503 protein-coding genes, 20 tRNA genes, 3 rRNA genes, 3 other RNA genes, 8 pseudogenes and 6 riboswitches (1 of these 543 only partly in view) are annotated in these 710,946 nt (G+C 42.3%); of the genes and pseudogenes, 374 read left to right on the top strand and 163 right to left on the bottom strand.

The window, feature by feature from the left end; translation table 11 throughout:
* Positions 1–60 precede the first annotated feature (60 nt).
* Positions 61–153: riboswitch (TPP riboswitch) on the top strand.
* The 3 genes and pseudogenes from thiM to ACPEIW_RS06010 all read left to right on the top strand — a co-directional run.
* On the top strand, positions 141–1,658 hold the full coding sequence (gene thiM, locus ACPEIW_RS06020; RefSeq protein ID WP_425663662.1) for a hydroxyethylthiazole kinase: 1,518 nt from the start codon (positions 141–143) through the stop codon (positions 1,656–1,658). Its footprint overlaps the riboswitch before it by 13 nt.
* A gap of 5 nt (positions 1,659–1,663) precedes the next feature.
* Positions 1,664–3,361 (top strand): bifunctional hydroxymethylpyrimidine kinase/phosphomethylpyrimidine kinase, encoded by a 1,698-nt coding sequence (locus ACPEIW_RS06015; protein WP_425663660.1) that lies wholly within the window; start codon positions 1,664–1,666, stop codon positions 3,359–3,361.
* 74 nt (positions 3,362–3,435) lie between these two features.
* Positions 3,436–3,618 (top strand): annotated as a pseudogene (locus ACPEIW_RS06010) (XRE family transcriptional regulator); the annotation flags it as partial.
* 180 nt (positions 3,619–3,798) lie between these two features.
* Here the strand turns inward: ACPEIW_RS06010 and ACPEIW_RS06005 are convergent.
* The 5 genes from ACPEIW_RS06005 to ACPEIW_RS05985 form a co-directional block, all read right to left on the bottom strand.
* On the bottom strand, positions 3,799–4,170 hold the full coding sequence (locus ACPEIW_RS06005; protein ID WP_004112863.1) for a hypothetical protein: 372 nt from the start codon (positions 4,168–4,170) through the stop codon (positions 3,799–3,801).
* Between the two features lie 161 nt (positions 4,171–4,331).
* Positions 4,332–5,492, bottom strand: a complete 1,161-nt coding sequence (locus ACPEIW_RS06000) for a histidine kinase (RefSeq protein WP_425663657.1) — start codon at positions 5,490–5,492, stop codon at positions 4,332–4,334.
* Positions 5,489–6,160, bottom strand: coding sequence for a response regulator transcription factor (locus ACPEIW_RS05995; RefSeq protein WP_016635818.1), 672 nt, complete (start codon positions 6,158–6,160; stop codon positions 5,489–5,491). Before ACPEIW_RS05995 ends, ACPEIW_RS06000 begins: the two co-directional genes overlap by 4 nt.
* A 254-nt stretch (positions 6,161–6,414) precedes the next feature.
* Entirely contained in the window at positions 6,415–7,677 is a 1,263-nt protein-coding gene (locus ACPEIW_RS05990; protein ID WP_248899416.1) for an MFS transporter, read from the bottom strand.
* 138 nt (positions 7,678–7,815) lie between these two features.
* A complete protein-coding gene (locus ACPEIW_RS05985) occupies positions 7,816–9,342 on the bottom strand; it encodes an aminotransferase class I/II-fold pyridoxal phosphate-dependent enzyme (RefSeq protein ID WP_425663654.1) in 1,527 nt (508 codons plus the stop codon).
* 286 nt (positions 9,343–9,628) lie between these two features.
* Here ACPEIW_RS05985 and ACPEIW_RS05980 point away from each other — a divergent pair, with 286 nt between their 5' ends.
* Complete coding sequence (locus ACPEIW_RS05980; RefSeq protein ID WP_016797389.1) at positions 9,629–9,895, top strand: hypothetical protein; 267 nt, start codon at positions 9,629–9,631, stop codon at positions 9,893–9,895.
* 82 nt (positions 9,896–9,977) lie between these two features.
* Here the strand turns inward: ACPEIW_RS05980 and ACPEIW_RS05975 are convergent, their stop codons facing one another.
* A complete protein-coding gene (locus ACPEIW_RS05975) occupies positions 9,978–10,814 on the bottom strand; it encodes a nitroreductase family protein (protein ID WP_425663652.1) in 837 nt (278 codons plus the stop codon).
* A 122-nt stretch (positions 10,815–10,936) separates the two neighbouring features.
* Here ACPEIW_RS05975 and ACPEIW_RS05970 point away from each other — a divergent pair, with 122 nt between their 5' ends.
* A complete protein-coding gene (locus ACPEIW_RS05970) occupies positions 10,937–11,770 on the top strand; it encodes a histidine phosphatase family protein (protein WP_425663650.1) in 834 nt (277 codons plus the stop codon).
* Positions 11,771–11,923: 153 nt separating this feature from the next.
* Positions 11,924–13,267 (top strand): ABC transporter substrate-binding protein, encoded by a 1,344-nt coding sequence (locus ACPEIW_RS05965; RefSeq protein WP_425663648.1) that lies wholly within the window; start codon positions 11,924–11,926, stop codon positions 13,265–13,267.
* Positions 13,268–13,561: 294 nt separating this feature from the next.
* On the opposite strand, the gene ACPEIW_RS05960 is transcribed toward ACPEIW_RS05965, so the two are convergent.
* Complete coding sequence (locus ACPEIW_RS05960; protein WP_425663646.1) at positions 13,562–14,581, bottom strand: LacI family DNA-binding transcriptional regulator; 1,020 nt, start codon at positions 14,579–14,581, stop codon at positions 13,562–13,564.
* Positions 14,582–14,925: 344 nt separating this feature from the next.
* Between ACPEIW_RS05960 and ACPEIW_RS05955 the strand changes: the two genes are divergently transcribed.
* From ACPEIW_RS05955 to ACPEIW_RS05945, 3 genes are all read left to right on the top strand, one after another.
* Positions 14,926–15,780 (top strand): carbohydrate ABC transporter permease, encoded by an 855-nt coding sequence (locus ACPEIW_RS05955; RefSeq protein ID WP_016797399.1) that lies wholly within the window; start codon positions 14,926–14,928, stop codon positions 15,778–15,780.
* The gene (locus tag ACPEIW_RS05950; protein WP_425663643.1) at positions 15,777–16,610 is read left to right on the top strand and encodes a carbohydrate ABC transporter permease; all 834 of its coding nucleotides are present in this window, start codon (positions 15,777–15,779) and stop codon (positions 16,608–16,610) included. The genes ACPEIW_RS05955 and ACPEIW_RS05950 overlap by 4 nt, the downstream gene beginning before the upstream one ends.
* A 205-nt stretch (positions 16,611–16,815) precedes the next feature.
* Complete coding sequence (locus tag ACPEIW_RS05945) at positions 16,816–17,430, top strand: DUF624 domain-containing protein (protein ID WP_425663641.1); 615 nt, start codon at positions 16,816–16,818, stop codon at positions 17,428–17,430.
* A gap of 220 nt (positions 17,431–17,650) precedes the next feature.
* On the opposite strand, the gene malQ is transcribed toward ACPEIW_RS05945, so the two are convergent.
* The 6 genes from malQ to ACPEIW_RS05915 form a co-directional block, all read right to left on the bottom strand.
* Positions 17,651–19,912, bottom strand: coding sequence for a 4-alpha-glucanotransferase (gene malQ, locus ACPEIW_RS05940; protein WP_425663639.1), 2,262 nt, complete (start codon positions 19,910–19,912; stop codon positions 17,651–17,653).
* 304 nt (positions 19,913–20,216) lie between these two features.
* Positions 20,217–21,818: a hypothetical protein gene (locus ACPEIW_RS05935; RefSeq protein ID WP_425663637.1), complete on the bottom strand. Its 1,602-nt coding sequence runs from the start codon at positions 21,816–21,818 to the stop codon at positions 20,217–20,219.
* A gap of 420 nt (positions 21,819–22,238) precedes the next feature.
* Positions 22,239–24,236 carry a type I pullulanase gene (pulA, locus tag ACPEIW_RS05930; protein WP_425663635.1) on the bottom strand — a complete coding sequence of 666 codons (1,998 nt, stop codon included), beginning with the start codon at positions 24,234–24,236 and terminating at the stop codon, positions 22,239–22,241.
* 113 nt (positions 24,237–24,349) lie between these two features.
* Positions 24,350–25,285, bottom strand: a complete 936-nt coding sequence (locus ACPEIW_RS05925; RefSeq protein WP_415694309.1) for a sugar ABC transporter permease — start codon at positions 25,283–25,285, stop codon at positions 24,350–24,352.
* Positions 25,282–26,679 carry a carbohydrate ABC transporter permease gene (locus tag ACPEIW_RS05920; RefSeq protein WP_415694310.1) on the bottom strand — a complete coding sequence of 466 codons (1,398 nt, stop codon included), beginning with the start codon at positions 26,677–26,679 and terminating at the stop codon, positions 25,282–25,284. The genes ACPEIW_RS05925 and ACPEIW_RS05920 overlap by 4 nt, the downstream gene beginning before the upstream one ends.
* A gap of 149 nt (positions 26,680–26,828) precedes the next feature.
* On the bottom strand, positions 26,829–28,058 hold the full coding sequence (locus tag ACPEIW_RS05915; RefSeq protein WP_415694311.1) for an extracellular solute-binding protein: 1,230 nt from the start codon (positions 28,056–28,058) through the stop codon (positions 26,829–26,831).
* Between the two features lie 795 nt (positions 28,059–28,853).
* Between ACPEIW_RS05915 and ACPEIW_RS05910 the strand changes: the two genes are divergently transcribed.
* The 10 genes from ACPEIW_RS05910 (at position 28,854) to ACPEIW_RS05865 (ending at position 49,168) form a co-directional block, all read left to right on the top strand.
* Positions 28,854–30,551 carry an alpha-amylase family glycosyl hydrolase gene (locus ACPEIW_RS05910; RefSeq protein ID WP_425663632.1) on the top strand — a complete coding sequence of 566 codons (1,698 nt, stop codon included), beginning with the start codon at positions 28,854–28,856 and terminating at the stop codon, positions 30,549–30,551.
* Between the two features lie 286 nt (positions 30,552–30,837).
* Positions 30,838–31,611 (top strand): TraX family protein, encoded by a 774-nt coding sequence (locus tag ACPEIW_RS05905; protein ID WP_422114358.1) that lies wholly within the window; start codon positions 30,838–30,840, stop codon positions 31,609–31,611.
* A 254-nt stretch (positions 31,612–31,865) separates the two neighbouring features.
* The gene (locus ACPEIW_RS05900) at positions 31,866–34,640 is read left to right on the top strand and encodes a TIM-barrel domain-containing protein (protein ID WP_425663629.1); all 2,775 of its coding nucleotides are present in this window, start codon (positions 31,866–31,868) and stop codon (positions 34,638–34,640) included.
* Positions 34,641–35,544: 904 nt separating this feature from the next.
* Complete coding sequence (locus tag ACPEIW_RS05895; RefSeq protein ID WP_425663627.1) at positions 35,545–35,859, top strand: hypothetical protein; 315 nt, start codon at positions 35,545–35,547, stop codon at positions 35,857–35,859.
* A gap of 186 nt (positions 35,860–36,045) precedes the next feature.
* Positions 36,046–42,783 (top strand): peptidase, encoded by a 6,738-nt coding sequence (locus ACPEIW_RS05890; RefSeq protein WP_425663625.1) that lies wholly within the window; start codon positions 36,046–36,048, stop codon positions 42,781–42,783.
* Between the two features lie 703 nt (positions 42,784–43,486).
* A complete protein-coding gene (gene dnaK / locus ACPEIW_RS05885; protein WP_415680570.1) occupies positions 43,487–45,385 on the top strand; it encodes a molecular chaperone DnaK in 1,899 nt (632 codons plus the stop codon).
* Entirely contained in the window at positions 45,385–46,227 is an 843-nt protein-coding gene (gene grpE, locus ACPEIW_RS05880) for a nucleotide exchange factor GrpE (RefSeq protein WP_425663623.1), read from the top strand. The genes dnaK and grpE overlap by 1 nt, the downstream gene beginning before the upstream one ends.
* Before the next feature lie 260 nt (positions 46,228–46,487).
* Positions 46,488–47,519 carry a DnaJ C-terminal domain-containing protein gene (locus ACPEIW_RS05875; protein ID WP_425663621.1) on the top strand — a complete coding sequence of 344 codons (1,032 nt, stop codon included), beginning with the start codon at positions 46,488–46,490 and terminating at the stop codon, positions 47,517–47,519.
* Positions 47,520–47,619: 100 nt separating this feature from the next.
* A complete protein-coding gene (locus ACPEIW_RS05870) occupies positions 47,620–48,228 on the top strand; it encodes a heat shock protein transcriptional repressor HspR (RefSeq protein ID WP_016806621.1) in 609 nt (202 codons plus the stop codon).
* Positions 48,229–48,475: 247 nt separating this feature from the next.
* The gene (locus tag ACPEIW_RS05865) at positions 48,476–49,168 is read left to right on the top strand and encodes an HAD family hydrolase (protein WP_425664451.1); all 693 of its coding nucleotides are present in this window, start codon (positions 48,476–48,478) and stop codon (positions 49,166–49,168) included.
* Between the two features lie 589 nt (positions 49,169–49,757).
* Here ACPEIW_RS05865 and ACPEIW_RS05860 read toward each other — a convergent pair.
* The gene (locus ACPEIW_RS05860) at positions 49,758–52,139 is read right to left on the bottom strand and encodes a transglycosylase domain-containing protein (protein WP_425663618.1); all 2,382 of its coding nucleotides are present in this window, start codon (positions 52,137–52,139) and stop codon (positions 49,758–49,760) included.
* Between the two features lie 177 nt (positions 52,140–52,316).
* Here ACPEIW_RS05860 and ACPEIW_RS05855 point away from each other — a divergent pair, with 177 nt between their 5' ends.
* Positions 52,317–53,459: an inositol-3-phosphate synthase gene (locus ACPEIW_RS05855; protein WP_016636431.1), complete on the top strand. Its 1,143-nt coding sequence runs from the start codon at positions 52,317–52,319 to the stop codon at positions 53,457–53,459.
* A gap of 110 nt (positions 53,460–53,569) precedes the next feature.
* Positions 53,570–53,666, top strand: an RNA gene (gene ffs / locus ACPEIW_RS05850) — signal recognition particle sRNA small type.
* A 312-nt stretch (positions 53,667–53,978) separates the two neighbouring features.
* On the opposite strand, the gene ACPEIW_RS05845 is transcribed toward ffs, so the two are convergent.
* Positions 53,979–54,998 carry an ORF6N domain-containing protein gene (locus ACPEIW_RS05845; protein ID WP_425663616.1) on the bottom strand — a complete coding sequence of 340 codons (1,020 nt, stop codon included), beginning with the start codon at positions 54,996–54,998 and terminating at the stop codon, positions 53,979–53,981.
* Between the two features lie 734 nt (positions 54,999–55,732).
* On the opposite strand from ACPEIW_RS05845, the gene ACPEIW_RS05840 reads away from it, so the two are divergent.
* The 10 genes from ACPEIW_RS05840 to ACPEIW_RS05795 all read left to right on the top strand — a co-directional run bounded on the left by ACPEIW_RS05840 (position 55,733) and on the right by ACPEIW_RS05795 (position 71,868).
* Positions 55,733–56,935 carry a hypothetical protein gene (locus tag ACPEIW_RS05840; protein ID WP_425663614.1) on the top strand — a complete coding sequence of 401 codons (1,203 nt, stop codon included), beginning with the start codon at positions 55,733–55,735 and terminating at the stop codon, positions 56,933–56,935.
* Positions 56,936–57,431: 496 nt separating this feature from the next.
* A complete protein-coding gene (locus ACPEIW_RS05835) occupies positions 57,432–59,069 on the top strand; it encodes a CAP domain-containing protein (RefSeq protein WP_425663612.1) in 1,638 nt (545 codons plus the stop codon).
* 215 nt (positions 59,070–59,284) lie between these two features.
* Positions 59,285–61,069 (top strand): cellulosome anchor protein, encoded by a 1,785-nt coding sequence (locus ACPEIW_RS05830; protein ID WP_425663610.1) that lies wholly within the window; start codon positions 59,285–59,287, stop codon positions 61,067–61,069.
* 380 nt (positions 61,070–61,449) lie between these two features.
* Complete coding sequence (locus ACPEIW_RS05825; protein WP_425663608.1) at positions 61,450–62,544, top strand: phosphatase PAP2 family protein; 1,095 nt, start codon at positions 61,450–61,452, stop codon at positions 62,542–62,544.
* Between the two features lie 190 nt (positions 62,545–62,734).
* The gene (topA, locus tag ACPEIW_RS05820) at positions 62,735–65,599 is read left to right on the top strand and encodes a type I DNA topoisomerase (RefSeq protein WP_425663606.1); all 2,865 of its coding nucleotides are present in this window, start codon (positions 62,735–62,737) and stop codon (positions 65,597–65,599) included.
* Positions 65,600–65,619: 20 nt separating this feature from the next.
* A complete protein-coding gene (gene tmk, locus ACPEIW_RS05815) occupies positions 65,620–66,330 on the top strand; it encodes a dTMP kinase (RefSeq protein ID WP_425663604.1) in 711 nt (236 codons plus the stop codon).
* A gap of 18 nt (positions 66,331–66,348) precedes the next feature.
* Complete coding sequence (locus ACPEIW_RS05810) at positions 66,349–67,536, top strand: DNA polymerase III subunit delta' (protein WP_425663602.1); 1,188 nt, start codon at positions 66,349–66,351, stop codon at positions 67,534–67,536.
* Between the two features lie 196 nt (positions 67,537–67,732).
* Positions 67,733–68,284 (top strand): YbhB/YbcL family Raf kinase inhibitor-like protein, encoded by a 552-nt coding sequence (locus ACPEIW_RS05805; protein WP_016636093.1) that lies wholly within the window; start codon positions 67,733–67,735, stop codon positions 68,282–68,284.
* Positions 68,285–68,516: 232 nt separating this feature from the next.
* The gene (locus ACPEIW_RS05800; protein ID WP_425663600.1) at positions 68,517–70,136 is read left to right on the top strand and encodes a C69 family dipeptidase; all 1,620 of its coding nucleotides are present in this window, start codon (positions 68,517–68,519) and stop codon (positions 70,134–70,136) included.
* A gap of 214 nt (positions 70,137–70,350) precedes the next feature.
* Positions 70,351–71,868, top strand: a complete 1,518-nt coding sequence (locus tag ACPEIW_RS05795) for a formate--tetrahydrofolate ligase (RefSeq protein WP_425663598.1) — start codon at positions 70,351–70,353, stop codon at positions 71,866–71,868.
* Between the two features lie 269 nt (positions 71,869–72,137).
* Here ACPEIW_RS05795 and ACPEIW_RS05790 read toward each other — a convergent pair whose 3' ends face one another.
* The gene (locus ACPEIW_RS05790) at positions 72,138–72,980 is read right to left on the bottom strand and encodes an alpha/beta hydrolase (RefSeq protein ID WP_425663596.1); all 843 of its coding nucleotides are present in this window, start codon (positions 72,978–72,980) and stop codon (positions 72,138–72,140) included.
* 176 nt (positions 72,981–73,156) lie between these two features.
* Between ACPEIW_RS05790 and rsmI the strand changes: the two genes are divergently transcribed.
* On the top strand, positions 73,157–74,059 hold the full coding sequence (gene rsmI / locus ACPEIW_RS05785) for a 16S rRNA (cytidine(1402)-2'-O)-methyltransferase (protein WP_425663594.1): 903 nt from the start codon (positions 73,157–73,159) through the stop codon (positions 74,057–74,059).
* 88 nt (positions 74,060–74,147) lie between these two features.
* Here rsmI and ACPEIW_RS05780 read toward each other — a convergent pair whose 3' ends face one another.
* A complete protein-coding gene (locus ACPEIW_RS05780) occupies positions 74,148–74,438 on the bottom strand; it encodes a hypothetical protein (protein WP_425663592.1) in 291 nt (96 codons plus the stop codon).
* Positions 74,428–75,198 carry a hypothetical protein gene (locus ACPEIW_RS05775; RefSeq protein ID WP_425663590.1) on the bottom strand — a complete coding sequence of 257 codons (771 nt, stop codon included), beginning with the start codon at positions 75,196–75,198 and terminating at the stop codon, positions 74,428–74,430. The genes ACPEIW_RS05780 and ACPEIW_RS05775 overlap by 11 nt, the downstream gene beginning before the upstream one ends.
* Positions 75,199–75,570: 372 nt before the next feature.
* Here ACPEIW_RS05775 and metG point away from each other — a divergent pair, with 372 nt between their 5' ends.
* Positions 75,571–77,436 carry a methionine--tRNA ligase gene (gene metG / locus ACPEIW_RS05770; protein WP_425663588.1) on the top strand — a complete coding sequence of 622 codons (1,866 nt, stop codon included), beginning with the start codon at positions 75,571–75,573 and terminating at the stop codon, positions 77,434–77,436.
* 819 nt (positions 77,437–78,255) lie between these two features.
* Here the strand turns inward: metG and ACPEIW_RS05765 are convergent.
* Positions 78,256–79,698, bottom strand: coding sequence for an aminopeptidase C (locus ACPEIW_RS05765; protein ID WP_425663586.1), 1,443 nt, complete (start codon positions 79,696–79,698; stop codon positions 78,256–78,258).
* A 473-nt stretch (positions 79,699–80,171) separates the two neighbouring features.
* Between ACPEIW_RS05765 and ACPEIW_RS05760 the strand changes: the two genes are divergently transcribed.
* From ACPEIW_RS05760 to ACPEIW_RS05600, 33 genes and pseudogenes are all read left to right on the top strand, one after another.
* Positions 80,172–81,155: an ABC transporter permease gene (locus tag ACPEIW_RS05760; RefSeq protein WP_032815600.1), complete on the top strand. Its 984-nt coding sequence runs from the start codon at positions 80,172–80,174 to the stop codon at positions 81,153–81,155.
* A gap of 26 nt (positions 81,156–81,181) precedes the next feature.
* On the top strand, positions 81,182–82,129 hold the full coding sequence (locus ACPEIW_RS05755; protein ID WP_425663584.1) for an ABC transporter permease: 948 nt from the start codon (positions 81,182–81,184) through the stop codon (positions 82,127–82,129).
* A 20-nt stretch (positions 82,130–82,149) separates the two neighbouring features.
* Complete coding sequence (locus tag ACPEIW_RS05750; protein ID WP_016795340.1) at positions 82,150–84,045, top strand: ABC transporter ATP-binding protein; 1,896 nt, start codon at positions 82,150–82,152, stop codon at positions 84,043–84,045.
* 325 nt (positions 84,046–84,370) lie between these two features.
* A complete protein-coding gene (locus ACPEIW_RS05745; protein ID WP_425663582.1) occupies positions 84,371–86,119 on the top strand; it encodes an ABC transporter family substrate-binding protein in 1,749 nt (582 codons plus the stop codon).
* A gap of 253 nt (positions 86,120–86,372) precedes the next feature.
* A complete protein-coding gene (locus ACPEIW_RS05740) occupies positions 86,373–88,199 on the top strand; it encodes an ABC transporter ATP-binding protein (RefSeq protein ID WP_425663580.1) in 1,827 nt (608 codons plus the stop codon).
* A 1-nt stretch (position 88,200) separates the two neighbouring features.
* Complete coding sequence (locus ACPEIW_RS05735; protein WP_425663577.1) at positions 88,201–89,997, top strand: ABC transporter ATP-binding protein; 1,797 nt, start codon at positions 88,201–88,203, stop codon at positions 89,995–89,997.
* 53 nt (positions 89,998–90,050) lie between these two features.
* Positions 90,051–91,031 (top strand): TatD family hydrolase, encoded by a 981-nt coding sequence (locus ACPEIW_RS05730; protein ID WP_425663575.1) that lies wholly within the window; start codon positions 90,051–90,053, stop codon positions 91,029–91,031.
* Between the two features lie 200 nt (positions 91,032–91,231).
* The gene (locus ACPEIW_RS05725; RefSeq protein ID WP_101896675.1) at positions 91,232–93,760 is read left to right on the top strand and encodes a KUP/HAK/KT family potassium transporter; all 2,529 of its coding nucleotides are present in this window, start codon (positions 91,232–91,234) and stop codon (positions 93,758–93,760) included.
* Between the two features lie 139 nt (positions 93,761–93,899).
* Complete coding sequence (locus ACPEIW_RS05720; protein WP_425663573.1) at positions 93,900–94,751, top strand: HD domain-containing protein; 852 nt, start codon at positions 93,900–93,902, stop codon at positions 94,749–94,751.
* 182 nt (positions 94,752–94,933) lie between these two features.
* On the top strand, positions 94,934–95,080 hold the full coding sequence (locus ACPEIW_RS05715) for a hypothetical protein (RefSeq protein ID WP_425663571.1): 147 nt from the start codon (positions 94,934–94,936) through the stop codon (positions 95,078–95,080).
* Positions 95,081–95,270: 190 nt separating this feature from the next.
* A 16S ribosomal RNA gene (locus tag ACPEIW_RS05710) occupies positions 95,271–96,798 on the top strand.
* A gap of 372 nt (positions 96,799–97,170) precedes the next feature.
* Positions 97,171–100,229: ribosomal RNA gene (locus ACPEIW_RS05705) — 23S ribosomal RNA — on the top strand.
* 166 nt (positions 100,230–100,395) lie between these two features.
* Positions 100,396–100,512: ribosomal RNA gene (gene rrf, locus ACPEIW_RS05700) — 5S ribosomal RNA — on the top strand.
* Together the 16S, 23S and 5S rRNA genes form the textbook arrangement of a ribosomal RNA operon.
* Positions 100,513–100,971: 459 nt before the next feature.
* On the top strand, positions 100,972–101,526 hold the full coding sequence (locus tag ACPEIW_RS05695) for a cysteine hydrolase family protein (RefSeq protein ID WP_004121289.1): 555 nt from the start codon (positions 100,972–100,974) through the stop codon (positions 101,524–101,526).
* Positions 101,527–101,757: 231 nt separating this feature from the next.
* Positions 101,758–104,088, top strand: a complete 2,331-nt coding sequence (locus ACPEIW_RS05690; protein ID WP_425663569.1) for a choice-of-anchor M domain-containing protein — start codon at positions 101,758–101,760, stop codon at positions 104,086–104,088.
* An 81-nt stretch (positions 104,089–104,169) separates the two neighbouring features.
* Positions 104,170–105,243 (top strand): annotated as a pseudogene (locus ACPEIW_RS05685) (choice-of-anchor M domain-containing protein); the annotation flags it as partial.
* Complete coding sequence (locus tag ACPEIW_RS05680; RefSeq protein WP_425663567.1) at positions 105,239–107,623, top strand: choice-of-anchor M domain-containing protein; 2,385 nt, start codon at positions 105,239–105,241, stop codon at positions 107,621–107,623. The pseudogene ACPEIW_RS05685 and the gene ACPEIW_RS05680, both read left to right, overlap by 5 nt.
* 25 nt (positions 107,624–107,648) lie before the next feature.
* Positions 107,649–109,484, top strand: a complete 1,836-nt coding sequence (locus ACPEIW_RS05675; protein WP_425663565.1) for an anchored repeat ABC transporter, substrate-binding protein — start codon at positions 107,649–107,651, stop codon at positions 109,482–109,484.
* Positions 109,485–109,527: 43 nt separating this feature from the next.
* Complete coding sequence (locus tag ACPEIW_RS05670) at positions 109,528–110,361, top strand: anchored repeat-type ABC transporter ATP-binding subunit (RefSeq protein ID WP_425663563.1); 834 nt, start codon at positions 109,528–109,530, stop codon at positions 110,359–110,361.
* Positions 110,361–111,233 carry an anchored repeat-type ABC transporter permease subunit gene (locus ACPEIW_RS05665; protein ID WP_004115980.1) on the top strand — a complete coding sequence of 291 codons (873 nt, stop codon included), beginning with the start codon at positions 110,361–110,363 and terminating at the stop codon, positions 111,231–111,233. The genes ACPEIW_RS05670 and ACPEIW_RS05665 overlap by 1 nt, the downstream gene beginning before the upstream one ends.
* A gap of 34 nt (positions 111,234–111,267) precedes the next feature.
* The gene (locus tag ACPEIW_RS05660; protein ID WP_415701679.1) at positions 111,268–112,149 is read left to right on the top strand and encodes a lysophospholipid acyltransferase family protein; all 882 of its coding nucleotides are present in this window, start codon (positions 111,268–111,270) and stop codon (positions 112,147–112,149) included.
* Between the two features lie 273 nt (positions 112,150–112,422).
* On the top strand, positions 112,423–113,418 hold the full coding sequence (locus ACPEIW_RS05655) for an NAD(P)H-dependent glycerol-3-phosphate dehydrogenase (RefSeq protein ID WP_425663561.1): 996 nt from the start codon (positions 112,423–112,425) through the stop codon (positions 113,416–113,418).
* Positions 113,419–113,602: 184 nt separating this feature from the next.
* Entirely contained in the window at positions 113,603–114,748 is a 1,146-nt protein-coding gene (locus tag ACPEIW_RS05650; protein WP_016636173.1) for a D-alanine--D-alanine ligase family protein, read from the top strand.
* A 12-nt stretch (positions 114,749–114,760) separates the two neighbouring features.
* On the top strand, positions 114,761–115,771 hold the full coding sequence (locus ACPEIW_RS05645) for a CPBP family intramembrane glutamic endopeptidase (protein WP_016636174.1): 1,011 nt from the start codon (positions 114,761–114,763) through the stop codon (positions 115,769–115,771).
* Between the two features lie 96 nt (positions 115,772–115,867).
* Complete coding sequence (locus tag ACPEIW_RS05640) at positions 115,868–117,250, top strand: homoserine dehydrogenase (protein WP_425663558.1); 1,383 nt, start codon at positions 115,868–115,870, stop codon at positions 117,248–117,250.
* Positions 117,251–117,307: 57 nt separating this feature from the next.
* Positions 117,308–118,348 carry a homoserine kinase gene (gene thrB / locus ACPEIW_RS05635; RefSeq protein WP_425663556.1) on the top strand — a complete coding sequence of 347 codons (1,041 nt, stop codon included), beginning with the start codon at positions 117,308–117,310 and terminating at the stop codon, positions 118,346–118,348.
* Between the two features lie 133 nt (positions 118,349–118,481).
* Complete coding sequence (locus ACPEIW_RS05630; protein WP_425663554.1) at positions 118,482–118,709, top strand: hypothetical protein; 228 nt, start codon at positions 118,482–118,484, stop codon at positions 118,707–118,709.
* 10 nt (positions 118,710–118,719) lie between these two features.
* Positions 118,720–119,073: a hypothetical protein gene (locus ACPEIW_RS05625; RefSeq protein WP_016788531.1), complete on the top strand. Its 354-nt coding sequence runs from the start codon at positions 118,720–118,722 to the stop codon at positions 119,071–119,073.
* A gap of 75 nt (positions 119,074–119,148) precedes the next feature.
* Complete coding sequence (locus ACPEIW_RS05620) at positions 119,149–120,603, top strand: Maf family nucleotide pyrophosphatase (RefSeq protein ID WP_425663552.1); 1,455 nt, start codon at positions 119,149–119,151, stop codon at positions 120,601–120,603.
* A 306-nt stretch (positions 120,604–120,909) separates the two neighbouring features.
* Positions 120,910–121,251: pseudogene (locus ACPEIW_RS05615) on the top strand (ORF6N domain-containing protein); the annotation flags it as partial.
* 150 nt (positions 121,252–121,401) lie between these two features.
* Entirely contained in the window at positions 121,402–126,162 is a 4,761-nt protein-coding gene (locus tag ACPEIW_RS05610; RefSeq protein ID WP_425663550.1) for a DUF4011 domain-containing protein, read from the top strand.
* Between the two features lie 33 nt (positions 126,163–126,195).
* Positions 126,196–126,288 (top strand): annotated as a pseudogene (locus ACPEIW_RS05605) (hypothetical protein); the annotation flags it as partial.
* Between the two features lie 484 nt (positions 126,289–126,772).
* Positions 126,773–127,633, top strand: a complete 861-nt coding sequence (locus tag ACPEIW_RS05600) for a KilA-N domain-containing protein (protein WP_425663548.1) — start codon at positions 126,773–126,775, stop codon at positions 127,631–127,633.
* Positions 127,634–127,929: 296 nt separating this feature from the next.
* Here the strand turns inward: ACPEIW_RS05600 and ACPEIW_RS05595 are convergent, their stop codons facing one another.
* Positions 127,930–128,871: an AEC family transporter gene (locus tag ACPEIW_RS05595; RefSeq protein WP_425663546.1), complete on the bottom strand. Its 942-nt coding sequence runs from the start codon at positions 128,869–128,871 to the stop codon at positions 127,930–127,932.
* 291 nt (positions 128,872–129,162) lie between these two features.
* Between ACPEIW_RS05595 and ACPEIW_RS05590 the strand changes: the two genes are divergently transcribed.
* From ACPEIW_RS05590 to ACPEIW_RS05545, 10 genes are all read left to right on the top strand, one after another.
* Positions 129,163–132,510 carry an Rne/Rng family ribonuclease gene (locus ACPEIW_RS05590; RefSeq protein ID WP_425663544.1) on the top strand — a complete coding sequence of 1,116 codons (3,348 nt, stop codon included), beginning with the start codon at positions 129,163–129,165 and terminating at the stop codon, positions 132,508–132,510.
* A gap of 178 nt (positions 132,511–132,688) precedes the next feature.
* Positions 132,689–132,997, top strand: coding sequence for a 50S ribosomal protein L21 (gene rplU / locus ACPEIW_RS05585; RefSeq protein WP_004111933.1), 309 nt, complete (start codon positions 132,689–132,691; stop codon positions 132,995–132,997).
* Positions 132,998–133,030: 33 nt separating this feature from the next.
* Positions 133,031–133,282, top strand: a complete 252-nt coding sequence (gene rpmA / locus ACPEIW_RS05580; RefSeq protein WP_004106248.1) for a 50S ribosomal protein L27 — start codon at positions 133,031–133,033, stop codon at positions 133,280–133,282.
* Positions 133,283–133,395: 113 nt separating this feature from the next.
* Positions 133,396–135,060 (top strand): GTPase ObgE, encoded by a 1,665-nt coding sequence (obgE, locus tag ACPEIW_RS05575; RefSeq protein ID WP_425663541.1) that lies wholly within the window; start codon positions 133,396–133,398, stop codon positions 135,058–135,060.
* Positions 135,061–135,070: 10 nt separating this feature from the next.
* Positions 135,071–136,216, top strand: coding sequence for a glutamate 5-kinase (gene proB, locus ACPEIW_RS05570; protein ID WP_016790710.1), 1,146 nt, complete (start codon positions 135,071–135,073; stop codon positions 136,214–136,216).
* 469 nt (positions 136,217–136,685) lie between these two features.
* Positions 136,686–137,990, top strand: a complete 1,305-nt coding sequence (locus ACPEIW_RS05565) for a pyridoxal phosphate-dependent aminotransferase (RefSeq protein WP_425663539.1) — start codon at positions 136,686–136,688, stop codon at positions 137,988–137,990.
* A 135-nt stretch (positions 137,991–138,125) separates the two neighbouring features.
* Positions 138,126–138,201: transfer RNA gene (locus ACPEIW_RS05560), tRNA-Trp, on the top strand.
* A gap of 38 nt (positions 138,202–138,239) precedes the next feature.
* Entirely contained in the window at positions 138,240–138,455 is a 216-nt protein-coding gene (secE, locus tag ACPEIW_RS05555) for a preprotein translocase subunit SecE (RefSeq protein ID WP_004111941.1), read from the top strand.
* Positions 138,456–138,483: 28 nt separating this feature from the next.
* Positions 138,484–139,305: a transcription termination/antitermination protein NusG gene (gene nusG / locus ACPEIW_RS05550; RefSeq protein WP_425663536.1), complete on the top strand. Its 822-nt coding sequence runs from the start codon at positions 138,484–138,486 to the stop codon at positions 139,303–139,305.
* 77 nt (positions 139,306–139,382) lie between these two features.
* A complete protein-coding gene (locus ACPEIW_RS05545) occupies positions 139,383–140,306 on the top strand; it encodes a biotin--[acetyl-CoA-carboxylase] ligase (protein WP_425663534.1) in 924 nt (307 codons plus the stop codon).
* A 310-nt stretch (positions 140,307–140,616) separates the two neighbouring features.
* Here the strand turns inward: ACPEIW_RS05545 and ACPEIW_RS05540 are convergent, their stop codons facing one another.
* Positions 140,617–141,270, bottom strand: a complete 654-nt coding sequence (locus tag ACPEIW_RS05540; protein WP_425663532.1) for a biotin transporter BioY — start codon at positions 141,268–141,270, stop codon at positions 140,617–140,619.
* 150 nt (positions 141,271–141,420) lie between these two features.
* Here ACPEIW_RS05540 and ACPEIW_RS05535 point away from each other — a divergent pair, with 150 nt between their 5' ends.
* The 6 genes from ACPEIW_RS05535 (at position 141,421) to ACPEIW_RS05510 (ending at position 157,952) form a co-directional block, all read left to right on the top strand.
* Positions 141,421–143,268, top strand: a complete 1,848-nt coding sequence (locus tag ACPEIW_RS05535) for an acetyl/propionyl/methylcrotonyl-CoA carboxylase subunit alpha (RefSeq protein ID WP_425663530.1) — start codon at positions 141,421–141,423, stop codon at positions 143,266–143,268.
* On the top strand, positions 143,265–144,935 hold the full coding sequence (locus tag ACPEIW_RS05530; RefSeq protein WP_425663528.1) for an acyl-CoA carboxylase subunit beta: 1,671 nt from the start codon (positions 143,265–143,267) through the stop codon (positions 144,933–144,935). Before ACPEIW_RS05535 ends, ACPEIW_RS05530 begins: the two co-directional genes overlap by 4 nt.
* A 193-nt stretch (positions 144,936–145,128) precedes the next feature.
* A complete protein-coding gene (locus ACPEIW_RS05525) occupies positions 145,129–154,731 on the top strand; it encodes a fatty acid synthase subunit beta domain-containing protein (protein WP_425663526.1) in 9,603 nt (3,200 codons plus the stop codon).
* A 371-nt stretch (positions 154,732–155,102) separates the two neighbouring features.
* Positions 155,103–155,576: a holo-ACP synthase gene (locus ACPEIW_RS05520; protein WP_116438669.1), complete on the top strand. Its 474-nt coding sequence runs from the start codon at positions 155,103–155,105 to the stop codon at positions 155,574–155,576.
* A gap of 217 nt (positions 155,577–155,793) precedes the next feature.
* Positions 155,794–155,867 (top strand) — tRNA-Gly (locus ACPEIW_RS05515).
* Between the two features lie 135 nt (positions 155,868–156,002).
* Positions 156,003–157,952 (top strand): GH25 family lysozyme, encoded by a 1,950-nt coding sequence (locus ACPEIW_RS05510; protein ID WP_425663524.1) that lies wholly within the window; start codon positions 156,003–156,005, stop codon positions 157,950–157,952.
* A 114-nt stretch (positions 157,953–158,066) separates the two neighbouring features.
* On the opposite strand, the gene rfbA is transcribed toward ACPEIW_RS05510, so the two are convergent.
* The 5 genes from rfbA to ACPEIW_RS05485 all read right to left on the bottom strand — a co-directional run bounded on the left by rfbA (position 158,067) and on the right by ACPEIW_RS05485 (position 163,344).
* Positions 158,067–158,966: a glucose-1-phosphate thymidylyltransferase RfbA gene (rfbA, locus tag ACPEIW_RS05505; protein WP_016636204.1), complete on the bottom strand. Its 900-nt coding sequence runs from the start codon at positions 158,964–158,966 to the stop codon at positions 158,067–158,069.
* 14 nt (positions 158,967–158,980) lie between these two features.
* On the bottom strand, positions 158,981–160,423 hold the full coding sequence (locus ACPEIW_RS05500; RefSeq protein WP_016789780.1) for a sugar nucleotide-binding protein: 1,443 nt from the start codon (positions 160,421–160,423) through the stop codon (positions 158,981–158,983).
* Positions 160,424–160,541: 118 nt separating this feature from the next.
* Complete coding sequence (gene rfbB / locus ACPEIW_RS05495) at positions 160,542–161,576, bottom strand: dTDP-glucose 4,6-dehydratase (RefSeq protein WP_425663521.1); 1,035 nt, start codon at positions 161,574–161,576, stop codon at positions 160,542–160,544.
* Between the two features lie 80 nt (positions 161,577–161,656).
* Entirely contained in the window at positions 161,657–162,328 is a 672-nt protein-coding gene (locus tag ACPEIW_RS05490) for an ABC transporter ATP-binding protein (RefSeq protein ID WP_373271617.1), read from the bottom strand.
* Positions 162,329–162,480: 152 nt separating this feature from the next.
* Positions 162,481–163,344, bottom strand: a complete 864-nt coding sequence (locus ACPEIW_RS05485) for an ABC transporter permease (protein ID WP_004112141.1) — start codon at positions 163,342–163,344, stop codon at positions 162,481–162,483.
* A gap of 177 nt (positions 163,345–163,521) precedes the next feature.
* On the opposite strand from ACPEIW_RS05485, the gene ACPEIW_RS05480 reads away from it, so the two are divergent.
* Both ACPEIW_RS05480 and ACPEIW_RS05475 read left to right on the top strand, forming a co-directional pair.
* Positions 163,522–164,364, top strand: a complete 843-nt coding sequence (locus ACPEIW_RS05480) for an NAD-dependent epimerase/dehydratase family protein (protein WP_425663518.1) — start codon at positions 163,522–163,524, stop codon at positions 164,362–164,364.
* A 66-nt stretch (positions 164,365–164,430) separates the two neighbouring features.
* A complete protein-coding gene (locus ACPEIW_RS05475; RefSeq protein ID WP_425663516.1) occupies positions 164,431–165,402 on the top strand; it encodes a glycosyltransferase family 2 protein in 972 nt (323 codons plus the stop codon).
* A 31-nt stretch (positions 165,403–165,433) separates the two neighbouring features.
* Here ACPEIW_RS05475 and ACPEIW_RS05470 read toward each other — a convergent pair whose 3' ends face one another.
* On the bottom strand, positions 165,434–167,128 hold the full coding sequence (locus ACPEIW_RS05470) for a glucosyltransferase domain-containing protein (protein ID WP_425663514.1): 1,695 nt from the start codon (positions 167,126–167,128) through the stop codon (positions 165,434–165,436).
* Positions 167,129–167,282: 154 nt separating this feature from the next.
* Between ACPEIW_RS05470 and ACPEIW_RS05465 the strand changes: the two genes are divergently transcribed.
* The 6 genes from ACPEIW_RS05465 to glf all read left to right on the top strand — a co-directional run bounded on the left by ACPEIW_RS05465 (position 167,283) and on the right by glf (position 175,079).
* Positions 167,283–168,569, top strand: coding sequence for a glycosyltransferase family 2 protein (locus tag ACPEIW_RS05465; RefSeq protein ID WP_116286085.1), 1,287 nt, complete (start codon positions 167,283–167,285; stop codon positions 168,567–168,569).
* 88 nt (positions 168,570–168,657) lie between these two features.
* On the top strand, positions 168,658–170,613 hold the full coding sequence (locus ACPEIW_RS05460; RefSeq protein ID WP_425663512.1) for a rhamnan synthesis F family protein: 1,956 nt from the start codon (positions 168,658–168,660) through the stop codon (positions 170,611–170,613).
* Positions 170,606–171,757, top strand: coding sequence for an acyltransferase family protein (locus ACPEIW_RS05455; RefSeq protein WP_425663510.1), 1,152 nt, complete (start codon positions 170,606–170,608; stop codon positions 171,755–171,757). The genes ACPEIW_RS05460 and ACPEIW_RS05455 overlap by 8 nt, the downstream gene beginning before the upstream one ends.
* Before the next feature lies 1 nt (position 171,758).
* Positions 171,759–172,646 carry a glycosyltransferase gene (locus ACPEIW_RS05450; RefSeq protein ID WP_425664447.1) on the top strand — a complete coding sequence of 296 codons (888 nt, stop codon included), beginning with the start codon at positions 171,759–171,761 and terminating at the stop codon, positions 172,644–172,646.
* 19 nt (positions 172,647–172,665) lie between these two features.
* A complete protein-coding gene (locus tag ACPEIW_RS05445; protein WP_425664445.1) occupies positions 172,666–173,808 on the top strand; it encodes a glycosyltransferase family 2 protein in 1,143 nt (380 codons plus the stop codon).
* A gap of 56 nt (positions 173,809–173,864) precedes the next feature.
* Entirely contained in the window at positions 173,865–175,079 is a 1,215-nt protein-coding gene (glf, locus tag ACPEIW_RS05440) for a UDP-galactopyranose mutase (protein ID WP_425664443.1), read from the top strand.
* 89 nt (positions 175,080–175,168) lie between these two features.
* Here the strand turns inward: glf and ACPEIW_RS05435 are convergent.
* Positions 175,169–175,253, bottom strand: a tRNA-Ser gene (locus ACPEIW_RS05435).
* A gap of 484 nt (positions 175,254–175,737) precedes the next feature.
* Between ACPEIW_RS05435 and ACPEIW_RS05430 the strand changes: the two genes are divergently transcribed.
* From ACPEIW_RS05430 to ACPEIW_RS05395, 8 genes are all read left to right on the top strand, one after another.
* Positions 175,738–176,685: a DMT family transporter gene (locus ACPEIW_RS05430; RefSeq protein WP_016786684.1), complete on the top strand. Its 948-nt coding sequence runs from the start codon at positions 175,738–175,740 to the stop codon at positions 176,683–176,685.
* A 2-nt stretch (positions 176,686–176,687) separates the two neighbouring features.
* Positions 176,688–177,350, top strand: coding sequence for a tRNA (cytidine(34)-2'-O)-methyltransferase (locus tag ACPEIW_RS05425; RefSeq protein WP_415701717.1), 663 nt, complete (start codon positions 176,688–176,690; stop codon positions 177,348–177,350).
* Between the two features lie 64 nt (positions 177,351–177,414).
* Entirely contained in the window at positions 177,415–178,191 is a 777-nt protein-coding gene (locus tag ACPEIW_RS05420; RefSeq protein ID WP_425663507.1) for a peptide ABC transporter permease, read from the top strand.
* 553 nt (positions 178,192–178,744) lie between these two features.
* A complete protein-coding gene (rpoB, locus tag ACPEIW_RS05415; RefSeq protein WP_425663505.1) occupies positions 178,745–182,311 on the top strand; it encodes a DNA-directed RNA polymerase subunit beta in 3,567 nt (1,188 codons plus the stop codon).
* A 93-nt stretch (positions 182,312–182,404) separates the two neighbouring features.
* Entirely contained in the window at positions 182,405–186,424 is a 4,020-nt protein-coding gene (locus ACPEIW_RS05410) for a DNA-directed RNA polymerase subunit beta' (RefSeq protein WP_425663503.1), read from the top strand.
* Positions 186,425–187,049: 625 nt separating this feature from the next.
* Positions 187,050–187,817, top strand: coding sequence for a hypothetical protein (locus ACPEIW_RS05405; RefSeq protein WP_425663501.1), 768 nt, complete (start codon positions 187,050–187,052; stop codon positions 187,815–187,817).
* 445 nt (positions 187,818–188,262) lie between these two features.
* The gene (locus tag ACPEIW_RS05400) at positions 188,263–193,152 is read left to right on the top strand and encodes a PD-(D/E)XK nuclease family protein (RefSeq protein ID WP_425663499.1); all 4,890 of its coding nucleotides are present in this window, start codon (positions 188,263–188,265) and stop codon (positions 193,150–193,152) included.
* Positions 193,142–197,410: a UvrD-helicase domain-containing protein gene (locus ACPEIW_RS05395; protein WP_425663497.1), complete on the top strand. Its 4,269-nt coding sequence runs from the start codon at positions 193,142–193,144 to the stop codon at positions 197,408–197,410. The genes ACPEIW_RS05400 and ACPEIW_RS05395 overlap by 11 nt, the downstream gene beginning before the upstream one ends.
* A 19-nt stretch (positions 197,411–197,429) precedes the next feature.
* Here the strand turns inward: ACPEIW_RS05395 and ACPEIW_RS05390 are convergent, their stop codons facing one another.
* Positions 197,430–197,609 carry a pentapeptide repeat-containing protein gene (locus tag ACPEIW_RS05390; RefSeq protein ID WP_425664441.1) on the bottom strand — a complete coding sequence of 60 codons (180 nt, stop codon included), beginning with the start codon at positions 197,607–197,609 and terminating at the stop codon, positions 197,430–197,432.
* Here ACPEIW_RS05390 and ACPEIW_RS05385 point away from each other — a divergent pair.
* Entirely contained in the window at positions 197,588–198,268 is a 681-nt protein-coding gene (locus ACPEIW_RS05385; RefSeq protein WP_004132743.1) for a GNAT family N-acetyltransferase, read from the top strand. The two genes, ACPEIW_RS05390 and ACPEIW_RS05385, sit on opposite strands and share 22 nt — an antisense overlap.
* 311 nt (positions 198,269–198,579) lie before the next feature.
* Here ACPEIW_RS05385 and ACPEIW_RS05380 read toward each other — a convergent pair whose 3' ends face one another.
* On the bottom strand, positions 198,580–199,971 hold the full coding sequence (locus tag ACPEIW_RS05380) for an MFS transporter (RefSeq protein ID WP_119529382.1): 1,392 nt from the start codon (positions 199,969–199,971) through the stop codon (positions 198,580–198,582).
* Positions 199,972–200,333: 362 nt separating this feature from the next.
* Between ACPEIW_RS05380 and ACPEIW_RS05375 the strand changes: the two genes are divergently transcribed.
* The 6 genes from ACPEIW_RS05375 (at position 200,334) to ACPEIW_RS05350 (ending at position 209,135) form a co-directional block, all read left to right on the top strand.
* Positions 200,334–200,477: a hypothetical protein gene (locus ACPEIW_RS05375; protein WP_016636386.1), complete on the top strand. Its 144-nt coding sequence runs from the start codon at positions 200,334–200,336 to the stop codon at positions 200,475–200,477.
* 194 nt (positions 200,478–200,671) lie between these two features.
* Positions 200,672–202,627: a ribonuclease J gene (locus ACPEIW_RS05370; protein WP_425663494.1), complete on the top strand. Its 1,956-nt coding sequence runs from the start codon at positions 200,672–200,674 to the stop codon at positions 202,625–202,627.
* 115 nt (positions 202,628–202,742) lie between these two features.
* Positions 202,743–205,355 carry an aminopeptidase N gene (gene pepN, locus ACPEIW_RS05365; RefSeq protein ID WP_425663492.1) on the top strand — a complete coding sequence of 871 codons (2,613 nt, stop codon included), beginning with the start codon at positions 202,743–202,745 and terminating at the stop codon, positions 205,353–205,355.
* Positions 205,356–206,034: 679 nt separating this feature from the next.
* Positions 206,035–207,615 carry an aminopeptidase P family protein gene (locus ACPEIW_RS05360; protein WP_425664439.1) on the top strand — a complete coding sequence of 527 codons (1,581 nt, stop codon included), beginning with the start codon at positions 206,035–206,037 and terminating at the stop codon, positions 207,613–207,615.
* 298 nt (positions 207,616–207,913) lie between these two features.
* Positions 207,914–208,810, top strand: a complete 897-nt coding sequence (locus tag ACPEIW_RS05355; protein ID WP_004132728.1) for a carbohydrate kinase family protein — start codon at positions 207,914–207,916, stop codon at positions 208,808–208,810.
* Positions 208,811–208,835: 25 nt separating this feature from the next.
* Positions 208,836–209,135, top strand: coding sequence for a hypothetical protein (locus ACPEIW_RS05350; RefSeq protein ID WP_116286070.1), 300 nt, complete (start codon positions 208,836–208,838; stop codon positions 209,133–209,135).
* 90 nt (positions 209,136–209,225) lie between these two features.
* On the opposite strand, the gene ACPEIW_RS05345 is transcribed toward ACPEIW_RS05350, so the two are convergent.
* Positions 209,226–209,299 (bottom strand) — tRNA-Ile (locus ACPEIW_RS05345).
* Between the two features lie 147 nt (positions 209,300–209,446).
* Positions 209,447–210,163, bottom strand: coding sequence for an ECF transporter S component (locus tag ACPEIW_RS05340; protein WP_018637535.1), 717 nt, complete (start codon positions 210,161–210,163; stop codon positions 209,447–209,449).
* A 445-nt stretch (positions 210,164–210,608) separates the two neighbouring features.
* Here ACPEIW_RS05340 and ACPEIW_RS05335 point away from each other — a divergent pair, with 445 nt between their 5' ends.
* A complete protein-coding gene (locus tag ACPEIW_RS05335) occupies positions 210,609–212,063 on the top strand; it encodes a bifunctional folylpolyglutamate synthase/dihydrofolate synthase (RefSeq protein WP_032839658.1) in 1,455 nt (484 codons plus the stop codon).
* Between the two features lie 105 nt (positions 212,064–212,168).
* Here the strand turns inward: ACPEIW_RS05335 and ACPEIW_RS05330 are convergent, their stop codons facing one another.
* The 6 genes from ACPEIW_RS05330 to ACPEIW_RS05305 form a co-directional block, all read right to left on the bottom strand.
* Complete coding sequence (locus ACPEIW_RS05330; protein ID WP_425663489.1) at positions 212,169–213,950, bottom strand: UDP-N-acetylmuramoyl-L-alanyl-D-glutamate--2,6-diaminopimelate ligase; 1,782 nt, start codon at positions 213,948–213,950, stop codon at positions 212,169–212,171.
* A 185-nt stretch (positions 213,951–214,135) separates the two neighbouring features.
* On the bottom strand, positions 214,136–214,906 hold the full coding sequence (locus ACPEIW_RS05325; RefSeq protein ID WP_425663487.1) for an exonuclease domain-containing protein: 771 nt from the start codon (positions 214,904–214,906) through the stop codon (positions 214,136–214,138).
* Between the two features lie 154 nt (positions 214,907–215,060).
* Positions 215,061–215,135 carry a 50S ribosomal protein bL37 gene (locus ACPEIW_RS05320; protein ID WP_369803150.1) on the bottom strand — a complete coding sequence of 25 codons (75 nt, stop codon included), beginning with the start codon at positions 215,133–215,135 and terminating at the stop codon, positions 215,061–215,063.
* A 69-nt stretch (positions 215,136–215,204) separates the two neighbouring features.
* Complete coding sequence (ybaK, locus tag ACPEIW_RS05315; protein WP_425663485.1) at positions 215,205–215,705, bottom strand: Cys-tRNA(Pro) deacylase; 501 nt, start codon at positions 215,703–215,705, stop codon at positions 215,205–215,207.
* Between the two features lie 95 nt (positions 215,706–215,800).
* Entirely contained in the window at positions 215,801–216,856 is a 1,056-nt protein-coding gene (gene gap, locus ACPEIW_RS05310; RefSeq protein WP_004130004.1) for a type I glyceraldehyde-3-phosphate dehydrogenase, read from the bottom strand.
* A 198-nt stretch (positions 216,857–217,054) separates the two neighbouring features.
* Positions 217,055–217,792: a thiamine diphosphokinase gene (locus ACPEIW_RS05305; protein WP_425664436.1), complete on the bottom strand. Its 738-nt coding sequence runs from the start codon at positions 217,790–217,792 to the stop codon at positions 217,055–217,057.
* A gap of 255 nt (positions 217,793–218,047) precedes the next feature.
* On the opposite strand from ACPEIW_RS05305, the gene infC reads away from it, so the two are divergent.
* The 5 genes from infC (at position 218,048) to ACPEIW_RS05280 (ending at position 222,039) form a co-directional block, all read left to right on the top strand.
* Positions 218,048–218,815: a translation initiation factor IF-3 gene (gene infC, locus ACPEIW_RS05300; RefSeq protein ID WP_016636400.1), complete on the top strand. Its 768-nt coding sequence runs from the start codon at positions 218,048–218,050 to the stop codon at positions 218,813–218,815.
* Positions 218,796–218,990, top strand: coding sequence for a 50S ribosomal protein L35 (rpmI, locus tag ACPEIW_RS05295; protein ID WP_004132712.1), 195 nt, complete (start codon positions 218,796–218,798; stop codon positions 218,988–218,990). The genes infC and rpmI overlap by 20 nt, the downstream gene beginning before the upstream one ends.
* Before the next feature lie 54 nt (positions 218,991–219,044).
* On the top strand, positions 219,045–219,428 hold the full coding sequence (gene rplT, locus ACPEIW_RS05290; RefSeq protein ID WP_425663482.1) for a 50S ribosomal protein L20: 384 nt from the start codon (positions 219,045–219,047) through the stop codon (positions 219,426–219,428).
* Positions 219,429–219,670: 242 nt separating this feature from the next.
* Positions 219,671–221,083 carry a phosphoglucosamine mutase gene (glmM, locus tag ACPEIW_RS05285; protein WP_004132710.1) on the top strand — a complete coding sequence of 471 codons (1,413 nt, stop codon included), beginning with the start codon at positions 219,671–219,673 and terminating at the stop codon, positions 221,081–221,083.
* 302 nt (positions 221,084–221,385) lie between these two features.
* On the top strand, positions 221,386–222,039 hold the full coding sequence (locus ACPEIW_RS05280; protein ID WP_004130015.1) for a peptide deformylase: 654 nt from the start codon (positions 221,386–221,388) through the stop codon (positions 222,037–222,039).
* Positions 222,040–222,139: 100 nt separating this feature from the next.
* Here the strand turns inward: ACPEIW_RS05280 and glnA (ACPEIW_RS05275) are convergent, their stop codons facing one another.
* The gene (gene glnA / locus ACPEIW_RS05275; protein ID WP_016636403.1) at positions 222,140–223,576 is read right to left on the bottom strand and encodes a type I glutamate--ammonia ligase; all 1,437 of its coding nucleotides are present in this window, start codon (positions 223,574–223,576) and stop codon (positions 222,140–222,142) included.
* 123 nt (positions 223,577–223,699) lie between these two features.
* On the opposite strand from glnA (ACPEIW_RS05275), the gene ACPEIW_RS05270 reads away from it, so the two are divergent.
* The 5 genes from ACPEIW_RS05270 to ACPEIW_RS05250 all read left to right on the top strand — a co-directional run bounded on the left by ACPEIW_RS05270 (position 223,700) and on the right by ACPEIW_RS05250 (position 231,644).
* A complete protein-coding gene (locus tag ACPEIW_RS05270; protein ID WP_425663478.1) occupies positions 223,700–225,355 on the top strand; it encodes an AI-2E family transporter in 1,656 nt (551 codons plus the stop codon).
* Positions 225,352–226,578 carry a glycosyltransferase family 2 protein gene (locus ACPEIW_RS05265; RefSeq protein WP_248899336.1) on the top strand — a complete coding sequence of 409 codons (1,227 nt, stop codon included), beginning with the start codon at positions 225,352–225,354 and terminating at the stop codon, positions 226,576–226,578. The genes ACPEIW_RS05270 and ACPEIW_RS05265 overlap by 4 nt, the downstream gene beginning before the upstream one ends.
* A gap of 736 nt (positions 226,579–227,314) precedes the next feature.
* The gene (locus ACPEIW_RS05260; protein WP_425663476.1) at positions 227,315–228,178 is read left to right on the top strand and encodes an ABC transporter ATP-binding protein; all 864 of its coding nucleotides are present in this window, start codon (positions 227,315–227,317) and stop codon (positions 228,176–228,178) included.
* A gap of 20 nt (positions 228,179–228,198) precedes the next feature.
* On the top strand, positions 228,199–229,851 hold the full coding sequence (locus ACPEIW_RS05255; RefSeq protein ID WP_425663474.1) for a hypothetical protein: 1,653 nt from the start codon (positions 228,199–228,201) through the stop codon (positions 229,849–229,851).
* Between the two features lie 140 nt (positions 229,852–229,991).
* Positions 229,992–231,644: a D-alanyl-D-alanine carboxypeptidase/D-alanyl-D-alanine-endopeptidase gene (locus ACPEIW_RS05250; protein ID WP_425663472.1), complete on the top strand. Its 1,653-nt coding sequence runs from the start codon at positions 229,992–229,994 to the stop codon at positions 231,642–231,644.
* 137 nt (positions 231,645–231,781) lie between these two features.
* Here ACPEIW_RS05250 and tilS read toward each other — a convergent pair whose 3' ends face one another.
* Positions 231,782–232,858: a tRNA lysidine(34) synthetase TilS gene (gene tilS / locus ACPEIW_RS05245; protein ID WP_425663470.1), complete on the bottom strand. Its 1,077-nt coding sequence runs from the start codon at positions 232,856–232,858 to the stop codon at positions 231,782–231,784.
* A gap of 69 nt (positions 232,859–232,927) precedes the next feature.
* Between tilS and hpt the strand changes: the two genes are divergently transcribed.
* The 7 genes from hpt (at position 232,928) to ACPEIW_RS05210 (ending at position 248,256) form a co-directional block, all read left to right on the top strand.
* On the top strand, positions 232,928–233,482 hold the full coding sequence (gene hpt / locus ACPEIW_RS05240) for a hypoxanthine phosphoribosyltransferase (RefSeq protein WP_102704931.1): 555 nt from the start codon (positions 232,928–232,930) through the stop codon (positions 233,480–233,482).
* Between the two features lie 157 nt (positions 233,483–233,639).
* Positions 233,640–236,462: an ATP-dependent zinc metalloprotease FtsH gene (ftsH, locus tag ACPEIW_RS05235; protein ID WP_425663467.1), complete on the top strand. Its 2,823-nt coding sequence runs from the start codon at positions 233,640–233,642 to the stop codon at positions 236,460–236,462.
* On the top strand, positions 236,462–236,971 hold the full coding sequence (locus tag ACPEIW_RS05230) for a DUF3180 domain-containing protein (protein WP_016831152.1): 510 nt from the start codon (positions 236,462–236,464) through the stop codon (positions 236,969–236,971). Before ftsH ends, ACPEIW_RS05230 begins: the two co-directional genes overlap by 1 nt.
* A 106-nt stretch (positions 236,972–237,077) precedes the next feature.
* On the top strand, positions 237,078–238,754 hold the full coding sequence (gene ettA / locus ACPEIW_RS05225) for an energy-dependent translational throttle protein EttA (RefSeq protein WP_004130043.1): 1,677 nt from the start codon (positions 237,078–237,080) through the stop codon (positions 238,752–238,754).
* Positions 238,755–238,959: 205 nt separating this feature from the next.
* Positions 238,960–240,030, top strand: a complete 1,071-nt coding sequence (locus ACPEIW_RS05220) for a lipid II:glycine glycyltransferase FemX (RefSeq protein WP_425663464.1) — start codon at positions 238,960–238,962, stop codon at positions 240,028–240,030.
* Between the two features lie 258 nt (positions 240,031–240,288).
* Positions 240,289–246,075 (top strand): GA module, encoded by a 5,787-nt coding sequence (locus ACPEIW_RS05215; RefSeq protein WP_425663462.1) that lies wholly within the window; start codon positions 240,289–240,291, stop codon positions 246,073–246,075.
* Between the two features lie 336 nt (positions 246,076–246,411).
* Entirely contained in the window at positions 246,412–248,256 is a 1,845-nt protein-coding gene (locus tag ACPEIW_RS05210) for a DEAD/DEAH box helicase (protein WP_425663460.1), read from the top strand.
* A gap of 254 nt (positions 248,257–248,510) precedes the next feature.
* Here the strand turns inward: ACPEIW_RS05210 and ACPEIW_RS05205 are convergent, their stop codons facing one another.
* On the bottom strand, positions 248,511–248,933 hold the full coding sequence (locus ACPEIW_RS05205; protein WP_101896648.1) for a DUF3052 domain-containing protein: 423 nt from the start codon (positions 248,931–248,933) through the stop codon (positions 248,511–248,513).
* Between the two features lie 237 nt (positions 248,934–249,170).
* On the opposite strand from ACPEIW_RS05205, the gene nrdD reads away from it, so the two are divergent.
* The 6 genes from nrdD (at position 249,171) to ACPEIW_RS05175 (ending at position 257,277) form a co-directional block, all read left to right on the top strand.
* Positions 249,171–251,618, top strand: coding sequence for an anaerobic ribonucleoside-triphosphate reductase (gene nrdD, locus ACPEIW_RS05200; protein WP_421778812.1), 2,448 nt, complete (start codon positions 249,171–249,173; stop codon positions 251,616–251,618).
* Between the two features lie 121 nt (positions 251,619–251,739).
* Positions 251,740–252,447 carry an anaerobic ribonucleoside-triphosphate reductase activating protein gene (nrdG, locus tag ACPEIW_RS05195; RefSeq protein ID WP_016636315.1) on the top strand — a complete coding sequence of 236 codons (708 nt, stop codon included), beginning with the start codon at positions 251,740–251,742 and terminating at the stop codon, positions 252,445–252,447.
* A 418-nt stretch (positions 252,448–252,865) separates the two neighbouring features.
* Positions 252,866–254,809 carry an ABC transporter ATP-binding protein gene (locus tag ACPEIW_RS05190; protein WP_425663457.1) on the top strand — a complete coding sequence of 648 codons (1,944 nt, stop codon included), beginning with the start codon at positions 252,866–252,868 and terminating at the stop codon, positions 254,807–254,809.
* The gene (locus tag ACPEIW_RS05185) at positions 254,799–256,973 is read left to right on the top strand and encodes an ABC transporter ATP-binding protein (protein WP_425663455.1); all 2,175 of its coding nucleotides are present in this window, start codon (positions 254,799–254,801) and stop codon (positions 256,971–256,973) included. The genes ACPEIW_RS05190 and ACPEIW_RS05185 overlap by 11 nt, the downstream gene beginning before the upstream one ends.
* 115 nt (positions 256,974–257,088) lie before the next feature.
* Positions 257,089–257,162: transfer RNA gene (locus ACPEIW_RS05180), tRNA-Asp, on the top strand.
* A 42-nt stretch (positions 257,163–257,204) separates the two neighbouring features.
* Positions 257,205–257,277 (top strand) — tRNA-Phe (locus ACPEIW_RS05175).
* Positions 257,278–257,358: 81 nt separating this feature from the next.
* On the opposite strand, the gene galE is transcribed toward ACPEIW_RS05175, so the two are convergent.
* Positions 257,359–258,369, bottom strand: a complete 1,011-nt coding sequence (gene galE, locus ACPEIW_RS05170) for a UDP-glucose 4-epimerase GalE (protein ID WP_425663453.1) — start codon at positions 258,367–258,369, stop codon at positions 257,359–257,361.
* Between the two features lie 172 nt (positions 258,370–258,541).
* Between galE and trmB the strand changes: the two genes are divergently transcribed.
* The 7 genes from trmB to ACPEIW_RS05135 all read left to right on the top strand — a co-directional run bounded on the left by trmB (position 258,542) and on the right by ACPEIW_RS05135 (position 266,111).
* Positions 258,542–259,483 carry a tRNA (guanosine(46)-N7)-methyltransferase TrmB gene (trmB, locus tag ACPEIW_RS05165; protein ID WP_425664434.1) on the top strand — a complete coding sequence of 314 codons (942 nt, stop codon included), beginning with the start codon at positions 258,542–258,544 and terminating at the stop codon, positions 259,481–259,483.
* A gap of 136 nt (positions 259,484–259,619) precedes the next feature.
* Positions 259,620–259,691, top strand: a tRNA-Glu gene (locus ACPEIW_RS05160).
* A gap of 173 nt (positions 259,692–259,864) precedes the next feature.
* Positions 259,865–260,602, top strand: a complete 738-nt coding sequence (locus ACPEIW_RS05155; RefSeq protein WP_425663451.1) for a hypothetical protein — start codon at positions 259,865–259,867, stop codon at positions 260,600–260,602.
* A complete protein-coding gene (locus tag ACPEIW_RS05150) occupies positions 260,589–263,357 on the top strand; it encodes an HAD-IC family P-type ATPase (protein WP_425663449.1) in 2,769 nt (922 codons plus the stop codon). Before ACPEIW_RS05155 ends, ACPEIW_RS05150 begins: the two co-directional genes overlap by 14 nt.
* Positions 263,358–263,419: 62 nt before the next feature.
* Positions 263,420–264,898, top strand: coding sequence for an L-serine ammonia-lyase (locus ACPEIW_RS05145; RefSeq protein WP_425664432.1), 1,479 nt, complete (start codon positions 263,420–263,422; stop codon positions 264,896–264,898).
* 268 nt (positions 264,899–265,166) lie between these two features.
* A complete protein-coding gene (locus ACPEIW_RS05140; protein WP_004130076.1) occupies positions 265,167–265,574 on the top strand; it encodes an FKBP-type peptidyl-prolyl cis-trans isomerase in 408 nt (135 codons plus the stop codon).
* 57 nt (positions 265,575–265,631) lie between these two features.
* Positions 265,632–266,111, top strand: a complete 480-nt coding sequence (locus ACPEIW_RS05135) for a GreA/GreB family elongation factor (RefSeq protein ID WP_116689716.1) — start codon at positions 265,632–265,634, stop codon at positions 266,109–266,111.
* A gap of 186 nt (positions 266,112–266,297) precedes the next feature.
* On the opposite strand, the gene lexA is transcribed toward ACPEIW_RS05135, so the two are convergent.
* Positions 266,298–267,020 carry a transcriptional repressor LexA gene (gene lexA / locus ACPEIW_RS05130; protein ID WP_425663446.1) on the bottom strand — a complete coding sequence of 241 codons (723 nt, stop codon included), beginning with the start codon at positions 267,018–267,020 and terminating at the stop codon, positions 266,298–266,300.
* Between the two features lie 160 nt (positions 267,021–267,180).
* On the opposite strand from lexA, the gene ACPEIW_RS05125 reads away from it, so the two are divergent.
* Together ACPEIW_RS05125 and nrdR are read left to right on the top strand one after the other, a co-directional pair.
* On the top strand, positions 267,181–267,543 hold the full coding sequence (locus ACPEIW_RS05125) for a LysM peptidoglycan-binding domain-containing protein (protein WP_425663444.1): 363 nt from the start codon (positions 267,181–267,183) through the stop codon (positions 267,541–267,543).
* Between the two features lie 312 nt (positions 267,544–267,855).
* Positions 267,856–268,302 (top strand): transcriptional regulator NrdR, encoded by a 447-nt coding sequence (gene nrdR, locus ACPEIW_RS05120; protein WP_116438629.1) that lies wholly within the window; start codon positions 267,856–267,858, stop codon positions 268,300–268,302.
* A gap of 234 nt (positions 268,303–268,536) precedes the next feature.
* On the opposite strand, the gene ACPEIW_RS05115 is transcribed toward nrdR, so the two are convergent.
* Positions 268,537–270,813, bottom strand: coding sequence for a HelD family protein (locus tag ACPEIW_RS05115; RefSeq protein ID WP_425663441.1), 2,277 nt, complete (start codon positions 270,811–270,813; stop codon positions 268,537–268,539).
* A 199-nt stretch (positions 270,814–271,012) separates the two neighbouring features.
* Here ACPEIW_RS05115 and mraZ point away from each other — a divergent pair, with 199 nt between their 5' ends.
* From mraZ to ACPEIW_RS05025, 18 genes are all read left to right on the top strand, one after another.
* Complete coding sequence (mraZ, locus tag ACPEIW_RS05110; RefSeq protein ID WP_425663439.1) at positions 271,013–271,792, top strand: division/cell wall cluster transcriptional repressor MraZ; 780 nt, start codon at positions 271,013–271,015, stop codon at positions 271,790–271,792.
* Positions 271,789–272,859 carry a 16S rRNA (cytosine(1402)-N(4))-methyltransferase RsmH gene (gene rsmH / locus ACPEIW_RS05105; protein ID WP_425663438.1) on the top strand — a complete coding sequence of 357 codons (1,071 nt, stop codon included), beginning with the start codon at positions 271,789–271,791 and terminating at the stop codon, positions 272,857–272,859. Before mraZ ends, rsmH begins: the two co-directional genes overlap by 4 nt.
* Positions 272,859–273,503: a hypothetical protein gene (locus ACPEIW_RS05100; protein ID WP_425663436.1), complete on the top strand. Its 645-nt coding sequence runs from the start codon at positions 272,859–272,861 to the stop codon at positions 273,501–273,503. Before rsmH ends, ACPEIW_RS05100 begins: the two co-directional genes overlap by 1 nt.
* Positions 273,504–273,784: 281 nt before the next feature.
* Positions 273,785–275,557, top strand: a complete 1,773-nt coding sequence (locus ACPEIW_RS05095; RefSeq protein ID WP_425664430.1) for a peptidoglycan D,D-transpeptidase FtsI family protein — start codon at positions 273,785–273,787, stop codon at positions 275,555–275,557.
* Between the two features lie 28 nt (positions 275,558–275,585).
* The gene (locus ACPEIW_RS05090; RefSeq protein WP_018619879.1) at positions 275,586–276,767 is read left to right on the top strand and encodes a hypothetical protein; all 1,182 of its coding nucleotides are present in this window, start codon (positions 275,586–275,588) and stop codon (positions 276,765–276,767) included.
* A gap of 23 nt (positions 276,768–276,790) precedes the next feature.
* A complete protein-coding gene (locus tag ACPEIW_RS05085) occupies positions 276,791–278,596 on the top strand; it encodes a UDP-N-acetylmuramoyl-tripeptide--D-alanyl-D-alanine ligase (RefSeq protein WP_425663433.1) in 1,806 nt (601 codons plus the stop codon).
* Complete coding sequence (gene mraY, locus ACPEIW_RS05080; protein WP_016802455.1) at positions 278,593–279,696, top strand: phospho-N-acetylmuramoyl-pentapeptide-transferase; 1,104 nt, start codon at positions 278,593–278,595, stop codon at positions 279,694–279,696. The genes ACPEIW_RS05085 and mraY overlap by 4 nt, the downstream gene beginning before the upstream one ends.
* 79 nt (positions 279,697–279,775) lie before the next feature.
* Entirely contained in the window at positions 279,776–281,344 is a 1,569-nt protein-coding gene (gene murD, locus ACPEIW_RS05075; RefSeq protein WP_425663431.1) for a UDP-N-acetylmuramoyl-L-alanine--D-glutamate ligase, read from the top strand.
* Positions 281,337–282,734, top strand: a complete 1,398-nt coding sequence (locus ACPEIW_RS05070) for an FtsW/RodA/SpoVE family cell cycle protein (RefSeq protein ID WP_425663429.1) — start codon at positions 281,337–281,339, stop codon at positions 282,732–282,734. The genes murD and ACPEIW_RS05070 overlap by 8 nt, the downstream gene beginning before the upstream one ends.
* A 228-nt stretch (positions 282,735–282,962) precedes the next feature.
* Positions 282,963–284,171, top strand: a complete 1,209-nt coding sequence (locus ACPEIW_RS05065; protein WP_425663427.1) for a UDP-N-acetylglucosamine--N-acetylmuramyl-(pentapeptide) pyrophosphoryl-undecaprenol N-acetylglucosamine transferase — start codon at positions 282,963–282,965, stop codon at positions 284,169–284,171.
* Between the two features lie 2 nt (positions 284,172–284,173).
* On the top strand, positions 284,174–285,682 hold the full coding sequence (gene murC / locus ACPEIW_RS05060; RefSeq protein WP_425663425.1) for a UDP-N-acetylmuramate--L-alanine ligase: 1,509 nt from the start codon (positions 284,174–284,176) through the stop codon (positions 285,680–285,682).
* Positions 285,683–285,820: 138 nt separating this feature from the next.
* Positions 285,821–287,023, top strand: coding sequence for a cell division protein FtsQ/DivIB (locus tag ACPEIW_RS05055; RefSeq protein WP_425664428.1), 1,203 nt, complete (start codon positions 285,821–285,823; stop codon positions 287,021–287,023).
* A gap of 401 nt (positions 287,024–287,424) precedes the next feature.
* Positions 287,425–287,796 (top strand): 30S ribosomal protein S12, encoded by a 372-nt coding sequence (gene rpsL / locus ACPEIW_RS05050; RefSeq protein ID WP_003813881.1) that lies wholly within the window; start codon positions 287,425–287,427, stop codon positions 287,794–287,796.
* Positions 287,797–287,799: 3 nt separating this feature from the next.
* Positions 287,800–288,270, top strand: coding sequence for a 30S ribosomal protein S7 (gene rpsG, locus ACPEIW_RS05045; RefSeq protein ID WP_004127577.1), 471 nt, complete (start codon positions 287,800–287,802; stop codon positions 288,268–288,270).
* A 42-nt stretch (positions 288,271–288,312) separates the two neighbouring features.
* Positions 288,313–290,442, top strand: a complete 2,130-nt coding sequence (gene fusA, locus ACPEIW_RS05040; protein WP_353938717.1) for an elongation factor G — start codon at positions 288,313–288,315, stop codon at positions 290,440–290,442.
* A 170-nt stretch (positions 290,443–290,612) separates the two neighbouring features.
* Complete coding sequence (gene tuf, locus ACPEIW_RS05035) at positions 290,613–291,812, top strand: elongation factor Tu (protein ID WP_102704959.1); 1,200 nt, start codon at positions 290,613–290,615, stop codon at positions 291,810–291,812.
* A 125-nt stretch (positions 291,813–291,937) separates the two neighbouring features.
* A complete protein-coding gene (locus ACPEIW_RS05030) occupies positions 291,938–292,201 on the top strand; it encodes a hypothetical protein (protein ID WP_425663412.1) in 264 nt (87 codons plus the stop codon).
* Positions 292,164–294,533, top strand: coding sequence for a leucine-rich repeat domain-containing protein (locus ACPEIW_RS05025; RefSeq protein ID WP_425663410.1), 2,370 nt, complete (start codon positions 292,164–292,166; stop codon positions 294,531–294,533). Before ACPEIW_RS05030 ends, ACPEIW_RS05025 begins: the two co-directional genes overlap by 38 nt.
* A gap of 190 nt (positions 294,534–294,723) precedes the next feature.
* On the opposite strand, the gene ACPEIW_RS05020 is transcribed toward ACPEIW_RS05025, so the two are convergent.
* Positions 294,724–294,797, bottom strand: a tRNA-Lys gene (locus tag ACPEIW_RS05020).
* Between the two features lie 438 nt (positions 294,798–295,235).
* Between ACPEIW_RS05020 and ACPEIW_RS05015 the strand changes: the two genes are divergently transcribed.
* The 10 genes from ACPEIW_RS05015 to murI all read left to right on the top strand — a co-directional run bounded on the left by ACPEIW_RS05015 (position 295,236) and on the right by murI (position 313,296).
* Entirely contained in the window at positions 295,236–301,136 is a 5,901-nt protein-coding gene (locus tag ACPEIW_RS05015) for a S8 family serine peptidase (protein ID WP_425663408.1), read from the top strand.
* Between the two features lie 120 nt (positions 301,137–301,256).
* Complete coding sequence (xseA, locus tag ACPEIW_RS05010; RefSeq protein ID WP_032843025.1) at positions 301,257–302,597, top strand: exodeoxyribonuclease VII large subunit; 1,341 nt, start codon at positions 301,257–301,259, stop codon at positions 302,595–302,597.
* A gap of 64 nt (positions 302,598–302,661) precedes the next feature.
* Positions 302,662–302,973: an exodeoxyribonuclease VII small subunit gene (locus tag ACPEIW_RS05005; RefSeq protein WP_004132640.1), complete on the top strand. Its 312-nt coding sequence runs from the start codon at positions 302,662–302,664 to the stop codon at positions 302,971–302,973.
* A gap of 117 nt (positions 302,974–303,090) precedes the next feature.
* Positions 303,091–303,163 (top strand) — tRNA-Arg (locus tag ACPEIW_RS05000).
* 260 nt (positions 303,164–303,423) lie between these two features.
* Entirely contained in the window at positions 303,424–306,834 is a 3,411-nt protein-coding gene (gene ileS / locus ACPEIW_RS04995) for a mupirocin-resistant isoleucine--tRNA ligase (RefSeq protein WP_425663405.1), read from the top strand.
* 205 nt (positions 306,835–307,039) lie between these two features.
* Complete coding sequence (locus ACPEIW_RS04990) at positions 307,040–307,927, top strand: ABC transporter permease (RefSeq protein ID WP_004116869.1); 888 nt, start codon at positions 307,040–307,042, stop codon at positions 307,925–307,927.
* Positions 307,924–308,931, top strand: coding sequence for an ABC transporter permease (locus ACPEIW_RS04985; protein ID WP_425663402.1), 1,008 nt, complete (start codon positions 307,924–307,926; stop codon positions 308,929–308,931). The genes ACPEIW_RS04990 and ACPEIW_RS04985 overlap by 4 nt, the downstream gene beginning before the upstream one ends.
* A gap of 141 nt (positions 308,932–309,072) precedes the next feature.
* A complete protein-coding gene (locus ACPEIW_RS04980; RefSeq protein WP_425663400.1) occupies positions 309,073–310,821 on the top strand; it encodes an ABC transporter substrate-binding protein in 1,749 nt (582 codons plus the stop codon).
* A 16-nt stretch (positions 310,822–310,837) separates the two neighbouring features.
* A complete protein-coding gene (locus ACPEIW_RS04975) occupies positions 310,838–312,460 on the top strand; it encodes an ATP-binding cassette domain-containing protein (protein WP_425663398.1) in 1,623 nt (540 codons plus the stop codon).
* Between the two features lie 53 nt (positions 312,461–312,513).
* Positions 312,514–313,296 carry a glutamate racemase gene (gene murI / locus ACPEIW_RS04970; protein ID WP_425663396.1) on the top strand — a complete coding sequence of 261 codons (783 nt, stop codon included), beginning with the start codon at positions 312,514–312,516 and terminating at the stop codon, positions 313,294–313,296.
* A 45-nt stretch (positions 313,297–313,341) separates the two neighbouring features.
* On the opposite strand, the gene ACPEIW_RS04965 is transcribed toward murI, so the two are convergent.
* Positions 313,342–313,968, bottom strand: coding sequence for a vitamin K epoxide reductase family protein (locus tag ACPEIW_RS04965; protein ID WP_425663394.1), 627 nt, complete (start codon positions 313,966–313,968; stop codon positions 313,342–313,344).
* A gap of 79 nt (positions 313,969–314,047) precedes the next feature.
* Between ACPEIW_RS04965 and ACPEIW_RS04960 the strand changes: the two genes are divergently transcribed.
* Entirely contained in the window at positions 314,048–314,944 is an 897-nt protein-coding gene (locus ACPEIW_RS04960) for a PHP domain-containing protein (RefSeq protein WP_425663392.1), read from the top strand.
* A gap of 71 nt (positions 314,945–315,015) precedes the next feature.
* Here ACPEIW_RS04960 and ACPEIW_RS04955 read toward each other — a convergent pair whose 3' ends face one another.
* Complete coding sequence (locus ACPEIW_RS04955) at positions 315,016–315,240, bottom strand: DUF3107 domain-containing protein (protein WP_016840725.1); 225 nt, start codon at positions 315,238–315,240, stop codon at positions 315,016–315,018.
* Between the two features lie 9 nt (positions 315,241–315,249).
* Positions 315,250–316,878, bottom strand: coding sequence for a phosphotransferase (locus ACPEIW_RS04950; protein WP_425663390.1), 1,629 nt, complete (start codon positions 316,876–316,878; stop codon positions 315,250–315,252).
* Between the two features lie 151 nt (positions 316,879–317,029).
* Here ACPEIW_RS04950 and ACPEIW_RS04945 point away from each other — a divergent pair, with 151 nt between their 5' ends.
* Entirely contained in the window at positions 317,030–318,670 is a 1,641-nt protein-coding gene (locus tag ACPEIW_RS04945) for an ATP-dependent helicase (protein WP_425663388.1), read from the top strand.
* A 69-nt stretch (positions 318,671–318,739) separates the two neighbouring features.
* Here ACPEIW_RS04945 and ACPEIW_RS04940 read toward each other — a convergent pair whose 3' ends face one another.
* Entirely contained in the window at positions 318,740–320,500 is a 1,761-nt protein-coding gene (locus ACPEIW_RS04940) for a zinc-dependent metalloprotease (protein ID WP_425663386.1), read from the bottom strand.
* 248 nt (positions 320,501–320,748) lie between these two features.
* On the opposite strand from ACPEIW_RS04940, the gene ACPEIW_RS04935 reads away from it, so the two are divergent.
* A complete protein-coding gene (locus tag ACPEIW_RS04935) occupies positions 320,749–321,666 on the top strand; it encodes a YlbL family protein (protein ID WP_425664426.1) in 918 nt (305 codons plus the stop codon).
* On the opposite strand, the gene ACPEIW_RS04930 is transcribed toward ACPEIW_RS04935, so the two are convergent.
* Positions 321,657–321,730: transfer RNA gene (locus ACPEIW_RS04930), tRNA-Val, on the bottom strand. The genes ACPEIW_RS04935 and ACPEIW_RS04930 overlap by 10 nt on opposite strands.
* A gap of 163 nt (positions 321,731–321,893) precedes the next feature.
* Between ACPEIW_RS04930 and ACPEIW_RS04925 the strand changes: the two genes are divergently transcribed.
* The 6 genes from ACPEIW_RS04925 to ACPEIW_RS04900 all read left to right on the top strand — a co-directional run bounded on the left by ACPEIW_RS04925 (position 321,894) and on the right by ACPEIW_RS04900 (position 328,207).
* Positions 321,894–323,237, top strand: coding sequence for a DivIVA domain-containing protein (locus ACPEIW_RS04925; protein ID WP_425663384.1), 1,344 nt, complete (start codon positions 321,894–321,896; stop codon positions 323,235–323,237).
* A 54-nt stretch (positions 323,238–323,291) separates the two neighbouring features.
* The gene (gene recO, locus ACPEIW_RS04920; protein WP_020973338.1) at positions 323,292–324,044 is read left to right on the top strand and encodes a DNA repair protein RecO; all 753 of its coding nucleotides are present in this window, start codon (positions 323,292–323,294) and stop codon (positions 324,042–324,044) included.
* Positions 324,045–324,130: 86 nt separating this feature from the next.
* Positions 324,131–324,232: riboswitch (TPP riboswitch) on the top strand.
* 36 nt (positions 324,233–324,268) lie between these two features.
* A complete protein-coding gene (locus tag ACPEIW_RS04915; RefSeq protein ID WP_004130359.1) occupies positions 324,269–324,889 on the top strand; it encodes an ECF transporter S component in 621 nt (206 codons plus the stop codon).
* Positions 324,890–325,058: 169 nt separating this feature from the next.
* Positions 325,059–325,982 carry an ABC transporter substrate-binding protein gene (locus ACPEIW_RS04910; RefSeq protein WP_004122192.1) on the top strand — a complete coding sequence of 308 codons (924 nt, stop codon included), beginning with the start codon at positions 325,059–325,061 and terminating at the stop codon, positions 325,980–325,982.
* 108 nt (positions 325,983–326,090) lie between these two features.
* Positions 326,091–327,332, top strand: coding sequence for a phosphotransferase enzyme family protein (locus tag ACPEIW_RS04905; protein ID WP_425663381.1), 1,242 nt, complete (start codon positions 326,091–326,093; stop codon positions 327,330–327,332).
* Positions 327,333–327,412: 80 nt separating this feature from the next.
* Positions 327,413–328,207: an isoprenyl transferase gene (locus ACPEIW_RS04900; protein ID WP_016635710.1), complete on the top strand. Its 795-nt coding sequence runs from the start codon at positions 327,413–327,415 to the stop codon at positions 328,205–328,207.
* 26 nt (positions 328,208–328,233) lie between these two features.
* Here the strand turns inward: ACPEIW_RS04900 and ACPEIW_RS04895 are convergent, their stop codons facing one another.
* Both ACPEIW_RS04895 and ACPEIW_RS04890 read right to left on the bottom strand, forming a co-directional pair.
* Positions 328,234–329,463, bottom strand: a complete 1,230-nt coding sequence (locus ACPEIW_RS04895; RefSeq protein WP_425663379.1) for a M20 family metallopeptidase — start codon at positions 329,461–329,463, stop codon at positions 328,234–328,236.
* A gap of 77 nt (positions 329,464–329,540) precedes the next feature.
* The gene (locus tag ACPEIW_RS04890) at positions 329,541–329,927 is read right to left on the bottom strand and encodes an MTH1187 family thiamine-binding protein (RefSeq protein ID WP_004132604.1); all 387 of its coding nucleotides are present in this window, start codon (positions 329,925–329,927) and stop codon (positions 329,541–329,543) included.
* A 184-nt stretch (positions 329,928–330,111) separates the two neighbouring features.
* Between ACPEIW_RS04890 and ACPEIW_RS04885 the strand changes: the two genes are divergently transcribed.
* The 13 genes from ACPEIW_RS04885 (at position 330,112) to ACPEIW_RS04825 (ending at position 347,311) form a co-directional block, all read left to right on the top strand.
* Positions 330,112–331,632, top strand: coding sequence for a glycine--tRNA ligase (locus ACPEIW_RS04885; protein WP_115761787.1), 1,521 nt, complete (start codon positions 330,112–330,114; stop codon positions 331,630–331,632).
* Positions 331,633–331,730: 98 nt separating this feature from the next.
* A complete protein-coding gene (dusB, locus tag ACPEIW_RS04880; RefSeq protein ID WP_425663376.1) occupies positions 331,731–332,885 on the top strand; it encodes a tRNA dihydrouridine synthase DusB in 1,155 nt (384 codons plus the stop codon).
* Positions 332,886–333,114: 229 nt separating this feature from the next.
* The gene (gene ftsZ / locus ACPEIW_RS04875; RefSeq protein WP_032835871.1) at positions 333,115–334,323 is read left to right on the top strand and encodes a cell division protein FtsZ; all 1,209 of its coding nucleotides are present in this window, start codon (positions 333,115–333,117) and stop codon (positions 334,321–334,323) included.
* A 24-nt stretch (positions 334,324–334,347) separates the two neighbouring features.
* Positions 334,348–334,812: a cell division protein SepF gene (locus ACPEIW_RS04870; RefSeq protein ID WP_016635704.1), complete on the top strand. Its 465-nt coding sequence runs from the start codon at positions 334,348–334,350 to the stop codon at positions 334,810–334,812.
* A 211-nt stretch (positions 334,813–335,023) separates the two neighbouring features.
* The gene (locus ACPEIW_RS04865; protein ID WP_032818175.1) at positions 335,024–335,317 is read left to right on the top strand and encodes a YggT family protein; all 294 of its coding nucleotides are present in this window, start codon (positions 335,024–335,026) and stop codon (positions 335,315–335,317) included.
* Between the two features lie 271 nt (positions 335,318–335,588).
* Entirely contained in the window at positions 335,589–336,902 is a 1,314-nt protein-coding gene (locus tag ACPEIW_RS04860) for a DivIVA domain-containing protein (RefSeq protein ID WP_425663373.1), read from the top strand.
* A gap of 68 nt (positions 336,903–336,970) precedes the next feature.
* Complete coding sequence (locus ACPEIW_RS04855) at positions 336,971–337,465, top strand: signal peptidase II (protein ID WP_016808726.1); 495 nt, start codon at positions 336,971–336,973, stop codon at positions 337,463–337,465.
* Positions 337,458–338,414, top strand: a complete 957-nt coding sequence (locus ACPEIW_RS04850; RefSeq protein WP_425663371.1) for an RluA family pseudouridine synthase — start codon at positions 337,458–337,460, stop codon at positions 338,412–338,414. The genes ACPEIW_RS04855 and ACPEIW_RS04850 overlap by 8 nt, the downstream gene beginning before the upstream one ends.
* Before the next feature lie 52 nt (positions 338,415–338,466).
* Positions 338,467–342,027 carry a DNA polymerase III subunit alpha gene (gene dnaE / locus ACPEIW_RS04845; protein WP_425663369.1) on the top strand — a complete coding sequence of 1,187 codons (3,561 nt, stop codon included), beginning with the start codon at positions 338,467–338,469 and terminating at the stop codon, positions 342,025–342,027.
* Positions 342,028–342,174: 147 nt separating this feature from the next.
* Positions 342,175–342,864 carry a hypothetical protein gene (locus ACPEIW_RS04840; protein ID WP_016787386.1) on the top strand — a complete coding sequence of 230 codons (690 nt, stop codon included), beginning with the start codon at positions 342,175–342,177 and terminating at the stop codon, positions 342,862–342,864.
* A gap of 175 nt (positions 342,865–343,039) precedes the next feature.
* A complete protein-coding gene (gene glnA / locus ACPEIW_RS04835; protein WP_004130324.1) occupies positions 343,040–344,377 on the top strand; it encodes a type I glutamate--ammonia ligase in 1,338 nt (445 codons plus the stop codon).
* A gap of 432 nt (positions 344,378–344,809) precedes the next feature.
* On the top strand, positions 344,810–345,766 hold the full coding sequence (locus ACPEIW_RS04830; protein WP_032813541.1) for a nucleoside hydrolase: 957 nt from the start codon (positions 344,810–344,812) through the stop codon (positions 345,764–345,766).
* A gap of 141 nt (positions 345,767–345,907) precedes the next feature.
* The gene (locus ACPEIW_RS04825; protein WP_016635694.1) at positions 345,908–347,311 is read left to right on the top strand and encodes an MFS transporter; all 1,404 of its coding nucleotides are present in this window, start codon (positions 345,908–345,910) and stop codon (positions 347,309–347,311) included.
* A 118-nt stretch (positions 347,312–347,429) separates the two neighbouring features.
* Here the strand turns inward: ACPEIW_RS04825 and hrpA are convergent, their stop codons facing one another.
* Together hrpA and ACPEIW_RS04815 are read right to left on the bottom strand one after the other, a co-directional pair.
* Complete coding sequence (hrpA, locus tag ACPEIW_RS04820) at positions 347,430–351,506, bottom strand: ATP-dependent RNA helicase HrpA (RefSeq protein ID WP_425663366.1); 4,077 nt, start codon at positions 351,504–351,506, stop codon at positions 347,430–347,432.
* Between the two features lie 28 nt (positions 351,507–351,534).
* Entirely contained in the window at positions 351,535–352,236 is a 702-nt protein-coding gene (locus ACPEIW_RS04815) for a class I SAM-dependent methyltransferase (RefSeq protein ID WP_016787395.1), read from the bottom strand.
* 168 nt (positions 352,237–352,404) lie between these two features.
* Here ACPEIW_RS04815 and hflX point away from each other — a divergent pair, with 168 nt between their 5' ends.
* From hflX to ACPEIW_RS04785, 6 genes are all read left to right on the top strand, one after another.
* A complete protein-coding gene (gene hflX / locus ACPEIW_RS04810) occupies positions 352,405–353,874 on the top strand; it encodes a GTPase HflX (protein WP_425664424.1) in 1,470 nt (489 codons plus the stop codon).
* Between the two features lie 131 nt (positions 353,875–354,005).
* A complete protein-coding gene (locus ACPEIW_RS04805; protein WP_425663363.1) occupies positions 354,006–354,968 on the top strand; it encodes an L-lactate dehydrogenase in 963 nt (320 codons plus the stop codon).
* A gap of 154 nt (positions 354,969–355,122) precedes the next feature.
* Positions 355,123–356,469 carry a SufS family cysteine desulfurase gene (locus ACPEIW_RS04800; RefSeq protein ID WP_116438585.1) on the top strand — a complete coding sequence of 449 codons (1,347 nt, stop codon included), beginning with the start codon at positions 355,123–355,125 and terminating at the stop codon, positions 356,467–356,469.
* Positions 356,470–356,497: 28 nt separating this feature from the next.
* Positions 356,498–357,124 carry a Fe-S cluster assembly sulfur transfer protein SufU gene (sufU, locus tag ACPEIW_RS04795; RefSeq protein ID WP_425663361.1) on the top strand — a complete coding sequence of 209 codons (627 nt, stop codon included), beginning with the start codon at positions 356,498–356,500 and terminating at the stop codon, positions 357,122–357,124.
* A gap of 53 nt (positions 357,125–357,177) precedes the next feature.
* Positions 357,178–357,657 carry a metal-sulfur cluster assembly factor gene (locus ACPEIW_RS04790; protein WP_410294233.1) on the top strand — a complete coding sequence of 160 codons (480 nt, stop codon included), beginning with the start codon at positions 357,178–357,180 and terminating at the stop codon, positions 357,655–357,657.
* 13 nt (positions 357,658–357,670) lie between these two features.
* Positions 357,671–358,372 carry an HAD family hydrolase gene (locus tag ACPEIW_RS04785; RefSeq protein WP_162862693.1) on the top strand — a complete coding sequence of 234 codons (702 nt, stop codon included), beginning with the start codon at positions 357,671–357,673 and terminating at the stop codon, positions 358,370–358,372.
* 5 nt (positions 358,373–358,377) lie between these two features.
* Here the strand turns inward: ACPEIW_RS04785 and ACPEIW_RS04780 are convergent, their stop codons facing one another.
* Both ACPEIW_RS04780 and ACPEIW_RS04775 read right to left on the bottom strand, forming a co-directional pair.
* Positions 358,378–359,022 (bottom strand): DUF4125 family protein, encoded by a 645-nt coding sequence (locus tag ACPEIW_RS04780; RefSeq protein ID WP_425663358.1) that lies wholly within the window; start codon positions 359,020–359,022, stop codon positions 358,378–358,380.
* Positions 359,022–361,040, bottom strand: a complete 2,019-nt coding sequence (locus ACPEIW_RS04775) for a DUF4037 domain-containing protein (RefSeq protein ID WP_425663356.1) — start codon at positions 361,038–361,040, stop codon at positions 359,022–359,024. Before ACPEIW_RS04775 ends, ACPEIW_RS04780 begins: the two co-directional genes overlap by 1 nt.
* A 287-nt stretch (positions 361,041–361,327) precedes the next feature.
* Between ACPEIW_RS04775 and ACPEIW_RS04770 the strand changes: the two genes are divergently transcribed.
* Positions 361,328–363,652 (top strand): BspA family leucine-rich repeat surface protein, encoded by a 2,325-nt coding sequence (locus tag ACPEIW_RS04770; protein ID WP_425663354.1) that lies wholly within the window; start codon positions 361,328–361,330, stop codon positions 363,650–363,652.
* A 48-nt stretch (positions 363,653–363,700) separates the two neighbouring features.
* Here the strand turns inward: ACPEIW_RS04770 and ACPEIW_RS04765 are convergent.
* Positions 363,701–363,774 (bottom strand) — tRNA-Pro (locus tag ACPEIW_RS04765).
* Positions 363,775–363,914: 140 nt separating this feature from the next.
* On the opposite strand from ACPEIW_RS04765, the gene lysS reads away from it, so the two are divergent.
* Together lysS and ACPEIW_RS04755 are read left to right on the top strand one after the other, a co-directional pair.
* Complete coding sequence (gene lysS, locus ACPEIW_RS04760) at positions 363,915–365,591, top strand: lysine--tRNA ligase (RefSeq protein ID WP_016841747.1); 1,677 nt, start codon at positions 363,915–363,917, stop codon at positions 365,589–365,591.
* Positions 365,592–365,746: 155 nt separating this feature from the next.
* Positions 365,747–366,487 (top strand): phosphoglyceromutase, encoded by a 741-nt coding sequence (locus ACPEIW_RS04755; RefSeq protein WP_004130287.1) that lies wholly within the window; start codon positions 365,747–365,749, stop codon positions 366,485–366,487.
* A gap of 144 nt (positions 366,488–366,631) precedes the next feature.
* Here the strand turns inward: ACPEIW_RS04755 and phoU are convergent, their stop codons facing one another.
* Positions 366,632–367,312 (bottom strand): phosphate signaling complex protein PhoU, encoded by a 681-nt coding sequence (gene phoU / locus ACPEIW_RS04750; protein WP_162862691.1) that lies wholly within the window; start codon positions 367,310–367,312, stop codon positions 366,632–366,634.
* 166 nt (positions 367,313–367,478) lie between these two features.
* Between phoU and ACPEIW_RS04745 the strand changes: the two genes are divergently transcribed.
* Positions 367,479–368,909: a sensor histidine kinase gene (locus tag ACPEIW_RS04745; protein WP_425663351.1), complete on the top strand. Its 1,431-nt coding sequence runs from the start codon at positions 367,479–367,481 to the stop codon at positions 368,907–368,909.
* Between the two features lie 35 nt (positions 368,910–368,944).
* Here ACPEIW_RS04745 and ACPEIW_RS04740 read toward each other — a convergent pair whose 3' ends face one another.
* Positions 368,945–369,139, bottom strand: coding sequence for a DUF2530 domain-containing protein (locus ACPEIW_RS04740; RefSeq protein WP_425664422.1), 195 nt, complete (start codon positions 369,137–369,139; stop codon positions 368,945–368,947).
* Between ACPEIW_RS04740 and ACPEIW_RS04735 the strand changes: the two genes are divergently transcribed.
* The 4 genes from ACPEIW_RS04735 to ACPEIW_RS04720 all read left to right on the top strand — a co-directional run bounded on the left by ACPEIW_RS04735 (position 369,078) and on the right by ACPEIW_RS04720 (position 372,484).
* Complete coding sequence (locus tag ACPEIW_RS04735) at positions 369,078–369,203, top strand: hypothetical protein (RefSeq protein WP_425664453.1); 126 nt, start codon at positions 369,078–369,080, stop codon at positions 369,201–369,203. The two genes, ACPEIW_RS04740 and ACPEIW_RS04735, sit on opposite strands and share 62 nt — an antisense overlap.
* A gap of 153 nt (positions 369,204–369,356) precedes the next feature.
* Positions 369,357–370,361, top strand: a complete 1,005-nt coding sequence (locus ACPEIW_RS04730) for a CHAP domain-containing protein (protein ID WP_425663349.1) — start codon at positions 369,357–369,359, stop codon at positions 370,359–370,361.
* Positions 370,362–370,461: 100 nt separating this feature from the next.
* Positions 370,462–371,229 (top strand): C40 family peptidase, encoded by a 768-nt coding sequence (locus tag ACPEIW_RS04725; RefSeq protein WP_016787424.1) that lies wholly within the window; start codon positions 370,462–370,464, stop codon positions 371,227–371,229.
* Positions 371,230–371,440: 211 nt separating this feature from the next.
* Positions 371,441–372,484: a universal stress protein gene (locus ACPEIW_RS04720; protein WP_004132552.1), complete on the top strand. Its 1,044-nt coding sequence runs from the start codon at positions 371,441–371,443 to the stop codon at positions 372,482–372,484.
* A 107-nt stretch (positions 372,485–372,591) separates the two neighbouring features.
* Here the strand turns inward: ACPEIW_RS04720 and ACPEIW_RS04715 are convergent, their stop codons facing one another.
* The gene (locus ACPEIW_RS04715) at positions 372,592–373,830 is read right to left on the bottom strand and encodes a glycosyltransferase (RefSeq protein WP_425663346.1); all 1,239 of its coding nucleotides are present in this window, start codon (positions 373,828–373,830) and stop codon (positions 372,592–372,594) included.
* Positions 373,831–373,995: 165 nt separating this feature from the next.
* Entirely contained in the window at positions 373,996–374,415 is a 420-nt protein-coding gene (locus tag ACPEIW_RS04710) for an OsmC family protein (protein WP_425663344.1), read from the bottom strand.
* Between the two features lie 110 nt (positions 374,416–374,525).
* Here ACPEIW_RS04710 and ACPEIW_RS04705 point away from each other — a divergent pair, with 110 nt between their 5' ends.
* From ACPEIW_RS04705 to ACPEIW_RS04695, 3 genes are read left to right on the top strand one after another with little or no spacing between them, the layout of a single operon-like run.
* Positions 374,526–375,398, top strand: a complete 873-nt coding sequence (locus tag ACPEIW_RS04705; RefSeq protein ID WP_016635973.1) for a thymidylate synthase — start codon at positions 374,526–374,528, stop codon at positions 375,396–375,398.
* A 46-nt stretch (positions 375,399–375,444) separates the two neighbouring features.
* Entirely contained in the window at positions 375,445–376,068 is a 624-nt protein-coding gene (locus tag ACPEIW_RS04700) for a dihydrofolate reductase (protein WP_425663342.1), read from the top strand.
* Positions 376,069–376,086: 18 nt separating this feature from the next.
* Positions 376,087–376,632 carry a low molecular weight protein-tyrosine-phosphatase gene (locus tag ACPEIW_RS04695; protein WP_415694726.1) on the top strand — a complete coding sequence of 182 codons (546 nt, stop codon included), beginning with the start codon at positions 376,087–376,089 and terminating at the stop codon, positions 376,630–376,632.
* A gap of 128 nt (positions 376,633–376,760) precedes the next feature.
* Here ACPEIW_RS04695 and ACPEIW_RS04690 read toward each other — a convergent pair whose 3' ends face one another.
* A complete protein-coding gene (locus ACPEIW_RS04690) occupies positions 376,761–377,546 on the bottom strand; it encodes a DUF4191 domain-containing protein (RefSeq protein WP_425663339.1) in 786 nt (261 codons plus the stop codon).
* 172 nt (positions 377,547–377,718) lie between these two features.
* The gene (locus tag ACPEIW_RS04685; protein WP_425663337.1) at positions 377,719–378,375 is read right to left on the bottom strand and encodes a DUF3043 domain-containing protein; all 657 of its coding nucleotides are present in this window, start codon (positions 378,373–378,375) and stop codon (positions 377,719–377,721) included.
* 137 nt (positions 378,376–378,512) lie between these two features.
* Here ACPEIW_RS04685 and ACPEIW_RS04680 point away from each other — a divergent pair, with 137 nt between their 5' ends.
* Both ACPEIW_RS04680 and ACPEIW_RS04675 read left to right on the top strand, forming a co-directional pair.
* Positions 378,513–379,880, top strand: coding sequence for a dipeptidase (locus ACPEIW_RS04680; RefSeq protein WP_425663335.1), 1,368 nt, complete (start codon positions 378,513–378,515; stop codon positions 379,878–379,880).
* A 79-nt stretch (positions 379,881–379,959) separates the two neighbouring features.
* A riboswitch (TPP riboswitch) is annotated at positions 379,960–380,062 on the top strand.
* A 226-nt stretch (positions 380,063–380,288) separates the two neighbouring features.
* Positions 380,289–382,940 carry an ATP-binding cassette domain-containing protein gene (locus ACPEIW_RS04675; RefSeq protein WP_425663333.1) on the top strand — a complete coding sequence of 884 codons (2,652 nt, stop codon included), beginning with the start codon at positions 380,289–380,291 and terminating at the stop codon, positions 382,938–382,940.
* A 68-nt stretch (positions 382,941–383,008) separates the two neighbouring features.
* Here ACPEIW_RS04675 and ACPEIW_RS04670 read toward each other — a convergent pair.
* Positions 383,009–383,081, bottom strand: a tRNA-Arg gene (locus tag ACPEIW_RS04670).
* A 581-nt stretch (positions 383,082–383,662) separates the two neighbouring features.
* On the opposite strand from ACPEIW_RS04670, the gene ACPEIW_RS04665 reads away from it, so the two are divergent.
* The 8 genes from ACPEIW_RS04665 (at position 383,663) to ACPEIW_RS04630 (ending at position 394,052) form a co-directional block, all read left to right on the top strand.
* A complete protein-coding gene (locus tag ACPEIW_RS04665; protein WP_425663331.1) occupies positions 383,663–384,307 on the top strand; it encodes a hypothetical protein in 645 nt (214 codons plus the stop codon).
* Positions 384,308–384,448: 141 nt separating this feature from the next.
* Entirely contained in the window at positions 384,449–385,030 is a 582-nt protein-coding gene (locus tag ACPEIW_RS04660) for a tryptophan transporter (protein WP_115793838.1), read from the top strand.
* A gap of 125 nt (positions 385,031–385,155) precedes the next feature.
* Positions 385,156–387,039 carry an ABC transporter ATP-binding protein gene (locus ACPEIW_RS04655; protein ID WP_425663329.1) on the top strand — a complete coding sequence of 628 codons (1,884 nt, stop codon included), beginning with the start codon at positions 385,156–385,158 and terminating at the stop codon, positions 387,037–387,039.
* A gap of 14 nt (positions 387,040–387,053) precedes the next feature.
* Positions 387,054–387,827, top strand: a complete 774-nt coding sequence (locus tag ACPEIW_RS04650; protein ID WP_425663327.1) for an energy-coupling factor transporter transmembrane component T family protein — start codon at positions 387,054–387,056, stop codon at positions 387,825–387,827.
* Positions 387,828–387,883: 56 nt separating this feature from the next.
* A complete protein-coding gene (menA, locus tag ACPEIW_RS04645) occupies positions 387,884–388,996 on the top strand; it encodes a 1,4-dihydroxy-2-naphthoate octaprenyltransferase (protein WP_425663325.1) in 1,113 nt (370 codons plus the stop codon).
* A 213-nt stretch (positions 388,997–389,209) separates the two neighbouring features.
* Positions 389,210–389,998, top strand: a complete 789-nt coding sequence (locus tag ACPEIW_RS04640; protein ID WP_425663323.1) for an ANTAR domain-containing response regulator — start codon at positions 389,210–389,212, stop codon at positions 389,996–389,998.
* Between the two features lie 96 nt (positions 389,999–390,094).
* Positions 390,095–393,136: a DNA polymerase I gene (gene polA / locus ACPEIW_RS04635; protein ID WP_425663320.1), complete on the top strand. Its 3,042-nt coding sequence runs from the start codon at positions 390,095–390,097 to the stop codon at positions 393,134–393,136.
* Between the two features lie 58 nt (positions 393,137–393,194).
* Positions 393,195–394,052: a Nif3-like dinuclear metal center hexameric protein gene (locus ACPEIW_RS04630; RefSeq protein ID WP_425663318.1), complete on the top strand. Its 858-nt coding sequence runs from the start codon at positions 393,195–393,197 to the stop codon at positions 394,050–394,052.
* 103 nt (positions 394,053–394,155) lie between these two features.
* On the opposite strand, the gene ACPEIW_RS04625 is transcribed toward ACPEIW_RS04630, so the two are convergent.
* The 6 genes and pseudogenes from ACPEIW_RS04625 to ACPEIW_RS04600 all read right to left on the bottom strand — a co-directional run bounded on the left by ACPEIW_RS04625 (position 394,156) and on the right by ACPEIW_RS04600 (position 400,022).
* Positions 394,156–394,242: transfer RNA gene (locus ACPEIW_RS04625), tRNA-Leu, on the bottom strand.
* 66 nt (positions 394,243–394,308) lie between these two features.
* The gene (locus ACPEIW_RS04620) at positions 394,309–396,270 is read right to left on the bottom strand and encodes an FAD-binding protein (RefSeq protein WP_425663316.1); all 1,962 of its coding nucleotides are present in this window, start codon (positions 396,268–396,270) and stop codon (positions 394,309–394,311) included.
* A gap of 61 nt (positions 396,271–396,331) precedes the next feature.
* Positions 396,332–397,858 carry a DNA-processing protein DprA gene (locus tag ACPEIW_RS04615; RefSeq protein WP_425663314.1) on the bottom strand — a complete coding sequence of 509 codons (1,527 nt, stop codon included), beginning with the start codon at positions 397,856–397,858 and terminating at the stop codon, positions 396,332–396,334.
* Positions 397,855–398,133 (bottom strand): annotated as a pseudogene (locus tag ACPEIW_RS04610) (YifB family Mg chelatase-like AAA ATPase); the annotation flags it as partial. The pseudogene ACPEIW_RS04610 and the gene ACPEIW_RS04615, both read right to left, overlap by 4 nt.
* A gap of 68 nt (positions 398,134–398,201) precedes the next feature.
* Positions 398,202–399,540: pseudogene (locus ACPEIW_RS04605) on the bottom strand (YifB family Mg chelatase-like AAA ATPase); the annotation flags it as partial.
* Positions 399,540–400,022 (bottom strand): YraN family protein, encoded by a 483-nt coding sequence (locus tag ACPEIW_RS04600; protein ID WP_425663312.1) that lies wholly within the window; start codon positions 400,020–400,022, stop codon positions 399,540–399,542. The pseudogene ACPEIW_RS04605 and the gene ACPEIW_RS04600, both read right to left, overlap by 1 nt.
* 224 nt (positions 400,023–400,246) lie before the next feature.
* Between ACPEIW_RS04600 and glgX the strand changes: the two genes are divergently transcribed.
* Positions 400,247–402,370 (top strand): glycogen debranching protein GlgX, encoded by a 2,124-nt coding sequence (gene glgX, locus ACPEIW_RS04595; RefSeq protein ID WP_016786800.1) that lies wholly within the window; start codon positions 400,247–400,249, stop codon positions 402,368–402,370.
* A gap of 125 nt (positions 402,371–402,495) precedes the next feature.
* Here the strand turns inward: glgX and ACPEIW_RS04590 are convergent, their stop codons facing one another.
* Positions 402,496–403,548 carry an ABC transporter permease gene (locus ACPEIW_RS04590; RefSeq protein ID WP_415696404.1) on the bottom strand — a complete coding sequence of 351 codons (1,053 nt, stop codon included), beginning with the start codon at positions 403,546–403,548 and terminating at the stop codon, positions 402,496–402,498.
* 135 nt (positions 403,549–403,683) lie between these two features.
* Between ACPEIW_RS04590 and ACPEIW_RS04585 the strand changes: the two genes are divergently transcribed.
* The 5 genes from ACPEIW_RS04585 to aroA all read left to right on the top strand — a co-directional run bounded on the left by ACPEIW_RS04585 (position 403,684) and on the right by aroA (position 408,722).
* Positions 403,684–403,757, top strand: a tRNA-Pro gene (locus ACPEIW_RS04585).
* Positions 403,758–404,013: 256 nt separating this feature from the next.
* Entirely contained in the window at positions 404,014–404,616 is a 603-nt protein-coding gene (locus tag ACPEIW_RS04580; protein WP_016635674.1) for an ECF transporter S component, read from the top strand.
* A gap of 199 nt (positions 404,617–404,815) precedes the next feature.
* Positions 404,816–406,381, top strand: coding sequence for an ABC transporter ATP-binding protein (locus tag ACPEIW_RS04575; protein WP_116286005.1), 1,566 nt, complete (start codon positions 404,816–404,818; stop codon positions 406,379–406,381).
* 2 nt (positions 406,382–406,383) lie between these two features.
* Positions 406,384–407,277 carry an energy-coupling factor transporter transmembrane component T family protein gene (locus ACPEIW_RS04570; RefSeq protein WP_415696405.1) on the top strand — a complete coding sequence of 298 codons (894 nt, stop codon included), beginning with the start codon at positions 406,384–406,386 and terminating at the stop codon, positions 407,275–407,277.
* A 77-nt stretch (positions 407,278–407,354) separates the two neighbouring features.
* On the top strand, positions 407,355–408,722 hold the full coding sequence (gene aroA / locus ACPEIW_RS04565) for a 3-phosphoshikimate 1-carboxyvinyltransferase (RefSeq protein WP_248899429.1): 1,368 nt from the start codon (positions 407,355–407,357) through the stop codon (positions 408,720–408,722).
* Positions 408,723–408,837: 115 nt separating this feature from the next.
* Here the strand turns inward: aroA and ACPEIW_RS04560 are convergent, their stop codons facing one another.
* The 3 genes from ACPEIW_RS04560 to ACPEIW_RS04550 all read right to left on the bottom strand — a co-directional run bounded on the left by ACPEIW_RS04560 (position 408,838) and on the right by ACPEIW_RS04550 (position 414,626).
* Positions 408,838–410,067, bottom strand: a complete 1,230-nt coding sequence (locus ACPEIW_RS04560; protein ID WP_115793848.1) for an acetate/propionate family kinase — start codon at positions 410,065–410,067, stop codon at positions 408,838–408,840.
* 139 nt (positions 410,068–410,206) lie between these two features.
* Positions 410,207–411,865, bottom strand: a complete 1,659-nt coding sequence (gene pta / locus ACPEIW_RS04555) for a phosphate acetyltransferase (RefSeq protein ID WP_425663308.1) — start codon at positions 411,863–411,865, stop codon at positions 410,207–410,209.
* A gap of 283 nt (positions 411,866–412,148) precedes the next feature.
* Entirely contained in the window at positions 412,149–414,626 is a 2,478-nt protein-coding gene (locus tag ACPEIW_RS04550) for a phosphoketolase (protein WP_415695345.1), read from the bottom strand.
* 373 nt (positions 414,627–414,999) lie between these two features.
* Between ACPEIW_RS04550 and guaA the strand changes: the two genes are divergently transcribed.
* The 3 genes from guaA to ssrA all read left to right on the top strand — a co-directional run bounded on the left by guaA (position 415,000) and on the right by ssrA (position 418,890).
* Positions 415,000–416,562 carry a glutamine-hydrolyzing GMP synthase gene (gene guaA, locus ACPEIW_RS04545; protein ID WP_425663306.1) on the top strand — a complete coding sequence of 521 codons (1,563 nt, stop codon included), beginning with the start codon at positions 415,000–415,002 and terminating at the stop codon, positions 416,560–416,562.
* 90 nt (positions 416,563–416,652) lie between these two features.
* On the top strand, positions 416,653–418,335 hold the full coding sequence (locus tag ACPEIW_RS04540) for an alpha-amylase (RefSeq protein WP_425663304.1): 1,683 nt from the start codon (positions 416,653–416,655) through the stop codon (positions 418,333–418,335).
* 158 nt (positions 418,336–418,493) lie between these two features.
* Positions 418,494–418,890, top strand: a transfer-messenger RNA (tmRNA) gene (ssrA, locus tag ACPEIW_RS04535).
* A gap of 93 nt (positions 418,891–418,983) precedes the next feature.
* Here ssrA and ACPEIW_RS04530 read toward each other — a convergent pair.
* Positions 418,984–420,066, bottom strand: coding sequence for a Panacea domain-containing protein (locus tag ACPEIW_RS04530; protein WP_425663302.1), 1,083 nt, complete (start codon positions 420,064–420,066; stop codon positions 418,984–418,986).
* A gap of 510 nt (positions 420,067–420,576) precedes the next feature.
* Here ACPEIW_RS04530 and ACPEIW_RS04525 point away from each other — a divergent pair.
* Complete coding sequence (locus ACPEIW_RS04525; protein WP_425663300.1) at positions 420,577–421,794, top strand: hypothetical protein; 1,218 nt, start codon at positions 420,577–420,579, stop codon at positions 421,792–421,794.
* A 489-nt stretch (positions 421,795–422,283) separates the two neighbouring features.
* Here ACPEIW_RS04525 and ACPEIW_RS04520 read toward each other — a convergent pair whose 3' ends face one another.
* From ACPEIW_RS04520 to ACPEIW_RS04510, 3 genes are read right to left on the bottom strand one after another with little or no spacing between them, the layout of a single operon-like run.
* Positions 422,284–423,048 (bottom strand): ABC transporter permease, encoded by a 765-nt coding sequence (locus ACPEIW_RS04520; protein WP_425663298.1) that lies wholly within the window; start codon positions 423,046–423,048, stop codon positions 422,284–422,286.
* Positions 423,049–423,107: 59 nt separating this feature from the next.
* Positions 423,108–423,833: an ABC transporter permease gene (locus ACPEIW_RS04515; protein ID WP_116438328.1), complete on the bottom strand. Its 726-nt coding sequence runs from the start codon at positions 423,831–423,833 to the stop codon at positions 423,108–423,110.
* Complete coding sequence (locus ACPEIW_RS04510; RefSeq protein ID WP_425663296.1) at positions 423,830–424,594, bottom strand: ABC transporter ATP-binding protein; 765 nt, start codon at positions 424,592–424,594, stop codon at positions 423,830–423,832. Before ACPEIW_RS04510 ends, ACPEIW_RS04515 begins: the two co-directional genes overlap by 4 nt.
* 139 nt (positions 424,595–424,733) lie before the next feature.
* Here ACPEIW_RS04510 and ACPEIW_RS04505 point away from each other — a divergent pair, with 139 nt between their 5' ends.
* The 12 genes from ACPEIW_RS04505 to ACPEIW_RS04450 all read left to right on the top strand — a co-directional run bounded on the left by ACPEIW_RS04505 (position 424,734) and on the right by ACPEIW_RS04450 (position 438,587).
* Positions 424,734–425,435 carry a response regulator transcription factor gene (locus ACPEIW_RS04505; RefSeq protein WP_425663294.1) on the top strand — a complete coding sequence of 234 codons (702 nt, stop codon included), beginning with the start codon at positions 424,734–424,736 and terminating at the stop codon, positions 425,433–425,435.
* 6 nt (positions 425,436–425,441) lie between these two features.
* A complete protein-coding gene (locus ACPEIW_RS04500; protein ID WP_425663292.1) occupies positions 425,442–426,848 on the top strand; it encodes a sensor histidine kinase in 1,407 nt (468 codons plus the stop codon).
* A 237-nt stretch (positions 426,849–427,085) separates the two neighbouring features.
* A complete protein-coding gene (locus tag ACPEIW_RS04495; protein ID WP_425663290.1) occupies positions 427,086–428,300 on the top strand; it encodes an argininosuccinate synthase in 1,215 nt (404 codons plus the stop codon).
* Positions 428,301–428,348: 48 nt separating this feature from the next.
* Positions 428,349–429,842, top strand: coding sequence for an argininosuccinate lyase (gene argH / locus ACPEIW_RS04490; protein WP_425663288.1), 1,494 nt, complete (start codon positions 428,349–428,351; stop codon positions 429,840–429,842).
* Between the two features lie 65 nt (positions 429,843–429,907).
* A complete protein-coding gene (tyrS, locus tag ACPEIW_RS04485; RefSeq protein WP_425663286.1) occupies positions 429,908–431,227 on the top strand; it encodes a tyrosine--tRNA ligase in 1,320 nt (439 codons plus the stop codon).
* Between the two features lie 80 nt (positions 431,228–431,307).
* Positions 431,308–432,879: a hypothetical protein gene (locus ACPEIW_RS04480; RefSeq protein ID WP_425663284.1), complete on the top strand. Its 1,572-nt coding sequence runs from the start codon at positions 431,308–431,310 to the stop codon at positions 432,877–432,879.
* 96 nt (positions 432,880–432,975) lie between these two features.
* Positions 432,976–434,073, top strand: a complete 1,098-nt coding sequence (locus tag ACPEIW_RS04475) for an HAD-IIA family hydrolase (RefSeq protein ID WP_425663282.1) — start codon at positions 432,976–432,978, stop codon at positions 434,071–434,073.
* Between the two features lie 85 nt (positions 434,074–434,158).
* Positions 434,159–434,950, top strand: a complete 792-nt coding sequence (locus ACPEIW_RS04470) for a TlyA family RNA methyltransferase (protein ID WP_425663280.1) — start codon at positions 434,159–434,161, stop codon at positions 434,948–434,950.
* 57 nt (positions 434,951–435,007) lie between these two features.
* Positions 435,008–436,048, top strand: coding sequence for an NAD kinase (locus ACPEIW_RS04465; protein WP_425663278.1), 1,041 nt, complete (start codon positions 435,008–435,010; stop codon positions 436,046–436,048).
* A gap of 9 nt (positions 436,049–436,057) precedes the next feature.
* The gene (gene recN / locus ACPEIW_RS04460; protein WP_425663276.1) at positions 436,058–437,842 is read left to right on the top strand and encodes a DNA repair protein RecN; all 1,785 of its coding nucleotides are present in this window, start codon (positions 436,058–436,060) and stop codon (positions 437,840–437,842) included.
* Entirely contained in the window at positions 437,842–437,919 is a 78-nt protein-coding gene (locus tag ACPEIW_RS04455) for a pentapeptide repeat-containing protein (protein WP_145988654.1), read from the top strand. Before recN ends, ACPEIW_RS04455 begins: the two co-directional genes overlap by 1 nt.
* A 35-nt stretch (positions 437,920–437,954) precedes the next feature.
* Positions 437,955–438,587, top strand: coding sequence for an HAD family hydrolase (locus tag ACPEIW_RS04450; protein ID WP_415688290.1), 633 nt, complete (start codon positions 437,955–437,957; stop codon positions 438,585–438,587).
* Positions 438,588–438,630: 43 nt separating this feature from the next.
* Here ACPEIW_RS04450 and rnpB read toward each other — a convergent pair.
* Positions 438,631–439,002: RNase P RNA component class A (gene rnpB, locus ACPEIW_RS04445), an RNA gene on the bottom strand.
* 157 nt (positions 439,003–439,159) lie between these two features.
* On the opposite strand from rnpB, the gene hpf reads away from it, so the two are divergent.
* Together hpf and secA are read left to right on the top strand one after the other, a co-directional pair.
* Positions 439,160–439,834, top strand: coding sequence for a ribosome hibernation-promoting factor, HPF/YfiA family (gene hpf, locus ACPEIW_RS04440; RefSeq protein WP_004132090.1), 675 nt, complete (start codon positions 439,160–439,162; stop codon positions 439,832–439,834).
* Between the two features lie 215 nt (positions 439,835–440,049).
* Positions 440,050–442,821 carry a preprotein translocase subunit SecA gene (secA, locus tag ACPEIW_RS04435; protein WP_415680622.1) on the top strand — a complete coding sequence of 924 codons (2,772 nt, stop codon included), beginning with the start codon at positions 440,050–440,052 and terminating at the stop codon, positions 442,819–442,821.
* 97 nt (positions 442,822–442,918) lie between these two features.
* On the opposite strand, the gene ACPEIW_RS04430 is transcribed toward secA, so the two are convergent.
* Entirely contained in the window at positions 442,919–443,458 is a 540-nt protein-coding gene (locus ACPEIW_RS04430; RefSeq protein WP_425663272.1) for a hypothetical protein, read from the bottom strand.
* 72 nt (positions 443,459–443,530) lie between these two features.
* On the opposite strand from ACPEIW_RS04430, the gene ACPEIW_RS04425 reads away from it, so the two are divergent.
* A complete protein-coding gene (locus ACPEIW_RS04425; protein ID WP_032813105.1) occupies positions 443,531–444,235 on the top strand; it encodes a lysophospholipid acyltransferase family protein in 705 nt (234 codons plus the stop codon).
* Between the two features lies 1 nt (position 444,236).
* Here the strand turns inward: ACPEIW_RS04425 and ACPEIW_RS04420 are convergent, their stop codons facing one another.
* Together ACPEIW_RS04420 and ACPEIW_RS04415 are read right to left on the bottom strand one after the other, a co-directional pair.
* Positions 444,237–446,582, bottom strand: coding sequence for a protein kinase domain-containing protein (locus tag ACPEIW_RS04420; protein WP_425663270.1), 2,346 nt, complete (start codon positions 446,580–446,582; stop codon positions 444,237–444,239).
* Between the two features lie 82 nt (positions 446,583–446,664).
* The gene (locus ACPEIW_RS04415) at positions 446,665–447,768 is read right to left on the bottom strand and encodes a polyprenyl synthetase family protein (protein WP_425663268.1); all 1,104 of its coding nucleotides are present in this window, start codon (positions 447,766–447,768) and stop codon (positions 446,665–446,667) included.
* 293 nt (positions 447,769–448,061) lie between these two features.
* On the opposite strand from ACPEIW_RS04415, the gene ACPEIW_RS04410 reads away from it, so the two are divergent.
* The 6 genes and pseudogenes from ACPEIW_RS04410 (at position 448,062) to ACPEIW_RS04385 (ending at position 456,468) form a co-directional block, all read left to right on the top strand.
* Positions 448,062–449,012 (top strand): hypothetical protein, encoded by a 951-nt coding sequence (locus tag ACPEIW_RS04410; protein ID WP_425663266.1) that lies wholly within the window; start codon positions 448,062–448,064, stop codon positions 449,010–449,012.
* 135 nt (positions 449,013–449,147) lie between these two features.
* Positions 449,148–450,452: an RNA polymerase sigma factor gene (locus tag ACPEIW_RS04405; protein ID WP_016635588.1), complete on the top strand. Its 1,305-nt coding sequence runs from the start codon at positions 449,148–449,150 to the stop codon at positions 450,450–450,452.
* Positions 450,453–450,506: 54 nt separating this feature from the next.
* A complete protein-coding gene (locus ACPEIW_RS04400; protein ID WP_425663264.1) occupies positions 450,507–452,933 on the top strand; it encodes a DNA gyrase/topoisomerase IV subunit B in 2,427 nt (808 codons plus the stop codon).
* Positions 452,934–452,977: 44 nt separating this feature from the next.
* A complete protein-coding gene (locus tag ACPEIW_RS04395; protein WP_425663262.1) occupies positions 452,978–453,154 on the top strand; it encodes a hypothetical protein in 177 nt (58 codons plus the stop codon).
* Positions 453,147–454,331 (top strand): MFS transporter, encoded by a 1,185-nt coding sequence (locus ACPEIW_RS04390; RefSeq protein ID WP_425664419.1) that lies wholly within the window; start codon positions 453,147–453,149, stop codon positions 454,329–454,331. The genes ACPEIW_RS04395 and ACPEIW_RS04390 overlap by 8 nt, the downstream gene beginning before the upstream one ends.
* A 201-nt stretch (positions 454,332–454,532) precedes the next feature.
* Positions 454,533–456,468: pseudogene (locus ACPEIW_RS04385) on the top strand (InlB B-repeat-containing protein).
* Between the two features lie 66 nt (positions 456,469–456,534).
* Here the strand turns inward: ACPEIW_RS04385 and ACPEIW_RS04380 are convergent.
* Positions 456,535–459,222, bottom strand: coding sequence for a DNA gyrase/topoisomerase IV subunit A (locus ACPEIW_RS04380; RefSeq protein WP_425663260.1), 2,688 nt, complete (start codon positions 459,220–459,222; stop codon positions 456,535–456,537).
* 205 nt (positions 459,223–459,427) lie between these two features.
* Between ACPEIW_RS04380 and ACPEIW_RS04375 the strand changes: the two genes are divergently transcribed.
* A complete protein-coding gene (locus tag ACPEIW_RS04375; RefSeq protein ID WP_425663258.1) occupies positions 459,428–460,645 on the top strand; it encodes an alkaline phosphatase family protein in 1,218 nt (405 codons plus the stop codon).
* Between the two features lie 11 nt (positions 460,646–460,656).
* Here ACPEIW_RS04375 and sepH read toward each other — a convergent pair whose 3' ends face one another.
* The gene (gene sepH / locus ACPEIW_RS04370; RefSeq protein ID WP_425663256.1) at positions 460,657–462,000 is read right to left on the bottom strand and encodes a septation protein SepH; all 1,344 of its coding nucleotides are present in this window, start codon (positions 461,998–462,000) and stop codon (positions 460,657–460,659) included.
* A gap of 233 nt (positions 462,001–462,233) precedes the next feature.
* On the opposite strand from sepH, the gene ACPEIW_RS04365 reads away from it, so the two are divergent.
* The 3 genes from ACPEIW_RS04365 to ACPEIW_RS04355 are packed head-to-tail and all read left to right on the top strand — an operon-like array spanning position 462,234 to position 465,366.
* On the top strand, positions 462,234–462,527 hold the full coding sequence (locus ACPEIW_RS04365; RefSeq protein WP_004574584.1) for a DUF4193 domain-containing protein: 294 nt from the start codon (positions 462,234–462,236) through the stop codon (positions 462,525–462,527).
* Entirely contained in the window at positions 462,527–463,015 is a 489-nt protein-coding gene (gene dut / locus ACPEIW_RS04360) for a dUTP diphosphatase (RefSeq protein WP_016635596.1), read from the top strand. Before ACPEIW_RS04365 ends, dut begins: the two co-directional genes overlap by 1 nt.
* An 11-nt stretch (positions 463,016–463,026) precedes the next feature.
* Positions 463,027–465,366, top strand: a complete 2,340-nt coding sequence (locus ACPEIW_RS04355; protein ID WP_425663253.1) for a RelA/SpoT family protein — start codon at positions 463,027–463,029, stop codon at positions 465,364–465,366.
* Between the two features lie 147 nt (positions 465,367–465,513).
* Here the strand turns inward: ACPEIW_RS04355 and ACPEIW_RS04350 are convergent, their stop codons facing one another.
* The 4 genes from ACPEIW_RS04350 to ACPEIW_RS04335 all read right to left on the bottom strand — a co-directional run bounded on the left by ACPEIW_RS04350 (position 465,514) and on the right by ACPEIW_RS04335 (position 468,562).
* On the bottom strand, positions 465,514–466,053 hold the full coding sequence (locus ACPEIW_RS04350; RefSeq protein WP_425663251.1) for a peptidylprolyl isomerase: 540 nt from the start codon (positions 466,051–466,053) through the stop codon (positions 465,514–465,516).
* Between the two features lie 52 nt (positions 466,054–466,105).
* Positions 466,106–466,786 carry a methionine ABC transporter permease gene (locus ACPEIW_RS04345; protein ID WP_425663249.1) on the bottom strand — a complete coding sequence of 227 codons (681 nt, stop codon included), beginning with the start codon at positions 466,784–466,786 and terminating at the stop codon, positions 466,106–466,108.
* 1 nt (position 466,787) lies between these two features.
* The gene (locus ACPEIW_RS04340; RefSeq protein ID WP_425663247.1) at positions 466,788–467,588 is read right to left on the bottom strand and encodes a methionine ABC transporter ATP-binding protein; all 801 of its coding nucleotides are present in this window, start codon (positions 467,586–467,588) and stop codon (positions 466,788–466,790) included.
* 125 nt (positions 467,589–467,713) lie between these two features.
* Entirely contained in the window at positions 467,714–468,562 is an 849-nt protein-coding gene (locus ACPEIW_RS04335; RefSeq protein WP_016635601.1) for a MetQ/NlpA family ABC transporter substrate-binding protein, read from the bottom strand.
* Between the two features lie 341 nt (positions 468,563–468,903).
* On the opposite strand from ACPEIW_RS04335, the gene ACPEIW_RS04330 reads away from it, so the two are divergent.
* From ACPEIW_RS04330 to ACPEIW_RS04280, 11 genes are all read left to right on the top strand, one after another.
* Positions 468,904–470,616 (top strand): NAD+ synthase, encoded by a 1,713-nt coding sequence (locus ACPEIW_RS04330; protein WP_425664417.1) that lies wholly within the window; start codon positions 468,904–468,906, stop codon positions 470,614–470,616.
* A gap of 249 nt (positions 470,617–470,865) precedes the next feature.
* The gene (gene pflB, locus ACPEIW_RS04325) at positions 470,866–473,241 is read left to right on the top strand and encodes a formate C-acetyltransferase (RefSeq protein ID WP_425663245.1); all 2,376 of its coding nucleotides are present in this window, start codon (positions 470,866–470,868) and stop codon (positions 473,239–473,241) included.
* 110 nt (positions 473,242–473,351) lie between these two features.
* A complete protein-coding gene (pflA, locus tag ACPEIW_RS04320; RefSeq protein WP_020973667.1) occupies positions 473,352–474,233 on the top strand; it encodes a pyruvate formate-lyase-activating protein in 882 nt (293 codons plus the stop codon).
* Positions 474,234–474,358: 125 nt separating this feature from the next.
* Positions 474,359–474,730, top strand: coding sequence for a hypothetical protein (locus tag ACPEIW_RS04315; protein WP_425663243.1), 372 nt, complete (start codon positions 474,359–474,361; stop codon positions 474,728–474,730).
* Positions 474,731–474,910: 180 nt separating this feature from the next.
* Complete coding sequence (locus ACPEIW_RS04310; protein ID WP_425663241.1) at positions 474,911–476,293, top strand: HRDC domain-containing protein; 1,383 nt, start codon at positions 474,911–474,913, stop codon at positions 476,291–476,293.
* Between the two features lie 51 nt (positions 476,294–476,344).
* Positions 476,345–477,703 (top strand): trigger factor, encoded by a 1,359-nt coding sequence (gene tig, locus ACPEIW_RS04305; protein WP_016831440.1) that lies wholly within the window; start codon positions 476,345–476,347, stop codon positions 477,701–477,703.
* Positions 477,704–477,853: 150 nt separating this feature from the next.
* Positions 477,854–479,344: a chloride channel protein gene (locus tag ACPEIW_RS04300; RefSeq protein ID WP_425663239.1), complete on the top strand. Its 1,491-nt coding sequence runs from the start codon at positions 477,854–477,856 to the stop codon at positions 479,342–479,344.
* Between the two features lie 35 nt (positions 479,345–479,379).
* Positions 479,380–479,991, top strand: a complete 612-nt coding sequence (locus ACPEIW_RS04295; protein ID WP_032813113.1) for an ATP-dependent Clp protease proteolytic subunit — start codon at positions 479,380–479,382, stop codon at positions 479,989–479,991.
* 5 nt (positions 479,992–479,996) lie between these two features.
* Positions 479,997–480,665, top strand: coding sequence for an ATP-dependent Clp protease proteolytic subunit (locus ACPEIW_RS04290; protein ID WP_004132142.1), 669 nt, complete (start codon positions 479,997–479,999; stop codon positions 480,663–480,665).
* Between the two features lie 147 nt (positions 480,666–480,812).
* Positions 480,813–480,886 (top strand) — tRNA-Arg (locus ACPEIW_RS04285).
* 88 nt (positions 480,887–480,974) lie between these two features.
* Entirely contained in the window at positions 480,975–483,416 is a 2,442-nt protein-coding gene (locus tag ACPEIW_RS04280; RefSeq protein WP_425663236.1) for an SHIRT domain-containing protein, read from the top strand.
* Positions 483,417–483,533: 117 nt separating this feature from the next.
* Here ACPEIW_RS04280 and ACPEIW_RS04275 read toward each other — a convergent pair.
* Positions 483,534–483,863 (bottom strand): annotated as a pseudogene (locus tag ACPEIW_RS04275) (transposase-like zinc-binding domain-containing protein); the annotation flags it as partial.
* 360 nt (positions 483,864–484,223) lie between these two features.
* Between ACPEIW_RS04275 and ACPEIW_RS04270 the strand changes: the two are divergent.
* The gene (locus ACPEIW_RS04270) at positions 484,224–486,494 is read left to right on the top strand and encodes a KAP family P-loop NTPase fold protein (RefSeq protein ID WP_425663233.1); all 2,271 of its coding nucleotides are present in this window, start codon (positions 484,224–484,226) and stop codon (positions 486,492–486,494) included.
* 67 nt (positions 486,495–486,561) lie between these two features.
* Here the strand turns inward: ACPEIW_RS04270 and ACPEIW_RS04265 are convergent, their stop codons facing one another.
* The 4 genes from ACPEIW_RS04265 to ACPEIW_RS04250 form a co-directional block, all read right to left on the bottom strand.
* Entirely contained in the window at positions 486,562–487,608 is a 1,047-nt protein-coding gene (locus ACPEIW_RS04265; RefSeq protein WP_016635365.1) for a hypothetical protein, read from the bottom strand.
* 281 nt (positions 487,609–487,889) lie between these two features.
* Positions 487,890–488,822, bottom strand: a complete 933-nt coding sequence (locus ACPEIW_RS04260; RefSeq protein ID WP_016810868.1) for a LysR family transcriptional regulator — start codon at positions 488,820–488,822, stop codon at positions 487,890–487,892.
* Between the two features lie 195 nt (positions 488,823–489,017).
* A complete protein-coding gene (locus tag ACPEIW_RS04255; RefSeq protein WP_425663231.1) occupies positions 489,018–489,734 on the bottom strand; it encodes an HAD family hydrolase in 717 nt (238 codons plus the stop codon).
* 13 nt (positions 489,735–489,747) lie between these two features.
* Positions 489,748–490,773 (bottom strand): ADP-dependent NAD(P)H-hydrate dehydratase, encoded by a 1,026-nt coding sequence (locus ACPEIW_RS04250; RefSeq protein ID WP_425663229.1) that lies wholly within the window; start codon positions 490,771–490,773, stop codon positions 489,748–489,750.
* 396 nt (positions 490,774–491,169) lie between these two features.
* Between ACPEIW_RS04250 and ACPEIW_RS04245 the strand changes: the two genes are divergently transcribed.
* From ACPEIW_RS04245 to thrS, 5 genes are all read left to right on the top strand, one after another.
* Positions 491,170–492,354: a metal ABC transporter solute-binding protein, Zn/Mn family gene (locus tag ACPEIW_RS04245; protein WP_425663227.1), complete on the top strand. Its 1,185-nt coding sequence runs from the start codon at positions 491,170–491,172 to the stop codon at positions 492,352–492,354.
* Positions 492,355–492,460: 106 nt separating this feature from the next.
* Positions 492,461–493,267, top strand: coding sequence for a metal ABC transporter ATP-binding protein (locus ACPEIW_RS04240; protein WP_425664415.1), 807 nt, complete (start codon positions 492,461–492,463; stop codon positions 493,265–493,267).
* Entirely contained in the window at positions 493,257–494,189 is a 933-nt protein-coding gene (locus ACPEIW_RS04235) for a metal ABC transporter permease (protein WP_116689494.1), read from the top strand. The genes ACPEIW_RS04240 and ACPEIW_RS04235 overlap by 11 nt, the downstream gene beginning before the upstream one ends.
* A 2-nt stretch (positions 494,190–494,191) precedes the next feature.
* The gene (locus ACPEIW_RS04230; protein ID WP_060785923.1) at positions 494,192–495,091 is read left to right on the top strand and encodes a metal ABC transporter permease; all 900 of its coding nucleotides are present in this window, start codon (positions 494,192–494,194) and stop codon (positions 495,089–495,091) included.
* 142 nt (positions 495,092–495,233) lie between these two features.
* Positions 495,234–497,264 (top strand): threonine--tRNA ligase, encoded by a 2,031-nt coding sequence (thrS, locus tag ACPEIW_RS04225; RefSeq protein ID WP_116285773.1) that lies wholly within the window; start codon positions 495,234–495,236, stop codon positions 497,262–497,264.
* A 118-nt stretch (positions 497,265–497,382) separates the two neighbouring features.
* On the opposite strand, the gene ACPEIW_RS04220 is transcribed toward thrS, so the two are convergent.
* From ACPEIW_RS04220 to ACPEIW_RS04200, 5 genes are all read right to left on the bottom strand, one after another.
* Entirely contained in the window at positions 497,383–498,297 is a 915-nt protein-coding gene (locus ACPEIW_RS04220) for a dihydrodipicolinate synthase family protein (RefSeq protein WP_116285774.1), read from the bottom strand.
* A 137-nt stretch (positions 498,298–498,434) separates the two neighbouring features.
* The gene (locus ACPEIW_RS04215; protein WP_425663223.1) at positions 498,435–499,208 is read right to left on the bottom strand and encodes an amidohydrolase family protein; all 774 of its coding nucleotides are present in this window, start codon (positions 499,206–499,208) and stop codon (positions 498,435–498,437) included.
* Between the two features lie 66 nt (positions 499,209–499,274).
* Positions 499,275–500,561, bottom strand: a complete 1,287-nt coding sequence (locus tag ACPEIW_RS04210; RefSeq protein ID WP_020758179.1) for an MFS transporter — start codon at positions 500,559–500,561, stop codon at positions 499,275–499,277.
* Positions 500,562–500,705: 144 nt separating this feature from the next.
* Entirely contained in the window at positions 500,706–501,497 is a 792-nt protein-coding gene (locus ACPEIW_RS04205; RefSeq protein WP_016635378.1) for an SDR family oxidoreductase, read from the bottom strand.
* Positions 501,498–501,623: 126 nt separating this feature from the next.
* Positions 501,624–502,907 carry an enolase C-terminal domain-like protein gene (locus ACPEIW_RS04200; RefSeq protein WP_004130435.1) on the bottom strand — a complete coding sequence of 428 codons (1,284 nt, stop codon included), beginning with the start codon at positions 502,905–502,907 and terminating at the stop codon, positions 501,624–501,626.
* A 499-nt stretch (positions 502,908–503,406) separates the two neighbouring features.
* On the opposite strand from ACPEIW_RS04200, the gene ACPEIW_RS04195 reads away from it, so the two are divergent.
* The gene (locus ACPEIW_RS04195) at positions 503,407–504,450 is read left to right on the top strand and encodes a LacI family DNA-binding transcriptional regulator (protein ID WP_425663220.1); all 1,044 of its coding nucleotides are present in this window, start codon (positions 503,407–503,409) and stop codon (positions 504,448–504,450) included.
* Between the two features lie 173 nt (positions 504,451–504,623).
* Here ACPEIW_RS04195 and fucO read toward each other — a convergent pair whose 3' ends face one another.
* The gene (fucO, locus tag ACPEIW_RS04190; protein WP_016784865.1) at positions 504,624–505,775 is read right to left on the bottom strand and encodes a lactaldehyde reductase; all 1,152 of its coding nucleotides are present in this window, start codon (positions 505,773–505,775) and stop codon (positions 504,624–504,626) included.
* 565 nt (positions 505,776–506,340) lie between these two features.
* On the opposite strand from fucO, the gene ACPEIW_RS04185 reads away from it, so the two are divergent.
* Both ACPEIW_RS04185 and ACPEIW_RS04180 read left to right on the top strand, forming a co-directional pair.
* Positions 506,341–507,168: an ABC transporter ATP-binding protein gene (locus ACPEIW_RS04185; RefSeq protein ID WP_004132833.1), complete on the top strand. Its 828-nt coding sequence runs from the start codon at positions 506,341–506,343 to the stop codon at positions 507,166–507,168.
* Positions 507,169–507,184: 16 nt separating this feature from the next.
* Positions 507,185–509,878, top strand: a complete 2,694-nt coding sequence (locus ACPEIW_RS04180) for an ABC transporter permease (protein WP_425663217.1) — start codon at positions 507,185–507,187, stop codon at positions 509,876–509,878.
* Positions 509,879–510,019: 141 nt separating this feature from the next.
* On the opposite strand, the gene ACPEIW_RS04175 is transcribed toward ACPEIW_RS04180, so the two are convergent.
* Entirely contained in the window at positions 510,020–510,739 is a 720-nt protein-coding gene (locus ACPEIW_RS04175) for a response regulator (RefSeq protein ID WP_425663215.1), read from the bottom strand.
* An 18-nt stretch (positions 510,740–510,757) separates the two neighbouring features.
* Positions 510,758–513,298 (bottom strand): DUF7134 domain-containing protein, encoded by a 2,541-nt coding sequence (locus ACPEIW_RS04170; RefSeq protein ID WP_425663213.1) that lies wholly within the window; start codon positions 513,296–513,298, stop codon positions 510,758–510,760.
* 129 nt (positions 513,299–513,427) lie between these two features.
* Between ACPEIW_RS04170 and ACPEIW_RS04165 the strand changes: the two genes are divergently transcribed.
* The 4 genes from ACPEIW_RS04165 (at position 513,428) to ACPEIW_RS04150 (ending at position 517,842) form a co-directional block, all read left to right on the top strand.
* Positions 513,428–514,807 carry an alpha/beta fold hydrolase gene (locus tag ACPEIW_RS04165; protein WP_032812796.1) on the top strand — a complete coding sequence of 460 codons (1,380 nt, stop codon included), beginning with the start codon at positions 513,428–513,430 and terminating at the stop codon, positions 514,805–514,807.
* Positions 514,808–514,975: 168 nt separating this feature from the next.
* A complete protein-coding gene (gene proC, locus ACPEIW_RS04160) occupies positions 514,976–515,779 on the top strand; it encodes a pyrroline-5-carboxylate reductase (protein WP_115794234.1) in 804 nt (267 codons plus the stop codon).
* Positions 515,780–515,835: 56 nt separating this feature from the next.
* Positions 515,836–516,924 (top strand): redox-regulated ATPase YchF, encoded by a 1,089-nt coding sequence (gene ychF / locus ACPEIW_RS04155; protein ID WP_425663210.1) that lies wholly within the window; start codon positions 515,836–515,838, stop codon positions 516,922–516,924.
* 99 nt (positions 516,925–517,023) lie between these two features.
* Positions 517,024–517,842 carry a L,D-transpeptidase gene (locus ACPEIW_RS04150; RefSeq protein WP_425663208.1) on the top strand — a complete coding sequence of 273 codons (819 nt, stop codon included), beginning with the start codon at positions 517,024–517,026 and terminating at the stop codon, positions 517,840–517,842.
* A gap of 115 nt (positions 517,843–517,957) precedes the next feature.
* On the opposite strand, the gene ACPEIW_RS04145 is transcribed toward ACPEIW_RS04150, so the two are convergent.
* Complete coding sequence (locus tag ACPEIW_RS04145) at positions 517,958–519,019, bottom strand: YeiH family protein (RefSeq protein WP_101889351.1); 1,062 nt, start codon at positions 519,017–519,019, stop codon at positions 517,958–517,960.
* A 239-nt stretch (positions 519,020–519,258) separates the two neighbouring features.
* Here ACPEIW_RS04145 and ACPEIW_RS04140 point away from each other — a divergent pair, with 239 nt between their 5' ends.
* The 3 genes from ACPEIW_RS04140 (at position 519,259) to ACPEIW_RS04130 (ending at position 525,012) form a co-directional block, all read left to right on the top strand.
* Positions 519,259–519,627, top strand: a complete 369-nt coding sequence (locus ACPEIW_RS04140; RefSeq protein WP_425663206.1) for a DUF488 domain-containing protein — start codon at positions 519,259–519,261, stop codon at positions 519,625–519,627.
* Between the two features lie 344 nt (positions 519,628–519,971).
* Positions 519,972–521,261 carry a uracil-xanthine permease family protein gene (locus ACPEIW_RS04135; RefSeq protein WP_004111840.1) on the top strand — a complete coding sequence of 430 codons (1,290 nt, stop codon included), beginning with the start codon at positions 519,972–519,974 and terminating at the stop codon, positions 521,259–521,261.
* A gap of 142 nt (positions 521,262–521,403) precedes the next feature.
* On the top strand, positions 521,404–525,012 hold the full coding sequence (locus ACPEIW_RS04130) for a UPF0182 family protein (RefSeq protein ID WP_425663204.1): 3,609 nt from the start codon (positions 521,404–521,406) through the stop codon (positions 525,010–525,012).
* Positions 525,013–525,122: 110 nt separating this feature from the next.
* Here ACPEIW_RS04130 and ACPEIW_RS04125 read toward each other — a convergent pair whose 3' ends face one another.
* On the bottom strand, positions 525,123–525,914 hold the full coding sequence (locus ACPEIW_RS04125) for an ABC transporter permease (RefSeq protein ID WP_425663202.1): 792 nt from the start codon (positions 525,912–525,914) through the stop codon (positions 525,123–525,125).
* Positions 525,915–526,298: 384 nt separating this feature from the next.
* On the opposite strand from ACPEIW_RS04125, the gene ACPEIW_RS04120 reads away from it, so the two are divergent.
* From ACPEIW_RS04120 to mfd, 3 genes are all read left to right on the top strand, one after another.
* Positions 526,299–527,339, top strand: a complete 1,041-nt coding sequence (locus tag ACPEIW_RS04120) for an ABC transporter substrate-binding protein (protein ID WP_317623562.1) — start codon at positions 526,299–526,301, stop codon at positions 527,337–527,339.
* A gap of 127 nt (positions 527,340–527,466) precedes the next feature.
* Positions 527,467–528,066: an aminoacyl-tRNA hydrolase gene (gene pth, locus ACPEIW_RS04115; protein WP_004130472.1), complete on the top strand. Its 600-nt coding sequence runs from the start codon at positions 527,467–527,469 to the stop codon at positions 528,064–528,066.
* Complete coding sequence (gene mfd, locus ACPEIW_RS04110) at positions 528,056–531,700, top strand: transcription-repair coupling factor (protein WP_425663199.1); 3,645 nt, start codon at positions 528,056–528,058, stop codon at positions 531,698–531,700. Before pth ends, mfd begins: the two co-directional genes overlap by 11 nt.
* Before the next feature lie 77 nt (positions 531,701–531,777).
* On the opposite strand, the gene ACPEIW_RS04105 is transcribed toward mfd, so the two are convergent.
* Genes ACPEIW_RS04105 through ACPEIW_RS04095 form a run of 3 tightly spaced genes read right to left on the bottom strand, consistent with a single transcriptional unit; the run spans position 531,778 to position 534,487 of the window.
* Entirely contained in the window at positions 531,778–532,593 is an 816-nt protein-coding gene (locus ACPEIW_RS04105) for an ABC transporter ATP-binding protein (RefSeq protein WP_425663197.1), read from the bottom strand.
* A gap of 43 nt (positions 532,594–532,636) precedes the next feature.
* Positions 532,637–533,668: an ABC transporter substrate-binding protein gene (locus tag ACPEIW_RS04100; RefSeq protein ID WP_032812797.1), complete on the bottom strand. Its 1,032-nt coding sequence runs from the start codon at positions 533,666–533,668 to the stop codon at positions 532,637–532,639.
* A gap of 30 nt (positions 533,669–533,698) precedes the next feature.
* A complete protein-coding gene (locus ACPEIW_RS04095) occupies positions 533,699–534,487 on the bottom strand; it encodes an ABC transporter permease (protein WP_016800667.1) in 789 nt (262 codons plus the stop codon).
* 10 nt (positions 534,488–534,497) lie between these two features.
* A riboswitch (TPP riboswitch) is annotated at positions 534,498–534,604 on the bottom strand.
* A gap of 147 nt (positions 534,605–534,751) precedes the next feature.
* Here ACPEIW_RS04095 and eno point away from each other — a divergent pair.
* From eno to ACPEIW_RS04055, 8 genes are all read left to right on the top strand, one after another.
* The gene (gene eno, locus ACPEIW_RS04090) at positions 534,752–536,047 is read left to right on the top strand and encodes a phosphopyruvate hydratase (RefSeq protein WP_004111823.1); all 1,296 of its coding nucleotides are present in this window, start codon (positions 534,752–534,754) and stop codon (positions 536,045–536,047) included.
* Between the two features lie 210 nt (positions 536,048–536,257).
* Positions 536,258–537,172: an L-lactate dehydrogenase gene (locus ACPEIW_RS04085; RefSeq protein WP_004130482.1), complete on the top strand. Its 915-nt coding sequence runs from the start codon at positions 536,258–536,260 to the stop codon at positions 537,170–537,172.
* A 147-nt stretch (positions 537,173–537,319) separates the two neighbouring features.
* Positions 537,320–537,961, top strand: coding sequence for an FtsB family cell division protein (locus tag ACPEIW_RS04080; RefSeq protein WP_425663193.1), 642 nt, complete (start codon positions 537,320–537,322; stop codon positions 537,959–537,961).
* 56 nt (positions 537,962–538,017) lie between these two features.
* Positions 538,018–539,667, top strand: coding sequence for a DUF501 domain-containing protein (locus tag ACPEIW_RS04075; protein ID WP_425663191.1), 1,650 nt, complete (start codon positions 538,018–538,020; stop codon positions 539,665–539,667).
* A 41-nt stretch (positions 539,668–539,708) separates the two neighbouring features.
* A tRNA-Leu gene (locus ACPEIW_RS04070) sits at positions 539,709–539,792 on the top strand.
* 230 nt (positions 539,793–540,022) lie between these two features.
* Positions 540,023–541,192: a branched-chain amino acid aminotransferase gene (locus tag ACPEIW_RS04065; protein WP_422111746.1), complete on the top strand. Its 1,170-nt coding sequence runs from the start codon at positions 540,023–540,025 to the stop codon at positions 541,190–541,192.
* 170 nt (positions 541,193–541,362) lie between these two features.
* The gene (locus ACPEIW_RS04060) at positions 541,363–542,118 is read left to right on the top strand and encodes a trimeric intracellular cation channel family protein (RefSeq protein ID WP_425663189.1); all 756 of its coding nucleotides are present in this window, start codon (positions 541,363–541,365) and stop codon (positions 542,116–542,118) included.
* A gap of 71 nt (positions 542,119–542,189) precedes the next feature.
* Positions 542,190–542,381, top strand: a riboswitch (Lysine riboswitch).
* 51 nt (positions 542,382–542,432) lie between these two features.
* Complete coding sequence (locus ACPEIW_RS04055; RefSeq protein WP_422111748.1) at positions 542,433–543,881, top strand: amino acid permease; 1,449 nt, start codon at positions 542,433–542,435, stop codon at positions 543,879–543,881.
* Positions 543,882–543,952: 71 nt separating this feature from the next.
* Here ACPEIW_RS04055 and ACPEIW_RS04050 read toward each other — a convergent pair whose 3' ends face one another.
* Both ACPEIW_RS04050 and ACPEIW_RS04045 read right to left on the bottom strand, forming a co-directional pair.
* Positions 543,953–545,017, bottom strand: coding sequence for a hypothetical protein (locus tag ACPEIW_RS04050; protein ID WP_425663186.1), 1,065 nt, complete (start codon positions 545,015–545,017; stop codon positions 543,953–543,955).
* 183 nt (positions 545,018–545,200) lie between these two features.
* Positions 545,201–545,273, bottom strand: a tRNA-Asn gene (locus ACPEIW_RS04045).
* Positions 545,274–545,533: 260 nt separating this feature from the next.
* On the opposite strand from ACPEIW_RS04045, the gene ACPEIW_RS04040 reads away from it, so the two are divergent.
* Both ACPEIW_RS04040 and ACPEIW_RS04035 read left to right on the top strand, forming a co-directional pair.
* Positions 545,534–546,274 carry a M23 family metallopeptidase gene (locus tag ACPEIW_RS04040; protein WP_425663184.1) on the top strand — a complete coding sequence of 247 codons (741 nt, stop codon included), beginning with the start codon at positions 545,534–545,536 and terminating at the stop codon, positions 546,272–546,274.
* 89 nt (positions 546,275–546,363) lie between these two features.
* Positions 546,364–548,187: an AMP-dependent synthetase/ligase gene (locus ACPEIW_RS04035; RefSeq protein WP_425663182.1), complete on the top strand. Its 1,824-nt coding sequence runs from the start codon at positions 546,364–546,366 to the stop codon at positions 548,185–548,187.
* Between the two features lie 92 nt (positions 548,188–548,279).
* Here the strand turns inward: ACPEIW_RS04035 and ACPEIW_RS04030 are convergent, their stop codons facing one another.
* The 4 genes from ACPEIW_RS04030 to ACPEIW_RS04015 form a co-directional block, all read right to left on the bottom strand.
* The gene (locus ACPEIW_RS04030) at positions 548,280–549,998 is read right to left on the bottom strand and encodes a hypothetical protein (RefSeq protein WP_425663180.1); all 1,719 of its coding nucleotides are present in this window, start codon (positions 549,996–549,998) and stop codon (positions 548,280–548,282) included.
* 77 nt (positions 549,999–550,075) lie between these two features.
* Positions 550,076–550,882 carry a fructosamine kinase family protein gene (locus tag ACPEIW_RS04025; RefSeq protein ID WP_425663178.1) on the bottom strand — a complete coding sequence of 269 codons (807 nt, stop codon included), beginning with the start codon at positions 550,880–550,882 and terminating at the stop codon, positions 550,076–550,078.
* 89 nt (positions 550,883–550,971) lie between these two features.
* Positions 550,972–551,415: a DUF2871 domain-containing protein gene (locus ACPEIW_RS04020; RefSeq protein WP_425663176.1), complete on the bottom strand. Its 444-nt coding sequence runs from the start codon at positions 551,413–551,415 to the stop codon at positions 550,972–550,974.
* A gap of 74 nt (positions 551,416–551,489) precedes the next feature.
* A complete protein-coding gene (locus ACPEIW_RS04015) occupies positions 551,490–551,930 on the bottom strand; it encodes a hypothetical protein (RefSeq protein ID WP_425663174.1) in 441 nt (146 codons plus the stop codon).
* Between the two features lie 223 nt (positions 551,931–552,153).
* Between ACPEIW_RS04015 and leuS the strand changes: the two genes are divergently transcribed.
* The 21 genes from leuS to pyrE all read left to right on the top strand — a co-directional run bounded on the left by leuS (position 552,154) and on the right by pyrE (position 578,272).
* The gene (gene leuS / locus ACPEIW_RS04010; protein ID WP_425663172.1) at positions 552,154–555,138 is read left to right on the top strand and encodes a leucine--tRNA ligase; all 2,985 of its coding nucleotides are present in this window, start codon (positions 552,154–552,156) and stop codon (positions 555,136–555,138) included.
* Between the two features lie 140 nt (positions 555,139–555,278).
* Complete coding sequence (locus tag ACPEIW_RS04005; protein ID WP_425663170.1) at positions 555,279–556,145, top strand: ComEA family DNA-binding protein; 867 nt, start codon at positions 555,279–555,281, stop codon at positions 556,143–556,145.
* 51 nt (positions 556,146–556,196) lie between these two features.
* Complete coding sequence (locus ACPEIW_RS04000; RefSeq protein WP_425663168.1) at positions 556,197–557,996, top strand: ComEC/Rec2 family competence protein; 1,800 nt, start codon at positions 556,197–556,199, stop codon at positions 557,994–557,996.
* 191 nt (positions 557,997–558,187) lie between these two features.
* Positions 558,188–559,177: a DNA polymerase III subunit delta gene (gene holA / locus ACPEIW_RS03995; RefSeq protein ID WP_425663166.1), complete on the top strand. Its 990-nt coding sequence runs from the start codon at positions 558,188–558,190 to the stop codon at positions 559,175–559,177.
* A 27-nt stretch (positions 559,178–559,204) separates the two neighbouring features.
* Complete coding sequence (gene tsaE / locus ACPEIW_RS03990; protein WP_425663164.1) at positions 559,205–559,768, top strand: tRNA (adenosine(37)-N6)-threonylcarbamoyltransferase complex ATPase subunit type 1 TsaE; 564 nt, start codon at positions 559,205–559,207, stop codon at positions 559,766–559,768.
* Positions 559,769–559,806: 38 nt separating this feature from the next.
* Complete coding sequence (gene tsaB / locus ACPEIW_RS03985) at positions 559,807–560,601, top strand: tRNA (adenosine(37)-N6)-threonylcarbamoyltransferase complex dimerization subunit type 1 TsaB (protein ID WP_425663163.1); 795 nt, start codon at positions 559,807–559,809, stop codon at positions 560,599–560,601.
* 20 nt (positions 560,602–560,621) lie between these two features.
* Positions 560,622–561,230 carry a ribosomal protein S18-alanine N-acetyltransferase gene (gene rimI, locus ACPEIW_RS03980; RefSeq protein ID WP_425663161.1) on the top strand — a complete coding sequence of 203 codons (609 nt, stop codon included), beginning with the start codon at positions 560,622–560,624 and terminating at the stop codon, positions 561,228–561,230.
* Complete coding sequence (gene tsaD, locus ACPEIW_RS03975) at positions 561,223–562,287, top strand: tRNA (adenosine(37)-N6)-threonylcarbamoyltransferase complex transferase subunit TsaD (protein ID WP_020757164.1); 1,065 nt, start codon at positions 561,223–561,225, stop codon at positions 562,285–562,287. Before rimI ends, tsaD begins: the two co-directional genes overlap by 8 nt.
* 36 nt (positions 562,288–562,323) lie before the next feature.
* Complete coding sequence (locus ACPEIW_RS03970; protein WP_101889329.1) at positions 562,324–563,424, top strand: tRNA (adenine-N1)-methyltransferase; 1,101 nt, start codon at positions 562,324–562,326, stop codon at positions 563,422–563,424.
* Between the two features lie 21 nt (positions 563,425–563,445).
* Positions 563,446–564,003: a SixA phosphatase family protein gene (locus ACPEIW_RS03965; protein WP_425663158.1), complete on the top strand. Its 558-nt coding sequence runs from the start codon at positions 563,446–563,448 to the stop codon at positions 564,001–564,003.
* 175 nt (positions 564,004–564,178) lie between these two features.
* Entirely contained in the window at positions 564,179–566,515 is a 2,337-nt protein-coding gene (gene metE, locus ACPEIW_RS03960) for a 5-methyltetrahydropteroyltriglutamate--homocysteine S-methyltransferase (protein ID WP_425663156.1), read from the top strand.
* The gene (metF, locus tag ACPEIW_RS03955; protein ID WP_004131021.1) at positions 566,512–567,366 is read left to right on the top strand and encodes a methylenetetrahydrofolate reductase [NAD(P)H]; all 855 of its coding nucleotides are present in this window, start codon (positions 566,512–566,514) and stop codon (positions 567,364–567,366) included. The genes metE and metF overlap by 4 nt, the downstream gene beginning before the upstream one ends.
* A 126-nt stretch (positions 567,367–567,492) precedes the next feature.
* A complete protein-coding gene (locus ACPEIW_RS03950; protein WP_425663153.1) occupies positions 567,493–570,789 on the top strand; it encodes a bifunctional [glutamine synthetase] adenylyltransferase/[glutamine synthetase]-adenylyl-L-tyrosine phosphorylase in 3,297 nt (1,098 codons plus the stop codon).
* A 95-nt stretch (positions 570,790–570,884) separates the two neighbouring features.
* Positions 570,885–571,118 (top strand): hypothetical protein, encoded by a 234-nt coding sequence (locus tag ACPEIW_RS03945; protein ID WP_422112643.1) that lies wholly within the window; start codon positions 570,885–570,887, stop codon positions 571,116–571,118.
* Complete coding sequence (locus ACPEIW_RS03940; RefSeq protein ID WP_004131015.1) at positions 571,118–571,450, top strand: type II toxin-antitoxin system RelE/ParE family toxin; 333 nt, start codon at positions 571,118–571,120, stop codon at positions 571,448–571,450. Before ACPEIW_RS03945 ends, ACPEIW_RS03940 begins: the two co-directional genes overlap by 1 nt.
* Before the next feature lie 140 nt (positions 571,451–571,590).
* Positions 571,591–572,817 (top strand): aspartate carbamoyltransferase, encoded by a 1,227-nt coding sequence (gene pyrB / locus ACPEIW_RS03935; RefSeq protein WP_422112642.1) that lies wholly within the window; start codon positions 571,591–571,593, stop codon positions 572,815–572,817.
* Positions 572,818–572,926: 109 nt separating this feature from the next.
* A complete protein-coding gene (locus tag ACPEIW_RS03930) occupies positions 572,927–574,339 on the top strand; it encodes a dihydroorotase (RefSeq protein ID WP_425663150.1) in 1,413 nt (470 codons plus the stop codon).
* Positions 574,340–574,423: 84 nt separating this feature from the next.
* Positions 574,424–575,458 carry an orotidine-5'-phosphate decarboxylase gene (gene pyrF / locus ACPEIW_RS03925; protein WP_422112640.1) on the top strand — a complete coding sequence of 345 codons (1,035 nt, stop codon included), beginning with the start codon at positions 574,424–574,426 and terminating at the stop codon, positions 575,456–575,458.
* Between the two features lie 170 nt (positions 575,459–575,628).
* Positions 575,629–576,513, top strand: a complete 885-nt coding sequence (locus ACPEIW_RS03920; RefSeq protein ID WP_425663148.1) for a dihydroorotate dehydrogenase electron transfer subunit — start codon at positions 575,629–575,631, stop codon at positions 576,511–576,513.
* Positions 576,514–576,523: 10 nt separating this feature from the next.
* Positions 576,524–577,507, top strand: a complete 984-nt coding sequence (locus ACPEIW_RS03915; protein ID WP_016635432.1) for a dihydroorotate dehydrogenase — start codon at positions 576,524–576,526, stop codon at positions 577,505–577,507.
* A gap of 72 nt (positions 577,508–577,579) precedes the next feature.
* Positions 577,580–578,272 carry an orotate phosphoribosyltransferase gene (gene pyrE, locus ACPEIW_RS03910; protein WP_425663146.1) on the top strand — a complete coding sequence of 231 codons (693 nt, stop codon included), beginning with the start codon at positions 577,580–577,582 and terminating at the stop codon, positions 578,270–578,272.
* Between the two features lie 97 nt (positions 578,273–578,369).
* Here the strand turns inward: pyrE and ACPEIW_RS03905 are convergent, their stop codons facing one another.
* Positions 578,370–580,829: a BspA family leucine-rich repeat surface protein gene (locus ACPEIW_RS03905; RefSeq protein WP_425663144.1), complete on the bottom strand. Its 2,460-nt coding sequence runs from the start codon at positions 580,827–580,829 to the stop codon at positions 578,370–578,372.
* Between the two features lie 196 nt (positions 580,830–581,025).
* On the opposite strand from ACPEIW_RS03905, the gene ACPEIW_RS03900 reads away from it, so the two are divergent.
* The 18 genes from ACPEIW_RS03900 (at position 581,026) to ACPEIW_RS03815 (ending at position 601,145) form a co-directional block, all read left to right on the top strand.
* On the top strand, positions 581,026–581,985 hold the full coding sequence (locus tag ACPEIW_RS03900; RefSeq protein ID WP_425663142.1) for a hypothetical protein: 960 nt from the start codon (positions 581,026–581,028) through the stop codon (positions 581,983–581,985).
* A gap of 126 nt (positions 581,986–582,111) precedes the next feature.
* A complete protein-coding gene (gene efp, locus ACPEIW_RS03895; protein ID WP_004130995.1) occupies positions 582,112–582,675 on the top strand; it encodes an elongation factor P in 564 nt (187 codons plus the stop codon).
* 26 nt (positions 582,676–582,701) lie between these two features.
* Positions 582,702–583,190, top strand: a complete 489-nt coding sequence (gene nusB, locus ACPEIW_RS03890) for a transcription antitermination factor NusB (RefSeq protein WP_425663140.1) — start codon at positions 582,702–582,704, stop codon at positions 583,188–583,190.
* 192 nt (positions 583,191–583,382) lie between these two features.
* A complete protein-coding gene (gene carA, locus ACPEIW_RS03885) occupies positions 583,383–584,597 on the top strand; it encodes a glutamine-hydrolyzing carbamoyl-phosphate synthase small subunit (RefSeq protein ID WP_425663138.1) in 1,215 nt (404 codons plus the stop codon).
* Positions 584,598–584,626: 29 nt separating this feature from the next.
* Positions 584,627–588,022: a carbamoyl-phosphate synthase large subunit gene (gene carB / locus ACPEIW_RS03880; RefSeq protein WP_425663136.1), complete on the top strand. Its 3,396-nt coding sequence runs from the start codon at positions 584,627–584,629 to the stop codon at positions 588,020–588,022.
* Positions 588,023–588,025: 3 nt separating this feature from the next.
* On the top strand, positions 588,026–588,925 hold the full coding sequence (pyrF, locus tag ACPEIW_RS03875; RefSeq protein WP_004133070.1) for an orotidine-5'-phosphate decarboxylase: 900 nt from the start codon (positions 588,026–588,028) through the stop codon (positions 588,923–588,925).
* Between the two features lie 22 nt (positions 588,926–588,947).
* Positions 588,948–589,562: a guanylate kinase gene (gmk, locus tag ACPEIW_RS03870; protein WP_425663134.1), complete on the top strand. Its 615-nt coding sequence runs from the start codon at positions 588,948–588,950 to the stop codon at positions 589,560–589,562.
* Positions 589,563–589,700: 138 nt separating this feature from the next.
* The gene (gene rpoZ / locus ACPEIW_RS03865; protein ID WP_004130985.1) at positions 589,701–589,985 is read left to right on the top strand and encodes a DNA-directed RNA polymerase subunit omega; all 285 of its coding nucleotides are present in this window, start codon (positions 589,701–589,703) and stop codon (positions 589,983–589,985) included.
* A gap of 155 nt (positions 589,986–590,140) precedes the next feature.
* A complete protein-coding gene (metK, locus tag ACPEIW_RS03860; protein WP_425663132.1) occupies positions 590,141–591,367 on the top strand; it encodes a methionine adenosyltransferase in 1,227 nt (408 codons plus the stop codon).
* A 39-nt stretch (positions 591,368–591,406) separates the two neighbouring features.
* The gene (locus tag ACPEIW_RS03855) at positions 591,407–593,884 is read left to right on the top strand and encodes a primosomal protein N' (RefSeq protein ID WP_425663130.1); all 2,478 of its coding nucleotides are present in this window, start codon (positions 591,407–591,409) and stop codon (positions 593,882–593,884) included.
* Positions 593,885–593,946: 62 nt separating this feature from the next.
* The gene (locus ACPEIW_RS03850; protein WP_425663128.1) at positions 593,947–595,083 is read left to right on the top strand and encodes a shikimate dehydrogenase family protein; all 1,137 of its coding nucleotides are present in this window, start codon (positions 593,947–593,949) and stop codon (positions 595,081–595,083) included.
* A complete protein-coding gene (rapZ, locus tag ACPEIW_RS03845; RefSeq protein ID WP_425663126.1) occupies positions 595,080–595,979 on the top strand; it encodes an RNase adapter RapZ in 900 nt (299 codons plus the stop codon). Before ACPEIW_RS03850 ends, rapZ begins: the two co-directional genes overlap by 4 nt.
* Before the next feature lie 184 nt (positions 595,980–596,163).
* Complete coding sequence (whiA, locus tag ACPEIW_RS03840) at positions 596,164–597,102, top strand: DNA-binding protein WhiA (protein WP_004130980.1); 939 nt, start codon at positions 596,164–596,166, stop codon at positions 597,100–597,102.
* 254 nt (positions 597,103–597,356) lie between these two features.
* Complete coding sequence (locus ACPEIW_RS03835) at positions 597,357–598,562, top strand: phosphoglycerate kinase (protein ID WP_425663124.1); 1,206 nt, start codon at positions 597,357–597,359, stop codon at positions 598,560–598,562.
* 104 nt (positions 598,563–598,666) lie between these two features.
* Complete coding sequence (tpiA, locus tag ACPEIW_RS03830) at positions 598,667–599,464, top strand: triose-phosphate isomerase (RefSeq protein WP_425663122.1); 798 nt, start codon at positions 598,667–598,669, stop codon at positions 599,462–599,464.
* A gap of 133 nt (positions 599,465–599,597) precedes the next feature.
* On the top strand, positions 599,598–599,846 hold the full coding sequence (secG, locus tag ACPEIW_RS03825; protein WP_425663120.1) for a preprotein translocase subunit SecG: 249 nt from the start codon (positions 599,598–599,600) through the stop codon (positions 599,844–599,846).
* Between the two features lie 96 nt (positions 599,847–599,942).
* Positions 599,943–600,779: an HAD hydrolase family protein gene (locus tag ACPEIW_RS03820; RefSeq protein ID WP_425664413.1), complete on the top strand. Its 837-nt coding sequence runs from the start codon at positions 599,943–599,945 to the stop codon at positions 600,777–600,779.
* A 27-nt stretch (positions 600,780–600,806) separates the two neighbouring features.
* Positions 600,807–601,145: a hypothetical protein gene (locus tag ACPEIW_RS03815; RefSeq protein WP_425663118.1), complete on the top strand. Its 339-nt coding sequence runs from the start codon at positions 600,807–600,809 to the stop codon at positions 601,143–601,145.
* A 224-nt stretch (positions 601,146–601,369) separates the two neighbouring features.
* Here the strand turns inward: ACPEIW_RS03815 and ACPEIW_RS03810 are convergent, their stop codons facing one another.
* The 4 genes from ACPEIW_RS03810 to ACPEIW_RS03795 form a co-directional block, all read right to left on the bottom strand.
* On the bottom strand, positions 601,370–601,819 hold the full coding sequence (locus ACPEIW_RS03810; RefSeq protein ID WP_422113059.1) for a hypothetical protein: 450 nt from the start codon (positions 601,817–601,819) through the stop codon (positions 601,370–601,372).
* Between the two features lies 1 nt (position 601,820).
* Complete coding sequence (locus ACPEIW_RS03805) at positions 601,821–602,021, bottom strand: helix-turn-helix transcriptional regulator (RefSeq protein WP_101889313.1); 201 nt, start codon at positions 602,019–602,021, stop codon at positions 601,821–601,823.
* Between the two features lie 156 nt (positions 602,022–602,177).
* On the bottom strand, positions 602,178–602,495 hold the full coding sequence (locus ACPEIW_RS03800; RefSeq protein ID WP_016635624.1) for a type II toxin-antitoxin system RelE/ParE family toxin: 318 nt from the start codon (positions 602,493–602,495) through the stop codon (positions 602,178–602,180).
* Complete coding sequence (locus tag ACPEIW_RS03795) at positions 602,476–602,748, bottom strand: type II toxin-antitoxin system Phd/YefM family antitoxin (RefSeq protein ID WP_016837169.1); 273 nt, start codon at positions 602,746–602,748, stop codon at positions 602,476–602,478. The genes ACPEIW_RS03800 and ACPEIW_RS03795 overlap by 20 nt, the downstream gene beginning before the upstream one ends.
* 1,366 nt (positions 602,749–604,114) lie before the next feature.
* On the opposite strand from ACPEIW_RS03795, the gene ACPEIW_RS03790 reads away from it, so the two are divergent.
* The 4 genes from ACPEIW_RS03790 to ACPEIW_RS03775 all read left to right on the top strand — a co-directional run bounded on the left by ACPEIW_RS03790 (position 604,115) and on the right by ACPEIW_RS03775 (position 606,301).
* On the top strand, positions 604,115–604,294 hold the full coding sequence (locus ACPEIW_RS03790) for a hypothetical protein (protein ID WP_004123693.1): 180 nt from the start codon (positions 604,115–604,117) through the stop codon (positions 604,292–604,294).
* A gap of 118 nt (positions 604,295–604,412) precedes the next feature.
* Complete coding sequence (locus ACPEIW_RS03785; RefSeq protein ID WP_004121577.1) at positions 604,413–604,805, top strand: hypothetical protein; 393 nt, start codon at positions 604,413–604,415, stop codon at positions 604,803–604,805.
* Between the two features lie 4 nt (positions 604,806–604,809).
* Positions 604,810–605,682: an ABC transporter ATP-binding protein gene (locus ACPEIW_RS03780; RefSeq protein ID WP_016801371.1), complete on the top strand. Its 873-nt coding sequence runs from the start codon at positions 604,810–604,812 to the stop codon at positions 605,680–605,682.
* Positions 605,651–606,301: a hypothetical protein gene (locus ACPEIW_RS03775; RefSeq protein WP_116438410.1), complete on the top strand. Its 651-nt coding sequence runs from the start codon at positions 605,651–605,653 to the stop codon at positions 606,299–606,301. The genes ACPEIW_RS03780 and ACPEIW_RS03775 overlap by 32 nt, the downstream gene beginning before the upstream one ends.
* Positions 606,302–606,660: 359 nt before the next feature.
* Here ACPEIW_RS03775 and ACPEIW_RS03770 read toward each other — a convergent pair whose 3' ends face one another.
* The 3 genes from ACPEIW_RS03770 to tkt form a co-directional block, all read right to left on the bottom strand.
* Positions 606,661–606,882, bottom strand: coding sequence for a hypothetical protein (locus tag ACPEIW_RS03770; RefSeq protein WP_004111696.1), 222 nt, complete (start codon positions 606,880–606,882; stop codon positions 606,661–606,663).
* 681 nt (positions 606,883–607,563) lie between these two features.
* Entirely contained in the window at positions 607,564–608,667 is a 1,104-nt protein-coding gene (tal, locus tag ACPEIW_RS03765; protein ID WP_410294361.1) for a transaldolase, read from the bottom strand.
* Between the two features lie 210 nt (positions 608,668–608,877).
* On the bottom strand, positions 608,878–610,977 hold the full coding sequence (gene tkt, locus ACPEIW_RS03760; protein WP_425663113.1) for a transketolase: 2,100 nt from the start codon (positions 610,975–610,977) through the stop codon (positions 608,878–608,880).
* Positions 610,978–611,321: 344 nt separating this feature from the next.
* Between tkt and hrcA the strand changes: the two genes are divergently transcribed.
* The 3 genes from hrcA to fmt all read left to right on the top strand — a co-directional run bounded on the left by hrcA (position 611,322) and on the right by fmt (position 614,592).
* Entirely contained in the window at positions 611,322–612,338 is a 1,017-nt protein-coding gene (gene hrcA / locus ACPEIW_RS03755; RefSeq protein ID WP_016635343.1) for a heat-inducible transcriptional repressor HrcA, read from the top strand.
* 71 nt (positions 612,339–612,409) lie between these two features.
* Positions 612,410–613,567, top strand: coding sequence for a DnaJ C-terminal domain-containing protein (locus ACPEIW_RS03750; RefSeq protein ID WP_016840117.1), 1,158 nt, complete (start codon positions 612,410–612,412; stop codon positions 613,565–613,567).
* A 44-nt stretch (positions 613,568–613,611) separates the two neighbouring features.
* On the top strand, positions 613,612–614,592 hold the full coding sequence (gene fmt, locus ACPEIW_RS03745) for a methionyl-tRNA formyltransferase (protein ID WP_425663111.1): 981 nt from the start codon (positions 613,612–613,614) through the stop codon (positions 614,590–614,592).
* A gap of 17 nt (positions 614,593–614,609) precedes the next feature.
* Here fmt and serB read toward each other — a convergent pair whose 3' ends face one another.
* Positions 614,610–615,317 (bottom strand): phosphoserine phosphatase SerB, encoded by a 708-nt coding sequence (gene serB / locus ACPEIW_RS03740; protein ID WP_425663109.1) that lies wholly within the window; start codon positions 615,315–615,317, stop codon positions 614,610–614,612.
* A gap of 274 nt (positions 615,318–615,591) precedes the next feature.
* Between serB and ACPEIW_RS03735 the strand changes: the two genes are divergently transcribed.
* From ACPEIW_RS03735 to ACPEIW_RS03725, 3 genes are all read left to right on the top strand, one after another.
* Positions 615,592–616,434 (top strand): inositol monophosphatase family protein, encoded by an 843-nt coding sequence (locus ACPEIW_RS03735; protein WP_425663107.1) that lies wholly within the window; start codon positions 615,592–615,594, stop codon positions 616,432–616,434.
* Between the two features lie 179 nt (positions 616,435–616,613).
* The gene (ppgK, locus tag ACPEIW_RS03730; protein ID WP_016635338.1) at positions 616,614–617,384 is read left to right on the top strand and encodes a polyphosphate--glucose phosphotransferase; all 771 of its coding nucleotides are present in this window, start codon (positions 616,614–616,616) and stop codon (positions 617,382–617,384) included.
* Positions 617,385–617,486: 102 nt separating this feature from the next.
* Positions 617,487–618,713, top strand: a complete 1,227-nt coding sequence (locus ACPEIW_RS03725) for a pyridoxal phosphate-dependent aminotransferase (RefSeq protein WP_425663105.1) — start codon at positions 617,487–617,489, stop codon at positions 618,711–618,713.
* A 75-nt stretch (positions 618,714–618,788) separates the two neighbouring features.
* Here the strand turns inward: ACPEIW_RS03725 and ACPEIW_RS03720 are convergent, their stop codons facing one another.
* Positions 618,789–621,005, bottom strand: coding sequence for a beta-carotene 15,15'-monooxygenase (locus ACPEIW_RS03720; RefSeq protein WP_425663103.1), 2,217 nt, complete (start codon positions 621,003–621,005; stop codon positions 618,789–618,791).
* Between the two features lie 14 nt (positions 621,006–621,019).
* Positions 621,020–622,621 (bottom strand): ABC-F family ATP-binding cassette domain-containing protein, encoded by a 1,602-nt coding sequence (locus tag ACPEIW_RS03715; RefSeq protein WP_425663101.1) that lies wholly within the window; start codon positions 622,619–622,621, stop codon positions 621,020–621,022.
* A gap of 296 nt (positions 622,622–622,917) precedes the next feature.
* On the opposite strand from ACPEIW_RS03715, the gene uvrA reads away from it, so the two are divergent.
* From uvrA to ACPEIW_RS03670, 9 genes are all read left to right on the top strand, one after another.
* Positions 622,918–625,893 (top strand): excinuclease ABC subunit UvrA, encoded by a 2,976-nt coding sequence (gene uvrA / locus ACPEIW_RS03710; RefSeq protein WP_425664411.1) that lies wholly within the window; start codon positions 622,918–622,920, stop codon positions 625,891–625,893.
* Between the two features lie 73 nt (positions 625,894–625,966).
* Positions 625,967–628,222 carry an excinuclease ABC subunit UvrC gene (uvrC, locus tag ACPEIW_RS03705; RefSeq protein WP_162861515.1) on the top strand — a complete coding sequence of 752 codons (2,256 nt, stop codon included), beginning with the start codon at positions 625,967–625,969 and terminating at the stop codon, positions 628,220–628,222.
* A gap of 57 nt (positions 628,223–628,279) precedes the next feature.
* The gene (locus ACPEIW_RS03700; RefSeq protein ID WP_004130903.1) at positions 628,280–629,410 is read left to right on the top strand and encodes a GuaB3 family IMP dehydrogenase-related protein; all 1,131 of its coding nucleotides are present in this window, start codon (positions 628,280–628,282) and stop codon (positions 629,408–629,410) included.
* A gap of 428 nt (positions 629,411–629,838) precedes the next feature.
* On the top strand, positions 629,839–630,402 hold the full coding sequence (gene ahpC, locus ACPEIW_RS03695; RefSeq protein WP_101889301.1) for an alkyl hydroperoxide reductase subunit C: 564 nt from the start codon (positions 629,839–629,841) through the stop codon (positions 630,400–630,402).
* A 101-nt stretch (positions 630,403–630,503) separates the two neighbouring features.
* On the top strand, positions 630,504–632,132 hold the full coding sequence (gene ahpF / locus ACPEIW_RS03690) for an alkyl hydroperoxide reductase subunit F (RefSeq protein WP_116285827.1): 1,629 nt from the start codon (positions 630,504–630,506) through the stop codon (positions 632,130–632,132).
* Positions 632,133–632,211: 79 nt separating this feature from the next.
* Positions 632,212–633,114, top strand: coding sequence for a LysR substrate-binding domain-containing protein (locus tag ACPEIW_RS03685; RefSeq protein ID WP_004130897.1), 903 nt, complete (start codon positions 632,212–632,214; stop codon positions 633,112–633,114).
* A 245-nt stretch (positions 633,115–633,359) separates the two neighbouring features.
* Positions 633,360–636,671, top strand: a complete 3,312-nt coding sequence (locus tag ACPEIW_RS03680) for a tetratricopeptide repeat protein (protein ID WP_425664409.1) — start codon at positions 633,360–633,362, stop codon at positions 636,669–636,671.
* Between the two features lie 56 nt (positions 636,672–636,727).
* The gene (gene ligA / locus ACPEIW_RS03675) at positions 636,728–639,655 is read left to right on the top strand and encodes an NAD-dependent DNA ligase LigA (protein WP_425663097.1); all 2,928 of its coding nucleotides are present in this window, start codon (positions 636,728–636,730) and stop codon (positions 639,653–639,655) included.
* 4 nt (positions 639,656–639,659) lie between these two features.
* Positions 639,660–640,799, top strand: a complete 1,140-nt coding sequence (locus ACPEIW_RS03670; protein ID WP_425663095.1) for a P-loop NTPase — start codon at positions 639,660–639,662, stop codon at positions 640,797–640,799.
* Between the two features lie 88 nt (positions 640,800–640,887).
* Here ACPEIW_RS03670 and ACPEIW_RS03665 read toward each other — a convergent pair whose 3' ends face one another.
* Entirely contained in the window at positions 640,888–642,255 is a 1,368-nt protein-coding gene (locus tag ACPEIW_RS03665) for a DUF349 domain-containing protein (protein WP_115757544.1), read from the bottom strand.
* Positions 642,256–642,351: 96 nt separating this feature from the next.
* On the opposite strand from ACPEIW_RS03665, the gene hisS reads away from it, so the two are divergent.
* The 17 genes from hisS to ACPEIW_RS03580 all read left to right on the top strand — a co-directional run bounded on the left by hisS (position 642,352) and on the right by ACPEIW_RS03580 (position 657,827).
* The gene (hisS, locus tag ACPEIW_RS03660; RefSeq protein ID WP_425664407.1) at positions 642,352–643,752 is read left to right on the top strand and encodes a histidine--tRNA ligase; all 1,401 of its coding nucleotides are present in this window, start codon (positions 642,352–642,354) and stop codon (positions 643,750–643,752) included.
* A gap of 142 nt (positions 643,753–643,894) precedes the next feature.
* The gene (gene aspS, locus ACPEIW_RS03655; protein ID WP_016840150.1) at positions 643,895–645,691 is read left to right on the top strand and encodes an aspartate--tRNA ligase; all 1,797 of its coding nucleotides are present in this window, start codon (positions 643,895–643,897) and stop codon (positions 645,689–645,691) included.
* Between the two features lie 202 nt (positions 645,692–645,893).
* Positions 645,894–646,664 carry an amino acid ABC transporter ATP-binding protein gene (locus ACPEIW_RS03650; RefSeq protein ID WP_004137994.1) on the top strand — a complete coding sequence of 257 codons (771 nt, stop codon included), beginning with the start codon at positions 645,894–645,896 and terminating at the stop codon, positions 646,662–646,664.
* A gap of 55 nt (positions 646,665–646,719) precedes the next feature.
* Positions 646,720–647,592: a glutamate ABC transporter substrate-binding protein gene (locus ACPEIW_RS03645; RefSeq protein ID WP_032815674.1), complete on the top strand. Its 873-nt coding sequence runs from the start codon at positions 646,720–646,722 to the stop codon at positions 647,590–647,592.
* A 1-nt stretch (position 647,593) separates the two neighbouring features.
* Positions 647,594–648,271 carry an ABC transporter permease subunit gene (locus ACPEIW_RS03640; RefSeq protein ID WP_020973582.1) on the top strand — a complete coding sequence of 226 codons (678 nt, stop codon included), beginning with the start codon at positions 647,594–647,596 and terminating at the stop codon, positions 648,269–648,271.
* 5 nt (positions 648,272–648,276) lie between these two features.
* The gene (locus ACPEIW_RS03635; protein ID WP_032816806.1) at positions 648,277–649,380 is read left to right on the top strand and encodes an amino acid ABC transporter permease; all 1,104 of its coding nucleotides are present in this window, start codon (positions 648,277–648,279) and stop codon (positions 649,378–649,380) included.
* A gap of 259 nt (positions 649,381–649,639) precedes the next feature.
* Positions 649,640–650,389: a UMP kinase gene (gene pyrH / locus ACPEIW_RS03630; RefSeq protein ID WP_016635319.1), complete on the top strand. Its 750-nt coding sequence runs from the start codon at positions 649,640–649,642 to the stop codon at positions 650,387–650,389.
* Between the two features lie 154 nt (positions 650,390–650,543).
* Entirely contained in the window at positions 650,544–651,098 is a 555-nt protein-coding gene (gene frr / locus ACPEIW_RS03625; RefSeq protein WP_016635318.1) for a ribosome recycling factor, read from the top strand.
* 4 nt (positions 651,099–651,102) lie between these two features.
* Positions 651,103–652,044 carry a phosphatidate cytidylyltransferase gene (locus ACPEIW_RS03620; protein ID WP_004130869.1) on the top strand — a complete coding sequence of 314 codons (942 nt, stop codon included), beginning with the start codon at positions 651,103–651,105 and terminating at the stop codon, positions 652,042–652,044.
* 71 nt (positions 652,045–652,115) lie between these two features.
* On the top strand, positions 652,116–653,075 hold the full coding sequence (gene lgt / locus ACPEIW_RS03615; RefSeq protein WP_115757539.1) for a prolipoprotein diacylglyceryl transferase: 960 nt from the start codon (positions 652,116–652,118) through the stop codon (positions 653,073–653,075).
* A 52-nt stretch (positions 653,076–653,127) separates the two neighbouring features.
* A complete protein-coding gene (gene rpe, locus ACPEIW_RS03610) occupies positions 653,128–653,793 on the top strand; it encodes a ribulose-phosphate 3-epimerase (RefSeq protein ID WP_004130865.1) in 666 nt (221 codons plus the stop codon).
* 94 nt (positions 653,794–653,887) lie between these two features.
* Positions 653,888–654,490: a CDP-alcohol phosphatidyltransferase family protein gene (locus tag ACPEIW_RS03605; protein ID WP_016792034.1), complete on the top strand. Its 603-nt coding sequence runs from the start codon at positions 653,888–653,890 to the stop codon at positions 654,488–654,490.
* A gap of 43 nt (positions 654,491–654,533) precedes the next feature.
* Complete coding sequence (locus tag ACPEIW_RS03600) at positions 654,534–655,565, top strand: DUF881 domain-containing protein (RefSeq protein WP_425663088.1); 1,032 nt, start codon at positions 654,534–654,536, stop codon at positions 655,563–655,565.
* A 19-nt stretch (positions 655,566–655,584) separates the two neighbouring features.
* Entirely contained in the window at positions 655,585–655,917 is a 333-nt protein-coding gene (locus ACPEIW_RS03595; protein ID WP_004130859.1) for a small basic family protein, read from the top strand.
* A 14-nt stretch (positions 655,918–655,931) separates the two neighbouring features.
* The gene (locus ACPEIW_RS03590) at positions 655,932–656,813 is read left to right on the top strand and encodes a DUF881 domain-containing protein (protein WP_016792031.1); all 882 of its coding nucleotides are present in this window, start codon (positions 655,932–655,934) and stop codon (positions 656,811–656,813) included.
* A gap of 18 nt (positions 656,814–656,831) precedes the next feature.
* Positions 656,832–657,272, top strand: a complete 441-nt coding sequence (locus ACPEIW_RS03585) for an FHA domain-containing protein (RefSeq protein WP_016635312.1) — start codon at positions 656,832–656,834, stop codon at positions 657,270–657,272.
* A 30-nt stretch (positions 657,273–657,302) separates the two neighbouring features.
* Entirely contained in the window at positions 657,303–657,827 is a 525-nt protein-coding gene (locus ACPEIW_RS03580) for a MerR family transcriptional regulator (protein ID WP_415704255.1), read from the top strand.
* A 97-nt stretch (positions 657,828–657,924) separates the two neighbouring features.
* On the opposite strand, the gene ACPEIW_RS03575 is transcribed toward ACPEIW_RS03580, so the two are convergent.
* The 12 genes from ACPEIW_RS03575 to ACPEIW_RS03520 all read right to left on the bottom strand — a co-directional run bounded on the left by ACPEIW_RS03575 (position 657,925) and on the right by ACPEIW_RS03520 (position 671,788).
* Positions 657,925–658,638 carry an HAD hydrolase-like protein gene (locus tag ACPEIW_RS03575; RefSeq protein ID WP_016635311.1) on the bottom strand — a complete coding sequence of 238 codons (714 nt, stop codon included), beginning with the start codon at positions 658,636–658,638 and terminating at the stop codon, positions 657,925–657,927.
* Between the two features lie 81 nt (positions 658,639–658,719).
* Positions 658,720–659,067, bottom strand: coding sequence for an RNA polymerase-binding protein RbpA (locus ACPEIW_RS03570; RefSeq protein WP_004130843.1), 348 nt, complete (start codon positions 659,065–659,067; stop codon positions 658,720–658,722).
* Between the two features lie 58 nt (positions 659,068–659,125).
* Complete coding sequence (locus ACPEIW_RS03565; RefSeq protein WP_050567861.1) at positions 659,126–661,708, bottom strand: DEAD/DEAH box helicase; 2,583 nt, start codon at positions 661,706–661,708, stop codon at positions 659,126–659,128.
* A 10-nt stretch (positions 661,709–661,718) separates the two neighbouring features.
* Positions 661,719–662,093, bottom strand: a complete 375-nt coding sequence (locus ACPEIW_RS03560) for a hypothetical protein (RefSeq protein ID WP_016792023.1) — start codon at positions 662,091–662,093, stop codon at positions 661,719–661,721.
* 1 nt (position 662,094) lies between these two features.
* Positions 662,095–664,023 (bottom strand): helix-turn-helix transcriptional regulator, encoded by a 1,929-nt coding sequence (locus ACPEIW_RS03555; protein ID WP_016792021.1) that lies wholly within the window; start codon positions 664,021–664,023, stop codon positions 662,095–662,097.
* Positions 664,024–664,249: 226 nt separating this feature from the next.
* A complete protein-coding gene (locus ACPEIW_RS03550) occupies positions 664,250–665,677 on the bottom strand; it encodes a UTP--glucose-1-phosphate uridylyltransferase (protein ID WP_016792019.1) in 1,428 nt (475 codons plus the stop codon).
* Positions 665,678–665,832: 155 nt separating this feature from the next.
* Positions 665,833–666,684 carry a translation elongation factor Ts gene (tsf, locus tag ACPEIW_RS03545; protein ID WP_004130831.1) on the bottom strand — a complete coding sequence of 284 codons (852 nt, stop codon included), beginning with the start codon at positions 666,682–666,684 and terminating at the stop codon, positions 665,833–665,835.
* Positions 666,685–666,713: 29 nt separating this feature from the next.
* Positions 666,714–667,514: a 30S ribosomal protein S2 gene (rpsB, locus tag ACPEIW_RS03540; RefSeq protein ID WP_016792016.1), complete on the bottom strand. Its 801-nt coding sequence runs from the start codon at positions 667,512–667,514 to the stop codon at positions 666,714–666,716.
* A 269-nt stretch (positions 667,515–667,783) separates the two neighbouring features.
* Positions 667,784–668,272 carry a peptide deformylase gene (locus tag ACPEIW_RS03535; RefSeq protein WP_425663082.1) on the bottom strand — a complete coding sequence of 163 codons (489 nt, stop codon included), beginning with the start codon at positions 668,270–668,272 and terminating at the stop codon, positions 667,784–667,786.
* A gap of 126 nt (positions 668,273–668,398) precedes the next feature.
* Positions 668,399–670,456 (bottom strand): AMP-dependent synthetase/ligase, encoded by a 2,058-nt coding sequence (locus ACPEIW_RS03530; RefSeq protein WP_016801422.1) that lies wholly within the window; start codon positions 670,454–670,456, stop codon positions 668,399–668,401.
* 263 nt (positions 670,457–670,719) lie between these two features.
* Positions 670,720–671,301 carry a hypothetical protein gene (locus ACPEIW_RS03525; protein WP_004130824.1) on the bottom strand — a complete coding sequence of 194 codons (582 nt, stop codon included), beginning with the start codon at positions 671,299–671,301 and terminating at the stop codon, positions 670,720–670,722.
* Positions 671,302–671,712: 411 nt separating this feature from the next.
* A tRNA-Gly gene (locus ACPEIW_RS03520) sits at positions 671,713–671,788 on the bottom strand.
* Positions 671,789–672,117: 329 nt separating this feature from the next.
* Between ACPEIW_RS03520 and adhP the strand changes: the two genes are divergently transcribed.
* Entirely contained in the window at positions 672,118–673,128 is a 1,011-nt protein-coding gene (adhP, locus tag ACPEIW_RS03515) for an alcohol dehydrogenase AdhP (RefSeq protein ID WP_425663080.1), read from the top strand.
* A 116-nt stretch (positions 673,129–673,244) separates the two neighbouring features.
* On the opposite strand, the gene ACPEIW_RS03510 is transcribed toward adhP, so the two are convergent.
* On the bottom strand, positions 673,245–674,261 hold the full coding sequence (locus ACPEIW_RS03510) for a glycosyltransferase (protein WP_410294342.1): 1,017 nt from the start codon (positions 674,259–674,261) through the stop codon (positions 673,245–673,247).
* Between the two features lie 134 nt (positions 674,262–674,395).
* A riboswitch (FMN riboswitch) is annotated at positions 674,396–674,547 on the top strand.
* A 5-nt stretch (positions 674,548–674,552) separates the two neighbouring features.
* Between ACPEIW_RS03510 and ACPEIW_RS03505 the strand changes: the two genes are divergently transcribed.
* The 3 genes from ACPEIW_RS03505 (at position 674,553) to ACPEIW_RS03495 (ending at position 678,064) form a co-directional block, all read left to right on the top strand.
* A complete protein-coding gene (locus ACPEIW_RS03505) occupies positions 674,553–675,152 on the top strand; it encodes an ECF transporter S component (protein ID WP_425663079.1) in 600 nt (199 codons plus the stop codon).
* A 58-nt stretch (positions 675,153–675,210) separates the two neighbouring features.
* On the top strand, positions 675,211–677,559 hold the full coding sequence (locus ACPEIW_RS03500) for an energy-coupling factor transporter ATPase (RefSeq protein WP_425663077.1): 2,349 nt from the start codon (positions 675,211–675,213) through the stop codon (positions 677,557–677,559).
* A 199-nt stretch (positions 677,560–677,758) separates the two neighbouring features.
* Positions 677,759–678,064, top strand: a complete 306-nt coding sequence (locus ACPEIW_RS03495; protein WP_004117809.1) for a YhbY family RNA-binding protein — start codon at positions 677,759–677,761, stop codon at positions 678,062–678,064.
* A gap of 77 nt (positions 678,065–678,141) precedes the next feature.
* On the opposite strand, the gene ACPEIW_RS03490 is transcribed toward ACPEIW_RS03495, so the two are convergent.
* The 4 genes from ACPEIW_RS03490 to ACPEIW_RS03475 all read right to left on the bottom strand — a co-directional run bounded on the left by ACPEIW_RS03490 (position 678,142) and on the right by ACPEIW_RS03475 (position 685,177).
* Complete coding sequence (locus ACPEIW_RS03490; RefSeq protein ID WP_425663075.1) at positions 678,142–679,515, bottom strand: replication-associated recombination protein A; 1,374 nt, start codon at positions 679,513–679,515, stop codon at positions 678,142–678,144.
* A gap of 78 nt (positions 679,516–679,593) precedes the next feature.
* Positions 679,594–682,122 carry a DEAD/DEAH box helicase gene (locus ACPEIW_RS03485; RefSeq protein ID WP_425663073.1) on the bottom strand — a complete coding sequence of 843 codons (2,529 nt, stop codon included), beginning with the start codon at positions 682,120–682,122 and terminating at the stop codon, positions 679,594–679,596.
* A gap of 77 nt (positions 682,123–682,199) precedes the next feature.
* Positions 682,200–684,407, bottom strand: coding sequence for a bifunctional cytidylate kinase/GTPase Der (der, locus tag ACPEIW_RS03480; RefSeq protein ID WP_425663071.1), 2,208 nt, complete (start codon positions 684,405–684,407; stop codon positions 682,200–682,202).
* On the bottom strand, positions 684,404–685,177 hold the full coding sequence (locus ACPEIW_RS03475) for a pseudouridine synthase (RefSeq protein ID WP_004133164.1): 774 nt from the start codon (positions 685,175–685,177) through the stop codon (positions 684,404–684,406). Before ACPEIW_RS03475 ends, der begins: the two co-directional genes overlap by 4 nt.
* 239 nt (positions 685,178–685,416) lie before the next feature.
* Between ACPEIW_RS03475 and ACPEIW_RS03470 the strand changes: the two genes are divergently transcribed.
* The gene (locus ACPEIW_RS03470; protein ID WP_425663069.1) at positions 685,417–686,364 is read left to right on the top strand and encodes an MIP/aquaporin family protein; all 948 of its coding nucleotides are present in this window, start codon (positions 685,417–685,419) and stop codon (positions 686,362–686,364) included.
* Between the two features lie 15 nt (positions 686,365–686,379).
* On the opposite strand, the gene ACPEIW_RS03465 is transcribed toward ACPEIW_RS03470, so the two are convergent.
* The 15 genes from ACPEIW_RS03465 to ACPEIW_RS03395 form a co-directional block, all read right to left on the bottom strand.
* Positions 686,380–686,697, bottom strand: coding sequence for a DUF3017 domain-containing protein (locus ACPEIW_RS03465; protein ID WP_415701424.1), 318 nt, complete (start codon positions 686,695–686,697; stop codon positions 686,380–686,382).
* Between the two features lie 200 nt (positions 686,698–686,897).
* Positions 686,898–688,538 (bottom strand): bifunctional phosphoribosylaminoimidazolecarboxamide formyltransferase/IMP cyclohydrolase, encoded by a 1,641-nt coding sequence (gene purH, locus ACPEIW_RS03460; protein WP_425664405.1) that lies wholly within the window; start codon positions 688,536–688,538, stop codon positions 686,898–686,900.
* Positions 688,539–688,609: 71 nt separating this feature from the next.
* Entirely contained in the window at positions 688,610–689,938 is a 1,329-nt protein-coding gene (locus ACPEIW_RS03455) for a DUF6350 family protein (protein WP_425663067.1), read from the bottom strand.
* A gap of 96 nt (positions 689,939–690,034) precedes the next feature.
* On the bottom strand, positions 690,035–690,616 hold the full coding sequence (locus ACPEIW_RS03450; RefSeq protein WP_425663065.1) for an adenine phosphoribosyltransferase: 582 nt from the start codon (positions 690,614–690,616) through the stop codon (positions 690,035–690,037).
* 17 nt (positions 690,617–690,633) lie between these two features.
* On the bottom strand, positions 690,634–691,059 hold the full coding sequence (yajC, locus tag ACPEIW_RS03445) for a preprotein translocase subunit YajC (protein WP_116438443.1): 426 nt from the start codon (positions 691,057–691,059) through the stop codon (positions 690,634–690,636).
* 68 nt (positions 691,060–691,127) lie between these two features.
* The gene (gene ruvB / locus ACPEIW_RS03440; protein ID WP_425664403.1) at positions 691,128–692,207 is read right to left on the bottom strand and encodes a Holliday junction branch migration DNA helicase RuvB; all 1,080 of its coding nucleotides are present in this window, start codon (positions 692,205–692,207) and stop codon (positions 691,128–691,130) included.
* Between the two features lie 5 nt (positions 692,208–692,212).
* Positions 692,213–692,851, bottom strand: coding sequence for a Holliday junction branch migration protein RuvA (ruvA, locus tag ACPEIW_RS03435; protein ID WP_020973602.1), 639 nt, complete (start codon positions 692,849–692,851; stop codon positions 692,213–692,215).
* Between the two features lie 60 nt (positions 692,852–692,911).
* Positions 692,912–693,493: a crossover junction endodeoxyribonuclease RuvC gene (gene ruvC / locus ACPEIW_RS03430; RefSeq protein WP_004133171.1), complete on the bottom strand. Its 582-nt coding sequence runs from the start codon at positions 693,491–693,493 to the stop codon at positions 692,912–692,914.
* A 6-nt stretch (positions 693,494–693,499) separates the two neighbouring features.
* Positions 693,500–694,258, bottom strand: a complete 759-nt coding sequence (locus ACPEIW_RS03425) for a YebC/PmpR family DNA-binding transcriptional regulator (protein WP_004113651.1) — start codon at positions 694,256–694,258, stop codon at positions 693,500–693,502.
* 76 nt (positions 694,259–694,334) lie between these two features.
* On the bottom strand, positions 694,335–694,985 hold the full coding sequence (locus ACPEIW_RS03420) for a CDP-alcohol phosphatidyltransferase family protein (protein ID WP_004133174.1): 651 nt from the start codon (positions 694,983–694,985) through the stop codon (positions 694,335–694,337).
* Between the two features lie 149 nt (positions 694,986–695,134).
* Positions 695,135–695,205: transfer RNA gene (locus ACPEIW_RS03415), tRNA-Gln, on the bottom strand.
* A gap of 86 nt (positions 695,206–695,291) precedes the next feature.
* Positions 695,292–696,314, bottom strand: a complete 1,023-nt coding sequence (locus ACPEIW_RS03410) for a ribose-phosphate diphosphokinase (protein ID WP_016635287.1) — start codon at positions 696,312–696,314, stop codon at positions 695,292–695,294.
* Between the two features lie 148 nt (positions 696,315–696,462).
* A complete protein-coding gene (nadD, locus tag ACPEIW_RS03405) occupies positions 696,463–697,242 on the bottom strand; it encodes a nicotinate-nucleotide adenylyltransferase (RefSeq protein WP_018639219.1) in 780 nt (259 codons plus the stop codon).
* A 54-nt stretch (positions 697,243–697,296) separates the two neighbouring features.
* Positions 697,297–697,881, bottom strand: coding sequence for a hypothetical protein (locus ACPEIW_RS03400; protein WP_016635285.1), 585 nt, complete (start codon positions 697,879–697,881; stop codon positions 697,297–697,299).
* Positions 697,882–697,897: 16 nt separating this feature from the next.
* A complete protein-coding gene (locus tag ACPEIW_RS03395; protein WP_425663060.1) occupies positions 697,898–699,256 on the bottom strand; it encodes a glutamate-5-semialdehyde dehydrogenase in 1,359 nt (452 codons plus the stop codon).
* Positions 699,257–699,328: 72 nt separating this feature from the next.
* On the opposite strand from ACPEIW_RS03395, the gene thrC reads away from it, so the two are divergent.
* Positions 699,329–700,846, top strand: coding sequence for a threonine synthase (gene thrC, locus ACPEIW_RS03390; RefSeq protein ID WP_425663058.1), 1,518 nt, complete (start codon positions 699,329–699,331; stop codon positions 700,844–700,846).
* An 11-nt stretch (positions 700,847–700,857) separates the two neighbouring features.
* Here thrC and ACPEIW_RS03385 read toward each other — a convergent pair whose 3' ends face one another.
* The 7 genes from ACPEIW_RS03385 to ACPEIW_RS03355 all read right to left on the bottom strand — a co-directional run bounded on the left by ACPEIW_RS03385 (position 700,858) and on the right by ACPEIW_RS03355 (position 707,708).
* On the bottom strand, positions 700,858–701,568 hold the full coding sequence (locus ACPEIW_RS03385; RefSeq protein WP_425663056.1) for a regulatory protein RecX: 711 nt from the start codon (positions 701,566–701,568) through the stop codon (positions 700,858–700,860).
* Between the two features lie 22 nt (positions 701,569–701,590).
* On the bottom strand, positions 701,591–702,748 hold the full coding sequence (gene recA, locus ACPEIW_RS03380; protein ID WP_425663054.1) for a recombinase RecA: 1,158 nt from the start codon (positions 702,746–702,748) through the stop codon (positions 701,591–701,593).
* Between the two features lie 243 nt (positions 702,749–702,991).
* Positions 702,992–703,225, bottom strand: a complete 234-nt coding sequence (locus ACPEIW_RS03375) for a DUF3046 domain-containing protein (protein WP_020973608.1) — start codon at positions 703,223–703,225, stop codon at positions 702,992–702,994.
* Positions 703,212–703,952, bottom strand: a complete 741-nt coding sequence (locus ACPEIW_RS03370) for a CinA family protein (protein WP_410294337.1) — start codon at positions 703,950–703,952, stop codon at positions 703,212–703,214. Before ACPEIW_RS03370 ends, ACPEIW_RS03375 begins: the two co-directional genes overlap by 14 nt.
* Positions 703,953–703,956: 4 nt before the next feature.
* Complete coding sequence (pgsA, locus tag ACPEIW_RS03365; RefSeq protein WP_032815680.1) at positions 703,957–704,571, bottom strand: CDP-diacylglycerol--glycerol-3-phosphate 3-phosphatidyltransferase; 615 nt, start codon at positions 704,569–704,571, stop codon at positions 703,957–703,959.
* A gap of 100 nt (positions 704,572–704,671) precedes the next feature.
* The gene (locus tag ACPEIW_RS03360; RefSeq protein ID WP_425663051.1) at positions 704,672–707,371 is read right to left on the bottom strand and encodes a DNA translocase FtsK 4TM domain-containing protein; all 2,700 of its coding nucleotides are present in this window, start codon (positions 707,369–707,371) and stop codon (positions 704,672–704,674) included.
* 261 nt (positions 707,372–707,632) lie between these two features.
* Positions 707,633–707,708 (bottom strand) — tRNA-His (locus ACPEIW_RS03355).
* 132 nt (positions 707,709–707,840) lie between these two features.
* Between ACPEIW_RS03355 and purT the strand changes: the two genes are divergently transcribed.
* The 3 genes from purT to ACPEIW_RS03340 form a co-directional block, all read left to right on the top strand.
* Complete coding sequence (purT, locus tag ACPEIW_RS03350; protein WP_410294335.1) at positions 707,841–709,214, top strand: formate-dependent phosphoribosylglycinamide formyltransferase; 1,374 nt, start codon at positions 707,841–707,843, stop codon at positions 709,212–709,214.
* Positions 709,215–709,384: 170 nt separating this feature from the next.
* Entirely contained in the window at positions 709,385–710,167 is a 783-nt protein-coding gene (gene purC, locus ACPEIW_RS03345; RefSeq protein ID WP_116285859.1) for a phosphoribosylaminoimidazolesuccinocarboxamide synthase, read from the top strand.
* Positions 710,168–710,293: 126 nt separating this feature from the next.
* Positions 710,294–710,946, top strand: the beginning of a protein-coding gene (locus ACPEIW_RS03340) for a phosphoribosylformylglycinamidine synthase (protein ID WP_425663048.1). The gene runs 3,121 nt beyond the window's last position; the window shows 653 of its 3,774 coding nt (coding positions 1–653); the start codon lies at positions 710,294–710,296; its stop codon lies beyond the right edge, outside the window.

The following is a 710,946-nucleotide window of genomic DNA, read 5'->3' as shown; positions in this document are numbered from 1 at the left end:
TTAATGCTTAACACTGTTGTTAACGTATATAAATAACGTCATAACGAACATATATAGTCAAATATAGGTTCGGGGTGCGCGTAGGCGCTGAGATTATACCCGTTGAACCTGATCTAGTTAGTACTAGCGAAGGGAAAATCATGACTACTGTGTCGTGCTCTAAAAATAGTGAATTCTCAACTAATGCTCGTTGCAAGCAATTCATGCAAGATGTACGTGAATGCATCGAAGCTTTACGCGCAAAAAATCCGCTAACACATTGCGTAACGAATAATGTTGTTCAAGAAATAACTGCAAACGTTCTGCTAGCTGCTGGAGCGTCGCCAGCAATGGTCGTAGATGCAGAAGAAGCTGAAGTCTTTGCTCAAATCGCATCTGGTGTATTAGTAAACATTGGAACATACAGGCCAGTAGACAAAGAATCTATGGATGCTGCGATTCGCGGAGCTGTAAAAGCGCACACTCCATGGGTTCTTGACCCAGTTGCAGTTGGTGGTTTAGCTCCACGCACGCAATACGCGCGCGAAATCGTTAAAAGTCGTCCTGCTGTAATCCGCGCAAACGCTTCAGAAATCTTAGGTTTAGCTGGAGAAGAAAGTGGCGGTAAGGGAGTAGACGCTGGAGACTCCGTTGATTCAGCAGTTGCAGCAGCTAAGAAGCTAGTTAAACTATACGGCTCTGTAGTGGCTATTTCTGGCGAAAAAGACGCTATTTATGGTCACGGATGCTCTGCGCGAGTTTCTGGTGGTCACGAAATAATGACGAAAGTAGTCGGCACGGGCTGCTCTCTTGGCGCATTGGTGGCAGCATACGTTGGAGCGAATCGAAATCGACCTTTTGCAGCAACAGTTGCCGCTCACGTACACGCTGCTGCAGCAGGAACTTGGGCAGCACAACGCTCAACATCGCCAGGGTCATTTAGAACATTATGGATGGATGCGCTTATGGATTTGAGCGCAGACGAGATGCTGAAACTAGCGAATATTGAATTTGAACTCGACCCTGTTGATTGGTCTTTATACTTTATAACAGACCCAAAGATGAGCGATCGAGCCGAAGAAGATATTGCAGTTGATTGCGTTAAAGGTGGAGCAAGCGTAGTCCAATTGCGCGATAAGTACGCAAATAGCGAAACTTTTAACAATAAAGCTCAAAGCTTGCGAGACAAAATGCTTGCTAATGGTTGCGGAGACGTGCCGATTTTTGTTGATGATCGTATAGATTGCGCTAAAAGCTTAGGACTCAACTTGCATGTTGGTCAAACAGATACGCCTTATATTGAAGCGCGTAAGTCTATTCCTGCAGAGTGGATGGTTGGACTCTCTATAGAAAAGTTAGAACAGTTAGATTACGTTTATAACGAATGTGCTAAAGAAAATGTGGCATTACCAGATGTTATTGGAATAGGTCCGATTTGGCCTACTGCCACTAAGCCAGACGCCGCTCCTGCTTTAGGTGTTGAAGGAGTAGAAAAGATTGCTAAACGCGCTAAAGAACTCGGCATTAGTACGCTCGGAATTGGCGGCGTTAACGAAAATACCGTGTTCCCTATTAAAAGCACTTCAATAGATGGTTTATGCGTAGTATCTGCTCTAATGCTTGCGCAAAATCCTTGCGAAGAAGCGCACAAATTACGCGATGCTATTACGAAGGAATAAAAATAATGAATAATCAGTTTTCGCAAACTCAAGCACCTTTGCAATCAATTTCTAAATTATATGATTCAAGCCTAAGGCCATCTTCTTTGCCATCTTTAGAAGACCCGATTATTCCACGCGTATTAAGCATTGCTGGAACTGATCCAACAGGTGGAGCTGGAATTCAAGCTGATCTAAAATCAATCACAGCATCTCATGGATTCGCAATGTGTGTAACAACTAATTTGGTTGCTCAAAACACTTGCGGTGTGCGCGAAGTTTACACTCCTCCAACCGAGTTTTTACAAGCGCAATTAGAAGCAGTATTTGATGACGTAACTATTGATGCTGTAAAAATCGGCATGCTTGGAGATAAATCATATATTAGTCTAGTTCAAGATTGGCTTAAGAATCATCCTGTTCCTGTTGTTGTGTTAGACCCAGTGATGGTAGCAACTTCGGGAGATAGGTTGCTTGAAAAGTCTGCAGAAGACGCAATGCGTGAATTTGCGCCTCTTGCGGATGTTATTACGCCAAACATACCTGAGCTCGCAGTATTATGCGATAAACAGCCTGCATCTAATTTTGAAGAAGCTTATGCTCAAGCAAGCGAGTGGAGTGCAAAAAACAATACTATTGTTATTGTTAAAGGCGGCCACTTAACAAGCGAAGATGCTGGGAATACTGTTGTGTTCCCAGATGGCCACAGAGTGCACGTTCCTTGCCATCGAGTTGATACAACAACAACGCATGGTACTGGCTGCTCGCTATCTTCTTCGCTCGCTACGCGCATAGGATTAGCGTTGCGAGAAGGCAAGAAGCTAAGCGATTACAGTACTGTAGCGGATGCTTTAGCATGGTCGTCAAGATGGCTTAACGAAGCTATTGCTTGCGGTAAAGATTTGCATGTTGGCAAAGGTCATGGGCCTGTGAATCATGCGGCTCGTAATTATCGTTTGGAATTAGATTCTTCGTCAACTCCTTGGGAGCATATGCAAACTAGTGGCTTAGACGGATTAACTGCGCAAAGCGTAGTCGTAAAAGCTCATAGCAAGGCTAGAAAGCCAAATGTGGAGCCTTGTGGCCCTTGGACTCAAGCGTTATGGGATGCTAGCGCAGATGTTGATAACAACATTATGAAAATGCCATTTATTAAGGCTTTAGGCAATGGAACGCTTGACTCCGACTTGTTTGCTTTCTACATAAGTCAAGATTCCGAATACTTGAAGCGTTATTCGCGTGCGCTAGCTGCTGTTGGAGCTAAAACGCCAGATAATGAAGCTGGAGTGCATTGGGCTACGGGCGCAGCTATGTGTATAGAAGCAGAATCGCAGTTGCACAGAGATTGGCTTGGAAGCAGAAATATAAGCATTGATGCGCCTTGCTCTCCAGTAACATTAGCTTACGTAAATCACTTACTTGCTTCTACAATGGCAGAAGACTACGTGATTGGAGCTGCGTCCATATTGCCATGTTATTGGCTTTATGAAGAAGTGGGGCAAATTTTAGTCAAAAATAATACTCCTGAAAACCCATATTATGATTGGATTTCAATGTATTCTTCTCATGATTTTGAGTCAGGTGTAAGAATGGCAGTTAAATTTGTTGAGAGAGCTTTTGAAGAAGCTGGACCAAAGGCTCGAATTCTTGCTGCTCAAGCATATATGACTTCATGCATTTACGAGTATGAATTCTTTAATCAAGCTCATAGAGCATTGAGGTAGATGGTTTGACAGCTTGATAGCTTGATAGCGCTGATGCATTGACTTCGTCTTTATTAACAAAATCTAGAAGATTTGAAGATGAGTCAAAGCGTCAGCGCATGCTAGATGCAAAATCTGCAGCTATAAAAACTCAGCAAGAAGCATCTATGCTTATGCGTGAAACAGTTCGTATACTAAGGAATCAGGGATTGACGGTTCGTGATGTTGCAGAGCTTACGGGGGTTACTCCGCAGCGAATAAGTTCGCTTAAATCTTAGTGATTCAAATCAATGCGGTTGCGGCTATGCGCAAGTAAGTTGCTCAGTAGTGTATAAACTCTATGCAAAACAAATCAATAGCGAATAAATAAGTGAAGGTCAAGTCGTAGGATGCGTGGCTACAACTTGACCTTTGAAAATTGCGATATTTTTTTAAGTTAAAATCGCAGTCTAATGCTTTTATTTATTCTTGGCAATTCCAAGAGCTTTTGAACTTTCATCCTTGTCAAGGCCTATAAATAAAAGCACAATTATGCCAATAATCAGCGGAACATAACCGTATCCAGATCCGTGGATTATGCCGAATATTTCCATAAGTCCATTTGCTATTACGGCTAGTGAAGATACTATAAAATATAGTTGCGCGCACCACGGTTTTTTAATGAGAAACATGGTTGCAAGACCAAATAATCCAGCGATAATTTGAGGTACTCCCCATAGATAATCATTACGCATTACAATCAGCGCAATTCCGCTAGCAAGAAATACACCATTGGCTATTGTCCAAAATACGGATGGAATTTGTGCTTTTGTATCTTCTAAATTACTCATATTCTTCTCCTTCTAATACAAGAAAATAATTGTGTATATCAAACCTTTACAACTTATAAATTAATGGCGTGCTAAAAGGTAAACAATATCTTGTCTAGGAAAACCTTTACAAATAATTACTATCTAAAACTGCTTAAGATTCATTAATCTTTTAAACTGAATCAGTAATGCATACTATCTATATAGTTATGTTTATTTTTTAAAGGTATAACTGCATTACATTCCCAATACTTACCAAAGGCTCGAAAATAGAGTGAACCGCCTAAATGCTTTATGGTATCGCGATGAAGCAGAAGTCCTTTTTGAGATACTGAGCGAATTGCATCTTTACTTTTCCCGCCCAAAAATCGAACATTGAATTGTTTTATAACAATTTGTTTTTCGCGTATCGAAATTCTGATGTAATAAACTAAAGAAGCATATTTTCGCATGTTCAAATATAGTTCTTCGATTAATTCAATAACTTCACAGATGATTTCATTGCTAATGTCTTCAGGAATATCGTTACTAGATATATTGCATATTGATCTTCCTTTTAATCCACAAGATGTATTGATTGAGTCGTTCATTTGTAGCGTATCTTCAATGTGCTGAATGAACTCGCTTCGAGCATCTTGCTTAGCAGTATTTCCGCGTAGAATGTCGATAATATTATGTCCTTCTTCAAAAGCCTGATCTGCCAAATCATTTATTGCCTCAATAGCTTCTCGCTGCTTTTTAGAAATAGACTTGTCAAGTAATGCTATTTTACTTTGTAGTGCAATATCTGCAATCTTATTAGTTAATCTATCGTGCATTCGCACAGCCAGATGAAGATTATTAATTGTTTGCTTATCTTTTTCATAAAGAACCATTTTTTGGTGAGAAATGCGCAAAATAATACCAGTGCAAACGCAAAATATATTTATTAAAAGGTAAGCAATAAGATACTTGAAAGATAAAGTTGATAGGTATCGGTATGCAACGTAGTGTAATGCATCTATTACTAAGAATAAAGGTAGTGTAAATTGAATCGGATATAAATACGAAATAAAAACAAATGATATGATGAGCCCGAAAGTTACTGGTGGAAGATTCAGACTAGGAATAACAAGAATGCTGAGGTGTACAAAAATATAGCACATGCTCATAAAATGCGGGAGCAAGCAAAGAAACAGATTTATAGCAGCAAGAATCATGTAAACTATGACAAGTTGTATTGTGCTATTGTCGCTATTTGAGTAAATATATGCATCCATTGCGCTCGACAAACATCCCAATAGTAAAAATGTTTTATTGTCAATAAGCTTTTCTCGTAAACGACGCATTAAGAAAATAATCATTGTGTATCATTTCCTAAATATTCATCATGCAGCCATGTAGTAATAAGTTGTGAACGATTTGTCACATTCAATTTTTTGAATACGCGACGAAGGATAGTTTCCACAGTACAAGTTTCAACAAATAAACGTTTGGCGATTTGCGCATTAGTCATTCCTTTACTGCACAACTTTACAATTTCAGTCTCATGATCCGTTAAAGCAAGGCGTCCATTTTTTGGTTTATTTTGCAAACGTTGAAATGCTGTCGTCGTGTCGTCAAAATGAAGATCGCCTATTATTTGTGGCTTGAATGTGCCATGGGCAATACTGCTAAGCATGGCGCAAATAGTTTCTGGGTGGTTCTTTCCAATAATGCCTTGTGCGCCTGCTGTTGATGCTTTTAAAGCATAATCGTTGATAGGGAATGAAGTTATAGCAATTATTATTGGGAGTGAGTATCTTCTTCGCAATTCGTATAATATTTTAATTCCCGAAACACCAGACATATACATGTCAATTAGCAATACGTCTGGGCATTGATTTTGACAAAACTGAATTGCTTGATTGGCGTACGCGGATAACCAGCAAATACTGCAGGAAGGAACAACCTGTTCAATATATGTTTTTAGGCCGTGTAGACAAAAACAATCATCATCAACAATGCCAACAGTAATATGCTTTGCTATCATATTGCTCCTTTAGAAAAGCATTATTTAAGTAATAATAGTACTTGAATTTGTATGATGAATATCTTGTCTAGGAAAACCTTTACAAAGCAGATTGTATAAAGGTAGTTGCTTGGAGCTTACGGGGGTTACTCCGCAGCGAATAAGCTCGCTTAAAGCTTAGTGATTCAAAGCAATGTGGTTGAGGCTTGGCAATGGCTGAGTGAATAATGCCGTGTGCTTTATGGCTTTATTGTGCTTTCGCGCTAAATAGCTTGTTATATGCTTCTTTTTACCCATGTTGATGGTGTCCAATAATCTTTGGTAAGCATTGATGGGTATGTTTGTTTACGAGCTTGAATAATCCATAAGGCTATACCTGTTGAAACAAGTATTACGCCAGAAGCAATCATTATGAATAATGATGAATTTAGATTTCCCCATGCTAGTACGCTTGCATACCCTACGATAATGCCGCATTGCTCCATAATAGAAGTAAAAGTAGTAGTTGCGCCGAGAATGTGTGTTGGTATGCCGTCGAGAAGAGCTGTTTGCCCATAGACAATAGTGGCGTCAAAAATAATACCTGCAATGAAAGCAGAGCAAAGAAAAAGAGTAATCCAATTATTGAGTGCAAAAATAAGTAAAGGAATAGAAAGGAATCCAGGTAATAAAATAGAGTATAAAATCTCATAATGTAGCACAATGTATTTGCATAATAGCGAACCTACAATCATGCCAATGTTAAATATGCTGACTATTGATCCCCAAGTGGATGCTGAATGAAAAAGTGTGAGACAATGGTGTGCTCCCATTAGTCTGAATGCAGCAAGCCATGAGCCTGATTGTAATGCGGATACTACTCCTAAGACTATTAACCATGGTGTAGATTTCATATAGTGTAGAGAGGCTGCAAAACCAGCAGTTTTATTGCTTCCTGTCTTCGTATTGTTTGAGCTATTTTGTGCTTGCTGGTTTAGATTAACTAACAGTAGAGGTAGCGCCGCTAATATCATCACAATAGCAATGCTCGTAAAGAAAATGAGCGGATTACATATATCAACAAATATGCCAGTAATCGCAGGTGCAGCAAGCCTGCTGAGATTAATCCACATACGCATGCTTGCTAAAAACTTGGTTTTTTCGCCAGTTGGTACGCTATATGCCATCAATACTTTTTGATTAGGCGAAGAAAATGCAGTAAAGAACCCGAATATTATGCCGAGTAGTGTAACCGTAATCGCAATAAGATTATGCTGTGCTACTAGAGCGAAACCGTATCCAGTACACAACAAGGCAAAGCAGAATGTTAGCGCTATAAACAATCTAGTTGGTGGATATTTATCTGCAATAATTCCGCCAAGCGGTGCTGCTATGCAGGTCATAAGTGCTACGGACACTGCGTTAAGCGCTGCGTGAGATAAGTCGACATGTATTAAAAGATATAGGCTTACGCCAAATCTACAGCTTGTTAAAAGAAAAGCATTAAGCGATAAAACGGATATAACCAACCCCGATCGTACTCGTGCTGCAGTGTTCATTGCTTACTCTTCTTACTTTTCTTTCTTTCATATTATGAATGATATGTGTCTTTCGATATGTACACCTTTATTTACACCTTTTTATGGACTGTGAGCGAAATGAGTGTTTTATTGCAGTTTGCAAGCAAGATGCATAAATTACTGGCGATAGTAGGAGAGGAAGTTAGAGAGCTTGCCCATCGCGTCGCGAAGCGTTTGCAAGCGCGGCAAGTAGACTACGCGGAAGTAGCCTGGAGTCTGCCAATTAAAGCCTTTGCCGTGCACAATCAGCAACTTCTGATCGCGTAGCAAATCAAGAGCAAACTGTTCATCGTCGTGAATGTTGTATCGACTTGGATCGAGCTTTACAAACATGTAGAAAGCAGCGTCTGGTCGCTCAACGCTTACGCCATCCATCTCCTGAAGCGCGTTATAGCAATACTCGCGCTGCTCATATACGCGTCCGCCTGGCTCCAAATACTTTTCAACGCTCTGGTATCCGCCCAAAGCAGTCTGAATAATCGACTGCGCAGGAACGTTTGAGCACAAGCGCATATTAGACAGCATGTTAAGTCCCATAATGTAGTCGCGAGCCTTGGATTTATCTCCCGAAAGACTCATCCAACCAATACGGAAGCCAGCAATCATATGCGACTTAGAAAGTCCGCTGAAAGTTACGCAGAATACGTCTGGAGCAAGAGAAGCAATCGAAATATGCTTCTTGCCATCCATAACAAGACGGTCGTAAATCTCGTCCGCAAAAATAATCAAATTAAACTCGCGCGCAATCTTAACAATCTCTTCCAAAACTTCGCGACTATACAGCACGCCCGTAGGGTTATTTGGGTTAATAATAACGATTGCTTTAGTGCGAGGCGTGATTTTAGAGCGAATGTCGGCAATATCTGGGTACCAATGCGACTTTTCGTCACACATGTAGTGCACAGGAGTGCCGCCAGCCAAGCTCGCGCACGCAGTCCACAGCGGATAGTCCGGGCTTGGAATAAGAATCTCGTCGCCGCAATCAAGAAGCGCTTGCATAGAAAGGTTAATCAGCTCGGAAACGCCGTTGCCAGTGTAAATATCTTCCATTTGTACGCCTGGAATGCCCTTAAGTTGATCGTATTGCATAATCGCCTTGCGTGCAGAGAAAAGTCCGCGGCTATCCGAGTAGCCTTCGCAATCAATAAGCTGCTGCTGCATGTCGTAAATTACTTCGTCTGGAGCGCGGAATCCAAAAGGAGCAGGATTTCCAATGTTCAGCTTTAGAATATGCGTTCCGTTTGCTTCCATGCGGTTTGCTTCTTCTACAACTGGGCCGCGAACATCGTAAAGCACGTGCTCAAGTTTGGTGGATTTGTTGAAAGATCTATGTTTGAGTGTTTGGGAAAGTTGTTCTTCTGTAAGCTGTGGCTGATTTAATTGTGATTCTTCTGCAGACTGGCAGTTTTGCGCGACTTTTGAGCACGAATGACCGCCTTTGATTTCGTCGCAGCTAATTCCAAGAATTTGTGCAAGCATATCTCGCACGTCTTTGCGTGGCTCAGTTTTGCCGCTTAAATATTGACTTAGTTGACTTTTGCCAAGCTTATGGCCGTCTTTTGCTGCAAGCTCGATTACGTCAATCTGCTTATATCCCTTGATTTTCATTGCCTTTTTAAGGTCGTTTGCAAAATTCTGTGCCATAATCCGTCTTTCTTATAGAAGCTTATAAAATCAGCATTCTTAAATTGAACAAACTTACAACAAAGTTCAAAATAGAAGATATAAATTGAACTTTGAGGCGATTAAAAGACAATTTTACGCATAAAAAAGCATTTTGCAAGCCTAGAATTGAATTTATTTTGAATTTATTTTGAATTTTGACCGAATAATAATTAAAACTTGAACTAGAAAAACGTTAAATTGAACTTATTTTGATTTAGCTACATGAGATTGTTTGCGAATCAACGCAGTTTATTGCGGTGATACTATGGGTTACATGTATTTCTTTACTCCGCGCAGATGTGAATCTACCCAAAAAATAATGTACGCCAATAAAGGGCAGGCTCTTATTGCAGCGGATAAAAGTTTTACGGAGCGTGGAGCAAAGCTGTGGGTTTATAAATGCGATTATTGCGGAAGTTGGCATTTAACGCATTCAAATCCTGCGATTCGTAAGTATTGCGATATGCGCTCGCGGTTTGAAACAACAAAACCCAAGTCTAGAAAACGCGGATATAAACCGCGTATTCGCTAAATACTTAACGCTAAAAATTCAGTAATTCAGAAATTCAGTAATTCAGTAATTCAGTAATTCAGTAATTCAGTAAATTAGTAAATCAGTACTTAAAAGTAAATCCTTGCGCATTAAGCTGCGATTCGCAACTGTGGTTTTTAGCTCCAAAATCTACAGCAAGCTTTGTGATTTGCGCACTGAATGCGTCCACTGGCCTATCTGCATTGCGCAAATCGTAGTATTTATGCACTCTTTCGTCGAAGTCTGCAAGTTTTTCAATCAAAATATCATCGCTGCTAGGGTATTCATTTTCAAAGAATTGCATACTCGAATCCATGCGCGGCTTTAATTTTGGCTCTTGGTCTGGCTTGCCGATTGCAATCCCAAGAACGGGATACGTGTATTTTGGCAACTTCAAAAGTTCAATTAAATTTGGAATATTATTCAAAATTGAACCAAGAATTACGCAACCTAGTCCAAGCGATTCCGCGGCTGTTTCCATTGCATGTAGTGCAAGAACAGCGTCATTTTGCGATTGAGAGAATCTGTAGCCTGTTTTAAGAGTAAAATCGCTGCTTTCTGTGTCAATGCCATTTTTGCGTGCTATAGCAGCATTTCTGTGCTGATCAATAATAAAAACGTACAAAAGTGGCGCTGTTGCTATGTAAGTTTGATTTCCAAGTTTAGAAAGTTTTTGTTTAAGATCTTTGCTAGTGATTTTGATTGCAGACCAATCGTTCAAAAACTGGCCGCAAGCTGCGCGCTGTGCTGCTTCTTCCAACGTTTTTGCAATATCTTCGCCAATCGGCTCATTTTTGAAAGCGCGTATAGATCTGCGATTAAGAAGCGTTTGAATAGTTTGATTCGCATATGCATTTTGCGCGTTGTTTTGCGTATTATTTTGCTCGCTGTTCTGTGCGTTGCTTTGAGTTGACGTCATGTTTTTATATTAATGGCAACGAAATACCAATTAGAAATTGACATGTAAAAGTGTTATAAAAGTGTTATAAATGTACGAGTGAACAAGTTGGCAGCGAAGCCGCTTGATGAATGCTTGCGTTAATGCACCAAGCGCAAGCTAAGAATGGTGGTGCTAAGGCGGCGTTGGGTATGCTGAACGGTTTGAACAATATTGACATTAAAGTTAATGGCGATTTGTGCACAACGGATGCAACAGATACAACGGATTCGTACGAGATTCAAGACGTTCCAGCAACTTGTGGCGGAGCTCCCGAGGGCAGACTTGTTCTTTTGCGCCATGGTCAAACTGCTTGGAGCGAATCTGGCCAGCACACAGGCCGCACCGATATTCCACTAACACAAGTTGGCCGCAATCAAGCTATAAGCGCAGGCGCCAGGATTCGACAGGCTTTTCCAAACGGTTTTAGCGAGGATTGCCAGTTTGTAAGCCCTCTTGTTCGTGCTCGTCAAACAGCTCAGTTGGCAGGATTTACGCATTGCACGCCGCTAGAATATGCTGCCGAGTGGGATTACGGCTGTGCAGAGGGGCGTACTCGAAAAGACGTGTCCGCTCTAAGCGGCGTTGAGTCGTGGGATGTTTGGAAGGATGGTCCTAAAGCTCTTCCAGATTTTATGCAGGATTCTTGCCAAGAGGTTCTTCCAAGTGGGGAAACAGTAAAAGTCGTGCGTTCTAATGGCGAATCTTTACAAGAAGTTTCTAATCGTACTCAAAAAATAATCGACTCTGTTTTACCAAAACTTAAAAGCGGCAAAGATGTGATTATTGTTGCTCACGCGCACATTCTTAGGATTTTAGCAACCAGATGGCTTGGTGTAGATGCACAGCAGGCGCGCTTACTCCGACTAGACACCGCTCATTACAGCGCTCTTGGAACTTATAAGGGAGATCGTGTAATCGTTCGCTGGAATTGCTGATTTGTGATTGTTGTAGATTATGCGACACGCCATAATATCAACACTGCTATCGTTTGCAATATCTTTGAATTTGAGGCATAATAAAAATTGTCGAAAGGGCACCTAGAGGTGCGGCGGCCAAAAGGTAGGCCGACGGCATAGGAGAAAGGTTCGATGATGAATCGTACAATTAAGTCAACAATTGCGCTTGTAGCTTGCTCAGCAATGGCATTCGGTGCGCTCGCTGCATGTGGTTCTAGCTCTTCGGATTCTTCCGATAAGGGCAAGGTTTACTTCCTTAACTTCAAGCCAGAATCTGCTGATCAGTGGAAGGAAGTTGCTAAGGAATACACCAAGAAGACTGGCATTCCTGTAAAGGTTCAGAACGCTGCTTCTGGCACTTACGAGCAGTCACTTAAGAGCGAAATCAGCAAGGGTGACGAAGCGCCTACACTGTTCCAGGTGAATGGTCCTGTTGGCTACGCAAGCTGGAAGGATTACACTGCAGATCTTAAGGATACCGAGCTTTACAAGCAGCTTCAGAACAAGGATATTGCTCTTAAGGATGGCGACAAGGTTGTTGGTGTTCCATACGCAATGGAAACTTACGGCTTGATTTACAATAAGGCTTTGCTTAAGAAGTACACGGAGCTTAAGGACGCTAAGGTAAAGTCTGCTGAAGAGATTAACTCCTTCGATAAGCTCAAGGCTGTTGCAGACGACATTCAGGCTCGTAAGGGTGAACTTGGTGTTGATGGCGCATTCACTTCCGCTGGCTTCGATTCCAGCTCTGATTGGCGCTTTAAGACTCACCTTGCAAACATTCCTCTGTACTACGAGTTCAAGGCAGACAAGGTTACCAAGCAGCCAGCAAAGATTAAGGGTACGTTCCTTGATGGCTACAAGAAGATCTTTGATCTTTACATTACTGATTCCACCACTCCTGCAACTCAGCTCAGCTCTAAGACTGGCGAGGATGCAAACTCTGAGTTCTCGCTTGGCAAGGCTGTGTTCTATCAGAATGGTACTTGGGCCTGGACCGACTTGCAGAAGGCTGGCATGAAGGCCGAAGACCTTGGCATGCTCCCAATCTACATTGGTGCTAAGGGCGAAGAAAAGCAAGGCTTGGCTACTGGTTCCGAGAACTACTGGTGCATTAACGAGAAGACTTCGGATGCCAACAAGAAGGCAACCAAGGACTTCTTGAAGTGGGTTCTTACCTCTGATTACGGCAAGGAAGCTATGTCTAAGAAGATGGGCTTCACCACTCCATTCAAGAGCTTTGCAGATATTAAGTCTGATAATCCTTTGACTGCTGCTGCTGTTGAGGATGCTAAGTCTGGCAAGACTCCTGTAAGCTGGAACTTCACTATGATGCCATCTGACAACTGGAAGAACGATCTTGGCTCCGCTTTGCTTGAGTACGCTCAGGGCACTGGCAAGTGGGATAAGGTTAAGAGCGCCTTCGTTGACAATTGGGCTAAGGAAGTTGCTCAGACTCACGAAGATCAGGATTAATCCTAAGAATTGGGTTAAAACTGGATTATTAAATTCATAATTTAATATGTCATTTTTGTAATTGCATTAGCACAGTGCATTAGTGACAAGTAAAAGAGCTTCAAGCCTAAGGGTTTGAGGCTCTTTTTTAGTGCAAAGATAGTTGATAGTCGTTAGCTGATTAGTTGTTATTCGCGCGCGTTAGCTGATAGTTGGTTAGTCGTTAGTCGTTAGTCGTTAGTCGTTAGTCGTTAGTCGTTAGTCGTTAGCTGATAGCTGGTTAGTCGTTAGTTGATAGTTGATATTCGATAGAAACTATCTATTTTCAAGCTGACTTGTGCTCGATCTAACTATAAGCTGTGCTGGAATGGTAATGTGTCTGCAGCTTTCGCTTAAATAATCGCCATTAATCAGAGACAAAGTTATTTTTGCTGCGTCTACTGCCATTTCTGCAGGGTCTTGACGAATAGTCGTAAGCCCTGTTTCTCTAGCGTAAAAACTATCGTCAAAGCCAATAATCGAAACGTCTCCCGGTGTGCTGTATCCGCTTCTAGAAAGCTGGAACATAAGCGGAATTGCTATGCCGTCTTCTTGGCAGGCAATCGCCGTAGGAACATTTACGTTACTTAAAAGCGAAGAGACGATTGAGCTTATTCTGTCTAATCCTTCTGGGGCAACGATTTCTGTAGGCGTAATGCCGTTGATTTTGCATTCGTCAATAAAAGAGTGGTAGCGCTGTAAAACGCTAAAATGCAGTGAAATATCGCGGTTTGTGCGAATGTAGGCAATGTTTTTGTGCCCTAGTCCAATAAGATGACGTGCCATAAGTCGCGCGCCTCGATCGTCGTCTATGTTAATTGTTGCGTCAAAATCGCAATCCATAGGATTCAAGCAGTTTATACCTAAGACTGGCACGCCAGTGGCCTTTAGGGAAGCAACTTCCGACTTGTTTACGTCGAAGGAGCAAACGATTACAGCGTCCGCGTTTCGGCGAGTAGGCAGCATGCTAAAGAACTCTGTGCGCTCTTGGCTGCTGGATATTTGGAAGATTGAAAGGTCGTAGCCTGCGGGGTGAAGAACTTGATTTAGGCCTTGTATAATCGACGCGCTAAACCATAGTCGAATGCTGTCGCTAAGAAGAAGTGCAACTCTTAGTGTTCTGCCAGATTTTAGTGCTGCTGCAGACCTAGATATTGAAAAGTTTAGTTTTTCGGCAATAGCTAATACTTTGTTGCGCGTTGCTGCGGAAACCAAGTCTGGGCGTGTAAACGATCTAGAAACAGTAGATACAGATACATGCGCCTGATCGGCCACGTCTTGAATATTAGCTGGCATTTGAACTCCTTTATTCGCGCAGCAAATGTTTACTCAATATCTTCATTAATATTGTTAAAATATGCGCAACGCTAGTATATGAGCAACGTGGCATATGTGAATTTTCATATGCTTATTTGCGCTCATTACACAAACGTTTGCAATACGAACAATAATAGCAGATTTTGCCGTAAAATCGCCAAAAATCGGGATTTTTTTCACATTTGATTTTTGTCTTCTTTAGTGGCGACATGCAAAAAAATGACAACGTTTGACATTGTGGTTGCATGTAGTAAGATAAAAGTATTGGTTCGAGCGCAGCGAATTGCACAGGCGCGTACTCAAGGAGGAGAAAGTGACGAATCATGATTAATATGAGTGGAAAGGCAATACGCAAATGGTGGGCGTTGTTCGCTCTACCAACGTTTGCTGCATTTGTAATTGGTTTCTTAGTGCCATTTGTAATGGGCGTGTATCTTAGCTTTACTAAGTTCCACACTGTTACTGACGGAAAGTTTGTTGGAATACGCAATTATCGCAAGGCGTTGCGCGACCCACACTTCCTTCATTCGTTAATATTTACAACGGCTTTTACGGTTGTAACAACAATTGTTATTAATGTTATTGCATTTGCAATCGCTTACATGCTTACAAAAAAGTTCAAAGGCTCCAACCTATTCCGTACGGTATTCTTTATGCCGAATTTGATTGGCGGCATTGTTTTGGGCTACGTTTGGCAGGTAGTGCTTAATGGTATTTTGGGCTACTTTGGCCGCGCTATTACGTATTCTGCAACATACGGCTTCTGGGGCATGGTTCTTTTGATATGCTGGCAGCAAATCGGCTACATGATGATTATTTACATTGCTGGCTTGCAAGCGCTTCCAGGAGACGTTATTGAGGCTGCTGCCGTTGATGGCGCAACCCCAATGCAAACGCTGTTTAAGATTACGATTCCGCTTATGATGCCATCCATTACGGTTTGCACGTTCTTAACGGTTACAAACGGATTCAAGCTATTCGATCAGAACTTGGCGTTGACCAATGGCGCTCCTTCTAGAAAGTCGGAGATGCTTGCATTAAACATCTTCAACACTTTCTATGGAAGAATTAATGGCGAAGGTGTTGGCCAGGCTAAGGCAGTTATATTCTTCATTATTGTTGCCGTTATTGCCTTGATTCAGAACAAGTTGGCAACTTCTAAGGAGGTGGCAGCATGAACGAGAAGACTAAGCATCCTGCGCTTTGGACCACGCTTTTTGCTGTAGTGAGTTTGCTGTGGATTTTCCCAATCGCGTTAGTGTTTATGAACTCCTTTAAGTCAAAGGTGTATATTGCTAGCGAGCCATTTTCGCTTACTCCAAAGTCGTTTATTGGTTTTGATAACTACGTTCTTGGCATTAACCGCACGAATTTGTTGATGAGCTTCTGGTGGACAATTGTTGTAACGATTGGTGCTGTAGTTCTGATTCTGCTTTGCACTTCTATGTGTGCTTGGTGGATTGTGCGCGTAAACAATTGGGCTGCAAAGTCGCTTTACGTGTTGTTCTTGTTCAACATGATTGTGCCATTCCAAATGGTTATGTTCACGCTTTCCAACATCACTACAAAGCTTGGATTGAACACGCCTTGGGGCTTGTGGATTATTTACCTTGGCTTTGGCGCAGGTTTGGCTGTGTTTATTTTCACGGGCGTTGTAAAGGGCATTCCTCAAGAGTTGGAAGAGTCTGCAATGATTGATGGCGCTTCTGTGCCTCGCATATTCTTCCAGATTATTGTGCCGATTATGAGGCCTGCGATTATATCCGTTTCTATCTTGCAAACAATGTGGATTTGGAACGACTTCCTTCTTCCATACCTCACTTTGGATTTGAACAAGTACAAGACGGTTTCTATTGCAGTTCAATATTTGAAGGGCGGCTATGGCTCTGTTGAAATGGGTGCAATGATGGGCTGCCTGGTTATGGCAATTGTTCCAATAATAGTCTTCTACCTAATCTGCCAGAAGTACATAATTAAAGGTGTTATGGCAGGTGCGGTAAAGGGCTGAGGTTTTTTCTCCTTCGAATCTCGGCATGCATGATGGTGGTTGCAAGTGTTTGTAGCCACCATCATTTGTGTTTAACAATCATTTGTGTTTATGTTGTATTGTTGATTTGGTTGCGATTTTAGTTGCGTCAATGCGGCTTAAAATGTGACTTAAAGTACGATTAAAGTACGATTAAAGTGTGTTTAGTTAGGTGGGAGTAGTTGTAATGATCTCTTTTGGAAGTCCCGATTCTAAGTTCGCTCAGGGAATGGAATCGTTTGCAGACGCGGTCTGGCTTACTGTTCTAATGATTATTACCAGCATTCCGCTTGTAACGGTTGGGGCGTCTATTACGGCCGCTCACGAGACAGCTAGACGTATTGAACGTGGCGAGGCGCACACAACAGCAATCTACTTTAAGTCTTTTAAGAATAATTTTGTTAAGGCAACTATTATTTGGGCTATTTTAGGGCCACTTTTAGTTGTAATTATATGGTCTTGGATTTTTTTGCAACTTACTCCGCTTTTAATAATAAAGTTTGCGATTAGCATATTGTGGATTCTGGTTGCGCAGTGGGTGTTTGCATTGCAAGCGCGATTTGAAAACTCGATTGGCAGAACTCTTATTAATTCGCTGATTTTTGGCGTTAGCTACGCTAGTACAACGCTTATGATGTTTTTGCTTGATTGCGTGTTCTTTGCGCTCGTATACCTTTCTCTAAGGTATTTTTTGCAAGGATTACCGCTGTTGATTTTGCTTGGGTGGGGGTCTTTGATTATGCTTCACACGCCGCTTTTGGAGCGCGTGTTTGCTAAGTACGTTGCGGCTAATACGCAGTGAGGCGAACATCGCCATAGATGCTCGCCTCACTTAGGACATCAAAAACATAGCGCGTAAGCCGTGTCTACAGGCGACCTACGCGCTATGCGAGAGAGAAAGAAGTTACTACATGAGTAACAATCAATATTTATTATACTCTTGATTCAAGTGTTTGCAAGTATTTTTAACCTTTCTTTTTACATTTTTTGGTGGTAATTTTACAGTTATTTGTGCTTATTGGTTAATTTTTTTCGCCTCGCATAATCGCGGCCATATTGAGTACTCGTTGAGACTTAAAAACGTCGCCTGTGTGAACAACGTTTCCATCTTTATCTGCAAGAGGAATACGCCAATTTGGATACTCAGTACTGGTTCCAGGCTGATTTTGCGAACGCTTTTCGCCAACTGCGTCAACAAGTGCCACTTGCAAAAGCAAAGATGGGGAAGTGCGCATAATCGCGTGCATGGCCTCTACAATCTCTTGCACATGGTCTTCTACGTTTTCGGCAGCATCCTTGCTAATCCATCCGCCATCCAAAAGCATCTTCATCATGGCGTCTCGCTCCGCGCTAGCAGCCTTTTGGAAGCTTTCTACAGAATCGGTAAGAAGGTGCAGCTCTTCGCGAATCTTAACATGCTCGAATGCAAGATAGCCTGCTGTAGGAGGCATGTCGTGAGTAGTAACAGATGCCAAAGCGTATTCGCGGTATGTAGAAGGATTTGCAAATATGATTTCCTTCTTTCCAGCCTTTTTAGCCGCTTTTTCGGCCTCATCATTATGCGTAAACCATTCAACAACAGTTCCAAGAATGCCGTGCGAAGCAAGCACCTTGGAAACGTACGCTGGAACAGTGCCAAGGTCTTCGCCAATCACCAATCCGCCTGCGCGAGTGGCCTCAATGCTAAGAACCGCAAGCATTGCGTCCACATTGTAGTAAACGTAAGCGCCGTTCTTTGCGCCCTGGCCGCGCGGAATCCACCACAAGCGGAAAAGACCAAGAACGTGGTCAATGCGAACCGCGCCAGCGTGCAAGAACACGTTGTGAACCATGTCTCGGTAGGCAATATAGCCAGTCTCGTCTAAGTAATTAGGGTCAAATGGCGGCTGACCCCAATCCTGACCCTGCTGGTTGTAGAAGTCTGGAGGTGCGCCGACACTAACGCCGTTAGCAAAGCGCTCTGGGCTCCACCACACGTCTGCGCCGTATCCGTGTACGCCAACAGCCATGTCTTGCATAAGACCAATCGCCATTCCTGCAGCCTTAGCTTCTGCGTGAGCGGCGGCAACTTGCTCATCTGCAATCCATTGCAGCCAGCGATGGAACTCAAGCAAATCAGCATGATCTCGTCTAAGCATGTCGATTTGAGGAGTGCCTTTGCCAGTTGTATCAAACCAAAGATTATCTCCCCAAGGAGCGCCCCAAACTTCAAAAGCTACGCACCAAGTAGCAAAAGCGTCTAAGTCTTCTCCAGAGCGCGCCTTAAAGTCTGCGAAATCCTGCTCGCGCTCGGCGCTTCTATGCTGCTTAAAAATAATCTTTAAGGCTGGAAGTTTTGCGTTCCACGCGGCGTTAATATCCATAGGATTTGGATTGTTATTAAGCGCTTCCACACCCTCGTGCAAAATCTCCACCTCTTTGCGCTGGCTATCGCTAAGCTGCGCGTACTCTGGAATATCTTGCGGACGAATGTATGTAACGTTTAAGAACCTGCGCGATTCTGGCAAGTAAGGCGAAGGCTCCAAAGGTGCCACTGGCGCGCACGCATGAATTGGGTTTATAAGCATAAAGTCGGCTTTTCCAATGTTTCCTGCGTCTTTAAGTAGCCTGCGCAAATCGCCATAATCGCCAACGCCCCAAGATTCCTTTGAGCGCACGGAATAAAGCTGAGTCATGTATCCCCAACGATGGCGTTCTTGAACGCTTTGCGGAAGTGGGATTTTTGCTGGCGCGCAAATTAAAGTTGATTGCGCGTGTGCAACAGTTTTGCCGTTTTTACCTTCGACTTTTGCAAGAAGAGTGTGGTAGCCCATTGGCAAGTCTTGCGGAAGTTCAAGAGTTAATCCGTCTTCTTCGCTTGTTTCAAAGTTGTTAAGAGGCTCCTCGTATTGCGAACCATCTTCTAGCGTAAGCGTTATATGTATTTTTTCTGGGCTGCTTGCGGCTTCTTCGGCATGAATAGGAACAATCGTTTTTGCGCCAATAAAGCACACCACGGTTGGCGGCAGAAGCTCGCTATCGCGCTTTTCTTGAACGCGTTTTAGTGAGTTTTCAATGTTTTCGCTTGTGGTTGCAGGGTAGCCCAGCGCGTCTAGAACGCCTACAAGCGCTTCGTCCGTAATTTCCGTATAGTCGCCTAGTTGGTCTATGTAGAAAGTTGCAACTCCGCATGCTTTTGCAAGTTTAACTAGTGGGCGAGCAAGCCTTTCTGCGCTTTCTTCTACGGGCACAGTCGTGGCAGCCTTTGTTTTGCCATTAGTTGTGCCATTGTCTGTTGTGCTCATGATGCTCCTTTGTTAATCGTGGCACATGTACGAGCATCGAATTGATTGCAAACGATGCTAAAGGGTGCGGTTCTCAACACATCACTGGATTGAGGCACGCTCTAGCTAACTATTATATTAAGTATTGATATCGTTTGCAATATTGGCGATTTTAGGCTGACTTGAGATACTTGAGATACTTGAGATACTTGAGATACTTGAGATACTTGAGTATGCAAAAACCGCAGAAAGCTAAATGCTAACTGCGGTTTTGTTATTTGCGATTATTTGCGATTATTCGCGCATATTTGCTGCTAGTTGCTACTTACTTGCGACGGATTCGCATAAAGTGCCAACCAGCGCCGATTGCTGCGATTCCAGCAGTGATGCTGCCAGCAACAGCTGCGATTAGCGTTGTGTTGTTGCCAGCGGCGTGCTCACCGTTGTTTGCGCCAGATGCCTGAGCGCTCTTATCGCTGCTCTTTGCGTCTTCGTTCTTGGAGTCTTCGTTCTTGGAGTCTTCGGATTCCTTCTGATTTTCATCTTTTGCGGAATCGGTAGATGTATTCTTGGACTCTTCGCTCTTTGTTGCGCTTGCGGAGCTTGCTGCAGGAGCAGCAGGAGCAGCAGATGCAGGGGCTGCAGGGGCTGCAGCACGAGGCGTGCGTGCAGGAGTCTGTGCGGTTGCTTGCGACTTATCGGTAGCGTTTTCTACGAGTTCTTCTGCAGCTTTAGCTGTATTCGCAGGCTCCGTTTGATTTGCTGGAGCAGCACTGTGCTTAGGTGCAGCCTGTGGTGCAGAAGGAGCCGCATCCTGTGGCGCACTTGGTGCATCATTGTTCTGTGGTGCATTCTGTGGAGTGCTTGGAACTGGAGCAGGAGCTGGCGCAGAAGGAGCCGAATCCATAGAGCCTACACCTGGAACAACATTCAAATTGCCGCCGTTTTTCTGCGCGTTGCTTCCTGCAAAGTCTCCTTGAGAAGAGCTACCGTTATCTTGCGCTTTGTTTTCTGGCTGCTTAGCCTGTGGAGCTGGCTTTGCTGGAGCTGGAGCAGATGGAGCTGGCTCTGCTGGAGCAGGAGCTGGAGCGTTCTGCTGGTTCTGCTGCTTTGCCTGTAGAGCCTTTTGGCCCTTTTCAAGAGAAGCTGTAAGTTTCGTTAAAGCACCATCTAGCTTAGTTTTTGCGACTTCAATAGCTGAGCTGCTTTGAATAATTGACTTGTTGGTTTCGTCAAAAAGAGGACCTGTATTATTTAGTCTTTTTTTGAAGCCTTCACTGTTTCCACTGTTTAGGTGCTCTAAAGACTTCTCTATTTCTTTTTTAATCGCTTCTATTTCGCTTTTTAGTGCTTCGAATCTGTTCTTTGCTGCATCAAAGTCAGTTTCTACGCTTTTAATTTCTTTTTGAGCTTCTTTTACTTTAGCTTCAGCTTTATTTACGGCGTTTATAGCTGATTGAATCTTTTCTTCAGTATCATTTTCTGCATTATCAACTTCTGTTGAAGCTTTTTGGGATGCATTGTCAGCCGCATTTGCATTTTGAGTTGCTGCTTCTAATTTTTTCTCAAACTCGGTTGTGATAATAGGATTTTTTTGAAGATTCGTAAATTTATCTATAATCTTTTGCAAATCTTGGTTTACTTGCTCGTCTGTAACAGAGTTGGAGTTTTCTTGATTAGCCACTTCTGCACCTTGCTGCGTCTTGCCAGCAGCAGCGCCTTTCGGATCAATAGTAACAGGTTTGCTCACGCGGTCAAAGCCTTCGCCTGCTTGCACACTAGCAGAAACTGGAGTTGCGCTTATAGTTTGCGCTTGCGTCAAGGTTGTAGTCGTGGCAGCGTTTGCTGCGTTTGCAATGCTTATGCTTCCAATAAGAGCCAAAGAGCTTGCTCCCAAAGAGATGGCGGCTGCAATCTTAGCGTTCATATTTACCTCATTCTTCAAATCATTTAGGTTTGGGGGGTGGGGATATTTGTTTAATTATCAAGTTGTAAGATCAAAGCGCTGTTTTGCAATGTGTGCTTTAATAGCGTCTCTGTCTTGTTACTGAACTTTCTCCTCTCCGCCATCGCGAATATACGCAAGGGGGGTATAAAGTCTAAAAATGATTCTAGCAGAACAGCAGGAATAATTCGTGCACTTTGGCAATTTATAAGGAACAATTAAGGAAATTACAAGGTTTTGCCTTGAAATATTAGTATTCGACTCAGTATTTAAAAATATAATATTCAACTATAGATCAAAAAATAATCCAAAAATAATCCCGACTTTGTTTCCAAATCACAAGAATAAGGGAACAAAATCGGGATAAAATGCTATTTACGCGTGCTCAAGAACTCGAGCAAATCAATCGCGCTTGTTGCTTAACACAACAAAAGTACGTGGTGGAATATGAACAGCGCGCTGATCGCCATTATCATCGCAAAGCATTGATGCGCGGCTGCTAGAAGAGCTGCCAATCCATCTATCAAAGTACTCGCTGGAGTCCAGCACACAGCGCCATTTTTTGCGGCTTGCGCAAGACTCAGGCAAATCAACCGTTGCAGCTGCACCATTCATAGGGTTATCGCACACAATCAAGTCGCTTCCAATCTGCTCCGCAAGAACAGTATTATCGGATGCAGTAAGGCGAGTGTGCTGAGCATCGTAAAACTCCGCATTCTTAGCGCGAAGTTTTATAAGCGCGCTATACCAGTCTACAAGCGGCTGGAATCGCTTAGCTCTAGACCAATCAAGCTGGTTCATAGCAACTCCGCGATTATAGGAGTTATCGCAACCGTGCTTAGTACGGCCAAACTCTTCGCCGCCAAGCATAAATGGCATTCCAGCAGAGCACAAAATTATGCCAGCGCTAAGAATATTAGCACTGAAGATGTCTGCAACGCTGTTTGGATCGCTTGCGTCAAAATCGCAGCTAGACGCGTTATCGCGCATAGAAATACACAGCTTATCCCACAAAGTCAAATCGTCGTGAGCAGAAACATACTGCACAATCTGACCAACACTCTTGCCAGCACAAGGCATGCCACGCCAGGCGTTAAACGCATTGCGCACAGGATCCGCCGTCCAGAACTCATTGCCGTTTACATAACCGCGGTCTCGATGATCCATAACGTTGCCCTTAAGCGTGTCTCTAGACTCGTCGCTAAACCAGCCGATTCTAGAATCAAGGAAGCCGCGCCCATCTTTATCTCCCATAGGGCAGTCATCGCCAACAGCTGCAGCAGCCGCACCCCACGGCTCGCCGTACATAAGAATATCTTTGCCGCCATCGAGCTTATCTAGTTCGGCACGAATCATGTTCAAAGTTTGCGCATCCGCTAAGCCCATAAGGTCAAACCTAAAACCATCCACGTGGTAGCAGCGCGCCCAATGCAAAATGGACTCAATCATAAAACGCCTAAACATTGGGTGGTCGGAAGCCATTTCGTTTCCGCAACCCGATCCGTTTGCAAATCCGCCGTCATCCTTGCGCCTGCAAAAATAGCCAGGAGCAACGCTTTCAAACGCGTTCGATGCTGCTTCAAACATGTGATTATAAACAACATCCATCACTACGCGCATGCCATTTTTGTGCAAAGCGCCAATCATTGCCTTGCACTCGCGGATTCTTGCCGTTCCGTCGTATGGATTGCTGGAATACGCGCCTTCTGGCACGTTGTACGCGTGCGGATCGTAGCCCCAATTGTAAAGCGAATCAACACTTTTGCCATCTTTGCGCACAGACGAAATCGCAACCTCATCCACAGTCGCAAAATCGTAGATTGGCATTAGTTGAACGTGAGTTACGCCAAGTTTTTTAAGATAGTCGATTCCAGTAGGGAAGCTGCTATCTGAATCTAAAGTTGTATGCGAATCTGTAAAGGCAAGATACTGACCGCGGTGTTCTAGCTTAAATCCGCCATTTTCATTGCTGCTAAAGTCTTCAACGTGCATCTCCCACACAACAGTTGCATGGCGCGCGAATTTTGGCGATTTGTCTTTGTGCCACCCTGCAGGAGCCACGCGATCCTCGTCAATAACAAGGCTGCGCTCGCCATTTACGCCACTAGCAACACCCCAAGGGTCGCTTGTGCGATTCACTTTTCCATCTGCAAAAGTCACAAGAAAGTCGTAGTAAACACCATCTAGTCTTTGCAATATTGACGTTCTCCATGCTCCGTCGCGCAATGGCTTCAAATCGCGTGTTTTGAAAGGTTCGCTGTTGTTTCCTGTTTCAAAAAGTCGCAGTGTTACGCACGATGCTGTTGGCGCCCAAAGCGTAAATGTGGTCGATTTTTCGTTAAGCGAGAATCCGAGTTGCCCCGAATAAACTGGCCATTGTGTTGAAGGTGGGAACGTCATGAATATATCCTTTTGTATTTTATTAAATTATTTAGCATAAAATACAAAGGCCGAAACGCTTTTAACGCTCGGCCCCCATATTTCATCAAACTCTACAATTAATGCAGAGCTTACTATCCCTTAACAGAGCCAGACATCGATTCTTCGTAGAATCGTTGCATAACAATGAACAGGATTGCGATTGGAATGGAAACGCACACAGCTCCAGCGGAGAATCGTGCGAACCAGTGATTAATGTATTCCTTTTGTAGCATTTGCCACAAGCCCACAGCAACAGTGTAGTTATCTGCAGTTCGAGCAATAGTCTTAACCAAAACGAAGTCAACCCATGGTCCCAAGAAGCTAGTAATAGCCTGGAACACAATCATAGGCTTGCATATTGGAAGAATAATCTTATAGAATACTTGCCAAGTTGTGCATCCATCCAAGTAGGCGGCCTCGTCCAAAGACTTTGGAATCGTATCCATGTAGCCCTTCATAACGTAGAAGCCCATGCCGCTACCAGCAGAGTAGACGATAATCAAGGAGATTAAAACCACTCCGCCGTTTGTTAAGCCGAATGCCTTCAAGATGAAGTAGATAGCGATAACGGCCATGATGGATGGGAACATGCCGAGGATTAATGCAATATTCATAAATGTCTTGCGTCCGCGGAAGCGTAAGCGAGACATGCAGAACGCTACTACAAGCACGAAGAACAGAGAGATAATGCACACGAAGATAGACACAATCAAAGTGTTTAAGAACATACGTGGGAAATCAAATGTTTCGCGCTGAGTGAACAACTGAATATAGTTATTAAACGAGTACTCGGTAGGGAAGAACGTAGTCTGATATGGAGCAGTGTTCTTGTTGAAACTTTCCAAGAATATCCATGCGATTGGGGTGAGCCAAACAATAGACATAAGAATCAAGAACACGTGTGCAACAACATCTCCGAATATGCGACGAACTCGCTGATCGCGCCAGAACGGAACGCTACGTACACTATGTACTACTTGCTCTTTTTTATTAGAAGTAGATTGCATAACCTTATCTTTATTACTCACCGGAATCCCTCCTCATTCTTGTAGGAGCCAGAGTTGCGATATGTAAGCAGTGCTACAACAGCGAGCACGATGAATGTCATAATGCCAATCACGGCGCCCATGCTGTAATCGCTCTTATCAACAGTCAACTTGTACAGCCAGGTGATAAGCAAATCAGTCTTACCTGCCGAAGATGTGAGCGACGATGGGTCGCCACCAGACAAGAGGTAAATAACGTTGAAGTTGTTAACATTGCCAGTGAACGTTGTAATCAAGTATGGTGTCATAACAAAGAAGATGTATGGCATAGTAACGTTCATAAAGCGCTGCCACCAGCTTGCACCATCAAGCTCTGCTGCTTCGTAAAGTTCTGCTGGAACGTTTTGCAAAATACCAGTGATTTGCATGATTGTGTAAGGAATACCAACCCAAAGGTTGATTATAATAACGGTAACTCTTGCCCAAGTAGCATCCTGGAAGAATGGCAGTGGGGAATGAATCCAGCCCGAAGCAATAAGAAGGCGGTTAATGGCACCTTCGCGCTGAAGCATGCTGTGCATAACAAGCAAAGACACGAACTGTGGAACGGCAACTGTCAACGAGAAGCAGGTACGCCACAAGCCCTTAAAGCGGGTTGTGCGCCTGTTAATAATCATTGCCATAAACATGCCGAAGAAGAAGTTAAGGAATGTAGCGAAGAAGGCCCAAACAAGGGTCCAAATCAACACATCCACAAAGACCTTAGCGTTGATCAAGCTGTTTGAGTTGCCAATATCAAAGAAGTTCTGTAAACCAACCCAGCTGAACAGTGGAACGTGATTGCTGTCGTAGTTGGTAAATGCCATAGAAATCATAAAGAGTAATGGCAAAATCGTAAACAGAACAATGCCGATTGTTGGTAAAGTCATAAAACCAACATGCGCATTTTGATCGAGCAGAGACTTTAAATCTTCGTAGAAGTTAACAGGTTTTTTGCCTTTTGCAACGGCGCTTTGTGCCTTATACGAGCTACGCAAAGATAACGTAGCCAAGAAAATTAGTACGGCAATAGCAGCAAGAGACATAACGCAGTAAAGAAGAATCTCTACGGAGTTGTCGCCTTGGGTGTAGTGCCAAAAGCCGTTAATCTTAACCTTGCCAGCTTTATGAGTGCCTAAAGTTAGGATTTTTGGCAAGTATTCGACACCAGTGGTAGATAAGAAGGCGATTACAGCTATTTCAGTTACTAAGAAAATAACGCCTTTTGTAAACTGGCGGCGTACTAAATTACCAAAGCCGAAAATAATAAGAGAAACCCAAGAGAAGACATCAGCATTTTTTGCTGCTTCTTGCAATGAGTATGGAGACGGTGCAAAGCGTTCGGAAGTCGGCTTACTCCGACGCTTGAATCGTTTCATGGATGCTGTGCCAGTCATGACATGCCCTTCCTATAAACAATGAGTGTGTTTTGAGGAGGAATAAAACGCCCCGCCCCTATTCACATTAGTGTGGGGAGCGGGGCATTTTACTTTTACGCAAGATTTGTATTACTTGCGTTTTTAGATATTTTTACTAGACGAGAAGCTTACTTCTTGAGGGCTTCGTCGAAGCTCTTCTGGAAGTCTGCAGTCTTTGCTGCAGCGTTGCTTTCGTTGATTTCCTTGTTAGCAAGAGCGGAACCGAAGTTCTTGGATGGATCCCAGTATGCGCTCATCTCAGGAATGTTTGGCTGAACAACAGAAGTCTTAGCAATGGTTTCCATCTGTGCGGTGGCGCCTGCATCATCCTTAACTGCATCAGCAAGGGACTTGTCGGAAGGAATTACGCTCTGAAGCTCGTAAGCCTTCTTCTGGGATTCCTTAGAACCGAGGAATGCAGCGAACTTAGCAGCCATCTCTGGAGCCTTGGAGTTAGGGTTGTAAGCAACAGCCTTGGAGCCAACGAAGGACTTCATCTGAAGCTCGCCTGCTTCGGTTGTGAACTTAGGCAAAGCAGCAGCGGCATAGTTGTCGCCCAAAGCCTTCTTAACATCTGCTTCATCCCAAGAGCCAGAGAAGTAAGCGTCAACAGTGCCATCCTTGATTCCTGCCAAGCCAGCGCCGTTTCCATCCATTACAAAGTTCTTGTTCTGAATGAACTTGGTGATGTACTTGGTAACAGCAGCTGCCTTATCGCCAAGCTTGATTCCAGCCTTGGCATCCATGCCGCTATCGCCGAAGAACTTGAGGTTTCCATCCAGGTAGAAGCCAGCGAGGTACCAGCCGCCACCAATGTCGAATGCAACCTTGCCCTTTTCGAGCATCTTGTCGAGGGACTTAACGTCATCCTTAGAGAACTTGGACTTGTTGTAGTACATGAACCAAGTGTTGCTGGTGTATGGAACGCCGTACATCTTGCCATCTTGAGCAGTAACGGACTTAATCAAAGCGTCCTCGTTCTGCTCCTTAACCTGCTTTACAGCGTCATCGCTCAACTCGCCGATTGCGCCAGCCTTTACCAATTCACCAATCTGATCGTTAGGGAACAGGTAAACATCTGCAGCGGCCTTAGCGTCCTGCTTTACTGTTGTTGCTGCATCTGGAGGGGCAACTACAGAATTCTTAAAAGTAACTTCTGGGTGATCCTTTTGGAAGGCTTTCTCCATTGTCTGAATCCAGCCGCCAGCTTTTTGATCTTCGGAAGCAGACCATACAGTGAGCTTTACTGGGTTCGACTTGCTGCTGGAGCCAGCGTTGGTGCTAGAACCGCATGCAGCAAATCCAAACATAGTAGCGATTGCGAGGCCTGCGCCCAGCACTTTCTTCATATTCGTCATCCTTGACCTCCTATATCATGCCAGCTTGGCATGTTCTTTGGTGGCATAGTAACAAATTCCATGTGACGCAACTTCGACGTTTTGCTGCGTTTTTGCAGCGTCACATTTGTTGTTGAAATCTGTTTATAAGCAATGTGTAGTATACACGTATATATTGTAGTTGGCAAATCATGTTGTGTGCTATTGGAAAAATTTCCGCTAAAGTTGTTTATTTTTGATAAAAAGTTGTATTTTATTTTGCAAATCAGTAAATTTATCGGAATTTTATTTTGATAGCGCTCCGACCTACCTTTTCGCTTAGAGCGTAGCGCGAGAGGCGCTTTGACTGAGCTTGAAATTGCATAGCGAGTTTCAAGCTCCTTCAAAGCGTGATTTGGCTCAAATGTAAAGTCCAGTGGACTTTACATGCCAAATCAGCCGAGCGGCTACTAATAGCCGCGAGGAATAGCGCAGCTAATCTGCGCGAACGACATGACCTGCCTTCGCGCTTATAGCGTAGCGCGCGAGCGATTCGCATGTTTGTTTACGTTTTGGGTCAAATGGGGAACAAATGCAGGAACACATGCCTGTGTTTGTTTACGTTTTTGGTGTTTTGGTAAACAAATGCAGGAAAGTGAATAGTAAAATAAAATTAGACAAGATAAGTCAAGTCAAAATAAAAGAGATAAAAAGAGATAAGATAAGTCAAAATAAAATCAGATAAGATAAGTCAAAATAAAAGACAAGTCAAGTCAAAAAAGACAAGTCAAGCCAAAAATTAATACACGCCAACAAAACCAACAAAACGGGGGGAATATGCAAAACGAACATGCGCAATGGCTGCGCGACGCCGTATTCTACGAAATCTACCCACAAAGCTTCTACGATTCAAACGGCGACGGAATCGGCGATATTCCAGGCATAATCGAAAAACTCGACTACGTAAAATCGCTTGGTTGCAACGCGATTTGGCTAAATCCTTGCTACGATTCGCCATTTAAGGATGCAGGCTACGACGTGCGCGACTACAAAAAAGTGGCAGCGCGCTACGGCACAAACGAGGATTTGCAGCGTCTTTTTAGCGAAGCGCATAATCGCGGAATGCACATTTTGCTAGACCTTGTTCCAGGTCACACAAGCGAAGAGCACGAGTGGTTTAAGCAAAGCTCGCGTGCGCAAGAAAACGAGTTTAGCAAGCGATACATATGGACAGACAGCGCGTTTAGCGGCTATTCCATGCCGTTTATTGGCGGCGAAAGCGAGCGAGATGCAACGTATATTCTTAACTTCTTCAAATGCCAGCCAGCGCTAAATTACGGCTTTGCGCAAAGGGATCGCGCGTGGCAATCCGCGCCAAATTCCGCGGAGGCGGCTCAAACGCGCGCTGCAATGGTTGATGTTATGCGATTTTGGCTTTCGCTTGGCGCAGACGGATTCCGCGTAGATATGGCGGATTCGCTTGTAAAAAACGACGACAACAATGGCGAGGGAAGCCTTGGCAAAGACAACACGATTCGCGCATGGCAAGAAATGCTGGGCGCTGTAAAAGCCGAGTATCCGCAGGCTGCTTTCGTTTCGGAGTGGGGCAGGCCGCGTCAGGCGCTGGCTGCTGGGTTCGACATGGACTTCTATTTGAATTGGCGATGGGATGGGCAGCCAAACGGTTATGCGCGCCTGGCTCGCGATGTGGATAATGCGCTAGACAGCAGCCCCGAGCACGACCACAGCTACTTTAATGCGCGCGGCGGCGGCAGCATTTGCCCATTCTTAGACGATTATTGCCCGCAATATGAAGCCACTTGCAACGAGGGCTACTTTAGTTTTATAACGTGCAATCACGATACTCCGCGCCTGGCTCCGCGATTAAGCGAGCGCGAAAGGCGGATTGCGTTTGGCATGATTCTTACAATGCCAGGTGTGCCGTTTGTATATTACGGCGACGAAATCGGCATGAAATACCGCGATATTCCTACAAAAGAGGGCGGTTATGCGCGCACGGGTACGCGTACGCCAATGCAGTGGGATGATTCTAAGAATTTTGGATTCTCTGCGGCCGCAAAGTCGAAGTTGTACCTGCCTGTTGAGGCGCGCGCGGATGGAAGGACTTGCGCAAACTCGCGTAAGCAAGCCGTGCAAAGTGGCGAAATTCCAACGGTTTTGGGGCAGGAGCAGGATGGTGATTCGCTGCTTAACTGGGTGCGTGCGCTGATTGCTTTGCGTCACGAGTGCGCGGCATTGCACGCGGATGCCACTTGGCGAGTGTTGCACGCGCCTGTGGATGGTCGCAGCTTTGCATACGAGCGGTGCGCGGTTGAGTCGGATGGTGAATGCTCTACAAATCGATGCGTTGTGGTTATGAATCCTGGATTAAACGAGGAGACGATTTCGCTTAGTGCGCTTGCAGGGCTTACAACAGAGGCGATTTTGCAGCCGCGGATTTCGGTTGGAGCGGTTGCTTGCGATTCTTCCGCGCTTAAACTCGGCGCGCAGTCCTTTGCGGCGTTTGTTTTATAATGAGCTTTTCCACAAATTCGTTACATTTGTCTCGCACATGAGACATTTGTAACGTTTTTTGGGTCGGATTTGTTATATTTGTCTCGGCTGTGAGACATTTGTAACGTTTTTCGACTGATTTTCGTTATATTTGTTTCGGCGGCGAGGCATTTGTAACGTTTTGGTACAAATGCACTACAGAGATAATGCAGAGATTTAAGGCGGAGTTTGATACAATTGCAATGATTATGCAATGATGGCAAAGCTATACGCACTTAACGCCACGCGTGCGAGCAAGAGGTGAATTATGGACGCGCTAAAACTCAAAATCCGCGCAGACAAGAACATAAAAATGGGGATTACTCTCAAAAAGTTCAAGCTGCTCGGCGCTGTAATGATGATGCTCAGCGCGTTCGGCACAACCGTGATTCCGCACCTTTTTGGCGGCCTTTCCAGCACTAATATGTGGAGCCTCACCGCTGCCGTAGTGTGCGAAGTTGTAAGCTGGTCGGCCCTGCCATGGTATGCGTGGCTGCTCGTTCGCGGATATCAAAACACGCATAACCTCAACCTTTACACGCTTCGTCTGCTTGTGCTGGCTCTTATTTGCGAGGTTCCGTACGACTTTACAACCTTTGGCTGCGCTTTCGATATGCGCTCGCAAAATCCAGTGTTTGGGCTTGTTATTGCGCTGTTTGTGCTTTCGGGAATCGACATGGTTCGCGCGCGTTTTAGTGGCGCGCAAAAAGTGGCGTCAATCGCAGTGATTTTGGTTGCAGGAATATTGTGGAATCTTTTCGGAAGAGTCGGCTTTAGGCAGAATATTTTTTGGGGCGGAGCTTTACTTTTAGGATTTGTTCTTATCTTTAGATTCCTAGAAAACCACGAGATTCGCATGGAGCTGATTGCTGGCGCTTTCGGCGCTATGTCGCTTTTGGCGCCTGGCGTTGGCGTGGCTGTGTTGCATTACCGCAGTCCGTATGGCGACGGCCCTAAGCAAACTAAGCAATTCCGCTGGCTTATGTATGCGTGGTATCCGCTTATGCTTGTAATCGCAAGCGTGTTCACGATTCTGCTTTAGGCGCTATCTTAAGCCTTTATCTTTAGCCTTTATATATACGTTGTAATTTTTTATTTAGTCTTGAGAAGAGTGGCGTAATTTTTACGGCTCGGTTGCTGGCGACTTTTCCGCGGCGCGTATCGTTTTGTAAATGCAAACGTTTGCTGTATGATTTTGGAAGATGCAACGCAGCAACATAATTAATGCAGCACAAGCAAAAGCAATGCAGCACAAGCAAAAGCAAAAAGCAAAGAAACAAAGCAAAGAGGCGTAAAATGACTTTGAATCCGCAAGAATCGCAAAATATTCAAGACGCGCACATTTTTTACGATTATGCTAAAAATCCGCTAGCTAAGGCAAAAGAATCGCAGGTTATAAGCGGCAAAAATTGGCGAATTACGTTAATCACGGATTCGCTTGTGCGCCTTGAGTGGAGCGAAAATGGCGGATTTGTAGACGCGCCTACGCAAACAGTTGTAAGGCGAAACTTTGAGGGCAACGCGCAGTTTGCCGCGGAAAAATCGCCAGCAACCGAAGATGAAGCATCGCGCGCTTTTAATCCAAAATCTGTTAATCCAAAATATAGTGTAAAGAACTTGGAAAATGGCTGGATAGAAGTTGAAACCGAAAAACTGCTGATCACGTACAACCAGCAGCCGTTTAGCAAAGAGGGATTGAGCATTGTTGTGCGCGGAGTGCCAGGCTCGCAATTCAACACGTGGCATTACGGCGACGAGTGCCACGGCAATTTGCTCGGCACAGCGCGAACAGTGGACGAGGCGGATGGAGCCGTAAAGCTTGGAACGGGCGTAATATCTCGCGACGGGTGGGCCGTGTTAGACGATTCGCGCTCGGCAAAAATCGCGTATGCGGCTGCTGTTGATGGAAAAGAAAACCCATACGGGGCATGGGTGGAGCCGCGCGCAAAGGCGGATGGCAGTGTGCCTGGCGAATCCTCTAAAGACCTATACTTCTTTGGCTACGGTCACAACTATATAGGCGCAATTCGCGACTTTTACAAGCTTACGGGCGCGCAGCCGCTTCTTCCGCGATTCGCGCTAAGCAACTGGTGGAGCAGGTACTACAGGTATAGCCAAGACGAATATTTGCAGCTGATGAGCCGATTTAAGCGCGAAGGCATACCGTTCTCCACGGCAGTAATCGACATGGATTGGCACGTGACGGATGTGGACCCAAAGTATGGTTCGGGATGGACGGGCTACACGTGGAACCGCGATCTATTCCCAAATCACCGCGCGTTTTTGCGCAGCCTTGCCAGCGAAGGGCTTTCTGCAACGCTTAATTTGCACCCGAGAGACGGCGTGCGCGCGTTTGAAGAAGACTATGCGCAAGTTGCGCGCGATATGGGGATTGACCCAGCAAGCGGCAAGGCAGTTGAGTTTGACCTTACAAATCCACGCTTTTTGCGCGCGTACCTAAACATGCATCGGCGCATGGAGAACGAAGGCGTTGGGTTCTGGTGGATTGATTGGCAGCAGGGCGGAGTTACAAAGCAGGCTGGGCTTGATCCGCTTTGGATGCTTAACCACGTGCATTACCAGGATTCGGGGCGCGGCGGCGCGTGGCCGCTTACGTTCTCGCGCTACGCGGGGCCAGGCTCGCACCGCTACCCAGTGGGATTTTCGGGAGATAGCGTAACAACGTGGGATTCGCTGGCTTTTCAAACTTACTTTACTTCTACGGCGTCCAACATTGGCTACGGCTGGTGGAGCCACGATATTGGCGGACACATGCTTGGTGTGCGATGCGATGAGCTGGAGGCGCGCTGGTATGCGTTCGGCGCGTTTAGCCCGATTAATCGCCTTCACTCCAGCTGCTCGCCGTTTGCTGGCAAGGAGCCGTGGAACTTCCCTGCCGAGACGCGAAATGCGATGGTTAAAATGCTGCGACTTCGCGCGCAATTGCTGCCTTATTTGTATACGATGAACTATCGCGCGGCGGTTTGCGGCAGGCCGATTGTAGAGCCAATGTATTGGCAATCGCCAGAAACGCTTGCGGCGTACGAGATGCCGAACGAGTACCGTTTTGGCAGCCAGCTTGTTGTTGCGCCAATCGTTAGCAAGGGATGCGCGCAAGTTGAGCGCGGATGCACTGCCGTTTGGCTTCCAGAAGGCGATTGGTACGATTTCTTTGACGGAAGGCGCTACGTTTCGCGCGGCGGTGCGGGTCGCAGATTTGAGGTTTGGCGAGGAATCGACCGCGTGCCAGCGTTTGCGCGCGCTGGGGCTATTGTACCGATGCAAGTTTTGCCGAGTGAAGTGTCTTGCGCAAGTAGCGAGCAGGCGGCAGCTGCGGTTAATAGCGTTGAAAATCCGCGATCTTTGCGCGTTCTTGCATTCCCAGGGGATTGCGGCGAGTTTGTTATGCGCGAAGATAATGGCCGCTTTGAAGACGCGTGCGCTGGGAAAACTGCCGATACGCGCATGGAGCTTATTTGGCGAGATGGGAACGCGTCTACGCAATTTGTGATTGATGCAGCAAAAGGATGCGCTAGTGCTGTTGCTTCGCTGCCTTCTAAGCGCGATTGGAGCGTAGTGTTTAGAGGCGTTGCTTGCCCAGATTTTTCGCGCGTTCGCGTTTTTGTTGGGCAAAATCAGGTTGAATCTAAGGCTGTAGAAGTTTCATATGAAGGCGAAGAATCTACGCTAAGTCTTACTGTTTCTGTGCACAATGTGCCTGTTGGCGATTGCGTGCGAGTGATTGTGGATGGCGGACTGTGCATTGCGCAAGACCCTAAGGTTGGCGATTGCTACAGGCTGCTACTTAAAGCGCAAGTGCCATACCGCGGCAAGGAGATTGCTTTTGACGCGATTCGCCAGGCTGGCGGTAGCGCGAGTGCTATAAGCGAGCTTTGCGCGCTTGAGTACACTAGCGAGAGCGATTTTGAGCGCTACCAGCAAAGCGTTGACTTGACTAATGCGCATGCGCCGCAGCACCCAGAGGTTGCTAAGTGGGCGCAATGGAAGTGCACGTTGCCTGATTCGGTTAAGCGCGCGCTTGAGGAGATTTTACTTCGCAGCGCGCTTTGACAGAGCTTTGACCAAGATTTGTTACAAATGTCTCACGAGCGAGACGTTTGTAACGATTTTTGACTGATTTTCGTTATATTTGCATCATTGATGAGACATTTGTAACGTTTTTTGGCTTAATTTCGTTATATTTGTCTCGTTCATGATGCAAATATAACGCGAGCGATATTCCATATTTGGTGTTGCGCGCCTTCCTATTTGGTGTGTAGGAGGGCTGGGTGTTTCTACGTTCGCGCGGATTAGCCGCGCTATGTCGCTCGCGCAGATTAGCTGCGCTCACGTCTTCGCAGCGCAGAAGCAATGCTTCTGCCTTGAGCTGCTCAGCGCGCAAAATTGCCTTCGCGCGCTACGCTTCAAGCGCTCCAGCAGGTTGGCGCGCGCAGCTATTAGTAGCCGCTCGGCTGATTTGGCATGTAAAGTCCACTGGACTTTACATTTGAGCCAAATCACGCTTTGAAGGAGCTTGAAATGCATTATGCAATTTCAAGCTCAGTCAAAGCGCCTTTCGCGCTACGCTCTAAGCGAAAAGGTAGGTCGTCGCGCCACAAAGGGTCTAAAAATGTGATTTGTCTCATATACAAATGTTTAGATAGTTAAGCTAAAAACGGTGTTTGGCGTGTTGAAATCGCAAGAATTTTCTAAAAAAATATTTCGCAAAAACCCTTAAAATAAAAGGCCTGGGGGGGGGGGTACCTCTCCCTGAAAGCTATAAACATTTGTTAGTTGTCTTCAAAATTTTTTCTAAAATGTTATAATGATTTATCAAAGGGTGATTACATCATTATAGATGTACGCTATAAGACTTTGTAAAACTATTGTCAAAAACTATAAGGCTTTGAGAGCTAAGGTTGGCGCGCAAAGCGATATCAAATAAATAGAATTAAACTCACGGAAAGAGGAGAACATGACTACAAAATCTGCTAAACATTCCAACAAGGCATTTGGTTCTGAAAAGGATAAGGCTGCGAAGGCTGTTGATATTCGTAAGGTGGCTGCTCTTTCTGTTGGTGCTGCTGGCGTAATCGCTGGCGCGGCGATTGCTTTTGGCGCAACTCCTGCAATGGCGGCGGAGACTGGTACTTCTGCGCCTGTTAAGGCGGATGCACCTGTAAAGGAGCAGGATTTAACTGCTAAGGATGATGATTCTAAGACTTCTGATGATTCTAAGAAGAAGGTTGATGAAACTAAATCGACTGAGCAGGCTGATGAAAATAAGTAGACTGATGAGACTAATCAGAATGAGCAGACTGTAGTAAAGACTAATAATACTGAAGGTAAGACTGATGTTAAGTCTGAGGGCACTACGTCTGTAAATAAGCAGGCTGAGACTCCTGCGCCTGTAGATCAGAATCGCGCTTCTAATGGTGACACAAAAGAAGTAGCTTTCTCTAGTCAAACAGGTGAAATGCCGAACGTTTATGGCTTTGGCACAGTGGATAATCAGTATGATGAGCAACTCGCAAATAATCCTATAATATTTAAGCTTCCTAAACAGAAAGATGCTAATGAAGCAGATAAGGATGTTACGCGTGTAACTGTATTTCCTTCACCTAAAAACCATATTAATACCCCAAAAACTTCAGGAAGTATTGATTTTGATTCCGCCAATGATGGACATCAGCCATATTCTGGCGAATATGTGTTTGAAAAGAACAAGGATGGTTCTGCAACACTTACCATGAATAGGATTTTCCGTAAAGATGAACGTGGTGATTCCAAAGGTATTAAGAATGCGCAAGGTTATTCTGCAACGCGTTCGATTCAGATTAATCCAACTCCAGTTCAGGGAACTGCTAAAGAAGATGCAGTATCAGATCAATTCAGAGCGGCTCTGTTAGTACCTCCGCAAAGTGCTGGAACTATTGTTAAAAAAGTAAGTGATGCTGATATCACCGACACTGATGTCAACAATGCTATGGATTATGCTAAAAAGAATGGCAAAACAACGCATGTTGGCAAGAGTGGTATTGATGGTCTATCGCTAGAAGCACAAATTCAAGCGTTAAGCAAGGTTGGTAATCGAAAGTTAGATACTATCGCTGATAAAATTCCTACTAAAAGCAACGAATACGATAAGAGTGCATTAACGAAAGCAAATAGTAAAGTTGGTGTATCTATTGTAAATACCCATTTCGTTACTGATCTTGGTTTTAAGTCGCAGGATATTCCGCTGACTATTGTGCGTTATAACGATGTTATTGATAAGCCAATTGTGGACGACCCGAACAGCATCTCCGAGGATGTAAAGAAAGAAATCGCACAGAAGCTCGCAAAGATTAACAGCGTAAATCCAAATAAAATCACGTTTGACGAAGCTGGTAATGCTGTAATCCACTTCGATGGCGTGGATGAAAAGGACGCTCCTAAGATTAAGCTCAGCGACCTTGTGTTGAAGAAGCTCAAGGACACTGAGTACAAAGTTCCAACTGGTAGCGAAGCGGTCTTTGTTGCTAACCCACTCGATTACTCAAAAGCTGAGATTGACCGTATTAAGACAGCTATTGTTGAGGCCAACAAGACCAATACAGAACTTGGACTTACCAGTGTAGATCAGATTTCGCTTTCGTACCTTAAGGGCAATTTTACTGCAGCTGGTAAAGCTAATGAGGGCATTTCTAACGGTCAGGCGGAAAATACGATTACCGTTAAGATCAAGACCGATAAGGCTGTTGCCGAGTTTACGTCTAATGTAAAAGAGAGCAAGCTTACAAAGCTTCCAAATATTCGCACAGATTACGACGTTTCGTGGACTAGGACTAAGATTGATGGTCGCGATACCGACGAGGGTATTTCTTGGAGTAATGATAGTCACACAACTATCATCTATCGTTACGACCCAACTAAGGCACAAGAGTTTGATACAACAAAGATTCTTGGCTTGCTGAAGGCCACGCCAAAAGATAAGCAAGCTGGTTTGCGCGACCTTACAGGCGGCGAGTTGCTTTCCTATGAAGGTACAGGGACTAACGCGCAGAAGTCGCACATGCACTATGCGTTGCAAAATGGCGAGCCAACGGGCGAGCTTACGCTTGGCAATATGGACGGCGCTTATTGGTATGGGAATCAGAAAGTCTCTAATTCTGACGTAAACCTCGGTGATAATTTATCAGAAGCTGGTTCGTATACATGGGATAAAGAAGCTGGCTCTGTAACGGTGGCTGCTAAAAAGGGCAAGATTTTCAAGGCACGTCTGTTTGTTGAGCCGTATGCAATGTCGTACTATAGGGATGTTTATCTGGAGAAAAATCGACATCCAGGCAATACGGCAAAGGCAATTAACGTTATCTTTGTGCCGCAGATGAATCATAAGACAAGTGATTTGAAGACATCGGTTGCGGAGCACAAGACCAAATCCGTTGAAGGCAGAGATGTACCAACGCAGCATGAGTACTACAACGCTTCTGATAAGAAGAAAGAGGCGTACGATGAGGCGTTAAAGACCGCAAAGACACTGTATGGCTCTGTAAAGGATACGGACGAGTCAAAGCTTACCGAGGATCAGAAGGCGCAAATTGATAACGCAACGATTAATCTTAATAAGGCTCGCGAGGCTCTTGATGGTGATGCCACAAAGAAGGAAGAGCTGAACAAGTCTATTAATGAAGATGGCACACCTGCTCCAGGTCAGCAAGCTACAACTGGTACGAAGGCAAGCGATAAGTATAAGAACGTTACTGAGCCTGACTTTAAGAAGGCCGATGGTTCTGATGACACCGAAAGGAATAATGCTGCTGAGAACGCCAAGACAGCTTACGATGAAGCGCTTGCTGAAGCTGAGAAGGTAAAGGCTGACGACTACGCCACACAAAAGGCTGTTGACGACGCTAAGGCAAAGCTTGATGCTGCGCGTAAGGAACTTGATAAGTACAGCACTAACAAAGACAAGCTTAATGCTGCTATTGCTGAGCATGGTCAGGTGAAGGATGGTAGGGACGCTAAAGGCGTTCAAACGCTTGCAAATGCCGACCCAGCCTATCAAAACGCAACTGATGCAGAGCAAAAAGCATACGATGCTGCTGTAAAGAAGGCAAACGAACTTTCAGCAGATCCAAACGCTTCTCAAAAGGAAGTGAACGAGGCAATTGCAGCTCTCGAAAAAGCTAAGAAGGATCTTGATGCTAAAGCAACAGATAAGTCAAAGCTTATAACTGCTGAAAAGCTCACCTTTGATAATCCTGATAAGGATGATGCAAACAAGCAAAGCACCTTCTACAAGAATGCGCTTAATAAGCAGACTAGCGGAGCAACCGAGCAAGAAAAACAAGATGCTAAAACTGCTGTTGAAAACTATGACAATGCGCTAAAGAAGGCTCGCGAGGTTATTGCAAATAAGGATGCAACGCAAGCACAGGTTAATGATGCTAAAGATGCATTAACTAAGGCCGAAAACGCTCTGCATGAGAATTATAAGTCCGATGCTAACGATCTTACGAAAGCTCTTGCAGACAACTTTAGCGGTTACCTGATGCCTGCATACTTTAACGCTTTCGATAAGGCGCAAACTGGTGACAAGGATGCCCAGAAGGCATTCAAAGACTACAACGATGCCTATCAAAAAGCTAAGGAGCTTAAGAAGAATTTTGAGGCAACTGATCCGTCTAAGCAGCCAACTGCTACAGACATCGCCGATGCCAAGACGGCTCTTGAAGAAGCACGTAAAGTTATCGACAAGTATGCAACTAATACCAGCAGGCTTTCGGCAGCTGTGTTTAACGATATTGCCATACAACACAGCCCAGCGTATACGAACGTATCTGATAAGGATGCAAGTGCAGAGGCAAAGGCTGCTAAGAAGAAGTATGAAGATGCTGTAGCGAAGCTAGACCATGCGCTTAATAAAAAGATGCCTAAGGATAAGCAGGGTAATACAGAAATCCCAACTTCTAATACTCCTGATGCGAATATTGATGTTAATAATGCGAATGCATTGGATAATATTCAGGCACATGCGCAAGGCGAGCCTCTGGATAGGGATATTACCTCAATCCTTAAGGAAATGAACGACGCTATTGCAGATTTGAACAAGTTTGCAACCAAGACTGACGAGCTTCTTAAGTCTGTCAACGAGGATGATGCTACCAAGCACACCCCTGCGTATAAGAATGCTTCGTTGCCCGTGTTCCAAAAAGCTGATAGCTCTGATGCTGATGCCGATAAAAATGCAAAAGCAAAGCAAGCAGTTGACAAATATGGCGAAATGCTTAACAAAGCAAAAAAGTTGCTGAAAGATCCTAATGCTACACAAGCGCAGATCAACGAAGCAAAGAAGAACCTTGACGACGCTCGCAAAACACTGTTAGGCGATCCAAACGATCAAGCCAATGTTCCTGGTTTTAACACCGACACCACCAAGCTCCAAAAGAGCGTTGGAGAACACGGTAAAGAGAAGCAGGGTGACACGGCTGCAAAGGAAGGCACTGTTACTTCTGATGCGTATCGCAATGCGTCTGATCCTCACTTCATGAAGGAGAAGGACGGCAAGCTTGTTCCTGATGACACCAAGAACAACGCTGCTAAGGAAGCCAAGAAGAAGTATGACGAAGCTTTGACAAAAGCTCAGGAGCTTTTGAAGAAGCATGGTGACGCAAATACGCCGCAAGACGCAAAGCCAACTCAAACAGACATCAACGATGCACTTAAGGCTCTTGACGAAGCTCGTACCAAGCTTGACACATACAAGACTGATACAACTAAGCTTGATGCAGAAGCAAAGAAATCTACTGCGGACGTTGGCACATTAGCAGATACCGACTTTGAATCTACACCAGAGTTCAAGAATGCCGACGACCAGAAGGGTGAAGGCAACAAAGATGCAGCAAGTGACGTTAAGACCTACAAGGATGCACTGAAAAAAGCGCGCGATCTTGTAAAGGCTGCAGCAGATCAAGGCAAGAAGAACAGCGAACGTCCAACGCAGAAGGAAGTCAATGATGCGCTCGATGCTCTTACTGCAGCTAAGAAGCAGATTACTGACAACTACAAGACGAATCTTGAAGCGTTAGCCGCTGCTAAAGATTATGCAGGTGGCGACTTCAAGAAGACTCCTGAGTATCAAAATGCTACTGCAATAAAGGATGACAATACCAACGCAAAGCATGAACAAGCTGGTAAGGATTTGGATGGTACTGATGATAAGCCAGGCCTCACCAAACTTGTAGAAAAGATAACCCAAAAGCTGAATAATGCTAGCAAGCTTACTCAGAAGGAAGTTGATGAAGCGCTTAAGACTTTGCAAGACGCCATGGACAAAGTTACCAGCGACTACAAGACCAACGCCGACAAGCTCAAGAACGAAGTAGGCGATAAGGATGAAAAGGGCAAGGATGTAATACCTCCGTTCGAGGCATCGGTTCCGTACAAGAACGCACTTGAAAAGGCGAAGACGGAAGATGCTGGTACAACGGATCCTAACTCAGCAACCAAGAAGCTGGAAGCTTACAACAAGGCGCTCAAGGCTGCGCAGGAACTCCTCAACAAGGTGAATAAACCAGATCCAAACGCAAAGCCAGAAGATCGTCCAACTCAGAAGCAGGTTGATGATGCTCTTGCAGCTTTGAAGCAAGCTAAGAAAGACATCGACGACAACTTCAAGACCAAAGTTGAAAAGCTCCAAAATGAAGTTGATGATAAAAACGAGGATGGCAGTGCGCGTACTCCAGAGTTTGAAAAATCAACTGAGTTTGCAAACCTTCAAGGAAAGACTAAGGATGGCAAAGAACCTGATGATCTAACTGCCTATAAGCAGGCTTTGGCTAAGGCTAAGGAACTCATCGACAAGAACGATGGCAAAGTCAAGAATGATCAAGGTGTGGAAGTTGACGTTCCAAAGGATCAGCTCCCAACTCAGCAAGAAGTTGATGAGGCTAAGAAGGCTCTTAAGGAAATCAAAGACAAGATTCTTGCTAACTACAAGACCAATCCACACGACTTGCAAGAAGAATTCAACCAGTCGAAGGACGGCGACGACGACACCAGAACCGACGTGTTCGAGAACACTCCAGAGTTCAAGAACGCTCAGGCTAAGGGTGATGACGCGTCTAAGCAAGCTCTTAAGGATTACAACGACAAGCGTGAAGCTGCTAAGAAGCTTCTTGATAAGTTTGACCGTAATACTGGCAAGCTAAAGCAAGGCGAAACTGCTCCAACCCAGAAGGAGCTCGACGATGCTCTAGATGCCTTGCAAGCTGCTAAGAAGAAGATCACTGACGGATACAAGACTAATAAGTCTGATTTGAACACTGAGGCTGGTAAGGATGGCGACTTTGCAAAGACGCCAGAATTCCAGAACGCTGTAGGAAGCCCAGAAGCAGATGCGTACAAGAACGCGCTTGATGAAGCAAACAAGGTTCTTGGCGATAAGGATGCAACTCAGGCGCAGGTTGACGAGGCTTTGAAGAGGCTCCAGGATGCCAAGGCTGCCCTTAGAGCCAAGCATGGCACCGACAAGTCTTATTTGCGTAATGAGTCAGATAATGACCCTACATTCCGCAAGTCGATTCCGTTCTTGATTGCAGATGGCAAGGATATAGCTGAGTACAACAAGGCGTTGAACGATGCAAATGCTGTGCTCGCGGATCCAAACGCTACCCAAGCTCAGGTTGATGAAGCGCTTAGAAAGTTGCAACGCATAAAGCAGAAGATGATTGACTTCTACAACTCGCTTGGTTCGGGTAGTGATGACGATTCCGATGGCGATAACACGGGCGCAAACAACGCGAATGCGAATGCGAACGCGGTTGATAAGTCTATGTTGCATGCCGAAGTGAATGGTGCGCTTGCGGACGTTGCCAATGGCGCGGGCGCTGCTGGCGCGGCGAATGGCGCTAAGGGCACGAAGGGTGCGAAGGGCGCACTTGTAGACGCAAGCGTGATCAAGGAGTTTAATGATGCTCTAGAAAACGCTCGCCGCGTGCTTGCTGACCCGAATGCTACACAGGAGCAGGTTGAAGCTGCGACTATGCGACTTCGTGCGGCTCGTGCTGCGCTTAATGCAGCAAAGGCAAACAAGGGCAGCAACTTGCGCGGAAACATGGGAGTGCAAACTGGCGTTGATTCCGCAACGTTAAGCGCGTTCGCTGCTGTGTTTGTTGGGCTGGCAGGACTTGGAGTGTCTGCTAAGCGCCGTAAGCACGCTAGCAAGTAAAAATTTGCGCTCTAGTAGCGTTCCTTAAAAAGCGTTCGCATTTTGTTTTGTGGTGTGAACGCACAAAATGGCTTGGAGATTATCTCCAAGCCATTTTTGTGTTTTGCTACGACCTGCCTTCGAGCTTAAAGCGTAGCGCGCGAATCGACGATTTCGAGCTGCATAATGCGTCATTTTCCTCTTTCTGTTGTTTCTTTTCCCGTGTTTGTTCCCTATTTAATCAAAAATGGGAACAAACGTGGGGGGGGTCTTGTGTTTGTTTCCAAAATCGGCTGAAATGGGAACAAACGTGGGGGGGGGTCTTGTGTTTGTTTCCAAAATCGGCTGAAATGGGAACAAACGTGGGGGGGGGTCTTGTGTTTGTTTCCAAAATCGGCTGAAATGGGAACAAACGTGGGGGAAAAGAAACAAACGTGGGCGCGAAGACGTTCGCGCGCTTAGACCGCGCTAACGATACGCTTCATCCGCTGCGAAAAATCTCGAATCTCCGATGCATTCGGCGTAATTTATATAAATAGGTTAAAAAGTTGAGTGGGGGAGTGTTAAGTTTTTGCGAAACGCGCGCAAAAATGCTTGACTTTAATAACTTGAGTGTGTTAGACTCAAGTTTTGTAAAAAGAAAAGTGGCTAGTCGCAAGGCTGGCTGCCAAGAATTTGAGTACATAGATTAAAAGGTACATAGATAAGATAGCTAGGAGATATTATGGGACGCGCAGTAGGTATTGATTTAGGAACAACGAACTCCTGCATTGCAACGCTTGAAGGCGGCAGCCCAACAGTTATTGTTAACGCAGAAGGTGCGCGTACAACACCGTCCGTGGTGGCTTTCAGCAAGTCGGGAGAAATCTTGGTTGGCGAAGTCGCTAAGCGTCAGGCTGTTACAAACGTTGACCGCACGATTAGCTCTGTAAAGCGCCACATGGGTACGGATTGGTCTGTTGAGATTGATGGCAAGAAGTGGACTCCTCAAGAGATTTCTGCTCAGGTTTTGATGAAGTTGAAGCGCGATGCTGAAGCCTACCTTGGCGAGCCAGTAACCGATGCCGTTATTACATGCCCAGCATACTTCAACGATGCTCAGCGTCAGGCAACTAAGGATGCAGGTAAGATTGCAGGCTTGAACGTGCTGCGTATTATTAACGAACCAACTGCTGCAGCATTGGCTTATGGTCTTGAAAAAGGCAAGGAAGACGAGCGCATTTTGGTGTTCGACTTGGGCGGCGGTACTTTCGATGTGTCGCTTCTTGAGATTGGTAAGGATGATGACGGCTTCTCCACAATCCAGGTGCAGGCCACTAATGGCGATAACCACTTGGGTGGCGATGACTGGGATCAGAAGATTATCGACTGGCTTGTTGGCGAAGTTAAGAACAAGTACGGCGTTGATTTGAGCAAGGATAAGATTGCTTTGCAGCGCTTGAAGGAGGCTGCTGAGCAGGCAAAGAAGGAGCTTAGCTCTTCAACATCTACCTCAATTTCTATGCAGTACTTGGCAATGACTCCTGACGGAACTCCAGTGCATTTGGATGAGACTTTGACTCGTGCTCACTTTGAGGAAATGACTTCCGACTTGCTCGGTCGCTGCCGTACGCCATTTAACAACGTGCTTTCCGACGCTGGCATCTCTGTAAGCCAGATTGATCACGTGGTGCTTGTTGGTGGTTCTACTCGTATGCCAGCCGTCAAGGAGCTTGTAAAGGAGCTTACGGGCGGTAAGGAAGCGAACCAGTCCGTAAATCCAGATGAGGTTGTGGCTGTTGGTGCAGCTGTGCAGTCGGGCGTTATTAAGGGAGACCGCAAAGACGTTCTGCTTATTGATGTAACTCCACTTTCTTTGGGCATTGAAACCAAGGGCGGAATTATGACGAAGCTTATTGAGCGCAACACCGCAATCCCAACTAAGCGATCCGAAGTGTTCTCTACTGCAGAAGATAATCAGCCATCCGTGTTGATTCAGGTTTACCAGGGTGAACGTGAGTTTGCGCGCGATAACAAGCCTCTCGGCACTTTTGAATTGACGGGTATTGCTCCAGCTCCTCGTGGCGTTCCACAAATCGAAGTGACTTTCGACATTGATGCTAACGGCATTGTGCACGTTTCCGCTAAAGATAAGGGAACGGGCAAGGAACAGTCCATGACGATTACGGGCGGTTCTGGCTTGCCAAAGGACGAGATTGATCGCATGGTTAAAGAGGCGGAAGCTCACGAAGCAGAAGATAAGAAGCGCAAGGAAGAAGCGGATACTCGCAACCAGGCAGAGTCCTTTGCTTACCAGACTGAAAAGCTTGTGAACGACAATAAGGATAAGCTCTCCGACGAAATCTCTAAGGAAGTTACCGACAAGGTGAATGCTTTGAAGGAAGCTTTGAAGGGTGATGACCTTGAGAAGATTAAGAGCGCGCAAAGCGAGCTTATGACGTCTGCGCAAAAGATTGGTCAGCAGCTTTACGCTCAGCAGGGTGCGGCTGGCGCTGCAGGTGCTGCGGGAGCTCAGGCTGGTGCTGGTGCTGCATCTGATGCAAATGCAGGTGCCTCTAAGGATGACGACGTGGTTGACGCCGAAGTGGTGGACGACGACAAGGACGATAAGGATAATAAGTAATGTCCGAGTTTAACGCCAACGACTACTTGAGTGGTTTGGAAGACGTGCCTTCGGATGCTGGCGATTCGCGTGCGGCGTCTGCTAGCGCGGCCGATAATGCGGCCTATAGCGCTGCAGATGGCGCTGCGGCGCAGGGTGCAGTGCATGAGGAAGCTCATGAGGCAAAGCACGAAGCGAAGCACGCTGCAGCTGCTAACGATGCGTCGGTGAATAACGCGGCGAGTGCTGCGGCTAGTGATACGGCGGCGGATTGTTCTGCGGATTGTGCAACGCAAGACGCGGCCGCTAGCGCAGCCGCCGACGCGGAAAAGTCGCAAGCAACCGAAGATGAATCCAACGCGCGTAAATCTAAAGAAAATAACAATTCTGCAGATGCTCAAAGCAGCGAAGAAGACGATTCCTTAACGCCTCTTGGCAAAGCCAAAAAAGAGGCGGCGGAGTATTTGGAAGCGTTGCAGCGCGAGCGAGCAGAGTTCATCAATTTCCGCAACCGCGCAGCCAAGGAGCAAGATCGGTTCAGGCAGCATGGAATAACAGACGTGCTTACGGCTTTATTGCCAGCTTTAGACGACATTGATAGGATTCGCGAACACGGCGCAATGGACGATTCGTTCAAAGCTGTGGCAGCAAAATTAGACAAGGCGTTTGAAAAGTTTGGCGTAGAAAAGTTTGGCGAAAAGGGCGAAGACTTTGACCCAACAAAGCACGATGCGATTCTACACAAGCCAGATGCGAATGCTACGAAGGAAACGGTTGATGTTGTTGTGGAATCGGGCTACAGGATTGGAGATCGAGTGATTCGCGCTGCAAGAGTCGTAGTGGCGTCTCCAAGCAATGAGTAGTAGCGTGCGCAGTGTAAAACAGTGTGAAACAATGCGTGAAACATCGCTAATGTCAGCGCTTGTTTGGATTGTTTAGCTCGCGCATTTCATCAAATGTTTACTTATGCAAGTCCCATGCCTACTCGTGTTGGCGGTTTAGATTCTAAGCAGCTAGCGCGAGTAGGTTATTTAGATACAAGCTATAGATATAAGCTATAGATACAAGCTATAGATATAAGTTGTTTAGTAAATGCCAGTGGCTCAAAGAAAAAGGAGCTTAAATGGCTGAGAATGAATGGCTAGCCAAAGATTTTTACAAGGTTCTCGGCGTCTCTAAAGATGCTGACGAAGACACAATCACAAAAGCGTACAGAAAACTCGCTAGAAAATATCACCCAGACTTAAACAAAACTAAAGAAGCAGAAGAAAAATTCAAAGACGTATCCGAAGCGTACGACGTTTTGAAAGATAAGCAGATGCGCGCTCGCTACGATGCGATTCGCCAATTCGGCGCAGGCGGAGCAAGATTCGCTGGCGGCGCGGGCGCAGGCGGATTCGACGCAAGCGGATTCAGCGACATTTTCTCATCTATGTTTGGCGAATCGCCAATGGGCGGCGGCTCACGAGTGCGATTCTCCACAAGCGGCGCGGGTCCAGATATGGGCAATATATTCTCCATGTTTACAGGCGGCGCGGGCGCGTCGCAAGCAGGATTTGGCGGAGCGGATTACGAGCAGTACGCTCAATCTGGTCAATCTGCTACGCAAAACGTGCCTGAACGTGGTGAAGACATTACAACGTCTATAAAACTAACGTTTAAGCAGGCGTTTAAAGGCGCTACAGTTTCGCTTCGATCGGGCGGAGAATCGTTCAAAACTCACATTCCTGCAGGCGTAAAAGATGGGCAAAAAATACGCCTAAAGTCAAAAGGCAAGCCAGGAAAGTTTGGCGGCGCTTCTGGAGACATGTATTTGCAAGTGCAAGTGGAAAAGTCGGAGCAATTCTCGATTGAAGGATGCGATTTAGTGGCCACTTTGCCGATCACTTTAAGCGAAGCTGTGCACGGAGCAAAAGTCACGCTTAAAAACGTAGACGGCGAGCCGATTGTGTTTAAGGTGCCATCTGGAACTTCGAGCGGCAGCAGAATACGCGTAGAAGGCGCAGGCGTGCCAGGCAAAAATGGCGCGTTTGTTGGAATTGCGCAAATACACGTTCCAAAAAAGTCAACAATGGCAGTAAAACATGCTGCAAAAGAGTTTGAAAAGGCGTGTGGCGAAGATTACGAGCAAGAAGTTAAGGATTTGCGCGAATAGATGCAGATGAAGATGTAGATGCAGATGATATGCATATGCGCTTAGCGTTTACGTTTAAGAGTCGCAGATTTGCTTAGCATTTGCGTGAGAAAGGAAAGTCATGGCTAGGTTGGATCGCCAAATTAGGGCGCTGTATGAGATGTGTGCAGTGGCGCTAGTGCGCGGAAATGCAACGCTTGACGGCGCGGACGAAGTGGGCTTTAAAATTGACATGCCGATTTTTACCGTGAGTCACGTAGCCAACCTAACCGACACGCATCCGCAAACGCTTAGGCAGTACGATAGATTGCGTTTGATTATGCCGCAGCGCACAGAAGGCGGAGCCAGAAGATACTCGCTTAGAGACATAGATAGGCTTGTGCAAACGCAAAAGCTGAGCCAAGAAAACGGCGTGAATCTTGCTGGAATTATGCGGATTTTGGAGCTTCAAGAAGAAAATCGCCAGCTTAAAAGGCAAGTGAGGCGCTTAGTTGACGAGGCGGCAAGTGCGGAGCGAAACATTTTTGCAGCGAGTGCAGACGGAAACATTGTGGAGGTTCAGCGCTCGCAGCGCGCAAAGGATTGGCGCCGAGATATTCGTGTGCCTCAGCGCGAGTTGCCGTCGTCTTATGCAAGAGGCAATAATGGCGATTCGCAATATAATGATTATGCGAGCAATGATTTAGAAGACGATAGGTCGATTGTTTTGTGGCGCGCGTTTGGTCTATAGCGACTACGCTAACAAGTGCCTATATAAACATTAGTTTAGATTTTTCTAAATACTAGTCAAATGCTTAAATAGATGGTGGATATGTGGATAATCGCAAAATTATATGCGCCAATAAGTGCATAAGTGGATAAGTATTATAAGAATATAAGAAAATAAGTGTATAAGTGGATAAAGGGGATTAATGGTAACGAGCGCAACCGAGGAAAATGCATTGACAGAGTTAGCTGCAGAAAAATCGGCAATTGAGATGGCAGCTGCGGCAAATCGCAAGTTGGCAGCAGTTTTTTGGGATATGGACGGCACGCTAATCGACTCTGAGCCGTATTGGCACGAGTCCGAAATTCAAATCGCAAAGAAACACGGCGGCGAGTGGAGCGAAGAGCTTGCATGGCAATACTCGGGCGGTTCTCTAAAAGACGTTGCCGAAGCTATGATTGCGCGCGGAACAAAGATGGGCGTTGAAGAGATTGGCAACGCAATGGTGGACTATGTTGCCGAGCGCGAAAGCGTGGAAGTTCCATGGGTGCCAGACGTTTTGGATCTTTTGCAAAAGCTTGCCGACGCAAAAATCCCTTCGATTTTAGTAAGCAATTCACCAAGGCGACTTGTTGAAAACATTGTGAACCATGCGCCAAAAGGTGCGTTCGCTGGTTTTGTTTGCGGAGACGATGGATATGCTACAAAGCCAAGCCCCGATCCGTATTTGGCTGCAGGTAGGTTGCTTGGCATTAGCGCGCAAAACATGAAGTATTGCATTGCGATTGAGGATTCGTTCGCAGGGCTAAAGTCGGCTGCAGCTTCGGGAGCGACCACTCTTGCGCAAAGAGCGTATTCTAACTTAGACGTTAGCGGCGGGCCGCAGTTTGCAGACTTAGACGGCTACAAAGACCTTACGCCGCAAGCGCTTGAGTGCTACATTATTGATCGCATTGCGCAGTAGCGCGCAAACGCACTACATGAACACTCAAAACTGTAGTGCGATTGTACTGGATTTTGGTGTTTCTTGATACAAACACACTACATGAACACTCAAAACTGTAGTGTGTTTGTACTGGATTTCGGTGTTTTTGTCGCTCGCGCAGGTTAGCTGCGCTCGCGTCTTCGCCGCACGTAAAGTCCACTGGACTTTACGTTTGAGCGGCTCAGCGCTCCGAATTGCCTTCGCGCTACGCTTTAAGCGCTCAGGCAGGTCGTCGCGCAAACGCACTACACAAACAAATAAAACTGTAGTGCGATTGTACTGAATTTTGGTGTTTTTGTCGCTCGCGCAGGTTAGCTGCGCTCGCGTCTTCGCCGCACGTAAAGTCCACTGGACTTTACGTTTGAGCGGCTCAGCGCTCCGAATTGCCTTCGCGCTACGCTATTCCTCGCGGCTATTAGTAGCCGCTCGGCTGATTTGGCACGTAAAGTCAACTGGACTTTACATTTGAGCCAAATCACGCTTTGAAGGAGCTTGAAATGCGTTATGCAATTTCAAGCTCAGTCAAAGCGCCCATGCAGATCGTCGCGCATTCTCGGGAAAATACAGATTAATCGCCGCCGCCACTTTGCGTTTGGTTAGCTCCGCCGCTTCCAGAAGATGATGCTGCGCCAGACCCATCGCCAGCGTTTCCGCCGCCTACAGTAGCGCCGCCGCCAGCCGAGCCGTTGTTACCATTCGCCCCAGACCCATTCGCGCCATCTTCACTACTCGCGCCATTTTCGCCACTTGCACTATCTGCTTTATCTTTAGCTTTATCCTTATCTTTGCTACTCGAACTATCTTCCTTATTTTCGTTATTCGCAACTTCGCTATCGTCGTCCGCAAATTCGTGCTTGCTTCCACCAAGCCCCCAAGTGCCGTCAACGCCGCCAATTTTGCCGTTATCTTTAGCTTCTGGGAACTTTTCCGCAGCCGTTCCAGCCAGCGCCGCACGCATGTATCGCGTAAACAAATGCGCAGAATACCCAATTCCACCAGGGTACCCGCGGAAAGTTGGCACAGGCAAAGGATTTCCTTGCGCATCTGGGTGCCAAATAGCAAACACAGTCAAAACACTCGGCGTAAATCCAACAAAACTACACGCCGAAGCATCGTTAGCGGTTCCCGACTTTCCAGCAATCGGCTTTCCAACGCCCCTAACTTCTGGCGAAGTACCGTATTGCACAACGCCTTGCATGGCCTTAATAGCAAGCGCCATGTCTGCCGCCGCAAACACCTGCTTTCCAACGGTCGGCGCCCTATAAAACTCTTTGCCATCTGGGTTCTTAACGCTAGAAACAATGTGCAAATCTGGCCTGCGCCCCTGGTTTGCAATCGTGGAATACGCGCGCGCAATCTCACTAATATGCACAGGGTCGTTTCCAAGAACCGTAAACGGATTCTTGCCGTTAACGCGCTGCGCATTTAGCCCAGCCAGAACAGCCGTATTTGCCACCCCTTTTTGCCCCAGCTTTTCTTGCAAAGCCATAAATGGCGTGTTTACAGAGTTTGCTGTTGCTTTATAAAGGTTGATTATTCCCCAATTTGTGTTTGCAAAGTTGTTTACTGGCTTGTCGATTCCCTTAAACTTTAGCCCCGTATTTCCATTAAACAGCGTGTTTAGATTTGTGCCCGCCTGAATCGCGCCAATCAGCGCAAACGGCTTCATGGTACTTCCAGGCTCGTAAAGCGCTTGAGTGGCGTTATTTAGCGGCTTAGAAAGGTAGTCGTCGCCTGCATACACAGATATAATCGACCCATCTTTAGGATTTACGCTCATTGCGCCCGTTTGCACTCCTTGCGGCGTAATTCCGCGCGCGCCAGCAGTCGGGCTTGCAACGTTAAACATTAAATCTTGCTTAGCTTTGTCGATTGTTGTAATAATGCGGTATCCGCCTGTGTCTAAGTCTTCTTTTGTAAACGCGCCGCCGCTTGTAAGCTCGCTGCGAACCATTTGCAAAAGGTATCCTTGCGGCCCCGCGTACATGTTTTGCTTGGTTTGATTAATGGTTTGCGGCATTTTTGCGTTTTTGTATTCTTCGCTTGTAATGTACTTGTCTTTAAGCATGATTCTTAGCACGCGCTTGAATCGAATATTCGCCTCTTTAGGCATGATTGCAGGATCCCAGCTGCTTGGCGCAGGAATTATTCCAGCCAGCATTGCCGCTTGAGATAGCGTAAGATCCTTCGCTTCCACGCCAAAGTACGCTTTTGCTGCCGCCTGGATTCCGTACGCTCCGCGGCCCAGATAAATCGTGTTCATGTAATTGCACAGCACGGTGTTTTTGTCTTGTGTTTGCGCGATTTTTAGCGCAAGAATGGCCTCGTGCAGCTTTCCTAAATACGTTTTTGTTTCGCCAAGATAGTAGCGTTCCGCGTATTGTTGCGTAATCGTAGAGCCGCCCCAACGGCCTTTAGACGTTACGTTGTGGATTATTGCGCGCCCAATTCCCTTAAGATCGATTCCGCCGTCTTTGTAGAAAGACCTGTTTTCGCTTGCGATTATTGCGTTTCCAACATATGGTTTTAGAACAGAGCAGTTTATGATTTCGCGATTTTGCTCTGCAAAGCTGCCGATTTCCGTTTTTCCGTCCGCGTAGTAAACCTTTGTTTTATCCGCCATTGCGATTTTGTCTGGCTGCGGAATGTCTGTTGTTACGTACATCCACGCAACCGTTAGAATTCCAAGGATTATTGGCGTAAAAACTACGATTAGTGCCCAAAATAGAATCGGGTGTTTTGTTCTAAAGTTTTTTTGGATTCTTCTGTGGCTTCTGCGATTGTATGGTTGATTGTATGGTCGCCTTGCGCTTGCGCCGTTTCTTGCGCCGTTTCTTCCGCCTGCTCTGTTGCTTGCGCCGTTGCCAGCAGCATCGCCAGCGCCCGCGCTTCTTACGGTGCGCCTTGCGCTAGAAGAGTGCGAATTTCGTCTATAACTATTTGCAACCATATAATCCAAGTTAGCGCTTGGCGAGGAACTTTAATCATATTTTAATCATATTTAAATCATACTTAACGCGGAATTTTAATCATACTTAATATCGTATGTAATATTTGTAAAAGCTAGTATTATAAAAGTGTATTAGTGCGGCGTTTTTGTGCCGATGATTTTTGTTAAGGAGTTTATATGAGTATCCGCGTTGCCATTGCCGGTGTTGGCAATTGTGCTTCGTCGTTAGTTCAGGGCGTTGAATACTACAAGAATGCCAATGATGGCGATAAAATTCCAGGATTAATGCATGCTGTTTTTGGGCAATATCGCGTGCGAGACATTGAGTTTGTAGCCGCTTTCGATGTTGACGCTTTAAAAGTTGGCCATGACTTAAGCGAGGCGATTTATGCTTCTCAAAACAACACGATTCGCTTTGCAGACGTGCCTAATCTTGGAGTTACAGTGCAGCGCGGCCCTACTTACGATGGCTTGGGCGACTACTACAAGCAAATGATTGAGGAGTCTAATGAAGAGCCTGTAAATGTTGCAGCGGTTTTGCGCGATTTGCACGTAGACGTGCTTGTTTCTTACTTGCCAGTTGGCTCCGAGCAGGCAGATAAGGCGTATGCTACGGCGGCTATGGAAGCTGGATGCGCGTTTGTAAATTGCCTTCCTGTTTTTATTGCTTCCGACCCAGTTTGGGCGCAAAAATTCCGCGATGCAGGCGTTCCGATTATTGGCGACGATATTAAAAGCCAGGTTGGCGCCACGATTACGCACCGAGTTATGGCGCGACTTTTTGAAGATAGAGGAGTGCGTTTGGACCGCACTTACCAGCTTAATGTTGGCGGAAACATGGACTTTATGAACATGTTGCAGCGCTCTAGGCTTGAGTCGAAGAAGATTTCTAAAACGCGCGCGGTTACTTCGATTGTTCCGCACGATATGGATGACCACAACGTGCACATTGGTCCTTCGGATTATGTTGCTTGGCTTGACGACCGCAAGTTTGCGTTTGTGCGCTTGGAGGGCACCACTTTTGGCGATGTTCCGCTTAGCCTGGAGTACAAGCTTGAGGTGTGGGATTCGCCTAATTCTGCAGGCATTGTTATAGATGCTGTGCGCGCTGCGAAGATTGCGTTGGATCGCAAGCTTTCGGGGCCGATTTTGGCTCCTAGCTCTTACTTTATGAAGTCGCCAGCTGTTCAGCATGAAGATGGCGAGGCGCGCGAACTTGTTGAGCGCTATATTAATGGAGACGTTGAGGCAGACGAGTCGCAGCTTAATGCAGATGTTGAGGATGCAAAGAAGAGCGGCAAAAGCGTGTGGCGCGCCTAGCGATGTGCTTAATGGTGCGGTTGCTTGAGATTTGATTTCGGCATTTGCTTGGCTTTTCGTCGGTTGCTTGCGACTTGCATTCGACTTTTATCCAAAATCGTGTAATATAGGTAGAGCCTCCGCGTGGCACTACGTCACCCAATCCCCCCAGGGCAGGAATGCAGCAAGGGTAAGTGGCCTCTGGTGGGTGCGCGGGGGTTTTCTTGTATAAAGTTTGTTACATTTGTCTCGCTTGCGCTTCGACCTGCCTTCGTGTTTAGAGCGTAGCGCGCGAACGATTTTCCGCACTTTGTACCATTTTTGACCTAAATCACGTACAAAAAGCAGAATCAGAAGCAAAGCGCGGAAGATTTGGGTAATCGGCAAAAAAGTGTGTCTATTAGTCGGCGTGTCTATATTGACTCTTAAAAAATTCCATGGGAAAATCGTCTTAACAGAACCTCTCCACGCTTAATGTATTTTACATGCGGACCACGGAGAGGGCTTTTTTGTATTGCGCCATGCGCCTTGCCCGCGCGCTTAGAACTCCAACTCGGGATTCTTTAACAACTCATCAAACATCGCATTATACAAACGCAAATTAAAAGACTCTATTCGCATAATAGTCGAGATTTTGCCGCCAGCATCTTTCGACGAAGCGCCACAAAGGTAGACAGCCTCATCATCCGTCCCATAATCTATAACTACATACCTATCGTGATACTTCCTACCAGCAGTCTTAAACTTCAAATCAACACTAGGATAATCGCTTACAAAATCGCTCAACATGCTTTCCGTAAGCATATTCTTATTCCTAGCATTATCACTAAAAACTACGATTTCAACACCTTCCCCAGCAAAGCGTAATAATTCCAACGTTTTAAGACCAATATAATTATCTACAACATAAATGCTTTTCTTAGCCGACTTATATATTTTGCAATATGCAAGATCCGCTTCTATTTTATTGCCGTCCATAAGAAGAAAATGTTTATACGTATTTGGATTAATAAAATTATCCATTACCTTATTAAAATCTTCCTTCGTTGCCATTTGAGATTTTATTTCCGCTATGTCTTTAGTATTCCGGCTTGTTTGAATCGCAAGCTTAGCTAATTCATTCTCGCCAATAAAATCCTTATTTTCAACAATATAATCCTTCATTTGCTTAAAGGTTCTAATAAGAGCTTTCGACTGCATTGTGGCAAGTTCGCCTCTTAGCACAGTCATGAGCATATAAATACCTTGCTCCGTAAAAGCATAAGGCAACTTTCTGCGACCGCCCCAACTTGATGTAGAATTTTTCGACATCAAGTTTTTGAACTCATCAGCAGTTAGCTGAAACATAAAGTCGTTATCAAATTTTTCTATGTTATTTTTTACCTGCTCGTTGAATCTCGCTGTAGTATACCCATAGATTTCAGCAAGCTCAAAATCAAGCATTACTTTTTGATTGCGAATGTTGTAGATTTTCTCTTTTATCGCTTTAGCATCTATTATCATTCCAATAGACGCGTTTTTAGAATTCGCGATCCTTAAATTTTTATTCTGCTCTACCATAAGACCCTCCTAAAAAATGTGCGTAAAACCTAGCGCCATGCAACAAAAACTACATTTCTAACACAAAACCCATGAATCACAAGCAATCAGGGTTATTCCCCAAAATCAAACACAAGACACATAACATATAACAACTAGCAAAACTAGCATGCATCAGCGCATAAATGTCATTTTATAAGATTTTATAGATAAGAAGCAACAAAAAAATAGGTTTTTCATTCCAAAGTGCGCGAGAAGGTAATTCGGAGCGCTGAGCCGCTTAAGGCAGAAGCATTGCTTCTGCGCGGCGAAGACGTTTGCGCGCCGTAACGCGCGAACGGTTGACGCACTTTGTACCATTTTTGACCTAAATTACGTACAAAAAGCGGAATCAGAAACAAAGTGTGGAAGATTGTTTGCGTATACGACACGCGCGAAAAGCTTTCCTTAAAAAAACCTGGGAAAATTCTTCAAAAACCTTGAAATGCGTATTTTTACGGTTTAAGCGTTGTTTATTCATAAATTTTACGGCAATGTGGCCTTTATTGTGGATTAGTTTGTGTATATCATCATTTTTTTCGGTTTAGCACGTGTGGCTGGGGCTTGACTTTTTCAAACGGGGGGGGGGTATGTTAATAGCAACATCACACGGTGGATAACCGTTGGTGGAATGCGTAAACGCGCGTTTTATATTTTCCTCGCCGCATTGCGAGTTGTTCGCTTTGCGAGTGGGGGAGAAGAAGAAAGGAAATAAAATGATGAATAAGAAGGCTATCGCCGCTTTCGCTGCTGGCGCAACTTTGCTTGCTGGCTTCGCAATGGCAACCCCAGCATTCGCTGCTGACAAGGCTGAAGCTCCTAAGAAGGAAGCTGAAAAGGAACTTACTGGTCTTGAGAAGGCTCAGAAGGCTGTTAAGGACGCTGAAGAGGGTCTTAAGAAGGCTCAGGAAAAGGCTACAACTACTGCTGCCGCTAAGAAGACTGCTGATAAGGCTTGGACAGCTGCTAAGGCGCAGGCTTCAACCATCCAAGGTGTTGAATTAAAGGATGGCGTATACGTCAAGAAAGATAACGGCAAGAAGTTAGATAAGACTGCAGATGAGGATGCTCGTACAGAATTCTTGAATAAGCAGGCTGCTGCTAAGGCTGCTGACGAAGCTGCTGCTAAGGCTGATGAGGATGTTAAGACCGCTGATGCTAACTTGAAGGCTGCTCAGACTGCTCTTGCCAACTACAAGGATCCAGTCAAGCCAGCTGACCCATCTGAGTCTGATCTCAGCGGTGCTTTGGTAAGGACCAGTGGCAACTTCGATGAGGCTAAGGGCAAGCTTGATAAGGCTTACAGCAAGTACGAAGCAGCATACTTCGATGTTGATGCGGCACAGGCCAAGGCTGATGACGCAGCTGCAGCTTATAACAAGTATGTTCATTCGCACACGGATATGACCAAGGCCGAAAAGGTTGAAGCAGCTTTGTTGCTGAAGGCTTCTAATGATGCAGCCACCGAACTTACTGATGCTAAGCTCGCTGCTGGTAAGGCTAAGGGCGAGTTCGATAAGGCACTTAGAGAGGCTCACGAAGCTTGGGCTAAGTATGCTGGCGTTTACAAGGCTGCTAAGGCTAAGAACGCCTCGTTGGTTGCTGGCTACGCTTTGCCAAGCGATGTAGAGCCAGTTGCAGCTAACTACGTACCAGGTGTTTCTCACGTTACCCCAGGTTCTGTAAAGCCAGGTCAGGCTGGTAAGCCAGGTGCTGCTAAGCCAGGTCAGGCTGGTAAGGCTGGCCAGGCTGGTGCCAATGGCGCTGCTGCTGGTTCTAAGACTGAGGTTGAGAACAAGAAGGACAAGGACAAGCGCGGTAACACCCACACTGGTACTGGTGTTGGTGTAACCTTGACCGCTTTGGCTGCCACCATGCTCGCTGGCATGGGTGCTGCTGTTCGCAAGGCTCGTCACTAAGCTAAAAGTGTAAAACTAAATTTGTCTAGCTGCGTAGTTTAAGCATTGCGATTGATGCGCTTAGTAGTAATTGTTAATCGCATTATTAATCGCGTTGCTAATTGCGCAGCTAGATAAATACCCTCGGCTCGAAATTTAAGAGCGTTTATACTTGCGCTCAACGGTTGGTAAGGGGTTTTGTAGGGAAGCGCCTTGCTGATATGCCAATTGCGTGCTTACTAATTGCTTAAACTCTGATTTGCTATTAATTTTCTTTCTTCTTGGAGTTTTAGCGTTAGATAGTGTGTTTTAGGTGTTGAGCGTGTTGCTTTCGGTTTTGTTTGCTACTAGGGGCATTCAAAGCCGAAAGCTTTTTTGTTATTTGTCCCTATAGAAAAGGCCTGTAGCAAAAGCCTATAGCGAAGGTCTTATAGCGAAGGTCTTATAGCAAAGGTCTTATAGCAAAGGTCTCATAGCAAAGGCCTATAGTAAACCCCTATAGTAAAAGAGAGAATCCATGAAAAAGCAAACTCCAAAATCTGCCGAAAAAATGGCTTTCAATTCATTTTCTAACAACTCTTTCAGTTCATTTTCTAAAAAATTCACCGCTGCAACCGTAGCCGCAATTTTGGCTGGTTCAGCGGTTTCTATGTTTGGAGCTACTGCAAACACCGCTTTTGCTAGCGATGTAACAGTATCTAGCTACGCGCACCCAGTAACCAGTTACGATAGCACCAGCGCAAAAAGCACTGCTAGCGGGCTTTTTGCAAGCGTAATGGATAATGAATCCTTTACGCGTGCTCAGCGCGATGATGCAGCTAAAGCTTTTGCCATATTGCATGGTTTTACAGAAAAGCCAAACTGGTACGATTCAAAAGTAAAGCTTAATAGCGGCGAAGAATCCCCTGATTACATTACGCGCTTGAACAATTCAATATCGTATATGCGCGCGATTAACGAGTATCGCAAGAGTCGTGGGCTTAATCCTCTTGGCGTAAGTCTTTACATGACGGAAGTCGCAATAAATGACGCGTTCTATTCTGCCAATATTTTTGACCACGCAATGCACTATAAGACGTTTGAAAATTTGGCTTGGGGTTCATACGATAGCGGAACCTACGATGGCGGCAGCACCACGGATACCATGACTGGCGCAATGAAAATGTGGATTACTGACGAAAAAGCCAAGTATGATGACTTTATAGCTAAAGGTATGTCTGTTGGCGGAATAAATTCTGGCTATTATAGAGAGTTTGGCCACTACCTAAACTTCATTAATCCAACGCTTACGGCAATGGGTCTTACTAGCGGAAATATTAGCAACGAGTACGGCACTGTTATATCTTGGGAAGCTGTTCCAGCTAGCTACTTGGAAGGCAATAAGGCGCCATTTACGCTGGGCGAGTACCAAAAGCTTATTAATGCATACATTAATGGGCAGCCTTATGATGTGACGCCAAGCGAGGAGACGCCAAGTGATGTGACGCCTGCGCCTGCGCCTGTTCCTTCGGACGTGACGCCTTCTGACGTGACTCCTTCGGATGTGACGCCTGACGTTACGCCTTCGGATGTAACGCCTTCTGATTTTGACTTCTCGCCAAGCTTTGATGTGACGCCAAGTGAGGATACTTATACGCCTTCTGACTTTGATTTCACTCCAAACTTTGATGTGACGCCTTCTGAGGAGACTCCTTCTTATTTTGACTTCACTCCAAGCTTCGACGTGACGCCAAGTGAGGATACTCCTTCTGACTTCGATTTCACGCCAAGCTTTGATGTGACTCCGTCTGAGGAGACTCCTTCTGATTTCGATTTCTCTCCAAGCTTTGACGTGACTCCGTCTGAGGATACTCCTTCTGACTTTGACTTTACGCCAAGCTTTGATGTGACGCCTTCTGAGGATACTTATACTCCTTCTGATTTTGACTTCTCGCCAAGCTTTGACGTGACGCCAAGTGAGGATGTGACTCCTGATTTTGACTTCTCGCCTTCATTCGACGTGACGCCAAGTGAGGATACTTATACTCCTTCAGACTTTGACTTCTCGCCAAGCTTTGACGAAGCGCCTTCTAGTGATTCTGATTCAAACGTGACGCCAAGTGACTTTACGTTTGATTACAACTTCGACGCTGTAGACGCTCGGCGCTTTGACTGAGCTTGAAATTGCATAACGCATTTCAAGCTCCTTCAAAGCGCTGAGCCGCTTAAGTGTAAAGTCCAGTGGACTTTACACGCGGCGAAGACGTTAGCGCGCTTAGACCGCGCGAACGATGACATGTCTTTTCGCTTAAAGCGTAGCGCGTAAAGGCAGGTCGGAGCGCAAACGCATCGTCGTATCAAAAATCGTAAGTAAGAAAAAGGAAGAATATTATGAAAAATAAAACTTTAGTCGCAAAAAAGATTGCGTTAGTGGTAGCAGGTCTTTCGATGGCGGCTCCTTGCTTTATTGCGGGCGCGCCTGCGTTTGCTGACTCGTACGCAAGTGTTCAAAGAAGCACTAGTGTTAATCTTGCAAAGCTTTATGGCACAACGGATGGCGTTGGTCTTATCTATAAGAATGGCAATGTGGATATGAATCCATTGGGAGAGGGAAACTTTGCATTCCAACTGTACTACGACATGTTGATGGCATCTAATAATACGCGAATGGCAAGTAAAACTGGCAAGCTTGATGCTGCTAGCGAAAAGCTTCTTAATTCAATAAAAGAGGAAATTAGAAAGTACGAATATAATCATAGGCTTCTTCGTTGGGATTTGGAAGATAATGATGATTCGTATTTGCTTGAAAAATACTGGAAGCGTATTGATGCTGCTAAAAGTCCAGAAGAGTTGAAGAAAGCGTATAAAGATCTTACAAAAGATATGCGTTCTGCTATTAGAACTAATAGCTTCCATTATTTGTGTCGTGGTCTTACGGATGGCATGCAAAATCCAAAGTCAAACAGTTTTGTGGATCCAACTCCTACAAAATCTAAGTTTGGCAATTATGATCTTTCGTACTTAAATGACTTTGTGCCAAGAGAATCTAGAGAGAACAATAGCATTATTGTTCCAGCACCTGCGTCGTTGAGTGACGTTGATCCAAACTTAAAAGGCAACTTAGTCTTAGATAAAATCATTGGTGCAGAAGCTGGAATGCCTAGCGTAGTTTCGTTTAAAGTAGGAAGAATAGATTCTAACATCATCAATATTAATAAGTTCATAAACGACTACACTGTACCTTCTTGCGCATACCTCTATAAGGGCAGTGTAGACGATTTTGGGGATGCGTACGGCGAAAAACCAGTGCTGCTGAATGCTGGGTATTTTTCGAATAGTAAGAATATGTTAGTTGTGTCCCAGTCACCCGAACCTAATGATGACAATCCAGTCTTTGATGTTTCAATTCCAGAAGGCTTCCACGGCTTGTATACGCTTTTGCTTGTAGGTGAGAACGGAAGGCAGCTTGGATGGACCACAATAAATGTTGATAAAGAGGGCGAGAGCGTTGGAGATATTTCGCGTGGCGCCGCGATTGCTGCGTCTGACGATGAGAGCACGCCTTCGGATGTGACGCCTGATGTGACTCCTGATGTTATTCCGTCTGATTTTGACTTTACGCCAAGCTTCGACGTGACGCCTAGCGAGGATACTTATACTCCGTCTGATTTTGACTTCACTCCTTCGTTTGACGTGACGCCAAGTGAGGAGACGCCGTCTGACTTTGATTTCACGCCAAGTTTTGATGTGACGCCAAGTGAGGAGACTCCTTCTGATTTTGACTTCTCGCCAAGTTTCGACGTGACGCCGTCTGAGGATACTTATACTCCTTCTGACTTTGACTTCTCGCCAAGTTTTGATGTGACGCCGTCTGAGGATACTCCTTCGGACTTTGACTTTACGCCAAGCTTCGATGTGACGCCTAGCGAGGAGACTCCGTCTGACTTTGACTTCACTCCTTCGTTTGATGTGACTCCAAGTGAGGATACTTATACTCCTTCTGATTTTGACTTCTCGCCAAGCTTTGACGTGACCCCAAGCGAGGATGCTGATTCAACGTCTGACTTCGATTTCTCGCCAAACTTTGACGAAGCGCCAGCTAGTGATTCTGATTCAAACGTGACGCCAAGTGACTTTACGTTTGATTACAACTTCGACGCTGTAGACGGTCAGTAGTCTGCGTTTGCGCTCCGACCTGCCTTTTCGCTTAGAGCGTAGCGCGAAAAGGCAATTCGGAGCGCTGAGCTTGCTTAAGGTTGAAAGCACAGTGTGCTTTCAACGCAAGCGAAGACGTTAGCGCGCTTAGACCGCGCTAACGACATGACCTTCTATTCCGCTTTTTGTTGTTAGACACGCCGTTTAGAGCTAAAAAGCGCGGAAAATCGTTAGCGCGGTCTAAGCGCGCTATTCCTCGCGGCTATTAGTAGCCGCTCGGCTGATTTGGCATGTAAAGTCCACTGGACTTTACATTTGAGCCAAATCACGCTTTGAAGGAGCTTGAAACGCGCTATGCAATTTCAAGCTCGGTCAAAGCGCATGGAGTGTTGTTTGATAAAATGCTTGGTATGAGTCTATTAGAAGGCAGCCAGATTAGCGATATTAGCGAAAATATTCAAAATAACCAAAACTCTCAAAGCAGCGCAGCTAATCAAGATATTTCTAAGCTCGATCCATTGATGAATCGCCCTAGAATATCAACAATCGTGTTATGCGCTATATTCGCATTGATTTTTGCTGCATCTGCTAGTGCTGTGTGGCTTCTAGCTGTTAGAACGCCAATCGGCCAATCGTACGAAGAAATGGTAATCAGCACTTTTGGATATAGTGCAATTCCGCCAACATTCGCCGCGATTTTAGCGCCGCTTAGAAGTTCCATAATCGTTATAGTTTTATCTGCACTAATTTGCGTTGCGGCATTAATAATATCAATCATAAGAAAACGATGGTTGCTGCTTGCACAATGCTGCGCAATATTCGTGCTATCGCTTGCTGCAGAGCCATTAAAACGCATTCTTCCTAGGCAAATGCTTGTAAACATTGCTACTCTTGCAAAAAATTCCGCACCTTCTGGCCACACTCTTTTAATGGCGGCTGCTTGCGCAATACTTGTTTGCGCGGCGTCTCGCGCGTTTAGAGCATGGGCTGCAGCTGGAGCAGCGTTAATAACGTTTTTGCTGGCTGTGGCACTTATGGGAGGCCGCTGGCATAGGCCTGCAGACGTTGTAATGTCGGTACTAATAGTAGGCGCAATTGCTTGCGCTGTAATGGCTTTTACGCGCGGTTCTGCAATGGATTTGCCTGGACGCAGAAAGTCGTCTATAAGCGTGCAAATTGTTGGAACCGCAATGATTACAATGGGCGTTATTTGCATCGCGTATTTTGCATACATGTTTTATCAAATCATGCCAGGCATTGAGCTGGGCGCAAAATGGGCGATTGGCGTTTCGCACGTTTTAACATATTGGGCTGTTGCAGGTGCGTGTAGCCTAACCTTCGGCGTTTTAATGGTTATTAAGCAATGCGCGGCTGCTCCTTTAAGTAGACTCGGTTTAGTGGGAGCGCCTCCTATTCCTCCTACTGCACCATCAAAAAGCGATGAGCAAAGTCAGTCTAATGAAAGCGATTTGTTAAAAATGCTATCGTCTAATTGAATAAAAAATAATTAAAATTGAATAAAAAATAAGTAAAGTGGTATATATAGGAGTATATGCTGATATTTCGCAAAGTTTGATTTTGTTGATTTTGCAGAATTTGCAGCGCGTATTGCGTTAGAGTTGGCGTGGATTTAGTAATAAAAGCGCGGAATTGCATATAGAATGCATATGAATGAAAGGAGAGAGTATGACAGAGCAGAATAAGCTTGTCATTGTGGAGTCTCCCACTAAAGCGCGTAAAATAGGCGGATATCTTGGAAGCGGATACACGGTTATGGCGTCTGTAGGCCATATTCGCGATTTAGCACAGCCAAGTCAGGTGCCAGCTGCTAAAAAGGCGGAATTTGGCAAGTTTGGCGTAGATGTAAACAATGGTTTTGAGCCATACTACGTTGTTGGCGCAGATAAAAAGAAAACAGTTTCGGACTTAAAGGCTGCGCTCGCAAAGTCGGGCGAGTTGTTCCTTGCGACTGATGAGGACCGCGAAGGAGAGGCGATTGCTTGGCATCTTGTGCAAGCGCTTAAGCCAAAAGTGCCAGTAAAGCGCATGGTGTTTCACGAGATTACAAAGCCTGCGATTCAAGCTTCGCTTGCTAACACGCGAGACGTTGACGACCACATGGTTGATGCGCAAGAGACGCGCCGCGTGTTGGATAGATTGTACGGCTACGAGCTTTCGCCAGTTTTGTGGCGTAAAGTTGGGCCAGGTCTTTCGGCTGGTCGAGTGCAATCTGTTGCAACGCGTTTGATTGTTGAGCGCGAGCGCGAGCGAATGGCGTTTAGAAAAGCAAGCTACTGGGATGTTTGCGCGGATTTGAGTGCAAACGGCGTTGATTTTACGGCGCGAATGACGTCTCTAAACGGAGCGCGTTTGGCTGGTTCTAAAGATTTTAACTCGCTTGGAGAGCTTCAAAAAGCCAAGGGCGAATCTGCTTTAGCGCACTATTTAAGCGAGGCAGACGCTTGCGCGATTGCACAAATCCTTGGCGCGGCCGATTTTGTTGTAAACTCAATGGACACTAAGCCGTATCGCCGCCGCCCATTGCCTCCGTTTACAACGTCTACTCTTCAACAGACTGCTGGAAACCGCTTGTCTATGAGCTCTCGCCAAACTATGCGCGCGGCTCAATCTTTGTACGAAAACGGTTATATAACCTACATGCGTACGGATTCTGTAACGCTTTCTAAAGAGGCGATTTTTGCGGCTCGAGATTGCGTTAAGTCTAGTTTTGGCAGCGAGTATTTAGCGGATTCGCCAAAGCAGTATGCTACGACTTCTGCAGGCGCTCAAGAAGCGCACGAGTGTATTCGTCCTGCTGGCTCTACGTTTAGGAATCCTGCGGATTTGGCTGGCGCTCTCCCTGCCGATCAGCTTAAGCTTTACACGCTTATTTGGCAGCGCACGCTTGCATCTCAAATGGCGGATGCCACTGGTTTTACAGCTACAGTTAAGCTAGACGCTTTAGCTGGCAGCTTTGGAACGGCTAATTTCCAAGCTTCTGGAACCGTTATCGAGTTTGCTGGATTTATGAAGGTGTTTGGCGGATTTAGCGAAGACGAGCAGTCTAAGGCTTTGCCGCCTATGGCTAATGGCGATGTTCTTAAAGCTTTGCAAGTTAGTGCGGATGGTCACGAAACTCAGCCGCCAGCGCGCTATACGGAAGCGTCTTTAGTTAAAACGCTTGAAGCTAAGGAGATTGGTAGGCCGTCTACTTACGCTAGCATTATTTCTACGATTATTGACCGCGGATACGTGTATGAGCGTGGGCGCGCGTTGATTCCAAGCTGGCTTGCTTTTGCTGTTATTAAGCTTTTGGAATCTAATTTCCCAACTTACGTTGACTACGCGTTTACGGCAGACATGGAAAATGGCTTGGATCGCATTGCGCATGGCGAGGAAGCTGGTAAAGATTGGCTTTACAAGTTTTACTTTGGAGATGACGAGGCGGCGGTTGCTGGAGACTTTGCAATGCGCGAAGGCTTGCAAAAGCAGGTTGATCAGCTTGGCGAGATTGACGCTCGAGAGATTAACACGATTGATATTGGCGGCGGATTGCACGTGCGCGTAGGCAGATACGGCCCATATTTGGAAGATACTAAGAATCTAGACGAAGAGGGCAATGCGCGCAGAGCTTCGATTCCAAGCACTTTAGCTCCAGACGAGTTGAGCGAGCAAGTTGCTAGAGATTTGATTGAGAACAACTCCGACGGTCCGCGCGTTTTGGGAACAGATCCGCAAACTGGCGGAAGTGTAGAAGTTAGGAACGGGCGTTTTGGAGCGTACGTTGCGCTTGTTGAGGCTGCGGATGAGGCTTCGGGCGAGGGTAAGTCGCAAGCAACCGCAGATTCCGCTAAAACTGGCGCAAAGTCTTCTGCAAAGTCTTCTGCAAAATCCAAGAAGACTGCTAAAGCTAAGCCAAAAATGGCGTCTTTGTTCAAAACTATGGACCCTGCAACAATAACTTTGCAAGACGCTTTGAAACTTTTGAACTTGCCGCGATTAGTTGGCGTTGTAGAAGAAGTTGACGAGCAGGGCGAGGTTAAGCGCGCAAGGATTGAGGCAAATAATGGTCGATACGGCCCGTATTTGACTAAGACTTACGAGCGAACGGATTCTGGCGATTCGGCTGCGGATTCTAAGCCAGATAATCGCTCACTTGCAAGCGAAGACGCGATTTTTAGCGTGACTTTAGACGAAGCTAAGGAGCTGTTTGCGCAACCAAAGTACGGCAAGCGCACGCGTGGAGCTGCAAAACCGCCACTTAGGGAGCTTGGAGAAGACCCAGAAAGCGGCAAGCCAGTTGTAATTAAAGACGGCTTCTACGGAGCTTATATTACGGATGGCGTTACAAATCGCACGCTTCCAAAGCAATACACGCCTGAGTCGATTGAGCCGCAAGTTGCGTTTGAGCTTTTGGCGCAAAAGCGCGCGGCAGGGCCTGTAAAGCGCAAGAGAGCGGCCGCTAAGAAGACGGCAACAAAGAAGACGGCTGCTAAAAAAACGGCAGCTAAAAAGAGCACAGCAAAAAAGTCCACGTCTAAAGCCGAGTAAACCTGGTAGAGGTGTGCAAAATGGCTATATGTGTTAAAAACAGCGGGATTAGCGGCTTAAACAATGGTCTTAAGGGTATTTTTATATCTTTTGAAGGTATAGATGGCGTTGGAAAAACCACGCAGGTTGAAGCTTTGCGTGATTTTTTGCAAGCGCGCGGACTTGAGGTTGTTGTTACTAGAGAGCCTGGCGGCACGCAATTAGGAAAACAGTTGCGAGATATTCTTTTGCATGGCGGAGCGATTTCTGCGCGTGCAGAGGCGCTACTTTTTGCGGCGGATCGCGCTCAACATGCTGCGCAAGTCATTATTCCAGCGTTGCAGCGCGGTGCGGTTGTTATAACGGATCGCTACATTGATTCTTCGCTAGCGTACCAATCGGGTGGGCGCGAACTCACTATGCAAGACGTGCGTGATTTAAGCGAGTGGGCGTCTAATTGCCTTTGGCCAAATCGCACGTATTTGCTAGATATGAGCGAGAAAGATGCTGCTGTGCGATTGCATGGGCAGGCGGATCGCATGGAAAGTGCAGGGCTTGATTTTGCGCGCCGCACGCGTGAAGCGTTTTTAGATCTTGCTGCAAAAAATGCGCAAAGATTTTGCGTTTTAGACGCCACTTTGCCAGCTTGCGATTTATCGAAGTTGATTGCTAAAGACGTGTGCGAGTTGATGGATAATGCTGGAATAGGTGACGAAAAATCGCCAGAATCGCAAGAAAATCAAGGATTTTAGGACTCTAGGATTTTAGCAATGGACGTTTGGGAATCGGTAGTTGGTCAAGCGCAAGTTGTTGAGCGTCTTAAAAAAGTAGCGCAAGGCGATTCAAGCAAAATCGCGCAATCGTGGCTTATTTGCGGCGCTTCGGGATTTGGATGCGCAAAAGTAGCAAGAGCGTTTGCAGCAGCATTGCAATCGCGCGGAAAAGTCGCAAGCTTCCGCGCCGCTGAAGACTCCGCAAGTCAAATAAACACTCAAATAAATACAGATAAAATCGCAAGTGAAGTATTAGCTGGAACAAGCCCAGACGTAAACATTTTAAGCACAGACAAAGTTACAGTAAGCATTGACGAAGTGCGCGAAATTGTGTCAATTTCCGAGCAGATGCCAAGTGTTGCACCGTGGCGAATCATAATCATCGAAGACGTTGGGCGCATGCTTGAGCGCACAACAAACGTTTTGCTAAAAGAAATTGAAGAGCCAGCACCTCGCACAATATGGATTCTTTGCGCTGCAAGCGCGGCAGATGTTTTGCCAACAATTCGTTCCAGGTCTCAAATAGTGAATCTGGTGCAACCAAGCGACCAAGATGTGCAAGAATACGTGCAAAAACGCTCGAACGTGGATGCAAAAACAGCGGAAAATGTGGCTCGCATAGCGCAAGGAAACGTTGATTTAGCAATGCTTTATGCTACAAGCGAGCGTGCTAGAAGCGGGCGGGAAGAGCTTGTTGCTAGCGTTTTGCGCATTAGCAGCGCAATAGATGCGATTATGCTTGCGCAAACGCTAATCGAAGATGCTAAAAGCCAGGCAGAAGACGAAGTGCAAAAGTGCGTGGAAGAAGAGCAAAGCGAGTTTTTGCGCATAAATGGCATTAAACCAACAGATAAAATTCCGCCTAAAATTCGTAGCGCATACAATGCGATTGGCAAAAAAGACGACGTTAAGCGCAAAGTGACTCGCGTAAGCAGAGATGTTCTAAACCGCGCAATAGATGCGATTTGCAGCGTGTACAGAGATGTGCTTGTTGTGTTAAACAATGCGCAATTACAAACGCCACTTGTGAATCAAGAATTTAAAGCAGAGATTATGCAGCTTTCTAAAAAAATTACAGCAGAGCGCGCACTTAAATGCCTTGATGCGCTTGCGGTGGCAAAAAAGCGGCTTGCTGGCAATGGAAACGCAACGCTTGTTTTTGAAGCGCTTTTCTGCTCGCTGTAATCTGCCTGAGCGCGCTGTAATGCGCGAACGATTTTCCGCTTTTTGTACGTAAATTGGGTCGATTTTGGTACAAAGTGCGGAAAATAACTCCGGGTTTTGTACGTGATTTAGGTCAAATATGGTACAAAGTGCGGAAGTGCATTTGTGTAAAAATGAATTATTTTGTATAGTCACAGCGGTAGTAGATACTTAAATTATGAATATTTCTACAGATTTCACCACTATTCCAGACAACTTTGCAAAAGCTGCGCCGGAAGAAAACAAGATTAACGGCGTTCCAGTCGTATCTTTTCCATTTTATGTAGACAAGTTGCCTGATTTTGTGCACTACTTGCATTGGCGATTTGTAGACGACGACGCTATACCAGTGTGCGGATTCCAGTGGATTCATTGGGTTGTAGCAAATGTTCCAGTGGAAGCGCTTATGTTTGACTTTAACGACTCGCGCGCTTTGCAAATTCCGCAAGACTTTTCTCGCACAATGCCAACCATGATTCCAGAAGTTGTACAAGGGCGAAACTCGCAAGCTAGCCGATTTGTTGGATGCACGGACCCTGCGATTACAATGCGCTACAATGGCCCGCAGCCGCCAGACAAGGATCATGACTACATGCTAGAAGTGTTCGGCACGCAAGAGCCTCTTGCAAATCTTAAAGAGGGCTTTTACCTTAACGAGATGATGAACGAGATTAGGCATTGCAAGTCGTATGTAGACGTTAACGGATTATATTTGCGAGGAAAAGCATAGAGTTTAAGGTTTAGAGCTTAAGGTTTAGAGTATAGGATTTAGGCTTTAGGCTTTAGGTTTAGGATTTATATGACTTCGCGCTGGCAAGTCGCAAGCAGCTTACGACTAGATGCGCGTGTGTAAAATAGTCAAAACTAGTCAAAACTAAGCAAAACTAATCTAAACAAACAAAATTATCTAAAATAATCAAATAACCAAAATAATCAAAAATTAGAAAAATGAGGATGCAAATATGGCATGCACAACAATTTTAGTAGGACGCAAAGCGAGCTACGACGGATCCACGCTTATTGCGCGCAACGAAGACTCCGCAAACGGCGAGTTTAACCCAAAGCGCTTAGTGGTAGTAAAGCCGCAAGACCAGCCACGTGTTTACAAGTCCGTGCTTAGCCACGTAACAGTAGAGCTTCCAGATAATCCAATGCAATACACAAGCGTTCCAAACGCAGACTTGCGCGAAGGAATTTGGGGAGAAGCTGGCGTTAACGAAGCAAACGTGGCAATGAGCGCAACCGAAACGCTTACATCCAACGAGCGCGTGCTGGGCGCCGACCCAATGGTGGAGCTTCAAAAAGCGCAAGGCAAGGAAGGTGACGCTGATTATAAGCCAGAAGTGCCTGGCGGAATTGGCGAAGAAGACTTCTTAACGCTTGTTTTGCCTTATATTCGTAGCGCTCGCGAAGGCGTGGAGCGTTTGGGCGCGTTGCTAGAAAAGTACGGCACTTACGAGATGAACGGCGTTGCGTTCTCGGATGTAAACGAGATTTGGTGGATGGAAACTGTTGGCGGACACCACTGGATTGCTAAGCGCGTGCCAGACGAGGCGTATGTTGTTATGCCAAACCAGCTTGGAATCGACGAGTTCGATTTGGAAGACGCTTTGGGAGACCAAGAAGAGCACATGTGCTCGGCTGATTTGCTTGAGTTTATTGAAGAAAACCACTTAGATTTGTCTGTAGAAAACGCTTCGCCATTTAATCCTCGAGATGCTTTCGGCTCTCATTCGGACGCTGATCATGTGTACAACACGCCGCGCGCGTGGTTTATGGAGCGTTTCTTGAATCCTTATGACGAAGTGTGGGATGGCAAAGACGCGGATCATAAGCCAGATAGCAACGATATTCCGTGGGCGCGTCAGCCTGAGCGCAAAGTGACGGTTGAAGACGTTAAGTACGTGCTTAGCTCGCACTATCAGGGAACTGAGTACGATCCTTACGGCAAGCTTGGCGATGAGCATACGCGTCATCTTTTCCGCCCAATCGGCATTAATCGCCAAAGCCAGCTGGCTGTTATGCAAATCCGCCCTTACGTGCCAGAAGCTTTCCGCACAATTCAGTGGATGGCGTACGGCTCTAACCCGTTTAATGCGCTCGTGCCGTTCTACGCAAATGTAAACGAAACTCCAAAGTATTTGGAAGATACAACTACTCGCGTAACAAGCGAAAACTTCTATTGGGAAAATCGCATTATTGCAGCTCTTGCGGATGCCGCATTTAACGATACTGCAAACGCGATTGAGCGTTACCAAGAAGTTGTTGGTTCACTTGGTCACGCAATGGTTAAGGCTACGGATGCTGCTGTAGCAGAGCTTCTTGGCGTTGATTTGTCTGATTACGAGCCAGAGCGCGAAGGTGATGAAGGCGATGAAGGTTGTGAAGGCTATTGCGATTTAGTTCGCGATCCTGAAGCTATTATTGCAGAGCTTCGTAACGACAAAGTGCGCGCGGCTTTGGCTAAAGCAAATGAAGATATGGCTGCAAAGTTGAAGAAAGAAACCGATTCTTTGCTCGATACAGTTCTGTACATAACTAGCATGCGTATGAAGAATGGTTTTAATCGCTCCGATCACTAATCGCAAGCCGTTATAGACGTTACTAATAACGCGCATAGTTTTAATGTAATATTGCTATACCACGCCTATGCAATCGTATAGTATAAAAATTGTTCATTTACATTAGCTATGCGCGTTTATTATTGAGCGCTTATTGAGCATCTGTTATTGAACGTTTGTTGTTGAGTATTTGTTGTTGAGCGTCTATTAGGCGTTTTGCCTGAAAGTGGGGAATATGAGCATTCTTGATTCGTTTACTGCACAATTTGGACTGGTTAAAAAAATCGACGCTTTTGGATTTATGGATTATCTAAAGAGGAATCCAAGCGAGCCAAGAAAGCACGGTAAAGTGTTGCTCGTTACTGCAGATACTCCTCTTAAGGCTTCTAGAGGAGAAGGCAAAACAACCACCACTATTGCGCTTGTAGACGCTTTGCGCGAACGCGGAGTAGATGCGGCGGCTGTTTTAAGGCAGCCAAGCATGGGCATTACTGCGGCGGGTTCTAAAGGCGGCGCTAGCGGTGGCGGAAAGTCGTCTCTTGCACACCCAGAGTTGATTGACTGGGGATTGTGCGGAGAAATGGCGGCTATTGAATGTGCGCAGAATTTGCTTGTTTCTTTTGCAGAAAAGGCGATTGACGACGGTATTTTAGACACGATTTTAGTGCCGCGAGTAAGCGAAGTGCCTTCAAGATCTTTGCGTAGTATTGCTGTTGATTTTGGCAAGAGCACGGTTGCAGAGCGCGTTGTATTAACGCCAACTTGCGAACTTATGCAAATCGTAGTGCTTTCTAGAAGCATGGAAGAAATCGCAAATCGCGTATCTTCTATGATTGCTGGCACAAAAGACGGGAATCCTGTTAAATTTGGCGATTTTGTTGACTTGTGGCGAATCACAAATATTCTTGCTGATGCTGTAAAGCCTGCAAAAACAGAGACGATTAATGGTTCTCCGATTTATGTTCATTGCGGGCCATTTGCCAACGTTTCTCTTGGTATTCCAAGCCTTGTAAGTGTTGAGATGGCTTGCGCGCTACACGATGTTGTTGTTGTGGAAGCAGGGTATGGCACGGATGCTGGCGCGCAAAAGTGGCTAGATATTGCTGCTCGCGAGTTCGGCGCAAAGTGGCCTGCTGCTGCGGTTGTTGTTACTCGTGCCAGCACTTGGCGAGATGACGAAACGCTTGCGTGGCGCTACCCGTTCCACGTTTCGCGCCTTGAGTCGCTTGATATTCCTACTTTCCCTCTTGTTAATTTGTGGGATGGGGAAGATGGGCAGGTTTCAGATTTGCTTGAACAAGCTAATGCTTTGGGATTCCGCAAGCCGATTGTTGGCAATCTTTTCCGAGATGGCGGAGATGGATTGGCAGATCAGCTAGACGATTTTGTGTCTGTGATTACCGATGATGCTGAAACGAAAGTTCCGCAAAGCCGCCGAGGAAAGTCTCTTCGCGAGCGTATTAATTTGCTTTGCTCCGAGGCGTATGGTGTGCCTGCTGAGCGCGTAATCGACAAAGCAGGTTTTGCGGATTCGTTGAAAGAAGCGCAGGATTTGTGCAATAAGGCTGGTGTTGATTTTGATAGCTTGGCTCTTGTTGCTGTAAAATCGCCAGCAACCATGACGGATGACGACCACGCGCCTGCTGATTCTCGCACTGTAACGCTTAAAAAGGTAGAAGTTCATTCTGGCGCAGGCGTTGTTCAAGTCAACCTTACAGCTTCACTAACAACTCCAATGCCAAAGATTGTGTGATTTTCCGCTGTGAAATCTTCCGCATTTTGTACGTGATTTAGGTCAAATGTGGTACAAAGTGCGGAAGGTTTTTCCTGATTTTGTACGTGTTTTAGGTAAAATTTGGTACAAAGTGCGTCAATCTTTTCCTGATTTTGTACGTGTTTTTGGTCGAATTTGGTACAAAGTGCGGAAGGTTTTTCCTGATTTTGTACGTGATTTGGGTTGAATGTGGTACAAAGTGCGGAAAAGTAAACAAACGCGGGCGAATCCTGGCGCACGAAGTTAGGTTATGCAAAAGTGCGACGCAACCAATCGCAAGCAAGATTAATCCACTGCTGAACTTCTGGCTGCACAAATTCAGGAATTACTGCACCATTCTCATCGCGCTTAGCTGTTTCTTTAACCGCCAAAGCCAATCCGTGCGGCCCCTTAGGGAACAAATGCGCTTCCACGCTTACGCCAGCTTTAACACACGCGTCTACAAACATAATCGAGTTTTGAACTGGAACTGTTTGGTCTGTAATTGTTTGCCAAACGAACACAGGCGGAGTTTTAGAATCCACGTGATTTTCAAGCGAAAGCTGCTCCACGAGTTGCTCGCGAGTGCTAGAATCTACGTCTCCAAAAAGACGGTCGAAAGTTGGCTTATGCGCGTATTCGCCAGCGGAAATCACAGGGTAAGCAAGCATAAGAGCATTTGGTCGAACATCATTTGCGTTGTATCCATTTGCTTTCTCAACATCGTCACTAACGCTAGTCGCAAGATTTGCGGCTACATGGCCTCCTGCAGAGAATCCAATAATCGCCACTTTTTGCGCATCTACATGCCATTCTTTTGCGTTATTGCGAATCAATTGCATAGCTTCTGCGGCTTCCAAAAGCTGAGTCGGGTGCGCGCTAGGCACAAGCGAGTATCGCAAAACAAAAGCGTGGAATCCAGCAGCCGCAAACTTCATAGCAATAGGCTCTGCTTCTCGATTAGAAACGCGCAAGAATCCGCCGCCTGGCAAAATCAGCACTGCTGGTCGCGTTTGATCGCCTTCGCTATCTAAATTATCATCTAAAACATATGCAGTTAGAAGCGCGTTGCTGCCGTCAATACCTTTAATTTGGCGTTCTATAATCTTCATAGTATCTCTTTTCGTTTTGCGCGATTGCAATTTATGTTAAGCATAATTACTAAGCATAAACTTAAGCATAATTACTAAGCATAATTCTAATCAAATACCTTGTTTTTAATGTGCTTTATGTGCGTTATTTTATAAATTCGTGTAGAGTCTTAAGAGGTTTTATAAGGAGATTTAAGATGAGTAGTGAAGATAGTTTAGGCAAAGTTGTTCTTGCGGCCACTCCGATTGGGAATATGGGAGATGCTTCTGCGCGCTTAATTAATCTTCTAGAAACCGCGGATATTGTTGCAGCAGAAGATACGCGTAGGCTTTACGACCTTGCAAATCGCCTTGGCGTGCACGTTTCTGGGCAAGTTGTTGCGTATCACGATCACAATGAGCGCAATAAGGCAGATGGTTTACTAGACAAGGTTGAGCAAGGTAGCACTGTTCTTGTTGTTTCCGACGCTGGCATGCCTACGATTAACGACCCAGGGCTTGCGATTGTTCGCCGCGCAATAGAGCGCGATTTGCCTGTTACTTGCGCGCCTGGCCCGAGTGCCGTATTGGATGCTTTGGCGCTTTCTGGCCTGCCAACAGATCGTTTTTGCTACGAAGGTTTCTTGCCGCGCAAGTCGGGGGAGCGCATGCAGCATTTGCGCTCGCTTCTTTTAGAGAGGCGAACAATCGTGTTTTACGAGGCGCCGCACAGGATTGCGGAGTCAATGGCAGCTCTTCTTGCAGTTTTTGGAGCAGATCGCAAAATGGCGTTGTGCCGCGAGCTTACTAAGGATTTTGAAGAAGTGCGTCGTGGAACTATTGAGCAGATTGCAAAAAGCGTAGAAAATGATCCTCCTCGTGGCGAGATTGTGCTTGTGCTTTCGGGCGCTAGCGAAAGTGATGTTGCGCAACAAAGCGTTGATTTAAGCGTGGATCAGCTTGCTAAAATGGCTTGCGATCTTTCACAAAACGAGGGCTTGCGAATCAAAGATGCTATAACTCGAGTTGTTTCACAAAATCCTCTTTCAGACGGCTCTTTTGCTAATCGTAAAGAAGTTTATGCAGCTTGCTTAAAAATCAAGGAAAATGTGGACAACTAAGTAGGAAATTAAGCCAAAAATGTGCAAATGTGCAAAAGTCGCATCAATAAAAGCGAAAAATGTGCAAATGTGGAAAATTAAGCAGCAATTAATCCCCATTTTTTGCATATTCGTATGCTTCTAAAAGCACATCTAGACTTTGTTTAACGCCTGGCCCTCCTTGCTGAGATACGTATTCCAGCATTTTTGCGTCCGCGACTGGGTTTGCAACAACCCATTTTCTTAATTCAGGCACGTTCTTAGCAATATGCCATAGCACGTCTTTGCTTGTGTTTTCACAGCACGCGACTTGCGCAGTGAGCACAATTGGCGGTTTTGGCGGCATTGCTGGCGGCATTGCGCTCGCTTTATAATTCTTAATATTTTCTTTAATAGTCATAAAGAACGTCATCCTTGTCTATTATGTATTTAATCCACTCTTTTGCCTTTGCAGCTCCTGGAAAATAAGGATTGCTGTCTATGATTTTTTCGCAATCTTTAAAACTGGTGTTGTATTTTTGAGCCAATTCGCACACAGTATCTACTCTTCTTATTTCTTCGTAAATGTTTTTTGATGGCGTTAGTGCAATGTCGCAAATAGTTCGCGCTGGAGAAGTTACGTGCAAGTCTCTAATCACCCTTTGTTCTTTTTTCATTAGTTTTCTTCTAAACACTTGTAGTCGGTGATCGTACGGCTTTATTCGATAATGACTTTTGGATATTATCTCTAGTATGTTTGGGATTTTTCCTCCAAGCCAAATCCAAGATGCTGTAAATGCGCATGCCACTGTTCCGTTTGGAAGCAGATTTTTTAGCACGTTGCATCGTCCTTCTGGGGTTTTTGCGGTAGATTGCGTAAATCCAGTGCGTATTGAAACGTTGTTGAATGCTCCAAAATTGCATAGTTTCTTCATGCTTAGTGGCCCTGGTAGGTGTTTTGTGTCTATAAGAATAGGCAGCTCCTCGTTTTGTTTTTCCGAAAATAAAATCATCTCTTCGTTTTTGTAGTTTTTGTAGTTTTCGTATTCTTTATAGTTTTTGTAGTCTTCGTATTCTTCGCGAGTTTTGTATTCTTTGCGTCTTTTGTAGTCTTTTATTGCTTTTTTATTTTTTTCGTCATTGTGTATTGTGCGTTTTTTGTTCAACGTTGAAGTGCTCATGTTTCTCCTTTCTGCGTAATGTGCTTAATACGCCAACTTTTTAGTGCTGTAATTCTGTAATGTTCTGCTGTTCTAGGTTTTAATCTTCTAAGTTTTATACACAATATCGTGTTTTACTTTTTTGTCTACGCGATTTTTCGTAATTGTGGAAAAGTGGATTTTTAGCTTTTTACATCAAAAAATGTGATTATATGTGACTAAATCATATGTGACTAAATGTGGTTGTGTACGATTGCGCTTGATTACACGCGATTATGCTTGATTTATCTACTTTGCTATGTGATTTTTATAGCGATTTTTATAGCTATTTTTTAGTGTGATTTTTCGGCGTGTTATTTAATGTGTCCTCGCTGAACAAGATAATATTTGGCTATGAGTCATATTTTGGTGAATGTTGCATGGCCTTACGCAAATGGCCCTCGTCATATTGGTCACGTTGCAGGATTTGGTGTACCTTCCGACGTGTACGCGCGTTACGAGCGCATGAAGGGAAACAGCGTGCTTATGGTTTCTGGAACAGACGAACACGGCACGCCGATTTTAGTTGAGGCAGATAAAGAAGGCGTGAGCGCGCAAGAGCTTGCAAACCGCTATAATAGCGTGATTACTAAAGATTTGTGCGATTTGGGTTTAAGCTACGATTTGTTTACGCGCACAACAACAGCAAATCATGAGCATGTTGTTCAAGAGATGTTCCGCCAGTGCCTTAAGAATGGTTATATTTACAAGGGAACTCAAAAGGTTGCGATTTCGCCTTCTACAGGCCGCACTCTTCCAGACCGCTACATTGAGGGCACATGCCCGATTTGCGGCGCGGACGGCGCGCGAGGCGACCAGTGCGATGCTTGCGGAAACGAGCTAGACCCAGACGAGCTTATTAATCCTGTTTCTAAGATTAACGGCGAAACTCCGCGATTTGAAGAAACAGAACATTACTTCCTTGATTTGCCTGCTTTGGCAAACGCAAACTTGGAGTGGCTTAATTCCAGGGATGGTTGGCGTACAAATGTTATTAACTTCTCAATTGGTCTGTTTAAGGAAGTTAAGCCTCGAGCAATTACGCGAGACATTGATTGGGGCATTCCAGTTCCTGTAGAAGGCTGGATTGATAACCCAAATAAGCGCTTGTACGTGTGGTTTGACGCCGTTATTGGCTACTTGTCTGCATCCATTGAGTGGGCACGTAGGCAGGGCAAGCCAGACGCTTGGCGCGATTGGTGGTGCGATCCTAAGTCTCCTGGCTACTACTTTATGGGCAAAGATAACATTACTTTCCATTCTCAAATTTGGCCTTCAGAGATGCTTGCGTATAACGGCGCTGGCTCTAAAGGTGGCGAGGCTGGCGTTTATGGCCCACTTAACATGCCAGAGCAGGTTGTTGCTTCCGAGTTTATGACCATGGAAGGCAAGAAGTTCAGCTCTTCGCGCGGAATTGTGATTTACGTTAAAGACATTTTGGCGCGCTACCCAGTGGATGCTGTGCGCTACTACATTTCCGTTGCAGGTCCAGAAAATTCCGATGCCGACTTTACTTGGGCAGAGTTCGTTCGCCACAATAACGAAGAGCTTGCAGCAAGTTGGGGCAATCTTGTTAATCGTGTTGCAAATTTGATTAATAAGAATTTTGGAGAGATTCCGCCGTTGGATGAAAATTCAATGACAGATATGGATCGTGCGCTTTTGGATCAAACTTCTAACGCTTTTGAGATTGTTGGCGGTTTGATTGAGCGTCATCATCAAAAGAATGCTCTTAATGAGGCTATGCGCGTTGTGTCGGATATCAACAAGTATATTTCTGCTACGGAGCCTTGGAAGATTAAGGATGACGAGTCTCGTCTTGGAACGGTTTTGCATGTTGCTGCACAAGCTGTTTCGGACGCTAATCATTTGCTTGCTCCATTCTTGCCTCATTCTGCGCAAAAAGTTTGGGAAGCTCTTGGTGGAACGGGAGTGTTCTCGCCGCTTCCAAGAATCGAAGAGGTGAGCGACTTAGATAATCCAGATTTTAAGTACCCGATTATTACTGGCGACTATGAGCTTGGAAAGACTGTTCATCCATGGGAAAGTGAGCCGTTGGTTACTGGTACTCCTGTTGCTAAGCCAACCCCGATTTTTGCCAAGATTCCTAAAGAGGCGATTGATGAGGAGCTTGAGCGTTTTGAGTCTGCTCTTGCTGCTCGTCGTAAAGCTGACGAAGAAAGATTGGCTGCAGCTAAAAAATCGTTGGAATCTGAGTGATTTTAGCGGAAAATTTTAAGGCATAGTGACGTATATAACAAAAAATTGGCATACTGCCAGGAATATGAAAAAATTTTCAGGAAATTTTTAGTTTATATGCGTGTTTTGCGAGAAAAATGTGGTTATAATGAATATTGCTGATGGTTCTTCCATCAGTGAGGTTCGTTCGCGAACCCCATAACTGAAACCTTCTTCTCTCTTTCTCTCTGCCCCGGTGGGTTTTCTCTTTCCCACCGGGCTTCTTTTTATCTTTTTCAAGTGTTCGCCGCTTACCCCGATTTTGTAGCTGATTTACGGTGTGTCGGACTACAAAAAGCGGAAATATAGCTTGCGCGCTACGCTTTAAGCGCTCCGACAGATTGGCGCGCAAGTAAGGTAGAGATTCGAGATTTTTCGCCCTGAATGAGATGAACCTCAGCATCTTTGATGGTGATTCGCTGAAGCAGCAAGAAAAATCGAGAATCTCAGGCGATTAAGAGATACGCAATTGTTCAAGCATGTAAGAGGGCTGGGTGATTCTTGGTCGAACAGTATAAGAGCGGCAGCCGATACCAAATAATCCAATGGCACACGCCTACAAACAAACTTCAACCAAAAACAAAATCAAAGCCAAATCGGAACAACCGTAACAACAAACTACACGTAAGAGGCGGAGCGTTGTGAGACAAGAAACACCCAGCCCTCCTACAACACCAAATAGGAAATCGCGCAATACCAAGCGAGGCAAGCGCAATAAAATAAAAAACGCAGACTGCATTTGTAATTTGCGAATGCAATCTGCGTTTATAAATCAGCTTGTGCTAAATCAATAAATCAAGTTTAGCGGCAGCGCTTTGTAAGTGGTATCCACGGATCAAGCATTACAGGCTCCTGATCCAATATTGCTCGCGTTGCTTCATCAAGATACTTCTTGTTAATAATGATTTCTGTAACGTAGCGGTCAAACCACTGCGCGGATCCAACGTAGTATCCATCTTCGCCGTTATCTTTACCCCAGCTGTTTTCAATCTTCCAGCGGTCTGGCTCGCCATCTTTGTTAAGATTTACGCCAGTAAAGGTCATTGCGTGGTTGCCTGGGCAATCCATGTATTCCAAACCCTTAGCTTTGTCGAAAGTAAACTCTACGTCGAACAGCTCGTCTACGCGCACAACTGCTGGGTCAAAGAAGCCCTCTTGCCTTAGCGAGAATTGCGTGCAATCGCAAGCAAACCAAATTGGGTGTCCATCTTTTAGCTGATCAACAGCGGCTTTGCGGAACACTTCTAGCGCAACGTTTGCAAACTCCATTTCCTTCGTCTCGGCAACGTTTGTTGTGTACTTGAGTTGGTAGAGCTTGTTGAACGGAGTGCGTTCCATTGGGGAGTTGCACAAGCTTACAAAGTCGTTTACGTCTACTGGCACGTACTTCTTTGCAAACTCGAGTGGCGTAATGCCGTATTCGCAAATCATCGGGCGATCGTCTTTGCCGCTCTTTGGCTTATCGTCTTTCTTTTCGCCGCTCTTAGATTCGCTATTTTCTCCGCTTTTCTTATCGTCCTTCTTATCGTCGTCATCTTTAGTGCGCGCAAAGAAGTCGAAACGCTCTGGTGGCTCGCCAAGCGCGATTGCAGTCATGCGGTACACAGTTTCCAAGTCGCGAATCTTCATCTTTCGCAACTCTTCCATAGAAGTGCCATTCTTGTGTGCTTCGCGCAACTCGCATGCAAACTCGCGAAGCTTGCTGTTAATGTATTGCACGAATGCTTCGGAATCGGTAGCGTTTTGCGAATCTGGGTATGCGCTCTTTGGCATAAGTCCGTACTTGTTTACCAAGTTAACGAACATTTGCCACCATCCGCCATCGTCAATCGGACCGTAGTTAATGCTCTCAAAAATTCGGCTATCTAATGTCTCATCTAAAGTTGCTAAAACGTTTTCTAAGTATGCGTTTGCTTTTTCAATCTTGTCCCAGAAGAACAAGTAGCTTTCGGAAAACTCAAAGTCTTCTAGATTCCACTTATGCATAAGCTCGTAGCGCAAAGTGTTAAGCGATGCAAACATCCAGCAACGTCCAGAATGCTGTTGGTTTGTTATTGTTCCTTGCTTTAGTTCTACAGAAAATTCGCGTGGAAGTGCGCGCTGACCCTGGTAGCTTGTTGCTGCTTTAAGAACGCCGCTCGATACCGAAGCGTTTGCTGCTACTCGATTTGCTCGCTGTTCGTTAAAATGCTTAGAATATTCGCGCACGTCGTTTAGTGTAACGGCTTTTACGTTTTCAGACATATATCTCCTTTATCTTGTTAAAAACAGTGAATAAGCGTATTGTAGCTTGCTCAATGCACGAGTCGCGTTTTGCGCGGCTCAAATTGTTCGCGAGTGTTCGTGAGTGTTCGCGAGTGTTCGCGTTTCGTTTATGTAAAATATGTATTTTTATGCGTTTGCGGCGATTTGCGAAACTAATTTTCGTAAATTTTAAGTAATTTCGTTAAATATTTTGATATTTTGCCAATTTTATGTATTAATTTTGACTAAGATTACTATTTATTACGTGTTATTACATGTTTATTTTAGGTAATGTACATAGGTTAGCTAAAAATATACTAATTACACGTCCAAATTATTAGGGCTTACTTAAGTGTGCCTTGAACGCTTATGATTTGCCTTTTTGATTAGTGATTAAATGATGGCAGTGTGCAAGCGTAAGTTTGCAGTTACCAGATGGAGGTAACAATGTTTAGACGTAGAAAAGAGTCACAATGATACGATACATCGTTAAACGATGCCTGAATTATGTTGTGATGCTGTTTGTATCCGTATCCATGACGTATTTCTTGGCAAGTGCATTTATGGATCCGCGATCGAACTATATGTCTAGGCATCCGCATCCGCCAATTCCTTCGATTAACCGTTCTTTGGATTTGGCAAATATTAACGATCAAACTCCAGTTATTACAAGGTATTTGCGTTGGATTACTGGCGTTCTTACTCGTTGGGATTGGGGATTAAGCCCAGAGCAAGCGCCTGTTGGTCCTGCGATTGCTGCGCGAATCGGCGCATCGGTGCAGCTGGTTACTTGCGCAACTGTTCTTGGCATTGTTTTAGGCGTTAGCGTTGGTGTTTATACTGCTATTCGCCAATATAAGTGGCAAGACAGGGTTCTTAACTCTATTGCTACGTTCTTGCTTGTTGTTCCAGCCGCCGTGTTTGGATTACTTATTGTTTTAGCTGCGATTAGCATTAACAACGCTGCTGGTTCTCGTTTGTTCTTTGTTACTGGATTACATTCCTATCAGGGTTCTAATCCTATTGCTTTTATTCTTGACTTCTTGCAGCATTTGATTTTGCCAACAATTGTTATGACCGTTCCTGGCATGGTTGGCTACCATCTTACGCAGCGCACCTATTTGCTCGATACTATGAATGCTGATTACGTTCGTACTGCTCGCGCTAAGGGTTTGCCTCTAAATGTGGCTATTCGTCGTCACGCTTTGCGTACTTCTTTGATTCCTACTGCCGTAGACGTTGCCTTCTCTATTGCAGGCGTGTTTACGGGCGCTGTGATTACCGAAACCGTGTTTGCAATTAACGGTTTGGGTAGCTACTTCGTACAAACTATTTCTAATAACGACATTAATGGTTCTGTTGCTATTGCTGCGTTCGGAGCCGTGTGTACTTTGGCCGGAGCCTTGTTGGCAGATATCTTCTCCGCTTGGCTTGATCCTCGTATTCGTTTGAGCTAATTGCGCAATAGTGTAGGTGTATTGATATGAGTAAAAAAGATGTATCTTCAAAGGCTCAAGAGTCTGCTGCTGATAAGAAGGCAACTGCTAATTCTTGGGGTAATTTTAAGCGCACAGGCAAAATAACGCTTTATACGCGCCGCTTCTTTAGGCGTCCATCCGCTGTTGTTGGCTTAGTTTTACTTGTTCTCTTGATTCTTCTTGCTTTGTTTGGATCTAAGATTAGCAAGTGGGGCTACGACGAGCCTGATTTTACAGCTCTTGCAACTCCTCCTAGTGCTGAACATTGGCTTGGCACAACGCCTGGCGGATCAGACATGTACGCAATGGTCGTTCGCGGACTTGGTCGCTCGCTTTCTATTGGTATTGTAAGCTCCATTTCTATTACGATTATTGCCGCTTTGGTTGGTACTGCTATTTCTTACTTTGAAGGTTGGTTTGAGCAGGTTGGCATGTGGCTTCTAGACATGCTTTTGATTGTTCCATCCTTCTTGCTTATTGCTTTGATTGTTAGCTCTGCTACTGGCGGCAACGATTGGTTGTGGCTTGCGTTTGGCATGACTTCCTTTGGTTGGATTGGTTATGCTCGTACGCTTAGAACTTTGACTTTGAGCTTGCGCGAACGCGAATATGTGCGTGTTGCTAAGTTTGAAGGCGTTTCTTCGTTCCGCATTATTGTTCGCCACCTTGTTCCAAATCTTGGTTCCGTTTTGATTATTAACACGGTTCTTGGCGTTATCGGCGCAATCAACGGCGAAACAGCATTGAGCTTCTTGGGTCTTGGTATTAAGGCTCCAGATACTTCTTTGGGTACTCTTCTTAACGTTGGTCAAAGTAGCGTTATGACATCTCCTTGGGTTCTTTTGGTTCCTTCTGCGGTTTTGGTTGTTTTGACTTTCTCCGTTCAGCTTATTGGAGATGGCTTGCGCGATGCGATTGATCCATATTCTAGGTCTGTTGGTAAGGCCGAGTAAGGCTTGTTGGAGGTGTAAACATGACTGATATGGGTAATAACGCAAATAAGGAAGACTTTGCAATGGAAAATCAGAACAACGAACCACTTCTTTCTGTACGCAACTTGCAAATTAGCTTTGCTTCGGAAGCTGGTACAGTCCACGCTGTTCGCAATATGAACTTTGATTTGTATCGCGGCAAAACAATTGGTATTGTTGGCGAATCTGGATCTGGTAAGTCTGTTACTTCTTTGGCTGTTATGGGCTTGCTAGATAAGAATGCTTCTGTTAAGGGTTCTGTTGTTTATAAGGGCGAAGAGCTTTTAACAAAGTCTGATGCGGAGATGAGTAAGATTCGCGGTAAGAACATTGCAATGGTGTTCCAGGATCCTCTTTCTGCTTTAACTCCAGTGTTCTCTATTGGAGATCAGCTTAAGGAAGCTTTGGTTATTCATAATCCAAATATGACCGAAGATCAGATTCGCGATCGCTCTATTGAGCTTCTTAACTTGGTAGGTATTACTAAGCCAGCTGAGCGCTTAAAGGCGTTCCCTCATGAGTTTTCTGGCGGCATGCGTCAGCGCGTTATGATTGCAATGGCAATTGCTAACAACCCAGATATTATTATTGCTGATGAGCCTACTACCGCTTTGGATGTTACGATTCAGGCTCAGGTTTTGGATGTTTTGAAGAAGGCTCAGAAAGAAACTGGCGCCGCAATGATCTTCATTACTCACGATTTGGGCGTTATTGCTGGCGTTGCAGACGAAGTTATTGTTATGTATGCGGGTCATTTGGTTGAGCATAATAGCGTTGAGGAGATTTTTGCTCATCCAACTCAGCCATACACAATCGGCTTGCTTGGCGCTGTTCCGCGCGTTGATCAAAAGCGCACTCGCCGCTTAACTCCAATCTCTAAGCCAACAATGGATATGTTGATTGCAGAAGAAAAGAGTGGCGATACCAGCGATATGATGGGCCTTGAGGCAGAAAGCGAAACTGTTCGTGCGATGCTTCATGCAGAAACCGAAAAAACGATTAAGCCAATGTTTGAAGGCATTCCTCGCGAGGATCGCAAGGTTGTTTTGGATGTTAAGGGCTTAGTTAAAACATTCCCAATTACAGGTGGCGGTTTCTTGCGACGCAAGGTTGGCGAAGTTCGCGCTGTTGATGGCATTGACCTTGAGATTCGCGAAGGCGAAACGGTGGCTCTTGTTGGAGAATCTGGATCGGGTAAGTCAACTACTTTGATGGAAATCATGAGCTTAAAGAAGCCAGAAGCTGGCTCTATTACCGTCTTCGGTACTGAACTTAACGATAAATTGACTAAAGAGCAGCGTCGCGAGCTTCGTTCTAAGATTCAATACGTGTTCCAGGACCCTATGAGCTCTCTTGATCCTCGTATGCTTGTTTACGATATTTTGGCAGAGCCTCTTCATGTTCAAAAGAAGTCGAAGGAAGAGATTCGTCAGCGTATTGCGGAGCTTATGCAGCTTGTTGAGCTGAATCCAGATCAGGTTGATCGCTTCCCAACGCAGTTCTCTGGTGGTCAGCGTCAGCGTATTGCTATTGCTCGCGCTTTGGCTGTAAACCCTAAGCTTCTTCTTCTTGATGAGCCTGTTTCGGCTTTGGATGTTTCTATTCAGGCTGGAATTATCAACTTGCTTGAAGATTTGCAAGATAAGCTGGGCGTTGCCTACTTGTTTGTGGCTCACAACATGGCGGTTGTTCGTCATATTTCTAGCAGAATTGCTGTTATGTATCACGGACGCATTGTTGAATCTGGCGAGACGGACGAGGTATTCGATAATCCTAAGCACCCGTACACTAAGGCTTTGATTAGCGCTGTGCCAATTCCAGATCCTGTTATTGAGAAGAATCGCAAGCGTATTATTCTTAACGAAGAAGATTCGTTTGATGACGTTGCAAGCGTCTGATTCTAATCTTTTGTGAATGCGCCTAAACTTTTGTTTATGGCAATTTCAATCGCGTGTGTTATGCAAGACACACGCGATTTTTTGTTACAGGCATATAAATTCTAAAAAAAGTAATATATTTTGTTTTTTAATTAAAATAAACTAAAAAATTTTCTGTTTGGCGGTTTTCTGCATTTAATTTTCTTTTTTCTGGATTAAATCTTAAGTAACAAAAGCTTAAATTCAGCATTTGTTAAAAAAGTCGTAACACAAAATGTCAAAAGATTAGATATACTCTACACACATACCAGAAAGTGGACATCATTTCTGGGGAATGAGAGGAATCATGAAAAATACTAATGCAGGCAAATTGACTGTATTCGCCGCAGCTGCACTTTCTGTTGCAATGCTGCTCGGCGCTTGTGGTGGTACAACCGCCACTACGGCAGATAAAGCTAAGGGCGGCATGACCGAAGAGCCATCCGCAGGTGTAGATACTTCCTACACTGGCGCTCTTCCAATGCCTAAGGTTGATAAGCGTTACGACAATCCACAGCCTCGTGACAATGTTAAGGATGGCGGTACTTACACGTTCTCGCTTTCCGACATGGGTCCAAACTGGAACTACGCTTCTAACGACGGTAACACTGCTTACATGGCTACTTTGTGGGGCTTCTACCAACCATCGTTTACTTATTACGACACTGTTAAGGGCGAGAAGGTTAAGTACAACCCTGATTACATTACTTCTGTTAAGAAGGTTAGCGACAAGCCACTCGTAGTTCAGTACGATTTGAACCCAAAGGCTAAGTGGAACGATGGCACAGACATTGATTACACTGCTTTCAAGGCCACTTGGGAAGTTATGAATGGCAAGAACGAAGCATACTCCGTTCCAACTCACGAGGGCTACGACTGCATTGAGTCCGTTGAGCAGGGCGCAAATCCTAAGCAAGTAATCGTTAAGTACAATAAGCCATGCGCAACTTGGGAATTGCTTTTCGCTCCATTGGTTCATCCAAAGGCAACCGATCCAACCGTATTCAACCAGGGTTGGGTAGGTAATCCTCACAACGAGTGGGGCGCAGGTCCATTCGAGATTCAGTCCGCAACCGAAGATCAGGTTGTTTTCGTGCGCAATCCAAAGTGGTGGGGCAAGAAGGCAAAGCTTGACAAGGTTGTTGTAAAGCGTATGGAAGATACCGCTGCAATGAACGCCTTCCAGAACGGCGAAATCGATTCCGTGGATTCCATCTCCACCAAGGATAAGGTTAAGGCTGCTCGTAGCGTTAAGGGCGCTCAGCTCCGTTACGGCTACAGCACCAAGATTCGTGTTATTAACTTAAACGCAAAGGCTGGCGCATTCAAAGACAAGGCCGTGCGTAAGGCCGTTGTCCAGGCATTCGACGTTGCCACCTACAACAAGATTCAGTTCCAGGGTATGAACTGGAAGAGCGAGCAGCCAGGTTCGGAGCTTCTCTCCATGTTCCAGGCTGGCTACAAGAACAACCTCCCAGCTGATGGTAAGTTCAACGTAGAAAACGCTAAGAAGACTCTTGAGGCCGCTGGCTACAAGATGGGCAAAGACGGCTACTATGCTAAGAATGGCAAGACCGTTCAGTTCACATTTACCTTCTTCGGCGATGACTCCACTCAGGCAGCTCTTGCTAACGCATTCCAGGCCATGATGAAGAAGGCTGGAATGAAGTGCAAGACTGTAAACAAGCCTGCTTCTAAGTTCTCTAAGACTGTAAGCTCCTTCGACTTCCAGGTGCTTCCAATGGCTTGGGTTTCCCAATCCCCATTGAGCTTCTTGGCATCCGCTTCCCAGGTCTACGGTTCTAAGAGCGATTCCAACTTTACTGGTACTGGCAGCAAGAAGATTGATGCCCTGCTCGCCAAGGTTGGCAAGACCTACGATTACAAGGAACAGACTGCATTGAGCAACAAGGCTGAGTCCATGGCTCTTGCTGAGTATGGCACGCTCCCAGTTTCTGCTCCTCCAACCTACCAGGCATACAAGAAGGGCTTTGCTAACGGCGGTCCTGCTGGATATGCTAACGTTTTTGTTGAAAACATCGGTTGGCAGAAGTGAGTAAATTTGTAGCGATGATTCGCGCAAGTTTACTAAGCTGATTGCTTAACTTATAGCATGTGGCGTGTGGTCTTTGGCTGCACGCCACATGCTTTTGCGCGTAAAGGACGTTTTCCGCGTTTTGTACGTGATTTAGGCAAAATATTGTGCGCGTGTAATCGCGTAAAAATAATCGCGCAGAAAATAATGTAAACTTAATAAAACTTAATAAAAAAATAAATCGTAAAGTCAAAAATAAGGGAGAATCTAGCGCATGTATGTAAATCCAAATAAACGCAAAGACGCAAGCAATGTGCGCTGGGTTTTGCAATATTGTAAGCCAGATATGTGGAGAGTAGGCGTATCGCTAGTTCTTTTTACTATAAACGACACAATGGCAATGACAATGCCTCTGCTTTCGGGCTTTATTGTAGACAAAGTCATTATTGGAAAACAGCATGATTTGCTTGCTTTTGTGTGCGTGCTAATGGTTGCAATGATGATTGTTCGCGTAGGCTCAAGGTATATCTACCAGCTTCTAATGGAAAAGTTTGGGCAGAATGCCGTGTATCGCCTTGTAAGCGACGAGTACGAAAAGCTGCATTCGCTTGACTTTACGTACTTTAATCACACGCGCACAGGCGACATTATGAGCCGCATGACTTCGGATACGGACGCGATTCGCCACATTTTAAGCTGGGTGTCTTATATGGCGCTGGATTGCTTAGTAATGTTTGTGTTTGCGCTAATTATAATGTTTTCAATCCAATGGCAGCTAGCTCTAGCGCTTATGGCAATTACACCATTTTTATTCTGGCTTGCAAGACTTATGGGCAAAAACGCTAGACCAAAGTTCCTTGCGATTCGTGAATCATTTGCGCGCATGAATTCAATGGTGGAAGAAAACATTGAAGGTAATCGCGTTGTAAAAGCGTTTGTTCGCGAGCCTTTTGAAACAAAGAAATTCGACGATTGCAACGAAGACTACTTTAATCGCAATATTACGCTTGCAAAAAACACGCAAAAATACATGCCATGGCTGGATGGCATGGGCTTTGCGCTAGAGCTTGTAACAGTAGGATTTGGCGGATGGCTTGTGCTTAACGGAAGCATGACTTTAGGTGCGTTTGTAACGTTTAACAGCTTCCTTTGGATGCTCCACATGCCTGTAAGAATGGTTGGATGGCTTATTAACGATTGGCAGCGATTCAACGCAGGATGCGTAAATATTCGTAAGCTTCTTACGCAAGAATCGCATATTGATTTGCCATCTACATCTGCGGAAAATCTTAAAGTTAAGGGGCACGTAACTTTTGAACACGTTGATTTTGCGTTCCCAGACGATCTTGATTCGCCAATTTTAAGTGATATTGATTTAGATGTTCCAGCAGGCACAAAGCTTGGAATCTTAGGTGAAACGGGGTCTGGAAAGTCAACGCTTGTAAGTCTTATAGCGCGTTTTTATGACACTACGCGCGGCCGCGTTTTGATTGATGGAAAAGACGTGCGCGAATGGCCTCTAGAAACTGTTAGAAATCAAGTTAGCATAGTCGCGCAAGAAACATTTCTGTTTTCCGATACAATTGCAGGAAATATTAGCTTTGGATTGCCTCAAAACGAGGAAAATTGCAAAGAATTAGATGGCACGATTAGGCGCATGGCAAGAATCGCAGATGCAGACGATTTTATTATGAGCATGCCAGAAGGCTACGAAACTGTTGTAGGAGAACGAGGAGTTGGCCTTTCGGGCGGTCAAAAGCAGCGCTTAAGTCTTGCTCGCGCGCTAGCAAATAATCCCGCAGTCTTAATTATGGACGATACAACTTCTGCAGTAGACATGGAAACTGAGGAGCATATTCAAAAAGAGCTAAAAAAGTTAGACGGCTTGCGAACAGTAATCACAATTGCGCACAGAATCTCATCTGTTAAAGACGCAGACATGATTGTTGTGCTAGATCACGGCAAAATCGTAGAGCGCGGAACGCATGAGCAGCTTGTTGCGTCGCATGGAAGATATTGGGAAATCTACAAAAAGCAGCTTGGTATGCAAACGGGCAAAGCTTTGGGATTTGAAGATTCACACGAGGCTAAGGGGGAGTAGAATGGCGCAACGCAACACTTATAGAGAAGACGAAGGCCAAGAAGAGCACGTAAATCTGCACGAGCTGATGCGCGTTCGCAAATATATAAAGCCGTACGCATGGCAGCTAGTCAAAATAGTTTTAGTTGTTATTAGCGGAAGCTGCATTATGACAGTAACTCCAATGATTACAAAAACACTTATAGACGTAGTTTTGCCTAATAAAAACGTCTCTTATTTGTATGCGCTTATTGCATTGTTTGGCGTGCTTATTGTGTTGTATGAGCTTGGGTTGGCCTACAGAACGCTTGCAATTACGCGACTTGGTCAAATGGTAATTAAAGATATGCGTCGCGATATTTTTACGCACGTGCAATCGTTGTCGTTTGACTACTTCGATTCGCGCCCACACGGCAAGATTTTGATTCGCATAGTAAATTACATTAATACGCTTTCCGACACGCTTTCATCTGGTTTAATCAACGTATTTTCCGATGTTTTTGTGCTAATCATTACGCTAATCGCAATGTTTTCTATAGATTGGCGAATGGCGTTGTGGAGTCTTGTATTATTCCCAGTTTTTATAATCTGGACTCGCACTTTGCAAATTTTGCAACGAAAAGCGTCTAAAAAACTGTCGAATAAGCAAAGCAATCTTAACGCATATTTGCACGAATCAATCGCAGGCGTAAAAACAACTCAGACTTTTGCGCGCGAATCGGAGCAATACGCTACATTCCAAGATCAGCAGTCGGGAGTTAGAAAAGCGTGGATGCGAAACGTTAGAGTGCAAATGCTTCTTTGGCCTGGAGCTTCGATTATTGAAAGCGCAGCAATTTCGCTGCTCTACTACGTTGGCATAACAAATGCAAGCAGTATGAACATAAGCACGGGCACTCTTATAGCGTTTGTGTGGTATTCAAGCACTTTTTGGGAGCCAGTTGTAAACATTGGTAACTTCTACACGCAACTCGTAACATGCTCAGTGTATTTGGAGCGTATTTTTGAGACTCTAAGCATTAAGCCAAATATTGTAGATAAGCCAGATGCAAAAGAATTGCCGCAAGTTAAAGGCAAGGTTGACGTAAACGACGTTGTGTTCCGCTACGAAGAGGGCGGAAAGCCGATTTTGAATTTAGTTGACTTGCATGTTGAGCCTGGAACAACAGTTGCGCTTGTTGGCCCTACTGGAGCAGGTAAAACAACGCTTGTAAGTCTTCTTTCTAGATTCTACGATGTTTCCGAAGGCTCAATCACCATTGACGGCTACGATGTGCGCTCGGTAACGTTAGCATCTTTGCGAAAGCAAATGGGCGTTATGCTTCAAGATAGCTTTATATTTAGCGGAACTGTTAAAGAAAACATTCGCTACGGCAAGCTTGATGCAACGGACGAGGAGATTGAGGCTGCGGCTCGAGTTGTTCACGCGCACGAGTTTATTGAAGAATTGCCAAATGGCTACAATACAGAGATTGAGGAGCGAGGAGCTACTCTTTCTGCAGGCCAAAGGCAGCTTATATCGTTTGCTCGCGTATTACTTGCGAATCCGCGAATTTTAATCCTAGACGAAGCGACAAGCAATATAGATACTCGTACAGAAGAAGCTTTGCAAGCAGGATTAGCTCAATTGCTTAAAAATCGCACTTCTTTTGTGATTGCGCACAGGCTTTCTACAATCGAGAATGCGGATTTGATTTGCGTGATTGACCATGGGCAAATCGTAGAGCGCGGAAGCCATGAGCAACTTATGGCGCAAAAAGGTGCGTATTACAGACTTGTGGAATCGCAATACGCTGCGATTAGTGCTGCGATTCAATAAGCGCAAAAGTTGCGTTGTAAGTCGCGTTAAATATGCGACTACACTTGTAAATCATGAGTAAGCATCATCGTGAACACAATTGGGCGCCTTCTTTAACAGAGCAGTCTGAAATATGGCAGAATCTACTTAAAGAAGGCATAACAATCGCAGACGACCACACGCATATGCTAAGCGTAGTGGATTTTGCAAAAAATCTTAATCAAGAATTAGTGCAAAAAGGGCGAGATTTAATAGCTGAGCCTAATGCAAGCGATTTAGTAAATAGCGCAAAAACATCAGGCGTTTCTAAAATGATTGAAGTTGGATGCGAATACCCAGATTGGCAGCCAACAATAGACTTTGCGGCAGATCACGCGGATTGCGTGCGCGCTGCAATAGCGATTCACCCAAACGAAGCGCCTTTACATGGCCATAGGGGAGCAGAAGGGCCAGACGGCTTGCCAGTAGTTTATAAGCCGTATCACGATATTCCATTTGATGAAGCGATGCAACACTTGCGCTCGCTAGTAATGGAGCATCCAAAAGAAGTAGTGGCGATTGGAGAGACGGGATTAGACTATTTCCGCACAGGTGAACGCGCAAGAATTTACCAACGCGACTCGTTCCGTGCGCATATAGCGCTTGCAAAAGAGCTTAATTTACCGCTTCAAATTCACGATAGAGATGCGCATAGCGATGTTGTAGAAATTTTGCTAAAAGACGGAGCGCCAGAGCGAACAGTGTTTCACAGCTATTCTGGCGGAAAAGACTTAGCTCAAGTGTTAAAAGAAAACGGATGGTACGCAAGTTTTTCTGGAACGATTAGCTATAAGGGAAATGAGGATTTGCAAGAGTCTGCGCGAATCATTGGCAAAGACCACATAACTGTTGAAACGGATGCGCCGTACCTTACGCCGATGCCTTACAGAGGACGGCCTAACGCGCCTTATATGGTGCCTTACACTCTTGAGTTGTTAGCAAATGTGCTTGACTGTTCTTTGAGGGAAGTAGCAGAATCAACCTTAAAAACAACGAAAGAAATCTATGGTTTTTAGACGATTTAGTCTTATATTCTTTCTTTGATTAAGCCTTATTTTCCAAGGATTCTACGCTTATTTTGCTTTATATATCTGTTGTTGTATACAATATTTAGGTACAAATAAATAAAACTGTAAGCAGTAAGACCGTATGCGACTTCTTATTATGGCAGATTATTGCAAAGAAGAGGTCTTACTTTTTGGAGGAAAAATCAAGCATGACTAAGTCACGCGTTTCAGCGTTATCTGGCGATAACGCTAAGGATCTTCGCAACGGGGCGAAGGAGTCTGAGAAGGCTGCTAAGGGAGTAACGAACCCTAAAGAGGCGATTCTAAAAGCCGCTTCTTTTACAAAAGCGCCAAAAGTTTCTCAGAAAACCACCACTCGCGAAGAACGAGAGGCGCTGGCGTATCAGCAAGCAAAAGAGGTTAAAGAGGCCGAAAAGCTTGCGGATAGTGCTGTTAGAGGCCCGCTTGGAAGATTGTGGGCAAAGATACAAACCAGCTCCGATAAATTCACTTTGGGTATGTCAATTGTGGCATTGGGCGTTGTTTATGGAGATATTGGAACATCTCCTTTGTACACTGCTCAAACATTCTTGGCAGGTCAAGGCGGATTGCAAAACATTAGTCGCGAAGCGGTTTATGGCATGCTTTCCCTTGTGTTTTGGTCAATTACGCTAATCACAACAGTAAAATACGTATTTGTTGCAATGCGAACAGACAACAAGGGCGAAGGCGGAATTTTTGCTCTCTACTCGCTTATTAGGCGAAAAGGCGCATGGCTTGCGATTCCAGCAATGATTGGTGGTGCGGCGTTTCTTGCGGATTCTGTTCTAACTCCAGCAGTTTCAATATCTTCCGCAGTAGAAGGCTTGCGCACAATATCTGCGTTTAGGCCTATCTTCTTAGAAAACGACAATCTTTCTTTAATGATCACGGTAATTATTATTGTGATTCTGTTTTCTGTTCAACAGCGCGGAACTGAAAGAATTGGAAAAGTCTTCGGCATAGTCGTTATGATTTGGTTCGGATTCCTAGCGCTTGTTGGAATCATGAATATTGGCGAGAATCTGGCGATTTTTGAAGCTTTGAACCCAATTTACGGCCTAAAGTTCTTGTTTAGCTCGCACAATATGCAAGGAATGGCCTTAATGGGCATTATCTTCCTTTCTACAACTGGTGCGGAAGCTTTGTACTCCGATATGGGTCATGTTGGTCGTGGAAACGTTTATGTTACGTGGCCGTTTATTAAAGTTGCGCTTATTCTAAACTACTTCGGTCAAGGCAGTTGGATGCTTCAGCATCAAAACAATAAAGCATTGTGGTCTATAGAAGGCTTAAACCCGTTCTTCCAGATGCTTGGGCCAAACTTGCGCTACGTTGCTGTTGTGCTTTCTGTAACAGCGGGCATTATTGCGTCCCAGGCTTTGATTACTGGTGCTTTTACTATGGTTTCGGAAGCTACCAGCCTTAACTGGATGCCTCATCTTCAAGTGCGATACCCTGCGCGAACTCGCGGCCAGCTTTATATTCCTGTTGTTAATTTTGTGCTCTGTCTTGCAACTCTTACAGTTTTGGCTGTGTTTAAGGATTCTGAGCATATATCTGGAGCGTACGGTCTTGCGCTTACGCTTACCATGATTGCAACAACAATACTTCTTACGGTTCACATGTGGTATCAAAATAAGAAGGTTGGCGCTTTAGTATTTGCTGTAGTATTCCTGATTATTGAGATTTTGTTCTTTATAGCATCTATGGCAAAGTTTATGCATGGCGGCTGGTTTACCATGCTTCTTGGCGCTTCGATTTTGATTATTATGCTTACTTGGAAAGATGGCACTAAGATTGAGCGCTCGCAGCGATTGCACATGAAGCCTAAGGACTTTTTGCCTGTTCTAGATAAGTTGCACAGTGATTTTAGAATCCCTTATTTTGCAGATAACATTGTTTATTTGACTTCCGATAAGGAGATGAAGCGCCTAGATACTGGCATTTTCTTCTCGATTTTTGCGGATCATCCTAAGCGCGCTCGCGCGTGGTGGGCTGTTTCTGTAGAAACGGATGATGCTCCGTTTACTCGCGAATATTGCGTGGAGAATTTTGGAACGGATTATTTGTTCCGCGTTAAAATCAAGCTTGGATTTAAGGTTTCTCCTTCGATTCCTGCATATTTGCATCAAATTATGCACGATTTGTCGCACACGGGCGAGCTTCCGCAGCAGCAGTCTGTGTATCCTAAGGTAGATGCGGATCCAGATATTGGCCCAATTCGTTACGTGCTTTTGCATAAGGCTTTGATGCCTGAGTCGAATATTTCTTTGCGTGGCGCATTGTCTCTAAAAATGAAGTATGCGATTCGTCATATTGCTGGAACGCCAGTTAAGTGGTTTGGTTTAGCTCCGTACAATCCGATTGTAGAAGTTCAGCCGTTGTTTGTTTCTACTCGTAGACCTCCGCGATTAAAGCGAGAAGAGGTTGCTTCATCTAGAGCTGTTCAGTCTTTGCAAGGCAATGATGTTGCAGCGCAAGCTTCGGTTGATGCTGAGCAAACTGCGATTATGAACGCTAGAGATATTGCTGCAGTGAATGTTTCTGGAGAAGTCAAGTCTGAGAAGTCTGAGAAGTCTGGAAGCAAGTCCGAAAATAAAGAGGCTAAGGATAAAGAGACTAAGGAATCTAAAATATCTAACACTGGCAAAATCGCTAGAATAGATACTGGTCAGATTAAAGCAGTTAAAAAATAACTAAAATCCATATTATTGCTTTACTGCTTTATTGCTAATCGGCCGTTTGCGTTGGCTTGCACATGTGCTTATGTTTGCTTGTGCGCTTGCTTTCAATAACGGCCGTTTTGTGATTTAGGGTTTAAGGAGCGCGATTATTATGCTTGCAGATTTGCCTGATTTTAATAGGATTGAAAAGTTGCATCGCGCTACTGCGCCAAGTGAAGCTGCGTACAATTTGATTCATTGTCATTGTGTTGTTATTGCTACGATTTCTTGGATGCTTGCTAGACGCCAAAATCAGCTGTTGGCTTTTAAGCAGCTTAATTTGAATAATGATTTTGAGAATTTTGCGGATTTTGCGGATAAGTCGCAAGCAGATATTGAGCAAATTATGCTTCGTCAAATGTCTAAAATCAATGAAGATCTAAAAAACAGGTGTGATTTAGCAAAGTCGTGTCTTAAAAAGTTGATTGACGCAAATGCGCTAGAGCTTCCTAAAGTTAGTGGCGGAATCGCGCCGAAAGATTATGTAGACGAGTATGCGGCGTTTGCTGGCGGATTGTTGCATGATATTGGAACGTATTTTGTTTTAGCTAAAGACGGTTCAAAAGCAGCGAATGGCAATTTGGAGTTTGACGGGCCGAATTATATTTTGCACGGTTTGCGCGGCTACAACTATTTGATTGATAACGGCTTTAGTGAAGATATTGCGCAATTTGCGCGTAACCATACGGGCGTTGGACTAACTCGCGAGCAAGTTGCCCTGCAAAATTTGCCGCTTCCTGCTGGCGATTATGTTCCGCGTACGGTTGAGCAAGAAATTGTGATGGTTGCTGATAAATACAACAGTAAGTCGATTCCGCCGCGATTTTTAACTGTAGATACGTATAGGCGTAAGGCTGCGCGCTTTGGTGAAGAGAATGCAAAGCGATGGATGTTCTTGGTTAATAAGTATGGCAGAGTGAGTGTTTGCAAGCTTGCAGATTTCTTTGGGCTTAAGGTTGATTAAGCAAGGTTGATTAAGCAAGGTTGATTAGTTAGCACGATTATTTATCCTGCAACACTCCCGTGTTTTGGGTTTTTGGGGTGTTTTTCTTGTTTTTTTGGATTATTTTTGTTGTGTTTTTGTTGGTGTTTGGTTGCGTGGCGTTTTTTTGCGTGTTTTAGCCGTGTTTTCAACACGCCGATGTTTTGGCTTTGTTTCAATGGTTTTGGCTTGTTGGTTTGGGTGTGATTTGCTTTTGGGCTTGCTTTGGTGTAAGTTTATCTCTTGCTGCTCAGCGCGGCTGGTTCTCCTCGGTTGAGGTTGATGAGTCGGCTGGTGTGGTGGTGGTTTGAGAACTCAAGAGCGTGTCTGTACTACTTATTAGTTAATTATTGCCAGTTCATTGTCAGCCTCACAGATTGTGGGGTGCCTGAGAGATGGTTAAATGATGGTGAGGTTTTTTGTTGGGATGTTCTTTCCTTAAAGAATGTCTCGTCTTTTTCTTTTATATTGGAGCCTTATGTTGGCTCTTCATTGAAGTTTTTCGTGGAGGGTTCGATTCTGGCTCAGGATGAACGCTGGCGGCGTGCTTAACACATGCAAGTCGAACGGGATCCGACCAGCTTGCTGGTTGGTGAGAGTGGCGAACGGGTGAGTAATGCGTGACCAACCTGCCCCATGCTCCAGAATAGCTCTTGGAAACGGGTGGTAATGCTGGATGCTCCAACTTGACGCATGTCTTGTTGGGAAAGTGTTTAGTGGCATGGGATGGGGTCGCGTCCTATCAGCTTGTAGGCGGGGTAATGGCCCACCTAGGCTTCGACGGGTAGCCGGCCTGAGAGGGCGGACGGCCACATTGGGACTGAGATACGGCCCAGACTCCTACGGGAGGCAGCAGTGGGGAATATTGCGCAATGGGGGAAACCCTGACGCAGCGACGCCGCGTGCGGGATGAAGGCCTTCGGGTTGTAAACCGCTTTTGATTGGGAGCAAGCCTTTTGGGTGAGTGTACCTTTCGAATAAGCGCCGGCTAACTACGTGCCAGCAGCCGCGGTAATACGTAGGGCGCAAGCGTTATCCGGAATTATTGGGCGTAAAGAGCTTGTAGGCGGTTCGTCGCGTCTGGTGTGAAAGCCCATCGCTTAACGGTGGGTTTGCGCCGGGTACGGGCGGGCTAGAGTGCAGTAGGGGAGACTGGAATTCCCGGTGTAACGGTGGAATGTGTAGATATCGGGAAGAACACCAATGGCGAAGGCAGGTCTCTGGGCTGTTACTGACGCTGAGAAGCGAAAGCGTGGGGAGCGAACAGGATTAGATACCCTGGTAGTCCACGCCGTAAACGGTGGACGCTGGATGTGGGGCCCATTCCACGGGTTCTGTGTCGGAGCTAACGCGTTAAGCGTCCCGCCTGGGGAGTACGGCCGCAAGGCTAAAACTCAAAGAAATTGACGGGGGCCCGCACAAGCGGCGGAGCATGCGGATTAATTCGATGCAACGCGAAGAACCTTACCTGGGCTTGACATGTGCCTGTCGACTGCAGAGATGTGGTTTCCCTTCGGGGCAGGTTCACAGGTGGTGCATGGTCGTCGTCAGCTCGTGTCGTGAGATGTTGGGTTAAGTCCCGCAACGAGCGCAACCCTCGCCCTGTGTTGCCAGCGGGTTATGCCGGGAACTCACGGGGGACCGCCGGGGTTAACTCGGAGGAAGGTGGGGATGACGTCAGATCATCATGCCCCTTACGTCCAGGGCTTCACGCATGCTACAATGGCCGGTACAACGGGATGCGACATGGTGACATGGAGCGGATCCCTTAAAACCGGTCTCAGTTCGGATCGTAGTCTGCAACTCGACTACGTGAAGGCGGAGTCGCTAGTAATCGCGAATCAGCAACGTCGCGGTGAATGCGTTCCCGGGCCTTGTACACACCGCCCGTCAAGTCATGAAAGTGGGCAGCACCCGAAGCCGGTGGCCTAACCCTTTTGGGATGGAGCCGTCTAAGGTGAGGCTCGTGATTGGGACTAAGTCGTAACAAGGTAGCCGTACCGGAAGGTGCGGCTGGATCACCTCCTTTCTACGGAGTTTTTGTGCACGCTCAGTTGAGTGTGGTTACTGGTGTGGAAAACAATAGTTAACGTTTTGTGAGTGTGTTGGGCATGCTTTTGGGTTCCCGGATTGCCACCCCCCTTTTGTTGGGGTTGCGGTCCTAGCCCTTGGATTACAGGTTGAGGCTTTATTGTTTTTGGCTTGTGTTCTTGGTGTTTGGTGGTTTGAGAACTGGATAGTGGACGCGAGTAAGAATAGTGAGACTATTTTTTTGGTTTTGCTTGTTTTTACTTTTATCAATTTCAACCGGCTCCATTTTGGTGGAGTCGCTTGATCGTTTTGTGATCGTTTAGTGTGATGATTTATTGTCTAGAGAGTTAAGCGATAGGCTTTTTACTGGTGTATCACTGGTAAGGGCGTATGGTGGATGCCTTGGTAGACAGGACCGATGAAGGACGTGACGGGCTGCGATATGCCTCGGGGAGCTGCCGAGTGGGCTTTGATCCGAGGATTTCCGAATGGGGAGACCCGGCCACTGTTATGGGTGGTCACCACAGTTTTTGTGGGGGGTACGCAGGGAAGTGAAACATCTCAGTACCTGCAGGAAAGGATACTCCGTGAGTAGTGGCGAGCGAAAGCGGATCAGGCTAAACCGAGTACGTGTGATAACCGTCAGGTGTTGCGTATTCGGGGTCGTGGGATTGACTGTTCAGCCTCTGACGGGGTTGAGGAGAGTGATAAAACATCGTGTTATGTGAATGGGATTGAATTCCCAGCCGTAGAGGGTGATGGCCCCGTAGCAGGTCGTGCGATGTCTCTTTATGTTTATTCCCAAGTAGCGCGGGCCTCGTGGAATCCCGCGTGAATCTGCCCAGACCGTTGGGTAAGCCTAAGTATTCCTGTCTGACCGATAGTGTACTAGTACCGTGAGGGAAAGGTGAAAAGCACCCCGGGAGGGGAGTGAAATAGTTCCTGAAACCGTGCGCTTACAATCCGTCGGAGCCTTCTTGTGGGGTGACGGCGTGCCTATCGAAAAATGAGTCTGCGAGTCAGTGGTATGTGGCGAGGCTAACCCGGGTGGGGGAGCCGTAGCGAAAGCGAGTTTTAAAAGGCGTTTTAGTCGCATGTCCTGGACCCGAAGCGGGATGATCTAGCCCTGAGCAGGTTGAAGCGCGGGTAAGACCGTGTGGAGGACCGAACCCACCTAGGTTGAAAACTGGGGGGATGACTTGGGGTTAGGGGTGAAAGGCCAATCAAATTCCGTGATAGCTGGTTCTCTCCGAAATGCATTTAGGTGCAGCGTCATGTTATTGCTTACAGGGGGTAGAGCTACTGGATGCTTGCGGGCCCATACCGGGTACTAATAGCAGCCAAACTCCGAATACCTGTTAGGTTTATCATGGCAGTGAGTCGGCGGGGGATAAGCTCCGTCGTCAAAAGGGAAACAGCCCTGATCGTCGTCTAAGGTCCCGAAGCGCGTGCTAAGTGGGAAAGGATGTGGAGTCGCATAGACAGCCAGGAGGTTGGCTCAGAAGCAGCCATCCTTGAAAGAGTGCGTAACAGCTCACTGGTCTAGTGGTTCCGCGCCGACAATGTAGCGGGGCTTAAGCACGCCACCGAAGACGCGACTGCGTGATTTTTTCACGCGGGGTAGGAGAGCGTCCTGTATGGGGTGAAGCGGCAGTGTGAACTTGTCGTGGACTATACGGGAGTGAGAATGCAGACATGAGTAGCGAGAGACAGGTGTGAATCCTGTCCGCTGAATGACTAAGGGTTCCGGGGCCACGTTCGTCGTCCCCGGGTGAGTCGAGTCCTAAGGCGAGGCCGACAGGCGTAGTCGAATGGATGAACGGGTTGATATTCCCGTACCGGTGTTACACCGTTCGAACTGAATCTGAGAGTACTAACCTTCGTTATTCTGGTTGATTGCCTTTCGGGGTTTTCTTCTGGTTTAGTGTTGGGAGCGTATCGGTAGTAGGTTAGCGTGGGAGTGACGCGGGTAGGTAGCCGGCTGCGGAGGTGGTTTTCCGTGGCTAAGCGTGTGGGCTGTCTCCTAGGTAAATCCGGGGGATGTTTAAGCTGAGGCGTGATGGGTAGGCCGTATGGCTGATTCCGGTGATCCTGCTTGCCGAGAAAAGCTTCAACGTGAGGTGTGATTCCGCTCGTACCCTAAACCGACACTGGTGGTCTGGTAGAGTATACCGAAGCGATCGGGCGAATCCTGGCCAAGGAACTCGGCAAATTACTCCCGTGCCTTCGGCATAAGGGAGACCCTTGATGGTGATGTTTTTTACAAGCGGAGCTGTTGGGGGTGGCACAAGCTAGGGGGTAGCGACTGTTTACCAAAAACACAGGAGCGTGCGAAGGCGTAAGCCGCTGTATACGCTCTGACGCCTGCCCGGTGCCGGAAGGTTAAGAGGATCCGTTAGCTTTGGCGAAGCGGTGAATTTAAGCCCCGGTAAACGGCGGTGGTAACTATAACCATCCTAAGGTAGCGAAATTCCTTGTCGGGTAAGTTCCGACCTGCACGAATGGCGTAACGACTTCCCCACTGTCTCGGCCAGGAGCCCGGCGAAATTGCAGTACGAGTAAAGATGCTCGTTAAGCGCAGAAGGACGAAAAGACCCCGGGACCTTTACTATACCTTGGTATTGTCGTTAGGTGTGGATCGTGTAGCATAGGCGGGAGGCTGTGAAGCGCGGGCGCTAGCTTGCGTGGAGTCGATAAGTGAAATACCGCTCTTTCCATATCTGGCGTCTAACCTCGACACGTTATCCGTGTTAGGGACAGTGCCTGGCGGGTAGTTTAACTGGGGCGGTTGCCTCCTAAAGAGTAACGGAGGCGCTCAATGGTCCGCTCAGCCCGGTTGGCAATCGGGTGTTGAGTGTAATCGCACAAGCGGGCTTGACTGTGAGACTGACGGGTCGAGCAGGGACGAAAGTCGGAGATAGTGATCCGGTGCCGGCGTACGGACGTGGCATCGCTCAACGGATAAAAGGTACCCCGGGGATAACAGGCTGATCATTCCCAAGAGTCCATATCGACGGGATGGTTTGGCACCTCGATGTCGGCTCGTCGCATCCTGGGGCTGGAGCAGGTCCCAAGGGTTCGGCTGTTCGCCGATTAAAGCGGCACGCGAGCTGGGTTCAGAACGTCGTGAGACAGTTTGGTCTCTATCCTCTGCGCTCGTTGGAATGTTGAGGAGACCTGCCCATAGTACGAGAGGACCTGGGTGGACGAACCTCTGGTATGCCGGTCGTCACGCCAGTGGCGCTGCCGGTTAGCTACGTTTGGAAGGGATAACCGCTGAAAGCATCTAAGCGGGAAGCCTGCTCCAAGATTAGCATTCCTTGCACTTTGTGTGTGAGCCCCCATGTAGAACACGTGGTTGATAGGCTGGATGTGGAAGCCCTGTAAGGGGTGGAGCTGACCAGTACTAATGGGCGATTGTGATACTACTTGTATTGCTTATCGTTTAATTCTCTTAGATAGTATGGAGTGTTAAACGGTCATTTTATGGTTAAGTTGTTGATTTTGATGATTGTTCTTCTTGTTGCTCGCGTTCATGTCCGGTTCCCAAACCGCCAGCTTGCCACTCGCTTATAGTGAGTGTATAATCTAGTTTTGCGGTGGTCATGGCTCAGGTGAGACGCCCGGTCCCATTCCGAACCCGGAAGCTAAGGCCTGATACGGTGAGGGTACTGCACTCGATAGGGTGTGGGAGACTAACACGCTGCCGCATTATTCTTCTAGCGGGGAACTTGATTGTTCCCCGCTTTTTTATTTTCTGCGTTTTGTTGCTGATTTTGCGGTTTAGAGCAATATTTTTTGGCGCGGCGACCTGCCTTTTCGCTTAAATCGTATCGCGAAAGATATTTCCTTACTTATTGTTGCGCGAGGTTTGAGTATTTCTCTCCTCGCAAGTCCCGTCGCTACGCTCCTCTTTTATTGCTCGTAGAGAAATACATCAAACCTTCTGAATGTCTAAAACTTTTGCGTGGTTTCTCATCAGCGAGATTCTCGATTTTTCTTGCTCTCTCAGCGAGTCACCATCTAGCGACGCTGAGGCTCGCTTCGATAGCTGCGAAAAATCTCGAATCTCTACCTCACTTGCGCTGAAACATGTTAGTGTAAAGAATCTTGTTAGCGTAAAGAGTAGTGTGTAAGTGTAGCTTTAACACAATTAAAAACGGAAGTATGTATGAAAAAGGCTCTTATTAACATTGATTATACGAATGATTTCGTTGCAAGTGACGGCTCTCTTACAGTAGGTGAGCCTGCACAAAAGCTCGAGAAGCGAATTACAGAGATATCGCAAGAATTTCTAGACGCTGGCGAATTCGTTGTTTTTGCAATCGATACGCATCATCTAAACGATCCGTATCATCCTGAAACTAAGCTTTTCCCACCTCACAACATTGCTGGAACTCATGGCCAGAAGTTATATGGCACGCTTGGCGATTTTTACGAAGCAAATAAAGATAAAAGCAACGTTTATTACATTCATAAGACTCGCTACTCTTCGTTTAATGGCACGGATTTGCTGATCAAGCTTCGCGAACGTCATATTGAGGAGCTGCACTTGGTGGGAGTTTGCACGGATATTTGTGTGCTTCACACTGCTGTTGATGCGTATAATCTTGGATTCAAAATCGTAGTTCACAAAGATGCAGTCGCAAGCTTTGATCCACAAGGTCATGAGTGGGCTTTACGTCATTTTAAGACTTGCCTTAATGCAGATATTGTAGAAGGCTAAGATCTTAGCTAAAAATATAAATAATTATTAAATAATCAATCATTAAATAATCGACGCTGGTTGCTTTGAGCTGCCAGCGTTTTTGTTTAATCGGAGTGTCGACTTGACTATTAATGAGAATCATTATTATTATTGATAGACGTTGTAAAGATATCTTCAATAGTCATTCGTGAAAGAAGAGCGCGAATAGGCGAAATAGAGAAGATGAAGTGTAGAGAGCGAAACAGTAATATGACTCAGGTCATTAAGAATATGGTAAAACGCGCGTTCGCGATGTGCGGCGTTGCGGTGCTTGCGTTTGCGGTGCTGGTATCGGGGTTCAGTGCTGCAAATCCTGCGTACGCGGATGATCATAAAACGTCTTATAAGTATTATGAAAATAAAACGGATGAATTAAAAAAAGGTCATATGGATATTTTTTATCCGTTTATGCACAATGACAAGCTAATAATGGGTTTTGAAGCCAACTCAATGCTTTACAATCCAGAAAACGTAACAATGAAGGTTGGGAACTCTTCGTATAGCACTAAGCCTTTTGATAATTACAAAAACAAGTTACCATTCGATGCATCAAAAGGTTATTGGCTTTTAGACGAATCTGGTAATAAACAAGATAAAGAGCTATTCCCAGGATGGGATACGTCTATAGCAAGATACGCTGTTGACGCAGAAAATCCAGATGGAGCAACTGCAGACATTGTTGTGCAAAAAGTAACAGCTCCTAAAGGCGGAAAAGTCTTAGTATGGGAGACGGATAAAAATAAGCAGGGTGAGCATATAGCTAAGTCTTTTGAATACAAAGATAAAGACGATGTTGAAGGTGAAGAAGGTAGTCGTTTTGAGCTTCCAGGCGTAATTCATCAGCCGCAGGTTACGCATCAGCATACGAATTGGGTATTTACAGAGCCTGGAACTTATACTTTAGAGGTTTATGCGGTTATTAAGAATCGAGTAACTCAAAAAACGCTTAAAACAGACACTGCTAAATATACTTTTGAAGTTGATGCAAATAGCAGCCATATGGTTTCGAGCGATTCGGTTGTTAGAGAACGCGGAAAAGCGGAAATCCCAGTTTTGGATGCAAATACTAAAGACGAAGACCCTAGCGATAACCCTGAGTGCCAAGATGGTCAGTTATGCATTCTAGGAGTTAGAAAAACGGGCTCTCATCCTCACTATCATTCTTACGAAGAAGGCGGCGACGTAAACCTTTACACATACATGGATGGTTTAAAGGAAAAAATCGCAAGTGGAGAAATAAAAAGGCCTACATATGAATGGTGCATAACGCGTGCAGATGAGCAAAAGGGTACGGAAGGAACTTGCTTTATTGGAGAAAGGCTTATACTTCCGCCAGAGCCTGCAATGAATAATATGCAAGTTTCTGTTGTTGTTACTGCTTCTGAAGGCTTTTTTGACTTTGGAAAAGACCGCGCAACTGCAAAAATTGTTGTAGAAGATCACGGAGCCGACGGTAGGCCAGTTGTTGCAATTAAGGGCAAAAACAAGGTTAAGATTGGCGAAACCGTACATCTTAATGCAAAGCTGTATTCGCCTCGCGTGCCTGTTGTAAATGGTAAGGCAGGAGAACCAGAAAAGCCTGTTACATCCATAGTCAAAAAATACAGGTGGATGATTAAAAAAGACGGCGAAAAAGAGTTTAAGAACATACCAATGGCAGAAGGAAGCACGCTTGATTTAGTGATTGATAAGAGCATGCAAGATGCTGTTATACGCGCTTCGCTTGTTTTGGATGACGGAACTTTGTATAGGAATGCTGGATACGACGATTTTTGCGATTGGAATGTAAACATAAAGAGAGATAGGAAGGATGGGGAAGCTGGCGATGCTGGCAATTCTGGGGCGCATAAGAATCGCAAGAATACGAAGAATCGCAAGCAAAATCGTAAGCATGCGAAGAATCGCAAGAACACAAAGAATCGCAAGAACACGAAGAATCGCAAGAAGAATAAGAGTCATGAATCTGTAACGGATGAGAATGACGAAAATAATAATGGCGATGAAAATGGCGATGAAACCGATGCAGAAGATAGTCAAAATGAAGATTCTAAAAGCAATAGCGATTTGGAAAAGAATCGCAAGAAAAATAAAAAGCAGTTAGACAAGAATTCCGACAAAAAGTTAGATGAAAATGACGATAATAGCGGAAGCCAAAATCAAAGCGAAAACAAAATGCAGAGTGTAACGCCACTTGCTGCTGGACCTCTTTCTGGCGGAAGGCTTGTTAACGCTGGAAAATCAGGAAGATTAGGCGGTGGATTCTCGGGGCTTGGCAGCTTTGGAAAGTCAAAGAAATCTAAAGTGATAAAAAAGTCTAAGCCACTTAAGAGTAGTAGCAAGAAGGTAAAAAATAGTCACGAAGATTCTAATGATTCTAGCGATTATAACGACAGTGAATTAGACGACGAGCAAGAAAATAGCGAAGAAAATAGCCATAAAACAAAGTGTGTGGCAGCAGCTGTTGGAACTGCAAGCGTGAGCTTGTGTGCAATAACGGGAGCTGGCGCATTCTTGATGAAGCCACGCATAAAGCTGTTGTAGAAAGCTGTTGTAGAAAGCTGCTCGCAAAACTTTAGAAAACACTAATATAACAAAATCAAATTTAGGACTTAAGGATAAAAAATGAGTAAAAATAAGAATCACGTAGCAATCGCGTTTATTGCTGCAATATGTTCGGCGATTACGTTGATTGCAACAGTTTTAATGCCATCTCCACTTGTTGGGTCAGCGAATGCTGTAACAAGCAATCAGCCAGTGATGATTCAAGCAGGTCACGCTGATTTTGGGCCAACGCTTTCGGGCGGTAACTGGAAGATGAAAATCCGCGATGATACTGGCGATGAGCCAGTTTGGAGAGACCCAGAAAACGTGGTATTTAAGCTTGGCAGCAACTCGATTATTCCAATGCCAAACGATTCTACCTACAGTTTTATTGGCGAAAAGCCAGGAACAAAGCTTTATGTGATTCCGCAAACTCAAAATACTGACGTTCCATGGCTTGGGTGGAATACGCAAGAAGGCGGAGTGCTAAACGAGCTAGACCGCGGAGCAAATCTTTCTCTTGATGGCGTAAGTGGTCCTGGAAAATTGCATGTTTACTTGGAAAATGGCAATAATGCTCCACAGCAATTATGGGATAGCACTAAAGGATATCCACAAAACAGCTGGATTGAAGCGAACGCGCACACGCATGTAAATTGGGTGTTCTCTAAGCCTGGAATCTACCACGTAAAGCTCACTTTTTCTGGAAAGCTTAAAAACGGCCGCGCTGTAAGCGATACTCGCGTTCTTAACTTTGCTGTAGGAGATAAAACGGACGCGCAGGCTGCTTTGCCAAGCGCAAGTGCTGGTAGCGCAGATCAAGGCGGAGCTTCGCAAACGGATGCGCAAGATGAGGCTAATGGCAGCGAAAACGCGGATGAAAATGGAAGCGAAAATGCAGCTAATAGCGAAAACAATAATGGCAATAAATTTGCAAATAATTCGAGAAAAAAGCATAAGTCCAACTCCGACGACACTGTAGCAATCGCGCAAATTGTGATGATTGTATTTGCGATTTTAACAATCATAATTATTGCGTTTATTGCATTCGCTGTAGTAAAGAGCAAGCGTGCACGCCAAAAGGCGATTAATCAGCATGATTCCCACACGCAACAAAACACTTCGATTTTTAATAATTTAGGACAAAACAATGCGTAATAGAACATTGAGTAATAAAACTTTGCGTAATAAAACATTAATTTGCTTTAGACTAATAAGCGCGATTTTAAGTGCAATAATATCTTTTGGATTCTTGGCATCAATGTGCTGCTGCAATTGTGGTAGTGCATATGCGAGTGAAGCTGCGCAAGAGGAGTCTGCTGAACAAGACGGGCAAGATACATCTGATGCACAAGAAGGTTCTTCTACAGTTTCCAATCAGTATTCTGACAATAAGAATGAAGATTCTAATCAATCTGAAAATGAAGAAGCTTGCAAATATGCTTCTATGAAAGACGATGATGAAAAGGTCGATGATTCTTCCATAATTGCAAAATGTAGAGTATACAAAGGTCATACAGACGCTTTTGCAACGTATATTAGCAAAAGCGGAAAGTTTGTTTTATCTACGCGCGGAGATGACTTCCCAGGCAATAGTGGTAATCATATCAGGTTTAGTACAAGTCGATTGATATTTGTACTTGGAAGTAACACTAAGCAGTCTAGTGAAGGCTTAAAATTCTTGCCAGAAAATGCTGCAAATGTGCCAGTTTGGGGATTGCCTCAAACACAAGATACAAGTAAATTGTGGCCTGGTTTTGCAACAGAAACATTAGACAAAAAAGCTGGAATAGTTGCTGTTCGCTTTGCAATAAAAAAGGCAGTTATGCCGAAGGGTGGAGCTGTGTATGCGTACCAAGAAGACGCTCATAGCGAAATAACGCCTGTTATAGGAACGCCTAATACAAAGTTTCCGAACAAAATGTATGTAGATGCAGAAAAGCATATGCACGTTAGCTGGGTGTTTACAAAAGCAGGCAAGTATGTTCTTAGCATGGAAGCCGCTGCAATAACTGAAAGTGGAAGTATTGTTAAAGACGTTCAAGACTACACGTTTGAAGTGGATATGAAAAACGCGGATTCTAAAGATAGTAAAGATAGTAGAGAATCAGCTATTGCGGACGACAATAGTTTTAACGATTACAGCGGATTTAACAAATTTATGCATTCTGATTCAGATAAAAAAGATGATGGCAATGAAGATGAAGAATCTGAAGATAGCGAAGATGAAGATGATGAAGATTCTTCCACTTCGATAGTCATAAACGGAAACAACAACAGAGTTTACGTAACGCCATGGCCTGGTGCAAAGCCAAAAGATGGATTAGCAAATCATGGATCCAATCAAGATGGCGATGAAGATAACAGTGAAGATGGCGAAAGTGGCGATGCTAGCGAGTCTGAAGCTAAATCTAAATCCAAAAATAAAAAGCAAAAGTCAAGTAAAAAATGCTCCAAATTTAAGGATTTACAAGGCAATAAGCTGGTCATAAAGCATGGTCACGTTGATTTAGCAACATATTCAACTGGTAACGGAATAGGATTTGCTGTTCAAGAAGACGTGACTGGAAGCCACGTAAAGCGTGACCCTAGCAAAGTTGTGTTTTATGCTGGAAAATCAGCTAAAGACGGTAGCGTGTGGAGACTGCCACAAACGCAAAAAAATAGCGTGCCATGGGTTGGCTGGAGTAACCAGAATTTAAGACCACACAAGCCAAGTAAAATCAGCCTTAAATCTGTAAAAGGGCCAGGTAGTGTGCGCATTTGGTTGCAAGGTTCGTTAGGCGGAAAAGCTAAAACGCTTATGTCTAGCGGCGGAAACCGCACGTACACTATTCCAGCAAACACGCATATGCATTTGAATTGGGATTTTTCAAAGTCTGGGTACTACACGATTCGTCTTGCTGTAAGCGCTAATGGAAAAACAGTTGCAAAGGACTTCCATTTTGCGATTGGTGTGGATCCAATGGAAAAGCCTATGAGTTGTAGCGCTGGAAGCGATGAAGATGGCGATGATGGCGATGGTGATGATGAAGATGTAGATGGCCAGGAAGATGGCCAGGAAAATGTCCAGAATGATGGTAACGTCAATAACACCAATGTAAATACAAATGCAAATAATGGTAACAATGGCAATAATAGTGGCGGCTCAACTTCGCTAGCTGGATCTTATTCTGGCGGAGGGTCGTCGTTCTTTGGGTCTGGCTCTGGTCTTGCAAAGTCTGCTAAAACGGGCAAAACTGGCAGGTCTGTAAGTCTTTCTGGAAGCACTTTAGGAAAGTCAAAGGGCTTGCAATCAAAGTACGGCGCAAAGCGAATTAAAGGATTAAGCCAAAGCCTTAGAAGCGGCGTTAAAAGCGAAGAACCTAGTGGAATTATAGGCTTGTTCCAACGCAAGCCAGTAGTTGCATACACTGCTTTAAGCCTTGGAATTGCAACGATTTCTGGAACTTGCGCAGCTGGATTGTTTGTTCTACGCAAACGCGGACTAATACCTGCAGGGGGCTTATTTAGCGCGCTTATGGGTTTGAAATAGTGCGTAGAAAACGTTGGTAAAATTGATGAAAATCGTTGATTTAGTAGGTAAAAAGAGCGCGATGCGTGCTGCTGCGGCTGCTTTAGCAGTTTTAACCGCGCTGCCGATGGGTGCGTGCGGTGTGCCTAATAGTGTACTTCACGCAAATAGCGCAAAATCTGGCAAAATTAATGTAGTAACAACAACAGGCGTTTTGCGAGATATGGTTGCGAATGTTGCAGGAGACGCAGCAAATGTGAGTGCGATTGTGCCAGACAACGCGGATCCGCATTCGTACGAGCCGCGTTTGCGCTCAATTAGAGATGTTGTGTACGCGGATGTGGCTTTTAGCAACTACATGATGCTTGAAGAACACGGCGTAATTACAGCTTTAGACGCAAACTTGCGAAAAGGCGTGCCAAATGTGCAACTTGCGGAAGAAAGCGTTAAGCACGCGGCAGATATTATTCCGATGATAGAAGACGTGTCTTTAGACACGATTTGGCTAGGGCTTGCTACAGAACGCATGGCTGCGCAACCGAGCGAGGAAGCGCATAGCGCGCAAGGCGCTACAAGTGCAAATACGCAAAAGTGTGCGGAAGAATCGCCCTCGGCGGCGGCTGGTGAGTTAGCTTCGCTAAACAATCTCAATAAAACAAAAACAAATTCAAAACAAGATAGCCAACTAGAAAAGTCAGGCCAATCTTTGCAATCAAATGCGCCTTCTACCGCAACAAAAGAAGGCCGCGCAACCGTAATAAAGCCTAACGCATACAACATGAAGCGTTCCGACAGAATACGCTTAACGGCAACGAAAGTAAGCGGATCAGGCGCGCTATTCGCATACTTGACTGGCACTTTTGGAAGCGTAGAAACATACTTTAACAGCGCAAACGGAATAAGCGCAGAAGACCACATAGACTTGCCAGCAGACGCGCACACGCATTTAAGCTGGGCGTTTAGCAAGCCAGGCGAGTACACGCTTGAATTGCACGCCGACATGCTAAACGCGCAAAACGAGGTAGTTTCTAGTCTTGGAAACGCTAAAATGCGATTTGCTGTAGGCGTAAACGCGCAAAAAATAGCCAAAAAACGTGGAGCTAGCGTAGTTCTGAACAAAGGTCATGCAGATTTGGCTTACGACTTAGCAAAACGCGGATTTGTGTACCGCGTAGATACTTTGCAAGAAAAGCGCTCCGCTGCTCCAAAACGCGTGTATTACAAGCCGCAAGATGTTGTTGTAGAAGTGCCAACTAACGCGCTAAAAGAGATACCAGCCGAACAAGGATACAGGTTTTTGGGAGCTGCAAGGCAAAAGATTTATCAGCTTCCGCAAGCAGTTTTAGGAAAGCACGTTCACGGAGATATTGACCCGCATTTGTGGCAATCCGTAAAAAATGGCATAGCATACGTGCGCACAATCGCAGATCGCCTTTGCGAAGTGGACCCTAAAAATGCTCGTAAATATCGCGAAAATGCGGATCGGTACATTAACAAGTTGTTAGATGTAGACGCTTATATGCGCAAAAAAGTTGCGTCAATACCAAAAGAGAAGCGCAATTTGGTTACAACGCACGACGCTTTTGCGTACTTGGGTAAGACTTACGGCGTGAATATTGCAGGATTTGTAACGATTAATCCTTCGAGCGAGCCGAGCGTGCAAGATAGGCGTAGATTGCAGCAGATTTTGCGCGATTTAGAGATTCCCGCTGTGTTTTTGGAGCCAAATTTGATCTCGCGTTCGTCTGTGCTTAAAGAGCTTGCGGCGCAAGCGCACGTAAAAGTTTGCCCGATTTATGGAGACGCTTTCGATTCTAAAGTGCGAACTTATGCGGATATGATGCGAGCGAATGCGGATTCTTTGGCAAAGTGTTTGAAGTGAGATTGATGGTGGATTGATGTTGGATTTAAGTGAGATTTAAGCGATGAGGATTGATGAGGGAAATATGGACGCAAGTATGGATGCGAATATGGACGCGAATACTGTTATAAACGCGCAAAACTTAAGCGTAAGTTACGGCAGTCGCACTGTTGTAAAAGACGTTTCGTTTACGATTAAAAGTGGCGAATTTGTTGGGCTTCTTGGCGCAAATGGAGCTGGGAAAACAACGCTTTTCCGCGCGATTATGGGGCTGATACCGCATTCTGGAAAACTCGAAGTGCACGCTAACAAAAGCAGTGAATCTTTGATTAATTCGCGAGTAAACAACGTTGGTTATGTGCCGCAACGCCACGATATTGCGTGGGATTTTCCACTTTCCGTATTAGACGTAGTAATGATGGGCCGCATTCGTCATATTGGCTACGTGCGTCGCGCAAAAACAGAGGATTACAAGATAGCGCTTGATTCTCTTGAGCGCACAGGAATGGCGGATTTTAGAGATCGCACAATCGGCGAGCTTTCGGGCGGCCAAAGGCAGCGCGTACTCGTTGCGCGCGCTCTCGCAGGACAGCCGCGATTGATGCTTTTAGACGAGCCGTTTACAGGCTTAGACATGCCTACTCAAGAGCTACTCACGAGTCTTTTTTTGGACTTAGCAAAGTCGGGAGAAGCGATTTTGATGAGCTCGCACGACATAATTGGATCCATAAACTCGTGTTCTAGAATCATGCTTTTTGACGGAAGCATAGTAGGAGACGGCGCTCCAGAATCGTTAAACGCAAATCAATGGGTGCAAACATTCCATGTTGATTCGCAAAATCCACTAATCAAAGCTGTAGAGCGCGTTATGGCGCATGAAAGCGGGGCAGAAAAATAATGCTATCTCCAATCGACTTTATACAAGACCTTACAAACCCAGACCTTTGGTTCTTACTAAAAGCGCTTATAGTGGCGTGCCTTTCTAGCGTAATATGCGGAGTTGTAGGATGCTACGTAGTGCTGCGCGGAATGGCGTTTATTGGAGACGCAGTGGCGCACTCCGTTTTTCCAGGACTCGCAATCGCGTTTGTTTTGCAAGGAAACTTGCTGTTTGGCGGCGCGCTCGCAGGAGTTGCAACCGCGCTAATCGTATCAATCTTTAGCCAAAATCGCAGGCTTCGCGAAGACTCGTTTATAGGCGTATTCTTTGTGTCTGCCTTTGCGCTTGGAATCGTAGTAATATCAAAAGCTTCGGGCTATGCAGGATCCCTGGAATCGTTCCTATTTGGCTCCATTACAGGAATCCCAGACTCCGACATTGCTGTAGTAGCAATAACAGGGTTAATAATCGTAACGCTTTTAATGATGTTCCACAAAGAGCTAGTATGCGTTTCGATGGACCGCGAAACAAGCCGCGCAATGGGGTTGCCAGTAGCGTGGTTGGATGGAATGCTATACGTTTTAGTTGCGATTGCTGTAGTAGTATCTGTGCAAATAATCGGAAATGTGCTTGTTTTAGCGCTTTTGATTACGCCTGCGGCGACTGCGCGATTGCTTACCGACAGACTTGGAAAGATGATGATTTTAGCGCCTGCTATTGGGTGCGCTTCTTCGATTCTTGGAATGTACTTGTCTTGGAGTTTAGACACTGCCACTGGCGGAACAATCGTTTTGGTCGCGACTTTTATGTTTGTTCTAGCGTGGGTGTGCTCACCTAAACACGGGTTGGTAGCGAGGATTGTGCCAAAACTACGATCAGTCGTTGCGTAAAATTGCGGTTTATACTTTGCGGCACAATAGACGTATGGTATCTAAAGGAAAACCTTCGCCTAGAAGCGCAGTTAAGCCGCTCAGCGATGAGCAAGTAGAACGCTTAGCGCGCGCACACAAATTAGTTGATCCTACTTATTACTACCCAACTGGCGCGCGTACGCCAAACGCAGCAGAAATCAACGCGCAAAATCCAAAAGCAACCGAGCGCCTGCTCGAAGGAACGTCTAGAGTGCTTAGATCTCGTTGCAAAGTGCGCGCGTGGGGATTAGAGAACGTGCCAGAAGAAGGCGTGTTTATAACCGCTTGCACGCACGTTACAATGTTCGACGTTTTTGTGCCAATGACGTCTCTATTCCACCAAGGTCGCCGTCCGCGATACATGGCAAAAGCAGAACTCGCGCATTGGCCAATCTTAGGAAAATGGTTCCAGCTTGTTGGCATGCAACCAGTTCCACGCAGAAGCGGAAAAGCGCGCGAAATCGAAGAAGAATCGATTAAAATCCTTACAAACGGCAGGCCGCTTAGCGTATGGCCAGAAGGAACAGTTACGCGCGACCCTCAAAAATGGCCTATGAGCATGAAGCCAGGAATTGGAGTTATTGCGCTCGAAGCATCGCGCAGGCTGGGGCATCAAATTCCGCTATTTTGCGCTGTTACGTGGGGTGCTGCAAGCATTAATCATTGGTGGCCGTGGCCAAGGAAGAACGTTGTAATGTGCTACGATGCGCGTCTTGATTATTCGGATCTTCTAAAAGATATGGAAAATTGGGGTGATTTGCCGCCAATGGAATCTGCTGCCGAATTGGCTCGTCGCGTACGCGTGCGCATGACGGAAATTATGGAAGAGATTCGCGGCGAAAAATCGCCAGAAGGATACTTCGATTACAAGCTTATGAAAAGAGTCAAAGAATAGTTGATAAATTGCGATTCGATAAGTCGTAGCGCGTTGGCAATCGTTAGTGAATCGTTACGAAATCATAGATAAATCATTGACGAATCGTTAGCAAATCACTAATAAAGTCTTCACAAAATGCCCGTAAAGCGCACTGTGTAGAATTATGTAATAGTGTGATTAAAAGTTGACTAAGTTGACTAGGTTGACTGTGAGTTGACTAGTTGTAAATCGCTACAAATGGCTTAAAGCCAAAGCGGTTTACACTAATAAACCGAAAGGCTAGGCGTAAACATGAACGTTACGGTGTTGGGTGCTGGAGCTTGGGGTACGGCGTTTGGGCAGGTGCTTGCAGACGCGGGAAATCAAGTGACAATGTGGGCAATAGAGCCGCAAATTGTTGAAGGCATTCGAGATAATCACCGCAACGAAGTGAGACTGCCAATCGTAGAGCGTTTGCCAGAAAACATGACGGCTACGGGGAATCGCGAAGAAGCTGTAGCAAACGCAGACATTGTAGTAGTTGCGATTGCAGCACAATTTGCGCGCGTTGCACTCGAAGAATTTGTTGGCAAGATTCCGCAAAATGCGATTGTTGTTTCGCTTATGAAAGGCATTGAGCGTACAACAGGCAAGCGCATGGACGAAGTTGTGTGCGAGGCCTTGAACTTGCCGCGTAACCGTTTTGCAGCATTATCGGGGCCAAACTTAAGCAAAGAAGTGGCATTAAGGCAGCATGCTGCGGCGGTAGTTGCGTGCGAGAATCGCGAGAATGCCGAAGTTGTAGCAAAAGCTTGCTCAAACAGCTATTTTAAGGCGTTTGTGTCAAGTGACGTAATCGGCGTAGAAATGTGCGGATCGCTTAAAAATGTTGTTGCGCTTGCAGTTGGCATGGCTCGAGGAGCGGGTTACGGCGAAAACACGGCTGCGATGATTGAAACTCGCGGTCTTGCAGAGTTGACGGCATTGGGCGTTGCTGAAGGCGCAGATTCGCGCACATTTGCAGGACTTGCAGGCTTTGGCGATTTAGTTGCAACTTGTGGGTCTCCACTAAGCCGCAACTACACTTTCGGCGCCAATCTTGGAAAAGGCATGAGCGTTGAAGAAGCAACCGCTGTGAGCAATGGCGTTGCGGAAGGCGTTCCAACTACTAGCGCGGTTGTAGCAATGGGAAAGCGTTTGGGAGTTGCAACTCCGCTTGCGAGTGCAATGGCTCGCGTGTTAGAAGAAGGAATCTCGTGCCAAGAGATGCTTGCAATGCTTTTTGATAACGATGTTTGCGAGGAGTAGTGAAGCGCGAAAGTAGCATTTGCGAAAGCCGCGCGTAAATCGTAAGCATGCAAATCGTAAGTGCGTTAGTCGTGGTCGCGTAAATCGTAAGCAAAAATAATAATCCAAGATAATTCAAAATAATCCAAAATAACTAAAATAATCTAAGATAGCTAAAATAATTCAAAATATATAGAGGAAAAAAATGACGAAAAAGCGTGTAGTGTTCTTGTATGGCGGTAAAGCGGACGAACATTCGATTTCTTGCATATCGGCTGCTGGAGTGCTCAGTGCTGTAGACGAAAGTCGATTCGAGATTGTGCGCATTGCAATCACAAAGCAAGGCGAGTGGATTGTTGGCGGCGAAGATCCGCGAAACTTCCGCATGGAACAAGGCGAGCTGCCAGTAATCACAAAAACCGCGCAAACGCGCGATGTTGTGCTTGACCCAGCAAAGGGCGCAGACGGATTTTTGGTGCGAGAAGCGGATGGCACGCTTACAAGCCTAGGGCATATTGACGCAGTCTTTCCAGTTCTTCACGGCCCGAATGGCGAAGACGGCACTTTGCAAGGCTTGCTAGAAATGATGCAAGTTCCATACGTTGGTTGCGGAGTTTTGGCATCTGCTGCATGCATGGATAAGTATTACGCAAAGCAGCTTTTTAAGGCAGCAGGAATTAATGTTGCTCCTGGAATCGCACTGGACGCGCGCAAGTTTGAAAGTGACGCGGCAAATCGATTCGTAGCGTACGCAAACGAAATTCTTGAGCAAGTTGAAGAAGCAAAACTAGAGTATCCGCTTTTTGTAAAGCCAAGCCGAGCAGGGTCTAGTTTTGGAGTTACAAAAGTTGAATCGCGCGATGCTAAGGCCTTAGCAGATGCTGTTTTTGAGGCTTCAAAGCACGATTGGCGAGTATTGATAGAGCAAGGAATTGACGCGCGAGAAATTGAGTGCGCGGTTCTTGCAGCGCGCGATGGTGAAGAGCCAAAAGCCAGCTGGCCTGGAGAAGTTGTGCTCGACAAGCGCCAGGCTGGCGAAGACCAGTTCTACGATTTTGACAGCAAATACATGGATTCTGCGGCTTCGCACGTTGAAGTGCCAGCAGATTTGCCAGAAGAGACTTTGCAACGCGTGCGAAAAACTGCGCTCGCAGCATTTAAGGCGGCAGATGGAAGAGGGCTAAGTCGCGTGGACTCTTTTGTAACTAAAGACGGACGCGTAATCCTTAACGAAATCAACACAATGCCTGGTTTTACGCCAATTTCCATGTATCCAAAAGCTTGGGAAGCAACAGGAATAAGCTACAGCGATTTAATCACAAAGCTTATTGAAGGCGTGATTTTAGACTAGTCGGAGGTAAAAATGCGTAAACAGCGTAAGCTTGCAAACAAGCAGCATCCAGACGCGTACACGATTGCGCGCAGACGTCAAGGATCTGTAGGAGTGTCGCTGTGCGTGTTCCTATTTACGTGGATTCTTGCAACGCTTTTAATTGGCGAGTTGATTAGCATTTTTGTTCCAAAAGGTGTTTTAAGTCCTTCGCTAAGCTCCTTTGTTTCTTCGGACGTTGCGCAATATTTAATAGCGTTGCCGCTTGCAATGCTTGTTCTAAGACGCACTCCAGCAATAGAAACTCGCAAGTTTACTATGTCTTTGCGCCAATTTGGCGGATTCTTTGCTGTTAGCGTGCCAATAATGTATGCAGGAAGTTACATTGGGCTTGTTGCTTCCGCGCTTATTTCTGGCGGAAAAGCCGAGAACAGGATTGCAGACGTTGTAGCAGGCGGAAACGTGTGGGAAACGCTGCTTTTTGTGGTATTTTTGGCGCCAGTTGTGGAAGAATGGCTATTTAGAAAGCAAATTATAGACAGGTTGCGCGTATATGGCGAAAAGCGCGCGATTGTGTTTTCTGCATTGGCGTTTGCGCTTTTCCACATGAACATGTTCCAGTTCTTCTACGCTTTTGGACTTGGTCTTGTGTTTGGATACATGTACGTTCGCACGTCGCAGCTTAGGTACAGCGTCTTTTTGCACATGATTGTAAACTTCCAGGGAAGCGTTATAGCAATGTGGATTTCAAACAACATGATGGATTCAAACGGAGATCTTATTAAGGTTGAAAACTTGAACACGCAAGAGATTGCGGATTTGGCTCCTGGATTTATGTTTATAGGCCTTTACGCAATGTTTATGATTGTTATGTTTGTGTTTGGAATTGTGCTTCTTGCTCGTCGCAAGAGGTATCTTGAATTCTACGATTCGCCGCTGGAGATTCGCGGGAGTGCTGGAACAAAAGCATTGTACGGAACCGTTGGAGTTATGGGATTCTTGATTGCGTCCGTTTTGCTGAATCTGCTTATGTTGTTTGTGTAGGTTATTTGCGTAGGTTGAATCTGTTTGTGTAGTGTGAATCTGTTTGTGTAAATTGAATTTATTTAATTGAATATTGATTTAAGTTAGGAGGCGTCTATGTTAGACAAAAACAATTTAGAAATCACGCATAGTGCAGATGACGATTGCTTTACCGCAGATCCAATCCGCGTGGGTCTTTTAGGCGCTGGAACAGTAGGATCGCAAACAGCGCGTCTAATAGTGGAAGAAAACGCTGACTTATCGGCGAGAATCGGCGCTCCGCTAGAGCTTGCGGCAGTTGCGTGCTTGCATCCAGAAGAAGTGGACGCGCCATGGATTGCCAAAGATCTTTTAAGCGCAGACGCAGGAGCGATTTGTAAACGCGAAGATATAGACATAATTGTTGAGCTAATTGGCGGCTTAGAGCCAGCGCACACATTTGTAAAAACCGCGCTAGAATGCGGAAAATCGGTTGTAACAGCAAACAAAGCGTTGCTTGCAAAGTTTGGTCCAGAACTCTACGAGTGTGCGCAAAAAAACGGAGTGGATTTAAGCTTCGAGGCGTCTGTTGCAGGCGCAATCCCAATTTTGCGCCCACTTAGAGAGTCGCTTGTAGGCGACAAGATCACGCAAATTTTTGGAATCGTAAACGGAACTACAAACTACATTCTTGACGAGATGACGGTGCGTGGGCTTGATTTTGACTCGGCTTTGCGCGCAGCTCAAGAAAAGGGATACGCGGAGGCGGATCCTACAGGAGACGTTGAAGGCTTTGATGCAGCAAACAAGGCTGCGATTTTGGCAACACTTGCATTCCAAATGCCAATAAGCATTGATGACGTTAGCGTTGAAGGAATTAGCGCGATTACGGCTGAAGATATTGCGGCAGCAAGTGCGCAAAATCGTGTGATTAAGTTGCTTGCGGCGGTTGCTTGCGACACGCGTGGCGCAGTGAGCGCAAGCGTTTACCCAGCGTTGGTTAGCAAAGAGCATCCGCTGGCTTCCGTTCATGGCAGTTTTAACGCCGTTTTTGTTAAAGCGCAAGCGGCGGATGATCTTATGTTCTACGGCCGCGGCGCTGGTGGCGCGCCAACAGCAAGCGCGGTGGTTGGAGATATTGTTGGAGCTGCTAGAAACATAGCGCGCGGCTGCAACGATGCTAGCGTGCCAATGTATAACGCTAAGTCTTTGGCTTCCACGCGCTCGATTCGTGCGGATTTTGTTGTGCGATGCAATATGGAAGATACTTCGCTTGCGCTTTGCGGCGAAGTGATGGATGTGTTTGCGGAGCACGGAGTTAATGCGGAACGATTGCCTATGCTTTGCCAAGTTCAATACGATGGCGATGGTGATTGCCCAGCTTGCGGAATCGGCGGCCCTGGCGATTTGCGCGTGCTTGTAAAAGATTGCACAGAGGCGGATTTGAGCGCAATTCTTGCGGATTTGCAAAAGGTGGATGCTGTGTGTGCAAAGCCTCTTGCATTGCGAATTATTGAGTAATCTAGTAATTGAATAATTAAGTAATTTAGTAGGCTGCTCGAGTGGAAAAGGTGCGAAATGAAACCAGTATGCAACAGTGTGTCAGTTTGCGTGCCAGCAACCAGCGCAAATCTTGGGTCTGGATTTGACGTTGCAGGAATTGCGCTTGATTATGCGGATTCACTAGTTTTTACGCTTGATGATTCGCTTGATGATTCGCAAGATGTTCGCGTGATTATTAGCGGCGAAGGCGAAAATACATTGCCAAAAGACGAGACGCATCTTGTTGTTCGCGCGTTTCGCAAAGCGTGCGAAGCGTTTGGCTTGCCGCGTTTGCGATTTACTCTAGAAGCGCATAATCGCATTCCACAAGCGCGCGGAATGGGGTCTTCTGCCAGTGCGATTGTTTCGGGCGTGGCAGCAGCTTGGGCTTTTGCACATAATGGGGATCTTAATAAGCAAGCTATTTTTGAGCTTGCATCTTCGATTGAAGGCCACCCAGATAATGTTGCTCCAGCAGTTTTTGGCGGATTAACAACCAGTTGGAAGAATGGCGATGAGTTCCACACTGTTCAATACGGCGTTTCTAAGCAAATTCGTGCAACGATTTTTGTGCCGAACTTTACTCTTTCAACGCAAATGGCTCGTCAAGCTCTTCCAGAAAAAGTGCCATATGCAGATGCTGTGTTTAACGTTTCGCGCGCTTGCTTATTGCCGATTGCGTTTGGTGATTTTGGTTATGCTTGTGATTCTGCGGATTCTTGCGATTCTGTCGATGCTTGCGATTCTTGCGTAAAATCCACTCTTTCTAGAAACGATTTGCTTTTTACAGCTACTCAAGACGCTATTCACCAGACATACCGTGCAAGTCTTATGCAACCAACTTGGGATTTAGTAAAAGCTTTGCGAGACAAGGGGTTTGCGGCTGCAATCTCGGGAGCTGGATCTTGTGCAGCGGTGTTTTACGCGGAAAAGTCGGAAGCTTCCGAAGAGGAAAATAACGCCACTAATATAAGCGAAAAAATAGAAAAAATTGCAAAACCGCTTTTAGTTGGCTGCGATTGGAAAGTTTTGCACGTGCATGTTGATTCTATTGGCGTTGCAATAATTCGCGAATAATTTGTGTGAAGTTAAGGATTATCAAGTCAATAAATTGTGGTACAATTAGTCAATGGCTATTAGATTTGATCCCAAATCTGCGTACAAACATTTTGATGAAGATCATCTAAATGAGGAAGAGATACGAAGAGCTATGGCTAAACCTGTATGGTTTGCCTTAGTTAATCCTAATGACGTGTCAAATCCACCTAGCTCGGAGGGAACAGTTGTTGCTTTAGTTATATGTTTAAGGCATCCAGGTGCGTGGGAAGATGATTTAATTGAAGTACTTGCAAGGCCACAAGGTAAAGATTTTCTTGTGTTTCATGTAGAGCATTTGACTGATAAATGGCTTAAATATTGGAAAAAGTGGAGCAAATGAGGTGATTGAAATGGATATTTATGAGAATTTAGCTGATGAAAATGTGTCTGCTCCAAAAAATCCTCCTGCAGCTCAATTTTCAGGAGAAGACGCTGCAAAAATTATGCAAACTCTGCTTTCTGAAGATTCCAATGCAACTGAGATATTTGCATCTTTATCTGGACCAGGAAGACCAAATTCAAAAGAAAGGCGCGAAAACAGTGTTCAAGAGCGTTTTCGTGTTCCTAAATCTTGGAGTGAATATATTTCTCGCGCAGCTAAGAGAGATGGCATGCCAAATAAAAGCAAATATTTGCAATCTTTGATTTTGAGAGACGCTCAGATGCATAATGAGCAATGTCAATTACAAGCGGCGTTGCAATAACTCGCGAATAATTTGTGTGAAGTTGTAAGTGAAGTTGTAAGTGAAGTTATGAGTGAAATCGCAAAAAGAGGGAATATGAAAGTTTCATTGATTTTGGCTTCTCAGTCTCCTGCAAGAAGAGCGGTGTTGGCAGCTGCAGGCGTGATTCCTGTGATTCACGTGAGCGAGGTAGATGAGCCAGCGGCGTTGCGTAATGCTGCAAATGCGCGAGGTGTTAGCGTAGAGCAGATGAGCGCCGAGGAGCGCGTTTCGATTTTGGCGCGAGAAAAGGCTTTTGCAGTGTATGAGTCGTGGAAGCTTGTGGCAGATGCAGCAGCTTCGGCTAGTGGCGATTTGGTTGTGGGGTATCCGCTGGAGGCTGAGTCTGAGGCTGAGAATGCTGAATCTGAATCTTCTGAAACTGGATCTTCTGAAACTGGTAGTAGCGCTTTGGCAAGTGATTCGCAATCAGACGTAACGCATAACGTAGATACCGCGCAAACTCGCGATTTTTCTGGCGTAAAAGTGCCTACTAAGACTTTTGATATTCACGATTTTGCGCATATGAATGAATCTTGTAACGATTGCAACAGCGTGCTTATTGTTGGCTGCGACTCCATGTTTTTGCTAGACGGCGAATGCTACGGCAAGCCGCATACTCCTGAAGTGGCATTTGAGCGGATTAAGCAAATGAGCGGAAAAACTGGAGAATTGTTTACTGGCCATTGCTTAATCGATGCAAAAAGTGGCAAAACAGTGTGCAAGGTGAGTCGCGCAAGCGTGACTTTTGCACATATGAGCGATGAGGAAATCCGCGCGTACGTAGAAACTGGCGAGCCGCTGGAAGTGGCAGGATCCTTTACGCTAGAAGGCTTTGGTGGTGCGTTTATTGAGGGGATTCAGGGAGATCCGCATGGAGTTCTTGGAATCAGCTTGCCGCTGCTAAGGCAGATGGTTTGCGATCTTGGGTACGCTTGGCCAGATTTGTGGAATAGTCGCAAGCTAGAGGGCGAGGCGATTAAAGACGATCCAGCTTCCAAAGAAGTACCTAAAGAAAACGTGCATCAGCCAGGAGACGGATGGGTTATGTGCGATTGTGGGCGCAAGCATTGGGGTCATAATGGCGCGGCTGGCGTGCTGCTTGCTAGGCGAGACGAGACCACTGGGCGCGTGACTCATGTTGTTATGCAACATCGCGCGCTTTGGAGCGCGGAAGGCGGCACGTGGGGGATTCCTGGCGGCGCAATATCTGATGGTGAAACTGCGATTGAGGGCGCGTTGCGCGAGTCGTTTGAAGAAGCGAACATAACGTCTCAAGACATTGATGTTGTTGGAGCGTATTGCGAAAATCACGGGAATTGGCGTTATACAACGGTTTTTGCGTTTGAAAAGCCAGGGCATTGTGTGAATCCGTGCGCGCACGACGACGAGAGTATGGAAATTAAGTGGGTGCCGATTGACGATGTGCCGAAGCTCAAGCTGCTTACGGCAATGCGCACGGATTGGCCGTCTTTCCGCGCTCGCCTTGATTTGCTTGCTTCGCAAAGGTAGCTGTGCGACGACCTGCCTTGTAGTGCGTTTGTATTAAAAAACGCCAAAATCCAGTACAATCGCGCTACAGTTTTGTTTGTTTGTGTAGTGTGTTTGTATCATAATTCGAGTTTGTTGATTCTTATCTGTGAAATCTTATAAAATCGTATTTATGCGCTGATGCATGCTAGTTTTCTGCTAGTTGTTAGATGTTATATGGCTTGTGCTTGATTTTGTAATTTTGCTTGTGATTCATGAATTTTGTGTTAGAAATGTAGTTTTTGTTGCATGGCGCTAGGTTTTATGCACATTTTTAGGAGTGATCTTATGGTAGAGCAGAATAAAATTTTAATTATCGCAGACGCTAGAGGCGTGCCATCTAAAGCGCTTATAGACGCTAAAACGATAAAAGAAAAAATTTATAACATTCGCAATCAAAAAGTCATGCTTGATTTTGAGCTTGCTGAAATCTATGGGTATGAAACGAAAAACTTCAATAGACAGATTAAGAATAATATTGAAAAGTTTGAGGGCGAAGATTTTATGTTTCAGCTAACTGCTGACGAGTTCAAAAACTTGAGGTGCAAAAATTTCACCTCAAGTTGGGGCGGCTCTCGATATTTGCCTTATGCTTTTACTGAGCAAGGTATTTATATGCTCACTGCGGTGGGAGTGACTGGAAGAGACTTTCAAACATAAACTAGTTTTTTGTGGTGTGGGTGGGTGAATTTATTAAACGCTACACTTCTATAGTTATTAATGGCGGTAGAATTAGAGTAATTTGTTTTTTGCAGGTTTTGAGCAAATAGGGCTACGATTATGGAAGTTGGAAAATTTGACCAGTGGATAGAGCAGCTGTTGGATACTGGTAAGAATCGCAATAACTTAGTTAATTTTAAGGATAATAAAACTTCAACATTAGATGTTTTGCTTCCAAGTTGTGAAGATATTTTTCAAAAGTTTTCATCAGAAAATTCTGGTTCCTTTAAAATATTTGACCCAGAAGAAGAATTTAATAAAAAGCATAATGACAAGTATTATGTAGATAATTTAAATACGGATGATTTTAATGAGATAGAATATGCAGATGGTAACCCAAGAAAAAAATATGAATCAAAAACTGATTTTAAGAATAATTATTCCAACAAAATAAAAGCTAATCAAATTCTTGCATATAGTTCATCTGGAAAGCCATTAGAAGCAGCAAGAAATATTATGAGAAAATCCAGGGAAATTATTGAAGAGACTGGAGTAAATGTTTCGTTCATTACATTTGGGATAATTCATTGGAAAGAAGCTAATTACGCTGATACTATTTACAACGCACCAATACTTTTAATACCTGTTCAATTAAGTAGTGAGTCGATTGGACGGTCATATAAAATATCTGTTTTAGATAATGATGTTATTGTAAATAGAGCGTTTTCTTACAAACTTGATAACGAGTATGGCATAACTCTTCCGAATTATAGTAGCGAAATCACGTTAGAAGAATATTTTGAAAATGTACAAAACATGGTTTCTAAACTCGGCTGGACAATAAGTAAAGAGTGCAAAATTGGGCTATTTTCATTTGCAAAGATTAATATGTATGTGGATCTTAAAGAAAATAAAAATGATATTTTAAATAGCCCTACTGTTCGTCAACTTTTTGGCGAAGTAGTTGATTCTGGTAATTCATACTTAGATAACGAAGATATTGATAAATCTGATTACGATTCAATAATTGATTTATGTAACGTTGTAGATGCTGATTCTAGCCAAATAGAGGCTATAGAAATGGCTAAATCTGGTAAAAGCTTTGTTTTGCAGGGGCCTCCAGGAACTGGTAAGAGTCAGACAATTACGAATATCATTGCTGAATGTCTTAATGACGGTAAGAAAGTATTGTTTGTTTCAGAAAAACTTGCTGCTTTAAACGTCGTTTATAACAAAATGAAGCAGGTTGGTCTTGCGGAATTTTGTCTTCAACTTCATTCAAATAAAGCTAACAAAAAAAGTGTTATTGAAGATATATGCAGAAATCTCAATATTAAGAAGGATGTTGTAAGTAATATTAAATTTGATGAAGAAATAAAAGCTAAGAAAAATGTTAAAGAAAAATTAGATGCTTATGAACGTAATCTTCATGAGGTACAACCCGTAATAAATAAAAGTTTATATGATTTATACGAGTCACTTGCAAAATGGGATTATGCACCAGAATTTATATGTCCTACTGAAGATATATCAAAATTAGGTTCTGAATACTTGAATAGGTCTACTGATCTTTTAAGAAGCTATGTTGATTATTCATATTATATCGGTTATGACTATCGCAAGAATCCTTGGTATGGGTATATAAATCAAGATAATTCAATTGCCGAAGAAGTACGATTAAAAGGCAGTATGTCTTCTGCTGTAAATACTTTGAACGACCTAATTCCATTGTTGGACAGGATTTCTGAACAGTATGGTGTTCGTTGTGAAAGTTTAAAAGATGCTCTATTCTGGGGAAAGTTCTTTGACTTTGTTGCTAATTCAGCATTAGTTACGCCATCTATATTAAAGAGACAGAATTTTGATATTGCTTACAATGCGCTAGAAAATCTAGAATCAATGAGCAATAAAATACATGCTTTAATGCAGGAATTATCTGATTGTAATGAGGATATTTATTATCTGGATGGTTTAGATAACTACAATAATTTAAGACAATTTAGAAGTGTATTATCTAGAATTTTTAATTCTGAATATAAAAAAATTATTTACGATATACGTTCATGCAAGAAAGTAAATAAAAAACCTAATTATAAAGAATCAATTCTTTTAATGGGGCTTTTGTCTAAATATCAGAAATCTATTAGTGAATATTCTGACGCTGAAGCTTCTATAAAATCATTGCTTGGTTCAGCTTATAAAGGTATTGATACTGATTGGAATTATGTTAGCAATCAAATGAGAATTCTTAAAAATATGCTTGATAGTGGATATTCATTTGAATCCTTGGAAAGATATTCAAGCTTTGCGTCTGAAAGCAAAATTTTTGTGGAATATTCTCATCAAATTAACAATATTTTGAATGAAAATAGCATCAAAAATATAGATTACATTTCTGGATGTTTTGATAAAAATATTGTTGATTTTAATACAATTGATGCTGTTAAAGTTCAATCTAGATTGCATAAGTGTATTGAGTCTTCTGATATATTGCAAAAATGGTGTACTTTTAGAGACATTCTTGCTCGTTTAGAGAAGAATGGGCTTATTCCTTTTATCCATGAACTTATAAAGAATAATGTGAGTAAAGATAATATTGTTCCTACATTTAATAAGCAATTTTATTTACAGTGGATTGATTTTGTAATTTTAAAAAGTCCGATTCTTTCTCAATTTAATAGAGCAACTCAGGATAGATTCATAAAAGATTTTATAGAGAAAGATTTAGAAGAATTTGATATTAATAGAAAAAAGTTGCATGCAAAGTTAGCAAATGCATGTCCTGGAAAGGAATGTGCTGTTGCTGGGAGCCAATTAAGTGAGCTTTTGTATGAGAACCAAAAATCAAGGAATAAAAAGAATATACGTTTACTTCTTTCAGAAACCAAAGATACTGTACAAATAGTTAAACCTTGCTTTATGATGTCTCCTTTAAGTGTGAGCACATTTCTTAATTATAAAGATTTAAAGTTTGATGTTGTAATATTCGATGAGGCTTCTCAGGTCTTTCCATGGGATGCGGTTGGTGCAATTAGCCGTGCTAAACAAGCTATCATAGTTGGTGATTCAAAGCAGATGCCACCTAGTAACTTTTTCGCAACATCTGTTAATAATGATGATGACACAGATAACTATGACGATATTAGGAGCTTTGATTCTATACTAGATTTTGCTTCTAGCACTATGCCTCAGCTAAGACTAAATTGGCATTATCGTAGTCGCAGCGAGCAGCTTATTGCATTTTCAAACAAGAATTTTTACAACGGCAGCCTTATAAGTTTTCCCGCTGCTAAAGATAATTCAGAAGGTATGGGTGTGGATTATTACTACGTAAATGGAGTATTTAATCGCTCATATCATAATAATCGAAAAGAAGCTGAATATGTTGTCGATTTAATTTATAAAAACATTGAGAAATATCCTAATAGGAGTTTAGGCGTTGTTGCTTTTAGTCAGTCTCAACAAAATCTCATAGATAATTTGCTTTTTAAGCGCCGTCAAGTTACTCCTGAAAAAGAGTTTTTCTTTGATTCTGGTAAGGAAGAGCCTTTCTTTATAAAGAATCTTGAAACAGTTCAGGGAGATGAACGTGACGCAATCATTTTTAGTATTGGTTACGGTCCTGATAGTAATGGAATGTTCTCAACTAATTTTGGTCCTTTAAATCGCGATGGAGGGCAAAAGAGGCTGAATGTTGCCGTTACAAGGGCAAAATATAATATTCAAGTTGTTTCTTCCATGCATGCAACTGATATAGATTTAAGTCATAGTGAGTCAGATGGTGCTCGTCTTCTTCGAGAATATCTTGATTTTGCTGAGAATGGTGAGATTGCCTTGCAGCGCAGTGAAAGCGTGGCAAGTTATGATCAGTTTGATTCCGATTTTGAGGTTGAAGTATGTGAGTTTTTGCGAAATCATGGTTATTCAGTTGATACGCAAGTGGGATGCTCTGGATTTAGAATAGATCTCGGTGTTAAAGTTCCTAATAGTTCAGATTATCTACTTGCTGTCGAATGTGATGGTGCCACTTACCATTCGTCAAAGAATGCGCGAGATCGTGATAGATTGCGACAAGCAATTCTAGAAAATATGGGTTGGAAGTTCTATCGCATTTGGTCAACCGAATGGTTCAGGAATAAGATTTCTGAACAAGATAAACTCTTAGAATTTGTTCGTGAAGTAGTGGAAAACTATAAAAATCATAAAGATGATTATGCAGAGAATCTTGGAGGCAGACTGCCTGAAAGCTCCTCATTTTTATCTGAGGCTGAGGTTGATTTATGCGGAAAATCTTTATACAATGCCGAGCTCTCGGAAAAATCAACTAATAGTATTCTTAATGATATTCCTTTTAGTTTTGTTAAGTATAAGATGGCGGATACTAATAAGGATTGCAAGAATATTTTTAGTAAATATAATAACGCTGATTTCAAAAGTAGTGTGAAAGATATTTTGGAAGTTGAGTCTCCTCTATCAGAAAATCTTCTTTTACAAAGAATACTTTGGTATTTCGAGCGCGAAAAGGTTACTTCATCAGTGCAAAAAAGGTTTGACATCAAAATGCGTGGATGTGAATATTTTGGTATTGTCAGGGAAAATGGCTTTATGTATTTGAAGGATAAACCGATTACTTTCCGACTCCCAGGAGATATTGTTCGTGATTTTAAACAAATTGCTCCAGAAGAGCTAGGTGTTGGCATGATGGAAATTATTAGTAAAAATGTTGTTTTGGCGAAAGAAGGATTATATCGCTTTATGCTTGGCTTATATGGTAAAAAGAGAATTGGTAAATTAGATGGCGAGGCTTTAGATAATGCCTTATCTATGCTGCTTAAATCTGAGAAAATAGTTGAGATTGATGGACAGATTTCACTAAAATAGTCGTTTTTATAGTTTTACTGGTGTAAAAGTGCAATCAAATGGCTGATTGAGCGATATCAAGTAGCTGTAGATAAGAAGACTGGGATTGTACGAAATCCAAATGAAGCATACGATAATCCGCGCTATATCGTTGATTTGGTTAAAAAGGTAGTTCGCGTTAGCGTAGAAACAATGAACATTATTGACGGTTTGCCAAAACTTAACGAAATCACTAATAAGCCAGATTGCTGGCCAGATGCGTGGAATTAGAAAGTGTGGAGTGACTGGAAGTAGACTTCCAACTTTTGCCATTTTGCACTAAACTTGGAAGTAGACTTCCAACTTGCATACTTTTAGTTAGAGTATTTTGAGAATTAACTCTTTGCTTTGCTTGAGTTTTTGGAAATAATCCGAGTTTGTTGATTCTTATCTGTGAAATCTTATAAAATTATATTTATGCGCTGATGCATGTTAGTTTTCTGCTAGTTGTTAGATGTTTTGTGGCTTGTGCTTGATTTTTGTAATTTTGCTTGTGATTCATGAATTTTGTGTTAAGCGCATAGAAATAAAGTAAACCAAATCAAATAAAGCAACTAATTGCGTAAATTTGCGTAAAAATTAGGGGGAAATTATGTCTAATGCGTCAAATATTAAAAAAGATACTATTACGGCAAAAGGCTTTACAATTCAGGTTTATACGGAAGATTTTAGGAATGATTACGTTAGTTTAACCGATATAGCGAGATATAAAAACAAAGAAGAGCCTAATGTGGTTGTTGCAAACTGGATGAGAAATTACAGTACAATAGAGTATTTAGGTATATGGGAGAGACTAAACAATCCGAATTTTAAACCCATCGAATTCGAGGGGTTTTTGAAAGAAGCTGGTAGCAATGCTTTTACGCTATCTCCTAAAAAATGGTCAGAAATCACGAATGCAATAGGTTTACTTGTAAAATCCGGTAGAGGTGGTGGAACTTATGCTCATAAAGATATAGCATTTAAGTTTGCATCTTGGATTTCAGCAGAATTTGAACTATATATTATCAAAGATTATCAAAGACTTAAATCTGATGAGAATTCAAGGCTTTCTCTGAATTGGAATTTGAACCGTGAGATTTCGAAGATTAATTACAAGATTCATACGGATGCTATTAAAGAATATTTGTTGAAGGATTTGACTTCTGAGCAGTTGATGTATAAGTATGCAAATGAAGCAGATTTGTTAAATGTTGCATTGTTTAATAAGACTGCTAAACAATGGAGAGATGCGAATCCTAAGTCAAAAGGCAACATTCGAGACGAGGCGAGTATTAATGAACTTCTGGTATTGGCGAATATGGAAAGCTATAACGCTGTTTTGATTTCTAAGGGGTTGCCACAGGCAGATCGAATGGTGGAACTTAGAAATTTGGCGCGAACGCAGATTTTATCTCTTGAGAATTTGAATAATCCTGGAATAAAGAGTTTGGATTCCGTGATAAAAAATTAAGTTTAATCACTTTTTAATTCTGCACTTAATACTGAATTTACATCGTTTTAGGGCGCTCCGACCTGCCTTTTCGCTTAGAGCGTAGCGCGAAAAGGCAGGTCGGAGCGCTGAGCTTGCTTAAGGTTGAAAGCACAGTGTGCTTTCAACGCAAGCGAAGACGTTAGCGCGCTTAGACCGCGCTAACGACATGACCTGCCTTTTCGTTTAGAGCGCTCGAGCGCTATTCCCGCGCTGGTTGTTTTACGCTTTTTGTTGTTAGACACGCCGTGAATCAGCTACAAAGTGCGGAGGATTAATCACCCCAAAAGCGCTGCGATTAGCGCAATAAAAAGCGGACTTGTAACGGTAGAAAACAGGATTCCGTCACGCGCAAAACTCAAGCCAACATTGTATCGTGCAGCGTAATTGTACACGTTTTGGCCAGTCGGAAGAGCCGCCAGCACAACGCATGCGTAAAGAGTGGCGCCTCTAAAACCCATAACAAAATAAGCCAGCAAAAACGCAACAATTGGCATAATCAAGTTTTTTAGAATCGCAACTGTAGCAATCGCAGCTCGGTTAGAATCTTTTTGCAGAGGCTTACTGCCGTAAAGCGACATTCCAAAAGCCATCAAAATCATAGGAACCGCAGAATCGCCAATCATCTTAATCGGGTCATAAAGAAAATTCGGCACAGGAAAATATCCAACTTTTGCGGAAATTGCCGAAATAATAATTCCTCCAAGTGAACCAATTAAAAGTGGCTGTTTAATCGGCTGCTGAGCAATGCGCTTAAGCGAGCACTTTCCAGTAGTTGTAACGTCTAAAACCGTTAGTCCAACAGGCGTAAAAACAGCTTGTTGCATAACTAAAATCGGTGCAACAAGCGCGGGATTTCCAAGAATATAAGTTGCAACAGGCAAGCCAATATTATTCGAGTTTAAGTAAAGCGAGTTAAGCGCGCCGATTGTGCAATCCGCTGCAGGAAGGTGGAAAAACAGACGATTAAGCAGAATAAACGCAACGCCAACAATCATTGCGGAGAAAAACGCAACAAAAATTGACGAGTGGAAAATCTCAAAAATTGGCTCTTTTGCAAGGATTGCAAACATTAAACAAGGACTAGATACAAAGAAGCTTACGCGATTAAGCACCATTTGTGCTTGCGATCCGCCGATGCGAAGACGCGCGGTTACATAGCCTGCGGCAATTACGATGCCGATTACGCAAAAGCCTTGCATAGCGCTGATTAAACCCATGTAAACGATTTTAGCGCTGATTTTTGCAAATTGGGTAATGCGAATTGACTTTTAAGAGCGTATGTTGTTTGACGTTGCAATATGGCATACTAGAGAACGGTGGCGCTGCAAGCCGCCAAAGCATTCGACGGCGTCGATCCCCTCGCGCGTTTTATCGCATGATTTTTAATCGAGGCAGGTGTCCGCTGTCGCGCAGCTAGACTTTGTTAACAGCCCGAGGGGTGGCTCGCATAAGCGTGCCCATTCCAGGCTAAGAGCGCGAGACGATTGCAGCGTTTCGCTAGGAGCATTGTGCCCAGAGTAACGCGAGAAAGCTTCAACGTATTTGAAGCAGACGATAATAAAAAAGATAAAAATGAAAATGCTAATTCTAGTGCTAGCGAGAATGCTGGTGCTAATGCTAGCGTAAATCCTAATGCTACTTCCGCTAGAGTTGGCGGCGTTGTTAATGTTGTTTCTGGTGCTAAAGATGCTGCTAACGGCGTGCGTCGCAGGCGCGCTGGAAGGCGTGTAGTTAGGGTTGCAGGAGCTGCTGGCGAATCGATGAAGTTGCACGTTGAAGGCGGAGATACTCAAGATTTGCGCTCTGGAGTAGCGGCGGCGGATTCTGCGCCTTTTGTTGCGGATTCTGCGGCAGATAGTTCTTATGCACAGCAGCAATCTCAAGCGCATTTGCGACCAATAACATCGCTTTTGTTCCAAGAGCCAGTTTTGCCTCAACGCGAGCATTCTGCTGAAAGCCGCGATGCGGATTCGGATTACGAAGATTCAAATAGTAATAAGCGCGATTCGCACAGCCGTCGTGATTCTCGTGATTCGCGTGATTCTCGCAGTAAAGACGATAGTAGACGAAATAGCCGAGAGTCGCGTAATAATCGCAAGTCAACAGACAATAGTTTAGATTTTAGCGAATCACTTGAAAACAAAGACGATTTTAGTGAAGACACAAATCGCAATTCTAAAAAATCGCGTAAAACTCGCTCGAACAAGTCTTATGCCAAAGCTAAAAGCGGCCGCGAAACTTTTGACGATAATTATGATTTGCAAGACGACGATACGCAATTGATTCGCGTGCGTTCTAGAGTAAATCGCGACGAGAAAAACGCGCAAATTGAGCAAGATAAAAATGCGAATCAAGATGAATCGCAAGCAAGTGAGCGCGGCGAGTATGGAAGCCAGAACGCCCGAAAATCGCGCAAAAATCGCAGACTTAACGCTGCAGAGCGCAGAGCTGCTGCCGAGGTTGAGCAAATCGAAGAAGACCTTGAATACGACGATATAACTTACGCGCCAATAGAAAATCGTAAAGCTGGAAAAGCCTCTAGAAGACTTGACTATAGCGATTTTGAGGATGATTTTAGTGGAGATTTTGCCCGAAATCGCGTTGATAACTTTGATAGCGTTGACGATGCTTATAGCGCAGATAACGCAGATAACGCAGATTCAAATGAAGTCTACGCAAAAGAATCCGATTTGCAAGACGACGAGGATGGCGTTGTAACAAGGCGCAGGCGTCGCAGGCGCTCCTCTAGAGTAGATAGGGCAGATAGAGCAGATAATGCCAATAAATCTGCCGAATCCGAAGAATCTTCTTCCTTTAATTCAACGTCTAGCAAGTACAGCGTAGACGAAATTGAGGTTTCTCAAGAAGACCGAGATTTGATTCCAGACCCAGAAGAATTGCGATCTCAAGACGAAGAAGTTTACACGCGTAGGCGCAGGCGTCGCAGATCCAAGATTGCAGATGACTCAAGCGCTAGTGAATCGCGATTTGACTCTGCAGAGACGGATTCGCAAAGTCGAAGGTCTAGAAAACAGCAATATATTGACGAAATCACAGATATTGAAGGCTCCACAAGGCTGGAAGCCAAAAAGCAGCGCCGCCGCGATAATCGCAGAGAGCGCAACCGCCAGAACTTGCTTATGGAGCAAGACTTTTTGGCAAGGCGTGAAAACGTTGACAGACTTATGGTTGTGCGCGAACGCGATCGTCACACGCAAATATCTGTAATCGAAGACAACATTCTTGTAGAGCATTACGTTTCCGACATTCAAGAAGTTGCAACCGTTGGAAACATTTACCTTGGCCGCGTGCAAAACGTTTTACCAAGCATGGAGGCTGCGTTCGTAGACATTGGTCAGGCTAGAAACGGCGTGCTTTACGCTGGCGAAGTCAACTGGGATACAACCAGGCTAGAAGGTCAGCCGCGAAGAATGGAGCTTGCGTTTAAGGCGGGAGACCCTGTTTTAGTGCAGGTTACTAAGGACCCTATAGGCCATAAGGGTGCGCGACTAACATCGCAAGTAACGCTTGCTGGAAGGTTCTTGGTGCTGGTGCCGTCTGGAGCGATGACGGGTGTAAGTCGCAAGCTATCCGACCGCGAGCGAAGCCGACTTCGCGCAATCGTAAGCAAAATCGCGCCTAAAGACATGGGCATAATCATTAGAACTGCTGCCGATGGTGCTAGTGAAGATGCGATTGAAAAAGACCTTGAGTCGCTTGTAAAACAGTGGGATCGCATAGAAGCAAAGCGCCAGGAATTCTTGCATGGAAAGCGTCCAAAGCTGTTGCAAGGCGAGCCAGACGTGGCAATTCGCGTTGTTCGAGACATTTTTAACGACGACTTCCAAAAGATGATTGTGGAAGGCAAGGGCGCGTACGACCGCATTTGCGAATACTTGGAGATGATGGCGCCTGATTTGCAAAGCAAGATTGAGTACTGGGATCCTGCAAAGCATGAAGGTAAAGACGTGTTTGACAAGTGGCAAATCGACAGCCAGCTTAGAAAAGGCATGGAGCGCCAGGTTTATCTTCCTGCAGGCGGGTCGATTGTTATTGACCGAACGGAAGCAATGACAACGATTGATGTGAACACAGGCCGTTTTATTGGCCGCGGAAAGTCGCTGGAAGAGACTGTGACTCGTTGCAATTTGGAAGCTTCCGAAGAGATTGCGCGCCAGCTGCGACTTCGCGATATTGGCGGCATGGTTATGATCGACTACGTAGACATGGTTATGCCAGCAAACCGCGATCTTGTTTTGCGTAGGCTTGTTGAGTGTCTTGCGCGCGACCGCACAAAGCATCAAGTTGCGGAGGTTACGTCTCTTGGTCTTGTGCAAATGACGCGTAAACGAGTTGGGCAGGGGCTTGTTGAAGCGTTTTCGGAGGAGTGCCCAACGTGCAAAGGCCGTGGGTTTATTCTTCACGACGAGCCGACTGTGTCTTCGGAATACGCCGATCCGTACGCGCTTAAGGGCGGAGATCCGTTTATTAAGACCAATAAGCACGGCCACGGAAGCGTTGCAGACACTGCGCCTACAGTTAAGCAGGAGTCTAGTGCGGATGTTCGCGCTAAGTTGGCGAAGATTGCGGCTGCTGCTGCGTCTTCGGCGTTCTTTGAGGAGTCTTTGCGCAGAAGTTTGGACGGCGGTAAGGATGATGCGGATTCTGTGGATGTTGCGGATGCTGCGATTAGTGAGGATGTTGCGGATGTTGCGGATGCTGGCGATTTTTCAGTAGATGAGCCAGTAGATAAGCCAGCGGAAGAGTCGCAAGCAACCGTTGAATCGCAAGAAGCAACAGACGAGTCACAAGAAACAGACGAGTCGCAAGAAAAAACAGACGAATCAGAAAACTAAAAACGCCCAAAGTATAAGGCTTGAGTACAATAGTTTCTACTGTTTAGCTCGACTTTATAGATTAGCTCTTGACGTTAGTACAGGGGTAGGTGTATTTTTGATAGTCGGTGTCTTGCCGCATGTTCAATGCTGCGCGCGAGGCAAAAGTAAAGCTTTCAATTTAGCTAAGGAACGAATTATGTACGCGATTGTGAAGGCCGGTGGCCATCAAGAGAAGGTTGAGGTTGGAGACGCCATCCTCGTAAACCGTCTCGATGCAAAGAAGGGCGATACCGTGGAATTCCCGGTCGCGCTCGTTGTTGACGGTGCTAAGGTGACCTTAAGCGCTAAGGATCTTGCAAAGATCACAGTTAAGGCAGAAGTTCTTAACGACGAAGCTAAGGGTCCAAAGATTAGCATTATGAAGTATAAGAACAAGACTGGCGTGGCTCGCCGCAAGGGTCATCGTCAGAAGTTGACTCTCGTCAAGATCACGGCCATCGCCTGATTGACGGTGTTATAAACCTGAAAGGACAGCAAGATGGCACATAAGAAGGGTGCGTCCAGCTCGCGCAACGGTCGCGACTCACAGGCGCAATATCTTGGCGTTAAGAAGTTCGGTGGAGAAGCTGTTGTAGCTGGAAACATTATTGTTCGCCAGCGCGGCACCAAGTTCCATGCAGGACAGAACGTTGCTTTGGGCAAGGATCACACGCTGTATGCTTTGGTAGACGGCAATGTGAAGTTTGGCATTCGTCGCGATCGCAAGGTTGTAGACGTAGTTACCGCCTGAGTAACTCATTAATCTTCTAGCCGCACCCCGTTCGGTGCGGCTTTTTTGTTTGTTAGCGCGCGAATTCATAGGGCAAATCTGGCGAGTATTGAGCATCAAGTAAGGTAAAAGTTATGAGCGATTTTGTAGATCGAGTAACGGTACATGTTAAAGGCGGCGACGGCGGCGACGGTTCCGCAGGCGTGCGTAGAGAAAAATACAAGCCACTTGCAGGGCCAAATGGCGGCAATGGCGGCAATGGCGGAAGTGTTATATTCGTAGCCAATCGCAATGCAAATAGCTTGCTTGATTACCGATTTATGCCACATCGAGTAGCGCAAAGTGGCACAATGGGCTTGGGAGATACAAAAGACGGCTCCAAAGGAGAAGATCTTATACTCCCAGTGCCAGTTGGAACCGTGATTTTTGAGGCGAAGGGCGCATCGGGCGCGCAAAAAAGGCCAGGCAATGTTTTGGCGGATTTGCAACACGTAGGAGACACTTTCGTAGTCGCAGCAGGAGGCGCAGGCGGTCTTGGAAACGCAGCTCTTGCAAACAAGGTGCGTCGCGCTCCCGGATTTGCGCTGCTTGGCGAGCCTGGCGAAGAGCGAGACGTAATCCTAGAGCTAAAGTCAATCGCAGACGTGGCACTAGTTGGATTCCCGTCTGCAGGAAAGTCAAGTCTTGTAGCGTCAATCAGCGCTGCAAAGCCAAAAATCGCAGATTATCCGTTTACAACGCTTGTGCCAAATCTTGGTGTAGTCAGTTTTGGCGAATATCGCTACACAATCGCAGATGTGCCAGGGTTGATTCCAGGAGCTTCCGAAGGAAAGGGCTTGGGGCTTGAGTTTTTGCGTCACATTGAGCGCACGGAAATAATCGCGCACGTAATCGACTGTGCAACGCTAGAGCCAAATCGCGACCCAATCAGCGATTATAAGGCTTTGGAACACGAGCTTTCGCAATACGCAAACAAGCTTGATTTGCCGCTTGGAGCGATTCCTATTCCCGAGAGGCCGCGAATTATTGTGCTTAACAAGATTGATGTGCCAGAAGCAAAAGAGCTGGCAGAATTTGTGCGAAGCGATTTTGAAAAAATGGGCTTGCCAGTTTTTGAGATTTCTACTGCATCTCACGAAGGCTTGAAAGAGCTTGGTTTTGCGCTTGGAAAGATGGTTGCTAGTATGCGCGAAAAGCTTGCTGAGCAAGAGGCAGCGCGCGAAGAAGAGCGAGTTGTTATTCAGCCGCTTGAGCAGCCAGCATTAAGACGCAGGCGCGATGATGGCCGCGGAAGTGCTAGCGACTTTACAATCGAGCGCGAAGAAGACAAAAATGGCGACTTCTGGTTTACTGTTACGGGCGCTAAGCCAGAGCGTTGGGTTGTGCAAACAAACTTCGACAACGACGAGGCAGTGGGCTATTTGGCGGATCGCTTAGCGAAGCTTGGCGTAGAAGACGAGTTGCGCAAGAAGGGCGCGCGACCAGGAGACGAGATTAGGATTGGCCGCGGAAACCGCATGGTTTGCTTCGACTGGGATCCAAGCATTGCAGCAGGCGCGGAAGGTTTGGATGGCGCAAGCCTTGGTGCGCGCGGAAAAGACTTGCGACTTGAGGCAAATGACCCGCGTGGCGCAAGGCGCACTAATGCGGAGCGCCGCCGCGACTACCACACAATGATGGATGCAAAGAGTGCCGTGCGAGACGCTATGATGGCGGAACGCAAGCAAGGGCATTGGGCAGATCCATCGGTAGATGACGATAAACACGATGAGCAAAGCCTATTTGGGCGTGGAGAGTAATTGATTAATAATGGTTAATAAAGCAATTGAGCCTACCGAAAACGGGGTTCGGCGTTCAATTAGCAATGCGCGCACAATAGTCGTAAAAGTGGGGTCTAGCTCGCTAACTTCGCAAAATGGTCACTTAGATGTGCAAAAACTGCGCTCGCTAGTAGACGCCATTAGTCGCACGCAAATTAACGGCGCGCATGTTGTGCTTGTGTCTTCTGGCGCAATCGCAGCAGGATTTGGGCTGCTCGGCTTTGATTCTAGGCCAAAAGACGTTCCAACGCAGCAAGCTACGGCTTCGGTTGGTCAGGGTTTGCTTATGGCGCAATACGAGCAAGCATTTGCAAAATATGGTCTAAAAGTAGGGCAAATGCTGCTAACGGCAGACGTTACTATAAGTCCTTCGCGCTACCGCAATGCTCAACGCACAATGCTTAGGCTGCTGGAATTAGGCGTTGTGCCAATCGTAAACGAAAACGATGCTTTGTCTAGTAACGAAATACGTTTTGGAGATAACGATAGGCTGGCGGCGCTTGTTGCAAACATTGTTCGCGCAGATGCGCTGGTGCTTTTAACAGACGTAGACGCGCTTTATACGGCTCCGCCCAGCGAGCCAGGTGCTAAGCGGATTAGCTTTGTTGCAGATGTTACGCGCGCGCTAGACGATATTAAAGTTGGCGAAAGCGGATCGGGCGTTGGTACAGGCGGAATGGTAACCAAGATGGATGCGGCGCATATTGCTGCTGTTTCTGGAATCCCAACGCTTTTGACGTGTGCGAGTAGCGCGGAGAGTGCGCTAGCTGGCGATTCGGTTGGAACCGTTTTTGCGCCACTAAACTCGCGCGCGTCTTCTAGAAGACTTTGGATTGGTTTTGCGTCTAATCCGCATGGTGCGATTATTGTAGATTCTGGTGCTGCTGCAGCCGTTTGCGCAGGGCGAGCAAGCCTGTTGGCTGCTGGAATCGTAGGGGTTACTGGCGATTTTTGTGCGAGCGACCCAGTGTGGATTGATGATGAGCATGGCAATCACTTAGCCAAAGGACTAGTTGCATTCGATTCAGATGAGATACCGCAGGTAATGGGGCTTACAACGGATGACTTAGAGGCCACTTTGGGGCGGCAATACGCGCATCCTGTGGTTCATCGCGATAATCTTGTGCTTTTATAGTGTTTGCTGCGAATCGACTTGCATGAGCGCTTAAAGCGTAGCGTGCGAATGCACTTCGATTCGCTGAGCCGCTTAAATGTAAAGTCCAGTGGACTTTACATGCGGCGAAGACGTTCGCGCGCTTAGACCGCGCGAACGATTTTTGCACTTTCCTTGCTTGGTATTGCGCGAGGTTTGAGTATTTCTCTCCTCGCAAGTGACGCGCTCCTTTACGGGGGTCTTATGAACGTTAATATTCCAAGGCCTTAGTATGGCGCTATTTATTGCTCGTAGAGAAATACATCAAACCTTCTGGATATCTAGAACTTTTGCGTTGTTTTCATCACCGAGATTCTCGATTTTTCTTGCTCTCTCGGCGAGTCACCACCTTCGGCGCTGAGGCTCACCTCTTTCGCGGCGAAAAATCTCGAATCTCTACCTCGCTTGGTGCATTTTCGTGAAATAACGTGTAATGGCTAAACTGTAGAGTATGGCAGAAAATATCGCAGCAAATATGGCAGAAAACGAGTCGCGAATCGCAGAAGGCTCATCGCAGATCGCAGCAAATACATCAAACTCCCAATGGCGCTCTATGAGCAATCGCATTAACAAAGTGGCGCCAAGCGCAACGCTTGCTGTAGATGGCAAAGCAAAAGCGATGAAAGCTGCAGGAATCGACGTTATTAGCTTCGGCGCAGGTGAACCTGATTTTCCAACGCCGCTCTACATTGTGGAAGCCGCAGCCGCCGCATGCAAAGATCCAAAAAACTACAAGTACACAGCTACGGCTGGTCTTCCAGAGTTGCGCGAGGCGATTGCGCGCAAAGTTAAGCGCGATTCTGGCTACGATGTTTCTCCAGATCAAGTTGTTGTAACGAATGGCGGCAAACAGGCTGTTTACGAAGCATGCCAGATTCTGCTAAACGACGGCGACGAAGTTATAATTCCAGCGCCATATTGGACAAGCTACCCAGAGGCAGTAAAACTTGCAGGCGGCGTGCCAGTGGCGGTTATGGCTGGCGCGGATCGCGGTTTTGAGCCAGATATTGATGCGATTGAGGCGGCTCGCACACCGCGCACGCGTGCGATTATTGTAACTTCGCCTTCTAATCCAACAGGCGCTATTTGGAGCGCTCAAACAATTCGCGCGATTGGCGAATGGGCCGTAAAGCATCATATTTGGGTGCTTTCCGACGAAATCTACGAGCACTTGCATTACGATGGCGTAAAAACTTCGTACATTGGCGTGGAAGTGCCAGAAGTGCGCGACCAGCTGCTTGTTTTGAATGGCGTTGCAAAAACTTACGCAATGCCAGGTTGGCGTGTTGGATGGATGGTTGCGCCACTTGAGGCCGCAAAAGCCGCGATTAAGCTTCAAAGCCACATGACGTCTAACGTTTCTAATATTTCGCAGCGCGCAGCTCTTGCAGCAGTCGGCGGACCATTAGATGAAGTTGCAAAAATGCGTGATTCCTTCGACGCTCGTCGCAAGGCGATTGTGCAAGCGCTGAACAGCATGGAGGGCGTAACTTGCCCTCTTTCGCACGGCGCTTTCTACGCGTTTGCAAACGTTGAGGCGCTGCTTAATCGCCCATTGGGCAAGGATTCTAAGATTCCAGGCACATCGTCTGTGTTCGCACAAATGCTTCTTGGCGAAGCGCATGTTGCTGCTGTTCCTGGCGAGGCTTTTGGCGCGCCTGGTTACTTGCGATTCTCGTGCGCTTTGGCGGATAGTCAGCTTGCTGAGGGCATGAGGCGCATGAAGCAGTGGATTGAAGGCGGTAGCGCGCTTTAAAGTCGGAAGCTTCCGCGCGTTTAGCGACACTCGCTAATCATAATAAAAACCCTTAAATCTTGCCCTTCCGCTATCATGAATATTCGGCGGTTTTGCCAAGTCAACCTTTTTAAGGTATGATTAGCAAGTTCACCTAGGGATGTGGCGCAATTGGTAGCGCAACGGTCTCCAAAACCGTAGGTTGTGGGTTCGAGTCCCGCCGTCCCTGCCAGTTTTATTGTTAACAATTTTCAAACGAAGGATTCAAGCATGGCCAAGGCAAAAGAGAAGAAGCCAAATTTGTTCATGCGTATTGGCATGTTCATTAAGCAAACTATTGACGAAACGCGCAAAGTCGTAGCTCCACACGGCAAAGAGTTGTTTGCTTGGTCTGCTTCCGTGTTTATTTTTGTTATTTTCTTGATGGTTTTTGTCACTGTTATGGACTTCGGTTTAGGCAAGTCCGTTATGTGGCTGTTTGGCTGATTTAAACGAATTTTGAGGGTGTGCAAATATGACTGACGAGTTGAATCTCGAAAATGTTGAGTCTGTAGAGAATTTTGCTGATTTAGATGCAGCTTCTGCTGCTGCAGATGCGCCTGAGCAGGCTGAATCTACGGTTGCTGGCGATTCGCCAGTGGAGAATAGTGCTGATTCTGCCGACAATTCTGCTGATTCTGCTGAAGATTCCGAAGATTCCGCAGACGCAAATCCTACAGACGCTGGCGCCGCCGCAGTCGCCGAGTTTTCCAAGACTTTGCGAACTCTTGAAGGCAAGTGGTACGTTCTTCACACCTACTCTGGCTACGAGAAGCGCGTTAAAACTAACGTTGAATCTCGCGTTCAAAGCTTTGGTTTGGAAGACAAGATTTTCCAGATTGAAGTTCCAATGGAAGAGGTTGAAAAGCACACAGACAAGGGCAAGAAGGTTATTACCCGTGTGCGTGTTCCAGGATATGTGCTTATTCGCATGTGGCCAGACGAGAATGCTCGCCGCATTGTGCGCGAGACTGAAGGCGTTACTGGTTTTGTTGGCCCATCTAAGGAACCAGCGCCTCTTAGCCGCAAGGAAGTTATTGATATGATGGCTCCTATGATTGCGTCTGAGGCGTTGAAGAAGGCTGGAGATAAGCCAGCTGCTGCTCGCAAGCGCAAGGTGGAAGTTGCCTACAAGGTTGGCGATCAAGTTACAGTTACAGACGGCCCATTCGCAACTATGGCTGCTGTAGTTTCGGACGTAGATCCTACAACGCAAAAGCTTACAGTTCTTGTTTCTATCTTTGGTCGAGAGACTCCTGTGGAGCTTGGCTTTGACCAGGTAGAGCCTATTGTTTGATAGTTGTTGTTTAAATAGCTATTAAATAGGTTTAGGCTTTTAGGCGATTTTATGGATTTTAAGGGATTTAATTCTCGATGAATTTTATCTTTTTAGACTCTGTTGATTCTACGCAAAATATTGCGCGAAAAGAGCTTCTTAATTGCGATTTTGAAAGCTCTTCAATTTTGAATCCGCTTGTTTGTGCGATTATTGCAAACAATCAAAGTTCTGGCAGAGGCCGTCTTGGTCGCAAGTGGGTTAGCGAATCGGGGCAAAGCTTTCTAGCGTCTTATGGTGCTATTTTGCCAAAAAGCGTTGTGATTGACCACAAATACAACGGATGGCTGCCTATGATTGCAGGGCTTTGCGCAAGAGATGCGCTGATTGACGCGCTTAAAGAAGTTGGCGCGCGCAAAATCTGCGAAGTCGGCGATTGCGAAAGTAAAATTTGCGATTTTGGTCAAGAAATAAAAATCAAATGGCCAAATGACATTTTTATTGGCGATTGCAAAGAAGGCGGAATTTTAACCGAAATCGCAGCTATTGCAAATAATAGCTATGTTGCAAATCATGAATCTTCGCAACAAAATATTGGCGTTATTTTTGGAATCGGCCTTAATCTTAATGTGTCTAAAGAGTCGCTTCCAATTGAGCAGGCAACATCTTTACAAATGCATTACGCGAATCTTCCAGACGCTATGGAGTTAAGGGATATTATTGCTAAGCGTTTAGCGAAAAACTTAAACAATAGACTAGCGAGTTTTGTTCAAAATCCTGCACAAAGCGCATTGTGCTTGCGTGAGGAAGTTAGCGCAGTTTGTTGGACTCTTGGGCGCAAAGTTAGCGTGTATGCGCCAGAAGTTAATAGTGAGCTAAATAACGGTGAATGCGTAGAAGGCGTTGCACAGAGCATTAATGATGATGCTTCGCTTTTGATTCTTAAAGACTCGGGAGAATCTGCGATTGTGCACACGGGCGACGTTCATGCGCTTAGTTCGTTTGCGCGACGACCTGCCTGAGCGCTTAAAGCGTAGCGCGCGAAGCGCTTTGACTGAGCTTGAGATTGCATAACGCATTTCAAGCTCTTTCAAAGCGCCCATGCAAGTAGATTCGCGCGCGTGTCGTGTCGCTTGATTCCGCACTTTGTACCAAATTTGACCCAAAACACGTACAAAAAGCGGAATAGAAGATCATGTCGTTAGCGCGGTCTAAGCGCGCTAACGACTTCGCCGCGCAGAAGCAGTGCTTCTGCTTTGAGCGGCTCAGCGCTCCGAATTGCCTTTTCGCGCTACGCTTTGAGAGAAAAGGCAGGTCGTCGCGCATATCGCATCACGCATTGGTGTTGCGCTTAAACGCTCCATACAATCCTGCGTAAGCGGCGCTAGCGATTGCAGCCTTAATAATATCGCCCACAATAAAACCAGTAGAAGCCACGGCGATTGCCCACACAGGCAAGTGCATCATAAGCGATTGACCTACAAATCCAAATGCGTAAATCACAAGAGAACCAACAACAGACGCTGCAAAATATGCGCCAAATCGTGCAAATTTCTTAGCAACAGAATCCTCTGGCATAGCAGCATTAACAACGCCTTCGAGCGCAGACTTTACAAGCGCAATCGCAGCCACGCCGAATACGAATCCAACAAGGAATCCAACGCTAGGGCCTGCAAAAGCCACAACGCCACTCTTTCCGCCTGCAAACACTGGCATTCCAGCAGCACCAATCGCAAGGTACATAAGCACAGAGCTAACGGCCTGGCGCCAAGTCAAAGTAAGACCTGCCAAAGCCAAAACCAAAGTTTGCAAAGTAACAGGAACAGGAGTTCCAGGAATTGGCAATGCGCCAGCCATAGTGGCAGCACTAATAAGAACAGTAAACAAAAACGCCTTAGCAAATGGAACGGCTAAGCGATTAATGTCAAATGCCTTAGATGTAACTGCGCCAGAGTTTGCGCTAGAGTTTGATTCAAAATTAGCCACGATATCCTTCTTTCGTATTGTTTTTCGTTGCTGAATCAAACATTAGACAAGAATCGGGCATCGCGCGTTGGAGAAGTTTACAAAAAATCGCATAATGTTTTGTTCAAATTCACGGATACTATAAGCCAAATTTCCTATAACTTGTAACGTATGGTTACGAATATCAAAAAAATACTTGTGGCAAATCGCGGCGAAATCGCGCTTAGAGTGATTCGCACTGCTCAAGAGATGGGAATACAAACTGTAGCTATTTATGCGGCATCCGACCGTCAAGCGCAGTATGTTGAGATGGCAAGCGAAGCGTACGCGCTTTCTGGAGACACGTACAGAGACACTTATTTAAACGAAGACGCGATTGTAGACATTTTGCATAAAAGCGGCGCGGATGCTGTGCACCCTGGCTACGGATTCTTATCGGAAGTAGCGAGTTTTGCGCAAAAGGTGATTGATGCTGGCGCTGTGTGGATTGGTCCGAAGCCAGAAGCGCTTATTGATTTGGGGGATAAAATAACCGCTCGCCGCGTTGCAATTCGCGCTAAAGTGCCGCCAGTTCCAGGAATCTCGGAGCCAGTAAAAGACATTCGAGAATTGCTGACTTTTGCGCAAACACACGGCTACCCAGTTATGATGAAGCGCACGGATGGCGGTGGCGGCCGCGGAATAACCGTTGTGCACAACGATGACGAGCTTCGCGGATTCTACATGAACCACGACGCTTTGCAAGGCGGCGACCTTGACGAGTACTTTATTGAGCGTTTTATAGACAAGGCTCGCCACGTGGAAACGCAAGTTGGCCGCGATTCGCATGGAAACTTCACCATATATTCCACGCGCGATTGCTCGGTGCAGCGCCGAAACCAAAAGTTGGTTGAGGAAGCACCAGCACCATTCCTTACCGATGATGAGAATGCTCAGCTTCACCGATATTCTCGTAACCTATTTGAAGCTGTTGACTACGTTGGTTTGGGCACGTGCGAATATATGGTGACATCTCAACACAAAGTTTACTTTTTGGAAGTGAACCCACGATTGCAAGTTGAGCACACAGTTAGTGAGGAAGTTAGCGGACTAGATCTTGTGCGCGAACAGCTTACGATTGCCGACGGCGGCGAGCTTACGCAAAATCACCCTTCGCGTGGGCATAGCTTTGAGCTTAGAATCACTTCGGAAGATCCAGCAACGAATCTTACGCCTAGTGCAGGCACGCTAACAAAAATAGAATGGCCATCGGGCCCTGGAATTCGCGTGGATTCTGGCGTAGAAGTTGGAGATAGTGTGTCTCCAAAATTCGACTCCATGATGGGCAAGCTTATTGTTACGGCGCAAAATCGCGATGCGGCAATTGCTCGCGTAAGGCGTGCGCTTAAGGAGCTTTGCATTGAGGGCGTGCCTACTCCTGCTAAGCTTTTTGAGCAAATTTTTAACGACCCTGATTTTACTGCTCAAGATCACGATTTTGATATTTCTACAAAATGGCTTGAACGCAAGTATTTGAACCGTACTGCTGCAGCGGCAAATGGCGGACAGCCCGCTTCTTTAGATTCCAATAAGGCTAGTGAAGACTCGCAAAATAAGCCGACTAAAATGGAATCTTTTGTAATAGAAGTAGACAATAAGCGCGTAAAACTTACGATTCCGCAAGATATTGTAGACAATCTTACTGGCTCAGCACGAGTTAGAAACACAGTTCGCGCATCGCAGCCACTTAGAGGTCGGGGATTAAGAGGAGATACTCACAAGTCGGAAACGCCGAAGGATGCTCCTGGCGTGATTTCTGCTCCAATGCAAGCTGTGATTACGCGTGTAAACGTTGCGGAAGGTCAGAGCGTAGCCAAAGGCGATTTACTTGCTGTTCTTGAATCCATGAAAATGGAAAACTACGTTTACGCACCTGCAGCTGGCGTAGTTACGGGCATTTTTGTGGGGCCTGGAGATGGTGTAGAAGCAGGCGAAAAGCTTGTAACAATTGACGTGACTAAAGGCGGTAGTGCAAAATGAGTGCGCTTACTAAAGATGATACGCAAGTTGCAAAAGATGTTAATAAAAGCGCTGCACAAGTTAATAAAGACGCGCAAAATGCGCAAGACACGCAGCCTACGCAGCCTACGCAGCCTACGCAGCCTCAGCGCGGAAAAGCAGCCGTAGAACACGCGGCTCGCCTTGCTAGAGACGCCGAGCAGAATGCTTTAGAGCGCCAGCATGCAAAGGGAAAATCCACTGCCAGAGAGCGCTTGGATTTGCTTTTTGATACGGGAACGTTTGAAGAAATCGGCCGCTTTAACGGCGGAGACATAAATAACGATGTTGCAGGATGCGCTGTAATCACTGGCTTTGGCGAAGTGTACGGCAAAAAAGTGGCCGTGTATGCGCAGGATTTTTCCGTTCGTGGCGGCACGCTTGGACGCGCTGAAGGCCAGAAGATTTGTCATCTTCTAGACATGGCGTTGCAGCTTGCAGTTCCAGTTGTTGCGCTAATCGACTCGGGCGGCGCTCGCATTCAAGAAGGCGTTAACGCGCTTACGCAATATGGCAGAATCTTCAAAAAAACTTGTGAAGCAAGCGGTTTAATTCCGCAAATTTCCTTGATTTTAGGACCTTGTGCTGGTGGCGCAGTTTATTGCCCTGCTCTTACGGATTTTATAATCATGACTCGCGAGCATTCCAACATGTTTGTAACTGGTCCAGATGTTGTTAAGGCAGCTACTGGCGAGTCGATTAGCATGGACGATTTGGGTGGTGGGTATGTGCATAACTCCACTTCGGGCGTTGCTCACTATTTGGGCGAAGACGAGGCAGACGCCATTGACTACGCGCGCACAATCCTTGCTTATTTGCCGCAAAATTGCAATCAAAATCCACCAACATTTGCATACGCTGCCACTCGCGCAGACAGAGAAACTGCTAAGCAGCTTGCGACTATTGTTCCGAGCAATGATCGCCAGCCGTACGACGTTTTAGACGTTATTCGCGCAATCGTAGATTATGGCGAATTTGTGCAAGTTCAAGAGCTTTATGCTGCATCTGCGGTTGTTGGTTTTGCTTGCATAGACGGGCATCCTGTTGGAATAGTGGCAAATCAGCCTAAGGTAAACGCGGGAATTTTAGACGTTAATTCTTCCGAAAAAGTAGCGCGATTTGTGCGATTGTGCGACGCGTTTAATCTTCCTGTTGTAACTCTTGTAGACACTCCTGGATACAAGCCAGGGTCTGACCAGGAGCACGCTGGAATTATTCGCAGAGGCGCAAAAGTAATTTACGCATACGCAAACGCGCAAGTTCCGCTTGTTACCGTGATTTTACGCAAGGCTTTTGGTGGAGCATACATTGTAATGGGCTCAAAGTCTATGGGCGCAGACTTTAACTATGCTTGGCCTACCAGCCAGATAGCGGTTTTGGGCGCTCAAGGAGCTGTGAACATTATTCATCGCAAGGATTTGCAAAAAGCAAAAGAGCGCGGTCAAGATGTTGACGCTTTAAGAAAAAAGCTTGTTGAGAATTACGAAAATACCACTGTAAACGCGAATCTTTCGCTGGAAACTGGCCAGATTGACGCAATGATAGATCCTGAGCAAACAAGAGATGTTATTGCTAATTCTTTGAAGATTTTAAGAAGTAAAAAACGCGTTTCGAGAACGGGGAAGCATCATGGAAACCAGCCAATGTGATTTTAGGGTGATTTTAGGGTGATTTTAGGGTGATTTGAGATGATTTGGCAGCCGCGCAAAAGTCGCAAGCAGCCGCGGACGCGACTAGCAACAAGTCACAAATAATCCAAAACATAAACAATACAAAAGTCACAAATAATCCAAAACACAAATCTTAAAAATAAAACGTAAACCCACAAACAAAGGAAATAAAATGACAAAATACTTATTTGATGAGCTTGCACAAAATCCACATATTTTAGTTTTTGCAGGGCAATCCACGCCTTGGGTTCAAGCGTTAAAAGACGCGCAAAAAGACGAAGATTTAAGCGCGCAACTACGCGATTACAATAACAGCGCAAAAAATCTTCTAAACAACATATATGCGCAACTTTTAGCAAACGCAGGAAAAGACATAAACGTATTCGACGCTTTGGAATCCACAAATGAGCGCACGCAAGACGCGCAAATAAGCGTTCCAGGAATCGCCTTGGCGCAGCTTGCAGCTGTTAGTGATTTTACAAATCTTGGGTACAATTTTGAAGTTTGCAAGCCAATCGCAAGTCTTGGTCATTCTCAAGGCGTGATTGCTGCAAAAATGGTAGAAGCGCGATTAGAGGCTGGTTCTTGGCAGGCAGCGCAAGGCAAAATCGCGGAACTTTTGGCGATTGCATACATAATTGGAGCGGCTGCAGATCGCGAAGCGCGGCTTTTGGAAATAAGTGGAAACGGCTCTGCAACTCCAATGCTTTCATTAAAAGGCGTAACTCAAAAACAGGCAGAAGTTTTGATTTCGCGCGTGGATCGTAAGCGTGCTGAAGTTTCGATAGCAGTTAAAAATTCGCGAAATCACATGGTGTTATCTGGCTATCCGCAAGACATGGAGGCTGTTTTAAGCGAAGCGCAAAAAGAAGCGGCTCATTCTAAAAAATTACGAGATATGAAGATGCGCGGCGGATCGGTTTTTGCGCCAATCGCAGAGTATTTAGATGTTACAGTGCCATTCCACTCGCCAATGATGAGCAAAGCTGTAGATAACGCTGAAAAATGGGCAAAAGAAGCTGGGTTAAATGCCGATCTTACTAGAAGTCTTGCAAATCAAGTTTTAGTAGAGCAAGTGGATTGGGCAAGTCAAATCAAAAAAACTTTGGCAAATCTGGGCGAATCTGCTAAAGATTTGTGGGTAATCGACATGGGCCCTGGAGAAGTGCTTGGAAAGCTTACAAGCGTGCTGGTTCAGGGAAGTGGCGCTGGAATCGTAGAAGCTGGAACAATGGCGTCTCGCGCTAATGCGTCTACACTGGACGCTTCTTCTGCAAATTCTTTGCGCACGGGATGCTGGGCGGATTTTGCACCACGCGTAGTAGAAACGCCATTAGGAAGCAAAGTAGTTACAAAGTTTAGCAAGCTAACAGGCAAAGCTCCTGTTCTTCTTGCAGGCATGACTCCAACAACCGTAGATCCGCAAATCGTTGCAGCTGCTGCAAACGCGGGATACTGGGCAGAGCTTGCAGGCGGTGGCCAAGTAACAGAAGAAGTGTTTAACAAGCACGTGGAAATGCTCCAAAAGCAGCTAAAAGAGGGAGCAACTGTAGAATTCAACGCCATGTTTATGGACCGCTATTTGTGGAATTTGCAATTTGGAGCCAAGCGCATAGTTCCAAAAAAGCGCGCTTCGGGAGCGCCAATCGACGGCGTTGTAATATCTGCAGGAATCCCAGAGTTAGACGAAGCTAAGGAACTTGTTAAAACTCTTCAAGAAGACGGATTCCCGTATGTTGCTTTTAAGCCAGGAACAGTAGAGCAGATTCGTCAAGTTATTCGCATTGCAAAAGCTGTTAAGCCAGCAACGATTATTGCGCAAGTAGAAGGCGGATCTGCAGGCGGCCACCACTCTTGGGAGTCGCTAGATGATTTGCTTATTAGCACTTATGCTCAAGTGCGCGAATGCAATAATTTGGTGCTTGTAGCAGGTGGCGGAATCGGTACTCCTTCGCGTGCTGCCGATTACATTAGTGGCGAATGGTCCAATAAGTACGATTTGCCAAATATGCCTGTAGACGCCGTAATGATTGGCACAGCAGCAATGACAGCAAAGGAAGCGCACACAAGTCCGCAAGTTAAGCGCATGTTGGTGGAGACGCCTGGAATCACAGAAGCAAATGATGCATGCGTTGAAGGTCTTGGTGCAAGTGAAGATCCGTTTGCTCCGATTGGCGAGCGCTGGGTGCCATCTGGAAAGGTTGTTGGCGGAGTAACAAGCGGATTAAGCCATTTGCACGCAGATATTTACGAGATTGAAAATGCGTCTGCGCGTTGTGGAAGGCTTCTTGTTCACATGATGAAGCATCCAGAAGAGCTTGAATTACGCAAAGACGAGGTTATTGCTGCTCTTAACACAACAGCAAAGCCGTATTTTGGCAATGTTGAAAGCATGACGTACCAGCAATTTGCTCAGCGATTCCTCGACTTATGCTACCCGTGGGCGGATTCCACATACGCGGATCGCTACGCTCATTTGCTTAAGCGAATCGAAGCGCGTTTTGCGTTGCAAGATTCTGGCGAATTTGAGTCAAGCTTGCCTTCTGCTAAAAGCATTTTTGAAAATCCTCAAGAAGCTTTGAACAATCTTATTGAAAAGTTCCCAGATGCAGCGCAAACAAACGTTATTCCAATGGATGCCGCATGGTTCCCAACTTTGGTGCGCGAATACCCTAAGCCAATGCCGTTTGTGCCAGTAATCGACAACGATTTGCTTCGCTGGTGGGGTCAGGATCAGCTTTGGCAGTCGGAAGATTCGCGATACTCAGCAGATGCTGTTCGCGTAATTCCAGGGCCGATTTCTGTTGCTGGAATAACAACAATGGACGAGCCAATCGCAGATATTTTGGGAAGATTTGAAGATGCGGTTATAAAACGTTCTATGGCTGCTGGCGATTCTAGAGTTTCTCTTGCGCAAAGTGCATTTAGCCAAATCGCGTGCGCAAAAAACGTTGAAGAATACGTGCGCGCATGCCCGAATATCTCTTGGATTGGTCACCTAACTTCTAATCCTGCTTATAAAACGCAAAATAATAGCGAAAACTACGTTATAAGCGTTGTTAGTGAAGAAGATAGCGTAATTAAGCTTGATTTAGACATTAAATTAGACACATTCTGGGATAATTTAAGCGGAAATGATTCAAGCGCTAACGATTCAAGCAAGAATGAGAACAGCAATAAGAATCACGCTGTGCGAAACATTGTGATTCCGCTTATTGTAGACGCAAATCGCGCAGGAGGCGTGCCAGTAGTAGATAGAGAGCGCTTGCCAAAGCACGTTTATAAGATGCTTGCAGCTACAGCAGGCATTGGAAACGTTGCGATTACGGGAGATGCTTTAAGCGAAATGCCTAAAGTTGATGAAAGCGAGCAAAGCGAAGAATCGCCATTTGGCGTAGTAAAGTCTTCGTACACGCTTTCTAGAAATCTTGGAATCGATCACGAATCTGCTACAGCTGGGCGACTTTCTGGCGGTCTTCAAGCGTCTAAAATCGTGCCAGACGCGCTAGTTGGTCCTGCTTGGCCAACAATTTATTCTGCTTTGGGATCTGTAATGGTAAATGGATACCCAGTAATCGAAGGATTGCTTAACGCGGTTCATTTAGATCACTTAATAGAGTTAGACGTTTCAAATAGCGATTTGAACAAGCACGTGGGCGAGCGCGTAAACCTTGTTGGTTGGGCAGAAGATTATGCCGAGTCAGCTTCTGGGCGAGTAGTGACAATACACATAATTCACAATGCGCAAGACGGAACGCGTTTAGCTCACGAAACAGAGCGATTTGCGATTCGCGGACGCAGCTACAGTTCAGCGCTGCCAAAGCCTGCTGCACAATACGGAGCTGCCGCGGAATTGCACGGATATGATGTGGATGCAACTCCTAGAAGAATGCTTAGAAGAGTTGTTTTGAGCGCGCCTAAAGACATGACGGCGTTTGCGCGCACTTCTGGCGATTTTAATCCAATTCACACTTCTTACAGAGGCGCTGCAATATCTGGGCTTAAAGCTCCGCTTGTACACGGAATGTGGCTTTCGGCGGCAGCTCAGCACGTTGCGCAAGCTGTTGACGAAAAAGGCGCGCGCTACGAGTTAATTGGCTGGACGTACAACATGTACGGCATGGTGCAGCTTAACGACAAAGTTGAGATAACTGTTGAGCGCGTAGGAAAAGTTCGACGTGCAGGGCTTGCGCTAGAAGTAACGTGCCGCGTAAATGGGCAAATTGTTTCTAAGGCCAGCGCTCTTACAAGCTCGCCGCGCGCCGCCTTTGTGTACCCAGGCCAGGGTATTCAAAAGCAAGGTATGTCGCTAGATGAGCGCGCAAAATCGCCAGCTGTGCGCGAAACTTGGCAGCGCGCAGATAAGCTTACTCGTGAAAAGCTCGGATTCTCCATTCTTGCTGTTGTTCGAGATAATCCTAAGGAATTAACAGCAAATGGCGTAACGTATCGTCACCCAGAAGGCTTGCTTAACTTAACGCAATTTACGCAAGTTGCGCTCGCTACTGTTGCTTTTGCGCAAACTGCTCGCTTGCGTGAAGCTGGATGCGATATTTGGCCAGCTTACTTTGCAGGCCATTCTCTAGGTGAATACAATGCGCTAAGTTCCTTCGCTCAAATCATTCCGCTAGAAACCGTGTTGGAGCTAGTTTTCCACCGCGGATCCACTATGCATCATTTGATTGAACGAGATGCGCAAGGCAGATCTAACTATAGAATGGGAGCTTTGCGTCCAAATCAGTTTGGCGTAGGAGACGATGGCGTAAACGCGTACGTTGAAGGAATCTCTAAGCAAACTGGCGAATTCTTGCAAATCGTAAACTACAATTTGGCAGGTCAGCAATACGCGATTGCTGGAACAATAAAAGGTCTTAAAGCCTTGGCCGAAGATTCCGCTAAGCGTGCTAAAGAATATGGCGGAAAGCCGCCGTTTATTTTGGTTCCAGGAATTGATGTGCCATTCCATTCCAAGCTGCTTAGAAAAGGTGTGCCAGAGTTCCGAGATAAGCTAGATTCGCTTCTTCCAAAGCATATTGACTACTCGGTGCTTGTTGGGCGCTACATTCCAAACTTGGTTGCATGCCCGTTTGAGCTTACGCGCGAATTTGCGCAAAAGATTCTAGACGTTGTGCCTTCAAAGCGAATTGAAGCGGCTTTACAAGATGATGCAACTTGGGATTCTTATGCTGCTGATGAGCAAAAGCTTGGCAGATTGCTTCTTACGGAGCTTCTTTCTTGGCAGTTTGCTTCCCCTGTTCGTTGGATTGAAACGCAAGCGCTTATGTTCTCTAGTGAATCTTGCGGTGGATTAGGCGTAGAAGAATATGTTGAAGTTGGTTTAGCGAATGCTCCAACTTTGGCAAATCTTGGTACAAAAACGCTTGCATTGCCAGAGTTTAGTAGTCAGCGTGTTGCTGTTTATAACGTTGGGCGAGACGAGAGTCGTGTTTATAAAACAGACACAGATTCGCTTGTGCCAGAAGTTTTTGAAGACGATGAAAGCGCGGTTAATGACGCGTCGGTTGCTGGCGATTCTTCCCAAGCTGCTGCACAAAAGTCGCAAGCAGCCGAAACGGCAAGTGCTGCGTCTGCTCAAATAAATGCAAATAATAATGCAAATAATTCTGCAAATAATTCTGTGCAAAATACACAAAATGTGCCATCTGGCTCTGTTGCAGATATTGCATTTAAGGCGTCGGATGCTATTGAAATGCTGATTGCATACAGTGCTAAGATTCGCGCTGACCAAATTGGCGCTGCCGACACAACGGATACGCTAACAAACGGCGTATCTTCTAGGCGAAACCAGCTTTTAATGGACATAAGCTCCGAGCTTGGCGTGCCTAGCGTGGACGGCGCTGCAGAAGCTCCGATGAGCGCTCTTAGCAAGCTAGTAAACTCCGCTGCTCCTCGCTACAAGGCTTTTGGTGCCGTTCTTAGTGACATTGTAAGGCAAAGTTTAAGGTCGCTTTTTGGCGCAGCTGGTGTAAAGCCTGCTCAAGTAGATAAGCGCATTACGGAAGTCTATAAGCTTGGCGAAGGCTGGCGCGCGCACGTTTTGGCGGCTCTTGTTTTGCAAACGCGATCTGGCGCAAGCGTTCGCGGAGGCGATTTGGCTCAGCTTTCTACAGAGCCAGCAAAGAACGCTTCTGCAGCTCAAGCGTTGATTGATTCTGCGATTAATCAAGTTGCTAAACAGCACGGAATTACTCTTGCTCAGCCAGGTTCTGCAGGCTCTGGCGCTGCAGGCGGTGCGGTTGTTGATTCTGCGGCGCTTGACGCTTTTGCTCAACAGGTTGTTGGCGCGGATGGCGTTTTGGCTGCTACTGCTAAGTTTGTGCTAGCAAAGCTTGGTGTTGAAGAGCCTAAAGTGCAAGATGAAGCGGATGAAAATGCGGCTGTTGTTGCAGCTGTAGAAGCTGAGCTTGGAGCGGATTGGCCAAAGCAAGTGGAGCCTCGATTTGATGAGCGCAAGGCGATTCTTTTCGACGATCGATGGGCTAGCGCTCGCGAAGATTTGGCGCGTATCTACTACAATTCTGAGTATAATTCTTGCGCAAATAATTCCGAAGATCTTAAGCAAGTTAGCGAAATTTTGAACCGCTACGGTAGCTTTGTTGGATTAGGGAGCGCAATCTCTAGCGAAGCTGAGTGGTTTGCTAAAAAGTGCAAGGATAATAAGTGCAAGGATAATAAGAGCAACGATAATAAGTTCAACGTATTGTCTTCTATTTTTGAGCAAGTTGCAAAAGATGCTCTAAAGTCTACTGGCGATTTGCCAAAGTCGCGTAATCATGAGAATTATGGAGACGATTCGCAAATCTTCTCCAATTGCTTTGAAGGAGATGTTGCTGTTGTAACAGGCGTTGCGCCAAATTCGATTGCAGCACGAGTTGTGACTGGTCTTCTAGAAGGCGGAGCTACGGTTATTGCCACTTCTCACAGCTTTAAGCCGAGTGTAAAAAAGTGGGCTAAAGAAGCTTACAGACTTCACTCAACAGCTTCGGCTAAATTGTGGCTTGTTCCAGCAAACTTGTCTAGTTATCGAGATGTTGACGCTCTTGTAAAGTGGGTTGGCACAGTTTCTAAGAAGGTTAGTGGCGCTACAACCACCATTTTGAAGCCTGCTTACAATCCAACTCTGTTCTTCCCATTTGCAGCTCCGCCAGTTAGTGGAACTTTGGCGGATTCTGGTGCGCTTTTTGAATCGCAATCCAGGCTTATGCTTTGGGGTGTTGAGCGCGCAATCGCAGGATTTGCGCAAATCGGAGCAGATACAGATGTAAAGCATTGTATGCACGTTGTGTTGCCAGGATCGCCTAATCGCGGTATTTTTGGCGGCGACGGAGCTTATGGCGAAGTCAAGAGCGCATTCGATGCCATTGTTAACCGCGCGCATGCAGAAAAAGTGTGGTCGAATCGCGTAACTTTTGCTCATCCAAAGATTGGCTGGGTGCGCGGAACTGGCTTAATGGGTGCAAATGATCCTCTTGTGGAAGCTGTTGAAAGCCGTGGCTTAAAAACCTTTACAACAAGCCAGATGGCAAATCTTTTGCTTGACTTGTGCACTAAAGATGCGCGCGAGCTTGCTGCAAAGGCGCCTCTAGACGTTGATTTAACAGGTGGATTAGGCTCGGAGCCGCTTGACTTGAACGAGCTTAAAGCGCAAGCTTTGCAAGAGAATAGTCGTAAGCAGGCTAATCAGAATGCTGCAAACGATTCTTCAATCAAGTCTGAAGTCAAGTCTCTAAATAAGGCGCTTCCGTCTCCAAATATTCCAACTCAAGCAAAAGTTAATTTGGAAGATTGGAAGAACGTAACAGCAAAGCCGCAAGACCAAATCGTTATAGTTTCTGTTGGCGAGATTGGCCCTTGGGGTTCTGGTCGTACGCGCTTTAGTGCCGAGCAGTCAATCCAAGATGACGGAACGGTTTCGCTTTGTGCAGGCGCTGTTTTGGAATTGGCTTGGAGCATGGGCTTGCTAACTTGGCAAGATTCGCCAAAGCCAGGATGGTACGATGCGGAAGGCACGCTTGTGCCAGAAGAAGACATTGCAGAAAAGTATCGCGACGAAGTAGTAGCTCGCTCGGGAATAAGGCCGTTTGAGACTGGTATGGGCAGCGACTACAAGGATGGAGCGAACGAAGAAGAAGCCGAAATCTTCCTCGACCACGATGTATCTTTCAACGTTGCTACAGAGCAAATTGCGCGCGAATATGTGGCGCTAGACGAAGAGCACACAGAGATTTCTAGCGACCCAGAGTCTGGCGAATGGATTGTTACGCGCAAAGCTGGATCCATGATTCGCGTGCCAAGGCGAGCAGCCATGACGCGCACTGTTGGTGGGCAATTGCCTAAGGGCTTCGACCCATTAAAGTGGGGTATTCCAGCTTCGATGGTTGGAAGCGTAGATCCGATTGCGCTTTGGAACATAGTCTCTACTGTTGATGCCTACATTTGCGCAGGATTTACGCCTTCGGAAATTTTGCAAGCTGTGCATCCGTCTCTTGTTGCATCGACTCAAGGCACAGGATTTGGCGGAATGACGTCTATGCGAAAGCTGTATTTGGATAGATTCCTAAATCACGAAATTCCTACAGACGTGCTTCAAGAAGCATTGCCAAATGTTGTTGCAGCTCACGTAATGCAAACGTATATTGGCGGATATGGAAACATGATTCAGCCAGTATCGGCATGTGCAACTGCTGCAGTTTCGCTAGAAGAAGGCGTTGATAAGATTGCGCTCGGCAAGGCCGACTTTGTTGTAACGGGTGCGATTGACGATATTGGCGTGGAGTCCGTGGTTGGCTTTGGCAATATGAACGCTACTGCAAACAGCGAGGAAATGTACGAAAAGGGCATAAATCCGCGATTCTTCTCGCGTGCGAATGATCGCAGGCGCGGAGGATTCTTGGAAGCGCAAGGCGGCGGCACGATTCTTATTACACGAGGAGATATTGCGCTTAAGCTTGGCTTGCCTGTTGCTGGCGTAGTTGGATTCATTCACTCATACGCGGATGGTATTCACACTTCGATTCCAGCTCCAGGATTGGGCGCGCTTGCTGCAGGATTGGGCGGCCGCGATTCCAAGCTTGTGCACGATTTGGCGGCGCTTGGCGTTACTCCAGACGATATTGCTGTTGTTTCTAAGCACGATACGTCTACAAACGCAAACGATCCGAACGAGTCCGAGTTGCACAATACGCTTGCGCACGCGATTGGGCGCACAAGCGGAAATCCGCTATTTGTGATTAGCCAAAAGTCGCTTACTGGCCACGCAAAGGGTGGCGCATGCGTGTTCCAGATTAATGGCTTGACTCAGCTGTTTAGAAGTGGGTGGGTTCCAATCAACGCTTCGCTTGATTGCGTGGATCCTAAGCTTGCGCGCGACGACCACATGGTTTGGTTGCGAAATAGGATTCACATTGGCTCCGTTAAAGCGGCTCTTGCTACATCGCTTGGATTCGGGCATGTTAGCGGATTTGTGGCTCTTGTGCATCCTGGCGCGTTTGAGGCTGCTGTGGCTTCTAGCGCTGGAGTGGATGCGCTTAACGAGTGGCGAGCAAAGGCAAATGCGCGATTGGCTGCAGGCCAGCGACTTTTGCAAGAGGGCATGATGGGCCATGTGCAACTGTTTGAGCCTGTGCAAAATCGCCGTTTGCTTAAAGACGGCACGCGCATGCCAGATGGGTCGCGCTACGATGGTCATGAAGCAGAAAAAGCTATGCTGCTAAACCCAGATGCTCGCTTAGATGCAAGTGGCTATTATTGCTAACGAATCGACGATTTCGCGTGCTAAGCTTTGAACGCGAAGGCAGGTCGTGTCGTTCGCGCGGTAGAGATTCGAGATTTTTCGACGCTATCGAGGTGTATCGTTAGCGCGGTCTAAGCGCGCGAACGTCTTCGCCGCGCAGAAGCAGTGCTTCTGCCTTGAGCGGCTCAGCGCTCTATTCCTCGCGGCTATTAGTAGCCGCTCGGCTGATTTGGCATGTAAAGTCCACTGGACTTTACATTTGAGCCAAATCACGCTTTGAAGGAGCTTGAAATGCGTTATGCAATTTCAAGCTCAGTCAAAGCGCCTCTCGTGCTACGCTTTAAGCGAAAAGGCAGGTCGTCGCGCGCTATAGCAGTTAGGAAGTGAGTTCAATGATTGCAGGCATTGGTTGCGATGTTGTTAATGTTGCGGATTTTGCGCAGCAAATGCAAGATGGCAATGGGTGGCGCTCGCTATTTTCTACGCGTGAGCTTAGGCAGTGCGCTATGCGAGCACACTTAAAAAACGACGCTGAGGCGATTCATATTGCGGCTCGCTGGGCTGGTAAAGAGGCGGTTATAAAAGCGTGGTGCGAAGCGATGAGCACTCTTGGTTTGCAATATCCGTATACTTTAGACAACACTCCTTGGGCAAGTATTGAGATTTTAGATGATTCGCATGGATGCCCAAGCGTTCATCTTGATACTGCTGTTAACGAGAAGCTTATGCAATCTTTGAGCACGGTTCCTATGATTAAGACGCAGAATGGTCTTTCTATTAGATGGCATGTTTCTTTGAGTCACGATGGTTTGCTTGAAGACGCATCTGCAATCGCCTTTGCGTTTGTGATTCTAGAAATAGCTTAGATATTTTGCGATTTGCACTGCCTGGTTTTGTTTCTTTTCCCGCGTTTGTTCCTTTTTTGGGTCAAATGGTAAACAAAAGCAGGCATGTCATCGTGTGTTACAACGCTCTTGAGTATCTAAGTGGAGTGTCGAAAGTTGCTTTAGTTCTAAACAGTCTGTATAATTAATCGAGTTGCTGTTTTGCAAGGTAACTAATAGCTTGCAAAATTCGCATATTGCGGATGTAGCTCAATGGTAGAGTATCAGTCTTCCAAACTGATGACGCGGGTCCGATTCCCGTCATCCGCTCCACTTTTTACATTTTCATTCGCTTTTTCATTCCTATTTGATTCCGTTCTTGCTTTAGTACACACATGTTTTAATCTGTTTGCGCATGTTGGTATTGTTGTAACAGTTAAACACGTAAAACATGTGTCTGGAGGGATTTTGGGACAGTTTATTGTACGTGTAATTGCAAGTTTAGTTTCTATAGCAACAGCTCTTGTTGTAAATTCTGCTCCTGCGTTTAAAGTAGAAAATCGTTTGGATTTTAAGAATGTTGCTTCCAAAGTCGCAGATGGTGAAAATAGTGCGGAATTGTCAGATAATGGCACTAACACTGTTGAAGAAGATCAATTAAATGCGTTTTCTAATGGCGATTCACGCAATGATTCTAAGTTGCCTAAAAAAGTGGCATCTTCCTTTACAAACAAAGACGAAGTTGTTTCTTCAAAGTATGCGATTGCAGATAATGGAGAATTAAAGTCAATTAAAACTGGCCAAACTGTTACCGACTCTAAGCTTGTTGGAACTAAAGATAAGCAGCCAGATCCACTCGCTAAAAGTAACGGTGAGCGCTTTACGCCTATAACTGTTGGCGATTTGCGAAAAGAGATAAAGCGCGAAAATTCGGGCAGTACTAATGCTGATTTTTATACCGCCAATAACACTCCGATTTCTAGCAAAAAGCGTGTTGAAAATAAGCGTTCTCTTAGAAGAAACAAGGTTGTTCTTATAAGCTCTAATCAAAAAAATCCCGAAGAAACTGACTCAAGCGAAAAGAGCCAGGAGTCACAAGCTTTAGAATCTAGAACATCCACGTATACAACTTATGGCTCTGTGCGTAAGATTTCTTTGCCAACAAACGGCTTTGGCACTAGGTGGGGAGACTACAACGGAACTCAGGCATTCTATGATGGCAATGGAAGCCTGTTTGCGTACAATGCTAGTGGCGTGATTGATGTTTCCGAACATCAAAAAGAAATTAACTGGGCTGCAGCTAAGGCAGCTGGCGTAGAAGGCGCGATTATACGAATTAGTTACGGATGGGAAAACGGCTACGATAAATACGCTTTGCGAAATATTAGAGAATGCAAGCGTTTAGGCATTCCGTTTGGAATCTACATGTATTCTTACGCCGAAAAACCAGAAGATGGTGCTAACGAGGGCGCAGACGTTGCAAGTCTTCTTAGGCGTGCAGGCGTTAGCCCAGGCGACCTTTCTTATCCTGTTTACTACGATCTTGAAAAATGGGTTTGGGCTGGCCACACTGCTCCAACTAGCCCATACGTTTACCAAAACATTGTTTCGTCTTGGTGGAATCAGCTGTATAACGCAGGATACACAAATCTTGGCATTTACTCATATGCAAACTATTTGAAAGGCCCGCTTAATTCGCAATACATTCACGATCGAGCAAGTTGGGTTGCTAGCTACGGCGCAACTCCGCTATTTAACATTAGAACGTCGTTGCGCGGATGGCAGTACACGTCTAAGGCTCGCATATCTGGTATTGATGGAAATGTTGACGTTAGCGCGTTTGGAACTGGTCCAAATTCTCCAGTAACGCAAACTAGCGTAGACTTTACGTGGATTATTCGCAATAACGATATTGCTGTTGGAGCTGCTGTTACAGGCAATTTGAATAGACACTTGGAATATCGTTGGCTTTCTTACGATTTATCCACTAAGCAATGGAATACAATCTCCGATTGGAGTGTTGGCAATTGGGCATCTTGGGTAACAAGCAATGGCGATTATTGGCTTCATTGCGAAGTTCGCGATTCTTACACTTATAAGTCGCTTGGAACTAAAACAATTGCCTTCCACTACCAAGTAAACAATCCTGTTGAGCCTGAGTTTGTTGAAAAAACGATTGTTTCTGGAACTTACGCAGCTTGGCAAGGAAGTAGCGTTCTATTAGGCGCTGTAACGAATAATCCTAGTGGATATACGATTATTAAGATTTACGATTATAACGCTAAGCAGTGGGTGAGCCAATTTAAGGGGCCGTGGGCTTTGTGGAGTCCTCATCCTGGAATCTATTGGACTCATTTCGAAGCATATTCAAAAGATGGTAAGCTTCAAGACACTAAGACTTATGCTTTTGGAGTGTGATTCTTAATCTTTATATAACTTTATGTAAAGATAGAAAAAGTCAGTAAATAAAATAAAAAGACCGTGCGTAAACAGCTCGGTCTTTTTGTTAAATTAAGTTATTAATTTATTTTACTAATCTTCAAACAAATCTTTAGATATAATAATGCGATTTTCAGCAACCTGCTTTAAGTGCTTGCCATAATTGCTTTTACCATATTTTTCTGCAGACTCAAGCAAACGCTCGCGACTAATCCACTGATTCTCGTACGCAATCTCCTCAAGCACTGCGATTGGCAGCCCTTGCGCTCGCTCTATTGTGCGCACAAATTCGCCCGCTTCGTAAAGCGAGTCCATTGTGCCAGTGTCTAGCCACGCGTATCCGCGGCCAAGAGTCATAACGTTTAGAGAGCCATTTTCTAAGTACATTTTGTTAAGGTCTGTAATTTCAAGTTCTCCGCGCGCGCTCGGCTTAACTTGTTTTGCAAACTCTGTAACTCTGGAATCGTAGAAGTATAAGCCTGTAACAGCATAATTCGATGCTGGATGTTCTGGTTTTTCTACTATGCTAACGGCCTTGTGATTTTCGTCAAATTCCACAACACCGTATCTTTCTGGGTCGTCTACGTAGTAGCCAAATACTGTAGCGCCGTGTTCTACGTGTGCAGCGCGCTTTAGAATTGCTCCCAAGCCATTTCCGTAGAATATATTGTCTCCAAGAACAAGCGCGCAAGAATCGCCATTTATAAACTCTTCTCCGATTATAAATGCTTGAGCAAGTCCGTCTGGCGATGGCTGAACTTTGTAAGATAAGTTGATTCCAAATTGCTCTCCGCTTCCAAGCAGCCTTTCAAAATTCGGCAAGTCTTGAGGAGTGGAAATCACAAGAATATCTCGGATTCCAGCCATCATAAGCACGCTAAGAGGGTAATACACCATTGGCTTATCGTAAACTGGCAAAAGCTGCTTAGACGTTACTGTAGTAAGTGGGTATAGGCGTGTGCCAGAACCGCCAGCAAGAATAATGCCTTTCATCTTTGAAACATCCTTTACTTGTTGTTTTGTTCAATTCTATTTACGTAAGATTCAAGCAAATCTTCCCAATCGCCTGGCGTAAATCCAGTGGACTCGATTTTTTGCAAGTCAAGTGCGCACTTGTGTGGTCTAGGAGAGCCATTAGATATGCGCGTGTAATCGTCTACGCGATTTGCTTCGATTTTGCTTGTGTCTACATTAAGTTGTGTAAACACTTTTTTAGCAATATCGTGCCAAGACGCGATTTTGCCAGATCCTGTAAGATTGTATGTTCCGTATTGTGCCTGAGTGTTTAGAAGATGGAACATGCCTTTTACTAAGTCGCTTGCAAAAGTGAGTCTGCCAGTTTGATCTATTGGTGCTTGAACACTAACAGATTCGCCATTTTTGCAACGGTTTGCAAAGTCAATCATTCGCGTTACAAAGTTTCGTCCTTGCCCAACAATCCAGCTTGAGCGAATAATATAATGCTGTGGAACATTTGCTACTAGAGAATCTGCTGCAGCTTTTGTTTCGCCGTACACGCCTAGTGGCGCAAAGTCTTCGTTTTCTTTGTGATTTTCTTGAGTGCCGTCAAAAACATAGTCGCTTGAAATATGCACAAGAGTAATGTGGTGTTCTTGCGCAATTTTTGCAAGATTTGCCACTCCTTTAACGTTGCTATTCCACGCGGCTCTTCGCCCTTGTGGCGTTTGCGCGCCATCTACAGACGTGTATGCTGCAGTGTTAATAATCGTTCCGTACAAATCCCAGTCGTAGCTGTTGTAATCGTCTTTATTTGCTATATCGAAGCTATCTAAGTCTACGTACTCAAATCCTTCTAAATCATGCTCTTTAGCATAGTTTTGTATTGCACGACCAAGTTGACCGTTGCATCCAGTTACAAGAGTGCGTTTTGGCGCCATTGGCTTTGCGTCTTTTAGCATTGGATGGTGTAAGTCTGCTTCGCTGCGCTCGGATTCTTCGAGCGGTATTGGCCAGTTAATGTGTAAATCTGGGTCTGCAAGGTTTACAAAAGTGTATGTTTTCTTTTGCTCTAACGACCAGTGTGCATTTACTAAGTAAGTGTATGCTGTGCCGTCTTGCAGTGCTTGGAAGCTGTTTCCTACGCCTCTAGGCACGTAGATTGCTTTGCTTGGGTTTAGTGTGGTTGTGTACACTTGACCGAAGCTTTGCCCTGGTCTTAAATCTACCCATGCGCCAAATACTTCGCCAGTAGCAATGCTTATGTATTTATCCCATGGTTCTGCGTGGATGCCTCTGGTTACTCCGCGTTTTTCGTTGAACGAAATGTTGTTTTGCACAGGCCCAAAGTCGGGGAGACCTAGAGCCGTCATTTTAGCGCGCTGCCAGTTTTCTTTGAACCATCCGCGGTTATCTCCGTGCACTGGAAGATCGAACACGATTAAACCTGGAATATTGGTTTTTGTAACGCTTAGTTCTTTTTCAAATTCCATAGCATCCTGCAAATTCTTTATTTTTATTAGATTTATGACTATTTTTGGCTAGATTTGCAAACTATTACATACAAGTTGCATGCAATCTTCGTACAAGCAAGCTTGACTTTTATGTGATTCACTGTCCTTGAGCTTTATATTTCGCTTCGGTTGCGCTTTTAGCGCCTTCCCACCATGCTCGATTTTCTGTGTACCATTTGATTGTTTGCTCTAAGCCTGTTGTAAAGTCTGTGTGCTTTGGCTTCCATCCAAGCTGCGTTTGCAATTTTGTGCTATCGATTGCGTAACGGCGATCGTGGCCTGGGCGATCTTTTACAAGGTCAAAGTCGTCTGCATCTTTGCCCATCATTTCTAGAATCATGCGCAAAACTGTTATATTGTTTTTCTCACCGTTCGCACCAATCAGGTACGTGTTTCCAAGTTCTCCCTTTGTTAGGATTGTCCAAACAGCGCTGCTGTGGTCTTCAGTGTGAATCCAATCTCGCACGTTTAATCCTTGGCCGTATAGCTTTGGTCGAATACCCTCTAAAATATTTGTGATTTGTCGAGGAATAAACTTTTCAACATGCTGGTATGGTCCGTAGTTGTTTGAGCAGTTGCTGATTGTTGTGTGCAAACCGTATGTGCGGGTCCATGCGCGTACCAGCATATCGCTTGCAGCTTTTGTGGAGCTGTATGGGCTGGATGGGTGGTATGGCGTTTCCTCTGTGAATTTGGCTGGGTCATCTAATGCCAAATCTCCGTACACTTCATCTGTGGAAATGTGATGGTATCGAATGCCGTACTTTCTAACTGCTTCTAGAAGTCTAAAAGTGCCTTCAACGTTGGTTTTAAGGAATGGTTCAGGGTCTGCAATGCTGTTGTCATTATGTGATTCTGCAGCGTAGTGCACAATAGCGTCGTGATCTGGAACAAGCTTATCTAAAAGCTCAGCATCGCAAATATTGCCGTGCACAAAATCAACTCTGTCTTCTGGCAATCCTGCGATATTTTCAATATTTCCGGCGTACGTTAACGCGTCTAATACTGTTACGTGCGTTTCTGGGTGATTGTTCACTACGTAGTGCACAAAATTAGACCCAATAAAGCCACATCCGCCAGTTACAATTATGTTTTTTGGCTCAAGGTTTGTTGTGTTACTCATGTTTTCCATAATATCCTCTTATATGCCTTTTGCTTTTTAGTTTTGATTATTGTTTATGTTTTTTAAGTTTTATTGCTTAAGATTTTCGTTTATGCTTTATTGTTTAAGCTTTCTCGCATTGCGTTAAATGCTGGCTCGGCTTCACCGTCGTAAATCATGTGTGAATGAGACAGCACTATGCAGCGAGAGCAAAGTTGCTTAATTTGATCTTCGCTGTGCGAAACAATCACCATTGTTTGCCCACGTTTTTGCTGCTCTTTAAGCCTAGTAATGCACTTGTGTTGAAAAGCTTCGTCTCCAACTGCAAGAATTTCGTCGATTAAGAATATGTCTGGATCGCTGTGCGCTGCTACAGAAAACGCTAATCGTAAGAACATTCCAGAAGAGTAGAACTTAACTTCTGTATCCATAAAAGGCTCTATTTCGCTAAAGTCTACTATTGATTGGTATTTATCGTCTATTTCTTCTTTTGTCATTCCAAGAATTGCGCCGTTAAGATACACGTTTTCGCGACCAGTTAAGTCGGCAGCAAATCCTGCTCCAACTTCGATTAGTCCTGCGATTCTTCCGCGCGCACAAACTTCGCCTTCGTCTGGCTGCATAACTCCAGAAAGCATTTTAAGCATAGTAGATTTTCCAGAGCCATTCATGCCTATTAGTCCAACAGTTTCGCCGCGTTTAATAGTAAAACTAACATTGCTTAAAGCTGTAAAGTTTTGTGTCTCGTGCTTTTTAGACGGCGGTGTTAGCAAGTTTACAATCGACTCTTTAATCGAATGATTTGCTCGCAGCGAGAATCGTTTAGTAACGTTAGAAACGCTTAACACAACGTCTTCTGGAAGTGTGTTATAAGGCTTATTCATATATAACTCCTGCTGCTCTTAAAAGTAAAATCCACAAAATCTTAGTAAGCTTAAATTTCTTGAGCAAACTTGCCTTCAAGATGTCTAAATGTAACTTCGCCAATAAGTAGTACAGCAAATGCAACTACAAGGCTTTCGCAAAGTCTTAAAGACCAAGCTCCTGCAAATTGGAAAGTGCGATCTGTGGCATTTAGCCAGAATCCGCGGTGGAATGCTTCAACGCTTATTGCAATAGGATTTGCATAATACATCTCTAAAACCCATCGTGGTGCGTGAGCTGCAACCATTTGCCATGTGTAGAAGCAAGGCGCAAGCCATACAGCAACCATCGCCACTAAGTCTGTAATGTTTTCTGCATCTCTGTAAAAAACGTTTATTGCTCCAAAGAATAATCCAAGACCAAAAGCAAACGTACACACGCTAATAAATCCGATTATTGCCACTATTACGCCTGCAAAATCTGGAATCCACCCCATGCATAAGGCTCCGATTATAAGCACGATTACTTGTGGGAAAAAGTGCACAAAAGCAACTCGTAGCGATGCAAGTGGGAATAGTTCTCTAGGAAGATAGATTTTTTGTATTAAGCCAGCATTAGAAAGTATTGATCTTGTGCAATTAGAGAATGCTTCTACAAAAAAGTTTGTTACTATGATTCCGCTAAAAAGGTACAGTGGGTAGGCTTGAATTCCACCTCCGCGGCCAAGTCCTAAGAAAATTCCCATTGCAACGTAGAACACTACAAATTGTGTTATTGGCTTTACGTACGTCCAAGCCATACCGAGCCAAGAACCGCGATATCTTATGCGTACTTCTTTTTTTACAAGTAAGTCAAGCAAATAAAGGTATCTTGGAATGTCAATCAGACCTTTGCTTCTACCAGGGTGATAGATGGCGTCAGACTTTGTTGTCATCGCTGCCTTTCTTACAAAATTTGCAGTGTGCATGCACGTATAACTTTGTTAAGTTTACATTTGGGGATTGATTTGTGCTAATAACTATCACGTGTTTTGTGTTAGTTTGCTTTTGTTTATAACTTTACTGTGCTTGGCATGTTTGAAAGTTTTTATACGCTGCTAAACTGAAAAATTATGAGTAAGCGAATTCTTGTTACTGGTGCTGGTGGATATATTGGTCGTCACGTTGTTAAAGCTCTTTTAGATGCAGGCGCTAGCGTAATTGCTTCCGACTTGCGTTTAGATGGTGTTGATGAGCGCGCAACGCGTATTGAAGCGAATATTTTTAGCGATGATGCTGATTTGTTTGCAAAGCTTGGGTCTCCAGACGTTTGCTTGCACATGGCTTGGCGCAACGGTTTTAAGCATGCTGCAGACACTCACATGGAAGATTTATCGAATCATTATCGATTTATTCGTCTTATGCTTTCGGGTGGCTTAAAGCAGATTGCTGTTATGGGTTCTATGCACGAAGTTGGCTACTGGGAGGGCGCTATTGACGAGAGCACGCCTTGCAAGCCAGCTTCTATGTATGGCATTTCTAAGAATGCTTTGCGTGAAGCTACTTTGCTTTTGGGCAAAGAGTATGATGCAACTGTTCAATGGATTCGCGCATACTACATTGTGGGCGACGACGCTCGTGGAAACTCTATTTTCTCTAAGCTTCTTCAAGCGTCTCTTGAAGGAAAGAAGACTTTTCCGTTTACTACTGGAAAAAACAAGTACGATTTTATTAATGTAGACGTGTTAGCTAAGCAAATTGCTGCAACTATTTTACAAGATAAAGTAAATGGCGTAATTAATTGCTGCACGGGGGAGCCTGTTTCGCTTGCAGATCGCGTTGAGCGCTACATTCGCGAGAATAATCTTGATATTTCACTTGAGTATGGTGCATTCCCAGATAGGCCATACGATTCTCCAGCAGTTTGGGGAGATAATAGCAAAATCCAAAAGATTATGAGTGATTTTCTAAAATAGTTATTGCAAATCGTCACTTTTCTGGATTTTTTAATGCTAAATTATGGTTTTTAGAAAGGATTAACGTTGCGTGAAACATTGCAAAACGGCAAGCGTCCATGCATATATTTTGTTCTTCCTTGCTACAACGAGGAGCCTGTTCTTCCGCAGACTTCTAGTATTCTTTTAAGCAAAGTTACTTTTCTTATTGAAAATAAGATTATTTCGGATTCTAGCCGTATTCTTTTTGTGGATGATGGTTCTAGAGATTCAACTTGGAATATTATTTGCGATTTACACCAGTCGAATCCTTCGCTTTTTGGCGGTGTAAAGCTTGCGCATAATCGCGGTCATCAAAATGCTTTGCTTGCTGGCTTAACTACAGCATATAAATCGGGTTGCGATGCTGCAATTTCCATGGACGCTGATTTGCAAGACGATGTTGATGTTGTTGATCAATTTATTGCAAAATATGTGGAAGGCTACGAGGTTGTGTATGGCGTTCGCTCTTCTAGAGAAACAGACACGTGGTTTAAGCGCAACACTGCATTAGCTTTTTACAGTGTTTTTAAGTGGATGGGCGCAGAAACCGTTCCAAATCATGCCGATTATAGACTTATGGGCAAGAATGCGTTGAAAGCTCTTTTGGAATATAAAGAAGTTAATCTTTTCTTGCGTGGCATAGTGCCGTCGATCGGCTTTAAGTCAACAAAAGTTGAGTATATACGCGGTAAGCGCAAAGCTGGTGTGTCTAAGTATCCGCTTAAAAAGATGATTTCGTTTGCTATAGACGGCATTACGTCTTTTTCTACTAAGCCTTTGAGTTTTGTAACATTTGCAGGATTCGCGTCTATTTTAGTTTCGCTATGTGTATTTGTTTACGTAATAGCTTCCGTTTTGCAAGGGAAAGCAGTTGCTGGCTGGGGCTCTGTTATGTTCTCAATGTGGTTTATTGGCGGATTGATTATGCTTTCAATCGGCATTGTGGGCGAATATATTGGAAAGATTTATATGGAATCTAAGCATCGCCCACGTTACGAGATTGAAACTACTATTTAGGTATTTAGGTATCTAAATTCTTAACTTCTACTTAGTGCTTATTTTGCACTGGTTCAGAGAATTTTACGACTATATACTTGTTATCTAAAACAGTAGTGCATTTATTTGAAGGCCAAGAAGGCAGATTTTGTACGGCCTTTTCTGCGTTTGTATAAGCGGATGCTAATACAGGAGTTTCCATCTTAAATCCAGTAGCTGAGCGTATGAAACCAGTTTTTACCCATGTGCCGTGAGTAGTTGAGAATCCAATCTCAAACATTGATCGCCCAATAAGTTCAAGCTGATCTGACTTAAATTCACTAGGATTGTAGTCTGCTATGTGATTGCCAACGAATACTACTTTAAGCGGATTTTTATGATTTGCTTGTATTGCTTCTATTCTTCTAGCAACATCTTGAGCAATGTAATAGTCTTGGTTGTAAGTCATGTATTCCGTGTAATACAAGCGATTTACTGTAAACGACTGACTTAATCCAATAATTGCAAGAAGAACGCACGCAATAATCGTTGTTAAAGTCTTTTTGCTAAATTGCATAATGTAATGCAACAAATACATGCATGCAAAAGCGCCAGCAAGAGGGTAGGTTAGTTCTGTTCGCGCAATTCCAGATGTGCCAAGTATTACGCTCATCATCATAGGGCTTGCAGCTATAGCAATAGCAAAAATAATAGTAAAAGCGTTAAGCTTTTTACGAATCACTTGAACAATAATTAACAGCACTAAAGCGATTAATGCGATTGTTATAAATACGCTATGGAATATTGTTCTTCCTAGATACATGCTTTTTGCATGCGAAAGTATAGCATGAATGATTGTTGATATAGGGTCTTTACCCCAACGCATTTGTTCTTTAATGTACGGATCAACGAAGGTGTGGTTAGTGGCGATAACAATTTTGTTCAAAATCGCATAGCATGCATAGCTTGCTATAAACACGCAAATATACGTAAAAACGTAGGCTACTATGTTCTTGAATTTGCATGCATAGCTTCCTTTAACCATTAATGCAATCATTGCTGTTCCAGCAATAAAAACAGTAGTCATCGCTAAGTAGAGAGTAAAACCAAAAACTGCAAAAACAAAAGCCACTAATGCGTATGCTAAAAGAGTTTTAAGTTCTTTACGATTTTGGTACGCGTTATGCGCACACATAAGCGATATGCTAACAAACATTAGCGCACAAGCTACGTCATCTCCCATAAGCAAGAATCCAAGCATTTCTGCAAGAATAGGAGCGCTTATAAACGGAATCATAAATAAAGCTGGGTGGAATTTTGTGCTTGAATTGTGCGCTTTGCTAAACAAGTATGCCCATGTTGTTGCGGAAGCAAAAAATGCAAGAATCATTAAGATTCCAGCTAATGAATTGTTATACCAGTATCTTCCTGTAACGTACTTAAAAGCCAGCAATCCAAAGCGTTCTAGGCGTATCCAAGAATTGTAAAGAGCCTTAGATCTAGAAATCATCTCTTCTGTGTCTATAGAAAAAGTATTAGAAAAAGCTTTTTGACCGTATGCAATAATCAAAAAAATTGCGCTTATTGCAAGTTCAACAACATTAGATTTACAAAAATAAATGAAGTCTTTAAAAGAATATGTTTTTTCTATAATTGCTCTAGTTGTGCTAGTTGAGTTGCTTTTTTTGCCGCATTTTGCAAGTGTAGCTGAATCTTGTAGTTGATTAGTGTTTAATTCTTTAATACAACTAGAGTCTGCTTGATTCATACTACAACCCTTCTATGCGTTTAATCTACATGCGCTACTTACAATTGTATTATAAGATTCTATACATGCTCAACAAGCTATAAGGATTACGTTTAGTAGTACAATAGACATGGTTTGTGCTGTTTTACTGATTAGTGTGCAATGGAGACGATTTATGAATCCTGCAATTTCCATAGTTGTTCCTGCGTATAACAAGGAGCCGTATATTAAGCAATGTATGGATTCACTTATTAATCAAACTCTTAAAGACATTGAGATTATTGTTGTTGACGACGCTAGTACAGATAATACTTTGCAAATTCTTCGCGATTACGAGAAAAAAGATTCTAGAGTAAAAATTATTGCTAAGGCTTTGAATGGCGGATTGCACATGGCTCGTAAAACCGCTGTTAAGGCAACTAGCGGAGATTACGTTCTTTTTGTTGACGCAGACGATGAGATTGAGCTTAAAACTTGCGAAGTTCTTTACTCGTACGTTAGTAGTCATCCCGCAGATATATTGCATTTTGGTGTTTCTATTCATCCAGAAGGCAAATCGGACGAAGATTTTGCATACAGTTACGATCAAATGTATGCGCAAACCAATGGGGATCAATCGGGAGACAATATTATAAAATCGTCGTTCTCTAGCGATTTTCCGCATTGGATGCCTTGGAATGTAATAACAGCACTTTTTAATGGCGATTTAATACGCGCTTCTTTTGAAAAAACAGTTTCTACTAGACTCACTAAAGTCGAAGACGCATACGAATACTTTGTAACGGCATCTTCTGCTAATACTTTGAAGGACTTAACGGCGTTCCGCGCGCTTAAATACCATATTGGCAGAGGAATTTCTGGAAGATCTAAAATAAGCGTTGAAAGATTTAGCACGGAACAGCAATACATTAAAGATGTTGTAAGCGCTGTTTACGATTTTGCTGGCGATTTTGCTAAAGAGTCTTCGATGAAAAGTCACAAGCAAACCGTTGAAGAAGCTGCAAAATGGTTTAATAATCGCGCTTTGAAAATAGTAAAAGATGAGTTCTTTACACGTCTAAAAGTCGAGGATTTTCAAGAAGCCATAAACGCTGTTATTGAAACATGGGGATTAGAGCGTGCGTGCTTGATTGTGCTCGAAGAGCTTGTGCACCTTATGAATCAAGTTGTAGAAGATGATTGCGTAATAAAACACGGCTCCGTTTGTGATGCTCTTCTTAACGTTTACCGAAACATTAAACCAGATAGTTTTAATGGTTCACAGAACGCAACTTATGCTGAGCAAGTAGACTTAATGTCTTTGCATATTATGCAGGTTCATAAGCAAAGATATGAAGAAGAACAAAAGCGTTTGCAAATTGAAGCGCAAAAACGTTACGATGCAATGCCAGCGTATAAGCGTTTTGCAAAAAAGATAAAAAATATGGTTAAAAACTTAACTAAACCAAAGAATGATAAATAAAGTCTAAAAAATAAATTTGCGATTAAACAAATTACAAAATTACACAATAGAATAATCAAAGATAATTAAAGGTAAATCGGGAGATAACATGATTTTGGAAAATCCAAAGCGCTTGGGCATTTTCTTCTTCTACGATGCGCAAGGTCACGCAGACCGTTATGTGTCTACGTTGCTTGATGGATTCAAACCATTCTTTAACGAGCTTGCGATTGTAGTTAATGGCAAAATCGACGAGCAAAGTGAGTCGATGCTTAAAAGCTATGCGAATAAGTTTATTTTGCGCGAAAACAAAGGTTTTGACGTGTGGGCGTACAAGACAGCAATGGATTCTTACGGTTGGGAGAATCTGGAAAAGTTTGACGAAGTAGTGTTATTTAACGCTACGATTATGGGGCCAGTTTATCCGTTTAGCGAAATGTTTAACGCTATGAACGCAAAAGACCTTGATTTTTGGGGCATAACAAAGTTCCATAAGGTTAATGGAGATCCGTTTGGCTACAGCCCGTACGGATACTTGCCAGAGCATATTCAATCGCATTTCCACGCATACAGAAAAAGCTTTATTCAATCTAAGGATTTTCAGGATTATTGGAATAATCTTCCACCAATCAACAGCTACTTTGAGTCGGTTGGATTGCATGAATCTGTGTTTACAAAGCGATTTGCAGATAAGGGTTACAAGTGGTCTGTATACGTTGATACGAGTGATTTAGAAGGCTACTCTTACGGTCCAATAACGTATGCTGCAAGGCAGATTGTGGAATATAAGCGTTGCCCGATTTTTAAGCGCAGGTCTTTCTTCCATGATTACTCCGACGTTTCTACGCAATCCGTTGGAAACCAAGCATTAGACTTATACGAGTATTTGCGGGATCACACCGATTACAACACGGATTTGATTTGGGAAAATGCTTTGCGAAGCATGAATATGGCAGATTTGATGAAGAATCTTCATTTGCGATACATTTTGCCGCAAAATCAGATTGTGGAAAACTCATCAACAGCTACATCAACATCTACTGCTATTGCTACTGCTAAGCCTGCATCTAAGCCAAAAGTCGCGTTGTGCATGCACTTGTATTACATGGATTTGCTAGATAAAAGTTTGCACTATATTCAATCCATGCCGCAAGGATGTGACGTTATTTTAACTGTAGGATCGAAAGAAAACCAGCAAATCGTGAAACAACGCGTGAAACAACTTCCGTATAACGTAGACGTGCGGTTGATTGAAAATCGCGGTAGAGATGTGAGCGCATTCTTAGTGGGCGGCGGCGCAGATCTTATGAAGTACGATTACGTATGCTTTGCTCACGATAAAAAAGTCACGCAATTATCTCCTCGAAGCATAGGCGACGGATTCGCATACAAGTGTTTTGAAAATATTCTTGCAAGTAAAGAGTATGTGCAAAACGTTATAAATCTATTTGAAACGCATCCGCGACTTGGAATGGCAATGCCAACGCCGCCAAATCATGCAGACTACTTCCCAGGATTTACATACACTTGGGGTCCAAACTTTGAAGGCACAAAGAAATTCCTAGAAAAAACGTTAGGAATCAGCGTTCCGTTAGACGAAAATAAAGACGCTATAGCTCCGCTCGGCACAATGTTCTGGTTCCGTACGAAAGCACTGCACGGGCTATTGGATAGAAAGTGGACTTACGAAGATTTCCCAGCAGAACCGCTAAAAATAGACGGAACGTTGTTGCACTTTATAGAGCGAGCATACGGGTATGTGCCGCAAGCCAACGGATATTACGACGCATACATATTCTCCGACCACTTTGCGCGAATAGAAATGACGAATCTAGAATTCGATGTTCGAGAACTATCAAAATCTGTTAGCACGCCGTGGATTAAGCACAATTTGGAAGAAACTTGTAGAGAAGTAATGCGCGGAAAGCGCTTCCGTTACACTGTTTTAAGAGTGCTAAAAAGTATTGCAAAACGCGTATTTTATAAGGCTTTGTACATAGCTCAAAGAATTGTACACATTGGTAGTAAAGGTAACGTTGGTAGTGAAGGTAAAGAAGATGAGTGATATAAGCGTAAATACAGACGCAACAAAATGCGTTCGCGCGCGCGCAAAAAAACCGCGACTTTTCTACTTGGATTGGATTCGCGCAATAGCTGCGATTTTGATTGTTGTAACGCATTTTAACAATCCGTATTTGGAGCCTACGCGATTCTTTGTAAATAGGCCGTTTGGAATTTACATTGGCGGATTAGGAGTATCGCTATTTTTGATTATTTCTGGCGCCGCTCTTATGTACAACTACGGGGATAGAGAAAGCCTGGATTTGCGCACATTCTACACAAAGCGCGCAAAAACGTTGTACCCAATGTTTTGGGTGGCATTTATAGTGGCGAATATTTTACTGTTTATTCGCAATAATGGCTATATTTTTGTACCAAGGCATAAAATAACAGCAATTTTTTCGCTTTTTGGAATGGATGGCTACGCTTCTGCATTCGGTGTAGGCACATTTTACACTTTAGGCGAATGGTTCCTCGGATTCATAATACTGTTCTATATAGTGTTCCCGCTTTTAAGAGTTGGCGTAAATAAAATGCCAATAGCAACTGTTTGCATTGTGTTGGTTCTATACGCTGCAACAGTTGTGTTCTTTACTTTTTACCAGATTCCACGAGTGCCGTCTGATATTCTTTTAACAACAAGATTGCCAGAATTAGTATTTGGCATGATTTTTGTAAAGTTTATTAAAAAAGTGCCGCATTGGCTTGCAGCAGTATCTTTTGTGATTCTTGCAGCACAACAATTAACGCACATATTAAAAGACAATATTGCAGTTACGATTGTAGGAATATTTGCATTCCTATTGCTGTCTTATATTGGCGAACTTGTTAAAAGTTTTAAGCCACTAAGCGCGTGCACAAAGTTTATATCCGCATATTCGTACCCGATTTTTTTGGTTCACCACGTGTTAATAATGCAAGTGTTTACAGTAATATACCCAGTGTGGCTTAATCGCTGGCAAGCGTACGGATTGCTAATTGCAGAGTTTGTGGTGATTCTTGTGCTTTCTGTAATACTCAAGCGTTTTACAAACTTGATTGTGGGTTTTGTGAGCAAATATTTAGTGAAAAGTAGTAGCAAGAATAATGTTGAAAGTGCTGTGATAAATCGCAGTGATAATAGCAGCACGAATCGCAGTTTGGACTAACATGCATATTTGTGCAGGAATAATCACCTATAATCCAACTTTAACAGACGTAAGCACGTGTTTAGAAGCGCTATGCAATCAAGTAGAGCGCGTAATAATCGTAGATAATGCGTCTAAAAATGTTAAAGGCTTGCAAGAAGTTGTAAGCAAATACGCAAACGTGACTTTAGTTAAAAACAGTCAAAATATTGGTTTTGCAAAAGCATTGACGCAAGTGTTTGAATGGGCAAAATCGCAAGGTTTCAACTGGGTTCTAACGCTTAACGACGATTCTGTTGTGCCAAGCAACATGATTAGCGAATACAAGAAAATCCTGGAAAATCAGGGAAGTCTTGTAAATCAAAAAAATGCAAAAATCGCAATTGTATGCTCTTTGCTAAAAAACCGTTTAGACGGCACGATTTTACACAGCAAATGCCACGAAGACGAATGCATAACGTCTGGAAGCTTAACAAGCGTAGAAGCGTGGCAGGAAATCGGCGGATTTGACGAATGGTTGGAAATTGACGGAGTAGACTTCGACTTTTCAAGGCGACTAGTGCGCGCTGGGTGGAAAATCGTAGAGTGCCAAAACGTTATAATGGAACACCAAATCGGCAAAGCGCGCTCAATAAACTTGATTATAAAACACCCAATCGTGTGGAATCACAACGCAAATCGCAAGTACTACATAGCGCGAAATATGCAAGTAGTCGACTACAAAATGGGAACATATTCGTACGCTAAGTCGTTGCGTGCAGTTGTGCGAGATATGATTTTCGTTGCGCTGTGGGAAAAGAATAAATTTGCTAAGATTCACGCGATGATACGCGGATTTAAGGATGGGCAGCAAAAGATTCGTCAAATGCGCAAAATCTCATCTTGTAAAGCAGAACAGAACGCGGTTTGAAAGGATAGCAATGATAGCAATGGAAAATTATGCTAAAAACGAAAATCCGCTAGTTTCTATAATCGTGCCAGTCTACAATTCTGCAAAATATTTGAGCGGATGCGTGGACTCGATTCTTGCGCAAACTTACAAAAACATAGAGCTGATTTTGGTAGACGACGGATCCAAAGACGACTCGGGTAAAATTTGCGATTCATACGCATCAAAAGATTCGCGAGTTAAAGTAATACACCAACAAAACGGCGGAATATCTCGCGCGCAAAACGCAGGGCTTGATGCAGCTCGTGGCGAATTTATAGCGTTTGCAGACAATGACGATATTCTAGATTGCAAAAATATTGAGATTTTGTTAAACGCTATTTTGCAAAGCGGAGCTAGCATGAGCAAAGCAAAATGGCAGCAATTTGGTCTAAGTAGCTTAGAGCAGATTAAAAAAGAAGCTGGCTTGAGTGCGAGTGGATTGGGTGCGCGCGGATTAGGTACGGAAAAATCGCAAGCAACCGCACGTTTAGAGAACGCGACTCAAATAAAAATCGTAAAAAATCCGCTAAAAGCGTATCAAACTGTATTTTGCAAAATATTTAGAATAATCGGAAATAAGCTGGGCAAAAACAGCGAAGCGCGCTACTTTAACGAAGCGAATTGGTGCAGGCTGTACAGGCGAGAGGTTTGGGAAGGAGTGCGATTCCCAGAAGGAAAGTTTGCGCAAGACACGGCGATGGCAAGCGTTCTGTACTCGCGCATGAATTACGTGGCACATGTGGACGAAGTGCTGTACTACTGGCTGCAACGCACGGATTCCGTAACGCATAAAATGCGAGACGCTGGCTTTTACCACGATCATATAGACGCAGTTCGAGCAAATTGGGATTTGTGCTTAGAACACAACGTTTTGCCAGCAAGAAGCTACTACACAATGGTTGGAAATTTGCGTTACGAGCGATACGCGCTTAAAAGTGGAGAAAATACGCTTAATGGCGGAAAAAATAGTGATGCAGAAATCCAAAAAATATACGAAAAAAATTATGCTAAAGACGTAGAATTTGCTAAATCAGCTGTTAAAAAGCTTACGATTTTACAGCGCGCGCAATGTTTTACGATGGCGTGTGTTAGGAATCTTGAAAAAATAATCTACGATTGCAAAATTAAAAATATGAAGTAATGCAATTAAAAATCGAAGAGTAAGTGCAAATCAGAAAGCAAGAAATGAGTGGGGAAATGAGCGAATACCCAGATTTAGTGGTTGTTGGAGCAGGATTGTTCGGCTTAACCGTAGCTCAGCAGGCTGCAGAACGCGCTGGCGCTCGCGTTGAGATTATTGACGTGCGTAATCACATTGGCGGCAACGCTTACTCGTATTTTGACGAGCGAACGGGAATTGAAATTCACAAGTATGGCGCGCATCTTTTCCACACAAGCAATAAGCGTGTGTGGGATTATGTGAACCGCTTCACAACGTTTACTAACTACGTGCATCGTGTTTACGCAACTCACGATGGCGAAGTGTATTCGTTGCCAATCAACTTAGGTACGATTAACCAATTCTTCCACGCGCACTACACGCCAGAAGAAGCAAAGGCGCTTATTGCAAGCCAAGCGGGGGAGTTTGCTGGCAAAGATCCGCAAAATCTAAACGATAAGGGTATTAGCCTAATTGGGCGCCCGCTTTACGAGGCGTTTATTAAGAATTACACGGCAAAACAGTGGCAAACGGATCCTTCTAAGCTGCCTGCTGGAATTATTAAGCGCTTGCCTGTGCGATTTAACTACAATAATCGCTACTTTAAAGACACTTGGGAAGGATTGCCAACGGACGGATATACGGCTTGGATGCAGCGAATGATTGATAATCCACTAATTCATGTTTCGCTTGGCGTGGACTTTTTCGACGAATCGCAGCCGTTTAACAAGCGCGCGCTGGCGGAAGCTGGAGTGCCAGTGGTTTATACGGGGCCAGTGGACAGGTATTTTGACTACGCGCTTGGCGAGTTAAAGTGGCGTACCGTTGACTTTAAGGAAGTGCGTTACCAGGAGAGCGACCACTTTGGCTGCCCAGTTATGAACTATTCAGATGCAGATGTTCCGTTTACGCGCGCGATTGAGTTTAAGAACTTTAATCCAGAGCGCGAGGAGGTTTCTACGGAGGCTAGCGGCGATGCTGATTTTGTGCCAGGCAAAAGCGTTAAAGCTGGGGAGACTGTTGTTTGGCAGGAGTATTCTCGCGCAGCCAGCCGCGAGGATGAGCCGTATTATCCAGTGAACACGGAGGAAGATAAAGCCTTGTATGCGCGCTATGCGGAGCTTGCAGCGGCTGAGACGAACACTGTTTTTGGTGGGCGATTGGGAACGTACAGTTACTACGATATGCACAATGTGATTGATATGGCTTTGCGTGCTTACGAATCGCAAGTAGCGCCACTTATTGCGCGCTAAGAGTAAGTAAAAGTCAGCGTAAGTAAGGCTGGCGCAAAGTATATAAGTACGAAAAAGGGCTTCTAGCTATTGGCTAGAAGCCCTACTCGCGGAGAATACGAGATTCGAACTCGTGAGGCTGTTACACCAACACGCTTTCCAAGCGTGCGCCATAGACCACTAGGCGAATTCTCCACATCAATCATTGTGCTAAACACACAACAAAAGACAACTTAAATAAGATAACATAGTGTGCGGATAATGCAAAATCGCGCGTTGCGCGAATCGACGATTTCGAGCTGCATAATGCGCGGGCGCGACGACCTGCCTTCGCGTTTGGAACGTAGCGCGAAGGCAATTCGGAGCGCTGAGCCACTTAAGGCAGAAGCACTGCTTCTGCTGCGCGCTTTGACTGAGCTTGAAATTGCATAGCGCGCTGCAACGCGCGAGCGACATTTCTAACGTTTTTGCGATTCTCAAATCGCCCCAATAGATTTATTGCACATACAATCCTTGCAATTGCGTGTTGTTGATTATGTGCGTGTTGTTGATTATGTGATAGTGTAGATTTTTCATATGTAGTAAGCGATTTGCGATTTGTGATTTGCGACTTACTACAGATGCGCAAAACTACAGGATTATTAGCAAATACAGGATTTAAGTTTAGAAGGTGTTTAGCATGGATGTTGGTTTTGTAAAGAATATCCAAAAAATAAAGCCTAAAAAGCCAAATCCTGCAGTTGATCATAGTCCGCGCACAATGATGATTGGCATAATCTTAACAATTCTTGGCGGTGCGCTTTGGGGCACAAATGCTACTGTTTCTAAGATTCTAATGTCTAAATACCTTGTAAGTCCGCTGCAAATCGCGTGCGTTCGTCAGCTTGCTGCAGGCGTACTATTCGTAATTGTTGCCTCAATTGTTAATCGCAAGCAACTCGTTGGCGCATTAAGCACAAAAAAATCATGGCCAATGCTAGTCGTAACAGGTATTGTGTGCGTGCTTTTAACGCAAGTTGCGTATCTTTTTACAATCGACTGGACTAACTCTGGAACAGCTACCGTTTTACAAAGCCTCAATCTGCTTTTTGTGCTTGTTTACGTGTGTTTGCGGTCAAAAAGAACTCCGACTTTGCGCGAAAACATTGGTGTTTTGCTTGCGTTTGCAGGAACTGCGCTTATGGCAACGGGTGGCAATTTTAGCTCGCTTTCGCTGCCGTTAATGGGACTTTTGTGGGGATTAGCAGATGCTGCGAGTACGGCGGCGCTTGCGATTATGCCAGTTAAATTGATTGCAAAATGGGGAAATCTTACTGTAAACGGAATCACGTTTATTATTGCAGGTCTTATTATGCTGCCATTTGTGAAGCCATGGCAAACAATGCCTCCTTTAGATTTGAGCGCGTATTTGCTGTTTACTTTTACAATTGTTGGCGGAACTTTTGGCGCATATTGGATGTTTTTGGCTGGCATTATGCGAGTTGGATCTGTGCGCGGAACGCTTTTAGGCGCGAGCGAGCCTGTTATGGCTGCAATCACGGCTGTTGTGTTTACGGGAGCTGTGTTCTCGTGGGCTGATTTTGCAGGATTTGCGCTTATTTTTATTATGATGATTTTATTGAGGTGATTATGACGAATATGCAAGATGCACAAAACATGGATTTACAAAACCCAGTCAATCGCGTAGAGCAGATGTATGAGTACGGCTACCGAAAGTCAAACTACGGCCCAGACGAGCTTGTAACAGACGCGCACGGAAATCCAATAAGCGTTATGGATGCCATGCTAAGCGCGCAAGATGCAAGCACTGCGCAAACTCAAACTCCGCACTTGTGCTTCTATTCGCCTAGAATCCCAGGAAACACAGGATCTGCGATTCGCCTTTGCGCTGTAACGGGCACAATTTTGCATCTTGTAGAGCCGCTTGGATTTAATCTTCAAGACACAAAGCTTCGTCGCGCGGGTCTTGATTATCACGATATGGCACACGTTGTTATGCATCCGAATTTTGAAAACCTTGTTGAGTCAATGCCAAATTCTCGCATAATTGCGTTTACTGCAAACGCCACAAAACTTTACACAGATGTTGAGTATAAGCCGAACGATATTTTGCTTTTTGGGCCAGAGCCAGGAGATATTCCAGACCCAATGGATATTATGGCAGGCCCGCATGTTGCGGAACAGGTTCGCTTGCCAATGCGACCTTCGCTTAGAAGCTTAAATCTTACGAATTGCGCATCAATCGCCATTTATGAGGCGTGGCGTCAGCTTGGATTTGAGGGCGGAAAATAGTCATAAATAGCTAGAAATCGCCATAAATAGCCAAAAATAGTCTTAAAACTACTCATGCATTACAATGGTTAATATGCCTGTGTTAAAACGTAAACCAAAGCGGAAGATTAGTGCTGCGCGCCGCCGCATGTACATTCGCCGCCGAATCGTAGTTTGCGTGGGGCTGTTGGCTGTTTTAGCATTCTGCATTTTTTGCATAGTCAGCATTTTTAAGGGCATTAGCGCAATTGGAACCGCTATAAACAAACATTCAGACGTTACTCTATCTAAACAGCTTGTGCCAGATCCAAGGCCTGTTGGAGTCATAAAAAAATGCAGTGCAAAAGACGTTAGAATTGAGCTATCTTCTTCGTCTCAAGCTGTTCCAATGGGTGGAACTTTAGAGTTTAACGCTCACATTGTTTACGAAGGCGACGATTCATGCAGGATTGACGCTTCGAGCGGAAGAATGGTGTTGAATATAGGCCAAAGCGCAGGCGGTTCATCGCAAGCGGCTGGCGATTCTTCTGGCGCAAAAGGCGATAAGTCAAATAAGTCAAATAAGCAAAATAAGTCGAATCAGTCTAATAAGTCGAAAGACAAGTCTGCACAAGCAGTTGTTCCGCAATGGCAATCAGATATGTGCATAATTCCACTCAAGCCGCTACTTATGGCAAAAGGCGATTCGTACGATAAAAAGTTTACTTGGAATGCAAACGCTACGATTGGCACGCCGAGTGGAGAAAATTGCGCGAATGACTCCGATTTGCCTAAAGTTTCGCGCGGAACGTACATTGCGCAAATCGAGCATAAGGACGTAGCAGGGTTGCAAAGCAATCCCGTTGTTATTTCTGTTCGCTAGTGTTTGTGTTGACTTTTGTTCAATATTTTGTGCATTTTTTGCAGTGCGTTTGTATCAAAAAACACCAAAATCAGGTACAAACGCACTACATGATTACGCAGATTTCACCAAACTAGGTAGAGATTCGAGATTTTTCGCAGCGGATGAAGCGAACCTCAGCATGAAATGGTGATTCGCTGAAGCAGCAAGAAAAATCGAGAATCTCGGCGATGAAAACTACGCAAAAGTTCTAGGCATTCAGAAGGTTTGATGTATTTCTATACGAGCAATAAAAGAGGAGCGTAGCGACGGGACTTGCGAGGAGAGAAATACTCAAACCTCGCGCAACAACAAATGCTATATGTGTAGATTAGTACCCTACATCAATGGCGCAAAAAGTCGAAGCGAAGGGGTAAAATCGTTTCTTTGTACACGGTGTGTCATATAGCGGGCATACTCAAGGAACCGAAGAAGGCGCCCGCAAACCCAAAATCATTGATTTTAAGCGCGTTTGCTGCGATTTTCTAAAGCTCCCAAGGATTAATAAAACTAGCTAGCGATAAAGGAACGTCCATTGGCTGCTGAACAAGCTACGACGAACACCACCAAAGTCATCGCGCGTGCCGACGAGCACAGCATTAAGTTGCACAAAGCGTCGGATCGTGTGAATTTCGGCTCCATTTGTGAGCCAATCGATGTGCCATACCTCCTCGGTGTGCAAACCGACAGCTTTGACTGGCTGATCGGCTCCGAGCGTTGGAAGAAGCGCGTCGAAGAAGATGAGGCAAATGGCACTCACACTGTGCCACACGTCTCTGGTCTAGAAGAAGTGTTCCAAGAGATTTCTCCAATCGAGAATTTTGCTGAGACAATGAGCCTCACATTCTCGGATCCATATTTTGAAGAGCCACGTCACACTGTGCTTGAGTGCAAAGAGAAGGATTACACGTATTCCGCTCCTTTGTACGTAAATGCAGAGTTTGAAAATGGCGAAACTGGCGAGATTAAGAGCCAGACTGTTTTTATGGGTGATTTCCCATTACAAACCCCACACGGAACATTCATTATTGGCGGCACTGAGCGCGTAATCGTGTCTCAGCTTGTGCGTTCCCCAGGCGTGTACTTCGACCGCACACAAGATCGCACTTCCGATAAAGACGTTTTTGGCGCAAAAATCATTCCAAGTCGCGGAGCGTGGCTTGAGTTCGAGATTGATAAGCGCGATGTTCTTGGCGTGCGCGTAGATCGCAAGCGCAAGCAGTCTGCAATCGTATTCTTAATGGCAATTGGCATGACTAAGCCAGAAATTGCCGAAGCATTCCAGGGATATCCTCTTGTTCTCGACGCTCTAGAAAAAGAGCCAATCGATACTCAAGACGATGCTCTTACAGACTTGTACAGAAAGATTCGCCCAGCAGATACCGCAACTGCCGACGCGGGCCGCAATTTGCTCGAATCCTTCTACTTCAACACAAAGCGCTACGATTTGGCGCGCGTTGGTCGCTACAAGATTAATCGCAAGCTTGGTTTGGAAGCGGATTACAACGATCGCAGCTTGAATCGCGAAGACATTATTGCAACAATCAAGTATTTGGTTACTTTGCATGCTGGCGAAAAGACCTTCCCAGGCAAGCGCGATGGCGAAGATGTGCAGTTGCGTGTAGACGTAGACGATATTGATCACTTTGGAAACCGCCGAATCCGCCAGGTTGGCGAGCTTGTACAGAATCAGATTCGTACTGGCTTAAGCCGTATGGAGCGCGTTGTGCGCGAGCGCATGACAACTCAAGACGCTGAGGCGATTACACCACAGTCGTTGATTAACATTCGACCAGTTAACGCTACGATTAAGGAGTTCTTCGGAACTTCCCAGCTCAGCCAGTTTATGGATCAAAACAATCCTTTGGCAGGCGTTACGAACAAGCGTCGTCTTTCGGCTCTTGGTCCTGGTGGTCTTTCTAGAGACCGCGCATCTATGGAAGTTCGAGACGTGCACCCATCCCACTTTGGTCGTATGTGCCCAATCGAATCCCCAGAAGGTCCAAACATCGGTCTTATCGGTTCGCTTGCAACCTTTGGTCGCATTAATCCATTCGGCTTTATTGAAACGCCTTATCGTAAGGTTGTTAACGGTCATGTGACTAACGAAGTCGAATATATGACTGCAGACCGCGAAGCAGAGCATGTTATTGCTCAGGCAAACCAGGAACTCGACGAAAATGGCAACTTTGTTGGCACGCAGGCGCTTGCTCGCGTGGACGAAGAAGAGGCAGTCGATGTGCCTGTAAGCACTGTTGACTACATGGATGTTTCTCCACGTCAGATGGTTTCCCTTGGCGCAAGCTTGATTCCATTCTTGGAGCACGATGAAGGTCACCGTGCTTTGATGGGTACCAACATGCAGCGCCAGGCCGTGCCTCTTATTAAGTCGGAGCGTCCACTTGTTGGTACGGGTTCTGAATGGCGTGCTGCAGTTGATTCTGGAGACGTGATTCTTTCCGAAAAGCCAGGCGTTGTAACCTACGTTTCTGCGGATATTATTCGCGTTATGAACGATGACGGAACTCAATCTAGCTACAAGCTTTCTAAGTTCCAGCGTTCCAATCAGACTACTTGCTACAACCAGGTGCCGCTTATTAAAGATGGTGAGCGCGTGGAAGCAGGAACTGTTTTGGCTGATGGCCCTGCAACAGACAAGGGTGAGCTTGCACTCGGCAAGAATTTGCTTGTTGCGTTTATGCCTTGGAACGGCTACAACTACGAGGATGCTGTGATTATTTCTCAGCGACTCGTACAAGACGATACGCTTTCTTCGATTCATATTGAAGAGTACGAGATTGATGCTCGCGAAACCAAGCTTGGTGCCGAAGAGATTACTCGCGACCTTCCAAACGTTGGCGAAGACGCTATTGCAAACCTCGACGAGCGCGGTATTATTCGCATTGGTGCCGAGGTGGAAGCTGGCGACATTTTGGTTGGTAAGGTAACACCTAAGGGCGAGACCGAGCTTACTCCAGAAGAGCGCTTGCTTCGCGCAATCTTTGGCGAAAAGAGCCGCGAAGTTCGAGACACTTCGCTTCGTGTGCCTCACGGCGAAACTGGTACCGTGATTGCTGTTAAGGAGATTACTCGCGAAGACGCTGAAGACGATGGCGATGAGCTTCCAAATGGCGTAAACCAGATGATTCGCGTGTACATTGCTCAGCATCGCAAGATTACGCAGGGCGATAAGCTTTCTGGTCGTCACGGTAATAAGGGTGTTATTTCCCGCATTTTGCCAGAAGAGGATATGCCATTCTTGGAGGATGGTACTCCAGTAGACATTATGCTTAACCCGCTGGGCGTGCCTTCTCGAATGAACTTGGGCCAGGTGCTCGAGCTTCACTTGGGTTGGATTGCTCACGCAGGCTGGGATATTAACTTGGATACAGACCTTGAGGCCGCTTGGAAGAAGTACGTGCCAGAAGGCGCCGAGCACGGCGATCCATGCACTCCTGTTGCAACTCCAGTGTTCGACGGCGTGCGCCCAGAGACCTTGAAGGGTCTTTTGAGCACTACGCTTGCAGACCGCGATGGCAATAAGCTTGTTGGCTCCGACGGTAAGGCAACACTGTTTGACGGCCGCACTGGTGAACCATTCCCTAAGCCAATTTCTGTTGGTTACATGTACATCTTGAAGCTGCATCACTTGGTTGATGATAAGATTCACGCTCGTTCCACTGGTCCTTACTCTATGATTACCCAGCAGCCGTTGGGTGGTAAGGCTCAGTTCGGCGGCCAGCGCTTTGGTGAGATGGAAGTGTGGGCGCTTGAGGCTTATGGCGCTGCGTACACATTGCACGAAATGATGACCACAAAGTCTGATGACGTTGACGGTCGCGTGCGCGTGTATGGCGCTATTGTTAAGGGCGATAATCTTCCACCTGCTGGTATTCCTGAGTCCTTTAAGGTGTTGCTCAAGGAAATGCAGTCGCTCTCCTTGAATGTTGAGGTGCTTAACTCCGAAGGAGTGGCAATCGACATGAAGGATGAAGATGATGATCCGGTGTCGTCTTCTGAAAATTTGGGCTTTAATATTGGTGCACGACCAGATTCGTCTGCCAAAGAAGACCAAGTTATTCAAGAACCTGAATACCAGTGATACAAGTGTTACAAGTGTTTTAATCACTAATCACTAATCACTAATCACTTTAAGAAACTTAGAAAAACAATTTCATGAGACAGGACGATAATAGTGCTGGACGTCAACGCATTTGACAAACTGAGGATTGGACTGGCCACTGCCGAAGACATCCGTAGCTGGAGCCACGGCGAAGTTAAGAAGCCAGAAACCATTAATTACCGTACCCTTAAACCAGAGAAGGATGGTCTGTTCGGTGAGCAGATTTTCGGTCCTACTCGCGATTGGGAGTGCGCGTGCGGCAAGTATAAGCGCGTGCGCTTTAAGGGAATCGTGTGCGAGCGATGCGGCGTGGAAGTTACACGCAGCCGCGTTCGCCGCGAACGCATGGGTCATATTGAGCTTGCGGCTCCTGTAACACACATTTGGTTCTTCAAGGGTGTGCCAAGCCGCTTGGGATATTTGCTCGACATTGCTCCAAAAGACTTGGAAAAAGTCATCTACTTTGCAGCTTACATGGTTACTAAGGTAGACGAAGAGCAGCGTCACCAGGATCTTCCAGACTTGCAAGACGAGTTTGATACCGAAATTGGCAATCTTCGTAAGCGCCGCGACAACGAGATTGATGCGCGCGCAAAGAAAGCAGAAGAAGATCTTCACGAGCTAGAAGAATCGGGCGAGGCAAAAGGTAGCGCAAAGTCTAAGTTGCGTGCTGGAGCTGAGCGCGAAATGTCTGCTATCCGTACTCGCTACGACGAGCAAATTCAGCGTTTGAACGCAGTTTTCGATCGCTTTAAGGGCTTGCGTGCAGGAGATATGGAAGGCGATGTTGATCTTTGGCGAGAGATGGAAGATCGCTATGGCGACTACTTTGAAGGATGCATGGGCGCGGAAGCAATCAAGAAGCGCTTGCAAGACTTCGATCTTAAGTCTGCTGCTGTAGAACTTCGCGAAGAAATCGACAATGGTACTGGTCAGCGCAAGGCGCGCGCTTTGAAGCGACTTAAGGTTGTTAACGCGTTCTTGACTACTGGAAACAAGCCAGAAGCAATGGTTTTGGACGTTATTCCAGTAATCCCACCAGACTTGCGACCAATGGTTCAGCTTGATGGTGGCCGCTTTGCAACATCCGATTTGAACGATTTGTATCGCCGCGTAATCAACCGTAACAATCGTTTGAAGAGGTTGATTGAGCTTGGCGCTCCTGAAATCATGCTTAATAACGAAAAGCGCATGCTTCAGGAAGCTGTTGATTCGCTGTTCGACAATGGTCGCCGTGGTCGCCCTGTAACGGGTGCGTCCAACAGGCCACTAAAGTCGCTTTCCGATATGCTTAAAGGTAAGCAGGGCCGATTCCGCCAGAACTTGCTCGGTAAGCGAGTTGATTATTCTGGCCGTTCCGTAATCGTTGTTGGTCCAAGCCTTCGCATGCATCAATGCGGCTTGCCTAAACCAATGGCGTTGGAGCTGTTTAAGCCATTCGTTATTAAGCGTTTGGTAGATCAGGGCTTTGCGCAGAATATGAAGAGCGCCAAGCGTCTTGTTGATCGCGGAGATTCCGAGGTTTGGGGCGTGCTCGAGGAAGTCATCTCCGAGCATCCTGTTCTTCTTAACCGCGCACCTACGCTTCACCGCTTGGGTATTCAAGCATTTGAGCCAATCTTGGTTGAAGGTAAGGCAATTCACTTGCCACCACTTGCTTGCGCAGCATTCAACGCAGACTTCGATGGTGACCAGATGGCAGTGCATTTGCCACTTTCCGCCGAAGCTCAAGCAGAAGCTCGCAGCTTGATGATGGCATCCGACAACATCTTAAAGCCAGCAGATGGTCACACCGTTACAATGCCATCTCAGGATATGATTTTGGGCTTGTACTACTTGTCTACCGTAATCGACGGTGCAAAGGGTCAAGGACGAATCTTCTCCTCGCTTGCAGAAGCTCAAATGGCGCTAGACAAGCACGAGATTGACATGCAAGCTAAGGTGTTAATCCGCGTTCCTGCAGACTTTGTTTTGCCAAAGGATTGGGAGCCTTCCGAGCTTAAGGTTGTAGACCCAGAGCCAGGCAGCCCAGATGTTGTGCGTGAAGAGCGCTTTAAGGATGGAACTGTTCTGTTTGCAACGTCTTGCGGTCGCGTGCTGTTTAATAGCACTCTTCCAGAGGACTATCCGTTTGTAAACCAGCAGGTTCCAAAGGGTGTTCTTTCTAAGATTGTTGACGACATTGCTACGCGCTATTCCACCGCTCAGGTCGCCGCAAGCCTCGATGCTTTGAAGGATCTTGGCTTTACGCGCGCACCTTGGTCGGGCGTTACAATGGCATTCTCCGACATTGTGCTTCCTCCAAATCGCGAGCAAATTGCGCAAGATTACGAGGATCAGGCTGCAAAAATCAACTCCCAGTACGATATGGGTCTTCTTACCGACGAAGAGCGTCGTCAAGAGTTGATTAACTTGTGGACAGAGTGCACCGATAAGGTTGCAGACGCAATGCGCGAGAACTTCCACGACGACAACAACGTGAACATTATGGTTCAGTCTGGCGCGCGTGGTAACTGGATGCAGATTCGTCAGATTGCTGGTATGCGAGGCTTAGTGGCAAATCCTAAGGGTGAGATTATTCCTCGTCCTGTTAAGTCAAACTACCGCGATGGCCTTTCCGTGTTGGAGTACTTCATCTCGCAGCACGGCGCTCGTAAGGGCTTGGCAGATACCGCACTTCGTACAGCAGAATCTGGTTATTTGACTCGTCGTCTTGTGGACGTTTCTCAGGAAGTTATTGTTCGCGAAGAAGATTGCGGCACAAAGCGTGGTCTTGTTATGAAGATTGCAGACCGCGACGAAAATGGCAATTTGACGCTTGTTAAGGCTGCTGATGGTGGCCCATACTCGCGCTTGCTTGCTGCAGACGTGCTCGATCCAGCAGACGGCACAACAGTTTTGGCAAAGTGTGGAGACGCGCTTTCTATGGACGTTTTGCGCAGCTTGGTTGCGCACGGCGTTGAAGAGGTTAAGGCTCGCTCTGTGCTTACTTGCGAATCTAAGCGTGGCGTTTGCGCAAAGTGCTACGGCTGGTCTTTGGCTACAAGCCGACTCGTGGATGTTGGCGAGGCTGTTGGTATTGTTGCAGCACAGTCCATTGGTGAGCCTGGTACGCAGCTTACGCTTCGTTCCTTCCACTCTGGTGGCGTTGCTTCTGCAAGCGATATTACGCAGGGTCTTCCTCGTGTTACCGAGCTTTTTGAGGCTCGTACTCCTAAGGGCGAGGCTCCAATAGCAGAGTTCCCAGGCGTTGTGAAGGTAGAAGATACGGATCACGGCCGTCAGGTCACTTTGACTCCAGACGATACAACCGTTGAGCCAATCGTTTACCCAGTAACTCGCCGTGCTCCAATGCTTGTTAAGGATGGCGACCACGTTGAGGTTGGCACGCAGCTTATTGAGGGTTCTGTGGATCCTAAGAAGATTTTGCGAATCCTTGGCCCGCGCGCAGCTCAGGTGAATATTGTGGAAGAAGTTCACAACGTTTACCGTTCTCAGGGCGTTGATATTCACGATAAGCACATTGAGGTTATTGTTCACCAGATGCTTCGCCGTATTACGGTGATTGATTCTGGAGACACTGAGCTTCTTCCAGGTGAGCTTGTGGATCAGGCAAAGTTCCGCGAGGCAAATCTTGCTGCCGTTAAGAATGGCGGTAAGCCTGCTGCTGGTCGACCAGAGCTTATGGGTATTACCAAGGCTTCTTTGGCTACGGATTCTTGGCTTTCTGCCGCATCCTTCCAGGAGACTACACGCGTGCTTACTGAGGCTGCTTTGAGTCAGAAGGAAGATGATCTTAAGGGTCTAAAGGAGAACGTGATTATTGGTAAGCTCATTCCAGCTGGTACTGGTTTGGCGCGCTACCGTAATGCGGATGTGTCTGCGGATCCAGAAGTTCGTGACGCTATGTATCCAAATCTTGCTGTGACTGCTGAAAATAGCACTCCATCAAACTTTGGTGAAAGCGACATGGCGGATGTTGACTTCTCCAACATTGATTTTGGAGACATGAAGCTCGGTGATGATTTTAATCCAGATGATTATCTTGACGATCAAGGTGGTCAGAGTGATTACGATGATGACATTGAGTAATCATGTGATTGCTTAATTGGGTGATTGCTTAATTAAGTAAGTCCACTTCGACTAGCCGTTGCAAGTTGTTTTACGCATCTTGCAGCGGCTTTTTTGTTCGCTTTGACTGAGCTTGAAATTGCATAACGCGTTTCAAGCTCCTTCAAAGCGTGATTTGGCTCAGGCATAAAGTCCAGTGGACTTTATGTGCCAAATCAGCCGAGCGGCTACTAGTAGCCGTGAGGAATAGCGTAGTGCGCGAATGCACTTCGATTCGCTGAGCCGCTCAAATGTAAAGTCCAGTGGACTTTACATGCGGCGAAGACGTGAGCGCGCTTAGACCGCGCGAACGACATGACCTGTCTTGTGCTACTTATGTAGTGCGATTGTATGGCGACACGCCGTAAATTCGGTACAAACGCACTACAAGGCAGGTCGTGTCGTTTGTGCGGGTTAGCTGCAGATTATTTGGCATTATCTACAAAAATCGACATTAAATTTTGCAAGTTTTGCTATTTATAGATCGGAGTCAAGTATAGTAAATCTTATTTATGTAAAACGAAATGTGTTTATGTGAAAAATCGAAAAACATAAATAATCGAAGAACATAAATAAGAATTAAAACTTATTTGAAAGCGAGCTTAAAATGAGCGAAACACTAGTCCTAACGCGCAAAGATTACGTTACAAGAACCATAATTCGAGTTATTGCAATAGTTTCGTCCATTTACGGAATGGCAATGTCTTGGGATTCAATGGCGCTAACGTATTTTACGAATCTTTCTAACTTGATGATTTGCTTTGCGCTGCTTGGCTCGCTGATTTTAGACACGCTAAGTGCTCTTAAGTCTAAAAGCGATGAGCAGGGTGTGCAGGCTGAGCGCACTGGCGGCTGGGTAGATTCAAAGCCAAACGCATGGTACGTTTTTAAGTTTATGATGACGATTTCGATTGCCGTCACGTTTACGCTGTATCTGTGCTTTTTGGCTCCTACAAATAAGCTCGGATTTGTTGGCGCGTACATGAACAATGGGTGCTCAAGCTTATGCGTGCATTTTATAACGCCGTTGCTTGCGATTTTTGACTTTATTCTTTTTGACTACAAATACAAGTCCAGCCGTGCGCACGTTTATTTTGCTACGATTCCGCCGCTCACTTACGTTGCGTACGCTGTTGCTCTAAGCGAGTTTGCTGGCGTGCGTTGGGGAGAGCATGCTATGGCAGCGCCGTACAATTTTTTGAACTACAAAGCGCCTGCAGGGTGGTTTGGTTTTGCGCTAAACACGTTTAATTCCACAACTCTTGGAGTTGGTGTTGTTTATTTGCTTGCCATTTTTACGCTGATTTTTATTGGCATTGGAATAGCATTTCTTGCGATTAAAAACGATCGCGCGACGACCTGCCTTCGAGCTTAGAGCGTAGCGCGAGAAGGCAATTCGGAGCGCTGAGCCGCTCAAGGCAGAAGCATTGCTTCTGCGCGGCGAAGACGTGAGCGCGGTTAATCCGCGCGAGCGACCTTCCGCGTTTTGTACCATTTTTGGGTCAAATTTGGTACAAAGTGCGGAATCAAGCGACACGACACGCGCGCGAATCTACTTGCATGGGCGCTTTGACTGAGCTTGAAATTGCATAGCGCGTTTCAAGCTCCTTCAAAGCGTGATTTGGCTCAAACGTAAAGTCCAGTGGACTTTACGTGCGAACGACATGACCTGCCTTGTAGTGCGATTGTACTGGATTTTGGTGTTTTTTAATACAAACGCACTACATAAGTAGCACAAGGCAGGTGATCGTTAGCTCAGTCAAAGCGCATTCGCACTACAAAGTTACATACAAACTAAGCCAGTTGGTAGAATTGTGTTTATGTGTACGGAAGATTCTGCGCTGGCTGCTGTTCAATCGTTGCTAAATGGCACTCTTAAAAACGCGCATGAACGCAACACCAATGTTTTGCTTGTTTTTGGAGCACCAAACGCTGGCAAGTCAAGCTTTGCGCTTAACGCGTTGCTTTTGGGTTTGCGTTTTGATTGGAGCGCGTCGGCTGGTTCGCCTTGCTCGCTCAATAATCGCGCTGCGCAGCTTTTGCTAAAAAATGCTATTCGCAGTGATTTTGCTGTTGCTGCTGCTCAGAATCGCTCCACTGCTGCACGAATGTCGGATTACGTGATTCAAAACTTGGGTGTTTCACACCAATCGCGACCAGTTGGAACGCTTTCCTCGCTTGCGTTTAGTTTGATTTCCGCGCGAAATAAGCTTTTTGGCATGCCTGCACCTAAGTTGCTTAATGGCGCAGAGCAAGACGCGCTTCTTCGCGAAGTTGTGCGCGTACACGTTAATCACGTTTTGCAAGGCGATAGTGGCAATTGCAAAGTTTGCGCTCTTTTTAATGAGTATTTTGCTAGCGATTATTCCAAAGATTCTTCTAAAGATTCTTCTAGTGATTCTTCTAAAAATTCTTGGATTTACACAATTTCTAAATTACAAAACGCGCAAAATAGCGAGGACTCGCATGATTCGCATGATTTTAGTGATTCGCTCGATTCTAATTACATCTCTAACATCTCTGTAAATAGCGCTTTTATTCACCAACTTCGAGATATGCTCGCGCGCTTAGACGAGATGGGCATTGTAAGCGATTTTGCGGAAAAAAATATGCTGAACAGTTTGGACTCGCAGCTTAGTGTTCAGTCGGATTTTGTATCGTCTATTATTGTTAGCCGCATTAGAACTCAATGGAATTTGGCTTTTGCTCTTAGAAGCGAGTATGCGGATTGCGTGCGCAAAAAGTATCCGAACGCTTTTAGGCTTGATTCTTCTAGGCTTTTGGCAAGTGGCGTTCAAATTTTGAACGATATTTTTAATAATTTACATTGCAATAGTGCTAATGAATCTTCGGCGGCTTGCGATTCTTCCCTTGAGTTTTACGCTCTTAAACTCTTCCTTCCGCACATGCTGGTTGTTGACGATTTTCACGATGTAACGCTTGCTGGTTTGGCTTTTCTTGAGTCGCTAGCGCGCTTGGGCGTGAGAATTGTTTTAACGGCAAATCCCGACGAATCCGTGCAATCCTTCCGCGGATCGTACCCAGATTACGTTATTGAATCAGCGCAAAATGGCGTTATGCAAGCTGCTGTTTCTAAAATTTGCGATTATAAGCTCGAAGGATTTGGCGAAGATTTTGCAAAACAGATATCGCAAGATGTAAAGTGCCAAGAATCGCATAATCTCCCTGATTTTCTAAACCATTCTAATCGCTCAATTTCGCTAAATCTCTTTTCTGCACGCGTTTCGCTTTCGATTGCTTCGCTTATGCCAACGCAAACGCCTATGGCTCGCAGAGCTTGGAAAATGGCCAATATTCAAGGTGCTTTTCCTATAGAAAAAATCGAATTAAATTCGCAAAAAACAGAAAATTCTTCGGTTTCTGGCGATTTGTACAGAACTCCTAGCCAAGAGATGGATTGCGTTATTTGGCAAATAAAGCGCGCTCATCTAGACAATAAGATTCCGTGGAAAAACATGGCCTTAATTGCGCACGATAATGCAACAGTTCGCGCGTTTGGCGAGCGTCTTAGAAAAGACGGAGTTCCTGTGCGCTACTCGAGCGTCACGCGCGCGCTTAGAGACGAGCCGTTTATTAAAGCGCTTTTTGCGATTATTGAGTTAGCGCAATTTAGTCAAAAAAGCGTTGACGATTTAGCAAAAAACGTGCATTCGGGCAATTACACGCTTTACTCGATTGCACATTTTGTTCGTTCTAGAATAAAGACCGTTTTGGAAAGTCCGCTCGTGGATTCTGGCGACTACAATTGCGCGGATTTGGCGGCTGTTGATTCTCTTATGCGTTCGATCTGTTCGCTTAGCGAAGTTATTTCAGGCGCAAACAAAAGCGGCGAAAATTCGCCGTTGAGTAAGCTTATAGAGCAATGGGAAGTGCTTAGCAATCGCATTTTAAGAGCAAACGAGCCATCTACAATTGAAAGCGCAAGCGTTACGGTTGACAATCGCGTTTTTAGCGCGCAACCAAACGCAAATAGCACGCAATTTAGCATTGAGTCGTGCTACATTTTGATTCTTAAGGCGTTTATTGACGGCTGCTCTTCGGTTGCTGGCGATTCTGGCGATTCTGGCGATTTAGAAAACGAAGAGGCTCAAGGCGTAAAATCTACAGAAATCTTTTCTGTTTTGCAAAAAATGCGCCCAAACAGTGTTCATACGCGTGCGTTAATGCGCGTGTTTAATATTGTGCTAAGACTTTCTAAAAACCTAAAAAATAACCTTGAAAAAGTTAAAAATAGTGGAGAAAATCAAGTTAGCTACGTTTTGAGTAAAGCTTGGAATCTTTGCAATTGCGCTAAAAAGTGGCAAATTCAAGCACTTAGCAACAATGATGAAGGTCGCGCTGCAAACGATAGGCTAGACGCTGCAATGCGTCTTTTTGAGTATGCGAATTCATTCTCGTATACAGTCTCGCAAAGCCAGCAGATGCCCAATGGAGGTTCGGCTGGACCAACAATCGCGGAGTTTATTGATCAAGTTCGCCAAATGGAAATCGAAGCGGATTCGCTTGCAAGCGTGGCTCCTCTTCCAGATGCTGTGACTCTTACAACGCCTTCTGGTTCGGTTGGAAGAACGTGGGATTACGTGTGGATTCCAGCTGTTCAGCAGCGAGTTTGGCCAAATACGGCTGCTAGAAGCACTATGTTTGCTTCGGAAACGCTTGTTGATATTGTGTTAAATAGCAGGATTTTAAGTGGAGAAAGTGGAGATGGCGATAGTAGCGATATAACGTACTTTTTTGACGCGTATTCTAAAAACCCTAATGGCATTTGCGTAAGCGATAAGCAAGCGATTTTTACTGGCGAACAGCGCAGCTTGCTAATGGCAATTACGCGCGCTCGCAAGCATCTTTGCGTTAGCGCGGTGAATAGTGATGATTGCGTTCCTTCGGACTTTTTGTACTACTATTTGCCAGAGATTTATTGGAGAAATCAAGACGGAAGTTGTGACTACACAGATTTTTGTGGCGATTTTGCGGCGGTTGATGCCGATGCAAGAGGTCTTGTTTGTGCGTCTAGAATCACGCTTGCTAAACAGGAGTCTGGCTCTAAGAATAGCGATAGTTTGGCGCAAAATCCTACGATTCAAGATGCGCTAAATGCGTTAAATCTGTTAAAAAACAACGGAGTTGATGCAGCAAATCCAGATAATTGGGATTTTATGCGTAAAAATTACGATTCTGCGATTGATTCTGCGGCACAAAAGTCGCAAGCAACCGCAAAGTCGCAAGAAGAATCGCAAGAAGAATTGCCACTAAAGTCGCAAGAAAAGTCACAAGAAAAATCCTCCACTAATAAAACTCTTGTAACTCTATCTCCTTCAATGGTAGATAAACTTTGGTCTTGCCCAGTTTGTTGCCTTTTGGAAAGTAAATTTGCGGGGCCTGCCGTAGGAAGTACGGCAGCACAATTTGGTACGCTTATTCACGAAACTGCAAGGTGGGCAAGTCAAGATGAGCATTTAGACAACGATTATTTGCGCAAAAACTACCCACAGCTTCAAGCGTTTGTTAGCGGGTTTGTTGGCACTCGTGCGCAGGAATCTGCGGACTTTGATTTTTCGTTTGATTCGTTTAGCGCTTTGCAAAAAAAGGCGATTGAAGACGTTGCAAATAAGATGATTGAGCATTATTATTCGATTTGCCCAAGTGATTCTAGTATTTCTAACGTAAAAGACCGCTACCGTTTTATAAAAAACGATTTGAATGTTCGCCGCGCGCTTTACACGATTTCTCAATATTTTGTAGGCTCGCTAAACGGGCAAAATTACCCAATTCTTGTGCAAAAAGACGAAGATGGTGTTGTAACAAAGATTCTGCCTGCACCAGAAAAGTCAAAAACAGCTAAGCCGACTATTGCAGATGTTCCTTTGGGTAGTCTTGAGGAAGCTTATTGCGAGTGCCAAATAAACGCCACTTTTGGCTTTGACGATATTCTAAACGCGTACAATCTTGTTGCTAAAACGCAAACAAGTTTGGAAGATCTTTATTCAATAATGGGATTTTTGGTAGGCGGATGGCCTAATGGCGGCTCATGCGATTTGCGCGTTAGAATCCAGGGGCGAATCGACCGCATGGAACTTAGAAAGTTAAACGACAACACGCAACAAATTCGCCTAATCGACTATAAAACAGGAAAAGTTCCTAAAACACAGCAAGTTTTTAATGATTTGCAACTTATTTGTTATCAATTGGGAATTGTTTTTTGCTCCGAAAACAACAAAGACTATGAGCAATTGCTAAAGCTTAAGCACACAAAAATCGCGCGAAGCGCGCTGTTCCACGTTGTGTATAAGGATTCTCCTGCGCAAGATAATGGCGTTGCGGAGAATATTTGTCAGCCTTCGCTGTTTGACGAAGATGGCTCGCTAAGCGCTAGTGAAATCATAAGTCGTTACAGATATTCTAACAATAATCGCCTTTACGATCTTCCAAGTATTGATGAGCAAAATCCTGCGCAAGGCGTAAGTCAAAGTGCGTGGGCGGATTTTGTGAAATTGCCAATGCGCGCAAAATGGTCGCTTATGATGATATCTCGCGTATTTTTTGCCGCTGCTGCTGTTAAGTCAACAAGTTTTGCTGTAGAGCCAAAAGCGGATCATAAAAATTATTGTAGATGTTTAGACGTTTGCCCTGCGTGTGCGGAAAAAGTGGACACTGTTTACGAAGTGATTGAAGGTAAAAATGAGCAATAACAACGTTAGCGCCGTAAAATCCACACCTAATAGTGGTCCAAGCTTAGAGCAAAAAAATGTTATAGAAGCGCCGATTAATCAAGACGTGCTAATAGTTGCTGGAGCTGGCAGCGGGAAAACGTACACTATGACTCGCCGCGTAATACATTTAATTAAAAGCAAAGTTCCGCCAGAGTCCATATTGGGATTAACCTTTACAAACAAGGCGGCTGCGGAATTGCTAAGTCGCGTTTCGGCGGAGGTTAGTGCAATCGGTGCAAGCGGCTCAATTGGCGCAAATGGCGCAAAGTCATTCTTAAAGCCAGAAGTTATGACGTACGACGCGTTCTTTCAATCAATCGTAAGAAGATACGGGCTTTTGGTTGGCTTTAATCAAAACACAATGCCATTAAGCGATGCTGGCGCAATGGAAATCATAAAAAGTATAATCGGAAAATATTTAGATAATCCACAAAATAACGCTAAAAATTTAAGTAAGCTATACAATTTTGACACTTTGTGTGCGGATGTTATTAATCTTTGCTCCGAAATATCGTGCTCGATGATTGGAGTAGATAGTGTAGGCGCAACGTGCTCAAGCGTGCCTCAAGCTGTTCAAAAAATACGCGAGTGGAATAATGAGTTTGCAAAACACTTAAAAAACGTTATTGCAGATAGAAAAGTAGAATCGCCACTAAGCGCAAAAGCTCCAGCAATTCCAAAATACAAAAAAGTCAAAAAAACAGCTGGAATGAGCGAGCAAGACGTGGAGAAAGCGTCTGCGGAAAAATTTAAGGATGCGTGCAAAAATTACGAAAAATATTGGGATGATTCGTGCTTGCAATTTTGCATAAATCTATACAACGCTTGCCTAAAACGAGACATTTTGCTAGATCTTGTTTTACAATTTGACGCCGAAAAAAAGCGCGTAAACATGGCGCAATTTAGCGATTTTACGATTGCAGCTTACTATTTGGTTACGCATTTCCCTTCGATTTGTGCGCAATACAGGAATCAATATTCGCAAGTTCTTTTAGATGAGTATCAAGATACTTCTACAACGCAAGCAATGCTTATAAATACGCTGTTTTATGGTAATGCTGCTGCAGAGGGGAATCGCACGCATGTTATGGCAGTAGGTGACCCGTTCCAAGCAATCTACTCGTTTAGAGGCGCTTCAACTGGAGCTTTTTGCAAGTTTGAGCAAGACTTTAACATAAGCGCGCAAAACAAGTATTCGCTAACTGTTACGCGCAGAAATTCGCTGTTTATACTAAAAGTTGCAAACGCGCTAACTGAGCCAATGCGCGCGGAAAATGGCGATAATTCAACGCAAAACGCAAGTCGTAGGTTTAGCAGCATTGACGATCGCGAAGTGCAAGTGGAAACCTTAAAGCCAAAAGAGGATGCGTCAAATGGCACTGTTGGTGCGTTATTTATGCCAAATCAAGGCGAAGAAATTGATGCAGTTGTGCGATTTGCTAAGAAAATCGTTGAAAAATATGGCGAAAATCCGCTTGAGCCGCAACTTGCAATTCTTTTTAGAAGTAAAGCAAAAATGCCACAATATGCTCAAAAACTGGAGGATGCTGGGATTCGCACAAGCATAGTTGGCTACTCTTCGATTATTGAAAAGCCTGCAGTTAAAGACGTTTTGAGTTTGCTAAGAGTTGTTCAAGACCACAGCGACTCCAATTCGCTTATGCGTCTTCTTGCCACTCCTCGTTTTGCGCTATCTACTGCGGATTTGAGCGCATTGGCATCAATCGCAAATAGTGCGAATACGGAATATCTTTACAACGTGTATGCATCGGCTGGGCTTGTTGAGGATGGATTGCCTAGAAGCCAGTGGGATTCTGCCGTTCGCAATCTTAGAAATAAGGCGAATAGTGGGGAAATATCGGCGCAAGTCATAAATATTTATGGCGGAGTGTATTTAGCGGATTTGATTATGCGCGATTTTGGCGATTTTGGGGCGAGTGGGGATTCTGGCGATTCTGGTAAGTCTGCGGTTGCTGGCGATTCTGGTAAGTCTGCGGTTGCTGGCGATTATTGGGTTAGCCAAATGCGAGAAAAGCTGAGCGCACATGCATTTGCTGCAGTAAGTCGACTTAGTAAAATCCTAAATAAAGTTGATCGCGTGCAAAGAAATTCTCTAACAAGCGTTATGCAATCGGCTGTTGAAGCGCTTAACGTAGATATTGATAGCGCTGTTGGAGCGGCCTTAAAATACAAGGACTTTAGCAATCAAACAATGCTTAACGACATGCACAATGTTCTAGATTCGCTAAACGCGATTGTAGAAACGTATGTGCAAGAGATGGGCGAGTGGCAAGATGTTAGTTTGCACGGACTAATAAGCTGGATTGACTCAGCAAAAACGCTTGATTTGCAAGCATCTATAACAGAGCAAAATAGCGCACAAGTTGTTTTAATGACAGTTCACCAATCAAAAGGTTTGCAATGGCCTGCAGTTGCTGTAGTTGGGCTAAATGAGGGCGCTTTTCCAAGTAATCAAGGAGATTCTCTAAAGATTGATGACAATGGGCAAGCCAGCGCTCGCATACCGATTGAGTTTGCTGCAAGCGTGCCTTCTGCGTTGCGCGTGGATGCCAACATTTTGCCGCATTTTCCGCATACAGTCACGCGCGCGGAGGCAATGCACCCAGAAAAAGCAATGCAAGATTTGGATAGTGTGCAAAAGATTTTTGACGAGATTAAGCCAGATAGAATCAAAGCTTTGTGCGATTTTGCGCAGGCTGTTAAAGAGGTAGATTTTTGCGATTCTTCGGATTCTGGCGATTTTTTGAGTGAAGAAACGCGCCGCGTGTATAACGCGTATAAATCCCAGCAAAGCGTTGATTTTATGCCATTTACGCAAAGTGAGGAGCGCGGAATTCAGCTTCACATGGACGAGCGTCACCTTATGTACGTTGCTCTTACGCGCGCAAAGTTTGCAGCGCTTTTAACTGGCTCAGCAAATTCGGGAGATTCAGGCGAAAATGGGCGAAAGCGTGCAGCTTCGGTGTTTCTTAAGGAGTCGATGGAAGCTATAAAGTCGCTTAATGGTGTGATTGAGGTTAAGAGATGCGAGGCGGAAAATTCTGGCGATTCTGCGGATGCTGGCGATTCTGCTGATTCTGGCGAAGACGTTTCCAGTGAAGACGTTTTTGGCTTTATTGCCGGCGATTTTGCGCATGAGTTTGCTAAAGATTTTGGAAAAATTAAAGTTCAAAGCGATTCGCGTGCTAAAGAAAGCGTGCTTGAATGGCCTTGTGCTTTGAGCGAAGATGTAGAAAATTCGCTTCAAGAATCTGCAAAGCTTGTTAAGAGTGAAGATTTTACTGGCGATTTTAATGGCGAATCTTCCTTAATATCTTCTCAAAAATCCCTTTATTCGCGCGCAAAAGCGTTTGTTCAAGATGCCGATTTAACATCGCAAAATGCTGGCGATTATTCACTAGAAGACTTGGCAAAAAAGGTGGAAAAGATTTCCAACGGATCTAGGCTTAACGTAACGTCTTTGCAAAAAATAAGCAAGGTTGCGCCTGATGCAAATGCAAACGCTAGCGCGCGCGCAAACGATAGAGTTTACAACAATCTATTGGCTTGTATTCGACCAATTCCGTCCGTTTCGTCAATTGATGCAAATCTTGGCACCAAGTTCCACGCTTGGGCGCAACAATTTGTAGACTCTGCAGTGCCTTCTAGTGCATCCGAGTGCGCTAAGTGGCAGTCAGTTGTAAAAATCGGAACTTTGTTAGATGAGCAATTTGTTCCTCAGACTCGCAAAGATTTGCTTTATGAGTTTAATCAAAGTCGCAAGAATGCGGACTTTGCTAATGGTTTGGCCAAATCTCAAGACGCTCAACTAGACGAATGGAAGCAACGGCTTATAGAATCGCGTTGGGCAAAACGAGTGCCGCTTGCTGCAGAAATGCCGATTTTAATGCAAATCGATAATGCGGAATTTGCAAATAGAATCATCAATGGCACTTTGGATGCTGTTTTTGCAGGAGGATTAGACGCTAACGACGAATCAAAACTCTACACAATCGTTGATTGGAAGACGGGTAAGCGGCCAAAAAGTGCGGAAGATATTCGCCTAAAACTTGAGCAGCTTGACTGGTATAGGTTACTGCTTGCGCGCGCAACAAACGTTGATTTAAGATGCATTGACGCCACTCTTTACTACGTTAGCGAGGCGCGTGCGGAAAATCGCGAGATTCACGCGTTGTGCAAAACTCGTGACGAGATTTTGAGCGAGGCGTCTTTTTAGAATCAATGTATTTGGTAATCTAAAAGTAGAGCATAAGCCGATTTAAGTTAGTAAAAGTAAAGTTAGTAAAAGTAAAGTTAGTAAAAGTAAAGTTAGTAAAAGTAAAGTTAGTAAAAGTAAAGTTAGTAAAAGTAAAGTTAGTAAAAGTAAAGTTAGTAAAAGTAAAAGAAGGAAAAAATGACGGTTGAGTTTCGTCCAGTTAAAATTAACGACATTGACGCAATCGTAGAAGAATACGAGCGCACATGGGGGATTGCGAATGCTGTTGGAGCAGACGCTTCGCGCAATCTTTCTAGGCGATTTGTGCTGCACTATTTGGAGCCTTCTACTTACGGAACTGTTGCAACAATAAACGGCAAATTTATGGGGCTGCTTCTTGCGCGCGTGTACGGAGATAAAGTGCTGTTTAAGCAAGTGCAGAAGATGCTAGAAGAGCAAGAAGCGAAGATGTCTAGCAAAGGCGATTCTTTGCACGCAAAAGCGTTAGATTCTGCGATTGGCATGGGGCAGATTGAGCGCAAGTTAGAGGCGATGAGCCATATTAACGACTTAACGCAGGCAGAGTTGGAGCTTTTTATTGTTTCTCCAGACGCTCGCGGGCACGGAGTCGGGGGCGGATTGTGGAAGCGCACAATGCAACATTTGCGCAGCCGCGGAGTGAATCGCTACTTTTTGCACACAGATACGGCTTGCGATGTTAGTTTTTACGATTATCACGGGCTTAGGCGAGATGCTACGTGGGCTAAAAAAGATCACGAAAAGTATGCGGATCGCGTAAAAGACCTTGTTGAGGACTTGTACATATACTCGGGCGAGCCGTTTGTAAACCGCACAAGACGCACGCATCAGTCGCGTTGATTAACTCCGCTTTTTGTACCAAATTTGACCAATCGTTCGCGCGGCCTAAGCGCGCTATTCCTCGCGGCTATTAGTAGCCGCTCGGCTGATTTGGCATGTAAAGTCCACTGGACTTTACATTTGAGCCAAATCACGCTTTGAAGGAGCTTGAAATGCGTTATGCAATTTCAAGCTCAGTCAAAGCGCTTTGCAGCGCAGAAGCAATGCTTCTGCGCTGAGCGGCTCAGCGCTCCGAATTGCCCTCGCACGCTACGCTCTAAGTGCTCAGGCAGGTCGTCGCGCGTACAAAATGCGGAAGAATGCTTGCGCTATTAACTGCGCTTGCGCGTTACAATAATCCACCCAATTGACGCGATTGGAATCGCAACAAGCGTAGAAATCCACGGAACCATCATTCCTCCGCGCGAACTCCACGCGTCAATCGCAAATCCCGCAACCATGGATCCAAGCGAGGCGCCAGTCGCGGATGCTGTTGGAAGCCACGATAATCCTTCAGTAAGCGAATGCTCGGGAATTGTGTCTTTAACAATAAGGTTTCCAGTTGCAAAAATCGGCGAAACGCATAATCCACTTAAAAGCTCAAAAATGCTTAGAAGCACAAGTCTATCTATGTTAATGTTCATAAGAATAAAGCCAATGGTAAGCAGGCTTAGAAACACGATTAGATGAGACCAATTAGAGCCGCGGAATTTATGCGAGCCAAAAATAACGGCTCCAACTAAAGACCCGCATGCAAACAGCGCAAGTTGCAAGCCAATCAGTTTGTCTAATCCTTGCGCGCGCATTGCTGCTGTAACAGATACGTCAAAGGCGCTAAAACTCATGTTAAAAACAAGGAACATAACAACAAGCGGTATGATTCCGCGGTATAGAAGCACGTTTTTTGGCTTGTTTTTGCGATTTGTGTTCCTCAGCTGTTTTAGTGAAAGCCTATCTCTAAGATTTTTTGCGATTAGTTTCTTGCCATTTTTCGATGAGTCCTCACTTGCTGTGTAAGGGCCATTTTCCAGCGCGACTCGCACATCTTCATCATTTGCGGGTGCGCTTTCTACTTGCACGATTTTAACAACCGCTGGCTGCGTGTTTTTAAGCGATAAGAACCATGCTCCGCCTAGTCCGCTTGCTAGGACTGGCACAAAAAGCTGAGATACAGGGTGAACGCTAGTGGCAAGCCATGCAGCAAGAATTGGTCCGAATATAAACACAATCTCGTCAATTCCAGATTCCAGCGCGTATGCAACGTTTAGCAAAGTGTCGTCGCTTTGATTTTTAAGCGTGTATGCCCAGCGAGTTCTAACGAGCGCGCCGAACGCAAATTGTGTAACTCCCATTAAAATTGCAAGCGCAAACAGTATTGGCAAAGGTATGTGGAAAAGTGCAGCGGTGGCAAACGACAGCATGCAAACAACTTGCGCACTTAGGGCGATTACGCCCACTTTTCGCTGGCCGAATCTATCAAAAAGCTTTGCGTATAATGGCGTTACAGCTGCTTGCGATAGCACGTATGCTGCGCTCATTGTGCCTGCAATTGTCCAATTGTTGTAAATGTGGTTTAATGCCAGAACAATTCCTAAGCCCATCATCGAAATAGGCAGCCTTGCTATTGCTCCAGATATGCAAAACGCTCGTGTTCCTTCAAAAGAGAACAATCTTACGTAGTTTGACATAGGCGAAGACTTTGGCTGCGCCGATTTCGATGACATATTCACTTCCCTTAAATTTGTACGCGCTTAACATGTTTAACATGATTAACATGATTGATTTTTGAGTGTCTTTCTAGTCTACATTATGGCGTCAAAGTTTGCCGATGTTGTTTTGTTTCTTCCCGACTTTGTACGTGTTTTAGGTGGAATTTGGTACAAAGTGCGTTAATTGGTTCCGCTTTTTGTACGTGTTTTAGGTCAAATGTGGTACAAAATGCGGAAAAGCGATTCCGCAGATTAGTCGCGTCTATTGCGATGTGATTGTTTTTACGATTTTTTGCGATTGCATATAGCGATTATCTTTTGAAGAAAAGTATTGTAGAATTGTGTTATAGGTTTCAAACAAACTGGGAAGGCAAGAAATGTTTGGTTCACTTATTTGCTCGGCAGCTGGATTTACTAACACTCAATCGGGTTCTGCAATACTTGGCTCCATGATTTTTGCAATCGTGGTTGTTCTTGTTGGTATTGGAATTAAGATTTGGAAAAAATACGGCAAGCATTAGAGTATTAGAGTGCTAGAGCACTAGATTTAGCTTAATATTTTCGACTTTTATTTTTTGCGGCATTTTTGTTGGCATTTTAAGACATCCTTGTAAGGCAGCCTTTTAAGACGGTATTTTTGTGATTGCTGTTTTTATTGCACGCGCGAAGTCGCAGTTTTGTAAATCCGTTGAGGCTTAACGCTACAATAGAGCAGATGAGTGATACAACGACGCAATCGACGGATGAGATTCTTGCAGAGATTGTAGACTCTGTAAAAATTCCTCAATCCCCAGATATAAACAATAAAAAGTCAATAAAAACTGTGAAAAAAGAAAATAAAACTACAAATAAAAATACAAAAACTAAAAAAACTAAAGACTCTGAATCAAGTAAGGTGAGTAGGGCATCTAAAGGATTTAAGTCTACTAAAAGCTCTAAAGCCACTTACAATGCGCTTCCACCAGTTGTAAACGATCAGCGAGAGGGCGCGCTTGTTGCGCCTCCAAAGTATCGCAAGGGGTCAATGCGAATCGTTCCGCTTGGCGGCTTGGGTGAGATTGGCCGAAATATGAATGTTATTGAATATAACGGCCATATTTTGCTTATAGATTGTGGCGTATTGTTCCCAGAAGAAGAGCAGCCAGGCGTGGATCTGATTTTGCCAGACTTCCACTACATTCAAAACAGACTAGATAAAGTAGACGCGCTAGTTTTAACGCACGGCCACGAAGACCACATTGGCGGCGTGCCGTATTTGCTTAAAATGCGCCCAGATATTCCGCTAATCGGGTCTAAGCTCACTCTTGCGTTTGTTGAAGCAAAGTGCGAAGAACACAAGATTAAGCCAAAAACAATTCAAGTAGAAGGCCGCTCAAAGCTAAAAGTTGGCCCATACAATTTGGAGTTTATTAGCGTAACGCATTCAATCCCAGACGCTCTTGCTGTTTGTGTAAAAACGCCAGCAGGAACGATTATAGATACGGGAGATATTAAGCTAGATCAGCTTCCATTAGACCATAGAATCACCGATTTGGTTGAATTTGGAAAGCTTGGCGAGCAAGGGATTGACCTATTGATGGCAGACTCCACAAACGCCGAGGTTCCAGGATTTGTTAAGCCAGAAACTTCGATTGGTCCAGCCTTGGATCAAGCGTTTGCTAATGCATCGCGCAAGATAATCGTAGCAAGCTTCTCTAGCCACGTTCACCGCGTTCAGCAAGTGGTAGATGCTGCGCACAAGTATGGCAGAAAAGTGGTGTTTGTTGGGCGATCAATGGTTAGGAATATGTCGATTGCGGCCGATCTTGGCTACTTGCATATTCCAGAAAATACTGTTGTAGATCTAAAGCAAGCAAAAGATATTCAAGACGACAAGCTTGTGTATATGTGCACGGGGTCTCAAGGCGAGCCGATGGCAGCACTTGGGCGAATCGCAGACGGAATACACAAAGATATTACAGTTAACGAGTTTGATACCGTTATTCTTGCAAGCTCTTTAATTCCAGGAAACGAGCACGAAGTTTACAAGGTTATTAACAAGCTTGTGCAAATGGGCGCTCGCGTAATCAACAAAGACAATGCTGCGATTCACGTTTCTGGCCATTGCAATGAGGGCGAGTTGCTCTATTTGTACAACATTGTTAAGCCAAAGTGCGCTATGCCAATTCACGGAGAACACAGGCATCTTGTTGCAAACGGTTTGATTGCTGTTAAAACGGGCGTGGACCCTAAGAATGTTGTTTTGGCAGAAGATGGCGATGTTGTGGACTTGTACCACGGAAATGCCGCTGTTGTTGGCTCTGTTCCATGCGGATACGTGTATGTTGACGGCGATTCCGTTGGTGAGCTTACCGACGAAGAGCTGGAAAAGCGCAGAATCCTTGGCACAGAAGGCTTTGTGTCTAGTTTTGTAGTTGTAAATACAGATAGCGCAGATGTTGTAGCAGGTCCAAAGATTTACTTGAATGCTGTTGCAGAAGACGAGTCTGATTTTGAAAAAGTTCGATCTCAAATTGTTTTCCAGCTTCAAGATGCCATGATGCACGGCGAGAAAGACACGCACAAGTTGCAGCAGATTATGCGCAGAACGCTTGGAAGTTGGATTGCGCGCGCGTTGCGTAGAAAGCCAATGATTGTGCCAGTTGTTGCGGATCTTGCGCAAAAGGATTAGTCAAGTGATTAGTCAAGGACTAGTCAAGCGATAAGAGCCACGTAAAAATCATAAATAAAGTAAAATCACCATAAATACACAAGTAAATACACAATAAACACAAAAGGAAGTTAATATGCCAGGAGCAAATCTGACTCGCGTAGAAGCTGCGGAACGTTTTAGCGCTATCCAAATGCCAATTCACTACACTGTTGCACTTGATTTAGGCAAGGGTGGCCGCGATTTTAAGTCGCACACAAAAATTGAGTTTGGTGCAAAAGTTGGTGGAACAAGCTTCCTCGATTTGATTGCAAACAGCGTTGAATCCGTTGTGCTTAATGGCGAATCTCTTGACGTTTCTAAGGTTTTTGCAGATAGTCGCATCGAGCTTGCAAATTTGGCCGAGCAAAACACAGTAGAAGTCGTAGCAAATTGCCAATATTCCAACACGGGCGAAGGCTTGCACAGAAGCGTTGATCCTTCCGACGGCAACGTTTACCTTTACACGCAATTTGAGGTTCCAGACGCTCGCCGAGTTTATGCAGTGTTTGACCAGCCAGATTTGAAGGCTGTTTTTGACTTTAGTGTGAATGCTCCAGAAAGTTGGATTGTTACTTCCAACATGCCAGTTAAGAGCGAAACTGCGATTGAAGGACGCAAGACGGAAGATGGCACTTTGGAAAATGGCGCTGTAGAAGGTATGAAGCGCTGGGTGTTTGAGCCAACTCCAAAAATGAGCTCCTACTTAACTGCGATTTGCGCAGGCCCTTACGCCGAATGGCACACGTCTTACAACAACGAGGACGGCCGCGTAGTTCCAATGGCAATGTACTGCCGTCAAGCACTTAAAGACGCGTTTGCAAAAGACGTTGACTATTTGTTCGATATTACAAAGAAGGGTTTTGCCTTCTACGCTAAGACTTGGGGAGTGCCATATCCGTACGCAAAGTACGATCAGATTTACGTGCCAGAATACAACGCTGGCGCTATGGAAAACATTGGTATGGTTACAATTCGCGACCAATACGTGTTTGAATCCAAAGTTACGGACGCATACGCTGAGCGCCGTGTTGTAACAGTTTTGCACGAGCTTGCACACATGTGGTTCGGCGACTACGTAACTATGAAGTGGTGGAACGATCTTTGGCTCAACGAGTCTTTTGCTGAGTTTACGTCTACGCTTGCAACGGCTGAAGCAACCGAATGGCACGACGCTTGGAGCACGTTTAATTCTGGCGAAAAGAGTTGGGCGCTTAATCAAGATCAGCTTCCAACAACGCATCCAATCGTGGCTCCAATCAACGATTTGAACGACACTTCCGTCAACTTCGACGGCATTACTTACGCAAAGGGTGCTTCTGTTTTGAAGCAACTTGTAGCGTATGTTGGACGCGAAAAGTTCTTTGAAGGAATTCACAACTACTTAAGCAAGCACGCTTATAGCAATGCAACTTTGGCTGATTTGTTGCACGAGTTGGAGCTTACAAGCGGCCGCGATCTTAAGGCTTGGAGCGCGCAATGGCTTGAAAAAGCTGGAATTAACACGATTTCTACAGAAGTCGAAGAAGCAGCTGACGGCACTATTGCTTCTTTGCGTTTGCGTCAGAGCGCTCCAGCTGAGCACCCTGTTTTGCGCGCGCATCGCTTGGCTGTTGGATTCTACAATGTAGACGAAGCAAGTGGCGAAATTGTGCGCACAAAGCGAATCGAACTAGATGTTGACGGCGAAGTGACGGAAGTGGCGGAAGCGCGCGGATTGCAAAGGCCTGCGCTTATTCTTGTAAACGATGACGACTTGACTTACACAAAGTTGCGTTTTGACGAAAAGTCGCTTGAGTTTGCTGCCGAAAATCTCTACCGCTTTAAGGATTCTTTGACTCGCTCGCTTATTTGGCTTGCATTATGGGATATGACTCGCGACGCAGAATTCCCAGCAGAGCGCTTTGTGGAACTTAGCCTTAAGGCCTTGGCAACAGAGCACGAATCAACTACTTTCCGCTATGCTCTTGGTCAAGTAAAGGTAACTGCAAGCCACTATGTTGTGCCTGAGCGTCAAGCAGGAGTTGCAAAGCATGTTGCTCACGAACTCTGGCAGTTGGCTTTGGCGGCTAAAGCAGGATCGGACGAGCAATTCCAGTTGCTAAAGGCTTATCTTGGATATGGCGAAGTTGGAGATAGTGAGTTTGTGCAAATCGCTAACGGATTGCTTGACGGTTCTGTGCGCTTAGAAGGCTTGGAAATCGACAACGACTTGCGCTGGAGCATTCTTATTGCGCTCGCAGGCGTGAACGCTTTGGACGAAGCTGGAATTGACGCGGAACTTAAAAAGCGCGATACTACCGAGAATCGTGAATACGCATACCAGGCTCGTGCGGCTCGCTCAACTGCAGAAGCTAAGGATTGGGCTTTTGAACAGGCTTTGCGCAATCTTGATTTAACTAATATGCAAATGGGTGCTGTTGTTGCTGGATTTGCAAGCACTGCTAAAGGTGATTTGGTTAAGCCTTATGTTGAACGCTACTTTGCGGAAGTTGAGTGGATTTGGAAGAATCGCACATTCCATATGGCGGAAACTTTGATTGAAGGCTTGTATCCAAATTATGCAAATGTGGACGAGTTGGTTGAGCGTGGGCAAAGCTGGCTTGATGAGCATAAGGATGCCGACCTTGCTTTGCGTCGTATGGTGCTCGGCAAGCTTGATTCTTCTCGCCGTACGCTTAAAGTGCAGCATTACAACGCTTCGCTTTAGTCTTTTGCGTAATATCCTATTATGATGTTGCGCGAGGTTTGAGTATTTCTCTCCTCGCAGGCGCGCCAACCTGCCGGAGCGCTTAAAGCGTAGCGCGCGAAGGCAATTTGGCGCGCTGAGCAGCTCAAGGCAGAAGCACTGCTTCTGCGCTGCGAAGACGTGAGCGCGGCTAATCCGCGCGAGCGAAACACCTTTACGTATAGCTTATGAACGTTAATATTCTAAGGCTTCAGGTTGGCGCTATTTATTGCTCGTAGAGAAATACATCAAACCTTCTGAATGTCTAGAACAATTGCGTAGCTTTCATCACCGAGATTCTCGATTTTTCTTGCTCTCTCGGCGAGTCACCACCTTCGGCGCTGAGGCTCGCCTCTTTCACGGCGAAAAATCTCGAATCTCTACCTCACTTGCGCTACGACCTGCCTGAGCGCTCAAAGCGTAGCGCGCGAAGGCAATTCGGAGCGCTGAGCCACTAAAGGCAGAAGCACTGCTTCTGCGTGGCGAAGACGTTCGCGCACTTAGAGCGCGCAAGCGATTTTCAATGTACATTCCTAATAAGAAAATAGGGAAATGTATATTGAATCTAAGCTGATTAAAGATTAGGTTGATTAAAGATTAAGCTAATTAAAGTTAGGTTGATTAAAGATTAAACTCAAGGAGTCGCAAGATGGCAGAAGATATGCATCAATCAACGCCAACAATACATGGAGAGCAACTAAACGCGGATGGTACGCAAAAAGCGCAAGACCGCGTAAACAATCGATCTTTGCGTCCAAATAGCGATTCCTTCAAAGAGTTTATGACTAGCGGCTGGGATAACCAGGAGCCACAAATCGAACCGCTTGAGTCCTCAAAGTACACGCCAGCGCGTCTAGAAGCGCTTGGCAAGCGATTCCCAGGTGAGCGCCTTGTTATTCCAGCAGGTCAGCCAAAAGTGCGCAATAACGATTGCGACTACGCTTTTAGACCAGATACGACTTTCGCATATTACACTGGCTTGGGTCAGGATTACGAAGCAGGCGCTGTGCTTGTGCTTGAGCCAGTGCAAGCAAGCAGCGATGAGGAAGCGGCTGGCAAAACTCACATTCCGCAGCTTTTTGTGGCTCCTCGCGCAGACAATAGCACTGCAGCATTCTACAAAGATCCGCACTACGGCGAATACTGGGTTGGCCCTCGCGCAGGACTTAAAGAGCTTAAGGCTATGACTGGTATCGAAACGCGCGATATTGCTGAGCTTGACGATGCGATTGCAAAAAACGTTAGCGACGATAATAGCGCTGCAGAAAGCGTGCGCGTGCGAATTGTGCGCGAGTCGGATGCTGATTTAACTGCGCGCGTAGATGCGCTAAGGGAAGCAAGCGGATTTAGTGACGAAGATGCAAATATTGCTGCAGACGATAAGTTGCACGAAGTAGCAGCCGAAGCTCGTATGCTTAAAGACGCTTACGAGATTGGCGAAATGCGCAAAGCTATTGCTGCTACAAAATTAGGCTTTGACCGCATGCTTACGCGTTTGCCACAAGCTTTGGGCAAGGAGCATTCTGAGCGCATGATTGAAGGCGCTTTTAACTCCGTTGCTCGAGAAGTTGGAAACGAAGTTGGCTACGATACGATTGTTGCTTCTGGCAAGCACGCTCCAATTTTGCACTGGATGCGCAACACTGGCGTAGTTTCTAACGGCGAACTTTTGCTTATCGACGCAGGCGTAGAAGTCAACAGCCTTTACACGGCAGACATTACGCGAACTTTCCCAACCAATGGCAAGTTCACGGATTTGCAAAAGAAGCTTTACCAGTGCGTTCTAGACGCACAGCAAGCTGGTTTTGAGGCAGCTAAGCCGGGCGCAACTTACAGCGATATTCACCACACTTGCATGCGCGTGCTTGCAGAGCATTTGCACGAGTGGGGCATTCTAAAGGTTAGCGTTGAGGAATCGCTTTCGCCGCAAGGTCAGCAGCATCGTCGCTGGCATGCGTGTGGTGTTGCTCACCACTTGGGTCTAGATGTTCACGATTGCGCTCAAGCTCGCTACGAGGCTTATCAGGGTGCGAAGATTACTCCAGGAATGATTTTCACGATTGAGCCTGGCTTGTACTTTGCTGCCAATGATCTTATGCTTCCGCCAGAAATGCGCGGAATCGGAATCCGCATTGAAGATGATGTTTTGATGACGGAGAATGGTCCTGAATGGCTTTCTATCGATATTCCTAAGCAAATCGAAGATGTTGAAGCTTGGATGGCTCAGCGCGCTGCTAAATAGTGTGCTGCTATCTAAACGGATTGTCTAAGATTATTTAGGATTATCTGGGATTATTTAGAATCATCTAAGACTATCTAAATTAATTATCTAATCTTTACGCAATAATGTTGTTATAGCACTTAGTTGTTATAACAACATTACTTTATTGCGGCTTATGTGGCTTGTGTGCTGCGTATGCTTTATATGTTTCATGCGTTTTATACATTTATGTGTTTTATGCATTTATGTGACTTGTTGCAATAAAGATGTTGATTAACGAGTCGCAGCCAAAATCATCGATACTCTCGAAAGGAATACAATGACTAAGCCAATCGTTCTTTCACTTGGAGAACTACTGTGGGATTTGCTTCCCCAAGGAAAACGAGTTGGAGGTGCTCCAGCGAACTTTGCGTATCATGCGCAATGCAATGGTGCAGAAAGCTACGTTATTAGTGCTGTTGGAGAAGATTCTCTTGGCAATGAACTTGTTGAAGAAGTTGAAAAAGCAGGGATTAAGCACGTTATTCAGCGCAATGCTTGGCCAACTAGTACGGTAGATGTTTCGCTTAGAAATGGCATTCCAGAGTACACGATTGTGCGGAACATTGCGTGGGATCATATTGTTTATACGCGCGAACTTGTGGATCTTGTTAGCAAAGCAGACGCGATTTGCTTTGGCACTCTTAGCTTAAGATCGCAAGAAACGCACGATACTGTTTTGGAGCTTTTAAAGCATGCAAAGCCAAACGCCATGAAGTTCTTCGACATAAACATTCGTAGCGATCATTATTCAAAGGATTTGATTGACGCTCTTCTTAAAGAGGCAACTGTTTTTAAGCTTAACGATTCCGAGCTGCTTCTTCTTAGAGATATGTTCAATATTCGCGAAACTTCCGACAATGAGGCTTGCAAATGGTTCCAAGCTCGCTATGGTTTGGATTATGTGATTTTGACTGGTGGATCTACTTTTAGCGCAATCTTTACTAAGAATGGCGAAAGCTCTACCTACCCAACTCCTCATGTGGAAGTTAACGATACGGTTGGTGCTGGAGACTCATTCTCTGGCACGTTTACTGCAAGGATTTTAGCTGGCGATTCGCTTAAAGACGCGCATCGTGCTGCAATCAACACTGCTGCGTATGTTTGCACTCAAGCAGGAGCGTGGCCAGAGTACCCGAGCGAAATCCCAGACTATCTTTCTAAAGCAGGACTGTAGGCTGCAAGAATAGAAAGGTATGCTCATGGCTGATTTTGTTTGGGACGATAATAAGGCTAAGCACTATGATGGCAAAGAATCCGAGCAGATGATTCAAGCAATGTTTATGCGCGCAGCAGATGATGCGCCAGACATTGATACTGCCGTAAGGCTCCTAAGAGCTGGAAGGCCAAGAGTAGAGGAAAAACGAGAACAGACTGTTGCGATTAATGCACGATTCCCTCAATCGTGGACAGATTGGATTGATGAACAAGCTAAGAAATTAGGAATTAATCGCAGTCAAGTTATTCGAGATACTTTCTACCGCGGAATGCAAAGAATATAAATAAAAGCTTCAACTTGTAAGATTAATTAGGTAATTCCTAGAATCAAACGAGTTGAAGCTTTTTTATACGCCATTAAGGCGATCATTTAGTGGGGCCTCAGGGGCTTGAACCCTGGACCGACGGATTATGAGTCCGTTGCTCTAACCGACTGAGCTAAAGCCCCACGCTAATAAAGTTAGCAACGACTAGATTAGCACACACCCATAAACGTTTAACACGCTGTTTAACACACTACGATTAACGTGTTGTTTAGCACGCAAAGCGCATGAGTGCGCGCAAGACAAGTCGCAAGCAGCTTTAGAGCAAATAGCTACGCTACTACTTCTTGGTCTCTTCCAGAAGCAAAATTGCTTAAAGCTCCAGTCTTACGAACTGCAACGAATAGAAGCCAAGGAACAATGCCTGCAATCACAAAGCCGCTTATAAGCTCGCAAATCATGTGAATTGTAAGATAGTTTGCGCTCTTGCCCTGGTAAACCACAAACATTAAGTAAATGCCATATTCAAGAGCGGTAAGCGTGCCAGAAATTACGCTTAAAGTAAGATTGTACTTTTTGTAGCGAGCAATAGCAAAAGGAAGCTCGCTAAACACGGCTTGCAAAGCAGCGGAAGCAAGAACCATAAACGCAGAGTATTGCTGGCCAAGAATGTTCTCAAACACGGCGCCAACAACGTTTACGTAAATCGCAGCACCAGGCTTGCGGATTAAAAGAAGAGCAAGTGGGCCAGAAAGGTACCAAACGCCGTGCAAAATGCTGCCAAATCCAGGCAAAACCGTGCGCAAAATAGGGGAGATTTGTGAGAAGAACACAATGGTAAAGCCCCAGTAGATTATGCCAAACAAGGCGGCTAGAGCGGCGCCGAGCGATATATCTGCAACGCGCCATTTAAGACTTGCGATTGTTGTTGGTGCAGGATTTGCGTTTGCACGAGCCTTATCGGTTATTGGAGTTTCGGATTGTGCGGAGTATTGTGCGTTTTCTTCGCTTTGATTGTTTGCGGATTCGTTGTTTAGAATATCACTCATTAGTGTTCCTAACTATTGATTGCTGCGCATTGTAATTTCTTTGAGCGTTTCTCGACCTACGCAGCCTGGGCAGAAACGCCAACGTGTACTTTACCATTTAATCGCCACTAACACGCCTTTATGCGCTAGTTTTGTGCGATTTGTAACGTTTTTGATTATTGCAGAAATCTATAACGCGCTATAAAACCGATTATTCAACGCAAGCAAACATGTTCGCGCGACGACCTGCCTTTTCGCTTGAGAAGCGTAGCGCGCGAGCGATATCTCCCGAGTTTGTACGTGATTTGGGTGGAATGTGGTACAAAGTGCGGAGTTGTTTTACGCGTTTTGTACCACGACACGCCGTAAAACAGGTACAAAAACACTACAGTTATTAATCTAGATAGTTGGAAAAATGAGCGAAACGTAAATCCGAAAACGTAAATCAAAAATAGGGGAGCACAAAATGTCGATGGAACATCCAAATCGCACCAATGAGCGAATTGTTGACGTTGAGCGAGATATTATGAGCCGCGCTCCAGAGCATAACAAGACAAATCTTGATTTAGATAGAATGCGCTTAATTCTTGATATTTTGGGGCATCCAGAGCAGTCTATGCACGTGATTCACATTACTGGCACAAATGGCAAAGGCTCCACGGCGCGCATGGCGGAGGCGATTTGCCGCGCGTACGGTTTGCGCACGGGTCTTTACACTTCGCCGCATTTGCAACGCGTAAATGAGCGAATTATGATTGACGGCCAAGAGATTAGCGATGACCAGTTTGTTGACGTGTTCGATCAAATGAAAGACATTATAAACATGGTTGACGCTCGCATGGATGCTGATGGCAAGCCGCGCATGAGCTTTTTTGAAGTGCTTACAGCTATGGCGATTTGGGCTTTTGCTGACGCTCCTGTAGATGTTGCTGTGATGGAAGTTGGCATGGGCGGCGAATGGGACGCCACTAATGTTATGAACGCGGATGCTGCGATTATTGGCCCTGTAGACATGGACCACATGCAATGGCTTGGAAACACGGTTGAAGAGATTGCGCGCACAAAGGCTGGGATTATTAAGCCAAATTGCACTGTGATTTTGGGGCCGCAGCCACACGAATCGCAAGTTTTGCCGATTATTCAAGAGGTGGCAAATCGCAATAATGCCAAGCTTTTGCGTGATTTTAGTGACGGCAGTGGTGAGCTGGAGGTTGTTTCGCGAACTCCAGCTGTTGGCGGTCAAGTTGCCACTTTGCGAACTCCAAATGGCACTTATGAAGATGTTCCAATAGATAAGTTTGGTGTGCATCAGTCGCATAATGCTTTGGCGGCGCTTGCTGCTGCGGAGGTTGTTCTGCCTGTAAATGGCGCTTTAGACGGCGATTTGGTTGCCGAGGCTTTGAGTCAAGTTAAGGTTCCTGGCCGAATTGAGCAAGTTCGCACTTCTCCAACGATTATTATTGACGGCGGCCACAATGTTAATGCTGCTGAGTCTCTTCGTAAAACAATCGAAGAAAACTATAATTTTGAGCAGCTTATTGGCGTTGTGGCAATGATGGCAGATAAGCAAGTTGAAGAATATTTAGGTGTTCTTGAGCCGATTTTAACTAAGATTATTGTTACGCGTAACTCTTGGCGCGACCGCGTGATGGACCCTAAAGACCTAGAGAAGATTGCGATTGGCGTGTTTGGTAAAGATCGCGTGATTCGCGTTGACGATCTTCCAGACGCTATTCAAACGGCAGTGAATCTTGTTGACGAAGACGATGAGCTTGGAGTTGGGTATGGTCACGGAGTGCTGATTTGCGGTAGCTTTGTTACAGCAGGAGATGCGCGCACTATGCTGATTGAGCGCGTTAATCCAGACTTAAAGAAGCCAAAAGATCAACGCGCTAACGTTCATCCAAATCTTGCGGAATGACTTTAGCTACGGATTGACTTGAGCTAAAGAGTTGCTAGCTAAAGAGCCGCTAGCTAAATAGGCGCTTAGCTAAAGAGCCGCTAGCTAAATAGGCGCTTAGCTAAACTAGCTAAATAGGCGCTTAATAACAAGCGAATCGCTTTCGTAAGGAACGTGCTTGTTGTTGTGCTTAATCCAGCGCTCGTCGCCCTTTCCAATAATGAGGATTACGCTTAATAAGTCGTTATCTTCATCGCGTTTGCTGTGCTCGCCGCGCTCTCTAGCTTCGTTTACGCTGTGCTCAATCGCTTGCGTTCTATCGATTATTATTTGCGACTTAACGCTTGGGATTGTTATGCAAGATTGCATATCGTTGCAAATATCCATTGGATCTTCGGTGTTTGTGTCTTCGATTGTAAACACAAACTCGTCGATTCGATTTTGCGCAGCTTGAACAATCTCTTTGCGTCTGTCGTAAGCTTTGTTTCCAGCAGACCCCGTAACAAGAGTAGTGTATAAACTCTGGCTTGCGTATCTTTCTTCAACAAAGTCCAGTAGCGCCTTTACAGAAACGTAATTATGCGCGTAGTCAACGATTGCAATCGTGTTGGATTTTGGATCCTCAAAAATCTCCATGCGCCCTGGAATTTCAACGTTTTCAATCGCGTGCAAAGCTTCAACATTGTTGATTAAATCTGGTTGCGCGTTTTGTGCAATTGCAATCGCAGCCAATGCGTTCTCGTAGTTAAAGTCGCCAGCAATCTTTAGATTGAATTTGTCTATAGCGCTGTAATTAGGCATGTCTTGATTTACGTACTCGCTAGCTTCGCCTTCCAAAATCGCAATACAATGCTCTTGCGAACTTGGTAATTCTTGCGATTCTTTCAACCCTTGCGGCTCTGGTATCGCTACATACCTTGGCAAAACAAGCTCTGGGTATTTTTCGCTGTTTTCGTAAGGGTGAATATCGGAATAATCGCTGCATTCTGGGCAATTGCAAGTGTTTCCGTCTAGTTCTTCTTTGTGTATTCTGGAAAAAGTCGTGACTTTTACGCCATTTTGCTTTGCGTCTTGAAGAAGCAAATCCGCATGCGCGCAATCCGCATTAAGCACAAGTGCATCCGTATTTTTTACGATTTGACGCTTGCAATACAAATAATCTTCAAAAGTCGGGTGTTCGATTGGGCTTATGTGATCTGGGCTAATGTTCAAAAATGCCGCAACATTAAAGTGCAATCCATACACGCGGTTGACTTTGTACGCTTGCGACGAAACTTCCATAACAAGGTATTTCATGCCATTTTCTACAGCCTGGCTCATCATTCTAAACGCGTCTAGGCTTTCTGGCGTAGTCAAGTCCGACTCAACATATGTTTTACCATCTAAACAATTGTCTACCGAAGAGAATAGCGCCGCTTTGCCATTAGAATGTGCGTTCAAAATAGCATGAGTAAAGTATGCTGTGGTTGTTTTGCCTTTTGTTCCCGTAATGCCAATAGTCGTAAGCTTTTCTTGCGGATTGTTAAAGAACGCAGCCGAAAGCACGCTCATAGCTTTACGAACGTCTGTTACAATCAACCCAACCGCATTAGTGTATTCCGCGTAGCAATCCTGAGCAACGTATGCGTTTAAGCCATTTTTATCTGCGTCTTTAAGATATTCTGGCTTAAAATTGCCCTTAATAAAAAGCAATGTGTTTGGCTTAATATCGCGCGAATCGTACGTTATGTGGCTGTACAGCTTTGAGTGCGCACTAAAATCGCTAGCATCGATTGACCAAGTTTGGTCGTTTTCGTGCGTTAAATCGTCATGTTTTTGTGCGCTTTTATTTTGTATTATTTCTCGCAAAAGATTTTGCTTCAACAAAATATTGCATGCTTCGTCTAGAGATAATTTTTGTAAAGACATTTCGCTTTTCCGTGTTATTTTCCGTGTTATTTTTGTTATTTGCGTTTTATTTTAGTTGATTTTATTTTAGTTGTGATTATTTGATTCGTGCGGTTGCTTGCGATTTTTCCGCGTTCATCTTGTGCATCTTTTGCCAAATGCGAAAAATGCACAAGATGCGCAAATTGCACAAGAATCGCCATTAATCACAGCCAGTTTCCTTCGCTAGCTGGTCTTCCTTTAGACTTAAGCCAGCTATCAAAGCTTAATTTCCACTTTGCGTAAGCGTCTCGCTGCCAAGCCATAATCTCGCATAGCTTAAGATTTGCAACGTTTTCGTGCAACTCGCTTATAGGCTCAATCAAATCAACTGCAGCAACTGTATCTGCTGTAGCATCGTGAAAATTGCCAATTGGCTCTACTCCATAAAACTGCGTTGTGTATGTAAGTGTGCGTTTGCCAGTGCGCTTAGAAATGGCTCTATCTATAACAAGCGGGTCTACAATAAGCATCTCGCCGCCATTAATTGTGCTTTTTGGGCGATTTTGCAAAGAGTCAAGACTCCATCTTTGCAAATCATGATTTAGCATTTTAACGTCAAAAGGCGCATTGTATGCAAGAAGTGGAATATTCTTGCTTTGTGCAAGGCTAATGGCTTTTCCAAGTAATTCGATTTCTTGAGTTGGTTCGCCTCCGTTTTCTTGCAAAAACTCGTTTGTAAAGCCGTTTACTTCGCTTGCTTTAGGGTTGATTTGCTTATGCGGGTTTACAAGCCACGTTGCAATAACGTCATTGTTACGCCCACGCGCTGGGTCTCTAAAAACGAGCGTTGCAGAGCATATTGAATCACTGCCAATAATCGCGCCCGTTGTTTCTGTGTCGAAGCCAAGCAGCATTGATTTGCACAATGTTGTGTTTTTATCTTGCTGCGGTGCTTTTTCTAGTGCTTCTAGCAACTCATCTATGTTCTTTGCCATGCAATAATCCTAGAATGCAGCGAAGACCCTTGCGTGCGTTTTGAGTCGTTTGGTAGTTTGATTAAAAATCACGTAAACAAAAAACCCACGGTAATAAATCCGTGGGCTTTTAGTTACAAATTTATACGCAAATCAAACGTATTAAGCATTTGCATTAAGCATTTGGCCTTTTGCCGTGATTTGCTGCCTTTTTGCGGCGAGCCTTGCGCTTACGTCCACGCATACCCATAATAAACTCCTAACGATTAAAATGAACAACCTTACGGATTATCGCACGTTGCCACGACGTTTGCTAGCTTTAAGCTAGAATATTTGCCACAGTTGCGTTAAGCAAGCTAACCAAATCGTTTGGATTTAGAACAACGTCTAGTCCGCGTTTTCCTCCAGAAACAAGAATCTCGTCAAAGTGAATAACGCTAGCGTCTAACACAGTTTCGTGATGAGTGCGCTGACCAAATGGGCTGATTCCTCCAACAACATAGCCACTTTCTCGTTGAGCTACGTCTGGGCTTGTCATGCTGGCTTTTTTGGCATTCACTGCGCTCGCAATCGCCTTCATGCTTAATCGAGCGTTTACTGGCACAATACCTACTACGCGCTTTTCGCCTGTGTCTACCATAAGCGTTTTGCAAACTTGCTCTGCGTTTACGCCTAATTTTTGCGCTGCTTCCATGCCGTAGCCGTCATCCATGTGATCTGCATCGTGCTCGTAGTCAACAACACGGAATGTGATTCCAGCATTTTCTAGCTGTGCGATTGCTGGCGTTGCTTTGCCTGTTGCAGCATGTTTTTTGCCCATTTTTACCCCCGTGTGCAATGCGTTGCGAAAACCCCCTGCGATGAGTCACCGCAAGGGGCTTGTAGCTTTATTTAGCTTTATTTGTTTCGCTAATTTTACTCAGCAATCTCAGCAAAGTAAAGCAATGTGCGAATCATGTTAGCAGTAAAGCCGTACTCGTTGTCGTAGAAGGTAACGGTGCGAGCCAAGGTTACGCCGTCAACAGTGTTAACGTCGGTTTGAGTTGGATCGAAAACGCCACCGTGGGTATCGCCAATAATGTCGGAAGACACAATGCTATCGGCGTTGTAACCAAAGTAATCGCAGTTTTCAAATGCCTTCTTAAAGGCTTCGTTGATTTCTTCGGTGGTTGCTGGCTTTTCGAGAACAGTAGTCAACTCGGTAACGGATCCATCTGGAACCTGAATACGCTGAGCATGACCCTGAAGCTTGCCATTAACCTCTGGAACAACCTTGCCGATTGCCTTAGCAGCACCAGTGGAGTGCTCGATTGTGTTGCAAGCAGCAGAACGGTTGTTGCGTGGCTTGGAGCCGCGTGGGCCGTCGAGAATCATCTGAGTGCCAGTGTAAGCGTGGATAGTGGTCATAAAGCCAGACTTAATGCCCCACTTATCTTGCAAAAGCTTAACCATTGCAGCCATGGAGTTGGTGGTGCAAGAGCCAGCGGACACAATGTTATCGGTTGGCTTTAAGATCTCTTGGTTTACACCAAACACAACGGTTGGGGTGGTTTCGTCTTTAGCAGGAGCAGAGATAAGAACCTTCTTAGCTCCAGCGTTCAAGTGAGCCTGGGACTTTTCTGCAGAAGTGTAGAAACCAGTGCACTCGAGCACGAACTCAACACCATCGTTCTTAACCCATGGAATGTTGTTTGCGTCTTTTTCGGCGTAAACCTTGTAAGTCTTGCCATCTACTACGATTGCGTCTTCGGTGGAAGTCACCTCAACTGGGGTGCCATCGTCGTGGCGGAAAGTGCCATGAGTGCTGTCGTACTTAAGCAAGTAAGCAAGCATTGAAGGAGTGGTCAGATCGTTGATGGCTGCGACTTCAATATCGCCAGCTTGACCGCCACGAGCTTGAAGCTCAAAAATACGACGGAATGCCAAACGGCCGATACGTCCAAAGCCGTTAATACCAATCTTGACTGTCATGTGGGATCTCCCTTGAGTGAAACCTTAACGCACGGTTTTTGCGATTTTTCGCGATTTTTAACAATACGTTTTTGGTCTTCGTTATTTAAACTAACATGTTCATTTTAATGTGCGGTATGTACTACGTTAGTGCATCATTTTGTATTACACTTGTGGAACATTTTGCCTTGCTGCATCGCGTATTTGCGATTATTCGCACTATTTTGGCAAAACGGCTAGAGCGCTAGACACACTAGCGTTTACATCTCCCAAATCGCCAACTGGACGCTTAAACCAGCTAACTTGCGGCAGTGGAGCGTCTATAGGGAATGTGATTACAAGAGTGCCTTCGTGAACGTCAATATGCGCAGGAGTGTCGTTTAGCAACTCGTTGCTTAGGCCTTGAACGGCATCGCCATACATAGTTTCGTGCTGAAGTTGATATTTAAGCCCAATCTCGTTTACATCGCTAGAAATAGGCGTGTGCGAGAACACAGAAACCATGCGGCCTTCGGGCCCATTGGACGCAGGAAAGTCAAGGGAACCGTTGTGAATTGCTGTAACAATCGTGCCGTCTCCATACAAGAATCCAATTCCGCCTCTAACGGCAAGTCGAACCATAAGCTGAATGTTGGAAATCGTGTGATCAACGCGGCCGCCTAAGCCGCCAAAAATATGGAATTCTCTAGAGCCTTTAGACCATCCAACTTTAAGAGCAGAAAGCAAATCAGGGTCATCTTTTTCGGCAGGAAGTCGCGTAATCGCAGCGTCTGTTGGGAGCTTTAATCGCACAGAGTCAAAATCGCCAATTAGAGCATCAACGTGCAAACCAAGCCTGCACGCATGATCCCAGCCACCATCTGCAGCAATAGTTAAAGCGCGATCAGGAACGTGTTCGCGCGTATGGTCGTAATAATCTCCAGCTGCTAAAACAACGCAGCGCTTCAAAGGCTCCATAGTCATATAATATCGCGCGCGCGGAATTGCGATTATATCGCGTGTTTTGTTGCGATTTGTTGAGATTTAATGCGACTTGTTTAGCATTTTTGAGCATGGTTGACTATTGTCAACCCTCCAAGTAAAATAGACATTTGGCTTGAGTAATCAAGAAAGTGGTATATCCCACCTGGAAGCCTAAAGGGTTTCGGGTTCATGACTTCGGTCACGTAGCAATATGCTTGCTATAGCGCTATTCTTGAGCGCATTTGATTGATGTTTGAACTTGAATTTATCTTTGACCTTTTGGTGCGCTGTTCCACTGTTTTAACAAGGATTGGAGTCATCATTAGCGACGAACCACGCATTAACGAAGAGATTCGCGTCTCACAAGTACGCCTTATCGGTCCGAAAGGCGAGCAGGTGGGTGTTATTGCGACCTCGGTAGCGTTGAACCTAGCAAAGGAAGCAAACCTCGATCTTGTAGAGGTTGCGCCTACTGCTAAGCCTCCTGTAGCCAAGCTTATTGACTACGGTAAGTACAAGTACAACGAGAAGATTAAGGCTCGTGAAGCGCGTCGTAATCAAAGTACGGCCGAGATTAAGGAAATTCGTTTCCGACTCAAGATTGACGATCACGATTTCGACGTTAAGAAGGGTCATGTTCTTCGATTCCTAAATGGTGGAGACAAAGTAAAAGTCACCATTATGCTGCGCGGCCGCGAACAGTCGAGGCCTGTAGGCGGAGTTGAGTTATTGCGTAGGCTTGCAGATGAGGTTTCCGAAAGTGGAACCGTGGAGTTTGCCCCTAAGCAGGAGGGTCGTAACATAATAATGACTCTTGCGCCTAAGGGTAAAAAGATTCATACTCAGTCTGAGCAGCGTCGTAGAGGCGCTGAATCGCGCGCAGAGCGTCAAGCTCGTCAAGCAGCACGACTTGCGGCAAAGCAAGGAGCTCAGGCAGCGGCCGATGTGTCCGCAAAAGCTTCTGTAGAATCTGATCAGAATCATAAGGAGGGCAGCAATGCCGAAGATGAAAACTAATTCCGCAGCGTCCAAGCGCGTTCGCCTCACCGGCACTGGTAAGGTAATGCACGATGGTAGCGCAATGCGCCACAACTTGGAGCATAAGTCTGCTCGTAAGCGTCGTGCTTTGTCTGCAGATAAGGTTTTAGCTACAGCACAGAGCAAGAATTTGAAGGGCTTGCTAACTAAGTAAGTGCAGTAAAACGAAGACGCAATTAAAAATTTTTAAGAAAGCTGAGGAATACTTATGGCACGAGTAAAACGCGCAGTTAATGCTCACAAGAAGCGTCGCGTTGTTCTTGATAGGGCTTCGGGTTATCGCGGTCAGCGTTCCCGCCTTTATCGCAAGGCAAAGGAACAGCTGCTTCACTCATTTACTTATAACTTCCGCGACCGCAAGGCTCGCAAGGGCGACTTCCGCAAGTTGTGGATTCAGCGCATTAACGCTGCTGTTCGCGCAGAAGGAATCACCTACAACCGCTTTATTCAGGGTTTGCGCTTAGCTGGCATCGAATTGGATCGCCGCGCTTTGGCAGAGCTTGCTGTTAGCGACGTCGAGACCTTTAAGGCAATCGTTGAATCTGCTAAGGCTGCTTTGCCTGCAGATGTTAATGCTCCAGTAGAAGCCTGATTCTAGTTTATAGTCTTTATTTGAGTGATTTAATCACTTTAAGCATTAAATAGCATTAAATATTAAGTCCGTCTTTTTAGGCGGACTTAATTGTTTTTGTGCATATATTAGGTTCATAACCTGGTTTTGTGTTTAATTATTAAGTGCTTAAGTCGTAGCGTGAAACTGTGGCGCGTCTAGCGCATTGCAGAGTAAAATGGAGCACAGTGTGTTTTTTGAAATCTAATTGAAAGAGTCTGATTATGCCAAATATGTTCGGTACCGATGGTGTTAGGGGATTGGCCAATCGCGATTTAACCGCGCAATTAGCGCTAGATTTAGGCGATGCTGCCGTTCGCGTTTTAGGAGAAGCAACGCATAGCAGTGATTCAAATAGCGAAGATACAGGGAAGAAAATGCACGCTAGGAGAAGGGCGCTGGTTGGTCGCGATACTCGCGTTTCTGGCGATTTCCTAGCATCCGCTTTGGCAGCAGGCATGAGTGCAGGCGGATTTGACGTTATAGACGCTGGCATAATCCCAACTCCTGGCGTGGCCTTTTTAACTTCTGTGCTAAACGTAGAGATGGGTGCAGTAATATCTGCTTCGCATAATCCAATGCCAGATAATGGAATCAAGTTCTTTGCGCGCGGTGGTTTTAAGCTTCCAGACAGTAAAGAAGACGAGATTGAGGCGGTTTTAGGCAAGGATTGGCAGCGTCCTACGGGCAGCGGTGTTGGGCGAATCAGTCACGATACCACTACAGCTACGAATCTTTACATTGATCATCTTGTTTCTTCTGTAGCGCCTTTAAGCAGTGAGTCTTCTACTCGTCCTAAGCCTCTTGCAGGTCTTAGAGTAGTGGCAGATTGCGCAAATGGCGCAACGTCTGTAGTAGCTCCAGAAGCATTGCGCAGAGCTGGCGCAGAAGTGATTGTTATTAACGCTTCTCCAGACGGATACAACATTAACGATCACGCGGGTTCCACGCATCCCGAGCAGTTGCAAGCTATGGTTAAGGCGTCTAAGGCCGATTTAGGAGTAGCTTTCGACGGAGATGCAGACCGATGCTTGGCTGTAGACGAAAACGGAAACATGGTTAATGGCGACCAAATTATGGGCATTCTTGCGCGTTCTAAGAAGGCCGAAGGCAAGCTGAATCACAATACTCTTGTTGTTACTGTAATGAGCAATCTTGGATTAAAGCTTGCGCTAAAAGACATGGGCATCTCTACTGTTCAAACAAGCGTTGGAGACCGTTACGTTCTAGAAGAGATGCTTAGAGGCGATTATTCTCTTGGCGGCGAGCAGTCGGGGCATGTGATTAATCGCGAGTTTGCAACCACGGGAGATGGCACTCTTACAGCGCTTACGTTGTGTCGAGAAGTTGTGCGAGAGGGCAAGAAGCTTTCACAAATGGCTGCCGACTTCCCACAGCTTCCGCAATGCTTAGTAAATGTGCCAAACGTAGATAAGATGGCTGCTAAAACTAATGCTGCTGTTCTTAATGCTGTAGAGAAGGAAAGTGCGCTTTTGGGAGACACGGGGCGCGTTCTTCTTCGACCAAGCGGAACGGAGCCACTTGTGCGCGTTATGTGCGAAGCTGCAACGCAGGAGCAAGCAGATGAGGTTTGCGCGCGACTTGCACAAGTTGTAACGGATAATCTTAAGCTGTAGCGCTCGACGATAATCTTAAGATGTAGTTTTCCCGACTTTGTACGTGATTTGGTTCAAATTTGGTACAAAGTGCGTCAATCTTTTCCGCTTTTTGTACGTGATTTGGCTCAAATTTGGTACAAAGTGCGGAGTGGTTTTCCGCTTTTTGTTGTTAGACACGCCGTTTACAGCTACAAAAAGCGGATAATCTTGATATACTGATTCTTTTGGTATTGTTGTTGATGTACGTGTTTTATCAACAATAGTCAAAGTTAGACTTATAGAGTTAGAAGTTTTGTAGAATCGCCTTGTAAAGGAGTCCTATGTTTACGCATCACGCAAGTGTCGACACTAAGCTTAGCCGCGCAGTAGAGCGCCTTTTGGATTCTGCTACAGAAGATGGCGTTTTGTCGATTGTTCAAGCAGGGGAGCCTGTTTTAAGGCAGCGCACGGTTGCTTACGATGGTCAGCTTACGCGCGCAACGCTTAATAAGCTTATTTCGCTTATGCACAGCACTATGCTAGACGCTCCAGGAGTTGGTTTGGCCGCTCCGCAAATCGGTCTTGGCTTAGCGATTGCGGTTGTAGAAGATCACGTTAGGGATGACGAAGACGACCCTAGAGATATTGCGGAATTGCCATTTAGGGCGATTATTAACCCGCATTATGAGCCAATTGGCACGCAAACGCGCAGCTTCTATGAGGGCTGCTTAAGTGTTGCAGGGTATCAAGCTGTTCGTCAGCGCTGGCTAGACATTCAAGCCACTTGGCAAGACGAGGATGGAAAGCAACATTCGCAGCGTTTGCACGGTTGGCCAGCGCGAATCTTCCAGCACGAGACGGATCATTTACGCGGTGAGCTTTACATTGATCGCGCAGAAATGCGCTCGCTTTCTAGCGACGAAAACCTTGAGGATTATTGGGCAGATGAGGCAGTTCCTGTAAACGCTGCTAGAACACTAGGCTTTGCGATTTAAAATAAAAGACGAATGCAAAATAAAATCCCCCACAAGTTTTCTTGCGGGGGATTTGCTTATCGCTTATCGCGAGTTATTACGCATTGTTACGTAGTTGCTATCAGATATGGAAGTAAAGCTCGTACTCAAGTGGCGTTGGAGCCAAGCGAGCCATATCCATCTCTTCGTGCTTTAGATTAAGCCAAGTTTCAATCAAGTCGCTAGTAAATACATCTCCTTGCATAAGGAAGTCGTGATCTTCTTCCAAAGCCTGCAAAGCCTCACCAAGCGAAGAAGGAACTTGCTTAATGCCGTCGTGCTCTTCTGGAGGAAGCTCGTACAAATCCTTATCAACAGGAGCAGGAGGCTCAATGTGGTTCATAATGCCATCCAAGCCTGCCATCAGCTGAGCGGAGAATGCCAAGAATGGGTTGCAAGAAGGATCTGGCGCGCGGAACTCAATACGCTTAGCAGCAGGAGACTCGCCAGCAAGAGGAATACGAATAGCTGCAGAACGGTTACGAGCAGAGTAAACCAAGTTGACTGGAGCCTCGTATCCTGGAACAAGGCGGTGGTAAGAGTTAAGCGAAGGATTTGTAAAAGCAAGCACAGAAGACGCGTGCTTAATCAAGCCGCCAATGTACCAGCGTGCAATATCGGAAAGCTGAGCATAACCAGTTTCCGCATAGAACAATGGCTTGCCGTCCTTCCAAAGCGACTGATGGCAGTGCATGCCAGTGCCGTTATCTCCAGCAATTGGCTTAGGCATAAACGTTGCAGCCTTTCCAGCCAAAGCAGCAGTCTCGTGAACAACGTACTTGTACTTCATTAAGTCGTCGCCAGCGTGAACAAGCGTGTTGTAACGGTAGTTAATCTCCTGCTGACCTGCGCCGCCAACCTCGTGGTGGGAACGCTCAAGAATCAAGCCAACCTTTTGAAGATTGTAAACCATGTCGTCGCGCAAGTCTTGGTTGTGATCAACAGGTGGCACAGGGAAGTAGCCATGCTTTACGCGATTCTTAAAACCAATGTTATTGCTGCCATCGTCTTCGGTGTCGATGCCAGAATTCCATGGAGCCTCGTTAGAATCCACCTCGTAGAAGGAACGCTGCATGTCGTTTGCAAAACGAACCTTGTCGAAAATAAAGAACTCTGCTTCTGGAGCAAAGCTTGCGGTATCGGCAATGCCAGTGGCCTTTAAGTAGGCTTCGGCTTTAATTGCAACTTGGCGAGGATCCCTAGAATAAGGCTCGTCTGTTACAGGATCCACAATCGAAAAAGCAACGTTCAAAGTCTTGTGCTTGCGGAATGGGTCAATGTATGCGGTGTCTACGTCTGGAATAAGCTTCATGTCGGATTCGTTAATAGCCTGGAATCCTTGCATAGAAGAGCCGTCGAAGGCCATTCCATCTGTAAATGCGCTGTTTAAGAACTCACTTGCAGGCACAGTAAAATGCTGCTGAACGCCAATCAAATCAGTAAATCGAACAGATACGTACTCAATGCCTTCTTGCTTAATCAAAGCCTCGGCATCTTCTTTAGTTTGCAAAGTGGTCATGCCACGATCCTTTCATAAAAATCTCAGTAAATAGTTTAGATTGTTGTATATGATTTTGGATTTCAGCGACTCGACTATCTGGTTACGATTGTGTTACACGCTTTGTAAAGTACAATGGAATTTATGACAAATAAAGAAAACTACGAAAGCCGTATGGACAGCCACGGCACAAGCGCAAAAATCGACTTAGCTTCGATTTTTCCAGCTAAGGGAGATAATCGCAGGCCTCCTGATTGGCTAAGTCGCGCGCTTATGTATGCGGTAATCGCCGCGTTTGTTGCGATTTTTGTTTGGTTTGCGTGGGGAAGTATAGCTTTTATAATTTTCGACGTTGTAATCTCCATTTTTATAGCGTTGGCAATAGAGCCACTTGTTGTGCGCCTTATAAAACACGGTTGGAGTAGGGCTTTTGCATCTTTGGCAAGCTTGGTTGGGCTGCTTGCGGTTATTATTTTGCTGCTTGTTCTTTTCGGCAATCTTTTTGTGCAACAAGCTGTTTCTATGGTTCTTGGTTTGCCTGATTTATACAACCAATTTGCGCATTTTGTGTTAAATTCCACTGGATTTAAGATGCCAAATATCGAGCAGCTTGGAATGGAGATTTTGCGCAACATTCAAACATCGTGGGTTGTGGATTTTGGCGGTTTTGCACTTAACACCACCTGGGGTTTGATGGCCGCTTTGCTTGATTTGCTTACCATTTTGATGGTTACTTATTATATTTCGGCGGCTGGTCCTGCAATGCGTAGAAGTGTTTGCCGTTTGCTAAATCCTAAGTCTCAAAGGCGATTTTTGTTTATATGGTCGGTTGTTCAAGAGCAAATATCGAGCTTCTTGTTCTCACGCACAATTTTGGCTGCGATTAACGCAACGGGTACTGCGATTTTCCTAATATTTATGAAAGTTCCGTACTGGCTTCCGCTTGCGCTGTTCTGCGGAATAGTTTCGCAATTTGTGCCTACGATTGGTACGTATTTGGGCGGAGCTTTACCAATTGTGTTTGCTTGGAGTTCCAACGGTTTTGCAGCGGCATTGGCTGTTCTTGTTTTTGTTACCATCTATCAGCAGATTGAAAACATGGTGATTTCTCCTAAGATTTCCGAAAAAACAATGGACCTAAATCCTGCTGTAGCATTTTTGTCGGTGTTGGTAATGGGTGCTGTTTTTGGGGCGCTCGGCGCATTTTTGGCGCTTCCTGTTACTGCCAGCTTGCAAGCCATTCTTAAGGTTTGCACAAAGCAATACAAACTTGTTGATTCTCCATTAATGAACGATCCAAAGCCTAATCGCAAGTCGATTATGGTTACAAGTGTTGAAGCGATTGGTAATAGTTTTGTAAAGCCTGTTAAAGACAAGGTTCTTCGAGTTATGAAAGGCTCGTCTTCTAGAGTTTCGATTAATGAAGATATTATGTACTGGTATAAGCAGGCCTATGTTTCTTCTAGTGATTCTTCTAGTGATTCTAGTGAAAGTCAAAATTCTAAAGAAGATTCTGGATATATTGCTACTATGGCGATTTCGCGCGATGTTCTAGATGCAGTTAATCGCGATATTGCTAAGAAGCGCGCGGAAAATGCGGATTTGGATAGTGGGCAAGCGGCTCGCGAATCGCAAGCAGCCGACGGGTTGCATGCAAATGCTAAAGATAAGTCGCAAGATAAGTCGCAAGATAAGTCGAAAGGTAAGTCGCAAGCAAATAAATCTGCTACAATTCCAAACGAAAGTAAAAACAAAAAATCGAACACAAACACAAATCCACGAAGCGGGTGGAATAAATGATTCTTTTGTCTATTTTCGACGTTTTAGTAATCATAATCGGCGTGAGCAGCGTTATTTACCAAGGCGTTTGCGCAGTGGCGTCGCTTGTTGCAAAGCCAGTGGTATTTCCGAATGCTCCAATGGACAAGTATTACGCGGTTTTAATATCTGCACGAAACGAGGAAGCCGTAATCGGAAATCTTATAGAGTGCATACAGCATCAGACTTATAACCAGCAGCTAATAGATATTTGGCTAGTTGCCGACAATTGCACAGACAGCACGGCGCAAGTTGGAAGAAAGTATGGGTGCAATGTTATAGAGCGATTCGATAAGCAGCATATTGGCAAAGGTTACGCGCTTAGCTACCTTTTGGACCACATAATGGAGCTTGGAAAAGACAAAGATTACGACGCGTACTTTGTTTTTGACGCAGACAATAAGCTTGATTTGCACTATTTTGAAGAGATGAACAAGGGATTCCACGCAGGGTATCAGATTTTAACAAGCTACAGAAATTCCGTGAATTTATCGGATAATTGGGTGTCTTCTGGGTCCGCATTGTGGTTTATACGCGAATCGAGATTTACTAACAATTCGCGCATGCTTTTTGGATCTAGCTGCCACGCAGGCGGAACGGGATTCATGTTTTCGCGCGAAATCATGCACAGAAATCGTGGGTGGAAGTTCCATCTGCTTACCGAAGATCTTGAGTTTACAATGGACTCGATTTTGCACGGCGACAAAGTGGGCTATTGCGGGTCGGCGGTTCTTTACGACGAGCAGCCTGTATCGTTTAGGCAAAGCTGGAGGCAAAGGCTGCGCTGGAGTAAGGGCTTTTTGCAAGTATTTCGCTATTACGGAGCGGCTCTTATACGCCACGGAATCCGCGAGCGCGATTTTTCGTCGGTTGATTTTACGCTTATGCTTTGCCCGTTTATGGTGCTTGCGATTATTCGCCTTATACTCGGATTTATCTTTGCAGCATTTGGATTTGTTACGTGGGCAAGTCAGATTGATTCAACGCTTAGCTTTATAACCACTACTGTTACAAGCGTTTTGGGTATGATGGTGTTTGTTTCGCTTACTATTCTTGTAGAACACGATAAGCTTGGAGCTACTAACAAAGAGCTTTTTGCGTACGTTCTTAGCTTCCCGATTTTTATGCTTTCGTATGTGCCGATTGCGTTCCAAGCTGTGTTCTCTAAGAGCGAGTGGAAGCCGATTCATCACACGGGGCGGTAAATCGGAGCGAGCGCGCGAAATTCTTTGTTTGGTATTGCGCTACTTCCTGTTTGGTGTGTAGGAGGGCTGGGTGTTTCTTGTCTCACAACGCTCCGCCTCTTGCGTGTTGTCTAGCGTTGCGGTTGTTCCGTTTTGGCTTTGATTTTGTTTTTGGTTTAAGTTTGTTTGTAGGCGTGTGTCATTGGATTGTTTGGTATCGGCTGCCGCTCTTATACTGTTCGACCAAGAATCACCCAGCCCTCTTGCATGCTTGAACAATTGCGTATTGCTTAAACGCCTGAGATTCTCGATTTTTCTTGCTGCTTCAGCGAATCACCATTTCATGCTGCGAATCGACGATTTCGAGCTGCATAATGCGCGAGAAATCACCTCGATTCGCTGAGCCACTCAAGGCAGAAGCGCTGCTTCTGCGTGGCGAAGACGTTCGCGCGCTTAGACCGCGCGAACGACATGACCTGCCTTTTCGCTTTGTCTCAGATTCGTTAGATTTGTCTCATCAATGATGCAAATATAACGAATTTAGGCTAAAAAACGTTACAAATGTCTCACGGATGATGCAAATATAACGAAAATCAGCTAAAAAACGTTACAAATGTCTTATGAGTGATACAAATCTAACGAATTCGTAGTGTGTTTATACGCAAGATATGAGATAATGGAGCTCTTGGTGTAAACGTGCGATTGCGCAATTAATGTGGCGCAATACGTGCGTTTATCTGTATGTTGCGAGGTTTATATGGTGGATTCTGTTCCAGTTTTTGGTGCAAACACTTATTCGATCGATTCGAGTGATAGTAGTGCAGAAGTTCCTGCGGTTTCTATTCGCGGATTTGTTAAGACTTTTGGCAAGAAAGTTGCTGTAGATAATCTTTCGCTAGATATTCCAGCAGGATCCTTCTATGGATTAGTAGGCCCTAATGGTGCTGGCAAAACTACTACTATTAAGATGCTTACGGGCTTGCTTATGCCAGATGCTGGCTCGGCTTCGATTTTTGGCAACGATGTTTGGAGTGACGTAAATAGCGCTAAGCGTGCAATCGGTTTAATGCCTCAAGCAGACGAGATTTTTAAGACGATTACTGGCCTTCAGCTTTTAACTTACGCTGGCATGCTTCGCGATATGAGTCGCGCGGAATCCGTAAAGCGCGCAAACGACTTGCTTTCTGCTTTCGACTTAACAGAAGCTGCAAACACTATGGTTTCGGACTATTCAACTGGTATGACTAAGAAGATTTGCCTTGCAACAGCAATGATTCACAGCCCGCGCGTGCTTGTGTTGGACGAGCCTTTTGAGGCAGTGGACCCTGTTTCTAGCGCAAATTTGAAGGATATTCTAGCCGAGTATGTTTCTACTGGCGGCACTGTGATTATTTCTTCGCACGTTATGGAATTAGTTGAAAAAATGTGCTCGCATGTTGCGATTATTAACGAAGGCCACGTTGCAGCTTCTGGCACGCTTGAAGAAGTTGCTCAAGGCAAAGATCTTGAAGATCGCTTTATGGAGCTTGTTGGTGGACGTCATTCTGCTGCGCGCATTGATTGGCTTAACGGCGGCGAGTCTTATAACGCAACGCCAATCGCAAGCAACCACAACGCGTGAGCGAAAGGCGGTAAGTAATCATGTCTATGATTTTTACAATGGTTCGCCTTCGTTGGGCGCTTACTTTTTCCGTTATGCGAAAGTCGAGTTGGCAAAAAATCGGCTTTGGTATATCAATTGTTTTTGGACTTGCGATTATATGCGCTCTTGGTTTTGCAGGCTGGGAAGCAGGAAAGTATCTTAATCCAGGAATGCTTGCAGACGCTAAAGATTGGCAGGAATTCCAATTGATTCCAATAATGATTGCGTCGATTGTGTCAATTTTTACGCTGTTTATAAACTTGTTTATGTTAGGCAGTGACACAACACTAAAATCGCGTAGTTTTGCGCTTTACGGCATTCCTCACGTAAATCAGCAAGCTGGCATGCTTCTTGGCTCCCTTTTTGGAGCGATTTCAATAAGTTGCACAATCGCGCTTGCTTTGTGGTCTTTAGCGTACAGAAGCTTTGGAATTGTGCCGGTTTTAGTCAGCGTAATTGCAGCTCCGCTTTACGTTGCAACAATCGTGTCTTTAAGCAAAATGCTTATTGAGCTTTTGGACACTATTTTAATAAACAAGCGTTCAAGAAACATTTTTTACTTTGTTATTTTCGTAGCGTATATGCTTTTTGTTGCGTCAATGAATACGCATAGCCCCTCGCAAATTGTAATTTCGCTAGGTACAAGTTTCTGCGCTGTTTCCGCTTTTACGCCGTTAAGTGCGGCTATGGCTTTGCCTCTTGACGCCATTAATGGCAATTGGCTTGCGCTTGTTATTCGCTTCCTTATTTGCGTTGTGACGATTGCTGCTTGCTTTGCAATCTCTGTATTTTGCGCAAAATTAGAGCCTAAGCTACTTCGCGGTGAGCAAAAAACAGTTGTTAAAACTAAGGGAATCGGCTTCTTTGCATCAGTTCCAGACAACATAGTTGGTGCGATTATTGCGCGAATTATTAGCGTTATGAGAAGAGATATGCGTCAACTGTTTTTGCTTATTGCGCCGCTTTTTATGCTGGTAGTTGCAGGAGGAACTAGTTTTAATGCTAAAGGATTTGGTTCTATAGCACAGGACATAGGTGTTTCTGGCTGGATGATATATGCTGCGACGCTTATGGGAATGGTTGTTGGAAACAATATTGCATACGATGGAATAGCTTTTACTATGCATGCGATTATTGGCGTAAAAGGTTTGCACGATCGTTTAGCGCACGCAATAGTTTGGTCCGTGATTTGCGCTGTGTACTTTGCAATTCTTGGAATAGGGGTTTACGCTTTCCTTTTCTTTGTAGCAAATGTTCAGCAAAATATGAATGCAGTTATGTTCCAAACTCTTTCTCCAATCGGAGTAGCTTTTGCTACCATAGGCATTGGCTTAATTTCTTCGTGCATTGCAATGTACCCTGTATCGTCAATCGAAAAGCCATTTTCTAGGCCGCAAGGTTCTGCTGGCGGGCGAAGTTTTGCAGCTATCGGCTTTATGCTTCTTTCTGTAGTTTGCATGATTCCTTCGGTTGCGGCTGTGATTGCGTTTATTATTCTTGCGCCGCAACTGCTGTGGATTGCATGCATTCTGTTCGTAGTGAACGGCGCAATTGTGTTGGCTGTTGGCGTAATTATTGGTGGCAAAGTAATGGATAAGCGCATGATTCGTATTGTAGAAAACTTGCGCAGATTCGCCTCGATTACTGCTTGAGTATTAATGCGCACGTAAGAGCTGTGATTTATGTGTGCAAGCGTATAGCTTATGTAGACTTTATGTAGTTCTTATATAGTCTACATGGCTTGTATAGTTATACAGAGTTGCAATTAATCGGTAAAACAGGCGGCGTGCGCATGCAAGACGATGAAAACGTTAAGAATCCAGATAATATAATCGAGATTCCCGAAGATGCTTTTACGTCTAAAGAATCAAGAGAAAAAGCTGGATTTACGTCTAGCTTAGGTGCGCAAAAGCCGCCAAAGTCACGTAATCGCGCTGTCGTGTGCTTAATCGCAGCTGCAAGCGTTGTATCACTAATGTGCGGATACATTCTGTTCGATAGCAAAGATCTTTTGCAAAATCGCGATTTTATTCAGTCGCGAATGGCAATTAAAAACGATAAATCTTTGCAAGAGCTAAGCAGTCCAAAACCTAAGAAAATAGCGCATTACGCGTCTTTAATAAAGCAATTAGATAAAAACAAGCCAGTTGACAAAGCTGCTGCGGAAAAGGTTTTGCAAACATTCCTTGAAAATCCCGCGCTTGGGCCAAATGCGGCGGCTGTTATAGCGGATGCAAACGGGAAGATTATTGCTGCAAAAAACGAAGATCTTGCTTTGCAACCAGCGTCTACAATGAAAACGCTTACGGCACTAGCTGCCTCGCATACTTTAGACATGGCTTCAACGCTAGACACGCTGGTTTATGCAAGCTGCGACGATAGTGGGAGTGCTGCGCGTTTGGTTTTGCGCGGCGGCGGAGATATGCTGCTTGGTGCTGGGCAAAGCGACCCGAATCACGTAAACGGTAGAGCAGGTTTAGAAACTCTTGCAAATAAAACGGCTGCAGCTCTTAAAAAGCGGGGCGTTAAGATTGTTCAGTTTGCTGTTGACGATTCGCTGTTTGGTGCAAAAAGATATCCTGAGCTTATTAGCGAAAACGATGAGGAAGGCCGTTTTTATGCGCCAACGTCTTCTGTGGCTGTAGATGAGGGGCGTAATCGCGATTTTGCGGCGTGGGTTTCGTACGGAAACGACGCGGACGATACCGACGATTATCCGCTTTTAGATAGGCATCCTGCTGTTAGTACGGGTTTGATTTTTGCAAATTTGCTGCAAAAGTCTGGCATTGACGTTCGCGAATGGAAGGGTGATTCTGCAAAAATCACTAAGGCAGCTAAGGTGTCTGGCGCAGATTCCATGTATGTTAGTTACAAAAAACCGCTTATTTCCGCCGATTTTAGCCCGATTGCGCGCGTTTGTTCTGCTCCGCTAAGCGAGATAATGGCGTACATGCTTAGGCATTCCGACAATTCCCTTGCAGAAGAGTTCGGGCGTTTAACTGCGCTCGCAATGCGCAAGCCAAATTCTCCAAAGGGTGCGACTTTGGCTGTGCAAGATGTTTTGCGTGATTTAGGTATTGATATAAACGGATTGCATATGTCGGATTGCTCGGGACTTTCGCCTAAATCCGCTGTTCGTGCGGTTACTTTGATTCAAGTTCAAGCGCAAAATCTTAAGGCGGGGCTTGGTGCTGCTGCGGCAGAAGGCTTGGCTTTGCCAGGCGTTTGGTGTACTTCTGCTAGAAAGCGTCTTGTTGATAAGTCGGCCGCTGGATTAATGCGTGTTAAAACTGGATTTTTGGGTGATGTTTCGTCTATGGTTGGCAACGTTTCTAGAAAGTCGGGAGGCGCACTAACTTTTGCGGTTGTTGTTAATCCTCCTGGAGACGTTAACTACACTTATGTTGGCGTTAATAAGATGATGGCCGAGCTGACCAATCTTTAGCCTCGTTCGCCGCGCGAATCTACTTCGATTTTTCCGTGTTTTGTTGTTCAAAATGGCAAAATCAACAACAAAAAGCGCAAATTTTTCCCGAGAATGTTGTTCAAATCGGTGTGTTGAGCTACAAAATCGGGAAATCGCTAGCGTTCACAAATCGTTATAGTATGCGATTTTCTGCTTGCTTCATATCCTCCTGGAAGAGCAATCTGCTTTTGGCCATGCCAGTTTGTTATTAGCTCGTCAATTGATTCTATATGATTTGACGAAAAGCGTATTCCAGCAGCACTTAGCGCGCGAGCTACGATTCGCCGCCTAATCGAGATGTGGCTATTTTCTAGAGTCGCAAGTTTGATTTTGACTTTGCAATCCTCTTTTACAATCGCCTCTTTTTCTACAAGATTTACTTGCGAGTTTATGTAGTCTAGGTCGTCTTGAGCAAATTTCGCTCCTTTTGCAAGCAGCAAAGTCATATCTGAGTCAAAAAATCGCGAAATATACGGCATAAGTGTATGCCTGATTCTAGAGCGCAGCGGGTAGGATTTTGGCAGCTCAACATCGATTGGCGATGAATCGCCGTTTGTTGGATCGTCCCACCATTCAACGCCCAAATCCTTGCAAATCTGCGTGGTTTCAAGTCGCGTAAGATTAATTAGCGGCCGAGCAAATAGCACATTCTCCCTAACTGTAACGTCTTTCATTCCAGCCACGGCCTCCAAGCCAGCAGAATCGCGCAATCCCATTAAAACCGTTTCTGCTTGGTCGTTTGCTGTGTGTGCTAAAAGAACCGCCGACGCGCGCAAGTCTTTTGCAACTTCAATAATCGCAGCGTATCTAGCATCTCTGGCTGCGCTTTCTTCTCCCTTTTCGTTATCTTTAACTTGCACAGATTTAACAAATACAAGCGACTCGTCTACTCCAAGTTTTGCAACAGTTTTAGCAGCATTAAGCGCCACTTTGCTGGAGTCTTTTTGAAGATTATGATTTACGATTATTGCTGCGCATTGAATCCCTCTGCTTGCGCACACTTTTGATGCAAGCGCCGTTAGCGCAAGTGAATCGCGACCGCCAGAGCATGCGATTAATACGATTGGAGCGTTTGGATGCGTTTCGTGTTCGCCGTGTTGCAAGAATTGAGGGTCTTGCACGCCTAACCCTATATTATTAAAGCAACGTTTTACTTGGCCGATTCCTTTGCGCCAACAAGATGAGTACACCATGCTTATAGTCTAAATCCTAATGCGTAAGTTGTAACATGTCCGTCATTCTCTTATGCAATTATAGTTAGCATGCAAGTTGCAGATATAAGAGATGATATTGATTACGAATTAATCAGCCACGAAGAGCTTATGAAGCGCATTCGCGAGGTTGCCGCTCAAGTTAGCAAGGACTACAAAAACCGCGATATTTTGCTTGTTGCAGTGCTTAAAGGCGCTGTAAACACGCTTGCTGTTTTCTCGCAGGAGCTTAGCCTTAACGCGCCGATGGACTTTATGAGTCTTTCTAGCTACGGAAGTGGCACTAAGACCAGCGGCCAGATTACGGTTCGCGAAGACTTAACTACAGATGTTCGCGGCCGAGATGTGCTGATTGTTGAAGATATTGTTGATTCGGGCAAGACTCTGGACTGGCTTGTTAGGGAGCTTAAGGGCAGGGGAGCTGCAAGTGTAAAGGTGTTTGCGCTTTTAACAAAGCCAGCTCGCCGAGAAGTGGAAGTAGATATTGCGTACACTGGTTTTGAGATTCCAGACGCGTTTGTAGTCGGTTTTGGCATGGACTATGACGAAAAGTACAGGAATCTTAATTCTATTGCGGTTCTTAAGCCTTCTGTGTATGAGTCTTGATTAGATGGTTGCAATTGAGTAATCTTGATTGATTACATGCTATTTATTTAGCGATTAATTACAGCGATTACAGCGATTACGCTTTGGTTGCTTGCGATTAGTGATTACGTGTTTAGACGAGTGTTGTTAGTTAGAATCCTGAAAGGAGTCTGATTGTATGGGCGCTTCTCCAATGTCGCCTCGCGGACCTATGGGTGGACCTATGAAAAGTCCTATGGGAGGAAACGGCAACAATCCGTTCTTGCCTCCTAATTTCGGAAACAATTCAAATAAGAATAAGAACAAGAATCGTAATAAGAATAATGGCAATCAGAATAATGCCAATCCAAAGGATGGCAATAATTCCGATTCCAATCGTAAGTTCTTTAAGTCTCCTTGGACTTGGATTGTTATTTTAGTTTTGCTTTCTGTAGCCGCATTCCAAATGTTTGTGCATAATGGTTCACAAACAATTGACACTCAAGATGGCCTAGAGTTGCTCGATAAGCGTAGTGCAAATTACGTTGAGGTTATAGACAACAAGCAGCTTGTTAAGCTTACTCTAAACAATAAGTACGTTAAGCTAGATAAGCGAGATAAGCAAAAGCACGATTACGGAAAAGATGTTCAGTTCTACTACACGATTGCTCAAAGCAAGACAGTTGTGCAAAAGATTCAAAAAGCTAAGCCAGCAAATGGTTGGACTGTTAGCATACAGACTTCTAGCATTTTCTCGTACTTGATTACGTCTATGCTGCCGATTTTGATTCTGCTTGGACTTGTTTGGTTCATGTTTGGCAGAATGGCAAGCGCAGGCGGCGGAATGCTTGGCATGGGTGGCGGCCGCGGCCGTGGAAAGCTTTTGGAAGGTCAGACGCCTAAAACTAAGTTTGCAGATGTTGCAGGCGAGCAGTCTGCTGTAGAAGAAGTTGAGGAGATTAAGGAATTCCTTAAGGATCCTTCTCGATACAAGGCTTTGGGCGCGCGCATTCCGCGTGGCGTGCTGCTTTATGGCCCTCCAGGAACTGGTAAAACTCTTCTTGCGCGTGCTATTGCAGGCGAAGCTGGCGTGCCGTTCTACGCCATGGCTGGTTCGGACTTTGTTGAGATGTTCGTTGGTCTTGGCGCGTCTCGCGTGCGCGAGCTGTTTGATGAAGCTAAGAAGAACGCTCCAGCAATCATCTTTATTGACGAGATTGACGCTGTTGGACGCCGCCGCGGAAGTGGCATGACTGGCGGCCACGATGAGCGCGAGCAAACTCTTAATCAGCTGCTTGTAGAGATGGACGGCTTCGATAACGACACTAATTTGATTATTATTGCCGCTACAAACCGACCAGATGTGCTTGATTCTGCGCTTTTGCGACCAGGCCGATTTGATCGCCAAGTGGCTGTGGAAGCTCCAGATTTGGAAGGCCGAGAGGCGATTCTTAAGGTTCACGCTAAAGGCAAGCCTTTTGTTCCAGACGTAGATCTTCACATGGTTGCTGTTAGAACTCCTGGATTTACGGGCGCGGATTTGGCTAATGTGCTTAACGAGGCGGCTTTGCTTTGCGCTCGCTCTGGCGCTCAGCTTATTGACAATCGCGCTATTGATGAGGCAATTGACCGCGTTCAGGCTGGTCCTAGAAAGAAGTCTAAGGGCATGGCTTTGGATGAGTTGCGTAACACGGCTTATCACGAAGGTGGACACGCGCTTGTTGCTGCTGCTTTGCATCACACGGATCCTGTTACTAAGGTTACGATTTTGCCTCGCGGCCGCGCTCTTGGATACACGGCTGTTATGCCAACTAGCGACCGCTATTCTCAGTCTCGAAACCAGCTGCTAGATCAAATGGCGTATGCTATGGGCGGCCGTACTGCGGAAGAGGTTGTGTTCCACGATCCAACTACTGGCGCTTCTAACGACATTGAGAAGGCTACAGCAATCGCTCGCAAGATGGTTGTTGAATATGGCTTCTCATCTAAGCTTGGTGCCGTAAAGTGGATGGACGCAGATCAAGATTCTTCTGGTTCTTTGGATTCTTTGCAATCGCGTAAGTTCTCTAATAAGACTGCGGAAGTGATTGACGAAGAAGTTCATAAGCTTATTGAAACGGCTCATACCGAGGCTTGGCAGATTATTAACAATAATCGCGATATTTTGGATGAGCTTGTTAGCAAGCTTCTTGTTAAGGAGACTCTTAACGAGAAGGAACTTGAGCAAATCTTCTCTAAGATTCGTAAGGCGCCAGAGCGCGATTTGTGGCTTTCTAATGCGGATCGCCCAGATTCGCCGCTCCCGCCTGTGGAGATTCCAGAAAGCTTAAAGAGGAATGTTGCAGGTGCGAGTTTAGAGAAGGGCGATAAGGATTCGGATTCTAATGCTTCTAAGGCTGGTGCTGCAGCGGATTCTGCAGCGCAAAAGTCGCAAGCAACCGCAGAAGTGCAAGAATCGCACGAGTCTTCCTATAACTCAAATATCGCAAATACTACAAATGCCCTAAATAGCCCAATGCAAACAACCGCAGTGGTTTCTATGCAAGGCAAAAAGAGCGATTCAACAATGCGCGCAATGCTAAACGTATTAAGCGAACTTGAGCATAAAGATTTGCATAGTGTAACTCAAGTCGAAGGCGTTTCGGCGCTTTACCAGGCAAGCAATGCAAACGGTGAAGATTTTTGCGCGGTTGTAGTGGCGTCTACAACAATGAGCAATCAGGAATTTGCGCAAAGAATCGAGCAAATGCAACGCGATCAAATTGATGGCGATTCTGCCAGCTCTTTAGATTTGCGCTTAAACGTTGTTGGAACAAGAGAATACGGCTTAGATAGCGCGTCTACAAAGTCAATGGATTCAAGCAATCCTTTGCACTTAAGTGCTGCGCAATTGGAGCCGTGGATGCAAGTTGAGCCAGATGCTGCAATTGATGACGAGCCAGTCTCTTACAAACTTGCGCTTTTGCAAGATGCTTCGCAAGTTGGCGTTTATTCTGAGCGCTGGATTATTGGGGAGTGCTGATGAAAGCTTACCGTACGCCTTGGTGGTATTTTGCGCTTGGACTATTGTTTGGATTTGTATTCGGCGCGTTTTTGGTCTCGATTACAGAATCTAGCGCAATATCGCTTTCGGGAGCTCCGTGGATTGTTTTGGCTGTTATGATAATCGGCGGAATAGTCACGTTTGTTCTTGCTTGGCAAACGCATCAATACGCTACTTCTAAGCCAAAAGAGCGCAAGCCTTTTAACATGCAAATGGCTGTTTCGGCGTTAATGCTTGCAAAATCGCTTGGAATGGCTGGTGCTATTTTAACGGGCTGGTATGCAGGTCAGATTTTTGTTTGCTGGCCGCACGCGGATATTCCGCTTTATTCCAACGTTATTCGCGAATGTGTTATTGCGGGAATCGTGTGCATTATAGACATGATTATTGGCATTGTTGGCGAATGGATGTGTCAGATTCCTCCAGAAGATGGAGCGGATGCTGCTGGCGATTCTTCGGATCGAGCGCAGAAAGCGGCGGCGGTTTAATGGCGGTTAGCTGCGATTAATGTAGAAAATGGCAACTAACGGCAACTAATAGCAATCAAAATTGCAACTAAAATAGCGGTTTAACAATTTTAAGAAAGGTATTACTTTGGCTGAATTTATTTACCAAATGATTAAGGCACGCAAGTCTTACGGAGATCGCGTAATTCTAGACGACGTTACCTTAAGCTTCTTGCCGGGCGCAAAAATTGGCGTTGTTGGCCCTAATGGCATGGGTAAATCAACGTTGCTAAAGATTATGGCAGGATTGGAAAATGTTTCTAACGGCGAAGCTTCGATTACTCCAGGCTACACCGTTGGCATTTTGCAACAGGAGCCGCCGCTGGATGAGACTAAAACCGTTGGCGAAAACATTAAGATGGCTTTTGGTGAGATTGCTCAAAAGGTTGATCGATTCAACAAAATCGGCGAAGAGATGGCAAATCCAGATGCCGACTTTGATGCATTGATGGAAGAGATGGGCAAGCTGCAAACGGAGATTGATGCGGCTAACGGTTGGGATTTGGATTCTCAGCTTGAGCAGGCGATGGACGCTTTGCAATGCCCAGACCCAGATTCGCCTGTTTCTGTGTGCTCGGGTGGAGAAAGGCGACGCGTGGCATTGTGCAAGCTTTTGCTTGAAGCTCCAGATTTGCTGCTGCTTGATGAGCCTACAAACCACTTGGATGCGGAGTCAATTCTTTGGCTGGAACAGTTCTTGCACAAGTACGAAGGCGCTGTTATTGCTGTAACTCACGATCGCTACTTTATGGATAACGTTGCAGAGTGGATTTGCGAGGTGGACCGCGGTCAGCTTTACCCATACAAGGGCAATTACACTACTTACTTGGAGACCAAGGCAAAGCGTATGGAGATTCAGGGCGCTAAGGACGCAAAGCTTGCTAAGCGCTTGAAGAATGAGCTTGACTGGGTGCGTAGCTCGCCAAAGGCTCGCCAGGCCAAGAATAAGGCTCGTTTGGAGCGTTACGACCAAATGGAGCAAGAGGCACGCAATTCCAAGAAGCTTGATTTTTCGGAGATTCAAATTCCAGCAGGTCCGCGCTTGGGATCGCAAGTTTTGGAAGCGAAGCATATTCACAAGGCTTTTGGCGATCGCGTGCTAATCGACGATTTGTCGTTTACGTTGCCTCGTAACGGCATTGTTGGCGTGATTGGTCCGAATGGCGTTGGTAAGTCTACGCTTTTCAAGACGATTGTGGGCTTGGAGCCACTTTCTGGCGGCGAGCTTACTGTTGGAGACACTGTAAAGATTTCGTACGTAGATCAGAATCGCGCAGGCTTGGACCCAAATAAGAATTTGTGGGAAGCTGTTTCGGGAGGCCTTGATTTTATTGAGGTTGCAGGCGTTGAGATTCCTACTCGCGCATACGTTGCAAGCTTTGGTTTTAAGGGTTCGGATCAGCAAAAGCTTACGGGAGTGCTTTCTGGCGGCGAGCGTAACCGCTTGAATTTGGCTTTGACTCTTAAGCAGGGCGGCAACTTGCTTCTGCTTGATGAGCCTACTAACGATTTAGATGTTGAAACTCTTGAAAGCTTAGAGAACGCTTTGCTTGACTTCCCAGGATGCGCTGTGGTGGTTTCTCACGATAGATGGTTCCTTGACCGCGTTGCAACGCATATTCTTGCTTGGGAGGGCACAGACGAGAATCCTGCAAATTGGTACTGGTTTGAAGGCAACTTCCAGGCGTACGAGGAAAACAAGATTGCGCGCCTTGGTGAGGAAGCTGCTCGCCCGCATCGCTTGCACAGAAAGCTTACGCGCTAGTCGCAAGTTGTGTGTTGCTGCGGCTGGCGGCTGGCAGCTAATCGCAAGCTGTTGGTGGCAAGTCGTAAGTTGCTAGTCGCAAGTCGCAAGCTTTTAGCAGCAAGACACAGTCTGTTGGCGGCAAATCGCCTTGTAAAACGCTAAAGCAAATATCTTAAACGGTAGTCGCGCTAAAATCGTGTATTGAGCTAAAAAAGGAGTGCAAATGCCAATACTAGATAAAAATGATTCTGCTAAAGTTAAGGAATACGAGGACTTTGTAAAAAATTCTCCGTACACTAATGCAATGCAAGACATGGCATGGGCAAAGGTTAAAAACAACTGGTCTAGCGAATACGTTTATCTGGAAGAAAACGGCAAGATTACTGCTGCAGTGTCTATTCTTGGCATTAAGGCTGTAGACGATAAAACGCTGTTTTACGCTCCTAGAGGCCCAGTTTGCGACTTTTACGACGTTGAAACCACTAAAAAGCTAATCAACGAAGCAAAGCCACTTTTTGAAAAGTACAACGCATTTTTGCTTAGAATGGACCCTTGCGTTCAAACCGACGAGGCTCTTATAGAAAAGTATAGGGCAGCTGGCTACACGTTTAGAGGCCAGGGATTCCACCCTAAGTCTTACTCCAACCCGCTTCACGAGATTATGCTTAAGGTTGAAGGCAAAACCGAAGAAGAGCTTATGGCTGGTTTTAGCACGCTTACAAGAAGGCATATTCGTGCTGGCATTAAGGCTGGTGTTGCAACTCGCTGGAGTAGGTCGGAAGAAGACTTGAAAACCTTCTACGAGCTTACAAAAATTATGGCCAACAGGCACGGCATTAAATATAGGCCATTTGAATACTTTGAGCGCTTGCTTGCTGCCTTCCCACAGATTGAGATTTGCACTTGCGAGTACGAAGGCGAGCCAGTTGCAAGCATGCTTTCGTTCCCGTACAAAGACACTTTGTGGTACATTTACGGCGCAACGCAGACCATGCATGGAAAGGTTGCTCCAGGCTATACGTGCATTTGGAATTTGATTCTGCGCACTAAGGAGCTTGGCTTAAAGTGGTTCAACATGGGCGGAACTTATTCGCTTAGCATGGACGAAGGCCTTTACTTCTTTAAGAATGGATTCTGCAGAGCGAATGATCCTTTCACTTGGATTGGCGAGTTAGACGTTGTTATTGACCAGGATGCCTACAAGAAGTTTGTTGGCAGATGGGATGATTTGCCAGAGACTAAAGCTGATGCTTCTAAGAGTGATGCGGAGAGCGCATCCGCTAAGTCGGAGTAATATTTAGCTCTAATGGCGCTTTTGCGACTAGTTGCATGTTTTGTGGCTAGTCGCTTTTATTTTCCGTGCGAGTCTTTCCGCTTTTTGTACGTGTTTTAGGTCGAATTTGGTACAAAGTGCGTTAATCACACAAAATTCATCATACGAATTAATCTTAAATTGTATAAAACAATTAGTAGAATATGCCTTGCATAGTTATATGGATTTTGCGGTCTGGTTGGCGCATTAATCCAAAGAAAAAGATAATGGAGTAAGAGTATGTCTAAGAAGATTCGTGTAGTTAAGCACTATTCTGGCGTTTATTCTGGTGTTGGGGCTGATTCTCAGCCAGTTCTTTCAAAGAGCGTTTGCGCTGCAATGCTGGCTGGCGCAATGGTGCTTGGGGGGGGGGTATTCGTTTCCTCGCCTGCCTATGCTGACGGTTATGTAGACGGCACTGGCAACAATGTTTATTACGGTTTCAAAACTGATGCAAAATATGCCGAGGCTCATTTCAACATTGACGTTGAATATTACGATACCTTTGAGCACGCCAAAGAAGGCGGTACTACAGGCATAGACCCTCTTGGTAAATTTGTTCGTGTTCATTATCTTTCTAATTGCCACGACAATGCTACAGCAGACGAATGGAAGTTCCGCCCTATGTGGTGGTTTGGTGTTCCTGCTGGTTTAAAAGATCCTCAAGATATTCAATTTAAGCGTATTGAAAAGTTAACACAAAATGGCAAGCAGCAGGTTAAACCTGCTGGTTCTTCGCAATTTATTACAACCGACGCAAACGGTTATGGTGCAGTTTCGGACAAACATTTTAACAGCCCTAAGCAATGGAATAATATTTCTAATTATTATTTTAGTGACGAAAATATTCTTGCAAGCAAGGGCTGGAAACAGCTTATGGGCTTGGGTACCAAAAACAATAAAGGTTACGATAATACGGGCAATACCGCACAACAATGGGAAGAATACCAAAAGCAAACTCAAGGCCTTAAGGGTATTTTTGTAGACTGGGAATCTGCTGGTCAGCGTTGGTATGATATGACCTACGTTTCCGAGATGGAAGATACTGCCTGGAAAGAGCGCGATAAGAATCCGCTTCGTTTTGCTGCTGGTGTTTATCGCTTTGCAGGTAACTGGCACTATGCTGTTGGTCAAAAGCACAATACTCCAAAGATTGCGGACCATTTGAAGCTTGCGTATCCAGAGGTTACGAAGGTTAAGAAGCTTGACGATGTAAGCCCCGATGAGCAAAAGGCTATTAAAGCAAAAATTGAAAAAGCAAACGAAAGCACCACGTACTATAAAGAATTAGTTGCCAAAGATGGTGTTGTGGTAAATAAGGATGGCTCTGCAACTATCACCTTTAAAGACGGTACCAAGCGCACTATGCCAGCTAGCTTGCTTGTAACAAAAGACGAGTACGATAGCGATAAGTATAAGCCAACTTTGCCTGCTGCAACTCCTGTTGTAAATCCGAGCGCTTTGACGAAGGAAGATAAGGAAGCTGTTATTGATGCGTTCAAGAAGGCGAACAAGGATAATAGTGATTTTAACAGCCATCTTGCTGAAACTGACGGAATTAAGTTTGATGATAACGGCAAGAACCTTGTTGTGACGTACAAGGATGGCTCCAAGGCTACGATTCCTGCGTCTGAGCTTGTGTTCCAAGGGCCAAAGATCTCCGACTGGGCTCCTTACGTTGTGCCTGATCCAATTGAGGTTGAGAATCTTTCTAGCTTGACGGAACAAGAAAAAACGCAGATTATCAATGAATTTGATACAGCCAACACTGGCATAACGCCGTATGACGAGGCAAAGACTAAAAATGGTAATAAAGCACCTGTTGCGGTAGATGCCAACACTGGAAACGCAACAATCAAATGGGCAGATGGCTCAACAACCACTATCGCAGCGTGGCAGTTCTTAAAGCAGAAGCCAAAGACTACGCCATCTCCAGATCCATCAGTGCCTACTCCTGCAGCCGAAAAAGAGTTCATTGTTGAAGCGCCTCAAAACCAAAAAAACGTCAAATTTGATCCCTTCAATATGAAGGAAGAAGATTTAACAACTTATAATAAAGCACTTGGTGCAGCTAAAGATGCGTTTAAGAAAAAAACTAAAGGTAAGGATGCTAAAGATAATTCAGAGGTAACTATTACCGATGTTTCGTATAACGTGAAAGATGGTAAGGGTTACATTACCTTTAAAGCCGATGGCTATAAAGATGCTACCTACCCAATGAGCGTATTCTTCAAGCAAGAAATTAATACGCAAACACCAACCCCAGATACCACTTTGCACCATCCAGGTCAGATGACTGCATATAAGTATTATGTGGATCCAGTACAAGTAGATAACGTTAATTCCCCTCAACCCGCAGATCAGATTGCTGCGTTTAAGAAGTTCATTCAAAAGAACTATACTAACGTAAACGAAAGTGAGTTGAGTACAGGCTCGTATTCTCTTAAAGAGAATAATACGCCTGTATCAGGTGTGACCAATATGCAACGATATGTTCAGGGTGAGCATAATGGCGTAGGCGTAGTAACGTTTAGCCTTAATCAGGACGGAACCATAGCTGTTCAAGGTTTTGAAACTGGTTGGAATAGCTCAGATAAACTATTTGATGTTCCTTTAACAGATTTGTATGTTAAAAAGAACAGCTCTCAACCTCAAAAAGACAATACGATTGAGGATTTGAAGAAGCAAGCAAAAGCGCTGTTAGATAAACGCAGGAACACTGACAAGCTTACCAACGACGATTTGAAGCGCGCTGGTATTACAGATCCTGATCAGCTGAATGATGCCAAGATTGATGGCATGTCGGAAGATCAAACTACAGAGAAATATTTGCGCGATCTTATTCGCAAGCTTACTGATGCACGTAAGGCTGATTATAAGTACAAGACGGATCCGTACGAGGTTGCTAATCCAGATGCATCTATGCCTGATGCTGATTTCCAAGCTGCAGTTAAGAAGTTCTTGCACGCCAATTACGACGATAGTAAAGCAACTGATAAGATTGATAGTCTTACCTTTGCTACAAACAGTGCAACGCTAACAGGTAAGGGATGGACTCCAAAGGAAGGCACTTCTGACTTGGAGCTTAATTCTGATACGGTAACGTATGGCATTTCTTCTCTGGCCAGGGGCGATGACGGCAAGAGCCTTGTATTCAAGAATGGCGAAACGACACTGTTCACCGTGCCTGCAGACAAGCTCTACAAGAAGAAGACTGCAGATCCTACTCCTGCGCCAACGCCTGATGATAAGCAACTCCAGCAGATGAAGGATGATGCGAAGAAGATTATTGATAAGAATCCGTATTTAACTCCTGATCAAAAGAAGGAATTTAAGAATAAGATTGATAATGCTCCTGATGAGAAAACTATCAAACAGATTCTTAAAGACGCTAATGATAAGGGTAAAGAGAATAAAAACAACACAACTGATCCTAATATTCAGCAAACCATTAACAATAACAAGAATGGTGGCGACGAAAAGAAGAATCAGGAGCTTAAAGCTGCTAAAGAAGCTGCTAAGAAAGCAATCGACGCTCTTAAGAATTTGTCAAATGAAGAAAAGACGGAGTTTGAGAATCAACTTAATGGTGAAAACGTTAAGACTCCTGCAGACGTCCAGAAGATTGTTGATGCTGCAAAGCTAGCAGATGAGCTTAAGGGTGCTAAGGATGGAGCACAAAAAGAAAAGTTTGTGTTCCTTGACCACGGTACTGGTGACGATAAGCACAACGCCGCGGCTACTCACACTGAGGACGCTGCTCTCAACGAGTTGCTTGGCACTACGCCTGCAGAAGATTCTACGCTTGCAGATTTGGCTAAGAAGCTGAAGAAAGATTCTAATGCTACTGCAGAAGATATTAAGAATGCTCTTGCCGCAGCCAAGCGCCAGAATGCGATTAACGAAGAAAATGCCAAGAACGCTGGTATTGCGAAGCTTGATGCGCTTTTGCAGCAGCTTGAGGATGCTGAAAATGGCTTGAATGATACTCAGAAAGAAGCTGTTAAGAAGAAGGTAGAAACCGCCAAGACTGCAATCAACGGTGCTAAGACTTCTGTAAAAGATGCTAAGAAGCCTTCTGATATCAAGACTGCTGTTGGTGGAGTAAGCATCAAAGATGCTATGGATGCTATCAACGCGCAGGTGACTAACGCACAGAAGACAAATGCTAGTGATCCAAGTCAAACACAAAATGGAAAACTTGACGAGGAAAAGCAGAAGGCCAAAGAGCGGGTCAATGCTACTAATTTGTCTCAGGAAGAAAAGGACAAGTTCAATAAACAGATTGACGATAGTAAAAAGTCTGGCGACCCAACTGCTATTGCAAACCGTGCAGAAAAGGCCCAGAAGATTGCCGATGCTCTAAAGAAGATTGATGAGTTCAAGCATCTTAATGATAAGCAGAAGGAAGCTTTCAAGAAGATTATTGAAGATACTGATGCTGGTAATCACAAAGATGATAATGGCAATGACACTGGTGTTGACGACATTGACGATGCGCTCGCTAACGCTGCAAACACCGATAATGCTATGGCTCGTCTTGAAGACTTGAAGGTTATTGCGGATAAGTTTGCTACGGGCGATAAGTACAAGGCCTTGCAAGACGGAAATAAGCAAAAGAAGGCATTTGATGATGCCTCTACCGCTGCTGGTGCCGTGCTAGACAGAGATAAGGGCGATGCTAAGGGCGCTGCCGAAGTCAACGATATCTACGCGGATCTTCTTAAAGCAATGCAAGCGCTTGACAACACAGTTAAGGGTGCAGGTGTTAAAACCGATGCTCTTGCTGCGGAGATTGGCTCTGATAAGGGCTTGAAGCCAAGTGAAACTGATCCTAAGACTCCAGGCGATTCTGTTTATACCACTGCTTCTGCAGATAAGAAAAAAGCATTTGATGACGCTTTGACTGCCGCTGAGCAAGCTTTGAAGACTGCAAACGACGATAATGCAAATTATAAGAAGGAAGGCACCACGCCGCGAACTCCTAAACAGGAAGCGGATGCTCAAAAGAAGGTTGACGAAGCTCTAGACAAGCTCATTAAGGCTCGCCTTGCTTTGGATGGCGTTAACACCAAGCCTCTTGAGAAACAAATCGCTAAAGATGCAGATATTAAGAAGTCTGTAGAGTACACCAATGCTTCTGCTGATAAGAAGCAGGCGTACGACGAGGCTCTTCAAAAGGCTAAGGATCTTATCGATAAGCTGACCGGTAAGAAGCAGGCTAGCGCAGACGATCATCTTGACACAAAGGATGCTAAGCAGAAGGCTTTGGATGCAGCTCTTAAGGCGTTGAGAGACGCGGCTGCTGCTCTTGATGGCAAGACTACAGATCCAGTTCCGCCAAGCGGTGATGAAAATCCTGGCTCTGGTTCAGGTTCGGATTCTGGTTCAGGTTCGGATTCTGTCTCTGGCACTTCCACAAGCACGAGCGGTGGCGTTAATAAGCAGAATTTGATTAATCAGATTAATACCACCGAAAATCCAGGCGGTGCTAAGCCAGGCTCTGGTGCTGCTGGCACAAATCCAAGCACGCCAGGTGCAGGTGCGCAAGGCGCTGGTATGGGTGCTGTAGCTCCAGGCTCAGGCGCTGGTGCTGCTGGCACTGGCGCTGCGGGCGCAGCCAGTGCAGGTGTTGACAACAAGGCTGTAAACAACGCTGTAGAAAACGCTCCAGAAGTTAAGCAAGCAGATGCTGCTGTTAAGCAGGCTGCTGCTACGCTAGACGAAGCCTTGGCACAAGCTAAGCGTGTTGCTGCAGATCCGCATGCAACGCAAGCGCAAGTCGACGCTGCGGCAGCTAAGCTTGCGGATGCACGTAAGGCGCTTGCGGATGCTCAAGCCAATGCAGCAAAAGTGCGTGCAGCTGTTCGCAGCCGCGTTATAAAGGGCATGCGTTCTCGCGGAAATGCAGGTATTGCGACTGGTGCAGACGTTGCTACTACTGGATTGATGGCAACTATGATTGCAGCAATCGGCGGAGCATTTGCAACTCGTCGCATGCGCACAAAGCACGCTAATCGTGACTAGCGTTTAGTTGTAAGCTATTTAGCTTTACTAGTGTTTTACTGATAGCTGATTAGCTTTACTGGTGCTTATAGCAATACTCATAAGCCTCGTTTGGTCTTTGGCCGAGCGAGGCTTTTGTTTTCCCGAAAATGTTGCTCTAATCTGCGTGTTGGGCAACAAAATGCGGAAATGTCGCTTGCGCGATCAAGAATTACCAAGCCCTCTTACGTGCTTGAACAATTGCGCATATCTTAAATACAGGGTTTTTGTGTGGGGTGTGTGCTAATCTCGGTTAGTTCATGACTTTTTATCGATTCGTCAATCGAATTGTTCAATCATAAAATACGAAAGGCTATTGTGCCACATACTCATTATGATGCGTTTGCTAAAACGCAAGGCTCTAAGAAAACTGCTGCTAGAAAATCGAATAGTAAAAAATCCGCTGTAAGTCAAAAAGATAATAAGAATTTTTCTAAAAAAGGCTATAAGTCCAAAGAAAATCCATTTGAATATAGAAGAAATCGTAAGAATAACGAGTTTAATGCGCGTAAGAACCGCAATCGTAAGGCAGATAAAGCTAGAAGTCGCGCCAGAGAAAAAGCTTTGCAATACGAAGAGATGGCAATTCAAGAAGCTGAGAAGGACTTTGGAGAGAAGAGCTTTACTTCGCAGGACTTTAGCAAGCGCGATTTTGATAATCGCGATTTTAAGAATCGTGACTTTAAGAATCGTCGTATAAATAATCGTAATCAAAATAAGCAAAATTCATATAAGCAAAATCAAGAAGTCGAAAAAAACTCAGTAATAATTCCAGATACAGCTGTGGAATCACGCGAAAACTATAGCGATGACGTGACTTTTGCGCAGCTAGGCGTTCCGCAGCCTTTGGTGGAAGTTTTGCGCGCAGACGGCAAAATCACGGCTTTTCCAATACAACAGGCGACTTTGCCAGACTCTTTGCAAGGCGCGAACATTCTTGGGCGCGGCCGAACGGGAAGTGGCAAGACGCTAGCGTTTTCTATTCCGCTTGTTGCGCGATTGGCTGAGAACTTTGTTGATTTAATCAACTCGGGTCGCGCTTCTAGAAAAAACAAGAATCGCGAAGAAGGCGGTATTCCAGCGCCTCACGCAATGATTTTGGCGCCGACTCGCGAGCTGGTGCATCAAATCGACGACGTAATCGCGCCTCTAGCGTCTGCTTACGGCATGAAAACTGTAACGGTTTATGGCGGCGTGCGTTACAAGCAGCAAATGGCGCTTCTTAAGCAGGGAGCGCAAATCGTAGTGGCTTGCCCAGGGCGATTAGAGGATTTGCTGCGTCAAGGCGCGTTAACGCTCGAAAAAGTGATGGTAAGCGTTTTAGACGAGGCGGATGAAATGGCAGATATGGGATTTTTGCCAGCCGTTACGCGCTTGCTTGAGCAGACTGATCCAAATGGCCAGCGCATGCTGTTTTCTGCTACTTTAGATAAGCAAGTTGCGACTATAGTAAATCGCTTTTTGCCAAATGCGCTTGTTCACGCTGTAGATGACGCGGATTCGCAAGTAGACACAATGACACACTACGTTTTTGGCGTTTCTGCGGCAGATAAGTACGAAGTTTTGCGAAAGCTGGCTTCGGGCAAAAAGCGCTCAATATTCTTTACGCGCACAAAGTATCAAGCCAAGAATATGGCAAAGAAGTTTGTGCAACAGGGGATTCCTGCAGTTGATTTGCAAGGAAACTTGTCTCAAAATCAACGCGATAGGAATATGAGCGTTTTTGCTAATGGAGATGTGCGCGTGCTAGTAGCTACGGACGTTGCTGCGCGAGGCATTGATATTAGCGATGTTGCGCTTGTTGTGCAAACGGAGCCACCAGAGGACCCAAAGTCGTTCTTGCATAGGTCGGGGCGTACTGCGCGCGCAGGCGAGTCGGGCAATGTTGTGACTCTTGTGTTGCCGAATCAAAAGCGCATGGCGCATACTATGTTGCGGCGCGCTGGCATTAACGCTAAAGCGCAAGATGTTAAGCCAGAGTCGCCGATTTTGCAAGATATTGTTGGCGATTTGGCAGATTTGCAAGAGGGCTGGAGCATGCCAGAGCCAGAGCAGCCAAAGCGCAAAGGAAGAGGAAAAGGCCGAGGCAAAGGTAGAGGACGCGGACGTTCGCATGATTTGCGCAGTTCGCGTGACTCGCATAGTTCGCAACGTCACGCATAATCTTCCGCTTTTTGTACGTGTTTTGGGTCGAATTTGCTACAAAAAGCGGAAATGTCGCTCGCGCGTTACAGCGCGCTCACTTCTTCGCAGCGCAGAAGCAGTGCTTCTGCCTTGAGCTGCTCAGCGCTCCGAATTGCCTTTTCGCGCTACGCTTTAAGCGAAAAGGCAGGTCGTCGCGCCCGAGAATGTACGTGTTTTGGGTCAAATTTGGTACAAAGTGCGTCAACTATCTAATGCGCTAATGTGCTAATGCGTTACTTGCTTTGGCCTTTGCCGAATGCGCGCAAGCGAATACCATTCCAATCTTCGCTAACTGTTAAAGGCGTTGCGGCGTTCATTCCAGCAGTCATTGCTGCTGCTTGAACAGTGCTCGAGCTTGGAGAACCAGCACGCCCTGGCTTAGGCGTTAAAACCCACATAGGTGCGTTGCTGTTCAACATGTTTGTTGCATCCATAATGGTGTCTGCTAGCTCGTCTTCATCGTCGCCATCGCGCCACCAAATAATCACTCCGTCAACAGTGGAGTTGTAATCTTCATCAACAAGTTCTTCGCCAGTCAATTCTTCGATATTGCTGCAAATCGCATCGTCAACGTCATCGTCCCACAGCCACTGCTGTACGATGTCTCCAGGTTGGAATCCAAATTCTTCTGCATGTTGAAAAGCTGTCTGTTCCACGTGACTCAATATATCAAAGCGTCAAGAATTTGCGCGACTCGCCCTAGCCGCGCGCACGGCACGCTGAGACACGCCTGGAAAATCGCCAGAAACCACAAAATCACTATATGTAGTTTGTTATTTATGTAAATTACCCTAGATATTGTGCATGCTATGGGCTATAGTAGAGCAAGTTGTTGCGAATCATAAGTAGATTTGCGATTCAAAATACATGTTAGCTTGAGAAAGGTCTGTAGAATGCAGGTCTCTGATATGACTTTAGAAGATGCCACTTTGCAAGATGAAGAAGCCGTCACTTTGGGTGATTTTAATGTAGCTTCAAACGGCTCTTCTAAGAAGTCTCGCGTGCAAGTCGAAAAGCGCGATGGCCGCGTTGTTGACTTTGATCAGATGAACATAATAATGGCCATTAAAGCTGCGTTTAAGGATTTGCGCAAAGAAGTTGGTCCGCAAGAAGAGCAAATGATTCGCGATATTACGGATCATATTGAGGCCGAGATTCAAGACCGTTACAATGGCCCTGCAAAAATCGAAGATATTCAGACTCTTGTTGAGCATGGTCTTATTGAAAATCACCTTTACGAAGTTGCGCGTTGCTACACAAGCTACCGCCTGAACCGAGATATCGACCGCGCTAAGGCAACCGATATTAACGAAGCTGTGAATCGCCTTGTAAACCGAGATGAGTCGCTTGTGCGCGAAAATGCTAACAAGGATTCCAACGTTTACGCTACTCAGCGCGATCTTCTTGCAGGCGCTGTTTCCAAGGCTTCCGCGTTCTCTATGCTTCCACACGCGGTTTCTAACGCGCATATGAAGGGCGATATTCACTTCCACGATGCCGATTATTCGCCATTTACTTGCATGAGCAATTGCTCGCTTCCAGACTTTGGAAACATGCTTGCTAAGGGATTTGCGCTTGGAAACGCAATGATGGATAGCCCAAAGTCGATTGGCACGGCGGCTACTCAAGTTACGCAGATTATTAAGGATATTGCAGGCGCGCAGTACGGCGGACAAACTGTAAACCGCGCAGACGAGATGCTGGAGCCTTACGCTAAGTGCGATTACGACAAGAATCTTGCTATGGCTCAGGCCATGATTCCAGATTCCACGCCAATCGAAGTTGCTAAGGCCATGATTGACGGCTTAAAGGCTCAGGAGCCTAAGAATCTTCATTGTTTAGATAGGGATCCGCTTCCAGAAGACACTCCTTTTGATGAGAATTTGAGTGAGTTGGATCAGCTTCGCGAAGTTTACGCAAAGATTATGACGCGCAAGGCGATTTACGACGCTATGCAAACAATGGAATATCAGATTAATTCCAACCGCGTTTCTAACGGCCAGACTCCGTTTGTAACTGTTGGTTTTGGTCTTGGTACGTCTTGGTTTGCTCGCGAAATTCAGCGCGCTATTTTGCTTAATCGCATTCGCGGACTCGGCAAGGACCGTCATACTGCAATCTTCCCTAAACTTGTGTTTACTATTAAGCACGGCGTTAACGCAGACGCTGGCGACCCAAACTACGATTTGAAGCAGCTAGCGCTTGAGTGCTCTACAAAGCGCATGTATCCAGACGTTGTGTTCTACGAGAATATTGTTAAGATTACAGGCTCCTTTAAGGCGCCTATGGGCTGCCGATCCTTCCTTCAGGGCTGGATTGATCCGAAGACTGGCAAAGACGTGGAAGACGGCCGCATGAATCTTGGCGTTGTAACGGTTAATGTGCCTCGCATTGCACTGGAGTCTCACGGAGACGTAAACCGCTTCTGGAAGCTTTTTAACGAGCGCATGGAAGTGGCACATCAAGCTTTGCGATTCCGCATTATGCGTTGCAAGCAGGCAACTCCTGTAAACGCTCCAACGCTGTTCCGCTACGGCGCGTTTGGGCGTTTGGGCGCTAACGAGAGCGTGGATCAGCTGTTCCGCAACGAGCGTGCAACCGTGTCTCTTGGCTACATTGGTTTGTATGAAGCTACATCCGTGTTCTTTGGCAAGGATTGGATGCAAGATCACAGCTGGAATGAGGATGGCAAGCAATTTGCACTTTCTATGGTTCGCCGCATGAATCAGCTTTGCCAGCAGTGGTCAAAGGCAGAGGGATACCACTACTCGGTATATTCCACTCCTGCTGAGTCTTTGACGGATCGCTTTAACCGCATGGATCGCCAGAAGTTTGGCAGCATTGAAGGCGTTACAGATCACGACTTCTACACTAATTCCTTCCATTACCCAGTGTGGTTGCAGCCAACTCCTATGGAGAAGCTCCGCTACGAGGTTGACTTCCCGTACTTTGCTTCCGGCGGATTTATTAACTACTGCGAGTTCCCATGCTTGCAAGCGAATCCTAAGGCTTTGGAGGCTGTTTGGGATTATGCTTATAAGATTGGCATTGGCTACTTGGGTACGAACACTCCGATTGACCATTGCTTTGTTTGCGGATTCCAGGGCGATTTTGAGCCGACTAAGGAAGGCTTCCGCTGCCCAGAGTGCGGCAACAGTGACCCAGATAAGTGCAATGTGACTAAGCGCACTTGCGGCTACTTGGGTAATCCTGTTCAGCGCCCAATGGTTCACGGCCGCCACGAGGAGATTGCTCATCGCGTAAAGCATATGTCGGGCGAAACTGGCCATGTTGTTCTTAACAATGGCGAGTCTCGCGAGTGGTACGAGGAAACTAAGTAGTGCGTAGGATTGCGGCGTAAAATCGCGGAGCGTGTAATTGCGTAAAGTCGCAGCTTAAAGTCGCATAAAGTCGCATAAAATAAGGTAAAAGCTAGGCTAAATTACTAAAAAGGTCGGAACCATGGCTCGTATAAGTTTGCACGATTTTGCACCTGCAGACGTTAACCGCGGGCCTTGGATTCCAACCTCTCTTTCTAATAATCCGCGCGCAGGGCAGTGGTCCAGTGAGCGCATGAGCAAGGGCATGATTGCGGATTATAAGCGTTTTTTGATGACGGATGGCGAAGGAATCCGTTGCTCGCTGTACGTTTCTGGCTGCCCGTTCCATTGCGTTGAATGCTATAACGAGTCGATTTGGGATTTTCGCGCAGGATACCCATACACGCAAAAGCTTGAAGACCAAATTATGGAAGATTTGGCGCTTCCGTACGTGCAAGGATTGACGCTTCTTGGCGGAGAGCCGCTTCTTAACACTGGTATTTTGCTGCCACTTTGCAAGCGTATTAGAAGCGAGTTTGGAAATACAAAAGACATTTGGAGCTGGACTGGTTACACTTGGGAAGAGCTTATGCGCAAAGGCGAGACGCCAGATAAACTTGAGCTTTTGCAATACATTGACATTCTTGTTGACGGGCGATATATGAAGGATCTTCATGATTCGCTGTTGCAATTCCGCGGATCTAGTAATCAGCGGATTATTGACGTGCCAAAGTCGCTGAAAAATCCGATTGATCCGCCTGTAATCTGGGAAAAGCTTCACGATCAAGAGCGTTTTATTCCATCAATCTATGGCAAGGATCGAGCAGTTGGCGAAGGTGACGCGAGTTAGCTAATGGTTGTTAGAAATAGCGCGCTTAGACCGCGCAAGTGATTTTCCTATTTAGCGTTGCGAGTACCTTCCTATTTGGTGTGTAGGAGGGCTGGGTGTTTACGCTCGCGCGTTACATCGCGCTATTCCTCGCGGCTATTAGCAGCCGCTCGGCTGATTTGGCATGTAAAGTCCACTGGACTTTACGTTTGAGCCAAATCACGCTTTGAAGGAGCTTGAAATACGTTATGCAATTTCAAGCTCAGTCAAAGCGCTTTGCCGCACAGAAGCAGTGCTTCTGCTCTAAGCGGCTCAGCGAATCGAGGTGACTTCTCGCGCATTATGCAGCTCGAAGTCGTTGATTCGCAATCGCACTACAAGCCAAAATAGTCAGAAGTGATATGATTAAGCGTATAAATTCTTTTAATAGAGAGGTCGCATGAAAGCAAAATCGCATAAAAAACATAAGGATTACGCGCCTAATGCGTTTCGCACAATAATGCCGCTGTTAAAGCGCTATCGTATGCTTGGTGTAATCACGTCTGCTGCGATTTTTGTAGAAGCATCTATGCAAATTGCGATTCCAACAGTAATGTCTAGTCTTATTGACTTTGGAATTGCCGCAAAATCCCAAAATGCTGTTAAATACTACGGCTTACAATTACTCGCTTTTGCCGCAATATCAATGATTTTTGGCGTTATTTCTGGCGTTTGTTGCGCGCATTCTAGCGCGGGCTTTGGCAAAAATTTGCGATGCAAGATGTTTAGTCGCTTGCAATCGTTGAGTTTTTGCGATCTTGACCGTTTTTCTACTGGAACGGTTGTTACGCGCCTAACTAGCGACGTTTCTAATATTCAATTTGCGTATCAAATGGTTATTCGCGCAGGCGTTCGCAGCCTTGTGATTATTGTTGCAGCATGGTGGTTTACTTTTTGCATAAGCCCTTCGATTTCTTGGGTTTTTCTTAGTCTTATTCCAATTGTTGGCGTTATTTGTGGTATTGGTGCAAAGATTGTTGCGCCTACTTTTGCGCGAATTTACGGCACAATTGACAGAATGAACAGCATGGTTAGCGAAAATTTGCGTAATATTCGCATTGTTAAGTCTTATGTTAGAGAAGACTACGAAAACCGCCGTTTTAGGCGCATATCGCATAAAATTTACAGCTATTTTTTAAAAGCGGAGTATATTCTAAATTGTAGTATTCCGCTTTTTAACTTGTGTTTTTATGCGTGTTTGCTTCTTATTGCGTGGATGGCTTCTAAGCAAATCGTTGCTTCGGGAAATAATCCTGCATTTGGCTTGACTACGGGAAATCTTGCGGCGCTGGTTGTGTATGCGTTGCAAATTTTGTTTGCGCTTGCTAATTTGGTTGTAATTTTTGTTATGACGGTTACTGCGCGCACGTCAATGCATCGTGTTGCAAATGTTTTACAATCGCATAACAGTGAGTATGTTCATAAAAACCCGATTACAGAGCTTGCGGATGCTTCGATTTGCTTTAATAATGTTGATTTTGCATATGATTCTGCGCATGATTTTGTTAATGATTCTGCGCGCGTTAATGGCGATTCATCTTCGGCTGCTGGCGATTTGTCTAAAGGCAATCAGGAAATTAAAGATAGTCAGGAAATTTTACACAACATAAATCTAAACATTCCTTCTGGCTCTACTGTTGGGATTGTGGGCGCAACGGGTAGCGGAAAGTCAAGTATTATAAATTTGATTGCTCGCATTTACGATGTAACAAAAGGCACTGTTTTTGTAGGCGGATCAGACGTTCGTTTTTATGATTCCAAAAGTTTGCGCAACCAGATAGGAATTGTGTTACAAAAAAATATTCTGTTTAGCGGCACTATTGCGCAAAATCTTCGATGGGGCAATGAGAATGCGAGTGACTCCGACTTGCGCGAAGCGTGCAAAATCGCTTGTGCTCAAGAGTTTATAAACGATTTGCCACATGCATATAACACGAATCTTGAGCAAGGCGGTAAGAATCTTTCGGGCGGTCAAAAACAGCGACTTTGCATTGCGCGCTCGTTGCTAAAGCGGCCAAAAATCTTGATTTTAGATGATTCAATGAGTGCGGTAGATGTTAAAACAGACGCCAAGATTCGCGAGAATTTAAGGCATTTTATGCCCGATTCCACGCAAATCATTGTTGCGCAACGCGTGTCTTCTTGCATGCATGCGGATTTGATTGTTGTTCTTAAAGATGGGCGTGTTGTTGCTAAAGGGAAGCATAGCGAGTTGATGGAGTCGTGCGAAATTTATAGAAAAATGGCGATTTCTCAAGGTGTAAAAATGATTGAGTCTAAAAACAGCGAAGGTAGCGAAGGCGTCAAAGGTAGCGAAGGCGGCAGGATTAACAATGAAAAATAATGAAAAGTCGCAAGAAAACTTGGCGCAAAAGTCTGCACAAGAATCTTCGCAAAAATCGCAGGAAAACTTAGAGCAAAAATCGCAAGAAAAATCCGCTCTAAATTGGCGCGTTCTAAAGCGCTTAGCGTCTTATATTATGGCTTACAAGATGCAAGTTTTTGTTGTTATTGTGTCAATTATTGTAAGCTCCATTGTTCAAGCTGTAAGCGCAATGTTTTTGCAATCGCTTGTAGACGCGTACATTTTGCCTCTAATTGGCAAGCGTAATCCCGATTTTGCGCCACTTTTGCGAATGATTGCAATTATGGCGTTCGTGTGCGCTATTGGCGTGTTCTTTAGCTGGCTTTGGAGCAGGCTGGTTGTAAAAATCGCGCAAAGTGTAATGCGAAACCTTAGAAATCAAATGTTTAAGCATCATCAAGAACTTCCGCTTAAGTATCTAGATTCTCACGGATATGGCGATGTTATGAGCCGATACACCAACGATACGGAAGCGCTTCATCAAGCGATTTCTTGGTCTTTTCCAGACTCGTTTAGCTCGCTAATGTCTATTACGGCTGCGTTTTGTGCGATTGCTTGGCTTTCGATTCCTGTTGCGATTTTTCTTGTGATTTTTACTGCAATTCTCTTGCTTCTAGTGCGTTTTATGCTTAATCGTTCTGGCAAGCTTTTTGCGCAATTCCAGGCCGCTTTGGGCGATTTGAACGAGTTTGTAGAAGAGGCGGATTCTGGTAGAAAAGTTATTAAGATTTTTAATCACGAGCGTGCGGCGGTGGAAAAATTAAGTGATTTGGCGATTCGCGTGCAAAAAATTTCTGCTAGCGCCAATTCTTACGCAAATAATGTTATGCCTGTGATTAGTAACGCGAGCTACCTGTTTTACGTTTTGCTTGCGATTTTTGGAGCGTGGGCGGTAAATGCTGGCGTGTATTCTGCTGGATTGAGCGGCGTTTTTGGTGTGAATTCAAGCACGCTTACAATCGGCACGCTTATATCGCTTCTTACGCTTTCTCGCGCGTTTATAAATCCGATTGGCGAGATAACAATGCAACTAAATTCGCTTATGATGGCGGCTGCAGGAGCGAATCGCATTTTTGCGCTTTTAGATGAGCCTGTTGAAGAAGATGATGGAACAGTTAAGCTCGTTAAAATTCGCGCAAAAATCGTTGAGTGCTGTAGTGGAGATAGTGGGGATAGTGGCAATAGTAGCAATAAATCGCTATCGTATATTGATAAATCGCAAGTAAATCAAGTAGATTCTACAGACGATAAACAGTCTTATTTGCAAGTTTTTAACGAAGTAAGCGAAGATTCTTGCGGAAATAACGTGTATTGGGCGTGGAAAAATTGCTCTAAAAAATCAAGCGGCGATTCTTACACAGATGCCCAAAAACACGCGATTTGCTCTAAAGACGGCGTGTACACGCTTGTTAGGGGAGATGTTCGCTTTGAAAACGTTACGTTTGGCTACGAGCCTTTTAAAACTGTTTTGCACAACATATCTTGGTATGCGCACGCGGGTCAAAAAGTTGCGCTTGTAGGTGCCACTGGAGCTGGCAAAACCACTATCGCCAATCTTCTTACGCGTTTTTACAACATTGCTGATGGTCAAATCTTGTATGACGGAATCGATGTTCGTAATATTTGCAAAAGTGACTTGCGTCATGCTGTTGCAACTGTTTTGCAAGACGTTGGATTGTTTAGCGCAAGCATAATGGACAATATTCGCTACGGACGCCTTAATGCTAGCGACTCGGATTGCGTTGCTGCAGCCACTCTTGCGCATGCGGATTCCTTTATTTCCAAGCTTCCAGACGGATACAACACGCATATTAAAAACGGCGGAGCAGACCTTTCTCAAGGCCAAAAGCAGCTGATTGCGATTGCGCGAGCTGCTGTTGCCAATCCGCCTGTTTTGATTTTAGACGAAGCAACTTCTTCGATAGACACGCATACGGAAGCGCTTGTGCAAAGCGCGATGGACGCTTTGATGCAAGATAGAACCGTGTTTGTGATTGCGCACAGGCTTTCCACAGTGCGAAACGCGGATGTGATTATGGTTTTGGACCATGGACGCATTGTTGAGCGTGGCTCGCATGAAGACTTGATGAAAAAGCGCGGCGAATATTATCAACTTTGCACAGGTGCAATGGAGCTGGAGTAGCCAGCGTCGTGTTTGCTTGATATTCTGCGGCAACACGCCGAACGTGCTTTTGAGCTTGCATTTTTGCGTGGATTCTGTAAGATAGTAACTCGGCTGTTCAATGGAACAAAGCCACGGCCCCGTAGCTCAGTTGGTTAGAGCGCCGCCCTGTCACGGCGGAGGTCACCGGTTCAAGTCCGGCCGGGGTCGCGATTAGTAAAGGCCCGGTTCGCCGGGTTTTTTATTCATCATGGCTCTGTAGCTCAGTTGGTAGAGCGAGCGACTGAAAATCGCTAGGTCAGCGGATCGATCCCGCTCGGAGCCACAAGTAAATAAATAAAAACTAAATAACAAAACGCGCAGCATTTTTGCCGCGCGTTTTTTGTTTATAAGCTAGTCAACCTGCTTAGTCAACTTGCTTCCACGATTCAACATCAATATGATGGTTTGGATTTGCTTGCCAAGCTTCCCATGCGGATTCCACAATATCCTTAACGTTGTAGCGCGCATGCCACCCCATCTCTTCGTTAATGCGCTTAGTGCTTCCAATCAATTGTGGTGGATCGCCAGCTCTACGCCCTAAAATCGCCTCTCTAAATGGCAATCCAGTAACGCGCCTAACTTCGTCTACAATTTGACGAACAGAAGTGCCTTTGCCCGTTCCAACGTTAAAAGCGTCATACTTGCGCTCATCGCGATCTAAATAAGTAAGCGCTGCAATGTGCGCGTCTGCAAGATCCGAAACATGAATGTAGTCGCGAATGCAAGTGCCGTCGGCAGTAGGGTAGTCATTACCAAAAATCGCAGGAGCTTTGCCTTGCTGCAACCTATCTAAAAGCATAGGAATCAGGTTCAAAATCGCAGGATCTTCTAGCTCCACAGGCCCGCATCCCGCAACGTTAAAGTAGCGAAGTGCGCAAAAGCGAATTCCATAAGTGTGTTCGCAAGCGCGTGCCATCCACTCGCCAAAAAGTTTAGTTTGGCCGTACGGATTAATCGGAAGCATTGGCACAACGTCTTCTGGCACAACTTCTACAGGCGGCTCGCCATACGTGGCCGCGCTAGACGAAAAAACAAGCTTTTTAGCACCACTTTGGCGCATTCCTTCTAAAACGTTAAGCATGCCATTAATGTTCTGCTGGTAGTACCAAAGTGGCTTTTCTACGGACTCTCCAACTTGCTTTCGCGCAGCAAAGTGAATCACAGAGTCAACGTTATTTTCCTCCATTATTTGCGCAAGTCGCGCTCCAGCGTCTGGGGAAGCAATGTCCATTCCGTAAAGTCGCGCGCCTTCAATTCTTGTAGGCTTTCCGTAGCTCAAATCGTCTACAACTACAACGTTTTGCTTTGCTTGGTGAAGAGCGTGTACAACGTGTGCGCCAATGTAGCCGCATCCGCCTGTAACTAGAATAGTCATTGTTTACCGTTTACCTTTCTTGCATATGCTGTTTTTGCATAATGTTATAGGGAAATTATAGCGCTTGAATCATATTGTGTTTTTGGCATTGTTTGTATTTGTTCCAGTGTTTGTGATTGTTGCAGTGTTTTGCGCGTTTGATATTATGCGATGAGTTGTGATTCAATCGCGTATGCAAGAAAATAAGGAAGATTGGCTAAAAATGAACGATTTTAATGTAGATAGTGCAAGTGACGATTTGCATAGTGGCCACTCTTTTGGCGATTTGACTGGTCGCGAGGATGGTGGCGCGGTTGCTGGCGACTCTTCCAAACCTCAACAGCCTCACGCATCCGCTAGGGCGATTCTTTCGTTTGTACGAAGATCTGCCAGGCTCGACGCGCGCTTAGAGAAAGCCAAGCAACGCTACTCAGGCGCTTATTTGCTATGCATTGCGGATGGCGATGGGTCTTTGCGCGTAAAAAGCGATTTGTGTGTGGATTCGCAGTGGATTGAGGCCAATTGGGGCAATGCTAATCCGCTTATAGTCGAAATCGGCTCGGGGCAGGGAGAAAACATTGTGGCAGCTGCTGCAGCAAACCCGAATACGAATTTTCTTGCGCTAGAAGTTTATGACCCAGGCGTAGCGCACACTATGCTTTTGGCTGGTAAGCAGGATCTGCATAATTTGCGAATTGCGCAAGTTAACGCTCCTGATTTTCTTGCAGCGTGCAAAAGTGGTGTTTTGGCAGAAGTTTGGACATTTTTCCCAGATCCTTGGCCTAAAATGCGTCATCACAAGCGCCGAATTGTTCAGCCTTCTTTGGCTAAGTCTGTGCATAATGCGCTTGTTGCAGGTGGAGTTTGGCGAATTGCTACAGATATTGAGGATTACGCGTTGCATGTTCACGAAGTTATGGATTCTTTGGCGTGCTTTGAAAACGATGGCGATTTGCGTGTGAGCTTGCCGATTGAGCATGTTGGCAAGGGGAATGCGCAAGACGCTGCGGATTTGCCTCATGCGGATTTTGTTGAGTCGCGTCGCTTTGATGGGCGTGTTTTGACGAATTTTGAGCGCAAGGGATTAGATGCTGGTCGCGTGATTCACGATTTTGCGTATGTTGTTAAAAAGTGAGTTGTGAATTTGATTGTTGAGCGTGGCGTGTGGCGTGTGGTGTGGCGTGCTTTGTTAGAATCGCGTTGTCTTCCTTCAACACGCCGTAATTTGCAAGAACTGCGCATGAGTGTTAATATTATATGGTTTGGTTGAAGCCCCCTTCGTCTAACGGTTAGGACACCAGACTTTCAATCTGACAACAAGAGTTCGACTCTCTTAGGGGGTACAAATTTTGCGCCGCTAGTTTTAGCGGCGTTTTTTGTTATATATGATGTTTACCTCTTGTGGGGGTTATAGGCCAAAAAGTGGGGGTTATGGGCCAGAGTTATTAACTCTTACCCTTAACTCTTGCTCTGTTCTTCGATACTCTTCGTGCGTGATTTGTGCTATAAAAGTCTTATGGTCTTTATGCGCAAAACAAAACACGTTCTTATGCGTGCGATTCGTGCTGTTTTGTGCAAACGTAATTATGTTGTTTCGGCTTTTGCGTCCGCATTGGTGATTTTCTTATTTGCGTCTCTAAGTGCTTGCACTCCTCAGGGCCACGCTGTTGGCGATAGCGGGCATTTGGACGACATTGTTCATGATGGCATTGATGTAGAAGACATAAAGTTGTTTGTAGTTGGATCCAGGCAGGCGGCTCTTGATTCTAAGCTTTTGCATATGTGTGAGAAATCTGGTTTGCATGCATCATATACTTCGATTGCAGACGTCAAAAATGCTAATTTTGCTTCGCAAGCGGCAATTACAGACGCTTCAAATCAGCCTGTGTCTATTATTTTGATAAACAATATTAATGTTGATAGAGCAGATCGCGTTGATTCTAGCGTTAAAAGCAATGCTGGTGGTGCGCACGTTGATCTAAAAGCTCGCAAAGCTTGGACTAATGCGCTTGAATATGCGCGCTCTGCTGGGATTCCTGTTGTGCTTGTTAATCCGCAGAATCCACCTAAGGACCGCACTTTGTATGCAGCGAAGCTTTATATTCTTAAGGATTTAGATGGCGAGAATCTGTTTGACGCAAATCTAATTAAGAATTTCGATAAAATTCAACATTCTAGTCTTCTAAAAATCGTTCAATCTGTGATTGACAATACACCTCACAGTAGGGATGTGGTTATAAATGACAAAGATTAGCTCTAACGTTACGAGTTTGCAAAAAAGGCATAATTCGCAAAGCTCTGCAGATTCTACGGATTCTGTGAATATCTCCGATTTCCCTGATTTGCCAGATGTCAGCGAACAAGGTTTAACGCAAAGCGAAGTTTTTGATGCTGTAAATCGCGGATTTGTAAATGTTACGAATAATCGAACATCTAGGTCCGTTCTTTCTATTGTGCGCGCAAACGTGTTTACTCTTTTTAACGCAATCATTTTTGCGGCAATGGTTGTTGTTCTTGCCACTGGTTCTTGGAAAGACGCTGTTTTTGGCTTTGTGATTCTTATTAACACGGGTATTGGTGTTGTTACGGAGTTGCGCGCAAAGCGTACGCTCGACCGTCTTTCGATTCTTGTTGCTTCCAAATCGATTGTTCGGCGCGAAGGCAAAAATGTTTATGTTGATCATAGCGGTATTGTGCTTGGTGATTTGTTGTGGGTTCGTTCTGGCGACCAGGTTCCTGCAGATGCAAATGTTGTTAAATCTTGGGGCTTAGAAATGGACGAGTCCATGCTTACGGGCGAATCTGTTACTGTTCGTAAAGCTGCGGACGACTTTGTTTATTCTGGCTCTACTGCTGTTTCTGGCGTTGCTTTAATGCGCGTTACGGCTGTAGGAGATAACAGCTATGCGTCTAAGCTTGCTGCGCAAGCAAAGGTTTATACAAAAACAATCTCCGATTTGAGTCGTGGAATTAACACGATTCTAAAGTGGATGACGATTGTTGTTGTTCCTCTTTGCGTTTTACTTGTTTGGTCGCAAATCAATAAGGTTGGCGGATTTGCTGTAGCTTTACAGACAGGGCAGTGGAAGAGTGCTGTTGTTTCTGCTGTTGCTGGAGTTGTTGGCATGATTCCAGAAGGTCTTGTTCTTTTAACTTCGCTTAACTTTGCTGTTGCTGCAATGCGTCTTGCGCGTAAAAAAACGTTGGTTCAGGAGCTTGAATCTGTTGAAACTTTGGCTCGAGTGGATTGCCTTAATCTAGACAAAACTGGCACGATTACGGATGGTGGAATCGCGTTTGTTGGTGTTGACTTGATTGGTGATGAATCGATTGGTGATGACTCGAATCGTTTGGTGAATCAAGCTTTGTTTGACTTATCTAACGAAGAAAATCCAAATGCTACAGGTTCTGCCATTATGGAAGGCCTTAAAGATCAAGGTGTTTCCTCTGCTTCTAGTGTTAGCGCTCGCTTGCCATTTTCGTCTGCAAGAAAGTGGAGCGCAATACGCTATGCGCTAAAAGACGGTAGATTTGAAACGTGGTATATGGGTGCTCCAGAGGTTTTGGCAACTGCGATTTGTGCACGCAAATCTAGCGTTGCTTCTGGCGATTTGCACGGTTCTATTGCTCCAGCGGTTGCAGAAGGCGGAATCAGCGATTCTGCGGTTTCTGGCGATTCTACTTTCGATAATTGCCATTTAATGGATTCGTTTAAGCAAATTTTGAATCGTGTAAACGAATACGCTCAGCAGGGTAATCGTGTTCTTCTTCTAGCTGTTTCTTATAGTGATTCTGGCGATTCTAATAACGCAACGTTCTCCAGTTCTCCAGTAGTGTCCACAAGCGCTCGCCCTGTTGCTTTAGTTCGATGCTCAGAGAAAATACGTGCTGATGCTCGTCAAACTCTTGCTTGGTTTAGACAGCAAGGTGTTAGGTGCCGCGTTATTTCTGGCGATAATCCAACAACCGTTGCATCTGTTGCCGAAAAAGTTGGTCTAACTGGGGACTCAAAGCCTGTTTCGATGGACGCAAGGCAGTTGCCTAAAGATATAAATCAACTTGCCGAGGTTCTTGAAAACGTTGACGTTTTGGGTCGCGTTTTGCCAGATCAAAAGAAGGCGATTGTTCAAGCTTTGCACTCTAAAGGCCATGTTGTAGCTATGACTGGCGACGGTGTGAACGACACGCTTGCGCTCAAAGAAGCAGACTTAGGCGTTGCAATGGGTAACGCTGCTCCAGCTGCTAAAGCTGTTGCGCAAGTTGTGCTTGTTGACTCACGCTTTTCGCATCTTCCAGACGTTGTTGCTAAGGGTCGTCAAGTAATGGCAAATATGGAACGTGTTGCAGGACTGTTCCTCGTTAAAACCGTGTATTCTGCGCTGATTTCTGCAGGTGTGGTTTTGCTCGGTCTTAATTTCCCATATTTGCCTCGTCACATAACCTATATCGGTTCGTTAACCATTGGTATTCCAGCGTTTTTGCTCGCTTTGGCTCCTAATACAAGGCGCTACGTTCCTGGATTCTTGCATCGTGTTGTTCGTTTTGCTTTGCCAAATGGTATAGCTGTTGCTGTGTCTGTTTTGGTTGTGTCCATTTTTGCTCCTTTAATGCTTGCGCGCGGTCTTGATTCTTCTAACGCTAACGCTTCTAGGCTTATTGTTGAATCTGTGCACGCTGTTGGTGTAACTCGCACTATTTGTGCTGTTACTGTTTTTGTGCTCGGTGTTGCAGTTTTGGCTACAGTTTCTAAGCCACTTATTTCTTGGCGCGGAATTATGGTCTTATGCTTTGCTGCTGCTGGCGTTATTGGTGCATTTATACCGTTTGTTGCGCATTTCTTTGATTTGCATGTTCCTGTGAGTGGAAATGCAATGTTTGTTATGATTTGCGCTGTAATTTTTGCCTTTGTTATCTGGTTAGTTTTACATCTTGTTAGTCACTTGATTGAAAACTGGATTGATAATGTAAACGATGGTAGTGTTTTGCACTCTTATGATAGTGATCGTTGACGTAGCGTGTCGTGCCTACTAACAATTGTGCTTACAATAGATATGTGTTCAGTATTTTAGAAATGTTCTCGGTTGGTGTAGGTCCTAGTTCTTCGCACACGGTTGGACCTATGCGCGCAGCGAATGCTTTTGTGACTTCTCTTCAAAATAATGGAAAGCTTAAAGACGTTTCGCGTGTGCGAGTCACACTGTATGGCTCCTTGTCTCTTACTGGATTGGGGCATGGCACGGATCGTGCATCGGTTGCTGGTCTTGAAGGTAATCTTCCAGACGATGTTGATACGGAACACATGATGACTATTCGCGAAGATTGTAAGAAAAGCGGAACTTTAACACTTGCGCATAGTCATACTATCGAATTTGACTACGATTCCGATGTTGTTTTTGAAAAGTGGCGGCGCATGGCTGCGCATCCTAATGGCATGCGGTTTGTTGCTTTGGACTCCTTTGGTAATACTGTTGACGAACAAGTTTGGTATTCGATTGGTGGCGGATTTATTCGCAAAGGCAATGCAAACGATAAGATGATTGGTTTGCATGACCGCGTTGATGAAAATGTGGAAGAAAGTGAAGATAAAACTAAAGATTCTAATCTTAAAGATTCTGAATCTTCTAGTGATTCGCGTGAAGACTCGTCTGTTCCATATCCTTTTACAACGTGCAAAGAACTTATCTCGATTTGCAAAAAAGAGCATAAGAGCATAAGTGACATTGTTTGGCAAAACGAACTTGCTTTGCATAACGGTAATTCCGAATATGTTCGTTCCTATTTGTTGCATGTTTGGGAAGTTATGGAAGAGTGTGTTGAAAATGGATGTAACTCTAAGCAGCAGATTCTTCCAGGCGGACTTGAGGTTCATAGGCGTGCTCCGCGTATGTATGCTCGTCTTGCTGCAAATTCCGATATGCTTAAGCAAAATCGTAGGAGAGCCGACTGTGCTCTGGAAGCTTCTGACTCTGCATGGGTAAATCTTTTTGCTCTTGCAGTAAGTGAAGAAAACGCTGGAGGTGGTCGTATTGTTACAGCTCCGACTAATGGATCCGCTGGTATTATTCCGGCTGTTTTGCAATACTATTGGCGTTTTGTAGACAGTTCTAGCGAGGAGGGAATAATAAAGTTCCTTCTTGCTTCTGGAGCTGTTGGCTATTTGTTTAAGCGCAATGCTTCTATTTCTGGTGCAGAAGTTGGGTGCCAGGGAGAAGTTGGTTCTGCGTGTTCTATGGCTGCTGCAGGCCTGTGCGAAGTTCTTGGCGGAACTCCGCAGCAGGTTGAAAATGCTGCCGAAATTGGTATTGAGCATCATCTTGGTCTCACTTGTGATCCGGTTGGTGGCTTGGTTCAGATTCCTTGTATCGAGCGCAATGCTATGGCTGCCAACACTGCTATTAACGCTGTTAGAATGGCTCTTCTAGGTGATGGCTCTCATATTGTTAGCTTGGATAGTGCTATTAAAACTATGAAGGAAACTGGCCAAGACATGATGTCTAAATATCGCGAAACATCTAAGGGTGGCTTAGCTGTAAATGTAGTTGAGTGCTAGTTATAGTCGTTGCATTTATAGCTATTTTTATTGCATTTTCCTTAAGGATGTTTTGCGTATTTGCTTGCATTGTGTTGCTATACTGTTATGCAAGTTATATGCGTATTGGCATAGGTAGCGGTTGAGTGCTAATCTAAAACACGCTATAAAATTGCAAAAATGTTATAATATTCAAAGTTTTTAATGAATAGTTTGTAAGTGTTAGTGGCTTTTTGCAAGCATTTACACATGTTTGTAAGGGATTATAAGAGGTTATAAAGGAGGCAAAATGGCACAGGATATGCCAGAAGTGGTTGCGGAATTTGGTACTACGCCAACGGTGACGTTCCCAGCGCTTGAGCCGCCAGCAGGGCTTAAGGTTGTTGAATTGGTAGAAGGCAATGGGCCTTTGGTTCGTGCTGGAGACACTGTTACCGTTAATTACCATGGCGTTGTTTGGGGAGCAAGTGAGCCTTTTGACTCTAGTTTTGCTCGTCATACTCCTGCCAGCTTTGGTATTGGTGTTGGCCAGGTTATTCAGGGTTGGGATCGTACTGTTCCAGGACATAATGTTGGTTCTCGCTTACTTGTTTCTATTCCGCCTGAGTATGGTTATGGTTCACGAGGTGTTCCGCAGGCTGGAATTGGTGGTTCGGACACCCTCGTTTTTGTGATTGATATTATTTCTACTCGCTAAACGCGAGTGATTGTTTTGTTGCTTTTATTCTTTGTTCTTTGTTAAGGAGATTGCAAAATGCCTGAAGAAAAAATAATTCTATTGACTAAAGAGGCCTACGATAAGCTTAAGGAAGAATTAGCTCATCGCGAAGGTGAATATCGTGATGAAATCACCGAGCGTATTGCTGCTGCTCGCGCCGAAGGCGATTTGTCTGAAAACGGTGGCTATCAGGCTGCTCGCGAAGAGCAGGGCAAGAACGAGGGTCGTATTAACGAGCTTATTGTTAAGCTACGCAACGCAAAGATCCTTGAGGCTCCAGCGGAAGGCCTTGTTGGCAATGGCTCTGTTGTTACTTTAGATCTTGCTGGTCGAGAGATGACTTATGTTCTTGGCTCTCGTGATATTGCTGTTGCTACCGATTACGATGTTATTAGTCCAGAATCTCCGATTGGTGCTGCAATTTTTGGCGCTAAAGCGGGTGATACTGTTAGCTACTCTGCTCCAAATGGTCGCCAAATTTCTGTAACCATTAAGGATTCTCATCCACTCGCTTAAACAATGAATTTGTTTTAATAAGCGAGCACATACTTGTTATCTATCTATTTTCTCTAATCGCTGTGATTTAGAATCTATATGATTTATAGGTCACAGCGATTTTATTTATATGCTTATTTGTATCCGTTTAACAGTATCGCTCTTTAGTTGTTTTAATCTCGTAAATCTTGTAAATCTTTTAAATCATTAAATTTTTCTTAAAATGGTAACAACTTTGCCCATTATCTTTGCGTGAGACCCATCTATAGGGGAATACGCTGGATTGTGAGGCATAAGCCAAACGTGACCATTTTCTTTTCTAAACGTCTTTACAGTTGCTTCGTTATCTAGCAGTGCAGCAACAATATCTCCATTTGTTGCTTCGTTCTGTTCTCGCACAACAACATAATCACCGTCGCAAATTGCTGCGTCAATCATTGAATCTCCATGCACTTCTAGCATGAACAGATTTCCGCTTCCAGTAAGTCTTTCTGGCAAACGCATAACATCTTCAACATGTTGTTCAGCTGTTATAGGTACTCCTGCAGCGATTCTTCCAACAAGAGGAACATCGTGAGAGTTTATCAAAGACTCACTGTTATACAAGCTCACATCGATAGCTGATTGTTTTTCAAGCAATGCATGAGCTTTTTCTTTATTCTTTTGTATAAAATCTCCAATAACTTCAATTGCTCTACCTTTATTTGCGCTTATTCGTATTAATCCTTTCATCTCGAGTGCTCGTAATTGATGTTTTACGGAAGAAGGACTTCTTAAGCCTACAGCTTCGCCTATTTCTCTAAAAGATGGAGGGAATCCATGTTCTTTGAGGCATTGCTGTATAGCATCCATGATTTTTCTTTGGCGATCTGTTAGTGGCTCAGCGTTGTGCGCCGCAGAATCACTAAGCTCGTTTTGGGTGGTATTCATGGTGTCTCCTTTCGTTGTTTTACATTCTAATACACTTTTCTAAAAAAATCAAACATATGTTCGACACGCCGTTGCATCTTTAGAACAAATGTGTCAAGATTAATACACTTGTTCGATAGAACAAATGTTCATGTCAATTAAAACGTAAGAAAGGATAGTTATGTATAAGAAGTTGAACTCTTTTGATGGCGTTAATTATTCAACACCAAATCGTGCCGCTCTGGCTAATAAGAGTCACAAAAAACGCAAAAATAAATTATTTATGCGTTTTATAGTTTTTTCTGCGTTAGTTTGCTTTGCTTGGATTATTTTTATGCCAAAGCCAGCTGTTTCAGCCGTATCAAAATCCTTTGTAACGTATACTGTTCGCCCTGGAGATACCTTGTGGAGTTATGCAAAATCCATAACAGATAAAAATGGCAATATTTCTGATTCTGTTGATTACCTTATGCAATTAAATAATCTTGATTCTCCAGATTTAGAAGTAGGGCAGTCTATACGAGTACCTTTTATTGACGACTGATTCTGTTATTACAAATACTATTAGAATGGAGTATTGATGAGTTCAGATTATGAATATAATTCGTCAGATTCATATGATTTGTTTACATTATATTATTGCGATGATTCTGCATGTTGTAGTTGTCATGATTTAAGCGTTAAACCAATTGTTGAACCACTTGTTGTTATGGATGTATCTATATATCCATCTATTCGAGTGTTTTGCGATAAATTTTATAAAATATACGAGGAAAAATATGAAAAAATCGATTTATTTATATAAAACATTGAAATATATATAACATATTTAATTAATTTTTAGTATGCTGTATATATGCATTGTCCTTTTTGTAAGAATTCCGATACTAAGGTTATTGACACTAGAATCAGCGAGGATGGATATTCAATCCGTCGTAGGCGCGAGTGTCAGATGTGTGGTAATCGTTTTACAACAGTAGAAACTACGCAATTGCTCGTTATGAAGCGTTCTGGTTCTGTGGAACCTTTTGATAGGGCAAAAGTGGTTGCTGGTGTTGGAAAAGCTTGCCAGGGTAGACCAATAGATTCTGAGGAGCTAAAGACTCTTGGAATGGAAGTTGAAGCTGATTTACGTGCTCGTGGATTAGCTCAAATCACATCCGAAGATGTTGGAAAAGCAATATTAAAGCCGTTGCGTGAATTAGACGAGGTGGCGTATCTTCGTTTTGCTAGCGTATATCAGAATTTTACTGGTTTGGAAGATTTTGAACGTTCAATAGATGATCTTAAGAAAAGCAAGTGATTGTGCAATGTTTTACATTGAGTGAACACTTTGTGAATATTGCTAAAAGTATAAGTTTGAGTATTTGAGTTTGTGTGAATGTTGATTTGCTGTTTGTTAGCGAATCGTTGAGTCTTAGAATAAATATGGTTATAGTGTGAGGGATAACCTGATTTGTTTGACCCAATTAAAGGGTCAAACAAATAACAAGGTTGTTAATAGTTGGGTTTACTCAGTACTTTTACTTCGCGATCATTACTTTGAAAAATTGGCGTCGTCTTGTGTGCGCAAGACAACAAGACGCTGTGTTGGTCTTGTCATTGCAACGTATAGATTTGCCGCTGCGCTAAGTCTGGATGCTGCTTCTTGTTCTATAGCAGAAGGTTGCATTAGGATTACCGCATCGTATTCCAATCCCTTAACATCTTCCGCACTGCAAACGCTAATTTGGCTATCGTCAAAGTTTTGCTGAATTATGCGTGCATATTCCTTAGTTGAAAGATTCTTGCTAAGAGTATTTTTAACGATTTTGTTTGCATGCTCTATTAGTTCTTGAGGAACAATAATTGCTACGCGTCCGCTTCCGTCTTCGGAAACAAATTCGTTAAATAGATCAATGCAATATTTAGCAAGCATATTATTAAGCTCATTTTGATTCTGAACCGTATGTGTAACAAGCGAATCTGGAACAGATCTAACTGCATTAACTGTTGATATATATAAGCCAGAATTATTTGCAACTTTTCCTGCAGCTTCAGAAACTTCTTTAGGATTACGGTAATTAATTGTTAGTTCATAAAGATCCCAGTTTTCGTTTCCAAACAATGAGCTCATGTTTTTTTGCCAACTATGTGTACCACCTAAAGAGGAGGTTTGTGCAACATCGCCAACAATTGTAAATGAGCGTGAAGGGCACCTGCGTATTAGCATTCGCCAATCCATTGCAGTAAGCTCTTGCGCTTCATCTACAACAACATGACCATAAGTCCACTCTCTATCCGACGCGGCAAGATTTGCAACCATACTTGCATCGTTACCTTGAATATTCTCAATAAGCATATCGGCGGTAATAATGCCATTTCCTATGCCATTTTGTGCAAGAGTATCGGAAGCATATTGCTGTTCTTCGAGTTTTTTACGAGCGAGGGCAGCGTTTTGTGCTTCAATCTTTGGATCTGGGCCTAGTAGCTCCATAGCTTCGTCAAGAAGTGGGATGTCGGACTGAGTTAAAGGACTTCCTTTTGGTCTAATTAATGCACGAATATCATTTTCACTTAACCAAGGAGCATATATGCGAAGTTGTTCAGGTTTAGAAAAGAGTTGGTCTATAAGCCAATTGGCATTCATAGGTAGCCAAGCAAGATTTAATGTAATCTTGAGCTTATTTTCCATTCTAAGTTGCGAAGTAATATCGGATATCTCCGCTTGTGAAGGAGCATAATCAAGTTGTTCTAGATACCTGTTTCTAAGCGAACTTATAACTGACTTTACAAATGTTTTACGAGCCTGGTTATGAGGCTGGTGTGTGCGCTGAGCGTCTAATTGTGCAAGCTCTATATCTTCCTTTTTTAATTGCACAGCAAAACCATTTATGCGTAGTGTTGGCAAATCTTTAGGAACGCGTATTCTTGCGCAAATAGCGTTTTGAATAACGTTTTTCATGCGGTACATTCCCTTAAGTTTTGCTGCATGAGGAGTGTCTTGCACTGTTGCATGAATATTTGGGATTAAATCCGCTATAGTTCTGCTAACAACGCCAGTTTCACCCAAAGATGGCAAAACTTGATCTATGTATCTTAAGAATGCAGAGCTTGGTCCTACGATCAAAACGCCTGATCTTTCAAGCTTTCTGCGATGCGTGTAGAGCAAGTATGCTGCTCTGTGCAAAGCTACTGCAGTTTTGCCTGTACCAGGTCCGCCTTGAACAACAATTGTACGGTCTAAAGGAGCGCGAATAATGCGGTCTTGTTCTGCCTGAATGGTTGCAACAATATCCGTCATTTTTCCAGTTCTACGAGAACCTAGAGAAGCAAGCAATGCGCCTTCGCCAGTAAGTGTTCCTTGCTTAGACGCTTTGTTTACCTCGTCTGAATGAATATCTAGAATCTCGTCTTCAACTCCTACAACTTCTCGGAATTTAAGAGTTATGTGCCTACGCATAACAATGTTTCCATGATTTGAAGGAGTTGCTTCGTAGAATGGTCTGGCCGCTTCTGCTCTCCAATCAGTTAAGATTGGGTCGTGATTTTCGCTTAGTAAACCGATTCTTCCAATGTAACGTCTTATGCCTTCTCGGTCGTCTAGTCTGCCAAACACAAGTCTATCTTCTACAGCTCTAAGTTGCGTTAAACGATCTTCGTACATTGTTGCAAAAGAATCTCGTTCTGTTCGCTGAGTTGGTGAGCCATGCGAGCCTGCAGCGCGTACAGAATCAAGCCTTGTACGAATTGTTGAACGCAAGTTATCTAATCGATTGTAAGCGCAATCAACCGCTTGTTGTTCTTCGCTGAGTTGTGAGGAGTACGTAGACATTTGTGTCCGTTCTTCTTAAAAGTTGGGCTAAAACTAGGCGTTTAAGTATACCTCGAGGCTAATACACGTTGCATGTTTCCAATCTAAGTTAAAAAAATATTATTTTTTTACAAAAAAGTGGGGATTTTTGGTGAGAAATGGGGTAAAATGGTGAACGATGTGCAAGTGGCATATTGCATGTTGAAAAGGAGGTGGATTTATGGCTAGTAACAATGCTGGCGCAAATGCGCAAGATAAAGCCAATTCCTCCTTTAAGCATGCTCAAAATCCATCTGGTTATGATTCTCAAAATACGGCTCAAGCTAATGCACAAGATGCGCATATGCCAATGCAAAATTCTCAAGCGTACGCTCAGCCTTATTATGTGATGCCGCAAATGCCGCAAATGTATCAAGCGCAGCAAATGCCGCAAATGCCTGTTATGCAGCCTGTTATGCAACCTCAACCTACGTCTTCGGCTTTTGCATCCACTCCTTTGCCTCAAGACGCGGTTTTTGGTGCTAATAATTTGCAAAGTCAGGCTAATAATCACGTAAAGAATCCGATACTTCTTGGAACTTATTCTCCAAAAATAGATGCAAAGGGTCGTGTGGCTTTACCAGCAAAATTCAGATCCCAGTTGGGCGATGGTTTTGTTATGGCTCGCGGACAAGAGCGATGCGTTTATGTTCTTCCAATGCAAGAGTTTGAGCGTATTACAACTCAGATTCAGCTCACATCTATGAGTAATAAGTCTGCAAGAGACTACCTTAGAGTCTTCCTTTCTGGCGCTGTTGATCAGGAGCCAGATAAGCAAGGTCGTATAGTAGTGCCTCCAATGCTAAGGGATTATGCAAATCTTGGAGATGAGATTGTTGTAATTGGTGTTGGAACTCGCGCAGAAATATGGAACAAATCTGCTTGGAACAATTATCTTGCAGATAAAGAGCAAGATTATGCAGATATTGCAAATGATGTTCTTCCGGCGGTGGCACAATGAAAGATTTATCTACAATTCATGCGCCAGTGCTGTTGGAAGACTGTGTAAATCTTGTTTCTCCAGCATTAGATTACAAAGATTCTATTGTTGTTGATTGCACTCTTGGGCTTGCGGGTCACGCAACAGCTTTTCTTAAAGCTGCTCCACTTGCAACTCTTATTGGAATAGATAGAGATAGTGAAGCTCTTGGCTTAGCGACAAAAAGAATGCGCGATGAAGGCTTAGAGAATCGTTTTATTCCAGTGCATGCTGCATTTGATGAAGTTGACAAAGTTCTTGAAGATTTAGAAATCGATAAGATTGATGCAGCGTTTATGGACTTGGGTCTTTCTAGTTTGCAAATAGACGAGGAAGATAGAGGATTTTCTTATTCTCATAACACAGTCTTAGATATGCGTATGGATACAACTCAAAGTGTTACTGCTGAAACCATTCTTGCTACCTACAGCGCATCCAGTCTTGCTCAAATATTCCGTGAGTATGGTCAAGAACGTTTTTCTGGGCCAATCGCAAGAAAAATAGTGCAAGTTAGACAAGAGAATCCAATAAAAACGTCTGGTCAACTTGTTGATTTAGTGGATCATATTATTCCGCGTGCTCATCGTGCTCCAGGAAATCCAGCTAAACGAGTTTTTCAGGCTCTTAGAATCGAAGTTAATGGAGAATTAGATAAGCTTTCTAGGACTCTGCCAAAGCTTGCTTTGCGCTTAAATAACGGTGGCAGAATTGTTGTTGAGTCTTATCATTCTTTGGAAGATATTACGGTTAAGCGTTTTATGAATAAAGGCTTAGAAGTAGATGTTCCAGCAAATATGCCAATTATTCCGCAAAATGCAAAACCTTTCTTTAAGTCTTTAACTCGCGGAGCTATTAAAGCATCTAAAGAAGAAATTGCAAATAATACAAGGTCTTCTTCTGTTCGCTTACGCGCAGTGGAGCTTATTAGAGATATTCCAGATAGGTGGATTAAAGACTTTACAGCTATTGCTCAAGGAGAAGATTCATCTTTGCATCGTTCTTCTTCTAAAGCGAATGGTGTAAATAACAGCAAAGGAGGCAGGTTCTAATGGATAAGCCAAGTAAAAACCGTGCTTCTAGGATTGCTGCGTCTTATGCAAGTTCATCTGCTCCTGCTGGGCGAGTAAATGATAAAGCAGCTGGTAATAATTCAAGGCAAAATCGTGTTTTAAAGTCGATTCCATTAGTGTTTAGTGCCTCTGACCGTAGGTCTTACACAGTAATGAATCACTTACATAGAGTTATAGAGTGGAGTAACACTCGTAAAGCTCCTCTTTTCAACTTGATTATTGTTGTTATTTTCCTTTTTGTTACGCCTACTACGTCTTTGTTGTTGCGAACAAAAATGGCGGAGATATCTTTTGAACAAGCTGCCACTCAATCAAGTATCTCTAGGCTTCGTCAAGATGTGGAAACTGCGCAAACAAAGTTAGATGCGCTAGAAGCGGATCTTCCAGCAAAAGCGCAAGATATGGGAATGATTCCGCAACAGGGAGCAATAACAGTTGATCTCAGTGCTTATGCCAATAAAAAGAAGGCAGAACAAGCTGCTATTGAAGCTCAAAAAGCACAGCAAGATCAAGCTAAGCAAAAACTTAAACAACAACAAACTAAACCAGACAAAACTAAACCAGACAAAACTAAACAACAAACTAAACAACAGCCAGAACAAAAAAATAAGGAGAAACATTGATGAACCGCCTAATCAAGCAACGTTTCGCCAAATACTCAGGCAAAATGAAAACAGTATTGTATTATGCCAAACTTGCTGGTAAAAAGTTGCACTCTACTACAAGCAGAGTGAGCAAAATCAGCAAGAGCAGATTCAATACGAGTAAGTTGTACAGATCATACGGCAGTAATGCCGCGCGTTCTGGTTCTGGTTATGCTTCTTCTGGAGCTAATGCACGTTATGGCGCTCAAACTAGCGTTATACGAAACACGGTTTTTGCAAAAAAGTGTATTGCTGTTGCAATGATATTCGCGTTTATTGCATCTGTAGCAATAGTAAAACTTAGCTTTATACAGTTAATCAATGCACGTTCTACTGCTCAGGCGGCGCAGGCAGAACGTAGTAGGACTCGTCCAATACTCGCTCGTAGAGGGCGTATTTTGGACGCAAATGGTGCTGTTTTGGCTCAGAGTGTTGAAAGATATAACATAATTGCAGATCCAATGAATGCTCAGTCCTTTAAACCAACTCCTTGCACAAAGCAAACTGCTGGGAATTGCCATGCAATTAATGGCAAAGACGTTGAAGGAACGGGCGCTGTTGCTGTAGCACGTCTTTTGGCTCCTATTTTGCATATGAGTTCTGTTGAAATAGGCGGCAAGATTGCAGGCGTAGGACGTTACGCTGTTATTAAAAGAAATGTTAAGCCTTCTGTTAAGCGCGCAATAGACAAGCTTAATCTTTCTGGTTGTGTTTATGCAGAAAACAGTAGCGAACGCGTATACTCGAGTGGCCCTATTCTTGGTGCTTTAATCGGCTCTGTTAAAGACGCTGAAGAAAGCGCTCGCAAGGAAGCAAAGGGCAGAAGAGGAGAGATTGGCGAATCTGGACTAGAGCTTTCTCAAGATAAGGTTCTAACTGGTAAAGATGGATATCAAAAATACCAGGGAAATAACGTTGGAAATGAGAAAATTCCTGGAACGGTAAGCGAATATAAAGATGCTGTAAACGGTAACGACATAAAGCTAACTATTGATAGCGATGTAGATTGGTACGTTAAGAAGGTTCTTCTAGACGGCATGAATAGGTATAAAGCTGGATGGGGCGTTGCTGTTGTTCAAGATATTCGCACTGGAGAAATCGTTGCTCTAGAAGATAGCGATAGTATTAAAGCTGGTTCTGCCGAAGCTAGAGCGTCTGTTTCTAAAGCTGTTAGCCAAGTGTTTGAGCCAGGCTCCATTGGTAAAGTTTTCTCAGTTGCAGGCATGCTTCAGACGGGCGCGCGTTCGTTATCAGATAAGTTTGCTGTTCCAGGAAGCATTGAAAAGCAAGGTCAGCTTTTCCATGACGCTCATAATCATGGTGTTATGAGGCTCACTTTGGCAGGCATTTTGAAGGAATCTTCTAACGTTGGCATGATTATGGCTGGCGAAAAATATCCAAATAACAAGCGTTATGAGTTTTTGTCTAAGTTTGGAATTGGACAATATACTGGATTAGGCTTGCAAGGAGAATCCCAAGGTTTGCTTCCGAGTGTTCAATCGTGGGATGGTCGTAAGCAAAACACTGTTTTGTTCGGTCAAGGTTATGCAACAAACGCTTTGCAAATCACTAATGCTATATCAACAATCGCAAATAAAGGCGTAAGACTTAAGCAATCGATTATCAAGTCTGTAATTGATCCTCAAGGCAGAGTTACTGAGCGCAAAAGGCCAGAAGGCACTAGGGTATTGGATGAGCACGTTGCTGATCAAATGTTAAATGCTATGGAGTCCACAGCAGAGTATTACGGTAGCTACATATCTGTTAATGGATATCGAATTGCTGCAAAGAGTGGTACTGCAGAAGTTGCTGGATTTGGCGGAGCTCTTAGCTCTATAGTTGCAGATTGCGCAGCAATATTGCCTGTAGATAATCCACGTTTTGCAATAACTGTAGCATTAAGCAATCCAGAAGGTACATTCGGTGTTTATACTGCGGCGCCTATTATAAAAACAATAGGCGAGTTCCTAATGCAAAAGTACAACGTTCCAGTATCGACTCCTCGCACCGATCCTATTGCTGTACAATGGTAATAGATAGCGAACGAGGGCGAGTGCGAGTATGAATGCTGTTGATGAATTTTCTAGAACAAGAGTAACTCTTGGTTTTGCTGCACAACAATACGGTTTTGAAGTAATACCATCTTTTGCTTCTGGAATAACAATTACGTCTTTAGCGTGTGATGTTAGGAATGTTAAGCCTGGGTGTCTTTTTATTCCTGCAAATCGCGTAGATAAAAGACAATTGGAAGCTGCTAGAGATGCTGGAGCATACGCAGCAATGGTTACTCCAGAGTTTAGATCCGAAGCGATGAGCGTTGGTATTCCACTTTTAGTTTCTTCCAACAATCCAGTAACTTTGGGCAAACTTGCTTGCGATGTTAATAATGACCCATCTTCTTTTATAGCGACTTTTGCGGTTGCTGGCGATGATGATGACGAAGTCTATGCAAACGTTATACGATTAGCTGATTTTCTTCATATGCTTGGCAATCCAATTGGTGTTATAAGCGCTGCGGGGTCTAATTCTCTTCAGCGAGAACTGGATTTAGAATATCCGCTTGGAATAGTTGATATTCAGCACAATTTGTCGGTATGCGTAGAAGATGGTGCTGCAGCTGTTGTTATAGCGCTAAATTCTGCAACTCTTAAAAAAGACGCTTTACAATCTGTAAACATTGATGTTCTTGGAGTTGAAAGCAATAATGCGCTCGCAATGGCAGGAAGTCTTGATTTGTATAAGTCAGATTCCAGTTCGCAAGCTATTGAACACAGTGGTGGCGATTTGGTATATGATTCAAGCTTTGCAAATTCAAAAGATAAGTCGCAAGCAAGCGGCACATTAGAAGCCAAATCTAAAGTGGATGCTAATTCAGAGGATTCGCAAGATTCGCATGAGTCTAAGTCTAAAGAATCATCGGAATCACTTATATATAGTAATAAAAAAGATGATTCTAAGATTGATTACAAGAACGATTCCAAGATTGACGAATCAAGCATAAAATCTGCGCGCCCTGTAATGAGTTTTTATAATTTGCAACAAAGGTATGGATTTATAAGTCACGAAAGATCTTATTGTGTAATGCGTTCTAGGGAATCCGATGAGTTAGCTGCATTAGCAGATCAAATCGGCGGCAAAAGTGTTAGTAAACATCTTTCTCTTTCAATCGCAATGGTTCTTGCTGCTGGTGTTAGAAGAGGAACAATTAAGAGCGCGTTGCGAGTATCTCACGAACTAAAATAGAAACCAATATTTAAGAGCAGAAAATGTTTTCAATAGAGCAAAATAGCAAGCAAAATAAAATTACAGACACTGTTTTTACGCAAGATAGCACTCGTATGATGCCTATGAGCATTAAAGAGGTAGCAGATGCTGTTAACGCAAGCGAGCTTTTATGCGGTTCGTCGGCGTCGTGCGATTCGGCATCTTGCGATTCGGTAAAAGGCACCGATATTGTTAATTTCGCTACAAGTGATTCGCGTAACGTTGCTTGCGGAGCGGTATTTATTGCTATAAAGGGCGAGCGAGTAGACGGACACGATTTTGTTCAAAAAGCAGCTCAACTTGGAGCCAAAGCTGCGATTGTGGAACATGCTGTTTTGCTAGATGAAAGTGTGCAAAACAAGATTGCTCAAATCGTTGTTAAAAATTCGGTTGAAGCGCTTGGGCTTTTAGCAAAACATAATTTAGTTCGCCGCCGCGCGTTAAATACGCCATTTAGCATTATTGGCATAACTGGTTCCGTTGGAAAAACTACCACAAAAGATATGCTTAATGCTTTGCTTTCAACGCTTGGCAATACAGTTGCGCCCGTTGGGTCTTTTAATAACGAGATTGGATTGCCATTAACGTCTTTGCGTGTAAACGAGAATACGCGATTCCTTATTGCGGAGATGGGTGCAAATCATGTTGGAGAAATCGCAATGCTCACAACTATTGCGCCTCCTGATTTATCGGTTGTGCTAAAAGTCGGTGTTGCTCATTTGGGCGAATTTGGATCTGTAGAAAAAATTGCGCAAGCTAAGAGTGAGATTGTTAGGGGACTTTTGCCTCATGGTGTTGCAATTTTGAATGCAGATGATTTTCGCGTTGCGTCTATGAGCAAGCTGGCTGATCAAGATAAAGTTCGCTGGTTTGGCTTAAATGTTGATAATAATGGCAATTTTGATGCGTCGAATAATGGCAATTATCAATTGCGCGCGCAAGATATTTCTTTAGACGAAAGTGGTTGTGCAAAATTTACGATTATCGAAAGCGAAAAAATCGCGACTAGTGAAAATAGTGCAACACTACATCTTGCGCTTCCTGGCGCGCACAATGTTATGAATGCTCTTGCTGCATCAAATGTTGCACGATATTTTGGAATGAGTCTTAAAAACATTGCTCTAGTTTTGAATAAAGTTTCGCATATTAGTCCGCATCGCATGCAAATTTCTGTTATTTGCAAAGATGATAAAAAGTTTACACTTATTGACGATTCATTTAATGCAAATCCAGACTCTATGAAAGCAGGAATTGACGGATTATGCTCTTATGAGTCAAATGATTCTTCTAATTCCGCTAACTCTTCTAACTCCGACGATTCTGCAGATTCTGCAAATTCTGCCGATTCTGCCAAATCTTCATCCACTAAACTTTTTAGAATCGCTGTTTTAGGCTCAATGTTGGAACTTGGAAAAGACGAATATAACATGCATGAGTCTATAGGAAAATATGTTGCACAAAAGAATATTGACGCAATAATTTCCGTTGGATCTTCCACGAGTGAAAAATTAGATGAATTAGCTTCTTGCATAGCTAAAGGTGCTAGAGATAATTGGCAAAATAACAGAAATAACATTGCAAATAAGTATCAAAATAACAATGTTGATGCTAAAAACAACGTGTACTTTGTGCATGATTGTATTGAGGCGAATAATATTGTTTGGAGTCTTGTGGGTGAGCATTCTAGTACTGTTGTGTTGTTAAAGGGGTCTCATGCTTCGGGGCTGAGTGTTTTGGCTGAAAGCTGGACTAAACTTAGTAAGAGTCTTAACGCTAGCCTTAACAAACATACGGAGGTTAACCTGTGATTGCGCTTATTGTGGGAATAGTGGTTTCGCTAATAGTCACTATTGTTGGCACGCCGCTTTTAATCCGCTTAGTACACCGATTAAATTACGGACAATACATTCGCCAAGACGGTCCGCAATCACATTTAGTTAAGCGCGGCACGCCTACAATGGGCGGTGTTGTTATTAATCTTGCTGTTGTAGTTGGCTGGGCTGCATCTGCTTTGTACAGGTATTTTTCTGTTGGCAGAACGCCTTCTTGGTCTGCAGTTCTTGTTCTTTTTGCAATGCTTTCAATGGGCTTTTTAGGTTTTATTGATGATTTTGCAAAGGTTAGAAAAAAGCAAAATCTTGGCCTTTCTGTGCGTGCAAAGTTATTTGGTCAGATTATTTTTGCAAGCATTTATGCGCTTTTAGCTCTTATGTTGCCAACTCAGTCGGGCATTGCAAGCGCACAGCCTGGCATGAGTTTTATAGAAAAGCCATTCTTTGATTTTTCTATGTTTGGCAAAGCAATAGGAATCGTAATTTTTATTGTTTGGGTAAACTTTTTAATGGCTGCATGGTCTAATGCAGTAAATCTTACAGATGGATTAGATGGTCTTGCTGCTGGATCTTCTATGATTGCCTTTGCAGGATATGCACTTATCGCTTTTTGGGAAAGCTACCATGTTAAAGGCGGCGGTCATTTTGGATTCTCTTATGCTGTATCGGATCCGCTTGATTTAACAATTATTTCTGTTTGTGCTGCTGTTGCTTGCTTTGGATTCTTGTGGTACAACTCAAATCCTGCTCAAGTGTTTATGGGAGACACTGGCTCCTTGGCATTAGGTGGCCTTTTTGCTGCGCTCTCCATTGCTACTCACACAGAGTTTTTGGCTGTTATTTTAGGCGGACTTTTTGTTGCAGAAACTTGCAGTGATGTGATTCAGGTTGGTTGCTTTAAGTTGACGCATAAGCGCGTGTTCAAAATGGCGCCAATCCACCATCATTTTGAGCTTGTTGGTTGGGCAGAAGGCAAAGTTGTTGTTCGTTTTTGGATGATTGAGCTTATGTTTGTTCTGTCTGCGTTGATGACGTTCTATGCGGATTGGGCAGGTCGTTCTGGACTGTTGATTTAGCCTGATTTAGCCTGATTTAGCGTGATTTAATGTTATATAGCGTAATCTAAAATAATCTAGTGTGATTTAAGGTGATTATATGAGCAGCGTTGCAAGTGATTTGTACAAAGATTTATATTTGCACAATGAATTCCCGTTCCATAACGTTCTTGTAGCAGGATTAGGTGTTTCTGGCATAGGAGCTATGGAAGTGCTTAAAACTGTTGGTGTTAATGCGATTAGCGCAGACGAACGCAAGTCGGAAGCACAAATCCACGATTTTTCTAAAATCGATTGGAACACGATTGATGCCGTTGTAACATCGCCAGTTTTTAACCCTAGAACGCCATTTATTCTAGAGGCACAAAAGCGCAATATTCCAGTCATAAGCGAAGTGGAGCTTGCGTGGCTCGTGCGCGTAAAGTCGCTTAAAACAAATCTTCCAGCTGCATGGGTTGGAATTACGGGAACAAATGGCAAAACCTCTACAACAGAGATGACTTCCGAGATGCTTACATCTTGCGGACTAGATGCTCCTGCAGTCGGCAATATTGGCAAGTCTGTTTCTCACGCTGCACTAGAAAAAGAACACGATGCGTTATGTGTTGAATTAAGCTCTTTCCAACTTCATTTTACGGATTCTTTAGAGTTGGATTGCGCTGCGATTACTAATATTGCGGCTGACCATTTGGATTGGCACGGTGGCATTGAAGCTTATGCAAAAGATAAGTCGAAAGTTTTTAATGGTGTTAAAAAAGCGCTTGTGTACAATGCTCAAGATTCACGGGTTAGTGAATTAGCAAAAAATGCACAAGTCAAAGATGGTTGTAAAAAAATCGGTTTTACGCTCAGCGCTCCAAAATGCGGAGAAATAGGCGTTGAAAATGGCTGGATTGTAGACAAAAGTGGCGTTGCTGGCGCAAAAATTGGCGAGCCAGTTAAAATAGTAGCGCTAAAAGAACTAAAACATTTATGCGAGCCAGATGGAAGCGTGTATCCTCATCTTCTTGCAGACGCACTAACTGCACTAGCTTTAACTCTTGGCTTAAAACAAGACGTTGAAAATGCAGTCAAAGCATTGTGCAACTTTGCTCCAGGAGGGCATAGGATTCAAACTGTTGCAACTCTAAAAGCTAAAGATAATCTTCCAAAACACTCGATTCGTTTTGTGGACGATTCAAAAGCTACTAACGCTCATGCTGCTGCCGCTTCTATTTCTAGTTTTGGCAAAAAATCCGTAATTTTGATTGCTGGAGGCCTTGCAAAAGGCGGTCATTTTGAAGATTTAGTTAATCAAAATCGCAATATTATTAAGGCTGTTGTTGTTATTGGATTAGATCAAAAGCCGATTGTAGAAGCGCTTAATTCCAAAGGTCAAGGTATTCCTGTAACAATAGTTTCCGCGAATGGCGAAAGTTGTAAATCCTTTGATTCTGTAGACGATTGCGTTCTTAAAGAGGTTGAAAAGTCGCCAGTTCTTAGCGCGGATTCTACTTTGGGCCAAAAAGTTATTTCTACAGCTGTTCAAGCTGCTGGAGGGTACGCGCAGCCTGGAGATATTGTTCTTCTAGCGCCAGCATGCGCTTCTATGGATCAATTTGTTTCTTACGCAGATCGTGGCAATCGTTTTGCTAAAGAATCTGAGCGATGGGTTAAGAGCCATGAATGAGAACAATAAAAAAGCTAGCTCATCAAATTCTAGAAATCCTAAAAAGCTTAAAAAGCGCGGTTTTGGCATTTTTGGCGGTTTTGGTGGCAGATCTTTTAGCGGCAGATCTTTTAGTAGTAAATCTTCTGGAACTAAGGCAGATTCATCTACTAATATTTCGGGTGTTCAAGAAACATTTAGTGATAATACAAAGGCTTTTAAGCAATACGTTGGTATTCGCAGTATTTTTAACCCATTGTGGTGTCTTTTTGGACTAAGAATATCTGTTGTAATATTAACCGTTTTTGGCTTATTTATGGTGTTTTCAAGCTCGTCGGTAACGATGATTACCTACGGAGCTGGCCCTTGGGGTTCTGGAATGAGCCAACTGTTTTATTGCGTTATTGGTCTTGTTGGATATTTGATTTTTTCACATCTTCCTGTTGATTTTTATAAAAGCAGGATTATTACCATTTACGCAATATCGGTTTTTATGCAATTTTTGACTTTTGTACCAGGTATTAGGCACGAGGTTAATGGTAATGCAAGCTGGATTAAAATAGGCCCGTTTACAATGCAGCCAGCAGAAATCACCAAGCTTGCTATATGCATTTGGCTACCAATGGCACTTATTCTTGCAAAAAAGGCTTATAAGCGTGTTGCTATGCGCGCCTATATTCCAACCGTTGTAGCTTTGGGTGTTTCGGTTCTTTTAGTTGTTGCAGGCAAGGATCTTGGTACTGCTCTTATTATTTTGCTTATTGCTGTTGTGGCATTTTATGTGGGAGGATTCCCTACAAAATGGCTTGTTGTTGCACTTTTAACGGCTTGTGCAGCGGTTTTATTGCTTGTTATTACTAGCCAAAATCGTATGCGTCGTATTCTTGCTACGATTCATGGATGTGATGCAAAGTCGATTAGAGGCGTTTGTTTTCAGGCGATTCATGCGCAATACGCAATGGCGTCTGGTGGAATAATGGGAGTTGGCATAGGTAATTCTAGAGAAAAGTGGAATTATTTGCCGTATGCTCACAACGATTTTATTTTTGCAATCATTGGCGAAGAGATGGGCTTTATTGTTGCTTCTTGCGTAATCCTTCTTTACATTGTGATTGGATGGTGCTTGCTAACTTCTGCTTTGCAATCAACAAATAAGCTTGTTTCAATATCTCTTATTAGCATTGCTACTTGGATTGTTGGCCAAGGACTAATAAACATTTTGGTTGTTGTGCAGATTTTGCCAGTTATGGGCGTTCCTATGCCATTTGTTTCCGCAGGTGGATCTTCTCTTGTTATGTGTCTTCTTGCGATGGGTGTTGCGGATAGTTTTATTAAGAGCAATCCGAACATAAAATTTGGGAATAAATGGTCATTAAAGCGTGCAAAATCGCGGCAGCAAAGTGGTGATTAATACGCTCAATATCTAAACAAGTGTTAATCAAAATCAAGTGTTAATCAAAATTGGGAAAGTATTATAAAATTATAAAATTATAAAAATCCGCTTTTCATAAAAATTTTGTTTAATTTATATTTAATTGTTAAGTCATATATTAAAGTTTTAAGTAGATTAGTTCTGATTGGTATTTCTGATTGGTATTTCTGATTGGGATTATTAAATAAGCAGATTGTAGGTGGCGAATTGGCACAAGATCAATATAAAGATAGCAATTCTTTGCATGTTGTTCTAGCAGGCGGGGGCACTGCTGGTCACGTTAATCCTCTTCTTTCTGTAGCGCATGCATTAAAAGATTTAGATGAGTCGGTAGAAATCAGTGTTATTGGCACTAATGCTGGTTTAGAAAAAACGCTAGTTCCTAAGTCTGGTCTGCCATTAGACGTTATTGAAAAAGTTCCATTCCCTAGAAAACCTAATTTGTACATGCTTAAGTTTCCTTTTAAGTGGATTAGTGAAAAGCGAAAAGTTGCTAAGATTCTTGAGCAAAGGCATGCAAATATTGTTGTTGGATTTGGCGGTTACGCGTCTGCGCCAGTTTATGCACAAGCGCATAAAATGCATTTGCCTATTGTGATTCATGAGCAAAATGCGCGCGCTGGAATGGCAAATAAGCTTGGAGCGCGTTGGGCAAGCATGATTGGGTGTGTTTACGAAGGCACTGGTTTAGTCGCAAATGCAGCGTCGAATAGCAAAGCTATAAGAGTTGGTCTTCCTCTTAGAAAATCCATATCCGATTTATGCGCAAAGATTACTCAAGACATTGATTTAGCTAGATTTGAAGGCGCTAAAAATCTTGGACTAGATCCTAGCAGGCCGATTATTCTTGTAACTGGAGGGTCTTTAGGTGCTAAAAGCATTAACGAAGCTGTTTCTATTGCTGCTGGCGATTTACTAAAATGCGCGCAAATCATTCATCTTACGGGTAGCGGAAAATCTAAAGAAGTTAAAGATAATGTTGAGCGTTCGGCTGGTCTTAATCAAATAAACGACATTAAGCCAGAGCATGCAGGCCTTGGTGATTACCATATTTGTGAATATTTAGAGCGAATTGATTGGGCTTTTGCTTGCGCGGACTTGGTTATTTGCCGATCGGGGGCTGGAACTGTTGCAGAAGTGTCTGCGATTGGCGTTCCTGCAATCTACGTGCCGCTTCCAATTGGAAACGGCGAACAGCGATTTAACGCGCAGCCTGTTGCAAATGCAGGGGGAGCGATTATTGTAAACGATTGTGATTTTAGCGATGATTGGATTCGCGCTAACGTGTTGAAATTGCTTAATAACCCAGACGAGCTTTGCCAAATGCGTGAAAAAGCTTGGAAATACGGCATTCGCAATGCCGCAAGAGTAATGGCAGAGCATATTCTTAAGATTGCAAAAGAAAGCAAAAAATAATCATGGAAATTAATATGAATCCTATTTGTGCTGCATTTAGTAAAGATCAGACTGTAAGCTCTTTAGGCTCTGTGCATTTTATTGGCATTGGTGGCGCTGGAATGAGCGTTTTAGCAGAGATGTTGCACGAAGAAGGCGTTAGCGTAAGCGGATGCGATAGTAAAGAAAGCGACCACACAAGTCGCCTAGAAGAACTCGGCATAAATGTACAGATTGGTCAAAGTGCAAGTCACGTAAAAAATGCGGATATTCTTGTGTACTCTAGCGCGATTAAGTCAAATAATCCAGAAGTAGTGGCTGCTGCACAAAATGGCGTAAAACTTGTTCATAGAAGTGACATTTTATCTTTACTTTTAAGTTCTAAAAAAGGTGTGACTGTTGCGGGAGCGCATGGTAAGACCACAACGAGCTCTCTTTTGGCTCACATTTTGAAAGTTTGCGGTAAATGCGATTTAGCAGACCCGAGTTATGCGATTGGCGGTTCGATTCAAGCGCAGGGCGGCGGAGAATTAGACGGAGGTCACGCTGGCTGCGGAAGCGTTATGGTTGCGGAGGCGGACGAATCCGACGGCAGCTTTGAAAAATACAATCCATATATTGCAATTGTTACAAACGTAGAAGCGGACCACCTAGACCATTATGGAAATGCGCAAAATTATCGCGCAGCGTTTGTTGAGCATTTAAGCCACGCTCTTGGATATATTGTGATTTGTGCAGATGATGATGGCGCTCGCGCTGTTCTAGAGGATTTAAGCGATGACTCTCTTAAAAAAACAATCGCATACGCAAGTAGCAAGAATAGTGTTTCTTGCCTAAGTAATAGAGTAAAAAGCCTTGTAAAGTTTGCGTTTATTAATCACGAAAGCGAGCAGACGGGTAGTGGTAGCGAGTCGTTTGTTATTGACTTTAACGGTGATTCTATAAACGTTAACCTTATGATTCCAGGATTGCACAATGCTAGAAACGCGTGTGCTGCGATTATTGCAGCAACACTTTTGGGCATGAATCCTAAAGATGCAGCAGATGGAGCTTCGAGCTTCCTTGGTGCTTCTAGGCGATTTGATATTCGTGGATGCGTTGGTGGAGTAACGGTTGTAGACGATTACGCGCATCATCCTACAGAGATTGATGCTCTTTTGCGCGCTGCAAGAAGAAGGTACCCAGATTCTATTATTCGCGTGCTTTTCCAACCACATCTGTTTTCTAGAACGCGCTCTTTTGCGCACGAATTTGCTTCTGCTTTGTCTCTTGCAGATGACGTAATCGTCACTGGCATTTTCCCAGCTCGAGAAAAGCAGGAAGATTTTCCAAATATTCACGCTTCGACTATTGTTAACGCAGCTAAAGAAGATGGGCTTAATTGCAATATTGAAGCTGTAGAAGACATGAAGGATGGTGCTTTGCTTCTTGCACGCAGAGCCAATAGTGGAGATGTACTTTTTACGGTTGGTGCTGGAAGTATTACCACTATGACGTCTGTTATGCTAGAAGAGTTGCGATTAAAGCGATAAGCTAAATTGGCAATAATAGTCGGTAAAAGTGATAATAAGCAAACTGTAAAGTCGCAAGAATAGTAGTAAATAAAGTAGCAAGTAGAGTCGCAAGTAAAGTCGCGTATAGATACAAGCGGAAGTAGGTGAGTGATAGCTATGGGTCGAATGATTTTTGGCAAGTCTGCCGTCAATAACGAATCCAACGAGCCTAACGAGCCTAACGAGCCTAATAAGCCTAATAAATCTGCTAGCTCTATTAAACATACTAGGTCTATCACATCCACTTTTGCTACAACCGATAATTTTGCTACAACTGATAATTTCCCTAAGTCTTCTAATTTTTCTAAGTCTTCTAATCTTGATGCGCATAAAAGGTCAATTCAATCTAATCTAAACTCACAAGATTCTACAAGATTAGCTAAGGTTGATTTATCTAATAGCAAAAAGGTGACTACTAGTAGCCCATTAGAAAATCAATCTGCTAAAAATGCTTTTGTAGATGCAAGAAGGCTTTCCGTAGTTGATTTTGTAAAGCAGACATTAAAGTCTAGCTCGGGTCCTCTTGGAATTGCATCTAGACCTAAAGTAATAGATTTTAGCGCTCGCGAAAAAGAAAAGAATTTTGCTAAAATACGTACCATTTTGTTGCGATTTGCTTACACTTTTCTTGCTGTTGCGCTAATCGCTTTGCTTTGCTGGATGTTATTTTTATCTCCATTCTTCCGTCTTGATTCTAAAAATATACACATTTTTGGATCTAACGAATGGGTGAGCGAACAGAAAATCGCGTCAATTGCGTCTAATCAAGTAGATAAGTCGCTGTTTTTGGTTTCTTCTCAGCAAATAATTGAGCAATTAAACAACATACCTGGCGTAACAGAAACAAAGGTTGTAAAGCAATTCCCGCACGGTTTGCAAATAACTGTTCATGCGCAAAAGCCTGCTGCAATGCTTAAAGCAAAAGATGGCGAAAAACTTACGGCTGTAGATGTTAAAGGTAGAGTATTAAACGCTGTTCAAAACGTTTCTACGAGCGGAATACCAGTTATAGAAGTTAGCGACGTTAGTAAAAGTCTAAACAGCAGGGCTGTTAAGGAAGCGTTGAGAATTGTAAGCTCGCTTTCTCAAGATTTTAGGTCTCACGTTATTCGTGTTAGTGCAAAAACGCAGGATTCTGTTGAAACAGAAGTTTCTTACCCTGGCCCAAGTGGAGACGTTCATAGGATTGTTGTTTGGGGCGATTCTTCGGATTTGGAGCTTAAAAAGGCGATTGTGGAGACGATTATTAGCGATCCAAGTAAAATCAGCAATCGTCAGCTTTTGGATGTTTCTGCTCCTGCAAGGCCGATTCTTAAGTAGCTTGCTTAAGTAGCTTGTTTAAGCGGTTTTAAGTAGTTTTAAGTAGTTTTAAGTAGTTTTAAGTAGTTTTAAGTAGTTTTAAGTAGTTTTAAGTAGTTTTAAGTAGTTTTAAGTAGTCTACTTAAGCAGCTCCAGTGCATAGTTGCTTAAATGGTTTTTAATTGTCAAGCAAATGTGTATAATAATACTTTGTGTGTGCCAACGGCGTGCCTTATGTAATAGGCGTGCTGGTTGGGATATCCCAAGTGCCAAAGATAGCGCGCAGTAATGTGCGTCTGGAGGCGCAAGGGCCATCGGGCCGGTGGACTGTGGCTTTTCTCTTTAACCGATTCAGGTTTAAGGTGTGCTGCAGTGCCGCGGTTTCACCAAATAGAAGACATTAATGAATCGGAGAACTTAAGTTGCCTACGATTGAACAACTCGTCCGTAAGGGACGTCAGGCCAAGCCAAAGAAGTCAAAGACTTTGGCCTTGAAAGGTAGCCCGTTGCGTCGTGGCGTGTGCACTCGTGTGTACACAACCACTCCTAAGAAGCCAAACTCTGCGCTTCGTAAGGTTGCTCGTGTGCGCCTCAGCTCGGGTATTGAAGTAACCGCCTATATTCCAGGCGAAGGTCACAACTTGCAGGAGCACTCCATTGTGCTTGTGCGCGGTGGCCGTGTGAAGGATCTCCCAGGTGTGCGTTACCACATCGTGCGTGGCGCTCTCGATACCCAGGGTGTTAAGGACCGCAAGCAGGGTCGTTCCCTGTATGGAGCAAAGAAGGCGAAGTAAAACATGTCACGTAAAGGACCTGCAAAAAAGCATCAGCTGCTTCCTGATCCAATCTACGGCTCGACCGTCGTGGCTCAGTTGATTAACAAAATTCTTCTCGATGGCAAGAAGTCCATCGCAGAAAACATCGTCTACACCGCTCTTGAGCAGGTGAAGGCAAAGACCGAGCAGGAGCCAGTTTCTGTTTTGAAGCGCGCTCTCGATAACATTCGTCCAAGCCTCGAGGTTCGTTCCCGCCGCGTTGGTGGCGCAACCTACCAGGTTCCAGTCGAAGTTAAGCCTGCTCGTGCAAACACCTTGTCGTTGCGCTGGCTTACCGACTTCTCTCGCGTTCGTCGTGAGAAGACTATGGCTGAGCGTTTAGCTAACGAAATTCTCGATGCCTCCAATGGCTTGGGTGCTTCTGTAAAGCGCCGCGAGGATACCCACAAGATGGCAGAAGCAAACAAGGCTTTTGCTCACTATCGCTGGTAATCCACAAGATAATCGGTATCTTAAAGAGCTAAGGATAATAATATGGCACAAGATGTGCTTAACGACCTGAATATGGTTCGTAACATCGGCATCATGGCGCACATCGATGCTGGTAAGACTACTACCACCGAGCGTATTCTTTACTACACTGGTAAGAATTACAAGATCGGTGAAACTCACGATGGCGCTTCTACCATGGACTTTATGGCGCAGGAGCAGGAACGCGGTATTACTATTCAGTCTGCTGCAACCACTTGCTTCTGGCAGCGTCAAACCCATGACACAGATGACCGCTATCAAATCAACATCATCGATACACCAGGACACGTTGACTTTACCGCCGAGGTAGAGCGTTCTTTGCGTGTTCTCGACGGTGCTGTTGCTGTGTTCGACGGTAAGGAAGGCGTGGAGCCTCAGTCCGAAACCGTTTGGCGTCAGGCAGATAAGTATAGCGTTCCACGTATTTGCTTCATCAACAAGATGGATAAGTTGGGCGCAGACTTCTACTATTCTGTTAAGACCATTAAGGAAAAGCTTGGCGCTAAGCCACTCGTTATTCAGCTTCCAATCGGCGCTGAAAACGACTTCCTTGGTGTTGTTGACTTGATTCGTATGAAGGCTTACGTTTGGAATGACGTTAAGGACGATATGGGTGCTCATTACGACACCGTTGACATTCCTGCCGACTTGCAAGAGCGTGCAGAAGAATATCGTGCCGAGCTTATGGATCAGGTTGCAGAAGCCGACGAAGAGTTGCTCGAGAAGTATCTTGAATCGGGAGAACTTTCCGAAGAAGAGATTCGCATGGGTATTCGCAAGCTTACTGTTGCTCGCGAAGCCTTCCCAGTAACTTGCGGTTCTGCATTTAAGGATAAGGGTGTTCAGCCAATGCTGGATGCTGTTGTTGACTTCCTTCCAAGCCCAGAAGATGTTCCATCTATTAAGGGCTTTGATCCAAGCGACGAATCCGTTGAGATTGATCGTAAGCCAGTAAATACAGATCCATTTGCTGCATTGGTCTTTAAGATCTCCACTCATCCGTTCTATGGCAAGCTTGTGTTCGTGCGCGTGTACTCTGGCGAAGTTAAGCCAGGTGATTCCGTGTACGATTCCACTAAGAGCAAGAAGGAACGCGTTGGTAAGATCTTCCAGATGCACGCAGATAAGGAAAATCCTGTAGATTCTGCAGAAGCTGGAAACATTTACACCTTCGTTGGTTTGAAGAACGTTAGCACGGGTGACACCTTGTGCGACGAGAAGAGCCCAATTTCCTTGGAATCCATGACATTCCCAGATCCTGTTATCGAGGTTGCTGTGGAGCCAAAGACGAAGGCAGATCAGGAAAAGATGAGCTTGGCTTTGGCTAAGCTTTCCGACGAAGATCCTACCTTCCAGGTTAAGACCGATGAAGAGTCTGGTCAGACTTTGATTTCTGGTATGGGCGAGCTTCAGCTCGACATTATTGTGGATCGTATGCGCCGCGAGTTCAAGGTTGAAGCGAATGTTGGTAAGCCGCAGGTTGCTTATCGCGAAACTATTCGCAAGGCTGTTATGAACCAGGAATACACCCACAAGAAGCAGACCGGTGGTTCTGGTCAGTTCGCAAAGGTTTTGATGAACTTCGAGCCAATCGATCCAGAATCTGGCGAAGTCTATCAGTTTGTTAACGAGGTCACTGGTGGCCACATTACTAAGGAATTCATTCCTTCCATCGACGCAGGTGTGCAGGAAGCTATGGAATCTGGCGTTTTGGCTGGCTTCCCAGTGGTTGGCGTTAAAGCAACCGTTACCGACGGTCAGACTCACGACGTTGATTCTTCGGAAATGGCCTTCAAGATTGCAGGTTCCATGTGCTTCAAGGAAGCTGCTCCTAAGGCTCACCCAGTAATCCTCGAGCCAATTATGGCCGTGGAAGTTCGTACTCCAGAAGAGTACATGGGCGACGTTATGGGCGATTTGAACTCCCGTCGTGGAAACATTCAGTCTATGACCGACGCTACTGGCGTTAAGGTTATTGACGCTAAGGTTCCACTGAGCGAGATGTTCGGCTACATTGGTGATCTTCGTTCCAAGACTCAGGGACGTGCAATGTTCACCATGCAGATGGACTCTTACGCGGAAGTTCCAAAGGCCGTTTCGGACGAGATTATTAAAGCCCAGCGCGGCGAGTAAAAGCGCACGCTACTTCGGTGTTTTGTGTCCCTAGTCAACGCTAGAATTTCGTACGTTGACTGGGTTCTGGCACCGAAGTGGCACCTAACCCAGAAACCCAGTAAATATGTAGCTAGAGGCTTCACATAAGAGTGTGAAGCGAACTACGAGACGTCCAGGAGGACAAACACATGGCAAAGGAAAAGTACGAGCGTACTAAGCCGCATGTTAACATTGGTACCATTGGTCACGTTGATCACGGTAAGACTACCTTGACCGCGGCTATTTCTAAGGTGCTTCATGGCGAATATCCAGATCTGAACCCTCAGTATGACTTCGATCAGATCGACGCCGCTCCAGAAGAGAAGGAGCGCGGCATTACCATTAACATCGCCCACATCGAGTATCAGACGGATGCACGTCACTATGCTCACGTGGACGCTCCAGGCCACGCTGATTACGTTAAGAACATGATCACTGGTGCCGCTCAGATGGATGGCGCAATCCTCGTGGTTGCTGCTACCGACGGCCCAATGGCTCAGACCCGTGAACACGTCTTGCTTGCTAAGCAGGTCGGCGTTCCGAAAATTCTTGTTGCTTTGAACAAGTGCGATATGGTTGACGACGAAGAGCTTATCGACCTCGTTGAAGAAGAGGTTCGTGACCTCCTCGACGAAAACGGCTTCGATCGCGATTGCCCAGTCATCCGTACTTCCGCTTACGGCGCTTTGCATGATGACGCTCCAGACCACGACAAGTGGGTAGAGACCGTCAAGGAACTCATGAAGGCTGTTGACGAGTACATCCCAACCCCAACTCACGATCTTGACAAGCCATTCTTGATGCCAATCGAAGATGTGTTCACCATCTCCGGTCGTGGTACCGTTGTTACTGGCCGTGTTGAGCGTGGTAAGCTCCCAATCAACACCCCAGTTGAGATTGTTGGTTTGCGCGATACTCAGACCACCACCGTCACCTCTATCGAGACCTTCCACAAGCAGATGGATGAGGCCGAGGCTGGCGATAACACTGGTCTTCTTCTTCGTGGTATCAACCGTACCGACGTTGAGCGTGGTCAGGTTGTGGCTGCTCCAGGTTCTGTGACACCACACACCAAGTTCGAAGGCGAAGTTTACGTCTTGACCAAGGACGAAGGTGGCCGTCACTCGCCATTCTTCTCCAACTACCGCCCACAGTTCTACTTCCGTACCACCGATGTTACTGGCGTTATCACCTTGCCAGACGGCATCGAAATGGTTCAGCCAGGCGATCACGCAACCTTCACTGTTGAGTTGATCCAGGCTATCGCAATGGAAGAGGGCTTGACCTTCGCAGTTCGTGAAGGTGGCCGTACCGTTGGCTCTGGTCGTGTGACCAAGATTCTTGCCTAGTATTTTCTGATTTTCTAATCTGAAAATATTTAGCTAATCTTTAAGAGACCCCGTAAGTTTTCTTGCGGGGTCTTTTTGTTTTCTGTGTTTTTCGTATTTTATTCATTTTTATGTAATTGTTCCAGATGGTTACTAAAATGGTAACAAGCGGCTTGTGGCCGATTTACGAGTTAACATTTATTTTTAAGTTGTTAAATAAGAAGGTTGAGTTTATGCCTGGGGTTATTGGCACGTTGGTTAATCGTATTAAAAGTGGTTTAACAGCTAAAATTTTTAAGCTGTTTGTTGCTTCGATTATTGCTGTTGGCATGCTTTTTGGCATAGTGCCAGCTTGCGAATCTCACGCAGCTTTTGCGCAAAATATTCCAGTGGGGGGGGGGTATCCCTAACCAGGCAACTAGCTTAAATGCCAACGGTGCTGCAGATGCAGAAAAAACAGAAGATCCAAACGATTTATTCGCTAATAACCCAACACTTAAACAAGCGTTGTATGACAGTATAAAAGAGTATAAAAACACAGACATTAATGTGCCAGAATCTTATAATGACTGGAAGCTTACTGCGAATGATGCAAAAAAGATTAAAAAGCTTGGATTAAGCAATAAGAGTATTAGTGACATTAGCTTTTTAAAGTATTTTCCAAATCTTGAAGATCTGAATTTGAGTGAGAATAAGATAAGTGATATTTCCCAGTTAGCTAGTTTAACAAATCTTAAAAATTTGAATTTGAGTTGGAATAATATAAGTGATATTACGAAATTATCTGGTTTAACAAATCTTGAATCTTTAGACATAAGTACAAACAAAATTAGTAATGTAGATAGTCTTGTTGGTCTATGTAACGGAAAACTTAAAACAATTAATGCTAAAACAAATAATATTAGCAACGTTTATAATATTTACACTATTGCTTATAAAAAGAATATAAGCTGGAATAATAATGTAGATAGAGATAAATATAACTGTTCTTACGATTTTTCTGACCAACATATTGAAAAAAATATAACTCCTAGTGATGCTATAAATGGGTATAATGTTAATCAAATTGTGAAACCAACAAAAATTAAAGATGCCGATTACATCTTTAATTATCGGTATGCTTATATGAATTTTTTTGACATCTATCACAGTAGATATACTTTTACAAATGAGTTAATTCATATTGATAAAAATGATGGAGTTAAATTAATCGATTTTGATTTAAATAAAAAACTGGGAGAGAATGGTTACAATGGAACCAGTACGGTTCATTATGGTCCAGACTTTAGATTTAATGGAAGGCTTCTTATACGTCAATATGTAATTAAACGTATAAATATAGAAGTTAATTTTGGTCAGTCAATTGATTTTAGGAATGCGCTAAAAAATAGTAAATTATCGGGCTACAGTGGGAAAATAAGCGATTTAGGATTGGAATTTTGTGGATATGATCCCTGGGCAGGTTACACCAATTCTAATTCGCCTGACGATTGGACAGCCTTTTTCCCTGGTAAAGAAACTTTTGAATTTCCTGTATGTTACAAAAATGGTGAGTTTAATAATCATATAGAAGGCTACTTTCCTGCTGATAATTTGACCTTTATAGTTACCGCGAAAACAATGGCTCAAACGTGGCCTGCTAAAAGCAGTGATGTGAAAATTGATAATATTGATTCGTCTAGCAAAAATCCGCCTGCTAAACAGCCAACTGTAGATTCTATTAAAACGGACGTTAAAAAGCAGGTCGAGGGATTATTTACAACAACAAGTAGATTTAACTATCCTTTGATTCCTGAAGGTAAAACTCCTAGTGCATGCGATTTATGTGATCCTAATAAATCTGAAGATGGATGTTCAAGCGCTTGTCAAAATGATGATGATAATCCAGATGATGGATTTAGTTCTGATTCCAGACCTTATTATTATAATGACGATAACGATAGGGTTTATCCAATTAAGATTGGTGATTCCTACTATAAAAGTTGTTATAATGTAGATGATCCAGATGCTTGTACTACACAGTATTATTACAAGGCACCTACGGTTACGGTAGATGATTTTAAAATACCTGAAGCGACTGATAAAGATCAGACTGTTGAAGTTCCTGTTACGGTAAGTTACGTTGATGGGTCTAAGTGTACGTTTAAAGCAAGCTTTACTGTAAAGGCAAAGCCGCAGCTTAATCCGCCAACGCCTAAGCCTCAACCTCAGCCGCAGCCAGTGACGCCTCAACCTCAGCCTCATCCTCAGCCAGTGCCAGAGCCGCAGCCGCATCCAGTGACGCCAACGCCGCAGCCAACGCCAACGCCAGATCCGCAGAATCCGCCTGTCACGCCTGCACCTGCGCCAACTCCAGATCAGCCTGAAACCCCTTCGGGTCAATCACACATGACGGAACCAGAGATATTGCCTAAGCCATATTTGAACATAGACGTAACACCTGATTCAAACATAGGCACAACGCCTAATACTGGTTCAGAAAATAGCAATACGCCTAATCCGTACCTTAATCAAAAGCCAGATGCTTCTAGGAATGGTGCATCTAAAAATGGTGTAGCTTTTGCTAAGTCTGCTAATAGGCACAAAACTGCTGCTGGAATTAACTCCGCATCGCATAAATCGCGTGGAACTATTCCAGCAACTGGCTCTGAGTCGTCTTTAATAGCGCTTGTTGCAATGCTTAGCGTGTTGCTTGGAATTGTTGCTATTTGTAAATACAAATTCAAGCAATATATTTTGTAAAAGTAGGTGCGTGGGCTTAAGTCTGTAAGTATGCGTAAGTCTGTAATCATTTGTAACACTGTAAATATGGGTGAATAAGTTTTATGCTTGAATCCCCGTATTTACAGGCATAATTCCCAAAGCAAGTAGGCAGTAGGCAGATGTGCCTAAATACGAAAAAACCCAAGCTGCAAAGCTTGGGTTTTGTTTGTGCCCCCTCAGGGATTCGAACCCTGGACACGCTGATTAAGAGTCAGCTGCTCTAGCCAACTGAGCTAAAGGGGCGTTGGCGTTTTCTTGAGCCGAGTAATAACTATACTCAGAATCGCTTTATTTGCAAGTTACGGCGTGTCGTGTTTTGTTATTAGTGCTATAACGCTTTTTTGGTTTCACATTTTATATTTCGGAAAAATTTCGATAAGAAGTTTATCTAAAGTAACATATGTTTATAAATATAAGCAATATTTATAGAAAATAGTAACAAAAAACGAGTTTTTCAATCTTTTGTGTGAACAACATGTTAATTTATAGTTGTATAATCAACGCAGTTCTGAAAAATTTTCTCTTTAGAAATGGCTATATTTCGCCGTTCTTTGTGGGTTGATTCGTATTTGTTAACTGTTTATGCATAAAAATTTACATATTTATGTTTTTTTTTATTTTCCTCAATGCTAGGCTTGTGAAAAATATTTTATAAGTATTTCATTGAAGGAGAGCGTATTTATGAAGTTCAAAAGAGCATCATATTTAACTCGCTTAGCTGCATTAGGAGTTGCTACAGCAACCCTTATTGCGCCATTTGGTGCAGCGAATGCTGCGGATACTAAGAATTCAGTTAGTAATAACAGTGCTTATGTAAATGATGCAAATGCATCTTCTATTAAAAAGCAGTTTAGAATGTATAAAAATAACTCTGTAAGCCATAAGCTTACTAGAGATGAGAATTTATACTTAGATTCAAATAAAGCTGCATTGCTTGAAAAATATGCTATAAAGAACAGTGCTAGTGTGCCTAATAAGCCTATTGCTGTTATTGTTACTCTGCGTAAGCAGCCGAGTCATCCTTCAGTTGTTTCTGAAAAATCAAATAAAGACGAGCAAAATCGTTTAATTGCTAAATGGCGTAAAAAGTACAATATGGGTGTTCGTCGTCAGCTTGGATATTTAATGAATTGCTTTGAAGCAACAATTCCAGCAAACCGTATGCAAGCTTTACGCCATGAGCCAGAAGTTAGATCTGTAGAAAAAGAGCGTTTATATTATCCGCTGGAAAATTTTGCTCGTGAGCTTCAGGGTCTTACGAAGGCTTTCCGAGAAAGTAATAAAAACTTAGATGGTACTGGCATGTTGGTTTCAATAATCGATACTGGAATTGATATTAACAGTAAAGATATGAAGCTGGATTCATCTGCTAAAAGTGCAAAAAAGTTAAATCCACAACCAGGATTTACAGATAAAGTTCCTGCAGGATTTAATTATGCAGATGAAACTAATGAAGTGAAAGATAATCATGCTGAACAGCATGGCATGCATGTTGCTGGAATTGTTGGAGCTAATGGAGATGAAGAAAATGCTCCTGCAGCTAGCAATCATCGTGTTAATGGCATAGCTCCTAATGCGCAGCTGCTTGCTATGAAAGTGTTTTCTAACAACCCAGATATGCCTGGATGCCGTGATGCGGATGTTGTGGCAGCTATAGAAGATTCTGTTAAGCTTGGTGCCGACGTTATAAACATGTCTATTGGCTCCGATAATGGACTTGATTCTACTTCAAGTATTGCTGCGTTAGCGTTAATGAAGGCTAGAAAAGCTGGAGTGTTGCCTGTTGTTTCGGCTGGAAATTCTGGATTGAACTTCTCGAATTCTGGTGGATTAGATGATGTGTTTGGAAAATGGGATGATGGCACTTTGGGGTCTCCATCTTCCTTCCCAGATGCTTTTAGTGTTGCTTCTGTTGAAAATTCAAAAGTTACACAAACCAAGGCGCAATGGTTTGTTAATAATGCATCTGCTACAAACTCTGGTTCTAATGATGCTAAGAAAAATGATTTTCCTTACTCACTTTCTACAGGTGTAGCTGATGGAAAATCACATGAAATTGTTGATATTAACCTTGGTAAAAAAGATGATGTTAAAGACCTTAACTTAAAGGGTAAATATGCATTAGTTAAACGCGGAGATATTGTGTTTACAGAAAAAGTTAATAACGCAAAAGAAAAAGGTGCTGAAGGTGTTGTTGTATACAATGTAAAGGATGATCCTACTCAATTCCTAGATATGGCAGGCGTCGATAAGATTAAAGATGTTTTTGTAACATCAATACGCTATGAAGATGGTGAGGCAATCTATCAAGCAATCAAAAAGAATAATGGAAAAGTGGAAGTAACTTTCACCAATGATTTCGTTGCTATTGCTAACCCAGATTCGTTAAAGCCATCTAGATTTACGTCTTGGGGTCCAACTCCAGATCTTAATTTTAAGCCTCATATTTCTGGTATTGGTGGGAATGTGTGGTCTACTCAGAATGATAATAAGTACAGAAGTATGTCTGGTACTTCTATGGCAGCCCCAAATATATCAGGTCTTTCTGCTCTGCTGATGGAAAATTATAAAAAGCGTTTTAAGGGCAAAGAACTTAAACCTTCTGAATTAGTTGATCGTATTGAGCAAGTGTTGATGAATACAGCTAAGATTCTTACTCGGGATGATGGTAATAAAAAAGTTCCGTATGCTCCTAGACAAATTGGCGCTGGTTTAGCGCAGCTCGACAAAGCCATTAAGACGGATGTTGTTGCAACTACTAAAGATAGTCGCAGCAATGAAAGTAAAGCATATGCTTCTCTTTATGAGTTAAAGCAGGGTGAACGCAAGTTTAATGTAACATTGCACAATTATGGTTCTGAGAATGTTAAATATAGCATACCGAATCAGGTTGTTGTAAACGAGACAAATAAACCTGGTGAAAAAACATCCACATTTGTGAACGATAAAGAAACATTAACTGCAGATAAGTCTTCCGTAATTGTAGAGGCTGGTAAAACAGTTGATATTACTTTCACATTGAATCCTCAATATGGGGAAAACCATTACATTGAAGGATGGGCTTGCTTAAAGTCTAAGACTAAAGGTCAGCCTGATTTGTCTGTTCCATATCTTGGTTTTGTTGGTAATTGGAATGCTGAGCAGATTTTGGTTAAACCTGGTGAAAAGTATAAGAATGCTGATAAACCAGCTAAGCCTGTTAATCCTGCACAAAATCCTTCTCCTGCAGCTCCGAACCAGTCTTCCGATGAAAGTAATGGTGAAATTGATTCAACTACTGCCCTTATGTCTGATTCAGCAGACGGAAGTATGCAAGTTAAGATAAATGGATCTAAACGATTCATGTTCTCACCTAATGATGATGGATGGTATGATTTAATCACACCATATGTGCCATTATTGCGTAGTGCGGCAGATATTCGCTACGAGATTATGGATGAAAATGCAAGCAAGGTATTACGAGTTTTAGGTGAAGACCACAATGTTTCTAGACCTACTTTGCCTTCTGCAGCAGATTCAATGGGCCATGAAGGTGTGAATGGTCGTTTTGATGGTAAGCGTTATGATCCGAAAATCGCGCAGTTTGTGCGGTTTGAGGATGGAAATTACGTGTATCGCATTCAAGCTCGTTTGGGCAAAGGCTTTCAGTGGCAAAACTACGACATGAAGTTTGCTCTAGATACGCATGGTCCTAATGTGAATGTTTCCGACCGTGATTCTAATGGCGTTGTAACAATCACTTTAAGTGATAACTTAAGTGAAGATCCTGGTCTTCCAGTTATTCGCCGTGTTGGTGATGATGATGTATTTAAGTATGATGATGCAACTGGTTGCACTTTAGATAAAGTACATCATAAGCGCGTGTGCAAAATAAATGTTGGTAACACAACGCCATTTATTTCTGTTGTTGCTAAAGACGCAGGAATGAATGGAACTCGTGTAGTTAAAGTGTTTGCTAATAAAGATCATAAAATCTTCATTTCTCGTCGAAAGGAAATGGACGGGAAGATGGTTGGAACATCTGTAGTGCATGACAATAAGTTAAATCTTGAAGGTTATGTTTCTGATGATGTTAAATCCATGAAAGTTCTAGCAAGTTACAAGAAATACGATGGATCAATTGTTAAAACAACAGTTAAAGTGAATCTAAATAAAGCACCAAAGTTTACTGCTAGTAATATAAAAATAGTACGTGGTGAAAACACTGTAAAGGTGCTTGGATTCTCTGATGATAAATGCAAAACGCAAATAGCTAGCGAAGAGTTTACGTTAACATACAATCCAGAGCGTCCGCGTATTAGTGTTACTAATACGGATAGTGGCGATAGTGATGGAAGTTTGCCTGTTTTGAGTGATGGTAGTGTAACTGTAAAAGGCAAAGTAAAAGATAGTTCACAACCTAAGCAAAAGCTTGAGCTAACAATTCGTTACCAAGTGGATAAAGTGAAGCAAGCAGCTGGTTCTACTGATCCTGGTTCTTCTAATTCAAGCAGCGAATCTGCTGATGATGTAGATGACACTGAGACAAAAGAGGATCCAGTAACGATTAATTCGGATGGAACATTTGAAGTAACAGTAAAGCCTTCTGCTAAGGCGTATCAGGTTACTCTCTGCGCAAGTAATGGTCAGAATCTTAAAATTAAGTCTGTTAAGCTTCAAGGCCGTAACGAGCCGAACTTTATGGAAGTAAGCAATGGCGTGTTCTATCCAAGTAATGTAACTCCACTTGGAGCAAATATTTGGATGATTAATCCTATTACTGCAGGACCAAGCTTAGACTCCTTTACTTTGCAAGGTACTGTTGGTCCAGATATAAAGAGTGTAGAATTTACTCCTTCTACGCGTCTTAATAACGATGGCAAGTATATGTTAGAGTCAGCTATTGCTGCAAAGATAGACAGTCAAGCGCATAGTTTCTCTATTGATTTGCCAATGCATACTGGAATTAATGATTTTCGCGCTGTTGTAAAAACTGCTGATGGCAAGAACCTTATGGACTTTGCTGTTGCTTTCTTGTTTGATAAAGAAGCTCCAAAAGCTACTTTTGTTAATCCACAATTATATGGTCATACATTGTTTACAAACAAAGATACCGTAAAGTTTAAGGGTAGTGCTCAAGATAATGCTTCTGGATATAGGCTTTCTATCAATCATTCTGTTGTTGCAGAGTTTACTTCTCTGGAAAATGGTGATGGCCAAGAAGCAAACAAAAAAGAATTTGAGCGTGATGTTGATGTAGAAGATGGAGATCATGTTTTTCTTGAGCTTGAAGACAAGGTTAATTCATCTGTTTATGGTTCCATTCCAGTTGTTGTTGATAAAACAAATCCAACTGTAGATGTAAGCATGAAAGACGATGAATCAGTAGAAGGCGACTATACGGTTACTATAAAGGCTAAAGATGCAAATCTTAAATCCGTAGCTGCATATGTTGACGACAAGCCAATCAGTGCTGTTTCTAATACGAATTTAGCTCCTCATCCTGTAGAGAGCACGTTGCTTTCGTTAACTCAAGGATATAGTTCCTATACTGAAGTAGATAAACCTGAAAAGGATCATTTGGAATTAAAGGCAGTCATTCATGCTAAAGATCTGGCAGAAGGTAATCATATTCTTCGCGTAGAAGCTATTGATTATGCTGGAAACTCAGCTGCTGGTGATAATCAGCGAACTTCCATTCCGTTTGTTAAAAAGAAGCATGCTGAACCAGTTAAGCCTGATCATTCTAAGCCAGATGTGCCTGGTCATAATGTGAATCCAAATGTTCCAAAGAAGCAAGAAATTCCTGCTCCTCCAGATGCAAACGCTCATGTTCCAGCAGCTCCTATGAGTGTTGTTGAATTAACAAAAGCTCTTAAGAGCAATCTTTTAGTTGGTAAATATGAAAACAATGTTGCTCGTGCAGGTGTCGAAAATCCTATGAAGCTTCGACTTAGACAAAATAGTGACATTATTGAGCAGCTTAAGAAGAATAAAGTTGTATATGCATATGCGTACATTTATTCTCTTCCTGTTTTGTTGCATGGCAAAGATGGTGCTAGCTACGTAAAGGTTGTTTTAGATGATAAAGGTCAGCCTCATTTTGATGCTGAGATTCCAGAAGGATATTCGGGTAAACATACAATTGTTCTTATTGATAACAGAGGATTACAAATTGCTTGGACTAATGTGTGGGTTATTCCAGCTAATGCAACTTCATTCGATGAGACTATTGCAGAATATAACTTGATACATTCTGAAAGTCATTCTGGATTTACTTTTGCGTCTAGTGATGAAGATTATGAATCTGCAAGTAATATTGCAGATAATAATGAGGTAAATGGTTCTGAGACTAACTCGGGAGCATATGCAGGTGCTAATGGTAATGCTAATAGCAATGTTAATGGCAATAGTAAGAATGCTAATAATAATGCTAATTCTTCCTTAAGTAACTCATTGTCTTCTTCAAAGAACACTAATACAGAGGGAATGCTTTCAAAGTTAGGTGTGACTGGTGCTGGAATAGTATTCACACTGGCTACATTGGCTTTGTTGCTGCTAAGTGGCACTTTTGCACTTTTTGTTCGCAAAATGCGCATGTAAAGTGTTAACTAGTTACCTTTAAGTCTAAATAGTTATATTCCCCATGTGTAACAGCATGGGGAATATTTGTTTAGTGCGCTTTATGTTTTGTATGCTCATTTGTTAAATTGGCGTGTTTGCATGTTTGTCCTTCTTAACAGTCAAGCTGTAAGCATGACATTAAGTATGGTGTTGCAAGAATTGCAAAATGAGCATCAAGGCTCAGAGTTGCAGCCTAAAGCGCAATCTAATCGCACGCTACCTTTGCATGCAAGCGAAACAAGCGCCGAAAATCCTTGGCCAGTAAGCGTTATAAGCCAAAAGTTCCATGGTGCTGTAGAAAAGTGGCCTGCGGCTTGGGTAGAAGGTCAGATTGTTGAAATCAACATGAGAAGGTCTACGTCTGGCTACGTAACGCTTAGAGACAGCAACGAAGACGTTTCAATCTCCATAATGGGCTTTAGCAAGTTTGTTCAGCAAGCGAAAGATTTGCGGCAGGGCGATAGGGTAGTTGTTCACGGCAAGGCAGATATTTGGGTAAAAGCAACACGATTGAGCTTTGTTGCCGACGAAATTAGGCGTGTTGGTGCTGGCGACTTAAAAGCGCAAATAGACGAGTTGCGCAAAAAGCTTAAAGGCGAAGGCTTGTTCGACGCGGAAAATAAGGTGCCGCTGCCCGAGTTTCCAAAGTGCATTGGACTGGTGTGTGCGCCTCAAGCTCGAGCCGAGGGAGATGTTATTACAAACGTCAATTTGCGATGGCCTGTAACGCGTTTTAAGGTGGTTCACGCGCATGTTCAGGGTGTGCAATGCCCAGCGGACGTTATTGCTGCCATTAAGCAGCTAGACGCAGACCCAGAGGTTGATGTGATTATTGTTGCGCGCGGCGGCGGTAGTTTTGAAGATTTGATTGGATTTTCGGACGAGGGCGTGGTTCGCGCTACGGCTGCTTGCGTAACTCCGATTGTTTCTGCGATTGGTCACGAAGACGATTGGACGCTGATTGATTTGGCGGCAGATATGCGAGCTTCTACGCCTACAGATGCAGCAAAGCGCGTTGTTCCAGATGTTAACGAGCAATGGCAGTTGATTGATAACGCCTTGCAACACGCGCGCATGAGGATTTCTGCGCGAGTTAGCAACGAGATTCAGCTTATTGAGGGATATGCGAATAGGCCAAGTATTACTCAGCCAACCACTATGTTGGAGCCGCACGAGTTGTTTGTTCAGCAAGCAATTGAACGCATGAGGCATGGTTTGGTGCGGTTGCTGGACGACGCTAGTTTAACTGTTGAAAAGGCACATGCCAGCATTACAGCTCTTAGCCCGCAATCAACGCTTAATCGCGGTTACGCGGTTGTGCAGATTAGCGGCGGAAAGGTGCTTGACGATTCTAGTCGTGTAAAAACTGGCGATGATATAACAGTTACTCTTAAAAGTGGCTTGATCACAGCTAATGTTACTTCTGTAGAAAAGTCGTAAAGTTATAAAGCTGTAAAGTCGTAAAATAAAAAAAGTTTTAAATAAAAATTAGAAAAGGATGATTATGAGTGACGAAACTACGCGCGCAAATGGTGCAAAAGTTGATGCGATTAGCACGCTTAGCAGCGAAGAGCGAGCTGCGATTGACGCAATGCCTTACGAAGAGGCGCGCGAAAAGCTTGTGCAAGCTGTTAAAGCGCTTGAGGCTGGCGGCTTGACTTTAGATCAGTCTATGCATCAATGGGAGCTTGGAGAGGCGTTAGCAAAGCGTGCGCAGGGCTTGCTTGCATCGGTTCGCGCTAAGTTGGACGCGGCTCAAGCGGAGCAGTCGGCTACAGCAGCAACTGCTGGAACGCAGTCGAATCTTGAATCGTGAATCTTGAGTGCGTTATAGCGCGTAAACCATGCCATGGTGTATAATTGCCATCTGTTGCTTTGCAAGAAGCGTGCGCATGTTTCGTTTTGCGTGTTGCGCGTTGCAATCAACTAAACTGCCTCGGTAGCTCAGTGGATAGAGCACCACTCTCCTAAAGTGGGTGTCGTCAGTTCGATTCTGATTCGGGGCACTTTTCTTTCCCCAATGTTAGGGGATAGTGTTAGATTATTTCTAACTTAAGCGATGATCCGTTATCGGCGGGGAGTTTTCGGAAGAACGGCGAGGATTCGTAAGGTTCTCGCTTATTAGAACCGACGGGGTTGGCCCGTATAGCCAAACACGAGAGGCTGCAAACGTTGCATAAGCATTTTGCAGCAAGCGAGGTGGTACCGCGGCAATAACTGTCGTCCTCGCAGGGAAATATTCACCCTGTTGAGCGAGGAGAGCACAGTGAGCGAATCCACTAATCCAGCAGCAAACGCGTCCGAAAAGTCATGCGCAAATAACGTATACCCAAAGGTAAGTGTTTCAGCATCAACGCAAGAAAACGCCGTCGCGCAAGTTGCACCAAATCCTTCTTTCCCAAAGCTTGAAGAGTCCGTTCTTCAATACTGGGATGCAAATAACACTTTCCGCAAGTCAATCGAATATCGCCCGTCTGGCAAGGGTAGCCAAAACGAGTTCGTGTTCTTTGATGGCCCTCCATTTGCAAACGGTCTTCCTCACTATGGCCACTTGCTCACAGGCTACGCAAAAGACGTGGTTCCGCGCTATCAGACTATGCGCGGCCGCAAAGTAAACCGCGTTTTTGGTTGGGATACTCACGGCCTTCCTGCAGAGTTGGAAGCGCAGAAGGAACTCGGCATCGAGTCTGTTGATCAAATCGAAAAAATGGGCATCGCAAAGTTCAACGATGCTTGCCGCGCCAGCGTTTTGAAGTACACAAACGAGTGGCAAAATTACGTGCATCGTCAGGCTCGCTGGGTTGATTTTGAGCGCGGCTACAAAACTCTGAACATTCCATACATGGAATCCGTAATGTGGGCATTTAAGCAGCTTTACGATAAGGGCTTGGCTTATAAAGGTTACCGCGTGCTTCCGTACTGCCCAAAGGACCAGACTCCACTTAGTGCGCACGAGCTTCGCATGGATGCTGATGTGTACCAGAATCGCCAGGATACCACTGTTTCTGTGGCCGTTAAGCTTCGCGATGAAGACGACGCTTACGCAGTATTCTGGACAACCACTCCTTGGACAGTTCCAACCAACTTCGCAATCGTAGTCGGCGCAGACATTGATTACGTGGAAGTTCGTCCAACTGAAGGCAAGTTTGCTGGCAAAAAGTTCTACATTGGTAAGCCTTTGCTTGGATCTTACACTAAGGAACTTGGCGAAAATTACGAAGTTGTGCGCGAACTTAAGGGCGCTGAGATGGCTGGCTGGCGCTACTACCCAGTGTTCCCATACTTTGCAAGCGATTCTGCACTCGCTGAGGGTGGCACTCCTGGTCCTAACGCTTTTACGATTTTCACAGCAGATTATGTTGATACCGCTGAAGGGACTGGTCTTGTTCACCAGGCTCCTTATGGCGAGGACGATATGAACACGCTTAACGCGCACGAAATTCGCAGCGTTGACGTGCTCGACGCAGGATGCAAGTTTACAAGCGACTGCCCAGATTACGAAGGCTTGTACGTTTTCGACGCGAATTTGCCAATTTTGCGCAACTTGCGTGCAGGAGATGGCCCGCTTGCTCAAATGCCAGAAGACCAGCGCGCGTTGCTGTTCCAAGAAAAAAGCTACGTGCACAGCTATCCTCATTGCTGGCGTTGCGCAACTCCGCTTATTTATAAGCCTGTTTCCAGCTGGTTTGTGTCTGTTACAAAGATTAAGAAGCGTTTGCTTGAGCTTAATCAGCAGATTAATTGGATTCCTGGAAACGTTAAGGATGGCCAGTTTGGTAAATGGCTTTCTAACGCTCGCGATTGGTCGATTAGCCGTAATCGCTTCTGGGGCTCGCCAATTCCAGTGTGGGTGAGTGACGATCCAAAGTATCCTCGCGTAGACGTTTACGGCTCGTTGGATGAGCTTAAGGCTGATTTTGGCGACTATCCTCGCGACGACGATGGCAATGTGAATATGCACCGCCCATATATCGACCGCCTCACTCGACCGAACCCAGACGATCCTACTGGAAAGTCTCAAATGCATCGCATTACGGATGTTCTTGATTGCTGGTTTGAGTCTGGTTCTATGCCTTTTGCACAGTTCCATTATCCTTTTGAAAATAAGGACTTCTTCGAAGAGCACTTCCCATGCGATTACATCGTTGAATATATTGGTCAGACTCGCGGATGGTTCTACACACTTCACATTATGGCTACGGCTCTCTTCGATCGCCCAGCTTTTAAGAACGTGATTTGCCACGGCATTGTGCTTGGTTCCGACGGCCAGAAGATGAGTAAGCATTTGCGCAACTACCCAGATGTTAATGGCGTTTTCAACGAGTACGGTTCGGACGCAATGCGATGGTTCCTTATGTCTTCGCCAATTTTGCGCGGTGGTAATTTGATTGTTACTGCAGACGGCATTAGGGATACTGTTCGTCAGGTTATGCTTCCAGTTTGGAGCTCTTACTACTTCTTCACTTTGTATGCTAACGCTGCAAATGGTGGCAAGGGCTACGATGCTCGCATGCTGCGCGCGGACGAGGTTGCAGGCCTTTGCAACATGGATCGCTACTTGCTTGCTCGCACGCGTTTGCTTGTTGAGCGCGTAGAAAAGTGCTTGAACGAGTTTGCGATTAGCGATGCTTGCGCTGCAGTTAGCGACTTTATTGACGTTCTTACTAACTGGTATATTCGCGGCAGCCGTGACCGATTCTGGAATGAAGACGAGACTGCTTTCAACACGCTTTACACTGTGTTGGAAGTGTTTATGCGCACGATTTCCCCTCTTGCTCCTATGGAAGCGGAGGCTGTGTGGCGCGGTCTTACTGGTGGCGAATCCGTGCATTTGGCTGATTGGCCTTATTTGGTTGAGCCGCAAATGCTTTCAGATGGCGAGAAGAACCCTAAGGCTGGCGAAGTCACTGAGCTTGGTGCTGTTCTTGCTCACGACGATGCTTTGGTTGCTGCTATGGATAAGGTTCGCGAGGTTGTTTCTTCTACGCTTTCGTTGCGTAAGGCGGAGCAGTTGCGCGTGCGTCAACCGTTGGCAAACTTGACTGTTGTTGCAGAAAATACTGCTGCTGTAGAGCCTTACGAGCAGGTGCTTGAGCGCGAGCTTAACGTTAAGAATGTTACATTCTGCACTTTGGAAGATGCAGGCGACCACGGTTTGAAGATTGTTCACGAGCTTAAGGTGAATGCGCGCGCAGCTGGTCCTCGTTTGGGTAAGCAGGTGCAATTTGCTATTAAGGCTTCGAAGAGTGGTGATTGGCGTGTTGACGGCTCTGGTGTTCCTGTTGTTAATACTCCAAATGGCGAAGTTGCGCTTGAACAAGGCGAATATGAGCTTGTAAATCGCGTTGAGTCTTCGGATGCTCAAGTGGCTGCAAATACTGCTTCTGCTGCAATGCCAACTGGCGGTTTCGTTATGCTCGACACTGCTTTGACTAGCGATTTGCTTGCGGAAGGTTATGCTCGCGATGCTATTCGCGCTGTTCAAGATGCTCGTAAGGAGAACGGTTTGGATATTAGCGACCGAATCTCTTTGACTTTGAGCGTGCCTGCTTCGGATGTTGCTAAAGTTGAGCAGTTCCGTGATTTGATTGCGGAAGAGACTTTGGCCACTAGCTTTGAAGTTACAGAGGCTGATTCTAGCGCAACCGAGCTTAGCGTAAGTCTTAAGCGTGCGTAAATCTTAGCTAACTAACAAAAACGTGCCGTTGTATGATTCAATACTTCGGCACGTTTTGTTTGAGCAATGCGACACTCTGATTTTCTACATTTCCATGCCTTCCTATAGATTCGTTATAACAACAGTACAAATTTACTCATGTTTGTATTTGTTAGTTTTATAGAAAAATTGCAATATGAAAGTGCAGGTAACGAAATGAGTGGCGATGAAAAGGGGCGGTGTATTTTATTCGCGTAGTAAGCGCGACTTATCAAGTGTTACCGCAATTGTTGGAATTGCAATAATATCACTGTTTGTTTTATTGGCGATTTTTGCCGACCTTTTTACTTTTATTACAGGTAATGATCCATATAGCGAAAATCCCGATGTTTTGTCGGATTCTTCATTGCCTACAGGCATAGGCGGAATAAGCTCAAAACATTGGTTTGGCGTAACACCATTGCGCGGAATTGACTTATTTGCAATCATCTCTCATGGCGCAAGAATCTCTCTTGGAATTGGCTTAGCTTCTACTGCAATCTCCGTTGTTTTAGGAGTTGTAATTGGCGTTATTGCTGGTTATTTTGGTGGTTTTGTTGATTTTGCAATTTCTCGCATTATGGACGTGTTCTTTGGGTTCCCATTCCTAATCTTTGCGATTGCGCTTTCTGCGATTGTTCCTCAAACTTTCCCGCGTCCGCTTCTTTTAACTCTTGTAATCGGCTTTTTTGGTTGGCCTAGTATGGCGCGATTGGTACGCGGCGAAACACTTAGTCTTAAAAATCGTCATTTTGCTGTGGCTTCCAGAGTTATGGGCGCTAGTGCTTTTCATGTTTTGCGCAATCAGATTTTGCCAAACATGCTTCCAATAATCATTGTTAATACAACACTTTCTATACCAGGCCGTATTGCGCTCGAAGCGGCACTTTCATTTCTTGGCGTTGGCATGAATCCGCCTTCGCCTTCGTGGGGACGCTCAATATCCGACGCAGTGCAGTGGGCATTGGTAGACCCGTGGTATTTAATATTCCCAGGTTTATCTTTGTCCCTGCTTGCGCTCGGGTTTAATATGCTGGGTGATTGGCTTTCTTCAAAAATGGAGATAGCAGCATGAGCGTTTTTCTTTACATTATTAGGCGCGTTGCAAGCGCTTTGGCTGTTATTGCTGTTATTGCAATGGCAATGTTTTTGATTTTCTTTATGACTCCAACAAATCCTGCGCAGCTTATGTGCGGCAAGCCTTGCACGCCTGAACGTTTAGCCCAAGTCTCTGCGTTTATGGGAACTGATTTGCCTTGGTATAGTCAGCTTTTTAACTATTTGCAGGGTATTTTTGTTGGACGTACTTTTGGCGATTCTTCATCTGCCAGCGCAATTGTTTGCGCGGCTCCTTGCTTAGGATGGTCTTTTGCTCTTAATGAGCCTGTTACTGGTCTAATTTTTAGTCGTTTTCCAGTTACTGCATCAATCGCTATTGGCGCTGCTGTTTTGTGGATGCTAATTGGCGTATTTGCAGGCGTTTTGCAAGCTGTTAAGCGTGATTCGTGGATTGACCGCATAATCGTAGCGTTATCTTCGATTGGTATTTCGTCTCCTACCTACTTAATTGGTTTGCTGGCGATTATTGCTTTTGCGGTTTACATTCCCGTTTTTCCTACGGGCGGATATGTTAGCTTCTTTGCTAATCCTTTTAACTGGGCTTGGCATCTTCTACTCGCTTGGATTGTTTTAGCGTTGATAAATGGCGCTTTTTATGCGCGCATTACTCGTTCTACAATGCTTAGGGAATTTGGTAAAGATTATGTGCGAACTGCAAGAGCAAAGGGCATGCCCGATTCACATGTTGTATTAAATCATGCTTTGCGAAATGCGATTTTACCAATATTTACAATGTTTGGTTTAGATCTTGGCGGTCTTCTTGGTGGAGCGGTTATAACTGAGCGCGTGTTCTCTATGCACGGGTTGGGTTCACTTCTTTTAGACGCTGTTAAGACTTTTGATTTACAAGTTTTGGTTGGAGTTACGCTGTTTTCGGCCGCTCTTGTAATAATTGCAAATCTTATTGTTGATGTCTGTTATTGTTTGCTTGATCCTAGAGCGGCTAAAGTCGCCCTTTAAAGCGGTGATTAGTGAGCGTTAAAATCGCCAGCAAAATCGCCATTAAGGTTGCAACTAAAGTCGCTACTAAAGTCTTCTTTAAATCACAATAATAAAAATTTTTAATAACTTTATAACTTTATAAAAAATTAAGGAAAAATCATGCAAAATGCACAAAATATGCAAAATTATTATCAAATCATCAAAAAAGTTAATCGTGGTTTTGCTCTAAATACATTAAGAGCAATTTCCGTAATTCTAGTGTTTTCGCTGGTTTATGCATTTTCTGCTTGCGGATCTGCTGTGCAAAGTGGTCAAAATCTACAAAAAAGACTCCATAATGCTTCTGTGCTTAATAGCAATCCAAAAAAGGGTGGAACGCTTACGATTCTAAGCTCCGAATCAAAAATGGATTTTGATCCTGCAAGAAGTCAGGGTTTACCAATAACCTCTAATAGCCTAGTTTTCCGTGCTTTAACAACGTGGAAAGTAACGCCAAGTGGCAAAACGAGTGTTGTTGCCGATTTAGCAACAGATACAGGAACTGCTTTAGACGGCGGAAAAACTTGGAAGTACACTCTTAAAAAAGGGATTAAATACCAGGATGGAAGCCCAATAACGTCTAAAGATATTAAATATGGTCTTGAGCGTTCTTTTGCAAACTCGCTTACAGGCGGATTTGGTTACCACAAAGCGCTTTTACAAGGCGCTAAAGATTATGCCGGTCCGTTTAGTGGTAAATCTTTGGATTCGATTGAAACTCCAGACAATCAAACAATCATTTTTAAGCTAAATGCTGCTTTTGCTAATTGGCCTTGGGTTGCGTCTTTGGCTGCATTCGCTCCCGTTCCACTAAATTCTGGTAACGCGCAGGATTATGGCAAAAGCCCAGTTGCTTCTGGACCGTACAAAATTGTTGAAAACGAAGTTGGCAAGCAAATTGTTATGGTTAGAAACACTAATTGGGATTCCAGCGCGGATTCAATTCGAGCTAATTACCCAGACAAGATAATTTGGAAGCTTGGCGTTGATGCTTCTGTTGCTGCACAATCTATGATTCAAGGCAATTCTGGTGCAGACAATGCTATTCTTGCAGATTTTGTGCCTCCAGCTCAACGCGCGCAAGCTAAAGCAAGCTACAAGTCAAGCAATCTTTTAATTACAAGCGGTGACGGAGCGTTGGAATACTTGGCCATGAACAATCGACGTATTAAAGATGTTAAGATTCGCAAGGCAATTCAGTATGCTGTAGATAAGCAGTCGTATCAGCGAGCAAAGGGCGGTGCGGTTGCTGGCGGTTTTGCAACAACGCTTATTACTCCAGGTGTAAGCGAGCGCAAAGTCTATAATCTATATTCTGCAAATCCGCGTGGGGACGTAGAAAAGGCTAAACAATTATTAAAGGAATCGGGTAAATCTAAACTAAAGTTTAGTCTTATTGCTCGCCCAGATCAGGCGCAAGTGGCATCTTCTATTCAAGCAAGCTTAAAGCGCGTTGGAATTGATGTTTCTATACGAACTGTGGATTCGCAGATTTTTACAGATATGATTACTGGCGATTCTGGCGATTATGATTTAGCTTTGTCTAAATGGCAGCCTGATTTTCCTTCTGCGTATGCGAATATTGGTCCGCTTTTTGATTCTTCGCAAATAGGCGGCGGCAATTGGAATATATCTCGCTACTCGAATCCAAAAGTGGATTCCTTGATTCGCCAAGCTGTTGGCGTTATAGATAAGTCGCGTGCAGATTTGCTTTGGCAGCAGGTTGATAAAGAGATTATGCGCGATTCTCCAATTGTTCCGCTTATTTACTCTAAGAACACTTATATTCACGGAAGCAATGTGGAAAACTTCTTCGTTGGATCTTTCCCGGCTTATCCAAACTATGCGCGAGTTTCGCTTAGAAACTAGAAAAGGATTTAATAAAATGTTGGAAAATCGCGAAAATCCAGTGCTTAGTGTTAACAACTTGTCTATTGCGATTGGCAAAAATCAGATTACGCATAACGTATATTTAAACTTATATGCGGGCAAAATTAGCGCGCTGGTTGGCGAATCTGGTTCAGGAAAGTCATTAACTTCGTTGGCGTTAATGGGTCTTCTTCCAGGCGATTTTAGTGTTTCTGGCAAAGCGGTTATTAATACAAGCGCTAATGACAGTTTGGATTTACTAAGCAATAATGCTCCGTATTCTTATATTCGTTCGGGGCTTATTTCAATGGTGTTCCAAGAGCCATCTACTGCATTTAATCCCGTTATGCGTCTTGGCAAGCAAATTGAAGAGGCGTTAAAATATCATCCCGAAAAGTTTGGCAAGATGAGCGCTCGCGCTAGAAAATCGCGAGTTCTTGATTCCCTTAGCGAGGTTGGCCTAAAGGATGTAAATCGCGTTTATAGGTCTTATCCGCATGAACTTTCTGGCGGGCAGCTTCAGCGCGCAATGATTGCAATGGCAATTATTAATCGACCTTCTTTGCTTATTGCAGACGAGCCTACAACAGCTTTAGATGTTACAACTCAGCGTAAGATTTTGCAGCTTTTGCGCGATTTAGCTAAAAAGCATAATATTGCGGTTTTGATTATTACGCATAATATGAGCGTTGTTAAGGCTGTTGCAAACACAGTTTATGTTATGAACAGTGGCAGTATTATTGAAAGTGGACTAGTTAAAGATGTGTTTTCTAATCCTAAAAACAGCTATACGCGCTCTCTTTTAGACTCTATTGTTGATTTTGATATTAATAATTTAGCTAGCGAATCAACTAGCTCGGATGCTGGCGATTTTTGCGTAAACATTCAAAATGTTTCTGCCAAATATGCTAAGTCTTCTAAAATTTTCAACTCTTCCAAATCCGCAATAAGTGATTTGAACCTTAATATTTTAAAGGGGAAGACGCATGCGCTGGTTGGCGAATCTGGTGCTGGAAAAACAACGATTGCAAAGCTTATTTCTGGCCAGCTTAAGCCAGAATCTGGCAGCATAAGCATAGAGGGCCTTAATTTATACTCCGATTGCAAAAAGCACGCGAATCGCAAGATTTTAAGCAATATTGGATTCATTTTCCAAGATTCTGGCTCGGCGTTAAATCCTTTAAAAACAGTAGGCTGGAGCATTGCCGAGCCTCTTCTTGCCAATAAAAGTCTTAGCGAAGAAGAGCGCAAAAAGCGCGTGGAGTTTGTTCTTAATCAAGTGCATTTGCCATTAAGCTTAATAAACAGGTTTCCGCACGAGCTTTCTGGCGGCCAAAAACAGCGAGTTGGCATTGCACGAGCGTTAATAAATCGTCCTTCTTTGATTATTGCTGATGAGCCAACTTCGGCGTTAGATGCAAACCATTGCCTAAAAATCCTAAATCTTCTAAGTAGCTTGCAAAAGCAGTACAACTTTTCGTGCTTGTTTATAACGCATGATTTGGCTTTAGTAAGCCGTATTGCTAGCCAAGTTAGCGTTATAAAAGGCGGAAGAATTGTTGAGCAGGGAAGCGTTAAAGATGTATTGCGTTTCCCTAAGAATTTCTACACGCGCAACCTTGTTTACTCCGTTTTGTAAAGCTTATGTTTGTGCTAAAAAGTAACATAATAAGAGTCTATTAGGAGGTTTTTATGACTTCATGCGCTCCAATTGGTGTGTTTGACTCAGGGCTTGGTGGCATTTCTGTAGTTCGTCAACTTCACGCATCTATGCCTAATGAGCGCATTGTTTATTTTGGCGATTCTGCAAACGCGCCTTATGGCATAAAAACTCCTCAAGAAGTGCGAGATCTTAGTTTTAAGATTGTTGAGCATTTTGCAAGTCTTAATGTTAAAGCTATTGTAATTGCTTGCAATACTGCCACTTCTGCTGCTGTAAAAGATTTGCGCGCACATTACAATATGCCGATTATTGGCATGGAGCCTGCTCTTAAGCTTGCTTGCGATTTGGGTGGTGGCAAGCCTCAGCGCGTAATCGTTGCAGCTACGCCTTTAACTCTTAGAGAACGCAAGTTTGCAGAACTTATGAATCGTTTTACGCAAAATCACAAGATTTTTTCTAGGCCTTGCCCAGATTTGGTAGAAATTGTTGAAAATGGCGATTTAGGCAATAAAAATATTGTTATGAGCGCTTTGCACAAGTATTTTGATTCTTACGATTTAACGAATATTGATTCAGTTGTTTTAGGATGCACTCATTTTGTGTTTTATAAAAGCTACTTCCGTGAGTTTTTGCCTGATTGCGTGAATATTGTAGACGGTAATGATGGCACTATTCATCATCTTAAAAGCGTTTTAGAGTCTAAGGATTTGCTTGCGCCAAGCGAAAATAGCGGAAGCGTTGTGCTTACTAACTCCGATTCAAGTAATCGTATTGCTAAGCTATCTCAATCGTTACTTAATGGTGATTTCTGATTGCAAATTAAATTGCGTCTTATTACTTGCGACTTTACTTGCGACTTAAGCAAATATAGCATTGCCGTATTTGCTTAAAATAAGCAATACAAGAGCAAAAATCCAAAGCAAATCCACGATTAAATCGTAATTTAGTCGGTAGTAAGCGCTTAAAATCTTATTTTTTAATCCAATCTCTTGCACACTAAATGTTGCGTGTGTAAGTGACATAAATTGCACAGTTGTACAAAACATTAAAACAATGCACCACGGGCAAAGAATTTGTATAACAAACATAGATTGCGTAAACAGCCAATAAGCGTACAAGAGTGCAGCTAATCCACCAATCCAGCTAAAAGTTGCCAGCCATTTTGGAAGTTTTACTTTTGCTATTCCAACTACAGCAAGCGTTACGAAAACGCTTTCTGCTGCAATTCCAAAGAAAGCATTAGGGAAGCTTAGTTCGCCAAATCGTATGAATTCTGCTTGCCAAGATTGAGCCACTTTAGAGCATGAAACAACGGTGTTTACGTCGCATCCAAGCGCTTTATGCGGTGCGCGTGCAAGAGCTAAAGTTTCGGAAGAAAGTATTAGCGATGTTAAAAGTGCAATTGCGGATGAAATAAGCATAATCATGTAAACCCAAGCGGCAGAATGTCGCCAAGAATTCATGCGATTATTGTGGCTACCCATAAACACTCCTCAAAGCGCTAATGTAATTTAGATATTGTTTAGACTTAAAACGTTACATGCCACAGTTTACGATAATTATATGACTGTAATAGGTAGTAGTGCGAATAACGACTTTAGTTTGGATTCTAAATCGCAAGATTTAGGGTGGGATTTGCATTGTCATACTTTATATTCGGATGGCACTAAAACTCCAAAAGAATTAGTAGATGAAGCTAAAAATCTTGGTCTTAGTGGAGTAGCTATTAGCGATCACGACACTACTGCTGGCTGGCATGATTTTGAAGAAGCTGCTAAAAACGCTGATTTTCCAGTTATTTTTGGATCGGAGATAACTGCTGTAGAAGGAAACATATCGGTTCACGTGCTTGCTTATAACTACAATCCAAACGACGAGTGCATTAATGAAATGTTTGCAACTACAAGAAAACGCAGATTGGAACGCACGCGCAAAATGGTTGATCTTATGTCGCACGACTTTCCGATTACTTGGCAAGATGTTCTTGCACAAGCAGGGCAAGGTGCGCTAACTACGATTGGCCGTCCGCATATTGCAGACGCTCTTGTTGCTGCAGGCGTTTTTGAAACAAGGTCACAAGCTTTTGCAGGCCCTGTTGCTCCACGCGGCCCATACTACATTCCAACGCCATCTCCAAGCGTTGATGAGGTTATTAAAGTTATTAAACACGCTGGGGGAGTAAGCGTTATTGCGCATCCTGCGGATTATAGCAGGAATCTTGTTATTCTTTCGGACTCTCAAATAGAACACTATGCAAGCGTTGGCCTTAATGGATTAGAAGTATATCATCGTGGCAACTCTTTAACGCAAAGACAAAGACTATTGGAGTTAGCAAAAGACTTGAATTTGCTTGTTACTGGTGGATCCGATTGGCATGGAAGTGGCAAGCCAAATAAAATCGGAGAAGAAACAACAAGTTGCAATGTTGTTTCTAAAATCCTAAATTACCAGATGAATTAAAATTGCGCTGTTGAAACGTTATAAACGTGTTAAGTGTTCTAGTAGTGTTATAGCAGCGTGTTCTAGTAGTGTTAAAACGCGTTAAAACCAACAGTATGAGTTGGCGTATCTCCTATAATTGCATATGCAAAAGAGTCTGCCATAATAAAAATTTTTCGATTGTTTTTATCTGTAAGATTAATCGCCTTTGCGTCTTTAATAGCGCTTTCAATAATGCTTTGTATATCTTGCTCGCTTTGATCGCTTTCAAAGCTAATAGTGTCTTTTACGTGCTTAACGCCAATTGTTACCTTCATTTTTGTTCCTTAATTGTTTTCGCTATTTTCGGTATTGTTTTCTAGTTTGTTTTTTGCGTCTTTAATAGCAAGTTCTGCATCTTTTAGCATTGGAATAATAATTGTTGCTGGCTTATCTAAATCTTCATTTTTATTGCCATTACTATTATTGTCATTACCATCGTTGCTATTTATATCGACGCTTTCAACACTATTGGTACTGTCTGCACTTTCGCCGCTGTCTGCACTTTCTACACTATTATTTGCATTAGCTTTATCTACAAAATCATTATTGCTATCGTTAACTTCGTTCGTTGAATTGTTATTAACGTTGTTAGTTTTGTTAACGCTGCTTATAACTTGCGTTTCTAAGCCGTCTGCAATAGTGGCGGTTTTAGTGGCAGCCTCAGTGGAATTAGTGTTGTCGTTTATAGTTATAGTTTGTTCGTATGTATTATCTTTATAATCTTTTTGATCTTCTTGCTGGAGTGTTACAACAGTTTTTTCGTTAGTAGCATCCGAAGATATAGTATCGTCTTTAACAACATCATCTTTAATAGAATTATCTTTAACAATATCGTCTTTAACAATATCTCCTACAGTAAGAGAAGACGCTGGATTTGCGCTATTATTGTTTTGATTTGCGCTTGCTGCTCTAGAATTATTTATGCGAGTAAGCTCGTGAGCAAGACGTTCCACTTGCGCTTTAAATCGCATTATTCCAGTTGTATCTGCGCGTTGCAAAGCTTGAATAAAGTCTCCAACTTGCTCCATTTGCAACCAAAGATTTGCTCGAAGCATAATCATGCTGTCTAACCTAGACCCAAGTATTCTTCCATATGCACTTAGCAAAGCGTTTCTATGCTGCTCGTTAAGCTTTGCAAAAATCCACGCTAAATCGCGAGCAGGATCGTTGATTTGCATGCTTTGCCAATTGGTTATAGCTGTAATCGTGGAGCCAGAAAATAGAAAATCACCATCTTTGAATCCGCCGTGAACTGGGCAAGTGTCGAATGACCACAATCCATCAGTTTCTAAAACTCTAGACCAATTGTCTGTTATTTCTGTAGGAATATGGCCTGCTTGACGCAATCTTTTAATCCAAGACGTTAATTGCGTGCGAATTTGACCAGTAGTAAAGGAAGGATAATCGCTTTTAGTTAAAAATGACGGACTCAGTCTATGAATCGCGCCTATTGCCGTTCCAGCGTTTACGCAATCATCTGTTGTAAGAAGACTTAATTCTCTTGCATTTCCGTTTAGATGATTACAAATAAGTACTGTTGGATTGTTAAAATCAGCTTCTCCTATGGAGCCAAAATGTAATTCGCTTTGACTTTGATTATTAGTAGAATCTTGTTGATTTGCTTGGTTTGCCTGATTAGTTTGATTTTCCTTATTTGAAAGCGACCCAGGAACAAACTTAAGCATTTCTTCGTGAGCAAATCCAAGAGCTGCAAGCCCCTTAGTTTTTTGCAATACCCATGCTGCTCGCGCTCTATCGTGCAAACGTTTTTGACCTTTAGCGTTAGAGCTAACAAAAATGTCGTAAAGTCTGCCCGAAACGTCTTGAATAACAGCGTGAGATATGCCAGCAGCGGCATCGGTGGCGTTTGCCTGCTCGCTTTGGCGCGTTCCAGCGAATTGTACTTCTGGCATGACCGATGAGGCCAGCGCTACCAACTTGAATCTGCTTATCTGTGTCACAGTTCAACATTAATACAAAGCAACGAGATATAGCTAAATAGCCTTTAACCACATTAGCGTTTTATGCTTTTATTTTTTCTTTAATTGTTGTAACAATAGAATTATGATTTCTACTCAAGAGTCTTTAGAAAGCAAAAAGCGCGAATCTAACGAAAATCATGGTAAAGATTATGCTCAATCTTTGCTAGAAGGTTTAGATGATTCTCAACGCAAAGCAGCAATGGCGTTACAAGGGCCAGTGCGCATTACTGCATGCGCTGGAGCAGGTAAGACTCGCACTATTACACGAAGAATCGCGTATGCGTGCGCAAAAGGAGAGTGGGACGAAAATCGCGTTTTAGCTGTTACTTTTTCTGTAAAAGCTGCTAAAGAAATGCAAAATCGCCTTAAAAAATTAGGCGTAAATAATGCAACTGTTGCAACTTTTCATTCCGCAGCTTTACAACATTTAAGACGAGTTTGGAATGACGTTTGCGAAGCTCCTTTTCCAAATATAATGGATGATCCAAAAAGCGTTACTGAGCAAGCATTAAGTCATTACACGGATTTTGCAGATATGACTTCTGCGCAAATAAGAGATATTGTTTCAGAAATCAACTGGGCAAAAGTTAGTCTTATTGCGCCAGATGATTACGCGCGCGCATATTCTTGCGTTAGTCGAGATCTTCCTGCAGCTCTAGACGTTAATCAATTTGTTGAAGCATATAAAGCTTACGAGTTAGAAAAAAACACAAGGAATCTTATTGATTTTAACGATTTGCTGCTTCTTGCATGCCATGTTTTGCGAGCTTTTCCTAAAGCATGTGAGAAAATACGTAGCAAAATCGGCTGGGTTACTGTTGACGAGTATCAGGATGTTTCTCCTCTTCAACATGAGCTTCTTAAATGTTGGCTTGGCAATAATCGAAATATTTGCGTTGTTGGAGATCCTGCGCAAACGATTTATTCTTTTGCAGGAGCGAGCAGCTACGATTTACTTGAATTTCCTAACGAGTTTGCGCCGCTTTGTGCAGACATTAATTTAAATACGGATTACAGATCTACGGAACGTATTGTAGGGCTTGCTAATCGTGTTCTTTCTAAGTCTGCTTTTAGATGTGATTATTTAAGACTTGTGTCAAAAAATAAGGGTGGCGCTCGCGTTACTAAAACTGTTTACAACACGGATTACGACGAAGCTGTTGATATTGCTCAACGAATTTATAATGCTGTTAAATCAGGCAAAGCGTGCCCTACAGATTTTGCTATTCTAACTCGCACTAATGCTCAACAGAATATATTTTGCAAAACTTTGGGTGATTTAGGAATACATTTTTCTGTTAGAAAAGATGCTGGTTTGCAGATTGATGTTTTAGAAAACAATTTTGAAGATTCAAACGCTAGCGATTTGAGTGATTCAGAAAAATACGTCGAAAGTGGCGATGCAAAAGACATTGACTTTGCAAAAGAAAGCGAAAGCGAGCGCGAAAAAGTAGATTTAATCAAAAAATCTTTACTTCCTGTAACGATTTCTACGATTCATGCATCTAAAGGCTTGGAATTTAAGCACGTGTTTTTAATCGGCTGCAGCGAAGGCTTACTGCCATTTGGAAGCGTTAATAGAACTCAAGATGCAGACGAAGAAGAGCGCAGACTTATGTATGTTGCAATAACGCGCGCAGAAGCAACCTTGCACATATCTTATGCAATTTGCAAAGACTACGGCAACGGAATGCAAAGGTCTGTAAGCCACTTTTTAGAATAAATGCATTTTAGAATCAACGTATTTATGCAATTGTTCTAACGTAAATCGCTTATAAATTAGTTTGTGACTTTATTCGTTGCTTTTTTGTTGATCAGAATCTGTGCCAGAGTCTTCTCTAGAATCCTTGCCAGAGTCTTCTCTAGAATCTTGGTTTGAGTCTTGCTCATTGTTTTGGATGTCGGTGTTATTATCGCTAGATGCCAATAATTTACTTAATTCGTCGTCCCAATTAACGTCTTTAAGTTTTTGCTCTAAATCGTCACTGTTCTTAAAATCTTCTAAATCAAGCATATTCTTGCTTAATTCTTCTAGATTAACGTTTGCTAAATTATTGCTATCTGTTTGTTCAGATTCTTTTTTAGTCGTGTTATCGCTATTTTGACTACTATCGCTATTCTGACTATTCGTATTGTTTTGACTATTAGTGTTGTTTTCGTTATTTTTATTTACTTTATTAGTATCGTCTTTATTATCTTCTTTATCTTTATTATCCTTAGTATCTTCTTTATCTTCGCTAAAATCTGGTAATTCTGGCAAAAGATCTGGGTGGTTCCACATAGCATCGCGTTCCTCAATGCCTTTTTCGTTTGTAATCGCATCCCACATTGCAGCAGCTTCGCGCATTGCTCTAGGACGCAACTTTAATCCAGTTAAAGCTTGGAAAGTCATTTCGGAAGGGCCGCCTGCAGCACGTTCTCTCCTAGTCATCTCTCTAAGCTGCTCAATGTGTGGAATATGTGCCATTCCAGCACGCCAAATAACGCAATCAACCCAACCTTCACTAAGTGCAAGAAGTGTTTCTAATCCTTTTAATGCTTGTTTTTGACCTTCTGTATCGTTTCGGGCAATATTACATAAGTCAACAGCTCCCGAAATAGACTCTGGGTTCATTCCTTCAATATCTCTAAGCTGTTCTTCCATAGCGCTTAAGTCAATCGAAATTCCAGCTGCATACTTTATTATTAGTGCTTCAAAACGAGGCATAAGCCAAGGTGCAGACGCAAACAATCGTGCGTGAGCAAGCTCTCGCAATGCTAGATAATTCATAACTTCGTTAATGTCTAATCCCCACTTTTTTGCATAATCTATGCAATTGTAAGGAACAAGACCGCCTGCAGGGTTTTTAAGAAGTGAAATACCTTGATCAAAGCTTCCGCGAATCTCTTGAGATAAATTTCCAGCAGCATATCCTAATTGCATTGCAAAAGACGTGTTAGCAAGAAGGCTCATCATTTGTTCTGGCTTTTTTACGCCATCTGGCATAGGTATTGGCATAACGCCGTCGTATAATCCTTCTACTTCTAAGTCTTGGTCTTCTCCAAATTTTTCGGCAATAACATCCGAAAAAGCGTTACTAACCGATTTGGCAACAGGATTTGCAAACTTAATCCACGAATCTATAGTTCCATTAACCCAGTCTTCTCTTGAAAGAACATCGGGGCTTCCAGATACTGGATTTAGATTGCAATTCGCGTCTAGCCATAAGTTTGCTTCACTTAGCGCTCTTCTTGTTGCATCTGCAACTTGTGCGTTTACTGTACCGCCGTCTCCAGTTGCTTTTTGGCAAGCAAGCAATTGAGCAAGTCTTTTATTGATTGGACCTTCTTTAAGTGTTTCCGTCATCTCAAAAGGCGTGTTTAAGCCGCCATTGGCAAAGGCACTCATTAACGAATGAACTTCTTCTGGAGATGGAAGGCCTCCGTTTGAACATCTTGTAAGAATGTCATCGCGAACTTCAAAAGGAAGATTTTCAAAGTTAGACCAAGCTCTTTCTCCTTCTTCGGGGCCAAAGCAGCTAACAAGCCATTGGTGAATTTCTTCTTCGCTCATATTCAATCCTTATGAAGTTTGTACCTAAGTTAAATATATTTGCGTATATTTTATGTTTGTTTACATAGTTTTTAACTATACAGTTTTAACTACGTATAAAAGATTCTACTCGATACATGGTGATTTTTGCTAATAAATTAATAATGTGTATAACTTTTTCAAATTTTTTCAAAAACCGCATCTTGTGAGGGTTTTTAGAGTGTAGGTTATGCACATTTGCATATACTATTAATTTTATGCCTAATAAGATGCCTAATAAGATTACGTACGTGTTTAATAAAATCAATAAAAATATATTCACTACTCTTAAAAATACTGTTGGGGATCTTATTGAATATTTTTCCGCTAAGTCATTTAAGTATTTTGTTGGGTTATTTATTGTAGTTATGTCGATTATCGCGCTTTTTCTACCAAGTGCGTATGTTGTTGAAGAACCTGGGCCAACTCAAGATGTTCTAGGAAAGTCTTTTGGAAAATATGTGATTAATGTTAAAAATAGCGCTGTTAAGAATACTGACTATAAATCTTCGTCAAAAAGTGGAAAGCTTCTTTTAGTAACAGTAAATACGTCTGGAATACCAGGTTACGAGATTCCAAATATATATGCGATTGCATCTTGGTTCGATTCTAAAAAGCAAGTTTTACCTAGAGAAGTTCTTGTTCCAGTAAATCAAAACGCAAGCGATTATAAGAAAGAAACAAATAAGCAAATGGCTTCTTCGCAATCTTCTGCGCAAGTGGCGGCTTTGGATTATGCGAAGAAGCATCTTAATGTGAATGTAAAAAACGTAAAAATTAAGTTGCATATAGACGATATTGGTGGACCTTCTGCAGGCATGATGTACGCTTTGGGTATTTTGAACAAGCTTACAAACACAGATTTGACTGGTGGGAAAATAATCGCTGGAACGGGAACCATTGATAACTCTGGGAAAGTTGGTCCGATTGGCGGTATTCGATTAAAGATGATATCTGCAAAAAGAGACGGAGCTAAATGGTTCTTAGCGCCAAACAGCAATTGCAATGAAGTTGTTGGGAATATTCCGCAAGGCTTAAAAGTTGTAAGTGTAAAAACATTGGATGACGCATACAAAGCGTTAGTAAAAATAAAGGCTGGGAAGAATCTAGATTCTTTAAGAACTTGTAAAGCGGAAAGTGGGCGATGAGGGACTCGAACCCCCGACATCCACCGTGTAAAGGTGGCGCTCTAGCCAGCTGAGCTAATCGCCCGCTTGAAACAAGATACAGTATGGTGTGTACTAGAACGCTGATTTGTGTTTTAGGCGTGTTTTGCGCATATATCATTTGCGTGTTTTGCGTGTTTTTTGTTTATGCGTCTTAACAATCGCGTAAAGTGTATTGAATACGAATCTGTTCAGGAGGTCTATTGTTTATGGCGAGTAAACCTGATACCGCGCGTAATTCTTCGGGTATTGAGCGTGTAGGTAAGCGCAAGAAGGGTTACAGCGTAGAGCAAGTTAATGATTTTCTTGAGCGTGCTCATTCTTTGTATGAATCTAGCGACATTAGTCTTACTCAAAAAGATATTCAAGACGTATCTTTCGATTTAGAAGATGAAGGATATGCTATTCCTCAAGTAGATGCTGCTCTTTCTAGATTAGAGCGTGCAGTTGTAGATAAGACTACGCAGTACGAGATTTCTAATCGCGGCAAGGTTGTTTGGAAGGCACAAGCAGACGAAGAATATAGAGTTTTGCTTTCTCATTCCCAGCGCGATTATAAAATGCGCTTTGATTCCGCGCAATCGCGTAAGCCTTCTTACGATAAAAAACAAGTAGACAATGTTGTAAATAAATCGCTAGATAAGATTGCTGTTCTTCTTGGATATAATCCAGTTTGGGGAAGCAGTTTAAGTGATTTAGACAAAATTGACGCAATGTTTGTTTCTAATGTTCTGTTTACTCAACGTTCTGGAAAACGAGGATATGACGAGCGTCAGGTGGACTATTATCTAAATGCTTGCGTTCGCTTATTAAGCAGACTTGAGTCTTATGATCGAGTTGCTAAGTATACAGACTTCGATTCTAGTGATTCTGTTGATTCTGCTAATTTTGGCGTTTCTGCTAAGTCTAATAATGATTTACAAGAAAATGTTGTTTCTAAAACATCTTCTGCGCCTAGTGTTGTTGAACATAGTGTTGTTGAACCTGCGGCAGCTCCAGCTCCCTCTCCATTAATGCCTCCAGCAATTCCTCCATCTATTCCTGTTGAGCATCATGCACAGAAGGCGATTTTTACTCCTCACTCTGCGAGTGTTGAAGCTAGTGACGATACAGACGACGAAATGTCGCAAGCGTCTACTGTTATGCCTCCAGCATTCCCTCCGTCTTATGCTCCTAATGCTGCTTCCAACAATTTTGCTACTAACAATAATGATTTTGGAAAAGTTAAAGATGCAGAAAAGAAGGAAGATAGCGCGAATGTTGTTAGTGCGAATGCTGATGGTGTAAATAATGCAAATGCTAACAATGCAAGTAATAGCAATGCAAATGATTCTAAATCCATTGGAGATTTGAATCTTTCGCTTCTTGCTTCGCCTAAGTTCGAGCCTTCGCAAAGTCTTAATTTAGATATTCCAGATCTTTCGTTCCCTGTTATGAACCATTTTGACACTTCGGTTGAAGATTCTTCTCGCGAAGCAAATAATGATTCAGATGATTTTGACGATACTGGCGAATCTAATTTTGGCGGATTTGTAAACCCAAATCATAATTAATAATCTATTTTTCACTTAGATTTAGGGATTATACAAGCTAAGAGTTATTGATTAATGCCGTTATATAACGATGAAGCTGTTGTTCTTAAGACTTTTCCTCTTGGGGAAGCTGATCGAGTTATTGTTATGCTCACTAAAAAGCATGGCAAGGTTCGAGCTGTTGCAAAAGGTGTAAGGCGGTTAAAATCTAGATTTGGTGGGCGCTTAGAGCCATTTATGCGTGTTAATGCACTTTTTGCAACTGGCAAAACTTTTGATGTTATTTCTCAAGCGGTTTTAGTTTCGCCTTATGCTGGTAGCATTTGTGCGGATTACAATCTGTATAGTTGTGCTAGCATGATTGCAGAGATTGCGGACGATTTAGTCTCGTCTTGCGCACAATATTCGGATTCTTGCTCACAATACAATCTTCTTATAGCTGCTTTGTCTGCTCTTTCTAAAAGTTTGCATAGTGCTGAATCAATCGCGCTTTCGTACGTTTTAAGAGCATTGCAATTAGCTGGATGGTCTCCTAGGTTAAATGAGTGCGTTATTTGTTCAACACGCAATGATTTAGACTATTTTTCGGCAGCTAGTGGTGGAGTTATGTGCTCTAAAGATCATGCTTTAGAGTCTATTAAGTGCAATGATTTAGCGCGTTTTCAAATGATTTCATTAATTAATGGTGATTGGCAAAATTTAGACGGAACAAGTATAGACGATTTAACATCTAAATGCGTTGAACAATGGTGTGAATATTGGTTAGAAAAGCCTATTAGATCTATGCGTTTAAGTGAAAAAAATTCTAATTCGTTGTATTTTGATTAGAGTTTCTATTATCTTAATGAGCGATTTTGTTAATTTTATGTTTGAATTTTATAAAATTTGTCCTCGCTGTCTGATGCAATATGAATGATATCAGGCACGGGTGCTCTTAAAAGAGCTGAGAAGATTACTGTCTAACCGTTTAACGTGAATCGGGTAATGCCGACGTACGGAGTTTTCTGCAGGGTCGCCTTTGTTTGATTGGTTAAAGATGAAAGGAGACCCTAATGGGTACATCTGTTGAAGAAGAGACCGTGCGTCCATCCTTGCGCTGGAACGTGGCTGATGTTACGCTCACGGTTGTTATTGCTGTAGCTTCTGGTATTATCTTCTGGGGCATCGGCTTGATTAGTGAGCCTATTTCTGCTGCTCTTAAGCTTATTCCAGTTCCAGGCGTTAGCGCTTTGTACTATGGTTTGTTCTACTTCGCTGGTCCTTTAGCTGCTATTATGGTTCGCAAGCCAGGCGCTGCACTATTCGGTGAGTTTATTGCTGCAATGGTTGAGTTGACTGTTGGTAGCCACTGGGGCGGTATTGGTACCGTTCTTCCTGGTTTTGTTCAGGGCTTGTTCGCTGAGTTTGCATTCTTGTTTGTTATGTATCGCAAGTGGAACGTTGGTTTGACTGCACTTTCTGGCGCATTAGCTGGTTTGGGTGGAATCGTTTCAACCTATCCGTTCTACTACGCAGGTGTTCCAATCTTCGGCGCATTCATGATGATTCACACACTTTGCAGCATGATTTCTGGTGCTGTAATTGGTGGTGTAGTTATGTGGTACTTGTACAAGGGTATTGCTGCTACTGGCGCATTGAGCCGTTTTGCTTCTGGCAAAGAAGTACGCGCTTAAGTCTTAACTTTTGCTAGTAAGATTTGATTTGTGGGCGGGGGATTACCTCGCCCACTTTTGTAAAGTCGCAAATAAAAGTCGCAAGAAAAATCGCAAGTTAGCAGCGCGCAAAAGTCGCAAATAAAAGTCAAAATAAAATCACAAATCACTATAAAACAAAGGAGTTAGTATGCTAAGAGTACGTCTTGAATATGTGCATCCATGGACGAATCACGCAGGTATGTATCTTGCAAGAAAGCGCGGATTGTACGCACAATACGGATTAGATGTAGAGTTTACAAGCACAGATACAGAGCGCGGAGATGTTCCAGCATGCTTGGAGCGTGGAGAAGTAGACATAGCTCTTGTTCGCTTAAATCAGCTTTTGGCTCATCAAAATGGTGCAAACAAGCTAACGTCATTTGCTGTAATGAATCAATCTCAAATTGGTGGAATCATAACAAATAAAAACACGGGTATTACGCGATTTAAAGATCTAGAAGGAAAGCGCGTAGTAATCCCTATGGGTGTTAAGCGCCTATATACGGAGCTTCAGCAGGCGGTTGCTGCCGACGGAGGCGACTTTAGCAAGCTGATTACAATTGACCCAGGCCCATGGGAGCCAGACATTCGAGCCGTAGAGCGCGGAATGTGTGACGCTTTTATTAATGTTGCTTGGTGGGAGCCATACCAGGGTTCGCTTCCATTTGACCAAGTTGTTGTTCTTCCATTCGATTCTATTGGCGTAGCTCCGCATCATTCTTACTATGTTTGCGCTCGCCAAGAGATGATTGAGCGAAATCCGCAATTAATACGCAACTTTGCAAGCGCAACAGTTAAGGGCTATGAGCTTGCAGGAAAAGACCCGCAGGCTGGTGTTGATGCTTTGCAAAATGCGCTTTGCCATATTAGCCCAGAGGCTTTGCGCGCGTCGCTAGACGAAGTGATTCCGTCTTGGTACGACAAGAATGGTCGCTGGGGTACAGCAGACATGGCTTTGGTGGAAAACTACACTCGTTGGATGGGTGAAAATGGCCACTTAAGCGTGCCTCTTGATTGCGCGCTAAAGAGCCTAGAAAGCGGATGCGTAACAAACGAGTATTTGCCAGAATAGTCGGCCAGCATGTGCTTGAATCGCAATCATAATAACGATTGCAAACGCAATTACAATCGCAAATAAATATCACAATTCAATGAACCTGTGGCAATAATTGGAGCGAATATGGAAAACGAAAGCAACGACCCTCAGCTAGATATTGTTGCTCAAAGATGGGCAAATGTTGATTTAGATGAGGCAAATATTGTGTGTTCTCTTTTAGAGGATCCGCTAGAAGCTGATTGCGTTTTAAGTCATAGTTTGCGCCCGATGGCTGCAGGTTCATTGATTCGTGCGCATTACAAAGATGATTCGTCAAAGAAATCGCAAAGTTTGGACGTTTATATTAAAAGATGCAGCACAAAAGTGAGGCAAGCAAGCACAATTAGGCCGTATCATCGTTTTGCGGAGCATCTTTTACAAAACAAAATAAGCACGCCAAAGTACTTGTATTTTAACAAAAATAGAGAGTTTTTAGATTTAGAAAAGAATACTTCTGGCGATACTTGTGACGATACTTCTGGCAATATTTACGTAGACGGCACTCTTCTTGTAATAGGCGATTGCGCTTATGAAGTGACTTTAAAAGCTAGCGGAGAAGATAGATACAAAGACGCGTACACTTGGGATCCGCCTAAAACGTGCGAAGAAGCCAAAAATCTTGGAGTAATGATGGCAAAAATCGCCTTAGCTTCGCAAAGTTTTGACGAGCCAAATCCTAAGGAAATCAACGCTTTTCAATCAAGATTTAGTCTTTGTGCAAGCGAAGATGTGCAAAAAGCTGCAGAAGTTTGGTTAAAAAATAGACCCGATTTAGCGAAATTCTTAAAAGAGCAGAATCGTGATTTTGTAAAAGATTTAAGTGAATTTGCTCCAACATGCAAAAAAATTTACGATTTGGGGTATGTGAATCTAAAAAAGCAGTGGACTCATGGAGATCCGCATATATCTAATTTTATGTGGAAAGATAGCGCTCCAAGCGCAGTGTTTGACTTTGGAATGGCGTATAAAAACACAGCAATCTACGATTTGGCAATGACTTTAGAGCGCAACACAATTCAATGGGTAGATATTGCAAACAGCAAAAAAGATTCATTTAGAACGGACTTAGCAGAAGCAATTTTGCAAGGATATGCTAGCGTTCGACCGTTAACAGATGTTGAAAAAGAGCTGCTTCCGCTTGTTTTATCTGTAAGTCAAATCGAGCAATGCGTAGAATTTGTAGACTATTACTTAAAGTCAAATGGAACATACGATTTTAAGATTTGGGGCTACGATACTGGATTCTTAGAGCATGCTAGATGGTACAAATCTTGCTTTGGGAAAAGATATTTGAATTATCTAACAGAAGTTTTGCAAAAAATATAGCGGACTTTTTAGTGTGCTTTTTAGTCAAGCTTTGCAAAACGCTTTAGCTATTCGTTCAATGGGGTTGTTAGATTTTAACTATGAGTTTTGAAAACGTTGACTACACTTCGTTAAATATTCCAGCGGCTCCATTTAGTGATCCTAGCCGTGTGCCAGATTTTCCTAAAGGTAAAGTTCCTCGCCATGTAGGCGTGATTATGGACGGCAATGGCAGATGGGCCAAAGAGCGCGGAATGATTCGCACCGAAGGGCATAAAGCGGCGGAACCAGTGGTTTTTGACACTATTGCAGGAGCCATAGAAGCAGGTGTTCGCTACTTAAGCTTGTACACGTTTTCTACTGAAAATTGGAAGAGATCTCCTCAAGAAGTGCATTTTTTGATGGGATTTTCTAGAGATATTATTCATCGCAGAGTTGCGCAAATGAATGAGTGGGGAGTGCGCGTGCGATGGGCTGGAAGACGGCCGAAATTGTGGAAGTCTGTTATTGACGAGTTGGAAAAAGCTCAAGAAATAACGAAAAATAACACTACGATTGACGTTGTTTTTTGCTTAAATTATGGTGGTCGCGCGGAAATCGCAGACGCTTGCGCAGCAATTGCTAGGGAAGTTAAAAGCGGCAAAATTAAGGGCGATCGCATTAGTGAGAAGATGATTGCAGAACATTTGTATAATCCAGATATTCCAGATTGCGATCTTGTGATTCGCACTTCGGGAGAGCAGCGCACAAGCAACTTTTTGCCTTGGCAAGCGTCTTATGCGGAGCTTGATTTTGTGCCAGAACTTTTCCCAGATTATGGTCGCGAAGCGTTGTGGAGGTCAATCGACCGTTATGCGCATCGCGACCGCAGATTTGGTGGCGTAAAAACCGCTTAAACTTATCTGTTAGTAGAATTAATTTATTAGTCGCAAGCTAGCCATGCGCAAGCTGCAACAACAGCTGATTCAAGTCCACGATTTAGAGTTGGTTGCAAATCTGGAGCAAAAGCTGGATTGTGGTTTCCTGGAGCATTTTTCATGTCTTCAAATCCACCTAATCCCCAGTATGCGTAAGGTGTATTGAAAGCGTTCGCGACTATAGAAAAATCTTCTGAAGCAGAAGCGCGCGAAATATTTACAGAGTCTTCTCCAAAGTATTCATCAAAAGCTTTACGCACGCGCAAAGATGAATTCTGATCATTATTCGTAAGCGGATAGCGGTCATAGTATGTAAATTCTGGTTTCTTAGGACATCTTGCAAGCTCGCACTCTCCGCGCACAATTCGCTCAATAGCAGAGTGAACAAATTTTTGAGTATCTTCGCTGTATGTTCTAGTATTAATCAAAAGTTCCGCATCGTCTGGAATAATGTTTGACTTGCTTCCAGCGTTTATTGCGCCGACTGTAACTATTGCGTAATCTTTAGCTGCAAGTTCGCGAGACACAATCGTTTGCAATTTAAGCACAATTGACGAAGCAACAATCACTGGGTCAACACTCAACTCAGGCATAGAACCATGTGAACCTTTACCAAAAATGTGCACACGAATCGAAGCTGCAGTAGTTAAGAACGCGCCCGATCGAATACCAACTGTTCCTGCAGGAATAGCGCCCAACACATGCTGACCAAGGTAAACGTCAGGCTTTGGAATAATGCGTGTAATGCCATTTTCAACCAAGCTTTTTGCGCCTTGAGCTGTTTCTTCTCCTGGTTGAAACACTCCAATGTAGGTTCCATGCCATGCTTCTTTATGATTGTTAAAAGCTTGTAAAGATCCAAGTAAACTTGCAATATGAAAATCGTGACCGCAAGCGTGTGAAACTCCAACTGTTTTACCATTTTCATCTTGTGTTGTAACTGTTGAAGCGTAGTCTTTTCCTGAATTTTCTGTAACAGGAAGAGCATCAATATCTGCTCGCATAGCAACTATTGGCCCTTCTCCATTTTTGATTATTGCTACAACTCCTGTTTTTCCAACGCGCTTTGCTTCAATTCCATCTTTAGTAAGAATATCTATGATTGCTTGTGCTGTATGCGTTTCTTGCATAGATAATTCAGGATGCTGATGCAGGTATTTATACTGCTTTTCTCTATCTGCTTGAGTTTCTTTTATGTTGGACAATATTTGCTTAACTGATTTAATTTGCAGCATTAATTTCTGCTTTCTTATTTTGCTTATTGCAATTTAGCTCTATTTTATGTTTTATTTATAAATTATTTATTAACAAATTACTTGTTTTCGCGTTCTTCAAGAATCTTGTCTACAAGAGCAGCTTTTGCGTCGATTTGACCGCTAAAACCAGGACGAATGTCTAGTTTTAATATAACGCCTGTGCGGTAGCCTTTTTCTACAAGAACCATAGTTGCGTCTTTTACAACGCGCATAACGTCGTCGAATTCGCCTTCGATGTTTGTAAACATTGCGTTTGTTTCGTTTTTTAATCCAGAATCACGAATCACTTTAACGCAATCTGCTACGTATTCGCTGAGTTCTTCGCCAACTCCGCTAGGAGCAATGCATAATGCTGCAACTGTATTAGTTTTGTGGGAATTTTTGTTATTGCAAGTATCGCAAGTCTTGTTATCATTAGTCTTTTCAACATTGTTTTCGCTCATTTTAAGTCCTTTCAAAATACAAATGCGTGTGCAAAATTATGCTTATACATTATTGTATTCGTTTAGCTTATATATGTAGCTTTATATGTTTATGTAGCTTTATATGTTGCGTTAGCGTCACAGGGTTTTTCTATAATAAACACCGTTTCACCCGAATTTTCTAGATTTACGAAAAAGGTGTATTGTGGCTGTTTCAAAGCTTGATGAAGTTGTGTCGCTGGCTAAGCGTCGTGGATTTGTGTTTCCAGCTGGAGAGATTTACGGCGGAACTCGCTCCGCGTGGGATTATGGCCCTTTGGGCGTTGCGTTAAAAGATAATATCAAGCGCGAATGGTGGCGTTATATGGTCACTACTCGTGGCGATGTTGTTGGCGTAGATACGTCTGTTATTTTGCCTTCTCAAGTTTGGGTTGCGTCTGGTCACGTTTCTGTATTCAACGATCCTCTTATTGAGTGCTTGAATTGCCATAAGCGCCATCGTGCAGATAAGTTGGAAGAGTCTTATGCCGAAAAGCATGGCGACAAGATGCCAGAAAATGGCTTGAAAGACATTGCTTGCCCAGATTGTGGAACTCGCGGAAATTGGACGGAGCCTCGCGATTTTAACATGATGCTTCGCACTCATTTGGGGCCAGTGGAAGACGAAAACAGCTTGCATTATTTGCGACCAGAAACAGCGCAAGGTATTTTTGTTGATTTTAAGAACGTTATGACTTCTACTCGTCAAAAGCCGCCATTCGGCATTGCGAATATTGGTAAGTCTTTCCGTAACGAGATTACGCCTGGAAACTTCATCTTCCGCACTCGCGAGTTTGAGCAGATGGAAATGGAGTTCTTTGTAGAGCCTGGAACGGACGAAGCTTGGCATCAATATTGGATTGACACTCGCGTAAATTGGTATGTTGATTTGGGCGTAAAGCCAGAGAATTTGCGCATGTATGAGCATCCTAAAGAGAAGCTAAGCCATTATTCCAAGCGCACTGTAGATATTGAATACAAATTCGGATTCCAAGGATCTGACTGGGGAGAGCTTGAAGGCATTGCAAACCGTACCGACTACGATTTGTCTGCTCACGCTAAGCATTCTGGCGAGGATTTGAGCTACTTTAACCAGGCAACTGGCGAAAAGTACGTGCCTTACGTTATTGAGCCTGCTGCTGGCCTTACGCGCTCGCTTATGGCGTTCTTGGTTGATGCTTACGACGTTGACGAGGCTCCAAACACTAAGGGTGGAGTGGATAAGCGCACTGTTCTTCGACTTGACCCTCGTTTGGCTCCTGTTAAGGCTGCTGTTTTGCCATTGAGCAAGAAGCCAGAATTGCAATCGGTTGCTCAAGATTTGGCTGCTGATCTTCGCCAGCATGATTGGGTTATTGACTACGATGAGGCTGGCGCTATTGGCCGCCGCTATCGCCGCGAAGACGAGATTGGTACTCCTTTGTGCGTAACAGTTGACTTCGATACTTTGGAAGATCACGCTGTTACAATTCGCGAGCGCGACACTATGCAACAAGAGCGTGTTTCCTTAGACAAGGTTGCAGATTACGTAGCAAGCCGCATTAATGAAAAGCGCGTTAAGTATCCGCAAGGTCCTGTAGAGATTGTTGGCACGCGTGCTGCAGACGGCGGTGTGGATGTTGCTAAGGAAGGCGGCGTTGACGAATCGCAGCCTGTAAAGATTGCTCAAGCTGGCGGATTGTACTAATAAGTATTTAGTAAAAAGTCGCTAGTAAAAAATCGCATAAAATCGCTAGCGTAAAATCGCTAGCAAAAATATATTAAAGTGAACGGAGTTAAAGCAATATGGATTTTTCTATTAAACCAGTGGATTTAGGGAAAATTCATATTGCAACTCCTGTTGTTTTATCTCCAATGGCTGGTATTACTAACTGGCCTTTTCGCGTGATTTGCCGAGAATACGGGCCAGATGGCTTGTATGTTGCAGAAATGATTACTGCACGCGCACTAGTCGCAAGAAATCCAAAAGCCTTGCGTTTATGCCGTTTTGCGCCTAGTGAAAAAGTGCGCTCCTTGCAACTTTACGGAGTGGATCCTTTAATTGTGGAGCAAGCTGCTCGAATTGTTGTTGACGAAAATATGGCAGATCACGTTGACTTAAACTTTGGCTGCCCAGTTCCTAAAGTTACAAGGCGCGGTGGCGGATCTGCTCTTCCTTGGAAAACGGATTTGCTTCAAGAGATTTTGCATCGCGTTATAAGCGTGTGTAATCCAGCAGGAATCCCAGTTACAGCTAAATTCCGCGTTGGAATTGACGAAGACCACGAGACTTTTATGCAAGCTGGTCATATTGCGCAAGAAGAGGGTTGTGCGGCTGTTACTTTGCATGCGCGTACGACTGCAGAATATTATGGTGGCCATTCCGATTGGAGCCGTATTAGCGAGCTTGTAGAGGCTTTAGATATTCCTGTTTTTGGTAATGGAGATATTTGGGGCGCGGATGACGCTCTTGCAATGTTTAAAGAAACAGGATGTGCAGGCGTTGCGATTGGCCGCGGATGCCAGGGGCGTCCTTGGATTTTTGCTGATATTCGTTCTGCTTGCAATGGCAGCGATAATCGCGTTAATCCAAGTCTTGGCGAAGTTTGCAAAGTGATTTTAAGGCATTTGGAGCTTCTTGTTGACTTTTATGATGGCGACGAACGAATGGCAGTTCATGACTTGCGAAAGCATATTGCGTGGTATTTGAAAGGCTTCCCAGTTGGAGGAGGAACTCGCAAAAGCTTTATGGAATGCGAGTCTATTGAGGATGTTCAACGCAATATTGATGCATTGGATTTATCGCTTAAGCTTCCTGAGCAGGTTTTAGACACGCCGCGCGGCCGAGTTCGTTTTGCTAAAAAAGTTCATTTGCCATATGGCTGGTTGGATTCAAGAATTACCACTAGCGAGGAGCGCAAAGAGCTTTTTGGCAATGACCCGATGGATGCTAGCTACTAGCGTTTTTCTAGAGTTTTCTAGGGTTTAGCGGCTGTTAAAAATGGCGTCTAAGCTATTGCTTAATGTTCAAAACTTTTGTTGGTAAAACGCCTTAAATATTTGCGTATAGCACGGTGTATTATCGAATCGGTGACATTTTTTAAGTTTTTATTTGTAAAACGTCGCCATTATCGAGCGTTTTGCGCTAAAGTATTGCGTAAAACGTGCGTGTGAGTGACAGGAGACAACGGTGAGCGAGATTGCCCAGACTGACAATTTCAACGACAAAACCATAATCAAGGTAGTCGGCGTCGGTGGAGCCGGTGGTAACGCCGTCAACCGAATGATCACCGAGGGTTTGCAGAACGTAGAATTCGTAGCTATCAACACTGATGCTAAGGATTTGTTGCGTTCCGACGCTGATGTAAAGATTTCATTATCTGATGCTTCAAGTCGTGGTCTCGGTGCTGGTGCTGATCCAGAAAAGGGTGCAAAAGCTGCACAAGATCATCAATCCGACATTGAAGAAGCATTAAAGGGCGCCGATATGGTGTTCGTAACTTGCGGCGAGGGCGGTGGAACTGGTACAGGTGCAAGCCCAATAGTTGCGCGAGCTGCACACCAGCAAGGTGCTTTAACAATCGCAGTAGTTACGCGTCCTTTCGGGTTTGAAGGCCCTCAGCGTGCTGCATCAGCAAAACTTGGTATTGAAAATCTTCGTAAAGAAGTCGATGCTTTGATTGTTATTCCAAACGATCGTTTGTTGGAAATTTCAGATCGAACTATCGGAATTATTGAAGCTTTTAAGACGGCAGATACCGCATTGCTTGCAGGCGTGCAAGGTATTACCGATTTGATTACCATGAATTCTTATATTCATGTTGATTTTTCGGATGTTACCGCCGTTTTGCGTGGTGCTGGAACCGCGCTGTTTGGAATTGGCGCTGCAAAGGGAGAAGACAGAGCTACTCAAGCTGCTGAAATTGCTATTAGCTCCCCATTGCTTGAAGAGAGCATTGAAGGCGCTCACGGTGCTTTGATTAATATTGCAGGTCCAAGCGATTTGAAGTTGCAAGAAGCAAGCGCTGCAACAGAACTTGTTCGCAAGGCAATTCATCCAGAAGCCCAGATTATTTGGGGTCTTTCTTTGGACGATTCTTACGGAGACGAAGTTCGCGTTACTGTTATTGCTGCTGGTTTTGATTCCCACCCTAAGGTGGAAGACGATAAGGCTGGTGCTTTTGTAGATATGCAAGCAGGAGTTGATTCTGTTGCCCCAGCTCAGTCAACAACTCCAGTCGCGCCTTCCGCAAAGCCTGTTGTTGCTGAAGAATCTTCGCAGCCTGTTTCTTCTATGTTTGATTCTGTTGCACCAAGCCAGAATTATCAAGCATCGGCTTCTAAAGATAAGCCTCAAGACGAACCAGACGAATTGGATATTCCTGATTTTCTACGTTAAGCATAGCGATAGGAGGGCAGCTTAATGGCTGGCTTTATGAAGAACATGATGTCTTACGTAGGCATGAGTGATGTTCAAGACGACGATGATTTCGTTGATTCTCAAGCGCAAGAAACTTCGTTTGACAACGATCACAACGTTGCTCCTATAAGTCTGCATAATTCAGAATCGCAGTTGGGTAATGGCACTGCTTCTCGTGCTGGAGCAGTCCGCATGAGTCGCATTACAACGATTCATCCAAAGTCTTATGACGATGCTCAATTAGTTGGGCGTGCGTTAAGAGATGGAACTCCAGTTGTTTTGAATCTTACTGGTGTTAGTGAATCTGTTGCGTATCGCATTGTTGACTTTTCTGCTGGAGTTGTATTTGGTGTTCGTGGGTCTATTGAGCGAGTAACGCCAAGAGTGTTTCTTCTAAGTCCTTCGCAAGTAAACATAAAGGTTGAAGACGCTCCTAATGGCGGTTCTGCTAGAGAATTGTTCTCGTAAAGATACAAGCTTAGTAACAAAGACCGCTTATAGCATTTGCTTTATGCGTTATTTAGATTTAAGGCAGAGTCTCTTTGAGATTTCTGCCTTAAATTATCTAATATCAATTATCGAATAAAAATTATCTAATAACAAAAATCTTCTTAACTTTTATTGTGATGATTGTTTACTTGTGATTGTTTTAAGAAAGTTTATTTACGGAAGTGAGTTTATGATTTTTAACAGCTTAATATTAATCATTAATCTTTTTCTAAGCGCATACTTAACAGTGCTATTTATTCGCGCAATTTTAGACTGGATTCCAATCGTATTCCATTCATTTAGTCCAAATGCGATTGTTAGAAAATTTGCTCAAATCATATATTATTTAACGGAACCGCTTTTAAGATTTGCGCGTAGATTCATACCACCCGTAAGGCTTGGTAACATAAGTTTAGACGTAAGTTTTATGGTTGTTTACTTTTTGATAATTGTTTTACAAGTGATTTTATCTATGATCTATTAAGATTTTTTTTATTAAGACTTTAAGAATGTTCACTATACGCGCGCAATCGCCACTATTTTTCAACGATGTTCGTATTATTATCTATTAATCACATTATTTACTAAACATTTACTAAACGTAAGTCTTCATAATAAAAATAAGTCTGAATAATAAAATATTGGCAGATTTCGTAAAAAATAATTACTTTTTACACAATTTTTTCTATGGACGTGATAGCATCGAAGAGATATATCAAAAGGGCTGCGCGCCCAAAAGTGAGGTGTAATGCATTATGGCTCTGTTAACGCCTAAAGACATTCGCGAGCATACCTTCCAGATCGTTAGATTCAAGGGAGGCTATGACGTTGACGAAGTTGATGACTTTTTAGATCAGGTTACAGAAACAATCGAAGCGCTTGGTCAGCAGGCCGTGCAAGGACTCGGGGCTTCTACGCAGTCTCTTGGCGCTGATGTTGCTAGCTTAAACAATAAGATTTCAGACTTAACAAATCAGGTTGAATCTTTAACTAAAGAAAATAATGATTTGCGAGAAGCATCCAGCAATGCAAGCAAGAGTGATAACGATCTTGCAGCAAAGCTTAAGGAAGCGGAAGAAAACAACCGTGCATTGAGCGAGCAAAATCAGCAGCTTAAGGAGCAACTGGATGGATTGGGTGCTCAAGTAGATCAGCTTACCGCTCAAGCTGCAAATGCAGATAATGCTAAGGCAGACGCTGATAAGAAGATTCAAGAAGAGCTTGAAAACGTTACGCGCGAGCGCGATGACTTCCGTGCAAGCAGCGAAAACTTGGGTCGTGAGCTAGAAGAGGTTCGCCAGCAGCTTGTTGTAACTCAGCAAGAAAATGCTAAGGTTCAAGATCTTAACAAGCAGCTCGAAGAATCGCATAAGCGAGAAGAACAGCTTCGCGAGCAAGTTTCTAAGATGGAACCAAGCACAGAAACTGGTAGCTTGCAAAAGATTGCAGGCGCTGGTGCGGAAGCTCAGGGCTCGGAGCCAGAGCGTGCTACTGCTATGTTGACTCTTGCAATGCAATTGCACGATCAATATGTAGACAAGGGCAAGGCAAAGGCTCAGCAGATTGTTGAAGAAAGCCAGGCACGCTATAACGAGATAATTGCCAAGGCAGACGAATACTCTGGTCGCACGCACAGCGAGGCTGACGAATACAATAAGCAAACTCGCGGGGATGCGGATGATTATTCGGTTCGTACTCGCGGAGATGCCGATGCTTATGCGGCTCGTGCTCACAACGAGGCAGACGCTTACTCGGGCAAGGTTCGTCAAGCTGCGGATGACTACTCTAAGCAAACTCACGATCAAGCTGATCAATACGAAGCAGAAGTTCAGCACAGAGCTGCGGATTACGATTCCACTACTCGCACTTCTGCAGACGCATATGCTCGCCAAGTACGTGAAAATCTCGAGAAGCAAACTAAGGTTATTGAAGGAAACATTCAAAGCCTTAAGCAGTTTGAAACTGAGTATCGTACTCGCTTGACCGACTTCTTGGGTCAGCTTGTTGCTCAAGTTTCCGACGAAAACACGTATACATCTATGGAAAATCAAGATAAGCAGGATAAGTAGTATTTACTAGTATTTAGTAGTATTTACTAAATCCCTTTAGATTGGAAAATACATTGACGCATAGTTATGTGCGTGTAGAACGGCTGCGTAATCGCGCAGCCGTTTTTGCACTGATTGCTTTTATTGGCGTGGTTTTAGACCGAGTAACAAAAGTTTGGGCTTTAGCAGCGCTTAGTGGTGGAAAAAACATTGAGATTCTTCCACACTTGCTCTCTTTTACTCTTGTTAGGAATCCTGGAGCATCTTTTGGCTTAGGCTCTTCTTTTACTTGGGTTATTAGCGTGTTAGCTTGCGCTGCTTGCGGTGCTATGACTGCTGTTATTAAGCACACAAAATCCTTATATTGGACTATTGCGCTTGCTTTAGCTTTTGCTGGAGCTTTTGGAAATCTTATTGATAGAGCGCAATATGCTCAAGGATTTTTGAACGGAAAAGTCGTAGATTTTATAAACTACGGATGGTCCGTTGGAAATGTGGCAGATATTGAGCTTATGTTTGCAGGAATCGCAGTTATATGCCTTATTTTGATTGGGATTCCTCTTATAGAGCGCGCTGATGAGTGATATTCGTTTTACTGTTACGAGTCAATTTGCCGGATGCAGATTCGACGTGTGCTTGTCGAAGCTTATGGGAGTATCGCGTGCAAACGCAATATCGCTAATCGATAGTGGCAAAGCAAAAATCTTAAATAGAAAGTCGCAAAAATCGTCTATTTTGCAAGAATCAGATGTGATTGTTGTAAATAAAGAAGACGATTGTGCTTGTGATTGTGCTAGTGATTGCGATTCTTCCAGTAATCCTCAAAGCCAGCCTTCTATATGCGATTTAGAAATCGTATACAATGATGACGATGTTGTAGTAATAAACAAGCCTGTTTCTGTGGCGTCTCATGCAGCAAAAGGGTGGAACGGGCCTACTGTTCCAGAATGTCTAGAAGACGCTGGGATTAAAATAAACACAACGCTTTGCGACGAATCACGCAAAGGAATCGTAAGCAGGTTAGACGTTGGAACAAGCGGCCTTATGCTCGTTTGCAAAACGGATTTTGCGTACGAAAATATGAAGCAGCAATTTGCTAGTCATAGTGTTAAAAAAACTTATACGGCATTAGTGCAAGGAAATTTGGAGCAAAACAAAGCGACTATTGAAGCTCCGATTGGAAGGTCGAAAGTATCTGACTTTAGGTTTACTGTAACCAAAAATGGCAAACCAGCTGTAACACATTGGGATGTTTTGGAGCGCTTTGGAATTGCAACTTTAGTTAGCGTAAATTTAGAGACGGGTAGAACTCACCAAATACGCGTGCATTTTTCTTCGATTGGTCATCCATTAGTGGCGGATAAAATGTATGGAGCAAACCCAAAGCTCGCAGAAAAACTAGAGTTACAACGCCAATGGCTTCACTCAACTAAGCTAGAATTTAAGCATCCTAGAACAGGAAAATTAGTTAAGCTTGAATCGGAGTATCCGCTAGATTTGCAACACGCTTTACAAGCCGTGCAGCAATTATAAAAGCGAGCATATTTAGCAAAACAGGTCATATTGCATCTATAAAATAGCAAGCATGACTAGGCCAGAAACAAACTTTGTACATTTGCATAACCACACGCATTATTCGCTTTTGGATGGTGCTTCAAAGATACCAGACCTAGTAGCGAGTGCAAAAGAATTGGGTATGCCAGCTATTGCTATTACAGACCACGGCAATATGCATGGCGCGTACGAGATGTGGAGCACGGCTGTAAAAGCTGGGATTAAGCCGATTATTGGAATCGAAGCTTATGTGACTCCAGAAACAGCCAGACAAGACAAAAGCCGAGTTCATTGGGGAACGGACGCGCAAAGAAGTGACGATGTTTCTGGCGGTGGTTTGATTACTCACATGACAATGTGGGCCGAAAATGATGAAGGCTTAACAAATTTGCTTAAAGCATCGTCTATAGCCAATTTGGAAGGTCGCGTTATGCGATATCCTCGAATGGATAAAGATGTGCTTTCAACGTATTCTAAAGGCGTTATAGCGTCTTCTGGATGTCCGTCTGGAATTATTCAAACGCGTCTTCGTTTGGGTCAATTTGATGAGGCTTTACGCGCTGCAGGTGAGTTCCAAGATATTTTTGGTCGAGATAATTTCTTTATTGAGCTTATGAATCACGGGCTTTCTATTGAAACACGCGTTACAAAAGATTTGCTTGAGATTGCTAAAAAGTTGAATGCTCCTCTTCTTGCTACTAACGATTTGCACTATGTGCACGAAGAAGATAGAGAAGCGCAAGATGCAATGCTTTGCATTAATTCTGGATCTCGCTTAGATGATCCAGATCGTTTTAAGTTTGACGGTTCTGGCTATTATTTGAAGTCTGCTGAGCAAATGCGTGAGCTTTTTAAGGAGTTTCCAGAAGCTTGCGATAATACGCTTGAGATTGCGCGCCGTTGCAATGTTATGTTTGATGACGGCGAAGATGGCGCTTTTATGCCGCAATTTGATTGTCCTAAAGGGTGGGATGAGACTTCGCTATTCCTTAAAAAAGTTGAAGAGGGTTTGGAACGCAGATACAACAACAATGTTCCAATGGAAGTCTTAAAACAAGCAGACTACGAGTGTGGCGTTATATGCCAAATGCAATTTTGTGGCTACTTTTTAGTTGTTGCAGACTATATTAATTGGGCAAAAGAGCACGGGGTTATGGTTGGCCCTGGACGAGGAAGCGCTGCAGGAGCAATGGTGGCGTATGCAATGGGCATTACCGAGCTTGACCCAATGAAGCATGGTTTGATTTTTGAACGATTCTTAAACCCAGAGCGCGTGTCTTTGCCAGATATTGACGTTGACTTTGATCCAGAAGGTAGAGCCAAAGTTTTGGAATACGTTGGCGAAAAATATGGAAAAGACAAAGTAGCGCAATGCGTGATTTATGGCACGATTAAAACTAAGCAAGCTCTTAAAGATGCTGCTCGAATAATGGGTTATGAGTTTTCTGTTGGAGAAAAAATTACAAAGATTTTGCCTCCTGCAAAAAATGGCAAAGATATGAGCTTGCATGAAATTTTTGATGAAAAGTCAAAGAGATACGCGGAGGCTCGTGAGTTCCGTGAGATGTACAAGGATGACCCAGATACAAAGCTAATTACAGAAGAAGCAAAGGGTATTGAAGGCTTGATTCGCCAAACGGGTGTGCATGCTTGTGCAACGATTATGGGTTCGGAGCCTATTACAGATACGTCTCCTCTTTTGGAGCGCACTGATGGCACAATTACAACAACTTTTGAGTATCACACTTGCGAAACTCTTGGCCTAGTTAAGATGGATTTTTTGGGTCTTTCTAACTTAACGGTTATTAGGGATACTATTCGAAATGTTGAGAATAATCGTCATACAAAAATTGATTATACGAAAATACCTTTAGACGATAAAGAAACTTACAAACTTCTTGCAAGAGGAGATACTTTAGGAGTTTTCCAGCTTGATTCCGACGGTATGCGTGCGCTTCTTCGCACTCTAAAACCAGATAACTTTAACGATATTTCTGCTTTGATTGCGCTTTATAGGCCAGGTCCTATGGATATGGATTCTCATACAAACTACGCTAAGCGCAAGAACGGTTTGCAAAAGATTACGCCTATTCACCCCGAAGTTGCAGAGCCGCTAAAAGATGTTTTAGGTGAAACTTATGGTTTGATTGTGTACCAAGAGCAGGTGCAATCTGCTGCGCGTATTTTAGCAGGGTATAGCCTTGGCAAGGCAGATGTTTTGCGTAGAGCTATGGGTAAAAAGAAGCCAGAAGTGTTGGCTAAAGAGAAAATCCCGTTCTTTAAAGGTATGCAAGAGCATGGGTATTCTAAAGAAGCTGCTCAAGCTGTGTGGGATGTTTTAGTTCCATTCTCTGGTTACGCGTTTAATAAAGCTCATTCTGCTGCATATGGTTTGATTTCATATTGGACTGCTTACTTAAAAACGCATTACCCGGTTGAATTTATGGCTGCGTTACTCCAAAACGAACGTACGAATAAAGATAAGACTGCACTGTATTTGGGTGAAGCAAGGCGCATGGGAATTCGCATTTTACCTCCTGATGTTAATGAATCAGTATTAGAGTATTCTGCTGTAGGCAATGTTGTGCGATTCGGTCTTGGAGCAATTAGAAACGTTGGAGATAAAGCTGTAAAAGATATTATTGCTGAACGTGAATCTTCTAGAGGACGTTTTGTGAATTTCAAAGATTTCGTTAAAAGAGTTTCTTTTGATGCTCTTAACAGAAGGCTTGTTGAATCTTTGATTAAAGCTGGAGCTTTCGATTCTATTGATCCTAATAGGCGTGCTATTTGGGAAATTTGTGGACAAGCGATAGATTCCGTAATACCTATTAAGCGTAGGCAATTGGAAGGTCAGTTTGATTTATTCTCTAGTATTGATGAAGATAATACAGATAATCTGTCGTTAGGCGATGCTGAAATAAATGTTCCTGATGTAGAAGAATGGGATAAAAAAACAAAGCTAAACTTTGAGCGCGAGATGCTTGGACTTTATGTTTCTGATCATCCTTTGAGCGGTCTTTCTGCTGTTTTAAGTAGCTTGAGTGATATGAGTATTGCTGAATTGATTGATAAAGCAAAAACTATGAATGAACGCACTAAAGTGACTTTAGCTGGTCTGATTACTGGTGTAGATAGACGTGTTTCTAAACAAGGTAATGCGTGGGCAATAATCACATTGGAAGATATGGAAAGTTCCATACAATGTATGTTTTTCAGCAAAGCATACGAAGCTGCTGCAAATGATTTTGCGATTGATCAAGTAGCCCAAATTCGAGGTGAAGTTGAGGTTCGCGATGAAACAGTTTCTTTGCGTGGTAAATATTTTGAAATACCTTCTTTGGAATCTATAGATTCAAGACCTCTTAATATTGTTCTTCCTAATATGAGTATCGATAAATCTAAATTAGACAAGTTGAGTTCTATATTATGTGAGCATCCTGGGTGTTGCGAAGTAAGACTTGCTTTGATTGACTCTAAGGGGCGCGCAAAAGTCTTAGCTTTTGGAGATAGATTTAGAGTTAAGCGAGATATGTCACTTTTTGCAGAGCTAAAAATATTGTTTGGCCCAGCTTGTTTGCCAGGCGCCTAAAATGAGCCGATTAAAATAAGCTAATCGCGTAGAATATTCTTAGAGTGTTTTAGAGTGACTTTAAGCGTTTTAAGAAGTGGTAAAGATAAGTAAAGATAAGTAAAAACAAGTAAAAATAAGGCTTTTTGATTTAGAAGGTAAAAAGATATGTGTGAAAATAACGACGATTTGAGTAAAAACAATAACGTTAGTGATAATAATGGAGTTAATGGCAATAATGGCGTTGGCTCCAATGATTCCAACGATGTTCGTACTTCTTTTACCGATAAAGAGCTGGAAGATGCATTGCTTGGTTTTGAAAAAGAGTTTAGCGAAGAGCAAAATCGTGATTCAATCGATGATGCTGTAAAAAAGATTGAGCAAGCAGATTTTGAAGAAGATTTGCAAGGTTTGCTTGGAAAAAAGGCAAAGTGCGCGCTGTTCTTAACAGCTATAGAGCCAGGAGAGCTTCTTGCATCTTTTTGCAAAATGGCTGGAGTTAATGCGGATTGTTTTAACGATGAAAATGGTGGAGTCGCAGTTTTACGTGATTTAGACGAAGACAATCCAGAAAAATCAGTTAAAAAATTTACCGACTATTTTCGTGGAATGCCTGCTGTTCTAATGGTAAATCGCGCTAATAAGATTGATGCAAAAGTTTATGAATACAATCGAGGCGTTTTAGACGTTGTTCCTCCTATGATTCTTGCAATGGCTGCTAGATGTGTTGAAGACCTTATGATTTGTTACTCAAGTGTTAAAGATCTTAAAGAATCTGGGATTGAAGTTACAAGTACAGATGATTTAAGCGATGATCAAGCCAAAGAGATTTTTTATAAATATGGCAAAAAGATGTAATCCACGTTAAGTAGATTGCTACTAGATTGCTACATTAAAAATAAGTAAATTCATGCTCATAAAACTAAATAAAAGTGAAAAGTAAGAGATAATATAAATTAATCTCTTAAATATTAGTTAAAGAGTATGAGAGAAAAACACATAGTTACACACTTAAATTGATTGGACTGTAGATATGGATAGACAGCAAGAATTCGCTTTGCGTACAGTTGAAGAGCGTGACGTTCGTTTTATTCGACTATGGTTCACGGATGTTCTTGGAACTCTTAAATCGGTTGCTATTGCTCCAGCAGAGCTTGAAGCTGCGTTTGAAGAGGGTATTGGCTTCGATGGTTCTGCGATTGAAGGCATGACTCGTGTTTTAGAAGACGACATGATTGTTAAGCCAGATCCTTCGACTTTCCAACTTTTGCCATGGCATGGCGGCCCAGAAGGCACGGCGCGCATGTTTTGCGACGTTCTAACGCCAGATGGGGAGCCGTCTCTTGGAGATCCGCGTCATGTTCTTAAAACTGCGCTCGCAAAAGCTAAAGAAAAAGGCTTTACTTTTTACGTTCATCCAGAAATTGAGTTTTACTTATTTGAAGCGCAAGACGATTGGTCTAAAGCTCCTGTTCCTATTGATGAAGGTGGGTATTTTGACCACGTTCCAAGAAGTTCGGCAATGGACTTTCGTCGTAGTGCTGTGAGCATGCTTGAACAGATGGGTATTTCTGTTGAGTATTCTCACCACGAAGGCGGTCCTGGTCAAAACGAGATTGACTTAAGATATGCAGACGCTCTTACTACTGCAGATAACATTATGACTTTCCGCACTGTTGTTAAGGAGATTTCTCTTGAGCGCGGAATGTATGCGAGCTTTATGCCTAAGCCGCTAACCGACCAGCCTGGTTCTGGTATGCACACGCATTTAAGCCTGTTTGAAGGAGATTCAAACGCTTTCTATGAGGCTGGCCAAGAGTTTAATATGTCGCTTATTGCTCGCCAATTTGCGGCTGGTATTTTGCATCATGCTGCAGAAATTTGCGCTGTTACAGATCAATACGTTAATTCTTACAAGCGCTTGTGGGGTGGGGCGGAGGCTCCTAGCTATGTTTGCTGGGGTCATAGCAACCGTTCTGCGCTTTTGCGTGTGCCTCAATATAAGCCTGGCAAAGGTAATTCTTGCAGAATGGAGTTTCGCGCGCTCGACCCTGTTGCGAATCCGTATCTTGCATACTCTGTTTTGTTGGCTGCTGGCTTAGATGGCATTGAGAAGCAAATGACTTTGTGCGATCCTACTAGCGACGACGTTTGGGAGCTTACGGATGCTGAGCGTCAAGCTATGGGCATTCAGCCTCTTCCTGAGTCTCTGGATGAAGCTTTGAAGATTATGGAGAAGTCTGATTTTGTTGCTAGTGTACTTGGCGAGCACGCGTTTGAATACTTCTTGCGCAATAAGCACAAAGAGTGGGAAGAGTATCGTCGCCAAGTAACGCCTTACGAGCTAGAGAAATACTTGCCTAGACTGTAGGTTTTGCAGCGTATTTGCGAATTTAGTTTGTGTTGACTATTAAAATCGCGCGATGTGCTGTGGCGGCGTGTCGCGCGATTTATTTTTAGGTTTTTCTTTGATTATTTTTTAACATTTTTCGCAAAATTTTTTCATATTGTTATATCTGAATGTTTATGTTTGAATGCTAGTTTCTAAGCATAATTTAAACGTTTGTTTATTTAATTTAACTTTTGTTGGCAATTGAAACATTTTATAACAAAAATCGCAAACTATTGCACAATAAAGAAACAATGATATATCTAAAATTATCCAATTGTAATGTTGATTTTCAAAATTATGAGAATAGAATTTTTGCTTGGTTGCATTTGAATAATTTTGAAAATATTCGCGCAATCCATGATTTACAACGACTGTAAAATCATGCCAAATACACAAAGGGAGGTAACTCAAGTGAAGAAGCTGATTCTTGATCTTGATACTGGTGTTGACGATACTCTCGCTATATCTTATGCTCTTGGAAGTCCAGAAATGGAGCTTATTGGCATAACTGGCACGTATGGCAACGTTTTAATGGAGCAAGGTGTTCGTAACGCGCTTGCAATCACAGACTTACTTGGGCATCCCGAAGTAAAAGTTTATAAGGGACTTTCGCACGCAAGCAAAAAAGATTCTTTTGAAGTTCTTCCAATTTCTGCATTTATTCATGGAGATAACGGAATTGGCGATGTTGAGATTCCAGATTCTGCGCGCAAAGCAGAAGATGAATCAGCTGTTGATTTTATTATCGATTCTGTAAAGAAATATGGCAAGGACTTGGTGTATGTTCCAACAGGACCAATGACAAATATCGCTGCTGCGTTGAAGAAAGCTCCAGAAATCAAGGACGAAATCGGAAAGATTGTTCTTATGGGCGGAGCGCTTACCATTCATGGAAACGTAAATGCTTGGACCGAAGCGAATATATCTCAAGACCCAGATGCTGCAGATGTACTATTCCGCTCTGGTGCTCCAGTAACAATGATTGGTTTGGATGTTACTTTACAGACTTTGCTTACCTACAAGGAGACAAAGCAGTGGCGTGACCTTGGTACAAAGGCTGGCAAGTTCCTTGCAGATATGACCGACTTTTACATTAAGGCATATGAGACAACGGCTCCACACCTTGGCGGATGCGGTTTGCATGATCCTTTGGCAGTGGCTGTAGCTGTGGATCCAACGCTTGTTACAACGCTTCCAATCAATATGCAAGTTGATGTTGAAGGTCCAACTCGTGGACGCACAATTGGTGATGTTACGCGCTTGAATGACCCTGTTAAGACAATGCAAGTTGCTGTTGGTGTTGATGTTCCACGATTCTTGAACGAGTTTATGACGCGCATTTCTGGCTTGGCAAAAATCGCTGGCTGAGTGTGGATTTTACGAGTTTTAGTTCCGTTTTAACTCCGCTTTTTGTTGTTCGACACGCCGCAAATCGCAACATTTTCCGCAATATGCGATGTGCCTTATTTGCCAATGTAAAAACTAAAAATATTAATTGATTGGATTATTATGACTGAGATTGCAAAATCTAGTGCGGTAGACCCATACGAGGATCCAAAAACCCGCGACAAAGTGGCGATTTACTCGCTAATTTTACTTCTTATAACCTTTATTCTTGGAACATTGTGTTTGCAAGGATTTAATCTGGTATTTGATCAGATTGGTAAAGCTGTTGGCGCGCCTGATCAAGCTTCTCTTATTACGAGTTTGCCAATTATTGTTTTAGGCATTGTGTGCTTTATTTACGGTTCTTTGGGTGACTTTGTGTCGCTTCGTAGACTCATAACAATCGGACTTGTAACACTGTTTGTTGGATCGTTGTTTGGTTTTATTGCAAACTTCTTCTTCACTCCAAACTTGTGGACTGTTATTATTGCGCGTATTTTACAAACAGCTGGCGAGCAGGTAGCAGGTTCTTCCTTCCTTGTTATTGCAACTAAGTATTTGCGCAACGATCTTAAGGTAATTTTCTTTGGACTCTTTACTGCTGCTTATCAGCTTTCTGCTTCTATTGGCGTTTTTGCTGCTGGTGCTCTTAGCTCTATTGCTTGGCAGTATTTGTTCTTGATTCCTGCAATTACTATTCTGTTCTTGCCAGTTCTTGTTAAGTTCTTGCCTACAAAGAACGGTATTGGTGGAAAGATAGATAAGCTTGGCTTTACAGTGTTTGGTATTGCTGTTGCATTGCTGACTTTGTTCTTCTCGTACAAGGCATGGGGATTGTTGCTTGGATCCATCGTGCTGTTTGTTGTGTTTGCTGGATACATTATGAAGGCAAAGAACCCGTTTGTAACTCCTGCATTCTTTAAGAATAAGCGTTGGCTTTCGGGCATTATTTTGATCTTCATCTTCTACTTTACTAACTATTGCATGCCTCCAATTTACAATGTGATTGGTGGAGCTTTGTATCATATGAGCACTGAGGCAGTTTCTTCCTACCTTGTATGGGCATTCGTTGTAGCAGCAGTGTTTGGAACATGCTCTGGAACAATTATCGGTTTCATTGGACGTAAAGCTGGCATTATTATAGCTGCTGTTCTTATGATTCTTGGATGGGTTGGAGCTGCTGTATTCATCAATTGCGGATTCCTTGTTCTAACTTTGTGCGCATGCGTCTACTACGCTGGTTGCGGACTTATGTATTCGCCAATCGTTTCAACGGTTCTTAGCGCATTGCCTGTTGAAGAATCGGGTCGTGGATGCGGTATGAACGATTTAGTTATGAATGTTACAGCATCAATCGGTATTTCCATTTTCAGCGGATTCTTTGGCGGAAACTTGCTAAAAGGATTCTCTTTTGCTGGAATCCAAGGCTTAGGTGCAGGCTATTCTAACTTGCTTATGATGGGCGCTATTGTAGCCTTTATTGGCTTAGTAGTTTACATTGCTCGTAGCCTTATGGTTAAAGAGTAATTATTATTTACTCAATATGTTAGTGGTCACTATCTTGCAGTCATCTTTGGCTGCGTGGATAGTGACCACTTTTTTGTAGTCTTATGCCGCGCATTTTTAAACTAACATAGTTTTTACACTAACATAGTTTTTTCATACGCTGAATACTAATTGGGTATGCCGTTCCAAGCTCTTGCGCCCAAAGAGAAACGTAGAATTCTTCGCACATCCACTTTAGTTTTTGAGCTTTTTCTTGAGCTTCATCTCTATTAGGTCCTGCAGGCAAGCTTTCTGCTCTCTTTTGAGCTTCTAACACAAGCTTATGAGCTTCATCTGCCTGCCAAGCCCATTGAACATCTCGATTTTTGTCTAACTTAGCTTTGTTAAGTCGAATCAAATCCGCATGTAAGTAGCGCTCTATTGAACTAAGTGCGCCAGAATCTGCTTTTGCAATAAATCCAGGAAAAACAAGCGAAGATGCATGTTCTTTAATCGATTGAAGAACACTAAGCATTGGCAAGTCGGCTTTGCCGCTAACAGCAGACTCGACTTTAGCAAATCGCTCCAAAATGGCAATAACACTGTGTGCAACGCTATAAACCGTGTCTTCGTAAACTTCGGCAATATTGCCAACGGCTTCTTTAAGCTCAACATCGTTAGTAATTTTTTGTGTATTTGGTATAAGGCGCTTAATAGCAGCCATTTGCAAATCTTGAGCCAAATCTTTAGAAGACTTATAAGGTGCAGAAGCAAGTAGCAAAGCCTCGCTGCCGAGCCATCTAGATGTAATGCGCTTATCGTCTAAAATAAGCATGTTAAGCGCGCCTTGCCAAACCATTTGAGATCTAGAAAGATTAGTTGCTCCAGACTTGTGTAACAAATCTGCTCTCTCAACAACATTTCCAGCTTTTGCAGCTTTAATCGCTTTGCTATTAACAACATTTAATGCACACTCTTGAGCTGATTTTGCAAATCGATGCTGAAGACTTATTAGCGACTTATCTGTTCCTAAAACAGTAGGCTTAATGCGCTTGTTGCCTTGATTATGCGAATTGTTTTGATTAGGTTTGTTTTTATTAGTTTTCTTTTGCTCAACGCTAAAAGTTACGCGCAAATAAGGAGATAGTCGTTGTAGCTGATCTTCGCTTAAAACTTCTGGGTGGATTTGTGCTCCAACAACACTAATCGCAGCTTTAGTAAAGACTTCGCTAAAGTTTTGCCAAATAAAATCTTCTTGCGGATTCTCATTTATTCCTGGAAGATAATCGTAGTTTTCGTCAATCCACTCGCGGATCTTACGCGCAGTGTCTGGAGCTGGCACGAATTGAACGCGCAAAGTCTTAGGAAGAGACTTGATCATGCCAATAATAAGCTCGTCTAATAAGCCTGGCACATTCCAAGTAAACTCTTGAGTCTTAAGTCGCAAAAGCGCATGAAGTGGAACGTGTACGGTTACGCCATCTAAAGGATTATGCGGATCGTAAATGTAGCTTAAGCGCAAATTAATTCTCTGGCCGTCTGTCCCAATCGTGTGCCAAGTATCGGGGTAGTCTGCTAAATCAGTGTCATTTGCGTATTGCAAGCGCTCAACACAATCTGGGTTAAAATCAAGAAAATGCGGGTCTTGAAGCCTATAATTTTTCCACCATTTAGCCAAATCTGCAATGGTCGTAGCTTCTTGAGGAAGTTTATTATCGTAAAAAGTAAACAAATCCTCGTCGTTTACAGTTTCGCTTGCTTGCCTAGTGCGATTTGTTTGATTATCGGCATCGTTCAAAACGTTAATATTTGAGGAGATAAAATCGTTGAATGGAAAACGCTGTTGAACGTTTCCTTCGACTAAGCCTTGACGAATCATCAATATTCTAGATTCATAAGGATTGATTTTAGACCATTGAACAGTGCGATTTTGCACAATAGGCAAGCCGTATAAAAGCACTTTCGATTGAGCAATTGCAGCACCTTTGCTTGCGCTCCAATGAGCATCTAAATATGTTACGCGAGTAAGGTTCTTAGCTAAAGACTCCGCCCAAGCAGGGTCTATTTGCGCGCAATACCTTGCCCAAAGTCTAGAAGTTTCAACTAATTCCGTACATATAATCCAAGAAGGAGTTGTTTTAGAAACAGATGAAGATGGGAAGATTGCAAACCTTGTGCTTCTAGCGCCTTGATAATCGTTTTTTGCCATTTTTTGAGCGCGCTTAATGGCACGAATTTTGGCTGTTCCGCGAAGTCCTGCAAAATCCGAAGCCTTAGGCTCGCGAATAACTTGCATGCCAATCATAGAAAGCAAGCCAGAAAGCATAGAAGCGTGGATTCCTTGATAATCCCAAGTGCAACAAAGACTGTGAGCTGCTTGTTGATTATTTGGCAATTGGCGTATTTGCAGGCTTGCGCGTTTAATCGGCAGCGCTTCGCCAACATTATAATGAAGCTCCTTGCATAAATCTTTAAGCTGATTAACTAAATCTTTCCACTGTTTTAGGCGTAAAAAGTGGAAAAATTCCTCTTTGCAAAGTCGCCTTAGCGCGTTGTTGCTGATTTCGCCATCCGCCTGGAATATGCGATCCCAAATATTCAATGCTGTTAAAAAGTCGCTTAACTCGTCTGCGTAACGATTGTGTAATCTATCGGCTTCCTCGCGCTTTTCCTCTGGGCGCTCGCGCGGATCTTGCAAACTCAAAAACGCAACAATAACAAGAATCGCAGCTAAAGTATTAGGCGTAGTGTTTCGCGCAGCCTCAATAATCATGCGGCCTAAACGAATGTCAATTGGAATATGACTAAGCTCGCGGCCGATGCGAGTCAAACTTATAACACCAGATTTTCTACTTATTGCACCAAGCTCACTAAGCTCGTTAAAACCGTCGCTTACAGCCTTAATATCTGGAGGATCAATGAATCCAAAATTCGTTATATCTTCGCCAGTTTTAGCAACACCAACAGAGAGCATGTGTAAAACAACAGCACCAAGTGAAGTGCGCAAAATCTCGGGGTCTGTAAAGCGCGGGCGAGTCTCGTAATCTTCCCTAGAATACAAGCGAATAGCAATGCCGTCTGCGATTCGCCCACAACGACCAGAGCGCTGATCTGCACTCGCTTGAGAAATAGGTTCTATAGGAAGACGCTGAACTTTGGCAGACTTAGAATATCGCGAAATTCTAGCAAAACCAGGGTCTACAACGTAGCGAATTGAAGGCACTGTAAGAGAAGTTTCTGCAACATTAGTGGCGATTACAATGCGCTGATGCGTGTGATGCTCGAAAACGCGATGCTGGTCTTTAGAAGAAAGACGTGCAAAAAGTGGAACAATCTCAATGGCGTCACTGCGATTCATGTCGCTTGTGCGCGCACCGAAATAAGAACGCAACGATGCTTCAAACTCGCGAATATCGCGCTCGCCAGAAGCAAAAACCATAATATCTCGCGCGCCTTGAGTGTGTGTTGAATGAATCACAAGTTGAGCGCATGCGCGAGTTACAGCAGAAGAAATGTCTTCATCGCAAATATCTTCTCGATTGCTTTCGTTAGATTGGCTTTGCTCAACGCTTTCATCGTCCATAGCAATATCTGCAAAACCTGGAACATGCTTCATAAGCGAAGGTGCGCTTCCAAGCGGCTCGTAAAGTACGCGCACGGGGTATGTTCGCCCAGAAACCTCTATAACAGGAACTTTAATGTGTAAAGCTTGCTCAAAATGGTCTTTGAACTTTGCAGAATCGATTGTTGCAGAAGTAATAATAAGCTTTAAGTCTTTGCGCTTTGGCAAAAGAGTTGTTAAATATCCAAGCAAAAAATCAATGTTTAGGCTGCGCTCGTGAGCTTCGTCAATAATAATAGTGTCATAGCGCGTAAGAAGTGGGTCGCGCTGAATTTGAGCAAGCAGAATACCGTCCGTAACTATGCGAAGCTTTGTTTTGGATGAGCTTTCGTCGTTAAAACGCACTTGGTAGCCGATTTCTTCGCCAAGCTTAACACCCATTTCGCTTGCTATTCTCTCTGCAACCGTTCGTGCAGCAAGTCGGCGAGGTTGTGTGTGAACAATTTGCTTTCCGCGACCGCCTCTGCCAAGTTCCAAAGCCATCTTTGGTATTTGAGTGGTTTTTCCAGAACCCGTTTGACCAGATACGATTACAACTTGCGATTCTTTAATAGCTTCAATAATCTGGTTGCGTGCGGAACAAATCGGCAGTTCACTAGGATAGTCAAAATTCATATTAAATCCTATTAAATCCTGCTAAATACTATTTTCTTAAGACTTCTATAATCCTGTATCCCTTAGAGCTTGCGTATTTTTCAACGCTAAAATCTTCACCAAGATTTTTAGAAAGCCAAGGGATTAAGGAGTCGGAGCCAAGATTTTTTTGAACAACCAAATAAGCAGCTCCACCAACTTTTAGGCGAGGAAGCCACGTGAGCAAAATATTGTGTAAAACGTCTTTTCCAACGCGGATTGGAGGATTAGACCAAATAAGATCAATGTTTTTAGATGAATCTTCTTTTAATGCATCTTCTACAAGATAAGTGTGAATGTTATTTAATCCAGCATTCTTGGCGTTAATATTAGTAAGCTCTAGAGCGCGCTCGTTAACGTCTACAGCGTAAATTTGCGCATTAGGGGATTCAAAACCTAAAGCCAAGCTAATAGCGCCCCAGCCGCAACCGATGTCGAAAAATCGCCCATTTTCTGGTGGTTGTGGAGCGTGTTTAAGAAGAACTGCAGTTCCTAAATCAAGTTTAGAAGAGCTAAAAACTCCGTTAGAAACTTGCACGCTAACTTCTTTGCCTCGCAAATCAACTTGCAAAGTTCGTCTTAAGTCTAATGAATTTGGATTAGTGGAAAAATACTGTTCGCCGCTAGTCTTAGATTCTTTAGCATTTTTGTTTGTTTTAGTAGCATTAATGCTGCTCGTCTTTTTAGTTTTATTAAAAGTGTTAATAGTCATTTTAGTGTTGGTTAAAAATTATGTCTTCTAGATTCACAATAATAAAACAAACGTTGTAAATCGCGTATTAATAAAGGATTTAACGTAAGTAGTTAAAGAAAAATAGCAAAGGGCATAGTTTTGGTAGATACTTTAGCAAATAGTGATTTGGCAAGTGGTGATAATAATATGCCCGAGCATAAAAATGAGCATAAAGACTTTCTTTCAGGCCATAGTGAAGTTCTGCTAGACGATGCAAACGCTGGATCAAGCATAGAAAGTAACGACGAAGCTTGGCAAGAGCGTGAATCAAGAAACGCGTTAAAACGAGTTGCTGGTCTTGGAGAATTACAAGACGTAACCGAAGTAGAGTACAGAAAACTAAGGCTGGAACGCGTTGTTTTAGTAGGCGTGTGGTCTAGCGCTCGCGGAACTCTAAGCCAAGCAGAAGAGTCTCTTAGAGAGTTGGCGGCTCTTGCTAAAACCGCTGGAGCAGTAGTGTGTGACGGCATGTTGCAGCAAAGATATAGGCCAGATGCAGCAACGTATGTTGGTTCTGGAAAAGCGCGTGAACTTGCAGCGGTTGTAGCTCAAAATGATGCGGATACGATTGTTGTAGACGACGATCTTCCACCAAGCCAGAGAAGAGCTTTGGAAGACGCTACTAAAGTCAAGGTTGTAGATAGAACGGCTGTTATTTTAGATATTTTCGCTCAACATGCAACAAGCAGGGAAGGAAAGGCACAAGTCGAGCTTGCTCAGCTTCAATACATGCTTCCGCGACTTAGAGGTTGGGGTGCTGCTCTTTCTAGGCAGGCTGGCGGCCGCGCTGCTGGAGACGCTGGAATAGGCTCTAGAGGCCCTGGAGAAACAAAAATCGAAATGGATAGGCGTGCAATTAGGAATCGAATTTCAAAATTGCGTCACGACATTGCGCTAATGGCACCAACTCGCGAGACAAAGCGTGGATCTAGGCGTCGTCAAGATATTCCAACTGTTGCAGTAGTGGGGTATACAAACGCTGGAAAATCTTCGATTATAAATAGACTTACTGGCTCTAAGGAGCTTGTAGAAAATGCGCTTTTTGCCACTTTGGATACTGCTGTTCGAAAGTCTTTAACTAAAGATGGTCGCGCGTACACGCTTGTAGACACGGTTGGTTTTGTGCGAAGGCTGCCAACTCAGCTAGTAGAAGCGTTTAAGTCCACTTTGGAAGAAGTTGGCCAAGCAGACGTTATTTTGCACGTTGTTGACGGTTCTCACCCAGATCCTGTTTCTCAAATTGAGGCAGTTAACGAGGTTTTAGCTCAAATTGACGGAGTGGAAGATATTGCGCAAATTATTGCGTTTAATAAGTCGGATGTTATGCAAGAGCCAATGCGTTTGCGCTTGCAATCGTTGTACCCCGATTCTTTAATTGTGTCTGCGCAAAGTGGCGAAAATATTGAGCATCTAAAAGCGCGCGTAGAAAATTTGTTACCTTCGCCACATGTTCACGTTAAAGTTAAGCTTCCTTATAGTGATTATTCTGGATCTTTGCTATCTAAAGTTAGAGAAAATGGCATTGTAAAATCGGCGGAATATAAGGATTCTGGCATAGAATTAGATGCTTTTGTTGGAGATTCTTTGGCTGCAAAACTTATGCAAATTGCGCTTTAAACAAAATTCCTTAGGTGTGATTAAAGTAAAAACTGTTCATGCATATATCTCTATTGTTAGAGCAGCCCTTATATTTTGAGTTATTTATTAGCTAGAGGGTTGACTCTGTTTTGTGGAAAAGGGGTTTTCTAATGGTGAATTCTCAGGTTAAGCCAACAAAGCTTGCGATTATTGGTGCTGGCGCAGTAGGTTCTACGCTTGCGTTTGCTGCTGCTCAGCGCGGTGTTGCTCGTGAAATTGTGCTTGAGGATATCGCTAAGGAACGTGTTGAAGCAGAAGTGCTCGATATGCAGCACGGTTCTAGCTTCTACCCAGCTGTTTCTATTGCTGGCTCCGACGATGTTGAAATTTGCCGCGATGCCGATATGGTTGTTATTACTGCTGGCGCTCGTCAAAAGACTGGTCAGACTCGTTTGGAGCTTGCAGGTGCAACTATCAATATTATGAAGTCGATTATTCCTAATGTTGTTAAGGTTGCTCCAAACGCAATTTACATGCTTATTACAAATCCTGTTGACGTTGTTACGCATGTTTCTATGAAGCTTTCTGGTCTTCCTGCTAATCAAATGTTTGGATCGGGTACAAACCTTGATTCTGCACGTTTGCGCTTCCTTATTGCTCAGCACACTGGTGTGAATGTTAAGAACGTTCACGCTTATATTGCTGGCGAACATGGCGATTCCGAAGTTCCTCTTTGGGCTTCTGCAACTATTGGTGGCGTTCCAATGTGCGAGTGGAATGCTCTTCCAGGTCATGAGCCATTGGATGAAGCTAAGCGCGAAGAGATTCATCAAGAAGTTAAGAACGCAGCATACAAGATTATTAACGGTAAAGGCGCTACAAACTACGCTATTGCAATGTCTGGCGTAGATATTGTTGAGGCTGTTCTTCGAGACACCAACCGCATTTTGCCAGTTTCTTCTTTGCTTGAAGACTTCCATGGAATCTCAGACGTTTGCATGTCGGTTCCAACTTTGTTGAACCGCAACGGCGTAAATTCTCGCTTGAATACTCCAGTTTCGGATCGCGAGCTTGCTGCTTTGAAGCGTTCTGCAGAGACTCTTCGTCAAGCTGCGGCACAATTTGGATTCTAATTAGTTTTTGCTTTATGATTTAAGCTTTTATGCTTTTATGCTTGGCTGTTCGTAAAGCGCTAATTACTAAGATTTAAGTCTTGAAAGTCGCTCCTTCAATCTTTGTTTGGGGGAGCGGCTTTTAAGTTATAAATTTGATTAAAAGGTGATTTGAATGTTTAATCATAAAAATCTTGATACAGACTTTGCGCTAATGCGTGATTTTGAAGATTTAAGGCTCCAATTTCCGATTTTAAGTCGCAAAGTACATTCAAAACCCTTGATTTACTTGGATTCTGCAGCAACTTCTCAAAAGCCGCAAGTTGTAATTAATGCCGAAAGCGAGTTTTACAAAACGATTAATGCTGGTGTTCATAGAGGCGCGCACGAGTTGGCAGCGCTTAGCACTGTTGCGTTTGAACAAGCGCGCGCAAAGGTTGCAAAACTCGTTGGTGCTTGTAGCAAAGAAGGCAGCGAAGAGATTGTTGTTACGCCTGGCGCTACAGGAGCGCTGAATCTTCTTGCTACTTCTATTGGAAACGCAACTATTAACTCTAGGTTAAATCGCCCTGGTTTTGCGGAAGATAACTTAACTTTGCGCCAGCATTTTGTGATTAATGAGGGGGATAATATTGTTGTTTCTCGCGCAGACCATCATTCCGTTTTATTGCCATTCCAAGAGCTTGCGATTCGCTCTGGCGCGGAGCTTCGATGGATCGATGTAAGTGAAGATGGTCGCGTGCGCGCAGACGCGGATTATTTGAGCACTGTTATTGATGAGCGCACGAAAATCGTTGCAGTTACGCATATTAGCAATGTTACGGGCGCAATCACGGATGTTTCGCCGATTTGCAAGCGCGCGCACCAGGTTGGGGCGATTTTTGTTCTTGACGCTTGCCAGTCCGTTCCGCATATTCCAGTTGATTTTCACGCGCTAGATGTTGATTTTGCAGCGTTTAGTGCTCATAAAATGTACGGACCTACGGGAGTTGGGTTCTTGTATGGTCGACGTAATCTTTTGAACGCTCTTCCACCAGCCAATTTTGGGGGATCTATGGTGGAGCTTGCGTGGCTTAACAAGCCAGCGCAATATATGCAAGCGCCTTACCGTTTTGAGGCGGGAACTCAGCCAGTTGCGCAAATGGTTGCTGCAGGAGTTGCAGCGGATTGGCTTTGCTCGTTGGGCATGAATCGAGTTGCAAAGCATGAGCAGGAACTTGCTGAGGAATTGCTTAAATTGCAAGATGTTCCAGGAGTTCGCGTGCTTGGCCCGCTTGATTTAAGCAAGCGCATTGCAACGGTTTCTTTTGAAGTTGAAGGAGTGCATCCGCATGACGTTGGCCAGTTTTTGGATGCGCAAGGAATTGCGATTCGCGTTGGGCATCATTGCGCTCAGCCGATTCATCGCCATTTTGGCGTGTATGCTTCGAATCGCGCGTCTGTTGGAGTTTATAACACAATCGAAGAAACTCGCGAATTAATCGAAGCTGTTTCCAAAGTTCGCGCATATTTTGGCGCATAGTCGTAATATTTTAATGCAAGGAGAGCGTATGTTTGATATGAGTTTTGATGATGACGGTAACGGTGCAAGTAGCGGATTAGAAAGCATGTATCAAGAAGTGATTTTAGATGCTGCTAGAAATCCGCACGGAAAGGCGCATTTTTTAAGCACGGAGAGCCTTTCTAAAGCAGAGTCGCCAGCAACCGATGAGCTAAAAAACGATTCTAATATAAAAATTACAAATCATCACGAAAATTGTGCTATAGAAGCTAGTAAAGACTATGCATTTGGGGAATCTCATCAATTTAATCCAACTTGCGGAGATGAGGTTACTATGCATGTGGAACTCGCTAAAAATGTTGATAATTCAAGCAATGCGCTTATAAAAAGTATTAAGTGGGATGGCCACGGTTGCTCAATTTCGCAAGCGAGTCTTTCGATTATGGTTGATTTGGTTGAGGGAAAAACTGTTGCGGATGCCTTGCGATTAGCCGCTCTTTTCCACAAGCTTATGGAATCTAGGGGAGTGGGATTAAAAAACGAGCAAGACGAAGATGAGTTGGAAGATGCAATGGTTTTTCAAGGCGTTTCTAAATATCCAATGCGAATCAAGTGTGCATTGCTTGCATGGGAAGGCTTAAAAGACGGTATTGCAAAGGCTATTGAGGCTTTATAAAATCGTATATGGCTTTATAAAATCGTAGTGTAACGCTAAAAATAAGGAACAAGATGGCAGAAAATCAAGCAGAATCAACTCTTAGCGCAAACAATATTGGGCGCGTAAGCGAGGAAGATATTCAAGAGGCTTTGCACAATGTTGTGGACCCAGAGCTTGGTATTGATGTTGTTGATTTGGGCTTAGTTTACGGGATTGAGATTGATGAGCTTGGTCGCGCGATTCTTACGATGACGCTTACAACGCCTGCTTGCCCGCTTACGGATTTGATTGAAGACGAGTGCGCGAGTGCGCTGGTTGGACTTGTAGACGAATTTAGGATTGATTGGACTTGGAAGCCGCGTTGGAGCGTTGAAAATATTACGGAAGATGGGCGCGCGCAGCTTGAGGCGCTTGGTTATAATTTGAACAATTTGCCTGCTAACTTTGGGGCTGGGGTTGGTGTTTCTGGCGTTGGTGTTGGAGCTCCTGGTGCTCCTGGCGCTGGTGATGGAATGTCGTCCTATATTGGCGGAATTTCGCCAACCGAATAATTTAGGATTTTTAATGATTTGCACAGAAGATTTTTCGCCTAATTGCAATGATTTTAAGAATAGTGACGATTGCAAGAATAGCGATAATTTTATTAAGAATAGCGACGATTATTGCGATTTGTGCGCGCAAAAAATTGTTGAAAACAGCATAACAGATGTTGTTTTTGACTTGCATCTTCTTGTTGATTGGGATGCGCGCCGCACATTGGAGTCAGATTACCCAGATTATATTGGCGAAGTTCTGTTTAGTTACGAGCCAGAATGGGGTTTTGAGTTTCACGAAGCTTTGCGAGAGGCTGCATGGAGCAGCCAGCGCGCACTGGAATCGTTTAGTGAGCATCACGGTCCTGCTGTAACTTGGCTTTATCGCCTGTATTTTAAGAATTTTTCACGCGGATTTTTAGGGGAGCGAGCGCGTTTTGCGTCTTTTGCTCGCGATTTGATTGCAAAAGGTGTGCGCGTTTGGGCGTTGGGAAACGCTTCGCAAGAGTGGATTGATTGCGCGCGCGCAACTTGCCCAATACTTGGCGAGATAAATGGCGTTAGTGCATCTTGCGAATCTCATTTGCGCAAGCCGAATATTATGATTTATAGAGATTTTTTGAGCAAAAATGGTTTGAACGCATCTTCTACTGTTTTTGTTGAATCGGATTTGCGTAGCTTAAAAACTGCGCAAAGAATCGACTGTGCATTTGCAAAACTATTCACGCTATAGTTGCCTCAACATTTGTCGGCTGATTCAAGTGAATCGTAGCCATACATGTGCACAGTATTTTCAATAATCATCTGAGTGAGATTTAGATTTTTTGCAAGCAAATCTTCTATAAAAGATTTATATTTAGCAAAAGTATCATCAGAATACGTGCTTAATTCTCCTCGCAAATACGTTTCAAAAGATGTATTTTCTTCTGTATCTTCGCTTGTTTTTAGAACGCGCATTGCAAGACCTAAATGAGGGTAGTGATTGCGAAAATCATCGGCCCACTTAACTTGCGTTAAAATAATCTTCTCTTGCTCGCTTTTTCTAGGCTCTAAAATCGGCTTAATATAAGGCTTAATTGTGCGCTCAAAAATTTCTGGCGCAGTAGACTCCATCATTCTTGCATATTTTTCTGTTATCAAATTTCTGCCATTGCTATTTGCGCGCTCAAAATCTTTTTTATAAGACTCTTGCAAATCCAGAGGCCAAGTTAAAAATTGGCTCATTCTCATAATGTGGAATGTTGGCCAGTTTCCTTGACAATTCGCGCGTCCGCCTTCGTTTTGCGTAAGCTGGAATTGCTGCCATTCTAGTTTTGTAATTTCTTCTGCAAGCTTTTGCGTTTTTGGATTTTGCGTTTTTAGATTTGATAATGAATTGCACATCATAAGCTCCTTAAGCACGCAGCGCGCGAATTAATATGCGCTTCAACATACGGGCGTTGCCATTCTAAAAATGTTTCATTGCAATTGCTTAAACCTTGATATTTAAGCTCTTGCACTACTTCGTTGCACACGTTTTGAATAATCTCGTTTATTTTAGATTCAGCTTCGCTGCTGCCTTTTGTGCCTTCGCCAAATCCGATTCCGCCAAAGCACGCCGCGCTACTTAGTCGCATAAGCGATTCAAGTTGATTTGCTACGCCAGAAAGCCTAGACGCCATTCGCGCGCTTAGCTTGCGAAGTGCTGCAAATTGCCACTTATAATATGGCAAATATCCTGCACTTATTGGGTTATTTAGCAAGAATACGATTGAAGCGGTTGCGCGCACAAATTCGTTTATAGAAAGCCACGCTGCAGCTCCGTCTGTTCGCGCTAGCATTCGTGGAACATTGTATTGACCTGCTTGAGCCATCATGCCAAGCCTTCTAGAGATTAGCGAGATTCTCACATCGTCTGGCATAAGCTTAAAACTTTGACGCGTTTTGCTAAATTCTCCAAGTGGGTCTGCAAAAATTTGGCCGTTCGTAGCTGCAGCAAGTGTTGGCTCGCTTAGCGAAAGCCATAAATGCGGCTCGTCTTGGCTTGGAGCAGTAGCAAATCCCGTTATGTTTTCAAAAAATTCGCTTATGCTAAATACTCCGACTCGCTTGCTGCTTTCGCATGATTTAGCGCGTGGAGTTTCTTCGCGAGAGCCAAAACCAGCGTATTCTTGCGGCAAATCGTTGTAAGCGGCTTGCAAATCATCGCCAATTTTCGCATAGTCTTCATCTGTAAGCCATAAGCAGAATCCTGGGCCAAAATCGTGGTCGCGCGAAATCTCGTCGTCAAATCCGTAGCATTCCGATCCGTGGCCAACTAATCCTGCGGCTATGCGGTTTTTGTAGTCTCTAAATTTTGGTAATTCCAGTAGTTGCTTTCCGTAAGTTTGCCAATATTCTTTTGCAAGTTGCATGCCGTTTTTTATTTTTGGATTATCTTCTGCTTTTTTAGTTTTATTTGACTCTGGCTGCAGATCATCGGTTGCTTGCGATTTTTCCGCAGCGCACTGAATCGCATCCGCCATGCCGCTCGCCGTAAATTTTTCTGCTGCCTTCTGCGCTTGCTGCAAATTTTCCAACGTAATCGCGTACGACTCGCTATCTTTTCCGTAGCATTGTGCAATCAAATCAAGCGCTTTACTGTATGTGTCTACAGCGTCGGAATATTCTTTTCGTGCGTATTGAACTTGCGCAAAACCTGCCAAAGCTGATGCATAATGCGGCTGATTTTGGTTGTTTCCTGCAATGTACATGCGAATACTAGTTGAAGCGTGTTCAAAAGCAGAGTTAAGAGTAGTAGATTTGCTGTTCACGCTTTCGCTAGGCTTCGAACATTCTTGCAAAATCGCAAGCGCAAGATTCGTGTGAGTTGCTGCTATATCTATGTCTGTTGAAGGATCGATACTCGATTTTTGCAATATTTCAAGCGCAATATTAAGTTCATTAATTGCTTCGCTCGTGTTGCCTGTTTCGCTGTAAAGCATTGAAAGATTGTTGTGAAGGGCAGCGAGTTTTCTATCGTTTGGTTTTAGTGTTTTCGATGATTCTTTAATAGCTTGAGAATATATTTCTGTTGCGCGCTCATAGCTGCCCGCGGCTCGTAGGCTAGTAGCAGCGTTAATCAGCGTTGTTGTTCCAGCTTCGCTGCCTGCTAAATCCATCTTTTTTGCCAAATCTAGCGCATTATCAATGATTGGCTTGTTTTTTGCGTGTTCTCCTCTAGACCTATAAAATCCCATCAACTCGTTTAACACGGATAGTTGCAATGCTTGAGCGTTTGCTTCTTGGTTTGATGCTTCTTGGTTTGCTTTTGCTTGCGATTGGTTTAGAGCGTTTAGCAAGTATTTTTCGATTTCTTGCGCGCTTGCGTGATTAGCAAACATACTGTCTAGTTCTTTATACAATTGCGAAACGCTTAACATTTAAGCCACCTTGCTTCTTGTGATTAAATTCCGTTTTGCTCACTACTTAATCATACAAAATTATGCGTTTATACAGAATTATAAGTTTATAAGAGTGTTGCAATATACGTTATTCTTGTTTTTTATGATTTGTAATAATTTTATATTAAATTTTTTTGTTTAAGATTAGTTTTTGTATAAAGAAGAATCATCTTTTAGGGAATTTTACATTTTTTCTTCCATTTTTTTTTTAAAGTGCTAGCGTTGATTTATTTAGATTAGTGTTTTTATTTACATAGGACTAGAAGATGAAGAATCAACGTAGACTATATAAAAGCATTGCGATTTGTGCGTCTGTTATTGCTGCTCTGGCAATGCTAGTTCCGACCGTTACTAGTGCTGTTGGCTTGTCTGGTAGTCAGAGATCTACGCAGAAATTAGACCAGCAATCTCCTTCGGATTCTACTCATACTTTATCTAGCAGTTCTTTTTCTGCTTCCCAATCTAGGTCATCAGATGCGGATTCGCAGCCTTTAAACTGGACTACAGATTCTGATCGCAATCTTAAATATGGATTAGGCGGAGAAAGTAATTCAGTTTTGCATTTACAAGCAAATAATTCTAATGATTCTGTTAATGCAAGTAATCTTAAAGATTTGCTTAATAATAATGATAGATACAAAAGTGTTAAAAAGGTTGTTATAGACGGAAATGATTTTAAAATAAATAATGCAGAGAGTATGTTTTTTGATTTTTCTAGTCTTGAGTCTGTAAAAGGCTTAAACAAGATACAGTTCGTCAAAAAAGATAAAAAAGCTGTAAACATTTCTAAAATGTTTTATAGTTGCGGTAATTTGCTAAGCTTAACTGGCATTGAAAACTGGAATATGGAAAATGTTGAAGACGCTAGTTTGATGTTTGCTTATTGCAAAAAATTAGAATCAATTGATTTATCCAAGTGGCAGAAAGTTAATATAAGTAATGCTAGTGGCATGTTTCAAATGTGTTCTAATTTAGAAAGTGTTAAGTTATTTGCTTCCCAAAGTGGAAAGTTAACAAAAATAAATGATATGTTCAACATGGGCTGGAGGGGTCAATCTAAGATTTCAAGTGTAGAAGGTTTAGAAAAATTGAATACCAAAAATGTGACAACTATGGAGGAAATGTTTTACTTTACTTCAAAACTAAAAGAGATTAATGGCATAAAAGATTGGGATACCTTAAAAGCTGAAGATATGGAAGGAATGTTCCAGGGTAGCGGAGTTGAAGTTTTAGATTTAAGTAAGTGGAAGTTTCAGAATAAAAGTATTCCTGAACAGGGAACTGATGACACAGTGCATCATTCTATAGGTGCTATGTTTAATTCGGTAGGGCTTCGAGATTTATCCCTTCCTGCAAATAAAAAAGAGCAACCAAAAGTATATGATTATACTGATCCAAACACGGCCGGTAATGCTACGTATGATGTTTTAGATAGCAGAGGCAATCTTTCAAAAGCTTTTATATCTGGTCTTGTTCCTGGTATTTGGAGAATATTTGGTGGTAAATCAGGTAAAACTCCTGGTGAAAATCTTATTCAAAATGATGGAAAACAAAATGTTCTTCGCATAGTTCGAGATTATATTAAAGTTACCTTCAATACTACGTATAATAATGATTATCTTGTTTGTTCTGTTGACGCATTGCAAGGTCTTGTGCAGTTTAAAGTAGGTTCAAATACAAGATATAGACTTAAGTCTTATGAATTGCATAGTGGTGATTATGAAGCTAAATTCTTGAATTGTCATCATGAATATAGTAATGATAATTTTGATAAAACAGATACAGATGAACAAAGCGATACAAAAGATTTAAGTATAAAGAAGGAAGAATTAGCAAAGTATGCAGAAAGCATAGGCTTAAGTTATACCGCTAAGATAATTCGTAATTCTAAGAGTAGTTCTATTTCGGCATTAAAGAATCTTCTCAAAGAAGCAGAGTCTTCTAGGTCTGCTCCTATGACTTTTAATCAAGTAAAAGCTGTTCTTGGAATTGATAAGAAGGATACTGTTGTTTGGGATATTAATAAGGTTGCTCCTTATGATTTTATTGCGCAAGATTCTGAAACAGGTGTTTATAGTCCATCAAATAAGAGTAGTAGTAATTCTTTATTCGTTAGATCAAAATTTGAACAGTTTATTCCAGACGATAAAGTTGTAAAAAATACGCGTTTATACGCATGGGTTGATGCAACGTTTACTGCAACGATTAAGAACGCTAAGAAGCCAGATAAGCCTAGACCATGCATTCCGCAGATTATAAACCCTGCTCCAAACCCTGCTCCAGCGCCTCTTCCAGAGCCAAAACAAGAGTTGAAGCCTGATCCTACTCCAGATCTTGGCGGATTTAGTGGTTTTGGCGGAAAGCCTGCAATACCAAATAATACGCCAGGGCAAAGTAAGTGCATATGCCATAATGCTCAAGAAAATAAGCCTAATAAGAGCGATGATTTTTCTAGTGACGGCGCGCGTAGAGGGTATTTAATAACTACTGGAACTGCAGCAATATGTTGGGTTATTTCTTCAATTGCTGCACTGTTTGCTGGATTCTTTGCTGGTCTTGCAATTGCAACTCGTAAATTCGCTGCCAGATAGTTAGCAAGTGGTTAACTAAAACGCTTGCGCTAGTGCAAAAATCAAAAGTCGGGCTGGTGGGATTTGAACCCGCGGCCTCTTCGTCCCGAACGAAGCGCGCTACCAAACTGCGCTACAGCCCGATGTTAAACTCGTACAAAATATTTTCGTACAAAACTTTAACAACGTCCGCAATGTTACAGGCTGGCGCATACAAATATTTTGTTGCGCTTGCTTATCTTGTGTCCTTAGCTGTATTACCTAGTAGCTACAATTAGCGTCTATGAGTGACACGAATACTACAATGCTTGCCGCGCAAAACGCCGCAGCAGAAAATGACGCAACAGATAACGCCAACGAAATCGACACCGTTGAGCATGCGCAGATGCTGCTTGCTCAAGACGAGGCAATCGCCAAGCGTGTAAACGAAGGCGCAAGCCTGGATGAAGCAATTGATCCAAGCAATAAAGAGTTTGGTCCTCTTGCTCACCCAGAGCAGGTGCAAATGCGCGTTGCAAAGCGTGCGATGATGCTTAAGGAAGGTGTACAACCATACCCAGTGCATCTTAACGTTACGGATACTATCGAAAAAGTGCGTGCCGATTTCGATGGCAAGCTTCAAGCTGGCGAAGAAACCGATACCGAGGTTGGCATTGCTGGCCGCGTTCTCTTCTTGCGTAACGCTGGCGGCTTGTGCTTTGTTAAGCTTGCTGCAGGAGATGGCACTACGATTCAGGCAATGGTTTCCAAGAAGGAAATTGGCGAAGAATCAATTAAGAGCTTCAAGCAGATGGTTGATTTGGGAGACCATTTGTATGTTCGCGGTCGCGTGATTTCTTCTAAGACTGGCGAGCTTTCCGTGTTTGCAACAGAGTGGGCAATTGCAGCTAAGGCTTTGCAGCCACTTCCAGCTTTGCATAAGGAATTAAGCGACGATACTCGTACGCGCAAGCCATATATTGGCATGATTGCAGACGAGAAAATTCGCGATATGGTTCGTAGGCGTTCGCATGCTGTGGCTTCTCTTCGCCGAACTTTCGACAGCCACGACTTCTTGGAAGTCGAAACTCCAATGTTGCAAACGGTTCACGGCGGTGCTGCTGCTCGTCCGTTTACAACTCACATGAACGCTTTCGACATTGATCTTTACTTGCGTATTGCTCCAGAACTTTTCCTTAAGCGCTGCTTGGTTGGTGGAATTGACCGCGTGTTTGAAATCAACCGTGATTTTAGAAACGAAGGCGTGGACGCAACTCACGCTCCAGAGTTTACAATGCTCGAAGCCTACCAGGCTTACGGCACTTACGATACGATTGGCGCTCTTACTAAAGAGCTGATCCAAAAGGCTGCGCTAGACGCATTCGGCTCCACTAAGGTGACTTTGCTTAATGGCGAAGAGTACGATTTTGGCGGCGAATGGAAGCAGATTACCATGTACGGCTCGCTTAGCGAGGCTTTGGGCGAGGAGATTACGCCAGAAACTTCCGTTGAGCATTTGGGCGCAATCGCAGATAAGCTTGGCGTTGAGCGCGACGAAGTGGAGAATCACGGCAAGTTGGTTGAGCACTTGTGGGAGCACTTCTACGAGGATAAGCTTTATGAGCCAACATTTGTGCGTGACTTCCCAGTGGAAACCAGCCCTCTTGTTAAGGGTCACCGCACAAAGCCAGGAATGGTTGAAAAGTGGGATTTGTATGTGCGCGGCTTTGAGCTTGCAACCGGCTACTCCGAGCTTAACGATCCTGTTGTGCAGCGCGAGCGCTTTGTTGCTCAAGCTAAGGATGCTTTGGCTGGAGACGTTGAGGCAATGGATATTGACGAGGACTTTATTGAGGCTCTCGGCGTTGGTATGCCTCCTGCTGGCGGCATGGGAATGGGTATTGATCGCTTGCTAATCGCGCTTACGGGCGCAACCATTCGCGAGACGATTACGTTCCCACTCGTAAAGCCACTTCGATAGTTGTGATTATCGCTAGTTGTATTAGTTATAATCAGTTGAATTAATCTTAAAAGTCGTTGAATGCTATTCAAGTGTTCGGCGACTTTTTTGATTAAATTTTTCGTGTTTGTTTACTTTTTGTAAGTAGTCGTACGAAACGAATAGACTAGGTAGTTATGACATATAAATTAGTATTGCTCCGACATGGTCAGAGCGCATGGAATAAGACCAATCAGTTCACTGGTTGGGTTGATGTACCGCTCACTGAGCAGGGTGTTGAGGAAGCTAAGCATGGTGGCGAGCTTCTTAAAGAGAAGAACGTTCTTCCAGACATCGTGTTCACTTCTTTGCTTCGTCGTGCTATCAACACCGCGAATTACGCGCTTGACGCAGCAGACCGCTTGTGGATTCCAGTTCGTCGCAGCTGGCGTTTGAACGAGCGTCACTATGGCGCTTTGCAAGGCAAGAACAAGTCTGAGATTCGTCAGGAATATGGCGATGAGAAGTTTATGATTTGGCGTCGTTCTTACGCAACTCCACCTCCACAGATCGATCCAAACGACGAGTATTCTCAAACGAATGATCCTCGTTACGCAGGCGACCCAGTTCCAGAAACTGAAGCTTTGGCAAACGTTGTGACTCGCGTAACTCCTTACTGGGAGTCCGATATTGTTCCAGAGCTTAAGTCTGGCAAGACTGTAATGATTGCAGCTCACGGCAACAGCTTGCGCGCAATCGTTAAGATGCTCGACAACTTGAGCGAAGAAGAGATTTCCAAGGTTAATATTCCAACGGCTATTCCTCTTCTTTACGAGTTGGACGAGAACTTTAAGCCAATCAAGCCTCGCGGCGAGTATTTGGATCCAGAAGCTGCTGCTGCTGGTGCTGCTGCCGTGGCTGCTCAAGGTCAAAAGTGAGTTTGATTAGCTTAAGTTAGCTTAATTATCTTAAATTAACTTAAATAAAAAGTAGGTTTGCAAAATTAATTGCAAGCCTACTTTTGTTTTACAAGCTACGTTTTAGGTTTCTATTCAAAAATCGTGTTCTACGCCACTTGTGTTTTATGCAACAACTGTGTCTTTATCGGGTTCTGGCTTCTTAGTTGGGTCAAATCCCGAAACAATAAATACAACTTGCCTTGCTGCAGCAACGCTGTGGTCGCCGATTCGTTCCATGAATCTGCTTAGAAGCACCAAGTCAATCAACTGTTTTCTAGTGCCGTTCCAATCTTCGCCTTCTACAAGAGCAAAAATATCTTCGTGCAGCTTATCCATTACGTCGTCGCCGTGAATAATTGCATCTGCTACATTAACGTCTCTATTTGAAAGCATGTCTGTTAATTGACCTGCAAGAACATGCAAAAAGTCAACCATTTTTTCAACAGTTTCTTTTGCTTGACTTGGTATTGCGCAATCAGGCCATGTGCGTCTTGCGATTTGCGCAACGTGACTTGTTAAATCGCCCATGCGCTCAAAAGTTGCAGCAAGCCTCATAGTTGCAACTACTTCTCGCAAATCTGTTGCAACTGGATTTTGACGTGCAAGCAATATTAAGCATTGATCTACAACGTTTGCTTCTAGTGCGTCTAGCTTTGCGTCGTTATCTATAACCGTTTGCGCAGCTTCTAAGTCTGCGTTTACTAGAGCGCTTCCAGCATCGTTCATGGCTCTTGCAACAAACTCTGCCATGCGTTCAATGTTTAATGCAACTGCCTTCATCTCTTCGTTGAAAATCACTCGCATGGTGTGTCCTTTCTTGCGTTCAATCGCGCTAAATTGCATTGGAGCATATTCGCGTTTGTTTGGATTGCCCTAATCAAGTATAGACTACTGTGCGCACGTGCGTTAAATATATTAGTCACTGTATTAGTCGCTTAAATGTGAGCGCGTTAGAGTATTCTTTAAGAGTATGCTTCAAGATTCGCCATATTCGCCTTTAATGGTGTTTGTTGTTTTTGCTTTGATTGCACTTTGTGTTGCAATTGTTGTTGTTATGTTTGCTTTTGACTTTGTTCTATCAACATTTCGTAATGTTTTTGTTCCATTTTTTGATTCTACTTTTAGTCGTATTTTTATGACTTTTAGACGTGGTTTTAAGCGCATCTTTCGCATCATTTTTCATAAGAAAATGCAAAAAGTTTTAGGCGATTCCGACTTTGATTCCGATTCCGACTTTGATATAGACGATAGTTCCGAAGACATTAGCTCCGACGCTTGCGCTGTTTTAGCTATGCTTCCAGGAGCTACGATTGTTGTTGATAAAAATAACGACGTTTTGCGCGCAAGTTCACAAAGTTACACTCTTGGAGTTGTTTTAGACGATTCGATTGTTCAGCCGCGCGTTTTGCAAGCTGTAAATAACGTGCGTTTCTCTGGAGGCTATGAAAGCTTTGATTTAGTGACTTTTACTACAAAACAATATGTAACTATTAGTGAAGATAGTGATTGTTATGTAGATAATGTAGATAATGTAGATAATGCTTCGTATTTGCAATCCTCGGCTGCTTTCGATTCTTCATCAACACAATCTAGCGATTCAGCGCCTAATCCTTCTACAATTTCTAGACCTAACTGGCTTAATATTACAGTTGGAAGTGTTGGAGAAGGCAAAGTTGTTGTTATTATAAACGATTCCAGTGCGGAGCATCTTTTTGAGCAAACGCGTAATGATTTTATAAGCAATGTTTCCAATCAACTTATTAGCTCAACACGCATGATTTCCAGCCTTACTAATGTTTTGCAAACTAAAGATGTTAATGCAAGTCGTATTAAAGATATTGCTGCGTCTGCTCAAAAATCGTCTAAACACTTGGAACATATGTTAGAAGATTTGCTTCTTCTTATGCGAGCGCAAAGTCCTATTGATACTTCAAAAGCTAGTGTTGTAAACGTTTTGAAAGTGTTGGAAGATGTTAAAAATCTTGTTTCTGCTCTTTCGTCTAGTAAAAATGTTCGCGTAATTATTAAAGCAGATTCTTCACTTAATGTTTTAGCGGATTCTAGTCAAATAAGCAGTGCGATTAGAAAACTTGTTGAAAATGCTATTATCTATTCTAACAAAAATAGTGTTGTTGCTCTTTGCGCTTTAAAGTCAGAAGATAATAGATTTGCTGTGATTCGCGTTGTTGATTCTGGAATTGGTATTCCGCTAAAAGATCAGCCGCGTATTTTTGAACGTTTTTATAGGTCGAGTAATCAAAATGATTTTAGTAAAGACGGCGTTGGATTGGGTCTTGCTATTGCTAAGCACGTGGCTCTTACGCATCACGGTAGCATAACATTGTGGAGCAGGCCTGGGCAGGGAACTACTGTTAATTTTGCTATTCCGCTTGCAAAGTAGTGTGCAAAATAGTTCGCTTAATCGTATTAAGCGTTTTATTTTCCTAGTCTTCTATAATCCCAGCGATCAAAGTGTTCCCAGGTTAAAAGCAAGATTCCAATTACAAATCCACTAAGGCAAATTACAGCAAAGAACCACAATAGAAAGTGTAAAATCGCAAGAATAACTGTGATTAATGATGCTATGAGCCAAATAATCGTTCCAGTCATAAATGCTTTGCACAAGTCCACACGCAATGGCTTTGGTGCTTCTTTGCGTGCATCTGGATTAATAATTGGTGCTAGCTTCATATGATTAACCATACATCTTTGCGTGTTCAATATCAATTTTAAGAATTACATTGCGTATTGTGTTGCGTATTGTGTTGCGTATCCGTACCACATTGTATTCTTTAGATTTGTAAGTGTGAATTTGTGAATACATTTAGAAGATTTTAGGAGCGATTTTATGAAGCATGCTGAGCATGGCGCTAAAGCAAAGGGGCGGTTTAATTCGCCTTTTATGCTTTTTACTTCTGTGCGCGGTTCGCATGCATCTTCTAATAATCGTGCTACAGCCGTTTTAGCAAATAATGGTGCTGTTGTGAGTCTAGAAAACGTAGATTTAGAGAACGTAAATCAAGAATTTACTGTTTCTTTGTCTCGTCGCCAGCTTCGTTTAGCACGCGTTGCTAAAGAACGTAAAAATCGTATGATTATTTCCGCTTCTTTGTTTGCGTTAGTCGGAGCTGCTTTAACTTCTATGACGTTGAACAAGCCTAATAACATGGATTCTTTGGCTTCTAAACCTTATTCTTCTAAGTTGAGTTTTGTAGACGATTCTTCTGCTCAAGCAGCGTCTCGCTCTAGTATGCGAGAAAGCATTAATCGCGCTAATAAATATTTGAACTTTAGCAGCGCAGTTGCTGGCCTTGAATCTGATTTAAGCGCATTTTCTACTAAGTCTTCTCATAAGTCTAAGTGGGATTTGGGTTCTAATTCCGATTTTAAGGTGTCGGAAATGTCTAAGTCTGCAGCAAATAATCCGAATGTTGCTGTTTTCTTGGATTCAGACGCAAAGATTGTTCCATCTGGTTTTAATCCAAATCACGATTCTGGCGATTCGGGAAATGCTTACGAATTTAGCCAATGCACTTGGTGGGTTTATGTTCGCAGGCATCAGCTTGGACTTCCAGTTGGCTCCAATATGGGAGACGGATGGATGTGGGGCCGGACTGCTCGCAAGCTTGGCTATTGGGTAGATAATACTCCTCGTCATGCTGGAGACATAATGGTGTTTGGCCGCGGTCAGGCTGGAGTTAACCGCGCTTATGGCCACGTTGCTATTGTGGAAAAGATTAATCAAGATGGTTCTATAGAAACATCTGAATCTAGCGCCGAATATCATGGTAGAACCTATTCAAGAGTTGTTAGCGCTAAAGATGCTTCCGCTTTTGAGTTTATTCACTACTAAATATTTTAAGCATTACTCGCATAATATTAGATTTATCAACTTTTGTTGGTTTGCTACGCGTTTTTAGGTGCTTTGTATTGTTAATGTGTTAACATCGCTAATGATGGTTGAGCAAAAGATTAATCAAAATATTAAACAAAATAAGATTTTTTCTTCTATAGTTGCGGGAGCTGTATGCACAACTCTTCTTGCTACTATGGTTCCTTTTGCTTGTGCTTATGCAGAAGAGTCTGCAGTTACTTCTACGCGTTCCTTCCCGAAAGTCACATCTGTTAAGCGTGATTTATTAACAGAATCTACTTCTACAAGCGTTGATTCTAATTCGCATTGGGGCGGGATTGAGTCTTTAAATGTTCCTCAAACTAAAAGTGCTGCAGAGTTGGCGGCTCAGGCTGCTGCTCAAGCGGCAGAGGAAAATGCGCGTAATGCCGCTCGCAATAATGATGGCGATTACGATTCCGCTGCAAGCCGTTCTGGCGTTAGAGGAACATCACAAAGCTATTTTGTTGCTCCTCCAGATGGTTCTTCTACGTCGGCAATGCTTAATTTTGCTGCTCAATTCTTAAACAAAGTGCCGTATCGTTCTGGTGGAACAACTCCTGCTGGTTGGGATTGCTCTGGCTTTGTACAATACGTTTTTGCAAATATGGGTGTTTCTTTGCCTAGAACTTCTGGCGCGCAAGCAACAGTTGGTACAGCTGTTCCAAGTCTTGCTCAAGCAGCTCCAGGAGATATTATTGCAAATGGTACTCATGCTGCGATTTACGTAGGCAATGGAATGGTTATTAATTCGCAATACGGCGGAACAAAATATAGCCCTATTCCTTATGTTTTTACATCTGCTTATTCCATTCGCCGAGTTTTTTAGCATAAGTTTTTGGCGTAAGTCGCAAGTTGTTTAGCGTAAGTTGTTTAGCGCAAGTTTTTTTGGCGTAAGTCGCAAGTTTTTAGCGCTAATTTAAAAGTTGTAAGTCATAAGTTACAAATCTTCTGTGTCGCAATAGACTCAAAACAATTAAACGGCTATTGTAGTACTTAAGCAAAGATTGCAAAATTCTCGCAATACTAGGAGGATCTAGATGACACAGAATGTTATTACACAAGAAAAAGCTGTTCTTGTAGGCGTTGATGGTTCTCATGCAAGCTATAAGGCTGTTTGGTGGGCATCAAACTACGCTAAGCATGCTGGATTGCAACTTCAAATTGTTTGTGCATACTCTTTGCCAAGTTATGCTGCTGTGTCTTTTGACGCAACTTATACTGCCATCGGAGACGATAATGTTGCTCATCAAGACGCTCAAGAGATTCTTTCTAAAGCTAAAGCTGTAGCTTTAGAGCAGGGTGTGGATGCAACAACTTTGATTGTTACTGGCGACCCATCTTCTGTGTTTGTGGAGCTTTCTAGAAACTATCAACTTATTGTTATTGGAAACCGTGGTAAAGGCGGATTAGCAGAGCGCTTACTTGGCACAACAAGTTCTTCGCTTCCAGCATACGCTTATTGCCCAATTGTTGTTGTTCCATATACAGATGACGATGGTCAACGAATCCACTTGAACAATAAGATTTCTAAGATTGCTGTTGGATCCGACGAGTCTAAGTGGGGATTAAAGGCGCTTGAGATTGCTGCAGATTTGGCAGATAGTTGGAATGCTCAATTAGATGTGATTTCTGCTGTTCCTAGCGTTCAAGGAGCCGAGGGAGACACTGCGGTTATGGGATCTTATATGGAAGATCTTGACGAGCGTGTAAAGCCAATTTTGCAACGCTTGCCAAACCTAAAGATTCATCGTTCTGTAGTTCCTGGCTCTGCTGTAAATGCTTTGACTCAAGCTAGCTTAAACAACGATTTGGTTGTTGTTGGCTCTAGGGGCAGGGGTGGATTTACTGGTCTGCTTCTTGGTTCTATTAGTCAAGGTTTGCTTCAGCATTCGTCTAGACCAGTGTATGTTGTCCCTCGCAAGTACGTGGAGCTGAGCGCTGCGCAAGTAGCTCAGCAGGCTAAGGTAAGTAACGATACTAGTGCTATTGATTCTATAAGTGGTGTTCATAAAGTTGATGTTCCAAAGGCTGGTGTTGAAGAAGCTAAGCAAATTGAGCAAACAATTGATCCGCTTCACTAAAGTAGTAACGCTAAGTAGTAACGCTAAGCGCTAAAACATAAATCGCGTATAAGGCACTAATTGTGTTTTATACGCGATTTTTCAAACTTGCAGATATTAATGTGTTTCTACTTGTTTTTAAGCAAGAACCGCGCGCGTCTTGCCTCTCGAGCAGCGCGTTTTTTAGCAAGTTCTTGATTGTTAATGCTGATTGCGCGCTCATAAATCTTAATTAACTCTTGAGCTTGCTTTTTAAAGTCATTATTCTTTGAATATTCAAGAACATTTGTTTTTAACTGCTCTTGCTCTTCTTTGCTCATATTAAGAACGCGGCTAAACACTTGCTTAAAGTCTTCTTTAGAATCCCATTGGTAACCATTTTTGCCACTAATAATTTGATTTTCATTAGGAGCATCATGCTTAACAAGCGCAAACAAGCCAGAGGCCATTGCCTCCAGCATAGAAAGCGAGTGCATCTCCGATAAGGAAGCGGTAGTGTAGTAGTCCATTGCGTGCAAATATTTAGGAATTTGCGTATGCTCAATAGGGCCTAGAAGGTAGATTCTATCTTCAAATCCTTTGCTTGCTACCTTATTGCGCAAGTCTTCTAAATCAGGGCCTCCGCCAATAACAACAAGTCGAGCTAAATCGCGCGGAAAATCGCAATACATAAAGTTGTCAATCAACTCGCTAATGTTCTTTTCGGCGCCAATTCTTCCAACAAAGACAAACAGCTTTGTGGAATCAGCAATACCGTATTTTTTACGGAATTCTTCTCTAAAAGCAATTCGTTCTGGTGTTGGCAAAAACTTTTTGTATTCAACAGCATTGCTAAGAACAACAACCTTTTTATCAACTTTTTGTCTGTCAATATAAGCTTGAGCCTTAGCAGACATGCTCGTAATAATTGTTGCGTTTTTAGAAAATCGCGTAAAATATTTTGCCGATATATTCCTAGAAAACTCAGTAAAATGCTTTAGACCAATGTAAAACAGGAATTTATCGTATTCGGTGTGTAGCGTGTACACAACTGGAATATGCTCTTTTTTGGCCACTTCTAGGCCTATTTCTCCAATGCCAAATTCGTTTTGAATGTGAATAACATCTGGCTTAAAGTTAATCGGGAACTTTTTGCGCATGTTTCCAATTGGAATTGCAACCCTATACTTGTAAAGCTTTTTCAAAAGAATGCCTGGAACGTACACAACGCCGTCTACAAGCTTGGTTTTACGTTGTTTTTCGGAGCCAACTGTAACAACAAGAACCTCATGACCAAGTTCTTCGTACATTTTTTTAAGCATGTAGGATTGTGTTGCTACGCCGTTTATGTATGGTGGATACGTTTCTGTAAAAATCGCGATTTTCAAAGTTTCCTCCGATTACATAAATAGCTCTAACAACGTTAAAAGTGTAGCATTGTGTTTAGCATTGTGCCACAAATCGTTATTTTTTGCCACTTTAGTGGCGTTTTTTGAATCATCGGCTAGTGGCCATTTTTCCGCGTGCTAAAAGTGCTGGTGCAAATCTTCCCATTAATGCCGAATATTTACGCTAACTTGTACAAGTGCTCCGCGCTCAAGAGTGTGCTTAACTGTGCAACCCTTGCTAATATGCTTTTCCATACGCTCTTTTAGTGCTTGTGCATCTTCGTTAGTTAGTGCAGGCTTTGCGCTCGTAGCGTCTACTGTTAAGTCTTCTTGGAATCTTAAGTAAGTTCCTTCTTCTGGGTCGTAAGTGCCATTTACAACCACGCGCGCGCCTTTTCCTTCTCCAATCGCATGCTCAACAGCGTATTGGCTGCTTAAAGCTGTGCAACCAGCTAGAGCTATTTGCATTAGTTCTACGGGAGAAAATTGCCCTTCGCCTTTGCCAAATTTTAGTGTTGCTCCGTCTTCGCTTTTTGCAATCCAAGAGCTGTCTTCTAAACGCTCAACCCATATTCTTCTAGCCATTTTTGCTCCTTTGCGTTTGTTGTATTTAGCTAAAACAATTATATAGAGATGCACAGTATATTTGCACATGCATTGGTAGTGTTGAATTTAGCTAATGATAGAATAAACGTATGGCTTTAACTCAACAAGAACTTGCAAATTTGCGCGCGCGCGTGCCGCAAAAACCAGTGTCTAATATTCCTACTCCTTACGAGGATTTGGTTAGAAAAATCTTTATGGAAGGCACATTAAAATCAGATCGCACTGGTACGGGAACAATATCTCTTTTTGGTCAGCAAATTCGCTTTGACTTAAGCAAGAGTTTCCCGCTTATAACAACAAAAACTGTGTTCTTTAAGGGGCTTGCGTACGAGCTTCTTTGGTTCCTTAAAGGCTCTAGCAATGTGCGCTGGTTGCAAGAAAACGGTGTGCATATTTGGGATGAGTGGGCAGATGAAAATGGCGATTTAGGCCCTGTTTACGGCGTTCAGTGGCGTAGTTGGCCAGCTCCAACCGAGCAAAATCCAAATCGCACAATCGACCAGATTGCAAACGTTATGGATCTTATTAAGAATCATCCAGATTCTCGTCGAATGATTGTTAGCGCATGGAATCCTGCAGAAGTAGAGAATATGGCTTTGCCGCCTTGTCACTCGCTTTTCCAGTTCTATGTTGCCGATGGCAAGCTTTCTTGCCAGCTTTACCAGCGTTCTTGCGATATGTTCCTTGGCGTGCCATTCAACATTGCTTCTTACTCGCTTTTAACAATGATGATGGCTCAACAAGCAGGATTAGAACCGGGAGAGTTCGTGTGGACTGGCGGCGATTGTCATATTTACGATAATCACGTAGAGCAAGTGCTTGAGCAGCTTTCGCGCGAGCCGTATCCGTATCCTCAGCTTGAGATTCGCAAAGCTGATTCTATTTTTAGCTACGACTATAGCGATTTTAAGGTTGTTGATTATAAGCACCATCCTACGATTAAAGCTCCTGTAGCTGTGTGATTTTACTTTATTTAGTGATTGATTAGTAGGCTTACTTAGGAGTTTTATGACTAACAATATTCCCGTTCGTTTAATTTGGGGGCAAGCATACGATTTTGAAGGCCGTACAGGCGCTATGGGCGTTAATGGCGGTATGCCTTGGCGACTTTCCCCAGATTTGCGCTATTTTAAGGCAATGACAATCTCTTGTCCAGTAATAATGGGTAGAGGAACTTGGGATTCTATGCCAGAAAAATTTAGGCCTCTTCCTGGTCGCGAAAATATTGTTGTTTCTAGGAATCCAGACTTTAATCCAAATGGAGCAAAAAGTTTTACAAAGATCGAAGACGCAATATGCTACGCAAAAAAGTGGATTGAAGATAATCCTATTGAGCATATAGATTCTTTTGATTTGCCAAAAGATGGCAGAGCAATTTGGATTATTGGTGGCGGCGCAATCTTTAGAGAAGTGATTGAGTCACAAATTGTTGACGCATCTTATGTAACTCAAATTGACGCTAGAGTAGAAGCAGACACGTTTGCTCCAAACATTCAAAAACTTGTAGATGATGGATTGTGGAAAGTTGCGCGCGATGGCGATTGGCAGGAATCGCCTATAAAAGTTGGCGAAAAACAATTCAATACAAAATATAAGTTTATGGTTTATGAGCCAGTTAAATCTAAAAAATAAGCTAGATTAAGGATATGTATGGAATCTTTAAGCAAAATTCACGTAGATGCTAAGCATCCGTATGTTGTTATGACAGTTTGCACGGGGAATATTTGCAGATCTCCAATGGCAGAAATTGTTTTGCGTAACGAGTTTAAGCTTAGAGGATTAAGCGATGTTGTTGCTGTAAAATCGTGTGGTGTAAGCGACGAAGAATACGGAAATCCGATTGATAGGCGTGCGCAAAAAGAGCTTAAAAGTAGGGGATATTCTTTGCCATTAAGCCATTTTGCGCATAGGATTGAGCGAGACGAAATAGAAGAGACGAATCTTTTTCTTCCAATGACTGCTTCGCATATGCAATCTTTGCTTAGGATTATTCCGCCGCAAAAGCGTAGTCTTGTTCACATGTATAGGTCTTTTGATCCGTCTTTAGAAAAGCCACAAGCTGGTCGTGAAGCTGTTTTAGATTTGGCAGACCCTTGGTATGGTGGTCCTAAAGAGTTTGAGATTGCAATGGATCAAGTGGAGGAGTGCGCTCCCTACATTGTTGATTGGGTGGAGTCGCAGATAACTCGAGAATAGTATTTGCATATAAATCGCAAGTCAAATCGCAAGTCAAATCGCAAGTAAAATCGCGTATAAATATATTAAAACCAGACGAACCGCTTGGAACGTCTGGTTTATTTTTTTTTTAATCTAAAAGCCTAGGTTTATTTTCCTCTTAAAGCTCTGCGACTTACGCGTGGAGTATGAGTTGGGTCAATTCCCTTTGGAATTCCAAACCCTAGCTTTCCTTGCAAAGTGCGTAAACGGTCGTTTAGAATCGCAAGCTCTGTTTTAGTAAGGAAGAATCTGCGATTTGGATGAATTGCAGCAAGAGGAGCAAACTTGTGATTTGTAGGAATCAAAGTTTTAGACTTTAGAACTTTACTCCTTAAATCCTTAAGCTTAATTTGATTTTGGCCATTTCCAACGCAAATGCGGTAAACAGGAATATTGGATCCAGCTGTAACACTTTTAATAGCATGCTCTTGGCGTTCCATAGCATGAGTCAAGCGTTCGTAGTTGCCTTCTCCAACAAGAAATATTCCGTTAAAACCAGTTCCACGCCAAATTGCATCTTTTGTGCGAGGATCAACCCATACTGGCTGTTGTGGGAAAGTGAAACCGCCTTTATTGATTGCGCTTAAAATTCCAGCTGCAGCTCCAGGCTTGCCTTCTAGTTTTGCATATCCAACTTTATCTGCGCGCTTTGTTAAAACAACAGTAAAAAGCAAAAGACCAAGCATAAGCGCTGTTACAATCATCATAATCCACGTGAAAATGGACCAGCGTAAAATAGCGCCAGCTATAACGCATAACACTACAGGGGCTACAAAAGCCAAGCCAAGCCAAAGCGGAAGCTGCTTATCTTCTGTATACGTGTACTTGTAAATGCGCACAATTTGTGAAATCATGCCTGATTTCTTAGTGTTCTTTGACTTTTCGTTTGCCATTTTGCGTTTATCCCCTATACGATATTCGCGTTAATTTTGTTTTGTGCTTATTGCAAGGTTTTCTACAACGGGTTTACTACCACATTTGTGCAACTATTACTTAAGTAGCCTTAAGTAGCATGCTACAAACACACATTTCTATAAATCATATCTTTGTTGGTATACTAGCGTTTTATTTTGGCCAATTACCGCGTTTTGGCGTGCTCGGCTTTGGTAGCCTCCATCTGCGCATTTGTATTGCGCGACTGCAAGCATACATTGCAGACCTAGAGCTTTTAGCAACAGCAGCCTGGCCGTACCTTTTAACAAGTTCTTTTCTAAGTTTTCGCCACATTATTAAAACGTCAATAATCGCAGCAAAAAGATACGCGTAAAGAATAATCGCAAGCGCAAAATAAAGAGCAATATATTTAGTAGACAAGAAGTTTTGTGTAAAGAAGATGCAAATCATAATCACGATTGCAAATGGAACGAAAAACTCGCCAATATTAAAGCGTGCGTCTACGTAATCGCGAATATAAACTCTCCAAGGAAGCTGCTCCGACTTTGGCATATGCGCTAAATCGCCGCTTTTCATAGCTTCGTATTGTGCGTTTTCTCTTTCGCGCAATCGTGCTCGCGCAGCCTTTGCGCTAGCTTTTCTATCGGTTGGAACTAGCGGCCTAAGATTTTGCGCTGCAGCTTCGCTTTGCTTTGGAGTTGGAGCGTTTTTTGTGCGAGTTTTTGCCTTATTTTCTACTTTATTTTCGCTATTTTCATTGGCTGATGATTTATTGCCATTTTGCGCATTATTATCAGCATCTTTTTTTACAAATGGATTCCATGTCATGTTTGCAGATTACCCAACAGACTAGACGCGTTCCATAGATTTTGCTGGCTGTTAATGTTGTTAATAGTGTGATAGTGGTTAGATAGTAGTTAACCGCTTGACTATTTGTTTTGGCTATTTGTTTTAAGGAGATTTGTATGGCTAATCTTAATGTGGAAGATGTTAAGAATCGTGTTAGCGCTGCGTGGAATGATGTTATATCCGTTCTTAATAAAAAGATAGAGTTTGGAGCTGTTTCTGCTAAAGGCATTACTGGGGATCATATGCGCGCTTCGGCTGAATACGTTGCTGGTGTATTGCGCGAAGTGGGCGTTGATGCTCGTGTTGAGCAATCGCAAAATCCAGATGGCACTCCAGGAGCCTTTGAAGTTGTTGGATCTCGTATTGTGGATCCTAGTGCTCCAACTGTTTTGCTTTACGCTCATCACGATGTTCAGCCTGTTCCAGATGCAAGCGAGTGGAATACGGATCCTTTTAAAGGAACAGAGATAGATGGGCGCTTGTATGGTCGCGGAAGCGCGGACGATGGCGGTGGAATTGCTATTCACTATGGTGCTTTGCGTGCTTTAAGTGAAGATTTAGGCGTAAACATTAAAGTGTTTATTGAAGGCGAAGAGGAGATGGGCTCTCCAAGCTTTATTCCATTTATTGAGTCTCACAAAGATGAGTTTGAATCCGATGTAATTATTGTTGCAGACTCTGGAAATTGGTCTGCTGAAGTTCCAAGCCTTACGACTAGCTTGCGCGGAAACACTACTGTAGACGTTAAGGTTAAGGTTCTTGATCATCAAGTTCACTCTGGTCAATTTGGTGGCCCTATTTTAGACGCATACACGCTTGCTTCAATGCTTGTTGCTTCTCTTTACAACAAAGACGGCGATTTAGATGTTCCTGGAGTTGAATCGCAAGAGCCTGTTGGTGGATTGCAACGCGATTTAGATGAGACTCAAGTTAGAGCCGATTCTTCTGTAGTTGATTCATACAAGCTTGCAGGAACTGGATCTTTGGCTGCACGAATGTGGACTAAGCCAAGTTTGACTGTTATTGGAATGGACGCTCATCCAGTAGAGGAAAGCTTTAACGTTATTGCTCACGAGACACGCTTGCGACTTTCGCTTAGAACTGCGCCTTGCCAGCGTCCAGAGGAAGCACAAAAAGCATTGAGTGACTTTTTGATTAAAAATGCACCGTTTGGCGCGCAAGTAACTGTAGATCCTTTAGATAATGGCATGGGTTGGGCTATGGATCCAAATGCTGTTGCAACTAAAGATGCGCTCGCATCTATGAAAGACGCTTTTGGTGTGGATCCTATTAATAAGGGCGAAGGTGGTTCGATTCCATTTATTCCAGAATTGCAACGAATCTTCCCTAAAGCTCAAGTTTTAGTTACGGGTCCAGAAGATCCAAAGTCTAATGCTCACAGCCCAAATGAGTCGATTTCTCTTTCTGGCTTGAAGTCAAATATTGTAACGGAAGCTTTGCTTCTTAGTCGTTTAGGGAAGTAGTGTTGTAAGTTATAACTCGCGCATAAAAGCGCGCGAACATGTTGATTTTGTGCGCGAGTCTACACAATGCCGTAAAATTTTCACTAGACACGGGTGCTTTGCGTTAATTCGTAAAGCTGAGAGAAACCGCTTGAACGTGAATCCAGGTAATACTGGCGCACGGAGATCTGTTTTTCCCGTGCCTAAAAGTAAAAAGGCACAATCATGTCAACAAGCGTCTTCTATGCATATAGCAATTAAATGCTGTATGCTGTTTAGATTTTTCTAAGCAAGTAGGCGTTTTGGGATTGTAGGATTTGCTAAGATTCTAAGATTTGTTAAGATTCTAAAAATCTATAGTAAAGTCTAATAATCCTAAAAATAATTTAATAAATAATTAAATAAAATCATTGCCATAAAGGATTTGCTATGCCCGATGCATATAAAACGCAGGTTTTGAACAATGCTAACCAGTACAAAGCTGAAACTTTCCTTCCATCGGCTTTTAGTGCTGCTAAGTTGCGTTTTGAGAATTGGGGTTATCGTCATGCCTCTCGCAAAGCGTTTGCTGTTCGTGGTTTGAACCTGACTATTGAAGCAGGGCAGAGAGTATTGCTATTAGGAGCATCGGGCATAGGCAAGTCCACTATTCTTGAAGGTGCTGCTGGATTAATCGGCAGCGATATTATTCTTAAAAGTGATTCAAACGATAAAAATAGTAACTCTTCTTCGCATAATGTTTTAGTTGAAGACGAAGATGGCGGAGTGAGTGAAGGCGCAGTATTTGTAGACGATGTACCAGTTCATAAGGCTCGCGGACGCGTTGGTTTAGTTTTACAAGACCCAGAATCTCAAGCGATTTTTCAACGTTTAGGAGATAACGTTGCGTTTGGTCCAGAAAACATGAATGTTCCGCGTAAAGAGATTTGGAATATTGTTGACGAAAGTCTTAAAGAGGTTGGCTTAGATGGCTTGCAACTTCATCGCTCTACTGCACATTTAAGCGGTGGTCAAATGCAGCGATTGGCTCTTGCTGGTGCGTTGGCAATGAAGCCTAGTGTTCTTCTTTTAGACGAGCCTACAGCAAATCTGGATCCAGACGGCGTTGAGCAAATTGTTTCAGCAGTTGGAAAAGTGCTTGACGATACTCATGCAACCATGGTTCTTGTTGAACATCATGCGCAGCCTTGGATTGATTTAATTGACCGAGTAATTGTTTTGGGGCTTGAAAATAGCGGTAATAGCGGTAATAGTAATAGCGAAGATAGCAAAAACTTTGTTCACGATGACGATATTGCAAGAGACGAGAGTGCTAAAACAGTAATCGTAGCCGACGGAACTCCAGACGAGGTGTTTAATCGCAAGGATCTTGATTTTGAAAATCTTGGAATATGGCTCCCGGATAAGTATAAGGATTCAAAAAATCGCAATATAGGCAGGATTCATGTTGAAGGAGAGCCTGATTGTGATCCTTCTGTAGGAGATGGGAAAGTAGTTTTATCTACAAAAAACCTTGCGATTAGTCATACGGATACTCCAATAGCTAAAAACATTAATCTTGAATTTAATTCTGGCCAAATAACGGCTTTGGTTGGCGCAAATGGTGCTGGAAAATCAACTTTGTCTCTAACTTTGGCAGGATTAATTCCGTCAATAGAAGGCGAAGTTGTAGCAAGCGAGGAACTTTGTAAAGATTTAGACTCAAGTGATCCTATAAAGTGGAAGTCAACTGAACTCGCTAAAAGAATATCGTATGTTTTCCAAAATCCAGAACACCAATTTGCTTGCGGAACTGTTTTAGAAGAGGTTATGTTAGGCCCTATTAGAACAGGCATGAGCGAAGAGGATGCTCGAGCAAAAGCTAAAGAATTGCTAGAGCGATTCAGATTAGGCAGATATGCCAACGCCAATCCGTACACGCTTTCTGGAGGAGAAAAGCGCAGGCTTACAGTTGCTGCATCTTTGGCTGCAGCTCCAAGGGTTTTGATTTTAGATGAGCCAACTTTTGGCCAAGATCGAAAAACGTGGATGCAAATTATAAAGCTGATTGCAAGTCTTAGAGCAGACGGCGTTAGTGTTATTGTTGTTACTCACGATAAAGAGCTAGTAGACGCTCTGGGCGCGCGTTTGGTTGAACTTTTGCCAGTTAACAATGCTAAGAATAGTGATTCTGGAGATTTATCAGATTTACAAGAATCGCAAGCAAAAGAAGATTTAGAATCATCGCAAAGCTTGTCTTCTACAACTAATTCAACGAATATTTCTCGAATAAAAGTTAGCGCTGTAAATAAGCGTGATGAGAAAGAAAGAGCCGCAAGTTGCTCGCCATTTTTGGCATCGCTAAATCCTGTTTACCGCATGCTTGGAGCTTTTATGCTTTCCATTCCTTTGCTGTTTACTCTTGATTGGCTTTCTTCGACTATTGCACTTGTTTTAGAGTTTATAATTTTATGGATTGTTGGAATGAATCCTTGGCGTGTTGTTAAGCTTTCTTGGCCTGTTTGGGTTGGTGCGCCTGGATCTGCTCTAGCAGTGTGGTTGTATGGTAAATCTGGCGGTCAAACGTTGTTTGATTGGGGAATTATTCACGTAAGCGAGCACTCAACAACTCTTGCAATTGCAACGTTTATTCGTATTTTAGCGATTGGTGTTCCTGCAATTGTTACTGTTATTGGTATTGATGCTACAGATTTAGCAGATGCTTTTAGTCAAGTTATGCATTTGCCAGATAAGTTTGTTTATGGTGGATTAGCGGGAATGAGGCTTTTTAGCGTTTTACAAGACGATTGGGCAGCTCTTACTGCTTCTAGAAGATCTCGCGGTCTTGGAGACGATAGTAAGATTCGCGCATTTATGCCTCAAGCTTTTGCGCTTCTTGTTCTTTCGATTCGTAGGTCTAGTACTTTGGCAACAGCAATGCAAGCGCGCGGTTTTGGTGGAGAAAATCCAAGGTCTCATTCACGCATAAGTTACGTAAATAAGCGCGATTATGTGTTTATGGTTGTATGCTTAATTATTCCTGCAATTGCATTAATCGCAGCTGTTTACTACGGTACGTTTGCGCTTCTTGGTGGAAATTAATTTTGGTGTGTCGTTCATGTAAGACACATGCTGAAAACGTTGGAATAAAGCCATTTTGGGATATTTTGTGGGCTTAATGGGATTCGAACCCACGACCTTCTGCTCCGGAGGCAGACGCTCTATCCACTGAGCTACAAGCCCGCAACTTGTGAAAGTATACACGTTGCTAGGGATTGAGATTGTTTTATATAAGATTAGAAATGCGTTTTATGCGCTTACGGCGTTTTGCTTGGAATTGTGCGGATTTAAGTGTGGATATTTTTACGTATTTTGTGTGATTTTTTGCTAATTTTATATTTTTGTTTGCATTTGTACTTTTATGGTGTTAGCATCGAACACAACACAAACGCATATCGTAAATTTTACGGTGTTAGGTTTGTGATTGACCACATAGGCATTTAGCTTTGCAGCTAAAGTATTTAAGGAGGCGGCTGTCATGCGTAACATGAATGCTCAAGCTCGCGATACTTTTGATGCTGCTCGTATGTGGTGGTGGCAGACTTCTCTTTGGCGTAGTTTACTCTAAAGTTTTAGAAGCTGCTTGTTTAGGCTTATAAAAGACCTCTAGGGTAAACCTAGGGGTCTTTTTTATATCCTAAAACGCAAAATCTATTTGGTTTTAATCCAAATCTAAAACAATCTAAACAATCTAAAACCAATAACAATCTAAACCAAAATTGTTGAAAACAAACAACGTAAAAATTTACGTAAAGGAGAAAATCATGAATCAGGAGTCCACTAACGTAGAAGCTACTAGCGCAGAGACCACTAGCGTAGATACAACATCTGCACAGTCCGAAATTAATCAAGCAGCTACTTTGCTAAAAGGCGTAAATGTTAAAAAGCACGCTTTAGATATTACGTCTTTAGTTTTGGTTGCTGTTCTTTTTGCAGCTGGATGTATTCTTGACTTTACAGTTGCAAAGTCGCTTTCGATTGGAAACATTCAGCCAGAGTTTGTTATTGCATCGTTCTGCTTGTCTATTTTGCTTGTTCGACCAAATGTTATTCAAGGTGCGATTATTGGCGCTTTGGCTGCTACTTTGATTCAATTTAACACTTCGATTCCTGGTCTTGAATACGCTTGCGATATTCCAGCAGCAATCATTATGACGTTAGTGCTTATGGGTTACTTAAAAGCTTTCCCTAAGGATGCTGCTAGAAAGTTCAGTGTGTTCCCGTTTATCTCTACGTTTGTTGCAACTGTTATTTCTGGAATGATTTTTGCAACAATCGCATCCTTCTTTATTCTTCATTCTCCAAACACGATTCTTGTTATGCTTCCAATCATTTTGGGAACTGCTGTGTTTAATGCTGTTGTTGTTGAAGTTCTTTACACTCCAATTCGACTCGTTTTGCACAAGTAAATCGCCACTGAAAATGAGAAATAAATTAACTTGAATCAACGTAAGCAAATATAAACAAACATAAATGAATGTAAGTAAACATAAATAAATATCAAAAGTCGATAATTAAAACTTGATTATCGCAACATAAAGGAGAAGATTATGAATCAGGGAATTAACGAACATGCAGGTAGCGTGATTAATGCTGTAAGTATTAAGAAGCATGCTTTAGATGTTACGTCTTTAGTGTTGGTTGCTGTTCTTTTTGCAGCGGGATGTATTCTTGACTTTACAGTTGCAAAAGCACTTTCAATTGGAAACATTAAACCAAACTTTTTAATAGCATCGTTCTGTCTTGCGATTTTGCTGGTTCGTCCAAATGTTATTCAGGGTGCGATTATTGGTGCCTTGGCTGCAACTTTAATGCAATTTAACGCATCTATTCCTGGTCTTAATTATGTTTGCGATATTCCAGCAGCAATTGTTATGACTTTGATGATTATGGCTTATGTTCACGTTTTCCCTAAGGATGCTGCTAGAAAGTTCAGTATTTTCCCACTTATAGCAACTTTTATAACTACAGTTGTTTCTGGTTTAATATTTGCCTCTACTGCATCTTTCTTTGTTCTTCATTCTCCTAAGACGATTCTTGTTATGCTTCCAATCATCTTTGGAACTGCTGTGTTTAATGCTGTTGTTGTTGAAGTTCTTTACACTCCAATTCGACTCGTTTTGCACAAGTAGCGCAGTTTGTGTTTGCAATATGTACTACGCAATATGTGTTAGGAATGTTTGGTAAATTATATAATCGTTAGATAATAATCAATAATTAGTAATCAATTTATTGGTTTTAAGAGTTAGGAATTATTGTGCCTTTGCTTGAGTTAAAAGATGTGTCTTTTAAGTATGTGAATCGGAATAAAGATGATTCTTTAGACTCTTCAAAGGCACATGATTCCACTTTTGCGCTAAAAGATGTAAGTCTTAGCATAGAATCTGGTGAATTTGTTGGTATTATTGGCCCTTCTGGGTCTGGAAAAACAACGCTTGCTTCGCTTTTTTCTGGCGCGATTCCGCATCATTATTCTGGCGAACTCTTAGGAAGTGTTAAGATTGCGGGTCAAGACACTAAAAATCTTGCTTTAACTAATATTGCTTGCTTAATTGGATCGGTTATTCAAGACATTGATGCGCAAATGGTTGCTGCAAATGTAGAAGATGAGATTCTTTTTGGCTTAGAAAACTTTGGCGTTGCGCATAGCGAAATACCAAGTCGAATAGATGAAGCTTTGCAAATTGTTGGCATTAGTGATTTGCGTAACCGCGATTTAGATACTCTTTCTGGAGGCCAAAAGCAGAAAGTTGCGATTGCTGCTATTCTTGCGCTAAAGCCTAAAGTTATGGTTTTAGATGAGCCTACGTGCGCTTTAGACCCTGTTTCTTCTAAAATGATTTTTTCGATTCTTAAAGATTTGAATAAGAATTTTGGAATAACGGTTGTTGTAATTGAGCAAAAAGTGGCACTTTTAAGCGAGTATTGCAAGCGTTTAGTTGTGCTTTCTAATGGCACTTTATCGCTTGATTTGCCTGTTAGCCAAGCTTTGAAAAACATGGATTTGCTTTATTCTATTGGAATAAATTATCCACGCACTACGCATTTGGTTAATGATTTACAGAGCAAGAATGTTTGTTCTAAAAGCGATTTGCCTGTGTCTGTAGAAGATACAGTAAATACTATTGTTAATACGATTAATAGTGGAAAATCTTTGACTTCGCATGTTGATTCTCATAGTGAATTTGATAATAGTGAATTTGATAATAGTGAATGCGATTCAAATAAATCGGCGGTTGCTGGCGACTTTTCCCACGAATTGCAAGTATCCGAACAATCTTCTGCGCAATATTCCGCGCAAAATCAATCAAAAAACACTTCTCCGTGTCTTTCGCTTAAAAACGTCAGTTTTTCGTACCCAAGTGGCGTTAGTGCGCTAAAAAACGTGTCTTTTGAAGCTTACGCTGGGGAGCTAGTAACTCTTGTTGGAAGAAATGGCGCTGGAAAAACAACCGTTACTAAGCTAATCAATGGTTTGCTTAAGGCGAGCGGCGGCAATATTTTTATTGATGGCAAAGACACTAGCAATATGAAGATTAGTCAGATTGCGCATTATGTTTCTACGCTTTTCCAAAATCCAGATCGTCAGCTTTGCAAAGATACTGTTTTAGAAGAAGTGGCGTTTAGTTGCATTCTTTTAGGAGAGTCTGTTAAAGATGCTAATGATCATGCAATGCAAATGATTGAAAAGCTAAATCTAGACCCTAAAGCAAGCCCGTTTATGCTTTCTAGAGGCCAGCGTCAAATGGTGGCCTTGGCTGCAACTGTTGTAACTAAACCTAAGATTCTTGTTTTAGACGAGCCAACGTGTGGCTTAGACTACATGGAATGCTTGCGCATTATGCAAGTTGTAGAAGATCTTAGAGACCACGGTTGCTGTGTGATAATGGTTTGCCACGATATGGAAGTGGTTCTTGACTTTGCAACGCGCTTAATCGTAGTAAACGATGGCAAAATTCTAGAAGACGGAAGCATAAGTTGCGTTTTTGAAAACAATGCGATTTGCAAAGAAGCTGCATTATGTGCTCCGCTTTTATGCGCTGTATCTCAAGGCTTAGTCAAAAATGGTTTTGATGCGTGTAAAGGCTTGTATAAAAGGGATATGTTGGTTGATGCTCTTAAAAAGAGTTGCAATTTGTAAAGCAAGGTGTAATTATGCAAACTAAAATCTTAACGTATAACGAAGGTTCAACTTTGCTTCACAAAGCGAATCCTATTGCAAAACTTATATTAGCTGTAAGCGTTGTTGTATCTGCTTTTATAGCTCAACAATTTAGCGTTCTTGTATTTATTGCAGTTCTTATTCTTGCTGGCATGGCTATGGCTGGTATTCTTAAAGCGCTGTTTCCTCTTGTTCGCGCAATGCTTATTCTTGGCGTTGTAATGTTCTTTTTGCAAACAGTTATTGCTCAAGGCGGAAACTACATGTTCTTATGGTTTAGCACAAAGGGAATTTCTGTTGCATTGCGAGCATCTTTAAGACTTTTTTGCTTTGCATTGCCTCTTGTAAGCGTTCTTAGCATTACAAAACTAAACGATTTAGCTAATGCAGTTGTTCAATACTTACACATTCCATATTGCTATGCTTTTACAATCACTACAGCTGTGCGATTTGTTCCTATTTTTGCGTACGAGATGTCTCAAATTACAGAAGCTCAAATGGCAAGAGGAGTGGAGTTCGATACTAAGAATCCTTTTAAAAAGATTAAGCTTATGATGCCTTTGATTGTGCCTCTTTTAGTTTTGTCTGTTCGTAAAGCAGATAGCTGTGCGCTGGCTGCAGAAGAGCGAGGATTCTATTTGCGCACACGTAAGTCTTCTTTTAGAAAATATCCTTTTGGCTGGCGTGGATTTGTTCTTCTTGTTATATCTGTTTTAATGATTGCTTTGCCAATTCTTGCGTCTATGTTTGCTCCACAAATAATCTAAAATAGTCTAAACTAATCTAGAATCAATTAAAAAATTCTAGAATTTAGGCGATTTTAATGACTAATATTAAGTTTTGGCTTAAAGGTGCAAGACTTTATACTCTTCCAATCGGAATTGTTCCAGTTGTTATGGCAATTTCGATTTTTGCAAGATATTTATTTAGTGGCCAAATACTTGTAAAGACTTACAATGTTGAAAATTTTGCTTTGCAAGCGTTTTTGTGTTTGTGTGTTGCTGTTTTTATGCAAATTTCAGTAAACTATGCAAACGATTATTGTGACGGTTTGCGCGGATTAGATAATCAAAGGTCTAAGCGAGCTGTAAGCGCAGAAAACAAAGCGCTATGCGATGTGTCTTGGAGGCTTGCAGACGCTGGTATTAAGCCAAAATCAGTGTTGTATGCTGCTTGCATATCTGCTCTGCTCTCGTGCGTTTTTGGATTAGTTATTACTATTAGAAGCGGAATTTGGATGTTTATTCCGCTTGGATTAATTTGCGTTATGGCAGCTTGGTTTTATGCAGGAGGATCACACCCATACGGATATAGGGGTTGGGGAGAATTTAGTGCGTTTTTGTTCTTTGGGCCTGTTGCGTTTTTAGGAACATTGTGTGCTCTTTTTTATGCAAGTGGTTTTTCTAAAGACTCAATAACTGCAGCAAGCATTGAGCAAATTGTTTTTTGCGTATTATTATCTTTTATTCCAGGCGGATTTTCTGCTTGCCTTATGATGATTAATAATTTAAGAGATATAGAAAGCGATACGCAACATAAAAAGATTACTGCAATGGCTTTGCTTGGCAAACGCAAGGGTAGTGTTGTGTTTACTTGTGTTACTGTTTTAGTGGCGATTTTACAATTTGCGTACGTGCTTTTATATGTGTTCTATTCGCGATTTATAGGCGTATTTTTAAGTATTAGCAACCAATATAAAATCGTTCGTTCACTAAACAACGCATTATTTAGTAATGGTGTGTGTAATGGCGTGTTTTCTGTTTCTTGCATTCTGTTACTATTGACTACTTGCGTGTTTATTAAAAAAGCGTGCTCGCTAATATACGCAGTTATTAATGGGAATTATGCTAGTGCTTTTCCGTTGTGCGTACAGTTAGCAATGCTCGGTGCTTTGACTTTTGTATTGTCATTATTTGCATGTGCTTTACCGCATTAAAAAGCGGTTTAGAGCGTATTTTTATACACGCATGCGAGTAAAATCGTTGACACGCGCACAGTGTGCTTTTAGCGTTTGTGCATAAAACTTGCATGATGCTAGCCTAAAAAATAAACGCAAAGATGGCGAGTATGAGTATTAAGTGTGCGAATGTATGTGTTAGTTAATGCATAGCGCTGTTGCCTTGTGTTTTGGTAAGGAAATGAGGTTAGAATGTCGGCTGAAAACAGCGATGAAGAGATGGGGAAGGCGCCTGTTGTGCTTACAGATGATGAATTGCGTAATGCATATGAATCGTCGAATGGCGTAGAAAGCAATAATAAAAATAGCGAGCAAAAAGAAAACGGCGTTAAAACTGTTGTTGTTGCAGAAGATGAAGCAGTAAACCGTATGGATCTTGTAGCAATGCTAGAAGATAACGGATATAAGGTTGTTGGTCAAGCTGCGAATGGGCAAGAGGCTATTGATCTTACTCGTGAACATCGTCCAGACGTTGTTTGCATGGATGTTAAAATGCCTGGCGTGGATGGAATTCAAGCAGCTGCTACTATTTGCGATGAAAATATTGCGCCTGTTGTTATGCTAACAGCTTTTTCGCAAACAGATCTTGTTAAGCGCGCTACTGGCGCTGGAGCAATGGCGTATGTTACAAAGCCTTACGAAGAGTCAAAGCTTTTGCCGGCTCTAGAAGTTGCAATGGGCAGATTTAGCGAGATTAACGATTTGCTCGATAGTGTTGAGCGCACAGAAAACAAGCTTCAAGATGCTCAAGATCAGCTTCGTAAAGCAGAAGAAAAGCTTAAGAAAGCAGAAGATACTCTCGAAGAGCGCAAGCTTGTAGATAGAGCAAAAGGCTTGCTTATGGATAAAGCTGGCTTCTCGGAGCAGGGTGCTTTCCGTTGGATTCAAAAAACTTCTATGGATCAGCGTATTCCAAAGAAGCGTCTTGCGTTGGCTATTATCGCTAAGTATGGCGAAGAAAAGCCATCTGACGAAGCGTAGTAAAGTCAAAATAATTTTGGTAATCGCGGTTTCTTGCGCGAGCTATGCATAAATAATTTCAAAAGTTTATTTTACAAAAACGCAGGTGGGTGTTAAGTGAATACCAGCATCGTTGCAAACGAGGATTCTTTGAATAATGAGGATTATAAGGGAACGTTGTTGGTGGTAGATGGCCACTCACTTGCGTTTCGTGCTTTTTACGCAATATCGGCAGATAATTTTTCTACAAAATCTGGTTTTGCAACTAATGCAATATGGGGTTTTGCTACTATGCTTTCGCAAGTCATAGAAAAAGAGAAACCAGATAAGCTTGCGGTTGCTTTCGACGTTAAAGGTGGAACTTTTAGAAACAAGCTTTTGCCGCAATATAAGGGTACTCGTGAAGCTGCTCCAGAAGAACTTATAGCTCAGCTGCCCGTTATTCAAAAAATGCTTAGTGCGTTAGGTGTTAAGTACATTACAAAGCAGGGCTACGAAGGCGACGATATTATTGCTACTTTGGCAACTATGGGCGCTAATGCTGGTTATAAAACGCTTGTGCTTTCTGGAGATCGCGATGCTTTTCAGCTAATTAATAACACTATTAACGTGCTGTACCCAGGCAGGCATTTTAAGGATCTAAAGCAAATGGATCCTAATGCGATTGTTGAAAAATACAATGTTACGCCTAGTCAGTATTCAGATTTAGCAGCATTGCGTGGAGAAACGTCTGATAATATTCCAGGAGTTCCAGGAGTTGGAGATGGTTATGCTGCTAAGTGGATTAATCAATTTGGCAGCCTAGAAGGCATTATTGAAAACGCAAGTAAAATCACAGGTAAAAAAGGCGAGTCTTTACGAGAAAGCATTGATCAGATTCGATTAAACAAAAAAGTTAATACTCTTGTTAAAGATTTAGACCTTGGAGTTAGCGTTAACGATCTTGATTTTGGCAATGTAAACGCTGCGTCTGTTGGAGAGCTGTTTGAAAGTCTTGAGTTTGGTACGCGTACTAGAAGAAAGATTCTAAAAGAATTTACTCGCGGAACCAAAGAGCTTTTAGATGAGAATATTAAAACAATGATTTCTGCTGGAAGTGCGCATGCAGAAAATGGCGGTTCTACGGAATCGAATGATTCAGATGATATAGAAGACGTTAAAACTCTGTTAGATAAAATAAACGTGCATAATATTAATTCCGAGTCTGATGCAGATAATTGGATTAGTATCGCAAAATCTTGTGTTGCGGATTCTTGCGACTTTTCTGACTCGTATATAAATAGCGCAAATCTTATAAGAAACGACTTAGAATGCGAAAAAACAATAAAAGAGAATAAAGAATTAGTAGTGTTTGCTGTAGAAGAAAAAAACAACACTAGTCAGTTTGGTATTTTTGCAAAAGCATTAATAATCCTAGCTGGTAACGATGCTGCAATTGTGTATGCGAATGTTCTTAAATCCAATAGCGCAATAGCTTATAAACTAAGAGATTTTATAAAAAAGCATGAGTCTTCAGTAGTTTTGCACGATTATAAAAAGCATATTGCTCTTTTAACGTCTCTAAAAATTGTAGAAGATAATTACTCTTTTAGCCCGCTAGTCGATACTCGCTTAGCATCTTACTTAGTTGATCCAGATTTTAAGAACGAAAATCTTTGCGATATGGCTGAGCATGTTTTGAATATTCATATAGACTCTTCGCGATTAAACGCTGAGCCAACGCAAGGCAAACTTGATTTTGATATTGATAGCAGCCAAGATTCTAAAGAGCAAGATTCTAAAGAGCAAGATTCTAAAGAGCAAGATTCGCAGAGTCAAGATAACAAAGAATTAGAAAAAAGCATGCTAGAAACAGCTCTGGTTATACGTTTGCTTTCTAAACAATATGCGAAAGAGTTAGATGAGCGCAAGCAAACTGGCTTAATGGTAGACGTTGAAATGCCTGTTTCTAGAGTTTTAAGGAAGATGGAAGATACGGGCGCTGCTGTAGATATGCTACGACTTACGTCTATGAGAGATAATTTTGCAAGCGAAGCTAATTTTGCTCAAAAAATGGCGCTAGACGTTGCAGCTAAGCCAATAAATTTGCAAAGTCCTAAGCAAATTCAGAAATTACTTTTTGAAGACATGGGTCTAAAGCCTACTCGTAGAACAAAAAGTGGCTCGTATACTACTAATGCCGAAGCTTTACAAGAGTTGTATTCAAAAATTGATCCAGATGAGAAGCCAAGTCAATTTTTAGGCGCTTTGCTTAAGTATCGTGAAACTAATAAATTAAAACAAATCGTTCAAAGCCTTATTGATGCTGCAAGATATAAAGATGGTAGGATTCACACAACTTTTGAGCAAACTATTGCTGCTACTGGTCGATTAAGTTCTTCGGATCCAAACTTGCAAAACATTCCTAATAGAAATGCTGCAGGAAGAGAGATTAGAGCGGCATTTGTTCCAGGAAGTGGATATGAACAGCTTATGAGTTGTGATTATTCGCAAGTGGAACTTAGAATTATGGCTCATGCTTCTGCAGATAAAACGCTTATTGATGCTTTCCAGTCTGGAGTTGATTTTCATAAGTTTGTAGCGAGCTTAGTTTATAGGATTCCAGTAGAGCAAGTTAGCGCAGATCAGCGTAGCCATGTTAAAGCAATGAGCTACGGGTTAGCGTACGGACTCAGTACATACGGTCTTGCAAAGCAACTAGGCATTAGTCCTGCGGCTGCCGAGATGCTTAAAGAAAAGTATTTCAATACTTTTGGTGCAGTACACGACTATTTGGAGTCTTTAGTAGATAAAGCTAGAAAGCTTGGATACACTCAAACAATGTTTGGTAGAAGAAGATATTTCCCAAAGTTAAATTCTACGAACAGAGCATCTAGAGAAGCTGCAGAACGAGCTGCTCTAAACGCTCCTATTCAAGGAAGCGCCGCAGACATTATGAAGCTTGCAATGATTAGAGTAGATGATGATTTGCGAAAAGCTAATGTTAAGAGTCGCGTGATTTTGCAAATCCACGATGAACTTGTTCTTGAGATTGCTCATGGTGAGTCGGATGTTGTAGAAAACATTGTTAAAAATGCTATGGAACATACTGTTGAGCTTTCTGTTCCGCTTAGTGTTTCTACTGGAGTTGGTGCTGATTGGCAGCTTGCTGCGCATTGATGTGTTTGCGAAAATTATTGTAAAGACCACTGTAGGCTTGTTGTAAAGGATAGGAATAATGGCAACTTTAGGTGAGATTGTTAATGTTTTAGAAGACTTATATCCTTTAAGTCTTGCTGAGTCTTGGGATAATCCAGTATTAATCGTTGGGAATCCTTCGCATAAAGTTAATAAAATTATTTGCTTATCGGATCCAACTTTAGAAGCTGTTGAAGAATCGTGCAAAATGGGAGCGGATTTGATTGTTTCGCACCATCCTTTGTTTTTTAAGTCGGTTCACGAAGTTTCTGGTTTTTCTGTTCGCGGGAAAATAGTTCAAACGCTTATTGAAAATCGTTGTGGATTATGGGTTGGTCACACTAATGCGGACGCGGCTTTTAGGGGAGTGGCGCATGCTGCGTCTATTGCTTTTGGTCTTAAGGATTTGCATCCTCTTGTTCCTGCAAGCAATAATGACCCTTCTCTTGGTCTTGGCAGAGTTGGAGTGCTTGAGCAAAAAATAACGCTTAAAGAGTTTGCTACGCGCGTTTTTAACGCTTTACCTGCTACTAAGCTAGGCGTTCAAGTGTGCGGAGATGTTGATGCAATTGTTAGTAAAATAGCTGTTCTTCCAGGTTCGGGCGATTCCTTATTCGATGAAGTTCGCGCTTGTGGAGCAGATGTGTATGTAACAAGTGATTTAAGACATCATCCTGCAACGGACGCGTACGAGCAAGCTATTTATGAATCGCAACTAACGCACTCTAATATTATTAAGCCTATGCTTATAAACACTCCTCATAGCGCTATTGAGTCTTTGTGGTTTAAGTATGCTGTTAAAGATATTCACGATTCTATATATAAGAATTTTGGTGAGTCATTAGACGTTTCTTGGATTGGCAGAGCTTTTGACCCTTGGAATTACGTGATTAACTAGTGTGATTAGCTACGTGATTAACTAGCGTGATTAGCTACGCGATTAGTGTTTGCGAATACGAAACAAAAAAGTCTTGCTGATTTCTCAACAAGACTTTATTTTGTGTCCGGAGCGGGACTTGAACCCGCACGCCTGTACAAATAGGCACTAGCACCTCAAGCTAGCGCGTCTACCATTCCGCCACCCGGACGGGTGTTTTAGACAACAGATAGAACTATAACATCTTTTTTAACTCTTTGCTTCGGCGTGTTGCAAATTAATTGATTTTTGTAATAATTTCTTTAATTTCGCTAGCATTTTGCGCGTTAATTGGATGATTTAGGTCAAAATCCACTACTGTAACTGGAATATTTTGCACTTTTCCGCTTAAATCCACTATGGAATGTTGCGGATTTTGGCTGTTGTTATGTTGTGGATAATCCAATCTTGTAAAAGATCCTCTAGATTCATGCCTTGCTAACGATGCTTGCAAAACTGCTTTTGCAAATGTAATCAAGTTTTTCAATTCCAAAATAGCTGTTAGTTCTTGATTAAAAACAAGATTTTTAGAATGCAAAATAAGCATATTGGCTTTTGGAATAATAAGCGTATCTATTTTTTGCAAAGCTTCTTTAATGCTCTTTTCGCTGCATCTTACTGCAATAGCTGTTTCCATAATCTCTTCTAGCGCATTTAAAAGCATGTATGGATTTTGCTCATCTTTTGAATCGTTCTCGCTTTGCATAAGAGCGCGTATTTTTTGGATTCGCTTTTTAGCTAATTCGTCTATTTTTTGGCTTTTGTCTTGCAAATTATTTTGATTTTGAGTCTCTTCTTGATTTTTAGTCTCTTCTTGATTTTGCAAGTTTTTTGCAATATATTTTCCTGCGATTTTTCCAAATAAGCAAGCGTCAAGAAGTGAGTTTCCACCAAGGCGATTAGCGCCATGCACTCCCGAGCAAGCGCATTCTCCAGCAGAGTATAATCCCTTTATACTTTGTTTTTTCCCTCTATCTAACTTATAGACTTGGCTGTTAAGAGTGATTGGTATTCCACCCATTGTGTAGTGTGCAGTAGGCTTAATAGGTACAAGATCTTTTGAAGGATCTAAATGTGCATATTTTTCAATCGTCTCAACAACTTGCGGAAGAGTCTCCAACATATGCTCTTTTTCTATATGAGTCATGTCTAGCCAAACGCAATCTTTTTTATCAACGTTGCTAGTTGTGTCTTCTACGCCTCGAGCAGCATCAACTTCTGCTATAATCGCCCTACTAACTACGTCTCTTGGTGCTAAATCCGCGTGCGTATTATCGTAGTTCTTCATAAAAGCTTCGTTTTTGCAATTCCTAAGCAATCCGCCTTCTCCGCGCGCAGCTTCCGAAAGTAATATTCCAGTGTGTGCTAATCCAGTTGGGTGGAATTGTATAAACTCTATGTCTTCTAATTGCAATCCAGCATTTAGCGCTAAAGCCATTCCGTCTCCAGTTAAATCCCAGGAGTTAGAAGTTGTTGCAAATAGTCTTCCAGCGCCTCCAGTTGCAATAAGAACATTGTTTGCGCTTATTTTTTCTACGTTTCCTGTTTTTTCGTTTAGTGCTATAACTCCTTCTACGCTGTTTGTTTCGCTATTTATTGCAATATCTGTAACGTAAATTTCTTCGCTAATTTCAATGTTTTCTTCTAAGCATTTTTGCCACAAGCTGTATAGAATTTGGTGGCCGATTCTATCTGCAGCGTACGCAGCTCGCCTAACTGGCTGTTTTCCAAAGTTTGCAGTATGGCCCCCAAAGAATCTTTGATTAATGTGACCGTCTTTTGTTCTAGAAAAAGCAACTCCAAAGTGTTCAAGTTCAATAACTGTGTCTCTAGCTTCTTTTGCTAGCATTTTTGCTGCGTCTTGATCGCTTAGCCAGTCGCCTCCGTGAACAGTGTCGTAATAGTGCCATTGCCAGCAATCTTTTTCTACGTTTCCTAATGATGCTGCAATTCCGCCTTCGGCAGAGCCTGTATGAGATCTTAACGCTTGAAGCTTGCAAATTACTAGTATTTTAGGCTGTTTTCCGTGCGTTTTTAGCGTTTGGTACTCTTTAGACATTACTAAGCCTAATGCAGCTGAAAGTCCTGCGGCTCCAGCTCCAATAATTAAAACGTTGTAAAACGAGTTATTTATTTTTATTTGCTCGCTTTTTTCTTGACTTTTTGCGTTTGATTCGCTTTGCTCAAAGTTTGATTGCATAACACTTATTTTCTCATATTTTTCGCATTTTATTTAAGACTTTAGGACTTTTATTTAAGACTTAAGTCTTTTTTCGATTTATGCTAAAAACGCCATTTTGACTTTTGATTAATCCATCTAACTCAAGAATCGCAAGCTCTCCTGATATTTGCGATATTGAAAAATCGCCATTTGTTTCTGATTTTGCAATAGCTTCGTGAATATTGTCTATATTTGCACATACTTTGTTGTGCTTGCATTTGTGAATCGCTTTTAATATAAGCTTTTGTAAATCATTGCAAGTGTCTGGAATGCTTTCGTTGTTACTTAGTGAATGTGGTAAATAATGGTGTGAATTAGGGTAGATGTCTTCTATATCTCTGTGTGAGCATATCATCATAGCTTTTCCGTCATGAATAAGCATGTTGCATCCAGCATTATTTGGCAAAGTTACATCTCCAGGAACAGCATACAATTCTCGGTTTAGTTCCAATGCCCAATTTGCTGTGTTTAACGCTCCCGACCTTAATCTAGCTTGAGAAACTATGACTTTGCTGGCAAGTGCTGCAATAAGGCGGTTTCTTAGCAAGAATCTGCGTGCTTCTGGAATAGTTTCGGGGCAAAGCTCGCTTATGCATGCGCCTCCGCTTGCAAGTATTGCGTTAAAAAGTTGAGCATTGCTGCTTGGTCCCATATTGTTTAGTCCTCCAGCAAAAACGACTATTGTTTTGCCTACAGGGCTTGCGTTTATTGCGTGGCAATCCAATGCGTCTAATGTTCCCCAATGTGCTGCAGCGTCAATTCCGTAAGCTCCGCCAGAAACAATTGTGTGCCCTTTTTTAGCGCACGATTTTGCGAAAGTAAAGCTAAGTTCGTACCCGTAGTCATTGCATCCTCTAGATCCAACAATTGCAAGTGGTTGTTTGCATTGAATAAGAGCGTTTGGGTCTCCAATTCCCCATAAGCAAAGTGGGGGAGCGACCTTGCATTTTGTTGCTAAATCTTGTAATTGTCTAGGCCAATACTTGCTTTTTGGAGATATAATCCATTGTGATCCGCTTGAACTAAACCATTTTTTGAGTTTGTTTGCATCCCAAAAAGGTAGATCTTGCATTCTTAAACACCATTTTTTAACAGATTTATGCAATACAGCAAAATTATTTACTTCATTTTTATTGTTTGCACTTTTACCGCCCCAAATTTTAAGACCTTCCAAAAAGCATTTTTCTAAAACTTTGATTTGTGGATGATTTTTTACAATGTTTGTAAGAACATTGTCTAAATCGTTTGTGCTTGAATCAGTATTGCATTCTTGCTGTTTATTTTCGCTAGAATCTTTTTGATAGCAATTTGTTGGAAAATCAAGCTCTAATTGTTTATTGCTTATTTTGCTTGTGTTTTTAGTGATTGATTCGCAAATAGAATATAGCGCATCTACAATGCTTGTAGCATTAACTGTTCCTATAGTAAGCGTGTACATTATTGCGTCTGCTCCATCTACGCAAAACGTTAGTATTGCTCGCGCTAAAGTATCGTCATTTATTGCATAAATATCACTTGTTTGCGGGTTTGTTATATTTGCGTTATTTGCGTTATTTGTACTAATCATATTCTTGTCCTTAAGCTAATTGCTTGAGCCATGTCGGTTAAATCTGGGCAAGTGTGACCACAAAGATCTGCCAAAGTCCAAGCAAGTCTAAGTGCTCTATCTGCACCGCGTAAACTCAACTTGTGGTTTTCAAGAGACTTATTTATAAGCTCAATCGCTTTTTGAGATGTGTATTTTCTAAGCCACGTTCCAGAAGCTTGAGCGTTGCAACTCCAACCAAGTTTCTTAAAACGATCTTGTGCAACAAGTCTTGCGTTCTTTACATTTTCACGCATCATTGCACTAGTCAAAATCTTTTCCGACATTTGACTTGATCCGTTTTCTAACATGGCTTTTCTGGTTATGATTTTTTCTACTGGCGGAACATCCATTTGAATATCAATCCTGTCTAAAATTGGGCCAGAAAGTCTAGAAAAATAGCGTATGCGTTCCTTCTCTTTGCAAGTGCATCGCTCTCCATTTCCGTACGCATATCCGCATGGGCATGGGTTTGCTGCTATAACGAGTTGGAATTTAGCAGGATACAGCGTTGTTCCTTTAGATCTAGAAACAGCAATATGGCCAGATTCCAATGGTTCTCTAAGCGTTTGCAAAACTCGTGGCGAAAATTCTGGAGTTTCGTCCATAAATAAAACTCCACAATGTGCGCGAGTTATGATTCCAGGCTTGGCTAAACCTGCGCCTCCTCCTATAAGAGATGCTGCAGAAGAAGTGTGATGAGGCGCTTCAAAAGGCGGAACGTCCGTTATTCCGTAGTAGGGAAGCGTTCCGCAAAGTGACCTAATAGATGCCACTTCTAGCTGTTCTTGCTCATTAAGTGGGCACATTATGCTTGGCATTCTAGAAGCTAGCATTGTTTTTCCAGACCCAGGAGGACCTATCATCATAACATGGTGTCCTCCAGCTGCCGCCACTTGCAAAGCCCACTTTGTGTGCTCTTGGCCTAATACTTCCGACATATCTCCAATCTCGTTTAATGGTTTATCGTTATTTACAGGCTCAACGCTATCTGCCATATTTTTGCTCGGGCATTTAATTGCGTTGCTATTAGCATTGCGCAAATCGCCAGCTTTTTCTCTTTCTTCTACTCTAATGTGGTCGTACTTGTTAATCGCATTTAGTGCGCGTTCTCTGTTCTTTTCGGCAATCGGCCTATTTTCGTCTTCTAATTTTCCGTTTAGCTCGTCTACTAAATCCAAAATATGCTTAATCCCAATTGCTTCAATCCCATTTACTAGCTTTGCTTCTTCAAGATTTCCGTATGGAATAATCATTTTTGTAATATTTTTTTGCTTAGCGTATAGTGCGATTGGCAGCATTCCTTGAATTGGCAAAACAGATCCATCTAAATTAAGCTCGCCTAAAATAATAGTGTTTTCTAGCTCGCTAAGTGGAATAATTCCTCTAGCGCTTAGTATGCTTGCTGCGATTGCAAGGTCGTAAGATGCTCCACTTTTTGGCATAGAAGCAGGAGAAAGATTTACTGTTAGCCTTGTGTCTGGCCATTCGCATCGCAAAGACATATATGCTGATTTAACTCGTTCTCTTGCTTCACTTAAAGAAGTATCGGGAAGGCCAATAATTGAGAATCCAGGCAGGCCGCTAGATATAAATGCTTGCAATTGTATTGTAAATGCCTTTAATCCAAGCAGTCCTACAGATAATGCGTTTCCAATAATCATTAGAATGCTCCTAAAATGTGGTGTATTTGAATGTTTTTGTCTTTTGAAATAAGGATTGATACAACGTCGAATCGTATTCTTCTATGCTTAAACATTTTGTGATTTTCTAGCCAATTAAATGCAGCTTTATGCGTTTTTATGCGTTTTTCTTCTGTTACTGCTTCTAGCGGAGTGCCAAATCTTGTGCTTCGTCGTGTTTTTACTTCAATAAATACGATTATTCCTTCTGTGTTCATCATTACAACGTCAAGCTCTCCAAAACGACTATGCCAATTTCTATCTAGCAAAATCCAATTTTTAAGCATTAGTTTTAGTGACGTGTATTCTTCGCCAAGGCTGCCTATTTTTTTATTTGGTATTGAAAAGTCGCATAGTTGTTCTTCTACTTTTGCTACGCAGCTTAGCAACTCTTCTTGTTGTATATTTTCTTGTTGTATATCTTCTTGCGATATATCTAATATCATGTTTTGCTCGTTTATCATGATGCAATTTCATCAAGCTTAAAATCTTTTTTCTAGCTTTTTAGAGCAATGTGGTTAAAGGCTATACTTCGGCGTGTTGCCTTTAATCTAGGGAAAAATCATACTGTTTAATAAAGGATTTTTTTATTTTCTAAAAAAGCTTGCGTTATGTAAAAGTTTAATCTTTTTTAAGAATCGCCTTATGTATTGATGAAAACTATATAAATATATGCAATACTTGAATTATGCAAATTAGACCAGGTTCTATGTATCCGCTTGGAGCTACCTACGATGGCGCGGGCGTAAACTTCGCATTGTTTTCCGAAGTAGCAAAGCATGTTGAGTTGTGCTTGTTTGACGAGCAAGACAACGAAACGCGCATCGATATGACTGAGCAGAATTCTTACGTTTGGCATACCTACATATCTGGAATACAGCCAGGCCAAAGATACGGCTATAGAGTTCACGGTCCGTATGATCCAAATCATGGGTTGTGGTGTAATCCAAACAAGCTGCTTTTAGACCCATATGCTAAAGCGATTGAGGGAAATATTGACGGCGACGAGAGCCTGTTTTCTTATTGGTTTGCAAATCCAGATGATTTAGCAGCAATGAACACTTTGGATTCTGCAGATCACACTATGAAAGCTGCTGTTATAAACCCATATTTTGATTGGGGAAACGACCAGCACCCAATGATTCCGTATCACGATAGCGTGATTTACGAAGCTCATGTTAGAGGAATGACGAATCTAAATCGTAATGTTCCTCCCGAAATCCGCGGAACGTATGCTGGATTAGCTCATCCAAGCGTAATATCTTACTTAAAAAAGCTTGGAATTACTGCAATTGAGCTTATGCCTATTCATCAATTTGTAAACGATTCTTTCTTACAAAATAAAGGCTTAAGCAACTATTGGGGATATAACACAATTGGATTCTTTGCTCCTCAAAACTCGTATTCAAGCTCTGGTCAGCGCGGCGAGCAAGTAAACGAGTTTAAGGCAATGGTTAAGGCATATCATGCTGCAGGAATGGAAGTTATTCTAGACGTTGTTTACAATCACACTGCAGAAGGAAATGATAGGGGTCCAACATTAAGCTTTAGAGGAATTGACAATCGTGCTTACTATCGCTTAGTAGACAACGATCAGCGTCATTATTTTGACACTACTGGCACAGGAAACTCGCTTCTTATGCGATCTCCTAAAGCCTTGCGATTAATCACAGATAGCTTGCGATATTGGGTTACGGAAATGCACGTAGACGGATTTAGATTCGACTTGGCTGCAACGCTTGCTCGTCAATTCCAAGAAGTAGATAAGCTTTCTGCATTCTTCGACATTATTGAGCAAGACCCTATTATCTCTAGCGTAAAACTTATTGCAGAGCCTTGGGATATTGGCGTTGGCGGATACCAAGTTGGCGGATTCCCTCCAAGCTGGTCCGAGTGGAATGGTCGCTACCGCGATTGCGTACGCGATTTTTGGCGCTCGCAGCCTTCGACTTTGCCTGAGTTTGCAAGCCGACTTATGGGAAGCTCCGATTTATATGAGCAAAATGGTCGTAAGCCTGTAGCTTCTGTAAACTTTATTACTGCTCACGATGGCTTTACTATGAACGATTTGGTGAGTTATAACGAAAAGCATAATGAGGCTAATAAAGAAGGCAATAACGACGGCGCTAACGACAATCGTTCGTGGAATTGCGGAGTAGAAGGCCCTACAAATATTCACGATGTTAACGAGCTTCGTCAGCGTCAAATGCGAAATCTTTTCTCCACTTTGCTAATGAGCCAGGGCATTCCTATGATTTGCGCTGGAGACGAGATTATGCGTACTCAAAATGGAAACAACAACGCATATTGCCAAGATAATGCTATTTCTTGGATTAATTGGGACTTTGATTCCACTCAAAAAGATATGTTTGACTTTGTTTCTAAGCTTATTCATTTAAGGTTGGATCACCCTGTTTTGCATAGGCGTAGGTTCTTTATCGGTCGTATGCCTTCGGATGATGCTTCAGAGATTCCGCAAGTAGAGTGGTTTGATCACACAGGTTCCGTAATGGATATGGAAGCTTGGAGTAATACTCATGCGCTTTCGGTGATGATTTATTTGAATGGTTCAGATATTCCAGAAACCGATTGGTACGGAAGTAGAATGGTCGATAATGACTTTATTCTTATTTTCAACGCGCATTACGAGCCTATAACTTTCACTTTGCCAGATAAGCGTTATGGAGAAAAGTGGACTCTTGTTGTAGACACTCATAATCCAAAAGGTCCGCAATTGCATTACGAATCTGGTTTTAATATTGTTGCTCAATCAAGAAGCTTCCTTCTTCTTATGAGCGAGAAGCAAGAATAATATTAAGAATATAAAGAATAATATAAGAAATTAAAATTGATTGTGACCTATGGCTTTGCTGATTTTAGCTGGTTGTAGGTCACATTTTTAATATCTTGATTTAATATCTTGATTTAATATTCGACTTAAGACCTTAAACGGTCGCTTTGCATAGCTGCGACTTGTCTTGAAAACACTATTATCCACCCTAAAAATAGTAAACAAGACAAAGCTTCTACATTTGTTAAAGTGTTATTGCCATGAACCCATTGGTTACCAACCCAAGCAGTAAGAATAACAGCTAAATCCGAAGCAACGTAGAATGTTTTAGAAAGCCTAGGAGCAAGCCATGGAAGGCATATAAGCATTGTGCAAATAAGACCAGTAACGCCTCTAGCGCATAAATCGTGTATAACAGGATGAGGAGTGTAGCGGAACGTTCCGATTCCAATAAATGCTATTCCTCCAAGAATTAGCAAAGCTGCCATAATGGTTGTTCGAGTTTTAAAATGCTTTGTAGCGTTAGTGCCTTTATTTTGCAAGATTTCGTGCTGTGTTGCAACAAACTCGGTTATAGCAAAGTAGCTTGTAATAATAATGCATATTCCAGCTAGAATTAGCGTTGCATTAAACATGCTTGCTGCAAACGTTGTTCTGTCTCCTAGCTGAGAGAAGTTATTGTTGTACCAATACGGGTCGTCGGAAGTTAATCCAGCGGTCGCAGCTCCAGAAATCACAAATAGTGGAAGAAGTGAAGCAACGGTTTTTGCTTCTAAAAGTTCTGCTTGTACAAGAGTTGCGTATCCAACAATTCCGCTTAATGCGCAACAAAGAACAGGAAGATAATTGTTTACGGCACTTCTTCCAATAATGCTGTTGATTATAGAAAGAAGAGCAAAAGACATGAGTAGCATTGTTGCGCCATAAATCGTAGAAAGAGCGATTATTTCAAAAGCGTGTTTTGCAATTTGCAACCAATTCTTTTTAAGTATTCCTTTGTGTGTTCTTAAATATCCGACTACAAAAGTGCACATGCTGCAAGCGGCCACCACTCCAGATGCCATTGTAAACAAGCGTTGTGTAACTTGCCATATTGCGGGCATTGTGTTTATGTATATAGACATTACAATCATGCCAAATAATGCGCACGCTAGAAAAGCGATTAATCCCGCTGCCTCCGCACGTTGAAAACGCCCCATATGAACCTCTAAAATCCGTTTCCTATTTTTCAATGCTTGTTCTATTCTATCGCGCGTGTTGCAAATTTGCGTTTGTCTGCAATGTGCGCTATTGTATTTGATTGTGCTTGGAGCTGGTAATCAGCTAGAAAGCATCGGGGTGTAGCGCAGTTTGGTAGCGCGCCTGCTTTGGGAGCAGGATGTCGCAGGTTCGAATCCTGTCACCCCGACTTTTTTATATCTGCTTGTTTTTTAACATCTACTATACAAAAAAGCACTCTATGTGTATTCTTGTATAGGTGAGTTTTTGGTGCATTATTTGCATTACATTCTTACACTGTGATTATAAATATTTGACTCGGGAGCCGTTTTGGCTGAGAGGAAGCGAAAGCTTCGACCGATTGAACGTGTGCTAAGTAATGTTAGCAACGGATGTCGCTCTTTTCCCGTGCCCAAATCTTTCAATATTGAAGAAAGGCACTTATTATGACTAATGTTTCAATGGAACATTCTAATCGCTGGCGTATTCTTGATATCGTCATAGCTGCTATTATCGCTGTTGCATCTGGCGTATTATTCTGGGCTTGGGATATTGTTTGCGCAGCTCCTACTAATCTTTTTGCAAGCTTGTTGCCTGGTGCTGAAGGCTTATCTAATGGTTTTTGGCTTTTTGCTGGGCCTTTAGCTGCAATAATCGTGCGTAAGCCTGGTGCTGCATTGTTTGCCGAAACTCTTGCTGCTTTTGTGGAACTTATGTTAGGAAATCAGTGGGGTGTTGGTGGATCGTTAATCGTCGGTATTATTCAAGGCGTTGGCGCTGAACTTGCATTCATTTTCTTTATGTACAAAACATGGAATTTGCTTTCCACTGCAATATCTGGATCGTTAGCAGGCGTAGCTTGCTTTATCTACAATTGGGTTAGCGGCGGTCAAGGCTGGAGCGCTCAATATATTGTTGCAAATCTCATTACTTCTATTATTTCTGGTCTTATTGTTGCAGGCGTTGTAGTGTGGTTTGTTCAAAAGGCATTAGCTGCAACGGGTGTGCTTGATCGTTTTGAATCAGGCCGTCCTCAAGCATTAGTGTGAGTCATATCTAAATACTCATTGCAACTTGTAAACTATCGTGTTTAATGCGCAAAATGCAAAAACACGGTAGTTTACTCGTATGATACTTATATTTCGTATTTGTTTTACTTTATATTTTTTGAAATTGTGTTATGCAATTTTTGTATTTTAGATTTTGCTATGCAATGAAAATTTTGCTATGCAATGAAAGTTTGTTTGTATGCAATTTGTGAATAAGACTGAATGGACTCCAGCGAGCGTAGTTGCTAAAGACTGGGGTTGGAGACACGCTACTCGCAAAGATTTTGTGTTGAGGAATGTAAATATTGATATTAAGCCTGGTGAGCATGTGTTGCTTTTAGGTGCTTCTGGCGCTGGGAAAAGCACATTTATGGCTGGTTTAGCAGGTGTTTTAGGTGACGAAACAGAAGGTATGGAAGAAGGTAGCCTTCTAGTCGGTGGTGTTCATGCTAGAGATGCTCGCGGAAAAGTTGGACTTGTTATGCAAGACCCAGATTCTCAAATTATTCTTGAAAGAGTAGGTGACGATGTAGCTTTTGGAAGTGAGAATCTTGGAGTTAACAGCGAAGAGACTTGGAATCGCGTAAAGCTTTCAATAAAAGCTGTTGGCTTAGACAATATTACTCAAGGAAGTCAGGGTCTTAGACGCTCAACACAATCTTTATCGGGAGGTCAAAGGCAACGTCTTGCTTTAGCAGGAGTGCTTGCAATGCATCCTGGATTGCTTCTTTTAGATGAGCCTACAGCTAATTTAGATCCTCAAGGCGTTCAGCAAGTTCATGATGCTGTAGCGAATATTCTTAAAAAAACAGGCTCTACAATGATTGTAGTTGAACATCATATTGATGTGTGGCTGGATTTGATTGATAGAGTTATTGTTATTGGAAAAGATGAAAATAATAATGATTCAAATGTAGGATGCGTTATTGCAGACGGTAAGCCTGAGGATGTTTTTGAAAAATATGGCGATATGCTTGCAAAAGGTGGTGCTTGGGTTCCAGGAAGAACAGTTAAATCTTTTGCTCCTAAACATTGCTATGACGAGATCAAAGATACTGAAGAATCTGTTGCGCTCTATACGAATGATTGCTCTTTTGGAAGAACTCTGCCACTAGCGGAACATGTTAATGTAGCTTTTCGTTTTGGCGAAGTAACGGCTTTAATGGGGCCTAATGGTGCTGGTAAAACCACATTAGCGTTAACGCTTGCAGGCTTATTAAAGCCGATTGCTGGTAGCGTGTGCATGATGGAAAAGTATGTTCCAAAACGACGTAAAAATGATCTTTTTACTTGGAAAAGTCAAGAATTACTAGGGCGAGTTGGCATGGTGTTTCAGGAGCCAGAGCATCAATTCATAACATCGTCTGTAAGAGACGAAGTTGCTGTAGGTCCTAAAAAGCAAGGAAAAAGCGAAAAGGAATCTTACGATATTGCCGATAGCATGCTTGAGCGTATGGATTTGAAGCGTTTTGCTCTTGCTAATCCTTATACATTATCTGGAGGGGAAAAACGTAGACTTTCTGTAGCTACGCTTTTAGCTGCTGCTCCACGCGTTGTTATTATGGATGAGCCTACTTTTGGACAAGATTTTAAAACTTGGACAGCAATGGTGAAACTTATTGCGCAAATACGCGATAGTGGCTCAGCGGTGATTGTTGTTACTCACGATGATGAGCTTGTAAAGTCTTTAGATGCCAGAGTAATAAGAGTTGAGTCACGAAAAATCGCAGGATCCGCTCATAACTATAGTGAAGGGAATGAGTAGAAGTGAATAGAACTAGTAGTGTAGAAGAATCGTCTAGAATCCAAGTTAAAGACTTTGAAAATTTATTGAAAGTTTCGCATATTGATGTAACTGCATCTTCTAAACGTTTAGAAAGTGAACGACTAGTTTCGCCTTCTTGGTTTATTCGTAGGCTCAATCCAATAAGTCGTTTTATTGGAGCGTTATTACTTTGCTTGCCTATGTTTGTTACATTAGATATTGTTTCTGCTTCTATTGCATTCGGTTTAGACGTACTGTTATTTGCAATTGCTGGAGTAACTCCTTGGTATGTTTTACGCCATACTTGGCCAGTTTGGATTGCTGCTTCGGGTAGTTTTATATCGGTGCTTTTATATGGTCAAACTTCTGGAGATGATATATTTAAGTTTGGCTGGATGCATATAAGCCAAGGATCATTGTATTTGGCAATTTGTACGTTTGTTCGTGTTGCATCTGTAGCAGTTCCAGGCGTTATATTAGCTATTGGATTAGATCCAACTGATTTAGCAGACGGCTTAGTGCAGATTTTGCATTTTTCTCCACGATTTGTGTACGGAGCATTAGCTGGATTGAGAATGTTTAGCCTATTGCAAAATGATTGGCGTGCTTTTGGTTTAGCTCGAAGGTCTCGTGGTATATCGGATGGTAAAGCGTTGCAGCGTATGCTTTCGCAATCTTTTGGTTTGCTCGTGTTATCTATTCGCAGAGGTACGAAACTTGCTACAGCTATGGAAGCTAGGGCTTTTGGAAGTAGTATTAAACGTGTTCCAGCGCGAAAATCGAAGTTAACAGCATATGATTGGATATTTTATGCAATTTGCATTGCTGTTCCTACTATTGCTTTATATGCTTCAATACAAACAGGATATTGGCATAATGCGTTTATTCATATGTAAAGCATTGTGAAAATTACAATGCGTACATATTTAATGCGTACATATTTATAGATAGTATTCATAATATGAGCGGAATAATGAATCCTTATAATCATGATGATGTTTGGCAAGCTCCATCATGCAATACTCCTTTGAATGCAACAGTGAATATTCCTGGAAGCAAATCATTGTCTAATCGATATTTGATTTTGGCAGCTCTTGGTAAAAAGCCAGTTGTTCTAAAGGGATTGCTGAGATCAAGAGATACGGAACTTATGATTAACGCGCTAAGCGTATTTGGAGTTAAATGCGATTCGCTAAGCCGCGACGGCACAGCAGTTTGCGTTATTCCGCCCAAAAATGGCGTTTTTAGCGTAGATGATTGTGCGGTTGTTAATTGTGGTTTAGCTGGAACAGTTATGCGTTTTGTAACAGCTTTAGCGTTGTTTGCAAATAATTGTGTGAAATTTGATGGAGATGAGCAAGCGTATGCTCGTCCAATGAAGCCTGTTCTAGATGGATTGGAACAGCTAGGCGCAAAAATCGTATATCACGGAAAAGTCGGATTCTTGCCATTTAGCGTTATTCCGCCCAAAAATCTTGAATCATATTGTGTAAATTGTGCGCAAAATTCTTGCAATAATCGCGTTATTCGCATTGACTCTTCTTCATCGTCTCAATTTATATCTGCGCTTCTGCTAATTGCATCTCGCGTTCCAGGAGGATTACAAATAGAGCATATTGGAAGCAAATTGCCTAGTATGCCTCATATTCAAATGACAATGGAAGATGTGCGCAAAGCTGGCGGAGTAGTAGATATGCCAGAAAGCGGAGTATGGCGTATTAAAGAGCATGATTTGACTTTGCCAGATGAAGTTGTTGTAGAGCCAGATCTTTCTAACGCAGCGCCTTTTATTGGAGCAGCGTTGATTGCTGGCGGATGCGTTAAAATCCCTAATTGGCCGCTTAAAACAACTCAGCCTGGGGGATTGTTGCCTGGGATTCTTGAGCAAATGGGCGCAAAAATTGTTTTTGAGCATTCGGCTGCGGACTCTTCAACATTGTGCGTAACTGGTAGTGGCAAAATTCACGCAATTAAGTCGCTTGATTTAGCTGCTGCTGGCGAGGTTGCGCCGAGTATTGCTGCGATTCTTGCGCTTGCAGATGGTGTAAGCGAGTTGCACGGTATTGCGCATTTAAGAGGCCACGAAACGAATCGCTTGAGTGCAATAGTTACGGAACTAAATCGCGTTGGAATAGGCGCTGATGAGCTAGATGATGGAATTCGTATTATTCCTAGCAAAAATATGCATGGGGAAGTGATGGAGACTTATGCGGATCACAGAATGGCAACTTTTGCATCAATGTTAGGTCTTCGTATATCTAATATAAGAGTAAAAAATATTGCCACTACGCGCAAAACGATCCCTGATTTTCCTGGTATGTGGAATAAGATGCTCGAATAGTGAGCTTAAATAGTGAGCCTAAATAGTTAGCTTAAATAACAAATAATCCCGAGTTTTTTTAACCCGGGATTATTTATGTGTTACGTTTTTACGTTACGTTGTTTTACACTACGATTTAGCGCTCAAACTTGTTGCCGTAAGAATCGACTCCAGCTTCTGCGATTTGTGCAGACTTTCGAGCGATTGCCAACTCTTCGTTAGTTGGGATTACAGCAATAATCACAGAGCTATCTGGAGTGGAAATAATGCGTGGCTCCTTAGAACGAACCAAGTTCTTCTCTTTATCGAGCTTAACACCGAATGGAGCAAGCTTTTCGCATACGCGAGCGCGAACAATCTCGTCGTTTTCGCCAACGCCAGCAGTGAATGTGATTACGTCCACGCCGCCCATTTGAGCAGTGTAGTTGCCAATGTAGCCAACAATGCGGTGAACGTACACGCCAAGAGCAAGCTTAGCGTCTTCGTCGCCCTCTGCGATGAGCTTATGAATATCGCGCAAATCGCCGTGGCCAGTCATGCCCATCATGCCAGAACGCTTGTTAAAGAGCGTATCAAGCTCGTCTACGTTCATGTGAGCGTTGCGAATAAGGTGGAACACTACTGCTGGGTCAATATCTCCAGTGCGGCCGCCCATCATCAAACCTTCGAGAGGCGTTAAGCCCATAGAAGTTTCAATTGGCTTGCCAGAAACCTGAGCAGAAGCAGAAGCGCCATTGCCAATGTGCAAAACAATCTGCTTCAAGCCTTCTGCAGGCTTTCCAACAACGCTTGGAACTACAGAGCCAATGTATTCGTGGGAAGTGCCGTGAGCGCCATAGCGACGAATGTGGTACTGGTTTGCAATGTCTTTGTTCAATGCGTAAGTCGCAGCAACCTGTGGCAAATCGTGGAAGAACGAAGAGTCAAACACCATAATCTGTGGAACATCTGGCAAAAGTTCAGTCATAACTTCAGCGCCAACAGCTTCTGGGCCGTTGTGAAGTGGAGCCAAAACAGCCAAATCCTTCACCTTATTAATGGTCTTTTTGTTCACTAATGCAGGCTTAGGGAATGTTAAGCCACCCTGAACAACGCGGTGTCCAACAGCTACGATTCCAGACTTGGAAAGATTTGGACCATATTCCTCGAAGAAGCCGAGTACGCGCTTTAAGCCTTGCTCGTGATCGTGCACTGGCTCGTCAAACTCATGCTTTTCGCCATTGAATACGTGCTTGTAGTGTCCGTCAACTGGCTCGCCAATTTTTTCTACAATACCAGATGCAATGCCTTCGCCGCTTTCCAAATCGACGAGCTGGTACTTAATAGAACTAGAACCAGAATTGATAACAAGAACGGTTTTTGCCATGAGGGCATCCTCCATAAAGTGTTGATAAGGCTAGTAAATTGCCACGTTTAAGTGTACATGCAAGTTCCTACAATGAGTAGGTTTTATTAGTCAGAATCTCTGCAGGAACTTACCTATTTGTTAAATTTGTTATTTATTATTAGAATTGTGCTTCCAATGCTGTAAGAGCAACAGTGTTAATAATATCTTGAACCAACGCTCCTCTAGATAAGTCGTTAACAGGCTTGTTTAGTCCTTGCAAAATTGGTCCAACAGCTAAAGCGCCGCTGGAGCGCTGAACGGCCTTGTATCCAATGTTTCCAGCGCATAAGTCTGGGAACACAAACACATTTACGTGGCCTGCAACATCATTGCCTTTAGCTTTTGATGCAGCAACAGTTTCGGACCACGCAGCGTCAAATTGAATAGATCCAACAACTTTCAAATCTGGGTCTTTTTCTTTTACAAGCCTTGTAGCTTCCTCAACTAAATCAACGTCTGGGCCTTTTCCAGATCCAAGAGTGGAGTAAGATAGCATTCCAACTTTAGGATCTAATCCGAAAGCTTTAGCGGTTTGTGCAGATTGAAGAGCAATGTCAGCCAATTGTTCAGCGTCTGGGTTCAGATTAATAGCACAATCAGCAAATACTGCTACATGATCCTTAAAGCACATAATGAATGCGCCAGAAACAAGCTTAGATCCAGGCTTAGTTTTAATAACTTGAAGAGCAGGGCGCACAGTATTTGCCGTTGAGTTAACAGAGCCAGAAACAAGTCCGTCTGCTAATCCAAGTACCACTAGCATTGTGCCAAAGTAGCTTGCGTCTTTAAGCTGTTCTCTAGCTTGCTCTTCGGTCATGCCTTTCTTTGCGCGCAATTCGCAAAGCTTGCTAATCATTTTGCTAAGAATCTCTTCGTCGCTCATAGATTGGAAGCTTGCTTTGCTAAGAGACTTTAATCCAAGTTCTTTTCCTCTTGCAAGAATAGATTCGCGTTCTCCAACAATAATTAGGTTTACAATGTCTCGCTCTAGCAAATAATCAGCTGCTTTTAGAATGCGGTCTTCTTCGCCTTCTGGAAGCACTATTGTTTTCTTATTTGCTTTAGCTTTTCCAAGCAGGCTGTATTGGAAGGCGTACGGGGTAGTAGGAGCAGCAAATGGCTGTTGCAAAGCGCTAATGATTTCTTCGTTTTCAACGTAATCGCTGAATTTATTAAACTCTGATTCGCCTATAGAAGGCAAAGTCCAAAGTGGAGTGCCATTATTGCTTTGAGCATAGTCTTCCTTTAATTCTTTTGCTAAGTCTTCTTTGCAATCAGTTACAAAAATGCCGAATACTTTTGTGTATTCTTTGCTAACGCTTGCGCATTGCGCTTCGATTGTTTGCAAGATTTGCTTGCTATCTCTGCCTTCTGCGCAAACGCTTAAGAACACTGGGGAAGCTAAGTCTGCTGCAACAGATGCGTCGAATCTAAATAAGTCTGGGTCAAATACGGAAGTGGAATCGCTTGCTACAATAACGCATCCTTGAGCGTTTGTTGCGCTAATCAGCTCGTTGTAACTAGCTACAATGTCTCCTCTTAGTGTGTCTTTGTTTTTACGAACTGCGCATGGGCATGCTGCGATTACTTGTTCCAGTGTTGGTTTTGTGTTGCTTGCGGCTATCAATTCGCTTGTGAACGCGTCATCATGCTTTGCAGATGGTCTAAAAACAGTTGTTGAATAATGATTAGAAAGAGCTTTTGTAACTCCCAGTGCTACAACATTGCGACTTTGCGCGCAATCTGCGCTAATAATAGTTACGTTAACTAACGACACGACTTTTCTCCTTTGATGCGTCTGTGTTTATTTTATTTTGCGTTGCATTTTATTTTGCTTTGCATTTTCGTTTTTACTATTCTTCGTATTTCAACGTTGAAAATTGCATATCGAACGAAGAATCCTTAGCTATTTTAAGGCTATTTGCAAAACAACAAGCGGAAATTTTGATTTTTTATGTGTTTTATTATTAATTTTTTGTACGACTAATTTTTTAGGGAGCCAACCTTTCGATTGACTCCCCAAAAATCAGCTAAGCAATTTTAGCGTTGATAGCTTAAAACTACTCGTTATCGCCAGCGGTTGCGGCGGTAGCAGTGACAGCGCCTGGCTTGTCGGTCTTAACGCCTGGCCATACCCAATCGGTGTAGTCTGGGTGATCAAGACCCTTGTCGACTGCATACTGGAAGGCTTCGAGGCGGAAGTCCTCGAGCTTCTTGATTTCGTCGGCATACTTAGCGGCGTCAACCATGCGCAAAGCTTCAGCGGTAAGCTCGTAACGATCCATGTCGTTAACGCGAACCATGTCGTATGGCGTGGTGGTGGAGCCCTGCTCCTTGTAGCCATGGACGTTGAAGTTGTCGTGGTTTGGACGATCGAAGATCAAGCCGCGAACGTCATGTGCATAGGAGTGATAAGCGAAGAGGACTGGCTTATCGGCAGTGAAGAGATCAGTGAACTCTTCGTCAGTCAAAGCTTCGTTGTTTTCCTTAGCGGACTGCAACTTGAGCAAATCAACAACGTTAACAACCTTGAACTTAACGCCAAGCTTGTTCAACTTGTCGGCAGCGGCCATCAATTCCTGCTGTGGAACATCGCCAACACCAGCAAGAACAACCTGAACTTCGTCATTGTTCTTAGCGTTGGAAGCCCACTTCCACTCAGCAGCACCCTTCTCGAGCTCTTCGCGAGCTTCGTCGAGAGTCAACCAAGTAGCAGCTGGCTGCTTACCAGCGAAGATAGCGTTAATCATGTTTGTGGACTTGTAAGCCTTTTCAGCAACAGCAAGCAACATGTTGGAATCCACTGGGAAGTAGATGCCGATTACGTGATCGTTGTTGAAGGTCTTGTTCAAGAGCACGGAGGTTACGCCTGGATCCTGGTGCGAGAAGCCGTTGTGATCCTGACGCCATACGTGAGAGGACACGAGCAAGTTCACAGAGGAGATTGGCTTACGCCATGGGATCTCGCGAACGGTAGCCTCAAGCCACTTTGCGTGCTGGTTCAACATGGAGTCGATAACGTGTACGAAGGACTCGTAAGAGCTCCAAATGCCGTGACGACCAGTGAGCAAGTAGCCCTCGAGGAAGCCTTCCATCTGGTGCTCGGAAAGCTGCTCGGTAACCTGGCCAGTAACAGCCATGTGCTCGTCGACTAAGCCAGAAAGGTAGCCTGCGTCCCACTGCTTGTTGGTTACTTCGTAAGCAGCCTGCAAACGGTTGGAAGCGGTCTCATCTGGGCCGAAGATACGGAAGGAATCTGGGTTGTTCTTGATGATGTCGCGAGTGTAAACACCAAGACGACGGGTAGCTTCGAGCTGACCCCAGCCGTGACCGAATTCCTTAACTTCCTTGACTTCGTAATCCTCAAGCTTTGGAAGCTTAAGATCTTCGCGAATACGACCACCGTTGGCGTTTGGATTTTCGCCAATACGGAGTTCTCCCTTTGGCATGAAGGAAAGAACGTCTTCCTTAACAGCACCCTTTTCATCGAAGAGCTCTTCAGGCTTGTAGGACTTCATCCAGTTCTTCAAAACCTCGAAGTGAGCTTCGGTATCGCGAGCGGAAGCCAGTGGAACCTGGTGTGCACGCCAAGAACCTTCGGTCTTCTTGCCGTCGATGAACTTCGGGCAAGTCCAACCCTTTGGAGTGCGGAAGATAATCATTGGGTAGTAAGGGCGAGTTACGTCGTTAGTTTGAGCCTCGGCCTTAATATCGCAAATCTCATCGAAGATGGTTTCAAACATATCGGCAAAGCGACGGTGAATGGAAAGGTGATCCTCATCATCGAAGCCAGCAACGAACTCATATGGCTCGTAGCCCATGCCGTGGAAGAACTCGTGGAGCTCTTCGTCGGAAATGCGGGAAAGAATGGTTGGGTTAGCGATCTTGTAGCCGTTCAAATGCAAGATTGGAAGCACAATACCATCGGTACGTGGGTTAACGAGCTTGTTGGACTGCCAACCAGTAGCCAAAGGACCAGTTTCAGCTTCGCCATCGCCAACGATTGCTGGAACAAACAAGCTTGGGTTGTTCATAACAGCGCCGTAAGCGTGGGAGAGAGCGTAACCGAGCTCGCCACCTTCGTGGATGGAGCCTGGGGTCTCTGGAGCGAAGTGAGAAGGAATGCCGCCTGGGTAAGAGAACTGGCGGAAGAACTTCTGCAAACCAGCTTCGTCCTTGGTGATCTTTGGATAGTACTCAGTGTAGGTACCGTCAAGATAAGACTGAGCAGTACCAGCTGGGCCGCCGTGGCCTGGACCCATAATAATCACGGTGTTCTGCTGGTGATCAGCAATAAAGCGGTTGATGTGTCCAATAAGGAAGTTAAGGCCTGGAGTTGTACCCCAGTGGCCGACTAGACGATGCTTAACATCTTCGCGAGTGAATGGCTCCTTCATTAGAGGATTGCTGCGAAGATAAATCTGACCGATAGCGAGGTAATTAGCAACGCGCCAATACTTGTCTACGCCTTCGATGGCCGCCTCGGAAACTGGAGCGTTAAGCTTCTTCCAAGGGGTGCCAATAACAGGACTCGTCATGTGTACTCCTGTACTCAAGCACTTTTCAGTGCGATTTTAATCATTACCATTTGGTTATAGAGGCCAAAAAACAAATGTATTCGCCTCTTTTTCCATCTTTTTCAGTATAGTAACAGCTTTTGACTTTTGTGCGTTTGATTAGTTACTACGTGCGAATTTGTTGAAAAAATGTGTTAAAGTGTTAACAAAAATCACCTTAAAAGTATCAATTATGTTATGTTTGATGTTCACTTTCTTGTTATGTCAAGGTTGTTTATTTTTACAATTTTTATAATTTGTTAAGTTACGGCGTTTCGCACAACGCAACGTCTAAAAGCGCCATTAGTATAAATTGAATCACCTATAAATGTGTTTCTTATATATAAGGAGAATCATGGCAAACGGTCCGGTACTTGTAGTTGACTTCGGTGCCCAATATGCCCAGCTAATCGCTAGAAGAGTGAGGGAAGCAAACGTTTATTCGGAGCTTGTTCCGCACTCTATGCCAGTAGAGGAGATGCTGGCAAAAGATCCAAAAGCCATAATTCTTTCTGGCGGCCCTGCCTCCGTTTATGAGCCAGGAGCGCCAAAAATTGACACAAAGATTTTTGAAGCGGGCGTTCCAGTGCTTGGAATTTGCTACGGATTCCAAGTTATGGCTCACGAGCTTGGAGGCGTTGTAGACAAAGCTGCATTGGGTGAGTATGGAAAAACGCATGCAACTATTGATGAAGCAGAAGGATTGCTGGCAAATTCGCCATTAGAGCAAAACACTTGGATGAGTCACGGAGTGGCAGTTAAGAGCGCGCCAGAAGGATTTGAGGTGCTTGCTCACACTCAAGGCGCTCCAGTTGCAGCTATGCAAGACAAAAGTCGCAAGCTTTACGGAGTGCAATGGCATCCAGAAGTCAAGCATACGCCTTTAGGTCAAAAGCTTATCTCTACATTCTTGCACGAGTGCGCAGGATTGGAGAATGATTGGAATCCTTCGAGTATTATAGAAGATCAGGTTGCAAAGATTCGTGCAGAAGTTGGCAATGCACAAGTTATTTGTGGTCTTTCTGGAGGAGTCGATTCCGCTGTTGCTGCAGCTCTTGTGCATAAAGCAATCGGAGATCAGCTTACTTGCGTTTTTGTAGACCATGGTCTTCTTCGTAAAGGCGAAGTTGAGCAAGTTAAGCACGATTTTGTTGAGGCAACTGGAATCAAGCTTATTGCAGTAGATGCAGAAGATGACTTTTTAGATGCGCTTAAAGGCGTTAGTGAGCCAGAGCGCAAGCGCAAGATTATTGGCGAAAAGTTTATTCGCACATTCGAAAAAGCGCAGCGTCAAGTTATTGAAGAAGCTGGAAAATCTGGAGCAGAAGTTAAGTTCCTTGTACAAGGCACGCTTTACCCAGATGTTGTTGAGTCTGGCGGCGGAGACGGTGCTGCAAACATTAAGTCGCATCACAATGTTGGCGGCTTGCCAAAGGACTTAAAGTTTAAGCTTATTGAGCCTTTGCGCACTTTGTTTAAGGATGAAGTTCGCGCAATTGGTACCGAGCTTGGTCTTCCAGACGCTATTGTGTGGCGCCAGCCGTTCCCAGGCCCAGGATTGGGAATTCGCATTGTTGGAGAGATTACTCGCGAGCGTTTAGCTGTGCTCAGAGAAGCAGACGCGATTGCGCGCGAAGAGCTTTCGGCAGCTGGATTAGATCGCGATATTTGGCAATGCCCAGTTGTTCTTTTGGCAGATGTTCACTCTGTTGGAGTTCAAGGAGACGAGCGCACGTATGGTTCTCCAATCGTGCTTCGACCAGTAAGTTCTGAGGATGCTATGACTGCTGATTGGTCGCGAGTTCCTTACGATGTATTGGCAAAGATTTCTACTCGAATCACAAACGAATGTCGCCAGATTAATCGCGTTGTGTTAGACGTTACATCTAAGCCGCCTGCCACAATCGAGTGGGAATAGATGAGCCTAATATAGTCCTAATATAGTCCTATATATAAGGAGTGAAGTAAGAACAAAGCAAAGCCGCAATTCTTGCAGAAAGGAACAACGATGATCCACGGCATAGAAGTATTTACGAGCTTCAATAAGAAGGCGCTTGTAAAGTTAAAGTTTGTGTTGGCAAGAGTTGCGGCTATAACATCTTGTGCTGCCACTATTTTGGCGGTAGCAGTAGTCGCAAGCAGCCCAGCGATTGCATATGCTGGCGCAAAATCATCTCAAAAAACTGCACAAAAAGGCGTAATTGTAACAGCATTCCAACAAAATTGGAAAAGTATAGCAAAAGAATGCAAAAAAACGTACGGCCCAGAGGGCGTAAAATACGTGCAAGTATCGCCTCCGCAAGATCATATTAAGGGCGATCAATGGTGGACAAGTTATCAACCTGTAAGCTATAAGCTAAATTCAAAACTTGGCACAGAAGACGAGTTTAAAAAGATGATTACAACTTGCAAAGCTTTGGGTGTTGGAATTATTGCAGATGCGGTAATAAACCACACAACTGGTTTTGCAAACAAAGATACACTTGGCGTTGGTGGAAGCAAGTATGATGCTGCAAATCAGTCGTTCCCAGATGCTGGATATACAAAAGATGATTTTCACAAGTCAACAGAAGATATAAACACGTATCGAAAAGCAGAAATCGTTTGGACGCATCGACTTGTTGGGCTGCTTGATTTGGACACTTCTAATCCTCATGTGCAAAAAACTTTGGGAGAGTACTTTGCGCATATGCTAAAGCTTGGAGTGGCTGGGTTTAGAGTTGATGCTGCAAAACACATGTCTCCGCAAGATGTAAAAGGCATAAAAGCTGCGGCTGCAGAGGCTGCTGGCACAACGCCAGATAAGATTTGGTGGATGCAAGAAACAATAGGGTTCCCAGAGCAAGACCCTAGAATTCAGCCAGACCAGTATCTGCAAACTGGTGAAGTGAACGAATTTGAGTACTCCTATAGGCTTAGAAACTATTTTTATGGGTCTATTGAGAATCTTAAACATATTACAGATAAGCTGATTCCAAGCAAAAAGGCTGCGATTTTTGTTACAAATTGGGATACTGAGCGAGACAATGCAAGCAGAGTTTTAACGTATAAAGATGGCAAAAAGTATGAGCTTGCAAACGCGTTTATGTTGGCGTATCCATACGGAACTCCAAATGTGTTTTCGGGTTATGAGTTTACAAAACGAGACGAGGGAGCGCCTGGAGCTACGCAAACTTCGATTCCTGATGTGAGTTGTGCGAAGGATTCTAAGTGGCAATGCACGCAAAGGCTAACTTCGATTCGCGGAATGATTGGATTCTACAACGCTGTTAGAGGCACTAAGGTTACTAATTGGCAAGATGATGACGATAATAACGTTGCATTTAGCCGAGGAAACAAGGGTTTTCTTGCGATTAACAATACGGAAAAGCCTCAAAAAGTGAGCTATAAGACTGACTTGCCAGATGGTGAATATTGCAATGTTTATGAGTCTAAAGATTGCACTAAAACTGTGAGCGTTAGTGGCGGAAAAGTAGAGACCACTGTTGATGCGGAATCTGCTGTTGCTCTTCATGTTAATGCTGTAAAAAGTCTTGGAAATGCTAGAGCTAGAAACGTTACAATATTCATTTGCGTGTTTTCTGTGTCAATTTGTGCGTTTGTTGTTAATAGAAGATTTGTTGAAAAATCGAAGAAGCTTGCCAAAGGCAATAGTGGTGATGCTAAAACAGATGAAACTAAAGGTAAGTGATTTACTGGATTGGTCTTTGGATTAGTCTTTAGATAAGTCTTTAGATAAGTCTGGAATAAATCAATAATCTAAAACAGGTTGACTCTGTTAAAACCTTTATTTATAATAAATAATCTGGCTTTATACCAGTATTTAATTGATAGTTTGATAAATCAAAAGGGGTCGATCGGTTTCGACGGTGATCTGTTCGCCGCGGGGAAGCGTGCCGAGAATGCGAAAGTCCACTCGTAAACGTCCTTTCGCAAAAGAATAAGTGCTAAATCTAATCGCACTGAGTTCGCTCTCGCTGCCTGAGCTTCGCGCCAGGATTAACCAGTGAGCAGCTGCTCCGTTTACCCACTCACGTCTTCGGAGTGGTGCTAAACGTCATTAGAAGACTTGCTTGAATTGCCGAGCTGCAGGGCAATTCAGGGACTTTTACTGTAGATATGCTCGCCATGAATTGTCTGCGATAACATGGGGGCAGAAAAACTGCCGATTGGCCAGCAGACTACGCACGTAGAAGACCGAGGGTACGGTTTCCGGACCGGGGTTCAATTCCCCGCGACTCCACAAATACAATAACGCCACTGCTAAAACAGTGGCGTTATTTGTTGTTGTTCTATTGTTTAACATATCATGAATTGCTGTAAAGTCGCGCAAAATGCGTTAACTAGCTTCGTTTTTTGCGGACTTTTTGCTGGCTGAAGATTTTCTACTGGCTGAAGATTTTTTGCTGGCTTCACTCTTTGCGCTAGTCGCAGGATTCCTGCTAGTTGTAGTGTTCGTGCTGTGCGTAGTGTTTCCGCTAGTCGTAGCCTTTGCGTTGTTTGCAGTGTTTCCACTGTTTGTAGTCGTGTTACTAGTTTTACTACTACTTTTACTAGTAGTGTTTTGAGTCGTGTTACTACTAGTGTTGTTTGTGTTGCTGTTTGTACTCGTGTTTTGAGCCGTGTTTTGTTGTTTTACTGCTTCTAGGTTATGTTGAAAGTTTTTGTGTTTAATCTCGTTCTGCTCGTATTCGCATAATTGTTTTCCTAGGCTTCTAGCTATCATGCGTGCTCGAGTTTTAGTATTATTATCCGACATGTTTTTGAACTCGTTTAGCATGCTGATTTTACGCATGACCATGTTTTCAGCGTCTATGAGTTCTTTACAATGATTATTGATCGCGTGCGCTTGATTTTGTGCTTCTAGTTTTTCTTTTTCTGCTTGCTTGCATTTTTTAAGATGCGCGTCTCTTAGACGGCGTATAGCGTTTTCAACGCTTCTACTTCTCGTGTTTGCTCGCCCGTCGGCGATTACAGGGTTTTTCGCGTAATAGTCGTGGATGATTTTATGTGATAGTTCAGTATCGCACGCGTTGTTAGTGTTAACGCCTCTTCTAGCGTCAACCCATGGTAGTTCACTGCGTGCTCTGGCGGCTAAGTCTTGTGTAGTGTAATCTTTTAACGCTTCGCAGACAGCGTAGATTATGCGTAGTTGGGAGCAGTTAAATGTTTTGTATAGTTCGATTGGGCTGAAGATAATATTGTTTTCGCTTACTTCGTCTTGTGTTAGGTAGCATATGTTAAATAGTTCTAGGCATACTGGCCCGTCTTTCCATGCTTGGAATGAGTTGGGGAATAATTGTAGGCTTGTTGTAGATAAGTATTGTGCTTGACAGTAGTATGTGAGTAGTTCTAGTCTTTCGTGGCTCATTTTTCCGTAATTGTGTAGTATTGCGTATGCTACGCGTTTGATTGTAGACATTTTAGTATTCCTTTCACCGTTGAAAAGACATGACTATTTGTGGGGTAATGGTTTTTAGTTTGCGAAAACGATACCATACGAGTCGCGTATAGCAAAACTGGCGGCGTGTCGCGTCGTTCGCGCGCTTAGACCGCGCTAACGATTCCCGAGTTAATTAACTACGCTTTTTGTACTGCGACACGCGCGAAAATCCTTTCCTTAAAAAAACCTGGGAAAATTCTTCAAAAACCTTGAAATGCGTATTTTTACGGTTTAAGTGTTGTTTATCCACAAATTTTACTGCAATGTGGCCTTAATTGTGGATTAGTTTGTGTATAACATCATTTTTTTCGGTTTAGCACGTGTGGCTGGTGCTTGACTTTTTCAAACGGGGGGGGGGGTATGTTAATAGCAACATCACACGGTGGATAACCGTTGGTGGAAATGCGCGAACGCGTGTTTTAGATTTTTCCCCATTGCATCGCGGGTTGTCTGCGGTGAGCGTGGGGGAGAAGAAGAAAGGAAATTAAAATGATGAATAAGAAGGCTATCGCCGCTTTCGCTGCTGGCGCAACTTTGCTTGCTGGCTTCGCAATGGCAACTCCAGCTTTTGCTGCTGATGGTGGTAAGGGTTCTGGTACTACCGAGGTTAAGAAGCCAACGTCTTATAAGGAAGCACAGGATGCTGCCAAAGCTGCTGAAACTGCTCTTACTAAGGCTCAGGAATCTCAGAAGAAGGCTGATGAGGAAGCTAAGGCCGCTGCTGCGGCTGTTCCAGCTCAAAAGCCAGTTGATGCAACCAATAAGGTGACACTTGAACAGGATGCTACTACCAAGCGTTATACTGTCAAATGTGTTGACGGCGCAACGGTAAAAGCAAAGGAAGATGCTGAAAAGTATGCGAAGGCATTCAATGATGATCTTGACGCTAAAGCTAAGGCTGCAGCAGCTAAGACTGCTGTAGAGGAAGCTCAGAAGGTTCTTGATGCTGCTGACGCTGCTTTGCGCAACTTTACTGCAGTTCCTGATAAAGAGGATGATGATTATTCTGTAGCTTTGTCTGCTGATGCTACAAGGCTTCAGACTGCTACTAAGAAAGTTAAGGATGCTTTTGCTAAGGCCAACAAGCTTTATGGTGAGTGGAAGTCTGCTCAGGCTAAGGCTAATAATGCTGCTAAGACTCTTGCTGATTTCGAGAATAGCCATGATTTGACTGGTTTGAACAAGGCTGACAGGGCCGAGCATGGTCGCTTGCAGAAGGCTGCTACTGATGCTCAGTCTAAGGCTGATACTCTTAAGACCAAGTATGACGATGCGTATAGCAAGTTTAACGATGCTTTCGAGAATGTTTATTCTCCTGCTTTCGCTTCTTACAAGACTGATTTCTATCTTGCTAAGGATCATAAGGAGGCTTTGGTTCTTGGATATCGCACTCCAGAAGATATTGAGTTGCTTAAGACTGACTTCCAGCCTGGTGTTGGTTTTACTGGTTCTTCTGATGAGGTCACCACTCCTGGTGCTCCAGCTGGCCAGCCAGGTGCTGCTCAGCCAGGTAAGCCAGGTGCTCCAGCTGCTGGCGCAAACGGTGCTGCTGGTAAGGCTGGTGCTAAGACTGAGGTTGAGAACAAGAACGGCAAGGACAAGCGTGGTAACACCCACACTGGTACTGGTGTTGGCGTAACTTTGACCGCTTTGGCTGCCACCATGCTCGCTGGCATGGGTGCTGCTGTTCGCAAGGCTCGTCACTAAGCACTGCGTGCGCGCTTATTCGTGAGTGAACGTGTGAGCGCGCACTAACTTGAGCTTGTTGAGCTTGTTTAGCTTTATAAGTTTTATAAGCTTTATGGGCTTGTTTTAGAGTTTGCACTTAACGATTGGTGTGGTGTTTTGTAGGGAAATGTCACACTGGTTTTGCTCTTGATTCTTGCACTTTTGTTTTAATTCTGGTTTGCTATTATTTTCTTTTCTTCCCAGGGTTAGGGCGTTGGTTGCGGGGTTTTGAGTGTTGAGTGTGTTGCTTTCGGTTTTGTTTGCTACTAGGGGCATTCAAAACCGAAAGCTTTTTGTTTTTGTTCTATTCGTTTCCATACTGCGTTTTGAGCGTTTTACGCGTTTTTGTGTATAGCTAAAACCTTATACGCGATTTTGCAATTCACATACGCAATTTTGCAATTCACATCTGCATTTGTTATTTCGCTGCATTTGTTATTTCGTTGCATTGTTATTTAGTATCCCTTGTTATCTCATTTCTTTTTTACCAAATTGTGTTATTGTAATCAAAAATACAAACACAGATATTGCAATTGCACATGGCAAAAATGGGATAAGATTAAATCCGTTTCCTAATCCTGTTGATGTAACTGCATGTAGAGAGCGGGAAACCATATATCCGCTGTAACAATAAGGATAAACTACCCAAAGTGGAGTATTTGCTATTAATACGCCAGGAATTACAAGAAGTATATTTAATCCAACGGATAGCATTGACTTTTCAAAAAGCACAGTAATCGCCCACATGACTATTACGCTTGGAATCATAGTCAAAAACAGATCTAAACACCATTTTAGTAGATACATAATTGGTAACGTTTCTGTAACGCCTGTGCTACTGGTTGCAAACAATCCTGCTATAACGAATACGGCAAAGAATACAACCATTTCCATAAGCAAATAAAATAGCAGTACGCAAAATTTTGCAGCAGAAATCGCGTATCTGCTAACAGGCAGTGCCAGCATTTTTAGTATTCCGTTATTGCTTGTTTCTCGTCCTGCAATCATCACGCAAACAACAATCATACTAAGCGGAAGCAGATAATATGAGTAGACTAATGCGCTTTGAATAAACATAGCAGCCCATGCGTGTGTATATTCTGGAGTGAAGTAGCTATGAAGGCTTGCTACACCAGATCCAACCACAAGTAATGGCGCAATAAAAATCAAAGGAATAATTTTACTACGCTTTACTTTCTTAAATTCGATTCTAAGAAGTTCAAAAAATCTCATTTTCATAGTCTCCTTATTCATAGTTATATAGTGCAAGTTTTTACTTATAGTGCGTGTTTTTATTCGTAGTGCAGGTTCTTAGCTGCCCACAATCCAGAACATAAAAACAGAAGTGTTTCAACTATGGATACGATTACGACCGTAGTATTAGGTTGCGCGCTCATGGCAACTGCTGGTTTTAGCATAACTATAAAAGGTGATGCCATAAAAAGCACAATGTCTGAAGAAGCCAATGCCATGCCGCTTAAAAATCCTGCTACACCAATTCCAAGCGTTACCCACATGTTTTCAAATCGTGATGATACAAAAATCATAAAGGACAATACAGGCATTGACGTAATAAATGAATATGCAGCAAAAGATATAAGAGTACTTACATTAAACGTACCTTGTGGCAAATCTGTTACACCGATTTTTGCAAGTGCTAAATTTTGTATGCAAATAGCGATTAGTAACAGAACGGTCAGCAACATAAATTTGCATAGGTACATAGTTGGAACACTCATAGGCAGCATATGCATCTTTTTTACTGCATTTCCCTTAAATTCCATGTTGTAGATAATGCATGCTGCGACTATTATGCCGAACATGTTTAACACCATAATCATGCCGTAAAGCTGTGTAAGAAGAATATCCATAGGAGCTAAAGGCAGGTTTAATAATGTATTTTTTCGTACAATAAAATTCACAAAAGCGTACGCTGCTCCCATAACGCCAATAGCAATCATAAGAGCTATAAAGCCAGTTCTCTTGCATTTTTTTAGTTCGATTACAAGCGTTTTCATAGTCTTGCACTCTGCTTCCTGATCTTATTGTCTTCATCAATCATGGATAGGAACATATCTTCCAAATTGTCGGAAGCAAAACCAGATTGTAATGCATTCTGTCGTAGTTCATCTAAACTACCTTCAAATAACAAGTGTCCGTGATTAAGTATTCCAATATCATCTGCAATAAGCTCAATTTCGGATAGCATATGAGAAGAAATAAGAATCGTGCAATCGTAAAGATCTGGAAGCGACTTAATCAGATTTCGGATTTCGTGTATACCAGATGGATCGAGTCCATTTGTTGGCTCATCTAAAATCAAAATAGGTGGTCTACCAAGCAATGCTCCAGCAAGACCAAGCCTTTGTTTCATGCCAAGCGAATATTTTTTTGCAAGACGGTCTGCAAACTCAGAAAGACCTACTAATTCTAATGCGTCATCAACTGCACTCTTAGGTAGTTCTAAAATGCGACGTATAATGTCAAGATTTTCTCTACCTGTTAGATTTGCATAGAAAGATGGGGATTCAATAAATGAGCCTATTTCTTTCAAAATAGGTATGCGGTCAGCAGGAAACTGCTTTCCGTCGATTGTAAATACGCCTTTTGTTGGAGCTGTAAGTCCTAGGAGCATTTTCATTGTTGTAGATTTTCCAGCTCCATTCGGTCCAAGAAAGCCGTAAATGCTACCTTTGCGAATATGAAGTGAAACATCATTAACAGCAATAAATGATTTATATTTTTTTGTTAAATGTTCTGTTGTAACAATATTGTTCATGGCAATATCTCCTTTCAGGATTTATGATATTGCGTCAACCTTTCTACAACATTCTCTTCACCTTACATCTACCTTACATTTTTATGCGAGGTCAAAAAATGAATATTCACATGGCATAATATATGTTAGGGGGCGCTCCATGAATCAGGATGATTATTTGTTGAACAAGCATATTCTGCTTGTTGATGATGAGCAGGAACTTCTAGATATGGTTGTATCCATATTAAACGAATACGGTTTTTATAATATAACGACTGCAAAAAGCATGAAAGATGCAGTAGAGGCAACACAAAAATTACGTCCAGAATTAGCAATCCTTGATGTTATGCTCCCCGACGGTAATGGGTTTGAGTTAATGAAGCAGATAAAACAATATAGTGATTGTCCTATCTTATTCCTTACTGCTTGCGGTGAAGATGAAGATAAGTTTAAGGGATTTGACTTAGGAGCAGACGATTATATTGTAAAGCCGTTTCTTCCAAAAGAACTAACTTTTCGCATTATGGCAATTTTAAGACGAAGCTACAAGAGCGAAAATCCAATTGTTAAACTGAAAAATAGTCAGATTGATTTTTCTTCTGCCCAAGTAATAAAAAATAACGAGCATATTCCACTCACAGCCAAAGAACACGATTTGCTTTCTGCTTTATATAGAAATGCGGGACGTATCGTAACAATTGACGCGTTATGTGAAGCTGCATGGGGAGCTAATCCTTTTGGGTATGAAAATTCTTTAATGGCACATATACGTCGTATCAGAGAAAAAATAGAACTCAATCCATCGCAGCCTGTTTCATTGGTAACAGTAAAAGGCTTAGGATACAAGCTGATTGTGGAGTAAAGCAGAATGAAAAGCATACCAAAACTAATACAACGTTTTATAAGTATTTTTCTACTAAGCTCTGTGCTAATAGTATTAATGAATATTATTGCGTTTGTTGTACTTATAGGGAATTACGCACCCGATAAAGAGATGTCTCCCTATAACATAGCAAAAGAGACAGGTGAAGCATTACAATTATCCGCAAGTGGGGATTATGTATTATCAAAAAATATGTCTTCCAAATTGACAAATTCTGGCGCATGGGCAATTTTGATTGATAATAATACATTGAAAGTCGTATGGAAAACAAAAGACGTTCCTGCAGGTATTCCAAACGATTATACTTTGTCTGATATAGCTAATTTGAGCGTTGGTTATATTGATGGTTATCCAACTTACACGGGTGATAATAAGAATGGAGTTGTTGTAGTCGGATTTCCGCACAAAAGCTTTTGGAAACATACGCGACCGAGTTGGAACTACAGTTTAATCTCAAATTTTCCGCAGATTGTTTTAAGCGTATTCTTCATCAACATTTTGCTTATTCTTGGAATTTATTTAATAGCTAATATAAAACTACTAAAATCAATTAATCCGATTACAAAAGGGATACAACGTTTATCTAGTGGAGAAAGTGTGCATATTCCAGAAACAGGAGCACTTTCAGAAATTTCATCTAACATAAATTCTGCTTCCGATATTTTGCAAATACAAAAAGAACAATTGAGAAAAAAGGAGACTGCAAGAGCGAATTGGATAGCTGGAGTTTCACATGATATTCGTACTCCGTTATCTATGGTTATGGGGTATGCGGGACAGTTAGAAAATTCTCTCCATATTTCGCAAGAAGATCGTAAAAAAGCGACGATGATTATTAAGCAAAGTGCCAGAATGAAGAATTTGATTAATGACCTTAATCTGGCTTCAAAACTTGAATACAATATGCAACCAATTATGAAAAAAGAAGAAAATGTTGTTGCTGTTGTTAGGCAAGTTGTTGTGGATTTTATGAATATGGGTATGCAAGATGAGTTTTCGATTAAGTGGGAAACGGACGCAGAATTGACTGTTTGCAATATTAATGTATACAAAGATTTATTAAAACGAGCAATATCTAATCTTATTCAGAACAGCATATCTCACAATGAAAATGGGTGTACGATTTATGTATCCGTTGCTGCAAATAATAATAATTGTATTATTTGTGTTGAAGATAACGGTATAGGTGTTTCTGATGAAAAAATCGAAAAGCTTAATCATGCACCGCACTATATGATTTGTGATACAAGCACTGTAGAACAGCGTCATGGTTTGGGTCTGCTAATTGTTCAGCAGATTATTGGCGCTCATAATGGAACGGTTGATATAAGCAGAAGCAAATACGGTGGGTTTAAGGTTGAGTTAACATTGCCGAGTAAAAAATGTTTCTAACACATTTGCGATGATGCTTATAAAATTGTGCTTATAAAATTATTCCTTAAAAATGATGCCTAATAATCATATTCGTTAACTGTATAAGTATTATCTTTGTTTTGGTTTTTGATTAAATACTTCTAAGCGTAAATCGCCAAAAATGGCGTATTTCTGCGCGTGTTGAGATTGTATCTATAGTTGTATAATATACTATGTATTGTTTATTTATTCAATATATGACCTTGGGAGGTCACTATGACTAATAAGAAGCGTATTGTATTGGCGTATTCGGGTGGCCTCGATACATCTGTAGCAATTCCGTACCTTAAAGAGCAAACAGGCCAAGACGTTGTAGCTGTGTCATTAAACGTTGGTCAAGGCGGAGAAGCGCTCGAAGTCATAAAAAACCGCGCTTTAGCTTGCGGTGCTGTTGAGTCGTATGTAGTTGATGCGCGCGAAGAATTTGCGGATAACTATTGCATGCTTGCGTTAAAGGCAAACGCAATGTACGAAGACGTGTATCCTTTGGTCTCCGCGCTTTCTAGGCCGCTTATTACTCGTCACTTGGTTCACGCAGCTCACGAATTTGACGCCGACACAATCGCACACGGTTGCACGGGTAAAGGAAACGATCAAGTTCGTTTTGAAGTTGCGATTCAGTCTTTGGACCCAGAATTAAAGGCAATTAGCCCAATTCGTGATTTGTCGCTTACTCGAGATGTGGAAATCGCTTTTGCAAACGACCATAATCTTCCGATTACTCAAAGCAAGAAAAGTCCATATTCTATAGACCAAAACGTTTGGGGAAGGGCCATTGAAACGGGCTTTTTGGAAGATCCGTGGAATGCTCCAACCGAGGAATGCTACTCTTACACAAAGAATCCTGTAGAAGCTAAAACTCCAGACGAAGTTACAATCACGTTTGAAAAAGGCGTTCCAGTTGCGATTGACGGCCACAGTGTAACTCCGCTTCAAGCAATCGAAGAGATGAACAAGAGGGCAGGCGCTCAAGGAATCGGCAGAATCGACATTATTGAAGATCGTTTAGTTGGCATTAAGTCTCGCGAATTGTACGAAGTTCCAGGCGCGCAAGCTTTGATTACAGCGCATCAAGAGCTTGAAAATTGCTGCTTGGAGCGCGAGCAGCACAGGCTTAAGCGTGCTCTAGACAAAAAGTGGGCAGAATTTGTGTACGACGGACAGTGGTTCTCGCCAGTTGTGCGTTCTTTGAATGCGTTTATAAACGAGACGCAGGAGCATGTTTCTGGAGATATTCGCATGACTTTGTACGCAGGAAAGGCTGTTGTAACAGGCAGAAAGTCGAATGAGTCTTTGTATGACTTTAACTTGGCTACTTACGATTCTTCCGATACCTTCGACCAGCGCGCTTCCAACGGATTTATTGAAATCTACGGATTGTCTAGTAAAGTTGCTGCAGCTCGAGATATGCGCGTTGCTAAGAACGACTGAGAACAACTAAAAACGACTAAAAACAACTAAAAAGACGAAAGAATAACTATGCACGATGCAAATGCCAATACTAATCATCCAATAGCCTTGTGGGGCGGTCGCTTTAGCTCGGGGCCTTCTGCAGAACTCGCAAAGCTTAGCAAGTCAACGCAATTTGACTGGCGATTAGCGGATGACGATATTGCAGGCTCTCGCGCGCACGCCCACGCTTTGCATCGTGCAGGTTTATTAACAAATCAAGAATACGCAGATCTTTGCAAAGCGCTAGACGAGTTGCAAAACCGCGTAGATAATGGCATTTTTGCTCCAATTGAAGAAGACGAGGACGAAGCAACAGCATTAGAGCGCGGCTTGCTTGAGATTGCAGGAAGCGAACTTGGTGGAAAACTTAGAGCTGGCCGCTCTAGAAACGACCAAATCGCAGCTTTAATACGCATGTTTTTGCGCAGACACGCACGCGCATTAGCGGCACTCGTGCTAGATGTTTGCAATGCTTTAGTCGCTCAATCTTTAGAAGCAAAAGACGCTGTAATGCCTGGGCGAACTCATATGCAACACGCTCAGCCTATTTTGCTTGCACACCAGCTAATGGCCCATGTTTGGCCGCTTTTGCGAGACGTAAATCGCCTTGCGGATTGGGATTTGCGCGCAAACGAAAGCCCATACGGAGCAGGCGCTTTGGCTGGCAACACTCTTGGCTTAGACCCCGAAGAAGTTGCTAAAGAGCTTGGTTTTTCTGCTGTTTGTGCAAACTCGATTGATGCTACAGCAAGCCGCGATGTTGTTGCGGAATTTGCGTTTATTGCATCTATGATTGGCGTTGATATTTCTCGCTTAAGCGAAGAGATTATTATATGGAATACTCAAGAGTTTGCGTTTGTGACTTTAGACGATGCTTATTCTACGGGTTCTTCGATTATGCCTCAAAAGAAGAATCCAGATATTGCGGAGCTTGCTAGAGGTAAAGCTGGGCGATTAATCGGAGATTTAACTGGATTAATGGCCACTCTTAAAGGTCTTCCAACCGCTTATGCGCGCGATTTGCAAGAAGATAAAGAAGCGGTTTTTGACCAAATCGACACTCTAGAAGTTTTGCTTCCAGCATTTGCAGGAATGGTTAGAACAATGCGATTTAACACGCCTCGCTTGCTTGAGCAGTCTGCAACTGGTTTTGCTCTTGCTACCGACATTGCAGAATGGCTTGTAAAACAAGGCGTTCCTTTCCGCAATGCGCATACGTTATCGGGACTATGTGTAAAGCGTGCCGAAAGTCTTAAATGCGATTTAAGCGATTTGAGTAACGACGATTATGCAACGATTTTAGATGGCATTATTGATGCAAATAAAATACCAGATCTTAGACTTGTTCTTTCTAGCTATGGCTCTGTTTCTTCTAGATGCGGCAAAGGTGGAACAGCTTTTGTGCGCGTAAAAGAGCAAATTAATCAAGCTCAGCTTGCGATTAGTGAGTATAAGAAATTCGCTGAATCTGTAAGCGACGGAATAGCTTATAAGAGTGTCTCCATGTGCTGCCAAAATTGAAAGGCTTGTAGCGCGCAAATGCGCCCGATATTTTCGGTAATTTTTGCAATAATAAGGAGATATAAATGGCTCAGGTGAGGAATTACAAAGAAGCTGGATTTGCTTCTTTGTTTGAAGAGCTAAAGTGGCGTGGATTGATTTCTCAATCTACTGACGAAAATCAACTTGCTCAAGCACTTGACGGAGAACCATTAACTTATTATTGCGGCTACGACCCTACTGCTGCTTCGTTGCATATTGGCAATCTTGTTCAGCTTATTAACATGCGTCATTTGCAAGCTGCAGGCCATCATCCTATTGCTTTGGTTGGCGGTGCTACGGGCTTGATTGGAGACCCTCGCCAAAGCGGAGAGCGCACGCTTAATTCTAAAGATATTGTTGCTGGATGGGCGGAGCGTTTGCGCAAGCAAATCGGCCGTATTTTGCCTCTTGATGGAGAAAATCCTGTTCGTTTTGTAAGCAACTACGACTGGGTTTCTAAAATGTCTGCTATCGACTTTTTGCGCGATGTTGGCAAGAACTTTAGAGTCGGCACAATGCTTTCTAAAGATATTGTTGCTCGCCGCTTAAACTCCGACGAAGGCATTTCTTTCGCTGAGTTTAGCTACCAAGTTTTGCAAGGAAACGACTTTTTGTACTTGTTTGATAATTACAACGTTACTTTGCAACTTGGTGGATCTGATCAGTGGGGTAATTTGACTTCTGGCATGGATTTGATTCGTAAGGTTCGCGGAGCTTCTGTAAACGTGTTTACAAGCCCAATTATTACGGATAATCAAGGTCGTAAGTTTGGAAAATCTGAGGGTAACGCAATGTGGCTTGATCCTACAATGCTTAGCCCTTATCGCTTCTATCAATTCTGGTTTAATCAGCCAGATGATGAAGTTGTTAAGCTTCTTAAGGCTTTTACGTTCTTGCCTAAGAGCGAGATTGAGCGTTTGGAAAAGCAAATTCAAGAAGACCCAGGAAGTCGTGAAGCTCAGCGTGTGCTCGCTTGGGAAGTTACAAGTTTTGTGCATGGCGAAGATGTTACAAATCAGGCGATTGCTGCTTCTGGAGCGCTTTTTGGCAAGGGTGATTTAGCTGGAATTGACGAGCAAACTCTTGAAGCTGCTTTAGATGGCGTTAAAGTTAAAGCACAAGATGGCACTTTGGAATTTGCTAAAGCCCATGTTGCAGATCGTGTTGTTGAGGCCGCTGTTGCTGCAGGATTGTTCCGCACTATTTCCGAGGCTCGTAGAGCTATTGAAGCTGGCGGATTGTACGTTAACAATAATCGCGTAGAAAGCGTTGATGACGTTTTGAGCGATAGCTCATTCTTGCACGGTCGTTTTGCTTTGCTTCGTAGAGGCAAGAAGGCTATTGGCGCTGTTGAGCGTGCGTAGTTTTAAGCGCGCTTAATTTGTTTTTAGCATTAGATTTTAGTATAATTTTATATTTTTAGACTTTGAAAGGTATGCCAATAATGGGCGAAGAACGCGGATCGCGTAGTGGTAAGTCGTTTGGTAATCGTGGCCATTTTAGCCGTCAAAATGGCGGTAAAAATGGTGGAAACGGTGAGCGTCGCGGAGGCTTCCATAAGGGTGGGTTCCACAAAGACGGTGAGCATCGCGGTGGGTTCCATAAAGACGGTTTCCACAAAGATGGTTTCCATAAAGACGGATTCCATAAAGACGGATTCCATAAAGATGGATTCCATAAAGACGGTTTCAAGAAGAACGGTTTCAAGAAGAACTCGGATCGCAAATTTGATGGCGATGGTGAGCGCAGGTTTGATCGCGATAATCGCAGATTTGACAGAAAAGATAATCGCGAAGATAGATATAATCGCGAAGATAAGCGCAATCGCGATAATCGATACAGTCACAGCGATTACGATAAGCGCACAAATCGTGGTTTTGATGCCAAATCAGAAGAAAATGGCAATCCAAGATACAAGAAGTTTGATCGCGATAATCGTGGCGAGCGCAATGATCGACGCTTTGAAGATAATCGCGGCGGATTCCACAAGGATGGCTTCCACAAGAGTGGATTTAAGAAGAACGATTCTAGAAAGCACGATTCAAAGTCGTCTTTCCGTTTTGAGAATGGCCCTCGTAGAAACTCGGATGGAACTGTTTCTTACCCATCTCAAAATCCGTATACAGATAGGCGTCCAGGCGAGCCAAAAATGCCTAAGGGCCTAGAATATTCCATGCTTTCTAAGGAATCTCGCGAGCGTTTGCGCGGTCTTTCTAAGGAGCATTCCGAAAACATTGGCTTGCATATTCTCGCAGCTTATGCTTTGCAAGACGAAGACCCAGAGCTTGCTTTAGAACACGCAAAGTGGGCTGCAAAGCAGGCGTCTCGCATTGATTTTTCGCGCGAAACACTAGGATTTATTGCGTACCGTCAGGGCGATTACAAGCTTGCTGCGCGCGAGTTTAGAACAGCTATGCGAATGAATGGCTACACGGATTATCTTCCATTTATTGCAGATTGCGAGCGCGGTATGGGTAACCTTGATAAAGCGCTGGAAATTTGCATGTCGGATGAAGCTAAAAGCGTTAGTGGCGAAGTTAAAGCAGAAATGTTCCTTGTGTATGCAGGCGTTTTGGCGGATACAAACCATGCAGATAAGGCGATTGAGCTTGTTCACGCAATGGGTAGGTCTAAGGGCTTACCTGGCGAGTATAGAATGCGCGCTGTTCAAGCGGAGCAGTACTTCCTTGAAGAGGCTGGGCGAAGCGATGAGGCGATTGAGCTTGATGCTTTGCTGGATCGCTTAGAAGAGCAGTATGCAGATATTGAAGACGAAGAAAATCCAGAAGATGTTGTGATTGACTACGATTTGGAACATCTTAATGATGCGATTATGGACGAAGTTGGCATTAGTGAAGATGATGCGCAATTTGCTCCAGATGATGATTCGGAAGATGATTCGGATGACGATTCAGATGATGATTCAGATGATTCAGATGACAATTCGGAAGATTCACAAATCGCAGATAATACTGAAACTGTAGAGATGAATGCAGTTAATCCTAAAGAGGAATAGTACAAATCATATTTTCTAAGCCCAGCTTCTGTATTGTAAAAGTATAGTAAGCTGGGCATTTTCTACTTTGGTATTCTTAAATCGTGAGGATATTTTATGCAACTTGATGAACGAGCGAATTTTTCAAATAGCAAATCTGCATTAAGCAAGGATTTTCGCTTAGCTTTGCTTGACTTAGACGGAGTAGTGTATAGAGGCGGAAAATCCGTCGAATACGCAGCCGAATCAATTGAAAATGCTCAAAAAAATGGCATGTTTATTGAATACACAACTAATAATTCTTCTCGTTTTCAAGAAGTTGTAGCAAGTCAGCTAGAAAGTTTTGGCTTAAAAGTAGAGCCGTGGCAAATAATAACGTCGTCACTTGTAGCTGCTCGAATGGTTGCTCGATATGTTCCAAGCGGTTCAAACGTTTTAGTTTTAGGCGCAGATCATCTTGTGCAAGAGGTTAAGCGCGCTGGTCTTAATCCTGTAAAGTCTTGTAAAGACAATCCGCAGGCTGTAATTCAAGGCTGGTATCCGCAAATGACTTGGCAAGAAATGGCACAAGTCGCTTTTGCTGTAGAGCGCGGAGCTAAGTATTTTGTTACTAATCGCGATTTAACAATTCCGCGCGAGTTTGGCATAGCTCCTGGATGCGGTTCTATGATTCAAGCTGTAGTAAATGCCACTGGAGTAGAACCTATTGCGTCTGCAGGAAAGCCCGAGTGCGCAATGTACGACGAAGCGCGATTGTTGGTTGCTGCAAACGCAAATCACAATGATGAAGATATTAAAGAATATGCGCAAAAAGACGAATTTGGAAATCCTGTAATAAGTATTGAGCGCTCGCTAGCTGTAGGAGACAGATTAGACACAGACATTGAAGCAGGTACCAGAGGAGGGTATGAGTCGCTTCTTGTTCTTACGGGCGTTACAAATCCGCGCATGTTGCTTGAAGCTCCAAAACACTTGCGACCAAGCTTTGTTTCTAAGGATTTAAGGGGATTGAACGAGGTGCATGTTGCTCCAAAACGCGTTGACGATTCTACGTTTACGTGCGGCGATTCTAGAGCGCAAATCGTTAGTAACTCTATTGAAGTAAACAATCCTAATGATTGCAACGCTTTACGTGCTGCTTGTGCGCTTGCTTGGAGTTTAATGGATAACGGAGAATCGCTTGAAGATTATATTCTTCCAGAGTTTTCTTTGTGATGTAATGCGTTGTGTGATTTGTGATTTGTGGCTTACGACTTACGACTTTGCGATTTGTGACTTTATACTTTAAGCGAGGTTTTTAATGCTAGACGAAGATGATTTAGGTCAGCGCTTAGACTGTGCGCTTGTAAATCGTAGTTTAGTAAAAAGTAGAACTACATCTCAACGCTTAATCAAGTCTGGAGTAGTAAAAGTAGATAATCGTATTGTTAAAAAATCGTCATTTTTAGTGAAAAAATCGCAAAAAATAAGCCTTGACGAATCAAAAAAAGAAAATTCTTGCATTAAATACGTTTCTAGAGGAGCGCTAAAACTCGAAGGCGCATTCCGCTTATTTGAGAATTTAGGATTAAAAGTTGATTCAAATACTAAAGCATTAGATATTGGCGCTTCTACTGGCGGTTTTTGCGATTATTTGTTGCAAAATGGAGCAAATAGCGTTATAGCTTTAGACGTTGGACACGGTCAATTGCACACAAAAATCGCAAGCAATCCACGCGTTATTGAAATGAGTGGCGTAAATATTAGAAATGTTTACGCTCAAGATTTGCCATACAAGCCGAATCTTATAGTCTCCGACGTCTCTTTTATATCTCTTAGCTTTGTGATTCCAGTAATTGCACGTATTGCGCAAAATAACGCGAATATTGTTCTTCTTGTAAAACCGCAATTTGAAGTTGGCAAGGGAAATCTTGGAAAAGGCGGAATTGTAACAGATAAAAATCTAAGACTTAAAGCCCTAGAAAATATTAAAGAATGCGCTAAAAACAATTGTTTAAGCGTTATTGCAACTCATGAATCTCCTATAGAGGGAACTCACGGAAACGTTGAATATCTTCTTTATGCGCAATATGTAGTGCAACAACTAAAATGATGATTAACTTTTGTAAAGCTACAAATAAAGCTACAAATAAATCTCAAAGGGGGCGCTATGCAAGAACGTTTAGAAGGGAATTGTACTTCTCGCAATGCTCTTGTGGTTACTCATGCGCGTCTTGATAGCAACAGTGCTGTTGTAAATCAAGTTACTACTCAACTTAAAAATGCTGGTTTTAATGTTAGCGTGTTTCATAGTGCTGCAGTGTCGGATTTTGCGCAAAAAATCGCTCAAGTGGTAGATAAAAATACGGAAATTGTTGTTGTGCTAGGTGGGGATGGCACAATGCTTCAAGCTGCAGAATTAGTGCATTGCACTCCTGTTCCAATAATTGGAATAAACCTTGGGCATGTTGGTTTTTTGGCTGAATTTGAAAGCTTCCAAATAGATGAGGCTGTGCGAAGAATTGCGCAAAAAGACTACTTCTTAGAGCATAGAATGGAAGCGCATGTAGATGTTTGGCTTCCTGGAGCCAGAGAGCCTTTAAGTGATTGGGCGCTTAACGATATTACTTTAGATAGGGCAGATCGCGGGCGAATGGTGGAGCTTTCGATTCGCGTTGACAATGTTGAAATGTCGTCTTTTGGGTGCGATGGCGTGATTGTTTCTACGCCTACTGGTTCTACTGCGTACGCGTTTTCGGCAGGCGGCCCGATTATGTGGCCAAACGTTGAGGCTTTGCAACTGGTTCCTTTGGCTGCGCACGCACTATTTTCTAGGCCGCTAATAATTGGAGCAGGATCTACTTTTACGATTGATATTTTGCAAGAATCATCTTCTGGTGGGTGGATTTGCTGCGATGGAAGGCGTCAAAGAGCTTTGCCGCAAGGTTCTAGGATTCAAATTAGGCAATCTAAAGATGAGTTGCTTTTAGCGCGACTTTCTGGAGTTCCGTTTACGCAAAGATTAGTCACAAAGTTTGATTTGCCAGTTGTTGGATGGCGTGAAAATCGCCGAAAAGTGGATGCTAGACCTAAGATTTATGAAGCAAATCTTCATAATGAAACCGATAGAAATTATGAAGATGGTGTAGGCGTAAAAAACGCGGACTGTAACGCGGATTATCCAATCGTCCCTAATAATCTAAACCTATAGGGGGTATTTGTGCTTGAAGAACTTGAGATTCGTAATTTAGGCCCAATTTCTAACGCTGTTATTACGCCTTCTAAAGGGATGACTGCAATAACTGGCGAAACGGGTGCTGGAAAATCCATGCTTTTAAGCGCTATAAAGCTTATATCTGGAGGAAAAGCAGATTTGGCAAAAGTATCATCTTTTGCAAACGAGTCGTGGGCTCAAGGCGTGTTTTCTGTGCCAAAATCTAGCGATGTTGCACAAATATTGCAAGAATCTGGGATTAATGCCGAAGAATGTGAAGATGATGATTCTAAAGAAGACGTTTACGTATCTAGGTCTGTTCCAAAAAATGGTAGATCAAGAGCTGTAATCTCTGGTTATTCTGTTCCAAAATCCTTGCTAGAAAGCGTTTGCTCGCACACAATAACAATTCATGGCCAAAGTGATCAACTTCGCATAGCAACAGCTTCAAAACAGCGTGAATTCTTGGATTCAATCTCGTGCAATTCTAAAGAACTACAAGACTATGAATCAGCGTTTAATAAGTGGCAAAATGCTGTTGAAGCATATAATCGCCTTATAAATCAGCAATCGTCTTCTAGACAGCGCGCAGACTACTTGCGTGAATCGTTAGAAAAAATTCGCCAAATCGATCCAAAACCAAATGAGGATGAAAATCTTAAAGCTAAAAGAGATCGCATAGAAAACGCTGCTCAAATCGTTGGGGCTATTAGCGAAGCAATTTCTTCGTTGGACGCAAGTCAAATTGACTACGGCGCAATAGATTCAGTTGACGCATTGCATTTGGTTGACAATGCGTCTAAGGCGATTCGCTCAATTCGAGTTGACGGAGATTATAGCGCGATTGCAAATCAACTTGACGATATTTCTTCCCAGATTTCCGATATTGTTATGCAACTTGCTCAACAATTAGATGTTGATGAGAGTCAGGAAGATTTAGACGCTATTAACAATCGTATTCACGATTTAAGCGATTTAACACGCAGATGGGGTCCGCAAATTGACGATGTTTTAGAGTGGGCCAAAAAAGCGCAATTTGAGCTTGAAGATTTGGATGATTCGCCAGAAGCTGTTGCGCGCGCTAAAGATTTGTGCGAGAAGACTTATAAAGACGCTGAAAAACTTGCCGAAGCTCTTTATAACACGCGCAAAGTTGTTGCAAAAAAGTTTAGCTACGAAGTTAGCAAAGAGCTTGAATCCTTATCTATGCCAGATGCGCAACTTTTGATTAATGTTTCTAAGCGCGCTAAAAACAAGGACGGAAAATTTGATTTGAACGTGCACGGCTTAGATAGTGTTGAGTTTCTTTTTAAGCCTTTCCCTGCGTCTAACTATTTGCCAATGGGCAGTAGTGCTTCTGGCGGCGAACTCAGTAGGCTTATGCTTGCAATGGAGCTTGTTAGTGCAAAACAAAATCGCAGTAATAATCAATCAATGACGTTTATTTTCGACGAAGTTGATGCAGGCGTTGGTGGTGTTGCAGCAGTGGAATTAGGCAAGCGCTTGGCTTTGCTTGCTAAAAGTGCGCAAGTGATTGTTGTAACGCATTTAGCTCAAGTAGCAGCTTTTGCAAACGTTCAATTTGTTGTCAGAAAAAAGATTGAAAGCGCGGCGGATTCTGGAGCGAATTCTGGAGCTGATTCTGGCGAGAATTCTAGTTTTGCAGATACAACTGTTACCAAATTAGATGAGATTAGCCGACAAAGCGAAATCGCAAGAATGCTTTCGGGAAGCCAATCGCAAGCATCTTTGGATCATGCAAAAGAATTGCTTGAAAATAGTAAAGTCTAATGAAAAATCTTAAGCTAATTCAAAGTAATTTTTCTAAAACAGATTTTTCTAAAACAGATTTTTCTAAAACAGAATAATAGGGTTAATATCAAAGATAATCGGGATTAATAATATGAGCGAAAATGCATTAGTTGATAATTCAAATTACGCATCAATTTTTGATTTTGACGGCACTTTGCTTGATTCTTTGGACGTTTGGGACAAGATAGACGAAGAGAGTTTTGCTAAACGCGGTATTAAAGTGCCTGCCGATTTTGCTGATTCCACTGCAACAATGACACCTCGCCAAGTTGCGGATTATGTTATTAAGCGTTTTGGTTTTACGGATTCTCCCGAAGATTTAATGAAAGAGTGGCAAGACATGGCTTTTGACGCATACGCAAATCATTTGCCGCTTAGGAAAGGTGCTAAAAATTACGTTGATTATTTACATAAAACGGGTGCGAAAACTGTTCTTATAACTACTCTTTCTAAGTCTTTATGCGTTGCTGCGTTAAAGCGTACGGATTTGTATGATTACTTTGATTTGATGATTTTTGGAGAAGATTTAGAAAGCAATGCAAAAAATAGTCCTAAAACTTATGTTGACTTAGCAAAGCGAATTGGCGTAAAACCAAGCGATTGCACTGTTTTTGAGGATTCTGATGCAGCACTAAAATCAGCTCGTTTAGCTGGAATGAAAACTTGTGGGGTAGCGGATTTAATAAATGGCGATTTTGACTTTGCGCCAAAAAGCCTTAAATAAGTTGCAAAGTCTTAAGTAAAAGTCTTAAATAAATTGCAAAAGTGAGGTGAGGTTTCACATACCCCGGGTTTTGTCGCGTGCAAAATGCACACGGATGACCATCCATCTCGATTTGACGTTACCGCCAAACTCTAGCAGTCTACCCGAAGACTTAGGCGAGCAGCCCTTAAACACCTTCTGCTTGACCTTGCTCCCAATGAGGCTTGCCATGCGGCTAACTGTTACCAGAAGCCCGGTGGTCTCTTACACCGCCGTTTCACCCTTACCTAAACAAAAGTTTAGGCGGTCTATTCTCTGTTGCGCTATCTCTCAGGTTGCCCTGGGCGGACGTTATCCGCCATTGTGCTCTACGGAGCCCGGAAGTTCCTCAGCTACTCCGAATGAACATTGCAGCCGCGGTCATCGTGAAACCTCAACCTTCCCAATTATAGCAGACGTCTTAATTTTGCGCATATTTTGCGACTCGCTAGAAAATGGCGGCTTTTAGCGGATATAATAGATGTATCAGCGGCGCTGGTGCCGTTGACGTGTACACAAACCGATTTTGTATCGGATTACTTAAGGAGGTTCGCATGGAAATCGTCATCACTGGACGTCATACGCAAATTAAGCAAAGATTCCGTGACGTTGTAGAAAGCAAGATGAATCGTGTGACCGCCATTGCTCCAGATGCGCAGCGCATTCAGATTGTGCTTAACACTGAGGGCAATCCAAGGCAGGCAGATACTGCAAAAAGAGTTGAAATTACTGTAGTTGCAGGAAGTACGGTTATTCGCGCAGAAGCGTCTAGCACAGATCAATACAGTGCATTAGATATGGCGTTAGATAAGTTGACGCTTCGCTTGCGTAGAACTAGAGATCGCCGCAAGGATCATCGTCGTGGCTACGAGCAGATGGTTCCAGTTGATTTGGGTGTTGTAGAGCCAGAAGTTGAAACAACTGTTGAAGAAGTTGTTCAAGTTGATGGAACAAATAGTGCAGATGCTGCGGTTGCTTCCGACTTAGGTCCTGGCGAATCTGTAGAGGTGAGTGTTGGAGATACTCCTATTGTGATTCGTCGTAAGCTCCACATTGCCGAGCCAATGAGCATTGATGAAGCATTGTACGAGATGGAACTTATTGGTCACGATTTCTTCCTGTTTGTAAATAAAGAAACCATGCGTCCATCGGTTGTATACCGTAGGCATGGATGGAGTTATGGTGTGTTTGAGATTGATACTCCAGAAAATGTTGCTAAAAAGAAGTAACAAAACAGTAAAGAAACAGTAGAAGAATAAGGGTAAATAAAGTAAATAAAATAACTCATATGAGTGCAATGCCCGTCTAGTAATAAGCTAGGCGGGCATTTTATGCGTTGTTTTGGACTCGCGAGCTGCAAAAATCGTAGCCGTCGCGTAATATAGGCACAGTTTACGTCTATATTGGCTAGCCGAATAATAGACACGACCTAAGGGAGCTAAACGTGGTAGATATCGTTGATAAAGCCTTGCGAATGGGTGAAGGCCGTCAATTGAAGCGCCTTGAGAACGTTGCGAAGGCTGTGAATGCGCTTGAAGATCAAATTTCTGCGCTTTCGGACGAGGAACTTAAAGGACAAACGGCAAAATTCAAGCAAAAGTTAGACAATGGTGCGAAGCTTGATGACTTAATGCCAGAAGCCTTTGCTACAGTGCGAGAAGTTTCAAAGCGTACTCTTGGTCAGCGTCACTTTGACGTTCAGCTTATGGGCGGTGCAGCATTGCATTGGGGCAATATTGCAGAAATGAAGACTGGTGAAGGTAAAACACTCGTTGCAACACTGCCTAGCTATTTGAACGCTTTGGAAGGCAAGGGCGTTCATGTTGTTACTGTTAACGACTATCTTGCTAGCTACCAGAGTGAGCTTATGGGTCGTATTTACAGGTTCCTTGGCATGAGCGTTGGATGCATTATTACAGATCAGCAGCCACCAGAGCGCAGGAAGCAATATAACGCAGATATTACTTACGGCACAAACAACGAGTTTGGCTTCGACTATTTGCGAGACAACATGGCTTGGGAAAAGGGCGATCTTGTTCAGCGTGGTCATCACTATGCAATCGTCGATGAGGTTGATTCCATTCTTATTGATGAGGCTCGTACGCCACTTATTATCTCGGGACCTGCCGAAGGCGATGTTACGCGTTGGTATCGCGAGTTTGCAAAGCTTGTTCTAAAGCTTGATCGCGATGTTGATTACAAGATTGACGAAAAGCGCAAGACTGCTGGTATTTTGGATCCAGGCATTGCAAAGATTGAAGATTATTTAGGTATTGATAATCTTTACGAGCCAAGCAACACTGCTTTAATTGGCTACTTGAACAATGCTTTGAAAGCTAAGGAATTGTTCCTTCTTGATCGCGATTACGTTGTTACTAATGGCGAAGTTTTGATTGTTGACGAGCACACTGGCCGTGTTCTTCCAGGTCGCCGTTATAGCGAAGGCTTGCATCAGGCGATTGAAGCTAAAGAGAATGTTGAAGTAAAAGCAGAAAATCAGACTTTTGCAACTATTACTTTGCAAAACTACTTCCGCATGTACGATAAGCTCGCTGGCATGACTGGTACAGCAGAAACGGAAGCTGCCGAGTTTATGGGAACATACAAGCTTGGCGTTCTTCCAATTCCTTCTAACCGTCCAGTTATTCGTATGGATAAGGATGATTTGATCTTCCGCACTAAGAAGGAAAAGCTTGCTGCGATTGTTCGAGACGTAGCTCAGCGTCATGCAAAGGGTCAGCCTGTTTTGCTTGGTACAGCATCTGTTGAATCTTCCGAAATCGTTTCTTCGCTTTTGGACGTTGCTCGTATTCCTCACCAAGTGTTGAATGCTAAGCAAAACGCTAAGGAAGCAGCTGTTGTTGCTGTTGCAGGTCGTAAGGGTGCTGTGACTGTTGCTACAAACATGGCAGGTCGTGGTACAGATATTATGCTTGGCGGAAACGTTGAGTTTTTGGCAGATGCAAAGCTTAAAGCAGAAGGCTATTCTCCAGACGATACTCCAGAAGAGTATGAGAAGCGTTGGCCAGGCGTTTTGGCAGAAGTCAAAGAACAAGTTAAAGACGAGCACGAAGAAGTTAAGAAGCTTGGTGGCTTGTATGTTCTAGGCACTGAGCGCCACGAATCTCGTCGTATTGATAATCAGCTTAGAGGCCGTTCTGGCCGTCAGGGTGATCCTGGCGAATCGCGCTTCTACCTAAGCTTGGAAGATGACTTAATGCGTTTGTTCAACACTCAGCTTGTTGCTCGCGTTATGGCTAAGGGCTTGCCAGAAGGCGAACCAATCGAATCTAAGTATGTTTCTAATGGCGTGCGCACGGCTCAAAAGACTGTTGAAGCTCGTAACTTTGAAATGCGTAAGAACGTTTTGAAGTACGATGACGTTATGAACAAGCAGCGTACGGTTATCTATTCGGAACGTCAAGCTGTTCTTAAGGGCGAAGATATTCACGAAGATATCTTAAAGTTTATTAAAGATACTGCAGATAGCTACGTTCGTGGAGCAATGAACGGTTCTGACAAGCCTAAGGATTGGGATTGGGAAGGCCTTAAAGATGCTGTGAACGCAGTTATGCCAATTATTGTTGATTGGGATCAGCTTCGCTTGCAAATTGAGCCTCTTAAGGGTCAAAAAGCTGTTGATACTTTAAGAGACACGATTGTAGATAGTGTAACAACTATTTACGCAGTGTTTGAAGAGCGAATGGGCTCCGATAGCTTGCGTCAGTTTGAGCGAAGAGTTGTTTTGGCTGTTCTTGATAGAAAGTGGCGTGAACATCTTTACGAGATGGATTACTTAAAGGATGGCATTGGCTTGCGCGGTATGGGTCAGAGAGATCCTTTGGTTGAGTACCAACGCGAAGGCTTCCAAATGTACAACTCAATGATTGAAGCTATTAAGGAAGAGTCTATTCAGCTTCTGTTCCGCATGAATCTTGAGCAGATTGTTGCAGAAACAGAAAACCAAGATGATTCTTATATTGACGAAAGCATTGAGCAAGAAGAGCAAGAAGAAGACGAGCATTCTGGAATCGTCGGCCCTGCTCCTATAAGCCATGCAGAAGGCGAAGTTCCATTAAGCAAGCGTCCAAAGGCGGAGGAGTGGAAGACTCCTTGGGCTGATGGTCGTACGTTCCCAGGAACAAATAAGAACGACGAATGCCCATGCGGATCTGGCAGAAAGTACAAGCTTTGCCACGGTCAAAATGAGGATTAAAGTCAAAGTCTTATAAAGTAACGTTTTATAAAGAATGAGGCTGGTGTTAATGCATCAGCCTCATTCTTTTGCGCGAATACACTTAAACTCGCTAGTTCTAAACTCGCGCGCCTTTTCCAAACTCGTTATAGTCTTCGCTAGAAGTATTGTCCTTTTTTCTGCTCATAAGTAGGCCTGCGCCACCAATCAAAAATAGGAAAGCACTAACAGAGCCAGTGTAAATAGCAAAATATGGCACTAGGACGCTCAAAATCATGCCTAGAACACCCAAAACAAACACGCTCCATAAAACTATAAGGGTAATGGAAACGTTCTTAAAATGGGGGTTTGGAGCAACAAAGTCGTCTCCGTATTCGTCCATTGTTTTATCAACATCGAGCCAGCTTGATGTTGTGTTATCTCTTGGACCAGGTTTAGTGCTAAATGCTATGTTTCTTAATGGTTCTGCAGCTTGATTAATGCGTTTTCTAAAGATTTTTGCGCTTTTGGACTTTTCTAAATCATTAAAATCTTTTTTGTGCTCGCTAACGAATTGAGACCAATCGTCGTTAAAGTTTTGACTAAACGAATCGTCACCATTGCTATTTTCGTTATTATACAAACGGTTATGGGAGTTGGTATTCTTAGAAGAAGTCATGAATTATACTGTAGCAAGTCTGCTTGATAGTTTGAATGCTATTTTGTGAATCTTGCTAGAATGGGGATTAGCATGTTGTATTGGTTCTTTGTAAAGGGGTTTGGATTCATTGCTCGCTTAAGGATTCATCCTACTGCTCAAGGAGTCAACAATATTCCTAAAACAGGCGGAGCGATTATTGCAGCAAATCATCTTGCTGTTATTGACGATGCGCTTTTGCCTCTTACATGCCCGCGCATGATTCATTTTATGGGAAAAGCTGAGTATTTTGAAGGCAAGGGATTAAAGGGTCGCTTTAAAAAGTGGTGGTTTACGTCTGTTGGCGTGTTTCCAGTGGATCGTTCTGGCGGATCAAAATCGCTTGGTGCGCTGAATCATGCTAAAGAAATCCTAGAAAAAGGTCAACTTTTTGGAATTCACATTGAAGGAACAAGAAGCCCAGATGGAAAGCTGTATAAGGGTCATTCAGGCGCTGCAAGATTAGCGCTAGAAACAGGATGCCCGATTGTTCCAGTTGCGATTATTGGCACTCGCGAACTTCAAAAACATGGCCAGATTATGCCTGCAAAGGGCAATACTAAGGCGATTTACGGAAAGCCAATCGAAGTTAGCAAGATGAGTCCAGAAGAAATTACGCACGATATTCTTCGAGATCTTACTAATAAAGTAACAAAAGCAATCCAGCAAATGAGCGGTCAAGAGTACGTTGACGAATATGCGCAAACTGTTAAAAAGCGAATGCTAGAAGAGTCGCAAGCAAAAGCGAATAATCGTTAAGCTAAATAATCGTTAACGTTACTGTTGTTGGATTTCCGCTTTCGTCTAGAACTCTAACTTGAGACCCAGGAGCCGCGGATTGGAATCTAACAGTGTGCATAAGATCGCCCAAAGGCGCAGAAATATTAACCTTTAATCCAAGCGATTCAAGTATTCTTCTAGCTTCATTAGCGTTCTTATTGCGCACATCTGGCATTGTTATAGTCTTTGGTCCCTTAGAAACAACAACATCGAGTTTATCTCCCCAATGCATTTGCGTTCCTTTTTGCACGGACGCGCTAATAATCTTGCCTTTTTCTACTTTGTCATTAAATTCTTCGCTGTAGTTTGGAACTAATTTTGCTTCGTTAAACGCCTTATCTGCTTCTTCTTTTGTAAGATTAACAACGTCTGGCATAGAAACAGGCATTGGCCCTTTAGAAAGAATCACAGTAATATTTTTATTGTGATTCATTTGCATTCCAGGAGTTGGTGAAATCTCAACAACGCATCCTTTAGGAATTTCCAAAGAATAAATGTCTTCGCTTGGTTTATGCGTAATAGAAGTAAATCCTGCCTTTTTTAATGCTTTTATAGGATCTTTTCCAGCATTAGAAGTTGGATCTATAATATCTTCTGGAATGGTTGACTTACGTACGCCTTTTGAAACAACAATTTTAACGCGGCCATTATTTCGCTTAGAGATTTTGCTGCCACTAAAATCTGGATTAGTGAAAATAATGTTTCCTTCGGGTATGTTGTCGCTAAAGTCTTTAGAAACGGAATAAGGAATATTAGATATTTTAAGAGTGCGCTCGTAGTCTGCCCACGGAACGTTTGTTATTTTGCATGCACTTTGTGATGCGCATTCTTGCGTGTTTGGTTTTGGTAAAGACCAATAGCTTCCAGGGCCTAAATAGTACCAGTACGCGCCAAATGCTACTGCGGCTGCTGCGATTGCTGCGCAACTTGCAGATATAATAATAATGTTTTTGCGCGTTTTCTTGCCATTGTCGTCTGAATTATTAGGCTTATTTCTTTTAGCTTTTAATCGTTCACTAATAAATTGCGGTGCGCGCATTGTAACAGTGAGCATATTGTTATCGTTAAAGTCTTCAAGAGGATTGCTATTCGTTGAAGTTGAATAGTTTGAAGAGACTTCATTAAAATCGGAGCTTTTTGTAGGTAACGTAGGTAATGTAGATAATGCTTGAGTTGCGTCAATATCAGCTGTTTTATCTATGTCTGTAGTTTTATCTATGTTTGTAGTCTTATTTAGCTTTTCTGTGCTAGCAAGCGTGTTACTAGCAAGTGTGTTGTTTGCCAATGCATCATTAGACGAATCAGAATCACTCAAAGTATTTTCACTCAAAGTATTGTTATTCAAGCTAGGCGGAAGTGGTATTTGAGATTTTAGATTAGAGTTTTTATCTTCAATCTTGTTTGCGATTATCGAGCCTTCAAGAGGTTGATTTTCTGCGTCTAAATCTACTTCAAACTTATATTGCCACTCTTCTTCGCTTAAGCCAGAGCACACGCTTCTTAAAATATTAAGCGCTTTAGAAGCGTCACTTGGTCTTTTTTCCATTTCTCGAGCAGTAATCGAACTAAGAAAATCTGCAACCGAAGAATTGATATCTTTGCAAACAGTTTTTATAGAAGGAGTGTCTTCGTGAACATGCTTAAAAACAAGAGTTACTGGATTATCCGCGTTAAAAGGAACTCTGCCAGCTAGCATCTCCCAAGCCATCATTCCTGCGGAATATAAATCTCCTTGAGGAGTTGCAAGATTCTTCTCAATCATTTCTGGAGCAAGGTATGCAGCCGTTCCAAGAAGAAGACCCGTAGAAGAAAGAGTTGCTTGAGAAATTGCACGCGCAAGTCCAAAATCGGTGATTTGCACGTTTCCGCGGTCGTTAATCAAAATGTTTTCTGGCTTAATATCTCTGTGAACAACGCCAGCAAGGTGTGCGGATGCAAGACCATCTAAAGTTTGGGCAAGCACGCGCAAAGTATCTTTTACGCTAAAAGTGCCGTATTTGTTCATCTCGTATCTAAGATTTACGCCATGAACATATTCCATAACTAAGTAGTCAAGTCCTTCAAACTCGCCAGTATCGTAAACTTGAACAATATGCGGATTTGCGATTGACGCTGCAGAAGTTGCTTCTCTGCGGAACCTTGCAATAAATTGTTCTCGGTGGATTCCTTGAGCAAGCTGAGTATGCATGATTTTAAGCGCAACAGGGCGATTAAGACGCTCATCTTGCGCTTTATAAACAGTAGCCATGCCACCTTCCGCTATCTTTTTAACTATGCGATAGCGATTTTCAACACACATTCCCAGTTGCGCTTGAACTTCACTCATGTAGTAAATCCCTTATACGCGTATTAAACCCACTACTTAAAAGTGTACAGGTAATACAGTAAAGAATAGTCGCAATTTGCGCTTATTGCCATTCTTTAGGAATAAACATGCTAGAAATATTGTGCAAAATGACTTTACTATGATTGCTTAGCGAACTAGTATCTATTTTTTCTTGCGATTCAACCCAAAGATTGTGAATGCGCTTTTTAGACTTACCTATAGCGCCACTTTTACTATAAATATCAATGATTCTTTTAACGTCATCTTCGTTTCGGTTTTTAGAAGTGTATGCGTTTATTAAGAAGAGATTATCTTCGGGAGTGCAAAGTTCTAATGCGTCTGCTAGAAGAACAGCGCGTTTTCCTTCCCGAATATCTCCTCCGATTGGCTTACCTGTGTGAGCAGAATCCGAAACAATATCTAAAAGATCGTCTGCAAGTTGGAATGCGATTCCTAAAGGATCTCCAATTTGATTCGCTAAGTTGATTGCGTAGTCTTTTTGCATTCCAGCAGCCAAAAATCCCAGAGCAAGAGGTGCAATAGTTGTGTAGCTTGCAGTTTTCCACCTAAAAACGTTTATAGAAGATTCTGCAAGTTTTTGTGGATTATCTAGGCTCATCATTTCGATTGAAAGGTCTAGAATTTGGCCAATTCCAACGTTTTTTTGCATGTTTGTAAACTCGCATAAAACCTCATTAGGATTTTGCAAGTTTTCGCACGCTTTTCTAGTTATGTCGAAGCTTTGAGACGCTAGAATATCTCCGAGCATTAATCCAAGACCAGTTCCAATATGACTATTGTTTGTGGCTTTAGATAGCGCACAATATGCGCTTGGTTTTCCTCGTCTTAAAGCGGATTCGTCGATTATGTCGTCGTGAACAAGAGCTGCTGTTTGAAATACTTCTAGAGCACAAGCAACGTCTAGCATTGCGTTTTTTGAGTTTTTGTAAGAGTCGTCACTTTGCGTAGCTGAGTAGCTCTCTTTTGCTGCATCAAAAGCATATAATGCGAATAAAGCTCTAAGTCGTTTTCCGCCTTCGCTAGACAAAATTGCTTGGGAAACAACGTTTTTAAGTGTTTTATTGCAATTAGAAATAAGATTTTTGCAAGCTAAAGAATCAAATTGACTATAAATTAATTCGCTTATACGCGTATTGATGCATGACTTTTGCGAATCTAAACTCATATCTACGAGTTATCCACATGCCTTAGACATTGCAGAAGTGAGTATTTTCTAAGACTTTTCTAGTGTTTTATAGGATTTTTCTATGATTTATAGCCTTTAACCACATTGCTTAGTTTTTATTGCGTTATCGCTTTTGCAATGCAAAACTCTTATTTACAAAGCTAAAAGAAACAGCGAAATCAATACTGCAAATAGCAAATAACAAATAACGAATAGCAAGTAACAAGTAACGAATAACAAGTAACAAATAACAAATAACAAATAACAAGCAACAAACAAACAGGGGAGGAATTATGAAAACAATAAAAAACGAGTCTAAAGGCTGTGAAATCAGTGAGACACAATTTTTTGAAGACAAAGATCATGAATATTCAACTTTTAAAGAGATGACGAATATTTATGCTGCAAGTATGATTTGTAACAAATCCGAAGACTATTTTGCTGTGAGCTATGCTTCTGGAAAAACAATAGAAAAAGTGGATCTTAATCATCTTCCAAAAGAGTGTATAGCAGTTTTAGACATTCCTAAAGATTATGTTAACAATCATCATGATTACACCGATAATTGGATTGAAAATCTTAGATCTTTAGCTCCAGAATTTTTTGAAAAGTATATTGATTACATAAACAGAGATTTAGATGTTAAATGTAAGCAAGAAGTATTCTCGGCTTTTGATATTTTTGTAAATCAATCAATACGCAACTGGAATAATATGATTTGCAAAAAAGAAGGAAACATTGTAGGCTACGACCTTATAATGCTGCCGATTGCAATGTTTGACAATATTAACGTTCGAGACACTTTGCTTGTGGCTTTACTGGACTCTAAAGAAGAGTACTACAATATCGACTCGTTGCTTACTCTAGCTTTAGAGCCTAGAACAAAAGAAATATCTAAAGATTTAAGACGTTTTCTAGAAGAAAAATTTAACGAAGATCACGAGCTTCCAGATATTTGTAAAGCGTTAGACGTTGTAAATCTACTAAAAGCTATGGCTTGTGTTGTAGATGGAATACCAGAATTAAAAGTGCAAGTTTACGCTTTAATGTGCTATATAAGTTGGTGGTTTAGGCTAGGTGATGTTGAAAAATATGTTGAAATGGCGTTAGATATAGACCCTGATTGTTCAATGGTTAGAATAGTAGATAACGCATATAGGAATCATGTAGAGCCAGCGTGGTGTAGAAAATTCGCCACGCCGCAAGAAGAAAGTAATAAAGAATCGTCCTTAGAAGATGATTAACTTCTTAATGAAAAGTTGCCCTTGCCATAACTATGCCTTTATGGTATAGTAGAGTGCCTTTAGGGTATAGCAAAATTAAATACCCTATTTTGGCGGATTACTTTGTGTTAGCGGGGAATCTACAGGAGGAAAAGTTTGGCGAGCGAAAATAAAGCAAGTGTCGATTCCAAGACGAGCAAAGAAGAACAACAAGACTTTAAGATTGATGAAGACGTTGATGCTCAAGACGTTGATGCTAATGTTGATGCGCCAATGGATCCAGACGAAGATCACATGGATTTAGAAGATTTTGATGACATTCACGATGATCTTGATGTAGACGACGTAGACAACTTGGACGATGTTGACGACATTAATAATCTAGACGATATCTCTGAAGACGAAGACGGCGAAGAAACGGACGAAAACAAGCCAGAAGCTCCGCAAGTTCCTCAAGCAAAAGGCGCTTTTATTGTTCGAGATGACGACGATGACGATAATTTAACGCCTTCTGGTAACCCAAAGCGTCGAGTAATCGCTACTGGAGCTACGGCAGATCCTGTTAAAGACTACTTAAAGCAGATTGGTCGCGTTAGCCTTCTTAACGCAGAGCAGGAAGTTGATTTGTCGGAGCGAATCGAAGCTGGCTTATATGCTCAGCATTTGCTCGATACGCAAATCGATCAAATGGAGTTTAAGCGTAAGCGCGAGCTTAAGTGGGCTGCAGCAGACGGTAAGAAAGCTAAAGATCATCTTCTAGAAGCAAACTTGCGACTTGTTGTTTCGCTTGCTAAAAGGTATACAGGCAGGGGCATGCTTTTCCTTGATCTAATTCAGGAAGGTAACCTTGGTTTAATTCGTGCAGTAGAAAAGTTTGATTGGAAGAAGGGCTTTAAGTTCTCAACCTACGCAACTTGGTGGATTCGCCAGGCGATTACGCGTGCTATGGCAGATCAGGCTCGTACAATTCGAGTTCCAGTGCACATGGTGGAAGTTATTAATAAGCTTTCTAGAGTTCAGCGCCAAATGCTTCAAGACTTGGGTCGCGAGCCTACGCCAGATGAGCTTGCACGCGAGCTTGATATGCCTGTAGAAAAGGTGCAAGAAGTGCAAAAGTATGGTCGTGAGCCTATTTCTTTGCACACTCCTTTGGGTGAAGATGGCGATTCCGAGTTTGGTGATTTGATTGAAGATACCGATGCAATCGCACCTTCGGATGCAGTAGCATTCTCGCTTCTTCAAGAGCAGTTTAGGCAAGTTTTGGAAACTCTAGCTCCTAGAGAAGCTGGTGTTATTAAAATGCGCTACGGCTTGGAAGATGGCCAGCCTAAGACTCTAGACGATATTGGTCGAGTGTATGGCGTTACTCGCGAACGCATTCGTCAAATCGAGTCTAAGACTATGTCTAAGTTGCGTCATCCTTCTAGGTCGCAAACCTTGCGCGACTTCTTAGATCAGTGATTTGTTATTAGATACGCTCTAGTAGCTTTAATTGTTGTTGTATAAGGAGTAAAAGTGGCTTCTCTTAAAGAGCAAGAGCAATATGATGCCGATAGTTTGACCGTGCTAGAAGGCTTGGACGCTGTTCGCAAGCGCCCAGGCATGTATATTGGCACTACAGACAGTCAAGGCTTAATGCATTGCCTTTGGGAGATTATTGATAATGCGGTTGATGAGGCTTTAGCTGGTGCTTGCAATCATATTATTGTTACTCTTCACAACGATGGTTCTATTGAAGTTGCGGATAACGGCCGTGGTATTCCAGTAGACGTGGAGCCAAAAACAAAGCTTACAGGCGTTGAAGTTGTTTTAACTAAGCTTCACGCTGGAGCAAAGTTTGGTAACGCTTCATACAACGCTGCAGGCGGTTTGCATGGCGTTGGCTCTTCTGTTGTAAATGCGTTGAGCTTGCGATTAGACGTAGAAGTAGATAGAGACGGAAAAACGCATCATATGGCTTTCCATCAGGGGCATCCTGGTGTGTATAGCGATGCAGATCCAGCAAATCCGTCTCCTGCTTCTCCTTTTAAGCGCACGCGTAAGAACAAGCCTACTGAGCTTGAGATTATTGGCACGGTTTCGCCAAAAACTACTGGTACTCGAGTTCGATATTGGGCAGATCCCGAGATTTTTAATTCAACAGCTCGCTTTAGTTACGAGCAGTTGATTGACAGAGTTCGTCAAACCAGTTTTTTGGTTCCAGGATTGCGCATTACTGTTATTGATGAGCATGTTCCAGAAGGCGAATTTAGCGATATTCAAGAAGTTGATAGTAGTGCTGGCGATGATGCGAATGTTGATGCTAGTGCTAGCGCTAGTGATAGCGATTTAACAGATGATTTGACGTTTAAGGATGAATCGCAAGCAACCGTAGGTGATGAATCTAATGAGCTAAATCAATCTGAATCTGAATATGAAGAAGTTGAATCCGATGACGAATCGGAAGTTGAATCCGATGGCGAAATTGATAGCGAATCTAATAGCGAATCCGAAGAATCCGCCGAGCAATCTGTTGCAAATAGTGAATCTGCTAGAGAATTGCAAAATAACCATCACCCTAGGGTTGTTGAATTTTTGCATAATGGCGGAGTAAAAGATTTCGTTGACTTTCTTTCAAAAGGTCAAGCAATCTCCGATATTTGGCGTATTTCTGGCGAAGATACGTATGTAGAAGAAACGCAAGCTGTTGATTCTGCTGGAGATTTGCATGCTCAGCAAGTGACGCGTAAGTGCGGTGTTGACATTGCAATGCGATGGGTAAACGGCTACGATTCAACGATTATTAGCTTTGTGAACGTTGTTGAAACTCCTGGCGGAGGCATGCACGTAGACGGATTCTTGCAAGGATTGACTAAGCAAATTCGCAAGGCTGTAGAAGACAACGCTAGAAAACTTAAAGTCAATCTTAAAGATTCAAACACTAAGATTGAGCGAGACGATATTCTGGCTGGAATGGTTGCTGTTGTAACAGTTCGCATAGCAGAGCCTCAATTCCAGGGTCAAACTAAAGATGTTCTTGGAACTGCTCAAGTTAAGCCAATCGTTACAAAAATGACGGATGCTCAATTCGGCGAGATGATTAGCGGGTCCAAGCGAGGATTCAAAGAGCAGTCTGCTAGAGTTTTAGAGAAAATTGTTTCCGAGATGCATGCGCGTATTCAAGCGCGTAAAACTAAGGAAGTTACTCGCAGAAAGAATGCGCTTGAGTCTGCTTCTATGCCGCCGAAGCTTTCTGATTGCCAGCCTGGAAATGACGATGTTGCAGAACTTTTCATCGTAGAGGGCGATTCTGCACTTGGTACTGCAAAAGCTGCTCGAAATTCCGCTTTCCAAGCGCTTTTGCCAATACGCGGTAAGATTTTGAACGTGCAAAAAGCAAGCCTTGCACAAATGCTCTCTAACAAAGAGTGTGCTGCAATTATTCAAGTTGTTGGAGCAGGGTCGGGCGCAAGTTTTGATATTTCGCAAGCGCGTTATAACAAGATTGTTATGATGACAGATGCTGATGTTGACGGCGCGCATATTCGTATTTTGCTGCTAACGCTGTTCTATCGTTATATGCGTCCGCTTATTGAGCACGGGCACGTTTATGCTGCAGTGCCTCCGCTTCACAGGATTGCGCTCGCTGGAAAGCACAAGGGCGAGTACATTTACACGTATTCCGATGACGAATTAGCTGGAAAGCTTGATGATTTGCAAGCTAAGGGCATTGATTTTAACAGCGATATTCAGCGCTACAAGGGCTTGGGCGAGATGGATGCTGATCAGCTTGCAGACACCACTATGGACCCTAGAACTCGCATGTTAAGAAGGATTCGCATGGAAGATGCTCAGCAGGCGAGCGAAGTATTCGATTTGCTAATGGGCGATGACGTTCCTCCACGCAAGCAGTTTATTGTTGATAATGCAGACGACTTTGATCGCTCCAAAATCGATACCTGATTTTTGCTTTTGCTTCTAACATATATTTGCCGTAGGAGTGTTGCATGACTGATTTAGATGCTATTTCTGATTTATCTACAACAGATTGTGCTCTTTGCAAGAAATATCATATTCCCAATGCTGATACGCTTGCTGCGTTTGAAGAAGCTGAGCAACTGAAATATGATTCTAATACAAAAACTTATAACTCGTTTGATGAATTGATATGTGAATATGATTAACCTTCTTCTTGCAATTATTTATTTAGCATTTATTAGCTTGGGTTTGCCAGATGCTCTTTTAGGATCTGCTTGGCCTTCTATGAGCCACGATATTGGCGCGCAAATTTCTTGGGCTGGCGGAATATCAATGGTTATTTCTGCAGGAACTATTGTGTCTGCTCTATTGAGTGACAGGATGACTAAGCGTTTTGGTGCAGGCAAAGTTACGTTCGTATCTGTTGCTTTAACTGCGTTGTCATTATTGGGTTTTTCTTTTGCACCGAATTATCTTGTGCTTATTTTTCTGGCAATTCCGTACGGACTTGGTGCTGGAGGAGTAGACGCTGCTCTTAACAACTATGTTGCTTTGCACTACGAAAGTCGTCATATGAGCTGGCTTCATTGTATGTGGGGTATTGGAGCTTCAGCTGGGCCTTACGTTATGGGTTTTGCGCTTTCTTGCGGATTTGGATGGTCTGCAGGGTATCAATATATTGCTATTGTTCAAGTTATATTAACTGTAATATTGTTTGCAAGTTTGCCATTGTGGAATAATCGTAAATCGCATAAATTACTAAAACCTATTCAGATATCTAAAGAATATTCTAAAACGCTATCTTTTGCAGAAGTTTTGCGCATTCCTGGAGCTAAAAATATTCTTATAATGTTTTTCTGCTACTGCGCTATTGAACAGACTGCAGGATTATGGGCTAGTAGTTACATGGTTTTGCACGGGGGAGTTAGCCGCGTTGTTGCAGCGGGTTGGGCAAGTTTATTTTATGTTGGTATTACAGCAGGACGATTTATAAGCGGATTTTTGACAATGCGTTTTAATGATGAAACCATGATTCGTCTTGGGCAATTAGTGATGATTTTAGGCATTATTGTATTGTTATTGCCATTGTCAAATCATATAGCATTGGTTGCAGGTTTTGTGATTATTGGCTTAGGGTGCGCTCCAGTTTATCCATGCATTATTCATTCCACACCGCATTATTTTGGTGTTGATAAATCTCAAGCGATTGTTGGCGTGCAAATGGCTAGCGCATATATTGGGTCAATGCTAATGCCTGCAATCTTTGGGTTTATTGGTCAAAACGTGTCTATGTCTTTGCTGCCAGTATATTTGATTATTTTGCTATCGATAATGGCGTTTATGCATGTGAAATTGATTCGGACTTGCAAAAGTTTAGTATGAAAATATTTTTGTGTGATTGTTTGCGTAATGGTTGTTGGTTTAAGATTTATTAAGATTATTGTGAGTTTGGTTACATTTGATTGCTATTGAAAGTGTAAGTTGTAGAATATGTGAAGATTCAAACTAATACTGTTAAGCACATGTATTATATTTGTTTTAGTTGATAATAATTTTAGAAGAGTTGGTTTTGCAAGAGGAAAAATGAGTAAGAGAACTAACATAATTTTGACTAGCACTATGATGGGTATTGCTACGGCTGCTTGTGCTTTTTGTGTAGCGCAAAGTGCAAATGCTGCCGAAATGTCAGCTGCTTCTTCTGGTGTTAATACGTTTGTAAATTCTTCTGCCGCAACTTCTAATACACCCAGGGGGGGGGGCTTTAGATAGCACTTCCGTAAAATACTCTGGAAATATTGTACCTTCTAAGTCTACTGAATCTGCAAAACCTGCCGAAACCACTAAATCTACTAAATCTACTAAATCTGTAACTGATGCTGAAAATTTTGAAGCTACTAAACTTACTCAAACTCTTATAGATGTAAGCAATACTGATCTTCAAACAAATAATCCTGAAGATAGAAGCGTAACTGCATCTGGAGAATCCAGGGCAGCTTCAACTGATTCAACTGCTGCAAATGATGAATCTTTAACTTGGACACGTGATGACTTTAATATCACCCCTGACGGCAAACAGATTGGGTACAGGAAAGATATTACTGTTACTGATCATGATGGAAAACCAGCTGGTACAGAAAATGTTATTGTTCCAGGACTTAATGCAAAAGGCCTTGCAAAGCTTAAGAAAAATCATCACATTGTTATTCCTGAAGGCATTGAAGTTATTTATGAGTGTGCTTTTACTGGAAGGGCTAATAAAGTCGGGAATCATCATGAACACGTTGATGGCAAGACCTATATTGAGGGTGTCACTCTTCCTCAATCTCTTAAGATCATAGAATACGGTGCGTTCGGCTGGAACAAAATTAAGGAAACTGTTACTATTCCGAAAAATGTAATTTCAATACATAGCGCAGCATTTGTTGCTAATGAAATTGAGAAAGTTGTATTTGAAGGCGTACTTGATGATAAGGGAAAAGAGCACGATACAGATGCTGACCCGTATTATCTTGCTGGAGTTGGCGAAAAGGCATTTCAGGGTAATAAAATTTCTGAAATTGTCGTAAAAGGTAATTTGGGACAGTATAAATTATTTCCATCTAATGATCCACAAAAAAGCGATTCTGTATTCGATAACCAGAATCCAGGAACTTTCACTATTGAAGTAGGAGAGGAATACAAGCGCCCTATTACAATTACGCAAGAAAACTCTAATCATACAATCAGTGTCATAGAGGGATTCAAAGAAAACGGTAGTCCAGTACAAATTGAAAGTTCATCTTACTTTAAGAAGAATAAAGAAGGCAAATATATAGCAGTAAAACCTGGGACACTTGAAGGTCAGTGCCTGTTTTACGATATTATCAACAGACAATTTAGGATAATTGGTATTTCGCACTTTACCTACAAAATCGTTCCTAAGGCTAAGATTTACACTGTTACCTTTGTAGATGGCAATAATTCTAATTATGCTTCTGTGCAAGTTAAGGAAAACAAAAGCATAAGTGAAAACAGTGTTGCAGGTCAGATGATGCCATCGGCACCATCTAAAGAAGGTTATACTTTCGTAGAGTGGAATAAAGATTCTACAGGTAAGGATAGAAGCGGAATATTTACTGAAAAAACTACAGTAACAGGGGATGTGACGGTTTATGCTATTTATACACATAAACAAGCTCCTGCTCCTGCTCCAACGCCATCTCCGACGCCATCTCCGACTCCAGAGCCAGATACAGAGCAAACTCCAGATCTAGATTCTACGCCTATTACAGATTTTGTTCCTTCGCATGTGCAAGAATATACAAAGAATCAAGATTATTCGTTTGATGTAAAGAAACAAGATGAAGCGCCATTGAAAATGCAGATTCAAGCTAATTCTGCTAAGCATTTGCCTGAAACTGGTTCTTCAGTGACTATGGCCATGAATTCTTTGTTTGCATCTGTGTTTGCAGGAATTTTCGTACTTGTAGGAGCTAGAAAATCACTTCGTAGCTATTCCAAGCATGCTCGCAAAAACTAGTTACGAAAATTGCAACTTTAGCATCCATCGAAACAATTGCGTAAATGGCGTAACTGCACGGCGTAACTACCCAATATGCGCAATTGGGGAGACTAGCTCGGTTCCTGAAGCGTCTCTTCGCATATCTGGCTTAGGTAGCTCTACGTTTGCTCCACGTTGTGTAGTCGCGTAAAGCGGATAATTCCCAACGTATGCTGCCAAAAGCGTATTTTGCCCCTTAAGGAATCGCTGTGATCGTACGCCTCCCGTGCCGCGACCCTTTGTAGGATACATTTCTAGCGGCGTAATCTTTGCAGCTCCGTTTTCTGTTCCAGCAAGCGCGTCACTGTCTCCAGCAAGAGTGAATACTACGCTTCCAGAAGCAGAAAATAGTCCGTTTTCGCCCTCTTCGTAGTTCCATTCAACATCATTTTTAGCAACTACAGCAAAGGCAGAAACAACGCATCCTTCATTAAGTCTAATTCCTGCCATTCCAGCAGAGCTTCGCCCCTGCGCTCGCACTTGTTTGGCGTCGAAAGTAAGTAGGGAAGAGTCGCTGCTTATAAACACAATCCTGTCTTCGTCTTTTGCAAGAGCTGCGCCGATTACTGAATCGTTGTCTTTTAAGTCAATAATGCTCCAGGAATCCATTGTTGTTGGCGACTCAAAATTCCATCGTTTTACAACGCCATTCTTTGTTCCGATTGCAAGAGGAGTTTTAGAAGATGTAGGAGTTTTAGAATCAGATTCGCCTAATGCAATAGCAGCTACGACTTTTTCTCCTCTAATCGGGTCTGTGCTTTGAGTGGAAGTTAGCAATTCGCTTGCGTTAACTCCATTAGAAAGCGATTCTAGAACGTCTTCGTTTCCTTGATTTAAGTGTGGCAAATCTGCAACATGCGCTATTACTAATCGCCCTGCGGATGTTATTAAAGCGTAGTTTGCGCGCGTTGTTGTTTCAAACACGCTTAAGCATGGAGTATCAAAAACATTTGAAGAATGTGATTTCCATCTATTAAATGTTTCAACGCTTGTTCTTGCTATAAGCCCAGATGTGCTCAAAGCTACAGCGCATGGATCGTCGCTTAATTGCAAAGCTATTGCAGACGCATCGCTGCTTCCAGACTTTTTGGCAGCTAGTGCAGCTGCTGCTACATCTGCTTGAGTGCTTGTAATCTTATTCGCTGCAATAACTGCGTCCATTGCTAAATCATTGTTTGCAACTTTAGTGTTTTTAGTGCAAACAGGCGTAAAGCTGCCGTCTTCTTGCTCGTCTAAAAGAATTGTTCTTCGAGGAGTATCCCACTGTTTTACAGCGTAATCCATCTCTGCAATCACAACTTTGTCTAGCTGATTTGCAGAGCTTAGAATCTCGTTAAGCTCATCTATTTTTTGCAATAAGTCGTTTTTTTCGCCTTCTAGCTCGATTCGACTCATTTTTGTAAGTCTTCTAAGCCTTAGGTCAAGAATGTATTGCGCTTGAATCTCGTCTAAATCAAATACGCTAATAAGCTTTGATTTTGCGGTTTCTGCGTCTTCGGAAGACCTAATTACTTGAATTACTTCGTCAATGTCTAGCATTGCAAGAAGCAATCCTTCTACAAGGTGCAATCTCTCTTTGGCTTTGTTTAGTCTAAATTCGCTGCGTCTTCTAATAACGGTTCTTCTGTGCGAAATCCACACGTCTAGAAGCTCGCGAAGACCCATTGTGTGCGGCCTGCCGTCTACTAGCGCAACATTGTTAATCGTAAAGCTTTCTTGCAGCGGAGTGTGCTTAAAAAGTTGCGCAAGAACAGCGTTTGGGTCGAATCCTGTTTTTATTTCTATTACGATTCGCGTTCCGTTATGCCTATCTGTTAGGTCGATTGCTCCAGATATTCCGTCTAGTTTGCGCGCTTTTATACCTTGAGATATGCGTTCGAGCACGCGTTCCGGTCCAACCATAAATGGCAATTCTGTAACAATAATCGCCTTTTTGCGTGCTGTAACGTTTTCAATATGCGTTTTAGATCTAGTTGTAAAAGCGCCTCTTCCAGTTTCGTACGCTTCGCGGATTCCATTGCGCCCAATAATTATGCCGCCGCCCGGCCAGTCTGGGCCTGGAACTATTTGCATTAAATCGTCTAGAGTTGCATTTGGGTGCTTCATAACGTATTTTGCTGCAGCTACAACTTCTCCAAGATTGTGAGTAGCCATATTTGTAGCCATTCCAACTGCGATTCCAGAAGCTCCGTTTACAAGCAAGTTTGGTATAGCAGCAGGCAAAACTGTTGGCTCTTTTAGCTTATTGTCGTAGTTTGGTGCAAAGTCAACAGTGTCTTCGTTTATGTCTGCATTCATTCCAAGCGCTGCTGGAGCTAGTCGCGCTTCTGTGTACCTGGATGCTGCAGGACCGTCGTCTAAGGAACCAAAGTTTCCATGACCGTCAACCAAGGGGAGTCTAAGAGAAAATGGCTGAGCCAATCGCACCATTGCTTCGTAAATTGCGGAATCTCCATGCGGATGCAGCTTTCCCATAACTTCGCCTACAACGCGAGCAGACTTCATATACGCGTGATCTGGCGTAAGATTCATGTTTCCCATTTGGTACACGATTCTGCGCTGTACTGGCTTCATTCCGTCTCTTGCGTCTGGCAATGCGCGCGCGTAAATCACGGAGTATGCGTATTCCAGAAAAGATTTGCTCATCTCTTCGTTAAGCGGCGTTTCAACAATGTTTTCCTTAACCTTTCTAGGGTCGAAGGCTGGTTTTGTTGACTTGCTGCGTGAAGGCATGATTTTGAACTCCTTGAAGTGACTTACAAGCCTTTATAATACCAATTTATATGCACAAATGTTTATTAAATGCTTATTTTCTTGCCATTTTAGTGGTGATTTTTCTTGCGTTATTTCTTGCGTTATTTCTTATGATTTGAATCTAACTTTAGCGCTAACTCGATTTTCACTTTATATGTAGTCTTTTTTAACTACAATGTAGCTTATGACTATTGAGATTCCACAATTGGATGACTTGTTGAAGTTTGTTGAAAGTAGCAAAATTCGTGACGCATATAATAATCCTAAATTTGCTCTTCATCTATCTTCGATTCTTTCAGCTCTTAGTGCTTCTATAGGATCGCCAATTTGCACACAAATCCATAAAAACCCTGATTCTTTGCGAGATTTGTTTGGGTTTCCTAAAGTAAAAAGTGCTGTTGTTGTGCTTGTGGATGGTCTTGGATATTGGAATCTTGCTATTAGAAAAGGTCATGCTCCATATTTGCGTGCTCTTCTTAACAACAGTGCAAACCAGCGCCCTATAACAACTTGCGTTCCTAGTACTACAGTTGCAGCAATGGCCACTTTTGGCACTGGAACTTGCCCAGGTCTTACTGCAATGACAGGATACACTCAAAAAAATCCTAAAACTGGCGCATTATCTCAATTAATCCAATTTAGGGATGCTCCAAATCCATTAGATTTGCAGCGTCAGCCTACAATATTTGAGTCGCTTTCTAGCTTGGGTGTTAGAGCGAATCACGTAAGTCTTTCAAAATTTGAGGATTCTCCTTTAACTCAAGCAGCTTTTAGAGGAGCTAAATTTATAAGCGGAACAACTGCTAGAGCGCGAATCATGAACGCTGCAAACAGCACTAAAACGCCTGGTTTAACGTATTTGTATCTTAGAGATATAGACAAAATCGGTCACAATTATGGTTGGGAATCCGAGAATTGGGTTTCTATTTTTGAGCAAATAGACGCACAATTAAATCTTTTAAGAAAAAACTGCCAAAAAGGCACTTTGATTGTTATTACTGCAGACCATGGAATGATTGAGTCAAATCCAGATTTGAAAATAGATATTGCAAAAGATAGTCGTCTTACTAAAGGAGTTAAGCTTGTTGGGGGAGAGCCTAGGTCTGTTATGCTTTATGCGCAAGACGGCGAAAATCCAGAAGACATTGCGTTAAGGTGGACTAATGCTTTGCAAGATAAAGCGCTTGTTAGAACTAAAGAGCAAGCTGTTAAAGATGGCGTCTTTGGAGAAGTCAGTTCGCTTGCGCTAAGCGTTATTGGAGATGTTCTTGTTCAAGCAAAGTCATCTGTAACAATCGTTGATTCTAGAATCGAAACAGAAAAAGCCATGAACTTGCCGAGTGTTCATGGCTCTATGAGCGCAATGGAAATGGATATTCCGTGCTTAGTTGATATAGCTTAATTTACGCTAAATCATCCTTCGCCAAAAAGAATCTCATCCCAGCTAGGAACAGCTGCTCGGCTGCTCTTTTTGGCTTTAGAATGCTCATTTGTGCGCGCTTTAGTAGACTTTTGCATTTGCGTAGACTTTGGAGTTTCTATCGAAACAGTTTTGTCTGCTTGAACATGATTGTCTTTTTGATTTTCTTGTTCTTCTTTTGCTTCTTCGTTGCGCGATTCACTATTAGAGCTATAGCTAGAGTTATTGCTAAAAAGCGCATCTGAATTGTTGCTAGATTTGCTCAAATCAGAATTGGACGAGTTTGCTATATTTGATGCGATTTGTACGGCATTTATACTGTTAGATACAGCATTTGCATCCACTTGGTTCTCGCTATTTGCAACTAAAGTACTTAGATTATTGTTTTGCTCGTAGCTTTGCAAAGAATCTAAAGGATTTTCATTATTTTGGTCTAGTGATTTACTCGCATTATTCGCATTGTATTGTTCTTGTGCGTTTGCGTTTTGTGCGTTTTGGTCTTGCTCGTTATTTGCATTTTGCGCTTGCATTGTAACATTTGCAACATTTGCAAGGTTCTCACTATTCCTTGATTCCCATTGAGAAACAGCGCGCTCTATTCTTGCAGAACGAATTGAGTTTCCTGGAAGATCTTCGTTTGCAAATGGGAAGCTAATGCTTACAGTGTCTCTATAAGTTCCGCCAAATTGTGACTTTTTAGAAGAATCATTATTCATAACTTCTTCGCCAAGCAATAACCTTGCAGAAGGATTTGCGCAAGCAACGGAGTTGTCGTGCATGTTCCAAGTCCACTCGGCTTTTATTGTGCGAGTAGCGGTGTTGAATTCTGCTGTTATAAGCCATGGTTCAAGTCCGCGTCTTGTAGCACGCCACTTTACTGTTTCCATTCCAATATGCGCTTTTGCAAGAGTGCGTTCAATCAAATCCGAAAGAGTTCGCATATTGCTTTGCTTAGGCGCTGGAACAGTCAAGAATTGTTCAATAGCATATTGCTTTTCGGTTTCTACTCCGCTTGAGAATCGTCTAACTTGAGATTCGCTTACGTTGTAGCGCTTTGCAACATGTTCTGGTTCTAATCCAGCGCGTATTAAAGCTTGAATTTGAGATATAGGCAGTGTTGCTGTAGTTGCGCTTGGCGAATCGTCCGACTTGTCAGTCGAATTAACTGTATTTTGATTACGTCCATCAACATTTGTTAGTTTTTTCGACTCGGCGATTGCGCGCTCCAGCGTGTCGTCAACATGAATTTTTAACGGCGTGTTTTCAAAAATAAAAATTAAATCGCCATTATTATCCACATGATCGAAACTCGCCTCTTTTGGCGGATTTTCAAGCATTGCGCACCACTTTCCTCGCTTTTAACGATACTTATAACATACTTTAGTCCATAGTATGCCTTCTTTGCCATTTTCTATTAATAAAAAAGCGAGTATTCTATGCGGGGTAGCTTTCATGTATGCTATGCGCGTAGGTAGATTTAGACTAATTGCTATAAATAGTGCTAATCGCTATAAATAAAGTAGAAAAGTAGTTTTAAGCAATAAGTAATCTTAAAAACGAAAGGACCATAATGGCACAGGATTATGATTCTCCTCGTAGTAAAGACGAAGACGAGGAGTCGTTGGAAGCATTGAGCAAAGGCTCTCAAAGTTCTGCAAACGATATAGACGATGACGAAAACGCTATTGCAGAAGATTACGAGTTGCCAGGCGCAGATCTTAGCAACGAAGATGCATCTGTTACAGTAATACCAATGCAAGGTGATGAGTTCATTTGCTCCGAGTGCTTCCTTGTAAAGCACAGAAGTCAGCTCGCTCAAATGTCTCAAGACGGTCAACCGATTTGTAAGGAGTGCGCAGCTTAATGGCTTACGATGATACCTATACGGGCCCAGAGCAGGTGGAAGTTCTTATTAAATATTTGAACGATGGAACAGATAGCCAGGCTGCAATGGAGCATCTTTCTTACGCTCATGCGGGAGATGCTGGAGCGGATTTGCGAACTACGCAAGACGTTACCTTGCGTCCTTTTGAGCGTGCTCTAGTGCCGACTGGCGTTGCAATCGCCTTGCCTGCTGGATATGTGGCTTTGGTTCATCCGCGTTCCGGTTTAGCTGTAAAACAGGGTGTTACTGTTCTTAATGCTCCAGGAACGATTGATGCTGGGTATCGTGGAGAGATTAAGGTTCCATTAATCAATATGGATCCAGAAAATACTGTGCAGTTTAATCGTGGAGATCGCATAGCTCAGCTTGTTATTCAACGCTATGTTGAAGCTAGATTTGTTGAAGCAAGTCAGCTTCCAGGCTCCGATAGATCCACTAAAGGATTTGGCTCTACTGGCGTGCAATGAGGTGACATTCAATGGGAGAATCTCAAGAAGATATTAAAGGCGCTAATATGCTCGGGTGTGAAATTAGCGAAGATATGCGAGACCCATTGCGTCCTATATTGCAAATGTGCAAGTGGCATCATCCCGATGAAAACATGGATATTTTGCATAAGGCGTATAAAAGAGCCGCAAAGCAGCATACTGGTCAAAGGCGTAAATCGGGAGAGCCGTACATTATTCACCCTCTTGCTGTAGCTCAAATTTTAGCTGATCTTGGAATGGGACCTATTGTTGTTGCTGCAGGATTATTGCACGACACTGTAGAAGACACAGATTACACGCTAGAAGAATGCAGAGCAGACTTTGGAGACACGGTTGCTGGCCTTGTAGATGGCGTTACAAAAATATCCAATATGGAGTACGGCGAAAGCGCTCAAGCAGAAACAATCCGCAAAATGGTTGTTGCAATGAGCCGAGATGTGCGAGTGTTGGTAGTAAAACTTGCAGATCGATTGCATAATGCGCGTACGTGGAGGTACGTTAAGGCGTCTAGCTCGCATAAAAAAGCTCGAGAAACTCTAGACGTTTATGCTCCTCTTGCAAATCGACTCGGCATGAATGCCATTAAAACAGAGCTTGAAGAGCTAAGCTTTAAGGTTTTATACCCTAAGATTTATAACGAAATCGTAGTGTTAGTAGCTCGAAGAGCTGGACAGCGAGAAGTATATTTACGTCAAATTCTAGAAGAAATCAACGAAGATTTAAGTGCGCAACATGTTAAGGCTTCGGTTAAAGGGCGACCAAAAGATTACTTCTCAATCTACCAAAAGATGATTGTTCGCGGTCATGATTTTGAAAATATCTATGACCTTGTAGGCGTGCGAATAATCGTTGATTCTATTCGAGACTGTTATGCGGCTCTTGGCGCTGTTCACGCGCGTTGGAGCCCTGTTCCAGGCCGATTTAAGGACTACATTGCTACTCCTAAGCTAAATATGTATCAAAGCTTGCACACTACTGTTGTAGGCCCTGGTGGAAAGCCTGTTGAGATTCAAATTCGCACATGGGATATGCATAGGCGTGCTGAGTTTGGTATTGCTGCTCACTGGAAGTACAAGGCAAACGGCCAAGCTGGGCGAGCTTTAAGTAAGCCAGATAAGGGTGATGTTAAGCGCGAGCAAGAAGAGAACAAAGAGCTTAGCGAATTAGATAACTTAAAGTGGATTCAGCAACTTGCAGATTGGACTAGCGAAACGCCAGATTCCGACGAATTTTTAGGCTCCTTAAAGCAGGATCTTGGAGCTTCGGAAGTCTACGTGTTTACTCCAAAGGGGAGTATTGTTGCTCTGCCGCAAGACGCAACGCCAGTTGACTTTGCTTATTCTGTGCATACAGAAGTCGGGCACAGAATGATGGGCGCTCGCGTAAATGGAAAGCTTGTTCCGCTAGATACAAAGCTTAACAACGGAGACACTGTAGAAGTTCTTACGTCTAAGTCCGATACTGCTGGCCCTTCTAGAGATTGGCTTAGTTTTGTAAAAAGCCCTAGAGCTAGAAATAAGATTAGGCAATGGTTTAGCAAGGAACGTCGCTCGGAGGCCATTGAAGAGGGTAAAGACGAGCTTACGCGCGCTATGCGTAAACGTAACTTGCCTTTGTCTACTTTGCTTACTCCGCAAGCGTTAATAGGCGTTGCAGAAGAGCTTAATATTACTGCTAATGTAGAAGCCGTTTATGCTGCGATTGGCGAAGGTCAGGTTTCTACACAAAATGTTATTTCTCGTCTTGTTAAAGATGCGGGAAGCGAAGAAGTAGCAGAAGAAGCGCAAGAAGAGGCGCTTCCGCTTAGAAGAGCAGAGCGTAATCGTAAGTCTAACGGCGTTCTTGGCGTTTCTGTAAAGGGTGTTGGAGACGTTTGGGTTAAGCTTGCGCGCTGTTGCATGCCTGTTCCAGGAGATAATATTGTTGGCTTTATAACAAGAAATCAGGGTGTTTCTGTTCATAGAACAGATTGCCAAAATATGATTGATTTGCAAAAGTCGCAATCGGAACGTGTTATTCCTGTTCAATGGACAAGCGACAAAGGCTTGTTCCTTGTTAAAGTTCAAGTAGAAGCTTTGGATCGTCAGCATTTGCTTTCGGATGTTACTAGAGTTCTTTCGGATCATGGTGTAAATATTCTTTCGGGAACGATTGCTACTGGAGACGATCGCGTTGCTACAAGCCAATTTACGTTTGAAATGGCGGATCCTCAGCATTTGAATACTCTTCTTGCTGCGATTCGTAAGATTGATGGCGTTTTTGATGTTTATAGAATTACGGGTGCAAAAGATAGTGCGGAACCGCGACTTAGAAAAATGGAACGCGATTAAGCTGCGACTAAACAGTAACTAAATCGTAGCTAAAGCGCAACTAAACAATAAAACTTCCAGTCAAATAATCCTTTGGCTGGAAGTTTTATTATTGCAATTTTTATACTATTTTTGCTTTATTTTTTTGCTTTATTTTAGCTAATGTTTTTACTTAATAACATCAATAGATATAATTCCAACTGGCTCTAGTGGAGCATCAGACCTATCTGTTGGAACAGATTCAAGCTTATCTACAACAGCTTTAGACTCATCATCTACAACTTCTCCAAAAATCGTGTGATGACCATCAAGCCAAGGAGTTGGAACAGTTGTTATAAAGAATTGAGATCCATTAGTGCCATGCAAGCGGCCATCGCGTCCGCGTTGCTTTCCAGCATTTGCCATTGCGAGCAAATATGGCTTATCGAACTTTAGAGATGGGTTAATCTCGTCGTCAAATTCGTAGCCAGGACCGCCCATTCCGTTTCCAAGAGGGCATCCGCCTTGAATCATAAAATCTTTAATAATTCTGTGGAAAGTTAAGCCATTGTAGAAAGGCTCATTAGACTTTTCGCCGCTAAAAGGATCAGTCCACTCTTTTTCGCCAGTTGCCAAGTCAACGAAATTTTTTACTGTAATAGGCGCTTTATCGTCAAAAAGATTAATCTTTATATCGCCTTCAGACGTATGCATATTAATAAGTGTCATATTGCGATTCTCCCATACATTAAAGACTGTTCACTGTTTATTTTGATTAATATTAGCGCTCGTGATGGTTGATTTTGTTGGATATTAAATCTCCAATGCTTTGCACTAATTGCACAAGCAAAATGCACAAAATTACTGCTGCGCTCATAACGTCGTATTGGTAGCGTTGGTACCCGTAGCGAATCGCAATATCTCCAAGTCCGCCTGCGCCAACTGTTCCAGCCATTGCAGAGAATCCAAAAAGTGTAATAAAAGTCAATGCTGCTCCGCGAATTAGCGAAGGCAAGCTTTCAAAAAGCAATACTTTGAACACGATTTGTGTGTTGCTTGCTCCAAAACTTTGAGCAGCTTCTATAAGACTTCCGTCAACTTCTGCCAAAGATTGCTCAACAATTCGCGCTACGAATGGCGCAGCTGTTATAACAAGCGGAACAATTGCTCCTGGAACACCTAAAGATGTTCCAACAATAAGCCTTGTAAGTGGGATTATAGCAACAAGCAAAATTATAAACGGAATAGATCGCACAACGTTTACAATGCTTCCTAAAACAGTGTTAAGCAGCGCGTTTTTGCAAATTCCTTGCTTTGCGCTTGTTATAAGAAGAACTCCTATTGGAAGTCCTATTATGTATGCAAATAATGTAGATATTGAAGTCATAACAATTGTGTCTTTTGTGCCTTCAATAATTAGTTCTCCATATTCGTCTATAAATTGTGAAATATTTTCTGGCATTTTATTTCACCTCGCTGTTTTCGTTGCTGTTGCTGATGTTTTTGCTGTTATTTCTATGATTTTCAACATTTTCGTTTGCAATAAGTGTTTTTAGAATATTGCTTTGCGGATTCTTGAAAAGCGTTGAAGTATCGCCGATTTCTACGATTTTTCCACTATCAATCATTGCAACTCTATCGCAAATATTGCGTGCAACTGCAAGAGAGTGAGTAATAATAACCAATGTAACGTTAAGATCTCGGTTAATTCTTCTAAGCAAGTCAAGTATTTGCGCTGTAGTTGTTGAATCCAATGCGCTTGTAGCTTCGTCACAAAGCATAATCGAAGGATTGTTAGCAAGCGCTCGCGCAATAGCAACACGTTGCTGCTGGCCGCCAGAAAGCTGAATAGGGTAGCGGTTTGCTAAATCTTTTAAGCCAACTAAGTCAAGCAAATATTTTGCTCGTTCTTCTCGTTCGTTTTTATTCGTGTGGTTTAGTTCCAAAGGAAAAGTCACATTTTGCAATACAGTTCGCTGCTGAAAAAGACTAAAGTTTTGGAAAATCATGCCAATATTTGACCTGATATTAGATAAATCGCGATTTTTAGCATCTGTAATATCTTTTCCGTCTATTACAACTTTTCCGCTCGTAGGTCTTTCTAGAAGATTTATGCATCTAACTAGCGAAGACTTTCCAGCTCCCGAAGAACCTAAAATTCCAAAAACTTCTCCCGATTCAATAGTCAAATTAATGTCTTTAAGCGCTTCGTGCTTAGTTTTGCCGCTTGAATAAGTCTTATAAAGATGTTCAATCTGAATCATTTTTCCACCGATTGTAGAACGAATTGTAAAACGAATTATAAAACAAATATGAGGCACGTGCCTCTAGTTTTTTTAGAGGCACATGTCTCTTTTTTTTTTATTTGCGATTAGACGCTGTAATCACGTTAAAACACTGGAAGAACAGCGCCGTTGTAGTTTTTCTTTATAAAATCACGAACTGCATCTGTTTTTAACGCTTTTACAAGAGCCTTGATTTTAGCAAGTTTTTCGGAGCCCTTCTTAACAGCAATAATGTTTTCGTATGTCTTAGCGGCTACGCCTCCAACTTTTTCGCTTGTAAGAGGATCTTTAGTTGGGTTAAATCCAGCTTGAATAGCGTAGTTTCCGTTTAGAGCAGCTAAATCAACGTCTTTAACGACTGTTGGAACCAAAGAGGCGTCTATTTCCTTAAACTTTAGATTCTTTGGATTAGAAACAATATCCTTCTTGGTTGAGTTAACATCCTTTGGATTCTTTAGCTTAAGAAGACCTGCGTCTTGCAAAAGAAGAAGTGCGCGAGCTTCGTTGGTTGGATCGCTAGGAACAGCAACTGTTGCGCCATCTTTTAAGTCCTTAATTGTTTTAGTCTTTCCTGGGTAAAGTCCAAATGGCTCAAAGTGGATTCCAGCAATAGAAATAATATGCGTTCCTCTTTCTTTATTAAAGTTATCTAAGTATGGCAAATGCTGATGGTAGTTTGCGTCTGCTTCGCCTTCTTCTACAGCAGTATTTGGCTGAACGTAATCAGTAAATTCCTTAACAACCAACTTATAGCCTTGCTTTTGCAAAATCGGCTTAACTACTTTATTCAAAATATCGCTGTGAGGAGTTGGGGAAGCTGCAACCTTAATCACCTTATCGTCTTTAGTTGCTCCATTTGCAGAAGATCCGCATGCGCTTAGCGAAAGACCCAAAATCGCAGTTAGTGCTGTAAAAGCTGCAATAATCTTTGTGTTCTTTTTTGTGATTTTCATGTTTTTCCCCTTGTCCTTTAATGTTTTTTGCTAGTTGATTATTTTGTTTCTTAGCAACGGAATATCAATATATGCGATTTTGCAGCCTCTTCGCTACCTATTTTCTATTTGTATAATTTATGACGAGTTAGTAAAGCTAATAAAATCAATAAGATAATCAACAATTATTTTTTGCATTTAGGGCTTGATTTTTTGTTTTTTGCTTGTTTTTTACGATTGGCGTTTTGCGATTGTTCTATTTGCAAAGCTAAAACGTTTTTATTGCAATATGGATTATGCACATGGATTATGCAATGCGGCTTATGCAACATGGCTTATTCAACATGGCTTATAATAAAAACATGACTTCTTTGCGTTTAGCTTTAGCTCAAATTGACACTTGCGTTGGAAACATAAGCAAAAATACGGATGAAATATTGCGATTTTGCAAAGACGCAAGTAGGGGAAACGCCGATATTGTTGTGTTTCCAGAAATGACACTAACTGGGTATCCAATCGAAGATCTTGCTTTGCGTGCAACATTTAGAAAAGCAGCTAATAATGCCGCTTATAGTCTTGCAAAAAGTTTAAAAGATAGCGGATTAGGTGATTTATACGTTGTTGTTGGAACGGTTGGTGTAGACGATGAGTTAGGTAAGCCAAGAAATCGCTTGCTTGTTATTAACAACGGAAAAGTGGCGCTTGTTTACGATAAGCATTTCTTGCCAAATTATGGCGTTTTTGACGAATTTAGAATTTTCTCTTCTGGAGATGATTGCGGAATTCTAAACGTTAAAGGCGCAAAATTAGGATTTGCGATTTGCGAAGACATTTGGCAAGATGGCGGCCCAGTTGCGCGTCTTTCTAAAGAGGGTATTGATGTTCTAGTAACAATCAACGGTTCTCCGTACGAAGAAGGCAAAACGGATATTCGATTAAAGCTGGCTCAAAAGCGTGCAAAAGAGGTTAATGCTCCGCTTGTTTATGTAAATCAAGTTGGTGCTCAAGATGATCTTGTTTTTGATGGCGGAAGCTTTGTAGTAAACGCAGACGGGTCTTTGATTGAGCGTTCTAAAATGTTTGATCAAGACTTAAGTTTTGTTGATTTTAATACAGATTTAGATGTGCAAAAGTGCTCGACGATTGCGCAAAAATTAGACCCAGACGAAGAAGTTTATTGCGCATGCGTTTTAGGGCTTAGAGATTACATGCGTAAAAACGGTTTTAAGGGCGTTTGTTTAGGACTTTCTGGCGGAATCGACTCTGCACTAGTTGCAACTATGGCGGCGGATGCTTGCGGAGGGCAAAACGTTTGGGGAATTTCAATGCCAAGCATGTATTCTTCGCTTGGTTCTAAAGACGATGCTTGCGATTTAGCGCAACGGCTTGGAGCACATTACGATATTCAGCCTATTGAGCCGCTTTTTAAGTCATTCCAAAATCAGCTTGATTTACAAGGCGTTGCTGCAGAAAATTTGCAGGCGCGAGTTAGAGGCGTGATTGTTATGGCGTATTCTAATTCAAAAGGTTTGCTGGCTTTAGCTACTGGCAATAAGTCGGAGCTTGCATGCGGTTATTCTACGATTTATGGAGATGCGGTAGGAGGGTATGCTCCTATTAAAGATTTGTTTAAGACTCGCGTTTGGGCGCTTTCTAGATGGCGTAATCGCGCTGCTAAAAATGGCGTAGGTCTTGGAATGTTGCCTATTGCTGGGAGTGAAGACTTTTCTAAAGACAATAATCCTAAAGAAAAGGCTCCAAAAGATGGCATTCTTATACCTGTAAACTCGATTATTAAGCCTCCAAGTGCCGAGCTTAGGCCAGGGCAAAAGGATTCTGATTCTTTGCCAGAATACGATTTGCTAGATAAAGTGTTGGAAGCTCATATTGAGCTTGCTCACGGGCGAGCGGATTTGCTTGCAGACGGTTTTGATGAGCGCACAGTTGATACAGTTATTCGGCTTGTAGACCGCGCAGAATGGAAGCGTAGGCAGTATCCGTTAGGGCCAAAAGTTAGTGCAATTGCGTTTGGCAGAGATAGGCGAATACCAGTAACAACGGCGTTTAGGGAGTAGGCGAAGGCTGGGAACGGATTGGTGAAGCTTGGGAAAAGTCGCAAGCAACCGCCCGCTCGCTACGCGTTGTAATGTGCTAGTTTGAGGATTCAAACTAGCATTTTTTATTAAAAATAAGCTAAAAAACAGTAAAATGTGAGGTAACTCACGTTAAAAATGCCAAAAATCGACGTGTACTGTTTGAACGTTGCTCTAACATAGTAGAGAAGGCGACGTGAAGAAGCGTCGTGGATACGAAAGGAGTCAAATATGGCATCAGTGGATGCATCCGTTCTCAGCGAAGAGGATCTTCGTGCAAAAGCGTGGGATGGATTTACAAGCGGCAATTGGGAAAAAGATATTGACGTTCGTGACTTTATCCTAAAGAATTACACTCCATACGAGGGTGATGAGACTTTCTTGGCAGACGCCACCGAAAAAACGAAGCATATGTGGAAGTACCTCGACGACAACTACTTGGCTGTCGAGCGTGAGCGCCGCGTATACGACGTTGAAACACATATTCCAGCAGGTATCGACGCAATGCCAGCAGGCTACATTGAAAGCCCAGAAGTAGATAACGTAATCGTAGGTCTTCAAACCGACGAACCTTGCAAGCGCGCTATGATGCCAAACGGTGGTTGGCGAATGGTTGAGCAGGCCATTAAGGAAGCTGGCAAGGAAGTAGATCCAGAAATCAAGAAGATTTTCACCGTTTATCGCAAGACTCATAACGATGGCGTGTTTGGTGTTTACACCAAGAATATTAAGATTGCTCGCCACAACAAGATTTTGACTGGTTTGCCAGATGCTTATGGCCGTGGTCGTATTATTGGTGATTATCGTCGTGTGGCTCTTTACGGCGTAAATATGCTTATTGAGTTCAAGAAGCGCGATAAGGACTCGATTCCATACCGCAACGACTTCACTGAGACCGAGATTGAGCATTGGATTCGCTTCCGCGAAGAGCACGATGAGCAAATCAAGGCTTTGAAGCAGCTTATTAACTTGGGCAACGAGTACGGCTTGGATTTGAGCCGCCCAGCTCAAACAGCTAAGGAAGCTGTTCAGTGGACTTACATGGGCTATCTTGCTTCTGTTAAGAGCCAGGATGGCGCTGCAATGAGCTTCGGCCGTGTTTCCGCATTCTTCGATTGCTACTTTGAGCGCGATTTGAAGGCTGGCTTAATCAACGAAACCGACGCTCAGGAAATCATTGATGCTTTGGTTATGAAGCTTCGTATTGTTCGCTTCTTGCGTACTAAGGATTACGACGCAATCTTCTCTGGAGATCCATACTGGGCAACTTGGTCCGATGCAGGCTTCAGCGATGATGGCCGTACCTTTGTTACTAAGACTTCGTTCCGTTTGCTCAACACTTTGACTCTTGAGCATCTTGGGCCAGGTCCAGAGCCAAACATCACTATTTTCTGGGATCCAAAGCTTCCAGAAGCCTACAAGCGTTTCTGCGCACGAATCTCTATCGACACTTCTGCAATTCAGTACGAGTCCGATAAAGATATTCGTGAGCACTGGGGCGATGACGCTGCTATTGCTTGCTGCGTTTCCCCAATGCGCGTTGGTAAGCAAATGCAGTTCTTCGCTGCACGCGTTAACTCCGCAAAGGCTTTGCTCTACGCGATTAACGGTGGCCGCGATGAAATGACTGGCATGCAGGTTATTGATAAGGGCGTTATTGACCCAATCAAGCCAGAAGCTGATGGAACTCTTGACTACGAGAAGGTTAAGGCCAACTACGAGAAGGCTTTGGAATGGCTTTCCGAAACCTACATTGAGGCTTTGAACATAATCCACTACATGCACGATAAGTATGCGTACGAGTCCATTGAGATGGCTTTGCATGATAGGGAAGTCTATCGTACACTCGGATGCGGTATGTCTGGCTTGTCTATTGCTGCAGATTCCTTGGCTGCTATAAAGTATGCGAAGGTTTACCCAATCTACAACAAGGATGCTAAGACCACTGAAGGTCATGAGTATGAGTACATCGAAGGCGCAGACGACGACTTAATCGTTGGCTACAAGACGGTTGGCGAGTTCCCAATCTACGGTAACGATGATGATCGTGCTGATGACTTGGCAAAGTGGGTTGTAAGCACTGTTATGGGTCAGGTAAAGCGTTTGCCTGTGTACCGTAATGCTGTTCCAACTCAGTCTATCTTGACTATTACTTCTAACGTTGAGTACGGCAAGAACACTGGTTCCTTCCCATCTGGACACAAGAAGGGCACTCCTTACGCTCCAGGTGCAAACCCAGAAAATGGTATGGATTCTCACGGCATGCTTCCATCCATGTTCTCCGTTGGCAAGATTGATTACGACGATGCTCTCGATGGTATTTCTTTGACCAACACCATTACTCCAGATGGTTTGGGTAGAGACGAAGACGAGCGCATTAACAACCTTGTTGGTATTTTGGACGCTGGCAACGGTCACGGCTTGTACCACGCAAACATCAACGTTTTGCGTAAGGAACAGCTTGAAGACGCTGTTGAGCATCCAGAAAAGTACCCACATCTTACGGTTCGTGTTTCTGGCTACGCAGTGAACTTTGTAAAGCTCACTAAGGAGCAGCAGCTCGACGTTATTTCTCGTACATTCCACCAGGGTTCAGTTACTGACTGATTCTGATTGATTGCGAATGCCGCCGGGGGTGAGCAGGTTTTGCTCCTGGCGGCTTTTCAAATAAAATAGACTTAATAGATATACCAAAGACGGTTATAGGGGGCATATAGATGGCTGAAAACACAGCATTTCGCACTACGACTCAGCACATGTTAAAGGAGTCAAAAGAGTATGCCCGACAAACTTTAATGGGTGGTCTTTCTGGTTTTGAATCTCCAATTGGATTAGACAGAAAAGACCGCTTAGTTGCTCTTAAAACTGGCGATATTGGATTTGTGCATTCTTGGGATATCAATACTTCTGTTGATGGCCCTGGCACTCGTATGACGGTGTTTATGAGTGGCTGCCCACTTCGTTGCCAATATTGCCAAAATCCTGATACTTGGAAAATGCGTGACGGCAAGCCAGTCTACTTAGATGCAATGATTAAAAAAGTAGACCGTTATCAAAGTCTTTTTAAGGCAACAGGCGGCGGAATCACGTTTTCTGGCGGAGAGTCTATGATGCAACCAGCTTTTGTATCTAGAGTCTTTCGTGCAGCAAAAGAGATGGGCGTGCATACTTGCTTAGATACTTCGGGCTTTTTGAATCGCAATTATACAGACGAAATGATTGACGATATTGATCTTTGCTTGCTAGACGTTAAATCTGGTATTGAAGAAACGTATAAAAAAGTAACTGGCGGCTTGCTTCAGCCAACTATTGACTTTGGTCAGCGATTGGCGAAAGCTGGTAAGAAGATTTGGGTGCGTTTTGTGCTTGTTCCAGGTCTTACAGACAGTGAAGAAAATGTTGAAAAAGTTGCTGAGATTTGCGATTCGTTTGGGGATGCTGTTGAGCATATTGACGTGCTTGGATTCCATCAACTAGGTCGCCCAAAGTGGCATGAGCTTAGGATTCCGTACCCTCTTGAGAATCAAAAAGGACCTTCTAAGGCGCTTAAAGAGCGAGTTGTAAACCAGTTCAAAGACCACGGTTTTGTTGTGTACTAGACTGCGTTTAGATTGCATCAAAAATGTAACTGTAATTTAGACAATTTTTGCGTATTGTATTGTTTTTTTTTTTAAAGGATTTTGTATAATTATACAAATAACCTTTTTTAGAGAAAGGATACGCAATGAAGCGCAGAATAGGTTGTTGGATTGCATTAGCTTTCGCATTAGCGTTAGCTATTTTTGCACGGTGTAACGATCAGTTTGGCTTTGGCACAGCAATTATTATTTTAATTGTTTTGCCGATAATCTTGCTGCCGGTAAATATCGTTGCAGCTTTCGATGAGAAACTTCTTATTGAAGTGCCAATAATATCTATTGCTATAACCATTGCTACAGAACTTGCCACTTTCCCAATAAGAGATTTAGGTTTACATGCTCTCTACGTTATCCCAACAGTTTTAGTTTCGGCGGTTGCGTTTACTCTTACTAGATTCCTCAAAACTAAGCTTGTTAAGCGCATAAATGGAGAAATAGTAAACAATAAAGCAGATTGATTATTTGATTGATTGCTTATTTTTGATTAGTCGTAGTTGTGTGCGAAAGTTGAAGCCGTGTTAAAAGATGCATAATCTATAACACGGCTTAAATATTTTTTACGGATATTTTGCAAAAAGTACACAATAAGTTGCAAAAAGCGTAAGAATTTGGCTAAAGCGTACAATCGGGAGGCGTTCTTGAATAAGGAACCAAAGCTCTTAAAAGAGCCTAGAGAAGGAGTTCCAGAAGTCATTGATACGCTTGAAGCATATAAAGAATATTGTAATTTGTTGGCAGCAGGGTCGGGGCCTTTGGCTGCAGACGCAGAGCGAGCTTCTGGTTTTAGATATGGTCACGAAGATTGGCTGATTCAGTTCAAACGCAAAGGTGCAGGAATTGGATTGCTGGACCCAATAGCGCTAGGAAAACTTGGCGTTGATTGGCATGAATTTAACCAGGCAGTAGGGGACGCGCCTTGGATTATTCACGATTCTATGCAAGATTTGCCAGGATTTTTCGATATTGGTTTGCGTCCGCGTGCTTTATTTGATACAGAAATCGCAGCTAAATTGCTTGGTAGAAAGCGCTTTGGATTAAGCTCTGTAACTGAATATTATTTGGGGCTTACTCTTGCAAAAGAACATTCTGCAGCGGATTGGTCATATAGACCTCTTCCTAGAGATTGGCGAAATTACGCGGCTTTAGACGTTGAATTGCTAATCGAATTAGAAGAAGTAATGAGCGGCGAGTTAAAAAAGCAAGGCAAGCTTTTATGGGCAAATCAAGAGTTTGCACACTTATTAAGTAAAGGTGCTCAAAAGAAGGCTCCTCACCCAAATCCTTGGCTTAGAATATCTCATATAAGCGTTCTTATGCACGATAAAATCGGCTTAATGATTGCAAAAGAGCTTTGGCAAAAGCGAGATGAGCTTGCTTGTCAATACGATATTGCGCCAACTCTATTGCTTTCGGATGCTGCGATTATTGAAGCAGGCAAGCGAAAGCCAAGTAATTCTAGGGAGTTTCGCTCAATTCGCATTCTTAACGAACGCGTTAGGATTCACACAGGCAGCGAGCAAGACAAGATGTTTGAACGCTATGCTCCGATTCAGCGCAAAATCAAGCCAAATGTGTGGAAAGCTGTTATAGAAGACGCGATTAGTCGCGCTAAAAGTGGGGAAGTTGCTATTGTTTCTAAGCTTGATGATTCAAGTAGTAAATATGGCAATTACAACGATGCTGGCGATTTTGGCGATTCTGGCAATTCTGCGGATGCTGGCGATTCTGCTGATTCTAGCGACGCACAAGAATCGCAAGCAGCTCCACGATCTATGAAGTATTGGCGTGATCATCATCCCAAAAGATATGAGCGCTTACAAAATGTAAAGCAATCTTTAATCAAGATTGCAGAAGATACTCACACGCCTACGGAAATCATTATTAAACCGCAAATTATTCGCAATCTTTGTTGGCAAGATAATATTGAGCATATTGATGTTAAGGAGTTTCTTGTAGAGCAGGGTGCAAGAACGTGGCAAAGCGATTTAATTGCTGAGTCCGTAACTCGCGCTATTATGTAACGGTTGTGCCATATGGCAGAAGCTAGAAAACGTAATTTCAGGAGCGCAAGCGTGAAAATCAGCGTCAGGAATCTTGAGCCAACTAAGGTTAAGCTCACCATTACCGCAGATCTCGAAGATTTTGAGCCATTTATGGATCAGGCTCGTAAAGAGATCGCAAAGCAAATCAACGTGCCAGGTTTCCGTAAGGGACACGTACCAGGCAAGATTGTAGATCAGCGAGTTGGCTTCGGAGCTGTTGCCGGTGAAGCTGTAAATTCTGCTGTTCCAGAGCTTTATTCTAAGGCTTTGGAAGAAAAGAAGATTCGCCCAATGGATCAGCCAGAATTTGATGTTCAGGAAGTCCCAGAATCTGCTAAAGACGAACTTAAGCTTAAGTTTGTTGCAACTGTTGAGCGTCGCCCAGAGTTCAAGCTTAACAAGTTTAAGGGTGTAGAAATCGAAGTAGAGAAGCCAGAAGTTAAAGATAGCGATGTTAAGGCTCGTCTTGAGGCTTTGCGCGCACGTTTTGGCACTCTTGTTGGTGTTGATCGCCCAGCTAAGAAGGGTGATTTTGCAAACATCGATTTGGAAGCTAAGATTAACGACGAAGTTGCCGATTCTCAAAATGGCGTAAGCTACGAGCTTGGTTCCAACACTATGCTTGATGGTTTGGATGAGGCTTTGGAAGGTCTTTCCGCTGGAGAAGAAACCACTTTTGAAGGCACTCTCGAAGCTGGAAAGAACCAGGGCAAGAAGGCTCAGGTTAAGGTAAAGGTTAACTCCGTTAAGGCTCAAGAATTGCCAAAGCTTGACGATGAGTTTGCTAAGGAAGCATCTGAGTTCGACACTCTAAAGGAGCTTAAGGAAGACGTTCGTAAGTCTTTGGAGCAGGCAAATGAAGGCCGTCAGGCAACTCTTGCTCGCGATGCTTTTATTGCTAAGATTCAAGAAGAAGTTGAAATTCCTGTGCCAAAGGGTGTTAAAGATAAGGCTGTTGCCGAGCACCTTAAGGGCATGACTCCAGACCCAGAAAAGGCCACTAAGAAGCAAAAGGAAGAGGCTGAAAAGGCTGCAGAAAAGGAGCTTCGTGACCAAATGGTTCTCGACGCTTTGGCAGAAAGCCTCGATGTTTCTGTTTCTCAGGCAGACGTTACCAACTTCTTGGTTTCTGTTGCTCAGCAGTACGGAATGGATCCAAGCCAGTTTATTAACGCTATTGTTCGCAATGGTCAGCTTGGTTCTGCTGTTCAAGAAGTTGCTCGCTCTAAGGGCTTGCTTGCTGGCATGCGCGCTGTAAAGTTCGTTGCTGGCGGAGAAGCTCTTGATTTGAGTGCTTTCTTGTCGGAAGATGAAGAGCCAGAAGATGAAAGCGTTAAGGCTGCTTCTGCTGCTGCAGCTGTTGCCGATGAGCTTTCTGCTGAAAAGTAGTTAGAGTCTTCTAAATTAGAATCTTCTAATAATCTTGTTATTTAAGACCTAGTAGAGTATAACTCTGCTGGGTCTTACTTATATTTAATTAAATAATTACTATATAGAATTACGATTAGTATAGGAAAATGTTAAGAATTGCGAGACATTATGGATAGTAGTGCTAAAACAAAGCATGAATCTTGTTGCAGATTTGGCAAATTCGGCAAATCTTGCAAATTATTTAGTTTTGCAATTCTAGTAGCGCGTTTTATTGCAGTCTCTGTTACTCTTGGCGTTCTTGTTGGCTTAGGAGCAACAGTTCTTACGCTTATTTTTTACGCTGTACAATACCTTGCTTTTGGCTCAATTGAATCTGCTAAAAATACTGTATTTTTAGGGCTTCCTTGGTATCGATACGTGCTACCTGGCACAATTGCTATGACTATTGCTGCACTGGCTTGGTATTTTTTGCGAAAGAAGGAGAATCCTCCTCGAATCGTTACTATTCCACAAGCCGTTAGTGGCAGTAGAATGCCAATTTTTTCTACTATTGCACATGTTTTATTGCAAATCGGCATTGTTGGCTCTGGAATTTCAATCGGAAGGGAAGTAGCTCCTAGAGAATTAGCTGCAATGATTGCTCAGCGTTGCAGCAGTATTTTTAATGTGTCTGTTAAAACTCAGCGTATACTAGTTGCGTCTGCTGCAGGTGCTGGCTTGGCTGCAGTGTACCACGCGCCTTTAGCTGGCACCGTGCTTTCTTTAGGTTTGCTTAGTAAAACTCAAGGTTTTGGTTTTTATGCGTGGCTAAATCGCGAAAATGGCTCTGTAATAGTTAATGCACTTAAAAATATTGCGCGCTCGGAGCGTTTGCATTGCTTGCCTTTTGCTCTTGTTATGAATTATGTTGCTGCGTTTGTTGTTGAGTTTTTATTGCATCATTCTAGATACTACAATATTTCGCAATTTTCTTGCGTGATTTCTTGGCAAATTTGCGTTTTAACTGTTGTTGTTGGTGCAGTGTGCGGCTTAGTTGGTTACGTTTTTCGCTTGGGTATTATTTGGTGTAGAACTCATGCTTTGCGTGGCATACAAATGCTGTGTTTTATGCCTGTAGCTGGCTTAGTTATTGGTGTTGCGGCTTGTTGGTTTCCGCATATTATGGGGAATGGTAGGTCGCTTTCTCAGCTTGCTTTTTCTGTAGCTAGTTTTCCGTATTTGGCAGAAAACTCGCATATTATGATTATTTTGTTGCTTCTTGCGCTAATTAAAATGCTTATGACTGTGCTTGTTTTGCGCTACGGTGCTTCTGGAGGCGTTTTGCAACCGAGTATTTCAACTGGCGCTTGCTTTGGTGTGATTTTATACGCTATTTTTTCAACGTCTGGTTTTTTGCAAGTTTTTGACATTTCGCAAGTTTCCGCAATTTCTGTATCTATTATTGGCGCTGCTTCTTTACTTGCGTCTTCTAGAAAAGCTCCGATTATGGCGTGGCTTTTAGTTGCGGAATTAGTAAACGCACCGTTTACATTACTTTGTCTTATGCTATTTGCGGTGATTGTGTCTAGTTGCGTATCTAATTGTGTATCTAATTGCGTGTCTAATTGCGTTAAGCGTTTTACTTCGCATTCTTGTTTTGCGGTCACGCGCACACGATAGTCTAGATATATTCAAAATGTTTGTAAGGAGATAAGGTGACTGATCTGTTTACGGCTTCTCCCGTTATGCAAGAAGGGGAGCCACAAAATCCAACGGATTCGATTTTTAATCAACTCTTAAAAGATCGTATTATTTGGCTTGGCTCTGAAGTCAAGGATGAAAATGCCAATATTATTTGCGCTCAGATGCTTATGCTAGCTGCGCAAGATCCTAAGAAAGATATTTGGCTTTATATTAATTCGCCAGGTGGTTCTATTACCGCTGGAATGGCTATTTACGACACTATGCAACTTATTGAGCCAGATGTTGCTACGATTGCCGTTGGCATGGCTGCTTCTATGGGTCAGTTCTTGCTGAGTTCTGGCACGCCTGGTAAGCGTTTTATTACGTCTCACGCTCGCGTGCTAATGCACCAGCCTTCTGGCGGTGTTGGTGGCACTGCTACAGACGTGCGTATTAATGCTGAACTTATTATGGATATGAAGAAAACTCTCGCTGAGCTAACGGCTCAGCAGACTGGTCATACCGTTGAAGAGATTTACCGAGACAACGAGTATGATCATTGGTTTACTGCTCAGCAGGCTTTGGAGTATGGCTTTGTAGATAAGATTGTTACCACTCCAGCTTCTATGCGTGGGGAGGAGTGATTTTAATGGCAAGTGAAGAAGCAAAGTTTGTTGCTCGCGCTAAGCGTTTGGGCGGATTTGGTCAGACCAGTGGTGTGTTTACGAATCGTTATGTTTTGCCGCAATTTGGTGAGCAGACTCCTTATGGTATGAAAACTCAAGATCCATACACTAAGCTTTTTGAAGACCGCATTATTTTTATGGGTGTTCAGGTAGACGACACTTCTGCAGACGACATTATGGCTCAGCTTTTGGTTCTAGAAAGCATGGATCCAAGCAGAGATGTAATGATGTACATTAATTCTCCAGGCGGTTCTATGACGGCTATGACGGCAATTTACGATACCATGCAATACATTAAGCCAGATGTGCAAACGGTGTGCTTAGGCCAGGCTGCTTCGGCTGCTGCGATTTTGCTTGCTGCTGGCGCTGCTGGTAAGCGTATGATTTTGCCAAATGCTCGCGTGCTTATTCATCAGCCTGCAATGGGTCAAGATTTTGGCAAGGCTACAGAGATAGAGCTTCAAGCTAAGGAAATGTTGCGTTTGCGTGAATGGTTGGAATCCACTCTTGCAAAGCATACTGGTCAAAGTGTTGATCGTATTCGTAAAGATATTGAGGTAGATACTATTCTTACGGCTCCTCAAGCTAAAGAATACGGAATGGTAGACGAGGTTCTGGAGCATAGGTCTTAAGGATTTTATGTTTTAGATTCTTATGTTTTAGATGCAGACCCTGGCGTTGGCGACACGCCAGGGTTTGTGTTTTTGTAAAGATGGTTGTATATTAGTCAAGTTGCCAAAAACAACGGAAAGTTAAAGTTCCAAGTTTTTGGAGAACATGCGCCAGTAGCCCAACGGATTAGAGCATCTGACTACGGATCAGAAGGTTGCAGGTTCGAATCCTGTCTGGCGCACGATACACGCGGTTTTTGCCGCGTTTTTTTTTATAATGGTTGTTATCAAAAGTGATTGATTAATTAATTGAGAAAAAGAGGCTATCTTATGCAACCTGAGAAAGTTAATCGTTATAGTTTGCGTAAGCTCGGACAACATCTCGTTTCTGCTGTGGTGGCAGTTGTGGTGGTTGGAATTTTGTTCTCTGGAATGGCTCTATCTCAAGCGACACTTGCTCACGCTGACATGGTGGGTGAAGATAATGATTTAAGGAATGGATTAGAAAGTCACCATACCGCAGATTCTGAAAACAGAACTAATCCTTTGACTAAAGATGAAGAAGGCTATTATGACCTTATGGCTGAAAAAACTTTAGAAAATCTCTATCCAGAAGTTTTTTCAGATGAAGAATTGCAAAAAGCTGAAGCAGAAAAAGACGATAAAGTAAAAATTTATTTCACTCCAAAAGGAAAAGACTTTAACCCTAAAGGAAAAGATACCAAACAATTAACATTAATAGGATGGAGATTTGTAGATTGGTATCCACAAGAAGGAACAGTTGATTACTTTATCTTTTTACCAAAAAGAAATGTAGGCCTTGCAAGAGCACAAGTTGGAGCAGTTTATCACGCTTTTAACACTCTAGAAGAAGGTAATAAAATTTCTTTTAATGAAGGTAAATATGCCGAAACGCCATTTTCTCTTTTGGTAAATAAAAAAGTCCTTGGAGAAAATTTAAAAGAGGAAACTAAATTTAAAGTAAATCCAAAACAAACTCGTGCCTTTGTCAGAGTTAGCTATCAAGTAACTAAAGAAGACGATGCACTATCGCAAGTTTTTTATGTAGATAGATATGGAGAAGGAAATACTATATTTAAATTTTTTGTAACTTCTGTAGATGCAGATTTTCACTTTGTAGATGATAGTAGTTATAGAAAATTAACAAATCAAAAACTATCTTCACCTCTAAAGGAAAGAAGTGAAAAAGATAAAGATTCCTTTTCTAATGAACCTTTTAGAAAACTTGATTTAAAAGATATGCTTGGCATTGTTAAAACAGATAAAGCTCTTTTTGGAAATAATCCGGTTTACAAAGCTAGATTGTCCACTCCTTTATTGTCTTATCAAGAAGATAAAAGTAGCATAAAAAGACCTACTTTAGATCAGCTGAAAGCAAAAACAATTCCAGGATATATTTACTGTGATAATGATATAGATAAGCCAAAAACAAAAGAATTTAAAAAAGATGACGCTACAACGAAAGAAAAAGGCAATCATTATTTAACTTATGGCTATGATAACGATAGAAATATGTTGACTACAAAACATTACTATCTCACTTATCGTGCCCTACCAACAGAGATTGTTGTTCGTCAATTTAAAGAAGATAAAAAAACTCCTTTAGATAATAGTTTTGATCTTTACCGTGTAGAAGATAATAAAGAGGTTTTAGTTAAATCTGCTATTAAACCTAATCATTCTCGTGCGAATGAAAAAGAAGATACTATTAATTCTATAGAAAAAATGATGGAAAAAACTACAATAGACGATCAAGGCTATTACGAAAAAAATAATCATCTTTATTTAGAACCAGGAAAATATATTTTAAAATCAAAAAGCTTAGATGAAAAATACTATAACGAAAAAGAAAATCAGGAATTTACAGTTGGTCTTTTAGATAGTAGTGACAAAAAAACAAGAATAGTCGTAGACTTTAATGCTGGTTTAAAACATAAAGTAACCTATAATTTCAAATCAGAAGATGGCAAAAACTTACCAGACAAAGTCACAAACTTACTGCCAAAAAATGAAAATACATATAAAAAAGGCGAAAAAATAACTCCAGCTGACCCAACGCAAAAAGAAATATCAGTAGACGGAGGGAAATGGACATTCATAGGATATGATACTGAAGAGCAAACAGTAGAAGATAAAGATTTAACATTCACAGGAACATGGAAATTTACTAGCATAAAACCTCTATCTACCCTAGACGAAGCACCAAATCTACAAGTAAAAGACGCCGAAATAACTGTAGGAGAAACTCTAAACCTTAAAGACTTAATAATAAGTGCAACAGATAAAGAAGACGGTGACTTAAGAGAAAAAGTAGAAATAGTAGATAAAGGTGGTTTTGACAATAACAAAGTCGGCACATATAAAATTACATATAAAGTAGCAGATAGCAAAGGAGCAACTGCAACAAAACAAGCGACAGTGACAGTAAAAGAAAAAACAAAATCAAATCCAGAGCCAGAGCCAGAGCAGGAGTCACAGCCGAAGCCAGAGACAGTGCCAGAGCAAGAGCAGGAGTCGCAGCAAGAGCAGCAGTCTCAACCGCAGACAGAGTCGCAGTTGCAGTCAGAACCTAAGACAGAGCTGCAGTCAGATACGCAGCCACAGTCACAGCCGCAGCCAAAGCCAGAGACGCAACCACAGCACAAAGCCGCTTTACCACGGACAGGAACGACCGTTAGTAGCTTAGTGTTGATGGGAAGTGTATTAGTTGCGATGGGTGTTCTGCTTCAAGTAAGTAAACGAAAAGATTAATGTTTAATAGTTGAATGCCTCTATCTGTTGATAGAGGGTTTATAGGCCAAAAGGTGTGTAAAGCTAAGCTGATGAATATTCTGGAAATAGAATTAGTCAGCTTGGCTTTTTGATAATTACTTGTATTACAGCGTTACGTCCTAAATGAATACCATCAACATGAATGTAATCATAAACTTCATCCACGAATGGTACTTGTGGCCATAAGTCCCATAAAAGCTTATTTTTACGTCGTAGTATACGGGCTGAGAAGTCGTATGAATACTTATCTTGAGTTTTATTAGATAAAAGCCAATTTAAACTAACTGTTAAATCGTTTGATTGTTTATCATACGCCCTACTTTTAGAAGTTCCGCAGTTAGAACAACGGTATCTAGTAGTGCCAGCATTGGTGTGACCATTCTTGCTCATTTTATGATGACAGTTATTGCATAGTGGGTTATTCATACAAATGAAGAATAACCCACATTCGATATACCACGAGCCCTACTGCCATAAGGCTTATGAGCTTATTTTTTACACACTTTTTGTCCAGGTGGCGAATGTGCAGAAAACAGATTCGATTACCGCAAAACGCTTGTATTGCAAGGCTTAAGACATGATTTCTTACACACTTTTTGACCTATAACCCCCCAGTTTGTATTTTATGTAGTAGTGTTTTCAAATTTTTGTGTTTATAACCTTATAATTCAATCTTTTAAAATACCTAATATTGTCGGGATTAGTTAAAAGAATAATTTGTATAAATGATTAGAATGTAAATGATTCTAAAAAATATTGAAATTGAATGAGTAGGGGAGAAAGTATATGAGCTACGTTGCAGATAAACCTATTGAAAAAGCTGATGAAGATTTGTTGGGAAGATCTGATTTTGCCAAACAATTTGGAAAATCGATTTGTGAATATGATAGCAAAGATGGTCTTGTAATCGGATTGTATGGAAAGTGGGGTAGTGGCAAGACATCTATTATTAACATGGCAATATCCGAAATTCCAGTAGTCGAAGCCCAAAAAATAGAGAATGAAAAATGGTATTCAAGAGTATACAAAAGAATCAAAAAAATTTTTACTTCACAAAAAATTAAAGAAGAAAATCAATGTTATTATCCAATAGTTATTAAATTCTCACCATGGAATTATTCCGACAAGAACAATTTGATTAGCTTATTTTTCAATGAATTGAAGAATAAATTAGGTGTTGCTAAGGGAGAAGAGAATAAAGGAAAAATCGGAAAGGCTATAAGTCAATATTCCGATATTATTGACGTTTTATCATTTATTCCAGTAGCTGGGCCTGCAATTGCTCCTATATTGAAAACTATTTCCAAATCAAAAGGAGCCAAATTGATGCAAGCTCCTAGTTTGTATGAAGCTAAAGAGAAACTGTGTAAGGCGCTAGAAGATTTTAACCACAAAATTATTGTTTTTATCGATGATATAGATAGATTGACCACTCCTCAGATTAAAGATATTTTCCAATTGGTTAAGCAAGTAGGCGATTTTCCAAGCATAATTTATGTCCTTACAATGGATAGGGAAATTGTTTGCAATGCTTTGTCTGAATATCACAATATTGACGGAGATGAATATTTAAAGAAAATTGTTCAAGTTTCTTTTGAAGTTCCTGAAATTGATAGATCACTATTGCCTGAAATACTAAAAGGTAGACTCAGTAAAGTTATACACAAAAATGATTGTGAAGAAGAATTTGAAAACAATAATTATTTTGAAAAAGTGCTTGAATATTGCGTAAATCCTTATATTAAAAATATAAGAGATATTAATAGATTACTTAACGCGTTCCAATTCAAATATGGCGCTTTATGGAAGGAAACATCATTTGTTGATTTATTAGCTATTACTGCTATAGAAATTTTCGAGCCTAAATTATATGAATGGATTATTGATAATGCAATCTATGTATGTGGACCACAATCATATGACGATTTAAGAAAATATGAAAAAAGAACTTATGAATACTATAAAAATGAATTCAAACAGCTTGGATTAAATTCAGAATCATCTATGCAAATGATTATATTGATGTTTCCTTCATTTGCTAGGTCGATTCATTACATTGGCGAATATTCTCATCCAGATGATTTGCAACTTTTAAGAGATAATCGCATCTCATCTGTTGAAAAATTCGATTTATATTTTATGTTTGACATGAATAGAATTAAGGTTTCAAGAGAGAAAATTTATGATTGCTTGTATAAATATGATAAAAATCTTTTAATTAGTACTGTTAAAAATATTAATTCACAAGGCAACCTTGACTATTTGTTAAGAAACATGGAGTCATTGTTTGACAAAGAACATTATGAGCGTTTTAAGTTCGTTGCATTTACGCTTGTAAATTTGTATGGAGAATTTGTAAATAAAGTAACAGAAAGAAATAAGATAAATAATATTTCTGATTCAGTACTTAAATTTGTACTCTGTTTTATTAAAACAATAGACTCTGAATGTAAACGTTATGAAATAATTTATTCTATTCTTAAGAATTCTAATAAATCTAATATTGGACTTATTGCAGATATTCTTAACCAAGAAGAAATGGCATTTGGGAGATTTGGTAATAAAACCGAACGTACGGATTTGCAATTCGTTAGCTTAAAGCATTTAGAATATCTTGAAAAAATTTATATAGACAAAATTGAGCTCATTTCAAAATCTGAAAATATGATAAATATAGGAAGATTTAGTAAAGCATTTTATTTGTGGGAAGATCTTGATAAAGAAGGAGCTGAAAATTATGTTAAAAAACTATTTAATGATAAAGTCAGTAAGCTTAAATTTATATGCACTAAAGCATATTTCTTCCGTGACTCGAATGATTATGGATGGGATTTTAATTTAGAAAGTTACTCAGGTTACATTTCTAGAAAAGATCTTTACAATGAAATTAAAGATTTCGCTAAAAATCATTTGTGTGAATTTACTAAAGAAGAACAAATAAAATTAGCGTCGTTTGTATTGAATTATGAAAATAATAGTGATGACTTTCACCATGCGTATGAGCGAGAAGCTCTGCAACTCATAGAAAAGTGGAAATCTGAAAGTAAGAGTAATTAAGTATGTGTACAGTTATGTATTAAGTTTCATTACAGCGCTGTACGGAAACTTAATACATAACAACATACTACCGTACTTTGCGCCAGCGCAATCTTCCGTCGTTTACTCCTTCCTTACACATCATAAGAGTTCCTCGTATAGTCACTCCTTGTTGTCCAGAAGTAGAGCAGAAGCTTCCAGGATGTACTAGAGGAAGTTGCTGTTGTTGAGGCTGCTGCTGAGGTTGTTGCTGAGGAACGGGAGCTGGTTGTGGGGTAGGTGCTGGCGCCTGCTGCTGAACTGGTGCTTGGGCAGGTTGTTGATTATCTTGCTGTTCTTCTGCGTTCCTATTTTCAGATTGCGTAGAATTTGAATTGGAATTATCTACAGATGATTTGTTTGTTGGATTCTTTTTTGTGCCTGTTTTGTTAGTGTTAGTTTGATTTTTATTGTCAGAATCCCCATTTGAAGACGACTCTGGTTTATTTTTATTATTGTCTTTGGAATCCTTGGATTTGTCATCTTTATCTTTTTGGGCAAAAATTGAGTCCTTCTCAACTTCGCAAGATAAGTCATTCTTTTTTACGGAGCAGATTTTGTCTGAGTAATGATTTATAGCAAATTCTATTTCTGCTTCATCAAACTTAAGGTCTTCAAGTTTTGACTTTGCGTCTTCTTCAGTTAAATTATTATCATCTTCTACAAGTAGCCTTAATTTTCTTACTGCCACATTGTTGAAATCGTAAGTGTCGTCCAAATAATTTATAGCAGATTCGGAATCTTTCGCAGAGCATTCGGAAGTTGTCATCTTTTTCTTAATAGCGTTCAAGGACAAAAAGTCGTCAACTACATAGTTTTTTGCTATATTTTTACATTCCAATGCACTTAGTTTGGTTTTAGTGTTGTTTGGTTTATTTTGCTGAATCGAACCTATGACCCCAGCTGCTAAAAAGATTATTAATATAGTTAGTAGTATATGTTTAAGTTTTTTAGATTTTGTATTTTTTGGATTTTTTACACTATTTTGTTTGTTAGACATGTTACTTGTATTCTTATCGTATGATGTTGTGCTGTTATTTATAATCTGAGTTTTTTGTATATTGCTGTTCTTGGCAGAAACATCATTGTTATTCATAGAATATCTTTCTCTACTGTAAATATTTGATATATTTTTCTACTGTTTTTATTATTACTTTCACAGTTTAGTAGCATTTTGCTTATTTTGTGAATAGATGTATATTAAATATTTTTTTAGTCTTCGGATTAGAAAAATTTATAAGCTCATTAAGATTAGTTTGTATCAAATCCCATCAAGCACACACACCTTCACTTTTCACGTATGTGTGTTGCTAGTTCTACATGCGTGTTGATTCTCTAAATCGCGTGGTTTTATCGCATAGTGCTACGCGTAGCTGTCTACTTAGCTCTACTTATTACTTGATACCCGTGTTTAATTAGCACAGATTCGAGTTGAGAAAGATACGCAAGCGCTGCAGGGGAAAGATTCGTGCGCTCATTCTTAATCCACCCAACAAGCATTGTTTCTTCGCAATCCAGCGGAATGGTCACGATTTTCTCGTTATTCAAGTCGCCATTGTCGATTCCAGTGCAAATCGTAAAACCATTAAGACCAATAATAAAGTTCAAAATGGTTGCGCGGTCTGTAACATTAATCTTTTTAGGCGGGTGCTGAGGCCAAACTGCTTCCTCTGTAAAGAAGAAGCTACCATCCTCTCCCTGTTCATACTGAATAAACGGATATGGTCGTAAATCATCCAAAGTAAGCTTCTTGCGATTTGCGAGCGGATTATTCCTAGAAATAAAAACGTGCAAATTAGCGCGGAAAAGTGGATGAAACTCAAGATGCTTTTCTCGAAGCATCTTTCCAATAACATCTTTGTTGTAGTCGGAAAGATAAAGCAATCCAAGGTCTGCGCGCATTGAAGTCACTTGATTAATAATGTTCTTTGTGCGAGTCTCCCTTAAAGAAAACTCGTACTCGTTAGAATCAATGCTGCGAATCATGTCTACAAAAGCTTCAACAGCAAACATGTAGTGCTGAGTTGCAACGCTGCAAAGCTGTTTTCTAGGCTTAGTGCTGTTGTAGCGCTCTTCAAGCAGATCTGCCTGGTCTAAAACTTGGCGCGCGTATGTTAAAAACTCAGCTCCGTCAACCGTTAATGCAATTCCTTGAGAAGATCTAGTAAAAATCTCAATTCCAAGCTCTCGCTCTAGCTCTTTTACGGAAGAGCTTAACGCTGGTTGTGAAACATAAAGTTCGTGCGAAGCTTCGTTCATAGATCCGCACTCTACGATTTTCACAATGTACTTTAATTGCAGCAGCGTCATTATTAAGAGCCTTCCGATTTTTGGGATTTATACTTGACTATTTTTTATACTTGACTATTTCCAACTATTACAACTATAACAACTATAAACTAACGCCTATAATCTTGCGCCTAACGCTTATAGTCTAATAATTTAATGCCTACAAACTTACGACTTTGGATTAATGCTTATAAACTAACGCCTGCAATCTAACGCCTATAATCTAACGCCTAGCGATTCCAAATCCTCTCTAGCTTTTTGCGCTGTAGTAAAAACAAACCCATGCATTCCAACGTTATGCGCGCCATCAATATTTACTGGCTTATCGTCGAAGAAAACAGTTGTTTGCGGTTTTAACCCAAATCTGCTCATAGCAAGCTCAAAAATCTCGGGCTGTGGCTTATGCAAATGCTCAACGCCAGAAATAACCGTTCCCTGCAAAAGCGTGTTTAGTTCTGGGAATTTACGCAATGCTAGTGGGAAAGTTTCTTTAGACCAGTTAGTCAATCCCCAAACTCCGTACCCAGCTTTGCGCAAATCGTGCAACAAATCGACTATTCCAGGCATCATTCGCGTAAGAACTTGATCGTAGTGTGCGCAATACCATTGAAAAGCGTTGCTAAGCTCCTTGCCAAATCGCCTCTCGTATTCTGGCAAAAGGTCTTTTAGCAGCTCTCCGCCGTCCATGCGGTCTTCAAACTCATAAAATCCAGCCAAATCGTCTTTTCCAAAAGTGCCATTAGGGCAAATCGTGTCTACCAAATCTGGGAACTGTTTTTGCAAGCAATTCCTGCAATTCCACTCGAGCAAAACTTTGCAATAATCGAACATTACGTCGTGAATTTCAACAGATTCTGCATTTGTGTTGATATTTGTGTTGATATTTGTGTTGATATTTGTGTTGATATTTGTGTTGATATTTTCGCTTGTCATCTTTCTTCTTTCACTAATCAAGATTCATTAAAAATCCAAGAGTGTAAGGCAATGCATAAATAATATCGCTTGCGACTATTGGATGCTCCATATTTTCGCGATTTTCGTAATTTGCGCAATTATTGTAAACGCTTTTTTCATACGACTTTGCAGTCAAATTTTCGGTCAAATTTGCATACGACTTTTCATACGACCTTGCAGCTAAATTTGCAGCCAATCCATGGATTACGGCCGCGCTCGCTGCGATTAATGCGTAGTTTGCATTTTGATTTAGTTCGCAATTATTCTGCGCAAGAAGTGCGCCTAAAATACCCGCAAGAACATCTCCAGACCCAGCGGTCGCAAGCCAAGATGGGCCATATGTGCAAGTAAATATTGGCAAGTTCAAACTTTCTGCAGATGCAACAACAGTGGTGGATCCTTTAAGAAGAACAGTTGCTTCAGTAAGATTTGCCGCTTTTTGAGCGAATTCTATAGGATTTTTTGCAATATTTTCCGCGCTAAAATCAAGGTTATAACGTTTTAATAGCTTGCTTAATTCTAAAGCATGTGGAGTTAAAACAACTTTTTCACAAACTTTTTTAGGCAATAAATCAAGCGCTCCAGCGTCTACGCATACGGGCGGTAGGTTTGTGTTTTCTTGATTTTCTGCACTATGTGCGCTATATGGTTTAAGCAAGTCTAAAATATAGTCTCGTTGCGATTTTGTTGAATCATCATTGCAATGCTCATAATCTGGGATTCCAGATCCAACAGTTATAGCGTTGACTTTTCCTTGCAAGCAATCCGAAACAACGGCTTCTGGAACTGCTTGTAAAACAAGATTTTGCGCTTTAAGTGGCCCCGCGTAGCGAACCATGCCAATGTTGCTGCGTGATGCGGATTTTGTGCTTAAAACGGCCGCTCCTGGGTATGCGTTTGATCCTGTTACTAATCCAAGAACGCCTCTAGAGTACTTATTGCTCGATTCGTTTGGCTTTTTTAAGCATTTGCTAGCATCTTTTGCATCTATACTGGCTGTGTTTAGAAGTGGAGTCATATTTACGATTCTAGTGAATATATGCGATTGTTGATTATATTCGATTGTTGCTTGATATTAGTGACATTTTTCATTCTATACACATATTTGCATTCTATATACATCATTTATTGGCAAATCGCAAGAAAGGTCGCAAGAAAAATCGCAATTATATCAAACAAAAAAATTGCGACACGCTGTTTTATAAAAAATTCCGATAATTTTTTGTGATTTTATTGACCAAGCTTTTTATTTTCTCTATGCTTAAAACGTTATTGCTAACGATAATCTTTCCTAATTACAAGATTAAACAAAGATAGCACAAGTTAAAGTGCTTAAGGAAAAACAAGAAAAATTGCAATAATGAATGATGTGAATTTCAATAATGTGAATTCATAGATTCCGGAAAGGAAAATAGTGAAAACTGCACGAATTTTTGCCACCGCAGCCACCGCCGCTTTGCTAACTGTTGGCTTGTGCGCATGTGGATCTACATCTAAAACAGCAAATCAAAAGACTAACGGCAATCAAGTAAACGTAGTTGCAACAACCACGCAAATCTGCGATTACGTAACTCAAATTGCATCCACTGCAGATGCAAAATCTGGATTAAGCCTTAATAAAACGGATTCTCAAGGCAAAAAGTCTGTGATTGGCGCGCCAGCAAACAAAGCAAAGTCAACAATCAACCTCACTTGCTTGCTTGCTCCAAACGCATCTGCTCACGAGCACGAGATGACGCCAGCGCAATCCAAAGCGCTTTCTAAAGCAGATTTAATGCTTGTTTCTGGAGTAGATCTTGAGCACTTCTTAGATCAGGCTGTAAAAGCAACTGGATTTAAGGGCACAATGGGTGTAACTTCGGGCATTCTTACCGCAGACGAAATCAAGGATTCCAAAGCGCAAGCTGCTAAAGAAAAGAATCTTCCTTACAAGATTGACCGCGGTGTTGAAAAGGTTCATGCCGAAAAGTGGCCATTCCCACCAGAAGAAGGCGAGAAGGAGCCAGAATTCCAGTATGATCCACATATTTGGACCAGCACGAAGAACACTATGATTCAAGTCAAGAATATTGGTAACTTCCTTGGAAAGGCTCTTCCAGAAAGCAAGTCAATCTTCGACGAGCATGTTGAAAAGTTTGTTAAGTCGCTTACTGATTTGGACTCTTGGGCTACGGAAGCTTTGAACAGTGTGCCGCAGGAACATCGCGTTCTATTTACTTCGCACGACGCATTCGGATACTTCTCGCGCGACTACAATGTTAAGTTTATTGGCGCAGCGCTTTCCGACTTCAACAGTCAGCAAGACGCAACTGCAGACCATATTAAGGAAGCTGCGGAAGCTGTTAAAAAGTCTGGTGCTGTAGCAATCTTTGCCGAAAACTCCAACAATTCCAAGTCAATCAAGGCTGTTGCTGCTGCTGCAGGAGTAAAGGCGATTATTGGCGACGATGCGCTTTACGGCGATTCTCTTGGCCCTGTTGGCTCTGCTGGCGAGACTTATATTGGTTCCATTGTTCACAATGTTCAGACTCTTGTTAAGGCTTGGGATGGCAAAGTTCCAGACCTTCCAGAATCTGTAAAAGCTGCGTTGAAAAAGTAGTTAATAGGTAGCTACATAAGTAGCTGAAAATCATAAATCACTACAAAAGTAGTTACAAAAGTAGTTAAAAGAAGGCTAATTTATAGTGAATAAGAGCGTTCTCGCAATGAAAGATTGCGACTTAGCGTACGGTTATAAAACTGTTGTAACTGGTCTTAACGGAAGTGTAGAAGCTGGAGAGGCTTTAGCTTTGATTGGGCCTAATGGTTCTGGAAAAACAACGTTTTTGCAGGCGATTATTGGTATTGTGCGAGTAAGCAGCGGAAGCTTAACAATGCCAAAAACGGTTTCTATAGGCTACGTTCCTCAACAAGTTGATTTGGATTTGACTTTTCCAATCACCGCTCGTCAAGTTGTAGCAATGGGCTTAAGCAGGCAAACTGGATTCCTGGGTTTGCTTAAAAAGAGCCAGAAAAAAGCTGTTGAGAGCGCTCTTAATCATGTTGGTTTGCTAAATAGGGCAGATGTGCGATTTGGCGATCTTTCTGGAGGTCAGCGCCAGCGCATTTTGCTTGCACGCGCTATTGTTGCGCGACCTACGTTGATTCTTTTAGACGAGCCTTTTAATGGATTAGATGAGCCGAATCGAAAAGAGTTGCTCAATATTATGAAGTCCGCTAAAGAAGATGGGATTTCGTTTATTGTCTCTACTCACGACCTTGTAATCGCGGACGCGATTTGCGAAAAAGCTCTGCTTTTGGCTGGCCGTCAAGTGGCTTTTGGGTCTCTTAGAAAAGTCATGACTAAAGAAAACATATCTTTGGCTTATGGCGGGAGTATGCCAGCTGCAAGTGCGGGTCTTACTTTGAATCAATTAGCAAATAAAGATGATTCGTTAAATGATTCGTTAGATGCATCAACTGATTCAAGCATTTCTAGCGTATCTTTAGGAGACGAATCCAATGCTAGCTGAATTGGTTGAGTCTTTGCGCAAAATCCTCGAGCCTATACCAGGATTTGACTTTATTGCGTCTGCTCCCTACATTTTTAGGCCTTTCTGCCTTCTTATTGTTCTTGCAATTGCTAGCGGAATAGTTGGTGTGTTTGTTAACTTAAGATGCGCCGAGTTTAATGCGGAGGCTTTGGTTCACGGGATTTTTCCTGGAATCGTAGTCGGAGCGTTATATGGAGGAATTGGGCAAATCATTCCAGGAGCTTCGATTTGTGCAATTTTTCTGGTTGCTGCTCTTGTGTGGGCATCTAGGTCTCAAAAAATCAACGAGTCAATAATTGCAACAGTTTTAACAACATTTTTTGCGCTTGGAATCGTAATATCTCTTAAAAAGGGAGATATGTCTGGTCAGCTTGAATCACTTATGTTTGGACGTTTGCTAGATGTTACAGACGATAGAATGACTCAAGCAATGCTTATTTGTTTATTTGCAATCGCATTGCTTGCGCTAACTTGGAAGAAGCAGATTGTTGTTGCGTTTGACCGCGCTAGTGCTCCTTTAATGGGTGTTAATACTTTACTTGTAGATATTGTTCTAAACGTTGCAATTGCAGCTGTTGTAGTTTCTGCATCTTCGGCTGTTGGCGTACTTCTTGTTATTGGATACCTTGTTATTCCTGGAGCTAGCGCAAGATTGGTTGCGCGTACTGTTGGGCGTATGGTGGCTGTTGGCGTTTCTGTTGGTATTGCTGGCGTTTTATTAGGCATGTACGCTATGAACTTGGAACTTGATCATCCAGTTTCTCCGCAAGCTGCAGTGGCACTAAGTATTTGCGCAATGTTCGTAGTCGTTTTGATTTTAAGATTCTTATACAGAGTTACATACGCGCTAGTGTTTTCTAAAAAGAAAAAGTCTAGCGCAATAGAGGCTGGTGGAAAGTAATAATGGTAAGTATTTGGCAAATTATTGCTCTTCCGATTGTAGAAGCAATCGCTGTTGGAGCATTGTGCGGTTTTGTTGGATCCTTGGCTTTGCTTAATCAGCGTATTTTCTTCACCGAGTCTATAACTCACGCTGCTTTTCCAGGAGCTGTAATCGGAGTTGTAGTTACATCTGTTTATACGATTGACCAGAACATTTTGTCTATTGGTCTTTTTATTGGCGCTGCTTTGGCTTGTATTGTTTTGTCTTTTATGATGCATGTGCTTTCTAAACTAAAGGGCATATCTTCTCAAGCTTCTGCTGGAATAACTCTTACTGTTGGTTTTGCTAGCGGCTACTTTTTGAACAAGTGGTTTGCTCCTCTTCCATTGCGCATTGAAGGATTTTTAACAGGGTCATTGCTTAATTGCACTCCTGCAGACGTGATTTTTGCGATTATTGCATTCGCTCTTGCACTAGGATTGTGGAGTTTTAACAGTGCTAATTTGATTCATTGCTCTTTTGATCCAACAAATTACAAGGCATTAGGTGGCAGAAGTGGATTAATGCAAGGAATTGTTCTTGCGCTAATAATCATTACGGTTTCGGTAATTATTCCAGCTGTTGGAACTGTTGTTTCGGTATCTTTAATCGCAGCTCCTGCAGCAGCACTTAAAAGCAGAATGCGTTCCATTAACAAATTTGTGTTTGCGTGCGTATTGTCTTCTATTTTTATAGCGCTTTTAGGACTTGCCTTAGCTGTGATTTTAAGACTTTCTGCTGGTGGAACTATCGCGATTTGCGCTGGATGCTTCTTTTTAGTTGTAAAGCTTAGTGAAAGCATCTTTTTGAAAATACATGAGATTTATTCTGGTTTTTGCAAAAAATCATTGTTAAAAAGTCGCTCTGTTGTTCTAGAGTAACAGAGAATTGCGCGTGAAAAATGCGTGCGATTGACGTCGTTTTTGCGCGTTTTATTTATGTTTAATCGCGTAAGTTTATCGACGCCACACAAGTCCAGGTCTGCACATTAGTAACGCAAGACCCCGATAGAAAAGGACAATTATGGCTGAAAATACCATCTCCATCACCGTAAACGAGGAACGCAAGGAGGTGGATGCAAGCTTCACTGGCGTTGAACTTTTCGCGGAAGATAAGAATATTATTGCCGTGCGTTTAAATGGCGAGTTGCGTGATTTGTACACGCCTCTTCATAACGGCGATACCGTGGAATCAGTAGCACTTGATAGTGAAGATGGCATCGCAATCATGCGTCATTCCGCTACACACGTGATGGCTCAAGCTGTTCAAGAAATTCGACCAGACGCAAAGTTGGGCGTAGGTCCTGTAATTAAAGACGGCTTCTACTACGATTTCGATGTTGATACTCCATTTACGCCAGACGATTTGAAGCAAATCGAAAAGCATATGCAGCGCATTATTAAAGAGTCTCAAAGCTTCCGCCGCCGCGTTGTAACAGAGGATGAAGCGCGCGAAGAAGAAGCAAATCAACCTTATAAGTTGGAGTTGATTGGAGATAAAGAAGCTGCTCTTGATCCGGCTGCTGCTGGCGAAATCAGCAAACACGAGCTTAGCATGTACGACAATTTGGATCGCGAAGGAAACAAGGTCTGGAGCGATTTGTGCCGCGGTCCGCATTTGCCAAACACGCGTTATATTAAGGCTTTTAAGCTTGAGCGTGTTGCTGCAGCCTACTGGCGTGGTTCGGAGCATAATCCTATGCTTCAGCGCATTTACGGAACTGCATGGCCTAGCAAGGAAGAGCTTAAGGCTTACACAACTCGCATGGAAGAGGCTGCTAAGCGCGATCATCGTAAGCTTGGTCAAGAGATGGATTTGTTCTCATTCCCAGACGAGATTGGCCCAGGCTTGGCAGTGTTCCATCCAAAGGGTGCTGCAATCATTAACGCAATGGAAGATTATTCGCGTGAGCAGCACAGAAAGCATCATTACAGCTTTGTACAAACTCCTCACATTACTAAGGGCGGATTGTACGAGACTTCTGGCCACTTGCAGTGGTACAAGGATGGCATGTATCCTCCAATGAAGCTTGACGAAGAGCGCGACGAAAACGGTAACGTAACTCGCCAGGGTGCTGACTACTACTTGAAGCCAATGAACTGCCCAATGCATAACTTGATCTTTAAGTCTCGCCAGCGTTCGTACCGCGAGCTTCCTTTGCGCTTGTTTGAGTTTGGTACCGTGTATCGCTACGAAAAGTCTGGCGTTGTGCATGGCTTGACTCGTGTTCGCGGATTGACTCAAGATGATTCGCACATTTACTGCACTCGTGAGCAGATGCGCGATGAGCTAAAGAGCTTGCTTAACTTTGTGCTTGGTCTTCTTAAAGACTTTGGTTTGAACGACTTCTACTTGGAGCTTTCCACTAAGGATGAGCACAAGTTCGTTGGTTCCGACGAGATTTGGGAAGAAGCAACAAACACTTTGGCAGAAGTTGCTAAGGAGTCTGGTTTGGAACTCGTGGACGATCCAGGTGGAGCTGCATTCTACGGACCTAAGATTTCTGTGCAAGCTCGCGATGCAATCGGCCGCACTTGGCAGGTTTCTACTATTCAGCTTGACTTCAACTTGCCTGAGCGTTTTAAGTTGGAGTACATTGCGGCTGACGGTAGTCACCAGCGCCCGGTTATGATTCACCGCGCACTCTTCGGCTCTATTGAGCGTTTCTTCGCTATTTTGCTTGAGCATTATGCAGGCGCGTTCCCAGCATGGTTGGCTCCAGTTCAGGTGACTGGTGTTCCTGTTGCAGACGAGTTCGCTCCGCATTTGCAAAAGTTTATTAGCGATTTGGAAGAGAATATGGTTCGTTGCGAAATGGATAGCTCCGACGATCGCTTTGGCAAGAAGATTCGTAACGCTTCTAAGTCTAAGGTGCCTTTCACTTTGATTGCTGGCGAAGAGGATGTGAACAACAATGCTGTGAGCTTCCGCTTCCGCGATGGTAGCCAATTGAACGGTATTCCTGTTGCACAAGCTAAAGAGTGGATTTTGTCCATTATTAAGCAGCGCGTTCAAGTAAATACTGCAGAAGATTTTGAGCACTACACAAAGTAGCATTCGCGATGCAACTTACGTAGCATAAATCAACGTAAGTCAACATAAAACAAACCCGCACTTCTTAACGTTGTGCGGGTTTATTCTTTTTATTCTTGATTTATTGCGAGTGACTTAGTTACTTAAGCAGCGCGCGAATTGCTTCGATTTGCTCGCTATTAACTTGACTTGCAGGCTCGCGAACAAGCGTGCTAATTGGCAATCCCTTAAGATTTACAGCAGCTTTAATTGCAGAAATAAACAAGTCAGTAGTGTTGTAAACTGCCATCAAGTGGCTGATTCTTTTAGCACATTCAATAAGATGCGCAAAGTCGCCAGCCTCATACGCCTTATGCAAAGCTGCAAAAGTTTCTGGCTCTACATTAGTAAGTCCACAAATCACGCCATTTCCTCCAGCAATCCTGTTAGGAGTGTAGTACTCGTCAAAACCAGAGAAAACAACAAAATCTGGGTTTACGCGTCTAGTTGCTTCAATCATTGCGCGAGTATGGCTTATAGTATCTACCGTGTCTTTAATGCCAACAATATTCGGGTATTTTTCAGCAAGACTTGCAACTAAGCTTGGTGTTAAATCGCTGCCAGTTCGAGCAGGGAAGTTGTATAGAATAACAGGCAAGCTAGTTGCGCTCGCAATTGCGCCAAAGTAGCGTTCTGCGGTTTGTGCGGTTGGCCCAAAGTAGTATGGAGACACAGCTACAACAGCGTCTGCTCCGCAACTTTGCGCAAACTTAGTAAAGTCAAGTACTTCGTTAAGATTTGTGTTTCCAACGCCTATAAGAACTGGAACTCTGTGATTAACGTGTTCAATAGCAAACTTAGCGGCTTCCTTTTTTACGCTAAGCGGATATGCGTAGAACTCGCCAATGCTGCCAAAAATCAATATGCCATTAATCCCAGCATCAATCAGATGGTCTAAGTGCTTTGCCCATAAGTCGTAGTCAATGCTTCCGTCATCTTTGCTTACAGTTATTGATGGGCAAAAAACGCCCTTAAAAGCATGCAAATCAAGCTTTGCGCTATTAGAAGTAGTCATAAAATTCGTCCTTTTATTTAATTATTTTGTGTATTTAATTATGGGGCATAAGACTTTAACTGGCAAAATCTTACACCCCATAAGCAATGATTACTAAAATCGACTATTAAAATCGACTATTCAAATAACTTAATTAATTACAGTTTAATACCATACGCCTTCTTTGCATTATTCATAAAGAAATCTTCGTCGTCGCCGAAAAGCTCCACCATTAAGTCAAGATGCTGCTTAAGCGAAGAATTCAACTTAACAACTGGCCAATTAGAGCTAAAGAGTAGGCGATCAGGGCTAAATGTGTCTTTTACAAACTTAACAATATATGGATTTACTGGATTATCTCCAGAAATCTTAATATAGCTGTGTGGAAGCTTTGCAAACGCACGCAAAGCAGCGCAGGAATCCTCGTCTAATCCTGGAACATTGCCCAAATGGTTTAGAACAACAGTCACTTCTGGAACTTGCTCAAAAGCTTTAGCCATGTCTGAAAGCTCTTCGCCACGATTGCAAAGCTCGAAAGGCATGCCCTTCTTTGCCATTGCCTTAAGGCCACCAATAAACGAAGGCTCTAGGCAGCGGCCGCGTGGCTCGCTTGGAATGTGAAGAGGCTCGCGAATGCCAGTTGCGTTAATTGGTACACGCATAAATGGATCCAACGTAACTCTAAGCATTTTAGCAAGAATCTTAGGATTAGGATTTTCTCCAATAAGCCTATCTTCTAGCTCATGGTCTGCAGCATCAACCTCAACGTATACGCCGCCGAGGAAGTCAACTCCCAAATCCGCATACTCTTTTTCTAGCTGCTCTAACGTAAAGGTGTGGTTTAGCTTGTCTAAGCCATCTAGCCAAGGCAAGACTTGCTTTGTTGGATCCCAAATATGAAAATGGGAATCTAAAATACGAAGTTGAGACATAATAAACTTTCCTTTCTAAAGTCTTTCTAAAGACTTTCAAATAAAGACTTTGTAGTTCTTTGCAAATCACTTAGCTTCTACAAGACCAATCTTGGAACCCCACAATGCGTACCAAGCTACATACAAGAATCCTGGAACGGTGAGCAACACTGCAACCTCAATGCCAGCAAAATCTTGTACAAATCCAAGGAATAGTGGGATTATAGCTGCGCCAACAACACTCATAATCAAAGCGGAAGAGCCAGTCTTTGCAGCAGAGCCATGAATTCCCTTTAAGGTAAGTGAGAACACGGTTGGGAATCCAATAGACACAAACAGGTAGGAGATAATGTAGGCCACTACAGAAATCTTGCCGAGTCCAAGGAATGCTACAAACATAAGCGCTGCGCTCAAAACCATGTAGATTCCAAGAATCTTATCGCTATCAAACTTTGTCATAAGAGGCGTTGTAATAAAGCGACCAAGAGTAAACATTAAGGAAACGATTGCAAGCATAGACGCCGCAATGCCAGTTGTTACTCCAGCACCCCAATGCTTAAGAGCAAACGATGAGAACATTGCCATTCCAACAACCTGAAGGCCTACAAATACAAATTCTGCAATAACGCCAAGTGTAAAGTATGGCTTCTTAACAAGATGCAAGAATGAAGAATCGCCCTTATTTCCTTGATCTGCCTCAACATCTCCTGGAGGTGTAGGAAGCTTAAAGCAGAAGAAGATTGCAATAACCGCAATAAGAACAATGCCAATAACAATGTAAATCATGCGAGTATCGCTAAGGAACTTCGACTTAGCAAATTCAAATCCTGGTTCGCCTTGCTTAACGGTTTTACCAATAATGTTGCCAAGAATAAGCGGGCCAACAATGCTGCCAACGCCGTTAAAGCTTTGTGCCATGTTGATTCTAAAGGATTCGCCCTTTTCGTCGCCAAGCTTTGTAATGTATGGGTTGCAGTTTGTTTCCAAAGTTGCAGCACCAAGAGCAATAATAAACATTGCTATAAGGAACATAACATAGCTTGCTGTAGCGGTTGCAGGAATTACAGCAAATGCGCCGATTGCAAAGAGTGCAAGACCGCTAATTACGCCGCCCTTGTACCCAAAGCGCTTTGCGATTAAACCTGCAGGAATAGCCATTACAAAGTATGCGCCAAAGTATGCAACCTGAAGCAGCGCTGCTTCTGTGTTGTTTAGATTTAAGTAATGTCCAAATGGGGAATTAAGAGCATTGACCAAATTCATGGTCAAACCCCATACGAAGAACAAAGATGTTACCAATACAATGGCAATTATAGTTTTTGAGCTACTTTTGTTATTGTTAACAACCACGTTGTCGTTTTCTTTTGTAGTCATCGTCACTCCCGTGTGAGAATAATTCAAAGAGTTTAAGATTTTAAGTTCTTAAATGATTTTGTGCAATGGTGCGCAAGCACACATTTTGCATTGCGCACCATCGACTAGTTAAATTGCACCGAATCTTAAATTTGCATTTGGAATTTAAGACAAAGCGCGATCAAGATGCACGTAGCCGCCATCAACGAATACCCACTGACCAGTGGTGTGCGAAGAGCGATCAGAAAGCAGGAATGCAGCTTCGTTTCCAATCTCTTCCGTGGTAGTCATGCGGTTCTCCAGAGGAATCTTGTCGGTAATAACCTTCAAACGAGCCTGCTGAGCTGCTTCGTCGCCAAAGGTCTTAATCCAATCGGCATACAGTGGGGTCCAGCATTCGGAGACAACAATCGCGTTTACGCGCACGCGGTCATGAATAAGTGCTGCAGCCCATTCGCGAGTCAAGCCCAAGATTCCACCCTTTGCAGCAGCGTAGGCACTGGTCTTGCCCTGGCCTGTTAGAGCAGTCTTAGAAGAAATGTTCACAACAGCGCCGTGGCTTTCCTTTAAGTACTTTACAGCAGCATGAACAGTCTCGTAGTAGTGGGTAAGGTTTCCGTGAATCGACTTCTCGAAGTCGCGCCAAGAAGTGGATTCCAAATCCTTGTTGTCGTTAACGCCAGCGTTATTTACAATGCCGTCAATATGACCATACTTCTTGTAGGTTTCTTCAATAATTGGTGCAATCTCGTCCGTGTCGTTTAAGTCGAGAAGATAAACATCGTAGTTCTTTGTATATTGCTCAATATCCTTGCGGAATGTCTCTTCTGCAGGGTCTGCGCGGTTAATAACTACTGGAATTGCGCCCTCTTGTGCAAGCTGAAGCGTAATGCCCTTACCAATGCCCTTGAATCCACCTGTTACGATGAAAACTTTGCCTTCCAAATGCAAATCCATAATGAACTCCTTTGTTAAATGATGTGGTTTGCTTTTTGAATCTTAAATTATGAACTTTGATTTTTTAAAGTGGCTAGCAATTTAAAATAAACAGCTTAATGTAAACTGCTAGCCACAATTGCATAACTATCCGCGATAAAGGTACTTTTCAGCCGTTTCCAGCGTCATTTCAGTGCCATTACCTGGGGCAGTTGGTGCAACATAATTACCATTCTTGATTTGTGTTGGATGCACAAAGTGCTCGTGCTGATTGTCTACGTATTCAATCATGCGGCCTTCCTTTGTGCCAGAAACTGCAACGTAATCAAACATTGCAAAGTGGCACACAGCTTCGCACAATCCAACGCCACCTGCGTGTGGGCAAACTGGCTTGTTAAACTTACGCGCAAGCAAGTATTCGAGAACAACTTCTTGTGGACCTGCAACTCGAGTTGCGTCGATTTGCATGATTCCAAACGCGTTTGCTTGCAAGTATTGCTTGAACATGATTCTGCTTTGCATTTGCTCGCCAGTTGCAACTGGTATTGGGTTGATTGCGCGGGCGATTGTTGCGTGTCCAATAACGTCGTCTGGGCTTGTTGGCTCTTCTACCCAAGCTAAGTCGAAGTCGTGGAAGCGATTAATCCAAGTGATTGCTGTTGGAACATCCCATACTTGGTTTGCATCTACTGCAAGACGAACGTCTGGGCCGATTGCTTCGCGAGCAAGTGCGAGTCTTCTCAAATCGTCGTCTACATTTTGACCAACCTTAAGCTTAATTTGCTTAAAGCCTTTAACTTGCGATTCTTCCTTAGCGATTGCAACCATTTTCTCGTCGCTGTAACCGAGCCAGCCTGCAGCAGTGGAGTAGCCTGGGTATCCGTTTACAAGCAAATCAGCAATGCGCTCTTCCTTGCCTTTTTGACCATCTTGCAAGAATTCGATTGCTTCTTCTGGCCTTAAAGCGTCTGTCATATAGCGGAAGTCGAGCGTAGAGACTAATTCCTTTGGATCCATCTCGGCAAGCAAGCGCCACAATGGCTTTCCAGCTCGCTTTGCTTTAATATCCCACAATGCGCTCAAAATAGCGCCAATTGCCATGTGTTCTACGCCTTTTTCTGGGCCTAGCCAGCGAAGTTGTGAGTCGTGAACAAAAAGATCCCATGCAAGACGCATGTTGTCTAGTAATTCTTCTACGTTTCTGCCAATAAGCACTTGAGACATGGAGTCGATTGCTGCGCAAACAACATCGTTGCCGCGGCCAATTGTAAATACAAATCCAACGCCTTTAATGCCATCGTCTAGGCTTGTTTTGATTTCTACGTATGCGGATGAATAATCTGGATCTTTGTTCATTGCGTCGGATCCAGAAAGCGTTTGCGACGTAGGGAATCTAAAATCATAGGTTTTTACTGATGTAATTGTACTCATAACGATTTGTGCTCCTTTGCTTTAAGATCGTTGTGACCTACATTTGTAATTTTATATCAAAATAATGGAAAAATGTTGTAGTATGAGTAGAAATTTTCGTAAAGCGATTTTTGCGAATATTTCGACGATGACGCAATGTGATAAATGTCATATTTTTGATTTTTTGATTATTGAAAAATTGAGCTTTTTAGTAAGTAAAATCGCGCATTTAGTCCGCGTTTTGCTTGCGACTAATGGCAAATAATTTTATTATTCGGCGTGTCGTAAGAAATTTTCGCATTTTTTGCGCGTTAAATGCGAAATAGTGTATTATGGAACCTGTAATAACCTTGATAAATCAAGCAATAATTCTATTTTTCAGTTTTTCTGGCAGCTTGTATTATTGCGGATAATCTTAAGTATGTATGCGAATTTTTCTTTAAGATTATGATTTAGATAGAAAATGATTTAGATGGAAAATGCGTTAAGCAAAAACGCGCAGAAGCTAGAAAGGGAGAAAATGGCCATAAATAGCAAACAAAGTGGTTTAGAAGAATCTGAATCGTCGAAGCCTAAGATTACAGAACTTGCTAAAGAAGCTGGTGTTTCTCCGTCTACAATATCGAAGGTAATAAACGGTAGGTCGGGAGTATCGGAAGAAACTAGAAGGCGCGTAGAAAAAGTTCTAGCTAAAAGTGGGCGCGATTATTCTCTTGTTAGCACTAAAATTTCTCCAACAGTTGAGCTACTCGTAGATTACGTTGCAAATAATGGCACGATTGAGATGATTACTTACGCGTCTCACTGGGCGCAAAAAGAAGGATTAGCGCTTACGGTTGCTCAAACTAACAATGGCAAAAAGCGCGAGGAATGCTTGCGTGGAATAGTAGATAGAAACCCTTTGGGTGTTATATCGCAAATGTCTGATCTAGAAGAAAAAGATAAAGAATTTTTGCGTATGCGCAATATTCCGCTTGTGATTATTGACCCAGTTTCTATAGGAAGCGGCAACGATCACACGATTTCTATTGATAACTGGACAGGTTCCTACGAGCTTACTCGGCATTTGATTAGTTTGGGTCATAAGCGAATTGGAGTTATTACAGGTCCATTAAACGTTCAATCTGGTGTTGCTCGCTTTGCTGGATACAGTGCTGCTATGGAACAAGCTGGTTTGAGTGTTGATAAAGACTTAGTAAAAGAGGGCGATTATCTTCCAGAGCTTGGATACAAAATGGCTTGTAGTCTTTTGGATTTGCCTAAAGGTAAGCGTCCAACTGCGATTTTTGCTTGCAACGATATTACTGCTGTAAATGTGTATCGTGCAGCTCGCGAGCGCGGAATTAAGTTAGGAACAGAGCTTTCGGTTGCAGGCTTTGATGACGTTTATCCAGCGCAATATTTAATGCCTTCTTTAACAACCGTTAATCAACCTTTTGATATTATGGCAAAAAATGCTGTTAGTATGATTCTTGCAATTCGAGAAGGCAAGGAGATTGAAAGTCAACTAGTTCTTCCTGCTAATGTTGTTATTCGAGACAGTACTCAGCCAGTTGTTGATTAATATAAGGCTTGTAGATATAGGCTTTATGACTTGTTACATACAAAATGTGGACGCAACTTAAATCAAGAGTTAACACAAGAGTTAAATCAAGATAAATTGCGTCCACAAATTGTTTGTTCTAAATGTGCGTATTTATTTATTGTTTGCTTATTTTTAGAAGACTACGCAAAGAGCTACATCAAGCTTGTGTAAATCTTGCGAATATCTTCCAAAGTTGCCTTGCGTGGGTTTCCTGGAGTGCAAACATCTGCCAAAGCGTCGTGGCTTAAGCCTTCAATATCTGCCTCACTAGCTCCAACTTCGCTAATCTTAGTAGGATTTCCAAGCTTAACCGTTAAGTCGTGAACTGCCTTTACAGCAGCATTACGCACGGTTTCGAGGTCGTCGGTGTATGCGTTTGGAACGTCGAATGCGGCAGCAATATCGCGATACTTTTCGCCAGTGTAATCCTTGTTATATTCCATAACAGGAGCGAGCAAAATTCCGTTTGCAACGCCATGAGCAACGCCAAGGCGACCGCCGAGTGGGTGAGCCATGCCGTGAACCAAGCCCAAACCAACGTTGGAGTATGCCATGCCAGTTATATAGCTTGCGTAAGCCATTTGTTCGCCTGCTGGAACATCTCCGTCTGCGCTCTTTGCAAGGTTTTGTGCAATCATGCGAATTGTTTGCAAAGACAGGCAATCCGAAAGGCTCCATGCACCTGGAGTAATGAAACCTTCGATTGCGTGTGTGAGTGCGTCCAAACCAGTTGCAACCTTAAGCGAGCGTGGCATGGAGTCGGTGAGATCTGGGTCTACGAATGCAACGATTGGAATATCGTGAGGGTCTACTGCAACGAACTTGCGAAGCTTTGCAGTATCGGTAACAACATAGTTGATTGTTGTTTCGGAAGCGGTTCCTGCTGTTGTTGGCACGCCAAAGATTGGCACAGAAGGATTCTTTGTATCTGCAACGCCTTCTAGAGAAAGAACATCGCTAAACTCTGGGTTAGCTACAATAATTCCAATGCCTTTGCAAGTATCTTGCGGAGAGCCGCCGCCGAGACCAATAAGGAAGTCTGCGCCAGATGCCTTGAACTTTTCTACGCCGTCTTGAATGCATTCAACAGGTGGATTTGGCTTTACATTGTCGAATACTTCGTATGGAAGACCAGCGGATTCTAGAACGTCGGTAACTCTTTTAACGGTTCCCGTCTTTACAAGAACGGGATCTGTTACTACAAATGCTTTTTTGAAGCCGTGCGCTTTAGCAACGTTTGGAATCTCTTTGATTGCTCCGCGACCGAAGTAAGCAGTCTGATTGAAAATCATTCTATAGACCATGCGAAAATCTCCTTTGAGTTTCTTGTTGGCTCATGCCAAATTTTGGTAGTCGATTAATATTTTACAATATTGCATGACATTTGGCGAGTGTGTTAAATAAGTGTTTTGTTACTAAAATTAACAAATAAACAATTAAAATGAACATAAACTAACTAATTTGACGCATTTTTATTTATTTTAGATATAAATAAGCACATTTATAACAATTCGAGCACATGATTTGTAATGCTTATTTTGAAGGAAAAATATTAATCGTCTTAAGAAAAATTCTTTAATTGATGGTGTTGTAGTTGCCAAATTGACTTATTTTGCATTAAAAATTGACTTATTTTGTATTTGACTAATCGCGTGAAATGCAAATTTGAGCTTGTAGCATTAACAATCTTATGCAAGCTTCTCATACTAAAGTATGACGATTTTACATAAGAGCATTTTTATATCAAAATTTAATATCAAAATCCCTATTATTCCAATGAAAATATCAGCCTTACGCACTATAGAGAATGCGTTTTTAATCACGTAAATTGTAATTGTAAGGTAATCACAGAAGTATGTGAGGTGCAAAATGAGTGTTGAAAATAGTCAAGATACGCGTTTTACGCAAATGAATTATTCCGCTCAAGAAGGTTTGATTGGCGAGACTGCGGTTGCAGCTTTGCATGTTGTTAAAGATTTTGGCAAGGGCGCAGGCATTGTTCACGCTTTGCGAGATGTTAGCGTTAGCTTCGAGCGCGGCAAGTTTACTGCGATTATGGGCCCTTCTGGTTCTGGAAAGTCAACGTTAATGCATTCTTTAGCTGGTCTTGACAGCGTTAATTCTGGAAAAGTTTTGGTAGATGGCCTAGATATTACAGGTATGAGCGATAATCAGCTTACGCTTATGCGCCGCGAAATGGTTGGGTTTATTTTCCAAAGTTTTAATCTTCTTCCAATGTTTAGCGCTGAGCAAAATATTCTTATGCCTCTTACTTTGGCAGGCAAAAAGCCAGATAAGCAATGGTTTAATACTTTGATTAATACTCTTGGCTTGCAAGATCGCTTAAAGCATAGGCCTGCTGAGCTTTCTGGTGGTCAGCGCCAACGCGTTGCAATTGCTCGAGCTTTAATCTCTAAGCCTTCCGTAGTTTTTGCAGACGAGCCTACTGGCAATCTCGATTCTGCTTCCAGTTTGGAAGTTTTGCATTTTTTGAAGAAGTCTGTAACGGAACTTGGTCAAACTGTGATTATGGTTACTCACGACGCTGTTGCAGCGTCTTATGCAGATAGAGCAATCGTGTTTGCAGATGGTCAAATCGTTGAAGACGTGCAAAATCCTACTGCAGAAGGAATGAGCAAGATGCTTATGGAACGCAGCGAGGCTGGCGTTAATAATCAGCCTGCTCAATTGCAATAAAAGGGGTGAAGTTAGAATGTGGAAAATCGCACTAAAACTTATGCGTAAAAGCGTGCGCATGTTAATCGCCTCTGGAATTGCGATTCTTATAGGCAGCATGTTTATGAGCGCTACTTTGCTTTTTAGCAACAGTGTTGATGACTTGATGGTTCGCAACGCAACAGATGAATTCGGTAGCGCAAATTATGCAATCTCATTTAAGAATCCTAACAGTTCTCCGAGTAGTGAAATTCATTATAAAGACCTTCATTTAGACAAAATATCGAAGATGCCTGGCGTTAACGGTATTCGTAGCGACGATGCGACTGCGCTTGTAAGAGTAGAAAAAGGTGATAAATCAGTTACGAGTATCGCTTGGTCTAATGGTTTGTATGGAAATCTTCCTGTGTATAAATCAACAGAAGGTAGAGATCCGCAAGAAATAGGCGAAATTACGCTTATTAAAAGTATTGCTAAATCAATACATGCAAATATTGGCGATACTATAACTTTGGTTAAAGTAGATGACACTGGCGGAGATAAAGAAAAATCGTACGATGTTCGTGTGGTTGGTCTTGTTGACGATGGAGAACATTCTCAAATACCATTTTCAAATCGCGGCACGTATCTTGGTGGCATAACGAACGATTTTTGTGCAAAACTCGAAAATATTAAGAATTTTGACAATCAAGTTGTGCAAAGCAAAGTGTACATGAGTATTGATGAATCTAAAATAAACGATTTATCTCCTAAGATTAACTCTTTGCTTCCTTCGAGATTCTCTCTTATGTCTAGGCACGAAGTTGGCGTAAGAGCTGTTCGAAATGTGTCTAACGGCACTAATTTTGTAACCATGTTCTTGCTATCCTTTGGTATTCTAGCGTTGCTTATTTCTTCGCTTGTTATAGCAAACACATTCCAAGTTTTGGTTGCTCAACGCAGACGAACTCTTGCGCTTTTGCGCGTAATTGGCGCACAATCTCACCAGCTTTATGCTGCAGTTTTGCTTGAAGCTGCAATACTTGGAGTTATTTCCGCGGCTGTTGGTGTGCTTTGCGCAATCGGATTTATGGGCGCAATTAGTAACGTGAATATTAATTCTGGACCGTTATCTAAGATTCCTTTGATTGTCTCGCTTCCAGCGGTTGTGTGGCCAATAGCAATTGGCACGATTGTAACAGTTCTTGCATCTATGAGTGCTGCTCGATCTGCTACAAAAGTAACGCCTATGGAAGCGCTACGACCAATGGATTTGATTAAAGATAAGCGTGCAAGCATTATTCGCGCTGTTTTTGGCGTTGTGTTTATTGTTGTAGGTATTTTAGCTGCGGCTTTAAGTGCTACTTCTTTAGCAAGCATGATTGCGAGGAAGTCTCCTACTGCTGGTTCTGATTCTTGGATGACTTTGCTTGGAGCAATGTTTGGTTGTGCGCTTGTTTTTATTGGCATTATTATTACAGCAACATTCTGGATGCCGTTTGCTATGAAGGCAACTGGAGCAATTATGGCACTTTGTGGGCCCGCGTCTAAAGTTGCTAATGCAAACGTGCAAAGAAATCCTAGAAGAGTTGCGGCAACTGGAACAGCTTTGCTTATTGGCGTAACGCTTGTTTCTACAGTAGTAACGGGCGCAATGTGCGGTAAAGCAACTCTTAAAGGTGTTGTTGATGATCATTACAGTGTTGACATTATTATTCAAGGCAAGAATGTTGATGAATCTCTAGCTGCCGACATTTCAAAGATTAGTGGAATAAAGAATACTGAGTTGCTTCCTGCAGTTCCTATGACTTTTAAGAACGCTAAGGGCAAAACTGAGTATGCTATGGCAGCTGGAGTTGATAATACAGATCAACTTAAAAATGTAATGCACACTGACCTTGATGGCGTTAGCATAAACAAGGATTCTGTGCTTTTGCCTAAGTTTAATAACGAAGGCGGCGAACCTTTTGAGCTTAAAAAAGGAAACCTTAATCTGCAAGCTTACGTAGAAAAGTACAGTTCTGATGAAACAGACAGTAATAATATTACGCCATTTACTGGCATGAATACAGACCCAAGTAATAACGATAAGAGCATTACTGTAAAGCAAGTTCAGTTTAAGAAGTATAGAAATGTTAATATATATTCAAGGAATACTGCTTTTGTTAGCAAATCTTACTTCAATAACTACCTTAAGCCTACAACGCATATTTTGCTTATTACGGTAGACTCTAGCAAAGCTAATCTTGTAGATATTGTTAAAAATATTAGAAATATTACATCTAGCTATGCGGAGGTTATGGCTGGTGGAAGCGTGTTCCAGCGAGCGCAGTGGGAGAGTGCTATCAATACGATTATGATGGTGTTCGTTGGATTAATAGCTGTAGCTGTTGTGATTGCTTTAATAGGCGTTGCAAACACATTAAGCTTGTCTGTTATTGAGAGAACCAAAGAATCTGCAACTTTGCGCGCAATCGGCATGACAAGAGGACAGGTTAGAAGATCTCTTGCGTTGGAAGCAACGTTGATCTCCCTAACAAGCACTGTTTCTGGCTTGATTGTTGGAACAGCGTTTGGGTGGATTGGATCCTACATGGTATTTAGCGCAATTGGCAAAGTTCCGTTTGTAGTTGATTGGGCTATTTACGCGGTTCTCGCTCTAATCGCTTTGCTTGCAGCGCTTCTTTCCAGCGTTCTTCCAGCTCGTAGAGCAGTGAAGTCTTCGCCAGTAGTTGCGCTTGCGGAGGACTAATCGCTAGAAACGCAAAACAAAATGCGGTTGCAATTTTAATCATTCAATTAAGAATTGATTAATTTGTAGCCGCATTATTTTTATATAAAAGATTTATTGTCTATAAGAACATTCGCATTATTTTTATTTTTATAAAAATAGTTAAACAAGACTGTTCTCGTAAGCAAACACAACAGCTTGGACTCTGTCTCTTGCGTTGATTTTTCCTAAAATATGAGCAACATGCGTTTTGACTGTTGGCAAGCTAATAAATAGTTTATTAGCAATCTCTTGGTTGGATAGTCCGTGAGCAATCTCTACAAGAACTTCGCGCTCGCGATCTGTTAAATCATTTAAGCAAGAATCGTACGTGTTTGCGTTTTGCTCGTTTTTAGTCGCAATCTCTTCTTTTGCTTTTTCTTCATCGTTAGGCTTAGAAATCATTGACTCAATTAAGCGCTTTGTAGCAGTTGGAGCAATAATTGCGTTTCCTTGATACACAGTTCGTATTGAATTAAGCAATGTTTCTGGCTCTGTGTCTTTAAGCAAAAATCCCGATGCGCCCGTATGAATCGCAGCCATAACATATTCGTCTAAATCAAAAGTAGTTAAAATAATAATGCGCGTATTGCTATTAGCATCTTCTTGCAAGATTTTGCGTGTAGCTTCCAAACCGTCCATGTTAGGCATGCGCACGTCCATCAAAATAACGTCTGGATTTTCCTTTGACGCAACTTCTACAATTTCATTTCCATTCGCTGCTTGCGCAACAACTTGCATATCTTTTTGCGAGTTGATTACCATAGCAAATCCTGCGCGCACAAGCTCTTGATCGTCTGCTATTGCGACTCGAATTACTCCATTGTTTTCCATATTTTCCATGTTTTCCATACTATCAATTTATTCGTGTTTGTTGGCAAGTCTGTGTTGAATTTGTTCATCAAGTGGGGCAGCAGGGCGAACCGCAATCTTAGCTATATTCGCACTATTATTTGATGAATTAACACTTGAACCTGTTTCTCGCAAAATTCCAAGTAGTTTTCGCATGTACCTAAGTGCTGAGCGACCTTCATCTCCAATGTTTTTAAAAGCTTTACTAATTGCTTCAATTTGCTCTTGCTCTAGTTCTTGTTCTTGCTCTAGTTTTGTTGACTTTTGATTTTCTGCATTGCTATTTGTTTTTTCGTATTTATTAAGCATATCAATTCCGCTATTTGCGGCATCAATTACTTTATGCAATGTAACTGCAACTTTTTGCTGAATATTTGCGCTAATACGCTGCCTTTCGGCATTTGCTGCAAGTACTTCTAGCTGTTTTTGTTCTTGTTCTAATTCTGTTCTGCGCGCTTTTAGAATCAGCAAATTATTGTCATCGTTTCTGCGGTAATAAGCAAATGCAATAGCAGCAAAACAAATTAATGCAACTATAAAACCAAAAATTAATCCTACGGACGCCATTTGCATAATGTCATAAAAATTAGTTGTGTACGCATTAGAAGTAAAAAATCGTATTGGAGTTTCATTTTGCGGAATATTTCTTGATGCAACACCAATTTTTACAGCAAAAATAGCAGATTCGGCGAGTACTACAGCACTAACCCACTGCCATGCGTGCTTTTTGCCATAGAGCACAGCAGCATAAACAATGGCTGGTATAAAGAAATTAGCGAATAAAATATTAGGTAAGCATATAAGCTGTATTGTAGAAAATACTGCTGCAACAATTGCGCACATAGTTGGAGCTTTTCTACGAAACATAAATGGAATCATAGTAGTAAGCGTAAGTATTCTATAAAGTATTTGAAATGAAAGCGAGCTTGAATACCCAGAAGTCATTCCAGTTCCAACAGTAAAATCGTAAGTTGGTATAAAAAGCATTAGAACAGTCCAAGGTGATGCATAAATAACATCTCCAATAAGCCAATGTTTTTCAAACCATTGCGATACTTTCTCAATCCTATTTTGTGAATTATTTGCTTCTGGCAAAACTTTTGATGAGGTTTTATTGCTTGCATTTTCAGGTTTTTCTTGCGCTGCTGATTGATTATTAACTTTTGCATTCTTATAAGTAACGTTAGAAATACTATTTAATACAGAAGTAGTAGTGTTTGATTGATCCGTGCTGTAAGAGTATGGAATAAAAGCAGCAATACTAAATGTTCCATCGTTTTGTATTCCATAATCAAGCGTTCCGTGAAGATTTTCAATGCGCTCTTTCATGCCAATTAAGCCATAGCCGTTTTTATGTATCGCAATGCTATTTTGCTCTTGATTATCTTCAAGCTTGTGTACTTCATTTGTGATTTTTAGTGTTAATCCTTGTTCGTTCCACTGTTCGTGAATGTTTATTTTGATGCCGTTTCCTGCATGCTTTCGAATATTAGTAAGTGATTCCTGAACAACTCGGTATGCAACGGTTTGTGCATCTTTGTTGAGTTTATTAGAAGAATTTATGCCATCAACAGTGTGCCAAAAAATATTATTAGGGGATGCGATTTTTGCTTGCTCAATAAGCGAAGGTATGTGATTTAAATCCAATTGAGCGGATGGAGCGTCTGTTAAAGCTTCTAGAAGTCGGCGCATGTCGTGAACGGCGCGCTCTGCTTCGTTTTTAATAATATGCATTGTTTTTTTAGCAAGAGAAATATCTTGTGTTGCTGCATAGCGACCACCGTCTGCTTGAACAATAATAATAGAAAGCGTGTGAGCAACAATATCGTGCATATCCCTAGCGATTCTAGCGCGCTCTGCAGTAATGGCAATATGCTGAGCTTTCTTTCTGTACGCGCGAATAGCGTTATTGTTCTCTTGTAAAAGTTGAATAGTGTGCACGTGAGTGCGCTGCCAGTAGCCAATAATAACCGCAATTGTAGTAATAATAATTGCAAAAATTATAGTAGGAATTGCAAAATCAAGTATAATTGAAACGCAATTTTTAATGTTACTACTATTTATATTTTTTACGCTACAAGAATAACTAGCTTTTAAATGATTGATGCCATATATTGGCCCCATTACAATATTCCACGATATTGCTGCGCAAGATAATACTGTTGTTACGTAAGCTGCAATAACAAAAGCTTTTGAATGTTCTGGATTTCCGCGAGCAATAGCATTAACAAGCAGCACAAAACCAAAGAAATCAGCAAAAAGTTGAGTAGGGCCAAATATTACTTGCAAAATGCATGCAACAATAAAAATAACAGCTGTGTGTTCGGGCCATATTCTTCGTACTGAAAGTAATGATGCAACAACAATATTTATAAGATAGGTTGTAATTAGTGAACTTTGCGTCAAGAATCCGTCAACATTGCTTATAGTATAACGATTGCTTGAAAGTGTAAAAAGAATAAGTGGAATAATGCCCCACAATATATCGTTTAGCGTAAGCTCAGTGCGTAAGCGTTGTATGGCTTTGTTAAACGTGTGAGATATTTTCATAACTACTAGGCTAGTACACGGCACTTTATAGAACAATCGAACTTTAGTATGATTTATGTAAGAGTGTGTATTTTTGTATGTGATTTGTTATTGCAACGTTGCATGCGAGTGCAGAAAGGAATGTTTACAATGGCACTGCTAGCAAAGTATTACGTACCAGGATTGTATGTAGAAGAGCGCGCAATCGATGTTCCTTTAGACTGGGAGCAAAACACTCCAGGCGATTCTATTAAAGGGGAGAAGATTCGCCTATTTTGCAGGGTTATTAGTGCTCCAGAACATGCGCATGACGATTTGCCTTTGCTAGTGTTTTTGCAAGGAGGCCCAGGCGGTCAGTGCCCTCGTCCGCTTTCGCCGTCTAGCGATGGTTGGATTCAAGAAGCAATTAAGCATTTTCGCGTAGTCTTGCCAGACCAGCGTGGTGTTGGGCGCTCTTCTAGGGTAGATGCTTCTACGATTAAGCGCATGGCAGACGACGGCGTGAGCGTAGAGCGGCAAGCATGGTACTTAAAGCGATTCTTAGCAGATTCTATTATTCGCGATTTTGAGCATTTGCGCTTAACTGAGTTTAATGCAAAGCCGTGGGTTTCTTTGGGTCAAAGCTATGGTGGATTCTTAACGCTTACGTATTTGTCGCTTTTCCCGCAGGGATTGATTGCAAGCTTCACAACTGGCGGCATTCCTCATGTTCCTGCAAATGCGCGTGAAGTCTATGAACATACTTTTCCTCGTATGGCGCGTAAAACTGAGCAATTCTATGAGCGCTATCCGCAGGATGTTGCGCGCGCTGCTGCTATTGCAGATAGGATTTCTCAAGGAGATGTTTTCTTACCTAATGGCGAAAAGCTAACCGTTGAGCGATTCCAGACTCTTGGATCATCTTTTGGCATGAAGCCAAGTTTTGAAAGAGTTCATTGGCTTATTGACTCCGCATTTTCGGATGGAGATGGCTCTCTTAAGGCATTCAAGCATGGCGGTGGAACAGCAGACGGCTATTTAAGCGATGAGTTTCTTTACGGTGTTATGGATGCAACATATTCTAGTCCGCTATATTGGCCGCTGCAAGAATTTATTTATGCTGATGGTGAATTAGAGCACCCGATTTTGTGGGCAGCTCAGCAGGTTAGGGAAACAATGCCAGAGTTTTCTGGTAGTGCGCGCCCTCTTCTTTTTACGGGCGAAGCTATGTTTCCTTGGATGTTTGATCAAGAAAAAGCTTTGCAACCATTCTTGCCAGCAGTTGACTGCTTAATGAGCGACAAGCAGTTTGGCAAGATTTACGATTTAGATCAGCTTGCAAATAACGAAGTTCCTTTGCAAGCAGCGGTTTACTTCGACGACATGTACGTTGATTCTGGTCTTCAGTTAGATACGCTTTCGCGTATTGCAAACTCCCATTATTGGACAACAAACGAGTTTGAGCACGATGGTGTTCATGGCGACTTTGTGTTCCGTCATTTGCTAGAAGAGGCAAAGAATCGTGGAGATTTGGAGTCTATTTATAAGTGATATAAGTGATATAAGTGATAAGTAATATAAGCGGTAAGTAACTTTGATTAAAGTACCTAACAAATGATTAGATATACAAGTTATATATACAAATGATTAGATGCTTAATAAAAAGTTAGTGTTTATTTAGTGTTAGTTTTAGTGTTTAGATATTAAGGGGATTTGTTAATGAGTTCTAACTCAATTGGAACCGTTGGATTTATTGGTTTTGGAAACATGGCTCAAGCAATTGCTCAAGGTTTGATTCGCGCTAATGTTTTACAAGGTAGAGATATGGTTGCATGCGCGGCGCACTTTGAAAAACTTGTTAATAATGCAAGCAAATTTGGCGTAAAAGCGTTAAAAAGTGCGTGTGAAGTTTGCGATTCTAGCAATGTTTTAATTTTGGCTGTAAAACCAAATCAAATAGAAGAAGTTTTGCAACCTATTGCAAAAACTATTGTAGAAAGAAAAATCGCAATTATTTCCGTTGCAGCAGGCTGGACTCTTAAGCGTTACCAGAATCTACTTGGCAAAGATGCTAACGTGCAATGCATTATTCCAAATACGCCAATCGCAGTTTGCCAAGGAGTCACTCTAGCAGAAAGCGAAAATACGCTAACGGATAGTCAACTAGAAGCGTTTAACGCTATTTTTAATCCGATTTCTTTAGTCGAGCGAGTAGATAGCGAGCACATGAATATTGCAATGTGTGTTTCTAGTTGCGCTCCAGCTTTTACTGCTATGTACATGGAAGCTTTAGCAGATGCTGGCGTAAAGTATGGTCTAAAGAGAGATTGCGCATATCGCTTGGCTGCAAAGATGATTGAGGGAGTAGGCGCGTTGTATATGGATACGCGTGTTCACCCAGGGGCTATGAAGGACGCAGTATGCTCTCCTGGTGGAACTACGATTCGAGGTGTTGCAAAGCTAGAATCGTGTGGTTTTAGGGGAGATGTTATTAGCGCTGTTGACGCAATTCAACAAAAATAAAACATTACGAGTATAGTAGTGTAGTCACTTCCGCTAGCTGGTCTAAAGTAGGTAATATGTCTTTAACTATTGGAATCGTAGGTTTGCCTAACGTTGGTAAATCAACTATGTTTAATGCGCTAACACGAAATAACGTTTTAGCGGAAAATTATCCATTTGCAACAATCGAGCCAAATACTGGTATTGTGCCTTTGCCAGACAAACGTTTGCCTGTTTTAGCAAAGCTTGTTAAAACCGAGAAAATCGTTCCAGCAACCGTTACATTTGTTGATATTGCAGGAATCGTTAAGGGTGCAAGCGAAGGCGAAGGCTTGGGTAACAAGTTCCTTGCTAATATTCGTGAGGCGGATGCTATTTGCGAAGTTGTTCGCGCGTTTAACGATGATGACATTGTGCACGTTAATGGCAAGGTGGATCCTGCAGACGATATTGACACAATCAACACGGAGCTTATTCTTGCGGATTTGCAAACAATCGAGAATGCTTTGCCAAAGTTAGAAAAAGATTTACGTGGCAAAAAAGTTACTCAAGAATACGTTGGCGCAGTGAACAAAGCTAAAGAAATTCTTGAATCTGGAAAGACGATTGATCAGGCTCATAACGAGAAGTTGATTAATAAAGACGACGTTTACGATTTGCACTTGCTTACTGCTAAGCCTTTTATTTATGTGTTTAATGTTGACGATTCGGAGCTTTCGGATGATTCTTTGAAGTCTAAGCTAGCGGCATCTGTATCTCCTGCAAAGGCGATTTTCCTTAACGCGCAATTTGAGTCGGAGCTTACTGAGCTTGATGAAGAAGATGCTCGAGAAATGCTTGCAGATGCAGGATTACAAGAATCTGGATTGGATCAGCTTGCGCGCGTTGGCTTTGATATTTTAGGGCTTCAAACCTATTTGACGGCTGGCGTTAAAGAAGTTCACGCATGGCAGATTCATAAGGGTTGGACGGCTCCGCAAGCTGCAGGCGTTATTCACACAGATTTTGAGCGTGGATTTATTAAAGCAGAAGTTGTTTCTTACAATGATTTTGTTGAAGCTCAAGGCTCTATGGCAAAAATCAAGGAAGAAGGAAAGCTTCGTCTGGAAGGCCGCGATTACGTTATGCAAGACGGAGACATTGTTGAATTTAAGTTTAATGTGTGATTAGTTAAACAATAATCATATTAATGTGTAACGGCGCTGCTTAGGCACTATAGTATAGTATCGAAGTGGCGCCTTTATTTTGTTTATTATGGAGATTGTATGAAAATATTTTATGCTTTCAAAAGCGTTCTAAAGTCGCTTATTGCGCGATTAGTGAAATATGTTATTAGCTTAAAATCTCCAAAAAATCGCAAAATTTTCTACAAGCGCGTTATTGCTTTTCTAATTGTTTTGGTCTTCTTTAGTTTTGTTGGATTCCAAGTATCGCATGTTGTTCAAGAAGCTAATAAGCGTATTTTAGTAAATCTAAAAGCGCAATATTTTAAGTCAAACGAGCTTGATTCCGCTTTAAGTAATGTAAAAAGTAAAAAAGGCGATAATTTTGGCGCAAAGTCGAAAGCAAAAAAGACGCCATTAGAGCATAATGATAAGTCTAAAGATAAGTCTAATGTGCAAAATCAAAATGCGAATGCAATTGATTTTTCTAACTTATGGAAGATTTCTACAGGCGGTCAATATCCAAATCTTTCTGGACTAGATGCAAATCATTTGCAAATAAATGTAGACCTTAAAAAACAACGTGTTTATATTTATGCGAATAATAATCTTGTTTATACAATGATTGTTAGCTCTGGAATGAATAACTCCACACCTAAAGGCGATTTTAGAATAGGACATAGGGGATACCATTTTTACAATAGAATAGAAGGAATGGGTGGAGACTATTGGGTTGGTTTTATAGGAGCAAAGTATTTGTTCCACTCTGTTCCAACTCGTGCTAATTTTGGCGATTATATTGTAGAAGAAGCGCAAAAACTTGGGGTCCCTGCATCGCACGGGTGCGTTCGACTAAGTGTTCCAGATGCTAATTGGTTCTATGCGAATATTCCAGACGGAACAGCAGTGCATATTGAATAATCTTTTTTGGAGTTATGTGAAGCATTTGTGTAAGCAATAGATATAAAAAAATCAGGAGATTTCAAAATGGAATCCCCTGATTTTTGTTTGTGTTTGTTTTATCTTCTATTGTTTATTAGAAGAACAAAACGCTAGCTGCGCAAGCCAATGCTGTTAGAACTATAGATGCCAGGAAGCTTGCTAAGAATGCTGCTTTTCCTTGCTTGAATATAACTCTAAAGTTTACGTTGATTCCAAGAGCAGCCATAGCCATTCCAAGGAAAACGTATCCTGCATCTACAAGGAGTGATGCGTAAGACGAAACAAAAGGCACATACGTACCGATAACGGATGCTGCAATAAACCCAAGCATAAACCATGGGAAGTTGATTTTGCGCTTTCCGTTATCTTCTACTTGGCTGTGGCGAGCGTTCCACCAAATTGCAATAAAGATTGATGTAGGAACAAGCATAAGAACTCGTGTAAGCTTCATGATTGTTGCAATGTCAATGCTTCCAAAAGCTCCGCCCGCTGCAACAGCGTGTGCGATTTCGTGAAGGGACGCTCCAGCAGCAATTCCAAGTTGCTGCTTAGTCATTCCAAAATGAGGAAGAATAAAGATTTCTGCCAAAGCGTAGATTGTGCCCATTATTGCAACTGTTGCAACAGCCATAACTTCGTTTTGTTCTTTTTCGTCCTCTTCTTGTGGAAGCACTGGCATAGATCCCGAAAGCCCCATAACAGCTGCAGCTCCGCAAATGCTTGTGCCTCCTGCAGTTAGCATTGCAAGTTGAGGGCTTACTTTGAGAAGTTTTGCAATATTGTATGTAACGCAAACCATAACAGCAACGAGTACAGCTGCGATTGGTAGGCACTTTAATCCTTGAGTAAATAGAACGTGCAAATTTAGCTTAAAGCCAAGCAAAATAATGCCTAGTCGAAGTAGCTTATTTGCGATTAGGCCAGCAGATGATTTAACGCCTGCTCTTCTAGAATCATTGTTCAACTTGTATACGTGCAAAGGCAGCTGCAGAGCCATACCAATAAGCAACGCAATAATAAGAGCTCCCAAAAGGCTTAGGCCTGGGAACTGCTTGAGCCAGCTGCCGATTAAGGAAGCTAGAAGTGTAAGCACAGCTATAAGAGCCATGTTTGTTGTGCAGATTTTCTTTTTCCATGTATCAAAGAAATTAACCATTTGGCCAATTATTCTCCCATAATCGGACAAAAATGAACAAAAAATCAAAAATATTTACACATTTTCTAGCATTTTGTTGTAATGGCAAGCGACACGCCTATATAAAAATCACATAATAAAACATATTCGATAAAAATCTATCGTAGTTTTGTATTAGTTCCATTTACATTGTGCTTAATTAAATCTTGTTGAAAAAAATCATAATTGTGTAATCATTATATGTAGTTAAAGAGGTAATTATGTGCAATATTAATATTCAAATTAAACGCGTTTATGAATCATTTGATGAACATGATGGCTTGCGAGTATTAGTAGATAGATTGTGGCCTAGAGGCATAAGTAAAGAAAAAGCAAATCTTGATTTGTGGTGTAAAGATATTGCTCCATCAAGTGATTTGCGAAAATGGTTTAGCCATAAGCCTGAGCGCTTTAACGAATTTTCTAATCTTTATGTTGAAGAGCTAGACGAGAATCAAGATTGTGTAAACCAAATCGTAGATATATGTAGAAAAAGTAAAAAAGTAACGTTTTTATATGGAGCGAAAGATCCGCGTATAAATCATGCAATTGTATTAAAAGATTACATTCAAAATGTTTTGCAAAATTAAGATTGTAATAAGCGAATCTAATACATAAGCAAAAGTTTATGTTTATAAACTTTTATGAGTAATAATTAGTGGTGTTTGATGCGTTTTCGACACACCGATTTTCCTTGATATTTCAACAAAACAAATTTATAAATTTATTATTTTTCAAATTGTCTCGACACTTTGTGATTAGTACATTAGAATGACCACTTGGCTAGGGGGCGGCGGTTGGTATAGCCTCTGCAAAATCTGCCAAACCTGCGCACAAGTAGTGCTTGTTTTTTTTTTAAGCTGGCGCTTGTTTTGGTGGTTGTTTTTTCAATCACAAACGTATATATAAACTTGTTTTATGCAAGGAGAAAACGATGAAATCGTTGTTTACATGGCAGCTTCATGGAGACGGAAAAACTTTGAAGCCAGGAGAAGTAGTAGAGCCAGATGAGCGTTTAACGTGGACTCGTACTGCTGGTATTGGCGCTCAGCATGTTATTGCTATGTTTGGCGCAACATTCTTAGTGCCAATTCTTACAGGCTTTGATCCGTCTACTACTTTAATGTTCACGGCTCTTTCCACGGCACTGTTCTTACTTATTAACGCAAATAAGCTTCCTAGTTATTTAGGAAGCTCTTTTGGTCTTATAGCACCTGTTATGGCTGTAACTGCAGCCCATAAGGGCATTGCTGTAGCAAGCTTTGGCATTATGTGCACAGGTATTCTTCTAGCGCTAATCGGTGTGCTTGTGCATTTTGCAGGAGCAAAGTGGATTGACATTATTATGCCTCCTGTTGTTAACGGTGCAATTGTTGCAATCATTGGCTTTAACTTGGGTCCAGCTGTTTGGGGTAACTTCCAAAAGGCTCCAGACACTGCTTTGGTAACTTTGGTTGCAGTTATGCTTATTGCAGTGATTTTCCGCGGTCTTCTTGGACGATTGAACATTTTGCTTGGTGTTCTTGTTGGTTACGCGTATGCATGCTTCCAGGGTCAAGTTGACTTTAGCAAGATTGAGCAAGCTTCTTGGATTGGTTTCCCTAAGTTCCACACTCCGCAAGTTGACTTCTCTGTTTTGCTTATGTTCTTGCCAGTTGTGCTCGTTCTTATTGCAGAAAACGTTGGTCACGTTAAGTCTGTAGCTCAAATGACTGGACGCGACTACGATTCCAAGATTGGTACAGCTTTGTTTGCAGACGGCTTAGGAACTGCAATCGCTGGCTGCTTTGGTGGTTGCGGTACTACAACATATGGCGAAAACATTGGCGTTATGGCTGCAACAAAAGTGTATTCTACGGCTGCTTATTGGTGCGCTGCATTCTTTGCATTCGTATTAAGCCTTTGCCCAAAGTTTGGTGCAATTGTAAACTCCATTCCAGCAGGCGTTTTGGGCGGTGTAACCACTTTGCTTTACGGCATGATTGGCATGATTGGCGTTCGCATTTGGGTAGAGAACAAAGTGAACTTCGATAAGCCAGTTAACATTATGATTGCTGCAATCGTTATGATTATTGGCATTGCTAACTTCCAATTTGCTGTTTCTGGAATTCAGTTCAACGGTATTGCAATCGGCACAGTTGTTGTGTTGGTTGTGTACCACATTATGAAAGCAATTGGAAAGCTTACTGGAACAATCGCTAAAGACGATCCAGATGTTGCTTAGCATAAATGCTTCAATATGATTTAATTTAATCGATTTAGGCGCGTTCGCTACTTTTGCGAGCGCGCTTTTTTGTAATTATTTTTGATTACACAACAAACACAACACGTAGATTGGGAATAATTAGTATAGTATTATTAACCTTATGTTGAAAGTCATTATAGAAATACTCATTGGCGTTGCATGGGCTGCTTTTGGCGCTTATATGGCTAAAAAACCTAAAAACACTAAAGTGCATAAGCGTTCCGATTATTCAAGCGATGGAAAGAAAAAGAGCAATCAAAATAATGATTTTGCCGATACTTCTGCGAATGCTTCTGCGGATGATTCCAGCGATCAAGATGTAGTTATAGAAAGCATTGATGAAGATAATAGCAATGCAAATGTTGTTACTAAAGATGAGTCTAAAGATGAGTCTAATAGTGAAAACAAAGATAAGACTTTTTCAAAGTTTGCAAAAAAAATAAAAGATTGGGCAGACGATTATAGTGACGATGATGACCTCGGTGACATCTTTAGCGATATATTAGAAGCTAAGAAAAAACTAGAAAACGAAGGCGATTTACACAAAAATAGTGATACTAGCAATACTAGTGAAGATAGCGAAAATAGTGAAAATCGCGAAAGCAATACTAGCAATATTAGCGATAATAGTGAAAGCAATAAAAGCGATAATAAAAGCTCAAACAGTAAGGAGAATAATCGCTATATGAGAATAGATTTTGATGTAAATAAGTTTGTTGGAAAATCAAGAAAATGGCGTTGGATTATTGTTGCAATAGTAGTAGCAATAGCGTTTATATGCTCAATTATTTTTGGTTTTTCTACTTTTATTACAGATTGCATGTGGTATGCGCAACTTGGATTTGAGAGCGTAATTTGGATTCAACTAGCCGCTAAAATCGGCGTTTGGGCTTTGTACGCTCTGCTTATGGCTGCATTTGGGTATTTGTCTGCATATATTGCGATTAAAAAACGCCCTGGAAGCGAAGATGGCGTATATGTTAAAGAAAAAGGCAATATTTTAGACACTAAAAAGGGAATAAGCTCTAAGCTTGCAATGCATGTTGCAGGAGTTGTGTCTTTGATTGTAGGCGCTGTGTTTGGAATGCAATTCTACAATCATTGGGTGCAAATTTTGCTTATGTTTAACTACCAATCGTTTGGTATTAAAGATCCGCAATTTGGATTTGATAACGGTTTTTATGTGTTTGCTTTGCCAGGCTTGCGACTTTTTACAAGAGCGTTTATTGTTCTTCTTGCTGTTTCTTTGCTATTTAGCGTTATAACAAACGCTTTGATGGGAGCTGTAAGAATTACGCTTCCTGTAGGCGGCAAAGGCATTTTTAACATAACTAAAAGCGCAAGGCGTCAAATTTCTGCATGGTTTATGCTAGTTGTTATTTTCTGGTCCATTTTGCAAATATTAGATGTGTTTGCGATTGTAAATTTGGATGGTTCTAAGATTACTGGCGGATCTTACACAGATATGAATGCTGGTGTTCCTTCCAGCATTGCAATGGCTGTAATAACGCTAATTGTTGGAATTGTTATAACAGCATGGCTGCTAAAATCTCATGCTCTTAATGGGAATGTAAAAATTGGCACGCGTTTTGTTGTAGCTGTTAAGGCTTGGCGCACGCCTGCTATAGCTGTTGCATCTTTAGTTGTATGCGCTATGGTGTTGTCTTTTGCTTGGCCTGCTCTTTTGCAACGTTTTAAGGTAGCGCCGAATGCTCAAGAATTAGAAGCCACTTATATTCAGCGAAATATTGATGCAACTAAGTTTGCGTATGGCTTAAATAATGTTAAAAAAGAATCGTATAACGCTACTTCGGAAGGAAAGTCGGGAGCGCTAGCAAAAGAAGCAGAGTCTACTGCACAAATCAGGCTTTTAGACCCTCAAGTTACTTCTCCAACATTCCGCCAATTGCAGCAATCTAAGCAATACTATACTTTTGCAGATACTCTTTCTGTAGATAAGTACGACATTGATGGCGTGAGCCAAGACACGGTTATTGCTGCAAGAGAGCTTGATCTAGCTGGAAACGATAATCGAAATTGGGTTAATGACCACACTGTTTATACGCACGGATATGGTGTTGTTGCAGCTTACGGAAATAAAGTTACTGCAGACGGTCAGCCGCAATTTATGGAGTATGGAATTCCAACTCAAGGAAAGCTTACAAAGTTGAAGAAGTATGAGCCGCGTATCTACTTCTCTCCAAACGCTCCAAAGTATTCTATTGTTGGTTCTCCAAAAGGCGCTGCTCCTTGGGAATTTGATTATCCAACTGGCTCAAATGGTGCTTTAACAACGTTTAAGGGAAATGGTGGACCAAGTGTAGGAAACTTCTTCTCTAAGTTGCTACACGCTATTCGTTTCGAATCAGATCAAATCTTATTCTCGGATAGAGTTACTGCAAATTCTCAGATTTTGTATGATCGCGACCCTAAGACTCGCGTTTCTAAAGTCGCTCCATACTTGACATTAGATGGGCGCGTTTATCCAGCGGTTGTTGATGGACGAGTTAAGTGGATTGTTGACGGATATACAACGTCCGACTCTTACCCATATTCGCAAATGACTGATTTTGGGCAGGTGACTCAAGATTCTACAACAACAACATCTCGTTCGATTAAAGGCTTAACTAATCAGCGAGCAAACTATATTCGCAATTCAGTTAAAGCTACTGTTGATGCGTACGACGGTTCTGTTGACTTGTATGTGTGGGATAAAAAAGACCCTGTGATTAAAGCTTGGAGATCAATATTCCCAGGGCATTATCACGATATTTCTAAGATTTCTGGCGATTTGATGAGTCATATTAGATACCCAGAAAGCTTGTTCAAAGTACAAAGGCATTTGCTTGCAAAGTATCATGTTGACAGCGCAAGCCAGTTCTTCTCGGGAGAAGACTTCTGGCAGACTCCAGTAGATCCTACAGAATCTCAAAGTCTTCAGAGAGAAGATATTTTGCAACCTCCATACTATTTGACTTTGCAAACTAGAGGAGCAAACAAGCCAGTATTTTCGCTTGTTTCTACATACATTCCTGCTGGAAGATCTACTCGAGAGATCCTAACTGGATTCTTGTCTGTAAATTCCGATGCTGGAAATGTTGCTGGAAAAGTAAGCGAAAATTATGGCCAACTAAGACTTCAAGAGTTACCTAAAGTTTCCAATGTTCCAGGACCTGGTCAAGCTCAAAACAACTTTAATGCTAATGCAAATGTTTCTAAAGAGTTGAATTTGCTTGAATCTGGATCAACTAAAGTTAAGCGTGGAAATTTGCTTACATTGCCACTTGGCGGTGGATTGGTTTACGTAGAGCCTGTTTACGTACAATCTAGCGGATCTACTAGCTACCCATTGCTTAAGAAAGTATTGGTTGCTTTTGGAGATCAAGTTGGATTTGCAGACACTTTGGATGAAGCATTAAACCAAGTATTTGGAGGAAACTCTGGCGCAAATGCTGGAGATGCTTCCAATAATTCTGGCGTAAACAATATTGCTTCTAATCCTAAGCGAAAAGATTCGACTAAGAATAGCGAAAATGGCAATAAAAATGCTAATGCTAAGGCAGACGCTGATTTTAGTGCAAAAGCAAAAATGGCTCTTAAGCGAGCAGCTCAAGCGCTAAAGGACTCGGATAATGCAATGAAATCTGGAGATTGGCAAGCGTATGGCAAAGCTCAAAAAGAGTTAAGCGATGCGATTAACGATGCTATTAAAGAAGACTCTGGAAAGTAAAAGCAAAAGTCAAAGAAGCGCCTAAAAGCAGCTTTAGATTAATAAAAAATAATGCCGAGCATAGTTTAGATTATGTTCGGCATTATTTTATGTGTTGGCTTTATGCGTTTTTACATTTGATTATCTGGGTCTTCGTCGTCTTCTACAGGACCTAGCAATAATCGTTCGCTTATATTAACTACGCCCATCAATATTGCTGTAAACGCAATAATTACGAATGTTGCAGAAAAAATAAGCGGAGTGCGGAAAGAATTATATGCAGCTTGCAGCCAAATACCTAATCCTTGACGAGCGCCAAGATATTCTGCAGTAGTAGCTGCGCCAAAAACGTAGGCTGTGCTAATGCGAATTCCACCAAAAATTTGTCGAGCTGCAATCCTTAATTTTACGTGCCAAAGCGTCCAAACTCGTCCCGCTCCGCATGTGAGAGCTACATCGCTATAAAAACTTGGAACTGCATCAAGACCTCTAATTGTTTGAACAGCAATAGGGAACATGCTAAAAATAGCTACGATAACAATTTTTCCAGACATTTCGAAACCGAACCATATAAGAAATAGCGGGGCAATCGAAATAAGTGGTAACGTTTGTGCAGCACAAAGAAGTGGGAACAAAGCTGCGTGAACCAGCTTGCATACGTGAAAAAGTACGCCCAGTAAAATGCCGCACACAATGGCAAGACTAAAACCAACAATTGTCTCTTCAATAGTTGCAAGGGTTGCAGGCCATAATTGTGGCCACACTTCACAAGTTGCTTTAGCAATATCTGTAGGAGTTGGAATAGAATTTTCTGGAATTTTATAGAATTCGCAAGAAAGTTGCCAAAAAATTAGTAGTGCAATAGTAGAAATTATTGTTGGCAGATAATTGTGCAGTAGTGTTTTCCAGCGCGCGCGCGTCATGGAATATCGTTCCTTTCAGTACACAAGCCATAATGCTTGTTGTAGCTGCTTGACTGCTGCCCCAATCAAACAACGTAAAATTTTACAAACTTTCTTGTATGAAAATATCACATAGCTAGTATGTAGTTCGCAAGCGTGTATTTTATGCGTATTTGTCTTTCGATTAGTGCATAATTTAGTCGTTTCGTGAGTCAATGCGTGGCAAACCAAAAGTTCTAATTTTGGGGGCATTGAACGGCGCGGGCTAGGCCCTTGATACCGTTTTCTGCCAAGTTCGTGTCACATTCCCAGAAAGCGGTTATTTATAAGAAAGCTAGGGAATTCATGATATGCGAATTATGGCGTAATGTGCGAGCTTTTTGTTTGAAATCTAATAAAAATATTATGCGTGCAATAGCAGTTTTTATAAGCTCATGCTGTATTCTGTCTTTGTGCGCGTGCGGATCAAACAATAGTAAGCAGAATAGTAAATCTGGTCTTCAAAACGTTTCGTTTATGCTTTCGTGGATACCTGATACTAATCATATTGGCATATACGTGGCAAAGCATATGGGATGGTTTAAGCAAGCTGGTTTACACGTGAATATTTTGGCTGTGTCTCAAACTGGTGCCGAGCATGCTGTTGACTCTGGTGCTGCGGATTTTGCTTTAAGCAATATTACTAGTCTTGCAGATTTCAGTACAAAAGGCACTAAATTGAAGGAAGTTTTGCAAGTTCAGCAAAAGCCTAGCGCAATTTGGTGCTCTCTTTATAAAAATACTAAAATTCATTCTCCTAAAGACTTTGATGGTAAAACTTTTGCAACCTTTGGATCTGCAGAAGGTGATGCTGTGATTCGTAGAATGATTCAGCACGATGGTGGCAAAGGTAAGTTCGATAAGGTTACTGTTGGTACTTCTACGTTCCGTACGCTTGAATCTGGAAAAGCTGATTTTGGTGGTTTTTATGGTACTTGGGAAGGTGTGCAGGCGGAAATGTATGGTCCAAAGTTGCGTTGCTTTAAGACAGCAGATTATGGAGTTCCTGGTCAGCCAGATACGATTGGTGTTATTACTAACGCAAACACAGTTAAGCGCAATCCGAAGCTTGTTCGCGCTTTTGTTAAAGCCGTTAAGCGCGGTTATGAATACGCTTACAATCATCCAGATGAAGCTGCGAACATTTTAGTAAAAGAAGCTCCTGAAGCTAATCTTGATGTGAAATTCGTTAAGCGAAGCATGAAGATGATTGTTGACGGGCAATATTGGGGTAATCGTGCAGACATAAAAAGCGGCAAGTTTGTGTTCGGCACAAATGATGTTAAGGGTGCTCAAGAATACTTCGACTTCCTAAGTAAGGAAGGTGCGTATACGGATTCTAAAGGCAAAGTAACATATAAAACTCCTCAAGCAAAAGAATTAACTACGGACGAATTTTTGAAGTAGTTTACGCAATGACTTGAGTCTTGCTAAAATAAAGTACAGTATATGAGGGCGTATCGGGTAGTTGTATAATCCAACTTCAATCGGTACGCCCGTTTTGTTGTTGAGTTTATAAGATTGGGCGTGAATTATGGCTTCAGATTTTTGGCTTATTGCTGGCCTTGGCAATCCTGGATCTAAGTACGAAGGTACTCGTCATAATATGGGATTTATGGTTGCGGATTTGCTTGCTGAGCGATGGTCAATATCTTTTTCTGACCATAAAGGCTTGTCTAAACTTGGCAAGGGAGTTATGAATTTAGACGGTAAGCTTGCAAAGTTCTTCCTTGCTAAGCCGCTTACTTTTATGAACGATTCTGGAGCTGCAATATCTTCTATAAGTTCTTATTATCAAATTGAAACTGACCATATTGTGATTGTTCACGACGATATGGATTTGGATTTTGGGCGCATTAAAGTAAAAGCTGGAGGTTCTGCTGGAGGTCATAACGGTATTCGTTCTATTGATCGCAGTCTTGGAACTCCGCAATATGCGCGCGTAAGAATGGGTGTTGGGCATGCTCAGCGTGGTGCTCATGCTCACGATAATACTGTTAATTGGGTTTTGGGCGGATTTGCTGGTGCGCAAAAATCTGAACTTCCTAATTTTTTGGCAGATGGCGCAGATGCTGTAGAAAGTGTGATTTTCCGCGGGCTTGCAGCCACTCAGGAGCATTTTAATGGCAGATAAGTATGATTCTTTTGCTAACAAAATGCTAGATTCTAAAGATTTTAATATTTCTGATGCTTCTTTTGAAAGCATACTTAAAGATATTTGTAAGAAAAATGATTCGTTTAAGTCTTTAGCTTTGCTTGAAGAAGATTTTTCTAATCCTCTTAATGTGTATTGTCCAAGTGGAGCTAGATCTGCTGTAGCTGCTGCAATGGCTACTAAAAAGCCTGTTGTTTTAGTAGTTCCATCTGGTAGAGATGCTTTAGAATCACTTGAATCAATACGCGATTTTTATAATGGGAACCCTAAAGATATTGCTAATCTTGAAGCTTGGGAAACTCTTCCGCACGAGCGTCTTTCTCCTAGAGCAGATACTGTAGCAAGTAGAATGGCGGTTTTTAGGCGATTAAAGCATCCGCAAAGTGGGGAAGATAGCAAAAGTGGCAAAAGCAGCAAAAGCGGCAAAAGTGCCATGTTTAGCCCAATTCGCGTTCTTGTTATGCCAGTTCGGTCCCTTATTCAGCCAGTTGTTAAGGGTCTTTGCAACGTAGAGCCGCTTGTTTTTGAATGTGGCAATGAGATTTCTATTGAGGTTGCTACAAAGCGACTTGTTGAAAACTCGTATAATCGCGTGGAACTTGTTATGAATCGCGCTGAATTTGCTGTTCGAGGCGGAATTATAGACGTTTTTCCTCCAACAATGGATCATCCTGTGCGTATTGAGTTTTTTGGAGATGAGATTGATGCAATCAAACAATTCCACGCATCTGATCAGCGCACTTATGGGAAGAATATTAATAGTGTTTGGGCTACACCTTGCCGAGAATTGCAACTTACAAAAGATATTCAAAAACGAGCAAGGTCTTTGATTGGTAAGATTCCAAATGCTCAAGATATGCTTGAATCAATCGCAAATGCAATACCTGTAGAGGGTATGGAGTCTTTGATTCCAGCATTAGTTGACAACATGGAACCAGTGGAAAATTTGCTTGATAAAAACGCAATAATTTTGGTTTCCGACTTAGAAAAATGCAAGCGCGCAGCTAACGATTTAGTTAAAACAGCAAACGAGTTTTTGGCTGCAAGTTGGCATGTTGCTGCGTCTGGTAAGGGTGCTGGCGCTCCAATAACATTCGATAAAGCGAGTTTTCTTGATTTTAGCAGCGTTTTAGAAAATCTTGAAAATAACAATCATCAAGTAATTAACTTAAACAGTTTTGCAATGGATTCAACGAGTAAATCGCAAGCAACCGTTGATTCCAAAGAAGAAAACGAAAATAAAGTCGTAAAAAATAACTATTTAGACTTGTGCATCAAATCTCCTCAAGAATTTAGAGGAGATAGTGATAAGATTTCTAGCGGAATATATGGTCTTATTTCTAACGGATACAAGGTTTATATTAGCGCTGCTTCAAGTGGAATTTTATCAAGACTTGCGCGAGCTGTACGCGCAAGTGGCGTATTTGATTTTTCGGCAGTTCAATCGAAAATAGTTGACGGTTTTATAGATACGCAAAGTAAAATTGCAATTCTTAGCGAAAGAGATTTAACAGGAAAGTCTTCTTCTGCAAGTGGTTTTAAGTCGCCAAAGCGTAGAAAAAAAGAAATCGACCTTCTAGACCTTAAGCCAGGAGATTTTGTTGTTCACGAACAGCACGGAATTGGCAAATTTATAGGCATGAGGCAGAGGAATGTAAAAACTTCAAACGGAGAAGCTGCACGCGAATATTTGGAAATTGAGTATGCGCCAAGTAAACGCAATGCTCCTGCGGATAAGCTTTTTATTCCAACAGATCAACTTGATTTAGTTAGCAAATATATTGGTGCAGAGATTCCAAAGCTAAATAAGCTTGGAGGCGCAGACTGGGCTGCTACAAAAGAAAAAGCGCGAAAAGCTGTTCAAGAAGTTGCGCAAGACTTGATTAAACTTTATTCTGCACGAGCATCTAGCAGCGGATTTGCTTTTAGCGCAGACACTCCATGGCAAAAAGAGCTTGAGGATGATTTTCCATACCAAGAAACTCCAGATCAGCTTACGACTATTGACGAAGTCAAGCAAGATATGCAAAAGCCAATTCCGATGGATAGGCTGATTTGCGGAGACGTTGGTTTTGGCAAAACTGAGATTGCTGTGCGCGCTGCTTTTAAGGCAGTTCAAGACGGCAAGCAAGTGGTTGTTCTAGCGCCAACAACTCTTTTAGTTCAACAACATTACGAGACTTTTACTAATCGCTTTTCTGGATTCCCTATAACTGTTGCTGCAATGAGTAGATTCCAAAGCGAAAAAGAGGTTAACAATACTATTCAAGGCCTTGAATCAGGAGAAGTTGATGTTGTTATTGGCACGCATAAGCTTTTGAATCCAAACATAAAATTCAAGGATTTAGGTTTGGTGATTATAGACGAAGAGCAGCGTTTTGGCGTTGAGCACAAGGAGACTTTGAAAGCTTTGCGTACAAACGTAGATGTTCTTAGTCTTTCGGCAACGCCAATTCCTAGAACACTTGAAATGGCTGTTACTGGTATTCGCGAAATGTCTACTCTTGCTACGCCTCCGGAAGACCGTTTGCCAGTCTTGACTTATGTTGGAGCCTACGAAGACGCGCAAGTGGCAGCTTGCGTTAAGCGAGAGCTGCTTAGAGGTGGCCAAGTATTTTACGTGCACAATAGAGTAGAAGATATTAGTAAAGTTGCGACTAATATTCAAAAACTTGTTCCAGATGCTAGGGTTGCGATTGCGCACGGAAAAATGGGTGAGAAGCAGCTTGACACTATTATTCGTGATTTTTGGCATAGAGATATTGACGTTCTTGTTTGCACTACGATTATTGAAACGGGATTAGATATTTCTAACGCTAATACGCTTATTGTGGATCATGCAGACAGATTCGGCTTAAGCCAGCTTCATCAATTGCGCGGGCGCGTTGGCAGAGGTCGTGAGCGTGCGTACGCATACTTTTTGTATGATCCGTCTAAGCCTATGACTCAACAAGCGCATGATCGCCTTGCAACAATCGCTCAATATACTGCTCTTGGATCTGGGTTTGATGTTGCTATGAAGGATTTGGAGCTTAGAGGCACTGGAAACTTGCTTGGCAATGCGCAAAGTGGCCATATTGAAGGCGTTGGATTTGATTTATACGTGCGAATGGTTTGTGAAGCTGTTGAAAAATACAAAGAGCCAGAGCATAAAGAAACTGTTTCCACGTCTATTGATTTGCCTGTTGAAGCTTCGATTCCAGTTGATTATATTGATTCCGACAAGCTTCGTTTAGAAGCGTACCGTAAGCTTGCTTCCGCTAACAATAATAAGGATTTGCAAGAGTTGCACGATGAGTTACTTGATCGTTTTGGTGAGCCTCCTGAAGCGTTTGGTATATTGTGCGATGTTGCTCGCTTGCGTTTTAAGGCTCGTGATCTTGGTATTACGCAAATTAGCTCTCAAGGTAAATCGGTTCGTGTTATTGGTTTAGATCCAAAAGAATCGTTGTGGATGCGTTTGCAAAGGATTTACCGCGGAGTTAAGTATCGTCCGCTTACTCATACGCTTATTATTCCATCGCCTTTTGAATCTTCACTTGGAACTAGCGCAATGAGTGAGCGCGAAATACTTGATTGGGTGCGCCAACTTCTTGAAGATTTAGCTTGGTAAGGCAAATCTTGCACTGTTTATAAATAAAGGCGGCCGCTATTTTGCAGTCGCCTTTATTCACATTATTTTTGCGTTACTTATTGCAAAGCTTCTCTAAGCTCATCTTCTATTTCACTATGATTTACAGGGCGATTTTGAACGTCAAGATGCTCGCGATCAATGTTCCATTGCTTATAAATCTTGCCATCTTTTATCATAAGAATGCGGTTAGAAAGTCTTACAGCTTCCGCAATATCATGCGTAACCATAAGTGTAGTCCAGCCATATTTAGCTTGAAGATTATTAAGCAAATCTTGCATATCGAAGCGCGTAAGAGCATCCAAAGCTCCAAAAGGCTCGTCAAGCAACAATAATTCAGGACTTCTAACTAAAGCTCTCGCTAAAGATACGCGCTGCTGCTGGCCTCCAGAAAGCTCAGAAGGCCACTTGTTGTCGTAGCCAACAAGCTGCATTTGGCAAAGCGCTAAATGCGCAATATTCTTAAGATCTTGCTTGCTTCCTTCCATGCCGAAAACAACATTTTTGTTTACAGAAAGCCACGGTATTAGTCGTGCATCTTGAAAACCAATAGCCTGACGGCTTGTTGCATGAATGCTGCCTTCGCTAGGAGTAAGAAGTCCTGAAATTATTTTCAAAAGCGTAGTTTTTCCGCATCCCGATCTACCAATAAGCGAAACAAATTCGCCCTTTTTAATTCTCATCGTAATGTTTTTCAATACAAAAGAAGAATTATTTGCAAAATCGTTTTCTGTATTTTTATCTTTTGCACTTGCGAAAGAAATGCCCAGATTCTCTATACTAACGCAGTAATCGCTATCGTTAATATTTGATTTGCAAGTAGATTCTTTGGAAACTTCTACATTGCTACGCTTATGAAAAATGCTATTAAACATAGTCGTATTCTAAAGTCGTACTCTAATTACAATTAGTAATCGTTTACTTGCTGCAGTCGATTACAGCTTTAGAGAAATCAGGAACTTCTTTAATGAATCCGTATTTAACATATTCCTTAGCTTGTTGTTTAAGCATTTTCATAGTTTCTGCATTCATTGGTCGAATTTGCGGAATGTCAAACTTAGCTAATTCTTTCATTGTTTCATCGGATGCACCAAACTTCTTATACATATCAAGAATAATCGAATGCTTCTTCTTAACTCTTTTACCTTCTTCTACTAAAGCACGATACATTTTCTTTAATAGCTGTGGGTGCTTTTTAGCAAATTCAGCAGATGCAACTTGGATTCCGAAGTTAATATTTCCATAATCTTTTGCAGTGACTAGAAGTTTTGATCCTGGAGTTGCAAGAGCTGCAGCAAAGTTCTGATCGAAGGTTGCTAATGCATCAACTTGACCAGTTGTGAATGCTGCATGGAAGTTCTTCGGACTCATCTCTACTTCTTGAACCTTGGATGGGTCAAGTCCTGCTTTTTCAAAAGCTTTGTGAATTATATAATCTCCACTTCCACCTTTAGCAATAATTCCAATCTTCTTTCCGTACAAGTCTTTAAGCGATTTGATTCCGCTATTTGGTGCTGCTACGATTCCTTGAGCGTTTCCATTGTAATAGTTAATAGCATAAGCAACCCATGGCTGGCCTTTGGAGATAAAATGAATAAAATGGCCAGATCCTGTGGTTGTTACGTCTGCGTTTCCAGAAGTTACTGCAGTGTTTGCTTCTGGAGGAACATATGGTCCGCTAAATGTAACCTTTGCCTTGCCAAAGATCTTATCTGCCATCTTTGTATTATTTGAAAGAGTTGTTAAATAATTTGCAGAAGTCAAGTATGCTACTCTTAAAGTTCCAGTATCTTCTTTTACTTGCTTAGTAGTATTTGTGGAAGATTTTGCGGATGATGCTTGTGTTTTGCTGTTGGAGCTTCCGCATGATGCTAGGGTGATTGCTGTGCAAAGCGCGCAGAAAGCTGCTAATGCTCGCTTGCTTGTTGTAGATAATGCGAATTTAGCCATTTTATTCTCCTAATTATTTTGCTAATATTCTTAGTTCTGTTTGATTTTAACGATGGATGAACGTCGCTCAGGCATGCAAATTTTTTCTAAAAGTGTTGCAATTCCTTCAGAAAGTAGACCTGCAATCGCGTATAAAACTATGCATAGCAGCATTTGATCTGGTCTGTAAAATTCTTGTGATCTTGCAAGAACATATCCAATTCCTTTTGAAGCGTTGACTGTTTCACACGTTACCAATGCCACCCAAGACACTGATATTGCAAAGCGTAAAGCAGTCATAAAGTTAGGTAGCGCTCCTCGAAGAAGAATTGTGAAAAATACTGTTTTGCTATTTACTTTGTATGCGCGAGCTAATTCCAAGAGTTTGGGATCAATATTACGAACTCCATCCCTCATATTTACGTAGAACGTTCCAAATACGCCTATAGCAATAAGAGCTATTTTCATAGTCTCACCAATGCCTAATAAAATAATAAGCAAAGGTGCTAGTGCAGTAAAAGGAACAGACCGTAGCATGTGGCCAGGCTTGTTAATAATAATGTCGCCCAGCTTTGTGCTACCAGAAATAACTCCTGCTGGAACTGCAATTATCATTCCTAAACATAATCCTGCAATAACTCTTGTAAAACTAATTCCCAACGAAGGCCAAATTAAACCTTCTGAGTTTAATTCTTGAAAAGCGTTAATTACTTCTGCAGGTGATGGAATGTGCCTAGTCTCTTTAGGCCCAAGTGTAGCTAAAAACCATCCAATAAGTATGACAAGTGTGGAAAGCCATGGCACACATAAACGTAGTGAAGAAGATGCATTTTTTAGCATGCTCTTACAATGGCTAACCATTCGACATTCCCTTCGATAGTACTAGCTATATCAGGTTCGACGGGTATAATCTCAGCAATTACAATCAAGCAAATAATTGCACCCCGTGTCAGTTTGTTATTATTGTACAAAGGTGTGGACAAATTAACAAAAGCTTGGATTATATAGTCTTGTATGCTTAACGACTTACGCTGCGAAATAACGTCCATAAAACGCATTAATCTTAAATATGTTACACAACCAACAGATAAATAAGGAGTAGTTGTGGCAGCTATTGAAAGCGTATATGCACGCGAAATTTTGGATTCTCGTGGAAATCCTACTGTTCAGGTTTATTTGGAGACCGAAGATGGCGCTCAAGGAATTGGTTTAGTTCCTTCTGGTGCTTCAACTGGTGAGGCAGAAGCTTGGGAGCGTCGCGATGGCGATAAGTCTCGCTATCAAGGCAAGGGTACTTTGGAAGCAGTTAAGGCTGTTAACGAAGTAATCGCTCCAAAGGTTATTGGCATGGATGCCTCTGATCAGCGCGCTCTTGATGAAACAATGATCGAGCTTGATGGCACTCCAAACAAGGGCAAGCTTGGCGCAAACGCTATTCTTGGCGTTTCTCTTGCTGCTCTTTATGCTGCTGCTGAGTCTGCTGAGCTTCCTTTGTATCGCTACATTGGCGGTACAAATGGCCACATTCTTCCAGTTCCAAACATGAACATTATGAACGGTGGTGCTCACGCTGATTTTGCAACCGATATTCAGGAATACATGATTTCTCCATACGGCTTTGCTACTTATAGCGACGCTTTGCGTGCTGGCGTTGAGGTTTATCACACCTTAAAGAACGTTTTGAAGAAGGAAGGCTTGGCTACTGGTCTTGGCGACGAAGGTGGCTTCGCTCCAAAGATGAAGTCCAACGAAGATTCTTTGAAGTACATTATGGATGCAATCGAAGCTGCTGGTTACGAGCCAGGCAAGCAGATTGGTATTTCCCTCGACGTTGCTTCTTCTGAGTTCTACAACAAGGAAACTGGCAAGTATCGTTTCGACGGCGAAGAGCGCGAATCTGCTTACATGCTTGATTACTACGAGAAGCTCATTAACGAGTATCCAATCGTTTCTATCGAAGATCCATTCCAGGAAGAAGGCTGGGATGATTGGGCAGCAATCACCAAGCGTCTTGGCGATCGTTTGCAATTCGTTGGTGACGACTTGCTCGTTACTAATCCAAAGCGTTTGGCTAAGGGCATTGAGCTTGGAGCAGCTAACTCCTTGCTCGTAAAGTTGAACCAGATTGGTTCCGTTACCGAGACTCTCGACGCTATTGAGCTTGCAACCAAGAATGGTTTCACTTCCATGGTTTCTCACCGTTCTGGCGAAACCCCAGATACCACCATTTCTGATCTTGCTGTTGCTAAGAACACTGGCCAAATCAAGACTGGTGCTCCTGCTCGTGGCGAGCGTATTGCTAAGTACAACCGCTTGCTTGAGATTGAAGAAGAGCTTGGTTCTACTGCTCAGTATGCTGGTTACAGCGCATTCAAGGCTTGCAAGAAGTATATGAAGTAATATGCTAGAGCTTTTATAAGTTCTACGTAAGTCTTGTTTAAGATCTAGACTGTAGCATAATTCGGCCAGTCGCATTCGTGCGATTGGCCGTTTTTCGTATATTTTAGCGATTTTTTGAAAAAATATATAAATTTTTCTAAAATTACTTTCATTCTCATCAAAATAGTGCTATTTTTTATGGAAAACTAAAAACGGAAGGAGATGTTTCATATGAGAAAAGTCGCAGTTATAGGCATGGGAAACGTTGGTGCAGCAGTAGCGCATCAACTTGTTGTTGGCGGTCATGCTGATGATTTGTATCTTTATGATACAAACGAGGCAAAAGTGAATGCCGACGCATTGGATTTTGAAGATTCAATGGATAATGTGCCTTTTAACGTTAATATTACGGTTAATGATTATGAAGCATTAAAAGACGTAGAGGTAATCGTAAGCGCCTTGGGTCACATAAAGCTTTTGGACGTTCCTCATCCAGATCGTTTTGCAGAGCTTAAGTATAATCGTAAGGAAGTTGCAGAAGTTGGTGCAAAGATTAAGGCTTCTGGATTCCACGGTGTTTTGATTGACATAACAAATCCTTGCGACGCTATTTGCCAGCTTTACAAGGAAGCTACTGGTCTTCCTTACGAAAAGATTATTGGAACTGGCACTTTGCTTGATTCTGCACGCTTGCATCGTGCAGTAGGCAAGTTCTTTGGCGTGCATCCAAAGGCTGTTAAGGGATATAGCTTAGGAGAGCATGGTGATTCGCAATTTGTTGCGTGGTCCACAGTTAAAGTCTTTGAGCAGCCTATAACAGAGCTTATTAAAGAAAAGAACATGGATTTAGACGCTATTGATGAGGAAACTCGCGAAGGCGGATTTACAGTGTTCTACGGAAAGAAGTACACAAACTACGGTATTGCTGCTGCTGCAGTTCGTTTAGTAGATGCAGTTCTTTCGGATTCTAAAGAGCAAATGCCTGTTTCTAACTATCGCGAAGAATACCATTCTTATCTTTCTTACCCAGCAATTGTTGGTAGAGAAGGAATTGTTAAGCAATGCCAGCTTGATTTGACTCAAGAAGAGTTGCAAAAATTGCAACATTCTGCAGATACGATTTTGAGCAAAGCTCAAATGGAGTAATCTAAAGTCAAAACTATAAAGACTAAAGCTAAATAATAAGCTTAATAATAAAGCTAAGAGTTAATCGCGGTCAGTGGCCTTGTGCTGCTGGCCGCAATCTTATAAGCGCGTGTGCGTCACGTCGAATATTCAAAGTAATTTAGAAGTATGATTTTAAGAAATCGCCGCATGACTGCAAATACAGTTGACGAATCAAATCAGCCTCAAAAAAAGAAGCTGTTTTCTGGTTCAATCGTATTTGTTTCCATGATAGTTGTTGTATTTCTTTGCTGTATTGGTCTTATATCAACAATTCGTAACTATGCTTTAAGTTTGGCAGAATTGCACGCTTTGCAAAGAGATGAGTCTGCTTTGAAAGATAAAAAGCAAGCTCTTAATAACGATGTGGAGCGTTGGAAAGACAAGGCGTATGTTGCAGCTCAAGCAAGGGAAAGATTGGGGTTTATATTTCCAGGGGAGCAGGCTGTTAGAGTAGAGCATCCAGAGGCGATTACGGGTTCTGTTCCAGAATCGTTTAATAAGGATGATTCTTTGTACGAAGACAGAAAAGCGTTGCCGTGGTATAGTGACTTGTTTTATGCGCTTCACAAGGCAGACAAGCCAGACGATATGAGCTTTAAGGCTAAAGAAAATGATGAAAGTAGCAAGTCTTCTAAGATTAATACCACTAAGCAAAGTGGCAAACAAAATAATCACTCCAATAGCACAAGCAAGTCTAATAAATCTAAAAGTAATAATGAAAAGTCAACAAACAAAAAACATAGTAATAATGGTAATAAAACTAGATAGAATTAAAACTAGATAGAATTTAACAATAAGAGTTATATACGATTTTAAGATGCGCAATGCATATGGAGTGTAACATGGGCCCAAACGCAAAGTTATTAGTGAGTTCGCTACTAGAGAATCCTGCAAATAAAGCAGACAAAAACATTGTAAAGCGTCAATTAGGAAGATTTCCAAGGGGCATGGTTGCTGTTGGTGCTAGATGCGTTTGTGGTAGGCCACTTGCTGTTATTACTCGTCCATGCTTAGAAGACGGAACGCCTTTTCCTACAACATGCTATTTAACAAGTCCAGAGGCTGTTAAAGCTGCTTCGCACCTAGAAGCGCAAGGCTTTATGAAGGAATGCAATGATTTGTTAAACACTAACGAAGAAGTTGCTAAAAAATACGAATATGCGCATAAAGCGTATTTAGAGTTTCGCAAAGAGTTAGCTAATCGATTAAACGATAGCGAAGAGCATATTAAAAACATGAGTGCAGGCGGAATGCCAGTTCGTGTTAAATGCTTGCATGCTTTGCTAGCTCAAAGTCTTGTTATGGGCAGAGGCGTTAATCCTATTGGAGATATTGTTTTAGACAAAATCGCAAGTGAGTTTAGTCCAAAAGTTTGCAAATGCACTACTCCTTGGGAAGATAATGACTATGCTCAAAATGAAGATGAAGAATCGCTAAATCTTGGTTGTAAAAAAGTTAATCGAGAAGGCGTATGTAGCAAGTCTGTTTGTGTTGCTGCAATCGATTGTGGAACTAATTCGATTCGTCTAAAAATTGCTAGAGTTGATGAAAATGGCATGAAAGATGTTGTTCCTAGAATGCTTAGGGTTGTACGCTTGGGGCAGGGAATCGACGAAACGCATATGTTTGCGCCCGATGCATTAGAGCGTGTAAAAGAAGCTGCTAAAGAGTTTGCTAAGGTTCTTAGCGAGCATAAGGTGGATGCTATTCGTTTTGTTGCAACTTCTGCAACAAGGGATGCTCTAAACAGAGATGTGTTTGAACAAATGATGTTTGAAGAGCTTGGAGTGCATCCAGAGGTGATTAGTGGAACTGAAGAGGCTGCTTTGAGTTTTTTGGGAGCAACAAGTGTTGTTTCTAGAAAAGACTTGCAAGCGCCTTATCTTGTTATTGATTTAGGCGGAGGCTCCACAGAGCTTGTTTTAGGCGGAGATGGCGTAAATATTGCTGAAGATAAGGTTGATTCGGCATATTCTATGAACATTGGTTCTGTGCGCATGACTGAGCGTCATTTGCATACGGATCCGCCTACCGAAGAAGAGATATCTTGTGCAATTAAAGATATTGACAAGAATATAGATGAAGCGTTAAAGCATGTTGATGCTGGTAAAGCGCGTACGATTATTGGCGTTTCGGGTACTGTTACAACTATGGCGGCTCTTGCGATTGGCTTAAAGCATTATGACCATAAGGCTGTTGATGGAGTAAAAATCGCGTTAGATCAGGCATATACGGTTAACGATAGGTTCTTGCATATGTCTAGGGAGAGGCGCCGCACGTATGCAACGATTCATCCTGGAAGAGTTGATGTTGTTGGCGGAGGTGCAGTTGTGCTAAGTCGTGTTCTTGAGCGTCTTGCTAAAGAGGCTTATCAAGATCATGGTGGCGTCTTGGAAACTTTTGTTGCAAGTGAGCACGGCTTGCTGGATGGAATCACTCTAGATTTGGGTCGTAGAACACTCGCCACACGCTGAGTTGTTTTTAATTGTTTTATATGGCATAATTAATGACTGTTGCCTCCGTGGCGGAATTGGCATACGCATCAGACTTAAAATCTGACGCCCTTACGGGCTTGTGGGTTCGAGTCCCACCAGAGGCACAAATCTTACGCTGCGAATTTATTTTTTTCGTATATTATGTTAATTCTTTGTTGCAAATCGTAAATCTTTAGCCTAAATGCTTGTTTTTCTATAAAAAATATTTGTATACGGGCTTGCGTTAATTGAGAATCGTACTAATCTATACCATTAATTGCATTAAAAGCAATTGCAATGCATTAATTATAAAGCAATCACAAATACAGTAATTGCAAATAGGAAAAGAGACATAATGGCCGATTTAGAAGTCGCTCCAGAGTTTAAGGATGCCTACGGTTCTTACGATCATAGCGATCCTGCTCTGTTAAACAAATTAGCTGGCAACTTTACCGTTTTGCCTAACGACAACCCAGTTTCTAGCGCTAAGCGCAACGAACTTATTGATAAGCCAGCATTTGGTCAGATTTTCTCCGACAATATGGTTCATATGTCTTGGACCAAGGGAGAAGGCTGGTCCGATAGGCGTGTTGAGCCCTACGGTCCGTTAAAAATGGATCCAGGCGCATCTGTGCTTCACTATGCTCAAGAATGCTTTGAAGGCTTGAAGGCTTATAAGCGTTCCGATGGCTCTATTTGGCTTTTCCGCCCAGATATTAATGCTGCGCGATTCCAAAATTCTGCTAAGCGTTTGTATTTGCCAGATCTTTCTATTGACGATTTTATTGGATCGGTTGCAGCTTTAGTTAAGCGAGATAAAGATTGGGTTCCAAGCAGGCGCGAATACACGCTTTATATGCGTCCGTTCATGTTTGCTTCTGAGCCTTTCCTTGGTGTTCGCGAAGCTCACGAGGTTGAGTATTGCGTAATTGCTTCTCCTTCTGGCCCATACTTTAAGGGCGGCTTAAAGCCTGTTAGCATTTGGGTAGAAGATCAATGGTTCCGTACTGGTCCTGGTGGAACTGGTTTTGCTAAGTGTGGTGGAAATTATGCTGCTTCTTTGCTTGGCGAATATAAGGGCATTGAGCACGGATGTGAGCAGGTTTGCTTTGTGGATGCTGCAACTAAGACTTATTTGGAAGAGCTTGGCGGCATGAACATGTTTGCGCTCCACAAGGATGGCCATTTGGAAACTCCATCTTTGACTGGCAGCATTCTTCCAGGTGTTACTCGCCGTTCTATTATTCAACTTGCAAAAGAGAAGGGTCATGATGTTGTTGAAACAATGATTCCTCTTAAAGGCTTGCTTGACGACATTCGCTCTGGAGAAGTTACGGAAGTTCTTGCTTGTGGAACTGCTGCAATCATTACTCCAATCGGCAGATTTAAGTCGGATGAATTCGATCTTAAGGTTGCAGATGGCGGCGTTGGAGCCCTTACGCAAGAGCTTCGCGATGAGCTTCTTGGAATTCAGCTTGGAGATGTTGAAGACACTCACAACTGGATGTGGAAGGTGTGCGACTAGTTAAGAATTAAAATCGTTCAAAATTAGTCGTAAAAAACGTTAGTATATTTTATTTAGCGCGTCATTTTATGTTTATAACAAGTGGCGCGCTAATTGTATGCTTGGTTAGATATAGGTTAATTGTTAGTTAGATTTTGTTTTGAGTGTTTAGCGCATGGAAAGGAAGTATTGTGGAAGGGGCATTAGGGGACAACATTTTCTTCCTTGTTGTTGAATACATAGCTGCGGGTTGTTGTGGAATGGTTGGCGGAATGTGGGCTATTCGCAAGAACTACGATATTTTTGCAATAATCACAACGTCTTGGCTTACAGCATTGGGTGGTGGAATTGTTAGAGACGTTTTACTTGGAGCTTTGCCTCCTGTAGGAATTTCGGATAGGGGATTTGTTTTTACTGGCCTAGCTTCTGGTGTTATTGTTGCTTTCGCTCATCTAGAAATTGATGAGTGGAAGTGGCTTATGTTAACTCTGGACGCTTTAGCATTGGGTCTTTTTGCTGTAAATGGCACTGCTAAGGGGCTGGATTTTCATATGTCTGGAATGGCGTCTGTGTTTTTAGGCATGGCCACGGCGCTTGGTGGTGGATTAATTCGAGATATGGTTTTGAATCAAGTTCCTGTAATTGTTCGAGATAAGCATTGGTATGCGCTTCCTGCTGCAGTTGGGTGTGTTTTAACAGTATTTGTTGTAAAAGCACAACGTGCAGGGTGTTTTGATGTTATTACAGAGATGATTTTAGATACGCTTATTGTTGTGCTAGTAGTTGCGATGCGATTAATGTCTGTAAAGTTTGATTTAACGCTTTTTGGTGCAATGAATCGCAAATCGCCAATAAAAATAAATAAATATCGCAGACATAATGCATATAGTCGTAAAATTTCCGATAAATCCATAAAAAATACAGAAAAAAATAATCAAAATAACTAGAAAATTTAGTCTAATCTGAATAAATATCGGTTAGTGTCTAGAGTTTGTCTTTGCCTATCTTAATAATAAAACACATCGACCAGAGGTCGCGCTCAACAAGAGTAGCAATCATTAGCCAGAAAGAGGCGTTAAGTGATTTGCAAAAGGGGAGAGCGCCGAAGTTTGTAGGTTATTCTTTCTAGCTTACAAGCTGGGACTTGGCTCAATAGGCCAAGGACTGTCGCAGCAATTTTGGCAATTTGCTGCGGAGTGCTATCGACATGCATATTGTTGCCTGTTTGCCTCTGTTTGAATATTGTCAAAAGGAGGAAACAATGAGTAACAACAGTTCATCAACTACAGAATCTCAAACCGTTCATCGCGGTCTAAAAACACGCCACATTTCCATGATTGCTTTGGGTGGAAGCATTGGAACAGGCTTATTTGTAGCTAGCGGTGCAACAATTCACATGGCAGGCCCTGGGGGTGCGCTTTTAGCGTATGCTGCAATCGGCATTATGGTTTATTTTCTTATGACATCTCTTGGCGAGATGGCAACTTATATGCCAATTAGTGGATCTTTTGCATCTTATTCTGGAAAGTTTATTGATCCAGCTTTAGGATTTGCAATGGGCTGGAATTACTGGTTTAACTGGGCAATCACAGTTGCTGTAGATATAAGCACTGCAGCAATCGTTTTGCAATATTGGCTTCCTAAGGTTCCAATATGGGTATTTTCGCTAACAGTTCTTGTTATTATTCTTTTGATTAATGTTCTTACTGTTAAGTGCTTTGGAGAAACTGAGTATTGGCTTTCGATTATTAAAGTTGTAACCGTTATTATATTCCTTGCTATTGGTTTGCTTACGATTGTTGGAATTTTAGGCGGAAAAGCGCCATTGCTAAGCAACTTTACGCATAAGAATGCTCCATTTGCTGGCGGAATCCCAGCTGTTTTAGGCGCGTTTGCTATTGCAGGCTTCTCTTTCCAGGGAACAGAGCTTATTGGTATTACAGCAGGAGAATCTGCAACACCAGATAAGAGCATTCCAAAGGCTGTAAAGCAAGTGTTCTGGCGTATTGTTTTGTTCTACATTCTTGCAATCTTTGTAATCGCATGCATTATTCCATACACAAGCCCAAGTTTGCTTGGATCGGAAGCTAGCGATATTTCTATAAGCCCATTCACTCTTGTGTTCCAGCGCGCAGGATTGGCAGTTGCAGCAACAATTATGAACGCTGTTGTGCTTACATCTGTTATTTCGGCAGCAAACTCTGGAATGTACGCTTCTACTAGAATGCTTTACGCTCTTGCAAAAGATAATCACGCTCCAAAGATGTTTGGAAACGTAGATAGAAGAGGTGTTCCAATGCAATCTTTGGTTGCAACGTTTGTTGTAGCTCTTTTAACATTCTTGATGAGTATTTTTGGAACGCAAATTTACATGTTCTTAGTTGCTGCAAGTGGTTTGACTGGATTTATTGCCTGGGCAGGAATCGCAGCTGCTCACTATAGGTTCCGCAAGGCGTATATTGCTCAAGGAAAGTCTTTGGACGATCTTGTTTATAAAGCTAAGTGGTATCCATTCGGCCCTATTGTGGCTCTTGTATTATGCATTTTGGTTATTGTTGGTCAAGATCTTGAATCGTTCCACACGCTTAATTGGCAAGCGATTGGCATAACTTATATGTCTGTTCCGCTGTTTATTGTGCTTTATGTTGGATACAAGATTAAGTACCACACTAAGGTTATTCCGTTAGATCAAGTTGATTTAACAAAGTGATTAGAATATAAAAAATGCGCTCAGTGATTTGCTGAGCGCATTTTTTTATTTATTAACAGAGGTTAGTGGGATTAGTGGGCACCGTTCGCTCCGCCACCATTTTGGTTACCGTTACCTGTGCTGCCTGAGTTGCCAGTGCTTGTAGTGGTTCCCGTACCGTTTTGGTTACCAGATTGTGATCCAGTACCACTTTGTGATGTCGTAGAGCCGCCAGTAGTGCTGCCAGTGTTTCCTGTTCCAGACGTTCCTGATCCAGATCCATCAGCAGGTGGCGCAGGAGGAGTTGGAGTCGTATGAGGAGTTGGAGGAGGAACTTCCTGCTTCTTCTTTTTCTCTTCTTCTTCCTTCTTCCTTTTCTCTTCTTCTGCCTTCTTTTCTGCAGCTCTCTTTTCTTCTTCCTTCTTTAGCTGTTCTCTAATCTCTTTTCTCATTTTCTCTAGTTCTGCTGCTCTCTTTTCAGCTGCCTTCTTTTCAGCTGCCTTCTTCTTCTTTTCTGCTTCTCTAATTGCTTCTTTTGCAGCAGCATCTTCTTGAGCTTTTTTCTTTGCTGTTTCTACAGGATCTGGAGGAATGTTAGGAATGGTAAGTCTTGGCCTGCGTTGTACTCTAGGTGCTTTTCTAATAACAGGAGCAGTAAGCTTTTGCAATTGCTTTTGGCTTTCTTCTTCCTTCTTTTTGTCTTCTTGAGTAGACTCGTCGCCTGCAGCTTTATCAATCATAATAGAAGTGATGCTGCGAATTCGTTGAGCGTTATCGGAATACCATTGCGCTGCTGCAATAGCTTGAGCATTTTGCGCGCCTAAAGCTTCTGGTGAATTTGCGTTGCACACAACTGTTTCTGGAATGCGCAACTTCATAAGCTTATTTAGTAGTTTGCCGTTTTCGGAATCTTCTTTAGCAAAAGACACAAGTAGAGAATTTTTAATAAGTTTGTTCCAGGATTTGTTTGCTTTAGTTACTTGCGCAACTTGAACTTCGCAAGCTTTACGAGCCTCTTTTACGCGAGCATTATGCTGAACGCTCCAGTATATTGCGCCTATGCAAAGAACTAGCGCAAGTACTACAACGCCAGTTATAAGAACTATCATCTTCTTTTTATTGCCATTATTCATGACTTTGGAGATGTTTTCTAACATATTTATCCTCTGTTTATCAATATTTGCCAAGATTTGCTTTATGCAAACGACCTTTACAGTTTACGCCAAAGCAAGTACGTTAACGCATTGCAACTTATAGGTTTTTGAGAGTCTGACTTAGCTTTGATGGGCTAAAATTTTTCTAAAACAAAAAACCACCAGACGAACTGGTGGTTTATTTTGCTCCTGCGGCTGGGCTTGAACCAGCGACCATTCGATTAACAGTCGAACGCTCTGCCAACTGAGCTACGCAGGAATATCTTCCATGCTTGGCTTTGTGCCGTGCACAAGACATTTATATTACACGGAATTTTGCAATATGCAAATATATGTGCATTTGGGCGTGTCGAAAATTGTTAAATGTTGAAATATCAAGGTTTTATAGCCTTTAACCACATTGCTTAAAAAATCTTTACTAAAAAAGAATCGTATGAAAAACTTTTAAGAACGTAAATGAAATTAGCAAAAACCCTTAAAATACGCCACTTTTAGTGTGAAATTCAAAGGAGAGAAAATATGTGGAAAATATTTAAGATGAAAGTCATTTATAAAAAAATGATGCAAAAAATCATCAAAAAAATTAATAGAATAAAAAAATATGTTTTGAAACATAAGATAATTTTTGTATACATAATAGCGTTTTTTGCTTTGATTGCATTTATTACACTAATTCGTGTTATAGAAAATACGAGTATTAGCAAAAGCATTGAATATGAGTACATTCAAGCTAATCAGCAAGATGCGTACAAGAAATACGCGAATATTTGTAAAAATAATTCTAAAAAACATGTTTTAGCTACAAGTATGAGTGAGGATTCTAAGGAGGAATATTGCAAGTCAAGGATGATATATCCAGTAAAAGAAGCAAATATTATTAAGGATTTTGATGCTCCGAGTAAACCTTGGCTTGCAGGCCACAGAGGTGTTGATTTGCAAGCCAAAGAAGGCGATGAGTTGCGAGCGCCACAAGATGGAATAATCGCCTTTGCGGGGCTGGTTGCTGGAAAATCTGTTGTAACAATAAGTCATGGTGTTTTAACATCTACATTTGAGCCTGCATATACGGATTTACCTGTTGGGTCAATTGTTAAAAAGGGTCAGAATTTTGCATATGTAACAGTTGGGTCGGATCATTGCGATAATCTTTGCGTTCAATGGGGATTAAAACGAAGAAACAGAACGTACGCAAACCCAAAAAAGATGGTTCAAAAACAAAAAATAGTGTTAAAGCCAAAAGAAGACTTAAAAGAAAAATAGTAAAATACGTATCGTATAGTGTGTATAGATTCTTGAGTAAAATATTGAGAATCATTGCTTAAATAATATGCGCAATTTAAGGAGCGGCTATGCAAAAGTATTCTCGCAATCTTAATGAGAAGATTGATTACGACGCAAATGTTTTTTCGCTTCTTGAAAATCGCGTAGAGCGCAATGCAAACGGATCCTTAATTGAATATCTTGGCGAAAATGGAAAATGGGAATCCTACAGCGCTAAAGAGTTTAGAGATTTAGTTATATCTGTTGCAAAAGGGTTTATAGCACACGGCGTTATGCCAGGGGATTCAATATCTATAATTGCTCATACTTCTTGGCAGTGGACTTTGCTAGATATGGCAATAATGTCTATTGGGGCTTTAACCGTTCCAATCTACGAAACAAGCTCTGTGAGTCAAATAGAAAACATTGTTAACGATTCCAATGTGAGCATGATTTTTGTTGAAGACGAAGCAATTAGAGAGAATGCATTGATTGCAAAAAAGTCATGCAAATGTCTTGAAGAAATATTCGTATTGAGTTCAAACGCAATCGACACGTTTATTGAATACGGAAAAACCGTTACGGATGCAGAATTTTACGAAAGAGAAAAAGCTGTTAGAGGTAAAGATTTAGCAACAATTGTTTATACTTCTGGATCTACTGGAGAGCCAAAAGGCATTGAGCTTTCACATGGCAACTTTGTTTTTATAGCAAAGTCTGGAATAGTTTCTATGCTAGATATAGCGTTAAAAAGTAAGAATGGTAATCCACGACTTTTGCTGTTCCTTCCTCTAGCACACGTTTTTGCGCGATATATGCAATTCTTTTGCTTTACTGGAAACGTTACGCTTGGATTATCTAGTAATCTAAAAACAATACTTAGTGACTTCAAAAGCTTTAGACCAACATTCGTGCTTGGTGTTCCTAGAATATTTGAAAAAATCTACAATGCGGCTTCTCAAAAAGCAGGAAGAGGATTAAAAGGCGTTATATTTGCGTTAAGCGTAAAAGTTGCTAAACAATGGTCAAAGGCGCAGCAAAATGGTGCAATGGTTTCGCCATTGATTGCAATAAGTCACGAATTCTTTAAAAACACTGTATATAAGTCGATTTTGCAAGTTTTTGGAGGATGCGTTGAATACGGTGTTTCTGGCGGTGCTCCTTTAGACACGTCTATATCTCACTTCTTTAATGGAATTGGGCTTCCAATCCTGGAAGGTTACGGAATGACAGAAACATGCGCGCCATCAATGGTAAACCCTACAAAGGGATACAGAATTGGAACAGTAGGTATTCCAGTTAAAGGTGTGTCTGTTGCAATAGATAATGAAGGTGAACTTTGCATTAAAAGCCCTGCTGTTTGCATAGGATACCATAATCATCCAGAAATAACAGAAAAGCAAATAGTAAATGGTTGGCTGCATACGGGAGATTTTGGCCTGCTAGAACCAGATGGATTTGTTAGGATTACAGGCCGTAAAAAGGATTTAATAATAACAGCTGGCGGTAAAAACGTTTCTCCAAGCATTCTAGAAGCTTCTGTTATGACTTGCCCAATAGTTTCTCAATGCGTTGTTGTAGGAGACAGAAAGCCGTTTATATCGGCAATTATTGCGCTTGATTTGGCAGAAGTGAACTCGTGGCTTATATCTAGAGGGGCAGGACCTGTGCGCTCGCTGGATGAAGCTCGAAAAAATTCAATTGTAAAATCCGAAATCGAGCAAAGTGTTGTAAAAGCAAATTCTAAGGTTTCTAGAGCGCAGTCGATTAGAAAGTTTGAGATTGTTCCAGACGCATTTACGCAAGAAAATGGATTGGTTACTCCAAGCCTTAAAGCAAAAAGAAGCGTTGTTCTAGAACGTTACAAAGATCTTATTGAAAATAAGATTTATGCTCCAAGAGTTAAGAGATAATCGAATTAATCTCTACTAATAGTGTGCAAGCTAGTGCATAAGCTTAAGCTGCCTAGTGTAAGGCGTTAGTGTAATGCGATGGAGTAAAGCGATTAAAGTCCTGCGTCTGCAAGAGTTACATAGCCTGGGTCTATTAAAAGCGCTTTAAGATTAGTTGCACTGATTGCAAGAATATCTTCATTTGCAACTGGTACACCTTTTTGCGAATCACTATTGTTTACAAAAATGGTTACATCTTCTAGTTGCGTAATCTTTCCAGTAGTATTCAACGAATTACACTGTTTTGCAACATCGCTAGAAATCTTTTGGATGTTTTCTATAGAAGTCATCCATTGCTTTCCGTTTACAAGATTTGGCAAAGCGTCTTTGTATGCTCCGTAGCCTGTAATAATAGGCCATTTTGAATCGTTTACAATAGTGTTTGCATATTCACTTTGACTATCTTGGCTGCTACTTTGATTGCTATCTTGTGTGTTTTTATTTTTGTTACTTTTTTTGTTTGCTTTTTGTTTTTTGAGCTTATTATTTTTTACATTAGATGGCAAAGGTACTCGTTTTTTACTCAAGTTGCGTTTTCCAATAAAGTTTCCAATAATGTCTGGAAGAGTAAACGAAGGATTAATGTCTGCAGAGCTGCCCTTATATCCAAGTTCTTCTAAAGCGCTTTCTGTTTGCATAGCAACTTGATCTTCTAATGCAATAATTCCATCTACGTGTTTTGTTGGAGTTGCTTTAGAATTATTTTTTTCAATAAGTCTAAATTCAAGTTCTGCTTTAACAGAATCGGAATTATCTGCGTCTATAGCAACGTTTTTCCAGTCATTTTCAGTAGAATTTTTGTTAAGCTTTCCAGAAGGAGAAAACATTAGTCCAGACTCAAAATATGGCTTTAGAACTTTCCAGATTCCTTCAAACGCAAGCTTGGAAAATTCGTCATCAAACTCTGGAGTTTTATACAAGGAATCATCGGAGTTTATTGTGTGTTTGTTTATTCCAACATGAAAATGAATATTTTGCTTTTGATTATGGCAAGGCAAAAGCACTTCCACACTTTTTGGATTGTCTTTAGATGCTTGATTTAGAGCCAATTTTTGTACAAGAGTATAGGCTTGAACCTCTCCAATTCTTTGTGCAGAAGAAAGATTAAATAGAATATCTGGCTTAAATCCCTTACTTAGTCTAGAAAGCATAACAACATGCATTCCAGCTTTTTTAGCAAGCTCTAAAGCGTTAGAAAGTCTATTTTCTGCTTCTTGTTGATTCTTTAAATCGTCGTCATTTAATTGATCACTATTTGAATCTGGTTGAGTTACATAATCTCCATAATTGTTGTGTCCGTTTTTATTAGTCCAAGGAGCAACAACAATAGTCGTTTTTGAAAGCTGCTTTTTTGCGCTATCTTGAAGATTCTTAACATTTGTTTTTGCGCTTTTACTTTTAGTATTTTTAGCGCTGTTTTTAGAATTTAGTGACGTAATAGTGTTTACAACATAATCTTGAATATCTTGACTTTGATTATACAAGCTGTTAGAAGACTTAGTTGCGATTGCGTTGCTAGAAAATCCTTGCTTTTTTAACGATTTTACTATTTCTGGAACAAGATTATCCCATGTGCTTAATGGAGTTTTTCTACTTAAATTTAGGCCATCAGAGGGTGTAAAAACTATAACGTTGCCGTGGTTCACTTGAGCTTTTGCGCTAGGAGACGCGTTTTGCGCACTAGATCCGCATGCGCAAATCGCAAGAAGCATTGTGCTAGATACTACAAGAGCAATAGTTTTGCGCAAAATATGCTTATGCGTGCGAATCATAGTAGTTAAGGCCTTTCGTAAATTTTAGTTTTGTACTTACTTGTCTATTAGTTTCTATTAAATTATCTAATGCAAATTTAGTGATTAAGCAAATCCAAACACATATCTCGATATTCGCTAACGTAGCCTCCACCAAAGAAAACACAATGACCAGCAATAGGGTAGAGTTGCCAAATTGTCATGCGATTTTCAAAACCAGATTTTAGTGGATGAACAGACTGGTAGCCGTCTAAAATCTGCTTAAAATAGCTGATTCCAAACAAGTGAAGCATTGATAAATCTTCTTCGCGGTGACCGCCGTGAGCTGCAGGGTCAATTAAAACAGCTTCTGTGTGTTCTTCGTCTTCGCTTTTAGTCCAAAGCACGTTACCGCTCCACAAGTCTCCATGAACGCGCGCTGGCTTATCTTCAGCGGCTTTTCCAAGCAAATCTGGCAAAGCGTCAATAACTTTATTTGTAAGATCTAAATCGCTTTTTGTAAGACTTCCTCTAGAAATACCAAGATTTACCATTGGCAAAAGTCTGCCTTCTGCCAAATAGTCAATAACATTACTCCAATTTCCACAATCCATTTTTACTGGGTCGCTTAATGGTCCAAAATAGCATGTGCCATCATAATCTGCAGGTGGCTCCCCAAAATATTTCGCACCGAAATCGTGCATGTGTGCCAAAGACGCTCCAAATTCAAACGATGCTAAAGGAGTAGGGCTTGTAGTTTCAATGCGTTCAATGTTTAAGTAGTCTTTTCCCCAATCAAAAACTTTAGCTACTTTAGGGCCGCCGTAGTCGTAAGCTTCTCGAAGCCAATTAAGGCCACGACCTTCGCATTCAAAGAATCGTTCTGGTGCGTATGATCTACTCTTTTTATACACGTTATTACTCATAGCAACCTTCTTAATGTAGTAGCATATGCGGCTTATAGTTACACACTTAACAAATATTTTATGAATAAACTAAATTATTCCTAGCATCACTATTCTACTGAAGTATTAGCACAATGAGTGATGCTGCGTTTAATTTGCAATAAGATGAGTACAATACTTACTCCAAGTAGGATATGTCCGATTCCTGCTAAACCACTTATGGCAAAATCTATAGATGTGCTGAGATGTAGACGTAATACTTGTGCAATTCCGCGAGTAACCATCATTAGTGCTGTTAGGTTGAGTCCAATATGATAAGTTATTAAGATTCTCGTAGTTTTTTCGTTACTAAAACTGAAGTTTTTCTCAAATAGTATGAGTAACAGAAAAACAACCATGCCAAACATAAAGTAGTGTGTGTGAACTACAGCAAGCATACTTTTTGCATGGAAAGCATTAAATTTTGTAAATTCGCGATAAAAGACTCCGCCAATCATGGCGAGGACAGCATACAACAAAGCCGTATTAATATAACGTTTCATAACATGGTTCATAGTAACCTCCTTACGTAGAGTGATAGTCAAATATTCCTTAGTAATGTTGATGTTGTTACAGGTGTTTATAAGCACTATTGCATAGTATGAGTGTTTTTGTAATGCGGACATACAGTTTTAACAAATTGATATCCAAACAGCAATCCTGCTAAGGCTAATGCAGAGCCTAATCCCGTATAAAACACTGCAATAAAGCGCTCTGGGGCGATATTTGTTGCACGAAGAACAATTCCAAAAGTCATCATAAAAGCCATTATTATAAAAGATTTAACGTCAAAGAATTTAAGGAAAAATTGCTTGTTTTCTTTGTAAGCATTGATTCTAGTTGTGTGCTTTTTAACGAGTTTTCCAAAAATAAACACTTGGAATATTACAAAAACAGCTAAAGATAAAGCGAAGTTAATAGGAGATAAAAAGCTTGAGTATGCACCAATGCCAATTTTAAGAATGTTGAATCCTGCAAATCCCCATACAAGGCATGCGATTAATAAAAGCGTGTTCTTTGATACCTTCATAACTAACCTCGTTAAATCATATTATTCTTATTATTCTTATTATTATTAGTAAATTCTTATGTTAAACTCTTAAAACAATTGTAGTAATGATTTTTATAAAAAACGCTAAATAATAGTATTTTGTGAATTATGCATTAAAACTTTCAAAAAACACAATAAAATATGCTTAAAAGTTGTAAAAAGTGTTGCAAATTGACGATATGAGTCGCTATAGTGCTTGTTTATGGAAGACAACGATCAACAATATGCAACAGCTGACAATAAAGCTACAATCGCTGAGCCAGCTTTTCGTTACAATGCGCAACTCGCACAAGATATTGAGCAGCGCTGGCAAAAAACCTGGGATGAGCAAGGCACATTCTGGGCTGCTAATGTTAAGGGCAATTTGAAGGATGGCGAAGGCAGGAATGCCGACGGTCGCCCTTCTTTCTTTGCAATGGACATGTTCCCGTACCCTTCTGGTAAGGGCTTGCACGTTGGGCATCCTCTTGGATATTTGGCAACGGATGTTGTAAGCCGATATCACCGCATGAAGGGCGAGAACGTTTTGCATGCTATGGGCTACGACGCTTTTGGACTTCCTGCAGAACAGTACGCTGTGCAAACTGGTCAGCATCCTCGCATCACTACTGAGGCAAATATTGCAAATATGCGCAGGCAGTTGCATCGCATGGGATTAAGCTTTGATGATCGTAGGTCTTTTGCAACTATTGATACAAACTACGTTCGTTGGACACAATGGATTTTCTCAAAGCTTTACGACGCTTGGTATAACCCTGATTTTGTGCGCAAAGATGGCGGAAAGGGTTCTGCTCGTCCAATTTGTGAGCTTGTTGATGAGTTTAAGAGTGAAAAGCGCGAAATTCCTGGTTTTGCAGGCAAAAAGTGGGAAGAACTTAGCAAAGTAGAGCAAGCAGACGTATTAAACGATTTCCGTATTGCTTATATTTCTAAGTCTCCTGTAAATTGGTGCCCGGGATTGGGAACTGTGCTTGCAAACGAGGAAGTTACCGCAGAAGGCAAATCTGAGCGCGGAAACTTCCCAGTATTCCAGCGCAATCTTCGCCAGTGGTCCATGCGAATTACGGCTTACGCTCATCGCCTGGTTGAAGATTTGAATACGATTGATTGGCCAGAAAAAGTTAAGCTTATGCAGCGAAACTGGATTGGCGAATCTCACGGTGCTTCCGTGCATTTTGAAGTGCCTTGTGCAGATGGCGAAACTCGCGATTTGGAAGTGTACACAACTCGTCCAGACACGCTTTTTGGCACTACTTTTGCTGTTGTTTCTGTAGATCACCCGATTCTTGAGCACATTCCAGAAGCCTGGAGTGCAAACGTTCCAGAAAGTTGGAAGGGTGGATACGCAAATCTTAAAGAAGGTTTAGCAGAGTATCAAGCTCAAGCTCGTGCGAAGACTGCTAAAGATCGCACGGAAGATGCTGGAGCAAAAACTGGCTTGTTTACTGGTCTTTATGCAATTAATCCTGTAACTGGTGCAAAACTTCCACTGTTTGTTGCAGATTATGTGCTTATGGGCTACGGAACGGGCGCAATTATGGCAGTTCCAGGCGGCGATCAGCGCGATTATGATTTTGCTAAAGCTTTTGGCCTGCCTGTGATTTACACTGTTAAGCCTTTGCCTGATTCTGGCGAAAAGTTAGAAGATTATGATGGCAAAGCTCCATTTGTTTCTCATGACGGAATTGTTATCAATTCTTCTGTGGAGCATACTAATAAGCTTGGCGATGCCTTGTCTATTAACGGTTTGCGCGTAGATGAAGCTATTAAAAAAGTTACGACTTGGATTGAAGCAGCAGGCGTAGGCGTTGGCAGAGTTTCTTACAGACTTCGCGACTGGCTGTTCTCTAGGCAGCGCTACTGGGGTGAGCCTTTCCCAATTGTTTACGACGAGGATGGTGTTGCTTACTTAGTTCCAGATAGTGAGCTTCCGATTGCTTTGCCAGACGTTCCAGACTATCAGCCGAAAACTTATGCTCCAGACGATGCAAACTCGGAGCCAGAAGCGCCGTTGAGTCGAAATGATGATTGGGTTAAAGTTCAACTCGATCTTGGTGACGGTGTAAAAACCTACTATCGAGACACCAACACTATGCCAAACTGGGCTGGTTCATGCTGGTATTACATGCGTTATTTGGATCCAAACGACGTTGAGCATATGGTTGACAGCGACGAATACGACTATTGGATGGGTACGAATCGTCCTGGTAAAGAACATGTTTCTGGCGGCGTTGACCTTTATGTTGGTGGCGTAGAGCACGCAGTTTTGCACTTGCTTTACTCGCGATTCTGGCATAAAGCGCTTTATGACTTGGGCTACGTGGATTCTGCTGAGCCGTTCCATCGCCTATTTAACCAGGGCATGATTCAAGCTTATGCGTACACGGATGAGCGTGGACAGTACGTTCCAGCAGACGAAGTTGAAGAAGGCGCTAATAACGGCGCTGGAGAGCCAACCTTTACATGGCACGGCGAGAGCGTGAATCGCGAGTTTGGCAAAATGGGCAAGAGCCTAAAGAATATTGTGACTCCAGACTACATGTACGAAAATTACGGTGCAGATACGTTCCGCTTGTACGAGATGAGCATGGGTCCGCTTTCTGAATCTCGTCCATGGAATACGCGTAACGTTGTTGGAGGCATGAGATTCTTGCAACGCTTGTGGCGTAACGTTGTTAACGAAGAAACAGGCGCTTGCGTAGTAACAGAAGATGCGCTCGACGAAAAGACACTAAAGCTTCTTAACAACACTATTGCCGAAGTGACTGTAGAAATGGAAGCAATGCGTCCAAACACTGCAATCGCTAAGCTGATTGTGTTGAATAATCACTTAACGTCTTTGCCTAGCGTGCCTCGAGCAGCAGTTGAGCCGCTTGTTCTTATGCTTTCTCCGATTGCTCCGCATATTTGCGAAGAAATGTGGAGCAAGCTTGGGCATACTAAGTCGATTGCTCACGCAAATTGGCCTGTTGCAGATTCTCGCTATGTTGGTGCAGATACTGTTACAGCTGTTGTGCAAATCAAGGGCAAAGTTCGCGCAAAGCTCGAAGTTGACCCGAATATTGAGGCCGAAGAGCTAGAAAAGCTTGCGTTGGAAGCTGTAGCTGATCGCTTGGGTGGTAAAGCTCCGCGCAAAGTGATTGTGAAGGCTCCAAAGATTGTGTCTATTGTGCCAGACGAAAGCTGAAAACTCAATGTTTTCTAGGCAAAATAGCCTTTAACCACATTGGTTAATTTTACTTGAAAGATGCTTATCTTCATTTAATAGTGGAGGTAAGCATCTTTTTTTTATGAATGATTATGAATAACAAAAGGAGGTGATTAAAGGTGCATAAAACGAGTCGTAGTGTTTTGGAAAGGCTTGATGCGATTAGTGGCTTGAACAATTATGTTAGTGAAGAAAGCAGCGATATTAGTGATTCTTATAGAGAAGCTAAAGATTTACAGCATGAAAAAGATGATTTGAATATTTTAGACTATAAAACTTGTGTTTTAGATAGCGAAACTAAAGAACGTGCGCTCGCTTTGAAAGACCTTGCTGCTAATGCTAATAGTTCTTCATTAAAAGTTGATGATTTTAATAAGCGCAACGAAGCAAGAGTGAAGAATCATGTTAGATTGGCTATAAAGCCTGCTCATGTTTTAGCAATAATGCTGATTTTAGTTGTTTGTTTATCTTGTAGTTTAACAATGTTAATAAGTCAATATGCAACTTATAGCAAGGTTTATGCATATAACGCTAGTGCAAAATCAAAAAATCATTCTAATAAGCAAGTTGATTTTTACAATAAGTCAGATGCTAAAGATGATGCTAAAGATGATGGCAAGGATGAATCAAAAGGCGAATCAAATAATAAATCAAAAGTGAGCGCTAATCATAAAAGTGAATTAAAAAAAGATGAAGAAAGCGTTGAGAGTGTTGGCAAAAATCAAGATTTGATTGAAAAAAATAAGAGTGAATATAGTCAAAATAGAAGCAAAAATATTCAAAATAAAAGTGAATGCATAAATATAAATAGTGCTGGATTGGAAGAATTACAAGCAATAAAAGGCATAGGGCCAAAAATGGCTCAAAGAATATTAGATACTCGTAAAAAGTTGCGTGTTTTTAAGCGTGTAGAAGATCTTATGCAAGTCAATGGGATTGGTCCCAAAACTTTTGCAAAGATTAAATCGATGATTTGTGTTGGTTGAGAATAGTTTATCTATAGGTTTGTTTTATAACTTTGTTGTTTAAGGCGTAAAATGGAAGAATTTTATTGGAATTTTGAAAATGGAAACAAGGATTTTAGACTTGTTCCAATTGCTTTTGCAATGTGGCTTGGATGCTTATGCGCAAGATTTATATGCAAAAGTAATCAAGTTTTAGCGTATACAATATTTGCCACTTTTGCGTTTGTTGTTATATGTTTTTATTGCGTATTTGCTAATGGCATGTTTAAAGTTACATTTTTGAGGCGCTTAGGAATAACCAAATACAAGCAAACTTTTTATGCGATTATGTGCGCATTTTTAGCTTCATTTATGATTTGTTCGATTACGCAATGTTTAGAAGAACTAGATCCTGTTTTTTCTGTTATTAGAAGCGAAAGTGCTAGAAGCGAAAGCTATGATGGTGGTAAAAATGGCGATTCTAAAAGCGCTAAAGTGGTTATGAAAATAACATCTCCTTTAAGAACATCCCCTTCTTTTAGAGGAGATTGTATAGCTAATGTAAGTGTTAAAAGTGTTGAAACAAAAGGTAAAAATGACGTTGTGCAAAAACATGCGAGTTTTGCAAGTGCGAAGCTTTACGCTTTTAATCCAGATTGTAAAGCAATTAATTACGGCTATACGATTAGCAGTTTTGCAAAGATTGGTATTTCTAAATTTGGCGCAAATAACGTGGAAATTCAAATTCCTAAAGCTAGTAAAAAAGATAAATCTAAGTTTAGTAAGGAAAATAAATCGAGCAAAAATCAAGTCAATTCCTTAAAAGTGATTGAAAAATCTGGGTTTTTAACAAGTGCTCTAAACAGTCTTTATAAAGAATTTTACAAAGTTACAGGAAATTTAAGTGAGCAGGGTCAAATGCTCGTTCCTGGCCTTACTGTAGGGCTTTTAGGTCAAGAGCATTTAAGCAATGACGATGAAGATAAAAGTAGTCAAATTGACAGCGCATATGCAAATACAATGAAGCAAAGATTTAAGATCTCGGGAATAATGCATTTAATGGCAGTTTCTGGAGGCCACTTTTTGCTTGTTGCAGCAATGATTCGTAAAGTTTGCTTATATTTTCTTGCTCCAAAATGGCTGTGTGCGTTTCTGGAAATACTGGGAAATGTTTCTTTAGCACTTATTGTATACCCATCTGCTTCGGTTTTACGCGCACTTATAATGGGCATTATTTGTTCAATCGCATTTTTACTTTCTAGAGCGTATCAATCGGCTAGCGCATTAAGCTTAACTGTTATAGGTGTTTTATTTGTTTGCCCTAAGTTTGCGTGGGATTATGCGTTTGCACTTTCTGTGTGTGCAACTTTTGGAATAATTGTTTGTGGAATGCCTTTAAGAAGAATCTTTTTAAGATATATGCCGTCTAGTATTGCAAGCGCATTAAGTATTACATTGTGTGCTCAATGTTTTACACTTCCTGTGCAAATATTAATGCAACCTCAAGTTTCTTTTATATCTATTATAGCGAACTTACTTGTTGCTCCTTTTGTTGATTTTGCAACGATTTTTGGGCTTTTGTCACTTGTTTGCGCGTGCTGGAATTACTCGATTGCGCTATTTTTCGCTAATATTTCTTCTATTGGAACAAACATTATGGCAAATTGTGCTTGGAATCTTGGAGATTTACAAATCGGAGTTATTCCATGGGTTTCTGGGCCATTAGGTGCGTGGCTTGCGTGGTTTGTTGAATTTAGCGTATTTTTGTGTGCATTTTTTATTAATAAGTATCTTAAAAATAAAGAATTTTATAATTCGTTTAAGATTTACGCTCAAGCAAAGTCAAATCGCTTTAAGCATCTTGTAGATGATTCGGTTGAACTTTTTGAATGATTTTTGTGCAAGTGATGATTTTGAGCAATTTTTATAGTCAATTTATAGTCAATCATCTTAAGTTTTGTATAGTTTGTACAATTATTAGATGTGTTAAATAGCTAAAAATAATCGAATTAATGGTAGATTTGATTAGCTAACTTGCAAGACATTAGCATTAAGTTGCAAAACATTAGCATTAAGGGGTACGTATGCAAACGTTAAAGAACTTTGCGCCACTTACGATTGTAGTTGGTGGGGATGCGTATTTGAATGATTTGAACGCTCGCGACTTAAAAACGCGCATATTAGGCTCATACCCAGATGCAGATGTTGTAAATTTAGACGCTTTGAATGCCGATAAATATGCTTTTGTAACTGCCACAGGTCCATCACTTTTTTCTAGTGGAACAATTGTTGTTATTAATAATCTTGAGCAAGCTAATGAAGATTTAGTCGAAGCAATAATAGAGTTTTGCGCTAGTAAATCTAAATCAAAAACTAATGCAAAATCTAATATAAATGATTGCTGGGTTATTGCACGACACGAAGGTGGCGTTAAAGGAAAGTCAATAGTTACAAAGCTAGAAAAAGTTGGCGCAAACAAAATAACTGTTCCAGATCTTAAAAAAGACGATGCAAGATTGAATTTTGTACTAAGTCTTTTTGAAAGACAAAATCGCAAAGTAGAGCCTGCAGCCGCTGTGCGAATCGTAGAGGTTTTAGGCGGGAAAACAGACCAGTTAGCATCTCTTTGTTCTCAGCTTTGTTTTGATTTTGAAGATAACCCAATCACGCTAAAAATAGTTGACCAATACTTAATATCTGATCCGCAAGTAACTGGATTTTTTGTAGCAGATAAAGCTGCACAAGGAAACGCTGGTCAAGCTATTCTTGCATCAAGAAGAGCGGTTTTACAAGGCGTTGACCCTATAGCGTTGATTGGAGCATTAGCTGTAAAAATGCGCATAATTACAAAAGCTATAGCAGTTAAAAACGGAGAAATTTCTAACGCGCAAGCAAAAGTGAATCCGTGGGCGTTAAAAATGGCTATGAGAGATTTAGGTGGATGGAGTGAGAATGGGATTCGTAAGTGTTTTATGTGTTTAGCATGGGCAGATGAGCAATGCAAAGGTGGAACGAGCGATGCTGATTACGCTTTAGAAAAATGCATTAGCATGATTGCTTTGCGTGGTCGTTAAATTAAATTAAGTCGAAAGTGTGCGATTTTGGAAAATCATAATATTAAAAAGCTTGTAATTCCAAGTGATTCGTGTATGCAAGATCTTGGCGAGTCAATCGCAAAAATAGTGCATGAAACAGATGTTATTTTGCTTTCTGGTCCTCTTGGTGCTGGAAAAACAACGTTTGCTAAAGGATTTGGCAAAGGATTGGGAATAAAAGAGCCAATAGTTTCGCCAACTTTTACTATTGCTAGAGAGCTTAAAGGCACGTTTTCTAACGGAAAAGCAGCAAATCTTATTCACGTAGACGCGTACAGGCTTGGCGGAAAAGATTACGCTCCAGGGCAAGACACTGTTTCTAGGCTTTTAGATGAGCTTGAATCACTTGGATTAGACGAAGCTTTGGAAGAGCCAGGAGATGGAACTGTTGTGCTTATGGAATGGGGAGAGCAAATGGCAGGCGTTCTTGCAGATGTTCGTCTTGAAGTTCATATTGATAGGCCGATTGATAAAAGCGAATCAAATGAGTTTACGAGCGAAGGAAATCGCGTTGTAACGCTTGTTCCAGTTGGGGGAGACTGGTGTGATCGCTTAAAAATTCTTGATTAAGAGTAAGCTAAATTGGTTAGTCAATTTAAGGAATGAAAATGAGCAATACGCTGATTATAGACACGTCGTACGGTTCAACAGTTGGAGTTGTGGGGCATAATCCGATAATAGAAACGGATTCTCGCACTCATGTTGAAAGATTGCAAGTAAACATTGATCTTGCAGTAAAAAATGCTGGACTAGAGCTTAATCAAATAGATGAGATTGTAGTTGGAGTAGGCCCTGCTCCTTTTACTGGTTTACGAGCTGGACTAGTTGCTGCTAAGGCGATTGCTTTTGCGAATAACGCAAAGATTCTAGGATGCAACAGTTTGCTGCCTCAAAGCTTAATGATTCGTTCTGGAGCTTTTGAAGAATCGCTTAAAAATGGCGTTATCTCTAATAGCGAAATAGTCGAAAATAATGAATCTTGCGTAGCTAAACACATGTATGTTCTTTCGTTAAATGACGCTAGAAGACGCCAAGTTTATATGAGTTTATACGACGATAGTGGTTGCGAAGTAATAGAAATGGATATTGATTATCCTGCAAATATTGTTGATAGAGTAAATCAATATTTTGAATCAAATAATATTTGCGATTATTGCGTTTGCGTTGCGGGTCATGGTGCTAAAAAATACGCTGAAGATTGGAATAAAATCGAGAATATATGCTTAATCACCGAAGTGAGTGCTCTTGATTTAGGCGTAAAAGGATTAGAGATATTTAAGTTGTGCGCAAGTCAAAAAGACGTTATTGAACCACTTTATTTAAGAAGACCAGACGTATCTGTTCCAAACCCGTTGAAACACGTTTTAGGATCTGGCGCGGCTACAAAAGTGGCGGAAAAATAGGATTCAAACGAAGTACGCATATGATTGTAGACATAACTCGCTCAAAATATCCAGCTTGTGTATCAAATAGTCAAAGCTGTGCAATAGAGAAAATTGATTGTACAAAATATGAAGCAATAGTTTCTCAAATTGCAAAAATCGAAGCAGACTTGTTTTGGCCAGGATGTTGGAACAAGAACATGATTTTGCAAGAGTTACAAGCGCCAATGCGCGCGTATTATGCAGATGTTGTTCCAAACACAAATACGGTAGCTGGGTATGCAGGATTTTGGTTTGATGGTGACGACGCTCAAATAATGACAATAGGTGTTGCAAAAGAGTATCAAAAGCGAGGAATTGCAAGCAATCTTCTAAAAACTATGATCGAAAATGCAAAATCAATCGGCGCAAAACGAATGCTTTTAGAAGTTAAAGTAAATAACAATCCAGCGTTAAAACTGTATGAAAAATTCGGTTTTACAAAAATGGGATTACGAAAAAGATACTATATGCCAGAAGGAATAGACGCATATACAATGTGTGCGCAAATAGAAGACTTAGACAACTTAGAAAATTTAGAAAACTCAAAAAACTTAGAAGAATCTAGCGAAGCTTATAACAGTGCTAAAAGTGAGGATAACAATGAGTGAAACAATGAATAAAACAAGCGAGCCAATAGTTTTAGGCATTGAATCAACTTGCGACGAAACAGCAGCCGCAATCGTTAAAGGAAGAACATTAGTTTCTAACGTTGTAGCATCCTCAATGCAAGAACATGCGCGCTACGGCGGTGTTATACCAGAAATCGCATCGCGTGCGCATGCGGAAGCATTTGTGCCAGTAGTATCAAAAGCATTAGCAGATGCAAATATGGATTTAAGCGATATTGATGCTATAGCAGTAAGCGCGGGTCCAGGATTAGCAGGATGTTTAGCTGTTGGTGTTTCTGGCGCTAAAGCACTAGCGAGTGCCGCAAAAAAGCCGATTTATGGAATAAACCATGTTATTGGACACATTGCAGTAACGCAATTGCAATTCGGAGACGTGCCTAAAGACGTTCTTGCTTTAATTGTTTCTGGCGGACACACTTCACTTCTTCACGTGAACGATATTGCGCGTAGCATAGACGTTGTTGGGACAACATTAGATGATGCAGCTGGCGAGTGCTTTGATAAAGTAGCTAGATTGCTTGGATTCCCTTACCCAGGAGGCCCGCATATTGATAGGCACGGGCGCCTTGGGGATCCAAATACGTTGAAGGTTCCGCAAGGACTTACGCAAGGTCGTTCTGGCAAAGAGCATCCTTACGACTTTAGTTTTTCGGGAGTAAAAACAGCTGTTGCGCGTTGGGTAGAAGCTCGCCAAGCACAAGGCTTAGAAATACCAGTAGACGACGTTTGTGCATCTTTAGCAAACTCTGTTGCAGATGTTCTTTCGCGCAAAGCTATGATGGGCTGCGAGCAATACGGTTCTAAAACTTTGCTGATTGGTGGTGGATTCTCCGCAAACTCGCAACTTAGAGAGCATCTTTTAGAGCAAGGCAAAGAGCATGGAATCGAAGTTCGTTTGCCAGAATTGAAGCTTTGCACAGATAACGGAGCAATGGTGGCAATGCTTGGTGTGAATTTGGTAGAAGCAGGAGTTCGTCCGTCTGCTCCAGATTTTGCAATCGATTCAGCAATGCCACTTACAACCGTTAGCTTATAATAGTAAAAGTCGTTCTAAGAATAAGCGAGGTGTTTTGTGTACGAAAGCTATGCGCGTAGAGGAGTTTTGCAAGTTGGTGAAAAAATACAATTCACCGATAGAAAAGGCAAGCGAATCACAGCGCAGCTTGTTAAAGGCGGAGTTACACAAACCGAACACGGCATTATTTTGCACGACGATGTTATTGGCAAAACTCAAGGCGTTGTAGTAACAACAGTTAGCACAAAACGTGATTTTGAGCGCAGTAATAAGCAACTTGACGCATCTAAAGAATCAAACAAGCCTTGGATGGCAGCGCGCGCAATAGGCGGATGGGATTATGTAGTTATGCGTCCGCGATTGGCGGATTATGTTTTATCTATGCCAAGAGGCGCTCAAATCATGTATCCAAAAGATATTGCACAAGTGATTTCTTTAGGAGATATTCGCTCTGGAATGCGCGTTTTAGAGTCGGGAGCAGGCTCTGGCGCAATGAGCTTAAGTCTTTTAGACGCTGTTGGTCAAAGTGGCGAGCTTACAACAATAGAGCTTAGACCTGATTTTGCTAGAATCGCGCAACTAAACGCAACGATTTACTATGGCGAAAGTCCAAAATGGTGGAATCTTTTAACTGGAGATTTTGACACAGTAGCAAAGTCTCTTCCAGAAGGCTATTTTGACCGCATTATGCTAGATATGCTTGATCCTTGGAACAGGCTTGAACAAGCTTATAGAGTTATTGCTCCAGGTGGCGTATTAGTTGCGTATGTAACAACCACAACGCAAATGTCTAGAATGGCACAAAGTTTGCGTGCTTCTGGAGTTTGGACAGAACCAGAGATTCAAGAAACGTTAGAAAGAACTTGGAAAGCTCAAGATTTAGCAGTTAGACCAGATCACGCAATGATAGGTCATACTGGTTTTTTGGTTATTTCGCGCGCAATGGCTCAAGGATTTAATGCGCTAAAAAAGCGCGAGCGTGCTACAAAAGATACTGTTAGCGATATTGATGACTTAACTCCCGAAGAGCGCGCAGAACAGCTAGAAGACTTGTCTCTTAGAGATATATCCGATAGAAAACTTAGAAAAGTCCTTAGAGATTTAGATTTGCAAATCGCACAATTGCCTAACTCAAATCCAAAGCCTAATAAGGCTTAACTGAAGACTGAGGAGATTAAAATGGCGGCGTCAATTAAAAAAATCGTTAAAAAAGTAAAGCATGCAAAATATGTGTTGCTACTAATGCGCCACGCAAAAGCGGTGCCGCCAACAATGGGAGATGATTGGGGAAGAGACCTTAGTGATAAAGGTATAAAACAAGCAAAAATCATGGCAAAAGGCTTGAAATCTTTAAAGCTTGTTCCAGATTATATTGTTTGTTCAAGCGCAAATCGCACAGAGCAAACAATGCATAAAATGCTTAAAAAGTTTGGAGATTCGCCAATAGTTGCATCAAGAAAAAGCTTATATGATGGCGGAATGCAGTCTGTAATGGATGAGCTTTGTGAGATTAGGAGTGAATCTAAAATAACAATGATTATAGGCCATGAGCCAACAATGTCGATGGCTGCACAATGGCTTTCTTCCCCAGATTCCGACCCAGATGTTTTAGGAACGATGAGACTTGGGCTTTCTAACGCTTCGATTGTTGTGCTAGTTTCCGACTCTCCTTTTGTAACTTGCGGACTTCGCGGAGCAAAAGCCTTAGGTGTTATAAGTCCAAAGGATTTTGAGTAGTAAAATACGCATAAATTTGCATAAAATCCTTATAAAATTTGCATAAATCTACGCGAATAATCTGTATAAATTTGCATATAAGTTTAGCTTATAACGACACCCCAAAATAGGTAATGACCTCATTAAGCCAAATGTTTGCTAGGCTGAATCAGGTTGTTAATTATTTGGAGGATATATGCATACTGTTCTTACATCCGTACAGGGATTCCCACGAATCGGCGCAAATCGCGAGCTTAAAAAAATTATTGAACGCTATTGGAAAAAAGACGCAACTCTAGAAGAAGTAAGACAAGTTGCAAAAGATTTGCGCAAAAAGCATTGGAAAATTCAAGCAGAATCTGGAATAGAACTTATACCAAGCAACGATTTTAGCTACTATGATCAAATGCTAGACACAGCAATCCTGCTTGGTGCAGTGCCAGAACGGTACAAGAATCTAGAGTTTGAAAATGCAGAAGATACGCTTTTTGCAATCGCGCGCGGATATCAAGGGGATAGAGGGGATGTAACAGCTCTTCCAATGAAGAAGTGGTTTACAACTAACTACCACTACATTGTTCCAGAAGTAGAAAATCCGCAAAATTTGCATTTAGATGGCACAAAACCATTCGACGAGTTTAATGAAGCAAACGCGCTAGGAATTGAAACAAAGCCAGTGCTGATTGGCCCATACACCTTCTTAAAGCTTGCTCGCAATCCTCAAGCTCAAGAATTAGAAGCAAACAAAGAGACGATTGAAGCATTAGCAAACGCGTATTGCGATATTGTAAAACGATTTGCAAGTCTTGGAGCAAAATGGTTGCAATTTGACGAACCATACTTGTGCTTAGACAAAGAAGATGGCGATTTAAGGATTTTTAGCGACTTATATAAGCCGATTCTTGAAAGCAGACTTGAAAGCACAGAGAATGCTGAAAACGTTAAGATTTTGCTTAACACGTATTTTGGCAATGTTTTCGACTCGTACCAAACGCTAAACGATTTAGCTTTCGATGCAATTGGCTTAGATTTTGTAGAAGGCAAAGAAGAAAACCTTGAAGCTTTGCAAAAATATGGAGTAAACGAGAAAACAACTATTTTTGCGGGAGTTGTAAATGGCAGAAACATTTGGAAAAATGACTACGCACAAAGCCTTGGCTTGCTAGATGCTTTGCAAAAGAACGTTACTAATCGCATAGCTGTTTCTACTGCATGCTCGCTTTTGCATGTTCCATTTAGCACGGATGGGGAAGAGCTTGGCGAAGACGTATTAAAGCATTTTGCGTTTGCTGTAGAAAAGTTGAAGGAAGTAAGCGAAATTGCTCAACTTTGCGTTTTGAATGATGATGAGCTTAAAAATAGCAAGGAATTAGCGCAAAACCAGGCATTATTTGATGGGTCTAGAGTAAAAGTAGACGAAAACGTTAAAGCGCGAATCGCAAGCCTTAAGGCAGAAGATTTTGAGCGAAAGCCATCTCGCGCGGAGCGTCAAAAATTACAAAAAGAAGCATTAGGATTGCCTGATTTACCTACAACAACTATCGGATCTTTCCCTCAAACAAAAGAAATAAGGTCAATTCGAGCGCTTTTTAGAAAAGGCGAAATTAGCAAAGAAGAATACAACGCGTTTATTGCCAAGCAAATAGACGAGTGCATAGAACACCAAGAGAGCATTGGATTAGACGTTCTTGTGCATGGCGAATTTGAGCGAAACGACATGGTTGAATACTTTGGCCAGCATTTGCACGGATTCAAGTTTACAAAAAACGCTTGGGTGCAGTCTTATGGAACTCGATGCGTAAAGCCTCCAATCGTTTGGAGCGATGTTTCTAGAGCGCAGCCAATCACAGTAGAGTGGAGTGCGTACGCTCAAAGCCGCACAAACCATGTTATGAAAGGCATGCTAACGGGGCCTGTTACGATTCTTAACTGGTCTTGGCCTCGAGAAGATATTACGCACGAAGAACAAACGCAGCAGCTTGCTCTTGCTATTAGAGACGAAGTTTTGGACTTGGAGCGTGCTGGAATTCGCGTAATTCAAATCGATGAGGCAGCTTTGCGTGAAAAGCTTCCGCTTAGGCGTTCTGATTGGCATAAGAAGTATTTGGATTGGGCAATTGCATCTTTCCGTCTTGTGCATTCTGCTGTAGATGCTACTACGCAAATCCACACGCATATGTGCTACTCGGAGTTTAACGACATTATTCGAGACATTGATGCAATGGATGCGGATGTAATATCGTTTGAAGCTTCGCGCGGAGATCTAGTTGTTTTGGACGCTATTCATAACGCGAACTTTGAAACAGAAGCAGGCCCTGGTGTTTACGACATTCACTCTCCTCGCGTTCCTAGCGAAGAAGAAATTGTTAATAGGATTCACGAGATTTTGCACAAAATGCCAGCAAGCAAACTTTGGATTAACCCAGATTGTGGCTTGAAGACTCGTGGCAATGCAGAAACTTGGGTTAGCTTGCAAAATCTTGTTTCGGCAGCTAAAAAAGTTAGAAGCGAATTGGGTGGCGGTCTAAAATGACGTACAAACCAAAGTTTTCGCTAGAGGTGTTTCCGCCTAAAAGAACATCTCCAATAGGCACGATTTACGACACTTTAGACGGCTTAAGGGGTTTGGATCCAGATTTTATATCTGTAACTTACGGAACAGGAAAATCTTCGGATCGAACTGCTACTGCTAGAATCGCCAACACTATTCGATCGGAGTATGGCATTAAGACTGTTGCTCACTTAACAGCAAGATACTTGGATTATGACGATGTTGACGAAGCTTTAGACATGTTTGATAAGGCTGGCGTTAGTGGCGTTTTAGCTTTGCGTGGAGACGTTATTGAAAATCAGAATGCTGCTGGAGTGTTTAATCACGCAAGCGATTTAGTATCGTATATTCGCTCAAAGCGACCAGATTTACCTATTTTGGGCGCATGCTACCCGGAAAAACATCCAGAAGCTGCTACTTTGCAAGAAGACATTGATAATTTAAAGCGAAAAGTGGATGCTGGAGTAACTTACTTGATTTCGCAACTTTTTTACAATAACGATGACTTTTTGCACTTTAGAGATTTAGCTAGAAAAGCTGGTATTAACGTTCCGATTGAAGCTGGAGTTATGCCTGTTGTAAATGCAAATCAAGTTAAGCGAATGACAAAAATGTGCTCTTCTAAAATGAGTGAGCCAGTTTTAGCAATGATTGAGCGATGGGGAAGTAACCCAGAAGTTTTGCAAGACGCTGGAAGCATATTTGCGTCTCAACAGATTAACGATTTAGTTGCGGAAGGTGTAGACGGAATACACTTGTACACAATGAATCGTCCTGGCGTTACTAGAAGCATTTGGTCAAACGTTAAGCCACTTTTTACTAAAATCGTGTAGATTATGCGATTTATGCAAATTGTGTAAATCATGTAGATTATGCAAATTGCGCAAATTGTGCGATTTGTTCGATTTTTGTGATTTGTGCATGTGGTGCCGTGCAAAATATTGTTGTACGACACCACAATGTACAGTGGCGTTATGAGCAAAGAATCAAGTAATGCTGGAGATTTAAGCAATGGCTTCAGCGCGATTTTGAACGTGGGCTTAAAAGATGATTTGCAAAATCGTTCAAAAAATAGCTTAAATTTTGCTCAAGAAAATGACTTATCGTATAGAAGCCTAGTTAAAGCAGGGTTTGCGCGACCAGAATCTGCTCGTAAAGCCATAGAAGATGTTTGCAAAAATTGTGCAAATAATTCAGTAAACGCGGTTAAAATTTTAGAAAGCATAAGCAGAGTCGAAGATCCAGATTATGCAATTTTAGCGTTTAACGACATATATCAATCGCATAAAAAAGTTGTTGAAAATATTGCTCAAAACTCTAATAATTCACTAATAACAAGTCCGCTTTCGTCTTTAATGCAAGTTCTTGGAGCATCTAAAGCGTTTGCAATGCTAATGCGAACACGCGAAGACTTAATAAGCGCTGCCGCAAATGACCCAAATCATTTGCTACATATGACTTTAGAAGAGCGTGTTTCGGATTTACTAGAAGCTGTTCAATCATACAGTGCAACAGTAGTAAATGAAGAAAAAGATGACGATAAGAATTGCGATTCGTGCACTGTTCCAATAAGCTCCATGGGTTTTGCACAAGCTGTTTGTGCGCTTAGAGCGAGATATCGCCAGCATATTGCTGCGAGTATGGCATACGATTTGGCGAGCGCAGATCCTGTAGAATTGCAGCCAGATATAAGCTGTAAACTTTCGGATGCTGCGGATGCTGCTTTAGAGGCGGCTCTTGCGATTGCGCGCGGGCAAGTTTCTGGATCTTGCTGTTGCAAGTTTGCAATAATCGCAATGGGAAAATTGGGAGCGCAAGAAATAAACTACGTTTCCGACATTGACTTAATATATGTAGTAGAGCCAACTAATGGCGTTAAACAAGATGAAGCTTTGCGAGTTGGTTCTTCTATTGCGCTTGTTTTGCAAAAAGTATGTCAGTCGGTTGTAATGGGTTGCGCTGAGCCGCCATTGTGGCAAATTGATACTGCTCTAAGGCCAGAGGGTAAAGATGGTCCGCTTGTTAGGAGTTTGGAATCGCACAGAGAATACTACGAAAAGTGGGCAAGTAGTTGGGAGTTTCAAGCATTACTAAAGTCGAGGCCAGCTGCAGGAGATGTGCAACTTGGTAAAGATTATAGACAAATGGCAGATTCGCTTGTTTGGAAAGCGTCTGGTCGTGAACACTTTGTTGCAGATTGCCAACATATGAGACAGCGAGTGGAGTCTTTGATTCCTGCGTCTCATAGAGATTTAGACATGAAGCTTGGTCGCGGAGGATTGCGCGATGTTGAGTTTACTGTGCAAATGTTGCAACTTGTGCACGGAAGTGAAGATAAGTCTTTGCGAGTTAGAGATACTCTAGGCGCGCTTAACGCATTATCTGCTGGAGGTTATGTTTCTAGATCGCAAGCTGCGATTTTGGCAGAACACTACCGTTTTGAGCGCGTGCTAGAACATCGCCAGCAAATGTGGAATATGCAACGTACGCATTTATTCCCAGATTTAGGTGCGCAAGGAAATGGTGGATTAGATCGCGCAAGAAGTATTAGTGTAGAAGAACTTAACAGTAACGAGCAAATTAGGCGTCTTGCTAGAGCTGTTAGACTTAAGCCAGAAGAGCTTGTTGCGCGATTCGACAAAGCGCGACGAGAAATTAGACACTTGCATAAAGATATTTATTATCGCCCAATGCTTCCGATTAATGCGCAAACGGATGCGGATCCTATTGTGCTGTCTGCTGAGGCTGCTCGCGCTCGCTTTGCGTCAATCGGATTTGCGGACGCTAAAGCTGCACAAATGCATGTTGAAGCGCTTACTGAGGGACTTTCGCGTGCTGCTAAAATTCACAGAATTTTGCTTCCTGCAGTGTTGAAATGGCTTGGAGAAGGTCAAAATCCCGACATGGGTTTGCTTGCTTTTAGACGACTTTCCGAACGCTTTGGTGGAAAAAATACGTATCTTGGATTTTTGCGTGACTCTCCTAGCGCAGCTCAACGGCTTTGCCATGTTTTGTCTGATTCGCGCTATTTAGGCGATGCAATGATGAAGTCCATACAGTCGATAACTTGGCTTGGAGACGACTCGACGCTTGCGCCAAGAGGCAGAGAAAGCTTAGATATGCAAACGCGAGCAATGGTTGCAAGATATTCAAGCAGTATTGCGGATTTTGCTCAATCTTTGCGCGCTTTAAGACGGCAAGAAATTGAGCGAGTAGCTCTTGCTTGGATGTGTGGGATAATTGACGATGATACTTCGATGCAAGCAATGAGTGACGTATTTGACGCTGTTCTTGATGCTGCTTTGCAATGGGCTATGAAAGATGCGTCTCGCAAAATGTGCCTAGATGAGAGCAAAGCTTCGATTTCAATTATTGCCCTCGGACGTTATGGCGGTAGGGAAGTTAACTTCTGCTCTGATGCAGATATGATGGTTGTTTATAAGCCTACACAAGATATTTGCGGTTGTGATTCTAGCGATGATTCTGGAGCGAATCTTGCTCACCGTTTTGCGCAAACTACTGTAGACATATTGCGCAATATTTTGCAAGGTCCTCTTACTTTAGAACCAAAAATCATGGTCGATTTAGATTTGCGACCAGAAGGAAAAGATGGGCCGCTTGTGCGCTCGCTAGAATCGTGCGAGCATTATTACCAAAAGTGGGCAAGTACGTGGGAAAATCAGGCACTTTTGCGCGCGCGCTTTGCTGCAGGTTCTAAAGATTTGGCAGATGCTTTGCTAAGTGGAGTAGTAAACGATTTGCGCTATTCATTGGAGCCTCTTAGCGAATCCCAATTAGCGGAAATTCGTAAGCTTAAAGCGCGTATGGAAGCAGAACGTTTGCCAAGAGGAGTTAGCAGAGACAGGCATTTGAAGCTTGGGCGCGGCGGTTTAAGTGATGTTGAGTGGACTGTTCAGCTTTTGCAATTGCAATACGCTGGAAAATACGAGTCTTTGCGCACGGTTGGCACAATGCAAGCGTTGAAAGCGCTTAAAGAATTGCATTTGATTGAAGATGAAGATGCAAATGTGCTAGAGCGCTGCTGGCATATGTGTTCTGCAGTGCGAAATGCAAACTTCTTGTGGTCTGGCTCCCTTGAGCGTGCGGATGTTATTCCAACAGACTCTTATTCTTTGGGTGGAATCGCAACTTATCTTGGATATGATCCAAACCAGGGTCGCGTTTTTGAAAACGATTTAATGGCTGTTATGCGTCAATGCCGCGAAGTCATGTCTCGTCTCTTCTACTGTCGCTAAGTTTACAGTCGCAATCTAGTCATATTTTGTAGCTTCGAATTTATTGTTGCATTCTGTTCTTTAAGTTATAATTGCAGGATGGGAGGTGATTTTTAATGAAAAATTCAATGATAAGCATTGATGTAAAAGAAAGAGCTAAGTCTTCAGTTTTTTATTCTGATGTTTCTTCACGTACAAAGCAAACAGTCAGTAGTGAAAATTTAGAAGAAAATGACGAATTATTCTCTACTGATTTTGCTGCAAAACTTATGAATAGTTACAAGCAGTCAGCTTCTGGTTTATCTAGACCATATAAAGATGTTTTTGCTGAGTTAGAAAAGGGCTTGTAATGAGTTCTTTTGATATTCTTGTTACTCAAGATGCAGAAAATGATTTAAAAAATATAAGAGATTATATTGCATCTAATATTTCTAAGAAAACTTCTGCCAGAATTATTAATATCATTAAATTTAATATTGAAAGACTATCTCTTTTTCCTCAGTTTGCGCCTGTAGTTAAGTATGAGCCGTGGAATTCACTTGGTGTGCGTCGTATTGTTGTAAAGAATTTTCTTATTTATTACAGAGTTGATTTAGAAAAAAATACAGTTTATATTTTGAAGGTTACTTATGGTAAATGTAATCAACAAACTGTATTGGAACAAATAGATTTATTGGATTAAATACTTATTAAATGTTGCATAATAAGTTATAGTTGTTCGCCACTCCGAGTATGGGTTTCGTCAAAGCTAATCAGTAATATTACGTAGGTCGCGCACAATCGCGGTCGTTTGCCAACTAGCGAAAGGTAAGCGGTTCTATTATGACGAACGCATTTTATGATTCTTCAAATCAAGTTTTTTCTCGTTGCGCAATTGCTCAATCGTTAGCAGGCAAAAGCGTTGTTACTTTAGACGATATTTCCACGGCGCAAATACGAATGCTTTTAGATAAAGCGCGATACATTGATTCGCACAGAAAAGAAGTGGCCCACACTTGCGATGGCAGAGTGTTGGCCACTCTTTTTTATGAGCCGAGTACGCGCACGCGATTAAGCTTTGAAACAGCAATGCTTCGCTTAGGTGGCAAGGTGATTGGCTTTGCAGGCGCTCAACTTTCTAGTGCTAGTAAAGGCGAAACAGTTAGCGACACGTTAAAAGTGGTGTCAAACTATGTAGATGTTGTAGCAATGCGTCACCCTAAGGAAGGCGCCGCTTTTGTAGCAACGCAAGCTGTTAGCACGCCAGTAATTAATGCAGGAGACGGCGGCCACATGCATCCTACTCAAACTCTTGCAGATTTAGCAACGATTCTTGCACGATTTGGCAGACTGAATAATTTAACAGTTGGGCTTTGCGGAGACTTAACGTACGGCCGCACAGTTCACTCGCTTATTGAAACTTTATGCCGCTTTGGAAATGTTCATTTTGTGTTGATTAGTCCAGATGAGCTTAAAACTCCTCAATACGTTATTGATCGTATAAACGCAACCGAATCGTGCTCTTACGAGGAAACTCGCGATTTGATGGAAGTTATTGGCAAGCTTGACGTGCTTTACATGACTCGCGTTCAAGAAGAGCGTTTTACAGACAGAGATCAATACTTGCGACTTAGAGATACTTACATTTTGACGGAAGAAAAATTGCAAAAAGCAAAGCCTAATACGGCTGTTCTTCACCCACTTCCTAGAATTAACGAGATTGCGGTTGATGTTGACGCGGACCCTCGTGCAGCATACTTTGAGCAAGTTAAAAACGGTATGCTTATGCGAATGGCTCTTGAAAGCTCTGTTCTTGGAGATGAGCTTTTGGGCTATGAGCCAACAGATTTTGTGAATGTGCCTAAAGACGAATCGCAAGCTTACGATGCTAATGGAATTTCGCTGGCTAATCCTCGTGTTCATAAAGAAGATAAAAACGCGCCTAAAGATCTTAAATGTCCTAATATTCGTTGCATAACAAATAGTGAATTGTCGTTAGTTAAAAAGTTCTATAAGGACGATTCTGACGCAAATGTGTATAGATGTTTGTATTGCGACGAAGAAGCATAAGTAGATTGAGCGCACTAAAACGCGCAAATAATCGCGATTAACGCAATTGAAATATAAAGTAATCTAAAATAATCTAATAACTTAAAACCTTGAGCAAACTAGGAGCAATATGAATAACTCTCGAACCTTAACTTTGCAAAATATTGCAGTTTGGGATACTAGTGAGCGCATCGATTTAATCGTAGAAGGTGTGCGGCAAGATGCTTTAATTGAGCCAAATGCCAGAATATGCGGAGAAATTGATGCGAGTGATTGGATTGTTGCTCCTGGTTTTGCGGACCCACACGTGCATTTTAGAGATCCTGGTCAAACAGATAAAGAAACGATGATGACTGGCGGCAATGCTGCTGCTGCAGGCGGATATACGCAAGTTTTGATTATGCCAAACACGATTCCAGCAGTTGATGGCGAGCCTTGGAATGATGCTCCTTTTGATGTGGAAAATGTGATTGACTACTTGCAAAGATACGGTTGCATATATGGCGTAAAATTGCCAGTTCGCTACGATTTAAGCGTTTGCGCATCGGGCGGAAGAAGTGGCGTTGATCCTAGCAACGTTAATTTGTGGAAAAAGTATGTTCCTGGAATCGAAGATAGTCAAAAAACGTCTCCGATGAAGAAGCATCCTGTAGTTGCAATCAGTGACGATGGTGCTGCAGTTACAGATTCGATTTTGCAAGACGTTCTAAAAATCGCTAAAGAAACAGGATTGTCTCTTCTTGAACATTGTGAGCATCACGATTCTGGATCAGTAAACGAAGGCCCAGTTGCTAAGATTTTAGGAGTTGGTGGAATTCCTGCTTCTACGGAGCTTGCGATTGTTAAGCGAGACATTGATGCTGCGCGAGTTAGCGGCGTTCACGTGCACTTCCAGCATGTGAGTACTGCAGCTGCTTTTGAAGAGATTCGCAAAGCTAAGAAGGAAGGATTGCCTATTACTTGCGAGACAGCTCCGCATTACGTTGCTCTTTGCGATGAAGATGTGCTTAAGTATGGCGTTAACGCAAAAATGAATCCTCCACTTAGGTCTAAAGCAGATAGACAGGCTACTCTTGGTGCAATCGCAGATGGAACTATAGACATGATTGCGACTGACCATGCTCCGCATACAGATGCAGATAAATCTGGCGACTTTGCGAGCGCGCCTAATGGCATTATTGGCTTAGAATGCGCGTACGCGGTTTGTAGAAAAGTGCTTGTGGATGCAGGATACACGGACGATAAGCATTTAATTGAGCTAATGTCTGTTAATCCAATGCAACTAATGAGCCGCAGACCTACGGATGTTTCGGCTTTGCTAAACGTGTCTTCCAAGTGCGCGCTTCGGCGTACATTGCGATTAAGCGACACGGAGCACCCAGAAAACGTTGATTTAGTGTTGATTAATATGAACGAAAAGTGGAGTGTGGATTCAAACTCATTCCATTCAAAAGCCAGAAATACGCCATTTGACGGGTGGCAATTAAAGGGCAGGCCAGTGGCAACTATTATTGGATCGCAAATTGCGTTTTCTAGAATGTAGCCGCGTATTTAATAAGTCGTATGTGTAAGTCGTATGCGTAAGTCGCGTGAGTAAGTCGTAAAAAATAATAAAAATGGGAGCAAAATGGACGAGTTAGTAGAAGCGATTGCAGCAAAGCAAAATCCTACTGTTGTTGGCTTAGACCCAAAGCCTGGTATTTTGCCTGCGCAAATTTTAAGCGGCTTAGCAAATGAAGTTTTGCAAGAAGTAGAGAGTGAAGAAGCTTTGTCAACTTTGCTTGGTGCTGCTTATTTTGAGTTTAATCGTGCAATTATTGATGCGATTTGCGATATTGTTCCAGCTGTTAAGCCACAAATTGCAATGTATGAGGCGCTTGGCCCTGCTGGAATTGACACTTACACAATGACTTGCGATTATGCTAAATCCAAAGGCTTAGTTGTTATTGGAGACGCAAAACGAGGAGATATTGGCTCTACGGCAGGCCAGTATGCTGCGCATTTGCGAGGATTTGCTAATCTTGATTCGTATTTTAGCGATGAATCTTACGACTTTGACGAGTCTTTGCTTAATCTTCTAAAAAGTTCTAGCACAAAGGATGTTTGGCACGAGGATTCGCTTACTGTAAACCCGTATATGGGCTCGGATGGCGTTATGCCTTTTGTAAACGAAGCAATTTTGCGCAATAAGAGCATTTTTGTGCTTTTGCGCACGTCTAATCCTTCTAGCAAAGAGTTGCAAGAGCTTGTTGTTGAAGATGGCAAGCCAGTTTACGAGCATATGGCAAGCTTGATTGAAAATTGGGGCGAATCAAACATTGGGAATCACGGATATTCTAGAGTCGGAGCAGTTGTTGGAGCAACTCATCCACAAGAAGGCAAGCGATTGCGCGAACTTATGCCACATACTTTCTTTCTTGTTCCAGGCTACGGAGCACAAGGCGGAACGGCACAAGATGTTGCTGGAATGTTTGATGAAAATGGCAGTGGCGCTATAGTAAACTCTTCGCGCGGAATTATTGGCGCTTGGAAAAACAGTGAATCTTATAAAAAGCACGAATCTTCAATTTCATTAGATGACATTCTAGATATTGTTGCACATTCTTCTGCTTGTGCTGCTATTAATATGCGAGATGATTTAAGGCAGGCGATTTATAAGTGAATCGATTTATAAGTGAATATAGATAAACATAAGCGAATATAATTTATAGCTAATAGCAAGCTACAAATCGCAAGTTATAAGTTGCAAATTATAAATCGCAAGTTGTAAATCGCAAATCATAAATAACTAAAAACTAAACAGTTACACATTAAACAAGATAGGGCAAATACATGAGTGATGGCATGTTTATTCAAACTAGAAAATCTTCTAGAGGCTTTATATTTACTATTCGTGAAAGCTTTTTAGACTATTCGGGTTCAGATTCTAGTAAGCCAAAATATAGCCGTCTTTTAGGAAGGCGCCCAATAGAAGTTCTTGATAATCAAAAGCTTGACGAAGGTGTGTATCGCTTAGTTTTGCGCGATGATGCTATTGCTAAAACGGCCACTCCTGCGCAATTTGTTAACTTATATTCTCCAGATTCTACAACTATGCTTCCTCGGCCATTTGGTGTTGCAAGCGTTGATGGAGACACTTTTAGTCTTATTTTTGCTGTTATTGGTAAAGGCACTGCCGAATTTGCACAGCTTAAAGCAGGTGACACTGTAGACGCTTTAGGGCCATTAGGATTGGGCTTTGATATTTCTAAGCCAGCGCACTATGTTCTTGTAAGCGGAGGATTGGGCGTTCCTCCTTTGATTTGTACTGCTCAAGCGATTGCAAAAAACAAGGATTGCAAAGTGAGTGCGGTTCTTGGATATAGAGATAATCATTTTGCTGACTCGTTTATGAAGGAATACGTTGATAACGTTTATAGCATTAGCAACGCGCAAGGAACTGTTATTACTTTGCTTAATGAACTCGAGCAAGAAAATCATTTTGATTTTAATGGTGATTTGCCTATTGTTATTCTTTCTTGCGGGCCTATGCCAATGATGAAAGCTGTAGCTCATTGGGCGCATGAGCGTAATGTTAAATGTCAGCTAAGCCTAGAAGCAAGAATGGGATGCGGCTATGGAACTTGTGTTGCTTGCGTTGTAGATACTTTAGAAGGCAGACTTAAAGTTTGTAACGAAGGACCAGTGTTTGATGCTGAAAGATTAGGCTGGGAGTAAAGGAAAGAACATGAGCAATGAAACAAATAATGCTTTAGAAAACGCGCAAAATAATGCGCAAAATCTTGGTTTTGACACTAGCCACGTTTGGAAGCACTCAACTAAAGTTGCGGGAGTTGAGTGGAAAAACATGGTTGGAACAGCGTCTGGCACATTCCAACTTGCAGCTTGCGCGCACTTTTATGACGTTAGCCAACTTGGAGCAATTTGTACAAAAGGTGTTTCCCCAGTTCCTTGGGAGGGTAATCCTTCTCCGCGCACTGCAGAATCGCCTTCTGGAATGGTGAATGCTGTTGGTTTGCAAAATCCTGGAGTTGATCACTATTTAGTAGACGAGCTTCCAAAGTTAAAAAAGCTTGGAGCGCTTGTAATCACAAATGTTGCAGGCCACAGTGACGAAGATTATGCGCAAGTTGTTGAAAAGCTTGCGGATTCCGCGGCAGATATGCTAGAGATTAACGTTAGCTGCCCAAATGTAACTCATGGCGGAATGAGTGTTGGCACAGACCCAGTTGCATTGCATCGTTTAATTAAGCGACTTCGCGCAATGACAGATAAGCCGATGATTGTAAAAATGACGCCAAATGTTACAGATATTGTTTCTATTTGCAAAGCTGCTGTTGATGCTGGCGCAGATGCTTTAAGCATGATTAATACGCTGGTTGGTTTGCGAATTGACATTCGCACAGGAGAGCCGATTATTGCGAATCGTACGGGTGGAGTTTCTGGTCCTGCAATCTTTCCGATTGGACTTGGCTTCGTGTGGCGAGTTCGTCAAGCTATGCCAGATATTCCAATCATTGGCATTGGTGGCATTGATTCTGGAGAGAAAGCTTTGGAATACTTGTATGCTGGCGCTAATGCTGTAGAAGTTGGGGCGGCGGCTCTTGTTGATCCTACTGCTCCGATTCGCATTGCGCGCGAGCTTGACGATTTGCTTGATTCGCGCCCAAAGCTTGCGTCTTTGCTTAAAGAAGGCAAAACTTGGCGATGACATTTAATGCATTATTTAAGACAATTTACTAAGACAATTTATTCAAGACAGATTTAACAAGGAGAGTTAATTATGGCACAATTACACGAGGATTTTACAAAGTTTTTGCTTGATTCAGGCGCGCTTAAATTTGGTGATTTTACGCTTAAGTCTGGTCGCCAGTCGCCTTACTTTATTAATGCTGGTGCTTTTGACGACGGAATGAAAATCGCTTCTCTTGGCGATTATTACGCTCAAAGAATTATTGCAGCAATAAAAGATGGTGTTCTTTCTAGCAATATTGACACAGTTTTTGGTCCTGCTTATAAAGGCATTCCTTTGGCAGTTTCTACGTCTATGGCTTTAACGAATAATTACAATATGCCAGTTGGTTTTACTTTTGATAGAAAAGAGCGAAAAGATCACGGCGACGGCGGAATGATGGTTGGAAAGCCGCTAAAAGACTGCATGAATGTGTTGCTGGTTGACGACGTTATGACTGCTGGGACTGCAGTTCGCGAAACTTTGCCAAAGCTTAAAGCAGAAGCAAATGTGCAAGTTGTTGGCTTGATTTTGGCAGTAGATAGAATGGAGCGCACAAAAGACAGTGATCTTTCTGCAGTAAAAGCAGTAGAGCAAGAGTTTGGCTTCCCAGTGCTTCCAATTGCTAACGTGCGTGAAATCTTCGATGCAGCTAAGAGGATTAGTAATTCAAACGGGGAGCCCGTAATGAATCAGCAGTTGGCAGATAGCGCTGCTAAATATCTTCTTCAATACGGCGCTTGATATATAGCGTTTTAATAAAAGATCTTAAAGTTTTCCGCAAAATGTTGCAAAACACGGTGTGTGGTACAACATTTTGCGGAAAACTATTGCAAATGTTTTAGTTTTTCTTTAAAACAAAGGTTGCAATTCCAGCAATTGCAACAACAAATACAACTAATATAGCAATAGCCAATACATGCGTATTATTGGTTGAAGAGGCTGATTTCGCAATATGGCTGTTATTTGTTAGTGCGTCCTTCTTTTTGTTTACGCTTTTACTTGAATCATTATCTTTAGAGTTGTTTTCTTTAGAATCATTGCTTTGCAAATCTTTGTAATCAGCGTTATTTCTGATTGAGTTGCTGCTTTGTTCGGTTTGATTCTTATTTGTTGCAGTTTTGTTGGCGATTTCTGCTTTGTAAGAAGTATCTTGATTTTCTTGTTGCGATTTAGCAGATTCTGCAGTTTTAGGTTCTACAACCTTTTGTTGTTCTGCAGTATATGTCTTCGCATCAACACTGGTTTGATTATAACTACTATAATTGTAATCATCTTTATTAAAAGGAATGAATAATAATTTGTTCAAACTGTAATCAGAATCAGAATCATGGTCCGAAGATTCAGATCTACTAGGCTCAACAACGTTTGAAGTTTCCTTTTGAATGCTTTTAGTTTTAACAGTCAAATTAAAATCTTTACTTAAATCAAGATTGCTTAAATCTGTATTAAAAGCAAAGTTCCCATTATTCCAATCTGTAATCACTTCGTCTTTTAAGCCTAGAATCGTAGATAAAGTTGCGTTTGCTTTTTCTATACCTAGATTTCGGAAGTCAGTTATTTTATTATTTGAATCTTTACAATTAACAATTGCATCAACAAAATTATGTTTTCCATTCGTATTAACTAAGCAATTAATATTAGCATCGCCGTGTTTTATTGTAGCCATAAAGTATCCGCGTAAGAATCTTCTAGAGCCGCTTTCTTTGCTTTGTTTTGCGTTATTTTCTATTAAATCTTTTTCACTATTTGAGAATCCACCTTCTTTAATAAGAAGATTTCCATCTTGTGCGCTTGCTTCTTTCCAAATATCAGTAAGTGCCGAAAGATTTGTTTGCTTAAGATCCACTCCAGATGGAATGGTAATATCATCGATTTTGCTGCCGCCAAACATGTTCCTAACGCCGTTATTTGATGAACCAGTTTGACCATTAAGAGCCTGCGTTAAATCCCACTTAGAAATATCTAGCGAAGTTACAGAAGAGTTTGCAAACATATCGTTCATATCTGTTGCGCTAGAAGTGTTCCATTTTTCGATTCCTGGTATTTGCGTTAAATTAGGAGTATTTGAAAATGCTTTTCCCATATTCCAAACATCTTTTGTATCCCAATTTTCTAAGCCAGTTATCTTTTTAACGCCACTGTTTTCAAAAAGGCCGATAATGTTTGAAACATAAGAAGTCTTCCATTTTCCAAGATTAGCTTCTTTAAGCGAGGTTGTTCCAGTAAACATTCTGCCAATGTCGTTAGTATTGCTAATATCCCAATTTTCAAGCGCTTTAATGTCTTCTAGCTTGTTGGCGTTCATAAACATTCTTCCCATTGAAGCAAGATTGTTGTTTGTAAACACTTCCAAGCCATCGGTAGTTGTTAAGCCGCTTTCTTCAAACATTCCAGTTGCTTCATCGCAGTAGGTGTTGTCCCAAGTAATTCCCCTAACGTTTGAAAGATTCTTTGCTTGGTAGAACATTTGGCTCATATGATGAACATTGCGCGTTTTAAAGTTTCTAATGCCGTCTGCAGATTCGATTGCGCTGCCTTCAAACATGCTAGTCATGTCTGTAACGTTGTTAGTGTTCCACTTTTCGTCTAATCCGTGAACTGTACGCAAATTTTTTGTGTTTCTAAACATTTGCTTCATGTTTTCAACGTTGCTAACGTCCCAGTTAGATATTGGGTTTATGCTGCTTATTCCGCTTTCTTCAAACAGGCTGCTCATATCTGTTACGCGGCTTGTGTCCCAGTCTTTAGCGCCATTAATGTTTTTTAACTTAGGTGTTGAAGAAAACATTCCAGACATATCTTCTACATTAGAAGTGTCAAATAAATCCAAATTGTTTATTGTTTCTAGATTTGCAAAGTTTGAAAACAGATTGCTAGCACCGTTGCCAAGTTGGATTTTTCCAGCATTTTCAGTTTGATCGCCTGATTGAACAATATTTATGACTTTGACTTTAGATGTATCAAAATTTACGCCATCTTGGTTGTTTTTATTAGATGAAATTATTTTTTCAATTGAGTTAGATGCAAAATCTGTCCTGCTAATTTTTGATATTTCAAGAGTGTTAGTTGATTTGTCAAACTTCCACTTTAGTCCAGTAGGAGTTGGATCAAAGAATCCCTGGTATTTTGCTTCATGCCAAGTGTTTAGTGCGTTTTCTTTGTTTTTTGGATTAGATGCAACAGATTCGTTATACTGCGTTAGCCCAGTGTTTAATTTTTCGCGAGCAATGGCTTGAGTTGGTATTAGTGAGAAAATTATTACTAAAGATAAGCAAGATGCGAATATATTTTTTCTCATGGTTTCTCTTCTCTGTTAAATCATGCGTATGTTCGTTCTTGTTAGAACATGTTAAATATATCAGTCTTTATGAATAAAGTAAAGATAATATGTTAGTTTATGTTCTTTTTTTGTAAAAATAATTATAAATTAGTGTTTTATAATGATGCTTTTATATGTGAGTAAAAATATCAAAAGATTGTATTAATCTCATAATATGGAAAACAGCAATAATAAGTACCAAGAATCAGAAGATTTGGATGATATCGCTTCCTTTAATAATCAAGATGCCTACGAGCCAGAAAACATTTTTGGCTCCTCTAATAATGATTCAAACAACTCCTTGTTAAGCGATAAAAAAGCTATTGCTGTTATTGTTTGTGCATCTCTTATATCAATCGGAGTTGTTGCTGGATTAGGGTTTGTATTATTTGCTAATAACTCTAAGCCTAATCTAAAAGCAAGTGAGCCTTCTAAAAATTGCGTTCAATTGCGCAAAAAAGTAATCAATGCTAAAGAAGAGCTTAAAAAAATTATATCAAGTCAAGATGTTAAAGATGCTTCTAATATAAAAGCTGCTGATTTTGATGAAGATTTTGATGCAGCTAAAGACGCTGCAGATGATTTTGAATCTTCTCTAAGCTACGCTAATGATGACTTAAATGATGATATTCAAGCATGCCCACTTGGCGCGGATTCTTACGATTCTACAAGAGTTGAAAATAAGCTTTCAGACAAATTGGATTCTTTGCGTAAAGATGCTGATTCTGTTAAAACGCATGCAAAGAATTTACTAAAAACTAGCAGGACTGCTTTTGGAGATCAATTATTAAATCTTGTTAAAAAAGCTAGAGAGCTTGTAGAAAAAGCGAAAAATTTGCCTATTTTAGCTGCTGCTTCTAAAAGTATAGAAAATGCTGCTAATGATGCTGGTAATGCTCTTGCTAAAAGCAGCAATAATTATACAGAGTTAAAGCAGGCTTATCAAAAAATAAAAGCTGTTATAAGCCAGTATGAAGATAGAATTAAAAAAGTGAGCGATAGATTTTTAAGCAGAGATGGCAATGGGTATCCTTTTGATGCTCCACATTCTAAGGATGATCAAGGTGGCTATATTCCAATGGGTCGTAGTCAAAACTCAGAGTCTTCGGAACAAAACGATCAGAGTAACGAATAATTGCGTTAAATGCGGTTGTTATTTTAGTTGTTATTTTAATTAGTTGACGCTTTGTGGCATAATAAGCAAGGTTTATTTCTTAGCTGCACGCATTGCAGCTTTATTAGCGAAAGAAACGGATAACTCGTGGCACAGACTACCAATGATATTAAAAATGGATCGGTTTTGAACCTTGAAGGTCAGCTTTGGACTGTTGTTAAGTTCCAGCACGTAAAGCCAGGCAAAGGTCCTGCTTTCGTTCGTACCACCATTAAGAACGTGCTCTCGGGCAAGATTGTCGATAAGACTTTTAACGCCGGCATGAAGATGGAGTTCGAGACCGTTGATAACCGTACTTTGCAATACTCTTACGAAGACGGCGATAACTTTGTGTTTATGGATATGACAACCTACGACCAGGTGTACATTCCTAAGGATTTGGTTGGAGATCAAAGCAAGTATCTTCTTGAAGGAACTGATTGCATTGTTAGCTTCCATGATGGCACTCCTTTGAGCGTAGAGCTTCCAGCGTCTGTAATTTTGACAATTACTCACACTGAGCCAGGCTTGCAAGGTAACCGTTCTAACGCTGGTACTAAGCCTGCAACCGTGGAAACTGGTGCCGAAATTCAGGTTCCACTCTTTGTTGGTGAAGGCGAAAAGGTTAAGGTCGACACTCGTGACGGCTCTTACCTTGGTCGCGAAAACTAGTAGAAACTTATAAAAAGGACGCTAATATGGCACGCTCCACTGCTCGAAAGAGGGCATTGAACACTCTTTATGAGGCAGACGAGAAAAGTCAGAATATTCTTTCTTTACTCGACGAACGTTTGAAAGAGCCAGGCGCGCAAACTCCTCTTCCGGATTATGCTGTTGATATTATTCGCGGAGTAGGAGAGCGTAGAAATAGGATTGATAAAACCTTAAATCGCTATTCAACAGGCTGGAAAGTTGGAAGAATGGCGGTTATTGATCGCAATATTTTGCGCATTGCTGTTTGGGAGATTCTTCTAAACGACGAAGTGCCAGATAAAGTTGCGATTGATGAGGCAATTGCTCTTTCTAAAACATATAGTGACGATGAAGCAATCACCTTTATTCATGGTCTTTTAAGCGCAATTGTTTCCGACAAAGACGCTTGCTTGGCTAAGTTTAATGGTGAATCTGGTGAATCTGGTGAAGCAGAAGAATCGCAAGAATCGCAAGAATCGAAAGAAAACGATTAGTCTTTTGTAAAGTCAGATTTAGATCCAGATTTTAGTTTTGCAAAATAGTCTTTTGCAAAATAGTCGTAAAACATGTAAATCCGCTTGCTTGTAAAAGTAGGCGGATTTTTGTTTTGTAATACATCGGCGCGTCGCCGTCCGACAATATGAGTAGACTTGCCACGAATAACCTAAAGCCATAAGGGGGTTAAGGTGGACTATAACGACACCTTCGCCGGATTCGGCACTGATGATGCAGTATTAGTATTGGAAGACGGGCAAGTTTACGTTGGTAAACCATTTGGCGCAAAAGGTTCTACACGCGCTGAAATCGTGTTCTCTACAGGAATGACTGGTTACCAAGAAACACTTACTGATCCAAGTTATGATCAACAAATAGTTGTTCAAACGTTCCCACACATAGGAAACACGGGAATAAACGGCGAAGACCCAGAGTCGTCAAAAATATGGGTTGCAGGATACGTTGTAAAAGCTCCAAGTCCAAATGTTAGCAATTGGAGAGCCACTGGTTCCTTGGAAGATGATTTAGAAAAACAAGGTATTGTAGGAATCAGTGGTATTGATACAAGAATGCTGGTACGACATTTACGCTCAGTTGGCGTTATGCGTGCCGGCATTTTTTCTAATGATGCTCTTATAGATAAAACTACTGGAGCAATTCGCACAGTTGCATCTTTTGTAAATGAAATTAAAGAAACTCCTCAAATGCAAGGCTTGCGACTAACAGACGAAGTTAGTACGCAAGAAGCTTATACGATTGAGCCTTGCGGGGATTATGAAGGCAAAGAGCCTCTTTACACTGTTGTAGCTGTTGACTTTGGAATAAAAGCCATGACTCCTCACCGTTTGGCGCAGCGTGGATGCCGTGTGCACGTTGTAAGCTCCTCAATAAGCTTTGAGTCGCTTCAAGCGCTTAACGCAGATGGCGCGTTCTTCTCGAATGGTCCTGGAGACCCTGCTCAAGCAAATCGCGAAGTGGAATTATTGCGTAACGTGTTAGACGCAGGATACCCATTCTTTGGAATATGCTTTGGAAATCAATTGCTTGGTCGCGCGCTCGGCTTTGGAACATACAAGCTTAAGTTTGGTCATCGTGGCATAAATCAGCCTGTAAAAGACGTTACTACTGGAAAAGTGGAAGTTACGGCGCATAATCACGGATTTGCTGTAGATGCTCCTATTGGCAAGACTGTTCAATCGCCTTACGAAAATGGCCATTTTGGTCGCGTAATAGTGTCTCATGTAGATCTTAACGACAATGTTGTAGAAGGCTTGCAATGCCTTGATATTCCAGCTTTTTCTGTGCAATATCACCCAGAAGCAGCCGCAGGACCTCACGACGCATCATACTTGTTTGATCGCTTTGTAGAACTTATGCAAAATCACAAGAATAAAAGCGAAAAATAGTAGGTATAAAGAGATAAAAGGAATTTATAATGCCAAAACGCGATGATATTAAGTCTGTAATGGTGATTGGTTCTGGTCCAATCGTAATTGGTCAGGCTGCAGAATTCGACTATTCGGGAACGCAAGCTTGCCGAGTGCTTCACGAAGAAGGAATCCGCGTAATCCTTGTAAACTCTAATCCTGCTACGATTATGACGGATCCAGAGCTTGCAGACGCAACATACATTGAACCAATAGACACGGCGATTTTGGAGCGCATTATTGCTAAAGAGAAGCCAGACGCGCTTCTTCCAACGCTCGGCGGCCAAACTGCTCTTAATGCCGCAATGGACTTGGGCCGTGCAGGAATCCTAAAAAAGTACAATGTGGAGCTTATCGGCGCATCTTTGGACGCAATTGATCGCGGTGAAGATCGTGAGCTTTTTAAGAAAGTCGTAGAAAAAGCTGGAGCAGAAAGCGCAAAATCATTTATTGCTCACTCAATCGAAGAAGTAGACAAGATTGTTGAAACGCTTGGATACCCAGTAGTAGTACGCCCAAGCTTTACAATGGGCGGCTTAGGATCTGGAATTGCTCACAATCAAGAAGAATTACACCGCATTGCAGGAGCAGGCATCCACTATTCTCCAACAGACGAAGTGCTTATTGAAGAAGGCATTGAAGGCTGGAAGGAATTTGAGCTGGAGCTTATGCGAGATTCTAAAGACAACGTTGTTGTTGTGTGCCCGATCGAAAACGTTGACCCTGTGGGCGTTCACACGGGAGACTCGATTACTGTTGCTCCATGCTTTACGCTAACGGATCGCGAGTATCAAAAGATGCGCGATATTGGCATTGCGATTATTCGAGGCGTAGGCGTTGATACAGGCGGTTGCAATATTCAGTTCGCAATCAACCCTAAGACTGGTCGCATAATCGTAATCGAAATGAATCCGCGAGTTTCGCGTTCTTCTGCGCTCGCATCTAAAGCAACAGGATTCCCAATCGCAAAAATCGCTACAAAACTTGCGCTCGGATACACTTTGGACGAAATCCAAAATGATATTACGCGTTCGACTCCTGCAAGCTTTGAGCCAACGATTGACTATGTTGTAACTAAGATTCCTCGTTTTGCGTTTGAAAAGTTCCCTGGAGCAGACACTACGCTTACAACTTCTATGAAGTCTGTTGGCGAAGCAATGGCTTTGGCTGGAAACTTCCAGGAGTCTCTTGGAAAAGCAATGCGCTCAATCGATAAGCGCCACGCATGCTTTAACTGGGACGGAGAGCGCCCGAGCAAAGAAGAAGTTGCTAAGCTTCTTGAAGAAATGCACACACCAACAGAGCACCGCTACTTGCAAATTCAGCGCGCGCTTTGGGGTGGAGCAACTCCAGAGCAGATTTTTGACGCAACAAAAATCGACCCATGGTTTGTTGAGCAGCTTTCGCTAATTAACAAAACAGCGCTAGAGGTTCGTGAAGCAGAAAACTTGACGCCAAAAGTGTTAAAGAGCGCTAAGCTTGCAGGCCTTTCGGATGTTCAAATTGCGCATTTGCGTAATCTTGGCGACGAAGGCGAAAACATGGTTCGAGAGCTTCGATGGGCCTATGGATTGCATCCTGTTTACAAAACGGTTGACACTTGCGCTGCCGAGTTCGACGCTGTAACACCTTACTACTATTCTTGCTACGCTCAAGAAAGCGAGCTTAAGCCGCGCAATCGCGAAGCTGTGATTATTCTTGGATCTGGTCCAAATAGAATCGGCCAGGGTATTGAGTTTGACTACACTTGCGTTCACGCTGTGCAAGAGCTGGGTAAGGATTACGACACAATCATGGTTAATTGCAATCCTGAAACAGTTTCTACAGACTACGATATGTCGGATCGCCTCTACTTTGAGCCGCTTACTTTCGAAGACGTGCTTGAGATTTATCAAGCAGAAAAGAAGCTTGGACCGGTTAAAGGCGTGATTGTTCAGCTTGGTGGTCAAACTCCGCTTTCGCTTGCAGCTCGACTTAAGGCCGCAGGCGTTCCGATTTTGGGAACGACTCCTGAGGCCATTGATTTGGCGGAAAATCGCGAGCTTTTCGGCGAGGTTCTTCGCCAAGAAGGCATGAATGCTCCTCGATACGGTACGGCTTTAAGTCTTGAAGAAGCTAAAGATGCAGCTCACGCAATCGGTTATCCAGTTCTTGTGCGACCAAGCTACGTGCTTGGCGGTAGAGGTATGGAAATCGTGTATGACGATGCTCAGCTTGCAAAATACGTAGATCGCGCTTTGCAAGAAGCTAGAGCAGACACTGTTGTCTCTGGTCGCTTGCCTTCGCCGCTTTTGATTGATAAGTTCCTCCAAGATGCTATTGAGATTGACGTTGACGCACTTTACGACGGCAACGAGCTTTATATTGGCGGAATTATGGAGCATGTTGAAGAGGCTGGAGTGCACTCTGGCGATGCTGCTTGCACTCTTCCTCCAAGCACGCTTTCCGACGATCAAATTCGCCGCCTTAGGGAAGGCACGCTTTCGATTGCTCGCGGATGCTCGGTTCGTGGTCTTATTAACGTTCAATACGCTTTTATGGCAAACACTTTGTACGTAATTGAGGCGAATCCTAGAGCGTCTAGAACTGTTCCGTTTGCTTCTAAAGCTACGGGTGTTGCTCTTGCTAAAGCTGCTGCTCGAATTATGTCTGGAGAGACAATCGCACAGCAGCGAAAGCGTGGTCTTCTTCTTCCAAAGGGAGATGGCGGAGATATTCACCCAGGCCAGCAGGTTGCTATTAAGGCTTCCGTCTTGCCTTTTAAGCGTTTCCGCACGCCTGTTGGTCGCACGGTTGATATTTTGCTCGGACCAGAAATGCGCTCTACTGGAGAAGTTATGGGCTTTGACCGCGACTTCCCACATGCTTTTGCTAAGAGTCAGCTTGCAGCATACAAGGGCGGTTTGCCTACAAGTGGCAACGTGTTTGTGTCTGTAAGCGATGCAGATAAACGCCAATTGCCTCTTCTTGCAGTGCGCTTAGTAGAGCTTGGATTTACGATTTGGGCTACAGAAGGTACGGCATCTGTTCTTAGACGCTACGGCATTGATTCCGTTATTGTTGACAAGCTTTCAAGCCAAGGCGACACGGCGAAGGATGTACGAAATGACGTGCCTTCGCGCGAAAGAATCGGCAAAAACGTGGTTGAGCTGATTGAGAATGGTAAGATTGATATGGTGTTGAACACGCCGAATTCAAGAGGGTCGCGTACGGATGGTTATGCTATTCGTGCAGCTGCTGTTGCAGCAGACCTTCCGCAATTCACTACAATTACGGAGTTTGCACCAGTTCTTATGGCTATAGAAGCCGTTAAGAACAACGATTACCAAGTGATGAGCATTCAGGAGCATGCAAAGCAACTGTTTGCAATCGAAAAGGCAGAAAACGAAGAAAGTCGGGCTTAATACATGACCGAAAGCATACGAGAGCAGGAATTGCAGGCGCAAAGATCCGATTTTGGATTGCGTCTAAAAAACGCTATGGCAAAATATGGGCCATTATGCGTTGGTATAGATCCGCACCGCAAAATGCTGCTTAATTGGGGATACAATATGGATGCTCAAGGAGCAGAATTGTTCTCTATGCGTATGCTTCAAGCCATGAACGGCAGAGCTGCTGCCGTAAAATTCCAATCGAGCATGTTCGAGCGCTACGGGTCTAAGGGTTTCGCGGCGCTCGAACGAGTGCTGTACGCTGCAAGGCAAATGGATGTAATCACTATTGTTGATTGTGGTCATGGTGGTTTGTCTACAACAATCTCTGCTCTTGCAGACGCTTATTTTAAGCCAGATGCTCCTCTTCTTACAGATGCAATTACTCTTCTTCCGTATTACGGAGCTAGGTCAATGGGTGGGTTGATTAATGAGGCTCTTAATAATGGCAGGGGCGTGTTTATTGCTTCGTTAACGTCTAATCGCGAAGGCGCTAGCTTGCAAACTGCTATTCGCCAGACTGGTTCTTACCGCGGTACAACTGTTGCTCATGGCATTGCTCAAACTGCTCAAACTTTTAACAACAATACGAAGGGCATGGGCTCTGTTGGTTTGATTGTTGGAGCCACTATTGGAGATTGGATGAATGGCGGTGGAATCGATTTAACGAGTTTTACTGGCCCGATTCTTTCTCCAGGATACGGCTGGCAGGGTGCGGAAGCTAACGATTTGAAAACGGTTTTTGCTGGAACTCACGGAAACGTTTTAGTAACTGTTTCTAGGTCTATTGCTTCGCACGGTCCAGATATTGGTGCATTATCTAATGCAACTGAACGAATAGCTTGGGATATTCGTCAAGCTTTAATGGATTCATAAAAATGATTTAAGAGAGTCAAATATGGTTAGTTTAGACAATACACAAAGTACGCAATCCATTAAAAGGCGATTGATTGTTCTTACTGGTCCTACTGCTGCTGGTAAGGGCACTGTTGAGGGGGTATTGCGCGAAAAACACCCTAATATTTGGCTTTCTGTTTCTGCGACTACAAGAAAGCCTCGCTACGACGAGTTTAATGGCATTCATTATTGGTTTATTGACGAAGAAGAGTTTGCTAGAAGACAAAAGAACGGCGAATTTTTAGAGACTGCTCTTGTTCACGGTATGGCTCACTATGGTACTCTTCTTAAGCCAGTTTTGGATCATCTTTCTCAAAACGTTCCAACGCTTCTAGAGATTGATCTTCAAGGAGCTAGAAGAGTAAAGCAAGAGGCTTCTAGACTCGGTTTGGAAGTTGTGTACGTGTTTATTGCTCCTCCTAGCTTTGAAGAGCTTAAGCGCAGGCTTATTGGTAGAGGCACAGAAACTCCTGAGCAGCAAGCTAAGCGTTTGCAAACAGCAAAAGTGGAAATGGCTGCGTCTAGTGAGTTTGATTTTGTGATTGTTAATGACGATGCTAATCGCGCTGCGGACGAGCTTTGGAATATAATCGCTAAAGAATACGATTTAGATTAGTTTAGATTAATTATGATTAGTTTAGATTAGTTCCAATCACTTTAGTTTAATTTACGATTAGTGTTTTGAATATCCTTGCAATGGCTTACAATTGTTTATTTGGAAACTATTGTGGCACCATAGAATATGGAGAACATTATGGCATTGGGCACTAAGCCAACACCTACGGGACTTGCAAATCCGCCTATTGATGATTTAATGCAACATGCGGATTCCAAGTATGCGCTTGCCTTGTTTGCCGCAAAACGAGCACGGCAGATTAATTCTTATTTCACACAGCTTAACGAGGGATTGTTGCAAAACGTTGGTCCTCTTGTTGAGTATAAGAACCAAGAAAAGCCTCTTTCTATTGCATTCCGTGAGATTAATAAGGGTTTGCTAGTAGAGAATCTTGGTGAAGACGATGTGAACGAAGGAAACTAAGTTTTCTTTTTCGTTTAATTGCAGCCGTATTATCCTTGCGCTTACAATCGCGTGCGGGTATGCGGCTGCGATTGTTTTAATGCGCAATTTATAGAGTTAGCTTGATTTATAAAGTTAGCTTAATTTATAAAGTTACAAAGTTATAAAGGGGAATTATGAAAGAGTCTAAACTTATTTCTGCAGAATCTGTTACGGAAGGTCATCCAGATAAGCTTTGCGATCAGATTGCGGATGCAATTTTAGACGACATGCTTCGTCAAGATCCCCATGCGCATGTTGCTGTTGAAGTTTGTGCTTGCGTAGGCCAATTTGTTGTTTTTGGTGAGGTTAGGGGAGAAGTTTACACAGATATTCCTGGAATCGTAAGAAAAGTTGTGCGCGAAGTTGGATACAACAGTTCTTCGGTTGGCTTAGACGCTGATTCTTGTGGCGTAATGGTTTCTCTAACTGAGCAAAGTGCAGAGATAAATCAAGGTGTTTCTAGATTGGATTTAGAATCCGAAAGTATTGCGTCTAAAGAAGAGCGCTATAAGAGTCAAGGAGCAGGCGACCAGGGCGTTATGTTTGGTTATGCTAGCGACGAAACAGACACTTATATGCCTCTTCCAATCTATCTTGCTCATCGTCTTGCTCAACGCTTATCTTATGTTAGAAAGTCTGGAATTGTGCCAAATCTTCGACCAGACGGAAAAACACAAGTAACAATCGAGTATAACGAGAAGTTAGAGCCTATTCGCTTAGATACCGTTTTGATTTCCACTCAACATAGCCCTAATGTAAGCGTTGATTGGCTTAGAGAACAGCTTGTTAAAAATGTTGTAGAGCCTGTTCTTAGTAAAGTCTTAGAAAATCGCGTTGATTATAGCGATTATAGAATGCTTGTAAATCCTACGGGTTCGTTTGTTTTAGGCGGTCCTGCTGCAGACTCTGGATTGACTGGCAGAAAGATTATTGTAGACACTTATGGTGGAGCTGCTCATCATGGTGGCGGAGCTTTTTCTGGAAAAGACCCTAGTAAGGTAGATCGTTCTGCAGCATACGCTGCGCGTTGGGTTGCTAAGAATCTTGTTGCTGCAGGTTTGGCTCATAAAGTAGAAGTGCAAGTCGCGTACGCGATTGGTATTGCGGAGCCTGTTAGCGTAAATGTAGAAACTTTTGGAACAGAAGCTAACGGAATTACGCGTTCGGATATTTCTGCAATAGTTCGCAAAGTCTTTGATTTGCGACCAGCTGCGATTATAGACGAGCTTGATTTGCTACGCCCAATTTACTCAAAGACTTCTGCATATGGTCATTTTGGAAGAAGTGATGTTGAGTTTCCTTGGGAAGAGTTGAATCGTGTTGAACAGATTAAAAATGAGGTAAAATCATTAAAAAAATGATTTGAAATTTTATAAGGATTAATTTTATAAGGATTATTAATGCTTGAACAGTCTTCGTTGCAGCCTTCTCTTGAAGGTTTAGCGAAAAAATCGCGCAGGCGCAAAAAGGGTGGTTCGACACCAAGTAAAGCGAGTAATTGTGCGATTGCGCATGTTGTTTTAGACGTTCAAGCACCTCATCTTGGAAAAACTTTCGACTACATTGTTAGCCAATCGCAAGATGAAGACGCAAAGCCAGGGGTTATGGTTCGCGTAAAATTTGGCGCAAGACGCGTTAACGGAATCATATGGAGCAGAAGCGATTCGAGCACAACGCCAACATCTTCCCTAAAGTTTATTGAAAAAATTGTTTCAAGCGAAAAAGTTGCGTCTAAATCTTTTATGCAAGATATTTCGTCAATTGCAGAAGCTTATGGTGGGACTAGAGCGAATATTATTCGGCTCGCTTTGCCAAAAAGAATCGCTGGAGTAGATAAAGAGAATTTTTTAGACGATATTCACATGTCTAAAAGGCAAAAATGGACTAGCGATTTTCGTGAAAGCTTAAAATCAAAAGATGACTATCAACAGGATCAATATAGCGGATCGGAAAATCTTATAAAAACAACCGATGCTCGCATGTTTGCGTCTTACAAAAACGCGGACTTGTTAAAACAAGCGCTAGAAAACGTTCAAAAACCGTATTATTTGCATCCTAAAGATGATTTTACGTTAAATACTACGAATAATTACAAAGCTTTTCTTGTAGATGCTTTGCCAGGCGCGTTTAGATGGGCGCAAGATTTAGCGTGGATTATTGCAAATGCTATAAGCGCGGGTCGCCAAGTTGCTGTTGTTTTGCCTACGATTCGAGAAGTGAGCGATGTTATGCGCTCGCTTATGGTTTACGGTCTTAAGCCTTATAAAAAGTCTCAAAATTCTAATGGCGCTTTAAGTGGAGATGTTGCTCGTCTTTGCGCTTATGATTCTCCAGCAGATAGATATAGAGCGTGGAGAGCTATAGAAAAGGGCATTGTTCCGTGCGTTTTAGGAACAAGGTCTGCAATGTATGCGCCAGTTGAGTCGCAAGCGCTTTTTGTGATTGTAGAAGATAGCGCATATCAGTATGCAGACGGCATGATGCCTTACGCACAAGCTAGAGGCGTTATGCGATTGCGTGCAAAAAATCATAATGGCGTATTTGTTTCAATGTCTTTTGCAAGAAGCGTTATTAGTCAAAGCGAAGTTGAAAACAAAAAATTAGCTCCTTTGGTTAGTGGCCATTTAATAGAAGTGACGCCTTTTAAGTCTGTTGTTCAAAATGCAAGTCCGTGGGTTCGTCTTTTAAATTCAAATAATTTGACTAAAATAAATGACCCGAGTGTAGGTTCTAGAATACCGTATACTGCGCTAACTTCGATTAGGCAAACTTTAGACGCTAAAATGCCTGTTTTGCTTGCCACATGCCAAGACAGTGCTATTCAAAAAGCTGCGTGTAAAAAGTGCCATTGTATTGCTCGTTGCAAACGTTGCACTGGTCCGCTTGACTTGCCCTTAGACGGTTCTGCTCCTAAATGTGCGTGGTGTGGAAGTGTCGCAATAGGTTGGAAATGCTCGAATTGTTCTAGTAATTCTGGAGCGATTGAAGCTGTTCATATAGGCGTTAATTTTACAGCTAAAGAAGTGTTTAAGTTTTTTAAGGATGTTCCAATTATTGTTTCTTCTGCAAAACAAAAAAGCGGTGTTGTTGAGTGGGTTGAGCAAAAGCCGATGATTGTTATTAGCGCGCTTGGATCGCAGCCGCGTGTTTTAAGCAATTCTAAAGATTCTTGCGGGGAATATGGTCTTGTTGCGATTTTAGACGCGTGGACGAGTCTTTACAGCACGGGATTAGATGCTCGAATAGACACTTTGAACGCGTGGATGAAAGCAGCTGCTATGTGTGCTCCAAAAAGCAGAGGCGGAAGCGTGCTTATTTTGGGAGAAACTTATGATGTTCTCGCTAAATCGTTGGAGGAGTGGGATTCTTCTATTCTTTCTAAGCAAGAGCTTAAAGAAAGAGAAGATGCGCTTTTGCCTCCATCTGTTTGCGTTGCAAGAATATGGGGTTTTAGGCAAGCTGTTGTAGATACGCTTAACGCGATTGGTGCAATGGGTGATTGTGAGAGTGAAGATATTGCAAAAGTCGCAAGCAAAAATGGTGATTTATCTGGAGATAGTCTTCCAATGCTAAAAGTCGAAACTAAAAATAGCGGCTATGTGGATTCTGGCGATTTGAGCGAAGATTCTGACGATTCTTACGAACCTGAATATCTTCCACCTTTACTTGGAATTGTTCCAATGAGGCCTCCTTCAACATTGCGCGAGCAAAATTCTCAACGATTTGAAGAATTAAACGATAGAGTTAAAGCAGTTGTAAGAGTGCCATTAGAATATAGAGACGAATTAGTTAATCGTTTGAAAAAAGAATGTTCAAAGCATTTTGCAATGCGAAAAAGTGGAGAATTAAAATTTAGTGTAGATCCTAAGGATTTGTAAAATCACCAAAGGCTTATAAATAAAGGCTTATAAATAAAGAGACTTATAAAAAAGAGGTTAAAATGGTTGAAAAATGCTACAATTGCGCGGTTTTGGGCAATCCAATATCGCACTCTCTATCTCCAGTTTTACACAACGCTGCATATAAGGCATTGGGCTTGAGAAATTGGCATTATAGTAAAGAAAAAGTTAGCGAAGAAGACTTAAAAGATTTTATTGCAAATCTTGATGATTCTTGGAAAGGCTTAAGCCTTACAATGCCACTTAAAAAAACGATTATGAGCCTAGGTGTAGCTTGCGACTATTGGGCAAAAACACTTGGAGTTGCAAATACTGCTGTGTTTAGTAAAAAGCCATGCATAGAAAATCCTGAGACGATTGAGCTTTGTAACACAGACGTAAATGGTATTGTAATGGCGTTAATGCGCGCTCTAAAATCTAAAATAGTAAACGCTAAAAGTGCTGTTATTATTGGCAGTGGAAACACTGCGTCTTCTGCAATGGCAGCTTTAATAGAAATTGCGCAAGGCTCAAAATTGAGCAAAGTTAGTGTTGTTGCAAGATTGCAAAGCGATGGTAAAACTGTTAAAGGCGTTAGTAGATTTAACGATTTAGTAGATAAACATAACTCGGATTTTCCAAATAGCAGAAGAATAGAGCCGTCTAACTTGTATCTTAAAAACAAACGCGATTACAAGCCTGTTTGCGGTATAGAATTCCCTACTATTGATCCTGAATTTATAAAAATATCGCAAGATATAGAAAAATGTGATAAATCTCACATTCTAGAATCTATTTCTTCATTGGATGCAATTGAAGCAATTGCAAACGCAGATATTGTTATAAGCACTGTTCCAGCTCATGTAGCAGACGGATTAGCGCTAGCTTTGTGTGAATATTGCCAAGAAAAGTCAATAAAACATTTAGGAGCTTTGCTAGACGTTGTATATGATCCTCGACCAAGCCAGATACTTAAAGTTTGGAGAAAATACGGCATTGGTATTGGCGGAGAAGAAATGCTTTTACGCCAGGCATTAGATCAAGTAAAACTCATGACTTTTGAATATAGATATGCGAGTGATGATTCGAGTGATGATTCAAGCGATGATTCTTGTATAATCAAACATAAATCTGACAAGGCTACAGATTACGATTACATAAGAAGTTGCATGGAAAAAGCATTGCAGGAGGCATTATGAGAACTGAAAATAGTGAATTCTCGCAGGTGGCAAGCGATTTTGAAGTAATGCTCATTACTGGCATGAGCGGCGCTGGCAGATCTCATGCAGCAAATGCTTTGGAAGACATGGGCTGGTACGTTATTGATAATCTTCCTCCAAAGCTTCTTATTCCGCTTGTAGATATGATGACGTCTTCTGGCTCTAAAGTTCATAAGCTTGCAGCAGTGATTGATGTAAGATCGCGCGGATATTTTGACGACCTCTTTGCTGTTTTAGGTCATATAGATGATTTGGGCGTAAAAACTCGAATACTATTTTTAGATGCTTCCGATTCTGTGCTTATTAAGCGATACGAGTCTGTGCGCAGGCCGCATCCTTTGCAACGCGGCGGAAGACTTATTGATGGAATTCTAGAAGAACGCGAGCTTTTAAGTCATCTTAAGGATTGCGCGGATATTATTATAGATACTTCTACTCTTAGTATTCATCAACTTTCAACTAAGCTTTACGAAAGTTTGCTTGGAAAAGGATCTTCTACTGTATCTGTTCACATTTTTAGCTTTGGGTTTAAGTACGGAATGCCTATGGACGCAGACTTTGTAGCAGATATGCGATTTTTGCCAAATCCATTTTGGGTTCCAGAACTTAGAGATTTAACAGGCAAAGATAAAGCTGTTAGCGATTATGTTCTTAAAAACCCAGCCGCAATGGAATTCTTAGATTCCTACGAGAAAGCTCTTCTTACAGCAATCGATGGTTTTGCAAAAGAAGATAAGCACTATGTAACTATTGCAATTGGATGCACAGGAGGCCAGCATAGGTCTGTAGCTATTAGCATAGAGCTTGCAAAACGATTAAAATCTAGAGGATTACAAGTTACAGTGTCTGCTAGAGAGATGAGATCTAGAGCATGATTTAACTAATAATGTATTTTCTCCTACGGTGTTATGTAATATAAAAAGCAATATTAAAAGGTAAAATGTCCAAGTCATTGGGTACTACAGAAAGCCGAGCATGTAGATGTTTTTAGCATCGTGCAATGGCATCTTGCAAGAATCCCAACGCATACTTTAAGAAGAACAAAATAGGAGGTTTCCCTTGGCTCTTCTTGACGACGTAAAGAACGAACTCGTCGCAAATAATAGTGACCAACCAGCGGTTATTATGGCTCAAGCTGCAGCGATGATGCGTTTTGCTGGAGGTTTAAGGCCAGTTAATAATCAAGCTGTAATTAGAGCACAGTTTGATTCGCAAAATGCAGCACAATGGCTCGTAGATGTGCTTGAGACTTATTTCCAGCGGGAAGCGAAGATTTCTCAAGCTTCTCGTCAAACCCCTACGGGTGTTGTTACTCGTTACGAGGTTCTTGTTGATCGAGGAGCCGCAGCTTTAGCATTGCAATCTGGTCTTTTGGATCGCCGTATGCATATTGTTGCAGGCTTAGCTCCAGAGATTGTTAGCGGAAGCATTGCGCAAATTAAAGCCGCATGGAGGGGAGCGTTTATAGCTCACGGTGCTATATCGGATCCTGGAAAAGCTAGTTATCTAGAGATTGTTTGCCCAACTCACGAGGCTGCAACAGCTCTGCAAGCTATGGCTGCACGTTTGGGTGTAAGCGCAAAGGCTCGTAAAGTTAAAAGCTCCGAGCGCGTTACTTTGCGTGATTCAGACGCAATCGAGCGTATGCTTAATTTGATTGGCGCTCCAAGGTCTTCTAGAGAATGGACTGGTAAGCGTTCTGATGGCGAAGCAAGAGGAAAAGCTAATCGTTTAGCAAACTTCGACGATGCAAATATGCGCAGAAGTGCTAAGGCTGCTGCAGAAGCTTGCGAAAAGGTTCGTCATGCTTTCGACGTTCTTGGAGACGATATTCCAGAAAATCTTTTGATGGCAGGCAAGTTGCGACTTAAGCACAGTGATGCAAGCTTGGAAGAGCTTGGCCATTTGGCAGATCCTCCAATCACAAAAGATGCTGTTGCTGGTCGTATTCGTAGACTTTTGCAACTTTGCGCTAAAGTCGAAAAATCTAGAATGTGAGTTGATTCTAGAATTAACTTTTGTAGCTACTAACTTTGATTAAATGCCGTATACACAAAGTATGCGGCATTTTTGTATCGTGCGATTTTGCTATTGATATTTGTTGTTGATATTTGTTGAAATTGTGCGCGCTTGTTGCGCATATGCGGTATAATCGTTTGTGGAATTTATAGACGTTTTAGCTTTGCTTTCGTCTTTTTTCTTGTTAAATTCGCCATCATGATTGGTTGAATCATGGTTTGGAAAGGATACCAATGAAGACACTTAAAGATTTGGGAGATTTGAGCGGCAAGCGCGTACTCGTTCGTGCAGATTTTAATGTTCCTCTTAAGGGCACGACTATCACAGACGACGGTCGTATTAAGGCTGCTTTGCCAACGATTAAAGCTTTGCGCGAGCAGGGCGCCAAGGTTATTTTAATGGCTCATCTTGGCCGTCCAAAGGGTCAAGTTGTTCCAGAGCTTTCTTTGGCTCCAGTGGCAGCTCGCTTAGGTGAACTTCTTGGTGTAAATGTTGCTTTGGCTGCAGATACTTACGGCGAAGATGCTCAAGCTAAGGTTGCTGCAATGAACAATGGCGACGTTGTTTTGCTTGAAAACGTGCGCTTTAACGCCGAAGAAACCAGCAAGGATGCTTCTGAGCGCGCTGAATACGCTAAGAAGATTGCTGCTCTTGGAGAGGTTTTTGTTTCCGATGGTTTCGGTGTTGTTCACCGCGCCCAGGGTTCAAATTACGATGTTGCTGCCGATCTTCCAGCTGCTGCAGGCTTGCTTGTTGAAAAGGAAGTTAAGGCACTTTCTCGTGCAACCGAAAATCCAGAGCGTCCTTTGACTGTTGTTCTTGGTGGCTCTAAGGTTTCCGATAAACTCGGCGTTATTGAAAACTTGCTTTCTAAGGCAAATCGCCTTGTTATTGGCGGCGGAATGGTGTTCACATTCCTTAATGCTTTGGGTCACGAAGTCGGTACATCTTTGCTTGAGGAAGATCAGCTCGAGAAAGTTAAGGGATATATCGAAACTGCTAAGAAGAATGGCGTTGAGCTTGTTCTTCCAACCGATATTGTTGTTAACGCTGGCTTCCCAGCAGGAGACACTCCAGTTGCTCCAGAAGTTGTTCCAGCGGATGCTATTCCAGCAGACAAGATGGGCTTAGATATTGGCCCTGATTCTCAAAAGCTTTTCCACGACAAGATTGTTGATTCAAAGACTGTTGTGTGGAATGGCCCTATGGGCGTATTTGAAGTTCCAGAGTTTGCAGCTGGCACTCGTGCTGTAGCACAAGGCTTGGTTGACGCCACTAAGAACGGTACTTTCACTATTGTTGGCGGTGGTGATTCCGCTTCTGCAGTTCGTAACCTTGGATTTGCGGAAGATGGCTTCTCTCACATCTCCACTGGTGGCGGCGCTTCTCTCGAGTTCTTGGAAGGTAAGACTCTTCCAGGCTTAAGCGTGCTTGAGTAAATAACTTTAAGATATTATGCCGACTTCGATTTTATGAATTCATTTTGTAAATCGAGGTCGGCATAATGTTAATTTTATCTTTATAACAATTCTTAAGGGTGATTATGGTTTGTAAAAGAAAACCGCTAGTTGCAGGTAATTGGAAGATGAATTTCAATCACCTTGAAGCCACTCATTTTATTCAAAAATTCTGGTGGATGCTTTGCGATTCTCACTTCGATTGCAAAAAATGCGATATTGCGCTTATGCCATCGTTTACATCCTTAAGAAGCGTACAAGTTTTAGTTGAATCCAGCAATATTCCTATTCTTTATGGAGCGCAAGCTGTTTCCGTTACAACTCAAGGCGCGTTTACTGGAGACGTTTCTGCAGATATGCTTGCAAGTCTTGGCTGCTCAATGGTGATTGTAGGCCATTCTGAGCGTCGAAAGTATCATCCAGAAGACGATGCGAATATTGTTGACCAAGTACGCGCTGTTCTTGCAGCTGGAATGCAACCAATTTTATGCGTTGGAGAAAGCTTCGAGGAGCGCAAGCAAGGTATAGAACTTGATTTTGCAGTTGGTCAAGTTCACGACGTTACTCGCGACTTAGACTCTAAGCAGGCAGCGCGTTTGATTATTGCGTACGAACCAGTTTGGGCTATTGGAACTGGCATGGTTGCTACAGCTCAATCTGCTCAAGAAGCAGCTTTTGCGATTAGGGACGATTTGCGACGTACTTTTGACAATAATGTTGCAAATTCCGTGCGTATTCTTTATGGCGGATCTGTAACGTCTTCTAATGCGTCAAGCTTAATTAGCGAGCCAGATGTGGATGGATTCCTTATTGGAGGCGCGTCTTTAGATGTTGAAGAGCTTGCATCTATTGTTAAACTCGCGTCTTATAAAAATCGCGAATGATTTTAGTGCTTATTTAGTGAATGATTTAGTGAATGATTTAATACTTATTTAGTGAAAGATTCAACATATATTTAACGCATAGGTCAATGGCTTTTACTATGCTTTACAGAGTACCAAAAACAGGAGGTTACTTGTGTCCGCTGTGAAAATTGTTTTGCAAGTGTTGCTTGTGCTCACCAGCATTTTGTTAACATTGTTGATTTTGATGCACAAGGGCAAGGGCGGCGGCCTTTCCGATATGTTCGGCGGCGGTTTAACGAAGAACGCTGGTAGCTCTGGTGTTGCAGAAAAGAACTTGAATCGTTGGACTGTTATCATAGCTTTGATTTGGGTGGCGGTTATCGTTATCTTGAATCTTATGACTAAGTTCTCACTTATCTAAGTATTCTTTTAAGCGCGTAGTCGAAAGATTGCGCGCTTTTGTTTTATTAAAGCGCTTTGTGCTGATTGCATGCGCATTGTAAAAATTTGGGAATTTATGCTTCGTTTTTCTCCATCGCTTATTATTGCCGATCTTGATGGCACTATGCTTCATGATTCACAAACTTTTGAAGGCAGATATTTAAGCCAAGAAACTGTTAGCGCTGCTAAGCGTTTGAGCGAATGTGGAATACCGCTTGCGATTATTACAGCTCGCCCTGTTGGAAGTGCTTTTGATTTTATCCACGATTTGCAAGCTCAAGTTTGCGCATATCTTAATGGCGCTCTTATTGATTTTGATTGCGCGCATAGTACTATTAGCGATCTTACTTCGCAAAGAAGCATTGATACTCTTACGCGCTTTGGCTTTGATTCTAAGCTTGCGTGTAGCGTGTGTTTGCGTTTGCTTAATGAGATTCCTACGCTTCGCATTGGCATTGTTATGAACGATGTTCGCTACACTAATTTTGATGTTCGTATGCTTTGGAGCAAGCAGGATTTTGTTATTACAGATTTTTCTAATGTTCCAAGTGGCATAGCAGACAAGATTATTATTGTTCCTCGAGAGAGTGAGAAAGAGCATCTTAAGCGTATTCTTCCAAGCGATTTTTCGCTACACATTAGCGAAGATGTTTTGTGGATGCTTACGAATCCTCTTGCAAACAAAGGTCATGCTTTGAACGTTATTTGCGATCGTTTGGGTGTAAAGCCTAGTCGCACAGTCGTTTTTGGAGACGATGTTATCGATATTGATATGTTCCGTGCTGGAGGTTACGGGGTAGCGGTGGCGAATAGCAACTCGCGTTTGCTTGCGATTGCGGACGAAGTTTGCGCTTCCAACAACGACGATGGCGTTGCCAGCTGGCTTAATTCGAACCTTTTTACTAGATTGTGAATAACCCACCTTTCGTTACTGGCGAAGTTGTGTGACGAATTCTTTCGTAGAGAGTCAAACGGAAAGCTTGGTGACATTATCAGTGAAGAGAAGAAATCTACCATTCAAGTCGGAACAGCTAAAGATCTCAATGGAGAATACCCATTTTTCATTAGTGGTGATGCTGTACTTTCTTGTGATAAACCACTAGTTAATAATCGATTCATTTATATTCCAAATGAGATTGAACTTAAGGTGTTTAATAGCATTGCTATGCCTGCTTATACGACTGTATCGTCTAATCAACGCGAAAATAGAGCTTTGATAGCTCTCCGTGATTGGCTTTTACCTATGCTCATGAACGGGCAAGCGACAATCGAAGATTAGGCAGCTAAATTATCATTTCTCTATCCATTAATTTCTTCTCCTTAATCTATAAATTTCAATTAAAAAAGCGACTGAACTTATATTTCAATCGCTAAATGTCTTATATATTAAATTGTTTTAAGTGTGGCTTCTTATCCTTACCATTTTTACCTCCTAATTTTGAGTATAAAAAAAGACGATAGAGTTTTAACTGTCTATCGTCTAATACCTTTACTATGATATTTTTAAATCTTTTTTGACCAATATACTTTTAATAATTTAGAAAATATTAATTGTACAAATGCAACTATTATTAAGGCTAAAAAGGCTTCATAACTTACATATGCTACAATTAAAGAAACTATTACAATAACCATTGAAAATATAGGTATTATATTTGATCCTGACTTCATCTTTATTAATATCATTCTTTCATCTGTTTCTTTAGTATACATCTTCTCCAATATGTATCTATTTCTATATGCTCTACCGAGCATTGACATGTAGAATACAGATACAAGTTCAAGTCCAATAAAAAATACTGCTACATAATATGTCACATCTTCTTTTAATGGAAATTTATATTTTAAGTAAAAATTTCCAATAATAACTGCGAGTAAGGCAACCATACATAATAAGACTAAAATACTAATTCTAAATCCTATTTCTTTTTTATATTTTTCTAATTTGTTCATATTAATCATCCTCTTCTATACTAAATATTTCTTCAATACTCATATCAAAAAACTTAGCAATTTTAAAAGCCAACGGCAGTGACGCTATATACTTCCCAGTTTCAATGGAAGTTATGGTCTGTCTTGTTACTCCAACTTCATTTGCCAATTCTTCTTGAGTTATTTTATGTTGTTTTCTTAATTGAGAAATTGCATTTTTCATTTTCCTCCTTCAACAGCAAGCTCACTTTACATATAATGTATAGCTCGCTTTGCTTTTTTTGTCAAGCGTACTTTGCTTTTTTATAATTTCTTAAACTAAAAAGACGATAGATTTTTTAATAATCGTTAGCATAATAATGATAGTTATTGAGAATAGTTATTCCAGTAGTGCGTCAATATTTCGTTTTGAGTATAGAAGTCGGCGCACTTCCATAGTGTCGTCGATGACAACGTAAAAAACAGAAAAGTTGCGTACGCTAATCCTGTAGTAGGGGTGTTCTCGTGTTGTTGATGATTGGTAAGGAGCAAATAAGAGGGGTGATTCAAGTCGTTTATCGATTGCTGATTCTATATCGTCAACAAGTCTGTGAGCAGCTTTTGGATTTTGCAGTGTATTGGTTATATAGTCAACTGTTTCTAATAAATCTTCTTTGAATAGTGGGAGAAAGGTTAATTTATACGTGTTCTTGCTCATTGATCCTTCTCCTTACGCTATCAAAGACATCGTCTTTAGAAAGACGCGTAGAAGTGTTTGCGGCAAAAGTATCTGCTTCGTCGAGTTTTCTTTCAATGTTGTCAGTGAGGGCAGAGTATTGTTTGATGCTCATGAGAACCATAGTCCCATAACCATTTTTTGTAAGGAATACTGGTGTATTTGAATTTATAACTGTTTCTTCTACTTCTGGGAATTTATTTCTTAAATCGGAAACTGGGCGAATATTAATCATAGTATCAACCTCCTTTTATCAAAAAAGTATCATAATATTATCAAGATTACAATTATATTAGTGGCTTGGCACTCAAAAAAGTGTAGCTATACTACCCGTTCTCTCAATCCACGTCGAGACTGTCGTATTGATGTCACGGGCTTAATAGGTGGGTGCATTGAAGGCTTTGTGTAGCAAGGCTTAGCGAGGGCTATCGTTAAAAGGTTTAATGCGAAGCAGCTTTAAGCTGTGTTCTCGAGATTTTTGAGTGCGATTTTGCTGTATGAGGGAACATGTCTACGCTCTGGGGTCGAGTGCACAGGATGTTAACGTACTTCGCTTGCGTTGAAAGCACACTGTGCTTTCAACTTTGAGCAAGCTCAGCGAATCGAAGTGCATTCGCGCGCATTATGCAGCTCGAAATCGTCGATTCGCGCGCAGGTTAGCTGCGCTCACGTCTTCGCCACGCAGAAGCAGTGCTTCTGCCTTGAGTGGCTCAGCGCTCCGAATTACCTTTTCGCGCTACGCTCTAAGCGAAAAGGCAGGTCGTCGCGCACGGCTATTAGTAGCCGTTCGGCTGATTTGGCATGTAAAGTCCACTGGACTTTACATTTGAGCCAAATCACGCTTTGAAGGAGCTTGAAATGCGTTATGCAATTTCAAGCTCTGTCAAAGCGCATGCAAGTCGATTCGCCACTTTGCACCCAGCTGGTGAAGTGGGAAATTGAAGTCATAAAACAAAAATAAGGTAAGATTTCACATATAAGGTGTGGTCGTACCTTATTTTTTGGCATATAACCTGATAATTGAGAAAAATGAGCAATCGTAATAGAGGATAGTCTGCATATTTTCATGTGAATTTTATCTTCAAAATCATACATAATTCGCGATAATTACATGAATTCCAGGATGAAAGTTGGTGGAAATATCTGGTATATATGTGTTATAACATTTTCGTTACAGTGTATTAACAAGACATCATAAATGCTTTACAATTATGGTGAGAGTTGAGAATGCAACATTCGTTTATGATGTTGCGGATTTAGCTCTATAAGAGGTTTTTTACCTGAAAGAGAAGAGATGATTATTATGAAGGAGCTAACGCTAGAAGAATCTCGTTCGATTAGAGCTGGATGGATGTGTGTTGTCTGGGGTTTCATCTGCTGGGGATGATTCTCTAGTTCTGCATGTGATTATATTACCAGATTTCATTACAACAGTATATTAGGTTAGTCTCATTATAGTGTTCTAATTGTAATCTATTTGCGTAATTTAGTATTTGAGAAAATTGATTTGATTGTATGATGCTTTTTAACGTTTGTGATTAAATCTGTAGCGTGGAGGCTATGATAGCCTCCACGCCTTGAAACTTTGAGGAGCTCAATAGATGGTGGCTTATCCTTACAATATGCAAAATTTGACTTCAGATTGCGGTATTGCAGTTATCAAATCATTGCTAGAAAATTATCATAGATTTAATGAAAGAAGTTTTAAATCGGTTGTTTCTAGTTTAGATATTGAGCAAGGTTTATCTTTGTTTAATATTGAAGAGGTTTTGAAACAATGAAGATTTTTATAGACAAAGTCTTGGAGTTAAAAAAGACTGCGATGATTTTTATTGTTACTCATGATGCAATGTTCGATAAAATTGCTGATGAAATAATAGATTTGGATGTGATTAAGAAATGAAAAGCAAAAAATGGATATTTGCAGCTACCATAGTAATCCTCGGTCTTATCAGTCTGCTGTATGTAGGGTATAAGACAAATAATGTTCGTTTTGGTATGATTCGTGATGATTTGCCAACACTAGTTTCAGGAGATTATAAAAATAACGATAACTTATCGTTAAAACCAGGAGTGTATGCTATTTATGCAAAGAGAGGCAAAGGAGAGATACGCTTTGCTGGAAAGCTGTACAAGCTTGATGATGCTCTTTTTGTGCGTGCTCAGAAACAGCCAGGAAATGTTAAAAATGCTGTTATCTACGAAGAGAGTCCTAAAATTTTTATTGGTGAAGATAGTAAGATTTCTGTAAAAGGAGATCGGAAATTTTTAGTTTCATTTGTTAAGAGGTAATCTTATGAAGATATCTCATTTGAAAAAATCATATGGGGGAAAAGTCGTTTTAGATGACATTTCTTTGGAAAGCAGTGCTGGGCAAATTATTGCGTTAGTAGGCAATAATGGTTCAGGAAAAACCACGTTAATGAAGTGCATTGCAAATTTGATAGTTGATTATCAAGGCAATATTGAATTGGACGGTTCACTTTCATTTGCTATTGAGAATCCATCTTTTTATGACGAATTTTCTGTACAGGATAATCTTAGAGTGTTTGCTGCTTTGATGGGGAGAAAAGACTTTAATTGTGATAAATTATTGCATCAGGTGAGTCTCGACGAAGCAAAAAATAAAAAGTTTAAACAATTGTCGCTAGGTATGAAGCAAAAATTAAATATTGCTAGAATATTGCTCTCAAATAGTGAAATTATTCTTCTTGATGAACCTTTCAATGGATTAGATGTTCTTACTATAAAGCAGTTAAAAGACACTATCTTGTCATTGCGCTCACAAGGTAAAAGCCTTGTAATTTCAAGTCATATATTAGATGAGTTAGGTGAAATTGCTGATATTGTATGGTATTTAAAAAAAGGGAAAATTCAAAAAATTGTTAATTTTAACGATAATCTAAGAATTTATAATGTGATTGTTGTAAATGATGTGGATATTAGTGAATTGCTTTCTAACAGATATGAGGTTTTTTGTCGTAGCAAAGATAACAAAGAATCAACTTTTAGAATTAAATTGCCTAGAGAGGATATTGCCAAGGTTCTTAAATTGCTGATTGAGCATGGGGTACAAATCGTGGAATACAGTGATATTACGCATGATATTAAAGCTTTTATGTTGGAGGAAGATGATAATGAAGTACTATATAAAATCAGAAATTATTAAGTTTAGTCATCAGAAGCTTTTCTTATTGTCTTTTGTTTTGTATTTGGCATGTTGCGTGTTTATAGTATTTCAAGCTAAAAGAGGTGCATTTTTATCACAATATAAGTTCTTTTCAACGATAACTATACTATTTTTAAGCCTATATCAGATATTATCAATTGGTGAATGGCAAGAGAAGAAAATTATTCATTATTATCTAGAGTATATTCCTAATAGGATTAAATTATTGTGTTTTATATATGGTGAATACGTAAGCATTTATCTAGTCGTAAATTTGGTATTTTTGTCACTAAATTACTCGTCTCTAGGGATAGTTATGCATCAACTGCTCGTATATCCGATAATTTTCCTTTTGTATATTGCTATAAATATGAATCTGTTGATATATTTTGAAAAAGTTGGTGTTACGATGATTCTTTCCTTTATATTATTATGGATATTGCCGAATTTGATAAACATAATATTGTCTCAAACATCCGTGTATTCTTTTCAGATATTTTATTATTTATCACCAGACTCGTTCACTGCTCTTACGTCTGTAACTTGCATTATTGCTCTAATGTATATTGTTATGTTTTTCCTATTGTCGTTATTACAATTTACGAAAAAGGAGTACTGAGTTATGAAAAGTGTAGTATCTCGTATACTTCCAGCTATTGTCATAATGTTATTCGTTGGTTTTATTGCATATATTCATTTGAGCGGCTTAAGACCCTCATTTTCAGTATTACAGGAGAATAATATCTCAAATCTTAAAACTGGATAAGTGCTCTATTTTGGTAGTTCAGGCTTTGGAGCATGTCAGGAATTCAATAAAGTTCTAAAAGAATATCAAGATGAAACGCATGCTAAAATTTATTATTGAGATGCCACAGACAAAATTGTGAGAAAGGCAGCTGAAATAAAGATTTACAAAGCAAATTGGCACATTTGGTTTATTAATCATCTATCCCAGCCCCATATAAAAGTAACTCTCATTTAAATCTCATCATATTTCTTTTTTAATTTATCCATATTATCAAGGTCAATCCACTCCTCGCTAAAACCACAGGCAGTGCAAATATACCTATCAACAGGTACTGCCGACATAATTGTATGGCCAGTCATAACATTATTTCCAGTCCCATAAGCACCAGCAGATCCAGGCACAAATATAATTTCACTTCCCCCACACTTTGGACATTTTTTCGTATTTTTCATAAATCCTCCTTTTTATTTACATCACAGGATCAATATAACCAAGCTCCATAGCCTTGTTAGTGGTTTATAAATAAATTATACCCGAAAATAATTTGTAATAATATTCAACTATATTCTTATAATCACACTGTTTTTGTTTATTTTTACCTTCTCCCTATTCTTCAAATACTCTTCCACATCAAACAAGTTCTTCTTATCATAATCTTCCAATAACTTATAATTCTTATACTTCGTAATATCGAATTTATCAGACAAAAAAGGTCTTACTCCTCTTAGCTGTTATATACAGGTTGCCCTTCGTTCGCAAATGCCTGTGTAGTTCCAGCCATTACACCAAATGCTACTAATGTTGCCATCAATAGACCCATTGTCTTTTTTACTAATGTTTTCATATTTTCCTCCTTATTAATCTAATAATGTTCTTTATTGTTTTGAAAAATTGCATAAAAATAGGCAGGAACACATACCTATCCATCAGGTATATATTTCTGCCAATTAAAAAATTCTACGTGAAAAGAGACAGAACTACACTGTCTGTCTCTTTTCAATTACTTAGCTTAGAAAATAACACTGGGTAGCTTTTTTATTGCGATTGATAAAAATGCAAAACAAAACCGCACATGTGTGAACTAATCCACGTTCATGTGCGGTTTAATGTTTATTTATTGCTGATTAATCAAATCAGGCGTTTACGCGATCGATGCCAGACTGTACGTCTGCAATCACGGAATCCCAAGACTTGATGAAGGCGGCAACACCGTCGGCCTCAAGCTTGTCGGTAACGTCCTTAATGTTAATTCCAAGCTCAGCAAGCTTGTTCATAACAGCGTGGCTCTCTTCGTAAGTGCCCTTAATGGAAGCAGCACCGTTGCCGTGATCAGCAAGAGCGTTCAAAGTCTTCTCTGGCATGGTGTTAACAACATGCTCAGCAACCAACTCGTCAACGTACTTGCAATCGGAGTAAGCTGCGTTCTTGGTGCCAGTGGAAGCCCAAAGTGGACGCTGCTTCTTAGCACCCTTGGCTTCAAGATCAGCCCAACGTGGGTCGGCAGCGAACTTCTTCTCGAAGAGTTCGTAAGCCAAGCGAGCGTTAGCAACAGCAGCCTTGCCTTCAAGAGCCTTAGCTTCTTCGGAACCGTTAGCTTCGAGGAGCTTGTCAACAGCGCTATCAACGCGGGAGACGAAGAAGGAAGCTACGGAACCAATGTGCTTCAAGTCGTGGCCGTTAGCAGCAGCTTGAGCAATACCTTCGATGAAGGCGTCGATAACCTGCTCGTAGCGTTCGAGGGAGAAGATCAAGGTTACGTTCACGGAGATACCCTTAGCAAGGGTAGCGGTGATAGCTGGAAGACCTTCCAAAGTTGCAGGAATCTTGATCATAACGTTTGGACGATCAACCTTTGCCCAAAGCTCTTCAGCCTGCTTTTCGGTGTTAGCAGTATCGTGAGCCAAGCGTGGGTCAACTTCGATGGAGACGCGGCCGTCAACAAAGTCGGTCTTTTCTGCAATCTCACGGAAGATATCAGTTGCGTTACGAACATCGGTGGTGGTCAACTCGCGAATAGCGGTCTCAACGTCAACCTTGCCGAGTTCCTTAAGCTGTGCGTCGTATGGGCCAACCTGGCTCAAAGCCTTCTGGAAGATAGATGGGTTGGTAGTAACACCAACAACATTCTTGTTAGCAATCAAATCTTGCAAAGAGCCAGACTCAATGCGGGTACGGGACAAATCGTCCAACCAAATAGAAACGCCGGAATCGCTAGTGCGCTGCGTTGCTTCAGTCATGTTATCTCCTTAACACTGTGCTCCACCAATTGGAACACGTTGGTAGTGTTGGCGTTTTACAGGAAACAGCGGTTGATGTTAAACAATTTGTAGCTTAACATCAACACGCCTTTGCTGTTTCCAGTGAAGTTGCTAAATTAGCACTTCGAGTTTTTGTGATGAATCAATTTTATTTTGACACATCAAGTTTTATTTTGATTACTTGCTATCTTAAGCGCGTGCTTCTTCGATAGAAGCCTTAGCAGCTTCTACTACATGCTCAGCAGTAATGCCCAAGTCGATCATGTTCTGACCGCCGTCACCCTGCAAGCCGTACTGTTCGATAGAAACAGCCTTGCCGCAATCGCCAAGATACTTGTACCAAGGCAATGCCAAGCCAGCTTCGATGGAAACGCGAGCCTTAACAGACTTTGGAAGGATTGCTTCCTTGTACTCTTCGTCTTGCTCTTCGAACCATTCGAGAGATGGCATAGAAAGAACGCGAGCCTTAATGCCTTCTGCAGCCAAAGTCTTGGCGCCAGCAACAGCCCACTGAACTTCGGAGCCAGTAGCCATGATGATTACGTCTGGAGTGCCTTCGCAGTCAACCAACACATAACCGCCGTGCTTTACGCCTTCGCGAGCCTTATTGGCAGTTTCTGCGAGAGTTGGAACGCCTTGGCGAGTCAAAATCATAGCGGTTGGGTAGTTGTTCTTCTTCTCGAAGAAGTAGCGGTAAGCTTCAGCAGTCTCGTACTCATCTGCAGGGCGCACAACCTCAAGCTGAGGAATAGCGCGGAAAGCAGCCAAGTGTTCGATTGGCTGGTGAGTTGGACCATCTTCGCCCAAGGCTACGGAATCGTGAGTCCAAACGTAGAGGTTTGGAATCTCCATCAAAGCTGCCAAGCGAACTGCTGGGCGCTCGTAGTCAGAGAACTGGAAGAAGGTGCCGTTGAATGGGCGAGTGTTAGAACCAAGCAAAATACCGTTGGTAATAGCACCCATTGCAAACTCACGCACACCAAAGTGAAGCTGACGGCCGTACTCGGAAACGTTTGGCCAAGTGCGAGTTGCGTCCTCGGATGGGCCGAAGGAGTCAGCACCCTTAATGTTGGTGTTGTTGGAGCCGCCCAAATCAGCGGAACCGCCCCAAAGTTCTGGCATAACAGCAGCAATTGCGTTAAGAACTGCGCCAGAAGCCTTACGTGTAGCAACCTTGGAACCGACTTCGAAACCAGCAACCAAGTCGTCAATAGCCTTGTCGAAGCCTTCTGGAAGCTTGCCAGCCTTAAGACGATCGTAAAGAGCAGCCTTATCTGGGTTGGCAGAAGCCCACTTTGCAAGAGCTTCATCCCAAGCCTTGTGAGCAGCCAAACCGCGCTCGGCAACCTTGCGAGCATGAGCCAAAGCTTCCTCGTCGATTGGGAACGAAACTTCTGGATCGAAACCGCAAAGTTCCTTCAAGCCCTTAACAGCTTCTTCACCAAGCTTAGAGCCGTGAGAAGCTTCGTTGTTGGTCTTGCCTGGGGTTGGCCAAGCAATCAAAGTATTAACCTTAATGAAGTGAGGCTTATCGGTAACTTCCTGAGCCTTTTCGATAGCTGCAGCCAAAGCCTGAACGTCTTCCTTGTAGGAACCGTCTGGCTGAATGAAGCTAACTTCGTCGGTGTACCAACCGTATGCACGGTAACGAGCAAGAATATCTTCAGAGAAGGTGAGCTTAGTATCGCCTTCAATCTGAATGTGGTTTGCATCGAAGATTACAGTCAAATTGCCAAGCTTTTGGTTTCCAGCCAAGGAAGCAGCTTCAGAAGAAACGCCTTCCTCAACGTCGCCTTCACCGCAAATAACCCACACTTTGTGATCGAATGGGGAAGTGCCAGCTGGAGCTTCTGGGTCAAGAAGACCGCGCTCAAAGCGCTGACCATAAGCAAAACCAACAGCAGAAGCAAGACCCTGGCCAAGTGGGCCAGTAGTCATTTCAATGCCTGGAGTTAAGCCATATTCTGGGTGACCAGGAGTACGCGTGTCTGCACCGCCACGGAAATACTTAAGATCGTCAAGAGTTAAGCCGTAACCAGAGAAGAACAATTGCACGTATTGCGTAAGCGAAGCGTGACCGCCAGAAAGAATAAAACGATCGCGGCCAGCCCACTTTGGGTCAGCAGGATCGTGCTTAATGAAGTGCTGGTACAAGGTGTACGCAATTGGTGCCAATGAAACAGGGGAGCCAGGATGTCCGTGTCCTGCTCGCTCAACAGCATCAGCCGAGAGAACCTTCGCCATCTTTACGGCGCGCTCGTCTAATGCAGACCAGTTGAAATCGGTCATGTGATCTACTTTCCTTCCAATAATTCGGGTTTTTGCGCACAGCTTGCGCTGGCCATTACCCTCACATTGCCCTTTAATCCTATCTTTTATATCAGACGAATTTTTAACAAAGTGTGTCAAAAGTTAACAAAAGTTTATATTTATAGTTAGTTGTTGTTCTGTAAAAGTGACTTACTAAAAAATACTTAATAATACTTAATCACATATTGTTATCACATATTATTTTGGCATATATAATAGTTAGCAGTGAATTAATAAACGATTAGTGCTATTTATAAAAATTATTAGCGCTATTTAACAGAGTTTGATGTTTTAATAAAGGAGAATCAATGCAATCACGACGCATGATGATATTGCGTGCGGTTGTTGAAGATTATATTCGTTCGCATGAGCCTGTTGGGTCTGCATCTTTAGCTAAAAATCACAAATTAGGCGTTAGTTCTGCAACGATTCGCAACGATATGTCTCTTCTAGAAGAAGAAGGCTACTTGATTCAGCCACATACTTCTGCTGGAAGAATTCCTACAGAAAAAGGCTACAGGTATTTTGTTGATGGCTTAGCTGCGTTAATCCCGCTTTCTAATGCGCAAAGACGAGGGATTCGCACGTTTTTAAGTGGATCTGTTAGTTTACAAGACACTCTACAACGCTCAGCGCGACTTCTTGCAAGCATAACTGGTCAAGTCGCACTTGTTGCGTCTCCTGCATTGTCGAAGTCAAAAGTAAAAAGAATTGAGATTGTTCAAGTATCGTCTTCAACTCTTCTAGTTGTTGTTATTACAGACGCTGGAGGAGTTGCGCAACACATTATTCAAGCCTCTAACATAAATCCAGACGACTTATTGCATTTAGTTAATATGGTTAATGAGAGCTGCGTTGGAGCCTCTCTTTTAGATGCTTCTAAGCGCGTTTATTTGCTTGCAAATCGCAAGGATTTAGCGTCTGCTTTGCAAGTTATTAGTCAACTTGCTAACGCGTTAGAAGATATGCATAATGGCGAGCATTCTCACGATTTGTACATGGCTGGAGCTTCTCAACTTGCGCATAGGCAAAATATTGGCGATTTTGCGTCTCTTTTTGACGCTCTAGAAGAGCAAGCTGTTATTATGCGACTTATGACTTCGCTAAGTGAGGAAGCAAACGATTGCGCAAGTGGCGTTAGCGTTGCAATAGGCTCGGAAACTCACACGCCTGGGCTTTTAAATGCTTCTGTTGTAACAAGCGCTTACGGCTACAATTCAGATTCCGATTCGGCGTTTATTGGCTCAATCGGCCCTACTCATATGGATTATGCTGCAACAATGACGGCTGTTAAAGCTGTAGCAAAATATCTTAATACGTTTATATCTGAAAATTCATAAAAGCAAATTCATAAAAACTAGCTGGCTGTGCCTTATGCAAAAATAATTTTAGAACATAAAAGGGGAGTTAAGTGACTGACTATTACAAGATTTTAGGTGTTGATTCTAACGCTAGTGACGATGAGATTCGCAAAGCTTATAGAAAGTTAAGTCGAAAGTATCATCCAGATATTGCAGGTCCTGAGTTTGAAGACAAGTTCAAGGAAGTTAACGCTGCATACGACGTTTTGTCTAATCCAGAAAAACGCAAAATGGTAGATATGGGCGTAGATCCAAATAATCTATCGGCATCGGGTGCTGGTGCTGGCGCTGGCGCGTACGCCAATATGAATATGGATATGGGAGATATTCTAAACCAGTTCTTCTCTGGGTCTTTTGGTGCTAATGCCGGATCTCCTATTCCGCGCGTTAATCGTGGTGAAGATTCGCTAACAGAAGTTAAGGTTGACCTTAAAACTGTTGTTTTTGGCGGAAACGCTAAGGTTCATGTTGTAACTTTCGGTCTTTGCCAAGATTGCGCTGGAAAAGGTTCGGCAGATAAAACAGACCCTGTAACTTGCTCAGAGTGCAAGGGTGCTGGTTTTGTGCAACGAGTTACTCGCACAATGTTTGGTCAAATGATGTCTTCGGAGCCGTGCCGCGCATGTGAAGGCCACGGAACGATTATTAAAAATGTTTGCCCAAATTGCCACGGTCATGGTCGCGTTCGCACTTCTCGAGAAGTTGGAATCACGATTCCTGCTGGAATTAAAGACAATTCTCGCTTGCGACTTGCGTCTCAAGGAGCAATAGGCGAATGTGGCGGTCCAGCTGGCGATTTGTATGTTGACGTTCGCATTCGCAAAGACGAGCAATTTACTAGAGACTTAAACGATTTACATTGCTGGATTGACGTTCCAATGAGCTGGGCTGTGCTTGGTCACAAAGTAGATATTGATACTTTTGATGGCAAAAAGAGTGTTGAAATTCCTGCTGGAACGCAAAACGAAGACACGATTCCTCTTTACGATTTGGGTGTTACTGTTTTTGGAAGTAAAGATAGAGGAAATATTATTGTTCACATTCTTGTTAATATTCCAACAAAGCTTAGCGAAGAAGAGCGTAGTTTGATTGAAAAGTTTGCAAACTTGCACGATGAAAAAGTTAGCGAAGTAAAGCAACATGCTATTGCGGAGCCAGTGGGCAATAAAAAGGGATTCTTTAGCAAGCTAAAAGATGCATTTTGCTAGGATTTAGGATTTTAATGATTCTTAGTATTTTAAGGAGTTGACTTATGGTATTGCCTATTTTATTTGCTGGAACTCCAGATGTTGCTGTTGCTCCTTTGCGCGCGCTTGTTGAAGATAAAGAGCATTTTGATGTGCGAGCTGTTCTTACTCGCCCAGACGCTCCGACTGGTAGAGGTAGAAAGCTTGTTCCTAGTGCTGTTAAAAAATCTGCGATTGAGCTTGGAATTCCTGTTCTAGAGGTTAATCCTAGCAATGAGCAAGAGTGCGTGAGTGCTCTAAAAGCTACTGGCGCAAGGATTGCGGCCGTTGTTGCATATGGAAAGATTCTTCGCCAATCGGTTTTAGATGCTCTTCCTTTAGGATGGTACAACTTGCATTTTTCGCTTCTTCCGCAGTGGCGAGGTGCTGCTCCTGTTCAGCGCGCAATATGGGCTGGAGACGATATTACAGGTGCAACAGTTTTTAAGATTACGCGCGGAATGGATGAAGGTCCGATTCTTGCACAAATGACTACAAAGATTGGACCACACGAAACAGCTGGCGATTTGCTCACGCGATTAAGCAATGATGGCGCAAATCTTCTTTGCTCTGCTCTTGTTGGCTTGGAATCTGGTCAAATTGTTCCTGTTGAGCAAGACTCTACGCCTTGCCAAATCGCTCAAAAAATCACTGTTGAAGATGCTCATATTCGTTTTGATATTCCATCATTTGCAATCGATAGGCAGATTCGCGCTTGCACACCAAATCCTGGAGCTTGGTGCAATCTGCATGTTGATTCTAGTGATTTGCAAACAATCACTTTGCACGTTCTTGCTTGCTCATTAGCAAAAGATGAAGATATTGAATTACATAGTCTAAATGAGCTTAAACATGGGCAGATTCTTGCAAAAAAGCACAATGTTTGGGTTGGATGTGCAAGCGGAGCTATTGAGCTTTTAGAAGTTAAAGCGCAAGGTAAAAAAGCTATGAATGCTGCAGATTGGGCAAGAGGAGCGCACTTAAGTAGTGAATCCTACTTGGATTAAAAGTTAGTGAGTAAACGTTAATTTAGTAAATCTAAAACTAGGCTTAGGTCTCGCGTATCTATACTAGCTTTAGCTTGACTTTTTAATAACTGCTTTGCGCAAAATGCTACGCCTAATCCTGCTGTTTTAATCATATCTATATCGTTAGCGCCGTCTCCAATAGCAACGCTTTGAGCAATATCAATATTGTTCTTGCGCGCCCAATTAGTCAATGCTTTTGCTTTATATTGACGATTTACTATTGGATCAATAACTTTTCCACTTAGTTTAGAATCTACGACTTCTAGATTGTTTGCAACCCAAAAGTCTATGTTTAGTTTTGGCAAAAAATCGTCTAAAACTTGCTTGAATCCGCCGCTAACAGCTCCAACTTTCCATCCAAAAGAGTGCAATGTGTTTATAAGCTTTTTAGCTCCATTTGTTACATGAATATTTTGAGCAACTTGTTTAACGCAAGAATAGTCAAGTCCCTTAAGCATAGAAACTCTTAGCTTTAGCGACGTATTAAAGTCCATTTTTCCTTGCATTGCTCTAGATGTTATGTATGCCAAATCAGAGCCAACTCCAGCAATATCTCCTAATAAATCTATAACTTCTTCTTCAATAAGAGTGGCGTCTACATCTAAAACAAGAAGTCCTGGTTTTTTTAGTGAAGGAGTATGTGAAGGAGTGTTTGAAGGAGTGTTAATTAAGTTTTGTGTTTTTAAGTCTGGTACTTTAGTCATGTTATAATCTTTTAAGAGAGATGTTAGGTTTATTAATTAATTCTAAGGCTGGTTTAAGAAATTTAGGATTTTGTTTCGCTACGCGTTTTTGCATGTGAATCTTTTCTATAAAACTATTAAATGTGAAAGTTTATTGATTTTATTTGAATATTGCGTGTGGAAGTTTGGTTTAATTTGATTAGTTGAGTAAAATAGTTGCAGATTTATGGATAGTTGCAGATTTTTGGAATAGATAAATAATCAAAATGTGGGGAATTAAAGAGGTGAGTAAAGTATGGCAAGTATGAATTTACGCGATGTTGCTCTTGAAGTTGCTAGGATTTTGGAAGATGTTGGCAAGCACGCTTATCAAGACCAATTAAATCCTCGAGATATGGCAAGCATGATGGTTCTGGGGGATCCGAATCAAGCAGATTCTGGTTTTGGAGATAAGCTCGTACGCTTTATTGAAAATCGTCTTACGTACATAAACACATTCCAGGGATTTTGGCGTAATCGTCCAGAAAATTGCAATATTGGTGATCGTTTTTGGTGCGTTGGAAATATTGACGGTGCTATTAACTTTAATCGAGATATGGCAGAGTGGACTTTAACTGTTTCGCTTTTTGAGTTTAATGATCAAGGCTCCGCAAGACCTGTTCTTGGAGTTGTTCACGCTCCAGCTTTAGGGCTTACATATTTGGCAGCTAAAGGCCAGGGTGCTATTCGTATTCGCAAAACTTCTAATGGAGAAAAGCGAGAGAAAATCACGCCTTCTACAACATCAACATTGCACGGTTCTGTTGTTTGCTACGGAATGTCTTATATTCCAGGCGAATCTAAAAGAGCATTGGATGTTGTTTCTTCGCTTGAGGAAGAATGCCCAGCAGATATTAAGCGCATTGGTCCTGCTTCTCTTGACTTATGCAAGGTTGCTGATGGTACTTACGACGCTTATTTTGAGCCGCATCTTCACGAGTGGGATATTCCAGGCGTTTCCGCTGGTGCTGTTGTTGTTAAAGAGGCTCAAGGTCATGTTCGACAATGGAATGGTGACTCAATCCATTGGAGACGCGAAAACGACGTTATTGCTTCGAATGGTTTAATAAATAAAGAACTTCAAAATTATTTGCGATAAATTAGAGTTAAAATCTTAGCAATTGTTTGCATGATTTTTAATATTAAAGCTTTAATTTTGAGAAAAACATTTATGCAATCGTTATCATTAAATAGACAATATATAAGCGTGTCGCTTTAGCAATATTGTAGAATGAACATGATATCCCATTGTCCGACATTCAGAGGGGAGTGTTAACGATGATTGACACTGCACAAGCATTTGGCGTAGATATTGGTGGCTCTGGTATTAAGGCTGCACCAGTTAATTTGGAAAAAGGCGAGTTTGCTGAACCTCGTTATAAGATTCTAACTCCAGCGGTTTCCACACCTCAAGCTGTTGCAGATATTGTTCGTCAGCAGCTCGAGCATTTTGATGTTCCTGCAGATGTTCCTGTTGGTATTGCTTTTCCAGCTCCTATTAAGCCTGGAAAGAAGCTTGAGTTTATGGCGAATCTTGATCAATCTTGGATTGGTGTGGATGTTACAGAAGTGTTTAGCGAAGCTTGCGGTCGTCCTGTTACGGTTGTTAACGATGCCGACGCTGCTGGTCTTGCTGAGCAACACTTTGGTGCAGCAAAAGATAAAGATGGCTTAGTTATTGCAACAACATTAGGCACTGGAATTGGAACCGCTTTGATTTACAATGGCGTTCTTATTCCAAACACAGAGCTTGGTCATATTCAGCTAGAAAAAGGAAAGGGAGATGCGGAAAAGTATGCTGCTTCTTCTGTTCGCGAAAAGTTGGATATGGGCTATAAAAAGTGGGCTAAGCGCTTAACTAAGTATTACGGATTAATGGAAAAGTACTTTAATCCAGACTTGTTTGTTGTTGGCGGTGGCGTTAGCCGTGTGAGCGAGAAGTTCTTGCCGCATATCGATATTAAGACTCCTATTGTTGTTGCGTCTTTGCATAACGAAGCTGGCATTATTGGTGCAGCTTACTATGCAATGCAACAAAGAAACAAGTAAAGTTTTAATATTTTATTTGTTTTATTTACTTTATTTGCGCTGGATGCTTTTGCGTTCAGCGCATTTTTTATATTTGGTTATGCAATGCGCTAGTGTAGTCGAGTGCGATTTTCTTCTAGAGTTGATGTAAGTGAGCCAAATCCAATTATTCTGGCTCAACGCGTTGCTATGTCTAAAGGTATTAAACTCACAAAACTTAATGATTCAAACCCAACAGTGCATGGTCTTGCTCCAAAATGTTTAAGCGCAAAATATACAGCGGATCCTAGAGGGCCAATCGAAGTTAGGCGCATTCTTACTGATTTTATAAATGCTAGAGATAATCGCGTAGATCAAAATATTGCAAGTCAAAATATTGTAGATCAAAAAAGTAATTCGCCAAAAGCTCTTAATCCAAATAATCTATACGTATTATCGTCTACTTCTCAAGCATACGCATGGCTTATGATGCTTCTGTGCGATTGTGGCGATTCAGTTTTAGCTCCGACTCCTGGGTATCCTCTTATTGAATCTATTGCAAGACTGCAAGGCGTAAAATCTATACCATATCCGCTTGTTTACGATGGTTCTTGGACTATTGATGTTCCAAGAGTTAAAGAACTTTTGCAAAACGCAAATAATCGTATTCGTGCTCTTGTGTTAATAAACCCAAATAATCCAACAGGCTCTTATGTTAAGCCAGAAGAAAGAGCGCAATTGTTGAGTTTGTGCAATAAAAATAATGTTGCGATTATTGCAGATGAAGTTTTCTACGATTACTCTTTAGAACCATTTGCCAAAAATTCAAGACTTGCAGGCGAGCAATCAACACTTGTTTTTGCTTTAGATGGATTCTCAAAAATGCTTGCAGCTCCGCACGCAAAAGTTGGGTGGATTGAAGTTTCTGGGCCAAGTCAAGATGTGCAAGAAGCAATGAAACGACTTGACGTTATTGCGGATGATTTTCTTCCAATTGGCGCAACTGTATCAGAAAGAATTCCAGAATTATTGCAATGCGCTAAAGAGCAAACTGCGATTGTTCAAAGTCGAGTACGCTCTAATCTTAAAACGCTTAGAAAAATGCTTGCAAACTACCCAAATTGTTGCGTTAGTGCATTGCGTGCAGAAGGCGGATGGAATATTTTGTTGCGCGTTCCTTCTTGTATAGATGATGATTTATTAGCTTTGCGCTTAATTAAAGACTACAAGCTGGTTTCTCAGCCTGGATATTATTTTGACATGCCAACCAATGGCTACTTAGCATTGTCTTTACTTCCTAAAGAAGATCAATTTGAAAATGGCGTTACTTTATTGCTGAATACTGTTCATAAAATGTTAGAAGAGATGTAGAAAAATCTAGAATTTTGAAGACTCTAGATTTAGAAGACTTATGAATTAAGAAGACTCATGTTCTTAAACTTTAGACTAGATTAGCGTAAACCAACATCTAACGTAGTGCCAAAGCCCCGGATTGAATCGCAAAACTGAATCTTCTCTTCCTGGAACAAACCAACCTAAGAAAGCGATTGCAATAGAGAAAAATAGCATTGCTAAAACTACAATTCGTATTGTGTAACACATAACTTTTGTGCGCAAAGTTGTGCAATCTTCTACGTTTGCGTATTTTTCTAGAAAAACAGTAATTCCGATTATTGCGCTTAGCGAGAACGCCCACCCAAAGTCAGCAATATAACGCCATCCAATTCCTGCTTTTAAGCTGTTGAAAACAACAACAATCATTGCAAGAATCAAAGCACATATAGTAAGTCTTGACGCAAATTTGCTCATTTTTTTAGTCATTAACAAAGAACAAATAACGCCAATAAATGCCAATGGAGCAAGGGTAAACATTCCGCCAATCATTGGCTCTGCGTATTGCCATCTATTGAAAGCAATAGGATTAATCGAAATCCAAGGGAAAGCTGGTGTAAAGCGCAATGGCAAAGCTAAATAACTTAAAATTGAAGGAATGATGTTTTGCACAGGAAGGCGCATTGTAGTCATGTCTGTAATAGTAATTTGATATTCGTTACCAAAGTTAAATGGCGACCCAAATCTTAAAGCGTTATACAATCCTATTGGTATTGCAACTATTACAAACGGCACAATCACGCTTAAAACTAGCTTTATTATTTGCTTTAAGTCTTCTTTTATAATTTTCTTGCTAGAAATTAAATGCTTAAAATAGAAGTAAATATTGTTGTAAAAAAGCGGTATTGCAAGCAAAAACGCGATTATAAATGTTGGTCTGCATCCTAAATTTAGAGATATAAACAAAGAGCCTAATGCAATGTGCTTAACAGATATTTGATAAATAGACTTGTTTGATTCTTGGCTTTGTTTGCAATCTTTTGCAATATTTTTATTGGCGCCAAGATAAAACCATAATCCTAAAGATGTAAAGAATAGCGAAGCTGCCATTGGAACACTATAGAATGATGTTCTAAACCATAAGTAAACGGTGTTAGATGTAATAAAGAACAAAGCTAAGCAAATAGACACGCAAGCAAGAGACGCTCGTTTATTTATTCGCTCAATAAGTCTAATCACTAGAAGAGAGCCAGAAATTAAGAACCCCACTAGGCATATAAGAGTTGCGATTGTTGTTGGAAGCATACTTCCGCCATTAATCCACAAACTCGATATAAGTCTATAAGGCATAAAGAATAAAACAGCTGGAATTACGCCAAAATACGAGTACCAATGGCCGTTGTAATATGCGTGATCCCAATAAATATTGTGCACTAAATTAGAAAGAAGCTTGTTTCTTGCAATTGGATCGTACGGATTAGTAAGATTTTGCATTTGCTTAGGAACAGGCAAATCAAGATATGTTTTTCCTTTAATAAGAGCGTCTGCTGTGTGCGCATATTGATCAAAATCGTACGTGTAGTTTCCAGCAACGTCAAAATGCATTGGAATAGCGTTAAAAACATTCCAAACAATTGCAACAACAGCTATAGCAATAAATGGAGTCCAAGATAAAACTAGTAAAAGTCTTTGATTAAAACTTTTTGTATTAAGTTTTATTTTCCACAATTTAGACCAAGGATTCCACAATGCAATCAAAATTGAAATGACTATAAGAAAAAGAACGCGACCCCAATTCCAACTAAAAGGTGCTCTAACATTTGCTTTTGCGTCCTCAACGTCTACAACGTCTCCTTTAGGGTGCTGTATCCATAATCGAAGCGTGCTTTTAACTCCAACGGCTTGATCTGGAACAGGAAGCATAGCAAAACTAATAGCTCTAGGGTTTGTGCTTAAAGACTTTCCAGCGATTTTATTAACATCAATGCGTACATGCACGTCTGTTTTAACGGGACTTTTGCCAATTTTTTTCGGCGTAATTAGTGAAGGCTTAAGCTGAATGTACGGCGAAGATCCGTCGGAATTAACTTCTAAATAAGATTCCGAAGGGTCTGTAATTAAAAGTCCTCCAGAAGAAAGTCTTTTAATTCCAGGGCCAGTAATATTGTGAGCAAACATGCTATCCGTGCTGCCAGTAACACTATTCCAAAATGGAATATTCCCAACAGTGCATTCAAACAATGCTATTAACAGCAAGATTGCTAAAGGCGCGCGAAGAACGCGAAAAATGTTGTGTAGCGCGCAATTTGCAAAATTAGCTGTTTTTTTCATAGAAATCTAAAATCCTATTCTTCTGCTACCAAATCAAGATAGTCGTCGCTCCACAAGTCTTCGTCACCGTCTGGCATAAGAAGAACTCTTTCTGGGTTTAGCGCAAGAACTGCTCCTTCATCGTGAGTAACCAACACAATTGCGCCTTCGTATTTAGAAATTGCTTTAAGAATTTCTTCGCGGGAAGCTGGGTCTAAGTTATTAGTAGGCTCATCAAGCAAAAGAACGTTTGCTTTAGAAGTTACAAGAGTTGCCAATGCTAGGCGAGTTTTTTCGCCGCCAGAAAGCACTTTAGCGGGTTTCATGGCGTCATCTCCCGAAAACAGGAAGCTTCCAAGCATTGATCTTGCTTGAGTGTCGTTTAATTCTGGCGCAACGTGTTGAAGATTTTCTAAAACAGTTGCATCTAAGTCTAAAGTATCGTGCTCTTGCGCAAAATAGCCTATTTTGCATCCGTGTCCATATTCAACAACGCCAGTATCTGCGCTTTCTTCGCCAGCAAGAATGCGCAAAGTGGTAGTTTTTCCAGCGCCATTGTATCCCAAAATAACAACTCTCGAGCCTTTATCTATAGCCAAATTTATGCCAGCAAACACAATGTTTGAACCATAAGCTTTTGAAATATCTTTAGCCATAATAGGAGTGCGTCCGCAAGGAGCAGGCTCTGGGAATCTAATATCTGCTACTTTTTCGCGGCTTTGAGCTTCGCTTGTTTCGTTCAATAAGCGTTCAGCTCTGCGCATCATGTTTTGAGCTGCTACTGCTTTAGTTGCTTTTGCGTGAAGTCGGATTCCTTGCTTCATAAGTCGATCCGCCTTCTTTTCTGCAACTTCGCGCTCTCTTCGTCTTCTCTCTTCGTCTACAACGCGCTGATGCAAGTATGCTTTCCAGCCCATTGAATACATGTCTATTTGAGCCAATTGTGCATCTAAATGCCAAACTTTATTAACAACTTCGTCTAGTAACTCTGTTGAGTGAGATATAACAAGGAATCCGCCAGAGAATTTTTTCAGATAGTTTCGCAACCATATTATGGAATCTGCGTCTAAGTGGTTAGTAGGCTCGTCTAAAATCAGCGTATCTGCGTTAGAAAAAAGTATTCGCGCAAGTTCGATTCGCCTGCGTTGGCCGCCAGAAAGTGTTCCAAGAGCTTGTTTCATAACTTCTTGTGGTAATCCAAGGCTATTTGCCATTGATATTGCTTCCGATTGAACAGCGTACCCGCCAGCTTTTTCAAAATCATTAATCGCTTTATCGTAGCGATTCATGGCTTTTGTCATAATATCTGGATCTGGATTCGTCATGTCTTTTTCTGCTTTTCGTATACGAGATACGATTGACGAAATATCGCGAGCGCTCATAATTCTATCTAACGCGCTTTGCTCTGGATCTGCCGCATGCGTGTCTTGTGGAAGATATCCTAACGAGCCGCTTACTTTTACGCTTCCTCCAGCTGGAAGTGTTTCTCCAGTAATTACGCGCGTAAGTGTTGTTTTTCCAGCGCCATTCCTTCCGACTAAGCCTATTTTGTCGCCTTTTGTAACGTGAAAATCTGTTGGGTTTAATAGCGTGCGCGCACCAATTTGTATAGTAAGTCCTTGTGCGTCAATGGCCATTTTTTTACCCACCCCTTAAGTTTTATTCTTGTAAAATCGTAATTAAAATATTAATTGAAATATGTTAACCAAACTCCCGATTATACCGTTAGGCTTGCATAGGATTAGCAACACGCAGTAAGCAACATATTTCGAACATGTGTTCTATAATGAATGATATTACAAAACAGGCACGTAATCAAGATTTAGTTTTGCAATTTTGATTCATATACGCTAAAGCATCTTAAGGAGGTAGAATGCAAAAACACTTGGATTCTTTACAAAGTAAGCAATCACTTTCAATAAAAGATGCAAATATGAATGCTACAAACATGAATGCTAAAGATGGAAATAGTCGTCAAAAAAACAATGTACTTCAATCGTTTATTGATTCTGCGCCAATTGTAAAAAATAATGGTAATTTAATATACGATTTAGGTGATGTTCCTTCAGACTTAAAAATAACTGTTCAAGGTGCAAGAGAGCATAATCTAAAGAACGTTAATTTGCAATTGCCTAGAAATAGGATGATTGTTTTTACTGGCCTATCTGGTTCTGGCAAATCTTCTCTTGCTTTCGACACTCTTTTTGCAGAAGGTCAAAGGCGTTATGTGGAATCCTTAAGCGCGTATGCAAGGCAATTCCTTGGAAGAATGGATAAGCCAGACGTAGATTTTATTGAGGGATTAAGCCCAGCGGTTTCGATTGACCAAAAAACAACTAATCGTAATCCTCGTTCTACTGTTGGCACAATTACGGAGATTTATGACTATTTAAGGCTTCTTTTTGCTCGTGTTGGTATTCCACATTGCCCTAAATGTGGTGAAATCGTTAGTGCGCAAACTCCTCAACAAATAGCTAATGCATTGCTTTCTTTGTCGCAAAAAACAAGGTTGCAATTGCTAGCTCCTATTGTTAACGGCAGGAAAGGTGAGTTTAAAGATACTATTACTCTTCTTAGGTCAGACGGCTATTCTAGAGCGCTTGTAGATGGGCAAATGCGTGAGCTTTCTGAAGATATTACTTTAGAAAAACAAAAGAAACACACAATCGAAGTTATTGTAGATAGGTTAGTTATAAAAGATGGCATACGTACACGCCTTACAGATTCTATAGAAACAGCGCTAAAGCTTTCTAAAGGTATTGTTGTTGCTGATTTTGTAGACGAAGATGCTTCTTCTAAAAACAGGCGTCAAAGTTTTTCCGAAAATATGGCGTGCACGAATAGTCATCAATTTAACCTATTAGAGATAGAGCCAAGAACGTTCTCGTTCAATGCTCCGTATGGAGCGTGCCATGATTGCTCTGGAATTGGTTACAATCTAGAGATTGACCCTGCTCTTGTTGTTCCAAATACAGAAAAGTCACTTAACGAAGGCGCTATAGAACCTTGGGCATTGAATAAAGCAGCTGGAGAATACTACAGGCACGTGTTAAAAGGCTTAAGTGCAGAGCTTGGCTTTAGTATGGATACTCCGTGGGAAAATCTTCCAAAAGATGTGCAAGATTCAATACTTTATGGTCATGATTTTGAAGTAAAAGTATCGTATAAAAATCGATGGGGTAGGCAGAGAGAGTATTCAACAGGATTTGAAGGCGTAGTGCGTACTCTTATGCGCAAGCATGACGAAACAGACTCAGATCAAATGCGTCAATACTATGAGTCGTACATGCGAGAAGTGCCATGCTTAACATGCAAAGGAAAAAGACTTAATCCAGAAGTCTTGTCTATTAAAGTTGGCTCGTGCTCAATCGCAGACGTATGCGATATGCCTATTGAAAAAAGTCTTGAATGGATTAATTCATTAAATCTAGAAGGCTCAAAAAAGATAATTGCTAAAGAGATTGTAAAAGAAATCAAAGCAAGACTAGGCTTCTTAAACGACGTTGGCTTAAACTACTTAACGCTTTCTAGAGCAGCAAAAACTCTTTCTGGCGGAGAAGCTCAAAGAATAAGACTTGCAACGCAAATAGGGTCTGGTTTAGTTGGTGTTATGTACGTTCTTGACGAACCCTCTATTGGTCTTCATCAAAGAGATAACGAGAAGCTTATATCAACGTTGCATAATCTTAGAGATCTTGGAAATACGCTTATAGTTGTAGAACACGACGAAGATACAATACGAAAGTCAGACTGGCTCGTAGACATTGGCCCAGAAGCTGGAGAAAACGGCGGAGAAGTTGTATATTGCGGACCTGCAAAACATATAGCAGAGGCAAAGCGATCAATTACAGGAGACTATATTGCAAAAAGACGCGCAATAGATGTTCCTAAAAAGCGCCGCAAAATCAACAAAAGTCGTAAGCTAACTATTGTTGGCGCAAAAGAGCACAATCTTAAAAACATAGATGTAGAAATACCACTAGGCGTATTTACTTGCATAACAGGAGTATCTGGATCTGGAAAGTCAAGCTTAATAAACTCAATACTTTACCCAGTTTTGGCAGATAAGCTAAACGGCGCTCGCATTGTTCCAGGATTGCATAAGCGCGTTGATGGAATAGACAATTGCGATAAGGTTGTTCACGTAGATCAAAATCCTATTGGCAGAACACCAAGATCAAATCCTGCAACCTACACTGGAGTTTGGGATAAAATTCGCTCGCTTTTTGCTCAAACTCCAGAAGCAAAAGTTAGAGGGTATGGTCCTGGAAGATTCTCGTTTAATGTAAAAGGCGGAAGATGCGAGGCTTGTAGCGGAGATGGAACGCTTAAAATCGAGATGAATTTTTTGCCAGACGTATACGTGCAATGCGAAGAATGCCACGGAAAAAGATATAATCGAGACACTCTAGAAGTAAAGTACAATGGTAAAACTATTTCAGACGTGCTAGATATGCCAATATCGCAAGCAGCTGTGTTCTTTAAAGCATATCCGTCTATTTCTAGATACTTAGAGACTTTAGTTAAAGTTGGATTAGGTTATATTAGGCTTGGTCAAAGCGCGACAACACTTTCTGGCGGAGAGTCGCAAAGAGTAAAGCTTGCTACAGAGCTACAAAAACGTTCTACTGGTAAAACCGTTTATATTCTAGATGAACCTACTACGGGCTTGCATTTTGAAGATGTTCGCAAGCTTTTAAGCGTTCTTCAATCCTTAGTAGATAAAGGCAATAGTGTAATAGTTATTGAGCACAATCTTGATGTTGTAAAATGCGCAGATTGGATTATAGATTTAGGACCAGAAGGAGGAGATAAAGGCGGCGAAATCGTGGCAACTGGTACTCCAGAAGATGTTGCAAAGCAGCCAGAAAGCTGGACTGGTAAATTCTTAAAGTCAATGCTTGAATAGAGCAAAATCAGCAGTATTTAAGTAAAAATTTATGAATAATTTTATGAATAATTTTATGAAAGGAGGTGAGATCATGAATGTTCTAAATTCTAAAGAATCAAATATTAGAGAAGATAGAGAAACTAGAGAAAATATAGAAACTAGTAGGGGAGAATGGAAGAAAACTCACCAATCTAAATATTGTGAAAGTCATGCTAACTACTTTGAAAATTCATCTAAAAATGACTTTGGTGCTCCTCTTTTAGGAGATAGTCGTGATTTATTTAGGCCAAAAACTTCCGATATTCCGAATCAACCTGGAGTATACAAGTGGAGAGATGAGCGTGGAAAAGTAATATACGTTGGAAAAGCAAAAAGTTTAAGAAACAGGCTATCGAATTATTTTCAGCCATTAAATCAGCTTCATCCTAGAACGCAATCAATGGTATTAACAGCTAGAAGTTTAGAATGGACTGTTGTAAACACAGAGCTTGAGGCTTTAACGCTTGAATATACTTGGATTAAAGAGTTTAATCCAAAATTCAACATTGTTTTTAAAGATGATAAAACATACCCATATATTGCTGTATCAGTAAACGATGATTTTCCAAGAGTTTGGATTACTAGAAATCGAAACTCAAAGTCAACGCAATATTTTGGACCGTATGCAAAAGTTTGGCAATTAAAGCACAGCTTGGATTCTTTGCTAAAAACTTTTCCTGTTAGAACATGCAGACAGTCTGTTTTCAATAAAGCACAAAAAACAGGAAGGCCGTGTCTTCTTGCGTCTATTGGAAAATGCTCTGCGCCTTGCGTTCAAAACGTAGACAAAAAAACGCATAGAAACAATGTTGAGCAATTAGTTGGCATTTTAACTGGCGCTATTGGAGATTCCTACATTAACGATTTAACTAGAAAAATGAAGGAGTTAAGCGATAATTTAGATTTTGAAAATGCTGCAAAAATAAGAGACAAAATCAATATTTTTAGAACTGTTATTCAACAAAATTCTGTTGTTTTTAACGATCAAGTAGAAGCTGATGTTTTTGGATTTAGTGCAGATTCGATTGATGCATGCGTTCACGCGTTTTTTGTTAGAGAAGGACTGATTCGCGGAGAAAAAAATTGGCAAGTCGAAAGAAGCGAAGACATTAGTGATGCAGATATAATCGCAAATTTGCTTATACGAGTTTATTCTGAATATGAATCAAATAATGATTTGCAATATGAAAACTCTTTAAAAATAGAGCAATCCAGGAATGCGTTACAAATCGACTATTCTAGTGGCCAAAATATAAATTCGTCGTATAGAGCTAAAGAAACAAAAGAACGCAAAAAGCGACAAGAAACAACAGGAAGAGGAGATTTGCTTGACCCAATTTGCCCTATTCCTAGAGAGATTATTGTTCCTATTGAATTAGATAACTCTCAAAAAGAAAATATTGAAAGCTGGCTTAGTGGTTTAAGAGGTTCAAAAGTAACTATTAAAGTTGCAGAGCGTGGAGATAAGCGCTCGCTTATGGATCAAGCAAACTTGAACGCTGAGCAGTCTCTAAAACAGATGAAAACAAGTAGGATTTCTACTTTAGAATCTAGAACTAATGCTATGAATCAAGTTGCTGCAGCTCTTTCAATGAGTGAAGCTCCTTTGCGAATTGAATGCTATGATATTTCAAACTCGGCTGATGGAAGATATCAAGTTGCATCAATGGTTGTTTTTGAAGATGGAATTGCCAAGCCTAGTGAATATAGAAGATTTTCTATAAAAGGACCTAATGGCATTGGCCAACTAGACGATTTAAGCGCATTATATGAAACTATTTCTAGACGTTTTAAGCATAAAGATGAAAGTAATAGCGATGTGGATGATGATAGCGTAGAAAATCGTGCACAATCAAGTTCTAAAAAATTTGCATATAAGCCTAATCTTGTAATCGTCGATGGTGGTATTGAGCAAGCAAAAGCAGCTCAAAAAGCAATGATTGATTGCAATGTTAAAGGCATAACAGTATGTGGATTGTCTAAAAAATTAGAAGAAGTTTGGCTACCTAATAATCAATACCCAATTATTCTAAAAAGAAGCTCCGAAGGATTGTATTTGCTTCAAAGAGCTAGAGACGAATCTCATCGCTTTGCTATTGCTTATCATAGAAAAAAGCGCGCAAAGGCAATGTTGTATTCATCTATTGACTCAATTCCTGGAATTGGCGAATCTTATAAAAAACGTTTGCTTTCAAAATTTGGCAGTGTTAAAAATCTAAAAGAAGCAAGCGTAGAAGAGTTACAAAAAGTTCCTGGAATAGGTTTGTTAAAGGCTAAAACTATTTATGAGTTTTTGCACTCTCAATAAATCTAAACAATTCTATGGCATGTTGATTAGTCATGATAAGCAACTAGCCTTATAAGTATGTCTCAAGAAATCGAAATAGGTTTGGGCAAAAAAGCCCGAGTTGCTTACTCACTAGACGATATTGCTATACTTCCTTCTCGTCGTTCTCGCGATCCAAAGGCTGTATCTACATCATGGCAAGTCGACGCTTATAGTTTTGACGTACCAGTGATTGCTGCGCCAATGGATTCTGTTACAAGCCCAGATACGGCTATTGCAATGGGCCAAATGGGAGCGTTGGGCGTGCTAGATTTGGAAGGATTGTGGACTCGTTACGAGAATCCAGAACCACTTCTTAAAGAAATCTCAGAGCTTAAAGACGAAGTTGCAACTAAGCGCATACAGGAGATTTATTCGGAGCCAATCAAGCCAGAACTTATTGTTAAGCGCTTGCACACAATTCGCGATGCAGGTGTTACGGTTGCAGGTGCTCTTTCTCCGCAACGCACTCAAGAATTTTATTCTACTGTTCTAGAAGCAGGCGTTGATTTATTTGTTATTCGCGGAACTGCTGTTAGTGCGGAGCATGTTTCTAAAGACCATGAGCCTCTTGACTTAAAGAAGTTTATTTACGATTTAGACGTTCCAGTTATTGTTGGAGGTTGCGCAGACTACACTTCCGCATTGCATCTTATGAGAACTGGTGCTGCTGGAATCCTTGTTGGTTTTGGCGGTGGCGCTGTTTCTGCAACAATGAATACGCTCGGAGTTCAAGCGCCTATGGCAACTGCTATTGCAGACGTTGCAGAAGCTCGCAGAGATTATATGGATGAGTCTGGTGGACGATACGTTCAAATTATTGCAGATGGCGGAATGGGAACGTCTGGTAACTTTATTAAGGCACTTGCTATGGGAGCAGATGCAGTAATGCTTGGCACTCCTTTAGCGCGCGCAACCGAGGCTCCAGGCCGAGGAATGCATTGGGGAGCAGAAGCTCGTCATCCTTCTTTGCCACGCGGAATGCGTACAAATGTTGGAACTGTTGCTCCTCTTGAGAATATCTTGTTTGGACCAAGTCATATGGCAGATGGAAAGACTAACCTTATTGGTGCTTTAAGGCGAACAATGGCATCTACTGGGTATGTTGATGTTAAGAGTTTCCAGCGTTGTAGTGTTGTTTTTAATCCATTCCATCAAGATATAAGGTAAATCATTAAAATCCTATTATTATCTTATTAATGATTAATAGAATTGCGCGCTTGATTCAATTTTGAGTGCGCAATTCTTGTTTATAGGCCAAAAAGTGTGTAAAGCTAAGATGATGAATGTTCTTAAAATAGAATTAGTCAGTTAGCTTTTGGCGCATAATCCCGTTTTTGATAGTTTTGTTTTGTTTTTGCTAATAAACTTAATATTCCAGAATTTTGCAAAGTCAAGTTAGTTTTCAACACCATTATTGATATAACATGTGTAAGTCTATAGAGATTATCTATACATATAGGATTATCGATATAAATAATCTATTATAAAAATACGGTTAAATCTAGATTCTTAAGCAAGCTATTTAACACGTTTAACTAAAAATATTGCAAAAAGCAATAAAAGATTTTAGCAAACAAGTAAAGATTGGAGTTGTTATGAGCCTTATTGGTACGCATATTCTTCCGTTTAAGGTAAATGGATACAAGAATGGCAATTTTGTAGAAGTAAGCGACAATGACGTTCTTGGAAAATGGGCTATTTTCTTCTTCTATCCAGCAGACTTTTCATTTGTGTGCCCAACAGAGCTTGAAGATCTTGCAAACCACTATGAAGAGCTTCAAAAATTAGGTGTAGAAGTTTATTCTGTTTCAACAGACACTCATTTTGTTCACAAAGCTTGGCACGATGATTCTAAAGCTATTGCAAAAGTTCAATACACAATGCTTGGAGACCCAAATGGCGCGCTTTCTAGAAACTTTAATGCGCTAAATGAGGAATCTGGTTTAGCTCATCGCGCAACTTTTTTGCTGGATCCTCAAGGCAATATTCAATTCTACGAGATGACAGCAGATGGAATCGGCAGAAACGCCGACGAGATGATTCGCAAAATTAAAGCTGCACAATTTATTGCATCTCACCCAGGAGAAGTATGCCCAGCAAAGTGGGAGCAGGGAGAAGAAACACTTGCTCCATCTATTGACTTAGTTGGAAAAATCTGATTTTAACAGTTGATTTTATTTGCTTATTTTAACTGCTGATTTTATCGACAAATTTTAACACAATTTACACGTTGCTTTGATTGCTACAGAAAGTGAAAATAATGACTTTATTAGATTCAAATTTAACTACTCAACTTGCTGGATTGCTAGAAAAAATGGTTAATCCGATTAATCTTGTTGCGTACGTTGATAGTAGTGAAAATTCTCAAAAAGTTATTGAGCTTTTGCAAGAAGTAGCAAATCAAAGCAACAAAATCACTGTTATAAAAGATGATAAAAGTAGTACTAAGCGAATCCCAAGTTTTTCAATTACTAATCCGCAAAATAACGTTTCTGTAAGTTTTGCAGGTTTGCCACTTGGTCATGAGTTTAGCTCTTTAGTTTTGGCTATTTTACAAGTAAGTGGTTATGCTCCCAAAATAAGCGAAGACCAGCGCAAAGCAATTTTGAGCATTGGAAGTCATGAAGTTACTACATACATGTCTGTTACTTGCATTAATTGCCCAGAGGTTGTTCAGTCACTTAATACAATTTCGATTATCAATCCAAAAGTAAAGCATATTGCTGTAGAAGGAAGCGCTTTCAAAGACGAGGTAGATGCTCTTGGTGTAATGAGTGTTCCTGCTGTTTTTGAAAACGGAAAGATGATTTCGTCTGGAAGGTCATCTATAGACGAATTAGTTGCGATGCTTTTAAGACAAGAAGAAAATGGGGATTCGAGCGATTCTAGTGATTCTACGGTTTCTAGCGATTCTTCACTAGCGCAAAAAATGAACGCTAAAGACCCATACGATGTTCTTATTGTAGGCGGAGGTCCTGCTGCCAGCGCTGCCGCGATTTACACAGCTAGAAAAGGTCTTAAAACAGCAATGATTATGGACCACAGAGGCGGTCAGGTTGTTGAAACAGAAAGCATTGAAAACCACATTTCTCAAACGCACACAACAGGCGCAAAGCTTGCTAGCGATTTAACAAACCACATTGCTCAATACAACATTGACGTATTTACTCCCGATTGGGCTACGTCTTTAGACGTTGCAGAAGAGCCTTACGGATTACACACGATTAACACTAAATCTGGCGGAAGTCTAAAAGCTAAAGCGGTGATTATTGCAACAGGCGCTACGTGGAGAACGCTTGGTGTTCCTGGAGAAGATGAATACAGAAACAGGGGAGTGTCGTTCTGCCCGCATTGCGATGGCCCTTTGTTTAAGAACAAGAATGTTGTAGTTGTTGGCGGAGGAAATTCTGGAGTCGAAGCTGCAATAGACTTAGCAGGAATCGCAAATCACGTTACTGTTATAGAGTTTATGGATTCTCTTAAAGCGGATCAAATATTGCTAAACACTTTGCATTCTCTTTCTAATGCAAATGTAATAACAAGTGCATCTCTTAGCAAAATAGATGGAGATAACAAAAAAGTTACCGCAGTGCATTATATGGATCGCAATGAGAATAATGTGGAAAATCGTGAGAAAATTTTACACACAGACGGAGTGTTTGTTCAAATTGGTTTAATGCCAAATACAAAGTGGATTGAAAATAAACTAAGCTTAAACAATCGAGCAGAAATAGTAACAGATAGAAAAGGATGCACGAGTATTCCTGGAATCTTTGCTGCTGGCGATTGCTCGGATGAGCCTTATAAGCAGATTGTTACAGCATACGGGTCTGGCGCAAATGCAGCTCTTAGCGCTTTCGACTATTTAATTAGAGATCCACATAATTAAAATCATGCCTGGAACATTCATAGAACTCGCTTAGAATACGCATATAGCACGCCTATAGTACGCATAGAAAGATAAATACTTGAACATTAAATCGCTTGAATACTTAATTGCTTTTGCAAAAGAAGAAAGCTTTACAAAAGCTGCCGAGCGCATGCACGTTTCTCAGCCAACTTTATCTACGCAGATTAAAAAGCTAGAAGACACGCTTGGAGTTTGTCTTATTGAGCGGACTCCAGGAAAGCAGATTTTAACTCCTGCAGGAAGGGAAGTTGTGTATTATGCAAAGCGTATTCATTCGGATGTTTCTAACATTTATCAAGCAGCAAGGCGCCTAGAAGATCCTTGGTCTTCTACAATAGTTTTAGGAATTTTCCCAACATTATGCCCATATCTTTTGCCTAGAATAATACCTGTTTTGCGTAAGATTAAGCCGAATTTTACTATTCGTTTTGTTGAAGAAAAGTCTGCAACTTTAATCGAATTGCTAAATAATGGTCAAATCGATGCAGCAATATTGAGCGAAAAGTTAGACGAATCGTCAATAAAGGTTAATCACATTTTTGATGAAGATTTTGTTTTAGCAGCGTCAACAAATTCGCAATTGGGAAACCAAAAATCTCCAATCGACTTGTCTCAATTATCTAGCCAAAAAATACTTCTTTTGGAAGATGGACATTGTATGAGACGAAGTATGATTGATGTTTGTCAAAAGGTTGGAGCAAAACAGTCCGAATTTTGTGCAACATCTTTGGAAACCTTGCGATACATGGTTGTTGGAAGCAAAGATGTAACATTGCTGCCACGTCTTGCAACTCTTCCGCCTATTGTTCAGCCAGCTGGTTTAACAATTCGCGAGTTTAATAGTCCAAAGCCGTATCGATCGCTGTACTTAAATTGGCGAGCTGCTTCTCCAGTAGACAAGATTATGGAAGGATTATGCACGATTATTTATGGAACTTGCGCGAATTTGCATAAAAAATAATTGCAATCACATATTTTAATATTTGATTATTTGCATATTTAACATGATTTAGCAGACTTTTAGCAGAATCTTAGTAAGATTTTCGATAAAATTTGATTGCATGCTTGCGATTCAACAATCATTTATATTTAGAATATTCGCTATACTTAGAATGTTTAGTAAGAATCAATAAGATGCGTATAAATCAATTGTGTAGAATTTTATTGTCTTACGTTAAAGTTGTGCAATAAGAAAGAATGGGGATTATGCAAAACCAAGTGCAATCTAGCAATAACGCTGATTCAATCTGCCATAATGCAAAAAATTGCAATTATAACGCAGATAGAAGTATGCAGATTGCGCTACGTACAATTGATACGCTTTGGGAGAGCAAAAACTCAATTCCTGTTAAGCTATTTTCAAAAAAACATATTTTTAACGATTTTCCTTTTATGCCTAGCTCAACAAAACTGGGTTGGATTAAGATTTACGGCAAAAAACAAGGTATTTCAATTGGATTGTTTAGCAAAGATCGCAAACGTTTTTACCAAGTTGCTGTTGCTGATTTAGAAGGCAGAGTTTACGAAGGGCACACTGTAACAATTGAAGATACAACGGAAAATATACCCGAATTGTCTTTTGTTGAGCAAAACTCTATGACTATTTCTAACTCAGATAGATTCTACGGTTGCATTGATAAAAAAACTACTCGAGCAAGTCATAAAGCGAGCCATAGCGCAAGCCATATCAAAAAAAGTGGTTTTAAGAATAAGTCAAATAATGATTTAGTTGTTATTAAGGGAGATGTTGTTGTTCAAACTTCTAAAGATGGCGGAATTCAATGGGTGTCGTCTTGGATTCGCAAAGCAAATACTAAAAAAGAAACTTATACGCTAGAAGAAACGCGTGTAGATTTGCCTAATAATTTGCGTTGCAATCTTAGTTATTTTGACGCAATCGCTATATCTTATTTTGCGTCATTTTTTGTACCAGATATGTTGTTAGCTTTTAGCGGATTTGGGTCTGGAAACATATTTAGGCATCTTACAAAAGAAGCACCTTTGAGTGCTATTAGGCGAAGCGTTTGCGATGCAAACACGGCAGAGAGAGCTGGTCTACGCGTATCTGCAATGGAGAAATATTTTACATACTTAATGGCAGATGCGGGAGCGTTAGAGGACGCTGGAGCATTAGAGGCTGAACACGCCGCTGAAAGATTGCATTTGCAAAAATCTAAATGTTCAGATGCAAACTTTTTAGTTTGGGATGATTCTTTGGAGGCAAAATCCGCGTTAAGAGCTTTGCGTATAGAAGGAGCAATAAATAGATTCCAGTCTATTAGCAATTGCTTAGAAGAAAACTGCTCTAATGACGGTGATTTAACAGAAAATAACGCAACTTATAATCAAGTTTGTGCAATGGATATGGCTTTTATAAACGATCCTGCTTTTTGCGCAAGTGGCGAGATTGACATGAATTCTTTTGGCAATCCGTTGCAAGACAACAATATTAGGCCATTATTGCATTTACTTAACCGTGCAAGAAAATCTAATGATTTGTATATTTATAAAGCTGACGGATCTTCTAATTGTGAATGGTCGTACAGGCAAAGACTCTCGGAACTAATCAGAAGCCTTTATTTGCCTTTTAGATTCGATGCTGATTTTAGATCTAATTTAGATAGTGGGAATGTTGCATTAGCGTTTATGGCAACAGGAAATTCAATGATGCCTAATCTAACATACGATTGTGTTAAAAAAGATTTTGTTCCAATAAGCGAACGAAACAGATCTAAAATGACAACTAACTACAATCTTCGTCTTGGATTAATGCTGGCTGCTCTTGCTTTTGGTGCTAGCGAAGAAGTGCAAAACGTTTCAATACGATTAGATTCAATCGGCTTAGAGGAGATGGTTGCAGCTCAAGACGTTGCTATGAATAAAATTTTAAGCCAAACGATTAATGCTCTTAATCACATGAATAAAAATGCTGCAAGAGCAAAAGGCGATCCAAAAGATGGGGATATTCATGGAGACGTTAGTAGTGGTTTTGCTAATTTAGGGTCTAGCGCGGATAGTAGTGCAGACAGTGCTTCAGATAGTCTTGTTGAAAGCATTGTAGAAAATCTTGAAGATACAAGCGCAAGCAACAGTGATAATAGCGCTAACGGTAATCGTAGCGATAATAGCAATAGTAGTAATAGCGATAGCAATAATAGCGCAAAAAACGAAGACCCAATGGCAGCGTTTAGCAAATCTCCTTCGATTATACCGTTGCTAACTGTTACTTTTACTAGAAAGTCGTTCTTAAAGCACATACGCGCAAACGGATTAAATAATCCTCTTGAAACGTATAAAAAGTTTAATGCAACTTTGCAAGTCGATGAAAACGGCTCATTAAACCAAATTGAGCCAACGTTTGACTTACGAGACAGCTGCTTTGCGCCGCATGGTGCTCAAGAAGAACCAGAGTTTTCCGACATAATTTTTGACGCAAAGTCGCAAGAATTGTTAGCAACTCAAGACGCAAAAGGCCTTTCAATACAGCGCGAAGACGTTTTACAACAAGCGGTTGCTGATTTTAATCACATAGCGTCTAAAGCAATTATGACGAACGCAGAAAAAGCTCGTATGGCAATGGATATTGTTGAAAGCATTAACGATCCAGAGCTGAACGATCAAGCAAACCATGTAATAAGCGCATTAATAGACGAAAAAGAAATACCAGAAATATCGTTTAACGCTTCAAAAGATATTTACAATATGCGAGTGCATGCTCACGAACAATTTATGAGTGGGGATTTAGAAAGCGCAATCGAAGAGTATGAAAACAATATAAAGCATTTTGACGATATGTTTGCTTCTGGGGATGTTGTTCCAAGATACTTCAACTCGTATGCTGAGCGCGTTGTTTATAATCGCATGTTTGCAACGCAAAACGAGCAAATGAGGCTTATACCAGACGGACTTTTCTACGCGCATATGGAGATTGCGGATTTACTCGGCCAGCTTGGAAGGAGTAAAGAGGCGCTAAAACATCTAAATACAATGGTTTCTTATGCTCCAACGTATGTTATATCTCACTTAAAGCTAGCTTCGCAATTATCTCGTCAAGAAGATTGGCCTTCTGTAGAAGCAGTATGCTTAAACGCTTTACAAGTATGTTTCGATAGAGAAGATGCTGCGTTTATTTACTACAGGCTAGCATATGCAGAGTGGATGCAAGATAACTTCCCGCTCGCTGTTGCTGCATATATGGTTGCAGATGACTTGTTTAGTGAAAAAAATGAATCTCTAGAAGTAGAGCTTGCAGAACTCTTAAGTAGAGTTGAATCTCAATGCATTGCCGTTCCTAGAAGCTTGCATCAAGCAAAAGAAATGCTAGAAATCAATAATATTGTGAATTGGCCAGATGTTAATGCATATGAGATTATTGACGAAGCTGCAAAAGTCACTGTTAATGAGGGTATGTTTGTTATTGCGCGAACTCTTTCTGTTGCTAGATCTAGAATGCTGTTTAGAAACGATTCTTCTGAAAGTATTGTTCAAATGCAATTTTTGCGATCTCTTAACGCTTAATAAATTCTTGTTAAATGGGCTATAAAATAGACTAAAACGCTTTGAAGGGAAGACTCATGGCTGCATCTAATGGTGATTCGACGCAACATTCGAGTGGTGCTCAATTGTCACTTTTTGATGATCTAGATAGTGTTAATAATGTTGAAAATATACAAAATAATAATGAGACAAGCGTTAATGGCAAATTTGCATCAACGATTCAAAGCGCAAAGCAATCACATGATGTAACAAGTGATTTAAGCGAGTCTAACACTTTTAGTTCAATCGTAGATTTTGACAATTGGATTGCTAAGCTAGAGCCGTCAGATTCGGACGCAATGCAATTAGCTAAGATTGAGCCTTCGCTTTTAACAACAGAACAAGGCGCAAGATTATGGGCAAAATTGGCTGCATGGGCGCAAGCAGATCAAATCGCATATTATGTTGATGATTCTCCAACAAGCTCCGACGCAGCTTACGACGCAAGAATGCGAGTATTGAGCGCGCTTGAGGCTACTTTCCCGATTCTAGACACGCCTCAATCGCCAACGCATAGAGTTGGCGGAACTTTTTCTAACGATTTTGCACCAGTTCGTCACCCTTCAAGAATGATGAGCTTGGATGATGTTTTTTCGATTGATGAATTAAAATCTTGGTATAACAGCATTATTCGAGACTTGCAATGGCCTGAAAATAAGCCGCTGCCAATGACATGTGAAGTAAAAATCGATGGACTTGCGCTAAATCTTATTTATCGAAATGGAACTTTGGAACAAGGGCTAACCCGAGGAGACGGTGTTACTGGAGAAGACATATCGCTAAACGTAAGAACAATCGAAGAAATTCCTACGCAATTGCATGGTGAAGATCCAGACGATATTCCAGAATTTGTGGAAATCCGCGGTGAAGTATTTATGAAGTGGGCGGATTTTAGAAAGCTAAACATTGAGCAAGAAGATTTAGGAAAGCCTGCTTTTGCAAATCCAAGAAACGCGGCTGCAGGATCTTTAAGACAAAAGGATCCTAGAATTACAGCCACAAGACGCTTGAGTTTTATAGCACACGGATTAGGAAATCTAAAGTGGAAGGATTTAGCGCAAAGCGGCGGCGAATCTAATGCGCATACTCAAACATCATTCAACCAATCAGACGCTTACGAATTGTACAAAAAATGGGGTATTCCTGTTTCTCCATATACGCGCAAAGTTACGTCTTTTGAACAAATAGAAGACATGATTGACTACTATGGTGAGCATAGAAACACTATTATTCATGCACTAGATGGAATTGTAGTAAAAGTAGATGATCGCGCTTTGCAAAAAAAGCTTGGTGCAACTTCTAGAGCGCCGCGTTGGGCGATTGCGTACAAGTATCCGCCAGAAGAAGTTAATACGCGCTTAAAAGATATTGTTGTTCAAGTTGGAAGAACAGGAAGAGTAACTCCAGTAGCTGTTTTAGAGCCAGTAACTGTTGCAGGTTCCACTATATCTCGTACAACTTTGCACAATCCATACGAAGTTGAACATAAAGGTGTACTTATTGGAGATACTGTTGTTGTGCGTAAAGCTGGAGATGTTATTCCAGAATTAGTTGGACCTGTGCTCAAATATAGAAATGGCAGAGAAAATGAATTGAAAAAATTCGTTATGCCAGAGTATTGCCCATCTTGCGGAACAAAGCTTGCTCCTACAAAAGAAGGCGACAAAGATATTCGATGCCCTAATGTAGAAAATTGCCCAGCTCAGCTTACTGAGCGCATAATCAACTTGGCTTCAAGACAAGCTTTTGATATTGAAAATCTTGGCGAAGCATCCGCTCTTGCTCTAACTAACCCAGAAGATTCTAGGCCAATAACATCAAAAGTTTATATTGAAGATAAAAGCATAAGCAAAATAGTTGTTGAACGCGGATCTTCTAATCCGCCGATTCTACCAGAGTCGAATTGCGATCTTCCTGCTCCTCAAACTCCTGTTCTTACTAGCGAAGCTGATATTTTTAATATTAACGCTAACGATTTAAGAAATGTTAAAGTTTGGAAGGAAATTCCGCTTGTTGAAGAATGGGAAGAAGTAGGAAAAGACGGAAAACTCAAAAAACGATCTAAGAAGATTGGCGGAAGTGGATTATGGAGGCAAGTCTCAGCTTTTTGGACTAGGCCTCTAGAAGCTACGAGAAGAAAGTCGAATGATGATTCTAAAGATTCTAATGATTCTAACAATTCTGACACCTCTAGTAGCTTTACTAGTGATGAGTCTAACGAATCTTTTAATCCAAACTACCCACTGTTTGAAGTTCCTGTGGATGCTTACGTAACAAAGCTAGTTGAAAAGAAAATTCGCGTAAATAATGTTCTTAAAACAGTTGAAGCGCCAGAATACACTCGTCCTAGCGAAACAACAAGAGCAATGCTAGAAGAAATAGCTCAAAAAGGTAAGTCTGCGCCTCTTTGGCGTGTGCTAGTGGCACTTTCTATTCGCAGGCTTGGGCCGCCAACAGCTCGCCTTATAGCTGCAAGATTTGGCTCAATTGAAAATATTGCAAATGCGACTATTGAGGATTTAACTCAAATTGATGGCGTTGGTCCAGAAATTGCTCAAGCTGTTTTTGATTGGTTTGAAAAATCAAAAGATTCTAACGATTGGCGTAGTGAAGTTTTAAGAAAATGGAAAGAAGCTGGAGTTGTTGGAAACGATTCTGCACAATCCAATAATCTTGAGCAAACGCTTAGTGGCAAAACTGTTGTTGTTACAGGGTCTTTAGAAGATTTCACACGAGATTCTGCTAAAGAAGCTATTGTATCTAGAGGTGGAAAAGCTGCATCTTCTGTTAGTAAAAAAACGTATTGTGTGATTGTTGGAGCAAATGCTGGATCTAAAGAAGCTAAAGCAGAAGAACTTGGCATACCAATGTTGAACGAGAATCAATTTAAGATTTTACTTAAAACAGGTAGTGTTGAATCTGCGCTAAAAAACGATATTACACTTGATTCGCAAAGTGAATTGTAAAAACATGAGTAATAATCTTGTTGAATTGGAAACGCGTATCTACGACTTATTGGGTAGTGTGATTGATCCAGAATTAGGGCGTTCTGTTACCGAATTAAACATGGTTACGGGCGTTCGCGTAAGAGAAAAATCATGCGAAAAATCATGCGAATCAAATAATCATAATCCAACTTATAGCGTTTCTATAGATATTGAGCTTACTGTTCCAGACTGCCCATTAGCTCAAGTTATTACGCAAAGAGTTCAATCAGTTGTAGCAAAGTACCCAAATGCAACGTTTATTCCAACAGTAAACGTAAGCGCTATGAGCAAAGATAAGCTTGCAAAGCTTGTTTCGGATTTAAAAGAGGAGCGTAAAGAAAATCCGTTCAATAAAAATGGCGTTAGAACAAGGATTTTTGCTATTGCATCTGGAAAAGGCGGAGTTGGAAAGTCTTCTATAACGGCTAATTTGTCTGCCACTTTTGCATCTCTTGGCTACAAAACAGCAGCAATAGATGCAGATGTTTATGGTTTTTCATTGCCGCGCATGTTTGGAGTTACAACTCAACCGACTAATCTGAACGGCATGCTTATGCCAGTTGAAGCTTGGGGAGTTAAGCTGATTTCTATTGGAATGTTTGCTGGAACAGATCGCGCGATTTTGTGGCGAGGACCTCGTTTGCAACGTTCTCTTGAGCAATTTCTATGCGATGTTTGGTGGGCAGATCCAGACGTGCTTCTTTTAGATTTGGCTCCTGGAACGGGAGATATGGCTTTAGCCGTTGCACAATCATTGCCGAATGTGGAGCTTGTTGTTGTTACAACACCTCAACCTAGTGCTTCGGATGTTGCGGTTAGAGCGGGGCTTATGGCTTTGCAAATTCCGGTTAATGTGCGCGGTGTTGTAGAAAATATGAGTTGGTTCGATAACAATGGAGCGCGACTAGAAATCTTTGGCTCGGGAGGCGGAAAGCGCGTGAGCTATCAGCTTTGCAAAGCTCTTGGTAAGAGTGTTCCTCTTCTTGCTCAAATTCCGTTAGACACAAGTATTAGAGAAATTGGAGAATCGGGCAGACCTGCTGTTCTTACAAAAGATGGCAAACTAGCAAACACTCAATTAGCGAATACATTTGTTAGTCTTGCAAAATCATTAATCGATTAATCGATAAAAAATGAGGCCACTTGACTTTTCGTCAAGCAGCCTTATTTTTGCAATATGCTTTGATTAATGCTTTGCTTTATAAGCCAAACTACTTAATAGCGTTAAGCCACTGTTCTTTAGTTGCTTTTTCTGCTTGTAGCTTAGCTTTACGCTTTGAATCTTTTTCGCTTGCAATCTTAGACTCAAGCTCTTCGAGTTGAGCCTTTAATTGAGCAGCAAAACTAGATTTGCGAGCATCTGCTTCTGGGTCTGCATCTTTCCAAGCAGCGTCTTCAACAGCCTTAATCTTCTTGTCTACATCGTTCAAGCGAGATTCAATTCTGCGCATATCTTCGCGTGGAACAAAGCCAATCTTGTCCCATTCTTCTTGAATCTCAGACAATGCTTTGCGAGCAGCTTTAGCGTCTTCTTCGTCTTTAACAGGAACAAGAGCTTCTGCTTTAACTAGTAATGCTTCCTTCTTGCTAAGATTTTCTTTTTCGCCAGCACTCATCTTTTCTCTATCTTCTTGACGAGCATGGTAGAAAGCATCTGCAGCTTCGCGGAACTTCGTCCACAATTCGTCGTCGTGTTGACGTCCAGCATTTCCAGCCTTCTTCCAGCGGTCCATCAAAGCATTAAACTTCATTGAAGTTTCACGCCATTGAGTGGAGTCCTTTAGGCTTTCTGCTTCTTTTATGATTGCTTCCTTAATCTCTTTAGCACTATTGCGCTCATTGTCTCGCTCTTTAACCCAAGCAGAGCGAGCTTGAGAGAACGCAGAACGGGCTTTAGAGAAACGCTGCCAAAGAGCATCCGCATCCGCCTTGTTTAAGTGAATTGTAGTGCGCTGATGCTGCTGCCACTTATCGAACAGCGAACGGAGCTTATCGGAAAGCGAGCGCCAGTTTGTAGACTCGCCCATTTGTTGAACAAGCGCTTCTGCCTGTTCAACAATTGCTGTGCGATCTTTAAGAGCTTTTTCTAATTCTGCTTTGCGCGCTTTAGCGAGTTCTTCTTTTTTAGATGCAGCTTTAGTTTTTAGCTCGGCGTGTCGCGCGCTTAAAGCGGCAAGATCTCCAACAACAGATGGCTCCTTAAGCTCCGCATCTAAAGTAGCTAAGGTTTCGTCAATTTCCTTTGGCCTTACGTTAGAAGATTCAAGTCTTTTTTCAAAAAGATCAAGCTTGATTTTTAAGTCAAGATAACGGTGTACGTAGAAAGTCAAAGCGTCTTCTGGAGTGCCAGTAGAGTATTGCCCTACTTCGCGTTCTCCACCAGCTTCTCGAACATACACATTTCCATTTTCATCAACACGCCCAAAGGTTTTTGCGCCTTTAACGTCTTCTTCGCTATACGAGATAGCTGGAACAGCAGCAACAACGCGAGCTTTATTTGCTAAGCTTGCAGGCGAAGGAGCATGCGGCTTTGGGGTAGCTTGTTTAGTAGTTTCTATAGGTTTAGTCTGTTCGGTCACGGGACGACTCCTTAGAGCATATGCACGGTAATAGTGTTACGAATAAGTATGACGGTAAGCCATGATTTTTCCGTAACATAACCTATTATAGTGGACATGGTACAAGGCTCATCAATATCTGGTTTTCCGGAGTGGCTTCCAAGCGAGCGCGCTGTTGAGCAGCGTGTTATGGACACATTGCGGGAAGTATTTGAATTAAATGGTTTTATAGGCATTGAAACTCGTGCTGTTGAGCAGGGTTCAAGCTTGTTAAAAAAGGGTGAAACTAGCAAAGAAATATATCTTTTATCTAGATTGCAAGAAGTGGGTCACGAAAGCGACACTCCAGTTGAAAATCGCATTGGATTGCACTTTGATTTAACAGTTCCTCTTAGCAGGTATGTTGTTGAACACACTGGCGATTTAGCATTCCCATTTAAGCGTTGGCAAATGCAAAAAGTTTGGCGTGGAGAGCGTCCACAAGAAGGACGTTTCCGTGAGTTCGTTCAAGCAGATATTGACGTTGTAGGTAATGGCGACTTGCCATCTCACTACGAAGTGGAGCTTCCACTTGTTATGGTCGAAGCTTTGGAGCGTTTGCGCGAGTTTGGCTTGCCAAAAGCCACTGTTCACGCAAATAATCGCAAGCTTTCCGAAGGCTTTTATAGGGGAATTGGCTTAAGCGATATTGAAGGTGTTCTTCGAGAAATCGATAAGCTAGATAAGATTGGCGCAAAAGAAGTTGCAAATCTTCTTGTAAAAGAATGCAAAGCTACAGATTCTCAAGCTGCAGCATGCTTAGAGCTTGCAGAGCTAAACGCAAATAGCGGAGAAGAATTAAAGACTAAATTCAACGCTTTATGCGATAAACACAATATTTCTAAGGATGCCAGCAATGAATCTTACGCTTTAGCGATTGAAGGTGTAGAAACGCTTGCGATGATTGTAGACGATGCGTCAAAAATTCGTCCAGGATCTGTTGTTGCTGATTTGAAGATTGCGCGCGGCTTGGATTACTACACTGGCTCAGTCTACGAGACATTCTTAGAAGGCGCTGAATCCCTGGGGTCAATCTGCTCTGGTGGAAGATACGACAATCTTGTTTCTCAAGGAAACAAAAAGTATCCAGGAGTAGGTCTTTCTATAGGACTTTCGCGCTTGCTTTCTTACATGCTTCACACATCTGGAGCTACAGTTTCACGCGTTTCTCCTGCTGCAGTTTTGGTTGCAGTTTGGAACGAAGAAGATAGGCCAGCTTGTAACGAGATTGCTCAAAAGCTTCGCTCTAGAGGAATCGCAACAGACGTATCTCCAAGTGCTGCAAAGCTTGGTAAACAAATCAAGTATGCAGATAAGTTGGGTATTCCATACGTTTGGTTCCCAGCAGATAGTACAGATTCTGAATCCAGCAAAGACGAAGTAAAAAACATTATTACGGGAGAGCAAGTTTGCGCAGACGTTATGTCTTGGCAGCCAGATGACGCATATGCTCATCAAACTGTTTCTTGCGCTCAATAAGTGCAATTTACTTTTAAGATTTAAGATTTAAGATTTGCAATTTGCTTTTTAAGATTTTAATATTTGAAAGCGCGATTCATGCGGTAAACTATTAAAGTCAAAACAAAAATTAACAAAATTATTCAAACAAGGAAGTGGACTTATGAGCCAGACGGCGTATCGCACACACCATGCCGTTGAAGTGACTGAGACATTAGTTGGACAAAACGTAACCATTGCTGGTTGGGTTGATCGTCGCCGCGACCACGGTGGCGTTGCCTTTGTAGACGTTCGAGACAACACTGGCTTAGTGCAAGTTGTTATTTACGATGAAGAAACTGCGCGACCATTGCGTAGCGAGTTTGTTGTGCAAGTTACTGGCGAAGTTCGCTTGCGTCCAGATGGCAATGAAAATGACCATTTAGCAACAGGAAAAATCGAAATCGTTGCAAATAAAGTAACAATTCTCGCTAAGTCCGATGCGTTACCATTCCAAGTTTCTACAGCTTTGGAAAACGAGTCCGAAAACAAGCTTCCTAGCGAAGACGTACGTTTGAAGTACCGTTATCTTGATTTACGCCGTCCATCTATGCAGCGTAATCTAAAGCTCCGCTCTAATATGGCTAAGGCAGCTCGTCATGCTTTGGAAGATATGGACTTTACAGAAGTAGAAACACCAACGTTTATTAAGTCCACTCCAGAAGGCGCTCGCGATTTTGTTGTTCCAGCACGCTTGGTTCCAGGCTCATGGTACGCTCTTCCACAGTCTCCTCAGCTTTTAAAGCAGTTGCTTATGGTTTCTGGTGTTGAGCGCTACTATCAGCTTGCTCGTTGCTATCGCGATGAAGACTTCCGTGCAGATCGTCAGCCTGAGTTCACTCAGCTCGATATGGAAATGAGCTTTGCAAGCCAAGAAGATGTTATGGCTATGGCAGAGCGCGTTATCGCTGCTATTTGGAAGGAAGCAGGCCACGAAATTACTCTTCCTTTGCCTCGAATTACTTGGCAAGAAGCAATGGATAAGTACGGTTCCGATAAGCCTGATTTGCGTTTTGGAAACCCACTTATTGAGTTGACTGACTTCTTTAAGAACACTCCATTCCGCGTGTTCCAAGCTCCTTATGTTGGCGCTGTGCTCTTTAAGGGCGGTGCCGAAACTCCTCGTCGTCAGTTTGACGCATGGCAGGATTGGGCTAAGCAGCGCGGTGCTAAGGGTTTGGCTTATGTAGTCTTTGGTGAAGATGGTGAGCTCAAGGGCCCTGTTGCTAAGAATCTTAGCGAAGAAGAACGCGCAGGACTTAAGGAAGCTGTTGGTGCGCAGGATGGCGATGCTGTGTTCTTTGCAGCAGGAAGCCGTGAATCTTCTCAGCTTTTGCTTGGTGCAGTTCGTGTAGAGCTTGCTAGCCGCGCAGGATTGCTTCACCCAGACGAGTTTGCGTTTACTTGGGTTGTTGACTTCCCACTGTTTAAGCGAACGGATGATCCAGACGATGACGATGTTGCAGTTGGCCACTCAAAGTGGACTTCTATGCATCATCCATTTACAATGCCATCTGCTGATTGGATTGACAAGTTCGATAAAGACCCAGAGCATGCAATGAGCGATTCTTACGACATTGTTTGCAACGGAAACGAGATGGGCGGCGGCTCTGTTCGTATTCATCGCGATGATATTCAAGACCGTGTGCTTGACGTTCTTGGAATCGACAAAGCAGAGGCAGAAGAAAAGTTTGGATTCTTGCTTGAAGCGTTTAAGTATGGTGCTCCACCTCACGCTGGTATTGCTTTGGGCTGGGATCGTACTGCCGCTATTTTGGCAGGCGCAAGCTCAATTCGCGACGTAATCGCCTTCCCTAAGGCTGGCGGTGGCCGCGATCCTCTAACTGGCGCTCCTGCTCCAATCTCTGCTGAACAGCGTGCAGAAACTGGCGTTGATTACGATCCAGAAGAAGACGAATAGTCGCAAGCGCTAAACAAGAATTAATATTCATATATGCCGTTAAGTCGTTTGGTTAACTAAACCAAAATCAAGGCTTAACGGCATTTTTTTAAGTAAAATTAACATTTTTGTATCATTTTTAATGTTTTTCGTAACTTTATAGGTGGTTAAAAGTAACTATTACGATAAACGCATGTAACACAGGAACATTAAAATCCTTTTTATGGATACTAAATTAAACAACACAAAAAAAGTAGCACAGCCATTGGTGGAACTTAGCCATGTTGAAAAACATTATGGCAAGCTTCACGTTTTGAAAGATATTAACTTAACAGTTAATAAAGGCGAAGTGCTTGTTATTATTGGACCTTCTGGTTCTGGCAAGTCAACAATGTGCAGGACGATTAATCGTCTTGAAACAATCGACTCTGGAGATATTCGCATTGATGGTAAGCCTCTTCCTCAAGAAGGAAAAGAACTTGCTGCATTGCGTGCGGAAGTTGGAATGGTGTTCCAATCTTTTAATCTTTTTGCAAACAAGACGATTCTAGAAAACGTTACGCTTGCTCCTATTAAGGTTCGCCATATGGAACAGCAAGAAGCAGAAAGTTTAGCAATGGATCTTCTTGCAAGAGTTGGTGTAGATAATCAAGCAAACAAGATGCCTTCTCAGCTTTCTGGAGGTCAGCAGCAGCGAGTGGCAATTGCTCGCGCGCTTGCAATGCACCCAAAGGTTATGCTTTTTGATGAGCCTACATCTGCGCTTGATCCAGAAATGGTTAACGAAGTTCTTGATGTTATGGTTGAGCTTGCAAAAGAAGGTATGACAATGATTTGCGTTACTCACGAGATGGGCTTTGCGCGTAAAGCTGCAGACAAAATCGTGTTTATGGCAGATGGTCGTATTCTTGAGCAAAATACGCCAGAAGAGTTCTTTGAGAATCCAAAGACAGATAGAGCAAAAGACTTCCTTTCAAAGATTTTGACTCATTAATTTGATTCTTAATTGAAATCATTAATATCGATTTTTAAGTCTTTAAGAGGTAGCTATGAAATATTTACACAATATTGCTCTTAAGTGTAAGCGTTGCAGACTGGGATTCAGGCATACATATCGCGCAATTTTATCTATGGTTTGCGTATTGTGCTGCGTTTTCCCGCTTAGCGCTTGCAGTAGCGATAATCGAAGCAATGTAATACGCATTGGTATTAAGTTTGATCAGCCTGGTCTTGGTTTCAAAAAGTCTGGAACCTACGTTGGTTTTGATGTAGACGTTGCAAAGTATGTTGCCAAAAAGTTGGGTTACTCCGAAGATAGAATTGTTTGGAAGGAATCGCCTTCAAAACAGCGCGAAGCAATGCTTCAAAATGGCGATGTAGATATGATTGTTGCAACATATTCCATAACAGATGCCAGAAAAAACGCTGTTTCTTTTGCAGGACCATATTTTATTGCTGGTCAAGATTTATTGGTTCGTAAAGACGAGCATAAAGTAAGCGGTCCAGACGATTTAGATGGAAAGCGCTTATGCTCCGTAACTGGCTCTACGTCTGCAATAGTTATTAAAGAGAAATACTCTTCAAAAGTTCAACTTATGCAACAGCCTGGCTATGCAGAGTGCGCAACAGCATTATTCTCTGGAATCGTAGACGCTGTTACAACAGACGATATTATTCTCGCTGGTCTTGCTACAGCATCTAGAGGCAGACTAAAGCTTGTTGGTAAGCCATTTACCGAAGAACACTACGGAATTGGCATTAAAAAAGGAAACACTAAGCTAGCTAAGCGCATTAATGCTGCTCTTAAAGACATGATTAAAAATGGTTCATGGAAAAGAGCTTTAGACGACAACATGCGCGGAACTGGTTTTAAGCCAAACGCAAAGTATAATCCGCCAGTACCAGAAGAGGGGGAGGAGTAAAATGCAAGACTTTGTGCAATTATTTACCTCATACAATATTCCAGGAGCATTCTTAGTGAATATTGAAATCACATTGTGGAGCGTGCTTTTTTCCACGATTCTTGGTGTGATTCTAGTTATGATGAGGATTTGCCCAATCCATTCGCTTCGTCTTATTGCAAGCGCATACGTTGAGTTCTTTAAGAATATGCCTCTAACTATAATCATGGTTTTTATGGTTCTTGGCGTGTACGCACAGCTAAAGCTCGGTTTTTCCACTGTTTTTAGCGTAAACTTCTTCTGGCTTGCAATTGCTGGCTTGAGTTTTTACACTGCAGCATTTGTTTGCGAATCTTTAAGATCTGGCTTAAACACTGTACCTTTGGGTCAGGCAGAAGCATGTAGGGCGCTTGGACTTAACTTCTTCCAATCGGCTTTTAGTGTGATTTTGCCTCAAACTTTCTGCGGATCTGTAGCACCACTTGGAAACACGTTTATTGCGTTGCTCAAAAATTCCACTGTTGCTGCTGCTGCATCTGTTGCTACAGAAACATCTACTCTTATGAGCGAGATGATTGAAAGGCACGCAGATTTGATTGTTCCAATCTTTTTGATTTTTGCGTGCGGATACATTGTTTTGATTATTCCAATCGGTATTCTCACAACTTATTTGTCTAATAAGCTTGCGGTTAGAAGGTGATAAAAATGGCAAAAGAACAAGAAAAATCTCTGTTATTTGATGCGCCTGGACCTAAGGCTCTAAAGAAGATTCGTATTGCAAATATTATTGCGTGCGTTGTGTTTGCGCTTTTTGTTATTGCTCTGCTTTTAAGACTTAGCAATCCTCCAGAAGGCGAGAACCAGCTTTCGTGGGCATTGTGGAATCCAGCTGTAGAATCGGAAGCTTGGAGCGATTTTTATCTTCCAGGATTGTGGATGACTCTTAAAGCTTCGCTTCTTGCTGTTGTAGGCTCAATAGTTTTTGGACTCTTATTTGGTCTTTTAAGACTATTGCCTAGCTTGATTCTTCGTAGCATTTCTGCAGTTGTCGTTGAATTTTGCCGAGCTGTACCAGTGCTTTTGCTTATGATCTTCCTTTGGCGAGGATTTGCATTTGCTGGAATAAGTGGAGCGTCTTATTGGGCTGTTGTTTTGTCTTTGATTTTGTACAACGGTTCTGTTGTTGCAGAGTTAGTTCGATCTGGCGTTGGAAATCTTCCTAATGGTCAGCGCGAAGCATCTTTAGCTCTTGGACTTTCGCAATATCAATCTTTAACACAAATCGAAATGCCGCAAGCAATAATCGCAATGCTTCCTGCAGCTGTAACTCAGCTTGTTGTTGTGTTAAAAGATACTGCATTGGGTTCCATAATTATGTACACTGATTTGCTTCAAGAATCTAGACGACTTGGATCAATGTACTTTAACATTTTGCAAACTTTGACTGTTGCTGCAGTTGTATACTTCTTGATTTGCTGGGCGCTTTCTTGGTTTGCTGAATGGCTTCCATCAAAGCTTAGTAGCAGAACTGCAGCTCCAACAGAGCCTGAACCTGTTGCACCAATCGCAATTATGGATCCTTCTAACGTGAATCAGATTGCTGTTGCTAAGGAAGTTAAAGAGCTGCCACATGGTGGAACTCCTAGAAAGTACCACGTGCATCACCGCGGTACAAACGCTTCTATTCACCATTGGCGTCGTACGCGTTACTTGCAAGGCTACGATGAGCATCATCTAGAAACAGGTGACGAGAATCTAGAAGATAGTCAAAATACTAACCAAGATAAAAATAATAAAAAGCATGATTAATCTTAACTTTTAGATTAATCATGGAATGATAGCGCAATGGGTTTGATTCCGCCTATTGCGCTATTTTTATTCGTTTGATTTTATTCGTTTGAACAAAACGCTTTTTAGTATTTACTAAAACACGACTAAACATGTTCAAAATAAAAATCGATAAAAATCGACACAATCATGTTAAAAATCGTGTTGTGATGTGTCGTTATTGAAAGATATCATAGCAAAGATATGCTTGCGTTCGCCGTTATGACTGGAGGAAAGTTTTATGACTATCGCACAAGCGGGGGAAAGCAAGTCTCGTAGAGTTTTATTGAAACTCTCGGGAGAAGCATTTGGCGGTGGCGCCGTTGGTATAGATACTCATGTTATTCGTAGAATTGCTGGCGAGATTGTAAAAGCAGTGCATGAAGGCGTGCAAGTTGCAATTGTTGTTGGCGGCGGAAACTTCTTCCGCGGTGCAGAGCTTCAACAAGCTGGCATCGATCGCAGTCGCGGCGATTACATGGGTATGCTTGGAACTGTTATGAATTGCTTAGCTTTGCAAGATTTTCTTGAACAAGCAGGGCAGGCAACTCGCGTTCAAACTGCTATAACAATGGGTCAAGTTGCTGAGCCTTACATTCCACTTAAAGCAATTCGACACTTAGAAAAAGGCCGAGTTGTGATTTTTGGTGCAGGCGCTGGCATGCCTTATTTTTCAACCGATACTGTTTCTATTCAGCGTTCTTTAGAGATTCATTGCGATGAAGTTCTAATGGGTAAAAATGGCGTTGACGGAGTTTATAGTGCAGATCCTCGTAAAGATCCTAATGCTAAAAAATTCCTCACTCTTAATTACCATCGCGCGCTTGTTGATGGTCTTGCAGTTATGGACGCTTCTGCGCTTTCTATGGCTAGAGACAATAACCAAAAGATTCGCGTATTTGGCCTAGAAGGAGAAGGAAACGTTACTCGTGCATTAGTCGGAGATCAAATTGGAACTTTGGTTTCTAACGACGAGCCTACGTTTGCTTAATAGATGAAATATTAGTGAATAATCACCAATAAATAAATCATCAATAAATAAAACATGCAAATTAGGCAATAATTTAACAACGTAAAATTTAACAATCACAAAATTTATAAATAGAATTTTAATTGGCACAACTAATACCAATAAAGGAGAACACATGCCAGCGATTATTGATCAGGCTCTTGAACAAATGAACAAGTCTGTTGAAGCTACAAAAGAAAACTTTATGGGCATTAGGACTGGTCGAGCTAATCCTGCTCTTCTTAATGGCATTATGGTTGACTATTATGGTGCTCCAACTCCTATTAAGGCTGTAGCTTCTATTGGCGTTCCAGAGCCAAGAACTCTTTCTGTTACTCCTTTTGATGCATCGCAAGCAAATGCTGTTGAAAAAGCTATTCGCGATTCAGATTTGGGTGTTAGCCCTAACAGAGATGGCAATGTTATTCGCGTTACAATGCCAGAGCTTACTGAAGATAGGCGTAAGGAATACGTAAAGCTTGCTAAGACCAAGGCAGAAGAAGGCAAGGTTGCTGTTAGAAATATTCGTCGCAAGACTAAAGAAAGCATTGATAAGTCTGTTAAAGATGGCGAGATTGGCGAAGATGAAGGCGACCGCTTGCAAAAAGAACTAGATAAAGTAACTAAGCAAGTTACCGATTCCTTAGACGCTTTGCTAGAAGGCAAGCAGAAGGAAATCATGGAGGTTTGATTCTTTGGATTCAAATGCTACAAACGATGCTTATGAAGCTTTAACAGATATAAACAAGCGAACTGGCAGGAACATGCCACAAGCTATTGCAACTGCAGTGCTGCTGATTGCTGTAATTGTGGCATGTCTTCTTGTAAGTATAGATGCTTTTGTTGTTCTTTTAACTGTTTTTATGCTTCTTGCATTGTGGGAATTGCACGTTGACTTTGCTACAGCGGGGTTTAGGATTCCTTTTGCTATACTGTCTATTTGCTCGGTTATTACGATTTTTTCAACCTTCTACGCAAAGTGGCATGCAGTTGCAATGGCAAGTGGAATAACAGCCTCGCTTATTTTAACTGTTATTTTTGCAACTCTAAATAGCACTGTATCTAAAAGAACTATGCGTGCTGTAGAAAAGAAACTACAGCATGCAACTTCTAAAAGCCCAAAAGCTAGTACTTTTACTAATACAGCTGTTTCGTTGTTTGTAGTGTTGTATATTCCTCTTCTTGCTTCTTGCATTATTTTATCTATAGCTGATTCTAAACAAGCTGTAGCGCACGCAATGCTACTCATATTTTTACCTGCTTTAAGCGATACAGGCGGACTTTTTGCTGGAGCATGGTTAGGTAAACATAAGCTTTCTCCACGAATATCTCCAAAAAAGTCTGTTGAAGGACTTATAGGATCTATGCTTCTTGCACTAATCGGAGCTTACGCGATTGTTGCTGGATTCTATGGAACATCTTGGATTAAATTCTGGTGGATGCCTGCTGTTATGGGCATTTTGTCTGGAATTGTTGGAACTTTTGGTGATTTGTGCGCATCTATGCTTAAACGAGATATTGGCATTAAAGACATGGGTCATTTGCTTAAAGGTCATGGCGGTGTTCTAGATAGAGTGGACTCAATCTTGCTGTGCGCGCCAGTTTTAATGGCCTTAATCAAAGCAGTTGGATTCTAACCAATTAAACGTTTTAACAAAAGTCCTTATGTTTTGTTGAAAGTAAAAGAAAATAAAGGAAAGTAAAGAATATGACAATTTGCGCTATTCCTAGTCCAAGTATTTCTCAAATTACATTCGGACCTATTACATTAAGATTTTATGCGCTTTCGATTCTTGCTGGAGCACTAGTTGCAATTTGGATTGCAAATCGCAGATGGAAGCGAGAAGGTGGAGATTTTAACCAAATTTTAGATATAGCTCTTGTAAGCCTTCCTATGGGAATTGTTGGCGCGCGTCTATATCACGTTATTACAACTCCAGAGAAGTTTTTTGGCGCAAATGGCGATTTTCTAGAAATTTTTAGGATTTGGAATGGTGGACTTGGAATCTGGGGCGGAGTAATACTCGGATCTTTGGCTGCTAGTGCATTTTGCGCGTACAGAAAATATCCTATAAGCTTACTTGCTGATTGTGCAGCTCCTGCATTGCTTGTAGCTCAAGGAATAGGGCGTTTAGGCAATTGGTTTAATCAAGAACTTTATGGTGCTCCAACAACTCTTCCATGGGGATTAAAACTTAATTATTCGGCATCAAATGCAATTGGGCACAGTGAAAGATGCTACGACGGTCTTACATGCCCAGAAGGCACACTTTTCCATCCAACGTTCTTGTACGAGATGCTTTGGAATTTTGCAGGCGCTGCTTTGCTTATATGCTTTAGCAAAGCGCTTAAAAGCAAGCTTAAGTCTGGTTCCGAGTTTGTTCTTTACGTAATGTGGTATACAGCTGGAAGAATGTGGATTGAAGCTTTACGCATTGATTTTTCACACACTTTCCTTGGAGTAAGAATTAACGTTTGGGTGTCGATTGCAATTTTTATTGCTTCGATTATTGTTTTTGTTATTTTGCAAAATAGTAAAAAATCGCGAGCAAATCTTGTGAACCGTTTGATTGACATTACAGAATACGAGCGTGAGCGCGAACTTCAATCCAAAACAAAAATGGTTTACAAAAACGAAGCGAAAGAGGAATCTAAGTTAAATAGTTAGGTTTAGTTATATTTTGCTTTTCTAGTCGCTTGCTTTTCTTAGAATGGAACACATGAATATACAAATAGCACCTAGCATTCTTTCTGCAGATTTTTGCAATCTTGAAAGAGATCTTATAGCAATTTCCAACGCTGATCTTGTTCATGTTGATGTTATGGATCATCATTTTGTACCAAATTTGACTTTGGGGGAGCCGATTGTAAAGCGCATTTGCGAAGTTACTAATCTTCCTGTAGATGTTCATTTGATGATTGAGGATCCAGACCGTTGGGCGCCAGAATACGCTAAGCTCGGGGCTGATTCTGTTAGCTTCCACATGGGTGCAACTCACGCTCCTGTGCGCCTTGCTCGTCAGCTTAGAGATATGGGTTGCAAAGCTTGCTTTGCAGTTCGCCCAGCTGAGCCAGTTGAGCCTATTTTTGATATTTTAGACGAGTTCGACATGGTTCTTATTATGACTGTAGAGCCTGGTTTTGGCGGTCAAAAGTTCTTAAGTAATCAAATGAACAAGGTTCGCCGCTTACGCGATGAGATTACGCGCCGCGGACTAAGCACGCATATTCAGGTTGACGGCGGAGTTAGCCCATCTACTGCTGCAACTGTTGCGCAAGCTGGAGCAGATGTTCTTGTTGCTGGCTCTGCAGTTTACGGAGCAAGTAGCCCAGCTCAAGCAATTGATTCTATTCGTAATATTGCTCAAGAAGCTTGGCGTGCGTAGAAATATTGGGGCATAAAAGTGCCCCAATATTTTATTATTCGCAATAGTATTAGTATTGAAATTTTATTTTTAGCAAGTTTTAAGGAAATTAGGTATGGTCAAATTCGTTTATAGTCAGGAATACAGTCCTGAAGCGCTTAATCGAGTTCTTACTGTGCCTAATGTTATTAGCTTTTTAAGAATATGCTCAATACCTTATCTTGCTGTTTTAATTGCGCAACACAAAATGTGGCCTGCTTTAATTGTTCTTGCAATAGCTGCACTTTCTGATTGTATTGACGGTTATATTGCAAGAACTTTTAATCAAGTTAGCAAATTAGGTCAGATTCTAGACCCAATTGCAGATAGGCTTCTTATAGTTTGCAGCACATTAGCTTTAGCATTTGCAAAGATTATACCTTGGTGGGCATTAGCTTTAGTTGTTTTGCGAGACGCAATAATGGCAATTTTAATTGTGATTCTTGCACAATACGACTATGGCCCTTTGCCTGTTAATTTTATGGGCAAAACTGGAACAGCATTGCTAATGGTAACTATTGTTCTATTTATGATTGTTTTCGCGATTGCAACAGAGCCAATGCTTATTCTATATGCTGCTGCAATTGCATGTGCGATTTGGGGAATAACGCTTTATTGGTTTGCGGGAATATTATATTGCATACAAGCTTATAAGCTACTAATAAAAAAGGCTAAATAATTCTTACGATTTTTGAAAACTAATCAATAACAACGGATGAATCATGGTGGAAAAGACTTCTAATCTAAATCAAAGTGGAGATTATGCCTCTAGTGGCAAAGCTCCAGAGTCTTTTCCTGCTCCAACTGTTGTTTTGTTTTCTAAGCGCAGAGCAGTATTTTCTAAATCCGTGTTTAATTTAGGCGCTCATCACGTTACAAATTCATCGTATACTTTTTCGTCGCATCGAGATAGGCGTCGTAGGCTTGAAGATTATTCTCTTAGACTAATAGATGATTTAAGCAACAGACCAGTGGATCCGCTTTTTATGGATTCTAGACTAAATAAGCAAAATGTTAGCAAGATTAGTATTTGGATTACAAGAATAATTGTTTTTTTAATTTGCATTGCTGTTGGTACTGTTGGTAGCCAATTTGTACGTAAACTACACGCTGATTCGCGTAAAGCTATACGCGTATCTTTAGCGAACGAGCTTACGACTCACGCAAGCAGATTCGATAATCTTGTTAAAGAAGTTGCAAAGCTTCGCGCTAGTGTAGACAAAGAGTCTAAAAGAATTAACACTCCGTACGAAAATCAAGTTGATAAATCCGACAACATGACTAATGGTACTCACGCTGTATATGGGCCTGGTGTTGTTTTAACTATTGCAAATCCTATTTCTGCAAGTAACGATGTTTCTAATGGCTCTATTCCTAGAGAAATGTCTAAAGGAGCTAGAATCAAGGTTGTTAGCGATAGGGATATTCAAATCTTTGTTTCCATTCTTTGGGATGCTGGAGCGGAAGCAATATCAGTTAACGGATACAGGATTGGCTCTCAAACATCAATTCGTACTGCAGGATCCACAATTCTTGTTGGTGTTAATCAAACTCAAAGCCCGTATACGATTGAGGCAATAGGAGACAGCTCTAGCCTTATTGAAAAGTTAAATTCTCAAAAGCATTCTGAATGGTTTACTTCTCTTACAAATGCTGGTATTAATCCACAAGTTTCAACTACTAATAACTTAAAGTTGTCGGCAGCTGGAACTGGAGAAGTCAATTTTGCAAAAGAGTTGACTAGTAGAAGATAGGAAAGATAGGAAATAGGTTATGACAGCTATTCTTGGATTGATTTTAGGAGCACTTATTGGCATTGTTGTGCATCCAGATATTCCAGTGGTTATTCAACCGTATTTGCCAATCATGGTGCTTGCTGCACTAGATGCTCTTCTTGGCGCTGCTAGAGCTTATTTCGAGCGCAGCTTTTCCGACAAAGTGTTTGTTATTTCGTTCTTCTCAAATGTTATTGCTGCAACGCTTTTAGTTTTGCTTGGCAACCAGCTTGGAGTTGGTGCACAATTGCAAACAGCTGTTATTGTTGTTTTAGGAATACGAATCTTCTCTAACGTTTCTGCAATTCGTCGTTTTATATTTAGGGGATAGATTCAGGGGATAATATGAAACATCCACTTGCGAATACTTCAAAAAACAGCGTAAAAAACAATGAATTAAGCGATAATAATATTGATAAAAATGTAGACAATATTGTTAAACGGCTTCATCGCCAGCATGCTAAAGATCGAGAAAGCGACCGCACGCAAACGGGTTCCTTCCCAATCGTTAAGCGCAAAAATAAGCCATCTTTGCAAGGTCATGTTACTAGAACGCGCATTATAACAGGCTTGCTTGTTATGCTTCTTTGCGCTCTTCTTAGCTTTGCATATATGATTCAAGTAAATCGAAGTGCTCTTGTGTATCAAACTATGAGCGAAGATGAGCTTACGCGATTGATCACGGAAACTAATTCTCAAATACAAAATCTTGAGCAGCGAAAGTTTGAATTAACAAGTCAGCTTAATTCTCTAAAAGCATCTGTTAATAAGCAAGAAGAAGCTGCTAGAATTGCTAAGCAAAATTCGCAAACAAGCGGCTTGATTTCTGGTAGACTTCCAGCAATCGGAAAAGGTGTAATTATTCATATTACAGCTGGAGAAAAAGAGCGTGTAGATGCTGCAACCATGTTTCAACTTATAGAGGAGCTTCGCAACGCTGGCGTGGAAGTTATGTCTATTAATGATATTCGCATTGTTACTTCTACTTATATTTCCGACACTAAGCATGGATTGCTGTGCGATGGAATTGAGATAAATCCTCCTTACATAGTTAAGGCGATTGGCGATGCGCAAAATTTGCAAAACGCCGTAAATATTGCAGGGGGAGTTGGATCTAGATTAAAAGTTAAATTTGGCGCTTCCGTATACGTTTCAACGCCTGAAGAGGTTGAGATTCGTTCAACACGCGAACCAAAACAGTACCAATACGCAAAACCGGTCGAATAAGAAGGTAAAATAGCAATTATGACTGAACCTATTCCTACAGCTGGCGAAACAACCATTATTGGCATGCCAGCAATAACTATTCCAATAAACTCGAACGCAGACCGCCCACTAAAACAGGATGATTTAGACACAATAGCAAAACTGCTACCAGGCACCGCTTTGCTTATTTCTACGCGTGGAGCAGTTTCTGGGTCTCGTTATTTGTTAGACGAAGATGTTGTATCGGTTGGGCGTGATTCTAGAGCAGATATTATGCTTGACGATTCTACTGTTTCTAGAGCGCATGCTGTTTTTAGAAGGAATGGGAACGTTTTTAGCATTGCAGATGCGGGCAGCTTAAACGGAACATATGTTAATCGTAATCGAGTTGATGAAGCAGTTCTTAATAATGGCGATGAGATTATGATTGGCAAATATCGCTTAATGTTCTTTACGCAAAGTGCTGTTAGTAAACGATAGCGATAAACACAATAAACACAATAAACAATAATGGTATTGAAAAACTCTTCTAAAAAGAATGCACTGGCCGATTTTGATGAATCTAATAATCAGCCAGTGCAGGGGGAGTTGTTTTCTTTTTCTAGCGATGGAGAAGAGTCCGTTGGGTATCGCGGAAGCGTTGCAATGAAGATTGCTGGAATAACCTATAGGCAACTTGATTATTGGGCTAGAAAAAACATTATTGTGCCTTCGATTAATCCTTCACACGGGTCTGGATCCAGACGTTTATATTCTTTCAAAGATATTTCTATTATGGCGGTTGCTAAGCGACTTTTAGACGCTGGAGTAAATCTTACAAATGTTACAACAGCTATAGTTTTTTTGAATTGTTATAGTGTTAATCATCTTGAGCGCATGACAATAATTTGCGATGGTCAATCTGTTATGGAATGTAACAATAATCAAGAAAACATGTTTAGCATGCTCGAAGGCGGCTCAGCTGTTTTTGCAATCGCAGTTGGATGCATTGTTAAGCAAGTACGAGCTGATTTATCTAAAGAATCTTCAATATAAAGAATTGTGAATTGAGAATTGTGTTTGTACTTTATGACTAATCTGACATAACGTACATTATCGGATACTTATATAGAATTATTTTTATATAGAAATACTATTTGCGCAAAGTATTATCAAAATATTCATCAATAGCAATGCTCAAATCACAAACATTGTCAATAATCCTATAAGCACCGTGCTTTTTAAGCTCACCAGGCTCTGCGTAGCCCCAAGCGCAACCAAGACAATCAATGTAGCATGCTAAAGCACCATCTGCGTCCGTCCATCGGTCGCCAACCATTAATGCTTTGTCTAGCGAATAGTCAAAACCAATATTTTTCAAAACATAGCGAATAACTTGGTCTTTTTTAATTCTAGACATATCGGCACTTGCGCCGTAAATTCCATCAATTAAATCTGTTAAACCAAAATAATCACAAATAGGCTTAACTTGATATTCTGGCTTGCAAGATGCTGTAGCAAGATAATATCCAGATTCACGTAGTTTCTTTAATTGTTCTGGAATACCTTCGTAAACCTTATTCAAAAGACTTCCAGTGATTTTACTACCACTAGGATTTTTCGGATCTGTAAAAGTTGCAACTTCGGAATAATACTTTCGATACAACTTTACGCCTTCTAATTGCAAATCTTCTGGCATGCCATTTCGTTGAAAAGATTCAAGAATAGACGGTCCTACAAAGCGCATCATCTCTTCATCGTCTGGAATTTGCATGCCTAAATCGCTCATAGCTCTTTTAGCACACGCAATAATTCCCATATGAGATTGAGTCAAAGTGCCATCCAAATCAAGCAAAACAACTTTCATGGAGTTTTCCCTAAAATCCTAAATTAAATAATTAATATTAGTGATTAATCACAAAATTAAAGTAAAACTACACATCAAAGACTACTCGTAATCAGGAATCCAACCTTCGTGATGCATTTTCAAGCGCTTATCAAGCAAAGCTTTTAGCTCTTCTTCGCTTCTACGCTCTAAAAGCATATCCCAATGAGTTCGAGTTGGCTTATTAAAATCATCATCTGGCCTATCTGCGTCGCCTTCTTTATGCGCTAAAGCACCGCAACGGCATTCCCATTCTTCTGGAACTTCTGCACCTTGAGCAAGAGGGAGAATAGTCCTATGCCCTTTAGGACAAACATATGTAACATCATTACGCGCTGCAAAATCAACATTATCGTCGGATTCTAGCGACTTTGCACCAATGCTCATACCACGTAAACTGCGTTCTGCCATATTATATTCTCCTTTTAGTTTCCATTATAAAGCTAGCGAATTGCACGGACTATAAAGATTAAACATCACAATATGCTACTACCCCACGATTAATTATTTGAACTGCTTCATATGCTTTGTGTGCTAAAGAATCGTCTACATTAGGCAAAATTCTTAAATAATCGCTAAGAACAGCAAGCTGATTAAGCAAGTCTATAAGTCTTTTAGCAAAGCGCACAAAATCTCCACCCGTAATATCCGTATTTTGCAAAATATCAAGCAAGTCAGCGCCTTGTGCCCAATCATATATAAGGTCTACTGCGCCAAAATCCAGCGATTTCAACGCATCAAGATGATTGTTTAAGCACATATTGCTTATGCGCATAAACAATTCTTTTAATCTAGAAACAGTATTGAATACAGCGCCGTCTAATCCACCAGGATATCTTCTTGGCTCTGATCCCACTGGCCCTCTAGACTCATAAACCAAAGAAGATACACAACTCAACAGCTCAATAGGAGTTAAATCGTTAAAAATACCTTCGCAAATAGCTTGCGCAAAAACAACATCGAGCTCGTTATAAAGTCGTCTAAGAAGCTGACCCTTATTAGTCAAAACAAACGTATTACCTGTTTGTTTTAAGTAATCCAAACTACATAAAACATTGCAAATGTTGTCAAAACATCTTGCAACAGAACCAGTTCTAGAATTATAACGTTCTTTAACTTGATTTAGCTCTTTTGTTTCTCTAGCCCAATAATATCCCCAATGTAAATGGTTTTGAATATCTGGGCAATTTGCACAAGGATGGTTTCTTTCTTGAATGCGCAAGCTAGCAATTTTGTTATCTAACTCTTTGAATGCATTTGAACGCTCTAAATCGCTGGAAAACAGAGTATGCTTAAGTTTTCTACGCTGATCATGTTGAGCGTCTTTAAGGCGCATTCTAAGAGTCATAAACTCAGCAAAATCGCCATTAGAACAATGGAAAGCTTGCTCATAGCCACTAATCGCCTCTTGAAGCTCTTCAATACGACTCAAAAGGCGCGTTGCAGAAGCATTTGCTTCCCATTGCGCAAACGAGCTGCTAAGTGTTACTCGAGCTGTTTTTGCATCGCTATTATTAAGAAGATTAACAGCCATGTTAAAAGTTGGAACAAAGCTAGAGTGAAGAGGATAAACACGCTTGCTAGAAAGAGAAGCCGCTTTAGCTGGGTCAAAATCAGGATTGTCTATTAAAACAGCATGACCAATATCGTCAATTCCACGCCTGCCAGCTCGGCCAGTAAGTTGAGTAAACTCTCCAGGAGTAAGAGGAACATGACCCGTGCCATCATACTTAACTAGCTTTTCTACAACAACGCTCCTAGCTGGCATATTTAAGCCTAAAGCAAGCGTTTCTGTAGCAAAAATAATCTTAATAAGACCACGCTCAAAAAGAGTTTCAACAATATGCCTAAAAATCGCAATCATGCCTGCGTGATGAGCCGCGAATCCTTGTTCCAAAGCATATCTAAAGCGTTCAAATCTAAGCGCTTTTAAGTCACTTTTAGAAAGCTTATTTTGCGAGATCATTGAATCAACAATTCTACGAATCTCGTACATCTCTTCATCGCTTGTAAGGGCTAGACCAGCGTTTAAGCATTGCTGAACAGCTTGATCACAACCAGAACGTGAGAAAATAAAGTAAATCCCAGGAAGCATATTAAGATAATCAAGCTCGTCAATAACAGCCCATCTTTTAGGAGTATGACGAACAGTTAAAGACGACTTGGAATTTTTTTGTAAATCACTAGAGCGCTCACGCGATTTTCTTCTAGAAAATCGCCCTTTAGAGAATCTCTTATCTTTACTTAAATAAGAAGATTTTTTGCGCAAAGCAGCGTTTTCCCACTGGCTTAACTTTCTAGTTAAAGCAAGATTTACACGATTCGTTGCATTACCATTTTTGTCTGTATCGTAAAGATTAAGAAGCTCTGGCTCTGTTTGACCATCTTTTTGGATAATAACATGACGTTCAAGAGGAACAGGCCTATGCTCATCTACGATTAAATGAGTGTTTCCGCGAACAGAAGAAATCCATGCGCTAAAATCTTCAACATTAGAAACAGTTGCCGAAAGTCCAATAATTTTAACACTTTGCGGAAGATGAATAATAACTTCTTCCCAAACTGCTCCTCGGAATTTATCTGCTAAATAATGCACCTCGTCTAAAACAACAAATCCAAGAGAATTAAGTGTTATTGAACGTTCATAAAGCATATTGCGTAAGACTTCTGTTGTCATAACAACAATATCTGCTTCACTGTTAACAGACGTGTCTCCTGTTAAAAGACCAACTTTATTAGAGCCATAAACTTCACAAAAATCATGATATTTTTGGTTGCTAAGAGCCTTGATTGGAGTTGTATAGAAGGTTTTAACACCGCGATTAACGCCCAAAAAAACAGCAAAATCTGCTACAACCGTTTTACCAGCGCCTGTAGGAGCAGCAACAAGAACATTATCTCCATTTTCTAGAGCATCAATTGCTTCAAGTTGAAAATCATCCAAGTCAAAACTTAAAGAGCTTTCAAATTTTGCAGCCATTGATTTAGAATGCTGCAAAGTCTTGCGAAACGCATTAAATCGTTGCGACGGAGATAATGGGAGCGTAGTCATAAACTATTCGTTAGTTTCCTTTAGTTTCTTTAGATTCCTTAAAAATTGGATTGTCAATATCTTCCTTACGCAAAGACACATTATTCCAATGCTGCCAAACAGTCCTATGAGAATCCCCTACTTTTTCTCTGCGTCTTAAAACTCGAACACGAGCCTCTTCTACACATTGCGCAGCATCGCTAATCGGACGCGTAAAAAATGGATAGGAATTCTTTTTCAACGAATCATCACCGTTTTGCAACTTTTCAAAACAAGAATAAGCCTTAGTGTAAAAACTAGTGCAATTCGTTAAAATCTTATACGCGCATTTAAGCGCGTACGCAAGCCCTGCACCAATCATACATAGCATAAAAAGAATTAATAAAAGCCAAATCCACCATGGCATTTTAATTCTCCACGTTTTGGAAATCGCTATTATTAACGCTTAATTCTCGCTGTGCTCGAGCAATAATCATAGTGCGCAAAGTTTCTGGAGAAACAGCTTTAATATGACGAGCGTGAGCAATGCAAAATGCAACAAACCAGGAGTCGGAAGAAACCGTTAAGTGAACCTTAACACCAGCTCCACAAGGCTCGATGGTAGCTCCAGAAAGACTCTTTAAGAAGTTCAAATCTGGCTCATCTGTAATAAAGCATGTTTGAGTACCATTGTCAAAACTCCATTTTCTAAGTTCACTAACTGGAACATCTGGAATTTCTACAGCACAAATAGGCTTAACAACTTCTGCACGCTCAATTCTTGCAACGCGCAAAACCTGCCAAATTCTAGGCAAACCGTTCGCTTTATTAATCGAAGTGTCTTTTGCAACAAAACTACGCTTATCTTGTGGAGTTTGATTCTCAACATCTGTCCAAACAGCAACGTAGTAAACGCCTTCGTCAACAAAAATCTTAGAAGGAGCAACAATCTTTCTGCGAGTTCTACCAGCGCCGTCCGTGTACTCCATGTCGATTAATGCGTTAGCGCTAATCGCACTGCGAACAACGGAACAATTTCTAGGCTCCACCTCGTAACCAGTAAGGCTAAGCCAAGGAGTCTCACCAGGGCTAACATGCCTACGTAAACGCATGTAAAGCGCTTTGGCTTGATCTCTTTGTTCAACAGGCAAAAGAGGAGAATGTGCAAGGTAATTGATAGAAGCAGTAAGCATACTCATATACTGTTGAGAAACTCCTGCTAAACGCTCAAGACCCAGTGAGTTAGTTGCGGAAACAATACCTTCCGTTTCTAAAAGCGACCAATCAATATCGAAGAATTGGCTACCTGCCATCTCTCCATCGTCGGAAACGGTAGTAAGCGTATTAATGTCTTTATGCAAAATCGCAACAAATCTACGAAGCTCATCGTCATTCTTAGGTTTGCCAATAAATCTTACAGCAAGCTCATTTAGTGGGAATTCTTCTCCAAGATGAGCAGACAGGAAGAGCATTAGTCGAAGTCTGCGATCTACTTCACTTCCCGTTTGGAAAGACGTCTTTTTTTGACGAGACTTGTCTGGCTCGTTTTCCGAAAGGTCTTGATTATCTTCCGCATTAGAACGTGCAGAATCAACGTTTTGATCAGCGTAATTTTCGTCGCATTCAACGAATTGCGTAGCAGCATTAAGTCTTCTATGGAAAGCATCAACCGCTTCTTGAGGGCTTACAACGCAAGAACCTGGATGCTCAAGAACAAACATTGCTAAATCGTCGGAATCAGTGTATGCAACGTTCAAATGTTCACCATCAACGTCAACAGTTGCTGCAAATCTTCTAGAATCAATAACCTTAACCAATGCGTCTGGAATTGTTTGAGTTCCAAGCCCTGGAGCAATAGAATCTAAGCCCAAACCAGGAATAGGCGTTTGAGGAACGCGCGGAGCAGTACGAGACGCAGAAGAATGTTGCTGATCTACTTTGCGTGATTCAGAAGAAGAAATCGACATAGAACGAGCTAAATAATTAGCAGCCGCAAGAACAGGAAGCTCTTCTTGTTCAAAACGAATACGCACGCGTGGTTCGTCACCAAGTTGCAACCTGTAGGATGCAAAATCTTGGCCTTCAGACTTTGAAGAATATTCAGGCTGGCGAGATTCAATCGCAATACCCATAGCTGCAAGCTTGGCACGATCTCTTTGGAATTGCTTTGCAAACGCAGCCTTTGCAGCTTGATCGGCAAGCTCTCCATAAGAATCGGCATAAGCCTTAACTCGTTGCGCAATCTGACGCGAAGTCAGCCATTGTGGAAATGCGGAAGACAACACAGCCAGTACATCAAGCTCGTGTTTGCCCCACTTATCGGAAAAACGACGTCTTCCGTTACTTCCTTCTGCCATTTGTCCTCACGTATCGTTTCTTTGTAATTTCACTTTGTGTTAAAAACATGCGAAAAACGCTAAATTCTCAACACACACCTTAACTATTTTAATGGTGTTTTGCCATACGTGTGGACATTTTCAAAAAAAGTCATCAAATTTCTTGAAAATACAATAATCAACACTATAAAAACGTTGAAATAAGGCCATTTTCCACACGACACGCCCGAATGAATTTATTTTGTGACTACACCCACTCGTCTGGCTCAATGCCCTGCGGACCCACAAATTCACCATTTGGAACGTAACTTGGCTCCCCTGTATCTTCTAAAATAGCATCTGCAAACATAGAAACTTGGCTTCCAAAAGTCCAATCGCCTCGGATTGTAACGGATTTTGCAGCAGCCAAAGCTGGAACAGAATACGGGAATCTTTCGTTAAAATCATCAATAGTTTTGTAGAATCGTGGATCTAAATCCACATCTGGAAATATGTAATTGCCATCTTCCATCTCGTAAGAATCTGTAAGATGGAAGCGGTCAGAACGCATTATAAACAAATCGTTAGTAGTCTTTACAGGCAAAAATCGCATTCTATCAACCTCAACGCAAATCGCATCGTCAAAAAGCGAAACAGCGGAACCCATAGCAGTTTCAAGCTGAATCACTTTTTCGCTTGAATCATCAGTTGGGTCAACAGTCTTGTGATTGCAAATAACTGGAAGAGGAAGCACACCTTTATATTTTTTAAGAATCTTTTGCAAAGCATCAACGCGAATCCAAATATTATTAGTATTAAAATAAGGATGTTTATTAATACTTTGCGCACTTCGCCTATCTTCTGCGGCAACCTGAGTCATTTCTCGAAGCATCATTCTGCCAGTTTCAAGACTTCTAACAATATGACCGCCTTTACGGTCTGCTTGAGTACGCTTAGCAACCTCAATCATGATTGAAGCACCAGTATTTTCAAAATGCTGAGCAAGAGTTCTAGAGGGTCTTGCACCTAAATTGTCGGAGTTAGAAATAAACAAGTATTTAATGCCATTTTTCTTTAGAATATCCAGCAATCCAGATTCCCAAATAGTAGAGAAAATGTCGCCATGGCCTGGAGGGCACCATTCTAAACTGCTATCTTTAGAACAAGAAACAGGCTCCCCCGTTTCTTCTAGAAGCTTTGGCTCTTGATGCTGAATAATTTCAACAGGAATATTTTCTTGAGAAAACTTTTTTGTACGCTTTAATACTTGTAACGTATCTTTAGACGTTCTAAAAGAGTTCATAAAAATCAAGGGCAAATCAACGCCTAAACGTTGGCGCGCTGTAAGAACTTGGCCAATTATAATATCAATAAATCTCATTTGACGAGCTTTATGTCTTCTAACTGGCAATAGCGACTTTGCACAAGACAATCCCATTGACGTTCCAAGACCACCATTTAGCTTAATAAATGCTGTTTTTGAAAACGCGTTAACTGCTTTATTGTGATCAATTGTTTCATAAATCTCATGAAAATTTGGCACAGTCTTAATAGGTTCTACTGCGTTTTCGCGAATAAATCCGCCAGTTTTATCTTCATTCCACACTTTATAAAGACGTTCAAATTGGCTAATAGCAACTTCGCTCATACCTTGTTCGCGCATCTTTGCAGCGGACAATTCAAAAGTGTTGTCCATTTAACGCAGCCTCCCTGTATGCATTGTGATTAATAGTTTATCTGCTCAAACAATATGTTGCAAACAAAAATGGACTCACGCGTTAAACACGCAAGTCCATTTTTACATTTCAAATAGTTTTCAGTAAAAGAAAATTATTTGAAACTTAGCAAAAACTATTCAGCAGAGCCTTTGCCAACCTCAACACGAGCGAAAGCTAAAGCAGAGCCGCCAACTTCCTTGAACAAGTCGCCAATAGTCTTGGAAGGATCCTTAACATAAGCTTGCTCAAGAAGAACAGTTTCCTTGAAGAAGGCGTTCAAACGGCCTTCAACAATCTTTGGAACGATCTTTTCTGGCTTGCCTTCTGCCAAAGACTTTTCGGTAGCAACGCGACGCTCAGACTCCAACACATCTGCTGGAACGTCTTCGCGGCGGAGCCACTGAGCACCCATAGCGGAAATTTGCAAAGCAGCTTCGTGAGCAACCTTAGCGCCTGCTTCGTCGGTAGCAATCATAGAAACAATGCTTGGAGGCAATTCAACGGACTTCTTGTGAGCGTAAACCTCAACGTGAGGACCGTTAACCTTGGCAATCTGGCCAACCTTAACGTGCTCGCCAAACAATGCTGCTGCTTCTTCAACTTCTTCCTTAACAGTAGCATCTCCAGCCTTAGCGGCAAGAAGCTCTTCTGCATTAGAAGCATTGGCTTCAATAGCATTGTTCAACACAGTTTCGGAGAATTCAACAAACTTTGGTGTCTTAGCAACAAAGTCAGTTTCGGAATTCAACTCAACTGCATAACCAGTTTCGCCTTCTGCAGTCTTAACAACCTTAGAAGCAACAGTTCCTTCTTGAGCCTTGCGACCTTCACGCTTGCCAGCGGCCTGAATGCCCTTAGCGCGGATGATTTCCTTAGCGCGAGCTACATCGCCTTCGGCTTCAGTAAGAGCCTTCTTAACGTCCATCATGCCTGCGCCAGTTTCTTCGCGCACCTGCTTAATCAACGCTGCAGTAATTGCTGCCATTTTGTTCTCCTCATTAACTGCCAACAGGCTTATTCAGCCTTGGCTTCATTGTCGGACTGTTCAGATTCCTTAGTGAGCAGTTCCTTTTCCCATGCTGCCATTGGCTGAGCATTGGCATCTTCAGCCTTTGCACCCTTGCCAGCGTGATCAAGCAAACCTTCTGCAACAGCATCGGCCATCAAGCTTGTAAGAAGCTCTACACCACGAATTGCATCGTCGTTTGCTGGAATTGGATACTCAACGGATTCTGGATCGGTGTTGGTGTCAACGATTGCCACAACTGGAATACCGAGCTTGTGTGCTTCTTCAACAGCCAAAGCTTCCTTGTTAACGTCTACAACAAACATTGCAGAAGGAGTACGGTTCATATTGCGAATACCGCCGAGCTGCTTGGAAAGCTTATCCTTTTCGCGCTCAAGAAGCAAAAGTTCCTTCTTGGTTAAACCAGATCCACGAACGTCGGTAAAGTCCATTTCCTCGAGTTCCTTCAAACGCTTTACGCGAGTAGAAACAGTTTGGAAGTTAGTCAACATACCGCCGAGCCAGCGCTCACTTACGTAAGGCATGTTTACGCGAGTAGCCTGATTTTGCACAGCTTCTTGAGCCTGCTTCTTAGTACCCACAAACAAAACAGTGCCATTATGAGCAACAGTCTGCTTAATAAAGTCATAAGCCTTGTCGATCATGTCGAGCGACTTGAACAAATTGATGATATGAATACCATTGCGCTGAGTAAGAATGAACTGCTTCATCTTTGGATTCCAGCGACGAGTTTGGTGACCGAAGTGCAAACCAGCCTTCAGCATTTCGCTCATGGTAATCTGTGCCATATCTATATACCTTTCTTGTCGGTTCTTGCCTGGCCATGTCTGTTCGCATGCAACTTGGCTAGCATATAACTAAATCCAAGCCGACCGACACGAACGGACGCGTACATGGCGCGTATATGCGCATTCTGATAGACAATAAAAAACGAGCAATCGTATAACGCGACAACACTCATGCTCAAAGCGAACACGCAAATCCAAATTATAACAGAAGCTTTATACTAACTTTGTAATCAATCTCTATAAAAAATCGCGATAATTTATTAAATTAGCTACTTAGAAGGGCTATTGCGCAATTGGCGTAAAGCTTGCTTTCTAACATCTTTTTCTAAACGGTCAATATACACATGACCATCAAGATGGTCACATTCATGTTGAATCATGCGGGCCATTAAGCCTTTACCTTCTAAAACAACAGTTTTACCGTCTAGATCTATTCCTCTTGCTCTAGCATAATCAGCTCTGCGGGTCTTGTACCACAATCCTGGAACCGATAAGCAGCCCTCATCTCCGTATTGTTCACCATTAAGCTCTTCTATAACAGGATTTAGAATATAGCCTATTGTTCCATCAATGTTATAAGAAAATGCTCTAAGATTAACACCAATTTGGTTTGCGCTAAGACCTGCACGACCTGGGTCGTTTACAGTTTCTAATAAATCTTCTACAAGACTTCTAACAGATGGTGTAATCTCGCGAATTTCATCACAAGGTGTTCTAAGAACAGGGTCTGGAACAACGCGGATTTGTCTAATAGTCACGGCACTCCTTAAAACAAAAGGCTAATTAAAATCGCAATCCATAATTATACAAGCTTTATCGTAATACCAGCTGTAAATCTATATTTGCAATTGTTAATTAGCCTATTAGTATCTTATTTTATAATCTTATTCACTAACGGTTTGGTTTACTCCATCTTCATTATTTGAATAAGATTCCTTAGAATCGGATTGCACAGGCAAATCTTCTCCAAAACGCTTCAAATGCGTTGCAGCTTGATCAATAGCTTGCTTAACTTTAGGCGTAACAACCTCTTGAGCTTGCTTAACAGTTTCTTGAGCCTGCTTAACAGTTTCGGTTGTTTTATCTAAAATCTTAACCGTTGCAGGAAGTGGCCTACTATTAGGTTTTGGAGCATAAAGCTGCGTTTCAATAATATCGCTATATTTCTTCAAAACCTTTGGACGCACAACCTTCATGCTTGGCGTTAACGTACCAGCGTCTTGAGAGAATTCTTCGTCTAAAATAACAAATTTACGAATAGACTCCGCTCTAGAAACTGTGCTATTAGCTTGATCAATAAATTGCTGAACAACAGATCGGATTGCATCATTTTGTGCAATATCTTTCATTGGAATAGTCTCATCCATTCCTTGATTATTAAGCCAAGAACGAACCATATCTGGCTCAAGCTCAATAAGAGCAGAAACAAATGGCTTTCCATCTCCAACAACCACTGCATGCGAAACAATAGGACACTTTGCAATAATGGTTTCAAGAGGAGCAGGACTTATGTTCTTTCCGCCAGCAGTGATAATAATGTCTTTTTTTCTGCCAGTAATTGTTAAGAAGCCCTCATCATCAATCTCGCCTAAATCGCCAGAATGAAGCCATCCATCTTGGTCAATAACTCCTGCAGTAAGCTCTGGCTTTCCGTAATATCCAACAAAAACATTAGGACCTTTTACAAGAACTTCGCCATCATTTGCAATGCGAATTGTGATTCCAGGGCCAGGCTTTCCAACAGAACCAACTTGATTAGCATGCTCAAAGTTAACAACGCATGGAGCAGCTGTTTCCGTCATTCCATAACCTTGAATAAAAGTTATTCCATCTAATCCATTAAAGAAGTGAGCAAGCTCTGCATTTATTGGAGCACCACCACAAGCTAGCCACGCTAAATTAGGACCAAGTGCAGATCTTATAGAAGAACCGACAGTCTTCATATAAAAATCGTGCTGCAATTTTGCATAAATAGAATGCGATTTTCCTTCGACTTCGTCTTTAGACCACTCAGCAAAATGCTGAACAGCCTTAGCAAAGATTCTACCGCGGATTCCAGCACCAGCTTTTTGAGATGCTGCGTTATAAACTTTTTCAAACACTCGAGGAACGCCAAGCAAATACGTAGGCTTAAAACTACGCAAATCTGCCAACAAATGCTTAGCGTTTGGAACATAACCAATAACACCGTTCGCTCCAACTGCAACATATTGAATATACCTTGCAAAGCAATGTGCAAGAGGAAGGAATAGAAGTATTCTACTTGGCTTATACAACATGTCGTTTAGAACATCGTATGCTGCGTAAACAATGTGCGTAAAGTTTCTATTAGTAAGCATTGCTCCCTTTGGCTTGCCAGTAGAGCCAGAAGTGTAAACAATAGTTGCTAAATCATCTGCTTTTATTTGATTAATAGCATTATTTAGCTCATCGTCGCTTATTGATTTTCCAAAATCAATAACAGCATCAATACCATTGGCCTTAAAGTTAAAAACCGTTTTTAACGAAATTCGCTTATTGTCTTGACGAACTCTTTCCAAGCATTGCGCATGCTCATCGTCTCCTGCAAAAGCGATAACAGGCTTTACTTCCGAAATAATATCTGCAGCTTGAAGAGCGGAGTCAGTTTCGTAAATAGGTATGCTTACAGCACCAATACAAGCGCACGCAAAGTCAACAACACCCCATTCGTAACAAGTTGGAGAGTAAATAACGATTTTGTCTCCTTGCTTAACACCAAGAGCGATTAAGCCTCTTGCAGTAGAACGAACTTTGGATAGCATCTGTGATGCGCTAACATCGTGCCATTGACGAGTATTGTCATCTTGCCATTGTGCAATCACGCCTTGCGGGTCTCGCATTGCCCTATTGGCAAGCAATGAATAAATTGTGTCACCATCGTTAGTTGGGTGAATGTCTTCTACAGAAAATTCTCGCAGCATATTCTTAATTGTACGGTATAAGCATGCCAACACAAAACTATGAAGATACAAAAATATGCACAGAAAATTGGCATTTTTTACAAAATAACAATTTAACAAATAATGATTTAGAAAACCCCTTGAGTAAAACAGCAAATGCAAATTATATTCTAGGGGCGTTACGCAAATAAGCTACATAATCCAACATGTTTATGCATGTACATACTTAATTAAATCAATAACTACTTAAAATTCATATTATGCAAACTACGATTAGGTAAAACCTAACCTATATCTGCTAACGTGCAAACCCATTTTCCCATTATGAATCTAAGTGTTAAAGATGTCCAATATTCTGTATCTCCAATATGAAGCAAAACAACTGCCTCTAATTGTGATGGAGAAACCAGTATTCCATTTATCATCTTCGGTATTGTTGGATTACTTCTTAGCTTAGAAACTTCTGCCTCATTATGCTTATCTTTGTAGCATTCATTAATCAAGTACCACATATTCTCGAGTTTGTATATACACTCTTTTGTTAATGCTCTTTTCATCTCTGGCGATATTGGCCTGCCGTGAGAAATATCACCTACTATGCACGCTACTTTGCATATTTGCATTGCAAGATATAGGTACATCTTTTTACCATGCGTATTATTGAAACACGATGATACGTGATAACTTGCCATTGAGCGAGAAGACCCAACTGGTATTAAACCTTCATAAACTGGAAAAGGTCTTCTATCTTTAGTCTGGAACCGCGACGGATCTACTTGATCTGGGAAGTTACTATTAATAACCTCCCAAAATGTCTCATTATCATCGTCGTTTGCGTATAACAGAGTGTTAGAAAAATTTCTCATTCTCTCCTTCTTTCCTAAAATTTTGTCAAGTCATTTATTTTTTAATTCCTTATTTGTTAATTTTGTTTTCACATTATTTTCTAATGTTTAAGTAAAGCATACAGCTTATTGCAAAAAATAAAAGAGTTAATTTAATATGTGGATAAAACATTCATAACGCTTGAATTTTCACCGAAAAATCAAGGATTATCTAACAAAAGTTATACACATTGAATAAAAAGAATTGCTTTATAGTCCAAAGCTAGGCTGACTAATTCTATTTTCAGAATATTCATCAGCTTAGCTTTACGCAGTTTTGGCCTATACCCTTTTGGCTGCCTATAACACCGAAAGCTGGCATACGTGCTGAGACATGTAATAGAAAATAAAAAATCTCAGTAGATATGAGGACATATCTACTGAGAAATCAAATGGAGCGGACAGCGGGACTCGAACCCGCGGTCTCAACCTTGGCAAGGTTGCGCTTTACCAACTAAGCTATATCCGCAAGCAAGATGCCATAGTAGCCTGATTTATTGTTGAATGCAAGTTATAATCAAAAATAAAAAAATATATAGTGATTTTCTGCTGTATTCAAGCAATTTTACGGAGTGTTGAGTATAAGAAAAAGATAAGAAAACGATAAGAAAAATATTGAATACGATAATTATTATCATTAAGCCATAAATTTTTATAAAAATTTTTATTAAAATGTTATTTTTGTCATGAAAAATCGTAAAAATAATGTAGAATAAAAGATAGCTTTTACCAAACAGGTAAAAGAAAACTGAAAAAGCAATGTTTTTCAAAGATGAAGCATAGAACAAGGAGGTTTCTATGAAGGCTATTGTTGCAACCAAAGATAAGAAGGCTCAGGTTGTAGAGAAGGAACTTCGTCCATTGGAATTTGGCGAAGCCTTACTCGATATGGAGTGCTGCGGCGTATGCCACACCGATCTTCACGTTAAGAACCAAGATTTTGGCGATAAAACTGGCGTTATTCTTGGCCACGAAGGCATTGGTATTGTTAAGGAAGTTGGCCCTGGTGTTACAACATTAAGGCCAGGCGACCGTGCATCTGTAGCATGGTTCTTTAAGGGTTGCGGACATTGCGAATATTGCACCACGGGCAGAGAAACACTTTGCCGTAGCGTTTTGAACGCAGGATACACTGCCGATGGTGGCATGTCTCAAGAGTGCATCGTCGCAGCAGACTACGCAGTAAAGGTCCCAGAAGGCTTGGATCCAGCTCCTGCAAGCTCCATCACTTGCGCTGGCGTTACAACCTACAAGGCTATTAAGGAATCTGGCGTACACCCAGGCGAATGGCTTATTTTATTCGGTCTTGGCGGTCTTGGTAATCTTGCGTTGCAATATGCAAAGAACGTATTTGGTGCGCACGTAATCGCAGTAGATGTTAACGATGCTCAGCTTGAATTTGCTAAGGAATATGGCGCAGATTTGTGCGTGAACCCACTTAAGGAAAATGTTCCTGAATTTGCTATGAAGAAGGTAGGCGGCGCTCATGGCGCTGTTGTAACCGCTGTAAGCAAGGATGCTTTTAACTGTGCAGTTGACTCTGTACGAGCAGGCGGCACTGTTGCAGCTGTTGGTCTTCCACCAGAAGATATGGAACTCAGCATCCCTCGCCTTGTTCTCGACGGAATCCGCTTGGTCGGATCTCTTGTTGGAACTCGTAAGGATTTGGAAGAAGCGTTCCAGTTTGGTGCTGAAGGCAAGGTTGTTCCAAAATGCCATATGCGCAAGATGGAAGACATTAACGACATCTTCGATGAGATGCTCAGCGGTAAGATTCGCGGTCGAATGGTAATTGACCTCTCCCACTGAAAAAAGAGATAAAATAAAAATCTAGAAGCCACTTAGCAAACGCTAGGTGGCTTCTAGTTTATGTTTTAAGAAGTTTTAAGATGCTTTAAGATGTTTTAAGACTTAATTTTTGTACACTATTTCAACGGAGGCATTGGCTTCCAATTAGGATCATGCAAAATTTTTCTGCTTGCAATCCAACCAGTAAAAAGCTTTTTAACGCCACTTAAAATATGCTCACGATCTACAGCAACAAGCCTAATAAGCTCTTTTGCAGCAGTCAAAGCGGTTCCAAGAGCAAACATAAATGGCCTAAAATCACCGTGGATCATAAAGTAGCGCGCCATAAAGCCACGATTTCTCATAATATGGTAACGATTCATGTCGGAAGTGGAATTTAGTTGGCGAACACCAGCAATATCCCAATTAGGAATATTACGAGTTCTGCGAAGAATAATGTCATTTACAACAATCGGATTCGTAACTTTGCTAGCAAGATAGCCATAAGTAGTGTCATCCCAATAAATAAAGTAGCGCGAATCTGGAAGTCCGATTTTCTCTACAATATTGCGCTTAAACAATCCACCTTCAAAGCACATTGTGTTCATAACGCGGTAGCCAGATGGCCCAAATGCTGCTGGAGCGATTGGATTAGGGATTCCAAGAGAAACAATAAAGTTATATTGCCAATAAAAATCACCACCGTCGTAGTCTAAACGACTTCCTTGAATAACATCGTGGCTTTTAGTCCACTTGCAAAGACGCTCAATAGATTCTGGAACAGTTTCAACATCATCGTCCATAACCCAAAACCATTGTGCGCCAAGCTCATACGCTTTTTTAACGCCAGCACTAAAACCGCCAGCTCCCCCAAGATTGCTACTTTGTGGCGCGTAAACAACGCGGTTTGAATCGCCAGAATCGTCCGCGCTAGAAGCGCCCCATCTGCGCGAAAGAATATCGCCTAAATCATCCACCATTTTGCGCGTTTTTTCGCTACTTTCGTTGTCTACAACAACAATTCGCCACGGGCATTGATTCAGACACTCAAATGATTTGAACAAATTTGCAAGAAGCTCCTGGCGCTTATAAGTAACAACAATAATCGCAAGCTTGTCTATAGTATTAACAGAAGTATTCGTAATTTCACTCATGCTCTTAATCTTACACTTAGCATTGCCATCAAAAAGCGTTACAAGTCAAAAGTTAATCAAACCGCTAAATGTTCTTAGCACTTAGCAATAAATATTCTTAGCGATAAATGTTCTTAGCATAAGATAAAAATAAAGTGTAGTTTCAGGGAAGGTGAAAGTCCTTACTGGCGGTAACGAGGTAATTCTTGAATTAGTGAATTGTCTTGAAGCCCGCGAGCGGCATTGCGCTGCTGATTCGGTTAAAATCCGAAGCCAACGGTTAAAGTCCGGATGAAAGCAACGGAGGCTCTAATGAGCATTTCACGCGAAAATAATCATAAAACAAGTAATAACACAGCAAATAATCACGCAACTTACTCTGGCACAAACTATTGGTCAAGCGAAAAAATTGCTAAATACGCGCTATTCGTTGCGCTCTCTATTGCTGTAAGCTTTATAGAATTTCCACTTATTCCAGACGTAAACTACCTTAAATACGATCCTTCGGGAATTGTGTGTTTAATTGCAGGATTTGCATACGGACCATTCGCCGCTGCAATCGTAAGCGTACTAGGATTTGCTCCACACTTCTTTACTAACCCGTTTGGCGCAATAATGGCAATATTGGTTTCAATGGGCGCTTCTGTTAGCGCTGCAATCGTCTACAAAAAAATTAGAACCAAAGAAGGCGCTATTATTTCGCTTGCGCTTGGCTCTGTAGTTGCGATTGCTCTTGCAATAGTCGGAAATCTTATTATTACGCCGCTTTATGCTCATATTAGCGTTGAGCAAGTTGCTGCTCTTATAGTTCCAGCTCTGCTACCGTTTAATGTGATTAAGCTTGCGATTCATTGCGTAGTAACTATGCTTGTTTATAAGCCTGTTTCAAAACTTCTTAACTACAACAAATAGTAAACAAATAGCATTAGCCGAAATAGCATTAGTCAATTAAGTAAAAAGCAAGCTGATTATGCAAAGCAATAAAGTTATTCAAGATAAAACATCTTGCAAAGTCGAAAAAAGCAATACGTATTATTGTGCTAAAAAAGATAATGCTGTTTCTTTGCAAAAAGTTCGCTTTAGCTATGATGGCGGAAAAACTTGGATTCTAGACGGAATAGATCTTGAAATAGCGTATGGTCAAAGAATTGCAATAATAGGCAAAAATGGTAGCGGAAAATCTACGCTATCTAAAATTATTGCAGGACTTTCTTCCCCAGATTCTGGAATTGTTACGCTATGCGGAATAAAAGTTTTTGAAGCAAACAATGTTGATTCAAAAGCGTACCAAAAAGCACGAGAATCTATTGGAGCATTGTTTCAAAGCCCAGAAGACCAAATCGTTACAACAGTTGTAGAAGACGATGTTGCTTTTGGGCTTGAAAACTTGTGCGCCTCTAAAGAATTTATGAAGAAAAATATAAGCAATGCTTTACGCGCTGTAAACATGGAAAATCACCGTTTTAGCGACCCGAGCAATATGAGTGGAGGTCAGCAGCAGCGTGTTGCTATTGCGTCATCGATTGCTACAAAATCAAAACTTCTTGTATTAGATGAGCCTACAAGCATGCTTGATTCTTGCGCAAAAGAAGATGTGAATAAGCTTTTTAACAAATTGCAAACGAGCGGCACAACAATCGTGCAAGTAACACATAAGATTAGCGAATGCAAAAATGCGGATCGAATATTAATGCTAGAAAACGGAAAATTGCGTGATGTAAGTTTATTGGAATTAGATGAATTTTTCACGGAAAAATCGCCAGCTGTTATTGAATCAAAAAGCATGACGAAAAATGTAGAAAATTCAAATACGGCAATTGAAATATCGAATCTAAGACTTAGCTATAGCAAAAATCAAACTCCTATATTATGCGATTATTCTCTAAGCGTAAAATCAGGCGAAATTGTTGCAATAATGGGAAAAAATGGATGCGGAAAATCAACGCTCGCAAAAGCAATATGCGCACTTATTAAATATGATTCTGGCTCTATTTGCGTAAACGGAATAAAAATTAGCGAAAAAACAAGCAAATCGCAAATGCGAGAAATTCGCAAAAACATTGGTTACGTTATGCAATTGCCAGAACAACAACTTTTTGCGCAAACTGTTTTTGAAGACGTAGCATACGGGCCAAAAAACTTTGGATTAGAAGGACGTGAATTACATTCCAGAGTATTGAACGCACTAAAATCATTGCATATTGAACACTTAGCGCAGAAATCTCCATTCGAACTTTCTGGAGGCCAGCAACGACTAGCAGCAATCGCAGGAATTTTAGCTTGCAATCCAAAAATTTTGGTCTTAGATGAGCCTACAGCAGGATTGGATTTTGAGTATGCAAAAATCGTGTTAAAAATTTTAAGCGATTTGCACAATAAAGGCGTAACAATTATTGTTATTACGCATGATTTAAATGAAGCAAAATCACTTGGTGCGCGCATAGTTACGTTAGATTCGAACAAAAAGAAGCTGGTGCAAGAACAAGAACAAGTACACGCACAAGCCGAAAAGCTTGAAAATGCTAGCGAGAATGGCAGCGAAAACAAAAATAAGTCATTGCTAAGCTTATTCAATACGCGAATAATACTAATATCTTGCTTAATTCTTATGTTTAGTGCGTTTAGCATTACAAACTTCTATCAACTAGGAATTCTTGCACTATCAACGCTTGCTCTAATATTTCTCGCTAGAATATCGCCTATAAAATTATTGTTGTCATTGCATATATTTATTGCAATATTCGTATTTTCTGGAATGTTTAATCTTCTAGTTGTGCATTCTGGAAAAGGACTTTTTAGAATCGGGCCGCTACTAATAACAGATGATGGAATAAAGTTTGCAATACTTTTCGCTTCAAGATTTTCGCTTGTTATACTAATCGGGTCAATAATTGTACTAACAATAAGCCAAACGCGATTGACTGAAGCATGCGCGTCTATTATTTCGCCTCTTAAAAGCGTAGGATTGCCAAGCCAAGAAATTGCTCTTATTATGAGCCTTGCTTTGCGCTTTTTGCCAACTCTTTCAAAAGAAGCAGAATCTGTAGCATTAGCTCAAATCGCAAGAGGCGGAAACATAAAAGACGGATCTATAAAAAAGCGATTGCGCGCAATAACTTCCCTTATTGTTCCAGGATTTGCAAGCGTGATTCGACACGCAAACACACTGGGGCTTGCGCTAGATTCTAGATGCTACGTTCCTGGAGCAAAGCGCACGCACTTACATACGGAGAAAATTCACATAAAAGACTTTGCGCTTTTAATAATTACATTAGCTATTGTGTTCGGAATAATTTTTGCTGGAATATTTATAGCGTGAATATTTATAATCGAGCGGATTGAACGCATTGAGCGCAGATTCTTACGGTTAATGTATAATCCGATAAGCATTGAAAATTTAAGCGTTACAAGTAGATAATCAATAGTCGATAGTTGGTTGTCGATAATTGCGTTTAACAATATAGTGTTTTGACGTTTTAGCGTTTTACGCATGTTGAACGCGACTTGGAAGGAAAATAATGGCATTAACTAAAAAGCAGATTAAGCAATTGCGCGCGCTCGCTAACACTTTAAGCCCATTGCTTTATGTTGGAAAAAACGATATTAGCGACGCTGCTGTTAAGCAAGCAGACGAGACAATGCAATCTCATGAGCTTATGAAGTGTGCTGTGCAAGATGGCTCTGGATTAAGTGCTAAAGAAGCTGCACAAGAACTTGCAGAGCATCTTGGTGCAGAAGTTGTGCAAGTAATTGGCAACCGCTTTGTGCTGTTCCGCGTTTCAAATCGCGAAGATATTGACCACATTATGCTTGTGCGTGAGTAAAACTCTCTTAAAAAAAAAATAGTAATACTGCATTAAAAGGCTTCTTAAAATTCTAAGGAGCCTTTTAATTATCGACTTTATTTATTGTCATCGGGATTGTGGAGAATGGCGCGAATTTGCGATAAACGTTGCGAAATCTCGTGCTCGTAGCCGCGATTATTTGGGTGATAATATTCGCGGCCAACTAGCTCATCTGGCATATATTGCTGAGATGTCACAGCTCCTGGGTAATCGTGAGCGTACTTGTACCCATCGTGATTCCCCCAGCTTTTCATCAAAGCAGTTGGAGCATTTCGCAAATGAAGAGGCACTTGACCAATATTTCCAGCATCAACATCTTGCAAAGCCTTATTAATCGCATTGTAACTTGCGTTTGATTTTGGAGCAGTTGCTACAGCAATCACAGCTTCAGAAAGAATAATGCGTGCTTCTGGCATGCCAATTAAAGCAACTGCTTGAGCTGCAGCAACAGTTACTTGCAAAATTTGTGGAGCTGCCATACCAACTTCTTCGGCAGCAGCAATCATAATTCGCCTTGCAATAAAACGCGGGTCTTCCCCAGCTCTAAGCATTCGCGCTAAATAATGCAAAGAAGCGTCAACATCACTTCCACGCATTGACTTAATAAAAGCAGAAATCACATCGTAGTGGTCGTCGCCATCTTTGTCGTAACGAACTGTAGTAGTATCCATTACGTTAGAAACAATATCAGCAGTAATAACAGGCTTCTTTTTGCCATGTTGCAACGCAACATCTCCAGTTACCGCTCCTGCTGCCGCCTCTAAAATAGTAAGAGTTTTGCGAGCGTCTCCCCCGCTTAAACGAATAATTGAATCTATTGCGTCGTCATCAATTTTAAGCTGATTATTAAGACCATTTTCGCTTGAAATTGCGCGTTCTATAAGCGTGCGCAAATCTTCAACACTAAGAGACTCAAGTTTAACAACCACTGATCTGCTAAGTAGTGGCTTAATGATTGAAAAACTTGGATTTTCGGTAGTAGCACCAATAAAAGTTACATCGCGATTTTCTACGCTTGGAAGCAAAGCATCTTGTTGAGATTTAGAAAAACGATGAACTTCGTCAATAAACAGAACTGTTTCTTGACCTTTACTAACCAAGCGCTCATGCGCGCGATCTAGCACCGCTCTAACATCTTTAACTCCAGAAGTTACAGCAGAAAGCTCTTCAAACACGCGACCAGACTGTTGAGCCACAATATAAGCAAGCGTAGTTTTACCAACTCCAGGAGGCCCAAACAACACAACGGAACTTGGAGATGTAAGAGAACCTTTAGATTGCGGATTTGCAAGCCTACGCAAAGGCGAACCATCTTTTAACGCATGAGACTGCCCAAGCACGTCTTCGATAACACTCGGTCGCATACGCACAGCCAACGGACGCGTTACATCGCTAGGCGCACTACTTGCTGTAAATAAATCCTGAACCATAATCTAAGTATACTCAATCCATAGAACAAACGTTCGACTATATTTTGTATTTTGGTCTAAATCTTACGTAAAACAACACTAAACGTGCGACACACTGTAGTCAAAGAACACAACTTCGCCTGTATCTTGTGTGGAATCCAAATCAACAATTCCAGTAATAGCCCAATTATGGTCTCCGTCCGAATCGTCAATAATTTGCCGAACTTTCCACGAATGCTCACTTTTTTCTAGAGAATCATCCAAAATAAACAAGTCGCCGCCACGAGCTTTGGCATCTATTCCAACATATTCGTGCTCATCATAATAGTCGTCAAGCACATCATTCCACTCATGAACGCCGTAACCCCAAGCTTTGTCAAGCTCTCCCAAAGCATCCGCATCTTCCAAATCCATAAGCTGCACGCGGCGGAACATTGCGTTTCTAATCAACACAATAAGTCCACGACGATCCTCAACTACAGACTCAGCAGTTGAAGGTGCAGCCGTAGTTACTGCACTAGCTTCAGCGTCAGACCCTCCTGCACTCTCCCACTCGTCTACAAGACTTGAATCAATAGAGCGCACAACAAGACGAAGCCACGAAATAATATCACGCAATTCTTCGTTAAGCATGTCTTCTGGCACAGTGCGAGCAAGCGAACGATAAGCGTCCGAAAGGTAGCGAAGAAGCGTTCCCTCACTTCTAGCAATGCCATAGCGCGAAATATAGCCAGTAAAATCAGAGGCGGTTTCAACCATGTCTCGAAGCACAGATTTAGGCTTTAGCCAGTAGTCGTTTGCCCACGGAACATCCTTGCGATATTGCGCAAAAGCGGGAGCTAGCAAATCTTCAAGAGGCTTAGGGTAACTGACTTCCGCCAAGCGTTCCATGCGCTCCTCGTAATCAATGCCATCATCTTTCATACCAGCCATTGCAGCATCGCGAGCTTTACGCTCTTGCGCGCGAAGAACAGGCTTAGGGTCATCTAAAGTTGCTTCAACCATAGAAATTACGTCAAGCGCATAGCTTTGAGATTCTGGGTCTAGAAGTTCCAAAGCAGCAAGCAAGAACGGAGAAAGCGGCTGATCTAGAGCAAAACCCTCTGGCATAGCAACATCAAGATCATAATCGCAAGAACCATCCGAAAACTCTCTGCATTCAATCACTTGAGTATCGAGAAGAGTTTGGAAAATATCGTTGCAACGCTCGAGCAATTTCTCTTTATCTTGTGGCTTTTGCGCACTATCTTCAATAAGTTTTTCAACGCGTGCTCTAGCGTCTCCGCCTTGCGTAACTTCGTTCAAAATCATTGAGTGCGTTACAACCATATGCGGATTCAAAGTTTCGGGAGCGCTTTCAATAAGCTTAGTAAACGTTGGCTCACCCCAAACTATAAATCCTTCTGGAGCCTTCTTACGCTTAATTTTTTTAAGCTTTTTAGGGTCATTGCCAGCTTTTGCAACAGCGCGCGCGTTTTCAATCTCGAACTCTGGAGCCTCTGCAACTACTAAGCCTTCGGTATCAAACCCCATTCTGCCTGCACGACCTGCAATTTGGTGAAACTCGCGAGCACGAAGCTTGCGACTACGATTCCCATCAAACTTTGTGAGCGCTGTAAGCACAACAGAGTGAATTGGCACGTTAATACCAACGCCAAGAGTGTCTGTGCCGCAAATAACGGGCAACAATCCTTGCTGAGCTAGCTGTTCAACAAGCCTGCGGTAGCGTGGAAGCATGCCAGCATGATGTACGCCAACGCCTGTGCGCAGCAGCCTTTGCAAAATTTTGCCGAAGCCTGTAGTAAATTTAGTGCCTTTAATCGCTTGAGCAATTTTGTCTCGCTGATCTTTGCTAGAAACCCCCGTACTTGCAAGCGCTTGAGCTGTTTCTAGAGCTGCGTCTTGCGAAAAATGAACTACGTAGATTGGCGTTAAACCCTTGTTAAATAAGAGTTCTACAGTTGTGGCAAGTGGCTTATCTGTGTACTCGTATTCGAGTGGGATTGGTCTTGGAGCGTTAGCAATAATATCAACACTACGATTTGTCGATTTTTCTAAGCGCTGTGCAATATCTGACACATCTCCAAGAGTTGCACTCATAAGCAAGAATTGCGTATTTGGAAGTGTAAGTAGCGGAACTTGCCAAGCCCATCCTCGCTCTGGGTCTCCATAGTAGTGGAATTCGTCCATTGCAACGCAATCAACTTTTGCGTTTGCGCCTTCTCTTAAGGCTTGATTTGCTAAGATTTCCGCTGTGCAGCAGATTATTGGAGCGTCCGCGTTAATATGCGAGTCGCCAGTAATCATGCCTACGTTATCACGCCCAAAAATCGCAACTAAATCGAAGAATTTTTCGGATACAAGTGCTTTGATTGGCGCAGTGTAGTAGGAGCGTCTGCCAGTGGCGAGTGCCGCAAAATGCATGCCGAGCGCTACTAGCGATTTTCCAGAACCTGTTGGAGTGTTTAAGATTACGTGGTCTCCTGCAAGCAAATCCATAACAGACTCTTCTTGATGCGGCCACAAATCCACATGCTTGTTAGTTTTAACCCAATCAACAAATGCTTGAAAAATTTCGTCTTCGCTAGCATGATGCAAATCAAGAGCTAACTCGCCTAATCCAGCCATATTCCGCTCCTACTTTACTTACGCTTTAATCGCAACTTTAGTTGCAAATTTAATCGCAAATTTATTTACTTACGATTTTACTTGCGCTTCTTTTTATCTCGTACTTTTACAGAGATTTGAATAGGAGTTCCCTCGAATCCAAATTCTTCTCTAAGAGAACGCTCAATAAAGCGACGGTAGCCGTGCTCTAAGAAGCCAGTTGCAAATATTACAAAACGCGGAGGGCGTGTAGAAGCTTGCGTTGCAAACAAGATTCGCGCTTGCTTTCCACCTCGCAAAGGATGCGGATGAGCAGACTGAATACGGCCTAAGAAGGCATTAAGCTTGCCTGTAGGAATGCGCTTATCCCAGCTGTCTAAAGCTGTTCGCATAGCGCGTGCAAGACGATTCGTATGCCATCCTGTCTTTGCAGAAAGATTAACTCGCTCAGCCCAAGTAACGCGCTCAAACTCAGTTTTCCATAAGCGTTCCATGCGCTGTCTGGAAAATTCGTCCATCAAGTCCCACTTGTTAAACACGAGTACGATTGCGCGACCCGCGTCTACAGCCTGACTCATAACCTTTAGATCTTGCTCTGCAATTGGCTGCGAAGAGTCAAAAAGAATCAAAGCAAGTTCCGAACGCTCAATCGCAGCTTGCGTACGAAGTGAAGAATAATATTCGGCACCCGTAAGCTTGTGCTGCCTGCGCTTAATACCAGCCGTGTCAATAAACAGCCAGTCTTCTCCATCAACTCGCACAACTTCATCAACAGGGTCTCGAGTAGTTCCAGCCAAGTCGTTTACAACAGAACGCTCTTCGTGAGCTAAATGGTTCAAAAGCGAAGACTTGCCAACGTTTGGACGACCAACTAAAGCAACTCTGCGCAAACCTTCTGGAGTTAAGAATCCAGAAGTCTTATTCGCTTTCTTTAAAGATGCAAGAGCTGCGTCAAGCAAATCTCCAACGCCTCTGCCGTGCATTGCAGAAATTCCGTAAGGCTCGCCCATTCCAAGCTTCCAAAACTCTGCAGTTAAATACTCGCTTCTAGCGTCGTCAACCTTGTTAACTGCCAAAGTAATAGGCTTACCTGCAGCGCGAAGCATTGAAACAATGCGCTCGTCGGTAGCTGTTAAACCAACTTGACCGTCTACTAGGAAAATCACAGCATCACTTAAACGCACTGCTACTTGCGCTTGCTGAGCAATCGAAGAATCAATGCCTTCAACATCTGCTTCCCAGCCGCCAGTGTCAACAAGCTTGAAGTTGGTTCCAGCCCACTCAGCGTCGTAGCTTACGCGATCTCTAGTAACGCCTGGAGTATCTTCTACAACAGCAACTCTGTGACCCAAGATACGGTTTACAAGCGTTGATTTTCCAACGTTTGGTCGGCCAATAACGGCTATTACTCCAACCGCTTTTGTATCTTTCGACTCATCTTCGCCTGCTAAATCTCCGCTAAGAAGCGCACGGTCTTCATCGTCAAGATCGTAGCCTTCAAGATTTGCAGCATAACGGTCGTACTCATCTTGCTCAATAGCATCGTCAACCATCTCTACAAGCGCGTCAAGAGTCTGCTCAAAAGTCAAATCAGAATTATCTAGAGTTGTAACACCGTCTGCAGCTTTAAGAAAATGAGTAACTTTAGAATCTTTAGCGTCTCGATCGCGAATATCGTCTTCTTCTAAAGATTCATTATTCTTAGATTCGCTATTTTGCGAATTTTCTTGCGCAATATCTTGCTTGTTTCTGCGAGCTTGGCGCACTTCTTCGCGCGCAGTAAGAAGCACTCGAACTTGCGCATTAGGAGCCACAACAGTAGTAATATCGCGGCCTTCTGCAACTATGCCTTCTCCGCTAGAGAAAGAATCCTCAGCTGACTCTGAAGCAATATATGCGCGTTGTGCAGCAATAAGCATGCGTCGAACTGCAGGAATCGAAGAAACAGTAGACACGCGCGAAGAAACTTCGCTGGAACGCAATTCTTCGCTAATATCTTCACCATCAATTACGACTACAGGATTTTTTGGATCAACGCTAAATTCAGCATGATCTTCCGTAAACAATGCTCCAACAGCTTCAACAATTTGATTAAAGCGTTCTGCATCTGCAGAATTTGTTGGATTTCCTTCTTCGTCCAACTCAAGCTGCTTGCTTAAATCAATTCCTTGCTTTAAGCACCACCATGCGGCAGCTCTATACATTGCACCCGTATCTAAATACGCAAAACCGTAGTATTGTGCTAAAGCGCGAGAAGTAGAAGACTTGCCAACTCCTGCTGGTCCATCAATTGCTACACAAATCACAGGCCAACCTCCTTAGAAAGCGAGCGCACTTCTACTTGCGAAAGCACGCGATAAGACCCAGCTTTTAAGTCACCCAACTTAATAGGGCCGATTTGCGTACGAACAAGGCGCTTTACTGGGAAGCCAACAGCTCCAAAAATCCTACGCACAATGCGATTTTTGCCAGAGTGCAAAACAACTTTTACGATTGTTGCATCGTGATTCTGGTCGATTATTGCGCATCTGTCTAGCTTGATCCAGCCGTCTTCCAGATTTACGCCTTGCGAAACTAGCCTGCGGCAAACCATTCCGTTGATTTTGCCTTCAACAGTTGCAATATACGTTTTTTCAACTTCGTACTTTGGATGCATAACATGCTGGCTTAGCTCGCCATCATTGGTCATTAAAATAAGACCTTCCGAATCGTAATCCAAGCGACCCATGTGGAAAATTCGCTCGTATTTGTCTCCAACAATATCTCTTAAAGTAAAGCGACCTTTTGGATCATCCATTGCGCTCAAAACTCGCTTTGGCTTATTAAGCGCAAGCGTTACAAGCTTGTGATTGAACTTTACTCTGGATCCGTCTACGCGAATTTTTTGCTTACTTGGATCTACTCGAGTTCCGAGTGTTGTTACAAGCTCATCATCTACTTCAACACGCCCATCGAGAATAATCTCCTCACATTTGCGTCTTGAACCAAATCCCGCTTCAGCAAGTAGCTTTTGCAGTCGAACGGCATTTTTGTCATTTGAATGCGCCTGATTGGCGCGGGAATATGCGTTTGGCATCGTTCTCCCAACGTGACCTATTGTATTAATTTAATCTTATTGATGTTTTATTTATGGCCATTTTTGCGTATTTTTTAATAATTTTTTAATCATTTTTTAATACTCACAGCAAATTGCCACGTTTTTCTATACTAGCGTATGGCATAGCCGTGATACTATAGCAAACGTTTGGTTGTGTTGCAAATAACAAAACAACATAAAAACAACACAACACGTACACATTAACGTAAGGAATTGTTATGAACAACACTTTGCAAAATAAATGTTCAAATGATGAGCAAAAAGCATCTGCTCCTGCACCTCTTATTTTTAGGATTTTTGCTGAATTTATTGCAAGCGTTTTTGCAATATTTACTATTTATACGTTCTCTTCTGTTGTAACAGCAATGTACGGCGTGAACGTTCTTTTAATTGCTGCAGGAACAGGCTTAGCTTACGCAGCAGCAATCAGTATAGCAGCTAAGGTTTCTGGAGGCCACGTTAATCCAGCAGTAACAATCGCTTCTATGCTTACTGGAAGAACTTCTTATATCTCTGGAATTTTATACATTATTGCGCAAGTTCTTGGCGCACTCGTTGCTGCTTCAATAACTGTTTTTATTCTTCCTCAAACTAAAATGGTTCCAGAAAAAACATGGTTTGCTCCTGTTGTAAACGGTTTTGAAAGCGCTTCCATCTCTGCAAATCAGCTAAAAAGCGTTAATGCTTCTTTTGGCGTTATCTCCGCATTAATAGTTGAGATTATTGCAGTTCTTATTATTGTTGCAACAGCAATGACGTATACGCGCGAAGATGGTAGTGCTAAATGCACGTATGCAGCACACATGGGTATTGCATACTCTGTTGGCGCTTTTATTACCTACCAAATTACTGGATCGGGTCTTAATCCTGCTCGCTCTACGGGTATTGCCATTCTTGCACAGTCTAAGAAATTAGCTGCTTCGCCATTAAGCCAACTTTGGGTATTTTGGATTGCTCCTGTTTTTGCAGCAGCTCTTGTTGGATTCATTATGCTTATTAGCAAGCTTGTTCGTTCTTCTTCAAAAGACTCAATCAATGCTAAAGAATCTAATAATTCTTGCGATTTAAGCTTGGATGATTCTTCCAAAAACACTTCAGCATCTAACGAAGAATCAGAAAATAGCGAGAATAAAGAAGTTAACCCATTTTATAACGAAGACAAATAGTTAAAACAAAATAGGTTACATAAAAACAAAAATAGAAAAATACGTTATTAGCAAACCAAGTCCTAGTGCAATGCTTAGAAAAGAGTCAAAAGCAACGGATCTAACTTTCCAAGGGCTTCGTTGAGAAAAAATTAAGCGTATTATTCCAAGAATGATGGCTGTTGCAGAAATAATAACTGTAGCAGCCATTATTTTTCCTATAAAAGCTAATACAGCGCACACGCATACGATTATTGCTACAATCCATTGCGCGTATGGCTTACCTTCTTTTACTTCCGAAACGTAGATATGATTGCTTGAGTTGCTATTCGCATTGCTATTCGCATCGTGCATTAATTCATCTTTATGATCAAATTTTAATTCGCTATCTTGATTCTTCTGGCTAATTGTCATACTTGTATAATACATAAAAAGCCTTGGAAAGTATATTAAATACAATCCAAGGCTTTTTACGTTAATATGATTAATCGAGCTAATCTAACTGACTAATCAGCTATTTACAGAAATACTAATTTGCAAATAGCGATTGATTTTTAGTGGAAGAAGTGCCTCGTTCCAGTAGTGTACATTGTTACGCCAGCCGCGCGAGCAGCTTCAAACACTTCCTCATCTCTAATAGACCCTCCAGGTTGAACTATTGCGCTTACACCTGCTTCAATCAAAATTTGAGGACCATCAGCAAACGGGAAGAATGCGTCGGATGCTGCAACAGATCCTTTAGCACGCTCAACGCCATCAGCCAAAGTATTTGCTCTTTCAACTGCAAGATGGCAAGAATCCACGCGATTAACTTGACCCATTCCGATTCCAACAGTTGCTAAATCATGCGCAAGCAAAATGGCATTAGACTTTACACACCTAAGAGAACGCCATGCAAACTCTAAGTCTTTTAAGGTTTCTTCGTTCGCTGGGTTTCCAGAAACAAGAGTCCAATTTTGTGGATTATCTCCAAAATCATCAATCTTATCTGCACTTTGCACCAATGCTCCGCCGTCAATAGGATGCACTTGCAAACCTAAAACAGGAGGATTTGCAACCTTTAGGATTCGCAAATTCTTCTTCTTAGTGCGCAATAATTCCAAAGCCTCAGGCTCGTAGTCTGGAGCAATAATTACTTCTGTAAAAATTGGACGCACACTTTGTGCCATTTCTAGAGTAACAGTTGAATTGCAAGCAATCACTCCACCGTATGCGCTTACAGGATCGCAAGCGTGAGCCTTCGCATGAGCCTCTGCAGCTGTTGCACCTATTGCTAAGCCGCAAGGATTATTGTGTTTGCAAACAGCAACGGCAATTTGCGGAGCAAAATCCCAAACTGCACGCCATGCTGCATCCGCATCAACATAATTGTTATAACTCATTGGCTTTCCGCCAAGAAGCTCAGCTTGAGCTAAACCGCCATTATGCAACGGATCAAGATAAAGCCCAGCATATTGATGTGGATTCTCTCCATACCTAAGCTTACGTTCAAGAGTCCATGTTCGCGTGTAGTCACATGGAAGTAACGAATCTTTGCTTGTTTTATCAAGCGAATCATCATTGTTATCTGTGTTTTCTATCATGCTTTGTGGCATTGGCCAAGCACTATTAGTCCATTGGCATATTGCAGCATCGTAAGCGGCTGTATGCTCGAATGCTTTATGCGCTAAGTATTCGCGCTCTTGCAAACTAAAGCCTTCGCCAGAAGCAATTCGATTAGCAAGCAATTTGTAATCTGCAGGATCTGTAATAACAGCTACAGACTTATGATTTTTAGCAGCTGCTCGAATCATTGAAGGTCCACCAATATCGATTTTTTCAATAATGGCATCATTTTTAGCGCCGCTCATAACTGTGTTCACAAAAGGATACAAGTTTACAACTACAGCATCGAATGGCTCAATATTCAAATCTTTAAGCTGCTTTACGTGATCCGAATTGCTCATATCTGCTAGGATTCCAGCGTGAATATGCGGATCGAGAGTTTTAACTCTACCATCTAAACTTTCTGGGAATCCTGTTACATCCGACACTTGCGTAACGCTTACACCCAATTCTTGAAGCTTTGAAGCAGTTGAACCAGTTGAAACAACTTGAGTTCCACACTTTCTAAAAGCATCTGCCAGCGTTTCTAGTCCTTCTTTGCAAAATACTGAAACCAGTACTCGCTTTATTGACCTTTTACCTGTGGTTATCAGCACATCTGCATTTTGTTCTTGCTCATGTATCTGTTGCACCGGTGTTCCTCCTTGTGTTGGATGAGGATTTATTTTTTATTAGCTTTTGAGCTGACTGTTCTAGTTGACTCAAGATTACTAGTTTCAGTTTTGCTCTCAAGCAAAGGTTGATTTTCGGATAAAATTTTATTGCTTAAAAGTCGAATACAAACTATTATTGCGCAAACAAAAAGAATAACAAGCCAAGCAAAGCCAAAACCGTATATTGTTAAATGGCCTAAAGATCGAAGACTTCTACTTACATTAACTCCAACATGTGCTAATCTAAATCTTCCCAAACTACCATTCGCAAATAGAAGCAATACACTCATAACAAGTATTATTGCCATGCAAGACGCTACTAGAACTATTGCAGATTGAACAAATGCAAAAGCTGTTTTCTTCCAGTCTACTTTATTGTTATCAAATATGATTCTAAGGTTGCACAACTTTGAGTACAAAATTATAAACGATGCCAAAATAGCGCACAAAACAAACAATATACTAACCGAAGCTGTTCTATAGAATGAATCTTTTATAGCGTCTGGAAATATTGCAAAAAGTGGAATAGGTGGTAACGATTTTTTGCTAACAGAAAAAATACTAAAGCTTGCAATATCTCCAATGTTGAATCCTGCTCCAGAAATCCAAGATAATGCCCATAGTGCAATATTCGGCAACCACACTAAACAGGCAATAGATGTTAAAATCCTAGAACCGATTTGCATTCCTAGCTTAGAAAATGCAATCTCAACGTTGCTTGAACCAACTACACACCAAAAGATGATTGTTAAAAGTGCAACAATTGCGTAAATAACTAAAACACTTACAGAGCAATAAAAACAGATTTTTGCGCATTTAATTATTCGCTCAGAAAAATGCTTTGCCAACTTTTGTTTTATTTGTGCAAACGTAGAAGAATATGGAAAAACAGCAATCATCATAGCCAAAATATACACACAAACACTTTTTAGCAATATTATTGGCAAAGAATCCAACAACTCAATATTAGTATTTTGGGATATTACATAATTTGCAAAAACCCAAACAAATAATCCTATTGAATTGGCTAATTGACCGCCTTTTAGCTTTCTCATTGCAATTGCAAGAGACGAAACTAAAAGAATTGTTAATCCAAGAGGAATAATCGTAAGAACAAAATCGTCAAAACCAAGACCAACACCTTGTGCAAAAAGAAGTACAGCCCATGTTAAAGACATTGATGAATCAGAAAGATTACCAGTTCCTTCTTCAATCGAAATTACTAAAAGCGTTAAAGACATAAACAACCCAACAATAAGAGCAAAAACAAAAATAGCTATTGCTGGAATAGCTAAACCCTTCAAAACGCTAATAAGAGAAGATTTTAGTTTTTTCAAAATTGTTCCTCCCCCTACGTTCTTAAAGTTTAGACTTGGATTATTTTGGATTATCTACGTATTTAACGCTTTTCCTAAAACTATTATTTGCTGTGTTTAAGCTGGCATTTTCATTAAGCTAGAGCACTTATAGGATTGCAAGTCGCTCATTCCGTTAATGCCCGTTAGTTCCATTACAAAGCAGAACCCAGCAACAACACCTTCGGATCTTTCAACAAGCCTTGCAGCAGCTTTTGCGGTTCCTCCTGTTGCAATCAAATCATCAACAATAAGAACACGCTGGCCAGGTTTAATCAAGTCTTTTTCAATCTCGATTTTAGCTTCTCCATATTCAAGAGAATACGATTCGCTAATAACTTCTGGCGGCAACTTCCCTGCTTTTCTTACGGCAACAAAACCCTTATTTAAGCGTGCAGCTAATACTGGGCCAAATAAGAATCCACGAGCTTCAAGACCTGCAACTAAATCAAAAGAATCTTTAGAAACTGGCAAAGAATCAACAAGTGACTCAATAAGAATGTTCATACCACGAGCATCTGCAAATACTGGTAGAAAATCGCGAAAAACAATCTTTGGATTAGGGAATCCTGGAATTGTGCGAACAAGAGAAGCTAAATAATTAGCATCTTCACTACTAACATTCTTTAGAGGCTTTACCGTAATATCAGTTGTTGTCATAATCCTAGCGTTCTATTCTAGTTTTCTTTATTTTCATTAGATTCGCTAGATTCTTGAACCTCGTTAGATTCATTGGATTCTTGCGATTCTTGCGATTCGTTATCTTCTGCGCTATTTGCATTATTAGCGCCTTCGGCACTATCTTCTTTATCGTAGCTATTAAAATCTACGCGAACGTAAACCCTGTTAACAGCACGGAAAGATACGCGAAGCAGACTACCTTCTGAATCTAAAACAATCTCTTCGTGATCTGCATCAACGCTAACAACTTTACCAATAATTCCGCCAATGGTTATAACCTCAACACCAGGCTTTAACGAATCATGGAAAGAACGCAATTCAGTTTGGCGCTTTTTCATGTTACGAGATTGGAACCACATGATACCAACCATGGCAATTACAAGAACAATAAGCATGCCATACTGTTGAAAGAATTGGGGCACAATAAACTCCTTAAGTTATCCAACCCTAAGACGGCAAAACACCGTCCAAATCAACTATTTTATGTTATCTATCTGACATTATCGGGTGCTTTAAGACCTAAATGTTGCCAAGCTTTTTCAGTTGCAACTCTGCCTTTAGGTGTTCTAACAAGAAAGCCTTCTCGAACCAAATATGGTTCACAAACAGTTTCCACAGTTTCCGACTCTTCTCCAACCATTGCAGCCAAGTTATTAAGCCCTACAGGACCACCATTAAATTGAACCACAATAGCTTTTAGAACAGCAATATCTAAACGATCAAGGCCTTGAGTATCTATTTGATACAAAGATAAAGCTTCGATTACAGACTCGCGATTTACTTCTTTAAGATTATGTACTACTGCCCAATCTCTAACACGCCTCAAAAGTCTGTTTGCAATCCTAGGAGTTCCCCTAGAACGCAAAGCAAGCTCTTTTGCCGCTTGGCCTGCAAGATTTACGCCTAAAAGTGCGGAAGAACGCTCAATAAGCTTCTCTAGCTCTTCGTGAGGATAAAAATCCAAGTGAGCAGTAAAACCAAAACGCGCTCTAAGAGGAGAAGGAAGCATGCCTTCTCTAGTAGTTGCGCCAACAACCGTAAAATGAGGCAAAGTAAGCGGTATAGAAGACGCTCCAGGCCCTTTTCCAACCATAACGTCTACTCGAAAATCTTCCATAGCGATATAAAGCAACTCTTCTGCAGCGCGAGGAAGTCTATGAATCTCATCAATAAACAACACTTCACCTGTATCTAAAGAGCTTAAAATCGATGCTAAATCCCCAGCATGTTGAATAGCAGGGCCAGAAGTAACTCGAATAGAAACGCCTAATTCGTTAGCAACAATCATTGCTAAAGTTGTTTTTCCAAGACCAGGAGGACCTGCAAGAAGCATATGATCGGGAGGAACATTACGCAATCTTGCAGCATCCAAAAAAAGTTGCAATTGCGCTTTTAATAAAGGCTGACCAATAAAACCTTCTAAAGCATGAGGACGTAACTCCTCATCACTAATTTGCTCGTTTTCTATAGCACTAGAAGATACTATTCTTAATGAATCTTCTGATACGCCAGTATTAACAGATTGCACGTTGTTGATTTTCTCGCTGTTGATTTTCTCGCCAAAACTCATAATCGTCACCTGCCTCTATCCAGCGAAGACAAAGCCATGCGCAAAACTGTTGGCATATCTTCATCTCTAATTGGCAAAGAAATATGCTCTTGTTTACAAACGCTTTCCACTGCTTTTTGAGCATCAAACTGCTTCCAGCCTAAAGACATCAATCCAACAACAACTTTTTGCATAGAAGAATCAATAAAATCGCTTATATTCTTGTTTACATTTTTATCCACGCTATCTTGCGCTAATAAAGACACGTCAATAGAGCCTTTAAGCTCGAGGATAATTTTTTGTGCACCCTTTTTTCCCAGCCCAGGAGCGGAAGAAAGCGCAGAAACATCTGAATCCGCAATAGCCTTAATCAAACGATCTACGCTTAATGTTGAAAGCAAAGAAAGAGCGACTTTAGGACCTACTCCACTAACTTTTTGTTGAATTTGAAGAAAAATACGCTTTGCAGCCATACTCGTAAAACCATAGAGCGTAATAGCATCTTGACTAACTTGCAAAGACGTATAAACTCTAACTTCTTGACCTTCGCGCAAAGATGATAAATCTGACGAAGGCATATATACCTCGTAGCCAACGCCACAAACACAGACAAGCGCACAACGCGAATCGATAGATTCCACTACGCCATTAAGCATACCGATCATCAGCGCTCACCTTTCAAAATAAATCCCTACAACCTATAGAACATCTGTTCTATAAACATCCTACATACCTCGCCCGACAGAACTTGATCCGCGCGCCGCACGCAAAGACTCAGCCCACTTTCTTTGAGCATCTGTTAAATGCTGCTCTCGCTCTCCTCCTTGCAATGCGCCTGCAGGCCTAAGAGCATGGCAAATAGCTTGAGCTAAAGCATCGGCAGCATCTGCAGGAGTTGGTAAAACATTAAGATTCAAAAGACGCGCAACCATGCGCTCTACTTGCTCTTTGCCAGCACTACCACTGCCTGCAACAGCAAGTTTAACCTCCGTTGGAGTGTGTAAAGCAACAGGAATACCCCTTTGAGCTGCAACAAGCATAGCGATTCCTGCAACTTGAGCAGTTCCAAGCACCGTATTTCGATTTTCTTGAGCAAACACGCGCTCAATCGAAACAACATCTGGCGAAAACCTCTCGATTTTCTCCACAAGACCATTGTAAATTTCTAGCAATCTTAAATCTTGAGAAGTTTTTGGATTGCTTCTTAAAACATCGACGTGAATAAAAGAAAGCCGACGAGAAACGCCGGCTTCAATCACGCCGACCCCGCAGCGAGTAAGCCCGGGGTCAACGCCCAAAATCATCATTGGAAACTATTCTGCTTCCTCAAGCTGAGCCATAACTTCATCCGAAGCAGTCCAGTTGCTATAAATATTTTGAACATCGTCCAAATCATCGAGATTGTCAATCAAGCGAGACACCTTTTGAGCATCTTCAAAGCTCAACTCAACCTCGTTATTTGGATGCATAACGATTTCTGCAGAATCGTAGTCAAAACCAGCATCTTGCAAAGCCTTACGAACAGTTACCAAATCGCTAGAATCCGTGTATACGGAATACACGTCTCCATCGTCTGCAACATCTTCAGCACCTGCTTCTGCAGCAATATCAAAAAGCTTGCTATAGTCAACGCCTTCGCTAGGAACTTCAATCAAGCCCTTGCGCTCAAAGTTAAAGCTCACAGAACCACTTGTAGCCAAAGAGCCATTGCCCTTTGTAAGAGTGGAACGAACATCTGCTGCAGCGCGATTACGATTATCTGTAAGGCACTCAATAATCAAGCCAACGCCTGCAGGAGCATAGCCTTCGTAAACAATCTCTTCGTAGTTTGCGCCGCCTGCTTCTTCTCCAGAGCCACGCTTAACAGCACGCTTAATGTTGTCTGCTGGCATAGAAGCTTTCTTAGCTTTAACGATTGCATCGTACAAAGTTGGGTTACCATCTGGGTCTCCACCACCAAGACGAGCTGCGATTTCAATATTCTTAATAAGCTTGGCGAAAAGCTTGCCGCGCTTTGCGTCGATAGCGGCCTTCTTGTGCTTTGTGGTCGCCCACTTGGAATGACCTGACATGATACTCCTAAAAAGTGTACGGTTACGTAAACGTGATGATTTTAATGCGCTTTAGCGACAAATCACCAAATTGAATTTATTTAAGCAAATTTTTAACTTCAAAAATGCGCTGAAAAACAGTTATAGCTCCACCAATGCAAAGAATAATCATTGCCAAGCAAAGCCACAATAACCAACCCGTTAATCCGCTTAATCCCATTGAAACTAGAATTATGGCAACTCTATCGGCGCGAGTAATCAATCCTTTTTTAGCGTCTACTCCAACAGACTCGCCTCTTGCTCTCGCATACGATGTTACAAAAGCAAACATCATAGATACTAGCGAGCACACTAATCCGCAATATCTCAAAAAATTATTCACGTAAAATGGCAAATATAAGCAAATGTTTAGATTATTTGCGCGATATAAACAAATGCAAACACAAGCAAAAAGCGACCAATCTGCAATTCTATCTAGAGTTGAATCTAAAAATGCGCCAAATTTAGTGCCACCATTCTTGTTTGTTAAAGCAGCAACAGAGCCATCTAAAGCGTCTGCAAGAACAAAAATCGTAAGCAAAATAGTGCCAATAAAAAGCTGGCCGCTTATAGAAATAAAAACAGAAGTTGCAACAAGCGCAATAGTGCCAAAAATCGTAACACTGTTAGCGCTACATCCAAATTTAACAAGAAGCTTTGCGATTGGCAAAATAACACGTTTGAATCCACTTCTTAAAGATTCCAACATATTAAGCCTTTCTTTGATTCAAATATAATCATTCAAACACAGCGCTCAAACACGAGTATTCAAACACGAGTATTCAAACACAAATCACTTCTAAACTCATCACCGCGTTAACAAAAACGCCGCTTAAAACTAAGCGGCGCTAATTCTAGCTCCCTCACCTGGATTCGAACCAAGACAAAGGGTTCCAAAGACCCGTGTGCTGCCATTACACCATGAGGGAACGGCGGGAAAAACCGCCAAGTCACTATTATGCCACAACAATCAAAATCGTCAAGCTTGGCGTGGCGAAATAGGATTTATGCAAATTTATGCAAACAAAAACCCTTTTCCGTGGTGCTCTGGGTATGTGTCAAACAGCTTTGCAACAGACCCATCTTCAAACACAGCTTTAATCGCGCTTGCCAAAAGTGGAGCAATCGAAAGAACCGTCAACCCATCCCAACGCTTTTCTTGTGGAATTGGAACAGTATCTGTTAACACAACTTCTCTAGCTCCGCAATTCTTCAATCGCTCAACTGCAGGTCCAGAAAGAACTCCGTGCGTTGCAACAACAGTTACAGACTTCGCTCCAGCATCTTTAAGAACATTGCAAGCACCTGCGATCGTTCCAGCAGTATCGATTAAATCGTCTACCATAACGCAATCGCGACCAGCAACATCGCCAACTACACGGTTTGCAACAGCTTGATTTGGACGCGTAATATCTCTAGTCTTATGAACAAAAGCCAATGGACCTCCGCCCAATCTTTGCGCCCACTGTTCTGCAACACGAATTCGCCCTGCATCTGGCGAAACAACGGTAACATTGCCTAAATCTTCGCTAAAGCGATCCCTTACATAGTCCACCAAAACTGGCATAGCAATCAAATGATCTACAGGACCATCAAAGAATCCTTGCGATTGCGCAGCATGCAAATCAACGCTCATAATGCGATCTGCACCTGCTGTTTTAAGTAAATCAAACATCAAGCGGCAAGAAATAGGCTCACGACCGCGATGCTTTTTATCTTGTCTAGAATATCCAAGCAACGGGCACACAGCGGTAATAGAACGAGCAGATGCGCGCTTTAATGCATCAATCATAATTAACTGTTCCATAATGGACTTGTTAACAGGGTCACTATGACTTTGCAACACAAACACGTCTGTTCCTCGCACAGACTGAGTGTAACGAACATACATCTCGCCATTAGCAAAATCGTATGCCGTTGTTTCCAATACTTCTATACCAAGCTGATTCGCAACATCTTTAGCAAGCTTAGGATGCGCGCGACCAGTTACGAGAACAAGGTTTTTATCTGGCTTTCCTTCAAGGACGATGCTCACCATATCTCCAAACGCTAGTTCGCTAACAGTCCACAAAAATCGGACTGAGTTCAATACTATCTATTTGCGCAGACTATAACAATTAAGCCGTTTCATACATAACAAATGCTTGCAAACAGTTGCAAATCCTTACAAAAAACATTACAAATCATTACAAATCGCGTATGTATAAACCGTGTTTAACAATGTATTGAACAACGCCGTCTGGAACCAAATACCAAACTGGCTCCCCATGCTCTGCACGCTTGCGAACATCTGTTGAAGAAATCGCCAACGCTGGAATCTCCAATATGTCAACTGGAAAACGATGATTGTGACAATTAATCATATCGTCGCAAGAATCGTAAGATGCAGAGCGAGCTTCAATTTGTGTAAACTTTTCTGGACTTGCATACCCTGGACGTGTTACAGCAACAAATCTAGCCAAACTCCATAATTCTCTAGCATTTTTCCATTGCATAATCTCTGCAATAGCGTCTGCTCCAGTAATAAAGAAAAGCTCCGCGTCTGGGTGTTGTGCGCGAATGTCGCGAAGCGTGTCGATTGTGTAAGTAACACCAGGCCTATCAATATCCACTCTAGAAACTGTAAATTTTGGATTTGAAGCTGTTGCGATTACAGTCATCAAATATCTGTCTTCTGCATTTGTGACTTTCTTGTCTAGCTTAAAAACAGGCTTTCCAGTAGGAACAAAAATAACTTCGTCTAAATCATAAACCCACGCAACTTCGGAAGCTGCCACCAAGTGTCCATTATGAATCGGATCAAAAGTGCCACCCATAATTCCTATGCGCGGATGTTGATGAACATTTCCTCTTGCAGAGTGCTTAAGCCTAGAAGAATTTGCCGAAACTGGCACGCTAGCTTGACTTTGGTCAAAAGAACCTTGGAACAAATCCGACATTCTGCGTTCTGTAGATGAATCACTCATTTAAACAAAATCCCATTTTATTTTAAATTAGTCGCATTTTATGCATTAGATACATTATGCGTTAGCTGCATCTGCCGCATCATCTGCTTTAACTTCATCAATTACGCTGGAAGCAACATTTGCTTTGTCTGGATTAATGTTCCCCATTTCTTCATTCCACTCATCTTGAACAACGCGCTTAATTTCTTCAAACGTTGGAAGAGCAAAATCAGGCTGGAAAACACCTCTAATGTTTGCAACACACTCCGTAATCTCTACAAGAACTTCGCTCATATTGTCTATAAGACTAGCGCGCTCAAACTTACTAAATTCGGCTATATTACTTTCCATTTTTTGCAAGTTCTTATTAATCTTATCTATTGTTTCGCTATTTTCTGGCGTAACAACATCTCGATTATCTCTATCTGGCCAACCCATTAAAACAGCGTCAGCATACTCAAGAGAAGACCTTTGACTTGCAGAAGCAATCCCATCTTCTATTTGAACTAAAAACACGTAACGAACAATAGACAATCTTTCTGCTGCAACATCTAAAGCATCAAGCACATTAGAAGCACCTACACCGTTAGATAAGCTTAGATCCTCGTTTGATTGATTTTTAGCAATTTTAGACGATTGTGATTGTGATGTATCAGGCATATTCTTAACCTTACTCTTAAGCCCTTATTTGTCCTTGCCCGTAGCCAACCCACTTTGTAGTTGTCATCTCTACTAAGCCCATTGGCCCTCTTGCATGCAACTTTTGAGTGGAAATTCCAAGCTCCGCTCCAAAACCAAATTCGCCGCCGTCTGTAAACCTTGTTGAAGCATTTACCATAACAACCGCGCTGTCTATTGACGAAACAAACTCATTAATCGTTAAGTAGTCTTGCGCAATAATCGTTTCCGTGTGACCCGTTGAATATTTTGAAATATGATTAATGGCATCCTTAACACCATCTACAACTTTTACTCCGATTTGCAAAGACAAGTATTCTGTAGACCAATCTTCATTATTTGCATGCTCTAGTTTAATACCACTTATATTTGCGGATGATAAAATATTGTATGATTCTTCATCAGCATGAATCAAAACATTATGATTCGCTAATTCACTTGCGACTTTTGGAAGAAAATCTTTAGCAATGCTTCGATCTACAAGTAATTTTTCTGCAGCATTACAAACTCCGACTCGTTGCGTTTTTGCGTTTATAATAATCGCAATCGCTTGACTAAAGTTTGCTGTTTTATCTACATAAATATGAACATTTCCAGCACCAGTCTCTATGACTGGGACTGTTGATTCCTTAACAACTGCCGCGATTAGATTTGCGCTTCCTCTAGGAACAAGAACGTCAATATGACCATGAGCGTGCATCATTGACGTTGCACCGCTTCTGCCTAAATCATCAACAGATTCTATAAGATTTTCACTTACACCAAAATCTTTTAAGACTTGCTTTAACACACTAATAGTTGCGCGATTTGTGCATTCGGCTGCACTTCCGCCTCTTAAAATTACAGCATTTGAAGATTTTACGCACAAAGATGCAACGTCAACAGTTACATTTGGTCTAGCTTCGTAAATCATTCCCATAACGCCAATTGGCACTCTTACTTGAGAAAGTCTAATACCATTTTCCAGCGTGTACCCTCTAACAATTTGGCCAACAGGATCTTGTAATTGCGCTATTTTTCTAACACTTTGAGCTGATTTAACTATTCTTTCTTTGTTAAACACAAGTCTGTCTAGTTTTCCAGCATCCATACCATTTTTTTGAGCTTTTTCTAAATCTTGCTTATTTGCTTTTTCAATAAAGTCTGCGTTATTTTCAAGAGAATCAGCAATAGCATTTAAAAGATTGTTCTTAAAAGTGGCATTAGCTTTAGCAAATTCTCTTTGAGCAATTCGCGCATCATCTGCTCTAGAAAAAACAATAGAATCTGTAGAGTCCCCATGCTCTTTAGAACTATTGACTTGCTCACTATTATGCGTTTCGTCAAACTTTGTATTGAGATTAATCATATTGAACATATTAGCAATAGCAGTGCTTAGGCTCCAATGCTTCGGGTATTATGTATAACAATTGACACAGATGGAGGAATCATGGCAGAAAACACTACGAATACAGTTATGTTTCATAGCACTAGGTCTAACTCTAAAACCTATACGTCGAAGCAAGCTATTCGTAGGGGTATAGCCGAAGACGGTGGCCTGTTTGTTACGGATTGCCTTGGTGAAACTCGCTACAATATTTCTAATCTTGTTGGAAAATCTTATAAGCAAATCGCTAAAGATGTTCTTCAAATCCTCCTTCCAGATTTTACTTCTAGCGAGCTTGATGAGTGCGTTGAAAATGCTTATGGAGACCAATGGGAAGATTGCGAGATTACTCCATTAAAGCAGCTTGGCACTAACAATGATTTTGTTTTAGAGCTTTTCCACGGTCCTACTTGCGCTTTTAAAGATGTTGCTTTGCAAATTTTGCCACAATTTATTCGTTGCTCAAGAAATGCTTCTGACTCTAGCCAAAACGTTATGATTCTTACTGCTACTTCGGGAGATACAGGCAAAGCTGCGCTAGCTGGTTTTGCAAATGTTGAAGGCACTTCTATGGTTACTTTTTACCCAGAAGGCAAAGTAAGTAAAGTTCAAGAATTGCAAATGACAACTCAAAGCGGAAGCAACGTAAAAGTTTGCGCTGTTAGAGGTAATTTTGACGACACTCAAAGCAGCGTTAAGCAAATTTTTACTAACGACTCAATTAATGAATCGATTAAGAATAACAATAATGCTTTGCTTTCTTCTGCTAATTCGATTAATATAGGCAGACTTATTCCTCAAGTTGTTTACTACTTCTACGCTTATTCTAAGCTTGTTGAACGCGGCTCTATAAAGCTTGGCGATGAAGTAGAATTTTGCGTTCCAAGTGGCAATTTTGGCAATATTCTTGCTGGATATTATGCAAAAATGCTTGGCCTTCCTGTAAAGCACTTGATTGTTGCAAGCAATAGCAACAATGTTTTGTTTGACTTTTTGGTTAGCGGAACATATAACAAGATTCGACCTTTCCATCAAACGGTTGCGCCTTCTATGGATATTCTTGTTTCTTCTAATTTGGAACGCATGCTTTATTACATGTGCAATAAAGATACGCGACTTTTGCAAATGCTTATGAATGATTTGCAACAATGGGGCGCTTTTGAAGTACCAGAAGACGTGCTTTCTAAAATTCGAGAACTTTTTGGATGCGGATGGGCAAACGAGGATCAAATTCGAGATTCCATAAAAGAATGCTGGAATAAGCATAATTATGTTATTGACCCACATACTGCTTGTGGATACTTTGTTATGAGCCATATTCCTCATGATTCTAGTGTTCCTCGCGTTCTTTTAAGCACTGCAAGCCCGTATAAGTTCCCTAGAGTTGTTTGCGAATCTTTAGGCTTAAATATTGAAGGATTAGATGATTTTGCTTGCATGGATTTGCTAGAAAGAAAAACTTCTACAAACGCTCCTAAAATGCTTAGCGAACTTAAGAATAAAACAGCTAGATTCAACGATGTTATTAACGTTGAAGATATGCCAGATTACGTTCTTAAGTGCGCTAACGAAATCTGCTAAGTCCTAATAGTTTAAGACTTAAACAAAGCATAATATACTTCGTTTAGCGTGCTTAAATCGTGGCCTTTTCTAGCTCCTGCAGAGAAGAATCTTCGCCTTCTAACATCTGGTTCTAGATTTTTTGTTCGCTGTGCTACCTTTTTGCCCAAATCCCATGCGCTTTGCTCAAAAACACCGTTTTCTCTAGCATCTTGCAAAGATGAGGTTATTATTGCAGAAGGAACTCCCTTTTTTTGCAACTCCATGCGAGTTGCACGTTCTCCTAATGTTCTACTTGAGCATGAGCGTATAACAGATTGAGCATATTGCTCATCGTCAATCAAATGCAAATCTTCTAAACGAATTATTACAGATTCAACAATATTCTCTCTGTAGCCCTTATCTATAAGCCTATTTTTTAAGTCGTTTGAAGATCTTGCAGCATAATCTAACATTCTTAAAGCACACTCTTTGCAACTATCAAAGTCGCATGCTTTTTTAGAGTCTACTTTTTTAACAGCTTTATTATTAAAAGAGTTATACTTTTGCAATCTATAAGACGAATGGTATGAGTCTTCTTCGCAATCACCTATTTCAATACTATTCTCTGAATAATGCGAATTAACAACTTCTAAACTACAATCATCTTGTGCGCACACATTCTTGTTTTTAACATCATTTTTGTTAAAAACAGAAGCATCTACGGGCTTATGATTGCGAAGAAAACTCTCAACACTAATCATCTATCAGTCTTCTCATCTATCACTATTTATTCTTGGGATCTTTACTAGAAGCATCTGACTTATTTTCTGCATTAGAATTCGACTTTGCTTTTTCGCTATCGTCTTCATCTTCTACTTCAACAAATTGATCTTCTGGCTTCATTAGCCCAAAAGCAACTTTTACTTTATCGCTAATTTCTTCCGTAATAGCAGGATTATCTTTAAGGAATTGACGTACGTTTTCTCTACCTTGACCAAGCTGTTCACCCTCATACGTAAACCAAGAACCAGACTTTTTAATAACGTCACACTGTACAGCCATATCAATTACAGAGCCTTCAGTAGATATTCCTTCTCCATAAAGAACATCAAATTCAGCTGTTTTGAAAGGAGGAGCCATTTTATTCTTAACAATCTTTACTTTAGTTCGATTTCCAACAGCTTCTTCCCCGTTTTTAATAGTAGAAACACGCCTAATATCCATTCGAACAGATGAATAGAATTTAAGAGCTTTACCACCTGTAGTTGTTTCTGGACTACCAAAGAACACACCGATTTTTTCTCGAAGCTGATTAATAAAGATTGCGGTTGTTCCAGCTTGAGACAAAGCTCCTGTCATCTTTCTTAAAGCCTGACTCATTAAGCGAGCTTGCAAACCAACATGGCTATCTCCCATGTCTCCGTCAATTTCGGCTTTTGGAACAAGCGCTGCTACAGAATCAACAACTATAACATCTAAAGCGCCAGATCGAATAAGCATATCCGCAATCTCTAAAGCTTGCTCACCATTATCTGGCTGAGAAACAATAAGAGAATCTGTGTCTACACCTAATTTACGCGCATAAACTGGATCTAACGCATGCTCGGCATCAATAAACGCTGCAACTCCGCCATTCTTTTGAGCATTAGCAACAATGTGCAAAGCTAACGTTGTTTTACCAGAAGATTCAGGACCATAAACCTCTACAATACGCCCACGAGGAACGCCACCAATTCCCAAAGCCATGTCTAGAGCTAAGGAACCAGTAGGAATAACCTCAACGTCTTGCAGTGGCTTATCTCCTAATCGCATTGCAGAACCCTTGCCATATTGTTTTTCAACATTTGCAAGAGCCATCTCTAGCGCTGCTTTTCTACGTGGATCTGCCTTGTCGGCATCAATAAGACGATCCACAGCACCCTTTTTTGTTTGTTGTGCCATATTATTACTCCTTTCGCATGCCGATGTATTGATGACCATACTCAATACATGATGCCCGTGCAAGCGTTTTAGAGCAATGTGGTTAAAGGCTATTTTCCAATAACCAATAGGCACTTACACGCTGCAAGAAGACCAACAATTAAATATTATACACCATAAACGAACATTTGTTCGATATGCGTGTTGGCTTGAAATTCCAACAAAAACACACACACGCAATCAAATTAAAAAATAAAATAACCCTTATTTTGCTGGAAGTGGCGGAGCATTATGGTCTTTACCCCAACGCTTGCTATCTGGAATATTCATATGATCACATAAAACATTCCAAACAATTCTAGGCTCCACTCCAGCATCAATCGCTTCGCGCGCACTCATACCATCAAGCTTTTGCAACTCTTGGTCTTTAGCAATACTCCTACCAAATTCTCTACCGAAGACTTCTTCAAGAAGCTCCCAAAATTCACGTTCGCGCATAAAAAATCCAATCTTCAAAAATAAGAGCATAGAAAATCTTAATTAGCGCACTAACAACACCAATACGAACGTCTTTTCTGTCTCCAGAAATATTTAGTTGAGCGCAAAGCGTAAAACCGTGGTCAACTGAATAAGTAGAACATCTACTTAAAGAAAGATTGCTTATTTTGCCACATTTACACTCAAAAACACGATCTTTAATATTGTTAATTTTTAGCGAAACTAAATCAAAATCAAGCGAAGAACAGCGCTTTGAAGCAACATTTGGAATAAAAATTCCAACGTAAGCCAATCCTTGCGGTTTTAAGCCATCGGGACCAGGCCCTGCAACGCCAGTAGTAGACAATCCAATAACAGGAAAATCTGCGCTATCAACATCTTTACTAGAATCCGTGCAATCATATTGCCACTTTGCGCCGCTATACAATCTTGCACAACCAAACGCCATTTGCTTTGCAACGCTAGGCTCTACAGCACCGCAAGTTTTAAGCAAATCGCAATCCACGCCAAGAATCTTAGATTTTTCGCGAATATCGTAAGTAACAGCCGATCCAAGAAAAACCTTTGAGGCTCCAGGAATATTTACAAACGAATCCGCAAGAAGTCCTCCTGTTAAAGATTCTGCACAAGAAATATGCAAAGAATTATTCACACAAAAATCGAGAATTTTGCTTGCAAAAAAGTCTGTGGAATCGCTTGTAAAATCGCTTACCAAATCGTCACACATTTTACTATCGCTTAAACGCACCGCGCACGTAAAGGAATCCAGAATAAAGCGCAAAACCAAGAGCAATGCCTATAAATCCGTAGCAAAGCGAGTAATAGCACACAACCCAAACAGAAACATTGTAAGCGCAAAATATTGGAACAATAGGCGCAAGCAACATTGAAATTCCAACAGATTGAGAAAGCGTCTTATACTTTCCAGCCCAAGATGCTGCAATAACTTTTCCGCCTTTATCTATAACGTAAAAACGCAAAACCGTAATGCCTATTTCTCTAAGAATAAACAGTAGAGTAATCCACCAATAAAGCTCGCCAAAAGCAGAAGCAATAATAAGAGCAGAAAGTATTAAAAGCTTATCGGCAATAGGATCTAAGAGTTTTCCAAGCTCTGTAACTTGATTATATTTTCTTGCCATCCAACCGTCTAATTTATCTGTTGAAGCTGCGATTATAAACATTGCAAATGCAGCCCAGCGAACCGAAGTAGAAGCATAGCCCCAAGGCCCAGAGATAAGATACAAAACGATGAATACAACAGAAAGAGCTATTCTTATGTAAGTCACAATATTTGGAGCACAATTCCAACCTTCTAGCAACTTAGACTTACCATTTTGCAACATCGTTAATACCTCCATAACCGCTACACAAACATGGTATAGCAAACGCAAAACTTAATTAAAAACAATGCTTTAGCAATGCTTTTACAATACTTAATTATTCTTAATTCAAAGAATCAGACTCACCTTTAATAAAAGCTAAGACTTTAGGCAAATCTTGCGGCTGAACAAGAACTTCACGCGCTTTAGAGCCTTCCGAAGGCCCAACAACGCCACGCGACTCAAGCAAATCCATAAGCCTACCTGCCTTAGAGAATCCAACACGAAGCTTTCGTTGAAGCATAGACGTAGATCCAAATTGTGCACCAACAACAAGCTCGGCAGCTTGAAGGAGCTCATCCATATCGTCGCCAATATCTGTTGTTTTAGCTTGCACTTGAGCCTGTTCATCTGCTTTTGCAGCCATTTGCTCAATGTCTTCCCTATATTTTGGCTTTCGCTGAGTTCTAACATATTCTACAGCTTTACGAATCTCTGATTCGCTAACCCAAGATCCTTGTACACGTTGAGGCTTAGCAGCGCCCATTGGAAGGAACAAAGCATCTCCTTGACCAATCAAAGTTTCCGCACCAACAGTGTCTAGAATAACCCTAGAATCCGTAGCAGAAGATGTAGCAAAAGCCAGTCGAGACGGAATATTCGCCTTAATCAAGCCAGTTACAACATCAACAGAAGGGCGTTGAGTCGCAAGAACCAGATGCACACCTGCAGCACGAGCAAGCTGCGTGATTCGCTGAATAGAACTTTCAACATCGTTTTTTGCAACCATCATCAAATCAGCCATCTCGTCTACAACAACAAGCAAATACGGGTATGGCGCAACTTTTCTCTCGGAGCCTTTTGGCGCATGAACCTTGCCTTCGCGCACAGCCTTGTTGAAGTCTTTTACATGGCGGAAACCAAAGAATTGCAAGTCATCATAGCGCGCATCCATCTCTTTAACAACCCATTCAAGAGCTTGAGCAGCCTTCTTAGGATTCGTAATAATAGGAGTTAACAAATGAGGAATTCCAGCATATGCAGAAAGCTCTACTCGCTTTGGATCCACCAAAATCATGCGAACCTGCTCTGGAGTAGAACGCATAATAATCGAAGTTAGCATAGAGTTTATAAAGCTTGACTTTCCAGAACCAGTAGCACCAGCAACAAGCAAATGCGGCATTTTATCTAGAGCAGCAGTTACAAAATGACCCTCAACGTCTTTACCAACTCCAGTGAGCATAGGATTTGAATCCTGGCGAGCTTTATCTGACCTTAAAACATCTCCAAGGTTTACAATCTCTCGATCTACGTTTGGAATCTCTATACCAATCGCAGACTTGCCTGGAATTGGAGACAAAATACGCACATCTGTGCTTGCTACAGCGTACGCAATATTTTTTTGAAGATTTGTGACTTTTTCAACTTTTACTCCAGGACCTAACTCAACTTCGTATTGAGTAACAGAAGGCCCTCTTAAAAAGCCAATAACCTTTGCATCTACTTCAAACTGTTCAAACGTAGAAGTTAGCGCACGAATTACGCGATCATTTGCAGGAGTTCTAGTTGCGTGCGGTTTTCCGTGAACAAGAATGTTCAAATCTGGCAATCTGTACGGCTCTTCGCTGTACTCACTTGAAGAATCGCTAGAATCGTTTGAATTATTGGCGTTACTCACACTATCTTCATCATTTTCTTGCGATGACCTATATTGATCCAACTGCTGACCAGGCATTTTACTCCATGGATCATTGCTATATTGCGATTCACCACTAATTGGCGCTTTTGGAAATTCGTCAATATACATTTGACCAGAAGACGGCAAAGAATTAGCGCCATAAGTGCCATTAGAAACACCATTAGAAGCAACAACACGCGGATGATTACTTTGATTCTGATCTTCTTGCGGGTCCGATTTAGAGCCGTAGTCTTCAATAGAGTAACCATCTTGACTTGGCTTAGAAGAAGCGCTAAGAAAAGCATCATCTCCAGCATACGCATCTAAAAGTTCGCTATTACTATCCTTCTTTTTAGAGCCGAACATAGAATTAAAAATTTTAGAGATTATTGAATTGTGCAAATCTTTACGCGACTTTTCCGATTCACTAGAATCATGAGTTGGAACGCCTTCTGCAAACTCAAGATTATCGCTGCTATTACTCGAATTTTCATCATCTATATTCTCTAAGTCTTGATTATTCTTTGACTTTTTAGAGAAAATAGATGAAACAAATTGAGTCACATCTTCAACATGTAATTTAAGAATCATTAAAATAGCAAAAATGGCAATAATAACAAAAATTGTAAGAGCAAAAATCCTAGATAATCCCCAGGCCAAAGGAGAACCTAAGAAGAATCCTAATAATCCGCCAGATTTTTGCAAATCATCTATATTAAATTCTTGATTTTTGCTTGCAATTAAAATGTCTAAAATTGAGCAAATTGACCATAAAAGAAGAACAAAACCACCTATAACACGAGGATTGCCAGATTTAGCACCACTATTTCGCATAAGCCTAATAGCAACCGCACTAAGCCACACTGGCAAAACAACGCTCATAATGCCAAAAATCGTGGAAGATAAAGAGTGCAAAGCAACGCCTAAGAATCCGCTAACTCTAAACCATTCAGATGCGCAAAAAAGAACAGCAAGAATAAGCATTACAAAGCACAATCCATCTCTACGGTATGCCTCATCGTATTGCCCAACTCCAAAAAGCGAGCGAACTGCTTTGCCAATAACACGCGGAACAAAAAGCAGAGCAGACTCCCAAAATGGCTCATTAGTCTGCGCTTTAGACTGCTTACCACCCTTGTTTGGCATATAAATCGCTCCTCCATAAAATGCGCGTACAAAAACCGCTAACAACTAGCAAGCTAATCGCCAGCAATCATTCACATTAAGTACAAACACCAACCGAATTACTTAAAATTATCCAATCAATATTATCAAATTAATAGCTTTACTTATTCTACTCCATTGCATGCAACAAGATATAAAACAAAACACAAACACAGTTAGAACACAGCCAGAACGCATACATAAACAAAGAAAAAAAAATCGGCTGAAAAACAGCCGATTAAGTGGGGTGGCTAACGCGGCTTGAACGCGCGACCTTCTGAACCACAATCAGATGCTCTACCGACTGAGCTATAGCCACCATTACAGCGCGAAACCCTTCGGAAATCGCACAACAGAGGAATACTATACACGATTTTTCTAATTTGCGCTACCCTTGCGATTTTCGGCGCGTCGCACAAAATACGACGTTACTTAATGACAAAATAAGACTATGAGTTTTTTGCAAAAATCAAATGCAACCAGCATGCTCAATGAGCAAGCAGAACATTGGAAAAGCGTTGAAAACAATCGCACTTTTGGCATTCTAAATTCAGCATCACACACAACTACAGCACTTCTTTTAGGATCTGGAGAGCTTGGAAAAGAAATCGCTATAGAGCTTATAAGACTTGGTATTAAAGTATGTGCTGCAGATAGCTATGCAAATGCTCCAGCAATGCAAGTTGCGCAAGAAAATCGCGTTTTAGATATGAGCGATTCTAAAAAATTGCAAGAACTAATAAACAACATAAACCCGAACATAATAATCCCAGAAGTTGAAGCAATATCAACCGAAGTATTAAAAGACGTTGTTAAAAACAAAAAAATTCAAGTTGTTCCAAGCTCTAGTATCACTTCGATTGCAATGGATCGCGAAGCTTTGCGAAAAATCGCCCACGAAAAAATTGGTTTGCCTACTACACCATATTGTTTTGCTTCAAGCTACAAAGAGTTAGAAGAAGGAGCAAAAATCGTAGGGTATCCATGCGTAGTGAAACCAATTATGAGTTCTTCTGGTCATGGTCAATCTATTGTAAAAGATCCTAAAAATCTTGAAGATGCTTGGATAGAAGCACAAAATGGAAGAAGATCTAAGCATAAAACGCAAAACTTGCAAAGTGAAGATAGTGAAAATAATGAAGATATATCTCGCGTAATAGTGGAAGCACTTGCTCCTTTAGACTACGAATTAACGGTTTTAACAGTGTGCTCAAGCGCTGGAATAACAACATGCGAACCTATTGCACAATGCCAAGAAAACGGCGACTACAGGCAATCATGGCAACCAGCAAACATACCAGAAAATGTTAGAAAATCAGCTCAAAATATTGCAAAACAAGCCGCAGAAGGTTTAAGCAAAATAGCAAAAGAGAACGGCGAAACAGGCTGGGGCATTTATGGAGTTGAACTCTTTGTTCTTAAGAATGGAGATTTACTTTTTAACGAACTATCCCCTAGACCGCACGATACTGGCATGGTAACAATGATTTCGCAATATTATAGCGAGTTTGCTTTGCATGTTTTAGCCATTTTAGGTGTTCCAATCACACAAAAGCATACTGCTCTTTGCTTAAAAGATAACGAAGTTGCATTAAGCCACGCACTTGTTGTGCAAGGAAACGGTGCTGTAGGATTTACAAATCTTGCGCAAGCATTAGATGAAGAAGATTGCACAAGATGCGATATACGAATTTTTGGAAAGCCAGAAGTTCACGGCTCAAGACGAATGGGTGTTATTTTGACAGTATCGAACAGCGTAAATGACGCAAAATCTTGTGCGACACGCATTGCAAGCAAATTACACACAGTAGAACTGCCATCGTAGAACGCTGAAAAGGCAAGGTTTTTACTACTTTTATTAGACAAAAAATCAAAAAATAATACAAACAAAATGTAGGTAACAATTGTTAGTCTAATCTTGCTGGCGGTTGAATAAACCTTCAAATAATGATGGTTTGCAACACTCAGCCATGGATACAACGGAGAGGCACGTCAATGGAAAAACTTGACAAGTTGTATGAAGGTAAAGCAAAGAAATTGTATGCCACGAGTAACGATAACGTTCTGTGGGTTCAATACATGAATCAAGCTACAGCTGGCAATGGTCTTAAAAAGGCTCAAATTGCTGGAAAAGGAAGCTTAAATAATCAAATCACTTCTCTACTGTTCAATCTTCTTAAAGCTCGTGGAGTTAAAAGCCATTTTCTTGGCAGAATTTCAGATACCGAACAGCTTGTAAAGCGCATGAAGATGTTTCCGCTAGAAATAATAATGCGAAACACAGCTGCTGGTTCTTTTGCAAAACGATATGCCGTTAAAGAAGGAACTGCACTAAAAAAGCCTCTTTTGGAGTTTTGTGTAAAGTCAGACGATCTTGGCGATCCTTTTATTAACCCAGAAGGCGTTGTAGCTTTAGGTCTTGCTAGCGAAAGCGAAATGGCAGAAATTACAAAGCAGGCTCACGCTGTAAACAATGCACTTTTGGATATTTTCAACAAAATCGACGTTCAACTCGTTGATTTTAAGATTGAAGAAGGCGTTGATGCACAAGGAAATATTCTTCTTGCAGACGAGATAACGCCAGATACGTGCCGACTTTGGGATAAGCGCAATACGAATGGCTCTGAAGTAAGTCATTTAGATAAAGACTTGTTCAGACGCGATTTAGGAGACATAATTCCAGCCTACGAAGAAATATTCTCGAGGCTTAAATCTCTTGCGCAAAGCGAAGGAGTAAACTTCGACGAAGTCAATCCAAACGATTGCACTGAACAATAATTTTAATGTGGCTCGCATCTTTTAGGTGCGAGCCACGCGCGTTCTTAAACAAATAAATAAACAAACAAGCAAACAAAAATAGCCAAACACAAATAGCCAAAACTACAATTGCAAGGCAGGTTCACCGTGGTATTTCGCGTTTATGTTGAAAAACGATCTGGTTTCGATATAAAAGCCCAACATCTTAATCACGAGCTTAAAGAAATTCTTGGTATTGATTCTCTAAAATCCACGCGCATAATCAACAGGTATGATGTAGAAGGAATATCTAAAGATCTTTTTAACACTGCTGTTAAAACGGTTCTTAGCGAGCCTACAGTAGACAACACTTACGACTACTTGCCTATTAGCACAAATGAGCATGTTGTTGCTATAGAGTTCCTTCCTGGCCAGTTTGATCAGCGCGCGCAATCCGCAAGCGAATGCGTACAAATGATTAGTCAGGGAGAATGCCCTAAAGTTAGAACTGCTCAAATTCTTGCTTTTAATGGCAATTTGTCTAAAGAAGACATTGACTCAATTAAACACTACGTTATTAATCCAGTAGAAGCTCGCGAAGCATCGCTAGATAGTGTCGATACGCTTAAAAGTGAGGCAATTGTTCCAGCAAACGTAGAAGTATTAGATGGTTTTAACGATTTAGATTCCAACGGCTTGCAAAAATTCATTGAGGATCGCGCGCTAGCAATGGACTTGGCTGATGCTAAATTCTGCCAAGACTATTTTAGAAGCGAAAATCGCAATCCAACTATTACAGAAATAAAAGTAATAGACACGTA

The organism is Gardnerella piotii, assembly GCF_049815665.1.
GTDB classification, from domain to species: Bacteria; Actinomycetota; Actinomycetes; order Actinomycetales; family Bifidobacteriaceae; genus Bifidobacterium; species Bifidobacterium piotii.
This window is presented reverse-complemented; position numbering and strand designations above follow the sequence as displayed.

What these genes read in the sequence shown, in the direction of transcription:
- thiM (WP_425663662.1), top strand. Translation starts at nt 141, where the DNA reads ATGACTACTGTGTCGTGCTCTAAAAATAGTGAATTCTCAACTAATGCT.
- ACPEIW_RS06015 (WP_425663660.1), top strand. Translation starts at nt 1,664, where the DNA reads ATGAATAATCAGTTTTCGCAAACTCAAGCACCTTTGCAATCAATTTCT.
- ACPEIW_RS06005 (WP_004112863.1), bottom strand. Translation starts at nt 4,170, where the DNA reads ATGAGTAATTTAGAAGATACAAAAGCACAAATTCCATCCGTATTTTGG.
- ACPEIW_RS06000 (WP_425663657.1), bottom strand. Translation starts at nt 5,492, where the DNA reads ATGATTATTTTCTTAATGCGTCGTTTACGAGAAAAGCTTATTGACAAT.
- ACPEIW_RS05995 (WP_016635818.1), bottom strand. Translation starts at nt 6,160, where the DNA reads ATGATAGCAAAGCATATTACTGTTGGCATTGTTGATGATGATTGTTTT.
- ACPEIW_RS05990 (WP_248899416.1), bottom strand. Translation starts at nt 7,677, where the DNA reads ATGAACACTGCAGCACGAGTACGATCGGGGTTGGTTATATCCGTTTTA.
- ACPEIW_RS05985 (WP_425663654.1), bottom strand. Translation starts at nt 9,342, where the DNA reads ATGGCACAGAATTTTGCAAACGACCTTAAAAAGGCAATGAAAATCAAG.
- ACPEIW_RS05980 (WP_016797389.1), top strand. Translation starts at nt 9,629, where the DNA reads ATGGGTTACATGTATTTCTTTACTCCGCGCAGATGTGAATCTACCCAA.
- ACPEIW_RS05975 (WP_425663652.1), bottom strand. Translation starts at nt 10,814, where the DNA reads ATGACGTCAACTCAAAGCAACGCACAGAACAGCGAGCAAAATAATACG.
- ACPEIW_RS05970 (WP_425663650.1), top strand. Translation starts at nt 10,937, where the DNA reads ATGCACCAAGCGCAAGCTAAGAATGGTGGTGCTAAGGCGGCGTTGGGT.
- ACPEIW_RS05965 (WP_425663648.1), top strand. Translation starts at nt 11,924, where the DNA reads ATGATGAATCGTACAATTAAGTCAACAATTGCGCTTGTAGCTTGCTCA.
- ACPEIW_RS05960 (WP_425663646.1), bottom strand. Translation starts at nt 14,581, where the DNA reads ATGCCAGCTAATATTCAAGACGTGGCCGATCAGGCGCATGTATCTGTA.
- ACPEIW_RS05955 (WP_016797399.1), top strand. Translation starts at nt 14,926, where the DNA reads ATGATTAATATGAGTGGAAAGGCAATACGCAAATGGTGGGCGTTGTTC.
- ACPEIW_RS05950 (WP_425663643.1), top strand. Translation starts at nt 15,777, where the DNA reads ATGAACGAGAAGACTAAGCATCCTGCGCTTTGGACCACGCTTTTTGCT.
- ACPEIW_RS05945 (WP_425663641.1), top strand. Translation starts at nt 16,816, where the DNA reads ATGATCTCTTTTGGAAGTCCCGATTCTAAGTTCGCTCAGGGAATGGAA.
- malQ (WP_425663639.1), bottom strand. Translation starts at nt 19,912, where the DNA reads ATGAGCACAACAGACAATGGCACAACTAATGGCAAAACAAAGGCTGCC.
- ACPEIW_RS05935 (WP_425663637.1), bottom strand. Translation starts at nt 21,818, where the DNA reads ATGAACGCTAAGATTGCAGCCGCCATCTCTTTGGGAGCAAGCTCTTTG.
- pulA (WP_425663635.1), bottom strand. Translation starts at nt 24,236, where the DNA reads ATGACGTTCCCACCTTCAACACAATGGCCAGTTTATTCGGGGCAACTC.
- ACPEIW_RS05920 (WP_415694310.1), bottom strand. Translation starts at nt 26,679, where the DNA reads ATGACTGGCACAGCATCCATGAAACGATTCAAGCGTCGGAGTAAGCCG.
- ACPEIW_RS05915 (WP_415694311.1), bottom strand. Translation starts at nt 28,058, where the DNA reads ATGACGAATATGAAGAAAGTGCTGGGCGCAGGCCTCGCAATCGCTACT.
- ACPEIW_RS05910 (WP_425663632.1), top strand. Translation starts at nt 28,854, where the DNA reads ATGCAAAACGAACATGCGCAATGGCTGCGCGACGCCGTATTCTACGAA.
- ACPEIW_RS05905 (WP_422114358.1), top strand. Translation starts at nt 30,838, where the DNA reads ATGGACGCGCTAAAACTCAAAATCCGCGCAGACAAGAACATAAAAATG.
- ACPEIW_RS05900 (WP_425663629.1), top strand. Translation starts at nt 31,866, where the DNA reads ATGACTTTGAATCCGCAAGAATCGCAAAATATTCAAGACGCGCACATT.
- ACPEIW_RS05895 (WP_425663627.1), top strand. Translation starts at nt 35,545, where the DNA reads ATGACTACAAAATCTGCTAAACATTCCAACAAGGCATTTGGTTCTGAA.
- ACPEIW_RS05890 (WP_425663625.1), top strand. Translation starts at nt 36,046, where the DNA reads ATGCCGAACGTTTATGGCTTTGGCACAGTGGATAATCAGTATGATGAG.
- dnaK (WP_415680570.1), top strand. Translation starts at nt 43,487, where the DNA reads ATGGGACGCGCAGTAGGTATTGATTTAGGAACAACGAACTCCTGCATT.
- grpE (WP_425663623.1), top strand. Translation starts at nt 45,385, where the DNA reads ATGTCCGAGTTTAACGCCAACGACTACTTGAGTGGTTTGGAAGACGTG.
- ACPEIW_RS05875 (WP_425663621.1), top strand. Translation starts at nt 46,488, where the DNA reads ATGGCTGAGAATGAATGGCTAGCCAAAGATTTTTACAAGGTTCTCGGC.
- ACPEIW_RS05870 (WP_016806621.1), top strand. Translation starts at nt 47,620, where the DNA reads ATGGCTAGGTTGGATCGCCAAATTAGGGCGCTGTATGAGATGTGTGCA.
- ACPEIW_RS05865 (WP_425664451.1), top strand. Translation starts at nt 48,476, where the DNA reads ATGGCAGCTGCGGCAAATCGCAAGTTGGCAGCAGTTTTTTGGGATATG.
- ACPEIW_RS05860 (WP_425663618.1), bottom strand. Translation starts at nt 52,139, where the DNA reads ATGGTTGCAAATAGTTATAGACGAAATTCGCACTCTTCTAGCGCAAGG.
- ACPEIW_RS05855 (WP_016636431.1), top strand. Translation starts at nt 52,317, where the DNA reads ATGAGTATCCGCGTTGCCATTGCCGGTGTTGGCAATTGTGCTTCGTCG.
- ACPEIW_RS05845 (WP_425663616.1), bottom strand. Translation starts at nt 54,998, where the DNA reads ATGGTAGAGCAGAATAAAAATTTAAGGATCGCGAATTCTAAAAACGCG.
- ACPEIW_RS05840 (WP_425663614.1), top strand. Translation starts at nt 55,733, where the DNA reads ATGATGAATAAGAAGGCTATCGCCGCTTTCGCTGCTGGCGCAACTTTG.
- ACPEIW_RS05835 (WP_425663612.1), top strand. Translation starts at nt 57,432, where the DNA reads ATGAAAAAGCAAACTCCAAAATCTGCCGAAAAAATGGCTTTCAATTCA.
- ACPEIW_RS05830 (WP_425663610.1), top strand. Translation starts at nt 59,285, where the DNA reads ATGAAAAATAAAACTTTAGTCGCAAAAAAGATTGCGTTAGTGGTAGCA.
- ACPEIW_RS05825 (WP_425663608.1), top strand. Translation starts at nt 61,450, where the DNA reads ATGCTTGGTATGAGTCTATTAGAAGGCAGCCAGATTAGCGATATTAGC.
- topA (WP_425663606.1), top strand. Translation starts at nt 62,735, where the DNA reads ATGACAGAGCAGAATAAGCTTGTCATTGTGGAGTCTCCCACTAAAGCG.
- tmk (WP_425663604.1), top strand. Translation starts at nt 65,620, where the DNA reads ATGGCTATATGTGTTAAAAACAGCGGGATTAGCGGCTTAAACAATGGT.
- ACPEIW_RS05810 (WP_425663602.1), top strand. Translation starts at nt 66,349, where the DNA reads ATGGACGTTTGGGAATCGGTAGTTGGTCAAGCGCAAGTTGTTGAGCGT.
- ACPEIW_RS05805 (WP_016636093.1), top strand. Translation starts at nt 67,733, where the DNA reads ATGAATATTTCTACAGATTTCACCACTATTCCAGACAACTTTGCAAAA.
- ACPEIW_RS05800 (WP_425663600.1), top strand. Translation starts at nt 68,517, where the DNA reads ATGGCATGCACAACAATTTTAGTAGGACGCAAAGCGAGCTACGACGGA.
- ACPEIW_RS05795 (WP_425663598.1), top strand. Translation starts at nt 70,351, where the DNA reads ATGAGCATTCTTGATTCGTTTACTGCACAATTTGGACTGGTTAAAAAA.
- ACPEIW_RS05790 (WP_425663596.1), bottom strand. Translation starts at nt 72,980, where the DNA reads ATGAAGATTATAGAACGCCAAATTAAAGGTATTGACGGCAGCAACGCG.
- rsmI (WP_425663594.1), top strand. Translation starts at nt 73,157, where the DNA reads ATGAGTAGTGAAGATAGTTTAGGCAAAGTTGTTCTTGCGGCCACTCCG.
- ACPEIW_RS05780 (WP_425663592.1), bottom strand. Translation starts at nt 74,438, where the DNA reads ATGACTATTAAAGAAAATATTAAGAATTATAAAGCGAGCGCAATGCCG.
- ACPEIW_RS05775 (WP_425663590.1), bottom strand. Translation starts at nt 75,198, where the DNA reads ATGAGCACTTCAACGTTGAACAAAAAACGCACAATACACAATGACGAA.
- metG (WP_425663588.1), top strand. Translation starts at nt 75,571, where the DNA reads ATGAGTCATATTTTGGTGAATGTTGCATGGCCTTACGCAAATGGCCCT.
- ACPEIW_RS05765 (WP_425663586.1), bottom strand. Translation starts at nt 79,698, where the DNA reads ATGTCTGAAAACGTAAAAGCCGTTACACTAAACGACGTGCGCGAATAT.
- ACPEIW_RS05760 (WP_032815600.1), top strand. Translation starts at nt 80,172, where the DNA reads ATGATACGATACATCGTTAAACGATGCCTGAATTATGTTGTGATGCTG.
- ACPEIW_RS05755 (WP_425663584.1), top strand. Translation starts at nt 81,182, where the DNA reads ATGAGTAAAAAAGATGTATCTTCAAAGGCTCAAGAGTCTGCTGCTGAT.
- ACPEIW_RS05750 (WP_016795340.1), top strand. Translation starts at nt 82,150, where the DNA reads ATGACTGATATGGGTAATAACGCAAATAAGGAAGACTTTGCAATGGAA.
- ACPEIW_RS05745 (WP_425663582.1), top strand. Translation starts at nt 84,371, where the DNA reads ATGAAAAATACTAATGCAGGCAAATTGACTGTATTCGCCGCAGCTGCA.
- ACPEIW_RS05740 (WP_425663580.1), top strand. Translation starts at nt 86,373, where the DNA reads ATGTATGTAAATCCAAATAAACGCAAAGACGCAAGCAATGTGCGCTGG.
- ACPEIW_RS05735 (WP_425663577.1), top strand. Translation starts at nt 88,201, where the DNA reads ATGGCGCAACGCAACACTTATAGAGAAGACGAAGGCCAAGAAGAGCAC.
- ACPEIW_RS05730 (WP_425663575.1), top strand. Translation starts at nt 90,051, where the DNA reads ATGAGTAAGCATCATCGTGAACACAATTGGGCGCCTTCTTTAACAGAG.
- ACPEIW_RS05725 (WP_101896675.1), top strand. Translation starts at nt 91,232, where the DNA reads ATGACTAAGTCACGCGTTTCAGCGTTATCTGGCGATAACGCTAAGGAT.
- ACPEIW_RS05720 (WP_425663573.1), top strand. Translation starts at nt 93,900, where the DNA reads ATGCTTGCAGATTTGCCTGATTTTAATAGGATTGAAAAGTTGCATCGC.
- ACPEIW_RS05695 (WP_004121289.1), top strand. Translation starts at nt 100,972, where the DNA reads ATGAAAAAGGCTCTTATTAACATTGATTATACGAATGATTTCGTTGCA.
- ACPEIW_RS05690 (WP_425663569.1), top strand. Translation starts at nt 101,758, where the DNA reads ATGACTCAGGTCATTAAGAATATGGTAAAACGCGCGTTCGCGATGTGC.
- ACPEIW_RS05680 (WP_425663567.1), top strand. Translation starts at nt 105,239, where the DNA reads ATGCGTAATAGAACATTGAGTAATAAAACTTTGCGTAATAAAACATTA.
- ACPEIW_RS05675 (WP_425663565.1), top strand. Translation starts at nt 107,649, where the DNA reads ATGAAAATCGTTGATTTAGTAGGTAAAAAGAGCGCGATGCGTGCTGCT.
- ACPEIW_RS05670 (WP_425663563.1), top strand. Translation starts at nt 109,528, where the DNA reads ATGAGGATTGATGAGGGAAATATGGACGCAAGTATGGATGCGAATATG.
- ACPEIW_RS05665 (WP_004115980.1), top strand. Translation starts at nt 110,361, where the DNA reads ATGCTATCTCCAATCGACTTTATACAAGACCTTACAAACCCAGACCTT.
- ACPEIW_RS05660 (WP_415701679.1), top strand. Translation starts at nt 111,268, where the DNA reads ATGGTATCTAAAGGAAAACCTTCGCCTAGAAGCGCAGTTAAGCCGCTC.
- ACPEIW_RS05655 (WP_425663561.1), top strand. Translation starts at nt 112,423, where the DNA reads ATGAACGTTACGGTGTTGGGTGCTGGAGCTTGGGGTACGGCGTTTGGG.
- ACPEIW_RS05650 (WP_016636173.1), top strand. Translation starts at nt 113,603, where the DNA reads ATGACGAAAAAGCGTGTAGTGTTCTTGTATGGCGGTAAAGCGGACGAA.
- ACPEIW_RS05645 (WP_016636174.1), top strand. Translation starts at nt 114,761, where the DNA reads ATGCGTAAACAGCGTAAGCTTGCAAACAAGCAGCATCCAGACGCGTAC.
- ACPEIW_RS05640 (WP_425663558.1), top strand. Translation starts at nt 115,868, where the DNA reads ATGTTAGACAAAAACAATTTAGAAATCACGCATAGTGCAGATGACGAT.
- thrB (WP_425663556.1), top strand. Translation starts at nt 117,308, where the DNA reads ATGAAACCAGTATGCAACAGTGTGTCAGTTTGCGTGCCAGCAACCAGC.
- ACPEIW_RS05630 (WP_425663554.1), top strand. Translation starts at nt 118,482, where the DNA reads ATGGCTAAACCTGTATGGTTTGCCTTAGTTAATCCTAATGACGTGTCA.
- ACPEIW_RS05625 (WP_016788531.1), top strand. Translation starts at nt 118,720, where the DNA reads ATGGATATTTATGAGAATTTAGCTGATGAAAATGTGTCTGCTCCAAAA.
- ACPEIW_RS05620 (WP_425663552.1), top strand. Translation starts at nt 119,149, where the DNA reads ATGAAAGTTTCATTGATTTTGGCTTCTCAGTCTCCTGCAAGAAGAGCG.
- ACPEIW_RS05610 (WP_425663550.1), top strand. Translation starts at nt 121,402, where the DNA reads ATGGAAGTTGGAAAATTTGACCAGTGGATAGAGCAGCTGTTGGATACT.
- ACPEIW_RS05600 (WP_425663548.1), top strand. Translation starts at nt 126,773, where the DNA reads ATGTCTAATGCGTCAAATATTAAAAAAGATACTATTACGGCAAAAGGC.
- ACPEIW_RS05595 (WP_425663546.1), bottom strand. Translation starts at nt 128,871, where the DNA reads ATGGGTTTAATCAGCGCTATGCAAGGCTTTTGCGTAATCGGCATCGTA.
- rplU (WP_004111933.1), top strand. Translation starts at nt 132,689, where the DNA reads ATGTACGCGATTGTGAAGGCCGGTGGCCATCAAGAGAAGGTTGAGGTT.
- rpmA (WP_004106248.1), top strand. Translation starts at nt 133,031, where the DNA reads ATGGCACATAAGAAGGGTGCGTCCAGCTCGCGCAACGGTCGCGACTCA.
- obgE (WP_425663541.1), top strand. Translation starts at nt 133,396, where the DNA reads ATGAGCGATTTTGTAGATCGAGTAACGGTACATGTTAAAGGCGGCGAC.
- proB (WP_016790710.1), top strand. Translation starts at nt 135,071, where the DNA reads ATGGTTAATAAAGCAATTGAGCCTACCGAAAACGGGGTTCGGCGTTCA.
- ACPEIW_RS05565 (WP_425663539.1), top strand. Translation starts at nt 136,686, where the DNA reads ATGGCAGAAAATATCGCAGCAAATATGGCAGAAAACGAGTCGCGAATC.
- secE (WP_004111941.1), top strand. Translation starts at nt 138,240, where the DNA reads ATGGCCAAGGCAAAAGAGAAGAAGCCAAATTTGTTCATGCGTATTGGC.
- nusG (WP_425663536.1), top strand. Translation starts at nt 138,484, where the DNA reads ATGACTGACGAGTTGAATCTCGAAAATGTTGAGTCTGTAGAGAATTTT.
- ACPEIW_RS05545 (WP_425663534.1), top strand. Translation starts at nt 139,383, where the DNA reads ATGAATTTTATCTTTTTAGACTCTGTTGATTCTACGCAAAATATTGCG.
- ACPEIW_RS05535 (WP_425663530.1), top strand. Translation starts at nt 141,421, where the DNA reads ATGGTTACGAATATCAAAAAAATACTTGTGGCAAATCGCGGCGAAATC.
- ACPEIW_RS05530 (WP_425663528.1), top strand. Translation starts at nt 143,265, where the DNA reads ATGAGTGCGCTTACTAAAGATGATACGCAAGTTGCAAAAGATGTTAAT.
- ACPEIW_RS05525 (WP_425663526.1), top strand. Translation starts at nt 145,129, where the DNA reads ATGACAAAATACTTATTTGATGAGCTTGCACAAAATCCACATATTTTA.
- ACPEIW_RS05520 (WP_116438669.1), top strand. Translation starts at nt 155,103, where the DNA reads ATGATTGCAGGCATTGGTTGCGATGTTGTTAATGTTGCGGATTTTGCG.
- rfbA (WP_016636204.1), bottom strand. Translation starts at nt 158,966, where the DNA reads ATGAAAGGCATTATTCTTGCTGGCGGTTCTGGCACACGCCTATACCCA.
- ACPEIW_RS05500 (WP_016789780.1), bottom strand. Translation starts at nt 160,423, where the DNA reads ATGGAATTTGAAAAAGAACTAAGCGTTACAAAAACCAATATTCCAGGT.
- rfbB (WP_425663521.1), bottom strand. Translation starts at nt 161,576, where the DNA reads ATGGAAAACATGAGTAACACAACAAACCTTGAGCCAAAAAACATAATT.
- ACPEIW_RS05485 (WP_004112141.1), bottom strand. Translation starts at nt 163,344, where the DNA reads ATGACAACAAAGTCTGACGCCATCTATCACCCTGGTAGAAGCAAAGGT.
- ACPEIW_RS05480 (WP_425663518.1), top strand. Translation starts at nt 163,522, where the DNA reads ATGAGTAAGCGAATTCTTGTTACTGGTGCTGGTGGATATATTGGTCGT.
- ACPEIW_RS05470 (WP_425663514.1), bottom strand. Translation starts at nt 167,128, where the DNA reads ATGAATCAAGCAGACTCTAGTTGTATTAAAGAATTAAACACTAATCAA.
- ACPEIW_RS05465 (WP_116286085.1), top strand. Translation starts at nt 167,283, where the DNA reads ATGAATCCTGCAATTTCCATAGTTGTTCCTGCGTATAACAAGGAGCCG.
- ACPEIW_RS05460 (WP_425663512.1), top strand. Translation starts at nt 168,658, where the DNA reads ATGATTTTGGAAAATCCAAAGCGCTTGGGCATTTTCTTCTTCTACGAT.
- ACPEIW_RS05455 (WP_425663510.1), top strand. Translation starts at nt 170,606, where the DNA reads ATGAGTGATATAAGCGTAAATACAGACGCAACAAAATGCGTTCGCGCG.
- ACPEIW_RS05450 (WP_425664447.1), top strand. Translation starts at nt 171,759, where the DNA reads ATGCATATTTGTGCAGGAATAATCACCTATAATCCAACTTTAACAGAC.
- ACPEIW_RS05445 (WP_425664445.1), top strand. Translation starts at nt 172,666, where the DNA reads ATGGAAAATTATGCTAAAAACGAAAATCCGCTAGTTTCTATAATCGTG.
- glf (WP_425664443.1), top strand. Translation starts at nt 173,865, where the DNA reads ATGAGCGAATACCCAGATTTAGTGGTTGTTGGAGCAGGATTGTTCGGC.
- ACPEIW_RS05430 (WP_016786684.1), top strand. Translation starts at nt 175,738, where the DNA reads ATGGATGTTGGTTTTGTAAAGAATATCCAAAAAATAAAGCCTAAAAAG.
- ACPEIW_RS05425 (WP_415701717.1), top strand. Translation starts at nt 176,688, where the DNA reads ATGACGAATATGCAAGATGCACAAAACATGGATTTACAAAACCCAGTC.
- ACPEIW_RS05420 (WP_425663507.1), top strand. Translation starts at nt 177,415, where the DNA reads ATGGTTAATATGCCTGTGTTAAAACGTAAACCAAAGCGGAAGATTAGT.
- ACPEIW_RS05405 (WP_425663501.1), top strand. Translation starts at nt 187,050, where the DNA reads ATGAGCGAAACACTAGTCCTAACGCGCAAAGATTACGTTACAAGAACC.
- ACPEIW_RS05400 (WP_425663499.1), top strand. Translation starts at nt 188,263, where the DNA reads ATGTGTACGGAAGATTCTGCGCTGGCTGCTGTTCAATCGTTGCTAAAT.
- ACPEIW_RS05395 (WP_425663497.1), top strand. Translation starts at nt 193,142, where the DNA reads ATGAGCAATAACAACGTTAGCGCCGTAAAATCCACACCTAATAGTGGT.
- ACPEIW_RS05385 (WP_004132743.1), top strand. Translation starts at nt 197,588, where the DNA reads ATGACGGTTGAGTTTCGTCCAGTTAAAATTAACGACATTGACGCAATC.
- ACPEIW_RS05380 (WP_119529382.1), bottom strand. Translation starts at nt 199,971, where the DNA reads ATGTCATCGAAATCGGCGCAGCCAAAGTCTTCGCCTATGTCAAACTAC.
- ACPEIW_RS05375 (WP_016636386.1), top strand. Translation starts at nt 200,334, where the DNA reads ATGTTTGGTTCACTTATTTGCTCGGCAGCTGGATTTACTAACACTCAA.
- ACPEIW_RS05370 (WP_425663494.1), top strand. Translation starts at nt 200,672, where the DNA reads ATGAGTGATACAACGACGCAATCGACGGATGAGATTCTTGCAGAGATT.
- pepN (WP_425663492.1), top strand. Translation starts at nt 202,743, where the DNA reads ATGCCAGGAGCAAATCTGACTCGCGTAGAAGCTGCGGAACGTTTTAGC.
- ACPEIW_RS05360 (WP_425664439.1), top strand. Translation starts at nt 206,035, where the DNA reads ATGCATCAATCAACGCCAACAATACATGGAGAGCAACTAAACGCGGAT.
- ACPEIW_RS05355 (WP_004132728.1), top strand. Translation starts at nt 207,914, where the DNA reads ATGACTAAGCCAATCGTTCTTTCACTTGGAGAACTACTGTGGGATTTG.
- ACPEIW_RS05350 (WP_116286070.1), top strand. Translation starts at nt 208,836, where the DNA reads ATGGCTGATTTTGTTTGGGACGATAATAAGGCTAAGCACTATGATGGC.
- ACPEIW_RS05340 (WP_018637535.1), bottom strand. Translation starts at nt 210,163, where the DNA reads ATGAGTGATATTCTAAACAACGAATCCGCAAACAATCAAAGCGAAGAA.
- ACPEIW_RS05335 (WP_032839658.1), top strand. Translation starts at nt 210,609, where the DNA reads ATGTCGATGGAACATCCAAATCGCACCAATGAGCGAATTGTTGACGTT.
- ACPEIW_RS05330 (WP_425663489.1), bottom strand. Translation starts at nt 213,950, where the DNA reads ATGTCTTTACAAAAATTATCTCTAGACGAAGCATGCAATATTTTGTTG.
- ACPEIW_RS05325 (WP_425663487.1), bottom strand. Translation starts at nt 214,906, where the DNA reads ATGGCAAAGAACATAGATGAGTTGCTAGAAGCACTAGAAAAAGCACCG.
- ybaK (WP_425663485.1), bottom strand. Translation starts at nt 215,705, where the DNA reads ATGGGCAAAAAACATGCTGCAACAGGCAAAGCAACGCCAGCAATCGCA.
- gap (WP_004130004.1), bottom strand. Translation starts at nt 216,856, where the DNA reads ATGACAGTCAAGATTGGTATTAACGGCTTTGGACGTATCGGCCGTTTG.
- ACPEIW_RS05305 (WP_425664436.1), bottom strand. Translation starts at nt 217,792, where the DNA reads ATGGAGCCTTTGAAGCGCTGCGTTGTTTTAGCAGCTGGAGATTATTAC.
- infC (WP_016636400.1), top strand. Translation starts at nt 218,048, where the DNA reads ATGTTTGAACTTGAATTTATCTTTGACCTTTTGGTGCGCTGTTCCACT.
- rpmI (WP_004132712.1), top strand. Translation starts at nt 218,796, where the DNA reads ATGCCGAAGATGAAAACTAATTCCGCAGCGTCCAAGCGCGTTCGCCTC.
- rplT (WP_425663482.1), top strand. Translation starts at nt 219,045, where the DNA reads ATGGCACGAGTAAAACGCGCAGTTAATGCTCACAAGAAGCGTCGCGTT.
- glmM (WP_004132710.1), top strand. Translation starts at nt 219,671, where the DNA reads ATGCCAAATATGTTCGGTACCGATGGTGTTAGGGGATTGGCCAATCGC.
- ACPEIW_RS05280 (WP_004130015.1), top strand. Translation starts at nt 221,386, where the DNA reads ATGTTTACGCATCACGCAAGTGTCGACACTAAGCTTAGCCGCGCAGTA.
- glnA (WP_016636403.1), bottom strand. Translation starts at nt 223,576, where the DNA reads ATGACCACTTTGCAAACTAAAGAAGATGCCGAGGCTTTGATTAAGCAA.
- ACPEIW_RS05270 (WP_425663478.1), top strand. Translation starts at nt 223,700, where the DNA reads ATGACAAATAAAGAAAACTACGAAAGCCGTATGGACAGCCACGGCACA.
- ACPEIW_RS05265 (WP_248899336.1), top strand. Translation starts at nt 225,352, where the DNA reads ATGATTCTTTTGTCTATTTTCGACGTTTTAGTAATCATAATCGGCGTG.
- ACPEIW_RS05260 (WP_425663476.1), top strand. Translation starts at nt 227,315, where the DNA reads ATGGTGGATTCTGTTCCAGTTTTTGGTGCAAACACTTATTCGATCGAT.
- ACPEIW_RS05255 (WP_425663474.1), top strand. Translation starts at nt 228,199, where the DNA reads ATGTCTATGATTTTTACAATGGTTCGCCTTCGTTGGGCGCTTACTTTT.
- ACPEIW_RS05250 (WP_425663472.1), top strand. Translation starts at nt 229,992, where the DNA reads ATGCAAGACGATGAAAACGTTAAGAATCCAGATAATATAATCGAGATT.
- tilS (WP_425663470.1), bottom strand. Translation starts at nt 232,858, where the DNA reads ATGGTGTACTCATCTTGTTGGCGCAAAGGAATCGGCCAAGTAAAACGT.
- hpt (WP_102704931.1), top strand. Translation starts at nt 232,928, where the DNA reads ATGCAAGTTGCAGATATAAGAGATGATATTGATTACGAATTAATCAGC.
- ftsH (WP_425663467.1), top strand. Translation starts at nt 233,640, where the DNA reads ATGGGCGCTTCTCCAATGTCGCCTCGCGGACCTATGGGTGGACCTATG.
- ACPEIW_RS05230 (WP_016831152.1), top strand. Translation starts at nt 236,462, where the DNA reads ATGAAAGCTTACCGTACGCCTTGGTGGTATTTTGCGCTTGGACTATTG.
- ACPEIW_RS05220 (WP_425663464.1), top strand. Translation starts at nt 238,960, where the DNA reads ATGCCAATACTAGATAAAAATGATTCTGCTAAAGTTAAGGAATACGAG.
- ACPEIW_RS05215 (WP_425663462.1), top strand. Translation starts at nt 240,289, where the DNA reads ATGTCTAAGAAGATTCGTGTAGTTAAGCACTATTCTGGCGTTTATTCT.
- nrdD (WP_421778812.1), top strand. Translation starts at nt 249,171, where the DNA reads ATGCAGGTCTCTGATATGACTTTAGAAGATGCCACTTTGCAAGATGAA.
- nrdG (WP_016636315.1), top strand. Translation starts at nt 251,740, where the DNA reads ATGGCTCGTATAAGTTTGCACGATTTTGCACCTGCAGACGTTAACCGC.
- ACPEIW_RS05190 (WP_425663457.1), top strand. Translation starts at nt 252,866, where the DNA reads ATGAAAGCAAAATCGCATAAAAAACATAAGGATTACGCGCCTAATGCG.
- ACPEIW_RS05185 (WP_425663455.1), top strand. Translation starts at nt 254,799, where the DNA reads ATGAAAAATAATGAAAAGTCGCAAGAAAACTTGGCGCAAAAGTCTGCA.
- galE (WP_425663453.1), bottom strand. Translation starts at nt 258,369, where the DNA reads ATGACTATTCTAGTTACAGGCGGATGCGGCTACATTGGCGCACACGTT.
- trmB (WP_425664434.1), top strand. Translation starts at nt 258,542, where the DNA reads ATGCAAGAAAATAAGGAAGATTGGCTAAAAATGAACGATTTTAATGTA.
- ACPEIW_RS05155 (WP_425663451.1), top strand. Translation starts at nt 259,865, where the DNA reads ATGGTCTTTATGCGCAAAACAAAACACGTTCTTATGCGTGCGATTCGT.
- ACPEIW_RS05150 (WP_425663449.1), top strand. Translation starts at nt 260,589, where the DNA reads ATGACAAAGATTAGCTCTAACGTTACGAGTTTGCAAAAAAGGCATAAT.
- ACPEIW_RS05145 (WP_425664432.1), top strand. Translation starts at nt 263,420, where the DNA reads ATGTTCTCGGTTGGTGTAGGTCCTAGTTCTTCGCACACGGTTGGACCT.
- ACPEIW_RS05140 (WP_004130076.1), top strand. Translation starts at nt 265,167, where the DNA reads ATGGCACAGGATATGCCAGAAGTGGTTGCGGAATTTGGTACTACGCCA.
- ACPEIW_RS05135 (WP_116689716.1), top strand. Translation starts at nt 265,632, where the DNA reads ATGCCTGAAGAAAAAATAATTCTATTGACTAAAGAGGCCTACGATAAG.
- lexA (WP_425663446.1), bottom strand. Translation starts at nt 267,020, where the DNA reads ATGAATACCACCCAAAACGAGCTTAGTGATTCTGCGGCGCACAACGCT.
- ACPEIW_RS05125 (WP_425663444.1), top strand. Translation starts at nt 267,181, where the DNA reads ATGTATAAGAAGTTGAACTCTTTTGATGGCGTTAATTATTCAACACCA.
- nrdR (WP_116438629.1), top strand. Translation starts at nt 267,856, where the DNA reads ATGCATTGTCCTTTTTGTAAGAATTCCGATACTAAGGTTATTGACACT.
- ACPEIW_RS05115 (WP_425663441.1), bottom strand. Translation starts at nt 270,813, where the DNA reads ATGTCTACGTACTCCTCACAACTCAGCGAAGAACAACAAGCGGTTGAT.
- mraZ (WP_425663439.1), top strand. Translation starts at nt 271,013, where the DNA reads ATGGCTAGTAACAATGCTGGCGCAAATGCGCAAGATAAAGCCAATTCC.
- rsmH (WP_425663438.1), top strand. Translation starts at nt 271,789, where the DNA reads ATGAAAGATTTATCTACAATTCATGCGCCAGTGCTGTTGGAAGACTGT.
- ACPEIW_RS05100 (WP_425663436.1), top strand. Translation starts at nt 272,859, where the DNA reads ATGGATAAGCCAAGTAAAAACCGTGCTTCTAGGATTGCTGCGTCTTAT.
- ACPEIW_RS05095 (WP_425664430.1), top strand. Translation starts at nt 273,785, where the DNA reads ATGATATTCGCGTTTATTGCATCTGTAGCAATAGTAAAACTTAGCTTT.
- ACPEIW_RS05090 (WP_018619879.1), top strand. Translation starts at nt 275,586, where the DNA reads ATGAATGCTGTTGATGAATTTTCTAGAACAAGAGTAACTCTTGGTTTT.
- ACPEIW_RS05085 (WP_425663433.1), top strand. Translation starts at nt 276,791, where the DNA reads ATGTTTTCAATAGAGCAAAATAGCAAGCAAAATAAAATTACAGACACT.
- murD (WP_425663431.1), top strand. Translation starts at nt 279,776, where the DNA reads ATGAGCAGCGTTGCAAGTGATTTGTACAAAGATTTATATTTGCACAAT.
- ACPEIW_RS05070 (WP_425663429.1), top strand. Translation starts at nt 281,337, where the DNA reads ATGAATGAGAACAATAAAAAAGCTAGCTCATCAAATTCTAGAAATCCT.
- murC (WP_425663425.1), top strand. Translation starts at nt 284,174, where the DNA reads ATGGAAATTAATATGAATCCTATTTGTGCTGCATTTAGTAAAGATCAG.
- ACPEIW_RS05055 (WP_425664428.1), top strand. Translation starts at nt 285,821, where the DNA reads ATGGGTCGAATGATTTTTGGCAAGTCTGCCGTCAATAACGAATCCAAC.
- rpsG (WP_004127577.1), top strand. Translation starts at nt 287,800, where the DNA reads ATGTCACGTAAAGGACCTGCAAAAAAGCATCAGCTGCTTCCTGATCCA.
- fusA (WP_353938717.1), top strand. Translation starts at nt 288,313, where the DNA reads ATGGCACAAGATGTGCTTAACGACCTGAATATGGTTCGTAACATCGGC.
- tuf (WP_102704959.1), top strand. Translation starts at nt 290,613, where the DNA reads ATGGCAAAGGAAAAGTACGAGCGTACTAAGCCGCATGTTAACATTGGT.
- ACPEIW_RS05030 (WP_425663412.1), top strand. Translation starts at nt 291,938, where the DNA reads ATGGTTACTAAAATGGTAACAAGCGGCTTGTGGCCGATTTACGAGTTA.
- ACPEIW_RS05015 (WP_425663408.1), top strand. Translation starts at nt 295,236, where the DNA reads ATGAAGTTCAAAAGAGCATCATATTTAACTCGCTTAGCTGCATTAGGA.
- xseA (WP_032843025.1), top strand. Translation starts at nt 301,257, where the DNA reads ATGTTTGTCCTTCTTAACAGTCAAGCTGTAAGCATGACATTAAGTATG.
- ACPEIW_RS05005 (WP_004132640.1), top strand. Translation starts at nt 302,662, where the DNA reads ATGAGTGACGAAACTACGCGCGCAAATGGTGCAAAAGTTGATGCGATT.
- ACPEIW_RS04990 (WP_004116869.1), top strand. Translation starts at nt 307,040, where the DNA reads ATGAAAAGGGGCGGTGTATTTTATTCGCGTAGTAAGCGCGACTTATCA.
- ACPEIW_RS04985 (WP_425663402.1), top strand. Translation starts at nt 307,924, where the DNA reads ATGAGCGTTTTTCTTTACATTATTAGGCGCGTTGCAAGCGCTTTGGCT.
- ACPEIW_RS04980 (WP_425663400.1), top strand. Translation starts at nt 309,073, where the DNA reads ATGCAAAATGCACAAAATATGCAAAATTATTATCAAATCATCAAAAAA.
- ACPEIW_RS04975 (WP_425663398.1), top strand. Translation starts at nt 310,838, where the DNA reads ATGTTGGAAAATCGCGAAAATCCAGTGCTTAGTGTTAACAACTTGTCT.
- murI (WP_425663396.1), top strand. Translation starts at nt 312,514, where the DNA reads ATGACTTCATGCGCTCCAATTGGTGTGTTTGACTCAGGGCTTGGTGGC.
- ACPEIW_RS04965 (WP_425663394.1), bottom strand. Translation starts at nt 313,968, where the DNA reads ATGGGTAGCCACAATAATCGCATGAATTCTTGGCGACATTCTGCCGCT.
- ACPEIW_RS04960 (WP_425663392.1), top strand. Translation starts at nt 314,048, where the DNA reads ATGACTGTAATAGGTAGTAGTGCGAATAACGACTTTAGTTTGGATTCT.
- ACPEIW_RS04955 (WP_016840725.1), bottom strand. Translation starts at nt 315,240, where the DNA reads ATGAAGGTAACAATTGGCGTTAAGCACGTAAAAGACACTATTAGCTTT.
- ACPEIW_RS04950 (WP_425663390.1), bottom strand. Translation starts at nt 316,878, where the DNA reads ATGCCAGAAGTACAATTCGCTGGAACGCGCCAAAGCGAGCAGGCAAAC.
- ACPEIW_RS04945 (WP_425663388.1), top strand. Translation starts at nt 317,030, where the DNA reads ATGATTTCTACTCAAGAGTCTTTAGAAAGCAAAAAGCGCGAATCTAAC.
- ACPEIW_RS04940 (WP_425663386.1), bottom strand. Translation starts at nt 320,500, where the DNA reads ATGAGCGAAGAAGAAATTCACCAATGGCTTGTTAGCTGCTTTGGCCCC.
- ACPEIW_RS04935 (WP_425664426.1), top strand. Translation starts at nt 320,749, where the DNA reads ATGCCTAATAAGATTACGTACGTGTTTAATAAAATCAATAAAAATATA.
- ACPEIW_RS04925 (WP_425663384.1), top strand. Translation starts at nt 321,894, where the DNA reads ATGGCGAGTAAACCTGATACCGCGCGTAATTCTTCGGGTATTGAGCGT.
- recO (WP_020973338.1), top strand. Translation starts at nt 323,292, where the DNA reads ATGCCGTTATATAACGATGAAGCTGTTGTTCTTAAGACTTTTCCTCTT.
- ACPEIW_RS04915 (WP_004130359.1), top strand. Translation starts at nt 324,269, where the DNA reads ATGGGTACATCTGTTGAAGAAGAGACCGTGCGTCCATCCTTGCGCTGG.
- ACPEIW_RS04910 (WP_004122192.1), top strand. Translation starts at nt 325,059, where the DNA reads ATGCTAAGAGTACGTCTTGAATATGTGCATCCATGGACGAATCACGCA.
- ACPEIW_RS04905 (WP_425663381.1), top strand. Translation starts at nt 326,091, where the DNA reads ATGGAAAACGAAAGCAACGACCCTCAGCTAGATATTGTTGCTCAAAGA.
- ACPEIW_RS04900 (WP_016635710.1), top strand. Translation starts at nt 327,413, where the DNA reads ATGAGTTTTGAAAACGTTGACTACACTTCGTTAAATATTCCAGCGGCT.
- ACPEIW_RS04895 (WP_425663379.1), bottom strand. Translation starts at nt 329,463, where the DNA reads ATGCTGCAAATTAAATCAGTTAAGCAAATATTGTCCAACATAAAAGAA.
- ACPEIW_RS04890 (WP_004132604.1), bottom strand. Translation starts at nt 329,927, where the DNA reads ATGAGCGAAAACAATGTTGAAAAGACTAATGATAACAAGACTTGCGAT.
- dusB (WP_425663376.1), top strand. Translation starts at nt 331,731, where the DNA reads ATGGATTTTTCTATTAAACCAGTGGATTTAGGGAAAATTCATATTGCA.
- ACPEIW_RS04870 (WP_016635704.1), top strand. Translation starts at nt 334,348, where the DNA reads ATGGCTGGCTTTATGAAGAACATGATGTCTTACGTAGGCATGAGTGAT.
- ACPEIW_RS04865 (WP_032818175.1), top strand. Translation starts at nt 335,024, where the DNA reads ATGATTTTTAACAGCTTAATATTAATCATTAATCTTTTTCTAAGCGCA.
- ACPEIW_RS04860 (WP_425663373.1), top strand. Translation starts at nt 335,589, where the DNA reads ATGGCTCTGTTAACGCCTAAAGACATTCGCGAGCATACCTTCCAGATC.
- ACPEIW_RS04850 (WP_425663371.1), top strand. Translation starts at nt 337,458, where the DNA reads ATGAGTGATATTCGTTTTACTGTTACGAGTCAATTTGCCGGATGCAGA.
- dnaE (WP_425663369.1), top strand. Translation starts at nt 338,467, where the DNA reads ATGACTAGGCCAGAAACAAACTTTGTACATTTGCATAACCACACGCAT.
- ACPEIW_RS04840 (WP_016787386.1), top strand. Translation starts at nt 342,175, where the DNA reads ATGTGTGAAAATAACGACGATTTGAGTAAAAACAATAACGTTAGTGAT.
- glnA (WP_004130324.1), top strand. Translation starts at nt 343,040, where the DNA reads ATGGATAGACAGCAAGAATTCGCTTTGCGTACAGTTGAAGAGCGTGAC.
- ACPEIW_RS04825 (WP_016635694.1), top strand. Translation starts at nt 345,908, where the DNA reads ATGACTGAGATTGCAAAATCTAGTGCGGTAGACCCATACGAGGATCCA.
- hrpA (WP_425663366.1), bottom strand. Translation starts at nt 351,506, where the DNA reads ATGAATTTTGACTATCCTAGTGAACTGCCGATTTGTTCCGCACGCAAC.
- ACPEIW_RS04815 (WP_016787395.1), bottom strand. Translation starts at nt 352,236, where the DNA reads ATGACTATTAACACTTTTAATAAAACTAAAAAGACGAGCAGCATTAAT.
- hflX (WP_425664424.1), top strand. Translation starts at nt 352,405, where the DNA reads ATGCCCGAGCATAAAAATGAGCATAAAGACTTTCTTTCAGGCCATAGT.
- ACPEIW_RS04805 (WP_425663363.1), top strand. Translation starts at nt 354,006, where the DNA reads ATGGTGAATTCTCAGGTTAAGCCAACAAAGCTTGCGATTATTGGTGCT.
- ACPEIW_RS04800 (WP_116438585.1), top strand. Translation starts at nt 355,123, where the DNA reads ATGTTTAATCATAAAAATCTTGATACAGACTTTGCGCTAATGCGTGAT.
- sufU (WP_425663361.1), top strand. Translation starts at nt 356,498, where the DNA reads ATGTTTGATATGAGTTTTGATGATGACGGTAACGGTGCAAGTAGCGGA.
- ACPEIW_RS04790 (WP_410294233.1), top strand. Translation starts at nt 357,178, where the DNA reads ATGGCAGAAAATCAAGCAGAATCAACTCTTAGCGCAAACAATATTGGG.
- ACPEIW_RS04785 (WP_162862693.1), top strand. Translation starts at nt 357,671, where the DNA reads ATGATTTGCACAGAAGATTTTTCGCCTAATTGCAATGATTTTAAGAAT.
- ACPEIW_RS04780 (WP_425663358.1), bottom strand. Translation starts at nt 359,022, where the DNA reads ATGTGCAATTCATTATCAAATCTAAAAACGCAAAATCCAAAAACGCAA.
- ACPEIW_RS04775 (WP_425663356.1), bottom strand. Translation starts at nt 361,040, where the DNA reads ATGTTAAGCGTTTCGCAATTGTATAAAGAACTAGACAGTATGTTTGCT.
- ACPEIW_RS04770 (WP_425663354.1), top strand. Translation starts at nt 361,328, where the DNA reads ATGAAGAATCAACGTAGACTATATAAAAGCATTGCGATTTGTGCGTCT.
- lysS (WP_016841747.1), top strand. Translation starts at nt 363,915, where the DNA reads ATGAGTGACACGAATACTACAATGCTTGCCGCGCAAAACGCCGCAGCA.
- ACPEIW_RS04755 (WP_004130287.1), top strand. Translation starts at nt 365,747, where the DNA reads ATGACATATAAATTAGTATTGCTCCGACATGGTCAGAGCGCATGGAAT.
- phoU (WP_162862691.1), bottom strand. Translation starts at nt 367,312, where the DNA reads ATGCGAGTGATTTTCAACGAAGAGATGAAGGCAGTTGCATTAAACATT.
- ACPEIW_RS04745 (WP_425663351.1), top strand. Translation starts at nt 367,479, where the DNA reads ATGCTTCAAGATTCGCCATATTCGCCTTTAATGGTGTTTGTTGTTTTT.
- ACPEIW_RS04730 (WP_425663349.1), top strand. Translation starts at nt 369,357, where the DNA reads ATGAAGCATGCTGAGCATGGCGCTAAAGCAAAGGGGCGGTTTAATTCG.
- ACPEIW_RS04725 (WP_016787424.1), top strand. Translation starts at nt 370,462, where the DNA reads ATGATGGTTGAGCAAAAGATTAATCAAAATATTAAACAAAATAAGATT.
- ACPEIW_RS04720 (WP_004132552.1), top strand. Translation starts at nt 371,441, where the DNA reads ATGACACAGAATGTTATTACACAAGAAAAAGCTGTTCTTGTAGGCGTT.
- ACPEIW_RS04710 (WP_425663344.1), bottom strand. Translation starts at nt 374,415, where the DNA reads ATGGCTAGAAGAATATGGGTTGAGCGTTTAGAAGACAGCTCTTGGATT.
- ACPEIW_RS04705 (WP_016635973.1), top strand. Translation starts at nt 374,526, where the DNA reads ATGGCTTTAACTCAACAAGAACTTGCAAATTTGCGCGCGCGCGTGCCG.
- ACPEIW_RS04700 (WP_425663342.1), top strand. Translation starts at nt 375,445, where the DNA reads ATGACTAACAATATTCCCGTTCGTTTAATTTGGGGGCAAGCATACGAT.
- ACPEIW_RS04695 (WP_415694726.1), top strand. Translation starts at nt 376,087, where the DNA reads ATGGAATCTTTAAGCAAAATTCACGTAGATGCTAAGCATCCGTATGTT.
- ACPEIW_RS04690 (WP_425663339.1), bottom strand. Translation starts at nt 377,546, where the DNA reads ATGGCAAACGAAAAGTCAAAGAACACTAAGAAATCAGGCATGATTTCA.
- ACPEIW_RS04685 (WP_425663337.1), bottom strand. Translation starts at nt 378,375, where the DNA reads ATGACATGGAATCCATTTGTAAAAAAAGATGCTGATAATAATGCGCAA.
- ACPEIW_RS04680 (WP_425663335.1), top strand. Translation starts at nt 378,513, where the DNA reads ATGGCTAATCTTAATGTGGAAGATGTTAAGAATCGTGTTAGCGCTGCG.
- ACPEIW_RS04675 (WP_425663333.1), top strand. Translation starts at nt 380,289, where the DNA reads ATGCCCGATGCATATAAAACGCAGGTTTTGAACAATGCTAACCAGTAC.
- ACPEIW_RS04665 (WP_425663331.1), top strand. Translation starts at nt 383,663, where the DNA reads ATGAATCAGGAGTCCACTAACGTAGAAGCTACTAGCGCAGAGACCACT.
- ACPEIW_RS04660 (WP_115793838.1), top strand. Translation starts at nt 384,449, where the DNA reads ATGAATCAGGGAATTAACGAACATGCAGGTAGCGTGATTAATGCTGTA.
- ACPEIW_RS04650 (WP_425663327.1), top strand. Translation starts at nt 387,054, where the DNA reads ATGCAAACTAAAATCTTAACGTATAACGAAGGTTCAACTTTGCTTCAC.
- menA (WP_425663325.1), top strand. Translation starts at nt 387,884, where the DNA reads ATGACTAATATTAAGTTTTGGCTTAAAGGTGCAAGACTTTATACTCTT.
- ACPEIW_RS04640 (WP_425663323.1), top strand. Translation starts at nt 389,210, where the DNA reads ATGTCGGCTGAAAACAGCGATGAAGAGATGGGGAAGGCGCCTGTTGTG.
- ACPEIW_RS04630 (WP_425663318.1), top strand. Translation starts at nt 393,195, where the DNA reads ATGGCAACTTTAGGTGAGATTGTTAATGTTTTAGAAGACTTATATCCT.
- ACPEIW_RS04620 (WP_425663316.1), bottom strand. Translation starts at nt 396,270, where the DNA reads ATGCAATCAAACTTTGAGCAAAGCGAATCAAACGCAAAAAGTCAAGAA.
- ACPEIW_RS04615 (WP_425663314.1), bottom strand. Translation starts at nt 397,858, where the DNA reads ATGATTAGTACAAATAACGCAAATAACGCAAATATAACAAACCCGCAA.
- ACPEIW_RS04600 (WP_425663312.1), bottom strand. Translation starts at nt 400,022, where the DNA reads ATGATAAACGAGCAAAACATGATATTAGATATATCGCAAGAAGATATA.
- glgX (WP_016786800.1), top strand. Translation starts at nt 400,247, where the DNA reads ATGCAAATTAGACCAGGTTCTATGTATCCGCTTGGAGCTACCTACGAT.
- ACPEIW_RS04590 (WP_415696404.1), bottom strand. Translation starts at nt 403,548, where the DNA reads ATGGGGCGTTTTCAACGTGCGGAGGCAGCGGGATTAATCGCTTTTCTA.
- ACPEIW_RS04580 (WP_016635674.1), top strand. Translation starts at nt 404,014, where the DNA reads ATGACTAATGTTTCAATGGAACATTCTAATCGCTGGCGTATTCTTGAT.
- ACPEIW_RS04575 (WP_116286005.1), top strand. Translation starts at nt 404,816, where the DNA reads ATGCAATTTGTGAATAAGACTGAATGGACTCCAGCGAGCGTAGTTGCT.
- aroA (WP_248899429.1), top strand. Translation starts at nt 407,355, where the DNA reads ATGAATCCTTATAATCATGATGATGTTTGGCAAGCTCCATCATGCAAT.
- ACPEIW_RS04560 (WP_115793848.1), bottom strand. Translation starts at nt 410,067, where the DNA reads ATGGCAAAAACCGTTCTTGTTATCAATTCTGGTTCTAGTTCTATTAAG.
- ACPEIW_RS04550 (WP_415695345.1), bottom strand. Translation starts at nt 414,626, where the DNA reads ATGACGAGTCCTGTTATTGGCACCCCTTGGAAGAAGCTTAACGCTCCA.
- guaA (WP_425663306.1), top strand. Translation starts at nt 415,000, where the DNA reads ATGGCAAACGGTCCGGTACTTGTAGTTGACTTCGGTGCCCAATATGCC.
- ACPEIW_RS04540 (WP_425663304.1), top strand. Translation starts at nt 416,653, where the DNA reads ATGATCCACGGCATAGAAGTATTTACGAGCTTCAATAAGAAGGCGCTT.
- ACPEIW_RS04530 (WP_425663302.1), bottom strand. Translation starts at nt 420,066, where the DNA reads ATGTCTACAATCAAACGCGTAGCATACGCAATACTACACAATTACGGA.
- ACPEIW_RS04525 (WP_425663300.1), top strand. Translation starts at nt 420,577, where the DNA reads ATGATGAATAAGAAGGCTATCGCCGCTTTCGCTGCTGGCGCAACTTTG.
- ACPEIW_RS04520 (WP_425663298.1), bottom strand. Translation starts at nt 423,048, where the DNA reads ATGAGATTTTTTGAACTTCTTAGAATCGAATTTAAGAAAGTAAAGCGT.
- ACPEIW_RS04515 (WP_116438328.1), bottom strand. Translation starts at nt 423,833, where the DNA reads ATGAAAACGCTTGTAATCGAACTAAAAAAATGCAAGAGAACTGGCTTT.
- ACPEIW_RS04510 (WP_425663296.1), bottom strand. Translation starts at nt 424,594, where the DNA reads ATGAACAATATTGTTACAACAGAACATTTAACAAAAAAATATAAATCA.
- ACPEIW_RS04505 (WP_425663294.1), top strand. Translation starts at nt 424,734, where the DNA reads ATGAATCAGGATGATTATTTGTTGAACAAGCATATTCTGCTTGTTGAT.
- ACPEIW_RS04500 (WP_425663292.1), top strand. Translation starts at nt 425,442, where the DNA reads ATGAAAAGCATACCAAAACTAATACAACGTTTTATAAGTATTTTTCTA.
- ACPEIW_RS04495 (WP_425663290.1), top strand. Translation starts at nt 427,086, where the DNA reads ATGACTAATAAGAAGCGTATTGTATTGGCGTATTCGGGTGGCCTCGAT.
- argH (WP_425663288.1), top strand. Translation starts at nt 428,349, where the DNA reads ATGCACGATGCAAATGCCAATACTAATCATCCAATAGCCTTGTGGGGC.
- tyrS (WP_425663286.1), top strand. Translation starts at nt 429,908, where the DNA reads ATGGCTCAGGTGAGGAATTACAAAGAAGCTGGATTTGCTTCTTTGTTT.
- ACPEIW_RS04480 (WP_425663284.1), top strand. Translation starts at nt 431,308, where the DNA reads ATGGGCGAAGAACGCGGATCGCGTAGTGGTAAGTCGTTTGGTAATCGT.
- ACPEIW_RS04475 (WP_425663282.1), top strand. Translation starts at nt 432,976, where the DNA reads ATGCAACTTGATGAACGAGCGAATTTTTCAAATAGCAAATCTGCATTA.
- ACPEIW_RS04470 (WP_425663280.1), top strand. Translation starts at nt 434,159, where the DNA reads ATGCTAGACGAAGATGATTTAGGTCAGCGCTTAGACTGTGCGCTTGTA.
- ACPEIW_RS04465 (WP_425663278.1), top strand. Translation starts at nt 435,008, where the DNA reads ATGCAAGAACGTTTAGAAGGGAATTGTACTTCTCGCAATGCTCTTGTG.
- ACPEIW_RS04455 (WP_145988654.1), top strand. Translation starts at nt 437,842, where the DNA reads ATGAAAAATCTTAAGCTAATTCAAAGTAATTTTTCTAAAACAGATTTT.
- ACPEIW_RS04450 (WP_415688290.1), top strand. Translation starts at nt 437,955, where the DNA reads ATGAGCGAAAATGCATTAGTTGATAATTCAAATTACGCATCAATTTTT.
- hpf (WP_004132090.1), top strand. Translation starts at nt 439,160, where the DNA reads ATGGAAATCGTCATCACTGGACGTCATACGCAAATTAAGCAAAGATTC.
- ACPEIW_RS04430 (WP_425663272.1), bottom strand. Translation starts at nt 443,458, where the DNA reads ATGACTTCTTCTAAGAATACCAACTCCCATAACCGTTTGTATAATAAC.
- ACPEIW_RS04425 (WP_032813105.1), top strand. Translation starts at nt 443,531, where the DNA reads ATGTTGTATTGGTTCTTTGTAAAGGGGTTTGGATTCATTGCTCGCTTA.
- ACPEIW_RS04420 (WP_425663270.1), bottom strand. Translation starts at nt 446,582, where the DNA reads ATGAGTGAAGTTCAAGCGCAACTGGGAATGTGTGTTGAAAATCGCTAT.
- ACPEIW_RS04415 (WP_425663268.1), bottom strand. Translation starts at nt 447,768, where the DNA reads ATGAGTTTAGATTCGCAAAAGTCATGCATCAATACGCGTATAAGCGAA.
- ACPEIW_RS04410 (WP_425663266.1), top strand. Translation starts at nt 448,062, where the DNA reads ATGAAAACAATAAAAAACGAGTCTAAAGGCTGTGAAATCAGTGAGACA.
- ACPEIW_RS04395 (WP_425663262.1), top strand. Translation starts at nt 452,978, where the DNA reads ATGACTGATTTAGATGCTATTTCTGATTTATCTACAACAGATTGTGCT.
- ACPEIW_RS04390 (WP_425664419.1), top strand. Translation starts at nt 453,147, where the DNA reads ATGATTAACCTTCTTCTTGCAATTATTTATTTAGCATTTATTAGCTTG.
- ACPEIW_RS04380 (WP_425663260.1), bottom strand. Translation starts at nt 459,222, where the DNA reads ATGCCTTCACGCAGCAAGTCAACAAAACCAGCCTTCGACCCTAGAAAG.
- ACPEIW_RS04375 (WP_425663258.1), top strand. Translation starts at nt 459,428, where the DNA reads ATGACTATTGAGATTCCACAATTGGATGACTTGTTGAAGTTTGTTGAA.
- sepH (WP_425663256.1), bottom strand. Translation starts at nt 462,000, where the DNA reads ATGCTTGAAAATCCGCCAAAAGAGGCGAGTTTCGATCATGTGGATAAT.
- ACPEIW_RS04365 (WP_004574584.1), top strand. Translation starts at nt 462,234, where the DNA reads ATGGCACAGGATTATGATTCTCCTCGTAGTAAAGACGAAGACGAGGAG.
- dut (WP_016635596.1), top strand. Translation starts at nt 462,527, where the DNA reads ATGGCTTACGATGATACCTATACGGGCCCAGAGCAGGTGGAAGTTCTT.
- ACPEIW_RS04355 (WP_425663253.1), top strand. Translation starts at nt 463,027, where the DNA reads ATGGGAGAATCTCAAGAAGATATTAAAGGCGCTAATATGCTCGGGTGT.
- ACPEIW_RS04350 (WP_425663251.1), bottom strand. Translation starts at nt 466,053, where the DNA reads ATGACACTTATTAATATGCATACGTCTGAAGGCGATATAAAGATTAAT.
- ACPEIW_RS04345 (WP_425663249.1), bottom strand. Translation starts at nt 466,786, where the DNA reads ATGCCAGAAAATATTTCACAATTTATAGACGAATATGGAGAACTAATT.
- ACPEIW_RS04340 (WP_425663247.1), bottom strand. Translation starts at nt 467,588, where the DNA reads ATGATTCAGATTGAACATCTTTATAAGACTTATTCAAGCGGCAAAACT.
- ACPEIW_RS04335 (WP_016635601.1), bottom strand. Translation starts at nt 468,562, where the DNA reads ATGAAAATCACAAAAAAGAACACAAAGATTATTGCAGCTTTTACAGCA.
- ACPEIW_RS04330 (WP_425664417.1), top strand. Translation starts at nt 468,904, where the DNA reads ATGACTTCTTTGCGTTTAGCTTTAGCTCAAATTGACACTTGCGTTGGA.
- pflB (WP_425663245.1), top strand. Translation starts at nt 470,866, where the DNA reads ATGGCATCAGTGGATGCATCCGTTCTCAGCGAAGAGGATCTTCGTGCA.
- pflA (WP_020973667.1), top strand. Translation starts at nt 473,352, where the DNA reads ATGGCTGAAAACACAGCATTTCGCACTACGACTCAGCACATGTTAAAG.
- ACPEIW_RS04315 (WP_425663243.1), top strand. Translation starts at nt 474,359, where the DNA reads ATGAAGCGCAGAATAGGTTGTTGGATTGCATTAGCTTTCGCATTAGCG.
- ACPEIW_RS04300 (WP_425663239.1), top strand. Translation starts at nt 477,854, where the DNA reads ATGGATAGTAGTGCTAAAACAAAGCATGAATCTTGTTGCAGATTTGGC.
- ACPEIW_RS04290 (WP_004132142.1), top strand. Translation starts at nt 479,997, where the DNA reads ATGGCAAGTGAAGAAGCAAAGTTTGTTGCTCGCGCTAAGCGTTTGGGC.
- ACPEIW_RS04280 (WP_425663236.1), top strand. Translation starts at nt 480,975, where the DNA reads ATGCAACCTGAGAAAGTTAATCGTTATAGTTTGCGTAAGCTCGGACAA.
- ACPEIW_RS04270 (WP_425663233.1), top strand. Translation starts at nt 484,224, where the DNA reads ATGAGCTACGTTGCAGATAAACCTATTGAAAAAGCTGATGAAGATTTG.
- ACPEIW_RS04265 (WP_016635365.1), bottom strand. Translation starts at nt 487,608, where the DNA reads ATGAATAACAATGATGTTTCTGCCAAGAACAGCAATATACAAAAAACT.
- ACPEIW_RS04260 (WP_016810868.1), bottom strand. Translation starts at nt 488,822, where the DNA reads ATGACGCTGCTGCAATTAAAGTACATTGTGAAAATCGTAGAGTGCGGA.
- ACPEIW_RS04255 (WP_425663231.1), bottom strand. Translation starts at nt 489,734, where the DNA reads ATGACAAGCGAAAATATCAACACAAATATCAACACAAATATCAACACA.
- ACPEIW_RS04250 (WP_425663229.1), bottom strand. Translation starts at nt 490,773, where the DNA reads ATGACTCCACTTCTAAACACAGCCAGTATAGATGCAAAAGATGCTAGC.
- ACPEIW_RS04240 (WP_425664415.1), top strand. Translation starts at nt 492,461, where the DNA reads ATGAAAGATTGCGACTTAGCGTACGGTTATAAAACTGTTGTAACTGGT.
- ACPEIW_RS04235 (WP_116689494.1), top strand. Translation starts at nt 493,257, where the DNA reads ATGCTAGCTGAATTGGTTGAGTCTTTGCGCAAAATCCTCGAGCCTATA.
- ACPEIW_RS04230 (WP_060785923.1), top strand. Translation starts at nt 494,192, where the DNA reads ATGGTAAGTATTTGGCAAATTATTGCTCTTCCGATTGTAGAAGCAATC.
- thrS (WP_116285773.1), top strand. Translation starts at nt 495,234, where the DNA reads ATGGCTGAAAATACCATCTCCATCACCGTAAACGAGGAACGCAAGGAG.
- ACPEIW_RS04220 (WP_116285774.1), bottom strand. Translation starts at nt 498,297, where the DNA reads ATGACTACTTCTAATAGCGCAAAGCTTGATTTGCATGCTTTTAAGGGC.
- ACPEIW_RS04215 (WP_425663223.1), bottom strand. Translation starts at nt 499,208, where the DNA reads ATGTCTCAACTTCGTATTTTAGATTCCCATTTTCATATTTGGGATCCA.
- ACPEIW_RS04210 (WP_020758179.1), bottom strand. Translation starts at nt 500,561, where the DNA reads ATGACTACAAAAGAAAACGACAACGTGGTTGTTAACAATAACAAAAGT.
- ACPEIW_RS04205 (WP_016635378.1), bottom strand. Translation starts at nt 501,497, where the DNA reads ATGGATTTGCATTTGGAAGGCAAAGTTTTCATCGTAACAGGTGGATTC.
- ACPEIW_RS04200 (WP_004130435.1), bottom strand. Translation starts at nt 502,907, where the DNA reads ATGAGTACAATTACATCAGTAAAAACCTATGATTTTAGATTCCCTACG.
- ACPEIW_RS04195 (WP_425663220.1), top strand. Translation starts at nt 503,407, where the DNA reads ATGGCCATAAATAGCAAACAAAGTGGTTTAGAAGAATCTGAATCGTCG.
- fucO (WP_016784865.1), bottom strand. Translation starts at nt 505,775, where the DNA reads ATGGTCTATAGAATGATTTTCAATCAGACTGCTTACTTCGGTCGCGGA.
- ACPEIW_RS04185 (WP_004132833.1), top strand. Translation starts at nt 506,341, where the DNA reads ATGAGTGTTGAAAATAGTCAAGATACGCGTTTTACGCAAATGAATTAT.
- ACPEIW_RS04180 (WP_425663217.1), top strand. Translation starts at nt 507,185, where the DNA reads ATGTGGAAAATCGCACTAAAACTTATGCGTAAAAGCGTGCGCATGTTA.
- ACPEIW_RS04175 (WP_425663215.1), bottom strand. Translation starts at nt 510,739, where the DNA reads ATGGAAAATATGGAAAACAATGGAGTAATTCGAGTCGCAATAGCAGAC.
- ACPEIW_RS04170 (WP_425663213.1), bottom strand. Translation starts at nt 513,298, where the DNA reads ATGAAAATATCTCACACGTTTAACAAAGCCATACAACGCTTACGCACT.
- ACPEIW_RS04165 (WP_032812796.1), top strand. Translation starts at nt 513,428, where the DNA reads ATGGCACTGCTAGCAAAGTATTACGTACCAGGATTGTATGTAGAAGAG.
- proC (WP_115794234.1), top strand. Translation starts at nt 514,976, where the DNA reads ATGAGTTCTAACTCAATTGGAACCGTTGGATTTATTGGTTTTGGAAAC.
- ychF (WP_425663210.1), top strand. Translation starts at nt 515,836, where the DNA reads ATGTCTTTAACTATTGGAATCGTAGGTTTGCCTAACGTTGGTAAATCA.
- ACPEIW_RS04150 (WP_425663208.1), top strand. Translation starts at nt 517,024, where the DNA reads ATGAAAATATTTTATGCTTTCAAAAGCGTTCTAAAGTCGCTTATTGCG.
- ACPEIW_RS04145 (WP_101889351.1), bottom strand. Translation starts at nt 519,019, where the DNA reads ATGGTTAATTTCTTTGATACATGGAAAAAGAAAATCTGCACAACAAAC.
- ACPEIW_RS04140 (WP_425663206.1), top strand. Translation starts at nt 519,259, where the DNA reads ATGTGCAATATTAATATTCAAATTAAACGCGTTTATGAATCATTTGAT.
- ACPEIW_RS04135 (WP_004111840.1), top strand. Translation starts at nt 519,972, where the DNA reads ATGAAATCGTTGTTTACATGGCAGCTTCATGGAGACGGAAAAACTTTG.
- ACPEIW_RS04130 (WP_425663204.1), top strand. Translation starts at nt 521,404, where the DNA reads ATGTTGAAAGTCATTATAGAAATACTCATTGGCGTTGCATGGGCTGCT.
- ACPEIW_RS04125 (WP_425663202.1), bottom strand. Translation starts at nt 525,914, where the DNA reads ATGACGCGCGCGCGCTGGAAAACACTACTGCACAATTATCTGCCAACA.
- ACPEIW_RS04120 (WP_317623562.1), top strand. Translation starts at nt 526,299, where the DNA reads ATGCGTGCAATAGCAGTTTTTATAAGCTCATGCTGTATTCTGTCTTTG.
- pth (WP_004130472.1), top strand. Translation starts at nt 527,467, where the DNA reads ATGGCTTCAGATTTTTGGCTTATTGCTGGCCTTGGCAATCCTGGATCT.
- mfd (WP_425663199.1), top strand. Translation starts at nt 528,056, where the DNA reads ATGGCAGATAAGTATGATTCTTTTGCTAACAAAATGCTAGATTCTAAA.
- ACPEIW_RS04105 (WP_425663197.1), bottom strand. Translation starts at nt 532,593, where the DNA reads ATGTTTAATAGCATTTTTCATAAGCGTAGCAATGTAGAAGTTTCCAAA.
- ACPEIW_RS04100 (WP_032812797.1), bottom strand. Translation starts at nt 533,668, where the DNA reads ATGGCTAAATTCGCATTATCTACAACAAGCAAGCGAGCATTAGCAGCT.
- ACPEIW_RS04095 (WP_016800667.1), bottom strand. Translation starts at nt 534,487, where the DNA reads ATGCTAAAAAATGCATCTTCTTCACTACGTTTATGTGTGCCATGGCTT.
- ACPEIW_RS04085 (WP_004130482.1), top strand. Translation starts at nt 536,258, where the DNA reads ATGAGAAAAGTCGCAGTTATAGGCATGGGAAACGTTGGTGCAGCAGTA.
- ACPEIW_RS04080 (WP_425663193.1), top strand. Translation starts at nt 537,320, where the DNA reads ATGATTTTAAGAAATCGCCGCATGACTGCAAATACAGTTGACGAATCA.
- ACPEIW_RS04075 (WP_425663191.1), top strand. Translation starts at nt 538,018, where the DNA reads ATGCATATGGAGTGTAACATGGGCCCAAACGCAAAGTTATTAGTGAGT.
- ACPEIW_RS04065 (WP_422111746.1), top strand. Translation starts at nt 540,023, where the DNA reads ATGGCCGATTTAGAAGTCGCTCCAGAGTTTAAGGATGCCTACGGTTCT.
- ACPEIW_RS04055 (WP_422111748.1), top strand. Translation starts at nt 542,433, where the DNA reads ATGAGTAACAACAGTTCATCAACTACAGAATCTCAAACCGTTCATCGC.
- ACPEIW_RS04050 (WP_425663186.1), bottom strand. Translation starts at nt 545,017, where the DNA reads ATGTTAGAAAACATCTCCAAAGTCATGAATAATGGCAATAAAAAGAAG.
- ACPEIW_RS04040 (WP_425663184.1), top strand. Translation starts at nt 545,534, where the DNA reads ATGTGGAAAATATTTAAGATGAAAGTCATTTATAAAAAAATGATGCAA.
- ACPEIW_RS04035 (WP_425663182.1), top strand. Translation starts at nt 546,364, where the DNA reads ATGCAAAAGTATTCTCGCAATCTTAATGAGAAGATTGATTACGACGCA.
- ACPEIW_RS04030 (WP_425663180.1), bottom strand. Translation starts at nt 549,998, where the DNA reads ATGATTCGCACGCATAAGCATATTTTGCGCAAAACTATTGCTCTTGTA.
- ACPEIW_RS04025 (WP_425663178.1), bottom strand. Translation starts at nt 550,882, where the DNA reads ATGAGTAATAACGTGTATAAAAAGAGTAGATCATACGCACCAGAACGA.
- ACPEIW_RS04020 (WP_425663176.1), bottom strand. Translation starts at nt 551,415, where the DNA reads ATGAACCATGTTATGAAACGTTATATTAATACGGCTTTGTTGTATGCT.
- ACPEIW_RS04015 (WP_425663174.1), bottom strand. Translation starts at nt 551,930, where the DNA reads ATGAAGGTATCAAAGAACACGCTTTTATTAATCGCATGCCTTGTATGG.
- leuS (WP_425663172.1), top strand. Translation starts at nt 552,154, where the DNA reads ATGGAAGACAACGATCAACAATATGCAACAGCTGACAATAAAGCTACA.
- ACPEIW_RS04000 (WP_425663168.1), top strand. Translation starts at nt 556,197, where the DNA reads ATGGAAGAATTTTATTGGAATTTTGAAAATGGAAACAAGGATTTTAGA.
- holA (WP_425663166.1), top strand. Translation starts at nt 558,188, where the DNA reads ATGCAAACGTTAAAGAACTTTGCGCCACTTACGATTGTAGTTGGTGGG.
- tsaB (WP_425663163.1), top strand. Translation starts at nt 559,807, where the DNA reads ATGAGCAATACGCTGATTATAGACACGTCGTACGGTTCAACAGTTGGA.
- rimI (WP_425663161.1), top strand. Translation starts at nt 560,622, where the DNA reads ATGATTGTAGACATAACTCGCTCAAAATATCCAGCTTGTGTATCAAAT.
- tsaD (WP_020757164.1), top strand. Translation starts at nt 561,223, where the DNA reads ATGAGTGAAACAATGAATAAAACAAGCGAGCCAATAGTTTTAGGCATT.
- ACPEIW_RS03965 (WP_425663158.1), top strand. Translation starts at nt 563,446, where the DNA reads ATGGCGGCGTCAATTAAAAAAATCGTTAAAAAAGTAAAGCATGCAAAA.
- metE (WP_425663156.1), top strand. Translation starts at nt 564,179, where the DNA reads ATGCATACTGTTCTTACATCCGTACAGGGATTCCCACGAATCGGCGCA.
- metF (WP_004131021.1), top strand. Translation starts at nt 566,512, where the DNA reads ATGACGTACAAACCAAAGTTTTCGCTAGAGGTGTTTCCGCCTAAAAGA.
- ACPEIW_RS03950 (WP_425663153.1), top strand. Translation starts at nt 567,493, where the DNA reads ATGTACAGTGGCGTTATGAGCAAAGAATCAAGTAATGCTGGAGATTTA.
- ACPEIW_RS03945 (WP_422112643.1), top strand. Translation starts at nt 570,885, where the DNA reads ATGAAAAATTCAATGATAAGCATTGATGTAAAAGAAAGAGCTAAGTCT.
- ACPEIW_RS03940 (WP_004131015.1), top strand. Translation starts at nt 571,118, where the DNA reads ATGAGTTCTTTTGATATTCTTGTTACTCAAGATGCAGAAAATGATTTA.
- pyrB (WP_422112642.1), top strand. Translation starts at nt 571,591, where the DNA reads ATGACGAACGCATTTTATGATTCTTCAAATCAAGTTTTTTCTCGTTGC.
- ACPEIW_RS03930 (WP_425663150.1), top strand. Translation starts at nt 572,927, where the DNA reads ATGAATAACTCTCGAACCTTAACTTTGCAAAATATTGCAGTTTGGGAT.
- pyrF (WP_422112640.1), top strand. Translation starts at nt 574,424, where the DNA reads ATGGACGAGTTAGTAGAAGCGATTGCAGCAAAGCAAAATCCTACTGTT.
- ACPEIW_RS03920 (WP_425663148.1), top strand. Translation starts at nt 575,629, where the DNA reads ATGAGTGATGGCATGTTTATTCAAACTAGAAAATCTTCTAGAGGCTTT.
- ACPEIW_RS03915 (WP_016635432.1), top strand. Translation starts at nt 576,524, where the DNA reads ATGAGCAATGAAACAAATAATGCTTTAGAAAACGCGCAAAATAATGCG.
- pyrE (WP_425663146.1), top strand. Translation starts at nt 577,580, where the DNA reads ATGGCACAATTACACGAGGATTTTACAAAGTTTTTGCTTGATTCAGGC.
- ACPEIW_RS03905 (WP_425663144.1), bottom strand. Translation starts at nt 580,829, where the DNA reads ATGAGAAAAAATATATTCGCATCTTGCTTATCTTTAGTAATAATTTTC.
- ACPEIW_RS03900 (WP_425663142.1), top strand. Translation starts at nt 581,026, where the DNA reads ATGGAAAACAGCAATAATAAGTACCAAGAATCAGAAGATTTGGATGAT.
- nusB (WP_425663140.1), top strand. Translation starts at nt 582,702, where the DNA reads ATGGCACGCTCCACTGCTCGAAAGAGGGCATTGAACACTCTTTATGAG.
- carB (WP_425663136.1), top strand. Translation starts at nt 584,627, where the DNA reads ATGCCAAAACGCGATGATATTAAGTCTGTAATGGTGATTGGTTCTGGT.
- pyrF (WP_004133070.1), top strand. Translation starts at nt 588,026, where the DNA reads ATGACCGAAAGCATACGAGAGCAGGAATTGCAGGCGCAAAGATCCGAT.
- gmk (WP_425663134.1), top strand. Translation starts at nt 588,948, where the DNA reads ATGGTTAGTTTAGACAATACACAAAGTACGCAATCCATTAAAAGGCGA.
- rpoZ (WP_004130985.1), top strand. Translation starts at nt 589,701, where the DNA reads ATGGCATTGGGCACTAAGCCAACACCTACGGGACTTGCAAATCCGCCT.
- metK (WP_425663132.1), top strand. Translation starts at nt 590,141, where the DNA reads ATGAAAGAGTCTAAACTTATTTCTGCAGAATCTGTTACGGAAGGTCAT.
- ACPEIW_RS03855 (WP_425663130.1), top strand. Translation starts at nt 591,407, where the DNA reads ATGCTTGAACAGTCTTCGTTGCAGCCTTCTCTTGAAGGTTTAGCGAAA.
- ACPEIW_RS03850 (WP_425663128.1), top strand. Translation starts at nt 593,947, where the DNA reads ATGGTTGAAAAATGCTACAATTGCGCGGTTTTGGGCAATCCAATATCG.
- rapZ (WP_425663126.1), top strand. Translation starts at nt 595,080, where the DNA reads ATGAGAACTGAAAATAGTGAATTCTCGCAGGTGGCAAGCGATTTTGAA.
- ACPEIW_RS03835 (WP_425663124.1), top strand. Translation starts at nt 597,357, where the DNA reads ATGAAGACACTTAAAGATTTGGGAGATTTGAGCGGCAAGCGCGTACTC.
- tpiA (WP_425663122.1), top strand. Translation starts at nt 598,667, where the DNA reads ATGGTTTGTAAAAGAAAACCGCTAGTTGCAGGTAATTGGAAGATGAAT.
- ACPEIW_RS03820 (WP_425664413.1), top strand. Translation starts at nt 599,943, where the DNA reads ATGCTTCGTTTTTCTCCATCGCTTATTATTGCCGATCTTGATGGCACT.
- ACPEIW_RS03810 (WP_422113059.1), bottom strand. Translation starts at nt 601,819, where the DNA reads ATGAACAAATTAGAAAAATATAAAAAAGAAATAGGATTTAGAATTAGT.
- ACPEIW_RS03805 (WP_101889313.1), bottom strand. Translation starts at nt 602,021, where the DNA reads ATGAAAAATGCAATTTCTCAATTAAGAAAACAACATAAAATAACTCAA.
- ACPEIW_RS03800 (WP_016635624.1), bottom strand. Translation starts at nt 602,495, where the DNA reads ATGAGCAAGAACACGTATAAATTAACCTTTCTCCCACTATTCAAAGAA.
- ACPEIW_RS03795 (WP_016837169.1), bottom strand. Translation starts at nt 602,748, where the DNA reads ATGATTAATATTCGCCCAGTTTCCGATTTAAGAAATAAATTCCCAGAA.
- ACPEIW_RS03790 (WP_004123693.1), top strand. Translation starts at nt 604,115, where the DNA reads ATGGTGGCTTATCCTTACAATATGCAAAATTTGACTTCAGATTGCGGT.
- ACPEIW_RS03785 (WP_004121577.1), top strand. Translation starts at nt 604,413, where the DNA reads ATGAAAAGCAAAAAATGGATATTTGCAGCTACCATAGTAATCCTCGGT.
- ACPEIW_RS03780 (WP_016801371.1), top strand. Translation starts at nt 604,810, where the DNA reads ATGAAGATATCTCATTTGAAAAAATCATATGGGGGAAAAGTCGTTTTA.
- ACPEIW_RS03775 (WP_116438410.1), top strand. Translation starts at nt 605,651, where the DNA reads ATGAAGTACTATATAAAATCAGAAATTATTAAGTTTAGTCATCAGAAG.
- ACPEIW_RS03770 (WP_004111696.1), bottom strand. Translation starts at nt 606,882, where the DNA reads ATGAAAAATACGAAAAAATGTCCAAAGTGTGGGGGAAGTGAAATTATA.
- tal (WP_410294361.1), bottom strand. Translation starts at nt 608,667, where the DNA reads ATGACTGAAGCAACGCAGCGCACTAGCGATTCCGGCGTTTCTATTTGG.
- tkt (WP_425663113.1), bottom strand. Translation starts at nt 610,977, where the DNA reads ATGACCGATTTCAACTGGTCTGCATTAGACGAGCGCGCCGTAAAGATG.
- hrcA (WP_016635343.1), top strand. Translation starts at nt 611,322, where the DNA reads ATGATGATATTGCGTGCGGTTGTTGAAGATTATATTCGTTCGCATGAG.
- fmt (WP_425663111.1), top strand. Translation starts at nt 613,612, where the DNA reads ATGGTATTGCCTATTTTATTTGCTGGAACTCCAGATGTTGCTGTTGCT.
- serB (WP_425663109.1), bottom strand. Translation starts at nt 615,317, where the DNA reads ATGACTAAAGTACCAGACTTAAAAACACAAAACTTAATTAACACTCCT.
- ACPEIW_RS03735 (WP_425663107.1), top strand. Translation starts at nt 615,592, where the DNA reads ATGGCAAGTATGAATTTACGCGATGTTGCTCTTGAAGTTGCTAGGATT.
- ppgK (WP_016635338.1), top strand. Translation starts at nt 616,614, where the DNA reads ATGATTGACACTGCACAAGCATTTGGCGTAGATATTGGTGGCTCTGGT.
- ACPEIW_RS03720 (WP_425663103.1), bottom strand. Translation starts at nt 621,005, where the DNA reads ATGAAAAAAACAGCTAATTTTGCAAATTGCGCGCTACACAACATTTTT.
- ACPEIW_RS03715 (WP_425663101.1), bottom strand. Translation starts at nt 622,621, where the DNA reads ATGGCCATTGACGCACAAGGACTTACTATACAAATTGGTGCGCGCACG.
- uvrA (WP_425664411.1), top strand. Translation starts at nt 622,918, where the DNA reads ATGAATGCTACAAACATGAATGCTAAAGATGGAAATAGTCGTCAAAAA.
- uvrC (WP_162861515.1), top strand. Translation starts at nt 625,967, where the DNA reads ATGAATGTTCTAAATTCTAAAGAATCAAATATTAGAGAAGATAGAGAA.
- ACPEIW_RS03700 (WP_004130903.1), top strand. Translation starts at nt 628,280, where the DNA reads ATGTCTCAAGAAATCGAAATAGGTTTGGGCAAAAAAGCCCGAGTTGCT.
- ahpC (WP_101889301.1), top strand. Translation starts at nt 629,839, where the DNA reads ATGAGCCTTATTGGTACGCATATTCTTCCGTTTAAGGTAAATGGATAC.
- ahpF (WP_116285827.1), top strand. Translation starts at nt 630,504, where the DNA reads ATGACTTTATTAGATTCAAATTTAACTACTCAACTTGCTGGATTGCTA.
- ACPEIW_RS03680 (WP_425664409.1), top strand. Translation starts at nt 633,360, where the DNA reads ATGCAAAACCAAGTGCAATCTAGCAATAACGCTGATTCAATCTGCCAT.
- ligA (WP_425663097.1), top strand. Translation starts at nt 636,728, where the DNA reads ATGGCTGCATCTAATGGTGATTCGACGCAACATTCGAGTGGTGCTCAA.
- ACPEIW_RS03670 (WP_425663095.1), top strand. Translation starts at nt 639,660, where the DNA reads ATGAGTAATAATCTTGTTGAATTGGAAACGCGTATCTACGACTTATTG.
- hisS (WP_425664407.1), top strand. Translation starts at nt 642,352, where the DNA reads ATGGTACAAGGCTCATCAATATCTGGTTTTCCGGAGTGGCTTCCAAGC.
- aspS (WP_016840150.1), top strand. Translation starts at nt 643,895, where the DNA reads ATGAGCCAGACGGCGTATCGCACACACCATGCCGTTGAAGTGACTGAG.
- ACPEIW_RS03650 (WP_004137994.1), top strand. Translation starts at nt 645,894, where the DNA reads ATGGATACTAAATTAAACAACACAAAAAAAGTAGCACAGCCATTGGTG.
- ACPEIW_RS03645 (WP_032815674.1), top strand. Translation starts at nt 646,720, where the DNA reads ATGAAATATTTACACAATATTGCTCTTAAGTGTAAGCGTTGCAGACTG.
- ACPEIW_RS03640 (WP_020973582.1), top strand. Translation starts at nt 647,594, where the DNA reads ATGCAAGACTTTGTGCAATTATTTACCTCATACAATATTCCAGGAGCA.
- ACPEIW_RS03635 (WP_032816806.1), top strand. Translation starts at nt 648,277, where the DNA reads ATGGCAAAAGAACAAGAAAAATCTCTGTTATTTGATGCGCCTGGACCT.
- pyrH (WP_016635319.1), top strand. Translation starts at nt 649,640, where the DNA reads ATGACTATCGCACAAGCGGGGGAAAGCAAGTCTCGTAGAGTTTTATTG.
- frr (WP_016635318.1), top strand. Translation starts at nt 650,544, where the DNA reads ATGCCAGCGATTATTGATCAGGCTCTTGAACAAATGAACAAGTCTGTT.
- lgt (WP_115757539.1), top strand. Translation starts at nt 652,116, where the DNA reads ATGACAATTTGCGCTATTCCTAGTCCAAGTATTTCTCAAATTACATTC.
- rpe (WP_004130865.1), top strand. Translation starts at nt 653,128, where the DNA reads ATGAATATACAAATAGCACCTAGCATTCTTTCTGCAGATTTTTGCAAT.
- ACPEIW_RS03605 (WP_016792034.1), top strand. Translation starts at nt 653,888, where the DNA reads ATGGTCAAATTCGTTTATAGTCAGGAATACAGTCCTGAAGCGCTTAAT.
- ACPEIW_RS03600 (WP_425663088.1), top strand. Translation starts at nt 654,534, where the DNA reads ATGGTGGAAAAGACTTCTAATCTAAATCAAAGTGGAGATTATGCCTCT.
- ACPEIW_RS03595 (WP_004130859.1), top strand. Translation starts at nt 655,585, where the DNA reads ATGACAGCTATTCTTGGATTGATTTTAGGAGCACTTATTGGCATTGTT.
- ACPEIW_RS03590 (WP_016792031.1), top strand. Translation starts at nt 655,932, where the DNA reads ATGAAACATCCACTTGCGAATACTTCAAAAAACAGCGTAAAAAACAAT.
- ACPEIW_RS03585 (WP_016635312.1), top strand. Translation starts at nt 656,832, where the DNA reads ATGACTGAACCTATTCCTACAGCTGGCGAAACAACCATTATTGGCATG.
- ACPEIW_RS03580 (WP_415704255.1), top strand. Translation starts at nt 657,303, where the DNA reads ATGGTATTGAAAAACTCTTCTAAAAAGAATGCACTGGCCGATTTTGAT.
- ACPEIW_RS03575 (WP_016635311.1), bottom strand. Translation starts at nt 658,638, where the DNA reads ATGAAAGTTGTTTTGCTTGATTTGGATGGCACTTTGACTCAATCTCAT.
- ACPEIW_RS03570 (WP_004130843.1), bottom strand. Translation starts at nt 659,067, where the DNA reads ATGGCAGAACGCAGTTTACGTGGTATGAGCATTGGTGCAAAGTCGCTA.
- ACPEIW_RS03565 (WP_050567861.1), bottom strand. Translation starts at nt 661,708, where the DNA reads ATGACTACGCTCCCATTATCTCCGTCGCAACGATTTAATGCGTTTCGC.
- ACPEIW_RS03560 (WP_016792023.1), bottom strand. Translation starts at nt 662,093, where the DNA reads ATGCCATGGTGGATTTGGCTTTTATTAATTCTTTTTATGCTATGTATG.
- ACPEIW_RS03555 (WP_016792021.1), bottom strand. Translation starts at nt 664,023, where the DNA reads ATGGCAGAAGGAAGTAACGGAAGACGTCGTTTTTCCGATAAGTGGGGC.
- ACPEIW_RS03550 (WP_016792019.1), bottom strand. Translation starts at nt 665,677, where the DNA reads ATGGACAACACTTTTGAATTGTCCGCTGCAAAGATGCGCGAACAAGGT.
- tsf (WP_004130831.1), bottom strand. Translation starts at nt 666,684, where the DNA reads ATGGCAGCAATTACTGCAGCGTTGATTAAGCAGGTGCGCGAAGAAACT.
- rpsB (WP_016792016.1), bottom strand. Translation starts at nt 667,514, where the DNA reads ATGGCACAGATTACCATGAGCGAAATGCTGAAGGCTGGTTTGCACTTC.
- ACPEIW_RS03530 (WP_016801422.1), bottom strand. Translation starts at nt 670,456, where the DNA reads ATGCTGCGAGAATTTTCTGTAGAAGACATTCACCCAACTAACGATGGT.
- ACPEIW_RS03525 (WP_004130824.1), bottom strand. Translation starts at nt 671,301, where the DNA reads ATGAGAAATTTTTCTAACACTCTGTTATACGCAAACGACGATGATAAT.
- adhP (WP_425663080.1), top strand. Translation starts at nt 672,118, where the DNA reads ATGAAGGCTATTGTTGCAACCAAAGATAAGAAGGCTCAGGTTGTAGAG.
- ACPEIW_RS03510 (WP_410294342.1), bottom strand. Translation starts at nt 674,261, where the DNA reads ATGAGTGAAATTACGAATACTTCTGTTAATACTATAGACAAGCTTGCG.
- ACPEIW_RS03505 (WP_425663079.1), top strand. Translation starts at nt 674,553, where the DNA reads ATGAGCATTTCACGCGAAAATAATCATAAAACAAGTAATAACACAGCA.
- ACPEIW_RS03500 (WP_425663077.1), top strand. Translation starts at nt 675,211, where the DNA reads ATGCAAAGCAATAAAGTTATTCAAGATAAAACATCTTGCAAAGTCGAA.
- ACPEIW_RS03495 (WP_004117809.1), top strand. Translation starts at nt 677,759, where the DNA reads ATGGCATTAACTAAAAAGCAGATTAAGCAATTGCGCGCGCTCGCTAAC.
- ACPEIW_RS03490 (WP_425663075.1), bottom strand. Translation starts at nt 679,515, where the DNA reads ATGGTTCAGGATTTATTTACAGCAAGTAGTGCGCCTAGCGATGTAACG.
- ACPEIW_RS03485 (WP_425663073.1), bottom strand. Translation starts at nt 682,122, where the DNA reads ATGGCTGGATTAGGCGAGTTAGCTCTTGATTTGCATCATGCTAGCGAA.
- ACPEIW_RS03475 (WP_004133164.1), bottom strand. Translation starts at nt 685,177, where the DNA reads ATGCCAAACGCATATTCCCGCGCCAATCAGGCGCATTCAAATGACAAA.
- ACPEIW_RS03470 (WP_425663069.1), top strand. Translation starts at nt 685,417, where the DNA reads ATGAACAACACTTTGCAAAATAAATGTTCAAATGATGAGCAAAAAGCA.
- ACPEIW_RS03465 (WP_415701424.1), bottom strand. Translation starts at nt 686,697, where the DNA reads ATGCACGATGCGAATAGCAATGCGAATAGCAACTCAAGCAATCATATC.
- ACPEIW_RS03450 (WP_425663065.1), bottom strand. Translation starts at nt 690,616, where the DNA reads ATGACAACAACTGATATTACGGTAAAGCCTCTAAAGAATGTTAGTAGT.
- ruvB (WP_425664403.1), bottom strand. Translation starts at nt 692,207, where the DNA reads ATGAGTTTTGGCGAGAAAATCAACAGCGAGAAAATCAACAACGTGCAA.
- ruvA (WP_020973602.1), bottom strand. Translation starts at nt 692,851, where the DNA reads ATGATCGGTATGCTTAATGGCGTAGTGGAATCTATCGATTCGCGTTGT.
- ruvC (WP_004133171.1), bottom strand. Translation starts at nt 693,493, where the DNA reads ATGATGATTTTGGGCGTTGACCCCGGGCTTACTCGCTGCGGGGTCGGC.
- ACPEIW_RS03425 (WP_004113651.1), bottom strand. Translation starts at nt 694,258, where the DNA reads ATGTCAGGTCATTCCAAGTGGGCGACCACAAAGCACAAGAAGGCCGCT.
- ACPEIW_RS03420 (WP_004133174.1), bottom strand. Translation starts at nt 694,985, where the DNA reads ATGTTGGAATCTTTAAGAAGTGGATTCAAACGTGTTATTTTGCCAATC.
- ACPEIW_RS03410 (WP_016635287.1), bottom strand. Translation starts at nt 696,314, where the DNA reads ATGGTGAGCATCGTCCTTGAAGGAAAGCCAGATAAAAACCTTGTTCTC.
- nadD (WP_018639219.1), bottom strand. Translation starts at nt 697,242, where the DNA reads ATGAGTGATTCATCTACAGAACGCAGAATGTCGGATTTGTTCCAAGGT.
- ACPEIW_RS03400 (WP_016635285.1), bottom strand. Translation starts at nt 697,881, where the DNA reads ATGCCTGATACATCACAATCACAATCGTCTAAAATTGCTAAAAATCAA.
- ACPEIW_RS03395 (WP_425663060.1), bottom strand. Translation starts at nt 699,256, where the DNA reads ATGTTCAATATGATTAATCTCAATACAAAGTTTGACGAAACGCATAAT.
- thrC (WP_425663058.1), top strand. Translation starts at nt 699,329, where the DNA reads ATGGCAGAAAACACTACGAATACAGTTATGTTTCATAGCACTAGGTCT.
- ACPEIW_RS03385 (WP_425663056.1), bottom strand. Translation starts at nt 701,568, where the DNA reads ATGATTAGTGTTGAGAGTTTTCTTCGCAATCATAAGCCCGTAGATGCT.
- recA (WP_425663054.1), bottom strand. Translation starts at nt 702,748, where the DNA reads ATGGCACAACAAACAAAAAAGGGTGCTGTGGATCGTCTTATTGATGCC.
- ACPEIW_RS03375 (WP_020973608.1), bottom strand. Translation starts at nt 703,225, where the DNA reads ATGCGCGAACGTGAATTTTGGGAGCTTCTTGAAGAAGTCTTCGGTAGA.
- ACPEIW_RS03370 (WP_410294337.1), bottom strand. Translation starts at nt 703,952, where the DNA reads ATGTGTGACGATTTGGTAAGCGATTTTACAAGCGATTCCACAGACTTT.
- pgsA (WP_032815680.1), bottom strand. Translation starts at nt 704,571, where the DNA reads ATGTTGCAAAATGGTAAGTCTAAGTTGCTAGAAGGTTGGAATTGTGCT.
- ACPEIW_RS03360 (WP_425663051.1), bottom strand. Translation starts at nt 707,371, where the DNA reads ATGCCAAACAAGGGTGGTAAGCAGTCTAAAGCGCAGACTAATGAGCCA.
- purT (WP_410294335.1), top strand. Translation starts at nt 707,841, where the DNA reads ATGAGTTTTTTGCAAAAATCAAATGCAACCAGCATGCTCAATGAGCAA.
- purC (WP_116285859.1), top strand. Translation starts at nt 709,385, where the DNA reads ATGGAAAAACTTGACAAGTTGTATGAAGGTAAAGCAAAGAAATTGTAT.